The sequence below is a fragment of the Mycolicibacter terrae genome (genome assembly GCF_010727125.1).
GTDB lineage: Bacteria > Actinomycetota > Actinomycetes > Mycobacteriales > Mycobacteriaceae > Mycobacterium > Mycobacterium terrae.
In genome coordinates this window covers 1,252,590-2,168,330 of sequence record NZ_AP022564.1, presented here as the reverse complement: position 1 = coordinate 2,168,330, position 915,741 = coordinate 1,252,590, and the positions used below count along the sequence as shown (strand labels likewise).

Below are 915,741 nucleotides of genomic sequence, written 5' to 3'. Positions count from 1 at the left end.
CGACAGCGGAACCATCAACGGCGGGGCGCTCTATGAGGACTCGGTCCTGTTCGCCTACACGACCGAACTCGCGAAGGTGCAGAGCTGGCTGGCCCGGTAAGGGCCCGATAACCGCGACGCCTCCGGTTCGCAACGGTTGGATAACCCCCCCTCGTGTCACACGGGCAACTTCTTTCACACGGATAGCTTCGGTTTCGACCTTGTTGTTATCGGGATGGGGAAGAAGCCATGTCACGAATTCGAAATTGCCTCACCGTCGCGGCCGGCGCCGCAGCGGGATTGTTCCTGTCGGCACTCGCTTCCAGCGCGACCGCAGGCGCGGACGCGGTGCCGATCAACCCGGGGCTGCCCGGGGTCGTCGAGCAGGTGGTGGCGTCCTCGACCACCATCCCGCAGCAGTTACTGCAGACCACCACATCGGCGCTGAGCGGAACCTCGATGGCACCGGCGGCACCGGCGCAGTCGCCTCTCGCCACTGCCACCTTCAACGTTCCGCCGACCTCGAGCGCCATGACGCCCACCACCCAAGCCACCGGCCTGCCCGGACTGTCCGGCTTTCCGGCCAATCTGACATCGGTGCTGCCGTTCCCGATGCCCAACTTCGGTCCCCCGACACCAGCACCGACCGCGGCGGTCCCCAGTGTGTTCGCGCCGTCGGCTCCGGTGGCTCCGATGGAGGTCATGCTCATTCCCGGCCTGCCCTGACGGTGACTGCGTAACCTCGGACCGGTGAGCGCACGTGCAGGAATCGTGGTCACCGGTACCGAGGTACTCACCGGACGGATCGCCGATCGCAATGGCCCCTGGCTGGCCGACCGGCTCCTCGAACTGGGAGTCGAGTTGGCGCACATCACGATCTGCGGTGATCGGCCGCGCGACATCGAGGCCCAACTGCGGTTCCTGGCCGGCGAGGGTGTCGACCTGATCATCACCAGTGGCGGTCTGGGACCGACAGCTGATGACCTGACGGTCGACACCGTGGCCCGGTTCTGCGGGCGCGATGTGGTGCTCGATACCGCGCTGGAAGAACGGATCGCCGAGATCATCAGGCCGATGATGGCGCGCTTCACCGGACCGGGGGCCCCGGACTTCGCGACGGTCCGGGCGGCCAACCGCAAGCAGGCGATGGTCCCGGCCGGCGCGGCCGTTCTCGATCCGGTGGGCACCGCACCGGGTGTGGTGGTCCCCGGCGCTCCGACGGTGGTGGTGCTGCCCGGTCCGCCACGCGAGTTGCAACCGATGTGGTACAAGGCGATAGCCACCACCGAGGTGCAGCAGGCGATCGCCGGCCGCACCCACTACGAACAGCAGACCGTGCGGATGTTCGGGTTGCCCGAGTCCGGCCTGGCCGACACGCTGCGACACGCGCAGGAGGTCATCCCCGACTTCCTGCGACTGGAGATCACCACCTGTCTGCGCCGCGGCGAGCTCGAGATCGTCACCCGCTACGAACCCGACGCCGCCGCGGCCTACGGCCGACTGCTCGAGTTGCTGCGCGAGCGCCACGCCCGGGCGATCTTCTCCGAAGACGGTTCGCGTATCGACGATCTGGTGGCAAGGCTGCTGGCCGGCCGCCGGATCGCGACCGCGGAATCCTGTACCGCGGGGCTGTTGGCGGGAAGACTTGCCGACCCGCCCGGGGCCTCGGATTACCTCGCCGGCGGGGTGGTGTCCTACTCCAACGACGCGAAGGTGGATCTGCTCGGCGTCGACGGGGCGCTGATCGCCGAGCACGGCGCGGTGTCCGAGCCGGTGGCCGAGGCGATGGCCGCCGGCGCGCTGCTCCGATTTGCGGCCGATACGGCGGTGGCCATCACCGGAATCGCCGGGCCCGGTGGCGGAACGCCGGACAAGCCGGTGGGCACGGTGTGCTTCTGTGTGGCGCTCGGGGACGGCCGGTTACTCACCCGGACCACTCGGCTGCCGGGGGAGCGGGCCGACGTCCGGGAACGGTCGACGACGGTGGCCATGCATCTGCTGCACCGCGCCTTGTCAACCGCCTGATTACGACCGCAACCGGTGGTATGAACATCTCACCGAGGAGTTGCGGGCGTGAACACACAGTGGGCGTGGTCTGGCGAATCCGGTTACTGGCTGGGCCGGTTGGTGCTGGAACGCGGCATCGCCGCCATTTACGTCATCGCCTTCGTCGCCGCCGCTCGGCAGTTCCGTGCACTGATCGGTGAACACGGCATGCTGCCGGTGCCGCGGTATCTGCGTCGACGGCCATTCCGGGTGACCCCCAGCATCTTTCATCTGTACTACTCGGATCGGTTCTTCGCCGGCATCTGCTGGCTGGGTGCGGCGTCGGCGGCCGCGCTGGTGGCGGGCGCCGGCGAACTGGTGCCGCTGTGGGCAATGATGGCGATCTGGCTGCTGCTGTGGGCGATGTATTTGTCGATCGTCAACGTCGGCCAGACGTGGTACTCGTTCGGCTGGGAATCGATCCTGCTGGAGAGCGGGATGCTGGTGGTGTTCCTGGGCAACGACCGCGTCGCGCCGCCGGTGCTGGTGATGTGGCTGGCCCGGTGGTTGCTGTTCCGGATCGAGTTCGGGGCCGGCCTGATCAAGCTGCGCGGCGATTCCTGTTGGCGCGACCTGACCTGCCTGTACTACCACCACGAGACCCAGCCGATGCCGGGACCGCTGAGCTGGTTCTTCCACCACCTGCCCAAACCGCTGCACCGGATCGAAGCCGCCGGCAACCACATCGCCCAGCTTGTGGTGCCGTTCGGGTTGTTCGGGCCGCAGCCGATCGCCGGGGTGGCGGCGGTGATCATCATCGTCACCCAGCTGTGGCTGGTGGCCTCGGGCAACTTCGCCTGGCTGAACTGGGTGACGATCGTGCTGGCCGCCGGCGCGCTCGACCAGTCTTGGTTCACCGGGCTGCTTCCGGGATTGCCAGCCCCGGCGATGCCCGGGCCCCCGGCGTGGTTCACCGCAGTGGTGATCACCTTCGCGGTGTTAGTGGTGGTCCTGAGCTACTGGCCGGTGCGCAATCTGGCATCGCGCAATCAGCGAATGAACGCCTCGTTCAACCCCTTTCATCTGGTCAACACCTACGGGGCGTTCGGAACGGTGGGGCGCTCGCGCCGAGAAGTGGTGATCGAGGGGACCGCCGAAGCCGAGCTCACCGAGCGGACGGTCTGGCGCGAATACGAGTTCAAGGGCAAGCCCGGTGCGCTGGACCGGCTTCCAAGGCAATGGGCGCCGTACCATCTGCGACTGGACTGGTTGATGTGGTTCGCTGCGCTGTCACCGGCCTACGCGCAACCGTGGCGTGATGCACTGTTGCAACGCCTGCTGCGCAATGACCGCGATACGCTGCGGCTATTGCGCCACAACCCTTTTCCCGACGATCCGCCGCAGTTCGTGCGGGCGTTGCTCTACGATTACCGCTTCACCACCGCGGCCGAGCTTCGGCGAGATCGGGCGTGGTGGCATCGCAGCCTGGTGGGTGTCTACTTACCGCCGAGGTCGGCAAGCATCGACTAGCCCGCCCCGATCCAGACCACCGCGATCAGCACCGTCACCGCAACCACCGTCAGCAACACGATGTCCTTCGCCGGAAGCTTCGGCGTTTCGCTGGAATTCAGCCGAAGCTGACGGGCGATCAGAAACAGTGGAAACGTCACACTGATCCCGACGAACAAGCCGCCCACGATGTAGGCCCACACCAGTCGTACGCCATGCTTGCGCGCCTCGGACACCATCAGCACCGCCGCGGCGAGCCCGAACATCAGGATGTCGATCGTGACCGACCGGGATGCCGGGGTCAGCCGAGTCTCGCGCCAGAAGCTGCTGAAGAAGTCCAGAGCGGTGACCTGGTAGGCCAAATTCTGACTCCAGGTGGCCACGAAAGCGACTGCGGCGATCGCGGCGTAGACGCTGCAGCGGATCTTGACGGCTGTGTCCATCCGTCAACGCTAACGGCGTGCCGCGGCGCGCACCGCGGTTTCGGCTCAGAGCTCGAGCAACACGGTCACCGGGCCGTCGTTGACCAGCTCCACCTGCATGTGCGCCCCGAATCGGCCGGTTGCCACCTGCGCGCCCAGCCGCCGCAGCGCCTCGGCGAACTCGGTCACCAGCGGCTGCGCGACCGTCCCCGGTGCGGCGGCGTTCCAGGACGGGCGTCGCCCCTTGGCGGTGTCGGCGTAGAGCGTGAACTGGCTGACCACCAGGATCGGTGCGCCGACATCCGACGCCGATCGTTGGTCGTCGAGAATGCGCAACCGCCAGAGCTTGTCGGCGAGCCGCCGGGCCGTGTTCACGTCATCGTCGTGGGTGACCCCGACCAGCGCCACCAACCCCTGTCCTTCCGGGGTGATTGCGCCGACCGTGTCGCCGTCGACCGAGACCCGGGCCGACGAGACGCGTTGCACCAGAACCCGCATGGGCTCGATGGTAGGTACGCTCGCACGGGGGACTCCGGGAAGGGTGGGTCAGGTGTCGGTGCTGGTTGCGTTCTCGGTCACGCCCCTCGGGGTGGGCGAGGGAGTCGGTGAGATCGTGGCGGAAGCGGTGCGGGTGGTGCGCGAGTCGGGCCTGCCGAATCGCACCGATTCGATGTTCACCGTGATCGAAAGCGACAGCTGGGCCGAGGCGATGGCAGTCGTGCAGCGGGCGGTGGAAGCGGTGGCGGCCCGGTCACCACGAGTAAGCACCGTGATCAAGGCCGACTGGCGCACCGGCGCGGTCGACGCGATGACCACCAAGGTGGAGTCGGTGGAGCGGCACCTGGCGGCGCCACCACCTAATTGACCGGGACGTCGAGGATGGGCCTGCCCACGCCGGCACCCGGTCCGTCGAAGTGCCACCACTCCGCGGAGTAGACGGCGAGGCCACCGGCGCTCATCGCCTCACGCAGGGTGGCGCGTTCGGCCGCGGCCCGTGCGCTGAGCCCGGCTGCGAACGCCGCGGCGCGTGGCGAGAAATCATCGAAGTCGGTGCCCATCTCGACCGGACGCCGCTGCGGATCGGCGGTCGTCACATCGACCGACCGCCCGGTCTCATGGCTGCGGGCCAGCGGACCCGGCCGGGCCACCCAGTTCGGATTCGGCACCACCTCGAACATCCGCACCTGCACGTCGTGCGGCCGGTAGCAGTCCCAGAACACCAGCGTTCGGCCGCGAGCGCGCAGCGCATCGGCTGCCGCCGTCAACCCGGGGGCCAGTGACTCGTGCACCAGACACCGGGCATCAGCCGGATACAGCTGCACGCCGGTGAAGTTGTTCGCCGTGGCATACCGCAGATCGATGATCGCGTCCGGGACCGCGCTACGGACGTCGATGAAACCGGCCTCCCGGGCCGGAGGGGAGACCGGAGGCGGGGCGGCCCACGCCACACCGATCCCACCGGTCAGGGCGACCAACAGCAGCGGCAACACCGCCGACATCCTGATCATGTCGCCGGTACCACGACGGTCAGCCGGTGGCCGTCGCGTTCCACCCGCATCCCGGCCCGGCGCGCGATCATCGCCACGGCCGCGGCGTCGTCGGGCTCGGACCTGGTGGTCGCCAGCGCCCGGGCCAGTCTGCCCTTGTGTGCCTTGTTGAAGTGACTGACGCTCACCCGCCGGCCATCGGTGTGTTCGGCGGCCACATCGACGCGGACAGCGCCGGGGATCTTGGCCAGTGCCGCATATGAGCCGGACCGCAGGTCGACGATCAGTTCGGCGGTGGCGATCTCGGCCAGCACCGGCTCCAGCACCGGCCGCCAGCGTTGGGCCAGGCCGGGCCGGCCGGGCAGCTTCGAGCTCGCCGACAGCCGGTAGGCCGGCACCGGATCCGTGGCCCGCAGCAGCCCGAACAGCGCCGAACCGACCGCCAGGCGCGCCGCGGCCCGGGCCGCCGCCGCGCCGCGCAGCGAGGCGACGTCCAGCGCCTCGTACAGCACGCCGGTATAGCGGTTGATCGCCGGGGCTGTCGGCGCCGCGCGCAACGTCGCATTGCGCTCGATCTCGGCGTCCTGGGTGGCCGAGAGCGCCAGCGCGCGCCGGCTGGCTTGGCGATCGGCGGCCAGGGCGACCAGCTCGTCGACGAGCGCGGCCCGCAGCTCGGTGAGCTGCGGGGACCCCAGTGCCTCGAGGCGCAGCGGCTGCCCGTCGCCGCCGGCCCGCTTGGTCTCTGAGGGCGGTAGCAGCACGATCACAGCGCAGACGTTAATCGAGCCGCTGCGCACACCAGCGCGGTGGCGAGCATCGCGGCGCCGAGGGTGTCGGTGAAAAAGTGATAACCGCAGGCCACCAATCCGAGCATGCCCAGCAGGCTCAGCGCCGTGGCCAGGACCAGCGCCCAGAGCCGGGCCGTCCGGCGACCGCGGGCCACCACGACCATCATGCCCAGCACCGCGACCAGTAGCGCAGTGTGCCCGCTGGGATATTCCAGGTACGGGCCGTTGCGGCGGTCGAAGAGGTGCTTGAGGGCCTGGGCGACCGCGGTGACGGCGAACGGGCAGACCAGCACCGCAGCCGTCAGCGCCCACTGCCGCCTGAGCAGGGTGAGCGTCAGAGAGCCCGCCAGCACGGCGAGCACCAGCCAGCCGCTGGTGAAGGTCAACAGCCACCGTGGCTGTCCGCCGACGACCTCACGGATGCGGTGGCCGAACCAGCTGTCGAGAGTTGTCGAGCCGCGGCCCACCGCCAAACCCAGGGCCAGCGTCGCCAGCAGTCCGACCGGCGGCCACCAGCGCAGCGCCGCAGCGGCGCCCGGGTGCTTCGGGTCTATCGCTAGGCCGACTTCTCGAAGAGCGGCAGCAAGGCCTGACGACGCTGGTCGTTGCCGTCGGCGAGCGCGTGCAGTGCCTGCTCCACCGAGCGCGCCGTCGGGAACATGGCGTCCTCGTCGAAGTCGCCGAGCAGTTCGCTGACCGCCGGGCCCTCGATGAGCGTCCAGTCCACGCCCGCGGCGCGGCAGTCACCGTCGAGGACGCAGAGCAGCCAGATGCCGGCGGCGGCGAACGAGGTGACCCCGCTCAAGTCGAGCAGCAGCGGCTCCTTCGCGAGTACGAAGCGCCGGGCCTGCTCGCTGAGCTGGTCCACGTTGGAGGAATCGATCCGGCCGCGGATCGTGATCACCGTCGCGAGGTGACGGTAGTGCGCCCGGATCTGCGCGCCACCGCACTCGGTGGGGTTGCCCTGCTGACCGATCCGCGCCGTGCCCCGAGTGGTGATCGTGATAGCCATGCCAGCCCCCGCTTCTGCTCGTCTGCTCACTGCCGGCAAGCGGCCGACCGTGACATTTCCCGACGTTAGGCGGTGAAGTTAAGGCACCTTGGGCGGCCGATTAACGCTTTGGTGAGATATCGAACGGTTCCGTCTGCCCGCTGAACGCGGTGATCCGTCCCTCGCGCCCCCGGGCGTCGCCGTGGTAGCGCAGTCGGTAGCGCCCTGCGGGGGCGTTCTCGGGCACCGTCCAGGTCACGGTGATGGTCGACCCACGGCGGCCGGTACGAGCCCAGCGGAACGTCGTCGACCAGTCGCCGTCGTCGGCGACGGTGCTCCATCCTTCGCCGGTTTCGCGCTCAACCCGCAGGTAGGTGCCGCCGCGGCGCAGGTCGTTGTTCGGATAGGCGCCGGCGAACACCGCCGTCACCGTGGCCCCCGGCCGGTAGCGGGGCCGTGGCGGTTGCAGGACGTCCCCGAATCGGTGACCGGCGGCCGGTTCGTCCGGGTGGACCCGGCGGCGTGACCGCCGGCTGCGGGGCGGCTCGGCGGGGGCCCGGCCGGGCGGTGCCGGCCGCTGGTCGCGCATCGCGGTGGCCAACCCGGCCACCACCTGCTGCAGCGCCGCCAGCTCCCAGCGGCCAAACATCGTGCTGCCGCCCTCGTAGCGCTGCTCCTGGTACTCCTCCGGAGTGGTCACATAGTGCAGGTAGCCGTTGCTGTAGCCGGCCACCAGCACATCGCGCAGCTCGGCGCCCACGATCGCGGCCACGGTGCGACGCAGGCGCAGCCCGGCCACGATGGTCACTTCGGCCGGGATGCCGATCAGATACAGCTGGCCTATGCGCAGCAGCTGGAGCGGGCCGCCGTTGGACATCAGGGTCAGGGCCTTGTTCAGCCGGCTGCCCGGCCCCACCGCCCCTTTGGGCGCGTGCGCGTCACGCAGCCGCGGAGCCAGCCGGTAGACGGTGTTGGTGACCAGCGCATCGACGATGCGGTTCCGGCCCTGCCTGACCAGCGGATGAAGTGGGCCGGGACCCTCGTCGGTGCCGGCCAGCGCCGCCGCGCCGGCCAGCGCGGGGCCGGTGCGATGGGCGCGGCCGTCGCCGGTGAATTCGGGCCGGACCTCGAAATTCGACAGGTCGACGTAGGTGGCCAGCGCGTCGAGACCACCGGTGACCTCGGTACCGTGCCCGGTCGTCAGGTCGGTCGCCACGGCCGCCTGCCGGGCCCCGATGATCCGGGTGTTCTCGAACTCGTCTTCGGTGGGTCCGCTGCCGGGGCGGTGGTTGAGGTTGGGCGACATGTCCCCGGCGTTGGTCTGGGCGAAGGCCGCGATGAATTCCGGTGGTTCGGAGGCCAGGTAGTCGACGCCGCGGTCGAGGCGCTCCAACTGGTAGGCGGCGTAGCCCTTGTTGTCGCCACTGATCAAGGTGTTGCGGTTGGTCATGGACGTGCCGTGGGTGGCGAACCAGTTCACCGCGCCGACCAGCCGCCCGCTGCGTTCGATGCGCAGCAGCGTGGTCTGCGGGTCGATGGCGTCGGGGAACTGGGCGCGGTCGGCCGCCGGGTTGCGGGCGAACGCCGACGGTGAGCGATTGCTGCTCGCGTCGTGCAGCCGACCGACGGCCAAGCTCAAGCCGGCGGGCGCGAGATCGGCATGCGCGCGTTCCACCGCCTCGCAGATGCCGTCGACGATCGCGGCGAACGTCTGCGGCCGGAACCCGCCGGTGTTGGAGTTGTAGAGCCAATGATCGGAGTAACCGCCCGGTCCGCAGTGGGTGTGCGTCGCGGTCAGCATCACGTTGTGGAAGCTGTAGAGCTCGCCGTAGGCCGTGGCGAGGCGCCCGAGCACCTCCCGGTGCACGCTTTCCAACAGTAGCGGCAGCTCGCAGACCACCAGCAAAAGCCGTGTGTCGGGGCCGGACGGGCCCGGGTGGACGATCACGAAGGCCCGGGCGCGGAGCCGGTTGTGCAGGCCGGACGTCTGTTGGGACGCCACTCCGTAGCCGAGCATTCCGCACTCCGCCGGCTCGCCGGTGATGTCGGCTATCCCACGACCTACCTGATAGGCGTCTGGCATCGCTTCAGTATTCACAACGGTCGGCAATTACCCTGCAGGCACACCCGGTCGGCAACTTCACCGCGGACGGTCCCGCTGCTAGTCTGCGATGGCTGCCGGCCACCGGTTGCGGCTGCCGATCGCGGGTTTGTCCCGGCGGGTCCGCACCCAAGGCGACCGAGACAGCAGGGCCCACCGGCGAAAGAGTGTTGTGCGCAGCGGAGAGATCAAAGCCCTCACCGGGCTTCGCATCATCGCTGCGGTGTGGGTGGTGCTCTTCCATTTCCGGCCGCTGCTGCGACTGGCGTCGCCGGCATTCAGCGACGCGCTCGCCCCGGTACTCGACCGTGGAGCCCAGGGCGTCGACCTGTTCTTCATCCTCAGTGGATTCGTGCTGACCTGGAACTATCTGGAACGGATGGGGGAGTCGTTCTCGCCGCGGGCCACCCTTCATTTCCTGTGGTTGCGGCTGGCCCGGGTCTGGCCGATCTACCTGGTCACCCTGCACCTGGCGCTGCTGTGGGTGATCTTCACCCTGCACGTCGGCCACGTGCCGACCGAAGACCTCAGCCGGCTGACCGCGACCAGCTATGTGCGCCAGGTCCTGCTGGTGCAGTTGTGGTTCGAGCCGTTCTTCGACGGGTCGAGCTGGGACGGGCCGGCCTGGTCGATCAGCGCCGAATGGCTGGCCTACCTGCTGTTCGGCGGGTTGATCCTGGTGGTGTACCGGATGATGCGTGCGACATCGGCGCGGGGGCTGGCCGTCCTGGCGATCGTCGCATCCCTGCCGCCGCTGCTGTTGTTGCTGGCCACCGGCCAGTTCTACACCCCGTGGAGTTGGTTGCCGCGCATCGTCATGCAGTTCACCGCCGGTGCGCTGGCCTGCGCTTCGGTGCGCAAGCTGCAGGCCGGCGGTTCGGCGAGGCTCGACGGAGGAGAGGCGAAGCTCGGACCGCCGCATGGACTGAGCGAGCGCGGCCGCCGCGCCGCCGGATACTGCTCCGCACTGCTCATCGCCGCGACCGTCGGCATCCTGTACTACTTCGATGCGCATCCGATCTCCGGGCTCTACGACAGTGGCGGACTGGTCGACGTGCTGTTCGTGCCGTTGGTGATGGCCCTGGCGCTGGGAACCGGCAGCCTGCCCGTGCTGTTGTCGACTCGGCTGATGGTTTACGGAGGACAGATCTCGTTCTGCCTGTACATGGTTCACGAGCTGGTCCATACGGCGTGGAACTGGGCGGCAATACAATTCGAGATCGTGTTGGACGAAGGGGCGACCGCGGCCAAGTGGCTGGTGTGCGGACTGTTGGCGGCGGCGACGTTGATGTCGGTGCTGCTATTCCACGGCGTCGAGGAGCCGGGTCGGCGTTGGATGCGCAGGATGGTCGGTGCTCGGGCCGAGACGGCGCGGGTGACGCCCTTGGAGCACCCGTTGGCCGTCGAATCGGTCGATGAGATCCTCGATGAGCGCACCGCGGCGGTTCCGGTCAGTGTGCCCTGAGGCGCCGACAGTAGCGGGGTGCGCGTTGCCGATCGGGGAGGTGGGCTGTGAGCCGGGTGATGACGTTTACGGTCTCGCTGGTGGCGGTCGTCGTCGCCGTCGTGGGGGGAACCGGCTACCTGGCCCGTGACCACGTTTCGGCCCGCCATTACGAGACCGTGCCACTGAGTGCTTCGCCGAACCGAGTCGCGGTGATCGGAGACTCCTACACCGCGGGGTTTGAAGGCACCGGTCGCGGCGCGGCGAACTGGACCGCGCGGGCCTGGCAGGCCCTGGCCGGGCGTGGGATCTACGTCAGCGCCGACGTGGCGGCCGAAGGCGGCGCCGGTTATGCCGTGCGCGGCAACCGCGGCGGACTTTTCGGGGATCTCACCGCCCGAGCCGTGCAGCCCGACGATGCGCTGGTGGTGTTCTTCGGCTCCCGCAACGACCAGGATGTCGAGCCGGGCGAGCTGACCCGGTTGATTGCCGACACCCTGGGCCTGGCCCGGCGGACCACCCCGTCGGCCCGGATGCTGGTGATCGGGCCGCCGTGGCCCACCGCCGACGTGCCCGGCAACGTGTGGCGCATCCGCGACATCCTCAGCGGCGAGGCGCGGGTCGTCGGGGCGGAGTTCGTTGATCCGCTGGCCGAGCGCTGGTTCGTCGGCCGGCCGGAGCTGATCGGTCCCGACGGTGTGCATCCCACCGACGCCGGGCACGCCTACATGGCGGACAAGATCGTGCCGCTGGTCGCCGGTCAGTTGCCCCGGCGGACCTGACCCGCCCCGGGCGGGGCCCGAGCCGTAGCAGAATCGGTGGATGGCTGCGATGCGGGTGCTGATCACCGGAGGAACCGGATTCGTCGGCGGCTGGACCGCGAAGGCGATCAGTGACGCTGGGCACCGGGTGCGCTTCCTGGTGCGCAAGCCCGACGGTTTGCACACCAGCGTCGAACGGCTCGGTGTCGACGTATCGGACCACGTCGTCGGCGACATCACCGACGCCGAGTCGGTGCGGCGCGCGCTGAAGGGCTGCGATGCCGTCGTGCATGCTGCCGCACTGGTCGCCACCGATCCGCGCCAGAACGCGCGGATGATGGCGACCAATTCCGAAGGCGCCCATAACGTGCTCGGCAGTGCGGTCGAACTGGGCCTGGACCCGATCATCCACGTCTCGAGCTTCACCGCGCTGTTCCGGGCCGGCCTGCATACCCTGCGTGCCGACCTACCGGTGGCGGGCGGTTCCGACGGGTACGGCCGGTCCAAGGCTCGCGAGGAGCGCTATGTGCGCGGCCTGCAGGATGCCGGCTCCCCGGTGAGCATCACCTATCCGGGCATGGTGCTCGGTCCGCCGGTCGGCGACCGGTTCGGTGAGGCCGGCGAGGGCGTACGGGCCGCGCTGCGGATGCGGGTGATCCCTGGCCGCAGCGCGGCATGGCTGATCGTCGACGTGCGCGACCTGGCGGCATTGCACGTCGCACTGCTGGAGCCCGGACACGGCCCGCGCCGCTACATGGCCGGTGGCCACCGGGTGCCCGCGCGGCAGCTGGCGAGCCTTTTCGCGACGGTGTCCGGCTCGGCCATGCTTGCCGCGCCGCTGCCCGATGTCGCGTTGCGCTGGGTCGGGCGTCTGATGGATCAGGCCGAACGGGTGCTACCGATCACCACGCCGCTCACCGCGGCGGGCATGCAGTACTACACCCAGATGCCGGTGTCCGATGATTCGCCGGCCGAACGCGACCTCGGCGTGGTGTTCCGCGATCCGCGGGAAACACTGGCCGACACGGTCGCGGCGATTCGGGCTTAGCCGCTTTCACCCGACGGCGTGCGCAGCGCCGGGCCCGGTTGGTCGCCGGGATCCGGTGGTGCGGAATCGGTCTCGGTAAGCCTTCGGTGAGATGCCGAGGTGATTGGCGAAAACCCGCCGCAGCGTCTCGGTGCTGCCGAAGCCGGCCAGGCGCGCCGTGTCTGTGACGCTGTGACCTGCGTCGAGCGCTCCTCGGGCGATGTCGATCCGGATCGTTTCGACGTAGCGGGCCGGGGTGATTCCCAGTTCCGCGTGAAACATTCGAGTGAGCTGACGCGTACTCACCGACGCCTGCGCGGCAAGGGCTTTCACGCTGTGTTCGGCACCGGGATCAGCCGCGATCGAATCGAGAACACCTCGTAGCGCCGACCCCGGTGGGGGATCGCTTTCCACCAGGACCGAGAACTGTGATTGCCCGCCGGCCCGTTTGAGGTACACCACCAGAGTGCGGGCGACTTGACGGGCCAGTTCGGTACCGTGATCCTGCTCGACCAGGGCCAGCGCCAAGTCGATGCCCGACGACACTCCCGCCGAGGTGAAGACGTCGCCGTCACGGACGAAGATCGCATCCGGTTCGACGTCGATGTCGGGGAACGCACGCGCCAGCCGCCCGGTGTGGCGCCAATGGGTGGTCGCACGACGACCGCTGAGCAGCCCGGCCCGGGCCAGGATGAACGCGCCGGTACACACCGACGCCAGTCGTCTGGTGCGGGTGGCGGCCCACTTCAGCGCGTCCACCAGGGCCGGATCGATTGGCCGCCCGACCAATTCGTCACCGCCCGCGACCATAACCGTATCGACGGACGCCAATGCCGAAATCCGGTCGTTGACCGAGAACGGGATCCCGATCGAGGTCCGCACCGCCTGACCGTCCACCGACGCGACTCTCAGTTGGTATTCCGCGCCGAACCTATTGGCTTCGGCGAACACCTCAGCCGGGCCCGCGACATCCAGGAGTTTCACGCCATCGAAGACGACGAGCACCACCGTCCTACTCACCGAAATCCCCTCACACGTGTGGGAAGTGGCGTCCGCCCCAGGTAGGTCTGGAGTCGAGGACATCGGCTTACCTCCACCAGATGAATACCAACTCCACCGGTCGCCCCGGTCATCGCAACAACCAAGCGCATCATCGACCTCCACTCAATGAAGGTCAGTCTGCTGCAACCGCGCTCCGGTCCCGAGGGTCATTTCCGCCGTGCATCCCACAGATAGCGACATGATCCCGGTTTCCGGTGTCATGGTTGTAGGTGTGTGAGCCCAGAACTTGCCTCCGGTAGGTGCTCGGCGTAGTCGCGTGCCGCCGTCGCATCACCGTGGCGAGATGTTGGGAGCTGGCGAATCCGCATCGATGAGCTATCTCGGTGACACTCAGCGACGAGGTCGCAAGCAGTTCACACGCTCGCGCGAAGCGGCGGTTCATCAGCCAGCGGCGGGGTGGCTCGCCGGTCGCGTCTCGAAAGAGTGCGGCAAGGCGTGGCACTGACAGGCACACTGACGCAGCGATCTCGCCGAGGTCAAGGGGGTCGGCGAGGTGCGCCTCGAGGTATTCGATAGTGAGGCGGAGACGCCAATCGGGGTAGCCGGTAATGAGTTTGGCGGCGAGAGTCCTCGAGCCGGAAACGCTCGAATGTCGTCGCAGCAGACCGGCGATCAGTTGCTGGCCCAAGGCAGCCAACATCGTCCGCGAAATCCGGTCGCCACAGCTCATCTCACGCAGAAGCTGCCGGAAGACGAACTCGACGAACGGATCGTGCGAACACATCGGGTCGATGAGGGTTACCGTCCGGCCGACGGCCAGCACGCCGCTGTCCACGGCCAGCTGCTCGACCAGGGCGTGCCGTACATAGACGTGCAGATAGGTGAACGGCTGGTCGGAGACGAACACTCCGCGCGGTTGCTCGCCGGCAACCACCATGTTCAGGTGAAATGGCGGGTGCGAACGGCTCCATTTCAGCCGGCCGTTACCGAAGTAGGTGTGGTGGTGGCGTCCGCTGATCGGCATCGCGATGACGTCGATGTTCCGATCTGCGCTGCGGCACAGTTCATAGGACGGTCTGTTGCAGAACCGCCAGATCGCTGCCGACAGTGACCCGTCCGATGTGGCGAGGCGGCGTTCCGGGGCAAAGCCCAATCGGTGCGCGATCGAGTCAGGAATGGATGTCGGAGGTGCCGTCACCCCAGCAGTGTCCGCTTCGGTGCGGCGCACAAACTGGGTCCGATGCGACATCTTTCCCACAACCGCCGACATCGCGACCCGGCATCGACGGCCGCCGCGACGCCGATGCGCGTCTGGTGTACATGGCGCGCGTCGCAGACACGCCTGGGCATCGCCGCTTTGGTAAGACCACGGGGCGGTCGCGGCGCTCGGTGCCGTGCCGACGTAACCCCGCTCAGCAGAGGAGAAGTCATGCAGTTGTTCTGTCAACCAGGCGCAACCACCGGGGGGCCCGTGGCCCGGATCCGGTTGTGCGTCGCCGCCGGCGCCGCCGCCGCAAGCGCGAGCGTCGTCGTATGCTCTCTACCTGCGAGCGGGATCGAGATAGCCCAGATTCGTCGGGATGTGGCGCTGACCGCCGGCCGGTACGGCGTCGAGGCTGCAGCCTTGGCCGACGTCACCGGCGCGGCGCCGGTTGCTCCCAGCGCAACGGGAGCCGACGCGTTCACGATCGGCGGATTCACCTTCGACCCGGTCAACGGTGACGCGGAGGGTTACGCCCTGATTCACCCGCTCACCAGCGCTCCGCCCCTGTTGTCTCTGGGTGGGGGATTCGCACTCGGCGGGCCCATGGCTGCTCAGGAATTCGAGGTGTTCGACCCAGCCGACGGCACCGCTCTGGGCAGCATCAATACCAGTGTGGTGGTCGCAAACCTGGCCGGTTTCACCAATACCCAGTTCACCGTCACGAGCGCGCCGCCGGCGACCGATGTGTCGCTACCGACGGTGGGATCGGTCTACGACGTGTTCAACCTTGGTGGCGGTTTCGCGAACGTCTACACCGCCATAGTGGGTGCCGACGATGGCCCGGACACGGTCACGGATACCTTCGTGACGCCGTTCGGGAATATCGATCTGACTCCGCTGTTCGGCGGTGTCGACGCTGCCGCGTTGCTGCAGCCCGGCGACGCCTTCGCCGAGCTGGAAGCCGGCGCGTCCGGCGGGGGCGAGGACGCCTTTGCGATCGGCGGGTTCACCTTCGACCCGTTCACCAAAACCGGCGGATCCATAACGGAGGGCTTCGCCCCCGTCGCAGCGCTGACCGGAGCCGCGCCGTTCCTGAACATCGGGGGCGCTTCGATCGGAGATGCCACGAACGGCGGAATCATCTTGGCTCCGCAGAGCTTCGACGTCTACAGCGGTTCCGGTGATGCGGCCACGCAGGTCGGCACCATCGCCACCTCCGAGCACGTGACGAGCCTGTTGGGGCTGACCAACACCCAGTTGGTTGTCACCAGCGCGACCGCGGTCGAGGGCGGCAGCACCGACGTCCTGCCGGCCGCCGGGACGGTGTATGACGCCTTCAATTTCGGTGGCGGCTTCACGAACATCTACACCGCCACCCCGGGAGGCGACGGCGTCGTCACCGACACCCTGATCACACCGTTCGGGAGCATGGACCTCAGCTCACTGTTCGGCGGTATCGATGTGGCGGGCCCGCTGAACCCCGGTGATGCGTTCACCGGATTCGCCGACACGGCCATCGGCAAGGATGCTTTCAGCATCGGCGACACCACCTTCGATCCGTTCACCGGGTCCGGTAACACCGCGACGGAGGGTTTCACCCCGGTATTCCAGACCATCGGTGCGCCGCCGCTGCTCAATATCGGCGGCGGTGTCGCCACCTTCCCCGGCACCTCGATCCTGCTACAGGTGGCACCGCAGAGCTTCCACGTCTACGACGGAACCGGAGCCGATGCCGAACAGCTCGGCAGTGTGCACACCGCAGAGACCGTGACTCAGCTGCTGGGCCTGACCAACACCGCGTTCACCGTCGACGGCGTCACCGCCGCCATCGGTGTGGGCACTGCGGACTTGCCCGCGATCGGCTCGGTGTACGACGTGCTCAACTTCGGCGGTGGTTTCGCCAATGTCTACACCGCAATCCCGGGTCTGGACGGCGCCGAGAGCACCATTACCGACGTCTTGGTGACGCCGTTGGGGAACGTGGACCTGAGTGCACTGTTCGGCGGCTTCGACGCCTCCGCGCTGATGGATCCAGGGGGCGCGTTCCTCGGTCTGGACATCTAGGCAGTCCGGTCCGTCGCCACGGCCCGGGTGGTAGGAACCTACCGCCCGGGCCGTGCGCCTTTTATTTGCAGCCCAGCGTCGCATTCTGTGGGAACCACGGCGCATCTGCCATGGCTGGATCGCCGGCTGGGCGACCAGAATCGGATGGAAGTGTTATGGAGAGGAGACCAGATGCCCGAGAACAGGCCGGACCGACGGGTTTTGATCACCGGCGCTTCCAAGGGAATCGGGCGGGCGGTCGCCGACCGCCTCGCCTCGCGCGGAGTTCAACCGATCGGGATCGCCCGCACCGCACCCGAGAGCTTTCCGGGTCCGTTCCATCCGGTGGACTTGGCCGACCGCGTAGCAACCGCGCACACACTGGATGAGATTCTCGCCGGCGGCACGGTCGACGCGGTGGTCAACAACGTGGGCTTCGCGCACTTCGGCCGACTCGGGTCGATCGACCTCGATCACCTGTTTGAGACCTACGACCTCAACGTGCGCACGGCGGTGCAGGTGGTTCAGGCGGTACTGCCGGGCATGATCGACCGCGGATGGGGCCGCATCGTCAACGTCACAAGCCTGACCACGCTGGGCACCCCGGAGCGGACACCGTACGCGGCGGCGAAGGCGGCGCTGGAAACCTGCACCCGGATCTGGGCGCGGGAACTCGCCGAGACGGGAATCACCGTGAACGCGGTGGCGCCCGGCCCCACGGAGACCGAGATGTACCGGGAGCGCAGCCCGGTCGGCTCGGAGCGGGAAAAGGCATTCCTGCAGAACATTCCGATGCGTCGCGTCGGAAAGCCGGCGGAGATCGCACATGCGATCTGCATCCTGTTGGACGAGGACGCCGGGTACATCACCGGGCAGATCATCCGGGCGGACGGCGGCGGAAGTGTCGCCGGCTAAGCACACGCAGCGAAAACGAAAGGGAGTGGTACCAATGACCAAAGCACTGGAAACCGTTGCAGGAGTGTTGATCCCCGACACCGCGCTGGTGCGGGAGGCCACCGAGTTCATCCGCGACGTCGAGGACGATCTGCTGTATCACCATTCACGCCGGGTGTTCTTCTTCGGCGCGCTACAGGGGCAGCGTCGCGGGCTGGTTCCCGACCTGGAACTGCTCTACGTGGGGGCTATGTTTCACGATCTGGGCCTGACCGAGCCGCGCCGCAGCACCTCGGCCCTGCGTTTCGAGGTCGACGGCGCGAACGCGGCACGGGATTTCCTGCTGGAGCGCGGTGTCGACCAAGCCGATGCCCGCAAGGTGTGGTTGAGCATCGCTTTGCACACCACCCCGGGCGTATCGGAGTTCCTCGACCCGGAGATCGCGCTGGTCACTGCCGGCGTCGAGACCGATGTGCAGGGCATCGGCCGTGACGATCTCCCCGCCGATCAGCTTGCCGCGGTGACCGCCGCGCACCCGCGGCCCGACTTCAAACGCCGTATCCTGCATGCCTTCACCGAAGGCGTCAGGCACCGCCCGGACAGCACATTCGGCACGGTGAACGCCGATGTGCTCGCCCACTACGACCCGTCGTTCGTCCGTGGCGACTTCGTCGAGATGATCCTAGCCAACAGCTGGCCGGAGTAATCCTCAGGCGTCTTTGCTGATCAGCTTGCCCAGCGCCACCCGATCCGGTGCCAGCAGTTCGTCGATGCGCGGCTGGTTCACATCGGCGACGATGATCTCGCCGACCTCCTGGTTCACGCTGCTGAAGATGCCGTGCTCCTTCATCTTCTCGGTCTGGTACAGGTTGTCCTGGGTGGGCGTGACGTAGTGCACTGCGGCAGCTTTGAATCGGTGGATCAGCCACAGGTGGGTCAGATCCATCAGGCGCTTCTGCCGCAGCTTCTCCGAGAAGGTGTTCTGGTCCCGCACGGTCAGGATGCTGCGGCCGTGCCGGTCCTTGATCGGGTCGACGATCACGTTGGCCAGCTTCTCCTCGCCGTCGCCGTAGATCCCGAGTTCGAGCACATCGGAGCCGGGCCGGGTCGGGCGTAGCTGCGCCCGCAGCTTCTCGCCGAGCTGATAGTGCTCACTCCACAACGCCAGCCAGTCCTCCAGCAGCTTCTTGGGCACCTCGGTCTGCACCAGGTGCTGATGCTGGGTGGAGCCGGCGCCCATCGCCTTGGTGGTGGCGGTGCGGCCGGACGACGCGGCCAGCGCCGCATCGCTGCGCGGCCCGCCGACCAGGGTCTGCGGTGTCCGGTAGGGCGACTCGACGAGCCGCATCTTGCGCTGCAGGCGGGCCAGCGCCAGCATGCCGTCCTGCAGCAGGGTTGCCGCGAACTCCTCGGAAGCCACGCCGTCTACCTGGTGTCCGCCGTAGGTGATGAAGTTGAAGACGAAGCCCAGCTTGCCGATCTCGGCGGGGAAGGCCCGCATCTGGTCGTCGGTCATGCCGGTGGTGTCCCAGTTGAACGAGGGGGACAGGTTGTAGGCCAGCATCTGGTCGGGGTACACCGCGTGGATGGCCTCGGCGAACTCCCGGGCCTCGGCCAGGTCGGCGGTCTTGGTCTCCATCCACAGGATGTCGGCGAACGGGGCGGCGGCCAGCGACTTGGCGATCGCATACGGGATGCCGCCGCGCACCTGGAAGTAGCCCTCAGGGGTTTTCGCCCGGTCGCAGTCCCAGCCCGGGTCGGCATTCAACTCCGCGGCCTTGGCCCGCGCGGTGTAAAACGGTGCGGTGGCGGCGAATTCCCGCCACTGCGCAGCGGTCATCTCCTTCGGTTCGCCCTCGCGCTCGGCGAAGTCCAGCATCTCGGCGACGGCATCGCCGAACGTCATCAGCCCGGCATCGTTCTGCCAAGCCTCCACGAACGCCGACTCGATCTCATCGAAGACGGCGTCCACCGATTGCCGTCCGTCACTGCGCCAGCCCTGCGCGGCCTTGGTGATCAGCGCGGTGATGCCCTGGCGTTCCAGCCAGGCGTCGGCCTCGGCGTACTCGCCCTCCGGCAGGGCGTAGAGCAGGTGGCCGTTGATCTCGGTGATGCCCGAGGAGTGGAAACGTCGGGTCATCGCCAGGAAACAGGCTTTATAAGAAGGGATCTTCAGGTTCGTGGTGCCCAGGATGAACGGCTGATCGCGCTCGTCGGAGCGACTCTCGACGAGGTTGGCCGCCTCGGCGTCGGTGCGCGCCACGATGATGCCGGGGACACCCATCATGTCCAACTGGAACCGGGCGGTGTTCAGGCGCTTGATCTGCTCGTCCGAGGGCACCAGCACCTTGCCGCCCTGATGCCCGCACTTTTTGGTGCCGGGGCGCTGGTCTTCGATGTGGTAGCCGGGGACACCGGCTTCCACGAAGCGCCGGATCAGGTTGCGCACGTGCGGATCACCGCCGTGCCCGGTGTCGGCGTCGGCGATGATGAACGGCCGGTAGTCCACGGCCGGGGTTGCGGCACGCTGCTCGTCGGTCATTCGCAAACGCATGTACTGCTGGTTTCGGTCAGCGGTGAGCAGCGCCCGCACCAGCCCGGCTGCCTCGTCGGGCACCTGACTCAGCGGGTAGCTGGCCAGGTCCGGGCCCGGGTCTTCGGAGATGGACCCCTTGGCCGACGTCGCCCAGCCGCCCAGATAGATGCCCTCGATGCCGACCCGCTTCATCACCACCGCCTGGCCCGGCGAGTACGGCCCGAATGTGGTGATGCTCTTCTTTGCGGCGAACAGCTCACGCAGCCGGGCGTAGAAAGCGGTCGCCGCCTCACGGGCCACCGGGTAGTCGGCCGGGATGGTGCCACGCTGCTCGACGACCTGGCGGGCGGTGTAGAGGCGGGTGATGCCTTCGAAACGCGGGCTGTCGAAGTATTGCTGTGTCGCCACGATATCGGCGTCGACATCTGGTTGGACCGGTGCGCTCGCCGCCGTGGTCGTTTCGATGGTCGTCATGGAATTACGCTCCTGTTCGCGCCGGTTCGTGCGGCGGTTCCAGCTTCGGCTCTCCTTCGTCGAGCCTCGCTGGACCGCCGGGTTCGCACGTGTTACTCCCCAGTATTGTGCCGTCGCTGGCTGTGGGATAGCGCAGTTTCGCCATACATCTTCCGTACGCCGCGGACGATGCCCCGGAACTTGCGTGAAGCAGGTGGATTCGCCTGCGTTCGTGGCTATGGTTAACAGTTATGACGGCCCGGTCAGACCGTTGGGACAGCCCCTCGGGTCAGCCGCCGCAGCGCATCGCTTCGGTGGACCGACCGGTCGGCCGCTGGGGGGCCCGACGGATGAGCCGGCGCTTCGCCGGTGTCGGCGTCCAGATCCCGGCCGCCCGCCTGCGTGAGATGGCGGCCGGGATGCCGCTGGCATCGGCGGAGTCGATCGACTACATGTTCGCGCTCGCCGCGACCGCGGTGAAACGCGAGCAGCGGCTGGCCCGGGCCCAGCGCAACCGGCGCCGCCTGGTGCACGCGCTCATCGTGGCCGGGCTGATGCTCGCCGCGTTGAATCTGCTGATCTGCATGGGTTACGTCTTCGTCAGCCTGGCGCTGCACGAATCGTCGATGTGATCTCACTGGTCAGGCCGGTCGGAGCTTCTGTCGCAGGCCATGCCGACAAGTGAGGTAGTCTAACGACCGTCGCGGTGACGGAACTCGGGTTCCGCATGGGTGGGGGAGTTGATCTTCTCGGCTGAGTCGGTCCGTCCCGCGTCCGGGCCAGACGAAAGAGCGGAGGCGCACGCCGGGTGTTTCGAGTGTTGAGGCGGTTCTGGATTCCTCTGCTGCTGGTGGTCGTCGTCGCGCTGGGCGGGTATGCCATTGTCCGCATTCGCGCGACCCTGGGCCACCAAGGCCCGAACTTGGCGGAGGGTTCCGCAATCACCGAGAACTTCAATCCGAAGCACATCACCTACGAGGTCACCGGGACGGGCGGGACCGCGAACCTGAACTACCTTGACGAGAACGGCCAACCCAATCTGATCGAAAACGCCTCACTGCCTTGGTCGTTCACGATCGTGACGACGCTACCGTCGATGTCGGCCAACATCATCGCTCAAGGTGATCGCCATGTCAGTGACCTTCGGTGCCGGGTGACGGTCGACGACAAGGTGCGCGACGACCGGACCAGCACCGACACCGTCAAACCGTTCATCTACTGCCTGGTGAAGTCGGTATGAGCGACCACGGCGCGGCGCCGCATCGCCCGCACCGACCCTTCTTAGGCCGGATGGTTCGGATCTTCTCGGTGCCGATCATCCTGTTCTGGGTGCTCGTCGCGGTCGTGCTGGGCACCGTGGTCCCGTCACTGGGCAAGGTCGCTGCCACCCGGTCGGTCCCGATCAGCCCCACGGGTGCACCGTCGTACGTGGCGATGCTCAACATCGGCAAGGTATTCCAGCAGTACGATTCGGACTCCACGGCGATGGTCGTGCTGGAGTCTGAGGACCATCTCGGCGATGCCGCGCACAAGTTCTACGACGAGATCGTCGCCAAGCTCGAAGCTGACCGCAAGCACGTGCAGAACGTTCAGGACTTCTGGAGCGATCCGCTGACCGCGGCGGGCTCACAGAGTGTGGACGGTAAGTCCGCCTACGTGCAGATCTTCCTCGACGGCTCGCAGGGCACCACCGAAAGCCACGAGTCGGTCGCCGCCGTACGTGACATCGTCGCCTCGGTCGACCCGCCGCCGGGTATCAAGGCCCACGTCGCGGGCAACACCGTCCTCAATGCCGACACCAGCGTCGCCGGGCATCAAAGTATGTCGAGGCTGGAGTTGGTGTCTGTCGCCATCATCATCGTGATGCTGCTGACCATCTACCGCTCGGTGATCACGATGCTGGTGTCGATGTTTGTCATCGGGCTGGGATTGTTTGCCGCGATGGGTGTTACGGCCGCGGCCGGCAACGTGAACATCGTCGGCCTGACCCCGTATGCGGTGAGCATGGTGACGATGTTGTCCATTGCCGCGATAACCGATTACCTGATCTTTCTCCTTGGCCGGTATCACGAGGAGAGAGCGAACGGCCTTGAGCGCGATGACGCGTTCTATGTCGCCTACAGCGGCGTCTCGCACGTCATCCTGGGGTCCGGGCTGACCATTGTCGGCGCCTTGATGTGCCTCGGCATGACGACGTTGCCCTACTTCCAGACCATGGGGCCGCCCTGCGCGATCGCGATTCTGGTGGTCATCGCCGCAGCACTGACGCTGGCGCCGGCGGTGCTCACCGTGGCATCGAGGTTCGGACTGCTCGACCCCAGACAGAATCTCTCGACGCGCAACTGGCGCAAGGTCGGAACCAGCACGGTTCGCTGGCCCATTCCGATCATCCTGCTGACCGGCATGGTCGCCGTCGTAGGTTTCGTCAGCCTGTTGACCTATGTGCCGCAGTACAACGACCAGAAATTCACTCCCGCCGATATGCCCGCCAACCTGGCCATGGCCGTCGCGGACCGGCATTTCTCCCAGGCTCGGATGAACCCCGAACTGTTGATGCTCGAGACCGATCATGACCTGCGTACGCCGTCGGACATGTTGGTGATCGAAAAGGTCGCCAAGCACGTCTTCCGGATGCGGGGCATCGACCGGGTGCAGACCATCACCCGCCCACTGGGCTCACCGATCGAGCACAGCTCCATCCCGTTCCTGCTCGGCGCGCAGAATGCCGGCACGCTGCAGGCCGCGAAGTTCAACAACGACAACGCGGCGCAACTGCTCGAACAGGCCGACGAGATGGCAAAGACCGCCGCCAGCCTGGAACGCATGTACACGATCATGAGGGAGACCAGCGAAACCACCCACAGCATGGCGGGCAAGACGCACGTGATGGCCGATACCACCGCTGAATTGCGGGATAACATCGCCGATTTCGATGATTTCTTCCGGGTGTTTCGCAACTACTTCTACTGGGAGCCGCACTGCTACGACATCCCGATCTGTTGGTCGCTCCGGTCGATCTTCGACACCATGGACGGTATTGACCAACTCGCGGAACAGATCCAGAGTCTCACCATCGACATCGACCGCCTGGACGAGTTGATGCCGCAGATGCTGCCGGTGCTGCGGGAGAACATCGACTCGATGAACAAGATGCACGACATGATGATCGCGACTCACAGCACCATGGCCGGCACTCAGGCCCAACAACAGGAACTGGCCAAGGGCGCCACCGAGATCGGGCTGTACTTCGATCAGGCCAAGAGCGATGACTTCTTCTATCTGCCGCCGGATGTGTTCGACAATCCCGACTTCAAGCGTGGCATCAAGATGTTCATGTCGCCGGATCACAAGTCGGTCCGAATGATCATCACCCACCAGGGCGACCCCGCCTCGGTGGAGGGCATCGCACACGTCCGGGACCTCAAAGATGTCGTCGCGGACGCCCTCAAGGGCACCCCGCTGGCCAGCGCGAAAGTCTCGATCGCCGGTACCGCATCGCTGTACGCCGACATGCAGGACGGTGTCGTGATCGACCTGATGATCGTGCTCATCGCGTCGCTGATCCTGATCTTCGCGATCATGCTGGTCATCACCCGCAGCGTGGTGGCCGCCGTCGTGATCGTCGGCACGGTCGCTGCGTCGCTGGGCATCGCGTGTGGGATATCGGTGTTGCTCTGGCAGGACATCCTGGGCCTGGGCGTGCAGTGGATCGTGATCCCGTTGTCGATGGTGATCCTGCTGGCAGTGGGTTCGGACTACAACCTGCTGCTGGTGTCGCGACTCAGAGAAGAGATACACGCCGGGCTCAACACCGGCATCATCCGAGGCGTGGGGGCCACCGGACGCGTCGTCACCGCAGCCGGCCTGGTGTTCGCTTTCACCATGATGGCGATGATCGTCAGTGACCTGCGCGTGGTCGGTCAGCTCGGTACGACTATCGGTATCGGCCTGATCATCGACACGTTGATGGTGCGGGCGTTCATGACGCCATCGATTGCTGCGGCGTTGGGTCGTTGGTTCTGGTGGCCGCTCAACACCTTTGAGATCGCCAGGCATGGCTCTAGCGGACCCGAACCGAGGCCGGCGGAGCGCGGAGATGACACCGCGCCCATACCGACAACAACTGCGTGAGTATCGCGAACCGATCATGAAAGCTGGTGATGGAGGTGTCGGTCGCCGGGTCGGCCCATAGGTCAGTCACGAGATCGCACCTGCGCCGACGCACCGACGGTCGGCTCGATCGCTCGCGTGACTCGGCGATTCTCGATGCCGCGCTGGCCGCGTTGACGGAGAACGGTTATGGCGGCACGAACATGAACGACGTCGCGACCCGAGCCGGAGTGGGCAAGGCCGCGATATACCGCCGCTGGTCGTCGAAAGCTGCGTTGATCACCGATGCGCTGGTGTACTGGCGGCCCGACCTCATCGACGATGATGCCCCGGATACCGGCAGCCTCGCCGGTGATTTCGACGCGCTGGTCGACCGTGTGGCGCGCAACGACAGTGAGCGGATCCCCAACGATCTGATCCTGCGGGTGGCGATGGAGGCGATGCATGATCGACACCTCACCGCAGCCCTCGACGACTTGATGATCCTCAAGGGCAGGCGCATGGTGACGGCCATCCTGCAACAGGCGGTGGCGCGCGGCGAGCTCGCGCACGATCGGGATTGGTCGCTGATCGCCGACGCCTTGACGGGAATGGGCCTGATGCGGGCCATCAACGGTCAGAGCGTCGACGCGAAGTTCATCCGGAGCGTCATCGACACGCTCATCCTGCCTGCTGTCTGCGCGGCGAACACCCCGCATGGCGGGAGCGCGGAGTAGCGGGTTCGCCGGTGCATCAGCCGATCTGGGCCAACCTGGGTGCCAACTCGTCGCCGAGTCGGCGTACGAAGCCGATCGGGTCGGGGTTGCCCGGGAGCGGTCCGGTGTGGACGAGGTCGAAACCCAAGCCGGCGCAGTAGTCCACGGTCCGCAGATAGTCGTCGAGATCGGTGAACGGGTCGGCGAACAGTCCGACGGTCTTGCGGATCTCAGCCGGGTCGCGGCCGATTTCATCGCAGTGGCGTCGCAGCACATCGATCTTGCGGCTCAGATCGTCGGGCCGCAGCACCGTGCCGTTGCGGTTCCATATGTCGGCATAGCGGGCGGCCAGTCGCAGCGTCTTCTTCTCGCCGCCACCGCCGATCAGAACCGGTGGCTGCGTTGTCGGCCGCGGCTCGCAGATGGTCTCGGCCAGCTGGTAGTGCTTGCCGCGGTACGGTCCGTCGTTCGCACTCCACATCTGCTTGCAGATCTGCAGCGTCTCTTCCACCATCTCGAATCGGTCGCTCAGTGGCGGAAGCGGCACACCGAGACCGGCGTGTTCGCGCTCGTACCAGCCGGTCCCGAGACCGAAGATGAAGCGGCCGCCCGACAAAACATCCAATGTGGCAGCGGTTTTGGCCAGTACGCCGGGGTGGCGATAGGTGACCCCGGTCACCAGCACACCGAGTGGGATGCTGCGGGTCTGACCGGCGACAAAGGCCAGTGCGGTGTAGCACTCCAGAAAGGGATCCTGGGCGCGGCCGAGTTGTTCCATCTGAAAGAAGTGGTCCTGCATGGTGAACATCGCTGCGCCGGCTTCTTCGGCCGCGGCGGCGGCTCCGGCCAGCACCGGTCCGAGCCGGGCCGGGTCACCGGGCTGAAAATCGACGAAATGTATGCCTAACTCCATCGTGGTGGGCGTCCTTTGCGGTCACGGGGAAAAAGCGGGAAGCGACAGGCCGCGTCTGCGCAACCCATCGTTTAGCTGCAACCACGCCGCACCACGGATGCTTCCGGGCCGCGGTTTCGCGGGCACTTAGACTGCGGGTCATGACGGGCCTGGTGCAGATCGAGGAGTGCCTGGACGCCGACGGGGGCATCATCTTGCCGCCGGATGCCACCTTGATCTCGCTGATCGACCGCAACATCGCCAACGTCGGCGACGCGGTGGCCTTCCGCTACCTCGACTACGCCGGTCCATTCGAGGGCCGGGTGGTGGAACTGACCTGGACGCAACTCGGCGACCGATTGCGGGCCATCGGCGCCCGACTGCAAGAGGTCACCGCCCCGGGCCACCGGGTGGCGATCTTGGCACCCCAGGGACTCGACTATGTCGCCGGGTTTTATGCGGCGATCAAGTGCGGCACCATAGCGGTGCCGTTGTTCGCCCCGGAGTTGCCCGGGCATGCCGAGCGGCTCGACACCGCGCTGCGCGATTCCACCCCGGCAGCGGTGCTGACCACGTCCGCTGCGCAGCGCATCGTCGAGGACTTCCTGGCCAGGTTGCCGCAGCGGTTGCAGCCGCAGGTAGTCGTCATCGACGAGGTCCCGGATTCGGTCGGCGCCGCATTCGTGCCCGTCGAGATCGACGTCGACGCCGTGTCGCACCTGCAGTACACCTCGGGCGCCACCCGGCCGCCGATCGGTGTGCAGGTGACCCACCGTTCGGTGGGAACCAACCTGCTGCAGATGATCCTGTCCATCGACATGCTGGACCGAAACACGCACGGGCTCAGTTGGTTACCGCTCTACCACGACATGGGCCTGTCGATGATCGGGTTTCCCGCGGTCTATGGGGGCCATTCGACGTTGATCTCGCCGACCGCGTTCATCCGCCGGCCGCAGCGCTGGATCAACGCCCTGTCCGACGCATCGCGGCGCGGGCGGGTGGTCACCGCCGCACCGAACTTCGCCTACCAACTGACCGCCCAGCGCGGCCTGCCCGCGCCGCGCGCCGACGTCGACCTGTCGAATGTGGTGATGATCATCGGATCCGAGCCGGTGAGCATGCCGGCGATCACGGCGTTCAACGAGGCATTCGCGCCGTACGGGTTGCCGCGCACCGCGATCAAGCCGTCCTACGGGATCGCCGAGGCCACGCTGTTCGTGGCGACGATCGACCCCGACGCCGAGGCGAGTGTGCTGCACCTGGCGCGCGAGCAACTCGGTGCGGGCCGTGCGGTGCCGGTCACCGCCGGCGCCCCTGATGCGGTGGCTCAGGTGTCGTGCGGCCGGGTTGCCCGCAGCCAGTGGGCGGTGATCGTCGACGCCGATGCCGGTCAGGAACTGCCCGACGGTCGTATCGGCGAGATCTGGCTGCATGGTGCCAACGTGACTGCCGGCTATTGGGGCCGGCCCGACGAGACCCGGCGGGTCTTCGGCGCTCTGCTGCAGCGCCGCTTGTCACACGGCAGTCACGCCGACCGTGCGCCGATCGACGGCGCCTGGCTGCGCACCGGCGATCTGGGGTTCTATCTCGACGGCGAGCTGTATGTGACCGGCCGAACCGCGGAGCTGATGACCATCGACGGGCGCAGCCACTACCCGCACGATGTCGAGGCCACGGTGGCGCAGGCCTCGCCGATGGTGCGTGGCGGGTACGCGGTGGCGTTCACCGTCCCGGCAGATCAGGCCGATCGGCTGGTGATCGTCGCCGAACGCGCTACTGGTACCGGCCGGAAGGATCCCGCGCCGGCGGTGGCGTCGATCCGCGCCGAGGTGTCCCGGGTACACGGGTTGACCGCCGCCGACATCCGCTTTGTGCCGGCCGGGGCCATCCCGCGCACCACCAGCGGCAAACTCGGGCGTACGGCATGCCGCGAGCAGTACCTCTCGGGCGCGCTGGATCAGCGCCGGGCATCAGGCGACTCCACCGCGCCCCGCACAGCGGGCGCACAGCCGGGACATGTGGGGCACCAAAAATAGCTAGCTAGCCTTCCTAAATGGATTTCGGAGTCTTGCCGCCGGAGATCAATTCGGCGCGAATGTATGCCGGAGCCGGACCCAGTTCGCTGCTGGCCTCCGCGACGGCCTGGCAGGATCTGGCCGCCGAGCTGAATTCGGCAGCCGCGGCCTACGGTTCGGTGATCGCGGGTCTGACCAGCGGCCCCTGGATCGGAGCGTCGTCGGTGACCATGGCGGCCGCGGCCAGCCCCTACATCACCTGGCTCAGCTCGACCGGGGCGCAGGCGCAGCAGGCGGCCGCTCAGTTGTCCGCGGCGGTCGGAGCCTATGAAACGGCCTTCGCCGCAACGGTCCCGCCCCAGCTCATCGCGGCCAACCGCAGCCTTCAGGCGACCCTGATCGCGACGAACATCCTGGGGCAGAACACCGCGGCGATCGCAGCCACCGAAGCGGCCTACCTTGAGATGTGGGCTCAAGACGCGGCGGCGATGTACGGCTATGCCGGGGCATCGGCGATGGCCACCCGTGTCACGCCGTTCACCTCGCCGCCGCAGACCACCGACCCGTCCGGTCAGGCCAGTCAGGCCTTTTCGGTTGCGCAGTCTGCCGCTGCCACCACGGGCACCAATACCGAGACCCTGATGGCACAAGGGCCGCAGCTGATCTCGACCACCCCGGCGGCGTTACAGAGCCTGGCAGCGCCGGCGACCGAGACATCGTCGGGTGCCTCGACGGCATCGCTGTCCAGTCTCAGTTCACTGACCATGCCGTTGCGCATGGCGATGATGCCGATGAGCATGCTGATGCGAATGCTCATGGGGGGCACCAACGGAACCAAGGGGGCCGCCGCGGCTACCGGGGCGGTCGCACCGATCGCGGCGGTGGGTGCACTGAACTCCGGGCCCGGTGCGGCGACGCTGACCGGCTTCACCGGCGGGCAGGCAGCGACGGCCGGTCTGGGCCGGGCCGCCTCGATCGGTGCGCTGTCGGTTCCGCCGGCCTGGACCGGTATGGGCGCGGCCACCGGCCCGGCTGCTGCGGCACTCCCGGTCACCGGTTCGGCGCCGGCTCCGGCGGCGGGGATGGGACACGCGGCGGCGATGCCGCCGATGGTTCCAATCGGCAATCTGGGCGGGCGCGGCGGCTTCGGTGCCACCGCCACCCAGTACGACTTTCGGCCTAGTGTGATCCCGCGGTCACCGGCAGCGGGGTAGTCAACGCGCCGCGGGGCCGTACTCGTTGCGGCCACCAGAACCACCGGCCGAGTAAAGCCGCGATCGACGGCGTCAGGAACGACCGCACGATCAAGGTGTCGAACAACAGTCCGAGCCCGATCGTGCTGCCCGCCTGGCCGATCGAGTACAGGTCGCTGACCGCCATCGACATCATCGTGAAGGCGAACACCAGACCCGCCGCGGTAACCACCGACCCGGTTCCGCCGATGGAGCGGATGATCCCGGTTCTGATCCCGGCACGGATCTCCTCCTGGAACCGGGAGACCAGCAACAGGTTGTAGTCCGAGCCCACCGCCAGCAGGATGATGACTCCGAAAACCGGCGCGATCCAGTTCAGCGGCAGCCCGAGGATGTGCTGCCACACAAGTACTGACAGCCCGAATGCCGCGCCCAGCGATAGCAACACCGTCCCGACAATCACCGCCGCGGCCACCAGTGCCCGGGTGATCAGCAGCATCACGATGAAGATCAGGGTCACCGCCGCCACACCCACGATCAGGATGTCGTAGGCGGAGCCGGCCTGGATGTCGTTGTACACCGCGGCGGTTCCGGTGAGATAGAACTTCGCGTTGGTCAGCGGCGTGCCCTTGATCGCGTCGTGGGCGGCGGCCAGCATCGGTTCGACGAATGAGATGCCTTTGGGTGTAGCCGGATCCGCGTCGTAGGTGACGATGAACCGTGCCGCCGTCCCATCGGGTGACAGGAACAGCTCCAGGCCCTTCTGGAAGTCGGGATTGTCGAACGCCTCCGGCGGCAGATAGAAGTAGTCATCGGACTTGGAGGCGTCGAACGCCCGGCCCATCTCGCTGGCCGTGTCGGTCATCCGCGCCATCTGATTGACCAGGCCGGCGAAGCTGCTGTGCATGCTGAGCAGGCTCGCGCGCATGGATTCGGCGACCGCGATCATCGGGGTGAATTGCTCGACGACCTGCGGCATCACCGCGTCCATGTCGTGGACGTCATCGAGCAACGGTCGCATCTTCTCACTGAATTCATCCATCCCGTCGTAGGCGTCGAACACCGAGCGCACAGCGTGACAGACCGGGATGTTGAAACAGTGCTGCTCCCAGTAGAAGTAGTTGCGCACCGGACGCGCAACGTCGTCGAAATCGGCGATATGGTCGCGGATCTCATCGACCGTCGACGTGATGTCGACCATGTCGGCGGCCATCCGGCCGGTGGTGCCACTCAGCTGGACCACCAGCTCCCGCAGCCGCGTCATCGACTCGATGGTGGCGCCCAGGTCGTCGCTCATGGCGAGCATGTCGGCGAGCCGATCATTCATGAACTGCAGGTTCTCCTGGATCGGAACGGCCTGCATGCTGATCTGGAACGGAATCGACGTGTGGTCGATCGGACTTCCCAGCGGGCGGGTGATGCTCTGCACCCGCTCCACCCCGCGGGTGCGGAACATGTTCTTGGCGATCCGGTCCAACGTGATCATGTCGGCCGGGTTGCGCAGGTCATGGTCGGCTTCGACCATCAGCACGTCGGGATTCATCCGGGCGGCGGTGAAATGACGTTCTGCGGCGTCGTAACCGATGTTGGCCGGCAGATCCTTCGGGATGTAGTAGCGGTCGTTGTAGCTGATCTTCATCCCCGGCACCGCAAGCATGCCCACCAGGGTGACCAGCAGCGCGGCGACGAACACCGGGCCGGGCCAGCGGACGTTGGCGGTGCCGATCCGGCGCCAGCCGCGGCCCTCGACCCGCTTGGGGTCCAGCAGGCCGAACCCGCTGGCGACCGCGACGATGGCCGGGGCGACCGTCAGCGCACCGGCGATCACCACGAGCAACCCCACCGCCGAGGGGATGCCCAGTGCCTTGAAATAGGAGAGTCGGGCAAAATGCAGGCACAGCGAGGCGCCGGCGATCGTCAAACCGGAACCCAAGATGACGTGCCAGGTGCCGCGGAACATGGAATACCAGGCGGTTTCGCGGTCTTCGCCGGCGTTGCGGGCCTCGTGGTAGCGGCCGATCAAAAAGATCGCGTAGTCGGTGCCGGCCGCGATCGCCAGGGACGACAGCATGGCGACCACGAACGTCGAGAAGCCGAGCAGGCCGGCGTTGCCGAGCAACGCGACCAGCCCACGGGCGGTGCCCATCTCGAAGCCGACCATCACCAGTGCCAGAGCCACGGTGGAGAAGGACCGATAGACCAGCGCCAACATGATGATGATGACCACACCGGTCACGCCCATCATCTTGAGCATGCTGTGGTCGGCCGCCTCGGTCATGTCCGTGGTGAGCGCCGCCTGTCCGGTGACGTAGGCCTTGACCCCGTCCGGGGCGGGCACCGAGGCAACGATCTTGCGGACGGCGTCGATCGACTCGTTGCCCAGGGTGCTGCCCTGGTCACCGGCGGTGTTGATCTGCGCGTACGCGGCACGGCCGTCGCTACTCTGCACGCCGGCGGCAGTGATCGGATCGCCCCACAGGTCGGCGATGTGCTGGATGTGTTCGTGGTCGGCGGAGAGTTTCGCGACCAGCGTGTCGTAATAGCGATGGGCATCGGGACCGAGTTCGGTCTCGCCCTCGAGCACCAGCATGACCATGCTGTCGGAGTCGAACTCCTCGAACTTCGCGCCGATGTGTTTCGCGGCGATCAGTGACGGCGCATCATGTGGCGACATCGTCACGGCGTGTTCGCGCGCAACCGTTTCGATCGGCGGCACCAGCACGTTGAGACCGACGGTCACCAGCAACCAGAAGATGATCAACGGCCAGGAAAGCAGGCGAACCAGGCGCATGTACCCCGGGCGGGGGTTGCCGTGGCCGCTCATGCGGCCTTCACCAGACAGAAGGCCTGGGCGTGGTGCCCGACGGCGACGTGTTCGTCTTTGACGGCGCCGTTGACGGTTATGCGGCAACCGATCTCGTCACTGTCACCTTGTGCCACCAGGTTGCCGATCACGGCAGGATTCGTCGTGGTGATGGTGTAGCTCCACGGCAGTCCGGCGAACGTCGCCTGCACGGGCCGCATCTCCTCGTCGAGGTAGCTGACCCCGCCCGCGGCGCCGTCGGGGCCGAACACCTCGTATACGACCCGCTTTTCGTTGATAGAGGCGATAGGCGCCGAGCCGCTGCCGTCCCAGTGGAAGATCTCGTCGGATCCGAACGCGCCGCGCAGGTTGACTACTGCCACGGCTCCGGCGACCGCGGCCACGGTGACGACCAGCGGCACCCAGGCCCGCTTTGCGATTGTGAACATGCTGGCCATCTCCGCTACCTCCGACTCGATCGACGTTCCCCATAATACCCCCTGGGGTATCAGATTAGTCGAATCGGTGCGCGGCGATATGCGAGCCGTGTTACCGGCTGGGCGAGCTGCGCTGGGCGGCGACCGCTTCGCCCAGCCAGCGCCGCAGGAACCGGCGCAGGTCATCGGCGGAGCGGTCGGGACCGTTGGGTGCCACGACGAACGACAGCATGACCCGCAGGGTGAACTCGACCAGTTCGCGCAGGCTGGCCTCGTCGTATCCGTGTTCGGCCCAGTCGACGTCGAACCGTTCGATCATCCGCATCCCGAACGCCCGGGCCTCCTCGGAGGTCATCTCCCGGCTGTGCGTGGACGAGGACGACAGCACCGCCCCCAGGTGCGGCGAGCGGGCCACCTCATGCAGGGTGTAGAGGGTGCCCTCGGTGAGCGCGTCGGCCGGATCATGAATGCCCTGGACGTGTTCGGTGAGCCGGTCGAGAAAGCCGTCGACCGAGGCGATGGCCACGGCGCGCATCAGGGCATCGGCGGTGGGGAAGTAGCGGTACACGGTCTGCCGGATCACGCCCAGCGAGGCGGCGACATCGGCCAGCGACACCGCCGAGCCCGTCTGGGCGACCAGGTCGACGGCGGCGGCGATGATCCGCCGGCCGGCTTCTTCGTCATTGTGGGGCGGATTGCCGCCCCAGCCGCGTCGGCGTGCCATCAGCGATCCTCTTGACAACCGTCTTGCACCGAACAATCATACGCGAAGACGTTCATTTGTATGTTGATACTCGAGGTGACCATGACCGACCTGATCGTGCGCAAGTTGCGGTTCGCATTCGCTGATCATCCCGTGCCGTTTCTGTGGAACGAGGCCAACCCGGCGTTCTCGTCGATGGCCAACGCAGTCTCGCTGCTGGCGATCGGCTTCGAGAAGATGATCGGCAGCATGATCACCGAGGCCATGCCGCTGATCACCGACCCGGCGGTCGCCGAGGAGGCCGACGCGTTCGTCCGCCAGGAGGGCCAGCACTCGATGGCTCACCGCGGCCACGCCAAGGCGCTGATCAAGGCCTACCCGGCGCTCAAGGAGACGGTCGACGAGTGCAACGCGATGTTCGACACGATGACCGCCGAGAAGTCGTTGGCCTATCGACTGGCCTACACCGCCGACCTCGAAGCGACGTTCACCCCGGTCTTCAAGTTGATGCTCGATCACGACGACACCCTGTTCGCCCCTGGCGATGACCGGGTCGCGTCATTGTTCTTGTGGCACTTCGTCGAAGAGGTCGAGCACCGCAGCTCCGCTCTGATCATCTACGACCATGTCATCGATGATCCCTGGTACCGGATGCGGATGGCGCCGTCGATCTTCAAACACGTGATGAGCGTGATCAAGGTGGCCTGCCTGGGATTCAACAAGCACATCCCACTTGAGGACCGCAAGGTCGACGCGCTGTCCCTGTTCACAACCTACCGAGGCAAGCAGACCTGGCGGCGGCGGATTCCGTTCGGCTGGCCGGCCGATCAGGGGCCGGTGCTCGATGCCTTCAAACATCTGCCCAAGGCGGAGATGCTCACCGCCGTGAACGGTATCGTGCGTAGTCAGCTGCCCAATCACAAACCGGCGCACGAGAAGATCCCTGCTCTGGCCGAGGAGTGGTTCACCCGCTACGACCAGGGCTACGACGTGACCAAGTGGTACACCGCCGAAGAGAAGAGCGCCTGATGTCCGATCTGTGTGCACCGACTTTCGAGCGGTTGGCCGAATCGCTGGGCTTCTCCTGTCCAGAAGCGGGTGGTCTGGTGGAGTTCCGCAATCCGCTGCACCTGGAGAACTGGACGCTGCCGGTCCTGGAGATCACCGTGATCATCGGGGCGGTGCTGGCACTTGTCTACGCGATCAACCGGTTCCGGCGCCACGGGGATGCCACCAACCTGGCGCTGTGGTTCGGCGCGATCGCCTACCTGTTGATCATCGAGCCGCCACTGTACTTCCCGCAGGCGTTCGGGATCGCCGAGCATGTCGACACGATGTTCGCCCACAACGTGTTCAGCGTCGATTTCTTGTGGGGCAGGCTGCCGCTGTACATCATTGCGATCTATCCGATGATGGCGACCGTCGCCTTCGAAATCGTTCGCATCCTGGGGGTCTTCCGCCGTTACGGCGTCGTCGTGGGCGCGATGTGCGTGGGTTTTGTCCACCACGCCTTCTACGAGATCTTCGATCACCTCGGCCCGCAGCTGCGCTGGTGGGAGTGGTCGGTGGACAATCCGCTCAACCAACCGATGTTCGCCTCGGTGCCGCTGGGCAGCGTGGTGGTGTTCGCCGCGCTGTGGCCGGCGTCGCTGGCGTTCTGCGTCCAGCTGCTCGTCGGCCGGCAGGTCGATCAGGGCAGGCGATTCAGTGGGCCGCAGGTGCTCCTGCGAACCATCGCCATCGGCCTTCTGGCATCACTGGGGACCGGCATCCTGCCGCTGCCGGCAACACTTCTCGGTGCCGCCACCAACGGCAGGCTGCTGGGGATCGCTTACGCCGCAGAGCTTCTGGTCATCGTGGTGGTCGCCGTGCCGGTGCTCACCATGCAGTGGCGGCGACTGCGGTTGAACCTGATCGTCGGTGGTCGCCACGACAATCCGCTGATCGTCCGCTATGCGGCGGTCTACATCTCGGTCATGACGGTGCTGTGGCTGACCGCTCTGCCGGCCTACCTCGACGCGGTGGGCGGAGTGACCGCCAACGGGGACCCGGTGGGCAGCCTGTGGTACACGATCGTGTGTTTCGCGGTGGCCTACCTGTGCGTCACGGCGGCGGCCACGGTGCCGCCGGTCCTGCCGGATGCGGCCGAACGGGTAGAGCAGGCTCCCGCCGCGATCTGATTCACCGGCCCTGCCAGCGCGGGGGGCGTTTCTCCGTCCAGGCGCGCAGGCCCTCGGCGACGTCGTCGGTCGCCCCGACCACCTTGCGCATGGTCTCCCCGAATCGGACGGCGTCGATCCAGCTCATGTCGCCGGTGCGCCACGCCACCTCTTTGGTGGCTCGCTGAGCCAGGGGAGCGGCCTTGGTGAGCGTGTGGGCCCAGGACCGGGCGGTCTCCTGCAGGTCGGCCGGCTCGACCACCTTCCACACCAGACCGATCTCCTTGGCCCGTTGGGCGGTCATCGGCTCCCCGGTCAACAGCAGCTCCATGGCATTGGCCCAGCCCACCCGGTGCGGCAGGCGGATGGCGCCGACGATGGTCGGCACCCCGAGGCGTACCTCCGGGAAGCGGAACACCGCCTCGGTGCTGGCGATCACGAAGTCGCAGAACAGCAATCCGGTCAGCCCGTAGCCGACGCATGGGCCGTGCACCGCGGCGATCGTCGGCTTGAAAAGCTCCATACCGGACTCGAAGGAGTTGATGGTGGGCTTCTCCCAGAATGTGCCGGCGAAGGTGCCGACGGCACCGTCGGAATCGGCGAGGTCGGCCCCGGCGCAGAAGACCTCCCCGTTGGCGGTCAGAATCCCCACCCAGGCGTCCTCCTCGGCGCGGAACCGCTCCCAGGCCGCATTGAGGTCCTCGCGCAGCGGTCCGTTGATGGCGTTGCGGGCCTCGGGGCGATTCAGCGTGATGGTGGCGACGTGCTCGTCGCACTCGTAGGTGACCAGGCTCATTGCACCACTCCTCCTCATCGCTGGCGTCCCCCTCGCCGCTTCGCGGCTGGGGGTGCCCCCACTGCATCGTCGTGGCGCGGGCTCATGGCTGCACCGTACCGTCGGAGTCGTGCGATGGATCGTCGACGCGATGAACGTGATCGGTTCTCGCCCGGACGGCTGGTGGAAAGACCGCCACCGGGCGATGGTTCGGTTGACCCGACAACTCGAACGGTGGGCGGCCACCGAAGGCCGCGACGTCACTGTCGTCCTCGAGAAACCGCCGTCCCCGCCGATCGAATCGGAGGTCATCAAGATCGCGGCGGCGCCGCGGGCCGGCACCGACTCCGCCGACGACGAGATCATCCGGATAGTGCACGCCGACCGGTGCCCACACGACGTCACCGTCGTGACCTCGGACATCGCCCTGCTGGAGCGGGTCCGGGACGCCGGCGCGAACACCTACCCCGCCAAGGGATTTCGTGACCTCATCGAGGCGCCTCCGCCGGGTTGAGCGGCGGCCTCAGCCCGGTCGCTGAGCGGCCGCGGCCGCACCGGCGCGGCGGCCGGCGAATACGCAGTCGGCGATCGACAACCCGCTGACGTAGGACCGTGACGCGACGCCGATGGCGGTGCGACCGGCACTGTACAGCCCGGGGATCGGAGTGCTATCGGCGTCGAGCACCGCGCCGGTGTCCTCGTCGACGCGCACCCCGCCCAGGGTCAGCATCGGGGTGGGCAGCAAGACGTTGGGCCGCACCGAGATGTCCAACAAGGTGAACGGGGCCGTGTCGATGCGACGGCGGAATTCGGCCGGTTTGCCGACCGGGTCCGGACCACCGGAGTCGATCGCGTCGTTGTGCGCGGCGACGGTGGCCGCCAGGCCCACCGGGTCGATACCGGCGGCCCGGGCCGCCTCGGCCAAGGTTTTGCCGCGCTTGGCGCCGGTCAGCATCAGTGCGGCGGACTGGGCGCGCTGGAACCACAGCGTCTGGGTGAGCAGCTGGCGCCGGGCCTCCGACATGAGTGCGGCGTCGGCGAGGATCCAGCCCCTGCCACCATGGTTTTTCACCAGGGCCTGGCCGAGTGCCGCGCCGTAGCGGGTCTCGTCGATCACCCTGCAGCCCTTCTCGTCGACGACGATCGAGGAGATGAACGCGCTCGGCGGGGTGATGAAGCGCCACGCCGAAACGTTGTCCATCCGGTCGGTCACCGCGCCGGCGCTCTGCGCCAGTGCGATGCCGCTGCCGTCGTCGCCGCTGGTGCCCAGCGGCAGGCCGCCGTTGAATTCCGGTGCGTAGCGCTTGCGCCACTCGGTATTGGCGATGAAGCCGCCGGCGCAGACGATCACGCCGCGGCGTGCGGTGATCTCGATGGGCCGGGCGTAACGGCGCTCCAACGTCTTCAGGCGGCGATCCATCGCAGCACGAAGCGGCGGGTAGTAGACGCCGGGTTTCGAGGAGATCGCGGCCAGCCGCGCGTAGCGCCGCTGGACGCGCCGCGGCGCCTGACCCATCGTCAGGGCCCGCACACCTATCACCCGGCCCGATGCGTCTCGCAGCAGCTCGGTGACGGTGGTGTGCGGCCGGAAGTCCACCCCGAGCCTGCGCGCCGAATCGGCCAGCGGCGCGTAGATCTTCTTGCCCGAGGTGCCTTTCCCGTAGGCCCGGTGGCCGCGCTGCACCGGCGGAGTGTGCGCGCGAAACGCCCCGGCGTTCTCACTGCCCGAGTGATACAGGTAGTAGCGGTTGTTCGGAAACGACGTCTTGTAGGGGCACAGGCCCGGATTGAACGGCACCCCGTGGTGTTGCAACCAGTCGATCATCTCCGGACTGGTGTCGACGAAGCGCTGCAGTGTGTCCGGGCTGACCGCGTCCCCGACCTCCAGGCGCAAGTAGTCCAGCATCTGCTCGGTGGTGTCCTCGACGCCGGCAGCTTTCTGGACCGAGGTCCCGCCCCCGGCATAGATGATGCCCCCGGAGATCGCGGTAGCGCCACCGCCGTTGGCGCGGTCCACCGCGATGACCTCGGCGCCGTGTTCGCGGGCGGTGATCGCCGCGGAGGTACCGGCCGCGCCGAATCCGACGATGACGACGTCGGTGGTCACGTAGGTGGTGGTCACGCGCTATCCCCTCGATGAATTGAGCTGATCAGCCCACAATCTAACAGCCCGTAGTTGATCCCTGATGATGGTGACCAGCGGATATCAAAATCCCCTCCGGGGGAGGGGAACGTGTTCTAGTCGGTCCGGAACGCTCCGCTCGGCCACCTTGCACGGTTTCGGCCGGCGCAGGGGCCAAGATGATCGTTATGCCCGCTCGGTTACTGCGCGTTGTCGCCGCCCCGCTGTTCGCCCTCGTTTTCACGGTGGCGGCCGCGGCGCCGGTCGGGGCGGCTCCGGGCACCGACCCGGCCGCGTTGGCCGCCGATCTGGTCTCCGCCGATCAGGCGTTGCGTAATCCGTCGGCTCCGGAGCAGGCGCTGGCGGCCGCGGCACGACGCCAGCAGGTCGCCTACCGCACCCTCGGCGCGCACCCCGAGTGGGACGCCATCGCCCGCCCGCAGATCCCGCCGGCACTGCTCGCGGTCTACGACCGCAACATCGACGCCCGCCGCCAGCTCATGGCGCTCACGGACCCGAAAGACACCATGCCGCCGTGGCGAGTGGTCCCCCCGGTACCGGCGAACGAACTGGTGGCCAGCTACCGCGCGGCCGAGGCGGCCACCGGTGTGCCGTGGAACTACCTGGCGGCGATCAACTTCGTCGAGACCGGCTTCGGCCGGATCAATGGAGTCAGCGATGACGCCGCCCAGGGCCCGATGCAGTTCCTGCCCTCGACATTCGCCGCCTACGGCAACGGCGGAGACATCCACTCACCGCACGACAGCATCATGGCGGCTGGCCGGCTGCTGGCCGCCAACGGCTTTGCCACCAACCGCGACCGGGCTATCTGGGGCTACAACCACTCCGACTATTACGTGCGGGCGGTCAACGACTATGCCGCGGTCATCGGAGGCGACCCGGCCGGGTTTGCCGGCTACTACCGCTGGGACACCTACTACCGCACCACCGCCGGTGATCTGCTGCTGCCGGTCGGCTATGCCTCAAGTACCCGCATCCCGGTCAACGAGTACTTGGCCGGACATCCGCAGTAAGGCGGGGCCGGCGGATCAGCGTGTCGCGTTGAGGATCTTGATCGCGAACACCAGTGTGTCGCCGGGCCGGATGCCGGCGGCCGGCTGACCTTCGGGATAGCCGTCGGCGGGGATCATGGCGACCGCCACCGTCGAACCGACCTTCTGGCCGGCAATGGCCTTCTGGAAGCCCGGCACGACCCGGTTGAGTCCGAACTCCACCGGTTCACCGCGTTCGTAGCTGCTGTCGAACACCGACCCGTCACGTCCGTTGACGCCCAGGTAGCAGACCGACACCGTCGCGTCGTCCGCGACCACGCGCCCCTCGCCGGCACGCAACGTGTGCACCTCGGTCTGGGCCACCTTGAACGGCGCCTGCACTGCGACGCGTGGCGCGGCGGTGTCGGTGGAGCCGGTCACCGCGACGCTGCCGCTGGCCCCGGTCAACGACCAGTCGGCCGCGGCGTCGTCGGCCGGCGGTGAGGAAGGACATGCGGTCACCGACTCGGCGGTGGGCGGCATGTACAGATCGGTGACCGAGGACGTCTTCGTCGAGGAGGTGTCGGTGTCGGAGCCGCCACAACCGGCGAGAGTCACCGCCAATGAGGCGGCGGCGAGCCCGACGAAATAGGGCACACGGAAACGATTCACCTTGGTCACGCTACCGGTCCGGCGAAGTGCCGTCGGTCGTCGGCCCGGCCCGGATCTAACCTGCGCCGGGTTTGAGGTAGGTGACCAGGCTGACGTCGAGCATCTCGTCGGCGAAGTAGTGCTGGCAGCCGCGCAGGTACTTCATGTAGCGCTCGTAGACCTCTTCGGATTGGACCGCGATGGCCTCGTCCTTGTGGGCTTCCAGTGCGTCACCCCAGATCCGCAGGGTCTTGATGTAGTGCGGCCGCAAGGAGATGGCTTCGGGGACAACGAAGCCGGCCGTTTCGCCGTGTTGGACCATCATGTCGGTGGTGGGCAGCCGGCCGCCCGGGAAGATCTCGGTGACTATGAATTTGATGAACCGCGCGGTTTCAAAGGTGAGCTTCTTGCCGCGCGCATTCAGATCGTAGGGGTGGTAGCTGACGCTGCTCTGGATCGCCATCCGGCCGTCGTCGGGCAGGATGTCGAAACACCTGGCGAAGAACTCGTTATAGCGCTCATGCCCGAAGTGCTCGAACGCTTCGATCGACACGATACGGTCGACCGGCCTGCTGAATTCCTCCCAGCCGTGCAACAGGATCGAACGGCTGCGATCGGAGTCCACGGAGTCGATCAGTTTCTGGGCGTAGGCGTGCTGGTTCTTCGACAGGGTCAGGCCGATGACGTTGACGTCGTATTTCTCGATGGCGCGTTTCATCGTGGCGCCCCAGCCACAACCGATGTCGAGCAGTGTCATACCCGGCAGCAGGTTGAGTCTGTCGAGGTTCAGGTCGATCTTGGCGATCTGTGCCTCCTGCAGCGACAGTCCCGGCTGTGCGAAGTAGGCGCAGCTGTAGGTGCGGGTCGGGTCTTGGAACAAGCCGAAGAAGGCGTCGGACAAGTCGTAGTGCGCTTGCACGTTTTCGAACTGTGATCGCAGTCGCTCGGTGTCGCCGGGTGCCTCGGTCATGGTGAGCCCCGTTTCTCCAGAGTGAACTGGTTGACGTCGATGTAGCCGTCGCGGAACCCGTCGGCGCAGCCGGTCAGGTACCGCATGTAGCGGTCATAGACCTCTTGGGACTGGATCGCGATCGCCTCCTCACGGTGGGCCTCCAGCGAGCTTGCCCAGCAGCCGAGGGTTCGGACGTAGTGCGGTTGCAGCGATTGCCGCCGCGACAGCGTGAACCCCGCTGCTGCGGAGTGGTCTTGCACCATCTCGATGGTGGGCAACCGCCCGCCCGGGAAGATCTCGGTGACGATGAATTTGATGAACCGCGCCATCGAGAAAGTCAGCGGCAGACCGCGCTCCTGCATCTGCGGAAAGGTCAACCCGGAGATGGTGTGCAGCAACATCACCCCTCCCGGCGGTAAGACGTTGTAGGCCATGGCGAAGAAATCGTCGTAGCGGTCGTGACCGAAGTGCTCGAACGCACCGATGGAGACGATCCGGTCGACGGGTTCGTCAAAGCATTCCCAGCCTTCCAGCAGCACCTGGCGGCTGCGGGAGGTGTCCATCGCGTCGAGGGTCGCCTGGGCATAGACGGCCTGGTTCTTGCTCAGCGTCAGACCGACGACGTTGACGTCGTATTTTTCGACGGCGCGGCGCATGGTGGCGCCCCAGCCGCAGCCGATGTCGAGCAGCCTCATCCCCGGCTGCAATCCGAGCTTGCCCAGTGCCAGATCGATTTTGGCCAGCTGAGCCTGTTCCAGTGTCATGTCGTCGTGTTCGAAGTAGGCGCAGCTGTAGGTCTGGCTCGGATCGAGAAACAGCCGGAAGAATTCGTCGGACAGGTCGTAGTGGGCCTGCACGTCGTCGAAATTGGGTTCGAGATCCTTGGGCATATGTTCCGCCGCTTTCTAATACGCACCGAAGGCCAACGCCACGTTGTGGCCCCCGAAGCCGAACGAGTTGCTGATCGCGTAGCGGTAGTCGCCCGATCGCGGCTGGCCGGCCACTACGTCCAGGTCGATCTCCGCGTCGAGCTGATGAAGGTTCAGGGTGGGCGGGATAACTTGATCGCGGAGCGCCAGAACCGTCAGGATCGCCTCGACCGCGCCGACCGCGCCGACCGAATGACCCAGGGCGGATTTCGGTGCGTACACGGCCGGTCGGTGGCTGCCCATCGCATTGTGGATCGCCTGCGCTTCGGCCAGATCCCCGATGCGGGTGCCCGTGGCGTGCGCGTTGACGTGCCCGATGTCGGCCGGTGTCAGGCCGGCGAGTTCGATCGCCCGCGTGATGGCGTAACCGGCCCGCTCGCCGGACGGGTCGGGCGCCACGATGTGGTAGCCGTCAGAGGTGATCCCTGCGCCCATCAGCCGGGCCAGAATGGAAGCGCCGCGCGCCTTGGCGTGCTGTTCGGTTTCGATGACCATCAGCGCAGCGCCTTCACCGAAGACGAAGCCGTTGCGGTCGCGGTCGAACGGGCGGCACGCACCGGCCGGATCATCGTTGCTGGTGGACAACACGATCCGCATCGCGGCGAAGCCGGCTATCGGTACCGCCTCGATTTTGGTCTCCACCCCGCCGCAGATGGCGATGTCGGCTTCGTCATAGACGATGTCGCGCCACGCCTGGGCGATCGCTTCGGCTCCCGAGGCGCACGCTGAGACCGGGGTCAGCACGCCGGCCTTGGCCCCTCTCTCCAACCCGACGGCGGCGGCCGCCGCGTTGGGCATGTACTTCTGAACTCCCAACGGCGACACGCCTTTCATGCCGTGCTCGACCATGCCCTGATAGCCCCAGACCAGTTCCTCCGGTGAGCCCAAGCCGGTTCCGATGGACACCATCAGACGGCGGGTGTCGACCTCCGGTGACCCGGCGTGGGCCCAGACCCGCCGGCCCAACACGGTGGACATCTTCTGCAGATACGACAGGCGGTGCAGTTCCTTGTGGGTCAGTTCGTGGTCGAACTCTTCGAGCAGGTGACCGCCGATGCGCACCGGCAGGTTGAACTGCTCGACGAAGGGATCGTCGAGACGGCGAATGCCGCTTTGACCGTCTAGCAACCGTTTCCAGGTGTCGTCGACGTCGGTGGCCAGCGCGGTGGTCATCGCGACCCCGGTGACAACCACATCGGGAAATCCGTTGCCCGTCGAGAACCTGGTCATGGCAGTTACCCGGCTTTCTGGTGGGGGATCGCCTGGTGAGGGTGAATTGGCCGATGTTGTAGGTGCCGCGCCAGTAGAGGTTCGCGCAGCCGGTGAGAGAGCGCATGAAGCGCTCGTAGATCCCTTCGGACTGCGGCCACGCGGGCCGACGCCACCCCGCGGGAATGCACCGGCCCTTCCCGCTCAAGTGTTGACCTTCTGAAATGCACCCGCCGTTCCCAACAGAGTCGACTGCCGGGGTGTTTTCCCCGGTGCAGGCCGGCTCAAACGCTGCTTTGCGGGTTTTTCTTCAGCCCAGGACCGATCGCGGTGCAGTGCGGGAAAATCATCCCTGGCCTGTGGTTCAGGCGAGCGGCGGTCACGACGCTGTAGTTCCAGAACCGTCAGACGTGCCCTTCGAACGCGCGAAGCATCTGCGCGGGCGCGGAGGGGCCGGCGAGGGTGACTTCGGTTGATGTACGCCGCAAAGCGAGCCAGCGCACCGGGCTCGCCGAGGTCCCCCCGACGATATGACCTCGATCAAGGTGACCGGTACCGCGTTCACCGCATGCGGTGCGGGCCGAAGCGCCGGCTCTGAGCAACGACTCGGCGAGAGCCGGCCGTTCGGCCTCGATGTCGGCGGCGAGCGTCATGCCCCCAGTCTGAACCCGACTGCGAACGGCAGGGTCGACAGCGCCGCGATACCGCGGCAGGTCAGCTTGTGGCGCTGAGGATCTTGATCGCGAAGACGAGGGTGTCGCCCGGCCGGATCCCGGCGCGGGGCTGACCGTCGGGGTAGCCGTCCGCGGACGTCATCGCAACGGCGACCGTGGAGCCCACGTGCTGTCCCGCGATGGCCTTCTGGAATCCCGGCACGACTCCGTTGAGGGGGAAGTCGACCGGAGCGCCCCGGGTGTAGCTGCTGTCGAACACCGTGCCGTCGCGCCCGTTGACGCCCATGTAGCAGACCGACACCGTAGCCGTCGGGGCAACCACCGGCCCGTCGCCGGCTTGCAACGTGTGCACCTGGGTCTGGGTCACGCTGAACGGCGTGGTGACCTCGACCCGCGGCGCCGCCGACGCCGTCGATCCGGTGACCGCGACGCTGCCGGTGGCGCCGTCCAGCGTCCACTCCGGTGTCCCGCCGGCCGCCGAGGCAGCGGTGGGGCAGGAGTCGGCCGCGGTTGCCGTGCCGGCTCCGGCCAGGGGAACGACGACGGCGGCAACGCACGCGGCGAGCCAAACCAGGGAATGCATCCGAGTGGAATTCACATCCGTCACGCTACAGCCAGGCCTCAGCAGCCGGACGGCATGCGTGCGATAGCCCGGGCGTCTGCAGGGGCGTTGATATCGGACGCGGCCCGGCGTGAAGCCGCTTATCGGCATGATCCACCCCGTAGGATTCGCTCGTGCATGTTGACGTCATGACCATTCCACAGCAGCTGGGGAAGGTCGGCGAGTTTGCCCGCCAGACCCAGGCCGCGGGTTTCTCGGGTCTGTTGCTCACCGAAGCCGGCCGTACCGCGTATCTCAACGCCGCCATCGCATCTCAGGCCGCGCCCGAATTGGAGATTTCGACCGGAGTCGCGGTTGCCTTTCCGCGTAGTCCGTTCGTCACCGCTGCGACGGCGTGGGAACTGCAGGAGGCGACGGCCGGAAAGTTCCGGCTCGGCCTCGGCACGCAGGTCCGCACCCATGTCGTGCGGCGCTACGGTTCGGCGTTCGATCATCCCGGCCCGCGCCTGCGCGACTACGTCCTCGCCGTGAAAGCGTGCTTTTCCGCATTCCGAACCGGGGCCTTGGATCATCACGGGCCGTTCTACGACCTCGACTTCATCACTCCGCAGTGGAGCCCCGGCGTGATCGACGCCCCTGATCCCAAGGTCGACATCGCCGCGGTGAATCCGTGGATGCTGCGCATGGCGGGTCAGGTGGCCGACGGTGTGCACGTCCATCCGCTTGGTGAGCCGGGTTATATAGCGCGGCACGTCGTGCCGAGGGTCGCCGAAGGCGCCCAGGGGGCGGGCCGCTCGGCGGCTGACGTCGCCATCATCGTGCCCGCGATGACGATCGTCGGCGACAGCGACGAGGAGCGCCATAAGGAACGCGAACTGGTGCGCGCCAGCATGAGCTTCTACGGAAGCACCCCCAACTACGCCTTCATCTGGGACGAGGCCGGATTCGAGGGGACGACCGCCCGTATCCGCGAGAAGCAGAAGGCCGGCGACTTCGCGGGCATGGCGGCACAGATCACCGACGAGCACCTGGCGGTCTTTGCGACCGAGTCGACCTGGGATGAGTTGGGGGACAGTCTGTTCGCCAAGTATGGGGGAGTGGCGACTCGGCTGGTCTTGTATAACGCGCTGGGCGACAGCGAGCGTTTCGAACGCTATGGCGAGATCGCGCGAGGTCTTTCGAGCCGGTAGCCCCGGTGTGGTCAGTGGGCCGCCCCTGGATTGCCGGCTCCGGGATCCGGGGCCGCTGTCCGCCAAGGCTGCTCGTTGCGTCGCTGCCGCTGTCGCTCGCGCGCTTGATCCTGGACCCAGAAATCCTCGAAGCGCTCGCCGGGGTGCACGTTCGGCATCCGGTTCATCAAGCTGCTGAGCCAGCGCGGCGGGCGTTCCGGCTCCCATTGGGGAACCACCGTGCTGAGTGCGGCGAGGGTCTTGAGCACGACGAAGACCCCGAACAGCGTGCCGGGAGCGTCGGTGGCGGCGATCCCGGCGAATCCGAGCAGCAACGTCAGATGCACGACCATGACGCGGCCCAGCCCGATATCGGCGGTGCGCTCGACGTCCCGGAAGGACCATCGGCGCAGATCGACCAGATCGAGTAGGAAATTGAGCGTCAGGAACAGCAGTACGCTCAGACATCCCCATCCGGCGCTGCGCCAATCCAGATCAAGGAGCTCAAGCTCAGGCGCACGGTTGTGCGCCAGCAGAGCCAGAATGGCCCCGAGGAAGATCCCGTGGGCGGCGCAGAAGGCCAGGCTGACGAGGGCGAAGCCGGCCAAAAATGATTGTTTGGCCGGGCCGCCGGATTGCGGTGCGCGATAGTGGAAGTGACCATATCTGGGGTTCCAGCGCCGGTGCACGGCGATGCGAGCTATCACGAACAGACACATGGCGATGTTCTCGAACCAGTACACCACCAGGGTCGTCGCGCCGGACCAATGTTGGGTGAACCAGCCCAGGGCCGGGATGGCGATCACTCCGAGGGCAGCGAACAGCTGAAAGCGCGAGATCGCCGTCGCCCGCGAAGAATCGGGCGACGTCATGGTCCGGTCATCGGGGTCCGGCGATCCATTGCATAATCATGGGCTCTGGGAGCTCATTGAAGGGCGAGTTCGCCGACCCGGCGACAACGCTGTCGCCCTTTCCGGTTCACGAACGGCCGGTCCGGGACCGCGCCTCGGTCAACACGGCGTCGATCTCGTCCCAGGTCCGGCGAATGATCTCCGACACCGGGAGAAGTTCGGCAATGCGGGATGACACTTGGCCGGTGTTGGCGACGCTGGCTTCCATATCGCCGTCGAAGTACAGCTCGGTGATTTTTCCCAGCAGTTGCGCGTTCGGGTCGTGCGCAGCGACTCGGGCCGCCAGTCCGGTCCGCAGAACCCGCATGGTCGGATTGCCGGGAATGTCGAGAAGTACTGTGCCGGCGTCGTTTGCCGCCACGATCGCCTCCTTGAAGTTCGTGTGCACCGCGGATTCCTGACTGGCCAGCATCCGGGTGCCCATCTGCACTCCCTCGGCGCCCAACGCCAGTGACGCCGCCGCCGAACGTGCATCGCACATGCCGCCCGCGGCGATGATCGGCAGGTCGACGTTTTCGGCGACCAGGGGCAGCAGCACCATGGTCGAGGCCCCGAGCAATGATTTGAATCCGCCGCCCTCGACGCCCTCGACCACCAGCGCGTCGACACCGGCGTCGGCGGCCTTGTGGGCGCCCTTGAGTGATCCGACGACATGCACCACTGTCATCCCGGCGTCGTGCAGCAGCTTGGTGAACAACGCGGGATCGCCGGCCGAGGTGAAGACGTGGCGTATGCCGGCCTCGGCCAGGATGTCCACGATCGAGGGATCCTTCTTCCATCCCTGGATCATGAGGTTGGCTGCTACCGGCTTGTCGGTGAGTTCGCGCACCCGCCGCAGGTCCGCGCGCCCGTCGGGTGTGAGGGTTTCGATCATGCCGAGCCCGCCGGCCTCGGATACCGCCGCAGCGAGTTCGGCACGCGCGATGTAAGTCATCGGCGCCTGGATGACGGGGTAGGCAACCCCGAGAAGCGACTGGATCCGGTTGGCCACGGCTTATTCAAACACTTCGGGTTCGAGAAGCAGCCGTGGCCATCCGCAGGTGTCAGCGTGTCGCGCCGTGGAGATTCTTGGCTGTCGGCGACGTCGGTACCGCCGACTGATCCGGGTAGGTACCGAGTAGTCGATCCGCGGTTCCGGTGCTGGTGATGGTGAACCAGTAGTGCTCATTCTTGAAGTGGTGCAGTCGGTGATTACGCCAGATCGCCCGGTAAGCACTGTATTTCGGCTTGTAATCGGTGTGGATGAGGTAATGCGTCCACTCGTAGACGAGTCCGAGGGCGGTGATGAAGACCAGGAAGGTCAGCCCGAGACCGAGTCGACTGAAAACCAGCAACGGCACAGCGACCGTGGTCGGGATCAGCCAGAGCAACGTCGGTGACGGTATGAAGATGAGCTCGACCTTGCGCGGGTCACGGTGGTGCTCGCGGTGTTTGCGCGCCAGCAGAGGATCCACGGTGAACCGGCCGGCGGAGCGCGGCCGCCAATGCAGGATGACGATGTGGATGATCCACTCGAAGACGGGGAAAGCGGCGACCATCAGCACCGGCAGCACGAGGTCGCTGAACTGCCAGTCGCCGACGACGATCCGGGCGGCCAGCGCCGCGATGAACGTGAGCGACAGGACCCAGGGGGAGGGGTGCCGCCAGAACTCCCGGCCGGCGTCGACCAGGGTGACCCCACTACGTACCTGTGTTGTCATCGCTGTTCATCCAATCCGGACAGGGCGGACAGCAAGCCGTGGGTGGCCGGCTCGAGCAGTTCGACCGCGGCACTTCTCGCGCCGGCCGGGTCGCCGGCGGCGATCGCCTGCGTCACTCGCTGATACAGCTCGGGGCGGCTCACCTCGGCGGCCATCACGGTGGCGAGGGCTTCAAGGGCCGGCTCGTAGGTGGCACGCAGCGTGTTGAACATCAGCCGGAAGACGATGGAGTCCGCGGCGTCGACGACGTGGTCCCAGAACGTCAGCGCCGCACGCTGACGCTCCACCGGGTCCTCTTCGGCGGCCAACGCGGCCACGGCAGCGTCGAGCACCTCGGCCGCTTGTGCGCCGCTGCGTTCGGCGGCCAGCTCGGCGACCTTGGGCCCGTTGTGCAGCCGGGCCTCCAAGATGCTGCGCACGACCGCCAGGTCGAGCTCGTCACCGCGGAGCAGCAAGCGGGGCAGTAGGTCCAGGCCGGCGTGACGGCGGTAGTCCCGCACGGTGGTGGCGTCCCCGTGGCGGACTTCGATCAGGCCGGCGGCGTTGAGACGTGTGAGTGCTTCGCGAACCGCCGGCCGCGACACGCCCAGCACCTCTGCGAGCCTGCGCTCGTTGGGCAGCATCGCGCCCGGCGCCATTTCACCGCTGAGCACGTCGGACATGATCTGTTCGAAGACGTGGTCGGGTACCGATTGTCGAGTCACCTGTCGCAGAGCCATACGTCCAACATGCCCGAAAAGTGACCAGAGGTCAAGTGGTCAGACCAGTGCGAGTCGCTCGATCGTGCTCAATTCCCGTTCGGGAAACCCCGGCACCAATTTCACGACGGTTGCAGTTGAGCAAAGATCCTGCAGCGTGCCCGCGTCGAGCGGCCCGGCATGGGTGGTGGGGTTCTAATGTTCGTCGCTATGGCCGGACTGGAACGCTACCTGAGGCGCTGGCGATCAGCGCTTCACGTAGCCGTGTCGGCAGTGATGGTTGTCGTCCTCGGGCTCGCCAGCACCGCCACAGCTCATGCGGCTGCGGTCACCGCGACGCTGGCGGTGACGTCGACGTGGCAGACCGGTTTCATCGCCCGCTTCGCCATCACCAACTGGAGCGCGGTGCCGTTGTCCGACTGGACGCTTGAATTCGACTTACCGCCAGGAGAATCCATCTCGCACTCGTGGAACAGCAGCTTTGCACGGTACGGCACGCACTATGTTCTGACTCCGGCGAACTGGAATCGCATCATTGCCCCCGGCGGGTCGGCCACGGGCGGTTTCAGAGGTGTGCTGACCGGGGCGTACTCGCCACCATTGAATTGCATGTTCAACAGGCAGGTGCGCTGCAGCTAGAGGCGGCGCAGGTCAATGCGTGTGGGTGTGGTCGTCCAGCCGGCCCTGTTCGTGCGTATGCGGGTGAGCGTGGACGGTCCCGTCGGCGTGAGCGTGGGTGTGCTCGTGCTCGACAGGACCCTGCTCGTGGGTGTGACCTGGGTTTTCCTGGTCGCAGGTCGGGGTGTGTGACATGGGGTCATCTCCGGGGGTGCGGTTGGCTTACCGGGCCCACCGTACCAGAACATATGAAGAGGTCTTCATATATGCCTAGATGAGTTAGGCTGTCGGCTATGGGCCACGGGGTTGAGGGCCGGACCCGCTCGGCAGGCAAACTCGATGTCGAGTCGGCCACGCAGATAGCAACCACGTTGCAGGCGCTGGCCACCCCGAGTCGGCTACTGATCCTGACTACGCTGCGGCAAAGCCCACTCCCGGTAGCCGAACTGGCGGATGCGGTCGGCATGGAGCACTCGGCGGTCTCGCATCAGTTGCGATTGCTGCGCAACCTCGGCCTGGTCACCGGCGTGCGGAACGGCCGCAGCATCGTCTACAGCCTCTATGACAACCACGTTGCCCAGCTACTCGACGAAGCCATCTACCACACCGAGCACCTGCGCCTCGGCCGGACCGATCGCCCCCGGTCTGCCGGCTGAAATCCTGGGCCGGGTCAGCTTTAAGCGGGCTCGTCCTCGGCGGGGGAGTCGTGGCTTGCGGCCAGGTGGTGCAGGACTCGTTCATTGAGGGTGGCGAGCATGTCGAGCTCGGCGGGGGAAAACAGCTCGATGAAGTTCCGGCGGACGTCCTCGACGTGCCCGGGTGCCGCCTTCTCGATGGCGGCACGGCCCGCCTTGAGCAGGCAGACCATGATGCTGCGTGCGTCGTCGGGATTGGGTTCGCGGCTGATCAGCCCGTCCTTCTGCATACGCCGCAGCTGGTGGGAGAGACGGCTCTTCTCCCAGCTCAGCGCGTTGGACAGGGCGCGGGCGGCCATGCGGCCCCCATCGTGCGCCGAGAGCACCGCGAGGATCTCGTAGTCGGCCCCGGACAGGCCGGATCCCTGTAGACACCGGTTCAGGTGCACGGCGAGCCGATGCGGCGCGTGCAGGAAGGCACGCCAGGCGCGGTCCTCGCGAGGGTTCAGCCAGTTCGGTTCCATCGGCTTCTATGTTACCCCACTTGGTTGACGTATCATCCATTCTCTGCATATGGTTGAGATATCAACAATATTGATCGTCAACCACGACGGGACATGTCATGAACAGCATCAGCATCATCGGCCTGGGGAGCATGGCGAGCGCCTTGGCCCACCGGGCGGTCGCCGGCGGCAACGCGGTCGAGGTCATCGGCCGCGACCAGACCAAAGCCAAGGAGTTGGCCGCCGCGGTCGGCGGCGCCGCCGTCGGGACGCCCGGCATCGCCCCAGTCGGGGAGATCGTCATCCTCGCCGTGCCGTACGCCAGCGCGGCGGTGGTGGTCAGCGAGTACGGAGATGCCCTGCGCGGAAAGGTCATCATCGACATCACCAACCCGATGACCTCCGATTTCACCGGCCTCGTCACCCCCGAGGGCAGTTCCGCCGCGGAGGAGATCGCCAAAGTGGCCCCCGCGGGTACACACGTCGTCAAGGCGTTCAACACCCTGTTCGCCAACGTTCTCGCCGATAGTCCAGCCGATGTGTTCATCGCCGGAGACGACGCGGCGGCAAAGGGGCGGGTGTCGGCGTTCATCGAGAGCCTGGGACTGCGCTCGCTGGACACCGGGCAGCTGCCCATGGCACGGGCTCTGGAGAACGCGGCTCTACTGCAGATGGGCCTTCTTGCCCACTCCGTCAAGCACACCAACTTCTTCCTCGGGGTCAGCTTGCTCAGCTGAGCGCACCCGCACCCCCCGTTCACCTATCCCAGAAGGGCAGTAGCAATGCGCGTTCTCGTTGTCGGCGGGACCGGCCATTCCGGTTCCCACATCATCCCCGAGCTCATCGCCGCCGGGCACGAGGTCACCGGCCTGGCCCGGTCGGACACGGCCGCGGCGGCGTTGTCCGCGCTCGGCGCTACGGTGCGCCGCGGCGACATTCAGGATCTCGACGGGCTCAAAGCGGCGGCGGCGGACTCCGACGGCGTCATCCACGTCGCGCACCGGCAAGACCTGCTTGCCTCCGGAGGGATCGACGCCGTGACCGCCGCAGAACTCCCGGTCATACTCGCGTACGGCGAGGCACTCGCGGGAACCGGAAAGCCACTGGTCGCCGCGGGCAGTATGGCCTCGCCCGGATACTTGGGCCGACCGGTCACCGAGGAAGACCCGGCCCTTCCCAGCGGCGATGAGCACAAAGGCACCCTGCGGTTCCGTAACGCCGTGGAAGACGCCGTCATCGGCCTCGCCGAGCGGGGAGTGCGGGCGTCAATCGTGCGGCTTCCCACCATCGCACACAGCACAACCGATCAAGCCGGCTTCCTCCCGGGGCTCATCGCGCTTGCGAAGGAAAAGGGCTTCGCCGGCTACCCCGGCGACGGCGAAAACCTCTGGGGCGCTGTGCATGTCCGCGATGCAGCCGCCGTGTTCCGCCTGGCGCTGGAGAAGGGGCCGGCCGGCAGATGTTGGCACGCGATCGAGGACGGGGGCATCCGGTTCCGCGAGATCGCCGAGGCCATCGCCATCCGCCTGGGCCTGCCCACCGTGAGCATTCCCGCGGACGTGCTGATGCTGCCGGGACACTTCGGGTTCTACGCGAATCTGGTCGCGTTGTCCCTGCCGGCCTCCAATCTCATCACGCGCCAGACCCTCGACTGGGAACCCGCTCAGCCCGGCCTGCTCGCCGATCTGGACAACGGCAATTACTTCTCCGGCCGGCTGACGGCCTGAGCCCTGACCAGAGAGCCGACCTGCCACAGGGAGTAGCGAGGACCACCTTCGCCCCACGTCGCGACACGGTGGCCCTCACCCGTCTGCTCGACGCGGCTGTGATGCTGTACAGCCCGTTCAGCGATGAGCCGATCAGAGGTCGCGAGGCCGCCTTGCAGGCCATCGAGACCAGCGACGGACTGGCCGACGACGACAGTTAACGGGGGAGCCCTCAGCGGTGGGACCTGCAGCGCCGCGCTTTACCGGCTGCGAATCGGAGACGCCGCAGTCAACGGATTCTTCTATGCCCGGCTCGATGCGGACGGCGAGGTCGGCGAGATGTCCATAATCTGGCGTCCGCTGCCGGCCTGCGTCGGGGGAGTGCCCCGGGGCGCCTGACCCAAGGCGGCCGGGAATGCCGCGCAGCACGGGGTTGTTGTCGCGGTCGTTCACGTTCGTCAACTGCGACGCGAACCCTCCCAAAAGCAAGGAACAACCCGCGGAGAGATCATGACGTCAAAGCAACCATCACATCGCGGAGAGGTACTCGTCATCGGCGCCGGTGAACTCGGCGGCGCCGTTGTCGCCGCGCTGTCCCAACGGGACGACGCACCGGCGGTGACGGTGCTGCTGCGACCGTCGGACACGCCCCGGCATGCCCAGTTGCGCAATGAGATCATGGCCCGCGGTGCCGGAATCGCGGAAGCTGACGTGGCGACGGCGACGGTGGCCGAGCTGGCGACGATGCTGGCGCAGTTCCACACAGTGGTGAGCTGCATCGGATTCGCGGCGGGTTCGGGAACCCAACGCAAGATCACCGAAGCCGCGCTGGCGGCGGGAGTTCCCCGCTACTTGCCGTGGCAGTTCGGCGCGACTACGACGCGATCGGACGCGGCAGTCCCCAAGACCTGTTCGACGAACAACTCGACGTTCGCGACATGCTACGCGCCCAGAGCACCACCGAATGGGTGATCGTGTCCACCGGCATGTTTGTCAGCTTCCTGTTCGAACCCGACTTCGGTGTCGTTGACCTCACCACCAATACCGTTAACGCGCTGGGCAGTTGGGATACCGAAGTCACCGTTACCACTGCGGAGGACATCGGCGTACTGACCGCGGAGATCATCCAGACCCAGCCACCTATCGCCAATCAGGTCGTCTATGTCGCCGGCGACACGATCACCTACCGCGAGCTTGCCGATATCCTCGAGCGGACCAGGGGAGCTCAGGTCATCCGTAATGAATGGACCGTCGCGCACCTACTCGATGAGCTCGAACGAAACCCCGGTGACAGTCTGCGCAAATACCGGGCGGTGTTCGCTCTGGGCAGGGGCGTCGCGTGGCCAAAAGCCGGTACGTTCAATGCCATCCGCGGCATCCCGACTACCACCGCCGAGGAGTGGGCGCGCAAATACCTCAGCGCAACAGAATAGAGCTGGAGGTTCTGCCTCATGGCGCCCCGAACAGGGGGAGAATTGCAGCATGTCGATCACGCTCTGGAGCATCGCTGCCTTGCTCGCCGCCGGGACGGCGGCCAGCGGGCTCTTGCGGATGCGGGCGTGGTTGCGGAAGCCGGTACCGCCTGAGGTGATCGAGGCCGCGCACCGCGACGACGACAAGGACGGTTAGTTGTACTGGTCTTCGTGGTTCACCGTAATACCCCTTTGTCTGAAACCGGTCGCCTGCGGCTGGCTCGCTGCGTCGTCGATGACGGTTGGATGCTGCGACGAGCCGGAGTAGTGACCGGCAGCGACAAAGGGGACTGATATTGATTCACCTGTTGCAACATGCAGTAATCTACCGGTAAAGCCGCATATTCGATTCCGTCGTATTCACCCGGGTTGGCTACCCACGTGGTGGGGCCGGTTGGCAGGATCGACGAGAGAACCCGGTGTCGGGAGCGGCGATCGCGCGACGGTCTAGGGCTTGGGTTCAGCGAGTATCCGCTCCCACTGAGCACGTCCCCTCGGCGTTAGGCCGACGTCGCGGGTGTCTGGCCATTCCTCGATCTCGGTTATTGACTGTTCGCACCATTCGATGAGGTGGCGGTAAAAGTCGCCAATGAACGTGGACTGACGTTCGATGAGGTGAAGCCGGTGCGGGAACGGGCCGCCCGTGTCGAGCAGTTCTTCGATGAGCGTTGTGCCCTTGGTATGCAATTCGCGAGCGTGGCGCGCGGTCGCTTCCAGGGCCGCGCGAAGCTCCTCTTTGGTGGCCTGGTCGCCGAGGAACAGCCTGAGGAACCCCTCGACTTCGAGCAGCGGCGCCGCTGGTTCGCTGCCGAACCACTCCTTAAGCGCCGCGCGGCCTTCCGGTGTGATGGTGTAGCGCGTGGCTTGTTTTCTACGGCCGTCGACAACCTCGGCGGTGGCGTGTCCACGTTCGACTAGGCGCTTGAGCTCCGCGTACAGATGGGCATCCGATCGCGGCCAGAAGAAGTGCATGCCGCGTTTGATCTGCGCCACGATTTCGTAGGCGGTCCACGGCTTGACGCCCAACAGACCCAGGAGCGCGAACGATGTGGTGGTCGGCTGCGAGGTCATCCCTTGACAATACTCCATTATGGAGTAACTTAAGCTCCACACTGGAGTACGGAGGTGCAGATGAACGACACCGGATGTGTGACACTCGTCGACACCACCAGGGACGAACTGCGGGAACGCATCGATGAGGCGCGGCAACGGTTCTATCGGTTGGCTCGCTCCGCGGATCCCCAGGCTCGGCGACGAGGGTTGGATTGGACGGTTCATCAGGTCATCGCCCATGTGCTCTGTGTCGCGCGCCGCTATCAGGCGATCGCCGAGGGGCGGGACTTCCGCCGTGCCCGCTACCCACGCGAGCTCGATCAGATCAACCACGAAGAGATGTTGGCGGCAATGGCGCCAATTCCGCAGTTGCTTGACCAACTCTCGGCGCTCGAACCGGTGATGGACGCGTTCTTTGACGGCCTGCCCGATGACTACGCGGCTGAGTTTCATTGTGGTGCCGTGGTTTCTGGAGTAGTCGTGCAGATCAATTGGCTCTTCGACTTGATCTTGCACGGAGAGGACATTGCGCGATCGGTCGGTGTGCCCTGGGAGATTCGGGAGCGCGACATGTTGCTCCTGCTTCGCGAGGGGCTAGAGGTCGCGCCCGCATACATCAGTGGGACGGTGGACCCCACGACCGACATCTGCGTCGCTCTGCAGATCCCCGACGCTCGACCCTACGTCGTGCATGTCCATGACGGCATCGCGGAATCGCGCCCGCGCCGTCCGGGCGACCGGCCGGACGCTGTTGTAAAGGTGCCGGCGTCAACGATGATCAGGCTGCTAATCCAACGCATCGGACCGTTCACTGCCGCGCTCCAGGGTCTACGCATCGTCGGGGGAGGACGGCCGTGGAAGGCGCTGAAGCTGCAATCTTGCTTCGAGCCTGTTTAGCCGGGTGCATCGTGAGAAAGGACAGATTGATGGCGACGCGCGACGATCACGCCGAATCGGGATCGCGCATAGGCGCGATGACCGATGACCTGTATCAGCTGTATCTACGTGTAATGCGGCACGTCGGCCACTATCACTGGTTCTCCGTGTTGATGAAACACGCTGGTTCACGAGTCGACCGGGCCTTGATCCGTGCGAGCCGTGGCCGACTGTCGCTGGGTGGCCCCCACATGCCAACAATGTTGCTCACGACGCGAGGCAGACGAAGCGGCAAAGAGCGGACCGTTCCACTGTTCTTTGTCCGCGACGGCAAGAATCTCGTCGCTGTGTGCGAGAACTTCGGGCTAGAGGCAGCATCCAGTTGGCCAAGAAACCTGCTCGCCGACCCCAAGGCACGCATCGAGATCAACGGCGCCACTAGAAACTATCTTGCCCGCCCGGCCACAGAGGAAGAGGTCGCGCACAATATGCCAAGGCTCAACCAGACGTGGCCTGCGCACGACACCTACCTTCAGCGAAGCGGTACGCGTCACGTAATTGTCTTTGAGCCGGTCGATGCTGCGACGTGAAAAAAGTTGTGCTGCAAATCGTTACGTGACGTATCGCGACCATGGTTGGGCGGCGAGTTCGGCGTGGCGTTGGGTAACTTGGTAGCTATAGCCGAGCAGTTCAGCCACGAGGGGAGGCCACACCAAATCCGCTGTTCCAAAGCACTTTTCCCTCCCGGCCAGACTGCGCACCGCAGCGGTAAGGCGGAGGAGCGATTGATTCATCTGTTGCAATATGCGGTAGTTTACCCGACATAATGTAGGTTATCGGCATACGGGTGAGCTGGGCCGGCGAAGGTCGTGCGGTTGCATCAAGCGTCGTCGCTTACCGGCGGACCCAGTTGGAAAATTCTGTCATGCCAAAGCATCACCCGTCTGGCAAGCTGGCGCGGCGGCACCGGCACAAGCCGCACTAGCCCTGCGGCGCCTGCTCGGCCACTCGCGGCCGGGTACTCGCCGCCATCGCTGGGCCGCGCGTACCCGTGCTGGATCCCACACCGAAGCACTCTCCTCACTCCCCGTTCCGCCGGGCAATACGTCACAGTGACGTAATGAGGCTGGCCGGCGAGTAAGGCGACTTCGGTTCTGGCGCAGCCGTATTCGCTCCGATGTTGCGCTTCTGAGGCCCCTTGGGCCCGTCGGCTTAGTTTTGCGGGGACGGCGGCGTCACCGGCTGGCAGGCATTGACTCCCGGATTCCACCAGTTGCCCGGACCGCAATTTGGCGGCGCCGTGGGCTGGCAGGCATTGGCTCCCGGATTCCACCAGTTGCCCGGACCGCAATCAGGTGGCTGAGCTGACCCCACACCCGGCGCTACCGCTGTCGAATACACCGCAGGCGCTAACGCCACCGCCACGGCGAATGCTAGGCGAAGAACGAACGTACCCATCGAGACCTCCCTCGAGTGCCAAACCCCCGATCTGGAGGCCGATCTACTAGCACTACCCAACGCCGAGGCGCCGCAATCACGATCCGCGGCAATCCCCCGCGCGATCGCCGTACCCGAGTCCGGCTTTTGTTGGGCCGACCCGTATCCAGTACCGCCACGCGGCCGCCGGGGCACTCTCCCCCTCGGCCCAGGTCAATTCGTCACGGTGACGAATCTATTTGGGGTGCAGCACTATTCGTGACAACGCGCAAATGAGCGGCTCAGCCGCGCTACCGCGATAGGTCACGTGAGGTGATGATTTCACCGGTGTGTCCCAACATAGTTCTGCCTGTGAGTTCGCCCAACCGGTCAGTCGGCGACGGCGTGGACGGTGCGGCAGGCTAGGCTGCTCGGGAGCGGGGGGCGTCCCGAGAGCAGTGGAGAGGGATGCGATGTCGAGGCAGTTGACCGACCTGGAGATACTTGGCGAGCTGGAACCGGTTGCCGCCGCCAATGTGACACGGCACGAAGCGGCGGCCGTCGAGTGGAATCCCCACGACTACGTGCCCTGGGATCACGGCCGCGATTTCGCGCGCACCGGCGGGAGCGACTGGTCACCGGAGCAGTCGAAGCTCAGTGACGTCGCGAAGGCGGCGATGATCACCAACCTGCTCACCGAAGACAACTTGCCCTCATACCACCGTCAGGCGGCTAAGTACTTCTCCGGCGACGGCGCCTGGGCGGCATGGGTGGGCCGATGGACCGCCGAGGAAAACCGGCACGGCATCGTGATCCGCGACTATCTCGTCGTCACCCGCGGGATCGACCCGGTGGCACTGGAGCAGGCGCGGATGCTGCATGTGACCAACGGGTTCACGGCCACTGCCGAGGAGGAGGCACGGCACCGAACCGACTTCCTCCTGTCGGTCGCCTACGTGACGTTCCAAGAGCTCGCCACCCGCGTCAGCCACCGCAACACCGGCAAGGTGTGCAACGACCCGATCGCAGACCGCATGCTGCAACGCGTTGCCGCTGATGAGAATCTGCACATGATCTTCTACCGCAACGTGTGCGGTGCAGCGTTGGATCTCGTACCCGACCAGGCCCTGGAGGCGGTGGCCAACGTCGTAGAGCACTTCCGGATGCCCGGCCAGGGCATGCCGAACTTTCGTCGCAACGGGGTGCTGATGGCCAAGCACGGGATCTACGACCCCCGACAGCATCTCGACGAGGTGGTGAGGCCGGTTCTGCGCAAGTGGCGGATCTTCGAGCGCAATGATTTCACCGCCCAGGGCGAGCAACGCCGGGAACATCTCGCAGCGTATCTGGAAAACCTTGAGCGCCAAGTGATCAGGTTCGAGGAGCAGCGCGACCGTCGTTTCGCCCGCGACGCGCTCAAAGCGGAAGTCGAAGCCGTTTAACCGACGGCATCGATCGCCCGGTATATCCGCCTCTCGCTGACCGGACGCGCAGTGCCGAGCTGCTGAGCCCACAGGCTGACTCGCAGTTCCTCGATCTGCCAACCGATGTCGCGAACATCAGCGGCCGCGCGCCGGGTGGCGGGCAGCGCCACCAACAGCTCGTCGTAGGCCTCCTGCACGGCATGCACCTGGGCCATCCGCTGCCGGTCGGCGGTGATGCCGTGCGGTAGCTGCTCCAGGCGCCGACGGATCGCGGCCAGGTAGCGGGTGATATCGGACAGGCGCGCTCGCCCGGCGGTGGTGACGAAACCGGGCGCCAACAACCGCGCCAGCTGGTCGCGGATGTCGGCGATGGCGTCTTGATGGGCAGCTGGTGGCTGGGCGGGCAACAACAGCTCGACGTCACGGGCAGCGGCGAGCAGCTTCTCCACCCGGGCCACGATGTCCAGCGTCGCGGCCACCAGGTCTTTGCCCGCCGCGGCGCGCAGCGCGGTGAACGCCTCGCGCGTGAACACCGGGCCGCCCGCCAGCACATCCATCGCGGCGTCGGCGCAGTCCTCCAGCAGCGCCGCGAGTGAGCCGTCCGGATTCGCCTTCAGCGTCAACCGGACACGTGTATCCAATTGCCGTTCAACCACTTTGATCGGCGATGCAATACTGCAGCGCAGCAGCCGCCGGGTACCTGCCGCCATAGCTGCGGACTGTTCGGCCGCGGTGGCGAACACGCGTAGGTCGGCGGCGGCGCCGGTGTCGACGAAGGCGGGATGTCCGCGGACCACCCGCCCGCCGACGACATGCTCGACCACACGCGGCACCTCGTCGAGATCCTCGGGCCAGTCACGCAGCCCGGTTCGTTCCAGATCGCCGGCAACCACACCGGCCACCGCATCACGGGCCGATGCGGCGAATCGCTCCTGCAATGCCGGCAGATCGTCGCCGCGGGCCAACTCCGAGCCGTCGGCGGCCTCCACGGTGAACGTCACCCGCAGATGCGCCGGCAGCGTAGCCAGATCGAACGCCTCGACGGGTACCTCGACGCCGGTGCGGCGGCGCAATTCGCATTGCAGCGCCGCCAACAGCGACCCGTCGTCGGGGTTCAGCGCGGGCAGCACCGCGCGGGCGGTGTCCGGGGCGGGCACGAAATTTCGGCGCAGATCCTTGGGCAGTGAGCGGATCAGCGCGGTCACCAACTCCTCGCGCAGCGCCGGCACCTGCCAGCTGAACGCGTCACCGCCGAGGCGGGCCAGCACATCGATCGGCACATGCACGGTGACACCGTCATCGGCGGCGTCGGGCTCGAACCGGTAGGTCAGTGGCAGCGCCGCATCACCGGTCTGCCAAGTGTCGGGCCGTCCGGCGGCGACGACGGCGTCATCGGCGCGCAGCAGATCAGCACGGGTGAAGGTCAACAGATCCGGTGTCTTATGCCGTTGCTTGCGCCACCAGCCGTCGAAATGCCGAGCGGAGACGATATCGGCCGGAATCCGGGCGTCATACCAGGCGTAGAGATCGTCGTCATCGACGATCAGGTCGCGGCGGCGGGCCCGGTCCTGCAACGCCTCGAGTTCGGCCCGCAGCCGCGCATTGTCGGCCAGGAAGCCGTGGCGGCCCTGCCAGTCGCCCTCCACCAGCGCGTGCCGGACGAACATCTCCCGGGCCAGGTCCGGTTCGATCCGGGCGTAGCCGACCCGGCGGCGTGCCACCAGCGGCAGGCCGTACAGCGTCACCCGCTCATAAGCCAGCACCTCGCCGCGCTGGGCGTCCCAGTGCGGTTCGCTGTAGCTGCGCTGCACCAACTCCCCCGCCACCCGCTCGACGACTTCGGGCTGGATACGCGCCGCGGTGCGGCCATACAAGCGGCTGGTCTCGACCAGCTCGGCCACCACCACCCAGCGCGGTGGCTTCTTGGCCAGCACCGATCCGGGCGCCAGTACGAATCGGGAGTTGCGCGCCCCGAGGTAGTCGCGCCCGTCCACGTGGCGCATCCCGATGTGCGAGAGCAAACCGGCCAACAGGGCCGCATGCACGCGATTCCGGCCGGCCGGTTCCCCGACGTCGACCCCGGACTCGCGCAGGCCCAGATCGCGGGCGATGCTACGCAGCTGCCCCACCAGATCCTGCCACTCCCGGATCCGCAGATAGTGCAGAAACTCGTCGCGGCACATGCGTCGGAACGCACTGCCGCTCAACGATTTCCGCTGATCGGAGAGATAGCGCCACAGGTTGAGGTAGGACATGAAGTCCGACTCGTCATCGGCGAAGCGGGCATGCTTGGCCCGGGCGGCCTCCTCACGGTCGGTGGGACGTTCCCGCGGGTCGGGAATCGTCAGCGCCGCCGCCAGCACCAACAGCTCGCGCAGGCAGCCCTCGTCGTCGGCGGCCAGGATCATCCGGCCCAGCCGCGGGTCGACGGGCAACCGGGCCAGCCGGCGACCCAGATCGGTGATCTGCCCCTGGGCGTCGAACGCCCCGAGTTCGATCAGCAGCGCCACCCCGTCGCGCACGCTGCGCGCATCCGGGGGATCCAGGAACGGGAAGTCCGTCACCTCACCAAGCCGCAGCGCCGCCATCTGCAGCAGCACCGCGGCCAGATTGGTGCGCAGCACTTCGGGGTCGGTGTAGGCCGGTCGGGCCTCGAAGTCGGCTTGCGAGTACAACCGGATGCACACACCCGGAGCGGTGCGCCCGCAGCGGCCGGCACGTTGGGCGGCCGACGCCTGCGAGATCGGTTCGATCGGCAGCCGCTGCACCTTCAGTCGCCTGCTGTAGCGCGAGATCCGGGCGTTGCCCGGGTCGATGACATAGCGGATGCCGGGCACGGTCAGCGACGTCTCGGCCACGTTCGTCGCCAGCACCACCCGCCGGGTGAGATTCGATGCGGGGCGCCGCGCGAACACCTTCTGCTGTTCGGCGGTCGGCAGCCGGGCGTACAGCGGCAACACCTCGAGGGAGGTGACGCCCAGGCGCAGCCCGTTGAGGGCCTCAGCGGTATCCCGAATCTCACGCTCACCGGACAGGAACACCAGAACATCGCCCGGCGGCTCGGCCTGCAGCTCACCGATCGCGTCGACGATCGCCTCGATCTCGTCACGCATCTCGGTACGCACGATCTCCCGGTCGGGATCGTCGGGATCATCGGCGGCGCTCGCCGGGACCGCGACTTCCAGTGGGCGGTAACGGATTTCCACCGGATAGGTGCGCCCGGACACCTCGATGATCGGAGCCCCTCCGAAGTGCGCGGCGAAACGCTGCGGCTCGATGGTCGCCGAGGTGACGATCACCTTCAGATCGGGGCGCCGCGGCAGCAGCTCCCGCAGGTAGCCGAGCAGGAAGTCGATGTTGAGGCTGCGTTCGTGGGCCTCGTCGAGAATCAAGGTGTCGTAGCGCAGCAGCCGCCGGTCGCGCTGGATCTCGGCGAGCAGAATGCCGTCGGTCATCAGCTTGACGCACGTGCGGTCGCTGACCCGGTCGGTGAACCGCACGGCATAGCCGACGACGTCGCCGAGTGGAACCGACAACTCGTCGGCGATGCGCGCAGCGACCGTGCGGGCGGCGAGCCGGCGCGGCTGCGTGTGTCCGATGGTGCCGCGGATCCCCCGGCCGAGCTCGAGACAGATCTTGGGCAGCTGAGTCGTCTTGCCCGACCCGGTCGCCCCGGCCACCACCACTACCTGATGTGCCCGGATCGCCTCGGCGATCTCGGCGCGCCGATCGCTGACCGGCAGTTCGGGATAGCTGATCGCCGGCACGGCGGCTCGTCGCGCCGCAACGACCGCTTCTGCGGCGGTGATCCTGTCGGCGAGTTCCCGCAGCTTCTCCGGCTGGGCGCTGCGGAGGTGTTTGAGGCGCCTGCCGAAATGCACGGCGTCGCGGATGGTCAGGCCGTCGAGCCGGCCGCGCAGATCTGCAGCAGAGGGCTCGGGCACTCCGTCGAGGATAGCGGCGGGCCCTGATCAGCTGACCGTGGGCACATCCACCAGACCGGTGAACCCGCTCGGGTCATGGGGGCCGATGACGAGTTGTTCGAGCACCCCGATGCCGGTCCGATCCCCCCACCGGGCGCGCATCACCTGCTGGACGTGAATGTTGTCCAGCGACAGATTGTCGAGCGCCTCGACCGACGCCTGCTCGCCACCGACGACGAGTTCGTCGTGCCAGAGCCCGTGCGACCACTGGGGATGGAAGTAGCCGGCGCCTTTCATCCGAAAGGTCAGTAACGGCTGTAGCTCAATGCTTTCGGTGGCGTCACCGCGCGGGAAGGTCAGGCGCGCGCCCTGCGAGCGGCGCAGGCCCGGCGCCCAATCGATCGTGTGGGTGATGTCGATGTGCTCCACCCGGTCGGGTCGGCCGTAGACCGGATCGCCGGGCCGCAGGATCGGCAGCACGACCCCGCTGTGCGCCCAGGACAGCCCCGCCTGATCCTCGAACGTCAGAAAGTGCACCCCGACATCGTCGAAATTCAAAGGCGCCCACAGAAAGAACAGCTGCCCCGCCGAGGCTTCGGGCGCCGCCGGCGCCGGCAACCCGATCGGGCGCAGGCCCCACGAGCGGTCTTTGGTGCCGTAGACAGTCTGCTCGTCCAGGACGCGGGTCGCGCCATCGACGGTCACCGATCCCGCCCACCGGCCCAGCTGCGAGGCGCGGGTCATGTCGATGATCAACCGCGAGCCCAGATAGCGGGTCTGGCGGGGTTCTTCGTAACCGGCGGTGCGTGCGGTGAACGTGATGTCGGCACTCAACCCGTGCTCGGGTGCGTCGACGACGACGCGGTTGACGCGCAGCGGTTCGACGATCTCGATCCGGATGGGCCCGATCGCGGTCTGGGTGCGATCCAGCGGGGCACGGCCGGAGGCGAACACCGAGCGCTGGGTGCGCTCATGCACCACGCTGAACGCGGCATCGATGACGCCGCGGTTCGGGTAGATCCCCAGGGCCACGGCGAAGTAGAAGTCTTCGGTGTAGCCGTTGAACCAGAACCGGTCGTAGTGATCAGGATGACCGTTGCCGGCGTGCGCCAGCGCCATCGGAGTCTGATGGATGGGGTAATCGTCGAACGGTGTCAACACCACGAGGCCCTACCCGTCGAGTAGCGCTTCGGTGCCCAGATCGCTGATCTGGGCGCACGCCCGGCGAATCATGGTCAGAAACATCTCGTCGCCACGGTCGGTGCGCTCGACCAACATCGCGGCCGGCGGCAGGAAGAACACCGCGTAGGCGGCCTGGCGGCGGTAGTCGGCCCAGCATTGCTCCCAGTCGTAGTCGCAGACCCCGGCGGCGGTGAGTGCGTCGAAGTAGCCGCGAACCAGGTCCTGTTCGTGTGTCCGGCGTAGCTCGGGATCCAACGCGGTGCCCAGCAGAAAGGCGACATCCAGCAATCCGCACCCGCGGTCCACCGTCTGCCAATCGACCACCGCCACCGGCACATCGCCGCCCTTGGCGTCGAAAAGCATGTTGTCGGTTCGGAAGTCACCGTGTACGACAGTGATCGGGCCGCGTGGCCGGGTATCGGGCTCCGCCGCGTGAACGCTGAGCCGGCGCATCAGTGCTACGATCTCGGATCCCAACTCGGCGGCGTATCGCTCGCAGAACTGTTCGATGAGCAGCGGAACGATCTGTGCGAGGACATCGGCGGTGTTGCGGCTGTGGTTGAGCCAGTCGTAGTCGTCGAACTCCGTTTTCTCCCAGAACGGTGCGTGCAACGCCGCCGCCTGAGCCAGCGCGGCGCGGGCGTGCTCGACGGTGAATCCCCGGAGTTGGTCCACCGCGGCTACCGGCGTCATGTTCTCCAACAGCAGCACGAATCGGCCGGTGGCGGTTTCGATATCACTGAACAGGTAGCCCGGCGTCGTCACCGCGGTCCGGCCCCCCAGGTACTGGTAGAAGCGCACCTCGCGTTCGTAGAGCCGCTGCATGACCGCGGCCTGGCGGCTGTTGGGATCCTCGGCCGGCAGTTTCGCCACGACGCTGGCCGGACCACCGGCATCGGCCCGGTCGTAGCTGAGGGTGAACACCAGCGTGTCCGCGACCTGGCCGGTACCGATCGGCGCCGCGGCCACGGCCGTCACCGAACCGTCGGTCAGCACGCCGCAGTGCCGCAGGACTTGGGTGAACCACTGTGCGCTCATCTCGTGGCGGTCGACCAGCGGCGGCGGTATCGCGACGGTGCTCACAGCTAGCACCATAACGACAGCGCCGGCCCAGCGAGTCCGACCGGGGCGGGACACGCTCAGCCGTCAATGACGGCCAGACCGCGGCGCCTGAGATCGGCCACCGAAACGACGTGCCGTCAACTTTACAAAGCAGCACCAAAATGTCACGCTTGCGGCCGGACCTGAGGCCCTGCGCCCTGACTCGGATGGTCCCTGATCACAGCATCGACAACGAGGAGTCGGCGAGTGGCGGGCAGCGAATTCTCCGGCCGCACCATGGTGGTGTCCGGCGGCAGCCGTGGTATCGGATTGGCGATCGGCCTGGGGGCCGCTCGCCTGGGCGCCAATGTGGTGTTGCTGGCCAAAACCGCCGAACCGCATCCCCGATTGCCGGGCACGGTGCACACCGCCGCCGCCGAGATCGAAGCGGCCGGCGGCAAGGCCCTGGCTGTCGTGGGTGACGTGCGCAGCGAAGAAGACGTGCAGCGTGCCGTCGACGCCGCGGTGGAGCGCTTCGGCGGTATCGATGTCTGCGTCAACAACGCCAGCTCCATCGCCACCGAGCCGACCGAGCAGCTGTCGGCCAAGAAGTTCGATCTGATGCAGGACATCAATGTGCGTGGGACGTTCCTGCTGACCCGGGCGTGCCTGCCGCATCTCCGGCGATCCGCTGCAGCCCACGTGCTGACCATCGCTCCCCCGGTCAACATGAACCCCTACTGGCTGGGCATACATCCGTCCTACACGCTGTCCAAGTACGCCATGAGTCTGCTGACGCTGGGTTGGGCCGCGGAATACGCCGACGCCGGAATCGCGTGCAACTGCCTGTGGCCCGAGACCTACATCGCCACCTCGGCAGTGGCCAACTCCCCCGGCGGCGGGCAGTTGCTGGAGAAGGCACGCAGCCCGCAGATCATGGCGGACGCCGCCGTGGAGATTCTGCGACGACCCGCCGCCGAAGCCAGCGGCCGGTGCTATATCGACGCCGACGTGCTGGCCGAGACCGGCGTGACCGACTTCTCTCGCTACGGTGGCGGGCCCGAGCCGCTGATGGATTTCTTCGTCGACCGTCCGCTGGGCGGCGGCGTCACATCCCGGTGAAGGGTCGCCGGACCCCGGTCAGCGCAGGTAGATCTCGCTGCCGCTGGGATATCCGCCGCCGATCGTCGTGACGTGGACGTGGTCGTAGTGGCCATAACCGCCGCGCTGCGCCCCACCATCGGGCGTGTAGTAGACCCCGCGCCAGATGGCGTCCTGCAGGCCGAACCGGCCCGCGTTCTCCATCACGTAGGCCACGATCGAGTCGCCGAGCGCGATGCCGTCGGCGCTGCCGGGGTTGGGGATCATCACATCGAGCGCCAGCCCGTTGGGGTGCCAGCGTAAGGCGTCGGCTCGCACGCCCCCGATCTGGTGGATCTGCGGGAAGGCGTCGCTGATGCTGCGGGCCGCTTGGATCGTCTTGACCTGAAGGCCTCGTTCCGGGGCGACCCCGGCCGGCAGGAAGCGGGACACCACCCGCATCCGAGACGCCGCCGCGACCCCGGCGGGCGTGCCCTGCCGCAGGTAGTCGGCGGGTGCCGCGACCAGCTGCATTCCGCCCGCTGATTCGGCCTCAGCAACCACAGGTGCGGTTTCTTTGGCGACCGTCGGATTGGCGCTGCCGCCCACAGCAAAGAACACTGCCACTGGTGCGATGACTACGGCCATCCATGCCGACGACTTTCGGCGCTGGCTGGCTAACTCGTGTCGGCCCACGAGTAGATAGGATACGAGAAATGTGGCTAATAGTCACAAATTTATAAAGCTCAGGAAACATTTTAGAATCGCGGGGCGAAACAAGTGCGGTCTTCACTGCCGAATAGCCATTGTTCGTGCAGATCAGCGGGCCCTGGGTGGCGCAGCGCACAGCGGCAAAGGTAGAGCACCTAATCAGATGGGTTTAGACTGCACCCCATGAAGTCGACGACCATCGCCGCGGCGGTCATGGGTTTGGCGGTGGCGCTGGCGGCACCCGCGCAGGCCGACCGCGACATTGATTTCGCCAACGAACTGCACACCTACGGCATCTACGGCCCCCGGGACTACAACGCGTGGCTGGGCAAGATCGTCTGCGAGCGTCTGGACAAGGGTGTGGACGGTGACGCCGCCAAGTCGGTGCGCTTCATCACCCCTAACCTGCCGAAGGGCACCAACCAGTCGCAGCCCAACCCGGCCCAGGCCTGGCAGTTCCTCGGCGCCGCGATCAACACCTACTGCCCGGACAAGCGCGGCGTATTCGAGCAGGCAGCAGCCCAGCAGGGCTGATGGACGTCAGCCGGCTCTGGCAGAACAAGCTGTTCGCCCGCACCGTGGGCGCCACCTACGCCCGCGCCATCGAACAACCCGGGGCGGCTCGCGTCTTTGGTCGGCTGCTCTTCGGCACCGACGTCGACCGCATCTACCGGGCCATGGACGTCGTCACCGACGTGCCTGACGGTGCGGCCGTTCTGGATGTGCCCTGCGGTGGCGGGATCACCATCGCCCACCTCAGACCCGGGCAGCGCGTGCGCTACGTGGCGATGGACATCTCGGCGGGCATGCTCGACCATGCCCGCCGGCGCCTGCGCCCCGAGCAGCGCGACACCGGCGGTTCAGCGAGGCTCGACGAAGGAGAGGCGAAGCTGGAACCGCCGCATAGACCCGGCGGTTCAGCGAGGCGAGCATCGAAGCGATCCCGTTCCCCGACGACCATTTCGACCTGTGCGTGTGCTTCAACGGGCTGCACTGTCTGCCCGATCCCGCCGCCGCCATCCGTGAGGTCGCCCGGTGCCTCAAACCAGGCGGCCGGCTCGTCGGCGATTTCGCCACCCGCGGGCAGGTTCGCCGCGCCGACGCCTACATGGCCGTGATGCGAGCCAGCGGCACCTTCGGTCCCGGCGGCACCCTCGACGACGCCCGGCGGTGGTTCACCGAAGCCGGTCTGACCGTCGACGAACTCGAATGTTCCGGTGCGATCACGCATTTCGCCGTCCACAAATAAACGTTCCTGATTCAGCCCTAGCCGCACCGGTTTGGCGGACTATCGTCGTTGGTATCCCGACACGACGGCGAGAGGGTTCCACGATGGCCGAACGCAGCATTCTCGACAGTTTCGGAACCAAAGACCAGCTGGCCGTCGATGACACCAGCTATCAGATCCGGCGGCTCGACCGCATCGACGGCTCGGAGCGCCTGCCCTACAGCCTCAAGGTTCTGCTGGAGGACCTTTTGCGCAACGAGGACGGCCGCCTGGTGACCGACGAGCAGATCAGTGCGATGGCCGCCTGGGATCCTCAAGCCGAGCACGGCCGGGAGATCGCCTACACCCCGGCGCGGGTGCTGATGCAGGACTTCACCGGGGTGCCCTGTGTCGTCGACCTGGTCGCGATGCGCGATGCGATCGCGGATCTGGGTGGCCAGACCACCCGGATCAACCCGCTGTGCCCGACCGAGCTGGTGATCGACCACTCGGTGATCGCCGACGTCTTCGGTCGCACCGACGCCTTCGCCATCAACGCCGAGCTGGAGTTCGAGCGCAACGCCGAGCGCTACCAACTGTTGCGGTGGGGGCAGCAGGCATTCGACGACTTCTCGGTGGTACCGCCCGACACCGGCATCTGTCATCAGGTCAACCTGGAATACCTGGCCCGGGTGGTGTTCACCCGTGACAGTGCGGAGGGCCCGCTGGCTTACCCGGACACCCTGGTCGGCACCGACTCGCACACGCCGATGGTCAACGGCCTCGGGGTGCTGGGCTGGGGCGTGGGCGGGATCGAAGCCGAGGCCGCCATGCTGGGCCAGCCGATGAGCATGCTGATCCCCCAGGTGGTGGGGCTGAAACTCAGCGGTGAATTGCAGCCCGGCACCACCGCCACCGACCTGGTGCTCACCGTTGCCGAGTTGCTGCGACGCACCGGGGTGGTCGGCAAGTTCGTGGAGTTCTTCGGCCCGGGCGTGGCCAACGTGCCGCTGGCGAACCGCGCCACCATCGGCAACATGAGCCCCGAGTACGGAGCCACCTGCGCGATCTTCCCGATCGACCGCGTCACGTGCGACTACCTACGGCTCACCGGCCGCTCCGAGCACCAGATCAAGCTGGTGGAGGCCTACGCCAAAGAGCAGGGCATGTGGCACGACCCCGACCGCGAGCCGGCGTTCTCCCAAATCCTGGAACTGGATCTGGCCAGCGTGGTGCCGTCGATCGCCGGACCGAAACGCCCGCAGGACCGGATCCCGCTGCGGGTGGCCCCGCAGACCGTCTGCGCGCTGCTCGGCGGCGTCGAAACGACCGAACAGGCGCTGTCAGACCTCGATGAGGCCTCCGCGGACTCCTTCCCGGCCAGCGACCCGATCGCCTTCGGCGACACCAGCAGCCCCACGGGCAGGCCTCGCACCCCGCAGAGCGATTGCGCCGCAGACGATTGGCCGTCCGCCAGCGTGGCCGTCGAACTCTCCGACGGCACCCGCACCGACATCAACCAGGGCGACGTGGTGATCGCCGCGATCACCTCCTGCACCAACACCTCCAATCCCTCGGTGATGGTCGGCGCGGCACTGCTGGCCCGCAACGCCGTCGACAAGGGCCTGTCCCGCAAGCCCTGGGTGAAGACCACCCTGGCACCGGGGTCGCGGGTGGTCACCGATTACTACGACCGGGCCGGGCTGACCCCGTATCTGGACAAGCTGGGCTTCAACCTGGTCGGCTACGGCTGCACCACCTGCATCGGCAACTCCGGCCCACTGATCCCGGAGGTGAGCAAGGCCGTCGTCGACAATGACCTGACCGTGTGCTCGGTGCTGTCGGGCAACCGCAACTTCGAGGGCCGCATACACCCCGAAGTGCAAATGAACTTCCTGGCCTCACCACCGCTGGTGGTCGCCTACGCGCTGGCCGGAACGCTGCGGGTCAACCTGCTGACCGACCCGCTCGGCACCGGCAGCGACGGCGAACCGGTGTACCTGCGCGACATCTGGCCGACCACCGAGGAGATCGCCTCCGTCGTGGACGACAACCTGCAGGCCGAGATGTTCACCGCCAGCTACGCCGACGTCTTCACCGGTGACGAACGCTGGCGCGCGCTGAAGGTGCCGGAGGGCGACACCTTCTCCTGGGCGCCCGACTCCACCTACGTGCGCCAGCCGCCCTACTTCGACGGCATGACCCGCGAGCCGGCACCGATCACCGACATCACCGGTGCGCGGGTGCTGGCCAAACTGGGCGACTCGGTCACCACCGACCACATCAGCCCGGCCGGGTCGATCCGATACGACTCACCGGCCGGAAAATACCTGTCCGCACACGGCATTGAGCGCAAGGACTTCAACTCCTACGGTTCCCGCCGCGGCAACCACGAGGTGATGATCCGCGGTACGTTCGCCAACATCCGGCTGCGCAATCAGTTGGCACCGGGAACCGAGGGCGGCTTCACCCGTGACTTCACCCAGCCGGACGCTCCGGTCAGCACGATCTACGACGCGTCGGTCAACTACCTCGACGCCGGCATCCCCTTGGTGATTCTGGCCGGGAAGGAATACGGCTCCGGCTCGTCTCGCGACTGGGCCGCCAAGGGCACCGTGCTGCTGGGGGTGCGGGCGGTGCTCGCGGTGTCCTACGAGCGCATCCACCGCTCCAACCTGATCGGGATGGGAGTACTCCCGCTGCAGTTCCCCGACGGCGCCGATGCCGACTCCCTGGGGCTGACCGGTGAGGAGACCTTCGATATCACCGGCGTGACCGCGCTGGGCGACACCATCCCCGACACCGTGCACGTCAAGGCCGGCTCGGGCAAGGACGCGGTGGAGTTCGACGCCACGGTCCGCATCGACACCCCCGGTGAAGCCGACTACTACCGGCACGGCGGCATCATGCAATACGTGCTGCGGCAGCTGCTCGACTGATCCGAAAACATCGCCGTGCGATCTGCTTCCGGTCTGGTGACCGGCAGCGTAGAGATCGGTGTCGATTGCCCCCAACTGGCCATCGCCGGATGCGGCCCGGTGGTATACCGAGACACGCTTTCGGTGTGCGATGAGAGGGGCGGAAACCGGGTGGGTGCAACGACGACAATGCCGGCGACCGGTACCCGGGAGGCGGTGCGAACCCTCAACCCGGGCTACTTCGCGCTGGTGATGGCCAGCGGGATGGTGTCGATGGCCATGTACCACCAGAACGCCTACCGGGTCTCGGTGTTGCTGCTGTGGGTGACGGCACTGTCCTACCTTGTCCTGGTCGCGGTGTCCGCAGTGCGCGTCATCGCCTTCCCGCACGAATTCCGGGCCGACCTGTCCGACTCCGGCCGCGCGTTCGGGCTGTTCACCTTCGTGTCGGCCACCAACGTGTTGGGGGCCCGCCTCGTCATCGACGGCCATGACGGTATCGCGGTCGGCCTGCTGATGGTCAGCTCGCTGGCCTGGCTGGTGCTCGGCTACCTGATTCCGTGGACCGCCGTGCTGGGCACCTCGGAGCGTCCGGTGGTGCGGCGGGCCAACGGCACCTGGTTCATCTGGGTGGTGGCCAGCCAGTCGGTCGCGGTGCTGGCCGCCGTACTCGAGGTCGACATGGCGGAACCGTGGCGTCAGGGCCTGGCGCTGCTCGCGGTGGTCTCCTGGTCGATCGGGGTGTTCCTCTACGGCGCCGCCGGAATCTTCGTCGCCCTGCGTCTGCTGCTCTACCCGCTGCTGCCCGAGGATCTGATCCCGCAGTACTGGGTGGCGATGGGCGCCACGGCGATCACCGTTCTGGCCGGCGCGCGGATCGTCGAGATGGCCGAGGCGCCGATGGTCACCGCCACCCGTGGTCTGATCGCCGGAACGTCGGTGATGTTCTGGGCGTTCGGCACGTGGCTGATCCCGCCGTTGATCGCCGCCGGGGTGTGGCGCCATGTCGTGCACCACATCTCACTGCGCTATGAGGCCCCGTGGTGGAGTGTGATCTTCCCGCTGGGCATGTACGGGGTGGGCAGCCACTACCTGGGGCAGGCCGACCACCTCCCGATCGTCTACCACATCGGCTCGGTGCAGAGTTGGATAGCGCTGGGCGCGTGGGCTATCACGTTCGTCCTGATGTTGCATCACTTGGCGGTCACGCTGGGTCCCGAGGCGCGCAGATCGCCGCGGTGACTCTCAGCCCAGCCGGGCTCCGTCGGCGGTGAAGAAGTGCAGGTCCGCCACATCGAGGTGCAGCGCCAGCCGGCTCCCCCGCTGAATCTCGGTGCCGCCCGGAACCCGGGCGACCACCGATTGCGGCGCCTGCCGGTCGACGGTCCGGCCGTACAGGTAGGTGTCGGCGCCGAGTTCTTCGACGAACTCCACCTCGACACCGATTCCGCGGTCGGCGATCCGCAGCTGCTCGGGTCGGATACCGACGGTCAACTCGGCTGCGGCGGCAGAGATTTCGGACGGCAGGGGCAGCGCATAACCCCCCAACGTCACCGCACCGTCGACGACCGGCACGGCGAACAGGTTCATCGCCGGCGACCCGATGAACCCGGCGACGAACACGTTGGCCGGATGGCGATAGAGCTCGCGGGGCGGCGCGCACTGCTGCAGCACCCCGTCGCGCAACACCGCCACCCGGTCCCCCATCGTCATGGCCTCCACCTGGTCGTGGGTGACGTAAACGGTGGTGATGCCCAGCCGGCGTTGCAGCTCGGCGATCTGATTGCGGGTCTGCACGCGCAGCATGGCATCCAGATTCGACAGTGGCTCGTCCATCAGGAAGACCTGCGGGCGACGCACGATCGCCCGGCCCATCGCGACCCGCTGGCGTTCACCCCCGGACAGGTCCTTGGGTCTGCGCTGCAGATGCGCCTGTAAACCCAGCAGCTGTGCGGCCTCCAGCACCCTGGTGCGGATCTCGGCCTTCGGGGTCTTGGCGACCCTCAGGGCGAAACCCATGTTCTGCGCGACCGTCATGTGCGGGTACAGCGCATAGTTCTGGAACACCATGGCGATGTCACGAGCACCGGGGTCGGTCTCGGTGACGTCAGTGCTGCCGATGCAGATCCGTCCTGCATCAACGGGTTCCAGGCCGGCCAGCATCCGCAGGGTGGTCGTCTTGCCGCATCCGGACGGCCCGACCAGCACCATGAACTCGCCGTCGTCGACGGACAGGTTCAAGGCGTCGAGCGCGGGGCGGTCGGTACCGGGATAGCGCCGGGTCACGGAGTCGAAAGTCACTGAAGCCACTGCGGTCCCCTGACTACCGTCCACCGAACCCGGTGGCGGCGATGCCGCTGATGAAGGCGCGTTGCGCCACCGCATAGATCACGATCAGCGGCGCCAGCATCAACATGGACGCCGCCATCAGCACCGGCCACTCGGCGACGTACTCCCCCTGCATCCACACCAGCCCGAGGGTAAGGGTGGCAATGCTCTTGCGTTGGATCATCAACAGCGGCCACAGGAAATCGTTCCAGACGTTGATCCAGGTCAGTACCGCCAGCACCATCACCGCCGGTCTGGCGTGCGGCAGCAGGATCCGCCAGTAGACCTGCCACGGCGAGCACCCGTCCAGAATGGCCGCCTCCTCCAAGTCGACCGGCAGTGTCGCAAAGAACTGCCGCATCAGATAGGTGCCGAACGCACTGCCGAACAGCCCGGGGATGATCATCGCCCACATGGTGTCGGTCCACCCGAACACCCGCATCAAGATGAACTGCGGAATCACGGTGACCGTCAACGGCACCATCAGGGTGGCCAGGTACAGCACGAACAGCGTGTCGCGGCCGGTGAACGGCAGCCGGGCGAAGGCGTAGCCGGCCAGGGAGCAGAAGAAGACCTGCCCGGCCGTTACACAGCCGGCGTAGAGAACGGTGTTGAAAAGCATCCGCCAGAACGGCATTCGGGCGAACACGTCCAGGTAGTTCGACCACTGCGGGTGGGCCGGCAACAACATCGGCCGGCTGATCTCGGCCTGGCGTTTCAGCGACCCCGACAACGCCCACAGGATGGGGAACAGTGCGCATGCCGCGACACCGGCCAGGCCCGCGTAGACACCGAGCAGCCCGCCGATACGGTGTCGCACCGGACGTCCGGTGCGCCGGGCGGTCATTGGTCCACCGCATTGCGGCGCGACAGCCTCAGTTGGATGACCGTCAGCACCAGCAGCACGGCGAACATCACCCACGCCAGCGCGGACGCGTAACCGAAGTCCAGGAAGGCGAACGCCTGCTGGAACAACATGATGGCCAACACGTAGGTGCCGGTCTCCGGGCCCCCGCTGCTCCCGGTGAGCACATAAACCAGATCAAATGCCTGAAACGCGTTGATCACCGAGATCACCACCACGAACCACAGCGCGCCGCGGATCATCGGCACCGTGATGGACACGAAGCGCCGGACCTCCCCGGCGCCGTCGATGCGGGCCGCCTCGTGCAGCGAATCCGGCACACCCTGCATCGCCGCCAACAGGATCACCGTCGCAAACGGGACGCTCTTCCACACGCTGACCAGACACAGCGAAGCCATCGCCCAATGCGGCTCGGTCAGCCACGGCACTGGCGAGATGCCGAACCAGCCGAGCATGATGTTGAGCAAGCCGCTGTCGGTGTTGAACACGAACTGCCACACCACCGCGATCACCACCGAGGACACCGCCAGCGGAAGGAACGCGATCGCCCGGAACAGCCCGATGCCCTTGATCCTGCGGTTGAGCAATCCGGCCACCGCCAGACTGATCAACACCGTCGGGACCACGGTGCCGACGGTGAACACCGTCGTGTTGCGCACCGCGATCCCGAACAGCGGATCCTCGGTGAACAGGTCGCGGAAGTTCGCCGCCCCGACGAACGTCGGCGGGCTGAACAGATCCCAGTGCTGGACGCTCATGTAGAGCGAGAACGCGAGCGGGAACGCCATGAACACCGCGACCGCCGCCAGATTCGGGGCGATGAACCATCGTCCCGCTCGTGCGCGCCTGCGTGTCGGGTTCATGCGGGGGCCAATACCTCGTCGATCTGGGGCGACAGGCCGGCCTTCAGGCTCGCCGCGGGCCGCTTCCCGCGCAGCACCGGCCCGATCGCGCGGTCCATCAGGGCGTGCACCTTCTGCCATTCCGGGGAGACCGGCAGGCCCTCGGAGTGGGCCGGGCCGCCGGTGAGCACATCGAGGTTGGCGATACCGGTGTGGGCTGCTCTGAACGCGGGCGCGGCGATCGCGGATCGCAGCACCGGCACGAACAGGCCGGACTCCCCGATCAGCGTCTGCCCCACCGGCCCGGCAGCGAATTTCACGAACTCCCAGGCCTGTCGGCGGTGCCGACTGGCGGCGGCGATGGCCAGGCCGGTGCTGCCGATCGCCGAGCGGGCAGCCATTCCCTTGGCGGCCGCCGCCGGCCCGGTCGGCAGGACGGCCACGTCGAAATCGAGCTCGTCGGCCTGCGCGAAGGTCTGGTAGCGCCAGTGGCCGCCGAGCGCCATCGCCGCCTGGCCCGCGGTGAACAAGCCCATGGTGGAGATCGCCTGGGTGTCCGATGCCGCAGGTGCCACCCGGTGCACGCAAGCCAGATCGGCGTAGAACTGGATGCCGGCGAGGAAGGCGTCATCGTCGAAGTTCAGGTGGGTGGGGTTGAATCGTGGGACGGCCCATGGTGTGCCGTTGTTCATCCCGAACAGCGCCGCGGAGTAGGGCGGCGACCAGGTGTCGACGAACCCCCACTGGGTGACCCGGCCGTCGGCGGACCGGCGGGTCAGTGCGGTTGCCGTGTCGAGGAATTGGTCGAACGTCCAGGGCCGGTCCCAGCGCCCCGGCGGTGGCGGCACCCCGGCCTCGGCGAAGATCCGGGTGTTGTAGAACAAGAACGCCCCCGACCACTGCTCGGGGAAGGCGTACTGGCCGCCGTTGAAGCCGAACGTCTCATACAGCACCGGGATGCTGTCGGCGTGCAGTGCTGCTGCGAACTCCCGGTCAGCGTCCAGCAGCGGGTTCAGATCCGCCAGCACGCCGCGGTCGGCCAGCCCCGCGTAGTTGAACTCCCAGGCCATCAGCACATCCGGGCACCTGCCGCCGGCGCAGAATGTCGATATCTGCTGGGTGGGATCTCCCCCGGCCAGCACGGTGCGCATCCGGATGTCGGGATGTTCGCGCTGGAATGCCGTCACGATGCGCATCCTGGTGTCGGCCTCTTCCGGGTTGGCCGCGAAGAAGAACGTCACCGCGTCGTCGTCGGCGCCGCACGCCGACGGCCACGGCACCGCAGCGGCCATCCCCACTGTCGCGGCGCCGCGCAACACGGTGCGTCGCCGCAACGGGTTTCCGCCCCAAGGCCGCACGCGGGGAACCGTCACACTTCGATCGGCGGGTAGAGGCGTTCGAGGGAGTACTGACGATCTCGGCGTGCGGCCCAACTGCTGGCGGCCAGTGACACGACCAGGATCCCGGCCAGCACCGCCACCGACGTCCACATCCGGGCATCGATACCGCCGACGGTCAACTGACGTAAACCGTTGACCGCGTAGGTCATCGGATCATACGGGTGCAGAATCTGGAACGGTTTCGCCGTGGTCTCCACCGGATACACCCCGCCGGAGGACACCAGCTGGAACATCAGGAATGCCAGGGTGAACACCCGCCCGACCGCGACACCGAGCACCGCGTTGAACGCCTGGATCAGCGCCAGGAACGACGCGGCGATCAAGGCCAGGAACGCGACCGTGCCCGCGGCGTACTTCGCCTGCAACCCGACCCCGAAATGCACCACCGCATACATCAGCACCACCTGGCACAGGCCCAGCAGCAGGGCCGGCCAATAGGAGGCCAGCACGACCCGCAGCGCACCGAGACCGTTGACGATGGCGCGAGTCTGCAACGGGGTCAGCAACATCCACACGATCAGTGAGCCGATGAACAATGCCAGCGGCAGGAAAAACGGCGCGAAGCCGGTGCCGAAGGTGGCGGCGTGATGGGTGAAGTCCATGTCGACACCGACCGGGCTGGCCAGGATCTGCGAAACCTCGACACGCTGCTGGTCGGTGACCGTCGAGGCGCGTTGATCCGCCTCGCCCAACCCCGATGCCAACTGCCCGGCTCCGTCTTTGAGCTGATTGCTGCCGTCGGTCAACCCGACCAAACCCTCGCTGAGCCGGTGTGCGCCCGCGTCGAGGTCGGTGGCGCCGTCACGCAGCGTGACCAGATCGGCTTTGAGTCCGCCGTCGAGGGCGTGGGCGATGAGCGTGCGCAGCCCGCTGCCCGGATCGGCCAGGTCGTTCTCCAGCGTCTGGGCGTTGGTGCGCAGCTGCGCCAGTCCCTGGTCGGTGGCCGGGTCGAGCCCTGTGACCCCGAGGAGCCGCTGGGCGCCGGCAAGGGTGTCACCGAGCCCGCGAACGGCCGGATCGGGGTTGGCGCGCAGCGCATCGACCACCTGGTTGACGATTCCGGCGGCCTGCTGATAGTTGACGTTGAGCGCCGCGATCCGGTCGGACACCGTTTTGATGTTGCCGCTCAACGCGGTGGCGGCGGCACCGGCGGCGTTCGGGTCCAGGCCCATGGCGCCGAGGTCGTCGGTCAGCTTCAGCAGCGGCTCGGTGGCCTGCTGGACGCCCTGGGACAGCCGGCGGCTGCCGTCGGCGAGAGCCGCCGAACCATCGCGTGCTGTCGCGAGGTTGTCCGCCAATGCCTTTGAGCCCTGCCAGAGTTGATCGGCGCCGTCGGCGGCCTTCTTGACCTCGTCGGTCACCTGGGTCAGCGCGGTGCCGATCACCTGCTGGCCGACCTTGGCGCTGACCTCGTTGAGAACCTCGCGGGCGGCGTTCTGACCCATCACCGACGCCAGATAGTTATTGGCGTCGTTGAATCGGAACTGGATCTGCGCCTTCTGCGGATGCGGACCCGCGGGCGACACCACCGCCGCGCTGAAATCAGCCGGCAGGGTGATCGAGAAGTAATAGGTGCCGTCCGAAACCCCTTTGACGGCGTCGCTTTCCGATACCTGGTGCAGATCGAGCTGGCCGGAGTCAACCAACGCGCGGGTGACCTCGTCGCCGGCGTGCAGCTGGTTTCCCGAGACGGTGGCGCCGGTGTCCTCGTTGACCAGGGCGACCGGGATCTTGTCGATGGCGGCGAACGGATTCCAGAACGCCCACAGATACATCGCGCCGTAGAGCAGTGGCAGCACAATGATGGTGATCAGGGCCAGCCGCGGCATGGTGCCGCGCGAGTAGCGTTTGAGGTCGGTGCCCAACGACATTCCGGCGAGCATGGTCTACTCGTCCCCCTTCTCATCTCGACTGTGGGCGCTGTGCGCAAGCCCGGCCGGCCCCAGATGCTCGACGAGGATCTGCGCCGCGACCCCCGAACCCTCGGGCACCTCGTTGGCCGACGCGGTGATCACGGTCTGCTGCTCCCCCAGCGCGACCAGCCGGCGGATCAGGGTCGCCCGGTCACGGTCGCTGGTGACCTGATCGATGGTGCCGATCACCAACAGTGGTGGCCGTGCGGTGTTGGCCAGCGCGATGCGCAACAGCAGCCCGGTCAGTTCGTCGAGCTGCTCGACGAACTCGTGCAGTTGCGGCGGTGGCAGATCACCGAAGACCGGCCGGCAGACGGCATCGCGGTCGGCTTCCCCGGCGCGACGAACCAGTCGATACCAGGGGGCATCCCAGCGGAGCTGCTCGGTGATCAGGTCGCCCACCGTCACCGATTCGAAGATCGCGTCGAGTTGTTCGACCCCGGCCAGCGCGGAGACGCCGAAGATGTCGCGGGCCTTGTGGCGTCCGAACACGCTGACCGTTCCCGTTGACGGCTTCATCCGCCCAGCCAGGCTCATCAGCAGAGCGGTGCGGCCCGATCCGGGCGGGCCGACCAGCACAGTGACCCCGCCGGACTGGATGTCCAGGTCGAGCGGCCCGAAAACCCGTCCCCACGGGCCGGTCATCGAAATGCCGCGCGCTGTCACCGCCATCGGCGTCGGCTCGGGCGCCTTCGCTTCCTCAGGCATGGGATTCCCCTTAACTGCCGAATCGGTTCGCGTGACCCATCAAAGCAGAACCGGGCACTCGTGATCGGCCGTCACGCGCACTCATCACCGGTCGGTTCCCGGCAGCTGCAGCGTCATCAAGCGCAGCCGGTCCGGCTCGCCGGCGATGTCGATGGTGTGAATGCGCCCGTCGTCACCGACACCGATCCTGAGCACGGCCAGTAGTCGGCCCGCCGGTGCGATCGCGATGCCGGGCGCGCCGTCGATCAGCAGCACCGCACCGGTGCGTGCGCGGAAGGTGAAGCGGCGGGTCTCCGTCGCAACATCGGCGGCGCCGCGCATTTCGGTGGGCACACCGGCCGGTACCAGCTCCGGGTCGACCCGGCGCACCACGTCGGGCGCCAGCAGCTCGAGCAGCGCCGGGATGTCGCCGCCGCGGGAGGCCGCCAGGAACGCCGTCACGATCTGCAGGTGCTCAGCACGGCGGCGCGGTTCGGCGGCCGGGCCGGCGTGTAGCCGAGCCCGTGCCCGGCTGGCCAGCTTCTTGGCGGCATCCGGGGACCGGTCGAGCAGGTCACCGATCTGCTCGAAGGGCACGTCGAACAGGTCGTGCAACACAAAGGCCGCCCGCTGTGCCGGCGACAACCGATCCAGCACCACCAGCAGCGCGCGGCTGACCGCCTCGGTGCGCAGCACCTCCTCGTCGGCGGTGGGCGCAACCGAGCCGCGGGCGTCGTCGGGGTCGGCCGTCTCGGGCAGTGGCAGCTCGGCTCGCCGGGCGCGGGTGCGCAACTGATCCACGGCGGTGCGGGCGGTGATGGTGGTGAGCCAGCCCGCCATGTTGTCCACCGCCGCGAAGTCGGCGCCGCTGGCCTTCAGCCAAGCCGACTGCACGGCATCGTCGGCGTCGACGGACGAGCCCAGCAGGTGAAACGCCACCGCATGCAGGTGGCGGCGGTGGGCTTCGAACTGCTCCGCCAAATCGTCCATGGTGCTCATGGGTCACCTTTGCCGTCCGGGAGTCGTCATTTACAGGGATAGACCGGGATAGCCACGCCCGCCGACGAAAGGAAGAGCAACATCATGAGCGTATCGACGTTCTACCTTGCGGTCATCATCGTCACCGCGGTCATCACCATCGCCATCGCCATCGCCGACTTCATTCCGGCGCAGTTCGTCCTGGCCAACTCGGCGCAGGTAGGAGTACCGCGCTCGTGGCTGCCACTGTTGGGCGGGCTGAAGCTGGCCGGGGGCGCCGGCCTGATCATCGGGCTGGCGGGCGTACCGCTGATCGGCGTCGCCGCCGCGGCGGGGCTGGTCGCCTTCTTCATCGGGGCCGTCGTGACCCATCTGCGGGCCGGAGTGGTGTACAACATCGCGTTTCCGGCCGCCTACCTGCTGCTGGCGACGGCGTCACTGGTACTGCTGCTGGCCTGAATTATCCGAATTCGGCCGCCGGGTCGGTGTGGCCGGCCGAGCCGGCCCGACGGGGCAGTTCCAGCACGACGTTGGTGGCTTTGACCGAGGCGACGACCAGGCTGCCCGGCTGAAGCCGCAGTTCGTCGGCGGCCTCCCGGCTGACCAACGACACCAGCCGAAATGGCCCGGCCTGCACGTCGACCTGTGCCATCACCGTGTCCCGCGTGACGTTGGTGACCAGCCCGACCAGTCGGTTGCGGGCGGATTGGCCCACCACCGGGTTGCGCGATACCGGTTCGACGGAGGCGCGCTCCTGGGCGAACGCTGCCAGCTCGGCTCCGTCGACCATCCGGGGCCCGGCCCCCGACGTCGCCGAGAGGCGACCGGAGTCGATCCAGCGCCGGACGGTGTCGTCACTGACCCCGAGCAGTTCGGCGACTTCGGCGATTCGAAAGCTTGGCACGTCGTCGAGCTTATCCTCGCCGGGCCGGCGACTCAGTCTTCTGCGAAGTACCGGATCGTGGTGATCGCCTGGCCGCGCCGGTCCACGTCGGCGAAGAGCACCCCGCGCTGCTGCGCCGAGGTCGTCGAGACCGCGACGGTGCTGCCGGCCGCCAGCAACTTCGTCGAGCGGGCGCCGTCCAGCCTGGTGCCGAGTTCGATGACGTCCACGGCGGTGTCGTCGCCGTAAGTCACTGTGGCATCAGGCGATAGCACCCCACGGGCGGCGGCCGTCTCGCCGGAGGCCATCGCGGTGAGGAAGGTGCGCACCGAATGCCTGCCGCGGTCGGCCGGTCGGCGAAAACCGGCAGCGAATCCGGCGGTGCCGGCGAGGCGTTGGTTGCGCAGCAGCGATCGCGACAGCTGCAGCCCGGCGGGCACCGCCGAAAGGCCGTTGCTGAGGAACTGCCGGATCATCGCCGGCAGCTCCCAGTAGGCGCGTAATCGCCGCAGTTCCCAACGGCCGTCGGCCTCGGTGAGGTCGTAACGCAGGATCGCCGGAATGTGCATGATCACCGACGGCCCCATCGCGACCTCGAGCTGCAGGTCCCGGATGACCGTCGTGCCGTGCACGATGTCCAGGTCGCGATGGAAGGTGATGTCGCGCGGCCCGATGAACGTGTCGTAGAACCGGCCGATCTGCTCGGAACCGACGTGCGGGCGCGATCCCACCGGGTCCTCCACCGCACCGATGGCGCTGAAAAGGCCTACCCAGCCGGCTCGGTCGTGCGCGGCCGCCGCGGCCGGCGACTGCTCGACCGTGGCCAGCAGATCTTGCGCTATCGGGTCGGTCATCAGGCTGCCTCCAGAACAGCGACACCGGCGCTGCGCATCGCCGCCACCGCCGCGGCCGTCGAGTCGGCGGCCACACCCGCGGTCAACTGCGCCAGCACCGTGGTGGAAAACCCCGCGCGGATCGCGTCCTCGGCGGTGTGGCGCACACAGTAGTCGGTGGCGACACCGACCACGTCGACGCTGTCCACGCCGCGTCGGTGCAGCCAGTCGCCCAGGGCGGTGTCGTCGTCGTCGACGCCGTCGAATCCGCTGTATCCGGCGTCGTATTGGCCCTTTTTGAAGACCGCGTCGATCCGCTCGGTGCTCAGTGCCGAAGGAAATTCCGCGCCGGCCGTTCCGGCGCGGCAGTGCGGCGGCCAGGACGTCACGTTGTCCGGGCGCGGTGAGAAATGGTCGCCGGGGTCGATGTGCCAATCCTTGGTCGCCACCACGTGGTCGTAGCGCTCCCGGGCGGCTGCGCTGTCCAGATAGCGGGTGATGTCGTAGGCGACCGTGCCGGCGCCGGTCACCGGCAGCGCGCCCCCGTCACAGAAGTCGTTCTGCACGTCGACGATGATCAGCGCCCGCATGAGCACCACCGTATCGCCGGCGCCGCAGTGCGGCCCGCCTGTAGAGCACCCAGGAGCAGCCGACGGCCGCCAGCACCGCACCCTCGACCGCTGCGACCCACGTGGCGGGATAGAGGACTCCGGTCAGATAGTGGGCGATGAACCCCTCCGGCGGCAGCGAGGCCATCCCGGCGGCGGTGCGGGCACGGCGCTCCAGCCACGTCAGCGGGCAGTCCAGGTGAGCGGTGAGGATCAGGACCGCCCACAACACCGCCGGGACATGTAGCCAGATGGTGCGCCGCCACCGCAGCGCCAGGAAGCCGCCGGCGACGACGTAGCCGACGAACACCAGGTGCAATGCGACGATGAGCACCACCGCGATCTGGTACATGGTCCTACGGGGTCCGCCATTTCGCCGTGCGCAGAATCAGATCAGGCCCTCGACCGCCACGGTACATTGGCGAACACCCGATGATCAGGAGCGGATCTGATGACGACCGGCGATTTCGACCCGAAGGTCCCCGGCTACGGCCCGGGTTACGGCCAGCCCGGCGGCTATCCGCCGCAGCAGGGTTGGGGGCAGCAGCCCGGACGGAATCAGCCGCCGGCGTGGAATCAGAAGCCGGGCGGGCTGGGCAGGCGCTTCTGGGCCCGCTTCATCGACGGTGTGCTGGTCAGCATCGTGGCGTTCGCCCTGTCGCTGTTCGTGTTCGCCGACGACTATCCCTTCCTGGTGACCGGCCTGTTCTCCGGTGTGCTGACCTACGGCTACTTCGTGTTGTTCGAGGTCACTCAGGGGTCCAGCCCGGCCAAGCGACTGCTCGGCCTGGCGGTGCGTGGGCCCGACGGTGTTTCGAAGCCGACGCTTGCGCAGTCGGCGGTCCGTAACTCCTTCACCGTGCTGGCCGTGCTCCCCTATCTTGGCCCGCTGCTGGCGTTCGTGGCCTACGTCGTGATCGCGCTGACGATCAGCGGTAGCCCGACCAAGCAGGGCAAGCACGACCAGCTGGCCGGGGGCACCCGGGTGATCCGGGCCTGAGAGCTGGCTAGCGGGCCAGCGAGAATCCGTCCCAGGCCATCCGGCGCTCCGGTGTCGGGTCGTACTCGACCCGGGTCTCGCGGTCGAACACCATCACCGCGCGGTCGTTCCGGCTGTAGACCGGCCAGTCGTCGCCCGGCGTTCCGTCCGCGCTGAAGGCGCGCCAGCGGCGCTGCACCTTGCCGCTGACCCGCAGCGCCACCCGGCGATCCGCGCCGGCGGTGAGCAGCCGGCCCAATCCGCCGCTGCGGTAGACGTCGAACACGGCCAGCAGTTCGGTGGCGTGCGTGGCGCCCATGCCCGACCAGCGCAGCATCCGCGGCGCGAAGTCGTAGCGGTAGACGTAGGTGGGTGCGTGGGCTCCGTGCGCCTCGGCGATCTGCCAGACGGCAGCGTTGAAGGCGAAGTCGCCGCCGAGCCGGATGCAGGCCGCCCGGTTCGGGTAGTCGGGGTAGGCGGCGATGATCCGATCACGCACTCCCGCATCGGTATTGGCCAGCATCGACTCGACCATCGGCTCGGTCGTCGGCAACATCTTCAAGAACCGGGTGAACAGGCGTCCTTCATCGGCGTTGCTGCCGACGATGAGCGGGACCCGGTGGGCCGACCCCCGCCGCATCGCCTCGACCGGATCCAGCGGCAACAGGTCGTCGCCGGAGACCGGCCCGATCGGGAAAGCGCCCAGCATGTCGCGGGTGCCCTCCCTGAGCAATCGGTCCTGGGCCGCCACCAACTCGGCCGGGGACACCCGCAGCAGCGTGTGCGCGGCGTCGGAGGGGCGCACGCCGAGCAGCGCGGCGAACCGGCGGGCGAACTCCGCCGCCACCTCGGGGCTGCGAACCATTCCCGCGGCGGGGCTTTGGGCGATCGCGCGGGCGAACAGGCCTTCGGCTTGCGGCACGCCCAGCAGAGTGGCGACGATGTGCGCGCCGGCGCTCTCGCCGAAGATCGTGACGTTGTCCGGGTCGCCGCCGAAGGCCGCGATGTTCTCGCGCACCCAGCGCAGGGCCAGCACCAGATCACGTAGGTACAGGTTGCTGTCCACGGTGATCTCGGAGGTCGACAGCGACGACAGGTCCAAGCAGCCGAGCGCGCCGAGCCGGTAGTTGACCGAGACGTACACGCAGCCGCGCCGGGCCAGCGCCGCCCCGTCGTAGATCGGGGTAGCCGAACTGCCCAGAATGTAGCCGCCACCGTGGATGAACACCATGACGGGCAGCGGGCCCGCACCGGCTTCTTCGGGTGCCACCACGTTGAGGGTCAGGCAGTCCTCGCCGGTCGGCTGAAAGCGGCCCGGGCTGAGGATGGTGTACATCCGCTCCTGCGGTGCGCAGTTGGTGAACCCGTGGCAGTGCCGCACCCCCGACCACGGCTCGGCCGGTTGGGGCGCCCGGAATCGCAGCGGGCCGACCGGTGGGCGGGCGTACGGGATAGAGCGCCATCTGCGCACCCCGTCGCGCGCGAAACCCTCCACGACGCCGGTGGCGATACTGGCCTGCACAGGGTGGTTATGCATGAGCCGAACGGTAGCGAACCGCACGGCGGTTAGCGAACCTCGACGAAGGAGAGGTGAGGCTGGACCGCCGCTTGGGCACGGCGGTTAGCGAACCTCGACGAAGGAGAGGTGAGGCTGGACCGCCGGTTAGGCACGGCGGCTAGCCTAACGGCATGCGTCTCACCGGGCTCATCGCTGTGTTGCTGTTGATCGCCGGGTGTTCCCGCGCGACCGTCGGCGAGCCGGAGCCAAGCCCGAGCGGCTCGTCCACCACGGCGACCTCCGCGCCGTCATCGTCGCCGAGCTCGTCCGCGGCCGAGCCGTCGGCACCGTCGGCCCCGCCACCGCCGGGCGCTGCGATCGCCGATGTCATCGCCTGGATCGAGGCCGGCCGGCCCGCCGATGCAGCGGGCTACCACAGCGCGACCCGCGACGGGGTCAGCACGGACCTCATCGACGAAGTCGCCTTCACCGTTCCGGCCGCGCCCCACCGAGCAACCAACTGCATGACCGATTCCGGCTCTGCCGACGGCGCATTGGCCTGCGTGGTCGACCTGGTGAATCCGCCGCCGCAGCCCCAAGAGATCTACGGGCAGTGGAAGGCCGGCTGGATCGACTACGGCGGCAATTCGCTGCGGGTCGGGTCCGTGCACGGCGATCCGGGACGGTTCGTGCACGGCGACGGAGCCGAGTTGCCCGACGGATCGACGCTGTCGTTCGGCGACTACCGCTGTCGCGCGGATCGCGTGGGCCTGTTCTGCGTGAACTACGCCCACCGCTCGGCGGTGCGGTTCAGTCCGGAGGAGATCGGCGTCTTCGGTTGCCTGCACCCGGTGCCGCCGCCCGCTGACGCCGGCAAGCTGTACAGCTGCGCAAGCTGACGCCTCAGCGCCACCGGTCGGCGGATTCGACGGCGTGCAGCAGCGTGTCGCACAGTTGCCGGAGCTCATCGCGTGGAGCGTCCTCGGACAGCGCGGTCGCGATGTCCTCGGCCGCGCAGCGCACCTGATACACCCGGTCCGACAGCGCCGTGGCCTCCTCAGCGGACAGCACCACGGCGTCCGGCGCCAACGCGGCCGTCTTACCGCTGCTGATCAGGGCACGCTGCTCGTAGGCGCGCTGCCGGCAGGATTGCCGGCAATACTGCCGGCGCCGCCCGATACCGGCGTCACCCACGTCACGGCCGCACCATCGACACGGTTGCGGGCGGGGACTGCGTGGCACGTCTTGCCACCTTAGTCCGGTCTTCGCGATGTTCCCGGTATCATGAGAGGTCGCGCCGCATGCGCCGGGAACTGCACAGGGCCCGTTCGCGTTGACAATCGCGAGACATCTTTTCTACTGACAGGCATAAGGAGTGTGGGTCGATGGCTGATCGTGTTCTGCGGGGCAGTCGGCTGGGAGCCGTGAGCTACGAGACCGACCGCAACCATGACCTGGCGCCGCGCCGCATCGCGCGGTACCGCACCGAGAACGGCGAAGAGTTCGAGGTTCCCTTCGCCGACGACGCGGAGATCCCCGGCACCTGGATGTGCCGCAACGGCCTGGAGGGCACTCTCGTCGAGGGCGACCTGCCCGAGCCGAAGAAGGTCAAGCCGCCGCGCACCCACTGGGACATGCTGCTGGAGCGCCGCTCGATCGAAGACCTCGAAGAGCTGCTCAAGGAGCGTCTGGATCTGATCAAGACGAAGCGGCGCGGTTGACCCCGGGCCGCGAGCGCGGCCCTGCAAAACCTGACGAATCGTGCCCGGTCAGCCGCGTGCGCCGCGGAGTCGGTTGATCCGGCCGCCGATTCCCCAGCGCGCGACCTTGACCATCGCTTCGCGAATATTGGAGCCGCTCATCTTCGAGACGCCCAGTTCGCGTTCGGTGAACGTGATCGGCACCTCGGTGATGGTGAAGCCGCTGTTGACGGCGCGCCAGGTGAGGTCGACCTGGAAGCAGTACCCCTTGGAGTCCACCGCGTCCAGCCCGATCTTCTCCAGCACCCCGCGACGGTAGGCGCGGTAGCCGGCGGTGATGTCGTGGATTCCCACCCCGAGCAGCAGCCGCGCATAGGTGTTGGCGGTCTTGGAGAGCACCAGGCGACGCACCGGCCAGTTGCGGACCGCCCCGCCGCCGACGTAACGCGAACCGATCGCCAGATCGGCGCCCGCGTCGATGGCATCCAACAGCCGGTACAGCTGTTCGGGAGCGTGGCTGCCGTCGGCGTCCATCTCGACCACCACCTCGTAAGGGCGGGCCAGTCCCCAGGCGAAACCCGCCAGGTATGCCGCACCCAGCCCGGCCTTGGCGGTCCGGTGCATCACGTGGATGCGTTCGGGGTCGGCGGCCGCCCGCTCGTCGGCCAGCCGCCCGGTGCCGTCGGGGCTGCCGTCGTCGACCACGAGAACGTGCACATCCGGGCGGGCCTGCTGCAGCCGGTCCAGGATGATCGGCAGGTTCTCCAGCTCGTTGTAGGTGGGTATCACCACCAGCGTGTGCAGGCTGGGACGCTCAGTCATCGGCGCCGCTCCTCCCCTTTACCTCGGCGCCGGTGGGACGCCTGTTGAACCAACGCCGCTGTCGACCGCGCAGGAAGTGTCCATTTTGCAGTACGGCTACCAGCAGGCCCGCAACGGCCGCACCGACCAGCAGCCACTGCAGGATCGGCGCCCATCGGGTCGCCGGCGTCAGGGAGGTCTTCAGCCGCACGTGGCCGTCGAGGTAGGCGGCCTCGAAGAAGCCGGTGCGGGCCAGCTCGCGGCCGTCCGGGGCGATCACCGCGCTGATGCCGGTGGTTCCGGCGACGACGACGTAGCGGTTGTGCTCGACGGCGCGAACCTTGGCGAACGCCAGCTGCTGCTCACTCATCGTCGCGTCGAAGGTGGCGTTGTTGGACGGCACGGCCAGCAGCTGGGCGCCGGCCAGCACCGACTGGCGCGGCGCGCGGTCGAAGATCACTTCCCAGCAGGTCGCCACCCCGACCGGGACGCCGGCGACATGCACCACCCCGTCGCCGTGACCCGGTACGAAATATCCCGCGCGGTCGGCGTAACCGGACAGGTGCCGGAAGAACCCGCGCCACGGCAGGTACTCCCCGAACGGCTGGACGATCCGCTTGTCGTGGCTCTCCCCCGGCCCGGTCTGCGGATCCCACACCAGCACCGAATTCATCGCCACCGGGTCCTCGCGGGTCCAGCCCGGCGCCGCCCGCACGGTGCCCACCAGAATCGGGGCGTCGATCGCCTGGGCGGCCAGGGTGATCTGCTGGGCGGCATCGGCGTTCACCGTCGGATCGATGTCCGAGGCGTTCTCCGGCCAGATGACGAACAGCGGCTGGGAGGCCCGGCCGGCCTCGACGTCCTCGGCCAGCCGGAGGGTTTCACGGACGTGATAGTCCAGCACCTCACGGCGCTGGGCGTTGAAGTCCAGCCCGAGGCGCGGCACGTTGCCCTGCACCGCCGCCACGGTGATCGCCGGGTCATCACCGGCTCCTACGCCGGAGCGGCGCACACCGGGCCACACCACGATCGCGGCCAGCAGCACCAGGCAGATGCACAGGCCGGGCAGCAACACCGCAGGCGGGCGGCCGACGTCGCGTGCCGGGTCGCTCGGCGGTTCCTCACGCAGCCACCGCACGATCTCCACCGCCAGCGCGGTGCCGGCGCAGCCGGTCAGCACCACGGCCGTCGAGAGCAGCGGAACCCCGCCGAGGGCAACCAGCGGCAGCAGCGGCCCTGCCGTCTGGCCGTAACCCACGGCGCCCCAGGGGAAACCGCCGAAGGGGAACACCGACTTGGCCCATTCGTGGGCCGCCCACAGCACGGCGAACCAGATCGGCCACCCCGGCAGGCTGCGAGCCACCACGGCGGCAGATCCGAACACGGCGGGAAACAGCGCACACATCAGGGTCAACAGCAGCCAGGGCAGGGCGCCGACCAGACCGCCGACCCAGGGCAGCAGGGGCAGATAGAACGCCAGCCCGCACAGCAGCCCGTAGCCGAACCCGCCGCCGACGGTGGTCTCGCGGTGAATAAGCACCCAGGCCAACAGCGAGAACGCCAGAATCGCCGCCCACCACCAGTTCAGCGGCGGGAAGCCGGCCCGTAGCAACATGCCGGCGACCACCGATGCCGCCAGCTGGGCCCAGCGGTCGGCCGCCGCGATCCCCAGCCGCTCCAACCGGTTCGGCGCTGCGGGACCGTGGGGTGTCTCCGGATCCTCCGTGGGGTCAGCCATAAAGGACCACACCACGGTGCACGGTGCGCCGGCATTTCGGCGTGTCACCGGGTTCCAGCACCGGTAGCGCCGGCACCCGGGAGCGCGGATCGGTCGACCAGCGCTGAACGGTATCGCGAGGCGCCTGCACGGCAAGCCGGGCGACCTCCCAGACCGCGTAGGAGGCGGGGGCTCCGGGCACCAGGGTTCCGCTAATGCCGTCGTTGACGCCGGCGGCTCGCCAGCCGCCGCGGGTGGCCGCGGCGAACGCCGCCCGCATCGACACCGCGCTGCCCGGTGTGCGGTGGTGTGCGGCCGCGCGCACCGCTGCCCACGGATCGAGAGTGGTCACCGGGCTGTCCGAACCGAACGCGAGGGGCACGCCTTGGGATGCTAACAGCGCGAACGGGTTCAGCCCGGCAGCCCGCTGCGCCCCCAGCCGTTGGGCGTACATGCCGTCGTCGCCGCCCCAGAGCGCGTCGAAAACGGGTTGCATGCTGGCGATCACGCCCCAGGACCCCAGCTTGGCGGCCTGCTCGGCGCTGACCATCTCCAGGTGCTCCAGCCGGTGCCCGCAGCGTGCCACCGCGGCGACCCCGAAGTGCTCCACCACCCGTTCCAGCGCCGCGACCACCGAGGACACCGCGGCGTCGCCGATGACGTGGAAACCGGCGGTCACCCCCGCCTCGGTGCAGGCCCACAGATGGGCGCCGACGGTGTCGGGGTCCAGGTGACGAACCCCGGTGCAGTCCGCGGCGTCGGCGTAGGGCTCGTGCAGCCAGGCCGTGTGCGAGCCCAGGGCGCCGTCGACGAACAGGTCGCCGCCGAGACCGCGGGCGCCGGTGTCGGCGAGGAGTTCGCGCGCCCGAGTGGCACTGCTGACCGCCTCACCCCAGTAACCGATGACCTCGACACCGTCACCCTGCTCGCTGAGGGCCCGCAGCTCCCGCCAGTCGTCCAGGCCGCCGATGTCCGGGCCGGCGCACTCGTGCACCGCGACGATCCCGGCCGCGGCCGCGGCGTCGAGCGCGGCGGTGCGGGCGGCCGCCCGCTGGGCGCTGGTGAGCAGGTTGCGGGCCGCGGCACGCACCAGGTGGTGGGCCGCACCGGCCAGCGGCGCCGCGGCGTCGGGTCGTCCCGGGAGTTCCAGCACCCGGGTGCGGAGCCCGCTGGAGGCCAGCGCGGAGTGGACATCGACCCGCGACAGATAGGCAGGCCGGTCCCCCACCACCGCGTCGAGCGCCTCGGTGTCCGGGGCACCACCGTCGGGCCAGCCGGATTCGTCCCAGCCGTGGCCCCAGATCGGCTGGTCGGGATGGGTTGTCGCATAGTCGGCGATCAGCTGCAGACAGTGCCGCTGGGAGGTAGCCGCCCGCAGATCCAGACCGGTGCGGCACAGCCCGGTCTCGGTGACGTGGACGTGGCTGTCCACGAAAGCCGGTGTCACCAAAGCCCCGTCGAGGTCCAGCACGTCGGCTCGCGGGAATTGGTCGCGGCCGACGGCGTCGCTGCCCAGCCAGGCGACCGTCCCGTCGCGGACCGCCATCGCGGTGGCGTCCGGATGAGTCGGGCTGTGGATGCGGCCGCCGAGCAGCAGCAAGGTGGGAGCCCCGGGCACGACTGTCACGCCGTAAAAGTACGGGGTGTCGGTAGCGCCGGGTCAGCCGACCGACAAGGCGGGCGGCTGGACGGGGCGGACGTCGGTGACGTCGACCACTTCGGCGTCGATGTAGTCGTCGGTGCGGCGGCCCGCAGCGCGCCGAGCGGTATACCAGCGTCCGCCGGCCACCGTGGCGGCCGCCAGCGGCGTGTGGCGCCCGATCCCGGCGGTGGCCAGCGCGGCCAGCAGTGGCCGGGCGGCGGTACGGGTCGGGGGTGCCAGCAGCAACAGGCCCGCCAGCGTGGTCAGCGGGCCGGGGACGAGCACCAGCAGGGTGCCCGCCGCGACCAGGCCGCCGTCGGTGAGCACACCGGGCCCGGCTCCCGAACGCAGCCGCCTGACCTGACGTCGGACCTGTCCTGCCGACAGCGCCAGCCCGCCCACGAAGGCGCCCAGCAACAGCAGCGTCGTCCAGCCGAATCCGATCGCCCAGATCAGTGCGGCAACCGCGGCCGACTCGGCCACGGCGTAGATCAGAAACATCCGCAACACAGCGCTCGCCATGCCACCCCAACGTCCGGGCCGCCGAGGAGGTTCCCTCCCGGCGGACCGGGGAATACGTTGAGGCGATGACGACCATCGAAATCGCGACCCCCGACGGGCCCATCGAGGCGTTGCTGGACATCCCGGACGGGCCCGGGCCGTGGCCTGGAGTGGTGGTGATCCACGACGCGATCGGCTACGCCGCGGACATGGAAGCCATCTCCGAGCGGATCGCCGGCGCGGGCTACCTCGCGGTGTCGCCGAACCTGTACTCGCGCGGCGGCCGGGCGCGCTGCATCACCCGGGTGTTCCGCGAGCTGTTGACCCAGCGCGGCCGCGCCCTGGACGACATCCTGGCCGCCCGCGATCATCTGCTGGGCATGCCGGAGTGCTCCGGGAAGGTCGGTATCGCCGGTTTCTGCATGGGCGGGCAGTTCTCATTGATCTTGTCACCCAAGGGCTTCGGGGCCTCCGCCCCGTTCTATGGCACTCCGCTGCCGCGCCACCTCGACGAAACACTCGAGGGCGCCTGCCCGATCGTCGCCAGTTTCGGCGGTCGTGATCCGCTGGGCGCCGGCGCCCCCGACCGGTTACGCCGGGTCGCCGAGCGCAAGAACATCCCGCACGACATCAAGGTCTATCCCGGAGCGGGGCACAGCTTCGCCAACAAGCTGCCCGCCCAGCCGCTGATCCGCATCGCCGGCTTCGGCTACAACGACGCCGCGACCGCCGATGCCTGGGCGCGGGTGTTCGCGTTTTTCGACGAACACCTCCACGCCCTCGGCTGAGCTCAGGTGAGGCTGCCGGCCCCGGCGAGCACCCGCGGGAACAGCACGTTGTTCTCCTTGTGTACGTGCAGGTGGATGTCGCTCTCCAGGTCCGCCAGGCCGGCCAGCATCGCGGTGTAGCTGGCGCAGGCGTCTGCCGGGATGGTGTAGCCGTCGGTGAGTTCCCGCAGTTCGGCGAGCAGGTGGCCGGCGTTGTCGTGCTCCTGCTGGTTCTCGGCCAGTTCGTTGCGCACCTCATCCGACAGCGGGCGGTCGGGCCGGCCGGCATGCAGGCTGATCTCGGGGAACAGCATGGTCTCCTCGGTGCGCAGGTGCGGCTCCATGCCGGCGCGAAGCTGGTGGAAGAGCTCCCGGACGCGTGCCAGCTCGCCGTGGTTGGGGCCGTGCACCCGTGCCACCTTGTCGACCAGCTCCGCCAGCCGGGGGAACTCGTCCCACAGGAACCGGTGGTGGGTGCTGACGATGTGGGCGATCAGCGAGGCGTCGTCGAAGTCGGCCCAGTCGGCGCGCTGAGCGGGCTGGCCGGAGCTGTTGAGTGCCGCGAGCAGCTGATCGGCGTCGACGCCGTCGGCGGCGCACGCATCATTGAGTGTCCGTTGGCCGTGGCAGCAGAAGTCGATCCCGAACTTGCTCAGGATGCGTGTGGTCGACGGGTCGGCGGTCACGATGTCGCCGAGGATCTGGTCGGAGGTGAAGGTGGCCACGAGAGCTCCTAGTTTGTCGGTGGGTCCAACCCAACAATGCTAATTTTAATGACTTAAGTCCACTATATGTGACGGAGTCGTGGCCTCAGCCGGCGGCGGTCAGTGCCAGCCCGACGTTGTTGCGCATGCCGCCCCGCAGCTTGCTGAACAGGTTGAACACCCGCCCGATGATCCCGTACCGCTTGCCGATCGCGGCGTAGACGGCGCCGTTGTGCGCCTTGTCCAATACGGTGGCCACCGCCTCGATCGCCTCGCCCTTGGGTCGGCCCCGCATGTCACAGACCGCCAGGGTGACGCGCGGGGTGTTGCGGATCCGCTTGACCTTCCAGGACGACTCCTGGGTGATCACCAGCAGCCGGTCTCCGTCGGCGGCCGCCCACACCGGAGTGGGCTTGGGGCGGCCGTCCTTGGTGAATGTGGTCAGCAACAGATAGTCGGACTTGGCGATCTCAGCAAACGTCGGGGCCACGGACGTGAATCTACCCGCCCGGAGCGTCGGCGCCGGGATCCCTGATGAAGGGGCGAGCGGGGCCGCTCGGCTACAGCGGCGGCCGGGCCGGGAGCGGGTGCAGGTCGGCCAGCTTGGGCAGCACGGGCTTGGGTTGCGCCGTATCCACGTAGGCGGCCACCGCGTCGGCCGAGATCAGCCCGTAGCGCACCAGCAGATCGACGGCGTTCAAGCCGAAGTGCTTGGCAACCCGCAGCAGATTGTCCGCGGTGATGAGCCGGCCTTCGTGCGCCGCCTTGTAGTACGCCGACTTGCGATAGCCGAAGGCTTCATAGACCTCGGTCGCGGGGAGCGGCCGCCCGATCAGATAGGGCAACACCACCGATGGGTCTTTCTCACGATCGTCCATGGTTTTAGACCATAGTCCTGTTAGGCGGGCTGAGACCAGACCGTCGGACGAATTTCCTCTGTTTTTTCTTACGTCAGTGCCAGTTTCCTGCAACGCTACGACAATCGGATTACGATCCTCTGCCCGGTCAGCGCGGCATTCGGCGCCAGACGGCCTGGGGCACCAGTCGCATCAGGGCGAACATCGGCCGCAGCATCCAGGGCACCGCGACCGTGCGCCGGCCCCGCGCGAGGGCCCGAGCGGTCGCGGCCGCCACCTGGGCTGGGGTGCTGGCAGGCGGAGCCGGCTTCATGCCGGCCGTCATCCGCCCGATGACGAACCCGGGACGCACGATCAGCAACCCCACCCCCGTGCCGTGCAAGGCGTCGGCCAGTCCGTTGGCGAACCCGTCCAGGCCGGCCTTGGCGGAGCCGTAGACGTAGTTGGCACGGCGTACCCGCACCCCCGCGATCGAGGAGAACACCACCATGCGGCCCCGGCCCGCGGCGCGCATCGCCGCGGCCAAATGGGTGAGCAGGCTGACCTGCGCGACATAGTCGGTGTGGACCACGGCCACTGCGTGCGCGGCATCGGCTTCCGCGCGCGCCTGATCGCCCAGGATCCCGAAGGCCAGCACGGCGGTGCCGATCGGGCCGTGCTCGGCGATCAAGGCCGCAACCCGGGGGCCGTGGCCGGCTAGGTCGTCCGCATCGAACTCCATCGTGTGCACCGCCGCGGCACCCGCCTCGCGCACGGCGGTGACCTGGGCGTCGAGTCGGTCGGCGGCCCGGGCGGCGAGCACCACCGTCGCCCCGGGCGCCAGCCGGCACGCCAGTTCCACACCGATCTCGCTGCGCCCGCCGAAAATCACCACCGGCCCGTCAACCGTGTCGTTCACGGCTGCGATTATCGCCTGCGCTAGCGTGAACGGTGATGGCGAACGCGACGACCCGGCTCACCAGTGACGCACTGGCCTTTCTCACCGAACGTCACCTGGCGATGCTGACCACCCTGCGCGCCGACAACTCTCCGCACGTGGTCGCGGTCGGCTTCACCTTCGATCCGAAGACCCATATCGCCCGGGTGATCACCACCGGCGGCTCGCAGAAGGCGGTCAACGCCGAGCGCGCCGGGGTGGCCGTGCTCAGCCAGGTCGACGGCGCGCGCTGGCTCTCACTGGAGGGCAGCGCCAGCGTCAACGACGCGGCCGCAGCCGTGCGCGACGCCGAGTTGCGCTACGCCCAGCGATACCGGACGCCGCGGGTCAACCCGCAGCGCGTGGTGATCGAAGTACAGGTGGAGCGCGTGCTGGGGTCTGCTGATCTGCTCGACCGCGGTAACCGTTAGACGGCCACCACGACCAACTCGTGCGGCCGGTTGTTCAGTGACTCGGCGCCGTCCTCGGTGACGATCACGATGTCTTCAATCCGGGCGCCCCACTCGCCGGGAAAGTAGATGCCCGGCTCGACCGAGAACGCCATTCCGGCGGCCAGTGCCACGTCGTTGCCGGCGACGATGTAGGGCTCCTCATGCACCGACAAGCCGATGCCGTGCCCGGTGCGGTGCACGAAATATTCCGCCAACCCCGCCTCGGCCAGCACATCGCGCGCCGCCGCGTCGACCTGCTGCGCCGATATCCCGGGTCGGATGCTGTCGACCGCCGCGCGCTGCGCCCGCTGTAGCACCGAGTAGCGTTGCGCCACCTGCGCGTCAGGTTCTCCCAGGCTGTAGGTCCGGGTCGAGTCGGAATGGTACCCGGGCTCGACCGGACCCCCGATGTCCACCACGACGATGTCGCCGGGCCGTAACTCGCGATCCGAGCACTCGTGGTGTGGGTCGGCACCGTGCGGCCCGGAACCCACGATGATGAATGCCACCTCCGAATGCCCTTCGGCGACAATCGCTTCGGCGATATCAGCGGCGACGTCGGCCTCGGTGCGGCCGGGCACCAGAAACTCCGGCACCCGGGCATGCACCCGGTCGATCGCCGCGCCGGCCATACGAAGTGCGTCGATCTCGCTGGGGTCCTTGATCATTCGCAGCTCACGCAACACCTCGGTGGCCAGCACCGGAGTTTCCCCGAGCACCTCGACCAGCGGCAGCAGATGCAGCGCCGGCATCGAATCGGCGACCGCCGCGGCCGCCGGCGAGGCCCCGAGCGCCTCACCCACCAGGCGGTAGGGGTCCTGCCCGTCGACCCAGGACTGCACGGCGATACCCAGGTCGGCCACGGCGGATTCGCGCAGCGCCGCCAGCTCCAGCCGCGGCACGACCATGGTGGGCGGGCCGGACACGGGCAGCACCAACGCGGTCAGCCGCTCGAAGGTCTGGGCGCGTGATCCGGTCAGGTAGCGCAGGTCGTAACCCGGGGTGATCACCATCCCGGCCAGGCCGGCGTCGGCGCTGGCGGCGGCCGCGGCGGTCAGGCGATGGGCGTAAACGCTGCTGTCGAACCGGGAAGTCACGTCTGCCAGGCTAACCGGCGGGAAATAGGGTGGGACCCATGACTGCTCCCGTGCTGCTGCTCGACGGTGCCAGTATGTGGTTCCGGTCCTACTTCGGGGTACCGTCCTCGATCACCGCGCCCGACGGCCGGCCGGTGAACGCGGTGCGCGGCTTCTTCGACTCGGTGGCCACCCTGATCACCCGGCAGCGTCCCGACCGGCTGGCCGTCTGTCTGGATCTGGACTGGCGACCACAGTGGCGGGTCGACCTCGTCGCCTCCTACAAGGCCCACCGGGTGGCCGAGGAGGGAATAGCAGGACCGGCAGGACCAGCGGCCCCCGCCGATACCGTCGACATCGAGGAGGTGCCCGACGACCTGAGTCCGCAGGTGGAGATGATCGCCGAGCTGCTCGATGCGTTCGGGATCGCCACCGCCGGAGCACCGGATTTCGAGGCCGACGACGTGCTGGGCACGCTGGCCGCCGCCGAACGCAAGGACCCGGTGATCGTCGTCAGCGGCGACCGCGACCTGCTGCAGGTCGTCGCCGACCGCCCCGTCGCGGTCTCGGTGCTCTACCTGGGACGCGGACTGGCACAGGCGACCCTGTTGGGCCCGGCGGAGGTGGCAGAGCGCTACGGCCTGCCCGCCGAGCGCGCCGGCGCCGCCTACGCCGAGATGGCATTGCTACGCGGTGATCCCTCCGACGGGCTGCCCGGAGTGCCCGGTATCGGCGAGAAGACCGCCGTCGGGCTGCTGGCCCAGTACGGCTCGCTGGCGGCGGTGCTGGCCGCCGCCGCCGATCCGGACTCGCCGATGGCCAAGGGTGTGCGGGCGAAATTGCAGGCGGCGCAGGATTACATCGCCGCCGCCGGACCGGTGGTGCGGGTCGCCACCGATGCCCCGGTCAAGCTGTCGACGCCGTCGGACACCCTGCCACGGGTGGCTGCGGACCCACCGCGCGTCGCCGCACTGGCCGAACGCCTGGGAGTGGGATCCTCGATCGCCCGGCTGCAGCGGGCACTCGACACGCTGCCGGACTGAGCCGGATTAATGTGGCGGTCCCAGCTTCGCGACTACTTGGGCCGACCGACCTCGTAGGTACCGGAGTTGTCCTGGAAGGTGACGGTCACCTGACGTTTGGTGCCGTCGATGCTGACTTCGCAGTTGAACGTGTCACCCTGCTTGACGACCGGACTCTGACCGTTGTTGCACCGCACGTCCTTGACGTTCTTGGCGCCGTAGCCGTTGGTCTGGTCGGCCAGGATCTGCTGTACACCCTGCTGGGCCTTCTCGACGTCGAGCTTGGTCGTCACGAAGAACCCGGGCTTCCAGAACCCGAGCACCAGCACCACCAGCGCGGCGATCCCCAGGCAGGTGGCGAGCACGGTGCCCACCAGCGCGGTCGGGCGCTTGCTCCCGGACCCGGGCTGCCCGTACTGGCCCGGCTGCTGCGGGTACTGACCGTACTGGCCGGGTTGGCCGTACTGGCCCGACTGGCCGTACTGGCCGGGTTGACCGTACTGGCCCGGTTGGCCGTACTGACCCGGCTGACCGTATTGAGCGGGTTGGCCGTACTGGCCGGGCTGGCCGTACTGCGCCGGCTGACCGTACTGCTCGGGCTGCGGATAGCCGGGATACTGCGGTGCCGAGGGGTATGAGGTCTGCTGCGGGTACTGCGACGGCGTGTAGGCCGGTGGCTGCCACTGCTGCTCGGCGCCTGTTGCCGGACCCGCTCCGGTGCCCTCTTCGGGCTGCCCGGGCTGCTGAGGCTGCCACGGCTGCGTCGGGTCGTATCCCTGCGGTCCGCTCATCGTTGTTCCTCGAGTCCTCTCGCGTAGCGGGTGCTGATCACCGCCGGCTCTTCACCGTAGCGCCCGGACCAGCCTACCCGGCGTCAACGGCGACGACGCCGCGCAAAACCGTGTCGATGGCCTGTTTCGCGGTCGACCGCAACTCGGCGCCGGGTGCCGCGTTGCGCAGCTGATCCAGCAGGTCGAGGACCTGCCGGCACCAGCGCACGAAGTCACCCGCCGACAACGGCGAACCGGCCGCGCCGGTGTGGTCGCTGGCATCCAATGCCGAGGCCAGGTCGCCGGTGCGCGCCCAGCGGTACACCGCGGCGACGAAGCCGTCGTCGGGTTCCCGGCTCGCCGTGATGCCGTGCCGGCGCTCATCGGCCCGCAGCGCCGCCGAGAGCTTTCGGGTCTGATGCAGGGCGCGTCGCACCGACTCGGTAGGCGGCTGCAGGGTCGGTGGTCCGCCCGGGCCGTCCGCACCGCGTGACTCGTAGAGCACCGCGGAGACCACCGCGGCCAGCTCGGCCGGGCCGAGGCCGTCCCACGCCCCGGTACGCAGACACTCGGCGACCAAGAGGTCGCTTTCGCTGTAGATCCGAGCCAGCGTCCGGCCGTCGGCGGTCACTTTCGGATCGCCGTCACCGACGGCGATGAAGCCCCGCTCGGCGAGCAGGCCGACGATCCGGTCGAAGGTGCGGGCCAGTGAGTTGGTAGCCGCTTCGACCTTCCGGCGCAGTTGCGCGTTGTCGGCCTCCACGCGCAGGTAACGCTCGGCGGTGCGCACCTTGACCTCACGGTCGGGTTCCGCGTGGGTGGGATGATCGCGCATCCGCTGCCGCAGCGCCGCCAGTTCCGGGTCCACCGGGTCGTCCTGCGGGCCGCCGCCGCGCCGCCCGCGCGGGCCGGGCGCCACCAGCCCGGCCGCTGCGGACCGCAACGCCGAGGCCAGATCGCGGCGAACCCGGGGCTGGCGGTGTTCCACCCGTTTGGGCAGGTTCATGGTGCCGATCGGAGGCACGGCGCCCGAGTAGTCCGCCGAGGAGATCCGGCCCGCCCAGCGGTGTTCGGTGAGCACCAGCGGCCGAGGTTCGTCCGAATCCCGATCGGCTTGCAGCACCACCGCCAGGCCACCGCGGCGGCCGTGGGTGAGGGTGATGATGTCGCCTTTTCGCAACGCCGCCAGCGCGTCACTGGCGGCGCGGCGGCGCTGTAACCGTGAGGCACGCGCCTGGGCGCGTTCACGTTCGGAGATCTGCGCGCGCAGCCGGGCGTAGTCGAGCACCGCCGAGTCACGGCCGCCGAGGTCGGCAGCGATCTCATCGAGGGTCCGTTCGCCGCGTTCGGCGCCGCGCACCAGGCCGACGACCGACCGGTCGGCCTGATACTGGGCGAACGACTGCTCCAACAACCGGTGGGCCTGCTCGGGGCCCATCTGCTGCACCAGGTTGATCGTCATGTTGTAGGACGGCGCGAACGAACTGCGCAACGGGAAGGTACGGGTGGACGCCAGCCCGGCGACCTGTTCGGGATCGGCGGTGCTCTCCCCCGGGTGCCACAACACCACCGCGTGGCCTTCGATGTCGATGCCGCGCCTGCCGGCCCGGCCGGTCAGCTGGGTGTACTCACCCGGGGTCAGGGCGGCATGCTGCTCACCGTTGAACTTGACCAAGCGTTCGAGCACCACCGTGCGGGCGGGCATGTTGATGCCCAGTGCCAGTGTCTCGGTGGCGAACACGGCCTTGACCAGGCCCGCGGTGAACAGCTCCTCGACGGTGTGGCGGAACACCGGCAGCATTCCGGCGTGGTGGGCGGCCAGACCGCGCAGCAGCCCCTCGCGCCATTCGTAATAGCCCAGCACGGCAAGGTCGTCGTCGGCGAGGTCGCCGCAGCGGTGGTCGATCACTTCGGCGATACGGGCCCGCTCCTCTTCGCTGGTCAACCGCAGCGGCGAGCGCAGGCACTGCTTGACCGCGGCGTCGCAGCCTGCCCGGGAGAACACGAAGGTGATCGCCGGCAGCAGGCCGGCCGAGTCCAGAACGGCGATCACGTCGGGGCGCATCGGAGGCCGGTAGCTCGGCCGTGCGGGGCCGCCCCGGCCCGAGTGGCGGCGCGGTGACCAGTCGGTGAGCCGGTCGGCCTCCCGGCGATGGGCGATGTGCCGCAATAGTTGTGGGTCGACGCGCGGCCGGCCCGGGGTGCCCGGTCCGTCGGCGTCGGGCCGCGATTCGAACAGGTCGAACAGCCGTTTGCCGACCAGCATGTGCTGCCACAGCGGCACCGGGCGGTGCTCGTCGACGACGACGGTGGTGTCTCCTCGCACCGTCTGGATCCAGCCGCCGAACTCTTCGGCGTTGCTGACCGTCGCCGACAGGCTGACCAGCCGCACCTCGTCGGCCAGGTGCAGGATGACCTCCTCCCAGACCGCGCCGCGCATCCGATCGGCCAGAAAGTGCACCTCGTCCATCACCACATGCGAAAGACCCTGCAGGGCGGGTGAATTCGCGTACAACATGTTGCGCAACACCTCGGTGGTCATCACCACCACCGGCGCGTTGGCGTTGACCGACTGGTCGCCGGTCAGCAGACCCACCCGGTCCTTGCCGTAGCGAGCGACCAAGTCGGTGTGCTTCTGGTTGCTCAGCGCCTTGATCGGCGTGGTGTAAAAGCACTTTCCGCCGGCGGCCAGGGCCAGGTGCACAGCAAACTCGCCGACCACGGTCTTGCCGGCGCCGGTCGGCGCGCACACCAGCACCCCTCGACCGTCCTGCAGGGCCTCACACGCCCGGCGCTGGAAGTCGTCCAGCCCGAACGGCAGTTGCGCGGTGAACAGGCTCAGTTCGGTCATGCCGGCACGCAGCCGTGGTCGCTGTGGGCCTGTGTGAGCGTGCACAGTTGTACGACAAAACCGGCGTGTCGCGGCGCAAACACGCACGCTCGCCGGTCTGGGGCGCCCACCGGCGGCGGGGTGGGCCTACTCATGCGGGGCGGCGACGGGTGCGGGGGTATCGATGGGCGAGGCTTCATCGTCGCGCAGCTGCGTGGCGGCCTCCCGCCTGGCCTTGCGTCGGTCGTGCAACCGGGCGATCTGGATCGCGAACTCCAGCAGCAGCGTCAGCGCCAGGCCCAGCGCGGTCATCGAGAAGGGATCGGAGCCCGGCGTGGCCACCGCGGCGAAGGCGAACACCGCGAAGATCAGCCCGCGCCGCCACGCTGCCAGCCGGGCGTAGCTGAGCACGCCGACCTGATTGAGCATCACGATCAGCAACGGGAACTCGAAGCTGATTCCGAACACCAGCAGCAGGTTGATCAGGAACCCGAAATAGCGTTCGCCGGACAGCGCAGTCACCTGGACGTCGCTGCCGATGGTCAGCAGAAATCCCAACGCCTTGGCCAGCACCAGATAAGCCAGCACGGCGCCGGTGACGAACAGCACGGCGGCCGAGACCACGAACACCACCGCGAAGCGCCGCTCCTTGCGGTACAGCCCCGGCGTGATGAAAGCCCACAGCTGGTAGAACCAGATCGGGCAGGCCAGCACCACGCCGGCGGCGACAGCGACCTTGAGCCGGAGCATGAACTGATCGAACGGCCCGGTTGCCAGCAATCGGCAGTGTCCATCCGATGCGATCTGCGCCCGCGCGGAGTCGGGCAGCGCGCAATAGGGATGTCGTAGCCACTCGCCGAGGCTTTCCAGCCCCAGAAAGCCGTGCGAGTACCAGGCGAACCCGAAGGCGGTGGTGACGGCGATACCGGCCAGCGACAACAACAGCCGGGTACGCAGTTCGCGGATATGGTCGACGAGCGACATCGTCCCGTCGGGATTGGTGCGGCTGCGCCGTTGGCGTGGGTCAAGCCGCTTGACGAAGCTGGTGGCACGCACCATCACGGGGCGCTCGGGCGCTGGGGAGACGAGAGCCTAGGCCGACCGCGGGTCAGCCGGTGGCTCGACGCGTTCGGACTGTACTGGTGACGGCGTGGCCGATGGTTCTGCCTTGTCGTCGCCCTGCAGTTCGCGGATCTCCGATTTGAAGATTCGCAGTGACTTGCCGAGCGACCGGGCCGCGTCGGGAAGCCGCTTGGCGCCGAACAGCACGACCACTACGAGCAACAGGATTGCCCAGTGCCACGGACTGAGACTGCCCACTTCGGTTACCTCCAGACGTCGCCTCGATGCTACCGCAGGACCGCAGGTCGGCCCGCCTCCGCGCGCCGCCGACCGCTAGCCGGCGCCGGCGTAGGCCGCCAGTGCGGCCGCCGCGGCGTCGCGCACCCGGGCCGCCAGCGACTGGGGCGCCACGACCTGAACCTCATCGCCCATCCCCAGCAGCAGCCGGGTCAACCACTCGTCGGAGGCATAGGTCATCTCCGCCTCCCGCCAGCCGTCGGCCACTTCGCCCACCAGTCGCATCGGGTAGTACTCGAACATCCACGCCGCCGAGGGCGCCACCCGCACCGTCGCGACCGGCATCGACGGGTCGGCGTCGAACAGCGAGGTGTCGGTCTCGGCCTGCCGCGCCGGTTCCGGCGGTGCGGCAGGCTCGTCGAGCACCTCGGCGCCGTCGATGCGGTCGAAGCGGAACAGTCGCACGCCCGCGGATTCTCGGCACCACGCCTCCAGGTAGCTGTGGTTGGCGATCAGCACTACCCGGATCGGGTCGACGATCCGGTGCGACGAGGTGTCTCGCGAGGCGGCGTAGTAGTCGATGGCCAGCGCCCGGTGGCGGTGCACGCCGTCGCGGACGATCCCGGCGACCGGGTCATCCTCGCCCGCAGGTTCGATCGCCCGCTGGGCGGCCTCACCGGCGGCGTTCTCGATCTTGGCGATCGCGCTGCGGGCCGCTCGGGGATCGACGATGCCGGGCATGCCGACCAGTGCCCGCAGTGCCATCAGCACGGCGGTGGCCTCCGGCGAGGTGAGCCGCAACGGCCGATCCACCCCCGCGGACTCGTGGACGTCGAGGCGATCCTCGTAGAACGTCACGTCGATCAGGTCGCCGGGCCCATACCCGGGCAGTCCACACATCACCAGCTGATGCAGATCGGCCTGCAGTTGCGCCAGGGTCACGCCGAGTTCGGCGGCGGCCTGCTTCTTGGTTATCCCGGGGCGGGCCTGCAGATACGGCACCATGTTCAGCAGCCGGACCAGCCGATTCGACAGGTGGCTCACGCCGAGACCTCCTGGGCGCAGGCGGTGAGCCGGGCCACCACGTCGTCGCGCAGCGAGGGCGGGTCCACCACGACGGCGTCGGCCCCGTATCCGGCGATCTCGCGGGCCAGCCGGTCGTGGGTGCCGATGTCGACGCCGATGATGTCGCCGTCGCGGCCGGCCCGCGATTCGCGGCCCAGTACCGTGCCGGCCCGGCGCAAGGCCACGGCCCGATCGTCGGCGACCCAGATGCGGGCCTGCACTCCGCTGGGGGCCTCCCCCACGGCGGCCGCCACGATCCGGCGCAGATCGGCGCCGTCGGGTCGGGCGACCGCGCCCGGCGGCCCGATCGGTGTGACGTCATCGGCGATGCGTGACATCCGGAAGGTGCGGACCGCGTCGCGGTCGCGGTCGTGGCCCACCAGGTACCACCGGCCGGAATGGGTGACCACACCCCACGGCTCCACGGTGCGGGTGGCGTAGGGCGCCACCGGCGACGGGCGGTGGCCGAACTGCACGGCCTGGCGCGCCTGCACGGCATCCATCAGCGCCCCCAGCGCCGGCTCGGCGCGATGGATGCCGGGCAGCGCCGCCGGGGGTGCGACCAGCACGTCGGCGCGATCGGGATCCACTTCGACGCCGGCGGCCTGCAGTTTGCCCACCGCGCCTTGGGCGTTGGCGCGCAGCTCCGGGGACTGCCACAGTTGGACGGCGACGGCGACCGCGGCCGCCTCGTCGGGGGTCAGCTCGATGGCGGGCAGCGCGTAGGCGTCGGGGTTGATGCGGTACCCCTCTACCGTGTCGAGACCCGACACCTTGCCGGTCTCCAAGGGTATGCCCAGGTCACGCAGCTCATTCTTGTCGCGCTCGAACATCCGGGAGAACGCGTCGTCGCTGGGGCTGTCGCCGTAGCCGATCACGGTGGCGCGAATCTTCTCCGCCGTGAGGTAACCGCGGGTGGACAGCAGCGCGATGACAAGATTGAGGAGTCGTTCGACTTTGGCGGTCGCCATGAAAATAGACAATAGGCGCTGCCGGGTGCCGGGTCGGTCGGATGTGGTCAGCCGGCGCGGCTTTGAGGCCTGGACGGCTACATGCTGGCGATCAGCCGCTTGACCCGCTCGTCGACCGAGCGGAACGGATCCTTACACAGCACGGTGCGCTGAGCCTGGTCGTTGAGCTTGAGGTGCACCCAGTCGACGGTGAAGTCGCGCCCGGCTGCCTGTGCGGCACTGATGAATTCACCGCGCAGCTTGGCACGGGTGGTCTGCGGCGGGGTGTCGACCGCCTCGTCGACCTCCTCGTCGGTGGTGACCCGAGCGGCCAGGCCTTTGCGCTGCAGCAGATCGAAGACGCCGCGGCCACGCTTGATGTCGTGGTAGGCCAGATCGAGCTGGGCGATCTTCGGGTCCGACAGCTCCATGTCGTAGCGATCCTGGTAGCGCTGGAACAGTTTCCGTTTGATCACCCAGTCGATCTCGGTGTCCACCTTGGCGAAATCCTGGGTTTCGACCGCGTCGAGCTGGCGGCCCCACAAATCGATGACCTGCTCGAGCTGCGGGTTGCTGGCCGCGCGCGTCCGCACGTACTCCACGGCCCGCCCGTAGTACTCGCGCTGGATGTCCAGGGCGCTGGCCTGACGTCCCCCGGCCAAGCGCACCGGGCGGCGGCCGGTGACGTCGTGGCTGACCTCGCGGATCGCCCGGATGGGATTGTCAAGGGAGAAGTCGCGGAAGGGCACCCCCGCCTCGATCATCTCCAGCACCAGTGCCGCGCTGCCCACCTTGAGCAGTGTCGAGGTCTCGGACATGTTGGAGTCGCCGACGATGACGTGCAGCCGGCGGTACTTCTCGGCGTCGGCGTGCGGTTCGTCGCGGGTGTTGATGATCGGCCGGGAGCGCGTCGTGGCACTCGACACGCCCTCCCAGATGTGCTCGGCGCGCTGCGACAAGCAGAAGGTTGCGGCCTTGGGGGTCTGCAGTATCTTGCCGGCGCCGCAGATCAGCTGACGGGTCACCAGGAACGGCAGCAGCACGTCGGAGATCCGGGAGAACTCCCCGGCCCGCACGATCAGGTAGTTCTCGTGGCAGCCGTAGGAGTTGCCGGCCGAGTCGGTGTTGTTCTTGAACAGGTAGATGTCGCCGCCGATCCCCTCATCGGCCAGCCGCTGCTCGGCATCGATCAGCAGGTCTTCGAGCACCCGTTCGCCGGCCCGGTCGTGCGTGACCAGCTGAGTCAGGTTGTCGCACTCCGCGGTGGCGTACTCGGGATGGCTGCCGACATCGAGGTACAACCGAGCGCCGTTGCGCAGGAACACATTCGAACTACGGCCCCATGACACCACCCGGCGGAACAGGTACCGTGCCACCTCGTCGGGTGACAGTCGCCGGTGGCCGTGGAAGGTGCAGGTGACACCGAACTCGGTCTCGATGCCCATGATTCTGCGCTGCACGTCATCGAGCGTACTGGTTGGGCAACCGCAACGGTGGTCAGGCCGGGGGGTTCGCCGCCGTGTCGAGGGTTTCCAGCACCACCTCGGCCACCTGCCGCATCGTGGTCCGTTTGTCCATCGCCGCCCGCTGAATCCACTTGAACGCTTCCGGCTCGCTCAGACCCTGTTTGGCCTGCAGCAGGCCCTTGGCCCGCTCGATGAGCTTGCGGGTCTCGAGCTGCTCGGACAAGGTGCTGACTTCGCGTTCCAGCGCGGTGATCTCCTCGGCCCGGCTGACCGCCAGCTCGATGGCCGGCACCAGGTCGCTGGCCGTGAAGGGCTTGACCAGATAGGCCATCGCCCCGGCGTCGCGGGCCCGTTCCACCAGGTCGCGCTGGCTGAACGCGGTGAGCATGACGATCGGTGCGATCCGTTTCCCGGCGATCTCCGAGGCCGCGTCGATGCCGTCGCGCCGCGGCATCTTCACATCGAGGATCACCAGGTCCGGGCGCAGCAGCTCGGCCAGCTCCACGGCCTCCTGGCCGTCGCCGGCCTCACCGACCACCTCATAGCCCTCTTCCCGCAGCATTTCGGCCAGGTCGAGGCGGATCAGCGCCTCGTCCTCGGCGATCAGGACCCGGCGGGCAGGACGCGGGGCGCTCTCGGATGACGACGCATTCATCAGCCCATTCTGTCGTGGCTGCCGCCGTCGGCAACCCCGCGGGGGCATCGTCTAAGGTAAAGACCCGCGCGCAAGCGCCTGGGCCCTCGTATCCCAACTGGCAGAGGAAACGGATTCAAAACCCGTACAGTGTGAGTTCGAATCTCACCGAGGGCACCACGATCAGCGCAGGTCAGCGCGGTGCGTACATAATCACGGCGACTCCGGCCAGACAAATCAGCGCACCGAGGACGTCGGCCCGGTCGGGGCGGAATCCGTCGAAGGCCATGCCCCAGGCCAGCGAGCCCGCCACGAAGACTCCGCCGTAGGCGGCCAGGATCCGGCCGAAGTGGGCGTCGGGTTGCCACGTCGCCACGAAGCCGTACAACCCGAGGGCGATCACCCCGGCTCCGGCCCACAGCAGGCCGCGATGCTCGCGCACGCCCTGCCAGACCAGCCAGGCGCCGCCGATCTCCGCGACGGCGGCCAGCACGAACAGCGCAACGAAACGCAACACCATGGTCCCCGACCCTAGCCACCTGGTGAAACCACCAACTGCGCAGCTCACCGGATTAGGCTGTCGATCGTGACCGTCAAACGGTTCCTCGCGGTGCCGGCCGAGGCCCAAACCCCCTACCGGCGCTCGCACTGCATTCCGGCCCGCACGCGGCATTACGCGGCGCGGCTGTCGCAGCGGCTGCGGATCCTCAAGGTGTCTTCCGGGCTGGCCGCGATCATCAGCGCAGGGTTCGGGCTGCTGGAGATCTGGGCGGATCCCACCTACTGGTGGATCGGCGCGCTCAATCTGATCGCCGCGGCCGCCTTTGTGCTGACCCCGCTGCTCTACCACTACGGCGAGCTGATCGCGCCCCTGGCGTTCGTCGGCATCGCCTACCTGACGACGTTCGTGGTCTGTTGGGTGGTCGGGACCGGGTCGGGCATCCAGTTCTACTTCCTGGCTGCGGCGTCGATCAGCGTGCTCATCCTCGGCGTGGACCGGATCAAGTTGGCCGCCGCCGTGGCCGCGGTCGGCGCCGCGCTGACCATCGCCCTGCAATTCCTGGTCCCCCCGGACAACCTGAATCAGCCGGCCTGGCTGCGCAACCTGTCCTTCGTGCTGGTGGTCGTCTCGGCGTGCTTCATGGTGGTCGCCACGATCTGGTTCGCGCTGCGCGAGATCGCCCACGCCGAAGCGGCGATGGAGGCCGAGTACGAGCGTTCCGAAGCGCTGCTGGCCAACATCCTGCCCACCGCTGTCGCCGACCGGCTGAAGAACCCGGCCGTGGACGTGATCGCCGACAGCTATCCGGACGCTTCGGTGCTGTTCGCCGATATCGCCGACTTCACCCGGCGGGCCAGCCAGACCGAGCCGGGCCAGCTGGTCGAATTCCTCAACGAGCTCTACACCGGCCTCGACCGGCTCGTCGACCGGCATGGGCTGGAGAAGATCAAGACCAGCGGTGACTCATACATGGTGGTCAGCGGAGTCCCCAACCCCAGGCCGGATCACCTGCACGCGCTGGCGCGGCTGGCACTCGACATCGCCGACACCATCGCCGAACTGCGTGATCCGCTGGGCCGGCCGGTGTCGCTGCGGATCGGTCTGGCCGCCGGCCCGGTGGTCGCCGGGGTGGTCGGAAACCGCCGGTTCTTCTACGACGTGTGGGGCGACGCGGTGAACCTCGCCTCGCGCATGGAGTCGACCGGCTCCCAGGACCGTATCCAGGTGCCGCAGGACGTCTACGACCGGTTGAGCGGCGACTTCGTGCTCGAAGAGCGCGGCGACATCAAGGTCAAGGGCAAGGGCGTCATGCACACCTGGTTCCTGGTGGGTGAGCGTCCGCCGGCCTCGCACGGTCCGGCGTCCCGGTCGCTGCTGTCGGCCCGCGCGCGCTGAGCGGGCGACCCGACCGGCTTCGGTAGGGTGCCGGATCGGAAGTATTCCCCACCGCAGAGGAGCGCAATGACGAGGCTTCTGGCCGTGCTCGGCTCGCTCGTCGGACTCGCCAGCACCGTCAACGGTTACCGTCCGCTGACCAAGCACGGCTATCCGTCGCTGTATGCGTTCGCGTTCGGTGTGTTCGCCTCGGAGCTTCCGCTGCACCTCATCGCCGGGCAGTCCGCGACGTTGGCAGCGGTGTCGCGATGGTTGCCGCCGCGGGCACGGCGGTTCGGTTGGCTGGTTTCGGCGCTGTCCTGGCTGGGCCTGCTCGGGCTGCACCACGCCGGGCGCACCGCCAACCGCCCGCTGACGGCGGCGCTGGACGCCGAACTCGGTGCGGGACGGCGCACCGACGGCGCTGACCTCTGGAAACGGCCGGGCCCGGACGGCGAGATCGCAAAAGCACCCGGCCTGGTGCGCATGATGCGGGTCTACCGTGACTACGCCACCGACGCCGACATCCCCTACGGCGAATACGGCGGCCGCAACACCCTCGACGTGTGGCGACACCGCGACCTCCCCCGCGACGGCCGCGCGCCGGTGCTGCTGCAGGTCCCCGGGGGCGCCTGGATGGTGGGAAGCAAACGCGGCCAAGCACATCCGCTGATGAGTCATCTGGTGGAGCGGGGCTGGGTGTGTGTGTCGATCAACTACCGGCTCAGCCCGCGTTCCACCTGGCCCGACCACATCATCGACGTCAAGCGTGCCCTGGCCTGGACGAAGGCCCACATCGCCGACTACGGCGGCGACCCGGACTGGATCGCGGTCACCGGCGGCTCGGCCGGCGGTCACCTGTGCGCGCTGACCGCGCTGACCGCAGGCGATCCCCGATTCCAGCCGGGTTTCGCCGACGCCGACACCAGCGTGCGGGCAGCGATTCCCTTCTACGGCATCTACGACTTCACCGGCGACACCGATCTGCACCCGCTGCTGACGCCGGCGCTGAGTGCCTACGTGTTCAAGCAGAGCCGGCGCCGGTTCCCGGACACCTACCGCGCCGCGTCTCCGATGACATACATATCCGCCGACGCCCCACCGTTTTTCGTACTGCACGGCCGCAACGACTCGCTGGTACCGGTCGAGCAGGCCCGTGCCTTCACCGCCCGGTTGCGCGATGTCAGCACCAGCCCCGTGGTCTACGCGGAGTTGCCGGTGGCCCAGCACGCCTTCGACATCTTCGGCTCGCCCCGGGCCGCGCACACGGCGCTGGCCATCGAGCAGTTCCTCGCCGAAATCTACGCCTCGCGGGTCGCCCCGGCCGCCTAGAAGCGGTGGTCGACGCCGAATTCCCGGTTCGCAGGGCGGTATCTGTGCCAAACTTCGGCCATGGAAACAACCCCTTCCGGTCTGCTGCCACACCTGTGGAAGTCGACGCTGGTCTCCGGTGTTCTGGCCCTGGCTCTGGGCGTGCTGATCCTGGCCTGGCCGGGCCGGACCATCCTGGCTGCCGCCGTGTTGTTCGGCATCTACCTGTTGGTCACCGGGGTCGCCCAGCTGATCTTCGCGTTCAGCCTGCCGGTCATCTCCGCGGGCGGGCGGGTGCTGCTGTTCCTCAGCGGTACCGCGGCGGTGATCCTGGCGGTGCTGTGTTTCCGGCATTTCCACTCCGACGAGGAAGCCCTCGCGGTGCTGCTGTTGGCCATCTGGATCGCGGTCGGCTTCATCTTCCGGGGGGTGGCCACCACCGTCGCGGGCATCAGTGACCCGGCGCTGCCGGGCCGCGGCTGGCAGATCTTCATGGGCGTGCTCAGCCTGCTGGCCGGGCTGGTGACGCTGGCGGCGCCGTTCACCTCGCTCTGGATCCTGGCGCTGGTGGTCGGCAGCTGGTTGATCGTCATCGGGGTCGTCGAGGTCGTCACGGCCTTCAAGGTCCGGACCGCGTCCCGCAGGATCGACGCGGCGGTGGCGGGCGGCTAGCCGGCGGCCAACCCCGGGCCCGTCGACGCCAACGCGGGTACCCTGGGTTCCAACCCGTTTGACACCTGTCTGATGCTGTGATGTGGAGTCCGCGCAATGCCCGAGTCCGGGATGCCCTCGCTGTCGCCTGAGTCTCAACCGTCCTGGCCGCCGGCCGGCGGTGGCTACCCTCCGCCCGGCTACCCCTACCCTTACCCGGCGCCCGGTCAATACCCCGGCTACCCGCCGCCCGGCACACGCAGCGCGCCCAGGAACGGTGCCGGCATCGCGGCCCTGGTGGTGGCCATCGCCGGAATCGTGACCGCACTGTCGGTGGTCGGCGGTGTGGTGCTGGGCATCGTCGCGATAGTGCTGGGGTTCGTCGGTCACAGCCGCGCCAAACGCGGTGAGGCCGACAATGGCGGGGTCGCGATCGCCGGCGTCGTGCTCGGTGCGCTGGCGGTGGTCGCCGGAATCGGCTGCATCTTCATCTACGTCGGCATCTGGCGGACGGCGGGCGGCGGCGACTACGTGGACTGCATGACGAAGGCGGGCTCGGACGCTGCCGCGCAGCAACAGTGCACCGACCGCTTCCGGGAGCACTTCGAGAACAAGTTCGGCACCGCCGAGGCACCCTTGGTACAGGAATCGTCGGACTCGGCGCTGATGCCCGCTTAGCGGGGATTGCCGGCGCGGCGAAGCCGGGCGACGCAGGCCCCTGCCATCGGCCTAGCGGTTGGCGCTCGGGAAGTACTTCAGGACGCCCTCCTGGGTGACGGTGGCGAGCAGCTGACCGGATCGGTCGAAGAAGTGCCCGGTGCCCAACCCGCGTGAATCCGCGGCCACCGGTGACGACGTCGAGTACAGCACCCAGTCGTCGAAACGCACCGGCCGGTGAAACCACAGGGTGTGGTTGGCGCTCGCCGCGAAGATCCGGTCGAAGCCCCACGACAGGCCATGGGTGGTGATGATCGAATCCAGCACCGTGGTGTCTGACGAGTACACCATCAGTGCGGTGTGCAGCACCGAGTCCTCGGGCAACACCCCGTCGGCCTTCATCCAGACCCGGTTGTGCGCGAGCCGCTCCCCCTTGTCGCGCATCACCCAGGCGGGATCGTTGTCGTAACGCCATTCGATCGGGTGCGGTGCGTTGACGAAACTGGGCACCACCTCCTCGTAACCCTTGAGCACCTCGCGGACCCTGGGCAGTGTCTCGGGATCGGCGACCGCGGGTGCTTCCACGCCGTGCTCGAGCCCGCGGCCACCCGAGAGGTAGGAGACCATCGCGGTGGCGACCAGGGTGTCACCCTGCAGCGCGTCGACCCGGCGGTTGGCGAACCGGCGTTCATCCCGCAGCCGGTGCACCCGGAATTCGATGTCGCGGGCCGGATCTCCGCCGTTGATGAAGTGGACCGACAGCGCGCCGGGCGGCAGGTGCTCGGCGACGGTGCGGCTCGCGGCGACGAATGACTGCGCCATCAGTTGTCCACCGAAGGTGCGCAACGGAGTCTTGCTGGGGTGCGAACCGACGAACACGTCGTCGTCACTCGCCTTGAGGTCCAGTACGGCCAACAGCTCGTCGAAGTCCGTGTTCGGCTCGGCCGGCACTAGACGTCGTCCTCGCCGATCCGGTGCACGTGGATCAGGTTGGTCGAGCCCACGGTGCCCGGTGGGGCGCCGGCGACGACGATCACCAGATCACCTCGCTGGTAGCGGCCCAGATTCAGCAGTGCCTTGTCGACCTGCCGGATCATCCCGTCGGTCGACTGCATCTGCGGGACGATGAAAGTCTCAGTGCCCCAGGTCATCGCAAGCTGGCTGCGGACCTCGGGCAGCGCGGTGAAGGCCAGCAACGGCAGCGGAGTGTGCAACCGGGCCAGCCGCCGCACGGTGTCACCCGACTGGGTGAAGGCCACCAGTGCCTTGGCGTCGAGCCGTTCGCCGATCTCACGGGCCGCATAGGAGATCACCCCGCGCTTGGTGCGCGGTACATGTGTCAACGGCGGTGCCGCAGTGGAATTCTCCTCCACGGCGCACACGATCCTGCTCATCGTCCGCACCGCCTCCAGAGCGTACTTGCCCACTGCGGTCTCACCGGAGAGCATCACCGCGTCGGCGCCGTCGAGCACCGCGTTGGCCACATCGGACGCCTCGGCACGGGTCGGTCGGAAGTTCTCGATCATCGACTCCAGCATCTGGGTCGCGACGATCACCGGCCGGGCGTTCTCCCGGGCCATCTGGATGGCGCGCTTCTGCACCAACGGCACCTCTTCGAGGGCAAGCTCCACCCCCAGGTCGCCGCGGGCCACCATCACCGCGTCGAACGCCAACACCACGGCCTCGAGGTCGTCGATCGCTTCGGGCTTCTCGAGCTTGGCGATCACCGGGACCCGGCGCCCGACCCGGTCCATCACTTCATGCACCAACTCGACATCCGAAGGCGAGCGCACGAACGACAGCGCCACCATGTCGACGCCGAGGTTCAGCGCGAATTCCAGGTCCTCGATGTCCTTTTCCGACAGCGCGGGCGCCGAGACCTTCATGCCCGGCAGGGACATACCTTTGTGGTTGCTGACCGGGCCGCCCTCGGTGACCGTGCACACCACGTCGTCGCCGTCGATGTGTTCTACGACGAGGCCGACCTTGCCGTCGTCGACCAGAACCCGGTCGCCCGGTGCGGCGTCGGCGGCCAGCTGCTTGTAGGTGGTGGAAACACGGTCATGGTCGCCGGGGCAGTCGGCGACGGTGATGCGCACCGTCTCACCGGTCGCCCAGTAGGTGGGCCCGTCGGCGAAACGCCCCAGCCGGATCTTGGGCCCCTGTAGATCGGCGAGCACACCGACCGCCCGCCCGGTCGCGTCCGAGGCGATGCGCACCCACTCGTAGGAAGCTTGGTGGTCTTCGTGGTCGCCGTGGCTGAAGTTCAGCCGGGCCACATCCATGCCGGCGTCGACCAACGCCCGGACCATCTCCGCGGAGTGGGTCGCCGGTCCGAGAGTACAGACGATCTTGCCGCGTCTATTCACGACGCCAGCATAGTCGGGCCGGCTGAGCCGTCTCCCTCAGGAACGGTTGGCGCCAACGGGTTAACGCGTGCCGTCGCGCAGCGCTCGGCCCTGCTTGTCGTGCACCCGCCCGCTGAAGATGAGGATCGCCTCGATGATCCCCCAGATGATCGGCACGCCGATGCCGATCCCATACGTCGTGACGGTGGCAAGCACACCGATCAACAACTGGAAGATTCCCAGTCCGATCTGGCCCAGGTACATGCGACCGAACCCGAGGAACCCGAACAACCCGAGCAGCTGTAGCAGCGCTGCGGTGACTTTCGACTTGTCCGAGTACGGCTGCCCGGTCACCGGATGGCGGCCGTAGGGCGCCCACATGTCCGGGTAGCCCGGATACGGGGGCGGATAGCCCGGCGGCGGCTGGTAGGGCTGCCAACCGCCCGGTGGCCCGGCCGGCGGCCAGGACGGATCGGTCATGTCTGCGAGCATGCCAGAAATGCCGACACGGGCGGTGGGACCGCTATCAGGCCTGGTCAGCGTCGTCAGCGGGGTCCGCTTCGGTGTCGGTGTCCGCTTCGGTGTCGGTGTCCGACTCGGCTTCGGAGTCCTCGTCCGATTCATCGACTGCGTCGACGACGGGCTCGGCTTCAGCGTCTTCGTCGTCGGCTTCGGGTTCGCTGTCGGCCTCGGCGGTATCGTCCTCGGGCTCACCATCGGGCTCGTCGGCCTCGCCGGTGTCGTGCTCGGGCTCACCATCGGGCTCGTCGGCCTCGCCGGCCTCGTGCTCGGCCTCATCGTCGGTGTCGTCGACCTCGCCGGCCTCGTGCTCGGCCTCATCGTCGGTGTCGTCGACCTCGCCGGCCTCGTCCTCGGCCTCGGTGTCGGACAGCTCGTCGGGCTCCGATGCCGGCTCAGCGTCCTCGTCAGCTTCGACGTCCGCCTCGACTTCGCCGTCTTCGTCGGCTTCGCTGTCCTCGGCGACTTCGGTGTCCGCGGCGACTTCGGTGTCCTCGGTGACTTCGGTGTCCGCGGCGACTTCGGTGTCCTCGCTGTCTTCGGCGACAGCATCGTCGGCTGCGACGTCCGACTCGAGTTCGCCATCGCCCGTAAGCCTTTTCGGTAGTCGGACCACCGACCCGACGCCGTTTGCGGTGCCGAGCGTCACCAACTCCTGCTCATTTGCGGCGTCCGGTTCCGGTTCGGCGGCAACCGCCTCCTGATCCTCGGGCGTCTCCTGCTCCCAGGCGCGGCGGATGACATCGCGATCCTCGCGGCCCTTGGTTGCCAGCAGGATATAAACCACGGCACCGATGAACACAAATGTCGAGGTGAACGAGTTCACCCGGATTCCGGCGATGTGGGTGGCCGCGTCGTCGCGCAGCAGTTCGATCCCGAAGCGCCCGATGCAGTAACCGGCGACGTAGAGCGCGAACAGCCGGCCGTGCCCCATGCGGAATCGCCGGTCGGCGTAGATCAGCACGACGAACACCAAGAGATTCCAGAGCAATTCGTACAGGAACGTCGGTTGGACGATCTTATACAGTTCGCCGGTCGACACCCCGTCGAGCAGGTGCGGATCGCGCACCCCGGCGGCGTCCTCGCGCCAGAAGATCTCCAGCCCCCACGGCAGTGTCGTCTCCCGGCCGTAGAGCTCCTGGTTGAAGTAGTTGCCGATCCGCCCGATCGCCTGCGCCAACACGATGCCGGGCGCGACGGCGTCACCGAAGGCGGGCAGTGGGATCCCGCGACGGCGGCAGCCGATCCACGCGCCGACACCGCCGAGCGCTACCGCGCCCCAGATCCCCAGCCCACCGTCCCAGATGCGGGGCGTCGCCTCCCATCCGACGCCGCCCTCACCGAAGTAGGTCCGCCAGTCCGTCATCAGGTGATACAAGCGCCCACCGATCAACCCGAACGGCACCGCCCACAGCGCGATGTCATAGATGACTCCCGGCTCGCCGCCGCGGGCCCGCCATCGGCGGTCACCGATCAGCAGGGCGATGACGATGCCGATGATGATGCACAGCGCATAAGCCCGAATCGGGACCGGGCCGAGATGCCAGACACCGCGCGCGGGACTGGGAAAGTACGTCAGCCAGTTCAGTGTCATCTCTACGAATCCCTTTGACGCACACCCGCCGCGAGTTCCGCGCTGAGGGAGCGCAACTCGGCCAGACCATCAGCGAGTGCGGTGACCAGTGCTGAACCGACGATCACGCCGTCGGTGTAGGCGCCGATCTCGGCGGCCTGCGCGCCGGACCGCACGCCCAGGCCCACCCCGACCGGAATGTCAGAGACTTCCCGGACCCGGCGTACCAGTTCCGGCGCCGCGTTGGACACCGTGTTGCGGGCACCGGTGACTCCCATCGTCGAGGCGGCGTAGACGAATCCGCTCGAGGCGTGCGCGGTCTCGGCCAGACGCTGCGGCGTCGACGACGGCGCCACCAGAAAGATCCGGTCCAGCGCATGGTGTTGGGATGCCGCCAGCCACTCGTCCGCCTCGTCGACGATCAGGTCGGGGGTGATCAGCCCCAGGCCGCCGGCCGAAGCCAGATCACGGGCGAACGCGTCGACCCCGTAGCGCAGCACCGGATTCCAGTAGGTCATCACCACCGCGCGGCCACCGGCGGCCGTGATCGCCTCTACCGCGGTCAGGGTGTCGCGCACCCGGACGCCGCCCTGCAGCGCCGTCTCGGTGGCCCGGGCGATGGTCGGTCCGTCCATTCCCGGGTCGGAGTAGGGAACACCGACTTCGACGAGATCGCACCCCGATTCGACCAGGGCGGTCATCGCGGCGATGGAGCCCGGCACGTCCGGGTAGCCGGTGGGCAGGTAGCCGATCAGCGCGGCGCGGCCCTCCTCCCGGCACACGGCGAACATCGAGGCCAGCCGGTCGCCGGCGTGACCGCTCACGAAGCGCTCCCCTCGTCGAGCAGGCCGAACCATTTGGCCGCTGTCTCGACGTCCTTGTCGCCGCGCCCGGAGACGTTCACCACGATGACCTTGCCCGGGCCGAGCTCGGCGGCCAGCTTCAGCGCGCCTGCCACCGCGTGGGCGGATTCGATCGCGGGAATGATTCCCTCAGTGCGGCAAAGAATTCCGAATGCCTCCATCGCCTCGGCGTCGGTGATCGGCTGGTATTCGGCTCGCCCGGTCTCGCGCAGCCAGGCGTGTTCGGGGCCGACGCCCGGGTAGTCCAGCCCTGCCGAGATCGAGTGCGACTCGATGGTCTGGCCGTCCTCGTCCTGCAACAGGTAGGAGAACGAGCCCTGGAAGGCCCCGGGCGACCCGCCGGCGAACGTCGCGGCATGCCGGCCGGTGTCCACACCGTCACCGGCGGCCTCGTATCCGATCAGCCGCACCGCCGGGTCGTCGAGGAAGGCGTGGAAGATCCCGATGGCGTTGGACCCGCCCCCCACGCAGGCCACCACCGCGTCGGGCAGCCGGCCCGCCATCTGCTGGATCTGGGTGCGGGTCTCCAGGCCGACGACCCGCTGGAAGTCGCGCACCATGGTCGGGAACGGGTGCGGCCCGGCCGCGGTCCCGAAGCAGTAATAGGTGCGATCGGCGTTGGTCACCCAGTCCCGGAACGCTTCGTTGATGGCGTCCTTCAAGGTCTGCGACCCCGATTCCACCGAGACCACCTCGGCGCCCAGCAGCCGCATCCGGGCCACGTTGAGGGCTTGGCGGCGGGTGTCGACGGCGCCCATGTAGATCACGCAATCCAGCCCCAGCAGGGCGCAGGCCGTGGCCGTGGCCACGCCGTGCTGGCCGGCGCCGGTCTCGGCGATCACCCGGGTCTTGCCCATGCGTCGGGCCAGCAACGCCTGCCCCAGCACGTTGTTGATCTTGTGCGAGCCGGTGTGATTCAGGTCCTCGCGTTTGAGGAAGATGCGTGCTCCGCCGGCGTGGGCGGTGAGTCGCTGCGCCTCGTACAGGGGCGAGGGGCGGCCGGTGTAGTGCGTCTGCAGGTTGTCGAGGGTGTCGAGAAACTCGCGGTCATTACGCACCTTGTCGTAGGCGGCGGTGACCTCCTCGATGACCGCCATCAACGCCTCGGCGACGTAGCGGCCGCCGTAGACGCCGAAGTGCCCGCGGGCGTCCGGGTCGTGCCGGCTCGGTTCGGCCACTCCGGCGCTGGCACGCGGAAGAGGAGGCTGGGCGGTGTCCGACATCTAGCGGGCCGACTTCGGGCAGGACGGATGCTTACCCGCACTGACCAAGTCGGCAACGGCCGCGCGGGGGTCGCCACTGGTGACCAGTCCCTCACCGACCAGGACGGCGTCCGCACCGGCTCCGGCGTAGGCCAGCAGGTCCGCGGTGCCGCGCACTCCGGACTCGGCGATCTTGACCACCTCGGTGGGTAGGCCCGGCGCGATCCGCGCGAAGCAGTCCCGGTCGACCTCCAGCGTGTGCAGGTCGCGGGCGTTGACCCCGATCACCTTCGCGCCGGCGGTCAGGGCCCGGTCGGCCTCTTCCTCGGTGTGCACCTCGACCAGGGCGGTCATGCCGAGGGACTCGGTGCGATCGAGCATCGACACCAGCGCCTGTTGTTCGAGCGCCGCCACGATCAGCAGCAGCATGTCCGCGCCGTGGGCGCGGGCTTCGTGAATCTGGTAAGGCCGCACGATGAAGTCCTTGCGCAGGACCGGTATCGACACCGCGGCGCGCACCGCGTCGAGGTCGGCCAGCGAGCCGTTGAACCGGCGCTGCTCGGTCAGCACACTGATCGCGCGGGCACCGCCCTCGGCGTAGGAACAGGCGAGTTCGGCCGGGTCGGCGATGGCCGCCAGCTGCCCCTTCGACGGGCTGGCGCGCTTGACCTCGGCGATGACTGCGATGCCGGGCTCTCGCAGTGCCGCCATGACGTCCCGCGGCGCGGGCATGGCCTCGGCTGCCGCCTTGACTTGCGCCAGGCTGACGACGGCCTCCCGGGCGGCAACGTCGGCGCAGACTCCCTCGATGATGGAGTCGAGCACGGTTGCCGAACTCATGTCTACCGGTTCCTCTCCCGCTTGCTAGGACCTTCATCGAAGGGTAACCACCGTCACCGCCCCGGATGTCACCGGCCCTCGGGGTCCGCGCCGGGCGGCGGTTCTGTCGGGTCGCAACCCTCGTCGAGCGCGTCCCACATCATTCGTTCCGACATCTCCGGGGCGCCCGCGGAGGCTTGCGGCCCGGCCCCGCTACCGGCGTCGGGGCCGGCGGACGCACCGTCGCGGGCCCGCGCAGCCGCCCGGCGCGCCGCCGGCGTCGCGTACCTGGCGTCGCCGCCGGTGTCGCGCGCGGCCGCGCGCATCAGTAACGCGGCAGCGGCCAGCACGCACAGCGCGGCGAGCAGGCTCAGCACCGCACCGGTGAGACGGCGGTCGGTCCCCAGCAACGAGGTCAGCGGGATCTCGGCGATGTCGAGGGCCCGGAGCGCGATGTCCCGCACCACCCACATGCTGACGGCCAGGTACCCCGCCGCCAGGCTCACCACGGCCATCAGGACGGCCAGCGCCCGCAACGGCCAGCCCCGCACCGCCACCGCGGCGACGGCGGCGGCCAGGCACAGCAGCGCCAGCGGCACCAGCGCCGTCGACCACGACGCGCCGGTGACCGCGACCTGCTTGGGCTGCCCCAGCCCGTCGAACGAGCGGATCAGGACCCACGGCAGCCGGGATGCGCCCCACAGGCCGCCGGCCGCCACCACCAGCAGCAGCTGTGCCACCCGCAGCGCCACGGTGCCGCGGCGGGCCCCCCGAGCCTCAGTCATCGGTCCCGGGTGCCATCAGCGTTTCGGCGGCGGCGATCGCGGCCAGCACCGCGCGGGCCTTGTTCGAGGCCTCGGTGTACTCGTAGGGGCCGTTGGAGTCGGCCACCACCCCGCCGCCGGCCTGCACGTAGGCGGTGCCGCCGGCGAGCAGGGCGGTGCGGATTGCGATCGCGAAGTCGGCGTTGCCGGCGAAATCCAGATAGCCGACGACGCCGCCGTACAGGCCGCGTCGGGTCTTCTCGACCTCTTCGATCAGCTCCATGGCGCGGACCTTGGGCGCCCCGGACAAGGTGCCCGCGGGGAAACACGCGGTGACCGCGTCCAGTGCGGTGCGGTCCTCGGCGAGCAGCCCGGTGACCGTGGAAACCAGGTGCATGACGTGGCTGTAGCGCTCGATGTGGCTGTAGTCGGCCACCCGCACCGTGCCCGGAACACACACCCGGCCCAAGTCGTTGCGGCCGAGGTCGACGAGCATCAGGTGCTCGGCGCGCTCCTTGTCGTCGTTCAACAGGTCCTTTTCCAGCAGCTGGTCTTCCTCCTCGGTCGCGCCGCGCCACCGCGTACCGGCGATCGGGTGGGTGGTCGCGCGGCCGTCCTGGACCGTCACCAACGCCTCGGGGCTGGAACCGACAATCGAAAAGGCCAGTCTCCCAACGTCATCGGGCACCTGCAGCAGATACATGTACGGGCTCGGATTGGACACCCGCAGCATCCGGTAGACATCGATCGGGTCTGCCGGGGTCGTCATCTCGAAACGCTGGGACGGCACCACCTGAAACGCCTCGCCGGCCTCGATCTCGCCGACCAGCCGCTCGACGATCGCCCCGTACTCCTCGGGGGTGCGCTGCTTTCGGTAGATCGGCTCGGGCCGGTCGAAGGTGGCGACGCTGGACTCCAGCGGCTGACTCAGCGCCGCGGTCATCACGTCGAGCCGGGCGATCGCGTCGTCGTAGGCCTCGTCCACGCGCTCGTCGGTGCCGTTCCAGTTGACCGCGTTGGCGATCAAGGTGATGGTGCCCTCGTGGTGATCGACAGCGGCCATGTCGGTGGCCAGCAGCAGCAGCATGTCGGGCAGCGCCAGGTCATCGACGGCCAGCTCGGGCAGGCGCTCCAGCCGGCGCACCATGTCGTAGGCGAAGAACCCCACCAGGCCGCTCGACAGCGGCGGCAGCCCGGGAATGGGAGCCGTTTCCAGCAGTGCCAGGGTCTCGCGCAAGGCCAGCAGCGGATCCCCGCCGGTCGGCGCACCCTGCGGGGCGGTGCCCAACCACACCGCTTCGCCGTCCCGCACCGTCAGCGCCGAGTTGGTCCCGGCGCCGATGAACGACCACCGCGACCAGGACCGTCCGTTCTCGGCCGACTCCAGTAGGAAGGTGCCGGGCCGGTTGGCGGCCAGCTTGCGGTAGGCCGACAGCGGTGTCTCGGCGTCGGCGAGCACCTTGCGGGTCACCGGGACCACGCGGTGCTCGGCGGCCAGGGCACGGAAGTCCGCCCGCGAGGCGGTGCCGGCAGGGGAAGAGCTAGCGGTGTGCACGGTCATAATCTTCCCAGATGTGGCGATCGGGTCAGGAGTAGCCTGGCGGCCATGAAAACTGGCGACAGCGTGGCCGATTTCGAATTGCCCGACCAGACCGGAACACCGCGCAAGCTCAGCGCACTGTTGGCCGACGGGCCGGTGGCGCTGTTCTTCTATCCGGCGGCGATGACACCCGGTTGTACCAAGGAGGCCTGCCATTTCCGTGATCTGGCCGGCGAGTTCGCCGCCGTCGGGGCACAACGGGTCGGAATCAGCGTCGATCCGGTGGCCAAGCAGGCCAAGTTCGCCGACCAGCAGGGCTTCGATTACCCGCTGCTGTCCGACACCGAGGGCACGGTGGCTGCCCAGTTCGGCGTCAAACGTGGCTTACTCGGCAAGTTGATGCCGGTGAAGCGGACCACCTTCGTCATCGACACCGACCGCACCGTGCTCGACGTGATCGCCAGCGAGTTCTCGATGGACACCCACGCCGACAAGGCGCTGCAGGTGCTGCGGGCCCGTTCGTCGGCCTAATTCTCGGCGGCGTCTTCCTCTGCCGCGCTTTCCTGGGCGGGGGCGTCCTCGGCCACCTGGCGGCTCTCGCCGACGGCGGTGTCGATCCAGTTCCGGATCTCGTTGAGGTGGGTGACGATCCCGGCACGCTCCCGCACCAACAGATCGACCTCGGACTGGGTGCGTTCGGTGACCAGCTTGGCCTCGCGTTTGGTGGTGGCGATCAGCGTGGACGCCTCCAGGCGGGCCTCCTTGTCGAGTTTGGCGATGTTGGCCTCGGCCTGCTCCCAGGCCGCCTGCATCTTCTGGTCCAGACGGCGTTGCGCCTCCCGGCGGTTGCGCTCGTCCTCCTCCCAGGCCAGCTTGATCTGCTCATCGAGGGATTCCTGCGCGGCCCGGCGGTTGCGCTCGTCTTCCTCGGCGAGGCGCTGGTAGACCTCGCGGCGGCTGCGCTCGGCGTCCTCGATCTCCTGGGCGATCCGGCTGCGTTCCTCATGGGCGATCCGCAGGATCTCCTCGGCTTCGGCCGTCGCGGTTTCGAGGATCTTCGCCCGGCGTGCATTGGTGGAGGCCTGGAACTCCGCCAGCGCCTCACTGGCGGCGGCCCGGTCCTGACGGGCGGCCTCCAACTGCTCGCGGAGCTCTCCGGTCAGCGATTCGGCGTCCTGGCGGGCCAGTTCCTTGGTCCGCCGCGCTTCTTCGGAGGCGATGCGCATCATCCTGGCGATGCGATCCGACATGCCCTCGACGGAATCGACCGGACCGGTGACCTGCTCGAATTGGGACCGCAGTTCGGCCAGTTCGGCAGTCAGGCGCTGACGCTCGGAATCAGCCTCGGCGGTCATCCGCACAATGTCGTTCTGCAGTCGCGTGACCTCGGCGGTGAGCTGTTCGCGGTCAAATCGCGTCTGGGCTTTGACCGCGTCGAGGGATTTCGCACGCTCCTGCAGAATCTCGACTTCATGATGGAGGCGCGCGATGTAATCGGAAACCTCATTGCGATCGAAACCGCGCATCTGCGTTTCGAATTCCGGAATTTCTAGCGCCACCGATTCACTCCTAGTACCCGACTGGTTCGGTCTCTGGCTCGACAGGCAACCAGCGCTAGACCGAGTTGGCTTGTGCGCGAGGCCAAATGGACCGGCTCACCCAGGTTGCCGTGCGACGCAGCGTACCAGACCTGCCCGGGCGTGTCACCGGATCGCATTCTGGCCCCAGCGGGGTCAGCGTGGACGATTTTCGCGAAACCAGGACTCTTTGGCCGGAGGCAGGGATTCACGTTTCACGTGGGTGGTCGAACGCTGAATCTGGTCGACGATTTTCGCGCGGGCATCCATGAGTTCGGTCAACCGAAGCTGTGCGTCTGCCACGTGTGTGGTGATCGCCTTGTTCATTTCGGTCAATATCTCCGAGGCGTGGTTCTCGGCTTCTTTCATGATCTCCGCGGCACTCATGACGGCCTGTCTACGCAGTTGTGCGGCATGGATTCGCAGCTGCTTGTGCTGAGTCTCCAACTCGGCCCGCAATTGCGCCGCCTCCCGGCGCTGCGCCTCGGCATCGTCGAGAATCGCCGCGGCCTCCTTCTCGGCGGCGCCGCGCAATTCGTCGGCGAAACGCTGTGCCTCGGCGCGGATATCGTCGGCTTCGGCGGTGGCTCCGTTGAGTATTCCGGAAAGCCGGTCACTGAGATCCACGATGTCTCCCGGGATCGACGAGGCCAACTCGTTGAACCGCACCGACGTTGACTCCAGGGTCGCCTGCGACTCGCTCAGTTGCTTGGTGAGCGCGACGATCCGCGACCCGGCGCGCGGCAGGTGCGCCTCGACGTCGCTGACCGTGCCCTGGGCGTAGTGGGCGTCGATCTGCTGGGAAACCCGCTCCAGCTCCAAACCCGAAGTGCTGTGGTCCAACGGGTACGAGTCGTCCGGTTCGTCGGAGTTCACAGTCGGCCAGCATACCGCTCGTGACCCGGCGGGGAATCAATCCGCGGGACCGAGCAGCACCTCGGCGTCGAAGCAGCTGTGGTCCCCGGTGTGGCAGGCTCCGCCGGTCTGGTCGACCTCCAGCAGCACGGTGTCACCGTCGCAATCCAACCGCACCGAGTGCACATACTGGGTGTGCCCGGACGTCGCACCCTTGACCCACTGCTGACCCCGGGACCGCGAGAAATAGGTCGCCTCACGGGTCGCCAGCGTTCGCGCCAGGGCGTCGTCGTCCATCCAGGCGACCATCAGCACGTCGCCGCTGCCCCGCTCCTGCGCGACCGCGGCGATCAAGCCGTCGGCATTGCGTTTGAGTCGGGCCGCGATCGCCGGATCGAGACTCATCGCACTATGACCCCTTCGGCCGCCATCGCCGCTTTGACCTGCCCGATCGTCAGTTCGCGGAAATGAAAGACGCTGGCCGCCAGTACCGCATCGGCTCCCGCACCGACCGCCGGGGCGAAATGTTCTGCCGAGCCCGCTCCCCCGCTGGCGATCACCGGGACGCTCACCGCCGCACGCACCGCGCGCAGCATCGCCAGGTCGAACCCGGCCTTGGTGCCGTCGGCGTCCATCGAGTTCAGCAGGATCTCCCCGACGCCCAGTTCGACACCGCGGACCGCCCACTCCACCGCGTCGATGCCGGTGCCCCGCCGGCCGCCGTGGGTGGTGACCTCCCAACCGGAGGCGGTCGGAGCCGACCCGGCCGGTACCGTGCGGGCGTCGACCGACAGCACGATGCACTGGGAGCCGAACTGGCGGGACAATTCGGCCAGCAGTTCCGGGCGGGCGATCGCGGCGGTGTTCACCGACACCTTGTCGGCACCGGCCCGCAGCAGCACATCCACGTCGGCGACGGTGCGCACCCCGCCGCCGACGGTGAGCGGGATGAAGACCTGATCAGCGGTGCGGGCGACCACCTCCAGCATGGTGGCCCGGCCCGACGACGAGGCCGTGACATCGAGAAAGGTCAGTTCGTCGGCGCCCTCGGCGTCGTAGGCGGCGGCCAGCTCGACCGGATCCCCGGCATCGCGCAGGTTCGCGAAGTTGACCCCCTTGACCACCCGGCCGCCGTCGACGTCCAGGCACGGGATGACCCGTACCGCCACATCGCTTGCTTGGCCCATCAGTAGTCCTCCGGTGCGCCGGCCGTGGTCAGAATCTCGAGGATCTCGCCGTGCACTCCCGGTGCGGCCGCCAGGGCCGAACGCGACTGCCACGTCCACGGCGCGCCGGCCAGGTCGGTGACGATCCCGCCGGCCGCGCGCACCATCGCCACACCGGCGGCGTGGTCCCAGATGTGGTCGCCGAAACTGAGCGCCCCGCCGAGGACACCGTCGGCGACGTAGGCCAGGTCGATTCCGGTAGCGCCGTGCATCCGCGGCCGCGAGGTCACCCGGCTCAGGCCCTGCAGCACCGCGAGCCGATAGCGGCCCGGGAAACGCCCCCGCCACTCGACGTTGAACGTGCCGATGCCGACCAGGGACTCCGACAGCTCCGTCGGATTCAGCGCCGGCTGCGCCACCCCGTTGCGCAGCAGCGGGCCGCCCGACACGGCGGTGTAGCGCTGGTCGGTGAACGGCAGCCAGGTCAGCCCGGCCACCGGCTCACCGTCGCGCAGCAGGCCCAACAGGATCGCTGCCATCGGGGACCCGGCGGCGTAATTGAACGTGCCGTCGATCGGATCCAGCACCCACACCAGCGGCGAGTCGATCGGTGGTCCGCCGAACTCCTCGCCGTGCACGCCGATTCCGGTGGCCGATACCAGGCCGTCGGTGATCTGGCGTTCCAGAGCCAGGTCGACCTCGGTCGCGAAATCGTTGCTGCCCTTGCGAACCGCTGAACCGGCGCGGTGGCCGTCGAGGAAGGGCTGCGCCGCGGCATCCAGGATTTTCGACGCCTCGGCGACCAGAGCGTCCAGGTCCGCGGTGTCCAGCGCCACGTGCGCGCCTAGCCCTGCACCGCGGTCAGCGCCTCGGGCAGGGTGAACCGCCCCGCGTAGAGCGCTTTGCCGACGATCGCGCCCTCGACGCCACGGTCCACCAGCGTGGCGATGGCCCGCAGATCATCGAGGCTGGACACCCCGCCGGAGGCGATCACCGGCGCCTCGGTGCGATCGGCGACCTCGCCGAGCAGCTCGAGGTTGGGCCCGCCCAAGGTGCCATCCTTGGTCACATCGGTGACAACGAAACGGGAACACCCTTCGCGGTCAAGACGTTCCAGCACCGGCCACAGTTCACCGCCGTCGGTCTCCCAGCCTCGTCCCCGCAGTCGATAGGAGCCGGCCGGGCCGCTTGCGTCGAGCTGCACGTCCAGGCCGACCGCGATCCGGTCACCGTGGTCGGCGATCGCCCGGGCACACCACTGCGGGTTCTCCAAAGCCGCGGTGCCCAGGTTCACCCGGGTGCAGCCGGTGGCCAGCGCCGCCGCCAGCGAGTCGTCGTCGCGGATACCGCCGGACAGTTCGACCTTCACGTCAAGGCGGCCAACCACATCGGCGAGCAGTTCGCGGTTCGAGCCGCGGCCGAAGGCGGCATCCAAGTCGACGAGGTGGATCCACTCCGCGCCGTCACGCTGCCAGCCCAGCGCGGCCTCCAGCGCCGAGCCGTACTCGGTCTCGCTGCCGGCCTTGCCCTGCACCAGTCGCACCGCGCGCCCGTCGACCACGTCAACGGCGGGCAGCAAGACCAACGATGTACTCACAGTGCCTCCACCCAGTTGCTCAGTAGTGTCGCCCCGGCATCCCCGCTCTTTTCGGGGTGAAACTGGGTGGCGGCCAACGGCCCGTCCTCGACAGCCGCCAGGAACGGTACCTGATGGGTCGCCCGCGTCACCAAAGCCTCCGGACGGCCCTCCCAGCGCTGCGCGGCGTAGGAGTGCACGAAGTAGAACCTGGTGTCGGCGTCCAACCCGGCGAACAGCGTGCTGCCGGGGGCCGCGTCGACGACGTTCCAGCCCATGTGCGGGATCACCGGGGCGTCGAGCCGGGTGACCGCGCCCGGCCACTGCCCGCAGCCGGCCGTCTCCACTCCGAACTCCACACCGCGGGCGAACAGGATCTGCATCCCGACGCAGACCCCCAGCACCGGGCGCCCGGCCGCCACCCGGTCGGCGATGATCTTCTCCCCCTGCACCTTGCGCAGCCCGGCCATGCAGGCCGCGAACGCCCCGACGCCCGGCACCACCAGGCCATCGGCGGCAGCCGCGGCGGCGGCGTCAGAGGTCACCTCGACTGCGGCACCGGTCCGCTGCAGGGCGCGCTGGGCGGAGCGCAGGTTGCCGGAGCCGTAGTCCAGGATCACCACAGCGGGTTTGGCAGACCTGCTCACAGGGCGCCTTTGGTGGACGGGACGCCGGTCACCCGCGGATCGGGCTCCACCGCCTGGCGCAGTGCACGGGCGACCGCCTTGTACTGGGCCTCGGTGATGTGGTGCGGGTCGCGCCCGTAGAGCACCCGCACGTGCAGCGCGATGCGGGCATTGGATGCCAGCGTCTCGAACACGTGGCGGTTGATGACGGTGTGGTACGGCACCTGCGATCCGGCAATGGTGGTGTGCGCCAAGTGATCCGGCTCGCCGGTGTGCACACAGTACGGCCGCCCGGACACGTCGACGGCGGCGTGCGCCAACGTTTCGTCCATCGGGATGAACGCATCACCGAAGCGGCGGATGCCCTTCTTGTCGCCGAGGGCCCGGTCCAGGGCCTGGCCGAGCACAATCGCGGTGTCCTCCACGGTGTGGTGCGCTTCGATCTCGACGTCGCCTTCGGCGCGCACCATCAGGTCGAAGCTGGCGTGACTGCCCAGCGCGGTCAGCATGTGGTCGTAGAACGGCACCCCGGTGTCGATGTCGACGATCCCGGTGCCGTCCAGGTCGAGTTCGACCGTGATCTGAGATTCGCGGGTGGTGCGTTCCACCCGGGCGCGGCGAGTCATTGTGCTCCTCATGACGGTTGGGCGAGTTCGGTGGCCGCAAGCTGCTTGCTCGCGGCGAGCAGTGCGTCGTTCTCCTCGGGTAATCCGGTGGTGGCGCGCAGATATCCGGCGATGCCCACGTCGCGGATCAGGATGCCGGCATCCAGATAGTGCTGCCAGGTCGCGGGCGCGTCGGCGAATTCACCGAACAGCACGAAGTTGGCGTCGCTCGGGATGACCCGAAACCCCATGCCGGTCAGTGCCGCACACACCCGTTCGCGTTCGGAGATGAGCTGCGCGACGGAACCCAGGGTGTCATCGGCGTGTCGCAGCGCGGCGCGGGCGGCCGCCTGGGTGACCACCGACAGGTGGTAGGGCAACCGCACCAGCAGCATCGCGTCGATCACCGCCGGGGCGGCGATCAGGTATCCGAGCCGGCCGCCGGCGAATGCGAACGCCTTGCTCATCGTGCGGGTGACGATCAGCTTCGCCGGATAGTCGGCGATCAGCCCGATCGCACTGGGCTGCGACGAGAATTCGCCGTAGGCCTCATCCACGATCACGATCCCCGGCGCCGCATCGAGCACGTTGCGCAGATCTTCAAGCGAAACACTCTGCCCGGACGGGTTGTTCGGACTCGCGACGAACACCACATCGGGTTGGCGGTCGGTGATGGCCGCGACCGCTACCGCGACGTCCAGGCCGAAGTCCTCGGCCCGGTTCGCGGCCAGCCATTGGGTCTGGGTGCCGTCGGCGATGATCGGGTGCATCGAATACGACGGGACGAAGCCGACCGCGCTGCGGCCCGGCCCGCCGAACGCCTGCAGCAGTTGCTGAAGAATCTCGTTGGAGCCGTTGGCCGCCCACACGTTCTCAGGCCCCACCGCGACACCGGTCTGGGTGCTCAGGTAGCCGGCCAGGTCGGCGCGCAGCGCCACCGCGTCGCGGTCGGGATAGCGGTGCAGATCGGCTGCGACCGCACGCACCGACCGGGCGACGTCGTCGATCAGCGCCGCACTCGGCGGGTGCGGATTCTCGTTGGTGTTCAACCGCACCGGCACCACCAGCTGCGGTGCGCCGTAGGGCGACTTGCCGCGTAGGTCATCACGCAACGGCAGGTCGGCCAGCGTGATCTCGTCTCCGGGGCGGGTCACTGCTCGAACCTCCGCCGGACCGCTTCGCCGTGCGAGGGCAGATCCTCGGCGCCGGCCAGCGCGATCACATGCCCGCTGACATCCTTGAGCGCGGCCTCGGTGTACTCCACGACGTGGACACCGCGCAGGAAGGTCTGCACCGACAGCCCGCTGGAGTAGCGCGCACTGCCCGCGGTCGGCAGCACGTGATTGGAGCCCGCGCAGTAGTCACCGAGGCTTACCGGCGCATACGGCCCGACGAAAATCGCTCCCGCCGAACGGATCCGGGCTGCCACCTCGGCGGCGTCGGCGGTCTGAATCTCCAAGTGCTCGGCGGCATAGGCATTGACCACGCGGATACCGGCGTCCAGGTCGTCGACCAGCACGATCGCCGACTGGCGCCCGCCCAGTGCCGCCGACACCCGCTGGCGGTGCACCGTGGTCTCCAACTGCACGGTCACCTCCCGGTCGGTGGCGTCGGCCAGCCCGGGGCTGGTGGTCACCAGCACGCTGGCGGCCATCTCGTCGTGTTCGGCCTGGCTGATCAGGTCGGCGGCCACGTGCGCCGGGTTGGCGGTGTGGTCGGCGAGGATGGCGATCTCGGTGGGGCCGGCCTCGGCGTCGATCCCGACCTGCGAACGGCACAGCCGTTTGGCGGCGGTCACGTAGATGTTGCCCGGGCCGGTGATCATGTCGACCGGGGCCAGCTCGGCCTGAGCCGCGTCCCCCAAGTCCACACCGCCGTAGGCCAGCAGCGCCACCGCCTGGGCGCCGCCGACCGCCCAGACCTCGTCGACGCCGAGCAGCCGGGCGGCGGCCAGGATCGTCGGGTGTGGAAGGCCGTCAAAGGCGGCCTGCGGCGGACTGGCGATCACCAGTGAGCCCACCCCGGCGGTCTGGGCCGGGACCACGTTCATCACCACACTGGACGGGTAGACCGCGTTGCCGCCCGGAACGTAGAGGCCGACCCGCTCGACCGGAATCCAGCGTTCGGTGACGGTTGCGCCCGGGGCCAGCGTGGTGGTGGTGTCGGTGCGCCGCTGGTCGGCGTGCACCGCGCGGGCCCGGCTGATCGCCACCTCCAGGGCGGTGCGCACGGCGGGGTCCAGGCCGGCCAGGGCGGCCTGCAGCGCCGCACCGGGCACCCGGACCGCTGCCGGGCGTACCTGGTCGAAGGATTCCCCGAACTCCAGGGCCGCGTCGGCCCCGCGCTCGGCGACCGCCTCGACGATCGGGCGTACCCGCGGCAACACGGCCTCGACGTCGACACCACCGCGCGGCAGGGCGGCGCGCAGTTGAGCCCTGGAAAGGTTCGACTGATCGGTGCCACGCAGGTCGATGCGTGCCAGCAGGGCGGTGTCCACGTCGTCCATTGTCCCAGAGCGGTCCAAGTCAATATTGCCGCGCTCGGCCAGACCCGCCCGATGCGGCATCGCGAGGGGCGGTGCGGGCACGACCGGCTGCGGGTCGCGGGCTCACCGCTAGGGTGGGGGCACAGCTGTGATCTCGCGAACGGAGCCGCCGGCATGCCCACCAAGGACCACCCCAAGAGCGTGCCCGGCGTGCCCTACATCTTCCCGGACTGGCTGGACTACCTGCAGCGCACGATTGAAAGCCCGATAGTCAAACGATTCCACCTCCCCACCTTCGCGGTGATCGACCATCGGGGCCGCAAGTCCGGCACTCGGTACCGCACCGTGGTGCGCGCGTTCCGCAAGGGCCCGCGGCTGGCGGTGATGCTCGGTCACGGCAAGGCCGACTGGGTCAAGAACGTGCTCGCCGCCGGGGAGGCCGACGTGCACCTGTTCCGGCGCGACGTCCACGTCACCAACCCGCGGATCGTGCCGATCGGCGGCGACACCAGCGGCCTGCCGTGGATCGCCCGGGTGGGCTCCAGGTGGGTCGGGATACTGGTCGCGGACATCACCTGAAACACCACGAGAAACGGAGTCGCAATGGCGGTCGACAACGGTGCCGATAACACGTCCCAGCTGCCGGTGGTTTTCCCGCCGTGGCTGGATCGGCTGCAGATCAAGTACATGAACCCGGTGGTCAAGCCGTTTTCCCGGTTCCTTCCGGGCACCTCGGTGATCAAGCATCGGGGCCGCAAGTCCGGAAAGACCTATGAGACGGTGGTGACGACCTACCGCAAGGGCGACGTGCTGGCGATCGCGCTTGGGCACGGCAAGGCCGATTGGGTCAAGAACGTGCTGGCCGCCGGGGAGGCCGACGTGCGACTGTTCCGCCGCGAGGTGCACCTCACCAACCCGCGGATCGTGCCGGCCGGCGCGGCGGACAAAACCCTGCCGTTGGCGGTGCGGCTGCAGAACCGCAGGGTGGCGGTACTGGTCAGCGACATCGCCTGAGCCGCAACAGGCTTGGGTCCTACATGTCCAGGCCGATGTCGAGCACCTGCACCGAATGGGTGAGGGCGCCCACGGCCAGATAGTCGACACCGGTGGCGGCGTAGGCGGCGGCGCTGTCGAGGGTCAGGCCGCCGGAGGACTCCAGCAGCACACCGGGCGCCCGGGAGTCGCGGCGCTGTGCGGCGATCTGGGTCTGCCAGACCTCGAAGTTGTCCAACAGCACCAGTTCGGGCCCCTCGGCCAGTACTTCGTCGAACTGCTCGAGCGAATCGACCTCGACTTCGCAGGGCACGTCGGGAGCGGCCGCACGGACCGCGCGCAACGCCGCGGCCACCGATCCCGCGGCGGCGACGTGGTTGTCCTTGATCAGCGCGGCGTCACCCAGCCCCATCCGGTGATTCACCCCGCCGCCGACCCGCACCGCGTACTTCTGCAGCACCCGTAGTCCCGGCAAGGTTTTTCGGGTGTCACGAATCCGCGTCGGCGTGCCGTCCACCGCATCCACCCAGGCCGCGGTGGCGGTGGCGATCCCGGACAGGTGGCAGACCAGGTTGAGCATGGTGCGCTCGGCGGTCAGCAGGCCGCGGGTATCGGCCCGCAGGCTCAGCACCGGCCTGCCCGCCTCCAGCCGTGTTCCGTCGGCCACCCGGTCCAGCACCCGGTATGCCTCGCGCCCGAGTACCTCGTCGAGCACCAGCAGGGCGATATCGACCCCGGCGATCACGCCGGCCACCCGGGGCACCAGCGCCGCCTCGGTCACCGTATCCGCCGGTACCGTCGCCGCGGTGGTGACATCGGGTCCGTAGCGCAGGTCCTCGTCGAGCGCCCGGGCGATGACCGCGCGCGCCTCGTCGAGTTCGGTCTCCGACAGGGTCATCGAGCTGGTCATGAGGCCACCCCCGCCGGCACCTCCAGCGCCACCGCGCTGTCGCGCAGCCGGACCGTGGTGCTGCGGGCCTGACCGGGGTCGGCGCCGGAGAACTCGGCCCGGTGGTGGCAACCCCGGCTCTCGGTACGTGCCAGCGCCGCCCCGGCGACCACCCGCGCCGCCAGCGTCAACGCGGCATCCTCGGCGCCGGCCCGGTCGCTGATCATGCGCTCCTCGGCACTCGACAACAGCTCGGTCAGCCGCTGCAGCCCGTGCGCGTCGCGGACCACCGAGGCATCGCGCGACATCGCCTGCTGCAGGGTCTGCCGGTCCAGCACGGCGTGCCCGCCCCGCTCGGGGGCGCCGGCCTGCACGCCTCCGGCCGACGCGGCATGCGCGGCCGCCGCCGCTCCGGCCCGGTCGCCCACCACCAAGCCCTCCAGCAGGCTGTTGGAGGCCAGCCGGTTGGCGCCGTGCATGCCGGTGCGGCCCACCTCGCCGGCGGCGAACAGGCCGGGCAGTTCGGTGCGGCCATAGGTGTCGGTGACGACGCCGCCGCAGCTGTAGTGCGCGCCCGGGACCACCGGGATCGGTTGGCGCACCGGGTCGATGCCGGCGGCCCGGCAGGCCGCGGTGACGGTCGGAAACCGGCCCTTGAAGCCGGCGATCCCGCGGGCGTCCAGGTAGACGCAGGCGTCTCCGGTCTCCCGCAGCCTGGCGTCGATCGCGCCGGCCACCACGTCGCGCGGCGCCAGGTCACCCATCGGGTGCACCCCCGCGGTGACCGAGGCGCCCCGGGAGTCGATCAGCATCGCGCCCTCGCCGCGCACCGCCTCGGTGACCAGCGGGCGGCGCCCACCGACGCCTTCGGCGGCGAACAGCATGGTCGGGTGGAACTGGATGAATTCCAGGTCGCTGACCGCCACCCCGGCCCGCAGCGCCAGCGCCACCCCGTCGCCGGTCGCGCCGCCGGGATTGGTGGTCGCCCGGTACAGCTGGCCCAGACCGCCGGTTGCCAGCACCACCGACGGGGCGTGGATCACCCCGATCCCGTCGGCGTTGGCCACCAGCACACCGGTGACCGTGTCGGTGTCACGCAGGATCTGCAGCACCACCTGGCCGCTACGGATGTCCAGGCCGGCCGCGGCGTGATCCAACGCGCGCTGCACCTCGGCTCCGGTGGCGTCCCCGCCGGCATGGATGATGCGGCGCCGCGAGTGCCCGCCCTCGCGGGTGAGCGCCCAAGTCCCATCCGGATCGCGGTCGAATTGTGCACCGGCACCGGCTAATTCGGCGATCGCGCGATAGCCGTCGGCCACGATCGAGGTCACCGCGTCGGCGTCGCACAATCCGCCGCCGGCGGCCAGCGTGTCGGCGACGTGGGTTTCCACCGAGTCGTCGGTGCCCGGCAGCACCACCGCGATCCCGCCCTGGGCGTAATGCGTCGCGGTCGCCCCGTAGCCGGTGTCGGCCTTACTGAGCACCACCACGTCCCGGCCGGCGCGCCGTGCGGCACGGGCCGCGGCCAACCCGCCGACCCCCGTGCCGATGACGACGACGTCGGCCCGCTGCTGCCAGCCGGGACCACCGGTCACTTGCTGACCGGGGCGGAGTGTCCGATCGAGACCATCCGCTGCACACTGCGCGCCGCCAGGCGCGCGGTCTCGGGGTCGACGTGGATCTCGTCGGCGCCTTCGGTCAGGCTGCGCAGCAGGGCCGCCGGAGTGATCATCTTCATGTACTTGCAGGCCGCCTTGGAGTTGACCGCCTCGAAGTCGACCTGCGGCGCCGCCTTCTGCAGCTGGTAGATCATGCCGATCTCGGTGGCCACCAGCACCTTTCGGGCCTGGGTGCGGCGAGCCTCCTCCAGCATCCCCCCGGTGGACAGGATCTTGACCCGCTCCTCGGGGAAATGGCCCTCGCCGACCAGGTACAGCGCCGACGTCGCACACCCGCACTCCGGGTGCACGAACAACTCGGCGTCGGGGTTCGCCCGCGCCTTCTCCTCGAGTTCGTCACCGTTGATCGCCGCGTGCACGTGGCACTCACCCGCCCAGATGTGCATGTTCTTGCGTCCGGTGACCCGCTGGACGTGCTGGCCCAAGAACTGGTCGGGCAGAAACAGCACCTCCCGGTCCGGCTCGATCGCGTTGACCACGTCCACGGCGTTCGATGAGGTGCAGCAGTAGTCGGTGAGCGCCTTGACCGCCGCCGTGGTGTTGACGTAGGACACCACCGCCGCGCCGGGGTGGTCGTCACGCCAGGCCTGCAGGTCCTCGGCGGTGATCGAGTCGGCCAGCGAGCAGCCCGCCCGGGCGTCGGGGATCAACACCGTCTTGTCCGGGGACAGGATCTTGGCGGTCTCGGCCATGAAGTGCACCCCGCAGAACACGATGGTGTCCTCGGGTGCGGTGGCGGCGATGCGGGCCAGACCCAGGGAGTCCCCGACGTGGTCGGCGATGTCCTGGATCGGCGGCAGTTGGTAGTTGTGCGCCAGGATCGTCGCGTTGCGTTCTTTTTTGAGCCGCAGTATTTCGGCCACCCATTCCTCGTCGGGCTCGACACCGCTGTAGCCGGCCGGCGAGTTGACGATGCGGTCGGCCAGGCTGCCCGCCTGCACATCGGTGTCGGTGAGGGTGGTCATGCGCGACTCCTCTCGCGGATTAGGTTTTCGACTTACAATCGAAAACATGGTTCATACTAGCACCGAGCACGAGGTCCTCACCGCGGTCTTCCAGGTTGGCGGCCTCGACCGGCGCCGTCCCCGGCTCAACGTCCTGCTCTGGCAGCGCGCCCGAGAACCCCAGCTCGGACGTTGGTCGCTCCCGGGTGGACTGTTGCGGAACGACGAGGACGTGACAGCCTCGGCGCGCCGCCAGCTCGCCGAGAAGGTGGACCTGCGTGAGATCGCCCACCTTGAGCAACTGGCTGTGTTCTCCGACCCAGGCCGCGTGCCGGGCGTGCGCACCATCGCCTCCACATTTCTGGGCCTGGTGCCCTCACCGGCCGACCCCGAACTCCCGGACGACACCCACTGGCACCCGGTCGACGATCTCCCCCCGATGGCGTTCGACCACGCAACCATGGTGTCGCATGCCCACAGCCGGCTGGTCGCCAAGATGTCTTATACGAACATCGGGTTCGCTTTGGCGCCAACCGAATTCGTGCTCTCAACACTTCGTGACATCTACAGCGTGGTGCTCGGATACCAGGTCGATGCCACCAATCTGCAGCGGGTGCTGGTCCGACGCGGGGTGATCACCCGCACCGGCACCACCGCCCGCTCCGGGCGCAGCGGAGGCCGGCCGGCCGCCCGGTACCGGTTCACCGACGCCGAACTGCGGGTAACCGACGAATTCGCAGCGTTGCGGCCGCCAGGGTGAGTCGGACTGGAATCTTAACGCCCTCTTAAGCGACAATGCCGGGATGGACCTGGACAGCTTGGCCCGCGAAACGTCCGTCGAGTGGATCGGGCAAGCGCCCCACCAGCCGCTGCGATCCGGCGAACGGCCGCTGCAGCCGGCCGAGGACCCGTTCTATGAGCCGCCGGCCGGCTTCCAGCACGCCGTGGCGGGCACCGTGCTGCGCTCCCGCGAGGTTGAGCTGGCCTTTTTGGGGCTGATCCCCCAACAACTGGTCGCCACCCAGCTGTTGTACCGGACCGTCGACCGCAACAACGCCCCGCAGGCGACGGTGACGACGGTGCTGGTTCCCAGCGACCGCGACCGCACCCGCCCCTGTCCGATCGTGTCGTATCAGTGCGCGATCGATGCGGTGGACGGCCGCTGCTTCCCCTCCTACGCGCTGCGCCGCCGGGCCCGGGCGCACGGATCGTTCACCCAGCTCGAGTTCGTGCTGATCGCCGCGATTCTGGCGCAGGGCTGGGCCGTGTCGATCCCCGACCACGAGGGCCGCGACGGGCACTGGGGGGCGCCCTACGAACCGGGCTACTACGTGCTCGACGGAGTACGCGCCGCGCAGGGCTTTGAGGGCCTTCGGCTCTCCCCCGCCGATCCGGTCGGTCTGTGGGGCTACTCCGGCGGTGGCCTGGCCACCGCCTGGGCGGCCGAGGTCAGCAGCGGCTACGCCCCCGAACTCAATCTCGTCGGCGTCGCGGTCGGCTCACCGGTGGGTGATCTCGGCAACACCCTGCAACGGTTGAACGGATCGTTCTGGTCGGGGCTGCCGGCCATCATGATCGCCGCGCTGGCGCGGGTCTATCCCGAACTCGACAAGGTCATCGAGGAGCACGCCACCGTCAGCGGCCGGGCGCTGCTGCACTCGCTGGAGTCGGCGTCCACCGCGGCGGCAGTGCTGCGGCTGCGCCACCGCTCCCTGGACTCCTACATCGACAGGCCACTGGACGAGCTGATCGAGCACCCCGTCGTGCAGCACGTCTTCGACGACACCAGGCTGGGCACCGCGGTGCCGACTCCTCCGGTGCTGATGGTGCAGGCCATCCACGACCAGGTGATCTCCGTCGACGACATCGACACGCTCGCCGAGGTCTACGCGACCGGTGGTGCCCGGCTGACCTATCACCGCGACCTGCTCAGCGAGCACATCCTGCTGCACCCGCTCTCCACACCGATGGTGCTGGACTGGTTGCGTGACCGCTTCGCCAACCGGCCGCTGCCCGACGGCGCGGTGCAGAGCCAGTGGCCGACCCTGTTGAACCCCAAGACATACCTGGGCCTGGCTCGGCTGGGCCTGGTGGCCGCGCGGGTCATCACCGGTGCGGCGGTGCGCCGCCTTCCGCTGTAACGGCCGGCATCGGCGATCGGCTGGCCGGCTCGGGTGGGTAGCCGCCCAGGTCGTCGTGGGTGCTCCAGGTGGCGCAGAGACCGTAGACCAGCGCCGCCGTCGCCGCCGGCAACAGCAAGGTGGCCGCGACCTGCAACGGCGTGTGCCCGAAAAACACCGGCGGCCCCTCGGCGATGTAGTGCACCCGGTGCTCCGGAGTGACCGGCGCGCCGTCCACATCGACGGTGCCGTAGCGGCGAGACACCAGCGCGGCGCCGAGTAGCGCCGCCAGCGTCGCGCCGGCGGTCAGGCCCACCGACAGGCCGGCGACCATGCCCGGGCCCCGATGTGCCCGCCACTGCCAGGCCAGCGTGGCCGACACCACCGCCACCACGCCCAGCATGCCCAGCAGCAGAAACGGTGCGACGAAGAAATGATCGGGTTCATTGCCGAGGTAGGCCTGCACCCGCTCACCGCCGCGGGTCAGCGCCACTACGCCGTGGATCGGCGGGGCGATCCACGCCCACAGCGCACCGATCGGCAGCCCGGCTGCGGCCAGGCCGGCTGCCATGGCCCCGATGGCACCCAACCGCGAGATCCGCGGCGCTCCGACCTCCCGTGCTCGCGCCACTAGGTGGCTGCCAGCTCCGCGGAGTCCACCACCCCGTGCCGGGAACACTTCGCCCACCACCCGTTCGGCCGGACCTGCACCGCCATCTTGCGGCCGCAAGCGGCGCAGAACCGGGGCGGCCGCAACCCCAACTGGGCGATCGTCGGCGGTGCCGGATCGACCGCGTCGCCGATCAGCGTGCCGTTGTGGACGTTGTAGACGCCGGCGCCGAGCAGATCCGGTAGTTCGGTAGCCATCCGCTGTCTGCGCTCTACAGGCTGGCGCTGAGCGCTTTGATCGGCATCTTCAGCTCGTCGAGCATCTCCAGGTCGTCATCGATCGAGCGGCCCAGCGTGGTCAGGTAGTTGCCGACGATCATCGCGTTGGCGCCACCGAGCAGGCTGCGCTTGGCTCCCAGGTCACCCAGGGTGATCTCGCGGCCGCCGGCGAACCGCAGCGTGGTGCGGGGCAGCGCGAGCCGGAACGCGGCGATGACGGAGAGCGCCTCGAACGCCGACACCGGCTCCATGTTCTCGAACGGGGTGCCCGGCTGCGGGTTGAGGAAGTTGATCGGCACGTCGTCGGGGTCCAGCGCGGCGATCTGGCTGGCGAACTCGGCTCGCTGCTCCAGAGTCTCACCCATCCCGATGATCCCGCCGCTGCACAGCTCCATGCCGTTGTCCCGGACCAGCTCCAGGGTCGCCAGCCGCTCGTCCCATTCGTGGGTGGTCACCACACTCGGGAAGTAGGACCGGGCGGTCTCCAGGTTGTGGTTGTACTTGTGGACGCCGATCTCCTTGAGCTTCTTCGCGGTACGCGCGGTCAGCAAGCCCAGCGACGCGGCGATCGGGATGTCCAGGCCCTCCGCCCGGATCGCCTGGATGCCCTCGTCGACCTGCTTGAGCAGCTTGTCGTCGGCGCCGCGCACGGCGGCCACGATGCAGAACTCAGTGGCGCCGGTCGCTGCCGTCGCCTTGGCTGCCTCCACCAGTTCGGTCTTGTCGAGCCAGACGCCACGAACCGGCGAGTCGTCGAACACCGCGGACTGCGAGCAGAAGTTGCAATCCTCGGTGCAGCCACCGGTCTTGAGGCTGATGATGCCCTCGACCTCGACCTCGGGACCGCACCAGCGCATCCGGACCTCGTGCGCCAGTTCGAGCAGATCGTCGAGGCGGTCCTCACCGAGGCGCAGCACCGCGAGCACCTGCTCCTTGTCGAGGCCCTCGCCGCGACCCAGCACCTGTTCGCGGGCCACCGCCAGAATGTCGGCGTTGCCGGTGTCAGTGCTCGTCGTAGCCGCCTGGGTCACCTGATGCTCCCTCAACTCGTGTCCGTGGTCGTCGCTCGATCGGCATGGCGTGCGACAGGTCGCAAGGGCCGCCTAGAACGGTGTTCAGGTTAGGGTAGCGGAGTGCAGCTGCACAAACCTGACGTGGTCGCCGCGGCGGCCACCATCCTGGACGACTACGGCATCGCCGACCTGTCGATGCGCCGTTTGGCGCGCGAGCTCAACGTCAGTCCCAGCGCACTGTACTGGCATTTCGCCAACAAGCAGCAACTGCTCGGGGCCCTCGCCGACCGGGTGTTGGCCCCGGCCTGCGCCGACCCCGGGCCGGGCAGTTGGCGGTGGCGCATCCGCACGGTGTGCGCACGTCTGCGCGACGCGCTGCTGTCGCACACCGACGGCGCCGAGTTGGTGTCGGCCAGCCTGGCCGCCGGCCAATCGCAGGCCGTCGCGGACATCCTGGCGCTGCTGGCAGACGCCGCCACCGCGGCGGGGGTGCACGCGGATCAGGCCGTGCAGGTGGGGCGCACCGTCGTGTACTACGTGCTGGGATTCACCGCCGACGAGCAGTCCCGGCTGCAGTGGGACGCCGCCGGTGCGGCCGAGATCGCACCCGACGCCGACCCGGGCAGCGCCTTCGAGTTCGGGCTGGCATTACTGATCGACGGCCTCGCGGTGCGGGCGGGACTCGCGGTCTAGATCCGATATTCGGTGCGGGCGTTGCCATCCCAGCGTCGTAGCCCGATGAACTCGCCGGTGATATCGGAGCCCGCGGCGATGCGCTGGGCGCGGCCCAGCTGAGCCGGGCCGACCCGGCGCGCCAGCGTCACATGGCCGGTCCACCGGCCGGGCAGCACGTTGGGCATCGGCCCGGGGAGCAGGTGCGGCGCGCACGCCCGGTGTACCCGGGCGTGCAACTCCAGCAATTCGACACTCGGCACCACCAGCCTCGCCAGCACGCCGTGCGAGCGGCCGAAGATCAGCGTCGCGCCCAGGATGCAGCTCATCGGCAGCCGCTCGACGACCGTGGCCAACTCCGCGTCGACCCGGGGATCGATGCGCTGGGCGACCGCGAGGGTGACGTGCGGGCGGCTGGCGGGCGCCTGGCTGGGTATCCCGGCCGCGGCCAGCTCAGCCCAGATCCGCCGGATCGTCGTCTCGGTCTTGACGTCGAAGACCAGCTCGATCGAGTGCACCATCGCTACCCCACCAGGGTGCGCACCCAGTCGGCGTCGAAGGCGGCGCGGCTCATCTCGGCGAACGCCGCGGCGTCCAGCGTGCCGGCGCCGGCCGGCAGTACAGCACGTACCGGCGCCAGCCGGGCCAATGCCGGACGATTGCCGACTGCAGCCGGACCCGGTTGTGCGGGCCAGCTGCCGATCACCAGTCCGGCGCACGATACCCCTTGTCCAGCAAGTGATTCCAGGGTAAGAGCGGTGTGGTTGAGGGTGCCCAGTTCGGCGTCGACCACCACCAGCACCGGGGCGCCGAGATCGACCGCCAGATCGCGCAGGGTGACACCGCCGCCGGCCAGTTCCACCAGCAGCCCGCCGGCGCCCTCGACGAGGGTCAATCGGCCCGGGCGGTCGGCGCGCTGGATCGTCGACAGCAGATCGGCACGGGCCGGCAGCGCCGTCCCGGCCTGTTCGGCGGCCGCGGTCGGGGCCAGCGGCGCCGGGTAACGGGCCGCACCGCACAGCTCGGTCACTCCCGAGAGCCGGCCGACCTCGGCCAGGTCGTCATCCCCGTCGGCGGTGCCGGTCTGTACCGGCTTGCACACCGCCACATCCATACCGGCCCGGCGGGCGCAGCAGGCCAGCGCCGCGGTGGCGACGGTCTTACCGACACCGGTGCCGGTGCCGGTGATGACCAGGACGGTCATCGCGCCGAGGCGCGGTACTCGCGCAACACGTCGGTCAGCACCCGGCCGGCCAACTCGAGGTCGTCGGCGCTCAGCGAGGCGCGCGCGGTCAGCCGCAGGCGCGAGGTCCCGGCCGGCACCGTGGGCGGCCGGAAACAGCCCACCCGCACCCCGGCGTCCAGGCAGGCCGCCGCGGCGGCCACCGCCACCTCGGCGTCGCCCAGGATCACCGAGACCACCGCGGACTCCGGTCGTTCGGGCACACCGCAGACCTGAGCCAGCGCGCGCGAATGGCGCAGGACGTCGGTGGCGCGCGACGGCTCGGCGGCCAGCACCTCCAGTGCGGCCGAGGCCGCCCCGAGGGCCGCCGGAGCCAAACCGGTGTCGAAGATGAAGCTCCGGGCGGTGTCGATGAGGTGGTCGCGCACCGCGGCCGGACCCAGCACCGCCCCGCCCTGGCTGCCCAGCGCCTTGGACAAGGTCGTGGTCAGCACTACGTCGGGGGCTCCGGCCAGCCCGGACTCGTGCACCAGCCCGCGGCCGCCCTCGCCGCGCACCCCGAGCCCGTGCGCCTCGTCGACGATCAACAGCGCGCCGTGGCGGCGGCACACCTGGTGCAGCTCACGCAGCGGGGCCAGCGCTCCGTCGGCGCTGAACACGGATTCGGTGAGGACGACGGCACGCTGCTCGGCACGTCCGGCCAGGGCCGCCGCGACGGCGTCGACGTCACGGTGCGGCGTGATCACCACCCGCGCCCGGGACAGCCGGCAGGCGTCCACCAACGAGGCGTGGGAGTAGGCGTCGGAGACCAGCAGTGCACCCGGCCCGGACAGGCTGACCACCGCGCCCAGGTTGGCGGTGTAGCCCGAGGAGAACACCAAGCCGGCCGGCGCACCGACGAAGTCGGCCAGCTGCTGCTCGAACTGCTGATGCAGCTCGGTGTTACCGGTCACCAATCGGGAACCGCCGGCACCGCCGCCCCAGGTACGCAGTGCCTCGACCCCACCGGCGATGACGGCCGGGTGTGTAGAAAGCCCGAGGTAGTCGTTGGAGGCCAGATCCAGCTCGGTGGCGGCGGCCGGCCGCACCCGCAGTGAGCGCCGCAGCCCGGCCCCCCGGCGCTGCTGTTCCACCTCGGCCAGCCAGGCCAGCGGGGACAGCTCCGTGCGGGTCACCCTGTGCTCCTTCGACGACAGTTGAACACCGTTCAGGTTAAGGCACGGACCACGCCGACCATCGCGGCGCCGATCCGGGTGATCTCCTCGGGGGTACAGACGTAGGGCGGCATCGCGTAGACCAGGTTGCGGAACGGCCGCAGCCACACCCCCTGGGCCAGCGCGACCGGGGTGGCCACCGCCAGGTCCACCGGCTGTTCGCATTCGATGACCCCGATGGCGCCGCACACCCGCACGTCGGCGACCCCGGGCAGGTCACGGGCCGGCTCCAGGGCGGCGGCCAGCCCGGAATGGATCCCGGCGACGCGCGAGCGCCAGTCCTGGCCCACCAGCAGCTCGGTGCTGGCCACCGAGACCGCGCAGGCCAGCGGGTTGGCCATGAAGGTGGGGCCGTGCATCAGGGCGCCGGCCTTTCCGCCGCTGATGGTGTGGGCGATCTCGGTGCCGCACAGGGTGGCGGCCAGGCTGAGGTAGCCGCCGGTGAGCGCCTTGCCGACACACATGATGTCGGGGCTGACGCCGGCATGCTCGGCGGCGAACAACTCACCGGTGCGGCCGAATCCGGTGGCGATCTCGTCGAAGACCAGCAGCACACCGTGGCGGGTGCAGGCCTCGCGCAGATCCGTCAGGTAGCGCGGGTCATGAAAACGCATGCCACCGGCGCCCTGCACGATCGGCTCCACGACTACGGCCGCCAGTTCGTCGCGGTGGCGTTCCAGTTGCGCCTCGAACGCGGTGCTGTAGGCCGGGTCGTAGTCGCGCGGCACCTGCGGGGCGAACACCTGCGCGGCCAGCACCGAATGTTCTCCGGTCCACAGCTCATGCATCCCGCCGTCGGGGTCGCAGATGCTCATCGGCGTAAAGGTGTCGCCGTGGTAGCCGCCGCGCCAGGTCATCAGCCGGTGTTTGCCGGGGCGTCCGCGGGCGCGCCAGTACTGCAGCGCCATCTTCACCGCCACCTCCACCGACACCGACCCGGAGTCGGAGAAGAACACCGTGTCCAGCCCGGGCGGGGTGATGTCCACCAACAGCTGTGCCAGCCGCGCGGCGGGTTCGTGGGTGAGCCCACCGAACATGACGTGGCTCATGGTGGCCAGTTGCGCGGTCACGGCGGCGTCCAGGCTCGGATGACCGTGGCCGTGGATCGCGGTCCACCACGAGCTCATCGCGTCGAGCACGTCGACCGGCACGCCGTCGACGATCAGGGTCAGGTAGGCGCCCCGGGCCGCCACCGCGACCGTCGGGGCGGGCGTCTCGGCGCCGATCGTGCTGTAGGGGTGCCAGAGGTGTGCGGTGTCGATGGCGCTGATCTGCTCGGGACTCAACGCGGACATGACTGACGACAGTAATGCGGGCGGCCACCGGCGTAACCGTTCGGTCACAGGTTGCGGAATTTCTCACCAGCCGCGGCGCAGGAAGCGTAAGCGCCGGTACGCTCTGTGACAGAAGTGGCGAATGATGCTGCTGTGGTAAATGACCCGAGAAGGGGGTATCCGATGAAACGCGTCTGCGCCACCGCGATCGCACTGGCGGCGGCTTTGGCCCCGGCGTTCGGCGCCGCCGGCCCCGCCGGCGCCGACCCGATCTCGCAGTCCGGTCAGAGCCCGCTCGTCGAGCGGGTGCTCGAGCGGGCCCTGTCCCAGCGCGGGGTGCCCTACGTCTACGGCGGCGGTGACATCTCAGGTCCCACCAACAGTGCCCGGGCCAGAGCCGCCACCACCCGCAGCGCCCTGACCGATGTCTCCGGCCGCACCGGCTTCCCGGGCGGGCCCGCCACCGCCGGCAGCACCGCTCCGGGCCTGCCCGGAACGACGCTGCCTGGAACGACGCTGCCGCCCACCGCAGAGATCCCGGACACCACCACCGTCGGATTCGACGCGTCCGGGCTGATCCAGTATGCGTTCGCCGGCGCCGGGATCAAGATGCCGCGCACCTCCGGCGAGCAGTGCAGCGTCGGGCAGAAGGTCCCGCCGGCGCAGGCCCGTCCAGGCGACCTGCTCTGCTACGGGCCGGGCGGAAGCCAGAGTGTGGCGCTGTACCTCGGCAACAATCAGATGATCGAGGGCACCAGCCCCGCGGTCACGGTGTCGCCGGCCCGCACCTCCAACATGGTTCCCTATCTGACCCGGGTGATTCCCTAGACACACCCGGCGGACGTCACAGCGATTGGAATACGGTTTCGACAGGCCGGTTAGGTAGATTATCGGGCGATCATGATTGCCCTGTCCCCGCCGCGACCGGCGGCAACACCTGTTGCGGCACCCGCGCCCGGATCCGTCCCGGCCGCCGGGCCGGCCGCGGCGATGGGAACCCGCAAAGCGGGTTTCTACCGCCACGACCTCGACGGGCTGCGCGGCATCGCGATCGCGTTGGTGGCGGTGTTCCATGTCTGGTTCGGACGGGTGTCCGGCGGGGTCGACGTCTTCCTGGCGCTGTCGGGCTTCTTCTTCGGCGGCAAGCTGCTGCGCGTCGCGCTGAACCCGTCCTCCTCGCTGTCACCGGTGCCGGATCTGATCCGGCTGGTTCGCCGGCTGCTGCCCGCCCTGGTCGTGGTGTTGGCCGCCTGCGCGGTGCTGACCATCTGGATCCAGCCGCAGACCCGTTGGGAGACGTTCGCCGACCAGAGTCTGGCCAGCCTCGGCTACTACCAGAACTGGGAATTGGCCCGCACCGCCTCGGATTACCTGCGCGCCGGTGAGGCGGTCAGCCCACTGCAACACATCTGGTCGATGTCGGTGCAGGGCCAGTTCTACCTCAGCTTCCTGCTGCTGATCTTCGGCTTCGCGTACGCGTTCCGGCGCCTGCTGCGCACCCGCCTGCGCTCGGCCTTCGTGGTGCTGCTCACCGCGCTGACCGTGGCGTCGTTCTGGTATGCGATCGTCGCTCACCAGTCCAACCAGGCCCTGGCCTACTACAACAGCTTCGCCCGCGCCTGGGAACTGCTGCTCGGCGCGCTGGCCGGGGCACTCATCCCCTACATCCGCTGGCCGATGTGGCTGCGGACCGCCGTCGCCACCCTGGCGCTGGCGGCGATCCTGAGCTGTGGCGCCCTGATCGAGGGCGTGCAGGAATTCCCCGGCCCATGGGCGCTGGTGCCGGTCGGCGCCACGGTGGCGCTCATCCTGGCCGGGGCCAACCGGCACGCGCACCCGAGCACCGGCGGGAGACTGCCCTGGCCCAACCGGTGGCTGGCCACCGGCCCGCTGGTGACATTGGGCGCGATGGCCTACTCGCTGTACCTATGGCACTGGCCGCTGCTGATCTTCTGGCTGTCCTACACCGGCCACCGCCACGCCTCGGCGCTCGAGGGCGCCGGCATCCTGCTGCTGTCCGGCGTGCTGGCCTACCTGACCACCCGGCTCGTCGAGGACCCCCTGCGCTACCGGACCCCGGCCGGCGACCGGCCGGCCGCCGTGCCGAACATCCCCTGGCGGAGACCGCCGGCGGGCTGGTGGAAACGGCCGACGCTGGCGTTGGGTTCGACGGTGGTGCTGCTCGGCGTGGCGCTGACCGCGACCTCGTTCACCTGGCGCGAACACGTCACCGTCCAGCGTGCCAGCGGCAAGGAACTGGCCAAGCTCAGCAAAGACGACTACCCGGGCGCCCGCGCGCTGATCAAACATCAGCGGGTGCCCAAGCTGCGGATGCGGCCCACCATCCTCGAGGCCAAGAAGGATCTGCCCAAGTCCACCCGGGACGGGTGCATCAGCACCTTCACCAACCCGGCCCTGATCAACTGCACCTACGGCGACCCGGAGGCCATCCGGACCGTCGCACTGGCCGGCGGGTCGCATGCCGAACACTGGCTGCCCGCGCTGGACATCCTGGGCCAGAAGCACCACTTCAAGGTGGTGACCTACCTCAAGATGGGCTGCCCGTTGTCCACCGAGAAGGTGCCGCTGATCATGGGCAACAACGCGCCCTATCCGCAGTGCTACGAGTGGGTGGGCAAGACGATGGACAAGTTGATCGCCGACCACCCGGACTTCGTGTTCACCACCGCCACCCGGCCGTGGAACATCAAACCCGGCGATGTGATGCCGGGAACCTACATCGGGATCTGGAAAAGGTTGTCCGAGCACAAGATCCCCATCCTCGGGGTGCGTGACACGCCGTGGCTGGTGCGCGACGGGGACCCGTTCCAGCCGGCGGACTGCCTGGCCTCCGGGGGTGACGCGGTGTCCTGTGGCATCAAACGCTCCGAGGTCCTCGTCGATCGCAACCCCACCCTCGATTTCGTCAAGCGGTTCCCGCTGCTCAAGCCGCTGGATCTGTCCGACGCCGTGTGCGACAAAGACATCTGCCGCGCCGTGGAGGGCAATGTGCTGATCTATCACGATTCCCACCACCTGTCGGCCACCTACATGCGCACCATGGCCGGCGAACTCGGCCGGCAGATGGGTCCGGCCACCGGATGGTGGTGAGCCCGGTCCCCGCGGTCTGGCCCGGCCACAGTTACCCCCTCGGCGCCGTCTATGACGGAGCCGGAACCAATTTCGCGGTGTTCTCCGAGGTCGCCGAGCGCGTCGAACTGTGCCTGATCGACGACACCGACAACGCCGAGTCGCGGATCTGTCTCGACGAGGTCGACGGCTATATCTGGCATGCCTATCTACCCGGTATCGGGCCGGGACAGCATTACGGGTTCCGGGTGCACGGGCCGTTCGACCCCGCCGCGGGGCACCGCTGCGACCCCGGCAAGCTGCTGCTGGACCCGTACGGCAAGGCATTCAACGGCGATTTCGATTTCGGTCCGGAGCTGTTCTCCTACGACCTCAACGACCCCGACGGCCCAGACGGCGGGGGGCCTCCCCCGGCGCTCAATTCGTTGGGGCACACCATGACCAGCGTGGTGATCAACCCGTTCTTCGACTGGGCCGCCGACCGCTCACCGCGCACCCCGTACCACGAGACGATCATCTACGAGGCGCACGTCAAGGGCATGACCCGAACCCACCCCGGGATACCGGATGAGCTTCGCGGCACCTACGCCGGGCTGGCGCATCCGGTGATCATCGAGCACCTCAAGTCGCTGAGCGTGACCGCGATCGAACTCATGCCGGTGCACCAGTTCCTGCACGATCATCGGCTGCTGCAACTGGGACTGCGGAACTACTGGGGCTACAACACATTCGGGTTCTTCGCGCCGCACAACTCCTACGCGGCCAGCCGCCAGGCCGGCGGCGCGGTGGCGGAGTTCAAGGCGATGGTGCGCGCCTTCCACCAGGCGGGCATCGAGGTGATCCTCGACGTGGTCTACAACCACACCGCCGAAGGCAACCATCTGGGCCCGACCATCAACTTCCGCGGCATCGACAACGCCGCCTACTACCGGCTCGACGAGGACGATCTACGGCACTACACCGACTACACCGGCACCGGCAACAGCCTCAACGCCCGGCATCCGCACACCCTGCAGTTGATCATGGACTCGTTGCGCTACTGGGTGACCGAGATGCACGTCGACGGATTCCGATTCGACCTCGCCTCGACACTGGCCCGGGAACTGCACGATGTCGACCGGCTGTCCGCGTTCTTCGACCTGGTGCAACAGGATCCGGTGGTCAGCCAGGTCAAGCTGATCGCCGAGCCGTGGGACGTCGGTGAAGGCGGCTATCAGGTGGGCAACTTCCCGGGGCTGTGGACGGAGTGGAACGGCAAGTACCGCGACACCGTGCGCGACTATTGGCGCGGCGAACCGGAGACCTTGGGCGAGTTCGCCTCCCGGCTGACCGGATCCTCGGACTTATACGAGGCCACCGGGCGGCGTCCCAGCGCCAGCATCAACTTCGTCACCTGCCATGACGGTTTCACACTGGCAGATCTGGTGTCCTACAACGACAAACACAACGACGCCAACGGGGAGGACAACCGGGACGGCGAGAGCTACAACCGGTCGTGGAACTGCGGTGTCGAGGGGCCGACCGACGACCCCGCCATCCTGGCGTTGCGCGCGCATCAGATCCGCAACATCATGGCCACCCTGCTGATCAGCCAGGGCACCCCGATGATCGCGCACGGCGACGAGATGGGCCGTACCCAGCGCGGCAACAACAACGTCTACTGCCAGGACTCCGAGCTGTCCTGGATGGACTGGTCGCTGATGGACAAGAACGCCGACCTGCTGACGTTCACCCGCACACTGACCGCTCTGCGGACCGCCCATCCGGTGTTCCGCCGGCGTCGCTTCTTCGAGGGCCGGCCGATCCGCGGCGGCGACGAGGTGCGCGACATCGCCTGGCTGACGCCGGCCGGCCAGGAGATGACCCGACAGGACTGGGACAGCGAATTCGGCAGATGTGTCATGGTCTTCCTCAACGGCGAGGCGTTGCCCGAACCCGATGCCCGCGGCCAGCGCATCATCGACGACTCGTTTCTGCTGTGCTTCAACGCCGGTGAGACACCGGTGGACTTCGTCACCCCCAACACCGAATACGCCCAAGGCTGGCACGCGGTGGTCGACACCGCCGATCCCACCGGCAGCAGCGAACTCGAGGTCGAAGCCGGTCAGGCCGTGACGGTGGCGGCCCGCTCGCTGATCATCCTGTGCAAGAGCCGGTGAGACGCGCAACGCGCGCGGCTTCCGCCACGCCCGAGGTCACGAACCCGATTGAACCGCGCGGCGCCCGAAGTAGCGGATACCGGCCAGCTGCGGAATTCGGTACGGGCTGCGGAGGCGACGCGTCGCGGGCCCGCGACCGCGCAGGTGATAGCGACTGAGTTCCCGCCGCACCGAGGGCGCCAGCAACGGCCCCAGCACCGCGCCGGCGCCGAGCGCCAATGCCAGCCCGGCCGCCATCCCGAGTGAGCTCCCGGCGTCCGGCCGGCCGTTGACCAACTGCACAAATCCGCGGAACAGGGTCAGCCCGGGAACCAGCGGGATGATGCCGGCCATGATGATCACCAGCGGCGTGACGCGCAGCCGGGGTGCCAGCAGCGTGCCGACCAGCCCGGTCGCCGCGGCAGCCGCGAACGAGCTCACGATCGGGTTGGCCTGTACCAGTTGCAGCCCGAAGAACAGCAACGTCGCGGTCGCTCCCGCCAGGCCTGCCGCCAAGGCCGCCTTGAACTGCGCATAGCCGGCAATCGCGGCGGCCGCCGCCCCGATGGCGCCCGCCAGCACATACACCGGCACGCTCAACACCGCGACCGGCATCCCGGGACTCACCCGGACTTCGGCACCGAACACCCCGCCGATCTGCACCGCGATCGAGACACCGACCAGAATGCCGACAGAGGACAGCACGATGTCCATTCCCCGTGAGACGGCCGTGAGCTGGTAGCCGGTGATGGCGTCCTGCACCGAGCCGACGGTGGCCAGCCCCGACAGCAGCACCACGATATTGGCGGCCACCACCGGGGACACCGGGGTGCCGGCGGGCAGCCAGCCGGCGGCGTGCAGACCGATCGCGACCCCGGTGGCCACCGCTGCGGCGACGACCTGCTGGAACAACAGGGGAAGTCGCCAGCCGTTGAGCACCCGGCCGATCCGGTCGATCAGTGCGGTGGTGACCGCCGAGACCAGGGCCACCAGCGGCCCGGCGCCGATCAGCACGGCGAAGCCACCGGCCATGACCGCCCAGCCGGCGGTGGCCACCCATCGGGGATAGGGATGAGCGGCCCGACTCACGATGTCCAACTGCTGTTGCACCCACTCGGGATCGGGTGTCGTGTTCACCACATGCTCGGCGAGGTCGGTGGCCAGCTGCAGCCGGGTGTAGTCCAGTGAGCGCGACTGCACCAGATACATCGCGGTGACCGGGGCGCCCGGCACCCCGCGGGGCACCGACACCCGGATCGAGTTCGCCATGATGTCCACCTGGGTCTGCGGCAACCCGTAGGCGGTGGCCACGGCGAGCACACTCGCGGCGACATCGGCGGTTCCCGCCTGCGAGCCCAGCAGCAGCTGCCCGAATCGCAGGGCGATATCGAGCACCCGCCGGACGCCGGTCTCATCCATGCGTACTGTCTGCGATGACCCCATGACCGTCGGCTACCCGTTCGGCGCCCGGAGGTCACCCCCGGCGGCAGATTCGCCCCGGGCTCAGAGCAGGTAGCGATACGCCGGCGACCCCGGCTCCAGGGGCTCGACGTGGACCTGCGAGGAGCGCATCCGGGCCAACAGCCCGTCCAGATCGGCCGCCGACCCCAGTTGAATCCCGACCAGGGCCTCACCGGTCTCCCGGTTGTTGCGTTTGACGTACTCGAACAGTGTGACGTCGTCGCCGGGGCCGAGCACCTCATCGAGGAACCGCCGCAGCGCACCCGGCTCCTGGGGAAAGTCGACCAGGAAATAGTGCTTGAGGCCCTGGTGCACTAGGGAGCGTTCCAAGATCTCGCCGTAACGCGAGACGTCGTTGTTGCCGCCGGAGATCAGGCACACCACCGTAGAACCCGGGGTGACATCGGCCTCCAACAGACCGGCCACCGAGAGCGCCCCCGCCGGTTCGGCGATGATCCCCTCGTTCTGATAGAGATCGAGCATCGCGGTGCAGACCGCGCCCTCGTCCACGGTGGTGACCGAGACCATGTCGCCGGCGGCGGCCAGCGCGGCATAGGGCAGGGCCCCGGCACGCTTGACGGCGGCGCCGTCGACGAATTGATCGACGTGGTCGAGGGTCACCAATTCTCCGGCCGCCAGCGCGGCCATCATCGCGGCGGCTCCGGCGGGCTCGACGCCCAGCACCGCGCTGTCGGTGGTCCGCTCCGCCAGGTAGGTGGTGATGCCGGCGATGCAGCCGCCGCCGCCGACCGGAACCACCACCAGATCCGGTTGGCCGCCGAGTTGGTCGAGAATCTCGACGGCGATGGTGCCCTGACCGGCCATCGTCCGCAGGTCGTCGTAGGGCGGCACCAGGGTGGCGCCGGTGCGGGCCACGTCGGCCAGCGCCGCCTCGGCAGCCAGGTCATAGGTCGCCCCGCCGACGATCAGCTCGATGAAATCCCCGCCGTGATAGCGGATCCGGTCACGCTTCTGCTTCGGCGTCTTGGCGGGCACGTAGACCCGGCCGCGGATGCCCAGCGAGCGGCAGGCGTAGGCGAACCCCTGCGCATGGTTGCCGGCCGACGAGCACACCACCCCAGCCGCCAGCTCCGCATCGGTCAACTGGACCAGCAGGTTGTAGGCGCCGCGCAGCTTGTAGGACCGCACCGACATCAGGTCCTCGCGCTTGAGGTAGACGTTCGCGCCGGTGATATTCGACAACCGGTCGCTGTACTGCAGCGGGGTGGGTGCGACCACTCCGGCGATTCGCTTGGCCGCCGCGTCGACGTCGGCCGCTTTCAACGGGCCGGAGTTGGGACCATCGCGGTTCTGGCGCAGTTCGGCGGACACCGCAATATGGTGCCACCCAACAGCGGGTTCAGCCCACCGGGGTCAGCACGAACACCGGGATCTCCCGATCGGTCTTCTTCTGGTAGTCGGCGTAGTCGGGGTAGGCAGCCACCGCACGCTCCCACCACTGCGCCTTCTCTTCACCGGACACCTCGCGGGCGTCGTAGTCGCCGGTGACCGTTCCATCCTGCAGTTCGACCCGCGGATTCTTGACGACGTTGTGGTACCAGACCGGGTTCTTGGGCGCGCCGCCGAGTGACGCGACGATCGCGTACTGCCCCTCGTGCTCCACCCGCATCAGCGGGGTCTTGCGCAGCTTGCCGGTCTTGGCGCCGACCGTGGTCAGCAGCACGACCGGCATGCCCTTCATCTCGGTGCCCTCGGTGCCCCCGGACGCCATGTACTTCTCGGCGTTCTCTCGGGACCAATCCCACGGGCTGGGTGCATATTCTCCGCTCAATGGCATGCCGCCAGCCTAGCCGGGCGACCCGACACGACACCGCGACCATGAAGTTTCGGCTGGCCTAACAATTGGTTGTCGCGTACCGTTAACGCCATGACCAGCGCCCAGCGCCCCCGGCAGCACGTGCCGATCGCGGGTGTGCCCTGGCCGGCCTACAAGGTGGTCGCGCTGGCAGCCGGCCTGGTGACCCTGCTGGGCGTCGGAGCCGCCACCGCCAGTGCCGCGGCCGCGGTCCTGAGCGCAGCCGGCATCTGCACCGCGGTGTGGCTCGTACTGGGCCCGCTGCAACCCTCGCGCCGCTGAAGCAGGCCTACCCGGAGTCGGGCGGAGGGCCGTCGTACACCAGAACATCGCCGTCGACCCGGGCTTCGGCGGTCGGCCGGTGTTCTCGCAGCTTCCCGTCGTGCATCAGGTGACGTACCGGCACCTCACGCACCAGCGTGAGGTAGTCCGCGATCAATTTGCGGTGGCAACGCCACCACACCGTCTCCGCGCACATCACCGCGACCTGTTGTTCGGTCGCCTCCGCCAATAGCTCGTCGATGCCGGCACGGAAATCGTCCGAGCGCATGTAGCCCGCATAGGAGCGAAACGAGTCGTTGCGCAGGCCGACATCCGGGCTCTCGCCTTTGACCCGTCGCCAACCACCCAACCGCGGCTCCCACCGGTAGCCGACGCCGGCTTCGGGCAGCCAGTGCTGCATCGCCTCGCGCGCGGTGTCGGGATTGCGGCGGCTGCCCGGCGCGGTGCGCACGTCGACCAGGCGGCCCACCCCGGCGCCGGTCAGCAGGGCCGTGATCCCCGCTGCGTCCGCGGTGCCATGGCCGAAGGTGAAAACCGTTGGCGTCGTGGCACTCTCCTTCTAATGTGCCGGCTGGTGGATGTGCGGCCCGGGCTCGGTCGCGTAGAGCGCCTCGATCTCGTCGGCATACTTCGCCGCGATCGGCCGGCGTTTCAGTTTCATGGTGAGCGTCACCTCGTCGCCGCCGGGCTCCCACAGCGTGGGCAGCACCCGGAAACGCTTGATCTGTTCGACCCGCGAGAGCTTGGCGTTGCCGGCGGTCACCCCGGCGGCGATCTGTTCGATGACGCCCGGGTCGGCTGCCAGCGCTTCCGGTGTCGCCTCGGCCAATCCGCGCGCGGCGGCGTAGGGGCCGACCGAGTCGGCGTCGAACACCATCAAGGCGGTGTTGTAGGGCCGAGCCTCACCGATGGTGACCATGGCGCCGATCATCGGGCAGGACGCCAGGATGGCGTTCTCGATGTTCGCCGGCGACATGTTCTTGCCGGCGGCGTTGATGATCAACTCCTTCTTGCGGTCGACCACCCGCAGATAGCCGTCCGCATCCTGTTGCAGGATGTCGCCGGTGTGCAGCCAGCCGTCGGCATCGACCGCCTCGGCGGTCTTGGCCGGCTCTTTGCGGTAGCCCCGCATCACCAGCGGTCCCCGGACCAGGAACTCGCCGTCGTCGGCGATGCGACTTTCCAAGCCGGGCAACAATTTTCCGACGGTTCCGAGCAGGGCTTCGCTCGGATTTGTGGTCGAGGCGACACAGCTGAGCTCTGACATGCCCCAGACCTCACAGATCGGAATACCGATCCCGGCGAAGAACCCCAGCGTCTCCTTGGGAATCGGCGCCGCTCCCGACACCGCCCACCGCAGTTCGTCCAAGCCCAGCTTGGCCCGCAGTTTCGACAGCACCAGTTCGTCGGCCTGCGCCCACTCGGCCGCCACGTCGTCGGGAACCGGCTCACCGGCCAGCAATGCCGCAGACCGCTTCGCGCCGACCGTCAGCGCCCACTGCAGGGCGGCGCGACGGTTGTCGTCCGATTCGCCGGCGACCGCGAATTCGATTGCGGCCTTGAGTTTCTCCCAGACCCGGGGAACCGCGCCCCAGATCGTCGGCCGCACATCGGGCAGGGCCGCACCGATCTCGCGGGCGTCTGGCACCACCGTGACCTGGACGCCGAAGATCTCGGAGTTGTAGAGCGCCATCGCCCGGTCGGCGATGTGCGCCGAGGGCAGGTAGGAGGTGATCCGGTCGCCGAAGCGCACCCCGAGCACCGCATCGAGTGCGGCGGCCTCGAACAGCAGGTTGGTGTGCGTCATCTCCACCCCCTTGGGCAGCCCGGTGGTTCCGGAGGTATAGATCAGCGTGGCGACGTCGTCGGGTTGCACTGCCCGCCAAGTGGTTTCGAAGTCAAAGTCGTCTTCGCCGGCGGCCAGCAGATCCTCGATCGACAGGGTGCCGTCGGGATGCCCGTCGATGCACACGAGGTGTTCGATGGCAGCGTTACTGGCGCGGATCGTCTCGACGTAGGCCTGCTCGCAGATCACCACCTTGGTGCCGGCGTTGCCGAACAGATAACCGAGTTGTTCGGCGGGCAGCGTGTTGTACACCGAGAACGACGTGGCACCGGCATGTTGAGCCCCGACCTCCAGCGGGTAGAACTCGATCCGGTTGGCCATCATCAGCGATACCGTGTCGCCGCGCCGCACCCCGAGGCCGGCCAGTCCGGCCGCCACCTGCCGCACCTGCGCCGCATACTCGCGCCAGGTCAACGCCCGCCCGCCGCCGACGGTCCGCACCGCCACCGCGTCGGGATCGACGGCGGCCGTGCGCTGAAACGCCTCACACAACGTCGCCACCGGCTGTTCGCCCGCCATCCCGTCCTCCTGCTCCCCACCGCCTCAGCGGCGGCTCACCCGTTCCAGGTACGCCATCGCCGCAGCCTGCGACTCGGAATCGTGCAGGGCCGTCACGAGGGCGTCGGCGTCGTTCCAGCTGCGCACGGTCGCCACCATTCCCTCGGCCACCGCGTTGACCTGACGCTTGGTGCCGCAGAGGGTGAGCGTGGATTTTCCGGCCAGCTGGTCGACCAGCCCATCGACCTCGGTGTCGAGGTCCGCCGCGGGCACCACCCGGTTGAGAAATCCGGCCGCCTTCGCCTCGGCGGCGTCGAACGACCGGCAGGTCATCACCAGCTCCTTGGTGAGCGACGGACCGATCTCACGCACCAGCCGCGGGATACCGCCCCAGGCCAGCGGGATGCCCAAGTCGACTTCGGGAATCGAGAACCGGGTGTCCTGCGCGGCCACCCGCAGGTCGCAGGCCGCGGCCAGCACCACCCCGCCGCCCACACAGTGACCGTGCAGTCGCACCACCGTCACCGCCCGCATGGCCTCGATGGCCTCGGCCATCCGCCGTCCGGCGTCGGCGGCTTCGCGCATCGCTGCCGCGCCGTCGGCGGCTGCCGCGAATGCGGCCAGATCCGCTCCGGCACAGAAGGACCGGCCGCTACCGGCGATGACGACGACCTTCACCGCCGGCCGCGCGTCGAACCAGCGGGCCGCCGACACCAACTCCTCCAGGGTCACGGTGCTCAGCGGGTTGAGCTTGTCGGGCCGGTTCAAGGTGATCGAGCCGCGCGCTCCCTCGGCCACCACCGTGAGGGTGGTCGCCTGCTGCGTTTCCATGGCCACGACGTTAGCGGCGGCGTGGCGGTGTTGGTCCGGTTTGCCCGCACGTGTCGGATCGCGCGTCGTCGCCTACGGTGAAGCCCATGCCGATTGCCGTCACCGAGTTCAGCCCCCTCGAGCAGACAGCGTTTCTCACCGCCTACGCTCGCGCCCTCGACAACCGCTCGCCCACCGCGATCCTCGGCGACGAGTTCTCCGACCGGGTCGTCGGCCAGATCGACTACGACTTCGCCGCGTTCCGGATCCCGGCCAGCGTGGTGCGGCAGACGGCACTGCGCGCCAAGATGCTCGACGAGCGGGTCCGCAGGTACGTCGCCGCCAACCCCGAGGCCGTCGTGGTGGATCTCGGCGCCGGGCTCAACGAGCCGCTGGCGCGGGTGCAGCCGCCGGCGAGCGTCGACTGGTACAGCATCGATCTGCCGCGCGTGGTCGCACTTCGCGACAAGCTGCTGCCGGCTCAGCGAGCAGAGCACGTCATCGCGGCCGATCTGACGTCCGGGGACTGGACGGCCGATATCCCGGTCGGCCGGCCCACCATGGTGATCGCCGACGGCCTGTTCGCCTTTCTGAGCGAACAGCAGGTCATCGAACTTCTGGGTCGCGTCATCGACCACTTCGGTACCGGCGAATTGGCGTTCAACGACTACGGCCGGGTCGGCGCGCTGAGCTCGCTGGCGATGAAGCTCGCGCCGCGGGGCATGTTCAGCGTGCTGCGCCACGTCTGGGCCAACCCCGGTTTCACCGATCCGCACACGCCCGAGCGCTGGGACCCCCGGCTGCGCCTGGTCGAGCAGGCCTGTCTGGCGCACGCCGCCGAAGTCGACTCGTTCCCCCCGGCGGCCCGGCGCATGACCCGGGTTGCCGGCCGCTTCAAGTCACTGGCCGGCAAGGCCCGGGTGCTGCGCTACAAGTTCTGAGGCGCCCGGCTACACACCGTCACAGACTGCGCCGAGGAAGTCGCACGGATCGAAGTCGAGGCTGGCGAACGGGTCCGCCGGGATAAGGTAGTCCGGCACCTCAGGGGTCCACGAATGGAACAGGCTGTTCCAAATCTGTTGTGGGGCTTCCTCGGCGAACTGGATGAGGCCCGCTGACGTGAAGTTGATCGGATCGGTCACCACGGTGTAGCTGGTGTCGCCGAGCGACATGACCCAGTAGTTCAGCTCGTGCGGTCCGACACCGTTGATCGTCAGGTTGGTGAAATCTCCGATGTTGATCTGGTAGATCGAAGACCCTGCCAGGTAAGCGAAATTGCCCAGGTCGCTCATGTTGAAGTCCTCGGGCAGGTCGGGGTTGGCCGTGAAGTCACCGAACTGGTAGGCCGAGGTGGAGAAAAACGAGTTCCAGTAGTCCTCGATCTTGATGGTGTAGCTGCCGACGTCGTCGCCGTTGTACTGGACCGAGTAGGGCTGGTCGCCCTTCCAGTCGGTGATGAACGGGCGGACACCCTCGTACTTCCAGCCGCCGTCCAGCGGGCTGCCCATTACCAGGCAGACCACCCCGTCACAGTTCTCCCAGGTACTCCCGTCGGTGAAGGGGTCCCCGGCGGCGTTCGCCACCGACATAGGCAGCACCAGTGCGGCGAACCCAGCAGCGGCGCCTACCCCCAGGAGGGTAAGAAGACGACGCGTTTTCCACATGACTGCCTCCGTTAAGCTTGTTGCTCTTGCGACCTCTGACGCTCAGGTGACCAAACGTTACGCTTGTGTTACCAAATTCACGCCAGAAGCTGATGGAATTTTATGTTAATGCTGAGTCCCCTACCGCGTTCAGCTTCGCCACCATACGCGGTGCTCCTACAGTCCCGCCAGCGCGCCGTACTCGCTGGGGTCGAAGTCCAACCCGGCCCACGGGTCAGCCGGGATGAGGTACTCGGGTACCGGGACATAACTGGAGTTATCGAGACTATTCCACAGAAAGGTCGGGGCCGCATCTCCGGCGTACTGGATGTAATCCTGCGACGCGCCGTCCATCGTCACCACGGTGTTCACGTAGTACGGCGTGGTGACGATCCAGTAGCTCGCACCGTTGGCCGCGTCGTTGATCGTCAGCTGGTTGACGGCTCCGTACGTGGTGCTGTAGATGGTGGTCCCGGTCAGGTCGTCGAAAGGGCCCGGGTCGGCGGTGTTGCCGGACGGTGTGTAATCGCCGTAGATGTACGTGGAGCTGGACATGAACGTCGACCAGTAGTCCTCCACGTTGATGTCGTAGCTACCCGCGTTGACCGAGGAGCCGTCGGCTCCGGTCACCTCGACGTTGTAAACCTGGTCGCCCTTCCAGTCGGTGAAGTACGGCCGGAAGCCGCTGTAGGTCCAGGTGCCGGGCTCGTAGTCACCCATGACCAGACACGTCGCCCCATCGCAGGTCTCGTAGGGGCCGGGGTCGGCGACGCCGGCGTTCGCGAGCGCCGCCGGCATGACGAACCCCGCGAACAGGGCCGCCGCCGCTCCCCCGAGCAGCGCTAATACGCGGTTTCGCACAGACATCACAGATAATCCCCTTCCCCCTGCACCACACAAGTTGTGTGGGAAGTTTCAGACGTTACACCGGTGATGCTGTGTTGTTATAGGGAACGGATCTAAACGTTATGTTGAGGTTGACCGATTCAGCTCACACCGGAACCGAAATGCGCCGGCGGCGGGTGGATACCGCAGGTACAGGCGTCGATGGACGGACAGGTGCACCGCATGCCCCACTCGATCACCGCCCGGGCGCGCGACAAGGAATCCAGCCGGGCGTCGATCTCGGCGAGCTTGGCCTGCGCCAGCGCCCGGCTCGCCGGACGCCCGGGCACGTCGTCGGCGAACAGCAGACCGATCTCCTCCAGGGCGAATCCGGCCGATTTGCACAGGCCGATGATCTCGAGCCGGGCCAGCACCGCGTCGTCGTAGCGCCGCTGACCACCAACTCGCGCCGGCGGCGTCACAAGGCCGACCTGCTCGTAGTAGCGCAGGGTTGTCGCGGCGACTCCACTGCGGCGGGCCACCTCGCCAATCGTCAATCGGTCGGACAATGATGCTCCCTGGTGCTTGACTTAGAGCCAACTCTAGGTTGTTCACTGGCACCATGCTCGTACAACGACTCGAAGAATTGCACCACGCCCGCTACGCGCTGCTGCGCTCCTTCCGCCGCGACGGCTCGGCCGTGGACACCCCGATCTGGTTCGCACTGGACGGCGACACCGTGGTGTTCCGGACCAAGATCGGCCCGAAGACCCGGCGACTGGCGCTACGCCCCGACGTCGAATTGGTCCCCTGCGACTACCGCGGCCGATGCCGTCCCGACGCCGCGCCGGTGGCCGGGCGCGCCACGATCCTGGGCGGCGACGAGGCCGAGGCCGCCAATCGCACCCTGCACCGGCGTTACGGCTGGCAGTGGAACGTGATTCCGATGATCCCGGTCCCCGGGGTCACCCACGTGCACCGGGAGCTGAGCGTCCGGGAGAAGTTGCGGCGCATCCGAACCCGCACCCTATGGCCGGACAGTGCGATCGTCCGGGTGGAACCACTAACCGCCTGATCGCCTCGCCGCTAACCGCCGAGGCACCCCGGCCCCAGCAGCGCCTTGAGATCGCCCATCAGTGCCGAGGACGGCGTCACCCGCAGCGACGGGTCCAGTTCCAGCACGGTGATCCGCTCCCCGCTGATCAGCCGCAGCTGCACCTGGGCCGTGCCGGGATGGCGGGTCAGCACCTGCTTGAGTGCGGTGACCTTGTCGATGGTGCACTGCCGGGTCGGCAGACTGACCGCCAGCGGCCGGTCCGCGGCATTGCCGGAGAAGTCGGGCACCACCAGCTCGTTGGCGATCAGCGAGATCCGGTCGTCGCGGATGGCGACCTTGGCGTTGACCAGCACGACTGCGTCGTCGACGACCTCGGCGCCGTAGGCGGAATAGGTGTGCGGGAAGAACATCACTTCGATACCTCCGGTGAGGTCCTCCAATTGCGCTGACGCCCAGGGCATTCCATTCTTGTTCACCCGGCGGTTCACCGATGCCAGGATGCCGCCCACCCGCACCTGGGTGTCGTTGGCGATGTCGCCCTCCAGAATCGCCGGAATCTGGGTGTCGACCTGGGTGGCCAGCAGGTGCGCGATGCCGTTGAGCGGATGCCCGGAGACGTAGAGTCCGAGCATCTCCCGCTCCAGGGCGAGTTTGTGCTTGTCCACCCACTCCTCGTCGGGCACCCGGATCCCGAAAACCGCGTCGGCTCCGGCGCTCTCGCCGTCCCCCCCGCCGAACAGATCGAACTGACCCACTGCCTGCGCCTTCTTGGTGCCCAGCACCGAGTCGACGGCGTCGGTATGCACCAGGAACAGGCCCTTGCGGGGATGGCCCAACGAATCGAAGGCGCCGGCCTTGATCAGCGATTCGGTGACCTTCTTGTTGCAGGCGGCGATATCGATCTTGTTGAGGTAGTCGGAGAAATCGGTGAAGCGGCCCTTGTGCGTTCGGGTGGCGATCAGCGACCCGACCACGTTGGCGCCGACGTTGCGCACCGCGCCCAGCCCGTAGCGGATGTCCTTGCCCACCGAGGCGAAGTTCAGTTCGGATTCGTTGACGTCCGGTGGCAGCACCGTGATACCCAGACGGCGGCAGTCCGCCAGATAGATCGCGGCCTTGTCCTTGTCGTCCCCGACCGAAGTCAACAGGCCCGCCATGTATTCGGCCGGGTAGTTGGCCTTCAGGTAGGCGGTCCAGTAGGACACCAGGCCGTAGCCGGCCGCGTGCGACTTGTTGAACGCATACCCCGCGAACGGAAGGATGGTGTCCCACAGCGCCTTCACCGCACGCTCGGAGAACCCGTTGGCCGTCATCCCTTCGTAGAAGCCCTTGTACTCGGCCTCCAGGACCTCAAGTTTCTTCTTGCCCATGGCCTTACGCAGCGCATCGGCCTTGCCCATGGTGTAGGAGGCCACCTTCTGCGCAATGAACATGATCTGCTCTTGGTAGACGATCAGGCCGTGGGTTTCGGACAAGATGTCGCGCAGCGGTTCTTCGAGTTCGGGGTGGATGGGCTTGATCGGCTGGCGGTTGTTCTTCCGGTCGGCGTAGTCGTTGTGGGCGTTCATGCCCATCGGGCCCGGCCGGTACAGCGCCAGCACCGCGACGATGTCGTTGAACTCGGTGGGCTGCATGCGGCGCAACAGGTCACGCATCGGGCCGCCGTCGAGCTGGAACACCCCGAGGGTGTCGCCGCGACCCAGTAGCTCATAGGTCGCCGGATCATCCATCGGCAGGGAATCGAGGTCGAGGTCCACTCCCCGGTTGGCCTTGATGTTCTCCAGGCAGTCACCGATGATCGTCAGGTTGCGCAGGCCCAAAAAGTCCATCTTCAGCAGGCCGAGTTCTTCGCACGACGGGTAGTCCCAGCCGGTGATGATGGCGCCGTCCTGCGGCCGTTTCCATAGCGGGATCGCGTCGATCAGAGGCTCGGAGCTCATGATCACCGCACACGCGTGCACGCCGGCGTTGCGGACCAGGCCTTCCAGGCCGCGCGCGGTCTCGTAGATGGTGCGCACGTCGGGGTCGGTGTCGATCAGGGTGCGGACCTCGGCCGCCTCCTTGTACCGCTCGTGGGCCGGGTCGGTGATGCCCGACAGGGGGATGTCCTTGGCCATGATCGGCGGCGGCAGCGCCTTGGTGATCCGGTCGGCGATCGCATAACCCGGCTGCCCGTAATGCACACGTGCCGAATCCTTCAGCGCCGCTTTGGTTTTAATGGTGCCGAAGGTGATCACCTGGGCGACCCGGTCACTGCCCCATCGCTCGGCGGCATAGCGCACCATCTCACCGCGGCGGCGGTCGTCGAAGTCGATGTCGATGTCGGGGGCCGACGGCCGCTCCGGGTTGAGGAAGCGTTCGAACAGCAGCCCGTGCGGAATCGGGTCGATGTTGGTGATGCCCAGCGCGTAGGCCACCAACGACCCGGCCGCCGAACCCCGTCCCGGACCCACCCGGATGTTGATCGAGCGCGCGTAGCTGATCAGGTCCGCGACGATGAGGAAGTACGACGGGAATCCCTTGCCGCAGATGACATCGATCTCAAAGGCGGCGCGATCGGTGTACTCCTGCGGCACCCCGGCGGGAAAACGCCGCTCCAGCCCGGCCCGCACCTCATGGCGCAGCCAGGACCCCTGGTCGTGGCCGTCGGGAACCGGGAACACCGGCATCCGGTCGCGCGGGGTCCAGATGTCGGCGTAGGACTGCACCCGCTCGGCGATCAGCAGGGTGGAATCGCAGGCTTCGGGGATGGTGTCGTCCCACAACGCCCGCATCTCGGCGGCCGACTTGAGGTAGTAGCCGTCCCCGTCGAACTTGAACCGGGTCGGATCCGACAGCGTCTTGCCGGTCTGGATACACAACAGCGCCTCGTGGTTCTGCGAGGCATCGCGGGTGACGTAATGGCAGTCATTGGTGGCCAGCGCGGGGATGCCGAGCTTGCGGCCGACATCGAGCAACCCGTCGCGTACCCGGCGCTCGATGGACAGGCCGTGATCCATCAGTTCCAGGAAATAGTTCTCGGCGCCGAAGATCTCCCGCCATTTCGCGGCCGACTCCAGCGCCTCGCGATCCTGGCCCAGCCGCAGCCGGGTCTGCACCTCCCCCGACGGGCAACCGGTGGTGGCGATGATCCCCTCGGCGTACTCGGCGATCAGTTCGGCGTCCATCCGCGACCACTTGCCCAGCTGGCCCTCGAAGGAGGCCAGTGAGGACAGCTTGAACAGGTTGCGCAACCCGGTGGCGTTCTCGGCGACCATGGTCAGGTGGGTGTAGGAACCACTGCCGGACACGTCGTCGCTCTTCTGACCGGGATCGCCCCAGTGGACCCGGCGGGTGTCAAAACGCGAACCCGGGGCGATATAGGCCTCCACCCCGATGATCGGCTTGATGCCTGCTTTGGTCGCGGCGTTGTAGAACTCACTGGCGCCGAACATGTTTCCGTGGTCGGTCATCCCGATCGCGGTCATCTCCAGCCGTTGCGCCTCGGCCAGCATGGGGCCGATCTTCGCCGCACCGTCCAGCATCGAGTACTCGGTGTGGTTATGCAGGTGTACGAACGAAGATCCCATAGGACCGCCAGTCTATGGCCGGCCACCGACGGCGCTCGGCGTGTCGGCGGGTGTGTCTCACACGCGGGCGTTTCTCCGGACAGCGGCCGCCGCCGTGCACTACGTTGAGGTGCGCCTGAAGCGGAGGAGACACATACATGAGCGTGTACCGGGTGATCGACATCATCGGGACCAGCCCGTCGTCCTGGGAGAACGCCGCGGCCGAGGCGGTGCACCGGGCCAAACAGACCATCGACGACATCCGCGTCGCCCAGGTCGTCGAGCAGGACCTCACCCTCGACGACAAGGGCGGGATCATCTACCGCACCAAGCTGCGGATCTCCTTCAAGATCCGGCCGCCGAAGTCGGCCAGCGACTCCTAACGGCACCGATGCCGCGAAGCTTCGACGAGCTGGTTGCCGAGGCCACCGCCGCGCCGGTCGACGGCTGGGAGTTCTCCTGGCTGGACGGCCGGGCCAGCGAACAGCGCACGTCCTGGGGCTACCAGCGTCAGCTGGCCCGCCGGCTGTCGGGCGTCTCCGCGGCCGTCGACCTGCACACCGGTGGCGGAGAAGTGCTGGCGGGTATCGAGCAGTTCGGTAGGTTCCCGCCCACCATGGCCGCCACCGAGTCATGGCCCCCGAATGCCGCACGCGCCACCGAGCTGCTTCACCCACGTGGCGTGGTGGTGGTTGCCGTGCCGGACCGGCCGCCGCTGCCGTTCGGTGACGACGCATTCGATCTGGTCAGCAGCCGGCACCCGTTGGCGACGTGGTGGGACGAGATCGCCCGGGTGCTGCGGCCCGGCGGTCACTACTTCGCCCAGCAGATCGGGCCCGCGACGATGCTCGAGTTGACCGAGTTCTTCCTCGGGCCGATGCCGGGCAAAGGCGCCCAGTACGAGCCGGAGGCGGTGCGGGCCGAGGCGACGGCCGCCGGCATGGAGATCGTCGATCTGCGCCTCGAGCGGCTGCGGGCGGAGTTCTTCGACGTGGGCGCGGTCGTCTACTTCCTGCGCAAGGTGATCTGGACCGTGCCGGACTTCGTTGTCGACGATCACCGTGACCGGCTCCGGGAGATGCACGAACTCATCGAGGCGCAAGGCCCGTTCGTCGCACACGCCACCCGGGTACTGGTCGAGGCTCGCAAGCCCTGAGTCAGCGCTGCAGAACGTCCAGGGCGTGCTGCAGATCGGCCGGGTATTCGCTGGTGATCTCGATGCGCCGCCCGTCGCCGGGGTGGGCGAAGGCCAGCGAGCGGGCATGCAACCACTGTCGTTCCAGGCCGAGCTTCTTCGACAGCGTCGGGTCGGCGCCGTAGGTGAGGTCGCCGCAGCAGGGATGGCGCAGGGCGGCGAAGTGCACCCGGATCTGGTGGGTGCGACCGGTTTCCAGGTGAACGTCGAGCAGGCTGGCGGCGACGAACGCCTCCACCGTGTCGTAGTGGGTGATGCTGTGCCGGCCGTCGGCGGTGACCGTGAACTTCCAGTCGCGGCCGTGGTGCCGGCCGATCGGTGCGTCGATGGTGCCGCTGGAGGGATCCGGATGTCCCTGCACCAGCGCGTGGTAACGCTTGTCGACGGTGCGTGCCTTGAAGGCGCGTTTGAGGGCGGTGTAGGCGCGCTCGGAGATCGCCACCACCATCACCCCCGACGTGCCGACATCGAGGCGGTGCACGATGCCTTGGCGTTCGGGCACCCCGGACGTGGTGATGCGGTAGCCGGCCGCGGCCAGCCCGCCCAGCACGGTGGGTCCGGTCCAGCCCACCGACGCGTGGGCGGCCACCCCGGCGGGCTTGTCGACGGCGACGATGTCTTCGTCGGAGTACAGGATCGTCATGCCCTCGACCTCGGCAGGGGTGTTCTCCAGCGGGGCCGGGGCCTCGGGCAGCCGCACCTGCAACCATGCGCCGGCGACCAGCCGGTCGGATTTGCCCGCGGGTGCCCCGTCCAGTTCGACCTCGCCGTTCTCGGCCAGGGTGGCGGCGACGGTCCGGGACAGGCCCAGCAGACGGGCCAGCCCGGCGTCGACGCGCATGCCGGCCAGACCCTCTGGCACCGGCATGGACCGTTCGGTCACGACCCCATCAGGTCTGGTCGCCGGGGCGACGTCGGCCCACGGTGTCGAAGTCGAAGCCGAAAACCGACAGCCCGACCAGCAGGATCGCACCGCCCACCACCGCGGGATCGGCCACGTTGAACACCGGCCACCAACCGATGGAGAGGAAGTCGACGACGTGGCCCTGCAGATGGCCGGGGGCCCGGAAGAACCGGTCCACCAGGTTGCCCAGCGCCCCGCCGAGGATCATGCCCAACCCGACCGCCCACCACGGCGACACCAGGCGGCGCGACATCCAGATGATGCCGAGCACCACCGAGCTGGCGATCAGCGTCAGCACCCAGGTATAGCTGGTGGCCATCGAGAACGCGGCCCCAGAGTTGCGCACCAGGGTCCAGGTGACGGTGTCGCCGATGATCGCCACGGGCTGGCCGGGGGTCAGCATCTTCACCGCGAGCACCTTGGTGACGACGTCGACGATCAGCACAACCGCGGCCACCGACAGCAGCAGGCCCAGCCGCCGCCGCGGCGCCGCCGCCGGCTCCGGCGCCGGATCGGCGGCCTGCTCGGTCGAGTCGGTTGTCTCGTCGGTCACGCCCCCATCATCCCTTAACCCGCGTGCGGCATGATCGCGGCATGGTGTCCAAGCGCCTCACCGTCATCACCACCGGCGGGACCATCTCCTGCAGCACCCAGGGCGACGGGGCGTTGCGGCCGGCCCGCAGCGGTTCGGATCTGCTCGCAGATACCGGCGCCGCCGACGTCACCGTGGTGGACCTGATGGCGCGGGACAGCTCGGAGCTGGGTCCGGCCGACTGGGCTGCGCTCCTCTCCGCGGTCAACGCCGCCGTGGACGGCGGAGCCGACGGGGTGGTCGTCACCCACGGCACCGACACCTGCGAAGAGGGCGCGCTGTGGCTGGAACTCGGTTACTCCCGCGACGCGCCGGTCGTGCTGACCGGCGCCCAGCGCGGCGCGGACGCCGCCGATGCCGACGGGCCCGGCAACCTGCGCGACGCCCTGATCCTGGCCGCGGACCCGGCGGCGCGCGGACTGGGGGTGCTGATGTGCTTCGCCGGCCGGGTGCTGGCACCGCTGGGACTGCAGAAGGCGACCATCACCGGCCTGACCGGCTTCACCGGTTCGCTGCTGGGAACCGTCGCCGACGGCCGGGTCGCTCTGACCGGCGACAAGACCCGGCCCTACCTCGGTGCGCCGGCCACCGTGCCACGGGTCGATGTGGTCGCGCTGTACGCCGGTGCGGACACGGTCGCCCTGGACGCCTGTGCGGCCGCCGGGGCGCGCGGGGTGGTGTTGGCCGGGCTCGGGTCGGGCAATGCCCCGGCGGCGGTGATCGGGAGCGTGCGCCGGCACTGTCGGGCCGGACTCGTCGTCGCGGTGTCCAGCCGGGTTCCGGACGGGCGGGTCGGCGCGGACTACGGCCCCGGCCGGGCCCTGGTGGACGCGGGCGCGGTGATGGTGCCGCGACTGCGGCCGCCACAGGCACGGATCCTGCTGATGGCGGCGCTCGCGGCCGGGCAGCCGGTGTCCGACGTCATCGGCCGGTGGGGCTGATCTGCGACTCGTCCTGGGCTGCCACCGAGCCGGCGTAATCCGGCCAGTCCAGGCTCTCGACCGGGTCGGCGCGGGTGATCTCCGGCTCATCGATCGGAAACGTCCGCACCTGGCCGGGTCCCGAACTGCGCGTCTCGAATCGCACCGTCACCACCCCGTGGCCGGCTCCCTGCACCCAGCCGTGCCCGAGCCCGGGGTGGGTGACGTCGTCGCCGACCCGCCACGGTGCGGTGGCCGGTGGTGCAATGGTCTCTGCTGCAGGTGTTTCGGGGGAATCCGATGCGGCGGGCTCCGGGAAGGCCAGATCCGGGAACAGTGACTCCTGACGGACATCGGTCAACCCGGAATACCCCACCCCGAGCAGCCGGATCGGTCCGACCTCCTGCGGGTCGAGCAGCAGCCGGCCGGCCGCTGACATCAGCGCGGCGGCATCGGTGGTCGCGTAGGGCAGGGTCGCCGAGCGGGTCAGCACACTCATGTCGGCCTTCTTGAGCTTCACCGTCACCGTGCGGGCGCCCCGGCCGTCGCGCAACAGCCGGCGATAGGCGTGTTCCCCGATCGGGCCGACCTCGGCGCGCAGCTGCTCCAGGGTGGTCAGGTCGGTGGCGAAGGTGGATTCGGCACTGATCTGTTTGGCCTCGGCACGCTCGGCGACCGGACGGTCATCGATCCCGCAGGCCAAGCGGTGCAGGGCGGGGCCGATGGTAGCGCCCAGAATGTCGGCGACCTCGGCGTCGGTCAGCGCGGCGAACTGCCCGATGGTGGTGATGCCCAGCCGGTGCAGCTTCTCCTCGGCGACCGGACCGATCCCCCACAGCCGGCGCACCGGCAGGCCGGCGAGCAGCAGCCGTTCCTCGAAGCGGCTGACCACCCGCACGCCGTCGGGTTTCGCCAGATCGGAGGCGATCTTGGCGATCTGCTTGCCCGAACCGGCCCCCACCGAGGCCACCAGACCGGTTTCGTCGCGCACCCGGCGCCGCAACTGCTCACAGAACCGCTGCACGTCCTCGCCGCTCGCCCCGGCCAGCTCGGCCGGTTCGCCGAACGCCTCGTCGAAGGAGAGCTGCTCGACCACCGGGATCACCGCACGCACGGTCTGGAATACCCGGCGGCTGGCCAACCCGTAGACCGCGCCGCGCGGTGGCAGCACCACCGCCGCGGCGCCCACCAGCCGACGCGCCTGGTGCATCGGCATCGCCGAGTGCGCCCCGAAAACCCGCGCCTCGTAGCTGGCGCCGGCCACCACGCCGCGGCCTCCCAGCCCACCGACCAGTACCGGCCGTCCGCGCAGCGTCGGGCGGGTCAGCTGCTCGACGGAGGCGAAGAATGCATCCATGTCCAGGTGCAGGACCCACCGCGCGTCCACAGTGGTCGATCCTATTGCGCTGCGAGTGCGGCGCAGCCGACCGCCGCGGGACTAGCGTGAGTTTGCATGGCGATGAATCTTGTTCACCGGCTGTGTTGTAGTTCGCAGTACTGGGCGCGCAGTGTCGAGCAGAAGCTGCTGCCGTGGGCGCTTGCCGGCGTGGACCTCGGGGACGACACCCTGGAGATCGGCCCGGGCTACGGCGCCAACATGCGCTGCCTGGTGGATATGACGCCGCAGTTGACCGCGGTCGAGATCGACCCGCCGATGACCGAGCGGCTGCAGGAGAAATACGGCGCCCGGGCGCACATCATCAACGGCGACGGCACCGACACCGGTCTGCCCGCCGACAGGTTCAGTTCGGTGGTGTGCTTCACCATGCTGCATCACGTTCCGACACCTGCATTACAGGATCGGCTGTTCGACGAGGCGTTTCGGGTGCTCAAGCCCGGTGGGGTATTCGCCGGCAGTGACGGCGTGCATTCGACGACGTTCCGCCTCCTGCACATTCGCGACACCTACAACCCGGTTTCGCCCGAGTCGCTTCCGGACCGGTTGCAGCACAGCGGGTTCGGCGAAATCGAGGTTTCGACCGCCGGCGGTCGCCAACGCTGGCGAGCCGTCAAGCACTGAGCAGGAGACTATTTGGCCGACTTGGCCGGCGCGAGTTGCTGCGGGCAATAGGTCTTGGCGGCGATCGCCGCGAACTGGGCCGCGCCGTTGATGGTCAGGGCGGGATTGGCCTCACGCAGGTCGGTCAGCAGTTCGAGGCCGGTTTCGCCGTTGGCGGCCAGTCCGCAGACCGCCTGGCCGGCCGCCACGGCCTGCGCCGGGTCATTGAAGGTGATGCCCACCTGGTGCAGCGATGTGATGAAGTCGGTCGGGTCGACGGCATTCGCCTCGACGACGCCGGGGTCGGCATGCGTGGGCACGGCGACAACGATCGCCGCCATCGCGAGCAGCGGGGCGAACAACACTTTCATGCGGTCCTCCTGTGGTGCGGAAAAGCCGACCGGCGGTGTCGGGTCAGCCGAGGGCGGATTGCGGGCCGGCGGGTATCGCCTCGTCCTCCGCGCAGACATGCACGGCATGTATACCCGGCTTCAGTGACAGCTTTGCCACCAGGTCGTCGAGCCCGGCCTCATCGACGTTCCAATGCTGCACCACGTCCGGCGTCTGTTGCAGCTGGGCGATGACCTGATCGAGTTTGACCGGCGCGTCGCGGTTCTTGGCGTTGGCCGCGACGACCCGAACGCCCGGTGTGGCCACCCGGGTGGCGGGACCGCCCAGCGCACCGCCGGTCAAGCTGCCCAGTGCCGCCGGGCTGAGCAGGCCCCCGAGCTGCGCCGCCGGAGCCGCCGCCATCGCGGTGTTCGGCAGGGCGACCGAGGCCAGCTTGATCGCCGGCGCGGCGGTGGCCCAGCTGGGGGGCACCGACAAGGCTCCCACCGTCGAGGCGCTGCCGGCACTGGCCGCGGCGGCGGTGGCCAGACCCCGGACCGGGCCGGCTGCCAGCCCGGAGCTCATCAGGCCGCCGCCCAGCGCGGACTTGGGGATCGCCACCGGGCTCGGGAGTTTGTGGAAGAGCCGGATCTGGGTCATGCCCAGGTTGGTGGTGCCGCCCACCGCGTTGGTCCAGGTGGCCTCCGACCCGACCGAGGACTGGAAGTTCCAGAACGACTCGTACAGCCCCGCCATGTCCGCATCCCCTGCCCCGTCGGCGGATTGCGACGGGCCCGTGGCGATGGCCTGCGCCAGCTTGGCAAGCGTCGACTGCGCGGTGGAGTTCGCCGAAGCCTGCGTCGCCCCGGCGGTGGCGGCGGCCTGGCCGGCCGCACCGTTGTCGGCGGTGGTCCGCGGCGGTGCCGTGAACGCTGTCAGCTCGGTGGCGGCCTGGGAGGCCGTCGCATAGCCGACCATCGCCGCGACGTCTTGCGCCCACATCTGTGCGTACTGGGCTTCGGTGGTGGCGATGGCGGCACTGTTCTGCCCGAGTATGTTGCCGGCCACCAGCGATGCGAGCTGGCTGCGGTTGGCGGCGATCACCGGCGGGGGAACGATACCGGCGAAAGCGGATTCGTAGGCGCTGGCGGCGGCCCTGGCCTGGCCGGCGGTCTCCTCGGCCTGAGCGGCCGTCGTCGACAGCCACGTGACGTACGGGGCGGCGGCTGCCGCCATGGACGCCGCCGCCGGGCCCTGCCACCCACCGCTCAGCCCCGAGAGCACCGCGGCATAGGACGACGCGGCGCCGTGCAGTTCGGTGGCCAGCCCGGACCAGGCCGAGGCCGCGCCCAGCAGGGGCGCAGCACCCGGACCCGAATAGATCAGGCCGGAGATGATCTCCGGCGGCTGTGCCGCGAAGCTCTGAAAAACCATGTGCCGCGACTCCTTCGGCTACTTCTGGATCGGCGGGATGACGATGATGGTGGCGGTGGTGGCGATGTCGGGGCCCGCCGCGACCGCATTGGTGACCTGCGTGACGGCGCCGATGGTGCGGTTGGAGGCAGCACTCACGGCGTGACCGACCGGTGCGCTGAGAGCCCGGCCCGCCAGACTCGACGCCGCCATCTGCCCGAACATGGCGTTCTCGCCGTTCACGGCCATCGCGGGGGCCGCGTCAAGCACCGCCTTCGGCAACACCGACGCGATGGTCTGCACGCTGGGAGCGGCCGCGGGTGCGGCCGAGGCCCAGCTCGTCGGCACCGACAACGACCCGACCATGCCCGCGCGGCCGATCGCCGCCGTCGCCCCCGGCACGCCCGCCGGGTTCAGCGCCGACCCGCCGCTCAGCAGTTCGCTGGCCAGCAGCGGCGACAACGCCCCGGTGATGGGCTTCGGGGTGAAGAACGACCCCAGGCTTTGCGCACCGTTGTTCATGCTCACCAGGCTCGAGCTGACCTGCCACCAGTTCTTGAACAGCCGCAGGATCCCCAGCGGCGAGTAGGGACCGTCGACGACCTTGATGAAGTTGGTGATGGCGTCCATGCCGTTCTGCAGGCCCGATGTCGCCTGGGTGGCCGCTGCGGTCAGCGAGGTCGGGTTCGTGGTCAGAGTCTGCAGGGTGCTCGGCACCTGCGCCATCAGCTGGGACAGCGCCGACTGCACGTTGGAGCTGCCCGCGGACTGCGTGGCGTTGGCCACCGCCGCCATCTGATCGCCCTGCCCGCTGGGGTCGGTGGTCGCCGGTGGCGCGGTGAAGGGGGTCAGCTGGGTGGCGGCCGCCGAGGAGCCGGCGTAGGCGTACATCGCGGCCGCGTCCTGCGCCCACATCTGCGCGTACTGGGCCTCGGTGGCCGCGATCGCCGGAGTGTTCTGCCCCAAGAAATTGGTGGCGACCAGTGACAGCAGCAGGGTCCGGTTGGCCGCGACCACCGGCGGAGGAACGGTGGCGCCGAAGGCCAGCTCGTAGGCGCCCGCCGCCGCTCTGGCCTGAAGCGCCGCCTGCTCCGCCTGCGCCGCCGTGGCCCTCATCCACTGTTCATACGGGGCCGCCGCGGCCGCCATCGCGGCCGAGGACGGCCCGTGCCAGGCCGAACTGGCCAGGTCGGCGACCACCGAGCCGTAACCCGCGGCGGTGGAGTGCAGTTCATTGGCCAGCGCATCCCAGGCCGCCGCAGCGGCAAGCATGGGAGCCGACCCCGGACCAGAATAGATTCTGGCGGAGTTGATTTCCGGCGGCAGTGCCCCGAAATCCATAGCCCTCCTTCGCTCCCGATCTCTGACGCGCCCCCCGAGCCGCGTCACCACTGAGCAACGTCGCCTGCAGCCACCGGCAACCGATCAGCCACGGTCAGCGGCCGATTGCGATCAGGGTGATGTGATCTGAAGGTTAGCCAGCGGCGGGCCTGTCCCCGGGCGGGCCGGACCGGGGTTCGCGACCGCTCGCGCCGCGGTTTCGGCGCGCTCTTTCCGGCCGGCCAAGGCCCGCCCAGCCCGCCCCCTTCAGCACCTTGACCAGCGCGAAGACCATCTTTCGGCCGCCGCCGGTCCGACCGCCGGCCGCAGCGGGCCGCCCGGTGGTGCCGAAAAGAATCTGGCTGCGAGAAACTCGCGTCGCCACCGCCCCGGTGTGCTGATCAGGCCTTGGTGATCGAGACCCGCACACCGTCGCCGATCTCGGCGGCGTCGGCACCCGGGTCGCCGAACTCGAAGCCGGTGGCGAGGATCTCGCCGGCGATCAGATCACGATGGCTCTGCGCCCACCCCAGCCGCCGCTCGGGGACCGACATCACCACGCTGATCCGGTCGGAGACTTCCAGGCCGGTGTTCTTGCGCAGTTCCTGCAGTTCCCGGATGCGGTCCTTGGCCCAGCCCTCGGCTTCGAGTTCCTCGGTCACGGTGCCGTCCAGCACCACCAGTCCGGCCCCGTCGGGCAGCGCCACGGTGAACTCCGGATCGGCAGCCACCAGCTTCGAGGTGTATTCGCCCTCGCGCAGCAGCACCGGGCCGGCACTCAGGGTCCCGTCCGGGTTGACCACGCCCTCCCCGGCCTTGACTGCCTTGATCGCGGCCTGCACGTCTTTGCCCAGCCGCGGGCCGGCCACCTTGGCGTTGACGGCCAGTTCGAAGCGGCCGTAGCGGTCGATATCCTCGGTCAGCTCGACGGCCTTGACGTTGAGCTCGTCGGCGATCAGTGCGGTGAACGGCGCCAGCCGCTGCGGGCCGTCGACGGCTACGGTGAGCCCGGGCAGCGGCAGCCTGACCCGCAGCTGGTGCGATTTGCGCAGCGAGGACGCGGCCGAGCACACCTCGCGGACCTGGTCCATCGCGGCGACCAACTCGGGATCGGCGGGCAGGCTGCCGGACTCGGGCCAGTCGGTCAGGTGCACCGAGCGCTCGCCGGTGACGCCGCGCCAGATCACCTCGGTGGTCAGCGGCAGCAGCGGTGCGGCCAGCCGGCAGGTCACCTCGAGCACGGTGTGCAGGGTGTCGATGGCGTCGGGATCCTCGTCCCAGAACCGCTGCCGGGAGCGCCGGACATACCAGTTGGTCAGCGCCTCGGTGAAGCCCCGCAGCTCCTCACACGCCCCGGAGATGTCGCAGCTGTCCAGCGCAGCGGTCAGATCGTCGCGCAGCGTGGCAAGTTTGGCCAGGATGTAGCGGTCGAGCACGTGCGCCGAATCGGTGCGCCACACCCCGGGTTTCGGCGCGTAGAGCGCCAGGAAGCTGTAGGCGTTGGACAGCGGCAGCATCACCTGTCGCACACCCTCGCGGATACCCGGTTCGGTGACGATCAGGTTGCCGCCCCGCAGGATCGGCGAGGCCATCAGGAACCAGCGCATGGCGTCGGAGCCGTCGCGGTCGAACACCTCGTTCACGTCGGGGTAATTGCGCAGCGACTTGCTCATCTTCTGCCCGTCGGAACCCAACACGATGCCGTGCGCCACACAGGTTTTGAAGGCCGGCCGGTCGAACAGCGCGGTGGCCAGCACATGCATCATGTAGAACCAGCCGCGGGTCTGGCCGATGTACTCGACGATGAAGTCGCCGGGGTAATGGGTTTGAAACCAGTCGGAGTTCTCGAACGGGTAGTGCACCTGCGCGTACGGCATCGACCCGGAGTCGAACCACACGTCGAGCACGTCGGAAATGCGCCGCATCGTCGAACGGCCGGTCGGATCGTCGGGGTTGGGCCGGGTCAACTCATCGATGTAGGGCCGGTGCAGATTGTCCGGGCGCACCCCGAAATCGCGCTCCAGCTCATCGAGGCTGCCGTACACGTCGATCCGCGGGTAAGCCGGGTCGTCGGAGCGCCAGACCGGAATCGGCGTGCCCCAGTACCGGTTTCGCGAGATCGACCAGTCGCGCGCGCCGCGCAGCCAGTTCCCGAAGATGCCGTCCTTGACATGCTCGGGATACCAGGTGATCTGCTCGTTGAGCTCGACCATGCGGTCCCGGAACTCGGTGACGCGGACGAACCACGACGAAACCGCCTTGTAGATCAGCGGGTTACGGCACCGCCAGCAGTGCGGGTACGGGTGCTCGTAGGTCTCGTGACGTAACAGCACCGGGTGATTGACGGCGGCCGGTCCGGTACCGTTCTTCAGGTCGGCGATGATCGCCTTGTTCGCGTCGAAGACGTGCTGCCCGGCATAGTCGCCGACGCTGGAATCGAAGCGCCCCTTGGCATCCACCGGGGTGACCGGGGTGATCCCGGCGGGGTCGGTGGTGTTCTTGTCGTCCTCGCCGTAGGCCGGCGCCAAGTGCACCAGCCCGGTGCCGTCCTCGATCGACACGAAGTCGGCGGCCAACACCCGGAAGGCACCTTCCGAGTCCATGAAGTAGGGGAACGGCGGCAGGTACCGCAGCCCGACCAGCTCCGAGCCGCGATAGCTGCCCAACACCTGTGGCTCTTGGCCGTCTTCGAAGCCGAACTCGCGCGCGTAGGCGCCCAGCCGGGCTTCGGCGAGCAGGAACCGGCGCTCCCCCACCGCGACCTGCACATAGGTGACCTCCGGGTTGACCGCGACGGCCAGGTTGGCGGGCAGCGTCCACGGCGTGGTGGTCCACACCAACAGGTGCGCGCCGGCCAGATCGCCGGCCGGGCCGGCGTCGGTGACCTGGAATCCGACGGTCAGCGCCGGGTCCTGGCGGCTCTGGTAGACGTCGTCGTCCATCCGCAGTTCGTGGTTGGACAGCGGTGTCTCGTCCCGCCAGCAGTACGGCAGCACCCGGTAGCCCTCGTAGGCCAGTCCCTTGTCCCACAACTGCTTGAAGGCCCACAGCACCGATTCCATGAACGGCAGGTCGAGGGTCTTGTAGTCGTTGTCGAAGTCGACCCAGCGGGCCTGTCGCGTGACGTAGGCCTGCCATTCGTCGGTGTAGCGCAGCACCGATTCCCGGCAGGCCTGGTTGAACGCGGCGATACCCATCGCGTCGATCTGCGATTTGTCGGTGATGCCGAGCTGGCGTTCCACCTCGAGTTCGGCGGGAAGGCCGTGGGTGTCCCAGCCGAACCGGCGCTCCACCTTGTAGCCGCGCATGGTGCGGTACCGCGGCACGATGTCCTTGACGTAGCCGGTGAGCAAGTGCCCGTAATGGGGCAGCCCGTTGGCGAACGGCGGGCCGTCGTAGAACACGTACTCTTCGGCGCCGTCGCGACGGGCGATGCTGGCCCGGAAGGTGTCGTCGGCCGCCCAGTACTCAAGGACCTCGGCCTCGGCCGCCGGGAAGTCGGGGGCACCTGCGGCCGGCTTCGGATAGCTGCGTTCGCTCACTTCTGTGTCGTCTCCCACGGCGCACCCGGCTCGGGGACGACGCCGCGCGGGTTGCGCGAGCACCGCGGTACCACCCCGGTTGCCGCGCTGCCGGCGCGACCGCTCAACAAGGCTGTGACGGGCCGACCCGTTCGGTTCTACTGAGGCCCGTCGCGGTGGGGCCGAGGCCTGTTCTTCCGAAGGCTCCCCGGTGATGGCCGGATCATTGCCGATGAGCCGATTGTACGGCGGGCCACCGATTCGCCGGACGCGGGTTCAACCCGCCGGGCAGGCCCGGACATGCCGGCCCGGAAACCCGGCCCTTCCGCCTCGACGTGCTACCCCGGCGCCGTCGGGCTCCTACACTTTTTCTCCGTGGGATTCAGCGCGTCATACGCCCGCGATGTGGTGCTGCCCCTGGCACAGTCGGCCTACACCGTGATGTCTGGTGCTGCGCCGACGCTGCCACCCGGATTCACCCAAACCGCACTGATCCAATCCGATCCCGCCCACCTGTCCGCGCTGCCCGATCAGCACCCGGCGAAGGCGATGGCCAAGAACACCACCATTTTCGGGCTGATGGGGCACGACACCGCGTCCGGTACCGCCTTCGTGTCGTTTCGCGGCAGCGCCGATGTGGCCGACTGGATCGCCGACTTCGACTTCGTGCCGGCGGTCTATGCACCCGTCAGCGGGTTCGGCCAGGTGCACGCCGGGTTCCAGGACGTCTACGCCTGCGTCCGTCAGAGCGTCATCGCCAATCTGCCCGCGGCGGCCGAAGGCTGCGAGACCATCCTGATCACCGGGCACAGCCTCGGCGCAGCGCTGGCGGTTCTGGCCGCACCGGACATCGCCCGCACCGTGCTCGACGGGTCACCGCCGCGCGCCATCGAGCCGCGGGTGACGACATTCGGCGGCCCGCGGACGGGACTGCCCGACTTCGCCGCCGCGTTCAATGCGGCGATCGAATGCTGCTATCGGGTGGTGAATTTCCTCGACATCGTGCCGCTGGTTCCGCCGTCGCCGTATGTGCACGTGGGCGCCGAGATCGCTGTGGACAGCGGCGGAGCCATCGACGTCGGCTGGCGGCACAGCCTGGCCGGCTATCACGCCGGGCTCTCGGCGTTGATGGCGGCGCAGCAATGAGCCGGGCCTCGCGAGCGGTGATCGCCACCGCACTGGTCGCGGTCGGCCCGGCGGCGCCGCCGGCTTCCGCGGCGCCCGCGGTGCGCTTGGCCGGGTTGGGCGGGTTGGGCGAGGGCTCGGCATTGATCATGGGTGGCAGCGGCAATCCGCTGCCGGCGCCCACCTATGTCGAGGCCGCGGACATCCTCTACCTGCAACCGCTCGGGTTCACCGGCACACCGCAAGCCCTGTTCACCCCGGAAGGCTTCTACCCGACGACCGGGGTCAAGAGCCTGCCGGCGTTCGTCTCGGAAACCCAGGGCGCGCAGATACTCAGTGAGACGGTCAGCCGCCTGGTCGGCGGCGGCGGCGTGGACGCGACGAATCCGGTGGTGGTTTTCGGTTATTCGCAAAGCTCCGCCCTGGCCTCGCTGGCAATGAACACCCTCGCCGAACGAGGGGTGCCGGCCGAGGACGTTCACTTCGTACTGGTCGGCGACACCGCCGCCCCCAACGGCGGGCTGCTGGAACGCTTCGATTTCCCGCTCGGGTCGAACCCGTCCATCCCGAGCCTGGGCATCACGTTCGGCCACCCCACCCCGGACCTCTACCCCACCGACGTCTACACCCTGGAATACGACGGTTTCGCCGACTTCCCCCAGTACACTCTCAACCCGTTCGCCCTTCTCAACGCCCTGGCGGGTCTGGTTCTCGAGCACTTCACCTACCTGGGTCTCGAGCCCGACCAGATCGCCGGCGCCATACCCCTGCAGACCGACGCCGACTCGCTGACCCACTACTACATGATTCCGCAGGATCATCTGCCGCTGCTGGATCTGGTGCGCTTCCTGCCGTTCATCGGCAATCCGCTGGCCGATCTGGTGGAACCGGACCTGAAGATCTTGGTGAACCTGGGCTACGGCAGCATCACCGAGGGCTGGAGCCAGGGTCCCGCGGACGTGCCAACGCCGTTCGGGCTCTTCCCCCCGGATGTGGACTGGGCCGAGGTCTTGCACGCATTGGCAAGGGGAATCCCGCAAGGCATCATCGCCGCCGGCATGGACCTGCTCGATCCGAAGAACTACGACGTGTTCGCGACCATCGCCGAGAATCCGGTGACCGGTCCGCTGCTGCGGGCGGCGTATGCCGTCGGTGATCTGACCGTCAACCCGGCCACCTTCCTCGACGACCCGAACGCGGCGAGCTTCACCGAGGTGCTCAACGCCTTGGATCTCGGCGGATCGGACACCGCTTCGGACCCGTTCGCCCAGCTGCTTCCGCTGGCCGACGTGTTCACCGCATTGACCGTCACGCTGCCGGCCTACGACGTGGCGGTGTTCCTCGATCAACTCGAAGCCGGCAACCTCATCGAGGCGATCGGTCTGCCGATTGCGGCCAACATGGCGCTGATCCCGATCGCGATCGGGCTCGGCCTGGGCGTCGGCCTCTAGCGCGCCTCCAGGCACTCCCAGCAGTCGGGCATCAGCCCGGTCTCGATGAAGTCGGTCAGCTCCTCAGCCTGATCCGGATCCAGCCCGGTGTCGGCCGCGCGGTAGATGACCTGCTCCTCTTTGGAGTTGTGCACGGCGAGCTGGTCGAGCAGCAACCGGCAGATCGCTCCCATTCGCTCGGTGTCGCCGCCGGCCACCAGTCCGGCCAACGCGTCCATGGTGCGCCAGATCTCGCCGTGCTCGGTCATCATCACCGCGATCGGCATCGCCATACCCGCGTGCCGGATCGGCGGGAACAGGATCCGTTCCTCGAGGTAGATGTGTCGGCGCAGCCCGTCCAGAGCGGCATTCAGCGCGTCGACGTCCACCCGTCCGCCGATCAGCCCGGACAGAACTCCCTCGAGGCGGGCGTCGAGCTCTTGATGTTCACGTTCCAGCGCCGCCGACGGGGATGTGTCTGGCTTATCCACGGACACAGTCGTTCTCCAATCCCACTCACACCGCGGCTTTCGCGCAGACCCAGCCGTCGGGCATCCGACCGACTTCGATGAACTCGGCCAGTTCGGCGGCCTGCTCCGCCGCCAGGCCGGTGTCGGCGGCCGGGTAGATCACCGGCTCCTCCACCTTGTTGTGGTCGGCCAAAAGTGCCGAAAGCCGTTGGCAGGCTTCCCGTAACGGATCGAGTTCGGCTGGATCGGCCGGCGCGGCGATCAGGTCGTCGAGTGCGTCCATGGTGCGCCAGATCTCGCCGTGACCGCGGACCATCCCGAACACCGACATCATCTGGGCGCCCTTGCTGATCGGCGGGAACAGCAGCTGTTCCTCCAGGTAGATGTGGCGGCGCAGCGCTGCCAGCGTCTCGCGGAGGGCGTCGGCGTCCACACTGCCGGCCTCCAGCTTGTCCACAAAAGCACCGATTCCGGCGTCGATCACCTGGTGCTCGCGTTCCAGTGCGGCCGAGAGCTTTACGGCGGACATGATGTTGGGCACTCCCCTCAGACCAGCGCGGCGTCGAGGCTGATCTCGGCGCCGGCGAACAGCCGCGACACCGGGCAGAGCGCGGCGGCGGCACTGACGACCTGGGCGAAGTCGGCGGCGGCCAGACCCGCCACCTTCGCACGAACGGTCAGCTTGGACGTGGTGATGGTGGGCAGTCCGTCGACCTCGTCCAGGGTGACCGTCGAGGTGACGTCGAGCTGCTGCGGGGGTGTGTTGTTCTCGCCGAGTTTCAGCGACAACGCCATCGCGAAACACGAGGAGTGCGCGGCGGCGGCAAGCTCTTCCGGGCTGGTCTTTCCGCCGGGTTGTTCGGTGCGGGCGGCCCAGGTCACCGGCAGCCCGTCGAGGGCCCCACTGCTGCCGTGACCCAAGGTGCCCGCCCCGGTTGCCAGCGGACCGTCCCAGGTGGTCTGCACGGTCCGATCCGCGATACTCATCTCCGCCTCCTCTACCGCCGCGAGGCCGGCAAAGGCCGAGCCGGCGCCCCACGCCAGTATTTTTTACAATCAGGACTTGTCTAAATGCTAGTCCATCGGGCGGCGTGCTGACCAGAGCCGATCGGCACAAAATCAGCGGTCGGACTCTTCCTCCGGCGGCTGAACGGTGGCCAGCACCTCGGTGGGGTGATCCTCGAGGGTCGTTGCGGGCAGGCCGGACAGTTCGGGGAACGCCGTGGCCACCATGTCCTCGAACATCCGGTCTTGTTCCTCGGCCGGCTCGTCCGCCGCCGAGACGACCTCGTCGGCGGTCTCAGCACTGGCGGCGTCATCATCGGCGTCGTCGTTCTCGGCGCCGTCAACCTCGGCGTTGTCCTCGGCCGCAGCCACCGCTTCGGCCGCGTGCGGCGCGCGCGCCGGATGCTCGCGCACGTTCAGCGGCCACCAGAACCACCGGCCCAGCAGCGCAGCCATGGACGGCATCATGAACGAGCGCACGATCAGGGTGTCAAACAGCAGGCCCAGGCCGATCGTGGTACCGACCTGGCCCACCACCCGCAGATCGCTGACCAGCATGGACGCCATCGTGAAGGCAAACACCAACCCGGCGGCCGTGACGACCTTGCCGGTACCGCCCATGGTCCGGATGATGCCGGTCTTGATCCCCGCTCCGAGCTCCTCCTTGAATCGGGCGACCAACAGCAGGTTGTAGTCACAGCCCACCGCCAGCAGGATGATCACCGACATCACCATCACCAGCCAGTGCAGGTGGATGCCGAAGATGTACTGCCACACCAATACCGACAGCCCGACCGAGGCCCCCAACGAGGCCAGCACCGTCCCGACGATGACCAGCGAGGCGATGAAGCTACGGGTGATCAGCAGCATGATGATGAAAATGATTGCCAGCGAAGTGATCCCGGCGATCAGCAGGTCGTAGTCGGCGATCCCCTGCAGGTCGTTGAAGAGTGCGGCGGTGCCGGCCACGTAGACCTTGGCCGTCGACAGCGGTGTCCCCTTGAGGGATTCGGTGGCCGCCTTCTTGATCATGTTCACCCGCGCCATGCCCTCCGGAGTCGCCGGATAGCCGTCGTGGGTGATGAAGAAGCGCGCCGCGTTGCCGTCCGGTGAGAGGAACAGCTGGATCACGCGTTTGAAGTCCGGGTTGTCGAACGCCTCCCGAGGCAGGTAGAACGAGTCGTCGCTCTTGGCCGCGTCGAAGTCCTGGCCCATCGCGGCCGAATCCCCGCCGACCTCCTCGACCTGCGCGATCATCCCGGACATCGTGCTGTGCAGTGTCAGCATCATGGTCTGCAGGCTGCGCAGCGCCGCGATCTGCGCCGGCATCATCTCCAACAACTGCGGCGTCACCACGTCGACGTTGCTCATCACCGGCGCCAACTCGTTGAGTTTGTCGGTGAGCTGGGTGGCGCCGTCCATCGAGGCGTACGCCGACCGCAGTGACAGGCAGGTTGGGTCCCCGCGGCAGTCGTTCGTGTCGACCGTTTCGCGCAGCAATTTGGAGTTCTGGTTGAAATCGGCCATGTGGCTGCGCATCTGCTGGGCCAGATCCATGGCCTCGTGCGAAACGCCGGTCGCCTCATGGGTATTGGTGCCCAGTTGCTGCATGAGCCCGTACATCCGTTGCAGCGACGCGATGGTGCCCTCGAGATCATCGGCCTGCTTGCGCATGTCGGAGACCCGGTTCTTCATGAAGTCGAGGTTCTGCAGCTGCCCGGCGCTTTGCATGCTGAGCAGGAACGGGATCGAGGTGTGCCCCAGCGGGGTGCCCTCGGGCCGGGTCACGCCTTGCACCAGGGCGACGCCCTCGACGGCGAAGACGCTCTTGGCCACCTTGTTGAGCACCAGGAAGTCCGCCGAGTTGCGCATGTCGTGATCGGATTCGATCAGCAGCACCTCCGGCAGCAGCCGCGATTCCGGGAAGTGGCGCGACGCGGCCGCCCAGCCCAGGTTGGCCGGGGTGTCCTTCGGGATGAACGACGGGTCCTTGTAGCTGACCTGGTAGCCGGGCAGCGCCAGCAGACCGATGAGCGCGATCGAGCTGGCGGCCACGAAGATCGGCCCGGGCCAGCGCACGATCGCCGTACCCACCTTGCGCCAGCCGCGATCGGACATCTTGCGCCGCGGTTCGAGCAGGCCGAAGCGCGTGGCGACGGCCAGCACCGCCGGGACCAGCGTCAGCGCGATCGCCACGGCGACCAGCATGCCCACCGCGCACGGGATACCCATCGTCTGAAAGACCGGCAGCCGGGTGAAGCTCAGGCAGAACGTGGCGCCGGCGATGGTCAGTCCGGATGCCAGCACCACATGGGCGACTCCGCGGTAGGTGGTGAAGTAGGCCGTCTCCGGGTCCTCGCCGGCGTGCCGGGCCTCGTGATACCGGCCGATGAAGAAGATGCCGTAGTCGGTGCCGGCGGCGATCGCCAACGTCACCAGGATGTTGATCGCGAAGGTGGACAGTCCGATCCACCCGTTGTGGCCCAGGAAGGCGACCACGCCGCGGGCCGCCGCCAGCTCGACACCGACGACCGCCAGCAGCAGTGCGACCGTGCTGAACGAGCGGTAAAGCAGCAACAGCATCAGCGAGATCACCGACACGGTGGCCACCAGGATCTTCAGCACCGCGCGGTCACCGCTGGTGTTCATGTCGGTGACCATCGGTGCGGGGCCGGTGACGTAGGCCCGCACGCCCGGCGGTGCGGGTGTGCGGTGCACGATGTCGCGGACCGCCTCGACGGAATCGTTGGCCAGCGCCTCGCCCTGGTTGCCGGCGAGGTTCAGCTGGACCAGCGCCGCCTTGCCGTCGGGGCTCTGGGCCCCGCCCGCGGTGAGCGGATCCCCCCAGAAGTCCTGGATGTGCTGAATGTGCTTGGTGTCCGCGTTGAGCTGAGCGATCAGCTCGTTGTAGTAGTGGTGCGCGGCGTCGCCGAGGGGCTCGTCACCCTCGATGACGATCATCGCCGCGCTGTCGGTGTCCGACTCGGCGAAGTCGTGTCCCAGCCGCGCCATCGCCTGAATGGACGGCGCATCCTTGGCGCTCAATGACACCGGATGTTCCTTGGCGACCTGCTCCAGCGGTGGCACGGCGAGGCTCACCAGAAGCGTGACCGCCACCCAGCCGAGAATGATCGGCAGCGCAAACCTGCGAACCAATCCTGCTGCGGACAGCCGGCTAAGGCTCAAGTGGTGCGTTTTCGTCACTTTCCCAGGCCCCTCACCAGACGATTTCCCCCAAGCGATCACTGTAACCCCAGTTCAGGACCGCGGCAGCCGAAGCTACCCGATTAAGTAGTCCGACAGCGGGAAGTGATCCTGCTCCTTGACCGCGGTGCGTACCGAGGTCGGCCGGAAGAGCGGCGCCTCCCCGGTGTTGTGGTTGAACCAGTAGGAATTCGACGTCGCGCAGTTGCCCAGGTGGAACACCGAGCTGTCCAGCAGGCCCATCATCCGCTCGTAGAACGCGGTGTTGGCCTCTTCGGTGACCTCGAAGGTGCGCGCTTGGCGCCGCTGCAGCTCGCCGAACAACCGGTTCATGTGGCGCATCTGGTACTCCACGGTGTTGAACCAGGACAGACCCACCCAGGCGAACGGGCTGGCCATATTGATGAAGTTCGGGAACTGGGGCGCCGTCATGCCCTGGTAGGCCTGGAAGCAGGTCTCCCTCCACCACTTACCCAGGTTGCGACCGCCACGACCGACCACCTCGATCGCCGGCAGGTTGCCCTCCCAGACGTCGAAGCCCGTCGCCAGCACCAGGGTGTCGATCTCGCGCTTGGTGCCGCCGGCGGACACGATGCCGTCCGGTTCGATCCGCTCGATGCCTGCGGTCTCCAGGTGCACGTGCGGCTTTGTGAACGTCGGGTAGTAGTCATTGGAGATCGACGGGCGTTTGCAGCCGAAGTCGAAATCGGGGCGCATCTTGCGGGCCAGCTCGCGGTCACGCACCGACAGCAGCCGATGCAGGGCTGATTGGCCCGCCATCGCCTTGTTCAGAAACTTGAACCGCCGGTAGCGCCACATGGTCAGGACCATCATGAAGTCCGTGACATTGTCGGTGATCCACCGCACGATGCGCTGGGTGAACGGCACCCGGGCGAACATCCGCTGCACCACCGGCGGGAACACCACGTCGGACTTGGGTGTCACCAGGATCGGGGTGCGCTGGTAGACCGTCAGCTCGGCGACCTCTTTGGCCAGCTCGGGGATGACCTGGATCCCGGTGGAGCCGGTTCCGATGATCGCCGCGCGGCGCCCGGTCAGGGAGTACTCGTGATCCCAGGCCGCGGTGTGGATGACGCGCCCGGCGAACGTCTCGATGCCGGGGATGTCCGGGGTCTTCGGCTGGCACAGGAAGCCGGTGGCCACGATGAGGAACTGCGCGGTCACGGTCTCGCCGCCGGCCAGACCCACCCGCCACACTTTGGCTTCCTCGTCCCACTGGGCGCCGTCGACGCAGGTGTTGAAGCGCATGAAGCGGCGTACGTCGTACTTGTCCGCGACGTGCTCGGCGTAAGCCTGGACCTCATGGCCCGGTGCGAACAGCCGCGACCAGTACGGGTTGGGCTCGAACCAATAGGAATAGGTGGTCGAGGGCTGGTCGACGGACAGTCCCGGATAGTGGTTGACCCGCCACGTTCCGCCGAGGCCGTCCTCGCGGTCGACGATCAGGATGTTCTGGTAGCCCAGCCGATTGAGTTGGATCGCCGCGCCGATTCCACCGAAGCCCGCGCCCACGATGACGGCCTCGTAGTGCTGGTCCTGCTGGGTCCCCATAAGGAGAACACGCTACCGCAACACCGCGACTCGCCGCTGTGCGCGCAGGTCAATCCGGCTGCGGTCGGCGGCGGCCGCAGGTAAAGTAATGAACGCCGCGCGGTCGCGAGATGGTGGCAATCACACCACAACAACGCGACGGGTCTTAGTGTTCTGCCAATTTCGACGGTAAGCTTCGGGCCAGCCGCGGGTTTCTCAGCGCGCAGCGCTACGACGGGAGAGTATCGAAAATGCCGATCTGGATCGACATCTTCGGGCTGGTGGGCAGCCTGTTGATCGCCGGCTTGGTATTCGCCACCGTCGTTCGCGCCATTGCCCGGTACCGCCGCAACATGGATGTCACCGACGATGCCCAGTACACGGCGACGCTGGCAAGTCTGTCGGCGAGCTCGGTACGGCGCCACTTCGATCCGTTCACCGACATTGACTGGGACGCACCCGAATACGCCATTACTGCCGATGACCCGCGCTGGGTGCTCAAGGACGAACAGCTGGGACGCACCGACTGGTATCGCAGCCAACCACTGAACAAGCAGATCGCGATCGGGATGTGGCGACAGGCCAACATCGCCAAGGTCACCCTGCAATTCGAGAGCATGCTGATCCGGGGTCTTGTCCAATACGCGTCCCGGGTGCCCAACGGCTCTCCCGAACACCGCTACTGCATGCACGAGTCCGTCGAGGAGTGCAACCACGTCCTGATGTTCCAGGAGCTGGTGAACCGCATCGGGTTCGACGTTCCGGGGATGCAGTGGTGGATGCGCTGGCTGTCCCCGCTGATGCCGCTGTACGCGGGGCCGTTCCCCAACGTGTTCTTCTTCGGCGTCCTGGCCGGCGAGGTGCCGGTCGACGTGCTGCAGACCAATGCACTGCGCGAGGCCGGCTCCGGGCACCCGGTGGTGGAGAAGGTGATGGCCATCCACATCGCCGAAGAGGCCCGCCACATCTCGTTCGCCGATGCATACCTGCGTAAACGCGTCCCGACGGTGTGGCGGATCAACCGGTGGTGGATGTCGTTGTACGTGCCGTTGGTGATGCGACTGCTGGCCAAGCCGATGGTGGTGCCGCCGCGCAGCTTCTTCCGGCAGTTCGAGGTGCCGCGTTCGGTGCGCAAGCAGTTGCTCTCCGGCTCGCCCGAGGCCCGGCAGGAACTGCAGGACACCTTCGCCGACATCCGGATGCTCTGCGGCGACATCGGCCTGATGACACCCGCCGGACGCCTGATGTGGCGCATCTGCAAGATCGACGGCGCCCCGTCTCGCTACCGTGGCGAACCGCAGCGCGCACAGGTGCCGGTGCAGGTTACCGGGGTCTAAAGCACCTCCTGAGCTGTGCCATACTTTCGGTATGGTGCGTTCCCCATCTCAGACCTTGGAAAAAGTCGGCGCCGATCTGGTCTACCGGATCTCTGCGATGCCGTTGTACAAGAAGGCCTTCAAATACTGGTACCCGTTCATGACCCGGCGGATGGGGCACGACGACGTCGTCTTCCTCAACTGGGGTTACGAGGAGGACCCGCCGCTGGGCCTCAAGCTCGAGGCGGCTGACGAAACCGACCGCTACTCGATCCAGCTCTACCACCAGACCGCCAGCCAGATCGACCTGACGGGCAAGAAGGTGCTGGAGGTCAGCTCCGGCCACGGCGGCGGCGCGTCCTTCATTGCGCGGACCCTCAAGCCGGCCTCCTACACCGGCCTGGACTTCAACCCCGACGGCGTCGCCTTCTGCCAGAAGCGCCACCAGGTGCCGGGGCTGGATTTCGTGCAGGGTGACGCACTGAACCTGCCGTTCCCCGACAATTCCTTCGACGCGGTGGTCAACGTCGAGGCCTCCCACATCTACCCCGACTTCGCGCAGTTCGTTCGTGAGGTGGGACGGGTGCTGCGTCCGGGCGGACATTTTCTGCACACCGATTTCCGCGCCAAAGAGGACATCGAGTCCTGGCAGCAGACGCTGGCCACCCCGCCGCTGCGGCTGGTCAACGAGCGCGACATCAGCCGGGAGGTCGTTCGCGGACTGGCGGCGAACTCGCCGCGCTCCAACGATCTGATCAACGAGCGGATGCCGTTCTTCCTGCGGCGCTTCGCCCGGGAGTTCGCCGTGGTCGAGGGGTCGCTGTTCTACCGCGATCTGGACCGCGGCGAGATCACCTACCGGATCTTCGACCTCGTCAAGGACTAAGCGCACCGAAGCATTCGGATCGCCGGAGCGGGCCGGGACCATGTCCCCCGCTCCGGCGATTCTTTTCTGCGACGGACGGGCCTACAACCGGCAACGGGAACCGGGTTAGGGTGGCGGCGGTGCCCCATCGCGGGCCAATCGCGCTGAAAAACCTGACGATCGTGACGAGGGGCTTGCCAGATGGACCAGAGTGAACTGACGCGTCGGCTTCGTTTTCGCGCCAGCCTGCTCAAGATCGGCATCGACGGATTGGTCGGGGTGGCCCGTGACCGGGCGACCGCCTACCGGTACGCGCTCACCGGCCGCGAGACCGCCCCGCTGACCGACTTCGACCCGTTCGCTCGCGCGACGATGCACGACCCCTATCCGGGATATCGCACGCTGTTGACCGGCCCGAAAGTCTGGTACAGCCGCAAGCGCGGCATCTGGATCATCCCGGGTTACGACGAGGTCCGGCAGGCGTTGCGTGACGACGAGGCGTTGTCCTCGGCGGAGAGCCAGGCCCGCTTCCGGGTCCGCCTGCAGACCATGAACGCCACCGACCCGCCGGTGCACACCCGGCTGCGCCGGTCGGTTTCACGAGCGTTCACGCCGCGTGCGATGAAGTCGTGGGAAATCAACATCAACCGCGCTGCCGACGAACTTGTCGCCGCCATGATCAAACGCGGGCGGGTCGAGATCGTGAACGATCTGGCCAAGCCGCTGCCGAACCGGTTGATCACGATGATGCTGGCGATTCCGCAGGAGGATCGCCACCAGTTCCTGGAGTGGGCCGACACCATCAACGAGGCCGCGTTCGCACCGCTGACCCCGCGTGGAATGGTCCTGAACATGCGCTCGAGCCAGGCGGTGATCGCGATGCACCGCAGTCTCGATCCGATGATCAAAGCGCGCCGCGCCACAACCGGTGACGATCTGATCTCGATGCTCGCGGCGCCCAGCGGTGAGGACACCCTCTCCGATGACGAGGTGTTCTGGACCGCGTCGATGCTGGTCGGCGCCGGTAGCGAGACCACGACGAATCTGATCTCGGGCCTGTTCCTGACACTGGCACAGCGTCCGGACGTCTACACCCGGCTGCGTGAGCACCCCGAGTTGATCCCCGCTGCGATCGAGGAGCAGCTGCGGCTGGTCTCCCCGGTGCAGGGGTTCTACCGCACCGCGACCCGCGACTACCGGGTCGGCGAGCACACCATCCCGGCGCGCGCGCGGGTCTTGGTGCTGTACGCGGCCGCCAACCGCGATCCGCAGCACTACCCGGATCCGGACACCTTCGACCTGGACCGCAACCCCACCGACCACCTCGCGTTCGGTGGCGGCGCGCATTACTGTCTCGGGACCCACCTGACGCGCATCGAGGTGAGCCGGGTACTGACCCAGCTGATCCCCCACGTCAAGGAGATCCGGTTGGACGGCGACCACCGCTATCTGGTGAATGCCACGATGCGCGGCCTCGAGTACCTGCCCGTCGAGCTGGTGCCCGCCTCAGCCGGCGCCGACGGGGCCGCTGCCGACCTGCGGTCCACCGGCAGTCGATGAGCGGCGAGCCGACTGCGCTGGTCACCGGGGCGACGAGCGGGATCGGCGAAGCGACCGCCGACCGGCTGCAGGCCGCCGGCTATCGCGTGTTCGCCGTCGGTCGTAATCCCGAAGCACTGCAACGTCTTTCGTCACGAGGACTGGAAGCACGCGCGCTTGATATCACCGATGAGGCCGCGGTGGAACAGCTGGTCGGCGAGATCTGCGCCGAGCAAGGCAAGGTGGACGTCCTGGTCAACTGCGCCGGCTTTCCGCTGACCTGCCCGCTCGAGCAAGTGGCGCTGACAGATCTACGCCTGCTGTTTGAGACCAATGTCATTGCGGCACTTCATTTATCGCAGGCCGTATTGCCCGCCATGCGGGAGCACAGGTCCGGCATCATCGTCAACATCGGCAGCACCGGGGGGCGCTTCGCCAGCCCGGGGGCCGGCGGGTATCACGTGGTGAAGTACGGCATGGAGGCGTTGTCGCTGTCGCTGCGCGCCGAGGTGGCGCCGTTCGGCGTACGCGTGGTGCTGCTCGACCCGACCGCGGTGCGGACCCCGTTCGTCACCTCGCAGCAGGAGGCGCAGCCCGTCTACGCCCCAGACGACCCCTACGGCAGCTTCAAACGCCGCTACGCCGACAACACCCGGCGGTTGTCGGCGAAGCGCGGCGTGATGATCGAGCCCGACACCGTCGCCCGCGCGGTGCTGCGCGTGGTCCGTGCGAAAAACCCCCGGCCCCGCTACATCGTCGGACGTTCCGGCAAGGCCACCGTGCTCGCCCGGGCCCTGGTCACCGACCGGATGTGGGATCGAATCCTGATGCGCGGGCTGCGCGACTGAGGCGCCGCAACGCCCCCGACCCAGCCTCCGGCACGAAACCCCCTCCGTGACATACTGCCTCGATGGCCACGATGAACCGCCTGATATTCAACCCGGTATCCCACCGCGTCATGACGAACCCGTTCGTCTACCACCTGCTGTTCACCTCGTTCGTGACCAAGCGGTTCGCGACCCAGACCAAGATGCTCAGCGGTGACGACTGGTTGTTCCTCAACTACGGCTACGAAGAGGACCCGCCGATGGCGGTGCCGCTGGATGCCTCGGACGAGGCCAACCGGTTCTTCATCCAGCAGTACCACCGCACCGCCGCCCTGACTGATCTGGCCGGCAAGAAGGTGCTCGAGGTGAGTTGTGGACACGGGGGCGGCGCGTCGTATGTGGCCCGCACCTTCAAGCCCGCCTCCTACACCGGCCTGGACCTCAACGAGACCGCCATCGAGTTCTGCCGGGAGCGCCACCAGCTGCCCGGGATGAACTTCGTTCAGGGCGACGCCGAGGACCTGCCCTTCGAGGACGGCTCGTTCGACGTGGTGTTCCAGGTGGAGGCATCGCATCTCTACCCGCACCCGGCCCGCTTCTTCAACGGCGCGGCCCGGGTGCTGGCTCCGGGCGGGCACTTCCTCTACACCGACTTCCGCCGTCGCAGTGAGCTGGCCCGCTGGGATGCCGAGCTGGCCGACACGGGACTGCGGCTGGTGTCCGAGGAGGACATCAGCATGGACGTGTTGCGCGGCAACGAGAAGAACCTGGCCCGCAAGCAGGACATGATCGCCCACCACGGCGGCCTGGCGCGCTTCGCCAGCGCCGCGACCGACTGGACCTTCAACGGCGCGCTGAAGAACGGCGAATTCGTCTACCGGCTGTACTGCTTCGCCAAGGACTGATCAGACCCGAAGCCGGCGTTAGAGTCCGCGGCTGCCGAGCCAGGAGTGGATGCGGTCGGCCACGGACTCCCAACCCGGCTCCAGCATCATGTTGTGGCCCATACCGGGAAAGAACTCCGCCTCGGTGCCGTAGGCACGCGCCGTCGCCTGGACCTCTTTGCGGGTATGGGCGCCGTCTTCGTCGGCGCCCAGTATCAGCAGCGGTGTGGTGACCCGGTCCGGGCGGGGCAGCTTGAGCATCAGGCAGTCGATGCTGACCCGGGCGCTGTCCTCCTGCAGCCGCGCGGCACACTCCAGCACCTGCTCCTCGGGGGTGTGCTTCGAGAAGAACTTCTCCCGGGCCAGGTCGGGCGTGTTGATGTAGGGCAGTGACCTGCCGGTGATCGCCACCTTGATGGCATGCCACGGGTGGTTCCGCAGCCACCGCAGACTCGACCCGTAGTTGCCGCGCGGGGGAATCGAGGCCATCAGGACCCCGGCCGGCGCATCGCGGGTCTCGAGATACTTCTGTACGATCAGCCCGCCCATCGAGTGGCCGATCACCACCGGTTCCTCGGGCAGCGTGTCAGCGACCGATCTGACGTCCTCGATGTAGTCCTCAACGCTGCAGGTCCGCAGCGGCTTGTCGGTGGAACTGGCGCCGTGCCCACGAAAGCTGACCGCCAGCGCGCGATACCCCTGGTCGGCGAAGTATCCGAGGAAATTCTCGTCCCAGCACCAGGCGCCGTGCCAGGCGCCGTGGACGAACAGTAAAGGATTCGGATGGGCGGCGCTCACACAGCCCTTGTCGATCACCTCAAGCACCACACTGCTCCCCCTGTCCGGCGCACGGCCGCCCCCTGACGCCGACGAAAACCGGGTCTTCCCCCTACCCGCGCTGCGTGTCGACAGTGGAGTGCGCCGCGCCAGCAACGGTAGCAGCGGGCCGTGCGGCAGAAGTCGGTAGGCGAGAACCAGCAACCGGTTCGCCCATCCCGGCGTCACCCGCCCCTTGCCCGAGGCCAGGCCGTCGACCGCCGCCTGAGCCACCGTGTCCACCGACTTCCACATCACCGCGGGCAACACCTGCTTGCGCTCCCCCTCGCGGAATCCGGCGGCGATGTCCAGGCGGGTGTCCACCGGCCCGGGGCACAGCGCGGTGGCGGTGACGCCGGTGCCGCGCAACTCGCTGCGCAGACTCTCGGTGTAGGAGGCGACGAACGCCTTGGCAGCGCCGTAGCTCGCCTGCCCGGGCAGCGGCCCGAACCCGGCGACCGATGACACGTTCAGCACGGCGCCGCGTCCCCGCTGCACCATGCCCGGCAGGAACCTGGTGCACAGGTCGACCACGGCGGCGACGTCCACCTCGACCAGGCCGAGTTGGCGCTCCGGTTCCGCCTCGGCGGCCAGCGCCACCGCCGCCAGGCCGGCGTTGTTGACCAGGACATCGGGGACCAGGCCCAGTTCGGCGATCCGGTCCGGCAAGGCCGCACGTTCGGTGCGCGAGGACAGGTCGGCCGGCAGCACGTGCACCGGCCGGGGGCTCAGCTCGGCGGCCAGTGCGTGCAGCCGATCGGCACTGCGCGCCACCAGGATGAGCTGGTGGCCGCGCCGGGCGAACTCGCGCGCCATCGCCGCACCGATCCCCGACGATGCGCCGGTGATCAGGATCGCGCGGTCGGGACCGGGTGCCGGTAAAGCCACGCGGCCCACTTTATCGCCCGGTGCACGGCCGGCGCTCCGGTGGCAAATATCTGACCCTCGCGCAAATTTCCCTCACCTCGACAGGCGCTGGGGTGAGTTCCTGTGTACGCTGACACGGTCATGTGTCTGAGGTAAATGGGGGATTTGATGACGCATCACAGCTATCGATGGCTGACGGTCGGTTTGTTGGCGGGGGGCTGCGCCGGCCTGATGGGGATGACTTCGGTGCTCAGCGCCGGGTTCGCCCTCGGCGAGGACACCGCGCTCATCATGGGCTCGGCTCTTCAACCCACCCCGAAGGACTCCTACATCGACCAGGTCATGGCCGATTTCCTCAATCCCCAGAACCCGTTTCCCGGTCAGCCGACGTTCCCCGATTACACCCCCGTCGGGGTGACCACCCCGGAAACCGATTACGGGCCGGGTCTGACCCAGGGCGTCGCCGACATCGACAAGGCGATCATGGAGCACCTGGCCAACGGTGACAATGTCACCGTCTGGGGCTACTCGATGAGCGCCGCGGTGGCCACCCAGGAGTTGGTGAACCTGCTGGCGCTGCCGCCCGGCGAGCAGCCGAATCCGGATCAGCTGAGCTTCGTGTTGCTGGAGAACCTCGGCAACCCCAACGGCGGGTTCTTCACCCGCTTTGATTCCGGCATGCCGGTGACGCCTCCGGACGGGATCTACCACACCGACAGCTACACCATCGAGTACAGCGGGGCGACGGACTTTCCGAAGTATCCGCTGAACTTCTTCGCGCTGGCCAACGCGATGGCCGGTTACGTCAACCTGCACCCGGCGCTGCTGCCGGGGTGGCCGACGACCTTCGACCCGAGCTCGGTTGCCGACGCGGTACAGCTGCCGACCTCGGCAGACATCAACACCGACTACTTCCTCATCCCGACCCAGAACCTGCCGCTGCTCGACGGCATCCGCTGGATGCCGTTCTTCGGACCGGCGATGGCCGACCTTATGCAGCCCGCCCTGCGGGTGTTGGTCGACCTCGGCTATGACCGCAGCGATCCCGCCGACGTCGTCACGCCGGTGTCGTGGAGCCTGCCGACGATCGACTGGGACACCGTGTCCCAACAACTTCAGCTCGGCTTCGAGCAGGGCTGGATCGCCGCCCAGGTCGATCTGGGCATGCTGCCGGAGTCCGAGCTGCCGGATCTGTACCCCTACCTGCCGGACCTGTCCGGTTTGATCGGGATCTAAGACACCGCGGCAGTCGTCTGGTCGGCCGGCCCGGCTCGGGTCGGCCGACTAGGCGGCGACGTCGAACAGCGCATCCCAGAGCCCTTGAAGATCGAAGGGCCCGATGATCCCGATGTTGTCGGCGATGTTGTACAGATAGTCGCCCAGGAAGCCGTGGATCTGCTCGACGGTGGGTAGGAAGTCGGTGGTGTCGATCACCGCGTCGGGCGGCAGCGGATTCTTCAGGTCCAGCAGCACGGTGCCCAGCCGCCACAGCCATGCCTCGTAGTCGATGATCTCCGGGGTCGACACATTGGCGGTGCCTTCGTCGTAGTGGGTCAGCCATTGATCGATCACCGGGTTGCCGGGCCACAGATCGCCGACCGCCTTCGCCAACAGGTAGTAGCTGGGCGTGTTCCAGTCGGCGGGGTCGAAGATGTTGCCGCCCGATTCGGGTAGCAGGCACGGCCCGGGGCAGAACGGGCTACCCGGGATGAACGGGTTGAAGGCCACCAGCATCGAGGCGAGCACCGCCTGGGTCACCCTGCCGAACTCCACCAGGTCGGGCAGCTGGAACCTGTCGGGGTCGAACGGTTGCATGAGGCTGTTGAAGAAGTTGATGAACGGCTGGTCGAAGTCCATCTCGTAGGACGATCCGGCCCACGGCATCAGCGGGGTGTTCGGGTCGATGTTCGGGTAGTCCTCGGGGTTCAGGCCCAGCTGCTCGAGGGTGCGACTGCCCTCCCAGTAGAACCCGTCGTGGGCCAGCCCACTGTTGATCATGCCCGGCGAGTTCGGGTCGAAGTAGTAGGAATTGCCGTCCATCATGTCCGAGAACGGAACCTGGAACCAGTTCTCGATCAGCGGGAACTTCTGCAGCCCGGTGAGAATCAGCAGGCTCCAGACGGCCTGGTCGATCCAGGTGAAGCCGGTGATGGGGCTGGTCGGCATGGCCGGCAGGCAGTCCAGGCTCGCACAGCTGGGGTGAACCGGGATCTCGACGTTGGCCAGCATGGACAGTTGCTGGCCCAGGCCGGGGTAGAAGAAGTCCCCCTCATGCCCGGCGCCGGACAGCTCCGGGAACGGCACCAGCAGCTGGATGACCGACTCGAAGTGACCCAGGTCGCCGGGGTCCTCGCCCCAGATGTTGGTCGGGCTGCCGACGAACCACGGGCCGCTGTAGAACAGCGACTTCGACAGGGTGTCCAGCGCGTGGATCTCATTCGCCGGAATGTTGGCCAAGGCCTGGAAGAAATTCAGCGGAACGTTCAGCAACGCCTCGTCGGCGGTGAGCCGCGCGGCCAGGTGCACCGCCGTGGGTTCGGAAACGCGGGGTATTACCGGAGTGACCGCGATGAGGCCCGCTGTGGTGATCGCCAACCCAGCACTGCCGTACGCGCGCAGGGCAGCAACCATCCCGACGATCCTCCGATGCAGTGGGCCGAGGTAGCTCTAAGAGTTCGCAAGTAATCTACCAAAGCACTAAATAAGTGCAACGCGTCGCACCGAAGTCCGCCCGTCCGGAAGCGCACGACAGCCCGGCCGCGAAAATGCGGGCCGGGCTGCCGTGGTGTGCCGATCTAGAAGCTGAACCAGCTCGACATCTCGGTCCACAGATCGGTGAGCCCCAGATAGACGCTGTCGTGCTCGGGGTCCAGGGCGTGCAGGAAGTCGTCCCAGACCAGCAGCGAGTTCTTGCCGCCGTATTCGCCGATCTCCTGCATGTCCAACGGCAGGTCGGGGTTCCAGGTCGGCGGCATGAAGTAGCCGGTCTCCGGGTTGATCGGCCACGGCCCCAGCAGACCCGGATCAGTCAGGATCCCGCCGTTGACGACCAGCGCCGGCAACCAGGGATTGATGGCCGCGAGCGAGTCGATGATCTGGTTGTGGGTGTCCGCGTCGAAGGTGAACATGCCGGTCTGCAGCGCCGAAATACCGGCCAAGATCTGCTCGTCGGTCCCGCCGTTGGCGTGGCCGACTGCGTTGTCGCCCGCTTGCTCGGTCAGATCGATCCACTGCTGGATCTGCGGGTTGGGCGCCCCGATGGCCTGGATCGACTTGACCAGGTCCAGACTGGTCACCCCCCAGGGCGGGGACACCGGCGGCATATTGCACAGTCCCGGACACATCGGGCTGCCGGCGACGTAGGGGTTGAAGTCGACGACCATCCCGGCAATCAGGGCTTTCATGGCCTGGAAGATGTCGTCCGAGCTGGCGAAGTGGAAGCCGGTGAGCGGGTCGTCGCCGTTGACACTCCAGTCGACCGGCTGCATCAGGCTGTCGAACCACTTCTGCATGGGGCCGAACGGGTCCAGCTTGAAGGTCAGGCCCGCCCACGGCATCAGGTTGATCTGGTTGCCGTAATCGTCGAGGACGGGGTCGCCGTTTTCGTCGAGAAGCGGATGCGTGCCCGGGTAGCCGAAGCCGGGCTGAGCCTCACCGGACCATGGACTCCCGCCGTACATGGGCCCGCCCGGCACCGCGCCGCCCTCACCGACACCGGCGTCCGGGTTGGCGATGCCGCCGGACGTCGGGTTGTCGGGGTCGCTGAACGGGCTGTCCGGGAACTTGTAACCGTTCAGCATGTCCTGGATCGGCACCTTCAGCCAGTACTTGAACAGGTCCAGCTGGTTGTCGTCGTTGGGGAAGTTGGTGAACTTCGCGAAGAAGTTCAGCATCGCGTCCAAACCGGTGATCCCGGTGATCGGCTCGACCGGAGACATCGGGTAGCACTGGATCGAGTCACACGACGCGCTGATCGGCAGCAGGGCCGCGGCGAACATCGCGAACTGCTGGCCCCAGCCCGCGGTGCCGTCGGCCAGGGCATCCGGGTCGATCGTGGGGTCGTACAGGCCAGAGAGCTGGGGCGCGAACGGGAACAGGTAGTCCATCACGGCCATGAAGTGGCCCGGGTCGCCCGGGTCCTCTCCCCAGATGTTGGTGGCGCTGGGGGTGAACCAGTTCCCGGTGAAGAAGAACGAGTTGGCCAGCACGTTGGTGGCCGACACCTCGTTGTAGGGGATGTTGACCAGATCCTGGAACAGGTTGAACGGGATGTTCAGGATCGAGGCTTCCGCGGCGAGCTGTATCGCCCGCTCGGCGGCCGTCAGGCCCGGCGCCCACGGTGCGACCGGCGCAACCGGGGCGATCGCGAGGGCACTTGCTGCCGCAACCACCGCACCGGTGGTCGCGAATCGGCGCTGAGGCCCCGCACGATGCGCACCGGCAGCCGCGGCTCGCCGCTGAGCACGGTTTGCGCCAGCGACCGCGTACCGCCGCTTCGGCGCCGCGCGATGTGCACCACCGCGCTGACGCGTCACACCATCTATCACAGTTCCCCCTCTAGTCCCCACGAACCGTGACAGCATAACCGCGTCACGGCTGGGTGTCTAAGCGAGCACGGGATAATTTACACGGGGGTTGCGTTAAGGTCCGCTCAGTCCCTCATAATCGTTGTCATCGGCTGATCTGTGCTGGTCGGTCGAAGCGGGCGCGATCACGGTGTGACCGTGCTCACTTTAGGCGGCATCGCCGGGGCGGTGGTCGTGGGCCGACCTACAGCAGCGCCGCCAGATCCCCCAGACCGACGGCGTCGAGCAGTCCGGCGAAGCCATCCGCGGTCCCCGACCCCGAGCTTGCGATGTCGCCGATATCGGGACCGGCCCCCAGTACCGGGATCAAGTCGTTGAAGTCCACCGGCTGGTAGCCGGCCAGGTTTGCCCAGTCTGCGAAGAATCGCTGTACTCCGGACTCGGCCATGAAGTCGATGAGCTGCTGCATTACCGGTGACGGCGGCACCGCGATCGGGGTGTCGACGTTGGCCGGCGGGTTATCCGGCGCCGCGTTGCCGACATCGAACCACTGCTGTAGCGACTGCGACACCGCGTTGTTGACGTCGACCTGGTGCGGTGTCGGCCCGTTGGCCATGCCGTAGAACGCATTCAGTGGGCTGTCCGCAGTGGCCAGGGCGAGCCAGTGCTCCAGGTAAGGGTTGCCGGGCCAGATCTGGTCGAGTCCGGTCACCAGTGCCAGCGGCGTGGTCGACGGATTCGCCAGGCAGGTGGTCCCGCAGAACGGATCCCCGGGCGACGACGGGTCGAAAGCGATGATCAGGCCCGCGACGAGGGTCTGAAGTGCCCGGCCGAACTCTTCGAACGTGGGGACATGAAACCCGCTCACGTAGGTGTTCAGGTCCACCGGCGCCTGCAGGCTGTTGAAGAAATTCTGGAACGGATACATCAGGTCCAACGTGAACGTCTCGTTGGACCACGGCATCAGGTGCACTGGGAAGCCGTTGCCGTTGACGACCTCATCGGTGCCGGGAACCACGTGGATTCCCTGCGACTGCGTCGCGGCGTCCTGCGGCAGGTTCGCGATGTCGCCCGGGGTCGCCGGATGGGTTCCGGCGAAACCCAGGACCGAATCGCCGGGCACCGAGCCATCGGCGTTTCCCTCAGCGTCGGTGCCGATCCCCATCGAGGGGCTGATCACCGTGGGAAAGGTATAGCCATCCATCAGATCCGACAGCGGCACAGCGAACCAGTTCTGGAACAGCGGGTAGGGCTGCAGGCCGGTCAGGGTGGCGAAGAACCAGGCGTTGTGGTCGAGGAACGAGGAGCCGGTGATCTCGCTCGACGGCAGCAGCGGTGCGCTGTAGTCGGCGTCGCTGGAGGCGCTCGTCGGGAGTTCGGCATCAGCGAGCAGGGTGAGCTGCTGCCCCAGACCCAGGTGGCCGGCCGCCGCCGCGTCCCAGTCGAAACCGGGGGCCCCGGGTTCCGGACTGCCCTGCCCGGAGATCGCCGTGAATGGAAACGCCAGGTCGATCAGGCCCATGAAATGGCCCGGATCACCGGGATCCTCGCCCCAGATATTGGTGGCGCTCGGTGACCACCAGTTACCGCTGTACATCAGCGCGTTGCCCAGGATGGTCAACGCCCCGACCTCGGTGTTGGGAATGTTGACAATAGCCTGGAACAAGTTCAGTGGAAGGTTGAACAGCGAATCGGCGGCACTGGCCAACGTGATCGCCCGCTCGTCGGCGGTGATCCCCGCCGGCGCCGCCACCGGCGTGACCAGCGCGGCAACCACCCCAGCCGCCGCGACAGCGGCAACCTTGTTATTAGATGTGCGCTTCTCCATCTCTGTGACTCCCCGACCAATGTTTCGCACAGGATCGGGTGAATCTACATCAATTGGTATGCACACGACGATAAACGCAGAACTTCGCGCTATCCGATACGGATAGGGAGACTTTTCCGCCTTAAAAATGGACTATTTGATCCGAAAACGGATTATTTTTCCAGCCATGCGCGGTTACCGTAGCTGTCCAGGTGAACCACTTCCCCGACCGGCTTGCGGGTGGTGGGGCCGTAGCGCCCGCGCGGCCAGCCCAGGGGCACGATGCAGCACGGCGTGACCGCGCGCGGTAGGCCCAGGATGCGCCGCGATGCCCGCTGACTCCACAGCGGGAGCGTGATCAGCGAGGCGCCCAACCCCATGGCACGGGCCGCCAGCAGTAGATTCTGAACACTCGGGTAGATCGACCCCCAGTAGGCCGACTCGGCGATGTGCGGCATCCGCACCACCGGCAGCCGCCCCTCCCGGGCGCCCAGGCGTAGGCAGGCCACCACCAGCACCGGAATCTCCGCGAAGTGGTCGATCTGCCACTCCATGGCCCGCGCGATGCCGGCGATCGCCGGGTCGGTCTTGAGCCTGCGCCGCAGGACCACTCCGCGCTGGACCTTCCACGCCTGCCGGTAGCGCTCGGCGAGTTCTTCCTTGACACGGCGGTCCCGGACGACGATGAATTCCCAGTTCTGGCCGTCATTGCCGGTGGGGGCCCGCAGGGCCAGTTCGATGCACTTGAGCACCACGGCGTCGTCGACCGGGTCGGAGTAGACCCGCCGCACCGCGCGCTGGGTCATCATCGCCTCGCCCAGCGGCATGTCGAGCCGAGTCAGCGCCTCGGCCGCGTCGGGCACATGGGTGGGAATGAAGCGCGGGGCGTCCGACCCTGTCATTTTCCGGTCCTGTCGCTCAGCCACTCCGCGGTGAACCGCTGGATCTCTGGGATTCCTTGGGCGAACTCTTTCGCCAGGAAGCTTTCGATGGGTCCGCCCACCAGCGGGATCCGGAATTCGATGGTCCCGGTGAGGTCCATCCGCGAACCACTGCCGGCGGGTTGCAGCACGGCGGTGCCGCCCCCGCCGCCCGGCGCCCCGATCACCGCGACGTCGATGTCGCCGTTGATCCGGCCGTCCCCGGTGGGAGTCCAGACCTCGGTGGTGACGATATTGAGGTCACCGCGGTAGACCTTGGTCAGGATTCCCGGCAGTGCACCGTGACGCAGGTCTTCGGTGACCACGACCCGCACCGTGCCGTCGGCGTCGACGGTGAGCGAGTCCAGGGTCTTCTCGCCGCCGTCGAACTCGGCGTTGCGAGCCAGCCAGTAGTCGCGCGAGCCGAACGCGGAGTGCACCTGCTCGACGCTCGCGGGCGACTCGAACACGATGTCGAAGGAACGGGGCATCGGCGCCTTTCTCTCCCTGCTCTTTGCTATTTGCCGAACAAGCGGCTCGCCAGGTCCGCGGCGAACTTGCGGACCCGGTCCAGCTGCTCGGGCTGGACGTTGGTGGGCGGGAGGCGCAGACCCAGGTAGCGCTTCCGGTAGCGCCCGCTGCCCAGATAGCTGGTCAGCGACAGCATCGAGCGCAACGGGTCGCCGGGGTAGGTGAAGTGGATCTCGTCCTGGTAGCGGCCGCCGCACGCCTCGGCCAGCCGGCAGACCTCGGCATAGTTCTCCTGCCAGTACTCGCGACACACGGTGAACACCGCGAACTGCTTGCCGTCCAACAGTTTTCGCGCTTCATCGGTCTGCAGGAAGGACCGGATCGGCATCGCCGGCGCCTTCCACCAGGTCGGCGAGCCGATGCAGATCAGGTCGTAGTCGCCGTCGCGCACCGCGTCGGGAGTCCGGATCTCGCCGATCTCGCCCCGCTGCTGGGGTTTGAGCACACTGAGCATGTCCGGCCACACCCGCCGCATCGGGAAGCGCGAGAACCGCTGTGCGTAGCGCGGGTCGGTGAACTCGATACCGGCTTTGACCACCTCGCAGCCGCGCTCGGTGAACACCTCACCGGCGGCCTCGAGCACCTTGAGCGCCTGCCCGGTGAAGCTGTAGTACAGCAACAGGATCCGCGGCGCCCGTTCGCCGCCCTTGGTCTCATCCGCCATGTGTGCCTCCTGGTTCATGCGCCGATCCCAGCTTCGGCTCTCCTCCGTCGAGCCTCGCTGAACCGCCGGGTTCATGCGACGGTCCCAGCTTCGGCTCTCCTCCGTCGAGCCTCGTGAACCGCCGGGTTCATGCGCCGATCCCAGCTTCGGCTCTCCTCCGTCTAGCCTCGCTGAACCGCCGGGTTCGACCGTGCGGTGCACCGAGTGCCCGTCCAGGGTATTAGGCTCGCCGACGTGGCAGACAAGATCCCCGTCGACCTGCACGGTGCCGCCGCGACCATGCTGACGACGCTGTACCTCAAGGCACTCGACGCCGATTTCGACTCTCCGGTCTTGGGTGATCGGTACGCCAAAGAGGCGGTCGAGCGCATCGACTTCGACTGGGATGCACTCAAAGCCCCCGGCCGGTGGGCGCCCCTGGTGACGGTGCGCACCGCGCAGTACGACATCTGGGCGCGCCAATTCCTGGCCGCTCACCCCGGGGCCACCGTCATCCACCTGGGCTGCGGCCTGGACGCCCGCGTGTTCCGCATCGATCCGGGCCCCGAGGTGGCCTGGTACGACGTCGACCAGCCGCCGGTGATCGCGTTGCGCGAGCAGATCTATCCCGACCGTCCGGGTTATCACCTGGTGGCGACGTCGGCGACCGACCCGTCCTGGCTGGACGCCATCCCCGCCGATCGCCCGGTGCTGTTGCTGGCCGAGGGCATCAGCATGTACCTGACCGAATCCGACGGCGTGGCGCTGCTGCAGAGCATCGTCGACCGCTTCCCCGCCGGCGAACTGCAGATCGACTTCTACAACTGGTTCGGGATCAAGTCGCAGAAGACCCACCGGCTGCAGCGCCAGTCCGGCGCCACGCTGCACTGGGCGGTCAACGGCCCCGGGGAGATCCTCGACAAGGTCAGCGGTGTCCGGCTGCTGGCCGCCGCCAACCTCTTCGACGCCGAGACCTTCAGCCGGGTGCCGGCCGGATTCCGGCGATCCAGCCGGGTGGCTCGCGCGGTGCCGCCGCTGCGTGGAATGCTGCAGTACCACCGCTACGCTTTCGGCCCGGTCAGCTGACGCCGGCTGCGGCGGCGTGCTGCTCGGCGATACCGCACAGCAGGGAGCGGATCGCCTCCACCGAGCGCTCCGGCTCGGGTCCGTGCGAGTGGTACTCGATGTTGAGCTGGCCGGAGAAGATCTGGGTGAAGTAGATGTCGATGCCGGCGCTCACCGCGAAGTACAGCTCGCCGTGAGTGGTGGTCACCTCCACGCCCGGTGGGGTCCGCACCGGCGGGACCAGGCCGTTGTTGCTCAGCACCACCACGTCCGGCATGCCGGGCGGGTTTCCCACGTACTGCGGGCTGAAGTGCAGCCGGGACTGCTGGATGACGCCCTCGTCGAGGTCCTTCTGGAAGTTCTCGGCGATGTCGCGGGCCATGTCGACCAGATCGGTCTTGGCGTCGATCTCGGCGAGGTAGGTGGCCAGTCCGATCGGGTTGGTGCATCCGGTGGCCGAAACCGGCGGTGACAGAAAGTATCTCAGGTCGACGGTGTAGACGTAGGGCACCGGGATGCTCAGTTTTCCGCGCAACTGCCATTCGGCCATCAGTACGGCCGCCGAGAGCACGGCGTGCAGGCTCAGGTCGTGGGCCCGGCCGAACGCGACCACGTCGTTGGTCTGACTTTCGGTCAGCCGGCAGGAGACCATCGGTACCCGTACCGGCGAGGACGGAGTCTCGTCGGCGACGGCTCGGCGGGTGGGCGGAAGGTCGTAGGCGAACAGGGCCGGCATGAATCGCTCGATCCCGGACCGCTTCTGCTTCTCGATCCCCCGGTCGGCCAGCACCGCTTCGATCGACTGCGGTGCCGGCTCGACATTGATCGCACCGATTCGTCCGGTCGTGACCAGATCCGTGTAAAAGGAGAGCATCTCCTCGATCAGCGCGTACATGTGATGACCGTCGGCGACGGCATGGTGCACATACAGGGTCGGCTGAGCCTGCCCGTCGGTGATGATGACCCGCATCGCCACCAGCGATTCGGTCTGATCGAAGTGCGGCGCGGGAGGCTCGGCGTCGGGGTGAGCGAGTTCGATGACCTCGATGCCGTCGGGCATGAGGTCGTCGGTGACGAACTGATGCCGGCCATCGGGCAGTCGCTCCAGCCGCCCGGTGAGGATCGGGTGCGCCTCCAGCAGCGCCTCGTAGGCCTCCGAGAGCAGGTCGATGTCGACCGGACCGGTGACGTGAGCGGCCAGACCCACGAAATTGTGAGTCTCGGCGAGCATTTCCTCACTGATCGCAAGCTTCCGAATGACCGACGTGGCAAACACTTTCCGGTTCTCCTAACTAGGACAGCTCGACCAGGGTCATTTCGTCTTCGGTGGACTCCAGATCATCCTCGGCGATGGCCTCGCGGACCAGGTCCATCACCGCCGTCGAGAAGCCGTCGGCGAGCGAGCGCACCACGGACTCCTCGATCCGGCGGCTGTCATACCACCAGTCCAGGTGCAGCACTCCGGCGGTGCGGTAGGCCCGCAACTCCAGCGCGTGTCCGAGGCCCGGGAGGGCCTCGCGCACCGGCATCGCGACGTCGGGGTCGAACTGCACCGGGGCGTCGCCGGCCGACGGCAGCTCGGGGATCGCCCCGACGTAGGAGAAGTGGATGTCGGCGGGTGCGACCGACCCGAACAGTCGCGCGGTCGGCGCGTAGAGGTAGCGCAACAGACCGTAGCCGATCCCGTAATGCGGTACCCCGGCCAGCGTTTCGTGGACGTCGTCGAGCAGCTGGCGCGCGCTTGCCTGTCCGTCGGTGGAGCAGCTCAGCGCAACCGGGTAGATCGTGGTGAACCATCCCACGGTGCGCCGCAGGTCGACGTCGGGTTTGAGCACCGAGCGGCCCGCTCCCCCGATGTCGACCGCCACGGTGCCCTCACCGACGGCCGATGCCAGCGCCCGGCTCAACCCGGCCAACAGGATCTCGTTGATCGGCAGCCGCAGCCGGCGCCGGGCGTCGTCGATCTCGCTGGTCTCGGCTGCCGCCAGCGCGGTCGTGAGCTTGGACAGGTCTGCTGCCACCGGAGGTTCGGCGACGTCGGCACCCAGCCGCAGAGTCGCGGCTTTCGTTGCCTGCAACCAGTATTCACGACTCTCCAACACCGCCGGGTGAGTAGCGAGCCCGGCGCTGCGCTGCGACCATTCGGCCCATCCGACGCCGACCGGCGCCAGCTCGATGTCGTTGCCCGCCAGCTTCTGGCCGAACGCGGTGAAGATGTCGGTCAGCAGGATGTCGCGGGACGCCTCGTCGCCGACCGCTGCGTGCAGGCTCAGCGCCAGATAGCACACGTCTCCGGCCGAACCCCGGATGTACAGGGCGGTCAGCGGCGGGCAGGACAGGTCCTGTTCGCCGATGTGTTCGGCCAGCATGGTGCGCACCGCGTCGTGCTCGGCGGTGAGGCCCTCCGGCAGGGAGTGCGTGCTGATCTCACCGAAGTCGCCGGGTTCGGCGAGGTGCTGTTCCCAGGTGCCGGCCCGCTCGGTGATGCGTAGCCGGAGCGCGTCGTGGTGATTGACCACCGCGGTGAGCACCGACCGGACGTCATCGACCGAGACCTCGGGGAGCAGTCGAAGGATCAGCGGGATGCGCCAGCGGCCGTGCTCGCGGACACCGTTCTCCAGGAAGTAGGTGATGTTCGGCGGGACGGGCGGGTGCTCGACGGCGCCGGGCGACTGGCGGGCAAGCCCGCCTGCGGCGTAGCGGGCGGTCAGTGCTTTGGCCAGCGCCGACACCGTCGGGTTGTCGTAGAGGTCCTGCGGGGTCAGGTCCATCCCCTCGTGGGAGGCGGCCATCGCGACGCTGATCGCCACCAGCGAGTCCCCGCCGATGTCGAAGAAGTTGGCATTGCGGTCCACTGAGCCGACCCCCAGGCAGATCGCCCAGATCCGTTGCAGCGTCGCCTCTATCGACTCGCCACCGGCCGCCGGGCCGGTGCCGCCCGCGCCGCTCGCCGCGACGCCGTTGGTCGAGGCGGCGCCCGACACCCAAGTCGCGCCGGCGTTGTGCTCCAGCCAATGCCGTTGACGCTCAAACGGATAACCCGGAACCGTGACGCGCCTGGGCTGGTAGTCACCGCGCAACGGCGACCAGTCCACATCGACGCCGGCGGCCCAGAGCTGGCCCAACGCCAGCAGGAAGGCATCCCGGTCGTCGCGGTTCTGGGCATGGTGGCGCATCAGCCGGACGGTCCGGTGCCCGTCGGCGAACTTCGGGTGGCGGGCCGCCGAAGCGGTCAGCGTGGCCCCGGGTCCGACCTCCACCAGCACGCGGTGCGGCTCGTTCAGCAGCGTGTCGATCTCATCGGCGAAGCGCACCGTCGCCCGCACACTGCGCGCCCAGGTCGCCGGGTTGGTGGCTTCACTGGCCGCCATCTGAGTGCCGGTCAGGTTCGACAGCAGCGGAATCTGCGGCTCCCGCAGTGTCTGGCGGGACAGGAATCCGGTGAACTCCGGAATCATCGACTCCATCAGGCGGGAGTGGAACGCATGCGAGGTACGCACCCGGCGCGCGTTGATGCCGGCCTGCTTGAGGGCCTCGGAGAACTCGCGGATGGCGTCTTCGCTGCCGGCCACCACGCAGCCGTCCGGATCGTTGACCGCGGCGAGGTCGACGTCGCCGGTCAGATACGTGCCGACCGCGTCGGGGCTCAGCGGAACCGCCACCATGACGCCGCGCGGGGCGGCGTGCATCAGCCGGGCCCGCATCGCCACCACTTTGATCGCGGTGTCGAGATCGAAGACGCCGGCGACGGTGGCCGCGGCGTACTCGCCGATGCTGTGACCCACCAGCGCCGCCGGACGCACCCCGTAGCTCTCGATCAGCTTCGCCAGCGCGTATTCCACGGTGAACAGCGCGGGCTGGGTGCGGTCGGTGCGTTCGAGGTCGCGTGAGGTGCCGTCGAAGATCACCGCACGCAGGTCGTAGCCCAGCTCGGCGTCGAATCCGGCGATGCAGCGATCGAAGTACTCGGCGAAGACCGGTTCGGTGTCATAGAGCCCGCGCGCCATCCCGATGTGCTGCGCGCCCTGACCCGGGAACAGGAACACCACCCGGTCGGTGTCGGCTGCATTGGCGGCAAGATCCAATCCCTCGCCGACGAAGACGTTCTCGCTCTCCTCGGCGCCGAGCACGGTGACCGCGTCGGCCCGGTCGGCGACAACCGCGGCAAGCCGGAGGTTCTCCGGCTGCCGGCGCGCCAGCGTGTAAGCCACATCGGTCAGGTTCGCCGCGTCGGTGTCGGCGCCGACAGACAGCTCGGCCGCCAGATCCGACCGCCCCTGTTGCAGCGCCTCGGCGGTGCGCGCCGACAGCAGCAGTACCTGGGGCCCGGGCCGGGGTGCGGGCTGCGTGGACTCCTCGGCCCACTCTTCCAAGATGACGTGCGCGTTGGTGCCGCCGACCCCGAAGGAGCTGACACCGGCGCGGCGGATGCCGTCGGATTCCCAGGGCCCGTACTCGCCGCGAATCCGGAACGGCCCGTCGTCGAGATGAAGTTCCGGGTTCGGGCTGGTGTAGTGCAGCGTGCCGGGAATCGCCCGGTGCTTGAGGCACAGGATGGTCTTGATCAGGCTGGCGATGCCGGCCGCCGACTCCAGGTGCCCGATGTTGGACTTGACCGAGCCGATAAAGCACGGGCCGGTCCGCTCCCCCTCCGAGACCGCGAAAGCCTGTCGCAAGCCCTCGATTTCGATCGGGTCGCCCAGCGGGGTGCCGGTGCCGTGCGATTCGATGTAGCTGATGGTGGAGGCGTCGACCTCGGCGACCGCGTGCGCTTCGGCGATCACGTCGGCCTGCCCGGCGGCGGTGGGCGCGGCGTAGGTCATCTTGGTGGCGCCGTCGTTGTTTAGCGCCGAGCCCCGGATCACCGCGTGGATGCGGTCCCCGTCATCGACCGCGTCGGCCAGCGACTTGAGCACCACCACGCCGACACCGCTGGCGAAGATCGTGCCGTCGGCCCGCACGTCGAACGGCCGGCAGTGCCCCGTCGCCGACACCATCGAACCCGGCTCGTGCCAGTACCCGACGTGGTGCGGGACGCGCAGTGACGAGCCGCCGGCCAGCGCCATGTCGCATTCGCCGTTGAGAATGCTCTGGCAGGCCAGGTGCAGCGCCACCAGCGCCGAGGAGCAGGCCGTCTGCACCGACAGTGCCGGCCCGCGCAGGTTGAGCTGGTGGGCCACCCGGGTGGCCAGGTAGTCCTTGTCGTTCTGCAGCGACAGGTTGACCATGTCGAAGCTGACACCCTGCCCGATGATGAGGTTCGGGTCGTAGTGCGACATCAGGTTGTGCAGCAGGTAGCCGCTGGTGGTGCTGGTGCCGTAGACGCCGACCGAGCCCTCGAGTTTGTCGGGCTGGTAGCCGGCGTCTTCCAAAGCGTGCCAGGCGGTCTGCAGGAACAGCCGGTGCTGCGGGTCCATGGTGCGTGCGGCCAGCGGGGTGAAGCCGAAGAAGCCCGCGTCGAACTCCTCGATGCCGTCCAGCAGCGCGGCTCGTCGCACGTAGTTGTGGTTGGCCAGCGCCTTGTCGCTGACGCCGGCGGCACGCAGCTCGTCTTCGGACAGCGTCACGATGGATTCGGTGCCGCTCCGCAGGTTGTCCCAGAACGCCGTCAGGGTGCGGGCGCCGGGAAACCGCCCGGCCATGCCCACGACCGCGATCGCGTTGGGCGGCAATTCGTTGTCGGTGCTCACGTTCGGTCTCCTACTTTTCGCCGCGACGCCGCCCGTTGCCGCGCCGCGGCACGCTGCTGGGCCCGGCTCCGAACATCGCCGCCATCGTTGGCGCCGTCCGCGCCTTCCGGCGCAGCGAGGCCGAGTTGACGGCTCAAATCGGCTGCCAGGTCGGTCAGTGAGGCGCCCTGCAGCAGCAACGCCACCGGCGGCTCCACCCCGAAGTCGCCGCGGACGGTGTTGCGGATGCGTACGGCCATCAGCGAATCCATGCCCAGCTCGGTCAGTGGGCGTGCGGGGTCTATCGCACTGTCCTTCGGGTAGCCCATGATGGCCATGATCCGGCCGCCCAGCCGGGCGATGACGACCCGGGCCGCCTCGGCGGCATCGAGCTTGCGTAGCCCTTCCGGGCCGGGCCAGTCGTCGTCCTCGCTGTCGAGGTCGAGTTCTTCGGCCAGCGTCGCGAAATACCCGAGTTGCTGCAGTTCCGGGAAGGCCGCGGCCACCCGGTCCAGCCGCAGCCGGGCCACCCCGATCCGGGCGAGGTCGCCGCCGAGGATGGCCTCCAGCGCCTCCATGCCCTCAACCGGGTCGATCGGGTCCAGCGCGCTGAACTTGAGATCCTGGGCGACACCGACGCCGGACCACTGACCCCAGTTGATGGTGATCGCCGGCAGACCGGCGGCTCGCCGCCACGCCACCAGGCCGTCCAGCCAGGCGCTGGCCGCGGCGTAGGACGCCTGGCCGGGCGCCCCGAGCAGCGACGAGGTCGAGGAGAACCCGACCCACCAGTCGAGGTCCTTGCCGGTGGTCGCCACATGCAGGCGCAGCGCGGCGGTCGCCTTGGGCGCCCACACCTTCTCCAGGGTCTCCCGATCGATGCCGACCACGATCTGGTCGTCGATGACCGCGGCTCCGTGGATGACGCCGCGCAGGGCCAGGCCCGTCTCTTCTGCGGAGGCGACCAGGCTCTCGGCGACACCCGGCGCCGCGAGGTCACCGGAGACCACCGCGACCTGGGCGCGCTCGCCGAGCTCGTCTAGCACCGCGCGCTGCGCCTCGGAGGGCTGCGAGCGGCTGTTGAGCACGATCCGGGCGGCGCCGTTGTCGATCAGCCACCGCGCCACCACCAGGCCGATGCCGCCCAGCCCGCCGGTCAGGACGTAGGCGCCGTCGCGTCGCACGCTCGGGGTTCCGGTGGCGGTCAGGGTGGCCCGCTTGAGGCGTTCGGCGTAGCGGTGCTCGCCGCGCCAGGCCACCACGTCATCGGAGCCGGCCAGCCCCAGCTCGGTGATCAGCGCCGCCACCGGGTCGGCGTCGGCGTTGCCGGCGTCCAGGTCGACCACCCCGGTGTGCAGGTCCGGGTGCTCGTAGGCCAGCACCCGCACCAGTCCCTTGAGGGCACAGATGGAGGGATCGCCGTGTTCAAGCGGCTGTCCCAGCTTCGCCTCTCCTCCGTCGAGCCTCGCTGAACCGCCGGGCTCATGCGGCGCTCCCAGCTTCGCCTCTCCTCCGTCGAGCCTCGCTGAACCGCCGGGCTCCCCGTCACCCACGGTCAGACCGTTGCGGCTGGCCAGCCACAACCGCGGCGCGGTGCCGTGCCAGCCGCCGACGATGGTGCGCACCGTCGACACCACCGACCAGGCCAGGTCGCGACCGCGGCCGGGTGCATCCGAGGTTTCCGAGCCGTCGAAGGCCTCCCGTGCGGGCAGGACGACCACCCCGACCGGGGGCCGGTCCGGGTCGTCGGCGGTCCGCGAGAAGGCCTCGCGCACCGCGGGTTCGCTGCGGAGGTCCGCGGTGATCACCCGTCGGCTCTCCGAGGCGAACCGGGCCGCGAAATCGGCTGCGAGCGTTTCGCTTTCGGGTCCGTCGGTCAACACCAGCCAGCTGCCGTCGGTGGTCGCCGAGGGCTGCGCGGACGCGGGAACGTCGATCCATTCGGTGTCGAAGATCTTCTGGGTCAGCGGCAACGGCACGGTGCGGCGCTGCACCCGCTGCAGGTAGATCCCGCCGAGTTCGGCGGTGGTCGTCCCGGTCTCGTCGGTCAGGGTGACCCGTCCCAGGATGCCGCCGTCATCGTGGCTGACCAGCTCCGCGTAGCCGCGGGCCCGCCGGCCCACATCGCCGAACACCCGGATGGTCTCGACCGAGACCGGAAGGTAGGTGGCTTCCTCCGACCCGGCACCCGACCCGCTCAACGATTCATCGGGCAGCGCCGCGGCGAGGCACTGCAACGCCGCATCGAGCATGACCGGGTGAATCCGGTAGCCGCGGTGCGCGGTTGCCTCGTCGGGCAGCACGATCTCGGCCTCCGAGGCGCCACCGGGCTTGCGGACGATCCGGGTCAACGCCGCGAATGCCGGCCCGTGCTGCAGGCCGGTGCGGCGCAACGCCGTGTACAGGTCCGCCGGTGACAGCGTGGTGCCGCCCGCGGACGGTGTCGCCGCCGCGCGCGGCCCCGCGGTGGTGGGCTGCGTCGCCGCGACCCGGGCGACCGCGTGGCGCGACCAGGCACCGCCGGGCGCACGGGAATGGATCTCGACCCGCAGTTCGTCGGAGCCGTCAGCGTCGTGCAGCAGTCTGGTCGTCACCTCGGTCCGGTCGTCGACCCGCAGCATCTGCTCGACCTCGACCCGGTCCACCGCGACCGCCGACGGGGGCAGGTCCAGGGCTTCGCCGGCCGCGGCCATCGCCATCTCGGCGAAGCCGGTGGCCGGCATCACGACCTGGCCGTGCACCTTGTGATGCGCCATCCACCCGACGATGTCGGTGCCCACGTCGGCCTGCCAGACGTGACCGTGACCGGCCGGCAACTCGACGTGGATGCCCAGCAGCGGATGCGCATCGCTCGAGTGGCGGTTCGCGGCGCTCGCGCCCGCCCAGTACCGCACATGCTGCCAAGGGCGCAGCGGCAGGTCGACGCGTCCGATCCCGCCGTCGGGTTGTGGTGCGTCGGCCGACGGCGGCGCGACGGTAGCCAGGCTGGTGTGGAAGCTCAGTGCCTCGGGCTGATCGCGCAGCAGGGTGCCGGTCACCACGCGATCACCGGCGGGCCGCGCCGACTCCAGGTTCCCGTTGATCGCGTGGGACAGCAGCGGGTGCGGGCTGACTTCGATGAAGGTGGCGTGGCCGGCCGCGGCCGCGGTGACGGCTTGGCTGAACCGCACCGGATTGCGCAGGTTGTGCACCCAGTAGTCGGCGTCGAATGCCGGTGTGTCGCTTCCGGTTTGACCGACCGTGCTGATCAGCGGGATCTTCGGGGCCGACGGCGCCACGTCGGCGAGCGCGGTCCGCAGCTCACCCAGGATCGGGTCCACGGTGGGGTGATGCGAGGCCACGTCCACCTCGACGCGCCGGGCCAGCTTGCCCTGGGCGTCGACCACCGCGACCACCGCATCGACCTGGTCCGGCGGGCCGGCGATCACCGTCTGCTGCGGGGCCGCGTACACCGCCACGGTGATATCCGGGTGCGCGGCGATGAGTTTCTCGGTTGCTTCGGCGTCGAGTTCCAGCAGTGCCATCGCGCCCTGGCCGGACAGCCTGGCCATCAGCTTCGAGCGGGTGGCGATCACCTTCAGGCCGTCGGCCGGGCTCAGCGCACCGGCCACCACGGCGGCGGCCACCTCCCCCATCGAATGTCCGATCACCGCGTCCGGCTCGACGCCGTGGGAGCGCCACAGCGCCGTCAGCGCCAGCTGCATGCCCACCAGCACCGGCTGGATGCGGTCGATGCCGACCACCGGCTCAGCCGATTCCAGCACCCCGCGCAGTGAGAACCCGACCTGCGCGACGAAGTCCGGCTCCAGCTCGTCGACGGCGGCGGCGAATGCCGGCTCGTCGGTCAACAGTTGACGGCCCATGCCGGCCCACTGCGATCCCTGACCCGAGTACAGGAACACCGTGCCCTTACCGGCCTGGCCGCTGCGCGCAGTGTGCGTGCCGACCACCCCGGATGCCGGGTAGCCGCCGGCGACTGCCCGCAGTCCGGCCACCGCCTGCTCGGTGTCGCGAGCGCAGACGGTGGCGACCTTGGCGTACCGGCTGCGGTGGTGGTTGAGGGTGCTGGCGATATCGGCCAGTGGCACCTCGGCGCCGGGGCCGGCCATCCAGTCCGCCAGCGTCGCGGCCCAGGCCGCCACCCGCTGCTCGGTCTTCCCCGAGACGACCAGGGTTATCACCGGGTCCGCCGGAGCCGGCGCGGCCACCGGATCCGGTCCCTGCTCGAGCACCACGTGCGCGTTCGTGCCGCCCAGCCCGAACGACGACACCGCGGCGCGGCGCGGGCCCTCGGCGGCCGGCCAGGGCGTCATCTCGGTGGGGACGAACAGCCGGGTCGGGGACGGGTCGATCGCCGGATTCCACTTGGAGAAGTGCAGATTCGGCGGGATCTGCCCCCGCTGGACCGACAGCGCGGCCTTGATGAACCCGGCGATTCCGGCGGCGGCCTCCAAGTGGCCGATGTTGGTCTTGACCGCCCCGAGCGCACAGCGGTCGGCGCCGCGCCCGTAGACCTCGGCGAGTGCCTCGAATTCGATCGGGTCGCCCAAACCCGTTCCGGTGCCGTGGGTTTCGATCAGGTTCACCGAGCCTGCCGCGACATCGGCGCTACGCAGTGCGCGGGTGATCGCGTCACTTTGAGCGATGGTATTCGGCGCGGTGAGCCCGTTGGACCTGCCGTCTTGGTTGACCGCAGAGCCCCGCACCACCGCCACCACCCGGTCGCCGTCGCGGATGGCGTCGGTGAGGCGCTTGAGCACGACGATCCCGGCGCCCTCGCCGCGGACGAACCCGTCCGCCCCGGCGTCGAAGGTGTGACACCGGCCGCGCGGTGAGAGCATCCCCCACTTGGCCATCGCGATCTGGGTTTCCGGCCGCAGGATGAGGCTGACCCCGCCGGCCAGGGCCAGGTCACTCTCGCGCATCCGCAGGCTCTGGCAGGCCAGGTGGATGGTGACCAGCGACGACGAGCACGCCGAGTCCATCGCGATCGCCGGCCCGCGCAGGCCCAGCAGATACGCGATTCGGCCGACGGCGACGGCGTGGGCGTTGCCGGTGGCCGAGTAGCCGTCGATCGCATCCGGGTTGGAGGCTGAAATTCCCTGGTACTCGGTGTAATACACACCCATCATCACCGCGGAGCGGATACCGGAGAGTCGTTCCGGAGACATCCCGGCGTGCTCGAGCGCCTCCCAGGCCACCTCCAGCATCAGCCGTTGCTGCGGGTCCATCGCCTCGGCTTCGCGCGGGGAGATCCCGAAGAAGTCGGCGTCGAAACCGGCGACATCCGAGATGAACCCGCCCCACTTCGACGACATCCGGCCCGGCGCCAGCGGGTCCGGGTCGTAGTACTCGTCGGCATCCCACCGGTCCGGGGGGATCTCGGTGATGGCGTCGCGGCCTCCCGCCAGCAGGTCCCAGTAGGCGTCCGGGCCCGAAGCATCACCGGGGAACCGGCAGCCGATCCCGACGACCGCGATCGGCTCGGCGGCGGCGATCCGCGACGCCTTCTCGAACTGCTCGGTCAGGGCCCCGCGCTTGTCGGGACCCATTGCCGACATCCTGTTGAAGATCGTCGTCATCAAAAACTACCGCTCTCGCTCCCGGTCGATGCCGACTCGACCTGATCGAACAACTCGTCCAGCACACCGCCGGAGGAGTCGAACGTCAGATGACCGTCGTATTGCACTGTGTCGTCCTGCGGGGCGTACCGGGATGCCAGCAATCCCACCAGATGCGTCGCCAAAGCTGAAATGCTGGGGTGATTCCATAGCATCGACGCCGACAAATCCACCCCTACCAGCTGCTGTGTCTCTTTCAGAACCGTCATCGCGATCATCGAATCGAGGCCCATCTCCGGGAACGGCTGGTCCACGTCGACCGCTGCCGCCGATGTCCGGAGCTCGCGGGCAAGGATAGCCTGCAGCCGGACCACCAGCTCGTCGCGCCGCTTGTCGGCGGGGATCTGCGACCAGTCCGGGGCTCCCGCCGCCGACGGGTCCGCGGTGCCGCCGCTTCCCTGCCCACCCGTCTCAGCAGCCCCAGGCACCGCGGCTTCGCCGACCAGGTCCTCGAAGAAGGTCAGGTCTCGGAACTCCGGTGAGGTGGCGACCGCACGGTCGATGCGCAGCCGTCCCACCCCGACCCGGGGCCCCAGCGAGTCGGCACCGAGCACCGCGTCCAGCGCCTCGACGCCTTCGTCGGGGCTGATCGGGTCGAGAACGCTCAATGTCATCGAGCGTCCGAGGCCCACATCGGACCACTGGCCCCAGTTGATGGCGGTGCCGGGCAGCCCGGACGCGCGCCGCCACGCCATCAGGGCGTCCAGCCAGGCGTTGGAGGTGGCATAGCCGAGCTGGCCGGGCAGGCCCAGCAGGGCGGCCATCGAGGAGAACCCCACCCACCAGTCCAGCCGGCGGTCCCCGGTGGCTTCCTGCAGCGCACAGTGCAGCTGCGCCGCGCCGGCGGCCTTGGCCGACCAGACGCTCTCCAGGCTCTCGGGAGTCACGGCGGTCACCAGCCCGTCGCCGAGCACACCGGCGGCGTGTACAACGCCGCGCAGCGGCCGGCCGGTCTCCTCGGCGGCGGCGACCAGACGCTGGGCCACCCCCGGCGAACTGATGTCCCCGGCAACGAAGGCCACCTCGGTCTGTGCGGCCAACTCGTCGAGCACGGCGCGCTGTTGTTCGGAGGGCTCGCTGCGGCCGTTGAGGACGATCCGCCCGGCGCCGCGGGCCGCCAGCCAGCGTGCTACCACGGTGCCCAGCCCGCCGAGGCCGCCGGTAAGCAGATACGAGCCGTCGGGGCGGACGGTGGCCACGGGAGCGGGGGGCGCCCCGCCGGCACCGTCGAGGGTGGCCCGGGTGAGGCGTTCGGTATGGCGCTGCCGCCGGCGATAGGCGACGACGTCGTCGCGGATCGGGGCCCCCAGTTCGGCCAGCATCGTGTCGGCCAGGGTGTCGACGTCATCGTCGGCATCCAGGTCGACCAGGGTGGCGCCCAGGTCGGGTTCGTCGGCGAGCACCCGGGCCAGTTCGCCGGGGAACCGCCAGGTGCGAACCACGCCCTTGAGCGCACCGATGGCGGGGTCGCCCGCCTCATGCGGCGGTCCCAGCTTCACCGCTCCTCCGTCGAGGTTCGCTGAACCGCCGGGTTCGCCACCGGCGACCGCCAGCCCGCCGCGGCTGACCAGCCACAGCCGTGCGCCCTTGGCCCCGGCCCAACCCTCGACCGCTGCCCGGGCCGCCGTCGACGCCGTCCAGACGAGGTCGCGGGCACGGGCCAGCGCCTGCGGGTCGGCCGCGTCGAAGCTCCGCCGGCCGAGGAACACCACGATGCCGGCCGGCGGGTGCGCGGGATCGGCCGCGGCCTGCGCGATCGCGTCGGTCAGCGCCGGTTGGTCGGCGAACGGGCCGGTGACGACCCTGCGGTCGGGGGTGGCCAGCCGTGCGGCGAATGCCGCCGCCAAGCTCTCGGTCCCGCCGTCGGCGGCCGCGTCGGGCTCCGCGAGCAGCAGCCAGCTGCCGGCAGCCGCACCGGTGGATTCCGGCGCCTCGGATTCGATCCACTCGGTGGTGAAAATCTTCTGCTCCAGCGGCACCCGCAGCGAGCGCGGGTCGACCGGACGCAGTTCGATGCCGGTGAGTTCGGCGAGTGTCGCCCCGGCGTCATCGGTGAGCACGACCCGGCCCACAGCCGCCTTGTCATCGCGACCGGTCAGCTCGGTGTGGCATCGCACCTGGCGTCCCACGGGTGCGAACACCTGCACCGCGGCCACCGCCGTCGGCGCATAACCGAGGTCTTCGGAGTCCACGTCGGGCACCGCTGCCGCCAGTTGCCGCAGCGCGGCGTCGAGCAGCACCGGGTGCAGGCGGTATGCGGGATGGGTGGCCCCACCGACGGGGTCGTCGGGCAGCGTGAGCACGCTCTGGCCCGACGGCGCATCGACCGCCTGCTGTAGCGGTGTCGGGGTGATCTCGGCGAGCGCATACCGCGACCAGGCTTCACCGGCGGATCGGGCGTGGATCTCGATCCGGGTCTGGGCATCGCCGCCGCTGAGTTGCGTGGTGACCTGCATCGCGCCGTCAAGCACCAGCGGCTGCTCGATCTCCAGGCCGGTCACCGAGATCGACTCGATGGGCTTGGCGAGCGCTTGGCTGCCCGCGGCCAACGCCATCTCGATCAGGGCCGCCGCCGGCAGCACGGCCTGTCCCTGAACCTGGTGCCCGGCCAGCCCGGGCATCAGTTCGGTGCTCAGGTCGGTCTGCCAGATGTGATCGCGGCCGGTGAGCATCTCGACGTGCGCACCGAGCAGCGGATGGACATCAGGTACCTGGCCGGTCCGTCCCGGACCGGAGATCCAGTGGTGGGCGTGTTGCCAAGGGGTGCTGGGCAATTCGACGAATCCCCCGGCCTTGATGCCGTTGCCGCCCAGGCCCAGTTCGACGAGCTGCAGGTGGAAGCTGAGGGTTTCGTCGTCGCCCCTGCGCAGGGTCGACGCCACCGTCGCAGGTTCGCCCGCGGCGGCCTCCACGGTCTCGATGATCGAGTGCGTCAACAGCGGGTGGGGACTGATCTCGATGAAGGTGCCGTGGTCCTGCGCCGCCGCGGTGATGGCCTGGCTGACCAATGCGGGTTGGCGCACGTTGTCGGCCCAGTAATCGGCGTCCAGCACCGGCGTGGGCCCGGCGGGATCGACCACCGTGGAAAAGAACGGGATCTGCCCGGGCGAGGGAACCAGATCAGCCAACTCCGCCCGCAACTCCGCCAGAATCGGATCCATGAACGCGGTATGAGAAGCCACCTCCATATTGACCCGCCGCGCAAACCGCTCCCGAGCCGACACGGCCGCAATCACCGCATCCACATCAGCCGGCGACCCAGCCACCACCGTCTGCCGCGGCGACAAATACCCCGCCACCGCCACCTGCGGATACTGCGCCAACAACTCCTGCACCGCGCCGGCATCCAACTCCAACAACGCCACCGCACCCTGACCGGCCTGCCGCGACATCAACCGCGACCGCACCGCAATCACCCGCAAACCCTGCTCCGGGGTCAACGCCCCGGCCACCACCGCCGCCGAGACCTCCCCCATCGAATGCCCGACCACCGCATCCGGAACCACCCCATACGAACGCCACAACTCCGCCAACGCCAACTGCAACCCCATGATCACCGGCTGCACCTGCGCATCACCGGAGATCTCGACACCCTGGGCAATCACCTCCCGCAGCGAAAAACCCACCTGCGCGACAAACACCGGCTCCAACTCATCAACCGCCGCAGCAAACACCGGCTCATCAGCCAACAACCGACGACCCATCCCCACCCAATGCGAACCCTGACCGGAGAACACGAACACCGGTCGAGCGCCTGAGGGTCGGATCCGCGGTTCGGCGACACCGGCGGCACTTTCGCCGGCGGCCAGCGCGGTCAGGCCGGCGATGGCGGTGTCACGGTCGCGGGCGCAGACGCCCGCGGTGTATCGGAACCCGCTGCGGTGTTCGCGCAGGGTGTGGGCGATGTCGGCCAGCGGCACCTCGGCGCCGTCACCGGCCATCCACTGCGCCAGCACCCCGGCAGTAGCCGCGATCCGCGCCGGCGACTTACCCGACACCACCAACGTCTGCACCACCGGAACCGCAACAGGCCCGACCGACTCGACCGGCTCACCGACCGGAGCCTGCTCGATCACCACATGGGCATTAGTGCCCGACACCCCGAACGAGGACACCCCCGCCCGACGCGGACGCGACACCGCCGGCCACGCCATCGCCTGCGCCGCAATCTGAAACTTCGACGCCCCCACACCGGCATTGGGCGTCAACTCCGAAAAATTCAAATGCCGCGGAATGAAACCCTGCTGCACCGCCAACACCGTCTTGATGAAACCCGCCACACCAGAAGCAGATTCAAGATGCCCCAAATTCGTCTTCACCGACCCCAGCACCAACGGCGCCGACGAACCCCGCTCCCCGAACACCGCCGACAGCGCATCCAACTCGATCGGATCACCCAACGCCGTACCAGTGCCATGCGCCTCGACATAATCGATATCGCCCGGCTCCAACCGCGCCGCCGCCAACGCCGCCCGCACCACCTTCTGCTGCGCCGGACCCGACGGCACCGTCTGACCACTCGACGGCCCATCCTGATTCACCGCCGAACCCCGCACCACCGCCAAAACCCGATCACCATCACGCTGCGCATCCGAAAGCCGCTTGAGCACCACCACCCCAGCACCCTCGCCGCGCACGTAACCGTCCGCCTCCTTGTCGAAGGTCTTGCACTGGCCATCCGGCGCCAACATTCCCCACCGCGACGTCGCCACACTGTTCTGCGGCGTCAAGATCAGGTTCACCCCGGCCGCCAACGCCTGATCGGACTCCCGACGCCGCAAACTCGCACACGCCAAATGAATCGTCACCAACGACGACGAACACGCCGTATCCAACATCACCGCCGGACCATGCACACCCAAGAAATACGACAACCGACCGGCCGCGAAATTCGGCCCGTTGCCGAACGACAGGTAGGGGTCGACGTCACGTGGGCCGAGCTTCTCGGTTGCCACCAGGGTGTAGTCGTTGGTGGTCATGCCGACGAAAACGCCGGTCTGCGTACCCCGAATCGCCTCCTTGGTGATCCCGGCATGCTCCAACGCCTCCCAGGCCACCTCCATCAACAACCGCTGCTGAGGATCCATCGCATCGGCCTCACGCGGCGAAATACCAAAAAACTCAGCATCAAACTCAGCAGGCTGCCACGACGACAAAAACCCACCCTCACGAGAACAAATCGTCCCCGGCACCGAATGATCCGACGAATAAAACGCATCCGCATCCCAACGATCCGCCGGAACCCGAACAATCCCCGAACCCTCAGCACACAACAACCGCCAAAAACCGGCCGGATCATCCACCCCACCAGGCAACCGACAACCCAAACCCACCACCGCGATCGGCTCAGTATCACCGGCCTCAGCCACCGCCAACCGCGCCGTCAAATCATCAATCTTGCGCAGCGCCTCAGCAACAATCGAGCGACGATCCGACCCCCCGGCCGACTCGGCCCTCCCTGCCGATGCGGAACCTATCTCGCTCAACTCAACCTCTCCGAGAGCTGCGCGAGCAGCTCGTCATCGCTCATGTCGTCATAGGCGTCGGTGCTGTCCTGTTCGGCGGCTTCCACCAGCTCGGGCAGGATCGTGGCCAGGTATCCGGTCAGCGCCTCGATGGTCGGATAGTCGAAGACGACTGCGGCCGGCAGGGTTTCGCCGAGACTGTCTGACAGGGCACGCTGCAGGGTCACGCTCATCAGCGAATCCATGCCGGAAGCGAAGAAACCGGCTGTCGGGTCCAGGGCGTGGCGCGATGCCAGACCCATGGCAGCGGCGACCTGCGTGGTGACGTGCTCGCGCAGCAACTCCAGGCGCTGTTCCGGTTCGGCTTCGGCCAGGGCGCGGCGGAATTCGGTGGTGACCGGCGCCGATCCGTCGGCGGGCTCGGCGACGGCCAGCAGGTCGTCGACGATGTGCAGCGCCGCCCGGGTGCGATAGGCGGTGGCCAGCCGCGGCCAGTCCGCCGCCACCACGGTGTGCCGCGCGGCGCTCTGCGCCCCGATCACCAGCGGCAGCGCTCCGATCGCGACGTCGTCGCTCATCGGCTCCAGGCCGGACTCCACCGTCACCTGACGTTCCACGTCGGACTGGGTGTCGTTCAACGACTTCCACAACCCCCAGTTGATCGCGGTGGCCGGCAGCCCGGCGGCGCGCCGTGCGTAGGCGAAGGCGTCCAGGAAGGTGGTGGTCGCGGTGTAGTGCGCCAGCCAGCGCGACCCGGTGATCCCGGAGATCGATGAGAACAGCACGAAGTGGCGCACCGGGTGCCGCAGCGACAGCTTGTGCAGCACCGCGACCACGTCGAGCTTCGGCCGGAACATGGCGGTGACGTCGGCGTCGGTCATCTCGCGCAGGGTCACCGGGCCGCCGGCGAAGGCGGCCACGTGGATACCGGCCAGTGGCGGCAGGTCGACGCCGAACCGGTCGAACAGTGCGCTCATGGCGGTCTCGTCGGCCGCATCGGCGGCCACCGTCACCAGCGTGACCCCGGCCGGGGACAGCTCGGCTGCCAACTCCTCGAGGCGTGTGCCCGGGCGCCGCGACACGGCGACGATGGTCCTGGCCCCGCTGGCCGCCAGCTGCCGAACCAGCTGCGGTCCGATGTTGCCGGTGGCGCCGATCACCAGATGGCAGCTGTCCGTGTCGAATTCGACCGGCGCGGCGGCCCCGGTGGGACGGCCCTTGCGTAGCCGCGGGACGCGGCGGACACCGGCGCGGTAGACGATCTGATCCTCGGTGTCGGCGGCGCCGGCCTCGGCGCGCAGGTACCCGGCGACCAGCGACGCCGGAACGGACTCGTCGACGTCGACGACCCGGCCCCAGATCTCGGGGTGTTCCAGGGCCAGGGTGCGGCCCAGGCCCCACAGCACGGCATGCGCGGGGTGGGCCCGGTCGCCCTCCCCGACCGGTTGGGCGTTGCGCGTGAGCAGAAATAGCGTCGGCGACTCCGGCCGGTCCAGCAGGCCCGCCGCCAGCCGCCGCCCGGCGTTGAAGGTGTCGTAGGCCGGTGCCGCGGAGAGGTCCGCGGAGACGGCCGGCGCATACAGCACATGGGTGGCCCCGGTCAGTGCCGCCGACAGTGCTGCCGGGTCGGCGTCGGCGGCCAGCGCCGAGGCGTCCAGGGTGGTCACGGCGCCGAGTTCGGCGCCCAGCTCGTCGTCGCCGATCACCAGCCATCTCGGGTCGCCGGCGTTGTCAGCGGCCGCCACGGCGGCTGCCTCCGGCCAGGTCAGTTCGCACCACCAGTCGGTGGGCACCGCACCGGGGCTGCCGGTGGCCCGCTCAGCGCCGGAGGCCACCTGCCCGGCGGCGCTGCGGATGGCGACGGTGTCGATCCAGTAGCGGCTGTGCTGCCACGGCGTGGCCGGCAGCACCGGATGCGGTTCCGGCGGGTGCGGGGTCTGCGGCGGCTGGGCGGTGTGGGTGCGGTTGAGGCTGGTGTGGAAGCTGATCGCGTCGTCGGCGTTGCGCACCAGGGTTCCCACGCTGTGGTGGTGGCCGGCCAGTGCCTCGCAGGTGTCGGCGATCGCGTGGGTCAGGATCGGGTGCGCACTGACCTCGACGAAGGTGGTGTGTTCGGCGGCGGCGGCGGTGACGGCCTGGGTCAGCAGCGCGGGCTGCCGCACGTTGTTCACCCAGTACTCGGCGTCCAGCAGCGGCATGCCACCGGCCGGCATGGCGCTCTCGGTCACGGTGGAGAAGAACGGGATGGTGGCCACCTCGGGCGTCAGGTCCGCCAGCGCCGCCCGCAGGTCGGGCAGGATCGGGTCCATCAGCGCGGTGTGCGAGGCCACTTCCATGTTGACCCGCCGGGCGAACTTGTTCTGGGCGCTGACCGCGGCGATCACCGCGTCGACCGGCGCCACCGGTCCGGCCACCACGGTCTGCTTGGGCGACAGGTAACCCGCCACGCTGACGTCCGGGAAGCCGGCCAACAGCGCGTCGGTGGTCTCGCTGTCCAGGTTCAGCAACGCCACCGCGCCCTGTCCGGCTTGTTGCGACATCAGCCGGGAGCGCGCCGCGATCACCCGGAATCCGGCGGCCGGGCTCAGTGCGCCGGCCACGACCGCCGCGGTCACCTCACCCATGGAGTGACCGATGACGGCGTCGGGGTGCACGCCGTAGGAACGCCACAGCTCGGTCAGGGCCAGCTGCAGTCCCATCAGGACCGGCTGCACCTGCGCGTCGCCACTGATCGGTTCACCGCTGGAGATCACCTGCCACAACGAGAACCCGACGTGTTCGACGAAGACCGGTTCCAGCACTGCCAGTGCCCGGGCGAACGCCGGTTCGTCGGTGAGCAGTTGCCGGCCCATTCCGGCCCAGTGCGAGCCCTGTCCGGAATACACGAACACGGTGCCGGGCCCGCACGGCCCGTCGTGTGGACCGACGACGCCGTCGGCCGAGGTACCGGCGGCCAGTGCCTGCAGGCCGCGTACGGCCTCGCCGCGGTCCCGGGCGCATACGGTGGCGAACTGGGCCTGCCGGGCACGGTGGTGGTTGAGGGTGTGTGCGATGTCGGGCAGGTCCACCTCGGCGCCGGCCCCGTCCAGCCAGGCGGCCAGTTCGCCGGCGGTCGCCGCGATCCGTTCCGGGGTCCGCCCGGAGACCACCAGCGTCGTGACCGCTGGATCTGCCTCGCGCACAGCGATTTTGGCTGGTGGCGCCTGTTCGATCACCACGTGCGCGTTGGTGCCGCCGAAGCCGAACGAGGAGATCCCGGCCCGCCGCGGGTGGTCGGTGGACGGCCAGTCCTGTTGTTCGGCAACGACCTTCAACCGCATCTGGTCGAAGGCGATGTGTGGGTTCGGGGTGTTGAAGTGCAGGTTGCGCGGGATCTGCCCGCGCTGCACGGCCAGCACCGATTTGATGAAGCCGACCATGCCGGCGGCCGCCTCGAGGTGGCCCAGGTTCGACTTGGCGGCACCGAGCAGCAGCGGCGCCTCCGCGGGGCGTCCACGCCCCAGTACGGTGCCCAGCGCCCGGGCCTCGATCGGGTCACCGAGCAGGGTGCCGGTTCCGTGGGTTTCGACGTAGTCGACTTCCTGTGGCGCGATCCCGGCGTCGGCGTAGGCCGAGCGCAGCACCGCCATCTGGGCGGCCGGATTGGGCGCCAGCAGGCCATTGGAGTGCCCGTCCTGGTTGATCGCCGACCCGCGGACCACCGCCAGCACCCGGTCGCCGTCGCGCCGGGCGTCCGACAGGCGCTTGAGCACCACGGCACCGCAGCCCTCGCCACGGACGAATCCGTCGGCCTCGGCGTCGAACGCGTGGCACGCGCCGGTCGCCGACAGCGCGCCGCTCTGGTCGAAACCGCGGAACACCGCCGGGGACATCAGCAGGTTGACCCCGCCGGCGATGGCGGTCTCGCACTCCCCGGTCCGCAGGCTCCGGCACGCCAGGTGCAGCGCGACCAGCGACGACGAGCACGCGGTGTCCACCGTCACCGAGGGGCCCCGCAGGTCCAGGAAGTACGACAGCCGGTTGGCGATGATGCTCAGTGCGCCACCGGCGTTGCTCCAGGCGTCCACACCGTTCAGGTCGGCGGATGCGTGGCAGCCGTACTCGGTGATGCTGGCCCCGACGTACACGCCGGTCTGCGACCGCCGCAAGGAGGTCGCCGGGATTCCGGCGTGCTCCAAGGCTTCCCACGCCACTTCCAGCAGCAGCCGCTGCTGGGGGTCCATCTTGACGGCCTCGCGGCTGGAGATCTCGAAGAACTCCGCGTCGAAGGCGGCGATGTCGCTCAGGAACGAACCCCAACGGGTGGTGCGGGCGATCGCGGTGGTGATCTCGGGCGACCCGTCGTCGAACGGCGCCCAGCGGTCGGCCGGCACCTCGGTGACCGCGTTGCCACCGTCGATCAGGAACTGCCACAGCGCTTCCGGCGAGGTGATGTCGCCGGGGAACCGGCAACCCAGACCGATCACCGCGATGGGCTCGTCGGTGCCGAACCGGCCGGGCTCGGGCGCCGACTCCTCGTCGGCGGAGTCCGGCTCGATGAGGAACTTCGCCAGCTCGGTGACCGACGGGTGCTGCCAGAGTTCAACCGGCGAGACTTTGCGGCCGAGCAGTTCGGACAGCTCACCGCAGAGCACCACGGCGTCGCGGGATCCGACGCCCAGGTCGTTCAGCGACGAGTTGAAGTCGATCTCGTCGGGGCTGCAGCCGATATTGGTGACCAGGTAGTCGGCCAGCCAGTGGCGCAGTGATTCTTCGTCAAATGCTGCGGTCATGCGGGGAACTCAATTCCCACTAGATCCCGTCCCATCCGGCCGGAGCCGATTCCACGCTGTCGAACAGCTCATTCAACACACTGTCGGCCGACTCGGGCAGCTCGCCGTTGGCGGCCGCCGGGTCGTGGCCGGAATCCTCCTGCGGCAGCAGCTTGCCGGTCAGGTGTGCCGCCAGCGCCGCAGTGGTCGGGTGGTTCCACAGCATCGTCGCCGACAGCTCCAGGCCGACCAGTTGTTCGATTTCGCGCCGGACCGCCATCGCCATCACCGAATTGAGGCCGAGCTCGGCGAACGGCCGGTCCAGCTGTAGTTCGGCCTCCGACATGCGAAGCTCGCGGGCCAGAATGCTGCGCAACCCGATTTCCAGCTCGCTGAGTATCTCATCGGCGGGCAGCTGCGCCCAGTCGCGGGTCGGTGCACCGCCGTCGGCAGCGGACTCCCCGGGCTTTCCTTCTCTGGGCAGCGGCACCATGACGGCCTGGGCGACGTCGTAGTGCTCGACGTGGTCCCAGGCGGCGAAGGCTTCGGCCGGGGAGATCGGCCGGGAACCCATCCGCTCCAGCTCGTGCAGCACGACGTGCGCCTCGGCGCCGAAGCCGAGGCCCTTCCAGGCCACCCAGTCCAGGCTGACGCTGTGGCAGCCCCGCTGGTGGCGCGCGCGGGCCAGACCGTCCAGGTAGGCGTTCGCGCTGGCGTAGGCGCCCTGGCCGGGCACCCCGAACACCGCACCCGCCGCGGCGGTCATGAAGAAGAAGTCCACACTTGCCGGCGGGAACAGTTCGTGCAGCACCTGCGCACCGGCGACCTTGGGCCACATGGTGTCGCGGAGCCTGTCCTCGTCGACCTCGGTCAACAGCTGGCCTTCGGTGACGCCGGCGGCGTGGATGATGCCGCGGATCGGCGGTGCTCCCGCCGCGTCACGGCGGGCCAGCAGGTCGATCACGCCGTCTCGGGAACCGATGTCGAGGGCGGCCACGTCGACGGTGACTCCGCGGCGCTCCAGCGCCCGGATGCCGGCGATCTTGTGGCGGACGTCGGCATCGAGGCGGTCGGCGTCCCAGTCGCGCCGGGGCGGCAGAGCGCTGCGCCCGGCCAGCACCAGCCGGCGGGCGCCGCGGTCGGCCAGCCACCCGGCCATCAGCAGGCCGAGTGCACCCATCCCGCCGGTGATCAGGTAGGCGCCGTCGGGTTGGCATACCATCGGCTCGCGTTGGGGCGGACCGGAGACCGGGGTGAACGTCGGCGCCAGGAACTGGCGGTCGCGCAGCACCAGGATGGATTTCGCCGGAGTACGCAGCACCGTCGACAGTGTCGCGATGCAATCGGCGATGCCGGCGGGGTCTTCGGGCAGATCCACCAGGCCACCGCAGAGCTGCGGTTGCTCGGCGCGGATCACCCCGGCCAGACCCCACAGGCAGCTTTGGCGCACCGCGGCGTCGGAGAGGGCCTCGTGGACGCCGTGGGTGATGATCCACAGCGCGGGCGGATGGGCTTCCCGCTCGGCCAGCCGTGCCACCAGGTCGGACACCTCGCCGACCAGCCGCGACGCGCAGTCCAGGTCGGTCTCGCCGGCCCGGGAGTCGGCGACGTAGACGACGGACTGGGCCTCGGTGACGCCGGCCGTGCGGTGACCGGCCCCGGTCAGTCCGCCCCGCAGGGCCTCGGCCGCGGCACCTTCGCCGACCACGGCCAGCGTGCCGGGCAGGTCCGGTGTCTGCGGAGCCGCGTCCCAGGGCTGCCATTCGATCGCGTGCGCGATCGAGCTGGGGTCCTGGGCCTGGGTCGCGGCGTCCAGCGCGGTGTAGCGCAGCCCGCGGATGTCGACGCAGCGCCGGCCGTCGGGGGTGGCCACGACGATGTCGACGACGAGTTCTCCCTCGCCGCCCTGGCGCCGCTGCACGGTGACGCCGGCCCGGCCGTCGGCGGACGGTTCCCCGAAGCGCACGTTGTCGACCGCAGCGGGCACCATCAGCTCCGGATTGGATTCATCGACCAGCCGCGCGACGTGCAGTGCGGCGTCGAGCAGCCCCACCGTCCCCACCGCTGCTTCGATGTCGGCCCGCAACTCCACCGGCGTCGACCGCCCGGAGCTGATCGACCAGTCGAAGGGGCGGCCTTCGCTGCCCCAGGTCAGCCACAGCGACGTTACTGCTTCGTCATCGAATTGCGTTCCGGCGTGGCCGTTTTTGTGCATCACATCGGTGGCGTCCGGGACGGACTCGCCGCGTGGCGCGATGCGCGCGCTGAGGTGTTTTATCCAGCGCCCGTCCCCGTCGTCGGTCGCCGTCTTTGCTGACACCGCCTTCGACAACACGACGACCGAGTCGGCGTCGGCTACGACCTGGATGGTCCGCGGCCGGTCGACGATGATCGGATGCTCGAAGCGGATGTCGCTGACGACCGGTTGCCCGCTCACCTCGGCCGCGGCGTCGGAAAGCGTTTGCAGCAGTACCGATGCCGGCACCAGCTCGACCCCGTTATTGCGGTGATCACCCGGGTAGGGCTTGGCTTCCGGAGCCAGCCGCGCCTGCCACAGGTGGACCGTCGGCGTGCTGCCGATCTTGATGTGCGTGCCCAGCAGTACGCCGGGCCGCGGTGCGGATTCGGCTGCGGTGACGGAGCTTTCGGTCTCCAGCCAGTGGTGGGTGTGCCGCCACGGCGTGGTGGGCAGTAGCGGGTGCGGCTCAGCCGGGTGCGGCAGCTCCCGAGGGCTCACCGGGTGGGCGCTGTTGAGATGCTGATGGAAACCGACGGTGTCGTCGCCGTCGCGCACCAATGTGGCGACACTGCGGTGCGGAACCGTCTCCAGGTTCTCGTCGATGGTGTGGGTCAGGATCGGGTGCGGGCTGACTTCGATGAAGGTGCCGTACTTCTCCCCCGCGGCGACGATCGCCTCGCTGACCCGGGCGGGTTGGCGCACATTGTCGGCCCAGTAATCGGCGTCCAGCACCGGCGTGGGCCCGGCGGGATCGACCACCGTGGAAAAGAACGGGATCTGCCCGGGCGAGGGAACCAGATCAGCCAACTCCGCCCGCAACTCCGCCAGAATCGGATCCATGAACGCGGTATGAGAAGCCACCTCCATATTGACCCGCCGCGCAAACCGCTCCCGAGCCGACACGGCCGCAATCACCGCATCCACATCAGCCGGCGACCCAGCCACCACCGTCTGCCGCGGCGACAAATACCCCGCCACCGCCACCTGCGGATACTGCGCCAACAACTCCTGCACCGCGCCGGCATCCAACTCCAACAACGCCACCGCACCCTGACCGGCCTGCCGCGACATCAACCGCGACCGCACCGCAATCACCCGCAAACCCTGCTCCGGGGTCAACGCCCCGGCCACCACCGCCGCCGAGACCTCCCCCATCGAATGCCCGACCACCGCATCCGGAACCACCCCATACGAACGCCACAACTCCGCCAACGCCAACTGCAACCCCATGATCACCGGCTGCACCTGCGCATCACCGGAGATCTCGACACCCTGGGCAATCACCTCCCGCAGCGAAAAACCCACCTGCGCGACAAACACCGGCTCCAACTCATCAACCGCCGCAGCAAACACCGGCTCATCAGCCAACAACCGACGACCCATCCCCACCCAATGCGAACCCTGACCGGAGAACACGAACACCGTTCCGGGTCCGGGCAGCGTCGTGGCGGGCCCGACCAATCCGGGCGCGGATTCGCCGGCAGCCAAGGCCGCCAGTCCGGTGATGGCCTGTTCCCGGTCCCGGGCGGCCACGGTGGCGAATTTCTGGTGACGGGTGCGGTGATGGTTGAGCGTGTGGGCGATGTCGGCCAGCGGCACCTCGGCGCCGTCACCGGCCATCCACTGCGCCAGCACCCCGGCAGTAGCTGCGATGCGCGCCGGCGACTTACCCGACACCACCAACGTCTGCACCACCGGAACCGCAACAGGCCCGACCGACTCGACCGGCTCACCGACCGGAGCCTGCTCGATCACCACATGGGCATTAGTGCCCGACACCCCGAACGAGGACACCCCCGCCCGACGCGGACGCGACACCGCCGGCCACGCCATCGCCTGCGCCGCAATCTGAAACTTCGACGCCCCCACACCGGCATTGGGCGTCAACTCCGAAAAATTCAAATGCCGCGGAATGAAACCCTGCTGCACCGCCAACACCGTCTTGATGAAACCCGCCACACCAGAAGCAGATTCAAGATGCCCCAAATTCGTCTTCACCGACCCCAGCACCAACGGCGCCGACGAACCCCGCTCCCCGAACACCGCCGACAGCGCATCCAACTCGATCGGATCACCCAACGCCGTACCAGTGCCATGCGCCTCGACATAATCGATATCGCCCGGCTCCAACCGCGCCGCCGCCAACGCCGCCCGCACCACCTTCTGCTGCGCCGGACCCGACGGCACCGTCTGACCACTCGACGGCCCATCCTGATTCACCGCCGAACCCCGCACCACCGCCAAAACCCGATCACCATCACGCTGCGCATCCGAAAGCCGCTTGAGCACCACCACCCCAGCACCCTCGCTGCGCACATACCCATCAGCACCGGCATCAAAGGTCTTGCACTGGCCATCCGGCGCCAACATCCCCCACCGCGACGTCGCCACACTGTTCTGCGGCGTCAACATCAGGTTCACCCCGGCCGCCAACGCCTGATCGGACTCCCGACGCCGCAAACTCGCACACGCCAAATGAATCGTCACCAACGACGACGAACACGCCGTATCCAACATCACCGCCGGACCATGCACACCCAAGAAATACGACAACCGACCGGCCGCGAAATTGGCGGCGTTACCGAACGGGACGTAGGGATCGATTTCTGCGGGACGGATATTGCTGACGATATCGAGGGCGTAGTCGTTGGTGGTCATGCCGACGAAAACGCCGGTCTGCGTACCCCGAATCGCCTCCTTGGTGATCCCGGCATGCTCCAACGCCTCCCAGGCCACCTCCATCAACAACCGCTGCTGAGGATCCATCGCATCGGCCTCACGCGGCGAAATACCAAAAAACTCCGCATCAAACTCAGCAGGCTGCCACGACGACAAAAACCCACCCTCACGAGAACAAATCGTCCCCGGCACAGAATGATCCGACGAATAAAACGCATCCGCATCCCAACGATCCGCCGGAACCCGAACAATCCCCGAACCCTCAGCACACAACAACCGCCAAAAACCGGCCGGATCATCCACCCCACCAGGCAACCGACAACCCAAACCCACCACCGCGATCGGCTCAGCATCACCGGCCTCAGCCACCGCCAACCGCGCCGTCAAATCATCAATCTTGCGCAGCGCCTCAGCAACAATCGCCCGGCGGTCCGGCCCCCCGGCCGGTACACCATTCATCTCGCTCAACTCAACCTCCCCGAAAGCCGCGCGAGCAGCTCGTCATCGCTCACACAGACCGAGCGGAAGCATCCAGTCGGTCGAACCCGTCCCGCTGGTAGATCTCCACGCAACTGGAGCGCCGGATCTTGCCGCTGGTCGTGATCGGGATGGCGCCCTGCGGCACCAGGACCAGATCGCCGATCGCCAGGCCGTGCGCCTTCGACAGCGCGGCCGTGACCTTCCGCCTCACCTCGTTCAGCCTGTCCAGGACCTCCTCTTCCGAGCGCCCCTTGTTCTTGAACTCGGCGATCGTAACAAGCTCCTCCGACCGGCTGTTCGGGACCGACACCGCAGCGACGCGCCCGCCGGTGATCTCCTGGACGGTGGCCTCGATGTCGTCCGGGTAGTGGTTGCGCCCGTCGACGATCAGCAGGTCCTTGATCCGGCCGACGATGTAGAGCTCCCCACCGGAGATCACCCCGAGGTCGCCGGTCTTGAGCCAGGGCCCCTGTGGCGTACCCGGCGACGGTTCGACCAGCTTGCCGGCGAAAGCCGCCTCGGTCGCCTGCTGGTTGTGCCAGTAGCCTCCGGCGATGTTCGGGCCGTACGCCCAGATCTCGCCGACCTTGCCGTCGGGGTTCTCGATCTGGGTGTCGGGGTCCACGACGCGAACCGTGCAGGCGCGCGGTACACCGCAGCTGACCAGCTCGACACCGCCTTCGGCCCCGCTCAGCTCGGCCGAGCCGTCCGCCAGCTTGGCGTAGTCGAACCGCTCGGTCGGCGGCGGGCTGCCCGGGGTGTTCGACGTGAGGTACACGGTGGCCTCGGCCAGGCCGTAGCCGGGGCGCAGCGCGGCGGGCGGCAGGTTGAATTTGGCGAACCGGTCGATGACGCGTCGCAGTGTGGCGGCGTGCACCCGTTCCGCGCCGAACGCGAAGGTGTGGACGTGGCCCAGGTCCAGCCCCTCCATGTCCTCGTCGGAGGTACGCCGGATGGCCAGCTCATAGGCGAAGTTGGGCCCACCGGTGTAGGTGTTGGGGTAACTGGCCACCAGCTGCATCCAGCGGGCCGGCTTGGCCAGGAACGCCATCGGGCTGAAGAGCACCGCCTGGTGGCCGCCCACCAGCGGGAAGATGATGCCGCACATCAGGCCCAGGTCGTGGTAGAAGGGCAGCCACGCCACCAGCGTGGTGTCGGGCGGAACGGTCTTGCCGCGGTCCTCGAAGGTGTCGGCGATCATCTGGCGCATGTTCTCGATCGCGTTGTGGTGCCCGACCATGACGCCGGCGGGAGTCCGGGTCGACCCGGAGGTGTACTGCAAGAACGCCGTCTTGGTGTGCGCCGTGGCGGTGGGTGTCACCACCGGCGCCGAGTCGAGGTCCAGCGCGTCGACCTCGATCACCACCGGCGGTTTGCCGCCGAGGTCGCGAACCGTGCTGGCGATGTCGCCGACCGCCGCCGATGTGGTCAGGATCGCCGCCGGGGAGCAGTCGCGCAGTGCTGCTGACACGCGCTCGTCGTGCGCGCCGAACATCGGCACCGGCAGCGGAACGGCGATCATCCCCGCCTCCAGGGCGCCGTAGAACCCGACGATGTACTCCATGCTCTGCGGGGCCAACAGCGCCACCCGGTCACCCGGGGATGCACAGGCCGCCAGTTCGGCCGCCACCACCTGGGCGCGGTTGCGCAGCTGCGACCAGGTCACGGTCTCGCGGTAGCCGGCCGGGTCGACGTCGAAGTCGATGAAGGTGTACGCAGGCGCATCCGGCTTTTCCCGGGCCCGGTCCGCCAACAGGGTCGGGATGTGCGATTGAGTAACCGGCATAGCGATGTTTTCTCCTTGTGCTGTCAGGTCCGCGGACCTCACCTGCTGAGTGTTTCGTCCCCGTAAGTCAGGCGTGTGGTCCGAACTGACGATTTCGCTGCGCGATGTCCCTGCACAGCGGAGGTATGCAATTGGATTAGCGACATTTGGGATGCTTCCCCCCTGCGAAGTCAGGTCCGTGGGCAACGCTGCCCGACCTGCTCAGCTGAGTACTTCGGCCTTACCCGGGGCCAGTTGCCCGCCATGCCGGTCAAAGGTGGGGGCGGGTACGTCCGGGCGCCGAGATCGCGCGGCCGACACGGCCGGAGCGGGTGATTCGACCATCGACACGGGTACCCCTTCTGAATGTTTGGAACCTACGCAAAAACGCCTTGGACCCCGACATCCCAGGTGTTTCCCTCCCGCGGAGGCTACCACGTAGGCGCTGTTGACAGGGAATTTATGGCTGTCATACAGGGCTGACGCGACAGACCCAGAATGCTAGCGCAGAAATTGTCCCCAGCACCAGGGGTCACACCGGCACCAACAGGTATTTCACAGGGTTACCGTCGTCGGGCCGGTGTCACTGCCGGCAATAGACCGCAAGTTTCTCCTCGATGGCGCCGACGAGTTCCGGCAGGTGTTCGTTGAGGTAGAAGTGGTGGCCGGGCGCGGTGAACGTCCGCACGCTGAACTCCGCGGTGGTGCGCTCGGCCCACGGCGCGACCTTGTCGGTGGTGGCCACGTCATCCTCGTCGCCGTGAAAGGCGAAGATCGGGCAGGACACCCGGGCCTCAGGTGGACAATCGTAATTCGCGATCGCTTTCAGGCCGCGCAGCGTCGGGAGGATCTTGGCCGCGAACTCCTCATTCTCCAGGAACTCCGGATTGACCCCGGTCATCTGGCCGACCGCCTCGAGCAACCCCCGATCGGAATCGCCGATGTTGTCATATCCGGCTCGTCCCGGCGCACCGGCGGCGGACAGGAACAACGCCGCGACCGCCTTTCCGTCGGCCTCGAACCGGCGGGCCACCTCGAAGGCCAGCAACGCGCCCATGCTGTGCCCGAAGAAGGCGGCCGGCCCGTCGGTCGGCGAGGGCAGCTTCTCGCAGACCCGGTCGGCGAGGTCCTCGATGCTGGTGAACGCACCGAGGTCATGGTTGCCGCCCTTCCCCGGATACTGCACACCGATGCGTTTGACATCGGTGGCGAACGCCTTGGAGAACGGAATGTAGTACTGCGGCGCCCCGCCGGCGTGCGGGAAGATGTAGAGCTTCGGCGTACGGTCAGTCACTCGGGACACCCTAACGGGGCCGGCCGGCCCGGCGGGGGACGGCTACCCGGTTGCGGCATCGCGCTCGGGGAACGGCGCCCCGAGCAGCGGGACCGGGGTGAATCCGTGCCGGCGGCCCTGGGCGACGCCCCGGCGGATCAGCGCGGCGGTGCCGACGAAACCTGCGTGGTCGACCGCCAGGAACGGGGTCAGCAGCCGGTTGTGCACGAAGCCGATCGCCAGCCCGGAGGCCGGGTCGGCCCAGCCCATCGAACCACCCAGCCCGACGTGACCGAAGCCCGGCAACACCGATCCGAACGGAACCGCGTGATAGCCCAGGTGGAACGCCAACGGAAACCCGACAGTGCGGTCCAGTTCCAGGCTTCGTCGACCGGTCAGGCCATCGACCAGCCGGCGCGACAACAGCTGGGTACCGTCGATCTGCCCGCCGTGGGCCAGTGCGCCGTAGAGGCGGGCCAGGCCGCGTGCGGTGGCCACCCCGTTGACGGCGGCAGCCTCGGTGTCCAGCAGCGGGGTGTCGCCGCGCAAGGTGCCCATCACACCGGGAAAGTAGATGGCGCCGAAGCCGCCGTACGGCAACATCGCGGCCGTCCTGGTTGCCAGCAGCTCCACGAGCCGGTTGCCGCGGCCGCGCTGGGGCATGATGATCTCCGCGGCGACGGTCGGCGAGTCGACGGGCGGCCGGCCCAGGTGCAGCCCGTCGGTGTCCAGCGGGGCGGCAAGCTCGGCGCGGAACAATTCGCGCATGCCGGTGCCGGTGACGGCCCGGGCCAGCCCCGAGAGCAGCCAGCCGTAGGTCAACGCATGGTAGGCGGGTTTCCCGAACTCACGTCCCGGTGCCGCGGCGGCCATCCGCGCTTCCATCGTCGCGTGGTCCAGTAGGTCTGTCCTGCTGGCGCCGTGTAGGTGCGTCAGCCCCACCCGGTGGCCCAACAGCTGCCGGACGGTGATCGCGGACTTGCCGTTCGCGCCGAAATCCGGCCAGTACTGCGCCACCGGGGCGTCATAGTCGATGAGACCCCGGTCGACCAGCCGATGGATGACCGTCGACGCCGCGCCCTTGGTCGCCGAGAACACCATGGCGCCGGTGTCGGCCGACCACGGCACCCGGCCCGCCCGGTCCGACCATCCGGTCCACACGTCGACGACGGGTTTGCCGTCCAGGTAGACGGCCAGCGCCCCGCCGCCGTAGCGGCGGCCGGGGAACATCGCGCCGAAGGCACGCACGGCCCAGGCGAAGTTCGGGTCCGCCGCGCCGTGCACGTTCGCCGGAAGCGCCGTCTGGCGCGCATCTGGATGCTGCGTCATGGCTGGGAATCTACCTCGTGACCGGCGCACATAAGTCGTGTTACCGCGCGCGGGGCGCAACGCGCTAGCGCCAGATGGCGGCCAGGATTTGCTGGGCGGCCAGTGCGGGGGTCAGTTCACCGTTGAGGACCTGCTGTTCCACCTCGGTACGCACCTCGCGCACCGAGGGATCCGACAGCGTCCGCTCCAGCACCGCGTCCCGCACCAGCTGCCGGGTCCACTCCACCTGCTGCGCGCGCCGCCGGCTGTCGAACTCGCCGGCGTCGATCAGCGTCTGCCGATGCCGCTCGACGGTGTCCCAGAATTCCGCCAGCCCGGTACCGTCGATGGCACTCATCGTCAAAACGGGTGGGCGCCAAAGAGTTTCACGTGGATAGATGAGCCGGATAGCGGCCGACAGCTCCCGTGCTGCCATTCGCGCCTCGGCGAGGTGTTCACCGTCGGCCTTGTTGACCACCACCACGTCGGCCAACTCCAGCACGCCTTTCTTGATGCCCTGCAACTGGTCGCCGGTGCGGGCCAGGGTCAAGAAGACGAAGGTGTCGACCATGTTGGCCACCGTCACCTCGGACTGGCCGACGCCGACGGTCTCGATCAGGATCACGTCGAAGCCGGCGGCCTCCAGCAGCACCACCGTCTCCCGGGTGGCCTTGGCGACCCCGCCCAGGGTTCCCGAGGTCGGCGACGGGCGGATGTAGGCGTCGGGGTGTGCGGCCAGCCGCTGCATGCGCGTCTTGTCGCCCAGGATCGAGCCCCCGGTGCGGGTCGACGACGGGTCGACGGCCAGGACCGCCACCCGGTGGCCGTGCTCGATGAGGTGCATCCCGAGCGCCTCGATGGTGGTCGACTTGCCCACGCCGGGGACGCCGGTGATACCGACCCGCCGTGCCCCGCCGGCGTCGGGCTGCAGCGCCAGCAGCAACTTCTGGGCCTGCTGACGGTGGTCGGCGCGGGTGGACTCCACCAGGGTGATGGCCCGCGGCAGCACGGAGCGGTCCCCGGAGCGCACCGCCGCCGCCAACTCGCTGACGGTGTCGGACACGTTGTCGGCCATCTATTTCTGGTCTGCGGCCGGTTCTACCGGGTCGGCGAGCTCCGGGAGGTCGTAGCCTCGCTGGGACGCCAGCGTGTGCAGCAGATCCACCGCGGCGTCGGCGATCACGGTGCCAGGCGGGAAGATCGCGGTCGCCCCGGCGGCATAGAGCTCATCGAAGTCGCCGGGCGGGATGACTCCCCCGACCACGATCACGATGTCGGGCCGGCCCACCGCGGCCAGTGCGTCGCGCAGCGCCGGCACCAGTGTCAGGTGCCCGGCGGCCAGCGAGGACACCCCGACCACGTGCACGTCGTTGTCGGCGGCCTGTCGGGCGACCTCGTCGGGGGTGGAGAACAGCGCGCCGACGTCGACGTCGAACCCGATGTCGGCGAACGCGGTGGCGATCACCTTCTGGCCGCGGTCGTGGCCGTCCTGGCCCATCTTGGCGACCAGGATGCGGGGCCGGCGGCCGTCGGCCTCGGCGAACTTCTCCACCAGGGCGGTTGCGCTAGCGATGTTGGAGCCCTTCCCGACTTCGTCACGGTAGACGCCAGAGATGGTACGGATCTCGGCCTGATGGCGACCGTAGACCTTCTCCAGCGCGTCGGAGATCTCACCGAGGGTGGCCTTGGCGCGGGCGGCGTCGATGGCCAATGCCAGCAGGTTGTTGCCCAGCCCGTCCTCCCCTGCCGACCCGGTGGTCCCGGCCGCCCGGGTCAGCTCGGCCAGCGCGGCCTGGCAGGACGCCTCGTCGCGCTCGGCGCGCAGCTGCTCAAGCTTGGCCAACTGTTCGGCGCGGACCCGGCTGTTCTCGACCTTGAGGACCTCGATCTCCTGGTCTTCGGCGACCTGGTATTTGTTGACGCCGATCAGCGGCTGACGCCCGGAGTCGATCCGGGCCTGCGTACGGGCGGCGGCCTCCTCGATACGCAGCTTCGGGATGCCGTCGCTGATGGCCTGGGCCATCCCGCCGTGCGCCTCGACCTCCTCGATATGGGCCCGGGCCCGCTGCGCCAACTGATGGGTCAGCCACTCCACGTAGTAGGAGCCGCCCCACGGGTCGATCGGCCGGGTGGTGCCCGACTCCTGCTGCAGCAGCAGCTGGGTGTTGCGGGCGATGCGGGCGGAGAAGTCGGTGGGCAGCGCCAGCGCCTCGTCGAGGGCGTTGGTGTGCAGCGACTGGGTGTGGCCCTGGGTCGCGGCCATCGCCTCGATGCAGGTACGCGCGACGTTGTTGAAGACGTCCTGGGCGGTCAGTGACCACCCCGAGGTCTGCGAATGCGTGCGCAGCGACAGCGATTTATCGTTTTTCGGGTCGAACTTCGCGACCAGCTCGCTCCACAGCAGCCGGCCCGCGCGCAGCTTGGCGACCTCCATGAAGAAGTTCATCCCGATGCCCCAGAAGAACGACAGCCGGGGCGCGAACTTGTCGATGTCCAGGCCGGCGTCCAGCCCGGCCTTGATGTAGTCCACCCCGTCGGCCAGGGTGTAGGCCAGCTCCAGATCCGCTGTGGCACCGGCCTCTTGGATGTGATAGCCCGAGATCGAGATCGAGTTGAACTTGGGCATCTTGGCGCTGGTGTAGCCGAAGATGTCGGAGATGATCCGCATCGACGGCTTCGGCGGATAGATGTAGGTGTTGCGCACCATGAACTCTTTGAGGATGTCGTTCTGGATGGTGCCGGCCAGCTTCTCCGGCGGTACCCCCTGCTCCTCGGCGGCCACCACGTACAGCGCCAGGATCGGCAGCACCGCACCGTTCATGGTCATCGAGACGCTGACCGCGCTCAAGTCGATCCCGTCGAACAGTTGCCGCATATCCAGAATGGAATCGATTGCCACCCCGGCCATTCCGACGTCGCCCTGCACCCGGGGGTGATCCGAGTCGTAGCCCCGGTGGGTAGCCAGGTCGAACGCGACCGACAAGCCCTTCTGCCCGGCCGCGAGGTTGCGCCGATAGAACGCGTTGGAGTCCGCGGCCGTGGAGAACCCGGCGTACTGGCGGATCGTCCACGGCTGGTTGACGTACATCGTCGGGTAGGGCCCGCGCAGATAAGGCGCTTCGCCGGGGAAGCTGTCCAGCGGGTAGCCCTGCGCGGCCGCGGTGGCGCGGTCGGCGGCGGTGTAGACCGGCTTGACCGCGATACCTTCCGGGGTGTGCCACTCGAGTTGCTCGGGCGTGTAGCCGTGTGCGGCCGCGGCGGCCGCGACATGCTCGGCCACAGCGCTGTCGGTGACCGCTTCGGTGCGGCGATCGCTGTGCAGCGCAACGTCGGCGAAGCTACCGATGGTGCCGTGTGAGGTGCTGGTGGTCATGGTTCTCAAGCCCCCAATCGGGTGAGTAAATCCGACAACGCCTGCACCGCATCGATTTTCATGGTCAGGTAGTCGTCTGGCTTCGGATCGGTCTCGGCCGGGCCGCCCCCTAGAGCCGTAGCCGGTCCCGCCAGGTAGACCCGGTCGACTCCGGCGGCGCGAGCCGCCCCGATGACCGCGACTGCTTCGGCGCCGTAGCGGGCGTCGCTGCCACACAACACCGCCGCACCAGGTGATCCGGCCTCCGCGACAGCCGTGGCCACCCGCTCGGCGTCCACCGTGCCGGGGTTGATCACCGCGATACCGCCCGAGGCCAGCAGATTGGCGGCAAAGGTGGTCCGAATGTTGTGTTCGGCCATCGGGCCCAGCGGCAGCAGCAGCACCTGCGGCCGGGCGCCGGTGCGCGCCAAGTACGCGTCGGACCGGTCACGCAACGCCTCGAACTGCGCCGCGTAGCGCCGCACGCCGGCCGGGGCGTTCTGGGTCGCGGACGGCGGCAGCGGCGGTTCGTCCAGGTTCGGATACTCGTTGACCCCGGTGATCGCGCGGCGACGGTGCGCGATGTCGTCGGCGCGGTCGGCGGCGACGCCGGCGATGCGATCGGCGAGGTGATCACGGGCGGCCGCGAATCCGCCGAGCGCTGAATGCTTTTCGAGTTCCTGGAACTGCCGCCACGCCTGCTGTGCCAACTGGTCGGTGAGGTCTTCGACGAACCACGATCCGCCGGCCGGGTCCAGCACCTGGCCCAGGTGCGACTCTTCCAGCAACAACAGCTGGGTGTTCCGCGCGATGCGTCGGGAGAACGTCGCCGAGGTGCCCGGCTGGCCGCCTGCAATCGCGGCGTCGAATGGCCACACCAGCACGGTATCCGCGCCACCCACGCCGGCTCCGAATGCGGCCAGCGTGGTGCGCAGCATGTTCACCCAGGGGTCCCGCTGGGTCATCATCGCCCGGGAGGTCTCGGCGTGGACGATGGCCGCGCCGGCCTCCGGCGCCCCGGCCACCTCGGTCACCCGCGCCCACAACCTGCGCGCCGCCCGGATCTTGGCGATGGTCATGAACTGGTCGTCGTCGGCGGCGAGCCGGAAGCTGATCTGGTGGGCCGCATCGGCGACAGACAGTCCGGCGTCGGTGAGCAGCCGCAGGTAGGCCACGGCCGCGGCCAGTCCACCGGCCAGCTCCTCGGCCGCGCCGGCGCCCAGGTTGTGCAACGCCGGTCCGTTGACCGCGATCGCCCGCACCCCGCGCTGACCGGCGGCGCGCGACGCCGCCGCGATCACCTCCTCGATCGCCGGAGCCGGCAGGCCGGCCAGCGGCGCGGTCAACGGGTCGGCACCCAGATCCACCGACAGGTTGGCGCGATTGTCCGGGTCGAGGCCGTCGACCAGCGTCAGCATCACGTCGACGACGGTGGTGTAGTCGCCGGGCCCCGCTCCGTCGAGGAGCACCGGGACCAGACCCAGGTAGACGTCGTCGAAGACGCGCCCCAGCTCACCGGCCGGCACTCCGCCGTCCCCGACCCGCAGCACCAGCGCGCTGACCCCTTCGGTCAGCGCGCCCAGGACGGCGCCGTTAGTGTCCGAAGCGGTCTGCGAGGACGACACCGGGCCGTTGGCCGGGAAGACCTCGGCGACCTTCCAGCCGCTGTTGACGTCGCGCAGGGCGTCGGCGCCACGCACGTAGGGCCAGCTGCCCGGCAGCGGCGGCTCCGGCAGCGCGTCGAGGGCGGTGTAGAGCGCCCGGATCGCGAACCCGTCCAGCCCCTGCACCGGGGTGTCCAACAGCCGCTCGGGCTCACCGCCGGTCTCTGAGTCGATATCGGCGGGCTCGCGGCGCAGGCTCTTGGCCAGCACCCCGGCCACCGCGGCACGCCAGCGGGCGCGGGCGTCCTCCATGCCGGCGGTTTCGGCGGACACGTCGATTGACACCGGCGGCTCCTGTTGTTACTCATGAGTAGCAGATGTATCGCTACTCGACACGTGTTAACCAGGCTAAATGATGGCGGTCGGTGGGTGCGGCCGAGGTGCGCCGAGCGGAGAAACGCCCGCCGTGCGACGCAAGGCGTTAACCATCGGCCCGTACCCTGAGCCCCGTGAACTCCGCCGACACCGGAATCCCGCAGGCGCTGCGCAGCGCATGGCCGGCGCTGGTGGCCACCGCTCGCCAAGTAGCGGTGTGGCGGTTGGCTTTGACGACGGCGGTGATCGTGGCCCTGGTCGCGGTGGCGCTGCTGGTTCCGGTGCCCACCGCGGTGCAGTTACGCGATTGGGCGCAGACGTTGGGCCCGTGGTTTCCGCTGGCGTTTCTGGCCGCGCACACCGTGGTCACCGTGTTCCCGTTCCCCCGGACCGCGTTCACCCTGGCCGCCGGCCTGTTGTTCGGGCCGTGGCTCGGTGTCGTCCTGGCGGTGGGGGCCAGCGCGCTGAGCGCCGTGATCGTGCTGATCCTGATGCGGCTGTTCGGATGGCAGCTGAGCCGGGTGGTGCGCCATCCGCGGATGCACTCGCTGGACGCCCGGCTGCGTCAGCGCGGGTGGCCGGCGGTGGTGTCGCTGCGGCTGATTCCGGCCATCCCGTTCTCGGTGATCAACTACGCCGCCGGCGCGTCGGCGGTGCGACTGCTGCCCTACACGGTGGCCTCCCTGATCGGGCTGCTGCCGGGCACCGCCGCGGTGGTGGTGCTCGGCGACGCCCTGACCGGCGATGTGAGCCCGCTGCTGTTCGCGGTGTCGGCGTGCACCGCCGCGGTCGGGGTGGCGCTGCTGGTCTACGAGGTGCGCACCCACGGTCGGCGCCCGAGAGCAGGGGACACCGCGGTGACCGCTGAGCCCGCCGAGCCGGCGGTGACCTGCTGAGCATGTCCGTCCTCGCCGAGACCGCCAGTCGTCTGTTGCGCTCGCGGCGGCTGATGCGGGCCCCGATCTGGCTGTATCGAGCACGGCTCGGCGGCCTGCTCGGCGGGCGACTGCTGATGCTCGAACACACCGGGCGCAAGACCGGCGCGCCTCGGCGGGTGGTTCTGGAGGTTATCGACCATCCCCGCACCGACAGCTATATCGTCGCGTCGGGCTTTGGTGAACGCGCCCAATGGTTTCGCAACATCACCGTCGATCCCCGGGTGCGGGTCTACGCCGGCAGCGGGCGCCCCGCATCGGCCACCGCCCGGGTGCTCGACCAGCGCGAGGCGGACCGGGTGCTGGGCGACTACAGCCAGCGCCATCCCCGCACCTGGGAACAGTTCAGCGCGGTGCTCGAACGGACGCTGGGCGAGCCGGTCACCGCGACCAACACCCGGCTGCCGATGGTCGAGCTGCGGCTGGACCGCTAGCCGCCGCTTCGGCTGCCGAGCAGACGTGCCGCCCCCGCGGTCAGCCCGGCCATGATGTCGCCGGCCGAGGCGGCCGCGCGGATCAGCCCGGCGGCTTGGCCGACGGTGACGTTGGCGGTGCGGTAGTCGGCGTCGGCGACGGCCTGCCGGTACTGCGCGCCCACCGGGTCGCCCGCGGCCGCCAGTTCGGCTTCGGCGCCGTGCCACCGGTCGGTGAAAGCGTTGCGCAGCACGCTCATGGTGTGCCCGGCCGGCCACCGGTAGCCGCGGACCACGTCGTACACGCCGGTGCGGCAGGTGCTGTCGCCGGTTGCGGCCGTCACCACTGCGCGCGCTGCCGGGGTGGTCAGTGCTTCGTCCGCGGCGTAGAAGACGCTGCCGCACAGCACCCCGGAAGCGCCGAGCATCAGCGCCGCGGCCAGCCCGCGCCCGTCGGCGATTCCCCCGGCGGCCAGCACCGGAATCGTGGAGTCGCGGGCGGCGAGCAGGTCGGCGATCTCGGGTACCAGCGTCATCGTGGTGCGGCGCCCGCAACCGTGCCCGCCGGCCTCGACGCCCTGTGCCACAAGCACATCGGCGCCGCACGCCACCGCACGGTCGGCCTGGTCGAGGTCTTGAACCTGGCAGATCAGCCGCGCACCGGAGGCCCTGACCGCCGCGGCGAACGGAGCGGGATCGCCGAACGAGAGCATGACCGCCGCCGGCCGGTAGCTCAGCGCCAGGTCCAGCAGGGCCGGTTGCTCGGCCAGCGCCCAGGTGATGAACCCGCAGCCGACCCGGGCGTCGCCGGCCCGGTCGAACTCGCGCCGAAGCCAGTTTTCGTCGCCGTAGCCACCGCCGATCAGGCCCAGGCCGCCCGCCCGGGAGACCGCCGCTGCCAGGCGGCCGCCGGCGACGTCGGCCATCGGCGCGGACACCACCGGGTACTCGATATCCAGTAATTCGGTGAATGCAGTGGAAAGGGCACTGGCAAACAACACGAAGGCCTCCTCAATCCGGCAACAATTCGGTGTAAAACGGTCCCCACATATCGAGGAGAACACCGGTCCCCCGTTAAAGTCTTCCCCAGTGCCATGTGCGGGCACAGCATAATTTCGAAGGGTGCTCGACGGATTGAAGGGACCGAACAATGGCTGATCGGAACGTCGCGGTGCGCAAGTATTTGACAGAAATGATCGGCACATTTGTTTTCATGTTCGCGGTGATCGGCATCGTGTTGTCCGGCACCGAATGTGTGGCCGCGACCGCGCTGGGCATCGGCTCGGTGTTGATGGTCATGGTGTATGCCAGCGGCCACATCTCCGGTGGCCACCTCAACCCGGCGGTTTCGATCGCCGCGTATCTGCGCGGCGCTCTGCCATTGGGTGACCTGGGCCCCTACATCGTCGCTCAACTGGTCGGTGCCCTCGCGGCATTCGGAGTGGGATTCGGGCTGTGGCACGACAAGTACTCGACCGGAACTCTCGATCTGAGCGGCGCCATCTGGCCGGCATTCCTCGCCGAGCTGATATTCACCTTCGCGCTCTGCTACATCGTGCTGCACACCGCAACCAGCAAAGACAGCGCCGGCAACAGCTTCTACGGCCTGGCGATCGGGTTCATCGTGACCGTCGGCGTGGTGGCGGTCGGCGCCATCTCCGGCGCCGCGTTCAACCCGGCCATCACCTTCGGCCTGATGCTGTCGGGCATCTTCGCCTGGAAATTCCTCTGGGTCTACCTGGTCGCCCAGGTGCTCGGCGCGGTCGTGGCCGCCTACGCCTACAAGGCGACCAGCCTCGACGAGCACACCCCCGCCCGTAAGGGTTAGCGACCCGCGTAGGAGTTCAGGGCCCGGGTCCCGCCGCCGGCGGGGTGCGGGCCCTGAACCGTCATCGCCGCGAACACCGCCGCCAGCAGCACCGCCGGAACGGTGCTGGCGACGCGGTTGCGCACCCGCAGGTGAATGCCGAGCGCCCCGGCGAAGTACAGCGTCAACGCCGCGGTGGTGGCCCGGGCGACACCCGGGAAGCGGAACACCGAGGCCAGACCCAGCGCGGTGGCGGCTTTGGCCACCGGGACCGCCCAGCGGACCCGAGGTGGGATCCGCATGGCATCCATGTTCGCCGCGACGTAGGGCAGCGGAATCGCCGATGCCACCGCGTCACCGGCCAAAAACGCCGCCAGCGCCGCGTAGGTCGGCCGCGCGGTCAGTGCGCTCACGCCATGCCGGGGTCGAGCTGCGGCGGAAGTATCCCGCCCTCGACCGGCTTGCGCGCATCGGCCTCGGCCTTGGCGACCGCCTGCGCGATCGCAGGGTCGGTCTGGGTGGTGAACCAGTCGGCGACCTCGTCGCTGTCGTCCTCCGGTTTGGCCGCATTCTCATCGACCGGCGAAGGCTGGTAACGGAAGACACCGTCCTCGCCCGGAGCGCCGAGCAGCTTGGTGAAGCCCTGCAGGGCGGTGCCGAAATCGCTGGGCACCACCCAGACCTTGTTGGCCCCGCCCCGAGCCATTTCCGGCAGCACCTGCAGGTATTGGTAGGCCAGGAGCTCGGGAGTGGGCCGGCCGGCCTTGATCGCCGCGAAGGTCTTCTCGATGGCCTTGGCCTGCCCCTGGGCCTGCAGGTAGGCGGCGGCCCGCTCACCCTGGGCCCGCAGCATCCGGGACTGCCGCTCGCCTTCGGCGGTCAGGATCGCCGCCTGCTTGGCGCCCTCGGCGGTGAGGATCTCGGCCTGCTTCTCCCCCTCGGCCTGTTTGATCGCGGCCTCCCGCTGGCCTTCCGCGGTCAGGATCATCGCCCGCTTCTCCCGATCCGCCTTCATCTGCTTCTCCATCGACGCCTGGATCGACGGCGGCGGATCGATGCTGCGCAGCTCCACCCGGGCCACCCGCAGGCCCCAGCGTCCGGTGGCCTCGTCGAGCACGCCGCGCAGTTGGCTGTTGATCACCTCGCGGGAGGTCAGGGTCTGCTCCAGCGTCATCCCGCCGACCACGTTGCGCAGCGTGGTGGTGGTCAGCTGCTCGACGCCGACGATGTAGTTGCTGATCTCATACACCGCGGCCTTAGGGTTGGTGACCTGGAAGTAGACGACGGTGTCGATGTTCAGCGTCAGGTTGTCCTCGGTGATCACCGGCTGCGGCGGGAACGACACCACCCGCTCACGCAGGTCGATGCGGGCGCGCACCCGGTCGATGAACGGCACCAGCAGGGTCAACTGGCCGCTGACCGTGCGGCTGTAGCGGCCCAGCCGTTCGATCACCGCGGCCTCGGCCTGCGGGATCAGCGCCACCGACTTGGCGACCACGATCGCCGCGAACACCACCAGTACCGCCAACAGGACCAGGCCGGTCGTAGCGCCTTCCATGAGCACTCCCTTTCTCTATAAGACCTTGCCGACCACCGCGGTGGCCCCGTCGATATGCATCACGGTGACCTGTTCGCCCGGTTCGAAGACGTCCCCGTCGGCCAGCGGGCGCGCCGTCCACACCTCACCGTCGAGCTTCACCTGGCCGCCGTGACGCTCGACGCGGTCGAGCACCAGAGCGGTCTTGCCCTGCAGGGCCCGTACCCCGGTCTCACTGCCCGCCCCCGACCACAGCCGCCGCCGCAGGGCGGGGCGCACCAGCACCAGCAGCAGCACCGACACCACCAGGAATACCGCGCCGTCGGTCCAGAGCGGCAAGTCCGTCAGCCAGCTGACCCCGGCCGCCGACAGCGCACCCCCGGACAGCATCAGCAAGAACATGTCGCCGGTGAGCGCCTCGGCACCGGCAAGCCCGAGCGCGAAGACCAACCAGACCAGGGCAGGCGACATGCGGCCAGGATAGCCCGAGAATCGCCGGAATCCGTGCGGACCGGACCCGCAGCGCGGACAACTACACTGCCTTGCATCATGTGGTGCCCGAGTGTCTCCCTGTCGGTGTGGGCCAATGCCTGGCTCGCCGGTCAGGCCGCGCCCGACGACCTGCTGGACGCACTATCGGCCTGGGCGCCAGTGCAATCGGTGGCCGCCTATGACGCGATCAGCATCGGCGAGGCCGGGTGGGCGTGGTCCGGCGGCCAGGACGGGGGCACGGCGTCGTTGCTGCAGGTGGTGCGAGGCGCAGCGGTGCCGGGCGCCGGTTCCTGCATCCAGCCGGTGTTTCCGGTACCGGGCGACGTGCGCGGGCTGCCGGCCGCAACGGTGTTCGCGCGGGAAGCGATCCTGGCCGGTGAGGCGGTGCTCATCGGTGCACCGGATTCGGTGTCCCGGATCGGGCTGGTGCCGGCGTTCAGCGACGACACCGATATCTGTGACGACGACGCTTTCCCCGCCGATACCGACGGTCTGGTGACCGAGCTGTCCTGGACGATGCATGCGCTGCCCGCCACGGTGCCGGTGGAGCATCACGATCTGGGCGAGGCCGAGTACGCGTTGCGCGCGGCGGTCCGAACTGCCGCTGACACCCTGGCCGTCACCGGCTCGCGCTGGGCCGGACAGCTGGGAGACGACCCGCGCCTGCTCGTCGAGCAGTTGGTCGATTCGCAACGGCACCACCGCATCCCAGACCACGCTCCGGTGCGCGCGGTGCGCATCCTGGAGACGGCCGCCCACGTCGACGCCATCATCACGGTCAGTTCCGGTCTCACCGTGGGGGCGCAGTCGTCGGCGGAGGTGCAGCGCGCGACCGACGCGGTGCGGCCGCTGGCGGCGGTGGTGCGTTCCTCGCGCAGCGCCGCGGTGACCGCGATCCTGCACTCGGCTTGGCGGGCCTAGTCGCTCGGCGGCGAACCGGCGGGGGCGACTGCCGCAGCGCAGTGCGATGACCCGCAGGGCGCCCCGTTGACACCGAAGCCACAGCCCAGCCCGGCCGGGCCGGCGACGCGCTCGGGTTCACCGCCCTCGCGCAGTTCGTCGATGAGGCCGCGCGCCAGGCGGGCCAATCGCCGGTCCGCGTTCGGGGTGCTCGCACGGGCGTAGGCGATTCCGGCGGCCTGCGCCTGCGTCCGCACTTCGTGGTCGAGATCGAACAGCACCTCGATGTTGTCACTGAGGAATCCGATCGGGCACACGATCACCGCGGGCACCCCGGCAGCGGCCAAGGTGCCCAGGTGGGCTTCGACGTCGGGCTCCAGCCAGGGCACCTGCGGGGGTCCGGAGCGCGACTGCCACACCTGGTCGTAGTCGGTGTATCCGGCCGCGGCCGCGACCAGGCCGGTGGCGTGGGCGACCTGGCGGCTGTAGAGACGCGGGCCGTAGCGCTCATCGGCGGCGACCGGTATCGAGTGCGCGGTGAACACCAGGCGGGCGGTGTCGCGCAGGCCGGCCGGCAGGGTGTCGGCGGCGGCGGCGATCGCCTCGGCGAACATCTCCACGAACAGTGGATGGTCGAAATAGTGCCGCAGCTTCACCAGTTCGGGGGCCCGCTCTCCGACCGCCCGCCGCGCCCGGGCGATGTCCTGCGCGTACTGCTCGCAGCCGGAATAGCCGCCCCAGGCCGAGGTCGCCAGCACCGCGGCGCGGCGGGCCCCGTCGGCGGCCATCTGCGCGACGACGTCCTCGATGTAGGGCGCCCAGTTGCGGTTTCCGAAATACACCGGCAGCCCGGGCAATTCGGCCCGCAAGACGTCGGCCAGCGCCCGGTTGATCGCGTTGATCGGCGACACCCCGCCGAAGTGCTGGTAATGCTCGGCGACGGCGTCGAGCCGGGCCGGGGGCACGCCGCGCCCCCGGGTGACGTTCTCCAGGAAGGGCCGAACCTGCTCGGGCCCTTCGGGTCCGCCGAACGACAGGAGTAAGACGGCGTCGAGGTCCATCTGGAGTCCGGCCCGACCCCGGCTACAGCAACTGGGTGTGGGCGCCGCCGTCGGCGTAGACGACTGTGCCGGTGGTCGCCGGCAGCCAGTCCGACAGCAGCGCGCAGACGGTCTTGGCCACCGGGGTGGGGTCCTTCATATCCCAGCCGACCGGGGCGCGCTGGTCCCAGCCCTCCTCGAGCAGGCGGATCTGCTCGCCGGCGCCCTCGCCCAGCGCTCCGCCGACGATCGCACTCATCGCCAGGGTCCGGATCGGCCCGGCCGCAACGAGATTCGACCGCACACCCTGCGGGCCGGCCTCACGCGCGACGAAGCGGTTCACCGACTCCAGCGCGCTCTTGGCCACCGTCATCCAGTTGTAGGCCGGCATCGCCCGCGTCGGGTCGAAGTCCATGCCGACGATCGACCCGCCCGGGTTCATGATCGGCAGCGTCGCCTTCGCCAGCGAGGCGTAGGAGTAGGCGGAGATGTGAATGCCCTTGGCGACGTCCTCGTAGGGGGCGTCGAAGAACGGGTTGACGCCCATCCCGGTCTGGGGCATGAATCCGATCGAGTGCACCACACCGTCGAGTTTGTTGCCCTCCCCGATCACCTCGGTGATCCGGTCGGCCAGGGTGTCGAGATGCTCCTGGTTCTGCACGTCGAGCTCCAATAAGGGAGCCGGGCTGGGGAGACGGTCCAAGATGCGCTGGATCAGCCGCAGCCGGTCGAAGCCGGTGCAGATCAGCTGCGCGCCGGCTTCCTGGGCCACCTTGGCGATGTGAAACGCGATGGAGGAGTCGGTGATGATCCCGGTGACCAGGATCCGTTTGCCGTCGAGAATGCCTGCCATGAAAAGTGTCCTCTGCCTTCGTGAGTGAACGAGTCGCTAGTGGCCCATGCCCATGCCGCCGTCGACCGGGATGACCGCACCGGCGATGTAACCGGCGTCCTCGGAGGCCAGGAAACTGACCGCCCCGGCGACCTCCTGCGCCGTGCCGACGCGCTTGGCCGGGATGAACTCCAGTGCGCCGGCCTGGATCCGCTCGTCGAGCGCACGGGTCATCTCGGTGTCGATGTAGCCGGGCGCGACGACGTTCGCGGTGACGCCCGCCTTGGACAGTTCGCGCGAGATCGAGCGGGCCATGCCGATCAGGCCGGCCTTGGCGGCCGCGTAGTTGGCCTGGTTGCCGATGCCCCACATGCCCGAGACCGACCCGATGAAGATGATCCGGCCGAACCGCTTGCGCTGCATACTGCGACTGGCGCGCTGAGCCACCCGGAATGCCCCGGTCAGGTTGGTGTCGATGACCTCGGTGAACCGTTCCTCGGTCATCCGCATCAAAAACGCATCCTTGGAGATACCGGCGTTGGACACCAGCACCTCGACGGGGCCCTGGTGCTCCTCGACCTCCTTGAAGGCCCGGTCGACGGCGTCATTGTCGGTCACGTCGCACACCACCCCGAACAACCCCTCCGGGGCCCCGGAGCCGCGGTGGGTCACCGCCACCTTGTGGCCGTCGGCGGCCAGCCGCTGAGCGATCGCCAACCCGATACCCCGGTTTCCGCCGGTGACCAGGACCGAACGGGACACAAACGGAGGTTTGCCTGCCGGCGTTTCGCTGTCAGTCACCGGCATAACTTATCGGACTAACATGCTGACTCTGCGCTGAGGGCGCGCTCTACTCGCACTTTCGCGCCCTGAGCGCAGTGTCAACGTCGGAACCGATTAGGCCGGCAGCCGCCGGTTCAGCAGCAGCGCCGCCAGCCCGGCCAGCGCCAGGATGAACGCACCGAGCCGCAACCAGCCGGTGGACGCGTCGCCGCGGATCGTCTCGTAGCCGATCTGGTCCTGCAGGGTGGAGTAGACCTCTTTGAGCTGGGCCAGGCTGGATGCGGTGTAGGCAGTGCCGCCGGACAGGTCGGCGATCTTCTTCAGCGAGTCGTCATCGACCGGCACCGGCTGGCGCTGCTCGTTGATCTCGACGTAGCCATACGGCGTGCCGAACGAGATCGTCGAGACCGGCACCCCCTGGTCCTTGGCGGTGCGCGCCGCGGTGAACGCCCCCTTGGGGTTGTCCGGGTTGGACGGGACGGTCTCCTTGCCGTCGGACAGCAACACGATGCGCGCCGGCGGCGGTGTGTCGCCGCCGCCGATCACCGCGCCCACGGTGGCGATCGCCTGCAGCGCGGTGAAGATGCCCTCCCCGGTGGCGGTCCGGTCGGCCAATTGCAGCTTGTCGATCGCCGCCTTGGTGGCCTCGCGATTGGTGGTCGGCGAGGTCAGCACGGTCGCGGTGCCGGCGTAGGCGATCAGACCGAGGTTGATGCCCGCGGTCAGCTCGTCGGCGAACTGCTTACCGGCCTCCTGCGCGGCCACCAGCCGGCTGGGTTCGACGTCGGTGGCCCGCATCGACTGCGACACGTCGATCACCAGCATCACCACCGCGCGGTTGCGCGGGATCCGCACGTCGTGGGTTGGGCCGGCCATCGCGATGGTGAACAGCAGCAGCGAGCTCACCAGCAGGACCGCCGACAGGTGCCGCCACCGGGTCGGCGCCTTGGGCGCCACGCTCTCCAGCAACTCCATGTTGGCGAACCGCAGGATCCGCCGCTGCCGCGCCACCTGCATGAGGATGTACAGCGCGACCAGGCCCAGGACGACGAACAAGAACAGGAAGAACCACGGGTGAGCGAAACCGGACAGCGTCATCGGCCCGAGGAGCGGCAATGTCATAGCAGACCTGTCTTTTGCATGCGGGCCGAAATCACGACATCCCCGCCAGCGCGCCGCGCCGGCGTGACTCGACGAATCGAACGATGTCGGCGATCCAGTCCCGGTCGGTGCGCAGTGACAACAGCGGCGCACCACAGCTGCGCAACGCCTGTGCGACATCGGCGCGGTGGGCCGCCGCGGCCCGGGCGAAATCGTCGCGCAGTTTCGCGTCGATGGTGAACTCGCGGGTGACGCCGGATTCGGTGTCCTGCAGCACCACATCACCGACGTCGGGCAGTTCTACATCACGCGGATCGAGTACTTCGATGCCCAGCACCTCGTGGCGGGCCGCGATCGCACGCAGTGGGCGCATCCAGTTGATCGGGCCGAGGAAGTCACTGATCACGACCGCCATGCCGCGCCGTCGTTCTGGCCGGCGCAGGGCGTCGATGGCCAGCGCCAGGTCGCCCCGCACCCCCGCCGGGGCGCGCGGAACGGTGGCGATGGTGCGCAGCAATGTCTGCTCGTGGTTGCGCCCGGAGCGCGCCGGCACCCGCACAACGCGCTCACCGTTGGCCACCAACGCGCCCAACCGATTGCCGCCGCCGCTGTTGAGGTAGACGATGGCCGCGGCCGCGGCCACCGCCAGGTCACGCTTCTCGCAGGTCGCGGTACCGAAATCCATGCTGGCCGACATGTCGACCACCAGCCAGGTCTCCAACTCCCGATCGGCGATCATCTGGCGGACATGCGGATGGGTGGTGCGTGCCGTGACCGACCAGTCCATCCGGCGCACGTCGTCGCCGGGCTGGTAGAGCCGCGACTCGCCGGGTTCCGAGCCGGGCCCGGGAATCAGTCCGAGGTGATCCCCGTGCAGCACACCGTCGAGCTTGCGTTTGACGGTCAGCTCGAGGGTTCGCAGCGCCGCCGCCAGTTTGGGGTCACGGATCCCCCCGCGCAGCATTGAGGGCGGCGCGGTGCTGGTTCCCGGGTCTGATGAGCCCTGCCCGGTGCCCGGGTCGCTCACCGACCGCTGGCCACTGCCGCAGCGGTCGGGGCACCCGGCGGCGCTGAATGCTGCTGCTGCGGAACGGCATTGACCTGCGGCAGCGGCACTGTCTGCAGCACGCGGTTGATGACGATCTCCGAAGTGATCTCATCGGCGAGCGCGTCGTAGGACAGCACCAGCCGGTGCCGCAACACGTCGGGGATGACCTCGATGACGTCCTGCGGGATCACGTAGTCGCGGCCGCGCACCAGTGCCAGCGCCCGGGATGCGGCGATGATGCCCAGCGAGGCGCGCGGCGACGCCCCGAAGGACAGCCAGCTCTTCACGTCCGGCATACCGAACTGCTCGGGGTGGCGAGTGGCGGTGATGACCCGCACCACGTAGTCGACCAGCGCGTGGTGCACGAAGTTGTTGGCCGCGAGGCCCTGCAACCGCAGCAGGTCGCCGGGGTTGAGGATCTGCTTGGGCTCCGGCGGGGTGACACCCATCCGGTAGATGATCTCGCGCTCCTCCTCCGGGGAGGGGTAGCCGACATTGATCTTGAACAGGAAGCGGTCGCGCTGCGCTTCCGGCAGCGGGTAGACGCCCTCGTGTTCGATCGGGTTCTGGGTGGCCATCACCAGGAACGGGGTGGGCAGCGGGAACCTCTTGCCGCCGATGGACACCTGACGTTCCTGCATGACCTCCAGCAGCGCGGACTGCACCTTGGCCGGCGCACGGTTGATCTCGTCGGCCAGCAGGAAGTTGACCATCACCGGGCCGAGCTCGGTGTCGAACTCCTCGCGGCCCTGCCGGTAGATGCGGGTGCCGATGATGTCGGTCGGGACCAGGTCCGGGGTGAACTGGATGCGCGCGAACGACCCGCCGACCACCTTGGCGAAGGTCTCGACGGCCAGGGTCTTGGCCACCCCGGGCACCCCTTCGAGCAGCACGTGTCCCTTGGCCAGCAGCCCGACCAGGATCCGCTCGACGAGCTGGTCCTGGCCGACGATGACGCGCTTGACCTCGAAGATGGCCCGCTCGAGCGCGTGTACATCAGCGGCCAGGCCTGAGCCGGAGGCCTGCGCGCCCTCCTGGCCGGGAAAACCGCTGGCGCCCGCGGGCGTCCCATCCGATGACGTCATCGAGAAATCCTCCACAAAGGTCGGCAGACACAACTGCTTGCACGGCCCATCGGCCGAGGGGCAGCGTCGTGCCCGCGTTTCACTATTCCAGGGTTCGTAGCATCCGTCGACGTACGGGCCGTCAGTACTCGATGATCCGGGTCAGATACGGCGTCATGCCGGCCGTTCGCACCGGGCTGACGACGACTTTGCCGGCGCTGCCGGAAGCCTCCAGCATCTTGCCGCCGCCGAGGAACATCGCCACGTGCTGCCCGCCGCCGGGGCCGTAGAGGATCAGGTCACCGCGGCGGGCCTGATTCCGCGGTATATGCCGGCCGGCGTTGTACTGGTCGCCGGAGAACCGCGGGATGAGCACCCCGACGCCGGCGAACGCGTACCGCATCAGCCCCGAGCAGTCGAAGCCGACCGTGCCGGCCCCCGAGTCGATCCCCTTGCTCGGGCCGGTGAGCGAGCCGCCGCCCCACGAGTAGGGCACCCCCATCTGCGAGCCGGCGCGGCGGATGACGTACTCGATGGCCTGCTTGCCGTGCACCCGCTGGCCGGGAGACACGTTCCCGGCGGCTTCGTCGCCGACGTTGAAACCCAGCCCGGACAGGAACTTGCGGCCCAGATCCATGGTGGTCTGGGTGGCCTGCGCGGTGGCCTGCAGCGACGCGTTGGCGACCGCCAGCGGATCGCCCGGCGCCCCGGCGCTGATCGTCGCCGGCAGGGTGGGATCCCATCCCGGATCCGCCGCGGCCGGTGTGGCCAGCCCCAGCATCACCGGACCCGCCACCAGCAGCGACGCGATAAGCCGGGATAGACGTAGTGAACTCTGTCGCATTCGCTCCACCGTCAGTACTCGATGTATCGGACTACAAAGGGCGTCATGCCGCTTTTCCGTACCGGCGACACCTTCACCACCTGGCCCACGTCGGGGGCCTCCAGCATCAGGCCGTTGCCGAGGTAGAGCGTCACGTGCTGGCTGCCGCCGGGGCCGTAGAAGATGACGTCGCCGCGCCGGGCCAGTGCGGTCGGGATCTGGCGGCCCATCTTGTACTGCGAACCTGAGTAGTGCGGCAGCTTGATGCCCACCCCGGCGAACGCGTACAGGATCAGCCCGGAGCAGTCGAATCCGACGGTGCCCGAACCCGAACCGATGCCGCGGCCGGGTCCCGCCGCGGTGCCCCCGCCCCAGGAGTACGGCACCCCGCGCTGGGCGAGCGCCCGGCGGATCACATATTCGGAGGCCTGCCGGCCGTACACCCGCGGGATCTTGCCGTTGTTGATGCCGGTGTCATCGGGCTTGGCCAGCCCGATCGACTGCAGGAACTGGCGGCCCAGGTTCGAGGTCACCTGCGCCGAGGTCTGGGAGATCCCGAGCACCTGGTTGATGACGGCGATCGGGTCGCCGGGGATGTTGGCGCTGGGCACCGCGGGCAGGGTCGGATCCCAGGGCCCGTCCCACGTCTCGGCGCGCTTGGCGGGCGCCGGCCCGGCCGGGTTGCCCCACCGGTCCCCTGCCGGTGCGGGCCCCGCTTGGGGCTGCTGCTGGCTGCGGGCGGCGGCGAGCCTGGCCTGTGCCGCGTTGCGCTGGGCGGCCAGCCGGTCGATCTCACCCTGCTGCTCGCCGAACTTGCGCTGGGTATCGGTCAGCGAGGCCACCGCGGCGTCCTGGCTCGACTGCGCGTCAGCGACCGCCTGGTCGGCCTTCTGCTTGGCCAGCCGGGCCGCCGACTCCTTGTTCAGCTGCTCGGTGCGGGCCCGCTTCAGGTTGTCCAGCGCCTGCTGCGAGCTCAGCGCCAGCGTCCGGCCGGCGGCAGCGGCGGCGATCATCTCCGACGGGTCGCTCGCGGTCAGATAGCTGTCGGAGGGCCCGTTGACGTAGGTCGACGCGGCGAAGGTGTTGAACCGCTCCTGGGCGGCCACGATCTTGGCGTCGGCTTCGACGATCGCCGCCCGGCCGGCCTCCACCTCCTGTTGGGCCGAGCCGGCGTCCTCGCGCGCGGTCTGCAGGTCGACCAGAGCCTTGTTGACGCTCTCCTTCTGTTGCTGAATCCGGGCGCCCAGGTCTTGCAGCTGCTGGTTGGCCTCGGCGACATCGGCGATCAGCGCCGCGATGCCGTCGGGATCCGGTGTCGGTTCGGCGGCCGCCAGTCCGGGAGTTCCCAACAGCAGCGCGGTGCTCAGCACCGACGCTGCGGCGGTTCGGGTGCACCTGGCGGCCCGGAGCACAGAGCCGGCAGAGTCGGCAGCGCCACAGCGGGTGCGTCTCATTCGGCTTGGATCTCCTCGGACTCGGGCAGGCGGCGCCGCGCTCTTCGGCCGGTGACGACAGCACAGATAACAGCTGCGACTTTTGAACCATACGTCACATCAGTCACTGGAGAAACGTTCGTAACAAACTACGTCTTTGTAATTAAGCGGGTTGTGACCGACTGGTGACCTAGTTCTTTGCGAAAGCCCGAACAGGGGCGATCATTGATCGCCCGGAATCAGTGTTTCAGTAGCTCAGATGCGTTACTCGACGGCGCCGACGTGTTCCGAGTCGCGTTTGCTGAGCCGTTGCAGAAAACGGGTGCCGACGGCCGCTGCCGCCACCCCGATCAGCAGTGCCACCGTCAGTCCCGTCCACGGCAGATCGGGGGTGTTCAATTCATTGAGAAAATTCTGCGCGGACAGCACCGGGTCGCCGGTTTTGGCGTGATCCTCGGCGGCCTCCAATTTGGCCCGGTGAAACTGTCCGCTGTAGCTGCCGACGTAAGTGGTACTGAGCACCAGCACGGTGGAGTCCGGATAGTCGTAGCCCACCACCGTGGCGACGTCGCGCAGCGCGGTGTCCATCCCCGGGTTACGGGCGACCTCGACGATCTTGAGGTCGATGCCGTCGCGGGCCGCATCGGCCACGACGTTGCGCAACGCCGGTACGTCAGCCGCCGGCGCGCTCACCCCGTCGACGGCCACGGCAACCTTGACCAGCGCCATGCACTCATCGGGCGGGGTTGCCGGGTCGAGTCCGACGGTGAGGCAGAGCTCGCCGGGAATGTAGGCCGGCGGATGCGGGGTGGTCACGAGCGATGACGGTATCAACCCCGCTCAGGTGAGGTGATCCTTACTTTATACAGGACAACCGTACTGTTAGGGTTTATGACGCCCGTCGGCGCGGACCCGTCGATGGAGGAGAACTCGATCTCGGGGAGTTGAAGTGACCAGCAAAGATTCGGTGAATTCGTTCGGAGCCCGTGACACCCTGACGGTGGGTGACGACGAATATCAGATCTACCGCCTCGACGCCGTACCCGGCACCGAGAAACTCCCCTACAGCCTCAAGGTGCTGGCCGAGAATCTGCTGCGCACCGAGGACGGCGCCAACATCACCAAAGACCACATCAACGCGATCGCCAACTGGGATCCGGCCGCCGAGCCCAGCGTCGAGATCCAGTTCACCCCCGCCCGGGTGGTCATGCAGGACTTCACCGGCGTGCCCTGCATCGTCGACCTGGCCACCATGCGCGAAGCCGTCGCCGCCCTGGGCGGTGACCCCGAGAAGGTCAACCCGCTGGCTCCGGCCGAGCTGGTGATCGACCACTCGGTGATCCTGGACGTGTTCGGTCGCGCGGATGCCTTCGAGCGCAATGTGGAACTGGAGTACCAGCGCAATGGCGAGCGCTACCAGTTCCTGCGCTGGGGCCAGGGCGCCTTCGACGACTTCAAGGTCGTCCCCCCGGGCACCGGCATCGTCCACCAGGTCAATATCGAGTACCTGGCCCGCACCGTGATGGTCCGTGAGGGGGTGGCGGGCGGGAAGACCGTCAGTGTGGCCTACCCCGACACCTGCGTGGGCACCGACAGCCACACCACCATGGTCAACGGCCTCGGTGTGCTCGGCTGGGGCGTCGGCGGCATCGAGGCCGAGGCCGCCATGCTGGGCCAGCCGGTGTCGATGCTGATCCCGCGGGTGGTCGGGTTCAAACTGACCGGTGAGATCAAGCCGGGCGTGACCGCCACCGATGTGGTGCTCACCGTCACCGACATGCTGCGCCGCCACGGTGTGGTGGGTAAGTTCGTCGAGTTCTACGGCAAGGGCGTGGCCGAGGTGCCACTGGCCAACCGCGCCACCCTGGGCAACATGAGCCCCGAATTCGGTTCCACCGCAGCGATTTTCCCGATTGATGACGAGACCATCAGCTACCTGCGGCTGACCGGCCGCAGCGAGCAGCAGCTGGCCCTGGTGGAGGCCTACGCCAAGCGCCAGGGCATGTGGCACGACCCCGCCCGGGAGCCGGCGTACTCGGAGTACATCGAGCTGGACCTGAGCACAGTCGTCCCCTCGATCGCCGGCCCGAAGCGCCCGCAGGACCGCATCGAGCTCTCCGACGCGAAGACCGCCTTCCGCAAGGACATTCACAACTACGTGGATGAGGAGGGCAGCGCACCGCACAGTCAGCTCGACGAGGCGGTGGAGGAGTCGTTCCCCGCGTCCGACCCCGCGGTGCTGTCCTTCGCCGACGACGACGCGGCGGTGCCCTCGGCGGCGCAGAACTGCGACGGTCGGCCCAGCAAGCCGGTCAAGGTGTCATCGGCCGAGCGCGGTGAGTTCATTCTCGACCACGGTGCGGTCGTCGTCGCCGGCATCACCTCCTGCACCAACACCTCCAACCCCGAGGTGATGCTGGGTGCTGCCCTGCTGGCCAAAAAAGCCGTCGAGAAGGGCCTGACCTCCAAGCCGTGGGTCAAGACCAACATGGCTCCCGGCTCGCAGGTGGTGACCGACTACTACAACAAGGCCGGTCTGTGGCCTTACCTGGAGAAGCTCGGCTTCTACCTGGGCGGCTACGGCTGCACCACCTGCATCGGCAACACCGGCCCGCTGCCCGAGGAGATCTCGAAGGCCATCAACGACAACGACCTGTCGGTGACGGCGGTGCTGTCGGGCAACCGCAACTTCGAGGGCCGCATCCAGCCGGACGTGAAGATGAACTACCTGGCCTCCCCGCCGTTGGTCATCGCCTACGCCATCGCCGGAACCATGGACTTCGATTTCGCCTCCCAACCGCTCGGCCAGGACCATGACGGCAACGACGTCTTCCTCGCCGACATCTGGCCCACCACGGCCGAGATCCAGGAGACCATCGCCTCCTCGATCGACCGGGACATGTTCGTCAGCTCCTATGCCGATGTGTTCAAGGGCGATGAGCGTTGGCGCTCGCTGCCCACCCCGGAGGGCAACACCTTCGCCTGGGACGAGAAATCGACCTACGTGCGCAAGGCGCCCTACTTCGACGGAATGCCCGCCGAGCCGGCACCGGTCGCCGACATCACCGGCGCCCGAGTGCTTGCGCTGCTGGGCGATTCGGTCACCACCGACCACATCAGCCCGGCCGGTGCGATCAAGAAGGGCACCCCGGCCGCGCAGTACCTGGAGGCCAACGGCGTCTCGCCCCGCGACTACAACTCCCTGGGTTCACGGCGCGGCAACCACGAGGTGATGATCCGCGGCACGTTTGCCAACATCCGGTTGCGCAACCAGCTGCTGGATGACGTCTCGGGTGGCTACACCCGCGACTTCACCCAAGACGGCGGCCCGCAGGAGTTCATCTTCGACGCCGCGCAGAACTATGCGGCGCAGAACATTCCGCTGGTCGTGCTCGGCGGTAAGGAGTACGGCTCGGGTTCGTCACGTGACTGGGCCGCCAAGGGCACCGTGCTGCTGGGGGTGCGGGCGGTGATCACCGAGTCCTTCGAACGCATCCACCGGTCCAACCTGATCGGGATGGGCGTCATCCCGCTGCAGTTCCCCGCCGGGGAGTCCGCGGCGTCGCTGAAGCTGGACGGCACCGAGGTGTTCGACATCACCGGTATCGAGGAGCTCAACAAGGGCAAGACGCCGAAGACGGTGCACGTCAAGGCCACCAAGGCCGACGGTAGTGCCGTGGAGTTCGACGCGGTGGTGCGCATCGACACCCCCGGTGAGGCCGACTACTACCGCAACGGCGGCATCCTGCAGTACGTGCTGCGCAACATGTTGAAGTCGAAGTAGTCCGCGTAGGCGGCGAGCAGCTGATGCCCAGGGTCAGCGAGGATCACCTGGCGGCCCGGCGTCGCCAGATCCTTGACGGCGCGCGGCGGTGCTTCGCCGCCTACGGCTACGACGGGGCCACGGTGCGACGCCTGGAGCAGACCGTCGGGCTGTCGCGGGGCGCGATCTTCCACCACTTCCGCGACAAGGACACCCTGTTCTTCGAGCTCGCCCAAGAGGATGCCGCGCAGATGGCGGAGGTGGCCGCCCGGTCCGGCCTGATCGGCGTGATGCGGGACATGCTGGCCGCGCCGGAGCAGTACGACTGGCTGGCCACCCGGCTGGAGATCGCGCGCAAACTGCGCCACGACCCCGAGTTCAGCCGCGGCTGGGCGGAGCGCTCAGCCGAATTGTCAGCTGCGACAACGGATCGGCTCCATCGGCAGAAGCAGGCCGGCCGACTGCGCGACGACGTTCCGGCCGACGTCCTGCACACTTATCTGGACCTGGTGCTCGACGGCCTGGTGGCGCGGCTGGCCTCGGGCGAGGATCCCCGGCGGCTGTCGGCGGTGCTTGATCTGGTGGAGGATTCGGTGCGGCAGCGCTGATTTCGGCTCCCCCGCCCGGCGCGAACGTGCACACAATGCCACTCACCGCCGCTGTGTCGCGTGCAGACACGCACGCTCGCCGGACGGGGGGCTAGGTGGGCCGGGTGCGGTGATTGGGCCCGCCGCGGCTGCGCATCGCCACACCCGACTCCCGCAGCATGCTGTGCACCGATCCGTACGATCGCCCGGTGGACACCGCCAGGGTGCGGATGCTGGCCCCGCGCTCGTAGGCGTTGCGCAACTCGACGAGCTGTCGATCGCGCAGCTTGTCCGGTTTCGTCATCGCCACGTCCCCTCACCATCCCCTCGCCGTACCAACGGGTTCAGCGTAGGAAGGCGTCGGCGATACCGGGCGGCTTTGGCGGAAAATGCAGGCGTACCGCGACCCTCCGCTATGCCAGCTCGATCAGATCGCGGTAATCGGCCGACCAATGGTCCTCGGTGCCGTCGGGCAGCAGCACCACCCGCTGCGGGTCGAGCGCCTCGGCCGCACCCGGGTCGTGGGTGACCAGCACGACGGCCCCGGTGTAGCTGCGCAACGCGTCGAGTACCTGCTCGCGCGAGGCCGGGTCGAGGTTGTTGGTCGGCTCGTCGAGCAGTAACACGTTCGCGGTCGAGGCCACCAGCCCGGCCAGCGCCAGCCGGGTCTTCTCACCGCCGGACAGTGTCCCGGCCGGTTGATCCAGCTGCGGCCCGGTGAACATGAACGCGCCGAGCAGGCCGCGCAGATCCTGCTCGGAGGTGTCGGGGGCGGCGTGAACGGTGTTCTCCCACACCGTCGCCGCATTGTCGATGGTGTCGTGCTCCTGGGCGAAATAGCCGATCTTGCAGCCGTGCCCGGGCTCGAGCTGCCCGGCATCGGGGATCTCAACCCCGGCCAGCACCCGCAGCAGCGTGGTCTTGCCCGCACCGTTGAGGCCCAGCACGACCACCCGCGAACCCCGGTCGATGGCCAGGTCCACCCCGCTGAACACCTCCAGCGAGCCGTACATCTTGGTCAGGCCGCTGGCCATCAGCGGGGTCTTACCGCACGCGGCCGGAGTCGGAAACTTGATCCTGGCGACCTTGTCGGCGACGCGTTCCTCGTCCAGCGCGGCCAGCATCCGGTCGGCACGACGCAGCATATTCTGCGCTGCAACGGCTTTCGTGGCTTTCGCGCCCAGCTTTGCAGCCTGGGTGCGCAGTGCGGCGACCTTGCGTTCGGCGTTGGCCCGTTCCCGGCGGCGCCGCTGCTCATCGGTGGCCCGGGCGTCGAGGTACTTCTGCCAGCCCATGTTGTAGACGTCGGCCTCACCGCGTACCGCGTCGAGAAACCAGACCCGGTTGACCACGTCGGCCAGCAGATCCACGTCGTGACTGATCAGCACCAGTCCCCCGCTGTGGCTCTTCAGGAAGTCGCGCAGCCAGCCGATCGAATCGGCGTCGAGGTGGTTGGTCGGTTCGTCGAGCAGCAGGGTGGTGCCCGCGCCGGCGCCGCCGGAACCGCCCTCGCCCGCCGCGAACAGGATGCGAGCCAACTCCACCCGGCGGCGCTGGCCGCCCGAGAGGGTGCGCAGCGGCTGAGTCAGCACCCGCTCCGGCAGGCCCAGACTGGTGCAGATCCGGCCCGCTTCGCTCTCGGCGGCATAGCCGCCCAGCGCGGCGAACCGCTCCTCGAGTTGGCCGTAGCGGCGGATGGCGCGGTCCCGCGCGGCGTCGTCGACGACCTCGGCCATCAGCACCTGCTGCTTCTCCAAATCGGCCAGGATCGTGTCGAGGCCGCGTGCCGACAGCACCCGGTCACGCGCCAAGACGTCGAGGTTGCCTTCGCGGGGATCCTGCGGCAAATAGCCGACATCGCCGGTGCGGGTGATGGTGCCCGCGTAGGGCTCGCCCTCACCGGCGAGGATGCGCAGCGTGGTGGTCTTACCGGCGCCGTTGCGGCCGACCAGGCCGATCCGGTCGCCGGGTTGCACCCGCAACACCGATCCGACCGAGTCGAGCAGCGTGCGCGCTCCGGCGCGGACCTCGAGGTCCGTTGCGGTGATCACGGGCGCGCATACTCCTGAGTCGATTACTTGTCGTCGGTGAAGACCGGTGGGCGCTTCTCGGCGCGCGCAGCGACGGCTTCCTCGAAGTTGCTGGTCAACAGGCGCACATAGAGCTGTCCGAGCCCCTCGGCCTGCATGTGCCCCTCCAGACTACCGGCATCGAGTCCGCTCCAAAGAGTCCGCTTGGTCAGTTCGGTACCCGGCCGGGAGAATCCGGCGATCCGCTCGGCCAGGTCATAGCAGGTGTCCAGGAGATCCGCCGACTCGACCACCCGGGAGACCAGACCGATCCGCTCGGCCTCGGCGGCGTCGACGTCGCGTCCGGTGAGCATGATCTCGAACGCCCGCGACGCCCCGATCGCCCGCGGCAGCAGATAACTCAGCCCCAGTTCGCTGGCGGTCAGGCCGTTGTTGATCCCGGCCGCCCGGAAATAAGCGTCCGTCGCGGCGACCCTGATGTCGGCCGCCAGCGCCAGGCACAGGCCGCCGCCGATCGCCGCGCCGTTGACCGCCGCGATCACCGGCTGGTGCAGGCGCCGAAGCGACAGGATGATGTCGTCGAGCAGTTCCATCGATCGCAACCCGAAACTCGGCCGGGTCAGTCCGGCCACGTGCGGCACCGAACCGGCCGACTTGTGGTCGGCGCCCGAGGAGAATCCCCGCCCCGCCCCGGTGAGCACGACCACCCGCACCGAGTTGTCGTAGCTGATCTGCGCCAGGACATCACGCAGCGGCACCATCACGTCGAACGCCATCGAGTTCATCCGCTCCGGGCGGTTCAGCGTGATCAGGGCGACCTGCGGACGCGGGCGTTCGACGAGGACGAATTCGGAGCCGTTGTGCGATGCGGTGGTCACCGCTGCACGCTATCGCGTGCCGCGGATCAGACCTGCTCGGGCTTGTCCTGCGACGCCTGCTGTTGTGCGGCCACCGCTGCGTCGATGTCGAGATCCTTGACCTGCTGGACCAGGTGCTCCAGCGCCGCGGCGGGTAGCGCGCCGGCCTGGTTGAACACCAGCGTGCCCTTCTTGAACGCCATCAGCGTGGGGATGGACCGGATCTGGGCGGCGGCGGCCAGCTGCTGCTCGGCCTCGGTGTCGACCTTGGCGAACACCACGTCGGGGTGGTTCTCCGAGGCGGACTCGAACGTCGGTGCGAAGGATTTACACGGCCCGCACCAGGAGGCCCAGAAATCGACCAGGACAATGTCGTTGTCGGCGATGGTTTCTTCGAACTTCGCCGCGGTGAGGTCTTGAGTTGCCATGATTGCCCCAACGCCCGGACTCCCCGTGGTGTTCCCGGCTGCGACCGGGCAAGGACGGAGTAGCTTACACAGCGGGCTCATAGCGTAGACCTAGCTGTGCGCTAACTCGGCCATTGACGGTGGTAACACGTGTCCGGCGACACACCCGTCGCCGACCTCGACGATCGGAGAACTGCTGATGTCTGCCCTCCCCAGTACCGCTGCACCGGCGCTCTGCACGCTCACCGGTGCCGCAGCGCTGTTCGCTGCGGCCCTGTTCGTCCCGGCATCGGCCCACGCCGAGGGCGACCGGGTGATCGGCCCGGTGTCCTCGGTGACCGGCAGCACTTTCGAGGTGGCCAGGCCCGCCGGCTCCGCCACCGTCGCCTTCAGTGACTCCACCCGCATCGTCGAGCCGGTACCGGCGCAGCTCGGCGAGATCACCGCCGGCACCTGCATCAAGGCCGGCGCCGCCCCGGGCAGCGCCCCGGCAGACAGCGGCGCCATCACCGCGAAGTGGGTGGCGATCAGCACCCCGATCGACGGCAAGTGCCCGCAGCGGCCGGCCGCTGCCGCCGACGCCCCCGCCCCGCCCGCTCCGCATCGCGGGGTCCGCGGGGTCGTCGACTCCGTGGCCGGCGACACCATCACCGTGACCGGCGCGAACGGGCAGACCACCGTGACGGTCAACGACGACACCCACCTGCGCAGGATGGTCACCGTCGGCGCCGGGGTGATCAGTGACGGCAAGTGCGTCGCCGCCCGCGGCGAGAAGGACGGTAACGGCGTGCTGCAGGCGACCAGGATCTCGGTCTGGGCGCCCGACGGCGACGCCTGCCCCGAACCGGCGATGTAAGTCGCTTACCCCAGCACCTTGCCGTAGGTCTGTCGCCCCATCAGATAGGTCGCCTCGACCGCGACGTCGCGAAGGTCGGCCGGCGGGATACGCCGTGGGTTGCGCGAGAGCACCACCAGATCGGCGTACTTGCCGGCTTCCAGGCTGCCGATCTCGGTGTCCAGCCGCAGCTGCCAGGCGGCGTTGATGGTCTGCGCCCGAAGCGCCTCGTCGACGCCGATCCGCTGTTCAGGGGCCAGTACCCGGCCGCTGCCCTTGGCGATGCGGTTCACCGCGGTGGCGATGTTGCCGATCGGGTCGGGCGGGGTGACGGTGCCGTCGTTGTGAAACGAGACGCGCAGCCCCGCATCGAAAGCCGAACGCGCCGACATCCAGTGCGCCCCGTGATCGGAACCGAACAACTTGTCCACCAACACATCTCCCCAGAAATAGATGTGCTCGATGAACAGGCTCGGGGTGACGCCCAGGTGCGCGGCCCGGGCGAACTGATCGGGCCGCATGGCCCCGACGTGTTCAAGCCGTGGCCGCAGCGCCGGGGACACCCGCGCCTGCTCGAAGGCGTCCATGACGACATCGATGGCGGCATCACCGTGCACGTGGCAGGAGACCTGCCAACGCTGATCGATGAAAGCCGTTGCCAGCTGCTGGATCTGTTCGGGGGTGTAGTTCATCCCGCCGCGGTGGTCGCGACCCAGCCCCATCCCCGCGGTGGTCGCGTTGTTCAGGTACGGGAACGTGGTGAAGATGTTGCCCTGCCATGGCGATCCGTCGGCCCAGATCTTCATCCCGATCTTGTCGAACAGCACGTCGGCACCGGCCCGCTTGCCGCGCACGTTGTTCGGGTCGTCGGCCAGCTCAGGGGTGCCGATCTCGTAGGCACGGACCCGCACCGCGCAGTCGGCCTGCTGGGCCAACTTTCCGAAGACCTCGGATTGCGAACGCGCGTCGTAGGAATGCTCGGTTGCGGTCGCGATACCCGCGCGGGCCAGCTGAGCGTAGGCCCAGCGCAGGTTGTCGCCGGCGTTGGCCATGATCGCACCGGAGAACGGCGCGGTCAGCGCCATCAGCGCCGCCGCCTCGCGCACCTCGCCGGTCAGCTGCCCGTCGGGCCCGTGCAGATACTGCGCACCGAGCGGGTTGGGGGTGGTCTTGGTGATCCCGGCCGCGGCGAACGCGGCGGTATTGCCATAGCCGGCGTGGCCGCTGTTGGTGATGATCACCACGGGGTTGTGCGGCGCCAGTCGGTCCAGCTCGGTGCGGGTGAACGACCCCAGCCCGGTCTGCAGCAGCGGGTCCACGCCGTTGAGCAGGATCGGCTGCCCTTTGGGGGTGTCGGCCACGGCCTCGGTCAGCTTCTCGAACACGCCGCTGGCGGTCGAGACCGTGAAGGGACGCACGTCGATGGCCGGCGGGGCCAGGGTGGTGCCCATCTCGAACGGGTGACCATGCGGTTCCACGAACGCCGGCAGCAACGCCCGGCCGCGCAGGTCGACCACGGTGGTCTCCGATCCCCGCAGCCGCAGCACGTCTTCGGCGGTGCCGACCCTGCTGATCCGGGCGCCGGTGACCGCGAGCGCTTCGGCCTCGGGCGCCCCCGGCGCCACCGTGACCACCGGGCCACCGATGAAGATGGTGTCGGCCCCGGGCCCCCGCGACGTACACCCGGCGAGACCGCCGACGGCCGTACCGGCCGCCGCAGCCGCCATCCCGGCCATGAACCGTCGCCTGCTCGTCGTCACCCTGTCCGCTCTTCTCAGTCGCAGTCGACCGCCGCCGGGGGCCTTACGCGGTTCACGCGACGAGTATGTCAGCGACCGCCACGCACCCGGCCACCCGGCCGTTCGGGCCGGATCACGTCAGGTCGTCGTAGTCGCCGCGCACCCAGGCGGCATGGCGGTCGGCGGAGAATCGGACCGCCGCCGCACCGCCGGTGTCGATGGTATTGGCCAACAGCCCGTAGATCCGGTCGAAGCGCAGCCCGGCGAGGGTGTCGGCCATGCGCTGCACCACCGCGGCCGACAACGGAATCCGATTCGGATAGCTGCGCAGGAAGGCCACCGTACGCCGGTCCGGGTTCGGAAAGATGGTGTCGCCGACCAGCAGTACACCGCGCCCGTCGGCGCCGTCCTCCCAGCAGGCCACCGCGCTGCCGGGGAAATGACCCCCGACCTGCACCGCGGTCAGCGTCGGTGTGAGCCTCAAGCGGTCTGACCAGTAGCTGATCACCGGGTCGGGCCGCATCACCCATTGCGCGTCGGCGGCGTTGACATACACCGGCACCCCGCCGAGCCGGCGGCTCCACTGGACCTGGGCGCCGAACATGTGCGGGTGGCTCGCGACGATCCCCACGAGCGGGCCGTGCTCGGTCACCGCGGCCACCGCGGCATCGTCGAGGAAGCCCGAGGGATCCCACAGCACGTTCCCGCCCGCGGTGCACACCAGCTTGCCCAGCTGACCGATGCCCAGCGGCGGAGTGCTGCCGAGGGCGATCAGCCCGGGTTCGAGGACGGCGACCGTGGACCGGACGCCCTCGGCGGCCAACTCCTCCAGCGTCGCCCACTGCTGGCCCTCGGCCGGCACCCACTGCCGCTCGTCGGCGCAGATGGTGCAGACCTCCGGCGTGGCGTCGTGCTCGACGCCGCATGTCCTGCACAGCCAGAACACGCGGCCGGCTCCCTCAGACCGTGAAGCCGACAGCGCGCATCATCTCGCGTCCCTCGTCGGTGATCTTGTCCGGGCCCCAGGCCGGCTCCCAGACCCAGGACAGGTCGAGCTTTTTGACCAGGCCCGCGCCCACCGTCGCGTTCTCGACCTGCTCGGCGATCATGTCCTGCAGCGGGCAGGCCGGCGAGGTGAGCGTCATGGTCACGACGGCGGCGGCACCGTCCTCGTCCTGGCGGATCGCCAAATCGTAGACCAGCCCCAAATCCATGACGTTGATGCCGATCTCGGGGTCGATGACATCATGCATCGACTCCTCGACCTCGGCGAGCAGTTCCTCCGGTCCGGTTTCGCTCATTGCTTCATCTCCTGAGTTGTCGCACTGACGGACGCCAGTGGTTGTTCCGCTGTCTTCGCGAGAGCCTGCGCCAACGCGTCTTTGAACGCCATCCAGCCGAGCAGCGCGCACTTGACCCGCGCCGGATACTTCGACACCCCGGCGAACGCGATCCCGTCGCCGAGCACCTCCTCGTCACCCTCGACGGTCCCCCGCGACGACACCATCTCGTGGAACGCGTCGAAGGTCGTCAAAGCCTGCGTCACCGTCGTTCCGATCACCTGGGTGGCCAGCACCGAGGTCGCCGCCTGGGAGATCGAGCAGCCCTGCCCGTCGTAGGAGACGTCGGCGATCTGCTCACCGTCGCCCGACAGCGCCACCCGCAGGGTCAGCTCATCGCCGCAGGTCGGGTTGACGTGGTGCACCTCGGCTCCGTACGGCTCCCGCAGGCCGCGGTGCTGGGGATGCTTGTAGTGATCGAGGATCACTTCCTGATAGAACTGCTCGAGTCGCACGTCTCACGCCCCGCCGAAGAATTTCACGGCCCGGCGGATCCCCCCCAGCAGCCGCTCGACCTCGTCGTGGGTGTTGTACACCGCAAACGACGCCCGAGCGGTGGCCGCCACATCGAACCTGCGGTGCAACGGCATTGCGCAGTGGTGACCCACCCGCACCGCGACACCGTCGTCGTCGAGCACCTGGCCGACGTCATGGGCGTGCACGCCGTCGATCACGAACGAGACCGGCGACCCGCGGTCGGTCATCGTCGTCGGCCCGACGATGCGCACCCCGTCGATGCCGGCGAGCCCGTCCAGGGCGGCGGCCACCAGTTCGCGTTCGTAGGCTTCCACGACGTCCATCCCGATCGCGTCCAGGTAGCGCGCGGCCGCGGCCAGCCCGACCACCTGCGAGGTCATCGGTGTGCCGGCCTCGAAACGTTGCGGCGGCGGTGCGTAGGTGCTCGTCAACATCGTCACGGTCTCGATCATCGATCCACCGGTGAGGAACGGCGGCAGTGCCGCCAACAGCTCACGACGGCCGTAGAGAACCCCGATTCCGTTGGGGCCCAGCATCTTATGGCCGGAGAACGCGGCGAAGTCGACATCCAGTCCGTGCAGGTCGACCGGCTGGTGCGGCACCGATTGGCAGGCGTCCAGCACCGTGAACGCACCCACCGACCTGGCCCGCGCCACCAGCTCGGCGACCGGCGCCAACGCGCCGGTGACGTTCGAATGATGGCTGAAAGCAACGACTTTGACACGCTCGTCGAGTTTCAGCGAGTCCAGGTCGATCCGCCCGTCGTCGGTCACGCCGTACCAGCGCAGTGTGGCGCCGGTGCGCCGCGCCAGCTCCTGCCACGGAATCAGGTTGGCATGATGCTCCAGCTCGGTGGTGACGATGACGTCGCCCGGACCGACCGCGGCCTCGAACCGATCGTCACCGAGCGCATAGGACACCAGGTTCAGCGATTCGGTGGCGTTCTTGGTGAACACCAGTTCGTCCGGGTCGGCCCCGACGAAGCGCGCGACGGCGCAGCGGCCGTCCTCGTAGGCGTCGGTGGCCTCCTCCATCAGCTGGTGCGCCCCGCGGTGCACCGCGCCGTTGGAGTTCAGCAGAAACTCGCGCTCGGCGTCCAGCACCTGCAGCGGACGTTGCGAGGTGGCGCCGGAATCGAGATAGGCCAGCCGGTTTCCGCCGCGCATGACGCGATTCAGGATCGGGAAGTCCGCCCGAATCGCATCCAGGTCCGGCGCCGCCGGACGGCTGACCGACAGTGTCATGTCAGGCTCCCGCCGAGGCCTGCTCGGTGAAACGCTCGTAGCCGTGTTCCTCGAGCTCGTTGGCGAGTTCCGGACCACCCGACTCGACGATGCGCCCACCGGCGAAGACATGCACGAACTGCGGCTGGATGTAACGCAGGATGCGGGTGTAGTGCGTGATCAGCAGCACGCCGCCGTTCTCGGCCTGCTGGTAACGGTTCACCCCTTCGCTGACCACCCGCAGCGCGTCGACGTCCAGGCCGGAGTCGGTCTCGTCGAGAATCGCGATCTTGGGCTTGAGCAGACTCAGCTGCAGGATCTCGTGGCGCTTCTTCTCCCCGCCGGAGAAGCCTTCGTTGACATTGCGCTCGGCGAAACCGGAATCGATGTCCAGCTCGGTGAACGCCGCGCGCTGCTCCTTGATCCAGGCGCGCAGCTTCGGGGCCTCACCGCGCATCGCGGTCACCGCGGTACGCAGGAAGTTCGACATCGACACCCCGGGCACTTCGACCGGATACTGCATGGCCAGAAAGAGACCGGCGCGGGCTCGTTCGTCCACGGTCATCTCCAGCACGTCCTGGCCGTCGAGGGTGATCGTCCCCGACGTCACGGTGTATTTGGGGTGCCCGGCGATCGCGTACGACAGGGTGGACTTGCCCGACCCGTTCGGCCCCATCAGGGCATGCGTCTCACCGGAGTTCACCGTCAGGTCGACGCCGTGCAGGATCGGGATCGACGCCGTTGCATCGTCGCCGACGCCGCCCGGCGAGACACTCACGTGCAGTCCCTTGATTTCCAGTGTGCTCATTGGTGATCCGTGTCCTTAATGTCTTGGTGGTTACTTGTTCTCGGTGACCGCGAGTTCACGCTCGACGGCTTCGGTGAGGCGCTCCTGCACGAACGACACGGGGATTCTGGAGATGATCTCGCCGAAGAAACCCCGCACGATCAGGCGCCGGGCCTGGTCCTCCGGAATGCCGCGGGCCTGCAGATAGAACAACTGCAGGTCGTCGAAGCGCCCGGTCGCACTGGCATGGCCGGCCTGGATGATCTCGCCGGTCTCGATCTCCAGGTTGGGGATCGAATCCGCCCGGGCGCCGTCGGCCAGCACCAGATTGCGGTTCACCTCGAAGGTGTCGGTGCCGACGCCTTCTGCGCGGATCAGCACGTCGCCGACCCAGACGGTGCGAGCGTCCGGCAGTGCCGACTCGGGGTCGCCCTGCAGCGCACCCTTGTAGAGCACGTTGGAGCGGCAGTTGGGCCGGCTGTGGTCGATCAGTAGCCGCGATTCCAGGTGCTGGCCGTCATCGGCGAAGTACAGGCCGAGCAGCTCGGCGTCACCGCCCGGGCCGTCGAACCGGATCCGGCCGGTCAGCCGTACCAACTCGCCGCCCAGCTGGACGGCGGTGTGGCGCAGCACCGCATCCTTGCCCAGCGCCGCGTGGTGCATGCTGACGTGCACCAGGTCCGCGGCCGCGTCGGCGATCCACACCACGGTCAGCTGCGCGGCGTCACCGACGACGAATTCGACGTTGTCGGCGAAGGTTCCGCTGCCCCTGATATCGATCACGACCGTCGCACGCGACAGTTCCTCGGCGCGTAGCTGCAGATGCCCGTAGGCCGTCGCACCCGCGCCGGGACCGGTGACGGTGATGGTGATCGGCTCCTCGACGCTCGTGTCCTTGGGCACGGTGACCACCGTCGCCTCCTGGAACGCCGAGAAGGCTTGGGCGGCAATACGGTCTGCGGGAACACCCGCCGCACCCAGGCGGTCGTCGCCGCGCGCGACGGTCTCGGTCCGCACCGCCGCGTCCGCCGACACCTCGATCGTCGCCGATGCGTCGGCGACCGCGGAGCCGTCGTGCAGGCCGCGCAGCCGGCGCAGCGGGGTGAACCGCCATGCCTCGTCGCGACCGTGCGGCACCTCGAAGGCGTCCACGTCGAACGAGGTGAACTGGGCGCCCTTGTTGACGCCTTCGGCCGCCTCGGTGAGGTTGGTCGTGGAGGCGGACCTCAGATCGGTCGAAGTCACTAGCCCACCGACCCTTCCATCTGCAGCTGGATCAGCTTGTTGAGTTCCAGCGCGTACTCCATCGGCAGTTCCTTGGCGATCGGCTCGACGAAGCCGCGCACCACCATCGCCATCGCCTCGTCCTCGGTCACGCCGCGGCTCATCAGGTAGAACAGCTGGTTCTCGCTGACCTTGGACACGGTGGCCTCGTGGCCCACGGTGACGTCGTCCTCGCGGATGTCGACGTAGGGGTAGGTGTCACTGCGACTGACGTCGTCGACCAGCAGCGCGTCACACTTCACGCTCGACTTCGCCCCGTGCGCGCCCTTGTGGATCTCCACCAGGCCCCGATAGGAGGATCGGCCGCCGCTGCGCGCCACCGACTTCGACACGATGTTGGACGACGTGTTGGGCGCCAGGTGCAGCATCTTGGCGCCGGTGTCCTGGTGCTGGTCCTCGCCGGCGAACGCCACCGAGAGCACCTCGCCCTTGGCGTGCTCACCGGTCATCCACACCGCCGGGTACTTCATGGTGACCTTCGAGCCGATGTTGCCGTCGACCCATTCCATGGTGGCGCCCTCTTCGGCTCGCGCCCGCTTGGTGACCAGGTTGTAGACGTTGACCGACCAGTTCTGGATGGTGGTGTAGCGGCACCGGCCCCGCGGCTTGACGATGATCTCCACCACCGCCGAGTGCAGCGAGTCGCTCGAGTACACCGGCGCGGTGCAGCCCTCGATGTAGTGCACATAGGCGTCTTCGTCGACGATGATCAGGGTGCGCTCGAACTGGCCCATGTTCTCGGTGTTGATCCGGAAGTAGGCCTGCAGCGGAATGTCCACGTGCACCCCCTTGGGCACGTAGATGAACGATCCGCCACTCCACACGGCGGTGTTGAGCGCGGAGAACTTGTTGTCCCCGGCCGGGATCACGGTGGCAAAGTGCTCCCGGAACAACTCCGGGTGTTCTTTCAACGCGGTGTCGGTGTCGAGGAAGATCACGCCCTGGGCTTCCAGGTCCTCGCGGATCTTGTGATAAACCACCTCGGACTCGTACTGGGCGGCCACCCCGCCGATGTATCGCTGCTTCTCGGCCTCCGGGATGCCCAGCCGGTCGTAGGTGTTACGGATGTCCTCGGGCAGGTCTTCCCAGGTCTGAGCCTGCTTCTCGGTGGACCGGACGAAGTACTTGATGTTGTCGAAGTCGATCCCGGACAGATCCGCGCCCCAGTTGGGCATCGGCTTTTTCAGAAACGTCCGGTACGCGCGCAGCCGGGCCTCAAGCATCCACTCCGGCTCGTTCTTCTTCGCGGAGATGTCGCGCACGACATCCTCGGAGATGCCACGCTGGGCGGCGGCACCGGCGGCGTCGCTGTCCGCCCAACCGTATTCGTAGCTGCCCAGCGACGCGATCGTCTCGTCCTGGGTACTCGGCTCCGCCACTGTTGCGGTGGCCTCCGGCGTGAGTGTCATGGTGACGCTCCTTCAGTGCTCGTGATGGCTTCGGCGCAGGCTGTGCGCCGAAGGTCGATCGGTGCGGCTAGTGCTGTTTTTCGGCGGTACCGGCCCTGCCGGCCTTGGTGGTCGTGCCGGCCCGGCCGGACTTGGCCGTCTTGTTGGTCAGCGGTACATGGGTGGTGCAGACGTAGCCGCCGTCGGCGATGGTCGCCAGCCGCTGCACGTGGGTGCCCAGCACTTCGGCCATGGCCTGCCGCTCTGCCCGGCACAGCTCCGGGAACTCCTTGGCGACGTTGGCCACCGGGCAATGATGCTGCAGAATCTGCACCCCCGGCACACCGCCGTCCACTCGTGCGGTGGAGGCGGCGAAGCCGGCCTCGGTCAGCGCCACGGCGATCCGTTCCGCGGTCGCCTCCAGGTCCTCGTCGGCGTCGGTGTCGTCGCCGGCGGCGACGGCCGCGACCTCGGACAGGATGGTGTCGATGCGCTGACGGGCGAACGCGACCACCGCGTCCTCACCGCCGATCTCGCGCAGCTGGCGCATCGCGGCCACCGCGAGGTCGTCGTAGCGGTGGCCGAGCTTGCCCCGGCCCGCGGCGGTGAGCTGGAACCGCTTGGCCGGCCGCCCGCGGCCCACCTGCTGCCAGGACGCCGGCGCATGCGCCTCTGCGTCACCCATCTCGATCAGGGCGTCGAGGTGGCGCCGCACCCCGGCGGCCGAGAGCCCCAACCGGGCGCCGATCTCGCCGGCGGTGATGGATCCGGATTCCATCAGCAGGCGCACCACCGCGTGGCGGGTGCGGCCCTCGGGTGAGTCATGGCCGCCGATGAGGTCGGCCGCCGGCTGAGACGCAGCCGAAACCGCACCGCCGGGTCGTTGCCCGGCGGATTCGGTGGCGGCGTTCGCCTCAGCATCTATTTTCACAACACCAGTGTGACGCAATTCCGCGGCCGGGTCTAGGCAGGGTTACCTCAGTTCGGCCCGAAACGGCAGTTGCGCTGGTCACAGCGCGCAACCTGCGGGCGGGGCCCGAGGAGTTCGGCAGGGTTTCGTCGGGGGGCCGTTACGCTGCTGGGATGGCAGTCCGCCGGCACTCGCTGAGCACGTCGATCGCGCACCTGCACGGCGACGAGCGCACCGTCGGCGCCCCCCTCAACCACGCCGAACTGGTCGCCCTGCAGCGCACCCGGCTGTTCGGCGCCAGCGGCACCGTGCTGATGGCGATCGGTGCGCTCGGGGCTGGGGCACGACCGGTGATCCAGGACCCCACCTTCGGGGTACGGCTGCTGAACCTGCCGTCCCGTCTTCAGACGGTGGCGCTGACCATGACCACCACCGGGGCGGTGATGATGGCGTTGGCCTGGCTGATGCTGGGCCGCTTCGCGTTGTCGTCGCGCCCGGCGGGCAACCGGCGGATGTCGCGCAGCCAACTCGACCGCACCCTGCTGCTGTGGATGCTGCCGTTGCTGGTCGCCCCGCCGATGTACAGCAAGGACGTCTACTCCTACCTGGCGCAGAGTCAGATCTCCCGGCTGGGCCTGGACCCCTACCGGGTGGGCCCGGCGCCGGCCCTGGGCCTGGACCACGTGTTCACCCTTTCGGTGCCCAGCCTGTGGCGGGAGACCCCGGCTCCCTACGGGCCGCTGTTCCTGTGGATCGGCCGGGGAATCTCGGCGCTGACCGGGGAGAACATCGTCACCGCGGTGTTGTTCCACCGGGTGGTGGTCCTGGTCGGCGTCGGGCTGATCGTGTGGGCCGTGCCGCGTCTGGCGGCGCGCTGCGGGGTGGCCGAGGTCAGCGCGCTGTGGCTGGGAGCGGCCAACCCGCTGCTGTTGATGCACCTGGTCGCCGGTATCCACAACGAGGCACTGATGCTGGGCCTGATGCTGACCGGCACGGAGTTCGCCCTGCGCGGGGTCACCGCGGCCAAACCGCTGCTGCCGGGTCTGCGGCGACCCCCGCGGGACTGGATTCCGCTGGCCGAGTTGTTCGCCGGCGCGGTACTGATCACGATGTCGTCGCAGGTCAAGCTGCCGTCACTGCTGGCACTCGGCTTCGTGGCGATGGCGCTGGGCTGGCGCTGGGGCGGCGACCTGCGGGCATTTCTGCTCGCCGGGGCCGGCAGCAGCGCCCTGGCGGTGGCGGTGATGGCTGTGATCGGTTGGGCCAGTGGGCTGGGCTTCGGCTGGGTCTTCACCCTCGGCACCGCCAACGTGGTCCGCAGCTGGATGTCGCCCCCGACCCTGCTGGCGCTCGGCACCGGCCAGGTGGGAATCCTGCTGGGCCTGGGTGATCACACCACCGCGGTGCTCTCGCTGACGCGTGGCATCGGTGTGCTGATCATCGCGGTGATGGTGTTCTGGCTGCTGCTGGTGGTGTTTCAGGGCCGGCTGCATCCGGTCGGCGGGCTCGGCGTCGCGCTGGGCATCACGGTGTTGCTGTTCCCGGTGGTCCAGCCGTGGTATCTGCTGTGGGCGATCATCCCGCTCGCCGCCTGGGCGACCCGCCCGAGCTTTAGGGTCGCGGTGATCGCGGTGACGCTGGTGGTCGGAATCTTCGGCCCGACCGCCAACGGCGACCGCTTCGCGTTGTTCCAGATCGTGGACGCGACCCTGGCCAGCGCCGTCGTGGTGCTGGCGCTGTTCCTGCTGACCTACCGGCACCTGCCGTGGCGGCAGTTGCCCGCCGAGCCCGGCCGCCCGGGCGGTGAGCCGCCGCCGAACCCCACCCCGCGGCCCGCCGCCGTCGCCGACGCTTACGCTGATTCTCCGTGAACTCAGCTGTCGCCGTGCGGTTGCGCGGGGTGCGCAAACGTTACGGGGCCGGCCCCTCGGCGACCGAAGCGGTCGCCGGCCTTGATCTCGAGGTGCATACCGCCGAGGTATTCGCGCTGCTCGGCCCGAACGGCGCCGGCAAGACGACGACGGTCGAGATGTGCGAGGGCTTCGTACGCCCCGACGCCGGCACCATCGAAGTACTCGGGCTGGACCCGATCGCCGACAACGACCGGCTGCGGGAACGCATCGGCGTCATGCTGCAGGGCGGCGGCGGCTACCCGGCAGCCCGTGCGGGCGAGATGCTCAAGCTGGTGGCGTCGTATTCGGCGAACCCGCTGGACCCGCAGTGGCTGCTCGACACCCTGGGCCTCACCGACGCGGCCCGCACCACCTACCGCAGGCTCTCGGGCGGGCAACAGCAGCGGCTCGCCCTGGCCTGTGCCCTGGTCGGCCGCCCGGAGCTGGTGTTCCTCGACGAGCCCACCGCCGGGATGGACGCTCACGCGCGCCTGCTGGTGTGGGAGCTCATCGACGCGCTGCGCCGCGACGGCGTGACCGTGGTGTTGACCACGCACCACCTGCGGGAGGCCGAGGAACTCGCCGACCGGCTGCTGATCATCGACCACGGGGCGGCGGTTGCCGCCGGTACGCCCGCGGAATTGACCCGTAGCGGCGCCCAGGGGCAGGTGCGGTTCACCGCACCCCCGCGCCTGGATCTGTCGCTGCTGGTCGCCGCGTTGCCGGAGGGCTACCGGGCCAGCGAGGTGCAGCCCGGCGAATACCTCGTCGAAGGACCGGTGGACCCGCAGGTGCTGGCGACCGTGACGGCCTGGTGCGCCCGTCTCGACGTGCTGGCCACCCAGCTGCGGGTGGAGCAGCGCAGCCTGGAGGACGTGTTCTTGGAGCTGACCGGGCGGGAGCTGCGCGCATGACCACCTCGTTTCCGCCCGGCACCTTCACCCCCGATCCACGGCCCAGCAGCGTGCCGGCCATGCTCGCCGCGCAGTACCGGCTGGAACTGACCCTGCTGTTGCGCAACGGCGAGCAGTTGCTGCTGACGATGTTCATCCCGATCACGCTGCTGGTCGGGATGTCGCTGCTGCCGCTGGGCCCCTTCGGCGAGGGCCATGCCCAGCGCGCCACCACCCTGCTGCCGGTGATCATGTCGTTGGCCGTGATCGCCACCGCCTTCACCGGCCAGGCAATTGCGGTGGCCTTCGACCGCCGCTACGGAGCCCTGAAACGACTGGGCGCCACGGCGTTGCCGGTGTGGGGTGTCATCACCGGCAAGTCACTGTCGGTGGCGACGGTGGTGCTGCTGCAGTCGGTGCTGCTCGGATTGATCGGCGTCGCCCTGGGCTGGCGGCCGACCCTGATCGGGCTGGGCCTGGGTGCGGTGGTCATCGGGCTGGGGACGGCGTGCTTCGCGGCGTTGGGGCTGCTGCTCGGTGGCAGCCTGCGGGCCGAGATCGTGCTGGCCGTCGCCAACCTGATGTGGTTCGTGTTCGGCGGATTCTCGGCGCTGACGGTGGAAACCGACCTGGTGCCCGGCGCGGTCCGCTGGCTCGCCCGGCTCACCCCGTCCGGGGCGCTCACCGAGGCGCTGGCGCAAGCTCTGGCGGTGTCGTTCGACTGGTTCGGCATCGCCGTGGTGGCGGTCTGGGGCCTGCTGGCCGGGGTCGGCGCGGTGCGCTGGTTCCGGTTCAGCTGACCTACTACGGGATGTAGTTACCGATCCTCTACGATCCCCACCGTGGGACGATTCCTGATCCGCCTGGTGGATCTGCTGCCGGACCCGAGCCTGCGCACCCAGCGGCTACTGGCCGCCGCGGTCGTCTTCACCCAGGGCTTCATCTCGGTGACCGGGGCGATCGTCCGCGTCACCGCCTCCGGGCTGGGCTGCCCGACCTGGCCGCAGTGCTTCCCGGGCAGTTACGTCCCGGTGGCGGTCTCGGAGGTGCCGCGCATCCATCAGGCCATCGAGTTCGGCAACCGGATGGTGACCTTCGCGGTGGTCATCACCTCGGCGCTGGCGGTGCTCGCGGTGCTCCGGGCGCGGCGGCGCACCGAGGTGCTGGCCTACGCCTGGTTGATGCCGGCCTCCACGGTGCTCCAGGCGGTGATCGGCGGTATCACGGTGCGCACCGGGCTGGCCTGGTGGACGGTGGCCGTGCACCTGCTGGTCTCGATGCTGATGGTCTGGCTGGCGGTGCTGCTGTATGTGAAGGTCGGTGAACCCGACGGCAACGCGGCCGTGGTGCGTCACCGGGTTCCGGCGCCGTTGCGCCGGTTGACCGCGCTGTGCGCCGTCACGCTGGCCACGGTGCTGGTGACCGGCACCCTGGTGACCGGCGCCGGACCGCACGCCGGCGACAAGAGCGCCACCCGCACGGTGGCCCGGCTCAAGGTCGAGGTGGCCACGCTGGCCCACCTGCACGAGTCCCTGCTGATCGCTTTCCTCGGGCTGCTGGCGGGTCTGGCATTCGGGCTGGCTGCGGTGCGGGCGGCGAAACCGGTGACCCGTCGGCTGGTGGTGGTCATCGCCCTGAGCCTCGGGCAGGGACTGATCGGCGTCGTCCAATATTTCACCGGGGTGCCCGCCGTACTGGTCACCCTGCACGTAGCGGGCGCGGTGGTGGTCACCGCCGCGACCGCGGCGCTATGGGCGTCGCTGCGCGAGCGGGCCGAACCCGAGCCGCTCTAACGCCGCGGCGACCTCGAGGGCGAATCGACGCTGCGCCCGGTCACGTTCGCTGGCGTCAATATCAGCCCAACCCAGCTGCGGCGCAACAAGATCCAGGCTGACCAGTCGCGCGCCCGCGGCAGTTTCGGCCACCTCGGCGCGGGCATAGAGCAGCTCCTCGATCCGGATACTCAGGCGCTCCGCGGCCGCGCGCAGGGCGGCGCGGCCGACGTCCCACAGCTCGAAGTCGGGGTCGGTACCGGCCGCGCCGAACGCGTGCGACCGGCCGCCGCCGAAGAACACCAGCGCCGTCTGCCGGTTCGCCCCGCCGGGCGACGTCGGCACGCCGTCACACTGCAAGTCGGCCAGGTAGCGTTGGCCGGAGTTCCACGCCACCACTTCCGGCGGATTCAACAGGTTGCGCACCCGCTTCGTCCACGCCGCGAATTCGGTGCGCCGGTCCGGACCGCCGCCGGACGAACGCAGGATCACCAGGTCCGCCTCGAGGGTCGCCGGGTCGTCCCAGGCCAACCGGTGGGCCTGCAGCCCCCGGTGCCGCAGCGCGGCGATCAGGCCCGCGTCCTCGGCGGCGACCGGACCGTCATCGCCCCCGCGCCGCGGATCGCCCGCCAACACGATGCGCGGGTGGAGGATATCGGGCCGGGCCAGCTTCATGCAGACCTCACATTGGGAGATGATAGTCACCATGTACGCCGTGGAAGTCGCCGCGACCGGCGGCCCGGAGGTGTTGAACCTCGTCGACACAGCGCAGCCCTCCCCCGCCGCCGGCGAGGTGTTGCTGCGGACCGAGGCGGTCGGGGTCAACTACATCGACACCTATTTCCGCTCCGGGACCTACCCGGCCGAATTGCCGTTCGTGCTCGGCAACGAAGCGGCGGGCACCGTGGCCGAGGTCGGCCCGGGGGTGACGACGCTCAGCGTGGGCGATCGCGTGGTGACTGCCGCCGCAACCGGCGCTTACGCGCAATACTGCACGGCGCCGGCAACATTGGTGGCGGCGGTCCCGCCGGGTGTCGACTCCGACGTGGCGGCGGCCGCACTGCTCAAAGGTCTGACAGCGCACTACCTGATCAAGTCGGTGTATCCGGTACAACGCGGCGACACCGTCCTGTTGCACGCCGGCGCGGGCGGAGTGGGGCTGATCCTGACCCAGTGGGCCACCGCACTCGGCGCCCGGGTGATCACCACGGTGTCGAGCGCGGCGAAGGCCGAATTGTCCCGGCGGGCCGGTGCCGTCGAGGTGCTCGACTACCCCGGCTCGGACGACGCGGCCGTATTCGGCGCCCGGATCCGGGAGCTGACCGACGGCGCCGGGGCTGCCGCGGTATACGACGGGGTAGGTGCCACGACGTTCGACGCCAGTCTGGCCAGCCTCGCCGTCCGGGGCACCCTGGCGCTGTTCGGTGCGGCCAGCGGACCGGTGCCGCCGGTGAACCCGCAACGGCTCAATGCTGCGGGGTCGGTGTACCTGACCCGGCCGAACCTGGCTCACTTCACCCGCTCCGAGCAGGAATTCTCCTGGCGCGCAGGAGAGTTGTTCGACGCGATCGCGCACGGCACGATCGAGGTGACGGTGAGCAAGCGTTACCCGCTGGCCGAGGCGGCCGACGCACACCGAGATCTGCAGGCCCGCAAGACCACCGGTTCGATCGTGTTGGTGCCCTAGTCGGTCCTCCAGCCCCCGGGCAGCAGCGGCAGCCGTGGGCTCTCGGCGAATTCCGCCCCGGCCAGCCGGGTAAGCCCGGCCGCGCGGCCCAGGTCGTCGTCGCGCACGGCGCCGGTGTGTCCCAGTTCTCCGGCACCGTGATCCGATGCCGTAGTCGGGCCCCAGTCCGGTTCCACGCCGACGGTGAGCCGCATGGTCGCGTCGTCGTGGCCCGGCCGGGTCTTGCGCCGCCGGCGCCGAGCCGACCGCCGGGCATCCGCGGCAGCCGCCGCCGAGGCGGCCTCCGGGGCGGGCGTCTTCCTTTTGGCGCCCTCGGCGGCGCCGGCCCGCGCGCCCAGCCCCGAACCGAAGTCGATTCCCGGGCCGCCGCCGACCAGGTAGGGAAACGCGAAGGTGGCGGCAGGCGCCGGTGCAGGCGGCGGAGTCGCCGCCGCGGCCGGTGTTGCTGCGGCGGCGGACGCCGGCGGAGGCGCGGGCGGCGGGGGTGGTGCCGCGGCCACGGCCGGGCCGACCACGGCGCTGGTCACCTCGGCGGTGATCGTCGGGGGCAACGGCGCGCCGGTAGCGACCGCCGGCGGCGCCGGCGCGCCCAGCGCGGCCAGACCGGCCAGACCGCCCAGCGAGCCGACAGGTGCCACCACGGCACCCGCGGCGGCCGCCAGCAGCGCCGGGGACTGGCTGATCGTGGTGGCCAACTGGGCGATGTGGGTGGGCCAGTCGAACAGGGCCAGGGCCGCGATGTATTGCAGCGCAGGGATGATCTGGGACGGGTTCTGGGCCACGTTGAGGAAGTCCTCGAACAGTTCCAGGGACCGCGCCAGATACCAGATCGGTTGAGCGGCATTCGAATAGTAGTCGTAGACATGACCGTTGAGGGTTCCGGCGGCGGGGTTCCAGTTGATCCCGAAGTTCTGCAGGAAATGGGAGACGGCGGTGGTCAGGGCGTTGGAGATCATCGGGTCGTGCGCGGTGACGCCGTCCTGGATGCCGAGGCTTTTCAGGATCGGCTCGAGCGCGTCGAGCAGCCCCTGCAGGGGATTCTGCGACGGCGGCGGATCGGACGCCGCAGCAGGCCGTTGGATCTGGGGCGCCACACCGGTGTGCGGGCCGGCGGCCACCGCCGAACCCGCTACCGCCTCATAGGTCGCCATCGTGGTGGCGGCCTGCACCCACATCCGGACGTAGTCGGCTTCGTTGAGCGCGATCGGAATGGTGTTGATGCCGAAGAAATTCGTGGCCACCAGGACGCCGTGGGCGGCGTGGTTGGCGGCCAGCTCCGGCAGTGTCGGCATGGCCGCCAGCGCGGCGCTGTAGGCCGCCGCCGCCGTCTGGCACTGTGCGGCCGCCACCGCAGTGTGCACGCCGGCTTGGTTCAGCCAGGCCAGGTACGGAGTGTGGGCAGCCAGATAGGACTCCGCGCTCGGCCCCTGCCACGCCCCGGTCTGCACCGAGGCCACCACAACGGCCAACTCCTCGGCCACCGCGGTGTACTCGGCGCTCAACGACGACCACGCCCCGGCCGCCGCCAACAGCGGCCCGGCCCCCGGCCCAGCGCTCAACAACGCCGAATGCACCTCCGGCGGCGACGCCATCCACACCACTGGCACGGCGACTGAGTTTAATGCATGGAACTTTGTTTTTCGGCTACCCGAACTTTTGGGAATTGGCGGAGGTGTCGTCTCGTCCCCAGCTGCCCGGCACCATCGGCTCCTGCGGCCCGTCGCCGAACGCCCCCGCCAGCCGGGTCATCCCGGCCGCCGCGAGTTGTTCCTTGGCGACGCTGCCGGCGAAGCCCAGCGGACCGGCGCCGCGGTCAGCGGCCAGAACCTCCTCGTCGTCCGGCAGCTGCCAGTCCGGATCGACCCCCACACCCATCGTCATGAACTGATCGGCGTGGTCGTGCTTGGTGGCACGCCGGCGGCGCCGGGCCTGGGCGCGTTCCCGATTGGCCTCACGCGCGGCCGCCGCCACAGCGGCACTGTCGGGTTCGGGGGCCTTGCGCGCCGCGCGCGCGGCGACACCCATCCCCGAGCCCGACCCGACGCCGGGCCCGCCGATCAGGTAGGGCGGGACGAACGACGCCCCGGCCGGCGCCGGCGGGGCGGCTGATGCCGATGCGGGCCCCGCGGCCGCACTCGCCGGCGCCGGCGGTGCCGGGGCCGACGCGTTGACCGCTCCGGAAACCGCCGGCGCGGGCGGGACGCTGCCCACCGCCGGCAACGCGTGCCCGCCCACCTCGGCCGGCAACGCGGGGACCGGCACCGCCGGCTGCGGTAGTCCCGCCAGCCCCGCCAGCCCGGCCAGGCCGGCGCCGGCCGGGGCCACCGCCGCACCCAGCGCCAGCGCCACCAACTGCGGCGACTGGGCCAGCCAGCTGGCGATCTCGGCGATGTGGGTGGGCCAGTCGAACAGCGCCAACTGGACCAGGTACTGGAAGGCGCCGGCCGGATTAGTGAGCAGCTGATTGCCGAAGTGCTGGAAATCCTGGCTGAATTCCAGCGCCCGCACCACCCAGTACATCAACTGGCTCGGATCGGTGTAGGCGTCGTAGCCCACGCCGTTGACGGTGCCCTCGGTGGGATCCCAGTCCACCTGGCTCCCGGTCAGCGAGCGCAACCACTGCGCGACCTGGTTATCCCAGTCGCTGGCCTCCCCGTGGTCATGGTCGTGGTCGTGCCCGGACGACCCTTCGACGATCTGTGGCGCCGGGGCGGTGTGTGGTGTCGAGGCCACCGCCGAGCCCGCCACCGCCTCATAGGTCGCCATGGTCGTCGCCGCCTGCACCCACATCCGCGCATAGTCGGCCTCGTTGACCGCAATCGGAATCGTGTTGATCCCAAAAAAGTTCGTCGCCACCAACACTCCATGCACGGCGTGGTTGGTCGCCAGCTCCGGCAAGGTCGGCATGGCCACCAGTGCGGCCGTGTAGGCCGCCGCCGCCGTCGCACTCTGGTCTGCCGCCGCCGCGCTGTCTGCTCCGGCCCGGGTCAGCCACGCCAGGTACGGCGCGTGGGCCGCCACATAGGTATCCGCACTCGGGCCCTGCCACGCCCCGGCCTGCACCGCCCCCAGCACGGCCATCAGCTCATCGGCGACCGCCGCGTACTCCACACTCAGCGCCGACCACGCCGCCGCCGACGCCAGCAGCGGACCCGGACCCGGCCCGGCGCTCAACAACGCCGAATGCACCTCCGGCGGCGAGGCCATCCATGCGGGCGCCGGCATCACGGCCGGCCCGCCGAGTTGAACATGATTTTCATTATCGACGATTGAATACCACGGCGGGCGTCCGCGCAAGCTCTGCCCGCCCGTTTTGTCGCTGCGTCGCGCAGCGTGGTGTCGCCGGTTCGGCTGGCACCGTCGCCGACATGCCGACTCCGCAGTCATCGCTGGGCGCGGGCGCGAAACCCGGTTCGCGTGGAAGGCCGGCGACCCGCCGGCCAGCGCGGACTCAGAACAGCGTGGGCAGGCCGATGGCCGAGTCCACCGCAAGCGCGCAGAACACCACCGCGAGGTAGTTGTTCGACTGCAGGAACAGCCGCAGCGGCTTGACCGGCTCACCGCGGCGCACCCCGGCGTAGAGCTGGTGGGCCATGGTCAAGAACCAGACCCCGGCCAGGAAAGCCACCGAGGCGTACAGCCACCCGGCGGCGGGCACCAACGCCAGCGTGGCGGCCACCGTCGCCCAGGTGTAGAGCACGATGCGGTGCGTGACGACGCGCTCACTGGCGACCACCGGCAGCATCGGCACCCCCGCCGCCGCGTAGTCGTCCTTGTAGCGCATGGCCAGTGCCCAGGTGTGCGGTGGCGTCCAGAAGAAGATGACCGCGAACATCACCAGCGCCGGCCAGCCGATGGTGCCGGTCACCGCCGACCAGCCGATCACCACCGGCATGCAGCCGGCCGCGCCACCCCACACCACGTTCTGCGAGGTACGCCGCTTGAGCATCATCGAGTAGACCAGCACGTAAAACGCGATGGTGGCCATGGCCAGTACGCCGGACATCAAGTTGGTGGTGCGCCACAGCCAGAGGAACGAGGCGACGCCGAGCGTCAGGCCGAAGATCAGGGCGTTGCGGGTCGGTACTGCCTCGCGAGCCAGCGGACGGCGCGCAGTGCGCTTCATCACCTTGTCGATATCGGCGTCGACGACGCAGTTCAGGGCGTGAGCGCCCGCGGCGGCCAGCATCCCGCCGATCAGCGTGTTGAAGATCAGCAGCGGATTCACCGTGCCACGATCGGCCAGCAGCATCGCCGGAATGGTCGTCACCAGCAGCAACTCGATGATCCGCGGCTTGGTCAGCGACAGGTACGCCAGCAACGTGGAACGGATTGCGCGTATTCGGCGCGGCGCGGCGCGCTCGCGAATACTCACGTGATGACTCCTCAGATGGCAGCAGCGACGCCAGCGTCTACTACGGACGATGGTAGACCGCGCAGCCTGGTCGGCCGAATCGCAGGGTCGATTGACGGGTAATCCACACCGTGACCGGACCTGCGGCACCGCCCCTGCCCGCACTAGGTTAATGGCGGCACCCCGCGCTGTCCGCGGCTCCGCCGCCCTTGCGAACGCCGCTAGGGTGAGAACCAACCAGGCTTGCCCAGACATATCCCGAAGATGAGGACTTCACGTTCGTGACCACTGCTGCAGAGATCTCCGCCCTTACCCGACCGCACCACCCCGACGACTGGGCCGAGATCGACTCGGTCGCCGTCGACACCGCCCGGGTGCTGGCCGCCGATGCGGTGCAGAAGGTCGGTAACGGCCACCCCGGCACGGCGATGAGCCTGGCTCCGCTGGCATACACGCTGTTCCAGCGGGTGATGCGCCACGATCCCTCCGACACGCACTGGCTGGGCCGCGACCGGTTCGTGCTGTCCTGCGGGCACTCCAGCCTGACCCTCTACATCCAGCTCTACCTGGGCGGTTTCGGTCTGGAGCTCTCCGACATCGAGGCGTTGCGCACCTGGGGATCCAAGACTCCGGGGCACCCGGAGTTCCGCCACACCAAGGGTGTGGAGATCACCACCGGTCCCCTGGGCCAGGGTCTGGCGTCCGCCGTCGGAATGGCGATGGCCGCCCGCTACGAACGCGGACTGTTCGACCCGGACGCCGCCCCCGGCGAGAGCCCGTTCGACCACTACATCTACGTGATCGCCTCCGACGGTGACATCCAGGAAGGCGTCACCAGTGAGGCGTCCTCGCTGGCCGGCGTCCAGCAGCTCGGCAACCTGATCGTGTTCTACGACCACAACAAGATCTCCATCGAGGACGACACCGCGATCGCGCTGTGCGAGGACACCGCCGCCCGCTACCGGGCCTACGGCTGGCACGTCCAGGAGATCGAGGGCGGCGAGAACGTCACCGGCATCGAGGAGGCGATCGCCAAGGCGAAGGCGGTCACCGACCAGCCGTCGTTCATCTCGCTGCGCACGATCATCGGGTACCCGGCCCCCGAGAAGATGAACACCGGCGCCGCCCACGGCGCGGCGCTGGGTGACGACGAGGTGGCCGCCACCAAATCCGCACTCGGGTTCGACCCGGACAAGTCCTTCGACGTCCGCGAGGACGTGATCACCCACACCCGGGGGCTGGTGGCCCGCGGCAAGGAGGCTCACGCCGACTGGCAGGCGCAGTTCGAGGCCTGGGCGGCCCGGGAGCCGGAACGCAAGGCACTGCTGGACCGCCTGATCGCCGGTGAGCTGCCGGAAGGCTGGGACGCCGACCTGCCGTACTGGGAGCCCGGCTCCAAGGCGGTGGCCACCCGCGCCGCATCCGGCAAGGTGCTCTCGGCGGTGGGGCCGAAGCTTCCCGAATTGTGGGGCGGCTCAGCCGATCTGGCCGGCAGCAACAACACCACGATGGACGGCGTCAAGTCGTTCGGCCCGGCGTCGATCTCCACCCAGGACTACACCGCCGACCCCTATGGCCGCACCCTGCACTTCGGGATCCGTGAGCACGCGATGGGCTCGATCCTGTCGGGCATCGTGCTGCACGGCCCGACCCGAGCCTACGGCGGTACCTTCCTGCAGTTCTCCGACTACATGCGGCCCGCGGTGCGACTGGCGGCGCTGATGGACATCGATCCGATCTACGTGTGGACCCACGACTCGATCGGCCTGGGTGAAGACGGCCCCACCCATCAGCCGATCGAGCACCTGGCGGCACTGCGCGCCATCCCCCGGCTGTCGGTGGTGCGCCCGGCCGACGCCAATGAGACCGCCCACGCCTGGCGCATTGTGCTGGCCCGCGGCGCGGACAGCGGTCCGGTCGGGCTGGTTCTGACCCGTCAGGGTGTGCCGATCCTGGAGGGTACCGACCCCGAGGGCGTGGCCCGCGGCGGATACGTCCTCGGCGGTTCCGGCGCCGCGGGCGCAGCACAGCCCGACGTGCTGCTGATCGCCACCGGATCGGAGGTACAACTGGCCGTGGAAGCTCAGAAACTCTTGGCGGACAAGAACATCAATGCCCGCGTGGTGTCGATGCCCTGTCTGGAGTGGTTCGAGTCGCAGCCGGCCGAGTACCGCGACGCGGTGCTGCCGCCCGCGGTGTCGGCGCGGGTCGCGGTCGAAGCCGGTGTCGCGCAGTGCTGGCATAAGCTGGTCGGCGACACCGGGGAAATCGTCTCGATCGAGCACTACGGCGAATCCGCCGACTACAAAACCCTGTTCCGCGAGTTCGGTTTCACCCCGGAGGCCGTCGTCGCCGCCGCCGAACGGACCTTGAACAACTGAGGCCGGCCGACTCGCACATCGATTGAGAAGGAGCGCAACATGACTCAGAACGAAAGGCTTGCCGCTCTGAGCGCCGCCGGCGTATCGGTGTGGCTCGACGATTTGTCCCGGGACCGCCTGACGTCGGGCAACCTGGCCGAGCTCGTCGCCACCCGCAGTGTCGTCGGGGTGACGACCAACCCGACCATCTTCCAGAAAGCACTGGAGAAGGGCCACGCCTACGACAAGCAGCTTTCCGAACTGGCTGCTCGCGGCGCCGACGTGGACGCCGTGATCCGCACGGTCACGACCGACGACGTGCGCAACGGTTGCGACGTGTTGACCAAGGCGTGGGAGGATTCCGACGGCGTCGACGGCCGGGTGTCGATCGAGGTCGACCCCCGTCTGGCCCATGACACCGACAAGACCATCGCCCAGGCCCTCGAGCTGTGGAAGATCGTCGACCGGCCGAACCTGTTCATCAAGATCCCGGCCACCAAGGCCGGGCTGCCGGCCATCACCGCGGCGCTGGCCGAGGGTGTCTCGGTCAACGTCACGCTGATCTTCTCCGTCGAGCGGCACCGCGAGGTGATGGACGCCTACCTGGCCGGCCTGGAAGCGGCCAAGGCCGCCGGGCACGATCTGTCCAAGATCCACTCGGTGGCTTCGTTCTTCGTCTCCCGGGTGGACACCGAGGTGGACGGTCGGTTGGAGAAGATCGGTTCGGCCGACGCCCTGGCGCTGCGCGGAAAGGCCGGCGTGGCCAACGCCCGGTTGGCCTACGCCGCCTACGAGGAGGTCTTCGCCGGCGAACGCTTCGCCGCGCTGGCCGCACACGGCGCCCGGGTGCAACGGCCGCTGTGGGCCTCCACCGGGGTGAAGAACCCGGAGTACCCCGACACCCTCTACGTCACCGAGCTGGTGGCCGCGAATACCGTCAACACCATGCCGGAGCCGACATTGGACGCGGTGGCCGACCACGGCGAGGTCACCGGAGACACCATCGCGGGCACCGAGGCGGCCTCGCAGCAGGTCTTCGACCAGCTCTCGGCCGTGGGCATCGACCTGCCCGATGTGTTCGAGGTGCTGGAGAAAGAAGGCGTAGACAAGTTCGAGGCGTCGTGGGGTGAACTGCTGGACGCCACCGCAGCGCAGCTCGACGCCGCCAAGTGATCTGATGGCGGGCGCGGAGGGAGCACGTAACTCGGCCGCGGGGTGGCGAAACCCCCTGCGGGACAAGCGTGACAAGCGCCTGCCCCGTATCGCGGGCCCGTGCGGCGTGGTGATCTTCGGGGTCACCGGCGACCTTGCGCGGCGCAAGCTGATGCCGGCCATCTACGACCTGGCCAACCGCGGCCTGCTGCCACCGACGTTCGCACTGGTCGGGTTCGCCCGCCGGGATTGGGCCGACGAGGACTTCGCCGACGTGGTCTACCAAGCCGTCAAACAGCACGCCCGAACCCCGTTCCGCCAGGTGGTGTGGGACCGGTTGGCCGCCGGATTCCGTTTCGTGACAGGGTCGTTCGACGATGATGCCGCCTTCGCCCGGCTGGCCGAGACCCTTGAGCAGCTCGACTCCGAGCGCGGCACCGGCGGCAATCACGCCTTCTACCTGTCGATCCCGCCCGCTGCGTTCCCGGTGGTGTGCGAGAAGCTGCACGCCAGCGGGCTGGCCCGGCCGCGGGAGGGCCGGTGGAGCCGAGTGGTGATCGAGAAGCCGTTCGGTCATGACCTGTCGAGCGCGGTCGAGCTCAACAACGTGCTCAACAGCGTCTTCCCGGAGGAGTCGGTGTTTCGCATCGACCACTATCTGGGCAAGGAGACGGTCCAGAACATCCTGGCGCTGCGGTTCGCCAATCAACTGTTCGACCCGATCTGGAATGCGCACTACGTCGACCATGTGCAGATCACCATGGCCGAAGACATCGGGCTGGGCGGGCGGGCCGGCTACTACGACGGCATCGGCGCCGCTCGCGACGTGATCCAGAACCACCTGCTGCAGTTGCTGGCACTGACCGCCATGGAGGAGCCGGTCAGCTTCTCCCCCGCCGAGTTGCAGACCGAGAAGATCAAGGTGCTCTCCGCCACCAGGCTGGCGCAGCCACTGGACGAGACCACCTCCCGCGGCCAGTACGCCGGCGGGTGGCAGGGTGGTGAACGCGTCGTCGGTCTGCTCGAGGAGGACGGGTTCGCCGAGGACTCCCGGACCGAGACCTTTGCGGCCATCACCTTGGAGGTCGACACCCGGCGCTGGGCCGGCGTGCCGTTCTATCTGCGCAGTGGAAAGCGCCTGGGACGGCGGGTCACCGAGATCGCGCTGGTGTTCAAGCGCGCGCCGCACCTGCCCTTCGACGCCACCATGACCGATGAGCTGGGCAAGAACGCCCTGGTGATCCGGGTTCAGCCCGACGAGGGGATCACCCTGCGGTTCGGCTCCAAGGTGCCCGGGCATCTGATGGAGGTCCGCGACGTCAACATGGACTTCTCCTACGGCTCGGCGTTCTCCGAGGATTCACCGGAAGCCTACGAACGTCTGATCCTCGACGTGCTGCTCGGTGAACCGTCGTTGTTCCCGGTCAACGCCGAAGTCGAATTGTCTTGGGAGATCCTCGATCCGGTGCTCGAGAACTGGGCGGAGCACGGCAGACCCGAGCCCTATCAAGCCGGTACCTGGGGGCCGCCGTCGTCGTTCGAGATGCTGACGCGCTCCGGCCGGGAATGGCGGCGGCCGTGATCCGCGCCGCCGACGATGCAGTGCGACCGACAAGCGACACCGAGGAGCGGCGCCGATGATCGTCGAGCTGCCGGACACCTCCACCACCGCGATCAACAAGAAGCTCAACCAGCTGCGTGAGCGGATCGGTGCGGCGACGACCGGCCGGGTCCTGACCCTGATCGTGGCCCTCGAGAACGACGCGCTGCTCGACGAGTCGATCGCCGCGGCCAACATGGCCAGCCAGGAGCATCCCAGCCGGGTCATCGTGGTGATGACCGACGACACCGATGCCCGCGACGCCCGCCTGGACGCCCAGCTGCGGATGTTCGGGGACGCCGGCGCCGGTGAGGTGGTGGTGCTGCGGTTGTCCGGCCCGCTCGCCGGGCACGCCGATGCGGTCGTACTGCCATTCCTGTTGCCCGACATCCCGGTGGTCGCGTGGTGGCCGGAGATCGCGCCGGCGGCACCGGCCGAGGACCCGCTGGGCGCCCTGGCCGTGCGCCGGATCACCGACGCCACCAACAGCCCGGATCCGCTGGCCGCGATCAAGGGCCGGCGGAGCGGCTACACCGCCGGTGACACCGACCTGTCGTGGAGTCGCATCACCTATTGGCGGGCACTGCTGGCCTCCGCAATGGATCAGCCGCCCTACGAGCCGATCCGCTCGGCGCTGGTGTCCGGACTGGCGACCGAACCGGCGCTGGACATCCTGGCCGGCTGGCTGGCCAGCCGGGTGGACGGACCGGTGCGGCGCGCGGTCGGCGAGCTGAAGATCGAGCTGGTGCGCGACAGCGAGACCGTCGTGCTGAGCCGACCCCAGGACGGGGTGATCGCCACCTTGGGCCGCACCGCCAGCCCGGACGCGCTGGTTCCGCTACCGCGTCGGGTGACGGCCGAGTGTCTCGCCGAAGACCTGCGCCGGCTGGACCCCGACGCCATCTACGGCGCGGCGCTGGCCGGCCTCGAAGAAGTGGAGTACCTGTGACCGTTGTGATCTACCCCGACGCCGATGAACTCATCGCCGCCGCCGGTGACCGTCTGGCCGATGCCATCGAGGCGGCCTTGGCCGCGAGGGGCCGGGCGTTGATCGTGCTGACCGGGGGCGGCACCGGGATCGGTCTGCTACGCCGGCTCGGTGAGCACGCATCGCGCATCGACTGGGGACGCGTGCAGGTCTACTTCGGCGACGACCGGTTCGTGCCAGGAGACGACGACGAGCGCAACGAGAAGCAGGCCCGGGCCGCGTTACTCGACCACGTCGCGATTCCGGCCGGCAACATTCATGCGATGGCCGCCAGTGACGGTGCATTCGGCGACGACCTGGATGTTGCCGCGCTGGCCTACGAGCAGGTCTTGGCCGATCACGCCGAACCGGGTGAGCGCACCCCGGACTTCGATGTGCACCTCCTGGGCATGGGTGGGGAGGGTCACGTCAACTCGCTGTTCCCGGACACCCCGGCGGTGGCCGAGACCGCCCGCCTGGTGCTGCCCGTCTACGACTCGCCCAAGCCCCCGCCGCGCCGCATCACCCTGACCCTGCCCGCGGTCCGCCGCTCCCGCCAGGTGTGGCTGGTGGTGTCCGGCGCGGCCAAGGCCGAAGCGGTGGCCGCGGCGATCGGCGGTGCGGACCCGGTGTCGGTTCCGGCGGCCGGGGCGGTCGGGCGCGAAGAGACGGTGTGGCTGCTCGACGCGGCGGCGGCCGCACAACTGCCACCAGAGCAATCTTCCTAGCCCACACCGACCGAACGCGCCACCGCGTCATAATGAGCGCCATGGCAGACAGAAGCTCAGGCAGCGGTCCGGAACGCAAGCGGCTCAAGACACTGGCGCAGGCGGCGCTGAACGCCGACGTGACCGTCGGGCAGCTTGAGGATGTGCTGGGCGGCCTGGGCGCCACCATGAACGAGCTCAACAGCTCGCTGGAGGGCCTCAACGCCACCGTCGAACGCCTCGGCAACGGCCTGGACCACCTGGAGCAGACCATGTCCGGCCTCGACGATCTGGCTCGCCGCCTGGCGGCCCTCATCGAGCCGGTTGAGGCCATCGTCAGCCGGATCGACTACATCGTCGGGGTCGGCGAGACCGCGATGTCGCCGCTGGCCGCGACCGAGAACGTCATGCGCGGCATGTTCAACGCCATGCGCAACCGGGTGGTGCGTTAGCCGGGTCAGGCGTACTTGATGAGCAGGCCCACCGCGATGATCGACACCAGCCAGATGGCGATGACGAAGTAGGTCAGCCGGTCGAGGTTCTTCTCCACCACCGTCGACCCGGACAGGCTGGACTGCACGCCACCGCCGAACAGGGTCGACAGGCCGCCACCCTTGGCGCGGTGCAGCAGCACCAGCAGAATCACCAGCAGGCTGGTGATCACCAAGAGAATCTGCAGCGTCACGATCATGGCCGCTACCCTACCGTTTCCCGCGCCGCGTCACGGGAGCGGGCCGCCGGCGGCCAGCGCCGCCAGGGTGGCGAACTGCTCGCCGTCCAGCGATGCCCCGCCGACCAGACCGCCGTCCACGTCGGGCTGGCCGATCAGTTCGCCGATGTTCTTGGCGTTGACCGAACCGCCGTAGAGCACCCGCACACTCTCGGCGATCTTGGGCGAGGCAAGCTTGCCTAACTCCGCGCGCACCGCCGCGCACACCTCCTGGGCGTCGGCGGCACCGGCGACCCGGCCGGTGCCGATCGCCCACACCGGCTCATAGGCGATGACGCTCGCGCCGATCTGCTCGGCGCTCAACCCGGCCAATGAGCCGCGCAACTGATCCAGGCAATACTCCACGTGTCCGCCGGACTCCCGGATCTCCAGGTGCTCGCCGACGCAGACGATCGGAGCCAGGCCGTGTCTGAGCGCGGCGGCGGCCTTGGCGGCCACCAGCGCGTCATCCTCGCCGTGGTAGCTGCGTCGCTCCGAGTGCCCGACCACGACGTAGCTGCACCCCAGCTTGGCCAGGAAGGCCCCGCTGATCTCACCGGTGTAGGCGCCCGAGTCGTGCTGCGAGAGGTCCTGGGCGCCGAAGGTCAGCCGCAGCTTGTCCCCGTCGACCAGGGTCTGCACGCTGCGCAGGTCGGTGAACGGCGGCAGCACGGTCACATCGACCTTGTCGTAGTACTTGTCCGGCAGCGAGAACGCCACCTTCTGCACCAGCGCGATGGCCTCGAAATGGTTGAGGTTCATCTTCCAGTTGCCGGCGATCAGCGGTTTGCGACTCATTGCGCCCCTTCGGTCTCCAGTGCCTGCAGGCCTGGCAGTGGTTTTCCCTCAAGGTATTCCAGCGACGCCCCGCCGCCGGTGGAGATGTGCGAGAAACCGTCCTCGTTGAGCTCGAGTGCCCGCACCGCCGCGGCGGAGTCCCCCCCGCCGACGACGCTGAACGCGCCCTTGGCCGTGGCCGCCGCGATCGCCTCGGCCACTCCCCTGGTGCCGGCGGCGAACGCCGGGAACTCGAACACACCCATCGGCCCGTTCCAGAAGATGGTCCGGGCGTTCGACAGCAGGGCGGCGAACCGCTCCACCGAGCCGGGACCGATGTCCAGGCCCATCTTGTTCTCTCCGATGGCGTCGGCCGCGACCACCTCGCCGGTGGCGGCGGCGTCGAACTCATCGGCGACCACGATGTCCACCGGCAGTCGCAGCACGTCGGCGTAGTCGTCCAGCAGCTGCCGGCAGGTGTCGACCATGTCGGACTCCAGCAGGGAGGTGCCGACCGGCAGCCCCTGGGCGGCCAGGAAGGTGAAGCACATGCCGCCGCCGATCACGATGGAATCGGCCTTGGTCGCCAGCGACTTGATCACACCCAGCTTGTCGGAGACCTTCGACCCGCCCAGTACCACCGCGTAGGGGCGATCGGTCGACTCGGTCAGCTGCCGCAGCACCTGGATCTCCGCGGCGACCAGCGTCCCGGCATAGGAGGGCAGCAGGGTGGCGACGTCGTAGACCGAGGCCTGCTTGCGGTGCACCACCCCGAACCCGTCGGAGACGAACGCCCCCGGTGAGCCGTCCGGCGCCGCGACCAGCTCGGCCAGCGCCCGGGCCAGGGCCAGGCGCTCACCTTCGTCCTTGCTGGTCTCCCGCGGGTCGAAGCGGATGTTTTCCAGCAGCAGCACGTCGCCGTCGGTGAGGCCCTCGGCGCGGGCCAGCGCATCGGTGCCGACCACATCACCGGCCAGCTGGACGTGCCGGCCCAGCTGTTCGCCGAGCGCGGCCGCGACCGGCGCCAACGACAGCGCCGGGTCCGGTTGTCCCTTGGGCCGGCCCAGATGCGCGGTCACGACCACCTTGGCGCCGGCCTGCGACAGCGCCCGCAGCGTCGGCACCGAGGCGGTGATCCGCCCGGCGTCGGTGATGCGTCCGTCGTCGTCGAGCGGCACGTTCAGATCGGAGCGCACCAGTACGCCCCGACCCGAAATTCCTTGCTCGAGAAGGTCGTCCAGCGTCTTGTGGGCCACGGCGCTTACAGGGACTTGCCGACGAGCGAGACCAGGTCGACCAGCCGGTTGGAGTAGCCCCACTCGTTGTCGTACCAGGAGACCACCTTGGCCTGGTTGTCGATGACCTTGGTCAGTCCGGCGTCATACAGCGAGGAGTGCGGGTCGGTGACGATGTCGCTCGACACGATCGGGGCGTCGTAGTACTTCAGGATGCCCTTCATCGGGCCCTCGGCGGCGGCCTTCATCGCGGCGTTGATGTCGGCGATCGAGGCCGCCTTGCTCAGCTCGGCGGTCAGGTCGGTGACCGAGCCGGTGGGGATCGGCACCCGCAGGGCGTAGCCGTCCAGCTTGCCCTTCAGCTCGGGCAGCACCAGGCCGATCGCCTTGGCGGCGCCGGTGGAGGTCGGCACGATGTTGACCGCAGCGGCCCGGGCGCGACGCAGGTCGCTGTGCGGGCCGTCCTGCAGGTTCTGGTCCTGGGTGTAGGCGTGGATGGTGGTCATCAGGCCCTTGACGATGCCGAACTCGTCGTTGAGCACCTTGGCCAGCGGGCCCAGGCAGTTCGTGGTGCATGAGGCGTTGGAGATGATGTTCTGGCTGCCGTCGTACTTGTCGTCGTTGACGCCCAGCACGATGGTGATGTCCTCATCGGTGGCCGGCGCGGAGATGATGACCTTCTTGGCGCCGGCGTCCAGGTGGCCCTTGGCCTTGGCGGCGTTGGTGAAGATACCGGTGGACTCGACGACCACGTCGACGCCCAGGTCACCCCACGGCAGGGCCGCCGGGCCCTCCTTGACCTCCAGCGCCTTGATCTTGGTGTTGCCGACGACGATGGTGTCGTCGCCCTCGAGGCTGACGTCGTGGGGCAGCCGGCCCAGGATGGAGTCGAATTTCAGCAGGTGCGCCAGGCTGGCGTTATCGGTCAGGTCGTTGACCGCGACGATCTCGATGTCGGTGTTACTGCCCTGGGCTTTCTGGGCGTCCAATGCCCTGAAGAAGTTCCGCCCGATGCGGCCGAAGCCGTTCACGCCTACCCGGACCGTCACTGGTCTCTCCTCGTGTCGCCTAGTTTGCTGGTGTACTGGCCGCCAGCCTAATGCGTGATCGAACCCACAGGTCATCGGGGACGGCCCACGGCCGCCTCGGCCTAATGCGAGGTGATCCGGACCGGGAACTCGTCGCCGGGCTCCGGCCAGGGTTGGCGGCTGAGCATGTCGGCCACGGCTACGTATCCCGCTTCGATCAGGCCGGATTTGGCGTCGACGATCCGATAGGCCTGTTCCCTGCGGTGAATTGGTTGGCCTTCCAGCACGACCACCCGCAGGTCGCCGTCTTCGAAGTGGCAACGCCGCTGCACCGCCGCCAGCAGCTGCTCGTTGTGCAGGTGGCCTTCCCCGAAGTTCCACCCGATCAGCGGACCCGCGATGATCTCGCCGTCTCGGATGCTGTAGTCGGCCACGTCGTCGACCGCCCTGGGCAGCAGTCCATTCAGGGCCCGGCCGTGCAGGTGCATGGCACGGAATGCTCCCGGAACCTTGTCGGCGACGAGGTCGGCGGTCGACTGGTCGTAGAACCTCGCCAACTGGCTGATGACCAGTGGCGAGCTCTTGACGACGTTGGCCTCCACGGTGCCCTCGGTACCGGCACGGAAGCACCAGAAGCTGGCCGCCCAGTTCCCGGCGTAATACCGCATTGCCGGAAGGAACGAAATCTGCTGCGGAAACATGTTGCCGGCGACCGGAATCACGACGAGCCCGGTGAGAAGGATCGCCATCAACAGCGGCGACCGCAGGTCGTAGACGTTGATCTCGGCGTGCTGGCCGAACAGGAAGAACAGCGAGAAGAGAAAGAACACGTTCCATTCCAACGGGACTCCCATCGGGAGGTTGGACAGGATGTTGAGGTGGAAGATCACCATGAACGCGATCAGGGCCCAGCGCCAGGGGTGATCTCCGGCAACGAGCACCAGCAGCGCCGGCACGATGAATTCAGCTGTGGTGCCACCGACGTGGGCCATCAGCTGCGGTATCCGGGTGGGGCGCAGATCGTTGATGTGATCCCGGTACATCAGGTGCTTGACACGGGTGAATATCCGCGAGCGCAACAGGGCGTTGTTGCTCGTCATCACCGCCACCACATAGGGAAAATGGTGGTTGAGTTTGGATGTGGCCGCACCCCACCACAACCCGAGGATGATGAGCTTGAACGCGGCCATCTGGTCGACGTAGGGAAAGAAGAACACCAGCAGCGTCAGCCCGTAGTGCTCGGCGCGGGCGGCCAGAAAGATCGTCTTGTCCCGCAGACCCAGTGCGACCAGCGCGATGATCGTCGGCAACACCAGCACCGGATCGATCAGGCCTATCGCGCCGACGCCGGTGTCGGGGACGCCGGGCGACAGCAATGCCCGGATGCCGGATGCCAGCACGGCCGCATACAGCGCTACATCGATCACGGTGCGGGTGTCGCCGCGGGTGAACGGAACCTTGTCCGGCCACGGCGGCAACCGGATCGTGTTGGGCCGCAACCAGTACAGGACACCGCCGATGGGCGGCCAGAACCGGGCGGTCAGCGGGCCCGATCCGCAGCCCAGGCCCAGGATTTCGAACAGCAGGCTGAAGACGACGAGCTTCTGGTAGACGATCGGCTGCGTCCACCACTCGGCGATGCGGCCCAGCCCGCCCAGGCCCGGCGTCAGTGCGATGACCGCCGCCGCGCCCGCGGCGTAGGCCGCGATCTTGAACAGGTAGATCAGATAGACCCCCGAGGGGGTGCCGAAACCCTGTTCGGCCCAGTGCCTGCTGCAGACCTGGATCCGGGTCGCCCAATCGGTGGCGCGCCACGTTTGGGGGTCGACGTCGGGAACCGACGGTTTGATGAACCCCATGCTGTCCTCACTCCCTGCCGTGTGCCCGTTCTGTTATAGCCGTAAGTCCAGTCGCGGGATGCGGTTTCGGGCGCGCCACGCCGCACCCGGGCGGTCTGACCGTCGGGCGGGCCGCGGTATCGATGGCGTCCAGCGCCGCGGAGATCTGCTCCCGCGCCGCCGAACCGGACGGCACGCGAGAGCCAGGCTGTGGATCAAACCCCAACTGTGGACAACCCGCGCCCCTCAGGCGTCTTCCAGCAGCTCCGGGGTGACCGCGGACTCGGTGTCGGGGATACCGTCCTGCTTGGCCTTGCGGTCGGCCATCGACAGCAGCCGCCGAATGCGCCCCGCCACCGCGTCTTTGGTCATCGGCGGATCGGCCAGCCGGCCCAGCTCCTCCAGCGACGCCTGCCGGTGCTCCACCCGCAGCTTGCCGGCCGAGGCCAGGTGATCCGGAACGGTGTCGCCGAGGATGTCCAATGCGCGTTCCACCCGGGCCGCCGCCGCCACCGCGGCCCGGGCCGAGCGACGCAGGTTGGCGTCGTCGAAGTTGGCCAGCCGGTTGGCGGTCGCGCGTACCTCGCGACGGATCCGGCGCTCCTCCCAGACCAGCCGGGTGTCCTGGGCACCCATTCGGGTCAGCAACGCCCCGATCGCCTCGCCGTCGCGCACCACCACCCGGTCCGCGCCACGCACCTCGCGGGCCTTGGCGCTGACCCCCAAGCGCCGCGCCGCGCCGACCAGCGCCAGGGCGGCCTCCGGGCCCGGGCAGCCCACCTCCAGAGCCGACGAGCGGCCCGGCTCGGTCAGCGAACCGTGCGCCAAAAACGCGCCCCGCCAGGCGGCTTCGGCGTCGGCGACGCTGCCGCCGACGACCTGGGCGGGCAGGCCACGCACCGGCCGGCCACGCAGGTCCAGCAAGCCGGTCTGGCGGGCCAGCGCCTCCCCGTCCTTGGTGACCCGCAGCACGTAGCGGGTGTTCTTGCGCATCCCACTGGCCGTCAGCACATGCACGATCGCGTTGTAGCCGTACAGGTCGAAGATGTCCTTGCGCAGTCTGCGGGCGATGACACCCAGATCCACTTCGGCTTCGACCACGACCCGGCCGGCCACGATGTGCAGCCCACCGGCGAAGCGCAGCAACGCCGCGACCTCGGCGCGGCGCGCAGAGACCGAGCTGACCACGAGACGGCTCAGTTCGTCCTTGACTTCGGCCGTCATCGCCACGACTTGTCACCTCCAGGCCCGAGCGCGCTCGGTCCACTCACGCCGGATTGCCGGCCCCCGCCCTCGGCCGGCGCCGCGACCGGATTCGAGATCGCCGGCGACGGTGCGCCGGCCTTCCGAACCCCGTCCAGCGCTGCCGCCAACTTTCCTGGGTCATGTAAAGGTGTACCAGGTCGTGCCACGTCGACGAACCGAACCTCCGCGGCGAACAAGGTCGCGGCGCGACGCAACTGCTCGCGTTCGCGCTCGCTGGGCACCCGTCCGGCGTCGATGATGATGTGGTCGACGGTGAAACCGGGGGCGTGCTGGGCCAATACGTGCAGGTGCCGCTCCACCGAGAATCCCGCGGTCTCGCCTGGTTCGGCGACCAGGTTGAGCACCAGGGCGCGCCGGGCCGTGGTGGTCTGTAGCGCCGACGCCAGCCCGGGCACCAGCAGGTGCGGGATCACGCTGGTGAACCACGAGCCCGGCCCGAGTACCACCAGGTCCGCGGACATGATGGCGTCGACGGCCTGCCGCGTCGCCGGCGGATTGCCCGGCAGCAACCGCACCCGGCGCACCTTGCCCGGTGTGGTCGCGATGGCCACCTGGCCCCGGATCACCCCGAACAGCCGCGGATCGGCGTCGAGTCCGGACACGTCGGCTTCGATCTGCAGGGCGATCGGACACATCGGCAGCACCCGCCCTTTGACGCCGAGCATCCGGCCGAGCTCGTCGAGTGCGGCCACCGGGTCGGCCAGCACCTCGCTGAGGCCCGCCAGCAACAGGTTGCCGATCGGGTGGCCGGCCAGCGCGCCGGTGCCGCCGAACCGGTGCTGCAGGATGGTCGCCCACAGCCGCCCGGCCGGGCTGTCGGAGGCCAGCGCCGCCAACGCCATCCGCAGGTCCCCCGGCGGCACCACGTCCAGCTCGCTGCGCAACCGGCCCGAGGATCCGCCATCGTCGGCGACGGTGACCACGGCGGTGACGTGCGGCGTCAACCGGCGGGCGGCCGACAGTGTCGCGTACAGGCCGTGCCCGCCGCCGAGTGCCACGATGCTCGGGTCGCCATGGGCGGGTTCCACGCTCATTGGCGCCGCTCCTCCTCATCGCTCCGCAAGCTCCGTCCCCCTCGCCGCTGCGCGGCTGGGGGCGCCCCCACTGCATCGTCGCCGGCGCAGCTCATTCGCGGCCCAGATCCCGGTGCAGCACCCGCACCGACAGCTCGTGCCGGTCGTCCTCGGTGTCCAACAGCCTCGCCAGCGCCTCGGCGATGGCGACACTGCGGTGTTTGCCGCCGGTACACCCGATGGCCACGGTCATGTATCGCTTTCCCTCTCGTCGATAGCCGCCCACCACCAGAGACAGCAGCCGATGGTAGGCCTCGAGGAACTCGTCGGCACCCGCCTGGCTCAGCACGTAGTCGCGCACCGCCGGATGCTGTCCGGTGTGCGGGCGCAGGTCGTCGACCCAGTGCGGGTTGGGCAGGAACCGCACGTCCATCACCATGTCGGCGTCCATCGGCAGGCCGTACTTGAAGCCGAAGGACTCGACGGTGATCGACGTGGGAGCGGTGACGGCGTCCCCGCCGAACATCTCCTCGATGCTCTCCCGCAGCTCGCGCACACTGAGCACCGAGGTGTCGATGACCAGGTCGGCCACCGCGCGGACCGGCGCCAGCATGACCCGCTCGGCGGCGATCCCCTCGGTGAGCGTCTGTTGACCCTGCAACGGATGGCTGCGGCGGTTGTGTTCGTAGCGGCGGATCAGCACGTCGTCGCCGGCCTCCATGAACAGCACCCGCGGGTTGATTCCCCGCGTGGCCAGCTCGTTGCGGACCGAGTCGAGGTCTCCGGTGAAACCGGCCGAGCGCACGTCCATCACCACCGCCAATTGGGTGATCCGCGAGCCCGCGTCCAGCCCCAGGTCCACCATCCGGGTGATCAGGTCCGGCGGCAGGTTGTCGGCGACGTACCAGCCCAGGTCCTCGAGCACCTTGGCGGCGGTGCCGCGGCCCGCGCCGGACAGCCCGGTGACCAACACCACGTCGATGCCGGCGCCGTCGCCGGGGCCGGCGACGTCGCGCTCCCGCACGCCCTTCGGTGCTTCCCTGGTCATCCCGACATCCGTTGCTGTTCAGCGGCGCCCGTCGCGCCGTCGGCCCCCAACGCCTCGAGTACGGCCGCCGCGGTCGCCGCGCCGATTCCCGGGATCGAGGTGAGCTCCTCGACGGTAGCCCTTTTCAACCGCGCCACCGAGCCGAAATGCGAGATCAGCACCTTGCGCCGATGTTCGCCGAGGCCGGGCACCGCGTCCAGCACCGACGCGGTCATCCGCTTGGACCGTTTGCTGCGATGGTAGGTGATGGCGAACCGGTGCGCTTCGTCACGGATCCGCTGCAGCAGATACAGGCCTTCGCTTTGACGCGGCAAGATGATCGGGTCCGGCTCGGAGGGCACCCACACCTCCTCCAGGCGCTTGGCCAGGCCGATGGTCGCGACGTCGGTGATACCGAGCTCGGCGAGCACCGCTGCCGCGGCATTGACCTGCGCAGCCCCACCGTCCACCACATACAGGTTCGGAGGGTAGGCGAATTTACGTGATTTGCCTTCCGGGGCAAGCACTTCCGGGTCCAGGTGACGGCGGAACCGGCGGCGGGTCACCTCGGCGATCGAGGCCACGTCGTCGGAGCGGCCTTCGCCGGCGGCTTCCCGGATGGTGAAGTGCCGATAGTCCGATTTACGCGGCAGTCCGTCCTCGAACACCACCAGGGACCCGACCACGTCGGTACCCTGCACATGGCTGATGTCCACGCATTCGATGCGCAGCGGCGCATCGGCGAGACCCAATGCCTCCTGAATGTTCTGCAGCGCAGCGGATCTGGCGGTGAAATCCCCGGCACGCTTCAACTTGTGTTGCTGCAGTGCGTCTTTGGCGTTTCGCTCCACGGTCTCGGCCAGCGCGCGTTTGTCGCCGCGCAACGGCACCCGCAGTGACACCCGCGAACCCCGCAGGCCCGACAGCCAGCTGACCAACTCGTCGGCGTTGGCCGGCAGACAGGGCACCAGCACCTCGCGGGGCACCGGATTGGTCGGCTCGTCGGCGGAACCCTCCAGTTCGGCCTGATCGCCGTAGAACTGGGTGACGAACTGCTCGACGAGTCGGCCCAGGGAGTTCTCCGAATCACCGGGGTCGCCGGGCTTTTCGACGATCCAGCCGCGCTGGCCCCGCACCCGCCCGCCACGCACGTGGAACACCTGGACCGCCGCCTCCAACTCGTCGTCGGCGAACGCCACCACGTCGGCGTCAGTGCCGTCGCCGAGCACCACGGCCTGCTTCTCCAGGGCCCGTTTCAGCGCCGACACGTCGTCGCGCAACCGCGCCGCCCGCTCGAAGTCGAGCTGATCCGAGGCGGCCAGCATCTCCTGTTCGAGGCTGCGGACCAATCGGTCGGTCTTGCCGGCCAGGAAGTCGCAGAAGTCGTCCACGATCCGCCGGTGCTCCTCGGCACTGACCCGCCCGATACACGGTGCCGCGCACTTGCCGATGTAGCCCAGCAGGCAGGGCCGGCCGATCTGCTGGTGGCGCTTGAACACACCGGCCGAGCAGGTGCGGGCCGGAAACACCCGCAGCAGCAGATCCAGGGTCTCGCGGATCGCCCAGGCGTGCGAGTAGGGCCCGAAGTAGCGCACCCCCTTGCGTCGCGGCCCGCGGTAGACCATCAGCCGCGGATACTCCTCGCTCAAGGTGACCGCCAGCACCGGATAGGTCTTGTCGTCGCGGTAGCGGACGTTGAACCGCGGGTCGAATTCCTTGATCCAGTTGTATTCCAGCTGCAGCGCCTCGACCTCGGTGTTGACCACCGTCCACTCCACGCCTGCCGCGGTGGTCACCATCTGGCGGGTCCGCGGATGCAGGCCGGCGATGTCGGCGAAGTACGACGTCAGCCGCGACCGCAGGCTTTTCGCCTTGCCCACGTAGATGACCCGGCCGTGCGGGTCGACAAACCGGTAGACACCGGGCTCGACGGGAATGGAGCCGGGCGCCGGGCGATAGGTCGCGGGGTCTGGCACGGCTACCAGGCTAGTCGGGCGGTGGGTCAGACGGCCGGTAGCGCGCGACCAGGGCCCGCAACTCGCGCATGGCTTGCACCGCACGCTCCTTGTCGGCGGACTGGATGGCGACCAGCGGAATGTATTCGTCGTCGGGCAGCTCCAGCCGGGCCCAGCGTTTGCCCACCGGGAAGGACACTCCGAGCACGTGCGCCCACGGGATCAGCCGGTCGCCGAGCGCGTTGCGCACCGACACCCCGGACGCGCCCGCCCGCACCCGGGCGCGCGCGAACAGCAGCAGCGAGCCGGCCACGATGATGCCCAGCACCACGACGGCCACCCGGTCATAGGTACGAAAGATCACCCCGCTGGAGCGGATCGTCAGCAGAAAGCTCACCACGACGTGGATCGCGACGATCAGGACCGCGGCGCTCCATAAGCCGATCCGCATCAGCCGCGGACGGACCTGCAGATCCCACTGCGGGGACCCCGACGGGGGCGTCACAGCGCGGCGCGAAGGTCGCGCAGGGTCAGTGCCGTGCTCAGCGCGGCGGCGGCCGCCTGGGCGCCCTTGTCCTCGGCCGAACCGGGCAGCCCGGCGCGATCCAGCGCCTGCTGCTCGTCGTTGACGGTGAGCACCCCATTGGCCACCGGTGTCGCCGCGTCCAGCGACACCCGGGTCAGACCTTGTGTCACCGCGTCACAGACATAGTCGAAATGCGGTGTGCCACCGCGGATCACCACACCCAGCGCGACGACCGCGTCGTGGTTGCGGGCCACCTCCTGGGCCACCACCGGGATCTCGATCGCACCGAGCACCCGCACCACGGTGGGGTCGGCGACGCCGGCGTCGGCGGCCACCTTGCGGGCGCCGGCCAACAGGGCGTCACAGATCCGGGTGTGCCAGGTGCTGGCCACGATCGCCAGGCGCACACCGGAGGCGTCGAGCGCCGGCATGTCCGGCACGCCGGTACCGCTCACAGTGCTCCGCCGAATTCGCCCGGCAGGTGCGCGGACTCGTCGAAGTCCTCCAGCCCGGCCAGTTCGTGGCCCATCCGGTCACGCTTGGTCATCAGGTAGCGGATGTTCTCGGCGTTGGCCCGCACCGGCAGCGGCACCCGCTCGATGATGTGCAGCCCGTAGCCGTCCAGCCCGACCCGCTTGGCCGGGTTGTTGGTGAGCAGGCGCATCGAACGGACCCCGAGGTCCACCAGGATCTGCGCCCCGATGCCGTAGTCGCGCGCGTCGGCCGGCAGCCCCAGCTTGAGGTTGGCGTCGACGGTGTCGTCGCCGGCATCCTGCAGTTGGTAGGCCTGCAACTTGTGCAGCAGCCCGATGCCGCGGCCCTCATGCCCACGCATGTAGAGCACGACGCCGCGGCCCTCGTGGGCCACCATCGCCAGCGCGGCGTCGAGCTGCGGGCCGCAGTCGCAGCGCCGCGAACCGAAGACGTCGCCGGTCAGGCACTCGGAGTGCACCCGGACCAGCACGTCGTCGCCGTCGTTGTGCGGCCCGGCGATCTCCCCGCGGACCAGCGCCACGTGCTCGACGTCCTCGTAGATGCTGGTGTAGCCGACCGCTCGGAACTCACCGTGCCGGGTCGGGATACGGGCTTCGGCGACGCGCTCGATGTGCTTCTCGTGCTTGCGGCGCCACTCGATCATGTCGGCGATGGAGATCAGCGCCAGGCCGTGCTCGTCGGCGAAGATCCGCAGCTCATCGGTCTGGGCCATCGCGCCCTCGTCCTTCTGGCTGACGATCTCGCAGATCGCGCCGGCCGGCTGCAGGCCCGCCATCCGGGCCAGGTCGACCGCTGCCTCGGTATGACCCGGCCGGCGCAGCACGCCGCCGTCCTTGGCACGCAGCGGCACCACGTGACCGGGCCGGGTGAATTCGTCGGCGGCACTGCCCGGATCGGCAAGCAGGCGCATCGTGGTCGCCCGGTCCGAAGCCGAAATCCCGGTCCCCACATTGTTCTTGGCGTCCACCGTGACGGTGTAGGCGGTGCCGTGCTTGTCTTGGTTCACCGCGTACATCGGCAGCAGGCCCAGCCGGTCGCAGATGGCGCCGTCCAACGGCACGCACAGATATCCCGAGGTGTAGCGCACCATGAACGCCACCAGTTCGGGGGTGGCCTTCTCGGCGGCGAAGATCAGGTCGCCTTCGTTCTCCCGGTCCTCGTCGTCGATGACGACGACGGCTTTACCGGCCGCGATGTCGGCAACCGCCCGCTCGACGGTGTCCAACTTCGTCATCTGTGCCACCTTGCGTTTCGCCGTCAGGGGCCGCCCGGTCGGCGCAACCCGCCCATTCAGTATGAACCACCCCGGGAGCACGGATTGCCGCGTGACTCATCAAGCGGGATTTGTCACCAGGCGTTCGACGTATTTGGCGATGACATCCACCTCGAGATTGACCAGCGTACCCACCGGGGCCCGGCCCAGCGTGGTCAGTTCCAGTGTGGTCGGGATCAACGAGACCTCGAAAAAGTGATCCGGATCACACCCCAATGCGGCGACCGTCAGCGAGACGCCGTCGACGGTGATCGAGCCCTTCTCCACCACATAGCGGGCCAACGACGCCGGCAGCGCGACCCGCACCACCTCCCAGTGCTGTGCCGGTGTGCGGGCCACCACCCGCCCGGTTCCGTCGACATGGCCCTGCACGATGTGCCCACCCAGGCGGCTGCCCAGTGCGGCCGCGCGCTCCAGGTTCACCGCTTCCCCGACCTGTAACGATCCCAGGCTGGAGCGGTCCAGCGTCTCGCGCATCACGTCGGCGGAGAACCGGCCGTCGGGCAGCACCTCGACCACGGTCAGGCACACCCCGTTGACGGCGATCGAATCACCGTGTCGGGCGTCGGAGGCCACGGTGGGGCCGTGGATGACCAGTCGCGCAGCGTCGGTCAGCTCGTCGCGGCTGACCAGCTCGCCGAGTTCCTCGACGATTCCGGTGAACATCACCTCAGGCTAGCGGTGATCGCAGGCGGGCCAAAAGGCACCGATGGGGCCTCCCCGGTGGGGTTCGGTTCACCCGAAGGCATTCGATCCACGGCCGGCTTCACCGCGCTGCGCCGAGGTTGATCGGCTCGCCGCGGCGTGGCGCCACCCCAATGCTCTTGGCGGCCAGTGCTGTTGAGCATTGGTCGCAGGCGAGTCGCGCGATGAAGTCGTGCCGGCATCGGAGGCACCGGCCGGTGATCGGCGCGGCGGGGGCCTCGAGTCGGGTTGGGAAGTCGCTGGATCGCCGGTGCCCATGAACGGGGTCCTCGCCACTCGGTGGTGTCCACGCTGCCCTGCCCCCACCCGGCGGCCTCTATACGATGTCCCCCATGCGCAGACTTCTGATTGCACTGGCCACCGCCACCACCGCCGCCGCGCTGTTCGCCGGCTGCTCCAGCAAAGACGCCGGCGGCCCGCTGCCGGACGCGACGCCCCTGGTCAAGGAGTCCGCCTCCACCACCGCCGACCTCAAGAGCGCACACCTGGCGTTGTCGGTGACCGGCCAGATCAAAAACCTGCCGGTCAAAACCCTCGAAGGCGATCTGACCAACGAGCCGACCACCGCGGCCAAGGGCAGCACGACGATCACCATGCTCGGCAGCGACGTCGACGCCAAGTTCATCGTGATCGACGGCGATCTGTACGCGGCGATCACCGGGGACGACTACGACAACTACGGCGCCGCCGAGAAGATCTACGACGTCGCCGCGATCCTGAGCCCGGACAAGGGATTGGCCAACATGCTGGCCAACCTCAACGATCCGAAATCGCAGGGGCGCGACACCATCAACGGCCACAAGACGATCCGGATCACCGGTGAGACGCCCGCCGACGCCGTGAACAAGCTCGCACCGCAGCTCAAGGCCACCGCCCCGACGCCGTGCACGGTCTGGATCTCCGAGGACGATGACCACCAGCTGGTTCAGGCCAAGCTCGACCCCAGCGCGGGTAACTCGATTCAGATGACGCTGTCGAACTGGAACGCCCCGGTCACCGTTGAGAAGCCGGCGGGAGCGTGATGCGGGTCAACCGCCGACTCGCGATCAGCGCAGGCAGCCTCGCCGTCCTGCTCGGTGCCCTCGACACCTATGTCGTGGTCACGATCATGCGCGACATCATGGCGCCGCAGCCTGCCGGTGTCGGGATCCCGATCAACAAGATCCAGCAGCTCACCCCCATCATCACCTGCTACCTGCTCGGCTACATCGCCGCGATGCCGCTGCTGGGCCGGGCCTCCGACCGCTTCGGGCGCAAACTGCTGCTGCAGGTCAGCCTGACCACCTTCGCCGTCGGTTCGGTGGTGACCGCGATGTCGACGGACCTGTCGATGCTGGTGGTGGGCCGCACCATCCAGGGCGTCGCCAGCGGCGCCCTGCTACCGGTGACCCTGGCGCTGGGCGCCGATCTGTGGTCGCGACGCAACCGGGCCGGTGTGCTCGGCGGGATCGGCGCCGCCCAGGAACTGGGCAGCGTGCTCGGTCCGCTGTACGGCATCTTCATCGTCTGGGCGCTGCGCGACTGGCGCGACGTGTTCTGGATCAACGTGCCGCTGACCGCGATCGCGATGCTGATGATCCACTTCAGCCTGCCGTCGCGGGCCGAGTCCGCAGACGACGGGACTCCGCCCGAACGCGTCGACGTGGTCGGCGGGCTGCTGTTGGCACTCGCGCTGGGCCTGGCCGTCGTCGGCCTTTACAACCCCGAGCCCAACGCCAAGCAGGCCCTGCCCGACTGGGGGCTGCCGGTGTTGGGGGCCGCCCTGGTCGCCACGGTGGCGTTCGCCGTCTGGGAGCGGTTCGCCCGCACCAAGCTGATCGACCCGACCGGGGCCCGGTTCGGGCCTTTCCTGGCTGCGTTGGGCGCCTCGGTGTGTGCCGGTGCGGCACTGATGGTGACGCTGGTCGACGTGGAGCTGTTCGGGCAGGGTGTGTTGGGAATGACCCAGAACGAAGCCGCCGGGCTGCTCCTGCGGTTTCTGATCGCGCTGCCGGTGGGCGCCATGGTGGGCGGCTGGATCGCGACCCGGGCCGGGGACCGCGCGGTGACGTTCGCCGGCCTGTTGATCGCGGCCGGCGGTTACTGGCTGATCTCGAAATGGCCGGTCGACCTGCTGGCGTATCGGCACGATTTCTTCGGGCTGTTCTCGCTGCCCGCCCTCGACACCGACCAGATGATGGCCGGCTTCGGGCTGGGCCTGGTGATCGGCCCGCTGACGTCGGCGGTGATGCGGGCCGTGCCGCCCCGCGAGCACGGCATCGCCGCATCCGGTGTGGTGGTGGCCCGGATGACGGGGATGCTGGTCGGGATGGCCGCCCTGTCGGCGTGGGGCCTGTATCGGTTCAACCAGATTCTGGCCGGCATCCCCAAGGTGCCTGGCGGCAGTCTGGCCGAGAAGATGGCCGCGACCGCGCACAACTCCAAGCTGGCGTTCGCCATGATGTACGGCGAGATCTTCGGGATCACCGCGATCGTCTGCGTGGTGGGGGCAGTGCTCGGGCTGTTCATCGGCAGCAACAAGCACTTCGCCGAGGACGCCGAACTCCCCGAGCCGGAGGCCTCCCTCTCCCGGTGAGCCGTGCCCGGCACCCGCGCGGTGCGGTTCTGCGACTGCTCGCGGGTCAAGCCACTAGTGCGGCACCAGGCTGAGCAGCAGATCCGGGCCGATCGGCTCGACGGTGTCGAACCGCCACCGCAGCGCCCGGGCGATGCTGGGCACGCCGACGTCGTCGACGGCGGTGATCGGCCCGCCCAGCAGGATCGGCGCCACATAGGCCAGGATCCGGTCGATCGCGCCGGCCCGCAGGAAGGCTCCCGCCAGCGTCGGCCCACCCTCCAGGAGCACGTCGGTGCGGTCGGACAATGCCCGCAACACCTCGGCCGGATCGTGGGTGCGGATCACCATCGTGCGCGAGTCGTCGTTGAGCACAAGCGCATCCGCGGAGATCTCGCGCTCCCCCACCACCACCCGCAGCGGCTGCCGGTCGGCCAGCGTGCCGTCGGGCAGCCGGGCGGTCAGCGTCGGATCGTCGACGAGCACGGTGCCGGTGCCCACCACGATGGCGTCGGCGGTCGCCCGGCGGCGGTGCAGATCGGCCCGGGCGGCCTCGCTGGTGATCCACTGACTGGATCCGTCGGCGGCCGCGCTGCGGCCGTCGATGCTGGTGGCGTACTTCCAGGTGACGTGCGGTAAGCCGGTGCGCTGCTTGTGCAGCCACTCCCGCAGCGGCCCGGCGATCACCGCGTCGGCCAGCACCCCGGAGCGCACCTGGACCCCGGCGGCGGCCAGTCGCGCCGCCCCGCCCGCGGCCTCGGGGTTGGGGTCGGTGACCGCGTAGACCACCTGCGCCACACCGGCGGCCAGCAGTGCGTCCACACACGGCGGGGTCCGGCCGTGGTGATTGCACGGCTCCAGCGTGACCACCACCGTGCCCCCGGCGGCCAGCTCACCGGCGCGGCGCAGCGCCACCACCTCGGCGTGCGCCTCACCGACCGGCCCTGTTCCTCCGACGCCGACCACCCGGCCGTCCCGGTCCAGGATCACGGCGCCGACCGGTGGGTTGGGGTAGGTGTTGCCCTTGACCCGCTGGCCCTGCTCGATGGCGAGCAGCATCGCGGCGTCGTGGCCGGCGGCGGCTGTTGCTGCCGGGTCGGCGGTCATGCGCGCAGATGCGGCGAGGCGGCGAGGGCTTGGCGGCGCAGCGACTCCACCGCCGCGGCCGGGTCCTCGGCGCTGTAGACGGCCGAGCCGGCGACGAAACAGTCGACGCCGGCCTCGGCGGCCTGTTCGACGGTGTCGGCGTTGATGCCGCCGTCGATCTCCACCAGGATGCTCAACTCCCCGGCATCGACCAGCTTGCGCACCGCGCGTACCTTGCCCAACACCTCGGGGATGAAGGACTGCCCGCCGAATCCCGGTTCCACCGACATCACCAGCAGGGTGTCGAAGTCCCGCAGGATCTCCAGATAGGGCTCCAGCGGGGTGCCCGGTTTGATGCTGAGCCCCGCTTTGGCGCCGGCGGCCCGGATGTCGCGGGCCACTGCGACCGGGCTGTCGGTGGCCTCGGCATGGAACGTGACGTTGTAGGCGCCCGCCTCGGCGTACGGCGGCGCCCAACGGCCCGGGTTCTCGATCATCAGGTGGCAGTCCATCGGGATGTCGGTGGCCGCCAGCAGGCTCTCCACCACCGGCAGGCCCAGCGTCAGGTTGGGCACGAAGTGGGCGTCCATCACATCGACGTGCAGCCAGTCCGCCCCCTTGACGGCGGCGGCCTCGTCGGCGAGCCGGGCGAAGTCCGCCGACAGGATCGACGGGGCGATCATGGGTCGTGACATGGGCTCAGATTACTTGTAGCGCCGCGGCGAACATGGCGTCGGTGCCGTGCCGGTGCGGCCACAGCTGCACGTGCGGGCCGTCTCCGAGCACGCCCAGACCGTCCAGGGGCGCGAACAGCGGCCGGGTGTCCAGCGCGGTCACCGGGTGGCGCCGCAGCGCATCGGCCACCACGCCGACGGTTTCGGCCAGGTGCGGCGAGCACGTCGCGTAGAGCACCACTCCCCCGCGCCGGGTCAGCCCGATCGCCGCCGCCAGCAGTTCACGCTGCAGTTTCGCCAGGACCGGGACATCGGCGGGTTGGCGCCGCCAACGTGCCTCGGGCCGGCGGCGCAGTGCACCCAGGCCGGTGCAGGGCACATCGACCAGCACCCGGTCGAACCCGGGTTCCAGGCCGGACTCTCGGCCGTCGGCGGTCAGCACCTCCACATCCAGGCCGCGGGTGTTCTCCGCGACCAGGGCGGCCCGCTGGGGGGACTGTTCCACCGCGGTCACCCGCGACCCGCTCCCGGCTGCCAGGGCGGCCAGTAGCGCGGTCTTGCCGCCAGGCCCCGCGCAGAGGTCCAGCCACCGCCCGCTGTCACCGTCCACCGGGGCCAGCGCGCACGCACGGGCCACCAGCTGGCTTCCCTCGTCCTGGACCAGGGCCTGGCCGTCGCGCACCGGCTGCAGCCGCCCGGGGTCACCGCCGGGCAGATACACCGCGTACGGCGAATACCGGCCGGGAGTGCCGTCCACGGCGGCGGCCAGTTCGGCGGCGGTCAGTATGCCCGGCCGTGCGGCCAGATGAACCTGGGGACGCTCGTCGTCGGCGGCCAGCACCGCGTCGAGTTCCCCGGCGGCCGACCCCAGGGCGTCGGCGAACGCCTGCGCGATCCAGCGCGGGTGCGCGCGAATGAACGCCGCGTGACCGATCGGGTCGGCGGTCGCGTCCGGCGCGAGCTCCGCGGTCCAGGAGGCTTCATCGCGGGTACTGATGGTGCGGAGCACCCCGTTGACGAATCCTGCTCGCGCCGAATCGAATTCGATGGCGGCCTGCTCGACCGTGGTGGACACCGCGGCGTGCGCGTCGACCCGGGTACGCAGTAGCTGATAGGCGCCCAGGCGAAGCAGGTCCAGCAGCACCGGGTTGATCGCCTCCGGCGAACGCTGCGCCGCCGCTGCGATGATCGCGTCGAGCAGCCCGCGGGCCCGGCAGGTTCCGTAGGTCAGTTCGGTGGCGAAAGCGGCGTCGCGGCCGCTGATCCCGCGTTCGGACAGCAACGCCGGCAGCGCCAGGTTGGCGTAGGCGTCGCGTTGCGAGACCGCCTGCAGCACGTCGAACGCGGCGCGCCGCGCCGGATCCAGCGGTTTACGGCGCGGTTTGCGCGGCCCACCGGCGGGTCGCTGCGGATGACGGGGCGGGCGGGTCATGACGCCCGCACATACGAGTCGAGCCGGGCACCGCGCGCCCAGTCGGCGGCGTTCATGAGTTTCTTTCCGGGCGGCTGGATCTGGCCCAGCCGAACCGGCGCCGATCCGGTGCCGATCCAGACGTCGCGCCGGTCGGCGTGAATGTCCCCGGGCGCCAGGCTTTCCGGACCGTCGGCAGCGATGACCACCGGACCGAGCTTGACGCGCAGGTCACCGATCTGCGTCCAGGCCCCCGGATGCGGGGTGACGGCACGGATGCGGCGTTCGATCACCGCGGCGGGCAGGTCCCAGCGCACCCGCGCATCGTCGACGCTGATCTTCGGGGCGTAGCTGACCCCGTCACGCGACTGCGGCACCGGGGTCAGCGCGCCGTCGGCGATCCCGTCGAGGGTGGCCGTCAGCAGTTCGGCGCCCGAGACCGCCAACCGGCCCAGCAGCTCACCGGCGGTGTCATCGGGCCGGATCGTCTCGGTGACGACGCCGTATACCGGCCCGGAGTCGAGGTCCGGCTCGATCGCGAACGTGGTCGCCCCGGTGACCTCGTCACCGGCGGAGATGGCCGCCTGCACCGGACCGGCACCCCGCCAGGCCGGCAGCAACGAGAAGTGCAGGTTGACCCAGCCCTGCGGCGGCCCTGCGGCGGCACCGCCAACAACCCGTCGCGCAGCAGCGCTCCGTAGGCGACCACCGGGCAGCACTCCGGTGCGAGTCCGGCCAGCTCCGCAACGAACTCGGCGGAGTTCGGCTTGTCCGGGCGAAGCACCGGGATGTCGTGGTCGAGGGCGAGTCGCGCCACCGGAGACGGCTGCGGGTGTCCCCGCCGGCCGGATGCCGCGTCAGGTCGGGTGAGTACCGCGACCACCTCGTGACGGGGTGAGTCGATCAGCCGTTGCAACGACGGCAACGCGGTGTCCGGGGTGCCGGCGAAGACGATGCGCACCGGCACAGTTTAGGGAAGTCGCGGGGCGCCGCGACCGCTACCGCACGCCGTGATCGCGCGGCTGGATCGCGGCGCGCCACAACTCACGGGCTGCCCGCACGCAGTGATCGAGTGGTTGCGAGGTGTCGATGCGATGCGCGGTGTCCCATTCGAAGTCTTCGGCGGTCAGCGCGGCGGCGATCTGCGGTGTCGCATCGGAATTGCCCGGCGCCCTGTTTCTGATTCGGTCGGCGGCGACATCAGCCGGTGCCACACAGAGGATCTCGGCGATCGCCGCGTGTGTGTCGGCGGACAGCCGGTGGGCCTGGGCGCGGAACTTCGCGTCGCGCCAGGTTCCGTCGAGGACGACCGAACGGCCGTCAGCCAGGCACATCCCCGCCCGTTGCTGCATGGCCCGGTAGACCGCCGCGATGTTGTCGGCGGTGTAGAGCCCCGCGCCGAGGGTGCCCGGCTCGCCGCTGAGCTGCCCGGCGCTGCGCAATTCCCGACGCACATCGTCGGTGGACACCACCACCGCACCGACCTGTTCGGCGAGCTTTCTGGCCAGGGTCGACTTTCCGGTTCCGGGACCGCCGCCGACGAGCACCAGCCGAACCGCGCCACTTTCCAAATGGTTCAGGGCGATGGCAAGATGCGCAGCCGCGGCCGCCCCGGCCCGCGGCCTGCCCTGCGTCAGCCGCACGCAGTCCACTTTGGCCCGCACCACCGCACGGTAGGCGATGTAGAAAGCCCGCAGCGACGACGGCGCGCTGTCGCCCGAACGCGCCGCATAGCGGTCCAGGAAGTAGTCGGCCAGGTCCCTGCGCCCGAGAAATTCCAGATCCATTGCCAGGAAGGCGGCGTCATCGATCCGGTCGATGTAGCGCAGTTCGTCGCTGAACTCCAGGCAGTCCAGCAGCACCGGCCGTTCGTCGGCCCAGAAGATGTCGTCGGCGAGCAGGTCGGCATGGCCGTCGACGATGCACCCCTCCTCGACCCGGTGTGAGAACAAACGCGCCCGGCCGGCGACGTATCGGGCGGCGAGGTCCCGCACACGCCGCACGGTCTCGGACGGCACAGCGGTGTCGGCGTGACGGAGCAGCGTGGGGAAATTGTCATCCCACCGCCGCTGGATCGCCTCGGGCTCACCCTGCGCATTGATGCGCCGGTCGCGCTGCGCTCGATCATGGAAATCGGCCAGTAGGTCAGCGATGCCGTCGAGTACATGTTCGACGGGCTCGCCGCGCTTCACCATCGAAGCCAGTCGGTCGTCGTCGTGATAGCGCCGCATCACGATGATCGGTTCGGGAGCCGCACCGGCGGGGTCGCTCAGATGCGCGATCCCGAAATAGCTCTCGGGACAAAGGCGGCTGTTCAGCTCTACTTCACGCGCGCATGCCTGTTCGCGCTGCTCGGCCGTGCGGAAATCGAGGAAGTCGGTCTGCACCGGCTTCTTGGCCTTGTAGGCCCGATCGCCGGCTACAACGACCACGCCGGTGTGCGTTTCGTAGGCCTGGATGTAGGGCGGCACCTCCGGTGCGCTCATGTCGCCGGGTGTCGCGGACTCCATGGCATCCAGTGTTCACCCTCGCGGCCACGTCCCCGAGCGGTCAAGCGACCGCACTTTCTTTGCCGCGGGTCATTTCTCGGACGGCCGTGGGCGCACGACGATCACCGGGACCCCCGCGGCGTGTACCACGGCGGAGCTGACCGACCCCAGCAGTTGACTGGCGAACCCGCCGCGGCCGCGACTGCCGACGACCACCAGCTGAGCGTGCTCGGCCGCTTGGACCAGCCAGCGGGCGGGCTGGTCACAGACCACCCTCCGCTCGACGGACACATCGGGATATTGCTCTTGGTAACCCGCGAGGCGTTCTGCCAGGATCTCCTGTCCCTGGCGTTCGTAGTCGCCGCGGTCCATGTTGAGGATCGGCAGGACGCCGACGTCGCTCCAGGCGTGCAAGGCCACCAGCGGCGCTCCGCGGCGGGAGGCTTCGTCGAACGCCAGTGCCGTCGCCGTCTCCGACGCGGGCGACCCGTCGATTCCCACCACCACGGGCGCATCTTTCGCATAATCCCGGTCGGTGCGGATGACCGCGACCGGGCCGTACCCGTGGTGAATCAGGCTTGTGCTCACCGAGCCCAGCAGCAGCCGGCCGATGGCGCCCAGGCCCGTGGAGCCGACGACCGTCATCCAACTGCCCTTGGTGGCACCGATCAAGGTGGCGACAGCCTGGGAATAGGCCACCTCGCTGTGCACCTGGGGCGGCGCCGCGCCGTCCCGGCTGGCCTCGATCACGTTGCAGGCACGCGCGAGGATCTCCTGCGCAGCGTCGGCCTGCCAGCGAGGCATGCCGTCGACCAACGGCCCGGGCGGCCATCCGGTCTCCAACGGCGTCACCACGTGCAGCAAGGTGATCGGCAAGGTGCGCATGATCGCCTCTTGCGTCGCCCAGGCCACCGCGGCGTCGGATTCAGGCGATCCATCGACACCCACCACGATTCCGGTTGTCGTCCCGATCTGTGACATCGTGCGGCCCTCCAACCAACGCGATCGCCCGGCCGGCCCGCCGGCGGGCTCCTCTTTAGAAGTTACTGCGGGATCGAACTTTCGGCAGGGGTCGTTGGACCTCAACCGGTGAGCCGATGGCCCCGTCACCGCGACACATCTACCCGCGGCGGCCGGAATCCGGGGCAGTACCGACCGGGGAGCGGGCCCAATGGCGCGGCCCGAAGTACCAACGACCCTTCCGCGGACCTCGGAGTCGCGCCATCATGGAGGGCAGGTGGAGATCGGAGGCCGAGATGTCTGCCGCGATGGTGGCGACCGAGACCGTCAAGGACGCGGTACGGGCGGCATGCCGTGCCCCGTCGCTGCACAACATCCAGCCGTGGCGGTGGGTGTTCGACGGCGCTGTGCTGCAGTTGTTCCTCGACTCGAGCCGGGTGCTGCCGACCGACCGGGCCGGGCGTGAGGCGATCATCGGTTGCGGCGCGGCACTGGACCACTTCCGGGTGGCCATGTGCTCGGCAGGCCTGCGCTCCGACGTCGAGCGGTTTCCCAATCCCAACGATCCCGACCACCTCGCGTCGATCCGAGTCGCCCGGATGGCCTACGTCACCGATGGACACCGCCGCAGGGCAGCAGCGATCTGGGAACGCCGCAGCGACCGATTACCACTGCAGTCTCCGGCGGACTGGGAACTGTTCGAACCCGTACTGCGCAACCGCCTCGGCCATCATGACGTGCACCTGGATGTGTTGGGCGAGGACGCCCGGCCGCGCCTGGTGCAGGCATCACAACTCGCGGAGTCGTTACGGCTCTACGATTCCACCTACCACGCCGAATTACGCCGTTGGACAGTGCCGTTCGAGGAATCCGCGGGTATTCCCTACAGCGCCTTGGCGACGGCGAGCGAAGGCGGCCGGATGGATATCGGCCGGAAGTTTCCGGCCGTCCACCATGCCGAACGACGAAATCGGATCCAACAGGATCAGTCGACGATCGTGGTGCTGTCCACCGACAGTGACACCCGCAGAGCCGCATTGACGACCGGCGAAGCGCTCTCGGCGGTCCTGCTGGAATGCACGATGGCCGGTCTGGCGACCTGCCCGCTGACCCACCTCACCGAGGTACAGGTCGCCCGGGAGATCGTCGAGACGCTGGTGGGCGGCGACGCGGTGCCCCAGGTGCTGATCCGGATCGGACACGCTCCCGCGACGGATGAGCCACCACCCCGCACGCCGCGGCGCCCGCTCGACGACGTGCTGGAGCTGCCGGGGGGATGAGGGGCTGTCGTCATGCGTGAGCGGTGCTCCTCATCCCCGCATGTGGTCGTCGGTGTCGACGGGTCACGCGCAGCGGCGCAAGCCGTCATGTGGGCCCTCGACGAGGCCGTCGACCGCGATATTCCGCTGTTGCTGGTGTACGCGCTCGACGACACCGATGACGTCGCGGCCGCCGAGAGCAAGATCCGTGGCGCGATCAGCGCGGTCGAATCGACCGGTAAACCGGCCAGACTGGAGGCCGAGATCGTGCGTCGACCCCCGGCCACCGCACTGTTGGAGGCCTCCCGATCGGCGGCCATGGTGTGCGTCGGCTCCATCGGATTCAAACACGCCAGCCGCGGCCGTATCGGATCCACCGCGGCGGCGTTGGCGGTCTCGGCGCATTGCCCGGTGGCGGTCGTGCCACGACGCGCCCGCCCCGAGCCGGACGGGACCGGGCTGGTGCTCGCTGTCGTGGACGGTTCGTCGGGCAGCGACGCCGTCCTTGAACAAGGCGTCGCCGAAGCGCGGCTGCGTTCGGCGCCGTTGCGCGTGTTCACACTGCAGGACACCCGCCGCGGCGGCCCCGATGACCCCGGCCCGGCGCTGGATCGGCGGGTTGCCGCGGAACTCGAGAACCGGGTGGCCCGCTGGCGGGCAGATCAGCCGGATCTCGACGTCGAATCGGTCCGTGACCACAATGGTCTGCTCAATTACCTGGAGCACCTGCTCCGCGCCGCCACCCCCGTTCAGCTGATCGTCGTCGATCCACAGCGGCCCGGTCCGGCGGATGTGCTGCTGGGACCACCCGGGCGTACCGCCCTGGAAGCCTCCGGCTGCACCCTGATGTTCTGCGATCGAAGGTGCTGGCTGTGATCCGGCCGCCGGTTGTCAGCCGATGTGCAACGGGTCGATCTGCACCCGCACCGGGTGGTGCGAGCCGCGGGCACTGAGCACCCCGACGCCGTGGCGCAGCGCCGCCGCCAGCGACAGACCGTGGTCGCGCCCGACCCGGGCCAGCATCCGGATCACGGGAAGCTCGTCGGGGACGCCAGTCGGGCGGCGCACCCCCGGCGGCAGTGGCACCGGGCCGAGGACGTCGGCTCCCTCGGGCAGCCGCACCTGCTCCAGCAGCGCCGCCACCGAGTCCGGGTCGCCGTCGAGGGCCGCGATGTGCACCGCCGGCGGCAATCCGACGTCGGTGCGGGTGGCCAGCTCGGCCTCGGCGTGCCCGACCGGATCCCACCGGACGAGGGCCTGCACGGTCGGGATCGACGATTCGGCGACCACGGTCACCACCCCGCCGGCGTCGCGGTCGCGTACCAGTGCCGCCGCGGTCATCCAGCGCCGCAAGGTGTCCTCGGCGGCACGCAGGTCCTGGCGGCCCAGCAGCGCCCAGCTGTCCAGCAGCAGCGCCGCCCCGTAGCCCTGCGGCGCGCGCGGCTCGGCGCCGGGCGTGGCGATCACCAGGGCGGGGCCGCCGCCGGTGCGATCGACGATGGTGTCACCGGCTGAGGTGACCACGGCGGTACCCGGGAAGGCGCGGCCGAGTTCTTCGGCGGTGCGCCGGGCGCCGACGACCACCGCCCGCACGGTATCGGAGCCGCAGCGGGCGCACCGCAACGCCGGGTCGACCCGGCCGCACCAGCGACAGACGGCGGCACCGCCGCGTTCCGGCAGTGACAGCGGGCCGGTGCAGTGCCGGCATCGGGCGACCGCACGGCAGCGCCCGCACGCCAGCGAGGGCACATATCCGCGCCGTGGCACCTGGACCAGCACCGGCGCCCCAGCGGCCAGCGCGCTGCGCGCGCTCTGCAGCGCGACCGAGGGCAACCGCGCGGTGCGCGCCGCGGCGTCCCGCTCTTCGGCGTACCCGGTGTCGTCGAGGGCCACCACCCGCGGCGCCGCGGCCCGCAGCACCGTCCGGGGCGCCACCAGATCGTGAGCCCACCCGGCACGTACCAGCGCGTGCGCCTCGGCCGTGCGCGCGTACCCGCCGATCAGCGCTGCGCAGCCCGCCAGGTGCGCCCGCAGCATCGCCACCTCACGGGCGTGCGGGTAGGGCGCCCGCGGTTCGGCAAGGCTGTCATCGCCGTCGTCGAAGACCATGACCAGTCCCAGCTCGGCGAGCGGGGCGAACACCGCACTGCGGGTACCTACCACCAGGCGGGCCCCGCCGCGCAGCACCGACAACCAGCGCCGGTAGCGGGTGGCGGGTCCCAGGCCCGCCGACAGCGCCACCACGGCGGACTCGTCGATCCGGGCCGTCGCGGCGCTGCACAGCGCATCGATGTCGCGCTGGTCGGGCACGATCGCCAGGGCGGTGCGCCCGGCCCGGATGGCGCACACCGCAGCCTCGGCGAACCGGTCGGTCCACGAATCGCCCGGCAGCACCTGCCACACCGCACGCGCGGCCCGGCCCTGCCCGAGCGCCGCCAGGAACGGCTCGCCCGCCTGGTAGCGCTGCCAGCCCGCCGGGTCGACCGGTGCGGGCACCGGGGCCTGCGCCGGGGTCACCGCCTCGCGTTCCACCCGGGCATGCCGCGGCGGTATCGCCAGCCGCAACACGTCGGCCCGGCTGCCGGCATAGCGGGCTGCCACCGCCTCCACCAGCCGGCGGACCTCGGCGGTGAGCACCGGTTCGCTGGAGATCACCCGCTCCAGCCGGCCCAGCTTGCCGGCGTGGTCGGTGTCGGCACGACGTTCCCAGATGAAGGCGTCGACCAGCCGGCCGTGAAAGCGCACCCGCACCCGCGCGCCGGGCTGAGCATCCTCGGACTGCTCCGCGGTGACCAGGTAGTCGAACTCGCGGTCCAGGTGCGGCACCGAGAGCATCGGCAGCACCCGGGCCACGGGTTCAGCGGGATCGCTGGGTTCGCTCTCGACGCTCACCACGCAGGTCTAGCAGACTCTGCCGACCGCGGCAGCCGCTGGATCACAAGCCGGGTGGTCTGTGGATCGGCGACCGCGCCGTCGGCCGCACCGAATTACGTTGCTGCGGTATGCCCGAGGAGTGCGGGGACCATGCGGACGCGGCACGAGCCCGCGAAGACTCCCTGATATCCCGGCGGCGGGTTTCGGCCGACACCGATCAGCTGCTGTCCGCGGCGCTGCGCGAAGCGGTCGAGAGAGCCCGCGACGGCCGCCGGCGCCTCGACGCCATCGGGGCCGAGATCCGCGCTGCGGTGGGCGATCAGGGCACGCTGGCGTTGGACACCCCGGCCGGCGCCCGCCAATTCCAGCGCTTTCTGACCGCCAAGACCCGAGACATCCGCCGGGTGGTCACCGATGCCGTGGCGGACGAGCGGGCCCGTACGGCACTGCTGCGCTCACTGGGTGGCGGTTATGCGGCCCGCAGCGAACCCCCGAGCGCCCCTGGGCATCCGGGGCCGATCACACTGCCCGGCGTCCCGGCCCGGGTCCGCGATCAAGTCAACCGGCAGTTGCTCGCCGAGGACATCGGCCGGGTGGAGAACGCCACCGAGGCGATCAGCGCCGCGGACATGATCCGCTATGACAACGCGCTCCGGGTCCGCGACGGACTGCGGGCCAACGCTCGCGACGACGCAAATCCGGTACTGCTGATCAGCTATGACCCGTCGGCGTTCGGCGGCCGGGGCCGGGCCGCCATCGCGATCGGTGATCCCGATATCGCCGATAACACCGCCGTGCTGGTACCGGGGGCACACAGCAGCGTCCGCGACGGCTACCTGACGCACCGCGATGCGGCGAACCTCTACCGCGAGGTAGCCCGCGCCGACCCTGCCCGGTCCAATTCGGTCATCATCTGGATGGGCTACCGCGCCCCGGACAGCCTGCTCGATCCGTCGGTGGCACAACCGAATTCAGCACGAGCCGGTGGCGTCCTGCTGGCCGCGGACATCGACGCCCTGCGAGCGGCGCACCGCGGCGCATCGCATATCACGGTGATCGGGCATTCCTACGGCTCGACGACGGTGGCCGACGCCGCCGCCGGCTTCGGGATGCGGGCCGACGACGTGGTGCTCGTCGGCTCGCCGGGAACCGACCTGGCGCGCAGCGCCGAGGACTTTCACCTGCCCGCCGGAGGGCACGTCTACGTGGGCGCGACATCCTGGGACCCGGTCACCGGATTCGCCGGGGAACCGCAGCTGCCGGTGCCCGGAACCACGGCCACGGTCGGGCTCGGCCGCGATCCGGCCGACGATGGCTACGGGTCGACCCGGTTCAAAGCCGAGATCCCGGGCCCGCCCTCCCCGACGGCCGGCCACAGCCGCTACTTCACGCCGGGCACCGAGTCGCTGTTCAGCATCGGCGACATCGCCTCCGGGCACGGCGACGCGCTCGCGCACGACCACATGACGGCACCGCACCGCCGCCGGCTGCCGGTGTTCGACCCGGAGCGGTTGCGTCCGGGGACCGGCGGCCACCGGCATTGACCGCCAGTGGGTTCAGGCCGTAGCCGGCTTCTCGGCCGGGTCGGGCCGACCGAAGAAGAAGCCGGCCGTGATGAGCAGTTGCGCCGCTGCGTACGCCCACCAGATCGGCACCGCCAGCAGCTCGTTACCCAAGACGAACCGGCTGGCTCCGATCATGGCGTCCGAGACGGCGAAGAACACCGCGCCCACCGCGGTCCAGCGGGTGGGCAGCTTGGCCAGCAGGGCCGCGCACACCATGGCACCGAGCACCAGGACGTAGACGGTCACCGGGGCGGTCATCCCCTCCCGGGCCAGGCCGGGCCAGAACCACACCAGCAGAGCCAGGCAGCTCGCGCCGACCAGCCCCACCCCGATAAGCCGGCCCCGGGAGACCACCGCCAACGGAAGCAGCGCGCCCAGAAAGCACAAGTGCGCCAGCAGGAATGCCGTCAGCCCGGCGACGAAGGACGGCTCCCACCACGGGATCGCCAGCAACCAGTCGCCGGCGGCCGACAGGGTCAGTGCGGGGATCAGCCAACGCGCCTCGCGCAGGATCGGGTGCGCGGCCGCGGCAACGGCCAGCAGCACCGCCATCGACGCCTTGAAGGCCGGTTGGCCGACCCAGTGGCCGGTCAACGCCTCCCCCGGCGGCGACCGCAACGCCAGCACGGTCAGGAAGATGCCGTAGCCCACACCAGCCCAACCGGCCGCAGCCCAGGCGGTGGGGACCAGGCGCATTGCGTACGGTGTTCTGATGCCGCTCACCGACGATGACTCCGCAATCGACCCCATAGTGCTGAAGGTACTGGACGCCGTCCCGTTCCGACTGACACTTGCTGATGGCGTCGAGGCCGCGCGCCGCGCCATGCGCGACCTGCCGCGCCGGCCGGTCTACCCGGACCTGCCCAGCGAGGACCGCGTCATCGACGGACCCGGCGGGGACCTGCCGGTGCGCATCTACCGGCCGCCGAGTGCAGACAACGGCCCCGCCCCAGTGGTGGTGTTCTTCCACGGCGGCGGTTTCGTCGCCGGCGACCTCGACACCCACGACGGCACCGCCCGCCAGCATGCGGTCGACGCCGACGCGGTGGTGGTGTCGGTGGACTACCGGCTGGCACCCGAGCACCCGTTCCCGGCTGCCGTCGAGGACGCCCTGGCGGCCACCGAGTGGGTGGCGGCACACGCCGGCGAGCTCGGCGTGGACCCGGCCCGGCTGGCGGTGGCCGGCGATTCGGCCGGCGGCAACCTGGCGGCGGTCGTGGCCCAGTTGGCCCGCGACGCGGGCGGGCCGGAGATCGCGTTTCAGCTGCTGTGGTATCCGGCCACCACCTACGACATCACCTTGCCGTCGTTCACCGAGAACGCCCACGCCCCGATCATCGACCGAGACGCGATCGCCGCGTTGACCATGGCCTATGCCGCCGGTCTCGACCTCAGCGAGCCACCACCGACGCTGGCGCCCGCGCGCGCGGCGAGTCTGGCCGGCCTGCCGCCGGCCTACATCGCGGTGGCCGGCCACGACCCGCTGCGCGACGACGGCATCCGCTACGGCGAACTGCTGTCCGCCGCCGGGGTGCCGGTGCAGGTGCACAACGCCAAGACGCTGATCCACGGCTACCTGGGCTATGCCGGGGTGATCCCGGCGGCCACCGAGGCCGCCGACCGCGGGCTGGCGGCTTTGAGAACGGCCCTGAGGCCCGCACATTCCTGACGCGCGCGAGGCCAGGCTGCGTGATCCCGACGGTCACCCGCTGTGCCTGTTTCACGCCGGCCCGGCCCGCCGAAATCCATCGTGGCGGCTCGGCCCGCCGCATTCTCACTAACGCACCACCGCCCCGCTGCGCAGCGCGCTACCGTCGAGCCATATCAGCGACGAGGAGCCAGCGTGACCGAACAACCCGACCACGAGGTCCTGATCGTCGGCGCCGGGTTCTCCGGCATCGGTGCGGCGATCGGCCTGGACCGAGCCGGCATGCCCGACTACCTGATCGTCGAGGCCGGTGACGGTGTCGGCGGGACCTGGCACTGGAACACCTATCCCGGTATCGCAGTGGATATTCCGTCGTTCTCCTATCAGTTCTCGTTCGAGCAGAGCGCCGAATGGTCGCGCACCTACGCGCCCGGCCGGGAGCTGAAGAACTATGCCGAGCATTGCGTCGACAAGTACGGGCTGCGTTCCCGGATCCGGTTCGCCACCGAGGTGCTGTCCGCCGAGTACGACGACGAACACGGCTGGTGGCGGGTGGACACGCAACCCCACGGAGTCGTCACGGCGCGGTTCCTGATCAACGCCAGCGGCGTGCTCACCACACCCAAGCTGCCCGATATCGACGGTGTCGACACGTTCGCCGGCGTGAGCATCCACACCGCACGCTGGGATCACTCGCAAGACCTGACCGGCAAGCGCGTCGCGGTGATCGGCACCGGGGCCTCGGCGGTGCAGGTGATCCCCGAGATCGCGCCGATCGTCTCGCAGCTCACCGTTTTTCAGCGCACCCCGATCTGGTGCTTCCCGAAGTTCGACGTACCGCTGGCGTCGCCGCTGCGCTGGGCGATGAAGCTGCCCGGTGGAAAGGCAGTGCAACGCCTGGCCAGTCAGGCCTTCGTCGAGGCGACGTTCCCGATCGCGGCGCAGTACTTCACAGTGTTCCCGCTGGCCAAGCGAATGGAGTCCGCCGGGCGGGCGTACCTGCGCCGGCAGGTGCACGACCCGGTGGTGCGTGAGCAGCTCACCCCGCACTACGCGGTGGGGTGCAAGCGCCCCGGCTTCCACAACACCTATCTGTCGACCTTCAACCGCGACAACGTACGGCTGGTCGTCGACCCCATCGCCCGGATCACCCCCACCGGCGTCGTCACCGCCGACGGGACGGCCCACGACGTCGATGTCCTCATCCTGGCCACCGGGTTCAAGGTGATGGACAGCGACAACATCCCGACGTTCGCCGTCACCGGTGCCGGCGGCCAGTCGCTGAGCCGGTTCTGGGACGAACACCGCCTGCAGGCCTACGAGGGCGTCAGCATCCCCGGATTCCCCAACCTGTTCAGTGTTTTCGGGCCATACGGCTACGTCGGGTCGTCGTACTTCGCGCTGGTCGAGGCGCAGACCCACCACATCGTCCGCTGCCTGAAACGCGCCCGGCGCCGGGGCGCCACCCGGGTGGAGATCTCCGAGGCGGCCAACGCCCGCTACTTCGACGAGATGATGAGCAAACGGCACCGCCAGGTGTTCTGGCAGGACAGCTGCCAGCTGGCCAACAGCTACTACTTCGACAAGAACGGCGACGTCCCGCTGCGGCCCACCACCACGGTGGAGGCCTACTGGCGCAGCCGGCGCTTCGATCTCGACGACTACCGATTCACGGCCTAGCCGCCGCACACAGCAAAAGCCCCGCATTTCGGCAGGAAATGCGGGGCTTTTGGCGTCCGAAATCAGATGGCGCGCTTGAGGTCGTCGACCTTGTTGAGCTGTTCCCACGGCAGCTCGACGTCGGTGCGACCGAAGTGGCCGTAGGCGGCGGTCGGCGCGTAGATCGGCCGCAGCAGCTCCAGGTCACGCACGATGGCGCCGGGCCGCAGGTCGAACACCTCGCCGATGGCCTTTTCGATCTTGATCGGGTCGACGGCCTCGGTGCCGAACGTCTCGACGAACAGCCCGACCGGGGCCGCCTTGCCGATCGCGTAGGCGACCTGCACCTCGACGCGCTGGGCCAGTCCCGCGGCGACGATGTTCTTGGCCACCCAGCGCATCGCGTAGGCCGCCGAGCGGTCCACCTTGGACGGGTCCTTGCCGGAGAACGCGCCGCCGCCGTGCCGCGCCCAGCCGCCGTAGGTGTCGACGATGATCTTGCGGCCGGTCAGGCCGGCGTCACCCATCGGGCCACCGACGACGAAATTGCCGGTCGGGTTGACCAGCAGCCGCACGTCGGAGGTGTCCATGGTCTCGTGGCCGAGCTCGTCCAGCACGGTCTTGATCACGTGGTCCCGGATGTCGACGGCCAGCGTCTTGTCCAAATCGATGCCCTCGGCGTGCTGGGTCGAGAGCACGACCGTGTCCAGCCGCACCGGCACGTTGTCCTCATACTGCACGGTGACCTGCGTCTTGCCGTCCGGGCGCAGGTAGGGCAGCGTCCCGTTCTTGCGCACCTCGGTGAGCCGGCGGGCCAGCCGGTGCGCCAGGGCGATCGGCAGCGGCATCAGCTCCGGGGTGTCGGCGATCGCATAACCGAACATCAGGCCCTGGTCGCCGGCGCCCTGGGAGTCCAGCGGGTCGGCGGCACCCTCGACACGGGCCTCGTGGGCGGTGTCGACGCCCTGGGCGATGTCGGGCGACTGCGCGCCGATGCCGATGTTGACCCCGCAGGTTTCGCCGTCGAAGCCCTTGTCCGACGAGTCGTAGCCGATCTCGAGGATGCGCCGGCGGACGGTGTTGGTGATGTCGGCGAACGCCTCGCGGGCGCTGGTCGTCACCTCCCCGACCACGTGCACCTGACCGGTGGTGACCAGGGTCTCCACCGCGACCCGTGAGCGCGGGTCATCGGCCAGCAGTGCGTCGAGCACCGAGTCGCTGATCGCGTCACAGATCTTGTCGGGGTGTCCCTCGGTCACCGACTCACTGGTGAACAGCCGACCCTTTTCGCTCACTATGTCATCCTCCGGGTAATCGAGCCAAAGTTAGCTCGGGCAAATATAGCCATGTGCTCCCGGGGACGGCCTGGCAGTCCGATGCCCTCCCCCCGGGCCGCCGGACCGGGTAACGCCTGCGTTCTCCCGCGAGCGGGAGATGGTCGACAATATGCCCACATCAAGACACCTGAACGACTCGGCCCTGCGGGTGCCCACCTTACCGTCAGGATCACGAGCGTGGACAATCCGGGTTTCGTCCACAGGTCCTGTCAGCGCACGAGCGCGGTTCAGGGCGCCGCCGGCGCCGCCGTCTCAACCCGGACGGCCCAGCCGACCAGCGACCGCAGATAGCGCAGCAGCAACTCGTCGGGGTGGGCGCGCGGGTCGGTGAGGTGCAGCAGGGCCAGTTGTTCCACGGCGGACAGCAACAGCCGGACCGTCGCGCCGTCGGCGTCGACCGGGCGATTGGCAAGCACCGAGACCCGGCTCGCGGCGACACCCCGGGCATAGCGACGTCCCAACTCGGTGCGAGCCTGCAATTGCGGCGGGGCCCCAGCGGGCGGGCTCAGGATGATGCGCCAACTTGTCGGCGCCGCGTGCAGGTAGGCCAGGATGGCGCGACCGATCGCATCCGGGTCGTCGGCCAGCGGGCGTTCCAGGCTCGCCATCCCGGCGAAGGCGACCTCTGACTCGCGGTCGAGCAGCGCCGACATCAGGCCGGTCAGATCGTCGAAGTTCTGGTACACCACCGTCCGGGTGACCTGCGCGGCGCGGGCCACCCGTTCGATCGTCACCGCCGCGAAACCCTCGGCGGCGACGATGTCGCGGGCGTGGTCGAGCAGCTGAGTCCGACGGGCCTGCGCCGACATCCGCCGTTTCGGCTCGGGCTGCGCGCTCATCTCGAATCCGGCAGCTCGAGCAGCAACTCCACGGCGCGGGCCGCGCTCTGTGCGGCGCTCTCCATCGTCGCCGACCAGTCGGCGCGGGTCCAGTCCCCGGCGAGCACCAGGCTCGGAACCGAGGTGCGTTGATCCGGGCGCAGCCCGTCGGTGCCCACGACCTGCGAGAAGGTGGCCTTGGGCATCTTGACCACCTGCGCGGCGACCACTTTCGCCTCGGCGGCGGCCGGATAGTAGCGACGCAGCAGGTCCATCTGCTCGGCCACGATCTGCTCGTTGGTCCGGTGGATCTGCTCGTAGGCGCCGCTGGTGGTCAGGCAGTACAGCCAGGCGCCGTCTGGTTCGCGGCCATGCATCCGCTGGCGGTCGAACACCTCGTCGATGACGCCGGTACCGCCGATCACTGACTCCATCGCCGCCTCGGTACCCAGCGGTCGGTCCAGGTAGAGGTTGGTGCTCACGATCGGCGTGTAATGCAATTTCTCTGCCGCGGCGTAGATTTCGGCATGTTCCGACAGATCGTCGAGCAGCCCGGCGATATTCGAGTTCGGCACCGCACACACCACCGCGTCCGCGGGCACCTCGGTGCCATCTGCTAACTGCACGGCGCGCACAGCGTTGTCCTGCACCACGATTCGCCGGGCCACCGCCCGGTAGCGCACGTCGACGCCGAACCGGTCGAAAACGTCGAGCGCGCCCGCGATGTAGAGCGTGTCGAGATCGGTGGTGGGGTAACCGATCGTCACCGCCCTGCGGTGGCGCAGTCCGAGCCGGATGCCGGTGGCCATGACATCGGCGAACACCTTGGCCGAACCGCGGTCCACCGGTTCGGCGGCGATCCCGAGGGCGAGCCAGTCCCACACCGCCTCCCGGGCCCGGGCGGGCATGCCGACGCGTCGCAGCCACTGGTCGGTGCTCAGATCGGGCAGGTCGGATGGTTGAAACAACGCTTGGCCGGCCAGGCGCACGGTCGCCACCGCCGTTCGCAGCCGGTCGAGCAGGTTCGCCTCGGGGTGCGGACCGAATAGCGTGCGCACCGCGCCCAGCCCACGGGTCGCCAGGGTGGTGGCCGCCCCGCCGGGCCAGCGCAGCGTCCCGCCGGTCGGAAACTCCACCATCGACCGGGTGCCGACGCTGGTCAGATACCGGAACAGGTGCTCGTAGCCGCTGGCGATGACGTGCTGGCCGTTGTCCGGGAGATCGGCGATCCCTTCGACCTTCATCGCGTGGGTGCGCCCGCCGAGCCGTCCGCGCCGCTCCAGCAGGGTCACCTTCTTGCCCGCCTCGGCCAACCAGACCGCCGAGGCCAGCCCTGCCAGGCCGCCTCCGATCACCACGTACCGTCGATCGTCCACGCCCGGCTCCTCCCGAATAACTTACGAGCTGTAAGTTACTCGGCGGGGCGTCCCGCGGTCAACGCGCGCGGCGGCCTAGCCGCCGGCCAGGAACGCCACGACGGCGTCCACGATGCGGCTCGCCATCAGGGTCTTGGAGCCGGGCTCCAACGCGGACTCGGTTCCGTCGGCGGCCAGCAGCCACCCGTCGTTGTGGTCCACCTCGAACGCCCTGCCGTCCCCCACCGCGTTGACCACCAGCAGATCGCAGCCCTTGCGCTGGAGTTTCGCCCGGGCGTGGAACAGCACGTCGCCGTTCTCATCCCCGGTCTCGGCGGCGAAGCCGACGATGGCGCGCATGTGGGGCAGCTGGCCGTCGGCACGTGCCCGGACCGCACCGGCGAGCACATCGTCGTTGCGAACCAGGTCGATGGTGGGCGGCCGGTCGTCTTCCCCCGGGCCTTTCTTGATCTTCGCCTGCGCCATCCGGGCCGGGCGGAAGTCGGCGACGGCGGCGGCCATCACCAGCACCTGCGCCTCGGGGGCGTGCTTGGTGACCGCGTCGTGCAGCTGCTGCGCCGAGCTGACGTGGACCACCTCGACTCCGGCCGGCTCGATCAGCCCGGCGGTATGCGCGGCGATCAGCGTGACCTCGGCGCCGCGCTGGGCGGCCACCCGCGCCACCGCGTAGCCCTGCTTGCCCGAGCTGCGATTGCCGATGAACCGGACCGGGTCGATGGGCTCACGGGTACCGCCGGCGGTCACCAGCACCTTGCACCCCGCCAGATCATGGGGCAGCGCGTCGGGCCGCTCCAGCAGCAGCGACGCGAAGGTATTGATCTCCTCGGCCTCGGGCAGCCGGCCGGGTCCGGTGTCGGTGCCGGTCAGCCGGCCCGACGCGGGTTCGAGAACCACCGCGCCGCGCGCTCGCAACGTTGCCACATTCTCTCTGGTGGCCGGATGCTGCCACATCTCGGTGTGCATCGCCGGCGCGAACAGCACCGGGCACCGGGCGGTCAGCAAAGTGGCGGTCAGCAGGTCGTCGGCACGGCCGGCGACCGCGCGGGCCAGCAGATCGGCGGTGGCCGGCGCCACCACCACCAGGTCGGCCTGCTGGCCGATGGCGACGTGGGGAACCTGCGGAACGTCGTCGAACACGCCGGTGTGCACCGGCTGGCCCGAGAGCGCCTCGAAGGTGGCCGCCCCGACGAACCGCAGAGCGGATTCAGTCGGCAGTACCTGCACCGAATGGCCGGCTTCGGCCAGCTGCCGGACGACCGTGCACGCCTTGTATGCGGCGATACCGCCGGAGACGCCGACGACGATCCGTTTGCGCTCCACCGGTGCCGACCCGCCCCTCCCCGACCCTCAGCTACTCGCCTTCGGTGTATTCGAGCAGGTCACCGTGGATTTCGCGCAGCGCGATCGACAGTGGCTTCTCCTGCAGGCCGGGCTCCACCAGTGGCCCGACGTACTCGAGGATGCCCTCGCCGAGCTGGTTGTAGTAGTCGTTGATCTGACGCGCCCGCTTGGCCGCGTAGATCACCAGCGCGTACTTGCTCGACGCGCGCTGCAGCAGCTCATCGATGGGCGGGTTGGTGATGCCGAGCGGTGTGTCGTAACCGCCGATCAACGCCGGGTCGAACTCGTCGGCGTCGCCTGCCGGCGTTTTGGTGGCCGAGGCGGCCTGCGAGGTACTCACTAAGAAATTCTCCTGGCTATTGATGGCTGGGTACGCCTGCGGCGGTCGTCCGGGTCGATCAGACTGCGTCCGGTGCGGATTCCACCAGCAAGGATACCAATTCTGAGCAGGCGGTTTCCAATCGAGCGTTGACCACGACCTCGTCGAAGTCTCCCTGGGCCGCCAGCTCGGTGCGCGCGGTGGTCAGTCGGCGCTGCATGACGTCCGCGGATTCGGTACCGCGTCCGACCAGTCTGGCCTGCAGGCTTTCCCAGTCCGGCGGGGCCACGAACACCGTGACGGCCTCCGGCAGCGCCTTCTTGATGGCCCGGGCACCGGCCAGGTCGACCTCGATCAGGACAGGCCGACCGGCCTTGGTCGCCTCGGCAACCGGGGCGGCCGGAGTGCCGGATCGCTGCAGGCCGCCATGGATCTCGGCCCACTCCAGCAGCGCGCCGGCCTCGATCAGCCGGTCGAACTCCTCCGGCGTCACGAAGCGGTAGTCGACGCCGTCCACCTCTCCGGGGCGCGGCGCCCGGGTGGTGGCGGACACGCTGAAATACAGGTCCGGCACCCGATCGCGCAGGCAACGGACCAGGCTCGACTTTCCGACCGCGGATGGACCGGACAGCACCACCACACGCCCCGCGTGTCGGCTGTCCGGTCCTCCACCGGCATTCACCGACAGGTCAGGAGAAGTCGAACTTCTCCAGCAGCGCCTTGCGCTGCCGGTCGCCCAGGCCGCGCAGCCGGCGGGTGGGGGCGATCTCGAGCTCGGTCATGATCTCCTGCGCCTTGACCTTGCCGACCTTCGGCAACGCCTCCAGCAGCGCAGAGACCTTCATCTTGCCCAGGACCTCGTTGGTCTCGGCGTCCTTGAGCACCTGCTTGAGGTTGGTGCCGCCACGCTTGAGCCGGTCCTTGAGCTCCGCTCGGGCCCGACGTGCGGCCGCCGCCTTCTCCAACGCGGCGGCGCGCTGCTCGTCGGTCAACTGGGGAAGGGCCACGATTCCTCCGTATCGTCATCATCGACAACGTCGATGTTTTCCTTGTCTCGGCCGGGTACTCCCGCCAGAGACGACGACCGTACCCACGCCGTCTGACGAAATCTAACCCCACCCCCGGTTTCCGGCTACAAATGCCCAGCGTGCGGCGGCTGCGCACGGCAGTCCGACCGGGGCCGAGCGGGGTGGTGCGATCAGCGCGCCGCTACCGCACCCACCCCGGGAAGGACCTAAAAAACCCCGTTCTAGCTGGGCTTTTGCTTGGACGGAACGGACAGGCCGATCGATTCGGCGTGGTCCTTCCGGCGTGCTGCAGGCCGGTGGGAGCCCGACAGCATTGAATTCGCACCTCACGGCGTGTCGGGCGTGTCGGCCGGCCCCAACTACGCGGCGTAGTAGTCAGGCGCGCTCTTCGGGGGGCGAAACCGCACGCATCAGCCACCGGTGGGGAGAACCCGGCAGAACCGCGGCCGCCCGGTGCCGGAGGCCGGATTCAGCACCTGAGGGCGCTACGCCCTTGGATGCGGATCGGTTCCGGTCGCGTCCGCCCACCCGATCGTCACCCGGCCGAAGGCCCCGGCAGCGCCCGCGCTTCGAATCCGTTGTGGGATTGCGTATCTCCCTCTGCCCCTGGGTATTTCACAGCGCTCCCGGCCTACGCCAGGGTTGCGCCGACGAGATCGAGGCGGTGAGAGCTCAACGGAGATGATGTGATGAACGTCCGGCGTCCGGCGTGGCGAACGCTGCGACCGGCATCGCCACCACCAAGGAGACCCCGACTCCGCAGCCGATTCCGGGCGGGACAGTCAACCACCACGACCAGAAGAAGTTCGCGACGTGGGCGCGCACCGGTACCTGATGCGCAGCGACTCTCGCCTACCCGGCCAGATAGGCCACCGCGTCGCGTAGACGCTCGGCCGCCTCACGCAGCCCCGCGACGCCGGGACCGGCCCGCAGCACTTCGCGGGAGACCGCCGGCAGCAGCGTGCCCGAGGCGGCGCCACCCAGCCCGGCCAGCCCCTCCGGGCGCCCGCCCTGCGTCCCGATGCCCGGTAGCAGCACCGGGCCGCCCAGGGCGCTCAAATCGGGCACCTCGCGCAGCGTGGCACCGACCACCACCCCGATGGACCCGGGTCCCGGTCCCGCCCGGTTCGCCTCGGCGGCCGCGTCGACGATCGACTGCGCCACGGTGCGCCCGCCGGCCGCCTGGGCGCGCTGCACGCCGGCCCCCTCCGGGTTGGAGGTGGCAGCCAGCACGAATACCCCGCGCCGGTGCGCGGCGGCGGTGTCCAGCAGCGGCTGCAGCGAGCCGAAGCCCAGGTAGGGCGAGGCGGTCACCGCGTCGGCGGCCAGCGGCGACTCGCCGGCCCAGGCCGCCGCGTAGGCGGCCATCGTCGAGCCGATGTCACCGCGCTTGGCGTCGGCCAGCACCAGTACGCCGGCCTCGCGCAGCGCCGCGATGGTGCGCTCCAACACCGCGTAGCCGGCCGAGCCGTACGACTCGAAGAACGCCACCTGCGGCTTGACGACGGCGAACCCGGCGAACGCCGCGACGCAGGTCTCGCTGAATGCCGCCAGCCCGTCCGGTGTCGAGGGCAGGCCCCAGGCGCTCAGCAGTTCGGGATGCGGGTCGATGCCCAGGCACAGCGGCCCGCGGGCCGCCGTCGCCTCGGCCAGCCGGGTCCCGAACTCCCCGAGCCCGGTAACCACTAGTGCCCGCCGAGTGTGCTGTGCAGCTCCTGCAGGGACCGCACTCCGATGTCGCCCCGGATCCCGGCCTCGATACCCTGCACCGCGGCGGCGGCGCCCTGGACGGTGGTCACACACGGGATGTTCACGCTCACAGCGGCCGAGCGGATCTCGTAGCCGTCCACCCGCGGACCGGAGTTGCCGTATGGGGTGTTGATCACCAGGTCGACCTCACCGGCCCGGATCAGATCCACCGCCGACGGCAACGGGTCGGTCCCGTCGGGTTCCTCGAAAAGCTTGCGGACCACCTCGCAGGGAATACCGTTGCGGCGTAGCATTTCTGCGGTCCCCTCGGTCGCCAGGACCCGGAACCCCAAGTCCGCCAGCCGTTTGACCGGGAACACCAGCGAACGCTTGTCGTGGTTGGCGACGGAGACGAAAACCGTGCCGTCTGCGGGCAGCGATCCGTAGGCAGCGGTCTGGCTCTTGGCGAACGCGGTGCCGAAGTCGCGGTCGATGCCCATCACCTCCCCGGTGGATTTCATCTCGGGCCCGAGCAGCGAGTCGATGCCGGACCCGTCCGAACGGCGGAAGCGGTGGAACGGCAGCACCGCCTCCTTGACCGCGATCGGGGCGTGCGGGCCGACGGTGGCGCCGTCGCCGGAGGCGGCCAGCAGGCCCTCGCCCCGCAGCCCGGCGATGGTGGCGCCCAGCATGATCCGTGCGCAGGCCTTGGCCAGCGGAACTGCGGTGGCCTTGGACACGAACGGGACCGTCCGGCTGGCGCGCGGATTGGCCTCCAGCACGTAGAGCACGTCGTCTTTGAGGGCGAACTGCACGTTGAGCAGCCCCACCACCCCGACGCCGTGGGCGATGGCCTCGGTGGCCCCACGCACCTTCTCGATGTCGCTGCGGCCCAGGGTCACCGGCGGCAGGGCACACGCCGAGTCCCCGGAGTGGATGCCGGCCTCCTCGATGTGCTCCATGATCCCGCCGATGTAGACCTCGGTGCCGTCGCACAGGGCGTCGACGTCGATCTCGATGGCGTCTTCCAGGAACCGGTCGACCAGCACCGGATGCTCCGGCGACAGCAGCGCAGCCCGGGTGATGTAGCCGCGCAACGTCTCCTCGTCGTAGACGATCTCCATGCCGCGCCCACCCAGCACGTACGACGGCCGGACCAGGACCGGGTAGCCGATGTCGGAGGCGATCCGCCGAGCCTGCTCGAAGGTGGTCGCGGTACCGTACCGCGGCGCCGGCAGCCCGGCGCTGGTGAGCACGTCGCCGAACGCGCCGCGGTCCTCGGCCAGGTCGATGGCCTCCGGAGTGGTTCCGACGATGGGCACCCCGGCGTCGGCCAGCCGCTGGGCCAGCCGCAACGGGGTCTGCCCGCCCAGTTGCACGATGACGCCGGCCACGCCCGGCCCGCCCGCCCCGGACTGCTGTTCGGCGTAGTACACCTCGAGCACGTCCTCGAACGTCAGCGGTTCGAAGTAGAGCCGGTCGGCTGTGTCGTAGTCGGTGGACACCGTCTCGGGGTTACAGTTGACCATCACCGTCTCGAACCCGGCCTGACTCAAGGTGATCGCCGCGTGCACACAGCTGTAGTCGAACTCGATGCCCTGGCCGATCCGGTTCGGCCCGGAACCGAGGATGAGCACCTTGGGTTTCGCGTCCTGGGGGGCCACCTCGGTCTCTGCGGCCGGGTCGAGCTCGAAAGTGCTGTAGTGGTACGGCGTTGTGGATTCGAACTCCGCCGCGCAGGTATCGACGGTCTTGAAGACCGGATGGATCCCCAACCGGGTCCGCAGCAGCCGCACGCCGTCCTCGCCGGCCAGTTCCGGCCGCAGTGCGGCGATCTGATGATCCGACAGGCCGCTGAATTTGCAGCGCCGCAGCAGATCCGCGTCAAGCACCGGGGTGTCGACGACCTCCGCGCGCAGCGCCACCAGGCCGTTGATCTGCTCGACGAACCACGGGTCCACCCCGGACGCCTCGGCGACCTGCTCGACACTCGCGCCCAGGCGCAGCGCCAGTTCGATGTCGTAGAGCCGACCCTCGGTGGGGACCCGCAACCGGGCCAACGCGTCCTCAGCGGTGCCGTCCGGGTCGGGTTGGGTCCAGAACCCGGCACGATCGGTCTCCAACGAGCGCATCACCTTGCCGAGGGATTCGATGAAGTTGCGGCCCAACGACATCGCTTCGCCCACCGATTTCATCGTGGTGGTCAGCCGCGGGTCGGCGCCGGGGAACTTCTCGAACGCGAAGCGCGGCGCCTTGACCACGACGTAGTCCAGCGCCGGCTCGAAACAGGCCGGCGTCTGTTTGGTGATGTCGTTGAGGATCTCGTCGAGGGTGTAGCCGATGGCGAGCTTGGCGGCGATCTTGGCGATCGGGAAGCCGGTGGCCTTCGACGCCAGCGCGGAAGACCGTGACACCCGCGGGTTCATCTCGATCACGATGAGCCGGCCGTCTTTCGGGTTGACCGCGAACTGGATGTTGCACCCGCCGGTGTCCACCCCGACCTCGCGCAGGATCGCGATGCCCAGATCGCGCATCCGCTGGTACTCCCGGTCGGTCAGCGTCATCGCCGGGGCGACCGTCACCGAGTCGCCGGTGTGCACGCCCATCGGGTCGACATTCTCGATCGAGCAGACCACCACGACGTTGTCATTGCCGTCGCGCATCAGCTCGAGCTCGAATTCCTTCCAGCCGTAGATGGATTCCTCGATCAGCACGTTGGCCGTCGGTGAGGCGGCCAGCCCGTCACCGGCCATCCGGGCCACCTCGTCGAGGCTGGCCGCCAGCCCGGAACCCAGACCGCCCATGGTGAAAGAGGGGCGAACGACGACCGGCAGCCCGAGCTCGGCGACGGTCTCTTCGACCTCGGCCATGGTGTAGCAGACCCGGGAACGTGCCGATTCGCCGCCGACCTTGGCGACGATGTCCTTGAACTGCTGGCGGTCTTCGCCGCGCTGGATCGCCTCGAAGTCGGCGCCGATCAGCTCAACCCCGTAGCGTTCCAGCACGCCGTGCTCGTGCAGCGCGACGGCGGTGTTCAGCGCGGTCTGCCCGCCCAGGGTGGCCAGCAGTGCGTCGACCTTGTTGCCGCGCTCGGCCTGCTGGGCGAGCACCTTTTCGACGAATTCCCAGGTGATGGGCTCGACGTAGGTGTTGTCGGCGTACTCCGGGTCGGTCATGATGGTGGCCGGATTGGAGTTGACCAGGCTCACCTGCAGGCCTTCGGCTTTGAGCACCCGGCACGCCTGGGTCCCGGAGTAGTCGAACTCGCAGGCCTGGCCGATCACGATCGGCCCGGAGCCGATCACCAGGACGTGGCGCAGGTCGGTACGGCGCGGCATTACCGGCTGCCTTTCTTGCCGCGAGCGTGCGTGTTAGTACTCCGACACGCCGGGTACGGCGTACAACTGCGCACGCTCGCCGGAGTTGGGTTCACTACTTCTCCCCTGCCATCAGGTCGACGAACTGGTCGAAAAGGTATTCCGCGTCATGCGGCCCGGCCGCGGCTTCGGGGTGGTACTGCACCGAGAACGCCCGGCCGTCAGCGAGCTTGACCCCCTCGACAACCCCGTCGTTGGCGCAGGTGTGAGAGACCACGGCCCGACCGAAGTCGGTGTCGAAGACGTCCCCCGCTTCTCCCTCCAAAGCGAATCCGTGGTTCTGCGCGGTCACCGCCACCTTGCCGGTGGCGTGGTCGATCACCGGGATGTTGATGCCCCGGTGGCCGAACACCATCTTGTAGGTGTTCAAGCCCAGCGCCCGGCCCAGAATCTGGTTGCCGAAACATATTCCGAACAGCGGGATCCCGGCACCCAACACCTCGCGCGTCACCGCGACGATGTGGTCTGCGGTGGCCGGGTCACCGGGCCCGTTGGACAGGAACACCCCGTCGGGCTTCAGCTCGGCGATCGAGGCGAAGTCCACCGACGACGGCAATACATGGCTGCGGATTCCGCGCCGGGCGAAGTTGCGCGGCGTGTTGGTCTTAATGCCCAGATCCAGCGCGACAACAGTGAACCGGTGTGCCACATCGGGTTCCACCACATACCCGGCGTCGGTGCTGACCTGCCCGGCGAGGTCAGCGCCGAGCATCGACGGCTGCTCACGGACCCGGTTCACCAACTCCTCGGGCGCTGTCAGCGCCTCACCGGAGAACACCCCGGCTTTCATCGAGCCGTGGTTGCGCAGGTGGCGCACCACGGTGCGGGTGTCGACACCGGCCACCCCGACGACGCCCTGACGCACCAGTTCGTCCTCCAGGGTGCTGCTGGCGCGCCAGTTCGAGGCCCGCGGCGACGGGTCGCGCACCACATAGCCGGCTACCCAGATCTTGTCGTCTCGACTCTCCCCGTCCTCGCGGTTCCACCCGGTGTTGCCGATCTGCGGCGCGGTGGCCACCACGATCTGCCGGTGGTAGCTGGGGTCGGTCAACGTCTCCTGGTATCCGGACATGCCGGTGGAGAACACCGCCTCGCCCAGGCTCTGCCCCACGGCTCCGAACGGCCTTCCGGTGAAGATCCGGCCGTCCTCGAGGACCAGGGCCGCCGCCCCTGGGTTGCTCATTGGTCATCCTCCAACTCGGGCCGCTCGTTCGCTTCACTTGGCGCCGCATCCTCGCCGCCGACCAGCCAGCGGGAGTGCTCGGCACGGTCGTCGGCGCGGAAGCCGGTGTCCATCTCGGTGCCAGACGGCAGCGCCCAGCGAATCGCCAGCACTCCGTCGTGAGGCCGACCGGGCAACGGCGGGATGGTCCGGCCCGCGATTCCACGTTCGGTGCGCACCGCGACGACCGAGTCCTGCGGAATCCAGATCGGCCGGGCGCCGCTGCGCTGCACCATGATTCCCTCCGGGTAACGGGTCAGCACCGCCTTGGTGCGATAGCCGAGGTCGCCCACCACCACCCGGTCGTTCCACTTCGGCGCCAGTGTGCAGCCCAGATACAGGCCGCGGGTGGGGGCGACGGTGGGCGGGCCCACCGTGTCGGGCACCGACGGCAGCGTGCCGATCAGCGCTTCCTGCAACTGACCGCGGTGCCGCCAGCCGCGCATCATCAACCGGATCACCAACCCGATCAGCACCACCAGCACGACGGCGAAGATCAGCGAAGCGATCATCGTGGGCGTGTTCATGCCGGACTCTTTCCGTCACGTGCGGTCAGCCGGCCGCGCAGCAGCGTCGCGGTGACGGTGGCAGGAAGGGTCATCGCCTCATACGGAGTGTTGGCCGACCGGCTGGCCAGCTGCTCACCGGTCACCACCCAACGCGCCTGCGGGTCCACCACCGTCAGATTGGCCGGTTCGCCCACCTCCAGCGGCCGGCCCTGATCGGGCAGACCGACGATCTCCGCGGGCCGCTCGCTCATCACCCGGGCCACGTCACGCCAGGTCAGCAGACCGGGCTCGACCATGGTGGCCACCACCACCGACAGAGCGGTCTGCAGCCCGAGCATCCCGGGCCGGGCGGCAGCGAACTCGCAGGTCTTCTCGTGCTCGGCGTGCGGGGCGTGGTCGGTGGCCACACAGTCGATGACGCCGTCGGCCAGTGCCCGGCGCAGCGCGGCCGCGTCGGCGGCCTCGCGCAGCGGCGGGTTGACCCGGTTGCGCCCGTTGTAGTCGGCCAGCCGGCCGTCATCGAGCATCAGATGATGCGGTGTGACTTCGGCGGTCACCGAGATCCCCTGTGCCTTAGCCCATTTGAGGATCTCCACCGTCCCTGCGGTAGACGCGTGGCAGATGTGCAGGCGGGCGCCGGCGTCGCGGGCCAGCAGCGCGTCACGGGCCACGATCGACTCCTCGGCGACGCGCGGCCAGCCCGACAGTCCCAGCCGGGCGGCGTTGGGCCCCTCATGGGCGACCGAGCCCACGGTCAATCGGGGCTCCTCCGCATGCTGGGCGATCAACACCCCCAGGCCGGTGGCGTATTCCAGCGCGCGCCGCATCACCAGTGGATCGGCCACGCACACACCGTCGTCGGAGAACATCCGGACACCCGCGGTGCCGGCGGCCATCATGCCCATCTCGGTCAGCTGTGTTCCATCGAGTCCGACGGTGACGGCGCCGACCGGGTGCACATCGACCAGGCCGACCTGCTGCCCGCGCGCCCAGACGTGGTCGGTGACCACCGGAGAGTCGGCGACCGGCGTGGTGTTGGCCATCGCGAACACCGCGGTGTACCCACCGAGAGCCGCTGCCGCCGACCCGGTTTCGATGTCCTCGGCGTACTCGCGACCCGGTTCGCGCAGATGGGTGTGCAGGTCCACGAAGCCGGGCAGCAGCACCTGGCCGGGCGCATCCACTAGGGCATCTGCGGCGCGCACGCCCAGGTCGGCACCGATCTCGGCGATCTGGCCGTCTTCGACCAGCACATCGACGCGATCACCCTCGCCGTAGCACCGCACCCCGCGGATCAGCACGCTCATGGCAGATCCTCCCCAGCCGACCCGGCGGACTCGTCGCCCACCAACAGATGGAACAGCACCGCCATCCGCACGTGCACGCCGTTGGAAACCTGTTGCAGCACCGCGGATTGTGATGAGTCCGCTACCGAGGAGGCGATCTCCATGCCGCGCAGCATCGGACCGGGGTGCAGCACCACCGCCTCATCGGCCAGCATCGCCCGGCGCTTCTCCGAGAGCCCGTAACGCACCGAGTACTCCCGCGCCGACGGGAAGAAACCCCCGGTCATCCGCTCGGCCTGCACCCGCAGCATCAGCACCGCGTCGGCAGTGGGCAGCTCGGCGTCGAAGTCGTAGCTCACCGTCACCGGCCAGTCGGCCACCCCGACCGGCAACAGGGTCGGCGGGGCCACCAGCACCACCTCGGCACCCAGCGTGGCCAGCAGCCGCACGTTGGAGCGGGCCACCCTGCTGTGCACGATGTCACCGACGATCACCACCCGCCGGCCCTCGATTCCCCCGAGCCGCTGGCGCAGGGTCAGCGCATCCAGCAGGGCCTGGGTCGGGTGTTCGTGGGTACCGTCGCCGGCGTTGATCACCGCCGGGCCTTTCTCACCGGCGCCCGGGGCGCCCGCGGTCCACTCGGCGAGCAGGTGGGCCGCACCCGAAGACGGGTGCCGGATGATCAGCGCGTCGGCGCCGGCGGCGCGCAAGGTGAACGCGGTGTCGCGCAGCGACTCCCCCTTGTTCACCGAGGATCCCGACGCGGACACGTTGATCACGTCGGCGCTCATCCACTTGCCGGCCACCTCGAACGAGACCCTGGTGCGGGTGGAGTTCTCGTAGAACATGGTGATCACGGTGCGCCCGCGCAGAGTGGGCAGCTTCTTGACCTCGCGCCCGACCAGGGCCTGGGCGAACCGGTCGGCGTCATCGAGGATCGCGGTGGCCTCGTCGCGGCTCAGGTCGCCGGCGGCCAGCAGGTGCCTGGGGGTCATCGGGTGATCACCACCTGATCGCGGCCGTCGTGTTCGGCCAGCAGCACATGCACGCTCTCGCCGCGTGCGGTCGGCACGTTCTTGCCGACGTAGTCGGCGCGCACCGGCAGTTCGCGGTGGCCGCGGTCGACCAGCACCGCCAGCTGCACGATCCGGGGCCGGCCCACATCGCGCAGCGCATCGAGGGCGGCCCGCACCGACCGGCCCGCGTAGAGCACGTCGTCGACCAGGATCACCAGCGCATCGTCGATGCCGCCGGTCGGGATGGAGGTGGATTCCAGCGGCCGCGGCGGCTGGCGCATCAGGTCATCGCGGTACAAGGTGATGTCCAGGGCGCCGTGGCCGATTTCGACCCCGCAGAATTCCCTGATCTTGGCGGCCAGGCGAGCGGCCAGGGTGACCCCGCGGGTCGGGATGCCCAACAGAACCACCCGGGGCGCGTCGGAGCCGTCGAGAGCGGTCTTCTCGATGATCTGGTGCGCGATACGCGAGATCGTGCGACCCACGTCCGCCGAGGACATCAACTCTCGGTCGGTGCTGGAATTACCGGCAGCGCCCATGGGAAACCGCTGGACCTCCTTCTCCGCCTCGCGGGACGGATCGTTAAAGGATGTCGAACTGTCGCCTAGCCTAACATCCGCCCACCGTCGACCGTCGGCGGGAACTGCGCCGCTAACCTGACCGGGTGAATCTCGACCCGAATCAGGCTCCGCTGCGCGAAGCCTGCGACACCGGCCTGCTCTCCGGCGTGGTGACGCTCGTCTGGCAGCGCGGCTCGGTGCTGCAGGTCAACGAAATCGGCCATCGCGATGTCGGCGCCGGCCTGCCGATGACCCGCGACACGGTGTTCCGGATCGCCTCCATGACCAAACCGGTGACGATCGCCGCCGCGATGACCCTGGTCGACGAAGGACGGCTGCGGCTGGCCGACCCAATCGCACACTGGTTGCCGGAGTTCGCCGCACCGCGGGTGCTGGTCGACCCGGCTGGTTCGCTGGAATCCACCACCGCGGCACGGCGCGCAATCACCGTCGACGATCTGATGACGCACCGCTGCGGCATCGGCTATGGGTTTTCCGTACCCGGTCCGATCGCGCGGGAGTACCAGCGGCTGCCCTTCGGGCGGGGACCCGAAGCCTGGCTGACGGCAGTGGCGGCGCTGCCCTTGGTGGATCAGCCCGGTGAGCGAGTCACCTACGGCCACGGCACTGACGTGTTGGGCGTGCTGCTGTCACGGATCGAGGGCAAACCACTGCCGCAGGTGATCGAGGAACGAATCCTGGGCCCGCTGGGGATGACCGACACTGGTTTCTGCGTCACACCGCAGGCACGCCGGCGCAGCGCCACCATGTACCGCGTCGACGGAGACACCCTGCGCGACGACGCGATGGGGCCGGTCCCGATCGCGATGCCGGCGTTTCCCAACGCCGGAGGCGGCCTGATGTCGACCGCCGACGACTACCTGGCCTTCACCCGCATGTTGTTGGCCGACGGCATGTTCGACGGCACCCGGGTGCTCTCGGCCCAATCGGCGCGGGCGATGCGTACCGATCAGCTCACCGACGACCAGAAGCGGCACACGTTCCTGGGAGCCCCGTTTTGGGTGGGCCGCGGCTTCGGGCTCAATCTGTCGGTGGTGACAGACCCGGCGAAGTCCCAGCCGCTGTTCGGGCCGGGCGGTGCGGGTGCGTTCGGCTGGCCGGGCGCCTACGGCACCTGGTGGCAGGCCGATCCGGCCGCGGACCTGATCCTGATCTATCTGGTCCAGAACTCTCCGACGCTGTCCACCGACATGGCCGTCGCGGTCGCCGGCAACACCTCGATAGCCAAACTGCGAGTGGCGCAGCCGAAGTTTGTCCGGCGGACCTACGCCGCTTTGGGTTTGTGAGCCCGGCCCGCCGCCTAATCGACCACGGCCAGTAGCGATGCCGCAGCTTCGGCAAGTTCACGATCGCCGTGCAGCTTGGCGCGCCGGCGTCCTTCTTCGACGGTGATCCCGCGGCTGGCCAGCCGCCACAGCGTGTCCTGATCCAGGCGCACCGACGCGGCGGGGTCTTCGGCGAGCTCCCCAGTCAGGTCCCACCCGGTGCCATCGGAAACCACCGACCAGCGACCGCCGGCCGGACCGGTGATCTCGAACCGGATCGCGGTGCCATGCGGACGCTTGTGATCCTGCAGCGCGACCGGCACAGCGTGCAAGAACGCGACGAGTACCGCGTGCTGCAACTCCACCTCGTCCGCGCCGGGACGCGACACCGCGTCGCGGATCTGCTGTTGATGCACCCAATACTCGGTGAACTCCCGAGCGATATCGAGCCAGGCCGGACTGGTGCCGCGGCCCGCCCACGAAACATTCAAAGCTGCGACGCCCGCCAGATCGACGCTCGCCCAAACAGCATCCAATTGGGGGCCCAGATGAGCCAACAGGTCGATCATGGCCGCGGGGCTGCACTGCCGCATCGCCCGGACAAACTCGCCGTTGACTCGGGCTAGGTAGCTCGGCAGCGATTCGTCCTCGGCGAACACCGCGCCGCGATGCCCGTCGCGACTACCGGAAAGGCGCCGCAGGTAATCGTTGAGGATGTGCGCGGTGAGGTCGCGAACATCCCAGCCCGGGCAGATGGTCGGCCTGTCCCAGTCCGCGGGGTCCAGCGACCTCAGGAGGTCGAGCAGCGCTTGGCGTTCCGCCGCGAACAGCGGTCTGGTGTCGAGGGGGATCATCGAATTGAGTAAACCGCCTCTGCGGTTGCCCGCGCGAACTTATTTCTCGTTCTAAAGGCTTGCCCCCGCGCGGCGGGCCTTCTCCAGCGCCGCTTCACGCAGCTGTGCCCGTTCCTCGGCGGTCCACCGCGTCGTCGGCTCGAACACCAGGGTCTCGACCCGGTAGCCCAGCATGGTGAACACGTATTCCAAGTAGGGCCGCTGGAAGTCCTGCAGGTCGTAACGGCTGCCGTCGTAGGCGCTGGAGCGGGTCAAGATGAGCTGCACCGGTCTGCCGTCGCCCAATGTGCCCACGTGTTCACCGCGCTCGTTGACCGTGAAGCTGGCCATCGGCTGCACGATGACATCGATCCACGCCTTCAACGCGTGCGGCACATGCCAATTCCACATCGGCGACGACACCACCAGCCGGTCGAACGACCGCACCCGTTCGATCTCGGCCAGCACTTTCGACCAGAGCTGCTTCTGCTCCGGCGTACGTCGTTCGCCGTAGAGCGGGGCGAACTTGGCCAACGCGGCGTCCCGCCCGAAGACGACCATCTCGTCGGTCCACACCGAGAACCGTTCGACCTCGCCGACCGCGGCGGCGGGCGCGGCGTCCAGAAACGACCTGGCCAGCGCCGAGGACAACGAAAGTTCTTCCTTGGGGCTCGCCTCCACCCACAGGGTCGTCATGGCATCCCTCAGATCATCGAGATCGGCGAGATCTTCACACCGGCCTCCAGTGCGCCGGCCAGTTCGCGCGCCACGTCGTAGTCGAACACCACGTGCCCGCAGATGACGTCGACATCACGTTTGATCCGTTGCAGCGGGTTATCCACGAAATGCACGCTGGCGCCGGAGGCTTCGAGCAGATCGGCGATCACAGCGCGGGATTCGTGCACGATGTGGGCGGCGGCGGCGCGCGCTTCGGCCCGAACCGCTCGGCCGATCCGCTCTCCACTTACGACGGCGTCCTGAAGCCGGCCCACCGTGTCGTCGCGGAGCCCGCGCAGCGCGCGCAACCGCACCCGCGCGTCGCCGAGGCGGATCTGCGCCGCCGGCTGGTTCCTCTGCGCCGCACCGGAATAGGCCAGCACCCGATTGCTCAGTCGCTCCGCGAACAGGTCTGCGACCCGCTCGGCCGACCCGAGGGCCGGCATCGCTGCCACCAGTGCCAGCGCCGGGACCATCGGCCACCGGTAGGCCGAGGCGTTATGCAGCTCGGCGCCCGGCGCGGTCCCTGAGTAGATGTCGACGACTTTGACCAGTCGGTGCTGGGGCACCCAGACGTCCTCGATCACGACGTCGTTGGAACCGGTGGCCCGCATTCCCGCGGTGTGCCACACGTCCTCGACGCGGATATCGGATGCCGGCAGCAGGACCAGCGCCGGGTACGCAGCGCTGTCGGGTCCGCAGATCGCCCCGACCAGGATCCAGTCGGCGTCGGCCACCCCGGTGGCCCAAGACCATCGCCCGGACAGCCGGATCCCGTCGCCGTCGGGCACGCCCCGGCCGGTCGGCGCCAACGGCGCGGGGCACAACACCGGCCCGGATGCGAACACTTCGTCCTGCACCTGCTCGCCGAAGAGCGCGAGCATCCAGTTGTGCAGGGTGTAGAAGCCCAACGTCCAGGCACTCGATGCGCAGCCGTGGGCCATGCGCCGGATCGGGTCGAGGATCTCGGGAAACTCCGCCTGCCGGCCGCCGTAGCGTGCCGGCAGCAGCAGACCGGCCAGACCCGAGCGCCGGTAGTCGTCGACGGTTGCTGCCGGCAACCGGCGCAATTCCTCGGCTTCTGCGGCGCGCTCGGCCAAGCGATCGATGAATTCCCCGGTCAGCGTCGCCGACACCGTCGTCATGCCCGGACCGTACCATACCTTTTGGTATGTAGGTCAGTGCCGCAGCATCACGTCCAGGAACTGTTCGCGGCGGCCGACCGCGCGCGGGCTGGGCCGCGAACCGGACAGGTGCAGAAAGCCGATGCCCGCGGCGAACGTGGCGTTGGCGCGCATATCGGCCTCATCGGGGTCGAAGCCGTCATCGAGAAAGACCTGGCGGACGGCCTTGAGCACCCGCCGATCCGACGTGCGCACCGCTTCGGCGGCGTTCTCCTCCGAGCGCGCCCATTCGCGCATCGCGCGTTCCAGCATCCAGTGCCGCGGCCCGACCAGCGAGGTCATCATTCGCGAGAGCCGTTCGCGCGGCGGCAACTCCGACAGGTCGTCGAAGTCGTCGCGGTCCTCGTCGCGGACGGCCGCCCAGGTGTCGACCAGGGCCTGCCGGTAGGTCTTCATGTCGGCGAAGTGCCAGTAGAAGCTCCCCTTGGTGACCCGCAAGCGTCGGCAGAGCCGGTCGATGGTCAGGGCCTTGAGCCCGTCCTCGGCCAGGATGCGGAATCCGGCCTGCACCCAGTCCTGCACCGACAGTCGGGGACTCGTGGAGGCTGCGGCCATGCCGAGTCAGGATACTGACCCGGGAGCGCGCTGCATAGGCGTTCCCGGGCTTGTCGGCCACCTAGGCGCGGGTTTCCGTTTCCTGCAGCGCCCGCCGCGCGTAGGCGCGTACGTCGGCGTCGCTGTCCTTCACCGCGATACTCAACGCATCCCGCGCGGCGACGTCCGACCCGGCCCAGCGTGTCAGCCCCAGCACCGCGGCTTTGCGAACGTCGAGGTGCGGATCGTCGAGCGCGAGGGACAGACGGGGCACCGCCATCTCCGCGTGCGAGCCGCCCAGCGCTCGTGCCGCGCCGACCCGCACCTGCCACGCCGACTCGCCCAGCGCCGGTTCGACGACAGCGACATCGTCATCGCCGCAGCCGATTTCGCCGATCGCGGCCAGTGCCGCGGCACGCACCAGCGGATCGGGGTCGCCGATCAGCTGCCGAACGGTCTCGGCTCCTGAACGCAACGTCGCGCACGCATTGGCAACCGCGATACGCACCTCGCGGTTGGCGTCATCGGCGGCGGTGGTCACCGCCGACGCGTCGTCGACCGAGACCAGCGCGCGCACCGCCTCGATGCGCACCCGATGGTCGGGATCGGCCAGCGCAGCGCGATATCGCGCCGGGTCGCCGACGCGCCGGCTGGACAGCAGATAGACCACGCAGGCGCGCACCACCGGGTCTGAGGAGTCCAGCCGGGCACCGGCTGTCGCGGGGTCGGCCACCACCTCGACCAGCTCACGCACACCGTCGGCGGCGGTCCTGCGCACCGCGGCGTCATCGTCGGCGAGCGCGGCGAACAATACCGATTCGTATCCGCTCGGGACGTGTTCGCTCAAGGCGGCGACCGCGGTGCGCCGCACTGCGGGGTCGGGATCGCCGAGGAAATCGGCGAGTTCGGCCAGCGTCGGCTCCTCCAGGGCGACGACGGTCGCGATCCGCGGCGACGGCGGGTGCGAGGCGACCTGCTGGGTGAGTCGCGACCGTGCGTTCGCCGGCGCCTGGCCGTGCATCAGCGGCGGTTGCGACACCGGGCGCACCGACTGGTCGGCCGGCGGCAGCCCGTCGAACTCGGGCACCGCGACGAAATACGGTGCAACTGGGCGTTTGAGGAACTCCATCGTTCCGTCGGGGCATTTCCGCACGTTGAGGTGATACCCCCACTGCCTATCGTCGCGGCCGGGCAGGTCGGCGCGCTCGTGGTAGAGACCCCAGCGCGATTCCGTACGGGTCAGTGACGTCCGGGCCGCCAGTTCGGCGCAGTCCCGGATGAACGACACCTCGGCCACCCGCATCAACTCATGCGGGGTGCGCGCGCCCATCTCGGCGATCTCGCCGCGCATCCGCTCGAATGTCTGCACTGCCAGCGACAGTTTGACCGCGGTCTTCGGCGGGGCCACGTAGTCGTTGACGAACCGGCGCAGCTTGTATTCCACCTGCGGTTGCGGCGGCCCGTCGGGGTGGCGCAGCGGACGGTAGATCAACTCATGAGCGTCGGCGAGCTGATCGGCCGGAAGGTCCTGCGGGGCCGCGGTATCAGCCAGGGTGGACGCCGCGTGCGCGCCGGCCAGATCGCCGAAGACGAAGGCGCCGATCATGTAGTTGTGCGGTACACAGGCCAGATCGCCCGCCGCGTACAGGCCGGGGACGGTGGTGCGGGCATGTTCGTCGACCCACACACCCGAGGCGGAATGCCCAGAGCACAGCCCGATCTCGGAGATGTGCATCTCCACGTCGTGGGTGCGGTAGTCGTGGCCCCGGTTGGCGTGAAAGGTCCCGCGGGTGGGCCGCTCGGTGGTGTGCAGGATGTTCTCCAGCGCCGAAAGGGTCTCGTCGGGCAGGTGCGAGACCTTGAGGTAGATCGGGCCCCGCGCGGAATCGATCTCCGATTTGACTTCGGCCATCATTTGGCCGGACCAGTAGTCGGAGTCGACGAACCGCTCCCCCAGCGCATTGACCTGGTAACCGCCGAACGGGTTGGCCACATAGGCGCAGGCCGGCCCGTTGTAGTCCTTGATCAACGGGTTGACCTGGAAACATTCGATGCCCGACAGCTCGGCGCCGGCGTGGTAGGCCATCGAGTAGCCGTCGCCGGCATTGGTCGGGTTCTCGTAGGTGCCGTACAGGTACCCGGAGGCGGGCAGTCCGAGACGCCCGCACGGCCCGGTGGCCAGCACCACCGCCTTGGCGCCCACCGCGACGAATTCGCCGGTGCGGGTGTGGAATGCGGCCGCCCCGACCGCACGGCCGGCGTGGGTGAGCACCCGTACCGGCATCAACCGGTTCTCGATGCGGATCTTCTCGCGCATGGCCCGCTGCCGCAGCACCCGGTAGAGCGCCTTCTTGACGTCCTTGCCCTCGGGCATCGGCAGCACGTAGGACCCGGAGCGGTGCACCCGGCGGACCGCGTACTCGCCATGCTCATCCTTTTCGAATTTCACGCCGTAGCGTTCCAAGCGTTGCACCATGGCGAAGCCGCGGGTGGCGGTCTGGTACACCGTGCGCTGGTTGACGATTCCGTCGTTGGCGCGGGTGATCTCGGCGACGTAATCCTCGGGCTCGGCCTTGCCGGGGATGACGGCGTTGTTGACGCCGTCCATGCCCATCGCCAGCGCACCGGAGTGCCGCACGTGGGCCTTCTCCAGCAACAGTACCTGCGCGCCGTGCTCAGCGGCGGTGAGTGCGGCCATCGTGCCGGCGGTGCCGCCGCCGATCACCAGCACGTCGCAGTCCAGCCGCAACGGTTGCGCCGCATCAGGTATCGCGATCATGAATAGTCCAATGCGGCGAGGAGTTCGGTGCGCAGCTCGGGTTCAGCTCGACCGCTGCGCGGTGCGGGCACGTCGACCAGGGCCCGCAGCGGTTGGCCGGCGCGGCCCAGCACCGCCACCCGGTCGCCCAGCGCCAGCGCCTCGTCGACGTCGTGGGTGACGAACACGATCGTGGTCGGATGCGTTTGCCAGGTGTCGATCAGCAGCGCCTGCATGGCGGCGCGGGTAGCACTGTCCAGCGCACCAAACGGCTCGTCCATCATCACTGCGCGTGGCGCCCCGGCCAGGCCGCGGGCCAACTGCACACGTTGGCGCATCCCGCCCGAGAGGCTTTTGGGCAGATAGCCACCGAACCCGTCCAGACCCAACTCGGCGATCCAGCGCTCAGCCTGAACCCGGCGCCCGTGGCGCGGCACCCCGCGCAGCCGCAACGCCAGCTCGATGTTGGAGCGCACCGAACGCCACGGCAGTAACGCGTTGTCCTGAAACACCACCCCCCGATCACCGGAGGTGGTGGTCACCAGGGCCTCGTCGGCCAGGACCCTGCCGCGCTCGGGCGCCAGCAGGCCCGCCAGCGCGCGCAGCACCGTCGACTTGCCGCACCCGGAAGGTCCGGTCAATACCAGGATCTCGCCGGGGCGCACCGCCAGACTCAGCTCGTCGATGACCGGGGCATCGGTGTAGGACAACCGGACCCGTTCCAGGGTCAGGCTCATGCCCGCGGTCATCGTGCGTCCTCGTCGCTGCGGGGCAGCCACCGGGTCAGCCGGCGCCCGGCCAGCTCCACCGCCGCCGACGTCGCGAATCCGAGCACACCGATGGTGATGATGCCGACGAACACATCCGGATAGGCCAGCACCGTGTAGGCCTGCCAGGTGCGGTAGCCGATGCCCAGCCGGCCGGAGATCATCTCCGCGGAGATCACGCAGATCCACGACACCCCCATCCCGACCGACAACCCGCCGAACAGCCCGGGCAGGATTCCGGGAAAAACGACCTGGCTCAACACCTCCCACCGTCCGCCGCCCAGGGTGCGGACCGAGTCCTCCCACAGTGTCGGCAGTGCGCGCACCGCGTGCCGGGTGCTGACCAGGATCGGGAAGTAGGCCGCCAGGAAGGTGATGAAAACGATGCCCTGTTCACCGGCCGGGAACAGCAGGATCGCCACCGGGACGACGGCGATCGCCGGGATGGGACGGACCAGTTCGGTGAGCGGGCCCACCACGTCGGCCGCCACGCGGGATCGGCCCAGCAAGATGCCGGTGGCGACCCCGGCCGCCGCGGCCAGCCCGAATCCGGTGAGGATGCGGATCAGCGACTGCGCCAGGTCCAGCCAGTATTGGTCGGTGCCCAGCCGGCGCACCAGGGTCGTGAAGACCTCGTCGACGGTGGGCAGGGTGTCGAAGCGTAGCCACCACCGCACGTCGGCGGCGGTCAACAACTGCCACAGCCCGATTGCTGCGGCCACCGACGTCAGCCGCAGCAGCCAGGCCCGCCGTGCCGGCCGCGGCCGGCGCGGCGCCGCGTCGACGGGGACCGACGTGGCCGGGGCACCGGCGATGACCGCGGTCACGCCGCACCCGCCAGGGCCTGCTGGTAGTCCAGTGCAACGGCGCCGGTATGCGCGGCGAGGTAGCGTTGCGCACCCGCGGTGGTGTCGAACGGCAGGTAACGCGCACCATCGCGGACCCACGCGGATTTGTCGGCGTACCAGCGGGTGCCCAGTTCGGCGTCGTGGACATAAGCCGCCCGGACGTCATCGCCGCGGGCGTTTGCGGCCCGCACGGCTTGCAGCAGCGCCGTCGGATCACCGACCGTCACCGTGGTGTCCGCACCGTCCAGCCACAGTTCGCCACCGGTCGTCGCGGGTTTGTCGATGCCGGCGGCTGCCTTGGCGTAGTCGAGTTTTCGCTCGGCGAACGCCGCGCGCAGCGGCCCGTCGACGACGAAGTCATCGACGTCGAGGTCGTCGAAGTCGCCGATCGACTTCAGGTAGGGCACATCGTTCTTCAACGCCTCGATCAGCGCCGGCTTGAGGGTTGGGTCGAACGATGTTCCGCCCGGACCGTTGTAGAGATAGACGACCTCGTGCGGCAGCCCGCTGTCGGCGGCGACGATCCGGGCCGCCTCCAACGGTTTGCGTTTCAGGAAGTCGGTGGCGTCGAGCTGAGCCTGCAGGAACGCGTCGAGCACCTCCGGGTGGAGCTGCGCGTAGGCGCGACGCACCACCACACCGTGCAGGGTCGGGTAGTTGAGCTCGGCTCCATCGTAGAGAAGCTTCGCGCGGCCCTGATAGACCAGCAATCCGGGCCAGGCCACGAATTGCGATAGGCCTTGGACCTGACCGGATTCCAGCGACGAGGCGCCGACCTGTGGTTGCTGGTTGAGCACCTCGACTTGTGCGCCGGTGCCGGCCAGTGCACGCAGCAGAGTACCGTGACCGGCCGAGCCCACGCTGGCCGAGACCTTGGCCCCAGCAAGGTCGCTCAGCTTGGCGGTCCGCGAATCCGGCGCCACCACAACCATGTTCAGCGCGCCGGCCGGGTGATAGCCGGTCACCGAGACCAGCTGAGTGCGGGCCTGCGCATTGGCCTGCGTCCTGACCCCGTTGACCAGCATCGGGTAGTCGCCCATCGAGCCGATGTCGATCTTCTCGGCGAGCATCTGCGCGGTGATCGGCGCTCCGGTGTCGTAGTCCTGCCAGTCGACCCGGTATCTGGTGCCGGTGCGGGCCGTGATGTCGGCGAGCCGGCGCTCCAGGTAGCCGCGGGCACGCAGCAGGGTGCCGGCGGTCGCGGTGTTGATGGTCTTGGACTGGTAGCCGATCACCACCTCGACGGAATCACCCGACGGCGCAGAGTCGAATGAACAGCCCGCTGCGATGACGGTGGCGCAGGCCAGCATGATCACGGATTTCTTCATGAAACACCTTGGTGGTCAATGCGTTCAGCGGATGAGGTAGGGCATGTTGACGGTGACCGCGCCGGTCGGGCACCGGGCGGCGCACGGACCGCAGTACCAGCACTCGTCGACGTGCATGAACGCCTTGCCGTTGTCCGGGTTGATCGCCAGGGAGTCCAGCGGGCAGATGTCGACGCACAGGGTGCAGCCCTCGATGCACAGCGATTCGTCGATCGTCACCGGGACGTCCGAGCGGCTGTTGACCAGCGTCATGGGATGCTCCTTGTCAGTTTGCCGCGCATGGTGACCCGGTCACCACGCATCCGGATGTATTCGAGATCGACGGGCTTACCGTCGGCGAGACTGGTGAGGCGTTCCAGCATCAGCAGCGCCGCGCCGCCGAGAATCTGCAGGATCGCCGCCGAGTGCGGGTCGGCCGGAATCGCCTCCAGCGCCAGGCTGGCGGCACCCAGCCGCTGCCCGCTGATCCGCTCGAGCAGCGGGAAGACATCATCAGCCTCCAGCGGATGGGCCAGTACGGCGGCGCCGATGTCGGGAGCCAGATAGGTCTGATCCAGGCTCAGCGGCACGTCGCCGAGGTAACGCAGCCGTTCGATGAACACCACCTGCGAACCGGCATCGAGCAACAACCGCCGGGCCACCGATGGCGGCGCGGAAACCGTGGTCGCCACCCGCACTTCGTTGCGCACCTGCCCGTGACCGTTGAAGGTCTCCTGCAGGCCGAGCAGAGCGTCCAGGTCATGGTCGTATTTGTGCTGCGCCACATGGGTACCGATTCGGGGCCCCCGGTGGATCAGCCCTTCGGCCTTCAGCGCTGCCAGCGCCTCACGGATGATGTTGCGGGAGACGGTGAATTCGGCGGCCAACTCCGGTTCGCCGGGCAGTCCGTCGGCGTAGGCGCCGCAATGGATCTGGTGACGTAGCACATCGGCGACCTGCCGCGCCCGGTCCGCGCGGCGGATCGGTGGTGCTGCGACGTGGGCTTCGGCCATGCAGACACGCTAAAGGCGCAGGGACCGGCAACGACAGCACAGCGAATTCTGCTGATCAACGGGCCAATTCATTGCGCCACCCCGGCGGGCGCGGCTGCCAGCGGAAATCTGTCGCCCCGCGGGTATTGCGCCGCAGCGGCACCGGCGGCCCGGTTAACAATCGCGGTGAGGCAAATCGCTGCCGCGGGCGTGCGCGAAACGGGCCAACGCCTCCGGGGTGAACACCGCCAGCCCCAGCTCGGGGTTGTAGCCGTGGATCTCCTTGACGTCGAGTTCGGCGAGGAAGTACAGGATGTCCTTGGAGATCACCTGTCCGGGGACCAGCACCGGGAAACCGGGCGGGTAGGGCACGACGAAGGTGGTCGACACCAGGGTCTTGCCGTCGGCGACACGGCGGCCTGCATCCCCGAGCAGCACATGTTCGCGGTCGGACTCCTCGTAGCCGCCGTAGAACGCCGATCGCATATCCCCGAATGAGCTTGCGCCATTTGGCCGAAACGCATGATCGAACTCACTGAAGTCGGGCAGCGGCGGCAGATCCTCGGTGATCTCCACGACGCGGCGCTGCTGCAGGGCGCGATCGTCGGTGCTGGCCGCGTTCCAGCTCCGGTCGAATTCGGTGGCAACCCGTCGCAGCGCGTCGAGCAGGTAGTGCACGCTGGACCAGGTCACACCGATCGTGAAGATCAGCAGCACCGAGTTGATCGACGTCTTGTTGATCTGAATCCCGAACCGCTGCATGAGGATCTTCTCGCGAAAGTCATAGCCGTTCATTCCGGTCTTGCCGACGAACAGGGTGACCCGGGTCGGATCGAGCACGAACTCGTCGGAACGCCAGGCCTCGTTCCACTCCTCCAGCGCGCCCTGCCGGACCTGCCGATAGGAGCTGACCGTCGACGACCGGAACCGGTCGGGCACCAGGTCATCCTCGTCGAGGATGCGGAACCACTTGCTGATCAGCCGGTCCTTGCGGACCCGGTGGCGAAACACCAGCGCCATGTCGTAGACCCGGCGGACCATCTGAAAGCCTTCGATGTCGACCTGCCGGCGGGCCAGGTCCAGCGACGCCAGCAGCTGCTGATTCGGCGAGGTGGAGGTGTGGGTCAGAAACGCCTCGGTGAACGTTTCGCGGGCCAGCGCGTTGAAGTCCTGATCCCGGATGTGGATCATCGACGCCTGGCGCAGCGCCGACAGCGACTTGTGGGTGGAGTGGGTGGCATAGACCCGCACCCGCGCCGAGGGGTCGGGCAGTAGCCGGTGCTCGCTCCACTGGTCTCGATCGATACCCGCCATGGTGGACCGCCAAGCCGCGTACTCCCCGGCGTAGCGGGCCGAGGACAGCATGGTCTCGAGCCGTTCGGCCGCAACCATCGCGGTTCGCTGCCGGGCCCACGGCACCGCGGTCGCGAACGCGTACCACGCCTCGTCCCACAAGAAGCAGATGTCCGGCTTGATCGCCAGGATCTCCTCCATCACCCGCTGCGGGTTGTAGACGACGCCGTCGAACGTGCAGTTGGTCAGCAACAACATCCGGACCCGGTGCAACTGCCCGGCGGCCTCCAGGTCGAGCAGGGCGCGTTTGATGGTGCGCAACGACACCGCGCCGTAGACCGCGAACGGCGCCAGCGGATAGGCGTCCAGGTACATCGGATACGCCCCGGCCAGCACCAGACCGTAGTGGTGCGACTTGTGACAGTTCCGGTCGATCAGCACGATGTCACCGGGCCGGGTCAATGCCTGCACGACGATCTTGTTGGCCGTCGAGGTCCCGTTGGTGACGAAGTAGGTGCGGTCGGAGTTCCAGGTCAGCGCGGCCTTGTTCATCGCGACTCGGATGGTGCCGTGCGGGTCCAGCAGCGAGTCCAGCCCGCCGGATGTCGACGAGGTCTCGGCCATGAAGATGTTGCGGCCGTAGAACTCCCCCATATCCTGCAGGGAGCGCGAGTTGAAGATGCTCGCGCCACGCGCCACCGGAAGCGCATGAAACTGGCCGACCGGCTCGTTGGCGTAGGCCCGCAGCGCGTCGAAGAACGGTGTGGCATAACGCTTGCGGATGCCGGCGAGCACGGTGCTGTTCAGGTCGGTGACGTCATTGAGCCGGTAGAAGGTGCGGTCGTAGACGTCGGGCTCGTCCTCGGTATCGGCGGCGATCGACTCGTCGGTGAGCAGGTAGAGGTCGATGTGGGGTCGCAGCAGGCGCATCCACTCGCCGCATTCGATGGCATCGCGGCCGCAGTCGATGATCCCGGCGTCGTCGTTGGCGCCGAGCAGCGTGTTCATCAGCGGCACCCGGTCGCGCGACCGCAGCGGCAGATCGTGCCGAACGATCGCCGCCTGGATCTCACCATTGAGGGCGACGGCGGTGACGGCGTCTTCGACGCTGGAGACCACGAGCAACTCGATCTGCACCTCGTCGTCGGGCCTGCGCAGCGCGCGCAGGCTTTCCGCGAGGCTCTCGGGGACGTCCTGCGGCGAGTCGTCGGCCAGCAGCACGGTGTAGAACTGCTGCTGGCGGGCCTGGGCCACCAGCTCCTGATCGGACAGCGGCGAGCCGAGGTCGAACAGCGCCGCCCGGTCCCCGTAGTCCGACAGCAGCCGTACCACCAGCGACACCTGATCGCGAAGCGAAACGGTCGCCATCGTCTCGAGGTGGCCGCGGAAGGCGGCCAGGTTCGCGGCGCCGGGGAACAGCCAGTACCGCTCATAGGCGCCGAGCCGGTCCAGCAGGCGTTTCACCCGGGCGGCGTGGTGGGTGGTGTCCAGGCCGGTCCGATTAGCCTCGGCCAGTTGCCGGCAGGCGTCGTCCAGCAGATTCCAGGTGTCGACGCGGGAGTACGACGGGTTCGCCACCGCCGCCAGCGCCGAGACCCGCAACCGCCGGCGCTGCCCGTCGCTGTCCGGGCTCATAGAGCCAGTCTGGCCTGAGTCTGTTCGGGACGGGGCGCTTTCGCCCGACGCCCGGCTAGGGGCTTTGGCCCCACGATCGAGAAACCGAAGACCATGTCGCTGCGACACGGCCGTGGGTAGCCTCGGTCACGTGGGTGATATCGCCGAGATCGACGCCTATACCTCCGCGCTGGCCGGAGCACAGACGGCCGAGGAGGCGTGCGACCGCCTGAGCGCCGCCGGATGCGCGGCCGCGGTGCAGGACGAATCGGTGGTCATCGGCGACGGCGAGGCGACGGCCACCCCCTTCGAGGGCGTCAATCAGATCGGCGACGCCTTTTACCTGTGGCGCCTGCTCGACCGGGACGGCGAACTCGTGCGGTGCGTCCCGCGCGGGCCGAACGGCAGCTGCCCGCCCCGGCACTGACGCCGGCTACTTTTCGACGTCGAGGCGGGTGATTCGACGGTACCCGCCGCCCCGGCCCGACCTCGGGCCTGCGCCGGCCACCATTCGATTCGTCTCAGAGTGAGACGCAGAAGCGCCGAATCCACGGATTAGATCTGTTGTGCATTAACCCATCCGGCACTACGCCGGTACGCACGCAGGAGGCGCGATTTGAACAGGTAAAGCCCAACGACGGCTATTGCCGGGCGCTGTTCGCGCCCATCGCAATGGCGACCTCATGGACCGCCATGGCGAAGGGCCCAGCCGGCGCACTCACGACCCCGCCAAACCTCCTGATTGCCGGGTTATCTCTTCCCACCTCCACCAAAGGAATTCGACAAATGGCTGCACGCCCGCCCCTGCCCTTTGATTTTTTGCCCGAGGTACCGACGTTCACGGTTACGAGCACCGAGATCACCGACGGCCGGCCGATGCCCATGCCCCAGGCATCCGGGAAGTTCGGCGCCGGCGGCGAAGACTGCTCCCCGCACCTCTCCTGGTCGGGATTCCCGGAGGAGACCAAGAGTTTCGCCGTCACCTGCTACGATCCGGACGCTCCCACACAAAGTGGATTCTGGCACTGGGCCCTCGCGGATATCCCCGCTGATGTGACCGAACTGCCCAGTGGCATTGGTCTTTTAGGAAAGCGCGACTTCACCAACGGCGCGATCTCCCTGGCAAACGATGCCGGCCTTCCCGGGTATCTGGGAGCTGCTCCCCCAGCCGGCCACGGCCCGCACCGCTACATCTTCACCGTGCACGCCGTCGACGTCGCGAGCCTGGGACTTCCCGCCGAAGCGACGCCCGCCTTTCTCGGCTTCAACCTGTTCAGCCACACCCTCGCGCGCGCGACGATCGTCCCCACGTTCGAGCAGTAGCGGCCCACGACGAAATAAAGGCAATAACGATGACCAACCAGAAATTGACGGATCAAAGGGAGTTGTTGTTCCAGGCGCTGGTCCCGACTGAAGCGGCGAACCTCGTGGCTTTGATGGAGAACATCGTCCCCCATAAGGATCCTGAACTCCGCGATATCGTCTTCTACACCGCCCTCTGCTTCGACGCCGGCTTGGCAACCGCCACCGCGTTGCGGACAGAGGTACGGGCTCTGCTGAAAGAACTCGACCAGCAGGCCGTGAAGAATGGGGCAGCCTCCTTCGCCGCGGCAACTGCAGAAATCCAGAAGTCATTACTCACCGCAATAGAGGGTCGCCCGATCTTCCAACAGCTCGTCTACGCGACGGTAAGCGATTTTTACAATCGCCACATCGTCTGGCAGGCCATCGGTTATCCGGGATTAGCCCAGCGGGACGGCCAGGGCTACATAAACCAGGGATTTGATGTTCTCGATTGGGCCGAGGCCACGGTCTGATCGCGAAAAGCGCGAACGCATTGCTTGGATATCGAAAGAAGGTGCCACATGGCTAGAACTCCACTCAAAGTACCCCTGGACGAGGCGGTTGAAGTTGTCGTAATCGGGACCGGAGCCGGGGGCGGCAACGTCATCCGTGAACTCTGCCTCGCAGGCGTACGGGTAGTCGCCCTGGAGGCCGGTCCGCGGTTGGACGCCGACAACGACTTCGAAGAAGACGAAGTCGGGATGTACCACAAACTGAGTTGGCTCGATCCGGTAGGCGTCACCGGACCCGATATCAGCGGAAGCGCAGCCTGGATCTGTAAAACAGTCGGCGGTAGCACAACTCACTGGGCGGGTGCCGCGCTTCGTTGGCAACCTCATGAGTTCAAGGCCAAGACCACCTACGGCGACGTGGAAGGCGCCGACCTCGTCGACTGGCCGATCGACTACGAAACCCTGGCCCCTTATTACGACAAGGCCGAAAAACTTCTCGGCGTGGCGGGCGCTGTCACCCGACTGCCCAAGGGGAACACGAATTTCCTCGCCCTCAAGCGCGGAGCCGACGCCCTGGGAATCGACGCCCATGCCGGAAATATCGCGATCACCACCGAGGACTATCTGGGTCGCGGTATCTGTACGCAACGCGGCTATTGCTTCCAAGGTTGCCGCAATCAGGCCAAGTGGAGCAGCCTGTTCGAAGCGATTCCGACCGCCGAAGACACCGGTTGGCTCGATCTGCGACCGAATTGCCAGGCCCTCACCATCACGACCGATGACGATGGGCGCGCAAGCGGCGTGGTGTATGCCGATCCGACCGGGCGAATCGTCGAACAGAAGGCCCAGTATGTCGTTGTCGCGGGGAACAGCATCCAGACACCTCGACTGCTGCTCAACTCGGCGACCCCACGCTTTCCAGACGGCCTGGCGAACGGTAGCGGCGCGGTCGGCCGCTACTACATGCGGCACTTGACCGCCTCCAGCTTCGCCAAGTTCCAGCAGCCGGTACACGCCTACAAGGGCATCACCATGATGGGGATGGTCGACGAATGGCACGACAACCGGCCCGGCGAGCGCGGGTTCGTCGGCGGATTCCATCTGGAAACGATCTTCCTCGGCCCCGCGTTCACCGCCGTGTTCGTGGCTCCGGGGCCGCTGACATCGACCAGCGGCAGTCGCGCTCTGTGGGGTGAGCAGCTGGCCGACATGATGGAGTCCTACACCCACCTCGCCGGCCTGTGGATCGTCGGAGAAGACATGCCGCAAGCCGACAACCGAGTCACCGTCGACCCGGACCGCAAGGACCAGTTCGGTATGCCGATTCCGGTGGTCAACTACGCCGATCACCCCAACGACTCGGCTATGCGTGAATTCGCCTGGGGTAGGTCTCGCGACCTCTACACCGCCGGCGGCGCGACCACCGTTTGGGACACACCGCCCTACCCGGCCACCCACAATATGGGCACCTGCCGGATGGGTACGGACCCAAGCAGCTCGGTGGTCAACGAGTTCGGGCAGGCCCACGAGGTGCCGAACCTGTTCATCGCCGACGGCAGCGTGTTTCCCACGAGTGGGTCGGAGAATCCGACTCTGACGATCAGTGCTCTGGCGATCCGACAGGCGGAATACATCACGTCGGTGATGGCCGAGGAAATGTCTGGGTAGCCATGGCGTGTGCAGATGGGTGCGGGAGATCAACAACGCGGACTGAGCTTCAGGTCAGGGTGTTTCACAATTTCAATGAGTCACCCATTCCGTTCCATGCCGACGACCAGCTCCGTCAGGTGGCGCAGTTCGGTATCAGCATGGATGCGGAGGCGACACCGGACACGGTCCAGACATTATTGTCCATCGTGGCCGATCAACTCAATCGTGATGCGCCGAAGGCACTTTGGGGAAAGGACCACAGATTCAGGCGCGATCACACCTTGTCCGTCGGAGACGTGGTGACCATCGGTGACCAGGCTTGGGCCCATGAGCGGACAGGCTGGCGGCGAGTGACGCTGCTGAACGACCAGATCTGGGTGGAGATTGGGCGCACCAGAGGCGGCGATCCGCTGCTGTCTCGTGTGTGAGAACTACGCCCGATGCCTCAACGAACTCCGGTGACCGACGCGGTGGCCGAAGATGCGGGCGATCGAGCCCCCGATGTACTCGCACGGTCCGTTGATCCGCTCGCCGACGTGGAGCGCAGGGTGCTCTGGCTCTCGACAGCGATGATCCACCACGCCAACGTGGTTCGCCCGAACCCGTCGCGGATCAAAGTCGGCGGACACCAGGCGTCGTGCGCATCGCTGGTGACGATCATGACCTCGCTCTGGTTCGACCAGCTGCGTCCAGAGGATCGGGTTTCGGTCAAACCGCATGCGGCACCGGTGCTCCACGCGATCAACTACCTGCTGGGAAATCTCGACCGGAAATACCTGACGACGCTGCGAGAATTCGGCGGCCTGCAGTCCTATCCGAGCAGGGACAAGGATCCCGACCCCGTCGACTATTCCACGGGTTCGGTGGGCATCGGTGCCACCGCACCGATTTGGGGCGCGGTCGCCCGGCGCTATGTCAACACGGTCGCCGGTCAGACCGGCTCCGGCCGGCAGTATTCCCTGGTCGGAGATGCTGAGTTGGACGAGGGCGCGGTGTGGGAGGCGATCATGGATCCCTCGACCGCCGAACTCGGCGAAGTCGTGTGGATCATCGATCTGAATCGACAGTCGCTGGACCGCGTCGTCCCCAGTATCGCCGCGGGGCGGCTGGAGGCGATGTTCGCCGCCGCAGGCTGGCAGGTCATCGTCGTGACGTTCGGCAGTCTGCTGCGAAGGCTGTTCGCGCAACCCGGCGGCTCGGCCCTGCGCACCCGGCTACTGGAAATGCCCAATCCCGAATACCAACGGCTGCTGCGCTGCAACCCGGAGACATTGCGCACCCGGCTGCCGGGCGACGGGGCCGACGCCGACGCGATCTCAGGACTGATCGCCGATCTCGACGACGCCACCCTCACCGACGCGATCAGCAACCTCGGTGGCCACGACCTGGAGGCGCTCCGCGCCGCCTACGCGCAGATCGACGACGCGCGGCCGACGGTGATCATCGCCTACACCGTCAAGGGCTACGGGCTGCCCTCGCAGGGCCATCCGCAGAACCATTCCTCGCTGCTGACGGTTGAACAGTTCCGCCGGCTGGCTGCCGATCTGGGCGCAAACCCGGAGAAGCCCTGGGACCGTTTTGAACCGGACTCCCCCGCGGGACTCTTATGCGCCATGGCCGCGGCACGGTTGCACCGCCGCGAGCCTGATCACGTCGCGCCACCGCTGGTGCCCACCGATATCGGCCGAACGCCGAAGGGCGTCTCGACGACACAAGCCGCGCTGGGACGAGCGCTTCTCGACCTGACCAGGGAGGCGCCACAGGTGGCCCGGCGCGTCGTCACAGTCAGCCCGGACGTCAGTTCCTCTACCAACCTGGCCGGGTGGCTGAACAAGGTCGGCGTGTGGTCGCCGACTGAACGACCGGACTGGTTCGCCGACGACCCCGAAACGATCATGCACTGGCGTGAGAAGCCGACGGGCCAACACATCGAGCTCGGTATCGCCGAGGTCAACCTGGTGGGGCTGATGAGCGAGCTCGGCGCCACCTGGAGCCGGTGGGGTCACGCCCTGTTTCCGATCGGTGTGCTCTACGACCCGTTCGTCGAACGAGCGCTCGAGCCATGGTCATTCGGCATCTACGCCGGCGGACAATCCATCCTGGTGGGCACGCCCTCCGGCGTCAGCCTGGCCCCGGAGGGCGGTGCGCATCAATCGATCAAGACACCGTCGATCGGAATAGAGCAGCCCGGTTGCGTCAGCTACGAACCGGCGTTCGCCATCGAGGTGGAATGGTCCCTGTTAGAGGCTATTTCACGCTTGGGGCATCCCGGCGGCAGCTCCTCGTATCTTCGGCTGTCCACCCGACCGGTCGACCAGACCCTGGCGGCGGTGCCGTCAGATCCGGCCGCCCGGGAACGGCGCCGCCGCCAGGTGCTGGCCGGCGCCTACACGCTGCGCCCCGTCAATCGCCCGCAGGTGCAACTGGTCGGCATGGGGGCCATGATCACCGAAACACTCGAGGCCGCGGACCGGCTGGCCGAGTCGGGAATCCGCGCCGAGGTGGTCTGCGTAACGAGCCCGAGCCGGTTGTTCGACGCGATCCAGGCGCGCCGTGGTTTGTGCGACGCACCGACCTGGGTCCTCGAACAGGTCTTCCCCGCCGCGCGGTCGGCGCCGATGGTGGTGGTGCTCGACGGCCACCCCCACACCCTGGCCTTCCTGAGCGCCGTCAACCAGGTACCCATCGTGGCCTTGGGAGCCACCAGGTTCGGCCAATCCGGCGACCTCGACGAGGTCTACCGGTACCAGGGCATAGACACCGATTCCATCGTTCGCGCCGCACTCGACGTCATCGCGTGATGCGTGAGGCCCCGAGCTGTCAAGCCGGCGCCGACGGGTCGGGGAGAAACTGGTCGCGCAGGGCGGCCAGCTCCTCATCGCGACGCCGCGTACTGCGGGCGTCGGGAATGGGCGACGAGACGATGCCCAGCGCGCCCAGCAACTCACCCGCGGGTATCGAGGGATCCTGCTGACCGATCACAGGACCCAGCCCCTGTTCCGCCAAGTGCTTGAACACCAGGTTGACGATCGTCCAGGGGTTATACGCGACTGGCACTGAATCCGCTGACAATTTCACGGCCGGACCTCCGTTGATTCCTTCACGGCAACGACTTGACGGTAGGCGGCCCCACATAGTGTGCGATGTCTCAATTTAAGACGCTCGAGCAGTAGGCCCTACTGCACTCTGATCCCGGTAGACGCGAGCGGACCGCACGCTCAGGCGACTACAGCCCAATCGATAAAAGGAGAGGCGATGACACGTCAAAGCGTGGCGAGGGCCCACCAGAAAATACAAGAACTGTCCTGGGACCCCCTGTATCACGAGCCGGTGGCGCAGTACGGGACCGATTACAAGTTCCACAAGGCGAACAAGAAAGACCCGCTGAAGCAGGTGCTCCGGTCCTACTTCCCGATGCAGGAGGAGAAGGACCACCGGGTCTACGGAGCCGCCGACGGTGCTATCCGGGGCAACATGTTCCGGCAGGTGCAGGAGCGCTGGATGGAGTGGCAGAAACTCTTCTTGTCGATCATCCCGCTGCCGGAGATCTCGGCCGCCCGGGCCATGCCGCTACTGGTGGACACGGTTCCGAACCCCGAACTGCACAACACCCTGGCGATTCAGATGATCGACGAGGTGCGGCACTCGACGATTCAACAGAATCTCAAGCGCATCTACATGAACAACTACATCGACCCGGCCGGCTTCAACTCGAGCCTCCGGTGCTTCCAGAACAACTACGCGGGCACCATCGGGCGCCAATTCGCGGAGGGGTTCATCACGGGTGATGCGATCACGGCGGCCAACATCTATCTGCAACTCGTCGCCGAAACGGCATTCACCAACGTCTTGTTCGTCGCAATGCCCGGCGAGGCGGCGGCGAACGGAGACTACCTGCTTCCCACGGTGTTCCACTCCGTGCAGTCCGACGAATCACGCCACATCAGCAACGGCTACGCAACCCTGCTCATGGCGCTGTCCGACGAGGACAATCGTGAACTGCTCGAGCGCGACCTGCGTTACGCATGGTGGAACAACCACTGCGTCGTCGACGCGGCGATCGGCACCTTCATCGAGTACGGCACCAAGGACCGGCGCAAGGACCGCGAAAGCTACGCCGAGATGTGGCGCCGGTGGATCTACGACGACTACTACCGTAGCTACCTCGTTCCTCTCGAAAAGTACGGACTGAAGATTCCGCACGATGTGGTCGAAGAGTCCTGGAACCGTATCTGGAACAAGGGCTACATCCACGAGACCGCCCAGTTCTTCGCCACCGGCTGGATGTGGAACTACTGGCGAATCGACCCGATGACCGACAAGGACTTCGAGTGGTTCGAGTACAAGTACCCGGGCTGGTACGACAAGTACGGCGCCTGGTGGGAGAACTATGCGCGGCTGTCGAAGCCGCGTGGGAATCTGCCCATCGCCTACGAAGACGTCAACTACTACTACCCGCACCGTTGCTGGACATGCATGGTTCCCTGCATGATCCGCGAAGACATGGTCTGCGAGAAGGTCGACGACCAGTGGCGGACGTACTGCTCGGAGAACTGCTACTGGACCGACGCGGTTGCCTTCCGGGAGACCTACAACGGACGTCCGACGCCCAACATGGGCAAGCTGACCGGCGCTCGGGAATGGGAGACGCTCTACCACGGCTGGAACAACGCCGATCTCATGGCGGATGGCGGGTACGTGCGCGCCGACGGCAAGACGTGTACCGCACAGCCTCACCTGAGTCTGGACCCGAAGGACATGTGGACGCTTGACGACATCCGGAAGGCTCCGCCGGCCCAGAGTCCCAATGTCCTGATCAACGAAATGACCGATTCCGAGCGTGATCTGTGGGCTAAGGATTACCGACTCGGCGGCCCCGGTGGGCGTTACGCAGACCCGGCGGCGGTCCCGGGCGCGAAGCGCACCGCGTAGCGGTTCCATGACGGGGAGGGATGTTTCGGCCACAGCGCGCCCCGAACATCCCTCCCCCTTGGGCCAGTAAGGAATTGAAGGAGAAGACGATGGCAGAAGAGCACCTCGTGCGCTTCGAACCGGTGGACCTCGAGATCAAGGTGCCCGAAAGTAAGACGATCCTGCAAGCCGCATTCGACCAGGGCATCATGCTGATGCACGGCTGCAAGGAGGGACAGTGCGCCGCGTGTAAGTCGTTCCTCCTGGAGGGTGACCCGGACGATGTCGAGCACGACAAGTATTCGACATTCGCCCTGCCCGACTTCGAACGCGACGAAGGACACGTCCTACTCTGCCGTGCGCACGCGTACGGCGACCTGACGATCGAGCTGCTCAATTACGACGAGGAGGTCATCAAGTCGGGGATACCGATCCAGGACGCGACGGTCGAGGTGGTGTCGAAAGAGAAGGTCACCCGCGATCTCTGCAATCTTGTTCTGCGACTGGTCGATCCGCCGGCGATGAAGTTCTTCCCAGGGCAGTATGTCGACTTCAAGATACCCGCCACCGACACGTTTCGGTCGTTCTCGATGGCCAATACCTGCAACGGCGAGAGCGACCTGCTCGAGTTCGTCATCAAGATCTACCCGGACGGCTTCTTCTCGCAGATCCTCGAGAATCAGATCGAGGTGGGTGACCGCCTCGAGATCAACGGCCCCTACGGCATGTTCACCCTGCGTGACAATCCCGGCGCCGATCTGCTGTTTCTCGGTGGAGGCGCCGGCATGGCGCCGATCCTCTCCCTGCTCCGCTCGATGGCCGAACGCGGCATCGACCGGCCGGCGCGCTTCTACTACGGCGCCCGCACGGAGAGCGATCTGTGCTTCGAAGACGAACTGCACGGCTTCGAATCGACGTTTTCCGATTTCCGTTACATCCCCGCGCTCTCCGATGCGGAAGGCGACAGCGACTGGGACGGAGCGACCGGCTTCATCACCGATGTCGTCCGCCGCGATGAGACGAACCTCGACGGCACCGACGTCTACATCTGCGGTCCTCCGCCCATGGTGGAGGCGGCTCTCGAGATTCTGCCCTCGCTCGGAGCCAACGAGAAACGCATCTTCTTTGACAAGTTCACCACCACCGGTGAACCCGAAAACTCCTAACACTCACCATCAACCAAGGAGAAATTGATGACCGTCACGTCCGAACGCAGCGTGCCTCGACTCGAATTCACCGACGCCGAGGCCGGCGCGAAGGAGTTCCCCGACTCCGATTCGCGGAGGTACAACTACTTCGAACCCAGTAAACGCAAGCAGTCGCATTACGAAGACGTGACCGTCGACGTACAGCCCGACCCTCGCCGCTGGCTGGCTCAAGGCTGGCTGTACTCGTTCGCGGACGGCAAGGGCGGATATCCACTCGACTGGACGGCGCTCAAGGCCTGGGGCTCCGACCGCAGCGAACCGGTACGCAGCCCGGGATCGGGCGGGCAGGGCCACGGCTGGCCGGCGCACGGCTGGCATGAGTTCCGGGACCCGAACGAGGGCTGGGAGCTCACGATGTACCGCTACAACGCGAGCGTGGTGCGGCAGCTGACCCAGAACATCGACGCCGCCCGCCAGACCAAGGCATTCGAGCAGTGGCGCACCAACTGGATCGACTTCGTCGCTCGCCACGTAGGCGCGTGGATGCACGTGAACCACGGACTGGGCATGCATGTCTTTGTCCAGAACAACCGGCGTGGCCCGACGAACATGCACAACACCGCATTCGCCATCAACGGCATGCACCGGCTGCGCATGGCGCAAGAGCTGGCGTTGTACAACATGACCCTCACCGACGAGCTCGACGGCTTCGACGGGACGGCGCACCTGTCCGCGTGGAACACCGACAGCGCCTGGCAGGGCGTGCGGGAGACCACCGAGATGCTGACCGCCACCAATGACTGGGCCGAGGCGATCTTTGCGACCAACATCGTTTTCGAGCCGCTGATCGGCGAGCTGTTCCGGAGCCATTTGGTGCAGCAGGCCGCACCGGGCAACGGCGACTTCATCACCCCGACCCTCATGGGCGCCGAGGAATACGACTTCGCCGAGCGTGACTTGCAGTACACGACTCACCTGTTCCAGCTGCTCGTCGATGACAAGGAATTCGCAGCCCACAACAAGGACACCATGCAATCCTGGCTGGCCGCCTGGGTCCCCCGCTGCATCACGGCGGCACGCACCCTGCAACCGCTGTGGTCCCAACCGGATGTGAAGCCGACACGGTTCGAGGAGTGCCTGGATCGCGTCAAGAACCGGTTCAGCGAACTCGTTGCCGGCCTTGGCCTCGACCTTCCCAAAGAACTCGCACAGTGAACACCGGCCATCCGGTCCAACACCCCGCCTAACCCCCTGAGGAGCCTCCTGTTATGAGCACGACGACGTCACCCGAGAACCCATTGAAAAAGAAGGTGCCCACTTCGTACAAGGTCGACAGCACGCCGTCGAACATGTGCGGATTCACGCTGATGAACAACCAGGTCGGCGAGGTCATGGCGGATGTCATGCGTGGCAAGGACAACGTCAGTGTCACCTCTCCGCTTCCCTCGTTGATCCGTGTCGACGGCACGAACCGGATCGAGATTCTCTACGCGGAGATGGACGAGGCAGCTGGTGAGGAAGCCGGCTGGTTCGACCAGGCGGAGTTCGAGGCCAACATGTCGACCCACTACGGCCGGATGGTCTTCCTGGACGACCGCGCGATCGTATTCGCCAACCCCGAGGATGCAGCCGAGTACCTCGATTTCGACCTGGTCGTCCGCGACTAGGACGTCGTGGGTGGGCCGGTCGGCCCCGCCGGCCCACCCACAACCGGCCCGAGCACCAGCCAACTGAAAGAGCATCCGCCCCGCCAACACCCTAGGAGTCATCATGGCCAAGGAATTACGCTTCGGCCCCACTGCACGTGCATTGCTGCAATCCGGCGTAGACCAGCTGGCCGATGCGGTCAAGACGACTCTTGGACCCAAGGGGCGCAACGTCATTCTGGAGAAGATCACCGGCTCACCGGTGGTCACCAACGATGGTGTCACGATCGCGCGCGAGATCCATCTGAAGGACCAGTTCGAGAACATGGGCGCCCAGCTGGTCAAGGAAGCGGCGATCAAGACCAACGATGTCGTCGGTGACGGCACGACGACCGCCACCGTCATCGCCCAGGGAATCGTGCGCGAAGGCATGACGGCGATCGCCCAGGGAGGCAACCCGGTTCTGGTCAAACGCGGCATCGACATGGCCGTGGGCCGTCTGGTCGAGTACCTGAAATCGGTGGCCCAGCCGGTGCGCACCGAACACGACCTGGCTCGGATCGCCGCAATCTCCGCCAACGACGACGATGTCGTCGGCTCCGTCATCGCCAAGGCATTGCACACCGTCGGAGAGTTGGGTGTGGTGACGGTCGAGGAAGCCGGCGAACCCGGAATGAGTGCGAGCTTCGTCGAGGGGTTCCAGTTCGACAACGGCTATCTGTCGCCCTACATGGTCACCAACCCGGCCGGTATGGAGGCCGTCGTCGACGACCCCTACATCCTGCTGTGCAGCGAGAAGATCTCCAAGGTCCAGGAGATCATGCCCCTGCTGGACAAGATCATGCGCGTACCCCGGCCACTGGTGATCCTGGCCGAAAGCCTGGAGGGTTCGGCGCTGAGCATGCTGGTGCAGAACCATGTCAACGGCCTGTTCCAATGTGTTGCGGTGCGTTCCCCGGGTTTCGGCGATCGTCGCCTGGAGAAGCTCGAAGACATCGCCGCCCTCACCGGGGGCGCGGTGCTGAGCCGGCACGCGGGTTTCTCGCTGGAATCGATGACCGTCGAGCAGCTCGGCCGTGCCAAGCAAGTACGGGTCACCGCGGACAACACCACCATCATCGGGGGGGCGTCTGCCGACCAGGTCGATTTCCGGCTCACCCAGCTGCGCGCCGAGCGCGAGCGGGCCACCTATTTCCGTGACAGTGACGTGTTGACCGAACGTATCGCCGCGCTGTCCGGCAAGGTGGCGATGATCACCGTCGGCGCCCCCACTCCGGCCGAGCTCAAAGAGTTGCAGCATCGCGTCGAGGACGCGCTGTCGGCCACCCGGGCGGCGATGGCCGAGGGCATCGTCGCCGGCGGTGGTGCCACCCTGCTGCACGCGGCGCCCGTCTTGGACGAACTCGACGTCAAAAATGATTACGCCACCGGCGTCGACATCGTGCGCCGTACCCTGACCGCACCGGCGTATCTGATAGCGGCCAATGCCGGTTACGATCCCGACGAGGTGGTGGCCCGCACTCTCGAACTCGGCGCCGACGAGGGCTTCGACGCGCTCGACGGCCGCTTCGGGAACATGATCGAATTCGGCATCATCGACCCGTTGCGGGTGGTCCGCTCGGCGCTCCAGAACGGCGCGTCGGTGGCCGGGCTCCTGCTCACAACCAACACCCTGGTTGCCGAGGAGCAGACCTCGTGGGGTGGCAGCGCAGCACTGATGACCGAATTCGGGCCCCTCGACGAGGGTTTGCGCCAGCCCTCCCCCGATGCCAGCACCCCGCAGTCCCTGGGCCTCGGCCCCTCGACCAGTTGATCGGTTCAGGGACTTTCACATAGCGTCCCGGTCCGGTAGGTGCCCCAGGCATCACCGGGCCGGGACGTTCTCCTTGATATCGCCTGCGCCCCGCGCGGAGGTGCGCGCCATCATCGGGCGCACACGAGGCGGGCGGTCGCACGCCGGAGACGGCACGCATTTCCGGTCTTGCTGTCGAGATGAGTGTCGAATAACGAATGGAGTTGGGCAATCTCACAGTGAGACGCCCCGGCTATCTCCCCCCGGCTAGTGTCGTAGTGACTGGTAAGGCGGTATATGACACTCCGTTAGGAGTCGTCACACGGACCCACCCACCTTCCGGGTGGAGGCGAGACCTTACCCGTCCAGGAGCACACCTCCGGATATTTGATGGACAGCCCGTTTGAGCCGGGCGTGTGCGCGATACCCGCGACGTCAACAAACTCTGTTGTACACATCGCTTGTCCTGCCGCACCGGCTTCCCCAGCAGGACAACAGATCCGGGGTGGTCCGAGGGGTGGCGCGGCCTCCTCGGACCACCCCAGCCAGCTCAACGTCGCGTGACCGTCACGAGAGAACGGGATGGAAGTGGATGATATGAGCGAACCCACAATGCCACTGGAGGCGCAGATCATGGCGGTGCTGTCGACCGTCACTAACCCTGAATCGGAACAGACCATCACCGAGCTGGGTTACGTACGAACGGTGACCATCGACGACGACGGCGTCACGATCAATCTCAAGGTGCCCCCGGTAGCGAGCTCTGAAAACCACGCGTACCTACTTGCATTCGAGATCCAGAACGCACTTCAGCGGGCCGATCGGATCGGCGCCATAGAGGTGCTCTTGGACGATCACGCCGACAGCGACACGATCAACGCCGGCCGCGGGTTCCTGCGCAAGGCGCACCGGGCGGCGCTGGAAAGGTGTGTGTCGGCGCTCGTGGAGCGGGATTCCCTTGCTCCCTCCGCAGTTCAGCGTCTCATCCTCCGCGATCTGCCCGATGGCCGCGACAAGACCAGGCTCCTGCACTGCCGTTATGCCCTCGGACTGAGCATGTGCCTGAACAGCAAGGCCTTCGTCGATGCCGATGGCCGGCCATTGCCGGTGGACGAGCTACCGATGCACGCGTGAGCGTGCACTGAATAACCGATCACACCGATTCAAACATCTTCGACGTGTCTACAGATTCTTCGCGCGCCGGCCCGGCGGGACAGTCATCCCACCGGGCCGGTAACGGCGAGGAGGGCGATCACGGGATGAGGATCGCCCTGCCCCGCACCAGCCCGGCGTCGAGATCGTCTAGCGCGCGCTGGAATTCATCGAGCGGGTACTCGGTCGTGTGCAGCACCACTTTGCGCTGGGCTGCCAACACCATCAGCTCCTGCAGATCGTTGTACGACCCGACAAGGTTTCCGATGAAGTTGATCTCCTTGGAGATGACGTCGATGGTGGGAACATCGATATTCTCGCCGTATCCGACCACGAAGTAGTTGCCGGCCCGGCGCAGCATGGCGATGCCCTCTGCGGTCGCGCCACCCTCGCCGACGAAGTCGAGCACGGCCTCCGCTCCATGCCCGGCCGTCAGATCGAGCACGCGCTGCACATGACTGCCGTCCGCCACGATCCCCTCATCCGCGCCGACCGACACAGCCAGTTGCACCGCCGACGGATTGCGGTCCACCACGACGACGGAGACACCTGAAATCGCCTTCAGCACTTGGATTCCGATGTGTCCCAGGCCACCGGCACCGATAACGACGCAGACGTCTCCCGGGCGGGTCAGCCGTGCCACCTTGGCGGCGGCGTGGTAGGCGGTCAGGCCGGCATCCGCGAGCGCGGCCACGTCGGCGGGCTCGAGGCTGTCATCGAGCTTCACCACGCTGCGAGCGCTGGTGCGGAGGAATTCGGCATAACCGCCGTGGGTGTCGACGCCGGGGAACTGACTGCCCTCACAGTGCACATCGTCGCCGAATCGGCACGCACGGCATAGCCCGCAGGTCACCAGTGGGTGCAAAATCACCTTGTCCCCCACCGTGACATTGGTGACCGCGTCACCGACGGCATGGACCCATCCGGCGTTCTCGTGGCCGATCGTATACGGGAGACCCACACCGGTGATCTCTGCCCACTGGCCCTCCAGGATATGCAGGTCTGTGCGGCACACTCCGGCGGCACCGATGCGGACGATGACGTCCAGCGGTCCTTCGATCGTAGGATCCGGTACCTCGACAAGCTGAGGCTTGGTGTGATAGCCGACGACCTGGACTGCCTTCATTGCGAACTCCTCGAATGGTTCTCGTGAATTGTCGTGCCCGGCGGACACCGTCACCGCCGTGCGGCACCCTCATCGCAATTGAACGGCCGCGGGGCGTGCAGATGCGTCTCAGTCTGAGACCCGCCCGCGGGTCGCTGAGTTCCCCGGCGAATTAGCTCGCTGCGCGGCCGGCTCGGCTCACGTGATACCGAACTGGTTGATCTTGCGGTAGATCGTGGCGCGCGACATTCCCAGCGCCTGGGCGGCGGCCGCCTTGTCGCCACCGTTTTCGAGCAGGCTACGTACGATCGCGTCCCGCTCCAGCGCCTCCAGGGCGGTGAGCCGGTGCCGAGCCAGCGAGCGGCATTCGGCGGGAAGCTTGTCCACCCCGATGACGCCGGAACGTTGGACGGCGACCGTTTCGGCCAGCACCCTGCGCAATTGAGCCACGTTGCCCGGCCAGGCCAGCTTCGCCAGCTGCCGCATCGCCTCCGGGGCCAGCCGTACGTCGGCCCCGCGGGTGAGCTCGCGCAGCAGCATCGGCACCAATTCCTCGATGTCGTCGATACGGTGCCGCAGCGGCGGAACGACAGCGGTGTGGGTGAAGTGCGGCACGACGAGCATGTCCACCAGTGTCGAGCGCACCTCGACGTCGGTCGTCACCGCGATCCAGCCGTGCCCGGCACGCGCCTGCAGAATGGCCGCCAGGTGCTCGACGGCCTCCTCAGGGAGATCGTCGATGTTGGCGAGTACCAGTGAGAAATCATCGTCCGCGGTGTGAGCTTCGACTTCAGTGATGAAATCATCTGCACTACTGAACTTTTCCACCCGCAGAAGTCGAACGGACCGTTGTGGCGCCACGAACTGGGCCACCGCCTGCCCGAGCTTGGCGCGCCCTGATCCGCGTTCTCCTTCGATGACCACCCAATTTCGGTCCCGGCAACACTGTTCCACCAGTTGTCCGCAGCGCCGCCACGAACTGCTGCGACCGGCCAGCCCGGGTATGTGACGGGACTGCCGGGCCGGGGCCACGCTGCGCTCAGCGGTCGGCTGGATCTGTACTTGAAATACGGCACTGCCGGTCGAAATTCGCTCCACAGCGGAGATCCGCGCCACGTTCCCGCTCGGCAGCACGGCCAAGCCGGTTGCGGCGTCGGGAGCCTGGATCATCTCGGTCGCGTTGCTCAGTAGCGCGATCTGATCGGCCGGCTCCAGAGCTTGTCGCAGATATTGATTCATCAACACGATGTCGCCGCCGACGGCCAGTACGTGGCCGGGATGTTTGCGGGACTGCTGACGGTAAGCCGACAGCAGTGCAACCTCACTCTCGGTTTTCAGGGTGTTGAGGCGGCCTTCGATTTGATTGCCGACATTCTTGGCCAAGGTGAACTGCATGGGATCGGATTCACCGACCCAACACGTGAGGTTGACGACACCGAGCACCCGGCCGGTAATGGGGTCACGGATCGGTGAACCGGCACAGGCCAGGCCGGTCAGTGCACCGACATAGTGTTCGCTGCCCCTGATGAACGTCGGCCTGCCGCATTCCAGACTGGTGCCGATGCCGTTGGTCCCGGTGAACTCCTCGGCGTAGGAGTAGCCGCGGGCCAGCTGAACCTCGTCGAGCGTCTTCATAATGGCCAGGTCCGTGACCTTGCGGTCCAACACCAGCCCCTCCGCCGACGTCAGGACGATGCCGACCGCATGAAGCGCCATATCATCGGCGAGCCGATGGAGCACGGGAAACGCGGCGCGCACGAGTGGGGTTTCAGCGTTGACATCACGCTGACGTTGCTCATTGATGCGATCGGGCCCGACTCGCCGCTGCTTGGCCCGCCGCCACGAATTCATCACGTAGGGCTCGATCAGCCCCGCCTCGATGATGCCAGTGGACAAAAACTGGTCCCTGGCGTGCTCCTTCGCCGACCGCTCCTCGGCTACTGCTACTGCCGCCTCGAACATTGACCGTAACCCCTGCCGTCACCTCAGGCCCCTACATCGCGCAGGTGTACACAGAATCTATTTCGTGGCACCGCGAGAAGTGACGGTTATCTCAGATTGAGACACCTCTGCTCTGGATCACAGCGTTGCATCTAGCTGCACGTTGGTCTGGCTGGTTCAGACCCGAGTAGATAGGTGGTGACAGTGGATTTCGGGATGTTGCCTCCGGAAGTGAACTCCGGGCGGATGTATGTGGGGCCGGGATCGTCCCCGATGATGGCGGCCGCAACAGCCTGGGACGGGCTGGCCACCGAACTGAGTTCGGCGGCCGCCCACTACCAGGACGTGATCTCAGAACTGACCGGCCAAGCCTGGCAGGGACCGACCGCGACCTCGATGGCCGCCGCAGCAGCCCCCTATGTGCAATGGATGGCCACCACCGCCACCCAAGCCGAACAAGCCGCCTCCCAGGCCAGAGCAGCCGCAGCCGCCTACGAAGCCGCATTCGCCGCCACCGTCCCCCCACCGGTCATCGCCACCAACCGCACCACCCTGGCCACCCTCGTGGCGACCAACCTCCTGGGCCAAAACACACCGGCGATCGCCGCCAACCAAGCCGAATACGGCGCAATGTGGGCACAAGACACCGCCGCGATGTACAGCTACGCAGCCGGCTCCGCAGCCGCCACCACCCTCACACCCTTCAGCCCACCCCCCAAAAACACCAACCCCACCGGCGAAGCCAACCAAACAGCCGCCGTCGCCAACGCCGGAACCACGACCGGCTCCACGGCCGCCTCCGCGCTGGCCACCCTGGCTGCACCGGCGGCAGCACAAGGCGTGGTTCCTGCCCCCATCCAGGCGCTGATCGACAGCTGGCTCAGCTTCACCGGCACACCGCTGATCAGTTCCCTGAACCAATTGGTAGGAAGCGGTGGTTTGACCAGCACCCTGCTCGCGGCCCCGATCTGGGACAGCTCTGCGATGCAATTCCTGCAGTTCATCGGGATGCTCAACGCCGCCGGCGTGAACGGAGGCGCGTGGGGCGAGGCGGCTGCCGCCGCAGCGTTGCCGGCCGCCGCCTTGTCATCCGAGGTCTCCGGCGCCGGCCTGGGGGCAACCCTGGCGGGATCCTCCGGGCCGGTCTCGGCCAGCCTGGGACAAGCCGCGTCGCTTCGAGGGCTTTCGGTGCCACCATCCTGGGTCGCCGCCCCGGCGGCGTCGGGAACGGCATCCCCGGCGATCCGACTTGCCTCAGCCACGGCACTGCCCGCCGCCGGCGGCGTGCCCGGTGCGATGGGTGCTCCGATGATGGGCGGTATCCCCGCGGTCGCGGGTGCGGTCAACGCGCCGCAGAACGGCGAGACCCGCTCCCGCTTCCTGCCCCGGATGAAGGTGCTGCCGACGACCGGCGAGAAGGCCGATGGCCGCCGCGGCGACACCGACCAATGGGTCTCGGCGGACGAGTTCGCCGGCGCCGCGAACAAGCTCACCGACGAAGAACGCATGGAACGCGATGAGCTGCGCCAGGAGATCGCCGAGTTGGCGTTGGAACGCGACGCGGTGGCCTTCCTGCTCCGGGAGGTCAGCCGATCGTGATCGGAATCGACTACGCGATGTTGCCGCCGGAGGTGAATTCCGGGCGGATGTACGCCGGACCCGGTTCGGGGTCGCTGATGGCGGCGGCGACCGCCTGGAGCGGGTTGGCCGCGGAGTTGAGTACGGCGTCCGCCAACTACCAGGAGGTGATCTCAGAACTGGCCGGCGAAGTCTGGCAAGGCCCGGCCGCGACCTCGATGGCTTCCGCGGCCGCCCCGTTCGTGCATTGGATGGCAACCACCGCTGCCCAGGCCGAGCGGGCCGCCACCCAGGTCCGTGCGGCGGCGGCCGCCTACGAGGCGGCGTTCGCCGCCACCGTGCCACCACCGCTGATCACAGCAAACCGGACACGGCTGGCCGCCTTGATGACCACCAATACGCTCGGGCAGAACACGGCGGCGATCGCAGCCACACAGGCCGAATACGGCGAGATGTGGGCCCAGGACGCGGCGGCGATGTACAGCTACGCGAGCGCCTCGGCGGCGGCGGCCACGTTGACACCGTTTCGCCCGCCGCCGCAGAACAGCAACCCGGCCGGCGAAGCCAACCAGGCGGCCGCAGTCCACCAAGCCGGTACCGCCGCAGGATCCTCAGCCGCGTCTGCGCTGCAGAACCTGACCGGGCCGGCGGCAGCGCAGGGCGCGGCCCCCGGACCCATCCAGTCGCTGATCGACAGCTGGCTGGGATTCACCGGTACCCCGCTGATCAGCTCCGCCAACCAGCTCGCGGGGAGCTTCGGCCTGTCGATGGTCAACTTCGGCGCCATCCCGTTCAACAGCTCCGCCTTCCAGATGCTCACACTGTCCGGGATGCTCGGCGCCGGTGGCGTCAACGGCACCGCATGGGGTGAGGCGGCCGCCGCAGCAGCAATGCCGGCGGCCGCGTTGACCTCCGAGGTATCCGGAGTGGGAACCACACTGGCCGCATCCTCCAGTCCGGTTTCGGCCGGCCTGGGTCAGGCCTCGTCGATTCGCGGACTTTCGGTGCCGCAGTCCTGGGTCGCCGCTCCCACCGCGTTGGCGACGAATTCCCCCGCGGCGCTGTACTCGGCTGCGGCCCTGCCCAGCGCGGAGGCCGGCGGCCTTCCGGCGACGACCGCGATGCGGGCCGGTGAATCGTCGGGCGGCCGGCCATTGATAGCCGGCATGGTGAATACGCCGAAGAAGGGCGGTTCCAGGTCCCGGACTCGGGCACGCGTCGCGGCCCCATCGGCAGGAAGGTCCGGTGCGTACCAGGGGACCACCGACCGGTGGGCGCAACCGATTTCGCGTACCGCAGCTGTCACCAGCTCACTGAGCAACCATGAACGCCGCGAACTGGAGGGGCTGCGCAGCGCAGTCGGCGAATTGACCAAGGAGCGCGATGCGGCAGCACGCCTGATCAGAAAGGAATTTAGGGCATGAGCCTGATGGATTTCGGGATGTTGCCTCCGGAAGTGAACTCCGGGCGGATGTATGTGGGGCCGGGATCGTCCCCGATGATGGCGGCCGCAACAGCCTGGGACGGGCTGGCCACCGAACTGAGTTCGGCGGCCGCCCACTACCAGGACGTGATCTCAGAACTGACCGGCCAAGCCTGGCAGGGACCGACCGCGACCTCGATGGCCGCCGCAGCAGCCCCCTATGTGCAATGGATGGCCACCACCGCCACCCAAGCCGAACAAGCCGCCTCCCAGGCCAGAGCAGCCGCAGCCGCCTACGAAGCCGCATTCGCCGCCACCGTCCCCCCACCGGTCATCGCCACCAACCGCACCACCCTGGCCACCCTCGTGGCGACCAACCTCCTGGGCCAAAACACACCGGCGATCGCCGCCAACCAAGCCGAATACGGCGCAATGTGGGCACAAGACACCGCCGCGATGTACAGCTACGCAGCCGGCTCCGCAGCCGCCACCACCCTCACACCCTTCAGCCCACCCCCCAAAAACACCAACCCCACCGGCGAAGCCAACCAAACAGCCGCCGTCAGCCAGGGCGCGGGCTCGGCGGCCGGCGGTTCGGCCCAGAGCATCATCGACCAGATCTTGAACTTCAACCTGGCGGATACGCAGCTCGGCAAGGACTTCCTGGCGTTGAACGGGTCGTTTTCCGGATTACAAGCGGTCATCGGCGGGCTGGGTTATACCGCATCGGGTTCCATGTTCACCATCGTTCCCGGCGTGAACGCGGCCATCACAGCATCTTCGGCGATGACGTCGGCGATGTCGGCGGCCGCGGCAGTCCCGGTGAGCGCGGTGACCACCCTTCCCGAAATGGGCGCGGTGGGGGCGAGCCTGGTGGGATCGTCGGGTTCTGCGTTGGGGGGATTGGGCCGAGCGGGTTCCGTCGGCGGGCTCTCCGTGCCTCCGTCGTGGGGCGCAGCGGCTTCGCCGATGGCCACGGCGTCGGCGAATGTGCGGCTTGCTTCGGCGGCTGCACCCATTGCCGGTCTTGGTGGCATGACCGGCGCCCCAGGCGGATTCATGGGCGGCGGGATGCCCATGCTCGCCGGTGCGGTGAACGCCCCGCGCAGTGGCGAGTCCGGCTCGCGGTTCGGCCCCCGGCTCAAGGTGCTCCCAGAACTGGGTGGCCAGTCCGCGGAGGAACCGTCGACCCGATGGGCGCCGCCTCAACACGCCGCGAGCACCGCAGGCAAATTCACCGAACGCGATGAGCTCAAAGAGCTTCGCAAGGTGGCCGCCGACCTGGTCAAGGAACGCGACATACTGCATCGCTCCGCGGTCGCGCTACTCAAAGACGTCTCGAATTAGCGAGGTCGTGATGGCAACCCGAAACGTGAAGAGACAGCGGTGAATCAGATGCTGCCGGCGGGTGGCCCGGCCCGGCCACCTCCTAGCCCGCCAGCCACCCAGATGCCACGTAAGCAGCCCGATGAACCAATCAAGAGAGGGGAAACCGCATGTCATTCGTGACGACACAACCCGAGGATCTGAACTTCGCCGCCAGCCGCCTGATGAGCATCGGCACCTCGGTCAACGCCGAAAACGCCGGCGCCGCCGGTCCTACCACCGGGGTGATACCCGCAGCAGGCGACCAGGTTTCGGCGCTGACTGCCGCGCAGTTCGCCGCTCACGCGAAGGTCTACCAGGCCGTCAGCACGCAGGCCAAGGCGATACACGACCAGTTCGTGCACATGCTGGCGACCAGTGCCGGCTCCTATGAACTCACCGAGGCGGCCAACGCGGCCTCAGCTGGTTAAGGGGGCGCCATTCGGACCAAATTCTCGTCCAGTCGAACCCTGGTGCGTGAGCCTGCGACGGCCGGCGCACCGACTCGGATTTCACCATTCATCAATGAAGAGGAGAGATTTTCATGGCAACACGTTTTATGACCGATCCGGACGCGATGCGTGCGATGGCGGGGCGTTTTGATGTGCACGCCCAGACGGTGGAGGATGAGGCCCGGCGGATGTGGGCGTCCTCGACGAACATCTCGGGTGCGGGCTGGGGTGGTTTGGCCGAGCGCACTTCGATGGACACCATGGGTCAGATGCAGACGGCGTTTCGCAACATTGTGACCATGCTGCACGGGGTGCGTGATGGTTTGATTCGCGACGCCAACCATTACGAGCAGCAGGAAGCTGCTTCGCAGCAGATCCTGTCGAGCTAGAAGGGTTAGAGGAGAGCAGCTATGAGCATCAATTACCAGTTCGGTGATGTCGACGCCCACGGTGCGTTGATTCGGGCCCAGGCGGCGTCGTTGGAGGCTGAGCATCAGGCGATCGTGCATGATGTGTTGGCTGCCGGGGACTTCTGGGGTGGCGCGGGTTCGGTGGCGTGCCAGGAGTTCGTGGCGCAGTTGGGCCGCAACTTCGCGGTGATCTATGAGCAGGCCAACAGCCACGGTCAGAAGGTGCAGTCGGCGGGCAACAACATGGCCAACACCGACGCGTCCGTCGGCTCCAGCTGGGCCTGACCAAAGCCAGAACACAAGCAAGAACCGGCGCAGCCAACAGGCTGCGCCGGTTCTTTCGTCATGGCCGCCGGTGCTGCGACGGGGCTATTCGGTGTCGTCTCCGTCGTCCTCGGCGGGCGCTACGGGCCGTGCCGCCTCGCGGACCGCCTGCGATGCCGCGCGCAGCTGGGGCGTCACCAGCATCACTTGGCCCAGCACGCCGTTGACGAAGCCCGGCGAATCATCGGTGGACAGCTCCTTGGCCAACTTCACCGCCTCGTCGACGGCGACCGGCTCGGGTACGTCCTCGGCGTGCAGCAGCTCCCAGATCGCCACCCGAAGGATCGCCCGGTCGACGGCCGGCAGCCGCTCAAGCTTCCAGCCCTGCAGGTGCGAGGTGATCAGATCGTCGATATGGGCGCCGTGGGCGGCCACCCCCTGGGCCACCGTGACCGTATACGGGTGCAGCGGCGCCACGTCGGGCTGCTGGCTGGCCAGTTCCGCCCGCATCGCCGCGCCCTCGGCCGGGGTCAGTCCCCGGGCCTCGGATTCGAACAACAGGTCCACTGCGCGTTTGCGGGCCAGGTGACGGCCCCGCACCGCTCGCGCGGGCCGCGCGGATTCGACGTCCCCACCGGCGGGCATGGTCAGGAGTTGACCCGTCCCAGATAGCTGCCGTCGCGGGTGTCGACCTTCAGCTTGTCTCCGGTGTTGATGAACAGCGGCACGTTGATCTGCGCGCCGGTCTCCATGGTGGCCGGCTTGGTCCCGGCACTGGAGCGGTCACCCTGCAGGCCCGGCTCGGTGTGGCTGACCTCCAGTTCGACGCTGACCGGCAGCTCCAGGTACAGCGGGACCCCGTTGTGGAAGGCGATCTGCACCGGCATGCTCTCCAGCAGGTAGTTCGCCGACTCGCCGACCATCGCCTCGGGCAGCGGGTGCTGCTCGTAGTCGGCACTGTCCATGAACACGAAATCGTTCCCGTCGCGGTACAGGAAGGTGGCGTCACGGCGGTCGACGGTGGCGGTCTCCACCTTCACGCCGGCGTTGTAGGTCTTGTCGACAACCTTGCCCGACACCACGTTCTTGAGCTTGGTGCGCACGAAGGCCGGTCCCTTGCCCGGCTTGACGTGCTGGAACTCGACGATCTGCCAGAGCTGGCCGTCGATCACCAGCACCAGTCCGTTCTTGAAGTCAGCAGTTGAAGCCACGTTTTCTACGTCTCCTAGACAATGGTCAGTTCCTTGGGGAACCGAGTCAGCAATTCCGGGTGTGTCCCCGCGGATGCGGGTGCGGCACCGCCGACCACGAGCGTGTCCTCGATCCGGACGCCGCCACGATCGGCCAGATAGACGCCGGGCTCCACGGTCACCACAGCACCGGCAAGCAGTGTACCGTCGGCCGCCGCGTTGATTCCCGGCGCTTCATGGATCCGCAGACCCACCCCGTGGCCGAGGCCGTGGCCGAAGGTCTCGGCGTAGCCGGCGTCGGCGATCACCTGGCGCGCGGCGGCATCGACGTCGCGCAGCCTGGCGCCCGGCACCAGTGCCTCCCGGCCGGCCCGCTGGGCAGTCGCCACCACCTGGTAGATCTCACGCTGCCAGTCCGCCGGAGGGCCCAGCACGAAGGTACGGGTCATATCGGAGTGGTAGCCGGCCACCAGAGCACCGAAGTCGATCTTGACGAAGTCGCCGGCGGCCAGCACGGCGTCGGTCGGCCGGTGATGCGGAACCGCCGAGTTGGGGCCCGCGGCCACGATGGTCTCGAACGAGGCGGCGTCGGCGCCATGGTCGAGCATCCGGGCTTCCAGTTCCCGGCCGACCTCCCGTTCGGTGCGGCCCGGGCGCAGCCCGCCGCGCTCCACCACATCGCTCAATGCCGCGTCGGCGGCCTCGCAGGCCAGCCGCAACAGAGCGACCTCACCGGCGTCCTTGACCTCCCGCAGCGCCTCCACCATGCCCGAGGCGCGAACCAGTTCGGTATTCGCACCGGCGCTGTGGGCTGCGGCCAGCACCGCCGACAGGGTGTCGAACCCGTCCACGGTGACCACATGTCCCTCGAACCCCAGCCGGCGCACCCCGGCCGCCGCCGCCTGCGCGACCAGGTGGCTCGCTCCGGCGCGCTCGATCGCCGTCTGCAGGTCGGGGGCCTGCCGGGCGGCCTGGGTGCGGTATCGGCCGTCGGTCGCCAGCAGCGGGGGCCGGTCGTCGGCCCATCGGTCGGCGTAGACCAGCAAGGCACCGGCCGACCCGGTGAATCCCGACAGGTACCGCACATTGACCAAGTCTGTGACCAGCATCGCGTCCAATCCGGCCGCACTGATCGCGGCGCCCAGACGCAGCCGACGGGAGGAATGTGTCACGCGGTGTGACGGTACTCGCTACGCTGTGGCCCCATGAGCAAGTGGTTTCTTCGCGGATTGGTCTTCGCAGCGCTGATGGTCGTCATCCGCCTGATCCAGGGGGTGTTGATCAACGCCTTCGAAGCACAGGCCGGCCTGATCAGCCTGATCCTGGTGATCTTGTTCGCGATCGCCGTGATGGTGTGGGGCCACTCGGACGGCCGCGCCGACGCCAGAGCCAACCCCGACCCGGACCGGCGCGCGGACCTCGCCATGACCTGGCTGGGTGCCGGACTGGTCGCCGGTCTGATCAGCGGAGTGGTGACGTGGATCATCGCCCTGGTCGACAAGGCGCTCTACGTCAGCAGTTTGTTCAACGAGCTGACAAGTTTCGCCGCCTTCACCGCGTTGCTGGTGTTCGTGCCGGCAGTGGCTGCGGTCACGCTGGGACGCCGTCGCGTCGACAAGGACTACGAGAAGGCCCCGCAACGCCACCACGGCCTGGCCGCCCACGAGGGCGCACCCGCCACCGATGTGTTCGCCACCGTGGGCGCCGCTCCGGTGGCTTCCGAGGAGGCCTCCGAGATCGGGGCCGCCCAGACCGACGCCGCCGCCACGCAACCCGATGCGGGCGCGACGCTGGCCGGTCCCTCCGGGGGCTTCACCACCGAGGAGTTCCCGGCCGACACCGAGACGACCTCCGAGATCCCCGCGATCCCGGAGGACGGTGGGGAGACTCAGCCGGGCAACTCGGCCAGGTAGCGCAGCGCCAGCAGGTAGCCCCGCACCCCCAGGCCGACGATCACCCCGCTGGCGATCGGGCTCAGGTAGGAATGCCGCCGAAAGTCTTCGCGAGCATGCACATTGGAGATGTGCAGTTCGATCAACGGTGCGCTCAGCTCGGCGCAGGCGTCGCGCAGTGCCACCGAGGTGTGGGTCAGTCCACCGGCGTTGAGAATCACCGGTTCGGCGGCGTCGGCGGCCTGATGAACCCACTCCAGCAGTTCGGCTTCGCTGTCGCTCTGCCGCACCACGACGTCGACGTCCAGCACCGTCGCCTCCCGCTCGATAAGCGCCTGTAGGTCCGCATAGGTGGTGTCGCCGTAGACATCCGGTTCGCGCAGACCCAGCCGCCCCAGGTTCGGGCCGTTGATGACGTTGATCCGGTTCACCGTCGCTCCAATCGGAAGCGCCGGCCCACCTCGTCATAGGCGGCGGCCAGCAGCATCGGGTCAGGACCTTCGAGCCGGCCCGGCTTGGCCAAGCCGTCGAGCACCACGAATCGCAGCACCCCGGCCCGGTTCTTCTTGTCCCCCATCATGTATTCCAGCAGCGCCGGCAGGGCGCTCTCGTAGTAGCTGACCGGCAGGCCCAGCGACAGCAGGATCGAACGGTGCCGGTCGGCGGTCTCGTCGTCGAGTCGTCCGGTGACGCGGGCCAGTTCGGCGGCGAAGACCAGCCCGACCGACACCGCGTCTCCGTGCCGCCATTGGTAGTGCTCCAGCGCCTCGATCGCATGCGCGAGAGTGTGGCCGTAGTTCAGGATTTCGCGCAGACCCGACTCGCGCTCGTCGGCGGCGACGACTTCGGCCTTGACGGTGATGGAGCGCCGGATCAGCTCGCCCAGCACCTCGCCGCTCGGGTCCATCGCAGCTTGGGGATCGGCTTCGATCAGGTCCAGGATCACCGGATCGGCGATGAAGCCGGCCTTGACGATCTCGGGCATGCCGGCGACGATCTCGCGCTGCGGCAGGGTCTCCAGGGTGGCCAGGTCGACGACGACGGCCGTCGGCTGATGGAACGCGCCGACGAGGTTCTTGCCGGCTTCGGTATTGATACCGGTCTTGCCGCCGATCGCGGCGTCGACCATCGCCAGCAGGGTGGTCGGCACATGCACGATCGAGATGCCGCGCAGCCAGGTGGCCGCCGCGAAGCCTGCCACGTCGGTGGCGGCGCCCCCGCCGAGACTGACCAGGGCGTCACGCCGATCGAGGCCGATGCGGCCCAGCACATCCCAGATGAAGCCCAGCACCTGCAACGACTTGCCGTCCTCGGCATCCGGGATCTCGACGCGGTGTGCCTCGATCCCCTTGTCGGACAGATAGGTTCGGATGCCCTCCGCGGTCTGCTCCAACGTGGGCTGATGCAGGATCGCCACCTTGTTGCGGCCGGCGAGCAGGCCGGCGAGATCACCGAGCAGGCCTTTGCCGATCACCACCGGGTACGGCGGGTCGGTTGCCACCGTCACGGTGATCGGCTCGGGAATCTCGGTCACGTGCGTCCTCCGGTCTGTCGTGCGGCAAGCGTGGCGGGAGTGGGCGGTGAGCCGGGCGGCGGCGGTTGTGCCCGGCCGGATGCGTCCGCCGTGCGGTCCGGCGCGCCGGCCTCCAACCGGGACACGATATAGCGCACCACCGCTCCCGGGTTTCGCCGGTTGGTGTTGACCCGGATCGTCGCCAGGCGCCGGTAGAGCGGCACCCGCGCGGCCATCAACTCACGGAACTTCTCGGCTCGGCCCGGCCCGGCCAGCAGCGGGCGTACGGTGCTGCCGCCGGTGCGCCGTACCCCTTCGGCGGCGCTGATCTCCAGGAACACCACGGTGTGCCCGGCCAGGGCGTCTCGGACCCCGGGGCTGGTGACTGCTCCCCCGCCCAAGGACAACACGCCGTCGTGATCAGCCAGCGCCGCGCGCACCACTTCCTCCTCGATGCGGCGGAACTCCTGCTCGCCGTCGGTCGCGAAAATGTCGGCGATGCTCCGGCCGGTGCGGGCCTCGATGGCGGCGTCGGTGTCGAGCATCTCGACGCCGAGCGCCTTGGCCAGGCGCCGGCCGATAGTGGACTTGCCCGCTCCGGGCAACCCCACCAGAACCGCTCTGGGCGCCACGGTCTACCCCGATGCCCGCGCCTGGTCGCCCACCGGCCCGCGCTCGGCCACCGAACGCCGATATGCCTCGATGTTGCGTCGGGTTTCGGTCAGCGAGTCCCCACCGAACTTGTCCAGCGCCGCACGGGCCAGCACCAACGCCACCATGGCTTCGGCCACCACCCCCGCGGCCGGGACGGCGCACACATCGGAGCGCTGGTGGATCGCGACCGCCTCATCGCCGGTGGCCATGTCCACGGTGGCCAATGCCCGCGGGACGGTGGAGATCGGCTTCATCGCCGCGCGCACCCGCAGTGGCTGGCCGTTGGTCATTCCGCCTTCAAGCCCGCCGGCCCGGTTGGTGGAACGCACCACACCGTCGGGCCCGGGGTACATCTCGTCGTGGGCCGCGCTGCCGCGCCGGCGGGCGGTGGTGAAACCGTCGCCGATCTCGACCCCCTTGATCGCCTGGATGCCCATCACCGCGGCCGCCAGTTGACCGTCCAGCCGGTCGTCGCCGCTGATGAAGGACCCCAGCCCGATCGGCAGGCCCGAGACGACCACTTCCACCACCCCGCCCAGGGTGTCGCCGTCGGCCTTGGCCGCCTCGATCTCGGCGATCATCGACTGCTGCGCCTTCTCGTCATAGGCACGGACCGGGCTGGCGTCGATCGCGGCCAGGTCCTCGGGTGCGGGCACCGGGCCGTCGTAGGGGTCGGAGGCGCCGATCGAGATGACGTGGGAGATCACCTGCACGCCGAGGGCCTGATCCAGAAACGCCCGGGCAATGGTGCCCGCGGTGACCCGTGCGGCCGTCTCACGCGCGCTGGCCCGCTCCAACACCGGGCGGGCGTCGTCGAAGCCGTACTTGAGCATGCCGGCGTAGTCGGCGTGGCCGGGCCGTGGTCGGGTCAACGGTGCGTTGCGGGCCCCGCCTTCGGCGTCGAGCACGTCCGGATCCACCGGATCGGTGGACATCACCGTCTCCCACTTGGGCCATTCAGTATTGCCGATCTCGACCGCGATCGGGCCGCCCAGCGTGACCCCGTGGCGCACCCCGGACAAGACGGTGACCGCGTCGGCCTCGAACTTCATCCGGGCACCGCGGCCGTAGCCCAGGCGACGGCGGGCCAGTTGGGCCGCGATATCAGCCGAGGTGACGCCCACTCCGGCGACCATGCCCTCGACCACTGCGACCAGCGCGCGACCGTGTGATTCCCCGGCGGTTATCCAACGCAACACGTGTCCCATCTTCCCATGCCGGTCTGGGGAGCTCGGGCTTGGAGGACTTTACGGTTCAGCACACCGAAGGCTCAGTACAGCGCGAAACCCCGGAATTATCCGGTTCACCACCCGCTGGGGGCTCAGGAACCGTTCTTGAGGATCAGATAGGTGACCGCGTCGGGCCCGTTGCTGGGCGAAGTCACCGCATTGAGCTGGCTGCCCACATTGCCCACGACGCCATCGAGAATCCGATCGAAGTCCTCGGCGGAGGTCTGCGGGTCGATCAGCACCAGCGGGGATTCGCCGGGCGCAACCGCCGTGCTCGGGTCCAGCAGGTAGCCGCCGAACGACTCGGCATTACCGGCCGAGGTCTGCGCGAACAGGTCCAGCCACTGCACGGTGGCGTCGGTTCCCTCGGCGTTGGACAGCGTCACCGCAGGAACCTGCACGTCAGGCAGGGACGGCGATGCCATATTGGTGGCCACCACAGCGCCACCCACGACGACCGCAGCAGCGACTACGCCCCCGACTACAGCTCGCTTCACGGTCACCCCCTCGGTCATAACAGATCAGTGCTATACCCCGTCAGCACAGTTAATACTGGAATATTACCTAATAGCGGGCTGAGTGGCAAACGATTCCTGTCAAGGCTAACCACGGCGTTAATTTGAGTTCGCTGATCTCGACGTCGCCGGTGACCTCCACAATTGGGCTGACCCGACGTCCTCAGAACATTCCCAGACCCGCCGCCACCGCGCTGGCCAGGCACATCGATGGCCCGTGCGGAACCGTTGGACCCCGGTGCGCCAGCGCGGCGAGCAGCCCCCAGACCCCGGTCAGCAGCGGCGCGCACAGTGCCGCCAGCAACCACACATCGGCGCCGAAGGAGCCGGTCAATGCGCCGAGCCCGGCGGCGAGTTTGACGTCGCCCGCGCCCAACCCGGCGGGTACGACGAGGTGCACGGCCAGATAGACCGCGGTCAGCGCCGCCGCCCCGGCCAGCGCCGCGGTCCCCCGCCCGGACCCGGCCGCGACTGCCGGCACCACCACCGCCGCGGGCAGCGTCAGCCAGTTCGGCAGCCGGCGCTGCCGGATGTCATAGCCGCTCAGCAGTATCAGCCACGCCGCCACCAGAGCCGCCACCATGGCGCCATGCTCAGGCCGGGTCGCCGATCTCGCAAGTCATCGCCGCACGGGGTGCGGGCCGGCCCGTGAAAAGCTCAACCTGGGTGAACGCCTGGTGCAGTAGCATCTGCAGGCCGCTGATCACCGTTCCGCCCGCCGCCGCGACCGCCGCCGCCAGCGGCGTCGGCCACGGGTCATAGATCGCGTCCAACAGCATCGGCACCCGGGCCAGCACCGGGCCGTAGCGGGCCGCGACGTCGGCCGGAAGGGTGCTGACCACCACCGATGCGGATGCGGCCGCCTCACCCAACGCGACCTCATCGAGTGCGCAAAAGCGGGCCGGCACACCGGCTTCGGTCGCCAGAGCCACCACCCGGGCGGCGTTGTCGGGATTGCGCGCGCCGATCGTGATGCGGCTGACCCCGAGTTCGGTCAACGCCACCACCGCCGCCGGCGCGGTGCCGCCCGACCCCAGCACGATCGCCTCCCCGCCCGCAACGGGACCGACCGACCCCAGCGCCCCGGTCACGCCGTCGACGTCGGTGTTGTCGGCCAACCAGCCGGTCTCCGTGCGCACCAGGGTGTTGGCCGAGCCGATCCGCTCGGCGCGCGTTGTGCGCTCGTCGGCGAAGGCCAGCGCCGCGAACTTGCCCGGCATGGTGACCGACAGGCCGACCCATTCCGGCCCCAATCCGGCTACCAGCGCCGGCAGCTGCTCGGCGTCGCACTCGATGCGGTCATAGGTCCATCCGCGCAGACCCAGGGCCCGGTAAGCCGCCAGGTGCAGCTGCGGTGACCGCGAGTGCGCGATCGGCGACCCGAGAACCGCCGCCTTGCGGGGCCCCGGCTCAGCGGGAGCTGTCGAGGACACCGTTGCCCAGGGCCATCTCGATGTTGTTCAGGTGCTGTTGATAGCTGTGGGTGAACAAGGTGGTGCCGTCCTTGTCGATCGTCACGAAGTACAGCCAGTCGCCCGGCTCGGGATGCTCGGCGGCGCGCAGAGCCTCCGTTCCCGGCGAGCAGATCGGGGTGGCCGGCAACCCGTCGGAGGCGTAGGTGTTCCACGGCGTCACCTTGGCCCGGTCGGCGTCGGTCGTGGCCACCTCCTGGCGATCCAGCGGATAGTTGACCGTCGAGTCGAACTCCAGGCGCTGAGGTTCGTTGAGCCGGTTGTCGATGACCCGGGCCACCTTGGTGAAGTCGTGCGGCAGGGCTTCGCGCTGCACCAGCGACGCCACTATCAACAGTTCGTAGGGCGTCATGCCCAGTTGCTCGGCGGTGGCCGGCAGATTGGACTTCGCCAATTCCGCGGCGCTCTGGCCGATCACCTTCGACACGACGGCCGGCGCCGCGGCGGTCGGGTCGACGTTCCAGGTGCCCGCCGTGATCAGACCCTCGATGCGGCGGTGGTCGCCTCCCAGCTTGGCGACCGGGCCGAGGGCCCAGTCCGGCACCGACAGCGCCTGCGGGGTCTCCGTCGCCGCGGCGCGTCGCAGGTCCTGCGCCTTGAGGCAGTGGCGATCGCCGTTGAGATCCAGGCAGCTGGCCTCGGCCATCAGCGTGAACACTCCCGGAGTCACGACGTTGGTCTTCATGTCAGTGGTGTCGTCGAGTTGGCGGCCCTCCGGGATCACCAGTTTGCCCACCCGGCTCTGTGGGTCGCTGAGCTGCTGCACCGCGGTGGCGGCCGGGATCTCGGTGCGCAGTCGGTAGAAGCCCGGCTGGATCATCGCGATGGCGGCGTTACCCTGCGCGATGTCGAGGAAAGTTTTGACATTGGCGATCACGCCGGCGCCCCGCATGGTTTCGGCGATCGCGGTGGTGAAATCACCCTCACGCACCTCGATCAGCACCTGCTGGCCGCCCTCACCGGTGTAGTCGAGGACGGGGCCCCGAGAGTGCCACAGCTTAGAGCCGAAGAACACCACGGCGATCACGGTCACCGTGACCAGCACGACGCCCAGCCCGCCGACCACGCTCCGGTGCCGGTTACGCCGGCGTTGCTGCCGGGCGCGCTCGGTCCGGCTCATCCGGCGGCCCGGCGGCCCGACCGCCACGGGTTTGGCCTTCGTGGCAGGTTGGTCCTCAGACATCGTTGTCCCCCGTCGGCGCCGCTGAGCCCGAGACCCGGCGCTGGTCGAGCCAGCTCTGCAAGATGGTCACCGCTGCAGCCTGATCGATCACTGAGCGCTGCCGTTTGGAACGCACCCCGGCCGCCTGCAGAGCCCGTGCCGCGCTGACGGTGCTCAGGCGCTCGTCGGCCAGCCGCACCGGGGCCGGGCGATCACGCTTAGTTAGCACCCGGGCCAGGTCATCGGCCACCGCGATGGCGTCCTCGGCGGCCGCCCCCGTCCGGTCGGCCAGGGTCCGAGGCAGCCCGACCACCACTTCGACCACGTCGAACTCGTCGACCAGCTCGGCCAGCCGGCGCAGGTGCGACCCCGAGGCGTGCCGGCGGACCGTCTCCACCGGGGTCGCCAGCAGGCCGTCAGGGTCGCTGCAGGACACCCCGATCCGCACACTGCCCACATCCACCCCGAGCCGTCGTCCGCGGCCGGGATCGTCCGGCCCGCCGGGCCGGTCCGGGGTGCGATGGTGGGGTGAGGTCACGCCGGCGCGCTCCGGGCGACCGCCGAACGGACCGCCGCCAGGGCGGCATCGATGCCGGCCGGGTCCTTGCCGGAGCCCTGCGCCAGGTCTGCCTTGCCGCCGCCGCGGCCGGCCACCGCCGCCGCCAGGTCTTTGACCAGATCGTCGGCACGCAGCCCGAGTTCCTGTGCGGCGCTATTGGTGGCGACCACGTAGGGCACGCTGCCTTCGCCTTCGGCGATCAGCGCCACCACCGCCGGACCCTCGCCGAGTTTGCCGCGGATATCCCCGACCAGCGAGCGCAGGTCCCCACCGCCGATACCACCGGACATCCGCTGCGCCACCAAGCGCACGTTACCGACTTGTTCGGCGCCGGTGGCCGCATTGGACGCGGCGGCGCGTGCGCCGGCTAACCGCGCACGGTCGAGTTCCTTTTCCGCCGCCCGCAGCCGCTCCACCAGGTTTGCCACCCGGGCGGGCACCTCCTCCGAGGGCACCTTCAGCGAGGCCGCCAGGCCGGCCATCAGCGCTCGCTCCTTGGCCAGGTGGCGGAACGAGTCCAGCCCGACGTAGGCCTCGACGCGGCGCACCCCGGAGCCGACCGACGACTCGCCCAGGAGGGTGACCGGACCGATCTGCGCCGAGTTGTGCACGTGGGTGCCGCCGCACAGTTCCAGCGAGAACGGCCCGCCGATCTCGACGACGCGTACTTTTTCGGGGTACTTCTCGCCGAACATCGCCATGGCGCCCATGGCCTTGGCCTTCTCGAGTTCTTCGGTGAAGGTGTGCACCTCGAAGTCGGCCTGCACCGCCTCGTTGGTGACCTCCTCGACTTGGCGGCGCTGCTCGTCGCTCAGCGGTCCCTGCCAGTTGAAGTCGAACCGCAGATAGCCGGGCCGGTTCAGCGAGCCGGCCTGAACCGCGTTGGGCCCCAACACCTGCCGCAGAGCGGCGTGCACCATGTGGGTGCCGGAGTGACCCTGGGTGGCGCCCTTGCGCCAGCCCGGGTCCACCGCGGCGGTGACCGTGTCGCCCTCGACGAATTCGCCGGACTCGACGTTGACCCGGTGCACGAACAGTGTCTGAGCGATCTTCTGCACGTCGGTGACCGCGGCTTGGGCGGTACCGGCGCTGATCGTGCCGGCGTCGGCGATCTGCCCGCCGGCCTCGGCGTACAGCGGGGTGCGGTCCAGCACCAGCTCAACGCGATCTGCGGCGACGTCTTCATGCGACACCACCGGCACGCGCTTGCCGTCGACGAAGATGCCCAGGATGCGGCCTTCGGTGGTGAGCTCGTCGAACCCGGTGAACTCGGTGGGTCCGGCGTCGATCAGCTCCCGGTAGGCGCTCAGGTCGGCGTGGGCATGCTTGCGCGCGGCGGCGTCGGCTTTGGCGCGCTGTCGCTGCTCGGCCATCAGCGTGCGGAACCCGGCCTCGTCGACCTGCAGTCCGGCCTCCGAGGCCATCTCCAGCGTGAGCTCGATCGGGAAACCGTAGGTGTCGTGCAACGCGAAGGCGTCCTTGCCGGAGAGCACGGTGGCGCCGGCAGACCGGGTGGCTGCCGCCGCGTCCTCAAACAGCTTCGAGCCCGATGTCAGGGTGCGGTTGAACGCGGTCTCCTCGGCGACCGCGATCCGGTTGATCCGGTCGAAGTCGGTGACCAATTCCGGATACGACGGTCCCATCGCGTCGCGCACGGTTGCCATCAGGTCGCCGACGATCGGGCCCTCGATACCCAGCAGCTTGGCCGAGCGGATCACCCGGCGCAGCAGCCGGCGCAGCACATAGCCGCGGCCGTCGTTGCCGGGGCTCACGCCATCGCCGATCAGGATGGCCGCGGTGCGGGAGTGGTCGGCGATGATCCGGTACCGCACGTCGTCGGCGTGGTTGCCGGAGTCATAGCCACGTGGCGCGCGAGTGGCGACCAGATCGATGACCGGGCGAACGAGGTCGGTCTCATAGACGTTGTGCACGCCCTGGAGCAGAAACGCCACCCGCTCGATGCCCATCCCGGTGTCGATGTTCTTGCGCGGCAACGGCCCCAGGATCTCGAAGTCCTCCTTGGAGGTTCCTTCACCGCGCTCGTTCTGCATGAACACGAGGTTCCAGATCTCGATGTAGCGGTCCTCGTTGGCGATCGGGCCGCCGCCGACACCGAATTCGGGGCCGCGGTCGTAGTAGATCTCCGATGACGGCCCGCAGGGCCCGGGGATGCCCATCGACCAGTAGTTGTCGGCCATCCCCCGGCGCTGGATCCGCTCTGCCGGCAACCCGGCGATCTCTTGCCACAGCGCTATCGCCTCGTCGTCGTCGAGGTAGACCGTGGCCCAGATCCGCTCCGGGTCCAGCCCGTAGCCACCCTGCTCGACGCTGTTGGTCAACAGCGTCCAGGCCAGTTCGATCGCGCCCCGCTTGAAGTAGTCGCCGAACGAGAAGTTGCCGGCCATCTGGAAGAAGGTGTTGTGCCGGGTGGTGATGCCCACCTCGTCGATGTCCGGGGTGCGGATGCACTTCTGGATGCTGGTGGCGGTGGCATAGGGCGGGGTGCGCTGACCCAGGAAGAACGGCACGAACTGCACCATTCCGGCGTTGATGAACAACAGATTCGGGTCGTCGAGGATCACCGAAGCACTGGGCACCTCGGTGTGGCCCGCCTTCACGAAGTGATCGAGGAAGCGTTTCCTGATCTCGTGTGTCTGCACTCTAAAGTCGCTTTCCCGCCGTTGTCGCACCTATAGACGGCCCTACAGTACCGGTCTGCCGATCGCCTTCTTGACGCCAAGAGGCTGCCGCCCGGGTCAGGCGCTGTCGACGAAACTCAACCGCACCGACCGCCGCGGGTTGTCCCGGTTGAGGTCGACCAGCACCACGGACTGCCAGGTGCCGAGCAGCGGCTCACCGTCGGCCACCGGCACCGTGATCGACGGCGCCACGATCGCCGGCAGGACGTGATCGGCGCCGTGTCCCGGTGACCCGTGCGCGTGCCGGTAGCGGTCGTCGCGCGGCAGCAGCCGCTCCAGGGTGTCGACCAGGTCGGCATCCGAGCCGGCGCCGGTCTCGATGATCGCCACCCCGGCCGTCGCATGGGGCACGAAAACGTTGCACAATCCGTCCCCGCGCGCGGCACAGAACGCCCGTACCTGCGCCGTGAGGTCGACGGTACGACGCCGCGCGGTGTCGACGTCGAGCACTTCGGAGTCCATGACCCCAGCCTACGGGCGCCCGCCCACGCCGCGGGTCGGTCAGCACCGTTGATCGGGGCGACCCGGGCGCGCTGGGCGGGTACTGGCGACTAGCGGCGGCGGATGATGGCCCGCAGCTTCTGCAGGCGTCCGGCGATCTCGCGTTCATTGCCGCGGGCGGTGGGCTGATAGTAGTCGACACCGACCAGATCATCGGGCGGATATTGTTGTGGCACAACACCGTCCGGATGGTCGTGGGCGTACCGGTAGCCGACCGCGTTGCCCAGCGCCTGCGCCCCCGCGTAGTGGCCGTCGCGCAGGTGCGCCGGGACCGCCCCGGCCTTGCCGGCCTTGATGTCGGCCATCGCCGCGCCCAGCGCAGTGGTCACGGCGTTGGACTTCGGTGCGGTCGCCAGGTGTACGCACGCGTGCGCCAGGGTCAGCTGCGCCTCGGGCATACCGATCAGCGCGACGGTCTGCGCGGCGGCGACCGCGGTCTGCAGCGCGCTCGGATCGGCCATCCCGATGTCCTCGCTGGCAAGGATCATCAGCCGGCGGGCGATGAACCGCGGGTCCTCCCCCGCGACCAGCATCCGGGCCAGGTAGTGCAGCGCGGCATCGACATCAGAGCCCCGTACCGACTTGATGAACGCGCTGGTCACGTCGTAGTGCTGGTCGCCGTCCCGGTCGTAGCGCACCGCGGCCTGGTCCAGGGATGCCTCCACGGTCTGGACGGTCACCTGGTCGCCCGCCGCCACCCCTTCAGAGGCCACTTCCAGTGCGGTCAACGCACGGCGGGCGTCGCCGGCGGCCAACCGGACCAGCAGCTCCACCGCATCGGGCGCCACCTCGACGCGGCCACCCAGGCCGCGCTCGTCGTCGATGGCGCGGTGCACCACGGTGGCGATGTCCTCGGGGCCCAGCGGCCGCAGCTGCAGGATCAGCGACCGGCTCAGCAACGGGGCGACCACCGAGAACGACGGGTTCTCCGTGGTGGCGGCCACCAGCAGCACTACGCGGTTCTCCACCGCGGCCAGCAACGCGTCCTGCTGGGTTTTGGAGAATCGGTGCACCTCGTCGATGAACAACACGGTCTGCTCGCCGTAGGCGGCCGCCCGGCGCGCGGTGTCGATCACCGCGCGCACCTCCTTGACCCCCGCACTCAACGCCGAGAGCGCCTCGAATCGTCGTCCGGTCGCGCCGGAGATCAGCGAGGCCAGCGTGGTCTTTCCGGTCCCGGGCGGGCCGTAGAGGATGACCGAGGCCGCCCCGGAGCCGTCCACCAACCGGCGCAGCGGGGAGCCCGGGCCGAGCAGGTGATCCTGGCCGACCACCTCGTCGAGGGACGCCGGGCGCATCCGCACCGCCAACGGCGTGGAGGCGGCGGCACCGGGCCCATTCGGTTCGGGCGCCGGCGCACCGGTGAGGTCGAACAGTCCGTCGGACACGCCTTCAGGCATACCACGCACGCCTGACCCCGGTGGCGTCAGCGGTGCACGATCACCCCGCGGATGTTCTTGCCGTCGCGCAGATCTTCATACCCCTCGTTGACCTGCTCGAGGGTGTACCGCCGCGTGACCAGCTCGTCGAGCTGGAGCTGGCCGGCGTCGTAGAGTCGCAGCAGTCGCACGATGTCGTACTGCGGATTGGCGCCGCCGAACAAGGTGCCCTTGATGGTCTTGCCGAACAGGGCCAGCTGCGAACCCGACACGTGTACGTCGAGGCTTTCCAGCTTCGCCAGTGCGGCGATCACGACGGTGCCGCCCTTGCCGATGGTGTTGAACGCCGCGGTGGTGACGGCCTCGTCCAGGTCACCGACGGTGATCAGCGCCTGATCGGCCATTTGCCCCCACGTGAGTTCGGCGATCTTGGCCATCGCCTCCTCGGCGGTGGCGAACGCGTGGGTGGCGCCGAGCTTGAGCGCGGTCTCGCGCTTGAACTCCACCGGGTCGACCGCCACCACGTACTTGGCACCGGCGTGCGCGGCGCCCTGTACGGCGTTGATGCCGACACCGCCGATGCCGTAGACCACCACGGTGTCCCCGGCGCGCACCCCGCCGTCATAGTTGGCCGTGGCCCAGCCGGTGGGCACCCCGCAACCGACCAGTACCGCGGTCTCCAGCGGCAGCCAGTCGTCGACCTTGACCACCGAATGCTGCGAGACGGTCGCGCGCTCGGCGAAGGTGCCCAGCATGCAGAACCCGCCGTAATCGGTGCCGCCAGAATGAAACCGGAAGGTGCCGTCGGGCATGCAGCCCTCCAGGATGGTGGCGCCCATGTCGCACAGGTTCTGCCGTCCGGTCGAGCAATACCGGCAGCTGCCGCAGCTGGGGATGAAGCAGCACACCACGTGATCGCCGGGGGCCACCTTGGTGACCCCGGGGCCGACGTCCTCGATGATCCCGGAGCCCTCGTGCCCGCCGACGATCGGGAACCGGTTCGGCCAGTCGCCGTCGGCCACGTGCAGATCCGAATGGCACAACCCGGCGGCGGTGAACTTGATCAGCACCTCGCCCGGGCCGGGCCCGTCCAGGTCCAACTCCATGATCTCGAAGGGCTGGTTGGGCGCATGCGCCACGGCGGCAATTGTTTTCATGCCTGCTATCCAACCGGCTCGGGTGGCCGGCGTGGCCCGATTCAGCCGGATTGATACGCCGGCCCAGCTTCGCCTCTCCTCCGTCGAGGCTCGCTAACCGCCGGATTGCCGCGCCGGTCCAGCTTCGCCTCTCCTCCGTCGAGGCTCGCTAACCGCCGGATTACCGCGCCGGTCCAGCTTCGCCTCTCCTCCGTCGAGGCTCGCTAACCGCCGGATTGACACGCCGGTCCAGCTTCGCCTCTCCTCCGTCGAGGCTCGCTAACCGCCGGATTGCGTCACGAAGTCGATCAACTCCTCGACCCGGCCGATCAGCTCCGGCTCCAGGTCGGTCCAGTCCCGCACCCGGCCGCGGATGCGCTGCCAGGCCGCGGCGATATCTGCCTGGCCGGTGTGCGGCCAGCCCAGCGCGGCGCAGATGCCGTGTTTCCATTCCACAGTGCGGGGGACCGTGGGCCACGCCCGCAATCCGAGCCGACCCGGCTTGACCGCCTGCCAGATGTCGACGTAGGGGTGGCCGACGATCAGGGTGTGCGCTCCGCCGGGCCCGCGGCGCACCGCCTCGGCGATGCGGGTCTCCTTGGAGCCCGCGACCAGGTGGTCGACCAGTACTCCGAGCCGGCGGCCCGGGCCGGGCCGGAATTCGGTCACGATGCCGGCCAGGTCGTCGATGCCCCCCAGGTACTCGACGACCACGCCCTCGATGCGCAGGTCATCGCCCCACACCTGTTCGACGAGCTCGGCGTCGTGGCGGCCCTCGACGTAGATCCGGCTGGCCAGCGCGACCTGGGCGCGCGCGCCGGGCACCGCCACCGAGCCCGACGCGGTGCGACCGGGTGTGGTGGACGGCGCCGGCCGCGGCTCGGTCAGGATCACCGGCCTGCCGTCGATCAGGTAGCCCGGACCGACCGGGAACCCACGGGTGCGGCCGTGTCGGTCTTCGAGATCCATCCGGCCGTAGGCCACCCGGACCACGGCGCCGACATATCCGCTTTCGGCGTCTTCGACCACCATGCCGCGTTCCACCGGTACTTCGACGGAGCGGACCTTGCGGGCGGCGTGCGGATTGTCGGCGAGGATGTCGGATCCATAGCGGTCGGCCACCCGAGGCAGCCTAGGGCGCTTCGGCGGTGACGGCGGGGAAGCGAGCGCGCGCGTCGCGCTGCCGGGACCATATTCACTCCAGCAACATGCGCCACTCTAATAACGCAGATCGTGAAAAATGTTCTTATTTTCTAAGAGATTTCTCGCAACATACGTAACAATTACAACTTGGTCAACTTTAGTCACTCTATTACTAAGTTACCCCAACTAATAACAACAAACTCATTTGCCTCGTCAGGCAGGAAAATGTGCAATTTCATCAATTATCGCGTTATGCTCGTAAACCTCACTGATAGACAACTATCACGGAGGTTGTGATATGCACCGGAACGCGGCACGGCGTGTCGTGCAGTTCGGGAGTCGGCCCCTCGTATGGGCCGCATCCGGGCTGGTCACCGGGGGGATCGCGGGAACGTTGCTGGCGTCGGCAAGCGTCGCGCACGCGGACGCCAACATGATGGGCTGGGACGCGGTCGCACAATGCGAGTCCGGCGGTAACTGGGCCGCGGATACCGGCAACGGCTTCTACGGCGGGTTGCAGTTCAAGCCGTCGACCTGGCGCGCCTTCGGCGGTGTCGGGTTGCCGTCGAAGGCGTCGCGGGAGGAACAGATCGCCGTCGCCAATCGGGTGCTGGACGAACAGGGTCCCTACGCCTGGCCCAAATGCGGGCCGGGACGCGTATTCCCGTCGTCGGTGAAGGGCTGGGTGCCGCCGGCGATGCGCAGCCTGCTCAAACCGTTCTGGTGAGGCCGGCTACTTCTTCGGCGCCAGAACCGCCTGGGTCTGGGTGACTCGCGCGACCAGCTTGTCGTCGTCGTCGGTCAGGTCGGTCTGCACGACGATCGTGGTCCGCCCCACGTGCAGCGGAAGGCTGGTCGCGGTGACGGTGCCCGCGCGCACCGCCCGGAAGAAATTGGTTTTCGATTCGATCGTCGACGTGCTGGCGCCCTGAGGCAGGTTGGCCACCGCGCACACCGCCCCGGCGGTGTCGGCGAACGCCATCAGCGCTCCCCCGTGCAGCATGCCGCCGGTGGTGCAGCGCTCGGGCGCCCAGGCCATCGTGGCGATCACCTGGTGGGGTTTCAGTTCCCCGACTTCGATCTGCAGGGTCGTCGCGAAGGGCATGCTGGCGACCACCAGTCGGGCGAACTCGGTCGAATCCATGGCCGCCAACCTTACCGACCGCGGCGCGGGTGTCTACCGGCTCGACGTCACCGCCGCTGCGGCGCCGCGTCGATCCCGGCCTCCTTGCGCTGGGCGGCGGTGATGGGCGCCGGGGCGTCGGTCAACGGGTCGATGCCGCCGCCGGACTTCGGGAACGCGATGACCTCGCGGATCGAGTCCACCCCGGCCAGCAGCGCCACCACCCGGTCCCAGCCGAACGCCAGCCCACCGTGCGGGGGCGCGCCGAAACTGAAGGCGTCCAACAGAAACCCGAATTTTTCGGTCGCCTCGGCTTCGGCCAGCCCCATTACCTTGAAGACCTGCTGCTGAACCTCGCGGCGGTGGATACGGATTGAGCCGCCGCCGATCTCGTTGCCGTTGCAGACCACGTCGTAGGCATCGGCGAGCACCGCGCCGGGGTCGGACTCCACGCTGCCGGCGTATTCGGGCTTCGGGGAGGTGAAGGCGTGGTGTACCGCCGTCCAGGCGCCGGAGCCGACGGCGACGTCACCGGCCGCGGTGGCGTCGTCGGCGGGCTCGAACAACGGCGGATCGACCACCCAGGTGAACGCCCAGGCGTCGGGATCGATCAGGTCCAGGCGCCGGGCGATCTCGCCGCGTGCCGCCCCCAACAACGCCCGCGATCCCTTGACCGGCCCGGCCGCAAAGAAGATGCAGTCCCCCGGCCCCGCGCCGACGTGCTCGGCCAGCCCGGCGCGTTCGGCGTCGGTGAGGTTCTTGGCCACCGGGCCCGAGAGCTCCCCGTCCTCGCCGACCAGCACATAGGCCAGGCCCTTGGCTCCGCGCTGCTTGGCCCAGTCCTGCCAGCCGTCCAGCGTGCGCCGCGGCTGCGAGGCCCCACCCGGCATGACGACCGCACCCACGTAGGGAGCCTGGAAGACCCGGAAGGTGGTGTCTTTGAAGAACTCAGCGCACTCGACCAGTTCCAGGCCGAACCGCAGGTCCGGCTTGTCCGAGCCGAACCGGCGCATCGCGTCGGCGTAGGTCATCCGGGGCAGTGGGGTGGGTAGGTCATAGCCGATCAGTGCCCACAGCGCCTTGAGCACCTGTTCGGCGATGCCGATCACGTCCTCGGCGTCGACGAAACTCATCTCCAGGTCCAGCTGGGTGAACTCCGGCTGGCGGTCGGCGCGGAAATCCTCGTCGCGGTAGCAGCGGGCGATCTGGTAGTAGCGCTCCATGCCGGCCACCATGAGCAGCTGCTTGAACAGCTGCGGGCTCTGCGGCAGCGCGTAGAACGAGCCCGGCTGCAGCCGAGCCGGCACCAGGAAGTCGCGGGCGCCCTCCGGGGTGGACCGGGTCAGTGTGGGGGTTTCGACCTCGATGAAGGCGTGCTCGGCGAGCACCGCGCGAGCGGCGGCGTTGACCTTGGACCGTAGCCGCAGCGCCGCCCCGGGACCGTCTTCCCGGCGCAGGTCGAGGTAGCGGTGCTTCAGCCGCGCCTCTTCGCCGGCCGATTCATCGAGTTGGAACGGCAACGGCGCGGCCTCGTTGAGGACGGTCAACGCCGTCACGTTGACCTCGATGGCTCCGGTCGGCAGGTCGGGGTTCTCATTGCCGGCCGGGCGCACCTCGACGACGCCGGTGATCGCGACACAGAACTCGGCGCGCAGGCGGTGGGCCTGCTCCAGCGTCTCAGCATCACTGGCGTCACGAAACACCACCTGCGCCACCCCCGAGGCGTCGCGCAGGTCGATGAAGATGACGCCGCCGTGGTCGCGGCGGCGCGCCACCCAGCCGGCCAGCGTGACGCTCAGCCCGGCGTCGGTGGCCCGCAATGAGCCGGCGTCGTGGCTGCGCAGCACTAATACCCCCTGATTTGGAGACGGTCTAGGTAACGGTTCGACGGTCGCCAAGTCTAGAGGCATCACGCTGCCCTGCCCCGTGGCGGTCGGTGCTTTAAGCTGGCTCACTGTGACCAACGGCACCGATGACGTCGACTTCGACTACGACTACGAGGACGACGACGAGGAGGAGGTCGCCGCACCAAAGCAGACCAACAGCCTCAAGTGGGGGCTGGCCGCCGTGGTCGTGCTGGCTGTGGTCGCCCTCGTGCTGGTCGGGGTGGTGCTGCTGGGTGGTGACCCCGGCAAGGGTTCGTCGGCCGACGGCGCGGGCTCCAGCCGCAACGCGGCGGCCTCGGGCATCGCCAGCGCCGACGACACCGGGCCGGTGTCCATCATCATGGCCGACCCCAGTTGCATCGCGTGGGGGTCGATCAGCGGCAACCTGTCCAACACGCTGTCACTGCTGGGACACGGCAAATGGAATGAGCGTGATCAGTCGATCCCGGCCTCGGCGTGGAACGACGAACAGAAGAAGGAATACCTGGCCGCCGGACAGGTGGTGCGTAACGCCGCCGCCCAGACCGTCGGGTTGGTGAAGCTCACCCCGCACCGGGTGATGCGTGAGCTCTACGAACAGTTCATCGCCTACGCCCGCGCCTTCGTCGAGCACATTCCCACCTACACCGAACGCGACGCTGCCCTGGCCGGTACCGCGCACAGCGCCGCATCGGCACTGGCCGCGATCTGCGCGGCCAGCAACAACGGATCAGCGGCGACCCGCGCGCCGCTGGTGGAGCCGCAGTCCGCGCCCACCAAGACCGCCTCGCCGGGCAATCCCACCAACCCGCAGCGCTACCTGACCGGACCCAATCCGGTGTGCGCCGACTGGAAGGCCGCGCTGGACAAGTTCGGCGCCGACACCGCCGAGTGGCAGGAAATCGACCCGAGCATTCCGGCGACCTACTGGAACCCCCAGCAGAAGGCGATCAACCTGGCGGTGGGCCCGATGATGATCAGCTTGGCCAACAAGATGCAGCAACTGGGTCGCCGCAGTAACAACCCCATCCTGCAGGACTTCGCCGAGCTCTCCGCGCAATACCGGCGGGCGTTCGTGCTGGCGCTGCCGACCTACGACCCATCGGACAACTATCTGGCCAACGCCGCGACGTTCCTGTCCACCACGGTGCTGGGCGGGTGCGCGTCGGTACAGACGGCCGGCGGGTAAGCGACCTCGGCTTCACACACAAGAACCGGCGCAGCCTGTTGGCTGCGCCGGTTCTTGCTTGTGTTCTGGCTTTGGTCAGGCCCAGCTGGAGCCGACGGAAGCGTCGGTGTTGGCCATGTTGTTGCCCGCCGACTGCACCTTCTGACCGTGGCTGTTGGCCTGCTCATAGATCACCGCGAAGTTGCGGCCCAACTGCGCCACGAACTCCTGGCACGCCACCGAACCCGCGCCACCCCAGAAGTCCCCGGCAGCCAACACATCATGCACGATCGCCTGATGCTCAGCCTCCAACGACGCCGCCTGGGCCCGAATCAACGCACCGTGGGCGTCGACGTCACCGAACTGGTAATTGATGCTCATAGCTGCTCTCCTCTAACCCTTCTAGCTCGACAGGATCTGCTGCGAAGCAGCTTCCTGCTGCTCGTAATGGTTGGCGTCGCGAATCAAACCATCACGCACCCCGTGCAGCATGGTCACAATGTTGCGAAACGCCGTCTGCATCTGACCCATGGTGTCCATCGAGGTCCGCTCGGCCAAACCACCCCAGCCCGCACCCGAGATGTTCGTCGAGGACGCCCACATCCGCCGGGCCTCATCCTCCACCGTCTGGGCGTGCACATCAAAACGCCCCGCCATCGCACGCATCGCGTCCGGATCAGTCATAAAACGTGTTGCCATGAAAATCTCTCCTTCTTGCTCGGAATTCGTTGTGGTGCCGGGCGGCCGCCCAGCGGACACGTATGTTCAGGCCCCTTCCGTCACCCGCCGGCCGGCGAACGGGGCATAACTTTGGGGGCCTTGGCCGCGACCGCGCCGAGTCCGCGTCCGGCCATCGCGCCCATCAGGGCGTTGCCGAACGGGCCACCGGGCATCCCCGAGGATCCCGACATGGTCTGAATGGGGGCGCTGACCGTGGTGGACGGCAGCACCGGGGCCGCACGAACCATACCGTCGGCGGCCATCGACCAGGCCTGCGGCACCTTCAGCGCGCCCATCGAGGCGGCCTGGCCGAGCTTGGCGGAGATGGCGTTGGTCGCCGAGCTGAAGTGCCCGGCCAGCACGCCGACCGCGCCCTGCAGCTTGTCGTTGACGAAGTCGCCGATCTGGGTCATCAGGGTGCCGGTACCGGTCGCGCCGGCGGACTGTCCGGCCAGGGCGCCCATCGAACCGCCCATCGCTCCCATTCGGGCGAGCTGCGGCAGCATCATCAGCATCCGCATCGCCATCATGCCGAAGGAGGTGCCCATCGTCAGTGGCGACGTCAGCGAGTTGATCGGGGTGGCGAGCAGGGTCGGGTCGGTAATACCGAGCATGCTCGGATCGCTGATACCGAGCGTTTCCAAGATCCCGCCGATTGTCGAGAGGTTGTAGCCCGGGTTCACGGTGCCCCCGCCGGTCGGGTCACCTGGCACCGGACCACCCTCGGCCGAGCCCGGCTGGGTCGCCAGGGCGCTGTTGGGTGGGGACTGCTGCGCCATCAGCGAGTTGGTGGTGGCCTGGGCCGACCCGGAATAAGAGTCCATCGCTGCGCCGTCGGTCGCCCACATCACCTCGTACTGGTGCTCGGTGGCCTGGATCAGCGGGGTGTTCTGCCCGAAGAAGTTGGTTGAGATCAACGCCAGCAGCATCGCCCGGTTCGCCGCGATCACCGCCGGCGGAACCGACGCGGACCGGGCCGTCTCGAACAGCGCGGCGGCCTGGGCGGCCAATGCCGCGTTCTGGGTGGCGTTGGCGGATGCCTGCTCCAGCCAGGCCACATAGGGCGTGACCGCCGACGTTGCCGCCGCGGACCCTAACCCACCCCAGGTCGAGCTGAGGTTGGTGATCACCGAGTGCGTCGCCGTCGCTGACGTCGAGAGTTCGGCAGCCAGGTTCGTCCAGGCCGTCGCCGCCTCGAGCAGGGGCGCCGACCCCGGCCCGGTATATATCAAGCCGGAGTTGATCTCCGGCGGGAACACACTGAAGCTCATTGAGACGCCCTGGTTCAGCCGGCCGCAGCGGCGTTGGCAGCCTCGGTGAGGGCGTAGGCGTTCGAGTTCCCGCTCAGAGTGGCCACGATCTGCTGGTGAACCGCCGCGGCCTGGGCGCTGACCTGCTGGAACAGCTGCGCGTGGGTGGAGAATTGGGCAGCGGTTATCGCCGAGACCATGTCGGCGGCCGGGGGCACCACACCGGTGGTGGGCGCGGCCGCGGCAGCCATGCCCGCCGTCATGGAGTCACCAATTCCCGACAGGCTGCCCGCAGCCGCCGTCAAAACCTCCGGCTGGGCGGTTACGAATGCCATCTTTCCTCCTGGACCTGAAGCGATTAGTGTTACTCGATCGAAGTCTGTGTCATTAGTTGACGCACGTCACTCTAGCCGAGCACGTGTAATAACGGTCTGATAAAGGTTTGCCTGGCGATGCGACCGACGGCTCGGACCGGCGCGCCGCATCGGGACGCAACGGAATGAGCTGACGTGTTCACCGAGCAGACAACCCTTCAGATAGCTGTGGCGGCCGTTGCGGGTGTGGTTCCCACTGCAGCCGGAAGCCAGAACGTAGCACCGGTATCTGCACCTCGTACAGCACCGAGACAAACATTCAGTAAAGGTTTGGGAACTGGTCAGACAACGTTGCCTTCACTTAGCCAAGTGCTTGGATTCGTCATGGTCAAGCACCCGAAACCCCCCGCAACCGGACCAGTTGGCCGGTTCGATTGTGCGAAGCTAATGCGAGGCAGCCGGCCACCAGTGAACCTACGGAATCCCGACGGAGCGCGCGATGACCTTCAACGAAGGTATGCAGATCGATACCAGCACCACCTCGTCCGGCGGGGCCGGTCGTGGGATGGCCATCGGCGGTGGTGTCGCCGGGCTGGTGATCCTGGTGGTGGCGCTGCTGCTGGGGGCCGATCCCGGCGACGTGCTCAGCCAGCAGCCGGTGGATCGCGGACAGTACGCGGCGCCGGGTTTCGACCTCAACAAGTGCCGCACGGGTGATGACGCCAACAAATACGTGCAGTGCCGGGTGGTGGCCACCGCCAACTCGGTCGACGCCGTGTGGTCGGAGCTGATGCCCGGCTACAGCCGCCCGCAGGTGCAGCTGTTCAGCGGGCAGACCAGCACCGGATGCGGGGTCGCCAGCAGCGCCGTCGGGCCGTTCTACTGCCCGGTCGACCAGACCGCCTACTTCGACACCGACTTCTTCCAGGTGCTCGTCGACCAGTTCGGCTCCAGCAGCGGACCGCTGGCACAGGAGTATGTGGTGGCCCACGAGTTCGGCCACCATGTGCAGAACCTGCGCGGTGTGCTCGGCCGGGCTCAGCACGGCGCACAGGGCGCGACCGGCGCGGGCGTGCGCACCGAACTGCAGGCCGACTGCTATGCCGGGGTGTGGGCGCACTACGCATCGGTGACCAAGCAGCAGGGCACCGGAGTGCCGTTCCTCAAACCGTTGACCGACGACGACATCCGCGACGCGCTGTCCGCGGCGGCGTCGGTGGGCGACGACCGCATCCAGCAGGCCGCCACCGGTCACGTCAACCCGGAGTCCTGGACCCACGGCGCGTCGGCGCAGCGTCAGCACTGGTTCACCGTCGGCTACCAGACCGGCGATCCCAACCAGTGCGACACCTTCGCCGCGGCCGACCTGGGTTAAGCGGGGGCCGCCGCCCCCGGGTCAGGCCAACAGCCTGCGCAGTTCGGCGCGACCCGCCTCGTCGAGCGGCAGCAGGGGGCGCCGCGGCGCTCCGGCCGGCACACCGAGCAACTCCAGGCCGGCTTTGACCGTGGTCGGCAGCCCGCCCGCCACGATGAACTCCAGCAGTGGCTTCAGGTCGTCGTAGAGCGCCTGTGCGGTATGGAGTTCGCCCGCACTGACCGCGCTGTAGAGGTCCAGGCACGGCTGAGCACGCAGGTTGGGCGCGGCGGTGCACCAGCCGGCCGCCCCGGCGCGTAGCGCGTCGAGCACCAGCGGGTTACTGCCGTTGAAGAACGGGAGGCGTCCGTCGGACAGCTTGGCGATCCGCAGCATCCGGGTCAGGTCCCCGGTGGACTCCTTGACCATGGTGACGTGCTCGATGCTCTCGAACATGCCCACCAACAGCTCGGGGCTCATGTCCACCCCGGAGGTGGCCGGGTTGTTGTAGGCGACGATGTCGATGTCGACGGCGTCGGACACGGCCGCGTAGTGGGCGGTGATCTCCCGCTCGGAGAGCTTCCAGTACGACACCGGCGCGACCATCACCGCGTCGGCCCCGGCCTGCGCGGCGTACCGGGCGCGGCGCACCGTCGTCGCGGTCGTCAGGTCCGATACCCCGACCAGCACCGGCAGCCGTCCGGCGACCGCCGCGACCGAAGCGTCGACGACGGTGTCGAACTCGTTTTCGCTGAGGTAGGCGAGTTCACCGGTGCTGCCCAACGGGGCGATGGCGTGCACTCCCGCTTCCACCAGGCGCTCGATGACGGTGGTCAAGCCCGCGACGTCGATGCCGGAACCGGCCCCCTCCCCAAAAGGTGTTACCGGATAGCCGATGATGCCGCGCAATTGTGCTGCCACGAAATGCTCCTCTTTTATCGGGTGATCGCGTCGGGGTGGCCGGCCAGCGCCCGGCGGGCGTAGTAGGCGAAATTGGCAGCGCTGCGGTTCGGCAGCGAGGTCCAGTCGTGGGCTTCGCGGGCCAGCTGCTCGGGGAGTTCCTTGATGGTCCCGGCAGCCATCGCGGCCAGTTGCAGCGCGGCGGCACGTTCGATCAGCACCGCCAGGGAGCACGCCTCCTCCACACTGGCGCCGGCCACGATCTGACCGTGGTGCGCCAACAGGATCGCCTTCTTGTCACCGATGGCTTGCGAGATGATCTCGCCCTCCTCGTTGCCGACCGGCACCCCAGGCCAGCTCGGCAGGAACGCACAGTCGTCGTAGAGCGGAGTGGTGTCCATGTGCGAGATGACCAGCGGGGTCTCCAGCATCGACAATGCGGCCACGTGGAACGGATGGGTGTGCACGATGCACTGCACGTCGGGGCGCGCGCGGTAGATCCAGCTGTGGAAGCGGTTGGCGGGGTTGGCCATTCCCTCGCCTTCGAGGACGTTGAGATCCTCGTCGACGATCAGCAGATTGCCTTCGGTGATCTCGTCGAATCCCAGGCCCAGCCGCTGGGTGTAGTAGGTACCGGGCGCCTCGGCGCGCGCGGTGATCTGCCCGGCCAGCCCCGAGTCGTGGCCGCGGTCGGACAGCGCCCGGCAGGTCAACGCCAGTTTCTGCCGGATGGACCAGTCGTCTTGCCCGAAGTTCTCGGCGAACCGGCGCTCGGCGCGCTGCATCAGATCGGGTTTGGAATCGTCGAAAGTGGTAGCCATGAGGGCTCCTCGGTGGGGGAAGTTGATGACACCAGCTTATACGATAGGACACCTTGTGTCATAGATTTATGTCATCATCGTTTCATGACGGCACTGTTGCGCACCGTCCGCAAACAGCGGGGGCTCACCCTCGATGACCTCGCCGAGCGGACCGGATTGACCAAGAGCTACCTTTCCAAGATCGAACGCAGCCGCAGCACACCATCGATCGCGACGGCCATCAAGGTGGCCCGGGCCTTGGATGTCGATGTGGCGCAACTGTTCTCCGAACGCGGCGACGAGGACAAGATCGCGGTCGACCGCGCCGTCGACCGCAGCGCGGACCGGCAGCGCTACCGGGCGGTGGCGTCGAACATTTTGGGAAAGTCGATGTCGCCGTTCGTGTTACGGCCCACCGGGCGCACCGCGCGCGACGCTCATCCGCTGCACAGCGGCCAGGAGTTCGTGTTCGTCCACTCCGGGACCGTCGAGTTGGAGTACGGGGACCGGACCTGGACCTTGGCGGCCGGCGACAGCGCGTATTTCGACGCTTCGATCAGTCACCGCATCCGCGCGATCGGCAGCGAGCCCGCCGAGGTCATCGTCGTGGCCACCGATGAAGCGGGCACCGCGCGGTGAACACCCAACTGCTGTTCTCCTACGGCACGCTGCGGCTACCGGAGGTGCAGCGCAGCACCTTTGGGCGCGAACTGGACGGTCGGCCCGACGCGATCATCGGCTACGACCTGGACTACGTGACGATCACCGACCCCGAGGTGGTGGCGCTCAGCGGCAGCGACCGCCACCCGATCCTGCGCCCCTCGGCGGCACCCGACGCATTCGTCAGCGGCACGGTGTTCGCCATCAGCACAGCCGAGCTGGCGGCCGCCGATGACTACGAAGTCGACGCCTACCGGCGGATTTCGGTGCCACTGCGCTCCGGCGCGCGGGCCTGGGTGTACGTCTTCGCCGGCTGAGCTACCAGGCTCGGGTCGAGCAGGTCACGCCGCTGCCGCCTTGCTGGGACACCACCACTTCGCCGTCGACGGCGATCTCGCAGTGAAACTCGGGGTTGATCCGCAGGCCGCCGCTGGCGGTGACCAGCGCCCACTGGTTCGGGTCGGCCAGCGTGGCGGTGTAGACCAGCGGCTGTCCCCCGCCGATCGGCACGCGGACGGTCTCGAGGTATTCCGAGGAGTTGGCGTTGTAGGCCGACATACTCGGCGGGTCGGTCTTGATGTAGGAGATGTTGCCGGTCAGGTCGCTGGTGGCGGTGATCGTGTAGGTGACCTCGTGACCGCCGGTCGTGCTCTTCTTCGGGGCGGGGGCGTCGGCCGAAGGCTCCGTCGCGTTCTCGGTCGGGGCCGTTTCCGGGGACTCGGCCGGGGACGCCGCCGGGGCTTCGGCCGGGGTCGGTGTCGGCGTCTCCCCCGGGTCCGCGAGTGCCGTCGCATGGCCGGTCACCCCTGCGGCGGCGGCCATCAGCAACACCGTGCCGAACCTGACTGTCACGTTTCGCATGGTCGTCATACCGCGCAACGCTACCGGAGGCCTCGCGGCCGCAGGCCCGACTGCTGACGGTGCGATGTCCGCGAAATTGCACTCATGCAGGGGATTCGCCGAATTTTGCGGCATGGTTTCAATCTCGCGGTAGCCGGCCCAACACCTGGGCCACCACATCGTCGATCGGCACCTCGACCTGCTCCCCGGTGGACAGGTTCTTGACGCCGACGGTGCCGGCCTCCAGGTCGCGGTCACCGGCGACCAGCGCGACCACGGCCCCGGAGCGGTCGGCGGCGCGCATCGCGCCCTTGAGGCCGCGATCCCCGTAGGCCAGGTCGACCCGCACCCCGGCGGCCCGCAATTGCCCGGCCAAGACCGCCAATCGCAGCTTGGCCGCCTCGGAAAGCCCCACCCCGAAGACGTCGCATCGCGCGGTCTCCCCCACCGCCTTGCCCTCGGCGGCCAGCGCCAGCAGGGTGCGGTCCACCCCGAGCCCGAAACCGATCCCGGACAGGTCCTGCCCGCCCAGCTGGCGCATCAGCCCGTCGTAACGGCCGCCGCCGCCGATCCCGGACTGCGCGCCCAACCCGTCGTGCACGAACTCGAAGGTGGTCTTGGTGTAGTAGTCCAGGCCGCGCACCATGCGCGGGTTGATCACATAGGGCACGCCCAGCGCGTCCAGGTGCGCCAGCACGGTGTCGAAATGCGCCTTGGCGCCATCCGAGAGGTGATCGAGCATCAGCGGCGCGCCGGCGGTCATCTCCCGCACCTGCGGGCGCTTGTCGTCGAGCACCCGCAGCGGGTTGATCTCCGCGCGCCGACGGGTCTCGTCGTCGAGGTCAAGTCCAAAGAGGAACTGCTGCAACAACTCTCGATACGCCGGCCGGCAACTGTCGTCGCCCAGGGAGGTGATCTCCAGCCGGAACCCGTCGAGGCCCAGCGAGCGAAACCCCGCATCGGCGACCGCGATCACCTCGGCGTCCAGCGCCGGATCGTCGACGCCGATCGCCTCCACCCCGACCTGCTGCAGCTGCCGGTACCGGCCGGCCTGCGGGCGCTCGTAGCGGAAGAACGGCCCCGAGTAACAGAGCTTGACCGGCAGCTGCCCGCGGTCCAGCCCGTGCTCGATCACCGCGCGCACCACCCCGGCGGTGCCCTCGGGGCGCAGCGTCACCGACCGGTCCCCGCGGTCGGCGAAGGTGTACATCTCCTTGGACACCACGTCGGTGGACTCCCCCACCCCGCGCGCGAACAGCGCGGTGTCCTCGAAGATCGGCAGCTCGATGTCGCCGTAGCCGGCGCGGCGGGCGGCTTCCAGCAGCTGCGAGCGCACCGTCACGAACGCCGCCGAGGCCGGCGGCACGTAGTCGGGCACCCCCTTGGGCGCGGCAAAGGTGCTCACGCGCTCAGCCCTTGAAGAAACGGGTTGAACCGGCGCTCGGCGCCGATGGTGGTCTTGGGGCCATGGCCGGGCAGCACCACGGTGTCGTCGTCGAGGCAGAGCAGCTTGTCGACGATCGAGTTCATCAGATCGCGTCCGCTGCCACCGGGCAGGTCGGTGCGACCGACCGAGTTCTGAAACAGGGTGTCCCCGCTGAAGACCACCTCGGCTTCGACGCCTGCGACCCGGAAGATGACGGAACCGCGGGTGTGCCCGGGGGTGTGGTCGACGGCGACGGTGGTGTCGCCCAGGCCGATCTTGTCCCCGTCGCGGTCCAGCTCGACCAGCTGTTTGGGCTCGGAGAACATCACCCTGCTCAGTACGCCGAAGAGCGCCTGGCCCGGCAGCGTGCCGAGAGACCGTAGTGGTTCGGTGAGCATGAATCGGTCCTCGGGGTGGATGTAGGTGGGGCAGCCGTAGGTGTCGGAGACCTTCTGTGCCGACCAGATGTGGTCGATGTGGCCATGGGTGAGCAGCACCGCAGCCGGCGTCAGCCGGTTCTCGTCGAGGATGTGGCGCAGCCGGGTCATCGCGCGCTGCCCGGGGTCGACGACGATCGCGTCGGCGCCTTGCCGCGGCGCCACGACGTAGCAGTTGCACGCCAGCATTCCGGCGGGGAATCCGGTGACCAACACGTCGACCAGTTTCCCATTGCGCGCCGTTGCGGCGGGGACGTGGTCGGTGCTGGCAGACTTTGACAAACTGTAGAGCCGACTCATCCGCGAGCCAGGGAGGTAATCCGGCGGTGTCCACGAACGAAGAACGGCGCGCCCAGGCCAAGCGCAAGCTGGAACAACAGGTGCAGCAACGCGCCGAGGCGGCCCGCAAACAGCGCCGGATCCTGATGGTCGCCGGCGCGGTGGTGGCCGTGCTGCTGGCGGCCGGGGTGGTGTTCGTGGTGCTGCGCGGCGACGGCGATTCGGGCAGCGTCAGCGCCTCCTCGACGTCGGAGACCTCGGACGCTGCCGACTCTGTCGCCGCATCGCCGGGCGAGCCCGGGCAGTTGCCCAAGTTCACCGCGTCGCCCACCCTTGGGGCCGACTGCCAGTACCCCAAGGCGCGCCCGGCCAGCAAGCCGGTCGATCCGCCCCGGACCGGCAAGGTTCCGACCGAGCCGGCCGAGGTCAGCGTGTCGATGATGACCGACCAGGGACCCATCGGGTTGATGCTCAACAATGCCCAGTCACCCTGCACGGTCAACAGTTTCATCAGTCTGGGGGCCAAGGACTTCTTCGCCGGCACCCAGTGCCACCGGTTGACCACGGCTCCGATGCTCAGCGTGCTGCAGTGCGGTGATCCGGCCGGTGACGGCACCGGCGGCCCGGGATATGAGTTCGCCAACGAATACCCCACCGACCAGTACGCGCCGGGCGACCCCGCGGCCCAGCAGCCGGTGACCTACCCGCGCGGCACCCTGGCGATGGCCAACGCCGGCCCCGGCACCAACGGCAGCCAGTTCTTCCTGGTGTACCAGGATTCGATGCTGCCGCCGCAGTACACGGTGTTCGGCACGATTCAGCAGGACGGGCTGGCCACCCTGGACAAGATCGCCGAGGCCGGTGTCGCGACGGGCGGCCGCAGCCCCGATGACGGCCCGCCCGCCACCAAGGTGACCATCAAGTCCGTCCGCGCCGACTAATCGGTTCCCCTGCTCGTCCGCGAGCGTGCGTAGACGTATGCCCGCCCGCGGCGTGTCGTGGACAGACACGCACCCTCGCGCCAATTGGGGCTGCCAAGTGGGGCTGCCAAGTGGGGCTGCCAAGTGGGGGCTGCCACGTGGGGCTCGGGCCGCCTCAGGCCGCGGAAGTCACCCGGTAGACGTCGTAGACACCCTCGACGTTGCGGACCACGTTGAGCAGGTGCCCGAGATGCTTCGGGTCGCCCATCTCGAAGGTGAACCGGCTGATCGCCACCCGATCGCGCGACGTGGTGACCGACGCCGACAAGATGTTGACTTTCTCGTCGGCGAGCACCTTGGTCACATCCGACAGCAGCCGGTGCCGGTCCAGCGCCTCGACCTGAATGGCCACCAGGAACACCGACGACGGCGACGGCGCCCATTTGACCTCGATGATCCGCTCGGCCTGCTGGCGCAGCGCGTCGGCGTTGGTGCAGTCGGTGCGGTGCACCGACACGCCGCCGCCGCGGGTGACGAAGCCCATGATCTCGTCGCCGGGCACCGGGGTGCAGCACTTGGCCAGCTTGGTCAGCACGCCGGGCGCGCCGGGCACCGCGACGCCGACGTCGTCGGTGTGGCGTTCTCTGCGCGAGATGGTCAGCGGGGTGGACCGCTCGGCCAGGTCCTCTTCGGCCTGGTCCACCCCACCGAGCTGGGCCACCAGCCGCTGCACCACGTGGTGCGCCGAGATGTGGTTCTCACCGACCGCGGTGTAGAGCGCCGACACATCGCTGTAGTGCAGTTCGCGGGCGACCGCGGCCATCGACTCGCCGTTGACCAACCGCTGCAGCGGCAGGCCGACCCGGCGCACCTCGCGGGCGATCCCGTCCTTGCCGGATTCCAGCGCCTCCTCGCGGCGCTCCTTGGCGAACCACTGCCGGATCTTGGCCTTGGCCCGGGGTGACACCACGAACTGCTGCCAGTCCCGGGACGGCCCGGCGTTCTGGGCCTTGGAGGTGAAAACCTCTACCACTTCGCCGTTTTCGAGCTTACGTTCCAGTGCCACCAGGCGGCCGTTGACGCGGGCGCCGATGCAGCGGTGGCCGACTTCGGTGTGCACGGCGTAGGCGAAGTCGACGGGGGTCGAACCGTTGGGCAGGGTGATGACATCGCCCTTGGGGGTGAAGACGAAGATCTCCTTGACGGCCAGGTCATAGCGCAGCGACTCGAGGAACTCGCCGGGGTCGGCGGCCTCTCGCTGCCAGTCCAGCAGCTGACGCATCCAGGCCATGTCGTCGATCTCGGTGGCGGCGTTGGGGTGCGGAACCCCGTTGCGGCCCTTGGCTTCTTTGTAGCGCCAATGCGCGGCGATGCCGTATTCGGCGGTGCGGTGCATCTCGCGGGTGCGGATCTGGATCTCCAGCGGCTTGCCCTCCGGGCCGATCACCGTGGTGTGCAGGGACTGGTAGACCCCGTAGCGCGGCTGGGCGATGTAGTCCTTGAAGCGGCCGGCCATCGGCTGCCACAGCGAGTGCACCACGCCGACCGCGGCGTAACAGTCCCGGATCTCGTCACACAGGATCCGCAGCCCCACCAGGTCGTAGATGTCGTCGAAGTCGCGGCCCCGCACGATCATCTTCTGATAGATCGACCAGTAGTGCTTCGGCCGTCCCTCGACAGTCGCGCCGATCTTGGACTTCGCCAGCGTGTTGACGATCTCGGTGCGCACCTTGGCCAGGTAGGTGTCCCGCGACGGCGCCCGGTCGGCCACCAGTCGCACGATCTCCTCGTATTTCTTCGGGTGCAGGATCGCGAACGACAGGTCCTCGAGTTCCCATTTGACAGTGGCCATACCCAGCCGGTGAGCCAGTGGCGCAATGACTTCCAGCGTCTCGCGGGCTTTGCGGGCCTGCTTCTCCGGCGGCAGGAAGCGAATGGTGCGCATATTGTGCAGCCGGTCGGCGACCTTGATCACCAGCACTCGTGGGTCACGCGCCATCGCGATGACCATCTTGCGAATCGTCTCGGCTTCGGCCGCGGTGCCCAACACCACCTTGTCCAGCTTGGTCACCCCGTCGACCAGGTGGGCGACCTCGTCGCCGAACTCGCCGCCTAGCGCCTCGAGGGTGTAGCCGGTGTCCTCGACGGTGTCGTGCAACACCGCGGCCACCAGCGTGGTGGTGTCCATGCCCAGCTCCGCCAGGATGGTGGCGACCGCCAGCGGATGCGTGATGTAGGGGTCGCCGGAGTGGCGCAACTGGGTGGCGTGCCGACCTTCGGCGACCTCGTAGGCGCGTTGCAGCAACGCCAGGTTCGCCTTCGGGTAGAACTGCCGGTGCACCGCGACCAGCGGCTCCAGCACCGGGCTCAGCGCGCCGCGTTGGGCGGTGATCCGGCGGGCGATCCGGGCGCGCACCCGCCGGGAGGCGCTGGTCGGCACCTTGAGCAGGTCGGTGCGCTCGGTGGGCGAGTCCTGGGCAGGAGGCTGGAAGACCGCCACCGGCTGACCACCCTCGGCGTCGCGCCGGTCCCGCTCGGAGCTCTCTTCTGAGCCCTGATCAAAGCCCACGTCGCTCACCTCCGACCTCGAGAATATCGGCTAAACGAGGCGCAGGCTCATGAGCCGCAACGGTGCCACCGCGGCGCGTCCGCCCATATCGGCCAACTCCAACACCACCGCGGCCGCGACGACCTCGGCTCCGGCGCGCTGCAACAACCGGTGCGTGGCAGCCAACGTCCCGCCGGTGGCGAGAACATCGTCGAGGATCACCACCCGGCGGCCGGCCAAATCGATTCCGTCGGCCGGGATCTCCAGCACCGCCTGGCCGTATTCGAGCTGATAGGACTCCGACAGCACCGGCGGCGGCAATTTGCCGCCTTTGCGGACCGCCAATGCACCCACCCCGAGCCGGGCGGCGACCGCGCCGGCCAGCAGAAATCCGCGCGCGTCGATGCCGGCCACCACCTCGGCTCCGGCAGCGAACCGGGCCAGCGCGTCGGTGACCGCGGCCAGCCCCGCGGCGTCGGCGAACACCGGGGTCAGATCTTTGAACGCGATTCCCGGGACCGGGAAGTCGGCCACTTCGCGGGTCAGCGCCGCGATCACCTCGTCGGCGGCATCGTCGGACCGTCCGGCTGGTCTCACTGTTGCAGCGCCCAGCGGTCCATGTTCCAGCCGGCCCCCCACCGGGTGGGGTTGGCGGCCACCCCGTACGTCTTCTTCGACGACAGCAGGGTGCGTTGCTGACGGTACAGCGGCAGGGTCGGCATATCGGCCCACAGCACCGGGCCGCTCTCGGTCAGCAACCGGACCATCTCGGCGGGGTCGGCGGTGACGGCCAACGCGGAGATGATGCCGTCGATCTGGTCGTTGTGGTAGCCGGACAGGTTGTTGCCGTTACCACTGAACAGCTCGTAGGCGTCCATCGCCGACGACCCCGTCGAGCCGCTACCGGTGGACCCGCCGGTGCTCGCCAGCAGCACGTCGATCTGCCCATCCCGCAGCGCCTCCGGCCCGATGCCGTCGGACGCCACCTCGGTGACGGTGATCCCCGACGGCGCGCACGATCCGCTGATCGCCCCGACCACCGCGGCCAGCCGGGTGTTGGGTCCGCGGTAACCGATCCGCACCGTCAAAGGTTTGCCGCCCAGCGTGTCGCGGGCCGCGTCGGGATCGGCGTGCGCGAACTGCTCGGCCTCGGGCACGTTCTCGGCCTGGTCGAACGCATCGTCGATGGCGGTGTTCAGGCGCGAATTGACCATCGGCACGCCGGCGTCCCGGGCGATCACGTCACGTGGGGTGCACAGCGCCACCGCCCGCCGCGCCGGGATCTCCGACAGCGGCCCGGACGGGGCGAAGATCAGCTGCTCGATACCGCCCGACGGGGTGTCGCTGCTCTGGTAGTCGTCGGGGGTGATCAGCGATCCGGCGGACCCGGTCGCCACGTCGACGACCTCCACGACGCGCTTGTTGACCCGATCGGCGATGTCGGAGCCCTGTGGCCACACCGTGATCCGCTTGGTGACAGGCTTGGCGCCCCACCAGAGATCGTTGGCGACCAGCACCACAGCGCCCCCCTCGAGCACCGAGTCGATCTTGTAGGGTCCCGACGACGGGAAGTTTCGCAAGTCGGCGTTGTGATCGAGCCGCCAGGTGGTGTTCCAGGCCGCGGCGACTTTGGGCATGATCTCCTCGACCGGTCCCAATCTGCCCAGCACCGCCTCGGTGACGTTCAGGCCGAGCTTGTCGCTGAGGATGTGCGACGGCATCATCGAGGTCGCGGTGAACAGCTCCTCGTGGTCGACGATGTTGCGGTCGGGGAAGAACGACACCCGGGCCTTCTTGGTTCCCGGCTCGCAGTCGATGTGCTCGATGTCGAGGTAGCCGGCTCGGCTGGCGGCGTCGAAGCCGCCGAACCGCCCGGATTGAGCAGCCCAGGCCAGCACCAGGTCGTCGCAGGTGATGGGGTGGGCGTCGGAATAGACCGCCGCCTCGGCGATCTGGTAGTCCAGCACCAGCGGCGCGCGGCCGACTACCGAGATGCTGCCGAAGTCGTGGTCGGTGACGATCTGGCCGTCCGGCCCGTGATAGCCGAAACCGGTCAAGGTGCGCGAGAACGCCTGGGGCGCCGCCGAGGCGGCGCCGGCCACCGAGGTGGTGTTGTAGGTCATCAGACCGCCGTCGACGGCGTAGTCGATCTGATCGACGGTGGCGCTGGTGCACGCCGAGACCGACCACGCACTCACCGCTGTGGCGACCGCCACCAGCAGGGCCGCCGCGGGCCGACAGCGGGCCGCCACGGCGTTACCGTCCGGCGTCCGGCTTGCCGGTCGGACGCTGGGTACGCCGGCTGGTGGGCCGCGCCGGCTTGGCGCCCGGCGCGGGGCCGGCCGGAGAGGACACGGGGGTACCCGCGTCCACGGTCGCCTCGTCCTCGTCCTCGACGGTGTCGGTGTCCTCGGCGGTGTCGTCTGAGCCGACCGATGTGGACTTGGCACCGGTGGCGGCGCTGCGTCGCCGCATCACCCGGCGCGTGTGGTTCTGCACCAGCTCGGTGCGTTCCCGAAGGCTGACCAGCAGCGGAGTGGCCAGGTAGATCGACGAATAGGTGCCGACGATGACCCCGACCAGCTGCACCAGCGCGAGGTCCTGAAGCGTTCCCACGCCCAGCAGCCACACCGCGACCACCATCAGTGAGATGATCGGCAGCGCCGAGATCAGGCTGGTGTTGATCGACCGCATGAAGGTCTGGTTGACCGCCAGGTTGGCCTCTTCGGCATAGGTGCGCCGGGTCTTGTGCTCGAAACCGTGGGTGTTCTCCTCCACCTTGTCGAACACGATGACGGTGTCATAGATGGAGAACCCGAGGATGGTCAGCAACCCGATCACGGTGGCCGGGGTCACCTCGAAGCCGACCAGTGAATACACCCCGGCGGTGACCAGGACGTCGAAGACCATCGAGATCATCGCCGCCAGCGTCATGTACCACTCGTAACGCACGGTGATGTAGAGCGACGCCAGCAGCAGGAACACCACCAGCGCGATCACCGCCTTCTGGGTGATCTGCCCGCCCCAGGTCTCCGACACCGCCGAGTCGCTGATCGCCTGCCTGCTGGGCTGCCCGTCGGGACCGGCGGGCTGGAACGCCTCGAACAAGGCGTCGCGCAGCTTTTCGGTCTGGTCGTTGGTGAGCGTCTCGGCGCGGATCTGCACGGTCGCGCTACTGCCGTTGCCGACCACCACCACCGACTCGGGGCTGTTGCCGACACTGTTGCGGAAGACCTCTTCGACCTGGGTGACCGAGGTGTCCCCACGCGGGAACGAGACCTTGGTCCCGCCGGCGAAGTCGATACCGAAGGTGAAGCCCCGGATAAGGATGCTCAGGAGGGCGATCGCGACCATCGCGCCGCTGATCGCGTACCACATCCGCCGTTTGCCGATGACCTCGAACGCACCGGTGCCGGTGTAGAGCCGCGACAAGAAGCTGTGCTTCGGCGGCCGCGGAGTGCCGGTGGTTTTGCGGGCCGTCTCCTCGACGGCGGTGCGGCTCTCGCTGAGTTCGATCGCGGCAGCATCGGTTGTCGCGGACTTCGTCGCGCGCTTCGTGCCGCCCTTGGTGCTCGGTTTGGCCATCTGGCTATCCCTGTCCCGTCGACTGGGCGGTCACCCGCGCGCCCGTTTTGGCTCCGGGTCTGCCTCCCGGTCTGGCGCCCGCCCTTGCTACCGCTCGCCGCTCGCGTGCGACCTGCTGAACCGCGCCGAGGCCGTTGTAGCTCGGCTTGGCCAGCGTCGGTGACTTGGACGCCAGGTACACCAGCGGCCAGGTCACCAGGTACACCACCACCAGGTCGAGGATTGTGGTCAGCCCCAGCGTGAACGCGAAGCCCTTCACCTGGCCGACCGCCAGGAAGTACAGCACCGCCGCGGCCAGGAAGGTCACCGCGTTGCCGGACACGATCGTCTTGCGGGCCCGCGTCCACCCGCGTGGGACCGCGGAGCGGAATGAGCGGCCTTCTCGGATCTCGTCCTTGATGCGTTCGAAGAACACCACGAACGAGTCGGCGGTGGTGCCGATACCGATGATCAGACCGGCGATGCCGGCCAGGTCGAGTGTGTAGTTGATGTATCGGCCCAACAACACCAGGATCGCGTAGACCATGGCACCGGCGAGCACCAGCGACAACGCGGTCAGCACCCCGAGCACCCGGTAGTAGAGCAGCGAGTAGATCAGCACCAGCGCGAGGCCGATCGCACCGGCGATCAGGCCCGCCTGCAGCGAGGTCATTCCCAGCGTGGCCGAAACGGTTTCGGCTTCCGACGCCTCAAATGACAGCGGTAGCGACCCGTACTTCAGTACGTTGGCCAACTGACGCGCGGCGTCCTGGGTGAATCCCGGTGAGCCGCCGGTGATCTGGGTGCGTCCGCCGGGGATCGCCTCTTGGATCTGCGGTGCGCTGACCACCTGCGAGTCCAGCGTGAACGCGGTCTGGGTGCCGATGTGGGCCGCGGTGTAGTCGGCCCAGATGTCGGCCGCGGCGCTCTTGAACTGCACCTGGACGATGTTGGCGCCGCTGCGCTGGTCCATGCCCGAACTGGCGTCGGCGATCTGGTCGCCGCTGATGATCGACGGCGCCAGCAGATATGCAGTCTGATGGTCCTCCGAACAGGTCACCAGCGGAAGGTCCGGGTCGTCGTTGCCGGCCAGAATGTCTTCCTTGTCGCACCGGCTGGCCTGGATCTGCAGGGCCAGGGCCTGCACCACCTTGTTGTCGCTCTGCCGCAACCTCTTCTCTGCGGCGATGCGGGCCGCCAGGCCCTGCGGCTGGCCCGGCTGGCCAGGCTGGCCGGGAAGGGGCGGCATGCCCGGCAGTTGCGCTCCGGGGCCCGGCGCCTGACCCGGCAGGGGGGCGACCGGGGACTCCGGGCCGCCCGGAGCCTCGGTGCTGTTCTCCGGACCGGGGCTGTCCGTGGTGGTGCCCGGCGACGGGGTCGGCTCCTTCGGGTAGGGCCGTGGTTGCGCGGGCGGCGTCAGCGGCTGCTGCGGAAGCGACTCACCGTTCCCGCCGAACGGACTGTTGCCGCCGAACGGGCTGTTGCCGCCGAACGTGCCCTCGCCGCCGCTGCCGCCCCCACCGGGCAGGCTCTGCTCGCCGGAACCGGACTGGCCGCCGGTGGCCGGAGAACCGGGCATTCCGGGGATTCCACCCGGGACACCGGGGACTCCGCCGGGCATTCCGGGGATTCCGCCCGGGACACCGGGGACTCCACCCGGGATGCCGGGCACTCCACCCGGTGCACCGGGGACTCCACCCGGGACACCGGGAAGCCCCGGCGGCAGGCCGGGTCGGCCGGGTCCGCCGGGAAGTCCGGGCATCTGGCCGCCGCCGGCCTGCTTGGCCTCTTCCACCGACACCCCGCTGATCACCGGCCGGATGTAGAGCCGGGCCGTCTGCCCGAGAGTGCGCGCTTCGTTGCCGTCGCTGCCCGGCACCGTGATGACCAGGTTGTTGCCGTCGATGATGACCTCGGACCCGGACACCCCCAGACCGTTGACCCGCGCACTGATGATCTGTTGCGCCTGGTTGAGCGCGTCGCGGGTCGGGGCGGAGCCGTCCGGTGTGCGGGCGGTGAGCGTCACGCGGGTGCCGCCCTGAAGGTCGATGCCGAGCTTGGGTTCGGCCAGCTTGTTTCCGGTCAGGAACACCAGCAGGAAGACGCCGATGAGCATTGCCAGGAACACCGCCAGGTTGCGGGCAGGGTGCACCGGCGCCGAAGGCGATGCCACGTTGTTGAGTCTCCTTCGCTCATTGCACGATGCGCTCTCGCGATCGTCGGGGCTGGTCCGCGCGGGGTCGGCTCGCGACGATCAGTTCGACTGCACCCGCAAAGGGTACGTGCCCGGCTGGCTGGCTCGGTCGTTGGGCGGGTGTTCCGCGCGTCGGAGGCTAGGCGTCTTCGGTGGCCTGCTCAACCGCGGCTTCGGCGGCGAACTCCTCCGGCTCGATCTTGTCCCGGATCGCCAGTTTCATCCAGGTGGTCACCACGCCGGGCGCGATCTCCAGATCGACGGTGTCGTCGGTGATGCCGGTGATCGAGGCCTGCAGTCCGGAGGTGGTGTGAACACGGTCACCCACCTGCAGCGACTCGTGCAGGTCGATGGTGGCTTGCATCGCGCGCTTCTGCCGTCGCGAGGCGAAGAACATGAACGCGCCCATGACGACGAGCAGTGGCAGGAAGGCAACCATGTTGTTCATGACGACGACCGATCTTTCGATTTGTTCTTATTAGTCTTCGGCACCGGGCCAGGTGTGTGACGGGCCGCTGTGATGACAACAGTGTGCCACTGTGTGGCGCGACTCCGAGTCGGTACCGCTGTTCGCCGCTTAGGCTGTGGGGAAATCGGGGGCCAGGATTCTGATGGGAAGGTAGGCCGATGAGGAACTTTGCGTGTGGTCTGGCTACCGCTGTCGCATTGGCGGCGGCTCCCCTGGCGGTCGGGGCGATCGCGGCGCCGGCCGTCGGTTGGGCCGCGCCACTGGACTGCCCCGGCGGCCAGTACTGGGAGCCGAGCACCAACACCTGCATGCCCCTGGGCCAGGGCCCCACCCCGCTGGACTGCCCGGGCGGCCAGTACTGGGAGCCGAGCACCAACACCTGCATGCCCCTGGGCCAGGGCCCGACCCCGCTGGACTGTCCGCCCGGCGAATGGTGGAACCCCTTCGGCAACGCCTGCCGGCCGCTCGGCCAGGTCTGAACCACGGCAAGGATCCCTGAGGACCGCTAAGGAGACCGCCCGATGTCTGTGCCGCCGCTGCCGCAGAGCCGTCACCTGGCCACCGAGATCCCCGGCCCCGGCTCGGTGCGGCTGGCGGGGCGCCGCGCGGCGGCCGTGGCGCGCGGGGTGGCCAGCACGTTGCCGGTCTACGCGGCGCGCGCCGCCGGGGGCATCGTGGAGGACGTCGACGGCAACCGGCTGATCGATCTGGGCTCGGGCATCGCGGTGACGACCGTCGGCAATGCCGCGCCGCGCGTGGTTGCCGGGGTGCGTGAACAGGTCGGCGAGTTCACCCACACCTGCTTCATGGTGGCGCCCTACGAGGGGTATGTGGCCGTCGCCGAGGCACTGAACCGGCTCACCCCGGGCAAATTCGAGAAGCGCTCGGTGCTGCTCAACTCCGGCGCCGAAGCCCTGGAGAATGCCGTCAAGATCGCCCGGTCCTACACCCGTAAATCCGCGGTGGTCGCGTTCGACCACGGCTATCACGGCCGTACCAACCTGACGTTGGCACTGACGGCCAAGTCGATGCCCTACAAGAGCGGGTTCGGGCCGTTCGCGCCCGACGTCTATCGCGCGCCGGCGTCCTACCCCTACCGGGACGGGCTGGTCGACAAGGAGTTGGGCAGCGACGGCGAACGGGCCGCCGAACGCACCATCGGTGTGCTGGAGAACCAGATCGGCGCCAACAACCTGGCCGCGCTGGTCATCGAACCGATCCAGGGCGAGGGCGGGTTCATCGTTCCGGCGCCGGGTTTTCTGCCCGCACTGCTGGCGTGGTGCCGCGACAACGATGTGGTGTTCATCGCCGATGAGGTCCAGACCGGCTTCGCGCGCACCGGCGCGATGTTCGCCTGCGAGCACGAACCCATCGCGCCGGATCTGATCTGCACCGCCAAGGGCATCGGCGGGGGGCTACCGCTGTCGGCGGTGACCGGTCGGGCCGAGATCATGGACGCACCCCAGGTCAGCGGCCTGGGTGGGACGTTCGGCGGCAACCCGGTGGCATGCGCGGCCGCGCTGGGGGCGCTGGCCACCGTCGAAGCCGACGATCTGATCGGCCGGGCCCAGCAGATCGAGCGGGTGGTGTTCGAGCGGCTGGGTCGCCTGCAGGCCGACGACGACCGCATCGGCGACGTCCGTGGCCGCGGCGCCATGATCGCCGTCGAGCTGGTGCGGCCCGACAGCGCCGATCCGGACCCGGCGCTCACCAAAGCGCTGGCCACGGCGTGCCATCAGGCCGGTGTCATCGTGTTGACCTGCGGCACGTTCGGCAATGTGCTGCGGCTGCTGCCGCCGTTGACCATCAGCGACGAATTGCTCGCCGACGGCTTGGACGTGCTGGCCGGCGAACTGGCGAAGCTCTAACGATCACTCGAACAGCCCGGGTTGCCCCAGTCCCCCCGCCCCGGCCGGCGGCACCAGGCCCAGGTGCGTCCAGGCCGCCGGGGTCGCGACCCGGCCCCGCGGGGTACGGGCGATCATCCCGGCGCGCACCAGAAACGGCTCGCAGACCTCCTCCACGGTGGCCGCTTCCTCCCCCACCGCCACCGCCAGGGTGGACACCCCGACCGGGCCGCCGCCGAAACTTCGGGTCAACGCCGACAGCACCGCCCGGTCGAGGCGGTCCAGGCCCAACTCGTCGACGTCGTAAACGGCCAGTGCGGCCTTGGCCACGTCGCGGGTGATCACCCCGTCGGCGCGCACCTCCGCGTAGTCCCGCACCCGGCGCAGCAGCCGGTTGGCGATCCGCGGGGTGCCACGGGATCGGCGTGCGACCTCGACCGCGGCCTCGGCTCCCAGTTCGATCCCGAGGATCGTCGCCGAGCGCGCCAGCACCAGCTGCAGCTCGGCCGGCTCATAGAAATCCATGTGTGCGGTGAACCCGAACCGGTCCCGCAGCGGACCGGTCAGCGCTCCGGAGCGGGTGGTGGCGCCGACCAGGGTGAACGGTGCCACTTCCAACGGAATCGAGGTTGCCCCGGGGCCCTTCCCGACGACGACGTCGACCCGGAAGTCCTCCATCGCCAGATACAGCATCTCCTCGGCCGGCCGGGCGATGCGGTGGATCTCGTCGATGAACAACACATCGTGCTCGACCAAGTTCGACAGCATCGCCGCCAGATCCCCGGCCCGTTCCAGCGCGGGTCCCGACGTCACCCGCAGGGAGCTGCCCAATTCGCTGGCGATGATCATCGCCAGCGACGTCTTGCCCAGGCCGGGCGGGCCGGAGAGCAGGATGTGATCCGGTGTGCCGCCACGGTTCTTGGCGCCCTCGATCACCAGCTGCAGCTGCTCCCGTACCCGGGGCTGGCCGATGAACTCCGCCAGGCTGCGCGGACGCAGGCCGGCGTCGACATCGCCTTCGCCGATCGTCAACGCCGCAGACACCTCGCGGGCATCAGGTTCGTCGGTCTCGCTCACTTGGTCTTCCCCAGCCGGCTCAGCGCGGTGCGCAGGGCGTCAGAGGTGCTGGCCTCGGGATCCGCGGCGAGTACCTTGTCGGTGGCCTCCTCGGCCTGCTTGGCGGCGAAGCCAAGCCCCACAAGGGCTTCGACGACCGGTGCGCGCACCGCGTGACCGTTGAAGACCACGCCATCGGACGCGGCGACCGGCCCGATCTTGTCGCGCAGTTCCAGCACCAAGCGCTCGGCGCCGCGCTTACCGATCCCGGGCACCCGGGTCAGCGCGGTGACGTCGCCGTCGGCCAGCACCCGGCGCAGCGCGGTCGCGTCGTAGACCGCCAGCGCGGCCAGCGCGATCTTGGGCCCGATCCCCGACACCCCGATCAAGGTCAGAAACAGATCACGCGCTTCGGCGTCGGGAAAGCCGTACAGCGTCATCGAATCCTCACGCACAATCATCGCGGTGATCAACCGGGTCTCGCTGCCGCGGCGCAACATCGACAGCGTCGCGGGGGTGGCCATCACCTTGTGGCCGATCCCGGCCGCCTCGACCACCACATGATCGAGTGCGATGTCGATGACCTCTCCGCGCACCGAGGCGATCATGCCCGCGCCGCCTTGAGTTTGGCGGTGTAGCGGCGGCGCTGTTCGGCGGCCAGCGCCTCGGCGGCCGCCATCCGCGCGATCATCGGGGCGCGCCAGCAGTGGCAGATCGCCAGCGCGAGAGCGTCCGCCGCGTCAGCGGGCGTGGGCTTCTGCTGCAACCCGAGGATTCTGGTGACCATCGCCGTCACCTGCGCCTTGTCGGCGGACCCGTTGCCCGTCACCGCGGCCTTGACCTCGCTGGGGGTGTGGAAATGCACGTCGATGCCGCGCCGGGCGGCCTGCAGCGCGATCACGCCGCCGGCCTGGGCGGTGCCCATCACCGTGGAGACGTTCTGCTGGGAGAACACCCGCTCGACGGCGAGGACATCCGGCCGGTGGGTGTCCAGCCAGTGCTCGGCGGTGTCACTGATCGTCAGCAACCGCTGCGGCAGGGGCTGATCGGCGGGGGTGCGCACCACGTCGACGTCCAACGCCGTGACCTGGCGCCCCCGACCGCCCTCGACCACCGACAGCCCGCAGCGGGTCAGCCCGGGGTCGACACCCATCACCCGCACCACACGCTCCCTACCCGTAGTGAACACCTGTTCGAACAGTAGCGGTTGGCGCCGACACTCCCGGGTAGGACACGCGGAGCGCCGGCGGATCGCCCCGCCTCATCCCTGCCCGACACCGCGTTGAGGCACCCGTGCCCGGGCACCATGCCCCCGCCGGTGTGGCCGAAACATCCGCCGCGGTGATGGCAGGCCACCTCCGGCCTATTGCCCAGACCGCCCCGGCCGACCGTCGCCAACAGCCGACGAGAGCGGCATGATCTGGCGTCCCAGGCGGATCCGACCGTTCGACAATTGTCCGATATAGCCTCTGCTGCAATGGAATACAGAAATCATCTAACGGCACCCCGAAGACACCCCGAACGTCGTGGTGATCGTGCCGGCTTCGCCCAGTTCGGCCAACCAGAGCTGCTGGGTACGGCTCTGCAGGCCGATTGACACCCGCGACCCCGGCCGATCCGGTCTGGGCGGCGAACTACCGGGTACTCAGTCCTCGGCCAGTTCGGCCAGCACCTCGTCGGACAGATCGACGTTGGTCCACACGTTCTGTACATCGTCGCTGTCCTCGAGCGCCTCAACCAGCTTGAAGACCTTGCGGGCGCCCTCGACGTCCACCGCGACACTGACCGACGGCTGAAAGCTGGCCTCGGCCGACTCGTAGTCGATGCCGGCGTCGACGAGCGCCGTGCGCACCGCCACCAGATCGCCCGGCTCGGAGATCACCTCGAAGCTCTCACCGAGGTCGTTGACGTCCTCGGCGCCGGCATCGAGCACCGCCACCAGCACGTCATCCTCGGTCAGCCCGTTCTTCTCCAGGGTCACCGTCCCCTTGCGGCTGAACAGGTAGGCGACCGATCCCGGGTCGGCCATGGTGCCGCCGTTGCGGGTCATCGCGACCCGCACCTCACTGGCAGCACGGTTGCGGTTATCGGTCAGACACTCGATCAGCACCGCGACACCGTTGGGCCCGTACCCCTCATAGGTGATGGTCTGATAGTCCGCCCCGCCGGCTTCCTCACCCGCGCCACGCTTGCGGGCCCGCTCGATGTTGTCATTGGGCACCGAGTTCTTCTTCGCCTTCTGGATGGCGTCGTACAACGTCGGATTACCCGACGGATCACCACCACCGACTCGTGCCGCAACCTCGATGTTCTTGATCAACCGAGCGAAGTTCTTGCCGCGGCGAGCGTCGATAACGGCCTTCTTGTGCTTGGTGGTGGCCCACTTGGAATGGCCGCTCATCAGTTGCCTACCTCACTGTCGCATCAAAAACTTTGCGCGACGAGTCTACGTGTCAGTCCTGCTCGCGCGCCGGGGGCTGGTCGGGCGGGAAGAACCCGGGCACCCATCGCTCGATCAGCGCGGCGTAGTCGACGTGCGCGTCCAGCTGCACCGCGACCCCCAGCAGGCCGCCCAGCGTGCGCAGCAACATGACGTAACCCGCCGGAAGGGTCATCTGACGCGCCATCTTGAATCGGTCGGCGAAGCCTTCGGCCATCGGATCTGTGGTGACCAGGGCCGATTTCTGGAACCACTTGCGGGTGAAATGGAACTCCCCCGAGCGCAGTGGGTCGATGTAGGGCCACAGCGGTTGGATGTACTCCACCAGTTGCTCAGCACTCAGCTCATAGTCGGCCGGCATGAAACCGAGCTGCTTGAGCAGCCGGATCACCTCGTCCCACTGCTCGTCACGCGCCCAGCACAGCAGTTCGGCGAACTCCGGGGGGATGCCGCCGGGATGCTCGGCCACCGCGCCGAAGTCGATGACGCCCAGGCGCCCGTCGGCCAGCAGCATGAAGTTGCCGGGGTGCGGGTCGGCGTGTACCAGGCCCACCCGCGCCGGTGAGCTGAAGGTGAATTCCAGCAGCAGCGCGCACGCGGAGTCCCGCTCCTGTTTGGTGCCGCTGCTGATGATCGCCGACAGACGCCGGCCTTCGATCCACTCCGAGACGATGACCTTCGGCGCGCTGGCGATCACCGCCGGCACAGCGAACTTCGGGTCCCCGGCGAAGGCCTTGGCGAAGGCCCGCTGATTATCGGCCTCCTGCCGGTACTCGAGTTCGGCTTCCAAGGTGTCATTGATCTCCGAGACCACTCGGTCCACGTCCGCGCCCGGCACGACTTGCTTGGCGACCCAGTTGAACCGCTGAATCAGTTTGAGGTCGGCGCGCAGCGCCTCGTCGGCGCCGGGGTATTGGATTTTCACGGCGACTGCGCGCCCGTCCTTCCAGACCGCCCGGTGCACCTGCCCGATGCTTGCCGACGCGGCCGGGGTGTCGTCGAAGGACGTGAAACGCTCCCGCCATTTGGTGCCGAGCTGGGCGTCGAGCACCCGATGCACCTTGGCGGCCGGCAGCGGTGGGGCCTCGCTTTGGAGCTTGACCAACGCCTCGCGGAATGGTTCGGCGAACTGCGGCGGAATCGCGGCCTCCATCACCGACAGCGCCTGGCCGACTTTCATCGCGCCGCCCTTGAGCTCGCCGAGCACCTTGAACATCTCGTCGGCGGCCTTCTCCAGGAGCTCGGCGTTGACCTCGTCCCTGGACTTGCCGGTCATCCGCTTGCCCACACCCAGCGCTGCGCGTCCCGCGACCCCGGCCGGCAGGCTCGCCAGTTTCACCGCGCGGCGAAATCCGCCCCGCGCAAGATCTGCCATGCGCACATCATGCCTGGTCGGTGCCGGCGACGGTATTCGTGTCAGCCGATGGGTGCCCGGCAGGGGCCGTGCCGGTCAGGCCTTACGGGTGACGATGTCGACGAACAGCCGGTGAATCCGGCGGTCGCCGGTCACCTCCGGGTGAAACGAGGTGGCCAGCACCGCGCCCTGCCGCACCGCCACGGGGTGTCCGGCGGCCTTCGCCAGCACCTGGACACCGGGCCCGACCCGCTCCACCCAGGGCGCCCGGATGAATACCGCATGCACCGGATCGTCCAAACCGGTGAACTGCACGTCGCCTTCGAAGGAATCGACCTGCCGGCCGAAAGCGTTGCGCCGCACGGTCATGTCGATCCCCGACAACGGTATGGCAGCGCGCCCGTCGGCGCCTGCGTCGACGATCTCGCCGGCCAGCAGAATCATTCCCGCACAGGATCCGTACGCCGGCATCCCGTCGGCCAGCCGGGCCCGCAGCGGGTCGATCAGCTCCAGCTCGCGCAGCAGATGACTCATCGTGGTCGACTCGCCACCGGGGAGCAGCAGGGCGTCGACGGCGTCGAGTTCCGCCCGGCGGCGCACCGGCACCGGGTCGGCGCCGACGGCGATCAGTGCAGCAAGGTGTTCGCGGACGTCGCCCTGCAGGGCGAGTACTCCGATGCGCGGGCCGCTCACCGGTCGGCCGACTGGTACCCGGCCGGGTAGCGGGTCAACCCCTCCTGCATGACGGCGGCCACCATGTCTCCGGATCGGTTGTAGATCTTGCCCTGGGTGAGCGCGCGACCGGCGTTCGCCGACGGCGACGACTGGTCATAGAGCAGCCACTCGTCGGCCCGGAAGGGACGCATGAACCACATCGCATGGTCCAGCGACGCCACCTGCAGGAGATCGCGCTCGGCCGGGTGGATCGACCAAGAGGCGCCGAGCAGGGTCAGGTCGCTCATGTAGGCCAGCGCACAGATGTGCAGCACCGGATCGTCGGGCAACCGGTCCCGGTGGCGGAACCAGACCTGCTGCTCGGCGACCTTGCCCGGGATGTGCGGCAACAGTTCGTTGGGCACCCGGCGCAGATCCCACTCGGCGAACGCCTTGAAACCCTCGTCGTCAAAGGCTTTCATGGCGGCGATGTCGGGCAGGTCTTTCGGGTCGGGCGCTTCGGGCATCACATCTTGGTGGCCGATACCGCGCTGCTCACACTGAAACGACGCCGACATGTTGAAGATCGTCTCGCCGTGCTGCACCGCGTTGACCCGCCGGGTGCAGAACGAACCACCGTCGCGCACTCGCTCGACCAGAAACACCGTGGGCGCCCTGGCATCTCCGGGCCGCAGGAAGTAGCCGTGCAGCGAATGCACTCCGAATCCCGGTTCCACGGTGCGTACCGCCGACACCAGCGCCTGACCGGCGACGTGCCCGCCGAAGGTGCGTTGATGATTGGCGGACAGCGGACTGAACACGCTGCCGCGATAGATGTTGACCTCGAGCTGCTCGAGATCGAGGATCTCTTCGATCGACACAGAGAATGTCTACCAGCCGCGTTCGGCAAGCCGGTGCGGTTGCGCGATGTCCTCCACGTTGATGCCGACCATCGCCTCGCCCAGCCCGCGCGACACCCGGGCCAACACGTCGGGGTCGTCATGGAAGGTGGTGGCTTTGACGATGGCCGCCGCGCGCGCCGCCGGATCACCGGACTTGAAGATGCCGGAGCCCACGAAAACGCCCTCGGCGCCGAGCTGCATCATCATCGCCGCATCGGCGGGCGTGGCGATGCCCCCGGCGGTGAACAGCGTCACCGGCAGCTTGCCGGCCTTGGCGACTTCGGCGACCAATTCGTAGGGCGCCTGCAATTCCTTTGCCGCGACGAACAATTCGTCTGGCGCCAGCGACGTCAGCCGGCGGATCTCGCCGCCGATGGCACGCATGTGGGTGGTGGCATTGGAGACGTCCCCGGTTCCGGCCTCACCTTTGGAGCGGATCATGGCCGCCCCCTCGGTGATCCGGCGCAGCGCCTCGCCCAGGTTGGTCGCCCCGCACACGAACGGGACGGTGAACTGCCACTTGTCGATGTGGTGGCTGTAATCGGCCGGGGTGAGCACCTCCGACTCGTCGATGTAGTCCACCCCGAGGCTCTGCAGGATCTGCGCTTCGACGAAGTGGCCGATACGCACCTTGGCCATCACCGGGATGGTCACCGCCGCGATGATGCTCTCGATCATGTCCGGGTCGCTCATCCGCGACACCCCGCCCTGAGCGCGGATGTCGGCGGGCACCCGCTCCAGCGCCATCACCGCGACGGCTCCGGCGCCCTCGGCGATGCGGGCCTGCTCGGGGGTGACGACGTCCATGATGACACCGCCCTTGAGCATCTCGGCCATGCCGCGCTTGACCCGCGCTGTGCCCGTTTGTCCGTCGGGTGCCGAACCGTTCTGCCCCGCGCTGTTCACTGAATGCTTCTCCTCGCTCGTGATACTCGCCCAGTGTAGTGGGCGACCGCCAGCTGTTTTTCGGCCTCGCTGCCGCGGACCTTTCTTCGCGGCGCGAAGAGGGGTCCGGCCGGCGGCGGGTCGGCCATCAAACGCCAGCACCACGAACACCTGCACATAACGGCGGACCCAGCCGGCATCGTCGGCACCGGGAATGAGTCCGAGCAGCAGACCCGGGGCGACCGACAATACGAAGCGGGCGGCGTCGCCGGGGCGAAGCCCGGCCCGCAATTGCTCGCCGGCCTGCTCGAATTCAATCTCATAGAGGCCCGCCAGTACTTACTGAAGGTCACCGACCGGGCGATCAGCGCGGCGACGTTGCCCTCGTCGGTGTGTTCGGAGATCACCCGCAACAAGGGGTCGTGGGCGACCTCGGTGGCCACGATGACCAGCGACTCCGTCACCAGGGCGCCCGGGTTGGTCGCCGCCTCCAGCCGGGTGGTGATCTCGGCGATCTTGCGTGCGGCGACGCGCTCCATTAAGGCGTCGAGCAGCCCGTCCCTGCTGGCGAAGTGCCGAGTGCCGATAGATCACCGCCCGGGTGTAACCGGCTTCGCGGGCGATGACCTGCATGGTCGAAGCCCGGTAGCCGCGCCGGGCGAACGATCGCTCGGCGGCGTCGAGGAGCAACTCCCGCGCGTGCTCGGGCGGATTGCCTCCACCGGGCGGCCGGCCCCGGCGGCCGGCCGTCATTCCCAGCTTCTCCGATATATATGGGCATCCCTACTCATATGTCATTTATTGTGCACGGTGCGTTCTGTGCGTATCCGAGCCGCGGGTTGCGCTACTCGAAGGTCCGAGAACTGCTGGGCGTGGAGCCGACGTCACGCGGGCACCTGTTCGTCGGCTGGGTGCCCCCAGGGATGAAACCGTCGGCCCGCTGGGACTACGACGCGAATGTCGCGTAGGCACAAGTTAATTCACATCGTCAGGACCATGCGGTAGCGGGCCCGGCCCTCCTCCATGGCGGCGTACGCCTCGGCCGCCTGAGCCAGCGGCCGTTCTTCAATGCGGGCCCGAACTCCCGACAGCACCGCGAAGGCCATGGTCTCCTCGATATCGCGGGCAGTGCCCGAAGGGTGTCCGGTCACGCTGAGCCCCGGGGTGATCAGTTGCACGGGGGCGATCGCTAACGGCTCGGCGGTGACCCCGATAGTGATGAGTTCCCCGCGCGGCGCCAGCCCGCCGACGGTGTCGGCCATCGCTCGCGAGTTGGCCGCGGTGGCCAGCACTACCGCCACACCCCCGAGCGCCGCCATCGCCTGTGCGACGTCCCCGGCGGTGGAGTCGATGTAGTGGTGGGCGCCGAGCGCGCGGGCGTCGGCTTCCTTGGCGGCTCCGCGGGCGATCGAGATCGTCTCGAAACCCATGGCGGCGGCGAATTGCACGCCCAGATGCCCCAAACCGCCCAGGCCCAGCACCGCGACCCGGTCCCCCGCCCGCGCCCTGGTCGACCGCAACGCGTGGTAGGTGGTGACCCCGGCACAGCCCATCGGTGCGGCTTCGACCAGGGACAACTCATCGGGGATTCGGGCCAGGGCGTTGGCCGGCACCGTCACCGATTCGGCGTAGCCGCCCGGGTAGTGCCAGCTGGGCACCTGCGCATTGGCGCAGTGGATGAAATCGCCTTTGCGGCAAGGAATGCAATGGTTGCAGTTCCCGCCGAACCAGCCGACCGCAACCCGTTCACCGACCTGCCAGTCCGTCACACCGGCACCCAGTTCGGCGATCGTGCCGGCGATCTCGTGCCCGAGGGTCACCGGCCACGTCATCCCCGGGAAGCCCGCGTTGACGAAGGCCTGGTCGGTACCGCAGACACCGCAGGCGGCGACGGCGATCCGGACCTCGCCGGGCCCCGGTGCGGGGGTGTCGACGTCGACCAGGGTCATCGATTCACCGACGGACGGCACCTGGACCGCTCGGTGGGATGGCTTGGGGTTCACCCGTTCAGGCTAAGCGGATGCCGCCCGGCGCCGCGGGGTTTTTCCCGCTCCCGGCGTACCACGGTCAGGTGATCCGGCGAACGTCCGCAGTGGTTCGGGCGGCGTCGGCCAGCCGGCCCGCCTCGGCGAGCCGCTCGCCCAGTTGCAGCGGATAGACCTTCTCGCCCGCGGCGGCCAACTCGGCGATCGCCGCGGCGTCACACCAGCGGTGGCCTTGCAGGTAGCGCTGCTCCAGCCCGGTCCGAGCTGCAGCGGACGGCTCGAATCGGCCGGTGCGGTGGACGAAGAAGAACTCCTGGCTGTCGAGCCGTTCGCCGTTGAACTCGAAGACCGCGTCGCGGCGCCAGATCGGTCCGACCAGCTCGCCGGGGCCGACCTTCAGACCGGTCTCCTCGGCCAGTTCGCGCGCCGCCGCCTCGGCCAGCGGCTCATCGGGTAACACCTGCCCCCCGATGGTGAACCACCAGCGCGGTGCCGGGTTTGCGGCGTCGTCCGGCAGGGCCGGGTCGCGGCCGCGCAGCAGCAGCACCGAGCCCGCCTCGTCGAGCAGCACCACCCGCGCCGAGACGCGTGGATCCAGCACGCCGTGATCGCCGTGAGCGATCATTCCTGCCCGTTCGACGATCTCGAAATAGGTTGGCATCGGCGCGGTTCCACCCAGATGCAGCGCCCGAACCAGCGGGCGGTCGCGCAGCGCCACCGTGTCACGGACCGCGTCGTTGTGGAATCGGCGGGCCAGCAGCACCCGGGCTTCGGCGTCGGCCAGCTCGGCGACCATCGCCGGTGGTAACGACGCGGCGTCGACCATCGCCAGTTCGGCCGACAGCGCGTTCTCGGCCGTCTCACGCGCGTCACGTGACGCCCGCTCGGCGACATCGGCCAGAGCGGCCAGCCGCCGCCCGGCCACTTCGTCGCCGTAGGCCTCGATCGCGACGGCCCGGGCCACCACGGCACGGCGCGCCAGCGATCCGTCCAGTGCCTGCCAGGACAGATCGCAGCGCACGTGCAGCCGGTTGAGCCGGTTGGCGGTCTGGAAGGCCCAGCCCACCGTGACGGCCAGCACCGCCACGGCAACCAGGACCAATACGATCCCCAGGACCGTCGGAGCCATCAGTCGCCCACCGAGACCTTACGGCCGACACCGGCGACCGTCTCGTAGACCCGGATGATCTGGTCGGCCACCACCGACCAGTCGTAGCGGCGTACCGCCTCGCGGCCCGCCGCCACATAGGACGCCCGCAACTCGTCGTCGCCGAGCACCTCGATCAGGGCGGCGGCCAAGCCCGCGGGGTCATCGACCGGCACCAGCCGGCCGGCCTTCCCGTCGCGCAGCACCCGGCGGAACGCGTCCAGGTCACTGGCGACCACCGCGGCACCGGCGGCCATCGCCTCGGCCAGCACGATGCCGAAGCTCTCACCGCCGGTGTTCGGCGCACAGTACACGTCGGCGCTGCGCAGCGCCGACGCTTTCTCGGCGTCGTCGACTTGCCCCAGGAATCGCAGGTGATGTGCCAACGCGCCTGCATCGCTGCGCAATTCGTCCTCATCCCCGCGGCCGACGATCAGCACCTGAAGGTCGGCGAACTTCTCGACCAACGCCGGCAGCGCACCGAGCAGCACCGCCATGCCCTTGCGGGGTTCGTCGTAGCGGCCCAGAAACAACACCGTGCGGCCGGGGCGCGGGTAGCCGGGCAACGGCTCAGCCGTGGCGAACGCGGCCACCTCGACCCCGTTGGGGATCTCCACCGCGTCGGATCCCAGCGCCTCCATCTGCCAGCGCCGGGCCAGATCCGACACCGCGATACGGCCGATGATCTTTTCGTGCATCGGCCGCAGCAAGGCCTGGGCCACGCTCAGCGTCAGCGATTTGGTCGTCGAGGTGTGAAAGGTGGCCACGATCGGGCCCTCGGCCACGTTCAGGGCCAGCATCGACAGGCTGGGGGCGTTCGGCTCGTGCAGATGCAGCACGTCGAAGTCACCGCTCATGAGCCACTTCTTGACCTTGCGATGCGCGGCCGGGCTGAACTGCAGCCGAGCCACCGACCCGTTGTAGGGGATCGCGACGGCCTTGCCGGCGGAGACGACGTAGTCGGGCAACTCCACGTGCGGCGAGGCCGGCGCCAACACACTGACCTCATGCCCACGGGCACGCAGCACCTCGGCCAGTTGCAGCACATGAGCCTGCACCCCGCCCGGCACGTCGAACGAGTAGGGGCAGACCATGCCAATCCGCATCAGCTCTCCCCCAGCCGCGCCCGTCGAGACTCGGGAAGGTCGGCGACCCATTGCGGCTGCATCATGTGCCAATCTTCCGGATAGGCGGCGATGCCCTCGGTGAACGTGTCGGCCAGCGCCTGGGTGATCACCTCGACATCAGCGCCTGCGCAGTCCAGCGGCGGATGAATCCGGACACCCCACCCGGCGCCGTCGAACCAGCAGTGCGCCGGCAGCAGTGCCGCACCGGTTTCGATCGCGAGTCTGGCCGGGCCGGCCGGCATCCGGGTGGATTCGCCGAAGAAGTCGACCGCGACCCCGCTTCGGGTCAGGTCGCGGTCGGCCATCAGGCAGACCAGCCCGTTGGCCCTCAGTCGCTCGGCCAGTACATCCGACGGGGGGCGTTCGCCGCCGGACAGCGGCAGCACTTCGAAGCCCAGGCTCTCCCGGAATTCGACGAAGCGCCGGTACAGCGATTCGGGTTTGAGCCGCTCGGCGACGGTGGTGAACCCGCCGTGGGTCTGCGCCAGCCAGACCCCGGCCATGTCCCAGTTGCCGCTGTGCGGCAACGCCAGCACCGCGCCGCGCCCGGCCTGCAGGGCGACCTCGATGTTCTCCTTGCCCCGCACCCCATCGTGCAGCCGGCCGGCCAATTCGGCGTGGTCCATGGTGGGCAGCCGGAACGCCTCGCGCCAGTACCGGGCGTACGACGCCAGCGAGGCCCGCATCAGCGCCGACGGCACCTCGGCGGGCGCCACCCCCAGCACCCGGGCCAGGTTCTTGCGCAGCTGCTCGGGGCCCCCGCCGCGGGCCGCGACCAGCGCACCGGCATCGAAGGCGTTGCGGGCGACGAATTCCGGCAGCGCACGCACCATCATCCAGCCTGCGGCGAACCCGGCGTCGGTGGCCCAGGCGTCCAGCTGACTGAGCCCGGGAACTCGCAGACCGCTCGGGAGGAATGTCACGATCCGGGCGTTCCCTCGCCGTCGGCGTCCGACATCGGCTCCACCGCACCCGGCGAGATGCGCACGGTGTGCAGGCGCTGGGCGCAGGTGATCAGGCTGGCCACCGCAAGCAGCCACATCGCCACGTGCAGCGCCCACGGCAGCGGATAGACCGGCAGATCGGACAATCCGGCGCCCACCAGCACGATGATCAGCCGTTCCGGACGTTCGATGTAACCGCCGTCGCCCCGCAGGCCGCTGGCTTCGGCGCGTGCCTTGATGTAGGAGATCACCTGCGAAGTCACCAAGCAGATCATTGTCGCAACCACCAGCGGGGGGCTGTCCATGCCGAACGCCGCCCACCATGCCAGCCCGCAGAACACCGCTCCGTCACTGATCCGGTCGCAGGTCGCGTCCAGTACCGCGCCGAACGCACTACCACCGCCGCTCAGGCGGGCCATCGCCCCGTCGAGCATGTCGAAGTGCACGAAGAACCAGACCACCAGCGTGCCGGCGAACAACTGACCGGTCGGGAACAGTGTCAGCGCCGCCAGCACCGCGCCGGCGGTGCCCAGGATCGTGACGATGTCGGCGGTGAACCCGGCCCGCAGGAAGGCCCGCGCCACCGGTGTGGTGATACCGGCGAAGGTCGCCCGGGACAGGAAAGGCAGCCTGCTCATTGCTGTTTCGCCCACTCCTCGGCGAGCAGCCGGCGCGTGTCGCGCAGCAACTGTGGGATCACCTTGGAGCCGCCGACGATCGTGATGAAGTTCGCGTCGCCGCCCCAGCGCGGCACGACATGCACATGCAGATGCTCGGCCAGCGACCCGCCGGCCGACTCGCCCAGGTTCAGGCCGACATTGAACCCGTGTGGCCGCGATACCGCCTTGATCACCCGGATGGCCTTCTGGATGAACGTCATCAGCTCGGCGCCCTCGGGTTCGGTGAGGTCCTCGAACTCCGAGAACCGCCGGTAGGGAACCACCATCAGGTGGCCCGGGTTGTACGGGTAGAGGTTGAGCACCGCATAGACGTACTCACCGCGGGCCACCACCAACCCGTCCTCATCGGACAGGGTGGGGATGTCGGTGAACGGCTGGCGGGACCCCGCCGACCCCGCCTGGTCGCGCTGGAGGGGCGCCTCGGCCAGATAAGTCATGCGGTAGGGCGTCCACAGCCGCTCGAGCCGGTCGGGCTCACCGACACCGGTGTCGACGATCCGCTGTTCGCCGCCCCCATCGCCGGTCACTTGACTTCGCCCACCTTCAAGCCGACCTTGAGCGTCTCCGCGGTCGGCGCGGTGTTGTCGCGTGCGGCGATCCAGCCGGCGATCGCAGCGACCGCCTCGTCGCGCGGCACACCGTTGATCTGGGTGCGGTCGGCGAACCGGAAGCTGACCGCGCCCGCCTCGACGTCGCGGTCGCCGGCCAGCAGCATGAACGGCACGTGCGCGTTGGTGTGGTTGACGATCTTCTTGGGCATCCGGTCGTCACTGGCGTCCACCTCGACCCGCACCCCGTGGCTGCGCAGTTGTGCGGCAACCTCTTCCAGGTAATCCACGTGCTGGTCGGCGACCGGGATGCCGGCCACCTGCACCGGCGCCAGCCAGGCCGGGAACGCCCCGGCGTAATGCTCGGTCAGCACCCCGAAGAAGCGCTCGATCGAGCCGAACAAGGCCCGGTGGATCAGCACCGGGCGCTGCCGAGTGCCATCGGCCGCGGTGTACTCCAGCTCGAACCGGTCGGGCATGTTGAAGTCGAGCTGAATGGTCGACATCTGCCAGCTGCGGCCCAGAGCGTCCTTGACCTGCACCGAGATCTTCGGCCCGTAGAACGCCGCACCGCCCGGGTCGGGCACCAGGGTCAGCCCGGATGCCTCGGCGACCTCGCGCAGCGTCTCGGTGGCCTCTTCCCACACCTCGTCGGAGCCGACGTACTTCTCCGGGTCCTTGGTGGACAGCTCCAGGTAGTAGTCGTCCAGGCCGTAGTCGGCGAGCAGGTCGAGCACGAAGCGCAGCAGCGAGGTCAGTTCGTCGCGCATGGATTCCCGCGCGCAGTAGATGTGCGCATCGTCCTGGGTCATGCCGCGAACCCGCGTCAGACCGTGCACCACCCCGGAGCGTTCATAGCGGTACACACTGCCGAACTCGAAGAGCCGCAACGGAAGTTCCCGGTAGGAACGTCCACGCGACCGGTAGATCAGGTGGTGCATCGGACAGTTCATCGGCTTGAGGTAGTAGTCCTGGCCGGGCTTGCGCAGCGTGCCGTCCTCGGCGAACTCCGCGTCGATTTGCATCGGCGGGTACATCCCCTCCGAGTACCACTGCAGGTGGCCGGAGGTTTCGTACAGCGCCGCCTTGGTGATGTGCGGGGTGTTGACGAACTGGTAGCCCGCCTCGATGTGCTTGCGCCGCGAGTAGTCCTCCAGCTCCCGGCGGATGATTCCGCCCTTGGGGTGGAAAACCGGTAGGCCCGAACCGATCTCGTCGGGGAAGCTGAACAAGTCCAGTTCCACACCGAGCCTGCGGTGGTCGCGACGCAGAGCTTCCTCGATCAGCTCGAGGTGACGGTCCAATGCCTCCTGGGACTCCCACGCGGTGCCGTAGACACGTTGCAGGCTGGCGTTGTTCTGGTCGCCGCGCCAGTAGGCCGCCGAGGAGCGGGTGAGTTTGAACGCCGGGATGAACCGGGTGGTCGGGATGTGCGGGCCGCGACACAGGTCGCCCCAGACCCGTTCGCGGGTACGGGGATTGAGGTTGTCGTAGGCGGTGAGCTCATCACCGCCGACCTCCATGATCTCGCTGTCACCGGACTTGTCGTCGACGAGTTCCAGTTTGTAGGGCTCACCGGCCAGCTCGGCGCGGGCAGCCTCCTTGGACTCATAGACCCGCCGGGAGAACACCTGGCCGTCTTTGATGATGACCCGCATCCGCTTTTCCAACGCGGCCAGATCCTCCGGGGTGAAGGCCTCGGGTACGTCGAAGTCGTAGTAGAAGCCGTCGGTGATCGGCGGACCGATACCGAGCTTGGCGGCCGGGAACAAGTCCTGTACCGCCTGGGCCAGCACGTGCGCGCACGAGTGCCGGATGACGCTGCGGCCATCCTCGGTGTCGGCCGGTACCGGGGTCGCTTCGGTGTCGGTGTCGGGAATCCAGCTCAGGTCGCGCAGCTTGCCCTGTGCGTCGCGCACCACCACGATCGCATCCGGCGCCCCGCGGCTGGGCAGGCCCGCCGCGCGCACCGCGTCGGCGGCGGTGGTGCCGGCAGGAACCCGGATCGGGGCGGGCTGTGCGGGCGCGCTCATGGCGTGGTCTCCAGGGGGATGCGTGGTGGTCGAAACGTCCGCGACCATGCTATCGGGGCTGTCGTGGCCGACCCGCGGGAGTACACCGGCTCACGGCTGGCCGGGTTTGAGCACCACGAACAACGCCTCGCCGTCGGCCAGCAGCGTATCGCCGTCGCGCAGTGTGGTCTCGACGAAGATCTTTCGGCCCTCGGTCCGGCTGATCCACGTCTCGAGCTGTAACTCCCGCTCGATCGGGACAATGCTGCGGTAGTTGACGTGCAGATAGGCGGTGCGCTGGTAGGGGCCGCCGGTCAGCAACCACGACGCGGTGCCCAGCACCGAGTCGAACAGCAGCCCGATGGCGCCGCCGTGCGCGGCACCGTTGCGCCCCAGGTGGAAGCGCCGAAACCGGGCCCAGCCGCGGAGCCGTCCGTCGTCGCTCCTCTTGAGCTTCATCGGCACCGGAAGCAGGTTGCCGCGCATGGGCAGATCCAACCGGCGGCCCGACGGCGACGACCATTCGTCGCTGTCGAAGGGCGCCAACAAATCGCAGACTTCCCGCAGCGCGTCGGCGGCCCGGCTGATCACCTCGTCGGGGGCGTCGACGGCGCGGGCGTGGTCCTGCAGGGCACGCATGGTCTCCAGGAAGCGGCCGTAGTCCGGCCCGCCCTTCTGGGTCGGCTCGGGCGGGTTGAAACCGCCGCCGGCATGTGGGGCTGTCACCCGTCTATTTAACGTTCAGCCGATTACCGGGCGGACGCCGCGGCCACGATGGCAGGGTTGGCCCGGTGGACTTGAACAAGCTGCGGGACCTACCGCTGACCTACGCCGAGGTGGGCGCCACCGCCGGAGCGCTGCCCGATGGATATCAGCACCTGGAGCGCGTCGCCCCGATCGGCCACGGCCGGCAGCGGTTCGAGGAGGCGGGTGAGGCCGTGCTGCACTGGGGAATGCAGCGCGGAGCCGGTCTGGGTGTGCGGGCGGACAGCGACGTTGCCGAGGTGGGCGCGACCGTGATGGTGCGAATAGGGTTCCTGACCGCGCCGTGCCGGGTGGTCTACGTCCTCCGGGAGGACAACCGGCGCGGCTTCGCCTACGGCACGCTGCCGGGGCACCCCGAGCGCGGCGAGGAGTTGTTCTCGGTGCGCTACGACCCGGCCGATGGCACGGTCTACGCGCAGGTGCGGGCGTTCTCGCGGCCCGTGAAATGGTGGATCAGGGCGGGCGCGCCGGTGGCTGCGCTGGCGCAGCGCGTCATCGCCCGACGCTATCTGCGCGCGGTGTGACGCCCGGAGGAGGCGCGACCGCGCCACGACCGGATCGGGTTGTCGTGGCGCGGCCGCGGGTCGGCGGGACCTGTCAGGTCACCTGGCGGGTGTGCACGGCCTGGGCCAGCCGGGCCAGCACGACCGCGGAGACCAGCAGGCCGAAGTCGCGCAACGCGACGTCGTAGTAGCCGGACAGGGTGAGCAGGTCGACGATGATGCCGCCGAGCCAGGCCGCTACCACCCAGGCCCCGATCCGCGGCGCCACCGCGACCAGGACACCGGCCACGATCTCGATGACGCCGATCAGGTACATCGCCTGGTCGCCGTTGCCCGGCAGGATGTCATTGATCCAGCCGGCAAGATACTTGTCCCAGTGGCTCGGCCCCGCGCCGCCGGGCACCTGGGGCAGCAGGTTGAAGAATTTGTCCAGACCGAACAGGATCGGAGCGACCGTGAACAGGGTCCGCAGTAGGAAAAACGCCTCGAACAACGGATCCTTCAACCGTTGCGAAACGGCAGGTGAACCCGCATGACCGGTGGTACCCATGACATCCTCCTCAGTTCTAACGATCAACACTTTGTACGTTAGAACGGGTAGAATCTAACGTCAAGAGTTTTATCCGATAGAAATTCACCGACCATGCCCAACCGCGAGCGCGATGTGACCCGGATCGGCGCACTCACCGATCCGGTCCGACGTGAGCTGTATCGATTCGTCGCCGCCCAGCCCGCCCCGGTCAGCCGTGACGAGGCTGCCGCCGCGACCGGGATCGCCCGCCACCAGGCCAAATTCCATCTTGACCGGCTGGAGGCCGACGGCCTGCTGCAGAGCGACTATGCCCGGCTGACCGGCCGCTCCGGCCCCGGCGCGGGCCGCCCGTCAAAGCGTTACCGACGCTCCCCCGACCAGATCGCCGTCAGCCTGCCGCCGCGGGAGTATGAGCTGGCGGGCCGGCTGATGGCCGCTGCGATCGCCGAATCCGCCCGTACCGGCACACCGGCGATCGAGGTGCTGCGCGCCCTGGCCCGCGACTACGGCCGCGAACTCGGCAGCACGGCGACCGAGGGCCGGGAGCCGACAGATGCGGAGGCCGCACTCGAGTTGGCCGTCGGTGTGCTCGGCGAACACGGCTATGAACCACGCGACGGCCCCGCCGCTTCTGGCGAGGTCTTCTTGGCCAATTGCCCGTTCCACGCGTTGGCCCAGGCTCAGACGGAGCTGGCCTGCACCATGAACCTCGCACTGATCAGCGGCGTCAGCGATGCCCTGACACCGCACGGCCCCCAGGCTCGGCTCTGCCCGGACCCATCCCGGTGCTGCGTCGTGCTCCGTGCCGCAGCGGGCCCGGGCTAGGCCCAGCGCGCCAGCAACTGTTGCGCCCCGGTGCACAGCTCGCCGATCACCACCGCCGCCGGACGGCTGCCGCTGAGCAACCCCACGCCCTGGCCGGCGTCGACCGGGGCGACGCGCTGATCGTCGGCGGCGACCCCGGCAGCCAGTTCCGCGGCGGCATGCGCATCGCCCGCCAGCGTGCCCTCGCGGCCCGCCCAGCGGTCCGCGAAGTCGTTGCGCAACACCCGCGACGGGAACCGCGCCGGCCACTCCAGTCGCTGGCCGACATCGAACACCCGGGTCGTGAGAGTGTCGGTACCGTCCGCCGCGATCAGAGCACGCCGGGCGCCCTCACTGGTCAACGCCTCGGGACAGGCCGACAGGCAGGTGCCCAGCCAGGCGCCGGCAGCGCCGGCCGCCAGCACCGCGGCCAGGCTGCGCGGGGAGGCGATCCCACCGGCGGCCAGCACCGGGACCGTCACGGCGTCCAGGACGGCATCGAGCAGCGGCAGGGTGGCCAGCCGGATCTCCCCGTGACCGCCGCCCTCGGCGCCGCGGGCCACCAGCACGTCCAGCCCGGCGTCCTGCGCACGACGGGCGGTCTCGACGTCATAGACCTGGGTGGCGGCCCGGATCCCGGCCGCGTGGGCGCGCTCGACCCAGGACAGGTCGTCGCCGAAGCTCACCGAGAGCAGCACCGGGCGGGCGGCCAAGGCCGTGTCGAGTAGGTCCGGCTGATCGCGGATCACCCAGTCCACCAAGCCGATTCCGAACCGGGCCGGCCCGAGCAGGGCCAGCTCGGCGGCCAGTGACGCCGCCGTGGCGGTGCTGCCCATCCCGATCATGCCCAGCCCGCCCGCCGCGGTGACGGCGGCTGCCAGCCGCCCACCGGCCACCCCGCCCATCGGGGCGTTGAGGACGGGCACCCGCAGCCCGGCCCGTAGCGACCAGGCCGTGCAGAGCGGTGCCGCGGGCACGCTCAGTGGGAGGCGCTCTTGGCGACCGTCAGCAGCACCACCGAATCCTCCAGCGACTCCAGCGCGTGGCGGCTGCGCGGCAGGGTGACGAGCTCCCCGGCCGAGCCCTCCCAGGCGTCATCACCGGCGGTCAGCCGCACCCGGCCGCGTAGCACCTGCAGTGTCGACTCCCCCGGACTGTCGTGTTCGGCCAGCGCCTGACCGGCCCGCAGCGCGACCAGCGTCTGACGCAGGTGGTGTACGGAGCCACCGTAGATGGTGTGGGCCGAGCGCCCGCTGTGGTGTTGCCTGGCCTCGGCCAACTGCTCGTCGGCCAACGTGGTCAGGGAGGTCGATTCCATCGGTAGTCCTTCGGCTCGCGGGTGGGTATTCGGGGCGGACAGCTCAGCGAGACAGCAACAGGATGCCCAGTGGCACCAGTGCGGCGACCTTGATCAGCTCCAAGCCGACGTAGGCGTAGTGCGCGCGGGAGCGGGGCGCATCCAGCCCGGACAGCACCTGGTCGGCGCGCCGGCTCAGGCGGGGCCGCACCGCCAGCATCTGGGTGAACAACATCGCCACGGCGACCGCGAACGCCACGGCGGTGGCGGCGCTCGGGCGCTCGGTCGCAAATGTCACCGCGATGGCCGCGGCCAGCACGAACTCGGCGGCGTTGAGGGCCCGGAACACCAGTCGCCCGATGCCGAGGCAGACCGGAATCGTCGCGTTGGGCGCGCGGAACTTCAGCGGCGCTTCCATAAACGAGATCGCGACCACCATGCCCAGCCAGAGAAACGTCGCGGCGATCGCGATGCCGGCGGCAATGCTCACCCGGTGGGCCCTTCCACTCGCACCGGACCCGGGGGCGTCTGATCGATCCGGGCCCCGTTCGGGGCCGGCCTGGACTCGTCGACCTTCATCGACTTCAGGTGCGCCACACACAGATCGGGCTTGGCGAACGAGTCGAGGCGGTCGACGGTCACCGGTGCGTCCCAGGCTTCCAGCGCACCCTGCATCAGGCCCAGGTGGATCGGGCAGACCACCTCGGTCGAGGTCTCGGCGAGTTCGAGGAACGGGCAGTGGCGCAGACCGAGCTGCTGCTCGCCGGCGTCGTCGGGTTCGAGGTGTTCGGGCTGAAATCCCAACTCGTCGAGCATATCGACGAGGTGGTCGGTCGACTCCTCGGCGTCGGCGGGCTCGGCCGGGCGGTTCTGCGGCCGCATTCGCTGCCCCCACGCCCGACCGGCCGCCAGCGCCTTGCCGCTGGGGTCGGAGTCGGCGGCCAAGCCGATGGTGAGGATCTCCGCGAGCAGCCGGAACCGACGTGTGCCGCCGCGGTCCATCTGCCGGATCGCCCGGAACATCAGCGCCGGACGGCCCCGGCCCTTGTGGTCGGGTTCGGTGTGTTCGACACGCCCTTCGTCCACCAGGGTGTCCAGATGGAAGCGCACCGTGTTGGGGTGCACCCCCAATTCGTCGGCGATCTGCGCGATGCTCAGCGGCTCGTCCGCGGCCTGCACCAGCCGAAGCACGTCAAGACGACGTCCTCCAGGCGGCCCAGGCGGCTTAACGATGTCGCTCACTCCCCCTGGGGAGGAAAGCTGGCCACAAGCGGGGTGTCGATGCCGAGCGGGCCGATCTTGGCGGCCCCGCCGGGCGAGCCGAGTGCCTCGTCACGCCCGGGCAGCGGTTCGGTGAAGAACTCCGCGTTGTCAGCCTGATGGGGTTGCAACTCGTCTGGAAGGTCATCTTCGTAGTAGATGGCCTCGACCGGGCATACCGGCTCGCAGGCACCGCAGTCCACACATTCATCCGGATGGATGTAGAGGGCTCGCCCGCCTTCGTAGATGCAGTCGACGGGGCACTCCTCCACGCAGGCCCTGTCCATCACGTCAACGCACGGCTTCCCGATCACATATGCCATGGGCGTAGAGTTTACACAAGGGATTTTGTAGAAACTAGAAAGGCAGGCCTAAATGTCGGAGGTCGAACTAGACGCCCGGGTGCTACCCAAACCGGAGAAGCACAAGACGATCTTCGCGACCTTCGCCAAGCTGGCGGCCGGCGAATCATTTGTGCTGCTCAACGACCACGAACCGGAGCCCCTGCGCCTTGAGTTCGAACGCGAACACCCGGGCAGCTACGGGTGGGAGTACCTGGAGAAGGGCCGCGAACGCGGTGCGCTGTGGCGGACCAGAATCTCCCGGTTGTCCTCGACCGCCGTGCCGTGGATCTTGACCGACACCGCGACCACCGGGGAGGGCGTGGAAGCCGACCCGGCCGGGGTGGTCTGGAAGCTGGACGTGCAGAGCCGCGAGATCGACGCCGACGTCACCAGCCTGTCGGCCGGCCAGGACACCGGCATGCACGTCGGCCCGGAGATCGACGCCCTGATCCATGTGCTGTCCGGCAGCGGTCGGCTCACCACCGAGTTGGGCACGATCGAACTGGCGGCCGGCGCGCTGCTGTGGATGCCCAAACGGTCCCGACGCCAGTTCGTAGCCGGATCCGATGGCTTGCGTTACTTGACGATTCACCAGAAGCGTCAGTTCTTGAACCTGATGGCGACCGGCTGATCGAACCGCATCCGGTGAACCGGGGTCTGGCTGGCGATTTGTCACGGAAACTCTTGCGCATCAGTCATATTCACGTATCAGTCCGGACAGTTTCATACAGCACAAGGTTTTTCGAGAACGCCAGCCACCCGACGCCGCGCTCGTGACCGGCAGGCCCGGCGGCGGCGCCGGATCCGGCGGTATCCAACGGCAAGGGTGTTGCTAGACCCCGTCGGTGACGGTCGGGTAGAAACAACTGATGCCTGACAGATACAGCGACTTCCCCACCCTTCGACTCGAAACCGGCGACAACGGTGTGCTGCAGATGGTGCTGGACGCGCCCGGGCTCAATTCGGTGGGCCCGCAGATGCACCGCGACCTCGCCGACGTGTGGCCGGCGATCGAACGCGACGACGCGGTGCGCGCGGTGCTGGTCCGCGGTGAGGGCAAAGCCTTCTCCGCCGGAGGCAGTTTCGAGCTGATCGAGAAGACCATCGGGGACTACCCCGGGCGGATGCAGGTCCTGCGGGAGGCCCGCGACCTGGTGCTGAACATGGTCAACTTCTCCAAACCGGTGATCTCGGCGATCAACGGCCCGGCCGTCGGCGCCGGTCTGGTGGTGGCACTGCTGTCGGACGTCTCGGTGGCCGGGCGCACCGCCCGGCTCATCGACGGCCACACCAAGCTGGGCGTGGCCGCCGGAGACCACGCGGCGATCTGCTGGCCGCTGCTGGTGGGCATGGCCAAGGCCAAGTACTACCTGCTGACCTGCGAGACGCTGCACGGCGAGGAGGCCGAGCGGATCGGGCTGGTCTCCAAGTGCGTCGACGACGAGGAGGTGCTGGCGACCGCGACGCGCATCGCCGACGACCTGGCGCACGGCGCCCAGGACGCGATCCGCTTCACCAAGCACAGCCTCAACTACTGGTACCGGCAGTTCGCACCGGCCTTCGAGACCGCGCTGGGGCTGGAGTTCCTCGGCTTCTCCGGCCCGGATGTGCACGAGGGCCTGGCCGCCGTCCGGGAGAAGCGCAAGCCGCGGTTCGGCTAGGCGCTGACCGCGGCTGCCTGCGCCTTGGCCCAGCGGTAGTCGGCCTTGCCCGACGGCGAGCGCTGCACCCGCTGGCAGAACACCACGTCCTTGGGCAGCTTGTAGCGCGCGATGTAGCGGGCGGCCGCGGTGATGATGTCGCCGGCGTCGGCCTCTGCGCCCTCGGCCAGCTGCACCACCGCCACGACCTCGTGGCCCCACCGTTGGCTGGGCCGGCCCACCACGACGACGTCGTAGACGGCCGGATGCCGGGCGACCGCGGCTTCGACCTCCTCGGCGAAGATCTTCTCGCCGCCGGAGTTGATCGTCACCGAGTCGCGGCCGAGCAACTCGATGCCGCCGTCGCCATCCCAGCGGGCCCGATCACCGGGGACCGAATGCCGGATGCCTTCGATGTCGGGGAAGGTGCGCGCGGTCTTGTCCGGGTCGCCCAGATAGCCCAGCGGCACGTGACCCTGTTGGGCCAGCCAGCCGATCTCGTCGTCGCCGGGTCGCAGGATGCGGGTCATGTCCTCGCTGACCACGACGGCGCCCGGGTTCGGGGTGAACCGGCCGGTCCAGGCCTGGCCCCGGCTGGTGGTCTGGCCCATCTGGGCGCCGGTCTCCGAGGAGCCGCCGGCGTCGAGGATCGACAGGTGCGGCAGCAGATCCAAGATCCGCTGCTTGAGCGGAACGGTCAACGGCGCCCCGCCGCTGGCCAGCACGGCAAGGCCCGACAGGTGTTCGGCCAGCTCGGGGCCGCCGGCTTCCAGCGCGTCGGCCAGTGGCCGGGCGAAGGCGTCGCCGACGATCGACAGCGAAATGACGCGCTCGCGGCCGGCCAACTGCCAGGTCGCGACCGGGTCGAACCGGTCGGTGATCGCCGACATCACGAACGATCGCCCGCCGAGCAGCGTGATGAACGCGGCCCACTGGGCGGCGCCGTGCATCAGCGGGGCCACCGTCATCGAGCCCGCCCCCGCGGCCCGACTGCGGTCGGCGATCTCCTCCAGGCTGGTGGGAACGGCGCCGGTGCCCAACTCCCGGCCGCCCATCGCGTTGATGAAGATGTCGTGCTGGCGCCACAGCACACCCTTGGGCATGCCGGTGGTGCCGCCGGTGTAGAGCACATACAGGTCGTCTGGCGACAGCGGCAGGTCCAGTGCGTTGCCAGCGGTGGTGGCCAGCAGGTGCTCGTAGCGCAGTGCACCGGGCAGCGGTTCGTTGCCGGAGTCGTCGTCGACGTGGATCAACAGCATCGCCGGCAGCCGGTCGCCGGCCCGGTGCAGTGCCTCGGCCAGCGTGGGGGCGAACCGCGCGTGGTACATGACCGCCTCGGCCGAGGCGTCGGCCAACAGGTAGACCAGTTCGTCGGCCACATAGCGGTAGTTGACGTTGAACGGGGCGACGCGGGCGTGGTAGGCCCCCAGCATCCCTTCCAGGTATTCATTTCCATTGGCCAGATACAGCGCGAGATGGCTCTGCCCGGATTCATGAGCGGCCAGCTGCGCACGCTCCCGGCGCGCGCCCAGGCCGCGCTCGTGCAGTGCCCGCGCCAGTCGGCGCGAGCGGTCCTCGACCTGGGCGAAGGACAATCGACGGTCGCCGAATACGACGCAATCCCGGTCCGGGATTGTCGCCGCCACCGTCGAGAACACCTGGGCGAGGTTGAATTCCACTGCCGCTCCTCGATTCGACCGCCGGAATGCGCGCCCGGTAACGCTACAAGGTGACCATATTCGCCCGACGATGATCTGCGCGGGCGCACCGGGCCGGCGTCAGGCATGCTTGGCCGCATGTCGGTGGATGTCTTGTTGCAGTCGATCCCGCCCGTTTTGGTCTATCTGCTCGTCGGCGGAGTGATCGGGATCGAGAGCCTGGGCGTCCCGTTGCCCGGCGAAGTCATGTTGGTCGGAGCCGCGTTGCTGTCGTCGCGCCACGACCTGGCGGTCGACCCGGCCGGGGTCGCGGCGGCGGCGATCATCGGCGCGGTGATCGGCGACTCGATCGGATATTCGATCGGGCGGCGCTTCGGCATGCCGCTCTTCGACCGCCTGGGCCGGCGGTTCCCCCGGCACTTCGGCCCCGGCCACGTCGCGTACGCGGAACGCCTGTTCGGGCGCTGGGGTACGAGCGCGGTGTTCTTCGGCCGGTTCGTCGCGTTGCTGCGCATCCTGGCCGGGCCGCTGGCCGGGGCGTTGAAGATGCGCTACCCGCAGTTCCTCGTGGCCAATGTGACCGGTGCGATCTGCTGGGCCGGCGGCACCACCGCCCTGGTCTACTACGCCGGGATGGCCGCCGAACAATGGCTGTCCCGGTTCTCCTGGGTCGCGTTGCTGGTCGCGGTGCTCGGTGGTGTCATCGGCACCATCGCGCTGCGGGGACGCATCGGTGCGCACATCGCCGAGTTGGAAGCCCAGCATCGCCACGAGTCCGACGCCGTGGAAGAAAGCGCCGGATAGGGTTGCCCCCGCAGCGTCGCCGGAGCATGGTGGAAGGGAGACCGGCGGCGCCGCCGGGGCGTCGCCCCGATCACTCGGAGGCCGATATGTTCGCGCGCGCAACCACCATTCACGCCCATCCGTCTTTCCTCGATGAGGGGATCACCCACGTCCGCGGCGTGGTGATGCCGACCCTGGCCGACATGGAGGGCTGCGCGGGGATGTCCATGCTGGTCGACCGCGACGCCGGCCGGTGCATCGTGACGTCGTCCTGGCTGGACGAGGACACCCTGCGCGCCAGCGAGGCCGGTGCCCAGCAGCTGTGCGACCGCGCCACCGAGATCTTCCATGCCACCGCCGAGATCACCCGCTGGGAGATCTCCGCCGTACGCCGCGATCACCGGTCCCGACGCCACGCCGGCGTGCGGGTCACCTGGCTGCGGACCGACCCGGCGGGTCTGGAGCGGATGATCGACACCTTCAAGCTGGCGCTGATACCCGAGATGGCCGACCTGGACGGCTTCTGCAGCACCACTCTGCTGGTGGACCGGCCCTCGGGGCGCGCGGTCTCCTCGATCAGCTTCGACGACCGCGCGGCAATGGTGGCCAGCCGCGGCGGTGAGCAGGCGATCTGGGCCAGGGCTGTCAACGACGCCGGCGCCGAGGTGCTCGAGGTCGCCGAGTTCGACCTGGCGATCGCACATTTGAACGCGCCCGAGATGGTCTAGCAGTAGCAGACGACGGCGGGGAACTTCGGCACGGCGAAAGCCTGCGACGGTGCGCGCGTAGCGCACGTGGTGGTCCCGGCTGGGATCGAACCAGCGACCTTCCGCGTGTGAGGCGGACGCTCTCCCCCTGAGCTACGAGACCGGATGAACGAGGTCGAAGACTAGCACGCCCGGGCCCCGGCGCCTCAACGCGCAGGCCGATTTTCAGCCGACGCGCCGATCTGACAGGGCAAGTTGTGTTGCCTCACATCAGTGGACTAATGTTCTGCTTCGCGACGGGCGACGATCTCGCCCGTGGCACGCGGATGTAGCGCAGTTGGTAGCGCATCACCTTGCCAAGGTGAGGGTCGCGGGTTCGAATCCCGTCATCCGCTCGAGGGTGTCAAGTGGCATCAACCCTTGCGGTGGAGTGGCCGAGTGGTGAGGCAACGGCCTGCAAAGCCGTGCACACGGGTTCGATTCCCGTCTCCACCTCCGTTCCTTGGCTCTAAGCGCGGTTAGCTCAGCGGGAGAGCGCTTCCCTGACACGGAAGAGGTCGCTGGTTCAATCCCAGTACCGCGCACCATGTCCTCGCAGGTAAGGACACCCAAACGGGCCACGGCCCCGGGCGGGCATCACCTATGCGCCACATCGGTCGCGTAATCCGCCGCAATTTCCAGGGCACTGTGATGGCCGTGGATGTCGGTAAGCAATGACATGGTGGCGCTATGCCCCGCCCCATCACACCAGGCCGACACCGGCGCCGCGGCACTGCCGCGACGATCTGGGCCGGCGTCATCGCTTGCATGGTCGGCTCCTGCGGCACCGCCGGCGCTGATCCCGGCCCAACACCTCCACCGCCGCCCGGGCCGGGCGGATTCGGGTCTGGTTGGGCGAAGTGCGGCGACCAGTTGGTGCCAGCCGACTCGCGGGTCGACATGCGCAACCCATTGGGCGGATTGATCTATCGGGAATTGCTGCGGCACATGTGCCAGCCCGCACAACCGGACGCTGCCCTGCCGCCGCACCCCGGACGCCCACCGGCTATCGCATGACCCGCTGACGGTCATCGATCACGCCGCGCCGGACGCGGCCGGCCCCGGCACCGAACAATCCGCCCCGGTCGAATCGTGGGCCAGTTCTCCCCGAGGAGCAGCCAGGCAGCACAATCGGTAGCAACGCACGCGTCGCCGGAAAGGTACTCAAGGATGACCCCCATGAATCGACCCGTCACCGCCCTGTCTGCCGCGGCACTGTTGTCTACCGCCGTGCTGGCGGCCTGCTCCGGTCCCACCGACTCGGCGAGCGGGACGACATCGTCCAGTGCGGCGGAATCCCGCACGGCCGCAACAAAATCCGGGCACACCGGCGACACCCTGACCCTGACCAGGGCCGACGGCAGCACGATCGAGGTCACCCTCGAACGCATCATCAGCCCCGCTACCGTCACGCCCGACAAGGCTGATCCCGCCGTCAGCTACCTGGCGACCCAACTCAAGATCGCCGACCCGGGATCGGCGGCCATCGACGGCGACGTCAACATCAACACCACCGTGTTCGGTTCCGACGGCCGCAGCTACGCACCGGATCTGAACAACGTCAGCGAGTGCACCAACTTCGATTCGGGCATCTTCGAGCTCGACCCCGGCGAGTCGGCGACCGGCTGCGTGGTCTTCGCCCTGCCCCGCGGCATCAGCCCGACGAAGGTCAGATACGCGCCGTCGTCGGGGTTCGCCGATGACTTCGGCGAATGGCTACTGTCCTGACCCACCGCCGCACATCGTCAATCAACGGTTGACGATTTTCTATCGTCAACCTACAGTTGACGCCATGGCCGATCCGACTCCCCTGACCCCGCCCGTGCGTCTGGACGACCTCATCAACGCCATCACCGATGTGCACGACAATCCCCTGGAGCAGTTGACCGACGCCGTGCTGGCCGCCGAGCACCTCGGCGAGGTCGCCGACCACCTGATCGGGCACTTCGTCGACCAGGCCCGCCGGTCCGGCGCGTCGTGGACGGAGATCGGCAAGCGCATGGGAGTCACCAAGCAGGCCGCGCAGAAGCGGTTCGTCCCGCGCCCGGAGGCCGCCGCGCTCGACGCCGAGCAGGGCTTCGCCCGTTTCACGCCGCGGGCCCGCAGCGCGGTGGTGGCGGCCCAGAACGCCGCCCACCGGGCGCGCAACGCCGAGATCACCCCCGGCCACCTGGTGCTGGGCCTGCTGCACGATCCCGACGCGCTGGCCACCGCCTTGATCACGGCACAGCACATCGAACCGGGCGCCGTCGCGGCCGCCGTCACACTTCCGCCCGGCGAGGGTGAACCACCCGCGTTGATTCCGTTCAGCGGGCCGGCCCGCAAGGCGCTGGAGCTGACGTTCCGCACCGCACTTCGGCTCGGGCACAACTACATCGGCACCGAACACCTGCTGCTGGCATTGCTTGAATCCGAAGACGACGCCGGACCGCTACATCGCGCCGGAGTGGACCGGGACAGGGCCGAAGCCGACCTCGCCAGAGCCCTGGAATCGATCACCACGCACCCGGCCGCCGGCGAGACTGACCCCGCGAACTGACCGACACCCTGAAACACTTCGCAATCCCCCTGGCCAAGGCCGGTGCGCCCAAAACCTCGATGTGCCATCATGCCCACAAACAAACCGAAGAAGGACACGATGCATCGCTGGACTCTGGCCCTCGTCACTTCCATAGCCACCGTGTTGGCCTTGACGGCGCCGGCCGCCGGATACGCCACGCCCACCACCACACCGGAGGCGCCGATCGGCCGGCTCGGCGACACGCTGCGTATCCAGTACCAGGACGAGGCCTTCGGCAAGATCATCGCCGATGTGACGGTGCACGACGTGCTGCCCAGCGAGATCCCGCCGGGCTGGGGCCAGAACGGCACGCCACGCTGGCGCGCCCAGGGCGGTCCCTGGCGGGCGAACGTGACCATCCACCCGATCTCGGTGCCCAACCCCTACATCATGGCCGCCTCAGTCACGTTCGACGGTGTCACCCCCGGCGGCGACGCCTATGTGTCCAAGCACACCGATGACCCGACCACCCTGGACGCGGTGCTGACCAACGCACCGCAGGGCTCGACCGTCACCGGCGGCGTCTACTGGGATGTCTACCGCGGCCTGGTCACCCACGTGGTGATGCTCTCGCGCAACACCGGCCTGCGCCTGGCGCAGTGGAATCTGTGAGCTAACCGCCGGGTGTGAAGCGGCGGCCCAGCTTCGGCTCTCCTCCGTCGAACCTCGCTAACCGCCGGGTGTGAAGCGGCGGCCCAGTTTCGGCTCTCCTCCGTCGAACCTCGCTAACCGCCGGGTGTGAAGCGGCGGCCCAGCTTCGGCTCTCCTCCGTCGAGCCTCGCTAACCGCCGGGTGTGAAGCGGCGGCCCAGCTTCGGCTCTCCTGCGTCGAACCTCGCTAACCGCCGCTGCTCAGCGCCAGCAACCGGGATGTGGCCCGCAGGTATTTCTTGCGGTACCCGCCGGCCAGCATCTCGGCACTGAAGATGTCGTCCAGCTTCGCCCCGGAGGCCACCACCGGGGTGCCCGCGTCGTAAAGCCGGTCGGTCAGCGCCACCAGGCGCAGCGCCACGTTCTGATCTTCGATGGGATGCGCACCGGTGAGAAACACCGTGGTGACGCCTTCGATCAGCGTCAAGTACCGCGACGGGTGCATGGTGGCCAGGTGCGCGCACAGCGCGTCAAAGTCGTCCAGGGTGGAGCCGGGCTGCGCCGCGGCGCGCTGCATGACCTGCTGCGCAGACGGCGGCTCGGGAGCAGGCGGCAGGTCCCGATGCCGATAGTCCGGACCGTCGACCCGCACCGGAGTGAAAATGCTTGCCAGAGCATGGATTTCCCGTAGAAAATCCTGCACGGCGAAGCGTCCCTCGCCGAGCTGCTCGGGCAGGGTGTTCGACGTGGCAGCAACAGAGACCCCGCGCGCCACCAGCTCCGACAGCAGCCGTGACACCAGGGTGGTGTTGCCCGGGTCGTCGAGTTCGAACTCGTCGATGCACACCACCGTGTAGCCGCCGAGCAACTCGATGCACTCGGTGAAACCGAACACGCCGGCCAGCTGGGTCAGTTCCATGAATGTCGCGAACGCGGTCCGATGCGGCTGCGCTGCATCGGTGGTCTCGGTGATGTCGCGGTAGACCGACGCCAGCAGGTGGGTTTTGCCCACGCCGAACCCGCCGTCGAGGTAGAGCCCGACACCCGGCAGCACTTCGCGCTTGCCGAACAGTCTTCGCCGCCCGGCCCGCCGCGCCAGCGCCTGCGCACAGAACGCGGTGCAGGCCGCCACGGCCGCCGCCTGGGTGGGCTCGGCGGGGTCGGGCCGGTAGCTGGCGAAGCTGGCGCCAGAGAACGTCGGAGGCGGCTTGAGCTGCGCGATCAACCGCTCCGGTGAGACCGCCGGATGCCGGTCCACCAGGTGAGGGATCGACTCGACGGCGGAGTTAGGCACGCAGGAACTGTAGCCACATGGTGCAATCGTGGCCATGTCCGACCTCAGCGCAGACCCGGGTTTCACCCGGTTGGACGCGGCTCAGCCCGTCGATGATGCCGAACTGGCCCGGCTGTACGCCTACCCCGAACGGGACAACCCGCGCATCTGGCTGCGGGCCAATTTCATCGGCAGCATCGACGGCGGCGCAACGCTGGAGGGCAAGACCGGCGAGCTGGCGAGCACGGGCGACCGGACCCTGTTCATGCTGCTGCGGGCACTGGCCGACATCGTGGTGGTCGGCGCCGGCACGGTCCGGGTCGAGAACTACGGCGGCGCCAGGCTCAACGTCACCGAGCGCCTGCGTCGCCGCGACCGCGGCCAGTCCGAGGTGCCCCGGCTGGCGATCGTCAGCCGCTCCGGGCAACTCGACCGGGGCATGCGGGTCTTCACCGACACCGAGTTGGCGCCGTTGGTGTTGACCAGCGCTGCGGCGGCCGGCGACACCCGGCGGCGGCTGGCCGGGCACGCAGAGGTCCTGGACTGCTCGGCCGGCGACCCGGACCGGGTCGATGAGGCGGCGATCCTGTCCACGTTGGCCGCACGCGGGCAGTATCGGGTGCTCACCGAGGGCGGGCCGACCCTGCTGGGCTCGTTCATCGAACGCGATCTGCTCGACGAGCTGTGCCTGACCGTCGCGCCTTTCCTCGTCGGGGGGTTGGCCCGGCGCATCGCCACCGGCCCCGGCGAGGTGGCGACCCGGATGCACTGCGCGCATCTGCTGACCGACGAATCCGGCTACCTCTACGGCCGCTACGTCAAAAGCGCCCGCCTATAAGGTGACAGGCATGACCCGCCACGCCAGGTTTGCCAGGATCGCGCTCGCGGTCGCCCTGCCGGTGGCCACCGTGCTGGCCGGCTGTGCGCCCGGGCTGGCCGCGAACCCGCGCTTCGCCACCGACTCCGGCGCCGGCCCGCAGGGGCAACCCGAATCCACCCCCGACAGCGCCGGCCCGCCGCCGGTCGAGGTACCCAAGAACGACCTGCCCTGGCATGACTGCACGGCGCGGGTGTTCAATGACGCCGCGGTGCCCGCGACCCCCGGGGTGCGGTTGGACTGTGCCAGTTATGACGCCGACGTCGACCCGCTCGGGGGCGGCTCCACGGCGATCAGCATCGGTGTGGTGCGGGCCAGGTCGGTGCAGACCCCCGCCGACGCCGGGCCCGTGGTGTTCACCACCGGCTGGGACCTGCCGTCCTCGCTGCAGCTGCCGACCTGGCTGGCGCGCGGCGGTGCCGATGTGCTCGCCGGCCACCCTGTCGTGGCCGTGGACCGGCGCGGCACCGGCATGTCGAGCCCGGTGGACTGCCGCGACCGCGGTGATCGCGAGGAGATGTGGAACCTGGCGCAGTTCGCCGCCGGCGACGACCCGGTGGCCAACCTGGGCACCGTCGCGATGGACGCCACCACCGACTGCACCGACGCCATCTCGCCCGGGGAGTCCTCCTACGACAACACCCACGCCGCCACCGACCTCGAACGGCTGCGCAGCATCTGGGACGTTCCGGCGCTGGCCCTGATCGGAATCGGCAATGGTGCCCAGGTCGCCCTGGCCTACGCCGGATCCCATCCCGGCAAGGTGGCCCGGTTGGCGCTGGACTCCCCCATCCCGCTTGGCGTGGCCGCCGAGGCCGCCGCCGAGCAGCGGATCAAGGGCCAGGAGGCGGCCTTCGAGGCGTTCGCCGCCCAGTGCGTCGCGGTGAACTGCGCCCTGGCGCCCGACCCCAAGGGTGTCGTGGACGCGGTGCTGGACTCCGCCCGTACCGGGAACGGTCCGGGCGGCGCCTCGGTGGCCGCGGTGACCCATGCCATCGTCAGCACCCTGGGCTATCCCATCGGTGACCGTGTCAGCAGCACCAACGAATTGGCCAGGGCGCTGGCCGGCGCGCATGCCGGTGACGCCAACCTGCTGAACAACCTCATCAACCGGGCCCAGGGCACCGTCGGCAGCGACGGCCACTTCATCAATTCGTGCGCCGACGCGCTCAACCGGCCCACCCCCGACCGGGTCCGGGAGCTGCTGGTCGCCTGGGGCAAGGAGTACCCGCAGTTCGGCGCCGTCGGCGCCCTCGATATGGCGCAGTGCCTGAGCTGGCCCAGCAGCGCCACCCCGGAGGCGGCGAAGGAGCTCAAGATCGACGTGCTGCTGTTCGGGGTGCAAAACGACCCGATCGTCGGCGAGGAGGGTGTGGCGGCCACCGCCGCGGCCGTCATCAACGCCGGCGCGGCCAGCAAGCGGGTGATGTGGCAGGGCATCGGTCACGGGGCCACCGTGTACTCGTCGTGCACGCTGCCCCCGCTGATCGGCTATCTCGACAGCGGCAAGCTGCCCGACACCGACGTCTACTGCCCGGCCTGAGCTGAGGCGGGCGCACCCGTTCGGTGTACGGTGCGCTGGTGACGGCAGTTAACTCACTTCGCAGCAGTCTGCTGACCGCCTTCCGCCCACCGACCAGCGCGCCGAGCGCCGCGACCGTGCTGCGTTCGGTGCTGTGGCCGGTGGCCATCATGTCGTTGATTCACCGCGCGGTGATCCTGCCGCTCAACGGCAACATCACCGACGACTTCAAGCCGGTCTACCGCGCGGTGCTCAACTTCCGGCACGGCCTGGACATCTACAACGAGCACTTCGACTACGTCGACCCGCACTACCTCTACTCCCCCGGCGGCACCTTGCTGATGTCGCCGTTCGGGTATCTGCCCGAGACCCTATCGCGCTACACGTTCATCGCCACCAACACGATCGCGATCCTGCTCGCCGCCTACCTGCTGCTGCGGATGTTCGGTTTCGGGCTGACCTCGGTGGCGGCGCCGGCCCTGCTGGCGGCGATGTTTCTCACCGAGAGCGTGTCCAGCACGCTGGTATTCACCAACATCAACGGTGTGGTCCTGCTGGCCGAGGTGCTGTTCTTGCGCTGGGTGCTCGACGGCCGCGAGGGCCGCCAATGGTGGGCCGGTGTCGCGATAGGACTGACCCTGGTGGTCAAACCGGTGCTGGCGCCGCTGTTGCTGCTACCGGTGCTCAACCGGCAGTGGCGGCCGCTGATCGGCGCGGTCGCGGCACCGGTGCTGTTCAACCTGGTCGCGTTTCCGCTGGCCAGCGATCCGACCAGCTATTTCGCCCACACTGTTCCCTACATCATGGGCACCCGGGACTACTTCAACTCCTCGATCCTGGGCAACGGCGTGTTCTTCGGCCTGCCTCCCGCGCTGATCCTGTTCCTGCGGGTGTTGTTCACCGCGATCGCGGCGCTCAGCCTGTGGCTGCTGTACCGCTACTACCGCACCCGCGACCCTCGGTTCTGGCTGCTGACCTCCTCGGGCGTGCTGTTGACCACGTCGTTCCTGGTGCTGTCACTGGGCCAGGGCTACTACTCGATCGTGCTGTTCCCCTTCCTGATGACGGTGGTGCTGCCGAACTCGGTGCTGCGCAACTGGCCGGCGTGGCTGGGCGTCTACGGCTTCATGACGCTGGACAAGTGGCTGATCTTCCGGTGGATGAACGTCGGGCGGCCGCTGGATTACCTCAAGATCACCTACGGCTGGTCGCTGCTGCTGATCGTGGTGTGCGCGGTGCTGTGTTACCGCTACCTCGATGCGCGGGAGGCCGACCGCCTCGACCACGGGATCGATCCGGCGTGGCTGGCGGATGAGACGGACAGGGTTAACGTGGAGGCATGACCTCTCCGAAAGTGGCACTCACCGACGACGAGTGGCGCCGCAAACTCACCGCTGAGGAGTTCGCCGTGCTGCGTCGCGGCGGCACCGAGCCCCCGAACACCGGCGAATACACCGACACCACCACCGAAGGTGTCTACGAGTGCCGGGCGTGCGGTGCCGAATTGTTCCGCAGCACAGAGAAATTCCCGTCGCACTGCGGTTGGCCGTCGTTCTTCGACCCGGCGGACTCCGATGCGGTGATCTTGCGCCCGGACGACTCGCTGGGGATGCGCCGCACCGAGGTGTTGTGCGCGGCCTGCCACAGCCACCTGGGCCATGTGTTCACCGGCGAGGGCTACCCCACCCCGACCGATCAGCGGTACTGCATCAACTCGATCTGCCTGCGGCTGGTGCCGCCGTCCTGAGCCGATCGGGCGAATTCAGTCGATGCGAGCGGCGTGGACTTCCCAGAACGGGGCGTGCGCCAGCTGCCCGTCCATCAGCGGCTCGATGACCGCCAGCCGTTGCGCGATCGCCCGGATCCGCGGCGGCGCGTCCGGATTCCGCTCGACCTGCGCGGCGAACCCCGCCGCACTGACATTAACCAGGTAGCTGGTCGGCCCCAGGTAGTCGATCCGCCAGCCACCGGCCGGCAGCCCGGATCGCAGCTCGTCGATCGACATCGCCGGGGGCATGAAGAACCCGTTGATGTTGTAGTCGGCGGCTTCGACCATGTAGAGCCGGGCACCCGGCCTGGTAGCCCGGTGTAGCGCCCGCAGGTAATCGTGCTGGGAATCACCGCCGAACGTGTTGTAGAAGGCGGTGTCGACGACGGTGTCGAAACAAGCGGAGAAACCATCGAGAGCCTTGGCGTCGCCGACCCGAAAATCAACGGTCACCCCCGCCGCCTGCGCGTTGGCACGAGCACGCTCGATGGCCGTCTCGGACACGTCGATGCCGGTCGCGTCGAAGCCGTGCCGGGCGAAGTGGATCGCGTGGTGGCCCGGTCCGGTCCCCGGGTCGAGCACCGCCCCCCGGATCGCACCCAGCGCCACCAGACGCCGCACCACCGGCTGCGGTCCGCCGATGTCCCACGGGGTGGAGGCCGGCAATCCCCGGGCGGTCTGATCGGCGCGGTAGATCTCCTCGAACCGTTCGGCGTCGCCGGCAACCGACGAGCTCACGGCAGGGTGGCCACCAACTGCTCGACCTCGATGCGCGGACCGGTGAAGAACGGGGTCTCCTCCCGAGCGTGCAGGCGCGCCTCGGTGTTTCGCAGGTCGCGCATCAGATCGACGATGAGGTCGAGTTCGGGCGCCTCGAACGCCAGGATCCACTCGTAGTCACCGAGCGCGAACGCCGGCACGGTGTTGGCGCGGACGTCCTTGTACGGTCGGGCGGCCATCCCGTGTTCGGCCAGCATCCGGCGGCGGTCCTCCTCGGGCAGCACGTACCACTCGTGAGAGCGCACGAACGGGTACACGCAGATGTAGGCACCGGCCGGCTCACCGGCGATGAACGCCGGGACATGACTCTTGTTGAATTCGGCGGGGCGGTGCAGTGCCACGTTGCTCCACACCGGGGTGCAGGCCCGGCCCAGTGCGGTGCGGCGGAAACCGGCGTAGGCGGCTTGCAGGTCCTCGATGCGCTCGGCGTGGCTCCAGATCATGAAGTCGGCGTCGGCGCGCAGGCCGGCGACATCGTAGATACCGCGGATCACCACGCCGCGTTCTTCCTGCTGTTTCAAGAAGGTGGCGGCCTGATCGGCGATCTCGTCACGGGTGGCGGGACCTTCGTCGAGCACCCCCGGACGAACCGAGAACACCGAGAACATCACGTAGCGGATAGTGGAATTCAGCTTGTCGTAATCGAGGTGCGCCATGGTCCATATGCTGCCACGATGCGCCCCGAACCGCTCTAGGGTGCCGGGGTGGCGCTGGTCACGGCCGCCACCGCCCGATCGGCCGCCGCGACGCAGGCCGGCACCCCGATGCCGTCGAGGTAGTTGCCCGCGGCGGCCACCGTTGCCGGCAGTCCGGCGCGAAGCCTGGCGACCAGGGCGGCGTGGCCGGACCGGTATTGCGGCATCGCCGCAGGCCAGCGCTGCACCCGGACATCCAGCGGATCGACCACGGCACCGAAGACGGTCTCCAGGTCGGCCACCGCCCAACCCACCAGCTCGGCGTCGGAGGCCCGGGTGCGGGAGTCGCCGAACCGGCCGAACGACAACCGCAGCAGCTCCACCTTGCCGCCGTACCCCCAGTGGTCCCACTTGCGTGAGGTCAAGGTGATCGCCTTGGCGTGCAGCCGCTCCCCGGTCGCGACCAGCACTCCGGAGTTGGCCGGGAACGGCGCACCGGCCAGCACCGCCATCGCCACCACCACCGACGATGCGCTGGTGATCTGGCTGGCGGCCGCCGCGGCGCGCGGGGCGAACCCGGTGGCCAGCCGGGCCAGCACATTGGCGGGCACGGCCATCACCACCCGGTCGGCGCGGTAGTAGCCCCCGGCGGAGTCGCGCAACAGCCAACCGTCTCCGGTCGGGTCGATCTGCGTCACCGCAGCCTGTACCCAGCGCAGCCTGCTTCGGCGTACCAGTGCGTCGATCAGCACCTGGTAGCCGCCGGCGATCGCACCGAACACCGGTTCACCGGTTTTCGGCGGCAGCGCCCGGCGCACCGCCTCGGTGAGGCTGGGTGCGCCGTCGTCCAGCGCGGCGGCCAGGGCCGGCACCGCCGAGCGCAGACCGACCGTCGCCGCCGAACCGGCGTACACCCCGCCGATCAGCGGATCCACCGAGCAGGCGACCACCTGCTCGCCGAACCGGTCTGCCACCAGCGCCCCCAGCGCCGGGTCGCTACCGGGTTGGAACGTCAGCGGCCGGGTGGGTTCGGCGGCGATGCGGGCGATGGTCTCCTCATCGACCAGGCCGGCCATCGACCCCGGCGAGGACGGGATACCGCTCAGCGTGTCCGGCGGCAGCGGATGCAGTGTCCGGTGGCGGTACAGCAGCGGCCGCACCCCGGTGGTGGTGCGTTCCCGATCGGCCAGGCCCAGCTCGGCCAGCAGGGCCGGCAGTTCCGGCCGACGCGCGACGAACGCCTCCGCGCCCACGTCGACTCCGATACCGCCCAGGGTCTCGGTGCGCAGCACGCCGCCGAGCCGGTCGGCCGGATCGAAGAGGGTGATGTCGACGGCGTCACCGAGCGTCGCGCGCAGTCGGTAGGCGGCGGCCAGACCGGAGATACCGCCTCCGACAACGCAATACGACAACGTCACAGTGAATGGACCAACGACACCAGATCGGTGAGCACCCCGGGGTCTGATTCCGGCAGTACGCCGTGCCCGAGGTTGAACACATGCCCGGAAGCCCCAGCGGCCACCGCGGCGCGACCGTCCTCCACGACGGCGCGGGCCGCGCGTTCCACTACCGGCCAGCCCGCCAACACCACCGCGGGATCCAGGTTGCCCTGCAGGGCGATGCCCGCGCCGACCCGGTCGGCGGCATCGGTCAGGCGGGTCCGCCAGTCCACGCCCACCACGGTGGCGCCGGCTTCGGCCATGGCGCCCAGCAGCTCGGCGGTCTGCACCCCGAAATGCGTCATCGGCACGCCGGCGTCGGCCAGCGTGGCGAACACCCGGGCACTGTGCGGCAGCACGAAGTTGCGGTAGTCGGTCAGGCTCAGGGTGCCGGCCCAGGAGTCGAACAGCTGGATCGCGTCCACACCGTGGTCGAGCTGCACGGTCAGAAACGCGATGGTCAGATCGGTGAGCCGGGTCATCAGGTGATGCCAGCTGTCGGGGTCGGCCAGCATCATCGCCTTGGTGTGCGCGTGGTTCCGGCTGGGCCCGCCCTCGACCAGGTAGGACGCCAGGGTGAACGGCGCGCCGGCGAAGCCGATCAGCGGTACCTCGCCGAGCGCGCCCACCAGCAGCGACACCGCCTCGGCAACGGCCGTCACCCGCTGCGGGTCCAGCGGGGCCAGGGCGGCGACATCGGCCGCGCTGCGCACCGGATCGGCGATCACCGGGCCGACGTCGGGCACGATGTCCAAGTCCACCCCGGCGCCGCGTAGCGGCACCACGATGTCGGAGAACAGGATCGCCGCGTCCACGTCGTGACGGCGCACCGGCTGCAGGGTGATCTCGCAGACCAACTCCGGGTCGAAGCAGGCGGCCAGCATGCTGTGCTGGGCGCGCAGGGCTCGGTATTCCGGCAGCGACCGGCCGGCCTGCCGCATGAACCAGACCGGCACCCGGGCGGGTTGCCGGCCGGCAGCGGCGGCCAGGAAGGGGGAATCGGGCAGCTCACGACGGGCACTCATCGAGGTCAATGCTGCCATGGCCGGGTTGCGCGGGCGAACCGTCGGTGATTCAGGCGGCGGTCCCAGCTTCGGCTCTCCTCCGTCGAGCCTCGCTGAACCACCCCGATTCGGCGCGCCTGTCTGCGCCGATCGCCACCGGGGGTTAGCGTGAGATCCGGCGACCCGCGTCGCGGCGGTGCGCAGTAACACCCGGGGGCCGGCCGCTGGCGACGCGGCGCACAGCGATGAGTTAAGGAGCGGCACCCGTGACATCAGCCGAGCCTGCCCCCTTCCGGGAAGCGGTGGCGACGATGCACGCCGCGACGGTGCGGCCGGAGATCGAGTTGGGCCCGATCCGGCCGCCGCAGCGTCTGGCGCCCTACAGCTATGCGCTGGGCGCCGAGGTCAAGCATGCCGAGACCGACTTCGTCCCGGAGGACTCCGACGGCGACGCGTTCGGCCGGCTGATCCTGCTGTACGACCCGGACGGCACCGACGCCTGGGACGGCACCATGCGATTGGTGGCGTTCATCCAGGCCGACCTGGACCCGCAGGAGGCGATCGACCCGCTCCTGCCCGAGGTCGCGTGGAGCTGGCTGGTCGAGGCGCTGGGGTCGCGAACCGAGCACGTCACCGCGCTGGGCGGGACCGTCACCGCGACCACCTCGGTGCGCTACGGCGACATCTCCGGGCCGCCCCGCGGACACCAATTGGAGCTGCGGGCGTCCTGGACCGCGACCACGCCCGAACTGGGCGGGCACGTCCAGGCGTTCTGCGAGGTTCTCGAACACGCTGCGGGCCTGCCGCCGGTCGGGATCACCGACCTGAGCTCCCGAACCCGCGTCTGAGATGTCCGAGCAGACCACAGAACCGGCCCTCGAAGAGCCCGAGCCGACCCCCCTGCCCCATCCCGCCGACGGGGTACCGGAGGTGTCGGTCACCGCGAGGCAGATCGGGGCCGCCGCCGATCTGTTGGCCGTCGGCCACGGCCCGTTCGCGGTGGATGCCGAACGGGCGTCGGGCTTCCGGTACTCCAACCGGGCCTATCTCATCCAGATCCGGCGCGCCGGTTCGGGCACGGTGCTCATCGACCCGGTCGGCGCCGGCGAGGACCCGGCGGCCCTGCTGCGTCCGGTCGCCGAGGTGCTCGACGACGACGAGTGGATCCTGCACGCCGCCGACCAGGATCTGGCCTGCCTGGCCGAGGTCGGCATGTGGCCGAAGGCGCTCTATGACACCGAGCTGGCCGGGCGGCTGGCCGGTTTCGAGCGGGTCAACCTGGCCGCGATGGTGCAGCGACTGCTGGGGCTGGGGCTGGCCAAGGGGCACGGCGCCGCCGACTGGTCCAAGCGCCCGCTTCCCGCCGAGTGGCTCAACTATGCGGCGCTGGACGTCGAGGTGCTGATCGAACTGCGCGGGGCCATCGCCGAGGTGCTGGCCGGACAGGGTAAATCCGACTGGGCGGCCCAGGAATTCAACCATCTGCGCAGTACCGACTTCACCACGTCGACCCGCCGGGACCGCTGGCGGCGCACGTCGGGCATCCACAAGGTGCGCGACCGGCGTGGGCTGGCCGCCGTCCGCGAACTCTGGACGGTGCGCGATCGGATCGCGGCGCGCCGCGACATCGCCCCCGGGCGGATCCTGCCCGATTCGGCGATCGTCGCCGCGGCCATCGCCAACCCCACCACCATCGACGAACTGCTCGTCCTGCCGGTGTTCGGCGGGCCCAAGCAGCGCCGCAGCGCGGCGACCTGGCTGGCCGCGCTGGACGCCGCCCGCGAGAACCCGGAGCCGCCGGATTCCGTCGAGCCCCACAACGGCCCACCGCCGCCGTCGCGCTGGTCACGGCGCAAGCCCGAGGCGGCCGCCCGGCTGGAGGCGGCCCGCGCCGCGCTGAGCCGGGTGTCCGAACAGGTGACGGTGCCGCCCGAGAACCTGCTCTCCCCCGACCTGCTGCGCCGGCTGTGCTGGGACTGGAATCCCGCGACACCAGAACCCGCGGCGGTGATCGAAGAATTTCTCAGTGCCGGCGGCGCCCGACCCTGGCAACTTCAGCTCACGGTGCCGTTGCTGGCTCAGGCCCTCGGCAAGACCGCCGACGCCTAATCCGGCCGTTCGCCGGGGAACGTTCACCCCCGGCCGCTGACCGGGGTGTTGCTAGACTGCGGACACAGCAGCCGTATTCAGCGTTAGGCCAGCGCTTCTCACGTTACGGCCACCATGGACGCGAACCTTCAAGGACTTCCCATGGCCGATTCGCCTTGGAGGACCTCGTGGCACCAGTTGTTCGCCGGATCATCTACGTCATCAGCTACGAACTGATCGCCATTGTGCTGACCACCCTCGGCCTCGTGGTGCTGGGGTTCGGTGGCGCCAGTTCGGGTGTCATGGCGGTGACGGCATCGACGATCGCGATGGTGTGGAACTACATCTGGAACACCGTGTTCGAGCTGTGGGAGCAGCGGCAGGACTCCCCGGCCCGCACCCTGCGCCGCCGGGTAGCACACGCGATCGGCTTCGAAGGCGGGCTGGTGGTGGTGTTGTTGCCGATCATGGCCTGGATCCTGCGGGTGTCACTGCGGCAGGCGTTCGCTCTCGAGGTGGGCCTGCTGGCGTTCTTCCTGGTCTACACGTTCGCGTTCACCTGGTTGTTCGACAAGGTGTTGCCGCCGCGAACTAATCCAGATGCTCGCTGACCTCTTCGACACAGTTGCAGCTGCCCATCGCCGCCACCCAACCGGTGATCTGGCGGGCGACGTCCTGGGCGGTCAGGCCGACCTCGGCGAGCAACTCACCGCGGGAGGCGTGGTCGTAGAAGCGTTGCGGCAGACCGACGTCACGGCAGGGCACGTCGATCTCGGCGCGCCGCAGCGCCGCGGACACCGCCGAGCCGACACCGCCGGCAACGCCGTTGTCTTCGCAGGTCACCACCAGCTTGTGGGTGACCGCCAGCTCGGCGATCACCCCGGGCACCGGCAGCACCCAGCGTGGATCGATCACGGTTACACCGATGCCCTGGTTGTGCAGCCGGTCGGCCACCGCCAGTGCCATCGGCGCGAACGCACCGATGGCGACCAGCAGGACGTCCGGGGTAAGCCCGTCCGCCGGTACGGCGAGCATGTCCACCCCGGAGCGCCGCTCGATCGCGGGGATGTCTTCGCCCACGTCGCCTTTCGGGAATCGCAGCGCCGTGGGCCCGTCATGGACGTCGAGCGCCTCCCCGAGTTCCTCGCGAAGCCGGATGCCATCGCGCGGCGCGGCGACCCGCATACCCGGCACGATGCCCAGGATGGACAGATCCCACATGCCGTTGTGGCTGGCGCCGTCCGGGCCGGTGATGCCGGATCGGTCCAGCACCAGGGTGACCGGCAGCTTGTGCAGTGCCACGTCCATCAGCATCTGGTCGAACGCGCGGTTGAGGAATGTTGAATAGACCGCCACCACCGGGTGCAGGCCGCCCATTGCCAGCCCGGCCGCCGAGGTGAGCGCATGCTGTTCGGCGATCCCGACGTCGAACATCCGGTCGGCGAAACGCTGCCCGAACGGGGTCAGCCCGGTAGGGCCGGGCATCGCCGCGGTGATCGCGACGACATCGCGTCGTTTGGTGCCGTACTCGATGAGCGCATCGGAGAAGGCCGCCGTCCAGCCGCGGCCGGCGGTTTCGGTCGCGTACCCGGTGAGCGGGTCGATCACGCCGCAGGCATGCATCTGCTCGGCCTCGTCGTTCTCGGCCGGACCGTAGCCTTTGCCCTTGCGGGTGACCACATGCACGATCACCGGCCCGCCGAAGCCCCGCGCACGGCGCAGCGCCGACTCCACGGCGGCCTCGTCGTGGCCGTCGATCGGGCCGAGGTATTTCAGCCCCAGGTCGGTGAAGAGCGCCTGCGGCGCCAATGCGTCCTTGAGCCCGGCCTTGAAGCTGTGGATCACCTGGTAGCCGATCTCGCCGACTACCGGCACGCCGCGCACCGCGGCGCGGCCGCGCTCCAGCAGCCGCTCGTAGACGGGCTGTAGTCGCAGTGCGGCCAGGTGATCCGCGAAGCCGCCGATGGTCGGCGCGTAGCTGCGGCCGTTGTCGTTGACGACGATCACCACCGGCCGGTTGCCGGCGGCGATGTTGTTCAACGCCTCCCAACACATGCCGCCGGTCAGCGCGCCGTCGCCAACGACGGCCACCACGTGTCGGTTGCGGTGCCCGGTCAGCTCGAAGGCTTTGGCCAGCCCGTCGGCATACGACAGCGCCGAGCTGGCATGGCTGGACTCCACCCAGTCGTGCTCACTCTCGGCACGCGACGGGTAACCCGAGAGCCCGCCCTTCTTGCGCAGGGTGCCGAAGTCGGGGCCGCGCCCGGTCAACATCTTGTGCACGTAGGCCTGATGCCCGGTGTCGAAGATGATCGGGTCGTGCGGGGAGTCGAACACCCGGTGCAGCGCCAGTGTCAGCTCCACCACGCCCAGGTTGGGACCCAGGTGCCCCCCGGTCGCGGCGACCTTGTGGATCAAAAACTCCCGGATCTCGGCCGCCAGGTCGGTCAACTGCGCCTGCGTGAGGTACTGCAGATCGGCGGGGCCGCGGATCCCTTCAAGCATTCGGCCAGTCTACGCACCGCGACGGGTGGCCACCGTATGGTCGTCCTATGCGCGCCGAGGAGATAGCTGAAGAATTTCCGGTGGTGGCCATCGACTCCAGCGCCCTGGATGCGGCCAGATTGCTGGCCGAACACCGCTTACCCGGCATCGTGGTCATCGACCCGACCGGCAAGCCGCGCGCTGTGCTGCCGGCCTCCCAGGTGGTGCGGTTCATCGTGCCCGGCTACATCCAGGACGACCCGTCCCTGGCGGGTGTGCTCAACGAGACCATGGCCGACCAGGCCGCCGCAAAGCTGGGCGCCAAGGTGGTGCGCGACATGCTGCCCGAACACCTACCCGAAATGCCGATCGCCGGCGCCGCCGAGACCGTGATCGAAGTCGCCTCCACCATGGCCCGGCTGCGCAGCCCGCTTGTCGCGGTGGTCAAGGACGGTAAACTGCTCGGCGTGATCACCGCGTCGCGTTTGCTGGCCATGGCGCTGAAGGCCTGATCCCCCCGGATGGCCTATTTCGCGGTAGCGGTCTTTGTGATCGCCTACGCATTCATCGCCGCTGACCGCGTCAACAAAACCCTGGTGGCATTGGCCGGAGCGGCGGCCGTCGTCGTCCTCCCGGTGATCAGCTCCGATGACATCTTCTACTCGCACACGACCGGGATCGACTGGGACGTCATCTTCCTACTCCTGGGAATGATGATCATCGTCAGCGTGCTGCGCCAGACCGGGGTGTTCGAGTACATCGCGATCTGGGCCGCCAAACGCGCCAACGGGTCCCCGCTGCGGATCATGATCCTGCTGGTGCTGGTGACGGCGGTGGCCTCGGCGCTGCTGGACAACGTCACCACGGTGTTGTTGATCGCCCCGGTCACCCTGCTGGTCTGCGACCGGCTCGAGATCAATGCCGCGCCGTTTTTGATGGCCGAAGTGTTCGCCTCCAACATCGGCGGTGCGGCCACCCTGGTGGGCGATCCGCCGAACATCATCATCGCCAGCCGAGCCGGGTTGACGTTCAACGCGTTTCTGATCCACCTGACGCCGATCGTTCTCGTCGTGATGGTGGTGTTCGTCATCATGCTGCGGTGGCTGTTCCCCGGATCGTTCACCGTCGAAGCCGACCGGGTCGCCGACGTGATGGCCCTGGAGGAACGCGAGGCGATCCGTGACCGCGGCCTGCTGACCAAGTGCGGAATGGTGCTGACCGCGGTGTTCACCGGGTTCTTGGGGCATGGGGCCCTGCACCTGGAGCCGTCGGTGGTGGCGTTGTTGGGAGCCGGGGTGCTGATCGTGATCTCCAGGCTGGAGCGCTCGGACTACCTGTCGGGAGTCGAATGGGAGACCCTGCTGTTCTTCGCGGGCCTGTTCGTGATGGTCGGCGCCCTGGTGGACACCGGCGCGATCGGTACATTGGCCAAGGCCGCCACCGAGCTCACCGGCGGCAACGCGCTGCTGACCACGATGGGAATCCTCGGGGTCTCCGCTCCGGTGTCGGGGATCATCGACAACATCCCCTACGTGGCGACCATGACGCCGATCGTCGCCGAGCTGAGCGCCACGCTGCCGAACGACCTGCATCCCGACGCATTGTGGTGGGCGTTGGCCCTCGGCGCCGACTTCGGCGGCAACCTGACCGCGGTCGGGGCCAGCGCCAATGTGGTGATGCTCGGAATCGCCCGCCGCGCCGGCAATCCCATCTCGTTCTGGGAGTTCACCCGCAAGGGCATCGTGGTGACCGCGGTGTCGGTGGCGCTGTCGGCGATCTATCTGTGGTTGCGCTACTTCGTGTTCGGCTGATTCGGCTCCAGTCCTCGACGCAGCCAGCAGCTGATCGTTCACCGACTACGAGAACCCGGTGCACCTTCGGCCGCTGGCGACTATGCGCTGCGATGTCACGAAGTTCTGCTATGCGTCGTAGTCGACGGAAACGGTTGGGCTGCTCGGGTGTGACTGGCAGGTCAGCACGTAGCCGGCGTCCAATTCAGCCCGTCCGAGAGCGAAGTTCTGGTCCATCTCGACGGTCCCGGTCAGCAACTTGGCGCGGCAGGTACCGCAGGCGCCGCCCATGCAGGCATAGGGCGTATCGCCGCGGACCTGCAGCACTGCCTCCAGGACCGACTCACCCGCTGCCAGATCGACGGTCTGCTCTCGGCCCGACAGCCGAAACGTCAACGTTGCCGGGGCGTAATCATGTGCTGCGGACTTGGTTTTGGCATAGCCGGTGAACAACTCCAAGTGAATCCGTTCCGCGTCCACGCCGTGCCGGAGCAACGTGTCATGAACAGTCGTCGACATGCCCGCCGGTCCGCACACGAACCATTCATCGACGGTATTGGGCCGTAGCGAGGTGGTCAGCCAGCGGTCGAGCTTTGTTGCGTCGATCCGCCCCCTCAGCTCGGGAGTATGCAGTGGCTCCGACGACATCACGTGCCGGATCTCCAGACGGTCCGCGTAGCGGGATTCGAGGCGGTACAGGTCGCGGCGGAACATGGTCGACTCTTTGGTGCGGTTGCCGTAGATCAGCGTGAAGCGGCTTTCGGTTTCGATTTCCAGAACTGTCTCCAGGATCGACAGGACTGGCGTGATGCCGCTGCCGGCTGCTAAACCCACGTAGTGCTTTTGCGCCAGTGGGTTCAACCGGGTGCCGAACCGGCCGGTAGGGGTCATCAGTTCGAGTACGTCTCCTGCCTTCAACTGGTTGGCCACGAAGGCTGAAAACGCCCCGCCGGGAATGTGTTTGACTGCGATCCGCAGTTGTGCCCTAGTGGCCGGCGCGCAGATCGAGTAAACACGCCGCACGCCTTGGCCGCCGAGGTTCGTGCATACCGTGACGTGCTGACCCGGTTCGAATCGGAATTCGTCCTGGAGCGCCTCCGGTACCGCGAACGTCACCATTGTGCTGTCATCGGTGATGGGATCGACCGATGCCACCGGAACGCGGTGCCGCACTGCGTGAGTCGCACTCGACCTGGCCGGCATACGCACCGGCACCAGGCGCCCGAGCCTGCTATTGAGCTGCTTCCATTCTCGAAATTCCTCCGAATTCAGTTGCTGGCCGAAGACAGTGGATATCGCGGCGTCGCGCTCCAGGTAGGCTTCCTCGTTACGCCGCCAGGTCTTGACGTAGCGGTAGAACGGCACGGACGGGTGCAGGTGATGCACCAGATGGTAGTTCTGCGACAGCATCAGCGGAGTGAACAGCCACTCCATCCCGACGCGCGTGCGGGTGGCCTGGTATCGGTCGCTGCGCTGCGTGGCTTCCAGTCCGTGATGTGGCATCCAGTCGAACCACCATGCCAAGAAGAACATTCCGATGCGCTGCGGGATGAGGAACACGACGGAGAGGGTCCAAAGGTAGCCGGTGACAATCGCCACGAGCAGTCCGACGACGCTCAGTGCTAACACGAAGACGGTCTCGGCGACCTCGGCCTTCGGCCGGTTGGGAATCGTGCGGATGAGGAACTTGCCATAGAACAGCTCGGCCAACGCCCAGCGTGCCGGCGCTTGCCAGGTCGGGGCATGGGAGGCCCAGGCGTCGGGATCATTGTCGTCGTCGTTCGCATACCGATGGTGCTCGATGTGGATGAACGCATAAGAAGGGAACGACAGAATCGGCACGATCAACAGCATGGCCAATCGACCGAACAGTCCGTTCACCCATCTCACGGTGCTGATCGCGTAGTGGATGGCGTCGTGCAGCACGGTGAACATCGTGAAGGTGACCGTCGCGTTGACCGGAATGGTCACCCAGGCTGGCAGCCAGCCCTGGACGTAGCCGAGCGTGGAAATGACGAATGCGACGAGTGAACCGGTGAATAAGCTAACCGTCGGCCATGCCAGCGTCGGGACTGGCGCACCGGGGTCCGGAAGGGCATGGCTTCCGGCGGACTCCTGCTCGGTGCTGTCGATGGAATTGATGATCGACATGGGGCTCCATTTCCGGTCGAGGTGCTGACGGCTGGGTGTACGGCCTGCGAAGTGCGTAGACGAGCGCCGAGCAATGATTTATGACCGAGCTGACACTGTTTGCTGGCGCCTAAACGAAAGTACGGCGATCTCCGCTCCGCGACGACGTAGTGATCTGACCAACTCGCGGAGTGTTTTTATGCGCTGCATACAAACCCGTGCCCGATGTGCCGGACGTGCTACTAGGGTTCCTGGTCATGACGGCACAAAACCGTGAATACACCGAGCGCGTGGCCGAGTCCGCAGCCGGCATTATCGCTCGACTTGGAGACCAGCTGGATGCGGTCACTCAGGCCACCCAGGAGGTTCTCCTGCGCGACGTTTCGGAGTTGCGTGGCGACACGCAGTTGCTACAGCTGTTGCGCGACAACACCGCGGCCAACATCGATACGTTCTTCACCGCACTTCGCAACAACATTCCCCTGGAGAGTCTCGAGCCGCCGACCGCGGCCATGGAATACGCGCGCAGGTTGGCTCAGCGGGAAGTGGCGTCCACGGCACTGATCCGGGCTTATCGCCTTGGGCATCAGACGGTCCTGGGCATCATGCTGGACGCTGTCCGCGCGTCTGGACTGGAAATCAAACTTCAGCTGGATACGTTCGAGCTCATAACCGAGCTGTCCTTCGGATACATCGACTGGGTGACGCAACAGTCGATCGCCGCGTATCAACAAGAGCACGATCGTTGGCAGGACAAGCGAAGCAGCTTGCGCGCCTTACGTGTCCGCGAGCTTCTCGAAGGTGGCGACGTCGACACCGATCTCATGATCGCCTCGATCGGATACCCACTGAGACGAACGCACCTGGCATTGGTGTTGTCGACAGCTGAATCCGGCAACAACGACGAGCTGGCCAGTCTGGAGCGGTTCGTGCACCGTATTGCGGAATTGCTTGGGGTACAGGAGAAGCCGTTGTTCATCTCCGCGGATCGATTGACCGGCTGGGCCTGGATTCCGCTGGCCACGTGCGACGGCACGTCGGCATTGGAGCGTGTCGGTGAATTCGTCCGTAGCGAACCCGGTGCACCCTATCTTGCTGCCGGCATACCCCAGCCCGGGCTGGCCGGGTTCCGTCGCTCTCACGAACAGGCCGCCGACGCCTTTGCAGTCGCGGTCGCGTCGGATGCACGGAGCAAGCGGTTCACCCCGGCAGATGAGCCGGGAATTCTGCTCGCGGCGATCCTCAAAGAGAAGCAAGACTCCGTGCACAAGTGGATCGGAGAGGTGCTCGGCCCACTTGCGGAAGACACTGACAGCGATAAACGGCTTCGCGAGACTCTGAGCGTGTTTCTGCGCACCGGATCGAGCTTCACCGCCGCAGCTGCGGAATTGCACCTGCACTTCAACTCGGTCCGGTACCGAATCGGCCGGGCCGAGCTACGCCGCGGCCGACCCATCGGCAGCGACCGCCTCGACGTCGAGGTGGCGCTGCTGTTACGACAGCTGTTCGGGCACCGGTGAACAGGTCAAGCACCGCAACCCAGGAGATCTATTTCAGAACAAACCCGTCTCGCCGGTCTCAGGCCAACCACTCGGACATACCCGGTGCTCCTCAGCGCACTGTCCGTCGCCGCGCCGACGCCAACTCGCTACCGGCACTTCAATGCCCACCAGATCCCGAATAGATCCTCCACATTGTGCATGTCGCAGCCGCTCAGTTCCTCGAATCGCGCCAATCGGTACCGGACGGTGTTCTGGTGGACATACAGCTGCTTCGCGGTCCGTTCTACGTTCATTCCGCATGCGAGGTACGCATCAATAGTCGTGAGCAACTCTTGAGCGGACCCACTGTCCCGCAGCGGGCCGACATAACGCGTCCGCATCGCCTTCCCGACCTCGGGGTCAGCCACCGTGGCGGCACGCAGCCCGACCGACGAGATGTCTTGCACCCCCCGCATACCGAACTTCTGAGCCGTGATCAGCGCCCGCGTCGCCAGTCGATACGACGCCGCCATCTCATCGAGCGGCACCGCCGGCCCGGCACCGGCGACGACGTCCAGTTCCCCGCTTGGTCGTTCACTCAAGAAGCCGGCCACACAGCCGTCGACTACCGCGCACAGGCCCGACGTTCGCTGGCTCGCGCCATGGAATCCCAGCGCCCACTCCAACTTTCGCCTCGACATGCCCGGCATCAGCAAGGCACGAATCGCAACGTAGCTGCCGGCCGGGTCTAGGCCATGAGCATCGGCTTGAATCGCTAGCTCGGCGCCGGAAATGGTTCCGAGTAATACATCGCGCACAAAGCTCGCACGCTTCTCCTCAGCGAATCGGCACGCGACCTCGGTCCGCCGGTAGGCATCACTGGCGGCCACCATAGCGAGGTCGGACCAAGTGAGAGCAGCCTGGACGAACGCCAGAACCGCAGCGTCCGCGATACCGAGGTTCCGACTCAACAGCTGGGCATGACTGATCACCATCCCGACCGCGATGCGCCACTCTCGCAGCATCTCATCCACTGAGATACCTTGCCGCACTCGTGTTGCGCCGATTACAGCCGGCTCGTCGCACTTGACGTCATCGATCATCGCGCACCCACCGTTGCCCGAGCGCAGGCAGCATTCGATCGAACGGGCGAGGTCACGTTCCAGGACCGTCGGTTCCAACACCGCATACACCGGAAGCTCGCCCACGATCGCCTCGCGGGTCATTGCGGCGACATCCGGAACACGGCGCAGCAGTGCATCGATCAGCGGTGCCGGGGAATCCTGGGACAGTGTCAGCGGGCTGCAGTCCGAACCGCCGACCGCCCCACTCAGGGCCGCCACATCGACGACAAGATGGCCCGTCACGCGGACGGATTCGTGATCGGTGCGCTTCGGTATGCACCCCCTCCGGAGGCGAGAGCCACCGAGAGCCTACTGACCGGAAACATGTCCACCGATTTCCCCCATCGCTTCACACCCTGATCCGGGTCTAAAGCCTACGTCGCCCGACGCCTCGTCATAGGTGTCCGGCGACCAAAGGTGGGACGGATCTTCGTCTCCACGACACAAGTCGAGCCCGGCTCGGTCTACCTGATCGTCGCTGCGAGATCACCCGACATGGCCCCCAGCTGCGGACCCCAAGTCGACCAATCATGTTCCCCCTGCAGCGGGATGTCAAAGTGGCCGTTGGCCCCACCGACCGTGCGGTAATGCTGGTAAAAGGCGCGGTTGCTGCCCTGGGCCACGTCACAGAAACCGATCATCGCGGCCGGGTCGCTGCAGGTCGGCGTCGACGGGCTGTATACCCATAGCCGGGTGTTGTTCGCCGACAGCGCTGCCACATGCACGTCCGGATCGTGCCATTTCCAGCGGCCGAACTGGGCGGGACCCCACATATGCTGGGTGTCGACGCCACCATACTGAGCCATTCCCGCGGTGATGGCTCCGTTGACGTCGGATCTCGACGGTGTCAGGAAACCCGACAGCGACCCCGCGTACCGGTAGCGCTCCGGGTGCGACCCGGCCAGTGCCAACGCGGCGGTTCCCCCCTGCGCGGCACCGACGATTCCGTGCCCGCCGGGCGCCAACCCCCGGTTGGCCGCCAGCCAGTCCGGCAATTCCTGCACGAGGAACGTCTCCCACTGGCGACCGCCGTCTTGCTCCCAGTTGGTGTACATACTCCACGCACCGCCGGCGGGAGCGACCACCGAAATGCCCTTCCCAGCCAGCCGGTTCATCGCCCCACCGGCCGTCACCCAGTTGCTCACCTCGGGAGCCGCATTGAATGCGTCCAGCAGAACCACCGCGTGCGGTCCGCCCGGCATGAAAGTCACCGGGATGTCGCGGCCCATCGCCGCCGACGGCACCATCAGCGCCTCGATGCCCGCGCCCCACGCCGGTGTGAAACCGGCCGACCACAGCCCGGCGAGCAAGACCAGGACGGCCAGCACAGCGGAGTACCCCCGGCAGCCGCCTGTCTGCTCACCGTCGGTCGTCTGCCCCGCTGCCCCGTCACTCTGAGCTGAACTACCCATGCGACATCCCCTTTCCACCCTTTCCAGACCCGCCGCAACCCAGCAATCCGATCTGCGCCTCAGCGCGGCTCCTGCCCCGGCGGTGGGTACACACCGCGCAGAATCCACGCCCACCACCTGTTGCCGAACTCGACCTCATCGCTCATGTCGTAGTCAGGGGAGGGATCGAGCGGCACATTCTGACCGGTGGTGTCCATCGGGTCCGCCGGCTGCCCGTACACCGCGACGACAACCGTCCGGTCTATTCGGTTCTCCGTCCATACGCCCATCTGACTGTTGGCGCAGTCGGCCATGATGGCTAATGCCGCCGGATCGTTGTACCAGCGGTTGATCAGTTCGACGCCGCTGATCGCGAGTGCCGGATGCACGGCGACCGTTTCGCTCACCCGGCCCCGGTAGCCTGCCGCCTCGCCGCGCTCCTGCGGATTCGAGCCATCGGACCCGATGTCGGAGTCCAGGCCCCGATTGTCGATCAGATCCCTGGCGTGCCGTTGGGCGGCCAGTATCAGCCGGCCATCGGGCCGCACGTCATTTCGGCAACCGGATCTGTTGTGCTGGATCGTGAACACGTTCGCTATGACGCTGTCGTTCATCCGCTTGTTATTGGCAATGAGAATGTTGACGTCGTTGTCCGCCGCTGCGACTCCAGTGCCGCCGAGTGCCGCAGCGACCCCGAGCAGCGCAAGCGCCGGCCGTAACTTCAGCTGGTGACCCATCCAACCCATCTCCTTGATCACGGCCCGGCAGGTGCCGGCCGATAGTGTGCGGCCGACCGTCGAAGCTGCCAAATCTGTTCGGGGCACAATTCGTTCGCCGCGCGATCGATGAGATAGGACGCCTGATAATCATCGGTGGTGTTGAAGTCGTTCTGGACTTCGCCGATCATCACCGGATAGGGCCGTCCGGACGCTATTTTCTCGCATAACGCCTCCCCGTAGGCCAACGCCGCCTCGGAGTTCGGAAAGTTGTAGCCGGGCCGGGCCGTGACTTGAATGAGAAATGCCATTTTCTTGTCCCATTCGACGTCGGCGACACCGACGGGGGCCCAGATGCCCGCGAGACACAGGCCTGCGGCGACCAGCCCGAGAAGCCACCCCGCCCTCGAATACGGGCCGCATTGCCCGCGCGCACCTGGATCGCTCACCGTCAGCCCTCGATTCATCAGATCGGTTCGAATGCCGAGATCAGCCAGTGCCCGTCGATCTTCTCGAGCGTGACCCTGACGATGGACGCCGTGTCGGTCGGGGCCTCCGTGTCAACGACCGCAACCTGATTCACGAACACCAGGACAACGGCGTGCTTGGGAGTCGCCGAGACCGAAGCTGCGGCCGGGACGGTCGCGATCGTCGAGATGTGCTTCTTCTCCGAACCCGGGATGACGACGTCGTGGACGAGTTCTCGAAACGAGTCCCGGAACGAACCCGTCAGTCGCTCCTCGGCCGCCTTGAGTTGTTCCGCGACGGTTGACGCCTGATAGGACAGCATCGCCTCCGTCGATTCCGTCGCGGCCCGAACCGATTCCGCGCGTGCGGCGTCGACCGCGCGCGCCTGAGCGTCGAGCCACGCCATGACCGCCGCCGCGATCGCCAGCAGCAGCAGGATTCCCGGGAGGGTCCACCGAAAGGCAACGCCCCGCCAGGACCGCGGCCGGCGCCCGGCACCCGGGGCCGTCTCGGGATCTGCGGTCCCCGTCGACTCCTCGGATGACATTTCCTCTTGGGGTGCGCCGTCCGCCGAAGTCACGTCGCCCGCGGCGGTCTCCGCGGTCGCGTCACCGGACGCGTCCTCCTGGTCCGCATCGAACACGACGTCGTCCACTAATTGCGTTGCATCTGTCATCGAATTCACCCTCATGACTCACCTGATCCGGTGCCGGCTGCCGATCGACTATGGGACGAAGGCGACATCGGACACCTTGACCTCTCCCCCGACCCGACTCACCGAGACGCGCATCCGCCATGCCCGCGGTGTCTTCTCTTTCGATCCCAGGTTCGTCGTCTCGACGTTCACCCCGACAAGCACAGCCGCTCCGTCGGCATCGATGGATTCGATACCCGCTTCGGTCACGGTTCCCACCGACTTCGCCTGCGCTTTCTGGACTACCTCGAGGAAGGCATTGGATCGGCTTTTGAAATCGTCGTAGAACCCGGCCGTCGATGAGTCGAGGACACGTTGGATATCCGCCTCGGCGTGCTCGTAGTCGATCGTGGTCAGATTCAAGGCACCTTGCCGTCCCACCCGGAGATACTCCGCGCGTTGGGCATCGTCTCGGTGGTAACCGTGGAGTCGGATTCCCAGCCAACCGGCCAGGCCCCCCAGCGCCACCGTTGCGATCAGACCGACTACCACCGCTTTCTTGGGTCGCCGGTGATTCCGGGCGACCGTCTCGTCAGCGGCCGTTTCCTTCGACGCCACCGCCGTCTCGTCACCCGCGGTCATTGCAGACCTGCCTGCGGTACCAGCATGGATTCCAGCGACTGCCCCTGCTGTGCCCCCTTGGCGAGGTTCGACTGCCGGCGCATCACCCCATCGGGTCCCACGTAGGTGCCAGTGGCTGGGTTGTATTCGGCCACGCCTACCACCCCCGGGGGAAATTGGGGGATGTCCTGCCCGGTGATCGTCGCATTGGGATCTCCCTTCCAGTTGAATCCATCGTTGAGCGGGACGTACTCCTCGTCGCTCTCGCACATCGCAGCCGTCGGCGCACGCTTTCCCGGACGTGTCTCGCACGGGAGATTGCGCGCGCCGCGGACATTAAACATCGCGTCCTGCGGTATGCGGCAATACAATTCGCCTTCCGGCCGGTCCGGATAATCCTCGTGCGCGCTCACCCGTGCTTGCTGCGCCGGGAGGTAACCGGTCATACACGGCGGCGGGAGATTCACGTTGAGGTTGAAGCTGAGATAGGCCCCGCGCATCCCCTGCTTGGTGTTGTGCGCGGCAGTCCCTGCGGCCTGCAGGACCTCGACGAGGGACGGCAGCAGCACCACCAGCTGCTCGAGCCCCGCGGCGTAGGTGACTCCCACATCAGCCACGCTCACCAGGTTCATCAGGATGATCGGCAGGGTGGGCTGCAGTCGTTCGAACAGCGCCCGTGCCTGCGCTGACGAACCCGGCCCGTTCTTGACCAGTGACACGAGGTCGGGATCACGTGACTTCAACTGCTCCGAGACACTGGCGATACTCGCTGCCCAACGCTGGATTTCGTCCGACGTGTCGACCTGCGACCTCATCAGGGGTCCCGAGTTGTCGATCAGGTTGGTGATCGAATCCAGGTTGGTGCGGGCGTCTATCGCCAACTTGGTGGAGCCCTTGACCAGTCTGGCGAGCTCCGGTCCGAGACCTCCGAATGCGGCGTAGGACTCATCCACGACCGTCCGGAGATTGTCCCGCGGAATCGCCATCAGGCCCTTGTCGGTGGCGTCGAGCAGTTTGCCGATATCCGGTGGTATCGAGGTGCGATCCGCTGCGATGACGTCCCCGTTCCGCAGCGCGGGGCCATCGCCGCTGCGCGGCACCAACTCGACGTACTGCTCGCCGATCGCGCTCTCGCTGTGGACGTGGGCATCCAGGTCTTTGGGGATCGGCACAGCGGAATCCAGTGCCAGGACCGCCGCAACACCCCGCGGCGTCAGCGTGACGTCCTTGATGCGACCGACCTCGACACCGCGGTACGTCACGTTTCCGGTCGGGTACAGGCCGGCAGCGTTCGTCAACTCGACGGTCACCCGGTAATGCCCAACCCCGAACAGCAGCTCCGGCAACCGCATGTAACCGAAGCCCATTATCGAACCGCCGATCACACTGATCACCGCGAACACGGCCAGCTGCACTCGGATCCTCTTGGAAATCAAGTCAGGCTCCCTGATCGGTGCGGTATGGGACGGTGAGCGGGTTGCCCTGATTGAAATAGCCGCCGTTGAGGCAGGGGCTGGGGAACTGGCCTATGGTGCGGCCCCACTGCAATTCCAGCTCCGTCAGGTCGCACTCCCACTTCGTCCCGGTGAAGAACGACGCGTCCAGGCGACTCAGGGTCAAGTCGATGATCGCCGTCAGATTCGCTGCGTCGCCCCGAAAGAAGTTCGGGACCGTATCCAGGAAGAACGGATAGCTCGGGAACAGATGCAGGGCACGCAGCAGCGCCGGCCCGGCGTTCGCCAGCGACTCGGCGACCGGGGCGAGGTCGTTGAGTTCCGCGACCAGGGTCTCCCGCGTCCGACCGATCGAGTTCGACCAGGACTCACCGAACTTGCTCAGCTGATCGGCCAGCTCGGTCAGTTTCTCCCGCTCATCCTTGAGCACGGTCAGCGCGTCGGGAATCGTTCGCAACGCCGTGTCGACGACGTCTTTCTGGGTGGCGAACTTATCCACCAGGTTGTTCAAATTGTCTGTGGCACCGATGATGTCGTCGGTCTGCCGGTTCGTATCGCCCATGAACGTGTCCAGTCGCGCGATGAGGCTACGGAGATCCTGCTCCCTACCATTGACCGCGGTGGCGAACGCCTTGGTGATCTCCTCTACGTGCCGGATACCGCCGCCGTTGAGAAATGTGGAGACCACGGCGAGCGTCTGGTCGGTCGTCGGATAGCTGGCCGCCGACGCCAGTGAGATGAGTCCGCCGTCACGGAGCCTGCCTTGCGGGGCCTCGTCTTTGGGCGGTGCGAGTTCGATGTGCAGCGATCCCAGAAGGCTCGTCTGGCCCAGGCCCGCGGTCGCATTGGCCGGCAGCTGGACGTCGCCGTTGAGGCGGATCGTCAGCAGCGCATGCCAATCCTGCCGTTCGATGCGGGTGACCGTCCCGACCGTCACATCGCCGACCCGGACCCGCGAGTTGGGTTGCAGATTGTTGACGTCGGGCAGCTGTGCGTAGACGGTGTAGGAGCCCGGGCCGCGCCCCTCGGTGCCCGGCATCGGGAGCGTGTTGAGGCCGCGCCACCCACAACCCGAAAGCGTCGCCATCAGTAGCGTCGCGATCACGATCGCCAACCTGCCGCGGCTTGCCGGTCTCATTGCGCACCGCCGGGAAGCAGCAGCCCGGTCAGGCCTGATTCCGGATTCGGCGGGGCCGCATCGACCTGGCCGGGCAGCGCCGCCCAGAAATCGGGGGCCGGCGGACCGAACTGCGCGGGCGGAGCGGGTTGCGGCGCCGGCGCGTCCGGTACGTGATCGGGGCGCAGCCAGTCCTCGCTGTAGGTGATCTCGTTCGGCCGGGCGCTGGCGCCGACGAACAGGTTCTCGCCGAGCGGTAGCCAGTTGTACTGACGATTCTTGACGATCGGCGCGAGGTACTGAACACACAGTTTCGCTGCCTGCTCGGAATTGCGGCGCGAGGCCGCCTGGACTGAACCGCAGACGAACGAAATCGGGTCGCTCAGGTTGTTCGGCGATAGCGCGCCCGTCAAGGTCCCCTGGGCCGGCTGGTAGATGTTGAGGAAGTTCTGCGCCGTGTTGGGAGCGACATGCAGGAACTGCTTCACGTCACCGATGCTCTGGCCCAGCGCTTCGGTAATCGAGGCGGTCCTATCCGCCACCGCGCCCAACGGCTCCCGGTTCTTCGCCACGAACGCGCCCGCCTTCTCCGCCAAGACATTGAGATCCGCGACGGCATTCGCGATCCCCTGCGGGTCGGCGGCCAAGGCGGAGCTGGCTGTCGCGAGGTTTCGATTCAGGTGCCGCAACACGTCGTCGCTGTCCCGCAGCGCCGTCGTCAGAATCGACAGGTTCTTGACGGTGCTGAATACGTCGTCACTGTGATCCCCCAACGCGGATATCGCAGTTGACAACTCGACGATCGTCTCGTGGATCTCGGGGCCTCTGCCCCGCAGATTGTCCGCCGCGGTGTCGACGAATTCACCGAGTGTGCTGACACCGCCTGGCTTGACCGGCTGCAGCGTCTTCGTCAGCCGCTGCAGTTGTTCGCGGAACTGGTCCCATTCCACCGGAACCACGGTGCGCTCCCGGGGTATCACCGAGTTATCGGCCAGCACGGGACCCCCGGAATAGGCGGGGGTGAGTTGGATCGCCCGCGCGCTGACCAGTGACGGCGACAAGATGACGGCGTTGGCCTCGGCCGGGACGCGATACTTGTTGTCGAACCAGAAATCGATCTTCACACGTTCGGGTTCCGGGGTGATCTTGGTGATCTCCCCGACGCGCACCCCCAGAATCCGTATCTCGTCGCCGGAGTAGATCCCGTTGGCGCTGTCGAAATAGGCCGACGCATGGGTTCGGCCGATCCCATTGTCAGATCCGAACAGCAGCACCGCACCGCCGATCCCGAGGACGGCGAGCACACCGGCCGCGACCCGCCTGGCGGTCCGTCGCGTGACGCTCACCGCGCACCTCCTTGCACTACCTCACCGGGGGCGGTCTGGAAAATCGGCTTCTGCGGCTGGACCGGCGCGGACTGCTGGTCCTGGGGCGCCGGCGCGGGCGGACCGGGCGGCGCACCTCCGGGCGGCGGGGCGGGCGGCTCTTCACGAAGCGGATAGCAGCCGGTGCCCCAGTTGAGCGGACACGGTTGGTCGTCGGCGTTACCGGTGATCGCGTCGGGCAGGTACACCCGTGGTGGTCCGCCCTGGCCGGTCCTCGGGTACGGCACCGGTAGCGGCGGCGTACCGGGTTGACCGACCTGCGGGTCAGTGCGGTCCGACGGCAGCAGGACGTTGGGGTCCAGCCCCAGGTCGGAGAACGCCGACTCGATGTAGGGCTGAATGAACTGTCCCGGCACGACGTTTGCCACATAGGCCTTGAAGAACGGGCCTGCCGAGACCGCCTCACCGAGCCCGAGGGCGTGCCAGTTGAATCTCTTCAGCCATTCCTGCAGCTTCTCTTTGCGCTGCTCGACGATCGTCAGAACACCGTTCAGTTTGTCCAGCAGCGGAGTCAGCGACTCCTGGTTGTCATCGATGAATCCGCTGATCTCCCGGCTGAACAATGAGATGTTGGCCGACAGCTGGCCCAGCGCGACGCTCTCGGCGTTGATCTGACTGAGCAGAGCATCCGTCTCGGCGACCAGCCGAACGATCTGGTCACTGCGCTGCGCCAGCACGTTCGTCGATTTCCGGGCGTTGGCCAGCAAAGTGCGCAGCTGGTTGTCGCGCCTGCTGATGGTCTTCGCGAAGCGTGACACGCCCTGGACCGCGACCCGCAGGTCCGGTGGCGTGTCCTGAAAGGTCTCCGCCAGCGTGTGCAGCGAGTCCGCCAACCGATCGGTGTCGATCCCGCTGATCGCCGCGCTCAAGTCACCCAGCGCATCGGGAAGCTGATAGGCGGGCGTGGTCCGTTCGATTGGGATCGGGCCCTTCTGCCAGCCGTCGCCCCGCGGCGTCACCCCCAGCATCTTGGTACCGAGGAGGCTCTTGGTCTTGACGGCCGCCTCGGTGCGATCCCCGAGGCGCACTTTCCCAGAGACCCGGAAGGTGACCCGGACCTGCCGCCCGTCGAGCTCGACGTCGCTGACCTTGCCGACCGTGATACCGGCGACTTGTACCTCCGCGTGCGGAGTCAGGCCCCCGGCCTCCGCGAAATAGGCGGAATAGCGCTTCGTGGCCGAGATCAGCGGAATCGAATCGTAGTACCACGTACCCAGTACGAGCGCCACGAGCGTCGCAATGCCGACGATGCCGATCGTCAGATGATTGCGTTCCTGAAACGACGTCACTTTGGGGTGCACCTTCCCGACGGCTGGCCTGCCACCTTCACGTACATCGGTTGGCCGCCCTTGCCATTGAGCTTGAGCACCAGTTCGCAGAAGTAGAACGAGAAATAGTCTCCGTTCAGCGCCTGCCGGTTGAGCACCTTGACTGATTCCGGCATCTGCTCGAGCACATACTCGAGGTCCTCTTTCTGCGCAAGCAGGTTGTTCGACACCTGATCGGTCGCATTGAGGATCCGCTGCACTGGTGCGCGCCCCTGTTGAAACAGCCTGCCGATAGACGCCGTCGCCGCATTCGCGTACCGAATACCGCGGCCGATGTCCTCCTTGCGCTCGGCCAGTCCGTGTACGAGTTCGGAAAGCGAGTCGATGGCCTGCCCGAACTGCTGACTGTTGTCACCGAGAGACCCCAGGACCGTGTTGAGGTTGGTGATCACCTCACCGATGAGCATGTCGCGGTCGGCCAGGGTGTCGGTCAGCATCGCCGTCTGGTCGAGTAGCGAACCGACCGTGATCCCTTGACCTTGAAAGGCACCGACGAGCTGACTGGTGAGAATGTTGACCTGCTCGGGGTCCAACGCCCGGAATAGCGGCCTGAAGCCCTGGATCAGCGCATCCAGATCGAGCGCGGGCACCGTTTGCGAGAGCGGGATGGCACTGCCGTGGGCGAGCAGCTTCGTGCCCCCGGCGCCTTCCTCAAGCGCGAGGTACCTGCCGCCGATGACGTTGTCCCAGCGGATTACGGCCCGGGTGCCTTCAGTCAGTGCCACCGAGTGGTCGGCGGTGAAGTCAACCTTCACCGTCCCGTTGTCGTTGAGGGACAGCCGCTGGACCTGGCCGACCTCCACACCTGCGATGCGCACGAAATCCCGTCGGGACAGCCCGGTCACATCAGTGAACTCGGCCGAGTACGAACTCGCCCCTCCGAATCGGAACTGCCCGAAGATCGTGATCAATGCGAACATCGCGAGAGACATGACGAGCACGAACACCCCGACTCGCACAGCAGTGGCCGACAGCGTCTGCTTCACAGCGATTGTGTCCCTTCCCCTGGCTGTTTCATCTGGCTCATCACGGTGACGGTGGCGGTGCAGGCGCCGGTTCGACCGGTGGCGCGGGTTCCGGCGCCGGCGGTACGTGCGGGAAGAGCGGAACCCCGCCGGGCCCGTACATCGGAGCACCGTAGGGCGGCGTCTCGGGCCCGTACGTCGGTTGCGGGCCGACGGCCGGTCCGGGCAGACACTGCCTGACTGCCGGCGGCAACGGCACCGCGCGCGTGACACGGAACCAGTCCGCGTAGCAGAACTGGCCGATTCCGGGGTTCGGCCGCAGATCGAGGCCCGTTCCCCAGCCGGTGTTGGTCACCAGGTGGCGCACTGGAAAGTTGTTCTTGACGTCCGGCAGCGAGCCGCAGCCCGGCTTTCCGCCGGGCCCGCCCTTGGCCGCGATGATCGGGAGATTGTCCGGGAAGCGGTAGATCTCGTCACCGAGCAGCAGCGCGACATCCACGATCAGGGTCGCTCCGTCGCGCCCCCCCATGTAACCGGGCAGGTCATAGTCATCGATCAGAACCTGCGAACCGACGAGTGTGCACGTCAGGGACGGGTTGTATTTGTGCAGCAGGTTTGTGGTCGACTGAAGCGCTTCAATGCTGTGGGCCAGGTTCTGCTGGTTCGGCCCGAGCAGGTTGTCGCCGGCCCGCGCGAAACCCGACAGTTCCAGCAGCAGTGCATCGACGTCCTTGGCGTGCGTGGTCAGCGTCGTACTCGTCGTGGCGAGCGCGTCGAGCGTGCTGACAATATCCGGAGCCGCCGATGCGTAGGTCCCGCTGAGATTTCGGAACGTTCGCCAGTCGCCGGCGATCGTGTCGGTGCGGGCGTTGACCGCCTCGAGGACCTGGTCGGTCGCGGTGATCGCCCGACCCATGTTCTCGCCCTGACCTCGCACTCCCTCGGCGAGGGCGGACAGCACCGCGTCGAGCTTCGCCGAATCGATCTGGCGGACCACACCCACCAGGTTCTCGAAAACGGTGTTGACCTCGGTCGACACATTCTGTGATCGCAGTGTGGCACCCGCTACGACGCTCTTGGGGCTGGGATCAGCCGGATAGATCAAGTCCACGTATTTGGCGCCGAAAATAGTGGTCGCCGCGATTCTGGCTTCCACATTGGCCGGTATGTTCTTCAGCTGAGCCGGTTCGATATCCAGTTTCATCCGCACCGAATCACCGACGCTGGTGATGTCGCCGACGCGCCCGACCTGTACGCCGCTGAGTTTGACCTTGGCGCCGGTCTCCATGACCAGGCCGGAACGATCCGAGGTCAGCGTCACCGACGTGTAGCGGTGGAACGATCCGGTGAACAGGTTCGCGACCACCCACGTGGTCAACGCCATCACGACAAGGAAGATCAGCGGCCACCATCGTGGGGAGATGCGGGACTCGTCCGGTGCGATATCCAAGATGTCAACCTGCCAAGTGAAAGTTGCCGGTCGCCCCGTAGACGGCCAAGGTGATCGCGACGGTCACCACGACCGACGCGAGCAGCGATGCGCGGGTTGCGCGCCCCACCGCTTCGCCCACCCCAGACGGCCCGCCGCTGGCGGTGAACCCGTAATAGGTGTGAATGAGCATGATGACGACACCGGCAGCGGCTACCTGTGCAAACGACCACAACAAGTCGGTCGGGTCCAGGAATGTGCGGAAGTAATGGTCGTAGACGCCCGCGGATTGCCCGTAGACGTAGATCGTTCCGGCCCGGGCGGCGAAGAACGCCATCACCACCGCCACGCAATAGAACGGCACGACTACCACCAGTCCGCCGATGACACGGGCCGAGGCCAGGTACGCGATCGATCGAACCCCGATAACCTCCAGTGCGTCGATCTCCTCATTGATCCGCATGGCGCCGAGTTGGGCGGTCGCACCGGCACCGATAGTCGCGGCCAGCGCGAACTCCGCCGTCAGCGGGGCGATGATCCGGACGTTGAAGTACGCCGACGCAAATCCCGTCAACGCCTCGACACCGACTTGGGAGAACTGGTTATAACCCTGGGCTGCAACGATTGCGCCCGTCGTGAGCGTCAAGAAGGCGACAATCGCGATCGTCCCGCCGATCAGCGCAAGTGCACCGGAGCCCAGGCTCATCTGCGCGATGACCCGCAGGAACTCGACGCGGTAATGCACGAAGACGTCCCGGATGGCCGACAGTGTCTTGACATGAAACTGGATCTGCGCGCCGAGCCGGTCCCACTGGTCGGTGAAATCGTCGAATCGCCGGGTCAGTCGCGAAGAGATGCCGTTGACTGGTTGGCTCATAGCCCGACCCGGAATCCCAGTGCGGTGACAACGATGTTGATCACGAACAGCGCCATGAAGGAGAACACCACGGTTTCGTTGACAGCCCGGCCCACACCGGCCGGACCGCCGGTGACCGAGATGCCCATATAGCACGCGATCAGGCCGGCAGTCATGCCGAACAGCGTCGCCTTGATGAAGGCGATGATGACATCAGAGATTCCGGTCAACAGCGTCAGGCCTGCCACGAAAGCCCCGGGGGTGACGTGCTGGGTGAACACCGAGAAGATGAACCCGCCGAACAGGCCAACCAGAATGACCAAGGGCGACAACAGGAATGCGACCAGGGTTGCCGCCAGCACCCGGGGAATGACCAACGCCTGGATCGGGTCGATACCCATGACCCGCAGTGCGTCGAGCTCTTCCCGGATGGTGCGCGCCCCGAGGTCCGCGCAGATCGCAGTCGCTCCGGCGCCTGAGACCACCAGCACCGTCAGGATCGGGCCGATCTGCAGGACAGTGCTGAGCGCCGCACCCGTGCCGGAGAAGTCGGCGGCCCCGAATTCGTTCAACAGGATGTTGAACAGGAACACGGCCAGGACCGTGAACGGGATCGACATGACCAACGTCGGAGCAAGCGACACCCGCGCGACGAACCAGGTCTGGGTCAGGAATTCACGCCAGGCGAACGGTGCGCGGACCAGCTGGACGAACGTGTCCAGAGACATCGCGAAAAACCCGCCGAGTACTCGTACGGGTTTGGCGGCGACGTCACGGATCTCCCTCACGCGGTGGTGCCGCTCTCACGGTATTCGGGGCCCGCCCCGGCCGGCTCGACCATGCCGCCATCAGCGCATCGCGCACTGATCAGCCGGGGAGATGATTCCCGCTCCACCGAGCGCCAAGACCCCGATCCGAGCACTACTCGCCCCCCGACTGTCGTTTCCCATTGATGTCGTCACAATGTCCCGAAGTGTGACTGTTCGAGGCCGAGCCTAGGTGAGTGACCTGCGTCAACGACAGCCAAAACAACACGTTCAGCCAAACCTCCAAAGCGTCACATGTTTTTTGTGGGGCGCTATGAACCGCCCTCGGGCGGCAGGCCGGAGTTCACCCTCCGACACCGGCACCGAGCAACGTCTCAGCGTCCGAAGCGCGGGGAGGAGCTGCACTCGCGGATGCGCCTTGATCGCAGTTCGCCGCGCCACGCAACGCGTTCCGCGCTGCTTCGACGCGCTCACGCGCCTGTGCAAGACGTTCCTCCGCTTCCCGATGCGCAGCTTCGGCCGCCCCTCGTGCCTTCGCGGCGATCGGGCCGGCTTCTGCCGCACGCCTGACGACTTCCATCAGAGCCTGGGCTTCGGCAGCACACGCGGCGGCGTCCGTCTCCGCCTCCTGTACTTCGCATCCGGCGACATCGATCTGCTGGGCCGATCGCGCACTCGCCGCCGGCCCGGCGTCCCCACCCGATTCGGGCTCGTCCCCGCCGCCGTCCGCGATACGGGCCGCGTCGAGTTCCACGAGGGCGCGGCGCACGCTCTTCACTTGCGCGGTGCGGGCGGCCAGATCCGCGGCGGCCTGTTTGACTGCGAGCTTGGCATTCTCGACCGCAGCCTTGGCGTCGTCGGCCCGCTTCGTTGCAGCCGCGATGATCTCCGCGGCATCTGCCGCCACCTCGACAGCTGCCGCCTGCGCTTCAACCAACGATCGCCGGGCAGCGTCGGTAGCCGCGGCACACGCTGCGGCCGCGGCCTCGGCTTCTTCTACCGCACGCCGAGCGGTCTCGAGTTCAGCAGCTGCGACAGCCTTGTCAGCCTCGGCCGCGGCATCGCGTGCCGCCCGTTTCGCCGCTTCCACCCGGGCCGCCGCCTCGGGAATCGTCGCCTCGGCGTCACGGTACGACCGCTCCGCCGCCTCGACTTCAGCGGCGGCCTCGGCGATCGCCGCTTCGGCGTCACGCAGTTTCTGCTTGGCCGCCTCGACTCCGGTCTCGGCATCGGCGACCGCCGCATCCGCTGTCTCCAGTGCGGTTATGTTGGCCGCCAGGGATTCTCGTGCCGTCGCCACACGCTCGAGGGCGTCCGAGTGCGCGCTTTCGGCCGCGAACCGCGCCGCTTCTGCGACGGCTCCGGCCGCTGCCGCATACGTGACCACGTCCGCGAGTAGCGCGGCCTCACTGTCGCACGTGGCGAGACGGGCTTCGGCGTCGTCGCGGGCACGAACAGCCGCCTGCATTGCTTCCAGCCGACCGGTGAGTTCGGTCTCCGCGTGTGCCAAGGCATCTCGTGCGCCTTCGCGCGCATGCACGAGGGCGGCCGCACTCGTTGTGATGGCCGCTGTTGTCTCGGCCAGGATCTGTTTTGCCTTCGCGGCACGTGCCATTCGGGCGGCGAGTTCCGACTCCGCGTCCCGCGCCACCTGCTGCGCACTCTTGGCATGCGCCACAGCCGCGGCAACGCGCTGTTCGGCGGTCTCCTCGACGGCGGCCGCAGCCACGGCTTCGACCGGCCGGACGGTATGTGCTGCGGTGCTTCGCGTCCCGCGCCCGACGGCCTCCGGCGATCTCAGGATCCTGAGGGTGCCCCGGTTGATGACGAGGTAAGTCGTCGCCACCAGGAAGATGAACAGTGAGACAACGGTGTCCATCCCGATCGCGCCCTCGGCGACGCCATCTCCACGCAGCAACAGTACGCAGAACCGGCCGAACGCATAGGAAGCCACATAGCACACGAACAGTACGCCCGGCGCCAATCGAACCCGGCGATCGAGTTTGATCAGGAAAACGAAGACTATTACGTCCCAAAGTAATTCGTAGAGGAATATCGGATGCACCACCAGCGCCACCTCGCCGGTCGAGACCCCGTTGACCGCATGTACGTCGACGAACCCGGCGGAATCCTCTCGGGAAAAGATCGCCAGTCCCCATGGCAGGTCGGTTGCACGACCGAAGAATTCCTGATTGAAGTAGTTGCCGATCCGCCCGATCGCCTGTGCGAGTGCGATGCCCGGGGCCACGGCATCGGCAACGCCGGCCGTCGATACGCCACGACGCCGGCACGCGATCCACGCCCCGACCCCGCCCATCGCGATCACGCCCCAGATCCCCAGTCCGCCGGCCCACACCCGCAGCGTCGCACCGAAACCCGCACCCCCGGTGCCGAAATATGTCCGCCAATCCGTCGCGACGTGGTAGAGACGACCTCCGATCAGGCCGAACGGAATCGCCCATAGTGCGACGTCGTAGACGGCTCCGGGTGCACCACCCCGGTCCGCCCATCGCCGCTCACCGATCCTGGCCGCTACCACGATTCCGGCAATCACCAACAGCGTGTAGGCACGGATCGGCAGCGGCCCCAGGTGCCAGACACCCTGCGAGGGGCTGGGAAGGTATGCCAGAACGGTCTGAGTCATGGATCTCCGCTTCCTACCGCATGGTCACATCGTGATTCGTTCGCCGTGACCGGACCGCGTCACAATCCCTGCCGGTTGAACTCCGTGAGACGGGATTCGCCACAGACTGTGCCGTCGATGCACGGCGCGTAGCACCCTTCGCCTACTCCGAGTCCTTCGGTGGAGCCGCCGGGTTCTCGTTCTGCCGATCTGACACGTTCACGTCCGGTTGAGGATCCGACGGTGCTACCTGTTCTTCGGCAGGTGAATCGGCCACGATCTTCTCACCGCCATCCGGCACGTACACCTCCGCCGGCTCGGCAACGGATTCCGGTTCGGCCGCCAGTTGCCGGACCGGGACACTCTCGGGCGCCGCGTACGGCTGAATGGATGACGCCTCCGCAGCGGTAATCTGCTGCGGACTGATTTTACGCTGCCGGTCTAGTTCGACCGCCGCATATTCGGAATAGAATTCGCTCAGCTCAGAGATGACACCCGACCCGCCAGGCGCTTCTGCCGTGGTGTTCCGATACGGCAGATGTTGTGCCGGGTGCCGGTCGGGACCACCAGCGGGCTCGGCCGCCACGGTGGCGTGCCCCTGCCCCTCGGGACCGGCGTCGGCGGGCTCGGCCGCCACGGTGGCGCGCCCCTGCCCGCCAGCACCCGACTGAGCCGTCGTGGTCACATCACCTGCCACCGAAAGCGGTCCGTCAGGACCGAACCCGGGCCCGCCGGCAACAACGAACACCACGGTTACGCAGGCGTTTACGGCGATTGCGACCCGCCTGGCGCGGATGGTGTCAACCGACTGCCGGGCAGCCATCCGACCCGTCGCCAAGACACCTCGAAGCAACCCGTCGGTCCGCATCGACTCGATCCCCGCGACCGCTACACCCGAAACGACCTGAACCACGTCCGTACCCCCCCGGGCCTTCGATGCATGGCGAGCCCTCGGTGCGGGCGGCATGACGTGCAACCCATGGCGCCCGCGCTGTTGCTTGGCGATCATATTTCCGGTCAAGGCGCCGCGCATTCGCATAGTCTGAACCAGCCCCGTGTTGACGTCAAGAAAGAGATGCAGGTAACTACCTCCATACAACACATGGAGGGCATTCCAACCTGCGATTTATCCTGTTTTGGAGAGATTTACAAATTCGATCATTAATCGTATAAAATTCTCCAAATGAGAATCGCATTGCCATTCATAATGGCGCGCGACTCACGGTGGACGCAAGCCCGAACCAGGGCGCGTCGTACCCGCCCGCCGGACGCACGATCTCCCGCTGACGAACTCCATGTGCGCGGCGCTACGTACGCCCCCGTGGTGCAGGGCCGGCACCCGGTCAGCGGATTAGCAGCGCGACGCACTCCACGTGGTGGGTGAGCGGGAATGCGTCGAACACCCGGATCTGCTCCACGGCATACCCCTGCCCGCGGTACAGGCCGATGTCGCGGGCGAAAGATGCTGCCTCACAACCGATGTGCACAAGCCGAGGCACCCCTGCTGCCGCCAGCGCCTCGATCACCTCACGTCCGGCGCCGGCGCGCGGCGGGTCCAGCACCGCGACATCCGCGCCGGCCTGCTCAGCCCCGAGGGCCCGGCGCACCGAGTCGGTGCGCACCGACACCTGCGGCAGGTCGGCCAGGGCGGCCCGGGCCGCGCCGGTGGCGGCCCGGGAGGTGTCGACGCTGATCACCCGGCCGGACTCCCCCACCGCCTCGGCCAGTGCCGCGGCGAAGATCCCGGCCCCGCCGTAGAGATCCCAGGCGGTCATGCCCGCTTCCGGCGCCGCCCAGTCGGCGATCAGGGCGCTGTAGAGCGCGGCCGCCTGCCGGTGCGCCTGCCAGAACGCGGTCACCGGGATCTGCCAGCGCCGCCGGCCGACCCACTGCGTGGAGTGATAGTCGCCCTCGTGCACCTGCGGGCGGTGATCACGACCGGTGCTCACCACGTGCCGGACGCCGTCGTCGTCGGCCACCACATGGACGTGGTCGCCGGGCCGCCAGGTCTGCTCGGCCAATCCCTTGATCATCCCGGCGGGCAACTGCCCGCACCGCAGGTCAGTGACCAGCTCATCGCTGTGGTACCGGTGGAATCCGGCCCGCCCGTCGGCGCCGACCTCCAGCCGCACCCGGCTGCGCCAGCCGGTCGGGCCGCCCTCGCCCAGCGCTTCGGCCTCGCCCTGCCAGTCCTGGCCGCCGAGCCGGGCCAGCTGGTTGGACACCACCTCACCCTTGAGCGCCCGTGCCACGGCCGGGTCGGCGAACGCCAGATCACAGCAGCCGGCACCGCCGACGCCGGCGATCGGGCACAGCGAGGCGACCCGGCCCTCCGCCGGTTCGAGCACCTCCACGCATTCGGCGTGCCAATACGAGCCGCGCTCGGCGGTGATCCGGGCCCGCACCCGCTCGCCGGGCAGCGCGTAGCGCACGAAGACCACCCGGCCGTCGTGGCGCGCAACACAACTGCCCCCGTTCGCCGGTGACCCCGTCACCAGTGTCAACTCCTGGTCGATCACTCCATGAAGCCTCTCCGGGTGTCACCGGGGGCGTGGTGCGGCGCCAGCACCTTGCGCCGTTCCGAGGAGTTGAGCTGCCAGGGCACCGAGGTCACCATCACCTGCGGCATGAACAGCAGCCGGGTCTTGAGCCGCAACGCACTCTGGTTGTGCAGCACCTGTTCCCACCAGTGGCCCACCACATATTCGGGGATGTAGACGGTCACCACGGTGCGCGGCGACTCCTTGCTGATGCGTCGGACGTACTCCAGCACCGGCCGGGTGACCTCACGGTAGGGCGAGGCGATCACCTTGAGCGGCACGGTGATCTCACTGTCCTCCCACTCGCGGACCAGGGCGCGGGTCTCGGTGTCATCGACGTTGACGGTGATCGCCTCCAGGGTGTCCGGGCGGGTCGCGCGCGCATAGGCCAGCGCGCGGCGGGTGGGCAGGTGCAGCTTGGAAACCAATACCAGGGCGTGGTTGCGGCTGGGTAGCACCGCCTGATCGTCGAGGGCGGCGGACTGTTCAGCCAGCTCCTGGGCAACGGTGTCGTAGTGCCGGCGGATCATCTTCATCATGGCGAACAGCACCGACATCACCACGATCGCGATCCAGGCGCCGGCCGCGAACTTGGTGGCGATCACCACGATCAACACCGTCCCGGTGGCCACGAACCCGATGGTGTTGACCACCCGGGAGCGCATCATCTTGACTCGGGCCGCGCGGTCGGTTTCGGTGCGCAGCAATCGGTTCCAGTGCCGGACCATGCCGATCTGGCTCAACGTGAACGAGACGAACACCCCGACGATGTAGAGCTGGATCAGTGCGGTGACCTCGGCGCCGAAAGCCACGATGAAAGCGATGGCCACCACCGCCAGGAAAACGATCCCGTTGGAGAACGCCAGCCGGTCGCCGCGGGTGTGCAGCTGACGCGGCAGATACCGGTCCTGCGCCAGTATCGACCCCAGCACCGGGAAGCCGTTGAACGCGGTGTTGGCGGCCAGTGCCAGGATCAGCGCGGTCACGCCGGCGATGATCCACAGGCCCGGCGGAAAGCCGCGGAACACCGTCTCGGCCAGCTGAGCCAGCAGGGTCTTCTGGTCGTAGTCCGCCGGTGCCCCGATCAGCTGTTCGTGCGGGCGCGCGGCGATCTTCACCCCGGTCTGGCGGGCCAGCACGATGATGCCCATCATCATGGTCACCGCGATGACGCCCAGCATCAACAGCGTGGTGGCCGCATTGCGCGACTTGGGTTTACGGAACGCCGGAACGCCGTTGCTGATCGCCTCCACCCCGGTCAGCGCCGCACACCCCGACGAGAACGATTTCGCCACCAGGAACACCAGGGCCACGCCGACCACTTCGCCGTGCGCCGAATGGATCTTGAACGCGGCCGACTCGGCCTGAAGCGGATGGTCCAGCACGAAGATCTGGAACAGCCCCCAGCCCAGCATCGCGAAGACTCCGATCATGAACGCATACGTCGGGACGGCGAACGCGGTACCGGATTCGCGGATGCCGCGCAGATTGGCCGCGGCCACCACGACGACGGTCCCCACCGCGAACGCGACCTTGTGATCGGCGATGAACGGAATTGCCGAACCGATGTTGGCGACACCCGCTGAGATCGAGACGGCAACGGTCAGAACGTAATCCACCATCAGTGCACTGGCCACCGTCAGTCCCGCCTGGGCGCCCAGGTTGGTGGTGACCACCTCGTAGTCCCCGCCACCCGAGGGGTAGGCGTGCACGTTCTGGCGATAAGAGGCCACCACCGTGATGAATACGAACGCCACCGCCAGGCCGACCCACGGCGTCATCCGGTAGGCCGCGATACCCGCCACCGACAACACCAGGAAGACCTCTTCGGGGCCGTAGGCCACCGAGGACAGCGCGTCGGAGGCGAACACCGGCAGCGCGACGCGCTTGGGCAGCAGCGTCTGGCTGAGCCGGTCGCTGCGAAACGGCCGACCCAGAAGCAGCCGGCGAGCAGCGGTGGAAATCTTCGACACGAGAGCCAAGGGTAAGCCAGGCCGGCGCTGGCGGTAGCGTTCAACGAATACGGGCACTACTGCGGGCGACAGCCAGCCGAAACCAGCCGAAAGGACCGTGCACGTGCGGGTAGTTGTGATGGGATGCGGCCGGGTGGGGGCCTCGGTGGCAGACGGGCTGTCCCGGATCGGCCACGAGGTCGCCATCATCGACCGTGACGCCGCCGCGTTCAACCGGCTCAGCCCGGAGTTCAGCGGCGAACGGGTGCTGGGCATGGGTTTCGACCGCGACGTGCTGCTGCGCGCCGGGATCGAGGAGGCCGGGGCCTTCGCCGCGGTGTCCTCGGGTGACAACTCCAACATCATCGCCGCGCGGCTGGCCCGCGAGACGTTCGGCGTGGCGCGCGTGGTGGCCCGTATCTATGACGCCAAGCGGGCCGCGGTTTACGAACGCCTCGGGATTCCCACCATCGCCACCGTGCCCTGGACCACCGACCGGCTGCTCGACGCCCTGACCCGCGAGAGCGAGACCACCAAGTGGCGTGACCCGACCGGCACCGTCGCCGTTGCCGAGGTCGTGCTGCACGAGGACTGGATCGGTCGCCCCGTCACCGACCTGGAGGCCGCCGTCAACGCCCGCGTGGCGTTCCTGATCCGCTTCGGCACCGGCATCCTGCCCGAGCCCAAGACCGTCATTCAGGCCAGTGACCAGGTCTACATCGTCGCGGTGTCCGGCCGCGTCGCCGAGGCGATCGCGATCGCCGCGCTGCCGCCCAGCGAGGACCTGGACAAATGAAGCACGCCGTCGACGAAGACGCTGGCGGAGCCTGCGGAGCGAGCGCTGAGGAGCGGCGCACATGAAGGTCGCGGTGGCCGGGGCCGGTGCCGTCGGCCGGTCGATCGCCCGGGAACTGCTCGACAGCGACCACCAGGTGACGCTGCTCGAGCGCAACCCCGACCACATCGACGTCGAGGACATCCCCGACGCGCAATGGCATCTGGGCGACGCCTGCGAGCTGAGCCTGCTGGAGTCGGTGCACCTGGAGGATTTCGACGTCGTCATCGCCGCCACCGGCGACGACAAGGTCAACGTGGTGTTGTCGCTGCTGGCCAAGACCGAGTTCGCCGTGCCCCGGGTGGTGGCCCGGGTGAACGACCCCCGCAACGAATGGCTGTTCACCGACGCCTGGGGGGTGGACGTGGCGGTGTCCACGCCGCGCATGTTGGCCTCGCTGGTCGAGGAGGCGGTCGCGGTCGGGGATCTGGTGCGGCTCATGGAGTTCCGCAAGGGCCAGGCCAACCTGCTGGAGATCACCCTGCCCGACGACACCCCGTGGGGCGGCAAGCCGGTGCGCAAGCTGTCACTGCCCCGCGACGCCGCGCTGGTGGCGATCCTGCGCGGGACGCGGGTGATCGTGCCCCAGGACGACGAGCCTCTTGAGGGCGGCGACGAACTGCTGTTCGTCGCGTCCACCGGGGTCGAGACCGAACTACGCGAGCTGTTGCTACCGGCCCACTGACCGCGGTTCGCAGTCCTCTGCCGGCTCCGAGCCGGGCTGCGCGTCCTGGGCATCCAGGGCCCGCTGCACGTATTTGACCGCCAGGTAGGTCACCAGCGCCGCCAGCGCGGTCAGCGGCCAGCCCATGGCGATGCGCGCCACCCCCAGCCAGCCGGTCTGGTCGGCGTTGTAGAGCAGCCGCTGCACCACGAAGCGGGAGCCGAACACCAGCACCCAGGTCAGCGTCGCGAGGTCGTAGGCGTAGATCGCCGCCCGCAGCTCGCGCCAGGCCGGGCCCTGCCCGCTGGCCCAGCTCCAGATGTAGCCGACCGCCGGCCGGCGGATCAGGATGGAGCCGGCGAATACCACCGCCCACCCCAGCGACGTCCAGATCCCGAGCAGGAAATATCCCTTGGAGTCGCCCATCAGATAGGCGATCAGGGCGCAGACGGCCACCCCGAAGAATCCGGAGACCGCCGGCTGAGTGGATTCCCGGCGGACCATTCGCCACACCAGCACCGCCGCCGCCACGCCCAACGCCGCCACCACGGCGACCCGCAGCCCGAAGACGCTGGAGGCCGGCACGAACACCACGATCGGCAGCGACGAGTAGATGAGCCCGGCGAGCCCGCCGATCTGGGCCAGCAGCCGCTGCGGGCCCTGCGGTCCGAAGTCGTCAGTCATCACTGCTCCGGCCGGATGTTCTCCGGCGGTCACTGCTGAATTTCGTAGTGGGGGTTGTAGATGGCTTTGGAGCCGCTTTCGAGTTTTCCGAGCCGGCCGTGCACCCGCAGGGTGCGGCCCGAGTCGATTCCGGGAATGCGGCGCTGGCCCAACCACACCAGCGTCACCGTGTCCGTCCCGTCGAAGAGCTCGGCGCGGACCCCGCCCACGCACCCCTTGGCGTTGGCTTCCACGCTGCGCAGCACTCCGACCATCGTGACCTCTTGACCGCGTTCGCAGTCGATGGCCCGCTGGGCGCCGGTGTTGAGCGCCTCGTCGGACAACTCCTCGACATCGCGCAACTCAGGATCTTCGGTCAATCGCCGAGTCAGCCGGCGCAGGTACTCCTTCGGAGCAGCCATGCTTTCTCCCTCAACTGTGTGCGCCCGCTACGGTAGACCTCTTGATTACCTAATGCCACACCGGCCGTCGGGGTGTCGGGCTGCACCCGGCACGATCAAGGGGTGGCATTGAATCTGCACGGGGTGACGGCTGTTCTGCTCCCGGGAACCGGATCCGACGACGACTACATCCGCCGGGCGTTCGCTGCCCCATTGCAGCAGGTAGGCGTCGAATTGGTCGCGCACCGCCCGCAACCCGAACAGCTCGTCGCGGGCTATCTTGCGGCCCTGGACGCCGCCGCCCGCTCCGGCCCGATCATCGTCGGCGGCGTGTCGATCGGCGCGGCGGTGGGCGCCGCGTGGGCGCTGCAACACCCCGGTCAGGTGGTCGCGGTGCTGGCCGCACTGCCCGCCTGGACGGGCGCACCCGATGCCGCTCCGGCCGCCCAAGCCGCCCGCTACAGCGCCGCGCAGCTGCGCCGCGAGGGCCTGCCGGCGGTGGTGGCCCAGATGCGCGCCACGAGCCCGGCCTGGCTCGCCGACGAGCTGACCCGCTCGTGGACCGCCCAGTGGCCGCAGCTGCCCGACGCCCTGGAGCAGGCTGCGGCCTACGTCGCACCGTCCCGCGCCGAATTGGCCGCCCTGGCGGCGCCGATGGCAGTGACCGCGGCCGTCGACGACCCGGTGCACCCGTTGCAGACGGCCTCCGAATGGGTGGCCGCCGCCCCGCGGGCGGCGCTGTGCACGGTGACCCTGGAACAGATCGGCGCCGACCCGGCCGCGTTGGGCGCCGCCTGTTTGACGGCGCTGGACGGCCTGATCTAGCGGCGGCCCTGCAGGCGGCTTCGCCTCTCCTTCGTCGAGCCTCGCTAACCGCCGGTGATGGTGCGCAACTGCTGCATCGCGGATCCCTCCACGCTGCGGCGAGCGGTCGGCGCGGGTGGCGGCACATCGCCGCCGGCGTCCGGCGTGGCTCCCCCGGCCGGCTGCTGGCCGGCGGGCGCGGCGCCCCGGGCGGCCTGGGCAGCCGCGGCGGCCCGCAACTGCTCGGCCATCGGCTCGGGCAGTCGCACCGGCAACGGGGTGCGCACCGGCAGCGGGGTGTCGCCACGACGGACCACCGTGTCCGCCAGGGCCTCCCGCGCCTGCGCGGTGAGCGCCTCCATCGACTCGTGGGGGCCGTTGACCACGCAGCGCACCATCCAGCGGTAGCCGTCGACTCCGATGAACCGGACTGCGCCGGTAGCCGATCCGGCCACCTCGCGGCCCCACGGGCCGTCGACGACGCTGACGCTCGCCGAGTCGCGCCGCAGTGCGTCGGCCAGCTCGGCGGCCACCTCGCGCCACAGCCCCGCTGACTTGGGCGCGGCGTAGGCGGCGATGTTGAACCGGCCGTTCGACGTCACCAGCCACACCGCGCTGGGCACGCCTGCCTCGCTCAGTTCGACCTGGACCTGGGCACCCGCGGGCATCGGCACCAGCACCGAACCCAGGTCCAGACGCGCCGTCGTCGCCGCCTCGGGGTCGTCGAAATCCTCGATGTCGAACGGGCCCTCAAGGTCCTCACCCGACTCCACGTCGAGTTCCTCCAGGTCCTCGGGTTGCGGCTCGGCGCGCGTCGGCTCGTCGTCCGCCTTGCGCTTGCCCCTACCGAATGCCATCACAGCCGCCCATCTTCGTCACTCTGCCGTCACGAGCTGTCACAAACTCGCATGTCCGCCCGACGAGCCGTGCCCGTCACCGCCACGGCTGGTTCCGGCCAGTCCGGCCTCGTCGAACGAGCTCACCTCGACCAGTTCCGGTAGCTCGACCCGCTGCACCACCAGCTGGGCGATCCGGTCCCCTCGATGGATGTCGATCGGCGTCGCCGGGTCCAGGTTGATCAATGCCACCTTAACCTCACCGCGATAGCCCGCGTCGATCGTTCCGGGGCTGTTGACGATCGAAAGCCCCACCCGTGCAGCCAAACCCGAACGGGGGTGCACCAAGCCGACCATGCCCAACGGAATCGCGACCGCGATACCGGTGGGTACCAGGGCACGCTGGCCCGGGCCCAGCTCGACATCGACCGCGCTGTAGAGGTCGACGCCGGCGTCGCCGGCGTGGGCGCGGCTGGGCAGCGGCAGATCTGGATCAAGGCGGACGACCGCGAGACTGGGCGACACGAGGCGCAAGACTACCCTTAGCCCGATGTCTGGATCGCGCCTCAACCACCGGGCACCGCAAACCGTGCGGTACCGCGAGCAGCTGTGGGTGCCGTGGTGGTGGTGGCCGCTGGGGTTCCTGGGCAACGGGCTGATGGCATACGAGGTCCGGTTGGGCCTGCGCAGCCTGCCGGGCTGGCTGCCTTTCGCCGTGTTCTTCGCGATCACCGTGGCGGCCCTGCTGTGGCTGGGCCGCATCCAGGTGCGGGTCACCGAAACCGCCGGCGAGGCCGAGCTGTGGGTCGGTGAGGCACACCTACCCGCGAGCGTGATCGCCCGGGCCGCCGAGGTTCCGCAGTCAGCCAAATCGGCGGCGCTGGGCCGCCAACTCGATCCGGCGGCGTATGTCGTTCATCGCGGCTGGGTGGGGCCGATGGTGCTGGTCGTACTCGATGATCCCGATGACCCGACACCGTACTGGCTGATCAGCTGCCGTCATCCGCAGCGGGTGTTGACGGCCTTGCAGGGTTGAGGGACGGTCCGGGTCAGGCCGCGCAGTCGGTGCAGATCATCACGCCGTTCTTCTCGCTGGCCAAGCGGCTGCGGTGCTGAACCAGAAAACAGCTCGAACAGGTGAATTCGTCGGCCTGCTTGGGGATGACGCGCACCGACAGCTCTTCGCCGGACAGGTCCGCGCCGGGCAGCTCGAAGGACTCGGCTGATTCGGATTCGTCGACGTCGACCACGGCGGACTGCGCTTCGTTCCGCCGGGCCTTGAGTTCCTCAAGCGAATCCTCGGAAACGTCGTCAGTCTCGGTGCGCCGCGGGGCGTCGTAGTCGGTAGCCATCGTCTTCTCCCCTCAGTCCCCTCGTAACCCTGCGCGAGCTTTGTACCAGCGTCGAACGCATCCACCAAATGATTCGTGCCCGGATCCCGCTCAGATCAACTGTGATTTGCGTCACATTATCTTCCTGACCACGGTGATCGCTCGCTCGCGCGCCCTCTAGAGTGCGTACGTGGTCGCGCAAATCACTTCCGGCACCGAGTTCGACAAGCATGGTCTGCCGTTCCGGCGGCGTAACTATAGACCCGCCGCCTACGCCCTGGCCGCGCTGGCACTGCTGACCGCTGTGGCGTGGGGGGTGGCACTGACCCGACCGGCCGACGTCCACGAAGTCGCGGTGTGCAACGCCCCGCCTTCGCCCACCGAGCCCGACCAGCCGCGGCTCGGCACCCAGGTGCCGCGCGCCGCGATGGTCGCCACCATCCCGGCCAAACTGGCCGACATCAAGGCCCGCGTCCTCAACGCCAGCGGCCGGGCCGGGCAGGCCGCCGACGTCGCCGACGCCCTTCGCGACGACGGGTTCGCCCAGCCGACCGCCGCCAACGACCCGGTCTATGCCAACGGCCGGCTGGACTGCCAGGGCCAGATCCGCTTCGGTGAGGCGGGACGGGCCGCCGCGGCCGCCCTCTGGCTGGTCGCCCCGTGCACCGAGCTGTTCCGCGACGACCGCCCGGACGACTCCGTCGACCTGGCGGTCGGAAGCGACTTCGTCAGCCTGGCCCACAGCGACGACATCGAAGCGGCTCTGGCCGGGCTCCGTCCGGACGCCACCGGACTGCCCGACCCGGCGCTGCTGACCAAGATCCATTCCGGCACCTGCTGACCACCGACCCGGAAGGGAAGATGCATGACCGGCACTGAGCCGACCGATTCGACCGGGGCGTCCACTCGTGGGGCCGGCGACACCAGGGCGCCGCGGCGGGGGTTCGGCGTCGACGTCGGCGGCAGCGGCATCAAGGGCGGTGTGGTGGATCTCGACACCGGCGCGCTGATCGGCGAGCGGTTCAAGCTGCCCACGCCGAGCCCTGCGACACCGGCTGCGGTCGCCGAGACCGTCGCCGCGGTGGTCCGGCACTTCGGCTGGACCGGCCCGCTGGGAGTCACCTATCCCGGCGTGGTGATCGACGGCGTCGTGCGGACCGCCGCCAACGTCGACAAGTCCTGGATCGGGGTGAACGCCCGGTCGGCGATCGCGGCCGCACTCGACGGCCAGCCCGTCGTCATCCTCAACGACGCCGACGCCGCCGGACTGGCCGAGGAGCGCTTCGGAGCCGGCAAGGACAACACCGGCGTCGTCGTGTTGCTCACATTCGGCACCGGGATCGGCTCGGCGGTGATCCACAACGGAAAGCTGCTGCCCAACACCGAGCTCGGACATATCGACGTCGGCGGCAAGGAAGCCGAGCACCGGGCCGCCGCGTCGGTCAAGGAGCGCAAGAACTGGAGCATGAAGAAATGGTCCAAGCAGGTGACCAAGGTGCTGGTGGCCATCGAAAACGCACTCTGTCCGGACCTGATCATCGTCGGCGGCGGCATCAGTCGCAAAGCCGACGAATGGGTGCCGCTGCTGGGCAACCGGACTCCGGTCGTCGCCGCCACCCTGCAGAACACCGCGGGAATCGTCGGGGCCGCGATGGCCTCGGCCACCGACGTCACCCGCTGAATCCGCCCGCTCGGCGATTGCTGCCGCCGACTGTCGTTACAATGGTCCGCGGCGGCCGCCTAACCCATAGCGGCGACTATCCCAGTTGATCACCAACTGATATAGAGCCACATTCGACATAACCCGACACTTTCGGTTGCGCACGGCCCTGCGACCGAAAGTCAGTCCGACCGAAGGGGTGGACGTGGCAGCGAGCAAGGCAAAGCCGGCGACTGAGGAGCCGAAGAAGCGGAGTGCCACCAAGGCGCCCGCCAAGGCGCCCGCCAAGTCGGCTGCCAAGGCCGCCACCAAGAGCCCGGCCAAACGCGCCGTCACCAAGGCCGCCCCGGCCAAGAAGGCCGCCAAGACGACGGCCCGCCCGGCGGCCAAGAGCGCCGCCGCCAAGAGCACCGACGACGGCGCCACCAAACCCAAGACCCGGTCGACCCGCGGCCCGGCCAAGAAGGCCGCCGCCACCAAAGGCGCCAAGAACGCCGACCTCGATCTTGCCGCCGAGGATCTGGACACCGATGCCGAGCTGGACGGTGAGCCCGGTGAGGACGACATCGACGACGCCGACCTGAGCCTGGACGACCTGGGGGCCGACGCGGTGGTGGATGCCGACGGCGAGGCCCCGGCCACCGCCGCGGCGGCCACCGAGGGGGCCGCCGAGGATGAGGACGAGATCACCGAGCCCTCCGAGAAGGACAAGGCCTCAGGCGATTTCGTCTGGGACGAGGAGGAGTCCGAAGCGCTGCGCCAGGCCCGCAAGGACGCCGAGCTCACCGCTTCGGCCGACTCGGTGCGCGCCTACCTCAAGCAGATCGGCAAGGTGGCGCTGCTCAACGCCGAAGAGGAAGTCGAGCTGGCCAAGCGGATCGAGGCCGGCCTGTTCGCCACCCAGAAGATGGCCGAGCACACCGAGAAGGGCGAGAAGCTGGCCGTCGCCTACCGGCGCGACATGGCGTGGATCTGCCGGGACGGCGACCGGGCCAAGAACCACCTGCTGGAGGCCAACCTGCGGCTGGTGGTCTCGCTGGCCAAGCGTTACACCGGCCGCGGGATGGCGTTTCTGGACCTGATCCAGGAAGGCAACCTCGGTCTGATCCGCGCCGTGGAGAAGTTCGACTACACCAAGGGCTACAAGTTCTCCACGTACGCCACCTGGTGGATCCGCCAGGCCATCACCCGCGCCATGGCCGACCAAGCACGCACCATCCGCATCCCGGTGCACATGGTCGAGGTGATCAACAAGCTCGGCCGCATCCAGCGCGAGCTGCTGCAGGACCTGGGCCGCGAACCCACCCCCGAGGAACTCGCCCGGGAGATGGACATCACCCCGGAGAAGGTGCTGGAGATCCAGCAGTACGCCCGGGAGCCGATCTCGCTGGACCAGACCATCGGCGACGAGGGCGACTCCCAGCTCGGCGACTTCATCGAGGACTCCGAGGCGGTAGTAGCCGTGGACGCCGTCTCGTTCACCCTGTTGCAGGATCAGCTGCAGTCGGTGCTCGAGACGCTCTCGGAGCGTGAAGCCGGTGTGGTGCGACTGCGGTTCGGGCTCACCGACGGCCAGCCCCGCACACTTGACGAGATCGGCCAGGTCTACGGCGTCACCCGCGAGCGCATCCGTCAGATCGAGTCGAAGACGATGTCGAAGTTGCGTCACCCCAGTCGCTCTCAGGTCCTGCGCGACTACCTCGACTAGCGCGCACCGATATGGCCAAAACTCCCCCGGCCGCAGTTCTCAGTGCCGTCAACGCGTTTCGTGGTGGCCTGCAGCGGCTGCGCCAGGCCACCGTCCCCGCCCCCGTGGCCATCCTCGAGCTGGGCTTCGGCGGATGGCTGACCCAGGCGCTCGCTGCCGCGGTGCGACTCGGCATCGCCGATGCGCTCAGTGACGGCCCGCAGACCGCCGAGGAGATCGCCCATCGAGTGGGCACCGACCCTCGCGCCACGTACCGGCTGATGCGAGCACTCGCCAGCCACTCGGTGCTGAAACTGCGCCGCGATGGCCGCTTCGCCTTGACCCGCACCGGGCGCGCTCTGGTCTCAGACAATCCCAACAGTGTTGCCCCGATGCTCGCCTTCGTCGGCCACCCGGCGCACCGGGAACACTGGTCGAACCTGGAGCACTCCGTACGGACGGGCGAGACCGCCGTCAGCAAGGTTCGCGGAATGTCCTTCTTCGACTACACCGACACCGACCCTGAACTGGCGCAGGTCTTCAACGACGCCATGACGGGAGCTTCCGCCGTCTCTATCGAAAGTGCCGTTCCCGCATACGATTTCAGCAACAGCAAGCTGATCGTGGATGTGGGTGGCGGACATGGCGCACTGCTGGCCGCGGTGCTGCGTAAGGCGCCGGACGCTCGGGGCGTGCTGTTCGACCTGCCGCAGGTGGTCGCCGGCGCCGGCGCGACGCTGGCGGACGTGGCGTCGCGCTGCGATCTGACGGGTGGGTCGTTCTTCGACTCTGTCCCCACCGGCGGCGACACCTATCTGCTCAAGACCGTCATCCACGATTGGGACGACGAACAGTCCTTGACGATTCTGCGCAATGTCCGGGCCGCCATCGCTCCCGGCGGCAAGGTGCTGCTGTTCGAGATGGTGCTGCCCGAGGGCGCGCCCGCCCACCTGGGGCTGGTGCTCGACCTGGAGATGCTGGTTGCCGCCGGCGGACAGGAACGCACCCAACGCGAATACGCCGAGCTGCTGTCCCGGGCGGGATTCCGGCTGCAGCGCGTGGTGCCCACCACGAGCCCGATCGCGATCATCGAGGCCCGGCCGGTCTAGACCGCCGGCCGGGTGCGCCGCCGCGTAGGATCGCCGACCATGCCCCCCGATGCCGCGTCGTCGCAGACTTTCACCGCGCTGCTCAAGCGCGCGGTGTCCCACGGTCACCCGGCGCCGGCCGATGCCGGCCTGGATCCCGCGGTGCTCGACGCCGTCAACGCCGTCGCCGCCGCGTGGCCGCGAGTGCCGGCCGTGCTGATCAACAAGGCTCAAACCGTGTTCGCCCGTAGCGAACTCACCCGGGTGTCAGCGGCCAAACCCACCACCCCGATCGACCTCAATCGGCCACGGCGAACCCGCCGTCCGGGCCCGGCCGATACGGCGTGACACCGATTACCGCGCTGACGGGCAACGGCCCGTACAGGTGCGGGAAAAGCATCGACTCCGGATCGCCGGGCACGCCCGGCTCCCAACGCACCGGCGCACCCACCTTGGCCGGGTCCACCTGCAGCAACACCAGATCTGTGCGGCCCCGGTAGAGCCGATTGGCGGGCAGATGGACCTGCTGCGGCGTCGACAGATGCACGAAGCCCACCCTGTTCAACGACTCCGGACGCAGCGCACCCGACGCCTGCGCACTCGCCCATTCCCGATCGCTGCAGAGGTGAACGAACCCATCGGCGTGCTTCACGCCTTCGATCCTGCCTCAGCGCGCGAGGGTGAGACACGACACAGCCGAAGCCGGGAACAACGCCGAACGCCCGAGCGTCTGACACACTTGACAGACCCGCGAGAACGGAGGAGCCCATGAACGCGACTCTGACCAGTCCCGAACTGACTCGGGCTGATCGATGCGACCGGTGCGGTGCCGCCGCCCGCGTACGAGCCACGCTGCCCTCCGGAGCCGAGCTGCTCTTCTGCCAGCACCACGCCAACGAGCACGAAGCCAAGCTGATCGAGCTGGCCGCCGTGCTACAGGTCAGCGCTGCGGACGAGGCGTAACCAGAACCCGCGCGCAACACGCCGCAACAGCGGGAATTGTGCAGTAGCACCACGCGTCAGGAATGCTGGGCTGGTCATGACTGACCAGATCCCCCGAGCCTCCCGACATCACCTGCTGCGCATCGCCCGCCGGACCTTGGCCAAGAGCTGGGACGATTCGATCTTCGCCGAGTCGGCACAGGCCGGGTTCTGGTCGGTGCTGTCACTGCCACCGCTGCTGCTCGGGATGCTGGGCAGCCTGTCTTACGTGGCACCGCTGTTCGGCCCGGACACGCTGGCGACCATCCAGAACCGGCTGATCAGTATGGCGAGCAGCTTCTTCTCGAAGAACGTCGTGGTCGAGATCATCGAACCCACCGTGCGAGACATCATCTCCAATGCGCGCGGCGAGGTGGTCTCACTGGGTTTCGTGATTTCGCTGTGGGCCGGCTCCTCGGCGATCTCGGCGTTCGTCGACTCGGTGGTCGAGGCGCACGATCAGACCCCGCTGCGCCACCCCGTGCGCCAACGGTTCTTCGCGCTGGGGCTGTATGTGGCGATGCTGGTGATCGCCGTCGCCGCGGCACCGTTCGCCGCGCTGGGCCCGCACGCCGTGGCCGAACACCTTCCCGACCGGTGGACGGACCTGCTGCGGTTCGGTTATTACCCGATGTTGGTGTTGGGGCTGCTGCTGGCCGTGACGGTGCTCTACCGGGTGTCGCTGCCCAAGCCCCTGCCCTCACACCGGCTGGTGATCGGTGCGGTGCTGGCCACCACCGTGTTCGTCGTGGCCACGCTGGGCCTGCGGGTCTACCTGCGCTACATCACCAGCACCGGCTATACCTACGGTGCGCTGGCGACCCCGATCGCCTTCCTGCTGTTCGCGTTTCTGCTCGGCTTCGCCATCATGCTGGGCGCCGAGCTCAACGCCGCCGTTCAGGAGGAGTGGCCGGCACAGCCCACCCACCTACGCCAGCTGCGCAACTGGGTGGTGTCCCGGACGGGACGAGCCGGCCCCGACGGACCTTCTTGAGCGACCCGGTCAGCTCTTCTTGAGGGTCGCGTAGATCCGCTTGCAGTCCGGGCAGACCGGCGAGCCCGGCTTCGCCGACTTGGTCACCGGGAACACCTCACCGCACAGGGCCACGACGTGAGTGCCCATGACCGCGCTCTCGGCGATCTTGTCCTTCTTGACGTAGTGGAAGAACTTCGGGGTGTCGTCGCCGGTCCCGTCATCGACGCGTTCCTCGGCATCGGTGCGCTCGAGGGTGTCGGTCTGTATGGCCATCTGTCCATTGTGCCCAGAACTCGACGGATCTTAAAACCCCTTCTGCCGCGACACCGTTGCGTGTGGGACAGTGGAGTGATGAAGCACGGCCCCGAGCTGGGTTTCGACGACGATGGTCGGCCGGTGCTCATCACCGCCGCCGCCCCGTCCTTTGAACAGCAGCACCGCGAACGGGTACGCAAGTACCTGACGCTGATGGCGTTCCGGGTGCCGGCACTGGTCCTGGCCGCGATCGCCTACGGAATCTGGCACAACGGCCTGATCTCCCTGCTGATCCTGGTCGGCTCGATACCACTGCCCTGGATGGCGGTGCTGATCGCCAATGACCGGCCGCCGCGCAGCGCCGATGAGCCGCGCCGCTACGACGGCGCACCGACCCACACGCCGCTGTTCCCCACCGCCCCGCGCCGTTCGCTGGACCATCCGCGGCCTGCGGACCCCGAACCCGGAGCGGCTACCTGTGATCCGGGCTCCGAGCAGGGCCGGTCGGGCGGCGACGCCACCGGCGAACCGCCGAACGGTATCGGTTCTTAGCACATTCTCAAAGTCATCGGCGTATTCCCGCACGTCAAGTGGTGTGGAAAACCGATCGGACGGGAACTCTGCACCCGTGTCGAACGTTGACACCTGTGATAGCTGAAGCCGATCAACGGGAGGCCGTAATGGCAAAGGCAGATGCCACCATCAGTCGGATCGATCGCGATCTGGACGCGCAGAGTCCAGCCGCAGATCTGGTGCGCGTGTACCTCAACGGTATCGGCAAGACCGCACTACTCAACGCCGCCGACGAGGTGGAGCTCGCCAAACGCATCGAGGCCGGCCTTTACGCGAAGCACCTGCTCGAGACCCGCAAGCGTTTCGGCGAGAAGCGCAAGCGGGAGCTGGCCGCGGTGGTCCGCGACGGCGAAGCCGCCCGCCGGCATCTGCTGGAAGCCAACCTGCGCCTGGTGGTCTCACTGGCCAAGCGCTACACCGGCCGCGGTATGCCGTTGCTGGACTTGATCCAGGAAGGCAACCTAGGACTGATCCGCGCCATGGAGAAATTCGACTACGCAAAGGGATTCAAGTTCTCCACCTACGCGACCTGGTGGATTCGGCAGGCCATCACCCGCGGAATGGCCGATCAGAGCCGCACCATCCGGCTGCCGGTGCACTTGGTCGAACAGGTCAACAAGCTGGCACGGATCAAGCGTGAGATGCACCAGCAGCTCGGCCGCGAGGCCACCGATGAGGAGCTCGCCGCCGAATCCGGTATCCCGGCGGAGAAGATCAACGACCTGCTGGAGCACAGTCGCGACCCGGTCAGCCTGGACATGCCGGTCGGCTCCGATGAGGAGGCTCCGCTCGGCGACTTCATCGAGGACTCCGAGGCGATGTCGGCGGAGAACGCGGTGATCTCCGAGCTGTTGCACACCGACATCCGCAGCGTCCTGGCAACCCTGGACGAACGGGAGCACCAGGTCATCCGGCTGCGGTTCGGCCTCGACGACGGGCAGCCACGCACGCTGGACCAGATCGGCAAGCTGTTCGGCCTGTCCCGCGAGCGGGTTCGCCAGATCGAGCGCGAGGTGATGGCCAAGCTGCGGCACGGCGAGCGCGCCGACCGGCTGCGCTCCTACGCCAGCTGACCCGGCTCCGCCGGGCTGCCGCTCCGATGCGGTGGCCCGGCGGACTCATCTGTCGCCTGGGTCGACTCGGCGTCGCTCACTAACCGCGCACCGGCCTGCCAAGTAGACTCAGCTGCGACGGAAGGTGCCGAATGAATGAGTTGGTTGATACCACCGAGATGTACCTCAGGACGATCTACGACCTTGAGGAAGAGGGTGTCACCCCCCTGCGTGCCCGGATAGCCGAGCGGCTGGAACAAAGCGGGCCGACCGTCAGCCAGACGGTGTCCCGGATGGAGCGCGACGGCCTGCTGCGGGTGGCCGGTGACCGTCACCTCGAACTCACCGAGAAGGGTCGCTCACTGGCCGTCTCGGTGATGCGCAAGCACCGGCTCGCCGAGCGGCTGCTCGTCGACATCATCGGGCTTCCCCTCGAAGACGTGCACGCCGAGGCCTGCCGGTGGGAGCACGTGATGAGCGAGGACGTCGAGCGCCGCCTGGTCCAGGTGCTCGACAACCCCACCACCTCACCGTTCGGCAACCCGATCCCCGGTCTGCTGGATCTCGGCTTCGGCACGGACTCCGGATCCTGGGACGCCGACCTGGTGCGGCTGACCGAACTGCCGGCCGGCTCACCGGTGGCCGTGGTGGTGCGCCAGCTCACCGAACACGTGCAAGGCGACATCGACCTGATCAGCCGGCTGAAGGAGGCCGGGGTGGTGCCGAACGCGCGGGTGACGGTCGAGGCCGACGCCGACGACGGCGTGACCATCGTGATGCCCGGCCACACCGACGTCAGCCTGCCCTACGAGATGGCACACGCCGTCAAGGTTCAGAAGGTCTGACCGGTTCAGCCGGCCCGCTGACCGAAACCCTGCCGTTGCGGCAACTGCACGCCGAGCTGGGACGCCAGCCGAAATCCGGTGTCGGCCAGCCCGCGGATCCGGTCCGGCCGCAAACCCGACTGCAGCGCCGTGTCGAGCAGGCCCGCCATCCGGTGCCCCGGCACACAACGCAACGCGGCCTCCAACGACACCCCGGCCAGCGGCCCGTCCCCGCGCGCGTAGGCGCTGAACGCCAGCAGGACCAGCGCGTCGGCCCGCCACGGCGCGGGCAGGGCACGGGCCATAACCGCCCACAACATCTCCGCATCGCCGGCGTGTTCGCCGATTGCCAACGCGCACAGGGTGTCCCGGACCAGTACGTCGGTCAGCGAGCACCCCAGCCGTGCCAGCTCCGCATCGGCCGGCCGCTGTCCGGCGGCCAGCGCGACCACGGCCTCCAACACCGCTTCGACGTCGCGGCGGGCCCTCGCCGTGCCCTCGGTATCCACGGCGGCCGCCCGATCTGCCGCATAGTCACCGATCACGGCCGCCACCGCGGCGGTGCGCTCCGCGTCACCGGGGGCGATCACCGCCTGCAGGTCCGCGCGGCGAGGGTAGAGTCGCCTGCCCTCCAGCACCGCGGCAGCGGCCAGCGGAGACGCCTCCGGGTCCTCGACCGGCCCACCCGCGCCGCACCCGTCGACGCAGTGCCACCGGCCCCCGAGCGCCACCCGGTCCACCAGGTGCGTGCCGAGCAGGACGATGTCGTTACGCGACAACTCCGCGGCCAGGGTGTCGACCAGCCGGCGATGCTGATCGTTGCAGACCGGACAGCACGCCCCGTCGGCGTCGACGATCACCGCGATCGCCGCCGCCGGAGCGGCGGCGGCGGCGACGTCGGCGAGATGGCCGACGGTGCCGGCGAGCTCTTCGGAGAGGTCGACCCGCAGCACCGATCCCAGCTCGCCGCCGTCGACCGAGACCAGGATCAAGGATTTCTCCGGCACGAAGCCGAGGATGGCCGGCAGCGCCGCAATCAGCGCTCCGGGGCGATTCAGGGTGAATTCCGGTTGCTTCGTCGTCATGGCAGCAACGTTGACGATGCCCACCGTCATCGGGGCGCGCCGGCGCCGGGTACCCGGCCGCTTTGTGGATGAATCGGCAACTGTGAGCCGACTGCCCGGACGTGCCGGATAACATGCGAGCTCCACGAGGCGTTTTGCGCAGCACGTATCGCCACACCGGGGATTTCATCGCTGAGCGAACGGGAACTCCACGGGGGAATGCCGCCGTCGCACCTGCGCGTTCTCGCACATATGCGCGCATCGTTTTTCCGGTGCGGCCCAACGTGGTGGAAACTAGGCAGTGCAGTGCGATGTGCACAAGGAGGAGGCGAGGCAATGGCCGACCACCCGGACACCGGTCCCGACCGGAACCGGCACTACCAGGCCGAACAGAGCGGCATGTACGAGCTGGAGGTCCCGGCGCCGCAGCTGACGTCGTCGGACGGCGCGGGCCCGGTGCTGATTCACGCGCTGGAGGGTTTCTCCGACGCCGGCCATGCGATCCGACTGGCCGCCGGCCACCTCAAGACCACCCTCGACAGTGAGCTGGTGGCGTCGTTCGCCATCGACGACCTGCTCGACTACCGGTCCCGCCGGCCGGTGATGACGTTCAAGACCGACCACTTCACCCACTACGCCGAGCCAGAGCTCAGCCTCTACGCGCTGCGCGACACCGCCGGGACGCCGTTCCTGTTGTTGGCGGGTATGGAGCCGGATCTCAAGTGGGAGCGGTTCATCACCGCGGTTCGACTGTTGGCCGAGCGGCTCGGGGTCCGGCGGACCATCGGGTTGGGCACGATCCCGATGGCGGTCCCGCACACCCGGCCGGTGACGCTGACCGCGCACTCCAACAACCGCGAGTTGATCACCGATTTCACGCCGTGGATCGCCGAGGTCCAGGTTCCCGGCAGCGCCTCCAATCTGTTGGAGTACCGGATGGCGCAGCACGGCCACGAGGTGGTCGGGTTCACCGCGCATGTGCCGCACTACGTGTCACAGACCGACTATCCGGAGGCTGCCGAGGCGCTGCTGCGGCAGGCGGCCCAGAGCGGCTCCCTACAGTTGCCGCTGGCCGAACTCGGTCAGGCCGCGGCCGACATCCGGGCCAAGATCGACGAACAGGTCGAGGCGAGCGCCGAGGTGGCCCAGGTGGTGGCGGCGCTGGAACGCCAGTACGACGCCTTCGTCGCCGCCCAGGAGAACCGCTCGTTGCTGGCGCGCGACGAGGATCTGCCCAGCGCCGACGAACTCGGTGCTGAGTTCGAACGGTTCCTGGCCCAGGAGGCGAAGAAGGACCGGGACGACGACGGCACGGTGTGACGGGCGGGACTACCCCGCTCGCCGCAGCGCGGCGGTGAGATGGTTCTGCGCCGCCTGCCCGACCGCACCCATGTCCAGCGTGTAGGACAACTCGTCGCCGTCGAGGCGGTAGTGGCGGCGCAGTGCTGTCACCTTTTTGGCCGTAGGTGCCAGGCCGATCGTCGGCGCGGACATCTCGAGTTCGATACCGCCGGCGGTCACCTGGTAGCTGCCCACCTCGATCTCGGTGATACCGCTCGGATGGGCCAGCACCCACTCGATCCGGCCGAGTTGCGGCACCCGCAGGTACCCGGACTCGGCGTGCAGCGGCAGCCCGTCGGCGGCCGACTTGGTCTTCTGGCCGTACACCAGAAACGGTTTGCCGACGTGGGAGAACACCACCTCTTCGAGGTATTCGAACGACGCGATCGTGGGATACACCCCGGAGCCCCGGCCGGACCAGGTGCCCAACAGCGGTGCCAGCTCCACAAGATTCGGATGCAGGTCGGGTGCCATGGGGCCAGCGTAGTGCGCAGCACGGCGCCGCGACCCTCAACCGGTGCTGGGCACCTCGCGGTGCTCGCGCAGCGCCTCGATCTCCCGCTCGAAGTCGGCCGCCGACGAGAATGAGCGATACACCGAGGCGAATCGCAGGTAGGCCACTTCGTCGAGTTCGCGCAGCGGCCCGAGAATCGCCAAACCCACCTCGTGGCTGGGGATCTCCGGTGAGCCCGCCGCCCGCACCGCGTCTTCCACCTGCTGGGCCAGCAGGTTGAGCGCATCATCGTCGACATCGCGGCCCTGACAGGCCCGGCGCACCCCGCTGATAACCTTCTCCCGGCTGAACGGCTCGGTGACGCCGCTGCGTTTCACCACAGCCAGCACCGCGGTCTCCACGGTGGAGAAGCGGCGGCCGCATTCCGGGCAGGAGCGACGGCGCCGAATGGCCTGTCCTTCATCGGTTTCGCGGGAGTCCACCACCCGGGAGTCTGGATGGCGACAAAACGGGCAATGCATGGCCGCTCCTTCGCCGTGCGGCGAGCCGGACACCTGCAATCGCCGAGGCAACCCGGACCGCTGGGACAACTGAGAGCGTACCTGCGCCGGAGCCGGGCGGCGCGCCGTAGTAGTCGCAGGCCGCGGCCGACCGGACATCGACGGTCAGCCGATCGGCGCGATCAGCGGCTGACCGGCGTCCAGGGCCACCGATTCCAGGCTGTTGAGTTCGCGGATCCGGTCGACGACCTGGGCGGTCGGGGCGTCGGGCGCGACCCGGGCCGCCAGGTGCTGCAGGTTCTCGCCGCTCTGCACCCGCACCACGCCGAGCTGCTCGGGCACCGCGGGGGCGCCGCCGCCGGCCCTCGCCGCACCGAACTGGGCGACCAGACCGAGCCAGACCGTGATCCCCGCGGCGATCAGCGCCAGCACGACCGTGGTCGCCGGAGTGATGGGCTTGACGGGCTGCGGCCGGTGCGCGGTGCGCGACATCAGCACTGCGCTGCCCCGATGCCGAAGCGGCGCGCCGCCCGGACGGGTCCGCACCAGCCGCGCCGGGCGGGTGTGCACCGCGCACGCGCGCCCCGACGTACCGGGACCGCGACGTGTCCGGGAGCGGTCGGCCCCGGCCTGGTCGAACGTCGGCGCGATCGTGTCGATGAGCATCATGTGCGGTTCTCCCTCACTCGGCGTCGGCGACCCTGTTCGCTCGACTGTTCGAATACTAATCGATTGTATGTTCGATGTCCGAACATGTGATCGATTCGTTGTCGAAAACATTAGCGACCCCCACCGACAAGGCGGTGACACTTCGAACGCCCGCGCGACACACCTCGAACACATGTTTGATTAATGGCAGGATTGGGGCTACATTCGCCTCTATGAGCGACAGCAGCAAGACCGCCCCGGCACCGGCATCGGATTCCCCGCTGACCGCACGGCAGCGCACCATCCTGGACGTCATCCGCGCCTCGGTGAACGAGCGCGGGTATCCGCCGAGCATCCGGGAGATCGGCGACGCCGTGGGGCTGACCTCGACTTCCTCGGTCGCCCACCAGTTGCGCACACTGGAGCGCAAGGGCTATCTGCGTCGTGACCCCAACCGGCCCCGCGCCGTCGACGTCCGCGGCCCGGAGGATGCGACCGTGGCCTCGCACGCGGCCCCGCGGACCGAGTTCGCCGGATCCGATGCGCTGCCCGAACCCACCTTCGTCCCGGTGCTGGGTCGGATTGCGGCCGGTGGGCCGATCCTGGCCGAGGAAGCGGTCGAGGATATCTTCCCGCTCCCCCGCGAACTGGTGGGCGAAGGCGAGCTGTTCCTGCTCAAGGTCGTAGGTGAGTCGATGGTCGACGCCGCGATCTGCGATGGCGACTGGGTGGTGGTGCGCCAGCAGAACGTCGCCGACAACGGCGACATCGTCGCCGCGATGATCGATGGTGAGGCCACCGTCAAGACCTTCAAACGGGCCGGGGGCCAGGTCTGGCTGATGCCGCACAACCCCGTTTTCGACCCCATTCCCGGTAACGACGCGGTCGTGCTGGGCAAGGTCGTGACCGTCATCCGCAAGATCTGACGGACGGCTCGGGCGCTACCCGGTGCCGCCGATACCGATGAGGGAGAAGAACTCCTGCCGCGAGCGCGCATCGGTTCGCAGCGTGCCCAGCAGGGTCGAGGTCACGGTGGTCGACCCGGTGGCGTGAACACCGCGCAATGTCATGCAGGTGTGCTCGGCGCGGATCACCACCCCGACGGCACGCGGCTGCAGGTGATCGGTGAGCCAATCCGCCACCTGCTTGGTGAGGCGTTCCTGCACCTGCGGCCGGCTGGCGAAGTAGTCGACGACCCGGGCCAGCTTCGACAGGCCCAGGATGCGATCGCCGGGCAGGTAACCGACACAGGCGGTTCCGGTGAACGGCAACAGATGGTGCTCGCAGACCGTCCGGAGCGGGATGTCGCGGACCAGCACCAGCTCATCGTAGCCCTCGTCGTTGGGAAAAGTGGTGGCCTCGAACGGCTTCGGGGTGAACATCTCTGCATAGGCGCGCGCCACCCGGCGCGGCGTGTTCTGAAGTCCCTCGTCGGCGGTGGAGATGCCCAGCGCATGCAGAAATGCCGCGGCGGCCTGCTCGGCGGCGTCCAGGTTCGGGACCGGCCGATCGACCACCCGCAGGTCCGCGTAGGCGGCTACCGACATCTCAATCTCCCCCATCGACTTCTCGGTGTTGCGTTCAGATTGGCGGCATCCGGCCCTATTTGTCAATATGTTTTGGTGTTACATTGAGGCGATGAGCACCCCGCCGCGCGACGGCCGGAATCCGTTGACCGGGTTGAGCTCTTTGGACGATCCGGTACGGCAACGGCTCTACCAGTACATCGCCTCGTGCGACGATCCGGTGGCCCGCGAGGACGCCGCGAGCGCCGCGGGCATCAGCCGTACCCTGGCGGCCTACCACCTCGACAAACTGGCCGAGGCAGGGATCTTGTCGGTGAGTTACGCCCGGCCCGCCGGGCGCTCTGGGCCCGGCGCCGGGCGCCCCGCCAAACGGTACGCGCGCACCCGGGACGAACTTTCGGTGAGCGTGCCACCACGCAACTATCGTCTGCTGGCCGACCTGCTGGTCAGCGCCATGGTCGCCGATGACGCCGGCACCGTGCGCTCGGCGATCTCGGCGGCAGCCCGCCGGGCCGGCCGGGAGATCCCGGTCCGGCACGGCCTCGTGAGCACGCTCGAGGAATTCGGCTACGAGCCGGCGGTCAACGCGGCCGGGGACATCGAGCTGCGCAACTGCCCGTTTGAGCGGCTGGCCCGCCAATACACCGAGGCGGTGTGCGGGCTCAACCTGAACCTGATCCAGGGCATGTTGGAGGGCACCGGCGAATCCCCGCAACGGGCCGCCCTGACCCCGTGCGAGCGGCGCTGCTGCGTCACCGTTCGGGCACGTCGACACGGAGGGCGGCATCGATGAGTCTGCTGGAATCGCTTGGACTGAGCACGCCGGTCATTCAAGCCGGGATGGGCGGCGGCGTGGCCGGGGCCGAATTGGCCGGTGCGGTCTCGGCGGCCGGCGGGCTGGGCACCGTCGGGCTGAGCGATCCACAGCGCTTCGCCGCGGACCTGCGTCGCGCCGTGACGCTGGCCGGCGGCCGGCCGGTAGCCGCCAATCTGCTGGTGCCGTTCGTCCGCCGCGCCCACATCGACGCCTGCATCGCGGCCGGTGCCGCCCTGGTGGTCTTCCATGACGGCGCTCCCACACGCTGGATCGGGGCGCTGCGGGCCGCGCGAATCCCGGTGCTGTGCACCGCCGGTGACGCCGAGCAGACCCGCCGGGCGCTGGCTGCCGGCGCCGACGGACTGGTGGCGCAGGGCGTCGAGGCCGGCGGCCACCTGGTGGCCGACCGGCCGCTGAAGGTGACGCTGCCGGAGGTGCTCGAGGCCGCGGGCGGAGCACCGGTGCTGGCCGCCGGCGGGGTCGCCGCCGCCCACGACGTCCGGGCACTGCTGGCCGCGGGAGCCGAGGGGGCGGTTGCCGGGACCCGCTTTCTGCTCACCGAGGAGTCGGGCGCGCACCCCGCCTACAAGCGCAAGGTGCTGGAGGCGCAGCGGACCGTCCGCACCATGTTGTTCGGGATGGGCTGGCCGCTGGCACACCGGGTGATCCCGAACGCACTCACCGAACGCTGGTGTGCCCGTAACGAACTCGGTCCGCCGCCGGTGCGCGCACTGAACCGGATCACGGCGCCGCTGGGTCGGCTGCTGCCGGTGGGCGCCCAGGGCACGCTACTGGCCATGCAGCGGCCCGCGATACCCCTCTACACCCCGGCGCTGCCCCTGGCCGGAATGGATCCGGCCACCGTGGAGCGGGCCGCGCTCTACGCCGGCGAGACCATCCACCGCATCAACGACATCGTCCCGGCCGCCGAGGCCCTGGCGCGGTTGGCTCCGTGACGAGGGAGGTCAGAATGTCCGAATTTCCACCATGCCCGCCCTTCGATGAAGACTCCGCACGACGCAAGGTTCAAGCCGCCGAGGACGCCTGGAACACCCGGGATCCCGATCGGGTGGCACTGGCCTACACCGACGACTCGGTCTGGCGTAACCGCGATGAGTACATCACCGGGCGCACCGAGATCGTGGAGTTCCTGCGACGCAAATGGGCACGTGAACGCGACTACGCACTGCGCAAGGAGCTGTGGTGCTATCAGGGCAATCGGATCGCGGTGCGCTACCAGTACGAAAGCCGCGACGCCGAAGGCCAGTGGTGGCGCAGCTACGGCAACGAGCTGTGGGAGTACGCCGACGACGGCCGGATGAGCCGGCGCGAGTCCAGCATCGACGACGTCGCCATCACCGAAGATCAGCGACGGATCTTCGGGCCGCGCCCGGACAGCGAACGAAACACGCTGCCGCTGTGGTGATCAGCCGGCCTTGGTGAATCCGTTGAGCCGGGCCGCATCCTCGGTGGCGAACCAGATCTCGGCGAGCGTGTCGTCGTAGAGGGCGTTCTGCGGCGTGTAGTACAGCCCTGAGCCGATGTTCGCCTTGATCGGGTAGCCGTCCGGCTGCTGGTAGGGGTCGTCCAGCGGCAGGTGCATCACCGGGTGGATCGACTCCTCGGCGCCGAAGCCGCGCTGGCCGGCGCCGACCGTGCGCGACTGCGTCCCGGCACCGAAAGCGCGTGATTCCGCGCCGGAAGCCCCGTGGCCCACCGCGTGTCGACCGGTACCCAGATCCTCCTCGGTCACCACCCGGGTCGGCGCGGTGTCCGCGTCGTCCTCGTCGTCGGGTTCGGGTTCGTCCTGCAGGCGGTCGTCGGGCTCGCCGTAGTGCAGCCAGGGCGCGTCCGGAAGCGACTGGCCCGGCGACTCCGCCTCGGGCCCCGCGCCGAACGCCGAGCCGCCGTAACGACTCGGCAGTCGGACCGTGCCCTCATGGTCGAGCTGGTCGTGGTGGGCCCACTGCTCGTCATCGTCGTCGTAGTCGTCACCAACCGTGTCGGGCATGGGGACCGGCGCGTGCCCGGCCACCGGGGCCGGCCGGCGCCGCTGCCACCACATCGCCGCGCCCGCCAGCGCTCCCAGCACCGCGAGCACCGCGACCGGGATGAGCACCCACAACCAGTTCCAGTGCGTCTCCTTCTCGACTCCGGTCGAGGTGACCGAGCTGCCGTTCGGCAGATTCATCCCAGGAATCTGTAGGCCCGACAACGCCTGCGCCAGATTCGCCGGTTCGGTGCTGAAGGTGTTGGTGGCCTGGTTCCAGGAGACCGTTCCGCCGGTGAACTTCTGCGAGACCACGTCCCCGTCGACAGTCTGGTCACCCACCGGGGCGCCCAACTCTCCGGACGCGCCGTCGAGCTTGTCCCAGGCGGCCTTCATCGCGCTGCGCACCACGAAGGTGCCATTGTCCGGGCTGGAGAAGATCACCGGGTCGTCATCGGCGGCAAAGGAATTGAACTTGCTCCCGGCAATGGAACCATCGGCCGTACTGGTGATCGGGAAACCCAGATCGCTGCCGGCCGGACCGCCGAGCGACTCGTACTTGGCCAGCACGTCGCCTTCGATCGCATTGGCGCCGGTGGCCGGCGAGAAGTAGACCTTGCCGCCGGCGAAATCCTGGCCCACCCCGTCGCTGCCGACCACGTACTCGTCGCCCTGTTTGGCCCCGAGGGAACCCGAGGGGCCACCGGCCCCGCGCCAGGCCTGGTCGATGGCCGCCGTCGGGTCGAGCTGGACCTGCAGATCGGCCAGCTGGGCCGCCAGCTCCGGCGGCACCGTGGTGAACGTCCTGGTCGCACCGTCGAAGGACAAGGCGCCGGCGCTGAACTTCTGGGTCACCACCGCGCCGTCGTAGTTCTCGTCCTCGACCGGCACCCCGAGCGGGCCGGTGGAGCTGCCCAATCTGTCCCAGCCGGCGTTGATCGGGCCGCGCACCACGTGGGCGCCGTGCTCAGGTGTCCAGAAGATCACCGGGTTGTCGGGGCCGGAGAAGATCGCGACCCGGCTACCCGGGACCAGCCCCGGCACCTCGTCGATGTTGGGGAATCCGAGGTCGCTGGTCGCCGGCCCGCCCATCGACTCGTACTTGTCGAGGATGGCGCCGAAGAGCGCCCTGGCGCCGGTTTCCGGGGTGAAATACATCGTCCCACCGGTGAAGTCCTGGGCGAAACCGGGGCCGGCCGGATGCACGTCGCCCTTGGGTGGGCCCAGCGGTGAACCATCGCCACCGGCTGCCTGCCATGCCGCGGTGATGGCGTCATGGGCGTCGCTGTCCGGCGTCGCCGCCGCGGTCTGTACCGACAAAAGCACGGTGACCGTCGCCGCGAGGCAGAGCGCCATGCGCACCGCCGTCTTGCCGAACCAATCTTTCCGACTAGCCACCAGCCCTCCCAGGCACCGCTATCGACGCAAATGATTCCGGCATAAACTTTCCCGCAATCGACCCGTAATGCGAAGCGAAGTCATCGAAATTGCGGAAACAGATACCCAGCCGATGCCGAATCGATGCCCAACCCAGGAGCCGTCACCGCGCGCCGGATGTCGCTGAATGCGCAGCTCAGCACTCCGATGTCGAGGATCAAACGCCCAGACCGCGTCCGATGATCTCCTTCATGATCTCGGTGGTGCCGCCGTAGATCGTCTGCACCCGGGCATCCAGGTAGGCCCGGGCGATGGGGTATTCGCGCATGTAGCCGTAGCCGCCGTGCAGCTGCAGGCAGCGGTCGATCAGGTGGACCTGCTTCTCGGTGCTGTACCACTTGGCCATCGCGGCCTGCTCCGCCGTCAGCTGCTTGTCCAGGTGCAGCCGGATGAACTCGTCGACCATCATCCGCACCACGGTGGCCTCGGTGGCCAGCTCGGCAAGCAGGAACCGGCTGTTCTGGAAGCTGCCGATCGGCTTACCGAACGCCTTGCGCTCCTTGGTGTAGGTGAGCGTCTGCTCGAGCGTGGATTCCATCGCCGCGGCGGCCATGATCGCGATCGAGATCCGTTCCTGCGGCAGGTTCTGCATGAGGTAGATGAAGCCCATACCCTCCTGGCCGAGCAGGTTCTCCACCGGTACGTGCACGTCGGTGAAGGACAGCTCGGCGGTGTCCTGGGCGTCCAGCCCGACCTTGTCCAGGTGGCGTCCGCGTTCGAAGCCCTCCATGCCGCGTTCCACCACCAGCAGGCTGAACCCCTGCGCGCCCTTCTCGGGGTCGGTCTGGGCGACCACGATCACCAGGTCGGAGTGGATGCCGTTGGTGATGAACGTCTTGGACCCGTTCAGGACGTAGTGGTCGCCCTGTTTGACCGCCCGCGTCTTGATGCCCTGCAGGTCGCTGCCTGTTCCGGGCTCGGTCATCGCGATCGCGGTGATCAGTTCCCCGGTGCAGAACTTGGGCAGCCAGCGCTGCTTCTGCTCCTCGTTGCACAGTTCCAGCAGGTAGGGCGCGCAGACGTCGTTGTGCAGGCTGAAGCCGATGCCGCTGTAGCGGCCGGCCGTGGTCTCCTCGGTGAGGATCGTGTTGTAACGGAAGTCCGGGTTGCCGCCGCCGCCGTACTCCTCGGGCACAGCCATGCCCAAAAAGCCCTGCTTACCGGCTTCGAGCCAGACGCCACGATCGACAATCTTGGCCTTCTCCCACTCCTCGTGGTGCGGCGCGACGTGGCGCTCCAGAAACGCCCGGTAGGACTCCCGGAACAACTCGTGCTCAGGCTCGAACAGGGTTCGCTGGTATTTGATTGCGGCGCTCATCGCCTGACCTCCGGATCGACGGAATCTTTCCGACGACAATAGACCAACCGGATGGTTGGGAGGTTCGGCGGTCCGGCTTGTCCCGCCTGAGACGATGCGAACTACCGCGCGTCCGCCCCGGTACGGCGTGGTCCGCCCCGCCGCGCCGGACGCTGGGACGCTCCCGGCGCCGCACCACGACGCCGCCGGCCGCCGCCGCTGCGCGGTCCCCTGCCCTGCGCATTCGGCGACGCGGGGCGCGCCGGTGGGTCCGCCTTGGGGGCCGGCATCTGCAACGGTGCGATGTCACCGACCAAGGCCTGCACCGGCACGGAGTCGACGCTGACCTGCTGGGGGGCGACGGTGATCCCGGCCCGGCGCAGCAAGACCTGGGTGTCCTTGCGCTGTTCGGGCAACACGACGGTGACCACGTCGCCGGCGCTGCCGGCGCGCGCCGTACGGCCCGAGCGGTGCAGGTAGGCCTTGTGTTCGGCCGGCGGGTCGACGTGGACCACCAGCTGCACCTCGTCGACGTGCACGCCGCGCGCAGCGATGTCGGTGGCCACCAGCACCCGAGCCGCTCCGGCGCTGAACGCGGCCAGGTTACGGTCACGCGCGGGCTGAGACAGGTTGCCGTGCAGGTCGACCGAGGGGATCCCGGCTTCGGTCAGTTGTTTGGCGAGCTTGCGGGCCTGATGTTTGGTGCGCATGAACAGAATTCGGCGGCCGGTGCCGGACGCCAACCGGTGCACCAGATCCTTCTTGTCCTGCGCCCCCGCGACATGGAACACGTGATGGGTCATGGCCGGCGGAGGCGCGGCGACGTCGTCGACCGAATGGGCCACCGGGTCGTGCAGGAAGCGCCGCACCAGCTTGTCCACCCCGTTGTCCAGGGTCGCCGAGAACAGCAGCCGCTGGCCGGTGGCGGGCGTGGCGGCCAGAATCCTTGTGACGCCCGGCAGGAAGCCGAGGTCGGCCATGTGGTCGGCTTCGTCGAGCACGGTGATCTGCACCGCGTCCAGGCTGATCAGGCGCTGCTTCATCAGGTCTTCAAGGCGCCCGGGGCAGGCCACCACGATATCGGCGCCGCCGCGCAGTGCGGTCTCCTGCCGAGACTGCGCCACCCCACCGAAGATGGTGGTGACCTTCAAGCCGTAGGCCGCCGCAAGCGGTTTCAGCGTCTCGGTGATCTGGGTGGCCAGCTCACGGGTGGGTGCGAGCACCAGCCCCGACGGCCTGTTCGGGCGTCGCGTGGTGTCGGCGAGCCTGGCCACCAAGGGAATTGAGAACGCCAGAGTCTTGCCGCTGCCCGTCTTTCCGCGGCCCAGCACATCACGGCCGGCCAGGGTGTCGGGCAGGGTATGGATCTGAATCGGAAACGGCGTGGTGATGTGGTTGTCGGCCAGCGCCGCCACCACAGGGGTGGGCACGCCGAGGGAGCTAAAGGATACAAACGATTTGGTCATGAGTGCGGTGCCTTTCAGGCATCGGTTGCGCAACCGGCTGTGACGTCGGGGTCGAGCGGTTGGGCGCAAAGTGGCGAGATTGCCGGTGGGCAAAATCGATCGCCGCGAGAAGAGCTTGTGCTGGATCGCACCGTTCACGCCGGATGGCGGGTGAGTAAGCGTTCCACGACGTACTGGCGTCACTTCTTTCACACCAGCGTTGGTTGAGAGCCTAGCCTACCGGTGCACGCAGCCCGAAACTCATGTGATCGATCACACGCCCAACGGACTAGGCGGGGCCGAACTCGCGGAGGCTGGCCGCCAATGCCGCCGGGACCCGCGCGCGGATCCGGGTGCCGCCCTCGCCGTGCTCAGTCTGCTGCACTCTGCCTTGTTCATGCACGCGGGCCACCAAATCGCCACGGCCGTAAGGGATGACCACATCCACCGCGGTGTCCACCGGCGCCACCAGCTGCCCCATCCGGTGGCGCAGCGCATCGATCCCGTCGCCGGTGCGCGCCGAGACGAACACCGCCTCGGGCAGCGCACGGCGCAGCTGGGCCAACGCGAGATCTCCAGCGGCGTCGATCTTGTTGACCACCAGAAGTTCCGGTGCGGGTTTGCCGTCCTGCTCGGCGATCACCTCGGAGACCACCTGGCGGACCGCGCTGATCTGGGCCAGTGGTGTGGGGTCGGAGCCGTCGACCACATGCACCAGCAGATCGGCGTCGGCGACCTCCTCCAGCGTGGAACGGAACGCCTCCACCAACTGGGTGGGCAGATGCCGGACGAATCCGACGGTATCGGTCAGCACGAAGGCCCGAGCCATTTTTGTTCCGGGGTCGAACTCCCCACGGCGCGTAGTGGGTTCCAGCGTGGCGAACAGGGCGTCTTGAACCAGCACACCGGCGCCGGTCAGCGCATTGAGCAGACTGGACTTGCCGGCGTTGGTGTAGCCGACGATCGCCACCGAAGGGACATCGCTGTGCAACCGGCGGCTGCGCTGGGTGTCGCGCACCTGCTTCATCGCCTTGATCTCGCGGCGCAGCTTGGCCATTCGCTCCCGGATCCGACGCCGGTCGGTTTCGATCTTGGTCTCACCGGGGCCGCGCAACCCCACCCCGCCGCCGCTGCCACCGGCCCGGCCACCGGCCTGCCGCGACATCGACTCGCCCCAGCCGCGCAACCGCGGCAGCATGTACTGCATCTGCGCCAGCGCCACCTGCGCCTTGCCCTCCGCGCTGGTGGCGTGCTGGGCGAAGATGTCCAGGATCAGCGCGGTGCGGTCGATCACCTTGACCTTGACCGCCTTTTCCAGCGCGGTGAGCTGCGCCGGGGACAGCTCGCCGTCGCAGATGACGGTGTCGGCGCCGGTGGCCAGCACCACCTCGCGCAATTCGACGGCTTTCCCCGAGCCGATGTAGGTCGACGGGTCGGGCCGATCACGACGCTGGATCAGCCCTTCGAGCACCTCGGAACCGGCGGTTTCGGCCAGCGCCGCCAGCTCCACCATGCTGGCGTCGGCCTCGGCGGCGCTGCCCTCGGTCCACACGCCGACCAACACCACCCGCTCCAGGCGCAGTTGGCGGTACTCGACCTCGGAGATGTCGGCCAGTTCGGTGGACAGCCCCGCGACCCGGCGCAGCGCCGAGCGGTCGTCGAGGGCGAGCTCACCGGTGCTCGGTGGTGGTGGCCCGGACTCGGGAAAGCTCACTGCGCCGCCCACCAGCCCGGAGCGATGTCGCCGCGCGCCACCAGTTCCGACGGGCCGCGCAGGTAGCTGGTGGCCTCGGTGACGGTGACGCTGACCTGCCCGCCCGGGATGTCCACGCGCAGCGTGCCGGCCGACACGCCGGCGTGGGCCAACGCGGCCACCGCGGCGGCCACTGTGCCGGTGCCGCAGGACCGGGTCTCCCCCACCCCGCGCTCATGCACCCGCATCGCCACGGCGCCGTCGTGCGGCGCGGTCAGGATCTCCACGTTCACCCCGTCGGGAAATTGCGTCCGGTCGAAGAAGACCGGTGCGGCCACGTCCAGGGCGGCCAGCTCTGCGGCCGAGAGTCCCGGATCCACGCACGCCAGGTGCGGGTTGCCGACATCGACACCGAGCCCGGCGAATCGACGGCCACCGACAATCGCTTCGAAGGCCGGCCCTCCGCTTCCGAGCGGGTTCGGTTTGCCCATGTCGACGGTGACCTCGGCCCGCACGTCGTCGGCGTGGTGCACGGTCACCGGGCGCGGCCCGGCCAGTGAGCCGACGACGAACTCGGGACGCGATTCCAGACCGGCGGCCCGCAGGTAGTGGGCGAACACCCGGACCCCGTTGCCGCACATCTCGGCCACCGACCCATCGGCGTTGCGGTAATCCATGAACCAGTCATCGGCGGCCACCCCCTCGGGCAGGTGGTCGAGCACTCCGGCGCCCGCCGCGGCGCCGGCGGTGGTCACCCGCAACAGCCCGTCGGCGCCCAGGCCGCGGCGCCGGTCGCACAGGGCGGCCACCGCGGCAGGCGTCAGGTCCAGTTCCACGCCCAGGTCCGGCAATACGACGAAGTCGTTCTGGGTGCCGTGGCCCTTGGCGAAAAGCATGTGCTCAGGATACGTGGCGCCAGGCGGCCAGCGCCGCGTCGAGCAGACCGTCGGCGGCACCGTCCAACCAAGTGATGCGGTGGTCGCGGCGAAACCACGATCGCTGCCGGCGCACGTAGCGGCGGGTGCCGATGAAGGTCTGCTCGCGCGCCGCCGCCAGATCGTCGTCGCCACCGCCGGCGTCGAGCGCCGCGATCACCTGGGCGTAGCCCAGCGCCCGGGCGGCGGTGACCCCGTCGCGCAGCCCGGCCGCCAGCAGCGCCTGGACCTCGGACACCAGCCCGCGGTCGAACATCGTCCCGGTTCGAGCGGCCAGCCGTTCGTCGAGCAGGGCGGTGTCGCAGTCCAGGCCGATGATCACGGTGCCCCAGCGGGGTTCGCCGATGGTGGGCGCCGACGCGGCGAACGGCAGGCCGGTCAGCTCCACCACCTCCAGCGCCCGCACGATCCGCCTGCCGTCGGTGGGCAGGATCGCCGCCGCCGCGGCCGGGTCGGCGACGGCGAGCTGGGCGTGCAACGCCGCCACCCCGACATCGGTCAGCCGCCGCTCGTAGCGGGCCCGCACCGCCGGGTCCGTGGCCGGAAACGACCAGTCGTCGAGCAGTGCCTGCAGGTACAGCATCGACCCGCCGACGATGATCGGTACCGCGCCGCGGTCGGCGATCGCCTCCACGTCGGCGGCCGCGGCCTGCTGGTAACGGGCGACGGTCGCGGTCTCGGTGACGTCGAGGACGTCGAGTTGATGGTGCGGGATGCCGCATCGCTCCTGCGGCGAGAGCTTGGCGGTGCCGATGTCCATGCCGCGGTAGAGCTGCATCGCGTCGGCATTGACGATCTCGGCCGATTTCCCCGATCTCCGCACGGCTTCGGCCAGGCTCAGCGCGAGCTGCGACTTGCCGGTTCCGGTGGGCCCGACGACCGCGATCGGCCTCACGGCTCCCAGACCCCGACGAAATAGCCGACACCGTAGGGGGCGTCGCAGTAGAGCTGGGTGGCGGCATGCGGCGGGGTCGCGGCCAGCCCGGCCAGGGCCGCGAATGCTGCTCTCCCGACGACCTGCGGCGGCAGTTCGGCCAGTGCGGCGACGTCACCGGCGGCCAATGCGTCGTCCAGGGCGCGCTGGACGCCGACGTCGGCCGGGATATGCCCGCCCGGTGCGGCCGCGGTCAACGTGTTGGCGCCGTCGGCCAGCACCAGCACCCCGATCGGCTCGCGCGACCGCTCGATCTCGGCGCGCAGTCGCCGCCCGGCGGCCAGCGCGGCGGCGGGCTCGGTGTGGGCGTGCACCACCACCGAGGCGTCCGGCCGGAGCCGTCCGCGCACCCACCCGGCGACCAGTGCGCACAGCGGCAGATCGGCCGGCCGGTCGGCGTGCGGTGACAGGCGCACCGCCACGTCGGCACCGAATCCCGCGAAACTGCCGGCACTGTCTGGCCCGTAGGTGCCGTCGCCTCCGGCGCCCAACGCCACCCAGCGCGGCGGCAGGGATCCGGCGGCGGCCAGCGCCGCGGCCCGCAGCTCGGCCGCCTCGGGGGCGGTACCGGCCAGTTCGGGCACCAGCACCGGCGCCGACGGCATGATCGCTATCGGGCCCAGCACGGCACCAAAGTTAGCTGCTCGTCGGCGAGGCCACCGGCTCGGCCAGGTCGGAGCCCCCGGCGTCGGCGACGATGGTGGCGGCCTCACCGCGGGCCAGCGCCGCCGTCGCGATGACGATCAGCACCACCCCGATGATCACCGCGACATCCTCGACCCCGCCGGCCTGAATGTGCTCGTTGAGCAGCAGCACCCCCAGGGCACTGGCCACCAGCGGTTTGGCCACGATCATCGTCGGCATCGACGCCGTCAGGGCCCCGGCCCGGAACGCCGACTGCTGGAAGATCATCCCGGCCAGGGTCGCGGCCAGCCACGGCACCACCACGGGCGACTCCAGCGCTTCTTCCAGACCCTCGGCCTTGATCAGCTCCACGAGCACTTTCGTCAGCAACGCGAACACCGCCAGCGAGGTACCGGCCACCACGGCCAGCAGCACCGCGGCGGCGGGCCGGCCCCGGAGCCTGCGGGCAGCCACCGCGCAGGCCAGCAACAACGTGACCACCACCACCGACACCGCGATCCAGGTAGCCGCCGGGGCGTGCTGTTTGCCCTCGGTCGGGTCGCCGACGACCACCACCACGGCCAACGCGGCGGCCAGCACGATCGCCCACATCCATTCCCAGTTCGTCACCCTGCGGTGGGTCAACCAGGCATACATCGGCAGCGCGAACAACAGCGCGGTCACCTGCAGCCCGGTCACCAGGATCACCGAACCCACGGCCAATGCCGCCGCCTGCAGCGCGTAGTTGGCCACCGCCGCGCCCCCGCCACCCCACCAGCGCGGATCGCGCAGCGACAACCAGAACAGCTGCAGGTGGCCGACCTGCTGGTCGGTAATCTCCTGCGCAGATCGCTGACGAATAACATCGCCGATCGCGGACGCCAGCGCGGCGCACAGTGCCAGCAGCGCCGCGATGACATTCCCTGTCGACATGACCCTCCCTCAACCGGCGCAAGAATACAGGCCGGAGCCGAATCAGCCCCGCTGCTGCCGAGTTGGCCGCGCAGCACGGCGGGTAACTGCTTGAATACGCTTGAATGCTTCTAGGCAGATCGAAGGCGCCGCGGTGCGCGGCAGATACGCGGGTCTACCGCGAAGAGTTAGGTGACGACAGCGATGACCATCGACAGCGGTTCGTCCGCCCCCTCGCCCCGCCCGGGTCCGCGCCCGGGACCCCGACCCGGCCCGAAGCCGGGCGTTCGGCCCGGCCCGGTGATCGCCGGCCCTCCGGCCAGCGATCCGCACCGCTTCGGTCGGGTCGACGACGACGGCACGGTCTGGCTGGTCACCTCGGACGGTGAGCGGCAGGTCGGCTCCTGGCAGGCCGGCGACCCCGAGGCCGCGTTCGCACACTTCGGCCGCCGATTCGACGATCTGAGCACCGAAATCACCCTGCTCGAGGAGCGGCTGGCCTCCGGAAGCGGCGACGCACGCAAGATCAAGGCTTCCGCGGCGGCGTTGGCCGAGTCGTTGCCGACGGCAAGTGTCCTCGGTGACGTCGATGCGCTGGCGGCGCGCATCGCCGCGGTCAGCGAGCGTGCCGCGGCCGTCGCCGCCGCCAACCGGGCGCAGCGCGACGAGCAGCGGGCCGCGGCGACCGCCCGCAAGGAGGCGCTGGCCGCCGAGGCCGAGGAGCTGGCCGCGAACTCGACGCAGTGGAAAGCTGCCGGTGACCGGTTGCGAACCATCCTCGAGGAGTGGCGCACGATCACCGGCTTGGACCGCAAGACCGACGACGCCCTGTGGAAGCGTTACGCGGCGGCCCGGGACGCCTTCAACCGGCGGCGCGGGTCGCACTTCGCCGACCTCGACCGCGGACGGGCCGGGGCGCGCGAGGAGAAGGAACGATTGTGCAAGCGCGCCGAGGAGCTGGCCGGCTCGACCGACTGGGCGGCCACCAGTGCCGCGTTCCGGGAGCTGCTCAACACCTGGAAGGCGGCCGGGCGGGCGAGCAAAGATGTCGACGAGGCGCTGTGGCAGCGGTTCAAAGGCGCCCAGGACACGTTCTTCAGCGCACGCAACGCCGCTAACGCCGAACGCGACGCCGAGCTGGTGGCCAATGCCACGGCGAAGGAGGCGCTGCTGGCCGAGGCGGAGCGGATCGACCCGGCCAACCAGAATGCCGCTCGCACCGCGCTGCGGTCGATCGTCACCAAGTGGGACGCGATCGGCAAGGTCCCCCGGGAGCGCTCCACCGAGCTGGAGCGGCGGTTGCGGGCGGTGGAGAAGAAGGTGCGGGACGCCGCCGCAGCAGCCGACGCATCCGGGGTGGACCCGGAGGCCGAGGCGCGCGCCGCCCAGTTCCGTACTCGCGCTGAGCAATTCGAGCGTCAGGCGCTCAAGGCGCAGGCCGCCGGCCGGGAGAAGGAGGCCGCGGAGGCCAGCGCCAGCGCCGAGCAGTGGCGGCAATGGGCCCAGGCCGCCGAACAGGCGCTCAACCGGCGCTGACCCGGGTGAGGTTTGGCGATCGGGTGCGCCGGGTTAACCCCTCGGTGACCGGACACCATCTCATTCGGGGGTAGGCATGACCAGCAACATCACCGCAGCACTCGACATCCGGCGGCCGATCCGCACGGTCCGCAACCAGCCCGCGGAGACCGGCGGGTGGCGCGGCGACGTGCCGCGAAGCTGATGGACCCGGCCGCACAGCTGTTCCGCTGGGGGGCGGCGGCGCTGCATCGCCGGTTCTTCCATCCCGCCGGTGTGCTGGCATCCGGCTTTCTGGAGCGGGTCGCACCAGCCGACGAGGGCCTGCCGGTGGGGTCGGCGGAGGTGGTCGCCCGAATCTCCAAGGGCGCGGGCACTCCGGGGGCGCTGCCCGACGCGATCGGACTGGCCCTGCGGGTGCCGGCACCGCGCCACGAGGACGGCTCCTGGGACATTTTGCTGGTCTCGGCGGGTTCCGGGGCGCTGGGCCGAGCGGTGGGACTGCGGCCCGTCGCGTCGTGGGCCGGGCTGACAATGACCACGCTCATGCCGCTGGACTATCAGGGAGGCCTGTGGTGGTTGCGGGCGCGGCTGACCACGCCCATCCCCGGCTACGGATTGACGCTGGGCAGCATCCGCAACCGGATCGACCGGGACGAGGTCTGCTTCGAGCTCGACCAGGCCCACGGCACGGCGGGATTTCGTCCGCTGGCCCACCTGGTGCTCACGGGCCTCGACCACGGCCTTGACGTGGCGTTCGACCCGGTGGTGAACACGCCACCGGGTGTCCAGCTGCGTCCCCGGTGGCTCGCGGGGCTGCGGGCCCGGGCCTACCGGGGCAGCCGCGACGGCTGGGGCGCGCCGGCGGCTACTCGCCCGGAGGCGGGTCCTCGGGAGGCTTGAGCTCGTCCAGCAGGCCCAGCACCTGACGCTGCGCGGTGTTGCGGCGGCGCTGCTCCTCGGCGGCCAGCTGCACCGCCGTGCGCGACCACACCAGCCGGGCCCAGTGAAACGTCAGCACGATCAGGGTGATCCAGGCCAGGATCAGGCCGAACCCGGGCCCCGGATGGCCGGCCGCGACGGTCTGGCGCGACCACACGGCCAGCAGCCCGGCCACACTGCCCACCGCCGAACCGGCCAGGGCCACCCAGGCCACCGCCCAGCGCCGGAGCAGCAGGGCCAGCATCGAGAACCCGACACCGAACAGCAGCGCCAGCCACATGAACAGTCGCGACGGCAGGCTCACCAGGGCTTCGTCGGCTCCGTTGGCGGCGAACAGCACATCCCAGCCCCGCACCGCTCCGGTGTGCGGCGCCAGGAACGACGCCAGCAGCACGAACACGCAGATCGCGACGACCAAACCCCTGCCTCCGGGGTCGATTTCGCTGGCCACGCGGCGCTCCGCGGCTTCGATATCAGCCCGGTAGGCCTCGAAGTCGCCGTGCTGCCCGGCGTCGTCGGGCCGGCCGCTCACCGCGCGGCCCCCGGCATCTTCGGCATGCCCAGCCCGACACCGGGTGGGGGGCCGGCCGCGATGTCGCCGGCCCTGGTGCGGCGGTGGCTGTGTAGCGGCCCGTCGGCCAGCAGGTGGTGCGGCGCCGCGCCGGTCACCGTCGTGGTCACCACGTCGCCGGGACGTACCTGCGCCTCCCCCGGGGCGAAGTGCACCAACCGGCCGTCGCGAGCGCGGCCGCTCATCCGCGCCGTCTGTGCGTCCTTGCGCCCCTCCCCGACCGCGACGAGCAACTCGACGGTGCGGCCGATCTGCGCCCGGTTCTCCTGCAGGGAGATCTCCTCCTGAAGTTCCACCAAACGGTCGTAACGTTGCTGGACAACCTCTTTGGGCAGCTGGTCGGGCAACTCGGCGGCCGGCGTGCCGGGACGCTTGGAGTATTGAAAGGTGAACGCGGCCGAGAATCGCGCGGACCGCACCACCTCGAGGGTATCGGCGAAATCGCGTTCGGTCTCGCCGGGAAACCCGACGATCAGGTCGGTGGTGATCGCCGCGTCCGGGATGGCCGTCCGGACCCGGTCGAGGATGCCCAGGTAGCGCTCGGCCCGATAGGAGCGGCGCATCGCCCGCAGGACGGTGTCCGAGCCGGACTGCAGCGGCATGTGCAGCGTGGGACACACGTTCGGGGTCTGGGCCATCGCGTCGATGACGTCGTCGGTGAACTCGGCCGGGTGCGGGGAGGTGAATCGGACCCGCTCCAACCCCTTGATGTCCCCACAGGCCCGCAGCAGCGACGCGAATGCGCCGCGGTCGCGCGGAAGTGCCGGGTCGGCGAAGGAGACACCGTAGGCGTTGACGTTCTGCCCCAGCAGCGTCACCTCGAGAACACCCTGATCGGCCAGCGCGGCGACTTCGGCGAGGATGTCCCCGGGACTGCGGTCCACCTCGCGGCCCCGCAGCGACGGCACGATGCAGAAGGTGCAGCTGTTGTTGCAGCCGACCGAGATGGAAACCCAGGCCGCATAAGCCGATTCCCGTGCGGCCGGCAGCGACGAGGGGAACTCCCGCAGCGACTCGACGATCTCGACCTGGGCTTGCCGGTTGTGCCGGGCCCGTTCCAGCAGCACCGGCAGCGAGCCCAGGTTGTGTGTGCCGAACACGACATCCACCCACGGCGCCCGGTTCAGCACGCCGTCCTTGTCCTTCTGGGCAAGGCAGCCCCCGACGGCGATCTGCATATCGGGGTTGCTGCGCTTGTGCGGCGCCAGGTGGCTCAGGTTGCCGTACAGCTTGTTGTCGGCGTTCTCGCGCACCGCGCAGGTGTTGAACACCACCAGGTCGGGGTCGGCGCCCGCGGCGGCGCGGCGGTAGCCGGCCTGTTCCAACATGCCGGCGATGCGTTCGGAGTCGTGAACATTCATCTGACAGCCGTAGGTACGCACCTCGTAGGTGCGCACCTGTTCGGAAATCGCCGGCGAACTCACCGGGCCTATGCTACGGCGGCCGGCGACACCCGAATCGATCGGATTGACCAAGACCGGATATGGCGGCGGCCACCTCATCGGTAGGGTCGGATGCCATGACCAGCGGCGGGTCGGATCCCGTGCCGATGATCGCCATCCGGGACGTCAACAAGCACTTCGGCGGCCTGCATGTGCTCAAAGACATCAATCTCGACGTCGCCCGAGGCGAGGTGGTGGCGATCCTCGGCCCATCCGGCTCGGGCAAGTCGACCCTGTGCCGCACCATCAACCGACTCGAAACCGTCGACTCGGGCACCATCACCGTCGACGGCCGGCCGCTGCCGGCCGAGGGCGCGCCGCTGGCCCGGTTGCGGGCGCAGGTCGGGATGGTGTTCCAGGCGTTCAACCTGTTTCCGCACAAGACCATCCTCGACAACGTCACACTGGCTCCGATGAAGGTGCACAAGACCCCGCGGGCCGAGGCCCAGCGGCGGGCGATGGCACTGCTGGAACGGGTCGGGGTCGCCGATCAGGCCGGCAAACACCCCGCACAGTTGTCCGGCGGGCAGCAGCAGCGGGTGGCGATCGCCCGCGCGCTGGCGATGGACCCCAAGGTGATGCTGTTCGACGAGCCGACCAGTGCGCTGGACCCGGAGATGATCAGCGAGGTGCTGGCGGTGATGAGCTCGCTGGCCGACGACGGGATGACCATGGTGGTGGTGACCCACGAGATGGGTTTCGCCCGTCGCGCCGCCGATCGGGTGGTGTTCATGGCCGACGGCGCCGTTGTCGAGGCCGCCCCGCCGGCGGAGTTCTTCGGCGACCCGAAGTCCGCCCGGGCCAAAGATTTTCTCGCCCGGATCCTCGACCACTGATGCTGTTCTCGCGGCGGTCGCGCGTGCTGACCCGGCTCTGCGCCGTGTTGGCGGTGGGGTCCGCCCTGACCGCGCTCTCCGCGGCGTGCACCGCCCACGACACGGGCAAGATCACCGTCGGAGTGAAGTTCGATCAGCCCGGGTTGAGCGTGAAAAGACCCGACGGCACGCTCGGCGGCTTCGACGTCGACGTGGCGCGTTATGTCGCCGGACGGTTGGGTTACCCGCCCGAGCGCATCGCCTGGACCGAAGCTCCGTCGGGCCAACGCGAGATGCTGCTGCGCAACGGGCAGGTCGACTACGTGGTCGCCACCTATTCGATCACCGACTCCCGGCGGCAGAAGGTCGGCTTCGCCGGCCCCTATCTGCTGGCCGGACAGTCGCTGCTGGTGCGCGCCGACAACACCGACATCACCGGCACGGCGTCGCTGCAACGTCACAAGAAGCTGTGTTCGGTGTCGGGATCCACTCCCGCCCAACGGATCAAAGACCGTTATCCGGGCGTTCAGCTGCAGCGCTACGACACCTACTCGGCGTGCGTGGAGGCCTTGCGTAACAACGCGATCGACGCGGTGACCACCGACGACGTGATCCTGGCCGGGTATGCCGCCCAGAGTCCCGGGGCGTTCAAGCTGGTCGGCGAACGCTTCTCGGAAGAGAAGTACGGGATCGGGGTGCAGAAGGGCAACGAGGGGCTGCGGCGGCGGATCAACGACGCCCTCGAGCAGATGGAACGCGACGGATCGTGGCGGGCGGCGTTCATCGACAACTTCGGCGCCGCCGGGTTCGCGGTGCCCGACCCACCGCCGATCGAGCGATGATGTTCGCCGAGTATCGAGGCCAGATCCTGCAGGCGTTCACCGTCACGGTCGAGTTGGCGGTGCTGTCCGGGATCGGCGCACTGATCCTGGGCACCGGCCTGGCCGCGATGCGACTGGCTCCGGTTCCGGCGCTGCGGTGGCTCGGCGCCGGCTACGTGCACCTGGTGCGCAATACCCCGCTGACCCTGCTGTTGCTGTTGTGCTCGTTCGGCCTGGCCCAGACGCTGGGGGTGACACTGACCGACCCGCATTCGCCGACGTCGATCGACGACAGCAACTTCCGGCTCGCGGTGCTCGGATTGAGCGTGTACACGGCGTCGTTCGTGTGCGAGGCGCTGCGGTCCGGCGTCAACACGGTCGGCATCGGCCAAGCCGAGGCTGCGCGGTCACTCGGGCTGGGCTTCGGCCAGAACCTGCGGATCATATTGCTGCCCCAGGCTTTTCGTGCAGTGATCATCCCGCTGGGCTCGGTGCTGATCGCGTTGACGAAGAACACCACGCTGGCGTCGGCGATCGGGGTCGCCGAAGCGGCGTTGTTGATGAAGTCGATGATCGAGAACACCGCGGCGCTGGTAGCGGTGGGTGCCGTCTTCGCGGCCGGTTTCGTCGTGCTCACCCTGCCGCTGGGCCTGCTGTTCGGCTACCTGGGCAGGCGCTGGACGGTGCACAGATGAGGCCTACGGCCCGCGCGACGGTGCTGTTCGACGCACCCGGGCCGCGAGCCCGCGCCCGCCACCGCGCCATGTCGGTGGCGACGGTGCTGGCCGCGGCGGCGCTGGGCTGGGTGGTGCTTTCGCGGCTGTCCGCCAAGGGCCAGTTGGCCGCCGAGAAGTGGACGCCCTTTCTCACCGCCGACCTGTGGCGGACCTATGTGCTGCCCGGCGTGGCCGGCACGCTGACCGCGGCGGCCTGGTCGATCGGGCTGGCGCTGGTCCTGGGTGTCGGGCTGGGTGTCGGGCGCTTGTCGGGGCTCAGGGCGATCCGCTGGAGCTGCGCGGTGGTGGTGGAGTTGTTCCGGGCGATCCCGGTGCTGATCATGATGATCTTCGCCTACTTCGTCTACGGCGCCCTCGACGCGTTCCCGCCGCAGCAGACCGCCCTGGCCGGGGTGGTCACCGGCCTGACGCTCTACAACGGCGCCGTCATCGCCGAGATCGTGCGGGCCGGAGTCCACGCCCTGCCCGCAGGGCAGTCCCAGGCGGCCGCCGCACTGGGGTTGAGCTGGGGCCGCTCGATGCAGCTGGTGTTGTTGCCCCAGGCCGTCACCACCATGCTTCCGGTTCTGGTGTCGCAACTGGTGGTGGCGCTCAAGGACACCGCGATCGGCTATCAGATCACGTTCGTGGAAATGGTGCGCCAGGGCACGGTGGCCGGCTCGCAGTACAGCAATTACCTGCCCGCGCTGCTGGTGATCGCGGCGCTGATGATCACCGGAAACCTGGGGCTCTCCGCCGGCGCCATCGGCCTGGAGCGCCGGCTGCGCCGTACGCGGCACAACCCGTTGGAGGCAGCCACGATCGAGCCGGAGGGCACCCCGGGAGCCGAGGTGATTTAGGCACTGCGGGGCGGTGATCCGGCGTCTAAAGTCGGACTCAACAGCCAACGACAGGAGACTCTGATGGCTATCACTCCCAGGGACGCGTTCAACGCCGCCCGCGACATCGCCACGCACGCCGTCGAGAAGGCGTCCGACATCGTCGAGGACGCCGGCGACATCATCCGCGGAGACGTCTCCGGCGGCGTGAGCGCGATCGTCCAGGATTCGGTGGAGATCGCCACCCACGCCGTCGAGCGGACCAAGGAGGTCTTCACCGGCAAAGACGAGGTCGACGAGATCGGCGAGGCCTGAGCCTCACACCCGTCGGCGCTCCCGTTCGGCGGCCAGCTCGTCACGCACCACGTCGTAGGCCATCGACGGGCTGTAGCCCCGCCGCGCCAGCATCGCCACCAGCCGGCGGGTGACCCGCAAGTCGTCGTCGCCGAGGGTTTCGCGTCGCAGTCTGCCCTGCACCAGCTGTTCGGCCCGGTCCCGCTCGGCGCCGGCATCGATACCGGCCAGCACCCCGGCGATCACGTCCTCGGCGACGCCCTTGGTGCGCAGTTCGGCGGCCAGCACCTTGCGGCCCTTGCCCGCGTGTTCGCGCCGAGACCGCACCCACTGCTCGGCGAAGTCAGCGTCGTCGATCAGGCCGGCGGTGGCCAGCCGGTCGAGCACCCGTGTGCTGACGTCCTCGGGGTAGCCCCGTTCGGCCAGCTTCACGGCGAGTTCGGCGCGGGTACGGGCCCGCGCGGTGAGCAGGCGAAGGCACAGTGACTTCGCCTGCTCCTCGCGCTTGGGTTCAGCAGGCTCAGACGGCTCAGAAGTCGACGGGAGCGGGCAGGACGTCATCAGCCAAACCATCGGTCAGCACGGCGCCGATGCCGAGCTTCTCTTTGATCTTCTTCTCGATCTCGTTGGCCACGTCGACGTTCTCCAGCAGGTAGTTACGGGCGTTCTCCTTGCCCTGCCCGAGCTGCTCACCGTCGTAGGTGAACCAGGAGCCGGACTTGCGGATGAAGCCCTGATCCACGCCCATGTCGATCAGTGAGCCTTCGCGGCTGATGCCCCGCCCGTAGAGGATGTCGAACTCGGCCTGTTTGAACGGCGGGCTGACCTTGTTCTTGACCACCTTGACCCGGGTGCGGTTGCCGACCGCGTCGGTGCCGTCCTTGAGCGTCTCGATCCGCCGTACGTCCAGGCGCACCGAGGAGTAGAACTTCAAAGCCTTTCCGCCCGTGGTTGTTTCAGGACTGCCGAACATCACCCCGATCTTCTCCCGCAGCTGGTTGATGAAGATCGCGGTGGTTCCCGAATTGTTCAGCGCGCCGGTCATCTTCCGCAGCGCCTGGCTCATCAGCCGGGCCTGCAGGCCGACGTGACTGTCCCCCATCTCGCCCTCGATCTCGGCGCGCGGCACCAGCGCGGCCACCGAGTCGATGACCAGAATGTCCAGCGCACCGGAGCGGATCAGGGTGTCGGCGATCTCCAGCGCCTGCTCACCGGTGTCGGGCTGGGACACCAGCAGCGAATCGGTGTCCACGCCGAGCCTCTTGGCGTACTCCGGGTCCAGCGCGTGCTCGGCGTCGATGAACGCCGCGATACCGCCGGCGGCCTGGGCGTTGGCCACCGCGTGCAGCGCCACGGTGGTCTTACCGGAGGACTCCGGACCGTAGATCTCGACGACCCGGCCCCGGGGCAGGCCGCCGATACCCAGCGCCACGTCCAGGGCGATCGACCCGGTCGGGATGACCGAGATCGGCTGACGCACCTCGTCCCCGAGGCGCATCACCGAGCCTTTGCCGAAATTCTTGTCGATCTGGGCCATCGCCAGTTCGAGTGCCTTCTCGCGATCGGGGGCTTGCGCCATGATGCCTCTCCTGTGGTTCGGTGTTCGGTTGACCGGTTCTCGGTCGGTTGGCCGTGACGCTAACGACAGGGTCCGACAACCCGGCGAACTCTCTCCACAGTAGGCGAACGGATGTTCGAATCAAATACGACACGCGGCGTGTCGGCGTGTCGGACTTTCGGCGGACCCTCGACGGGTCTAAGCCACTTGCATGACGTGTGCCGACGCCCCGATGGCGGTGTCCTCGTCGCCCATCATGGTGCGCATGAACTCCTCCTGCTCGCGGCGCCCGCGCCGGGCCGCGCGGTCCAGCCCGCCGGGCAGCAGCAGCGCCGCGGCGCTACGGACGAGGTTCACCGGCATCCGCACCAGCGGATACCACGGCAGCACTAAGGCCGGCAGGCCCAGCTTGCGCATCGTGCGCGGCCCCAGAAAGCTGCCGGTCACCGACAGGTGCGCCGACCGTGCGATCCGACGCCGCACACCGGCCATGGCACCGAAGTACCACTCCAGCGGGTCGTCGGCCATCGGGACCGCCAGCTGCTTGGTCGACTCGTCGGGCTCGGAGAGCGCACCCAGGGTCTGGTAGAGGATGCGGACGCCGTCGCGGAAGCTGCCCGGCAGCCAGTCGTCGCGAACGCCCATCAGCCAGCCGACGTAGCGGGTCAGGTGCGCGATGTCCTCGAGTTCGCCCGGCGCCAGCACGATGCCCAGCCCCAGCCCGGCGGCCGGCGGCGCGATCAGTGCCCCCACCAGGGTGGCGGCCATGTCGGTCTGGTTGACCGGCAGGCCCCATTCGTCGCTGCGCCAGTCCGGCAGGGCGGCCACGTGCCGGCGCACGTACTCGTGGATCAGCCGGACCCGGATGGTGGCCTGATAGCCGACGCCGAGCGGTTCGAGTCCCCCCGCACCGGTGACGTCCATCGCCCACTGCAGCGTCTCGGCGAACCGCTTGTTCGAGCCCTTCTCCAGCACACCGGTGCGCAGCAGGGTCTTGTTGAACGAGGAGAACTGGTAGCCGCCCAGGAAGGACACGTCACGGGCGATGTAGGTGCCGTCGGCACCGCCGCGGCGCAGCGCCCGCTGGCCCTGGCGGACCCGGTCCATGTCGACCCAGTCCGGGATCGGCTCGAATTCGCCGAAGAACTCGCGCAGCGGTTCGGGGGCATCGGGCACCGAAGCCAGCCCGTGGGCGAGAATCCGGTCGAAGATCGGCCGCGTCTCCTTGGACCCGGTCTCCGACATCCACTCGACCAACCGCTGCATCGGCTCGTCGCCGGCGGTCAGGTCCGCACCGATCTGACGCCACCGCTGCGGTGTGGGCTTTCCGATCCCCAACGCCGCGGCCAGTATCCGAATGCTGGCCGGAATCGCGCCGGGCGTGTCCGGATGGCGGGTCGGGATGGCCACTACCGGCGAGTTCATCAGATTAGCCCCCAAGCGCAACTTTGGATAACACCTGTGTTCCAAACATAGGCCGCAGGTAGGGTGATGTCAATGAAACGCCCGGGAGTTGTGCGCGACTACGGCGGCATCAGCGCGGTCGACCGCCGTGCCGAACGCCGGGGCAAACTCCTGGCCGCCGGCCGCCGGATCTGGGGTGAATCCGGAATCGGCGAAGTCACCGTCCGCGGTGTCTGTGCCGCCGCGGGGCTGATCCCCCGCTACTTCTACGAGCAATTCCCCAACCGGGATGCGCTGCTGTTCGCGGTCTCCGACGACGTCCGCGACCAACTGCTCGAAGCGATGGTCACCGCCGGCGTCGGTGATCCCGGCACGCTCTCGGACAAACTGCGGTCGGCGCTGACGGCCTTCCTCGACCTCATTGCCGCCGACCCCTACATCCACCGCATCGCCACCAGCGACCTGTCCGCCGTACCCGGACTCAACGAGCACCGCGCACGCATCCTCGACCTCATCACCGACTCGGTCGTCGAGCACGCTCCCGGCGTCCTCGACAGCGAGGTTCCGCCGCCCGCGGAGTTACGCCGCGGCGCCCTGTTCATCGTCGGCGGCGTCAATCAGATCATCGAGGCCTGGCTGGCCAACCCCGTCGAATCCACCACCGAATTGGCCGCGCTCTGCTCGGATCTGGCCGTCGCCCTGGTCCGCAGCATCACGAGCCCGCAGGATCACTCTCACCACTGATCGCGCGGCACGTCGAAGTCCGCGCACAGCGCCCACCACACATCGCGGGGCTCAACCCCGTCCTCGATCGCCTGAGCGGCGGTCCGTCCGCCCACCGCGCCCAGCACGTGGTCGGTCAGCACCGTGGCGCCGTAAGCCGCACCGAAGCGCAGCGCGACCCGCTCGTGGAATTCGGTCCGGCGCACGCGTTCCAACCTACTCAGCGCAGGAAAGGGCCTCGTGGCACGCCCGTACCGGGTCGGCCACGTCGGCGGCGCCCTCGGCGGCCCGTCGTGCGGCGTCACGGAAGCTCGGTGACGCCAGCACGGCGCGCACCTCCTCGACCAGCGCCGCCGGAGTCAGCGGCCGGATCAGCCGTCCGCTGCCCTGGCGCACAACGCGGTTGGCAATCTCCCACTGGTCGCCCCCGCCGGGCACCACCACCAGCGGCAGTCCGGCCAGCAGGGATTTGGCCACCATCCCGTGCCCGCCGCCGCAGACGACCAGATCGGCGCGGGACAGCAGTTCGTCCTGGCGGCCCAGCCCGGCGACGGCCCATGGCGGCAGGGTCAACTCGGGGCCGTTAAGCCGCGAGACTGCGACCCGGGCGCCTTCGGGCAGCCCTTCGCCGGGCACCAGGTGCTCCAACACCAGCTCGGCCAACCCGGCGGCCCCGGTCGTCGCGGTGGACGGCGCCACCACCACCAGCGGGCCGGAACCCGGTGGCACAGCGAGCAGCTCTTCGGTCGGCTCGAAGTGCAGCGGCCCGACGACGACGGCCTCGGCGGGCCAGTCGGGCCGGGGCACCTCGAGGGCGGGCAACGTGGCGATCAGGCGCCGCAGTGGCCCGGGATCGCGGTCCGGCAGACCGATGCCCGCCCGGGCCTCGGCGCGCTGTCGCAGACCGGATCGCACCGACCGTGCGGTCAGCGACCGCATCATCGTGTCCCGCAACCGCCCCCTCACCCCGCGGCCCGGCGCCAGCCCGCTGCCGATCGGCGGCAGTCCCTTGGAGGGCAGGTACAGCGGATGCGGGCTGAGTTCGACCCAGGGGATCCCGAGCAGTTCGGCGGCCATTCCCCCGCAGGCGGTGATCACGTCGGAGACCACCAGGTCCGGCGCCAGCACTCGCAGCTGCTCGCGGTTCTGTTGCGCCATGCGGGCCGCCCGATGATGAAGCTTGGCCCCGTCATCGGCGTCGTCATCGGCGGCGGTGGCGTCGAGTCCGAGCAGCTCCGCGGCGTCCACCCCGGCGGCGCGTGCGGTGTCGAGCCACCGCACCCCGGTCAGCAGCGTCGGCGCGTCCCCGGCCGCGAGAAAACGCCGGCACAGCGCGATCGCCGGGAATGCGTGGCCGGGGTCGGGCCCGGCGACTACCACGATGCGCATCGGCCTACCGTGCCACAGACTCGCAGGCCTAGGCTGGGAGGCATGACCGAACCGAGTGTCCAGCAGATCGAGGCGGCCGCCAACATCCGTACGGTGGAGACGTTCCTCGACGCCCTCGCCGACGATGATCACGACGCGGCGGCCACGGTCCTCGCCGAGGACGTGGTGTATCAGAACGTCGGGTTGCCGACCATCTACGGCCGCAGCGCCACTATCGGGTTGTTCCGCCGGATGGCCGGCCGGGCGGCCTTCGATGTGAAAATCCACCGCATCGCCGCCGACGGCGCGGCGGTGCTCACCGAGCGCACTGACGCGCTGACCCTGGGCCCGCTGCGGCTGCAGTTCTGGGTGTGCGGGGTGTTCGAGGTACACAATGGGCGTATCACGTTGTGGCGCGACTACTTTGACTTCCTCGACATGTTCAAGGCGACGTTGCGGGCGATCGCAGCGACCGTCTTCCCCGCGCTACGCCCGACGATGTAGGCCGTGTTGAACACCCGAGTGAACAGGCCCCGGCGGCCTAACGCGACCCAATACCTCCGGTATTGCTACGGACGGCCCCTACCTCCCGAGCTCCTGGACTGGGTCCGCAACGACCTGGCCGGGCCGGGTGCCACCGTTCGAATGATCATGCGCGCCGTCGTGCCGACGACGCTGATCCTGATCCCGTTCTGGCTGTTGCCAACTGACTTCCTGACGCATATGAGCATGACGTTTCCGATCTGGTTCATGGCGATCCTGTTCTCGCATGCGCTCAACAAGGTATGGCGCAAGCACATGCTGCGGATGCACGGCCTCGACCCGGAACTCGCCGACGCGCGCAAGCGCGAGCGCGATGCCCACATTCACCGGGCTTACGTCGAACGCTACGGCCCGCGACCCGAATTCGGGGATCAGCGAACCGACGACATCTAGATCCGGGGCAGCTCGGCGAGTTCGTCGAACGCCTGCGCCCAGCCGAGCATGCGGTCGGTCGCGCTGGTCAGCTCCTCGCGGTAACGCTGTTGGGACATCGGCGAATTCATCGGATCGCCGGAAGGCGTCGATGACCCGTCGTTCGCTGATGCCACCAGTTGCGCTGCGGCGGTGACCATTTCGTTGTACTGGCGAACTCCGGCACTCAACTGAGCGGTGAATGCGTTGATCGTCGGCACCAGGTACTCCCGTGACTGGGCGCTGTGTTGCACTGCGCGCTCCATCGACACCACCTGGGCAGCGGTGGCCGCCATCGTCGACGCGGCCCCGTTGACGGCGGCGGTCAGTTCGGTGATCTCACCGGCCGGCAGCAGCCGGCCACGCTCCAATACGCCCAGCAGCGACACCATGCCGCGCTCGGAGGCGCCCAGCGCGTACATCGCCGGTCGCGCCGCCGAACCGGGCGGCGGCAGGCGGCGGGCGGTCACGGCCCGCACCGCCGGCAGTGGAACCGAACGCAGCCACCGATACCGCAGCAACAGCAGCGTTGCCGGGGCGGCCGCACCGGCGGCGATCAGCCCGGTGATCAACAACACCCACACCGGTGTGGCCCACGACGCCAGTAGGGCCGTCACCAGCATCCAGAACCCGCACGCGGCACCGAAGAACAGCCCCAGGCGCAGCGCCCAGCGGCGCTTGCGCAGCAATCTGGCCCGCGGATCGGAGATCGCACCGAGCCTGTCGGCGAGGAAGTCGGCGGCCTCGCTGGCACGGTCGACGGCGCGCTGAAGCAGTGCGCCCCGGCGGCGATCTCTGAGGCCCCCGGCTCTCACGGCCATCTACTACCGGTCCAGCGGATTCTCGGGCGAAGGATTGGCACCGGACTGCGGAGCCGCCGGGGTGGGCTGGCTCGGCGCCACAGCGGTGCCGCCGGCGGGCAGTGCCTCACCGCGCATCGACGCGCGGATCTGCTCCAGCCGGGAGTGGCCGGCCATCTGCACACCGGCCTGTTCCACCTCGAGCATCCGGCCCTGCACCGAGCCCTGCGCCAACTCGGCGGCGCCGACCGCGTTGGCGTAGCGCCGTTCGATCTTGTCGCGGACCTCATCGAGGCTGGGGGTGGTTCCGGGCGCGGCGATCTCGCTCATCGACCGCAGCGACGCGCTCACCTGCTCCTGCATCTTCGCCTGTTCGAGCTGGCTGAGCAGCTTGGTGCGCTCGGCGATCTTCTGCTGCAGCACCATCGCGTTCTGCTCGACGGCCTTCTTGGCCTGCATCGCCGCCGACAGCGCCTGGTCGTGCAGGGCCTTGAGGTCTTCGACGCTCTGTTCGGCGGTGACCAGCTGAGCCGCGAACGCCTCGGCGGCGTTGGTGTATTCGGTGGCCTTGGCGGTGTCCCCCGACGCGGTGGCCTGGTCGGCCAGCGTCAGCGCCTGGCGTACGTTGACCTGAAGCTTCTCGATATCGGCCAACTGGCGGTTCAGCCGCATCTCCAGCTGTCGCTGGTTGCCGATCACCTGCGCGGCCTGCTGGGTGAGTGCCTGGTGCTGGCGCTGCGCCTCTTCGATCGCCTGCTGGATCTGCACCTTCGGATCGGCGTGCTCGTCGATCTTGGCGTTGAACAGCGCCATCACGTACTTCCACGCCTTGACGAACGGGTTGGCCATCAGTCAGCTCCGTCTGGTTGTTCGGATGTTGTCGTCCGCCCCCTACCGCTGATCAATTTATCGGGTCAGCGGTCATCGGGAGGGGGTTCAGGCTGGCTTCGGGGCGATCACGCCGAAGCCATCGCCCGGATCGGCGGGATGACGACCTTGGTGCCGGCGTCGATGCGGGTGACCCCGATGTTGCGCTCGGCCCGCTCGGCCCGCGCCAACCGATTGCCGGCATCGAAGAGCACCGCCGACAACGGGATCCGCAGCGCCGCGCAGATCGCGTTGAGCAACTCGCTGGACGCTTCCTTGCGGCCGCGCTCGACCTCCGAGAGGTAACCCAGGCTGACCCGCGCCGAATCGGACACCTCACGCAGCGTGCGACCCTGCGCCGTACGGGCCTGACGCAACACCTCGCCGACCGATTCCCGCAGCAATGTCGTCATCGTGCACTCCTTAGATCGGTTCAACCTGGAAAACAGCCAGTCACCAAGGTCAACGCCCGCGACGCCCGTCCGGGTTCCCGAACCGCCGGGTTCATGCGGCGGCCCCAGCTTCGCCTCTCCTCCGTCGAGCCTCGCTGAACCGCCGGGTTCATGCGGCGGCCCCAGCTTCGCCTCTCCTCCGTCGAGCCTCGCTGAACCGCCGGTCAGCTCCGGTCGGGCCCTCGAAGGTCGGCGACCGCCGACATCACGTAGTCCACGCCGGTGACCACCGTCAGCACCACGGCGGCGGCCATCACCACCCAGGCCGTCACCAGCCAGGGGCCGGTCAGGGGCAGGACGAGCAGCCCGATACCGACCGCTTGGACCAGCGTCTTGAGCTTTCCGCCGCGACTGGCCGGGATCACCCCGCGGTGCAGGACCGCGAACCGCAGCACGGTGATCCCGATCTCTCGGGCCAACACCAGCACCGTCACCCACCACCACAGGTCGCCGAGCATCGACAGGCCGATCAACGCCGCCCCGATCAGCGCCTTGTCGGCAATCGGGTCGGCCAGGGTGCCGAATTCGGTCACCATCCCGTAGTTGCGGGCAAGCGCACCGTCGAGCCGGTCGGTGATGATGGCCACCGTGAAGATGACGAACGCGGCGATGCGGGTCTTAGCGTCATGGCCGTCTTCGGCGAACAGCGCCAGCAGAAAGACCGGGACCAACAGCAGTCGCATGACGGTCAGCGCGTTGGCCGGATTGATCACGGGGACGCGCGTCACCGCCGGACCGGTTTGAGGTTGCCCCGACACGGCAGACAGAATATCGGTTACCCAGCCAGAAGTGAGAAACCGATACTGTGCAGCTGTGCATTCTGAGGCTGATCCACCGGCCCAGCGGCCCCTGATCCGGCGCGCTCGGACCTCCGACGTCCCCGCGATCAAGCAGCTGGTCGACATCTACTCCGGGAAAATCCTGCTGGAGAAGAACCTGGTGACGCTGTATGAGGCGGTCCAGGAGTTCTGGGTGGCCGAGGATTCCGAACAACAGGTGGTGGGCTGCGGCGCCCTGCACGTGCTGTGGTCGGACCTCGGTGAGGTGCGCACCATCGCCGTGGATCCGGCACTGACGGGCCGCGGTATCGGGCGCGCCCTCGTCGAACGCCTTTTGCAGGTCGCCCGCGAACTGCAGCTGCAGCGGCTGTTCGTACTGACCTTCGAGACCGCGTTCTTCGCCCGGCACGGCTTCACCGAGATCGACGGGACCCCGGTCACCGCAGAGGTATTCGCGGAGATGCAACGCTCCTACGACGTCGGGGTGGCCGAATTCCTCGACCTGAGCTACGTCAAGCCCAACACCCTGGGCAACACCCGGATGCTGTTGATCCTTTAATCCACGGCCAGACCGGCGGCCCGGCGAGTCGAGCCGATCAGGAAGCTGAACTGCCCGTCGGATTCCATCCGGCCCTCCCGGACGACGGCGAGGTCCGCTATCCCCTGTTTGCGAGCCTGCTCGCGGACCTGCGCCTCGGTGATCATCTCCTTGCGCATATTTCCGTGCAGGAGCTCGCCGTCGTGAATCACCAGCAACGGCCCCGGCCGCAGGACCCGGGCCACTCCGGGCCAGCGGTGTCCCATCCAGTTCAGCAGGTATGACCAGCCGATGATCACCCCGACCAGCAGGATCCCGTCGCTGATCGACCGGTAACCGCCCGCCATCCCGTTCTGCGCCGCGTCGGCGATCAACACCACGACGATCAGATCGGTGATGCCGTTGGTGCCCGCCTCACGTTTCAACACCACCCGCAGCAACGCGTAAATCGCTATGTAGATAACGGTTCCGCGGACAAAGATCTCCGATGGAGGTGTGTCGAAAGCGAAAAGTCGTGCCCAGTCCACGTGGCGAGATTACGCCCCCGCCGGTTGCGGAAAAACGCCGGTGTCTGGTCCGTGTCCGGTCCGTGTCCGGGGCGTGTCTGTGCATCCCCGGCGCCGCGAACCGGGGACTTCCGGCCCTGCCGCCGGCGACGCACACCGGAGATAGTGGTACTGACAGTTGCAGATAACTGGAGGTAGCCGTGACCGAGCACCTGACCCCCCTGGACACCAGCCTGCTGCACGTGGAGGACACCGACCGGCACACGCACCTGGGCATCGGCGCCCTGGCGGTGCTGGACGGTCCGATCCCCGACCACCGAGCCCTGATGTCGGTGCTGGGCGAGCGGATCGCTGCTTGCCCGCGGTTCGCCCAGCGCCTGCGGCGCCGGGTTTTCGACCTCGGGGCCGCCGAGTGGGTGCACGACGATGACTTCCGGCTGGACCGCCATGTCTGCCGCGTCGCGGTACCGGGTCCCGGCACCGACGCCGAGTTGTTCGCCGTGGTCGCTGAGGTGATGTCCTGGCCCCTGCACCGGGACCGGCCGCTGTGGGAGATCTGGGTGGTCGACGGCCTGGCCGATGGCCGCTGGGCGCTGCTGGTCAAGGTGCACCCGTGCATCGCCGACGCGGTCGCCACCGTCCACATCCTGGCCGGACTGTCCGACGAGGGCGTAGCGCACCCCACCAGGCGCGACAGTGCGGCCTGTCCCGAAAGTTCCCGGCAGCGCACCCGGTGGAACGGCGCGCTGCGGGTCGCGACCACGGTCGCCGTCGACGCGATGATCGGGGCGATAAAGGCCGACCAGACGTTGCGGGGCGCGGCGAGATTCGCGACGGGCCTGCTGCGGCCGGTCACCCCGCTCAACGGTCCGTTGACCAGCCGGCGGCGCTACACCGCGGCGCGGGTCGGCGCCGCCGAGGTCGAGCAGATCTGCCGGGCATTCGACGTGACCGTCGACGACGTCGCACTGGCGGCGGTCACCGAGAGCTACCGCAACATCCTGCTCCGCCGCGGCGAGTGGCCACAGGCCGATTCGCTGCGGACCCTGGTGCCGATCCGGCAGGCGATGCTGCTGCCGCGACTGCCGGTCGATGAGGACGACCCGGTGGTCCGGTTACGGCTCGTTCACGCCCGGCTGGCCCAGGCCACCGTCGTCGCCGAGCGCCGCGACGCGTGGATGGCGGTGGCCCGCGCGATCCCGGCCCCGGTCACCGCGTGGACCACCAACCTGCTGTCGCGGCTGCCGCAACGCAGCGTGGTGGCGTTGGCGGCCAATGTCGCCGGCCCGGACCGGCCGCTGCAGATCATGGGACGCCAGGTGTCCGCGGTGCTTCCCATCCCGCCGATCGCTCTGCGATTGCGCACCGGCGCGGCGATCCTGCGCTACGGCGACAGCCTGTTCTTCGGCGTCCTTGCCGACTACGACGCCGTCGCGGACGCCGAGGAGCTGGCGCACGGCATCGAGGCCGCCGTCCACCGCCTGTTGGTCCGCAGCAGGCGGCCCTGGCGCCGGGGGCCGGTCCGGGATCGGCACGGATTGTCGCTGGTGGTCAACGTCTAATCGTCGGCGTCCTCAACGTCATCCGGCTCGCCGCCACCGCGGATGGCCATCAGGGTGGCGGCCAGCTCATCGGGCTTGACCAGCACCTGGCGGGCCTTGGACCCCTCGGACGGGCCGACGATGCTGCGGGTCTCCATCAGGTCCATCAGCCGGCCCGCCTTGGCGAAGCCGACCCGCAGCTTGCGCTGCAGCATCGAGGTCGAGCCGAACTGGCTGGACACCACCAGCTCGACAGCCTGCAGGAAGACCTCCATGTCGTCACCGATGTCGGGATCGACGTCGGTGCGTTCGCCGCTCGGCTTGGCCGCGGTGACGCCCTCGGTGTATTCGGGCTCGGCCTGCTCCTTGGCCGCGGTGACGACGGCGTGGATCTCCTCGTCGGAGATGAACGCGCCCTGCAGCCGGATCGGCTTGTTGGCGCCCATCGGCAGGAACAGGCCGTCGCCCATACCGATCAGCTTCTCGGCGCCCGCCTGGTCGAGGATCACCCGCGAGTCGGTCAGCGACGAGGTGGCGAATGCCAGCCGGGACGGCACATTGGTCTTGATCAGGCCGGTGACGACGTCCACCGACGGGCGCTGCGTGGCCAGGACCAGGTGGATGCCGGCGGCCCGGGCCTTCTGGGTGATCCGCACGATCGCGTCCTCGACATCGCGCGGCGCGGTCATCATCAGGTCGGCGAGCTCGTCGACGATCGCGACGATGTAGGGGTAGGGCCGGTACACCCGCTCGCTGCCCAGCGGCGTGGTGATGGCGCCGGATCGCACCTTCTCGTTGAAGTCGTCGATGTGGCGCACCCGGGACGCCTGCATGTCCTGGTAGCGCTGCTCCATCTCCTCGACCAGCCAGGCCAGCGCGGCGGCGGCTTTCTTGGGCGCGGTGATGATCGGGGTGATCAGGTGCGGAATGCCCTCGTACGGCGTCAGTTCCACCATCTTCGGGTCGATCAGGATCATCCTGACCTCCTCCGGCGTGGCGCGGGCCAGCAGTGACACCAGCATCGAGTTGACGAAGCTGGACTTGCCCGAGCCGGTGGAGCCGGCCACCAGCAGGTGCGGCATCTTGGCCAAGTTGGCGCTGATGAAGTCGCCTTCGATGTCCTTGCCCAGCCCGATCACCAGCGGATGGTGATCACGGCGGGTGGACGGCGCGGTCAGCACGTCGGCCAGCCGCACCAGCTCGCGATCGGTGTTGGGCACCTCGATGCCCACGGCGGACTTGCCCGGGATCGGCGCCAGCATCCGCACGCTTTCGGTGGCCACCGCGTAGGCGATGTTGCGCTGCAACGCGGTGATCTTCTCGACCTTGACCCCGGGGCCCAGTTCCACCTCGTAGCGGGTGACGGTGGGCCCCCTGGTGCAGCCGGTGACCGCGGCGTCGACCTTGAACTGCTCGAGCACCGACGTGATCGCATCGGCCATCGCCTCGTTGGCGGCGGTGCGCTTCTTCGGTGGATCGCCGGCCAGCAGCAGGGTCAGCGGCGGCAGCGTGTAGGGACCCTCCACCACCCGGTCCAGTACCACGGTGGTGTCTGTGGGCTTGGCCGCCTTGGGTTGCTTGCGACGGGCGGGCTTGGCCGGGGGCGGTGCCGCGGTGGGGGCCTCGTCGACCGGATAGTTGTCCAGCGGGGTGCGCGACTGCCAGTCGGGGATGTCCTCGGCGACGGCGTCGCGCTCATCGTCATAGCCGACGTCATCACCGTCGTCGTAGCCGTCACCATAGCCGTCGTCGTCGTAGTAGTAGTCGTCCTCGTAGCCGCGCGCGGTGAACAGATCACGCAGCGCCTCGGGCGCTTCGCGCAGCGTGATCCCGGTCAGCAGCAGCACTCCGAACAGCACGCCGATGCACAACAGCGGCGCGGCGATCCACGCCGTCAGCCCGTCGGCGAGCGGCCCACCGATCGCGAACCCGACGAAGCCGGCGCCGTGCAGGCGGCCATCCGGGGTCTGCGGCGAGCCGGCCCACAGATGCCACAGGCCCAGGATCGGCAGCGCGACCATCGCCGATCCCAGGATCAGCCGGGGCCGATTCTCCGGGTCGGGTTCGGTGCGCATCAGCAGGACGGCGCCGACGCCGGCGAGCACCGGAAGCAGGACCACCGCCGCGCCGATCACGGTGCGCAGGCCGGTGTCGATCCATGCCCCGACCGGCCGCGCGGCGTCCAGCCAGCAACTTGCGGCGGTGACGACCGCCAGGCCCAACAGGGCCAGCGCGATGCCGTCCCGGCGATGGCCCGGGTCGATGTCGTGGGCGCGGCCGACGGACCGTGCGGTGCCGCCGGCGGCCTTGGCGACCATCAGCCAGCCCGCCCTGGCGGCCCGTCCGCAGGCCAGCCCGGCCCCGGCCAGCCCCGAGCGTTGCCGGCGCGGTGCCGGTTTGCGCCGGGCCGCCGTGCCACGGGACGGCCGTGAATTTGCCCGCGAACCAGCCTTTGACCTGCTAGTTCGCGTTCCCGATCGAGTCCCGGTCCCACTAGCCGTCTTACTAGCCATAGCCGCAAGCCTAACCGCAATACCCTCATTCGCACCATCTGCCACACTGGTCACGGCTGGGGCCGTGCGTGGTCACCCGCGTGGCACCGATCACAATGCGTCTGCGTACGGTGGCAGAGCCGAACCACAGCCTTCCGAACCTGCCCGAGGAGACCTTCATGCCGGTAATCGTCGTCGCCGCCTTCCCCGTCAAGCCCGAGTCGGTGGACATCGCCCGGGAGATCTGCACCAAAGCGGTCGGTCAGGTGCACGAGGAGCCGGGCTGCCAGCTGTACTCGGTGCACGAAGCCGACGGCTCGTTCGTGTTCATCGAACAGTGGGCCGACGCCGACGCGCTACAGGCACACTCGACGGCTCCGGCGGTCGCCGAGCTGGTCGGGAACCTCAAAGAGCACCTGGCCGGGGCACCGGACGTCAAGATGCTGCAGCCGCTTCCGGCCGGCGACCCCGCCAAGGGCCAGCTGCGGGCCGATTGATGGGGTCGCTGGACGGCAAAGTCGCCTTCATCACCGGCGCCGCGCGCGGCCAGGGCCGGGCCCACGCCGTGCGACTGGCCGGCGAGGGCGCCGACATCATCGCGGTCGACCTGTGCGACCAGATCGCCAGCGTGCCCTATCCGATGGCCACACCGGACGATCTGGCCGCCACGGTCAAGCTGGTCGAGGACACCGGTGCGCGCATTGTTGCCGCCACCGCCGATGTCCGCGACCAGCCGGCGCTCACGGCGGCGCTGCAGGCCGGGATCGATGCCCTCGGCCGGCTGGACATCGTGGTGGCCAACGCCGGTATCGCCCCGATGGCGGCCGCCGACGGCTGGGGCGATGTCATCGACGTCAACCTCACCGGCGTCTACCACACCATTGAGGCCGCGATCCCGGCGCTTACCGCACACGGCGACGGCGGGTCGATCGTGTTGATCAGCTCGGCCGCCGGCCTGGCCGGCATCGGCAGCCACGACGCCGGGGCCATCGGGTACACCGCCGCCAAGCACGGGCTGGTCGGATTGATGCGGGTGTACGCCAACTTGCTGGCACCACAGAGCATTCGGGTCAACTCGGTGCACCCGGCCGGTGTCGACACGCCGATGATCAACAACGACTACACCCGGGGCTGGCTGGCCGAGCTCACGGCCCGGACCGGAGCGCCGCCGGACATGGGCAATGCGCTGCCAGTGCAGGTGCTGCAATCGGAGGACATCGCCAATGCGGTGGCCTGGCTGGTGTCTGAGGCGGCCCGCTACATCACCGGCGTCGCGCTGCCCGTCGACGCCGGGTTCGTCAACAAGCGCTGAGCCGCTGTCGGATCAGATCTCGATAACGGTCGGCACGATCATCGGCTGCCGTCGGTAGACCTCGCCGACCCACTTGCCCACCGTGCGGCGCACCGCCTGGGCGATCCGGGTCGGATCGGTAACCCGCTCGGCGGCAAGCGATTCCAGCTCCGCTTCGACCTTGCGGGCCGCCGATTCCAGCGCCTTGGGGTCTTCGGAGAAGCCCCGCGAATGCAGATGTGGCGGCGCGACGGCCTTGCCGGTCCCGCGGCGCACCACCACGGTTATCGCGACGAATCCGCTGGACAGGATCAGCCGCTCCCCCAGCGTCGCGTCGCCGACGTCGCCGTCCACCAGTCCGTCGACGTACATTTTGCCGACCGGGACCGCCCCGGCGATACTCGCCTTACCGGCGACCAGGTCGACGCTGACGCCGTTCTCGGCCAACAGAATCGACTCCTCCGGCACCCCGGTGCGCGTGGCCAGCGCGGCGTTGGCGCGCAGCATCCGCCAAGTCCCGTGCACCGGCATCACGTTGCGGGGCCGTATCCCGTTGTAGAGGAACAGCAACTCCCCGGCGTAGGCGTGCCCGGAGACGTGGACCCGCGCCGCGGCGTTGGTCACCACCCGGGCACCGATCTTGGCCAGCGCATCCATCACGCCGTAGACCGCCTCTTCATTGCCCGGGATCAGCGACGACGACAGCACCACCAGATCGCCGGCGGTCAGCGTGATGGAGCGGTGCTCGCCCCGCGACATCCGCGACAGCGCCGACAGCGGCTCGCCCTGGGTTCCGGTGGTGACCAGCACCACCTTCTCCGGCGGCATCATCTCGGCGGCGCCGATGTCGACCAGATCGGAGTCGGCGACCCGTAGCAAGCCCAGATCCTTGGCGATGCCCATGTTGCGGACCATCGATCGGCCGACGAACGACACCCGGCGGCCCAGCGCGACCGCGGCATCGACGATCTGCTGCACCCGGTCCACATTCGAGGCGAAGCATGCCACGATCACCCGGCCCTCGGCGCCGCGGATCAGCCGGTGCAGGGTGGGGCCGACCTCGCTCTCGCTGGGCCCCACGCCGGGTATCTCGGCGTTGGTCGAGTCGCACAGGAACAGGTCCACGCCCTTGTCGCCCAGGCGCGACATGCCGGGCAGGTCGGTGGGGCGCCCGTCGGGCGGCAGCTGGTCGAGTTTGATGTCGCCGGTGTGCAGCACGGTGCCGGCACCGGTGTGCACCGCGATCGCCAGCGCATCCGGGATGGAGTGGTTGACCGCGAAGTATTCGCATTCGAACACCCCGTGGGTGCTGCGCTGGCCTTCGGCGACCTGGACGAACACCGGCTTGATGCGGTGTTCTCGGCACTTGGCGGCGACCAGCGCGCAGGTGAACCGCGATCCGACCACCGGGATGTCGGCCCGCAGTTTGAGCAGGAACGGGATGGCGCCGATGTGGTCCTCGTGGGCATGGGTCAGCACCAGTGCTTCGACGTCGTCGAGCCGGTCGACGATGTGCCGGATGTCGGGCAGGATCAGGTCGACGCCGGGCTCGTCGTGTCCCGGGAACAGCACGCCGCAGTCGATGATCAGCAACCGGCCGAGATGCTCGAAAACGGTCATGTTGCGGCCGATCTCGCTGATGCCGCCTAGCGCGGTGACACGCAGTCCGCCGGCAGTCAGCGGGCCGGGCGGTTTGAGGTCCTCATTCACTCGCACCTCACCCGAGGACCGACGCGGTGCGCATGTCGAGGGCCAGTTCGTCGATCTCGGCCGCGGTCGCCGGCACCATCGGCAGGCGGGGGTCGCCGGCGTCGAAGCCCTGCAGCCGCAGACCCGCCTTGACGAAGGTCACCCCGCCGGTGCGGGCCATCGCGTTGGACAGCGGCGCGATCGCGACGTTGATCTTGCGGGCGGTCTCGACGTCGCCGGCGGCGTAGGCGGCCAGCATGTCGCGCAGCTGACCGGCCACGAAGTGCGAGATCACGCTGACGAACCCGGTGGCGCCCATCGCCAGCCACGGCAGGTTCAGGGCATCGTCACCGGAGTAGTAGGCCAGCCCGGTCTCGGCCATGATCTGCGCCGCGGCGTGCAGGTCGCCCTTGGCGTCCTTGATCGCCACGATGTTCGGGTGCTCCGCCAGTTCGAAGATGGTGTCCGGGGCGATCGGCACCACCGAGCGCGCCGGGATGTCATAGAGCATCACCGGCAGCGGGCTGGCGTCGGCGACGGCGGTGAAGTGCGCCAGCAGCCCGGACTGCGACGGACGCGAGTAGTACGGCGTCACCACCAGCAGGCCGTGCGCGCCGACCCCGGCGCAGGCCTCGGCGAGCCGGACGCTGTGCTCCGTGTCGTTGCTGCCGGCGCCGGCGATGATGCGGGCGCGGTCGCCGACCGCCTCGACCACGGCGCGCAGCAGGGTGAGCTTCTCGTAATCCGCGGTGGTCGGCGACTCGCCGGTGGTCCCGGAAAGCACCAGGCCATCGCAGCCGGCGTCGACGAGGCGGTTCGCCAGGCGCACGGCTACGTCGGTGTCCACCGAGCCGTCCGCACTGAACGGGGTCACCATCGCGGTCAGCACGGTGCCCAACTGCGCCTTGGCATCGAATCCGCTGCTGCTCACGGCCCCAAGATTACCTGGCGCCGTAAAGTTGCTCAGACCTCGGTGGCGAGCGGACTGGTGGCGACTTCGGTGCCGTCGGTCAAGGTGCTGATCTGGAAGTCCCCGAATGCCGCCGGGGCCACGCCGGTGAGCTGTCGCAAGCACTCAACGGCCAACCGGCGAATCTCGACGTCGGCGTGCTCGCTGGCGCGCATCGCGATGAAGTGCCGCCACGCCCGATAGTTGCCGGTCACCACGATGCGGGTCTCGGTGGCGTTGGGCAGCACCGCGCGGGCGGCTTGGCGGGCCTGTTTGCGCCGCAGCACAGCGCTGGGCTGATCAGCCAATTTGGCTTCCAACCGGGCCAGCAGCTCGGCGTAGGCGGCGCGGCTGGCGTCGGCGGCCTCGGACAGTATCTGCTGTAACTCCGGGTCGTCCTCCATGCCGGGGGGCACCACGATCCGCGAATCGGGTTCGGGCACGTAGCGCTGCGACAGCTGGGAGAACGAGAAATGCCGGTGCCGGATCAGCTCGTGAGTGGCCGACCGTGAGACCCCGGTGATGTAAAAGCTCACGACGGCGTGCTCGAGCACCGAGAAGTGCCCGACATCGATGATGTGCTGCAGGTAGGCGGCGTTGGTGGCGGTTCGCGGGTTGGGCTTGGACCAACTCTGGTAACAGGCGCGCCCGGCGAACTCGACCAGTGCCGGCCCGCCGTCCGCGTCGGTGCTCCAGGACACGTCCGGCGGCGGGATGAACTCGGTCTTGGCAATCAGTTGCACGCGCAGCGGCGCCGTCTCGGCCACGGCACTCACCTTAAGGCGTGCCGGTCCGGCGTCAGCCGTTCGGCACTTTCGCGGCGATTTGCCGCGCGATCAGGGCCGCGGAGTCCTTCGGGTCGGCACTGCAGGTGTTGACGTCGACGACGACGTTGTTGGCCACGGCCAGCGCCCGCCCACAGGCCTGCCACGCCGAGTCACCGGCGTTCTGCTGGATCGCGACGGTGCTCAGCAGGCCTTCGGCGGTCGAGATCCTTCCGGCGGTCCACTCCGAGCCGCTCTGGGTGTGGGTGTACTCGTGACATTGCGGCCACTGCTTGGCGGAGGCCTGCAGAAATGCCTCGGCCTGCTTGGCGGTCGGGAACAGCACCACGGCTTGATCGACATAGTGGGCGTTGTCATCGCCGTCGCTGACAGCCTGCTCGCGCACCGCGCGGTAGCCGCTGGACGCATACACCTGTTCCTGCGCGACTCCGTCGACGGCCAGGCATTCCCGGGGCTCCATCGTGGTGCTGTCATCGGGCAGCACATCGTGGGGAGCGTTCGCCCTCATATCGGTCACCCCCATGATCGGGTTGATCTCGTCGGGGGTGAGCAGAAGCGCCCGCAGACCGTCTTCGGCGACCGGCACGATGGTGGCGGTCGTGGTGCTCGGCGGCGGCGCGCCGGCGCTGGGCTTTGCCGTCCCCCCACCGTTGCCGCAACCGGCGACCGCGATGCAGCCGACAACGACGAAACCCCACGAAACCGAACCCCGCACGCGATCACATCCCGTGTTTCCGACCAGGCCTGTCGATCTGCACGCCAGCCTAGGGCGTCACCGATCAGTTATCGCCAGGGTAACCAAAACCGGGGAGTTGCGCCGGAAACGCCACGTGCTGTCCCAACACCATTGGGGCCGAACCCTTTTGGCATCGGGGGCGAGTTGTACGACGACGCTCGAAGTTTACGGCGTAAGCGAGGGGGGTATCCCGGCGTATCGGCGGCCATCCCGGCCGCCTGCTGGGCGGATCGACCCGCACGCCGTGCGGCGTCTGTCCGGATTTGACCGATCAAGAGAGGCACACCAGATGAGTGACAAGGACAGCGGGCCCGAAGCCGGCATCAAGGGCGTCGTCGAAGACGTCAAGGGCAAGGCCAAGGAGGCCGTCGGCACCGTGACCGGCGACGACTCGCTCAAGCGCGAAGGCCAAGCGCAGCAGGACAAGGCCGAGGCCCAGCGCGAGGTTGCGGCCAAGGAGGCCGAGGCCGAAAAGGCCCGCGCCAAGGCCGCCGCGGATGAGGCCCGCGAGCGTGCCGAGCAGTAATCCCACCGGCGATGCGGTGCCGGCGGGTTTCGACCCGCCGGTACCGCGCCGGAGTCATCGGAAGCCACCGGAACTCAAGGGGGCCCTGTGTTGATGCGCAGAATTGCCCGTCCGCTGCTCGCGGCGGCATTTGTCGGTCAGGGTGTGGAGGCGTTGCGCCGGCCGCAGGAAGCCGGCCAGACCGCCCGTCCGGCCTTCGACGGGCTCAAACAGCTACCGGATGAGATTTCGGCGAAGGTGCCGTCCGACGTCGAAACGTTCGCCAGAGCCAACGCGCTGGTCCAGATCGGCGGTGGCCTCTTGCTGGCCAGCGGCAGGCTGCCGCGGGTCGCCGCTGCGGTGCTGGCGGGCACGGTCATTCCGGGCAGCGCGGGCCGCCACATGTTCTGGACGGAGCCCGACGCCCAGCGCAGGGCAGAACAGCGCCAGGCGTTGCTGACCGACGTCAGCCTGATCGGCGGGTTGATGATCGCGGCCTTCGACACCGAAGGGAAGCCCTCGCTGGGCTGGCGGGCTCGCCGCGCCGCCCGGCACGCCTACCGGCGCGCAGCCACGGCCTTGCCCACCACCTCCGGTGATGCGGTGCTCGAGACGGTCGGCGACAAGGTGAGCACGGGCCTGCAGGCCGGCGCCGAACACGGCCGCGAACTCGCCGAGATGGTGAGTGAGAAGGCCGGCCCGTTACTCGAGGCAGCGACCGGGCGGGGAGCCCAGCTCGCCGAGGTCGCCGCCGACCGCGGAACCGAACTGGCACACGCGGCCCGGGAAGGCGCCGCCACGCTCGCCGAGAGCGCCCGCCGGCGCCTGCACCGATGAGCCGGCCTCGATCGCCGGTATCGGCCGGTGGTTCACCGCCTTAGCCGGGTTCGGCGCAGCTGCCCCGCCAGGTCCCCGCGCTCCCCCACGCTCACCCGGCTCAGTCCCAGCCAGGAGGCCATCGACTCCAGCTCGGCGAGCAGCGCGGTCGCCACATGTTCGGGTGGCCGGCCGTCTTCGGCGAACGCCCCGACGACGTGCAAGGCGTCGCGGGTTCGGTCGGCTTTGAGGTCCACCCGGCCGACCAGCTCCCCGTCCAGCAGAAACGGCCACACGTAGTAGCCGTGCCGGCGTTGCGCGGCAGGGGTATAGATCTCGAGCCGGTAGTGAAAGTCGAACAGCCGCTGCGCCCGGGGGCGGAAGAAGATCAGTGGGTCGAACGGGCACAGCAGCGCGGTACCCCGATCGGTCCGCGGAACCGCCTGCCCGGCACGCAGGTAGGCCGGCGCGTCCCATCCGGTCACCGCGACCGGCTGGAGTTCGCCGGCGGCGACCAGCTTCGCGATCGCCGGTCTGGCCTGGCGAGACGACAGCCGGAAGTAGTCGCGCAGGTCGGCCTCGGTGCCCACCCCCAGCGCTCCGGCGGCCCGCAGCACCAGTTCCTGCACCGCCTCGGCGTCGTCGAGCTCGGCGGCCAGCACCGGCGCCGGCAGCACGTTCTCCACCAGGTCATAGTGCCGGGCGAACCCGACCCGGGTGGCGGTGGTCAGCACCCCGGCGGCGAACAGTGCCTCGGCCACCCACTTGGTGTCGCTGCGGTTCCACCATGTTCCCTTACCGCGCTTGGGCCGGGCCGCCAGATGCGCCTCGATCTGCCCGGCGGTTGCCGGCCCGAGTTCGGCGACGGCGCCGACGATGTCGTCAGCCAGTCGCGGGTTGGGCGGCACATTGCCCCACCGACCGTGGGTGTACTGCCGCATCCGCCAGCGCATCAGCGGCCAGTCGTCGACCGCCATCAGGGCTGCCTCGTGCGCCCAGTATTCGACCAGCAGCCGCGGCGAGCGGGCACTGTGACTCCACGCGGCGCGATCCAGCACGGTGCGGTCATAAGGCCCCAACCGGCTGAACACCGGGGCGTAATGGGCGCGCACCGCCACCGACACCGAGTCCAGTTGCAGCACCTGGATGCGGGATATCAGTCGCTTCAGGTGCGTCCGCGTCACCGGGGAGCTGGGCTTGGGCGCCGCGAATCCCTGTGCGGCAACGGCGATACGGCGTGCCTGCACCGAGGTCAGCGTTACCATCAGCGACGGTAGCTGTGGAACCGGTACCGCAGGCCGCCCTCGCTGGTCAGCCAGGGCCCGGTGGTGCCCTGCCAGGACTCGTCGAGCACCGGCGCGACGGCGTCCGCGTCTTGGCGGGGCAGGTCGATCTCGACCTCGGTCACCTCACATCGGGTGGCCAGCGGCAGCGCCAGTGCGTAGATCTGCGCGCCGCCGATCACCCAGGTCTCGGCATCGGTCAGCGCCGCCTCCAACGTCGGTACCACTTCGGCGCCGTCGGCGCTGTAGTCCGGGCGGCGGGTCACCACCACATTGGTGCGTCCCGGCAGTGGCCGCACGGCGGCTGGCAGTGATTCCCAGGTGAGCCGGCCCATCACCACCCGATGCCCCAGGGTGAGCTCCTTGAAGCGCGCCTGGTCTTCCGGCAGCCGCCACGGGATGCCGCCGGCCCGCCCGATGACTCCCGACACCGACTGCGCCCAGATCAACGCGGGCGAGCTCATACCGCCACGGGCGCCTTGATCGCCGGATGCGGGTCATAGTCGACGATCCCGATGTCGTCGAAAGTGTAGTCGAAGATCGAATCCCGTTGCGCCAAGACCAGTTTCGGGTAGGGACGGGGCTCGCGGGACAGCTGCTGGCGCACCTGCTCGACGTGGTTGTCGTAGATGTGGCAATCCCCACCGGTCCAGACCAACTCCCCGACGTCCAGCCCGGCCTGCGCGGCCATCATGTGGGTGAGCAGCGCATAGCTGGCGATGTTGAACGGCACCCCGAGGAACAGGTCCGCGCTGCGCTGATACAGCTGACACGACAGCCGCCCGTCGGCGACGTAGAACTGGAACAGGGCGTGGCACGGTGCCAGTGCCATCTTGTCCAGTTCGCCGACGTTCCACGCCGAGACGATGATGCGGCGCGACGCCGGGTCGGTGCGCAGCAACTCCACCGCGCGCGCGATCTGGTCGATGTGCTCCCCGGTCGGGGTCGGCCAGGAACGCCACTGCACTCCGTACACCGGCCCGAGATCACCGGTCGCCGAAGCCCATTCGTCCCAGATGGTGACGCCGTGTTCCTGCAACCAGCCGATGTTGGAGTCGCCGCGCAGAAACCACAACAGCTCGTAGACCACCGAGCGGACGTGCACCTTCTTGGTGGTGATCAGCGGGAAGCCGGCGGACAGGTCGTAGCGCAGCTGGTGGCCGAACAGGCTGCGGGTGCCGGTGCCGGTCCGGTCGGCCTTCGGGGTTCCACGCTCGAGCACCAGGGCCAGCAGGTCCTCATACGGAGTGGCGATCGGCACGCCGCCCAGCCTAGCGGCCGATCCGCGGAGTACAACGGTAGCCATGCCGACCATCACCGACACCATCACCACCGCCGACGGCGACTGCCCCATCACCCTGCACACCCCCGAAGGGGCGGGCCCCTGGCCGGGCGTCGTCATGTACGTCGACGCCGGGGGTGTCCGCGACACCTTTCGCGACATGGCCGCCACGCTGGCCGACTACGGCTACGCGGTGCTGTTGCCCGACGTCTACTACCGGCACCCGGGCTGGGCGCCGTTCGACATGGCGACGGTATTCAGCGACGCCAAGGAGCGCGGGCGACTGTTCTCCATGATCGGCAAGGTGACCCCGGCGATGATGAGCAGTGACGCCGGGGCGTTCTTCGACTACCTGGCCGGCCGCCCGGAGGTCAGCGGGGACCGGTTCGGGGTCTGCGGTTACTGCATGGGCGGGCGCACGTCGGTGGTGGTCGCCGGAGCGCACGGCGACCGGGTGGCGGCCGCGGCCTCGTTTCACGGGGGAGGCCTGGTCACCGACGCGCCCGACAGCCCGCACCTGCGCGCAGCGCAGATCCGCGCCGCCGTGTATGTGGCCGGCGCCAAGGACGACGCCTCGTTCACTGCCGCGCAGGCCCAAACCCTCGACGAGGCGCTGACCGCGGCCGGCGTCGAGCACACCGTCGAAATCTACCCGGCCGGACACGGGTTCGCCGTCCCCGACAACGCGCCCTATGACGCCGACGCCGCGGCCCGGCACTGGGCGGCGATGCGGGAGTTGTTCGGCGGCGCGCTGGCCGGGTAGCCAACCCCAAATTATTGCCCTATAGGCAATTTTGCCCACTAGGCAGTTTTTCTGTACGGTGGCGACATGACCGGTTTGCGAGAGCGCAAGAAGGCCGATACCCGCCGCGCGCTGTCGGACGCTGCCCTGCGACTGACCTTTGAACGCGGCCTCGACGACGTCACCCGAGAAGACATCGCCAACCTCGCGGGGGTGTCGCTGCGAACCTTCAGCAACTACTTCTCCAGCAAGTACGAGGCGTTGGCATACCGGCAGACCGAACGCCTGCGCCGCAGTGTCGCCCTGCTGCGTGAGCGTCCCGCCGGCGAGTCGCTGTGGACGTCGATCGCCGAGGCGATACTCGGGCCCATCGAAGACGACTTCGCCGCATCGGACCGTCCGCCGACCCGCGCTGAACTCACCGAGGTTCGGAAAGCGCTGAGCAACAGCGACATCCGCAACGCCGTTCCCCGCTCCTTGTTCGACGAGTACGTCTCGGCTATCGCCGAACGCACCGGCACCGATCCACGACGCGACACCTATCCACGGCTGACGGCAGCCGTCATCCATGCGGTTGTCGAAGCCACCATGGACACCTACGCCGCCCTTGATCCACCCGCCGCCTACCCGGGCCTGCTCCGCGCGGCCTTCGCCGACGTCGCGGCCGGGCTGCCGGCGCCCACCGGCCGAAAGGCATGAGCATGGCGGCGGCAACCGACTATCCCGTCGTCATCGCGGGCGCAGGACCCAACGGGCTGATGCTGGCGTGCGAGCTGGCACTGGCCGGAATCCAGCCCGTCGTGCTCGACGGGCTACCCGGCCCCAGCTCCGAGCCGAAGGCCAATGGTCTTGTCGGGCAGGTGGTTCGGATGCTCGACTTGCGCGGACTGTACAACCGGTTCAGCGGTGACGACCAGCCGCCGCACCCCGTGCCCGCGTGGATGTTCTCCGGGATGACGCTGGACTTGTCGCTGAGTTTCACCGGCGCACGGGCCAATCCTATGTACGCGATGCCGGTGCCCCAACCGCGGCTGGTGCGGCTGCTGCTGGATCGGGCCGATGAACTCGGCGTGCAGGTGCGTTGGGGACACGAACTCACCGGGCTCTACGCCCGCGACGATGCCGTGACGGCGACGGTCAGCTCCCCCGACGGCGACTACGCCCTGGCGACCGACTATCTGGTGGGCGCCGACGGGGGCCGCAGCGTGGTGCGCAAGAAGGTGGGAATCGACTTCCCGGGCACCACGGCGCAGACCGTCTCCCGGCTGGCGCACGTGCAGATTCCGGAGAGCCTGCGTTCCACCGACCGCAGCCTGCAGATACCGGGATTCGGACGGATCTCGCATGGTCACAACAGGTTCGACCGCGGATTGGTGATATTCGCCGAACTCGAGCCCGAGCGGGCGCTGTTGGGCACACTGGAATTCGGCCGCTCGACCGAAGACGGCCCGATGACGATCGCCGAGCTACGACAGAGCCTGCAGCGCATTCTCGGCGCCGACATCGCGTTCGACGAACCTTCGGGACCGGGTCCCCATGCGCTCCGTCGGATCGAAGGCCAGAACAGCCGACAGGCCGAACGCTACCGCGCCGGACGGGTATTGCTGCTGGGCGACGCGGCGCACGTGCACAGCGCAATGGGTGGGCCGGGACTGAATCTGGGGTTGCAGGACACCGCCAACCTGGGCTGGAAGCTGGCCGCCGAGATCAATGGCTGGGCGCCCGATGGGCTGCTGGACAGCTATGAGACCGAGCGGATGCCGCTGGGACAGCGGGTGATGATGCACTCGATGGCCCAGACCGCACTGGTGTCGCCCGGCCCTCACGTCGCCGCGCTACGAGACCTTTTCGGTGAGCTGATCGCCATCCCGCAGGTGTCGGCGCACATCGCCGAACTGCTCGCCGGCACCGATGTCCGCTACGACGTCGGCGACAACCACCGGTTGTCCGGGTGGCATGTCCCGGATCTCACATTCGACGACGGTCGCCGGGTCGCCCAACTTCTACACAGTGGACGCGCCGTGCTGCTCGACCTGGCCGACGGCACCGCGGCATCCGCCGCACGCCCGTGGGCCGATCGAGTCGACGCCGTCACCGCTGCGGCACCGGAGCCACCGGCTGCAGCCATGCTGATCCGACCCGACGGCTACATCACTTGGGCAACAGATGATTTCGATGCCCGGCAGCAGCCAGTACTGGAGGCCGCGCTGACGAGATGGTTCGGCGCGCCGGGTAGCTGATCCCGATCAACCGGGGTGCAAGGCGTCACCGACATGGTCGGCGACCCCGACGCCGTCCAGCGCGGTGTCGCGGGTTTCGCGCATCACCAACAGCGCGACGAAGGAGCACGCGGCCGCAGCCGACAGATAGACCCCGACCCAGCGCACGCCGTGTTCGGTGGCCAGCCAGGTGGCGATGAACGGTGCCACCGCCGCGCCCAGAATGCTCGCCGCGTTGTAGGAGACGCCGGAGCCGGTATAGCGGACGTTGGTCGGGAACAACTCGGGCAGGACCGCACTCATCGGGCCGAACGCCAAGCCCATCAACGTCATCCCGATGATCAGGAAGGCCAGTGTCGCGCCTGAGGATCGGTTCGGGCCCAGGAAGACGCCGAAGGTGGTTCCGTACACCATGATTCCGGCGGTGAACACCAGCAGCACCGGGCGCCGGCCGAATCGGTCGGCCAGCGCTCCCGACATCGGCAGCACGACCACGAAGAACATCACCGCGATCAGTTGCAGTCCCAGGAAGTCGGCGTAGCTGTATCCCAGCCCGGTGCCCTCGGGCGGGCGCTTAGCGGTGCCGTAGCTCAACGTCCAGGTGGTCACGGTGTAGAACAGCGTGTACGTCGCCACCATCACCAGCGTGCCGATGATCAGCTGACGCCAGCTGCCCCGGATCACTTGGGCGATCGGCGCGTTGACGCGCTGCCCGCTCTCGATCGCCTGCGCGAAGACCGGCGTCTCGGTGAGCCGTAACCGGACATAAAGTCCGACGGCCACCATCGCGGCGCTGAGCAGGAACGGGATCCGCCAGCCCCAGGTGAGAAACGCCCCGTACCCGTCCGGACCGGCGGTAGCCGGATCCAGCCTTCGGAGCAGGATCAGGAAGATCGCGGTGGCGAGCAGGAATCCCAACGGCGCACCCAGCTGCGGCCAGATTCCCGCCGAGGCCCGCCTCCCCGGTTTGGCGGTCTCGGTGGCCAGCAGCGCCGCACCGCTCCATTCGCCGCCGAGTGCCAGACCCTGGCTGAACCGCAGGACAGCCAGTAATACCGGCGCGACCAGGCCGATCTGGTGGTACGTGGGCAGCGCACCGATCAGGAACGTCGCGATGCCCATCACCAGCAACGAGGCCACCAGCGTGGTCTTGCGGCCCAGCCGATCGCCGAAGTGGCCGAACAGGATCGACCCCACGGGCCGGGCCACGAACGCCAGGCCGAACGTCGCCAACGACGCCAGCAGTGCGGCATTTGCGTTTCCCGGCGGGAAGAACAGGTGCGGGAAGACGGTGACCGCCGCGGCGGCATAGACGTAGAAGTCGTAGAACTCGATGGTGGTGCCGATCATCGACGCCACCGCTATTCTGCGGCGCGGAACCCCGTCGACGAGGTCGGGCTCTGGGGTGCGGGTCACCAGCTCCTCTCAGATACCCGCGTCCTCGGCGACCTCGCGGGCCTTCTGCACGAGCGCGTCGATCCAGGCGGTGATGGGCGTTCCCGCGGCGGCCTTGTTCGCCGGGTTCTCCATCACCCGCCGAACGATCCCCTCGGCGATGATCGCGAGCTTCCACAGCCCCAGCGCGTGCCAGAATTCGAGCGTCGCCGCATCACGTCCGGTCTGCTCCAGGTACACCCGGGCCAGCTCGGACCGGTCGGGAAAGCCGTCCAGCGTGCTGATGACGAACTCCCCGGCGATGTCCTCCTCGCCGGGCCGCGGCCAGTACCCCAGCAGGCTGCCCATGTCGGCCAGCGGGTCGCCGAGGGTGGACAGCTCCCAGTCCAGCACGCTGATCACTTCCCCGTTCTCCGGTGAGGTGATCACGTTGCGCAGGTGAAAGTCGCCGTGCACCAGGGTGAGTTCCTGCTGCGGCGGCGCCGCGGCGACGAGGCGCCGGGTCAGGTCATCGAGTGCGGGTAGCTCCCGCATCTTGGATTTCTCCCATTGACCGGCCCAGCGTTTGAGCTGGCGCTCGGCATACGGCTTGTGGCTGGCCAGATCGTCGAGGCCGACGGCTTTGATGTCGACGGCGTGGATCTTGGCCAGTGTCTTGGGCATTGACAGCCCGATCTGCCGGCGCCGCTCCCGAGACAGCGATTCGGCCACCGACATCCGGTCGGCCACCACCCCGGCGACGTACTCCATCAACAGCAGCGGCGTGCCGTCTGGATCGCGGGTCAGCCCGTACACCCGCGGCGTGGGCACGTCGGTGTCCTCCAGGGCGGCAAGAATCCGTGCCTCTCGGGCTACGTCATGGGCCGAGGCCAGCAGCTTGCCCAGCGGCGGCCGGCGCAGCACCCAGCGGTGATCGGCCGCGTCGGAAACCAGGTAGGTCAGGTTCGACTGCCCGATCCCGATCCGCTCAAATCTCAGCGGGCGGGTGACGGGGATACCCAGCTGCGCAATCCAGCGCGCCACCATCGGCGGATCGACGCCGACAACGTCAGCCACCGAAGCCCGCCCGGTACCCGCTTGCGTCGCCGAGGATTTGACCGCCGTCGATCACCAGGGTCTGCCCGGTGATCCAGCTCGCGGCATCCGACACCAGGAACGCGACCGCGCCGGCCACGTCGACCGGCTCGCCGATCCGGCCCAGCGGTGTCGTCGTCGACAGGGCCTGCTCGTGTTCCTTCCAGAGCACCTCGGCCATCTTGGTGCGCACCACACCCGGGCAGATGGCGTTGACCCGGATACCGGGCGAAAGTTCCAGCGCCAGTTGCTTGGTCACGTGGATCAGCGCGGCCTTGGTGGCGTTGTACATGCCCATCAGCGGCCCGAAACTCATCCCGCCGATCGAAGCGGTGTTGATCACGACGCCGCCGTGCTCGCCCATCCAACCCTTCACCGCGCACGACGTCCACAGCAGCGGACCCCACAGGTTGATGTCGAAGATCTTGGCGAACCGGGCGTGGTCCTGGTCGATCAGGGGGCCGAACGCGGGATTGGTGCCAGCGTTGTTGACCAGGATGTCGACACTGCCGAACCGCTCCAGGGTGAGATCGATGCACCGCTGCGCGGCATCGTCTTCGGCGACGTGCGCTGCCACACCGAGCACGTTACCGTCGACCTGGGCCGCGGCGGCGTCGGCACTCTCCTGATTCCGTGAGGTGAGAACCACGTTGGCCCCAGCCTGGGCCAGGCGCTGGCCGGTCGCCAACCCGATGCCCCGGGATCCGCCGGTGATGATCGCGGTGCGCCCCTTCAGATCCTGTGTCGTCATCGTGCACCCTCGGAGTATTTGGCCAGTTCCTGGCGGGCGATGGCGCGCTTGTGCACCTCGTCGGGACCGTCGGCGAGTCGCAGGGTGCGCAGGTGCGCCCAGAAGCCCGCCAGCGGGAAGTCATCGGTGACGCCACCGGCGCCGTGCACCTGTATGGCCCGGTCGACGATCTTCAGCGCGATGTTGGGTGCGGCGACCTTGATCGCCGCGATCTCGACCTGCGCCGCCTTGTTGCCGACGGTGTCCATCAGGTATGCGGTCTTGAGGGTGAGCAGGCGGATCATCTCGATGTCTATGCGCGCCTCGGCGATCCAGTCGCGGATGTTGGCGTTGTCGGAGACCGGCTTGCCGAACGTGACCCGGGACTGTGCGCGCGTGCACAGCAACTCCAGTGCCCGCTCCGCCATGCCGATGGCCCGCATGCAGTGGTGGATGCGGCCCGGCCCGAGCCGGGCCTGGGCGATCGCGAACCCCTCGCCTTCACCCTTGAGCACGTCTTTGGCCGGCACCCGAACGTCTTTGAAGTCGATCTCGGCGTGGCCCTCGCGGTCCTGGTAGCCGAAGACCGGCAGCCCACGCACGATGGTGACACCCGGGGCGTCGATCGGAACCACCATCATCGACTGCTGGCGATACGTCGCAGTGTTCGGGTCGGTCTTTCCCATCACGATCATGACCTTGCAGTTTTGATGCAAAGCGTTGGACGCGAACCACTTACGTCCGTTGAGGAGGTAGTCCCCGGTCGCCTCGTCTTTGTCCATCGACAGCTGCACGTTGGTGGCGTCCGAGCTGGCCACCTGCGGTTCGGTCATCACGAACGCCGAACGGATGGTGCCCTCCAGCAGCGGCTTGAGGTACTTCTCCTTGTGTTCGTCACTGCCGAAGAGCGTGAACACCTCCATGTTGCCGGTGTCGGGAGCGCTACAGTTGCAGGCTTCCGGCGCCAGATGCGGACTGCGGCCCATGATCTCGGCCAGCGGCGCGTATTCCAGGTTGGTCAGGCCCGGCCCCCATTCGGCGTGCGGATGGAACAGGTTCCACAAGCCGCGCTCGCGCGCCTGCGCCTTGAGCTCCTCCAGGATCGGCGGCTGAAAATGCGGATCGCCGGATTCGGCCATCTGCGTCTCGTAGACCGACTCGGCCGGATAGACGCAACTGTCCATGAACTCCAGCAGATCGGACTGATACTTCGCGGCGCGTTCAGAGATATCGAAAAGGGACATGCAGGCTCCTCACCTAGGACACTTACGCATTGAGCAGGCCACGCTGATAGCGCCGCATTCCGCGCAGCCAGCGGTCGTAATCGGTTCCCTTGAACCGGTACATCTCCAGCACCGCCGGATGCGGCAGGATCAGGAAGCGTTCGTCGTCGATGGCCGCCAGCACCTCCTCGGCGACGGCGGCCGGTTCGAGCACCTCGCCAGCCGCGGTGACCGCCCGGGTGGCGAGATCACCCAGCGGGTCGCCAGACTGCTCACCGGCGTAGAGCAGCTTGGTGTTGACTCCCATCGGGCACAGGCAGCTGACCCGCACTCCCTGGTCGCCGTAGGTGATGTTGAGCCATTCGGCGAACCCGACGGCGGCGTGCTTGGTGACCGCGTAGGCGGCCCCGCCCAGTTGGGTGAGCAGGCCGGCCGCCGAGGCGGTGGACACGAAGTACCCCTCACCGCGCTGCACCCAGCCGGGAACCAACAGCTGTGCGGCACGGATGTGGGCCCGCAGATTGATGTCGATGGCCTGGTCCCAGTCGGCCTCGCCGGCGTCCAGGCCGGGTGCGCCGGTGATTCCGGCGTTGGCGAAGTACATGTCGACCGGGCCGTACCGGCGCTCGGCCGTTGCGATCAGTCCCTGGATCACTTCGGTGTCGGCGACATCGCCGCCGCACCCGACCGCCGCGTCCGGCCGGTCGGCGTTGATCGTGTCGGCCACCGCGGTCGCGGCGTCGGCATCGAGGTCGGCCACCACCACGCGTGCCCCGGCCTTGGCGAGCGCCGCCGCCACGGCGCCGCCGATCCCGCCTCCGCCACCGGTGACGATGGCGACCCGTTCCGCAACCTTCATGGGCAGTCCTTGCTCTTGGAGTTCGCAGCGTCAGTGACCTTAATTGAATCCGGCCTCACGTTCAATTGCTGTTCGCGTGGAACTGCAGGGCGTTCGCCCATAACCGGGTGACGGTGGTGACCAACGCCTCGAAGTCGACGCCGGCGCTGCCGGTGGCCTCCTCGAGCACGAAGATGTTGTACGCCAGCCGGCTGACCATCCCCGACAGCGCCCGCGACGCCAGCAGCGGATCGACGTCGGCGGCGGCGATCCCGCGCTCCTGCAGGTCGGCGATTCCGGCGGCGTTGCGCTGGATGAACGCATCAGCGCGCTGCGACCGGAAGGCGCGGAACTTCGGATCGATCTGCGCCACCTGCTCGAGCAGCCCCATCAACCTTGCATTGCGCCGATACGCTTCCAGGTAGGCACGATTGCTCGCCTCGAGCACCGCGTACGGATCGGCGGCTCGGCTCACCCGGCCCATCCCCGGATGCATCATGTCCTGCTGCGCCTGCTCGAGGACGGCGGCGAAGATCTCTTCCTTGTTCGCGAAATAGGTGTAAAACGACCCGGTGGCGCAACCGGCCGCCTTGGTGATGTCGGTCAGTTTGGCGTCGAGATAACCGTCCCGCTCGAACACCTTGCGGGCCGCCGCCACCAGCGCGGCCCGGGTCCGCGCCCCGCGCACCGTCGCCGGCAACTGGCGGGCCGGGGCGACCGGCACGGCATCCATCCCGGCATTCTAACTGAATCCGACGTCAAGTTCGTCCAGTGTCCCCGCCCCGTCGGCCAGTTCCTCCAGCATGGTTCCGGCCTCGTGTTCGGGCAGTGATTCCACCGCGCGCAGCCGGCGTTCGATAGCCCGGGTACGGACGCCGGCGGTATCGATGGTGTTGCGGGCGGTGTCGAGCTGCTTGCGGGTCTTCTCCAATACGGCCGCGAACTTTCCGAACTCGGTCTTGACGGCGCCGAGCACCTGCCACACCTCGCTGCTGCGCTGCTCGATCGCCAGCGTGCGAAAGCCCATCCGCAGGCTGTTGAGCAGGGCGGCCAACGTCGTGGGACCAGCCAGGGTGACCTGGAATTTAGCCTGGATCTGCTCGAACAGGCCCGGCTGGCGCAGCACCTCGGCGTAGAGGCTCTCGGTGGCCAGGAACAGGATCGCGAAGTCCGTGGTGTGCGGCGGCGCGAGGTACTTGTCACAGATGTCTCCGGCCTCGGCTTCGATCCGCCGGACCAATGCCTGCCGCGCGGCCGCCTCCCCCACCGCGTCGGCGTTCTCCTGCGCATCGAGCAGCCGCTCGAAGTCCTCGCGGGGGAACTTGGCGTCGACGGGCAACAGCACCTCACCGGCACCGGTTGCACCGGGTAGTCGGATCGCGAACTCCACTCGCGCAGTCGATCCCGGCACGGTGCTGACGTTGGTGGCGTACTGCTCCGGGGTCAGCGTCTCGGCCAGCAGGGCGGCCAGTTGCGCCTCGCCGAAGATGCCGCGGGTCTTGACGTTGGTCAGAACCCGCTTCAAGTCGCCCACCCCGGTGGCCAGCGTCTGCATCTCGCCGAGGCCCCGCTGCACGGCCTCCAGACGTTCGGAGATCTGGCTGAACGATTGGGCCAGCCGGGTTTCCAGCGTCGCCTGCAGCTTCTCGTCCACCGTCGCGCGCATTCTCTCCAACTGCGCGGTGTTCTCGGCCTGCAGGCTCCCCAGCTGCCGATCCAGCGTGGCGCCGAGTTTCTCCAGCGTGCCCTGCTGGGCCGAACCGAACCGGTGCAGCGTGGTCTGCCAGTGGTGGAAAGCCTGGGCGAGTTCGGCCCGCCCGGCATGCTGCTCTTCGCGCAGCGTTCGCTCTACGCGTTCACTGTCGCCGCGCAGTGCGGCGAGCTGCTCCGGTGAGAGCGCCCCACCACCCGGGCGCAGCAGCGCTACCACCTGGAGGATGACCGCCAGCAACGCAAGCGACGTGAGGAGGATCAACAGCGCCGTGTCCATAGCCGCAAGGTAGCGCGGGGCACCGACATCTAACCGTCGGACAGGCTCGCGATCCATGTTCGGGACTGTGCCGGGTCGATCACATCGTCGAGTTCGAAAGTGGTCGCGGCGCTCAGGGCGCGCCCACGCCGGTAGGCCGCCTCCACCAGCTGATCGAAGAGCTGTTGACGCTGATCGGGATCGGCGGCATCGGCAAGTTCCTTGCGGAACCCGAGCCGCACCGCCCCTTCCAAGCCCATCCCGCCGATCTCGCCGGTCGGCCAGGCGACGGTGAACTGCGGGGCGTGAAACGAACCGCCCGCCATCGCCATCGCCCCCAGCCCGTAACCTTTGCGCAGCACGATCATTCCCATCGGCACCGTCAGCCGGGCGCCGGCGATGAACATCCGGCTGAACCGGCGCACGGTGGCCTCCCGTTCGGCATCCGGACCCACCATGAATCCCGGTGTGTCGCACAGCGTCACCACCGGCATCCGGAACGACTCACAGAGCGTGAAGAAGTCGGCGGTCTTGTCGGCCGCCTCCGCGTCGATGGCGCCACCGAGGTGGTGACTGTTGTTGGCCAGCAACCCGTGGGCGACCCCGTGCACGCGCACCAGGGCGGTCACTATCCCGACTCCGTAATCGGGTCGCAGTTCCAGCACCGAATCGACGTCGGCGATCACATCGATCGCTCGGCGTACGTCATAGGCCCGCAATCGGTTCTGCGGCACCACATGCCGGGCCAGCCGCGGATCGGGTTCGGTCCAGTCGGTCACCGCACCGCCGAAGTAGGACAGGTAGCGCTGGGCCAGCGCCACCGCTTCGGCCTCATCGCGTGCCGCCAGCGCGACCACCCCGTTGCGACGCTGCACCTCGATCGGCCCGATCTCCTCGGGCCGATAGACGCCCAGCCCGCCACCTTCGATCATGGCCGGCCCGCCCATCCCGATGTTGGCGTCCGGAGTCGCCACGATCACGTCGCACACCCCGGCCAACGCCGCGTTGCCGGCGAAACAGCGGCCGGACACGATCGCCACCAGCGGCACCTGGCCGTTCAAGGCGGCCAGCGAACGAAACGTCATGAGATCCAGCCCGGCCATGCCCGCGACATCGGTGTCACCGGGCCGGCCGCCGCCCCCTTCGGCGAACAGCACCACCGGAAGACCGCGGCGGGCGGCCACCTCGAAGAGCCGGTCGGTCTTGGCGTGGTTGCGCATTCCCTGGGTGCCCGCCAGCACGGTGTAGTCGTAGGAGGCCACCGCCACCTGCGTCGCACCGATGGTCGCCAGCCCTGCGACCAGGCCGTCAGCCGGCGTGTTGATGATCAGGTCCTGCTCTGAGCGCCGGCTGCGCTGCGCCGCCACCGCCAGCGCCCCGTATTCGACGAAACTGCCGGGGTCGACCAGATCGGCGATGTTCTCCCGGGCGGTGCGCCGGCCCTGCCGATGCCGTTTGGCGACGACCTCGGGGCGGCCGTCGTCGCGGGCGAGCCGGTGCCGGTCGACGACCTCGTCGAGGTCGGTGCGCGGGGAATCCGGCTCCGGGCCGGCGTCGGGCCCGGCGCTGCTCCCGTCCCCGGCGGGGACGAACACCAGCACCGGATCTCCGGCGCCGAGGACCTGCCCCGGGTCGACCAGGGTGCGTACCACGGCGCCGGGAGCAGCGAGCACATGCTGCATCTTCATCGCCTCGAGCACGACATCGGGCGACACCTCGGCCACGGTGCCGGCCATCGGCGCGTACAACACCTGTTCGCCCGGGCCGAGATCTGTTGTGAGGGTGCGATGTTCGTCGCGGGTCGGCGCCGACGCCGCGACCAGGGTGGGCAGTCGGCGGTCCAGCCATCCGGTCGTCACGACGCCGGCGCCCATCCCCTCGTCACACAGCACTGCGTCCAGCAACCCGACATTGGTGCCGACGCCGGTAATAGCCAACTCTGCCACGGCAGTTCGTGCCTTGCGCAGCGCGGCGAGGAACGAGGTGCCGTGCACATGGACGATCACCTTGGCCAGCAGTGAGTCGTAGCGGGGGCCGATGGTCAGGCCCGGTCGCGCGTAGGTGTCGACGCGGATCCCCGGTCCGCTCGGTGGGGTGAACACCGACACGGTGCCGACGCAGGGTTGCACCGTACCGTCGGCGGCCACCGTCTCGGCGTTGACTCGGCATTCGATGGCTATCCCGTGCGTGTCTGCAACCTGCCCGGTCACGCGGCCTTCGGCGGCGATGACCCCGGCCGGCAGATCCAGGTCGCCCAGTGCGGCGCCGTCGGCGATCCGCAGCTGCACGGCCACCAGGTCCAGCCCTGTCACCATCTCGGTGACGGGGTGTTCCACCTGAAGGCGCGGGTTGACCTCGAGGAAGACGAAATCGTCTTCGGTGACAAGGAATTCCACGGTCGCCAGGCCCCGGTACCCGAACTTGGCGCATAGGCGGGCGGCAGCCCGGTGCAGCTCGGTACGCAATTCTGGGGAGACCCCGGGGGCGGGTGCGACCTCGATCAGCTTCTGATAGCGGCGCTGGATGCTGCAGTCGCGATCGCCGACCGCCAGCGCCTGCACGCCGTCGGCGACGATCTGCACCTCGATGTGGCGTGCGTCCTCGATGAGTTCCTCGGCGAACACCGCCGCGGTGCCGAACCCGAGTCGGGCCTCACCCGCGCACCACCGGTAGGCGTCGTCGAGCCGGTCGGCGGAGCGGACCACGCGTATTCCCCGGCCTCCGCCCCCGGCCAGCGCTTTGACCATGATTCCGCCGGGGTGGGCGCGCAAGAAGTCATGGATCTGTTGCACTCCGGCGGCCCCGTCGGTGGCGGCCGGAACCGGCAGCCCGGCGCTGATCGCTGCGCCGCGGGCCGCGGACTTGTCGCCGAACAGATCGAGAAGTTCAGGGTCCGGCCCGACGAAGGTGCGCCCCGCCGCTGCGACCGCTCGAGCGAATGCCGCATTCTCCGAGAGGAATCCGTAGCCGGGGTGGATCTGCTCAGCATCGGACTTCTTGGCGGCGGCCAGGACGGCGGCCTGATCCAGGTAGGCCGACGGACCTGCGCCGGGCAGGCCGATGGCGTCGTCGGCAGCGTGCACATGCGGGCTGTCCGCGTCGTCCTCGGCATAGACGGCAACCGTGCGATAACCCAATTCGGTTGCGGTACGCAGTATTCGCAGCGCTATCTCACCGCGGTTGGCGATCAGCACCGTCGTCGGCACAGCGTCGGCAAGCATCACCGCAGCGGGTCGCCCCACTGCACCTGCTGGCGCAGCTGCCCCTTGAGCAGTTTGCCGCTGGCGGTGCGCGGCAGCTCCTCAGCGACCACGGTGATGTACTGCGGCACCTTGAAGTCCGCCAGCTCACCGCGGCAGTGCTCGAGCACCGCGGCCACGTTGATGTCTTCTCCGAGCAGTACGGCGCCGACCTTCTCGCCCATCACGTCGTCGGGCACCGCCAGCACGCAGGCGTCGGCGACCCCGGGCGCCGACAGCAGCGCCGCCTCCACCTCGACGCTGGAGACGTTCTCGCCCCCGCGGATGATGATGTCCTTGAGCCGGTCGATGATGTGCACCCGCCCGGCGTCGTCGACGCGGACGACATCCCCGGTGTGCAACCACCCGTCGATGATGGTGGCGGCGGTGGCTTCAGGCCGATTCCAGTACCCGCCCATCACATTCGCACCGCGCACCACCAGTTCGCCGGTGGTCGGATCGTCCCCGAGCGGCGCTATGCCGATGTCTCCCGACGGAATCACGTACCCGACCGAGTCGGCGTGGGCCACCGCGTCGGAGTCCGGCAGCACCGTCATCAGCGAGGCCGTCTCGGTCATGCCGTATCCGTTGAAGACCGTCGCCGGGTCGAACGCCTCGCGCAGCGAGCGCACCAGGGCCGGCGCGGTCGGGGCGCCGCCGTAGCCGACCCAGCGCACCCCGCTCACGTCGACGCCCGCGAAGTCGGGGTGCCGCAGCAGTAGCGCGTAGACCGCGGGAACGGTGACAAGCGAGGAGATTCGTTGCGCCGGAATCGTGGTGAGCAACTCGGGAAGGCTCAGCGCCGGCATGATCACCGCCGCGCCCCCGGTGTAGGCGGCGGCCAGCAGCTGCGAATTGCAGCCGGTCACGTGGAACAGCGGGACCGAGATCAAGGTGCGCAGCTCCTCGCCCAGCTGCCGGGACTGCCCCAAGACGCGCACCATGTTCTCGGCGTTGGTCAAGAACGCCTCGTGGGTGGTGGGCACTCCTTTGGGACGCCCGGTGGTGCCGGAGGTGTAGAACAGCGCCGCGGTGTCGCTCTGTTCGAGCCCGTCCACCACGTACGGTCGGTCGTCGGGCAGTGCGGTTCCGGGCGCCAGGTCCACCCGCACCCCGGCGTCGGTGAGCACGAAGTCGATCTCCGGTGCGGCCGAACGGGTGTTGACGGCCACCGGTATGCCACCGGCCATCAGGGCCCCCCAGAACGACAGCACCCAGTTCAGCCCGGCCGGATAGCGCACCGCCACCCGGTCACCGCGCTCCAGCCCGCCGGAGCGCAGGCCGCCGGCCACCCGCGCCGCCCGCTGCCAGAGCTGCCGGTAGGTCAGCGTGCCGGCGCCCAGCTCCACCACGGCCTCACTGTCCGGACGGCGCTCGGCCTGTTCGGCCAGCAGCTCGAGCAGGGTGCCCGGCAGCCCTTCGTAGTGCGGGATACCGTTGTGGTCGCGGACCACCCCGGTCGCCGGAAAAGGGTTGTGCTGCCGTGGAATCTCAACGATGGTCGTCATGACCCGCCCTTCCGGCCGTGCGCCAGGCTCCGCAGCGTTCCGCGCACCGCATAGACCGCGGTGGTGACGCATGCGACGACCAGCACGATGAACATGGGCAACCAATTGCCGCGCTCGTGGTTGATGTGCCACCAGACATAGGTGAACAGCACCGAACAGAAGAACAGCACCACGTCGCGCCAATTGCCCTGGTAGGACATCGCCGCGGCGCGCAACGCCCGGCTCCGGTCGGACGCGGCGATCAAGTCGTCGATCCGCTCGTCGATGGTGCGTTGCAGCTCGGCCCGCCGCTTCGTCTGTTCGGTCGGGACTCGATCGAGCAGGTCGAGATCCTGTTTGATCAGGCCGCGCAGATCCGGGCCCTTGAGCTGCCCGGCTGCCGCGGTCAGCAGGGCGCCACCGAAGATCGGTGCCGCGCCCAGCGCCATGCTCAGCAGAGTGGGCATCGTCGTGCGGTTCCTTTCGCGCTGCCTTCCCGCGTCACCCTACGACGTCTAGCCGAGTTGCACGGTGCCGTCGGGCCCGATTCGCCAGCCGGGGTTGTGGGCGATTTCCCAGATCAGTCCGTTGGGGTCTCGGACATGGGCGTGGAACACCCCTCCGAACCGGCCCGACTGCGGCTCCTTGAGGACACTGCCGCCCGCGCCGGCCATGGCCTCGGCCAGAGCGATCACCTCATCCGGGCTCTCGACGTTGTGCGCCAGGGTGACCCCGGAGACCCGGGAATGGTCGCCGGGCAGTGCCAGATCTTCGTTGAACTTGTCCGCGTCGAAGAAACCCAGCAGCTGCCCCGGCGCCGTCTGGTAGAAGATGATCTCCCCCTCGACGGCCAGCAGCGGGCTCCAGCCCAGTGCACCGTAGAAACGGCGGGTGGCGCCCAGATCGGTTGCGGCGACCGTGACGAAGTGCAGCTGCTGGTCCATGCCGCCCAGACTAGGACGGCCGAGCGACACCCAGCGGGCACCTTTGTACGTAGCGATCGAGCCATCTCCACGACCTTCCAGCCGTGGCCGCAGTTATCCACAACGCGCGGCCCTGCAAAAAGTTTGAGTCGGCCTGTTGCCTCACGTCAAGATGCGCGCGTAGGGGTATTCGTTGCCTCACGTAATCGTGCGCGCTTGTTGATCGGAGGTTCGGCGGCCCCGGCCTTGGTCGTGGCCAGGGCGAACAGTCGCGCAGTGAGTGCTTGGGCCTGGCGCTGGGTGGCTGCCGGGTTGATCAGCGAGTAAGCGCGGGTCAACGCGACGATGCGCTCGACGGTGATGTCCGGGTGATCGATCACGCGGTGAAACGGAGTGGCAGCTTTGTCATGCTTCTTGGAAACCTTGGCCCCTTTTCGGACCTTGGAGACCAGTTTTTGCTGCGGGTAAAAGAAGTTCGTCAGCTTCGATTGCAGTCGCCAGATCTCGTTGAGCAACAACAGTCCCGAGGCGGTGTCGTAGCGGTAATAGCCCACCAGCATCCGCACCACCGACCAGTTCTTCTGCTCGACGTGACAGCCATCATTTTTGTTGCCCGGCCGCGACCGGGTGAAGGTGATCTTGCGGTTGGAGCACCACCAGAACAGGTCGTCATTGATGAATTCAGATCCGTTATCACTGTCCACGCCCAGAATCGGAAACGGCATCGCCTGCGCGATGTCATCCAGGGCTGCCTTGACACATTTCCCGGACCGCTCAGCCACCGAGCGGTTCTCCGTCCACCCGGTAGCGACGTCGGTGACCGTCAACGTCGAGATATGGCCCCCGCCCCGGATGCCGCCGTCATGCCAGACCGTGTCGATCTCGACGAATCCCGGTCGCGCGTCATCCCACTGGGCCCAGGTGCGCACCGGGATCTGGCTTTTGAGCAGCGATCCAGGCTTGGTACCCACCCGCCCACGCGGCCGTAGTTTCGCGCGCTCCCCAGCCAAGCGACGATCGATGGTGGCCGCCGACATCGACACCAGCAGCTCGGCGGTGCCCTCGTCGATCGTGAGCTCTCGAAAATGACGCAGAACACCGACCAGCTCACCGAGCATCGGCGCCAACCGCTTCCCGGCCGGCATGCCCAGTACCGTCCAGCACACCACCAGCGCCGCGATGACATCGTCGCCGTACTTCACCGGCCGCTGACTACGTGGGGTGACGATCTTGGGCTGTAGCGCCGATTTCAGCGCTTTACGCGCATGGTTGCGATGCCACCCGGTGTTAGCGCACAACTCGTCCAGAATCCGGCTCTTCTCACCCTTGCTCGCCAGGATGTAGCGGACTGCGGTCGTCTCCGTTACTGCTCTGCGCTCGGCCAACGTCAACCCCATCACTTGGGCCTACGCGCGCATTCTCAATGAGGCAACGAATCACCCATACGCGCGCATTTCTGATGAGTCAACGCGGTCAGGAGAAACGTGTACTATCGAACATATGTTCGATAGTAGGTTGCCGGGGCCGGAGTCGTTGGCTGATGCCGAGGACAATGCCCTGGTGGCGGCCATCTCGGGGTGGTCCCGGGTGGAGGCCGCGGCGTCGGCGCGCCGGTTGGCGGCGATCGGCGAGTTGGTCGCGCGGCGTACCCGCGGGGCCGATGCGGTGAACCGGTCGCGCTGGTCATGCGATTACTGGGATGCCGCAGCCGCCGAGGTCGCCGCGGCCGAGCAGATCAGCCAGGGTATGGCGTCATCGCAGATGTATCTGGCCTCTGCGCTGCGTGAGCGGCTGCCGAAGGTTGCCGCGCTGTTTTTCGACGGGGCGATCAACACCCGGCTGGTCGCCACGATCGTCTGGCGCACCACGCTGATCACCAACCCCTACCTGCTGCACGCCGTGGACACCGACCTCGCCGAGATCGCCACCGCTCTTGGACCGCTCTCGGCGGCTAAGATCGCCGCGGCCATCGACGCCCTGATCGACCGGTACGACCCCGACGCCGTCCGGCGCCAGGAGCGCGATGCCCGGGGCCGCGAGGTCGTCGTCGACACCCGCAACAGCGAAAACGGCACCACCGCCCTGTGGGGCCGGCTGTTGGCCACCGATGCCACCGCCCTCGACCGGCGCCTCACCCAGTTGGCCCACACCGTCTGCGATGACGATCCCCGCACCCTGGCTCAACGCCGCGCCGATGCCCTCGGCGCCCTGGCCGCCGGAGCTGACACCCTCGCCTGCGCCTGCGCCACCACCGACTGCCCGGCCAGCGGCGCCACCGACGCCCGGGCGGCCAACACCACGGTCTACATCCTCGCCGAGCAGGCCGCGCTGGACACTCCGGCCGACCCGGGATTCGGCAACGGCGAGCAACCGCCGATCGCCCCGGCCCCCAAACGCCAAGCACGCCCAGGCCTCTCCGGGCACATCATCGGCGGCGGCACCGTACCCGCGCCCCTGCTGGCCCAGCTCGTCAACAGCGGCGCCACCGTCACACCGCTGGCACACCCGGCCGATCTGCCGGCCCAACCGCACTACCGGCCCTCAACGGCGTTGGCCGCCTTCGTCCGGGCCCGTGACCTCACCTGTCGATTCCCCGGCTGCGACCGGCCCGCCACCTATTGCGACATCGACCACGCCATCGCTTATCCGTTCGGGCCCACCCACCCGGCCAACCTGCGCTGCCTATGCCGAAAACACCACCTGCTCAAGACATTCTGGACCGGCCCCGGCGGCTGGCACGATACCCAACACCCCGACGGCACCGTGGAATGGACCAGCCCCACCGGCCACACCCACACCACCCGACCGGGCAGCACACTGCTCTTCCCCACCCTGTGCATGCCAACCGGCACACCACCGGCAACCACCCCACCAGCCCCACCATCGGCGGGCCGCAGCCTCATGATGCCCACCCGCACGCGCACCCGAATCCAAAACCGCGCCCACCGCATCAACTCCGAACGCGCTCTCAACAAAGCCCCACCCTGATGGGCCGGCGGGCAGCTAACTCTTGAAGGGCAGGATCTTGTTGAGCTGATCGAGTTGCTTGCGCAGGTCGTGGATCAGCGCGGTGCCCCTGGCGGTCTGCGCCACCGCATAAAGACCGTCCTGGTGCTGCGCCAGTTCCGCGATGTCCTCGTAGGCGGCGCGCACGGATTCCAGGGTGCGCGCAAGCAGGTCCGTGGTGGACACAGTGTCGTTTGCTCGGGTCACGGCATTGGAGCCTATCGCCTCGCGCCGGTAAGAGGGTAGGAACCGCGGAGTGCACACCTGGCAAACACCTGCGACTGCGGCATAGTCTCTCGACAACGTGACGGGCAGGAAGGAGACGGCGTGAAGCGCTACCTCAGCGGGGGCCTGGCCACCACACTGGGCGCCGCCGGGCTGATGGCCGGGTGGCTGGTCGCCTCGGCGCCGGCGGCCCAGGCCGGTTGTCAGGACAACCCCCTGTTGTTCTTCTCCACCGCCCAGAAATGCGACGGCCCACTTCAGCCCGACGGTAGCTGGCAGCGCTGCGTGATCTACTACTACGAACCGCCGAAATCACCGCCGTCGCAGCAGGACTGTCACCAGATGGGCCCGGTGGGCCGGCAATATCCGGTGCACTCGTTCTACCAGCCCGAGACCCACATCGACCCGTAGCGGCGCTCAGCCCATCAACTGAGCGGCCACCGTCGCACCAAGCTCGCAGCACGCGTCTCGCCCACCACGTCATGAGGCATGCAGCTGCCACGTGAACGGGTTTCAACGCATCCGAGACCGGGTTACCTGTTGGCAAGTCGGTCTGGGCCCGCCACGTCCAAGCGCGGTCCGCACCGCCGGCCGGAGGGAGGGAGGAGTATGGCCGAACGAGGTGCCGAACCCCCGGTCCCACGCGGTCGTCGGTTGTTCCTGCGAGCGGTGCGGCATCTGTTCAGTCCGTTGCGTCCCGACGATTACCTCGAGATGGTCAACCCGCTGTGGACGACCAAAGAGCTACGCGGAAAGGTCGAGCGCATCGAGCCGCAGGGCTCGGAAGCGGCCAGCATACTGATTCGACCGGGATACGAGTGGCAGGGCCACAAACCGGGCCAGTACGTGCGGCTCGGCCTGGTCATCGACGGCCGCTACCACTGGCGCGCGTACTCGCTGACTTCGGATCCGCAGCCGGAGGATGGGCTGATCAGCGTCACGCCAAAAAAGGTGGACGGCGGCGTGGTGTCGCGGTACCTGGTGCAAAAGATTCAGCCCGGAGAGGTCGTACGGCTCGGCGAAATCGAGGGTGTCTTCACCCTGCCGGAGCCGCTGCCCGCCAAGATGCTGTTCATCAGCGCCGGCAGCGGCATTACGCCGATCATCAGCATGCTGCGCAGTCTTGATCACCGCGGTGAGCTGGGCGACGTGGTGGTGTCTCATTCCGCCCGCACCCGCGAACAGGTCATGTTCCTGTCGGCACTCGAAGACCTCGACCGCCGCCACGAACACATGCGGCTGGATCTGCGGCTCACCGCCGAACGTGGGCGACTGTCCCCGCGCGACTTGGACGAGTTGTGTCCGGACTGGCGCGAACGCGAGACGTTCTGTTCGGGTCCGAGCGAACTGCTTGACGCGATGATCGCGCACTGGAAGGACCACGGCGACCCGGATCGGCTGCACTACGAGCGGTTCCAGCCGAAGATCGGCGGCGGAGCCGGCGAAGGCACTGGCGGTGAGATCACCTTCCTCGACAGTGACACGACTGTGGAAAGCGACGGTGGCACACCCATCTTGGAAGCCGGCGAGCAGGCGGGCCTGAACCTTGCCTACGGCTGTCGAATCGGGATCTGCCACACCTGTGTCGGGACGTTGAAGTCTGGGAAGCTACGGGACCTGCGCTCCGGGGATGTCATCGAGCCGATCGGGCAGGACGTGAGGATCTGTATTCACGCGGCTGAAGGCAACGTGGAACTCGAGTTGTGATTGTGAAGGAGTCATCGTGACCACTGCCGCCGAAAGCCCGCTTGCTCGTCTGAGCGAGCGGGAACTGGAAAAACTTGCCAAAGAATTCGACGCGATTCACGACGAGGTGTTCGCCGAGCTCGGCGATCGCGACCGCCACTACATCAAAACGGTGATTTCGGTGCAGCGGCAGATCGTCGTGGTGGGACGGGTGCTGCTGCTGGCGTCGCGATCACGAACTGCGTGGGTTCTCGGCACGGCCTGCCTGGGAATGGCCAAGATCCTGGAAAACATGGAACTCGGCCACAATATTCTTCATGGCCAATGGGATTGGATGAATGATCCCGATATCCATTCGTCCGTCTGGGACTGGGACACCGCCTCGACAGCGCAATCGTGGAAGCACTCGCACAACTACATTCACCACACCTACACCAACATCCGCGGTAAGGACCGCGACCTCGGTTACGAGATCATGCGGATCGACCCCAATCAGCCCTGGCATCCGGTCTGGCTCGCGCAACCACTGTTCAACTTCTTGCTGACGCTTTTGTTCGAATGGGGCGTGGCCGTTCACGACATCGACTTCCGCGCCGCTCAGCGCGGTGAGAAGCCGTGGTCGGAAGTGCGCCGAGAGTTCAAGGGAATCCTCGGTAAGGCGCGCGCGCAAATCGTCAAGGACTACCTCGGCTGGCCGGCGATCAGCGCCGGCGCGTTTGCGCTGGCCCAGGTCGCCTCGGGTGGCCGGATCGAGCAGCCGGCGAAGTCGCGCCTCGGCCGTCGGCTTCGCGAAATCTCCGGCGATGGCCGGACGGGCGCCGCGGCGGACCTGCTCGACCGGTTCTTACCCGGTGTCGAAAGCACCTTCCTGCGTACCCTGGCGGCCGACGCGCTGGCCAATCTCATCCGTAACGTGTGGGCACACGCCATCATCTTCTGCGGGCACTTCCCAGATCAGACTTACACCTTCAGTGAAGAAGAAGTGGAGAACGAAACCCGCGGCGGGTGGTATGTCCGCCAGTTGATCGGCGCGGCCAACATCGACGGCAGTCCGCTGTTCCACGTCATCAGCGGCAATCTGGGTTACCAGGTCGAACACCATCTGTACCCGGATATGCCCAGTAGCCGGTACTCCGAGATCGCCCCCAAGATCAAGGACATCTGCGAGCGCTATGCGTTGCCCTATAACTCCGGGCGGTTCTCCAAGCAGTGGCTTATGGTGCACCGCAGTATCTTCCGGTTGGCGTTCCCCGGCGGCAAGCCCCGGCCCAAGCCCGGGCCGTACCACAGCCCCGACCGGCGCACCGGGCCTGACGGTCCCGGCGAAGCAAGTCGGTTCCGTGATCGCCTCCCCGCCGAACACCCGGACGCCGGGCCGGAACACGAGTCGGGGGGCGTCGAGGTGCAACTGCCGCCGCGTGGCAACGACTAGGCGGGCACCCGAACCCATTCATGCGGGGGACGCGCCGCAGCAACGGCCTCCAGCGGTCCGCTCACTCCGACCCCATCAGTTGCGCCGCTACCGTCGCGCCGAGGTTCCAGCACGCCTCGATGTCGGCCTTCGTGGGCTTGCCCATCACCACGACGGTCTCCGCCGCCTTCACCCAGCCGAGTCCGGCCGTGATGCCGTCGATGGCACGCTCGGCTCCTTCGGTGCCCTCGTTACCGTGGATGTAGACGCCGAACGGTCGGCCGCGGGTGGAGTCAAGCAGCTGGTAGTAGCTCTGGTCGAAGGCGTGTTTGAGAGCGCCCGAGAGGTATCCGAGGTTCGCCGGGGTACCCAAGAGATAGCCGTCGACCTCCAGCATCTCGACCGCCGAGACGGTCAGCGCTGGTCGGCGTACGAGCGTCACGCCCTCGATCTCGGGGTCCGTTGCCCCGGCCACCACCGCTTCGAACATGGCCTGGCAGTGCGGCGACGGTGTGTGGTGAACGATCAGCAGTGTCTTGCTCATCGGCCCTCCTGCAGCCGGACCGCGGTCTTCATCGCCTCGCGCGCCCGACGGCGATCCCCGGCGAACTCATAGGCGCGGGCCAGCCGGTACCAGCGCCGCCAGTTGTCCGGATCGGCGTCGAGTTCCTCGCGCACCGCGTGGAACAGGGCATCAGCGGCGTCGCGTTCGATACGCCCGGACGGCCGTCGCGGCAACGCGCCGGCGTCGAGTTCCATCCCGTCGGCGGCGATCAATCGGGACAGCCGCTGGTGGGCGAAGCCGTCGCGCAGGGTTGCGATCATCGCCCACAGCCCGATGAACGGCATAACCAGCAGTGCCAGCCCCATCCCGATCGCCGGGATCGAGCCGGAGGTGATGAGCAGCACCGCGACCCGGCCCAAGAACACCAGGTACATCAGCAGCGCCAGGCACATGAACGCGATGAGTGCCTTCATCCGGGCGGTCGCCGACACTTTGACCATGCCTACTGCAGGTCGAGGAGGGGCTCGATGCCGACCGTCAGCCCGGGGAATTCGGCGACGCGACGCACCGCCAGCAGCACCCCCGGCACGAACGACGTCCGGTCGATGCTGTCGTGGCGGATGGTGAGCGTCTCGCCCATGGTGCCGAACAGCACCTCCTGGTGGGCGACCAGCCCGGACAGCCGTACCGAGTGCACCGGGACACCGTCCACGTCCGCACCACGCGCTCCCGGCAGGCCGGTGCTGGTGGCATCGGGGTTGGGCGCCAGACCTTTTCGGGCTTCGGCGATCAGCGCGGCGGTGCGGGTCGCGGTGCCCGACGGCGCATCGGCCTTCTGCGGGTGGTGCAGCTCGATGACCTCCACCGATTCGAAGAACCTGGCGGCCTGGACGGCGAAGTGCATCGACAGCACCGCACCGATGGCGAAGTTCGGTGCGATCAGCACTGACGCACCGGGTTTGGCCTCCAGCCAGGAGCGAACCTGTTCGAGCCGTTCCCGGGTGAATCCCGTGGTGCCGACCACCGCGTGAATTCCGTTGTCGATCAGGAACTTCAGATTATCCATCACCACGTCGGGATGGGTGAAGTCGATCACGGCCTCGGTGGCGCCGTCGGTCAACAGGCTCAGCTCGTCACCGGCGTCGACCTCGGCGGACAGGGTCAGATCGTCAGCGGCGCGCACCGCCTCAACCATGGTGGCGCCGACTTTGCCCTTGGCCCCCAGTACTGCTACCCGCATGGCTGCCACCCTACTGGCAGTCTGCCTCAGGACACCTCCCGGCGGTCCTCACCGGGCCGGTCGGCATCGCTCAGGCGTTCGGCCACGAAGCGGCAGATCTGATCGAATGCCGCCCGGCTGTCCGGCAGGAACGGGAACAACGCCGGGAATGCGTGCAGTTCCCGCGCCCACAGCTCGAGGCGGGTGGACCGGCCCAGTTGCTGCAAGGCGGCGTGCAGCCGCTCGGCGTCGCACCGCAGGATCTCCGACTCGGCCGCGATCAGCAGGGCCGGTGGCATCATCTCCAACCTGCCGTTGATCGGGGACAGTTCGTGACGCAGCCGCGCCGACGGGCAGACCAGGTCGACGATGTCGGGCAGCACCGCCGGGATGCCAAACGCGTCGGCGCGCATGTTCGAGTGGGTGCTACGGGCGACGCCGTCCAACTCGAGCAGCGCCGAGATCCCGATGACCCCGGCCGGGGCGGGCAGACCGCGCTCCTGGCTGGTCAGCGCGGTCGCGAACGCCAGGAACCCTCCGGCGGAGTCGCCGGCCAGCACCGTCTTGGCCGGGTCGGCGCCAAGACCGAGCAGCCACCGGTAGGCGCCGATGCAGTCGTCCACCGACCCGTCCACCGTCACCTGCGGGTACTGCCGGTAATCGACGTGTACGACCGGCAGCCGGGTGCGTCGGGCGAGCTTGGCCACCACATGAAGATGGGTGTCCAGACCTCCGGTGATAAAGCCGCCACCGTGGAGATACAGGATGACGCCGTCGACGAACGCCTCACCGGGCGGCCGGCCCCGATCAGCCGCCCGGACCACTTCGACCGGGACGCCGGCGCCCTGGGCACGGGTAAAGCCCACACCGAAGAACGGCCGGACCCGTTGCAGCTTGGCGACGGTGTTGACCCGGCGGCCCATCGTGGTCATCCGGCCGGCGACCGTGCCATTGCCGGCGTGCAGCACCAGACGCCGCACCAGGCGCGGGGTGAGGGCGTCGGCGAGCGCGTAGATCAACTTGGCGGGCAGGCTTGCCGGATGAATGGGAGCGGCTCCGAGCATCCGGGCAGTCTATGGGCCGGCCGATAGCGGAGGCCGCGATTTGCCGAAATCGCCTGGAAGTTAACGTGAATTCGCTCAGGCGTCGATGACGATCCGGCCGCCGTTGGCCCGCGAGACGCAGACCAGCATCTCGTCGTCTGATTCCGAGGTGCGCCCGCGCCGGTCGACATCACCGGAGACGACTTTGACCTTGCAGGTGCCGCAGAACCCCTGCCGACAAGAACAGGCGGTGGTCGGGTCGGCGTCGAGCATCACATCCAGCGCCGAACGGTCCGCGGGAATCAGCAGCAGGCGCCGCGAGCGGGCCAGCTCGAGTTCGAAGGGCACGCCGTCGACCACCGGCGGCGGGCTGAACCGCTCGTAGTGCAGCGGCGCATCGGCGTGTGCGTCGCGACTGGCGCGCACCGCTTCGAGCATCGCGGTCGGACCGCACACATAGACCGCGGTCTGCGGGCCGGCGCCGGCCAGCAGTTCGTCGGTGCCGGCGAACCGCCCGTGTTCGTCGTCGGCCCATACCGTGACCCGTTCGGGGTCGACCGCCAGCACCTCGTCGAGCAGTGGCATGTCAGTCCGGCTGCGGCCGGCATATATTGCGCGCCAGTCGATTCTGCGTTGAGCGGCCTCGCGCAGCATTGGCAGCATCGGGGTCACCCCGATCCCGCCGATGACGAACAACACGTCGTTCTCGTCGGTGCCGAGATAGAACGCGTTGCGCGGGCCCTCGAAAACCAGGGTGTCGCCCACCGCGTAGGACTCGTGCATCTCCACCGACCCGCCGCCACCGTCGTCGAGACGCCGCACCGCGATGCGGTAGTCGGTGCGCCTTCCGGGCGCCCCGCACAGTGAGTACTGCCGGCGGCGGCCGGACGGCAGCTGCACGTCGATGTGACCACCCGGCGACCAGGACGGCAGCAGCCCGCCGTTCGGTTCTACGATCGTCAACGCCACAACGTCCGGGGTCAGCATCTCCCGCTTGGTGACAACCGCCGCGATGGTCCGCGAGACGGGCACCACCCGCGACGGCCGCCACCTCGACAGCCCGGAGAACGCACTGAAGACCGTGATCGCCGCCCAGAGCAGGTTGAAGAACCGGTCATGCTTGCGCCGGCCGTAGAGGTCCGCGGGCCGGGAGCGCCAGATCTCTTGCGGCATCTCAGCTTTGCCGGATGTCGGGGACGTCGCGGCCAGAGGCATCTGCGCTGCCGGCCACATTCTGATCAACCCATTCGCCGGTGAGCCGGGCGATCATCTCGGGCCGATCGGTCACCACCCAATGTCCACCGTCGATGTCGAGCACCCGATGGCGCGGCGGGATCGCGCCGGTGAACCGCTGCAGGGCGGGGCTGACGAACAGGTCCAGGCGCGGTGCGAGCACCTGCACGGCGACGTCGGTGGAGGGCAGCGGCACGGAGGGCTTCATCAGCGGTCGCGGCATGTTCGCGCGGTAGAGGTTGAGTCCGTTGACGTAGTCGTTCTCCGCCCGGTGGGTGGCCCGCCGTGGACGGCCGGAGCGGCCGATTCGCTCCAGGGTGTCGATGAGTCTGCCGCCGAATCCGGACCGGAAGAGCGCCTCAGGCACCCGCGGCGTCAGAAACAGCCAGATGTAGGAGGACTCCAGTATCTGTCGGGCCACGTCGAGGAACCCCCGCAGGTTGCGCGGTGACCGCAGGAACTTGCCGGCGTAGTCCAGATGCGGACCCGAAATCGAGGTGTAGGAAGTGATTTTGGGCCCCAGGACGGGGTCGGTCACCGCCGCCCAGCCCTGGATCGAACCCCAGTCATGGCCCAGCAGATGGACGTTGTCGACCCCGAGGTGCTCGATGACCGCGCCGATGTCGGCGATCAGCTGGGGCAGCCGATACCCGGATCGGTCCGCCGGCGACGAGGACGCACCCGCGCCCCGCACGTCATAGGCGACGACGTTGTATCGGCCCGGGTAGCTCGCGACGAGCTCGTGAGCCACCGGATCCCACACGTGGTGGTTGTCCGGGTAGCCGTGGATGGCCAGGATCGTCGGTCGCTGCGGATCCAGGTCGGTGTAGGCATGCACGGCCAGGCTCACGCCGTCTGTTGACGTGACTGTGGTCGAGCTGTTCATTCGGCTGCACTCCTCGTGTTCGGCCGGATAACGGTCAGTGCGTGGCGCGGGCGGCGGGCGACACCGCCAGGTAGTTGACCGCCCGCTCCACCCCGCCGAGTTGGGCCGGATGAAAGCCCGGCCGGTAGTAGGAGGCGATGGCGGGCAGGAATTCGAACGGCGCGGGAACCAGCCCGCGGCGCGCCACCGTGAACCAGTCCCGCCAGCGCGGCTTGGTTCCGGCCGGCAATTGCGGGTCCACCTTGTACATGAACCGCAGCCCGCGGACCCACAGCAACAGCATCAGCGGCGTGACGGCCAGTTGGGTGCGGACCTGCCGGAAATACCCGACCCGCAGGTGCTTCATCACGTCGAAGGCGACGGCTTTGTGCTCGACCTCTTCGGCGCCGTGCCAGCGCAGCATGTCCAGCATCGCCGGATGGGTTCCGGCCGCATCCAGCGCCGGGCTGTCGAGGATCCACTCCCCCAGGATCGCCGTGTAGTGCTCGACGGCGGCGACCAGCGCCACCCGTTCGAGCAGCCAGCGCTGCTGGCGGCGCTTGCTCCAGTGCGGCCGGTCGCCGAGCAGCTTTTCGAACAGCCACTTGATCTGGCCGGTGAAAGGCGACATGTCGATGCCGCGCGCGGCCAGGTGGTCGACGACGCCGGCGTGCGCCTGGGAGTGGGTGGCCTCCTGTCCGATGAAACCCTGGACGTCGAGGCGCAGCTGGTCGTCCTTGATCAACGGCAGCACCTGCTTGAACAGCTCGACGAAGAACTCCTCGCCGGCGGGCAGCAGCAGGTGCAGCACGTTGCAGAAATGGGTCGCGAAGGGCTCCCCGGGTACGTAGTGCACCGGCAGGTCCGACCAGTCGAAGTCGACGTCCCGGGCCTGCAGGACGATGCGCTCGTGATCCAGCGAGCCGTCGTGCGGGCCCGCGGCAGTGTCATCAACCGAAAGCATGGCAACTCCTTCGCCGAGGTTTACAAAACCATAGTCGATGTCATGACTGTCGACAATATCTCCATAGATGTCTACGTCGGTTGCGGGTGCTCGGCGCGCTGCTTGAGTCGATCAAGGGTGAGCCGAATGTGCGCGGCGTTGGCGGTAGCCCGGTCCTTGATGCCGGTGACGTGACCGGTGATGCCACGCAGCCAGCGCGGCCGGCGATCCCAGGTGCTCTCGGTGACCTGGCAACCGGCGTCGGTCGGCGTGATCTGGTAGGCCCAGTGGGCCACCGGGATGATCGCCGAGCGGACATCGAACGCGAAGGTCCGGCCCGGTTCTGCGGCGACGACGGTGCAGGTCGTCGTCCACGTCTTGGGGCCGTTGCGGTTCTCGCCGGAGAACACCGCGCCGGGACGGGCCGCATCGCCTTTTCGCCACCGCATCGCGACGGTCTCCTCGGCGCACTCCCCGAGCGCCGACAAGTCGGTGATCAGCGCGTAGACCCTCTCGGGGCTGGCTCCGATGTGCACGGTGCCGGTGGCCGTGGGCTTCGTCGACGCAGCAGCGTTGCTCATTGGCCGATCATAGCGGTACCGCTGGTACCGGTCAGCCTGCCAAGGCGGCGAGGATGTCGGCGGCCGGGGCCGACCGCACGGTCCGGTAGGCGGTCCCGGCCCACAGGCTGGTCCCGTGCGGGTCGTCGATCGCCACCGCCGCCGCCCGGATGGGTGTGGTCATGTGGTTGATCTCGGGGTATCCCACCGGCGCCACGTTGTCGAAGGTCCGGGTGAAGTCGTTCTCCAGTCCGCGCGCGTAGCGGCCGGAGAACGCACACGTCACCGCTGTGTTGATGAATTCCGGGTTGGTCAGCGCCGCCCGGTGCGTCGGGTTGGTCCCCGCCTCGTCGGACAGCAGCAGCGCGGTTCCGACCTGGGCGGCCACCGCACCCCGCCCCAGCACCCCGGCCACATCGGCCGCGGTGCCCAGGCCGCCTGCCGCCACCAGCGGGACGTCACCGTGGGCATGGCCGATCTGGGCCAGCAGGTCCTCGAGAGATTCGGTGCCCGGCCGCACGTCGGGCGCGAACGTGCCGCGATGCCCGCCGGCGCCGGGGCCCTGCACCACCAGGGCATCGGCGCCGTGCGCCACCGCGATGCCGGCTTCGTAGGCCGAGGTCACGGTGACCAGGGTCAGGATGCGCAGCGCGCGCAGTTTCGCCAGGTCCTCCGGCGCCGGCGTCCCGAACGCGAACGACACCACGGTGGGCCGCAGGTCGGCGATCACGGTCAGCTTCTCCGGCCAGCAGTCGTCGTCACCCAAGCGGGGCCGGCCCAGTTCGACGCCGTAATGGTCGGCCAGTGGTTCCAGCAGATCGGCGTACTCGTCGAGCAGCACCATATCGGCAACGCTGGGTTGCGGCACAAACAGATTGGCCCCGATCGGACCGGCGGTGGCGCTGCGCGCGGCAGTGATGTCGTCGGCCAGCTGCTGCGGCGTACGGTAACCGCCGGCGACGAATCCGAGTCCCCCCGCCTGCGACACCGCGGCCGCCAGCGCCGGCGTACTGGGACCGCCGGCCATCGGCGCACCCACCAGCGGGACCGTGAGTTCGGAGAAGCTGAAAGCCATTTCCCTAGCCTGCCATTAACCAGCCAGCGCCCGCAGTCTCCGGGGCAGTGATCCTTTCGACCGGTAGGGACCGAGCACCGCCAGGCCATAGGGCCGGCGCAACAGCCGGTGCGCCACCGCGTTGACCTCCTCGACGGTGACCGCGGACAGCTCCCGCAGCGTGCGCGATATCGGGCGGTGCCGTCCGTAGTTCAGTTCGGTACGGCCCAGCCTGTTCATCCGCGAACCCGAATCCTCCAGGCCCAGAAGCAATCCGCCGCGCAGTGACCCCTTGGCGATCCGGCACTCCTGGGCGGTGATGCCGTCGCGCGCAACCGAGTCGAGCACCTCGGCAGTCACCGCCGCCACCTCGGCGAACCGCTCCGGCTGGCAGGCGGTATAGACAGACAGCGCACCCGCGTCGGCGAAGGTGTCCACCGACGAGTAGATCGAGTACGCCAGCCCGCGGGACTCCCGAACCTGTTGGAACAGCCGGGAACTCAACCCGCCGCCGAGGGCGGTGTTCAGCACCGCCAACGCCTGACGGTGCTGCCAGTACCGCCCCGGGGCACGCACCCCCAGCGACATGTGGGTCTGGTCGGCGTCACGGTTGACCACCGTCAGCCCTGGCGAGCCCGGAACCCGGGCGGCACCACGCCGCGGCGCGGCGGGCCGCTGACCACGAACCAGCCTGTGCCCGAAATGTTCTCTGACCAGCGCCACCACGGTGTCGTGATCGACATTGCCGGCCACCGCCACCACCATGCGCTCCGGGGTGTAGCGACGCTGGTGAAACGAGCGCAGCTGTGCGCGGGTCATCGCCGACACCGATTCGACGTTGCCGATCACCGGCCGCCCGATCGGATGGTCGCCGAACAGGGTGGACAAGAACACATCGCCCAGCGCGTCCTCGGGATCGTCGTCGCGCATCGCGAGTTCCTCCAGGACCACGTCGCGCTCGAGGTCCACATCCTCGGCCGCGCAGGACCCGTTGAGCACCACGTCGCTCACCAGGGCCACCGCCAGCTCGAGATCGGTGTCGAGCACATGGGCGTAATAGCAGGTCTGCTCCTTGCCGGTGAAGGCGTTGAGCTCACCCCCGACGGCGTCCATCGCCTGGGCGATGCCGGCCGCCGTGCGGGTCGGGGTGGCCTTGAACAGCAGGTGCTCCAAAAAGTGCGCCGCCCCGGCTACCGTGGCGCCCTCGTCGCGCGACCCGACACCGACCCAGACGCCGACCGACGCCGAACGGACCGCCGGGAGGTACTCGGTGACCACCCGCAGCCCGCCCGCCAGGGTGGTGCGACGCAGTGTGGCGCGCGCGGTGTCAGCTCTCGACGGCCGCGGCATCGGCAGGCTCAGCGGACCCCGCTGCCGGGGCCGAGGCCGCCGCATCTGCCGCGTCCTCCACGGGCACCAGCGAGATCTTGCCGCGGTTGTCGATATCGGCGATCTCCACCCGCAGCTTGTCGCCGACCTTGACGACGTCCTCGACCTTGGCGACCCGCTTGCCCTTGCCGAGCTTGGAGATGTGCACCAGCCCGTCGCGGCCCGGCAGCAGCGAGATGAACGCGCCGAAGTCGGTGGTCTTGACCACGGTGCCCAGGAAGCGCTCGCCGATCTTCGGCAACTGCGGGTTGGCGATCGCGTTGATCTTGTCGATCGCGGCCTGCGCCGACGGCCCGTCGGTGGCGCCGACGAACACGGTGCCGTCGTCCTCGATGGAGATCTGGGCGCCGGTCTCCTCGGTGATCGAGTTGATCATCTTGCCCTTGGGCCCGATCACCTCGCCGATCTTGTCCACCGGCACCTTGATGGTGGTGACCCGCGGCGCGTACGGGCTCATCTCGTCGGGGGCGTCGATGGCCTCGGCCATCACCTCCAGGATGGTCAGACGCGCGTCCTTGGCCTGTGACAGTGCGCCCGCGAGCACCTGCGACGGAATGCCGTCGAGCTTGGTGTCCAGCTGCAGGGCGGTGACGAAGTCCTTGGTGCCGGCGACCTTGAAGTCCATGTCGCCGAACGCGTCCTCGGCGCCCAGGATGTCGGTGAGTGCGACGAAACGACGCTCGGTCTTACCGTCGATCTCGACATCGTCGGAGACCAGACCCATCGCGATGCCGGCGACCGGAGCCTTCAGCGGCACCCCGGCGTTGAGCAGTGCCAGCGTGGAGGCGCAGACCGAGCCCATCGAGGTGGACCCGTTGGAGCTCAGCGCTTCCGACACCTGCCGGATGGCGTAGGGGAACTCCTCGATGCTGGGCAGCACCGGAACCAGGGCCCGCTCGGCCAGCGCGCCGTGGCCGATCTCGCGGCGCTTGGGCGAACCGACCCGTCCGGTCTCACCGGTGGAGTACGGCGGGAAGTTGTAGTGGTGCATGTAGCGCTTGGACTTCTCCGGCCCCAGTGAGTCGATCTGCTGCGCCATCTTCACCATGTCCAGCGTGGTCACACCCATGATCTGGGTCTCGCCGCGCTCGAACAGTGCGCTGCCGTGCGCCCGGGGCACCACCGCGACCTCGGCGGAGAGCGCCCGGATGTCGGTGATGCCACGGCCGTCGATGCGGAAGTGGTCGGTCAGGATGCGCTGGCGCACCAGCTTTTTGGTGAGGCTGCGGTAGGCCGCGCTGATCTCCTTCTCGCGGCCTTCGTAGGTCTCGGCAAGCCGCTGGACGACCTCGGCCTTGATCTCCTCGGTGCGTTCGTCGCGCTCGGCCTTACCGGCGATGGTCAGCGCCTTGGCCAGCTCGTCGGTGGCGATGGAGGCCACCGCGTAGTAGACGTCCTCGCCGTAGGCCGGGAACAGCGGGTACTCGGCGGTCGGGCGGGCAGCGGCGTCGGCCAGCTCCTGCTGGGCCTTGCACAGGGCCGCGATGAACGGCTTGGCGGCCTCCAGACCTTCGGCGACCACCGTCTCGGTCGGCGCCTGCGCACCGCTCTCGATGAGCTCGATGACGTGCGGGGTGGCCTCGGCCTCGACCATCATGATCGCGACGTCCGTGCCCCCGTCGGCGGCGTCTACCGCACGCCCGGCCAGCACCATGTCGAACACCGCGCGCTCGAGCTGCTCGACGGTGGGGAATGCCACCCAGGTGCCGTCGATCAGCGCCACCCGCGCCGCGCCGACCGGGCCGGAGAACGGCAGGCCGGCCAGCTGCGTGGAGGCCGACGCGGCGTTGATCGCCACCACGTCGTAGAGGTCCTTGGGGTCCAGGCTCAGCACGGTCACCACGACCTGGATCTCGTTGCGCAGACCGTCGACGAACGACGGGCGCAGCGGGCGGTCGGTGAGCCGGCAGGTCAAGATCGCGTCGGTGGACGGCCGGCCCTCGCGGCGGAAGAACGAGCCCGGGATGCGCCCGGCGGCATACATCCGCTCCTCGACGTCGACGGTGAGCGGGAAGAAGTCGAAGTGCTCCTTGGGAGCCTTGCTGGCGGTGGTCGCCGACAGCAGCATGGTCTCGTCATCGAGGTAGGCGACGACACTGCCCGCCGCCTGCTGGGCCAGCCGGCCGGTCTCGAAGCGGATGGTGCGGGTGCCGAAGCTCCCGTTGTCAATGGTGGCGGTGGACTCGAAAACGCCTTCATCAATTTCAATTGCAGACATGGACGCCCTTGCGGCCTTCCTGGTTCGTTCAGCTGTTTTGCACGCCGGACGAGGACCAGCGAAGAACCTGGATGCGGCTACGGTCGTCGATCGAAGCGGCCGGATCTTGGAACTCTCAGACCCGGCTGCCACTACCGAAGACCGCCCGACTCAGGTCTGGCCGGTCGCGGGAATGTTTCCCATCGTGACGTGCCGGAGTGACGCGCGCGGACTGCGTGGGCCACACCGATGTCCGGGCGAGGCCCGGAACGGTCTCACTCTACACGGCGGCGGTTATCGCCGACCGAATGTCAGCGACGCAGACCCAGGCGCTCGATGAGCGAGCGGTAACGCGCCACATCGACCTGGGCGAGGTACTTGAGCAGACGACGACGCCGGCCGACCAGCAGCAGCAGGCCGCGGCGGGAGTGGTGGTCGTGCTTGTGGATCTTGAGGTGCTCGGTGAGATCGACGATCCGCTTGGTGAGCAGTGCGACCTGCGCCTCCGGCGAGCCGGTGTCGGTCTCGTGCAGACCGTAGCTGCCCAGGATCTCTTTTTTCTGCTCGGCGGTCAGCGCCACGAAAACATCTCCATCAAGGTAGTCCCGCGAATGTGATAGTGGCGGCCACCGCGGACTGCAGCGCGCCGAGCAGGGAGTCTAGCAGCGCCGGGACGTCCGAACCCAATCCAGGCCCGGCCGGGCGGCCGGTCAGTCCCCGGCGAGCAGACCGCGGGTCTTCTCCACGTCGGTGTTCATCACCGCCACCAGGTCCGCCACCGAGTCGAACTTCTCCTGGCCCCGGATCCGGCTGACGAAGTCGACGGCGACCCGCTGGCCGTACAGGTCGGCGGTTTGATCGAGTACGAACGCCTCGACGGTGCGGGCCCGCCCGGAGAAGGTCGGGTTGGTGCCGACCGAGACCGCCGCCCGGCAGCGCTGACCGGCGATGACGGTGCCGGGGACCGGGCCGTGTCCCAGCACGGTGAACCACGCGGCGTACACCCCGTCGGCCGGAATGGCCGCGTACGCCGACGGCGCCACGTTGGCGGTCGGGAAGCCCAGGTCCCGCCCGCGGCCGTCGCCGCGCACCACCAGTCCCTCGACCCGGTGCGGCCGCCCCAGCGCTTCGGCGGCCGCGACCACGTCGCCGGCGTCCACGCAGGACCGGATGTAGGTCGAGGAGAACGTGACCGACTGGGCCGGGTCCGAGTCGGCGTGCTCCGCCACCAGCGACACCGACCGCACCGAGAAACCGAACTGCTCACCGGCGCGGCGCAACGTCTCGACGTTGCCCGCAGCCTTGCGGCCGAAGGTGAAGTTCTCCCCCACCACCACTTCCACCACGTGCAGATGCTCGACCAGAAGTTCGTGGATGTAGCGGTCCGGGGTGAGCTTCATGAAGTCGGGGGTGAACGGGATCACCAGGAACACGTCGACCCCGGCCTCTTCGACGAGCTCGGCCCGGCGCGCCAACGTGGTGAGCTGAGCCGGATGGGAGCCGGGGTAGACCACCTCCATCGGGTGCGGGTCGAAGGTCATCAGCACCGTCGGCACACCGCGGGCCTTACCGGCCTTCACCGCATGTGCGATCAGTTCGGCATGGCCGCGGTGCACACCGTCGAAGACGCCGATGGTGAGCACGCACCGACCCCAGTCTGTGGGGATCTCGTCCTGCCCCCGCCACCGCTGCACAACCGCAAGCCTAAACTGTGGTGTTGTGAGCCCTTGGGAGCAGTCGGATGGGCTGACTAGCGTCGCCCAGGACTATCTGAAGGTCATCTGGACCGCGCAGGAATGGTCGCCCGACAAGGTCAGCACCAAGATGCTGGCGGAGAAGATCGGTGTGTCGGCCAGCACCGCGTCGGAGTCGATCCGCAAACTCGCCGAAGCCGGCCTGGTGGACCACGAGAAGTACGGCGCGGTGACGCTCACCGAGGAGGGCCGCCGCGCTGCGCTGGGCATGGTGCGCCGGCACCGGTTGATCGAGACCTTTCTGGTGCGCGAGCTGGGCTACAGCTGGGACGAGGTGCACGACGAGGCCGAGGTGCTCGAGCACGCGGTCTCCGACGCGCTGGTGGCCCGCATCGACGCCAAACTGGGATTCCCGCAGCGCGACCCGCACGGCGACCCGATTCCGGCCGCCGACGGGCAGGTGCCCACGCCTCCGGCGCGCCAGTTGTGGGAGTGTGCCGACGGCGACTCCGGGACGGTGGCCAGGATCTCCGACAGTGACCCGGAGATGCTGCGCTACTTCGACGGAGTCGGTATCAGCCTCGATGCCCGGGTCCAGGTGCTGACCCGCCGCGAGTTCGCCGGGATCATCTCGGTGGCCCTGGAGTCACCCGGGGCGCCCGGTGGCGCGAAGTCCACCATTGACCTGGGTAGCCCCGCCGCCCAGGCGATCTGGGTGGTCTGACGGCGATTTCCCCGGCGGACTAAAGCGTTGCCGGCCGGATGACGACCACCGAACTGGTCCGCGGCCCGGAATCCTCCAGCAGTGCGATCACCCGCCCGTCGCCGGCGGTGGCCGCGTAGACACCGTCGATGCCGGCGGGCACCAGCGGCCGGCCGTGGCTGGCGTCGAGCGCCTCATCAGCGGTCAGGTCGCGACGCGGAAAGCTCTGCAGGCAGGCCTCATCGATGCTGTAGCTCAGCCGCGGGGCCTCGTGTAGCTCCTCGAGGGTGCGGGCCTGATCCAGGCTGAAGCTTCCGGCCCGGGTGCGCCGCAGGGCGGCCAAGTGCCCGCCCACCCCCAACTCGCCGCCGAGATCGCGGGCCAGCGCCCGGATGTAGGTGCCCGCCGAGCAGTCCACCTCGACGTCCAGATCGACGAACTGGCCGTCCCGGCGCACCGCGAGCAGCTCGAAGCGGTCGATGCGCACCGGCCGGGCGGGCAGTTCGACGGGGCGGCCTTCGCGGGCCAGCTGGTAGGACCGCTTGCCGGCGACTTTGATGGCACTGACCGTCGAGGGCACCTGCAAGATATCGCCGCGCAGACCGGCGATAGCGTCGACGATCTGCGAATCGGTGACGTGCTCGGCTGAAACCGTCTGCAGCACTTCGCCCTCGGCGTCCTCGGTAGAAGTGGTCTGACCCAGTCGGATGGTGGCTGCATAGGACTTCACCGACGTGGTGAGCAGACCCAGAATCTTGGTGGCCCGTTCGATGCCGACCACCAGCACCCCGGTGGCCATCGGATCCAGGGTGCCGGCATGGCCGACCTTGCGGGTGCCGAAGAATCGGCGGCACCGCGAAACCACGTCGTGGCTGGTGATTCCGGCCGGCTTGTCGACGATCACCAGGCCCGGCTGGACGTTCACAGCACGATCGCGGTCAGCACCAGCCCGCCGGTGACCGACCACCGCCCGCGCAGCTCGGTCAGCGGCGGACCGGACAGCGCCGCGGGGTCGATGAGGATGCGAGAGACGAAGCCGCCGTCGGAATCGAAGGTGATGTGGGCGTCCTCGAAGCCCAGCCACCGCTGGGTCAGCGGAAACCATGCTTTGTAGGTGGCTTCCTTGGCGCAGAACAGGATCCGGTCCCAGTGCAGCTCGTTCGGCAGGGCGGCCAACTCGGCGCGTTCGACGGGCAGGCTGACCGCGTCGAGCACGCCGTCGGGTAGCACGTCGTGCGGTTCGGCGTCGATGCCCACCGACCGCACATCGGCTTCGCGGCCCACCACCGCGCCGCGAAAACCCGCGCAGTGCGTCAGACTGCCGACGATGCCGGTCGGCCAGCACGGTTCACCCTTCTCCCCTTTGAGGATCGGCACCGGCGGCTGACCGAGTTCCTCGAGGGCCAACCGGGCGCAGTAGCGCACCGTGACGAATTCGTTGCGGCGCTTGGCCACCGAACGCGCCACCAGCGGCTCCTCCTCGGGCAGCGGGGCCAGTCCGGGCGGATCGTCGTAGCGTTCGGCCGAGGCCAACGACTGAGCCGGAGCCAGCACCGTGTCCAGCAGTTTGCTCATCGGGACTGCCGTTGCCGCAGCCGTTCGGCGAATTTTGCACTGGCCGCGCGCATCTCGTCGGTGATGGTGAAGTGGCCGCCGAACTCGTTGAGGTAACCGGGCGGGTATTGCGGGTCGGGCAGCACCTGGCGCAGCCACCGATGGGGCCTGCGGCGCTGCCACTCCCGCGGGTAGCCCACCGAGACCTCTTCGAAGCGCACCCCGTCGTAGTAGGTGGTGCGCGGGATGTGCAGGTGACCGTAGACCGAGCACGTCGCGTTGTAGCGGGTGTGCCAGTCGGCGGTTTCGGTGGTGCCGCACCACAGCGAGAACTCCGGGTAGAACAGCGCGTCGCACGGCTGACGCACCATCGGGAAATGGTTGACCTGCACGGTCGGGATCATCCAGTCCAGTTCTTCGAGGCGCTTGCGGGTGACGGCGACCCGGTCACGGCACCACGCATCCCGGGTGCCGTACGGCTCGGGAGACAGCAGGAACTCGTCGGTGGCCACCACATTGCTCTCCCGCGCGATGGCCAGGCCTTCGGCCTTGGTGGCCGCGCCGGCGGGCAGGAACGTGTAGTCATACAGCAGGAACATCGGCGCGATGGTGGCCGGGCCGCCCTCCTCGGTCCAGACCGGGAACGGATGCTCGGGGGTGATGACGCCCATCTGGTCGCACATGTCGACCAGATAGTCGTAGCGCGAGCGCCCGAAGATCTGCATCGGGTCCTTGGTGGTGGTCCACAGCTCGTGGTTTCCGGGCACCCAGATCACCTTGGCGAACCGTTTCCGCAGCAGGTCCAGCGACCAACGGATCTCGTCGGTGCGTTCGGCGACGTCACCGGCGACGATCAGCCAATCGTCACCGGTCGCCGGATGCAGCGACTCGGTGACCGGCTTGTTGCCCATGTGGCCGGTGTGCAGATCGGAGATCGCCCACAGGGTCGGGCCGTGCGAGGCCGTCGGCTCGTGGATGGTCACGATCCTCAAGACTAGCGGCGCTCCCCGGCGCGGCTGCGGCGGGCGAATTAGAACGTGTTCTCGCTTTTGCGCCAGTGGTCGGCGCCCCAACTTGTACACTCCCGGGGAAAGTCTGGGCGGAAGCGAGGAGTGGGATGCTCACCAAACTGCGTCTGGCCACGGCGTTCAGCGCGCTGGCGATGGCCGTCGTCATGGTCTGGCAGCAGTCGCCGCCCAGCAGCAGCTCTGCCGCCACCGGGGCGAACGGGGTGCAGTTGCGCTCCACCGCCGCCCCGCTGGCACCGCCGCCGACCTCCAGCAAGCCGGTCAACCTGACCAACCCCCGCCCGTTCGACGCCTGCGAGGACATCCCGTTTGACGTCATCGCGCAGCTCGGCCTGGCCTTCACCCCGCCCAAGCCGGTGGAGGGCGTGCGCTGCGAATTCGACGCCGGCAACTACCAGATGGCCGTCGAAACGTTCGTGTGGCGCAGCTACGACGAGACCATCCCCGCCGACGCGATCGAGATGGACATCAACGGGCACCGGGCGGCGCAGTACTGGGTGATGAAGCCCACCGAGTGGAACAACCGGTGGTGGTTCTCCTGCATGGTGGCGTTCAAGACCAGCTACGGGCTGATCCAGCAGTCGCTGTACTACTCACCGGTGTACTCCAGCCCGGACGTGGACTGCCCCACCGAGAACCTGATGCGCGCCCACCAACTGGCGCCTCACTACAAATACTGATCAGGAGTGAAAACCACTCCACGCCTCGCCGATGTCGCCCTGAACCGGGCGCTGCGACGACTGCCCCCGCCCACCACCGGCTACACCGTGCACCGGGAACGCATCCCGATGCGCGACGGGCTCACCCTGCTGGCCGACCACTATGAGCCGACCGGTGACATCGGCGGCACGCTGCTGGTGCGCTGCCCGTACGGCCGGGGCTTCCCGTTCTCGCTGGTGTTCGCCCGGATGTACGCCGCCCGCGGCTACCGGGTGATTCTGCAGAGTGTCCGCGGCACCTTCGGATCGGGCGGCGTGTTCGAGCCGATGGTCAACGAGGCCGCCGACGGCGCCGACACCGTGGCGTGGCTGCGCACCAGGGACTGGTTCACCGGCTCCTTCGGCACCATCGGGATCTCCTATCTCGGATTCACCCAGTGGGCGTTGCTGGCCGATCCGCCACCGGAACTGGCCGCAGCCGTCATCACCGTGGGGCCGCACGATCTGTACCGGTCCACCTGGGGCGCCGGGGCGTTCGCCCTCAACGACTTTCTGGGCTGGAGCCACTTGATGGCACATCAGGAGGCCCGCCCCCGGATCCGGGCCGGCATCCACCAGCTGACCGCCCAACGCAGGGTGAAGCGCGCCGCGGCGGGACTGCCGTTGGGTGCGGCCGGCCGCAAGCTGCTGGGCGCCGGCTCACCCTGGTACGAGTCGTGGGTCGAACACCCCGAGGCCGACGACCCGTTCTGGGATTCGCTGCGCCACCCCGAAGCACTGGAACGCTCCCAGGTGCCGGTGCTGCTGCTCGGCGGATGGCAAGACCTGTTCCTGGATCAGACCCTGGCCCAGTATCGGGCGTTGCGCGACCGGGGCGTCGACGTGGCGATGACCATCGGGCCGTGGACCCACAACCAGATGCTGACCAGCGGCCTGGGCCGGGTCACCGCCGAGTCGTTGCAGTGGCTGGACACCCATCTGCGGGGCTCGGGCAGCCCGACGCGTCCGAGCCGGGTTCGGATCTTCGTCGCCGGTCGGGGCTGGCAGGACCGGCCGGATTGGGAACCGGCCGAAGCCGCGCACGCGTGCTATCTGCAGCCCGGCGGCACGCTGGCGGCGATCCCGCCCGACGCGGCGGCCCCGCCGGCCACCTTCCGGTTCGACCCCGCCGATCCTCCCCCCACGATCGGGGGGCGACTGCTGTCACCGGCCGCCGGGTATCGCGATGACAGTCGCCTGCAGCGTCGGGCCGACATGCTCAGTTTCACCGGCGAGGCGTTGGCCGAGGATCTGGATGTGTGCGGTGTCCCGGTGCTGGAGCTGGACCACAGCTCGGACATCCCCCACGCCGACCTGTTCGTCCGCGTCAGCGAGGTCGATGCCCGCGGCCGCTCGGTCAACGTCACCGACGGCTACCGGCGGCTGCGGCAACACACCGGACCGGTGCGCATCGAGTTGGACGCCATCGCACGCCGTTTCCCCGCGGGGTGCCGGATCCGCGTGCTGATCGGAGGCGGCAACCACCCCCGCTACGCGACGAATCCGGGTACCGGCGAGGCGCCGATCAGCGCAACCCGGGTGAAACCGGCGGTGCACACTGTCCGGTTCGGCCGATCACGGTTGCTGCTGCCCGCGGACCGCGGTGACGGCCTTGACCAGTAGGTCCGACATCAGCCGCTGCGGATCCAACTGAGCGTCGGCGCTGCCCATCACGACGATCGATGTCCGGTCGTCGAGTGCCGCTGTGTAGAGGTAGTCGGGATCCTCCTGGGGATCCTCGACGGACAGCTTGACCCCGGTGGTGGTGGCGCCGGCGATGGCGGGTGCCGGTATACGCTCCACGGTCCCGGTCGCCTCCGGCGAACCGGACAGCGATATCCGGTCGCAGCCTGCCGGATCATCCCCAGCCGCAATCGGATTCGGTGACCGCAGGGCTACAACATACATGTTTCCCTGGTCGCCCTGCCCGATCACACCGGCGGCTTCGGTGCCGGCCTTCGGATCGACGTAGGGCGGGATGACCACCGACCGGCACTGCGGCGGATCGACCTGGGCGTCGGTGAACGCGGCGACCGCAGACCCGGCGATGTCCTGCTCTCCCAGCGTTTTCGCCGGGTGTGCCTGCGCGGTGAAGCCCGCCGGGAAGTCGTCCTTGATGGCGTCGACCCGCGAGATGTCGTACGGTGCCGGGCTGGGCTCAGCGGCGGGCGGCTGCGACACAACCGGCCCCGCCGGAGCCATCTCGGTACTGGTACCGCACCCGGCGAGCGTTCCCCCGACACCGAGTGCGGCCAATAGCACCAGCCCGCGGCGGGCGGCAGTTCGCCGCCCGCCATCAGGTTTCGGTGTGACCGCCATCGCGGTCACCACCACCACCACCAGTGGTGCCAGAAGTGGTGATGATGGTGCCACCAGTGATGCCGCCCCCACCACTGCGGCATCGGCCCGGATTGCCAGCCTGCGGGTAGCACGGTGGGACCCGCGGATTGCGGCTGACCGACGAGCACAGGCGGGGCGTCGGCGACCTGGACCGTGGCCGGCGGGGATGCCGGGAATCCCTCCGGGGCGGCCTGCGCCGGCCCCGCAGCACCCGACAACAGCGCACCGGCAAACACGCCGGCTCCGATCGCCCCGGCCGCCGCGCGTCGGCACGAATTCCGTGAAATCATCATGATTTCCTCCCTCGTCAAGATTCCCGAATTCTCTTGATATTGTGCAGAATAGCACCAGAGACGAGGCTCAACAATGGTTTCGCCGACATTTTTCTGCTCGCAGTCCATTCTTTCCGCCGACCATTGCGACGATCGCGGATTCCGCTGTTATTGCAGGTGACATGCTATCTACTGATCTACTGATCCACTGATTCACGTAGGTCCGTATTTAATGGAATCATGATCGAACTAGCCCGTCTCATATTTTATTAACCTTGCACCGATAATGGTTCGTATAATTGGGGCCGTCCTCATCTGCGATCCCGCGCGCATGCGAGCACGCGATCGTCAAGCAGCGCATTCGTGGTGGTCGGTCCGGCCACATTGACGAGGCAATCCGATCCGGCGTCGTGGCCTAAGGCGACGGTTGACGGACTACTCTGGCGTGTGCGCCAGAGGTTCCACCGCTACCGAAGGTCCACACGATGAGCACTGCCAGCGATCCCGTCGACGACCGCCGTCTCCGCATCCCGGGCACCGGCTGGGCACCGGCGGGTGAGACGGGGATGAAGCCGACGGAACCGATCCCGCTGCGTCAAACCCGAACCCGCCGCACCGTCGATCTGTCGCCGGCCCAACACCGCGGGCTGGATATGTGGCAGCGTGAGGCCGCCGACCGGGTGGGATGCGCCCGGATCACCGGGCAGGAGGTGATGACGGCGCTGATCGACCAGCTGCTGTCCGACCCGGACCTCTCGGCACAGATCATTCGGACCCTGCGATCCCGGCGGTAACACCGCCGCGACCGCCGGGTTCGCATTCGCCGTGAGCCCCGGCGACCCTCACTCGGCCTGGATTGCCGCGCAGTTGGAGTTGGTCGGCAGACCGTTGAAGCGATCGCTGACCCACGCCATGCTCCGCTCACCATCGACGAACTGCGGCAGCAGGATGTTGATGTCCATCTTGTTCAGGAACGGAGGCTGTTCGTTGGTCCACAGTTCGACGTCAGCGCCCAACCTGCACCAGTCGCGCGCGGTGTCACGAGCCGACGTGTAGGGCGCCAACGGGTCCCAACGGTTGTGCGAGATATACACCGGTCCTTTGGGTTTGATGTTCCCGACCCGCTGCGAGGCGAAAATCGTCTTGAGCGGCGCATGGCAGCTGACCGCTGTCCGGCCACCCAACCACGGACAGATCTGACCCGCCTTGTCAGGCGACGGTGTCGCGGACCCGGACGGTCACCGCCTCGAGCTGTTCGGTGGTGAACACCGGGGCACCCAGCTCCGGATCGGCGATCGGCAGCCGCACCCAACTGCTGCAGCCGGCATAGTCGGGGCTGCGCGCCAACCGCACCGGTGCGGCCAGCGGAAACACCTGGACCACCAGCGCCGTCAGCCGGTGTTTGGGCCGGAAATCCAGCCGGTCGGCACGAACCGATTCAGGCGTCCAGATGTGCAGGTCCGCGAGGTCATCCAGCGCCTCGGGCCGCCCCACGGGCAGCGCCGCAACGACTTTCGCCGCGGCCCGCACCAGCAGCTTGTCGGCGGTGGAATCGGCGGCCGCTGCCGCGAGCAGGTCACGGTGTTCGGGGCGGACCCGTTCGGCATGGCTGTGCGCCACCGTTGGGAACAACAGGAACTCCTCGGCGGTGACGTCGAAGCGCTTCTCGTGAATGCCGCCCTTGCGCAGCAGGATTCGCTGCCTGCCGGAAAGCAGGGCCGAGACGACGGCGCTCCACTCCTTCAACGCCATACCGCGCATTCCCTTCAGGGTAGTCGGGGTTACCGTGAACCGGTGAGCGACGACATTTTGCTGGTCCAGACCGAGGACCGTATCCGTACCCTGACCCTCAACCGTCCCCAGGCACGCAATGCGCTGTCCCGCGCGTTGCGTGATGCCATCTTCGGCGCGCTGGCCGACGCCGACGCAGACGCCGATGTGGACGTGATGATCCTCACCGGCGCCGATCCGGTGTTCTGCGCCGGTTTGGATCTCAAGGAGTTCGGCGATGCGACTGCGCTGCCCGACATCTCACCGCAGTGGCCGGCGCTGACCAAGCCGGTGATCGGTGCGATCAACGGCGCGGCGGTGACCGGCGGGCTGGAGTTGGCGCTGTACTGCGACATCCTGATCGCCTCGGACCAGGCCCGCTTCGCCGACACCCACGCCCGGGTCGGACTGATGCCCAGCTGGGGGCTGAGCGTGCGGCTGCCCCAACGCGTCGGGGTGGGCTTGGCCCGCCGGATGAGTTTGACCGGGGACTACCTGTCGGCCGCCGATGCGCTGCGAGCAGGTCTGGTCACCGAGATGGTGCCGCACACCGAGCTGGCGGCCGCGGCGCGCGCTGTGGCTGCGTCGATCGTCGGCAACAACCAGGCCGCGGTACGGGCGCTGCTGGGCTCCTATCACCGCATCGACGAGTCGCAGACCGCCACCGGGTTGTGGATGGAGGCGATGGCGGCCAAGCAGTGGATGAGCCGGGTGAGCAGCGCGGACGTCGCCGCCAACCGGGCGGCCGTGCTGGAACGCGGGCGCGCCCAGGTGCAGTGACAAGAACACGGCCCGGGCGGTTCTGGTGCACCGCCCGGGCCGTGTCTGCTGCCTGAATCTTTAGATGTCGAGCCCCAGGAACGCGTCGCCCGGGTCCATCAGGGCCGAGGCGTCGAATCCACCGAACAACGAGCTCAGGTCGAAGTCGCCGAACGGGGTCACGAAGGTGTCGGTGACAGTGCTGTCGGCACCGTCCAGACCCGGAATGGCCGAGTAGACGTTGGCGAAGCCACCACCGAGGTTCAGCACGCTGTACACCGAACCGAGCTCCGGCAGGTCCGCGGCGTCACCATCGCCGGGCGTGACACCGTCGATGACGAACTCCGTGGTGGTCAGGCCCAACAGCTGGGTGACGGTCTCCTGGGCGTGAGCGGTGCCCAGCAGGTCGGTCCCGTCATAGATGTTGAAATCCTGCGACGTGATCGGGAGCGGGAAGAACGTACCGCCCAGATCGAGGCCCGGCGTGCCGCCGCCGATGTTGAGCAGTGGCAGCGCGCCGACCGTCTGGAAGACCGGCGCGAAACCCGGGGTGGTGTCGGCCCCGGATCCGGTGAACGGGTCGAAGGTGGTGTCGCCGATGGTGAAGGCGTCCTCACCCACGGCGCTGTCACTCAGGGCGCCGAACGCCGCTCCCGGGTCCAGCGAGATCCCGCCGCCCATGCCACTGAACAGTGAGCTCAGGTCCATGCTTCCGAACGGCGTCACGAAGGTGTCGGTGATGGTGCCGTCCTCACCCGGGGTAGCGACGTAGACGTTGGCGAAACCGCCGCCGAAGTTGAACGCGTCGTAGATCGTTCCCGCTGCCGGAAGGCCGTCGCCGGTGTCCGAGCCGTCGGTGACGACGAGCTGGGTGTTGGTCATGCCCAACAGGTTGGTGACATCCACCGCGGTGTTGATGGTGCCGATCTGCGTGGCGTCGTCGCCGGTACCGCTGTAGACGTCGAAGTCCTGTGAGGCAAGACCGCTTCCCTGTTGGCTGGGGTCACCCAGCGATGCGCCGCCGATGGCCAGGAAGGGCCCTGCGCCACCGAGTGCGGCGATCGGGGTGAACCCCTCCTGTGCCGAGTCACCGGTTCCGGTGAAGGGGTCCAGGGTGAGACCGCCGATGGCGAAGGCGTCCTCGCCGCCACCGGACGCCCCGGCCTGCAGCGCCGCGAACGCGTCGCCGGGCTGCAGCGGGTCTGCCGCGTTGATACCGGCGAACATCGAACTCAGGTCCGTGCTGCCCCAGGGCGTCACGAACGTGTCGGTGACGGTTCCGTCCTCGCCCGGGGTGGCGACGTAGATGTTCGCGAAGCCACCACCCAAGTTGAACACGTCGTAGACCGAGCCCGCGACGGGCAGATCCGCCGCCGATCCGCCGTCTGCCGCCGTGGCGGCGGTGACGGTGAACTCGGTGTTGGTGAAGCCGGCCAGGTTCGTCACGACCACGCTGGAGTCGATGCTGCCCAGGCTGGTGCCATCGGTCCCGAAGACGTCGAAACTCTGCGGAGCGGTGGGCAGCAGGCCCCCCGGGCTACCGCCGCCCAGGGTCAGCAGCGGCGCCGACCCGGTGAGCGGGTGAACAAGGGAGAAGCCCTCAGCCGCCGAGGAGCCGCTTCCGGTGAACGGGTCGAACGTGAAGCCGCCGATCGTGAAGGCGTCGGCTCCGGTGGCGCTGGGGGCCACAGCGTCGTCGGGACCGGCGACCGCCACAGCCGCCTGCAGAAACGCGGCAGTCAGCAGCCCCCCACCAGCGGTCAGACCAGCGGCTATCAAGCGATAATGCATCATTCCTGTCATTCCTCCCAATTGCTTTCACGACGGTCGGTGACTTACACCCCTGCAGACAGTCGATGTGCCACCGGTAACAACCCGACGAATGCTACCCGCGAGTAACCTAAATGTATAGATAGGCCATGCAGGTTTTTTTCATATTTTTGGCGAACGCAGCGTTACCGTAATGCGACGGCGGGGACGCGTCGCCGATCCCGACCGGGAGCCGCCCCCGGCGCGCTATCCCGGCGTACCCGGACGGACCCTTCGCGCCGCCGCCGCGGCGATCCGCGTGGATGTTCTCGGCCCGGCGGCGCTCGCTGCGCTTCTGCTGAACCGACGGCCTGATCGGCACGGCCTACGTGGTGGCTCGGGGCGGAATCGGGGGCCCGGTTCAGCGGATCGCCCGGATGACCCGGCAGGGATTGCCCACTGCGACAACGCCTGCCGGGATGTCCCGGGTCACCACACTGCCGGCGCCCACGACCGTGTCGGCACCGATCGACACCCCGGGGCAGACGATGACCCCGGCCGCCAGCCAGACGTTGTCGCTGATGGTGATCGGCGCCGCCGACTCCCAGCCGTCGCGCCGGGCGTCGATGTCGCGGACCGGATGTCGCGCCGTCAACAGTTGAGCGCGGGGGCCGATCGACACATGGTCACCGATGGAGATGGGTGCGCAATCGAGCATGATCGCGTCATAGTTGATGAAGCAGTGGGCGCCGATGCTGATGTATTTGCCGTAGTCACAACAGAATCGGGACATGATCACCGAATTCTCTCCAAAGGCCCCGAGCAGTTCGCCCAAGAGGTTTCGGCGGCGGGCGTCGTCATCGGGGTGGGTGCCGTTGAAAGCAGCCACCAAGCGCTGACACGCCTGCCGGTCGGCGACCAGGTCGGGATCGTCGGTGCGATACAGCGCCCCGCGGAGCATCCGATCCCGTTGCGCGCTCATATCAGCCGATCCTACGGGCGGCCGGCCTGCACCCACCGCCCGGAAAGCGTCCGCCACCCGACGAACACCAATCGCAGCACGATGAAAGTGGTCAGTCCCGACCAGATCCCGGCCAAACCCCAATCGAGCATCAGCGACAGCCAGGTCAGCGGCAGGAAGCCGGCCAGCGCGCTGATCACGGTGGCGGTACGCATGAATGCGGCGTCGCCGGCTCCCAGCAGGACTCCGTCGAGGGCGAAAACGATTCCGGCAACAGGTAATTGGGCGACAAGGAACCACCACGGTACCCCGATCGCCGCCAGCACCGCCGGGTCACCGGTGAACAGTGCCGGTAGCACCACCGACCCGGCGGCGAGCAACGCGGCCAGCACCGCGGCCGCGACCGCCGAGAACACCGTCACCCTACCGGCCACGGCCTTGGCGTGGCCGGCGTCGCCGGCGCCCAGGGCCGCTCCGACCAGGGCCTGCGCGGCGATGGCCAGCGAATCGAGCACCAGCGCCAGGAAGGTCCACAGCTGCAGCACGATCTGGTGGGCACCCAGCGCCGCGGCCCCGAATCGCGCCGCGACCGCGGCCGCCGAGACGAAGCAGGCCTGAAAGGCCAGGGAGCGCACGATCAGGTCGCGTCCCATCACCAGTTGGGCCCGCAGCACCGCCCCGTCGAGGCGCAGCGGGACCCGCTCGCAGTGCAGTGCCCGCAGGAACAGCAGCGCGGCGAGCCACTGGCCGGCGCAGTTGGCCACCGCGGAGCCGGCCAGGCCCCAGCGCGGCATGCCCAGCGCTCCGAACACCAGCAGCGGGCATAGCAGCGCCGAAAGCGCGAAGCCGACAACGACATAGCGTGGAGGCCGTACGGTGTCCTGCACTCCGCGCAGCCATCCGTTGCCGGCCAGTGACACCAGGATCGCCGGAGCTCCGAAGATCGCGATCCGCAGCCAGGGCAGTGCCGCCTGCGCGATGTCGTCACGGCCCGCGACCGCCGACACCAGCGGCGCCGCCGCGGCCTGCACCACGATGACGATCAGCGCACCCAGGCCCAGCGCCAGCCAGGTCGCCTGCACCCCCTCGGCGACGGCGGCGGTGCGGTCGCCGGCACCGAAGTGGCGCGCCGAGCGCGCCGTCGTCCCGTAGGACAGGAAGGTGGCCTGCGAGCCGACCAGCCCCAGGACCAGCCCGCCGATTGCCAGGCCGGCCAGACCCAGCGCCCCGAGCCGGCCCACGACCGCGGTGTCGAACAGCAGATACAGCGGTTCCGCGGCCAGCACCACGAGGGCCGGCAGCGCCAGCGCCGCGATCTGGCGTCCGCCGGCGGCGCTGCTGTCGCTCATCGCGGCTCCCCCGCGAGCGTGCGCCGAATGCCAGAGTTTCGCGGCGTGTCGTGCGCAAACACGCACGCCCGCGCATGGGAGGAGGTGGGGCGCATCAGGCCAGCGCGGCGACCAGGGCGGCGACCACGTCGTCCGCTCCGCCGGTGACCGTGTAGCCGGCCGCCAGCCGGTGCCCCCCACCGCCGAAAGACAGCGCCACCGCGCTCAGGTCCACCGCCGACTTGGCCCGCATCGAGACCGCCCAGCGGCCCTGTTCGACCTCCTTGAACACCGCCGCCACCTCGGCCTGCTCGGTGGTGCGCACGATATCGACGATGCTCTCCACCTCTTCGGGCCGCGCGGCGGTCCACTCGGCGTGATCGACCACGGCATAGACCAGCCCGCGCCCCTGCACCGCGTCGGGCAGCAGCTGCGCTTGGGACAACACCCGCGACAGCATCGTCAGCCAGGCGAACGGATGGGTGTCCATCACGGTGCGGGCGACCGCCGCGTTGTCCACTCCGACACCGACCAGCCGCGCCGCCAGCCGGTAGGCCCGGACACTGGCCCACCGGAACGAGCCGGTATCGGCGGCCAGCCCGGCATACAGGCAGTGCGCCACGTCCGCGTCGATCGATTCGCCCCACGCGTCGATCAGCTCGGCCACCAACATCGTCGTCGAATCCGCGGTCGGGTCAACGAAATTCGCCGTACCGAACAATTGATTAGACGCATGGTGATCGATCACCAGCAGCTCGGAACCGGCCTCCGCCAGCTCCTGCAGCGCCCCGAGCCGATCAGCGCTCGAGGCGTCGACCGTCACCACCAGATCGACGTCGGGGTTAACGGTCTCGGGGCTGACCAGCAACTCGCCGCCCGGCAACGACCGCAGTGATTGCGGCAGCTCGGAAGGACAGGCCGGGCGGGCGAAGCTGACCTGGACCGACTTGCCACACCGCCGAAGAACCATCGCCAGCGCCAGTCCGGCGCCGATGGTGTCGGCGTCGGGATGCACATGGCAGATCACCGCCAACGTATCTGCGCCCGCCAGCAGCTCCACGGCTCCGGCGGCGTCGACGCGCCGGCCCGTAGGCGCCGGATCAGTCGCCCGATCGCTCACCGTCACCGCTGTCTTCGGCACCCGGCTGTCCCGGGGCCTCCCGGTACGGGTTGGGATCCCCGACCGGCTGCTTGCCCTCCCGGATCCGGGCCAGGTCGGCGTCGGCCGCCTGCGCGGCCGCCAGCAGTTCCGCCATCCGGTGGGCGGTGTCGGGGACCGTGTCCCGGACGAACGTCAGGGTCGGGGTGAACCGCACCCCGGTGCCGGCGCCGACCTTGGAGCGCAGCACCCCCTTGGCCCCCTCCAAGGCGGCGGCGGCACCGCCATAGTCGGGGTCCTCGTCCAGGGAGCGGCCCAGCACCGTGTAGTACAGGGTCGCGTCGTGCAGGTCAGCGGTCACCTTGGCGTCGGTGATCGTCACCCCGGCCAGCCGCGGATCTTTGATCTCGTACTCGATCGTCGAGGCGACGATCGTCGAGATCCGCTTGGCCAGTCGGCGCGCCCGGGCCGGGTCAGCCATGACGACCGCGCCTGCCCGTGTGGGTTGTCTTCTTCGCTTCGCTCATCAGGCGCGTGCTTTTTCCACCAGCTCGTAGGTCTCGATGACGTCGCCTTCCTTGATGTCGCTGTAGGTCAGCGTCAGACCACATTCGTAGCCGTCGCGGACCTCGGTGACGTCGTCCTTCTCCCGGCGCAGCGAGGAGACCGTGACGTTCTCGGCGACCACCACGGAATCGCGCAGCAGCCGCGCCTTGGCGTTGCGGCGCATGACGCCGGAGGTGACCAGGCAGCCCGCGATGTTGCCGACCTTCGAGGACCGGAACAGCGCACGGATCTCGGCCCGGCCCAGCTCCTTTTCCTCGTAGATGGGCTTGAGCATGCCCTTGAGCGCCTTCTCGATCTCGTCGATGGCCTGGTAGATCACCGAGTAGTAGCGGATCTCCACCCCGTCGCGGTTGGCCAGCTCGGTGGCCTTGCCCTCGGCGCGCACGTTGAAGCCGATGATGATCGCATCCGACGCCGACGCCAGGTTGACGTTGGTCTCGGTGATGCCACCGACTCCGCGGTCGATCACCCGCAGCGCAACCTCGTCGTCGACCTGGATTCCCATCAGGGCCTCTTCCAGCGCCTCGACGGTACCGGCGTTGTCGCCCTTGAGAATCAGGTTCAGCTGGCTGGTTTCCTTCAGCGCCGAGTCCAGGTCCTCCAGCGAGATCCGCTTTCGCGACCGCGCCGCCAGGGCGTTGCGCTTGCGCGCGTTGCGCCGGTCGGCGATCTGGCGGGCGATCCGGTCCTCGTCGACCACCAGCAGGTTGTCGCCGGCGCCGGGCACCGAGGTGAAGCCGACGACCTGGACGGGCCGCGACGGCAGCGCCTCTTCGACATCGTCGCCGTGCTCGTCGACCATGCGCCGCACCCGCCCGTAGGCGTCGCCGGCGACGATCGAGTCGCCGACCCGCAGCGTGCCGCGCTGGATCAGCACGGTGGCCACCGGGCCGCGGCCGCGGTCGAGGTGCGCCTCGATCGCCACACCCTGGGCCTCCATGTCGGGGTTCGCCCGCAGGTCCAGGGCGGCGTCGGCGGTCAGCAGCACCGCCTCCTCCAGGGCGGCGATGTTGGTGCCCTGCTTGGCCGAGATGTCGACGAACATGGTGTCGCCACCGAATTCCTCTGGCACCAAGCCGTATTCGGTGAGCTGGCCGCGGATCTTCTGCGGATCAGCGCCTTCCTTGTCGATCTTGTTGACCGCCACCACGATCGGCACGTCGGCGGCCTGAGCGTGGTTGATCGCCTCCACCGTCTGCGGCATGACGCCGTCGTCGGCGGCGACCACCAGGATCGCGATGTCGGTGGCCTTGGCGCCGCGGGCACGCATGGCGGTGAACGCCTCGTGACCGGGGGTGTCGATGAAGGTGATCAGCCGCTCGGAGCCGTCGAAGTCGACGCCCACCTGGTAGGCGCCGATGTGCTGGGTGATGCCGCCGGCCTCGCCCTCGCGCACGTTGGCCTTGCGGATGGTGTCCAGCAGGCGGGTCTTGCCGTGGTCGACGTGGCCCATCACGGTCACGACCGGCGGGCGGCTCTGCAGATCCTCTTCGCCGCCTTCATCCTCGCCGTAGGTCAGGTCGAACGACTCCAGCAGCTCACGGTCCTCGTCCTCGGGTGAGACGACCTGCACGACGAAGTTCATCTCGCTGCCGAGCAGCTCCAGCGTCTCGTCGCCGACCGACTGCGTGGCGGTGACCATCTCACCGAGGTTGAACAGCGCCTGCACCAGCGCGGCCGGGTTGGCGTCGATCTTCTCGGCGAAGTCGGACAGCGATGCGCCACGGGCCAACCGGATGGTCTCGCCGTTGCCGTGCGGCAACCGCACGCCACCGACCACCGGCGCCTGCATGTTTTCGTATTCGGCGCGTTTCGCCCGCTTCGACTTGCGGCCCCGCTTGGGTGCGCCGCCCGGACGGCCGAACGCGCCGGCCGCGCCACCGCGCTGGCCGGGACGGCCGCCGCCGCCGGGGCGACCCCGAAAACCTCCGGCGCCGGCGCCCGCAGGGGCGCCTCCGCCGCCGGGACCGCCGGGACCGCCGCCACCGCGGTAGTTACCGCCGGGGCCGCCGGGACGCCCGGCGGGAGCGCCGGGACGGCCGCCGCCGCCGGGGCGGGGCGGGCCTCCGGGCCGCGCCGGGCGGCCCGGAGCGCCGAAGTTGCTGGTGCGTCCGGGCATGTTGCCGGGTGTCGCGCCCCCACCGGGACGCGGCATGCCGGGCCGGGGTGCTCCCGGCCGCGGTGCCTGCGGGTGCGGACGCGGGATGGCGCGCTCGACCGGCTGCGCCGATGAGAACGGGTTGTTGCCGACGCGCGGTGTCCGGGCGCCGGGCTTGGGACCCGGTGCTGCGGGCCGGGGGCCGGGAGCTGCCGGCGGGGGGCCGGGTTGTGCCGGGGCGGGTGGCGGCGCCGCGGGAGCGGGCGCCTCGGCGGCGGGCGCGACCGGAGCCGAAGGCTGGGCCGCAGGGGCCTCGGCCGTGACGGCCGGGCCGTCAGCGGCTGCGGCCGGCGCAGTCTTCGGCGGGGCCGGGACGGCCGATTTGGCGGGCGCCGCCGGCGCGGGTTCTTTGCTCTTGGCTGCGGGTTTGCCGCCGCCGAACGACTCGCGCAGCCGCCGTGCGACGGGGGCTTCCACGGTCGAGGACGCCGACTTGACGAATTCGCCCTGCTCGCTCAGACGGGCGAGGACTTCCTTGCTGGTGACACCGAGTTCCTTGGCCAACTCGTGTACGCGGGCCTTTGCCACTACTTCTCCTGTCTATGAGGCGACAGCGGTAGTGGGCCGCGCCTCGGGTTTAGCTATGACGCATGGTCATCGGGACTTCACGGTGTGCTCATGTTCTTCGCTACCTGTTCTGTTAGCCGAGGCGGTGAGCCGATCTGGTGATCGAAGTACTCCTCCACCCCGGATACATCCGGGGAACCGCTGATCCGCAGCGCGCGCGCGAACGCTCGTCGCCCGATCGCCGCTTGCAGGCACTGCGGCGCGGGATGCAGCCACGCACCCCGTCCTGGCTGGTTGCCCGCCGTGTCAACGGTGACGGCCTCGTTGCCATCCCCTGACACAGCGACCACCCGAAGCAATTCGACGGCCAACTCGCGTTTCCGGCAGCCGACACACGTGCGCACCGGTCCCTGCGGGGAGCGGTGCGTCCGCGAGCCGATCGTCGGAGTCTCGCGCTGGATCACGGCTCAGTCTACCCACACTCCGACGGTGGTCCGAACACACTCAGCACAGGCAGTCGCACCTCAGAACAGGGTGCCGATATCCAGCAACTGGCCCAGATCCGCTAGCCAGCCGGTGTCGGCGCCGTCCGATCCCAACGAACCGGTCAGGTCTGATGTATCCCCGGTGGCCTGCGCCACGGTGGCTGCCGCCGTCGAAGTCTGATCATCAGGGAAGGTGTCGAAAAGCGGAAAGGTGTAGTTGAAGAACGTCACGTAATCGGACATTCCCTCCGGATTCTGGATGTAATGATTCCCGTAGATCGTGAAATAGCTCAAGATCCCTACGAGGGTCTGCAATGTGAAGTTGTCGTCCACTGCTCCGGTCCACGCCGAGGCTGCACCGGTGCCATCGGTGATCTCGTCGCGCACGTCGCTGGCGAACAAGAAGGGAATGCCTCCGGTCACGCTGGTGTGCGTATCGCCGAACGTCCCGACGATGTTGCCGCTGTCGTCGGCGACGTTGTAAGGCCAGGTGGATTGGTGGTAGGTGAAGTAAGGGGCGAGGTCGGTGTAGTCGGTGACGTCGGTGGGCGGCCCCGGCGGAGACACAGCGCCGGGTGGGAGCGTCTCAGCGGCCGCGAGGCCGGCGGATAACGCAGCACCCAGACAGGCGCCGATGGCAAGCACAAATCGACGACAATTCATCGCAAAGACCCCCCGTACGATTCACACTCAGGTATGAGCGCGGTTCAACGCTACGCCCTGCACACGGAATTATCACGGGTAATTCACAGAAGTTGACGCGCGCGACAAATAAGAACGCTTATCCGGGAACGTGATCGGGTTCGCTGTCCGAGTGGGTCGGCGCGTCGCTGCGGATGTCGATGCGCCAACCGGTGAGCCGGGCCGCCAGCCGGGCGTTCTGGCCCTCCTTGCCGATGGCCAGTGACAGCTGGAAGTCCGGAACCACCACCCGGGCGGCACGCGTCGCCTGATCGATCACCGTCACCGACATCACCTTGGCCGGCGATAAGGCGTTGCCGACGAAACGCGCCGGGTCCTCGTCGTAATCGATGATGTCGATCTTCTCGCCGGCCAGCTCGCTCATCACGTTGCGCACCCGCTGGCCCATCGGGCCGATGCAGGCGCCCTTGGCGTTGAGCCCGGGAACCTGCGAGGCCACCGCGATCTTGGACCGGTGACCGGCTTCGCGGGCCACCGCGACGATCTCCACCGACCCGTCGGCGATCTCGGGCACCTCCAGCGCGAACAGTTTGCGCACCAGGTTCGGGTGGGTGCGGGACAACTCGATACGCGGTTCGCGCAGCCCCCTGGTCACCCCGATCACATAGCAGCGCAGCCGGTCGCCGTGCTCGTATCCTTCGCCGGGCGCCTGTTCAGCGGGCCGGATCACGCCGTCGAAGCCTTTGGCTTCGGTGCCCAGCCGCACCACCACCACGCCGCGGGCGTTCTCCCGGGCGTCGCGCTGGACGACGCCGGCGACGATGTCGCCTTCCCGCGCCGAGAACTCGCCGTAGGCCTTCTCGTTCTCGGCGTCGCGCAGCCGCTGCAGGATCACCTGGCGGGCGGTGGTCGCCGCGATACGGCCGAAGCCTTCGGGGGTGTCGTCGTATTCGCTGATGACGTTGCCGTCGGCGTCGGTCTCGCGGGCCAGCACCCGCACCATGCCGGTCTTGCGGTCGACCTCGATCACCGCGTCGGCCTGGTGCCCTTCGGTGTGCCGGTAGGCGGTGAGCAACGCCGATTTGATCGTGTCCACCACCACGTCGACCGAGATGCCCTTGTCAGCCTCGATCGCGTGCAGCGCGGCCATATCGATGTTCATCCGCCCGCCTCCGTTCCCGCATCCCTGGGCCCACGGCCCGTCAACTCCAACTCACGTTCGCTCGGCGGTGCGAACTCGACCTGCACGACCGCCTTGGCGATCTCGCTCAGCGGCAGCCGGCGACGGTTCCAGTCCCGCCCGGCGCGCACCACCAGCGTCACGACGTCGTCCTCGACGACACCCAGCCGTCCGGTCACGGTGGTCGTGTCGGACAAGGTCACCTCAACCTTGCGGCCGTGGGCGCGCCGAAAATGGGTGGGGGTGGTCAACGGCCGCTGCACCCCGGGGGAACTGACCTCCAGCACGTATTGGCCGTCGTAGTCCAGGCCGTCGAGCAGATCCGACGCCGAGCGCGCCAACGACGCGGCGGTGTCGAGGTCCAGCGGGGTGTCGCCGTCGGCGACCACCGTGATCTTCGGCAGCGGCGCATGCTCGTCGACGACGACGTCTTCGATCTCATATCCGGCACGCGTGAACTCAGCGTCGAGCAGCTCGATCACCTGTGTCTGCGAAGGTAGCCCGGTGGCCACGGCGAGCTCCTCATCTTGAGTTGTCCGGACGAACGCGTTCCCACGCGCGCCAGGCGCGCCGGGAACCAGCCACCAACGATACGCCGTGGCGTGCACGGTCACAGCAAACCGGGAAAAGCGCTGCCGCCGAACAGTCGCCCCGCGACCGGCCACGTCGCGTCTGGCCGGCGACGTCGGGGTGGCAGGATGTCTGAGGTGTCCGGCCCCCTGACCGCCATCGACCGGCGGCGCGTGCTGACCGGCGCCGGGATGCTCGCCCTGATCGCCCTGGCGGCACCGGCGTGCGGCTCATCCCCCGCGCCACCGGCCGTCGACGACCTGGAAGCACAACGACAGCTGGCGCACCGCGACAGCGAACTGGCCGCCGCGGCCGGCGCCGCACTGACCGGGCCGGATACGCAGGCGCTGGCCGCGGCACTGGACCGGGTGTCGCTGGAACGGGCCGAACACGCCCGCGCGCTGGCCACCGAGATCGCCCGGGCCGCCCCAAAGCCCGCACCGGAGCTCGCCGGAACCACCACCTCGGCCGGCGCGCCGGATGGGCCCGCGCCCACGGTTTCCCAGGTGGTCAACGCCTTGCGGGCCGCGGCCGACAGCGCCGGGAAGCTGGCCATCGCCTCCTCGGGCTACCGGGCCGGGCTGCTGGCCTCGATCGCCGCGGCCTGCACGGCCTCCTATGCGGTCGCATTGGTGACGCAGTCATGACCTCGGTCGAACCCAGCGCGCTCAGCGGTCCCGACGCCGCCCTGTGCGATGCCCTGGCCACCGAATACGGGGTGGTCTATGGCTACGGGATGGTGTCGGCGTACTCCTTGCCGGAGTTCAACGACCTGGTGGTTCCCACCATCCGCCAGCACCGCGAGCGCCGGGACCGGACCATCGCGATCCTCGCCGCCCGCTCGGTTCCGATACCGCCCGCCGCCGCCGGATATCAGCTGCCCATGCCGCTGACCACCTCCGACGACGCACTGCGGCTGGCGGTCCGGATGGAAAACGACACCGCGACAGCCTGGCGCGCCGTCGTCGAACAGGCCCGCGAGCCCTCGGACCGGGAATTCGCGGCGACCGCACTGGGCCAGAGCGCGGTGCTGGCCGCGCACTGGAACCAAGCACTGGGCAACTGGCCGATCACCCGGGCGTTCCCGGGCGGCGGCGACTGAGCGAGCCCCAGCCGGACCAAGCGAAAGGAGCGGGCCGATGTCGGTGTCGAAACCAGGTGCCCGGCTGATGGCGGCCGCGGCCGCGGCCGCAACGCTGCTGGGCCCCGCCGCCGGACCAGCCGGCGCGTGGCCGATCCCCTACACCGCCGAGGACACCCGGTACCTCGATGCGGCCCGCGGCAACTTTCCCGGTGACGACGACCAGCTGCTGCTGGCCGGCAAACAGGCCTGCCGTCTGCTCTACTCCGGCCGACCTTCGAGCGCGGTGATCGACCAGGTGGCCGGGCAATACGGCGCCAGCCCCGAGCAGGCCGCCACCATGGTGCGCGCGGCGCGCAGCACCATGTGCACCCAGGCGCCCGGTTAGGCGTCGCGGACCGCGGCGAGGATCTGCCCGGCCAGTTCGGCGCCGATCGCCAGTTCGCGGGTCTGCCCGGAGAAGCGGTCCCGCAGTTCGACGATCCCGTCGGCCCAGCCGCGTCCCAGCACGACGATCCATGGCACGCCGAGCAGTTCGGCGTCCTTGAACTTCACCCCCGGTGAGGCCTGCCGGTCGTCCAACAGCACCTCCATCCCGAGCCGGTCGAGGTCGGCGGCCAGTTCCGTGGCACCGGCGCGGGCGGCATCGTCCTTGTTGGCAATCACCAGGTGCACATCGAACGGGGCGACCTGCGCCGGCCAGCGCAGACCCAGCTCGTCGTGCTGCTGTTCGGCGATGACGGCGACCAGCCGCGACACCCCCACACCGTAGGAGCCCATGGTGAGCCGCACCGGACGGCCGTCCTCACCCAGGACGTCGGCGCTGAACGCATCGGTGTATTTGCGGCCGAGCTGGAAGATGTGCGCGATCTCGATGCCGCGTGCGCTGACCAGTGCGCCCGCCCCGTCCGGGGACGGGTCACCGTCGCGGACCTCGGCTGCCTCGATGGTGCCGTCGGGAGTGAAATCGCGTCCGGCCACCAGCCCAACGACGTGTTTGCCGGGTTGGTCGGCACCGGTGATCCAACTGGTGCCGTCCACCACGCGGGGGTCGACCAGGTAGCGGACTTCGTTGTCCTGCAGTGCTTTCGGGCCGATGTAGCCCTTGACCAGGAACGGGTGCTTGGCGAAATCGTCGTCGGACAGGAATGCGTACTCGGCGGGCTCCAGCGCCGCGCCCAGCCGTTTCTCGTCGACCTCCCGGTCCCCGGGCAGCCCGATACCCAACAAGTGCCAGTCTCCCCCAGGCAAACGCACCTTGAGCATGACGTTCTTGAGGGTGTCGGCGGCGGTGACGGTGCGGCCCAGGGCTGCACCGTTGGCCCAGTCCACCAGGGTGGTGATGGTCGGGGTGTCGCCGGTGTCGTAGATCTGTGCCTCCGGCAGGCCCTCGATCGGCCGCGCCGGCGGGCGGGCGGTGGTCACCGCCTCGACGTTGGCGGCGTAGCCGGATTGCGGGCAGCGCACGAAGGTGTCCTCACCGACCTCGCTTTCGGCCAGGAACTCCTCGGAGGCCGACCCGCCCATCGCGCCGGACACGGCGGAAACGATCACATAGCGCACTCCCAGCCGGTCGAAGATCCGTTGGTAGGCCTCGCGGTGCGCGTTGTAGGCGACGGCCAGCCCGGCGTCGTCGACGTCGAAGGAGTAGGAGTCCTTCATCACGAATTCACGGCCGCGCAGGATGCCGGCCCGCGGCCGCGCCTCGTCGCGGTACTTGGTCTGGATCTGGTAGAGCAGCACCGGGAAATCCTTGTAGGAGCCGTACTCCCCCTTGACCGTCAGGGTGAACAGCTCCTCGTGGGTGGGCCCCAGTAGGTAGTCGTTGCGACGGCGGTCCTGCAGCCGGAACATGGTGTCGCCGTACTCGGTCCAGCGATTGGTGGCCTCATACGGGGCGCGCGGCAACAGTGCGGGCAACAGGATCTCCTGGCCGCCGATGGCGCTCATCTCCTCGCGCACCACCCGTTCGATGTTGCGCAACACCCGCAGACCCAGCGGCAGCCAGCTGTACAGTCCGGGCGCGATCGGCCGGATGTAGCCTGCCCGGATCAGCAGCTTGTGGCTGGGCACTTCGGCATCGGCGGGGTCGTCGCGCAACGTGCGCAGGAACAGCTGGGACATCCGGGTGATCACAGCGGGAGAGCTTATCTTCAGCCGCGAGCAGCCGCGGACTCGCACTCGTGGAGCCCGGTGCTACAACTCCCCGGCCTCGACGGCCTCCAGGGTGTGCTGGGCGCGGGCGATCTGGGCGGCGGAGAACCGGATGAACAGCGCGGCCAAACCCACCAGCACCGCAATCGCGGCCACCCACAGCAGCGAATAGGTATAGCCGTGCCCGAGCGCGTCCAGTTGCGACGGTGTCATGTTCTTGACCGGCCCGGTGGTGCCGCCCAGATACAGCGTCCGGGAGGTCTGCACGGCCTGGATGATCACCAACACCACCGGTCCGCCCAGGTTGTACACCATCAACGTGATCGCCGAGACCGGCCCGATCTCACGCGGGCCGACATCTGCCAGTGCGCACAGGGGCAGCACCACCGAGATCACTCCGATGCCGAAACCGCCCACGATGAACAGCATCACCAGGTCGGGAAGATACGGCACGTCGCGGTCCAGGGTGGACCCGAACAGCATGGCGGCCCACACCAGACTGCCGGCGCCGATGATCAACCAGCGCGGCGCGACCAGCGCGGACACCCAGGTGGTCAGCACGTTGCCCGCACCCATCGCCAGCGCGAACGGAATGAAGCAGACCCCGGCGCGCAACGCCGAGTAGCCCAGCACGTCCTGCACCAGCAGACCGATCATCACGCTGACGGTGAGCATCACCCCACCGGCCATGAAGTACGCCACGAAAGTGGCGACCCGGCTGGGGTTGTCGAACGCCGCCTGCGGCACCAGCGGGTTGGCCGCGCCGCGCTCGACGAGCAGAAACGCCAGCAGGAACACCGTCGCGGCCACCCCTGCGCCGATCACCCACGGGCTGGTCCAGCCGTACGGCGGGCCCTGGGTGAACACCAGGACCGCCGCGGTGCAACCGGCGGTGGCCAGCAGCGCCCCGGGCAGGTCGAGTCGGAGGCGTTCGGTGTGGGTTTCCGTCAGCCGGGTCACCGCGATCGCGATGATGACGACGCCGATCGGGATGTTGATCAAAAACGCCAGCCGCCAGGAGATGACGGTCAGCGCACCGCCGAGCACCAGGCCCAGCACCGAGCCCATGCCCTGCATGGCCGCCGACACCGCTATCGCCCGGTTACGGGCTTGGCCGACGGCGTAGGTGGTGGCGATCAGCGCCAGCCCGGTCGGTGCGGCCACCGCCGCCCCGGTGCCCTGCACGGCGCGGGCCACGATCAGGGTCGCCGAGTCGGTGGCCACCCCGCACACCAGCGAGGCGATGGTGAACACCCCGACGCCGGAGATGAATGCCCGTTTCCGGCCGATGGCATCTCCGACCCGGCCGCCCAGTAGCAGCAGGCCGCCGAAGGTCAGTACGTATGCGGTGATGACCCAGCTCTTGGCGACATCGGATAGGTCCAGGTCGGCCTGCATCCGCGGCAGGGCCACCACGACGATCGTGCCGTCCAACGTCGACATCAGCTGCATGCCGGTGATCGCCACGATGGCGACACCGAGCACGCTGGAGGACAACGGGCGACCGGCCGATGGGGACCCACCCGGCGCGGCCATAAGACGCCAGCTTAACGACGGGGCGACCCCTCAGCGCGGCGTCCGGCGAAGTTACAGATTGCCCGCGCCGAAGGCGTCCTGGGCCTCCTGGGCGTGCGCGACCTGCTTGGCGGTGTATCCGATCAGCAGCGAGATCGCGCCGACCAGCACCGCGACCGCGGCCACCCACAGCAGCCCGTAGGTGTAGCCGGCGTCCAGCGCGGCGATCTGGGTGGCGTCCATCGTTTTGACCGGCATATTGGTGCCACCGAGGTACAGCGTGCGCGAGGTGATGACGGCCTGGATGACGGCCAGTACGATCGGGCCACCGAGGTTCTGCAGCATGAGTGCGATCGCCGACGTCGGGCCGATCTGGTCGAAACCGACACCGGCGATCGCCGACAGGGTCAACGGCACCACGATCACGCCCATCCCCAGCCCGCCGAGCACGATGAGCGTCACGAAGTTCGGGAAGTACGGGAGATCCCGGTCGACGGTCGAGCCGTAGACCATCGCGGCCAGCACCACGACCCCGCCGGCGATCACCAGCACCCGGGGCGGGAACCGGCGCACCAGCTGGGAGGAGACGCCCAGTCCGACGCCGAGCCCGATCACGAACGGAATGAAGCCCACCCCGGCGCGCAATGCCGAATAGCCCATCAGATCCTGCACGTAGAGGCCGATGGTCACGGTCACGGTGAAGAGCACCCCGCCCGCCAGGAAGATGGCCGCGAAGGTGGCGAGCCGGTTACGGTCGCGGAACAGGCTGAACGGCACCACCGGGTTCTCGGCGGTGCGCTCCACCAGGGCGAACGCCAGCAGTGCCAAGACCGCGACCACGCCCGAGCCGATGGTGATCACCGAGATCCAGCCCTTCTCCGGGCCGATCGTGAACGCGAACACCGCGGCGGTGCAGCCCAGGGTCGCCAGCAATGCTCCGGCGGCGTCCAGCTTCATCCGCTCCCGGTGCGTCTCGGTCAGTGCGGTGCGGGCCAGGTAGATCATCAGCAGGCCGATCGGCACATTGATGCCGAACGCCAGCCGCCACGACAGCTCGGTCAGTGCGCCGCCGGCCACCAGGCCCATCACCGAACCAACGGCGGTCATCGCCCCGAACACCGCGGTGGCCGCGTTACGGGCCGGCCCCTTGGGGAAGGTGGTGGCGATCAACGCCAGCGCGGTCGGTGAGGCGATGGCCGAACCGACGCCCTGCAGCAGCCGCGCGATCACCAAGGTGGGGGCGTCCCAGGCCGCCGCACACAGCACGGAGGCGATGGTGAACAGCGCGACCCCACTGATGAAGGTGCGCTTACGGCCGATGGTGTCGCCGAGCCGACCGCCGAGCAGCATCAAGCCGCCGAAGGTCAGCACGTAGGCGCTGATCACCCAGCCGCGGCCGGCGTCGGACAGGCCCAAATCGTTTTGGATCTTAGGAAGCGCGACGATTGCCACGGTGCTGTCCATCGTGGCCAGCAGTTGCATGCCACCGATGGCGATCACGGCATAGATGAAGCGGCGAGACGGCAGCCACGACGATACATACTTGCTGGTCCGGCTCACGATGTCAGATCCCGGACGCCCCGGAGATGCCGCCCCGGCGGTATCGGTCGGCCACTGCGTGGTCGCCCGTCCTGCATCATCAAGAGCAGTCATAACCGGCTACCCTACAGTAATATTAAGAGCTGTTTAAACCCCGAAGCCCGCGACCGCACCGATAACGACGATCGCAGGAGGTCGGATGCCCTCGGCGCGGATCTTCTCGGGCGCGTCGGCCAGCGTCGCTCGTAGCGTGTGCTGGGCGGGCGTGGTGCCGTGTTGAACCACCAGCACCGGCGTATCGGCTGGTCGGCCGCCCTTTTGCAGCACGGCGCTGAATTGTTCGATGCGTTCGATGGCCATCAGCAGCACGATGGTTCCGCGCATCGCGGCCAGCGCATCCCAATTGACTAACGATTCGGGGTCATCCGGGGCGACATGCCCGCTGACCACCACGAATTCGTGGTTCACGGCGCGGTGGGTGACCGGCACCCCGGCCTGGGCCGGCACCGCTATGGCACTCGTCACACCAGGCACAACTGTCACCGGGATCCCGGCCTCGGCGCAGGCCAGCACCTCTTCGTATCCGCGGGCGAACACGAACGGGTCGCCGCCCTTGAGTCGCACCACGAACTTGCCGGCGGTGGCGCGTTCGATCATCAGTGCGTTGATGGCGTCCTGGGCCATCGCCCGCCCGTAGGGGATCTTGGCGGCGTCGATGACCTCGACGTGCGGCGGCAGTTCGGCGAGCAGTTCCGCCGGTGCGAGCCGGTCGGCCACCACGACGTCGGCGTGCGAGAGCATGCGGCGGCCGCGCACGGTGATCAATTCCGGATCGCCGGGCCCGCCGCCGACCAGCGCCACGCCGCCGTGCACCACATCGGAGGTCACCTCTGCTTCCACGGTGATCGTGCCGTCCTGCAACGCTTCCCGGATCGCCGACCGGATCGCTGCCGACCGGCTGTGCTCACCGCCGGCCAGGACTCCTACCGACAGGCCGGCGTAGCCGAAGGTGGCGGGGGTGACCGCGGATCCCTCAACGGCGAGGTCGGCGCGCACGCAGAAGATCTGGCGTCGGTCGGCCTCGGCGACCACGGCGGCGTTCGTGTCCGGGTCATCGGTGGCCGCGATCGCATACCAGGCGTCGGCCAGGTCGCCGTCGCGATAGGCGCGCGAGACCAGCGTGATGCCGGGCTTGCGCTCCCCCAGCGCCTCGACCGACGGGGTCGCGCTGGGAGCGATCACCGTCACCTGAGCGCCGCTGTCCACCAGCAGCGGCAGCCGCCGCTGTGCGACACTGCCCGCGCCCACCACGACAACCTTGCGGCCGGCCAGCCGCAGCCCGGCCAGGTATGGGTTCTCGGTCACCCGGTCACTCTAGAGCGGGTCACCGGCTGCCGGGTGCAGCTGCAGCTGTCGGGTCCCCCACTCCCACACCTGCTCGAACAGGGCGGGCTCGTCGGAGAGCCGGGTACCCAGCGACGGCACCATCTCCTCGAGTCTGGGCAGCCAGCCGGCGAACCGGCCGGCGAAGCAGCGCGCCAGCACCTCGAGCATGGCCGGCACCGCGGTCGACGCACCCGGGGAGGCGCCGAGCAGCCCAGCGATGCTGCCGTCGGCGGAGCTGACGATCGTGGTGTCGAACTCCAGTCGCCCACCCCGGATCGGCTGCACCCGCTGACCGGCCCGTATCGGCGACCAATCCCGGTCGAGCGCATCGGGGGCGAATTCCCGCAGCGCGTCGATGCGCGCGGAGTGGGTCTGGCGCAGTTGGCCGATCAGGAAACCGACCAGTGCCCGCTCACGGATCCCGGCGCCCAGCAGCGAGGTCGCGTTGTCGAAGCGGATCGACCGCGGCAGATCCGTGGCTCGGCCGTGCTTGAGGAATTTCGGCGACCAGCCCGCGAACGGCCCGAACAGCAGCCACGACGCACCGTTGACCACCCTGGTGTCCAGGTGCGGCGCGGTCGTCGACGGCGCGCCGGGGGCTGGGGCGCCGTACACCTTGGCGCGGTGGGCGCCGGTGATACCGGGGCTCCCGCAGCGCAGGAACCGGCCGCCGATGGGGAATCCACCGAGGCCTCGAACTTCGGCGACGCCGGCCTTGCGCAGCAGTCCCAGCGTGGCTCCTCCGGCTCCGACGAAGACGAATTTGGCGTTGAGCCTTCGGCTTTCGCCGGTGCGGCGGTCGCCCAGCCCCAGCGTCCAGCTGCCGTCGGACTCCCGGCCGATGCTGCGCAGCTCGTGGCCGAACAGCACCGCCGTGCCGTGGCGCACTCCGTAACCGATCAGCTGCTTGGCCAGCGCCCCGAAGTCGACGTCGGTGCCGTGAGGCGCCCAGTCAAGCGCCAGCGGGACATCCGCGTCTCGACCGGCCGCCATCAACGGCAGGCGCGTGGCGAACTCGTCGAAGTCGGTGATGAACTCGGCTCCGGCGAACAGTGGGTTGGGGGCCAGGGCACGATGGCGGCGACGCAGGTAGTCGACGCCGTCGGCGCCGCGCACGAAGCTGACGTGCGGGATGGGCTGCACGAAGTCGGGGGGCTGCTCCAGCATGCCGTTCTGCACCGCGTAGGCCCAGAACTGGCGGGTCACCTGGAACTGCTCGTTGACGCGCACTGCCTTGGCGATCTCGATCGAGCCGTCGGGCAGCTGCGGCGTGTAGAACAGTTCGCACAGGCCGGCGTGGCCGGTGCCGGCGTTGTTCCACGGGTCGCTGCTTTCGGCAGCGGCGGCGTCCAATCGCTCGACGACGGTGATCGAGGTGTCCGGCTCCAGCCGGCGCAGTATCGCCCCCAGGGTGGCACTCATGATGCCCGCGCCGATCAGTGCGACGTCGGTCGTGGCGGGGGCGGGCACAGGTCTCAGGCTAATCCCGAGCACGCCTTAAGCTGACCGGGACGACGGTCTGCGCGGCGGATGGGAAACACCTGTGGAAAGCTACGATCTGGCGATCATCGGAACCGGTTCGGGCAACAGCATTCTCGACGAGCGGTACGCCGACAAGCGGGTGGCGATCTGCGAGCAGGGCACCTTCGGCGGCACCTGCCTCAACGTGGGGTGCATCCCGACGAAGATGTTCGTCTACGCCGCCGAGGTGGCGCAGACGGTGACCGAGGCGGCCCGCTACGGCGTCGATGCCCGCATCGAGCGGGTTCGCTGGGCCGACATCGTCTCACGGGTCTTCGGCCGCATCGACCCGATCGCCGCCGGCGGCGAGGAGTATCGGCGCAGCCTGCCCGGCATTGACGTGTACGCCGAGCACACCGGGTTCGGGCCGACCGGTTCGGACGGCAAGTACGTGTTGCGCACCACTGCCGGAGAGGAGTTCACCGCCACGAAGGTGGTGATCGCTGCCGGAGCGCGGACGTGGATTCCGCCGGTGATCGCCGAGAGCGGTGTGCACTACTACACCAGTGACGACGTGATGCGCATCCCCGAGCTGCCCGAGCACCTGGTGATCGTCGGCGGCGGGTTCGTGGCCGCAGAGTTCGCCCACGTGTTCTCCGCACTGGGTGTCCGGGTCACCGTGGTGATCCGGAGCCAGACCATGATGCGGCACTGCGACGAGACCGTGGCTCAGCGCTACACCGAATTGGCGGCGCGCAAATGGGATCTGCGGGCGCGGCGCGAAGTGACCGGTGCCCGAAATGTCGGCTCGGGTGTCGAGTTGCAGCTCGACGACGGGTCGCTGGTGCGTGCCGATGCGCTGCTGGTCGCCACCGGCCGGGTACCCAACGGCGATCGGCTCGATGCCGAACAGGCCGGGGTTGACGTCGTCAACGGCCGGGTGGTGGTCGACAAGTACCAACGGACCAGTGCGCCCGGCGTTTTCGCGCTCGGTGATGTCTCCTCGCCCTACGAGCTCAAGCACGTCGCCAATCACGAAGCCCGGGTGGTGCAGCACAATCTGTTGTGCGACTGGGATGACACCGCATCGATGCGGGCCACCGATCACCGCTACGTCCCGTTCGCGGTGTTCACCGATCCGCAGATCGCCGCAGTCGGATTGAGCGAAACGCAGGCTGTTGCACAGGGTTTCGATATATCGGTGAAGGTCCAGGATTACGGCGACGTTGCCTACGGCTGGGCCATGGAAGACACCACCGGGTTCGTGAAGCTGATCGCCGAACGCGGCAGTGGCCGGCTGCTGGGAGCGCACATCATGGGTCACCAAGCGTCCTCGATCATCCAGCCGCTGATCCAGGCGATGAGCTTCGGGTTGACCGCACCAGAGATGGCACGTGGCCAGTACTGGATCCACCCGGCGCTGCCGGAGGTGGTGGAGAACGCGCTGCTGGGCCTGAAGTGAGGCCGGGGCGCGGAAAGGAGACCGATGAAGTCCACCCTGCTATCGCGGCAAGACCTGGATTTCCTGTTGTTCGACTGGCTGCGCATCGATGAGCTGACCCGACGGGCTCGGTTCGCCGAGCACTCCCGTGAGACGTTCGCCGACACATTGGACCTGTGCGAGCAGCTGGCGACCCGATATTTCGCCCCGCACAACAAGAAGAGCGACTCCCACGAGCCCACCTTCGACGGGGTGACGGTCACCGTCATTCCGGAGGTCAAGGAGGCGCTGGCCGCCTGTGCCGACGCCGAGTTGATCGGCATGGCGATGGACTACGCCGTAGGCGGGGCGCAACTGCCGGCGACGGTGGCTCAGGCCGGCTTCGCCTGGCTGATGGCCGCCAACGTCAGCACCGCCGGTTACCCAATGCTGACGATGGCGAACGCTAACCTGCTCGCCAAATTCGGCAGCCCCGAGCAGATCGACGCCTTCGTCAAACCGATGATCGCCGGCCGCTTCACCGGGACGATGTGCCTGTCGGAGACGCAGGCCGGATCGTCGCTGGCCGACATCACTACCCGCGCCGAACCCCGCGCCGACGGGACGTTCCGGTTGTTCGGATCGAAGATGTGGATCTCCGGCGGCGACCATGAGCTGACCGAGAACATCGTCCATCTGGTGCTGGCCAAGATCCCCGGCGGCCCGAACGGCACCAAGGGCATCTCGCTGTTCATCGTGCCGAAGTATCTGGTTGATTCCGACGGCGCTGCCGGTGAACGCAATGACGTCGTGCTGGCCGGGCTCAACCACAAGATGGGCTACCGCGGCATCACCAACACCGTGCTCAACTTCGGGGAGGGTGGCCACCGGCCCGGCGGCGAGCCGGGCGCGATCGGCTATCTGATCGGTGAGGAGCACCGTGGGCTGAGCTACATGTTCCACATGATGAACGAGGCCCGGCTCGGGGTGGGGATCGGCGCGATCGCGCTGGGCTACACCGGCTACCTGAAGTCGCTGGACTACGCTCGCAGTCGCCCCCAGGGCCGACCGGTTTCGGCGAAAGACCCGACGACGCCGCAGGTTCCGATCATCGAGCACGCGGACGTCAAGCGGATGCTGCTGGCGCAGAAGTCCTACGTCGAGGGGGCCCTCGCCTTGGCGCTGTACTGCGCGCGGCTCGTCGACATCGCGCACACCGCAGAATCCGGCGAGGAAGCCGACCACGCCACGGCGCTGCTGGACATTCTCACCCCGATCGCCAAGAGCTGGCCGTCGCAGTGGTGCCTGGCCGCCAACGACCTCGCGATCCAGGTGCACGGCGGCTACGGCTACACCCGCGAGTACGACGTCGAACAGCATTACCGGGACAACCGGCTCAATCCGATCCACGAGGGCACCCATGGCATCCAGAGCCTGGATCTGTTGGGACGCAAGGTGGTGCAGCGCAACGGAGCGAGTCTGGCCGCCGTGCACCGGGCGATGACGGACAGCATCACGGGCGCGCGCCGGGCCGGCGGCGAAACGGCCGATGTCGCAGCGCAACTCGAGGTGGTGGTCCAGCGCCTGGTCGCGGTCACGGCGGGCATGTTCGCCGCCGGTGACATCGATGCCGCGTTGGCCAACAGCGCTGTTTACCTGGAGGCTTTCGGTCACGTGGTGATCGCCTGGATGTGGCTGGAACAACTCTCGGCCGTCGCCGGGCGCACCGGGGACTTCTACGACGGCAAGCGCCAGGCCGCCCGGTACTTCTTCCGCTACGAACTGCCCAAAACCGGCCCGCAACTGGACCTGCTGGAAAGCCTGGATCGCACCACCCTGGAGATGCAGCCCGACTGGTTCTGACGCCCCTGTATTCACTTGTGTCACTGTGGTTTTGCTTGTGGATGGATTCGGATTCTTGTCGGGGTGCGCCGCTATCATTAGCACATGTGTTCGAACAATCGGGACGAGATCGTCGACGTCTTGTGATGTCTCGGGACATCGGTGACAGTTCTGTATCAGGACATCGGTGACGGTTGGTGTGTCAGGACATCGGTGACGTTTCATCGGTCTTGACGGGGGCCTCGGGATCTTCCGTTGCCGACGTATCGGACTCCCGGTGCGGGTCGGGTGTGCTCGATGAGGACTTCGCCGTCGAGGTCAGTCACGGTGATCGTGTCGCCAGCGATGAGGATCAACACCTGTTCGAATCCGCGCCGGCCGTCGACTTGGTAGCGGACTCCGGCAACGGTGAATGCGCCACCGCTGGTCAGGGTCGTGACGTAAGTGCCGGCGGGCAGGTCTTGTGGTGGTGGCTGCGGCTGGAAGCGCTTGGATGCAGCGCGGACGAACAAGGGCGGGTCGGTCTTGGGGTGAGGGGCCTGGGCTTTCGGGGTGGCCTCCCATGCGGTGCGCGGTGTGACGCGGCCAGGCAGCCCTTGATGAGGACGTTCGTTGTTGTAGATGTCGTCGAAGGCGTCGATCTGGGCCTGCAGCTCAGCCAGCGTGCTCGCCAGCGGTTGTTTGTCCAGGTAGCGGAACAAGGTCTGATGGAAGCGTTCATTTTTGCCCTGGGTGGTCGGCTTGTATGGCTTGCCGGTGATCGCCTCCACGCCCAGTCGGGAGAGGTGTTTGACGAGCCGGCCCTGGTATCCACGCCGCGCCGGGTTCAGCGCAATCCCATTGTCCGACAACAGGCGTTGGGGAACACCGTGGGCGGCAACGGCCTTGTTAAAGACCGCGATCGCTGCCTCGGAGGTCTCACCCCAGGCGGCGTGGGAGGCGACCGCGTAGCGGAGTGGTCATCGATGAGTTGGAAGATCACACATTGACGCCCACGGGTGAGCACGTACCCGGTGGCGTCGAGTTGCCAGCACGCATTCGGCGCCGGATAGACGAACCGCCGCCAGGCCGAGCGGGGCTTTTTCCTCGGCTCAGCTTTGGACACGCCGGCCTGGCGGAAGATCCGGGCCAGCGAGGCGACCGAGGGCACCGATTCGAGCCCGATGGCGTGCATCTTGTCGAAAACGCTGATCGGCCCGTGGTCCAAGCCGCACGACTCCAGCGCAGCGCGAACGCCCAAGGCTTGCTGCTTGGTCTCGTCGCTGAGTTGGGTCGGACTGTTCCTCGGGCGTCGACTGCGCGGCTCCAGGGCCGCGGTCGCGCCGTCGGTGCGGGTCCTGGCCCGGATCGCATAGAACGTCTTGCGGGAGATCTGATGCTCGACACAGAACGTCGTCACCGCTCCACGTGGCGCGTCATCAGGCCACTGCACGATCGCGAGACGGACACGAGGATCAACGGGTTCATTAACGGCAGCCACCGCTCAAACAAGCCAGAAGTGTCACCACCAAACACCCCGATCGTGTCACCGATGTCCTGATACAGAACTGTCACCGATGTCTTGAGGGATGACAGATCGTCGACGTCTTCGACGCGCTGACCGCCGGGCTGGACCGAGCGCTGGAACTGGACTTCGAGGTGTTGACACCGCGGGAGTGCGTGGCGTTGTTGCGGCGTTGCGAGGTGCTGCGGCGCCGGCTGCCCGCCCTGGAGCACCCCATGGTCAACCGGTTGGCCGCGGCCGATCCCGACGAGCTGGGCGGCAAGGCACGCTGGGTGCTCGCCGACGAACTGCATCTGACTCGCGGGGAGGCTGGGCGGCGCATCACCGAAGCCGCCGAACTCGGGCCGCGACGCACCCTGACCGGCCAACCCCTGGACCCGGTGCACCCGGTGGTGGCCACCGCCCAACGGAACGGGGAAATCGGGGCCGCGCATATCGCGGTGATCCGCTCGTTTTTCACCTACCTGCCCGACGACATCGACACCACCACCCTGGCGCGTGCCGAAGCAGAACTGACCGAGCTGGCCGCCGGCTACCGGCCCGACCAACTGGCCACCCTGGCCCACCGCATGGCCGATCACCTACACCCCGACGGCAACTACACCGACGAGGAACGCGCCAAACGCCGCAGCCTGGTGTTGGGTCCCCAAGACCGCGACGGCATGAGCCCGATCAGCGGCTACCTCGACCCGCACGCGCGCGCCACCCTCGATGCCGTGCTGGCCCGCTGGGCCGCCCCGGGCATGTGCAACCCCGACGACCCCACCCCCTGCGTAGCCGCCACGCCGACCCAGGCCCAGATCGACGCCGATGCCCGCAGCGCACCACAACGCAACCACGACGCCCTGACCGCCATGGCACGTGCCCTGCTCTCCTCCGGAGACCTCGGCCAACACCACGGGCTACCGGCCACCATCATCGTCTCGACCACCCTGACCGAGCTAGAAGCCGGTACCGGTAAAGCCCACACCGGCGGCGGCACGTGGCTGCCGATACGCGACGTCATCGCGATGGCCTCCCACGCTCATCACTACCTACGCATCTATGACGGCGCCACAGAACTCGCGTTGTTCCACACCAAACGCCTGGCCTCACCCGGGCAGCGCATCGTGCTGTATGCCAAAGAACGGGGTTGTAGCCACCCGGGCTGCCCCATCGGCGGCTACTACTGCGAAGTCCACCACGACACCGACTACGCCAAAACCGGGCGCACCGACATCCACGGGCTGAGCCTGCGCTGCGGCCCCCACCACCAACTCATCACCTCACACGGCTGGAAAACCCGCAAAACCCACAACGGCACCACCGAAACCCTGCCCCCACCCCACCTCGACCACGGTCAACCCCGCACCAACCACTACCACCACCCCGAAAAACTCTTGCAGGACAAGGATTCCGGAGACGACGACGGCGACGGGCCGTAGCCGGCCCTAACCGAATACCTACAGCGGCGTCACGTACGCGGAGCTGATCCCGCCGTCCACCAGGAACGTCGAGCCGGTGATGAACGAGGCGTCGTCGCTGGCCAGGAACGCGACCGCGGCCGCGATCTCCTCCGGTTCGGCGAACCGGCCCAGCGGCACGTGCACCAGCCGGCGCGCCGCGCGCTCCGGGTCGGCGGCGAACAGCTCTTGCAGCAGTGGGGTGTTGACCGGCCCGGGGCACAGCGCGTTGACCCGGATCCCCTGCCGGGCGTACTGCACCCCGAGCTCCCGCGACATGGCCAGCACGCCGCCCTTGGAGGCGGTGTAGGAGATCTGCGATGTCGCCGACCCCATCACCGCCACGAACGACGCGGTGTTGATGATCGAGCCGCGCCCGGCCGGCGTCATGTGCCGCAGTGCCGCCCGGCAACACAGGTACACCGATTTCAGGTTGACATCCTGAACCCGTTGCCAGGCCGGCAACTCGGTGTTCTCGATCAGGTCGTCGTCGGGAGGTGAGATGCCGGCGTTGTTGAAGGCGATGTCGACCGCCCCGAACGTCGCTGCGGCGGTGTCGAACAGCGCGTCGACCTGCTCCTGGTCGGAGACGTCGACCGGCACGAACAGACCGTCCAACTCGTCGGCCACCGCGGCACCGGCAGACTGGTCGAGGTCTCCGACCACGACGCGGGCGCCCTCGGAGCGCATCCGCCGGGCGGCCGCCAGTCCGATGCCGCCGCCGGCTCCGGTCACCACGGCAACCCGCCCGGCCAGGCGCTGGGTCAGATCGGTCACTCCATCTCCTTCACTGCGATGAATACGTTCTTGGTGTCGGTGAAGGCCAGCGGGGCATCCGGCCCCAACTCGCGGCCCAGACCGGATTGTTTGAAGCCCCCGAACGGGGTGTTGAAGCGCACCGAGGAATGCGAATTCACCGACAGATTCCCGGCTTCCACCGCCCGCGACACCCGAAGCGCCCTCGACAGGTCATCGGTCCAGATCGAACCCGACAGCCCGTAGACCGTGTCATTGGCCAGCGCCACGGCGTCGGCTTCATCCTCGAACGGCAACACCGTCACCACCGGGCCGAAGATCTCCTCGGTGACGCAGCGGTCGGTGACCGCCGGGGTCAACACTGTCGGCGGGAACCAGAATCCGGGGCCCTCCGGTGCCCGGCCGCGGAAGGCGACCGGCGCGTCATCGGGCACGTACGAGGCCACCTTGTCCCAGTGTGGCTGCGACACCAGCGGGCCCATCTCGGTGTCGCGAGAGGCCGGGTCACCTACCACGACACCGGACACCGCGGGCTCGAGCAACTCCATAAACCGGTCGTAGACGCTGCGCTGCACCAGAATCCGGCTGCGGGCGCAGCAGTCCTGCCCGGCATTGTCGAACACGCCGTAGGGCGCCGTCGCCGCCGCACGCTCCAGATCACAGTCGTCAAACACGATGTTGGCGCTCTTGCCCCCGAGCTCCAGCGTGACCCGCTTGACGCCGGCCGCCGCGGCGGTCAGCACCCGGGTGCCCGTGACGGTGGAACCGGTGAACACAATCTTGGCCACCTCCGGATGGGTGACCATCCGCTCCCCCACCACCGCACCAGGGCCGGGCAGCACCTGCAGAAGGCCTGGCTCCAAACCTGATTCGACGGCCAACTCGCCCAGCCGGATGGTGGTCAGCGGCGTCCACTCGGCGGGCTTGATCAACACCGCGTTCCCGGCGGCCAGCGCCGGCGCGAAGCCCCACGCGGCGATCGGCATCGGGAAGTTCCACGGGGTGATGATCCCGACGACGCCGAGCGGCTCGTGGAAGGTCACATCCAGCCCGCCGGCCACCGGTATCTGTTGACCCGCCAGACGTTCCGGGCTGGCCGCGTAGAACTGCAGCACGTCGCGGACATGCCCGGCCTCCCATTCGGCGGCCGACACCGGATGTCCAGAGTTGGTCACCTCCAGCGCGGCCAGTTCGTCGACGTGGGCGTCGACGACCGCGGCGAACGCCCGCAGCGCCGCCGCTCGCTCGGCCGGCGCCAACCGCGCCCATCGCTTCTGCGCTGCCTGCGCCCGGCCTACCGCGTCGTCGACGGCGGCGGCATCGACATGTTCGACGGCGGCGAACACCGCCCCGGTGGCCGGGTTGACCAGCTCGTGGGTCATCGGCCCGCCCGCGCCGCCGCATAGTTCTGCGCCGCGTCCACGATCGCGGTGAACAAGCGCAGGTCGTCCAACGAGGCCTCCGGATGCCACTGGACCGCGACCACGAAATCCTCCCCGGGAAGCTCGATCGCCTCGATGACACCGTCGTCATCGAGGGCGCTGACCACCAGCTTGTCACCCAGCTCGGCGATCGCCTGGTGGTGGTAGCACTGCACCTGGCAGGTCTCGCCGACCAGCTCGGCCAGCCGGGTACCGGCAATGGTGCGCACCGGCATCGGGGTGTATACGCCGTTGCCGGCCCGGTGACCGGCGTTGCCGAGCACGTCGGGCAGGTGCTGGTGCAGCGTCCCGCCGAGCGCGACATTGAGCACCTGGGCGCCGCGGCAGATGCCCAGCACCGGCAACTTGCGCCGCAGCGCCTCGGCCAGCAGTGCGGACTCCCAGGCGTCCCGCGTCGGGTCCGGCCGATCGGTCTCGGTGTGCGCGGCCTGGCCGTAGCCGGAGGGGTCGAGGTCTCTGCCGCCGGTGATCACCAGACCGGAAACGCCGTCGAGCACGCGCGCGGCGATCTCGCCGGTCACCGGCTGCGGCGGCAGCAGCACCGCGATCCCGCCGGCGGCGGTGACGCCCTCGAGGTAGTCGGCGGGCAGCAGCCCCGCGCGCACATCCCAGACCCCGAACCGCGCCCGGTCGAGGTAGGTGGTCAGGCCGACCACCGGACGGCTCGCTGAACCGGCGGGTTCAGAACCGTTCAAAGCCCCGAACCCTTTCCCAGTCGGTCACCGCGGTGTTGAACGCGTCGCACTCCACCCGCGCGCCGTGCAGGTAATGCGCGACGACATCGTCGCCGAAAGCCTTGCGCGCCACCGCAGACTCGGCGAAAGCCTCGGCCGCCTCGGCAAGCGTGGACGGGAGGTGCGGCAACCCGGTGCGGTAGGCGTCACCGTCGACCGGGTCAGGCAATTCGAGATCGTTGTCGATACCGTGCAGGCCGGCCGCGATCAGGGCCGCCACCGCCAGGTAGGGGTTGACGTCGCCGCCGGGCACCCGGCACTCCACCCGCAGCGAGTCGCCGCGGCCGAGGACCCGCAGAGCGCAGGTGCGATTGTCCAGGCCCCAGCCGATCACCGTGGGAGCGAAACTGCCGCCGACGAATCGCTTGTAGGAGTTGATGTTCGGCGCGTAGCACAGCGTCAGCTCTGACAAGGTGGCCAATACGCCGGCCAGGAAACTGCGGAACAACTCCGACATGCCGTGCGGTGCGGCCGGATCGGCGAACACCGCGGCGCCTTCGCTGCTGCGCAGCGACAGGTGCACATGGCAGCTGTTGCCTTCGCGTTCGTCGAACTTCGCCATGAACGTCAGGCTCTTGCCGTGTTGGTCGGCGATCTCCTTGGCGCCGCTCTTGTAGACGCTGTGGTTGTCACAGGCGACCAGCGCCTCCTCATAGCGGAAGGTGATCTCCTGTTGACCGGTGTGGCACTCCCCCTTGACGCCCTCGCAGCGCATTCCCGCGCCGGCCATCCCCAAGCGAATGTCGCGCAGCAGCGGTTCCAGCCGGGTACCGGCGACCAGCCCGTAGTCGGCGTTGTAGTCCGTGCCGGGCGTCAGGCCGCGGTAACCGCCGGCCCACGCCTGCCGATAGCTGTCGTCGAAGACCAGGAACTCCAGTTCTGTTGCGGCGTAAGCGACCAGCCCGCGCTCAGCCAGCCGCGCGACCTGAGCGGCCAGGATCTGGCGAGGCGCCACCACCACCGGGTCACCGCCCGGCCAGTAGGCGTCGGCCAGCACGTGGGCGGTGCCGGGCAACCACGGGATGCGCCGCAGCGTGGCGAAGTCGGGTTTGAGCACCAGGTCGCCATAGCCGGTACCCCAGTCGGCGATGGGATAGCCCGGAACGGTATTCATCTCGACGTCGACCGCCAGCAGGTAGCTACAGCACTCCACGCCGTGGCCGGCGACCTCGTCGAGGAAATGCTGCGCCGCGACCCGCTTACCGACCAGCCGGCCCTGCATGTCGGTGAGCGCCACGACCACGGTGTCGATCTCGCCGCACCCGACCAGTTGTTGGAGTTCGACCTGGGACAGCATCGCGGGCCGGGTCATTGCGCTCCTTCACCGACGACGGTCCCCCCGACATTGAGTGCTGTCAGGCTACCCGCCCGCCGTCAGCCGATCGGCTCCAGCCGACTGAATTGCTGCGACCGGTAGCAGTCGGCACACGTCGATCGACGGATCTTTCCGCTGGTGGTGATCGGAAGCGAGCCGGGGGCGACAAACACCAGATCGGCCACCCGTACCCCGTGGGATCGCGAAACCGCGGCTGCCACATCGCGTTTCAGATCCGCCAGGCGCTGCGTTTCCTCCTCTGGAGTGCCGCGGCTCTTGAGCTCGGCGATGACGGCCAGCTGCTCGCGGCCCTCCCCGGTGACCGGTATGGCAGCGACGCGGCCCCCGGTGAGCTCCTGCACCGTCGCCTCGATGTCGTCGGGGTAGTGGTTTCGGCCGTCGACGATCAACATGTCCTTGATGCGGCCGACGACCAGCAGCTCGCCTTCGTGAATGACGCCCAGGTCGCCGGTGCGCAACCACGGCTGCGCCGGCGTGCCCGGGGATGGATTTTCGATCCGCCCGCCGAAGGTGCGTTCGGTCGCCTCCGGGTTGTGCCAGTAGCCGCTGGAGACATTTCCGCCGTGCAGCCAGATCTCTCCGACCTGGCCGGGCAGGTTCTCGGTGCGCGTCTCGGGGTCGACGATGCGCATCGTGCAGGCGCGCGGTGGGCCGATGCTGACCAGCTCGGCGCCGGCCGGGCCGGCCTCTGCGACACCGGCTACCAGCTTCTCGTAGTCGAGCCGGAAGGTCACCGGGCGCTTGGCGCGAGGCGCCGACCCGGCGTAGACCATCGCTTCGGCCAGCCCGTACGACGGCGCGAGCGCGTTGGGGGGCAGATTGGAGCGGGCGAACCGCTCGTTGAAGCGGCGGATCGTCGCGGCATGGATGCGTTCGCTGCCGCTGAGGATGGTGTGCACGCCGCCCAGGTCGAGCCCGGCCATGTCCTCGTCGGTGGTCCGGCGCGCGGCGAGTTCGAACGCGAAGTTCGGCCCGGCGGTGAACGAGCAGGGGTTGATGGCCAGCTGCTGAATCCAGCGCGCCGGCTTCTGCAGGAAGGCGATCGGGCTCATGAGCACAGTGCGGCAGCCCATCAAGACCGCACCCATGATGCCGAGCAGCAGGCCCATGTCATGGTAGAACGGCAGCCAGGACACCAGCGTGGTGTCGGGCGGGGGTGCTCCCCCGTCGTCGATGAAATAGTCCGCCATCACCTGCTCGATGTTGGCGAAGATGTTCCGGTGCGAGACCACGACGCCCCGCGGCGAGCCGGTGGAGCCGGAGGTGTACTGCAGCAGCGCGGTCTTGGTGGTGAGCGCCCCGGCGCCGCTCCATCCGGTGGGCGAGTCGAGGTCGAGCAGGTCCATCTCGATGACCGCCGGCGAACCGCCTCCGATCGCGCCGACGCAGTTCTGGATATCCCCGACCACCGCTGACGTGGTGAGCACCGCGGCCGGTGCGCAATCCTTGAGCGCCCCGGTGACCCGCTCGTCGTGGCTGCCGAACGCCGGCACCGGCAACGGCACCGCGATGCAGCCGGCTTCCATCACCCCGAAGAACCCGACGACGTACTCCAGGCCCTGCGGCGCCAGCAGCGCGACCCGGTCGCCCGGCGAGGCGACCGCGGCCACCTCGACGGCGATAGCCTCGGTGCGCTGCAGCAGCTGCGACCAGGTCAGAGTCTCGGAGTACCCGGCCTGGTCGACCTCGTAATCGATAAAGGTGAACGCCGTTCGGTCCGGCCATTGCTCAGCGCGTTCACGCAGCAGTGCCGGTATCGACTGTCCCCACGACCTCACTTGAACCCCCAAAGATGCTTATTCGATTTTTTTGAAGCCCGAGCCCCCGATGATGCCCGGCTATGCCGAAAATACTCTCTTGGCCGACCCTTACCAGGTACTGGCCCGCAATACGATCTCCATCGCAAGTTGCGCAGTGAACTCGTGGGCGCTGCGGCGCCCCGGAAGCATCACCAGACGGTGTTCGCCGTAGACGAACCGCTGGCTGGCGTTGGCCACTGAGGCCGAGGCTCGGGAGCTGACCAGAACGGTCGTGTTGATCTCCACCGGTGGGCAGCGCTCGTCGCGGATCGCCCCGCCCAGATCGGGGGCTCGCGGATGTCCCCGATCGAGCACCACCAGGCCGGTGAACCGGTCCGGGCGCGTCGCCGCCAACTCCCAGGCGTTGTCACCGCCGGTCCGATCTCCCACCAGCACGCCGCACTGGACTCCCAGCGAATCCAGTATTCCGACCACGGACTTGGGTGTCAGCCGCGCGTCGGCGCCGATCACGATGGTGCGCAACGACGCGGTGTGCAGCCGCTGACAGACCGCGTCATAGGCGGTGAGCGGGTGCTGCGCGGCTGCGAGCACGACGACGACGGGCCCGTTATGCGGGCCGGCGATATCGACCGGGATCGGGAACCCGTCGATGGTCATCATCGTGCCAGGCATCTCCGCCACGCTACAGCCAGCGGGGCCGCATGGGGCGGTTTTCACAGGCCCTCAGCAGCTCAACAGCCAGCAGCGCTGAATCACACCAGTGTGAGGATCTCGGCGCCGTCGTCGGTGACCACCAGGGTGTGCTCGAACTGAGCGGTCCACTGCCCGTCGCTGGTGACCACCGTCCAGTCGTCGTCCCAGATCTCGTAATCCAGGCCTCCGAGGTTGATCATCGGCTCGATGGTGAACGTCATCCCCGGCTCAATGACGGTGTCGACCTCGGGCTGGTCGTAGTGCAGGACCACCAGCCCGTTGTGGAACGTCGTGCCGATGCCGTGTCCGGTGAAGTCACGGACCACGTTGTAGCCGAATCGGTTCGCATACGCCTCGATGACCCGGCCGATCACCGAGAGCGCACGGCCCGGCTTGACCGCCTTGATGGCACGCATCGTCGCCTCCCGGGTGCGCTCGACGAGCAGGCGGTGCTCCTCGGAAACGTCTCCGGCCAGAAACGTGCCGTTGGTGTCGCCGTGGACACCGTCGATGTAGGCGGTGACATCGATGTTGACGATGTCACCGTCGGCGATCACGGTCGAGTCGGGGATACCGTGGCAGATGACCTCGTTGAGCGACGTGCAACACGACTTGGGGAAGCCCTTGTAGCCCAACGTCGAAGGATAGGCGCCGTGGTCGACCATGTAGTCGTGGGCGATGCGGTCGAGGGCGTCGGTGGTCACCCCGGGTGCCACGGCCTTGCCCGCTTCGGCCAGGGCGCCCGCCGCGATCCGGCCCGCGACCCGCATCTTCTCGATCACCTCGGGGGTCTGCACCCAGGGCTCACTGCCCTCGGCGGCGGTGGACCGGCCGACGTATTCCGGGCGCGGGATCGAGCGGGGCACCGGCAGCGTCGGGGACACCACACCGGGGGAAAGCGGGGCACGAACGGGCATCACGCCAGCTTAACGGCCCCCGCTAAAAGGACGGGCTCGGAGTAAATTCGCGTCATGGCCCCCGACAGCGTCGACGCGCAGTTCGCCGCGGAGTTCGCCGAACGGTTCGCCGATACGTGGCGCACTCCGGACCTGGCCAAACACGAAGCACTGTGGAGCGAGGACATCGAGCTGGTCCAGCCGCTGATGGGCACCCTGCGCGGAAAGCAGGCCTGCCTGTCGGCGTTCCAGCGGCTATTCGCCCTGGTCCCCGACCTGCACGCCGACGTTCACCATGTCGGGCACGGCGCCGACCGGGTGTTCATCGAATTCACCTTGAGTGGAACCTACGGCGGCAAACCGATCGCCTGGGACGCGGTCGACCGGTTCACCTTCGCCGATGGCCTGATCGCGCAGCGGGTCTCCTATTTCGATGCCACCCCGCTGGCCCTCAAGCTGCTCGGGCGCCCCCGCGGGTGGGACCGGCTGCTGCGGGCGGGGACGGCGCTGTTCGGGCGCTAGCGGCGCATCCGGTGCCGGCTGAGCCAGGTCCTCCGCGGGCCCCTGATGCCGACCGACCCGCACACCACGCGTCCGGCCAGCACCACATGCGGTGTGCCTTCGGCGGGAGCGTCCCTGCGGTGGTCTTTGGCGCTGCCGCAATAGACTTCGACGTCGTCGATCGAGGCGCTCGCGCCGTCGGGCAACCTGATGTCGACGGAGCCGAATCGCATATCGAGTTCGATGACGACCACCGGCCCCGCGAAGCGAGCCTTGGTGAGGTCGAGGTCGACCGACCCCAGGCGGCGCACCAACGCCAGCCGGGTCGGCACGATCCATTCGCCATGCCGCTTGAGCGAGCCGGCCCAGCCGCGCAGTTCGACCCGGTCGGCCGCCGAGGTGACGATGGCACGCGGGCCGGGCAGGTCACCGATCAGCGTGTCGAGTTCCGAGCGCATCCGGGCCTGCGAGACCTGCGCCGCCCGCTCCTCGAATTCGCCGATGTCGATCAATCCGAGGGAGACGGCATTGTGCAGGCGGCGCAGCGTCCCGTTACGGTCCGCATCCGAGATGCGCAGCACCGCGGCCACGTCGTCATCAATGCCCGTCATGGCATCTCAACTTACCGCTGCCGGCAAACCCGTGCGTCAGAGCAGGAAGTTGTCCGGAAGCGAGTCGAACATCACCTTGGTCATCCGGACCGCGTACTGCGAGCTGCCACCGCCGACGATGAGCGCGGCGAACGCCATGTCGCCCCGGTAGCCGGCGAACCAGGAATGCGATCCGCCGGTGAACTCGGCCTCACCGGTCTTGCCGAACACCGGCCCGCAGCCGGCGATGTCGCGCGCCGTGCCGTCGGTGACCACCAGGCGCATCATCTGGCGCAGACCGTCGAGCATCTCCTGGCTCACCGGGGGGACCTTCGGTCCGTTGACCGCGGTGGGCCGGCCTTCGATCAAGCGGGGTACCGGGGTCTTGCCCGCGGCCACCGTCGCCGCAGCCAGGGCGACGCCGAACGGGCTGGCCAGCACCTTGCCCTGGCCGAATCCGTCCTCAGTGCGTTCGGCCAGATCCACCGTCGGCGGCACCGAACCGGTCACGGTGGTGATGCCGTCCACCAGGTAGTCCACCCCGATCCCGTAGCGGCTGGCCGCCTGCGACAGCGCCCGCGGGGGCATCCGGCTGGCCAGCTCGGCGAACGTGGTGTTGCACGAGTTGGCGAAGGCGCGCGACATCGACACCAGGCCGAGATCGAACCCGCCGTAGTTGGGAATGGTTCGCTGGCCGATGTCGAGTTCACCGGGACAGCCCACCACCGAATTCGGTGAGGCCATGTCCCGTTCGATGGCCGCGCCGGCGGTGACCATCTTGAACGTCGAACCGGGGGGATACAGGCCGGTGGTCGCGACCAGCCCGTCGACATCGGCGGCGGCGTTCTGCGCGACCGCGAGCAGCTCGCCGGTCGACGGCTTGATCACCACCATCATCGCCTTGTCACCGCGGGTGTTGACCGCGTTCTGGGCGGCGCGCTGCACCGACCGGTCCAGGCTGATCGTCAACGACGGCGCCGGTGACGGGTCCACCTCGTGCAGCACCGCGACGTCGACACCGTTCTGGTTGACGCTGACCACGCGCCAGCCCGCCTCGCCCTCCAGTTGAGCGAAGACGGCTTTCTTGACCTCGCCGACGAGCACCGGCGCGAAGCGGTCGTCGGTGGGCAGCAGATCGGCTCGCGGGGTGACAACCACCCCTGGAAGGTGGGCGATGGCGGCTCCGATGCGGTCGTGATCGCTCTTGCGAAGCGTGATCAGATCCAGGGGCGTGACCGAGGAGCTGGCCCGTTCGGCGAGCCACTGCGGGTCGCCCAGGGTGTCGTCGAACGGTCGCAGCGCCTCGACCACCGCGCGCGCGGTGTGCATCAGGTTCTGCCCGGCCCGGCCGGCGTCCAGTTCGTAGTGGTAGACGTAGCCGGGGACCAGCACATCGGTACCGCCGGCCTCATTGACCGAGGCACGCCGTGGCGGGTCGGCCCGCAGCGCGAAGGTCTGGTGCTCCCCCAGCCGGGGGTGCAGGCCGGTGGCCGTCCAGCGGACCGCCCAGTGGCCCTCGTTGCGCACCATCTTGAGCTGGCCGTCGTAGGACCAGGTCCGGTTCTTCGGCAGTTGCCAGGTGTAGCGGTAAGACACGCTGCCGGTGTCGTCGTTATAGCGCGCGCCCAGCACCTGCGCGTCGAGGTGTTCGGCCTGTAGTCCGGCCCAGGCGGCGTTGAGCGCGCTGCGCGCGGTGGACGGGTCGTCGCTGAGTTCGGCGGCGGTCGCGGTGTCGCCGGTGGCCAGTGCGGCGAAGAAGCGTTCGGCGGTGGGGGCCGGCCCGTCGGGGCGGGGGGTGCAGGCCGCCAAAGCGCACACGATCAACAGCACGGCTGATACGGATGTTGTTTTTGTTGCCATTGATGCTGATGTTACGAAATGGACACGGGCTACGCGCGGAGGCGCACCGAGACTGTAGTTACCGTGCTCCCTACTCGAACTTTTCCGCGCCAACAGCAGTCTCGGCGCGAACGCGAGTAGAGCTCAGTCCAGCAGCACGGTCGCGAAGGTGCCGGCCTGGGTGAAGCCCACCCGTTCGTAGGCCGCCCGGGCCACCGCATTGAAATCGTTGACGTAAAGGCTCGCGATGCGCCCGGTGCCGACGATCACCGCGGCCAGCATCGCGGTGCCACTGGAGCCCAGCCCGTGACCCCGTCGTTCCGGATGCACCCAGACGCCCTGGATCTGCCCCACCGTCGGCGACTGCGAACCCACCTCCGCCTTGAACACCACCTCGCCACGTTCGAAGCGCGCCCAGGCCCGGCCCGCCGCGATCAGGTTGGCCACCCGCCGGCGGTAGGCACGGCCACCGTCGCCGTTCCGCGGATCCACCCCGACCTCGCCGATGAACATATCGACGGCCGCCACCAGATAGGCATCGAGCTCGTCCGGGCGCACCTGACGCACCTCCGGATCGATCGGGCAAGCGGGCATGTTGTACAGCGCCATCAACGGCTGGCTCTCGCGTACGTCGCGGGCGGGACCCCAGACATCGGCCAGGCGCTGCCACATCGGCAGCACGTATTGGGCCCGGCCAACCAGCGACGAACAGCGGCGGATCGCGCTCACCGCCTTGTCGGCGAAAGCGGTCAGGTCAGCAGGCGCCCCGCGCAGCGGGATCACATTCGCCCCGGCGTAGCACAGAGATTCGTCCACACCGCCGCGCGTCCACAGCTCACCGCCGATCGAGCGGGGATCGACACCGTGCTCGGCGACCCGCGCGGCCACCATGCAGGAGCCGACCGGATCCGCGTCGAGCACTCGCCAGACCGCAGCGGCATCGCGCACGACGGACACGCGTCGCTGATCGAGACGAAAATCCGGCGGAGCCGACATGGTGACTCTTTCTTGCGAACTCAACCGCCCCGCGCGGTCAGCGGATCGGCTGCGTTCAGCTTACGGCGACGGTGGGCGCACCGCCGGGAGATGCCTCGCCCATCTCGGCCGCGAGTCGCAGCGCCTCCTCGATCAGGGTCTCGACGATCTGCGCCTCGGGAACGGTCTTGATCACCTGACCCTTGACGAAGATCTGGCCCTTGCCGTTGCCGGACGCCACGCCCAGATCCGCCTCGCGGGCCTCACCGGGTCCGTTGACCACGCACCCCATCACCGCGACCCGCAGCGGGATGTCGAGCCCCTCCAGCCCGGCGGTGACTTCGTTGGCCAGCTTGTAGACGTCGACCTGCGCCCGCCCGCACGACGGACACGAGACGATCTCCAGGCCCCGCGGCCGCAGGTTGAGCGACTCCAGGATCTGGTTGCCGACCTTGACCTCTTCCACCGGCGGCGCCGACAGTGACACCCGGATGGTGTCGCCGATGCCGCGCGACAGCAACGCACCGAACGCCACGGCGGACTTGATGGTGCCCTGGAACTCCGGGCCGGCCTCGGTGACGCCCAGGTGCAGCGGGTAATCACACCGCTCTGCCAGTTGCTCGTAGGCGGCCACCATCACGACCGGGTCGTTGTGCTTGACGCTGATCTTGATGTCGCCGAAGCCGTGTTCCTCGAACAGCGACGCCTCCCACAGCGCCGACTCCACCAGGGCCTCCGGGGTGGCTTTGCCGTACTTGGCCAGGAAACGCCGGTCCAGCGAGCCGGCGTTGACGCCGATCCGGATCGGCACGCCGGCGGCGCCGGCCGCCTTGGCGACGTCGGCGACCCGGCCGTCGAACTCTTTGATGTTGCCCGGGTTCACCCGCACCGCGGCACATCCGGCATCGATCGCGGCGAAGATGTACTTCGGCTGGAAGTGGATGTCGGCGATCACCGGCAGCTTGCTCTTCTTGGCGATGGTCGACAGCGCGTCGGCGTCTTCCTGGCGTGGACAGGCCACCCGCACGATGTCGCAACCCGCCGTGGTCAGCGCGGCGATCTGTTGCAGCGTCGCGTCGATGTCGTGGGTCTTGGTGGTGCACATCGACTGCACCGATATCGGATGGTCGCTGCCGACCCCGACACCGCCGACCATCAGCTGGCGTGTCTTGCGACGCGGCGCCAAGGTGGGCGCCGGTACCGCCGGCATACCTAGGCCGACGCTCATGAGGGCTCTCCTGTCAAAACAGCCTGATCGGATTGACCAAGTCGGCGGTCACGGTGAGCAGCATGTAGCCGACCACCACGACCAAGACTACGTAGGTGGCCGGCATCAGCTTGAGATAGTTCACCGGCGCGGCAGCGACCTTGCCGCGGGCCGACCGGATGATGTTACGGAGTTTTTCATAGACCGCGATCGCGATATGGCCACCGTCGAACGGCAGCAGCGGCACCAGGTTGAGCACGCCCAGGATGAAGTTCAGCTGCGCCAGGAAGAACCAGAACGCCACCCATAGCCCGTGGTCGACGGTGTCACCGCCGATGATGGAGGCTCCGACCACGCTGATCGGGGTTTCCGGGTCGCGCGGGCCGTTCGGGTGGCCGATGGCGTGCATCAACGCGCCGACCTTCGACGGGATGTTGGCCAGCGACTTGCCCAGCAGCACCGACAGGTCACCGCTGAAGGTGAACGTGGCCGGGACGGCCGTGGCCAGGTTGTACTGGGTGGGCCCGAACTGGGCGGCCCCGACCCCGATGGCGCCGACGGTGCTGGGGACGGAGGCGCTGTCGCGATCCTCGGCGATCCAGCGCTGGGTGGGGGTCACGTCGACGTACTTGGTCAGCTCAGCGCCGTCGCGTTCGACGACGATCGGCGTCACGCCGTGCTGCTTGCGTACGGCGGTGGCCATCTCCTCGAAGGTCGACACGGGCGTATCGCCGACTTTGACCACTACGTCGCCGGACTGGATGCCCGCCAGCGCCGCCGGACCGGGACCAGAGCAGTCGCCCAGTTCACCCTTGACGACTTCCGGTGCCACGCAAGCTGTTTCGCCGATCACCGCGGTGGTCGGCGCGTTCAGGTTCGGCAGGCCCCAGATCACCGCGATGGTGTAGACCAGCACCAGACCGATGATGAAGTTCATGCCGGGCCCGGCGAATAGCACCGCTACCCGTTTCCAGGTCTTCTGCTTGTACATGGCGCGGTCGACCTCGTCGGGAGCCAGCTCCTCCACCGCGGTCATGCCGGCGATGTCGCAGAAGCCACCGGCCGGGATCGCCTTGAGGCCGTATTCGGTCTCGCCGCGCCGGGTCGACCACAAGGTGGTGCCGAAGCCGACGAAGTAACGCCGGACCTTCATGCCGGTGGCCCGCGCCACCCACATGTGGCCGCATTCGTGTAGCGCCACGGACACCAGGATGGCCAGCGCAAACAGTGCGATGCCGACCGCGAACATCATCGGGTGCTTCCGACCTTTCTCATAGCCACCGCCTCGACGGCACGGGCCGCCCGCTCCCGGGCCCAGCGCTGCGCATCGAGTACCTCGTCCACGGTAGCGGGTTGTGCGGCCCATTGGTCTGCGGCGTTCAGCACATCGGCGATGGTGCCGACGATCGCGGGAAACCCGATCCGGCCGCTGAGGAACGCCTCGGCGGCCTCTTCGTTGGCGGCGTTGTAGACCGCGGTCATGCACCCGCCGGTCTCACCGGCGCTCCGGGCCAGGTCCACCGCCGGGAACACCTGGTTGTCCAGCGGCTCGAACTCCCAGGTCGAGGGGCTGGTGAAGTCGCAGGCCGCGGCCGCGCCGGGCACCCGGGCGGGCCAGCCCAGGGCCAGCGCGATCGGCAGGCGCATGTCCGGCGGGCTGGCCTGGGCGACCGTCGAGCCGTCGGTGAAGGTGACCATCGAGTGCACGATCGACTGCGGGTGGACAACAACGTCGATGCGTTGGTAGGGCACGCCGAACAGCAGGTGGGTCTCGATGAGCTCGAGCCCCTTGTTCACCAGCGACGCCGAGTTCAGCGTGTTCATCGGGCCCATCGACCAGGTCGGGTGCGCGCCGGCCTGTTCGGGGGTGACGTGCTCGAGGTCGGCGGCCGACCAGCCCCGGAACGGCCCGCCGGAGGCGGTCAACACCAGCTTGGCGACCTCGTCGGGCGTGCCGCCTCGTAGGCACTGCGCCAGAGCGGAGTGCTCGGAGTCCACCGGCACGATCTGGCCCGGTGCGGCGGCCTGCAACACCAGCGGCCCGCCGGCGATCAGCGATTCCTTGTTGGCCAGCGCCAGCCTGGCCCCGGTCGCCAGCGCGGCCAGGGTGGGACGCAGTCCCAGGGCGCCGACCAGGGCATTGAGCACCACGTCGGCTTCGGTGTCGTCAACCAGCCGAGTGACGGCGTCGGGTCCGCGGTAGGGAGCGTCGAGCGCCTCGCCGACCTGCGCGTCGGCGACGGCGACGTTGGTGACCCCGGTCTCGGCGCGCTGGGCGGCCAGCAGTTCCGGGTTGCCGCCGCCGGCGGCCAGCCCGACCACCTCGAAGCGATCAGGGTTGGCGGCGATGACCTGCAGCGCCTGGGTGCCGATCGAGCCGGTCGAGCCCAGCAACAGAACTTTGATCCGGCCGGTCTTCACCCACCTATTGTGCGCCCACGTAGTCGCCGAAGCTCCACAGGTTGCCCTCCGGGTCGCGGACGACGAACTCGCGGGCCCCGTAGTCGGTGCCGGCCAACGGTCGCACGACATCGGCGTTGCGGCTCACGATCCGCTCGTAGAGACCGTCGGGGTCGCTCGTGACGACATAGCCCCCGGCCGTGCCCGGTTCACGGCACCAGTCGTTACCAGGCCGGTAGCTGCCCACCATGATGCCGCCACAGCCCTGGGGCCAGCGCAGTTCGGCGTGTTTGACGGTGCTGTGCTCGACCCCGTGGCGGGCCGTGACGACGAAGCCGAAGGTGTCGACGTAGTAGTCGATGAGTGCGGACGCGTCATGCGCCTGCAGGGTCAACCAAACGGTCGGATTCGAAGGTGTCATGGCACCACTCTGACCGCGTGGGGTGGCCGCCGTCTTGAATGTTTTGGAACTCCTCGGCCAGCCAGACTCCCGGCGGCACACCGGCGAACCGGACGAACTCGCGGGTCAGATGTGCCTGGTCGGCGTAGCCGGCGTCACCGGCGATACCGGCCAGGTCGACGCGCCGGTGGCCACGCGCTGCATCAGCCATCCGGGCGCCGGCGTATTCGAAGCGCATCAGCATCGCCACGGTCTTCGGGGTGCGGCCCACCTCGCGGCGGAACAATGTGGTCAGATGCCGCTGGCTCAGGCCGACCTGCCGGGCGACAGCGGCGACCGGCGCGCGTCCCCGGCTGCGCTCCAGAAGATGCCAGGCATAGGCCACCTCGGGTCGCACGCCGGTGTGGCGCCGGCGGTGGCCCGCGGCGAGATAGTCGACTATCAGGGAGAACGCTTCCGGCCAGTGCCGGGTGTCGGCGACCCGCTCATGCAGCCGCGCCGAATCGCGGCCGAGCAACGGCACCGCGTCGAAGTCGGTGACGCTGAGCTCGGCGGCCGGCACGCCCAACACCGCCCGCGAGGCCAGCGGATGCAGGGCCACTTGCACACCGGCTTGGCCGCGACGCTGGCGCACGTGACTGACCTGCACATGCAGACCGCCGAGGATCACCGGATTCGGCCGGGCCGCCGGCAGTGCTTCGGCGGTGTCGGCGGCTTCCACGCCCTCGTCGAGGCTGACGATGAAGGTCAAGGTCGACGACGGCAGGCCCCGGTGCACGGTGTCGGGGACCTCCAGTGCGCGGTAGCCGACCATCGACGTCACCCCCGGCGCTGTGTGCGGCGGGGCCACGGCGAAATCCCAGCTCCGCGGTGCTGCGACGGCATCCGATGCCATGGCGCCCACGGTAGTGCCGCAACCCGGCCCTTGACGGCCCATTGCACCCCGTGCAGAATCCTACACACTGTAGGAAATCTGAGAGGCGGACGAATTGAGCACCCTGCGCGAATTGCTGTCCCTGCCCGATGCCGAGCCCGCCGAGGACTACGGGTTCTTCGGCCCGGACTCGGTGACCTGGAAGGTGTGGAGCTACCCGACCTCGCTGTCGATCGGCTTCCAGCGCGCGGTGGTCATCGAGGAACTCGACCCCGGGCTGGTCGCCTCCGTCGATGCCACCCAGGCGATCTACGACCGGCCGCGGACCCGTTACGACCGCACCCTGCGCTACTTCGCGATGGTGGCGTTCGGGGAAAGCCGCACCACCGCCGAGGCCGCCGACATGTTGGTGCGGATCCACTCCAAGGCCATCGGCGTCGACCCGGTCACCGGTGCGAACTACGACGCCAACGACCCCGCCGCCCAGATGTGGATCCACCTCACGGCCTGGCACTCGATCCTCTACGCCTACGAGAAGTACGGGCCCGGTCGGCTGTCGGCCGACGAGGAATCGGCCTACTGGGCCGACTGCGCCAAGGCGGCCGAGTTGCAGACCCTCGACCCGGCCGACGTGCCGCGCACCCGGGAGGGCATCCGCGAGTACTTCGAGCAGATGCGTCCGCAGTTGGTCAACTCCGACATCGCCCGGCGTGCGATGGCCCATCTGCTGCACGCCGAGGTCATCCTGCCGCCATCGCTGCCGCGGGTGCTGTGGCCCGCCACGCTTCTCGTCACGGCGTTCCTGCGCCGGGGCACCCTGGCGACCATGCCGCGCTGGATGCGCAAGCTGGGCGGTGTGGGAACCTCCCGCGTGCTCGACGCGCTGATCGTGCCGCCGCTGGGTGCCGCGTTCACCCTGCTGAGCCTGAGCCCGCGCGTGCAGTTGATGCTGCTGCGGCTGATCTCACCGATGACCCTGCCGATCGGCACCCGGGTGCTGCGTTCGATCCCGCCGGTCAACCCGGTCACCACGACCCCGCGCGAGGCCCAGCAGCGCTTCGGCTACGCCGCGCCCGCGCAGGCCCATCTCGAATTCCGGGCGAAGCAGGCGAACCGGGTCTTCGGCGAAGGCCGGGCCCCCAGCGACGAGCCGCTCACCGAATCCCAGCCGATCCTGGGCAGCATCCGGTGAGGCTGGACGGATTGCAGCAGCTGTTGGAGCGCCGGCTGAGCATCCGCCAGCTGCTCTATCTGGCCGCCGTGGGTTCGGTGCTGCTCGGCGCCTACCTGGTGATCGGATTGTTCTGGGCCGGTAGTCATTACCACCATCTGGCCGAGGTCCGCGGCGCCGACAAGGTGTTCTCGGTTCTCGGCGAGATCGTCGCCTGGCCGGTGCTGATCGTCGCCGACATCCAACTACGCTGATCCGGTGCCGGAACCAGCCCCCACCCGGTCCCGCGCGGAGCATCTCGGTCCCGAACGACGTCGCCCGCAGGTGCTCGACGCGGCCCTGCAGATCGCCGCCGAGCACGGCATCGCCGGGGTGACCATGGCGGCCATCGCCGAGCGGATCGGGGTCACCCGGCCGGTGGTGTACGCCTGTTACGACGGCCGGGGCGAGGTGCTCGCCGCGCTGCTCGACCGGGAGACCGAGCTGATGCTCACCGGTCTGCTCGCCGCGTTGCCGCCGCAACAGGCCAGCAGTGTCGAGGACCGCTTCGTCGCGGGATTCTGCGCGTTCCTGTCCACCGTGCGCGAGCGTCCGGCGTCGTGGCGGATCATCTTCACCGCCGACCAGGATCCGGTGCTGGCCGCCGCCGTCGTCTCGGGCCGGGCCCGCCTCACCGAGCGGGTCGCCACCGTGATGCGCCCGCTGCTGCAGCAGCGGGCCCAGCCCGACCGCACGCTGGCGGCGCTCACCGAAGTGTTTCTGGCCATCTGCGAAGCCGCCGCCCGCATGTTGCTCGACGCCGAACAGCAGTGGACCCCCGAAGACTTGGCCGAGATCGTCGGCCGAGCCGCCTACCGGACATTCGAGATCGGCTAGCACGGGTCGCCGTCACGGTGCGGCGGTATGCCAGAATGTTGCGCAGTCGCTCAGGTGAACAACAGAGGAGTCGAAGTGGCCGGTACCGAACTGGAGCGCCATGGTGTTGACACCGCCGACGTGCCGTCCGCGGCCTGGGGCTGGAGCGCGATCAACTACCGCACCTGGCACATCGTCGGCCTCGGCATCGTCGGATTCCTGCTGCTGATGCTGCGCGGCAACCACATCGGCCACGTCGAGGACTACTTCGTGCTCGGGTTCGCCGCGCTGACGCTGTTCGTCGTGCTGCGCGACATCATCGGCCGCAAGCGCGGCTGGCTGCGCTAGAAGACCCCGAACGCCCGGCGCTGTCCCGGCGTGAGTGCGATCTCGCGGGGCGCTCAGTCGCTGTCCGCCGCCAATTGACCGCAGGCGGCCGCGATCTCGCGGCCGCGGGTGTCGCGCACGGTGCACTCCACGCCCTGGGCCCGCACGCGCCGGACGAACTCCCGTTCCACCGGTTTGGGGCTGGCGTCCCAGTCGCTGCCCGGCGTCGGATTGAGCGGAATCAGGTTGACGTGCACCAATTGCCCCAGCGCCTTGTGCAGCTTGCGGCCCAGCAGCTCGGCCCGCCAGGGCTGGTCGTTGACGTCGCGGATCAATGCGTATTCCACCGACACCCGCCGGCCGGTCACATCGGCGTAGTAGCGGGCGGCATCGAGCGCCTCGGCTACCTTCCAGCGGTTGTTGACCGGGACCAGGGTGTCCCGCAGCTCGTCATCGGGGGTGTGCAGCGACAGCGCCAGTGTCACCCCCAGCCCCTCGTCGGCGAGCTTGCGGATCGCCGGGGCCAGCCCGACCGTCGACACCGTCACCGATCGCGCCGAGATGCCGAACCCATTGGGGGGCGGTTCGATGATCCGGCGGACGGCGGCCACCACCCGGGCATAGTTGGCCAGCGGCTCCCCCATACCCATGAACACGATGTTGGACAGCCGGTCCCCGGCGGGTCGAGCGCCGCCGCGGTGTCGCAACGCCACCGCGGCGGCCCGCACCTGCTCGAGGATCTCGGCGGTGGACAGGTTGCGGGTGAGCCCGGCCTGGCCGGTCGCGCAGAACGGGCAGGCCATTCCGCAGCCGGCCTGCGAGGAGATGCACACCGTGTTGCGGCGCGGGTAGCGCATCAGCACCGACTCGAATTTGGTGTGATCGCCGGCCCGCCACAGCGTCTTGCGGGTCTCGCCGGCGTCGCATTCGATCTCGCTCACCGCGGTCAACAGGGTGGGGAACAGCGCGTCGGCCACCGTGGAGCGCACCGCGGCCGGCAGGTCGGTCATCTGCTGCGGGTCGGCGATCAGCCTGCCGTAGTACTGGTGGGCGAGCTGGTTGGCACGGAACGCCGGCAGACCCAGTTCGGCGACGGCGGCGGTACGGCCGGCCGAATCAAGGTCGGCCAGATGCCGCGGCGGCAGTGCCCGCCGCGGTGCGGTGAACACCAGTTGTTGCGTCATGATCCGTTCCAGTATGCCTGCGCCTCACGGCAGAACGGTCAGCACGATCCAGGTCACCACGGCCGACGGCAGCAGCGCGTCGAGCCGGTCCATGATCCCACCGTGGCCGGGCAGCAGTCGGCCCATGTCCTTGATGCCCAGATCGCGTTTGACCTGGGATTCGATGAGGTCGCCGAAGACTCCGGTGATCACCAACAGCAGGCCCAGCGGCAGCCCTACCCACCATGGCCGGCCGAGGAACACCGTCACAGCGAACACCGCCGCGGCAACACCGAGCACCATTGACCCGGCGAAACCCTCCCAGGACTTCTTCGGGCTGATCGCCGGCGCCATCGGGTGCTTTCCGAACAGCACACCGACGCCGTACCCGCCGATGTCGGAGAAGACCACCGGGAACAGTAGGCACAGCACCCGGCCCGGACCGTCGTCGCGGAAGACCAACAGCGCCGCGAAGCTCATGCACAGCGGCACCCAGACCGCGATCAACACCGTGGCCGACATGTCGCGCAGGTAGTTGACCGGGGTGTGCTGCAGCCCCTGGTCGACCAGCCGCCACATCATGGCGATCACCACGGTGGCACCGAACGCGCCCAGCACTCCCCTGGCCCCGAACGGCAGCGATAGCCACAGCATCGCCTGGCCGCCGAGGGCGAGCGGGATGAACGGCACGTCGTAACCGATTTCACGCAGTCGCCGGGTGATCTCATGGGTGGCGAGCGGGGTGGCCACCGCCAGAATCAGTACCCAGAAGCGCGGGGCGAACAGCAGGGTCCCGACGAGCATGCCGCTCAGCAGGGCGCCGACGATGATCGCCGCGGGCAGGTTGCGCCCGGCTCGTGACCGCTTGGGCGGCGAGGCGTCGATGCCGGCGCCAGTCTCTTGGTCTGCCACGGGTTTTGACTGCTGGCGGCCGCTAGACCTCCAACAACTCGCCTTCTTTGTGCTTGACCAGTTCGTCGATCTGGCTCACGTACTGCTGGGTGGAGCGGTCCAGCTCCTTCTCCGCCCGGCCGACCTCGTCCTCACCGGCGTCGCCGTCCTTGCGGATGCGGTGCAGCTCCTCCATCGCCTTGCGCCGGATGTTGCGCACCGCGACCTTGGCGTCCTCGCCCTTGGCCTTGGCCTGCTTGACCAGTTCCTTGCGCCGCTCCTCGGTGAGCTGCGGCACCGCCACCCGGATCAGCGACCCGTCGTTGCTGGGGTTCAGCCCCAGGTCCGAATTACGGATCGCGGTCTCGATGGCGCCGAGCTGGGAGGCTTCGTAGGGCTTGATGACCACCAGCCGTGCCTCGGGCACGTTGATGCTGCACAGCTGGGTGATCGGGGTGGGCGACCCGTAGTAGTCGATGACGATTCGGGAGAACATGCCCGGGTTGGCCCGGCCGGTACGAATGGTCGTCAGGTCGTCGCGAGCCACCGCCACGGCCTTCTCCATTTTCTCTTCGGCATCGAAGAGAGCCTCGTCAATCATCTGTGCCGTTCCTCTCCCCCGCAAGCGGGTGGTACCCCACCGAACTCTCAGGTGGTGACCAGCGTTCCGATCTTCTCACCCGCGACCGCCCGCGCGATATTTCCATCAGTCAGCAGGTTGAACACCAGGATCGGCATGCCATTGTCCATGCAGAGGCTGAACGCGGTGGCGTCGGCCACCCGCAGTCCGCGGTCGATGACTTCGCGGTGAGTGATCGCGGTCAGCAGTTCGGCATCAGGGTTCACCCGCGGATCCTCGGTGAACACCCCGTCGACGGCCTTGGCCATCAGCACCACCTCGGCGCCGATCTCCAGCGCTCGCTGGGCGGCGGTGGTGTCGGTGGAGAAGTACGGCAAACCCATACCGGCGCCGAAGATGACCACCCGGCCCTTCTCCAGATGCCGCTGGGCGCGCAGCGGAATGTAGGGTTCGGCGACCTGGCCCATGGTGATCGCGGTCTGGACCCGGGTGTCGATGCCTTCTTTTTCCAGAAAGTCCTGCAGTGCCAGGCTGTTCATCACGGTGCCGAGCATGCCCATGTAGTCCGAGCGCATCCGCTCCATGCCGCGCTGCTGCAGCTGCGCGCCGCGGAAGAAGTTGCCGCCGCCGATGACGACCGCGACCTGCACGCCGTCGCGGACCACTTCGGCGATCTGGCGGGCAACCTGGGCGACGACGTCGGGGTCGAGCCCGACCTGTCCGCCGCCGAACATCTCTCCACCGAGTTTGAGCAGCACCCGGGAGTAGTGGGGGCGGCCGGTCGGTGAGACGCGGTCGGTACTCGTCGGCTCCGTCATCAGGCTCCTCGGGGCTGCGCGCATGACAGCGCCATCGCGGAAATCGTTCGCGACGGCACCTGTCATCCTGCCCTACCGGACCGGTCAAACAGTGCCCGGGGTGGCGACGCGGACCGCGGAACAACGCAATAGATGAAGATATTTTCAATTGATCACTTTGCTGCTATGGTCGGGACCGTGCCGAACTCGCTACACCAGGTGAAGGCCGAATTCTTCAAGACGCTGGGGCACCCCGCCCGGATCCGAGTACTGGAGTTGCTCGCCGAGGGAGATCGCACCGTCGGGGAGTTGCTGCCCGAGATCGGGTTGGAGGCATCCAACCTGTCCCAGCAGCTCGGCGTGCTTCGGCGAGCGGGAGTCGTGATGGCGACCAAGGAGGGCAACACGGTGGTGTACTCGATCGCCTCACCGTTCATCGGCGAACTGCTCGCGGTGTCGCGCAAGGCGCTGACCGGACTGCTCAGCGATCAGGTCGCGATCCTCGACGATCTGCGAGCCGGCCAATGAGTTGGCTCACCAGGATCCTCGCGCTCGGCCGCATCACCGAGCCGGCGGGCGCCCGCCCGCCGGAGGCCGCCGACCCGCCCAGCGGACTGGCCGGCTCGGTACAGGTCCGCCATGTCGACGCGGGATCGTGCAACGGCTGCGAGATCGAGATCGCCGGGGCCTTCGGTCCGGTCTATGACGCCGAACGATTCGGCGCCCGGCTCGTCGCGTCCCCCCGGCACGCCGATGCACTGCTGGTCACCGGTGTGGTCACCCGCAACATGGCCGAACCGCTGCGCAACACCGTCGAGGCCACGCCCCGGCCGCGGCGGGTCATCGCCTGCGGTGACTGTGCGCTGAACCGGGGAGTGTTCGCGCAGGCGTACGGAACGGTGGGCGCCGTCGGCGAGGTCGTGCCGGTGGACGTCGAGATCCCCGGCTGCCCGCCCACTCCCGACCAGATCGTCGCTGCGCTACGGTCGGTGACCGGCAGGTGATCGACTCTCAGCCGCAAATGTTGCGCCGCAACGCCTTCGGGCCGTTGCTCAGCGGTGCGGCGACCGTCGGAATCGGCGTCGCCGGAGTCGGTGTCGGAGTGACCGGCGTGTTCGGCGCCCTTCCCGCGATCCGGATCGGCTGGCTGCTTCCGCTGTTGGGCGTGCAGCTGCGGGTGGAACCGATCGGCGGCTTCTTCATGGTGCTGACCGGCTCGGTGGCGGTGGCCGCCGGCCTGTACTGGATCGGCTACGCCCGCCACGAGGGATTCGGCGCCGTCCCGCTGACGGCACTGCCGGTGTTCGTCGTCACGCTGCTGGCCGTCCCGGCAGCGGGGTCGGTGACCACCTTCCTGTTCGCCTGGGAACTGATGGCGCTGACGTCACTGGTGTTGGTGCTCACCGACCAGCAGCGCGACGAAGTGCGCTCGGCCGCACTGATTTACGCGGTGATGACACAGCTGGGTTTCGTGTCACTGTTGCTGGGGATGGTGCTGCTCGCGTCGGCCGCCGGCGACGACTTCGCCGGGATCGGCGCGGTGCCCGACGGGGTGCGCAACACGGTCTTCGTGTTGACGCTGATCGGTTTCGGCTCCAAGGCCGGTCTGCTGCCGTTGCACGCCTGGCTGCCGCGGGCACATCCCGAGGCGCCGAGCCCGGTCTCGGCGCTGCTCAGTGCCGCCATGGTCAATCTCGGCGTCTACGGCATCATCCGCATCGACCTGCAGCTGTTGGGGCCCGGTCCGCGCTGGTGGGCCTTGGCGCTGCTGATCACCGGCGGCGCATCGGCGATCTACGGGGTGTTGCAGGCGTCGGTGGCCACCGATCTCAAACGGCTGCTTGCGTATTCGACAACCGAGAATATCGGTCTGATAACCCTCGCGCTGGGCGCCGCGACCTTGTTGGCCGGCGCCGGATCGCACTCGGCAGCGGCGGTGGCGCTCACCGCCGCGCTGTTGCACCTGATCGCCCACAGCGCGTTCAAGAGCCTCGGGTTCTTCGCCGCCGGATCGGTGCTCGCCGCGACCGGTCTGCGTGACCTGGATCGGCTCGGCGGCCTGGCCCGCCGGATGCCGGTCACCACGGCGCTGTTCGGGGTGGCCGCGCTGGGCGCCGCCGGGTTGCCGTTGGGGGCGGCTTTCGCCAGCGAGTGGCTGTTGATCCAGTCCCTGATGCACGCCCGGTCCGGCGACGACGTCACCCTCGCGCTGGTGGCACCGCTGGCGGTGGCGGCGGTGGCGCTGACCGCCGGGTTGGGGGTGGCCGCCATGGTCAAGGCGTTCGGGATCGGTTTCCTGGCCCGCCCGCGCACCGATGCCGCGGCCGCGGCGCGGGAATCCCCCGACACGATGATCGCCGCGATGGCGCTGCCCGCGGCCGCCTGCGTGGTGCTGGCCGTCGCCCCCGGCGCGGTGGGCCCGATGCTGAACCGGGTGCTCGACACCCTGATGGTCGACGACGCCCCGGCGCTCGGGGTGTTCCTGCGCATGCCGGGCCTGCACGGTTCGATGGCCCCGGGTCTGCTGGCCGCCGTGTTGGCCGCCGCCGTGCTGCTGGTGCTGATCGGCTCCCGGTGGCGCTCGCGGTTGCGTCCCAGCCCGGCCACCGTGCCGCTGTGGGCCTGCGGCGCCGAGGATCTGACCCCGCGCATGCAGTACACCGCGACGTCGTTCGCCCAACCACTGCAGCAGGTCTTCGACGACGTGCTGCGCTTCGACACCGACGTCGAGGTGAGCGGCCAGGCACCGTCCACCTATCTGGTCGACCGGATCGCCTACCGGGCACGGGTCGCCGACGTCATCGAGGACCGCTGGTATGCCCCGGTACTGCAGGCCGTCGCCGCAGCCGCGCGGCTGGTCCGGCGCGCCCACACCGGCAGCGTGCACCTGTACCTGGCCTATGGCGCAATCGGCGTGCTGATCGCCTTGCTGGTGGCGCGATGAACGCGATGGCTTACCTGGCGGGTTTCATCCAGGTCACCGGTGTTGTCGCCGGCGCCCCACTGGTCGTCGGCCTGATGCGCCAGGTCCGGGCGCGGGCCGAGGGCCGCGTCGGCGCCGGCATCTGGCAGCCGTGGCGCGACGTGCGCAAGCTGCTCGGCAAGCAGGTGCTCAATCCGCGCGGCACCACCTGGGTGTTCGCTGCGGCGCCGGTCGCACTGGCCGCCACCACGCTGGTCATCGTCGCTACCGCACCGCTGGTGGCGACGGGCTCACCGCTGGACCCGGTCGCCGACCTGATCACCGTGGTGGGGCTGCTGTTTCTGGGCACCGTGGCGCTCACGCTGGCCGGGATCGACACCGCGACGGCGTTCGGTGGGATGGGCGCCAGCCGGGAGATGACCATCGCGGCTCTGGTGGAACCGACCATCCTGCTGGCGGTGTACGCGTTGTCGATCCCGGCGGGGTCGGCCAATCTTGGCGCCATCGTCGGCAACACCATCGAGCACCCCGGCCAGGTGGTCTCGTTGGCCAGCGCGCTGGCGTTCGTCGCGCTGGTCATCGTCATCGTCGCCGAGACCGGCCGGCTGCCGGTGGACAACCCCTCGACCCATCTGGAGCTGACGATGGTGCACGAGGCGATGGTGCTCGAATACGCCGGTCCCAAGCTGGCCCTGGTCGAATGGGCCGGTGGTATGCGGCTGACGGTGCTGCTGGCGCTGCTGGCGAACCTGTTCTTTCCGTGGGGCATCGCCGGGGCCGATCCGAGCCTGACCGCGGTGGCGGTGGGCGCCGGTGCGATCGCGATCAAGGTGGCCCTGCTGGCGACGGCGCTGGCCTGCATCGAGGTGTTCATCGCCAAACTGCGACTGTTCCGGGTGCCCGAATTGCTGGCCGGGTCCTTCTTGTTGGCGCTGCTGGCGGTAACGGCGGCGAACTTCTTGAGCGGGACGGGCGGATGAACTACGACAACATGATGGACCTGGCAGCCGGCGGGGTGCTGCTGGCCGCGGTGCTGGCCGTCTGGCGGCGCGACCTGTCCGCGATCGTGCGGGGGCCGCTCGTCGTCCAGGGCGCCGCGCTGGCCGCCATCCCGGTGATTCGCGGTGTGCACGACCATGACCGGGCCCTGATCGCGGTGGGGATCGGCGTGTTGGCCGTCCGCGCGATCGCGCTGCCCTGGCTGTTGGCCCGCGCGCTCGGCGCCGAACGGCAGGAACGCCGCGAGGCCACTCCCCTGGTCAGCACCGCGGCATCACTGCTGGTGGTGACCGCCCTGGTGGTCGTGTCGTTCACGATCGCCCAGCCCGTGGTCGACCTGCAGCGCAGCACCGCGACCAACGCCGCCCCGGCCGCCATCGCCACCGTGCTGATCGCCCTGTTCATGATGGCGACCCGCCGCCACGCCATCTCGCAGGCGGTCGGACTGCTGATGCTCGACAACGGGATCGCCGCCACCGCCTTCCTGCTGACCGCCGGTGTCCCGCTGATCGTCGAACTCGGGGCGTCGCTGGATGTGCTGTTCGTGTTGATCGTGCTCGGCGTGCTGACCGGGCAACTGCGCAAGGCCTTCGGCGGAGTGGATCTGGACCTGTTGCGGGAGCTGCGCGACTGATGACACCGCTGATGCTGCTTCCCCTACTGGCACCCGTTGTGGCGTCAGTGTTCACCGTCCTGGCCGGCTGGCGCCGGCTCAGCGCTGTGGTGACGCTGGTCTCGGCGCTGACCATCCTCGGGTGCGGTGTCGCCCTGGGGTTCCAGGTCGGCGACCGGGCACATCTGGCACTGAACGGCCTGCTGCGTGCCGACGCGCTGTCGGTGACCATGCTGATCGTGATCGGTGTGGTCGGCAGCCTGGCCACCTGGGCGAGCATCGGCTACGTCGACGCCGAGTTGGCCCGCGGGGTGACCGATCGGCGGGGTGCCCGGCTTTATGGCATTCTCACTCCCGCGTTTCTCGCGGCGATGGCTCTTGCGGTGTCGGCCAACAACATCGGCGTGGTGTGGGTCGCCGTCGAGGCCACCACGGTGGTCACCGCATTTCTGGTCGGGCACCACCGCAGCCGTGCCGCGCTGGAGGCCACCTGGAAGTACGTCATGGTCTGTTCGGTGGGCATCACCATCGCCTTTTTGGGCACCGTCCTGCTGCACTTCGCCGCTCGCCACGCCGGAGCCGGCAGCGAGGACGCGCTGCACCTCGACGTCCTGGCAGCCCATGCCGCCGGACTCGACCCGGCGGTCACCCGGTTGGCCGGTGCGCTGTTGCTGATCGGTTACGGCGCGAAGATGGGGCTGGCACCGTTTCACACCTGGCTGGCCGATGCGCACAGTCAGGCACCCGCTCCCGTTTCGGCGCTGATGAGCGGCGTGTTGCTGTCGGTCGCCTTCTCGGTGCTGATCCGGCTCAAGCCGATCATCGACACCGCGGTGGGCCCCGGTTTCCTGCGGGCCGCGCTGCTGGTCACCGGGCTGGCGACGTTGCTCATCGCCGCGCTGCAGCTGACCGTAACCGCCGATCTCAAACGGATGCTGGCCTATTCGTCGATGGAGACGATGGGGCTGATCGCGGTCGCCGCAGCAGCCGGCACCGCGCCGGCGATCGCTGCGCTGCTGCTGCATGTGCTGGCGCACGGGGTCGGCAAGACCGTGCTGTTTTTGGCCGGCGGTGAGTTGCAGGCCGCCCATGGCACCACGACGATCAGCGAGATCACCGCGGTGTTCGGCAGGTCGCGGCTGGTCGGTGGGGCGTTCGCGGTAGGGATGTTGGTGCTGCTCGGTTTGCCCCCGTTCGCGATGTTCGCCAGTGAGCTGGCGATTGCGATGTCGCTGGCCGACGCGCGGCTGGCGTGGGCCCTGGGGCTGGCGCTGGTGGCGCTGATGGTGGCGTTCGCCGCGCTGATGGCGAACTCCGGCCGCATGCTGCTGGGCGTGGCGAGCGCCGACGGCCCGAAGATCCGGGCGCCGGGAACGGTCGCGGCCGCGCTGGTGGCAGGGGTCCTGATCTCCGTCGCCCTGGGAGTCACCGCTGGTCCGCTGACAGGCCTGTTCGCCACCGCCGCAACCCAATTGGGGGCGCTGTGACGGCTCCGATCTCAGGCGCTCATCGGGTCACCGACACCGAGCTGGCCGACGCGGCCGCGGGGTTGCTGGCCGACGGCTTCCGGCTCGCCCTGGTGGCCGCCCACGATGACGGCGAGGACTTGCGGGTGGTGTATCTGTTCCTCGCGGGACGCCCGGACCGTCGCACCGAGCTGACCCTGACCGTTCCGGCGCAGCAGCCATCGGTACCCTCGCTGGCCCAGATGTCGTTTCAGGCCGGCCGCTTCGAGCGGGAGATGCTGGATCTCTACGGGATCACCCCGGTCGGCCATCCGCAGCCACGCCGCCTGGTGCGGCACGCGCACTGGCCGGAGGATTGGCACCCGATGCGCAACGACGCCGGGCCGCCGCCGGACTTCGTTGCGGCGGGCGGCTTTCCGTTCCTCAACGTGGAGGGGGCCGGTGTCTATGAGATCCCGGTCGGCCCGGTGCATGCCGGCCTGATCGAGCCGGGCCACTTCCGCTTCTCGGTGGTCGGCGAATCGGTGCTGCGACTCAAGGCCAGGTTGTGGTTTGTGCACCGCGGAATCGAGCGGCTGTTCGCCGGCCGGGCCGCCGGCGACGCCGTCGAGCTCGCCGAGCGAATCAGCGGTGACACGTCCGCCGGACACGCGCTGGCACACAGTCTGGCCGTCGAAGACGCCCTCGGTGTCCAACTGCCCGATGCGGCGCACCGATTGCGCGCCCTGCTCGTAGAACTCGAGCGGCTCTACAACCACGTGGCCGACCTGGGCGCATTGGCCAACGACGTCAGCTTCGGCCTGGCCAACGCACACGCCCAACGGGCACGCGAGCAACTGCTGCGGATCAATGCGGAAGTAACCGGGGATCGGCTGCTGCGCAAGGCGATCCGGCCAGGAGGGGTGGTGCTGCAGGAACTCCCCGATCCCGACCGGCTGCAGGCGCTGGCCGACGACGTCGCTGAGATCGCCGAGCTGACGCTGGGCAACTCGGTGATCTACGACCGATTCGCCGGCACCTCGGTGTTACACCGACACGACGCGGAGGCGCTTGGGACGCTGGGCTATGTGGCCCGGGCCAGCGGGCTCGTCACCGATGCCCGCCTCGACCATCCGACCACCGACCTGCCGGTGACCGAGGTGACGGCGACAACCGGCGACGTGCTCGCCCGCTACACCGTCCGCCGCGATGAATTCGCCGCCTCGGTAGCACTGTGCCGCAACCTGATCGACGGCCACCGCGGACCGCTCGATATCCGGGCGAAGATTCCCGAGGCGGCCGGGTCGGGGGTCGGCATCGTCGAAGGCTGGCGCGGCACCATTGTGCACCGTGTGGAAGTCGGCGCCGACGGAGCCATCACCCGCGCCAAGATCGTCGACCCGTCCTGGTTCAACTGGCCCGCCCTGCCGGTTTCGATGACCGACACCATCGTCCCGGACTTCCCGTTGACCAATAAGAGCTTCAACCTGTCCTACGCGGGAAACGATTTATAAAGGCCCGCAACGGGTGCACCGTATGTCAACATGTTTGATATGGACGACGTGGACAGTGCTCCGCTGGGCTATCTGCTCTACCGGGTGAGCTCGGCGTTACGCCCGCAGGTGTCGGCGGTGCTCGGACCGTTGGGGCTGACCCTTCCCGAATTCGTCTGCATGCGGGTGATTTCGCTTCGTCCGGGGATGTCCAGCGCCGAACTGGCCCGCCACACCAGCGTCACGCCGCAGGCGATGAACACCGTGCTGCACCGGCTGCAGAACCGGGGCGCGGTGAGCCGGCCGCAATCGGTGCCGTCCGGGCGGGCCCTGCCGGCGACGTTGACCGACGCCGGCCGCGACCTGTTGAAAGAGGCGGAGGACGCGGTGCGGGTCGCCGACGCCCGGGTTCTGGCGGCCCTGAGCCCGGCCGAGCAGCACCAGTTCAGACAGATGCTGGAGCGGATCGGCGCCGAGTGAGGCTAGGTTGATGGCGGCGACCCGCTTCGCCCGGCTTCGCCGCGCTCGCGATCGCCGCTAGCCGCGGCCGGTGATCCTGGGCCAGGGCTTCGCGGCCTCGAGTTCGTAAGCCAACTCCAGCAGCCGGGCCTCCTGGCCCAGGTGCGCGCTGAACATCATTCCCACCGGCAGCCCGGCCGCCGATTCGGCCAGCGGCAGCGAGATCGCCGGGTCCCCGGTGGCGTTCTGCAGCGGGGTGTAGGCCACCCAGTCCATCAACCGGTCGATGATCTGCTGGTAGTCGGCGGTGGGGTCCAGGTGGCCGACCTTCGGCGTCTCGTGGGCCAGCGTCGGGGTGAGCGCTATGTCGTAGTTGCGGAACATCCGCGCGGTGTGCCGGCGCACGGTCGCCAACCGGGTGATCGCGAGCGGGAGCCGGTACAGGTGCCGGGTGGCATGGCGATCCAGCCCCAGCGTCAGGTTGTCCAGCCGGCTGCGGTCGAAGCTGGGCCCGAACATCCGCCGCCCGCCCCGTACCAGCACGGTCGCCAAAAACGCCCAGTAGAGCAGGAAGTCGTCGGCGAAGTGCTCCGGCACGGGCGGGCGGTCGATGTAGTCGACGTGATGGCCGAGTTCCTCGAGCAGCGCGGCGGTCTTCAGGGTCAGCTCGCGCATCTCCGCAGACGGCTCGCGCTGGATCGATTGGGTGATCACCGCGATCCGCAACCGCTGACTGCCCGGTGCCCGGACGTCACCGATCGGGGGCAGCTTGGGGTTGCGCCGGATCCGCTCCGCTTCGGCGTAGAAGGCGGCGGTGTCACGCACCGAGCGGGTGACCACCCCGTTGTAGACGATGCGCACCGGCATGGCGCGCATGTCGGAGTCCAGCGGCAGCCGGCCCCGCGACGGTTTGAGGCCGACCAGACCGTTGCAGGCCGCCGGGATACGGATCGAGCCGCCGCCGTCGTTCGCGTGCGCGATCGGCACCACCCCGGCCGCGACGAACGCCGCCGACCCCGATGACGACGCCGCCGCGGTGTAGTCGGTGTTCCACGGGTTGCGCACGGCGCCCAGTCGCGGGTGCTCGGCAGCCGCGCTGAACCCGAACTCGCTGAGCTGGGTCTTGCCCAGCGTGATCAGGCCGGTGCCCAGGTACAACCGGGCGAAATCGCCGTCGGCGGCTGCGTCGTGCGGTTGCCACGCGTCGGTGCCCTGCATGGTCGGCATCCCGGCGACATCGACGTTGTCCTTGACATACGTCGGGACGCCCGCGAAGTAGCCCCTGGTACCGCGCTGCGCCGACGCCGTTCGGCGGGCGCGGTCGAACGCCTGGTAGGCCAGTCCGTTCAGCTGCGGGTTGACCGCTTCGGTGCGTGCAATCGCGGCTTCGACGAGCTCGGCGGGCGACACGTCGCCTGATCGGAGTCGTTCAACCAGGCCGACCGCGTCGGAGTCGCCGAGCGCGTCGTCGCCGAAGGCGTGGACATGTTGCATGTCCTGACGCTAGCAAGGGCGCCGGCGGGCCGACCCCACCGGCGTAGGCGCCTAGGCCTGGCCGACCTCGAACCGCGCGAAGCGGGTCACGGTCACGCCCGCTTCGTCGAGCAGCGCCTTCACCGTCTTCTTCGAGTCCGACACCGCCGCCTGGTCCAGCAGCACGGTGTCCTTGAAGAAACCGTTGACGCGGCCCTCGACGATCTTGGGCAGGGCAGCCTCGGGCTTGCCCTCCTCCTTGGCCGTCTCCTCGGCGATGCGGCGCTCGTTGGCCACCACGTCGGCGGGGACGTCGTCCCGGGTCAGGTAGCGGGCCTTGAGCGCGGCGATCTGCAGCGCGACCGCGTGGGCGGCCTCGGTGCTGTCGCCGGAGTACTCGACCAGCACACCGACCGCCGGCGGGAGGTCCGATGCCCGCTTGTGCAGGTAGGTCTCCACGGTGCCGCCGAAGTAGGCGACACGGCGCAACTCGAGCTTCTCGCCGATCTTGGCCGACAGGGCCTCGATGGCCTCGGCGACCGTCCGGTCCCCCGCCTGGGCGGCTTTGAGCGTCTCGACATCGTCGGTCTTGGCGGCCGCGGCGGCGGTGACCACCTCCTCGGCGAGCGCCTGGAACTCGGCGTTCTTGGCGACGAAGTCCGTCTCGGAGTTCAGCTCGATCAGTGCGCCGTCCTTGGCGGCAACCAGGCCTTCGGCGGTGGCGCGCTCGGCGCGCTTGCCGACGTCCTTGGCGCCCTTGATTCGCAGCAATTCGACGGACTTGTCGAAATCGCCGTCACTGTCGGCCAGCGCGTTCTTGCAGTCCATCATGCCTGCGCCGGTGAGCTCCCGAAGCCGCTTGACGTCGGCAGCGGTGTAGTTCGCCACTGTTGTGTGCCTTTCCTACGATGCGTCGGTGGTGGTGTCGGTGCCGGCGGCGGGCTCAGGTGCCGAGGCGGTGGCGGTCGTGGTTGCCGAGGCCAGCAGCTCCTGCTCCCATTCGGCCAGCGGCTCGGCCGCTGCGGGGTCGGCTTTGCCCTCGCCGTTGCCCTGACCGGCCCGCGCCTGCAGGCCCTCGGCCACCGCGGAGGCGATCACCTTGGTCAGCAGGGCCGCCGAGCGGATCGCGTCGTCATTGCCCGGGATCGGGTAGTCGACCAGGTCCGGGTCGCAGTTGGTGTCCAGGATCGCGATCACCGGGATGCCCAACTTGCGGGCCTCGCCGACGGCGATGTGCTCCTTGTTGGTGTCGACGACCCAGACGGCCGACGGCACTTTGGCCATGTCCCGGATCCCGCCGAGGCTGCGCTCCAGCTTGTTCTTCTCCCGGGTCAGACCCAGGATCTCCTTCTTGGTGCGCCCCTCGAAGCCGCCGGTCTGCTCCATGGCCTCGAGCTCCTTGAGCCGCTGCAGCCGCTTGTGCACGGTGGAGAAGTTGGTCAGCATGCCGCCCAGCCAGCGCTGGTTGACATAGGGCATCCCGACCCGGGTGGCCTCGGCCGCGACCGATTCCTGCGCCTGCTTCTTGGTGCCGACGAACAGCACGGTGCCGCCGTGCGCGACGGTCTCCTTGACGAATTCGTACGCCTTGTCGATGAACGTCAGCGTCTGCTGCAGGTCGATGATGTAGATGCCGTTGCGGTCGGTGAAGATGAACCGCTTCATCTTGGGGTTCCAGCGACGGGTCTGATGCCCGAAGTGGGTGCCGCTGTCGAGCAGCTGTTTCATGGTTACAACAGCCATGAGTACAGGGTTCCTTTGTGTCGGTTGTCGCCCGGCGACGGGTGAGGCCGGGCCCTGGTGCCTGCTGAGATGCCGGACCCCTGTCGGGGACCGCCGGCATCCGGTTGTGCTGCAGACACGCGAAGTCAGTCCACTAAGCCGCGAAGCAGCGGACCGCGCATGTGAGTTTACACGCCGCGAACAGGTGCTTTGTCCACAGCGGTGACTGGCCGATCACCGGGCCGCCGGGGTGAACTGTTCGGATGCGGCGGACGGCGTTGTTGCTGGTCGTGAGCCTGCTGCTGGCCACGCCGGCCCGCAGCGACTCGGTGCGGCTGGACTGGCCGCTACGGCCGCGGCCGGTGGTGGTCCGGGCGTTCGACGCGCCGCGACCGGATTGGCAGCGCGGGCACCGCGGGGTGGATCTCGCCGGTGCCGCGGGCCAGCCGGTCTATGCCGCCGGTAGCGCGACCGTGGTGTTCGCCGGGCTCTCCGGTGGAGTGCCGGTGGTGTCGCTGGCCCACCCCGGCGGGCTGCGCACCAGCTATCAGCCGGTCTCGTCGTCGGTGCGGCCCGGCCGGCCGGTGACGGCGACGACGGTGATCGGGGTGCTGAACCCCGGACATCCGGGCTGCGGCGGCGCCGCCTGTCTGCACTGGGGCGCGATGTGGGGCCCGGCTTCGCACGCCGATTACGTCGACCCGCTGGGGTTGTTGGCCTCGACGCCGATCCGGCTCAAGCCGAGCGGCTAGGCCCGGGGGTGGGCCCGCTCATGCACGGCCCGAAGCCGGGCGACCGTGACGTGCGTGTAGAGCTGGGTGGTGGCCAGGCTGGAGTGGCCGAGCAGTTCCTGCACGATGCGCAGGTCCGCACCGCCCTCCAACAGATGGGTGGCCGCGGTGTGGCGCAACCCGTGCGGCCCCATATCGGGGGCACCACCGACCGCGGCGACGGTCTGGTGCACGACGGTACGGGCCTGCCGCGGGTCCAGGCGCCCGCCGCGCGCGCCGAGCAGCAGGGCGGGGCCGGACTCCGCAGTCGCCAACGGGGGGCGCCCGCGGGCCAGCCAGGCCTGCAGCGCCTCGGCGGCCGGCTCGCCGAATGGCACCGTCCGCTGCTTGTTGCCCTTGCCGAGCACCCGCAGCAGCCGACGCGATGGGTCGACGTCGTCGACGTCCAGTCCGCACAACTCGCTGACCCGCACGGCGGTGGCATAGAGCAGCTCGGCGATCAGCCGATCTCGCAATGCGAGCGGATCATTTTGCTGCGCACCAGATTTCGCTGCGGTCATCGCGGCGTGCGCCTGGTCGGTACGCAGTACCGCAGGCAGGGTCCTTCGGGCCTTGGGCAGCGCAAGACGCACCCCGGGATCTGAGGCCAGCAGGCCGCGCCGCGCCGCCCAGGCGGTGAAGGTCTTGACCGTCGACGTGCGCCGCGCCAGCGTGCTGCGGGCCGCGCCGGCGCCGGCCTGCTCGGCAAGCCAGCTGCGCAGCAGCGGCAGGCTCAGACCGTCGATACCGCTGTGCCCGCGTTCGGCGAGGAACACGAACAGCGAGCGCAGGTCGCCGAGATAGGCACGCCGGGTGTGTTCGGAACGTCCCCGCTCCAAGGCCAGATGCTCGTCGAACTCCTCGAGAATCGCGTCCACCAGCTCACGGTGGCAGAAGCCGTTCAAGCGTTCAGGTGACGCGCCGCAGCGTGTCCGGGGTGAGATCAACCCGTGACGGATAGCCGTCGACCGCCATGATCAGGTCGGCTTCGGCCAGCAGGGAGCGCAGCACGTGCACGATCCCGGCGGTCCCACCCAGCGCCAGCCCGTAGGCGTACGGCCGGCCGATTCCCACCGCGGTCGCGCCCAATGCGAGGGCCTTGATGATGTCGGCTCCGGTGCGGATGCCCGAATCGAACAGCACCGGCAGCCCGTCGGCGGCCGCCACGATGTCCGGCAGGAAGTCCAGCGCCGGCAGCCCACCGTTGGCCTGGCGCCCGCCGTGCGTGGAGCAGTAGATGCCGTCCACGCCGCCGTCTTTGGCGCGCCGGGCGTCGTCGGGGTGGCAGATCCCCTTGACGATCAGCGGCAGATCGGTCAACGACCGCAGCCACGGCAGGTCGTCCCAGGTCAGCGGGTTGCCGAAGGTTTGCACCCAGGACAGCACGGCGGCCTGCGGATTCTCCTCGGGTGGTTGGGCCAGCCCCGCGCGGAACACCGGGTCGGAAAAGTAGTTGGCCAGGCAGTGCCCGCGCAATTGAGGGAAGTTCGACATCGCCAGGTCGCGGGGCCGCCAGCCCGGAACCCAGGTGTCCAGGGTCACGACGATGGCCTGGTATCCGGCCGCCTCGGCGCGGCGCACCAGGCTGGCGGCCAACTCCCGGTCCTTGGGCGTATACAGCTGGAAAATCCCTGGGGTGTCGCCGAATTCGGCGGCGACATCCTCCAGCGGATCGGCGGTCAGGGTGGACACCATCATCGGAACGCCGGTGGCCGCCGCGGCCCGGGCGCTGGCCAGGTCGCCGTGGCCGTCCTGGGCGCAGATACCGATGACACCGATCGGCGCCATGAAGATCGGGGAGGGCAGACGCAACCCGAACATCTCGATGGACATGTCGCGCTCGACGGCGCCGACGAACATCCGTGGAATGAGCCCCCACCGGTCGAACGCCGTGACGTTGGCCCGCTGGGTGCGCTCGTCGCCGGCGCCTCCGGCCACATACGACCACACCGACGGGGAAAGCGCGGCAGCGGCTTTGGCCTCCAACTCGGTGTAGGTCATCGGCAGCCCGGGCACCACCCCGGCCAGGCCCTGCAGGTAGATCTCGAACTGGTAATCCCCGAACGCCATGCCGCTAGCCTGCCGCAGCTTCGGCGGCGGCGAGCTCTTTCTTCCATTGCCGGAACGTCTCTTCGGTGCGACCGCGACGCCAGTAACCGGAGATCGACGCCCATTTGGCGTCCACCCCGCGCTCCTTGCGGATATAAGGCCGCAGATTGTGCATGACGGCCTGCGCTTCGCCGTGGATGAACACCTGAACCTGGCCGGGCAGCCACAGGGTGGTGGTGACCGCCTCGATGAGCGGGGCGTTGTCACCGGCCCGGTCCTGCCCCACCAGATCGGCACGCCCGCCGCGGTGCAGCCAGTTCAGCTGTACCCCCTGCGGCGCGGTCAGCTCTATCTCGTCTTCCGGGCCGGCGACCTCGATGAACGCCTTGCCCACCGCGTCGGCCGGCAGTGCCTCCAAGGCGGCCGCGATCGCCGGCAGCGCGCTCTCGTCACCGGCCAGCAGATGCCAGTCGGCGGCGGGGTCGGGAGCGTAGGCGCCGTTGGGGCCCATCAGATAGACCGGCTGACCGGGCTGGGCGCCGGTGGCCCACGGACCGACGACACCGTGGTCGCCGTGCACCGCGACGTCGATGGCGATCTCACGGGCGACCGGATCGGCGCGCCGCACCGTCAGGGTGCGGATCACCGGACGGTCCTCCTCGGGCAGCTCGTCGAAGCTGTCCAGCGTCAACGGTTGCGGTAACGCCGCCACCGCGGGGCCGTCGCAGCGCACGAAGACGACTTTGACGTAGGAGTCGGTGAATTCGCGCGGGCGGAAGGTGTCGTATCCGGTACCACCCAGCACCACCCGCACCATATGGTCCGAGAGTTTCTCGGTGCGGACCACTGCGAAGGTGTGAACCGGTCTTCCTGCCACGTTGCCTCCCCATCTTGGCTGACCCCGCCGACTATACGAGCTACCGGTTGCTCCGGACTATCGCCCAGCTGCCGTCGCGGCGCTCGACCAAGCCCGCCACCTCCAGCATCGCCAGCGGCCCGAACACCTGTGCCGGGGCCAGCCCGGACGCGACCGCGACCTGATCGACGGTCGCCACGCCGCGGCCCGGCAGGGCCTCGTAGACCTGGCGTTCGGCGGGGCCGAGCCCGTCCAGCGGGGTCACCGGCCGTGGCGGATCGGCCGCCAGCTCCCCGATCCGTCCGGCCAACTCGATCACCTCGTCGGCCCGGGTGACCAGTTCGGCGCCCCCGCGCAGCAACACGTGGCAGCCGGCCGACGCCGCACTCGTCACCGGCCCGGGAACCGCGGCCACCGGCCGGCCCAGCGCCCGCGCCCACGCGGCGGTGTTGGCCGCGCCGCTGCGCAGTCCGGCCTCCACCACGACCGTCGCGCCGGCCAGCGCCGCCACCAGCCGGTTGCGGGTCAGAAACCGGTGCCGGACCGGGCGGACCCCGGGCGGATATTCGGTGACCAGCAGCCCGTGCCCGCCGATACGGTGCAGCAGAGCGGAATGTCCTGCGGGATAACATATGTCGATTCCCCCGGCCAGTACCGCCACCGTTGTGCCGTCCGCGGCGAGTGCGGCTCGGTGCGCTGCACCGTCGATTCCGTAGGCGCCGCCGGATACCACCGCCACGTCGCGTTCCACCAGCCCGGCGGCCAGGTCGGCGGCCACCAGCTCGCCGTAGGCGGTCGCGGCCCGGGTCCCGACGATGGCGCTGGCGCGTTCGGCGGCCTCATCGAGGGCCACCGGCCCCATCGCCCACAGCACCAGCGGTGCGCGGCAGTCCGGCTTCTTGGCGGCCGCCGCACCGCCGAACGACGCGAACGCCAGCATCGGCCATTCCCCGTCGTCGGGAGTGACCAGTCGGCCACCGCGGCGGGCCAGCAGCTCCAGGTCGTCGCCGGCACAGTCGATCTCCCGTCTGGCCTCGGTGTACCTGGCCAGCTCCGGTTCGACGGCGCCGCACCGAATCCGCTCCGCCGCCTCGACCGGGCCGGCCCGCGCGACCAGTGCGGCCAGATCCGGGCGCGGCGGTTCGGCCACCCGGGACAAGTACGCCCAGGCCGACAGCGTGGTGCGGTCGGCGCTCATCGGGCCACCCCCGGCTGACGGAAGCTCAGCGCCGCAGCGACTTCGTCCAGACCGGGTGAGCTCCGGCCCGCCAGGTCGCTCAGCGTCCAGGCCACCCGCAGAGTGCGGTTGGCGCCGCGGATCGACAGCAGGCCACGGTCCAGCGCGGTGCGCAGCGGGGCCATCGCGGCGACGCCGAGACGGAACTTGCGGCGCAGCAACGCTCCACTGACCTCGGCGTTGGTGTGAAAGCCATGTGGTTCCCAGCGTTTCGCCGCCGCGGCGCGGGCGTCCGCCACCCGGGCCCGCACCACGGCGGTCGACTCCCCGTCGGTGGCGGAGAACGCGCCGGCCCGCACCGGATGCATTTCCACCCGCAGATCCACCCGGTCCAGCAGCGGCCCCGACAGCCGGCCCAGGTAACGCCGCTTCTCCATCGGCTTGCAGGTGCAGTCCCGCGGGTCGGCCGGTGCGCACGGGCAGGGGTTGGCCGCCATGACCAGCTGGAACCGGGCCGGGTAGCAGGCGACCCCGTCGCGCCGGGCCAGCCGGATCTCGCCGTCCTCCAACGGTGTTCGCAACGCCTCCAAGGCGCTGACGCGGATCTCGGCGCACTCGTCGAGGAACAGCACCCCGCGGTGCGCGCGGCTCACCGCTCCGGGCCGCGCCATGCCGGAGCCGCCACCGACCAGCGCCGCGACGCTGGAGCTGTGGTGCGGTGCGATGAACGGCGGACGGGTGATCAACGGTGCGCTGCCGGACAGCAGCCCGGCGACCGAGTGAATCGCGGTGACCTCCAGCGACTCACTTTCGGTCAGCGGTGGTAGCAGCCCCGGAAGACGTTGCGCCAGCATGGTTTTGCCGACACCCGGCGGGCCGGTCAGCATCAGGTGGTGTGACCCGGCAGCGGCCACCTCGACAGCGAACCGGGCTTGGGCCTGACCGACCACCTCGGCCAGGTCCTCGGCCGGTTCCACGGTCGGCGGCACCGTGATGATCCGCTCCTGCAGCCGGGCTGAGCCCTCCAGCCAGTCGTACAGCTGACTCAGCGTCGCCACCCCGTAGACATCGATGCCCTCCACCAGGCTGGCTTCGGCGAGGTTGTCCACCGGTATCACCGCCCGCGCCCAGCCGTCGTTCTTGGCGGCCAACACCGCTGGCAACACCCCGTGCACCGGCCGTACCCGCCCGTCCAGCGCCAACTCGCCGAGCAGCACCGACTTCTCCAGCCGCGACCAAGGCGTGTCGCGATCCGCCGAGAGCACGGCCGCGGCGAGGGCGATGTCGTAGACCGACCCCATCTTCGGCAGCGTCGCCGGGGACAGCGCCAAGGTCAGCCGGGCCTGCGGCCACCGCTGCGCACTGTTGGTGATCGCGGCCCGCACCCGATCCCGCGATTCCTGTAATGCGGCGTCGGCCAGGCCGACCAGATGCACCCCCGGCAGTCCCGAGGCGATGTCGGCCTCGATCTCCACGATCAGACCATCCAGGCCACGCATGGCGACCGAGTAGGCCCGCCCCAAAGACATCAGCCCACCCCCTGCAGGTGGGTTATCTCCGGAGTGCGGCACCGCCGGATCCGCACCCCGATCACGTCCACGCGGATTTCATCCCAGTGGGTTTGCCGGCCGGCGAGCCACACTCCGGCCAGCCTGCGCAGCCGGCGCACCTTCTCCGGCGGCACCGCGTACGCCAGCCCGCCGAACCCGTCACCGGTGCGTGTTTTCACCTCGACGAACACCACGGCACGCGCGGCCGGATCGGCGGCTATCACGTCCAGTTCGCCGTACCGGCAGCGCCAGTTGCGGGCCAGGATCGTCCACCCCTGCCCGATCAGGTGGTCGGCGGCCAGCTGTTCGCCCAGCGCCCCCAGCTCGGCGCGCGTCATGGTTGTCATGCCGGTCAGGTTCGGTCATCGCACCGACGGCGTTGAACCGCGCCGCACCGAAAACCGCTGCAGCACGGTGAGTTGTCCACAGCGGCGACTTCATCCACAGCCGCCGGGGAACCGACGATCAGCCGGCGTGTGCGCCCGGAGCCCGAACCACCAGCGGCACACCGGGGAAGTACGCCGCCATCTCGGTACGCGCCCGGCGCAGCGCGGCGGTGCCGTAGCCCTTCTTGCGATGCTCGGGATGGATCCAGATCCGCACGTTGACCTCGCCGTGGTTCAGGTCGCCGAAGACCATGCCGACCTTGTGCGCACCGTCGATGGCGACAAACCATGCAGCATCTTCGTCGTCGACTCGCGACAGACCGGAATGGATCTCGTCGTCGAGGCCGCCCGCCGGCCCGCCGGACCCGTCGCCGCTGGCCCCGACGTCGGAGGTGCGCAGCGCGAAGATATCGCGATCCGGGTCACCGGCGAACGGGCGCAGCAACAACGTCTCGCCGGAGCTTGCCGGGCGATCACCGAGGGTGAACGTCAGCTCGTTGTTCAGGTCTTCGAGCTCCGCGGCGATCCTGCTCCGGGAGTCCTTGGTCAGCTGATCCAGCGACATCCCGATCACCGCTTCGCAGCCGGCCGGCGAGGTGCCCAGCAGGTTCGCGATCGCGTGCACGGCAGACCCGCGGTCGTCGGATTCCACGATCACGTCGAGCACCTCGTGACGACGTTCCATGGCTTTGAGCAGGGCATCGGTGATCTCCCGACGGGACACGGCACGGTCGACAGCGGTCATGCCTGCCAGCCTAGACCGGCACCGGCGGTTCAGCGAGGCTCGACGAAGGAGAGCCGAAGCTGGGACCGGCGCATCAACCAAGCGGTTCAGCGAGGCTCGACGAACCAGAGGCGAAGCTGGGACCGGCGCATGAGCTCGACGGCGACGCCGGGGTGCTATTCGGGCAGCCGCAGCTCGGGCTTTTCGACCTCTTCGATGTTGACGTCTTTGAACGTGACCACCCGTACCTGCTTGACGAACCGCGCCGGCCGGTACATGTCCCACACCCACGCGTCGGCGAGCCGCAGCTCGAAATACACCTCGCCGTCGGCGTTGCGCGGCACCATCTCCACGCTGTTGGCCAGGTAGAACCGCCGCTCGGTTTCCACGACGTAACTGAACTGCCCCACGATGTCCTTGTATTCGCGGTACAGCGAGAGTTCCATCTCGGTTTCGTACTTCTCGAGATCTTCGGCACTCATCTGCTCAGTTGTCCTTCTGCTCGGTTCGTCGTCCCCATTGTCCCCGTAACCGGGGCGGCCGCCGCGGCCGGCACCGCCACGCTGCGCACGTTGATGAACGAGTAGCGGTGCTGGCCGCAGGGCCCCAGCGCGGCCAGCGCCGCGGTGTGCGCGGCGGTGGAGTAGCCCTTGTGCTCGGCGAAGCCGTAGCCGGGGTCATCCAGCGCGACCATGTAGCGGTCCCGGGTGACCTTGGCCAGCACGCTCGCCGCGGCGATGCAGGCCGCCGCGCCGTCGCCGCCGACCACCGGGAGCGACGGCATCGGCAGCCCCGGCACCCGGAATCCGTCGCAGAGCACGTAGCCGGGCCGCAGCGCCAGCCCGGCCACCGCGCGCCGCATGCCTTCGATGTTGGCGGCGTGCACCCCGCGCACGTCGACGTCGGCCGGCGAGATGAACACCACGTGATAGGCCAGCGCATGCCGGCGGATCACCGGAAACAGCTGTTCGCGGGCGTTGGCGGTGAGCTTCTTGGAGTCGTCGAGCGCCGCCAGCGCGGCGGGACGGCCCGGGCCGAGCACACAGGCGGCCACCACCAGCGGTCCGGCGCAGGCGCCGCGCCCCACCTCGTCGACCCCGGCCACCGGGCCCAGCCCACTGCGGTAGAGCGCCGACTCCAGGGTGCGCAGGCCCGGTGAGCGGCGGATCACCGGTCGCGGCGGCCAGGCCCTGGCCATCGCCTACGGCCCCTGCTGCGGGTTGATCGCTCTCACCGGCCCCCACCGCGACGGCGGCCATGCGATGAACCGGGTCTTTCCGATCACATTGCTCACCGGCACCGTGCCGGCGTCGACGTTCTCGCCGGTGCACAGGGTCCGGCGCTGCAGATCGGGTTGGATGGCCACGGTGTCGCAGTGTGCGCGGGAGTCCGACGAGTGGGTTCGGTTGTCGCCCATCACCCACAGCCGGCCGTCCGGTACGGTCACCGGACCGAACTCGGGGCCCAGGCAGGGGTAGACCATCGGGTCGACCATCAGGGTGGCCGGATTCAGGTAGGGCTCGTCGAGTGTCTTGCCGTCGACGGTCAGGCCGGTGTCGTTGCGGCACTGCACGGTCTGACCGCCGACCGCGATCACCCGCTTGACGAGATCGTTCTCGTCGGGCGGCACGAATCCGATGAAGGACAGGGCGTTCTGCACCCAGCGCACCGCGGTGGTGTCGGACCGGATTGACTTGTAACCCACGTTCCACGACGGCGGTCCACGGAAGACGACGACGTCTCCGGGACGCGGGGAGGTGAACCGGTAGGTGACCTTGTCGACCATGATCCGGTCGCCGACGCAGCCGTGGCAGCCGTGCAGCGTCGGCTCCATCGATTCCGACGGAATGAGATACGGGCGCGCCACAAACGTCAACACCAGGTAGTACAGCACCAGCGCGATCGCCACCAGCACCACCGACTCACGCAGCGTGCTGTGCTTGCGGTCCTCGGGGGCGGGCGTCTCCGAGGCGGCGGCCTCGGGCTGATCGGCCTCGGGCTGGTCGGCCTCGGCAGAGTTCTCGGGTGACGAGCCCGCGGTTTCGGTCACGAGATCAGGGTAGTGACCGCGCCAGCGGCGCCGTAGACCGACCGGAGCAAATCCGGTGCGGACGCGCGCGTCAGCGCTTCTCCTTGATCTTGGCCTTCTTGCCGCGCAGTTCGCGCAGGTAGTACAGCTTGGCCCGGCGGACGTCACCGCGGACCACGACGTCGATGTGGTCGACGTTGGGCGAGTGCACCGGGAAGGTGCGCTCCACGCCGACGCCGTAGCTCTCCTTGCGGACGGTGAACGTCTCGCGGACGCCGCCACCCTGCCGGCGGATGACCACGCCCTTGAACACCTGGATGCGCTCCTTGGTGCCCTCGATCACCTTCACGTGCACGTTGACGGTGTCGCCGGGGGCGAAGGCCGGGATGTCGTCGCGCAGCGACGCCTTGTCGACGATGTCCAGCGTGTTCATTGCGGAAACACTTCCTCGCGGGTCGCGGCTGCCGACCGGGCCGCACGCCGGTGCGTGCAGACGGTAACCGAGCCGATGGGTTCGGGCATATTGTCGCATCGTGCGGTGCCCGAGACGCCCGGGCCCCCGCTGCAGAATCAACTGCCGGGCGACAACTGCTCAATTGTGCCAGATGCGGCGCTACCAGTGAAATCGTGCAAATCGCCGCTGGTCGTTACCGCCGGAACGGCCTTCACCGTGATAAGTCTGAATGGAGAGGCGAACTGCGCGATCCGGGTGTGCACGCGGTAATCTATCCGACGGGCCGATGGCAGCAAGTGTGGCGAGCCCGTAGACGTCGGTTACGCGACTGATACCTGTTGAGGAGGCCTACCAGCCGTGCGGCCATCGATGCTCCTGCTGACCATCGTCATGGTGATCTCGACGGTGGTGTTCGGCTGCGATGAGAAGGTCTATGGCGCCGCCGCCACGCGACCCCCGCAGTACCGGGCGCCCGAGGTGGCACCGGTAGCCACCGCGATCGAAGCACCCCGAGCACCCGCCATTCCGCCGGTCGCCGTGGTCGACGGACTGGCCGCACGCATGCAGGACGCCACCGAGGAAGCGGCCAAGGCCGGCGCCACCATCTCGGTGGCCGTGCTGGACCGCATCTCACACCAGCTGGTCACCAACGGCAACACCCGGTCCATCGCCACCGCCTCGGTGGCAAAGCTGTTCATCGCCGACGACCTGCTGGCCCACCAGCCCGAGGCCGCATTGTCGGCCGACGACCAGGCCGCTCTGGATGTCATGCTGCGTTCCTCGGACGACGGGGCCGCCGAGACGTTCTGGAGCCTGTACGGCGGCAACGCGATCATCACCCGGGTGGCGAGCCGCTACGGTCTGGCAGGCACCTCACCGCCTTCCAATGGCGCCTGGTGGAACACCATCAGCACCGCACCGGACCTGGCGCGCTACTACGACATGCTGCTCAACGGTTCCGGCGGCCTGCCGGCGGACCGGGTCAACATGATCGTCAACGACCTGTCGCAGTCGACCCCGACCGGCATCGACGGCTACCCGCAGCGGTTCGGGATTCCGGAGGGCTTGTACAACGAGCCGGTGGCCGTCAAGCAGGGCTGGATGTGCTGCATCGGCAACAACTGGATGCACCTGTCGACCGGCGTGGTCGGCGCTGACCGTCGCTACGTGGTGGTGATCGAGTCGCTGCAGCCCAGCGACGACGCCACCGCGCGTGCCACGATCACCCAAGCCGTCAAGACGATCTTCCCCGGCGGCCGGATCTAGTCAGGCCCGTCGCCGGCCAACAGGTCCGGTCGCCGTTCCCTGGTGCGTTGCAGCGCTGCCTGGTGTCGCCAGGTGTCGATCCGCGCGTGGTCGCCGGAGAGCAGCACCTCCGGGACGTCCAGTCCACGCCAACTCGGCGGTCGGGTGTAGCTCGGCCCCTCCAGCAGTCCGTCGCGGTCAGGGGAATGCGAATCATCCTGGCGTGACACCGGATTGCCCAGCACCCCGGGCATCAGCCGAAGCACCGCCTCGAGCATCACCAGCACCGCGGACTCGCCGCCGGCCAGCACGTAGTCGCCGATCGAGACCTCTTCGACCCGCATCCGCCGGGCGGCGTCGTCGGCCACCCGTTGATCGATGCCTTCATAGCGGCCGCAGGCGAACACCAGGTGCCGTTCCTGACTCCAGCGCTGGGCGGTGGCCTGGTCGAACAGTGCACCCGCCGGCGTAGGTATGACCAGAACTGTTTGTTCCGAACAGATCTCGTCGAGTGCTTCGCCCCATACCGGCGCCCTCATCACCATCCCCGGACCACCGCCGTACGGGGTGTCGTCGACCGAACGGTGAACATCGTGTGTCCAGCGCCGCAGATCGTGAACGCCCAACTCGACCAGCCCGGACTCGATCGCCTTGCCCGGCAACGACTGCCGGATCGGGTCCAGGTAGCTGGGAAAGATCGTCACGACATCGATTCTCATGCCGCCGCTCACCCTTCCAGGTCAAGCAGACCATCGGGGGGATCGATCTCGACGACCTGGTCGGCCAGTGACACCGACGGAACGAACGCGGCGACGAACGGCACCAACAGCTCCCGGCCATCAGTCCGCTTGATCGCGAGCAACTCGCCGGCGGCGGTGTGCAGCACCTCGGTGACGGCGCCGATCTGCTCCCCCGCTTTGGTGCGAACGGTCAGGCCTTCCAGCTGGTGGTCGTAGTAGGTGTCCGCCTCGGTGATCGGCGGCAGGTCGGCGGAGTCGACGACGAAGACGGTGCCGCGCAACGCGTCGGCGCCGTCACGGTCAACGACCCCGGCCAGTCGCACCAGCAGGCGCGCGCCGTGCGGGCGCGCCGCTTCGACGACGTAGTCGCCCAGCGACTGACCCCTCTTCCGAGCGTGCAGGGACGCGCCCGGCGCGAACCGGAGTTCGGGGTCGTCGGTGCGGATGTCGACGACAAGCTCGCCGGTGATGCCGTGAGCTTTGACCACCCGCCCGACCGTAAGCTCCATGAGCCCGTCGGCTACCGGTCGGTGTCGACCACGTCCACGCGGATGCCGCGTCCACCGATACCGGCAACGAGGGTGCGCAACGCAGTGGCGGTGCGACCGCCGCGGCCGATCACCTTGCCCAGATCGTCGGGGTGGACGTGTACCTCGACGGTGCGCCCGCGCCGGTTGGTCACCATGTCGACCCGGACGTCATCCGGGTTGTCGACGATGCCGCGCACCAGATGCTCGACGGCATCTGCCACCACTGCACTCACGGCCGCGCTCAGCTCTCGGCGGCCGGCTCGGCGGCCTCGGCAGCAAGGGTCTCGGCCGGGGCGTCGTCCGCGGGGGCCTCGGCCTTGGCCTCGTCCTTCGCCTCTTCCTTGGCCTCGTCCTTGGCCTTCTTGGCCGGCGCCTTCTTCTTCTTGGCCGTGGTGGCCTCGGTGGTCGGGCCGCCCTCGGCCTCGGCCAGCGCGGCGTTGAACAGCTCCAGCTTGCTCGGCTTGGCCGGCTTGACCTTCAGCTTGCCCTCGGCGCCGGGCAGGCCCTTGAACTTCTGCCAATCACCGGTGATCTTCAGCAGTTTGAGCACCGGCTCGGTCGGCTGGGCCCCGACCGACAGCCAGTACTGGGCGCGCTCCGAGTCGATCTCGATCAGGCTGGGCTCTTCCTTGGGGTGGTAGCGCCCGATGACCTCGATGGAACGACCGTCGCGGCGGGTGCGCGCGTCGGCGACCGCGATGCGGTACTGCGGGTTGCGGATCTTGCCGAGCCGGGTGAGCTTGATCTTGACAGCCATGAATCACTCCTGAATAGCACGCTGCAATTCAGCGATACGGGCGGAGTTGCCCGCATCCGGTTTTGCCTCGCGTGTTGCGCCGCGTGACCGCACGCCCTCGAAGGGCACGGTCGCACGGTGGACAGCCGCCCATTGTGCCAGAACCGGCCCGCTCAGCAGAAATCGCGTCAGGGCAGCTTCTGGAAGCACTTGGTCTCGACGCGGCGGTTCATCCGCCAGCCCTCGGCGGTCCGGACGAACTCGTCGTCGTACCACAGGCCCAACAGCATGGTGGCGGGCTTCGCGGGGTCTTCGGTCCCGAACAGCATCGGGTTGAAGCAGAAGGTGCGCGCGGTCGCGGTGTCCCCTTCCACCCGGATCGACGGCAGGCCCAGCATGTGGGCGTAGCCGGCGAAGTTCGGCAGCACCTCCGCCAGCCACGCCTTCACCTGTGGATAGTCCCCGTCGATACCGCCCATCGCGCGATAGTCGATGTAGGCGTCGTCGGTGAAGACGGCGTCGAGGTCGTCGAAGTTGCGGGTGTCGATGGCGGTGGAGTAATCGACCAGCAGCTGCTGGATCTGCCACCGATCCGACATTTCGGCCTGGCTCAGCATTCCTCGATTGAACACTGCCGCGGTGGCGGGCGGTAAGGTAACCGGCCATGCGGAAACTTCTGGCCGCAATCGCGGCTGCGCTGACCGTACTTGCCACTACCGCGGTGACCGCTTCCGCCGATGTCGCCCAACCCCTGGGCTCAGCACCGGTACCGGCCGGCCCCGCCCCGAACTGGCTGATCGCCGACCTGGACTCCGGGCAGGTGCTCGCCGAGCAGAACGGGTACGCCGCCACCCCGCCGGCCAGCACGATCAAGGTGCTGCTCGCCCTGGTCGCGCTCGATGAGCTGAACCTCGACGACACCGTGGTCGCCAATCCGGCCGACACCGCGGTCGAATGCAATTGCGTCGGGATCAAGCCCGGCCACAGCTACACCGCGCGTCAGCTGCTCGAAGGCCTACTGCTGGTGTCGGGCAATGACGCCGCCAACGCGCTCGCGGACATGCTCGGCGGGCCGGAGGCGGCCGTGGCGAAGATGAACGCCAAGGCCGCCGCGGTCGGCGCGACCGACACGCACGCCAGCACACCGTCCGGACTGGACGGCCCGGGCGGCCCGGGTGCGACCACCCCGCACGACCTGGCGGCGATCTTCCGGGCGGCGATGGCCGACCCGGTGTTCGCGCAGATCACCGCGCAGCCGTCGGCGATGTTTCCCACCGAGTCCGGCGAGCACCCGATCGTCAACATGAACGAGCTGCTGGCCCGCTACCCGGGCGCGATTGGCGGCAAGACCGGCTTCACCGACGCCGCCCGCAAGACTTACGTCGGAGCGGCGGCCCGCGACGGCCGGCGACTGGTGGTCGCGATGATGTACGGGCTGATCCACGAAGGCGGCCCGACCTACTGGGATCAGGCCGCCGCGCTGCTGGACTGGGGCTTTGCGCAGGGGCCGACGTCCGGCGTCGGCAGCCTGTAGCTCCCGGCCTTCGGCCGCAGCGAGCAGACGCAGAATCGCGCCAACCTCTGGCTGACAGTGCGACTCTGCGTCTGCTGGGCGGAAAGGCGCTAGTACACCCGCCCGCGCAGCATCACCAGATCGGGGCAGCGCAGCACGTCCGGCCCGGTACGCGGATCCTCGGCGAAGCACAGCAGGTCGGCCGGGGCGCCGTGCTCCAGCCCGGGCGCGCCCAACCAGCGCCGGGCATCCCAGCAGGCCGCACCGAGCGCGTCGGTGGCGCTGAGCCCGACACCGGTCAGCGCGTGCACCTCGTCGGCAATCCGGCCGTGGGCGATCATGCCGCCGGCGTCGGTGCCGGCGTAGATCGGCACGCCGGCCTCCCGGACGGCGCCGATCCGCGACCGGCAGGTGGCGTGCAACGCGCGCATGTGCGCGGCGTAGGTCGGGTACTTGGCCGCCGAATCGGCGATCCCGGGAAAGTTCTCGATGTTGATCAGCGTCGGCACCAGCGCGGTGCCGTTGGCCAGCATCAGCGTGATGATGTCGTCGGTGATGCCGGTGCCGTGCTCGATGCAGTCGATGCCGGCGTTGATCAAGCCGGGCAGCGCGTCCTCGCCGAAGACGTGCGCGGTGACCCGAGCGCCGTTGGCGTGCGCGGCGTCGATGGCCGCGGCGAGCACCTCGTCGGACCACAGCGGCGCCAGGTCTCCGATCCCCCGGTCGATCCAGTCCCCGACCAGCTTGACCCAACCGTCTCCTCGACGAGCTTGGGCTGCAACAGTTTCCGGTAACCGACTCTCATCGTCGACGTCGAGTCCCAGCCCGGGGATGTAGCGCTTGGTGCGGGCCAGGTGCTGTCCGGCGCGGATGATGCGTGGCAGGTCGTCACGGTCGTCGAAGTCCCGGGTGTCGATCGGTGAGCCGGCGTCGCGGATCAGCAGCACCCCGGCGCGACGCTCGGTTTCGGCCTGGCGCAGCGCTTCGGCGGCGTCGACCGGGCCGCCGGGCCCGATCCCGACATGGCAGTGCGCATCGACCAGGCCGGGGATGATCCAGCCGTCGGCGAACACGGTCTGCGCACCGTCGAGCGGCTCGAGACTGATCCGGCCATCGACGATCCAGTACTCCACCGGAGTCTCATCGGGCAGCCCGCGGCCGCAGACGTGAAGCGCCAAGCTACTTCTGTCCCGGAAAGTTCAGCTTGGACAGGTCGAAATCGGCCAGCCCGGGGGGCAGCTCGTTGAGGCCCTCGGGCATCTGCGACAGGTCCGGGAAACCGGCCGGCATGGCACCGAACGGGCTGCGCACCTTCGGCGGGGTCGGGCCCCGCTTCTTGCCGCCCTTCTTGCCCTTGCTCTTCGCCGCTTTGCGGGTGGCGCTCTTGCGGCCCATGCCGGGCAGGCCCATGCCACCCATCATCGACGACATCATCTTGCGGGCCTCGAAGAACCGGTCGACGAGTTGGTTGACCTCCGACACGGCAACCCCGGAACCGTTGGCGATGCGCAGCCGACGCGAGGCGTTGATGATCTTCGGATCGGCCCGCTCGGCCGGGGTCATGCCGCGGATGATGGCCTGCAGCCGGTCCAGTTGACTGTCGTCGACGGCGGCCAGGGCGTCCTTCATCTGGCCGGCGCCGGGCAGCATGCCCAGCAGGTTGCCGATCGGTCCCATCTTGCGGATCGCCAGCATCTGCTCAAGGAAATCTTCGAGGGTGAGTTCGCCGGTGCCGATCTTGGCGGCCGCCTCCTCGGCCTTCTGCGCGTCGAAGACTTGCTCGGCCTGCTCGATCAGGCTCAGCACGTCGCCCATGCCCAGGATGCGACTGGCCATCCGGTCGGGATGGAAGACGTCGAAGTCCTCCAGCTTCTCGCCGGTGGAGGCGAACAGGATCGGGGCGCCGGTGACTTCACGTACCGAGAGCGCCGCACCTCCGCGGGCGTCGCCGTCGAGTTTGGTCAGCACCACACCGGTGAAGCCGACGCCCTCACGGAAGGCGTCGGCGGTGGTGACCGCGTCCTGGCCGATCATCGCGTCCAGCACGAACAGCACCTCGTCGGGCTGGACGGCGTCGCGGATGGCGGCGGCCTGGGCCATCATCTCTTCGTCGATGCCGAGCCGGCCGGCGGTGTCGACGACGACGACGTCGAAGTGTTTTGCGCGGGCCTCGGCCAGGCCCGCGGCGGCGACGGCGACCGGGTCACCGACGCTGATCTGGGCCTCGTGCGCCTGCGCGGATGTGCCCGGGTGCGGCGCGAACACGGCGACCCCGGCCCGTTCGCCGACGACCTGCAACTGGTTGACCGCGCCCGGGCGCTGCAGGTCGCAGGCCACCAGCAGCGGAGTGTGACCCTGACCGCGCAACCAGGTGGCCAGCTTGCCGGCCAGCGTGGTCTTACCCGCGCCCTGCAGACCGGCCAGCATGATGACCGTCGGCGGCGTCTTGGCGAACGCGAGGGTCCGGGTCTGTCCGCCGAGGATGCCGACGAGTTCCTCGTTGACGATCTTGACGACCTGCTGGGCCGGGTTGAGCGCACCGGAGACCTCGGCGCCCTTGGCGCGGTCCTTGATCCGGCCGATGAACTCCCGGACCACCGGCAGCGACACGTCGGCTTCCAGCAGTGCCAGCCGGATCTCCCGGGCGGTGGCGTCGATGTCGGCGTCGGTGAGCCGGCCCTTGCTGCGCAGCCCCTGCAGGGCCGAGGTCAACCGGTCGGAGAGCGATTCAAACACGCAGCCAGCCTATAGGTCGGGCCACTGTCGGGCAGTTGAAGGCGACCCCGGCCAGACCGCGCCCGGCCGCGGAGGCCACCGCCGCGGTATCGGCGGCGTCCGAATTGTGACCGCGGGGTTAGATAAATTGCACAGTTAATGCAGAGATTCCGGCCCGTTAAACAACGGTTTCAGACCTTTCACCGCCCGTCGTTTCTCGTTAAAGATTCGCACCCAGCCGCTAACTAACTGTTACCGAACGCTTTGGTCATTCCAATTCTGCAATGCTTCACGACATCGACAGCCAAGCCCATCGGATCACTGAATTTCTGGTTCGATTTCCCTCCGAGGAGGACACATGTCATTTGTGAAAACGCTCCCCGAAGCAATGACCTCGGCCGCGGGCCAGCTCGCGGGTATCGGCGAAGCGCTGGCCACCGAGAGCGGCGCGGCGCTGGCCCCGACCACCATGATCGCCCCGGCCGGCACCGACCCGGTATCCCAACTGCAGGCGGCCCTGTTCGCGACCTACGGCAACCTCTACCAGTCGATCAGCGACCAGGCGGCCGCCATTCACCAGCAACTTGTGCAAGTGCTCGGGCAGAACGCCGTCTCCTACTCCACCGCCGAGCAGACCAACCAGGCCACGGCGGCGCTCGACGCGGCGTTCCAGGGGTTCTTGACCGACATCCTCGGTGTGCCGACCGATGGTAGTTCTTCGCTGCTGTCCGGCAACGCCGCCAACATCGGCAACATCGGGATGGGTAACTGGGTCTCCGCCGGCTCGGCGCTGCTCGGCCTGGCCGGTGGCGGTCTTCTGGACTTTCCCGAGGAAGCCGCCGAGCTCGGCGGCCTGGCATCCGCCGAGACCGGCGCCGGCCTCGGCGGTGGAACGGTGCTGGCAGGGGCGGCGGGCGGGGCGCCGGTGGCGGGCGCTATGGCCCAGGCGTCGTCTGTCGGCAAGTTGTCGGTGCCGCCCAGTTGGGCCGGCGCGGGCCTGGCGGCCGACACCGCCCCCACCCGGCTGGTCGGCGCGGGCTGGAGCCCGGCGCACGCCGCCCCGGCCGCAGCCTTCGTGCCCGCCGGGATGCCGGCGATGGCCGCGGCCGCGCGCGGTGCCACCGGATTCGGCGCGCCGCGCTACGGCGCCAAACCGACCGTGATGCCCAAGCCGGCGGTCGTTTAGCGGCCGTCGCCCGGCAGGTTGTCACAAACCGGAATGTGAAACATCGGCTCAGAGGAAGGCGGGTTAGCGAAATGGCGTTCGATTTCGGAGCATTGCCCCCGGAGATCATCTCCGCGTGGATGTACAGCGGAGCCGGTTCCGGGCCGCTGATCTCGGCCGCGTCGGCCTGGAGCAGCCTGGCCATGGAGTTGGAAGCCGCGGAAGCCTCCGCTCAAGCGGTGGTCTCCGAGCTGTGCGGCGAACAGTGGACCGGGCCGGGGTCGGCGGCGATGGCCACCGCCGTAGCGCCGTATCTGGCCTGGCTGCACAGCACCTCGGCCGCCGCACAACAAGCCGGCTCGCAGGCGATGGCCTCGGCGGCCGCATTCGAGTCCGCTCGCGCGGGTACGGTGCCGCCGCCGGTGATCGCTGCCAACCGGGCCCAGTTGGCGGCACTCGTGGCCACGAATTTCCTGGGGCAGAACACCCCGGCAATCCTGGCCACCGAAGCCCACTACATGGCGATGTGGGTGCAGGACGCCCTGGCCATGTTCGGCTACAGCGGCTCGTCGGCAAGCGCGGCGGTGTTGTCCCCGATGACCCCGGCACCGCAGACCACCAACCCGGTCGGGTCGGCGGTCGCCAGCGCCGGTTCCGCCGACGGGCTCCAGCAGGGGCTGACCCAGACGCTGACCACCCTGCAGGGGGCGCTGCAATCGCTCACCTCACCGCTGACGGCGTCATCGTCGTCGGCAACGACGCTCATCGACGCGGTCGACCTCTTTCTCGGCACCCCATTGTTCGCGAATGCCATCAATGGCGGCGTGAACACTTCGGCGTGGTTTGTCTGTACCGCGATCCCGACCGCGCTGTCGCTGGGTCACACCCTGGCCCTGGCCGGCCCGGCCACCCTGGCATCGGACGTCGTCGGCGCCGAGGGTATCGCGGGCGGGTTCGCCCCGGCGGTACTGGCCGGAGCGGCGCAGCCGGCCGGTGCGGTGCCTTTCCGGGCTGCGCCGGTGCTGGGGGGACTGGGCCAGGCATCCATGATCGGCGGGTTGTCGGTGCCGGCCACCTGGTCGACGACCGGCGCCGCGGCGAGCACCGGGGCACTTACCGGCTCGGGCTGGACCGCGGCGGCCGAAGAGGGCGCGTCGATGCACGCGGTGCCGGCCGGGATGGGATCGATGGCCTCGTCCGGGCGGACCACCGGGTTGCCGCGCTACGGCGTCAAGCCGACGGTGATGCCCAAGCAGGTGTTCGTGTGAGAGCTGCCGGGGCGACCCCGTGCTCGCTGGTCACCACGGGCACCTCGCCGCCCAACTGGGGCTCAGGTGCGCGTACCGGCGGCCGCCGGCGATCCCCCGGACAGGTGCGGTAGCGGATACAGCCACAGTTGAGCCCGATGATGCAGGCCTGGGAGCCGACAGGAGCCGCGCTCGGCGGCGCCACGACGCTAGCTGGGGTGATCGACCCGGTGATGCCGACCGGCAAAGCCCCGACGCCGCTGACTCCGACCGCCACGGCGATACCGGCTCCGCCGAACAGTGCGGGCAATATCCTGGCGCAGCGTCTCATCACAATCCTGGCGTTTCGTCCGTGTTTCGCTCTGCGCACAGGTTACCCGCCTTGCCCCTGGCTTGCTGATCTCCCGCAGCTCGTCGGGCCTGGTAGGGCGGTAGATCGGCATGCTGCCGACTCGGCGCGACGTCGTCGTATCGCCGGATATACGCGGTGTGACCAGGGCACATGCCACGTGTGCCCGACTTCCGGGTCGCGCGTCGCGACGGCCTACACCGGCAGGCCGACGGGACGCCCGGTGCGGGCAAGTTGACTACCGTTCCGGAAACCACAGTCTTCTGTGCGCTGACCACCCGGCACTTTCCAGCCGTGCCGGACGCCGATTCAAGCGGCGCGTTATAAAACCACCGGCGGCAATACGACCTGCTCGTCTAAACGGCCGGATAAAGAATTGCGCCGTCACCCCCATGACGCTCGCGCTATTTACCGCTGCGACGATCAACCACGCGACAAAAAGCACATCCAGTTGCGCGGAATCGGCCGGCCACAATTCGAGACGCGACGCATCCGCGCCGGCAATCATAAAATGGCCGATTGGCTTCCTGGCCGACGCCACTGCGGCTGGGAAAATGTCTTCGCCCCCGTAATCACACCCCCGCCGCCTCGAATACGGCGTCCACGCGGCAGCTGACCGTGTCCGCTGCTGCCGACAGCCTGCGCACCAGGTCACCGCTGTCGCCGAAACGCAGGGCGACACTGATGGCGTCGGCATCCCGGGCCGTCAGCAGGTCATCGCCGCGGCCCGAGCTGCGATGGATCTCCGTTCGGACGTCCAGCAGCGTCCGGTGGGCACCACTGAGCGCGTCCCTCTGGTCGCCCGGTCCGCCGGCGGTGACGCCATCGGTGAGATGGCCGAGGGACAACGCGGCGAGCAGTTGAACATCTCTCAGGCCGCCACGCCCGCTTTTCACGTCGGGCTCGACAGCATGCACGATTTCACCGCAACGCTGCCATCGCGACTGTGCCGTCTCGACGAGTTCGTCGTAGCGGGAATGGATTCCATACCGCCACTCTCGCCGCACTCCGTCGCGGAGCTGAACAGACAACCGCTCGTCCCCGACGATGTGGCGTGCGTCGAGCAGCCCGAGGTCGGCGAGAATGTTCGCAGCGGCGACCTCCAGAGCCTCGGCCACGGTCCGCACGCTGTGGTCGAGACGAACGTTGGCATCCCACAGCGGGTACCACAACAGTTCGGCGACCCGCTCCACAGTCTCGACCGGCATGTCGTCGTGCAGCAGCAACAGATCCAAGTCGGAGCAGGGCAATAACTCGTCCCGGCCCAGCGAACCGGTCGCGACGATCGCAAACCCACTCGCGGCGGCCACGCCGATCTCCGCGGCCTTGGCCGTCAGCCAGGTTTCGTGCAGCCGCCGCCACGCTTCACGCAGGGCCGCCGAATCCAGCTGGTCGGGTGTACACGAGCGAAGCTCTGTCCGAGCTCGCGCCAAATTGATTGCCGTGCAGTCAGTTCGGTATGTCTGCGCAACCGGATCCGTGCTGTAGGACATGATCGAAGCCCACTGTGGATCAGCTCGTCCGGGATCTCATATGGCATCGGGCCCGCGTTCACCGGTGCGCACCCGCATCACCGTCTCCACCGGGCTGACCCATACTTTGCCGTCGCCGATCTTGCCCGTTCGGGCCGCTCGCGCAATGATGTCCACGATCTTGTCCGCCGCGAAGTCGTCGACGAGAACCTCGATCCGCACCTTGGACACGAAATCGACCGAGTACTCCGACCCGCGATAGACCTCGGTATGCCCTTTCTGGCGCCCGTAACCCTGGACCTCACTGACCGTCATCCCCAGCACTCCAGCCTGCTCCAATCCGGTCTTGACGGACTCCAATGTGAACGGTTTCACGATCGCTGTAATCAGCTTCATGCCTTCCCCTCCTCTCATCGGCGAAGTGCGCGGGTACCGGGCTGCCCGCGACCGCGAAGTCGTAGCCGCCTTCGGCGTGCTGGGCTTCATCGATGCCGGCGGCTTCGTCCTCGGCGGCCAGCCGCAGCCCGACGGTGTACTTGAGCGCCAAGGCGATCACAGCCGTTCCGATGGCCGAATAGGCCGCGACGCTCACCGCACCGACCGTCTGACACCACAGCTGATGCCCACCGCCGCCGTAGAACAGACCCGGGGACACCCCGGATACTCCGGCGATGGCCGCGGTCTCCGGCGCTGCCAAGAATCCCACCGACAAGGTGCCGACGAGTCCTCCGATCAGGTGCACCCCGACGACGTCAAGTGAATCATCAAAGCCCAAGCGGTATTTCAAGCCGACTGCCAGTGCACAGGCGATACCGGCAAGGGCGCCGACGGCCAGCGCGCCGACGACGTTGACCGCCGCGCAAGCCGGTGTGATCGCCACCAGTCCGGCCACGATTCCCGACGCCGCACCCAGTGAGGTGGCGTGTCCGTCCCGGACCCGCTCGGCGAACAGCCAGCCGAGCATCCCGGCGGCGGCCGCGATCGTGGTGGTGATGAAGGTCGAGCCGGCGAGACCGTTGGCGCTGACCGCCGATCCGGCGTTGAAGCCGTACCAGCCGAACCAGAGCAGGGCGGCACCGAGCATCACCAACGGAAGGTTGTGCGGGCGCATCGCCCCGGGCCAGCCGTGGCGTCTGCCCAGGATGACCGCCAACACCAGGGCCGCGGTGCCCGCGTTGATGTGCACCGCGGTTCCGCCCGCGAAGTCGATGGCATGGAGTTTGTTGGCGATCCAGCCGCCGTGTGCCGCGGTCGTCTCGTCGAATGCGAAGACCCAGTGGGCAACTGGGAAATACACGACACTCACCCACAGTGCGGCGAACAACAGCCAGCTGCCGAACCTCAGCCGGTCAGCCACCGCTCCCGAGATCAACGCGACCGTGATGATGGCGAACATCAGCTGAAACGCCACGAAGACGATGAGCGGCACCGAGCCGACCATGGGAATCTCGACGGCCGGCGCACCGCTGCCCGGATCGGCGGCTACCGCGTTGACCCCGATCAGGCCCTTCAGCCCCCAATAGTCGGTCGGGTTACCCGCCAGGTTGCCGACGTCATCGCCGAAAGCCAGCGAAAAGCCGTAGAGCGCCCACAGTACCGTCACCACACCCATGGCGCTGACGCTCATCATGATCATGTTCAGCACGCTTTTCGCGCGCACCATGCCGCCGTAAAAGAACGCCAGACCGGGTGTCATCAGCAGCACCAGTGCGGCACAGATCAGCATCCAGGCGGTATCGCCGGTGTCCGGCACCCCCATAATCGGAAAACGGTCCAAGTCCCGACCTCCTCGCCGACGATGCTCACCGAAGTAATTGACCAAGCTGTACATACAATGCGCAGTGGATGTTTCGGCGCCAACGCCGTGCCGTTGCGTACATGTCACAACCTGCTCACACTGCAGCGCGGCGATGCAGACGGCAGTGCCGGCCGCCTGCGGCCGGAGTCATCGCTACAAGTGCCGCAGCGCCAGACGCGCGGCGTTGGCCCCGCACATGCCATGCGCTCCCGGCCCTGGCGGGGTGGCCGCCGAGCAGATGTAGGTGCCGGGAATTCCCGTGCTGTACGGCGAGAGCGTGATGCGTGGCCCAAAAGTCAACTGACGGAAGTCTTTTGCACCGGTCATAATGTCGCCACCCACGAAATTTGGGTTGTAGACAGACATCTCGCTGGTGCTGCGCACTCGGTGGCCGACGATGCGGTCGCGGAAACCCGGTGCGAACCGCTCGATCTGGGCGATGATCGCCGCGGTGGCGTCACCTGTGTAGCCGTTGGGCACATGAGCGTAGGTCCACACCGGGTGCACATCGCCGACGGACCGTTGCGGGTCGGCCAGATACTGCTGACCCACCAGGACGAACGGCCGCTCGGGCATCCGTCCGGCGTGGACGTCGCGTTCGGTGGCGGCCAGCTCATGGTGCGTGCCGGCCACATGCACGGTGCCGGCGAGCCTGGAATCGGCGTTGGTCCACGGCACACCGCCCTCGACGGCGAAGTCGACTTTGAACGCACCCGGGCCCCGCCGGAACCGGTGGTAGGCCCGGGCCACCCGGCGCGGCAACCGGTCGCCGAGGATCCGTGCGACGGCGTCCGGGGCCAGGTCGAACAGCGTCACGTCGGCGGGAGGCAGCTGGGATTCGGACCCCACCCGCACTCCGGTTTCGATGGTGCCACCCAGTTCTGTCAGGGCGGCGACCATCGCCCCGGCGATCGCCTGTGATCCCCCCGCGGCGACCGCCCAGCCGTGCCGGTGCCCCGCGGTGAGGATGCCCAACCCGATCGCCGAGGTCATCGGATAGTGCAGCGGCCGAAACGCGTGCGCGGCAACACCGATGAACAGTGCGCGCGCCTGGGGGGTGCTGAACCAGCGGGCCAGTGCCGAGGCGGGCAGTGCCGTGGGGGCGCCGAACCGGGCCAGGGTCACCGGATGGTGCGGCACCCGCAGCAACGGGCCCATGATGTCGGTGTTGAGCGCATCGAACCGGGCGACCGGACGGTCGAACAGTCGTCGCCAGCGGCCGCCGTCGCGACCCAGGCCGGCCGCGGTCCGCTCGACCGACTGATACAGCACTCCGGCGCTGCCGTCGTCGAGGGGATGCGCACAGTCGACCTGCGGCCAGCGCCACTGCAACCCGTAGCGGTCCGGATCGAGCCCGGACAGGAACGGGGAGCCCACCGCCATCGGGTGAATAGCCGAGCAGTCATCGTGCAGCAGACCCGGCAGGATCGCCTCGCTGCTGCGGGTGCCGCCACCGACTTCATCGGCGGCCTCGAGCACAGTGACGTCGACCCCGTGCTGGGCAAGGGTCACGGCGGCGGCCAGCCCATTGGGCCCACCGCCGACCACGATCGCTGTGCTCACGCCGACACCTCCTCGCCGGCCGGCATCATACGGCGGCGCTAGGCAGGATCGCCCGGTGCGCCGCCGGCACCGCCGGCGCCGCCCGTCCCGCCGTCATTGGGTTCACCGGGCTGGCCCGCGCCACCGGGTGCGCCGTCGGTGGCTCCGCCGTTGCCGCCGTGCCCGCCGTCGCCGCCGGGACCGATGATGCCGTTGCCACCGTCCCCGCCGGCAGCACCGGCTCCACCGATGCTGCCCACCAGGTTGGTCGCCGAGCCGCCGTTGCCGCCGCGGCCGCCGTTGGCGCCGGTCAGGCCGTTGCCCCCGTCACCGCCGACGCCTCCGGCACCGCCGTGGCCACCGGTGGTGCCGTGGCCCGCTGCCCCGCCCGAACCGCCGTCGCCACCGCGGCCCCCGATGCCGAGCGGGTTGTTCAGGCCCGCACCGCCCGCGCCACCGGCGCCGCCGTCGCCGTCCCCGCCGGCCTGACCGGACCCGCCGACCCAGGCGATGTTGGCGCCGGCCGCTCCGCCCCGACCACCGTCGCCGCCGTTGCCGCCGTTGCCGCCCATGGGCTGGGAAGCCGTGCCCGCGGCGCCGGCCGCTCCGCCTCCCCCGACACCGCCGTCGCCGCCGTCACCGCTGATGCCCAGGAACCATCCGGCCTTACCACCGACCCCGCCGTCGCCGGCGTCACCGCCGTTGAGAGCAGTCACCTCCGAACCGTTGGTGCCGGCCCAGCCGGAACCGCCACGGCCGCCGGCTCCGCCGAAGCCCCAACCGGCCAGGGCGTCGCCGCCGGAACCACCCTCGCCACCGTCGTGCGCCACCAGCTTCGAGCCTTCCAGGGTGTCGTAGAAGCCGGTACCGCCCTGGCCGCCGATCCCGCCGTCGCCGAACCACAGGCCACCCGAGCCGCCCTGGCCGCCGGCGCCGGCCTCGACCACCGTGCCGTCAGCCCCCAGGTAGGCCGCGGCCCCCTGACCGCCGGCACCACCGTTACCGAACAGGCCCGCATCGCCGCCGGCGCCTCCCATGCCGCCGTCGACCCCGGCCACGCCGGCCGCACCGGTGCCACCGTCGCCGAACAGGAACCCGCCGTCACCGAGGTCTCCCAGACCCAGCCAGCCGAAGAGCGAGTTGTTGGTTCCGTTGAAGCCATCGATACCGTCGCCGATCAGATCCCGGCCGAACATCAGCACCCACGGCGTGTTGATCAAGTCGATCACCAGCTGATTACCCGCGTTGTGCAGGTAGCTCTCCAGCGCGTCATGGATCGGGAGGTAGAAGCCGTCCTGGTAGAGCTGCGCCCAGTCGGCCGGATCGAACGCATTGAAGTCGACCGGGCCGATATCGGTCGGATCGAAACTGGCCACGCCGATGTCGGCCGAATCCACGCCGACCGGACTGATGTCCGACAGGTCGAACCAGCTTCCGATGTCGAAGAAGTCGAAATCCGCCTGGGCCGACGGCGCGCTCGCCAAGGGCGTCAGCGCGAGCGCCAACGCCGCTGCCGCACCGGCCACGGCCCGACACAACCGGCCGGTCGCGGTATGACCACGCTGCCCGGTATTGCGACGCTGGCGACGATTCATTTCGAGGGACCTTTCTGCGACTGTTCTGTGCCGACTGGCCGAAGCCGGGTTAGTCGGGGGCGATCGTGTCCAGGCCGAGCAGGTCGGCTATCCAGGAAAAGTCGGGATTGCCGTCCACCGGGGACCCGAGGGAGTTCAGGAAGTCCGAACTGTCCGCAGGGTCGGTGGCCATGGCCGAACCGCCGAACCACGAACCGGTGTCCTGGATGTCGAAGATGACGCGCTGCGCTGCGGTCAAGATCGTCGAGAACAGCTCGTCCCCAAGGAATCCCCCGGGGAGATAGGTGTTCAGATTCTGCAGTTCCTTGAACGCGTCCTGGATCCCTTGCGTCCAGGCGTTGGCCAGGGCTGAGGTAATGTCGGCCAAGCTGATGTTGCTCGGCAACAGGTCCCAGCTGATGGTGGTGGGCACGTTGGCCGGGCCCTGGTTCCAGCCTTCGGTGAGGCTGCCGTATCCCAGGTTCACCAGGATGCGCATGCTCGGTTCCAGCAGGGCGGCCAGGGGGGCGCCCCACACCGGGTTGAGCCGCAACAACTCGAGCAGCGGCAGGTGCTCGCTGGGAATCATGTAGTAGTTGGTGAGGCTGTCGGGGTCGGTGGTGTCCAACTGGATTGCGTTGGCGATGTCGTCGTGGCTCAAACCCAAATATGCGATGTGCTGGCTGAACATGCCGACTACGGCGTTGAGAGTCGACAGCAGGTTCAGCGGATACCGGGGAAAGTCGGCGTACCCGTCATACTCCAGGGTGTAGACGTCGGTGGTGAAGTGATCCGGAGTCGGGTGACCGAGCATCAATCCGTTCCAGAAAGTGACGTCGCCATCCCAGAGGTTGAGCATTTCCACGATGCCACCATTGGGGTTGGCGGCGTTGCCGACCAGCACGAAGTGGACGTCCTCGGCCGGCACGCCCTGGTGGTAGAGCTGCTCCATCGTCATCGACGACATCGCCGCACTCTGGGAGTAACCGAACACGTACACCGGGTTGTCGGCGTTCACCTGCCCGGTGGCGATCTCCTTGTTGATCGCCTCGGCCAGGATCTGGGCGCCTTGAACTTCCGAGACGTTTCCCGGGAAGTACAACTGGGGCGTGAACAGTGATTGCGCCGTGCCGGTGAAGCCGTGCGGCTGCAAATAGAACAGGTCGGCGGCGTTAACATATCCGTCCGACGGCAAGGGAATACCGCTGCCGCCCATAACGAATGCGGTACCTCCGCCGGTCAACTGCACCGCCGGCGGGGACGCGGCGGACGCCCGTCCGGTCGGCGGCGACATGCCGACCATGCCGGCAAAGACCGCGAAAACGCTTACGGCAGCGACGACTACGCGTCTACGGCGAGGCGCGCGCGTCCCTCCCGCGCCCGACATCGCGACCAGTTCTGCCATGAAATCTCCCAACCACTGACCCTGCGGTCGAATCGTTACCTGATCGAAATTAGACCACCCGCAACAGTTTTAGTCAGTCGTTCCGCCGAACGCCAGCCAGCCTGACATAACCTTAGTTATTGGGACATTGTGATAATGCCGGCTATTTCCCACGTCCGAAACCGGGCCGGAAAGGCGTCCGCGTAAAGTGTCTGCCGTGGATATAAATGGAGCAAGCGCGATCGTAACCGGTGGCGCATCAGGAATCGGTGCGGCAACTGCCCGCCAATTGGCCGACAAGGGCGCCCGGGTCGTCGTGGCCGACCTGCAGGCGGACAAGGGTGAGGCGCTGGCCCACGAGATCGGCGGGGTGTTCGTGCCCGTCGACGTGACCAGCACCGAGCAGATCATCGACGCCGTCAACACCGCGGCGGACCTCGGCCCGCTGCGCGCGCTGGTGAACTCGGCCGGCATCGGCTGGGCGCAGCGCACCATTGGCAAGGACGGCGAATTCGACTCGGCGCACAGCCTGGATGCCTACCGGAAGGTGCTGGCGATCAACCTGGTCGGCACCTTCGACTGCATTCGGATCGCGGCCACCGCGATGAGCCGCAATGAGCTCACCGACACCGGCGAGCGGGGCGCGATCGTCAACATGACCAGCGTCGCGGCCTTCGACGGCCAGATCGGCCAGGCCGCCTACTCGTCGTCCAAGGGCGGCGTCGTGGGCCTGACCCTGCCGGTGGCCCGCGACCTGTCCGCGGTTGGTGTCCGGGTGAACACCGTCGCGCCAGGCCTGATCGACACCCCGATCTACGGCGAAGGCGAGGCCTCGGAGGCGTTCAAGGCCAAACTCGGTGAGTCCGTGCTGTTCCCGCACCGGCTCGGCAAGCCCGAGGAGCTCGCGTCAATGGTGGTCGAGCTGCTCACCAACTCCTACATGAACGCCGAGGTCGTCCGGGTGGACGGTGGCATCCGGATGCCCCCGAAGTAATTCGCACCTCGCGATGTTGAGATTGCGTCCAGGGCGGCAGACGCCGCCAAATGTACAGCCCTGGGCGCAATCTCAGTACTGAGGCGGATGCACCGACGCCCACGGGTGCGCGGCTTCCAGTTGAGCGGCCACCTGGATCAGGACATCCTCCCGGCCGTAGTCGGCGACGAGCTGGACGCCGATCGGCAGACCCTCGGCACTGCGGTGCAGCGGAAGGCTGATCGCCGGCTGTCCGCTCATGTTGAACGGCGGCGTGAACACGGCGAACCGCCCGGCCCGGCGCATCGGCGCCGTCGGGTCCGCCGGGTCGTTCTCGAACTCACTGAGGGCAAGCGGCGGCTCGGCCAGCGTGGGCGTGAGCAGGAGATCCCAACCGTCGGCCCACCATTGCTGCAGTGCGCGCCGGAAGGCCCAGCCCGCCGCCTGGGCTGCGGCGTAGTCGACGGCGGTCAGCCGCCGCGCCTGCTCGACCAGCGCCCAGTTCACCGGCTCCATGTCGTCCGCCGTCACCTGGCGGCGCAGTGCCGCGCCGATCTGGCGGGCAGCCATCCCCATCTGCGTCGCCCACAGTGCCATGAATTTCTCGGTCAGCGTGGTGTCGGCCAGGCAAGCCGGCCACGCCTGTTCGACGGTGTGGCCGAGCCCTTCCAACAGCGATGCCGTCGCGCGCACCGCCGTTCGGCAGTCTTCGTGCAAAAACTCGCCGCGCGGGTGCTCGTCGAGCAACCCGACCCGCAACCTCCCGGGGTCGGCAAAGACCTCCTCGATGTACGGGCGCCGCGGGGCCGGCGCGATCACGGTGTCGCCGACACCGGGGCCGCGCACCGCATCGAGTAGCCCCGCGGTGTCACGCACTGTACGGCTGACGCCCAGTTCGACACCCAACCCCACCTCGGCGCGGTCCGGACCGACGGTGATCCTGCCCTGGCTGGGCTTGAGTCCCACCAGCCCGCAGCACGACGCCGGGATACGGATGCTGCCCCCACCGTCGGAGGCGTTGGCGAACGGCACCATCCCGGCGGCCACGGCGGCACCCGCACCGCCACTGGACCCGCCCGGTGTCCGTTCCAGCGCCCATGGGTTGCGGGTCGCCCCCCAGGCCAGCGGCTGCGTGGTCGGCAGGCTGCCGAACTCCGGACTGTTGGTGCGCCCCGCGACGACCAACCCGGCCGCTTTGAATCGAGCGACCAGCGTCGAGTCCGAGACGTCCCGCAGGGCGGCGTTCTTCAGCGCCACGTTGCCGTTGGACAGGGTTTGGCCGGCGAAACTGGTGTAGAGATCCTTGAGCAGGAACGGGACGCCCCGAAACGGGCCGGCGGGCAGCCCCCGACCGGCGGCCACCGATCGAGCATGGTCGAACCACTCGATGACCACGGCGTTCAGGGCCGGATTCGACTGTTCGATCCGCTCGATCGCCGCTTCCAGCAGCTCGCTCGGGCTGACCTCACCCTTGGCGACCAGCTCCGCCTGCGCGGTGGCATCCAGCCACCTGGTCTGCTGGGCGAGGTCACTCATGGCTTCCGGTTCTACCACCACCGGAGCTCAGCCGCCTCAGTTGTCGATCGCCGGCCAGCACGAGCGCGGTCACCCGGCCGGTGATCCGGTACGGGACGCCGTACATCTTCATGTTTGTCGAAACTTCGATCCGACAGTGACTTCCGCTAGCTGCTGGTGACGGCGCGGATCGGCGGCGATCGCGACGAGCGGCGCGGCTACTTCGACCGGCCGGCTGATCCGCCCGGGTCCCGCATCGACAACATCCACGGTCATGATCTCTGCGTCCGGTGCCGCCGATCCGCAGCGCGCCCACGCGTGGCACCCCAGAGCCCGACGCCGATGCCGAGGATCGCTCCACCGAGGCCGATGATCTGCTGGCCGCGCTTGAGGTCGGCGTGCACGCTCATCCCGCCCAGCAGGTCGGCCGCGTCAGCACCACCTGAGGCCAGAAACCAGCCGCGGGTATCTCGGCCGCGCACGCCTGCGTACAGCAGCAGGCCCCCGATCAGGGCGTCGCGGTAGCCCATCGACCGAAGCAGCAGCCGGGCGGACGGGCCCGGATCGTCTGGCTCACCCCATAATCGGTTCGCCCGCAGGGGATCGACCAGGAACGACACTCCCGAGGCCAGCCGGATGCCGCCGGCGACAAGCGCGGCGCGGTCCTTCACCATGAGCCGCAGCCTAAGGCGCGGCGGCTGTGCCCGGAGTTATTTCCAGGCGAACACCGGCTGCTCCAGCTCATCGACCGGGTCTCCTCGACCCTCCAGGCACAACCACCGCAATTGCAGCAGCACCGCGCCCGTCGGCGCGTGGATGAGGTCATTTCCCAACGGGATCTGCACGACCGGACGCGGGCTCTCCGGGATGGAGATGAATCGCGGGGAATCGTCGCGTTGCAATTGGTGCAGCCCCACCCGGTAGGCCGCAACCACCTCGTCGGGCGCGGGCCGCGGGTCGAGCCGCCCACCGCCCCAGATCACCACCGGGCTGATGACGTATCCCGAGCGTGTCGGGTAGTCGTCGAGGAGACCCAACACGGCTGATGCGGGCAGCCTGATGCCGACCTCCTCGTCCAACTCCCGCAGCGCAGCGTCGACCGCGGTTTCGCCGGGATCCAGGCGGCCACCCGGCAGCGCCCACTGCGCGGCGTGCGAAGTGAGACGAGACGCTCTACGGCACAGCAGGAAGGCAGCGCCTCCGGACACGTCGACCATGCGGCCGTCGAGTCCCGCCTGCGGCATGGGCCGCCCGCCGATCCAGTCGTCCACCGGCGCGGGGTCCACCCGGTCTTCACCGGCCTCGGAGTCCACGATCACCACCGCGACCGCCGCGTGCCGCTTCGACGGATCGGTCACCGCGCGCCGGTTGTGCGCGTCCAGGCGAGCCCGGATCCGGTCCCGCAGCGCCTCGTCATAGCTGATCGTCATCGCTTGACCATAGGCAGCGCCGCGGCGGGCCGCCGTCGACCCCCACCGGAAGCGTCCGGCGTTACCGGGCGTTTCGCTTCAGCGGGTCAACCCGCGTTGCGCGCCAAGTTGATCGCGTACTCGCTGACGAAGTGTCCCGCGGCGGGTTCGCCGGAACCGCAACTGCCGTCGGACTCCCCTACCCGCTTGACCCACAGGTAGGCATCGGCATGCGCGCCCGCGGTGTCGGCGGTCGGCGCCACACCCAGAGCCCGCCCACTGGGGTTGCACCAGCCGAAGGGATCGCCCTCGGCCGGGCCGGCGCCGTTACGGGACGTGTCGATCACGTAGTGCTTACCGCCGGTCATCCCCGAAATCTCTTCGCCGTAGCCGATCTGCTCTTCGGTGGTGAAGTAGTTGGTGGAGTTCAGCGCGAAGCCCCGCGCACGCGCCACCCCGGCCTGGTTCAGCCGGTTGGCCATTTCGCCGGCATTGACCCAACGCGAATGCCCGGCGTCGACATACACCGCTGTGGCCGGGTTGCGGCCCAGCGTGTCGACGGCGTAGCTGATCAGATCGAAGCGCTCCTGACGCTGGTCGGCGGAGAGGCAGTCGGCCATCGCGAGCGCGTCGGGCTCGAGGACGATCGCGGCCGGGTTGCCGCCGATGCCGTCGGCGACGCCGTCGATCCAGGCGCGGTAAGAGGCGCCGGAGGAGAAACCGCCCGCGGCGTAGCTGCCGCAGTCGCGGTGCGGGATCGCGTAGAGCACCAGCACCGGCATGGCGCCGGCGCCCGCGGCGGCACCGGTATGGCGGGCCACCGTGGCGCCGACCGAACCGGGCGAGAAGGCCTGGTCGAGCCAGTACGCCTGCGGCGTGTTCGCGACCCTGACCAGCTCGGCACTCTCGGGCTGGGAGTTCGCGGCGCGCATGGCGGCCGATACCGGATCGACGTAGAAGGGCATGCCGGCCAGCGGGTTGTCCCCGTCGGCGAGGGCCGGAGCTGCGCCGACGAGGGCCGCAACAGTCAGAAGAGGAGCGAGACGGCGCGCGAGGGCACCAAAGGCTGAGGGGAGCACAGGGAAAAATTACCGTAAGGGCCGAGCCGGGGTAACAGGACGGTCACGGTCGGCGCCGGGCCGTCAGCCGAGCAGGGCGTCGACGAAGGCGGCGGGCTCGAACGGGGCCAGGTCGTCGGGTCCCTCGCCGAGGCCCACCAGCTTGACCGGCACCCCCAGCTCCTGCTGCACCCGGAACACGATGCCACCCTTGGCGGTGCCGTCCAGTTTGGTCAACACCACCCCGGTGATGTCGACGACCTCGGCGAACACCCTGGCCTGGGCTAGGCCGTTCTGCCCGATCGTGGCGTCCAGCACCAGCAGCACCTCGTCGACCGCCGCGCGGCGGGTCACCACGCGCTTGACCTTGCCGAGTTCGTCCATCAAGCCGGTCTTGGTGTGCAGCCGGCCGGCGGTGTCGATGACCACCACGTCGGCGCCGGCCGCGACGCCCTTGTCGACGGCGTCGAACGCGACCGACGCCGGGTCGGCGCCCTCGGGGCCGCGCACCACCTCGGCGCCCACCCGCGCCGCCCAGATCTGCAGCTGGTCGGCCGCTGCGGCCCGGAACGTGTCGGCTGCGCCCAGCACCACCCGGCGGCCGTCGGCCACCAGCACCCGGGCCAGTTTGCCGACGGTGGTGGTCTTACCGGTGCCATTGACCCCGACCACCAGCAGCACCGACGGGTGCTCGTCGTGCGGCAGCGCCCGGATGGCCCGGTCCAGGCCGGGCTGCAGCTCGCCGATGAGCACCTCGCGCAGCACCGCGCGGGCTTCGGCTTCGGTGCGCACCTGCCCGCCGGCCAGCCGTTCGCGCAGCTGCGCGACCACCGATTCGGTGACGGTGGGGCCCAGGTCGGACACCAGCAGGGTGTCCTCGACGTCCTGCCAGGAGTCCTCGTCCAGGTCTCCGCCGCCGAGCAGTCCGAGCATGCTGCGCCCCAACGCGTTCTGCGACTTGGCCAATCGCCCGCGTAAGCGCTGCATCCGGCCTTCTACCGGCTCGATATCCGCTTCGAGGTCGGGCTCGATGACTTCGACGGCTTCGGCGGCGGCCGGCGCGAGCTGCGGTTCGGGCGGGGCTTCGAGGGCCGCCTCGGGCAGTTCGACGTCGGTGATGGTGCGCCGCGGGGCGTCGCGGGGCACGGTCGCGTCGTCTCCGATGACGGGGGCCGGCGGCTCCGATCGGCTGAAGGTGATGCCCGAGGATGCGGCGTAGCCCCCCGAACGGTCCAGGGTCTCACGCTGCGGCGCGGACAGGCTGATGCGCCGACGACGATGACGCACCAGGCCCAGGATCACGGCGGTGATGACGACTAGGGCGGCGACGACGCCGACGATGATCCACAGACTTTGAGACGACACGCCCGCCATTGTGGCAGCAGGCGTCCCGGCAGGGCTCAACGCCGGGCGGATGCGGTTCAGGCCTGGCTGGAGACCAGCTCTTCGCCGCGGATCCGCTGGGAGATCACCGCGGTGATCCCGTCGCCCTGCATGGTCACCCCGTACAGCGCGTCGGCGACCTCCATCGTCGGCTTCTGGTGGGTGATGACGATCAGCTGCGAGCGAGCGCGCAGCATCTCGAACAGCGCCAGCAGGCGGCGCAGATTGGTGTCGTCGAGCGCGGCCTCGACCTCGTCCATGATGTAGAACGGCGACGGGCGGGCCCGGAAGATCGCGACCAGCATGGCGATCGCGGTCAGTGATTTCTCGCCGCCGGACAGCAGTGACAGCCGCTTGACCTTCTTGCCGGGCGGACGGGCCTCCACGTCGACGCCGGTGGTCAGCATGTCGGTGGGGTCGGTCAGCAGCAGCCGGCCCTCCCCGCCGGGGAACAGCGCTGCGAACACCTCACGGAATTCGCGCTCGACGTCGACGTAGGCCTCGGTGAACACCTGCAGGATGCGTGCGTCGACGTCCGACACCACGTCGAGCAGATCTTTGCGGGCCGCTTTGACGTCCTCGAGCTGGGTGGACAGGAAGTTGTAGCGCTCCTCGAGCGCGGCGAACTCCTCCAGCGCCAACGGATTGACCCGGCCCAGTTCGGCCAGTTCACGTTCGGCGCGTTTGGCACGGCGCTCCTGGGTCGGCCGGTCGAAGGGCATGGGGGCGGGCGCGGTCACCTGCTCGCCGCGTTCCCGGGCCTGCTCGAACTCGGCGAGCTCCAGCTCGCTCGGCGGCAACGGAACATCGGGCCCGTATTCGGCGATCAGGTCCGCCGAGCTCATCCCGAATTGTTCGAGCACCGTCTGCTCGAGTTGCTCGATACGTAGCGCGGCCTGGGCTTTGGCGACTTCGTCGCGGTGCAGCGATTCGGTGAGCGCGGTGATGCGCGTACTCAGCGAGTTCACCTCGTCGCGGACCGCGGCCATCGCGGCGGCCCGCTGCTGGCGTTCGGCGGACAGCCCGTCGCGGATCCGCGCCGCCGCAGTCACCACCAGCTGCAGGCGCCGGGCCAGCGCCGTCCCGGCGTCGGCCACCGCGGCCGCAGTGGTCGCGGCGAGCGCACGGGCAGCGCGGGCCTGCTCGGCCCGCACCCGCGCCTCGCGTTCGGCGGCGGCGGCCCGGCGAAGCGAATCCGCCTTGCCGCGAACGGCATTGGCACGCTCCTCGGCCGTGCGAACCGCAAGCCGTGCCTCCACCTCGACGCTGCGTGCCGCCTCGGCGGCGGCCGCGATTTGTTCTCGGCCGACCGGTGGCACGGCGGAGGTCGGCTGGTCCTGCTCGGCGTTGCGCAGCCGGGCCTCCAGTTCGCCGAGGTCGGCGACGGCCTGCGTCCGGCCGGCCTCCAACTCTTCGCGTTCACGCAGCCGACGGCGCCACTCGGTCTCGGCGGCGCGGGCCTCCTGCCCGAGACGGCCCAACTGCTCGTGGGTCGCGGCGATGGCGGCATCGGATTCGTTGAGCGCGGCCAGCGCCTGCTCGGTGGCGTTCTGGCGGGCGGCCTGCTCGGCCAACGCGCCCGACAGGGCCGCACTGAGCTGGCCGACCTGCTTTTCGGCGCCGGCCAGTTCGGCGCGCGCCTTGTCGATCTCGCTGTTGATCTCCAGGGTGGACGGTTTGCGGTCCGAACCGCCGCTGACCCACCCCGCACCGACCAGGTCACCGTCCACCGTCACCGCACGCAATCCGGGGCGGGCGGCCACCACGTCCAGCGCCGCGGCCAGATCGGTCACCACCACCACCGAGGACAGCATGGCCGTCATCGCGCCGCGCAGCCGGTCGGGGGCATCGATCAGGTCGAGCGCCCACTGCGCTCCGGCGGGCAGGGTGGGCTGCTCCGCGGGCGGCTGCAGCGGCCAGTCCCCCAGCACGATCGCGGCCCGCCCGCCGTCGCCGCTCTTCAGCGCGTCCAGTGCCGCGCGAGCCGCACCGGCGTTCTCCGCGGCCAGCGCGTCGGCGGCCGACCCGAGCACCGCGGCCAGCGCCGCCTCGTAGCCGGAGCGCACCTTGACCAGCGTGGCAATCGACCCGAAAAGTCCGGAGCCACTGTGGTTCTGGGCTAGCCAAGCGGCGCCGTCGCGCCGCTCCAGCCCCATCGACAAGGCGTCGATGCGGGCGCGCAGGGAGGCGACCTGCCGCTCGGCGCCGCGCTCGGCGGCCTGCAGTTCGGCGACCCGCTCGTCGGCCAGCCGCAGGGCGGCCACCGTCCGCTCGTGTTGCTCATCGAGGCCGACCTCGCCCTGATCGAGCTCGCCGACCCGGCCCTGCACCGTTTCGAACTCCGCCTGCGCGGCCTGCGCGCGCGCAGCGGCCTCCTCGATGCGGGCCGACAGCTGCGCCACGTGGGTGTCGATCGACTCCACCCGCGCCCGAATCGTGTCCACCTGACCGGTCAGCCGGGCCAGGCCCTCGCGGCGGTCGGCTTCGGCACGCACCGCCGCCACGTGCGCCTTCTCCGCCTCGGCGCTGCGACGTTCGCGTTCGGCCAACTCTGCGCGGGCGGCCTCGAGCCGGCTGCCGGCCTCAGCCAGTTCGGCCAGCAGTTGCTGCTCGGCGGCGGCCACCTGCTCGGCCTCGGCATCCAGCGCGTCCGGGTCGACGCCGCCGGTGGTGATCGGCTGCTCGTCGAGATGCTGGGCGCGTTCACTGGCAATACGCACGGTGGCGCTGACCCGCTCGGCCAGTGCCGACAACGAGAACCAGGTCTGCTGGGCGGCCTCGGCGCGCTGAGTCAAGCTGGCGACGGCGGACTCGTGGGCGGTCAGCTCGTCGGCGGCCAGCGTCAGGCGCTCGGTGATCTGGTCGTGTTCGCGGCGCAGTGTCGCTTCGGCGTCGGTGGTTCCGGCGAACTCGGTCTGCCGGGTGACCAGGTCGTCGGCCGTCAGCCGCAGCCGGGCGTCGCGCAGGTCGGCCTGAATGGTGGCGGCGCGGCGCGCTACCTCGGCCTGACGGCCCAGCGGCTTGAGCTGGCGGCGCAGTTCGGTGGTCAGGTCGGTCAGCCGGGCCAGGTTGGCCGACATCGCGTCGAGTTTGCGGACCGCCTTTTCCTTGCGTTTGCGGTGCTTGAGCACCCCGGCGGCCTCTTCGATGAACGCCCGACGGTCTTCGGGCCGGGACTCCAGGATCTGCGACAGCCGGCCCTGGCCGACGATGACGTGCATCTCGCGGCCGATACCGGAGTCGCTCAGCAGCTCCTGAACGTCCATCAGCCGGCAGCTGGCGCCGTTGATCTCATACTCGCTGGCGCCGTCGCGGAACATCCGCCGCGTGATCGACACCTCGGCGTACTCGATCGGCAGGGCGTTGTCGGAGTTGTCGATGGTGACCGTGACCTCGGCACGACCCAGCGGGGCACGCGAGGAGGTACCGGCGAAGATGACGTCTTCCATCTTGCCGCCGCGCAGCGTCTTGGCGCCCTGCTCGCCCATCACCCAGGCCAGCGCGTCGACCACGTTCGATTTTCCGGACCCGTTGGGCCCGACCACCGCGGTGATTCCTGGCTCGAAACGCAGAGTCGTCGGCGAGGCGAAGGACTTGAAGCCCTTCAACGTCAGACTCTTGAGGTGCACGGGGTGTGAGACTACCGGTCTAGCGTTCGCTGAAACCGTCGATCGGCTCCCCGGCGTCCGCCCAGTCGGCGATCACCGTGTCCACCCGCCCCGGTGTGGACCCGCCCTGCAGCAGGTCCAGCAGGCGCTGACAGTGCTCGCGGGAACCCTGGGCGACGACTTGCACCCGCCCATCGGGACGGTTGGCGGCGTAACCGGTCAGCCCCAGCTCCAGCGCCCGCGACCGGGTCCACCACCGAAAACCCACCCCCTGGACGCGGCCGCGCACCCACGCGGTGAGCCGTACGTCAGGGTCGGCCACGGTCGGCGATCTCGAAGCGCACGTCGGTGCCGGCCTGCAGCGTGCGGCCCACCGTGCACACCTGCTCGACGGCGCGCTGCACGACGGTCAGCAGTCGCTGCCTCTCGGCTTCATCCAGATCCGACAGGTCCAGCTCGAGGGTCTCCTCCAGCAGCGGATAGCGTTCCTGTTCGCGATCGGCCGCACCGCTGACCTGGATCGTGGCCGGGTAGTCGTCGCCGAGGCGGCGGGCCAGCGGGGCGTCGCTGGACATGCCGCTGCACGCCGCCAAGGCGATCTTCAGCAGCTCGCCGGGGGTGAAAACGCCGTCGACGTCTTCGCTGCCGACCAGCACCTGCGCGCCCCGGGAGCTGCGGCCGGTGTAACGCCGGGTTCCGGTTCGTTCCACCCACAATTTCGTCATGGGACATTTTTACCGCCAACCCGGCGCCTGGCTACGCCGGCGGCCGATCAGACTGCCGTGACGTTCTTTCTGCCGTACTGGCGTTCCATCATGGCGGTGTCCCCGTACACCTGGACCCGCAGCGTCTTGCCGTTGCGGATGGTGTAAACCTCGGCGCTGTGGCCCCGTTCGCCGCCGACGGATGCCTCGCTGAGCACTACGACGGTGTCGCCGTCAGCCAGGAAACGGTGCGGAGCGATCATCGGCGCCTTCGCGGACAAACCCGCCAGGAATTCGCCGAGTTCCGCTTTGCCTCGGTAGGTTCCGCTGACCGCGCTGTCACCCGGCTGCACCCATTCGATGTCATCGTCGAAGAGCGCCATCAGGGCTTCGGTGTCGCCGCTGGCGAAGGCCTGATAACCCCTGCGGACCAGTTCGATGTTCTGCTCAGACATCCTTCGATTCCTTCCGTGGGTAATTGTGTTGTACCCGGCCGTTTTTCATCGTCATAGCCGGTACATCTCGCGTGACATCCGCGACCGTTCGAGGTAGGCCGGGTCGGGTCGCGGGAACAGGTCTCCGGGTCTGGTGGTGATGCCCCCGACTGCGGCGATCCACGCAGCGGCGACCTCGTGGCCCCGCTGTTGCACGTGCTGCGCAGCGGCGCCGAACGGCGTCGCGATCCCCGGTTTGATCACCAATTGCGACATGACCGTCGCCTCCTCGGGTCAGCGGTGAACCCCTATCGGAAAATCACCCGCGAACACATGTCCCAGGCAAACACCGCGACCGCGAAATCGCCTCATCCCAACGGATGAGATCCGAGACATTTCTCCGGCGGGAAGACAGCAGCGGTCTTCCTTGCGCCTCGCCGGCAGACGACACCGAGACGTGGGATGTCCAGGCCGGTCGGGGTTGACGGGGTCGGAAATTTCACGTCACCGGTCTATTGTCGGAGTCTGTCGCAACACCATTCGCTGGACAGCGGAGAGGACACCCGGTGCAGGTCGCGATTCCGCTGTTCCCCCGTTTCACCGCGCTGGATGCGGTCGGGCCGTACGAGGTGCTGCAGCGGATTCCGGAGCTGGACGTGGTCTTCGTCGGGCACCGGCGCGGTGAGGTGCGCAGTGACAACGGGATGCTCGGGTTGCTCTGTGACGCACGGCTCGACGAGGTGACCCGCCCCGACGTCGTCGTCGTCCCCGGCGGTATCGGGACGCGGACGCTGCTCGACGACGCGGAGCTGCTCGACTGGTTACGCAGCGTCCACGACCACACCAGATTCACCACCTCGGTATGCACCGGTTCATTGCTGCTGGCCGCCGCCGGGCTGTTGGACGGGCTGACGGCCACCACGCACTGGGGGGCGGTCGAGCTGCTGGAGCACCTGGGCGCCCGCTATGTCGAGCAGCGGGTCGTCGAGCACCTGCCGCGTCGGATCGTCACCTCCGCGGGGGTCTCCAGCGGCATCGACATGGCGCTGCGCCTCGTCGAGCTGCTGGTGGACACCGAAACCGCCCAGGCGGCACAGTTGCTGATCGAGTACGACCCGCAGCCGCCGTTCGACAGCGGGTCGTTGGCCAAGGCCGGCGAGGCCGTCCGCGACCGCGCCGCTGCGCTGCGGCGTTGACGGCATACCGACCTTTCGTGGCCACCGTCGTCGCGTTTCATGCCCATCCGGACGACGAGGTGGTGCTGACCGGCGGAACCCTGGCCCGCGCGGCCGCCGACGGGCACCGCGTGGTGGTGGTGACCGCGACCGACGGACGCGTGCACAACAACGACATCGACCGGCTCGGCGAATTACGCGACAGCGCAAGGATTCTCGGCGCGCACCGGGTGGAATGCCTCGGCTACGCCGACAGTGGATTCGGGCCGGAGTTCTATCCCGACCCGCCGGGCCGGGTCAGGTTCGCCCGCGCCGACACCGAGGAGGCGGCGCGGCGACTGGCTGCCATCCTGCGCGAGGAAGACGCGGATCTGCTGTTGAGCTATCAGGCCAACGGCGGCTACGGCCATCGTGACCACGTGCAGGTGCATTGCGTCGGCAAACGGGCCGCCGAACTCGCGGCGACACCGCGCGTACTGGAGGCCACCATGCCCCGGGAGGTGCTTTCCCGGATCGGCACCGCCGCTCGGCTGCTGCGGCTGCCGGCGCCCTACGGCCGCGATGTGGTCCGCACCGCATATGCGCCGGGATCGTCGATCACCCACCGGATCAACGTCTTTCGGTATGCCCGGCAGAAGCGTGACGCCATCGCCGCGCACCGTTCGCAGATCGGCACCACCGGCGCGGCGGCACGGTTGTTAGCGGTGTTGATGCGGACTCCCCCGCAGGTGGCCGGGCTGATCTTCGGCCGGGAGTGGTTCGTCGACCCGACTCTGCCGCCCGGGCGGGTGTACCGCGACATCTTCGAGTGAACCCGGCACTACGCCCCCGCGAGCGTGCGCAGATTGTCACGATCTGCGGCGTGTCGGTGCGCAAACACGCACGCTCGCGGTCAGCGCTGGCACTTCGGGCAGTAGTACGACGAGCGGTTCATGAACTTGGCCCGGCGGATCGCGGTGCCGCAGCGCCGGCACGGCTGGTCTTCGCGGCCGTAGGCGTCCAGCGACCGGCTGAAGTAGCCGGACTCGCCGTTGACGTTGACGTAGAGCGAATCGAAGGAGGTGCCCCCGGCGGCCAGCGCGTCACCCATCACCGCCGCGGCCGCCGCCAGCAGAGCCCGCAGTCGCGGGCGGGACAGCGTGTCGGCCATCCGGGTGCCGCGAATGCCGGCCCGCCACAGCGCCTCGTCGGCGTAGATGTTGCCGATTCCGGACACCACGGTCTGGTCGAGGAGTTGACGTTTGATCTCGGAATGCTTGCGCCGCAGCACATTCACCACCGATTCGATGTCGAAGCGCGGGTCCAGCGGATCGCGAGCCAGGTGCGCCACCGGCAGCGGGACCACGCTGCCGTCCACGTCGATCAGGTCGGTGAGCTGCCAGCCACCGAACGTGCGCTGGTCGACGAAGCCGACCTTCGTGCCGTCGTCGAGCACCGCGGCGATCCGCAGGTGTTTGGTGTCGGGCAACTCACCCAGCAGCATCTGGCCGCTCATGCCCAGGTGCACCACCAGCGCCTCGTCTGTGCTCAACAGCAGCCACAGATACTTGCCCCGGCGGTCGGTGCCAGTGATCCGGGCACCGAGCAGCCGGCCGGTCAGATCGGCGGGCCCGGCCTCGTGCCGGCGCACCGCCCGCGGATGATGAACCCGGACTCCGGTGATGGCGCGGCCCACCAGGTGGGCGTCCAGGCCGCGGCGCACCACCTCGACCTCGGGAAGCTCCGGCATCTACCCGGGTGAGCCGGCGTCGAGCGCGTCCAGCGCCGTCCAGGCCGCCGCCGCCGCCTTCTGCTCGGCTTCCTTCTTCGACCGGCCCACACCGGATCCGTATTCGGTGTCCGCCACGATGACGACGGCGGTGAACTCCCGATCGTGGTCCGGTCCCGTGGAGCTGACCTGGTAGCTCGGCACGCCGAGCCCGCGGGCCGCGGTCAGCTCCTGCAGGCTGGTCTTCCAGTCCAGGCCCGCCCCCAGGCTGGCCGCGGTGTCCAGCAGCGGTCCGAACAGCCGCAGGATCACCTCGCGCGCGGTATCGATACCGTGCTGCAGGTACACCGCGCCCAGCAGTGACTCCATGCCGTCGGCCAGGATGCTGGACTTGTCGGCCCCGCCGGTGTTGACCTCACCGCGGCCGAGCAGCAGGTGGGCACCCAGGCCGTCCTCGGTCAGCCCGCGCGCCACCTCGGCCAGGGCGGCCGTGTTGACCACACTGGAGCGGAGTTTGGCCAGGTCGCCCTCGGGGCGATCCGGGTGCCGGTGGAACAGTTCGTCGGTGATGGTCAGGCCGAGCACGGCGTCGCCGAGGAACTCCAGGCGCTCATTGGTGGGCAGGCCGCCGTTCTCGTAGGCGTAGCTGCGATGGGTGACCGCCAGCGTGAGCAGGTCGTCGGAGAGATCCACTCCGAGCGCATCCAGCACCGCCTGCCGGGGACGGCTCACCGGTCACCGTCGTCGGTCGACTCAGCCCCCGCGGGACCCAGTTTCCCGGCGAGTTTGGCCCAGCGCGGATCGATCTTGTCGTGGTGGTGGCCCGGTTGCGCGGCGGCCAATGCGACCCCGCAGTCCGGGCACAGCCCCGGGCAGTCGGGATCACACAGCGGGGACAACGGCAGCGCCAGCCCGACCGCATCGACGATCGCCTGTTCGAGGTCCACGGCGTCGTCGACGACCCGGCCGATCTCATCGTCGTCGGTGGTGGCGTCGGTGGCGCTGTCCGGGTAGGCGAACAGCTCAGTCAGCTCGACCTCGATATCGCCGGTCAGCGGCTGCAGGCAGCGGGCGCATTCGCCTGCGGTCGGCGCCGAGACGGCGCCGGTCACCAGCACGCCCTCGGAGACCGATTCCACCCGCAGATCCAGCTCGACCGCGGTGTCCGGGGGAATCGCCATCAGGTCCAGCCCGATACGGGCCGGGCTGGAGCGCTGCTCGTGCAGCGCGATCATCGCGCCGGGACGCCGGCCCAGCCGGGCGACGTTCACCACGAACGGCGAAGCCAGCTGTCGCTGCCGTCCCTTCACGCCTGCATCCGGGTGCCTCGCCATGCCGCGATTCTACGCAGCGGGCGTTGCGGCACTCGCGGGTCAGCGGGTCGCGTAGTCGTGGGTGCCTGCGGCGGTCCGCAGTTGGTGGCGACCGCGGTTGATCGAGCGCAGGGTGCCGTTGAGGAAGTCCTCGAACTCGGCCAGCTTGGCGTCGACATAGATGTCGCATTCGCCGCGCATCCGGTCGGCCTCGGCGTGCGCAGAGTCGATCAGCCGGGTGGCCTCGGCCCGCGCCGATGTCACCACCTCGTTCTGCGAAACCAGCCGCTGCTGCTCCTTGATGCCCTCCTGAACGGCCTTCTCGTAGGCGGCGTTGCCGTTCTCGACCAGCCGGTCGCATTCGGCCTGGGCACGGCTGGTTGCGGTCTCGAACTCGCGCTTGGCGGTCGCGGTCAGGCGGGATGCTTCCTCGCGGGCTTCGCCGACCATGCGCTCGCTGTGTCCGCGCGCCTCGGCCACCATCCGGTCGGCCTGGCCCTTGGCGTCGGCCAGCAGCCGGTCGGCCTCGGCCCGGGCGTGGCTGACCAGCGAGTCGGCCTCGGCGGTGGCAGAGCTGACCATCGAGTCCGCGTGTTCCTTGGCCTCGTTGAGCACCGAGTCGCGGGCATCGAGCACATCCTGGGCGTCGTCGAGTTCGCCGGGAATCGCGTCCCGAATGTCGTCGATCAGTTCCAGGACGTCGCCGCGGGGCACCACGCAGCCGGCCGTCATCGGCACGCCACGGGCTTCTTCGACAATTGAGCCCAGTTCATCAAGGGCTTCGAACACTCGGTACACGGCAGCACCCTCCAGGCATAGTTGTTGTTACTAGTGTGCCCTCTGTTACGCATGTGACTGTGTTAGCCGCCCGGTGTGTCGGATTTTGGTCCACTTCACCGGTAGCCTGACCCGTTGGTATCCGGATCGGCGAAGGGCGGCCATGACGAACGGTTCCGGGCAGGCACGGGGTTCGGCGGGGTCCGCGACGCCGGGCCAGGCCGTGCAGGGCCATCCGCAACGGTCCGGCGCACAGCCGGCGTCCGACATCGGCCGGTTGCTGCTGCGTTGCCCCGACAGTCACGGCATCATCGCCTCGGTCAGCGCCTTCCTGGCCGACGCCGGCGCCAACATCATCTCGCTGGACCAGCACTCGACCGCCCCCGAGGACGGGACGTTCGTGCAGCGCGCGATCTTTCACCTGCCCGGGCTGCCCGCGGCCATCGACGAACTCCAACAGCGGTTCGGCGCCACGGTGGCGGAGCGGTTCGCGATGGACTACCGGTTCGCCGAGGCCGCCAAACCCAAGCGGGTGGCGATCATGGCGTCCAAGGCCGATCACTGCCTGCTGGATCTGCTGTGGCGCAATCGGCGCGGCGAGCTGGAGATGACGGTGGCGATGGTGATCTCCAATCACCCGGATCTGGCCGAACAGGTGCGTCCGTTCGGGGTGCCGTTCTTCCACATTCCCGCCACCCGTGAGATCCGCGCCGAAGCCGAACAGCGTCAGCTGCAACTGCTGTGCGGCAATGTCGACCTGGTGGTGCTGGCGCGCTATATGCAGATCATCTCCGGTGAGTTCATCGATGCGCTGGCCTGCCCGTTGATCAATATCCATCACTCCTTCCTGCCGGCGTTCATCGGCGCGGCTCCCTATCAACGGGCGCGGGAACGCGGGGTGAAGCTGATCGGCGCCACCGCGCATTACGTCACCGAGGTCCTCGACGAGGGGCCGATCATCGAGCAGGACGTGGTACGCGTCGACCACACCCACAGTGTGAACGATCTGGTGCGGCTGGGAGCCGACGTGGAACGGGCGGTGCTGTCGCGGGCGGTGCAGTGGCACTGCCAGGACCGGGTGATCCGGGTGGACAACCAAACCGTGGTGCTCTGAGGGCTCGTCCCGTGGGCGGCGGTCACGTACGGTGATCCGCATGCTCGTGCAGGACTTGTTTTCGGCCGTCCCGACCACCACCGCCGAGGCCCTTGACATCTTCGATGCCGCCGACGCGGTCGACCCCGACTTCATGCTCGGCACCTGGCATGGCGCCGAGCTGCCCACCGGCCACCCCCTCGACGGGCTGTTGGCCGCCACCGGCTGGTGGGGCAAGCAGTTCGTCGATGCCGAGACCGTGCATCCGCTGCTGTTCCCCAACCGAGACGGGACCGCGCTCTGGGCGTTCAACCCGGCGCTGGCGTTCAGTGTCCTCGGACTCGCGACGAAGCTGCCGGCACTGAAGAAGCGCTCATTCGCCGGGCCGATCAACACGTTGCAGCCGCTGCTGCGGACCCGTTCGGCCAGGGCGCGGTTGCGCACCACGCGGTACCGCGGGATCGATAGCGCGACAATGGTCTACGACCAGGCCCCGGTCAACGACGTCTTCCGCCGACTCTCCGATGAAGCGGTGATCGGCGCGATGGACCTGCGCGGTTCGCCGCGGCCGTACTTCTTCGTGCTGTGTCGCGACGATTCACTGAAACTGGCCTAACGGCGGGCGATTTCGCCGGCCCGGTGCCACGCGTCGCGCTCTGCGGCGAACGCGGCCAGCTGTTGCCCGCGGAATCCGGCGATGCCGTCGGCGTTCTCGCCGAGGAATCGGCGGTAGTCGGCCAGTGAGAACTCACCGTCGGTGATGTCTATGCGGCCGCGACCGGCCGCGGTGTCGGCACGCAGCTCCAGTAGCTCCTCGGCGGATACCGGATAGAAGCTGATGCGGTCGAAGTAGCGGAGCAGCCACGGAGTCTCGGGATCGAACAGTCCGGCGGTGGCGTGCCGGTGGTTCCACACCTGGGTGGTGCGCCCGACCAACTGGTAGCCGCCGGGTCCCTCGATGCCGTAGATGCACAGGTAGGCCCCGCCGATCCCGACGGCGTTCTCCGGGGTCCAGGTGCGGGCCGGGTTGTATTTGGTGGTCACCAGCCGGTGGCGCGGATCGATCGGGGTGGCCACCGGGGCGCCCAGGTAGATGTCGCCCAGTCCCAGCACCAGGTACTGCGCGTCGAACACGATGTCATAGACCTGCGAGATGTCGTCGAGTCCGTTGATGCGCCTGATGAATTCGATATTCGACGGGCACCATGGCGCGTCGGGCCGTACGCCGTAGGAGTACCGGCGGATGGCCTCGTGGGTTGCAGGGTCGTCCCAGCTCAACGGCAGGCGCACCGAGCGACTCGGCACGGTGAGCTCATCACACGGCGGCAGCGCGTCGTCGAGGGCGGCCAGCGCCTGGATCACCTCGGCGCCCGAGCACTGCTCGGTGTCGAACTGGATCTGCAGGGATCGCACGCCGGGCGTCAGTTCCAGCAGTCCGGGCAGTCCACGCCGGCAGAGTTGGTCGTAGAGCACCTGGACCCGCGCCCGCAACGCCAGATCCAGTGTCATCGGGCCGTATTCGAGCAGAATCCCTCCGTCACCGGCGCGTCGCAGGGTGACGGCCGTCCCGTCGTCCCCGGTGTAGCGCTGTAACACCCCGTCGTCGCCGTCGCCGGAGCTCGAAATCACGACCGGCAGCGCCGCGCGCCGCCGCACCCCCAGCGCTGCCGGCGGCGGAGCATGATCGGCACGTACCGGCACCAGTCGCACGGTGTCGCCGGGCGACAGCTGGCCGAGCTTCCACCGGTCGCCGCGCACCACCGTCACCGGGCAGACGAACCCGCCGAGGCTTGGCCCGTCGGGCCCCAGCAGGATCGGGGTGTCGCCGGTGAAATCCAGTGCGCCGACGCTGTAAGCGGTGTCGTGGATGTTGGACGGGTGCAGGCCGGCGTCCCCCCCGTCGGGACGGGCCCAGCGCGGCTTCGGCCCGACCAGCCGCACTCCGGTGCGGTCAGAGTTGAAGTGCACGGTGTAGTCCGTGCGCATCAGGGTGGCCATGTCCAGGTGGGTCAGAAACTCCGGTGCGGCGTGCGGCCCTTCGGTCACGGCCAATTCCCAGCGCCGGCCGATGCTGGGCTGACTTTCACTGGGTGCGCGGATCAGTGGCGGTGCGGCACCGCCACGGCCGGCCGCGTTGAGCCGATCTCCCGGGAGCAGGGCCCGGCCGTAGTGGCCGCCGAACACGCCCTGGGTGAAAGTGGCTGCACTGCCCAGGAATTCCGGCGTGACGATGCCTCCCTCGACCAGCAGGTAGCAACGCATGCCGGGACCGGGAATGGTGCCGATATCAAGCAGGCTTCCGGCGGGTATCCGCACCGACTGCCATTGCCGAACCCGGGCACCGTCCAGGTCGACCGGTACCGCCGCACCTGTGACGCACACCCAGGCCGGGCTGGAAAAGCGCAGGGCCGGGCCGGCTTTGGTGCATTCCAGGCCGGCCGCCCCTTCGGCGTTGCCGAGCACCTGATTGCCGACCCGAAACGACAGGTCGTCCATCGGCCCGGACGGCGGCACGCCGACATGCCAGTACCCGACCCGACCGGGCCAGTCCTGCACGGTGGTGAACGTCCCCTGCCGCACCACCTCGATGCCGATCATCTTCGGCTGATCACCATCCGGACCGGGGTGGGGTCGAAGCCGTTGCACGGGTTGTTGATCTGCGGGCAGTTCGACACCAGCACCAGGGTGTCGATCTCGGCCTGCAGGGTCAGGCTCTTTCCCGGCCCCGATCTGCCGTCGACGATGCCCAGCGTGCCGTCGGCTTCTACCGGGACGTTCATGAACCAGTTGATGTTCGACACGATGTCCCGCTTGCCCAGGCCCCACCGGGCGCCTTCGGCGAGGAAGTTCTCCACGCAGGCGTGCTGGTGGGCGGTGTGGTGCCCGTAGCGCAGCGTGTTGGATTCCTGGGAACAGGCGCCGGCGATGGTGTCGTGGTTGCCCACCTCGTCGGCCACGACGGTCATCAGGGCGGTGCCGTCGGCGCTGCGCAGCACCGAGCCGGTGCTGACGAAGATGTTGCGCTGGGCGGCCACGGTGGCCTGGGCGCTGTAGCGCCGGGTGGGGTCCCCGGCGTCATAGAGCAGGCAGTCCACCGCCTGGTTGCCGTGCAGGTCGATGATCTGCAGTCGATCGCCGGCGCGCACCACCGCGGACCACGGCGCGCGGGCCGGTACCACCTCGTCGGAGAGGATCACCATGCCGCCACCACCGCTTCGGTGTTCTGCACCGCGCGCAGGTATTCCGGGTCCCCGTTGATCGGGTGGGTCAACTGTTCGCCGGCCCTCCAAGCCAGCACGTCCAGTGCCGCCGACGGCGGGTCGGGATCCAGCGGGTGCGCGGCATTGGCGACCACCAGCACCACCGGAAGATGAATCAACAGGTCGAGTGCCGCGCCGGGCCCCGCCGACCCGGTGAATTCCAGTGTCCCGCTGGCGGGATCGACCCGAACGCCCCGGAACAACGCCGCCGACGGCGCCACATCCCGGGCGTCCATCCCGTGTTTGATCACGCCCAACAGCAGCAACTGCCGGCCGGTGGCGCCGGGCCCGCACAGCATGTCGTGGTGGCCCGAGGAGTCGGCGACGACGGTGGCCAGCACCCGGCCCTGGTCGGACAGCAGCGGATGCCCGGTGCCCAGATACGCCTGCCACGGCACCTTCATCGTGTCGGCGACGTTGAGCCGCTCCCATGGCGCCTCGGCGCGGAAGAGCAGCAGATGCGCGCAAGCGCCGCCGTCGACGTCGATCAGGCGGACCCGGCTGCCGCGGGCCAGCACCTTGGTGGCGTAGCCGTTCGGCGGGATGGACTCCGCCCAGATCAGCGTCGCCGGGTCGACGTCGTCGGGGGTCGCGGGTATCCGCATGTCGGCCTGCTGCGCCTGGGCTCGGGCGTGTGACCGGGCCCCGCCGGTCGAGGCGGTATTCATCGGTGTGTCTCCTCTCGACAACCGGCACCCTAACATGATTACCTATCAGTCGATAGAAATGCGGGGACGGAGGACCATGCATACCGATCGACGTGGACGTCCCAGGCTGGTGGCTTCTCGCCGCCCGGGCCACAGCGCGCGCGACGAGATCCTCGATGCGGCAGCGGAGTTGTTCACCACCGTCGGCTATGCCGCCACCTCCACCCGGCGCATCGCCGAGAGCGTCGGCATCCAGCAGGCCTCGCTGTATCACCACTTCGCCGCAAAGGACGACATCCTCGACGCGCTGCTGGCCGGCACCGTAGACGCGTCACTGCAGCTGGCCGCCGAGCTGCTGACCGAAGGCGGCCCCGCGGCGCCCCGGCTGCACACGCTCGTCGTCGCCGACACCACCCAACTGTGCGGCGGCCGCTGGAATCTGGGCACCCTGTATCTGCTTCCGGAGCTTCGCGTCGAGCGCTTCGCCGCGTTCCGGCGGCGCCGGGGTGAGCTACGAGATCACTACCGGGAGCTGTCCCGAGCGGTGATCGCCGAGCACGACGGGGCCCCTGCCGCCGAGGATCTGCCGTTCCGGTTGGTGGAGTCGGTCATCAACCGCCGCTCCGATGACGGCGCCTGCCCGCCGGACTGTCCGTGGACCACGGCCGAGGCTGCGCTACGGGTGTTGGGATGTCGCGGTGGCTTCGCGCGGATGCGGAAGGTGACCGCGGAGCGTCTGGCGTTGCCGCCGGGGTAATCACACGTGTTGCCTCGTGGGCCGGACTTGTCGTACCCCGCTGCGATGATGAGGGCATGTCCTCGATCGCATCGGCTGACACCACGACGTTGGGCCCGTGCCAGCGTCTTGATGTGCTCTTCGATGAGTTGGCGGAGTTGACCGGGCAGCGCAACGCCATCGATGGGCGCATCGTGGAGATCGTCGCCGAGATCGACCGTGACCGACTGTGGGGAGCCACCGGCGTCCGCTCGATCCCCGCCCTGGTGGCCTGGAAGACCGGGGTTTCACCGGGCAACGCCGGCACGATCGCGGCCGTGGCACACCGGCTCGAGGAGTTTCCCCGCTGCGCCCAAAGCATGCGGGAAGGCCGCGTCTCGCTGGACCAGATCGGGGTGATCGCGCAACGAGCCGGCGCGGGATCCGATGAACACTATGCACAGCTGGTCAGCGTTGCCACGGTCACCCAACTACGCACTGCGGTCAAGCTGGAGCCGCGTTCTGATCCCGGTCCGCGGCCCCAACCGCAGCCGTCGATCACCAAGATCACCGATGACGAGTTCGACTTCTGGCGCATCACCCTGCCGCATGCCGACTCGGCGAAGTTCGAGGCGGCGCTGCAGTCGCACCATGATGCGCTGATCAGCGAGTGGAAACGCGACCGCGACAGCAGCGGCGTAGAGCCGGATCGCCATCCCCCGCTGCCGACCAATACCGATGCGTTCCTGCGGCTGGTAGAGACCGGCTGGGACACCGAGGTGCACCATCGTCCCCACGGGCAGCGCACCACCGTGGTGGTGCACTTGGATGTCGAGCAGCAGCTCGGCGCCCCGCATCTGGGCCCATTGCTTCCCGAGGCCGAGCGTCAGTTCCTGACGTGCGACGCCACCTGTGAAGTCTGGTTCGAACGCGACGGCCAGGTGATCGGCTGTGGTCGAGCAACCCGCACTGTCAACCGGCGGCTACGCCGCGCGCTCGAGCACCGCCACCCTACGTGCGCCGTTCCCGGTTGCGGAGCCACCCGCGGGTTGCACGCGCATCACATCGTGCACTGGGAAGACGGCGGCGCAACAGAGCTGAGCAACCTGGTGCTGGTCTGCCCCTATCACCACCGTCTGCATCACCGAGGCGCCATCACCATCACCGGACCAGCCGGCGACCTCGTCGTCACCGACCACACCGGCCGACCCCTGAGCTCGGCATCACTAGCCCGACCACCCACAAAACCCCCACCCACCGTCAAACCCTGCCCCGGACCCACCGGCGAACGCGCCCAATGGTGGTGGTACCAACCCTTCCAACCCCAACCACCACCGAACGCCAACTGAGTTCGTCGCTGAGGCGTCGCGCCGGAGTCGAAAGACTAGTGCCGCAGCTTCGCGGCCAGCCGCCGGTTCACCGGCTCCGGCAGCAGATCGGAGACGTCCCCGCCCATCGAGGCGACCTCCTTGGCCAGCGACGACGACACGAACGAATACCGCGGCGTGGTGGCCACGAAGAAGGTGTCCACCCCGGCGATGTGCTTGTTCATCTGGGCCATCTGCAGCTCGTACTCGAAGTCGGTGCCGGTGCGCAGGCCCTTGACTATCGCGGTCAGTCCCCGCTCCCGGACGAAATCGACCACCAGGCCCCGGCCGGACTCGGCCCGGACATTGGGCAGGTGCGCCGTGGCCTCGGTGATCATCTCGAGGCGCTCCTCCAGGCTGAACATGCCCTGCTTGGCCGGGTTGATCAGTACGGCGGCCACCACCTCGTCGAACTGGGCGGCCGCGCGTTCCAGGATGTCGACGTGCCCCAGTGTCACCGGGTCGAACGAACCTGGACACAGCGCACCGCTCATGGCTCATGACGCTAGCAGCCTCGTCACACCCGCTCGGCCAGCTCCAGCCGGGTGTCGCCGTAGCGGCGCGTGGGCCACGCCTCCCAGCCTTCCGGCCACCGCAGTGCCGGGCCGGATGCCGCTCTCTCGATCGCCACGACGGTGCCCGGCCCGGCCCAGCCGCCGGCGTCCAGCAGCATCGGCAGCGCGTCGGTGTCGGCGGCGGAGTTCTCGTAGGGCGGATCGGCCAGCACCAGATCCACCGGCCGGTCAGTTCCAGCGGTCAGCACCGCGGCCACCGAGCCCCGCCGCAGCGTCGCCCCGGACAGCCCCAGCGCGGCGATGTTGCCGGCCAGCACCTCGGCGGCGCGGCGATCCGATTCGACGAACAGCGCCGACGCGGCGCCGCGGGACAACGCCTCCAATCCCAGTGCCCCCGACCCCGCATACAGGTCCAGCACCGTCATTCCGGTCAGCTCCAGCCGAGCATCGAGCACGTTGAACAGCGCCTCACGGACCCGGTCGGTGGTCGGCCGGGTTCCGCGCGGCGGCACGGCGATACGCCGCCCCCCCGCGGCGCCGCCGACGATGCGGGTCAGCTCAGCACCACCAGCAGGTCCCCGCCTTCGACCTGTGCGGTCTCGGCGACCGCCACCCGGGCCACCGTTCCATCGGCCGGTGCGGTGATTGCGGCCTCCATCTTCATCGCCTCGATGGTGGCGACGGTCTGTCCCGCGGTGACCTGATCACCCTCGGACACCCCGATGGTCACGACGCCGGCGAACGGTGCGGCGATGTGGCCGGGCTTGGTGCGATCGGCTTTTTCGGCCACCGGCGCCTCGCTGGCCACACTGCGGTCACGCACCTCGACCGGCCGGAGCTGGCCGTTGATGATGCACATCACGGTGCGCATGCCGCGCTCATCCGGTTCGGAGATGGCCTCCAGCCCGATCAGCAGTTCCACGCCGCGTTCCAGGCGGACCCGGTGCTCCTCCCCCTGCCGCAGTCCGTAGAAGAACTGGTTGGCCGACAGCTCCGAGGTATCGCCGTAGAGATCGCGGTGCGCCTCGAATTCCTTGGTGGGGCCGGGGAACAGCAGCCGGTTCAGCGTGGCCTGGCGCGCCGGGCCGGGCAACGCCAGCGCGGCGTCGTCGTCGGCGGAGAGTTGCTGCTCCTCGCGCGCCGGCTCCCGGCCGGCCAGCGCCTTGGTGCGCAACGGTTCCGGCCATCCGCCCGCCGGCTCCCCCAGCTCACCGCGCAGGAACCCGATCACCGAGTCGGGGATGTCCACCCGGGCCGGGTCGGCCGCGAACTCCTCGGCGGTGACGCCGGCGCCGACCAGGGCCAGCGCCAGGTCCCCGACCACCTTCGAGCTGGGGGTGACTTTGATCAGCCGGCCCAGCACCGCATCGGCTCCAGCGTAATTGGCTTCGATGTCCTCGAACCGGTCGGCCAGACCCAGCGCCTTGGCCTGTTGGTGCAGATTCGACAGCTGCCCGCCGGGAATCTCGTGCCGGTAGACCCGCCCGGTCGGCCCGGCCAGCCCGGATTCGAAGGGCGAGTAGACTTTTCGCACGCCTTCCCAGTACGGCTCCAGATCACACACCGCTGACAGAGATAGACCGGTGTCGAAGTCGGTGTGCGCGGCGGCAGCCACGATCGAGCTCAACGCGGGCTGGCTGGTGGTGCCGGCCAGCGGCGCGGACGCCCCGTCGACGGCGTCGGCGCCGGCGTGCCAGGCCGCCTCGTAGCTGGCCAGTTGGCCGCCCGGGGTGTCGTGGGTGTGGACGTGGATCGGCAGGTCGAAGCGGCTGCGCAGCGCACCGACCAGTGTGGTCGCCGCGGTGGGCCGCAGCAGCCCGGCCATGTCCTTGATCGCCAGCACGTGCGCGCCCGCCTCGACGATCTGCTCGGCCAGCTTCAGGTAGTAGTCCAGGGTGTAGAGGTTCTCGGCCGGATTGGTGAGGTCGCCGGTGTAGCACATGGCGACTTCGGCGACCGCGGAGCCGGTTTCGCGTACCGCGTCGATCGCCGGGCGCATCGAGTCGACGTTGTTCAGCGCGTCGAAGATCCGGAAGATATCAATACCGCTGCCGGTGGCCTCCTCCACGAACGCCGAGCACACCGATTCCGGATAGGGCGTGTAACCCACCGTGTTGCGACCGCGCAACAGCATCTGCAGGCAGATGTTGGGCAGTGCCTCGCGCAGTGCGGCCAGCCGCTCCCACGGGTCCTCCTTCAAGAACCGCAGCGCCACATCGTAAGTCGCCCCGCCCCAACACTCCACCGACAACAGCTGCGGGGTGGTGCGAGCGATGTAGGGCGCCACATTGAGCAGGCCTTTGGTGCGCAGCCGGGTGGCCAGCAGCGACTGGTGGGCGTCGCGGAACGTGGTGTCGGTGACCCCGACCGCCGGCGATTCCCGCAGCCAGCGGGCGAAGCCATCCGGCCCGAGTTTCATCAGCCGCTGTTTGGAGCCCGGCGGCGGCGCACTGGCCAGGTCGATCTTCGGCAGCTTGTCGCGCGGGTACACCGGCGAGGGCCGCGACCCGTGCGGCTTGTTGACGGTCACATCGGCCAGGTAGGTCAGGATCTTGGTGCCGCGGTCGGCCGACGCGTGCGAGGTCAGCAGTTGTGGGCGTTCGTCGATGAAAGACGTCGTCACATTCCCGGCGCGGAAGTCGGGGTCGTCGAGCACCGCTTGCAGGAACGGGATGTTCGTCGACACCCCCCGGATACGGAACTCGGCGATGGCCCGGCGGGCCCGGTTCACCGCGGTGGGAAAATCCCTGCCCCGACAGGTCAGCTTGACCAGCATCGAGTCGAAGTGCGGGCTGACCTCCGCGCCCAGGTTGGTGCCGCCGTCCAGCCGGATTCCGGCGCCCCCGGGGCTGCGGTACGCGGTGATGCGGCCGGTGTCGGGCCGGAAGCCGTTCGCCGGGTCCTCGGTGGTGATCCGGCACTGCAACGCCGCGCCGTGACCGACGATGTCGTCCTGCCGCAGACCCAGATCGTCGAGCGATTCCCCGGCGGCGACCCGCAGCTGGGACGAGACCAGGTCGACGTCGGTGATCTCCTCGGTAACGGTGTGCTCCACCTGGATTCGCGGGTTCATCTCGATGAAGACGTAGCGTCCGGCCTCGTCGAGCAGGAACTCCACCGTGCCCGCACAGCTGTAGCCGATGTGCCGCGCGAACGCGACGGCGTCGCCGCAGATCTTCTCCCGCAGCACCGGATCCAGGTTCGGCGCCGGCGCCAGCTCCACGACCTTCTGATGCCGGCGTTGCACGCTGCAGTCCCGCTCGTAGAGGTGCACGACGTTGCCGTGGGTGTCGGCCAGGATCTGAACTTCGATGTGGCGCGGGTTGATCACCGCCTGCTCGAGATACACCGTCGGGTCGCCGAAAGCGGATTCGGCTTCCCGGCTGGCGGCTTCGACTGCCTCAGCCAGCCCACCGATGTCGGCGACCCGGCGCATCCCGCGGCCACCCCCGCCCGCGACCGCCTTAACGAACAACGGGAACGCCATATCAGCTGCGGCCGAAACCAATTCGTCGACCGATTGCGACGGCGCCGATGCCGCCAGCACCGGCAGCCCGGCCTCCCGCGCGGCGGCCACCGCACGGGCCTTGTTGCCGGCCAGCGCCAGTACGGCCGCGCCGGGGCCGACGAACGTGATGCCCTCGTCGGCACAGGCCTGCGCCAGCCGCGGGTTCTCCGAGAGGAAGCCGTACCCGGGGTAGACCGCATCGGCGCCGCAGCGCTTGGCGGTGGCGACGATGCCTTCCACCGACAGATAACCGCGTACCGGGTGCCCCGGTTCGCCGATCTGGTAGGACTCGTCGGCCTTGAGCCGGTGCACCGAATTGCGGTCCTCGTAGGCGTAGACCGCGACGGTCTGGATGCCGAGTTCGTAGGCGGCGCGAAACGCGCGGATCGCGATCTCTCCGCGGTTGGCGACCAGCACTTTGGAGATCACAGGCACCCCTCTAGATCAGCGTCAGCCAGTAGTCCTGAAATCTGAGGAATATCAACAGGAATACCGCGATAAACCATAACGCAGTGAGCGTCCATCGCCACCGGTGCAAATGGTGCAAAATATTGCGTTGACGATGCGGCAAGAATGCGAAGGTTGCGAACACCACCAGCAGGGCCACCGTGACCGCCCAGACCACCATGCAATACGGGCACAGTGCACCGATCCGGTACAGACTCTGGAAGATCAGCCAGTGCACGAATCCGGCTCCGACCAGCGTCCCGAGCGTCAAACCGATCCAATACCACCGCGGCAGAGGCGTTTTCGTGACCGCCAGCACACCTGTGACCACCACCACAGTGAACGCCACGATCCCCATCAACGGGTTGGGGAAACCCAGCACCGACGCCTGCGGAGTGGCCATCACCGGCCCGCAGGACAGCACCGGGTTGAGATTGCACGACGGCACGTACGCCGAATCGGTCAGCAGCCGGATCTTCTCCACCGTCAGCGTGACCGAGGCCGCCAGGCCGATGAGGCCGGCGATCAGCACCGCCCAGGCCGCCGGCGCCGCCACCGTCACCCCCGGCGCCGGCGGGGGTGACGACTCGACCGCCGACGCCGCGATGGTCACGATTCCGTGGCCGGCACGTCCATACCGGGCAGGTCACCGACGATCTCCCGGATCTTCGAGACCAGGGCCTGTGGGGTCGACGGGCGGTAGTCCTCGCCGTTGATACGCAGCGTGGGGGTGGCGTGGATGCCGGCCGCGGCGGCCATGCCGCTCACCATCTTCAGGTATTTGCCGCTGTTGATGCACCCCGGAACGCTGCCGGCGGCACCGGCTTGGCGGGCCAGCTCGATCAGGCGCTTGTTGTCGGGGAAATCGGTCCCGATCTCCGACGGCTGCAGTTCCTCGGTGTACAGCGCGGTGTGGAACCGGCGGAAAGCGTCGATGCTCTCGTCGGCGACGCAGTAGGCCGCAGCACCGGCCCGCGAGGAGTAATTGTCGTTCTGCGAGCGGTCCAGGATCGCGACCATGTGGTAGTCGGCCGCGATCGCCCCGCTGTCGATCAGCCGGGACACCGTCGGACCGAGCGCCCGCTCCAGGTTGCCGCAGGCCGGGCAGAGGAAGTCCTCGTAGAACGACAACACGGCCTTGGGCTCGTCGGTGTCGTCGCGGGTGACCAGCTTGGTCGATGTCACCCGGATCGCCTCACCCGCGCCGGCGCCCTTCTTGTGGCTGTTGGACACCACGATGTAGCCGATGAGCCCCACCGCGAAGATCACCACGATCGCGACGAGCCCGATCTGCATGGCGAGGTTGCGTTTGTGATCGGCGGCCCTCAAGCCGGAGGCGGCGGGGCGTTTGGGTTTGCTGGCCACAGTCGGTCGGTCCTCGTGTTCGGTGGTCGGTTTGCGGTTCAGCGTACCGGCGTGATCCGGCGGCCTCAGCCGCGGCTGAGGTGGGCCCGCAGCGCCGAGATCAACGCGGTGGTCGCGGTGGCGCTGCCCCCGCCGAGCCCGAACAGGTTGATGAAACCGTGCGTCAGCGACCGCATCCGCCGCAGGTCGACGACGACCCCGGCCTCGCGCAGGGCTGTGGCGAACTGTTCGCCTTCATCGTGCAGCGGATCGAATCCGGCGACCGCGATGAGGGCGGGCGGTAACCCGGACAGCTCCGGGGCCAGCAACGGCGATACCCGCGGGTCGGCCGGATCCAGCTGTGAGCGGCCCACGTACTGGTCGGTGAACCAGTCCATGTCGTGCTTGGTGAGCAGGTAGCCGTCGGCGTAGAGCGTGCGCGAGCGGGTCTGGGCCGTCGCGTCGGTGACCGGGTAGAGCAGCCATTGCAGGATCGGCGCCGGTCCGCCGTCGTCGCGGGCCCGCAGCGTCACCCCGGCGGCCAGGTTGCCACCGGCGCTGTCCCCGCCGACGGCCACACACCCGGGAGTCCCGCCCAGCTCCGCCGCGTGGTCATGGGCCCACCGGAACGCGGCGTACGCGTCGTCGAGTGCGGCCGGTGCCGGATGCTCGGGGGCCAGCCGGTAGTCGACGGACAGCACCACGACCTGGGCGTCCCGGCAGGTCAGCCGGCATATCGCGTCGTGGGTGTCCAAGTCCCCTACCACGAATCCGCCGCCGTGATAGAAGACCAGCACCGGGTGGGCCCCGCCCTCGGGGCCGCCGACCGGCCGGTAGTGCCGGGCGGCCATGTCGCCGGCCGGACCCGGCAGTGAGATGTCGTGTACCTCGCAGCCGTTGATATCGGTGCCGCCGAGCCCGGCGGTCAGCTCGAGCAACTGGGCTCGGGAGGCGACCGCGTCGTCGGCGACCACCAAGCCATTGATGCCCAGCGCTCGTTGCCCGGCCAACGCCAACCGCAACGTGGGGTCCAGGGTGTTGCCGTCGATGGTCATCGACCGTCCGCCGGTCAACAGCCGCTGCACCCCGATCGGCAGCTTCGGCGTCACCTTCATCCCAACGCTGAAAACGGTGCTCTGCAGCTGATCGGCCCACCGCGCTGCCGACCCGGAGCCGGGTCTGCCTGGCAGACTTCGGGTCATGAGTGTTCGAAGTAACTTGCGCTTGGTCACGCTCAACGACGGTAATTCCATCCCCTCCCTCGGTTTCGGGGTTTACAAGATTTCGCCCGCCGATACCGAGCAGGCGGTCACCACGGCACTTGCAGCGGGATACCGCCATATCGACACCGCGGCGTTGTACGGCAACGAGCGCGAGGTCGGCCGCGCGGTGGCGGCGTCCGGGCTGGCGCGCGACGACGTGTATGTCGTCACCAAACTGTGGAACGCCGACCAGGGCTACGATTCGGCGCTGGCCGCGTTCGACAAGAGCATGGACCGACTCGGTCTCGAGGTCCTGGACCTATACCTGATCCATTGGCCGCTTCCGGCGCGCGGCAAATTCGTCGACACCTTTCGCGCGCTGGCACACCTGCGCGATCAGGGCCGGATCCGCTCGATCGGGGTGAGCAACTTCGCGCCCGAGCACCTCGAGATGCTCATCGACGGGACCGGCATCGTGCCCGTGGTCAACCAGGTCGAGTTGCACCCCCGGTACAGCCAGGCCGAACTGCGTGAGGTGCACTCCCGCCTGGGCATCGCCACCGAGGCGTGGGCACCGCTGGGGCGGGGTTCGCTGCTGGCGCACCCGACGGTCACCGAGGTCGCGCAGCATTGCGGCAAGACACCGGCGCAGGTGCTGATTCGGTGGCACATTCAGCTCGGTAATATCGTGATTCCGAAATCGGTCAACCCAGAACGCATCGTCAGCAACTTCGAAGTCTTCGACTTCGAACTCGGCACGGCCGAGATGGCCGCGATATCCTCGCTCGACGACGGCGCCCGACTGGGACCCGATCCACGCACATTCGACGACACAGGTAGGTGAGATGACGCCGGGCACTGCGATCCCCTCCGTCGCGCTCAACGACGGCCACACCATGCCGACTCTGGGCATCGGGGTGGCCGAGCTATCGGACGCCGAGACCGAGCGGGCGGTCTCGGCCGCACTCGAGCTGGGCTGCCGGTTGATCGACACCGCCAAGGTCTACGGCAACGAAGCCGCGGTGGGCCGGGCGATCGCCGCGTCAGGCGTTCCGCGCGACGAGCTGTTCGTCACCACCAAGCTGGCCAATGCCGACCAGGGCCTGACCGCGGCCATCCAGGCCTGCCACGCCAGTGTGGAGCGACTCGGATTGGACTATGTGGACCTGTACCTGATCCACTGGCCGGCACCGCCGCTGGGCATGTACGTCGACAGTTTCGGGGGGCTGATCCAGGCGCGCGAGCAGGGGCTGACTCGGTCGATCGGGGTGTGCAACTTCACCGCGGAGCACCTCGATGATGCGATCGACCTGGCTTTCGAGACGCCGGCGGTCAACCAGATCGAGCTGCACCCCCTGCTCAACCAGGCCGAGCTGCGGGCGTTCCACGCCGAGCGGGGCATCGTCACGCAGGCCTACAGCCCGCTGGCGGTGGGCCGGTTGCTCGACCACCCGGCGGTGACGGCGATCGCCGGCGAATACGGCAAGACGCCGGCTCAGGTGCTGATCCGGTGGAGCCTGCAGCTGGGCAACGTGGTCATTCCGCGGTCGGCCAACCCCGAGCGCATCGCGGCCAACCTCGATGTCTTCGGCTTCGAGCTGGCCGCCGAGCACATGGACAGCCTCAACGGGCTCAACGACGGCACCCGGGTGCGCGAGGACCCGCTGACCTACACCGGCCTCTGATCAGCCGGCCCGGCGGTTGATCCGCTCCACCAGCCGGGCCCGCAGCGGCGGCCACTCCTCGCCGATCACCGAATAGACCATCGTGGTGCGCCACGACCCGTCGCTGCGGCGGGCGTGCCGACGCAGCGCACCCTCCTCGGTCGCCCCGATGCCCAGCACCGCGCGCCTGGAGCGCTCGTTGAGGTCGTCGACGTTGAACTGCACCCGCCCCGCGCCCAGGGTGCCGAAACAATGGTCCAGCAACAGCAGTTTGGACTCGGAATTGATCGCCGAGCCGCGGACCCGCGCCGTCAGCCAGGTGTAGCCGACTGTCACCCGGCGGTGCGGCTCGCTCATGTCATAGATCGACGTCGTCCCGACGATGTCGCCGGTGGCGACCTCGACCTGGGTCAGTACCTGGCGTTGCGACGCCAGCGCTTCGGCCACGGACCGCTCGGTGGGCGGGCCGGATTGGCTGCCGTAGAGGAAATATCGGGTGGACTCGACGTCGTGGGCCCGCGCCAGCCCGGTGACGTCGGCGAGTTCGGTCGGCCGCAACAAGACGTGGTCGCCGCCCAGCGTGGGCGCGCCGGCCCAGTAATCGGTCGTCATGCTTCCCCCGTTTGGTCGGGCACCTATCCGGCCGGGCACGTCGCCGCGGCCCGGCGCAGCACGTCGGCCGACGGCTGGTCGAGTCGCAGCGCATAGCCCCGCAGGACGGCAATGTAGGCGACGGCGTACTGGCAGGCGAAGGATTTGTTCGGCGGCATCCATTGCCCAGGCCCGGCATCGCCCTTGTCCTGGTTGGGCTGCCCGGCGACCGCCAGCAGGTTTGCCGGGTCGTTGGCGAAGCGCAGCCGCTGGCGGTACGGCCACCCGGAGGCGCCCATGTCCCAGGCGTAGGCCAGCGGGACGATGTGGTCGATCTGCACGGCCTCGCCGATCTTGGCGCCGCGGGTGAAGGCGACGGTGGCGTTGGTGTACGGGTCGTGCAGGGTGCCGGTGGCCACCGCCTGCGCGCAGCGTTTCGTCGACACGTGCGTGATGTCAACCAGGTCGCGGTTGAGAACGTCGTTGCGGGTGTCGCAGCCGTTGTGGCCGCCGGGCGCGTCGTTGTCGTCGTCCCAGGCCTCGCCGAACACCGAGCGGCGGTAGTCGTGACGGTGGGTGCGCGCCGGGATCACCGTGATCCCGGCCAGCACGTCGGTGCCGGGCTGCACCGTGGGCATGCCGGACCGCGCGGCGAAGGCCCGGCTGCGATGGCCGGCCGCCGACACGGTCTGAAAGGCGACGACGACGGCCAGCAGCGCCACCACGGCCAGCCACAGCAACGTTTTGCGGTTGGTCATGATTTGTCCAGGTATTCGATGTCGGTGAACGGCTCGGCGAGCACCGCCAGTCCGGGATCGGACGGGTCGGTGTCCCACGCCGCGGCACAGAACTCCCGGGCGGCTTCGATCACCTCGCCGTGATCGGCCAGTGACAGCAGCTTCAAGCCACCTCGCCAACCGGACTGATTGCGGCCCAACACATCTCCCTCACCGCGCTCGCGCAGGTCCAGGTCGGCCAGCGCGAACCCGTCCAGCGTGCCGGCCACCGCCTCCAGGCGCTTTCCGGCCTTGGATCCCGGGGCCGCGCCGGTCACCAGCAGGCACAGGCTGGCGTGCTCGCCGCGGCCGATCCGGCCGCGCAGCTGGTGCAGCTGGCTGATGCCGAACCAGTCGGCGTCGGCGATCAGCATGACCGTGGCGTTGGGCACGTCGACACCGACCTCGATCACGGTGGTGCACACCAGCACATCCACTGCGCCGCCGCGAAACGCCGCCATCACCGCGTCCTTCTCATCCGCGGCGAGCCGCCCGTGCATCAATCCCAGCCGCAACCCCGATAGTGGCCCGGCCCGCAGCCGATCGAACAGTCCCACCGCGGTGGCCGAGGTCCGGCCGCCCTCGTCGGTCCCGCCGGGCTTGCCGTCTTCGTCGGACTCGTCGATGCGGGGTGCCACCACGTAAGCCTGCCGGCCGGCCGCGACCTCTTCGCGGATGCGCTGCCAGGCCCGGTCCAGCCAGGCCGGTTTGTCCTTCTCGAAGATCACCGAAGACCGGATGGGCTGGCGCCCGCGGGGCAGCTCACGCAACGTCGAGGTCTCCAGATCGCCGTAGACGGTGAGCGCCACCGTGCGCGGGATCGGGGTCGCGGTCATCACCAGCAGGTGCGGGGTGATGCCGTCGGGGGCCTTGGCGCGCAACTGATCCCGCTGCTCGACACCGAACCGGTGCTGTTCGTCGACGACCACCATGCCCAGCTGGTGAAACTCCACAGCATCCTGCAGCAGGGCGTGGGTGCCGACCACGATCCCGGCGGCGCCACTGTGGATCTCGGCTCGGACCTGCTTCTTGACGGCCGCCGACATCGAGCCGGTCAGCAGCGCTACCGCGGTGGCGTTGTCGGCGCCACCGAGCTGACCGCCCATCGCCAGCTGGCCCAACATGTCCCGAATCGACCGCACATGTTGGGCGGCAAGCACTTCCGTCGGGGCAAGCAACGCGCACTGATAGCCCGCGTCGACCATCTGCAGCATCGCCAGCAGCGCCACGATGGTCTTGCCGGAGCCGACCTCACCCTGCAGCAGTCGGTTCATCGGGCGCGACGCACCGAGCTCGGCCGCCAATACGTCCAGCACGTCACGCTGCCCGGCCGTCAGCTCGAACGGCAAGCGGACCAACAGCTCCGCGGCCAACCCGTCGATTCGTGGCGCGGCCGGCGGGCCGGATTGGGACAGTTCGCTGTTGCGGCGCATCGCCAGCGCCCACTGCAAGCCAAAGGCTTCATCGACGGCCAGCCGGTCGCGGGCGCGGTCCCGTTCGGCGGCGTTCTCCGACAGATGGATTGCCCGCAGCGCCTCGTCTTCGCCAAGCAGGCCGCGTTCGGTGCGCACCACCGCCGGCAGCGGGTCGGGGACCGGATCAAGCACCGCGAGAACCTGACGGACACAGGCGAAGATGTCCCAGCTCTGCAGTTTCGCGGTGGCTGGATAGATCGGGTAGCAGCCGCGCTCGAAGTCCGACTGGTTGACCTGCCCACTGACCTTTTGCGATGCGTCGGCGATGTTGCGCAGTGAGCTGCTGCCGAAGTGGCTGTTCTGCTCTGCACCGTCGGCTTCCTTGAGTACCAGAAAGTCCGGGTGAGTGAGCTGGATCGCCCCCCGGTAGAGCTTGACCTCACCGGACAGCATCACCCGGGTCCCCGGGGTCAGCCGCCAGCGCAGGCCCTTGGGGTTGAAGAACGTGGCGCTGACCCGGTTGCGGCCACTGCCGACGGTGACGACCAGGAATTTGCCTTTGCGGCGCTGCATGTCCTTGAGCACTGCGGAGCCGATGATGTCGACGACGGTGATGTGGTCGCCTTCGACGGGGCGGCTATCGGCTGCCCCCCGCACCCCGGCGCCTTCAACGTAGCTGCGGGGGTAGTGCCGCAACAGCTCGCCGACGGTGCGGATGCCGAACGCATCGTCGAGCTTCTCCGCGGCGTCGGAGCCGACGATGAAATCCAGCCGGTCGCGCAGCGTGGCCATCGCTACTCGACCCCGATCAGCAGGGCGTCGCCCCGGTGCCCGGTGAGGTAGGTCGCCAGGTCGATGCCCGGATGCTGATCGTGGACATGTCTGGCCAGCGCGTCGACGACCTTGCCGTCGAAGCCGGCCCCGACCAGCACCGTGACCAGTTCACCGCCGGCCGCCAGCAACAGGTCGATCAGGCCGATCGCAGCCGCGCCGACGTCGCCGGCCACGATCAGCACCTCGTCACCGGCGATGCCCAGCCCGTCACCGGGCCGGCAGGTGCCCGCCCAGGTCAGTGCCTGCTCGGTGGCGACCCGCACCGAGCCGTGCCGGGTCGTGCCCGCCGCCCGCGCCATGGTGTAGCCGTCGTCGACCACCGGCCGGCCCGGATCATGTACCGCCAGCGCAGTCAGTCCCTGCACCATCGACCCGGTCGGAACCGGCACCACGTCGATGCCCCAGCCGATGGCCGCCGTGCATCCGGCCACCAGCTCCTCGGCGGCGACGTAGCCGTTGGGCAGCAGCATCACCTGGGCCGCGCCGGTGTCCACCACCGCGCGCAGCAGCTGCTGGGCGGTGACCATCGTGGCCGGGTCGGCGCTGTGCGGGTCCGGCCGCAGCACGCAGGCGCCTTCCCCGGCGAACAACTCCTGCGCACCCTCACCGTCGACCACGGCCAGCACCGCGCGCTCCCGGGACCAGCTGCCCGGCGGCAGGCCGGTCACCCCGGCCAGCGCTGAGATCTGGATACGCCGTGGCCGGCCGAACGCCAGGCCCGCCTCGACGGCGGCACCGGCGTCGTCGGTGTGCACGTGTACCGAATAGCCGCCGACCACCCCCGACGTCGCTATCGCCACCGAATCGCCGAGTTGGGTCAGCCGTTCGCGCAACGCGTCGGTGTCTTCGGGGGCACACTCGCCGAGCAGGTACATCACCTCGAATTGCGGCGCGGGCTGGTCGGTGACCGCTTCGGGCGGGCGTGGCCGCGGCGACGGCTGATAAACCGGCCGGACGGGCGCCTGCCCGGTAATCGTCGACTGCAGCGCGTCGAGCAGCACCAGCAGGCCGCGGCCGCCGGCGTCGACCACGCCGGCGGCCGCGAGCACGTCGAGCTGCTCGGTGGTCTTCTCCAGTGCCTCGGCCGCGGCTTCCGTGGCGGCAGTGATCGCCGCGCCCAGCCCAGCGCCCCGGGCCGCGCACTGCTCGACTGCCGCCGCCGCGGCCTGCAGCACCGACACGATGGTGCCCGGCACCTCGCGGCCGCCCATCGAGGTGATCACCAGCTCGACCCCGTGCCGCAGGCCGGCGCCCAACAGCGCAGCGTCGACCACTCCGGTGCTGTCGGCGGCGGTCACGTCCGCCAGGCCGCGCAGGATCTGCGACAGGATCACCCCGGAGTTGCCGCGGGCCCCGTGCAGGGCTCCGGACGACAAGGCGGCCGCGACCCGGGCGACCTCACCGGAAGCGGCCTCGGTATTAGCCTCGGCCAGGGCCGAGCGCATGGTGAACAGCATGTTTGTGCCGGTGTCGGAATCGGCGACCGGGAAGACGTTGAGCTGGTTGATCTCGTCGGTGTGGGTGATCAGATCGCCGACAGCGGTGTGCGCCCAGTCCCGCAAGGTGGCCGCATCCAGCCGACGATCGGGGTTGCCCACCTGCACGCACCTTCCTGCCGCCACCTCCGGTGGCTGCAAGCCTAATCACTGCGGGCGACACCACAGGTCACGCCGCGTCGCGAGCCGAAACGGGGCGTTTTGGTGGTTGCCCGGCCCGGCGGGTATCCTGATCAGGTTGTCGGGCCACCCGCTGAGGTTGTTGGCCCTCAAGCAGACGTTTTGAGGAGTGTCACATATGGCTGCCGTGTGCGATATCTGCGGAAAGGGCCCCGGCTTCGGCAAGTCGGTGTCGCACTCGCACCGTCGGACCAGCCGTCGGTGGGACCCGAACATCCAGACCGTGCACGCTGCCCGTCCCGGCGGCAACAAGCAGCGCCTCAACGCCTGCACCTCGTGCATCAAGGCCGGCAAGGTCGCCCGCGGCTAGAGGCCTGCCCCCGGGGTCTACGGCGCCGGGTGAGCGCACCACGTGGGCTCAGCTCGGATCTCACCGCGAGATTGAAGCCATGCAGGTGATTGCGCGCATTTCCCGGCATGACTGCAATCTCGCGGAAATATCGGGTGCTCAGCGCAGTCAGGCGCCCGCCCGCGTCAGTCCAGCCGCCAGTCGAGCGGCTCGGCGCCCAGTTTCTCCAGCTGTTCGTTGGCGCGGCTGAACGGCCGTGACCCGAAGAACCCCCGCGACGCCGACAGCGGCGACGGGTGCGGGGACTCGATGGCGACGCAGTTCTCCGACAGCATCGGTTTCAGCGTCCCCGCGTCGCGTCCCCACAGGATCGCCACCATGGGTTGTCTGCGCGCCACCAGGGCGCGGATCGCGCACTCGGTGACCATTTCCCAGCCCTTGCCGCGGTGCGACGCCGGGTTGCCCGGACGTACCGTGAGCACCCTGTTGAGCAGCAGCACACCACGCTGCGCCCACGCCGACAGATCACCGTTGGCCGGCCGGGGATAGCCGAGGTCGGCGGTGTACTCGGTGAAGATGTTCTCCAGGCTGCGCGGCAGCGGCCGCACCTGCGGCGCGACCGAGAAGCTGAGGCCCACCGCGTGTCCCGGGGTCGGGTAGGGATCCTGCCCGACGATCAGCACCCGCACGGCGTCGAAGGGAAACGTGAAGGCGCGCAAGACGTTCTGCCCGTCGGGCAGGTAGCCATGCCCGGACGAGAGCTCCTCGCGCAGGAACTTCCCCATCAAGGCGACCTGCTCGGTCACCGGTTCCAGGGCGGTGGCCCAACCGCTCTCGACGAGTTCAGGAAGTGGACGCGCACTCATGGTGTCTCAAGGTAACGGGGACTCGGAGCCGTACGACTGCCAGCCCGCGTCCCCCTCCCATGGCGCCCCGTCGACCAGCACCCGGGCCGGCCCGTCGGCGACCCGGCCGATCACCCGCCAGCCGGCCGGAATCGCGCCGGGGAAGGCGGCGACCAGTGCGTGGTCCTCTCCCCCGGCCAGCACCCAAGACCACGCATCGGCGCCGACCGCGGCTGCGGCCGGCGCCAGCGCCTGATGGTCGGCGGCCAGCGCGGCGGTGGACACTTCGATCGTGACCTGCGACGCGGTTGCCAGGTGCCCCAGGTCGGCGAGCAGGCCGTCGGAGACGTCGGTCATGGCCTGCGCACCGGCGTCGGCGGCCGCCACGCCCTGCCCGTAGGGAGGCTCCGGGACGAGGTGGCGGCGCCGCAAGCCCTCGAAACCACCCTGGCCGTCGTTCCACAGCCGAAAGCCCGCCGCCGATCGGCCCGGCTCGCCGGCCACCGCCAGAAGCGCCCCGGGCCGCGCCCCCGACCGCAGCACCGGTGCCCGGCCGGCCAGATCGCCGAGGGCCGTCACCGAAACCACCCACGAATCGGCCTCGACCAGGTCACCGCCGACCACGCCGGCACCGAATCGTCCGGCTTCGGCCCACATGCCGTCGGCCAAGGCGGCGGCATCGGCAGCCGCGGTACTCGATGGGGCGCCGAAGGCGACGACGAACGCGGTCGGGCGGGCGCCCATCGCCTCGATGTCGGCGGCGTTCTGCGCTATCGCCTTGCGTCCGACGTCATGCGCAGTTGACCAGTCCAGCCGGAAATGTCGGCCTTCCACCAGCATGTCGGTGGAGACCACGGTCCGGCCGTCGGGGCTACGCACCACCGCCGCGTCGTCGCCGGGACCCAATTCCGTCGCACTGGGCTGGCGGCGACCGGCCACCAGCCGGTCGATCATGGGAAACTCTCCAAGCTGACCCAGCGTGGGCTCAGTACCGCGCACAGCCACCGAGTGTAAGTGCGATCGAAAGGGAGCACGGGGTGTGATCAATCCGGGAACCGACGCCGACGGGCCGCCACGGCTGGCGCTGATCGCCGCGCTGGTGGTCGCCGTCGTGGCGGTGGGCGCTGCGCTGGCGTTCGCCGCAGCGCGCCAGCCCGGTGCGCCGTCGACCGAGCCGCTCCGCCTGGCCACCGTGCCGGCTCCGCACGCCGGCGACGCGCCCTGCCGTGCCGTGCTCGACGCCCTGCCGCAGCAGCTGGGCGACTACCGGCGGGCCGAGATCGCCGAGCCGGCACCCGACGGCGTGGCAGCGTGGACGGCCGGCGCCGACGAGACGGTGGTGCTGCGCTGCGGGCTGGATCGACCCGCCGACTTCGTGGTGGGCTCGCCCATCCAGGTGGTCGATCAGGTGCAGTGGTTCCAGGTCCGAGAAGGCGAACGCGCCACCTGGTATGCGGTCGACCGGAAGGTCTATCTGGCGCTGACGCTGCCTCAAGGTTCGGGGCCCACCCCGATCCAGGAGCTGTCGGATCTGATCGCCGCCTCCGTCGCCGCGGTGCCGATCAATCCGGGCCCGCCGCACTGACCGGTCGCGTCAGCGCAGGCCGACGCCGCGGGCCAGTGCGGTGTCGACCATGGTCGCCAGCAGCGTCGGATAGTCCACACCGCTGGCCGCCCACATCCGCGGGTACATCGAGATCGTGGTGAATCCAGGCATCGTGTTGATCTCGTTGATCACCGGACCGCGGTCGGTGTGGAAGAAGTCAACCCGGGCCAGGCCCTGGCAGGCCAGTGCGGCGAACGCGCGAATTGCTAACTGCCGCACCGTATCCGCGACGTCGTCGTCGATCTTGGCGGGCACGTCGAGCTCGGCGGCGTCATCGAGGTACTTGGTGGCGAAGTCGTAGAAGGAGTCGTCGCGGTCCCGCACGCCGGCCACCCGGATCTCCCCCACCGTGCTGGCGGCCACCGTGCCGTCGGGGAATTCGAGCACTCCGCACTCGAGCTCGCGGCCGACGATGGCGGCCTCGACGATGACCTTCGGGTCATGCCGGCGCGCCTCGGCGATGGCGGCGGGAAGCTCGTCGTACGACGTCACCCGGCTGACCCCGATCGACGACCCACCGCGCGCTGGTTTGACGAACACCGGCAGCCCCAACCGCTCCCGATCCTCGACCGACAGCGTCGCATGAGCTCCCCGCAAGACCGCGTACGGCCCGATCGGCAGGCCCTCGGCCGCCAGCAGCTTCTTGGTGAACTCCTTGTCCATCCCGGCGGCACTGGCCAGCACCCCGGCACCGACGTAGGGCACGCCGGCCAACTCGAGGAGCCCCTGCACGGTGCCGTCCTCGCCGTAGGGACCGTGCAGCACCGGGAACACCACGTCGACCGACTGCAGCAGCTCCCCGGCACCCACCGCCAGCAACTGGCCGGCCCGCTGCGGATCGGCGGGCAGCGTCAGTTCGGCACCGTCAGCCGTGCTCACCGCGGGCAGCCGACGGTCACTGATCACGAGCGCATCCGGGTCACCGTCGGTGAGCACCCACGAGCCCTCCGGAGTGATCCCCACAGCAACCACCTCGAAACGCTGCGGATCGAGATTGCGCAGGATGCTTCCCGCCGACACGCAGGAGATCGCGTGCTCGCTACTGCGGCCGCCGAACACGACGGCCACCCGGGTGCGCTGGTGGGAATTCACACGCCAGAGGGTACGGCAACCCGGTCTCACTCCGGTTTGGTGCGACGTCCCAGCAGCAGCGCCACCGCCTCATTGACCGACAAGCCGGTGTGGCAGACCCGGTGCACGGCATCGGTCAGCGGCATCTCCACGTCATAGCTCGAGGCCAGCGCCAGCACCGACTGGCACGACGTCACGCCTTCGACGACGTGACCGTCGGTGGTGCTCAGCAGCCCCTTCGACCCCGGTACCGGCGGCATCTCCTCGCCCCGGCCGAGCCGCTCGCCGAATGATCGGTTGCGTGATTGCGGCGAGGTGCAGGTGGCCACCAGATCGCCCACCCCGGCCAGGCCGGCCAGCGTGGCGCCCTTGGCGCCGAGCGCGACGCCCAGGCGGATGATCTCGGCCAGGCCCCGGGTGATGATCGCCGCCGCGGTGTTCTCGCCCAGGCCCACCCCGGCGGCCATCCCGCAGGCCAGGGCGATGACGTTCTTGCAGGCGCCGCCGATCTCGGTGCCGATCACGTCGGCGTTGGTATACGGGCGGAAGTAGCCGGTGTTGAGCATCCGCTGCAGCGCCACCGCGCGGCCGGAGTCGGTACAGGCGACCACGGTAGCGGCGGGCTGTTCGGCGGCGATCTCGGCCGCCAGGTTCGGGCCGGACACCACGGCGACCTGCCCGGGGTCGACCCCGGTCACCGCGGCGACCACCTGGCTCATCCGCATCAGGGTGCCCAGTTCGATGCCCTTGGCGACGCTGACCAGCGTGGCGCCCTCGGTCAGGTGCGGCGTCCACGCCTCCAGGTTGGCCCGCATGGTCTGCGCCGGCACCGCCAGCACCACCGTGGTCAGGCCGTCCAGCGCCGCTGCCGCGTCGGTGGTGGCCCGCACGCCGTCGGGCACCGTGGAGCCCGGCAAATAGCCGGGGTTGCGGCGGGTCTCGTTGATCTCGGCGGCGACCTCGGATCGGCGCGACCACAGCCTGACCTCGCTGCCGGCGTCGGCGAGAACCTTGGCCAGGGCCGTGCCCCACGCTCCCGCACCCATCACCGCGACAGTGCCCTCGGTCCCGACCACGTCACATCACCTCCCTTAAGCGGATCACCCTAGCGGCGACCGCCTGCGCAGCGGAGCCGGGCGCAGCGGGTCGCGGCCAGCGACCCGCCCATCAACTTACGTTTGGACGATGCGGCGGTCGCCGAACCCGTCGCTGGCAGGATGTCGGTTGTGAACTCCGCACAGGCTGAGGCCTCCGGTTTCGGCCTGATCATCGCCGTCAAGCGGCTCAGCGTGGCCAAGACCAGGCTGGCGCCGGCTTTTCCTGCGCCGTTGCGGGAGGCCGTGGTGCTGGCCATGCTGGTCGACACCATCGCCGCGGCGTCGGCCGCCCGGGGGCTGGAGCACATCACCGTGGTCACCCCCGACGAGGCCGCCGCGGCGGCCGCGGCCGACCTGGGCGCCGAGGTGCTGGAGGATCCGACCCCGGCCGGGCACAGTGACCCACTGAACAACGCCCTCGCCGCCGCCGAACGCGCGGCGGCCGAATCGGTCCCGAATATCGTTGCGCTGCAAGGTGATCTACCGGCTTTGCAGTCCTACGAACTCGACGAGGCAATCGCGGCCGCCCGCGGCCACCCACGCAGCTTCGTGGCCGACCGGCACGGAATGGGCACCGCGGCCCTGTTCGCGTTCGGCGGCCCGCTGGACCCGCGTTTCGGCCGGGATTCGTCGATGCGCCATCGGCAGTCCGGCGCGTTGGAGCTGACCGGAGCCTGGCCGGGCCTGCGCTGCGACATCGACACGCCCGAGGATCTGGCGGTGGCGCGGCGGCTGGGGGTCGGCCCGGCGACCACGCGTGCGCTCGCGCAATCCAAGACCGGTGGCAGCACCACCCGTTGATGAGTAATGATTTCGGAGTGGATGAAATCGAGGTCGGCCAACTGACCGAGGCGCGCGGCGACGAGACCGACTGGCGCCCGAATGACGCCACCCCGACCGCCCCACCGGCCGCCACCGCGGCCACGCCGGCTGAGGACGGCGATGAACTGCCCGCGGACCGCTACCTGAACCGGGAGCTGAGCTGGCTGGACTTCAACGCGCGGGTGCTGGCCCTGGCGGCCGACACCTCACTGCCGTTGTTGGAGCGGGCCAAATTCCTGGCGATCTTCGCCTCCAATCTCGACGAGTTCTACATGGTCCGGGTCGCCGGGCTCAAACGCCGCGACGAGATGGGCCTGTCGGTGCGCTCGGCCGATGGCCTCACGCCGCGCGAGCAACTGCGCCGGATCGGTGAGCAGACCCAGCGGATCGCCACCCGCCACGCGCGAGTGTTTCTCGAATCGGTGCGGCCGGCGCTCGCCGACGAAGGCATCCACATCGTCACGTGGGCCGACCTGCAACCGGGCGAACGCGAGCAGTTGTCGGCCTACTTCCACGAGCAGGTGTTCCCGGTCCTGACGCCGTTGGCGGTCGACCCGGCGCACCCCTTCCCCTTCGTCAGCGGGCTCAGCCTGAACCTGGCGGTGACCGTCAAGCGCCCCGAGGACGGCGGAAATCACTTCGCGCGGGTGAAGGTTCCCGACAACGTCGACCGTTTCGTCGAACTCGATGCCGGCGCCGGCGGCGGTGGCGGTGGCGGTGAGGGGCACGGTGAGATCCGTTTCCTGCCGATGGAGGAATTGATCGCGGCGTTCCTGCCGGTGCTGTTCCCCGGCATGGAGATCGTGGAGCATCACGCTTTCCGCATCACCCGCAACGCCGATTTCGAGGTCGAGGAGGACCGCGACGAGGACCTGCTGCAGGCCTTGGAGCGGGAATTGGCGCGACGCCGGTTCGGGTCGCCGGTGCGCCTCGAGGTCGCCGACGACATGACCGAGAGCATGCTGGAGTTGCTGCTACGGGAGCTCGACGTGCATCCCGGCGACGTCATCGAGGTGCCCGGACTGCTGGACCTGTCGTCGTTGTGGCAGGTCTACCGCCAGCACCGTCCGGACCTCAAGGACCGCACCTTCGTCCCGGCCACCCACCCGGCGTTCGCCGAACGGGAAACCCCCAAAAGCATTTTCGCCACCCTGCGCGAAGGGGACGTGCTGGTGCACCACCCCTACGACTCGTTCGCCACCAGCGTTCAGCGGTTCGTCGAACAGGCCGCCGCCGACCCGGGAGTGCTGGCGATCAAGCACACGCTGTACCGCACCTCGGGCGACTCGCCGATCGTCACCGCGCTGATCGACGCCGCCGAGGCCGGAAAGCAGGTGGTGGCTCTGGTGGAGATCAAGGCCCGGTTCGATGAGCAGGCCAACATCAAATGGGCCCGCAAGTTGGAACAGGCCGGTGTGCACGTGGTGTACGGCCTGATCGGGCTAAAGACACACTGCAAGGTCGCTTTGGTGGTGCGTCGTGAGGGCTCGGCGATCCGGCGGTATTGCCATATCGGCACGGGCAATTACAACACCAAGACCGCGCGACTCTACGAGGACGTCGGGCTGCTGACCGCCGACCCGGACATCGGCGCCGACCTCACCGACCTGTTCAACTCCCTGACCGGCTATTCGCGGAAGATGGAGTACCGCAATCTCCTGGTGGCCCCGTACGGCGTGCGGGCCGGGATCATCGAACGCATCGAACGCGAGATCGCCGCGCACCGCGGCGGCGGCGGAGGCCGGATCCGGCTGAAACTCAACTCCCTGGTCGACGAGCAGGTGATAGACGCCCTCTACGGCGCCTCGCGGGCCGGGGTGCAGGTCGAGTTGGTGGTGCGCGGGATCTGTGCGCTGCGGCCGGGGGTCGAGGGCTTCTCCGAGAACATCGTCGTCCGGTCGATTCTCGGACGTTTCCTAGAGCACTCCCGCATCATCGAATGCCGCGCCATCGACGAATTCTGGATCGGCAGCGCCGACATGATGCACCGCAACCTGGACCGCCGGGTCGAGGTGATGGTCCAGGTGAAGGACCCGCGCCTCTGCGCTCAACTGGGCGAGGTGTTCGACTCCGCGATGGACCCGGCCACCCGCTGCTGGGAACTCGGGTCGGACGGCCAGTGGACCGCGGCGCCGCACGACGGCGCGTCGGTGCGTGACCACCAGGTGTCGTTGATGGAACGACACCGCAATCCCTGAGACACCGGCCGACGGCCGGCAACTGTCATCGAAGAGGCCCGAATTGACCTGCAGGAGTGAAGGTGCCCACAAAGACCTCGTCGAATGGCTCCGTGCCGGCGGACAGAATCATCTACGCCGCCGGTGCGGTGCTGTGGCGGCCGCGGCGCAAGACCGTCGAGGTGGCGCTCATCCACCGCCCCCGCTATGACGATTGGTCACTGCCCAAAGGCAAAGTAGATCCCGGGGAGACGGAACCGGTGGCGGCGGTACGGGAGATCCTCGAGGAGACCGGCCAGCACGCCCACCTGGGTCGCCGGCTGGGCTCGGTCAGTTATCCGGTCGCCCAGGGTGTCAAGAAGGTGCGCTACTGGAACGCGCGGGCGCTGGGCGGTGACTTCGTGCCCAACCACGAGGTCGATGATCTGGTCTGGCTGCCGGTCGGCGCCGCGATGAAGGAACTGCACTACCCCTACGACCGGAAGATATTGCGGCGGTTCACCAAGGCCCCCGCCGACACCCGGACGGTGTTGGTCGTGCGGCACGGCACCGCCGGGCGCCGGTCCCGGTTCTCCGGCGATGACACCCTGCGGCCGTTGGACAAGACGGGCCGTGCCCAGGCCGAGGCGCTCATCGGTCAGCTGATGGCCTTCGGCGCCACCGACGTGTACGCGGCCGATCGGGTGCGCTGTCACCAGACCGTCGAACCGCTGGCCGCCGAACTCGGCGTGCCCGTGCACAACGAGCCGACGCTGACCGAGGAGGCGTACGCCCGCTCGCCGAAGAAGGCCCGCCGCCGGGTGCTGGAGATCGCCCGGTCAGGCGGCGCACCGGTCATCTGCACGCAGGGCAAGGTGATTCCCGACCTGATCTCCTGGTGGTGTGCCCGCGACGGCGTCACCCCGGACAAGTCCCGCAACCGCAAGGGCAGTACCTGGGTGCTGTCACTGTCGGGCGGCCGGTTGATCGCGGCAGACCACCTCGGCAGTCCGCTGGCTACGCACGCCCTGGTGTGAACGACCGGGCGCCGCGGGGGTTCCCCGCGGCGCCCGGCTATTCGTGGTTACTTACGGCCTTTTCGTGCGGTGGCCTTGGTGGCCTTCTTGGCCGGAGCCTTCTTGGCCGCCGTCTTCTTGGCGGTGGCCTTCTTGGCCGGAGCCTTGGTTGCGGCCTTGCGGACCGGAGCCTTCTTGGCCGCCGTCTTCTTGGCGGTCACCTTCTTGGCCGGAGCCTTCTTGGCGGCCGTCTTCTTGGCGGTGACCTTCTTCGCCGGCGCCTTCTTGACTGCGGCCTTGGTGGCCTTGGTCGCCTTGGTCGCCTTGGTGGCCTTCTTCGGCGCGGCCTTGGCGGCCTTGCGCGCCGGAGCCTTGGCCGCAGTCTTCTTAGCGGCGGCCTTGGTGGCCTTCTTGGCCGGCGACTTCTTCGCCGCCTTCTTCGCCGCAGTGGTACCGGCACCGGCACCACGCTTGACGGCGAGCCCCTCGGACGGGACGCGCTGCGCGCCAGAAACAATCGCCTTGAACTGTGCGCCCGGACGGAATGCGGGGACAGATGTCGGCTTCACCTTGACCGTCTCACCGGTGCGGGGATTGCGGGCCACGCGCGCGGCGCGACGACGGCGCTCGAACACGCCGAACCCGGTGATGGTGACGCTCTCACCCTTGTGGACGGCGCGCACAATGGCATTGACGAAGTGCTCCACGGCTTCTGTCGCCGACCGACGGTCGGTGTCCAATTCCTTTGTGAGCACCTCGATGAGCTCTGCTTTGTTCATCCAATCCCTCCGAAACCAGTGGCCCTACTTGAGCCGACTAGAGCACACGGTAAACCCTGATAGCACTGATATCCAAGAGCCACGCGCAATTTCAGATGAGATTATCGGGCAATTTCGCAATCCGGTTACCGCCCTTGGGCGCTGACGAGACTGTTCAATCGGCCAGAATCAGGCCCCGCCGCGGGCCGTCAGGGGGTCGGAACCGTCCGCGGTTTCCAGCTTGGGCGGGTCGCCTCAAAGGAATCGATTTCATCGAGTTTCCGCAGCGTAAGGCCTATATCGTCGAGCCCCTCAGACAATCGCCAGGCGGTGTAGTCGTCAATAGTGAACGCCACCACCGCCGTTCCGGCCGTGATATTCCGATCTTGAAGATTGACAGTGATTTCCAGTCCCGGGCTCTGTTCGATGAGTTTCCAGAGCAGTTCCACGTCGTCCTGGGCGACCTGAGCCGCCAGCAACCCCGCCTTGCCGGCATTGCCGCGGAAGATGTCGGCGAAGCGAGAGGAGATCACCACCCGGAAGCCGTAGTCGAGCAGTGCCCACACCGCATGCTCCCGCGATGAGCCGGTACCGAAGTCCGGCCCGGCGACCAGCACCGAACCTTGGTCGAACGGCTTGAGATTCAGGATGAACGACGGGTCGGATCGCCAGGTGGCGAACAGGCCGTCCTCGAATCCCGTCCGGGTGATGCGCTTCAAATAGACCGCGGGAATGATCTGGTCGGTGTCGACATTGGACCGCCGAAGCGGGACTCCGATTCCGGTGTGGGTGCGAAAAGCTTCCATGACTAAACTCCTTTAAATACCGTGGCGGTCAGTTCAAGTCGGCGGGGGCGGACAGCGTCCCGCGGACCGCGGTGGCGGCGGCCACGACCGGAGAGACCAGGTGGGTGCGCCCGCCCTTACCCTGCCGGCCCTCGAAATTACGGTTGGAGGTCGAGGCGCATCGTTGGCCCGGGGCGAGCTGATCCGGGTTCATTCCCAGACACATCGAGCAGCCGGGCTGACGCCATTCGGCGCCCGCAGCGGTGAAAACCTCGGCGAGGCCCTCGGCTTCGGCCTGGTTGCGCACCCGCATCGATCCCGGCACGACGAGCATCCGCACGCCCTCGGAGACCCGACGCCCACGCAGCACGTCGGCCACCGCGCGCAGATCCTCGATGCGACCGTTGGTGCACGACCCGACGAACACCGTGTCGACCGCGATGTCACGCATCGGCGTCCCCGGGCGAAGGTCCATGTAGGCCAACGCCTTCTCGGCGGCCCGCCGCTCGCCCTCGTCGGCGATCGTCTCCGGATCGGGAACTGCCGCACCCAACGGCACTCCCTGGCCGGGGTTGGTGCCCCAGGTGACGAACGGGGTCAGTGCGGACGCGTCCAAGTAGACCTCGGCGTCGAATACCGCACCCGGGTCGGTGCGCAAGCTGTCCCAGTAGGCCACGGCGGCATCCCAGTCCGCACCTTGTGGAGCATGCGGGCGGCCCCGCAGATACTCGTAGGTGGTCGCATCGGGAGCAACCATCCCGGCCCGGGCACCCGCCTCAATGCTCATGTTGCAGATCGTCATCCGGGCCTCCATCGACAGCGCCTCGATGGCGCTGCCGCGGTACTCGATGACGTAGCCCTGCCCGCCGCCGGTTCCGATCTGGGCGATCACCGCCAGAATGATGTCTTTGGCCGTGACCCCGGGCGCCAGCCCGCGCCCGGCATCCCCCTCTATCCCTTCTATGGTGACCGCCATCGTCTTGAACGGCCGCAGTGGCAACGTCTGGGTGGCCAGCACATGTTCGACCTCCGAGGTCCCGATCCCCATCGCCAGCGCACCGAAAGCGCCGTGGGTGGAGGTGTGACTGTCGCCGCAGACCACGGTGGTGCCCGGCTGGGTGAGGCCCAGTTGCGGCCCGATGATGTGCACGATGCCCTGGTCGATGTCGCCCATCGGGTGCAACCGGATGCCGAACTCGGCGCAGTTGTGCCGCAGCGTCTCGACCTGGGTGCGCGACACCGGGTCGGCGATCGGCTTGTCGATGTCGACCGTCGGAACGTTGTGGTCCTCGGTGGCGATGGTCAGATCCGGACGCCGCACCTCACGGCCGGCCAAGCGCAGGCCCTCGAACGCCTGTGGACTGGTGACCTCATGCACGAGGTGCAGATCGATATAGATCAGGTCGGGTTCGGTTCCGCCGCCGGAGACCACGACGTGGTCGGCCCAGATTTTTTCGGCCAGCGTGCGAGGCTGCTGCGTCATCACCATTCTCACATTCTGAGACGTTAGTATCTTTATATGGGACAGCATAGCGGCATCGGCGTTCTGGACAAAGCCCTGGTGGTGCTGCACACGGTCGCCGAATCGCCGTGTGGGCTCGCCGAACTGTGCGATCGCACCGGCCTGCCTCGCGCCACGGCGCACCGCCTGGCCGCCGGACTCGAGACGCACCGCCTGCTCGCGCGCGACGATGACGGCCGCTGGCAGATCGGTCCCGCGGTCACCGAACTGGCGGCCCGCGCCGACGATCCGCTGCGCGCAGCCGGCGCGGCGGTGCTGCCGCGCCTGCGGGAGATCACCGGTGAAAGCGCGCAGCTGTACCGCCGCGAGGGCTCCGTGCGGGTCTGCGTGGCAGCGCTGGAACCCCCTGCGGGGCTGCGGGACACGGTTCCGGTCGGCACCCGGCTGCCGATGACGGCCGGGTCTGGAGCCAAGGTCCTACTGGCCTACGCCGACCCGGCATTACAGCAGGAAGTGCTGACGGAGGCCAAGTTCACCAGCCGCACCCTGGCCGACGTGCGCCGGCGCGGCTGGGCGCAGAGCGTCGCCGAGCGCGAACCGGGTGTGGCCAGCATCTCAGCACCGGTGCGCGACCAGCGCGGCACGGTGGTGGCGGCCATCTCGGTGTCGGGCCCGATCGACCGGATGGGACGACGCCCCGGGGCGCGCTGGGCGGCTGCTCTCCTCGCCGCCGCCGACGCGCTCACCGCCCGGCTGTAACCCGGCGCGAGCAGCCACAGAATCGCATGCCGCCGGCCGGTTCAATGCGATTCCGCGTCTGCTCACCGGGGGATCCGGTGCGCCTGCCAGACTGCTGGAATGGGAACCAAGCAGCGCGCACAGATTGTCATGACGGACACCGAGGTGGCCGATTTCGTCACCACCCACCGCACCGGAACACTGGCCACCATCGGACCCGACGGCCAGCCGCACCTGACCGCGATGTGGTACGCGGTGGTCGACGGCGAAATCTGGCTCGAGACGAAGGCCAAATCGCAGAAGGCGGTCAACCTGCGCCGCGATCCCCGGGTGAGCTTTCTATTGGAGGCCGGCCAGACCTACGACACCTTGCGCGGGGTGTCTTTCGAGGGCGTCGCGGAGATCGTCGACGACCCGGACACCCTGTTCCGGGTGGGGGTCAGCGTCTGGGAGCGCTACACCGGCCCCTACACCGACGAGATGAAGCCGGGCGTCGACGCGATGATGAACAACAGGGTGGCTGTGCGCATCGTCACACGGCGCACCCGATCCTGGGACCACCGCAAGCTGGGGCTGCCGGCGATGCCGCTGGCCGGTTCCACCGCGCCGACGAGCGCCTGAGCGAGCCGCAAAACCCGCCCCGAAGACCGACAAGGGCCCGCACCTTCGCCGAGGTGCGGGCCTTGTGACACGGTGCTGTGATTTGTACCCCCGATGGGATTCGAACCCACGCTACCGCCGTGAGAGGGCGGCGTCCTAGGCCGCTAGACGACGGGGGCCAGAACATTCCGGGTTGTCAGCATAGCCCAACCCAAACTGGCCCGCCTAATCGCTTGCGGCGGACCGGCTTTGCTGGGGTACCAGGACTCGAACCTAGAATGGCTGAACCAGAATCAGCTGTGTTGCCAATTACACCATACCCCAAAGACCAGCAACGGCCTCGCCATCACCGCTGGTCAGAGTGCCGGTGAGGCACTGCGGGCCAGCCGCTGTGGGCCGACGTGCAGACTACCAAACTTCTACCGCGAAGTACTCATCGCGCTCACCCCACGCCGTTCCGGGCGGCCCGCAACCGCGCCAGGCTGCGCTGTGAACCCAGCAGCTCCAGTGACTCGAACAACGGCGGGCTGACCAGCCCGCCGGTGACGGCGACCCGGACCGGGCCGAACGCCTTACGCGGTTTGAGCTCCAGGCCGTCCAGCAGGGCGGTCTTCAGCGCGGCCTCGACGGTCTCGGTGGTCCAGTCCCCCACGCCCGCCAGCGCGTCGATGGCCGCATCCAGGACCGGGGCGGCGTCGGGCCCCAACTCCTTGGCCACGGCGCGCGGGTCCAGCGCGAACTCGTCGTCGTTGAAGAACTTCAGCAGTCCCCAGGCGTCGCCGAGCACCACGATGCGGGTCTGCACCAGTGCCGCGGCCGTCGCGAACGCGGAGTCGTCGAGCCCGGTGTCGTGGCCGTGGGTGTCGAGGTAGGCACGCAGTCGCGCGGTGAAATCCTCGGGGTCCAGCATCCTGATGTGCTCGGCGTTGAGCGCATCGGCCTTCTTCTGGTCGAATCGCGCCGGGTTGGAATTGACGTCGGACACATCGAAAGCGGTGACCATCTCGTCGAGACTGAACACGTCGCGGTCATCGGCGATGGACCAGCCCAGCAGCGCCAGGTAGTTCAGCAGCCCCTCCGGGATGAAACCGCGGTCGCGGTGCGCGAACAGATTCGACTGCGGGTCGCGCTTGGACAGCTTCTTGGTTCCCTCGCCCAAAACCGTTGGCAGATGTGCAAATTCCGGAATACGGTCAGCCACTCCGATGCGTATCAATGCCTGATACAGCGCGATCTGACGGGGGGTGGACGGCAACAGGTCCTCACCGCGCAGCACATGGGTGATCTTCATCATCGCGTCGTCGACCGGGTTGACCAACGTGTAGAGCGGATCCCCGTTGGCGCGGGTCAGCGCGAAGTCGGGAACGGTGCCTGCCGGGAAGGTCGTCGGCCCTCGCACCAGGTCGTCCCACCCCAGCTCGACATCGGGCATCCGCAGTCGCACGACGGGCTTACGGCCCTCGGCGAGGTAGCCGGCCCGCTGGTCGTCGGTCAGGTCGCGGTCGAAGTTGTCGTAGCCCAGCTTGGGATTGCGGCCGGCGGCGAGGTGGCGGGCCTCGACCTCCTGCGGTGTCGAGAAGGCCTCGTAGGCCTCTCCGGCCGCCAGCAGCTGCGCCACCACATCCCGGTGGATGTCGGCACGTTCCGACTGCCGGTACGGGCCGTAGGGGCCACCCACTTCTGGCCCTTCGTCCCAGTCCAGGTGCAGCCAGCGCAGGGCGTCGAGCAGCGCGCGGTAACTCTCCTCGCTGTCACGTTCGGCGTCGGTGTCCTCCACCCGGAACACCAGGGTGCCGCCGGTGTGTCGGGCGTAGGCCCAGTTGAATAGCGCGGTTCGGATCAGGCCGACGTGGGGCGTGCCGGTCGGAGAAGGGCAGAACCGGACGCGAACAGCAGGTGTGGTCACGACTTTCCTTTGCGGATAACCGGATTGGTGAGGGTGCCGATGCCCTCGACGGAGATGGACACGGTGTCGCCGTGTTCGATGGGGCCGACGCCGTCGGGGGTGCCGGTGAGGATGAGATCGCCGGGCAGCAGGGTCATCACCGCCGAGATCCACTCCACGATGGCGCCGATGTCGTGGATCATCAGCGACGTTCGGCTGTCCTGCTTGATCGACCCGTTGACCTCGGTGCGGATCGCCAGGTCGGCCGGGTCGAGGTCGGTGACGATCCACGGCCCGATCGGGCAGAAAGTGTCGTGCCCCTTGGCCCGGGTCCACTGCCCGTCGGCTGCCTGCTGGTCGCGCGCCGACACATCGTTGCCGATGGTGTAGCCCAGGATGTTGTCCTTGGCCCGGGCAGCCGGGACGTCCTTGCAGGGACGCGAGATGACCACGGCCAGCTCGCCTTCGTAGTGGACCGGAGACGCCTCGGCGGGCAGCTGAATAGGTACGTTGGGCCCGACGATCGCGGTGTTGGGCTTGAGGAACATCGTCGGGTTGGCCGGTGGGGCACCACCCATTTCGGCGATGTGCGCGGCGTAATTCTTCCCGATGCAGACCACCTTGCTGGCCAGGATCGGGGCCAGCAGGCGCACGTCGGCCAATGGCCAGGACCGGCCGGTGAACTCCGGTGTGCCGAACGGGTGCTCGGCGATCTCGCGGGCTGTCATCTCGTGGGGCCGGTCCGGGTCGCCTTCCAGGCTGACGAAGGCGACGCCGTCCGGGCTGGCAATTCGGCCTAGGCGCATTCTCGCAAGCCTAGTGTTCGGGTCGAGCAGACACCGAGTCGCGCTTGCCTCGGCCGAATCGGGCGCTTCCGGGGGGTGCGACCCCCGCCTTCAGGGGCTTTTCGCGGTGTGCACCGACACCCCGGCGGGGCCGGTATGTGGAACCATGACCAGGTGTCCACGGAGTCGATCAGCAGCGCTGCACGCTGGTCCGTGATCATCGTGGCGCTGGCGGCGACGCTGTGCTCGTTTGTGTTCATCAACGGCATCGCCTTCGTCATCCCGATGCTGGAGACCAAGCGCGACACCAACCTGGCGGCGGCGGGTCTGCTGGCGTCGATGCCCAGCTTCGGCATGGTGATCACCCTGTTCGCGTGGGGCGCTCTGCTGGACCGCGTCGGCGAGCGAATCGTGTTGTCCGTCGGATCCGCACTGACCGCCCTGGCCACTTTCGGGGCCGCTTCCATGCATTCCCTGGTCGGCGTGGGCAGCTTTCTGTTCCTGGGCGGCATGGCGGCCGCCAGCGCCAACAACGCCAGTGGCCGGCTGGTGACCGGCTGGTTCCCGCCGCACCAGCGCGGGCTGGTGATGGGGATCCGCCAGACCGCGCAGCCGTTGGGAATCGCGTTGGGAGCCGAGGTGATTCCGGAGCTGGCCGAGCACGGCTTGGCGCGCGCCCTGATGTTCCCCGCGACGCTGTGCGCGGTGGCGGCGGTGGCGTGTGCCATCGGGGTGGCCGATCCGCCCCGCAGACCGCGGTCGGCGGCAACCGGCACGGAGTTGTCCAACCCCTACAGCGGCTCGAAGGTGCTGTGGCGCATCCATTTGTCCTCGGCACTGCTGATGGTTCCGCAGTGTGTGCTGTCCACCTTCATGCTGGTGTGGCTCATCGTCGACACCGACTGGTCGATCGCCGCCGCCGGCGGTCTGGTGACGGTGTCGCAGTTGCTCGGCGCGGCCGGGCGGGTGCTGGCCGGCCGATGGTCCGACCGCGTGCGATCGCGGCTACGACCGATCCGCAGCTTCGCCGCCGCCGGTGCGGTGGCGATGGTGGTGCTCGGGGTGACCGATCATCTGCATTCCCACCTGGCCGAGGCCGCGATGGTCGTTGCGGCCGTGATCAGCGTGCTGGACAACGGGTTGTCGTCGACCGCGGTCGCCGAGATCGCCGGGCCGTACTGGAGCGGGCGCGCACTGGGCACCCAGAACACCACCCAGCGGCTCACCGCCGGAATCGCTCCCCCGGTGTTCGGTGCGCTGATCGGCGCCGTCGGCTACCCACTGGCATTTGCGCTGTGCGGATTGTTCCCGCTGGCCGCGTGGCGGTTGGTGCCGGTCAGCGCCGAGCCCGAGGGCCGCTCGGTGCTCGAGGCGCTGCGAACCCTGCGGTACCCGCCCGAGGCGCCGCCCGACCCGTCCGCCAAACCGTGAGCCTGGCCAACGTACCGTCGATGGGATGACCGATCCGGCTGACATCCACTTGCGCGCGCCGACCGTGGCCGACGGACCGGCCCTGTGGCAGATGGCCGTCGACAGCGCCACACTCGACGTCAACGCGCCCTACGCCTATCTGTTGTGGTGCCGCGACTTCGCCACCAGCTCGGTGATCGCCGAGGTCGGCGGGGAACCGGCCGGCTTCGTCACCGGCTACCGCCGCCCGCAGCAACCGGGAACGTTGATGGTCTGGCAGGTCGCGGTCAACGACGCCCACCGCGGTCGGGGCCTGGCCGGCCGGATGCTCGATCACCTGGCCGCCGCGCTGGTGGCCGACGGCGGCACGCATCTTGAGACGTCGATCACACCGGACAACGAACCCAGTCGCCGGCTCTTCGGCGCCTTCGCCCGCCGTTGGGACGCCGCCCTGGAGTGCTCGGAGTTGTTCGCAGCCGGTCTGTTTCCCGGGTCCCATCTGGCCGAAGAGCTGTTTCGGATCGGACCGCTCCGGGTAGTCCCTGCCCGTTGAAGCCAGCACCGCACGCTTGAGATCACAAAACGGTCTCGGTAAGGTCACGACCGCGCAAACGTGAGCCCCGGCAGACCTAGCCGGGGGCATCCGAGCGGGGTGGTGGGTCGAGCCGAGATCACCCGCGGCACGAGTTTGAAGTCGACCTGTCGTTCCGTTCCGTTGTATGTGACCGACGGACGGAGGAAAACCATGAGCATTTTTGAAACCCTTGAATCCGAGGTTCGGAGTTATTGCCGGTCGTGGCCGGTGACGTTCGACCGGGCCAAGGGATCCCGGATGTGGGACGTCGACGGCAATGAATACGTGGACTTCTTCGCCGGCGCCGGCGCGCTGAACTACGGGCACAATCACCCGGACCTGCGGGGCCCACTGCTGGAGTACCTGAACTCGGACCGGGTGGTGCACAGCCTGGACATGAACACCGCGGCCAAAGCCGACTTCCTGGAGCGGTTCAACGAGGTGATCCTCAAGCCACGCGGGCTGGACTACAAGGTGCAGTTCCCCGGCCCGACCGGAACCAACGCGGTGGAGTCGGCGCTGAAACTGGCCCGCAAGGTCACCGGCAAGGAAAGCATCATCAGCTTCACCAACGCTTTCCACGGCATGACGCTGGGCGCGTTGAGCGTCACCGGCAACTCGATGAAGCGTGGCGGCGCCGGTATCCCGCTGGTGCACGCCACCCCGATGCCCTACGACAACTACCTCGACGGCGTCACCCCGGACTTCATCTGGTTCGAGCGACTGTTGCAGGACAGCGGTAGCGGCCTCAACGAACCGGCCGCGGTGATCGTCGAGACGGTGCAGGGCGAGGGCGGCATCAACGTCGCCCGGCTGGAGTGGCTGCACGGGCTTGCCGAACTCTGCAAACGTCACGAGCTGCTGCTGATCGTCGACGACGTCCAGATGGGCTGCGGGCGCACCGGACCGTTCTTCAGCTTCGAGGCGGCCGACATCGTGCCCGACATCGTCTGCATGTCCAAGTCGATCAGCGGCTACGGACTGCCGATGGCACTGACCCTGTTCAAGCCCGAACTCGACGTGTGGGAGCCCGGTGAGCACAACGGCACCTTCCGCGGCCAGAACCCGTCGTTCGTCACCGCCACCGCGGCCCTGAACTTCTGGACCGACAACCTGTTGGAGAAGCAGGTGATCCGCAAGGGCGAGCAGATCGATCATGCGCTGCGCGAGGTGATCGAGCCCTTCGACGGGATCGAGACCCGTGGCCGCGGGCTGATCCGGGGTGTGGCGTTCGATCAACCCGAGTTGGCCGGCGCCGTGCAGAAGGAGGCGTTCGATCGCGGGCTGCTGTTGGAGACCTCGGGACCCGACGGCGAGGTGGTAAAACTGATGCCCTCGTTGGTTATCGACGATGATGATCTTGCCGAAGGCCTGACGATAGCGGCCCAGTCCATCGAGGCCGTCGCCACCCGGGAACTCGCCGGTACTACCTCAGGAGTCAATCGATGATCGTGCGTACCCTTTCCGAGATCAAGGGCACCGACCGCGACGTGCAGGCCAAGACCTGGAACAGCCAGCGGCTATTGCTGGCCCGGGACGGGCAGCGGTTCTCGCTGCACGAGACCATCCTCTACGCCGGTACCGAGACCTCGATGTGGTACGCCAACCACGTCGAGGCGGTGTACTGCGTCGGCGGCGAAGGCGAGCTGACCAACGAGGAGACCGGTGAGGTGCACCCGCTTCGCGACGGCACCCTCTACCTGCTCGACGGGCACGAGCACCACCGGGTTTCGGCCCACACCGACCTGCGCATGGTGTGCGTGTTCGACCCGCCGGTCACCGGTCAGGAGGTGCACGACGAGACCGGCGCCTACCCCCTGCTCACCGAGGAGACCCAGGAGACTGCGTCGTGACCACGGCTGTCACCGACAACTACCCCACCCGCAACAACGTGGCGATCGGCATCGAGCCGCGACGTGACCCGGTGGTGTGGGCGACGGATGCCGGCAGCGGGCCCCTGGCACCCGCCAGCGTCGAGGCGTTCGACGCCGACGGATTCCTGTCCATCGAGACCTTGGTGGACGCCGACGTCGTCGCCGATCTGCGCAACGAGCTGGACCGGCTGCGCGCCGACCCGGCGCTGGCGGCCGACGAGCGCTCGATCTGCGAGCGGGACAGCGGCCAGATCCGGTCGATCTTCGAGGTGCACAGGATCAGCCCGGCGTTCGCCGCGCTGGTCGCCGATCCGCGCCTGGTCGGCCCGGTCCGCCAATTACTCGGCTCGGCGGTGTACGTGCACCAGAGCCGGGTCAATTTCAAGCCGGGCTTCAACGGCCGAGAGTTCTACTGGCACTCCGACTTCGAGACCTGGCACGCCGAGGACGGCATGCCCGCACCGCGCGCCATCAGCGTCTCGGTGGCGCTCACCGAGAACCTGGACAGCAACGGTTCGCTGATGATCATGCCGGGCTCGCATCGCTGGTTCGTGTCGTGCCCGGACGAGACCCCACCGGATCACTACCGCTCCTCACTGAAACAGCAGGAGGTCGGCACGCCCGACGACGACAGCCTGACCTGGATGGCCGATCAGCACGGCATCCGTCAGATCACCGGCCCGGCCGGGTCGGCGGTGTTCTTCGACAGCAACTGCATGCACGGGTCGAGCAGCAACATCACGCCCTATCCCCGCTCGAACGTCTTCATCGTCTACAACAGCGTGGAGAACACCCTGGTGGAGCCGTTCGGCGCCGCAACGCCGCGACCGTCCTTCATCGCGAGCCGCACCTTCGACCCGGTGTAGAACGACGGGTCGCCGGGAAAGGGTTGAGGTGGCACGCTTTCTGTCCATCACGCTGACCAGCCGTGGTGTGTCATGCCGAGCGCGACTGCTCGACGAGCAGGCTCCCAGGACCTGCGCGGTGGTCTGGGACGCGTTGCCGGTCGCCGGCCAGGCCTACCACGGCAAGTACGCCCGCAACGAGGTCTACACGCTGCTGCCGCCGATGGGCACGCCGGGGCGGGAGAACACCACGGTGACGCCGATCCCGGGCGACGTCTGCTTCTTCAGCTTCGACGCCGGCGACATCGGTAATCCCGCCTACGGTTATGAAGAAGGCGGACAAGGGAATTCGCCGCTCGGCGCGACCGACCTGGCGATCTTCTACGGCCGCAACAACCTGCTGCTCAACGGCGACGTCGGTTGGGTGCCGGGCAATGTGTTCGCGACGATCGAAGAGGGTCTGGCCGAGATGGCGGCCGCGTGCAACGACCTGTGGATGGCCGGCGCGATCGGCGAACAGTTGGCCTTCGCGCGGGCTTGAGCCGCCTTCCCGCGAGAGTGCGTGTCTGTACAGCGACACGCCGTCGGCGCCGGCATTCTGTGCACGCTCGCGCGTGGAACGACGCCGGTCAGGCCAGCACCCGCTCGGCGAACAGGCCGGCCGCCAGCACCAGATCGTCACTGTGCCGCGGACCGATGATCTGCATGCCGATCGGCAGGCCTTCGGAGGTGGTACCGACCGGGATGCTCAGCGCCGGTTGCTGAGTCATGTTGAACGGATAGGTGAACGGCGTCCACTGGGCCCACCAGCGCAGGCCTGAATCGACCGGCACGTCGTGTCCGGCGGTGAAGGCCGGGATCGGAGTGGTCGGCGTGATCAGCAAATTGTGGCGCTCATGGAAGCGCCCCATGACCAGTCCCAGGTCGACGCTGACCTGGCGGGCGGCCAGATAGTCGACCGCCGACACCCCCAGGCCCCGTTCCCACATGTCGGCGAGGCCGGGATCGACCAGCCCGCGGTCCTTCTCGTGGCCGCGCAGGCTGCCCGCCGCCCCGGTCGCCCACAGCACCTCGAACGCATCGATCGGATCGGAGAAACCCGGGTCGGCCACCAGAACGTTCAGTCCGGCGTCGGCCAGTGCCTGCACCGCCGCGGCGACCGCTGCCTCGACCTGCGGGTCGACCTCGACATAGCCCAGAGACGGCGAGTAGGCGACACCCAGACCGACGACCTCGCGCCGGACTTGGCCGCGGTAGGTGGTCAACGTCGGCGGCAACGACGTCGGGTCGCGATGATCAGGCAAGGCGATGATGTCCATCAGCAGCGCGGCGTCCTCGACAGTGCGGGTGATCGGCCCGCCGTGTGCCAGCGGCCCGAACGGGCTGATCGGATACATCGGGATCCGGCCGTGAGTGGGCTTGAAGCCGACCACGCCGCAGAAACTCGCCGGGATGCGGACGCTGCCCCCGCCGTCCGTGCCGATCGCCAGCGGCGCCATCCCGGCGGCTACCGCCGCGGCGCTGCCGCCCGACGACCCGCCCGCGGTGCGGCTGGTGTCAACCGGGTTGCAGGTGACACCGGTGCGCGGGCTGTCGGTGACGCCCTTCCAGGCGAGTTCCGGGGTGGTGGTCTTACCCAGCAGCACCATGCCGTCGTCCCGCATCTTGCCGACCGCGGGACTGTCGTCGGGCCACGGCCCGGCGGCGTCGGCAAGCAACGATCCCCGCAAGGTCGGCCAACCGGCGGTGCGGAACACGTCTTTGACTGCGACCGGCACGCCGTCGAGCAGACCCTTGGTGTAGTTGCCGCTCCAGCGGGCTTCGGACTTGCGGGCCGCGGACAACGCGGCCTCCTCGTCGACCAGGCAAAAGGCGTTGACCTCGCCGTCGCGTTCGGCGATCGCCGAGATCGCGGCCGCGGTCGCCTCGACCGGCGAAAGCTCGCCGGAGGTGTACGCGGCGACCAGTTGTAGCGCCGTCAGTTCGGTGGGATGAGTCATGTGCGCGCCTCCTCAACCGGTTCCGCTCGGCTCGGCCGTCGACGGTGCGTATCCGCGGCGCTTGTCGATGACGTTCTGCAGCGGCCGGCCGGACAGATATCGCCGGAAATTCGCAACGAACTGCTCCTGCAAGGCGATTCGCCAACCCGTGATGTCGCCACTGTTGTGCGGGGTCAGTCGCACACCCGGAACGTTCCACAGTGGGTGGGTCGCCGGCAGCGGCTCGGGATCGACGACATCGAGCGCGGCGCCGGCGATGGCGCCGGCCCGCAGGGCCGCCACGAGTGCGTCGGTGTCCACCAGCTCCCCACGACCGACGTTGATCAGCCGCGCGGTCGGGCGCATCGCATCCAGCACGCCGCCGTCGACCACGCCGCGGGTCTGCGGCGTCAGTGGTGCGGCCAGCACCACATAGTCGGCGCCGGCGACCGCGGCGCGCACGTCGGTGCCGATGACTCCGAAGTCGGGATCGGCGCGGGGTGAGCGCCCGACGCCGCGCACCGACATTCCGACCGCACGCAGCAACCGTGCGATGGCCCGCCCGACGGGCCCGGGGCCGACGATGGTGACCGACGCACCGGCGATCGGCTCGGTGTCGAAGTGTTGCCACCGCCCTGCCCGCTGGGCGTCCCAGGATCGCCGGAAGTCTTTGGCGAAGGCCAGGATCTGACCCAACACGTATTCGGCGATGGGCTCTTCGAAGATTCCGCGGGAATTGGTGACCACGACGTCGCTGTCGATCAGATCGTCGAACAGCACCGCGTCCACCCCGATGGCGGCAACCTGGACCCAGCGTAGTGCGTCGGCGGCCGGCCACACCGATTCCAGTGCGGGAGAGGAGAAGTCGTATAAGAAGAGGACATCGGTACCGGCGATCGCTTCGGCCAGCCGCGACGACGAGACCATGCGCAGTTCGGCGTCTGCGCTGATCGAATCGAGTCGGTCGGGAACCGACTCACCGTGCTGGACGGTCACCACCGGCCGCGCGTCCACATTGACACCGTAAAAACAGATCGTATGATTGTCAACAATCCAGGGCTGGCCTGGGGGTGGAACGTCAGTATGGGGAAACCCATGGATCTGTCCCTGTTTCCGGATGTGCCGGACTTCGACGGGCCGGTCGATCAGCGCGATGTCGGCATCATCGCGCCCTTCGATCTGGCGATCGAGCGTGAGCTGTGGCGCTGGATCCCCGCCGAGGTGGCGCTGCACCTGGCGCGCACCCATTACGAGCCGGTCCCGGTGAGCCGGGCGATGGCCGAACTGGTCTCCGACACCAACCACCTGCAGGCCGCCACCCGCGACGTACTGCACGTCGAGCCGGAGGTGGTGGCCTACCTGTGTGCGTCGGGCAGCTTCATCCACGGCGTCGACTACGAGAAGACCCTGGTCGCGGCGATCGAAGCGGCGGGCGCCAAGGCCGCGGTCACCACCTCGGGGGCGCTGGCCGAGGCGATCATCGCACTGGAGATCTCCCGGGTGTGCGTGCTGACGCCCTACGATCAGGAACTCACCGATCTGCTGCGGGTGTTCTTGAACCAGCTCGGGGTGGCCGTGCTGCACTCGGATCATCTGGGCCTGGGCGGCGGCATCTGGAAGGTCAACTACCGGACCGTGGCCGAACGGATCCTTGCCGCGGACCGCCCCGACGCCGAGGCGATCTTCGTCAGCTGCACCAACTTACGTACCTACGACATCATCGCGCCGCTGGAGGAGATGCTCGGCAAGCCGATCCTGACCGCGAATCAACTGACGATGTGGGCGTGCCTGGGCCGGATGAACCTACCGATGATGGGCCCCGGACGGTGGCTCCGCGACGTCTTCACCGGGACCCCGCAATGAGCGCCGCCGGGGGTTGCGTCGGCTTCATCTACCCTGACCACGCGGCCGAATCCGACTACCCACAGGCCGCCCGGCAGCTGGGGGTGGACCTGCCCGTCGTGCACGTCTACGGCACCGACCTGCACGCCGTACCCGAGCTGATGGATCTCGGCAGCCCGGCCAAGCTCGCCCACGGCATGGCGCTGCTGGCGCCGCAGCGGCCGGCCGCCGTGGTCTGGGCCTGCACGTCGGGCAGCTTCGTGTTCGGACCCCAGGGCGCCGCCCGACAGGTCGACCTGCTGGCCGCCGAAGCCGGTGTGCCCGCGTCGAGCACGTCGTTCGCCTTCGTGCACGCCTTGGCCGCACTGGGCTGCCGCAGCGTCGCGATCGCCGCCAGCTACCCACACGACATCGCCGAATTGTTCGCGGATTTCCTTGCCGCCCACGGCATCGACGTAACGGCGATGGGAGATGCCGGCATCCCCACCGCCGCGGAGGTCGGCCGCCTCACCCGGGCTCAGGTCCGGGACCTCGCGCTGCGCAACGACACGCCCCGGGCCGACGCGCTGTTGATCCCTGACACCGCCATGCACACCATCACCCAGGTCGACGAGCTCGAGCGGCTGCTCGGCAAGCCGGTGCTGACCGCCAACGCGGTGACGGTGTGGGAGGGTTTGCGTATCGCCGGGATAGCCCGGCGGACAACGGGGCTCGGGGCATTGTTCGAGGACAGGCGATGACACTTTCGCGAGACGCCGGGTTCGAGCCGTTGAGCCGACCCTCCACGCCGGAGCTGATCGCCGAGCGGCTTCGGGAGGCGATCACCCGCGGCCGGCTGGCGCCGGGGCAGCAGCTCGGCGAGGCGAGCCTGGCCACCCAGTTCGAGGTGTCCCGCGGCCCGCTGCGCGAAGCCATGCAGCGTCTGGTCGCCGAGGGACTGCTGCGCAGCGAACGCAACCGGGGGATCTTCGTCGTCGAACTGACCGACGACGACGTGCGCGATGTCTATCAGGCACGCAAAACCATTGAACGGGCGGCCGTGACCGAAGTGCTGCGCGGTGATCCCGGCGCTGCCGCCGCCCGGCTGCGCCCGCCGGTGGAGGCCATGCGCGTGGCGGCCTCCCGCCGCGACGGGGCCGCGGCGGCCGACGCCGACCAGGAGTTCCACGAGGTGCTCGTCGACTGTGCGGGCAGCCCGAGGTTGGATCGGGCGATGCGCACCCTGCTGTCGGAGACCCGGATCCTGCTCGGCGAACTCGAAGAGGCCTACCCCGACCTGCGCGAGCAGGTCACCGAACATGTGTTGCTGCGTAAGGCGATCGGCGCCGGCGACGAGGCCGTGGCAATCCGGCTGATCGAGGAGCACATGGACGATGCGGTCCGCCGCCTGCTGGCACTTCGTGCGCGGCCGGGATCGACCGGGGACGTGGTGCCGGACTCCCCCGGTGACCCCTGACGCAATCGAACCGCCGGTGGGCCGGCAGCAGATCGATCACCGCTAGCCGATCTGGTCGCCGATCTCTTTGGCGGCCTCGACCAGCAGGGCTGCCGCGGCTTGGTACTGCGAACTGCTCAACCGGTGAACCGGTGCGGCGGCGTTGAGCGCCAGAAGCACCCCGGGTGCGCGCGTGGGAATGGGAACCGCGACCGAGGCGACACCTTCCTCGCTGCCCTCCCGGTTCACCGCGTATCCCTGTTGTCGTATACGACTGAGCTCGAGATGCAGCTCGGTCCTGGTACCGACCGAATGTTCCGTAACGCGCGCGAGCTCCTCGTCCGGGTAGAGACGGGCGACGTCAGCATCGGACAGCCGTGCCAGCAGTGCCTTGCCGGTCGAGGTGCAATGCGCGGGCAGCGTCCGCCCGAGCCGTGATGCGACCCGAACGGCAGTCGGGCCCTCGGCGGCGGCGATGAAGCGAACGTTGGCGCCCTCGAGCATTCCGATGTGAACCGACTCCTTGAGGCGGTCGCTGAGGCGGAGCAGGACCGGCTTCGCCGCCCCCTCGATGTCGATGCGGCTGAGCACCGAAAACGCCACGCTCATCAGCGCGGGTCCGGGGTGATACGCCTTGGACACCGGATCCTGACGCACGAAACCCCGGTATTGCAGCATCGCCAACAGCCGATGGGCCGTCGACGAGGCGACATCGAGGTGCTGCGCGGCTTCGGTCAGACGGATCTGCGGCTGCTCTCCGAGCAGCAGGATGAGCTTCAGCGCCCGATCCACCGATCCGATCGGATACTGCGGTACCGCCCCGACCGGGGCCGGGGCGCCCGCAGCGCCACCCGCCACCCGGCGAGACGCGTCACTCTGCATACCAGAGAGCCTACCGGGCCAGTCGCCCAACTACGCAGGTGAAGCGGCCCGAACACCGCCCTGATCGGGGAATCGAGGGCAAGCCACTCTGGACAGCAGAATTCCACTCGGCCCGTCCCGGCTGTTTCACCTGATTACGGCGGGCAGGATCGCCCCGGCACCGACCATACGTTGACGGTCGACCGGCCATCCTGGCAGAGTCTTCTCTACTGTCCAGATGTTTTCTCTGCAATACAGATATTGCGGTCTCTGGAGACTGGAGTCGCATCGATGAGTGATCACCGGCAAGTCCTCGACGAGGTCCGGCGCGGAATGATCCCGGCGCACATCTACAACGACGCCGAAGTCTTCGAGCTCGAAAAGGGGCGGCTCTTCCGCCGCGCCTGGATGTTCGTCGCGCACGAGTCGGAGATCCCCCAAGACGGCGACTACGTGGTGCGGCGCCTGCTCAACGACTCCTTCATCATCGCGCGCGACTCGAAGGGCGACGTGCGGGCCATGTTCAACATGTGCCTGCACCGTGGCATGCAGGTGTGCCGCGCCGAGATGGGCAACGCCTCCAACTTCCGGTGCCCCTACCACGGCTGGTCATATCGCAACGACGGGCGCCTCACCGGCCTGCCCTTCCACCAGGAGGCCTACGGCGGCGAGGCGGGTTTCCAGAGGCGCGGCCAGACGCTGTTGCCGGCACCGAACCTCGCCAGCTACAACGGGATGATCTTCATCAGCCTCGACCCCCAAGCGCCCCCACTCGAGGAGTTCCTCGGCGATTTCAGGTTCTACCTCGACTTCTACACCAAGCAGAGCCGAAGCGGCCTGGAGGTGCGCGGCCCGCAACGGTGGCGTATCAAGGCCAACTGGAAGATCGGCGTGGAGAACTTCGCCGGCGACATGTACCACACACCGCATACTCATGCCTCGGTCGTCGATATCGGGTTGTTTCGGGAACCGAAGGCGCAGAAGCGCAAAGACGGCGCGACGTACTGGGCGACGTGCGGAGGAGGCACGACATACAAGTTGCCGCCGGGCACCTTCGAGGAACGGATGCGCTATGTCGGCTACCCCGACGAGATGATCGACCGGATCAGAAATGTGTGGTCACCCGAGCACCTGCGCGTGGTCGGTGACGACGGCTTCATGATCTCGGCGGCCTCCTGTTTCCCGAACATGAGCCTGGTGCACAACTGGCCGAAGATCCAAGACAGCGATGATGTGTTGCCGTTCATATCGATTCGCACCTGGCAACCGATCAGCGAGAACGAAACCGAGGTGTACTCCTGGTTCGCGGTCGACGCGGCGGCTCCCGAGCAGTTCAAGAAGGACTCCTACAAGGCCTACCTGATGTGCTTCGGCTCCACGGGCATGTTCGAGCAGGATGACGTGGAGAACTGGGTGTCGCTGACCAACACGGCTGCCGGATCCATGGCCCGTCAGCTCCTGCTCAACAGCCGGATGGGCCTGCTCGCCGACGACACTCCGGTGGTCAATGCGTTGCCACCGGAGCAATTCCATGGACCGGGAACCGCTCAGGTCGGCTATAACGAGAACAATCAGCGCGCCATACTTCGGATGTGGGCCGATCACCTGCAGATGCCTCCGGTGGCGGCGGCCGCGGCCGCGATGGGTACGCAACTCAACGGAATCACCCCCCTTGTGCAGACCAACGGCACTTCTGAATGCGAGGCGGCCTTCAAGGAGGCGCAGGCATGACGTCCGCCGAGAAGAGCACGCGTGCAGGTTTTCCACGGCCCAAAGGTGCCGGCGGCCCCTGGGAGCTGGCGGTACTGGGTGGGCATGCGCCCCAGCAGGTCCGCACCGGTAATCCCCTGCCGTTCAACGACACCCGGCATCTGCAGGCACATCAGTTCTTGGTCGATGAGGCCTATCTGCTCGACGCGCAGCGATACGCGGAATGGCTCGACACTCTCACCGAGGACATCCACTACTTCATGCCCGTCCGGGTGACCACCGCCTCAGGTGCTGGGTACGACACCTCTCCCGGTATGGCCCACTTCGACGAGAACAAGTACTCCCTGAACCGCCGCGTCGCGCGCTTTCAAACCGAACACGCGTGGACCGAAGACCCCCCGTCGCGGCTGCGCCATCACATCACCAATGTCCGCACCTTCGCCTGCGACGACGACGCGCACCTTATCGTCGAGTCGGCGGAGTTGCTCTTCCGCAGCCGCGGCGACGTGAACGAGGCCGCCCTGGTCTCCTGCGGCCGGGAGGATCTGCTACGCCTGACCGACCAGGGATGGAAGCTGGCGCGCCGCACGATCCATCTCGACGAGTCGGTTCTCCGGATGCAGAACCTGGCGGTTTTCCTGTGAGCGAACTCGACGACCTCATCGCCCGCTCGGTGGGCGAAACCATCACGATTGCCAACGAATTCACCGAGGTGACCGTGCGCCGGGTCGACACCCGCAACGGTTCGCGGCTGCTCGTCACATCACCGAAGTCGGGACAGTGGATCAGTCTCGACGCCCTGGAGATCGAAGCCTTGACGTGGCAGAACGCCTATACGCTGGCAGCGATGGTCGGCAACATGCATCAACCACTCCTGTCCGACGACAGCGAACTGCCATGACGCGATGGCTCGACGGCAAACGGGCGCTGGTCGTCGGCGCCGGCTCGGGCATCGGCCGGGCGGTCGTCGACGCATACCTCGAAGAGGGCGCGCAGGTCGCGGTATTGGAACACGATCGTGCGAAATGCGCACTGCTAAAGAGTCAATTACCGGGGGTTCCGGTGAGCCAGGGAGACGCCACGACGGCCGACGCGAACGAGCGCGCCGTCGCAGCCGCCGTAGCGGCTTTCGGCGGCCTGGACACATTGGTCAACTGCGTCGGGATCTTCGATTTCTACAAGGGCATCACGGACATCTCCACCGATGAGCTGGGGCCGGCCTTCGACGAGATGTTCAAGACAAACGTGTTGAGCCATCTCCAGTCGGTGAAAGCCGCTGTGCCGGCCCTACGAGCCCAAAAGGGCTCCTCCATCGTCCTCACCGAGTCCGCGTCCTCGTTCTATCCGGGCCGAGGCGGCGTGCTCTACGTCGCGTCGAAGTTCGCGGTTCGCGGTCTGGTCAGCACTCTCGCCTATGAACTCGCCCCGCACATCCGGGTCAATGGCGTCGCGCCGGGCGGAACCCTGAACACCGACCTGCGCGGCCTGCACAACCTGTCGCTCGGCGATGTGCGCCTGGACGACGCCCCCGACCGTGCTCGCGATCTTGCAGCACGCACCCCACTGAATGTCGCGCTCACGCCACCGGACCACGCGTGGAGCTACGTCTTCTTGGCCTCAGACCGGTCCCGCGGGATCACCGCCACCAGTACCCATCCCGACGGCGGATCGGTAATGGGGGCGGCAAGCCCCTCCCCGCAGTCGAGGGGTTGAGACGTGAACCGAGACGAGTTGGCGACATTGCGGGCCGAGGTCGCCCAGGCGTGCCGAGTCGCCGCGGCCCGTAACCTGGTTGACGGAATGCTCGGCCACATCAGTGCCCGGATCGACGAAGAACACCTACTGATCAGGTGTCGCAGCGACTCTGACAACGGGGTGGCATTCACTCGTCCCGATGACATCCGGCTCATCCGCTTCGACGGAACACCGGGCATCGAGGGCGAATTAGACGGATACCGGGTCCCCAACGAGTTGCCGATTCACGTCGAGACGCTGCTGGCACATCCCGAGTACCGGGCGGTGGCACACCTGCATCCGCCGGCCGTCGTGTCGGCCGACCTCGCCGGTATCGCGATCGAACCCCTCTACGGCGCCTTCGACATTCCCGGCGCATGGCTGGCGCGTCGTGGTGTCCCGGTGTACGAGAGGGCGGTGCTGATCCGCACCGCTGAGCTCGGAAAAGAGATGGTCGCCGCCATGGCGGGCAGGCCGGTGGTGATCTGTCGCGGCCATGGGATCACCAGTGCCGCTGCCACGGTTGCCCAGGCCGTCCTGCAGGCGATAAGCCTCGACCGATTGGCTTCGATGTCACTGCGGGTCCGCTCCGCGGGCGGCACCTGCAAGCCGATCGGCGAGTCGGATTGGACGGATCTGCCCGACCTCGGGCCCTCCTTCACCGAAGCTGCCGCCTGGCGCCATGAACTGGCCCGCCTGGAGCACCGATGACCGGCCAGGCGGAGATCAGCGCCGAGATCGCGGCGATCCAGTCCGAGTGCCGGCGGGCGGGCAGTGCCGAAAGCCAGCCGAAACTGGACTTTCCGCCGTACCGCAGCAGCGTGCTTCGCCATCCCAAAAGTGCACTGCACCTGGCAGACCCAGAGGCGGTCGAACTACGGGCACCCTGTTTCGGTGAGTACGACGTCGCTCCCCTCGACGCAGACCTGACGGTTCAGCACGCCGGCCCGCCGATCGGCGAACGCACCGTGGTGACCGGACGGATCCTCGACGGTGACGGCCGGCCGGTACGCCGGCAGCTCGTCGAGATCTGGCAGGCCAACGCCAGCGGGCGCTACGTCCACCAGGGGGATCAGCATCCCGCACCGCTGGACCCCAATTTCACCGGTGCGGGGCGGTGCCTCACCGACGACGACGGGTTCTACCGGTTCACGACGATCAAACCCGGCCCGTACCCCTGGCGCAACCACCACAACGCCTGGCGTCCCGCGCACATCCATTTTTCGTTGTTCGGAAGTGATTTCACGCAACGACTGATCACTCAGATGTACTTCCCGGGCGACCCGTTGTTGGCGTTGGACCCGATCTATCAGTCGATTACGGACCAGAAGGCCCGCGACCGGCTCATCGCGGTCTACGACCACGCCATCACCAGTCACGAATGGGCCACCGGCTACCGCTGGGACGTGGTGCTCACCGGCCCGGCCGCAACGCCCGTCGAGGAACCATGATGACCGAGCTGACGGCCACCCCGGGGCAGACCATCGGTCCGTTCTTCGGCTATGCCCTGCCGTTCGACCGCGGCGACGAACTCGTGCCCCCTGGCTCACCGGGTGCCGTCCAGCTGCACGGCACCGTCACCGACGGGGCCGCGGCGCCCGTTCCCGATGCGCTGCTGGAGATCTGGCAGGCCGATGCGGACGGGGCCGTGCCGACGTCCAGTTCCCTTCGCCGTGACGGCGATACCTTCCCCGGCTGGGGACGCGCCGCGACCGATGCCGCCGGCCATTACAGTTTCACCACGGTGAGACCTGGAGCGGCCCGCCAGTCGGCACCGTTCATCGCCGTCACCGTGTTCGCGCGCGGCCTGCTGAACCGGCTGTTCACCCGCGCCTATCTACCGTGCGATCAGCTCGACGCGGACCGACTGTTGGTTTCCGTGCCTGCTGACCGCCGCCATACGCTGATCGCGGTGCCCGACGAGCACGGCCTCCGCTTCGACATCAGGCTGCAGGGCACCCACGAGACGGTATTCCTGCGCTACCGGGGGCAACCATGACCGACCTGTTGTGGCCCGGCGACCACCGGGCGGGGCAGATCTTCAGCGACGCGGCGTATCTGGCCGCCATGGTTCGGGTCGAAACCGCTTGGCTCAGTGTGCTCGTCGACGCCGGCATCGCACCCGCTTCGGCGCGGGCCGACCTGACTGCGGCGCTCTCGGAAGCTGACGTGGAAGCGGTGGCCGTAGCGGCAGAGGCGACCGGCAACCCGGTACCCGGCATGCTGGAATTGCTGCGTGAGCGCACCGGCGGAGAACCTGCGCGCTGGCTGCACCGCGGACTGACCAGCCAGGACGTCGTCGACACCGCACTGCTGCTCTGCCTGCGCGAGGCGCTGGACCGAATCCGCAGCGAACTGGGCACCCAGGTCCATACCTTGGCCACGCTGGCCGAAACCCATCGTGACGACCCCATGCTTGCTCGCACCCTGACCCAGCCCGCGTTGCCCACAACGGTCGGCATGAAGATTGCACACTGGCTCACCGGGATTCTGGACGGAGCCGACTGCGTCGCCGCACTGCCAGAACCTCCGGTGCAGGCCGGCGGCGCCGCGGGAACGATGGCCGCTGCCACCGAGTTGTCCGGCTCGCCCGCCGGCGCGATCACCCTGTCCGGACGGCTGGCCGCGGTGCTCGGTCTCGCCGACAGCCCGCCGTGGCACACCACCCGGTCGGTCATAACCCGCACCGGCGACGCGTTGGTGACATGCTGCGATGCCTGGGCCCACATCGCCAATGACGTCGCGGCCAGCAGCAGGCCCGAGATCGGCGAACTGGCCGAGGGCCGCGGCGGTGGTTCATCGACGATGCCGCACAAGAACAATCCGGTGTTATCCATCCTGATCCGCCGTACCGCATCGGTAGCGCCGTCGCTGGCTGCCATTTTGCACGCCGCATCGGCTGCCGGTATCGACGAGCGCTCCGACGGCGGGTGGCACGCCGAATGGGCCGCCCTGCGGACCCTGGCCCGTCGGGCCCTGGCGGCCGCAGCGCAGACAACCGAACTGCTCACCGGACTGGTCATCGACACCGAACGCGCCGCGGCGAACCTGGCCGCCGCCGGTGACCTGATCGCAGAGCAGCGCACGATGGCTGAGTTGACCGGGGGTACGCCGCGGAGTGACTACACCGGTGCCGCAGCCGATCTCATCGATGCCGCGCTGCAACGCGCGCGCCACACCATGGAGGCGACATGAGCGTGCCGCGGTTGGTCGGCACCGACTTCGGCGGCCCGCCCGGCGCGGACCTGCTCGTGCTCGGGCCGTCGCTCGGTACCTCAGCCACCGCCCTGTGGGGCGGCGCCGCCGAGCGGCTCGCCGGACATCTGCGCGTCGTCGGATGGGACCTTCCCGGCCACGGCCGCGGTCCGGCGGCCCCGTTCCGGATACCGGATTTGGCGGCCGGCGTGCTGGCCCTGGTCGATGACATCGCGCCACGGGCCGCGTTCCACTACGCCGGTGACTCCATCGGAGGTGCGGTCGGTTTGCAGTTGCTGCTCGACGCCCCCGACCGAGTGTCGAGCGCCACGCTGCTGTGCACCGGCGCCACCATCGGTCGTGCCGAGGACTGGGCCACCCGTGCCACCACCGTGCGGACATCCGGCACCGGCGCGATCATCGAGCTGTCCCGACAGCGCTGGTTCGCCCCCGCTTTCGCCGACCGCCAGCCCGAGCTCATCGCCGCACTCTCAGATGCGCTGCGCCGCACCGACAACGAATCGTACGCCCAGGCATGCGAGGCACTGGCCGATTTCGACGTCACCGCGCGGCTCGCTGAGATCACCGCTCCGGTGCTGGCCATCGCCGGCTCCGAGGATGTCGCCACTCCGCCGGAATCGCTGAGGCGTATCGCTTCCGGTGTCGAACACGGCCGCCTTGTGATACTCGACGGCGTCGGCCACCTCGCGCCACTCGAGGCGCCCAACGCGACCGCCGGCCTGATTCTCGACCATCTGGCGGTGGGTGATCCGGTCTACACCGCGGGCATGTCGGTGCGCCGAGAAGTCCTCGGCGACGCACATGTCGACCGTGCGATCGCCCACACCACCGAGTTCACCGCCGACTTCCAGGACCTGATCACGCGCTACGCGTGGGGCAGCGTCTGGACCCGAGACGGCCTCGACCGACGCAGCCGCTCGATCATCACGCTGACCGCCCTCGTGGCCCGCGGCCACCATGACGAGTTGGCACTGCATCTGCGTGCAGCGCGCCGAAACGGCCTGAGCAACGACGAGATCAAAGAGGTGCTGTTGCAGACCGCGGTCTATTGCGGTGTGCCCGACGCCAATACCGCGTTCCGTATCGCCGCGCAGGTGCTCGCCGACCACGACGGCCCGGAGAGCGTTGGGTGAGCCGCACGGTAATCTGCGACTCCGCCGCCGACGCGCTGTCCGACGTGACCGACGGCGCCACGATTTTGGTGGGCGGATTCGGCATGGCCGGGATGCCCACCGTGCTGATCGACGCACTGATCGCCCGGGGAGCAGGCGATCTGACCATCGTCAGCAACAATGCGGGCAACGCCGATACCGGTCTGGCGGCGTTGCTGGCCGCCGGCCTAGTCCGCAAGGTGATCTGTTCGTTTCCCCGACAACCCGATTCCTATGTGTTCGACGGCCTGTATCGCGCCGGCCAGGTCGCCCTGGAACTGGTGCCGCAGGGCAACCTGGCCGAACGCATACGCGCCGCCGGTGCGGGCATCGGGGCGTTCTACTGCCCCACCGGCGTCGGCACGCTGCTCACCGAGGGCAAGGAGATCCGGACCATCGACGGCAGCGATTACGCGCTGGAGTACCCGATCCACGGGGATGTCGCGCTGATCCGGGCCCATGTCGCAGATCGCGCGGGAAACCTGGTGTATCGCAAGACCGCACGCAACTTCGGTCCGGTGATGGCGACCGCTGCCACCCTGACGGTCGCTGAGGTGTCCCGGGTCGTCGACACCGGCCAGCTGGATGCCGAAGCGATTGTCACGCCGGGAATCTACGTCGACCGGATCCTGGAGACGAGCACGTGAGACCAACCCCTGCCGGTCCGATCGAGCACCTCGACCGCGGTCCGCTGACCCGCGACGAACTCGCCGCCGTCATCGCCCGGGACATCCCCGCGGGCTCGTACGTCAATCTCGGCATCGGACAGCCCACACTGGTGGCCGACCACCTGTCGCCCGAGGACGCAGTGGTACTGCACACCGAGAACGGCATGCTCGGGATGGGACCCGCAGCACGTGGCGAGGACATCGATCCCGATCTCACCAATGCCGGCAAGATTCCGGTCACCGAGCTGCCCGGGGCCTGCTACTTCCATCACGCCGACTCCTTCGCAATGATGCGGGGCGGCCACCTCGATGTGTGCGTGCTCGGAGCACTGCAGGTCAGTCAGCACGGTGACCTGGCCAACTGGCACACCGGGGAACCGGACGCGATTCCCGCCGTCGGAGGAGCGATGGACTTGGCGATCGGAGCCAAGAACGTGTTCGTGATGATGGACCTCTTCACCAAGGACGGCGCCGCCAAACTGGTTCCCTCGTGCACCTATCCGCTGACCGCTCTGCGCTGCGTCAGCAGGGTCTATACCGAATACGCAGTCATCGGCATCGACACCGCCGCGGGAACGACCCGGGCACGAGAAACCTTCGGCACCACGGTCGCTGACCTCGCGGCCCGATTGCCCGTCAGGTTCAGCTAGCGGCTACCGCTTCAGAGCAGGCCCAGAATCCGATCGCCGGTGGCGGCGGTGGACAGCTTCTGGCCTCCCCGGGTCGCCAGGTGCCGCTCGACGGCCGCGTCCACCCGGGCGGCGGCGTCGTGCTCACCGATGTGGCCCAGCAGCATCGCCACCGACATCACCGCCGCGGTCGGGTCGGCGATGCCCTGCCCGGCGATGTCCGGGGCGCTGCCGTGCACCGGTTCGAACATCGACGGGTTGGTGCCGGTGGCGTCGATGTTGCCGCTGGCCGCCAACCCGATCCCACCGCACACCGCGCCGGCCAGGTCGGTGATGATGTCACCGAACAGGTTGTCGCTGACGATCACGTCGAAGCGGCCGGGGTCGTTGACCAAATAAATGGTGGCGGCGTCGACGTGGGTGTAGGCCGTCTCGACGTCCGGGTACTCCGCACCGATCTCGGCCACCGTACGTGTCCACAGCGACCCGGCGTAGGTCAGCACGTTGTTCTTGTGCACCAGGGTCAGATGCTTGCGGCGCTGCCGGGCCTTCTCGAAGGCGAAGCGCACCACCCGGGCCACGCCGTAGGCGGTGTTGACGCTGACCTCGGTGGCGACCTCGTGGGCGGTGCCGACCCGAAGCGCCCCGCCGTTGCCGGTGTAGGGCCCCTCGGTGCCTTCGCGCACCACCACGAAGTCGATCTCCGGCGGATCGGCCAGCGGGCTGGCGACCCCCGGGTAGAGCCGGCTGGGCCGCAGGTTGACGTGGTGGTCCAGCGCGAACCGGGCGTGCAGCAGCAGGCCGCGCTCGAGCACACCGGACGGCACCGACGGGTCGCCGATGGCGCCGAGCAGGATCACGTCGTGGCCGCGGATCTCGTCGAGCACCGAGTCCGGCAGGACCTCACCGGTGGCGTGATAACGCTTGGCGCCCAGGTCGTAGGTGGTCTTCTCGGTGCCGGGCAGCACTGCGTCGAGCACCTTGACGGCTTCGGTGATGACCTCAGGACCGATGCCGTCGCCGGGGATGACCGCGAGTTTGACGCTCATACCAGGTCGACCTCCTCGATCTTGTTGGCGCCGACGGCTGCGCTGATCGCCGATTGCACATCGGCGGGCACCTGGCGGTCCACCCGCAGCAGGATCGTCGCCGCGGGGCCCTCGGCGTCCTCGGAGAGTTGTGCGGCATGGATGTTGATGCCGGCGGAACCCAGCAGGGTGCCGATCTTGCCCAGTGCCCCGGGCTGGTCGGTGTAGTTGATGATCAGGTTGACGCCCTCGGCCCGCAGGTCGAAGTGCCGGCCGTTGATCTGGACGATCTTCTCCACCAGATGCGGGCCGGACAGGGTCCCGGCCACCGTGACGACCGCCCCGTCGGCGGCCACCGCCCTGAGCTCGACGACGCTGCGGTGATTGGGACTTTCGCTGGCGGTGCCGATTTCGGCGTCCACCCCTCGTTCGGCGGCCAGCGCCGGCGCGTTGACAAACGTCACCGGATCCTCGATGACAGCCGAGAAAAGGCCGCGCAGGGCCGAAAGCCGCAGCACCTCAACGTCTTCGGAGGCCAACTCGCCGCGTACCTGAACCGACAGCGACACCGGCAGGCCGTCGGAGAGTGCACCGGCGAGCAGCCCGAGTTTGCGCACCAGGTCCAGCCAGGGCGCGACTTCCTCACTGACCGCGCCACCGCCGACGTTGACCGCGTCCGGCACGAATTCCCCGGCCAGCGCCAGCTTGACGCTCTTGGCGACGTCGGTGCCGGCCCGGTCCTGGGCCTCGGCGGTGGAGGCGCCCAGGTGCGGGGTCACCACCACCTGCGGCAGGCCGAACAGTGGGGAGTCGGTGCACGGCTCGGTGGCGAACACGTCCAGGCCGGCGGCGCGCACGTGGCCGCTGGTGATCGCCTCGGCCAGCGCGGCCTCGTCGATCAGCCCGCCGCGGGCGGCGTTGACGATGATCACGCCCGGCTTGGTCTTGGCCAGCGCCTCCTTGCCGATCAGGCCCGCGGTCTCCGGGGTCTTCGGCAGGTGCACCGAAATGAAGTCGGCGCGGGCCAGCAGCTCGTCGAGGGGCAGCAGCTCGATGCCCAGCTGCGCGGCAAGCGCGGCCGAGACGTAGGGGTCGTAGGCGATGATGTGGGCACCGAACGCGGCCAGACGCTGAGCGACCAGCTGGCCGATCCGGCCCAGCCCGACCACGCCGACGGTGTGGTCGAAGATCTCGGTGCCGGAGAACGACGAGCGCTTCCACTCCCGGGCGTGCAGGGAGGCGTCGGCCGCCGGGATCTGCCGGGCGGCGGCCAGCATCAGCGCGATCGCGTGCTCGGCGGCGCTGTGAATGTTCGAGGTCGGGGCGTTGACCACCAGCACCCCGCGCGCGGTGGCGGCATCGACGTCGACGTTGTCCAGACCGACCCCGGCGCGGGCCACGATCTTGAGCTTGGTGCCGGCCGCGAGGACTTCGGCATCGACGGTGGTGGCCGAGCGCACCAGCAGCGCGTCCGCGTCCGGTACCGCGGCCAGCAGCTTGTCTCGGTCCGGGCCGTCGACCCAGCGAACCTCGACCTGGTCACCGAGGGCGGCGACGGTGGATTGGGCGAGTTTGTCAGCGATCAAAACCACGGGCAGAGTCACCCGGACAGCCTAACGATCGCCGTCTGGGTGTTTGAGCCGGGCGCAACCCTTTCAGATCGGTGCTCGGGTGAACCCTGTCGATACGCGCCTAACGACGACGTCCATGCGGTTGCGCCGCCGGGCGACGAACACCCGCAGCTGCTGCCGAACAGGGTGAACCCGCGGGCCGATGAATCAGCCCGACCGCCGCGAGATTGAAGCCACGCAGGCCTTCGCTTGGATCTTGCCTGCGTGGCTTCAATCTCGGCGCACGAGCACGGCCGCCAACGCCGTGGCGCCGACGACGGGACGTGACTAGGCCGTCTCGGTGATGGGCCGGTCCACCCAGCTCATCAAGTCGCGCAGCTTCTTGCCGGTGACCTCGATCGGGTGCTCGGCGTTGGCTTTGCGCAGCCCCTCGAGTTCCTTGTTGCCGCCCTCGACGTTGGCCACCAGACGCTTGACGAAGGTGCCGTCCTGGATGTCGGAGAGGATGTCGCGCATCCGCTGCTTGGTGTCGGCGTCGATCACCCGCGGACCGGACAGGTAGCCGCCGAACTCCGCGGTGTCGGAAACCGAGTAGTTCATCCGGGCGATACCGCCCTCATACATCAGATCGACGATCAGCTTGAGTTCGTGCAGCACCTCGAAGTAGGCCATCTCCGGGGCGTAGCCGGCCTCGACCATCACCTCGAAGCCGGCCTTGACCAGTTCCTCGGTGCCGCCGCACAGCACGGCCTGCTCACCGAACAGGTCGGTCTCGGTCTCCTCCTTGAAGGTGGTCTTGATGACCCCGGCCCGGGTGCCGCCGATGCCCTTGGCGTACGACAGCGCCAGCGCCTCCCCCTCACCGCGCGGGTCCTGGGCGACCGCGATCAGCGCGGGCACACCCTTGCCGTCGACGAACTGCCGGCGCACCAGGTGCCCGGGCCCCTTGGGCGCGACCATCCCGATGGTGATGTCGGCGGCCGGCTTGATCAGACCGAAGTGGATGTTGAGGCCGTGGCCGAAGAACAGCGCGTTGCCGGCCTGCAGGTTGGGCTCGATGTCGCCGGTGAAGATCTCGGCCTGGGCGGTGTCGGGCGCGAGCAGCATGATCACGTCGGCCCACTTGGCGACCTCGGCGGGGGTGTCGACCTCCAGGCCCTGCTCGGTGACCTTGGCCCGCGACTTGGAGCCTTCCTTGAGGCCGACCTTCACCTGGACGCCGGAGTCGCGCAGGCTCAGCGAGTGCGCGTGACCCTGGCTGCCGTAGCCGATCACCCCGACCTTGCGGCCCTGGATGATCGACAGGTCGGCGTCGTCGTCGTAGAACATCTCAACTGCCACTTTGTGTCACTTCTTTCTGTTCGTTCTTCGATGAAGTATGTGCGTAGGAGTTATTTGGCCGTACCGATGCCGCGCGGACCGCGTGACAACGATACGAGACCCGATTGGACGATCTCACGGATGCCATAAGGCTCCAGCACCCGCAACAACGCCTCGAACTTGGCCGGGGTGCCGGTGGCCTCGATGATCAGCGACTCCGGGGAAACGTCGATCACCCTGGCGCGGAACAGGTTCACCGCCTCGACGATCTGGCCGCGGGTACCGGCGTCGGCGCGGACCTTGATCAGCGCGATCTCACGGGAGACCGAGTTGTCGTCCTCCTGCTCGACGATCTTGATGACGTTGATCAGCTTGTTGAGCTGCTTGGTGATCTGTTCCAGTGGAATGTCCTCCACCGAGACCACGATCGTCATCCGCGACATGTTCTTGGTCTCGGTGGCACCGACGGCAAGCGACTCGATGTTGAAGCCGCGCCGGGAGAACAATGCCGCCACCCGGGCCAGCACGCCGGGTTTGTCCTCGACCAGCACCGACAACGTATGGGTCTTCCAACTGGCGGTCATCAGGCGTGCCCCTCGTTGTTGTCGTCGTCGAACAGCGGCCGGATACCGCGGGCGGCCTGGATCTCGTCGTTGCTGGTACCGGCGGCCACCATCGGCCACACCTGCGCGTCCGCGCCGACGATGAAGTCGATCACCACCGGGCGATCGGTGATCGCCCGCGCCTGATTGATGACGTCTTCGACGTCTTCTTCACGCTCGCAACGCAATCCGACGCAACCGAGCGCCTCAGCCAGCATGACGAAGTCGGGAATGCGGTGCGAGTGGGTGGCCAGGTCGGTCTGTGAATAGCGCTCCCCGTAGAACAGGGTCTGCCACTGGCGCACCATGCCCAGGTTGCCGTTGTTGATCAGCGCGACCTTGATCGGCATGCCCTCGATGGCGCAGGTGGCCAGTTCCTGGTTGGTCATCTGAAAACAGCCGTCACCGTCGATCGCCCACACCTCGGCGTCCGGGCGGCCCATCTTGGCCCCCATCGCCGCCGGGATCGCGAAGCCCATGGTGCCCAGGCCACCCGAATTCAGCCAGGTGCGCGGCTTTTCGTAGTGGACGAACTGCGCGGCCCACATCTGGTGCTGGCCCACGCCGGCGACATAGACGGCGTCCGGCCCCGCGATGCGGCCCAGGGTCTCGATCACGTATTCCGGGGACAGGCTGCCGTCGCTTTGCGGGCCGTAGCTCAGCGGGTAGGTGGCGCGCACGTCGTCGAGGTAGGCCCACCAATCCGTGAGATCGCTTCCGAGGTCCGTCTTCTCGTGGCGCAGTGCGCCGATCAGCTCGGTGATGACGGCCTTGACGTCGCCGACAATCGGCACGTCGGCGTGCCGGTTCTTGCCGATCTCGGCCGGGTCGATATCGGCGTGGATGACCTTGGCGTCCGGGGCGAACGAGTCCAGCTGACCGGTGACCCGGTCGTCGAAGCGGGCGCCCAGGGTGATCAGCAGATCGGAGCGCTGCAGGCCGGCGACCGCCGCGACGGTGCCGTGCATGCCGGGCATACCCAGGTGCTGGCGGTGGCTGTCCGGGAAGGCGCCGCGGGCCATCAACGTGGTGACCACCGGGATGCCGGTCAACTCGGCCAGCTCGGCCAGCTGTTCGCATGCCTCGCCGCGGATCACGCCGCCGCCGGCATACAGCACCGGCCGGCGCGCCGCGGCGATCAGCTTGGCGGCCTCGCGGATCTGCCGACTGTGCGGTTTGGTGGTGGGCTTGTAGCCGGGCAGGTCCAGCTTCGGCGGCCAGGCGAAGGTGCACTGACCCTGCAAAATGTCCTTGGGGATGTCGACGAGAACTGCTCCGGGCCGTCCGCTTGCCGCGATGTGGAACGCCTCGGCGATCACCCGGGGAATGTCGTCGCCGTTGCGAACCAGAAAGTTGTGCTTGGTGATCGGCATGGTGATGCCGGAGATGTCGGCCTCCTGGAAGGCGTCGGTGCCGATCAGTGCGCGGCCGACCTGCCCGGTGATGGCCACCACCGGGATGGAGTCCATCTGCGCGTCGGCCAGCGGGGTGACCAGGTTGGTGGCACCCGGACCCGAGGTGGCCATGCACACCCCCACCCGCCCGGTGGCGTGCGCGTAGCCGCTGGCGGCGTGCCCGGCACCCTGCTCGTGGCGGACCAGCACGTGGCGCAGCTTCTTGGAGTCGAACAGCGGGTCATAGACCGGCAGCACGGCTCCACCGGGGATGCCGAAGATGACGTCGACGTCGAGTTCCTCCAGCGACCGGATCACCGACTGGGCACCGGTCATCTGCTCGGGTGCGACGCGTCTGGCGGCTGCTTTGGCTTTGTCGGCGGAGGGGGTCCCGTTGGCCGGCTGCGGCCCGTCGGTTGCGGCCGACCGCTGCGGCGGTCGCGTGGTGGGTGCGCTCACGGTTTCCTCTTCAATTTCTCTGGTGATCTGGACTGGTGGCAACAAAAAACCCCCGCCAGCTCAGCTGCTGCACGAGGGTTGCGCGTTGGTGGTTGGAAGCTCAGGCAACAACCAACGCGCAGGGGGCTACTACGAGCATGCCGTTGTCCATAGCCGAAGACGGTAGTCCCTGGACCGACCGGGCGTCAAATAAGCGGTGGGCGTTCTCAGTGCAGGTGGTCGACGAGCGACCCATGTTCGCCGAACAAGGCCGCCGTCCAGTGCTCCAGCAGCGCGGTGTTGTCATGGTCGTCGGGGTGGAAGCCGTACCTGTTGTAGTCGCCGAGCCGGCTGAAAACGGCCCGGGTCAGAAACGGCGAATGCCGCAGTGCGGCAAAGCTGCGAACGAGCCGCACCGGGTTATACGCGGCCCGGTCGGTGAACATCGAGAGGATCGAGTTCACCGTGACGGCGATGGGAAAGCTGAACCGGATGACCCGCATGGTCCGGATGCGCCGGATCTCGTCACCGCCGACCGCACGGTAGACGTCGAACGCCACCGAGCGGTGCTCGGATTCCTCGATGGCGTGCCACAGCAGCATCGAGCGCACTTCCGTCGTGCCCAGCAGGGCCTGGGCTCGTTCGTCACTGAGCAGGGTCTCGGCGAAAACCGCGGTGAAGTGCTCGAGCGCGGCGGTGATGGCCAGGCAGGTCAGCGGCGAGAACCGCCGCTCGGCCGCCTTGAGGCGCCGGTGCACAAGCCGGTCGATCCGGCGGGTGGGGTAGCTCATCTGCTGCAGACGCTCATTGAGGGCACGGTGTTCGCGGCCGTGCGATACCTCTTGTCCGACAAATCCTTTGACGCGTTCCTTCAATTCCGGATCGGTGATCTGGTCGGCGTAGTGGCGCACCGAACGCACGAAGAAGTCCTCGCCCTCGGGAAACACCGCCGAAAGGTGCGCAATGAGATGGCTCATCACCAGGTCGCCGGCGACGAAGTGGCGGTCCAGCGCCGCGACCGGGTAATTGAACCGAATGCGACGTGGATGGACCGCGGGCTGCGCGAGGTGGCGGTCGTTCGGTGCGTTCTCGCTGGCAGTCATTGCGTCCCCTCTGAGTGTTGGTCTGCTGGGTCGGTCACCAGCGGTCTGGCCAGTGTCTTGAAGGTTTCGAGGATGTCTTTGACGGCCAGCGGCTCGTAGCCGTCGATCAGCCGTGCCATCGCCAGGCCATTCATCAGCGCGAACGCCATCTGCAGTCCGATGCGCGACTGCGGCGTGACGGCCCCGCCGGGACCGGCGGGGGCCAGCAGTTGGGTGTACACCCGCTCGCACGCTTCGGCGAACTGCCGATCGGTTTCGACGACTGCCGGCGCCAGGTCCGGGTCGGTGCGAGCCGCCACCCACAGTTCGTGCGTCGCGGTGAAGGTCTGGCCGGAAAACATCGACCACAGCAGGTCGAAGGCCTCGTCCAGCTTGTCGGCGGAGGGATCCAGCCCCGCCATCAAGACCTCGAACTCCTCGATGCGGCGGTTCAGCGCGAATTCGATGGCCGCGGTCAGCAGCCCGATCTTCGTCGGGAAATGACCTTGCAGCGCGCCCACCGACACCCCGGCGCGACGGGCCACCTCGGTGGTCGTGGTGCCCTTGAAACCGACCTCGACCAGTGCGTCCAGCGTCGCATCCAGTAGCGCGCGGCGCGTCTCCGCGGTCCGCTCCGCCTGGGTCCGGCGAGGCCTGGTCGACGTCATGCGCCCATGATGCGTTACTTAAAATAAGTAGTCAATATTTTTTGTGCCGGGGCGTTCGACCGCCGCCGACCCGCGCCACCGGTACCGGCGGTGACATCATGCCAGGGTGGCCTCCCGCTCCCCCGATCCCGCACCGCTGGTGATCCGAATCTCGCCGATGGCCCACTTCGCCGTCGGCTTCCTGGCCCTGGGTCTACTGATTCCGGTGCTGACCTGGCCACTCACCGCGCCGCTGCTGGTGCTGCCGGTGCTGCTCTCCGCGCTGATCGCCCGGTGGCGAACCGTCGCCGACGCGCAGCAGGTCACGGTGCGGACCCTGCTCGGCAGCCGCTCGGTGGACTGGGACGCCATCGCGGGCCTGGGGTTCAGCCGCGGATCCTGGGCGCGGGCGCACCTGCACGACGGTGAGCAACTACGCCTGCCTGCGGTCAGCTTCGCCACCCTGCCGCTGCTCACCGAGGCCAGCGGCGGGCGGGTGCCCAACCCGTATCGCTGATCAGCGCCCCGCCGGCCTCCTCAGCCGAGCGGGTTGGCTCCGTTGAGGAACACCCACATCGCCACGCCGCCGGCGATCCCGAGCAGCAATGCCACGATCGACCCGATGAAGGGTCGCCGGGCCCAGCCTCGGTCGCCGTCGAGCCCATACCGTCCGGGGCCGACCAGCACGATCGCCACCGCCACCACGATGAGCATCAGGTGGTATTCGTGGCCGTCCGGGAGGAAGAAGTCGAAGCGCCCCTGGCTCTGCGACGAGACGCCGGCGAGCACACCGTTGATCAGGTACGCCAGAGCGCCGGCAGCGGCCAGCGGCGTGAACAGTCCGAGCACCAGCAGCAGGCCGGCGGCGATCTGCCCGCCGCCGGCGGCGTAGGTCAGGATGTCGGCGTGCTGGTAGCCGGCCTCGGAGATCGAGCTCTTGAATCCGGTCAGGCCTTGGCCTCCCCACCAGCCGAACAGCTGGCGAAGCCCGTGGGCCACCAATACCACTCCCAGGCCCAGCCGCAGGACCAGCAGGCCCAGGTCCTGGGTTCCCCGCCGGTCCACCACCCGGAACGGGTCGTCGGCGTCAGCGCCGACGGGACCGCCGACGCGCCCGGCGGCGGCCTGTGGTTCGGCATACGGCAGCGGGTTGTAGTCACCGCCGAGGGGGCGGGCACCGGTCGGGTCATAGGGCGGGATAGCAGCAGTCTCGAAATCACCGGTATAGGTCGGCGATGGCATGTCGTCCTCCGGATCTACCAGACGTGCCGACTTGGGACGTCCTTTGTCTGCGTCGGCAGCTCCACCCGGCCGACGCCAGTGTGAGCCCTCACCTTGACTCTTCACCCTGCAAGGGTAAGGGCAACCCCGGCGGGATTGGGGATTTGAACGCCTTCGTTAGCGAATCGATTCCGGCCCGGTGCAGGCCCGACGACGCCGCTGCGGCGGGCATCGTGGCGGAACCGGACCCGGTGTCCGTAACCTGACGGGCATGCGGATGCGCGGGGCGATTCACCGGGTGCCTGTCGTGCTGTGCGCGGCCTTACTGGTTCTGACGGGTTGCGCCCACTTCAACGACGCTCAGTCCCAGCCCTTCACCACCGTGCCCCGGCGCGGGCTGGCGCCCACCACGACGCCTCCGCCGCCCCCGCCGCTGCCGGCCAACCCGTTCCCCAAACAATGTCCGGCCCCCGGGGTGATGCAGGGCTGCCTGGAGAGCACCAGCGGGCTGATCATGCACGCCGACAGCAAATCGGCGCTGGTCGCCGAACGCACCACCGGCGCGGTCAAGGAGGTCTCGCTGACCGCCGAGCCCAAGGTGAAGACCGTCATCGGCGTCGACCCGGCCGGTGACGGCGGGCTGATGGACATCGTGTTGTCGCCGACTTACTCCCAGGACCGGCTGATGTACGCCTACATCAGCACCCCCACCGACAACCGGGTGATCCGGGTCGCCGACGGCGATGTGCCCAAGGACATCCTGACCGGGATCCCCAAGGGGGCGACCGGAAACACCGGCGCGCTGATCTTCACCAGCCCCACCACCCTGGTGGTGTTGACCGGTGACGCAGGGAACCCGGCCGCGGCCGCCGACCCCGGGTCCACGGCGGGCAAGGTACTGCGCATCGAACAACCGACGACGATCGGTCAGGCCGCCCCGACCACCGCGCTGAGCGGGCTGGGCGCGGGCGGGGGGTTGTGCATCGATCACGTCGACGGCTCGCTCTACGTCACCGATCGGAGTCCGAGCGGAGACCGCCTGCAGCGCATCACCAAGGACTCCCACGTTTCCACCGTGTGGACCTGGCCGGACAAGCCCGGAGTGGCCGGCTGCGCCGCGATGGACGGAATCGTGCTGGTCAATCTGATCAACACCAAACAGACCGTCGCGGTGCGACTGGCCTCCGGCACCGGTGCGGTCACCAGTGAACCCGAGGTCATGCGCCAGGACACCCACGGCCACGTCTGGGCCGTCAAGATGTCGCCGGACGGCAACGTCTGGGGCGCGACGGTGAACAAGACCGCCGGTGACGCGGAGAAGCTCGACGACGTCGTATTCCCGCTGTTCCCCTCCGGCGGCGGGTTCCCGCGCGCCAACGACGACAAGGACTGAGCCGGTCGGGCCTTGATCTGTGCACGGATTAAGTTAATTTAGGCGAACCTTCGTTATAGAGGGCGTACGACGGCGGGCTTCCACCCGAGTTCCGCGAAAGTACCCTCGCCCATACACCCCCGGACGTCGCCGACTCGTATACTAAATACCATTATCACCTGGTGTTTTCCGAATTCAAGTCCGTTATCGTGGACCGTGGTACCGCATTTTCTTTACGGTCGCGTCAAATAACATCACTCGTGTTGTCTCCTAACCTACTTTCAAGTAATCTTTCGCCGACTGTGCGACCCGTCACAGCAATTGTAATGAGGAGCCCCATGCACAACGTTGTTCGCTCACCGTGGATCGTCGCCGGTGCGGCGCTAGTCGGCGCCGGCGCCATCGCCGCCACCCCGGTCACCATGCCGCTGCCGAGCCTGCCGGCCGGGCACTCGCCCGTGGTCGCGCTGACCGCCGACTTCGACCCGTTCGGCGCCTGGCAGGACGTGTTCGATACCGCCAAGACCAACGCCACCACGCTGTGGGATGCCATGTCTGCGGCCCCGATGGTTGCCGGACAGCAGCTGATCGCGGACCTGATCAACGGCACATCGATCGACCCGCAGGCGGTCATTGACGCGATCGTGCAGCCCAGCATGCAGACCGACCTGCCCATGTCACCGCTGCTGTTGAGCAACGACGCGCTGCAGGCACTGATCACCCTGGTGATGCCGCAATACATGCCCGACGACTTCCCCCTCAGCACCGATGAGCTCACGCCGGTTCTCTCTTTCCTGGCGTCACCGATCAGCGGGGTGCTGATCGGCGCGCTCGCCCCGAGCATCAGCCCGCTGGTCGCGCTCTACAACGGCGTTACCGAGATCAGCACCGCGTTGTCCGGTGACAACCCGGATTGGACGGCGGCGCTGCAGGACATGGCCAACCTCCCGGCCAACATGGTCGGCGGGCTTCTCAACGGGGCCACCCTCAACCTGGACGCGCTGCTGCCGAGCCTGATCGAGGGCGGCCTGCTGCCCGCGGACCTGGACGTCACCGCGCTCAGCTACACCTTCGGTGGCCTGCTGTCGCCCGGCCTCACCGGCACCGACGTCGAGGGCTTCGTCAACTTGATCAGCGACGGCAGCTCCCCCGGCATCGGCGGCTCGATCATCAACGGACTGGGCCTGACCACCGGCCTCATGGGCTTCCCGCTGGTGGTTGAAGGCCAAGGCGTCGGACTGCTGGGCGCGTGGCAAAGCCTGCAGGAGATCATTGCCAACGCTCTTGGCTGGGACGGCGTGGGCAACCCGCTCGACGACGTGGCCGCCGGTGGCAGCGCGGTCGGCACCGACCTGCTCGCCGACCTGGCGAGTTCGATCGGCCTGTAGGCCCTTTCTCCGGCCCACGAGTGGCCCCCTCCGATCGCGGAGGGGGCCACTTTCGTCGTCGGTAGCGCACGATCGGTTCTCACAGAAGCTTTACCGACTGCGCCCCTGCGGCCTTAAATATCGGCTTTACCTTGGAGCTCGGGTCAAGGTCACCGTCACGGCACGCCGAGACCGTCTAGCGAAAAGGATGACGACACGATGTTGATCGACGTTCGGTGGCTGCAGTTCATCTTCGAGCACCGGAGCAACCAGCAAGTCCGTCGCCTGCCGCAGATCCCCGCCGCCGCCGCCGGCTGAGGCGGCCGGACTACCCGCAGGCTTCCAGCACCAGTTCTCGCACCCGGGCGGCGTCGGCCTGGCCCTTGGTGGCTTTCATCACCGCGCCCACGATGGCGCCGGCGGCCTGCACTTTGCCGCCCCGGATCTTCTCGGCCACATCGGGATTGGCGGCCAACGCATCGTCGATCGCGGCTTGGATCACCGAGTCGTCGCGCACCACGACCAGGCCGCGGTCGGTCATCACCTGGGTCGGCTCCCCCTCCCCGGCGAGCACTCCTTCGACCACCTGGCGGGCCAGCTTGTTGGACAGCTCACCCGACTCCACCAGCGACACCACCTCGGCGACCTGCGCCGGCGTGATCGCCAGGGCGTCGAGTTCGACGCCGGCTTCGTTGGCCTTTTGCACCAGGAAGTTTCCCCACCAGGCTCGGGCGGCCTCGCTGGAGGCCCCGGCTGCCACGGTCGCCGCCACCAACTCGACCGCGCCCGCATTGACCAGATCGCGCATCACCTCATCGGAGACGCCCCACTCGTCTTGAATCTTCTTGCGGGCCAGCCACGGCAGCTCGCCGATGGTGCCGCGCAGCTCCTGAACCAGCTCCGCGCTCGGTGCCACCGGCTCCAGGTCCGGCTCGGGAAAGTAGCGGTAGTCCTCAGCGGTTTCCTTTGCCCGCCCCGGGCTGGTGTAACCGGCCTCGTGAAAATGCCGGGTCTCCTGGGTGACAGTGCCACCGCCGGTCAGCACCGCGGCCTGGCGACGCATCTCGTAGCTGACCGCCACCTCGACACTCTTGAGTGAGTTGACGTTCTTGGTCTCGGTGCGGGTACCGAATTCCGTTGCGCCGGTGAGCATCAGCGATACGTTGGCGTCACAGCGCATAGACCCCTGATCCATGCGCACATCGGAGACGTCCAGGGAGCGCAGCAGGTCCCGCAGCGCGGTCACATATGCCCGGGCGATCTGCGGGGCACGCTCGCCGGTCCCGGTGATCGGCTTGGTGACGATCTCGATCAGGGGTACGCCGGCCCGGTTGTAGTCCACCAGGGATTCGCTGGCGCCCTCGATGCGGCCGGTGTCGCTGCCCACGTGGGTGAGCTTGCCGGTGTCCTCCTCCATGTGGGCGCGTTCGATGTCCACCCGCCAGACCGACCCGTCGTCGAGCGGCACGTCCAGGTGACCGTTGAACGCGATCGGCTCGTCGTACTGGGAGATCTGGTAGTTCTTCGGCTGGTCGGGATAGAAGTAGTTCTTGCGGGCGAACCGGCACCAGGAGGCGATCTCGCAGTTCAGCGCCAGCCCGATCCGGATCGCCGATTCGACCGCGGCGGCGTTGAGCACCGGCAGCGAACCGGGCAGCCCCAGGCAGACCGGGCACACCTGGGTGTTGGGTTCGGCGCCGAACGCGGTCGAGCACCCGCAGAACATCTTGGTGGCCGTGGACAGCTCGACGTGCACCTCCAAGCCCAGTACCGGGTCGAAGCGGGCGACGACGTCGTCGTAGTCGAGCAGTTCGGCGACAGCAGCGGTCATGGTCGAAAGTCTAGGTGACCCGATCACACCGGCCAGTCCTCCATCCGGTAGGCGGCGTCGAAGAACATCCACTCATAGCGTGCGGTGGTGTGGAAATGCCGGCGCATCAGTTCCCGCTCGGTAGGCGACGCGTCCGCACCGACCCGGTCGGTGACCGCGAGCACCGCATCGACCACCGCCTGGAACTCCTGGCCAGCATAGGTGTCGATCCAGCGTTGGAACAGCGGCTCGGGCGAGCCGTGACGCTGCAGGTGTTCGCCGACCCTGGCGTAGATCCAGTAACAGGGCAGCACCGCCGCGACGGCCTCGGCGTAGGAACCGGAACCGGTGATGGCCAGCAGGTAGCTGGCGTAAGCCTGGGTGGCCGGGCCGACCGGAACCGCCGCGGCGGCGCCGGCGTCGAGCCCCAGATCGGTGAGCAGCCCGGCGTGCAGCTCGTTCTCGGCGGCGATCGCCACCCCGGCGTGCTCGGCGAACATCGTCAGCTCCCCCTCGAGCGGCGCCTTGGCCGCACAGCCCGCCAGCGCCCGCGCATAGGCCCGCAGGTAGTGGGCGTCCTGGACGATGTAGTAGCGGAATCGGTCGTGGTCCAGGGTCCCGTCGGTGAGTCCGGTGATGAACGGGTGAGCGCAGATTCGCGCATAGATCTCGGCGGCCTGGCCCCAGAGTGCGTCACGTGTGCGATTGGCCATGACCCACCGTAGCCCGCCCACTAAACTGGCTGAATGTCCGAGCGCAACGTATTGGGCGATCCGCTACAACCGTGCGGCAGTGACCCGATTACCGGTTTCTACCGGGACGGCTGCTGTTCGTCGGGCCCGGAAGACATTGGACTGCATACCATTTGCGCGGTGGTCACCGCCGAGTTCCTCGAGCACCAGCGCTCGATCGGCAATGATCTGTCCACGCCTATGCCCGCCTATCGGTTTCCGGGCCTGGCGCCCGGTGACCGCTGGTGTGTCACCGCGGTGAATTGGCTTCGGGCGCACCGTGATGGTCGTGCCGCTCCGGTGGTGCTCGCCGCCACCCATGAACGCACCCTCGACGTGGTTCCGCTGGATGTCTTGCGCGGGTATGCCGTTGACGTGCCGCCGAGCGGCGCGTCGCCGCGCCGCACGCCGAACCGGCGTATACCGCACCCGGTTGTGGCTGTCGGGCGTACCGCCCCGCTGCACATGCCCCAGCACCGTGGTCCGCACGTCCTTCTTGACGCGCCTCTCGATCTCGACCGCCAGCTGGGCCGCGACCCCGGTGAATCGCTCGTGGCCGAACTCGTCGATGCCGCCGGACCGCAGCTCCATCGACCCCTCGGCCGGCTTGGCTCCCTCGGCGACCACGCAGATGAAGTGCGACGAGCCGTGCTGGAAGCGCTGTTTGACCAGCCGGCACACCTCTTCGACGTCGAACGGCTGCTCGGGGATCAGCGTCATGTGCGCACCGCTGGCCAGGCCCGCATTCAGTGCGATCCACCCGGCGTGGCGGCCCATCACCTCGACCAGCATGACCCGCTGGTGGGATTCGGCGGTGGAATGCAATCGGTCGATCGCCTCGGTGGCGACCTGCAGTGCGGTGTCGTGGCCGAAAGTGACGTCGGTGCAGTCGATGTCGTTGTCGATGGTCTTCGGGACCCCGACCACCGGGACGTTCTCCTGCGACAGCCAGTGCGCCGCGGTCAGGGTGCCCTCCCCGCCGATCGGGATGAGCACGTCGATGCCGTTGTCGTCGAGGGTCGCCTTGACCTGGTCCAGGCCGGCACGCAGTTTGTCGGGGTTCACCCGGGCGGTGCCGAGCATGGTGCCGCCCTTGGCCAGCAGCCGGTCGTTACGGTCGTCGTTGGCCAGCTGGACCCGCCGGTTCTCCAGCAGGCCCCGCCAGCCGTCCTGAAACCCCACCACCGTCGAGCCGTAGCGCGAATCGCAGGTGCGCACCACCGCCCTGATCACCGCATTCAGCCCGGGACAGTCACCGCCACCGGTGAGGACTCCGATCCGCATGAGACCCATCTTGCCGGGTCGCTCACCTCGAGGCTGTAGTTAGCGTGAGCTCTACTTGAACTTTCTCGCGCTAACACCAGGCTCGACGGATCAGATTGCGGTCGGCAGCGCCCCGCGGGCGGCCTCGTAGGCGGCCCCCACCCGGTAGAGCCGGTCATCGGCCAGGGCGGGCGCCATGATCTGCAGGCCCACCGGCAGCCCGTCGTCGCCGGAGAGCCCCGAGGGCACCGACATGCCGCAGTGCCCGGCCAGGTTCAGCGGCAGCGTGCACAGGTCGAACAGGTACATCGCCAGCGGGTCGTCGACCTTCTCCCCCAGCCGGAACGCCGTGGTGGGCGTGGTCGGCGAGACCAGCACGTCGACGGACTTGTAGGCCTCGTCGAGGTCGCGGGCGATCAGGGTGCGCACCTTCTGCGCCTGGTTGTAGTAGGCGTCGTAGTAGCCCGCCGACAGCGCATAGGTGCCGAGCATGATGCGGCGCTTGACCTCCGGACCGAAGCCGGCCGCGCGGGTCAGCGCCATCACCTCCTCGGCGCTGTGGGTGCCATCATCGCCGATCCGCAACCCGAAGCGCATCGCGTCGAAGCGGGCCAGGTTGGACGACACCTCTGACGGCAGGATCAGGTAGTAGGCGCTCAGCGAGTAGTCGATGTGCGGGCAGTCCACCTCGGAGATCTGCGCGCCCAGCGTTTTCAGCTGTTCGACGGCCGCGTTGAACGACGCCAGCACGCCCGGCTGGTAGCCCTCCCCGCTGTGCAGCTGGCGCACCACCCCGATCCGCACCCCGGACAGATCACCGGCGGCCCCGGCGCGCGCGGCGCCGACGACGTCGGGCACCGCTACATCCAACGAAGTGGAATCGCGCGGGTCATACCCGGCGATCACCGAGTGCAGCAGCGCGGTGTCGGCGACGGTGCGCGCGCACGGCCCGCCCTGGTCCAGTGAGGACGCGCATGCCACCAGCCCGTAGCGGCTCACGGTGCCGTAGGTGGGTTTGACGCCGACGGTGGCGGTCAGCGCGGCCGGCTGGCGGATCGAGCCGCCGGTGTCGGTACCGATGGCCAGTGGCGCCTGGAACGCCGCCAGCGCCGCGGCACTGCCGCCCCCGGAGCCGCCCGGCACCCGCTCGACATCCCACGGGTTGCGGGTCGGGCCGTATGCGGAGTTCTCCGTCGACGAGCCCATCGCGAACTCGTCCATGTTGGTCTTGCCCAGGATCGGGATCCCGGCCGCCCGAAGCCGGGCGGTGACGGTCGCGTCGTAGGGGGGCCGCCAGCCCTCCAGGATCTTCGATCCGCAGGTAGTGGGCGCGTCGACGCTGGTGAACACGTCTTTGAGCGCCAGGGGCACCCCGGCCAGCGCCGACGGCGCCTCGCCGGCGGCGATGGCCTTGTCGGCAGCCTCCGCCGCGGTCAGCGCCTCATCGGCGCCGACGTGCAGAAACGCCCCGTACCGGTCGTCGGTGGCGGCGATCTGGTCGAGGTGGGCGCGGGTGACTTCGACCGAGGACACCTCGCGGGCGGCGATCTTGGCCGCCAGGGTGGCCGCGTCGGACCGGATCAGCTCGCTCACTGACCCTCCCCCAGGATCTGCGGGACCGCGAAGCGGCCGTCTTCGGCACGGGGGGCGGCCGCGAGCGCCTGCTGCTGCGTCAGGCACGGCACGATCTCGTCGGGGCGAGTGACGTTGACGGCCTTGAGCGGGTTGTCGGTCGCCTCGACGCCGGTGACGTCGACGGCCGCAATCGTGCTGACATGGGCCAGGATCGCATCGAGCTGGCCGGCGAAGCCGTCCAACTCAGCGTCGGTCAGCGCCAGTCGGGCCAGTCGGGCCAGGTGGGCTACCTCGTCACGGGAGATCTGGGGCACGGCCGCCAAGCCTAGTCGGGCTGTGAAACAGTGTTCGCCGTGCCTTCCTATCTGCTGCGCGTCGAACTCGCCGACCGCCCGGGCAGCCTCGGCTCGCTGGCGGTCGCGTTGGGCTCGGTGGGTGCCGACATCCTGTCGCTGGACGTCGTCGAGCGCGCCAACGGCTCGGCGATCGACGACCTGGTGGTCGAGCTGCCGCGCGGATCGATGCCCGACGTGCTGATCACCGCCGCCGAGCGGCTCACCGGGATACGGGTGCACAGTGTGCGCCCGCACACCGGGCTGTTGGAGGCGCACCGCGAACTCGAGCTCATCGACCGCGTCGCGGCGGCGGGGAATCGCCAGGCCAAGCTTCAGAAACTGGTCGACGACGCTCCCCGGGTCCTGCGGGTCAGCTGGTGCGTGGTGCTGTACGGCGAGGGATCTGCCGGGCAGTTCCGCCGGCTGGCCGGCAGCCCGGGCACTCCCGAGACCCAAGTCGACGCGGTGCCGTGGCTGCCGCTGGAACGCGCCACCGCACTGGACAACACCGCCGACTGGGTGCCCGCGGTGTGGCGGGAGATGGACACTGCGCTGCTGGCCGCCCCACTGGGTGACCCGGGCACCGTCGTCGTGTTGGGACGCACCGGCGGTCCGGCGTTCCTGCCGGCCGAAGTGGCGCGGCTGGGCTATCTCGCCGGGATCGTCGCGACCCTGTTGCGCTAATCCGTTGTGTCGTCCGCCGGGCCCTCGGCCAGCAGCCTGACGAAACCGTCCTCGTCGAGGACCGGGACCCCGAGTTCGACGGCCTTGTCGTACTTCGACCCCGGCGCGTCACCGGCGACGACATAGGCCGTCTTCTTCGACACCGACCCGGCGGCGCGGCCTCCACGCGCGATGATCGCCTCCTTGGCCTCATCGCGGGAGAAGCCGGTCAGCGAACCCGTCACGACGATGCTCAGGCCCTCCAGCGTGCGTTCGATGCTCTCGTCGCGTTCGTCGGCCATCCGCACCCCGGCCGCCCGCCACTTGTCGACGATCGCGCGGTGCCAGTCGACGTCGAACCATTCGGTGACCGCGGCGGCAATGGTGGGCCCGACGCCCTCGACCGCCGCGAGCTGCTCGGTAGACGCCGCGGTGATCGCCTCCAGGCTGCCGAATTCGGTTGCCAGCGCCCGGGCGGCGGTCGGGCCGACATGGCGGATCGACAATGCCACCAACACCCGCCACAGCGGTTGGGACTTGGCCTTGTCGAGGTTGGTCAGCAATTGCCGGCCGTTCTTGGACAGCGCGCCGCCCTTGGTGGTGAACAACTCGGTGCGCAGCAGGTCGTCTTCGGTGAGGGTGAACAGATCGCCCTCGTCGGAGATGACGCCGGCGCTCAACAGCGCGGTCGCCGCTTCGTAGCCCAGGGCCTCGATGTCGAAGGCACCGCGGCCGGCAACGTGGAACACCCGCTCGCGCAGCTGGGCCGGGCAGGACCGCGAATTGGGACAGCGGATGTCGACGTCGGCTTCCTTGGCCCGCGCCAGCAGGGTTCCGCATTCCGGGCAGTGGGTCGGCATGACGAACTCGCGTTCGGTGCCGTCACGCAGGTCGACCACGGGTCCGAGCACCTCGGGGATCACGTCACCGGCCTTGCGGATCACCACGGTGTCACCGATCAGCACGCCCTTGCGCTTGACCTCCGAGGCATTGTGCAAGGTGGCCAGGCTCACCGTGGAGCCGGCCACCTTGACCGGGGTCATGTAGGCGAACGGGGTGACCCGGCCGGTGCGCCCGACACTGACCCGGATGTCGACCAGCGTGGTCTGCGCCTCCTCCGGCGGGTATTTGTAGGCCACCGCCCAGCGGGGCACCCGCGAGGTGGCGCCGAGCCGGCGCTGCAGTGCCCGGTCGTCGACTTTGACGACCACACCGTCGATTTCGTGTTCGACATCGTGGCGGTGCTCGCCCCAGTAGGTGATGCGTTCGGCCACCGCGGCCATACCGTCGACCCGGGCGGTGTGCGATGAGACCGGCAGTCCCCAGGCCTTCATCGCGGTGTAGGCCTCGTGCAGGGTCGCGGGGTTGAATCCCTCGGTGTAGCCGAGGCCGTGGCAGACCATCCGCAGTTTGCGCCGGGCGGTGATGGCCGGGTTCTTCTGTCGCAGTGATCCGGCCGCGCTGTTACGGGGGTTGGCGAACGGCGCCTTGCCCTCGGCGACCAGCCCGGCGTTGAGGGTTTCGAAGTCCTCCAGCCGGAAGTACACCTCGCCGCGTACCTCCAGCACCGCCGGAATCGGGAATTCGCTGTCGGCGGTGAGGAATTCGGGGACGTCGGCGATAGTCCGCGCGTTCAGCGTCACATCCTCGCCGACCCGGCCGTCACCGCGGGTGGCGCCGCTGATCAACCGGCCGTCGCGATACACCAGTCCGAGCGCCACCCCGTCGACCTTGAGCTCGCACAGGTAGGTGGTGTCGCCGCCGATCTCACCGGCGACCCGGCCCGCCCAGGCGGTCAGCTCATCGGGTGAGAACACGTCTTCCAGCGACAGCATCCGTTCCAGGTGCTCTGCCGGTGCGAAGTCGGTGGTGAAGCCGGCCCCGCCCACCAGCTGGGTCGGCGAGTCGGCGGCCCGCAGTTCCGGGTAGGCGTCCTCCAGTGCGAGCAGTGCGTTGAACAGCTCGTCGAATTCGCCGTCGGTGATGATCGGCGCGTCTTTGACGTAGTAGCGGAACTGGTGTTCGCGCACCTCTTCGGCCAGGTCGTGCCACTGCCGCCGGAGATCCGGGGTCACGCTGTCGGCCTCTGGACTCACCCCCGCAGGTTAGCCGCTGACTACCCTGGCGGCATGCCGCACCCGATCATGTACCGCGACGACGACCCTGGACTGGCGGAGTTGCGGCGCATCGCGCTGGGCCTTCCCGAGGCGTTCGAGAAGATCTCTCACGGCCGTCCGGTGTTCTGCACCCCCAAGATGTTCGCGGTCTACGGCGGCAGCAGCAAGACCACCGGCGCGATGGTGCGCTACCCCCATGCGCTGCTGGTCAAGGTCGAGGAGTCCGAGCGACGGGCGCTGGAACAGGATCCGCGGTTCTTCTATCCGATGTACCTGGGGCCCTCCGGCTGGCTAGGGCTGGATTTCGGTGCGGCCGCAGTGGATTGGGATGAAGTCGGCGAACTGGTCGACGCGTCGTTTCGGCTGACCGCGCCGCAGCGGTTGATCCGGCGTCTGGACGGGTCCTGACGCTCGGCATCCTTGAGCCGGGCCTGCAGCCGCCCGATCGCCGTTATATCGCCTCGGGGTCGCCGGCCAGCGCCTCACCGACCCTGCGCACCAGCCCTGCCGCGGTGCGCGCCCAGCCGGCAGTGGCACCGGCCATCCCGCAGACCGGGCTGATCCCGACCTGCTCGACCAGCACCGAGCGCGCGAACCCGATCCGGTCGGTGATGGCGGCCGCAGCAGCCGCGAGTTCCTCCATCGACGAGCTCCGCGCCGGCGCAACCGCCGGCACCAGCCCCATCACCACGGTGCGGCCGGATTCGATGAATGCACCGATCTGGTCGTAGTCGCCCGAGTCCAACGCGGTGCAGTCCAGCGCCAGCGCCGTGATAGCGCTGCGTTGCAACACGTTCCACGGAAGGTCCGATGCACAACTGTGCACCAGAACCTCTCCTTCGATCGTTTCGACGCAGCCGTCGAACAGCGCAGTGGCCACCGCTTCGTCGACGGCGGGCACCGGGCTCAACGCTGTGACCCCGGCCAGCCGGCCGGCGACCGCGGCGGCCAGGGACGGCTCGTCGAGCTGCACGATCACCGGGGTGTCGAGCCGCCGCGACAGGTCGGCCCGATGCGTCTTCAGTCCCTCGGCCAGCGACGCGGCCAGATCCCGCACCGCACCGGGGTCGGCGATGGCGCGGTGGCCGTTGGCCAGCTCCAACTCGGCGGCCAGGGTCAGTGGCCCCGGTGCCTGCACCTTGACCGGCCGTCCACTCCCCCGCAGGCCGGCGATCTCCCAGGCCTCTTCGAGGGCGTCGGTGTCCTCGGCGAACAAGCTCACCGCGCGCCGGCTCACCGCGCCCGGGCGGGCCGCCAGCCGGTACCCGCGCGGGGCGGTGTCGATGGCGATGTCGACCAGCAGCGCACCGGCACGACCGATCATGTCCGCGCCCACTCCGCGGCCCGGCAGCTCGACCAGATGGGCCAGGCTGCCGCCCAGCTCACCGACCACCACCTCGGCCGCCGCCCGCGCGGAGGTACCCGGCCACGACCCCAGTCCGGTCCCGGTGGCGAAAGCAGTCACCGGGCAACCGTATTGAAGTGACATGGCCCCGGCCACGGCGGGCTAGCCTTCGATGGGTGAAGACGTCGCGGCTGGTACCGCTCTGGGCGGTGGCGGCCGCGGTGGTGGGCTGCACCCGGCTGGTCGGCGGGACGGCGCTGCCGCCGCTGGCGCCGCCGGCGCCCGACGACGCCGTCGACCTCGGCCGGATCATGCTCGACACACCCCGGATGCGGGCCGTCGTCGGCGCCGACGATCAGCTGACGATCATCCCCACCATGGATTCCAGCGCGCCGGCGGACATCGACGAGCTCGCCGCGACCATCCCGCCACCGTGCCGGTTCATCTTCGCCGAGACCGCAGTGTTCGGGGGCGGGCCGACACGTTTCCACAAGACCACCTACCAGTACCCGCCCAAGGCCGCGATGGTCTCCGAGGGCGCCGCCGTCTACCCCGACGGCGAATCCGCGCGGTATGCCCTCGACGCGCTGCAGGCCACGGTCGCCGAGTGCGCCGACAGCTCCGCCGGCCCGGGATTGGTCGGCGAGTGGGCTGCCGACGAGCAGTCCCTGCACACCCGTGCCGGCGCTTGCGGGCGCTCCTACCGGCTCAAGTCGGTGGTCCTGCTGGAGGTCACCCACTGCGGCTTCTCGGAGTCGATCGCCGACCTGGTGTTGGTCAACATGGCGGCCGGGATTCCCGGCTAGGGATCGGTCAGGCCGCTACGTCTCAGTCGTCGCGCCTGACCCAATGCGAACCGGAGACGCCACCGACCTCGGGCTCGTTGACTCCGAACACGAAGGGCGCGAAAACAACCTCGCGGCCGTCCGGGTCGCGATACGTTTCGGCCCCGGTCGCCGCCCAATATGGGTGGGACTCGACCGGCACGACACCTGCGGCCCGAAGACGCCTCGTCGCCGCGCCCCGTGCTGTCTCGTCGGGGAAATAGAGGCACAGCTGTTCATGTGTGTCCACCGCGACGCCGTGCGCGGCTTCGACGATTTCAAGGGTGAGTGCGGCCCCCGGCAAGCCGAATATCGCACCGTTGCTGCCGTAGCTTCCGGTGAACGTCGAATACAGCGGTAGTCCGACCAAGTCGCGGTAAAACGCAACCGCCGCAGTGAAGTTGGATGACCTTCGAGCAAATCGGAGCGCGCCGATCGAGCTCAACTCTTCGGGCCAGTCCGCCATGCTCACTTCCCCCGCGTGCTGGGTTACGGCCGAGCCGAGGTGTCCGAGATCGTCGCGCTGGCGATCACTTCGTCGCCGTCGGGATCCGGGCGGTAGCAGGCCAGGGTCTGGCCGCGGGCCACACCGCGCAGCGGCTCACGCAGCCGCACGTGCAGCTCCTCGCCGATGAGTTCGGCCACCGCGCCGACCGTCTCGCCGTGGGCGCGCACCTGCACCTCGCACTCGACGGGACCGCTCCAGGCGCTTCCCGAGGTGAACACCGGCGCGCGCCCGGTCAGCGCCAGCACGTTCAGGTCCCCGGCCGCGCCGACGGTGACGGTGCCCGTGGTGGCATCGATGCCGGTCACATACCGCGGTTGCCCGTCCGGGCCGGGTCCGGCGATGCCCAGGCCCTTGCGCTGGCCGATGGTGAAGCCATGCACCCCGTCGTGTTCGGCCAGCACCGTCCCGCCGCCGTCGACGACGGCACCGGGCCGCACCCCGATGTGGCTGCCCAGGAAGGTGCGGGTGTCACCGGTCGGGATGAAGCAGATGTCGTGACTGTCGGGCTTGCTCGCCACCGCCAGGCCGCGTTCGGCGGCTTCGGCACGGATCTGTGACTTGGGGGTGTCGCCGACCGGGAACGCCGCGTGGCTCAGTTGTTCGGCGGTCAGCACCGCCAGCACGTAGGACTGGTCTTTGTCCGCGTCCACCGCGCGGCGCAGCCGACCGTCCTGGAGCCGGGCGTAGTGGCCGGTGGCCACCATGTCGAAGCCGAGCGCCAGGGCGCGGGCGGCCACCGCGGAGAACTTGATCTTCTCGTTGCACCGCACGCACGGGTTCGGGGTCTCACCGCGGGCATAGGACTCGACGAAGTCGTCGATCACCTCTGCTTGAAACTGCTCGGAGAAGTCCCACACATAGAACGGGATGCCCAGCACGTCGGCGACCCGGCGGGCGTCGTCGGAGTCCTCCCGCGAGCAGCACCCCCGCGAGCCGGTGCGCAGCGTGCCCGGGTTGCGGGACAGCGCCAGGTGCACACCGACCACGTCGTGCCCGGCATCGACCATGCGGGCGGCCGCCACCGAGGAGTCCACCCCGCCGCTCATCGCGGCGACGACCTTCATCGCAACACCCCGGCTGCGGCCAGCATCGCGTGGCGGGCCCGCTCCACAGCTCCGGGCAGCACCGCCAGAACCGCATCCACGTCGTCGTCGACGCTGGTGTGTCCCAACGACAGGCGCAACGAACCCCGTGCGGCCACCGGGTCGGCGCCCATCGCGGTCAAAACGTGCGACGGCCGCGCCACGCCGGCGGTGCAGGCCGAACCGGTCGAGCATTCGATACCGTTGGCGTCCAACAACATCAGCAGTGAGTCACCCTCGCAGCCGGCGAAGGTGAAGTGCGCGTTGCCCGGCAGCCGGTCGGTGCGCGACCCGTTGACGCAGGCGTCGTCGATCGCCGCGAGCACACCGTCGATCAGCCGGTCACGCATGCCCGCCACCCGGTCGGCGGTGACCTCGCACGACCCAACCGCGATCTGCAGGGCGGTCGCCATCCCGACCGCACCGGCGACATCCGGTGTGCCCGAACGTATGTCACGCTCCTGGCCGCCGCCATGCAGGAGCGGAACACAGGTCACATCGCGGCGTACCAGCAGCGCACCGACACCGCATGGCCCACCGAACTTGTGGGCGGTCAGGCTCAGCGCAGACAGCCCGCTCGCCGCGAAGTCGACCGGTAACTGCCCGACCGCCTGCACCGCGTCGGAATGCATGGGCACCCCGAATTCAGCTGCGAGTGCGGCTAGTTCGGCGATCGGCAGCACGGTGCCGACCTCGTTGTTGGCCCACATCACCGATATCAGCGCGACATCGTCAGCACGGCCGGCATCCAATTCCTCGCGCAGCGCGGCCGCCGACACCGAACCGTCGGCATCGGTGGGCAGCCAGGTGATCTCGGCGTCCTCGTGGTCGGCGAGCCAGCCGACCGCGTCCAGCACGGCATGGTGTTCGATCTCGGTGGTGATGATCCGCCGCCGGCGCGGCTCGGCGTCGCGACGGGCCCAGTAGATGCCCTTGATCGCCAGGTTGTCGCCGTCGGTGCCGCCGGCGGTGAACACCACCTCGGACGGGCGTGCGCCCAGCTGTGCGGCGATGGACTCCCGGGACTCCTCCATCCGGCGGCGTGCGCTGCGGCCGGCGGTGTGCAGCGACGAGGCATTGCCGACGGTGCCCATCACGGCCGTCATCGCCTCGATGGCCTCGGGGTACATCGGGGTGGTGGCTGCGTGATCCAGATAGACCATGACCCGCCCAGAATACCGGGCACGTGGAGTCGGCCCGGCGCGGCGGCAGGCATCCGGGGTAGTCAACAGAAGATGCAGGCCCGGCTGCTCGGCCGGGCCCGGCATCCCACCGCCGCCTGGCAGCGGGCGGCCAGTTCCCGCCGATCTGCCCCCGGCAGCTGCAGGGACGCGACGTGCACCCGTGCCACGGTGGACCTTGCGGTGATCAAGCGCCGCATCGAGGCCACCAGGGTGTCATCGCCGACGAAGGCCGGCAGGGTCGAGCGCGATCCGTCCTCATGGTGGTAAGTGATCTGCAGCGGCTGCACCGGCCGCGCCGCGTCCACAGCCGCCTGGAACATCGCCGGATAGAACCGGCCGTGGGCGCGCCCACACCAGGTGGTGCCTTCTGGAAACACCACCACGGTGCGGCCTTCGCCCAGCCTGGCCGCCACTGCCTCGACCACCGCCGGCAGCCCGCGCAGGCTGTCGCGGTCGATCGGGATGATCCGCATGAGGCGGGCCAGCGCTCCGATGCCGGGCCAGCGGATCAGGTCGGCACGCGCCACGAACGTCCCCGGGGACACCGCACCGACGACGAACACGTCCAGCCAGGACGTGTGCGCGCCGACCACCAGCATGCCCCGCAGGTTGCGTACCGGCCCGCCCGTCGTGCTCACTCGCACGCCGAAGCACCGCAACACCACTCGGCAGCAGCCGCGCTGGAACCGGAGCCGGCCCGGTAGCGGCACCGCCAGCAACGGCAACACCGGCATCAACAGCACCACCAGGGCCAGCCGCAGCGCCACCATCGCCGGGGACACCCGCTCGGCGCCGCCGTGCACGCATGCCGGCGTGCAGAATGCCCGGGGCGCCCAGGCATGGGCGACGGCCCCGGTCACGCTTCGACGGAACGGTCTGCGGCCGACACCGCCGACACCGAACGCAGGCGGTGCAGGTAGCGCGCATCGGCGTCGCTTCGGCACAGCAGTGCCGGGAAGTCGCCCACCCCGAAGGCGGGATCGTGGGCCGGTTCGCCGCAGATCCGCGCGCCCAGGCGCAGGTAGCCGCGCAGCAGCGGCGGCAACACCGGGCGGGCCGGCGGCGCGATCTCCTCGAGGCTCTTACCGTCGAGCACCACCGGCCGATACGGCATCACCCGGTGCGGTGAGGCGTGCCGGCGCCGCACGAAGTCTCGTACGCCGCGGATCTGACTGCCGGGGGCACCCTGGCCGCGCACCGGCACCGACACACAGCCGGTGATGTAGTCGTACCGGTAGCGGTCCAGGTAGGCCAGGATTCCGGCCCACATCAGTAGCACGACGGCACCGTTGCGGTGTCCCGGGCGTACCACCGCCCGGCCCATCTCGACCAGCGACGGCCGCAGCGGATCCAGTTCGGTGATGTCGAATTCGCTTGCGCTGTAAAGACCTCCGGCGGCGATGGCCCCGGTGGGAGGAAGCATCCGGTAGCAGCCGACCAGCGCTCCGGAGGTGTCGTCGCGCACCAGTAGGTGGTCGCAGTATTCGTCGAATCGGTCGGCGTCTCGTCCGTCGGCACTGTGCGTCAGGGTGAATCCCGGCTCGGTGCTGAACACCTCGTAGCGCAGCCGCTGAGCGGCTTCGATGAGGGCGGGGTCGGTGGATACCAGTAGCGAGTAGCGCGGGGTGTCGTTGCCAGGGGCGGGGGTGGTGGGGTCGGGGGCGATGAGGACAGAACCAGTGCTCACACTCAAGCACGGTCGCGCAATCACGCGACGACAAGGCAATCACCGCATGACATGTGGGTGCACGCTCGGTGACGAATTGTGCGCACCACCCGTATGACGGCTCAGGTGTCGAGAAACACCACGTTCTCACCGACGGGGTTGCGTGGGATATGCAGGCTGTTGGCCGGAAAGGCGGGGTCGGCGTATCCGATACAAACCCCGCACAGGATCCGGAATTCGTCGGGGATCTCGAGCTGTTCGCGCACGATGTCGGGATACATGGCCGTGGAGACCTGCACGCAGCTGTCCACGCCTCGTTCGGTCAGGGCCAACAGCAGGGTCTGCAGAAACCCTCCGACACCGACCGCGTCGGCGAATCCCAAATCCCGGTGCATACACCCGATCCCGGCCACCGGCGCACGGAAGAACTCCCAGTTGCGGAGCTGGGCGTTCCATCGGCCGTCGCGGTCGTCGCGAGCGATGCCCATCGCCCCGTACACCAGTGCGCCAAGCTGCTGGCGTAACCGGTTGTGCGACTCGGGAAGTCCCCCGATCACTTTGGGCCGATTGGCGCGCGCCTCGGCAGACAGCGCCGCGACCAGGCTCTCTCGGCGTGCGCCGGTCGCCAGAAACAGGCGCCAGGGCTGGATATTGGAATTCGACGGTGCCCGCATCGCCAGTGCGAGCGCCTCGTTCAGCAGTTCAACCGGGACGGGCTTGTCGGGCAGGAACATTCGCGATGAATGCCGCTGGTTGACCACGTCGTCGAACGCGGACATCGTCCTTCCGATCTGCTCAGGCCGCTGCTCCGCCGCCGTCGGCGTGCAGGGTCGATCCGGTGATGAAGCTGGACCGCGGCGAGGCGAGGAACAGCACGGCTTCGGCGATCTCGGTGGCCTGTGCGGTGCGCCCGAGCGGAAGGGCCCGGCCCAGCTCGTCGTTGACGTCCCCCCATTCGGCGACCACTCCCTCGGTGGCGGTCGGCCCCGGCGCAACGCTGTTGACCCGGACGCCGCGCGGGCCGAACTCGGCGGCCCAGGTACGCGTCAGCGACTCCAATGCGGCTTTGGAGGCGCTGTAGCTCGACGCACCGGCAACGCCCTTGAAGGCGACCATGCTGGTGACGTTGACGATGCTGCCGCGACCACGACGCATCATCCCCGGCGCCAAGGCTGCGACCAGGAAATAGGCGCCGCGCACGTTGGTGTCGAACGTCGACTCGAACGACGCCACGTCCTGCTCCACGGTCAGCGCGCCGGGGAAACTGGCGGCGTTGTTGACCACGATGTCGACGCCGCCGTCGCCGCATTGCCGCACCAACGATCTCACCGAATCGAGGTCGGCAAGATCGGCGGCCACGAATCGCACCCCGGCACCGAGTTCGGCGACCGCGGCGGCGCCACGCTGCGTCGAGCGGCCGGTGATGATCACCTGGGCGCCGTGTCGCGCCAGCAGCCGCGCGGACTCGAGCCCGATGCCCGCGGTCCCGCCGGTCACCAACGCGGTCTGGCCGGTCAGCTCGTTCACTGGTTCGCCAGCCAATCGGCCAGGCGGGTGGACGTCAGCGTCGCGTCGTCGCCGGTGACCAGGCCGGTGTCGCCGACCTTGGTGCCGAAGTAGACCGCCGCCGGGTCGACGACGATCGGGAGGTTCTCCCCGCGGTGGGCCAACGCCAGGCCCGCCATGTCGGCGAAGGTCATCTTCTCCGGACCGCCGACGTTGACGATCCCGTCGACCGGGGCTGCCTGGGCGGCGCGGGCCACCTCGGCGGCCACGTCGGCGCCGGCGATCGGCTGGATCAGACCTTCGGGCACCCGGACTTCGCCGTTGACGGTCAGCGACGCGGTGATGGCGTCGGCGAACTCGTGAAACTGGGTGGCGCGGACGATCGTGTAAGGCAGTCCGGACTCGGCGATGATGCGTTCTTGCGCGACCTTGGCGCGCATATAGCCGCTGTCGGGCAGGCCGTCGCAGTTGACGATGGACAGCGCGACGTAGTTGCCGACGTCGGCGGCCTTGGCCGCGGCCACCAGGTTGGTGGCGGACTTGGTGAAGAACTCCAGCACCGGGCCGTCGGCGAAGTCCGGCGAGTTGACCACGTCGACCAGCACGTCGGCACCCGACAGCGCTTCGGCCAGGCCATTGCCGGTAAGCACATCGACACCCGAGTTGCGGGCGGCCGCCACCGTCTCGTGGCCGGCAGCGCGCAGCAGCTCGACGACCTTGGTGCCGATCTGCCCGCTGGCACCTATCACAGTGATCTTCATCCTCGACACATCCTCTCGGTAAACACAGTTTCGATACCTCGACACTGGCACCGCACCGCCCGTGGGGAAACCCCGGAAAATCCGTAGTCTGAGCGCGCGACCCCGGGGTCGGGACCCGGCTCAGCGGCCGACGGCGGTGTCGCGCAGCTCCCGGCGCGAGCGGATGCCCAGCTTGGCGAAGACCTTGCGCAGGTGCCATTCGACGGTGTGGGCGCTGATGAACAGCTGCGCCCCGATCTCGACATTGGTCAAGCCGGCACCGGCCAACTCGGCGATCTGCTGCTCCTGCGGTGTCATCACGTCACCGCCGGCCACGGCCCGGCCGCTGACCTTCTCCCCGAGCGCCTGCAGTTCGCGGCGGGTGCGCTGCGCGAACGCCTGCGCCCCGAATCCGGTGAACATCTCATGCGCCGTGCGCAGCTGCGTGCGGGCATCGCCGCGCCGCTTCTCCCGACGAAGCCATTCCCCGTACACCAGGTGCGCGCGCGCCAACTCCACGGCGATCCGGGTTCGACCCAGCCGCTCAACGGCCTCGACGTAGTGGTCCTCGACGATCGACCCCTTGCCCAGCAGCGCCCGCGACCGGGCCAGCACGCCGAGGCCCCAGTCCGTTCCGCTCACCGTGGTTCGTTCCTCGAGCTGCGTCAGCGCGTGCGCGGCCAGCGATGGCTCGCCGGCACGAACGCCGGACTCCACCAGTTCGACCAGGTTCCATCCGTAGATGCCGAGATCTTCATAACCGCCCGTTCGGCGCAGCGCCTCAACCGCCGACTGGTAACGGCCCAGCCCGTTGTACAACACCGCGGCGGCGTAGCCGATCAGGGCGATGATCCGGCCCTCCCCGCGGGCGGCTCCGCTGCGTTCGGCGGTGTCGATCAGCACGCGCGCCTCGGCTTCATCGCCCGTCCACGCGGCCAGCGCCAACGCGTGGTAGCGCACCGGCGTCTGACCGGCCGCTGCGGTCAACGCGTCGGCATCGGCGATCAGCGCCCGTGCCGCGCTGAATTCACCCGCCTGCACGTGAACGCCGGCCCGGGTTGCCAACGCGGTGGGCAGCATGCCCAGCGCACCGCTGTCGGTCGCAACCCGCACCGCGTCGTTCGCGATCCGATACCAGGACTCGTCATCCCACAGGTCGTGCACGGCGGCCTCGTATCCGGCCGGAAACGCTTGCCAAGACCAGGTGTCCGGGGTGAGCGCGGTGATCGCCGCACGCAGCGGCGCCACACCGGCCCGCGGGCCCGCGCTGATTCGGGTGGTCAGCGCCCGCAACAACAGATCAGCCGGACGTCCCGAGTCCCCCGGCGAGCCGGCCGCCAGTACCGCCGCGGTGTGGTTGCGTACGTGTTCCCCGAACGCCCGGCCAGCGTACATCGCGGCGCTGACCGCCTCCAACAACGTCTCCTGCGCCATTACCGGATCAAGCGATTCCAAATGGCTTGCCGCACTGAAGAACTGGTGGACCGAATCGAGAATGGCGCGGGCGTGCCCGCTGCCCCTCCCCTGGGTGAAACCCAATTGCGCCCGCATCCGGGCCAGCCGGGCGCGCTGCAGCTCGTCCAACGGCGCCAGCTCGGCGATGGCCAGCAGCTCACCGGCGGCATCGATTTCGCCCACGGCGCGCTTGGCCTCGGCGGCATTGAGCGCGCGGGACCCTCGCCGCGTCGCATCGGGGGTGAGTTCGGTGGCGCGAGCCAAAAACGCTGCCGCGGCAGCGGTCCCGCCACGCAGCGCCGCCCGGTCGGCGGAGCGTTCCAGCTCCGCGGCGACCGATTCGTCGGCGGCCGCCGCGGCGTGAGCACGATGCCAGGCGCGCCGGTCGGGGTCGTGCGCCGGGTCGGTGGCCTGCGCCAAGGCGCGGTGCGCCTCCCGGCGGTCCTCGAGGTTCGCAGCGCGGTAGATGGCCGAGCGCACCAGCGGATGGCGGAACCGGACCCGTGCACCGACTTCGATCAGGCCCGCCTCCTCGGCCGGGGCCATCGCCGCGGCAGGCAGGCCCAGCTCCCGGGCCGCCCCCAACAGCAGCGTCACATCACCCACCGGCTCCGCGGCGGCCACCAGCATGAGCCGTTGGGTCTCGTCGGGCAGCACGCCGATCCTGCCCAGGTAGTGGCGTTCGATCTGACCCGCCACCGGCACCACGTCCGGCCGGTAGTAGCCGCCGGCCAGCTCGGACGCGGACAGCCCCCGCGGCAGCTCGAGCAGTGCCAGCGGGTTGCCATGGGTCTCGGCGACGATCCGGTCGGCGACCTGGGGATCGATCCGGCCCGGCAACGCCGATTCCAGCAGGGCACGTGCCTCGGTGTCGGGCAGGCCGCGCAGCATGAGTTTCGGCAGCCCGGTCAGGCCGTCGACGGGGTGGCGCAGCGCGCACACCAGCGCGATGGGTTCGGCCAGCAGCCGACGCGCCACGAACCCCAAGGTCTGAGCCGAGACCCGGTCCAACCACTGGGCATCGTCGATGAGGCAGAGGACCGGTTGCCGGCCGGCCTTCGCGGCCAGCAGCCCGAGCACCGCCAGTCCGACCAGAAACCGGTCGGGGGTGGATCCGGTGCTCACACCGAAGGCGATGTCCAACGCGGTGCGCTGCGGGTCGGGCAGCTGGTCCAGGCTCTCGGCCAGCGGCGCGCACAGCTGTTGCAGCCCGGCGAACGCGAGTTCCATATCGGATTCCACGCCTGCCGCCCGGACCACGTGGAAACCCCGAGCGGATTCGACCAGGTAGTCCAGCAGCGCCGTCTTGCCGATCCCGGCCTCGCCGCGCAGGACCAGCACCTGACTGTGGCCGGTTCGGGCCGCGGCAAGCAGTTCCCGCAGGTGGCCGCATTCGACGTCCCGACCACGCAGGCCGGCCGGCTCGCGGGCAGACGCGAAAGCCCCCGGCACGTCAGTCGTGCGGGGGCTTTTGCGTCTGCTCACGCAGAAGAAATTAACCCTTGCGGGCCTTGACCGCCTCGGTCAGCTGCGGGGCGACCTTGAACAGGTCCCCGACGATGCCGTAATCGGCGATCTCGAAGATCGGCGCTTCCTCGTCCTTGTTGACCACCACGATGGTCTTGGACGTCTGCATGCCGGCCCGGTGCTGGATCGCGCCGGAGATGCCCAACGCGATGTAGAGCTGCGGCGAGACCGTCTTGCCGGTCTGGCCGATCTGGAACTGGCCCGGGTAGTAACCCGAGTCCACCGCGGCACGCGAGGCGCCCACGGCCGCACCGAGCGAGTCGGCCAGCTCCTCGACCACCGAGAAGCTCTCCGCGCTGCCGACACCGCGACCGCCGGCCACCACGATGGGGGCCTCGGTGAGTTCCGGACGGTCACCGGCCACCGCGGGCTCACGCGAGGTGATCTTGGTGGCGGAGTCTGCGGCTGCGGGCACCTCCACGGTGACCTGCTCGCCCGCACCGGCGCTCGGGGCCGGCTCCACAGCGCCCGCCCGCACGGTGATCACCGGAGTCTCCCCGGTGGGCTCGGCGTCGACGGTATAGGCACCGCCGAAGATGGAGTGCACCACCTTGGCGCCCTCCTTGACCTCCACCACGTCGACCAGCAGACCGGATCCGATCCGGGCCGCCAGCCGGCCGGCGACCTCTTTGCCGTCGGCGTTGGCGGCGATCAGCACCGCGGCCGGGGTCGCCGATTCGGTGAGCGCGGCAAGGACGTCGACGGTCGGGGTGACCAGGTAGTTCTCCACCACGTCGGACTCGGCGACGTAGATCTTCGCGGCGCCGGCCTCCTTCAGCCCGTCGACCAGCGGGGCGGCGGTGCCCGGGGCACCGACGACGACCGCGGACGGTTCGCCGAGCACTCGCGCGGCGGTGATCAGTTCGGAGCTGACCTTCTTCAGGGCTCCTTCGGCGTGCTCGACGAGCACCAGTACTTCAGCCATATTTGTCTTCGTCTTTCTCTAAGTCCGGGGATCGCCTAGATGATCTTCTGGGCAACCAGGTACTCGGCGATCTTGGTGCCGCCGTCGCCCTCGTCGGTCACCTTCTCGCCGGCCGTCTTCGGCGGCTTCGGTGTCGAAGCAGTCACCTTGGACCCGGCGTTGGCGACACCGACCTCGTCACCCTCGACCCCGATCTCCGCCAGGGTGAGCACGGTGACTTCCTTCTTCTTGGCGGCCATGATGCCCTTGAAGGACGGGAAACGCGGCTCGTTGATCTTCTCGTTGACGCTCACCACCGCCGGCAGCGACGCCTCCAGGGTGAACACGCCGTCGTCCGTCTCGCGTTCGCCGGTGACCTTGCCGCCCTCGACGGTCAGCTTGCGCAGGTGGGTCAGCTGCGGCAAGCCCAGGTACTCGGCGATGATCGCCGGAACCGCGCCGCCGACACCGTCGGTGGACTCGTTGCCGGCGATGACCAGCTCGGTGCCCTCGATGGCGCCCAGTGCCCGGGCCAGCGCCCAGCCGGTCTGCACGACGTCGGAACCCTTCATGCCGTCGTCGAGGAGGTGAACGGCCTTGTCGGCTCCCATCGACAGCGCCTTGCGGATCGCCTCGGTGGCCCGCTCGGGACCGGCGGTCAGCACGGTGACCGTGCCCTCCGCGCCTTCCTTCTCCCGAATCAGCAGCGCCTCTTCGACGGCCCGCTCGTTGATCTCGTCGAGCACCGCGTCGGCGGCGTCACGGTCCAGCGTGAAGTCATCGTCGCTGAGCTTGCGCTCCGACCAGGTGTCTGGGACCTGTTTGATCAGGACCACGATGTTCGTCATGAGTGTGGTTAGTCCTCCTCGAAGGGGTCCTGCGACGGCCGGCCGCAGGACTGGGTCACGATTCACGCAGCCGCACGGCAATGTTACTGATGGGTAACTTAGTGCGGTTCGCGTGTACAGAGTAGCGGGTCGTGATAGAGCCACTGCGGGGTAGCCGGTTCGTGTAACGCACGGTTCGGGTTAGCCTGCCTAGGCAATGAAATCCACTGAGGGTCCCGACTCCCCCGCCGACACCACCCTGGTGCTGACCGGCGAGCGGACCATTCCCGGGCTCGACGTCGAGAACTACTGGTTCCGCCGCCACGAGGTCGTCTATGAACAGCTGGCGCCGCGCTGTGCCGGCCTCGACGTGCTGGAGGCCGGCTGCGGCGAGGGTTACGGCGCCGATCTGATCGCCCGCGCGGCCCGCCGGGTGATCGGCTTGGACTACGACGACGCCGCGGTGGCGCATGTGCGCGCCCGCTATCCGCGGGTGGAGGCCATCCAGGGCAATCTCGCCGCGCTGCCGCTGCCCGACGCCGCGGTGGACGTCGTCGTCAATTTTCAGGTCATCGAGCACCTGTGGGACCAGGCGCAGTTCATCGCCGAGTGCGCCCGCGTGTTGCGTCCCGGCGGACTGCTGATGATCTCCACCCCCAACCGGATCACCTTCTCCCCCGGCCGCGACACCCCGATCAACCCGTTCCACACCCGCGAGCTCAACGCCGCCGAGCTGACGGCGCTGCTCGTCGACGGCGGATTCGAAATGGACGGGGTTTACGGCGTCTTTCACGGGCCGGCACTGCGGGAGATGGACGCCCGGCACGGCGGCTCGATCATCGACGCCCAGATCGAACGCGCGCTGGCCGACGCGCCGTGGCCAGACGAACTGACCCGCGACGTCGCCGCGGTGCGCACCGCGGACTTCGAGATCGTCGAGGACGGCCGGGCGCACGACAGCCCGGATATCGATGACAGTCTGGATCTGGTCGCGATCGCGGTGCGGCCGTGACCCAGAAGCCCAGCAGCGATGCGGTGCCGGGCCAGTTCACCCTGGTGCTGCACACCCACCTACCCTGGCTGGCCCACCACGGCCGTTGGCCCGTCGGTGAGGAGTGGCTCTACCAGTCCTGGTCGGCGGCGTACCTGCCGCTGATGCGGGTGCTGCGGACATTGGCCGCCGAGGGCCGGCGCAACCTGCTCACCCTCGGGGTGACGCCGGTGGTCGCCGCCCAACTCGACGATCCCTACTGCCTCGACGGCATGCACCACTGGCTGGCGAACTGGCAGCTGCGCGCCACCCAGGCCACCACGCTGGCGGACCTGCGCGACTTCGGCCGGCACGAATGCGCCGCGGCCGAGCAGGCCCTCCAGGAGTTCTCGCTGCTGTGGCGACACGGTGCCAGCCCACTGCTGCGCGAACTGGCTCAGGCCGGCACCGTCGAACTGCTCGGCGGCCCGCTGGCCCACCCGTTCCAGCCCCTGCTGGCGCCGCGACTGCGGGAGTTCGCGCTGCGCGAGGGGCTGGCCGACGCCCAGGCGCGACTGGCCCACACCCCCGCGGGGATCTGGGCGCCGGAATGTGCGTACGCGCCCGGCCTCGAGCACGGCTACGCCGCGGCCGGGGTGTCGCACTTCATGGTCGACGGGCCGTCGCTGCACGGCGACACCGCGCTGGGCCGTCCGGTCGGCGAGACCGACGTGATCGCGTTCGGCCGCGACCTGCAGGTCAGCTATCGGGTGTGGTCGCCGAAGTCCGGATACCCGGGACACGGCGCCTACCGGGACTTTCACACCTACGACCATCGCACCGGTCTCAAACCGTCCCGAGTCACCGGCCGCAACGTCGACCCCGACCACAAGGCGCCCTACGACCCGCAGCGCGCCGAGGCGGCAGTCGACGCCCACGTCGCCGATTTCGTCGAGGTGGTCCGCAACCGGCTCCGGCGCGAATCCGAACGCATCGGCCGCCCCGCCCACGTGGTCGCCGCGTTCGACACCGAACTGTTCGGCCACTGGTGGTACGAGGGACCGCTGTGGCTGGCCCGGGTGCTGCGGGCGCTGCCGGAGGCCGGGGTTCGTGTCGGCACCCTGTCCGACGCGATCAACGCCGGGTTCGTCGGCGATGCGGTCGAACTACCCCCCGGCTCGTGGGGGTCGGGCAAGGATTGGCAGGTGTGGTCCGGCGAGAAGGTCGCCGACCTGGTGCAGTTGAACACCGAGGTGGTCGACACCGCGCTGGGCGCCGTCGACAAGGCCGTGGCGCAGACGGCGCCGTCGGGCCCCGCTCCCCGCGACCGGGTCGCCGATCAGATCCTGCGGGAGGCATTGCTGACGGTGTCCAGTGACTGGCCGTTCATGGTGAGCAAGGACTCCGCCGCCGACTACGCCCGCTACCGGGCGCAGCTGCACGCCCACGCCACCCGGGAGATCGCCGAGGCACTGGCGTCGGGGCATCGCGACGCGGCCGAACGGCTCGCCGAGGGATGGAATCGGGCGGACGGTCTGTTCGGCGCGCTGGATGCCCGTAGGCTGCCACGGTGACCCCCCTCCCGCGCGACCGTGCGTGTCACGGGCGCGACACGCCGCGATACGAGCGTCTCTGCGCACGCTCGCGCCGACCGCGCCGACCGCGCCGACAAGGAACAGCCGCGTGAAGATCCTGATGGTGTCGTGGGAATACCCACCGGTGGTGATCGGCGGGTTGGGCCGGCACGTCCACCACCTGTCGACCGCGCTGGCCGCCGCCGGGCACGACGTCGTCGTGCTGGCCCGACGGCCTTCGGGTACCGACCCGAGCACCCACCCCCTGTCGGACGAGATCAGCGAGGGCGTGCGGGTCGTCGCCGCGGCTCAGGATCCGCACGAGTTCTCCTTCGGCGACGACATGATGGCCTGGACCCTGGCGATGGGTCACTCGATGGTGCGCGCCGGACTGTCCTTGAAGACCGACGGCGGCCAGACGTCCTGGCGCCCCGACCTGGTGCACGCCCACGACTGGCTGGTCGCACACCCGGCGATCGCGCTGGCCGAATTCTACGATGTGCCTTTGGTTTCCACGATCCATGCCACTGAGGCCGGTCGACACTCCGGCTGGGTGTCAGGCCGGCTGAGCCGGCAGGTGCACGCGGTGGAATCGTGGCTGGTGCGCGAGTCAGACTCCTTGATCACGTGTTCGGCCTCCATGCGCGACGAGATCGCCGACCTGTTCGGCCCCGGGCTGGCCGAAACCACCGTGATCCCCAACGGAATCGACGCCGCACGTTGGCCGTTCGCACGCCGCCGGCCCCGCACCGGCCCGCCGGAACTGCTGTTCGTCGGGCGGCTCGAGTACGAGAAGGGCGTACACGACGCCATCGCGGCACTGCCGCGGATCCGGCGGGTACACCCGGGCACGACGCTGACTGTCGCCGGCGACGGCACCCAACAGGACTGGCTGATCGAGTGCGCCCGAAAACACCGGGTGCTCAAAGCAACCCGCTTCGTGGGGCGGCTGGACCATGACGAGCTACTGGCACAGCTTCATTCCGCAGACGCCGCCGTGCTGCCCAGTCATTACGAGCCGTTCGGGCTGGCCGCACTGGAGGCCGCCGCCGCCGGTACCCCGCTGGTGGCATCGAACGTCGGCGGCCTTGGTGAGGCGGTGATCGACGGTGACACCGGTATGTCGTGCCCGCCGCGCGACGTGCCTGCGCTGGCCTCGGCGGTGTGCGCGGTGCTCGACGACCCGGCCGCGGCGCAGCACCGCGCCGTGGCCGCCCGGGACCGGCTCAGCGCGGACTTCGACTGGCACACCGTCGCCGACGGGACCGCACAGGTGTACCTGGCCGCCAAACGCCGCGAACGCGAACCACAACCGCGCCGGCCGATCATCGAACACGCGCTGCCGGACCGGTAGCCACTCGCGTGTGGGACCGTTTCGCCGCCGTAGTCACGCACCGTCGTTCGTGGCTGGTGGCACTTGCGGTCCTCGCCGCCTCTGCCGCGCTGATGGCGTTGGGCGGTGCCACCACCGACGCCACCTCATCGCCCACCCTGCTGCCCGGGGCCTCGGAGTCCGCCGAAGCCGACGCGGCGCAGCGCGAGTTCCCCGGTGGTGACCAGGCGACGGCGATCCTGGTCGTCACCCGCCGAGACGGCTCGGCTTTGACGCAGGCCGACCTGGCGGCGGTCGCGCAGGCACACGAGCGGATGCAGAAGGTTCCGCAGGCACTACCCGGTGCGACAGCTCCGGTAGCGGTCTCCGCCGACGCCAAAGCGGCGATCGCCACCGCGCAGTTGAGCACTGCGCTCTCCGGATTCGCGCTCCGCGACGCGGTGCAGGCGCTGCGGTCGGCGGTGACCGGCGGGTTGCCCGGCCAGCTCGCCGGCCACGTCACCGGCGGTCCCGCGTTCGGCGCCGACATCGCCGACGCCTTCTCCGGCGCCAACGTCACCTTGCTGGCGGTGACCGCGCTGGTGGTGGCCCTGCTGTTGATCGTCACCTACCGCTCACCGGTGCTGTGGCTGCTGCCGCTGTTGAGCGTCGCGTTCGCCGACCGGGTCGCCACCGTGGTGGGCGGCCTGATCGCCGGCGCGACCGGGGTCACCTTCGACGGCTCGACGTCCGGGATCACCAGCGTGCTGGTGTTCGGCGCCGGCACGAACTACGCCCTGCTGCTGATCTCCCGCTACCGCGAGGAGTTGCGCCGATGCGCCGACCACCGCGGCGCACTGCGTGCCGCCGTCCGCGCCGCCGGCGCGGCCATTCTGGCCAGCAACGCCACCGTCGTGCTGGCCCTGCTGACCCTGATCGCCGCGAGCATTCCGAGCACCCGCAGCCTGGGGATCTGCGCGGCCTGCGGACTAATCGTGGCGGCGGTGTTCGTGCTGTTCGTTCTCCCCCCGCTGCTGGCGTTGTGCGGACGAAACATCTTCTGGCCGTTCATTCCCCGTGTCGGTGAGAATGCGACGGACACCGGCTGGCGCCGGGTGGCCGATATGGTGGGCCGTCGGCCGGTCCCGGTCTGCGGGATCGCGGTGGTGCTGCTGGCGCTGCTGACGACCGGGCTGCTGGGCACTCGGATCGGCCTTTCCCAAACCGATCAGTTCCGGGTCCGAGCCGACTCGGTGACCGGCTTCCAGACGCTGGCCGAACACTTCCCGGGCGGCGCGTCCGACCCGACGGTCGTCATCGGTGCCACCGCCCGCACGGCGCAACTGCGCGAGGCCATCACGGGTGTCCCCGGGGTGACGTCGGCGGTCCCCACCGGCCTGTCGCCGGCCGGCTCGACTCGGTGGTCGGTCGTGATCGACGCCGCACCGTCGACCGACAGGGCATTCGACACCGTCACGGCACTGCGGGAGTCGGTCCGGGCCGTGGACCCCGGTGCGCTGGTCGGCGGCGCCGACGCCCAGGCGCTCGACATCCGCAACGCCGCAGACCGCGACCGCCGGGTGTTGATCCCGGCGATCCTGGTGGTCGTCCTGGTGGTGCTCTACGCGCTGCTGCGCGCCGCGCTGGCGCCACCGGTGCTGGTCGCCGCGACCGTGCTCAGCGCGCTGGCCGCACTCGGTCTGGGCGGCTGGGCCAGCATCCACCTGTTCGGCTTCCCCGCACTGGACAACAGCACACCGCTGTTCGCGTTCCTGTTCCTGGTCGCGCTCGGCGTCGACTACACCATCTTCCTGGTGACTCGTGGCCGCGAGGAGAGCGCCGGGCACGGGACCCGTGACGGCATGGTGGCCGCGGTCGCCGCCACCGGCGGCGTGATCACCAGCGCCGGAATCGTTCTGGCGGCGGTGTTCTGCGTGCTCGGTGTGCTGCCGCTGATCGTGCTGACCCAGTTGGGCATCATCGTCGGGATCGGGATCCTGTTGGACACATTCGTGGTGCGCACCCTGGTCATCCCGGCGTTGTTCACCCTGATCGGCGACCGGATCTGGTGGCCGTCAAGGCCCTCGGGCGGCCGCGAATGAGGAGCCGCGCCGCCATCCTGCGGCGCTATGGCGCCCCCTGGTCGATCGAGGAGTTCGAGCTCGATCCGCCACGTGCCGGCGAGGTCCTGGTCCAGCTGGCGGCGGCGGGGCTGTGTCATTCCGACGAACACATCCGCCAAGGGCACCTGGCCGGCCCGTCGCAGCAGTCGCCGACGGCCCCGACGATCGGGGGCCACGAAGGCTCGGGAGTGGTCGTCGAGGTCGGGGACGGGGTCACCGGCCTCTCCCCCGGCGATCACGTGGTGACGTCGTTCGTCGCGGTGTGCGGACGGTGCCGTTGGTGCGCTTCGGGAATGGAGTACATCTGTGACGCCGGCGCGGGAACGATGTTGCCGGGCATGCCCACCGACGGGACCTTCCGACACCACGACCGCGACGGGCGGGATCTGGCGCACGTGTCGAAGATCGGTGCGTTCGCCGAGCACACCGTCGTCTCGGCGGCGTCGCTGGTCAAGATAGAACCGCAGCTGCCGCTGCTGCCCGCCGCCCTGCTGGCCTGCGCGGCGCCCACCGGATACGGATCGGCGGCCTATCGCGCCCGGGTGCGCGGCGGAGACACGGTCGTGGTCATCGGGGCGGGCGGCATCGGCATGGCCGCCGTGCAGGGGGCCCGTATCAGTGGGGCCGTCCGGATCGTCGCGGTGGACCCCGTTGCGCTCAAACGGGAGTCGGCACAGACGTTCGGCGCCACCCACACCGCGGCCACCGCAGCCGAGGCCTTCGAGTTGGTCGCCGAGTTGACCCGCGGTGTGATGGCCGACGCCGTGGTGGTGTCCCCGTCGATGATCGCCGACTCCGATGTCGAAGACGCGCTGCGGCTGACCCGCAAAGCGGGGAGGTGTGTGCTGACCGGAATGTCGGTGCAGGGCACCCGAACGGGTCTGGACCCGCAGGATCTGGTGCTGATGAACAAGAGCTTGTGCGGCACGGTCTTCGGGTCGTGCAACCCGCGGACCGACATCCCGCTGCTGGCCACGTTGTATGAGGCGGGACGACTGCAGCTCGACGAGATGATCACCAAGCGTTACCGTCTCGACGAGATCAACGACGCCTACGCCGATCTGACCGCCGGCACCTTGGTCAGGGGCGTCATCGACTTCGGCCTCGATTCGGCGACCACTATCGGGTGATCTCGAGCCCGTCGAGTGCCCCGGCGTCTCGCCAGGAACCCAGGATGTCGGCGTATTCGGTTGGGCTGCCGAAGAAGAAGCTGTCCTGACGCAGCCGGGCGTTCGCGTGACCCTCACGGTTGTAGTAGCCGGGGGTACACGCCTCGCGGCGGCCGGCGATGAACTCGGAGCGCTGCACCACGGTCTCGACCCAGCTCTGCTCGGCGGCCGCGGTGGCTTCCAGCGCGGTGATCCCCTGCTGCAGCGCCCGAGCGATCACCCAGGCCACGTGGCGCGACTGGGTGTCGATCAGATAGGGGAAGTTCACCGTGAACCCCGATTGGGCGATGCTCTCGATGAAGCAGTTCGGGAACCCATGGGTGTGCAGGCCGTGGAAGGTGCGCACCCCGTGGGCCCACTTGTCGGTCAGTGTCACACCGTTGCGGCCGATGACCTCGAATCCGGTGCGCCGGGAATAGTCGGTACCCACCTCGAAACCGGTCGCGAAAACCAGGCAGTCGAGCCGGTATTCGGTGCCGTCGACCACCGCACCGGCCCGGGTGATCCGCTCGACGCCGCGGCCGCGGGTATCGACCAGGGTGACGTTGGCACGGTTGAAGGCCTGCAGGTACTCGTCGTGGAAGCAGGGCCGTTTGCAGAAGTAGCCGTACCACGGCTTGAGGGCTTCGGCGGTGGCCGGATCGGTCACCAACTCCTCGACCCGGCCGCGGATCTCCTCCATCTTCACGAAGTCGGCCAGCTCGGCGCGGGCGGATTGGTCGACTGCTCCGCTGTCACCGGTGACGATCGGCAGCTTCTTGGTGAGGCTGGTCCAGGCGTCATCGACCAGGTCCTCGTCGGCGTCGCCGCCGGCGGTGAGGATCTGAAAGTTCTCCATGCGCCGCTGCTGCCAGCCGGGCTGCAGTTCCGCTGCCCACATCGGGTCGGTCGGCCGGTTACCCCGCACGTCCACCGTGGAGGGCGTGCGCTGGAAGACATCGAGATGCCCCGCCGCCTCGGCCAGCCGTGGCACGCACTGGATCGCGGTGGCACCGGTTCCGATGATTCCGACCCGCTTGTCGCCCAGGCGCTCCAAGGCGGTGCCGGTGTAGTCGTAATCCCAGCGGCTGGTGTGAAACGCCCGGCCGGCGAATTCGTCGAGCCCCGGGATGCCCGGCAGCTTCGGTTTCTGCAGGTATCCGTTGGCCATCGACACGAATCGGGCCCTGATCGCATCCCCGCGGTTGGTGGCTATGACCCAGCGCGATGTCGCGGGTTCCCAACGGATTTCAAGGACCTCGGTCTGCAGGCAGGCGTCGCGGTACAGGTCGTAATGGCCGGCGATGCGCCGGCAGTGCTCGAAGATCTCCGGCCCTTTGGCGTATTTCTCGCTGGGGACGTAGCCGAGCTCTTCCAGCAGCGGCATGTAGACGTAGGACTCCACGTCACAGGCGATGCCGGGATACCGATTCCAATACCAGGTGCCGCCCACGTCGGCCGCCTTGTCGATCAGCCGGATGCTGTGCACGCCGAGCTCGCGCAGCCGGGCGCCGGTCAGCAGTCCACCGAAGCCGGCGCCGACGATGGCGACGTCGACCTCGTCAAACAGCGGTTCCCGAGTGAAACCCGGATCGGCCCACGGATCGTCGGCGAACCTCGCGAAGCGACCCGCCACCTCGACGTACTGCTCGATGCCGTCGGTACGCAGCCGACGCTGACGCTCCCGGGAATACTTGTCGCGCAAAGCATCCGGGTCGAAGGCCACGTCCTGGCCATCCTGGCGGTCCGCCACGATCGAGGCACCTCCGGATCACAACCGGCCCAGCAATCCGCTCAGCATATAATCAATCAGTTGATCACATCAATGGGTGTCGAACAGGGTTCCCCGGATCAACCGCTTCGCGGCGGCCAGCGCCGCGTGATACGCCTCCGGCGAGCCGGTCGCGGCCAGCTCGGTCAGGCCGAAGACCAGCGCATAGGTGACCTCACCCGCGGCTTTCCGAACCGATCCGTGCTGACCGCCGGCATCGTCGACGATGCCGGTGATGATGTCGCGCAACGCCTCGAGTCCCACGTAGCCGGCCTCCCCCGGGTACACCCTGACCGCGCTCTGGGCCCGGATCGCCCACTCGAACGTGGCGAGGTCGGGATGCTCGCGCATCAGGTGACCGGACTCGTCGAGCACCGCCTCGATACGGTCGACCGCTGATCCCGGACGCTGGGCGGCCCGCCGCAACCGTGGCAGCGCGATTTCGGCGCGCGTGGCGATCGCCGCCGCCACCAATTCGGCCTTGTTGGGAAAATAGTTGTAGATGTTGGCGCTGGTGACCCCGGCCGTGCGGGCGATCTGGCGGATCGTCGTGCGCGAGTAGCCCAATTCGGCCACGCAGCGCATGGTGGCCGCGATGATCCGCTGCCGGGTCTGTTCGCCGACTGCGCCGACCGGGCGACCCAGTTGCGGTGTCGTCATGTGCGTATCCTCCCAGCGGCCCACCGGGGTCGCCGGCAACCGGCGCGGTGTTTGACCGGCCAGATCGCCGACGGCCATACTCCAGTGATCATGCCCCTCCCGCCCTCGTCACGGGGTCGGCCGGCCGGGACCACCGCCGACCAGACCCAACAGCGGATCATCGCCGCGGCGATCCGGTGTGTGGCCGAGGTCGGGTGTTCGGGCGCGACGATCCGCCAGATCGCGACCGCCGCGGAGATGACCAGCGGCAGCCTGTACCACCATTTTCCGAATAAGGCCGACCTGCTTGCCGAAGCCGTGGCCACCGCCCGCGGGATCGCACTGCCCCGGCTGCACGCCGCCGCGCGGCGCAGCGGCAACGTGGTGGATCGGCTTGTCGCAGTGCTCGACGAAGCCGACCGATTGGTGCGCGACCACCCCCACCTGGCCGCGTTCGATCGCGCGACCGGTGAGGTACCACCGTTGCGCGACGTCATCGGCGAGATCCTCACCGAAGCCAAGCACGGCGGGGCGCTGGCCTCCGGGGTCGGAGCCGAGGCTGCCGCGGACGCGGTGTACGCACTGACGCGCGGATTGACCGAGCAGAAAGCGCAGCTTTCCCCGGCCGCCTACCGCGCCACCCTGCGCTGCGCCGCAGATCTCCTGCGCGGCACATTGTTCTAAGCGTTTGCCGCGGCCGCGATTCCGATATCGATCCATTCGGCGAGCTGACGCCGGGAGCTCAGGTGCCCGGCATCGACATGGACCCAGCCGTGCATGGTCCGCCCTCCCATCTCCATGGGCTGCGCGGCGGTGGTCCGCAAGATCTCGCCGGCGCGGGCGGCACCGACCCGCACCAGCAGCCCGCCGTCGGCACTGGCGGCGACCGCGATCTTCCCGGCGACCAGGAACGCCAGTCCGCCGAACATCGCCTTTTCCAGCACCGGTGGGCCATCGGCGAACAGCTCCCGCACCCGGGAGGCCAGCTGGGCGTCGTAGGCCACTATGACCCCGAAGGGGCGTGCCGGTCGCGGATCGACGCTGCGGATTGCTCGGGGGTGTCGAAGGCAACGAAGTGGCCGGCACTCGACGACGGCGCCGCACCGGCCGAGATCGGCGGTGACGAGTCGGCCCTACACACGTTCTTCGATGCGACTACAGCGATGCCAGACACCTTACTCGGTGCGCGATAACCCGTTGCGACACATCGGCACCGGGCGCCAACAGATCGAACGCATGCGGGCAGCCGGGGTACACGTGCAACTCGACGGGGACCTCCGCGGCGATCAGCCGGTGAGCAAAGGCGACGTCCTCCTCGGCGAAGATGTCCAGCCCGCCGACATCGAGGTAGGCCGGCGGCAGGCCGGCCAGGTCGTCGGCGCGGGCCGGAGCGGCGTAGCCGTCGGCGACGCCGTCGCCGAGCAGAGCCCCCCAGCCGGTGGCGTTGTCGTCGTAGCTCCAGGTGAGCAGCGTGGCCGGCTCCGTCGCCGCACGGGTCCGGTCGTCGAGCATCGGGTAGATCAACAATTGAGCTTTGATCGCCGGCCCGCCGCGGTCCCGGGCCAGCAGGCACACCCCGGCCGCCAGGCCGCCGCCGGCACTGTCGCCCATCACCGCCAGCCGGGACGCGTCGACGCCCAGCTCGCCGGCGTGGTCGGCAAGCCAGCGCAGCGCGGCGTAGCAGTCCTCCAGCGGAGTCGGATGCGGGAACTCCGGGGCGACCCGATAGTCGACGACCAGCATCGGCACCCCGGAGGCGGCGACGTAGCCGCGCACGGCCGCGTCGTAGAGCGCGCCGAGGCGTTCGAGGTCCAGGATCATCCCGCCACCGTGCAGATACAGCGCGGCGCTGCCGGGCTGATCGATTCCGGCCCGCCGGTACCAGCGCAACCGCAGGGTGGCGCCGGCACGGTCGAACGAGAACTCCTGGGTCTGTACGCCGGTGACCGGCGGCCGCGACGCCAGCGCCCGGCGGAACGTGTGACCCGCGTTGCTGCGGCGGGTGGCGACATCGCCGACCGCGGGCGGCGGCGTGTCCTCGGCGCCGTCGCGCAGCGCCAGCAGCGCGGCCAACACCTGGGCGTCGGGCAGTCCGGCCATCAGAGGCCCCGGATCGCGGTCGCGACCACCTTGGTCTCCAGATACTCCTCGAATCCGGCCAGCCCCATCTCCCGGCCTATGCCGGACTGCTTGTAGCCGCCGAACGGCACGTCGGCGGAGTACCACATGCCACCGTTGACGTTGACGGTCCCGGCACGCAATCCGGAGGCCATCCGGGCGGCGCGGTCGTCGGACCCGAAGACGGTGGCCGACAGCCCATACGGCGAGTCATTGGCGATCCGCAGCGCGTCGGCGTCACCGTCGTGAGTCAACACCACCAACACCGGGCCGAAGATCTCCTCGCGGGCCACCCGGGCGGTGTTGGTCAGCCCGCCGATCACCGTCGGCTCGATGAAGAAGCCCCGGTCCAGGCCGGCCGGTCGGCCGCCTCCGCAGGCAAACGTTCCGCCCTCGGCTATCGCCAGGTCCAGGTAGGACTGCACCCGGTCTCTTTGCCGCGCCGAGATCAGCGGCCCGCACAGGGTTTTCGGGTCACTGGGGTCGCCCACCGGGATCCGCGACATGGCGACGGCCACCGCATCGAGTGCCTCGCCGTAGCGCTCGCGTGGCACCAGCAGCCGGGTGGTCAGCGCGCAGCCCTGCCCGGCGTGCATCGCCACCGTCGATGCCGCGACCGTGCACGCGGCGGCCAGGTCGGCGTCATCGAGGACCACGAACGCCGACTTGCCGCCGAGCTCCAAGAAGACCTTCTTGACGGTCTGGGCCGCAGCGGTCATCACCGAGCGGCCAGTCGCCGTCGAGCCGGTGAAGGAGACCACGTCGACCCGTGGGTCCGCGGCGAGCCGGGCGCCGATGCGGTGATCGGATGCGGTGACGATGTTGACCACGCCGGGCGGAAAGTCGGTCTTCTCGGCGATGATCCGGCCGACTTCGGCGGCGCACCAGGGGGTGTCGGGCGCCGGCTTGAGGACGACGGTGTTACCCGCCGCCAGTGCCGGCCCGAGTTTGGCGAAGGCGACCTGATGCGGGAAGTTCCACGGCGTGATCGCACCGACCACGCCGAACGGTTCCCGCACCACGGTGCGCGCGGTGGTGATACCCAGCGGGGCAGCCACGCCCAGGTCCACCTGCCAGGGATAATTCTCCGCGGTGGCGGCGGGGAAACCCAGGTCGTCCACCGGAGTCTGCAGCTGGCCGCGGTAGGTCAGCGAACGCGGTGCGCCGACCTCTGCGATGGTGATTTCACGCAGTGTCTCGATCTCGTCGTTGAGCACGTCGCGTAGCTGGCGCAGGCAGTGCACCCGTAGCGCCGTGTCACGGCACCAGTCCGAGGAGTCGAACGCGGTGCGGGCGGCGGCGATGGCGCGGTCGAGATCGGCGGCGTCGGCATCGGCAGCCTGTCCGAGAGGTTCTTCGGTGGCCGGGTTGACGGTGCGAAATGTGCCCGCGCCACCGCCAGCCAGCGCGCCGTCGATCAGCAGTTGGGTCGACGGTTCGGTCACCGTCCTAGGCTAACGGCGAGCCCGCTGGCTAATCAATCGATTGATCATTTCGTACGCTACGGTGACGCCCAGGAGGTGACCGGTCAGCCCCATGCCACTACTGAGCGCCCTGCGCCTGAACATGACCAACGTCCCCGGCGCCGAGCATGCCGAGCGGTACCGGGTGGCGCTGCAGATGGCCTCCTACGCCGACGCCAACGGGGTGACCGCGATCGGTTGCGAAGAACATCATCTCGCGGCCACCGGCTGGTTGCCCGCCCCGCTGTTGTTGGCCGCCGCCGTCGCGGGATGCACCAGCACGATCCGGATCAGCGTCAACGCGCTGCTGGTGCCGCTCTACGATCCGGTACGACTCGCCGAGGACATCGCGGTGCTCGATCACCTGTCCGCCGGAAGGGTCAGTTACGTGGCCGGAATCGGTTACCGCCCAGAGGAATACCACGCTGTCGGCAAGGACTTCCGGCGGCGGGGCCGCTTGATGGACGACTGCCTCGACGTGCTGCTCAGATCCTGGGGAGACGAGCCATTCGAGTACCACGGCCGGTCGGTCCAGGTCACCCCCAAGCCGTACACCAAGCCGCATCCGGTGTTGTTCATCGGCGGGATGAGCGCTGCGGCCGCCCGTCGGGCCGCCCGGTTCGGGTTGCCCTTCTCCCCGCCGATGCCGATGCCCGAGATCGAAGCGGTGTATCGGGCTGAATTGGAACGCAACGGCAGACAGGGTTTCGTGTTCAGCCCCGAGAACGGCAACACCGTGACGCATCTGAGCACCGACCCGGAGGCGGCGTGGGCCCGGTGCGGTGACTATTTCTTATGCGAGGCAGTCGAATACAGTTCATGGTCGGTTCCCGGTGTGCCCCGCCCCAACGAGAGCCCGGCCGCCACAATCGACGAGCTGCGCGCGTCGGCAACGGTGGAGGTGCTCACCCCCGACGAACTGGTCGCGCAGTGCCGCGCCGGCCGCACCGGGGTGACCCTGCATCCGTTGATCGGCGGGCTGCCGCTCGACGAGGGTTGGCAGAGCCTGCGACTGCTGGTCGACAAGGTGCTGCCCGCGCTGAAACCCTAGATGGACACCGAGCCCGCCCAACGATTTCTCCGTTACCATGGGCGTGATGGACCGTCCCTCCGAATCCAAAGTCGACGCCCGTGCGCTGAACGGAGTTTCGGAGACCGCCCTGATGACGCTCAACGGACGGGCATATCAGGCGGCGCAGTCCGACGCCGTCATCGACGACCCGGAGGCTATTCGGCTCGTCGAGTCCATCTCGTTCGACTTCGAGAAGTTCGGGCGTCGTGGCCAGGAGATGGCTTTGCGGTCGCTGGCCGTTGATCGGTGTGCGATGGCGTATCTCGGTGAGCACCCTGACGCGACGGTCGTCGCGCTTGCCGAAGGCTTCCAAACCAGCTTCTGGCGCTTGAACAGTGCAATCCCGGATCCGCGATTCCGTTGGGTGTCAGTAGATTTGGAGCCTGTCATGCGGCTTCGAGAACAGTTGCTGCCGGCCTCGTCGCGCATCACCAATCTCGCGCAGTCGGCGTTGGACCTCAGTTGGATGGCGCGGGTCGACACCAGGGCCGGCGTCTTCATCACCGCCGAAGGCCTGCTGATGTATCTGCAGCCGAGCCAGGCGATGGACCTCATCGCCGCATGCGCGGCCCGATTCCCCGGCGGTCAGATGTTCTTCGACGTCCCGCCTACCGTGGTCAAGAAGCTGGCTCCGCGCGGGATGCGTTCCTCCAGGCACTATCGCGTGCCGCCGATGCCGTTCAGCCTCTCGGCGCGGCAACTCGCCCAGCTGCCGCAGACGGTGCCCGGTATCACCGCGGTGCACGACGTGCCGATGCCGCAAGGCCGCGGGTTCTTCTTCAGAACAGTGTTTCCAGCCTTCTGGCAGTGGCGGCCCACGAAGAACTTCCGCGGCGCCTACACGCTGCTCGAGTTCGGCTGAGAATCACTCGCGGGTGCGGCGGTGATCTCCAGGCCGATGTGCACCTTGTCGATGCCACCGCGCACGATCGAGTGCGGAACGAACCACCAGGCATGCCACCAGTACCGCTTGACGACGGCGTCGTAGACCCGCCGGGTCTGCGATTTGGGCAGCACCCGGGCCAGCGCCTCGACGGGATCTCCTTTCGGTTTGCCCAGGACTCCGCATTTCTGGATGGTGACCCGCGGAGTGTTGTTGATCCGCTTGGTTTTCCACGATCCGTCGTCGGTGATGACCAGTAGCCGGTCCCCTACCGGCGCCCCCCACACCGGGGTCGGCTTGGGTTTGCCGTCCTTGGTGAACGTCGTCAGCAGCAGGTACTTCTCCCGGTACACATCGGAGAATGCCGGTGTCGTCATGACCCGATTCTCGCAGCTTTCAGCGGATCGTTGGGGCGCACGCCGCGATAGATGCCGCGCCGGACGATCCACGGGAACAGCACCCGCTCGACCGACCAGGCCGGGAACCGGAACGCGTGTCCGGACGGCGCGAACACCTCCAGGCCCTCGGGCTGCATACCCAGCACCGAACCCCAGCGCCGTCCGGGTGGCCGGTAGTTGCGTAGCGCTCCGCCGGTGAAGGCGGCGCGCACATTGTGGGCCAGTAGACCGTCCGCCCGGTTGCGGGCCGAGCTGCGCAACGGGTCGGTCGCCGCGACGTCGCCGATGGCGAACACGCCCGGATGTCCGGGCACCCGCAGGTCGGGCAGCACCCGAACGAAGCCGTCGTCGTCGAGCAGCTCGGCGGGCAACCAGTCGGTATTGGGCCGTACCCTTCCGATCGCCCACAGCACGGCATCGGCCGATACCGGGTCCTGCCCGGTGCTCCACCGAACCGGGTCATCGGTGATGTGGTCACACCCGAACCCGTCGGGCACCAGTGCCCGGTGTTCGGCGTGGAGCACCACGCCGGCGGCGGTCAGCCTGCGCTGGACGGTGTTCCAGACCCGAGGATGGTGCTCGCGCAGGGGGCGTGGCCCCGGGAAATACAGGTCGACCCGTTTGCCCGGCCAGGTGCGGGCGATGTGGGCGGCGCTGCTGACAGCCGCGGCGCCGCCGCCCACGACGAGAACCGATTGCGCGCTCGCCAGCCGGCTGTGCGCGGCGGTCAGCTCCGCGGCGACGTCGCCGGCCGATTGTGTCGTGGGCCGGCGCCAGAAGCCGTTGCTGACCCCGGTCGCGATGATCAGGGCGTCATAGGGCTCGGTGCGGGCCGCACCGTCGGCACCCGCGACGGTCACCGCTCGGGCGTCGAGGTCGACACCGGACACCGCGCCGTGCACGGTGCGCACCGTGTCCAGGCGGGGCAGCCGGTCGAACGGCAGCCAGTAGTCTCGCGCCCAGTCCCGGGGGCGAGATAGCCGCAGACCGAGCTCCTGGCCGCTCACCAGGGCGGGTTTCACCGAGATGCCGGCGACGTCGGCGTGCTTGGCCAGCCGGATCGCGGTGAGCACGCCGCTGTCGCCCAGCCCCGCGATGACGACCCGCGGTCGGGTCACCGGCACGACCCTAGCCCCGGGCCGCCTTCTTACGTTCGATGTCGGCCAACGCGGCGGCCAGCTCGGCGCGCTCGGCGGCCGAGGTCTCCCAGGCCAGCTTGCGGTTCTTGACCACCTTGGCCGGCGCGCCCACCGCGATCGAGTAATCCGGGATGACGCCCTTGACCACCGCGTGGGCGCCCAGCACGCAGCCGCGGCCGATGCTGGTCTCGCGCAGAATGGTGACCTTGGCCGCGATCCAGGTGTCCGGCCCGATCCGCACCGGGCTCTTGACAATGCCCTGGTCCTTGATGGGCATGTTGATGTCGTCCATCTTGTGGTCGAAGTCGCAGACATAGCACCAGTCCGCCATCAGCACCGAGTCACCCAGCTCGATGTCGAGATAGGTGTTGATGACGTTGTCACGACCCAGCACCACTTTGTCGCCGAAGCGCAGTGAGCCCTCGTGCGCCCGGATGGTGTTCTTGTCGCCGATGTGCACCCAGCGGCCGATCTCGAGCTCGGAGAGCTCCGGGGTGGCCTGAATCTCGACGCCTTTGCCCAGGAACACCATGCCGCGGGTGATGATGTGCGGGTTGGCCAGCTTGAACTTCAGCAGCCGCCAATACCGCACCAGATACCACGGGGTATAGGCCTTATTGGCCAGCACCCAGCGCAGTGAGGCCAGCGTGAGGAACTTGGCCTGGCGCGGGTCGCGCAGGCGCGAGCCACGCCAGCGCTTGTGGATTGGAGCACCCCACATGGTCGTCATGGCCGGAAAGCCTACGCGAGCGGATTCGGCCCACGCGCTACCCTCACCTGGACTCGTTCACTGGCCTGCCGATGATTGGGGATTGCCACTGTGTTGCGGCGACGTGGTGTCCTGGCAGTCATCGCGGCGACGGCGGTTGCCGTGGCGATGGGCGGCTGCGCCAACACCGATTCGTGGGTGGACGCCGCCCCCGCACCGGGCTGGCCCGCCCAGTACGCCGACGCCGCCAACAGCAGCAACACCGCCACCGCCGGGGCCACCGACCTGCAATTGGATTGGACCCGCTCGGTCAAGGGCGAGCTGGGAGCCGGACCGGCGCTGGGCGTGCACGGCTGGCTGGTGCTCAACGGGCAGACCGAGGCCGGTTGTTCGCTGATGCAGTGGGAGAACGCCGACCACGGCCGGCAGCGCTGGTGCACCCGGTTGCATCAGGGCGGCGGGTTCTTCGGCCCGCTCATCGACGGCTTCGACAACGTCTATGTCGGCCAACCGGGTGCGATGCTGTCGTTTCCGCCCACGCAGTGGATCCGCTGGCGCGCACCGGTGATCGGAATGCCGTCGACGCCGCGGATCCTCGGCGACGGGCTGCTGCTGGTGGTGACCCACCTGGGTCAGACGCTGGTCTTCGACGCGCACCGCGGCACCGTCGTCGGCACCCCGCTGGACCTGGTGGACGGTGTCGACCCGACCGACTTCCGCCGCGGATTGGCCGACTGCGCCGCCGCCCGGCCGGACTGCCCGGTCGCCGCCGCCCCCGCCTTCTCACCGGCGAGCAACACCGTGGTGGTGAGCCTGTGGCAGCCGGGTGCCAAGGAGTCCGGACTCGTCGGGATCAAGTACCACCCGGGCGGCACTCCGCTGCTCACCCAGGAGTGGACCAGCGACGCGGTCGCCGGCGGGGTGCTGGCCAGCCCGGTACTGTCCGCCGACGGCTCCACCGTCTACGTCAACGGACGCGACCAGCGGCTGTGGGCGATCAACGCGGCCGACGGGAAGGAGAAATGGTCGGTACCGCTGAAGTTCCTGGCCCAGACACCACCGGCGGTGACCCCCGGCGGGCTGATCGTCTCCGGCGGCGGGCCGGAGACCGAACTGGTCGCGTTCGCCGACCGCGGTGAGTACGCCGAGCAGGTGTGGCGCCGCGACGACACCATTCCGCTGTCGTCGTCGAGTCTGGCCGGAAAAGTCGGCTACACCGTGGTCGCCGGCACCAGTGTCGGCCCGGCCGGTTCGTCGCTGCTGGTGTTCGACCCGAACGACGGTCATACCGTCAACAGCTATCCGCTGCCCGAATCGCGCGGGTTTCCGCTCGGGGTGTCGGTCGGCCTCGACCGGCGGGTGGTGGTCGCCACCAGCGCCGGGCAGGTCTTCAGCTTCGCCCCCGTCTAGCGGTGGTGTCGCCCGCGCTCGCGCTCGCCTCAGACGGCCAGCGGCGGAAGCGCGGTGCGCGGGAGCTTCACCGAGGTGGCACCGGCGCTCATCGGCAGCAGTTCGCCGGGCGCGAAGTAGAAGATCACGTCCTCGTTGGTGATGGCGAAGTTCTGGTAATGCGACGGGTCCATCCCCGAACCGGGCGAAATCAGGATCGCCGGCACACCGGTTTGGCGCTCGAGGTCGCGCTGCACCACCGGAAAGATCGCTTCCAGCGGCTTGCTGTTGGGCGCGAACAGGGTCTCGAAGGTGATCGGCTTGCGGGCCGCCAGATCGTAGTTGAAGGACTGATACCAAGTGGAGGGCTGCGGGCCGCCGAGATCCTGGAAGATCTTGAGCACGACGCTCTGAGTTCCCTTGGGCGGCTGGCCCGAGCGGTGCTGCTCGGAGGTGGCGTCCATTTCATAGGGCATGTCGCGCGACCCGGGCGACTTGGCTACGGTCAGGAACCCGTCGCGGTTCTGCACGAGGTAGTCGGTCAGCGTCTGCTGGTCGGGGTAGTCGACCGGGAACTTCATGTCCAGGGTGTAGCTGGCATTCGAGGAGTGGACGTGACACAGCCCCCCGGACTCGATGGTTCCACCCAGTTCGGCACACGGCGAGGCCGCGATCGCCGAGGGCAGACCCGGTATGCCCAGCCACCCGCTTACCGCCCCGCCCGCCAACAGGGCGGCCACCATGATGCGCATCGTCGGTTCGTCTCGCTTTGTCTCGACTTGCCGCAGCAAGCAGGAATGGCCCCGAAGCGCATAGCCTACCGGGCTGCTCAGCGGGATGGACGGCAGACGAACGCAATCGGCCGAGCCGCTGCCCCCGTCCCGATGCGGGTGATGACCACCGACAGCGCCCGCTGCCCACGCAGGCGCAGCCGCCGGCGCAGGCCATCGGGGTCGGCCTGTACCTCACGCACACCGCGAACCAGGATCTCCAAGGCGCCGCAGTCCAGCGCCGCCAGCGCCTGACGCAACCGCTTCTCGCTGTAGGCCAGCTCCTCGAGCACCTCGAATCCGCGCACCCCGTCCGGCAGTTCATCACCGGACAGGTAGGCGATGTCGGGATCGAGCTGCCAGAGCCCGTGCCGGGCGCCGTACTGGCGGACCAGCCCGGCCCGCACCACCGCGCCGTCCGGATCGACGATCCACCGCCCCACCGGACGCACGTCGCAGTCGTCGGGTTCGGCGTCGGTGACCTGCTCGTCACGATCCAGGATCACCGCGCGGCGGCGCACGCCCGGCCCGGACAGGCCGGGCGACCACAGGCAGGCCTCGCGCACCGAAGCCTGCCACGAGGTGACTTCGATCTCGCCCTGAAAACCGAGCATCCCAACCTTCTCGAAATCGATTCCAGGAGCGGTCTTTACCACGATGTCGCGCCCTGCGTAGACATCCAGCAGCCGGTCCAGGGCGGGCTCGTAACCGGCCGGGTCGAAGCGGCGCCGTCCACCACCGCGGCGACCCGGATCGGCCAGCACCACCGTGTCGCGGCTGACCGGGGTCAACGCGTCGGCTTGAGCAAGACAGAGCAGGGCCGCCCCGCCCAGGTTGTGGCGAGCCATCGCCAGCCGTACCGGGTCCAGGTCGCTGCCCAGCACCCGATCGGTCACCTCCGACAGCGCAGCCAATTCGGTACCGACCGAGCAGGTCACGTCGTGCACGACGGCATGCGGCGCGGCCGCTGTGATGCGCTGCGCCCGGTGACGTGCCACCGGCGCGGCGCTGGCCTGCTGCAGCGCCTCGTCGGTGAACAGCCACTGCGATGTGCCCGGCAGTTCGGCCAGCTTGGCCGAGGCCCGTCGGCGCAGCAGGGTGGTCTCGGCCAGTGCCGGTGTCCGGTCCCCGAAGCGACCCCGCATGGCGGCGATGTCGGCAACGCGGGTGGTGTCACTCAGGGCGAAGCCGGCGACCTCGGCCAGGGCGGCTGCGCCGGCCGCCGACCTCAGGTAGCCGACGTCGGCCAGAGAGAAGCGGTACCCGCTGGTCAGGAGGGCTTGACCCCGGTGACCATCAGGTTGTAGAACCAGCCCTTCGGCACCACCCGGCGCAATACGTTGGAGTCCACCCAGCTCAGGGCCGTCCAGCTGCTAAAGGCAAACCGCGCCCAGCCCCATCCGAGCTTGCCCGGCGGCACCGTCGATTCGAAGGTCCGTACCGGCCAGCCCAGCATGGCGGCGGTGAACTCCTCGCTGGCGGTGAGCACGTCGACCGCCCCGGCGTTGGCCGCCATCCGCTCCAGATCGGCGGGCTCGAAGGTGTGCAGGTCCACGATCCATTCGAGCGCAGCGGCACGGGAGTTCTCGTCGAGCTCTTCCTGCGGCCGGCGCCAGCTGCCCATCCCGGGCAGCTTCATCGCGGCGACCGTCGTCTTCCAGGTCAGGTCGGCCAGCCGGCGGGCGTAGAAGTTGCCGACCGTGGTGGGCTCGCCGGCGAAGATGAACCGGCCGCCGGGCTTGAGCACCCGGACCACCTCGCGCAGCGACAATTCGACGTCGGGGATGTGGTGCAGCACGGCGTGACCGACCACCAGGTCGAAGGTGTTGTCCTCGTACGGGATTCCCTCGGCGTCCGCGACCCGCCCGTCGACATCCAGGCCGAGGGCCTGACCGTTGCGGGTGGCGACTTTGACCATGCCCGGGGACAGGTCGGTGACCGAGCCGCGCCGAGCCACCCCGGACTGCATCAAATTGAGCAGGAAGAACCCGGTGCCGCAACCCAGCTCCAGAGCGCGCTCATAAGGCAAGCGGTCCCGATCCGCGGCGGGCACGATCGCATCGAAGCGGCCCCGGGCGTAGTCGATACAGCGCTCGTCGTAGGAGATCGACCACTTCTCGTCGTACTGCTCGGCCTCCCAGTCGTGATAGAGCACCTGAGCGAGTTTGCTGTCGTGCCGTGCGGCCTCGACCTGTTCAGCGGTCGCGTGCGGGTTCGGCGTCGGGTCCGTACTCGTCATAGCGAGTCAGCCTAACGGCTGGGCCGACCTCGGTTTAGATCGCTCCCAGCAAGCCGTCGGCCAGTGAGTCGGCGGCACCACCGGCGTCGCTCCCGAACGCGCCGGTGATGGTGTCGATCACCGCCTGGGGGAACGCTTCGAACGCGGCGACGACCTGGTTGAAGCCGGTCTGCAGCGCGGCGGTGATGTCGGCCTGGTCGCCGCCCTGGATCGCCTCCCAGATGTGCCACAGCGCGATCTGCGGCGCCGTGATCAGGTCGCGGTAGTCGACGAACAATCCGGTGAACAGGTCCGGGGTCGGGTTCACGGGTATGCCGTCCCAGCTGACCAGCGTCCAGCCGTCGGTGGGGTTGCCTTCGAGTATGGCCTGGCCCGCGTTGGGGGGCGGACCGCCGTTTTCGAGCACCGTCTGCAGAATCGGCCAGATGTCGGGGTTCTTGACGTTCATCAGAATCCAGATGGCGATGTCGCCGCCGCTGGAAGAGGCCACAGCGGTCGTCGGGCCGTCACCGGCGATGGTGTTGTCGTACATCGTCTGCATGGCGCCGTTGACTTGGTCCTCGAAGACCACCCCGTTGTAGTTGGTGCCGGGCTCCGAGACGAAGAGGTTGCCGAGGATCCACATGGCCATCGGGAAGAAGAAGGAGGCTTCGCTGATCAGGCTGCGTGGCTGTTCTTCGAAGATGCCGGCGGGGATCTCGTTGAGATCCGACAGCACCTGCACATCCAATCCCAGGGCCGCGGCCAGCGGGGCCATGGTTTCTTGGGTCCGGACCAGCTCCGAGGCGTAGATGCCGGCGATACCGTCCGGGTACTCCTGCTGGATGGCGGCGGCGACGTCCTGCGCCTGCTGCTCGCCCAGTTCCGTCAGATGAGCACCGGGTGGCAATGTGCCGAGAATATTGTTGAGGTCGTCGGTCGATTGGCCGTGCCGCACCCAATCCAGCGTGATGTCCTCGGCGGTGAGCTGGATGTCGAAGGCTAGCGCGCCGGCGGGTGGTGGCGCCGTCACCGGCGTGCCGGCGACAAGTCCGGCGCCGACCAGCGCGATCCCGGTGGTGGCCCACGGACTGGCGGTGAGTCTCTTCATGTCCATTCCTCCCCTGGCGGACATATTGTGACTGAATTCACACTACATACGCGTGGCCGAGCTGGGCAATACCAATTCTTCAGCGAATCTCTGGTCGGTATTCAGGCGCCGGCGCGGGTGCAAACGTAGCAGCCGGGCGCGCCGGCTTCACCCGCCGCGCCCGGCCGGCCACCAGTCGCCGGTCAGCCCGCCAGAGCCGCCACCACGTCACCGGCCGCGTCGCCCACACCGCCGCCGGCGGCGTCGCCCATCGCCCCGGTGATGGTGTCGATCACCGCCTGCGGGAATGCGGCGAACGCGGTGAGCACGTCGTTGAAGCCGGTCTGCAGCGCGGCGGTGATGTCGGCGGGGTCGCCGCCACCGATCGCCTCCCAGATGTGCCAGCCGGCCATCTGCGGCGCGACCATCAGGTCGCGGAAGTCGACGAACAGCCCGGTGAGCAGGCCCGGGTTCTCCGCCACCTCTGTTCCGTTCCAGCTGACCAGGGTCCAGCCGTCGGTCGGGTTGCCCTCGACCACGACCTGGCCGGTGTTGGGCAACAACCCCTGCAGCAACGACGTGAAGTAGATCTCGAAGTCGGGGTTCTTGACGTTCATCATCACCCAGGTGGAGATCGCCGCCGCGTGCGAGAACGCCACGCTGTTGAGGTTTCCGTCGGCGTCGACCGTGCCGCCATTGGCATAGATCTGCTCGACGGCGTCGGAGAACCGGTCCTGGAACGCCATGCCGTTGGGGTCGAGGGTCGATCCCAGCTGCGGCACCCAGTACTGGCCGAACATCCACGCCAGCGGCCCGACCAGATACAACAGGGCGGTCGCCTGGCTGGACTGCGAGGTTCCCTCCAGGAAGCCGGCATTGAGTTCGTTGAGTCCGGACAGCACCGTCGGCGACGTGTCGGTCGCGCCCGCGGCCGCCAGCCAGTCCGCCGCGGTCTGCTGGGTCCGGAGGAACTCCGACGCGTAGACGCCGTCGTAGAAGCTCGGGTCGGCGAGGTGCTGCGAGTTGGTCGGGTCGGCGAGGTAGGCCGCCTGGGTGGCGCCCTCATCGGTGAGCGGCGCGCCGGGCGGCAGGGTTCCGATGACGCCCTCGACGTTGTCCACCGACTGACCGTGCCGCACCAGGTCGAGCACCATGTCGGTGGCGGTCAGCTGGATGGCGGGCGCGGCGACCACCGCGGGCAGCGGGCCGCTCATCGGTGTCACCGGGGCGACGGCGACGACGCCGGCACCGACGAGGGCCACTCCGGCGGTGATCCACGGGCGGGTGTGGTTCATGACCTTCTCCTTCAGCGAGCTCATATTCCAATACGCTACGCCGCGTAGCGCAAATGATTCGCTGAGGTTAATCTGATGTTTTCCCCATTGTCAATGGGTTCCCGTCCATTCGGCGGGCGTCCGTCCCTAGCCGCTCAGCGCGCCGGCGAGGGTGTCGATCACCGCCTGCGGGAAGGCGGTGACAGCCGCTACGACCTGGTCGAAGCCGGTCTGCAACGCGGCGGTGATGTCGGCCTGGTCGCCGCCCTGGAATGCCTCCAGGATGTGCCACGCAGCGATCTGTGGGGCCGTGGCCAGATCCCGCCAGTCGACGAACAGTCCGGTGAGCAGGTCTGGGGTCGCCGACACCTCATGCCCGTCCCAGCTGACCAGCGTCCAGCCGTCGGTCGGATTGCCGTCGATGACCACCTGAGCGGTGTTGTCCAACGGGCTGAGGGTCTTGAGCGCTTCGTTGAGGACCAGTCCGAAGTCGGGGTTCTTGACGTTCATCAGCGTCCAGACCGCGATCGTCCCGGCGTGCGCGAACGCCACGCCCGTCGTCGGGTTGTCCGGGTCGGCCACGGTGTTGCCGTAGATGGCCTCGATCGCCTCACCGACGCGCTCGTTGAACACCACCCCGTTGGGGTCGATCGAAGAGCCCAGCTGGGGCACCCAGTACTGCCCCATGATCCACATGAGGGGGGCGAAGATATAGCCGACCTCGGTGAGGATGTTCAGCGGCTGGCCTTCCAGCCAGCCCGCGTCGAGTTCGTTGAGTCCGGCCAGAATGGTGACGTCCGCGCTCAGCAGATCGGCCAGCGGCTGCGCGGTGTCCTGGGCGCGGATCATCTCCGAGGCGTAGAGCCCGGCGATGCCGTCCGGGAACGCGTCGTGGATCGCCGGGGCGACGTCTGCCGCCTGCTGCTGCCCCAGCTCGGTGAGCTCAGCGCCCGGTGGCATGGTGCCCAGGATGCCTTCGGCGTTGTCCACCGACTCGCCGTGGCGCACCAGGTCGAGGGTGATGTCCTGGGCGGCGAGCAGGATGTCGACCGCGATGGCCTCGGGCAGCGGCCCGGCAACCGGCGTGGCCGCGACAGCTCCCGCCGCGACGAGCGCGATGGTTGCGGTGATCCACGGACGGGTGGCAAGTCGTTGCATCTGGTGTCTCCCTACAAGCCGGCACAGGTGCGGCCACGGCCGCGTGACTGAACGTTAGCTGATAGGAGGTTGATAATGCGCGATTATTGACGGTTCTCGCCGTGTCCCGCGGCGAACACCTGCGCATACCGGCGCCGGTCGGCTGCGGCCCGCTCGGCGGGAGGCAGCGTGGCGACGGTATCGATCGAGGCTTTGGCCGCGGCCAGCGCCTGCCGCGGGGCGTCGACGAAGCGCCGAGCCCAGCTCAGGGCCGCCTCGTAGACCCCGTCGGGAGCCACCATGTCGTCGATCAGGCCCAGCGCGAGCGCTTCCTCGGCGTCGAAGAACCGCCCGCTGTAGGCCAACTCCTTGGCGCGGCTCGCGCCGATGGTGCGGGTCAGCCGGGCCAGCCCCGCACCATCGGGAACCAGGCCGGCCAGAATCTCGGTGGCGCCGAATTTGACGTTGTCACCACTGATCCGCCAGTCCGCCGCCAACGCCAGCGCCAGGCCGCTGCCCAGCGCGTAACCGGTGACCGCGGCCACCGTCGGCTTTCCGATGGCCGCCACCGCCTCCACGGCGTCATGGCGGATGCCGGCGAACCTTTCGGCCTCGGCGGATATCAGGGTGCGAAGTTCGGGAACGTCGTCACCTGCGCAGAAGATCTCGTGGCCGCCGTACAACACCACCGCGGCGACGTCGTCTCGCGCCGACACCTCCTCCGCCGCCTCGGTGATCTCCCGGTAGACCTGGCGGGTCAAGGCGTTGCTCGGCAGACGCGACAGCGCCAGGGTGGCCACCCCGGCCGATGACGAGTGCACACTGACGAATTCGCTCATCCGGGCCACCGCGTGCCGCGCGCCTCGTTGTAGCGCGTCGAGTCGAAGAATTCGATCTCCCAGTTGTCGCCGTGCCGAGCCATCGTCGGTTGCGTCACCACGATCTGGCGTTCCAGCGCCAACACGTCCTGCACGCTGCGGCCGACCAGCGAATCCAGCTGGGTCCAGGTCGGCGGCAGCAGAAAGCTGCGCCCGGTCGCGAAGTCCTCGATCGCGGCTTCGGGAGTCACCCAGCCGGCGTGGTCGGACTCGGTGTTGTCACCGTCGGCGCGCTGACCGAGCGGGAGTCCCGCGACGAAGAAGTAGGTGTCGTAACGGCGGGTGCGCTCGGCCTCGGGCGTCACCCAGTTCGCCCACGGCCGCAACAGTTCGGCGTGCAACACCAGGTTCTCGGTGCGCAGAAAGTCGGCGAACGACAGTTCGCCGACCGCCAGTGCGCGGCGGGCGTCCGCATACACCGACGCATCGGCGACGACGCGCTGCGAGTCGTCGGCGGGGCCGGCGAACAACACGCCGGACTCCTCGAAGGTCTCCCGCACCGCCGCGCACACCAGCGCCGCCGCCAGGTCGATCTCGACGCCGAAGCGCTGGGCCCACCAGGACGGTTCCGGCCCGAACCAGGCGACCTCGGCGCTGCGGTCGCGGTCGTCGACCCCGCCGCCGGGAAACACCATCACCCCGGCGGCGAACTCCATGGCGGCGTGACGGCGCATCAGGAACACATCCAGCGGGCCGTTCCCGCTGTCCCCGTCGCGCACCAACATCACCGTCGCGGCGGGCCGGGTCGGCAGCGGCGGCGGCTGGGCGGCGCTCATGCGCGCCTCCGATGGGCTGCGCGGCCGCGGGTCCGGCGCGCGAAGTACCGCCCGTCGATGACGTCCAATGAGATCGACTGCCCGAATGCGGCGGACAGGTTCTCGGCGGTCAGCACGTCGCCGAGCAGGCCTGCGGCGACGGGGCGGCCCTCGGCCAGCAGCAGGCAGTGACTGAATCCGAGCGGAATCTCCTCGACGTGATGGGTGACCAGCACCGTCGCCGGTGCGTCCGGGTCGGCGGCCAGATCGGCCAGCCGGGCCACCAATTCCTCACGGCCACCCAGGTCGAGGCCGGCCGCCGGCTCGTCGAGCAACAGCAACTCGGGATCGGTCATCAGCGCACGGGCGATCAGCACCCGCTTGCGCTCCCCCTCGGACAGCGTCCCGTAGGTGCGGTCGGCCAGGTGTTCGGCGCCCAGGCTTTCCAGCAGGTCCACCGCCCGGTCGTGGTCGACGGCGTCATAGCGTTCCCGCCACCGTCCCAGCACCGCATAACCGGCCGAGATGACCAGGTCGAGGACGGTCTCGTTGCCCGGAATCCGCTGCGCCAGTGCCGAGGAGCTCAATCCGACTCGGGCACGCAGTTCGGTGGTGTCGACCCGGCCCAGCTGCTCGCCGAGCACAAAGGCCGCGCCCGAAGACGGATGTTCGGTGGCGGCGGCGATCCGCAGCAGCGACGTCTTGCCGGCGCCGTTGGGCCCGATGATGACCCAGCGTTCGTCGAGTTCGACCGACCAGTCCAGCGGGCCCACCAGGGAGCGCCCGTCACGGCACAGCGAAACGCCCTCGAAGTGGATCAGCAGATCTTGGTCGGCCGCTGCGAGGGGGCCGGGGCGTCCGGTGTCGGGCACGGCCCTATGGTGCCGTACCCCGACCTCGTAGCAACCGACCGGGTGCCGCTAGCCGACTAGTCCGATGGAATCTCGACCCGGCGCAGCACCCCGTCGTGCGCGTCGGCGGCCTCGATCTCGGCGCGGGTGACGCCCAGCAGGAACAGCACGGTGTCCAGGTAGGGGTAGCTCAACGATGCGTCGGCGACCTCGCGCAACGCCGGCTTGGCGTTGAACGCCACGCCCAACCCGGCCGCGGCCAGCATGTCGATGTCGTTGGCGCCGTCGCCGACCGCAACGGTCTGTTCCAGCGGCACACCGGCCCGGTCGGCGAACTCTCGCAGTGCATCGGCCTTGCCGGCCCGGTCCACCACCGGCCCGATCACCCGGCCGGTGAGTTTGCCGTCGACGATCTCCAATTCGTTGGCCGCGACGAAGTCCAGCTTCAGATCGTCGGCCAGCGGTGCGATCACCTGCCGGAACCCACCGGAGACCACCCCGCACTTGAAACCCAGCCGGCGCAGCGTGCGCAATGTGGTGCGCGCCCCCGGGGTGAGCTCGATCTGCCCGGCCACTTCGTCGATGACACCGGCGGACAGGCCGGCGAGGGTGGCCACCCGGTGATGCAGCGACTCGGCGAAGTCCAGTTCGCCGCGCATGGCGGCCTCGGTGATCGCCGCGACGGCGTCCCCGGCACCCGCGCGGGCGGCCAGCATCTCGATGACCTCGCCCTGGATCAGTGTGGAGTCGACGTCGAAGACGATCAGGCGCTTGGTCCGGCGGGACAGGCTGGCATCCTGGAATGCCACGTCGACCCGCTGCTGCGCGGCGACCTGGCTCAGCGCGAACTGCAACCGGCCCGCCGCGCCGGCCGGCACCGATACCCGCAGTTCCAACCCGGTCACCGGGTAGTCCGAGACGCCCCGGATCATGTCGATGTTGGCGTCGATCTCCGCGATCTCAGTGGCCAGCGCGCCGAGAGCGGCGGCCGTCACCGGCCGTCCCAGCACCACGATCCGATGTGTGGACGGCACGGCGATGATCGGAGCGTCGTCGCTGCGCTCGATCGTGACTTCCAGGCCGACGCCGTGGATGGCCGCGGTGACCTCGGCGGCCAACGCCGTTCCGTCGGCAACCTCCGATACCGCCGACACCAGCACGCCCAGGGTCAGCCGGCCGCGGACCACGACCTGTTCGACGTTGAGCAGTTCGACCTGATACCGCGACAGCACCTCGAAGAGCGCCGACGTGACGCCCGGCTGATCGACGCCGGTGACAGTGATCAGCACCGGCACCTTGGCCATGCTCACCCGCGGCGGCCGCCCGACCGGGTCCGGCGCCGCCTCACCCCCAGTGGGCTCATCAGACCGGTTCGGGCTCGTACAGCTCGTCGCCGGGATGACGGCCGACGTGCGCCTCGGCACGCAGCCGATCGATCATGTGCGGGTAGTGCAGCTCGAAAGCCGGCCGCTCCGAACGGATCCGGGGCAGCTCGGTGAAGTTGTGCCGCGGCGGCGGGCAGCTGGTCGCCCACTCCAGCGAGTTGCCGTAGCCCCAGGGGTCATCCACGGTGACGACCTCGCCGTAGCGCCAGCTCTTGAACACGTTCCAGGTGAAGGCCAGCATCGAGGCGCCCAGGATGAACGCCCCGACGGTGGAGACGATGTTGAACGGCTGGAAGCCGTCGGTGGGCAGGTAGTCGGCGTAGCGGCGCGGCATGCCCATGTTGCCCAGCCAGTGCTGGATCAAGAACGTGGTGTGGAACCCGATGAATGTCAGCCAGAAGTGCAGCTTGCCCAACCGCTCGTCGAGCAGCCGGCCGGTCATCTTCGGGAACCAGAAATAGATTCCGGCGAAGGTGGCGAACACGATGGTGCCGAACAGCACGTAGTGGAAGTGCGCGATCAGGAAGTAGCTGTCACTGACGTGGAAGTCGATCGGCGGGCTGGCCAGCATCACGCCGGTCAGGCCGCCGGCCAGGAAGGTGACGATGAAGCCGAGCGAGAACAGCATCGGCGTCTCGAACGTCATCTGTCCCCGCCACATGGTGCCGATCCAGTTGAAGAACTTCAGTCCGGTCGGGATGGCGATCATCAGGGTCAGCAGCGAGAAGAACGGCAGCAGGACGGCACCGGTGGCGTACATGTGGTGCGCCCACACCGCCGTCGACAGGCCGGCGATGCTCATCGTCGCGTAGACCAGGGTGACGTAACCGAAGATCGGCTTGCGGGCGAACACCGGGATCACTTCACTGACGATGCCGAAGAACGGTAGCGCGATGATGTACACCTCGGGATGGCCGAAGAACCAGAACAGGTGTTGCCATAGCAGCTCGCCACCGTTGGCGGAGTCGTAGATATGCCCGCCCAGGTGCCGGTCGACGGCCAGGCCCAGCAGGGCCGCGGTCAGCAGCGGGAAGACGATCAGCACCATGATCGAGGTGACCAGGATGTTCCAGGTGAAGATCGGCATCCGGAACATCGTCATCCCGGGGGCGCGCATGCACGCCACGGTGGTGATCATGTTGACCCCGCCCAGGATGGTGCCCAGACCAGCGACAGCCAGGCCCATGATCCACAGGTCGGCGCCGGCGCCCGGTGAGTGCACCGCGTTGCTCAGCGGGGTGTAGCCGGTCCAGCCGAAGTCGGCCGCACCGCCGGGGGTGATAAAACCGGCCAGTGCGATGGTCGCGCCGAACACGAAGAGCCAGAACGAGAACGCGTTGAGCCGCGGGAACGCCACGTCCGGGGCGCCGATCTGCAGCGGCAGCACCAGGTTGGCGAAACCGAAGACGATCGGGGTGGCATAGAACAGCAGCATGACGGTGCCGTGCATGGTGAACAGCTGGTTGAACTGCTCGTTGGACAGGAACTGCAGGCCCGGCGCGGCAAGCTCGGTGCGCATCAGCAGCGCCAGCAGGCCACCGATGAAGAAGAACACCATGCAGGCGACGCAGTACATGATGCCGATCAGCTTGTGATCGGTGGTGGTGATCATCTTGTAGAGCAGGCCGCCCTTGGGGCCCATCAACGGCGGGAATGGCCGACTGGGCTCGAGTTCTGCGCGCGGGGGTGCTTCGGCGGTCAACATTCCTCCAAACATGGGCATCCCGGGACTTGGGTCGAATCCTAACCCCGGCCATCGCCCCGCCGGTATAGCCCTCCTACAAACTGTCGTATTCGTCTCCTCGTGGGGCTGGCTGCGCGCGGGTGTTAACGTCACCGCGTGACCAGGGCGAACCGGCGGGCGGTGTCGGCGGTAGCACTGACCGTGATGCTGATCACGGCCTCGGGTTGCTCGGGTCAGGACCCGGAAACGGCGCCGACGTCCACCACCACGACCATGGTCGCCGGGGCGGGTGTGCTCGGCAACGACCGCCGCCCCGACGAGTCCTGCGCTCCCGAGCCGGCCCGTGCCGACCCGGGGCCACCGATGCGATCGGTGCACAACGCGGACGGGGTGGAGCCACCGAGTACCGAGGTGCCCGAGGAAGCGGAGCGCATCGTGGTGCTCTCCGGTGATCAGCTCGATGCGCTGTGCGCCCTGGGCCTGCAGTCCCGCATCGTCGGGGCCGCGCTACCGGACGGCTCGGAGAGCCAGCCCTCGTACCTGGGCGCCGTGGTGCACGGCCTGCCGGCCGTGGGCACCCGCAGCAATCCCGACACCGGTGCCATCGCCGCATTGCGCCCGGATCTCATCCTGGGGGCACAGGGCCTGACGCCGGGATATGCCGAGCTGGCCTCGATCGCCCCCACCGTGTTCACCGGGGCGCCGGGCGCAGCATGGGAGGACAACCTGCGCGGGGTCGGCGCCGCGACCGCGCGCAGCGGCGCCGCCGACGAGGTGCTCGGCAGCTTCAGTGAGAAGGCCGATGCCACCGGCGAGACCGGCGACGCCACCCACTTCCAGGCCTCGGTGGTGCAGCTCACCGACAACGGCGTGCGGGTGTACGGGGCGGCCAACTTTGCTGCCAGTGTGCTCAAGGCGGTCGGGGTGGACCGGCCGCCGGCGCAGCGGTTCACCGACCAGCCCTACCTCGAGATCGCCGCGGGCGACGGCGATCTGGGCGGCCGCGCGGACTTCTCGGCGGCCGACGGTGACATCGTCTACGTGTCGTTCGCCTCGCCGGCGGCCAAGGCGCGAGCGGCCACGGTGTTCGACAGCGTCTCCTGGCGCCGGCTGGGGGCCAACCGCGACAGCCGGGTGTTCGTGGTGAACAACGAGGTGTGGCAGACCGGGCAGGGACCGATCGCGGCCCGCGGAGTGGTCGACGACCTGCGCTGGGTGAACGCGCCGATCAACTGAGCGGCCGCTGCGCGATCCGCTGCCGCAGTTCGGCTGAGAGCACCCGCAGCTGTTCGGCGATGCGGCTCTGCGCGGCATAGACCTCGTCGCGCTGTTTCTCGGCCCGTTGCGCATCGAAAATTGCATCACCGTCGACATTGCAGCGAACTCTCAGCCTTATCGCTCAACTTCACAGCAATGCGTTACGCATTCGCTGACGAGCACCTCTTTCCTGGTGCAAGTAGCGGAAACCTACTGCATCGCAAGGCTTTCCTTCCGCTGACGCGTCCCGTCAGGGCCGGCGACCCTCGGGGTGATCTGTGTAGTGTCTGGCCGCTCCGTTTTCGGCGACGGCAAACCCGGGCCGCAGTACGCTCATTCCGTGCCGGAAACGTCATACGCCAAGTGTGGCGATCTCAGCCTGGCCTATCAGCTGTTCGGCGATGGGCCGATCGAGCTGGTCATCGTCGGGCCGTTCGTGACCCACGTCGAGCTGGCCTGGACCCTCCCCCAATTCAAAGCGTTCGTTGACCAGCTCGGAACCTTCTGTCGCGTTGCCTGGTTCGACAAGGCCGGGGTCGGGCTGTCGGACCCGGTACCGAAAGTTCGTACGCTGGAGGAGCGCGCGGCCGAGATCGAGGCGGTCATGGACACGGTCGGCTTCGGACAGGCCGTCATGTGCGGACTGAGCGACGGTGGACCGGTAGCCATCATGTTCGCGGCAACCTGGCCGACGCGAACCAGGGCGCTAATCCTGTCCGGCACGGTTCCCTATTGGGGCTTCGAGGACTGGGACGACTTGGACCGAGACCCGGCCGAGCTGCGGGCGCGCTTCCTCGCCGAGCTGGGCGAGGACTACACGCCCTCGATCGCTCAGCTCGCCCGCTTCCAGCAAGCCGGCCGCACGGTGCGCTCCGGGTGGGGAAACGGCGAGACAGCCAGCATCAGTTCGCCATCGGTCCGGTCGCTACGCCAGCTCGCGATGTGCGAGCGCATGTGTGCGAGCCCGGGAATGGCGCGGGCCTCCTTTGAAGCGGCGTTTCTGATCGACGTGCGGCCGATCCTGCCGACGCTCACCGCGCCGACCCTGGTCATCCATGCCCGCGAGGACAACGCGGTGCCGGTTCAGGGCGGCCGGTATCTCGCCGCACATATCCCCGGAGCGCGATACCTGGAGGTTGAGGGCGTGGACCACGCCCCCTTTCTGACCGAGCCGGACAAGATCCTGGCGGAGGTCGAAGAGTTTCTCACCGGTGGCCATGCGGCGCCGGCACAGTCACATCGCGCATTGCGCACCGTTTTGTTCACCGACATCGTCGCTTCGACGCAACACGCCGCGGCGACCGGCGACGAGCGGTGGCGAGCGGTGCTGCAGCGCTTTGGTGAAATCACCGCCGAACTCACGGAGCGATTTAGCGGCGCGGTGGTGAAGAGCACCGGCGACGGTCACCTCGCCACGTTCGACGGCCCGACGCAGGCGATCCGCTGCGCCGAGGCGTTGCAGACCGACGCCGACGCACTAGGCATCGAGATCCGGGTCGGTATCCACACCGGTGAATGCGAACTGATCGACAACGACATCGCCGGGATGGCCGTGCACATCGCGGCGCGGATCGTCGGCCAGGCCGGCGCGGGCGAGATTCTGGTGTCGCGCACCGTGCGCGATCTCGTCGTCGGCTCGGGCACGGGCTTCGAGGACCGCGGTAGCGTGGAGCTTCGCGGCGTTCCCGGCACCTGGCAACTCCTTGCCATCGATCGCAACGGCCCGGCAGCCGGATCAGCCGAGGCCGAACTGGCCTCGACGCCGACCCCCGGCCCGCAGGCCTCGATGCGCCGCTCGGACCGGGCCGTAGCCGTGATGGCACGGCAGACACCATGGATCCTGCGTGGGGCAGCCCGTATCGCTCTGATCACCAGCCGCAGATCGAACCCCCGGCACGTCGAACCGCAGCGGGATGTGTCAAAGATTACGTAACAGTCCCGGAACCCCCCACACCCTGGGCAAACAGGCGTCGCCATTGCGCCTGGACGAGGAACGGACGACCACTGCACAAATTACTTCGCTAGGCTATATAAGAACGCCTAGTTTGTAAAGAGAGATATCACCGATGAGCACCGTTTCCGCTTATGCCGCCACGTCGCCGACCGACCCCCTGACCAAGACCACCATCACCCGCCGGGACCCGGGTCCGCACGACGTCGCTTTCGATATCGCTTTCGCCGGTATCTGCCACTCCGACATCCACACCGTCAAGGCCGAGTGGGGCCGCCCGCAATACCCAGTCGTGCCCGGACATGAGATCGCCGGCGTGGTGACCGCGGTCGGCGCGGATGTCACCAAGTTCAAGATCGGCGACCGCGTCGGCGTCGGCTGCTTCGTCGACTCGTGCCGCGAGTGCCCCAGCTGCCAAGCCGGCCTCGAGCAGTACTGCACCGGCGGCGGCATGGTCGGCACCTACGCCGGCGTCGGCCGTGACGGCCAGCCCACCCAGGGTGGCTACAGCGGCGCGATCGTCGTCGACGAGAACTATGTGCTGAGCATCCCGGATGAGATTCCGCTCGATGCCGCCGCGCCGCTGCTGTGCGCCGGCGTCACCACCTACTCGCCGCTGCGCCACTGGAATGTCGGTCCCGGCAAGCGAATTGCCGTCGTCGGTCTGGGCGGTCTGGGCCACATGGCCGTCAAGCTCGCAACCGCGATGGGTGCCGAGGTCACCGTGCTGTCCCAGTCGCTGAAGAAGATGGAGGACGGGCTGCGGTTGGGCGCCGAGCATTACTACGCCACCAGCGACCCCGCGACGTTCAAGAAGTTGCGCGGCACCTTCGACGTCGTCCTGAACACCGTCTCGGCGAGCCTGGACCTGGGTGCGTACCTGGGGCTGCTCACCCTGGACGGCAGCCTGGTCGAGCTGGGCATGCCGGAGAAAGCCCTGGCGGTACCGCCGGGCCCCCTGGTCAGGATGCGACGCAGCGTGTCGGGGTCGTTGATCGGCGGGATCGCCGAGACGCAGGAGATGCTGAACTTCTGCGCCGAGCACGGCGTGCGCCCCGAGATCGAGGTGATCGAACCGGATTACATCAACACCGCCTACGAGCGGGTGCTCGCCTCAGACGTGCGCTACCGGTTCGTCATCGACACCGCGTCGTTGCGGCAGCCCTGAGCCGGCGCTAGACGTAACGGTTGCGCCCGGCCAGTGCGCCCGCCGACGTCTGCACCAGATAGACGGCGAGCATCATCAGCCACGGCACGGTCCATCCACCGCTGGCGTGGTGCAACAGACCGAACATGAACGGGCCGACGCCGGCGAGCAGGTAGCCGAAACCCTGCGCCATCCCCGACAGGCTCACGGTGTCCTGCGTATCGCGGGCACGTAGCGCAATCACGGTGAGCGCCAACGAGAAAACGCTCATCCCCAGCCCCACCAGTACGCTCCACAACAGCGGTGCGGCCGCGGGCGCGATCAGCAGACCGACCATGCCGGTCATGCCGAGCGTTCCCAGTCCGACGATCCATCCGCTTTGGCTGTCGCGGCGGGCGGCCAGCGGCGAGACGATCAGGCTGATCGGCACGGCGATCAGCGAGATCAGGCCGAGCAGCAGGCCCGCGCGCGTTTCGCTTGTGCCGTTGTCGATCAGCACCTCGGGTAGCCAGCCCAGCACCACGTAGGCGAGGAACGACTGGGTGCCGAAGAACAAGGTGACGGTCCAGGCCAGCTTGCTGCGCAACAGCGATCGGCCTTTCGTCGCGGCCGCGGGTGCGGTGGTGCCGGGCCGATCGAATCCGCGGGCCCCCACCACCCATGCCGCCAGCGCCAGCAGCGCCAGCGCACTCCACGCGCCCAGCGCCGATCGCCAGCCTCCCAGCGCGTCGTCCAGCATCGGGGTGACCGCGGAGCCCAGTGCTCCTCCCCCTTGTAGCGCCGCGGTGTAGATCCCGGTCATCAGCCCGACCTGCGCCGGGAAGGATCCGCGGATGATCACCGGGATCAGCACGTTGATCAACGCGATTCCGGCGGTCGCGATCAGTGTTCCGCCGAGCACGACCAAGGCGCCATCGCAGACCCGGATCAGCAGTCCGGCAACAAGTGTGAGCAGCGCTGCCGAAACGGTACGGGCCAATCCGATCCGTCGGGACAACCACGGCGCGGCGAGGCCGGCTGCCGCGAAGCACAGACCGGGCAGGGTGGTCAGGACACCGGCCCAGGTGTCCGAGGCGCCCAAGGCTCCCCGCATCTCCGGGAGCAGCGGGCCCACGCTGGTGATGGCAGGGCGGAGGTTCAGCGCGGTCAACACCACCGCGACGGTCAGCAGGGCGCCGCCGGCTGCCATCGTCGCAGGCCGGAACTCGGCGGCGCCCTCGAGCTCCAGTTCGAGGTCACGCTCGTACTGGCCGAGTCTTTCGGTGCGGGCTGCGCGGGTCACCTAAAGTAGGATGACATACATCCGATGATTGGATGACGGGAGGATGCTGTGCCGTTAATCACCACCCGCCGCACGTGCCTGGTCGATCAGGTGATTGACCAGCTCCGGGCCTCGGTGACCGGCGGGGAATGGCCAGTCGATTCTCGAATCCCCCCCGAACCGGAACTCGCCGAGGCGCTCGGGGTCGGCCGCAACACCGTGCGTGAGGCGGTCCGGGCGCTGGCCCACGCCGGCATTCTGGAGGTCCGTCAGGGCGACGGGACCTACGTGCGGGCCACCAGCGAGGTGTCCGGCGCCGTGCGTCGGTTGTGCGGCTCTGAGCTGCGCGACGTGTTGCAGGTGCGGCGTTGCCTGGAGGTCGAGGGGGCACGGCTGGCCGCCGTCGCCCGCACCGACGAAGACCTGGCCGAGTTGCGCGCACTGCTGGAGCGCCGCGACGGTCACCAGCAACAGGGTCGAGATGAGGACTTCGCCCGGGCGGACACCGATTTCCACCGCGCCGTGGTCCGCTCCTCGCACAACCCGGTGTTGGCCGAGCTGTACTGCGGGCTCACCGAAGTGGTCATCGCCAGCGTGGCCACGACGAGCGGAAAACCGGTGCAGGCGGACCAGATCCGGCACCGGGGCTTGCTGGAGGCGATCGTCGCGGGCGACGTCGAGGCGGCCGGGCGCGAGGCGGGTGGATTCCTCGACGAACTGTTAGACCAGTTGCCGGCCCGCTGAGCTCCTCACTCGCGTCGAAGCCCCAGCACCCGCAGCAACTCCGGCCGCCGCAGGATGAGCCCGATCCACAGCAGCACGCCGACATACACCCCGGACAACACGAAACCGGCCAACGGCTTGTCGGTAAGCAGGTTGACCGTCACCGCCCCGCCCAGATACGCGGTCAGGCCCAATGCACCCAGCACCGCGGTGCGGGGGATCAGGAAGACGATCAGGCACACCAGCAGCACCCAGCCGATGACCGCGGTCTTATCCGGGGAGAAGCCGAGCGCTTCGGTGCCTTCGCGGGCGAATTTCATGCCGGCGATCTTCGGGATGGCGTCGAAGGCGAAGAACAGCCCGAGCAGGACGGTGATCACGGCGCCGATGATCCAGGTCCGGGAACGCTTGGTGTGGTCGGTGTGAGTCGTCATCGGTGGCCTTCCTTAATTCGAATAGTGATCGCCTGGCGCAACACTAAGCCGGTAGCGCGTTTACCGGTTCGCGGGCGCGCAGGAACACCGCGGTGTAGATGAACAGGATCACCGCCGTGGCGACCAGCATCAACAATCCCACCGCGTAGCTGTTGTGCACCGGGTCGTAGGTCGCCCCCATCACCAGCGGCGGGAAATAGCCGCCCAAGCCGCCGAAGGCCGCGACGATCCCGGTGACCGAACCGACCGAGCCGGCCGGCGCGCGACGCGCCACCCAGGCGAACACCCCGCCGGTGCCGATACCGAGCGCCACCGCCAGCGGCAGGAACGTCAGGCCAGACCAGATGTCGGCCGGCGGCTTGAACACCGAGACCAGGGTCTGCACTGCGATACCGGCCAGCGAGGCCAACACCACGTACTTGGGCGCGATGTGGTCGGCCAGCGATCCCCCGAGCAGCCGGGCCAGCACCGCCGCCAGCGCGAACGCCGCAGTGCGCTCCCCCGCTCCGACCTGCGAGAACTCATAGATCGTCTTGATGTAGATCGGCAGGTAGCTGCTGAACGCCACGAATCCGCCGAACACCAGGGCATACAGCAGCGACATCTCCCAGGTGACCCGGAGTCTCGCAGCGGCCCGCAGCTTGGGCACCACCGGAGCGACGTTCGGCTCGAAGTATGGCCCGTTGCGCATCACCAGGACGCACAGCAGCGCGGTCGCCGCCAAGGTGACTGCGACGATGAGGTGGGTGGTGAACAGGCCGACCCATGTCACCAACCGCGGGGTGAAGAAGGCCGACACCGCGGTGCCGGCCATGCCCATCCCGAACACCCCGGTGGCGAAGCCGCGCCGAGTCGGGGCAAACCAGTTGTTGGCGAACGGAATTCCGATCGCGAACACGGTGCCGGCCACCCCGAGGAAGAACGCGGCCACCACCATAAGCAGATACGAGCCGATCGTGGCGGCGATACCCACCGCCAGCACCGGTGCGATCGAGGCGAGCGACACCGCGATGAACATGGTGCGCCCACCCAGCCGGTCGGTCATCGGCCCGGTGACGATCCGTCCCAGCGCGCCGACCAGGATCGGGGTCGCCACCATCAGCGACTGGGTCAGGGTGGTCAGGTTCATCTGCGCGGCGTACTGCGTCGACAGCGGGCCGATCAGATTCCACGCCCAGAAACAGATCACCGAGACCCAGGTGGCCAGGGCCAGTTGCACGCCCGGGCCGAAGCCACGACGGTCCGCACACATCACCGGATCATGCAAACACCGCCAGGCAGGGTCGGTTCGTCATTCGCGCAAAATGCCGGCGCGGCCATGACCGGGTTCAGCTGTGCAGGGCCGTGCGGAATCGGTCCCGGTAGGCCTTCGGTGAGACGCCGAGATGTTCGACGAACGCCCGCCGGAGGGTCTCGGTGCTGCCGAAACCCGCCAGGCGTGCGGTGTCGGTGACGCTGTGGCCGGCGTCCAGCGCGGCACGGGCGGCATCGATTCGGACCATTTCGACGTAGCCGGCCGGAGTCATCCCCAGTTCGGATCGAAACAGCCGGGTCAGCTGACGCGTACTCAGACAGGCCCGGGTGGCAAGGGTGCTCACCCGGTGGTCCGCGCCGGGATCGGCGGCGATCGCGTCGGTGACCACCCGCAGTGCGGACTGCGGCGCCGGATGGGCCTCGACCAGAGTTGAGAACTGTGATTGGCCGCCCGCGCGTTTGAGATAGACCACCAGCCACCGGGCCACCGCGCGGACGAGGTCTGCGCCATGGTCCATCTCCACAAGAGCCAGCGCCAGGTCGATCCCCGACGAAATCCCCGCCGAGGTGAACACATCGCCGTCGCGGACGAAGATGGCATCCGGCTCGACGGTGATCTCGGGGAAGGCGCGCGAAAACAACCCGACGTCGTGCCAGTGGGTGGTGGCACGGCGGCCGTCGAGCAGACCGGCCTGCGCCAGGACGAACGACCCGGTGCAGATGGAAGCCAGCCGTCGGGTGCGGCCGGAGAGAGATCTGACCGCCTCCACGAGTTCTGGGTCGATCGCGCGGCGGGGCAGGGTGTCGGCCCCGGCGACCATGACGGTATCGGCGGACTCGATCGACGCGAGGGACCCGGTAACACCCAATCGCGTCCCGATCGAGGTGGTGACATCGCCCCCGTCGACCGAGGCGAACTTGAGCCGGTAGTTCGCCCCGAAGCGGTTGGCCTCGGCGAAGACCTCACCGGCCCCCGCGACGTCCAACATCGTCACCTCGTCGAAGACGACGATCACCACGACCCGTGATGGTGCGCTGGCTTCGGCCACGGATTCATTGTGTCGCAATCTGAGGTCTTGACGGCTCAATCGACACCTGTGAACCAGGCAGATCGGCCGCAATCTGGATACTGATCGACCCACCGAGGAGACCGCTCATGACCACTCAGCCGATCGAGACCATCGCCGACGTCGTCGTACCCGACACCCGGCTCGCCCGAGAGGCAACCGATCTCGTTCGCAGCGCCGAGGACGACGTGCTCTTCCATCACTCGCGCCGGGTGTACTTGTTCGGAGCGCTCCACGGTCGCCTGTCGGGGCTACAACCCGATCTGGAACTGCTCTACGTCGCAGCGATGTTCCACGACTTCGGCCTCACCACGCGCTACCGAAGTTCAACTCAGCGCTTCGAGATTGACGGCGCCGACGCCGCACGGCAGTTCCTGTTGGAGCGCGACGTCGACCCGTCCGACGCCGATAGGGTGTGGCTTGGCATTGCGCTGCACACCACGCCGGAGGTCCCCGCACGCCTCGACACCGAAACCGCTTTGCTCGCCGCGGGTGTCAAAACGGATGTGGTCGGCGTCGGCCGGGCGGACCTCGCCGTGGACGATGTCGCCGCGGTGATCACCGCCCATCCGCGCCCGGACTTCAAGAACCGCATTCTGGTGGCCTTCAACGACGGCATGAAGCATCGTCCGGAGACCACCTTCGGGACGATGAACGATGACGTGCTGGCCCACTTCGATCCCGCCTTCGAGCGCGGCAACTTGGTCGAGGCCATTCTCAACAGCCCATGGCCCGAGTAACGGAGAGGAGCAGGCACATGGAGATCCACGAAGCGCTGTACACCACCAGGATGATGCGGCGGTTGCGGCCCGATCCGATTCCGCTGGACACCCAGGCCCGCATCCTCGATGCCGCCGTGCGCGCCCCCAACGGCGGCAACACCCAACGCTGGCATTTTCTCGCCGTCGATGATCCCGAACTCAGACGCGAGCTGGCCCAGCTGTTCCGGCAGGCCCGCGCCGTCGAGTACGAGAAGTTCGCGAGCGGGACGGGACCGATGGTTGCACCGGCGCCCGACGCGGACCCGACCCGACATGCCGAGACCATGCGCCGAATCAAGAGCTCGGGTGATTATCTGGCCGACCACTTCGAAGACGTTCCGCTGTTGCTGTTCGTCTTCGCCATCGACGACCTCGGCGGGGCCAACATCTACCCGGCGATCTGGAGCGCGTTGCTGGCCGCCCGCGCCGAGGGCGTCGGCGGCGTCATGACGATGGTGCTCCGCAACGTCGAGGACCGTATCAGTGAGCTGCTGGGTGTGCCGGTTGCCCAGGGCTGGAAGATGTCGGCCATGTTGGCACTGGGCTACCCCCGGGGGAATTGGGGTGTCGCGACCAATCGGCGTCCCGTGCAAGAGGTTTCATCCAGAAACCGCTGGGGAACACCGTTTGGGGTCGAGGTCCCGCAGCCACTGTGGCCGCACGACTACTTGGCTCCCGACCTGGCCACGGTAGTTTGAGGACTCGTGCAGGCGATTGTTGCAACTGACCGCGCCGCAGGTGTCGGTGGGCTTTCGCTGGCCGATGTCCCCTACCCGATTGCCGCGGAGAACGACGTCATCGTCGAAGTCCACGCCGCCGGTTTCACGCCCGGTGAACTCGACTGGCCGGCAACCTGGACGGACCGCGCAGGCCGTGATCGAACGCCCAGCATCCCCGGGCATGAGGTCTCGGGCGTCGTCGTCGAGCTGGGCTACGGCACCACGGGGCTCTCGATGGGCCAGCGCGTCTTTGGAATCACCGATTGGGCCCGCAACGGTTCGCTGGCCGAATACGTCGCCGTGGAGGCCCGCAACCTCGCACCGTTACCGGCCGACATCGACCACGTGGTGGCCGCGGCCTCGGCGATATCCGGGCTGACCGCCTGGCAGGGGCTGTTCGATCATGCCCGTCTTGTCGCCGGTCAGACCATACTGGTTCACGGCGCCGCCGGCGCGGTCGGTTCCATCGCGCTACAACTGGCCCGTGAGGCCGGCGCGCGGCTGATCGGTAGCGGCCGAACCGAACACCGCGACACGGTGCTGGGCCTGGGCGCCGATGGATTCCTGGATCTGCAACAGGATCGGCTGGAAGATGTCGGCCAGGTCGACGTGGTGTTCGACGTCATCGGCGGTGAACTGCTCGATCGTTCAGCGCCCTTGGTACGTTCCGGTGGCGCACTTGTTTCCATCGCCGAACCACCACGCGTTCAACCCGAGCACGCACGCGCCATCTTCTTCGTCGTCGAGCCGGACCGATCGGGTCTCAGTGCCATCGAGCGCCGACTTCGCGACGGCCGGTTGCGCCCGCTGCTCGGGGCGACGTGTTCGCTGGCCCAAGTTCCCACGGCATTCGACCCGGCCAGGCGCGGCCACGGCAAGACCGTCGTCGCAGTCATCGGCGCCGACTAGGCGCCCCGGCGCCGGCGCGCTCTCGCTCCCGGCCGACATTTCGGAGGTTCCCATTGAAATTGGGTCTACGGCTACCGCAGAGGTTGGGAGTAGACCTCCGACACGACGTGGTCGAAGCCGCCCGCACTGCCGAAGTTGCTGGCTACTCCAGCTTGTGGACCTACGAACGGCTGCTCTTCCCGGACTCGCCCACCGACCCCTACAGTCCGACGACTGCGGAATGGCCGGAGTCTTCGCGGCAGGCCGCCGACCCCCTGGCGATACTCACCGCAGCGGCGGTGGTGACCGAGCATGTGCGTCTGGGCACTGCCGTTCTGATCGCCGCTCTGCACACACCGGTCCAATTGGCGAAGCAGTTGGCGACCGTCGACCAGATCAGCGGCGGGCGCGTGGTCGCCGGTCTGGGCTCGGGCTGGTCCAGTGACGAGCTGCGGGCCACCGGTGCGACACGAGCAGATCGCGGTCGATTTCTCGACGAGACGCTGAACGTCTTCGACGCGGTGTGGGGATCCGACCCGGTGACGGTGCGGGGACCGCGGGTCGTGATCGACCATGCCTCGGTCCTGCCCAAGCCCGTGTCGAGAATCCCTGTACTGCTGGGCGGCGGAGGTAGCAACCTGGGTCGTCACACCAGCTCCAAGGCCCTGCAGCGCATTGCAGAGCACGCAGACGGTTGGCTGCCGGTACTGACCACTCCCGGGCCGGCCGGCGCCACCGAACTGCGCGGAACCTGGGAACGTATTCGCGAAATGGCTTCTGCGGCAGGCCGAGACCCAGGCCGCATGGAGATGATCGTGGTCGGCAATGTCACCTTCACAGACCGTCCGGCCGGTTCGGGGCGATCGGCGTTCGCCGGCACCCTCGATCAGATCATGGATGACATCACCACGGCCGCCGCGGCCGGCGCGGACGAACTCATCGTGGACCTCAATCTGCAGGACTGGTTCACCAGCACCCAGCAGATGCTTGAGACCGCCGTCGAGATCCGCGAACGAGCCGTGGTCTGGTAGACCGACGTCCTTCGGTGTCCGGGCCTGCCGACCCCACCTCTCGGGGCTTTTAGAAGTCCCAGTCGTCGTCTTCGGTGATGACGGCCTTGCCGATCACGTAGCTCGACCCCGAGCCGGAGAAGAAGTCGTGGTTCTCGTCGCCGTTGGGACTCAGCGCAGACAGGATCGCCGGGTTGACGTCGGTCTCGTCCCGCGGGAACAGCGCCTCGTAGCCCAGGTTCATCAGCGCCTTGTTGGCGTTGTAGCGCAAGAACTTCTTGACGTCCTCGGTCAGCCCGACCCCGTCGTAGAGGTCTTGGGTGTACTCGACCTCGTTGTCGTAGAGCTCGAAGAGCAGCTCGTAGGTGTAGTCCTTGAGTTCCTGGCGCTTGGCCTCGTCGACGGCGGCCAGCCCCCGCTGGTACTTGTAGCCGATGTAGTAGCCGTGCACGGCTTCGTCACGGATGATCAACCGGATCACGTCGGCGGTGTTGGTCAGCTTGCCCCGGCTCGACCAGTACATCGGCAGGTAGAAGCCGGAGTAGAACAGGAAGCTCTCCAGCAGGGTGGAGGCCACCTTGCGCTTGAGCGGCTCGTCACCGCGGTAGTACTGCATGACGATGCCGGCCTTGCGCTGCAGGTTGACGTTCTCTTCCGACCAGCGGAACGCCTCGTCGATCTCGGCGGTCGAGCACAGCGTGGAGAAGATCTGGCTGTAGCTCTTGGCGTGCACCGACTCCATGAACGCGATGTTGGTGTAGACCGCTTCTTCGTGCGGGGTCAGCGCGTCGGGAATCAGGCTGACCGCGCCGACCGTGCCCTGGATGGTGTCCAGCAGCGTCAGGCCGGTGAAGACCCGCATGGTCAGCTGCTTCTCGTCGTCGGTCAGGGTTCCCCAGGAGGGGATGTCGTTGGAGACCGGAACCTTCTCCGGCAGCCAGAAGTTGCCGGTCAACCGGTCCCAGACCTCGAGATCCTTGTCGTCTTGAACCCGGTTCCAGTTGATCGCCGAGACCCGATCGATCAGCTTCATTTTTTCGCTCACCGACAACCCCATTTCACCCACCGGAAGCTAGGCCTTCGACACTACCCCTGGGGGCCGACAACCCGTGTCAACACCAGAAGTTGTGTCTGCGTGTCGTGTCAGCCCACCCCGGAAAATCGGTACTCACCCGCCCGCAACGAGCGGGTGGACTGCCAGTACTGCCAGGTCATGCCGCTCCACAGGGTCCGGTTGACCCCGTGCTCGTCCAGATACCAGCTGTTGCAGCCGCCGGTGATCCACACTGAACCGGCGAGCTTGTCCTGCAACTCGGCGTTGTAGCGGTCCTGGGCAGCACGGCTGGGCGCCAACGCCTGCGCACCGACCTTGTCGGCCGCGGCGATCGCCTTGGCGACGTAGCGGATCTGCGACTCGATCATGAACACCACCGAGGTGTGGCCGAGCGCGGTGTTGGGGCCGAGCAGGAAGAACAGGTTGGGCATGTCGGCCACGGCGATGCCGCGGTGCGCCTGGACCCCTTCGCGGTTCCAGCGCCCCACGAGGTCCTCGCCGTTCGGACCGGTGATGCCGACATAGGTGTAGGAGTCGGTGACATGGAATCCGGTGGCGTAGATGATGACGTCGACGGCGCGTTCCACATTGTCGGCGGTGACGATGCCGTCCCGGGTGATGCGAGTGATCCGCTCGGTCACCAGCGTCGTCTTCGGATCGGCTACCGCACGGTAGTAGTTGTTGCCGGAGTACAGGATTCGTTTGCAGCCGGCCCGGTACTGCGGCGTCAGTTTGCGGCGCAGCTCCTTGTCACGGACCTGTCGACGGATGTTGAGCTTGCCGACCGCCTCGATCAGGCGCAATAGGCCGGGGCGCTTGGTCATGGCGAATCCGACACCTTCCAGCGCCCAGTAGATGGCGGCCCGCACCGCGTAGCGCAGTCCTGGCACCACCACGAACGCTTGTCGCACCGCATCCGGCAGCTGATGATGCGGCACCGGCACCACCCACGCAGGGGTGCGCTGAAAGAGCTGCAGCTCAGCGACCCGGTCGACGATCGCGGGCACGATCTGGATCGCGCTGGCGCCGGTTCCGATCACCGCGACCCGCTTTCCGGTCAGGTCCACACTGTGGTCCCACTGCGCGGAATGGAATGCCGTGCCTGCGAATTCATCGATTCCCTCGATATCGGGCAGGCGTGGGATGTGCAGGCCGCCGACTCCGGAGACCACGAACTGGGCCACATATTCCTGGCCGTCGTCGGTGAACACATGCCAGCGGAACTCGTCGTCGTCCCACGCCGCACGGGTCACCTTGGAACCGAACCGGATATGGCGACGCAGACCGTACTTGTCGGTGACGTCCTTGAGGTAGTCCAGGATCTCCGGCTGCGGCGAGAACAGTCGGCTCCAGGTGGCCTTCGGCTCGAACGAGAATGAGTAGAGGTGCGACGGCACGTCGCAGGCGCAACCCGGGTAGGTGTTGTCCCGCCATGTCCCGCCGATCTCGTCCGCCTTCTCCAGGATGAGGAATTCCACACCCTGCTTCTGCAGCGCAATGCCCATGCCCAGGCCGGAAAACCCGGTCCCGATGATGAGCGCCCGGGTGTGTACCGGCGCCCGGTGGCCGGTGTCTTCGGCGGTGTGATCGGTCAGCGTCATCGCGCATCCCTCCCGTTCAGGTATCGATGTTCAGTGTCTTTGCCGGACTGACGTCCGTCAACGCCATGCCGCCTTCTCGCAGGAGCCCCTGCGAGAAGGCGGCACGGCGACTGCCAGGATCAGCTCGTCAGCACGGCTATCACCTGGTGGTTCAGGTCGGTCAGCGAATCCATCAGCGGCGAGTACGGACTCAGGTCGAAGCTGTTGCCGGCGTGCAGGATTCCGGTCGCCATGTCATCACGGGCGTTCAGCATTCCCGCGATCAAGCTGGTGGTCGGGTCGGTGAACGCGTCGCCGAAGAGCGTCCCCATGCCCTGCATGCCACCGGTCAGATCCGTCCAGACGTGCGCCAAGTCGCCGGTGCTGAAGTCGCCCTGCACGGCCTGAGCGGTCTGGTCCATGACGGCCTTCATGCTCAGCATGCTCAACATCATCGGCAACTCGATGTCCTTGAACGCCAACGGCATGTTGCCGATGACCGCCGCCATGGCACCGGCCGGGTTGGTCAAGAACTCCGACGCAACGGCGTTCAGGTCCGGCATCAAGGCGGAATCCGTCATCCGGTCAAGGACTGTCGGCACGCCATCCTGGCCACCAAAGATCTGGTTGAACGCGTCGTGGCCGATGGCCGCCTCGACCTGGTTCTGCAACAGGTTCGCGCCCAGCCAGTTGATGTTGTGGTCCTGGTCCTGGGTGTAATTCCAGTTGAACAGGCGGTCGTGCAGCAGCGCCGCCTGCTCCTCGGGGGTGACCACCGGGGTGTCCGCCGGGAGATGGCTCTTGACGTCTGCCATGTTGACGACCTCGGCATGGACGGCGTTGCTCGTCGGAGCGGTCGCCACGTCCTGCCAGCGCACTCCGAGCATTCCGTTGGCCAACCCGCCGTCGTTGATCCAGTTGGCGACGCCGGGGTCCTTGCTACTGATGACGTAGTAGATGTAGCCGTCGGAGGATTCGAAGGTGTCGGTGTTGTTCAGACTGCCCTGTGCAGTCACGATCGGAACATTCTGGCCCCACGCGTTGGCGAGCTCCAGGCCGTAGTAGCCGGCGTCAATTTCGGGCACCTTGATGATCAGCGCCTGATCCGGCTCCAACTGGAAGTGGCCGAAGGTGCTCAGCTGGCCGGGCATGAGGCCGTTGATCGAGGAGGTGGATGAGGCGATGGGCGTCATCCAGTTGGGCGGCAACGAATCGGGAATCGCCGTCTGGTCGTAGTAGACGCCGTCGGCGTTGATCGTTGGAATGTCCTTGGCGACGATGCTCAGCAACTCCGACAGCTGACTGTCCGAGAGGAACGTCAGCGGATTCTGCACCACGCCGTCCTGCTGCAGAGAGAAGGAATCGTGCGGTAATCCCCCGTTACCGATGGTGTCGCGGATGAGGACGTTATCCGCGCCGGTCGTGTTGATCCAGTTCCCGTCGTGCGGTGTGGAACTGAAGATGATCGTGTAGCTGCCATCGGCATTGGGTGTTGCATCCGATAGGCCGAGGACGTGCCCGGTCGGCTCGAATCCTTGAACGGAGCCGATCGTTCCGGACAGCGACGTGAACGTGACGTCGATGCTGCCGGGAGCGGGATGGACCGTCATCGTGTAGGTGCCGTCCTCGTTGACCGGGATGACGCCGTACTGATTGTCGGGGTTCACCAGGATGTAGAAGGCCGAAGGGTCCGCGGAGTTGGCATCCCATGGCTGCCCGAGCATCCAGGGAACGCCGCCACTGGGGTTATACATCTGGCTGTACTCCAAAGCGAGCGAGGTGGAGGCGACGCTCTGGACGTACTGCTGTAGCGACGAAAGATCCGACGGGACGATGAACGGGTAGTTGCTGTTGGTCTCGGTGACCTGATGCTGGGCGTCGAGCAGTTGGTCGATGATCGACTGGGCGGCTGCCGTCGGCGCCACCTCGGCGATCGCATGCGGGGTCGCCAGGGTCATCGCCAACGCCCCGGCCACCGCCCCCGGTGCGGTTGCGGCGACGACGCGCAGCCGCTGCCGCACCCGACGCCGCTGAACGGCCTTGAGGTTGGCGTATTCGACGGCTGCGCGTTGAGTGGATCCGATGCGCGACATGTGGTCCTCCGGTGTGTGGTCAAGATGCGCTGTGACGGCTGTCACCTGATAGCGACCTGATTGTTCGGCGAACGGAGGCGGACACGAAAGAGCATTTGCCACCCAATCGGCACACCAGCCGGTGCATAATGCACCACCGACATATGCTGTGGCCATGGATTGGACACGGCCATCCGAGCCGGTATGCGAGCTGATCCGGCACGGCGCCCAGCTGATGCTCAGCGCTCCGCCAGAGTCACTCGACGAACTCCACGAGGCCACCTTGTCGGCGGTATACACGCAGGCCATAGCCTCTGATCCGGTCCTCGCCGAAGGCATCCGCCGCAGCAACCGCGCCAACCTGCTGCACTGGGCGGCCGCCAATGTCAGCCACCCCGCCGAACCGGTACCGGCCAATCTCGCGACGGAGTCACTGCTCATCGTCCGCGACGGATTCCGCCGGGGCCTCGATGAATCGGCCGTCCTCGACGCCTACCGAGTGGGCACCAACGTCGCGTGGCGGTCGTGGATGCAGACCGCATTCACCCTCACCAACGACCCCGACGAATTGCGCGAACTACTCGACGTGACGGCCCGGTCGTTGACCTCGTTCATCGATGCCACCATCGCCGGAATCGGCGAGCAGATGCAGCGGGAACGAGAAGCCCTCACCCGGGGCACCCACGCCGAGCGTCGGGAGACCGTCGCACTGATCCTCGACGGGGCGGCGATCACCACACAGCGCGCCGAAAGCCGGCTCGGCTATCGCCTCGATCAAAGCCACACCGCCGCGGTGATCTGGAGCGAGGACTCCACCACCAACTTGACCGATCTCGACGCGGCGGCTGAAGCGCTGACCCGCGTCGAAAGCGGCCAGCGCGCGTTATCGGTGCTGGCGAGCGCGGCCACCCGCTGGGTGTGGGTTCCCGGACCCGCCGGGCCGGACCTGGCGGGTGTTGCCGCCGTGCTGGACACCCTGCCGGGAGTCCAAATTGCGCTGGGCACGACAGCGGCGGGCATCGAGGGATTCCGGCGCAGTCACCTTGACGCCGTCGCAACTCAACGCGTGATGGTGCGGCTGGGCTCCACCCAGCGCGTCGCCCGGTTCACCGATATCGAACTGGTGGCGCTGATCAGCACCGAACCCGAACAGGCAGACCGGTTCATCACCCATACCCTCGGAGACTTCGCGTCGGCCGACGCCGAACTACGGCAGACCGTCCTCACATTCATCCACCAGCAGTGCAACGCCTCACGAGCAGCCGAGCACATGTTCCTACACCGAAATACGTTGTTACGCAGGATTGCTCGCGCGAACGAACTATTGCCGACGCCGGTGGCCGACAACGGCGTGCACGTGGCGGTGGCATTGGAGGCACTGCGCTGGCGCGGCGCCTAGCTTCCAGCCGAGCCGCCTCGCGGATCGCCGGGGTCAGGCGACCGGTTGACGCCGGACGGCCTCGTGGATCGGCCGATCCGCATCCATGGTGGCGCCGAGATTCTCGGCGGTGCCGCTGACGACACCCATCATGATCGTGGTCAGGTACGCCACGAACGTGTCACGGGCCATCCGCCGCGGGCTGTCCGGCTCGGGGCCCAGCCACCAGTCGGTGGCCGAGGTTGCGGTACCGAAGGCCGCGAACGCCGCCAGGTCGATCCCCTGCCGGTCGAGTTCGACGTCACGCAGTTCGTTATTGAACATCTCCGCCATCGCCAGGGTGATCTCGCGTCCCTCGTTGAGGGTGCGCATCGTCGACTCGGACCGCTCCGGGAACCGTCCCTGAATGAAGAACCGCAAGACGTTGGGATGGGCGTCGACCAGGGCCACATACTCCTCGACGCTGCGCCGGATGATGACCCGCAGCGGGTCCGTGGCGAAATCGATCGAGGCGATGATCGCCTCCCACAGATCGTCGCGCAGCCGCTGCCCGATGGCCTGGAAAAGGTCGGACTTGTCGGCGAAATGCCGGTAGATCTTGGGCTTGGCGGTACCGGCCTCCTCGGCGATCTCGCGCACGCTCAGGTCGGGTCCGAGCCGGTCTATGGCCCGGAAGGCGGCCTGGACGATCTCACCGCGGACCTTCTTGCGGTGTTCGCGCCAGCGCTCACTGCGTGCGTCGACTTTCTTCCCGCCATTGTCGGCCGGATTGACTCTGCTCGTTCCGCGCACGTCAAGCACCTTACCGCGTTGCCGCAGCTCACCTGGGGAGACCGCGCGGCGATCTGGTCCGTTAGCATCGATGGACAGTTCCGGGTGCTGCGGCGGCCCCCAGACCCAGCAACGCGCATATTGAGACGAGATGTAGTGACGCAACGATTCGACCTGGCCATTGTCGGCGGAGGCCCCGCAGGGTCGGCGGCCGCCTGGCAGGCGCGCCAGGCCGGCGCGAGCGTCGTCGTACTGGACAAGGCCGACTTCCCGCGCGACAAGCCCTGCGGTGACGGCCTGACCGCTCGCGCGGTCAGCTACCTGCAGAAGATGGGCCTGTCCGAACAGGTCGACAAGTTTCACCGGGTCAATCGGGTGAAGGTGTTCAGCCCGAGCCCCTGGCAGCTGTCGTTTCCGCGTCGGCCGGGGATGCCCGATCACGGGTACGTGGCGCGGCGGCCCGAGTTGGACACCCTGCTGCTCAAGCACGCCGAATCGGCCGGGGCGCAGGTTCGCCAGTCCGCCGAGGCCGCCGGGCCGATTCTCGACGACACCGGCCGAGTGGTCGGGGTGCTGCTCAAGAGCGGCGAGAAGGTGCTGGCCGACGCGGTGATCGCCGCCGACGGCGCCTATTCGCCCATCAAGCGGGCCCTGAAACTGGACTCGGACTACAACGGCTACTCCGCGATCGCCATCCGCGCCGAGATGCCGGCCGTGCGGCCCGACGTCGATTCGCTCGACATCTATATGAAGCTGGTGTTCCAGGGCGACCAGCTGCCCGGTTACGGCTGGGTCTTCCCGCTGGGCGGCGGCCGGGTCAACATCGGCTTGGGCTACGTCAACAGCTACAAGAACTGGCACGCGATCAACGCCACGGACTTTCTCGGCGAGTTCCTGGAGACGCTGCCGCGGGACTGGGAGCTGCCATCGATCGCCGAGCTGAAGAAGTCCAAGACGGTGCGGGCCTGGCGCCTGCCGATGGGCTTCACCGCATGGCCGCCGTGGCGACCCGGAGTGTTGTTCACCGGGGACTCGCTGGGCGCGGGCCGGCCGACCTCCGGCGCCGGTATCTCCAAGGCGCTGGAGTCGGGCTTGGCCGCCGGTGAGTGCGCGGTCGCGGCGTTGACCAACAGCGGACCCGACGACTTCACCAACTACGCCCAGCGAATGCAAGCCGCCTGGGGCCGGGAGTACAAGCGCGGCCGGTTCTTTCACAAACTCGCCGGCATGCCGACGCTGGCCAACGCAGGCGTCAAACTGCTCGACAACGCGCGCTTCCGCGACGTCATGCTGTCCCGGCTCTACAAGGGCCAGCAAGGGCCATCCCACACCTACTGAGTTGGGCGGGGGGCTCCCCACGCGCCGTCATCGCAGGTCGTCCGTCCGCTGTGTGACGCGCGCGTAGATCGGCGCCGCGGCGACCGTCGTGAACGGCACCGCCATCGGAAATTCCGTGCTCAACGAGCTGATCGCACAGTGCCGCACGCAGGTGGCCAACGCCAGGGTGGCTTCCAACATCGCGAAGTGATCACCGACGCACTTGCGTGGTCCGCCACCGAATGGCAGATACTGCCAGCGGTTACGGCCAGCGGAGTTCTCCGGGCTGAACCGGTCCGGATCGAACTCCAGTGGGCGCTCCCACAGCGTCGGATCGCGGTGCATCGCATAAATGCCGACCCCGACCATGGAGCCGGCCTGAACCCGATAGCCGTCCACCGCGATATCGCGCACCGCGGTTCGGCCGTTGAGTGCGCCGGGCGGGCACAACCGCAGTGCTTCATTCAAGACCTGGACGGTGTACGGCAACCTGGGCACATCGTCAGGGCTGGGCTCCGCACCGAGCTCGGCGACCTCTGCGGCGACCCTGCGCTGGATGTCGGGGTGATTTCCCAACGCCCACAACGCGTAAGCCAACGTCGTGGCGGTGGTGTCATGACCGGCCAGCATGAACACGAGCAGCTCGTCGCAGATCTCACGATCGGTCAATCCGCGGCCCGTGTCGGGGTCGGTGGCAGCAATCAGTCCACGGACCAGCGGTGCGTCCCGCTCGGGGTCGGCACGACAGGCCTGCAGGATGTCGTCGGCGACTCGATGCAAGGTGACGCTGGCGGCGCGGGCGCGCTGTCGCGCCGGGGTCGGTAACCAGCGGGGCGCGCGTACCGGAGCCAACACCCGATCCGTCACGTACTCCTGTGCGATGCGCATGGGCGCACCCAGTGCCGCGGCGTGCTCGTCAAGGTCGACGCCGAGCACCGAACGGCCCAGGGCCCGCAGCGTCAATTGACGGCACTCGGCGTCCAAATCGACCGTTGACCCATCAGCCCAGCCGCTGGCGATCATCTCGGCAGCCTGTGCCATATGCCCGGCGAACTCGCGGACGTGGTGCTTGGTGAACAGTGGCTGCAACGTGCGTCGCCGCGGTAACCAGGCGTCATTGCGCAGGTCGAACAGGTTCGGCCCCATCAGATGGCGCAACTCGTCGTGGGCTGGGGCGCGATCGACACCGCCGCTGCTGAACACGTCATGCGCACCCTGCGGCGAGGTCACCACCACCACCGGGGGAGCTAGCCAGTGCGGCGCCAGCTCCACCCTGGTTACCGGTCCGCCGGCGTCACGCAATACCTCGATTCCGGTATGCAGTTGCCGGACCTCGCGCAGTTGCCGCCGGTACGGCAACGGGTTCTTGGGCGCCAGTGGCAGCGCACGAACATCGACCCCGACATCGTCCACGGTCATAGCGGTCAGCAAACCAGGCCCGGCTCGCGCCTCGCCTCATCCGAACGGTTGAGATTTTCCCAGGAAAATTCAGAGCAACCGGGCGTCCCGCGGGAGCAGAATGTCCGATAAACGGGCGGTATGTCCGCTGAGTGAAAGACCTGGGTGCAGCGATGGCGACCCTGGACGACTTCTCCCGAATAGTCGCGACCGTATACAGCTCGGTGATGGCACCCGAGAACTGGACCGTGGCACTGGGCGAGCTTCGGCACACCCTCGATGTACACAGCTGCGCGCTGATACGAGCCGACGGAAACGGCCGGTCGGTCCAAGCCGCGCACCTGGCCCCGCAAGTGCGCCTCGACTACGAGCAGTACTACCACCGGATCGATTACGTGCTCGAGGCCGTCGAACAAAGCCCGGTCGGTGTCCTGCGCAGCGGGCGGTCGCTGGTGGACTTGCAGAGGGATTCGGAGTTCAACGTCGACTGGCTGAGCCCGCTGGAGATGACGGACGGCCTGTTCGTACGGCTCACCGACGGACCCGCCCCGCTGATGTTCCTCGCCGCTGGGCCACGGCCGCCGACGCCGTTCGTCCCGTTGGTCAACGCCCTGGTGCCGCATCTGCAGCAGGCCCTGCGCAGCCAAGCGCACCTGGAACGCCTGCGTCGCTGTGCCGACGACCTCAGTGCGCTCAGCGAGGCGCTGGGCCACGCCGTCATCGTCGTCACCACCGACTCCCAGATCGTCTACACCAACTCCGCCGCTGAGCAGCTGTTGCGATCGGCCGACGGACTTCTGGTCCGCGCCGGGCGACTCGAAGCGGCAGCCGCCAAAGCCGACGCAGCGCTGCGGTGCAGCATTCGTGCCGCGGTGACGCCCGGGGACAACCACCCGGCGGGAAATTCCCTGCTGTGTGCTCGCGCCTCGGGTCATCGGCCCTATGTCATCGAGGTTCTGCCCTCCGGTCCGCCCGGCGCTACCGGTTCCGCCCGGCACGCCATCGTCGTCGTCGCCGATCCAGAGCACGAATCCGATACCGCGCCGGCTCTACTGCGCCGCCACTACGGCCTCACCCCCGGTGAAACCGAGATCGCCGTCATGGTGCTGAACGGCGGCGGAGTCAAAGACATCGCCGAACGGATGTCGCTGTCGCAGGCCACCGTCAAGACACACCTGCAGCACGTTTTCGACAAGACCGGAACGCATCGCCAAGCCGACCTCATCCGGCTGCTGCTCGGCCTACGCTCGCCCTGCCGCTGAGCTCAGCGCCGACCGCGCGCGGCGCGGCCCGGCTTGCGGGCGACCTTGCCCGCGGCGACGCGGGCGGCCTGCTTGGCGAGGGTCTTCTCCCGCGCCGTGCGTTTCGGAACCGGTTGCGCCTGCCCCCGCGATGATCCGGGTTTGCGGCCGCGCACGATGCCGACGAACTCTTCGACCAGTGCCGGCTGCGGCCCGTCCGGGAAGGCCAGCGCCACTCCGCTGGTGGGGGCATCGGTGATCGGCCGGTAGGTGAGGTCCTTGCGGTGATACAGCCGCGCCAGTGACTGCGGAACGATGAGCGCGCCGAGGCCGGCAGCGACGAGTTCTATTGCGTCCTTGGTGGTTTCGGGCCGGTGGTCGACCGGTGTGCCGGGGGCGTTCGCCCAGGCGAGGACGTCGTCGAGTGGGAGCAGAACCGGCTCGCCGTCGAGGTCGGCGGTGGCGATCTCCTCGACGGCACCGAAAAGGTGATCGGTGGGCACCACGGCCACCGTCGTCTCCTGGTAAAGCGGGATGATGGCCAGCCCGGAGGTATCGGCCGGCAGCCGGAGCAGCGCCACATCGACGGTGCCGGCCCGCACTGCGGCGGCGGCCTCTGCGGCGGCGACGGAGCGCAACTGCAGCGGGACCTCCGGGTGACGCTCCGCCCAGATCCGGGCCCACTTCGCGGGCGTCCCGCCGGGGACGTACCCGAGGGTCAGAGAGAGTAGCGCCACCGCATCAGGCTACCGATAGGCTGCTCGCATGAGCAGGCCCAACGCGCAGTCCATGAAACCCGCCACGGCGGCGAAGAAGCTGGATGTGTACCTGCCCGCGACACCGGCGGAGTTCCAGGAGAACCCGATCACCCGCAGCGAACTCGCCGCCCTGCAGGCGGACCCGCCACAGTGGCTCAAGGATCTCCGCAAGAACGGGCCGCACCCGAAGAACCTGGTGGCGGCCAGGCTGGGCATCTCGATCTCCGGTCTCGCGCGAGGCGGCGTCGAGAATGCGCTGACCACCGAGCAAATCGAGCAGCTGCTCGAGGAGAAGCCGGAGTGGCTGGTCGCCGAACGCGAGAGTTACCAGCTGGTGTTGCGCGAGCAGCGACGCATCAAGGCGCTGCACGCCGAACAGGCGCGCACGAGCTGATTCTGATCATCAGACGGAATCAGGACTTACGGGCGGTCAGCAGCAGATACTCCCAACCCATCGACCCGCTTAGCAGCGCGCGATCGGCCAATGCCGCGATGTCGGCGTCGAGTGCAGCCACGCGATCCGGGTCGTCGGCGATCCCCTGATAGGCCGCGATGGTGGGCCCGTAGTTCGCCTTGAAATAGTCGCGAAACGCGATGCCGTCGGCAAAGGCGGAGACTGTCAGTTCGCGGCGTTGCGTCACCACATCGGTGACCTGCTCCCCGAGCAGGGCGCGCACATGGGGCTCACTGCCCCACAGCGGCGGCGCAGCGGCCCCCGCCGGGGGTGCAGGCACGTACGGCTTCATGGTGGCGAACATTTGGCCGATGAAACCCTCTGGCGTCCAACTGATCACACCGATACGGCCGCCGGGGCGGCAGACGCGGATCAGCTCCTCGGCGGCCGATTGATGGTGTGGCGCGAACATCACGCCGATACAGGACATCACCACGTCGAACTCATCGTCGTCGAACGGCAGCGCCTCGGCGTTGGCCTCGCGCCAGTCCAGCACGACACCGCGTTCTGCGGCCTTCTCACGCCCGCGTTGCACCAATTGCGGGCAGAGATCGCTGGCCACGACCTGGGCCCCGGTGGCCGCGGCGGGGATCGCCGCATTCCCGGTTCCCGCGGCCACGTCGAGCACGCGGTGCCGCGGCCCGATCCCGCAGGCTGCCACCAGTTCCGGCCCCAACGGCGCCACCACATCAGCGGCTATCGCCGCGTAGTCGCCTAACGCCCACAGCGCACGGTGCTTGGCCTCAATGTCGTTCACCACAGCGTTCATCGGTTCCCCTTCCTCTCGCACCCGGTGAACTCATCGTCGGTCCGGCCGGCGCAGGCATCCAGTTCTAGATCTGTACCGACCGTGCTACAGAACCTGTACTGGGCAGGCCGGCTGCGAGACCATAGATTCGGGCGATCCACGAAAGGTACGCAGATGCCGGGATACAACCAGTTCTGCCCCATGGCCAAGGCCATGGAGCTGCTCGACGAACGCTGGACATTGCTGGTGGTGCGGGAGCTACTGCTCGGCAGCACTCACTTCAACGATCTGCGCCGTGGCGTACCCAAGATGTCACCGGCGCTGCTCTCCAATCGGCTCAAGTCGCTTGTCCGCGCCGGCGTGGTCGAGCGCACCGAAATCGACGGCCGTGCAACGTATTCGCTCACGGCTTGCGGACAGGATCTGGCCGGTGCGGTAGAGGCGCTCACCTCGTGGGGGGTGCGTTGGATCAGCGACCTCGGCGACGCCGACCTCGACCCCCACCTATTGTTCTGGGATATCCGCCGCACCATCCCGATCGGTGCCTGGCCGCGGTCACGCACCACGCTCGAATTCATTCTCGGCGGAGTGGCGGCCAAGGCGTCACGGTGGTGGCTGGTGGTCGCCAACGGCGAAGCCGAGGTGTGCGACTTCGACCCAGGTTACGAGGTGACCGGCACTGTCGATACCAGCCTGCGGATCCTGACCCGGATCTGGCGTGGCGACCTCGGTTGGTCACATGCCATGCACGACGGCAGTGTCGCACTGTCGGGACCCACCGAGGTGCGCCGAGCCATCCCCACCTGGATCGGGCAGGGCAGAGCTGCCTCGGTTCCCCGGCCGGCCTGAATATCGCTCAGGGCAGGTTGAGCTGCCAGGACACCCCGAATCGGTCGTTGACCCAGGCGAAGGCGGTGGAGAAGCCGTAGTCGCCGAGCGGCATCAGCGTGGCGCCGCCCTCCCCCAACTCTGCCACCAGCCGTTCCAGCTCCGCGCGGTCGGCGACGTCGACGAACAGCGAGCTCGACGGGGTGAAGTCGAAGCTGTGCTTGACCGCGCTGTCGCTGACCAGCACACGCAGCCCGGCCAGGTCGAGCTCGGCCAGCATGATGCCGGTAACCGGGTCGGGGTGCGGCGTCGAGGACACCACCGAGGCGCCCGGGAACGCAGCCAGGTACATCTCGATCGCGGCGGCGGCGGTGCCGCCCTGGAACATGAGGAACGGTCTGATCCGGGTCACGCCGCCCACCCTAACCACGCCGGTACGGGTGAGCGTTGCGACGGTCTGCCCGTCATTCAGACCGCCTCCACACAAAGAAGCAGGCCAGGGAATGTTGTCCCTGGCCTGCTACTGGGCTCGAACTGCCCTACAGCATGCAGGACACGCAGCCCTCGACCTCGGTGCCCTCCAGCGCCATCTGGCGCAGCCGGATGTAGTACAGCGTCTTGATTCCCTTGCGCCAGGCGTAGATCTGCGCCTTGTTCACGTCGCGGGTGCTGGCGGTGTCCTTGAAGAACAGCGTCAGGCTCAACCCCTGGTCCACATGCTGGGTGGCCGCGGCGTAGGTGTCGATGACCTTCTCATAGCCGATCTCGTAGGCGTCCTGGTAGTACTCCAGGTTGTCGTTGGTCATGTACGGCGCCGGGTAGTAGACCCGGCCGATCTTGCCTTCCTTGCGGATCTCGATCCTCGACACGATCGGGTGGATCGAACTCGTCGAGTGGTTGATGTAGGAGATCGACCCGGTCGGCGGAACGGCCTGCAGGTTCTGGTTGTAGATGCCGTGTGCCTGAACAGATTCCTTCAGTCGTTGCCAATCGCTTTGGTCTGGGATCCGGATACCGGCGTCGGCGAAGAGCTGGCGCACCTTGACCGTCTTGGGTTCCCACACCTCGTTGAGGTACTTGTCGAAGAACTCCCCGGATGCGTACTTGGATTTGTCGAATCCCGCGAACGCCTGACCGCGTTCCAGCGCAAGACGATTCGACGCACGCAGCGCGTGATAGAGCACGGTGTAGAAGTAGATGTTGGTGAAGTCGATGCCCTCTTCGGAGCCGTAGTGGATGCACTCCCGGGCCAGGTAACCGTGCAGGTTCATCTGGCCCAGCCCGATGGCGTGCGACTCGTTGTTGCCCTGTTCGATCGACGGCACCGACCAGATGTGAGTCTGATCGCTCACCGCGGTGAGCGCCCGGATGGCGACCTCGATGGTCTGGGCGAAGTCGGGCGAGTCCATCGCCTTGGCGATGTTGAGCGAGCCCAGGTTGCAGGAGATGTCCTTGCCCACCTTGGCGTAGGTCAGGTCCTCGTTGAACACCGACGGCGTAGAGACCTGCAGGATCTCCGAGCACAGGTTCGAGTGGGTGATCTTGCCTTCGATGGGATTGGCCCGGTTGACGGTGTCTTCGAACATGACGTAGGGATAGCCGGACTCGAACTGCAGCTCGGCCAGGGTCTGGAAGAACTCGCGCGCCTTGATCTTGGTCTTGCGGATCGCCGAGTTGTCAACCATCTCGTAGTACTTCTCGCTGACCGAGATGTCGGCGAACGGCACCCCGTAGAACCGCTCGACGTCATAGGGCGAGAACAGGTACATGTCCTCGTTCTTCTTGGCCAGCTCGAAGGTGATGTCGGGGATCACCACGCCCAGGCTCAGCGTCTTGATCCGGATCTTCTCGTCGGCGTTCTCCCGTTTGGTGTCCAGGAACCGGTAGATGTCCGGGTGGTGGGCGTGCAGGTACACCGCACCGGCGCCCTGGCGGGCACCGAGCTGGTTGGCGTAGGAGAACGAGTCCTCCAGCAACTTCATGATCGGGATGACCCCGGAGGACTGATTCTCGATGTTCTTGATCGGGGCGCCATGCTCGCGAATGTTGCTCAGCAGCAACGCCACTCCCCCGCCCCGCTTGGACAGCTGCAGCGCGGAGTTGATCGAGCGGCCGATCGACTCCATGTTGTCCTCGATGCGCAAAAGGAAGCAGCTGACCGCCTCGCCGCGCTGCTTCTTGCCGGAGTTCAAAAACGTCGGGGTGGCCGGCTGGAACCGGCCGTCGATGATCTCGTCGACCAGTTGCTCCGCCAGCTTGGTGTCACCGGCGGCCAGGGTCAGCGCCACCATGCACACCCGGTCCTCGAACCGTTCCAGATAGCGCTTTCCGTCGAAGGTTTTCAGCGTGTAGGAGGTGTAGTACTTGAACGCGCCCAGGAATGTCGGAAACCGGAACTTCTTGGCGTAGGCCCGATCCAGCAGCGACTTGACGAAGTTGCGCGAGTACTGGTCGAGCACCTCGCGCTCGTAGTAGTCCTTCTGGACCAGGTAGTCCAGCTTCTCGTCCTGGTTGTGGAAGAACACCGTGTTCTGGTTGACGTGCTCCAGGAAGTACTGACGGGCGGCCAGCACATCCTTGTCGAACTGGATCTTGCCGTCACTGTCATACAGGTTGAGCATCGCGTTGAGCGCGTGGAAATCCAGCTCGCCCACCGGAACACCGCGGTTGGTTTCGGCTACCTGCTCTGCAGTTGCAACGGTAGGTGGCATGCCTCGTCCTTCCAGAAATCAGCTAAGCCCGCGCGGACGGCTTGCACGTCCTCGTCGGTTCCCATCAATTCGAATCGGTACAGGTACGGCACCCCGCACTTGCGGGCGATGACGTCGCCGGCATAGCAGAATTCCGCACCGAAGTTGGTGTTGCCCGCGGCGATCACGCCGCGCAGCAGACCCCGGTTGTGTTCGTTGTTCAAAAAGGCGATGACCTGCTTGGGCACGTACCCGCCCGCTGCGTCATCGGCGATGTTCGGTGTCCCACGGCCACCGCCGTAGGTCGGCAGCACCAGCACGTAGGGATGGTCCACCTCGATGCGCCCATGCAGCGGAATCCGGATGGCCGGCAGTTGCAGTTTCTGCACGAAGCGGTGGGTGTTCTCCGACACCGAGGAGAAATACACCAGGCTGCATTCACAATCCGCAGACACGGCGACCCCCTTCAGTTCTCAGTCAGACTCCACCGGTACCCCACCGGGCGGCCGATTACGCGCTGATAGCGGTCCGCGCCAACGCCTTGATGCGGTCCGGCCGAAAACCCGACCAGTGCTCGTCGCCGGCGACGACGACCGGTGCCTGCAGGTAACCCAGCGCCATCACGTAGTCCCGCGCCTCGGAGTCGAGCGTGATGTCGACGGTCTCGTAGGCGATGCCCTGGTTGTCCAGCGCCTTGTAGGTGGCGTTGCACTGCACGCACGCGGGCTTGGTGTAAACGGTGATGCTCATGGGCGGCAGACTCCTCAGCGAATCGTCGGCAACGAACAGATGACGGATCAGGTACTACTTTCAACGGACCGCCAAGGCCTTGGATTTCCCGCTTCCACCGCAGCTCCGGGCACCGAATCGATGCTGTTCGCCGCAGTCCGGTCAGCCGGGCGATCCGGGGTCTGTCGGTACGTGAAACACTACACCTAGTGGGTGTCCTTGAGAAGTCATACAAGATGTTCCGAACAACATTCTTGAAATTCGCTGGTTGTAAGCCCGCGGCGGTGCCCGCCCCGGCGTGTCGCACGTCACAAAATTCATGCCGAGTGCTCATAGCGACAGGTCTACCACCGGACACCGACAACGACTCCCCGGCGCCGGGCCTGCGACCGCTTCCCAGCAAAGCCTCGGCCGGGGCGGTTCAGCCCACCTCGGCGGCCAATTTCGCGATCACGTCGCCCACGTCGGAGACCAGCTGTGCGTGCTCGCGGGGATGTTTGCCGCCCAGCGTGCCGATGGGCACCGACAACTTGATCTCCTCGACCACCCGCGGCCCGGCGATACCGAAGGACTTGCGGGTCTCGTCGTGCGCCCACACCCCGCCGTAGCGGCCCAGCGCCGCCCCGATCACCACCAACGGCTTGCCCTTCAGTGCACCGTCGCCGAACGGCCGCGACAGCCAGTCGATGGCGTTCTTGAGCACCGCCGGGATGGTGCCGTTGTACTCCGGGGTGATGACCAGGGCCGCGTCGGCGTCCGCCGCCGCCGCCCGCAGGGCCGTCACCGCCGCGGGTAGCACCGCGGGATCGTCCAGGTCCTCGTTGTAGAACGGCAACTCACCCAGGCCGTCACAGACCGTCACCGTGACGCCGTCCGGAGCGTTCTCGGCCGCCAACTGCGCGATCTGGCGGTTGACCGATGCCGCGCGCAGGCTTCCCACCAACGCCAACACCGTGAGTTTCCGATTCACCGTCATGCCTGAGCCGAACCGGAGCCGGCCCGGATTCATTCCCGACGGGGCTAACGGGGCAGCGGCTTCTTCGATGGGAGCAGCGCGCGGCTGAACACCTTGTTGGCCTGCCGCATCGCCACGCTGTAGGGCAGCCAGGCCAGCCGTTTGAACGCGTAGAGCGCCCGGATGTCCCCGGAGGTGTAGACCAGGTAACGGTTGCGGGCCACCCCGGCGAGGATCTTCTCCGCCGCCTTCTCCGGCGTCACCGCGTGGCCGGCGAACCGCCCCACCCAGCGTTGCACCTGCGGATCGTCACGGTCGACCCCGGCGATCTCCACGGTGTTGACCAGTGGGGTCTTCACCGCGCCGGGGACCACCACCGACACCCCGATGCGGTGTCGCGCCAGGTCGAAGCGCAGCACCTCCGACACCCCGCGCAGCCCGTACTTGCTGGCGCTGTAGGCGGCATGCCACGGCAGCGCGACCAGTCCGGCGGCCGAGGACACGTTGACCAGGTGTCCGCCCCGGCCGGCGGTGACCATCGGCGGCAGGAACGTCTCGATGACGTGGATCGGGCCCATCAGGTTGATCGAGACCATCTTGCTCCACTGCTCGTGGGTCAACCGGTCGACGGTCCCCCACGCCGACACCCCCGCGATGTTCATCACGATGTCCATCGCGTCATGCCGCTCGTGGATTTCGGCGCCGAATGCGGCGACCTCGTCGTAATCGGCGATATCGACGACCCGGTGCGCGGGCACCAGCGCCCCCAGGGCACGCGCGTCGGCGACGGTCTCGGCGAGTCCTTCGGCGTTGCGGTCGGTCAGATAAAGCTCGGCGCCCAGCTCGGCCAGCCGTAGCGCCGTGGCCCTACCGATCCCGCTCGCCGCCCCGGTGATGAAGCACCGCTTGCCCCGGTAGTACTGCGCTACGCGTGTCATGGGTGCTGACGATACCGGCGGTACCGGCCCCGGACGGTTCAGTCCCGCGCCTCGTCCGTGCTACCGCTCCACAGCGCGGTGCGCCACAGCGCCTCGAGCACTCGCACACCACGTTGCACGTCGCCGTCGGCGCCCAGGAAGGCGCTGTCGCCGGAGAGCATAAAGCCGGTGGTGGCCGCCAACGTCCGGACCAGTGCGGGGATGTCGTCGCTGATCGGGTTCGCGGTGCCGGCGACCATCTCGTCGTTGACCACGCCGACGATCTGGTTGATCACCGCGTCGATCTGGGCGTCGAGCAGTTCGCGGATCTCGGCGTCGCTGTTGCGCGCCAAGTTGCACGCCGACATCACCGGGTCGTTGTGGGCATAAACCGCCGCCGCGCTGCCCACCATGCGCTGCGCGAAGGCCGCCGGGGATTCGTCGTCGCCACGCGGGGCGAAGAAGTGGGTGAGCTCTTCGAGCTCATGGGTCGCCTCGGCGAGGATGTGGGCGAGTACGGCGTATTTGGAATCGAAGTAGAAATAGAAACCCGACCGCGCCACCCCGGCCCGGTCGCTGATGGTGCTGACCGACAGCTCCGCGAACGGCTTTTCCTCCAGCAGTTCCCGCACCGCCTGCACAATCGCCTGGCGCTGTTTGTCGCCTCGACGCTGGGGCGCATCGTCGGTAGCCGGGCCGCCCGCGTCGCGCTGGGTACTCATCCTTTGCACCTTGCACCACGCCGCGCCGGATTCAAACTTGACACGCGTCAATTTTAACCTGAGGATGTGGTTGCGTGACGGTTGCCACAGTCGCGCCTCGAGCCGATGAACGAGAGGTAGTCAGCCGATGACGACCATGACCACCCCGCAGTATCTCCTCGATCAGGCCCGGCGCCGGTTCACCCCGACGCTCAACACCATCCCCGGCATGGGCGCCATCGAGAAGCGGCTGTTGAACGTGGACTGGAAGCAGAAGACGCTGGCCGACCCGCCTCCTGGCAGCGAGCTCAAGCCCATCATGGGTGATTCCGGGCTGCCGCTGCTCGGCCACATCATCGAGATGTTCCGCCAGGGGCCGGACTTCCCGCTGCACATCTACAACAAGTACGGGCCGGTGTACTTCGCCGAGTCGCCGATCCTGCCGTCGATCGTCGCGCTGGGACCCGACGCGACCCAGGCCATCTTCACCAACAAGCAGAAGGACTATTCGACCACCGGCTGGATCCCGGTCATCGGGCCGTTCTTCGACCGCGGCCTGATGCTGCTGGACTTCGACGAGCACCTGCATCACAAGCGGATCATGCAAGGGGCGTTCACCCGTCCGCGGCTGGCCAGCTACGTCGAGGACATGGACCGGGTGATCACCCGGATCGTGGCCGACTGGCCGACCGACGACGCGCGGTTCCTGTTTCACCCCGCGGCCAAGGAACTCACGCTCGACGTGGCGGCGGTGGTTTTCATGGGCCACGAACCCGGCGAGGACCACGAGCTGGTGACCAAGGTCAACCACGCCTTCGAGCAGACCACCCGCGCCGGCGGAGCGATCATCCGCACCGCGGTGCCGCCGTTCAAATGGTGGCAGGGCCTGCAGGGCCGCAAGGTGCTCGAAGCCTACTTCGCCGAGCGGGTCACCGAACGCCGGCGCGTCGAGGGCGCCGACATGCTGTCGGTGCTGTGCCACACCGCCGATGACGACGGCAACACGTTCAGCGACCAAGACATCGTCAACCACATGATCTTCCTGATGATGGCCGCGCATGACACCACCACGTCGACCGTGACGACCATGGCCTACCACCTGGCCGCGCACCCGGAGTGGCAGGAGCGGGCCCGCGATGAGTCGGAGCGGCTCGGCGACGGACCGCTGGACATCGAGTCGCTGGAGAAGCTGGAGACCCTCGACCTGGTGATGGACGAGTCGCTGCGGTTGGTCACCCCGCTGCCGTTCAACATGCGCCAGGCCGTGCGCGACACCGAGCTGCTCGGACACTATGTTCCGGCCGGCACCAACGTCGTCACCTGGCCGGGCATGAACCACTGGCTGCCCGAGCTCTACACCAACCCGCGCCAGTTCGACCCGGAGCGGTTCCTGGAACCACGCGCCGAGCACAAGAAGCACCGCTACGCCTGGGCGCCGTTCGGCGGCGGCGCGCACAAGTGCATCGGGATGAACTACGGGCGCCTCGAGGTCAAGACCATCCTCCACCGGATGCTGCGCCGCTACCGGTTGGACGTGGCCCGGCCCGGTTACCAGCCGCGCTGGGACTACGGCGGTATGCCGATCCCGATGGACGGTATGCCGATCGTGTTGCGCCGGCTCTAGATCCCGCGTCTCATCGGGCCGTCAGCAACCGGTTGGCACAGGTGATGACCGCGTCCAGCGCGGAGCACCCGGCATCGGGCGCAACGCCGACGGCCCACGCCGCACCGCGCCCGTTCGAGCCGTGGATGAACGTGGCCGTCTCGGTCCCGCACCGAAGCTGGTGGAAACCCAAGATTTCCAGTGTGATCCCGCGGTCATGCAGCATCGTGGTGAGCGCGGCCAGCGGTCCGGGCGCCGCGGCCGTGCAGGTGCCGTTCACGCCGCGGACGGCGATATTCGCCTGGTAGGTGCGGCCCTGCGGCCCCAGTCGGGCGGCGGGGCGCTCAGCGTCCAGGCAGCGCCATCGGCTCAGCGTCAGCGGCCCGGCGGCGCGGCCATAGGTGGAGACGAAGCCGTCCCACGACAGCCGCGCGGCCTGCTCGCGCAGGTCACGTGGGAGCGGAACCCGGAATTGGTCGGCGAACGATGCTGTGGTCATATCTCGGTCTTTTCTGCTCGAGGAGAGTGACCGACGGGTAATAGCCTCCGACCCACAGCGGGGGGTCGGTCTGAATCAGACCCCGCTGCGGGTTCCGGCTACTACGAGCAGATGACGCATGATCCGGCCAGGTTAGTCGTGCTCCGGTAGGCGTGCAACCCGATTATTCGGCTCAATTCAGAATGCGCCGGGCGACATTGGTGGTCACCAGATCGAGCAGCTCCTCGCCGCGGCCGGCGAGGATGGTTCTGATCGCATACAACGAGAATCCCTTGGCCTGCTCGGCGGTGATCGCCGGCGGAATCGACAGTTCCTGTCGGGCCGTGACCACGTCGACCACTGCTGGTCCGTCATAACCGAACGCGTCGGCGAGGGCGGCTTCCAGGTCGCCGGGCTGCTCCACCCGGCGCCCGAACATGCCCAGCGCGCTCGCGACGGCGCCGAAGTCCGGATTGTGCAGGCCGGTGCCGAAGTTGACGATACCGGCGGCCTTCATCTCCAGCTCGACGAAGTTCAGCGACGAGTTGTTGAACACGATCACCTTGACCGGCAACCGATTCTGCGCCAACGTCAGCAGCTCCCCGAACAGCATCGCCAGCCCGCCGTCGCCGGCCAAGGCGACGACCTGCCGTTCGCGGTCGACCGTCTGCGCGCCGATCGCGTGCGGCAACGCACACGCCATGGTGCCGTGGTTGAACGACCCGATCAGTCTTCGGCGTCCGTTCATGGTCACGTAGCGTGCCGCCCACACCACCGGGGATCCGACGTCGACGGTGAACACAGCGTTGTCAGCCGCCAGCCGATTCGCCACCGCGGCAACGTATTCGGGACGAATCGGGGTACGGTCGCGATCATTGGACGCCAGCGCGTCCAACCGCTTGCGGGTCTTGCGGTAGTGCCCCAGCGACCGGTCCAGATGGGTGCGGTCGTCCTTGTTCACCAACAACGGGCGCAGCGCGGCGACGGCGTCGGCCACCGTACCCAGCAGTCCGAGATCGATCGGGGTGCGTCGTCCCAGGTTTCGGCCACGGATGTCTACCTGGATGATCTTCGCGCGCTCGGGATAGAACTGCTGGTAGGGAAAATCGGTGCCGAGCATCAGCAGCACATCGGCTTCCCTGATCGCCTTGTAACCGGAGGCGAATCCGAGCAGCCCGGTCATGCCGACGTCGTGGGGGTTGTCGTACTCGATGTACTCCTTGCCGCGCAACGCGTGCACTATCGGCGCCGCCAGCGTGCGCGCCAGGTCGATGACCTGGTCATGGGCGCCGGCCACCCCGGCACCGGCCAGGATCGTGACGTTGTCCGCGGCGTTGAGCATGACCGCCGCGGCACTCAGGCTGCGCTCGTCGGGACGGCATACCGACCCGGAGGGCAGCACCGGACGTGATCCCCAGGCGGTGTCGTCGACCCGGCTGGAGAGGATCTCGCCGGGCACGACCACCACCGCGACCCCGTTCTCCTCGACCGCGGCGCGCATCGCCAGTTCCAGGATGCGCGGCGCCTGCTCGGGGGTGCTGACCAGTTCGCAGTAGACACTGCACTCGCGGAACAGGTTCTGCGGGTGGGTTTCCTGGAAGTAGTCCGAACCGATCTCGGCAAGCGGGATGTGGGCGGCAATCGCCAGCACCGGCACCCGGCTGCGCTGGGCGTCGAACAGACCGTTGATCAGGTGCAGGTTGCCGGGGCCGCAGCTGCCGGCGCACACCGCCAGCCCACCGGTCAGCGCGGCGTCGGCGGCGGCGGCGAACGCCGCGGTCTCCTCGTGGCGTACCAGCTCCCAGCTGAAGTCGCCGGCCCGCCGGATCGCATCGGTGAAGCCGTTGAGGCTGTCCCCCGGGATCCCGTAGACGCGATGCACCCCGCTGCGTTCGAGGGTGGCGATGACATGGTCGGCGACGGTTGCCATTTCACGTCCTCCTCACCGGGAGCGAGCGTGCGCAGAATGCCACCGCAGACGGCGTGTCGCCGCGCAAACACGCACGCTCGCCCGTAACGCGTCGCGCGTAGGAGACGCTACTTGATCAGCGGATCGCGAGGCATCCCCAGAATCCGCTCGGCGATCTGGTTACGCGTCACCTCCGAAGTACCGCCGGCGATCGCGATACCGCGCGCCCCCATCACCATCCGGCCGGCCAGCGCACCCGGCCCGTCGTCCAGGGCGACGTCGGGACCCAGCAGCGCCGCCCCGATCGCCGCGCCGTCGCCCATGTGCTCGGCGAGCCTGAGTTTGGTGACGTTACCCTCCGGCCCTGGGCCGGCGCCGGCGATGCTGCGTGCCACCCGGCGCAGGTTCAGCAGCCGCAATGCGTGCTCGTCGGCGACGAACCGGCCGATCCGCACCGCAGCATCGGCCACCGACTGCCTGCCCCGCTGGGCCAGCGCGATCAGCTGCTGGTCGATCCCGGCGGTGAAGGAGCCGCCCCCACCGATGCTGACCCGCTCATTGCCCAGGGTGGCCCGGGCCACCTTCCAGCCTTCGTTGACCTCGCCGACGACGTCCTCGTCGGGCACGAATACATCGTTGAAGAAGACCTCGTTGAACTCCGAACCACCGGTGATCTGACGCAACGGTCGCACCTGCACCCCGGGCGCCTTCATGTCGATGATCACCATGGTGATGCCGGCGTGCTTGGGCACCTCGAAATCGGTACGCACGGTAGCCAGGCCGCGCCGGCACAGATGCGCACCGGAGGTCCACACCTTCTGGCCGTTGATCTTCCAGCCGCCCTCGACCCGGGTCGCCTTGGTCTTGACCGCGGCGGCATCCGAGCCCGCGTCGGGCTCGGAGAACAGCTGGCACCAGATCTCCTCCTGACGCAGTGCCTTCTCCACGAACCTCTCGATCTGCCAGTCGGTGCCCTGCTGGATCAGCGTCAGGATCACCCAGCCGGTGATCGAGTAATCGGGCCGCTGGACACCGGCGGCACTGAACTCCTGCTCGATCACCAACTGCTCGACCGCGTCGGCGGCCCGGCCCCACGGCTTGGGCCAGTGCGGCATCACGTAGCCGGTCGCGATCAGCCGGTCCAGCTGGTCGTCGCCACCCAGCGCGGCGATCTCCGCGGCGTCGGCGCGGATCTGCGTACGCAGTTCCTCGGCCTCGGGCGGCAGGTCCAGGCTGTTGGCCCGGGTGATGCCGGCCGCAGCGCTCTCGAAGACGGCCTGGGCCGGTGCGTCGCCGCCGAACAGCGCCTGCACCGTCAGGGCGCGGCGCAGCTGCAGGTGGGCGTCGTGTTCCCAGGTGTAGCCGATACCGCCGTGCACCTGGATGTTGAGCTCGGCGTTGCGCACGTAGGCGGGGAACGCCAGCGTGGCGGCCACCGCGGCGGCCAACCGGAAGGCGAACTCGTCTTCCCCGTCGGCGCGCGCGGCATCCCACACCGCGGCGGTGGCCGACTCGGCGCCGACCAGCATGTTGGCGCAATGGTGCTTGATGGCCTGGAAGGTGGCGATGGTCCGGCCGAACTGCTCGCGCACCTTGGCGTACTCGACGGCAGCATCGGTGCAGTCGGCCGCGCCGCCCACCGCCTCGGCGGCCAACAGCACCCGGGCGCGCGCCAGCGCCGACTCGCGGGCGCCGACCAGGATGTCGTCGGCGCTCACCCCGACACCGGTCAGCGTCACCCGACCGGACCGGCGGGTCGGGTCGAGGTTGCCCGGCACATCGACGCTGACCCCGGCCCGGTCCCGCTCGAGCACCAGCACATCTTCGCCGGCTGCCACCAGCAGCACATCGGCCAGGCCCGCGCCCAGCACCACCCCGGCGTCCCCGGAGGCCACGCCACCGTCCAAGACGACATCACCGGCCAGACCCACGCCGGCGGTGACGGAACCGTCGATCAGTCCGGGAAGCAGGCGGGCCTGCTGGTCGCCGGCGCCGGCGGCGGCGATCACCGCCGAGGCGATGACGGTCGGAACGAACGGCCCCGGCGCCACCGCCCGGCCCAGCTCCTCGATCACCACCACCAGCTCGGGCAGCCCGAAACCCGAGCCGCCGTACTCCTCGCCGACATGCAGGCCCAGCCAGCCCAGTGCGGCCAGTTCGTCCCAGAACGGTGGCCTGCCTTCATCTGCGGCGTCCAGCAGCGCACGCGCCGCCGCGCGGGCCTTCTGGGCGGTCAGGAACCCGCGGGCCACCTCGGCCAGTTCGCGATGGTCGTCGGTTACTGCGATGCCCATTGAGGCCTCCTGGATTGTATTTACTTGGGTGCGAACCGCTGCCCGGCGTCGAGCCGCAGGCACTGCCCGTTGAGCATCGGGTTGTCGACGATGGCGGCAACCAGCTTGGCATACTCCTCCGGGCGCCCGAGCCGCTTGGGGAACGCCGCATCCTTGGTCAGGGCGCTGGCGAACTCGTCTGGGATGCCCTTGGTCAGCCCGGTGGCGAACAGGCTGGGGGCGATCGCCAGCACCCGGACGCCCACCGATCCGAGGTCCCGGGCCATGGTCAGGCACATGCCGGCGATGCCCGCCTTGGCGGCGGTGTAGGCGACCTGGCCGATCTGCCCCTCGAACGCCGCGATCGACGCGGTGTTGATGATGACGCCGCGCTCCTCGTCTTCGGGCTCGTTGACGCTCATGTGCGCCGCGGCGAGCCGACTGATGTTGAACGTGCCGACGAGGTTGAGGTCGACGACGGACTGGAACGATTCTAGGTCGTGCGGCCCGGACTTGGACAGCGTGCGCTTGGCGATCCCGCCGCCGGCGGTGGTCACGATGACGTGCAGGCCACCCAGGGCCTCAACCGCGTTCTTGAGCACCTCCTCGGTGCCGGCGAAGTCGGTGACGTCAACCGGGTAGAACTCCCCGCCGAACCCGGCCGCCACCTCTTTGCCCTCCGAACCCTCCCGGTCCAGCACCGCCACGCTGGCGCCGCGCGACGCCAACAGCTCCGCGGTAGCCCGGCCCATCCCCGAGGCGCCACCGACGACGACGACCTTCTTGCCACTGATCTCCATGCGAACTCCTTTAGCAAGTACTTGACTATCACCGAACAAGTTATCGTTCCGCTCGGAACCCACCACCACTCGGGCACCGGCAGGCCTCAAGGAGGTAACAGTGGCCGCACCGACCGCGCCGGAGGTGATCGAGCGACGAGACGGCCCGGTGACCTACCTCCAGACCGACCCCGGCCTGCCGCCGGTAGCCGTGGTCGACCACTCCCCCGTCTCGGCCCGGCACAAACTGGTGTTCGGCGCGCTCGCGCTCGTCGGCGCGGTGGCCTGGGCACTGATCGCCTTCGCCCGCGGCGAGTCGGTGAACGCGGTGTGGTTCGTGGTGGCTGCGCTGTGCACGTATATCATCGGATTCCGCTGCTATGCAAGGCTTATCGAGCGCAAGATCGTACAGCCACGCGACGAGCATGCGACTCCCGCGGAGATCTTCGAGGACGGCACCGACTACCTGCCGACCGACCGGCGGGTGTTGTTCGGCCACCATTTCGCCGCGATCGCCGGCGCCGGCCCGCTGGTGGGCCCGGTGCTGGCCACGCAGATGGGCTACCTGCCGGGCACGATCTGGATCGTGATCGGCGCGGTGGTGGCCGGCTGCGTGCAGGACTACCTGGTGCTGTGGTGCTCTACCCGGCGCCGTGGCCGATCGCTGGGGCAGATGGCCCGCGAGGAACTCGGCGCCGTCGGCGGTGCCGCCGCGATCATCGGGGTGCTGGTGATCATGGTGATCCTGATCGCGGTGCTGGCACTGATCGTGGTGCGGGCGCTGGCGGTCAGCCCGTGGGGGGTGTTCTCCATCGCGATGACGATCCCGATCGCGCTGTTCATGGGGATCTATCTGCGCTACCTGCGGCCCGGCCGGGTTTCAGAAGTGTCCCTGATCGGCATCATCGCATTGCTGGGCGCCGTCGCATCCGGCCGGTGGGTTGCCGAAACATCTTGGGGGGTCGCGTGGTTCACCTTGTCTCCGGTGACGCTGTCGTGGTGCATCATCGGCTACGGCTTCGCCGCCTCGGTGCTGCCGGTGTGGTTGCTGCTGGCGCCGCGCGACTATCTGTCGACGTTCATGAAGGTCGGCACCATCGTGCTGCTGGCCGTCGGGATCCTGATCGCCCAGCCGGTGATGGCCGCTCCCGCTGTCTCGGCGTTCGCCCACACCGGCGACGGGCCGGTGTTCGCCGGCTCGCTGTTCCCGTTTCTGTTCATCACGATCGCATGCGGGGCGCTGTCGGGATTCCATTCGTTGATCGCCTCGGGCACCACGCCCAAGCTGCTGGAAAAAGAGAGCCAGATGCGGCTGATCGGCTACGGCGGCATGCTCACCGAGTCCTTCGTGGCGGTGATGGCCTTGATCACCGCGTCGATTCTGGACCAGCACCTGTTTTTCACCCTCAATGCTCCGGTCGCCTCGACCGGCGGCACCGCCTCAAGCGCCGCCGACTATGTCAACGGGCTCGGCCTCGGCGGCCCGCCGGTGACCGGCGATCAGATCAGCGAGGCCGCCGCCGCCGTCGGCGAGCAGTCGATCGTGTCACGCACCGGCGGGGCGCCGACCCTGGCGCTGGGAATGGCCGACGTGCTGGGAAGGGTTTTCGGCGGGCCGGGCCTCAAAGCGTTCTGGTATCACTTCGCGATCATGTTCGAGGCGCTGTTCATCCTCACCACCGTCGATGCAGGCACCCGGGTGGCCCGCTTCATGTTGTCTGATGCGCTGAGCAACCTTGGCGGACCGCTGCGCAGGCTGGCCAACCCGGGATGGCGTCTCGGAGCCTGGGCGTGCAGCGTGGCGGTGGTGGCCGGATGGGGTTCGATCCTGTTGATGGGGGTGACCGATCCGCTCGGCGGTATCAACACCCTCTACCCGCTGTTCGGTATCGCGAACCAGTTGCTGGCCGCGATCGCGCTGACCGTGGTGACGGTGATCGTGATCAAACGGGGCCGGCGCACCTCGGGCCTCAAGTGGGCACTGGTCCCGGGCATTCCGCTGTTGTGGGATCTCGCGGTCACCATGACGGCGTCGTGGCAGAAGATCTTCTCCGGCGATCCGCGGGTGGGCTACTGGACGCAGCACTTCGCCTACCGGGCCGCCGAGCGGTCCGGAAAGACCTCATTCGGGTCGGCGGCCGACGCGCAGCAATTACACGACGTCGTCCGCAACACCTTCATCCAGGGCAGCCTGTCGATCGTGTTCGCCAGCCTGGTCGCGGTGGTGTTCGTAACCGGACTCGTGGTCTCGCTCAAGGCGATTCGCGGGTCAGCGCCGACCACCGAAGCGGTGCCGGTATTGTCGCGGCGTTTCGCACCCGCCGGGCTGGTCGCGTCGGCGGTCGAGCGAGAGGTTCAGGCGCAGTGGGACGCCCGGCAGCCGGGCTAGTCCGGGCGGCCCGCCATTTCGGCTGGTACTGGGCTACTTTGCTGGGCGACAACCACTATCGCCGTTACCTGGAATACCGCCGGCGGGCTCATCCCGGCGAACCAGTGCTCTCCGAGCGGGACTACTGGCGGCGGCGTTATGACGCCGACCCCGGCGCGCGTTGCTGCTGAAACGACGTATTCGACGGGATCGACTGGGTGCCAAGCGGGTTCCACTTCATGTGAGCACTGCCGGCCGCACATGCGCCAGCCACAGCTCTGGCGCCGCGCCGGTGCGCCCACATCTCGATGATCACGATCGCCGATGGTTCCATCACCGATCGTTCGGCGAGGCCGGGCATTGACTTCGACCGAGATTTATATATGGTTAGCCTAACCTTATTTGATCATCCATTCCGCAAGTCTGTTTACCGAAGGAGACTGTATGAAAACTGTAGCCCCCGTGTGGATCAGCATCACCACGGCCCTAACCGGGGCCGGTATCGCGGCCGTAGCGCCCGCGGCTGTTGCCGCGCCCGACGTCGCGTCCCGGGCGGTGCAGCTGATGGCTGATTTCGATCCCTTCGGCCCGTTTGCCGACGCCTTCAACGCCGCATCCGCGAACGCCACCGCGGTCGCTCAGTTCTTCCTCGACGCCCCAGCGGCGACGTTGCAACAGATCATCGTCAACCAGCTGGGCGAGCTCGGCGCAGATCCACAGACGTACCTGCAAGATGTCGGGGTCAACTTCTTGTTCGCGGTGCTCGCGGGCACCTTCATCGACCCAGACCAGGATGAAGATGACCTGGACTTCATCAATATGCTGTCAGCGCAGACCCTCGATGCGGCGCACCATGATCTGCAATTGGGACTGGTCGGCGCAGAGCCGTCTGATTTTCCGGCCCCGGACGAGCCGATGCCGGCACTCATCGACCTGTTGTCTTCACCGGCCAGTGGACTCCTCATCGGCGAGCTGGGCCCGCTGATCAGCCCAATAGTGGCGTTGGCCAACAGCGTTCAGGCAGCGGTGGACGATTTCGGCACCGACCCCACCACCGCCTTCCAAGACCTGATCAATATTCCGGCCAAGGTCGTCGATGCCTACTTGAACGGCACCACCGTCGATCTCACCGCATTGCTGCCGGCGATAGAACAAGCCAACATCCTGCCGTTGCCGGATGGCGCCAGCATCGACTCGCTGACCCTGGCCTTGGGCGGACTCTTCAGTCCGGGCACGACGGGTGCTCTCGACGACGGCGTCGGCGGCTCGATCTTCAACGCCATCGGTCTCGACATCAGTAACGTGCCGGGCCTCGGCGAGCTCGACATCGCCGGCGTCGGAGTGGGACCCCTTGCCGCCATGGCTGAGCTGTCCCAGATAATCGCCCAGTCGATCGGCTGGGACGGTTCGGGTAACCCGCTCGATGAGCTGGGCTCCCTGATGTTTTGACGTGGGTGACGTGGGTGAGGCCGTGGTGCGCCCGTGACCAAACCTTGATGAAGCCTTGACCGAATTCTGGGCATGTGCGCGGAGGTTGGCGGCCCGAATCTCCCTACCATCAACGGCATAACCCAAGTTGCTTGTTCGGGAAGGTGAGCCGAAGATGTGGACATCGGTGCGCTCTGCAATTGTCGTTGTCGGGGTCGCCGTCACCACCGTGGTGGCCCCGCCGGTCACCAGTTCGGCGGCCGCCAGCCAACCACCCGGCGGCGGTGTCGCATCGATCCAGCCGGCGTCGGGCGCCCTCGTCGGCGTAGCGCACCCGGTGGTGGTGACGTTTGCCGCGCCGGTGCTCGACCGCCGCGCCGCCGAGCGCACCATCGCGGTGCGGTCGACCCCGGCCATGACCGGAACCTTCGAGTGGGTCGACGACACCGAGGTGCACTGGGTTCCCGACCACTACTGGCCGGCCCACAGCACCGTGGCGCTGTCGGTGGGCAAGCTCTCCGCCGACTTCGCCACGGGAGCAAAGGTGGTGGGTGTGGCCAGCATCTCCTCACACACCTTCACCGTAACCGTCGACGACGAGGAGGCCGGCCCCCTGCCGGCACCGCACCACCGCCCGCACTGGGGCGAGGACGGCGTCATGCCCGCCACCATGGGCAAGTCTGACTTCCCCACGCCGACAGGCAACTACACCGTGCTGGCCAAGGAGCGGAAGGTCCTGATGGACTCCAGTAGCGTCGGCATCCCGATCGACGACCCCGAGGGCTACCGCTTCGATGTCGAGCAGGCTGTGCGCATCTCTCGGCGCGGGCTCTACGTCCACGCCGCGCCCTGGGCGCTGCACTCACTGGGTCTGGAGAACGTCAGCCACGGCTGCGTCGGCCTGAGCCCCACCGACGCGGAATGGTATTTCGACCGGGTCAACATCGGCGACCCGGTGATCATCAAGGAATAGCGCGCCGCGCTCGCGGACGACCCCTAAGACGTCGGCGCGGCGCCGAATTCCACCGGCATCGCGTCGATCCCGTTGATCCAGGGCAGCACGGATCGCGATGGCCGGTCTAGCTGGTGAATGTCGGGCATGATGTCCGCCAACGCGCCGAAGATCAGGTTGATCTGCATGCGGGCGAGATTCGCGCCGATGCAGTAGTGCGCACCCGGAGCCCCGAAGCCCAAGTGCGGGTTGGGGCTTCGCAGGATGTCGAACGTGAACGGGTCGTCGAAAACCTCTTCGTCGTAGTTGGCCGAGCCGTAGAACATCCCGACCCGCTGCCCGCTGGTGATCTGCACCCCACCGAGTTCGATATCGCGCAGCGCCGTGCGCTGGAAGGAGATCACCGGCGTCGCCCAGCGGACCACCTCGTCGACCGTGGTCGGTGGGCGTTCTGCCACGAACAGCCGCCATTGGTCGGGATGGTCGAAAAACGCCAGCATCCCCTGCGAGGTGGCGTTACGGGTGGTCTCATTGCCGGCCACCATCAGCATCATCACGTAGTAGCCGAACTCCAGCGCGTTCAGCGCTTCTCCGTCGATTTCCGCGGTGACCAGCGCCGTCGCGATGTCCTCCCGCGGCCGACTCTTCCGGTCTTCGGCCAGCTGGTAGGCGTAGCCCAGAAGTTCGGCGGAGGCCTGCATCCCATCGGCTGCGGCGTCCGGGTCGCCGTTGCCGCCGCCGACCAGCCGGTTACTCCAGTCGAAGACCTGCTGGCGCTCATCTGCGGGCACACCGATCAGTTCACAGATGGTCGCCAATGGCAGCTGGGAGGCGACTTCGGTGACGAAGTCGCCGGTGTTGTGCTCGGCGGCGGCGGCAACGATCTCGCGGGCCTGGCGGTCGAGTGAATCCCGCATACCGCCGACGACGCGAGGGGTGAATCCGCGGGAGACGATCCGGCGCAGCTTGGCGTGCTTGGGTCCGTCGAGGAACAGCATGATGTTGTCGCGGCTGGCGTCGTGAAGGTCTTGGTTGCTGGTGGTGTTCGTCCGGATCAGCGAGGTGTTCTCGTGCGAGGAGAAGACCTCGTCGTTCAAAGACACCGCGCGCACATCAGCGTGTTTGGTGACAACCCAATAGCCCTCGTCGGGGTAGCCGGAGATGCCGAACGGCTGGTCGTTCCACCAGATGGGTTCGGTTTTGCGCAGAAGTGCGAACTCCTCGTGCGGGATCCGCTCGGCGATGAGGGCGGGGTCGGTGAAATCGAAGCCCTCAGGCAGCAGGCGCTGTGTCTCGGTCATCGTGCTCCCTCTCGCTCTACCAGCGGTTGCCAGGCCATACCTTGATCGACGTTGTGGACGTAGCCGGCCGACGGGGCGGCGAAATGCGACCCGAGCAGCAGCGCCCGCTCGTCCGCGACCCGGCGCAACAGCCGCAGCCGGCTTGCCCGGGCCGCGCTCGCGTCCGCGTCGGGCAGCGCGGCGGTCTCGGGGTGGGAGATCTGGATCGGATGGTGCACGACGTCGCCGCTGATGTAGGCGACCGCGCCGGCGGATTCGATGCGTACCGAGACGTGGCCCGGGGTGTGGCCGGCGGTCGGCACCAGCCGGACGCCGTCGGTCACGCGGTGATCCGGGTCGATCAGCCGCAGCTTGCCGAGGTGTTGCAACGGCGCGACGCATTCCGGCGCCACCCGGTCCTCACCGGTGAAATCGCACCAGTGTTCGTGCTCGGCCGCGGTCACCAGATAGTCAGCGTTGGAAAACGTCGGCACCCACTGCCCGGCCCGCTCGACCGTATTGCGACCCGCGTGGTCACGGTGCAGATGGGTGCACACCACCGCGGTGATGTCGTCGGGGCGAAATCCCGTGGCGGCCAATGACTCCTCGAAGCAATCCGGTATCTGCCTGATCCGCAGGAAGCTCTCGCCGAAGCAGGTGTCGACAAGTACGCGTGCCGCCGCGGACTCGATCAGGTAGGACTGGATCGCCATCAGGATGTTGCCCGACGCGTCGAGGTAGTCCGGCCCCAGATTCGCCGGAAATCTGTTGGGTGCGTTGGCGAACAGCCGCGAGGGCGGAATCGGGATGACCGCCTGCAGCACCGCGTGGATCCGAACTTCGCCGACAGTCCAGTGCTGCACGCCCGTGGTCCCCTCTCGCACGGCGATCGTATGACACAAATCATTTGGATTCAATGCTCCATCGGGGGACGTGAACTGCGGTTGATCTGGCACACTCGACCCGTGGCAGGACCCCCCGTCCGATTCCGGCGGCTCGCCGAACAGGTCGCCGACGAACTCCGCCGACGTATTCTGGCCGGCCAGCTCACCGATGATGAGGTGCTGCCCAAAGAGGACGAACTGCTCGTCGAGTTCGCCATCAGCAAGCCGTCGCTGCGCGAAGCCATGCGGATCCTGGAAGCCGAGGGGCTGTTGACCGTGCGACGCGGCAAACATGGCGGCGCTGTCATACATCGCCCCAGCCCAGCAAATGTCGCCTACACGATGGGACTGGTGTTGGGCTCCCAACAGGTGAGCCTCGCCGATGTCGGCACCGCGCTGCTTCAGGTGGAGCCGGCGTGCGCGGCGCTGTGCGCGGGGCGCCCGGACCGCAAAAGCACGGTGGTGCCGATTCTGCGGCGACTGCACGAGGAATCGATAGCATCCGTCGACGACCTCCCCCAAGCGACCTCAGCCAGCCGGCGCTACCACGAGGCCCTCGTCACCCACTGCGGCAACGCCACCATGCTCGTCATGGCCGGTGCACTCGAAACCCTGTGGTCGGCTCACGAGCAAAGTTGGTCCGCGCAGGTCACCGACCACTCCACGGTGCCGGTGTCCGAACGCCGCGCCGTTTTGGAAGATCACCGCCAGGTGATCGACGCGATCGACGTCGGCGACGCCCAGCGGGCGCGAGACCTGGCGGCGGCACACCTGGTGCACGCCCAGCGCTACCCCGGATGGTCGGGAGTGGTCGATCCCGCGATGATCCGGCCGGGTGGCGCCCGCGGGTCGCGCAACGGAGATGACCGAGCCGCCCGCGACCGGCATTGACGTTCCACCTTATTTTCATATGATTTGGTCATGACCGGGCCGGAGACGGGTGAGGCATGAGCACGCATGAATCGGTGCGTGCCGGCGGGGCGGCGGTCTGGTCGCCCTCGGTGGTTCCGCCGATCGGAGTCGAGCTGAGCGACTCCCAGGCGCTTGCCGTGGCGTTTCGTCACCTCGCCGACATCGGCTTCGCCGAGAACATGGCGGGGCACATCACCTGGCAGCCCGACGGCCGGGCGGAGATGCTGGTCAATCCGTGGGGATTGTGGTGGGCCGAACTCACCGCCTCCGACATCTGCACCGTCGATGAGGACGCCCGCGTCACCCGGGGCCGCTGGGATGTCACCCCGGCCATTCATATCCATACCGAGTTGCATCGGGCCCGCTCCGACGCCCGGGTGGTCATCCACAATCACCCCTACTACGTCAGCCTGCTGGCGTCCCTGCAGACGCTGCCCGAGCTGGTCCACCAGACCGGCTCGTTGTTCCTCGACGACCTGTGCTTCGTCGACAGTTACGACGGCGAGATCGACAGCGCCACCCGCGCTCGAGACCTGGCCCAGCGCATCGGCGATGCGAACCTGGCCATCCTGGCGTCGCACGGGGTGATCGCCACCGGACGCACGCTGGCCGAGGCGGTCTATCGGTCGGCGACCATCGAACGGGTCTGCAAGCTGGCCTACCACGTCATGCTGACCGGCCGGACCCCCGCGCCGATGAAGCGCTCCGACATGGCCGGCATGCAGGCGTCGTTGATCGAGCGCGCCGCCGACGTGTACTGGGCCGGCGCCGCGCGGATGACCATCAAGGCCGACCCCCACGTGCTGGACTGAGCAGAATCGAGGCCCCGGGTGAAATCGATCGATGAACTCAGCTCCGACCCGAACTTCACCACCGCCAAAGTCGGCGCCGAGCGCACCGTGACCTTCCTGCCCGAACCACCACGCGCACAGCGTCGCTACACGGTGATCTCGGTCGACGATCACATCGTCGAACCCCCCGACACCTTCGCGGGCCGCGTCCCGCGCAAACTCGCCGACCGGGCGCCCAAGGTGGTAGAGACCGAAAACGGCGGCCAGACCTGGATCTACGACGGCCAGTCGCTGCCGAACGTCGGGTTCAACGCCGTCGTCGGCCGGCCGGTGGCGGAGTACGGTTTCGAACCCGCCCGGTTCGACGAGATGCGGCGCGGCGCCTGGGACATCCACGAACGCGTCAAAGACATGGACCTCAACGGCGTCTACGCCTCACTGAACTTCCCGTCGTTCCTCCCGGGCTTCGCCGGGCAGCGGCTTGCACTGACCACCAAGGACCGCGACCTCGCGCTGGCATCGGTGCGGGCCTGGAACGACTGGCACCACGAAGTGTGGGCCGGCTCCTACCCCGACCGCATCATCGGTTGTCAGCTGCCGTGGCTGCTGGACCCGAAACTGGCCGCGACGATGATCTACCAGAACGCCGAAAGAGGTTTTCACGCTGTCACTTTCAGTGAGAATCCGGCCATGCTGGGCTTGCCGACCATTCACTCCGGCCATTGGGATCCGTTCATCGCCGCGTGCGCCGAGACCGGCACTGTGGTCAACCTACACATCGGATCGTCCGGTTCGGCGCCGTCCACCACCGACGACGCACCGCCCGACGTGGCGGGCGTGCTGTTCTTCGCCTACGCCATCTCGGCCGCGGTGGACTGGCTGTACTCCGGGCTTCCCAGCCGGTTCCCCGAGCTGAAAATCTGCCTGTCCGAGGGCGGGATCGGCTGGGTCGCAGGGTTGTTGGACCGCCTTGACCACATGCTGAGCTATCACGAGATGTACGGGACGTGGAAAGCGCTCGGCGAGACCCTCTCGCCGGCCGAAGTGCTTCAGCGCAACTTCTGGTTCTGCGCCGTCGAAGACCAGTCGTCGTTCTGCCAGCATGAGCGCATCGGCACCGACCACATCATGCTCGAGGCCGACTACCCGCACTGCGACTCGACCTGGCCGCACACTCAGCGCGTCATCCACGAGCAGATCGGCGATCTTCCCCCGGAGGTGGTCCGGAAGTTCACCTGGGAGAACGCCGCTCGGCTGTATCAGCATCCGGTACCCGAGGCGGTCCAACGCGATCCGGACGCGTTCTGAGGTGGACACGTCCGCGCCGCTGCGTATCGCGGTACTCGACGACTACCAGGGCATCGCCGAAACCGTGGACTGGTCGGCCATCCCGCGACCAGTCGACCTGCGGGCGCTGCGCGAGCACATCGCACCCGCCGACGACCTCGTCGCCCGGCTGGCCGATCGCGAGGTCGTGGTGGCGATGCGGGAGCGCACCCCGATCGACGCCGATCTGCTGGGCCGATTGCCATCGCTGAAACTGCTGGTCACCACCGGACCGTTCAACGCCGCCATCGACATAGCGGCCGCCCACCGGCTCGGCATCACGGTATGTGGCACCGGCGGCATCATCACCCCGACCGTCGAACTCACCTGGGCGCTGATCCACGCCCTGCAGCGCCACCTGATCGTCGAGGACGCGGCGCTGCGGGCCGGGCGCTGGCAACTGACCGTCGGCGCCGATCTGGCCGGGGCGACGCTGGGACTGGTCGGGCTGGGCCGGATCGGCCGGCGGGTCGCCGCGGTGGGCCACGCCTTCGGCATGCGGGTGACCGCATGGAGCCCGAACCTGACCGCGGAGCGCGCCGCCGAAGCGCAGGCGGAGCTGCTGGACCGGCGCAGCCTGTTCGAGACCGCCGATGTCGTGTCAGTTCACCTGGTGCTCTCCGAGACGACCCGAGGCGTCGTCGGCCGCGACGAACTCGCCGCGATGAAACCCGGCGCGATCCTGATCAACACCTCGCGCGGCGGCCTGATCGACGAGCCGGCGTTGATCGAGGCACTGCGGGCGAACCGGATCAGAGGTGCGGGGCTGGACGTCTACGGCGAGGAGCCGCTGCCGGCGGGACACCCCTTGACGACGCTGCCCAATACGGTGCTGACACCGCACCTGGGCTATGTCACCGAGAAATGTATGGACCGGTTCTACCGGGATATCGTTGATGATATTGCGGGGTATTGCGCGGGCACACCGCGACGACTGGTGGATATTTGAGCGAGGCGGTTTATTCCACTTTGGTTACCATAGTTCTGCAACAAAGAAGTCGCATCGGAATAACAGTTCAACAAAAGTATTGCACCGGTCGGTGACCGAAATTCTACGCATGGAAAAAGGCCCACGACCAGATGGTCGCGGGCCCTTTACCGAGAGGCTTATTTGGTACCGCCGGCCAAGCCGATGGGGGCACCGATAGCGTCTGCGGCCATTCCCACGATAGGGCTCGCCGCGGCGGCTCCGGCCGGCCCCGGCGCCACCAACGGCACCGGTGGAGGCATTCCGGGTACCACCGGAATCGGGGCGATCGGAATCGGTGGCACCGGCCCGGGAAGCCCCATCGGCACCACCGGAGCAGCGAGAGTAGTCAGGTCTGCGGCGGCCGGCCCACAAGGAGCCCCCGCCAGCACTGCGGTCGTGTCGACCAGCGTCGCATCAGCCGGCGCCGCGGCGCCCGCCGGTCCCACGAACGCGGTGAGGCCGCCGTTGCACACCGGCCCACCCACCGGCAGCGGCGCCATCGATGGCGCGGCTGCCGCATTGGCACTGAAAATCAGTGCACTTACACACAAGCCAATACCGGCGAATATCGCGATACCGGGTCTCCCGAGGCTCTTCAACGCAAACTCCGATTGTTAGTATCCAGCCCCCCGGACACGCAGTTTTCGACTGCGATTGAACCGTATCACAGCGGTGTAAGTAACTCGGAGCGCAAATTGATTCGTTACCGCACTGATGCGGATCAGCGACGTTGAATCGGCGCTCACCAGGCGGTCTACTCGCATTTTTGCCTGGTCAACGCAGAATGAAGGAGTACTCAACGAAATTGAGTGGAGCTAAGGGGACTCGAACCCCTGACCCCCACACTGCCAGTGTGGTGCGCTACCAGCTGCGCCATAGCCCCGCGGTGTCGTGCTCATCGAAGCTACACCACCGCCATACCCAGGCTCAAAACACCTGGTCACTCCGCGACCCGCTCAGGCCGGATGCTGGGTCTGGTGTAGCCCGTAGGGCACCGCGTCGAGCAGGGTGACCGTCACGCTGGCACCGCTGGGGACCTGGTAACTGCGCTGCTCGCCGGGGCGCGCCCCGGTGATGGCCTTGCCCAGCGGCGACTGCGGCGAATAGACCTCCAGCCCGCTCTGGTCGTCGTCGCGCACCCCCAGCAGGAAGGTCTCGGTGTCCCCGTCGTCGTAGCGGACCGTGAGCACCATGCCGGGTTCGGCCACACCGTCATCCGGCGGGTCCTCACCGACGACCGCGACCGCCAGCAGGTCATGGATCTGGTGGATCCGGGCCTGGCGCGCCTGCTGCTCGGTGATGTCGCCGCTGCTCGAACCGATGTGCGGCTCGGACAGTTCGGCCAGCTCGGCCAGCAACCGGTCCTTGGTCTGCTGTGTCATCCAGACACCTTGCGAATCAGCCATCGACGATCTCCTTTACAAACTTCAACAGGATTGAGTATCAACCAGGTTCAGCGGAGCGGGTCGAGTTCGCGCAACACCGAGGACTGCTTGCCGGTGGTGATCTGCTCGGCCAGCAGCCGACCCGTCACGGGGCCGTGCGTCAGGCCCCACATTCCGTGCCCGCCGGCGACGTACACGGTGCGCGGACACACCTCCCCCACCAGGGGGCGCCCATCCGGGCTGACCGGGCGCGGGCCCACCCACACGTCGCTGCGCTCATCCCAGCGCACGCCGTCGAGCAGCGGCCGGGTCGCGGCGATGATGGCCTCGACACGGGCGGGAACGATCGGGGCGTTCGGATCGCCGAACTCCATGGTGCCGGCGACCCGCAGTTTGGCGTTCAGCGGCGTGCAGGCCACCCGGGCGTCGGGCAGGTAGATCGGGCCGGTGACCGGTCCGTCGACCGGAACCGTGAAAGAGTAGCCGCGCCCGGCCCGCACCGGCACCCGAACCCAGCGGGCCGTCAGCTGCGACAGCCAGGCGCCGCTGGCGATCACCGCCGCGGACGCCGTCAACGTCGTACCGTCACGGCCCGTCACCACCACACCGTCGTCGGCCGGCGCCACGTCGGCGACGTCCAGGGTGTGCAGTGCGGCGCCACGCTCGACCACCGCGCGTCCCAGCGCGGTCACGAACCGTCCGGGATCGAGGAACCGCTGGCCGGCGATCTGCACCGCGGCCGCGACCGCCGACGACGCCAACGGCACCCGCTCCCGCAGCGCCGCACCGGTCAGTTCAGTGCAGAACACCGGCCGGCCGGCCTCGGAGAACCGCCGCAGCTCGTCGAGCAGACGTTCGGCATCGGCCGAGGTGCGGAAAATCGCGGTGATCGGCGCATCGGTCACCGGAGCGTCCACCCCGTTGGCCACCAGCACGTCGTAGACCTCGATGCATTCGGCGCTCAGGGGCGCGTTGGCCCGCACCGCTCGGCGCCACGCCGACGGGCGACTGTTCGCGGCGAAGCGCGCCAAAAAACTCCACAGCGCCGGGCCCGCGTTGAGCGGGATCTGCAGCGGCGCCGCGCGGCTCAGCAGGGACCGCAGCCCGAAGCGCAGATTGGCCGGCTCATTGAGTGGAATGGCCAGTGCCGGGGAGATCCAGCCGGCGTTGCCCCACGAAGAACCGGCCGCGACACCCACGCGATCGACGACGGTGACCTCGACCCCGCGTTCTTGCAGGAACCAGGCGGTCGACAATCCGACGATGCCGGCGCCCACCACGATCACCGATCGTGGCGCGCCGTCGATCCGATTGTCCGCACCCATTACTCCATGATGCGGTGATCACCGGAAATCGGGTTTGACCGAATCACACAACGACAACGTCAGAGTTTGTCGAAAACCGACATGTCACCTGCCGCCAGCTCGATCATCGCCGCGAACCGGGTGCGCGCATCGTCGAGGCCCAGCGGCGTAACCTCCGCCATCTTGCGCAACCGGTAACGCATCGTGTTCTTGTGCACGCCCAGCCGCTCCGCCGCCCGCGCCAGATCGCCCCGGGCGTCCAGCCATGCACGCAGCGTGGCCACGTACGGGGTCCCATGTGCCGCGTCGTGGCGGCGCAGCTCGGCGACCGGCCCACGCACCGGTACCCGGCCGGCGCGGGCCGCGGTGTAGAGCCGTCGCAGCACGATCTCGTCCCAGGCCTCGTCGTAGGCGGGCGGCGCAGTGTCGGGCGGCGCGGCTTGGTGCAGCTCCAGGCACTCCTCGGCCTCCCGGCGCGCCGCCGCCAGCTCGACCACGTCGGCGACCGCACTGATTCCGGCGAGCACAGTGGCCTCCTGCGGCAGCGCGCAGCGCAGCCCGCTGACCCATTGCCGGGCCTGCGACGTGTCTTGAGCGGGCAGCACCGTGTAGACCGTGTTGGCGGCCAGTGCGCTGCGGCCGGGACGCGACCAGCCGAATCCGGTGGTGACGGCCTCGAACGCCAGCAACAGCCCGGCGTGCGGTTGGGTCGCGATCCGGGTGTGCACGACGATCACCCGCAGCGGCGCCCGCGGCAGACCCAACCGGGCGACCAGGGCCGCGGCGTCGGCCGGGTCGGTGCGGCCGTCCAGCAGCCGGGTCACCCACTCGGATTCGACCTGACGTTCCAGATCCGCACTGGCCCGCGATCGCAGTACGTGCAAGGCCACCGTGCGGGCGCCGTCGGCCAGTGCCGTCAGCCGTTGCCCTTTCAGCGGGGCCGGGCAGGCCACCCACACCGCTCCCAGCAGCTCGCGGCCGGCGCGTACCGCCACCACCATCCGGCCGGTCAGGCCGTGCTCGGGGTCGGCGGCGACGAACAGTGGTTCGTCGTGGTGTTCCAGATGCTCGAACACGCCGCGCTTTTCGAACAACCGCCACAGCGACTCGTCCTCCTGGCGGTTCAGGATCGTCGCCGAGCGCGCGGGATCGGCGTGCCGCTGGCCGCGCGAGTAGGCCAGCACCCGGCCGAGTTGGTCCTCGACGGTGACCGCCCCACCGACGGCATCTGCCAGGCTGTCGGCGACCGCGAACAGATCCGTTGGGCCGCGGCCCGATTCGGTCTCCCGGCCTTCGAGCACCAGCCCGTAGACCACAGCGGCCAGCTCGCTCCAGGACACCGCCGGCTCCACCACCAGCACCGCCAGCGACTCGCCCTCGCCGGCGAAGGCGCTCTTGTCCTCGCCGTCGCGCACCAGTACGACGACGGCCTTGGCGGCCACCGCCCAGCGCACCGCCTCTTTTACCGAGCGGGCGCCGACGGCCAGCAGGACGTCGCCGATGACGGAGCGCTCACCGTTCACCTCGTGCATCACGACGCTGCTCAGCTGCGTCGTCCGCGGGACGGAACAGAACCGCAGGTGAACCCCGTAGCTGCCCACCACGTTGACCAGCCGGTCCAGCGTCACCATCAACAGAGCCTAGCCAGGTCGCGCTTGTGATCCCGCCGATCGGGCTGCGTGCCCGGGTCTCCGGTGCCAGCACCCAGGCGACGGCCGCCACCAGCAGCACAGCGCCGCTGATCATGAACCCCCACTCGAACGACAGCCGTTGGGCGATCTGCCCGACCACCAGCGATCCGACGATCGACCCGAGGTCGGCCATCATCTGATAGGTCGCCACCGCAGTACCGGCCCGGGCCTGGTTGCCGACCAGGTCGGCGATGACGGCCTGCTGCGGCGCCCCGTACATGCCCGAGGCCAGCCCGGCCAGATACGCCGCGACCAGGAACATCGCCAGCGACGAGCTGGCACCGAGCAGGACCGTCGCGACCGCGGACATCGCGAGCCCGGCGATGAGCGGGCCCCGGCGGCCGATCCGGTCGGACATGTGGCCGCTGGGCAACACCGCGCACACGTTGCCGATCCCGATCGTGGCCAGCGCCAGACCCGCGACGGCCGGTCCGCGATCCAAGACTTCGGTGACGAACAGCGGCACCAACGCCACCCGCAGGCCGAACACCGACCAGCCGGTTGCGAAGTTCGACAACAGCGCCGACCGGTAGGCGCGATGGCCCAGCGCTGCGCGCACCGACACCGTCGGCCCGGTCGAGTCAGCCGGTTCGGCCAGATGCGAGTTGCGCAGGCTGACGAACACGCCGGTGGCCGCCACCAGCAGCACCGAACCGTAGAACAGGAACGGCGCGCTGAGACCGAAACCGGCGGTCAGGCTGCCCAGTACCGGACCACCGACGGTGCCCAGCAGGAACGCGGTGGCGAACATCCCGGCCACCCGCCCGCGGGCATCCGCCGGGCTGATCCGGATCATCAGGCCCACCGCGGCGATGAAGAACATCGTCGACCCGACGCCACCGAGCGCGCGGAACACGAGCAGCTGCCAGTAGGTCTGGACGAACGCACATGCGGTGGTCGACACCGACACGATCAACAGGCCGGTCACATAGACCCGGCGTTCCCCCAGCCGCTGAACCATCAGACCGCTCACCGGCGCGAAGCACAGGCGCATCAGCGCAAACGCAGTGATGAGGAAGGTGGTCGCGGAGATACTCACTCCGAAATGGCGGGCATAGACCGGCAATACCGGCGACACCACCCCGTAGCCGAGTGCAATCAAGAAATTTGCACCGAGCAACACGAAGACCTCCCGCGGCAACCGCATGCGGGCGGCCGGGGAATCAGAAGTCACCTGCCGATTTTAGGCAACGGGCGCTGTCGCCTCCGCCCGGACCTGCGCCGACCGGGCAGCGCAGCGCTGCACGCGACGCGGATCGCGGTGCGGCGGGTCGATGCCATGCCCCGGTAATCTCAAGCCCCGGAGGCTTGATCATGATGAATTGTCCAGGCGGCGACGAGGTCCGGCGATGAGCGACGTCGCCGCCCGGGTGGCCGGTCCGAACGAGCCGCCGCAGCGGCCGGTGGTGCTGGTGCTATGGGATCAGCGGGCCGCGTTCAAACCGTTTGTGGTGGCCGGCGCCACCGCGATCGTGACCGGCGGTGCGCTGGCGGCGGCCATCGCCGCGCCGTCACCGACCCGCCACGGTGTGTGGGCGGTCGCCTACCTGGTGCTGGTGCTCGGTGTCGGCCAGTTGGTGCTGGGTGCGGGTCAAGCATTGCTGGCGGCCGAGCCACTGACACCGGGCGCGGCGGCGCTCAACTCAGCGGCGTTCAACGTCTCCGGTGCGGCGATCGTGCTCGGCGTCGTCACCGACCGCATCGTGATGTTCGACGTCGGTGCCGCGGTGTTGTTGGTGGTGTTGGCGTGGTTGCTCTATGTCGTGCGGCGCACTGCACGACGCGGCTGGGCGCTGATCGCCTACCGGCTGTTCATCGCGGCGCTGATCGTGAGCATCCCGATCGGCATGCTGATCACCACCGCGGGCCGCGGCTAGATTTGCGGGCTCGACCCGGCTTCAGTGCCGGCCGAGCAGCCTGGCCAGCACGGCCGCCTGACTGCCGTCCAGATCCCGGGTCGCGGTCACCAGGGTGACGGTCTTCTTGCCCCGAGTCAGCTCACGCAGGCCGTCGAACGCGGCAGCGCCCTGCGGGGTACGCAGTTCGTCTTCGTAGCGGGTGACGAACTCGTCGAAGCGCTCCGGCCGGTGGTCGTACCAACCGCGGAGTTCCCGGGAAGGCGCCGCGTCCTTGAACCAGTGGCCCACCCGCGGATCGTCCTTGCGGAACCCTCGCGGCCATACCCGGTCGACGAGTATCCGATCCCCGTCCTCGGGACGCGGCTCGTCGTAAACGCGGGCCACCCGGATGTCGGCTTTCGCAGTCATACCCCAGGTTATCGCCGGCAATAGGGACCCGGCCACGGCCAAGGTGACCTGCGACGAAACCGGTCCGGGCGGGCTGAATGGGCTCGGTCACCCCGCCCGGTGACGCCTTCAAACTTAGCTTAGGCAATGCTATCTTTGCGTCATGTGCCAGTCCCGTTTCGCGGACTTCCGTGTCGTGATACGGACAGTGCACGAGATCTGCGGGCCGCGTCGGCCGCGTTCCTCGCCGGCGCCGATGACCGGGGGCTGTAGACGCTGATGGCTGCGATCTGGATCGCATCCCCACCCGAGGTGCATTCCGCCCTGCTGAGCAACGGACCCGGCCCGGCCGCGTTGCTCAGCGCCGCGGGAGCCTGGTCGGCGCTGAGTGCCGAATACTCCACGGTCGCCGCCGAACTTGTCACCGTGCTCGGCGCCACCCGGTCGACGGCGTGGAACGGCCCTAGCGCAGACCGCTATGACACAGCGCATGCGCCGTACCTGCAGTGGCTGACCCGGGCCAGTGCCGACAGTGCGCGTACCGCCGCGCAACACGAAATCGCGGCGGCCGCCTACAGCACCGCCATGGCGGCCATGCCCACCCTGGCGGAGTTGGCGCTGAACCACACTGTCCACGGGGTACTGACCGCCACCAATTTCTTCGGCATCAACACCATCCCGATCGCGCTCAACGAGGCCGACTACGCCCGCATGTGGGTTCAGGCCGCCACCGTGATGACGACCTATGAGGCGGTGTCCGGTGCGGCACTGGCGTCGCTGCCCGGAATCGAACCGGCCCCGCCGATAGTCGCCGCCGACACCAGCCCCGGCGGCGAAGACCCGACGGATCCGCTTGACGAGGCGAACTTCTGGTTCTGGTTCTGGTTCTGGAACATCGTCTTCTGGTTGAATGTCCTGCACCTCGTGACGATTGCGGTGCGCATCCCAATCTTCCTGCCGCTGTTCATCTCCGCCATCAACGACTTCATCGCCTCGATGCAGCCGCAGTCCGAGCCGGCGCTCGAGGCGCACGAGCCGCAGCCCACGCCCGGCGCAGTAGCGCACCGCGCGCCGGTATCCGCCGACCGGCCCGCCCTGACGGGCTACGGCCTCGCCAGCCCCATCGCGGGAGCCGCGGGGGCAGGGGCACCCGCGAGCCCGGCCACTCCGGCGACCACCGGGCCGGCACTGCCCGTGGGCGGCGCCGAGATATCGGGCTATCTGGTCTCCGGGGGCTATGCCGAAGACAGCGGGCCGACCCTGATCGACCGGGACCAGTCCACCGCACCGGCCGCCGGCATCGCGGCCGCCACCGCGGCCAAGACACCATCGGCCCGGGCGCCGGCGCGGATACGGCGGCGCCGGCGTGTGGCCATGGCGGAATACGCCGACGCCACCATGGCCCTGGACGCCGAGGCGACGGAGCCCCCCGTCGATCCGGGGTTGACCACCTCGGAGACCGGCGCCGGGCCACTGGGGTTCACCGGAGCAGCGCGCCGAGCCGAGGTGCGCTCGACGGGGCTGGTCCGGTTGCGCGACGACGCGTTCGGGGCCGGCCCGGTGATGCCGTTGCTGCCCGAGACCTGACCGTCCGGAAACGACGGTCCCCGACTGATACCGCCGCCGGATGCCATGACGCCGCAATGAGCGCGAATCCGACCGGGCGGCCAATAAGGAAAGCCGGCCAGAGCGGGTGGCTCTGGCCGGCGACCTTCTGTTGTGGAGCTGCCGGGAATCGAACCCGGGTCCTACGGCATTCCCTCAAGGCTTCTCCGTGCGCAGTTCGCTATGCCTCTACTCGGATCTCCCGGTCACGCGAACGAGCCGAGATGACGATCCCAGTCGCTGTTGGTGTCCCGATAAATCCCGCGACCGGACGTATCGGTGGATCCCTCTAGTCGATGCCAGGGTCCGGGCCGAGGGAGGTCCCGGTCTGACAGGCCCGCTATCGCTTAAGCAGCGAGAGCGAAGTCGCTCTGAAGAGCGACCTTAGCCGGAGTAAGTGCAACCTTGGCGCTTACTTGGTTACAGCGACGCTTAACGGTGGTCTCCTGCCTGCACCGGCACGCTTCCCTTGATTCGACACACGCAGTCGAAACCTTTCAGCCCCCTGTCCTTGTTCTCTCTACGCCCGCCGATTCGGCGAGACAACCCATGGTACCGGTCTGCAACGACAGGATGCGGCATCTTTATTTCCGGGGTCACGCCGGTCAGCCGCCTCAGATAACGAAGTTCAGGTGCTCGACGATGCGGGCGGCAACCTCCCGGTCCCCGTCGAGGTCGACCGCCCTGGGAGCCGCGCGCCCGCCGGCGGCCCGGGTGAACGCCACCCCGTCCATCCGGATCACCGCCGTAGGCGCCTGACCGCCGAAGTCGTCGACAACCTGGGCGCGGCCCTCGACCGCCACCCGGATGGTCCGCGCCAGTGGCCCGGTCAGCTCGAGGGCCACCCGGGAGCCCTGCGGCGCCCCGCCGAGCTTGCCCACCACCCGTCCCATCGCGGCGGCCATCTCATCGAGGGCATGCCGGGCCGCCGGTCCGGCCAGCTCCGCCCCGGAGGCGGGCAGTCCCAGCCCGTCACGGATGTCGAGCTCATGCATCCAGCAGTCGAAGACCCGCACCCTCATGAACCGGCCATAGCTGTCCGGCCCTACCGGTGTCACCGTCGGCGCGTTCCAGTCCTCGTCGGACAGCCCTGCCAGCACCGCGCGCCGCCGGTCGGTCACCGACCGGAACCGCGCCAGCAGATCCGTCCCGGATTCATCGCGCAGGTGACGCACCCAGCACTCGTTGTTCGCGCCGACGCCGTTGCGCACGTGCTCGAGCGCCGACACCTCGAGATCACTTTGCGGAGTGGGCATTCCGAGCAGCATCGATTCGGTCCCGACGATGTGCGCGACGACGTCATGCACCGACCAGCCCGGCAGCGGAACCGGCTGGGACCACTGCTGGTCGGTCAAACCGCCCAGCAACTTGTCGAGGCCATCCCAGCAGGCGAACAGGCCTGCCAGCACATCGGACTTGTCGAGCCGGGTCGGGGCGGGGCCGGTCATGGGATCCGATGCTAAACCCGCCGCTACCCCGCGGTGATCATCGCCACCGAAACGACTGCCGCAAGCATGCCGACCACCTGCCCCGGGTGCACCCGCTCGCGTAACACCACGATCGCCAACACCACTGTCACCGCCGGGAACAGCGAGATCAGGACACTGGCCAGCGAGAGTTGCGATCCCCGCAGGGCCAGCAGCATCGCGACGTTGGCACCCGTATCGGCCAGGCCGGCCAGCACCGCCAGCCTCAGCGTCCCGCCGGTGGGCGCCCGCAGATCCCCGGCGCCGGTCGCCGCGATGATCACCAGCACCGCAGCGGCCACCCGCGCGAACGCCAGCGGCCACAGCCCGGCGTCGGCCGGCGCCTCGTGGAGGAAGACGAAGTCGAATCCGAACGCCACACCGGCACCGACCGTCAGCCACGCCACCTTGCGGGTGAACCGGTGCGGCCGGATGTCCTCGTCGGTGACCTGCCGGCTCACCAGGGCGACGGCCACCAGCGCCAGCACGATCCCGGCCGCGGCCACCCGTCCCGGTCGCTCTCCCTGAAGCACCCCGACCACCACCGGTACCCCCGCCGCCAGCACCGCCGACACCGGGGACACCACCGAAATCGGACCGGAACCCAGGGCGGCGTAGAACCACCATCCGCCCAGGCCCAGCGCCACCCCCGACGCCAGACCCCAGCCGATCGCTCCCGGCGGGATCGGCCCGCCGACCCAGATCGCCAGCGCGCCCAGCAACACCAGTGCCACCGGGTAGGACACCAGCACCACCCGCAGCGCCGGTACCCGGCGGGCGGCGAGGCCACCGGCGAAGTCGCTGAACCCGAAGCAGGCTGCTGACAGCAGTGCCAGCGCTGCGCCGATCACATGCCCTTGGCTCGCCGTCCCAGCGCGCGGGTGACCTCGCGCTGAGCGTCGCGGCGGGCGAGATCCTGCCGCTTGTCGTGGGCCTGCTTGCCGCGGGCGAGCGCCAGTTCTACCTTCACCTTGCCTTCGGCGAAGTACACCGACAGCGGAACCAGGGTGAGGTTGCCGTCGCGGATCTTTCCGATCAGCATGTCGATCTGGCGTCGGTGCAACAGCAGCTTGCGGGCGCGTCGCGGATCGTGGTTGGTCCAGCTGCCGTGCTTGTACTCGGGGATGTGCATGTTTCGCAGCCACACCTCGCCGTCGTCGACGGTGGCGAACGCATCGACCAGCGAGGCTTGGCCGGCCCGCAGGCTCTTCACCTCGGTGCCCAGCAGCGCCACCCCGGCTTCGTACACATCCAGGACCGAATAGTTGTGCCGTGCCTTACGGTTCGACGCAACGATCTGCTTATCGGTGCGCTTGGCCGCCGCCTTCTTGGCCACCCCTACCGCCGGACGTACAGACGAAGCGTCACGTACGCCGTCGCCCCGGCCATCGCTGCACCCAGCAACAGCAGGATCGGTGAGATGTAGAGGATGTCGGCATAGTCGATACGCGCGATCAGCCGTGCTTGATAGAACTGGCTGAGCGCGTTGTCGAGGAACAGCGCCCGCACCACGATCAACCCAATGATCGCGATGATCACGCCCGCGGTCGCGGCCAGCACCGCTTCCACCAGAAACGGCAACTGGGTGTACCAGCGGCTCGCGCCCACCAGGCGCATGATCGACACCTCGGTGCGCCGGGTGTAGGCGGCGACCTGAACCATGTTGGCGATCAACAACACCGCCCCGACCGCCTGCACCAGGGCGACGGCGAACGCGGCACTGCTCAACCCGTCGAGAACGGCGAACAGCCGGTCGATCAGCTTCTTCTGGTTGAGCACGCTGAGCACACCCGGCTGGTCGGCCATCGCGGCGTCGAAATCCTTGCTCTGCTCCGGGTTTTCCAATTTCACGATGAACGACGCCGGGAAGGTGTCCTTGCTCGCCACGTCCTTGAACTCCGGGAACTTGCGAATGGCGTCAGCGTAGGCGTCGTCGGAGTTGAGATAGCGCACCGACTTCACGTCATCGCGTGCCTCGATCCGCTCGCGCAGCGCCTTGCAGGCCTGTGCTTCGCAGTTCGGGTCGTCGGCAGCCACCTCGGTGTTCAAGAACACCTGCGATTCGACCCGGTCCAGGTAGATGTTCCGGGACTGGTCGGCCAAGCGCACCACCAGCAGGCCGCCGCCGAACAGACCGATCGAGATCGCCGTGGTCAGGATCATCGCCACCGTCATGGTGACGTTGCGGCGCAACCCGGTCAGGACTTCATTGAAAAGGAACCCGAAGCGCACGTCAGCGATCCATCCCGTAGACACCGCGCTGTTCGTCGCGCACCAACCGCCCCAGCGACAGCTCCACGACCCGTTGGCGCATCGAGTCGACGATGTGGTGGTCGTGGGTCGCCATCAGCACCGTGGTTCCGGTGCGGTTGATCCGCTCCAGCAGGTCCATGATGTCCTCGCTGGTATCGGGATCGAGGTTGCCCGTGGGCTCGTCGGCCAGGAGCACCAGCGGCCGGTTGACGAAGGCCCGCGCGATCGCCACCCGCTGCTGCTCACCGCCGGACAGCTCGCCGGGCAGCCGGTTGGCTTTTCCGGACAAACCGACCATCTCCAGCACCTCCGGGACGACCCGGTTGATCATCTCCGGTTTCTTGCCGATGACCTCCAGTGCGAATGCGACGTTCTCGAACACCGTCTTCTGCTGCAGCAGCCGGAAGTCCTGGAACACGCATCCGAGCACCTGCCGCAGGCTGGGGATGTGGCGGCCGGGCAGCTTGTTGACGTGGAACTTCGACACCTGGATGTCGCCCTTGGTCGGTGTCTCCTCGGCCAGCAGCAGTCGCATGAACGTCGACTTGCCCGAACCGGACGGTCCGATCAGAAACACGAACTCGCCCTTGTCGATTTTGACGTTGATGTTGTCCAGCGCCGGACGGGCCGACGATTTGTACTGCTTGGTGACATGGTCGAGCGTGATCATCACGGCACGCAGTTTAGCCGTGCGACACACCGTGGCCGGTCAGGCCACGTCTACGGTGCCGCCGGATGCGCGGTCGTCGGCCCGGCTGGTACCGGGGCGGGCAGGCCGGGGGGCCGCGAAACTCCGGGCGCCGCCGGGGGTGGCGGCGCTCCCGGCGAAGCCGGTGGGACCGGCTCGACCGGAGCCACGGCGGGCGGCGGGCACAACGGTGGGCAGAACGGAAACGCGGGCTCCGGCGACGGTGTCGGCGCCTCGGGCGTCGGCGGCGGCTCGGCCGTGGTCGGGGTGGGGGTCACCGTCTCGGTGACGGTCACCGGTGGCTGCTGCAACCTGGTGCGCGGCACCCAGGTGTAGGCGGGGTCGGGGATGAACCCGGGCGGCACCACCTGCGGGGCGGCCGGCGGCGCCGGCTCGGTCCGGTAGGTGTCGTAGACCCACCACACCGCGACGAACGCGACGATCAACACCACGGTCGAGGTGCGCATCCGGCCATTGAACAGATGCACCGGCCAACGCCGCCTCGACCCCTCGCGGGCGACCTCGGGCTTTTTCGGGCTGATCTTCACGGCGTCTCCACCGGGTTGATCTCGCCGGCGGCGACAACGCCGGCCGACGCCAGGGCCCGCACCACCTGAATGCGCAGCCGGCGTCCGACCTCGAACTGCTTGCCGGGCAGGGTGCGGGCAACCATCCGCAAATTGACGACGCCGAGTTCGATGCTCTCCACCCCCATGATCGACGGCTGATCCAACAGCAGATCCCGCAGCGGGGCGTCGGCCTCGCGCGCGTTCTCACACACCTGATGCAGCACCTCGTTGACCCGGTTCAAGTCGGCGCTGGTGGGTACCGGGATGTCGACGACGGCGCGCGCCCAGTCCTTGGACAGGTTCAGTGAGCGGACGATGTTGCCGTTGGGGACGGTGAACACCTCGCCGTCGGCGGTGCGCAGTTTGGTCACCCGCAGCGTCACGTCCTCCACGGTGCCCAGTGCCTCCACCGACGCCCCGATCATGCTCAGCTGCACCAGATCGCCGAAGCCATACTGCTTTTCGGTGATGATGAAGAATCCGCTGAGCAGGTCCTGCACCAGCTTCTGCGCGCCGAACCCCAGCGCACCACCGATCACCGCGGCCGGTCCCACCAATGATCCGACCGGAACGTCGAGGATTCCGGTGATCTCGACGGCGACCACCACGGCGAGCATGGCCACCGACACCCAGGAAATCACCGAGGCGACGGCCTGCCGATGCTTGGAGGCCTCCGAACGCACCAGCGCATCACTGGCCTGAAAGCCGAGCTCCAGCCGGCGAGTGACGCGGCGTGCGGCCCAGGTGATGAACCGCGATGCCAACACCGCCCCGATCACCAGCAGGACGATCCGCAGTCCTTTGGTGATGACCCACTCGCCGAGCTCACCGCGCCACACGTCATGCCAGCGCTGTCCTGGCGAGAAGGCCGATAGCATCCCGTCAGTCGCCTTCCGGCCTGTTGCGCCACCGGATTCCGGCTTCCAGGAATCCGTCGATATCGCCGTCGAGCACCGCGGCAGGGTTGCCGACCTCGTACTCGGTGCGCAGGTCCTTGACCATCTGGTAGGGGTGCAGCACATAGGAGCGCATCTGGTTGCCCCAGGAGCTGCCGCCGTCGCCCTTCAGCGCGTCGAGCTCGGCGCGTTCCTCGGAACGCTTGCGTTCCAACAATTTTGCCTGCAGCACCCGCATCGCCGACACCTTGTTCTGCAGCTGAGATTTCTCGTTCTGGCAGGTTACGACGATCCCGGTCGGGATGTGGGTGAGGCGCACCGCCGAGTCGGTGGTGTTCACCGACTGTCCGCCCGGCCCGCTGGAGCGGTAGACGTCGACCCGGATGTCACCTTCGGGGATGTCGATGTGGTCGGTGGTCTCCACCACCGGCAGCACCTCGACCTCGGCGAACGACGTCTGCCGGCGGCTTTGGTTGTCGAACGGGCTGATCCGCACCAGCCGGTGGGTGCCCTGCTCCACCGAGAGCGTGCCGTAGGCGAACGGGGCGTGCACCGCGAACGTCGCGCTCTTGATCCCGGCCTCCTCGGCGTAGGAGGTGTCGAACACCTCGACGCCGTAGTTGTGCTGCTCGGCCCAGCGGATGTACATCCGCATCAGCATCTCCGCCCAGTCCGCGGCGTCCACGCCGCCGGCTCCGGAGCGGATCGTGACCAGCGCCTCGCGTTCGTCGTACTCGCCGGAGAGCAGCGTGCGGACTTCCATCGCCTCGATGTCGGCCCGCAATGACGCCAGCTCGGCGTCGGCTTCGACCACCGCGTCGGCGGCGTCCTGTCCCTCCTCCTCGGCCGCCAGCTCGTAGAGCACCGGCAGGTCATCCAGGCGACGGCGCAAGTCCTCCACCCGGCGCAGCTCGCCCTGGGCGTGCGACAACTCGCTGGTCACTCGCTGGGCGCGGGCCTGGTCGTCCCACAGGTTCGGATCGGACGCCTCGTGTTCGAGCTTGTCGATGCGGCTGCGCAGGCCGTCGACGTCTAGCACCCGCTCCACCGTGGTCAGGGTGGTGTCGAGGGCGGCGATGTCGGGCTGGCGGTCGGGTTCCACGTTTACCGAGGTTACCGGCGGCCATCGTGGGTCGACCTCTAGCATCGGGGATAGCCGGTGCAGGCACGACTTCCCCACAGGAAAGAAGGTTCGAGGATGCGGCCCTACCATGTCGCGATCGTCGGCTCCGGTCCGTCCGGGTACTTTGCCGCGGCTTCCCTGCTCAAGCTGGCCGCGGGCGACGAGGTCGACGTGCGCGTCGACATGCTGGAGATGCTGCCCACGCCATGGGGTCTGGTGCGCTCCGGCGTGGCGCCCGATCACCCCAAGATCAAGTCGATCAGCGCACAGTTCGAGAAGACCGCCGCCGATCTCCGATTCCGGTTCTTCGGCAACATCGCCGTCGGCGAACACGTCCAGCCCGCCGAACTCGCCGAACGCTACGACGCGGTGGTCTACGCCGTGGGCGCCCAGTCCGACCGGCACCTGGGCATCCCGGGCGAAGACCTGCCCGGCAGCCTCGCGGCCGTCGACTTCGTCGGCTGGTACAACTGCCACCCGCACTACACCGAGATGACCCCGGACCTGACCGGTAAGCGCGCGGTGGTGATCGGCAACGGCAACGTGGCCCTGGACGTGGCCCGCATCCTGGTCAGCGACCCCGAAGAACTGCGCAGCACCGACATCGCCGACCACGCGCTGGAACTGCTCGACCAGCGCGGTATTGAAGAGGTGGTGATCATCGGCCGGCGCGGGCTTCTGCAGGCCACCTTCACCAGCCCGGAACTACGGGAACTGGGCGAGATGAAAAGCCTCGAGGGCGTCGACGTGGTGATCACGCCCGAGGAGTTGGCCGGAATCACCGAGGCCGACGTCGAAGCCGCCGGCAAACACGCCAGGGCGAACTTCAAGGTGCTCAGCGGTTACGTCGGCCGCGAACAGCATCCGGGCAACCGCCGGATCGTGTTCCGGTTCCGCACCTCCCCGATCGAGATTCGCGGCGAGGGCCGGGTCCAGGAGATTGTGCTGGGCCGCAATGAGCTGGTCACCGACGAAGACGGCAGGGTCAGCGCCCGCGACACCGGGGAGCGCGAGGTTCTGCCGGTGGATCTGGTGGTGCGGGCGGTCGGCTACCGCGGGGTGCCGACGCCGGGTCTGCCGTTCGACGAGCGCAGCTGCACCATTCCGCACACCGACGGCCGTATCGAGGGCACCCGCAATCAGTACGTGGTCGGGTGGATCAAGCGCGGGCCCTCCGGGGTGATCGGTTCCAACAAGAGCGACTCGCAGGCCACCGTCGACAGGCTCGCCGCCGACCTGGCCACCCGGGCAGCAGCAGCCGAGCTGCCCGATGTCGACGCCGACCATGACGTACAGCTGCTCAAGTGGCTGCTGTCCCGCCAGCCCGAGCTGGTGACCAGCGAGCACTGGCAGCTGATCGACGCCCATGAGCGCTCAACCGGGGAGCCGCACGGCCGGCCCCGCATCAAGCTGGTCAGCGTCGCCGAGATGCTTCGGGTCGGGCGCGGCTGAATGAGGCGGCGCCGGCCGATTCACTCCCCTGTCGACGGCGGGGGCGCCAGATTCCAGTTGTCGGGATTGCGCGGCGAGTACACCACCGGCAGCAGGTCACCGATGCTGGGCCAGTTGGCCACGTCGACCGCCAGCCGCTGATAGACCTCGTGTTCCTCCACGCCCGGTCCGTGCAGTACGCCGGTGATCGTGACGTACTGCGCACCGTCGGCGTCGGGACGCGGGCTGACCCCGGTGATCAGCAGGGTGCCCGCCTGCGCTGCGCCGCCCGGCCCCGGCCGGAAGAACCGCGGCGCCAGGAACACCGCCAGAATCGCCACCAGCAACAGCAGCGCCCACATCTCCCACATCAGGCCATGGTAGGACTGCAGCCATGGCGCAGATCAACGACAATCTCGACTCCGAACTCCGCGAGGACCTGAGCCTGGCGTTGGCCCTGGCCGACCGGGCGGACTCGATCACCCTGGCCCGGTTCGGCGCACTGGACCTGCGGGTGGACACCAAGCCAGACCTCACCCCGGTCACCGACGCCGACCAGGCGGTCGAGACCGCGCTGCGCGAGATGCTGGCCGCCGACCGGGCCGCCGATGAGATCCTCGGCGAGGAGTTCGGCGGCACAACGTCTTTCAGCGGTCGTCAGTGGATCATCGATCCGATCGACGGCACCAAGAACTTTGTGCGCGGAGTTCCCGTCTGGGCCACCCTGATCGCGCTGCTCGTCGACGGCGTGCCGCGGATCGGCGTCATCAGCGCTCCGGCGCTGAGCCGGCGGTGGTGGGCCGCAGAAGGCCAGGGCGCGTTCGGGACTTTCGGTGACGGCCCGGCGCGACGACTGTCGGTGTCCGCGGTGGGCGACCTGGACTCGGCCAGCCTGTCGTTCGCCGGCCTGACGACGTGGGCGCTGCGCGGCCTGCGCGAGCAGTTCCTCGACCTGACCGAGGCGGTATGGCGGGTGCGTTCCTACGGTGACTTCTGGGCGTACTGCCTGCTGGCCGAGGGAGCGGTCGACGTGGTCATCGAACCGGCGGTGTCGGTGTGGGATCTGGCCGCCCTCGACGTGTTGGTACGCGAGGCGGGCGGAACGTTCACCGATCTGAGCGGCACCCCGGGCCCGCACGGCAACAGCGCCGTGGCCGCCAATGCGCTGTTACACCCGCCGGCATTGAGCCGCCTGACCGCGGGTTAAGGGCGCCGCGGCGGGGCCGTTGCCGACTTCGTCACACCTTACTACCGAGTCACCTTACTTCGGAGTAAGGTGGTCTCATCGATACTTTTCCTTTTCAGTGAGGCTCTGACATGACTGACACCGCATCCGCTGCCCGCGGCGCCAAGGACAAGCGGTCCGGCCGCTCGAGTGCCATCGGCCTGGAGAAGCCCAAGCGCTCCCCGATCGCGACCGCCCTGGCGCTGGTCACCCCCCTGGTCAGCCGGGAGTTCCTGGACCGGCACAACCTGCGCAACCCGCTGAACCGGACCCTGAACTACGGGGTGAAGACGGTCTTCTCGGTGGCCGGGGCGACCGGCCGCGAGTTCAAGCGGGTCCAGACCTTGGGCAAGGCACCCACCCGGCTGAAGGCGAGCGGCAAAGACTACTTCGACCTGACCCCCGACGACGACCAGCAGATGATCGTCGAGACGGTCCAGGAGTTCGCCGCGGAGATTCTGCGCCCGGCCGCCCACGACGCCGATGAGGCCGCTGATTACCCGCACGAATTGATCGGCAAGGCCGCCGAGCTGGGGATCACCGCGATCAACATCCCCGAGGACTTCGACGGGATCGCCGCACACCGTTCCGCGATCACCAATGTGCTGGTCGCCGAGGCGCTGGCCTACGGCGACATGGGCCTGGCGCTGCCGATCCTGGCGCCGGGCGGGGTGGCCGCCGCGTTGACCCACTGGGGCAGCGCCGACCAACAGGCCACCTACCTGCCGGAGTTCGCCGGTGAGAACGTCCCTCAGGCGTGCGTGGCCATCGCCGAGCCGCAGCCGCTGTTCGACCCCACCAACCTGAAGACCACTGCGGTGCGCACCCCCAGCGGCTACCGGCTGGACGGCGTCAAGTCCCTGGTGCCGGCGGCGGCGAACGCGGAACTGTTCATCGTGGCCGCCCAACTCAACGGCAAGCCGGCGCTGTTCATCGTGGAGTCCTCGGCCCAGGGCCTGACCGTCAAGGCCGACCCCAGCATGGGTATCCGCGCCGCGGCGCTGGGCCAGATCGAGCTGAACAAGGTGTCGGTGCCGCTGACCGCCCGCCTCGGCGAGGACGCTGCGGCCGATTCCGACTATTCCGAGGCGATCGCGTTGTCGCGCCTGGGCTGGGCCGGGCTGGCCGTCGGCACCAGCCACGCAGTGCTCGACTACGTGATGCCCTACATCAAGGAGCGCCACGCGTTCGGCGAGCCGATCGCCAACCGGCAGTCGGTAGCATTCATGTGCGCCAACATCGCCATCGAGCTCGACGGCCTGCGGCTGATGGCCTGGCGCGGGGCGGCTCGTGCCGAGCAGGGCCTGCCGTTCGTCCGCGAGGCCGCGCTGGCCAAGCGGATCGCCACCGACAAGGGCATGCAGATCGGGCTGGACGGCGTGCAACTGCTCGGTGGTCACGGCTATGTCAAGGAGCACCCGGTCGAACGCTGGTACCGCGACCTGCGGGCCATCGGCGTCGCCGAGGGCGTCCTGGTCATCTGAATTAGTCATTTCCTCCGATAACGAGCTGAAAGACCTGTCATGGCAATCAATCTGGAACTCCCCAAGAAGCTGCAGAACGTCATCGAGATGACGCACGCCGGCGCCGCGGAGATGCTGCGCCCGATCTCGCGCAAGTACGACCAGCGCGAGCACGCCTACCCGGTGGAACTCGACACGCTGGAGACCCTGTTCGAGGGGGTGTCGAAGGCCGGCGGCAACGCGCTGGCAGGAGCCGAGGCGTTCCGCGAGTCCGAGGGCAAAGAGGGCAACCGCAACGGCGCCAACATGGCCGCGCTGTTGCAGGTTCTCGAAATGAGCTGGGGCGACGTCGCTTTGATGCTGTCGGTGCCCTACCAGGGGCTGGGCAACGCGGCGATCTCGGGCGTGGCCACCGACGAGCAGCTCGAGCGGCTCGGCAAGGTGTGGGCGGCGATGGCGATCACCGAGCCGAGCTTCGGTTCCGACTCGGCCGCGGTGAGCACGACGGCCACCCTGGACGGCGACGAGTACGTGATCAACGGCGAGAAGATCTTCGTCACCGCGGGATCGCGGGCCACCCACATCGTGGTGTGGGCGACGCTGGACAAGTCGCTGGGGCGCGCGGCGATCAAGTCGTTCATCGTGCCGCGCGAGCACCCCGGCGTCATCGTCGAACGCCTCGAGCACAAGCTCGGCATCAAGGCCTCCGACACCGCGGTGATCCGGTTCGACAACGCCCGCATCCCCAAGGACAACCTGCTGGGCAGCCCGGAGATCAACACCGAGAAGAGCTTCTCCGGAGTCATGGAGACCTTCGACAACACCCGGCCGATCGTCGCGGCGATGGCCATCGGGGTGGCCCGGGCGGCCCTGGAGGAGCTGCGCAAGATCCTCACCGACGCCGGCGTGGAGATCTCCTACGACAAGCCGGCCCACGCCCAGAGCGCCCCGGCCGCCGAGTTCCTCCGGATGGAGGCCGACTGGGAATCGGCGTACCTGCTGACGCTGCGCTCGGCGTGGCAGGCCGACAACAACATCCCCAACTCCAAAGAGGCCTCGATGGGCAAGGCCAAGGCCGGCCGGATGGCCACCGATGTCACCCTCAAGACCGTCGAGCTGGCCGGCACCACCGGTTACTCGGAGCAGACACTGCTGGAGAAGTGGGGCCGCGACTCGAAGATCCTCGACATCTTCGAAGGCACCCAGCAGATTCAGCAGCTGGTGGTGGCCCGCCGGCTGCTGGGCCTGTCGTCCTCCGAGCTCAAGTAGCCCCCGCGAGCAGACAGAGAATCGCACCCGCGGATGCCGCGTGGTGCGATTCTCTGTCTGCTCGCGCCCCGGACGCACCCCTTGCCTCGGGCCGGAACAAAAAGTAATGTTGCTTTTACTTTCTGGACGACTATCCGGGGGCCACCGATGGAATCCTTCGTTCACCTGCGCAAAGGCACCACTCCCCAGCGTCTGCACGCCGATCTTGACGGCCTGAAAGACGACGAGCTGGGCCGCGGCGGATTCACCGGCCGCACCGCCAACTTGTATCGGCGCCACGACCCGACCGCCTACCGCGCCGAGGGCCCCCTACGGCCCGTCGACGTCCTGGCCACGCAGCTTCAACCCGCCGACGCCACCGACCCCGCCGGGCACCCGCTGCGACTGTTCGACAACGAGGACTGCTGCATCTCGTTGTCCCGGCGTTCGGCGGAGATGCCGTTTCACGTCCGATACGTCGACGGCGACCTGCTGTGCTTCGTCCACACCGGTTCCGGGCGGCTGGAAACCGAGTTCGGTCCGCTGGACTACCGGCAAGGCGACTGGGTGTATCTGCCCAAGGCGACCACCTGGCGTCAGTTGCCCGCCGCCGAGACGACTCTGCTGCTGATCCAGGCCACCGACGAATTCCGGGTCCCGCCGCCGGGCCCGCTGGGCCGGCACTTCCCGTTCGACCCGTCGCAGGCGGTGATCCCCGACCCGGCTCCCATCGACGACGACGGACGCGACAGCTACGAAGTCCGGTTGATCCATGCGGGCGGGCCGACAACGCTTCACTACCAACACAATCCGATCGACGTCGAGGGCTGGCGCGGCGACAATTTCGCGTTCACCTTCAACATCGCCGACTACAACGTCGTCACCTCCGATTCGGTGCACCTGCCCCCGACGGTGCACCTGTTCATGCAGGCCACCGGCGTGTACGTGATGAACTTCCTGCCCAAACCCGCCGAAGGAGTGCCGGGCACCGAGCGCACCCCCTGGTATCACCGCAATGTCGACTACGACGAGATCGCGTTCTTCCACGGCGGGTCGCTCTACGGGATTCCGATGCCGCCAGGCCTGATCAGCCATGCGCCGCAAGGCGTGCACCACGGCGCCCCGGAGAAGGCCCGCGAACGCGCCAGACGCAAGTTCGACGACTACCAGCGCGTCGACTGGCAGGTCGTCGCCATCGACACCCGCCGCCGGCTGACCCCGTCACCGGAAGTTCTCGCCAACGACCTAGGACAGCACGCATGACCGTCAAGCACGACTACGAACGTATCCCCTATCTGATTGCCTACCAGAACAATTCCGGTGTCCGTGACGTCTACGGCGGGGTCGCCGAGCTGGTGGTGCTGGAGAGTTACCTGCTGCGGCCCAAGGACGCACCGAGCGATACCGTCCTGGTGTTCATGCACCCGATCGGCGGCGGGGCCTACCTGCCGATGGTCAACGCGCTGGCCCGCGCCGGCCACCACGTCATCTACTGCAACAGCCGCTTCCGCGGCACCGACTCCGCACTGCTGATGGAGAAGGTGGTCGAAGACCTCGGCGAATGCCTCAAGGACGCCAAGAACCGGCTCGGCTATTCGAAGGTGGTGCTGGCCGGCTGGAGCGGCGGCGGCTCGCTGTCGCTGTTCTACCAGCAGCAGGCGCAGCATCCGACGGTGACGGCGAGCCCGTCCGGCGACGGGCCCGACCTGACCACACTGGGGCTGATCCCCGCCGACGGCGTCATGCTGCTGGCCGCGCACATCAGCCGGCACGGCACCATGACCGAATGGCTGGACGCCTCGATCGTCGACGAATCCGACCCCACCAAGCGGGACCCGGAGCTGGATCTGTACAACCCGGACAACCCCAACCAGCCGCCTTACACTCAAGAGTTCCTGGACCGCTACCGGCAGGCGCAGATCGACCGGAACCGCCGGATCACCGCCTGGGTCAAGGCGAAGCTGGCCGAACTCAAGGCCGCCGGGCGCTCCGAAGACGAATTCGCCTTCGTCGTGCACGGCACCATGGCCGACCCGCGCTGGCTGGACCCGACGGTGGACCCCAACGACCGCACCCCCGGCAGCTGCTATCTGGGCGATCCGCAGGTAGTGAACATGAGCCCGGTCGGCCTCGCACGGTTCTGCACGCTGCGCAGCTGGCTGTCGCAGTGGAGCTACGACGATGCGAACGGCGATGGGGTGGACTGCGGCAACGACCTCGCGGTTCCCGCCCTGGTGATCGGCAACATGGCCGACGACGCCTGCACCCCCAGCCATACCCGCCGGCTCTTCGAGGCGATCGGGCACCCGGACAAGGAGATGCACGAAATCCCCGGCGCCAACCACTATTACGCCGGCCCGGATCAGCGCGGTGCGCTGCGCCAGGCGGTGGACATCGTCACCGATTGGCTGGGCCGGCATGACTTCGTAGGCTCGTCGGTATGACTCCAACTCCCGCTGGTGCGCTGGATGGCATCTGTGTCATCGAGCTCGGCACGCTGATCTCCGGTCCCTTCGCCGGGCGACTGCTCGGCGACATGGGCGCCGAGGTGATCAAGGTCGAGCTGCCGGGCCGACCCGATCCGCTGCGCACCTGGGGCCAGGCCGAACAGAACGGGCACCACTTCTTCTGGACCGTGCATGCCCGCAACAAGAAGGCGGTCACCCTGGACCTGCGCACCGACCGCGGGCGGGAGCTCTTCCTGGAGCTGATCGAGAACGCCGACATCGTCGTGGAGAATTTCCGCCCCGGCACGCTGGAACGCTGGGGCCTGGGATTCGATCGACTGCGCCAACGCAACAACGGCATCATCCTGGTCCGGGTCTCCGGTTACGGACAGACCGGGCCCGACGCCCACAAGGCCGGGTACGCCTCGGTCGCCGAGGCGGCCAGCGGGCTGCGACACATGAACGGCTTCCCCGGTGGGCCACCACCACGGCTGGCGCTCTCCCTGGGCGACAGCCTGGCCGGAATGTTCGCCGCGCAGGGTGCGCTGGCCGCGCTGTACCGGCGCACCGTCACCGGCCAGGGCCAGGTGGTCGACGTCGCGCTGACCGAATCCTGCTTGGCCATCCAGGAATCCACGATTCCGGACTACGACGTCGGTGGCGTGGTACGCGGGCCGTCCGGAACCCGCCTGGACGGCATTGCGCCGTCGAACATCTACCAGGCGTGCGACGGCAGCTGGGTGGTGATCGCCGCCAACCAGGACAGTGTGTTCGCAAGGCTGTGTCAGGCGATGGGCTCGCCGGGGCTGGCGACCGACCCGCGGTTCGCCGACCACGTGGCGCGCGGCCGCAACCAGGACGAGCTGGACGCGATCATCGGCGCATGGGCCGCGCAGCGTAAGCCCGACGACATCATCACGACGCTGAGCGATGCCGGAGTGATCTCCGGTCCGATCAACACGGTCGCCGAAGTGGTCAACGATCCGCAGCTGCAGGCCCGCGGAATGCTCATCGAGCACTGGGACGAGGGCGCCGAACGCACGGTGTTGGGCCCCGGGATCATCCCGGTGCTCTCGGACTCCCCGGGCCGAATCCGCAACGCCGGGCCGGCGCGGCCCGGGCAACACAATGACGAGGTCTACGCCGGACTGCTCGGCAAGACCGAAGCAGAACTGGACGACCTCCGCGACGAGGGGGTGCTGTGATTCCCAGTCAGGTCTCGATCCGCGAGGTGGCGTTGCGCGACGGGCTGCAGATCGAACAGCCGATCCCGTTGCGCGCCAAACTCGAACTGCTGGACGCGATCGCCGCGACCGGGGTACGCGAGGTCGAGGTGACCTCGTTCGTCTCCCCCACCAAGGTCCCCGCGCTGGCCGATGCCGCCGAACTCGCCGCCGAGCTGTGGCGCTATCCGGGCCTGGAGTTCTCCGCGCTGGTCGCCAGCCCGGGTGGCGCCGCCCGGGCGGTGGCCGCGGGCCTGACCTCGATCGAGTACGTGGTGTGCGCCACCGATTCGTTCAGCTCGGCCAACGTCGGGCGGCCGACGGCGGAGGCAGTTGCCGCGATCCCCGATGTCGCCGGCATCGCGCATGACACCGGCGGGTCCATCGAGGTCATCATCGCCGCCGCGTGGGACTGCCCGTTCGACGGGCCGACAGCTCCCGAGCGCGTCACCGAGATCGCCGAATCAGCTAGTGCGTTCGGCGTGGACCGGCTGACGATCGCCGACACCATCGGCACCACCACTCCCCGGCGCGTCACCGATCTGATCGCGGCCGTGCGCCCGATCATCGGTGACATGCCACTGGGGGCGCACTTCCACAACACCCGCGGCGCCGGGCTGGCCTGCGCCTATACCGCGGTCAGCTGCGGCGTGACGCGCCTGGACGCCTCCGCCGGCGGCTTGGGGGGTTGCCCGTTCGCTCCCGGCGCCACCGGCAACATCGCCACCGAGGATCTCGTCTACCTGCTGGGCGACTGCGGCATCGACACCGGCATCGACCTGCAGGCCGCCATCGCCGCGGCCGGTGTGGCCAGTTCGGTCGTCGGCCACGCGTTGCCCAGCGCGCTGTTGGCCGCCGGTGACCGGAAGCGAGACTGAACGCCACGATGTCTAGCCAGCGTGAGCTCAGCTCGAAAGGCCGCCAAACACGCCAGGCGATCGAGCAGGCGGCTCGGAAACTGTTCGCAGAACGCGGTTTTCACGGCACCACGCTGGCCGACATCACCTCCGCGGCCGGCAAGTCCCCGGCGGTGCTGTACCGGTATTTCCACGACAAAGAAGATCTGCTCGCCGCGCTGGCGGAGTCGTTTCTGTCCGAGGTGGTCGAGCCCTCCGGGCTGAGAATGCGGCTGCCGGACTCCGCGCACGACATCGAGTTCTTCACCTCGGTGGTCAGCGCCTACTGGAGCATGTTCAAGCAGAACATCGGCGTCATGATCGCCGTTGCTCAACTCGCGGCCACCGAGCAACGGTTCGCCGCGCTGCAGAACGAGTTCCGCCGGTTCGGCATGGAGATCGTGGCCGCCTCGGTTCGGCGCGCCCAGCAGCAGGGCCACGGCCTCGACCTCGACCCCGACCACATCGCGGCGGCGATCGCGCTGCTGTTCGAGAACTTCACCGTCGTCTTCGTCGGCCCGTCCGGACCGGGCTGGCGAATCAGCGACAGCGACGCCATCGCTACGCTGTCGACCATCTGGAGGAAGACCCTGTACGGCTGCTGACCACCGACAAAGGACATGCCATGGACTTCACACTGCCCGAACACCTTCCTGCGCTGCTGGCCGAGATGGACGATTTCATCGAGCGCGAGATCGCCCCGCTGCAGGCCGACAACATGCAGTACTTCGATCACCGCCGGGAGTTCGCCCGCACCGACGTGGAGAACGGCGGTATCCCGAACCGGGACTGGGAGGAGTTGCTCGCCGAGATGCGCCGCCGGGCCGACGCCGCCGGCTGGTTGCGTTACGGGCTGCCGTCCTCGGTGGGCGGCCGCGACGGAACCAACCTCGACATGGCGGTGATCCGGGAGCATCTGGCGCACAAGGGACTCGGGCTGCACAACGACCTGCAGGACGAGTCGTCGATCGTCGGGAACTTCCCACAGGTGATCATGATGGAGCGGTTCGGCACCGACGACCAGCGCCGGGAGTGGTCGCAGGCCCTCATCACCGGCGAGCGGTCGATGGCCTTCGGACTGACCGAACCGGCCCACGGCTCGGATGCGACCTGGATGGAGACCCGCGCCGAGCGCGTCACCTCGGGAGGAGATGCCGGCTGGGTGATCAACGGCGCCAAGCGGTTCAACACCGGCGTGCATCGAGCCACCCACGACCTGGTCTTCGCGCGCACCTCCGGTGACGCGGGCTCGGCGCGCGGCATCACCGCGTTCCTGGTGCCCACCGACACACCGGGTTTCAGCGTGCCGTTCTACTGGTGGACGTTCAACATGCCCACCGACCACGGCGAGGTCGAGCTCACCGACGTCCGGGTACCCGACGCCGCCGTACTCGGCGAGGTGGATCGTGGCCTGGAGGTGGCCCAGACCTTCCTGCACGAGAACCGGATCCGCCAGGCGGCCTCCAGCCTGGGCGCCGCCCAGTACTGCATCGACCGGGCCGCCGAGTACGCCACGCAACGGGTGGTCTTCGGCAAGCCGCTGTCGGTCAACCAGGCCGTGCAGTGGCCGTTAGCCGAGCTGGCCACCGAGGCCCAGATGGTGCGGCTGCTGGTGTACTACGCGGCCTGGCATCTGGACCGTGACCACCACTTGGAGGTCTCCGACAAGGTGTCGATGGCCAACTATCGGGCCAACCGGCTGGTCTGCGACGCCGCCGACCGGGCCATCCAGACCTTCGGCGGGATCGGTTACACCCGCCACGAGCCGTTCGAGCACATCTACCGGCATCACCGCCGCTACCGGATCACCGAGGGCGCCGAGGAGATCCAGATCCGCCGGGTCGCGCAGCGGCTGTTCGGATTCGACCGGCGGCGATGACCGCCGATCAACTCGCCGACCGGCTCTCCCGGGTGCTGGCGCCGGCGTTGGGTCCGGTGGCCGTCGAGGGCCTGCGCGCCCTGACCGGCGGCGCCAGCAGGACCACCTGGGCATTCGACGCCGTCTCGGGTGCCGGGGAAGCCTGCGACCGGCGGGCGTTGATCCTGCGCACCGGGCCACCCGATGAGATCCACGCCAGCATGGAGCTCGAAGCACACGCGCAGCGCGCCGCTCGGGAGGCCGGCGCCCCGGTACCGACCGTTTTGATCGCCGACAATTCTGCTGCAGCACTGGGTAATCCGTTTTTGATCTGCGATGCGATAGCCGGCGAGACGGTGGTTCGGCGCATCGAGCGTCAGCTCGACGACACCGGACGCGAAACGCTGCTGCACCACTGCGCGCGGGCGCTGGCCGCGATCCACCGCGCCGACCCGGCGGGCATCGCCCTGACCGCCGAAGACCAGCTCACCGCCTGCCGCAACCAGCTCGATGCGATGCACGACACCACGGCCCCCTTCGAGTGGGCGTTTCGGTGGTTGGACGCCCACCGCCCGCCGACAGCGCAGCCGCAGCTGGTGCACGGCGACTTCCGGATGGGCAACCTGATCGTCGACGGCGCCGAGCTGGCGGCCGTGCTGGACTGGGAGCTGGTGCATCTCGGCGACGGCTGTGAGGACCTGGCCTGGTTCTGTCTTCGGGCCTGGCGGTTCGGGGCGCCGGCCGAGCGCGGCGCCGGCGGGCTGGGCGCAATCGAGGCGTTCCTGACCGCCTACGAGCAGGCCGCCGGCACGGCGGTCGACCGCCGGAGGTTCGACTGGTGGCTGCTGCTGGGCACGCTGCGGTGGGGAATCATCTGCCGCTACCAGGCCGAGCGGCACCTGAGCGGGCAGACCCGCTCGGTGGAGCTGGCGACCATCGGCCGGCGGGTCTCCGAAACCGAGTGGGACCTGCTGCAACTGCTCGCCGGCACGCTCGGCGATGACGCGCCAAGCGCAGCGACGGGCGAAGGAGTCGCGCCATCGGTGCCGCTCGTGACCGGCCGGCGCCCGACCGCCGCCGAGCTCGTCGCCGCGGCCGCCGAGTTCCTCGACACCGAGGTTCGGGCCGCCACCGACGGCCAGGTCAATTTCCACGCCCGGGTGGCCGCCAACGCGCTGCGCATCGTCGAACGGGAGTTATCCGACGCCTCGGGCGGCACCGCGAACCAGGCGCTGGCCGGGCTGGGTTTCGCCGACGAGGCCGCGTTGGCCGCCGCCATCCGGGCCGGTGATTTCGACGACCGGCCCGACGCGCTCACCGCCTGCCTGTACACGCTGGTGCGGCACCGGCTGGCGGTGGACCACCCCGGTTACGACCGCTGACGTTAGAGTCACTGCGCGACAGTCACTTCGACGGTCGTCGGCCAAACCCGCTCTATCGGTGCCATGCGGGCAGTAGCATCTGCACCGTGTCTGACTCCACGTCTTCCGCATCGTCCCTCCAGGAGCTGCGGATCCTGGTCTACAGTGACGACGCCGCGACCCGGGCTCGGGTCATGACCGCATTGGGCAAGCACCTGCACCCGGACCTGCCGGACCTGAGTTATGTCGAGGTCGCGACGGAACCGGTGGTGATCCGGCAGATGGATGCCGGGGGAATCGACCTCGCCATCCTGGACGGGGAGGCCACCCCGGCCGGCGGGATGGGCATCTGCAAACAGCTCAAGGACGAGATCGCGCCCTGCCCGCCGATCGTCGTTCTGACCGGCCGCGCCGACGACGTCTGGCTGGCGAAATGGTCGCACGCCGATGCCGCGCTGGCCCACCCGGTGGACCCCATGGCGCTGAGTCGCGCGGTACTGGGTCTGCTTCGCACTCCGACACCGAGCTAGGGCGGCGGGGTTAGGGCGACCTCAGAAGCGAATTACGCTGTGGCCGTTGACCGCTGCAGTAGGTGACTCCCGTCACAGTTGTCGGCAATTTCGGATTCTTCGCGACCACCCGGTTGCCGCACGTTAGGCTGTGCGTGAACTCACATCGACGCCCGGAAGGGAACTACGTCACCGCGTATGAACCTGTATATGCCGATCTTGGGGCTCGCCGCGCTCGCCGCCGGTTTCGCCGTATTCTCCGTGGTCATAGCGTCGCTGGTCGGCCCCTCGCGCTATAACCGGTCGAAGCTGGAAGCCTACGAGTGCGGGATCGAACCCACCGACCAGCCGGTCAGCGGGCCCCACGCCCCGCCCGGTCAGCGTTTCCCGGTGAAGTACTACCTGACCGCGATGTTGTTCATCGTCTTCGACATCGAGATCGTTTTTCTCTACCCCTGGGCGGTCGCCTTCGACGGGCTCGGGGTCTTCGCCCTCATCGAAATGGTGCTGTTCGCCGCCGTCGTCTTCGTCGCGTACGCCTATGTCTGGCGACGCGGCGGACTGAATTGGGATTGATCCGGAGTAGGCGGGGCTTAACACATGGGATTAGAAGAACAGCTGCCGAGCGGCCTCCTGCTGTCCACCGTGGAGGACCTGGCCGGCTATTTCCGCAAAGGCTCGCTGTGGCCCGCGACCTTCGGCCTGGCCTGTTGCGCGATCGAGATGATGTCGACGATGGCCCCCGACTACGACCTGTCCCGTTTCGGCATGGAGGTGTTCCGGGCCTCGCCGCGGCAGGCCGACCTGATGATCGTGGCCGGCCGGGTGAGCCAGAAGATGGCGCCGGTGCTGCGGCAGATCTACGACCAGATGGTGGAGCCCAAGTGGGTGCTGGCGATGGGGGTGTGCGCGTCGTCGGGCGGGATGTTCAACAACTACGCCATCGTGCAGGGGGTGGACCATGTTGTCCCGGTCGATATCTATCTGCCCGGTTGTCCGCCCCGGCCGGAGATGCTGATGTACGCAATCCTCAAGTTGCACGAGAAGATTCGCGATATGCCGTTGGGCGCCAACCGGGAGCAGGTGATCGCCGCGACCGAGGAGGCGGCCCTGTCCGCCCCGTCCACCTGGCAGATGAGGGGGTTGCTGCGGTGAGCCAGGGCACTGTCGACGATGACGGCCGGGACGACACCGGGGACGTGGTCAAGGTCCGCCGCGGCCTGTTCGGCGCAGCGGGCCCCGGCGACACCTCCGGGTACGGGCGGTTGGTGGCCGAGGCCGCGTTGCCCGGCGAAACCCCGCGGCCCTACGGCGGATACTTCGATGATCTCGTGGACACCCTCGCCGCGGCGTTGCAGCGCGAGGGCGTCGAATTCGCCGACGCCATAGAGAAAGTGGTGGTGTACCGCGGCGAGCTGACCCTGTATGTCCATCGCGCGCAGCTTCCGGTGGTCGCCCAGCTGCTGCGCGACGAACCGGCCCTGCGCTTCGAGCTGAGCCTGGGGGTCTCCGGCGTGCACTACCCCGCCGACACCGACCGTGAACTGCACGCGGTCTACCCGCTGCGGTCGATCACCCACAGCCGCCGGGTGCGGCTGGAAGTCGCTGCCCCGGACGCGGATCCGCACATTCCTTCGCTGTACGGGGTCTATCCCACCACCGACTGGCACGAACGGGAGACCTACGACTTCTTCGGGATCGTCTTCGACGGCCATCCCTCACTGACCCGGATCGAGATGCCCGACGACTGGCACGGCCACCCCCAGCGCAAGGACTACCCGTTGGGCGGTATCCCGGTCGAGTACAAGGGCGCGCAGATTCCGCCGCCGGACCAGCGGAGGGCCTACAAGTAATGAGCACCGAGACGCCCCGGACCGTGCTGAACGTCGGCGGGCAGGAATGGGACCAGGTGATCGAAGCGGCCAAGGCCGCCGACCCGGGTGAACGCATCGTCGTCAACATGGGGCCCCAGCACCCGTCGACGCACGGCGTGCTGCGGCTGATCCTCGAACTCGACGGCGAGACGGTGACCGAAGCCCGTTGCGGCATCGGCTATCTGCACACCGGCATCGAGAAGAACCTGGAAAGCCGCTACTGGACCCAGGGCGTCACGTTCGTGACCCGAATGGACTACCTGGCGCCGTTCTTCAACGAAGTCGCCTACTGCCTCGGCGTGGAGAAGCTGCTCGGCGTCACCGACGAGATCCCGGAGCGCGTCAACGTGATCCGGGTGCTGATGATGGAACTGAACCGGATCTCCTCGCACCTGGTGGCGCTGGCAACCGGTGGCATGGAACTCGGCGCGTTGTCGGTGATGCTGTTCGGCTTCCGCGAACGCGAGCTGGTGCTCGACATCTTCGAGGCGATCACCGGTCTGCGGATGAACCATCAGTACATCCGGCCCGGCGGGGTGTCGGTGGACCTGCCCGACGAGGTGATCCCCCAGATTCGCGACTTTCTCGAACTGATGCCCAAGCGGCTCAAGGACATCGAGGATCTGCTCACCGAGAACTACATCTGGAAGGCCCGCACCAAGGGTGTGGGTTACCTGGACCTGACCGGATGCATGGCGCTGGGCATCACCGGGCCCATATTGCGGTCCACCGGCCTGCCCTATGACGTCCGTCGTGAAGAACCCTATTGCGGCTACCAGGACTACGAATTCGATGTGATCACCGATGACGGCTGTGATGCCTACGGCCGCTATCTGATCCGCATCGCGGAGATCAAGGAGTCACTGAAAATCGTCGAGCAATGTCTAGAGAAATTGGCCAAGTTGCACGGCGATCCGGTCATGATCGAAGACCGCAAGATCGCCTGGCCGGGTGACCTGACGGTCGGGCCGGACGGGCAGGGCAACTCCAAGGAGCACATCGGCTGGATCATGGGCCACTCGATGGAGGGGCTGATCCATCACTTCAAGCGGGTCACCGAGGATCTGTGGGTGCCGCCCGGGCAGGTATTCGTCTCGGTCGAGTCGCCCCGCGGCGAGCTCGGCGTGCACATGGTCAGCGACGGCGGCACCCGCCCCTACCGGGTGCACTACCGGGATCCATCGTTCACCAACCTGCAGGCCGTCGCCGCCATGAGCGAGGGCGGCCTGATCGCGGACGTGATCGCCGCGGTCGCCAGCATCGACCCCGTGATGGGCGGGGTGGACCGGTGAGCCAGACGAACGGTCAGACCAACAAGACGGGCCGGGGCCGGCTGATGCCGGCCACCGGCGGCACCGACGGCAAGCGGGTCTTCCTGCAACTGGGCCGGCCGCCGGAGGAGCCCAACCAGTTCAACCACCCCGATGCGCCGCGCGCCTACTCCGACGAGGTACGGGCCGGGCTGGAGGCCGACGCCAAGGAGATCATCGCCCGCTACCCGCAGCCGCGTTCGGCGATCCTGCCGCTGCTGCATCTGGTGCAGGCGCAGGACTCCTACATCACCCCCGCCGGTCTGGCGTTCGTCTCCGAAGTGCTCGGCATGACCCTCGCCGACGTCGCCGGGGTCGCGTCGTTCTACTCGATGTACCGGCGTGACCCGACGGGCAAGTACTTGGTCGGCGTCTGCACCAACACGCTGTGCGCGGTGATGGGCGGCGACGCCATCTACGACGACCTCAAGCAGCACCTGGGTGTGGAGAACGACCAGACCACCGCGGACGGTGCGGTCACCCTGCAGCACATCGAATGCAACGCGGCATGCGACTACGCGCCGGTGGTGATGGTCAACTGGGAGTTCTTCGACAACCAGACCCCCGAATCGGCGCGCGACCTCGTCGACAGACTGCGCGACGGCCAGCAGGTGCGGCCCACCCGGGGAATGCCGCTGTGCAGCTTCTCCGAGACCGAGCGGGTTCTCGCCGGTTTCCCCGACGAGCGCTCCGACGACGGCCAGGGCGGTGCCGGCGCGGCGACGCTGGCGGGCCTGCAGATCGCCCGTGAACACGGGATGACCGCCCCGGAGCCGAGCACTGACGGGGGCGGGAAATGACGGTTCCGGGGGGCACACCGCTGACGCCGGTGCTCAGCAGCTACTGGGATGATCCCGAGTCGTGGACGCTTGCGACCTACCGCCGCCATGACGGCTACGTGGGCATGCGCAAAGCGCTGGCGATGACGCCCGACGAGGTCATCGAACTGGTCAAGGACTCCGGGCTGCGCGGGCGGGGCGGCGCCGGGTTCTCCACCGGGACCAAGTGGTCGTTCGTCCCGCAAGGCGATCAAGGCGCCGCAGCGAAGCCTCATTACCTGCTGGTCAACGCCGATGAGTCCGAACCCGGCACCTGTAAGGACATTCCGCTGCTGCTGGCGACGCCGCACGTGCTGATCGAGGGCATGATCGTCTGCTGCTACGCGATCCGGGCCCACCAGGCCTTCATCTACGTGCGCGGCGAGGTGCTGCCGGTGGTGCGCCGGTTGCAGGCCGCGGTCGCCGAGGCCTACGCGGCCGGGTTGCTGGGCACCGACATCGACGGCAGCGGCTTCGACCTGGACATCACCGTGCACGCCGGTGCGGGTGCGTATATCTGCGGCGAGGAGACGGCGCTGATCGATTCGCTGGAGGGCTACCGGGGCCAGCCGCGGCTGCGGCCGCCGTTCCCAGCGGTGGCCGGGCTGTACGCCTCGCCCACCGTGGTCAACAACGTCGAATCCATCGCCTCGGTGCCATCGATCCTGCGCAACGGGGCGGAGTGGTTCCGATCGATGGGTACCGAGAAGTCCCGTGGCTTCACCTTGTATTCGCTGTCCGGGCATGTGAACCGGCCGGGCCAGTACGAGGCCCCGCTGGGCATCACGCTGCGTGAACTGCTCGGTTACGCCGGCGGGATACGCGACGGGCACCGGCTGAAGTTCTGGACACCGGGCGGATCGTCGACCCCGCTGCTGACCGAAGAACACCTCGATATCCCGCTGGACTACGAGGGTATGGCCTCGGCGGGATCGATGCTGGGCACCAAGGCATTACAGATCTTCGACGAGACCACGTGCGTGGTGCGTGCGGCCCGGCGCTGGTCGGAGTTCTACAAGCATGAGTCCTGCGGGAAGTGCACGCCGTGCCGCGAGGGCACCTACTGGCTGGTCCCGATCTATGAACGACTGGAGACCGGTCGCGGCACCCCCGAAGACCTCGACACATTGCTCGACATCGCCGACGTCCTGTTCGGGAAATCGTTCTGCGCCTTGGGCGACGGTGCCGCGATGCCGGTGAAGTCGTCGATCGAGTACTTCCGTGACGAATACATCGCCCATCTTGACGGGGGCTGCCCGTTCGACCCGAAAGCGAGCATGTTCGTGGCAGGCGGATCAGCAGGCGGTGTGGCGTGACTCAAACTTCTCAGCCGGATGGCCAGGAGTCGGTGACGTTCACCATCGACGACCAACAGATCACGGTTCCCAAGGGCACCTTGATCATTCGGGCCGCCGAGCAGCTGGGCATCGAGATCCCGCGGTTCTGCGACCACCCGCTGCTGGACCCGGTCGCCTGGTGCCGACAGTGCATGGTCGAGGTGGAGGGGCAGCGCAAGCCGCAGCCGTCCTGCGCGGTCGCCGCCGCCGACGGCATGGTGGTGCGCACCCAGCACACCTCCGCCGAAGCCGACCGGGCCCAGCACCTGGTGATGGAACTGCTGCTGATCAACCACCCGCTGGACTGCCCGACCTGCGACAAGGGCGGTGAATGCCCGCTGCAAAACCAGGCAATGACCCACGGCCGCACCGAGACCCGCTTCGAAGAGACCAAGCGGACCTACCCCAAGCCGATCAACATCTCCTCGCAGGTACTGCTGGACCGGGACCGCTGCATCCTGTGTGCGCGCTGCACCCGGTTCTCCGACGAGATCGCCGGGGACAAGTTCATCGAGATGATGGATCGCGGCGCCCTGCAACAGGTCGGCATCTACACCGAGACGCCGTTCGACTCCTACTTCTCCGGCAACACCGTGCAGATCTGCCCGGTCGGGGCGCTCACCGGCGCGTCCTACCGATTCCGGGCCCGCCCGTTCGACCTGGTGTCCACGCCCAGCGTCTGCGAGCACTGCGCGGCCGGCTGCGCGCAGCGCACCGACCACCGCCGCGGCAAGGTGATGCGCCGGATGGCCGGCGAAGACGGGCAGGTCAACGAAGAGTGGAACTGCGACAAGGGGCGCTGGGCGTTCACCTACGCCACCCAGCCCGACCGGATCAGCACTCCGCTGGTGCGTGACGACGGTGGAAACCTGGTCCCCACGTCGTGGCCGCACGCACTGGCGGTCGCGGCGCGCGGCCTCGCCGCGGCCCGCGGACGCACCGGCGTGCTGGTCGGCGGTCGGGTGACCGCCGAAGACGCCTACGGCTACGCCAAGTTCACCCGGGTGGTGCTGCGCGGCGACGACATCGACTTCCGGGCTCGCACCCAGTCCGCCGAGGAAGCCGCGTTCCTGGCCGCGCGGGTGGCCGGGCGCGGCGTGTCAGGGGATTTCGGGGTCACCTACGCCGACCTGGAAGCCGCCCCGGCGGTGCTACTGGCCGGCTTCGAGCCCGAGGAGGAATCGCCGATCATCTTCCTGCGGCTGCGCAAAGCGGCCCGCAAGAAGGGCACCAAGGTGTTCAGCGTCGCGCCGTTCGCCGACCGTGCGCTGACCAAGATGTTCGGCACCCTGGTGCCGACCGTTCCCGGTGGCGAGGCGGCGGCGCTGGATGGTATCCACGAGGGCTCCGGTCACGCCGAGCTCACCGAGCTGCTGCGCCGGCCGGGCGCGGTGGTGCTGATCGGTGAGCGGTTGGCGGGCTCACCGGGCGCGCTGTCGGCGGCGGTCCGGCTGGCCGAGGCGACCGGCGCGCGGCTGGCCTGGGTGCCGCGTCGCGCCGGGGAGCGCGGCGCACTGGATTCCGGCGCCTTGGCGGGCCTGCTGCCCGGCGGGCGTCCGCTGGGCGACGCGTCCGCGCGCGCCGAGGTCGCACAGGCGTGGGGCCTCGACGGCCCCGACGAGCTGCCGGCGCAGGCCGGACGGGACACCGACGCCATCCTGGCGGCCGCCGCCGACGGGACGTTGGGCGCGCTGCTGGTCGGCGGGGTCGAACCGGCCGACCTGGCCGACCCGGCTGCAGCGCTGACCGCCCTGGACGAGGTCGGATTCCTGGTCAGCTTCGAGTTGCGGCACAGCGAGGTCACCGAACGCGCCGACGTGGTGCTGCCGGTCGCCGCGGCGGTCGAGAAGTCCGGCACCTATCTCAACTGGGAGGGCCGGCCCCGCCGGTTCGGTGTCGCGCTCGGTGAGCGCGGCACCCTGTCGGATCTGCGGGTGCTCGACGCGCTCGCCGAAGAGATGGACGTCGCGTTGGGGCTTTCGTCGGTGGAGGCCGCGCGCGAGGAGCTGGCCCGGCTGGGCGCCTGGGACGGCGAGCGGGTGGCCGCCCCCGATGTGGCGCCGGGCCGTCCGGGGCAGCCGGACTCCGGCGAGGCCGTACTGGCGGGCTGGCGCATGCTGCTGGACAACGGCCTGATGCAGGCCGGTGAGCCGAACCTGGCCGGCACCGCCCGCAAACCGGTGGCGCGGCTGTCGGCGGCGACCGCCGCCGAGATCGGTGCCGCGCCGGGCGATCCGGTCACGGTCAGCACCGAGCGCGGAGATATCACGCTGCCACTGGTCATCACCGAGATGCCGGACCGGGTGGTGTGGCTACCGATGAATTCTTCTGACTCAGCGGTGCACCGGAACCTCGGCGTCGGCCCGGGTGCGGTGGTACGGATTGGACGCAGACCATGAGCGATCCCTGGTGGCTGATACTGGCCAAGGTGCTGGGCATCTTCGTATTCCTGGTGTTGACGGTGTTGTTCGCGATCGTCATCGAACGAAAGGTGCTGGGCCGCATGCAGATGCGACCCGGGCCCAACCGGGTCGGGCCGAAGGGCTGGCTGCAGAGTCTGGCCGACGGCGTCAAACTGGCCCTCAAGGAGGACATCACCCCCGTCGGCGTCGACCGGGCGATCTACGTGATGGCACCGGTCATCTCGACGGTGCCGGCGATCACCGCGTTCGCGGTGATGCCGCTCGGGCCGGAAGTCAGCATCTTCGGCCACCGCACCGCGTTGCAGCTCGCCGACCTGCCGATCGCGGTGCTGTTCGTCCTGGCGATGTCGTCGATCGGCGTCTACGGGATCATCCTGGCCGGCTGGTCGTCCGGGTCGGCCTACCCGCTGCTGGGCGGCATCCGCTCCACCGCCCAGGTGATCTCCTACGAGGTCGCGATGGGACTGTCCTTCGCCTCGGTGTTCCTCTACGCCGGGACGATGTCCACCTCGGGCATCGTGGCCGCCCAGGACCGGGTGTGGTTCACCTTCCTGCTGCTGCCGTCGTTCATGGTCTATCTGACCGCGATGGTCGGTGAGACCAACCGGGCCCCGTTCGACTTGCCCGAAGCCGAAGGCGAACTCGTCGGCGGCTTCCACACCGAGTACTCGTCATTGAAGTTCGCGCTGTTCTTCCTCGCCGAATACATCAACATCACCACGGTTTCGGCGTTGGCCGTGACATTGTTCTTCGGCGGTTGGCATGCGCCGTTCCCGATCAACATGTGGGCCGGCGCCAACCAGGGGTGGTGGCCGCTGTTGTGGTTCACCGCCAAGGTGTGGGGTTTCATCTTCATCTACATCTGGCTGCGTGCCACCCTGCCCCGGCTGCGTTATGACCAGTTCATGGCACTGGGCTGGAAGATCCTGATCCCTTTGGCGCTGGCCTGGGTGCTGGTCGCGGCGGTGATGCGCAGTCTGCGCAACGACGGCTACCAGCACTGGCAGGTCGTGCTGATAGCCCTCAGCACGCTCACCACGCTGGTGGTGCTGGCGGCGTTGCATCGCCGCTTCAGCGCGGTGAACACCCGGCGCGCCGCACCCGCGCCACCGCCCGTCGTCGCATCGCAAGGTTCATTCCCGACACCACCGCTGCCGCAGGGCGATTCACCGCGGGTCAAGGAGGATGTCAATGGCTAAGCTCAGAGACGCTCTGGCCGGGTTCGGCGTCACCTGGAAGACGATGTTCAAACGGCCGATCAACGACGGCTACCCCGAGCGGAAGAAGCCGACGGCGCCGCGCTACCACGGCCGCCATCAGCTCAACCGGCACCCGGACGGGCTGGAGAAGTGCATCGGCTGCGAACTGTGCGCGTGGGCCTGTCCCGCCGACGCCATCTATGTCGAGGCCGCCGACAACACCGACGAGGAACGCTTCTCCCCCGGCGAACGCTACGGCCGCGTCTACCAGATCAACTACCTGCGCTGTATCGGCTGCGGCCTCTGCATCGAGGCCTGCCCCACCCGCGCCCTGACCATGACCAACGACTACGAGATGGCCGCCGACAACCGCGCCGATCTGATCTTGGAACGCCACCAGCTGCTGGCACCGCTGGAGCCCGGCATGACCGAACCGCCGCACCCGATGCCGCCCGGCGCCACCGACAAGGACTACTACCTGGGCAGGGTCAGCCCCGACGGGCTCGATGAGAACCCCGACCTGTTCGTCATGCTGGATCGCAAGAAACAGGGTAAGGCCTGATGGACACCGTTCTGCTCGCCGCCGACATCGTCGTCCGCACCTCCACCGGGGAGGCGGTGACGTTCTGGGTTCTGGGCGCGTGCGCACTGGTCGGTGCGGTCGGGGTCGTCACCGCCGCCAAGGCCGTGTATTCGGCACTGTTCCTGGCGATGACGATGCTCGTTCTGGCGGTGTTCTATTTCGTCCAGGACGCGATGTTCCTCGGGGTGGTGCAGATCGTCGTCTACACCGGCGCGGTGATGATGCTGTTCCTCTTCGTGATGATGCTGATCGGGGTCGACTCCGCCGAGTCACTGGTGGAGACCCTGCGCGGCCAGCGAGTCGCTTCGACGCTCGCCGGCATCGGCTTCGGGATACTGCTGATCGCGGGGATCGGCGGCGCCACCGTGCACCTGCACCGGGTCGGCACTCCGGCCACGGCAACCGGCGGCGCGGCCGAGTTGGGCCAGAGCAACGTCGAGGGCCTGGCGGCCCTGATCTTCACCCGCTACCTCTGGGCCTTCGAGCTCACCAGTGCATTGCTGATCACCGCGGTGGTCGCCGCCATGGTGCTGACACATCGGGAACGACTGCGGCCGCGGATGACGCAGCGGGAGCTGTCCATCCGGCGCTTCCAGGCCGGCCACCGCGCGACGCCGCTGCCGACGCCGGGTGTCTATGCCCGGCACAACGCCGTCGACATCGCCGCCCGGCTGCCCGACGGGTCCTACTCGGAGCTGTCGGTGTCGGACACGTTGCAGCACCGCTGGGTCGGCGCCACCGGCAACGCGGCGCACGCGGCCGCGAACGGGGAGGAGTCAGACCAGTGAATCCGGAGAACTACCTGTACCTGTCGGCGATGCTGTTCACCCTGGGCGCCACCGGAGTGATGTTGCGGCGTAACGCCTTGGTGATGTTCATGTGCGTCGAGCTGATGCTCAACGCCGCCAATCTGGCCTTCGTCACCTTCGCCCGGCTGCACACCCAGCTCGACGGCCAGATGGTGGCGTTCTTCACGATGGTCGTCGCCGCCTGCGAGGTGGTGATCGGCCTGGCCATCATCATGACGATCTTCCGGGCCCGGCGATCCGTCTCGGTCGACGACGCGAACCTACTGCGCGGCTAGGAGTTGGGGAGCTCTATGACGAATCTGAGCCAGCTGAGCTGGCTGCTGGTGGCCCTGCCGGCGGCCGGCGCGCTGATCCTGTTGCTCGGCGGGCGGCGGACCGACCGGTGGGGGCACCTGCTGGGCTGCGCCACCGTGCTCGCCTCGTTCGGGATCGGACTGGCGCTGCTGGCCGAGATGCTGGGCAGGCCGGGCGAGGACCGGGCGATGCACACTCACCTGTTCAGCTGGGTGCCGGTCGGCGCCCTGCACGTCGACTTCGGGGTGCTCATCGACCCGCTGTCGATCTGCTTCGTGCTGCTGATCAGTGGCGTGGGCGCGTTGATCCACATCTACTCGATCGGTTATATGGCCACCGACCCCGATCGCCGACGTTTCTTCGCCTACCTCAACCTGTTCGTCGCGGCGATGCTGCTGCTGGTCGTCGCCGACAACTACCTGGCCCTCTACGTGGGTTGGGAAGGTGTCGGCCTGGCGTCGTACCTGCTGATCGGGTTCTGGTACGCCCGACCGGTGGCGGCGGCTGCCGGCAAGAAGGCCTTCGTGTCCAACCGGGTCGGCGACATCGGGCTGTCACTGGCCATGTTCGCCATGTTCGCCGGCTTCGGCACGCTGTCCTTCGACGGCTTGTTCAGTGCGGTCGGCGAAGCCGGACCCAGTGGGCTCACCACCGCGATCGGCCTACTGCTGCTGCTGGGGGCGTGCGCCAAGTCCGCCCAGGTGCCGCTGCAGGCCTGGTTGTTCGACGCGATGGAGGGCCCCACCCCGGTGTCGGCGTTGATCCACGCCGCCACCATGGTGACCGCCGGGGTGTACCTGATCGTGCGCTCCGGCCCGGTGTATGACCTGTCGGCCGACGCGCGACTGGCGGTCGTGGTGGTCGGTGCGGTCACGCTGCTCTTCGGTGCGATCATCGGCTGCGCCAAGGACGACATCAAGCGGGCGCTGGCCGCCTCCACCGTCAGCCAGATCGGCTACATGGTGCTGGCCGCCGGGCTCGGCCCGGCGGGCTACGCCGTCGCGATCCTGCACCTGCTCACCCACGGCTTCTTCAAGGCCGGACTGTTCCTGGGCTCCGGTTCGGTGATGCACGGCATGAACGACGAGCAGGACATGCGCCGCTACGGTGCGCTGCGCGCCTTCATGCCGGTGACGTTCGTGACGTTCGGGCTGTGTTACCTGGCGATCATCGGGGTGCCGCCGTTCGCCGGGTACTGGTCCAAGGACGCCATCATCGAAGCCGCGCTGGCCACCGGCGGAACGCGAGGCTGGATCCTGGGCGCGGTCACCATCCTCGGCGCGGGGATCACCGCCTTCTACATGACCCGGGTGATGCTGATGACGTTCGCCGGCGAGCGCCGCTGGGCCGCCGACGAGAGCGAGGTCAGCGCCGAGCGGGCACTGCAGCATCCGCACGAGTCCCCGCGGGTGATGACCTGGCCGATGATCGTGCTGGCGGTCGGTGCGGTGATCTCCGGGGCCGCGCTGACCATCGGCGGGCGGCTGGAGCACTGGCTCGAACCGGTGGTGACCCCGGTGGCCCTGGAGCATTCAGGGGGCCATGCGACGGCACATGCCATCCCGGCCTGGCTCACCGGCGCCGTCACGCTGGGCATCGTCCTGCTCGGCGTTGCACTCGCCTACCGCATGTACGGCCGCAGACCGATACCGGTCATCGCACCTACCGACGTGTCGCCCCTGACGGTGGCGGCCCGCGAGTATCTCTACGGCGATGCCTTCAACGAGGAGGTGTTCATGCGTCCGGGTAACCGACTGGCGCAAGCCCTGGTCGACGTCGATGACCGGGCGGTGGACGGTTCGGTCAACGCCGGGGCCGGGCTGGTCGCGGTCGCATCGATCCTGGTGCGGCGCCTGCAGACCGGCTTCGTGCGCTCCTATGCGCTGACCATGCTGGCCGGCACGGTGCTGGTCGTCGCGGTAGTCCTGGCGGTGCAACTGTGAACACGAACCTGCCCTGGCTGAGCCTGCTGTGGCTGGCGCCGCTGGTCGGCGCCGGCCTGGTGATCATGCTCCCGGCCGGGGCCGCGCGGCTGGCGAAGTGGACCGGCCTGCTGGTGAGCCTGGCGACGCTGGCGGTGGCGATCGTGGTCACCGCCGGTTTCGACACGACACCTGTCGCCGCCCCCTACCAGTTCGTCGAATCCCATTCCTGGATACCGGCGTTCGGGGCGAGCTACACGCTCGGCGTGGACGGTATCGCGGTGGTGCTGGCATTGCTGACCGCCGGGCTGGTGCCGCTGCTGATGTTGGCCGGCTGGAACGACGGCGGTGCGCGAAGCCGCGGTCCGCACGCCTTCGCCGCGCTGACCCTGACCGTCGAGGCGATGGTGCTGATCTCGCTGGTCTCGCTGGATGTGCTGCTGTTCTACGTGTTCTTCGAGGCGATGCTGATCCCGATGTACTTCATGATCGGCGGCTTCGGCAACGGCGCCAAGCGTTCCCAAGCGGCGCTGAAGTTCCTGCTGTACAACCTGTTCGGCGGCCTGATCATGCTGGCCGCGGTGATCGGGGTGTATGTGGTGAGCGCCCGGGAGGGCGCTGAGAGCTCCTCGGGCGGCACCTTCGACTTCCGCGAACTGGTGTCGCTGTTCTCCTCGGCCACCACCACGGTCGATCCGGGCGTACTCAAGCTGCTGTTCGCCGGTTTCATGTTCGCGTTCGCGGTCAAGGCTCCGCTGTGGCCACTGCACCGCTGGTTGCCCGACGCCGCCGTGGAATCCACCCCCGCCACCGCGGTGCTGATGATGGCCGTCATGGACAAGGTGGGAACCTTCGGCATGCTGCGCTACTGCCTGCAGCTGTTCCCGGACGCCTCAACGTATTTCCGCCCGGCGATCATCGTGCTGGCGGTGATCGGGGTGGTCTACGGCGCGATGGTGGCGATCGGCCAGCGCGACATGATGCGGCTGATCGCCTACACGTCGATCTCGCACTTCGGTTTCATCATCCTGGGGATCTTCGTGATGACCAGCCAGGGCCAGAGCGGTTCGACGCTGTACATGCTCAACCACGGGCTGTCCACCGCGGCGCTGTTCCTGATCGCCGGTTTCCTGATCTCCCGGCGCGGCGGCACCCGCTCGATCGCCGACTACGGCGGCGTGCAGAAGGTGGCGCCGGTCATGGCCGGCACCTTCATGGTCGCGGCGATGGCCACCCTGTCACTGCCCGGGCTCGCACCGTTCATCAGCGAATTCCTGGTATTGGTGGGCACTTTCAACCGGTACTGGCTGGCAGCGACGGTCGGCTCGACCGCACTGGTGCTGTCGTCGATCTACATGCTGTGGCTCTACCAGCGGGTGATGACCGGCCCGGTCACCGCGGGCAACGAACGCATCCGCGATCTGGTTCCGCGCGAGCTCGTCGTCGTCGCACCGTTGATCGCGCTGCTGCTGTTCTTGGGCTTCTACCCGAAACCGGTGCTGGACATCATCAATCCGGGCGTCGAGCACACCTTGACCACCATCGGTCAAACCGACCCGGCACCGCTGACCGCTGAGGGGGCGCACTGACCATGTCGGGCATGCCAACACCCCACGTCGAATACGACCTACTGCTGCCGCTGCTGATCGTCTTCGGCACCGCGGTCACCGGCGTGCTCTTCGAGGCGTTCGTCGCACGGCGGGCGCGCTACCTGATGCAGGTCCTGCTGGCCATCGGCGGGCTGGCCGCCGCGTTCGCCGCCGTCGTCGCGGTGGGCCGCGACCTGCCGGCCGCCGGGCACCTCGCGGTGCTCGGCGCAGTGGCGGTCGACCGGCCGGTGCTGGTGCTGCAGGGCACTGTGCTGCTGGTCGGGATCATGGCCGTCGTCTTCATCGCCGAACGCAACGTCGGCGCCACCGAGGGCCCGGGGGCAGCGAGCGCGCCGACGGGGTCCGCGGTGTCCGTCGGCGCCGGCGGGCGCGCGGGCCTGGATTCGTTCACCCCGCAGGCATCCGCGGTCCCGGGCAGCGTCACCGAACTCGACGCCGCCCGCAGCGGGGTGACCCAGACCGAGGTGTTCCCGCTGACCGTGCTGGCGATCGGCGGCATGATGGTGTTCCCTGCCGCCAATGACCTGGTCACCATGTTCGTGGCGCTGGAAGTGCTCTCCCTGCCGCTGTATCTGCTGTGCGGGCTGGCCCGCTATCGCCGCCTGCTGTCTCAGGAAGCGGCGCTGAAATACTTTCTGCTGGGCGCGTTCTCCTCAGCGCTGTTCCTGTTCGGGGCGGCCCTGATCTATGGCGCGACGGCCACGCTGGCACTGCCGGACATCGGCGAGCAGCTGTTCACCCACAGCGGCGACCCCCTGGCGCTGATCGGCGCGGGGCTGCTGCTGGTGGGGCTGTTCTTCAAGGTGGGCGCCGTACCGTTCCACTCCTGGGTTCCCGACGTCTACGTCGGCGCACCGACCCCGATCACCGGTTTCATGGCGGCCGCCACCAAGGTCGCCGCATTCGGGGCGATGCTGCGGATCATCTACGTCGCGCTGCCGGCGCTGGAAGCACAGTGGCGCCCGCTGCTGTGGCTGATCTCGGTGCTGACCATGGTGGCCGCCACCATCGCCGCGATCACCCAGACCGACATCAAGCGAATGCTGGCCTACTCCTCGGTCGCCCATGTGGGCTTCGTGCTGACCGGCGTACTGGCCGCGAACCCAGCGGGCGTCTCCTCGACGCTGTTCTACCTGGTCGCCTACAGCTTCTCCACCGTGGGCGCGTTCGCGGTGGTGAACCTGATCCGTGGCCCGGGCGGCGAGGAAGAGCTCGACATGGCCCGGTGGGCCGGTCTGGGGCAGCGCTATCCCGTTGTGGGCCTGCTGTTTTCGATGTTCCTGCTGGCGTTCGCGGGCATCCCGCTGACCAGCGGCTTCGTCGCCAAGTTCGCCGTGTTCAAGGCCGCCGCCGAGGGCGGCGCCGTCCCGCTGGTGGTGATCGGCGTGATCACCAGCGGCGTCGCCGCCTACTTCTACGTCCGGGTGATCGTGCTGATGTTCTTCACCGACTCCCCCGACGACGCGCCGCGCCTGGTGCTACCCAGCGTGTGGAGCAAGGCGGCGATCGCGCTATGTGCCGCGGTCACCATCGCGCTGGGGGTGTTCCCACAGCCGCTGCTGGATCTGGTGGATGCCGCAACGCAATTTGCCCGGTAGACGCCGGGCGCCGGTCATCATGGACTGATGGACGACGAATCATTCGAACGCCTGGCCGCCAGGCTGGGCTACACCATGTTCGTGGTGACGACCGCGGCCGACGGCAACGCCTCGGGCTGCCTGGTCGGCTTCGCCACCCAGACCAGCCTGGAGCCGCAGAGGTTTCTGGTCGGGATATCCAAGCGCAATCACACCTTCGGGGTGGCAGCCCGGTCGCAGCACCTGGCCGTCCATGTGCTGGCGCGCCGCAGCCTCGGGCTCGCCCGGCTGTTCGGCGGCCAGACCGGCGACGACACCGACAAATTCCAGCACTGCTCCTGGCACACCGGGCCGGCCGGTATGCCGATCCTCGACGACGCTCCGGCGTGGTTCGTCGGCAAGACGCTGAACCGTATCGAGCTCGGCGACCACCTGGGCTACCTGTTGGAACCCATCGCCGGGCATGCGTCTCGACCGGTCGAGAAGCTGCTGGCGTTCTCCGACGTCGGCGACATCGAGCCCGGCCACGGCGCCTGACGCGGCGCTCAGCTCGGTCGGCGCACCGGCAGGCCGGCGGCCTGGTAGATCGCGTCGATGACCGCCATGTTCTCGATCGCGTCCTTCGGCGTGGTCCGTACCGGTGCGCCGCGCAGCACGGCGTCGGCGAACGCGTCGAGTTGGTAGGCGTAGGAGGCGCGGTGGCTGAAGCGCTCGACGCGCTTGCCCCGCTGCGAGTGAACCCGGAGCCGGTGCAGGTACTGGGGCATCAGCGGGTTGAGCGCCCGCAGTTCCCCACGATCGCCGACCACCCGGGCACTGACCTGCAGCAGGTTCGACGACCACAACGAGCAGCGGATCGACCCGGTGTGTCCGGCCGGGAACCGCAGCTGCGCGGTCATGGCCCGGTCGATGACCGGATCACGCAGTTTCGCCTGCGCGGCAATGACTTCCGGCGTCTCCCCGCCGAACGTGCGGGCCATGTGCACCGCATAGCAGCCGGCGTCCATCAACGCGCCGCCGGCCAGCGAGAAGTCGTAGCGGATATCGGAGAACCGGGGTAACGGGAAGCTCAGGGCGGTGTCCACCCGGCGCAGCGTGCCCAGCTCCCCCGAGGCGATGATCTCCTCGATACGCAATGTCATCGGGTGATACCGGTAGTGGAAGGCCTCCATCACCACCCGGTCGGTGTCTGCGGCCACCTCGGCGATCTCGCGGGCTTCATCGGCGTTGGCGGTGAACGGCTTTTCGCAGAGCACGTGCTTGCCGGCGGCCAGCGCTGCGCGCGTCCAACGTCCGTGCAGGTTGTTGGGCAGCGGGTTGTACACGGCATCGATGTCCGGGTCGGCGATCAGCTCGTCGTAGCCGTCGTGCACCCGGCCGATGCCGTGCTTGGCGGCGAACGCACGGGCGCGGCGGCCGTCGCGTGCCGCCACCGCGCTGACCACCACCTCGGGGTTTTCGGCGGCGGGTTTGAGCAGCGACACCGGGGTGATCCGCGCCGCACCGAGCACACCGATGCGCAGTCCGGGGCTGGAATGGGTCATCGGTCCGTGGTCCTTTCCAGGATGAAGCCGGCCACCCGCCGACCCGACAGCTCCGCGCAGGTCATGTCGATCACCGCGCGCGCCTGCTCGCGCACCGGCGTCGCCGGATCGAGCACCGACAGGTAGACCTCGTGCGCGGCCAGCGATTCCACCGCGGTGTCGAGGTAGCCGTCGACGGTCTCGACGTGGGTGGGCGCCGGCCCGTTCTGGAACAGCCGGCGCGGCGGATTCTCCATCGCGTCCCAGGCGTCGGTGACCGCGGCGGCGAACTCGATGTGGTCGCGCTGGTTGGGCGCGTCCGGCCCGAACTGCGCGCCACCGTAGATCGCCACCACCACGTCGGGACGGACCTCGGCGATCACCGCGGCGATCTTGTCCCGCAACGCCGGCGTGTTACGGATGTTGCTGTCCGGGAAGTCCCAGAAGTCGACCCCATCGACCGGGTGGACACCCACGATGGCCGCCGCCCGCCGTTGCTCGCCCTCGCGCAGTGGCCCGGCCTGCTGCGGGGCCATTCCCTCGATGCCCGCCTCGCCGCGACAGGCCAGGGCGTAGCGGACGGTCTTGCCCGCGGCGGTCCACTTGGCCACCGCGGCCGCCATCCCATACTCCGGGTCGTCGGGGTGCGGCACCAGCACCAGCAGCGACGACCAGTCGGCCGGAAAGGGCTGCGGCTCGGTCGGTGTGGTCATCGCGCTACGCCATCACGCCGTGGGCGATGATATCGGCCGTCCGCTGCGCCCAGTCACCGCCGAGGTCGTCGTCGGGGCGCAGCATCATGCCCAGCAGCGTGGCGCCGCCGATCAATTCGACCAGCCGGCCGGGATCCACGTCACGCGCGTCACCGCGGCTCACCGAATCGGCCACCCAGTGGCGCATCACCCCGAACAGGCCCTCGAATCGTTCGAGGATGCGGGCGGTCAGCTCGGCATTGCCGGCCATGTCGGCGATCAGGCCGGGCAGGGCGGCGCGCACCACCGGGCTGGTGAACGCATCGCGCGCGCCGGCCACCATCGCCCGCAGGTCGCCGGCCACATCGCCCGGGGGCGCGGTCACCGCGCTCGGCGGCACCGCGAACGCGGCCTCGTGCACCAGTTCGGCCTTGCTGGGCCACCGGCGGTACAGCGCGGTCTTGGTGGTGCCGGCCCGCTCCGCGACGGCCGCCAGGCTCAGATTCGAATATCCGACCTCGACAACCAGTTCCGCGGCGGCCTTCAATATGGCAGCGTCGATACGGGGATCACGGGGCCGCCCGGCACCGGGTCCCTTGTCAACCGGTGAAGGTTCTGCTTTCATAACGCTACCTGTCGTATCGTAATTAGTGTGACGGAGGATGCAACCGTGGTCGACCAACCGACTGTGGAAAGGGATGTCGGCCGGATCCAGCGTTCCAGCCGCGATGTCACCACCCTGCCCACGGTAATGTCTCGCTGGCTTTCGACGCAGTTGCCCGGCGGGGCCACGCCGGAGATCACCGTGGAAAGCGGCGTCGACACCAACGGCATGTCGTCGGAGACGATCATGCTCACCGGCCGTTGGCTCGCCGACGGCGACCCGGTCGAGCAGCGTTGGGTGATGCGGGTGGCGCCGGCGGACGAAGACGTCCCGGTATTCCCGTCCTACCGGTTGGACCATCAGTTCGAGGTGATGCGGCGGGTCGGTGAGCTCACCGACGTCCCGGTGCCGAAGGTCCGCTGGATCGAACCCACCGGCGAGGTCCTGGGCAGGCCGTTCTTCCTGATGGACCGCATCGACGGCCAGGTTCCGCCCGACGTCATGCCCTACACCTTCGGCAGCAACTGGTTCGCCGACGCCGCCGCCGAACAGCAGCGGACCCTGCAGGACACCACCGTCGAGGTACTGGCCAAGCTGCACGCGATCCCGAACGCGGCAACGACGTTCGACTTCCTCGACGAGGGCCGCAGCGGCGAATCCGCACTGCAACGGCACTTCGCCCATATCCGCGACTGGTATGAGTTCGCGGTGCCCGACATCGGTCGCTCACCGCTGCTGGACCGCACCATCGCCTGGCTGGAGGCGAACTGGCCGCCCGACGCGGCCGCCGGCGAGACGGTGTTGTGCTGGGGCGACTCGCGGGTGGGCAATGTGCTCTACCGCGACTTCCGCCCGGTCGCGGTGCTGGATTGGGAGATGGTGGCGCTGGGACCGCGCGAACTGGACGTGTCGTGGGTGATCTTCGCGCACCTGGTGTTCGAGGAACTCGCCGGGCTGGCCGGATTGCCCGGGCTGCCACAGGTGCTGCGCGAGGACGACGTCCGGGCCACCTACCAGGCGCTCACCGGTGTCGAACTCGGAGACCTGCACTGGTTCTACGCCTACGCGGGCCTGATGTGGGCGATCGTGTTCATGCGCACCGGGGCTCGGCGGGTGCACTTCGGGGAGATGGAGAAACCGGACGACCCCGAGTCTCTCTTCTACCATGCAGGATTGCTGAAAAAGCTGATCGGAGAACAGAACTGATGTTGGGACCACTCGACGAGTACCCGGTTCACCAACTGCCGCAACCGATCGCCTGGCCGGGCTCCTCGGACCGTAACTTCTACGACCGTTGCTACCTGAATGCCCATGACCGCACCGGCGACATCTTCTTGATCACCGGTTGCGGCTACTACCCCAATCTCGGCGTGAAAGACGCCTTCGTGCTGGTGCGCCGCGGTGACACCCAGACCGCGGTGCATCTTTCGGACGCCATCGACTCCGACCGGCTCAACCAGCACGTCGGGAACTACCGCATCGAGGTCACCGACCCGCTGCGCTCCCTGCGACTGATCTTGGAGGAGACCGCGGGCATCGCGGTCGACCTGCGCTGGCAGGGCCTGTTCGACGTGGTGCAGGAACAGCGGCACATCCTGCGCTCCGGCAACCGGGTCACCCTGGACGCGCAGCGCTTCGCCCAACTCGGCTCGTGGAGCGGTCAGATCGTCATCGACGGCGAGGAGATCCCCGTCGACCCCTCGGTCTGGATCGGATCGCGTGACCGGTCCTGGGGTATCCGCCCGGTCGGCGAACGTGAGCCGGCGGGCCGGCCTGCCGACCCGCCGTTCGACGGTATGTGGTGGCTGTATGTACCGATGGCGTTCGACGACTTCGGGGTGGTGCTGATCATCCAGGAGGAGCCCGACGGGTTCCGCTCACTCAACGACTGCACCCGGATCTGGCACGACGGCCGCGTCGAGCAGCTGGGCTGGCCGCGGGTCTCCACCCGTTACCGCTCCGGCACCCGCATCGCCACCGGTGCCACCATCGAAGCGACCCGGCCGGACGGCACCCCGGTGGTCTTGGAGGTGGAATCCAAACTGCCGGTGCCGATTCACGTCGGCGGCGGGTACGGCGGCGACACCGACTGGCTGCACGGTCAGTGGAAGGGCGAGAAATTCACCGAGCGGCTGACCTACGACATGACCGATCCGGGCGTCCTCGCGCGCACCAGCTTCGGGATGATCGACCACGTGGGGCGTGCGGTGTGCCGCGACGGCGACGCCGCCCCGGTGGAGGGCTGGGGGCTCTACGAGCACGGTGTGCTGGGCCGGCACACCCCGACGGGATTCCCCGACTGGGTCACCATGGCTCCCTGACCGGGCCGCCTTTTTCAGCGCAGTTCGCTGACGATCTCGCCGATCAGCGCCGGGGCGATGGGCGCCGCCTGGTAGATGCAGACGGTGTCGGAGATTCCGTCGACCCGATCACGGATGTGGGCGGCCACCTGCGCCGGAGTGCCGCACGCGGCGATGGTGTGCAACACCTCATCGTCGATCCGCGCGCCCATCTCCGGCCAGCGGCCCTGTTTGGACAACGCGTTGAGTTCGGGCTGCAGGTCCTGCCAGCCGTGTTCGGCCAGCACCGGCGCATACGCCGGGGTCGACGCGTAGAAGCCCAGTAGCATCCGGGTGGCGGCTTCGGCGGCCTCCCGCTCGGCATCGGTGGCGCCGGTGGCCACGATGACCTCGGGCACCACGGCGAACTCCGCTGCGTGCCGGCCGGCCCGTTGCAGCCCGGTGCGCACCGCGGCCATCGTGCGCTGGTGCAGAAACCGCTTGGTGGAGAACGGCATCACCAGCAGTCCGTCCGCGTGCTCGGCGGCCGCCCGGGTCAGCCGGGGTCCCAATGCGCCGAGGTAGATCGGCGGAGCGCCGTGTGGGTTCGGTCCGGGACTGAACGTCGGGGTCATCAGCGTGTGCCGGTAGTAGTCGCCGCGAAAGTCCAGCCGCCCACCGGTGTCCCAGGATTCGAAGATCGCCCGTAGCGCCGCGATCAGTTCGACCATCCGGTCCACCGGGTGGTCGAAGGCGGCGCCGAACCGCTTCTCGACCTGGGCGCGCACCTGGGTGCCCAAACCCAGGACGAACCGCCCACCGCTGAGCAGCTGATGGTCGTTGGCCTGGTGGGCCAGATGGATCGGGTTGCGCGGAAACGCGATCGCGACGTTGGTCATCAGATCCAGTCCGCCCACACCGGCCGCCACGGTCAACGGCGCAAACACGTCGTGGGGGCCCTCGAAGGTGAACACCCCGTGCACTCCGGCGTCGCGCAGTTCACGGGCCTGATCGGCGACCCCGATCAGTCCGCTCAGCGCGGTGAGGACTTTCAACAACGCTACGAGATGATTCCGCGATCGGCCGCCAGGCCGTCAACGGATCCGGTGGCCAGCCCCACGAGGTCGCGCAGCTCGCGGTTCACCGCATCGGGGTGCTCGAGGATCGAGCAGTGTCCCCCGCTCATTTCGACGAACCGGACCAGATTCGGTGCGGTCGCGGCGATCCGGTGCGATGCGACGATCGGCAGCAGCCGGTCGCGGGTGCTGCCGATGACCAGGGTCGGGACCGTCAGACCCTCCAGGCTGATGTGCGAAGGGCCGAGGGAATCGACGAGCACCCGCACCCAATGGCCGCGACTGGCCGGCGGGGTCTTGGCGAAAAGGTCGCAGATCACCTGTGCGACAGAGGCTTCGGCTTCGCCGCCGACCGCAAGCATGTGCACGAACTGCCGCACGGCCAGGTTCGCCGGCCCGATGATCGGGACGTTGCCGAACGTCAGCAGCACGCGCCGCGCCGTCTGCACCCGCACCTGCTGCAGCGGCGGCGGAACCCGGAACAAGTCGACGTGCGCAAGCAGGTCACCGGTGGTGGTGTTGATCAGCGCGACCGCGTCGGCACGCTGCGCGACCCGGTGCCGGTACCGATCCGACCAGGCGCTGATGGCGATGCCACCCATCGAGTGCCCGGCGATCACGGCGCGCTCCCCCGGCTCCAGGGTGGCTTCGAGCACCGAGTCGAGATCGGAGGCCAGGTGGGTCAGGCTGTAACCGCCGCGCTTGGGCACCTCGCTGCGCCCGTGGCCACGGTGGTCGTAGGCGATCACCCGGTAGTCCCGGGTCAGGTCGGCGATCTGATGGCGCCAGACCCGGATCGCGCAGGTGATGCCGTGCGCCAGCACGATCGGGTAACCGTCGGGTGGCCCGAAGACCTCGGCGTGCAGTCGGGTTCCGTCGGCTGCCCGGACCGCCACGGTTCGGCCGGACGGCAACGCCGCCGGGATCTTGCCGGCATGGACCTGCCGACGGGACCTGGGAGAACTCATGGCCACCTCATAGAAGATGCGGCCACACTGCCGCACCGAAAGTGTACCGCCCCGGTGGTCTAGGTTTTCGGTAGGCCACTGCTCTCCAGCTGACGAAGGGGGCGCCCATGCGCGCAGTACAGATATCCCAGCTCGACGGACCGGCAGCCGCCCGGCTGGTCGACCTCGACGAACCGGCGGGCTACGACGATGCCGTCGTCATCGACGTTCACGCCGCGGGGGTGGCCTTCCCCGACGTGCTGCAGTCCCGCGGGCTCTACCAACACAAACCCGACCTGCCGTTCATACCGGGCGGGGAGGCCGCCGGCGTGGTGCGCAGCGCCCCGCCCGGCGCTCATGTCCGCGCCGGTGACCGGGTGGCGGCACTGACCATGCTCAACGGCGCGATGGCGCAGGTGATCGCGCTGCCCGCCGCTCAGGTGTTCAAGCTGCCGGACACGGTCTCTTTCGAAGC

At 68.4% G+C, this 915,741-nt stretch carries 875 protein-coding genes, 8 tRNA genes, 1 other RNA gene and 13 pseudogenes (2 of these 897 running past the window's edge); 331 read left to right on the top strand and 566 right to left on the bottom strand.

The annotated features are described in order from the left end of the window. From G6N23_RS10500 to G6N23_RS10485, 4 genes are all read left to right on the top strand, one after another. Positions 1-100, top strand: the 3' portion of a protein-coding gene (locus tag G6N23_RS10500) for a hypothetical protein (RefSeq protein WP_085259402.1). Its footprint begins 146 nt before the window's first position; 100 of the gene's 246 nt are visible here — the last part of the coding sequence; its start codon lies beyond the left edge, outside the window; its stop codon occupies positions 98-100. 128 nt (positions 101-228) lie between these two features. Further along, the gene (locus G6N23_RS10495; RefSeq protein WP_085259401.1) at positions 229-705 is read left to right on the top strand and encodes a hypothetical protein; all 477 of its coding nucleotides are present in this window, start codon (positions 229-231) and stop codon (positions 703-705) included. Positions 706-729: 24 nt separating this feature from the next. Continuing rightward, complete coding sequence (locus tag G6N23_RS10490; protein ID WP_085259400.1) at positions 730-2,004, top strand: competence/damage-inducible protein A; 1,275 nt, start codon at positions 730-732, stop codon at positions 2,002-2,004. A gap of 48 nt (positions 2,005-2,052) precedes the next feature. Then, complete coding sequence (locus G6N23_RS10485) at positions 2,053-3,495, top strand: lipase maturation factor family protein (RefSeq protein ID WP_085259399.1); 1,443 nt, start codon at positions 2,053-2,055, stop codon at positions 3,493-3,495. Here G6N23_RS10485 and G6N23_RS10480 read toward each other — a convergent pair. Next, entirely contained in the window at positions 3,492-3,917 is a 426-nt protein-coding gene (locus G6N23_RS10480) for a DUF2834 domain-containing protein (RefSeq protein WP_085259398.1), read from the bottom strand. The two genes, G6N23_RS10485 and G6N23_RS10480, sit on opposite strands and share 4 nt — an antisense overlap. Before the next feature lie 45 nt (positions 3,918-3,962). Continuing rightward, positions 3,963-4,394: a D-aminoacyl-tRNA deacylase gene (gene dtd, locus G6N23_RS10475; RefSeq protein ID WP_085259397.1), complete on the bottom strand. Its 432-nt coding sequence runs from the start codon at positions 4,392-4,394 to the stop codon at positions 3,963-3,965. Positions 4,395-4,446: 52 nt separating this feature from the next. On the opposite strand from dtd, the gene G6N23_RS10470 reads away from it, so the two are divergent. After that, entirely contained in the window at positions 4,447-4,761 is a 315-nt protein-coding gene (locus tag G6N23_RS10470; RefSeq protein WP_085259494.1) for an MTH1187 family thiamine-binding protein, read from the top strand. On the opposite strand, the gene G6N23_RS10465 is transcribed toward G6N23_RS10470, so the two are convergent. The 5 genes from G6N23_RS10465 to G6N23_RS10445 form a co-directional block, all read right to left on the bottom strand. Next, a complete protein-coding gene (locus G6N23_RS10465; protein ID WP_085259493.1) occupies positions 4,754-5,395 on the bottom strand; it encodes a M15 family metallopeptidase in 642 nt (213 codons plus the stop codon). The genes G6N23_RS10470 and G6N23_RS10465 overlap by 8 nt on opposite strands. Before the next feature lie 5 nt (positions 5,396-5,400). After that, positions 5,401-6,150 carry a peroxide stress protein YaaA gene (yaaA, locus tag G6N23_RS10460; RefSeq protein ID WP_085259396.1) on the bottom strand — a complete coding sequence of 250 codons (750 nt, stop codon included), beginning with the start codon at positions 6,148-6,150 and terminating at the stop codon, positions 5,401-5,403. After that, positions 6,147-6,638, bottom strand: a complete 492-nt coding sequence (locus tag G6N23_RS10455) for a phosphatase PAP2 family protein (RefSeq protein ID WP_085259395.1) — start codon at positions 6,636-6,638, stop codon at positions 6,147-6,149. The genes yaaA and G6N23_RS10455 overlap by 4 nt, the downstream gene beginning before the upstream one ends. A gap of 89 nt (positions 6,639-6,727) precedes the next feature. Next, positions 6,728-7,183, bottom strand: a complete 456-nt coding sequence (locus G6N23_RS10450) for an STAS domain-containing protein (protein ID WP_085259394.1) — start codon at positions 7,181-7,183, stop codon at positions 6,728-6,730. A 100-nt stretch (positions 7,184-7,283) separates the two neighbouring features. After that, positions 7,284-9,245 carry a neutral/alkaline ceramidase gene (locus G6N23_RS10445; RefSeq protein WP_085259393.1) on the bottom strand — a complete coding sequence of 654 codons (1,962 nt, stop codon included), beginning with the start codon at positions 9,243-9,245 and terminating at the stop codon, positions 7,284-7,286. A 190-nt stretch (positions 9,246-9,435) separates the two neighbouring features. Between G6N23_RS10445 and G6N23_RS10440 the strand changes: the two genes are divergently transcribed. From G6N23_RS10440 to G6N23_RS10430, 3 genes are read left to right on the top strand one after another with little or no spacing between them, the layout of a single operon-like run. Continuing rightward, entirely contained in the window at positions 9,436-10,728 is a 1,293-nt protein-coding gene (locus G6N23_RS10440; protein WP_085259392.1) for an acyltransferase family protein, read from the top strand. 47 nt (positions 10,729-10,775) lie between these two features. Further along, positions 10,776-11,489, top strand: coding sequence for an Rv0518 family GDSL lipase (locus G6N23_RS10435; protein ID WP_085259391.1), 714 nt, complete (start codon positions 10,776-10,778; stop codon positions 11,487-11,489). A gap of 49 nt (positions 11,490-11,538) precedes the next feature. After that, positions 11,539-12,516: an NAD-dependent epimerase/dehydratase family protein gene (locus tag G6N23_RS10430; protein ID WP_085259492.1), complete on the top strand. Its 978-nt coding sequence runs from the start codon at positions 11,539-11,541 to the stop codon at positions 12,514-12,516. Between the two features lie 6 nt (positions 12,517-12,522). Here G6N23_RS10430 and G6N23_RS10425 read toward each other — a convergent pair whose 3' ends face one another. Further along, positions 12,523-13,515: a GlxA family transcriptional regulator gene (locus G6N23_RS10425; protein WP_085259390.1), complete on the bottom strand. Its 993-nt coding sequence runs from the start codon at positions 13,513-13,515 to the stop codon at positions 12,523-12,525. A 154-nt stretch (positions 13,516-13,669) separates the two neighbouring features. Then, the gene (locus G6N23_RS10420; RefSeq protein WP_235687142.1) at positions 13,670-14,767 is read right to left on the bottom strand and encodes an AraC family transcriptional regulator; all 1,098 of its coding nucleotides are present in this window, start codon (positions 14,765-14,767) and stop codon (positions 13,670-13,672) included. Positions 14,768-15,079: 312 nt separating this feature from the next. Here G6N23_RS10420 and G6N23_RS10415 point away from each other — a divergent pair, with 312 nt between their 5' ends. From G6N23_RS10415 to G6N23_RS10405, 3 genes are all read left to right on the top strand, one after another. Continuing rightward, a complete protein-coding gene (locus G6N23_RS10415; RefSeq protein ID WP_085259389.1) occupies positions 15,080-16,765 on the top strand; it encodes a hypothetical protein in 1,686 nt (561 codons plus the stop codon). 171 nt (positions 16,766-16,936) lie between these two features. After that, complete coding sequence (locus tag G6N23_RS10410) at positions 16,937-17,659, top strand: SDR family oxidoreductase (RefSeq protein ID WP_085259388.1); 723 nt, start codon at positions 16,937-16,939, stop codon at positions 17,657-17,659. Between the two features lie 46 nt (positions 17,660-17,705). Beyond that, entirely contained in the window at positions 17,706-18,344 is a 639-nt protein-coding gene (locus tag G6N23_RS10405) for an HD domain-containing protein (RefSeq protein WP_173675069.1), read from the top strand. A 3-nt stretch (positions 18,345-18,347) separates the two neighbouring features. On the opposite strand, the gene aceA is transcribed toward G6N23_RS10405, so the two are convergent. Further along, the gene (gene aceA / locus G6N23_RS10400) at positions 18,348-20,648 is read right to left on the bottom strand and encodes an isocitrate lyase ICL2 (protein ID WP_085259386.1); all 2,301 of its coding nucleotides are present in this window, start codon (positions 20,646-20,648) and stop codon (positions 18,348-18,350) included. 230 nt (positions 20,649-20,878) lie between these two features. Between aceA and G6N23_RS10395 the strand changes: the two genes are divergently transcribed. The 4 genes from G6N23_RS10395 (at position 20,879) to G6N23_RS10380 (ending at position 25,453) form a co-directional block, all read left to right on the top strand. Then, a complete protein-coding gene (locus tag G6N23_RS10395; RefSeq protein ID WP_234808480.1) occupies positions 20,879-21,259 on the top strand; it encodes a hypothetical protein in 381 nt (126 codons plus the stop codon). A gap of 185 nt (positions 21,260-21,444) precedes the next feature. Then, complete coding sequence (locus G6N23_RS10390; protein WP_370491481.1) at positions 21,445-21,867, top strand: MmpS family transport accessory protein; 423 nt, start codon at positions 21,445-21,447, stop codon at positions 21,865-21,867. After that, on the top strand, positions 21,864-24,758 hold the full coding sequence (locus tag G6N23_RS10385; protein WP_085259383.1) for an MMPL/RND family transporter: 2,895 nt from the start codon (positions 21,864-21,866) through the stop codon (positions 24,756-24,758). The genes G6N23_RS10390 and G6N23_RS10385 overlap by 4 nt, the downstream gene beginning before the upstream one ends. A gap of 29 nt (positions 24,759-24,787) precedes the next feature. After that, complete coding sequence (locus tag G6N23_RS10380) at positions 24,788-25,453, top strand: TetR/AcrR family transcriptional regulator (protein WP_085259382.1); 666 nt, start codon at positions 24,788-24,790, stop codon at positions 25,451-25,453. A 16-nt stretch (positions 25,454-25,469) separates the two neighbouring features. Here the strand turns inward: G6N23_RS10380 and G6N23_RS10375 are convergent, their stop codons facing one another. Further along, positions 25,470-26,345 carry an LLM class F420-dependent oxidoreductase gene (locus tag G6N23_RS10375; RefSeq protein WP_085259381.1) on the bottom strand — a complete coding sequence of 292 codons (876 nt, stop codon included), beginning with the start codon at positions 26,343-26,345 and terminating at the stop codon, positions 25,470-25,472. A gap of 140 nt (positions 26,346-26,485) precedes the next feature. Here G6N23_RS10375 and G6N23_RS10370 point away from each other — a divergent pair. Together G6N23_RS10370 and G6N23_RS10365 are read left to right on the top strand one after the other, a co-directional pair. Further along, positions 26,486-28,288 (top strand): annotated as a pseudogene (locus G6N23_RS10370) (fatty acyl-AMP ligase); the annotation flags it as partial. 89 nt (positions 28,289-28,377) lie between these two features. Beyond that, positions 28,378-29,553 carry a PPE family protein gene (locus tag G6N23_RS10365; RefSeq protein ID WP_085259379.1) on the top strand — a complete coding sequence of 392 codons (1,176 nt, stop codon included), beginning with the start codon at positions 28,378-28,380 and terminating at the stop codon, positions 29,551-29,553. Here G6N23_RS10365 and G6N23_RS10360 read toward each other — a convergent pair. The 3 genes from G6N23_RS10360 to G6N23_RS10350 form a co-directional block, all read right to left on the bottom strand. Beyond that, complete coding sequence (locus G6N23_RS10360; RefSeq protein ID WP_085259378.1) at positions 29,519-32,356, bottom strand: MMPL/RND family transporter; 2,838 nt, start codon at positions 32,354-32,356, stop codon at positions 29,519-29,521. The two genes, G6N23_RS10365 and G6N23_RS10360, sit on opposite strands and share 35 nt — an antisense overlap. Then, positions 32,353-32,784 (bottom strand): MmpS family transport accessory protein, encoded by a 432-nt coding sequence (locus tag G6N23_RS10355; protein ID WP_085259490.1) that lies wholly within the window; start codon positions 32,782-32,784, stop codon positions 32,353-32,355. The genes G6N23_RS10360 and G6N23_RS10355 overlap by 4 nt, the downstream gene beginning before the upstream one ends. Positions 32,785-32,884: 100 nt before the next feature. Then, on the bottom strand, positions 32,885-33,496 hold the full coding sequence (locus tag G6N23_RS10350; RefSeq protein ID WP_085259377.1) for a TetR/AcrR family transcriptional regulator: 612 nt from the start codon (positions 33,494-33,496) through the stop codon (positions 32,885-32,887). Between the two features lie 81 nt (positions 33,497-33,577). Between G6N23_RS10350 and G6N23_RS10345 the strand changes: the two genes are divergently transcribed. Both G6N23_RS10345 and G6N23_RS10340 read left to right on the top strand, forming a co-directional pair. Further along, a complete protein-coding gene (locus G6N23_RS10345; protein WP_085259489.1) occupies positions 33,578-34,504 on the top strand; it encodes a metal-dependent hydrolase in 927 nt (308 codons plus the stop codon). Then, positions 34,504-35,655, top strand: coding sequence for a hypothetical protein (locus G6N23_RS10340; RefSeq protein ID WP_085259376.1), 1,152 nt, complete (start codon positions 34,504-34,506; stop codon positions 35,653-35,655). Before G6N23_RS10345 ends, G6N23_RS10340 begins: the two co-directional genes overlap by 1 nt. Position 35,656: 1 nt before the next feature. Here the strand turns inward: G6N23_RS10340 and G6N23_RS10335 are convergent, their stop codons facing one another. Then, positions 35,657-36,430, bottom strand: coding sequence for an enoyl-CoA hydratase/isomerase family protein (locus G6N23_RS10335; RefSeq protein WP_085259375.1), 774 nt, complete (start codon positions 36,428-36,430; stop codon positions 35,657-35,659). 109 nt (positions 36,431-36,539) lie between these two features. On the opposite strand from G6N23_RS10335, the gene G6N23_RS10330 reads away from it, so the two are divergent. Further along, positions 36,540-36,923, top strand: coding sequence for an NYN domain-containing protein (locus G6N23_RS10330; RefSeq protein WP_179961155.1), 384 nt, complete (start codon positions 36,540-36,542; stop codon positions 36,921-36,923). A 9-nt stretch (positions 36,924-36,932) separates the two neighbouring features. On the opposite strand, the gene G6N23_RS10325 is transcribed toward G6N23_RS10330, so the two are convergent. Further along, entirely contained in the window at positions 36,933-38,531 is a 1,599-nt protein-coding gene (locus tag G6N23_RS10325) for an FAD-binding protein (RefSeq protein ID WP_085259374.1), read from the bottom strand. A gap of 188 nt (positions 38,532-38,719) precedes the next feature. On the opposite strand from G6N23_RS10325, the gene G6N23_RS10320 reads away from it, so the two are divergent. After that, positions 38,720-39,565 carry a lytic transglycosylase domain-containing protein gene (locus G6N23_RS10320; protein ID WP_085259373.1) on the top strand — a complete coding sequence of 282 codons (846 nt, stop codon included), beginning with the start codon at positions 38,720-38,722 and terminating at the stop codon, positions 39,563-39,565. 15 nt (positions 39,566-39,580) lie between these two features. Here the strand turns inward: G6N23_RS10320 and G6N23_RS10315 are convergent, their stop codons facing one another. The 6 genes from G6N23_RS10315 to G6N23_RS10290 form a co-directional block, all read right to left on the bottom strand. Next, positions 39,581-40,195 carry an FKBP-type peptidyl-prolyl cis-trans isomerase gene (locus G6N23_RS10315; RefSeq protein ID WP_234808479.1) on the bottom strand — a complete coding sequence of 205 codons (615 nt, stop codon included), beginning with the start codon at positions 40,193-40,195 and terminating at the stop codon, positions 39,581-39,583. A 55-nt stretch (positions 40,196-40,250) separates the two neighbouring features. After that, a complete protein-coding gene (locus G6N23_RS10310; RefSeq protein WP_085259372.1) occupies positions 40,251-41,144 on the bottom strand; it encodes a cyclopropane mycolic acid synthase family methyltransferase in 894 nt (297 codons plus the stop codon). Then, on the bottom strand, positions 41,141-42,016 hold the full coding sequence (locus G6N23_RS10305; protein ID WP_085259371.1) for a cyclopropane mycolic acid synthase family methyltransferase: 876 nt from the start codon (positions 42,014-42,016) through the stop codon (positions 41,141-41,143). Before G6N23_RS10305 ends, G6N23_RS10310 begins: the two co-directional genes overlap by 4 nt. Positions 42,017-42,031: 15 nt before the next feature. Then, entirely contained in the window at positions 42,032-43,285 is a 1,254-nt protein-coding gene (kasB, locus tag G6N23_RS10300) for a 3-oxoacyl-ACP synthase KasB (RefSeq protein WP_085259370.1), read from the bottom strand. A gap of 383 nt (positions 43,286-43,668) precedes the next feature. Then, on the bottom strand, positions 43,669-43,917 hold the full coding sequence (locus tag G6N23_RS10295) for a hypothetical protein (RefSeq protein ID WP_133055446.1): 249 nt from the start codon (positions 43,915-43,917) through the stop codon (positions 43,669-43,671). A gap of 61 nt (positions 43,918-43,978) precedes the next feature. Beyond that, on the bottom strand, positions 43,979-44,521 hold the full coding sequence (locus tag G6N23_RS10290) for an FKBP-type peptidyl-prolyl cis-trans isomerase (protein WP_234808488.1): 543 nt from the start codon (positions 44,519-44,521) through the stop codon (positions 43,979-43,981). 152 nt (positions 44,522-44,673) lie between these two features. Between G6N23_RS10290 and G6N23_RS10285 the strand changes: the two genes are divergently transcribed. Further along, the gene (locus tag G6N23_RS10285) at positions 44,674-45,690 is read left to right on the top strand and encodes a TIGR03617 family F420-dependent LLM class oxidoreductase (protein WP_085259367.1); all 1,017 of its coding nucleotides are present in this window, start codon (positions 44,674-44,676) and stop codon (positions 45,688-45,690) included. 11 nt (positions 45,691-45,701) lie between these two features. Here the strand turns inward: G6N23_RS10285 and G6N23_RS10280 are convergent, their stop codons facing one another. From G6N23_RS10280 to G6N23_RS10265, 4 genes are all read right to left on the bottom strand, one after another. Then, complete coding sequence (locus G6N23_RS10280) at positions 45,702-46,541, bottom strand: DUF6498-containing protein (RefSeq protein ID WP_085259366.1); 840 nt, start codon at positions 46,539-46,541, stop codon at positions 45,702-45,704. Between the two features lie 106 nt (positions 46,542-46,647). Beyond that, on the bottom strand, positions 46,648-47,571 hold the full coding sequence (locus G6N23_RS10275; protein WP_085259365.1) for an NAD(P)H-dependent flavin oxidoreductase: 924 nt from the start codon (positions 47,569-47,571) through the stop codon (positions 46,648-46,650). Positions 47,572-47,623: 52 nt separating this feature from the next. Further along, complete coding sequence (locus G6N23_RS10270) at positions 47,624-48,280, bottom strand: sterol desaturase family protein (RefSeq protein ID WP_085259364.1); 657 nt, start codon at positions 48,278-48,280, stop codon at positions 47,624-47,626. Further along, complete coding sequence (locus tag G6N23_RS10265; RefSeq protein WP_085259363.1) at positions 48,277-48,999, bottom strand: FadR/GntR family transcriptional regulator; 723 nt, start codon at positions 48,997-48,999, stop codon at positions 48,277-48,279. Before G6N23_RS10265 ends, G6N23_RS10270 begins: the two co-directional genes overlap by 4 nt. A 189-nt stretch (positions 49,000-49,188) precedes the next feature. On the opposite strand from G6N23_RS10265, the gene G6N23_RS10260 reads away from it, so the two are divergent. Continuing rightward, complete coding sequence (locus tag G6N23_RS10260) at positions 49,189-49,617, top strand: cellulose-binding domain-containing protein (protein ID WP_085259362.1); 429 nt, start codon at positions 49,189-49,191, stop codon at positions 49,615-49,617. 272 nt (positions 49,618-49,889) lie between these two features. Next, positions 49,890-50,252 (top strand): ArsR/SmtB family transcription factor, encoded by a 363-nt coding sequence (locus G6N23_RS10255; protein ID WP_085259361.1) that lies wholly within the window; start codon positions 49,890-49,892, stop codon positions 50,250-50,252. 20 nt (positions 50,253-50,272) lie between these two features. Here G6N23_RS10255 and G6N23_RS10250 read toward each other — a convergent pair whose 3' ends face one another. Continuing rightward, positions 50,273-50,755, bottom strand: a complete 483-nt coding sequence (locus G6N23_RS10250) for a MarR family winged helix-turn-helix transcriptional regulator (RefSeq protein WP_085259360.1) — start codon at positions 50,753-50,755, stop codon at positions 50,273-50,275. Between the two features lie 98 nt (positions 50,756-50,853). On the opposite strand from G6N23_RS10250, the gene G6N23_RS10245 reads away from it, so the two are divergent. The 5 genes and pseudogenes from G6N23_RS10245 (at position 50,854) to G6N23_RS21440 (ending at position 54,069) form a co-directional block, all read left to right on the top strand. Further along, positions 50,854-51,471 carry an NADPH-dependent F420 reductase gene (locus tag G6N23_RS10245; protein ID WP_085259359.1) on the top strand — a complete coding sequence of 206 codons (618 nt, stop codon included), beginning with the start codon at positions 50,854-50,856 and terminating at the stop codon, positions 51,469-51,471. Positions 51,472-51,516: 45 nt separating this feature from the next. Next, the gene (locus G6N23_RS10240) at positions 51,517-52,461 is read left to right on the top strand and encodes an SDR family oxidoreductase (protein ID WP_085259358.1); all 945 of its coding nucleotides are present in this window, start codon (positions 51,517-51,519) and stop codon (positions 52,459-52,461) included. A 68-nt stretch (positions 52,462-52,529) separates the two neighbouring features. Continuing rightward, positions 52,530-52,661 (top strand): hypothetical protein, encoded by a 132-nt coding sequence (locus tag G6N23_RS22385; protein WP_264069064.1) that lies wholly within the window; start codon positions 52,530-52,532, stop codon positions 52,659-52,661. 289 nt (positions 52,662-52,950) lie between these two features. Then, a pseudogene (locus tag G6N23_RS10235) lies at positions 52,951-53,873 on the top strand (aromatic alcohol reductase). A 49-nt stretch (positions 53,874-53,922) separates the two neighbouring features. Next, on the top strand, positions 53,923-54,069 hold the full coding sequence (locus G6N23_RS21440; protein ID WP_095173870.1) for a hypothetical protein: 147 nt from the start codon (positions 53,923-53,925) through the stop codon (positions 54,067-54,069). A 290-nt stretch (positions 54,070-54,359) separates the two neighbouring features. On the opposite strand, the gene G6N23_RS10230 is transcribed toward G6N23_RS21440, so the two are convergent. Continuing rightward, positions 54,360-54,983: a PadR family transcriptional regulator gene (locus G6N23_RS10230; RefSeq protein ID WP_085259486.1), complete on the bottom strand. Its 624-nt coding sequence runs from the start codon at positions 54,981-54,983 to the stop codon at positions 54,360-54,362. Between the two features lie 60 nt (positions 54,984-55,043). Between G6N23_RS10230 and G6N23_RS10225 the strand changes: the two genes are divergently transcribed. The 3 genes from G6N23_RS10225 (at position 55,044) to G6N23_RS10215 (ending at position 58,699) form a co-directional block, all read left to right on the top strand. Continuing rightward, complete coding sequence (locus G6N23_RS10225; RefSeq protein ID WP_085259485.1) at positions 55,044-55,862, top strand: maleylpyruvate isomerase N-terminal domain-containing protein; 819 nt, start codon at positions 55,044-55,046, stop codon at positions 55,860-55,862. A 29-nt stretch (positions 55,863-55,891) separates the two neighbouring features. Then, complete coding sequence (locus tag G6N23_RS10220) at positions 55,892-56,431, top strand: nitroreductase/quinone reductase family protein (protein WP_173675019.1); 540 nt, start codon at positions 55,892-55,894, stop codon at positions 56,429-56,431. 1,299 nt (positions 56,432-57,730) lie between these two features. After that, complete coding sequence (locus G6N23_RS10215) at positions 57,731-58,699, top strand: acyl-ACP desaturase (RefSeq protein WP_085259355.1); 969 nt, start codon at positions 57,731-57,733, stop codon at positions 58,697-58,699. Here the strand turns inward: G6N23_RS10215 and hrpA are convergent. Genes hrpA through G6N23_RS10200 form a run of 3 tightly spaced genes read right to left on the bottom strand, consistent with a single transcriptional unit; the run spans position 58,696 to position 64,869 of the window. After that, on the bottom strand, positions 58,696-62,625 hold the full coding sequence (gene hrpA, locus G6N23_RS10210; RefSeq protein WP_085259354.1) for an ATP-dependent RNA helicase HrpA: 3,930 nt from the start codon (positions 62,623-62,625) through the stop codon (positions 58,696-58,698). The genes G6N23_RS10215 and hrpA overlap by 4 nt on opposite strands. A 27-nt stretch (positions 62,626-62,652) precedes the next feature. After that, a complete protein-coding gene (locus G6N23_RS10205; RefSeq protein ID WP_235687141.1) occupies positions 62,653-63,768 on the bottom strand; it encodes an Rv3169 family protein in 1,116 nt (371 codons plus the stop codon). Positions 63,769-63,774: 6 nt separating this feature from the next. Further along, positions 63,775-64,869, bottom strand: a complete 1,095-nt coding sequence (locus tag G6N23_RS10200) for an aminoglycoside phosphotransferase family protein (RefSeq protein ID WP_157997533.1) — start codon at positions 64,867-64,869, stop codon at positions 63,775-63,777. 255 nt (positions 64,870-65,124) lie between these two features. On the opposite strand from G6N23_RS10200, the gene G6N23_RS10195 reads away from it, so the two are divergent. Beyond that, a complete protein-coding gene (locus tag G6N23_RS10195; RefSeq protein WP_234808487.1) occupies positions 65,125-65,949 on the top strand; it encodes an SDR family oxidoreductase in 825 nt (274 codons plus the stop codon). Between the two features lie 18 nt (positions 65,950-65,967). Here G6N23_RS10195 and G6N23_RS10190 read toward each other — a convergent pair whose 3' ends face one another. After that, positions 65,968-66,603, bottom strand: coding sequence for a VldE C-terminal domain-containing protein (locus G6N23_RS10190; RefSeq protein ID WP_085259351.1), 636 nt, complete (start codon positions 66,601-66,603; stop codon positions 65,968-65,970). A 198-nt stretch (positions 66,604-66,801) separates the two neighbouring features. Between G6N23_RS10190 and G6N23_RS10185 the strand changes: the two genes are divergently transcribed. The 5 genes and pseudogenes from G6N23_RS10185 (at position 66,802) to G6N23_RS10170 (ending at position 71,985) form a co-directional block, all read left to right on the top strand. Further along, positions 66,802-67,152, top strand: coding sequence for a DUF732 domain-containing protein (locus G6N23_RS10185; protein ID WP_085259350.1), 351 nt, complete (start codon positions 66,802-66,804; stop codon positions 67,150-67,152). Beyond that, positions 67,152-67,400, top strand: a pseudogene (locus G6N23_RS22580) (class I SAM-dependent methyltransferase); the annotation flags it as partial. The gene G6N23_RS10185 and the pseudogene G6N23_RS22580, both read left to right, overlap by 1 nt. A 191-nt stretch (positions 67,401-67,591) precedes the next feature. Then, positions 67,592-67,867: a class I SAM-dependent methyltransferase gene (locus G6N23_RS22375; protein ID WP_264069054.1), complete on the top strand. Its 276-nt coding sequence runs from the start codon at positions 67,592-67,594 to the stop codon at positions 67,865-67,867. Positions 67,868-67,950: 83 nt separating this feature from the next. Further along, entirely contained in the window at positions 67,951-70,764 is a 2,814-nt protein-coding gene (gene acnA / locus G6N23_RS10175; protein ID WP_085259349.1) for an aconitate hydratase, read from the top strand. 168 nt (positions 70,765-70,932) lie between these two features. Beyond that, positions 70,933-71,985 (top strand): tellurite resistance/C4-dicarboxylate transporter family protein, encoded by a 1,053-nt coding sequence (locus G6N23_RS10170; RefSeq protein WP_085259348.1) that lies wholly within the window; start codon positions 70,933-70,935, stop codon positions 71,983-71,985. A gap of 3 nt (positions 71,986-71,988) precedes the next feature. Here the strand turns inward: G6N23_RS10170 and G6N23_RS10165 are convergent, their stop codons facing one another. The 7 genes from G6N23_RS10165 to G6N23_RS10135 form a co-directional block, all read right to left on the bottom strand. Continuing rightward, the gene (locus tag G6N23_RS10165) at positions 71,989-73,053 is read right to left on the bottom strand and encodes an ABC transporter ATP-binding protein (protein WP_085259347.1); all 1,065 of its coding nucleotides are present in this window, start codon (positions 73,051-73,053) and stop codon (positions 71,989-71,991) included. A gap of 13 nt (positions 73,054-73,066) precedes the next feature. After that, complete coding sequence (locus G6N23_RS10160; protein WP_085259346.1) at positions 73,067-73,918, bottom strand: carbohydrate ABC transporter permease; 852 nt, start codon at positions 73,916-73,918, stop codon at positions 73,067-73,069. Then, a complete protein-coding gene (locus tag G6N23_RS10155; RefSeq protein ID WP_085259345.1) occupies positions 73,915-74,799 on the bottom strand; it encodes a carbohydrate ABC transporter permease in 885 nt (294 codons plus the stop codon). Before G6N23_RS10155 ends, G6N23_RS10160 begins: the two co-directional genes overlap by 4 nt. Beyond that, on the bottom strand, positions 74,796-76,070 hold the full coding sequence (locus G6N23_RS10150; RefSeq protein ID WP_085259344.1) for an ABC transporter substrate-binding protein: 1,275 nt from the start codon (positions 76,068-76,070) through the stop codon (positions 74,796-74,798). The genes G6N23_RS10155 and G6N23_RS10150 overlap by 4 nt, the downstream gene beginning before the upstream one ends. A 77-nt stretch (positions 76,071-76,147) precedes the next feature. Next, complete coding sequence (locus G6N23_RS10145; RefSeq protein ID WP_085259343.1) at positions 76,148-78,061, bottom strand: YhgE/Pip family protein; 1,914 nt, start codon at positions 78,059-78,061, stop codon at positions 76,148-76,150. A gap of 3 nt (positions 78,062-78,064) precedes the next feature. Then, entirely contained in the window at positions 78,065-78,799 is a 735-nt protein-coding gene (locus tag G6N23_RS10140) for an ATP-binding cassette domain-containing protein (protein ID WP_085259342.1), read from the bottom strand. Positions 78,800-78,883: 84 nt separating this feature from the next. Continuing rightward, positions 78,884-79,777 (bottom strand): sigma-70 family RNA polymerase sigma factor, encoded by an 894-nt coding sequence (locus tag G6N23_RS10135; RefSeq protein WP_085259341.1) that lies wholly within the window; start codon positions 79,775-79,777, stop codon positions 78,884-78,886. A gap of 84 nt (positions 79,778-79,861) precedes the next feature. Here G6N23_RS10135 and G6N23_RS10130 point away from each other — a divergent pair, with 84 nt between their 5' ends. Continuing rightward, on the top strand, positions 79,862-80,215 hold the full coding sequence (locus G6N23_RS10130) for a DoxX family protein (RefSeq protein WP_085259340.1): 354 nt from the start codon (positions 79,862-79,864) through the stop codon (positions 80,213-80,215). Between the two features lies 1 nt (position 80,216). Here G6N23_RS10130 and G6N23_RS10125 read toward each other — a convergent pair whose 3' ends face one another. The 4 genes from G6N23_RS10125 to G6N23_RS10110 are packed head-to-tail and all read right to left on the bottom strand — an operon-like array spanning position 80,217 to position 82,432. Further along, a complete protein-coding gene (locus G6N23_RS10125; protein ID WP_085259339.1) occupies positions 80,217-80,660 on the bottom strand; it encodes a TOBE domain-containing protein in 444 nt (147 codons plus the stop codon). Positions 80,661-80,692: 32 nt separating this feature from the next. Further along, a complete protein-coding gene (locus G6N23_RS10120; protein WP_085259338.1) occupies positions 80,693-81,493 on the bottom strand; it encodes a ketosteroid isomerase family protein in 801 nt (266 codons plus the stop codon). Continuing rightward, on the bottom strand, positions 81,493-82,062 hold the full coding sequence (locus tag G6N23_RS10115; protein WP_085259337.1) for an isochorismatase family protein: 570 nt from the start codon (positions 82,060-82,062) through the stop codon (positions 81,493-81,495). Before G6N23_RS10115 ends, G6N23_RS10120 begins: the two co-directional genes overlap by 1 nt. After that, positions 82,019-82,432 carry a DUF2784 domain-containing protein gene (locus tag G6N23_RS10110; RefSeq protein WP_085259482.1) on the bottom strand — a complete coding sequence of 138 codons (414 nt, stop codon included), beginning with the start codon at positions 82,430-82,432 and terminating at the stop codon, positions 82,019-82,021. Before G6N23_RS10110 ends, G6N23_RS10115 begins: the two co-directional genes overlap by 44 nt. Before the next feature lie 99 nt (positions 82,433-82,531). Between G6N23_RS10110 and G6N23_RS10105 the strand changes: the two genes are divergently transcribed. Continuing rightward, positions 82,532-83,080 (top strand): RDD family protein, encoded by a 549-nt coding sequence (locus tag G6N23_RS10105; RefSeq protein WP_085259336.1) that lies wholly within the window; start codon positions 82,532-82,534, stop codon positions 83,078-83,080. Between the two features lie 7 nt (positions 83,081-83,087). Here G6N23_RS10105 and G6N23_RS10100 read toward each other — a convergent pair whose 3' ends face one another. Continuing rightward, a complete protein-coding gene (locus G6N23_RS10100; RefSeq protein ID WP_085259335.1) occupies positions 83,088-84,596 on the bottom strand; it encodes a carboxylesterase/lipase family protein in 1,509 nt (502 codons plus the stop codon). Positions 84,597-84,748: 152 nt separating this feature from the next. Here G6N23_RS10100 and G6N23_RS10095 point away from each other — a divergent pair, with 152 nt between their 5' ends. Next, complete coding sequence (locus G6N23_RS10095; protein WP_085259334.1) at positions 84,749-85,456, top strand: hypothetical protein; 708 nt, start codon at positions 84,749-84,751, stop codon at positions 85,454-85,456. A gap of 4 nt (positions 85,457-85,460) precedes the next feature. Here G6N23_RS10095 and G6N23_RS10090 read toward each other — a convergent pair whose 3' ends face one another. Then, positions 85,461-85,799 (bottom strand): hypothetical protein, encoded by a 339-nt coding sequence (locus tag G6N23_RS10090; protein ID WP_052312169.1) that lies wholly within the window; start codon positions 85,797-85,799, stop codon positions 85,461-85,463. Positions 85,800-85,942: 143 nt separating this feature from the next. Here G6N23_RS10090 and G6N23_RS10085 point away from each other — a divergent pair, with 143 nt between their 5' ends. Beyond that, entirely contained in the window at positions 85,943-86,278 is a 336-nt protein-coding gene (locus G6N23_RS10085) for an RNA polymerase-binding protein RbpA (RefSeq protein WP_085259333.1), read from the top strand. Positions 86,279-86,326: 48 nt separating this feature from the next. Here G6N23_RS10085 and G6N23_RS10080 read toward each other — a convergent pair whose 3' ends face one another. The 4 genes from G6N23_RS10080 to G6N23_RS10065 all read right to left on the bottom strand — a co-directional run bounded on the left by G6N23_RS10080 (position 86,327) and on the right by G6N23_RS10065 (position 90,939). Beyond that, a complete protein-coding gene (locus G6N23_RS10080; protein ID WP_085259332.1) occupies positions 86,327-87,079 on the bottom strand; it encodes a polyprenol monophosphomannose synthase in 753 nt (250 codons plus the stop codon). Beyond that, complete coding sequence (lnt, locus tag G6N23_RS10075) at positions 87,072-88,796, bottom strand: apolipoprotein N-acyltransferase (protein ID WP_085259331.1); 1,725 nt, start codon at positions 88,794-88,796, stop codon at positions 87,072-87,074. Before lnt ends, G6N23_RS10080 begins: the two co-directional genes overlap by 8 nt. Next, on the bottom strand, positions 88,789-90,321 hold the full coding sequence (locus tag G6N23_RS10070) for an amidohydrolase (protein WP_085259481.1): 1,533 nt from the start codon (positions 90,319-90,321) through the stop codon (positions 88,789-88,791). The genes lnt and G6N23_RS10070 overlap by 8 nt, the downstream gene beginning before the upstream one ends. A 114-nt stretch (positions 90,322-90,435) precedes the next feature. Then, on the bottom strand, positions 90,436-90,939 hold the full coding sequence (locus tag G6N23_RS10065) for an FxsA family protein (RefSeq protein ID WP_085259330.1): 504 nt from the start codon (positions 90,937-90,939) through the stop codon (positions 90,436-90,438). Positions 90,940-91,004: 65 nt separating this feature from the next. Here G6N23_RS10065 and G6N23_RS10060 point away from each other — a divergent pair, with 65 nt between their 5' ends. After that, the gene (locus G6N23_RS10060; protein ID WP_085259329.1) at positions 91,005-91,706 is read left to right on the top strand and encodes a dienelactone hydrolase family protein; all 702 of its coding nucleotides are present in this window, start codon (positions 91,005-91,007) and stop codon (positions 91,704-91,706) included. Positions 91,707-91,708: 2 nt separating this feature from the next. Here the strand turns inward: G6N23_RS10060 and ric are convergent, their stop codons facing one another. The 4 genes from ric to G6N23_RS10040 all read right to left on the bottom strand — a co-directional run bounded on the left by ric (position 91,709) and on the right by G6N23_RS10040 (position 94,144). Beyond that, on the bottom strand, positions 91,709-92,410 hold the full coding sequence (ric, locus tag G6N23_RS10055; RefSeq protein ID WP_085259328.1) for an iron-sulfur cluster repair di-iron protein: 702 nt from the start codon (positions 92,408-92,410) through the stop codon (positions 91,709-91,711). Positions 92,411-92,495: 85 nt separating this feature from the next. Further along, positions 92,496-92,879, bottom strand: coding sequence for a PPOX class F420-dependent oxidoreductase (locus G6N23_RS10050; RefSeq protein ID WP_085259327.1), 384 nt, complete (start codon positions 92,877-92,879; stop codon positions 92,496-92,498). 70 nt (positions 92,880-92,949) lie between these two features. Further along, positions 92,950-93,267: a hypothetical protein gene (locus G6N23_RS10045; RefSeq protein WP_085259326.1), complete on the bottom strand. Its 318-nt coding sequence runs from the start codon at positions 93,265-93,267 to the stop codon at positions 92,950-92,952. A gap of 127 nt (positions 93,268-93,394) precedes the next feature. Continuing rightward, positions 93,395-94,144, bottom strand: coding sequence for an SDR family NAD(P)-dependent oxidoreductase (locus G6N23_RS10040; protein WP_085259325.1), 750 nt, complete (start codon positions 94,142-94,144; stop codon positions 93,395-93,397). 35 nt (positions 94,145-94,179) lie between these two features. Here G6N23_RS10040 and G6N23_RS10035 point away from each other — a divergent pair, with 35 nt between their 5' ends. Then, positions 94,180-94,593, top strand: a complete 414-nt coding sequence (locus G6N23_RS10035; RefSeq protein ID WP_085259324.1) for a F420-dependent biliverdin reductase — start codon at positions 94,180-94,182, stop codon at positions 94,591-94,593. Here the strand turns inward: G6N23_RS10035 and G6N23_RS10030 are convergent. Beyond that, a complete protein-coding gene (locus G6N23_RS10030) occupies positions 94,590-95,711 on the bottom strand; it encodes a M24 family metallopeptidase (RefSeq protein ID WP_085259323.1) in 1,122 nt (373 codons plus the stop codon). The genes G6N23_RS10035 and G6N23_RS10030 overlap by 4 nt on opposite strands. 38 nt (positions 95,712-95,749) lie before the next feature. Here G6N23_RS10030 and G6N23_RS10025 point away from each other — a divergent pair, with 38 nt between their 5' ends. Continuing rightward, positions 95,750-96,733, top strand: coding sequence for a 5'-3' exonuclease (locus tag G6N23_RS10025; RefSeq protein WP_085259322.1), 984 nt, complete (start codon positions 95,750-95,752; stop codon positions 96,731-96,733). A 32-nt stretch (positions 96,734-96,765) separates the two neighbouring features. On the opposite strand, the gene G6N23_RS10020 is transcribed toward G6N23_RS10025, so the two are convergent. The 8 genes from G6N23_RS10020 to G6N23_RS09985 all read right to left on the bottom strand — a co-directional run bounded on the left by G6N23_RS10020 (position 96,766) and on the right by G6N23_RS09985 (position 105,747). Beyond that, the gene (locus tag G6N23_RS10020; RefSeq protein WP_085259321.1) at positions 96,766-97,503 is read right to left on the bottom strand and encodes a DUF4333 domain-containing protein; all 738 of its coding nucleotides are present in this window, start codon (positions 97,501-97,503) and stop codon (positions 96,766-96,768) included. 73 nt (positions 97,504-97,576) lie between these two features. After that, complete coding sequence (locus tag G6N23_RS10015) at positions 97,577-100,333, bottom strand: DEAD/DEAH box helicase (RefSeq protein WP_085259320.1); 2,757 nt, start codon at positions 100,331-100,333, stop codon at positions 97,577-97,579. Positions 100,334-100,459: 126 nt separating this feature from the next. Further along, entirely contained in the window at positions 100,460-101,371 is a 912-nt protein-coding gene (gene tatC, locus G6N23_RS10010) for a twin-arginine translocase subunit TatC (RefSeq protein ID WP_085259480.1), read from the bottom strand. A gap of 33 nt (positions 101,372-101,404) precedes the next feature. After that, positions 101,405-101,632 carry a Sec-independent protein translocase subunit TatA gene (gene tatA, locus G6N23_RS10005; RefSeq protein ID WP_085259319.1) on the bottom strand — a complete coding sequence of 76 codons (228 nt, stop codon included), beginning with the start codon at positions 101,630-101,632 and terminating at the stop codon, positions 101,405-101,407. 75 nt (positions 101,633-101,707) lie between these two features. Next, on the bottom strand, positions 101,708-102,655 hold the full coding sequence (locus G6N23_RS10000; RefSeq protein WP_085259318.1) for a helix-turn-helix transcriptional regulator: 948 nt from the start codon (positions 102,653-102,655) through the stop codon (positions 101,708-101,710). Next, a complete protein-coding gene (locus tag G6N23_RS09995) occupies positions 102,652-103,647 on the bottom strand; it encodes a helix-turn-helix transcriptional regulator (protein WP_085259317.1) in 996 nt (331 codons plus the stop codon). The genes G6N23_RS10000 and G6N23_RS09995 overlap by 4 nt, the downstream gene beginning before the upstream one ends. A 77-nt stretch (positions 103,648-103,724) precedes the next feature. Then, on the bottom strand, positions 103,725-105,086 hold the full coding sequence (pafA, locus tag G6N23_RS09990; RefSeq protein WP_095173875.1) for a Pup--protein ligase: 1,362 nt from the start codon (positions 105,084-105,086) through the stop codon (positions 103,725-103,727). A gap of 37 nt (positions 105,087-105,123) precedes the next feature. Beyond that, on the bottom strand, positions 105,124-105,747 hold the full coding sequence (locus G6N23_RS09985; RefSeq protein WP_085259315.1) for a two-component system response regulator PdtaR: 624 nt from the start codon (positions 105,745-105,747) through the stop codon (positions 105,124-105,126). An 82-nt stretch (positions 105,748-105,829) separates the two neighbouring features. Between G6N23_RS09985 and G6N23_RS09980 the strand changes: the two genes are divergently transcribed. Continuing rightward, positions 105,830-105,906, top strand: a tRNA-Leu gene (locus G6N23_RS09980). A 13-nt stretch (positions 105,907-105,919) separates the two neighbouring features. Here G6N23_RS09980 and G6N23_RS09975 read toward each other — a convergent pair. Next, a complete protein-coding gene (locus G6N23_RS09975) occupies positions 105,920-106,246 on the bottom strand; it encodes a YnfA family protein (RefSeq protein ID WP_085259314.1) in 327 nt (108 codons plus the stop codon). A 66-nt stretch (positions 106,247-106,312) separates the two neighbouring features. Here G6N23_RS09975 and G6N23_RS09970 point away from each other — a divergent pair, with 66 nt between their 5' ends. From G6N23_RS09970 to G6N23_RS09955, 4 genes are all read left to right on the top strand, one after another. Further along, on the top strand, positions 106,313-107,623 hold the full coding sequence (locus tag G6N23_RS09970) for an adenylate/guanylate cyclase domain-containing protein (protein ID WP_173675020.1): 1,311 nt from the start codon (positions 106,313-106,315) through the stop codon (positions 107,621-107,623). A gap of 66 nt (positions 107,624-107,689) precedes the next feature. Continuing rightward, complete coding sequence (locus G6N23_RS09965) at positions 107,690-108,934, top strand: alpha/beta hydrolase (protein WP_085259313.1); 1,245 nt, start codon at positions 107,690-107,692, stop codon at positions 108,932-108,934. A 42-nt stretch (positions 108,935-108,976) separates the two neighbouring features. Next, a complete protein-coding gene (locus tag G6N23_RS09960) occupies positions 108,977-109,585 on the top strand; it encodes an HdeD family acid-resistance protein (protein WP_085259312.1) in 609 nt (202 codons plus the stop codon). Positions 109,586-109,681: 96 nt separating this feature from the next. Continuing rightward, complete coding sequence (locus G6N23_RS09955; protein WP_085259311.1) at positions 109,682-110,242, top strand: DUF4190 domain-containing protein; 561 nt, start codon at positions 109,682-109,684, stop codon at positions 110,240-110,242. 51 nt (positions 110,243-110,293) lie between these two features. Here the strand turns inward: G6N23_RS09955 and G6N23_RS09950 are convergent, their stop codons facing one another. The 9 genes from G6N23_RS09950 to G6N23_RS09910 form a co-directional block, all read right to left on the bottom strand. After that, a complete protein-coding gene (locus G6N23_RS09950) occupies positions 110,294-111,172 on the bottom strand; it encodes an acyl-CoA thioesterase II (RefSeq protein WP_085259310.1) in 879 nt (292 codons plus the stop codon). Next, a complete protein-coding gene (gene pyk / locus G6N23_RS09945) occupies positions 111,172-112,590 on the bottom strand; it encodes a pyruvate kinase (protein WP_085259309.1) in 1,419 nt (472 codons plus the stop codon). Before pyk ends, G6N23_RS09950 begins: the two co-directional genes overlap by 1 nt. A gap of 60 nt (positions 112,591-112,650) precedes the next feature. Continuing rightward, positions 112,651-113,061, bottom strand: a complete 411-nt coding sequence (locus tag G6N23_RS09940) for an NINE protein (protein ID WP_085259308.1) — start codon at positions 113,059-113,061, stop codon at positions 112,651-112,653. Between the two features lie 34 nt (positions 113,062-113,095). Beyond that, positions 113,096-114,682 carry a prolipoprotein diacylglyceryl transferase gene (gene lgt / locus G6N23_RS09935; protein ID WP_085259307.1) on the bottom strand — a complete coding sequence of 529 codons (1,587 nt, stop codon included), beginning with the start codon at positions 114,680-114,682 and terminating at the stop codon, positions 113,096-113,098. A 2-nt stretch (positions 114,683-114,684) separates the two neighbouring features. Beyond that, on the bottom strand, positions 114,685-115,452 hold the full coding sequence (gene trpA, locus G6N23_RS09930; protein WP_220096658.1) for a tryptophan synthase subunit alpha: 768 nt from the start codon (positions 115,450-115,452) through the stop codon (positions 114,685-114,687). Between the two features lie 29 nt (positions 115,453-115,481). After that, entirely contained in the window at positions 115,482-116,747 is a 1,266-nt protein-coding gene (trpB, locus tag G6N23_RS09925) for a tryptophan synthase subunit beta (RefSeq protein WP_085259305.1), read from the bottom strand. Then, positions 116,748-117,566: an indole-3-glycerol phosphate synthase TrpC gene (gene trpC / locus G6N23_RS09920; RefSeq protein ID WP_085259304.1), complete on the bottom strand. Its 819-nt coding sequence runs from the start codon at positions 117,564-117,566 to the stop codon at positions 116,748-116,750. A gap of 68 nt (positions 117,567-117,634) precedes the next feature. Further along, positions 117,635-118,330, bottom strand: coding sequence for a TIGR02234 family membrane protein (locus G6N23_RS09915; RefSeq protein ID WP_085259303.1), 696 nt, complete (start codon positions 118,328-118,330; stop codon positions 117,635-117,637). Further along, complete coding sequence (locus G6N23_RS09910; RefSeq protein ID WP_085259302.1) at positions 118,323-119,870, bottom strand: anthranilate synthase component I; 1,548 nt, start codon at positions 119,868-119,870, stop codon at positions 118,323-118,325. The genes G6N23_RS09915 and G6N23_RS09910 overlap by 8 nt, the downstream gene beginning before the upstream one ends. 45 nt (positions 119,871-119,915) lie before the next feature. On the opposite strand from G6N23_RS09910, the gene G6N23_RS09905 reads away from it, so the two are divergent. After that, entirely contained in the window at positions 119,916-120,380 is a 465-nt protein-coding gene (locus G6N23_RS09905) for a peroxiredoxin (RefSeq protein WP_085259301.1), read from the top strand. On the opposite strand, the gene G6N23_RS09900 is transcribed toward G6N23_RS09905, so the two are convergent. Continuing rightward, positions 120,377-121,099 (bottom strand): hypothetical protein, encoded by a 723-nt coding sequence (locus G6N23_RS09900; protein ID WP_234808478.1) that lies wholly within the window; start codon positions 121,097-121,099, stop codon positions 120,377-120,379. The two genes, G6N23_RS09905 and G6N23_RS09900, sit on opposite strands and share 4 nt — an antisense overlap. Positions 121,100-121,138: 39 nt before the next feature. On the opposite strand from G6N23_RS09900, the gene G6N23_RS21930 reads away from it, so the two are divergent. Next, positions 121,139-121,402 (top strand): hypothetical protein, encoded by a 264-nt coding sequence (locus G6N23_RS21930; RefSeq protein ID WP_234808477.1) that lies wholly within the window; start codon positions 121,139-121,141, stop codon positions 121,400-121,402. A 180-nt stretch (positions 121,403-121,582) separates the two neighbouring features. On the opposite strand, the gene G6N23_RS09895 is transcribed toward G6N23_RS21930, so the two are convergent. From G6N23_RS09895 to hisD, 9 genes are read right to left on the bottom strand one after another with little or no spacing between them, the layout of a single operon-like run. Next, a complete protein-coding gene (locus tag G6N23_RS09895; protein WP_085259299.1) occupies positions 121,583-122,302 on the bottom strand; it encodes a M protein in 720 nt (239 codons plus the stop codon). Positions 122,303-122,338: 36 nt separating this feature from the next. Next, positions 122,339-122,686: a phosphoribosyl-AMP cyclohydrolase gene (gene hisI, locus G6N23_RS09890; RefSeq protein ID WP_085259298.1), complete on the bottom strand. Its 348-nt coding sequence runs from the start codon at positions 122,684-122,686 to the stop codon at positions 122,339-122,341. Beyond that, the gene (gene hisF / locus G6N23_RS09885; RefSeq protein ID WP_085259297.1) at positions 122,683-123,468 is read right to left on the bottom strand and encodes an imidazole glycerol phosphate synthase subunit HisF; all 786 of its coding nucleotides are present in this window, start codon (positions 123,466-123,468) and stop codon (positions 122,683-122,685) included. Before hisF ends, hisI begins: the two co-directional genes overlap by 4 nt. Beyond that, positions 123,468-124,283, bottom strand: a complete 816-nt coding sequence (locus G6N23_RS09880) for an inositol monophosphatase family protein (RefSeq protein ID WP_085259296.1) — start codon at positions 124,281-124,283, stop codon at positions 123,468-123,470. Before G6N23_RS09880 ends, hisF begins: the two co-directional genes overlap by 1 nt. An 8-nt stretch (positions 124,284-124,291) precedes the next feature. Beyond that, positions 124,292-125,044, bottom strand: a complete 753-nt coding sequence (gene priA, locus G6N23_RS09875) for a bifunctional 1-(5-phosphoribosyl)-5-((5-phosphoribosylamino)methylideneamino)imidazole-4-carboxamide isomerase/phosphoribosylanthranilate isomerase PriA (protein WP_173675021.1) — start codon at positions 125,042-125,044, stop codon at positions 124,292-124,294. Beyond that, complete coding sequence (gene hisH / locus G6N23_RS09870) at positions 125,041-125,670, bottom strand: imidazole glycerol phosphate synthase subunit HisH (protein WP_173675022.1); 630 nt, start codon at positions 125,668-125,670, stop codon at positions 125,041-125,043. Before hisH ends, priA begins: the two co-directional genes overlap by 4 nt. After that, positions 125,667-126,287: an imidazoleglycerol-phosphate dehydratase HisB gene (gene hisB / locus G6N23_RS09865; RefSeq protein WP_085259294.1), complete on the bottom strand. Its 621-nt coding sequence runs from the start codon at positions 126,285-126,287 to the stop codon at positions 125,667-125,669. Before hisB ends, hisH begins: the two co-directional genes overlap by 4 nt. Then, positions 126,284-127,408 (bottom strand): histidinol-phosphate transaminase, encoded by a 1,125-nt coding sequence (locus tag G6N23_RS09860; protein WP_085259293.1) that lies wholly within the window; start codon positions 127,406-127,408, stop codon positions 126,284-126,286. Before G6N23_RS09860 ends, hisB begins: the two co-directional genes overlap by 4 nt. Beyond that, positions 127,405-128,760, bottom strand: coding sequence for a histidinol dehydrogenase (hisD, locus tag G6N23_RS09855; protein WP_085259292.1), 1,356 nt, complete (start codon positions 128,758-128,760; stop codon positions 127,405-127,407). Before hisD ends, G6N23_RS09860 begins: the two co-directional genes overlap by 4 nt. Before the next feature lie 153 nt (positions 128,761-128,913). On the opposite strand from hisD, the gene G6N23_RS09850 reads away from it, so the two are divergent. Both G6N23_RS09850 and G6N23_RS09845 read left to right on the top strand, forming a co-directional pair. Next, the gene (locus G6N23_RS09850) at positions 128,914-129,318 is read left to right on the top strand and encodes a nitroreductase family deazaflavin-dependent oxidoreductase (RefSeq protein WP_085259291.1); all 405 of its coding nucleotides are present in this window, start codon (positions 128,914-128,916) and stop codon (positions 129,316-129,318) included. Between the two features lie 24 nt (positions 129,319-129,342). After that, entirely contained in the window at positions 129,343-129,753 is a 411-nt protein-coding gene (locus tag G6N23_RS09845) for a nitroreductase family deazaflavin-dependent oxidoreductase (RefSeq protein WP_085259290.1), read from the top strand. Between the two features lie 19 nt (positions 129,754-129,772). Here the strand turns inward: G6N23_RS09845 and nadC are convergent, their stop codons facing one another. Genes nadC through nadA form a run of 3 tightly spaced genes read right to left on the bottom strand, consistent with a single transcriptional unit; the run spans position 129,773 to position 133,265 of the window. Beyond that, positions 129,773-130,630, bottom strand: a complete 858-nt coding sequence (nadC, locus tag G6N23_RS09840; protein ID WP_372508908.1) for a carboxylating nicotinate-nucleotide diphosphorylase — start codon at positions 130,628-130,630, stop codon at positions 129,773-129,775. Positions 130,631-130,638: 8 nt separating this feature from the next. After that, positions 130,639-132,216, bottom strand: coding sequence for an L-aspartate oxidase (locus G6N23_RS09835; RefSeq protein ID WP_085259288.1), 1,578 nt, complete (start codon positions 132,214-132,216; stop codon positions 130,639-130,641). Then, on the bottom strand, positions 132,213-133,265 hold the full coding sequence (gene nadA / locus G6N23_RS09830; protein WP_085259287.1) for a quinolinate synthase NadA: 1,053 nt from the start codon (positions 133,263-133,265) through the stop codon (positions 132,213-132,215). Before nadA ends, G6N23_RS09835 begins: the two co-directional genes overlap by 4 nt. A gap of 46 nt (positions 133,266-133,311) precedes the next feature. On the opposite strand from nadA, the gene G6N23_RS09825 reads away from it, so the two are divergent. Together G6N23_RS09825 and G6N23_RS09820 are read left to right on the top strand one after the other, a co-directional pair. Continuing rightward, positions 133,312-134,004, top strand: a complete 693-nt coding sequence (locus G6N23_RS09825; protein WP_085259286.1) for an NUDIX hydrolase — start codon at positions 133,312-133,314, stop codon at positions 134,002-134,004. A gap of 43 nt (positions 134,005-134,047) precedes the next feature. Then, positions 134,048-135,385, top strand: a complete 1,338-nt coding sequence (locus G6N23_RS09820) for a lipase family protein (RefSeq protein WP_085259285.1) — start codon at positions 134,048-134,050, stop codon at positions 135,383-135,385. Here G6N23_RS09820 and G6N23_RS09815 read toward each other — a convergent pair. Genes G6N23_RS09815 through bioB form a run of 3 tightly spaced genes read right to left on the bottom strand, consistent with a single transcriptional unit; the run spans position 135,351 to position 137,283 of the window. Next, positions 135,351-135,935 carry a DUF2567 domain-containing protein gene (locus G6N23_RS09815; protein WP_085259477.1) on the bottom strand — a complete coding sequence of 195 codons (585 nt, stop codon included), beginning with the start codon at positions 135,933-135,935 and terminating at the stop codon, positions 135,351-135,353. The two genes, G6N23_RS09820 and G6N23_RS09815, sit on opposite strands and share 35 nt — an antisense overlap. A 59-nt stretch (positions 135,936-135,994) precedes the next feature. Next, complete coding sequence (gene bsaP / locus G6N23_RS09810) at positions 135,995-136,231, bottom strand: biotin synthase auxiliary protein BsaP (protein ID WP_085259284.1); 237 nt, start codon at positions 136,229-136,231, stop codon at positions 135,995-135,997. A 14-nt stretch (positions 136,232-136,245) separates the two neighbouring features. Further along, the gene (gene bioB / locus G6N23_RS09805) at positions 136,246-137,283 is read right to left on the bottom strand and encodes a biotin synthase BioB (protein WP_085259283.1); all 1,038 of its coding nucleotides are present in this window, start codon (positions 137,281-137,283) and stop codon (positions 136,246-136,248) included. 102 nt (positions 137,284-137,385) lie between these two features. Between bioB and G6N23_RS09800 the strand changes: the two genes are divergently transcribed. Beyond that, positions 137,386-137,958 carry a TetR/AcrR family transcriptional regulator C-terminal domain-containing protein gene (locus G6N23_RS09800; RefSeq protein WP_085259282.1) on the top strand — a complete coding sequence of 191 codons (573 nt, stop codon included), beginning with the start codon at positions 137,386-137,388 and terminating at the stop codon, positions 137,956-137,958. Here the strand turns inward: G6N23_RS09800 and G6N23_RS09795 are convergent. Genes G6N23_RS09795 through G6N23_RS09780 form a run of 4 tightly spaced genes read right to left on the bottom strand, consistent with a single transcriptional unit; the run spans position 137,955 to position 141,629 of the window. Next, positions 137,955-138,458 carry a 2'-5' RNA ligase family protein gene (locus G6N23_RS09795; protein WP_085259281.1) on the bottom strand — a complete coding sequence of 168 codons (504 nt, stop codon included), beginning with the start codon at positions 138,456-138,458 and terminating at the stop codon, positions 137,955-137,957. The two genes, G6N23_RS09800 and G6N23_RS09795, sit on opposite strands and share 4 nt — an antisense overlap. A gap of 2 nt (positions 138,459-138,460) precedes the next feature. Next, positions 138,461-139,141: a dethiobiotin synthase gene (gene bioD, locus G6N23_RS09790; RefSeq protein ID WP_085259280.1), complete on the bottom strand. Its 681-nt coding sequence runs from the start codon at positions 139,139-139,141 to the stop codon at positions 138,461-138,463. After that, positions 139,138-140,295, bottom strand: coding sequence for an 8-amino-7-oxononanoate synthase (locus G6N23_RS09785; protein WP_095173883.1), 1,158 nt, complete (start codon positions 140,293-140,295; stop codon positions 139,138-139,140). Before G6N23_RS09785 ends, bioD begins: the two co-directional genes overlap by 4 nt. Positions 140,296-140,327: 32 nt before the next feature. Continuing rightward, complete coding sequence (locus G6N23_RS09780; RefSeq protein WP_095173884.1) at positions 140,328-141,629, bottom strand: adenosylmethionine--8-amino-7-oxononanoate transaminase; 1,302 nt, start codon at positions 141,627-141,629, stop codon at positions 140,328-140,330. A 162-nt stretch (positions 141,630-141,791) separates the two neighbouring features. Here G6N23_RS09780 and ripD point away from each other — a divergent pair, with 162 nt between their 5' ends. The 3 genes from ripD to glgX all read left to right on the top strand — a co-directional run bounded on the left by ripD (position 141,792) and on the right by glgX (position 146,857). Next, positions 141,792-142,436: an NlpC/P60 family peptidoglycan-binding protein RipD gene (gene ripD, locus G6N23_RS09775; RefSeq protein ID WP_085259278.1), complete on the top strand. Its 645-nt coding sequence runs from the start codon at positions 141,792-141,794 to the stop codon at positions 142,434-142,436. Between the two features lie 72 nt (positions 142,437-142,508). Further along, positions 142,509-144,719 (top strand): acetyltransferase SucT, encoded by a 2,211-nt coding sequence (locus G6N23_RS09770; protein ID WP_372508907.1) that lies wholly within the window; start codon positions 142,509-142,511, stop codon positions 144,717-144,719. Next, the gene (glgX, locus tag G6N23_RS09765) at positions 144,710-146,857 is read left to right on the top strand and encodes a glycogen debranching protein GlgX (protein WP_085259276.1); all 2,148 of its coding nucleotides are present in this window, start codon (positions 144,710-144,712) and stop codon (positions 146,855-146,857) included. The genes G6N23_RS09770 and glgX overlap by 10 nt, the downstream gene beginning before the upstream one ends. 36 nt (positions 146,858-146,893) lie before the next feature. On the opposite strand, the gene G6N23_RS09760 is transcribed toward glgX, so the two are convergent. From G6N23_RS09760 to G6N23_RS09750, 3 genes are all read right to left on the bottom strand, one after another. Next, a complete protein-coding gene (locus G6N23_RS09760) occupies positions 146,894-148,255 on the bottom strand; it encodes a threonine/serine exporter family protein (protein WP_085259275.1) in 1,362 nt (453 codons plus the stop codon). 84 nt (positions 148,256-148,339) lie between these two features. Then, the gene (ilvA, locus tag G6N23_RS09755; protein WP_085259274.1) at positions 148,340-149,629 is read right to left on the bottom strand and encodes a threonine ammonia-lyase IlvA; all 1,290 of its coding nucleotides are present in this window, start codon (positions 149,627-149,629) and stop codon (positions 148,340-148,342) included. Between the two features lie 28 nt (positions 149,630-149,657). Beyond that, a complete protein-coding gene (locus G6N23_RS09750; RefSeq protein ID WP_085259273.1) occupies positions 149,658-150,095 on the bottom strand; it encodes a nitroreductase family deazaflavin-dependent oxidoreductase in 438 nt (145 codons plus the stop codon). Positions 150,096-150,185: 90 nt separating this feature from the next. Between G6N23_RS09750 and G6N23_RS09745 the strand changes: the two genes are divergently transcribed. Next, positions 150,186-150,395, top strand: coding sequence for a hypothetical protein (locus G6N23_RS09745; RefSeq protein WP_085259272.1), 210 nt, complete (start codon positions 150,186-150,188; stop codon positions 150,393-150,395). A 7-nt stretch (positions 150,396-150,402) separates the two neighbouring features. Here the strand turns inward: G6N23_RS09745 and G6N23_RS09740 are convergent, their stop codons facing one another. From G6N23_RS09740 to G6N23_RS09730, 3 genes are all read right to left on the bottom strand, one after another. Beyond that, positions 150,403-150,864, bottom strand: a complete 462-nt coding sequence (locus G6N23_RS09740; RefSeq protein WP_234808476.1) for a DUF488 domain-containing protein — start codon at positions 150,862-150,864, stop codon at positions 150,403-150,405. Positions 150,865-150,954: 90 nt separating this feature from the next. Next, positions 150,955-152,760, bottom strand: coding sequence for a fatty acid--CoA ligase FadD11 (gene fadD11, locus G6N23_RS09735; protein WP_085259270.1), 1,806 nt, complete (start codon positions 152,758-152,760; stop codon positions 150,955-150,957). Between the two features lie 24 nt (positions 152,761-152,784). Next, positions 152,785-153,570 carry an enoyl-CoA hydratase/isomerase family protein gene (locus G6N23_RS09730; protein ID WP_085259269.1) on the bottom strand — a complete coding sequence of 262 codons (786 nt, stop codon included), beginning with the start codon at positions 153,568-153,570 and terminating at the stop codon, positions 152,785-152,787. Between the two features lie 86 nt (positions 153,571-153,656). Between G6N23_RS09730 and G6N23_RS09725 the strand changes: the two genes are divergently transcribed. Continuing rightward, positions 153,657-154,490, top strand: a complete 834-nt coding sequence (locus G6N23_RS09725) for a class I SAM-dependent methyltransferase (RefSeq protein ID WP_085259268.1) — start codon at positions 153,657-153,659, stop codon at positions 154,488-154,490. Between the two features lie 9 nt (positions 154,491-154,499). Here the strand turns inward: G6N23_RS09725 and G6N23_RS09720 are convergent, their stop codons facing one another. From G6N23_RS09720 to G6N23_RS09710, 3 genes are all read right to left on the bottom strand, one after another. Next, on the bottom strand, positions 154,500-155,138 hold the full coding sequence (locus G6N23_RS09720; protein WP_085259267.1) for a hypothetical protein: 639 nt from the start codon (positions 155,136-155,138) through the stop codon (positions 154,500-154,502). Positions 155,139-155,369: 231 nt separating this feature from the next. Then, the gene (locus G6N23_RS09715; protein WP_133055445.1) at positions 155,370-156,062 is read right to left on the bottom strand and encodes a hypothetical protein; all 693 of its coding nucleotides are present in this window, start codon (positions 156,060-156,062) and stop codon (positions 155,370-155,372) included. 116 nt (positions 156,063-156,178) lie between these two features. Further along, the gene (locus G6N23_RS09710) at positions 156,179-156,586 is read right to left on the bottom strand and encodes a helix-turn-helix domain-containing protein (RefSeq protein ID WP_085259265.1); all 408 of its coding nucleotides are present in this window, start codon (positions 156,584-156,586) and stop codon (positions 156,179-156,181) included. Between the two features lie 53 nt (positions 156,587-156,639). Between G6N23_RS09710 and G6N23_RS09705 the strand changes: the two genes are divergently transcribed. After that, positions 156,640-157,092: a PPOX class F420-dependent oxidoreductase gene (locus tag G6N23_RS09705; protein WP_085259264.1), complete on the top strand. Its 453-nt coding sequence runs from the start codon at positions 156,640-156,642 to the stop codon at positions 157,090-157,092. Between the two features lie 11 nt (positions 157,093-157,103). Here the strand turns inward: G6N23_RS09705 and dnaE are convergent, their stop codons facing one another. Then, positions 157,104-160,643 carry a DNA polymerase III subunit alpha gene (gene dnaE / locus G6N23_RS09700; RefSeq protein ID WP_085259263.1) on the bottom strand — a complete coding sequence of 1,180 codons (3,540 nt, stop codon included), beginning with the start codon at positions 160,641-160,643 and terminating at the stop codon, positions 157,104-157,106. A gap of 137 nt (positions 160,644-160,780) precedes the next feature. On the opposite strand from dnaE, the gene G6N23_RS09695 reads away from it, so the two are divergent. Next, entirely contained in the window at positions 160,781-161,005 is a 225-nt protein-coding gene (locus G6N23_RS09695; protein ID WP_085259262.1) for a dodecin family protein, read from the top strand. 8 nt (positions 161,006-161,013) lie between these two features. Then, positions 161,014-161,778 carry a methyltransferase domain-containing protein gene (locus tag G6N23_RS09690; RefSeq protein ID WP_085259261.1) on the top strand — a complete coding sequence of 255 codons (765 nt, stop codon included), beginning with the start codon at positions 161,014-161,016 and terminating at the stop codon, positions 161,776-161,778. A gap of 1 nt (position 161,779) precedes the next feature. Here the strand turns inward: G6N23_RS09690 and G6N23_RS09685 are convergent, their stop codons facing one another. Together G6N23_RS09685 and lspA are read right to left on the bottom strand one after the other, a co-directional pair. Then, positions 161,780-162,700, bottom strand: a complete 921-nt coding sequence (locus tag G6N23_RS09685; RefSeq protein ID WP_085259260.1) for an RluA family pseudouridine synthase — start codon at positions 162,698-162,700, stop codon at positions 161,780-161,782. A gap of 7 nt (positions 162,701-162,707) precedes the next feature. After that, complete coding sequence (gene lspA, locus G6N23_RS09680; protein WP_085259259.1) at positions 162,708-163,274, bottom strand: signal peptidase II; 567 nt, start codon at positions 163,272-163,274, stop codon at positions 162,708-162,710. 41 nt (positions 163,275-163,315) lie between these two features. On the opposite strand from lspA, the gene G6N23_RS09675 reads away from it, so the two are divergent. Further along, positions 163,316-164,254, top strand: a complete 939-nt coding sequence (locus G6N23_RS09675; RefSeq protein WP_095174190.1) for an asparaginase — start codon at positions 163,316-163,318, stop codon at positions 164,252-164,254. On the opposite strand, the gene G6N23_RS09670 is transcribed toward G6N23_RS09675, so the two are convergent. After that, positions 164,235-165,620, bottom strand: a complete 1,386-nt coding sequence (locus G6N23_RS09670) for a DNA polymerase IV (RefSeq protein WP_085259257.1) — start codon at positions 165,618-165,620, stop codon at positions 164,235-164,237. The genes G6N23_RS09675 and G6N23_RS09670 overlap by 20 nt on opposite strands. A gap of 66 nt (positions 165,621-165,686) precedes the next feature. Here G6N23_RS09670 and G6N23_RS09665 point away from each other — a divergent pair, with 66 nt between their 5' ends. After that, positions 165,687-166,253: a class I SAM-dependent methyltransferase gene (locus G6N23_RS09665; RefSeq protein WP_085259256.1), complete on the top strand. Its 567-nt coding sequence runs from the start codon at positions 165,687-165,689 to the stop codon at positions 166,251-166,253. Positions 166,254-166,261: 8 nt separating this feature from the next. On the opposite strand, the gene G6N23_RS09660 is transcribed toward G6N23_RS09665, so the two are convergent. The 4 genes from G6N23_RS09660 to ileS all read right to left on the bottom strand — a co-directional run bounded on the left by G6N23_RS09660 (position 166,262) and on the right by ileS (position 172,837). Next, on the bottom strand, positions 166,262-166,603 hold the full coding sequence (locus G6N23_RS09660; protein ID WP_085259255.1) for a DUF732 domain-containing protein: 342 nt from the start codon (positions 166,601-166,603) through the stop codon (positions 166,262-166,264). Positions 166,604-166,646: 43 nt separating this feature from the next. After that, on the bottom strand, positions 166,647-167,996 hold the full coding sequence (locus G6N23_RS09655; RefSeq protein WP_085259254.1) for a PPE family protein: 1,350 nt from the start codon (positions 167,994-167,996) through the stop codon (positions 166,647-166,649). A gap of 18 nt (positions 167,997-168,014) precedes the next feature. Further along, positions 168,015-169,316: a PPE family protein gene (locus G6N23_RS09650; protein ID WP_085259253.1), complete on the bottom strand. Its 1,302-nt coding sequence runs from the start codon at positions 169,314-169,316 to the stop codon at positions 168,015-168,017. 380 nt (positions 169,317-169,696) lie between these two features. Further along, complete coding sequence (gene ileS, locus G6N23_RS09645; protein ID WP_085259475.1) at positions 169,697-172,837, bottom strand: isoleucine--tRNA ligase; 3,141 nt, start codon at positions 172,835-172,837, stop codon at positions 169,697-169,699. A 354-nt stretch (positions 172,838-173,191) separates the two neighbouring features. Here ileS and G6N23_RS09640 point away from each other — a divergent pair, with 354 nt between their 5' ends. Together G6N23_RS09640 and G6N23_RS09635 are read left to right on the top strand one after the other, a co-directional pair. Next, complete coding sequence (locus G6N23_RS09640) at positions 173,192-173,962, top strand: lipase family protein (protein ID WP_085259252.1); 771 nt, start codon at positions 173,192-173,194, stop codon at positions 173,960-173,962. Then, positions 173,959-175,392 carry a PE-PPE domain-containing protein gene (locus G6N23_RS09635; RefSeq protein ID WP_085259251.1) on the top strand — a complete coding sequence of 478 codons (1,434 nt, stop codon included), beginning with the start codon at positions 173,959-173,961 and terminating at the stop codon, positions 175,390-175,392. The genes G6N23_RS09640 and G6N23_RS09635 overlap by 4 nt, the downstream gene beginning before the upstream one ends. On the opposite strand, the gene G6N23_RS09630 is transcribed toward G6N23_RS09635, so the two are convergent. The 5 genes from G6N23_RS09630 to G6N23_RS09610 form a co-directional block, all read right to left on the bottom strand. Further along, positions 175,389-175,862, bottom strand: coding sequence for a hemerythrin domain-containing protein (locus G6N23_RS09630; protein WP_085259474.1), 474 nt, complete (start codon positions 175,860-175,862; stop codon positions 175,389-175,391). The genes G6N23_RS09635 and G6N23_RS09630 overlap by 4 nt on opposite strands. A gap of 25 nt (positions 175,863-175,887) precedes the next feature. Further along, the gene (locus G6N23_RS09625; RefSeq protein ID WP_085259473.1) at positions 175,888-176,370 is read right to left on the bottom strand and encodes a hemerythrin domain-containing protein; all 483 of its coding nucleotides are present in this window, start codon (positions 176,368-176,370) and stop codon (positions 175,888-175,890) included. Between the two features lie 17 nt (positions 176,371-176,387). Further along, complete coding sequence (locus G6N23_RS09620; RefSeq protein ID WP_085259250.1) at positions 176,388-176,828, bottom strand: OsmC family peroxiredoxin; 441 nt, start codon at positions 176,826-176,828, stop codon at positions 176,388-176,390. Positions 176,829-176,960: 132 nt separating this feature from the next. Then, complete coding sequence (locus G6N23_RS09615; RefSeq protein ID WP_207567953.1) at positions 176,961-180,050, bottom strand: MMPL/RND family transporter; 3,090 nt, start codon at positions 180,048-180,050, stop codon at positions 176,961-176,963. A 75-nt stretch (positions 180,051-180,125) separates the two neighbouring features. Continuing rightward, a complete protein-coding gene (locus G6N23_RS09610) occupies positions 180,126-181,622 on the bottom strand; it encodes a flavin-containing monooxygenase (RefSeq protein ID WP_085259248.1) in 1,497 nt (498 codons plus the stop codon). 332 nt (positions 181,623-181,954) lie between these two features. On the opposite strand from G6N23_RS09610, the gene G6N23_RS09605 reads away from it, so the two are divergent. The 5 genes from G6N23_RS09605 to G6N23_RS09585 all read left to right on the top strand — a co-directional run bounded on the left by G6N23_RS09605 (position 181,955) and on the right by G6N23_RS09585 (position 187,053). Beyond that, positions 181,955-182,938 carry an AurF N-oxygenase family protein gene (locus tag G6N23_RS09605; protein WP_234808486.1) on the top strand — a complete coding sequence of 328 codons (984 nt, stop codon included), beginning with the start codon at positions 181,955-181,957 and terminating at the stop codon, positions 182,936-182,938. A 97-nt stretch (positions 182,939-183,035) separates the two neighbouring features. Beyond that, positions 183,036-183,803 (top strand): phthiotriol/phenolphthiotriol dimycocerosates methyltransferase, encoded by a 768-nt coding sequence (locus tag G6N23_RS09600; protein WP_170310055.1) that lies wholly within the window; start codon positions 183,036-183,038, stop codon positions 183,801-183,803. A 180-nt stretch (positions 183,804-183,983) separates the two neighbouring features. Next, on the top strand, positions 183,984-185,342 hold the full coding sequence (locus G6N23_RS09595; RefSeq protein WP_085259245.1) for a cytochrome P450: 1,359 nt from the start codon (positions 183,984-183,986) through the stop codon (positions 185,340-185,342). Then, positions 185,339-186,169 (top strand): SDR family NAD(P)-dependent oxidoreductase, encoded by an 831-nt coding sequence (locus G6N23_RS09590; protein ID WP_085259244.1) that lies wholly within the window; start codon positions 185,339-185,341, stop codon positions 186,167-186,169. Before G6N23_RS09595 ends, G6N23_RS09590 begins: the two co-directional genes overlap by 4 nt. 62 nt (positions 186,170-186,231) lie before the next feature. Further along, complete coding sequence (locus G6N23_RS09585; protein ID WP_234808475.1) at positions 186,232-187,053, top strand: phthiotriol/phenolphthiotriol dimycocerosates methyltransferase; 822 nt, start codon at positions 186,232-186,234, stop codon at positions 187,051-187,053. Positions 187,054-187,071: 18 nt separating this feature from the next. Here G6N23_RS09585 and G6N23_RS09580 read toward each other — a convergent pair. Together G6N23_RS09580 and G6N23_RS09575 are read right to left on the bottom strand one after the other, a co-directional pair. Next, positions 187,072-187,752: pseudogene (locus tag G6N23_RS09580) on the bottom strand (alpha/beta hydrolase); the annotation flags it as partial. A 180-nt stretch (positions 187,753-187,932) separates the two neighbouring features. Further along, a pseudogene (locus G6N23_RS09575) lies at positions 187,933-188,736 on the bottom strand (SDR family NAD(P)-dependent oxidoreductase); the annotation flags it as partial. Positions 188,737-188,883: 147 nt separating this feature from the next. Between G6N23_RS09575 and G6N23_RS09570 the strand changes: the two are divergent. Then, on the top strand, positions 188,884-189,951 hold the full coding sequence (locus G6N23_RS09570) for a PE-PPE domain-containing protein (RefSeq protein ID WP_234808474.1): 1,068 nt from the start codon (positions 188,884-188,886) through the stop codon (positions 189,949-189,951). 48 nt (positions 189,952-189,999) lie between these two features. On the opposite strand, the gene G6N23_RS09565 is transcribed toward G6N23_RS09570, so the two are convergent. From G6N23_RS09565 to G6N23_RS09540, 6 genes are all read right to left on the bottom strand, one after another. Continuing rightward, positions 190,000-191,346 carry a hypothetical protein gene (locus tag G6N23_RS09565; protein WP_085259243.1) on the bottom strand — a complete coding sequence of 449 codons (1,347 nt, stop codon included), beginning with the start codon at positions 191,344-191,346 and terminating at the stop codon, positions 190,000-190,002. Positions 191,347-191,510: 164 nt separating this feature from the next. Next, positions 191,511-193,106, bottom strand: coding sequence for a hypothetical protein (locus G6N23_RS09560; RefSeq protein ID WP_085259242.1), 1,596 nt, complete (start codon positions 193,104-193,106; stop codon positions 191,511-191,513). Positions 193,107-193,485: 379 nt separating this feature from the next. Then, positions 193,486-195,069 (bottom strand): hypothetical protein, encoded by a 1,584-nt coding sequence (locus G6N23_RS09555; protein WP_133055444.1) that lies wholly within the window; start codon positions 195,067-195,069, stop codon positions 193,486-193,488. 152 nt (positions 195,070-195,221) lie between these two features. Continuing rightward, complete coding sequence (locus G6N23_RS09550) at positions 195,222-195,950, bottom strand: nitroreductase family protein (RefSeq protein WP_085259240.1); 729 nt, start codon at positions 195,948-195,950, stop codon at positions 195,222-195,224. Further along, positions 195,947-196,459 carry a DUF2505 domain-containing protein gene (locus G6N23_RS09545; protein ID WP_085259239.1) on the bottom strand — a complete coding sequence of 171 codons (513 nt, stop codon included), beginning with the start codon at positions 196,457-196,459 and terminating at the stop codon, positions 195,947-195,949. Before G6N23_RS09545 ends, G6N23_RS09550 begins: the two co-directional genes overlap by 4 nt. 26 nt (positions 196,460-196,485) lie before the next feature. Next, positions 196,486-197,181, bottom strand: coding sequence for a flavodoxin family protein (locus G6N23_RS09540; RefSeq protein WP_085259238.1), 696 nt, complete (start codon positions 197,179-197,181; stop codon positions 196,486-196,488). Positions 197,182-197,397: 216 nt separating this feature from the next. On the opposite strand from G6N23_RS09540, the gene G6N23_RS09535 reads away from it, so the two are divergent. Then, on the top strand, positions 197,398-198,228 hold the full coding sequence (locus G6N23_RS09535; RefSeq protein ID WP_085259237.1) for a class I SAM-dependent methyltransferase: 831 nt from the start codon (positions 197,398-197,400) through the stop codon (positions 198,226-198,228). On the opposite strand, the gene G6N23_RS09530 is transcribed toward G6N23_RS09535, so the two are convergent. From G6N23_RS09530 to mutA, 12 genes are all read right to left on the bottom strand, one after another. Next, positions 198,221-199,483: a phthiocerol/phthiodiolone dimycocerosyl transferase family protein gene (locus tag G6N23_RS09530; RefSeq protein WP_085259236.1), complete on the bottom strand. Its 1,263-nt coding sequence runs from the start codon at positions 199,481-199,483 to the stop codon at positions 198,221-198,223. The two genes, G6N23_RS09535 and G6N23_RS09530, sit on opposite strands and share 8 nt — an antisense overlap. Positions 199,484-199,499: 16 nt before the next feature. Next, the gene (locus tag G6N23_RS09525; RefSeq protein ID WP_234808485.1) at positions 199,500-203,849 is read right to left on the bottom strand and encodes a type I polyketide synthase; all 4,350 of its coding nucleotides are present in this window, start codon (positions 203,847-203,849) and stop codon (positions 199,500-199,502) included. Between the two features lie 44 nt (positions 203,850-203,893). Beyond that, positions 203,894-209,458 (bottom strand): type I polyketide synthase, encoded by a 5,565-nt coding sequence (locus G6N23_RS09515; protein WP_085259234.1) that lies wholly within the window; start codon positions 209,456-209,458, stop codon positions 203,894-203,896. Next, on the bottom strand, positions 209,458-214,884 hold the full coding sequence (locus G6N23_RS09510) for a type I polyketide synthase (RefSeq protein ID WP_407938366.1): 5,427 nt from the start codon (positions 214,882-214,884) through the stop codon (positions 209,458-209,460). Before G6N23_RS09510 ends, G6N23_RS09515 begins: the two co-directional genes overlap by 1 nt. A gap of 95 nt (positions 214,885-214,979) precedes the next feature. Then, positions 214,980-219,734: a type I polyketide synthase gene (locus tag G6N23_RS09505; protein WP_163769696.1), complete on the bottom strand. Its 4,755-nt coding sequence runs from the start codon at positions 219,732-219,734 to the stop codon at positions 214,980-214,982. Between the two features lie 19 nt (positions 219,735-219,753). Beyond that, positions 219,754-225,090: a type I polyketide synthase gene (locus G6N23_RS09500; protein ID WP_095173888.1), complete on the bottom strand. Its 5,337-nt coding sequence runs from the start codon at positions 225,088-225,090 to the stop codon at positions 219,754-219,756. Positions 225,091-225,139: 49 nt separating this feature from the next. Then, the gene (locus G6N23_RS09495; RefSeq protein WP_085259505.1) at positions 225,140-226,897 is read right to left on the bottom strand and encodes an AMP-binding protein; all 1,758 of its coding nucleotides are present in this window, start codon (positions 226,895-226,897) and stop codon (positions 225,140-225,142) included. A gap of 562 nt (positions 226,898-227,459) precedes the next feature. After that, a complete protein-coding gene (locus G6N23_RS09490) occupies positions 227,460-228,170 on the bottom strand; it encodes a thioesterase II family protein (protein ID WP_085259506.1) in 711 nt (236 codons plus the stop codon). A gap of 42 nt (positions 228,171-228,212) precedes the next feature. Continuing rightward, positions 228,213-229,478 carry an esterase/beta-lactamase LipL gene (lipL, locus tag G6N23_RS09485; protein ID WP_085259507.1) on the bottom strand — a complete coding sequence of 422 codons (1,266 nt, stop codon included), beginning with the start codon at positions 229,476-229,478 and terminating at the stop codon, positions 228,213-228,215. Between the two features lie 64 nt (positions 229,479-229,542). Continuing rightward, complete coding sequence (gene meaB / locus G6N23_RS09480) at positions 229,543-230,532, bottom strand: methylmalonyl Co-A mutase-associated GTPase MeaB (RefSeq protein ID WP_085259508.1); 990 nt, start codon at positions 230,530-230,532, stop codon at positions 229,543-229,545. Next, positions 230,533-232,830: a methylmalonyl-CoA mutase gene (gene scpA, locus G6N23_RS09475; RefSeq protein ID WP_085259509.1), complete on the bottom strand. Its 2,298-nt coding sequence runs from the start codon at positions 232,828-232,830 to the stop codon at positions 230,533-230,535. It lies immediately after the preceding gene. Positions 232,831-232,835: 5 nt separating this feature from the next. After that, on the bottom strand, positions 232,836-234,758 hold the full coding sequence (gene mutA / locus G6N23_RS09470; RefSeq protein WP_085259510.1) for a methylmalonyl-CoA mutase small subunit: 1,923 nt from the start codon (positions 234,756-234,758) through the stop codon (positions 232,836-232,838). Between the two features lie 164 nt (positions 234,759-234,922). Here mutA and G6N23_RS09465 point away from each other — a divergent pair, with 164 nt between their 5' ends. Continuing rightward, on the top strand, positions 234,923-235,684 hold the full coding sequence (locus G6N23_RS09465) for a TVP38/TMEM64 family protein (protein ID WP_085259511.1): 762 nt from the start codon (positions 234,923-234,925) through the stop codon (positions 235,682-235,684). A gap of 2 nt (positions 235,685-235,686) precedes the next feature. Further along, positions 235,687-236,157, top strand: a complete 471-nt coding sequence (locus G6N23_RS09460; RefSeq protein WP_085259512.1) for a nitroreductase family deazaflavin-dependent oxidoreductase — start codon at positions 235,687-235,689, stop codon at positions 236,155-236,157. Here the strand turns inward: G6N23_RS09460 and G6N23_RS09455 are convergent. After that, on the bottom strand, positions 236,154-237,062 hold the full coding sequence (locus G6N23_RS09455) for an NAD(P)H-dependent flavin oxidoreductase (RefSeq protein WP_234808494.1): 909 nt from the start codon (positions 237,060-237,062) through the stop codon (positions 236,154-236,156). The two genes, G6N23_RS09460 and G6N23_RS09455, sit on opposite strands and share 4 nt — an antisense overlap. 266 nt (positions 237,063-237,328) lie before the next feature. On the opposite strand from G6N23_RS09455, the gene G6N23_RS09450 reads away from it, so the two are divergent. Continuing rightward, on the top strand, positions 237,329-237,964 hold the full coding sequence (locus G6N23_RS09450; protein ID WP_234808492.1) for an MIP/aquaporin family protein: 636 nt from the start codon (positions 237,329-237,331) through the stop codon (positions 237,962-237,964). On the opposite strand, the gene G6N23_RS09445 is transcribed toward G6N23_RS09450, so the two are convergent. Genes G6N23_RS09445 through G6N23_RS09435 form a run of 3 tightly spaced genes read right to left on the bottom strand, consistent with a single transcriptional unit; the run spans position 237,961 to position 239,951 of the window. Beyond that, positions 237,961-238,356, bottom strand: coding sequence for a DoxX family protein (locus tag G6N23_RS09445; RefSeq protein ID WP_085259514.1), 396 nt, complete (start codon positions 238,354-238,356; stop codon positions 237,961-237,963). The genes G6N23_RS09450 and G6N23_RS09445 overlap by 4 nt on opposite strands. After that, positions 238,353-239,501, bottom strand: a complete 1,149-nt coding sequence (locus tag G6N23_RS09440; RefSeq protein WP_085259515.1) for an SPFH domain-containing protein — start codon at positions 239,499-239,501, stop codon at positions 238,353-238,355. The genes G6N23_RS09445 and G6N23_RS09440 overlap by 4 nt, the downstream gene beginning before the upstream one ends. Positions 239,502-239,516: 15 nt before the next feature. Beyond that, positions 239,517-239,951: an NfeD family protein gene (locus tag G6N23_RS09435; protein WP_085259516.1), complete on the bottom strand. Its 435-nt coding sequence runs from the start codon at positions 239,949-239,951 to the stop codon at positions 239,517-239,519. 78 nt (positions 239,952-240,029) lie between these two features. On the opposite strand from G6N23_RS09435, the gene G6N23_RS09430 reads away from it, so the two are divergent. Next, positions 240,030-240,893, top strand: coding sequence for an Rv1486c family protein (locus G6N23_RS09430; protein WP_085259517.1), 864 nt, complete (start codon positions 240,030-240,032; stop codon positions 240,891-240,893). Here G6N23_RS09430 and G6N23_RS09425 read toward each other — a convergent pair. The 9 genes from G6N23_RS09425 to G6N23_RS09385 form a co-directional block, all read right to left on the bottom strand. Further along, on the bottom strand, positions 240,890-241,933 hold the full coding sequence (locus G6N23_RS09425; protein WP_085259518.1) for a ferrochelatase: 1,044 nt from the start codon (positions 241,931-241,933) through the stop codon (positions 240,890-240,892). The two genes, G6N23_RS09430 and G6N23_RS09425, sit on opposite strands and share 4 nt — an antisense overlap. 22 nt (positions 241,934-241,955) lie before the next feature. After that, a complete protein-coding gene (gene inhA, locus G6N23_RS09420; protein WP_085259519.1) occupies positions 241,956-242,765 on the bottom strand; it encodes an NADH-dependent enoyl-ACP reductase InhA in 810 nt (269 codons plus the stop codon). A gap of 36 nt (positions 242,766-242,801) precedes the next feature. Further along, complete coding sequence (gene fabG1, locus G6N23_RS09415; protein ID WP_085259520.1) at positions 242,802-243,551, bottom strand: 3-oxoacyl-ACP reductase FabG1; 750 nt, start codon at positions 243,549-243,551, stop codon at positions 242,802-242,804. A gap of 90 nt (positions 243,552-243,641) precedes the next feature. Further along, on the bottom strand, positions 243,642-244,649 hold the full coding sequence (locus tag G6N23_RS09410) for a VWA domain-containing protein (RefSeq protein ID WP_085259521.1): 1,008 nt from the start codon (positions 244,647-244,649) through the stop codon (positions 243,642-243,644). Positions 244,650-244,680: 31 nt separating this feature from the next. Continuing rightward, positions 244,681-245,592, bottom strand: coding sequence for a DUF58 domain-containing protein (locus G6N23_RS09405; RefSeq protein WP_085259522.1), 912 nt, complete (start codon positions 245,590-245,592; stop codon positions 244,681-244,683). 59 nt (positions 245,593-245,651) lie between these two features. Further along, positions 245,652-246,761 carry a chaperone MoxR1 gene (moxR1, locus tag G6N23_RS09400; protein WP_085259615.1) on the bottom strand — a complete coding sequence of 370 codons (1,110 nt, stop codon included), beginning with the start codon at positions 246,759-246,761 and terminating at the stop codon, positions 245,652-245,654. A gap of 121 nt (positions 246,762-246,882) precedes the next feature. Beyond that, positions 246,883-247,584 (bottom strand): NlpC/P60 family peptidoglycan endopeptidase RipB, encoded by a 702-nt coding sequence (gene ripB / locus G6N23_RS09395; RefSeq protein ID WP_085259523.1) that lies wholly within the window; start codon positions 247,582-247,584, stop codon positions 246,883-246,885. Between the two features lie 11 nt (positions 247,585-247,595). After that, positions 247,596-249,017 (bottom strand): NlpC/P60 family peptidoglycan endopeptidase RipA, encoded by a 1,422-nt coding sequence (gene ripA / locus G6N23_RS09390; RefSeq protein ID WP_085259524.1) that lies wholly within the window; start codon positions 249,015-249,017, stop codon positions 247,596-247,598. A gap of 243 nt (positions 249,018-249,260) precedes the next feature. Next, positions 249,261-249,812 (bottom strand): Rv1476 family membrane protein, encoded by a 552-nt coding sequence (locus G6N23_RS09385; protein ID WP_173675023.1) that lies wholly within the window; start codon positions 249,810-249,812, stop codon positions 249,261-249,263. 151 nt (positions 249,813-249,963) lie between these two features. On the opposite strand from G6N23_RS09385, the gene acnA (G6N23_RS09380) reads away from it, so the two are divergent. Both acnA (G6N23_RS09380) and G6N23_RS09375 read left to right on the top strand, forming a co-directional pair. Then, complete coding sequence (gene acnA / locus G6N23_RS09380) at positions 249,964-252,780, top strand: aconitate hydratase AcnA (protein WP_085259617.1); 2,817 nt, start codon at positions 249,964-249,966, stop codon at positions 252,778-252,780. Positions 252,781-252,803: 23 nt separating this feature from the next. Then, positions 252,804-253,367: a TetR/AcrR family transcriptional regulator gene (locus G6N23_RS09375; RefSeq protein ID WP_085259525.1), complete on the top strand. Its 564-nt coding sequence runs from the start codon at positions 252,804-252,806 to the stop codon at positions 253,365-253,367. Positions 253,368-253,458: 91 nt separating this feature from the next. Here G6N23_RS09375 and G6N23_RS09370 read toward each other — a convergent pair whose 3' ends face one another. The 4 genes from G6N23_RS09370 to trxA form a co-directional block, all read right to left on the bottom strand. Then, entirely contained in the window at positions 253,459-253,650 is a 192-nt protein-coding gene (locus G6N23_RS09370) for a helix-turn-helix domain-containing protein (RefSeq protein WP_173675024.1), read from the bottom strand. 109 nt (positions 253,651-253,759) lie between these two features. Next, positions 253,760-255,397: an ABC-F family ATP-binding cassette domain-containing protein gene (locus G6N23_RS09365; RefSeq protein WP_085259527.1), complete on the bottom strand. Its 1,638-nt coding sequence runs from the start codon at positions 255,395-255,397 to the stop codon at positions 253,760-253,762. Positions 255,398-255,420: 23 nt separating this feature from the next. Further along, positions 255,421-256,254, bottom strand: coding sequence for an enoyl-CoA hydratase (locus tag G6N23_RS09360; RefSeq protein WP_085259528.1), 834 nt, complete (start codon positions 256,252-256,254; stop codon positions 255,421-255,423). Positions 256,255-256,280: 26 nt separating this feature from the next. Continuing rightward, entirely contained in the window at positions 256,281-256,661 is a 381-nt protein-coding gene (trxA, locus tag G6N23_RS09355; protein ID WP_085259529.1) for a thioredoxin, read from the bottom strand. A gap of 178 nt (positions 256,662-256,839) precedes the next feature. Here trxA and G6N23_RS09350 point away from each other — a divergent pair, with 178 nt between their 5' ends. Continuing rightward, positions 256,840-257,496 (top strand): DUF5666 domain-containing protein, encoded by a 657-nt coding sequence (locus G6N23_RS09350; protein ID WP_220096654.1) that lies wholly within the window; start codon positions 256,840-256,842, stop codon positions 257,494-257,496. 5 nt (positions 257,497-257,501) lie between these two features. Here the strand turns inward: G6N23_RS09350 and G6N23_RS09345 are convergent, their stop codons facing one another. The 9 genes from G6N23_RS09345 to G6N23_RS09305 form a co-directional block, all read right to left on the bottom strand. Then, complete coding sequence (locus tag G6N23_RS09345; RefSeq protein WP_165758665.1) at positions 257,502-259,235, bottom strand: amidohydrolase; 1,734 nt, start codon at positions 259,233-259,235, stop codon at positions 257,502-257,504. Positions 259,236-259,347: 112 nt separating this feature from the next. After that, complete coding sequence (locus G6N23_RS09340) at positions 259,348-260,160, bottom strand: MBL fold metallo-hydrolase (RefSeq protein ID WP_085259532.1); 813 nt, start codon at positions 260,158-260,160, stop codon at positions 259,348-259,350. 13 nt (positions 260,161-260,173) lie between these two features. Further along, positions 260,174-260,515 (bottom strand): metal-sulfur cluster assembly factor, encoded by a 342-nt coding sequence (locus G6N23_RS09335; protein WP_085259533.1) that lies wholly within the window; start codon positions 260,513-260,515, stop codon positions 260,174-260,176. Continuing rightward, positions 260,512-261,009, bottom strand: coding sequence for a Fe-S cluster assembly sulfur transfer protein SufU (gene sufU, locus G6N23_RS09330; protein WP_085259534.1), 498 nt, complete (start codon positions 261,007-261,009; stop codon positions 260,512-260,514). Before sufU ends, G6N23_RS09335 begins: the two co-directional genes overlap by 4 nt. Before the next feature lie 3 nt (positions 261,010-261,012). Beyond that, on the bottom strand, positions 261,013-262,275 hold the full coding sequence (locus tag G6N23_RS09325; RefSeq protein ID WP_085259535.1) for a cysteine desulfurase: 1,263 nt from the start codon (positions 262,273-262,275) through the stop codon (positions 261,013-261,015). Position 262,276: 1 nt separating this feature from the next. Next, a complete protein-coding gene (sufC, locus tag G6N23_RS09320; RefSeq protein ID WP_085259536.1) occupies positions 262,277-263,062 on the bottom strand; it encodes a Fe-S cluster assembly ATPase SufC in 786 nt (261 codons plus the stop codon). A gap of 30 nt (positions 263,063-263,092) precedes the next feature. Next, on the bottom strand, positions 263,093-264,286 hold the full coding sequence (sufD, locus tag G6N23_RS09315; RefSeq protein ID WP_085259537.1) for a Fe-S cluster assembly protein SufD: 1,194 nt from the start codon (positions 264,284-264,286) through the stop codon (positions 263,093-263,095). Next, positions 264,286-265,734 carry a Fe-S cluster assembly protein SufB gene (sufB, locus tag G6N23_RS09310; RefSeq protein ID WP_085259538.1) on the bottom strand — a complete coding sequence of 483 codons (1,449 nt, stop codon included), beginning with the start codon at positions 265,732-265,734 and terminating at the stop codon, positions 264,286-264,288. The genes sufD and sufB overlap by 1 nt, the downstream gene beginning before the upstream one ends. 67 nt (positions 265,735-265,801) lie before the next feature. Continuing rightward, positions 265,802-266,491 (bottom strand): helix-turn-helix transcriptional regulator, encoded by a 690-nt coding sequence (locus tag G6N23_RS09305; RefSeq protein ID WP_234808496.1) that lies wholly within the window; start codon positions 266,489-266,491, stop codon positions 265,802-265,804. Positions 266,492-266,796: 305 nt separating this feature from the next. Here G6N23_RS09305 and mptB point away from each other — a divergent pair, with 305 nt between their 5' ends. From mptB to G6N23_RS09285, 4 genes are read left to right on the top strand one after another with little or no spacing between them, the layout of a single operon-like run. After that, the gene (gene mptB, locus G6N23_RS09300; RefSeq protein ID WP_085259539.1) at positions 266,797-268,494 is read left to right on the top strand and encodes a polyprenol phosphomannose-dependent alpha 1,6 mannosyltransferase MptB; all 1,698 of its coding nucleotides are present in this window, start codon (positions 266,797-266,799) and stop codon (positions 268,492-268,494) included. Beyond that, positions 268,491-269,429 (top strand): ABC transporter ATP-binding protein, encoded by a 939-nt coding sequence (locus tag G6N23_RS09295; RefSeq protein ID WP_095173893.1) that lies wholly within the window; start codon positions 268,491-268,493, stop codon positions 269,427-269,429. The genes mptB and G6N23_RS09295 overlap by 4 nt, the downstream gene beginning before the upstream one ends. Next, entirely contained in the window at positions 269,426-270,208 is a 783-nt protein-coding gene (locus G6N23_RS09290) for an ABC transporter permease (protein WP_085259540.1), read from the top strand. The genes G6N23_RS09295 and G6N23_RS09290 overlap by 4 nt, the downstream gene beginning before the upstream one ends. Before the next feature lie 42 nt (positions 270,209-270,250). After that, on the top strand, positions 270,251-271,201 hold the full coding sequence (locus tag G6N23_RS09285) for a COX15/CtaA family protein (protein ID WP_085259541.1): 951 nt from the start codon (positions 270,251-270,253) through the stop codon (positions 271,199-271,201). Here G6N23_RS09285 and G6N23_RS09280 read toward each other — a convergent pair. Then, entirely contained in the window at positions 271,157-271,855 is a 699-nt protein-coding gene (locus tag G6N23_RS09280; protein WP_085259542.1) for a DcsG N-terminal domain-containing protein, read from the bottom strand. The genes G6N23_RS09285 and G6N23_RS09280 overlap by 45 nt on opposite strands. Positions 271,856-271,886: 31 nt before the next feature. Here G6N23_RS09280 and G6N23_RS09275 point away from each other — a divergent pair, with 31 nt between their 5' ends. Further along, positions 271,887-272,867 (top strand): quinone oxidoreductase family protein, encoded by a 981-nt coding sequence (locus tag G6N23_RS09275; protein WP_085259620.1) that lies wholly within the window; start codon positions 271,887-271,889, stop codon positions 272,865-272,867. Here the strand turns inward: G6N23_RS09275 and G6N23_RS09270 are convergent. The 3 genes from G6N23_RS09270 to G6N23_RS09260 all read right to left on the bottom strand — a co-directional run bounded on the left by G6N23_RS09270 (position 272,864) and on the right by G6N23_RS09260 (position 277,242). Continuing rightward, positions 272,864-274,459 (bottom strand): PPE family protein, encoded by a 1,596-nt coding sequence (locus G6N23_RS09270; protein ID WP_085259543.1) that lies wholly within the window; start codon positions 274,457-274,459, stop codon positions 272,864-272,866. The genes G6N23_RS09275 and G6N23_RS09270 overlap by 4 nt on opposite strands. Positions 274,460-274,511: 52 nt before the next feature. Next, entirely contained in the window at positions 274,512-276,092 is a 1,581-nt protein-coding gene (locus tag G6N23_RS09265) for a PPE family protein (protein ID WP_085259621.1), read from the bottom strand. 226 nt (positions 276,093-276,318) lie between these two features. After that, positions 276,319-277,242, bottom strand: a complete 924-nt coding sequence (locus G6N23_RS09260) for a heme o synthase (RefSeq protein WP_085259544.1) — start codon at positions 277,240-277,242, stop codon at positions 276,319-276,321. Between the two features lie 260 nt (positions 277,243-277,502). Here G6N23_RS09260 and tkt point away from each other — a divergent pair, with 260 nt between their 5' ends. The 6 genes from tkt to G6N23_RS09230 are packed head-to-tail and all read left to right on the top strand — an operon-like array spanning position 277,503 to position 284,459. Next, positions 277,503-279,602 carry a transketolase gene (gene tkt, locus G6N23_RS09255; RefSeq protein WP_085259545.1) on the top strand — a complete coding sequence of 700 codons (2,100 nt, stop codon included), beginning with the start codon at positions 277,503-277,505 and terminating at the stop codon, positions 279,600-279,602. Positions 279,603-279,641: 39 nt separating this feature from the next. Further along, on the top strand, positions 279,642-280,754 hold the full coding sequence (tal, locus tag G6N23_RS09250; protein ID WP_085259546.1) for a transaldolase: 1,113 nt from the start codon (positions 279,642-279,644) through the stop codon (positions 280,752-280,754). Between the two features lie 4 nt (positions 280,755-280,758). Continuing rightward, on the top strand, positions 280,759-282,315 hold the full coding sequence (zwf, locus tag G6N23_RS09245) for a glucose-6-phosphate dehydrogenase (protein ID WP_085259547.1): 1,557 nt from the start codon (positions 280,759-280,761) through the stop codon (positions 282,313-282,315). A 55-nt stretch (positions 282,316-282,370) separates the two neighbouring features. Next, entirely contained in the window at positions 282,371-283,282 is a 912-nt protein-coding gene (opcA, locus tag G6N23_RS09240; RefSeq protein WP_085259548.1) for a glucose-6-phosphate dehydrogenase assembly protein OpcA, read from the top strand. Beyond that, entirely contained in the window at positions 283,279-284,028 is a 750-nt protein-coding gene (gene pgl / locus G6N23_RS09235) for a 6-phosphogluconolactonase (protein WP_085259549.1), read from the top strand. The genes opcA and pgl overlap by 4 nt, the downstream gene beginning before the upstream one ends. Before the next feature lie 32 nt (positions 284,029-284,060). Beyond that, positions 284,061-284,459: an ATPase gene (locus G6N23_RS09230; RefSeq protein WP_085259550.1), complete on the top strand. Its 399-nt coding sequence runs from the start codon at positions 284,061-284,063 to the stop codon at positions 284,457-284,459. A gap of 5 nt (positions 284,460-284,464) precedes the next feature. On the opposite strand, the gene secG is transcribed toward G6N23_RS09230, so the two are convergent. From secG to G6N23_RS09165, 13 genes are all read right to left on the bottom strand, one after another. After that, entirely contained in the window at positions 284,465-284,698 is a 234-nt protein-coding gene (gene secG, locus G6N23_RS09225) for a preprotein translocase subunit SecG (protein ID WP_085259551.1), read from the bottom strand. 30 nt (positions 284,699-284,728) lie between these two features. After that, positions 284,729-285,514: a triose-phosphate isomerase gene (gene tpiA / locus G6N23_RS09220; protein ID WP_085259552.1), complete on the bottom strand. Its 786-nt coding sequence runs from the start codon at positions 285,512-285,514 to the stop codon at positions 284,729-284,731. Next, the gene (locus G6N23_RS09215; protein ID WP_085259553.1) at positions 285,511-286,749 is read right to left on the bottom strand and encodes a phosphoglycerate kinase; all 1,239 of its coding nucleotides are present in this window, start codon (positions 286,747-286,749) and stop codon (positions 285,511-285,513) included. Before G6N23_RS09215 ends, tpiA begins: the two co-directional genes overlap by 4 nt. Before the next feature lie 5 nt (positions 286,750-286,754). Beyond that, entirely contained in the window at positions 286,755-287,777 is a 1,023-nt protein-coding gene (gene gap / locus G6N23_RS09210) for a type I glyceraldehyde-3-phosphate dehydrogenase (protein ID WP_085259554.1), read from the bottom strand. Positions 287,778-287,878: 101 nt separating this feature from the next. Next, the gene (locus G6N23_RS09205; protein WP_085259555.1) at positions 287,879-289,615 is read right to left on the bottom strand and encodes a DUF3556 domain-containing protein; all 1,737 of its coding nucleotides are present in this window, start codon (positions 289,613-289,615) and stop codon (positions 287,879-287,881) included. Positions 289,616-289,840: 225 nt separating this feature from the next. Continuing rightward, positions 289,841-290,818 (bottom strand): DNA-binding protein WhiA, encoded by a 978-nt coding sequence (gene whiA / locus G6N23_RS09200; RefSeq protein WP_085259622.1) that lies wholly within the window; start codon positions 290,816-290,818, stop codon positions 289,841-289,843. Beyond that, on the bottom strand, positions 290,815-291,894 hold the full coding sequence (locus tag G6N23_RS09195; RefSeq protein ID WP_085259556.1) for a YvcK family protein: 1,080 nt from the start codon (positions 291,892-291,894) through the stop codon (positions 290,815-290,817). Before G6N23_RS09195 ends, whiA begins: the two co-directional genes overlap by 4 nt. Positions 291,895-291,985: 91 nt before the next feature. Next, complete coding sequence (gene rapZ / locus G6N23_RS09190; protein WP_085259557.1) at positions 291,986-292,921, bottom strand: RNase adapter RapZ; 936 nt, start codon at positions 292,919-292,921, stop codon at positions 291,986-291,988. After that, positions 292,918-294,876, bottom strand: coding sequence for an excinuclease ABC subunit UvrC (gene uvrC, locus G6N23_RS09185; protein ID WP_085259558.1), 1,959 nt, complete (start codon positions 294,874-294,876; stop codon positions 292,918-292,920). The genes rapZ and uvrC overlap by 4 nt, the downstream gene beginning before the upstream one ends. 10 nt (positions 294,877-294,886) lie before the next feature. Further along, positions 294,887-295,360, bottom strand: a complete 474-nt coding sequence (locus tag G6N23_RS09180; RefSeq protein WP_085259559.1) for a PH domain-containing protein — start codon at positions 295,358-295,360, stop codon at positions 294,887-294,889. Beyond that, a complete protein-coding gene (gene ribH / locus G6N23_RS09175; RefSeq protein ID WP_085259623.1) occupies positions 295,357-295,812 on the bottom strand; it encodes a 6,7-dimethyl-8-ribityllumazine synthase in 456 nt (151 codons plus the stop codon). The genes G6N23_RS09180 and ribH overlap by 4 nt, the downstream gene beginning before the upstream one ends. Positions 295,813-295,832: 20 nt before the next feature. Beyond that, on the bottom strand, positions 295,833-297,110 hold the full coding sequence (locus G6N23_RS09170; RefSeq protein ID WP_085259624.1) for a bifunctional 3,4-dihydroxy-2-butanone-4-phosphate synthase/GTP cyclohydrolase II: 1,278 nt from the start codon (positions 297,108-297,110) through the stop codon (positions 295,833-295,835). 99 nt (positions 297,111-297,209) lie between these two features. Beyond that, positions 297,210-297,815: a riboflavin synthase gene (locus G6N23_RS09165; RefSeq protein WP_085259560.1), complete on the bottom strand. Its 606-nt coding sequence runs from the start codon at positions 297,813-297,815 to the stop codon at positions 297,210-297,212. A gap of 362 nt (positions 297,816-298,177) precedes the next feature. Here G6N23_RS09165 and G6N23_RS09160 point away from each other — a divergent pair, with 362 nt between their 5' ends. Beyond that, positions 298,178-298,876, top strand: coding sequence for an LppX_LprAFG lipoprotein (locus G6N23_RS09160; RefSeq protein WP_085259561.1), 699 nt, complete (start codon positions 298,178-298,180; stop codon positions 298,874-298,876). Beyond that, on the top strand, positions 298,876-300,429 hold the full coding sequence (locus G6N23_RS09155; RefSeq protein WP_085259562.1) for an MFS transporter: 1,554 nt from the start codon (positions 298,876-298,878) through the stop codon (positions 300,427-300,429). The genes G6N23_RS09160 and G6N23_RS09155 overlap by 1 nt, the downstream gene beginning before the upstream one ends. A 54-nt stretch (positions 300,430-300,483) precedes the next feature. Here the strand turns inward: G6N23_RS09155 and ribD are convergent, their stop codons facing one another. The 6 genes and pseudogenes from ribD to G6N23_RS09125 form a co-directional block, all read right to left on the bottom strand. Next, entirely contained in the window at positions 300,484-301,515 is a 1,032-nt protein-coding gene (gene ribD / locus G6N23_RS09150; protein WP_085259563.1) for a bifunctional diaminohydroxyphosphoribosylaminopyrimidine deaminase/5-amino-6-(5-phosphoribosylamino)uracil reductase RibD, read from the bottom strand. Next, positions 301,512-302,189, bottom strand: a complete 678-nt coding sequence (rpe, locus tag G6N23_RS09145) for a ribulose-phosphate 3-epimerase (protein WP_173675025.1) — start codon at positions 302,187-302,189, stop codon at positions 301,512-301,514. The genes ribD and rpe overlap by 4 nt, the downstream gene beginning before the upstream one ends. Before the next feature lie 4 nt (positions 302,190-302,193). After that, a complete protein-coding gene (locus G6N23_RS09140) occupies positions 302,194-303,600 on the bottom strand; it encodes an RsmB/NOP family class I SAM-dependent RNA methyltransferase (protein WP_085259565.1) in 1,407 nt (468 codons plus the stop codon). Next, positions 303,597-304,540: pseudogene (fmt, locus tag G6N23_RS09135) on the bottom strand (methionyl-tRNA formyltransferase). The gene G6N23_RS09140 and the pseudogene fmt overlap by 4 nt, the downstream one beginning before the upstream one ends. A gap of 37 nt (positions 304,541-304,577) precedes the next feature. Then, positions 304,578-306,089, bottom strand: coding sequence for a bifunctional aminoglycoside phosphotransferase/ATP-binding protein (locus tag G6N23_RS09130; RefSeq protein WP_085259566.1), 1,512 nt, complete (start codon positions 306,087-306,089; stop codon positions 304,578-304,580). Between the two features lie 69 nt (positions 306,090-306,158). Then, positions 306,159-307,049 carry a universal stress protein gene (locus tag G6N23_RS09125; protein WP_085259567.1) on the bottom strand — a complete coding sequence of 297 codons (891 nt, stop codon included), beginning with the start codon at positions 307,047-307,049 and terminating at the stop codon, positions 306,159-306,161. A 275-nt stretch (positions 307,050-307,324) separates the two neighbouring features. Between G6N23_RS09125 and G6N23_RS09120 the strand changes: the two genes are divergently transcribed. Together G6N23_RS09120 and G6N23_RS09115 are read left to right on the top strand one after the other, a co-directional pair. Beyond that, positions 307,325-308,308, top strand: coding sequence for an Acg family FMN-binding oxidoreductase (locus tag G6N23_RS09120; protein WP_085259568.1), 984 nt, complete (start codon positions 307,325-307,327; stop codon positions 308,306-308,308). A 12-nt stretch (positions 308,309-308,320) separates the two neighbouring features. Then, entirely contained in the window at positions 308,321-309,163 is an 843-nt protein-coding gene (locus G6N23_RS09115; RefSeq protein WP_085259569.1) for a universal stress protein, read from the top strand. Between the two features lie 15 nt (positions 309,164-309,178). On the opposite strand, the gene G6N23_RS09110 is transcribed toward G6N23_RS09115, so the two are convergent. Beyond that, positions 309,179-311,122, bottom strand: a complete 1,944-nt coding sequence (locus G6N23_RS09110) for a primosomal protein N' (RefSeq protein ID WP_085259626.1) — start codon at positions 311,120-311,122, stop codon at positions 309,179-309,181. A 167-nt stretch (positions 311,123-311,289) separates the two neighbouring features. Between G6N23_RS09110 and G6N23_RS09105 the strand changes: the two genes are divergently transcribed. Beyond that, positions 311,290-312,705 (top strand): DUF4226 domain-containing protein, encoded by a 1,416-nt coding sequence (locus G6N23_RS09105; RefSeq protein ID WP_085259570.1) that lies wholly within the window; start codon positions 311,290-311,292, stop codon positions 312,703-312,705. Positions 312,706-312,717: 12 nt separating this feature from the next. Here the strand turns inward: G6N23_RS09105 and G6N23_RS09100 are convergent, their stop codons facing one another. Beyond that, positions 312,718-313,440, bottom strand: coding sequence for a lysoplasmalogenase (locus G6N23_RS09100; protein WP_179961159.1), 723 nt, complete (start codon positions 313,438-313,440; stop codon positions 312,718-312,720). On the opposite strand from G6N23_RS09100, the gene G6N23_RS09095 reads away from it, so the two are divergent. Next, entirely contained in the window at positions 313,439-314,395 is a 957-nt protein-coding gene (locus G6N23_RS09095; protein ID WP_085259627.1) for an alpha/beta hydrolase, read from the top strand. The two genes, G6N23_RS09100 and G6N23_RS09095, sit on opposite strands and share 2 nt — an antisense overlap. Positions 314,396-314,569: 174 nt before the next feature. Next, complete coding sequence (locus tag G6N23_RS09090) at positions 314,570-316,054, top strand: flavin-containing monooxygenase (protein ID WP_085259571.1); 1,485 nt, start codon at positions 314,570-314,572, stop codon at positions 316,052-316,054. A 62-nt stretch (positions 316,055-316,116) separates the two neighbouring features. Here G6N23_RS09090 and metK read toward each other — a convergent pair whose 3' ends face one another. From metK to mihF, 7 genes are all read right to left on the bottom strand, one after another. Beyond that, complete coding sequence (metK, locus tag G6N23_RS09085) at positions 316,117-317,328, bottom strand: methionine adenosyltransferase (protein ID WP_085259572.1); 1,212 nt, start codon at positions 317,326-317,328, stop codon at positions 316,117-316,119. Between the two features lie 269 nt (positions 317,329-317,597). Next, complete coding sequence (locus tag G6N23_RS09080) at positions 317,598-318,209, bottom strand: TetR/AcrR family transcriptional regulator (RefSeq protein WP_085259573.1); 612 nt, start codon at positions 318,207-318,209, stop codon at positions 317,598-317,600. Continuing rightward, entirely contained in the window at positions 318,206-319,564 is a 1,359-nt protein-coding gene (hpnE, locus tag G6N23_RS09075) for a hydroxysqualene dehydroxylase HpnE (RefSeq protein ID WP_085259574.1), read from the bottom strand. Before hpnE ends, G6N23_RS09080 begins: the two co-directional genes overlap by 4 nt. A 75-nt stretch (positions 319,565-319,639) precedes the next feature. Further along, positions 319,640-320,884, bottom strand: coding sequence for a bifunctional phosphopantothenoylcysteine decarboxylase/phosphopantothenate--cysteine ligase CoaBC (gene coaBC / locus G6N23_RS09070; RefSeq protein WP_085259575.1), 1,245 nt, complete (start codon positions 320,882-320,884; stop codon positions 319,640-319,642). 31 nt (positions 320,885-320,915) lie between these two features. Beyond that, positions 320,916-321,245 carry a DNA-directed RNA polymerase subunit omega gene (gene rpoZ / locus G6N23_RS09065; protein ID WP_085259576.1) on the bottom strand — a complete coding sequence of 110 codons (330 nt, stop codon included), beginning with the start codon at positions 321,243-321,245 and terminating at the stop codon, positions 320,916-320,918. 58 nt (positions 321,246-321,303) lie between these two features. After that, on the bottom strand, positions 321,304-321,906 hold the full coding sequence (gene gmk / locus G6N23_RS09060) for a guanylate kinase (RefSeq protein WP_085259577.1): 603 nt from the start codon (positions 321,904-321,906) through the stop codon (positions 321,304-321,306). A gap of 7 nt (positions 321,907-321,913) precedes the next feature. Beyond that, complete coding sequence (mihF, locus tag G6N23_RS09055) at positions 321,914-322,231, bottom strand: integration host factor, actinobacterial type (protein WP_067333923.1); 318 nt, start codon at positions 322,229-322,231, stop codon at positions 321,914-321,916. Between the two features lie 730 nt (positions 322,232-322,961). Between mihF and G6N23_RS22370 the strand changes: the two genes are divergently transcribed. Then, on the top strand, positions 322,962-323,087 hold the full coding sequence (locus G6N23_RS22370; protein ID WP_264069177.1) for a hypothetical protein: 126 nt from the start codon (positions 322,962-322,964) through the stop codon (positions 323,085-323,087). Positions 323,088-323,104: 17 nt separating this feature from the next. Here the strand turns inward: G6N23_RS22370 and pyrF are convergent, their stop codons facing one another. From pyrF to pyrR, 7 genes are all read right to left on the bottom strand, one after another. After that, on the bottom strand, positions 323,105-323,938 hold the full coding sequence (gene pyrF / locus G6N23_RS09050; RefSeq protein ID WP_085259578.1) for an orotidine-5'-phosphate decarboxylase: 834 nt from the start codon (positions 323,936-323,938) through the stop codon (positions 323,105-323,107). Continuing rightward, entirely contained in the window at positions 323,938-327,279 is a 3,342-nt protein-coding gene (carB, locus tag G6N23_RS09045) for a carbamoyl-phosphate synthase large subunit (protein WP_095173899.1), read from the bottom strand. The genes pyrF and carB overlap by 1 nt, the downstream gene beginning before the upstream one ends. Before the next feature lie 94 nt (positions 327,280-327,373). Then, the gene (carA, locus tag G6N23_RS09040; protein ID WP_085259580.1) at positions 327,374-328,501 is read right to left on the bottom strand and encodes a glutamine-hydrolyzing carbamoyl-phosphate synthase small subunit; all 1,128 of its coding nucleotides are present in this window, start codon (positions 328,499-328,501) and stop codon (positions 327,374-327,376) included. Then, entirely contained in the window at positions 328,498-329,067 is a 570-nt protein-coding gene (locus tag G6N23_RS09035) for a PH-like domain-containing protein (RefSeq protein ID WP_085259581.1), read from the bottom strand. Before G6N23_RS09035 ends, carA begins: the two co-directional genes overlap by 4 nt. After that, the gene (locus G6N23_RS09030) at positions 329,064-330,356 is read right to left on the bottom strand and encodes a dihydroorotase (protein ID WP_085259582.1); all 1,293 of its coding nucleotides are present in this window, start codon (positions 330,354-330,356) and stop codon (positions 329,064-329,066) included. The genes G6N23_RS09035 and G6N23_RS09030 overlap by 4 nt, the downstream gene beginning before the upstream one ends. Next, positions 330,353-331,330: an aspartate carbamoyltransferase catalytic subunit gene (locus G6N23_RS09025; protein WP_085259583.1), complete on the bottom strand. Its 978-nt coding sequence runs from the start codon at positions 331,328-331,330 to the stop codon at positions 330,353-330,355. The genes G6N23_RS09030 and G6N23_RS09025 overlap by 4 nt, the downstream gene beginning before the upstream one ends. Continuing rightward, positions 331,327-331,890, bottom strand: a complete 564-nt coding sequence (pyrR, locus tag G6N23_RS09020) for a bifunctional pyr operon transcriptional regulator/uracil phosphoribosyltransferase PyrR (protein ID WP_085259584.1) — start codon at positions 331,888-331,890, stop codon at positions 331,327-331,329. The genes G6N23_RS09025 and pyrR overlap by 4 nt, the downstream gene beginning before the upstream one ends. A gap of 125 nt (positions 331,891-332,015) precedes the next feature. On the opposite strand from pyrR, the gene G6N23_RS09015 reads away from it, so the two are divergent. Next, positions 332,016-333,218, top strand: coding sequence for a serine hydrolase domain-containing protein (locus G6N23_RS09015; protein ID WP_085259585.1), 1,203 nt, complete (start codon positions 332,016-332,018; stop codon positions 333,216-333,218). Between the two features lie 14 nt (positions 333,219-333,232). Here the strand turns inward: G6N23_RS09015 and G6N23_RS09010 are convergent, their stop codons facing one another. From G6N23_RS09010 to G6N23_RS08960, 11 genes are all read right to left on the bottom strand, one after another. After that, on the bottom strand, positions 333,233-334,051 hold the full coding sequence (locus tag G6N23_RS09010; protein ID WP_085259586.1) for a maleylpyruvate isomerase N-terminal domain-containing protein: 819 nt from the start codon (positions 334,049-334,051) through the stop codon (positions 333,233-333,235). A 51-nt stretch (positions 334,052-334,102) separates the two neighbouring features. Then, positions 334,103-334,726, bottom strand: a complete 624-nt coding sequence (locus tag G6N23_RS09005; RefSeq protein WP_085259587.1) for an FMN-dependent NADH-azoreductase — start codon at positions 334,724-334,726, stop codon at positions 334,103-334,105. Between the two features lie 8 nt (positions 334,727-334,734). Then, the gene (locus G6N23_RS09000; protein ID WP_085259588.1) at positions 334,735-335,892 is read right to left on the bottom strand and encodes an acyl-CoA dehydrogenase family protein; all 1,158 of its coding nucleotides are present in this window, start codon (positions 335,890-335,892) and stop codon (positions 334,735-334,737) included. A 33-nt stretch (positions 335,893-335,925) separates the two neighbouring features. Then, complete coding sequence (locus G6N23_RS08995; RefSeq protein ID WP_085259589.1) at positions 335,926-336,486, bottom strand: TetR/AcrR family transcriptional regulator; 561 nt, start codon at positions 336,484-336,486, stop codon at positions 335,926-335,928. A 61-nt stretch (positions 336,487-336,547) separates the two neighbouring features. Further along, positions 336,548-339,244 (bottom strand): fumarate reductase/succinate dehydrogenase flavoprotein subunit, encoded by a 2,697-nt coding sequence (locus G6N23_RS08990; protein WP_085259590.1) that lies wholly within the window; start codon positions 339,242-339,244, stop codon positions 336,548-336,550. Continuing rightward, positions 339,241-339,972, bottom strand: a complete 732-nt coding sequence (locus tag G6N23_RS08985; protein ID WP_085259591.1) for an ABC transporter ATP-binding protein — start codon at positions 339,970-339,972, stop codon at positions 339,241-339,243. Before G6N23_RS08985 ends, G6N23_RS08990 begins: the two co-directional genes overlap by 4 nt. Then, positions 339,969-340,817 carry an ABC transporter permease gene (locus G6N23_RS08980; RefSeq protein WP_085259592.1) on the bottom strand — a complete coding sequence of 283 codons (849 nt, stop codon included), beginning with the start codon at positions 340,815-340,817 and terminating at the stop codon, positions 339,969-339,971. The genes G6N23_RS08985 and G6N23_RS08980 overlap by 4 nt, the downstream gene beginning before the upstream one ends. Continuing rightward, positions 340,814-342,166, bottom strand: coding sequence for an ABC transporter substrate-binding protein (locus G6N23_RS08975; RefSeq protein ID WP_085259593.1), 1,353 nt, complete (start codon positions 342,164-342,166; stop codon positions 340,814-340,816). Before G6N23_RS08975 ends, G6N23_RS08980 begins: the two co-directional genes overlap by 4 nt. Positions 342,167-342,190: 24 nt before the next feature. Beyond that, positions 342,191-342,418, bottom strand: a complete 228-nt coding sequence (locus G6N23_RS08970; RefSeq protein ID WP_085259594.1) for a 4Fe-4S dicluster domain-containing protein — start codon at positions 342,416-342,418, stop codon at positions 342,191-342,193. Next, positions 342,415-343,158: a GntR family transcriptional regulator gene (locus G6N23_RS08965; protein WP_085259595.1), complete on the bottom strand. Its 744-nt coding sequence runs from the start codon at positions 343,156-343,158 to the stop codon at positions 342,415-342,417. Before G6N23_RS08965 ends, G6N23_RS08970 begins: the two co-directional genes overlap by 4 nt. A gap of 153 nt (positions 343,159-343,311) precedes the next feature. Beyond that, on the bottom strand, positions 343,312-346,065 hold the full coding sequence (locus tag G6N23_RS08960; protein WP_085259596.1) for an aminotransferase class I/II-fold pyridoxal phosphate-dependent enzyme: 2,754 nt from the start codon (positions 346,063-346,065) through the stop codon (positions 343,312-343,314). A gap of 130 nt (positions 346,066-346,195) precedes the next feature. On the opposite strand from G6N23_RS08960, the gene G6N23_RS08955 reads away from it, so the two are divergent. From G6N23_RS08955 to G6N23_RS08930, 6 genes are all read left to right on the top strand, one after another. Continuing rightward, complete coding sequence (locus G6N23_RS08955) at positions 346,196-346,471, top strand: hypothetical protein (protein ID WP_085259597.1); 276 nt, start codon at positions 346,196-346,198, stop codon at positions 346,469-346,471. A gap of 359 nt (positions 346,472-346,830) precedes the next feature. Continuing rightward, complete coding sequence (locus G6N23_RS08950; protein WP_085259598.1) at positions 346,831-347,367, top strand: YbhB/YbcL family Raf kinase inhibitor-like protein; 537 nt, start codon at positions 346,831-346,833, stop codon at positions 347,365-347,367. Between the two features lie 29 nt (positions 347,368-347,396). After that, entirely contained in the window at positions 347,397-347,861 is a 465-nt protein-coding gene (locus G6N23_RS08945) for a gluconate 2-dehydrogenase subunit 3 family protein (RefSeq protein ID WP_085259599.1), read from the top strand. Between the two features lie 48 nt (positions 347,862-347,909). Then, positions 347,910-349,508, top strand: coding sequence for a GMC family oxidoreductase (locus G6N23_RS08940; RefSeq protein ID WP_085259600.1), 1,599 nt, complete (start codon positions 347,910-347,912; stop codon positions 349,506-349,508). 59 nt (positions 349,509-349,567) lie between these two features. Next, the gene (locus tag G6N23_RS08935; RefSeq protein ID WP_085259601.1) at positions 349,568-349,918 is read left to right on the top strand and encodes a hypothetical protein; all 351 of its coding nucleotides are present in this window, start codon (positions 349,568-349,570) and stop codon (positions 349,916-349,918) included. A 141-nt stretch (positions 349,919-350,059) separates the two neighbouring features. After that, entirely contained in the window at positions 350,060-352,291 is a 2,232-nt protein-coding gene (locus G6N23_RS08930; RefSeq protein ID WP_234808497.1) for a thiamine pyrophosphate-binding protein, read from the top strand. Between the two features lie 19 nt (positions 352,292-352,310). On the opposite strand, the gene G6N23_RS08925 is transcribed toward G6N23_RS08930, so the two are convergent. Further along, entirely contained in the window at positions 352,311-352,547 is a 237-nt protein-coding gene (locus G6N23_RS08925) for a hypothetical protein (protein WP_095173901.1), read from the bottom strand. A 198-nt stretch (positions 352,548-352,745) separates the two neighbouring features. Between G6N23_RS08925 and G6N23_RS08920 the strand changes: the two genes are divergently transcribed. The 6 genes from G6N23_RS08920 (at position 352,746) to G6N23_RS08895 (ending at position 360,121) form a co-directional block, all read left to right on the top strand. Beyond that, positions 352,746-354,422, top strand: a complete 1,677-nt coding sequence (locus G6N23_RS08920; RefSeq protein WP_095173903.1) for a ferritin family protein — start codon at positions 352,746-352,748, stop codon at positions 354,420-354,422. An 89-nt stretch (positions 354,423-354,511) separates the two neighbouring features. Further along, positions 354,512-355,567 (top strand): NADH:ubiquinone reductase (Na(+)-transporting) subunit F, encoded by a 1,056-nt coding sequence (locus G6N23_RS08915; RefSeq protein WP_085259604.1) that lies wholly within the window; start codon positions 354,512-354,514, stop codon positions 355,565-355,567. Between the two features lie 27 nt (positions 355,568-355,594). Then, on the top strand, positions 355,595-356,764 hold the full coding sequence (locus tag G6N23_RS08910; RefSeq protein ID WP_085259605.1) for a ferritin family protein: 1,170 nt from the start codon (positions 355,595-355,597) through the stop codon (positions 356,762-356,764). A gap of 134 nt (positions 356,765-356,898) precedes the next feature. Further along, entirely contained in the window at positions 356,899-357,216 is a 318-nt protein-coding gene (gene mimD / locus G6N23_RS08905) for a propane 2-monooxygenase effector subunit MimD (protein WP_197701547.1), read from the top strand. A 103-nt stretch (positions 357,217-357,319) separates the two neighbouring features. Continuing rightward, the gene (groL, locus tag G6N23_RS08900) at positions 357,320-359,008 is read left to right on the top strand and encodes a chaperonin GroEL (RefSeq protein WP_085259607.1); all 1,689 of its coding nucleotides are present in this window, start codon (positions 357,320-357,322) and stop codon (positions 359,006-359,008) included. Positions 359,009-359,584: 576 nt separating this feature from the next. Beyond that, complete coding sequence (locus G6N23_RS08895; RefSeq protein WP_157997535.1) at positions 359,585-360,121, top strand: iron-sulfur cluster assembly protein; 537 nt, start codon at positions 359,585-359,587, stop codon at positions 360,119-360,121. Positions 360,122-360,239: 118 nt separating this feature from the next. Here the strand turns inward: G6N23_RS08895 and G6N23_RS08890 are convergent, their stop codons facing one another. Then, a complete protein-coding gene (locus G6N23_RS08890) occupies positions 360,240-361,265 on the bottom strand; it encodes an NAD(P)-dependent alcohol dehydrogenase (RefSeq protein ID WP_085259630.1) in 1,026 nt (341 codons plus the stop codon). Positions 361,266-361,442: 177 nt separating this feature from the next. Further along, positions 361,443-362,960, bottom strand: coding sequence for a sigma-54-dependent Fis family transcriptional regulator (locus tag G6N23_RS08885; RefSeq protein WP_275991222.1), 1,518 nt, complete (start codon positions 362,958-362,960; stop codon positions 361,443-361,445). On the opposite strand from G6N23_RS08885, the gene G6N23_RS22575 reads away from it, so the two are divergent. The 7 genes from G6N23_RS22575 to G6N23_RS08855 all read left to right on the top strand — a co-directional run bounded on the left by G6N23_RS22575 (position 362,949) and on the right by G6N23_RS08855 (position 368,698). Beyond that, positions 362,949-363,209 carry a hypothetical protein gene (locus tag G6N23_RS22575; protein WP_275991223.1) on the top strand — a complete coding sequence of 87 codons (261 nt, stop codon included), beginning with the start codon at positions 362,949-362,951 and terminating at the stop codon, positions 363,207-363,209. The genes G6N23_RS08885 and G6N23_RS22575 overlap by 12 nt on opposite strands. Positions 363,210-363,389: 180 nt before the next feature. Beyond that, complete coding sequence (locus G6N23_RS22570; RefSeq protein WP_085259631.1) at positions 363,390-364,784, top strand: PPE family protein; 1,395 nt, start codon at positions 363,390-363,392, stop codon at positions 364,782-364,784. Next, positions 364,781-366,187, top strand: coding sequence for a PPE family protein (locus G6N23_RS08875; protein WP_085259610.1), 1,407 nt, complete (start codon positions 364,781-364,783; stop codon positions 366,185-366,187). Before G6N23_RS22570 ends, G6N23_RS08875 begins: the two co-directional genes overlap by 4 nt. Positions 366,188-366,192: 5 nt before the next feature. Beyond that, on the top strand, positions 366,193-367,533 hold the full coding sequence (locus G6N23_RS08870; RefSeq protein WP_095174194.1) for a PPE family protein: 1,341 nt from the start codon (positions 366,193-366,195) through the stop codon (positions 367,531-367,533). 149 nt (positions 367,534-367,682) lie between these two features. Continuing rightward, on the top strand, positions 367,683-367,982 hold the full coding sequence (locus G6N23_RS08865; protein ID WP_085259612.1) for a PE family protein: 300 nt from the start codon (positions 367,683-367,685) through the stop codon (positions 367,980-367,982). 113 nt (positions 367,983-368,095) lie between these two features. Beyond that, a complete protein-coding gene (locus G6N23_RS08860) occupies positions 368,096-368,392 on the top strand; it encodes a WXG100 family type VII secretion target (RefSeq protein ID WP_083081615.1) in 297 nt (98 codons plus the stop codon). Positions 368,393-368,413: 21 nt separating this feature from the next. Further along, the gene (locus tag G6N23_RS08855; RefSeq protein ID WP_047317298.1) at positions 368,414-368,698 is read left to right on the top strand and encodes a WXG100 family type VII secretion target; all 285 of its coding nucleotides are present in this window, start codon (positions 368,414-368,416) and stop codon (positions 368,696-368,698) included. Positions 368,699-368,782: 84 nt separating this feature from the next. Here the strand turns inward: G6N23_RS08855 and nusB are convergent, their stop codons facing one another. From nusB to G6N23_RS08840, 3 genes are read right to left on the bottom strand one after another with little or no spacing between them, the layout of a single operon-like run. Further along, positions 368,783-369,322 (bottom strand): transcription antitermination factor NusB, encoded by a 540-nt coding sequence (gene nusB, locus G6N23_RS08850; RefSeq protein WP_085261288.1) that lies wholly within the window; start codon positions 369,320-369,322, stop codon positions 368,783-368,785. A 2-nt stretch (positions 369,323-369,324) separates the two neighbouring features. Further along, positions 369,325-369,888, bottom strand: a complete 564-nt coding sequence (gene efp / locus G6N23_RS08845; RefSeq protein ID WP_085261287.1) for an elongation factor P — start codon at positions 369,886-369,888, stop codon at positions 369,325-369,327. A gap of 14 nt (positions 369,889-369,902) precedes the next feature. Continuing rightward, the gene (locus G6N23_RS08840; protein ID WP_085261286.1) at positions 369,903-371,039 is read right to left on the bottom strand and encodes an aminopeptidase P family protein; all 1,137 of its coding nucleotides are present in this window, start codon (positions 371,037-371,039) and stop codon (positions 369,903-369,905) included. Between the two features lie 33 nt (positions 371,040-371,072). Here G6N23_RS08840 and G6N23_RS21530 point away from each other — a divergent pair, with 33 nt between their 5' ends. Further along, positions 371,073-371,780: a B-4DMT family transporter gene (locus G6N23_RS21530; RefSeq protein ID WP_085261285.1), complete on the top strand. Its 708-nt coding sequence runs from the start codon at positions 371,073-371,075 to the stop codon at positions 371,778-371,780. Here the strand turns inward: G6N23_RS21530 and aroQ are convergent. The 14 genes from aroQ to G6N23_RS08765 form a co-directional block, all read right to left on the bottom strand. Then, positions 371,756-372,190, bottom strand: a complete 435-nt coding sequence (gene aroQ / locus G6N23_RS08830; protein ID WP_085261284.1) for a type II 3-dehydroquinate dehydratase — start codon at positions 372,188-372,190, stop codon at positions 371,756-371,758. The genes G6N23_RS21530 and aroQ overlap by 25 nt on opposite strands. Next, a complete protein-coding gene (aroB, locus tag G6N23_RS08825; protein WP_085261290.1) occupies positions 372,187-373,284 on the bottom strand; it encodes a 3-dehydroquinate synthase in 1,098 nt (365 codons plus the stop codon). The genes aroQ and aroB overlap by 4 nt, the downstream gene beginning before the upstream one ends. A gap of 5 nt (positions 373,285-373,289) precedes the next feature. Beyond that, complete coding sequence (locus tag G6N23_RS08820; RefSeq protein ID WP_085261283.1) at positions 373,290-373,904, bottom strand: shikimate kinase; 615 nt, start codon at positions 373,902-373,904, stop codon at positions 373,290-373,292. Between the two features lie 3 nt (positions 373,905-373,907). Then, positions 373,908-375,134: a chorismate synthase gene (gene aroC, locus G6N23_RS08815; RefSeq protein WP_173675026.1), complete on the bottom strand. Its 1,227-nt coding sequence runs from the start codon at positions 375,132-375,134 to the stop codon at positions 373,908-373,910. Between the two features lie 113 nt (positions 375,135-375,247). Beyond that, positions 375,248-375,652: a hypothetical protein gene (locus G6N23_RS08810; protein WP_234808636.1), complete on the bottom strand. Its 405-nt coding sequence runs from the start codon at positions 375,650-375,652 to the stop codon at positions 375,248-375,250. Positions 375,653-375,833: 181 nt separating this feature from the next. Next, positions 375,834-376,253, bottom strand: coding sequence for a prepilin peptidase (locus tag G6N23_RS08805; protein WP_085261280.1), 420 nt, complete (start codon positions 376,251-376,253; stop codon positions 375,834-375,836). Between the two features lie 10 nt (positions 376,254-376,263). After that, a complete protein-coding gene (locus G6N23_RS08800) occupies positions 376,264-377,103 on the bottom strand; it encodes a shikimate dehydrogenase (RefSeq protein ID WP_085261279.1) in 840 nt (279 codons plus the stop codon). Beyond that, positions 377,081-378,325, bottom strand: a complete 1,245-nt coding sequence (locus G6N23_RS08795; protein WP_085261278.1) for an endolytic transglycosylase MltG — start codon at positions 378,323-378,325, stop codon at positions 377,081-377,083. Before G6N23_RS08795 ends, G6N23_RS08800 begins: the two co-directional genes overlap by 23 nt. Beyond that, the gene (ruvX, locus tag G6N23_RS08790) at positions 378,318-378,842 is read right to left on the bottom strand and encodes a Holliday junction resolvase RuvX (protein WP_085261277.1); all 525 of its coding nucleotides are present in this window, start codon (positions 378,840-378,842) and stop codon (positions 378,318-378,320) included. Before ruvX ends, G6N23_RS08795 begins: the two co-directional genes overlap by 8 nt. Then, positions 378,839-381,523, bottom strand: a complete 2,685-nt coding sequence (gene alaS / locus G6N23_RS08785) for an alanine--tRNA ligase (protein WP_085261276.1) — start codon at positions 381,521-381,523, stop codon at positions 378,839-378,841. The genes ruvX and alaS overlap by 4 nt, the downstream gene beginning before the upstream one ends. Before the next feature lie 96 nt (positions 381,524-381,619). Continuing rightward, on the bottom strand, positions 381,620-382,024 hold the full coding sequence (locus G6N23_RS08780) for a secondary thiamine-phosphate synthase enzyme YjbQ (protein ID WP_085261275.1): 405 nt from the start codon (positions 382,022-382,024) through the stop codon (positions 381,620-381,622). Between the two features lie 89 nt (positions 382,025-382,113). Then, complete coding sequence (locus G6N23_RS08775) at positions 382,114-383,463, bottom strand: replication-associated recombination protein A (protein WP_095173905.1); 1,350 nt, start codon at positions 383,461-383,463, stop codon at positions 382,114-382,116. Between the two features lie 26 nt (positions 383,464-383,489). Then, complete coding sequence (locus tag G6N23_RS08770) at positions 383,490-384,599, bottom strand: NDMA-dependent alcohol dehydrogenase (RefSeq protein WP_085261274.1); 1,110 nt, start codon at positions 384,597-384,599, stop codon at positions 383,490-383,492. A gap of 258 nt (positions 384,600-384,857) precedes the next feature. Beyond that, a complete protein-coding gene (locus G6N23_RS08765) occupies positions 384,858-385,700 on the bottom strand; it encodes a DUF3097 domain-containing protein (RefSeq protein ID WP_085261273.1) in 843 nt (280 codons plus the stop codon). A 319-nt stretch (positions 385,701-386,019) separates the two neighbouring features. Here G6N23_RS08765 and G6N23_RS08760 point away from each other — a divergent pair, with 319 nt between their 5' ends. Next, a complete protein-coding gene (locus G6N23_RS08760) occupies positions 386,020-386,448 on the top strand; it encodes a transglycosylase family protein (RefSeq protein WP_085261272.1) in 429 nt (142 codons plus the stop codon). 6 nt (positions 386,449-386,454) lie between these two features. On the opposite strand, the gene G6N23_RS08755 is transcribed toward G6N23_RS08760, so the two are convergent. Beyond that, positions 386,455-386,865, bottom strand: coding sequence for a PaaI family thioesterase (locus tag G6N23_RS08755; RefSeq protein ID WP_085261271.1), 411 nt, complete (start codon positions 386,863-386,865; stop codon positions 386,455-386,457). A gap of 47 nt (positions 386,866-386,912) precedes the next feature. Next, positions 386,913-388,754: an aspartate--tRNA ligase gene (aspS, locus tag G6N23_RS08750; protein WP_095174195.1), complete on the bottom strand. Its 1,842-nt coding sequence runs from the start codon at positions 388,752-388,754 to the stop codon at positions 386,913-386,915. A 46-nt stretch (positions 388,755-388,800) separates the two neighbouring features. On the opposite strand from aspS, the gene G6N23_RS08745 reads away from it, so the two are divergent. After that, positions 388,801-389,898 carry an ESX-1 system-associated protein gene (locus tag G6N23_RS08745; RefSeq protein ID WP_085261269.1) on the top strand — a complete coding sequence of 366 codons (1,098 nt, stop codon included), beginning with the start codon at positions 388,801-388,803 and terminating at the stop codon, positions 389,896-389,898. Between the two features lie 75 nt (positions 389,899-389,973). Here the strand turns inward: G6N23_RS08745 and G6N23_RS08740 are convergent, their stop codons facing one another. From G6N23_RS08740 to G6N23_RS08725, 4 genes are all read right to left on the bottom strand, one after another. Next, a complete protein-coding gene (locus tag G6N23_RS08740) occupies positions 389,974-390,258 on the bottom strand; it encodes a WXG100 family type VII secretion target (protein ID WP_047317298.1) in 285 nt (94 codons plus the stop codon). Positions 390,259-390,279: 21 nt separating this feature from the next. After that, positions 390,280-390,576: a WXG100 family type VII secretion target gene (locus tag G6N23_RS08735; protein ID WP_083081615.1), complete on the bottom strand. Its 297-nt coding sequence runs from the start codon at positions 390,574-390,576 to the stop codon at positions 390,280-390,282. Between the two features lie 80 nt (positions 390,577-390,656). Then, positions 390,657-391,868 (bottom strand): PPE family protein, encoded by a 1,212-nt coding sequence (locus G6N23_RS08730; RefSeq protein WP_085260554.1) that lies wholly within the window; start codon positions 391,866-391,868, stop codon positions 390,657-390,659. 14 nt (positions 391,869-391,882) lie between these two features. Then, complete coding sequence (locus tag G6N23_RS08725) at positions 391,883-392,182, bottom strand: PE family protein (protein WP_085260553.1); 300 nt, start codon at positions 392,180-392,182, stop codon at positions 391,883-391,885. A 478-nt stretch (positions 392,183-392,660) separates the two neighbouring features. Here G6N23_RS08725 and ypfJ point away from each other — a divergent pair, with 478 nt between their 5' ends. Beyond that, positions 392,661-393,536 carry a KPN_02809 family neutral zinc metallopeptidase gene (gene ypfJ, locus G6N23_RS08720; RefSeq protein WP_085260552.1) on the top strand — a complete coding sequence of 292 codons (876 nt, stop codon included), beginning with the start codon at positions 392,661-392,663 and terminating at the stop codon, positions 393,534-393,536. 21 nt (positions 393,537-393,557) lie between these two features. Here ypfJ and G6N23_RS08715 read toward each other — a convergent pair whose 3' ends face one another. Both G6N23_RS08715 and G6N23_RS08710 read right to left on the bottom strand, forming a co-directional pair. After that, complete coding sequence (locus G6N23_RS08715; protein WP_085260551.1) at positions 393,558-394,436, bottom strand: dihydrodipicolinate synthase family protein; 879 nt, start codon at positions 394,434-394,436, stop codon at positions 393,558-393,560. A gap of 14 nt (positions 394,437-394,450) precedes the next feature. After that, positions 394,451-395,236 (bottom strand): aldolase, encoded by a 786-nt coding sequence (locus tag G6N23_RS08710; RefSeq protein ID WP_085260550.1) that lies wholly within the window; start codon positions 395,234-395,236, stop codon positions 394,451-394,453. Positions 395,237-395,320: 84 nt separating this feature from the next. Between G6N23_RS08710 and G6N23_RS08705 the strand changes: the two genes are divergently transcribed. Continuing rightward, positions 395,321-395,854 carry a type II toxin-antitoxin system RelB family anti-toxin gene (locus G6N23_RS08705; RefSeq protein ID WP_085260549.1) on the top strand — a complete coding sequence of 178 codons (534 nt, stop codon included), beginning with the start codon at positions 395,321-395,323 and terminating at the stop codon, positions 395,852-395,854. Then, positions 395,851-396,192, top strand: a complete 342-nt coding sequence (locus G6N23_RS08700; protein ID WP_085260548.1) for a gamma-glutamylcyclotransferase family protein — start codon at positions 395,851-395,853, stop codon at positions 396,190-396,192. The genes G6N23_RS08705 and G6N23_RS08700 overlap by 4 nt, the downstream gene beginning before the upstream one ends. Before the next feature lies 1 nt (position 396,193). Here G6N23_RS08700 and G6N23_RS08695 read toward each other — a convergent pair whose 3' ends face one another. The 3 genes from G6N23_RS08695 to G6N23_RS08685 form a co-directional block, all read right to left on the bottom strand. Continuing rightward, the gene (locus tag G6N23_RS08695) at positions 396,194-396,727 is read right to left on the bottom strand and encodes an Rv2576c family protein (protein ID WP_308214930.1); all 534 of its coding nucleotides are present in this window, start codon (positions 396,725-396,727) and stop codon (positions 396,194-396,196) included. A gap of 127 nt (positions 396,728-396,854) precedes the next feature. Continuing rightward, positions 396,855-398,120 carry a histidine--tRNA ligase gene (hisS, locus tag G6N23_RS08690; RefSeq protein ID WP_085260546.1) on the bottom strand — a complete coding sequence of 422 codons (1,266 nt, stop codon included), beginning with the start codon at positions 398,118-398,120 and terminating at the stop codon, positions 396,855-396,857. Then, positions 398,117-398,794 (bottom strand): MBL fold metallo-hydrolase, encoded by a 678-nt coding sequence (locus G6N23_RS08685; RefSeq protein WP_085260578.1) that lies wholly within the window; start codon positions 398,792-398,794, stop codon positions 398,117-398,119. The genes hisS and G6N23_RS08685 overlap by 4 nt, the downstream gene beginning before the upstream one ends. 110 nt (positions 398,795-398,904) lie before the next feature. Here G6N23_RS08685 and G6N23_RS08680 point away from each other — a divergent pair, with 110 nt between their 5' ends. Continuing rightward, positions 398,905-399,798, top strand: a complete 894-nt coding sequence (locus G6N23_RS08680; protein WP_085260545.1) for a peptidylprolyl isomerase — start codon at positions 398,905-398,907, stop codon at positions 399,796-399,798. Between the two features lie 154 nt (positions 399,799-399,952). Here the strand turns inward: G6N23_RS08680 and G6N23_RS08675 are convergent, their stop codons facing one another. From G6N23_RS08675 to yajC, 6 genes are all read right to left on the bottom strand, one after another. Then, positions 399,953-402,277 (bottom strand): RelA/SpoT family protein, encoded by a 2,325-nt coding sequence (locus tag G6N23_RS08675; protein WP_085260577.1) that lies wholly within the window; start codon positions 402,275-402,277, stop codon positions 399,953-399,955. A gap of 99 nt (positions 402,278-402,376) precedes the next feature. After that, complete coding sequence (locus G6N23_RS08670) at positions 402,377-402,922, bottom strand: adenine phosphoribosyltransferase (RefSeq protein ID WP_085260544.1); 546 nt, start codon at positions 402,920-402,922, stop codon at positions 402,377-402,379. Continuing rightward, positions 402,919-404,577 carry an ABC transporter substrate-binding protein gene (locus G6N23_RS08665; RefSeq protein WP_085260543.1) on the bottom strand — a complete coding sequence of 553 codons (1,659 nt, stop codon included), beginning with the start codon at positions 404,575-404,577 and terminating at the stop codon, positions 402,919-402,921. Before G6N23_RS08665 ends, G6N23_RS08670 begins: the two co-directional genes overlap by 4 nt. A gap of 4 nt (positions 404,578-404,581) precedes the next feature. Then, positions 404,582-405,910, bottom strand: a complete 1,329-nt coding sequence (secF, locus tag G6N23_RS08660; protein WP_085260542.1) for a protein translocase subunit SecF — start codon at positions 405,908-405,910, stop codon at positions 404,582-404,584. A gap of 4 nt (positions 405,911-405,914) precedes the next feature. After that, complete coding sequence (secD, locus tag G6N23_RS08655) at positions 405,915-408,062, bottom strand: protein translocase subunit SecD (protein ID WP_165758689.1); 2,148 nt, start codon at positions 408,060-408,062, stop codon at positions 405,915-405,917. A 160-nt stretch (positions 408,063-408,222) separates the two neighbouring features. Then, complete coding sequence (gene yajC / locus G6N23_RS08650; RefSeq protein WP_085260541.1) at positions 408,223-408,531, bottom strand: preprotein translocase subunit YajC; 309 nt, start codon at positions 408,529-408,531, stop codon at positions 408,223-408,225. A gap of 179 nt (positions 408,532-408,710) precedes the next feature. Here yajC and G6N23_RS08645 point away from each other — a divergent pair, with 179 nt between their 5' ends. Then, complete coding sequence (locus G6N23_RS08645; protein ID WP_085260540.1) at positions 408,711-409,031, top strand: hypothetical protein; 321 nt, start codon at positions 408,711-408,713, stop codon at positions 409,029-409,031. A gap of 48 nt (positions 409,032-409,079) precedes the next feature. Continuing rightward, positions 409,080-410,420, top strand: coding sequence for a 4-aminobutyrate--2-oxoglutarate transaminase (gene gabT, locus G6N23_RS08640; RefSeq protein ID WP_095174196.1), 1,341 nt, complete (start codon positions 409,080-409,082; stop codon positions 410,418-410,420). 3 nt (positions 410,421-410,423) lie between these two features. On the opposite strand, the gene ruvB is transcribed toward gabT, so the two are convergent. The 10 genes and pseudogenes from ruvB to G6N23_RS21910 form a co-directional block, all read right to left on the bottom strand. After that, positions 410,424-411,476, bottom strand: coding sequence for a Holliday junction branch migration DNA helicase RuvB (ruvB, locus tag G6N23_RS08635; protein ID WP_085260538.1), 1,053 nt, complete (start codon positions 411,474-411,476; stop codon positions 410,424-410,426). After that, the gene (gene ruvA, locus G6N23_RS08630; RefSeq protein WP_085260537.1) at positions 411,473-412,063 is read right to left on the bottom strand and encodes a Holliday junction branch migration protein RuvA; all 591 of its coding nucleotides are present in this window, start codon (positions 412,061-412,063) and stop codon (positions 411,473-411,475) included. Before ruvA ends, ruvB begins: the two co-directional genes overlap by 4 nt. Next, positions 412,060-412,617, bottom strand: coding sequence for a crossover junction endodeoxyribonuclease RuvC (ruvC, locus tag G6N23_RS08625; RefSeq protein ID WP_085260575.1), 558 nt, complete (start codon positions 412,615-412,617; stop codon positions 412,060-412,062). The genes ruvA and ruvC overlap by 4 nt, the downstream gene beginning before the upstream one ends. A gap of 483 nt (positions 412,618-413,100) precedes the next feature. Further along, positions 413,101-413,856 carry a YebC/PmpR family DNA-binding transcriptional regulator gene (locus G6N23_RS08620; RefSeq protein ID WP_085260536.1) on the bottom strand — a complete coding sequence of 252 codons (756 nt, stop codon included), beginning with the start codon at positions 413,854-413,856 and terminating at the stop codon, positions 413,101-413,103. Positions 413,857-413,908: 52 nt separating this feature from the next. Continuing rightward, a complete protein-coding gene (locus G6N23_RS08615) occupies positions 413,909-415,270 on the bottom strand; it encodes an ABC1 kinase family protein (protein WP_085260535.1) in 1,362 nt (453 codons plus the stop codon). Positions 415,271-415,345: 75 nt separating this feature from the next. Then, positions 415,346-415,942 (bottom strand): pyridoxal 5'-phosphate synthase glutaminase subunit PdxT, encoded by a 597-nt coding sequence (gene pdxT, locus G6N23_RS08610; protein ID WP_085260534.1) that lies wholly within the window; start codon positions 415,940-415,942, stop codon positions 415,346-415,348. Further along, positions 415,939-416,784, bottom strand: a complete 846-nt coding sequence (tesB, locus tag G6N23_RS08605) for an acyl-CoA thioesterase II (protein ID WP_085260533.1) — start codon at positions 416,782-416,784, stop codon at positions 415,939-415,941. The genes pdxT and tesB overlap by 4 nt, the downstream gene beginning before the upstream one ends. Positions 416,785-416,793: 9 nt before the next feature. After that, on the bottom strand, positions 416,794-417,711 hold the full coding sequence (pdxS, locus tag G6N23_RS08600; protein WP_095173908.1) for a pyridoxal 5'-phosphate synthase lyase subunit PdxS: 918 nt from the start codon (positions 417,709-417,711) through the stop codon (positions 416,794-416,796). Continuing rightward, on the bottom strand, positions 417,708-418,229 hold the full coding sequence (locus G6N23_RS08595; protein WP_234808585.1) for a TetR/AcrR family transcriptional regulator: 522 nt from the start codon (positions 418,227-418,229) through the stop codon (positions 417,708-417,710). The genes pdxS and G6N23_RS08595 overlap by 4 nt, the downstream gene beginning before the upstream one ends. A gap of 91 nt (positions 418,230-418,320) precedes the next feature. Then, positions 418,321-418,443: pseudogene (locus G6N23_RS21910) on the bottom strand (TetR/AcrR family transcriptional regulator); the annotation flags it as partial. A gap of 38 nt (positions 418,444-418,481) precedes the next feature. On the opposite strand from G6N23_RS21910, the gene G6N23_RS08590 reads away from it, so the two are divergent. Then, the gene (locus G6N23_RS08590; RefSeq protein WP_157997536.1) at positions 418,482-418,658 is read left to right on the top strand and encodes a hypothetical protein; all 177 of its coding nucleotides are present in this window, start codon (positions 418,482-418,484) and stop codon (positions 418,656-418,658) included. Positions 418,659-418,670: 12 nt separating this feature from the next. On the opposite strand, the gene G6N23_RS08585 is transcribed toward G6N23_RS08590, so the two are convergent. The 8 genes from G6N23_RS08585 to G6N23_RS08550 form a co-directional block, all read right to left on the bottom strand. After that, positions 418,671-419,639: an alcohol dehydrogenase catalytic domain-containing protein gene (locus G6N23_RS08585; protein ID WP_085260574.1), complete on the bottom strand. Its 969-nt coding sequence runs from the start codon at positions 419,637-419,639 to the stop codon at positions 418,671-418,673. 118 nt (positions 419,640-419,757) lie between these two features. Next, complete coding sequence (locus G6N23_RS08580) at positions 419,758-420,804, bottom strand: NUDIX hydrolase (RefSeq protein WP_085260531.1); 1,047 nt, start codon at positions 420,802-420,804, stop codon at positions 419,758-419,760. Continuing rightward, positions 420,804-421,928 carry a glycosyltransferase family 4 protein gene (locus tag G6N23_RS08575; protein WP_085260530.1) on the bottom strand — a complete coding sequence of 375 codons (1,125 nt, stop codon included), beginning with the start codon at positions 421,926-421,928 and terminating at the stop codon, positions 420,804-420,806. Before G6N23_RS08575 ends, G6N23_RS08580 begins: the two co-directional genes overlap by 1 nt. Next, the gene (locus G6N23_RS08570; protein WP_234808582.1) at positions 421,928-422,851 is read right to left on the bottom strand and encodes a phosphatidylinositol mannoside acyltransferase; all 924 of its coding nucleotides are present in this window, start codon (positions 422,849-422,851) and stop codon (positions 421,928-421,930) included. Before G6N23_RS08570 ends, G6N23_RS08575 begins: the two co-directional genes overlap by 1 nt. Before the next feature lie 17 nt (positions 422,852-422,868). Continuing rightward, complete coding sequence (pgsA, locus tag G6N23_RS08565; RefSeq protein ID WP_085260528.1) at positions 422,869-423,531, bottom strand: phosphatidylinositol phosphate synthase; 663 nt, start codon at positions 423,529-423,531, stop codon at positions 422,869-422,871. Continuing rightward, the gene (locus G6N23_RS08560; protein WP_085260527.1) at positions 423,528-424,100 is read right to left on the bottom strand and encodes an ATP adenylyltransferase; all 573 of its coding nucleotides are present in this window, start codon (positions 424,098-424,100) and stop codon (positions 423,528-423,530) included. The genes pgsA (G6N23_RS08565) and G6N23_RS08560 overlap by 4 nt, the downstream gene beginning before the upstream one ends. Further along, a complete protein-coding gene (gene thrS, locus G6N23_RS08555) occupies positions 424,097-426,154 on the bottom strand; it encodes a threonine--tRNA ligase (RefSeq protein WP_085260526.1) in 2,058 nt (685 codons plus the stop codon). Before thrS ends, G6N23_RS08560 begins: the two co-directional genes overlap by 4 nt. Positions 426,155-426,244: 90 nt before the next feature. After that, positions 426,245-426,859 (bottom strand): PaaI family thioesterase, encoded by a 615-nt coding sequence (locus tag G6N23_RS08550; RefSeq protein WP_085260525.1) that lies wholly within the window; start codon positions 426,857-426,859, stop codon positions 426,245-426,247. 65 nt (positions 426,860-426,924) lie between these two features. On the opposite strand from G6N23_RS08550, the gene G6N23_RS08545 reads away from it, so the two are divergent. Then, positions 426,925-427,422, top strand: coding sequence for a DUF1990 domain-containing protein (locus G6N23_RS08545; RefSeq protein ID WP_085260524.1), 498 nt, complete (start codon positions 426,925-426,927; stop codon positions 427,420-427,422). 73 nt (positions 427,423-427,495) lie between these two features. Here G6N23_RS08545 and G6N23_RS08540 read toward each other — a convergent pair whose 3' ends face one another. Continuing rightward, the gene (locus tag G6N23_RS08540; protein WP_085260523.1) at positions 427,496-427,951 is read right to left on the bottom strand and encodes a DoxX family membrane protein; all 456 of its coding nucleotides are present in this window, start codon (positions 427,949-427,951) and stop codon (positions 427,496-427,498) included. Between the two features lie 93 nt (positions 427,952-428,044). On the opposite strand from G6N23_RS08540, the gene G6N23_RS08535 reads away from it, so the two are divergent. Further along, complete coding sequence (locus tag G6N23_RS08535; RefSeq protein ID WP_085260522.1) at positions 428,045-428,758, top strand: helix-turn-helix transcriptional regulator; 714 nt, start codon at positions 428,045-428,047, stop codon at positions 428,756-428,758. On the opposite strand, the gene G6N23_RS08530 is transcribed toward G6N23_RS08535, so the two are convergent. From G6N23_RS08530 to fdxA, 5 genes are all read right to left on the bottom strand, one after another. Beyond that, positions 428,755-429,642 carry an NAD(P)H-dependent flavin oxidoreductase gene (locus G6N23_RS08530; protein ID WP_085260573.1) on the bottom strand — a complete coding sequence of 296 codons (888 nt, stop codon included), beginning with the start codon at positions 429,640-429,642 and terminating at the stop codon, positions 428,755-428,757. The two genes, G6N23_RS08535 and G6N23_RS08530, sit on opposite strands and share 4 nt — an antisense overlap. Positions 429,643-429,716: 74 nt before the next feature. Then, complete coding sequence (locus G6N23_RS08525; RefSeq protein ID WP_085260521.1) at positions 429,717-430,055, bottom strand: cupin domain-containing protein; 339 nt, start codon at positions 430,053-430,055, stop codon at positions 429,717-429,719. Positions 430,056-430,098: 43 nt separating this feature from the next. Next, complete coding sequence (locus G6N23_RS08520; RefSeq protein WP_095173910.1) at positions 430,099-430,524, bottom strand: hypothetical protein; 426 nt, start codon at positions 430,522-430,524, stop codon at positions 430,099-430,101. Continuing rightward, positions 430,521-431,276: a helix-turn-helix transcriptional regulator gene (locus tag G6N23_RS08515; RefSeq protein WP_085260520.1), complete on the bottom strand. Its 756-nt coding sequence runs from the start codon at positions 431,274-431,276 to the stop codon at positions 430,521-430,523. Before G6N23_RS08515 ends, G6N23_RS08520 begins: the two co-directional genes overlap by 4 nt. Then, positions 431,273-431,617 carry a ferredoxin gene (gene fdxA, locus G6N23_RS08510; RefSeq protein WP_085260519.1) on the bottom strand — a complete coding sequence of 115 codons (345 nt, stop codon included), beginning with the start codon at positions 431,615-431,617 and terminating at the stop codon, positions 431,273-431,275. The genes G6N23_RS08515 and fdxA overlap by 4 nt, the downstream gene beginning before the upstream one ends. A gap of 52 nt (positions 431,618-431,669) precedes the next feature. On the opposite strand from fdxA, the gene G6N23_RS08505 reads away from it, so the two are divergent. Then, positions 431,670-432,269 (top strand): DUF2249 domain-containing protein, encoded by a 600-nt coding sequence (locus G6N23_RS08505; protein WP_085260518.1) that lies wholly within the window; start codon positions 431,670-431,672, stop codon positions 432,267-432,269. Between the two features lie 238 nt (positions 432,270-432,507). Then, entirely contained in the window at positions 432,508-433,299 is a 792-nt protein-coding gene (locus G6N23_RS08500) for an enoyl-CoA hydratase/isomerase family protein (RefSeq protein ID WP_085260517.1), read from the top strand. Here the strand turns inward: G6N23_RS08500 and G6N23_RS08495 are convergent. Next, positions 433,296-434,957, bottom strand: coding sequence for an acyl-CoA synthetase (locus G6N23_RS08495; RefSeq protein WP_085260516.1), 1,662 nt, complete (start codon positions 434,955-434,957; stop codon positions 433,296-433,298). The two genes, G6N23_RS08500 and G6N23_RS08495, sit on opposite strands and share 4 nt — an antisense overlap. Positions 434,958-435,074: 117 nt before the next feature. On the opposite strand from G6N23_RS08495, the gene G6N23_RS08490 reads away from it, so the two are divergent. Both G6N23_RS08490 and G6N23_RS08485 read left to right on the top strand, forming a co-directional pair. Beyond that, positions 435,075-435,740 (top strand): DedA family protein, encoded by a 666-nt coding sequence (locus G6N23_RS08490; protein WP_085260515.1) that lies wholly within the window; start codon positions 435,075-435,077, stop codon positions 435,738-435,740. 86 nt (positions 435,741-435,826) lie between these two features. Beyond that, complete coding sequence (locus G6N23_RS08485) at positions 435,827-436,447, top strand: antibiotic biosynthesis monooxygenase (protein ID WP_085260514.1); 621 nt, start codon at positions 435,827-435,829, stop codon at positions 436,445-436,447. Positions 436,448-436,514: 67 nt separating this feature from the next. On the opposite strand, the gene G6N23_RS08480 is transcribed toward G6N23_RS08485, so the two are convergent. Continuing rightward, a tRNA-Val gene (locus G6N23_RS08480) sits at positions 436,515-436,589 on the bottom strand. Between the two features lie 159 nt (positions 436,590-436,748). Between G6N23_RS08480 and G6N23_RS08475 the strand changes: the two genes are divergently transcribed. The 6 genes from G6N23_RS08475 to G6N23_RS08450 all read left to right on the top strand — a co-directional run bounded on the left by G6N23_RS08475 (position 436,749) and on the right by G6N23_RS08450 (position 439,637). Beyond that, positions 436,749-436,821, top strand: a tRNA-Gly gene (locus G6N23_RS08475). A 29-nt stretch (positions 436,822-436,850) separates the two neighbouring features. Then, positions 436,851-436,921, top strand: a tRNA-Cys gene (locus tag G6N23_RS08470). 17 nt (positions 436,922-436,938) lie between these two features. Then, positions 436,939-437,013: transfer RNA gene (locus G6N23_RS08465), tRNA-Val, on the top strand. Positions 437,014-437,644: 631 nt separating this feature from the next. Continuing rightward, positions 437,645-438,193: a DUF4352 domain-containing protein gene (locus G6N23_RS08460; RefSeq protein WP_234808575.1), complete on the top strand. Its 549-nt coding sequence runs from the start codon at positions 437,645-437,647 to the stop codon at positions 438,191-438,193. 64 nt (positions 438,194-438,257) lie between these two features. Beyond that, complete coding sequence (locus tag G6N23_RS08455) at positions 438,258-439,004, top strand: Clp protease N-terminal domain-containing protein (RefSeq protein WP_085260512.1); 747 nt, start codon at positions 438,258-438,260, stop codon at positions 439,002-439,004. Between the two features lie 99 nt (positions 439,005-439,103). After that, positions 439,104-439,637: a hypothetical protein gene (locus G6N23_RS08450; protein ID WP_085260511.1), complete on the top strand. Its 534-nt coding sequence runs from the start codon at positions 439,104-439,106 to the stop codon at positions 439,635-439,637. A gap of 225 nt (positions 439,638-439,862) precedes the next feature. On the opposite strand, the gene zapE is transcribed toward G6N23_RS08450, so the two are convergent. Beyond that, positions 439,863-440,945 (bottom strand): cell division protein ZapE, encoded by a 1,083-nt coding sequence (zapE, locus tag G6N23_RS08445; RefSeq protein WP_085260510.1) that lies wholly within the window; start codon positions 440,943-440,945, stop codon positions 439,863-439,865. On the opposite strand from zapE, the gene G6N23_RS08440 reads away from it, so the two are divergent. From G6N23_RS08440 to msrB, 4 genes are read left to right on the top strand one after another with little or no spacing between them, the layout of a single operon-like run. Further along, entirely contained in the window at positions 440,944-441,726 is a 783-nt protein-coding gene (locus G6N23_RS08440; protein ID WP_085260509.1) for a pyrimidine reductase family protein, read from the top strand. The genes zapE and G6N23_RS08440 overlap by 2 nt on opposite strands. 10 nt (positions 441,727-441,736) lie before the next feature. Continuing rightward, a complete protein-coding gene (locus tag G6N23_RS08435; RefSeq protein WP_085260508.1) occupies positions 441,737-443,308 on the top strand; it encodes an alpha/beta hydrolase in 1,572 nt (523 codons plus the stop codon). 23 nt (positions 443,309-443,331) lie between these two features. Continuing rightward, positions 443,332-444,630: an arabinofuranan 3-O-arabinosyltransferase gene (gene aftC / locus G6N23_RS08430; RefSeq protein WP_085260507.1), complete on the top strand. Its 1,299-nt coding sequence runs from the start codon at positions 443,332-443,334 to the stop codon at positions 444,628-444,630. Further along, positions 444,627-445,034, top strand: a complete 408-nt coding sequence (gene msrB / locus G6N23_RS08425; RefSeq protein WP_085260506.1) for a peptide-methionine (R)-S-oxide reductase MsrB — start codon at positions 444,627-444,629, stop codon at positions 445,032-445,034. Before aftC ends, msrB begins: the two co-directional genes overlap by 4 nt. Positions 445,035-445,049: 15 nt before the next feature. Here the strand turns inward: msrB and G6N23_RS08420 are convergent, their stop codons facing one another. From G6N23_RS08420 to hemE, 4 genes are read right to left on the bottom strand one after another with little or no spacing between them, the layout of a single operon-like run. After that, positions 445,050-445,793: a class I SAM-dependent methyltransferase gene (locus G6N23_RS08420; protein ID WP_095173911.1), complete on the bottom strand. Its 744-nt coding sequence runs from the start codon at positions 445,791-445,793 to the stop codon at positions 445,050-445,052. Next, a complete protein-coding gene (gene hemQ / locus G6N23_RS08415; RefSeq protein ID WP_085260505.1) occupies positions 445,790-446,491 on the bottom strand; it encodes a hydrogen peroxide-dependent heme synthase in 702 nt (233 codons plus the stop codon). Before hemQ ends, G6N23_RS08420 begins: the two co-directional genes overlap by 4 nt. A gap of 35 nt (positions 446,492-446,526) precedes the next feature. Continuing rightward, positions 446,527-447,888 (bottom strand): protoporphyrinogen oxidase, encoded by a 1,362-nt coding sequence (locus G6N23_RS08410; protein WP_085260504.1) that lies wholly within the window; start codon positions 447,886-447,888, stop codon positions 446,527-446,529. Beyond that, positions 447,885-448,934: a uroporphyrinogen decarboxylase gene (gene hemE, locus G6N23_RS08405; RefSeq protein WP_085260570.1), complete on the bottom strand. Its 1,050-nt coding sequence runs from the start codon at positions 448,932-448,934 to the stop codon at positions 447,885-447,887. Before hemE ends, G6N23_RS08410 begins: the two co-directional genes overlap by 4 nt. Positions 448,935-449,224: 290 nt before the next feature. Here hemE and G6N23_RS08400 point away from each other — a divergent pair, with 290 nt between their 5' ends. The 3 genes from G6N23_RS08400 (at position 449,225) to G6N23_RS08390 (ending at position 451,612) form a co-directional block, all read left to right on the top strand. Further along, entirely contained in the window at positions 449,225-449,761 is a 537-nt protein-coding gene (locus G6N23_RS08400) for a DUF3000 domain-containing protein (protein WP_234808581.1), read from the top strand. 1 nt (position 449,762) lies between these two features. Beyond that, positions 449,763-451,022, top strand: coding sequence for an HRDC domain-containing protein (locus G6N23_RS08395; protein WP_085260502.1), 1,260 nt, complete (start codon positions 449,763-449,765; stop codon positions 451,020-451,022). Positions 451,023-451,189: 167 nt separating this feature from the next. Beyond that, positions 451,190-451,612, top strand: a complete 423-nt coding sequence (locus G6N23_RS08390; protein ID WP_085260501.1) for a PACE efflux transporter — start codon at positions 451,190-451,192, stop codon at positions 451,610-451,612. On the opposite strand, the gene dxs is transcribed toward G6N23_RS08390, so the two are convergent. After that, positions 451,593-453,506: a 1-deoxy-D-xylulose-5-phosphate synthase gene (gene dxs, locus G6N23_RS08385; RefSeq protein ID WP_085260500.1), complete on the bottom strand. Its 1,914-nt coding sequence runs from the start codon at positions 453,504-453,506 to the stop codon at positions 451,593-451,595. The genes G6N23_RS08390 and dxs overlap by 20 nt on opposite strands. Before the next feature lie 47 nt (positions 453,507-453,553). Here dxs and G6N23_RS08380 point away from each other — a divergent pair, with 47 nt between their 5' ends. Continuing rightward, the gene (locus G6N23_RS08380; protein WP_085260499.1) at positions 453,554-453,997 is read left to right on the top strand and encodes a CBS domain-containing protein; all 444 of its coding nucleotides are present in this window, start codon (positions 453,554-453,556) and stop codon (positions 453,995-453,997) included. Between the two features lie 9 nt (positions 453,998-454,006). Then, positions 454,007-455,296: an ArsB/NhaD family transporter gene (locus tag G6N23_RS08375; protein WP_085260498.1), complete on the top strand. Its 1,290-nt coding sequence runs from the start codon at positions 454,007-454,009 to the stop codon at positions 455,294-455,296. Between the two features lie 108 nt (positions 455,297-455,404). On the opposite strand, the gene G6N23_RS08370 is transcribed toward G6N23_RS08375, so the two are convergent. Continuing rightward, a complete protein-coding gene (locus G6N23_RS08370; protein ID WP_085260497.1) occupies positions 455,405-457,426 on the bottom strand; it encodes a fatty acid desaturase in 2,022 nt (673 codons plus the stop codon). Between the two features lie 236 nt (positions 457,427-457,662). On the opposite strand from G6N23_RS08370, the gene G6N23_RS08365 reads away from it, so the two are divergent. Then, positions 457,663-458,925, top strand: coding sequence for a PucR family transcriptional regulator (locus G6N23_RS08365; RefSeq protein WP_085260496.1), 1,263 nt, complete (start codon positions 457,663-457,665; stop codon positions 458,923-458,925). Between the two features lie 128 nt (positions 458,926-459,053). Here the strand turns inward: G6N23_RS08365 and G6N23_RS21905 are convergent, their stop codons facing one another. The 18 genes from G6N23_RS21905 to G6N23_RS08275 form a co-directional block, all read right to left on the bottom strand. Then, positions 459,054-460,112, bottom strand: a complete 1,059-nt coding sequence (locus tag G6N23_RS21905) for a PucR family transcriptional regulator (RefSeq protein ID WP_234808574.1) — start codon at positions 460,110-460,112, stop codon at positions 459,054-459,056. A 362-nt stretch (positions 460,113-460,474) separates the two neighbouring features. Beyond that, complete coding sequence (locus tag G6N23_RS08355; RefSeq protein WP_264069929.1) at positions 460,475-461,422, bottom strand: alpha/beta hydrolase-fold protein; 948 nt, start codon at positions 461,420-461,422, stop codon at positions 460,475-460,477. Between the two features lie 59 nt (positions 461,423-461,481). Next, a complete protein-coding gene (locus G6N23_RS08350; RefSeq protein ID WP_234808580.1) occupies positions 461,482-462,015 on the bottom strand; it encodes a CAP domain-containing protein in 534 nt (177 codons plus the stop codon). 140 nt (positions 462,016-462,155) lie between these two features. After that, positions 462,156-462,566: a DUF732 domain-containing protein gene (locus tag G6N23_RS21630; RefSeq protein ID WP_372508920.1), complete on the bottom strand. Its 411-nt coding sequence runs from the start codon at positions 462,564-462,566 to the stop codon at positions 462,156-462,158. Positions 462,567-462,583: 17 nt separating this feature from the next. After that, positions 462,584-463,261: a hypothetical protein gene (locus G6N23_RS08340; RefSeq protein WP_234808573.1), complete on the bottom strand. Its 678-nt coding sequence runs from the start codon at positions 463,259-463,261 to the stop codon at positions 462,584-462,586. A 48-nt stretch (positions 463,262-463,309) separates the two neighbouring features. Continuing rightward, on the bottom strand, positions 463,310-463,861 hold the full coding sequence (locus G6N23_RS08335; RefSeq protein WP_085260492.1) for an Rv1363c family protein: 552 nt from the start codon (positions 463,859-463,861) through the stop codon (positions 463,310-463,312). After that, positions 463,858-465,276, bottom strand: coding sequence for an MCE family protein (locus G6N23_RS08330; protein ID WP_234808572.1), 1,419 nt, complete (start codon positions 465,274-465,276; stop codon positions 463,858-463,860). The genes G6N23_RS08335 and G6N23_RS08330 overlap by 4 nt, the downstream gene beginning before the upstream one ends. 1 nt (position 465,277) lies before the next feature. Next, positions 465,278-466,432, bottom strand: a complete 1,155-nt coding sequence (locus G6N23_RS08325) for a virulence factor Mce family protein (RefSeq protein ID WP_085260490.1) — start codon at positions 466,430-466,432, stop codon at positions 465,278-465,280. Continuing rightward, positions 466,429-467,757 carry an MCE family protein gene (locus tag G6N23_RS08320; protein WP_085260489.1) on the bottom strand — a complete coding sequence of 443 codons (1,329 nt, stop codon included), beginning with the start codon at positions 467,755-467,757 and terminating at the stop codon, positions 466,429-466,431. Before G6N23_RS08320 ends, G6N23_RS08325 begins: the two co-directional genes overlap by 4 nt. Further along, positions 467,754-469,085, bottom strand: coding sequence for an MCE family protein (locus G6N23_RS08315; protein ID WP_234808571.1), 1,332 nt, complete (start codon positions 469,083-469,085; stop codon positions 467,754-467,756). Before G6N23_RS08315 ends, G6N23_RS08320 begins: the two co-directional genes overlap by 4 nt. Next, positions 469,082-470,110 (bottom strand): MCE family protein, encoded by a 1,029-nt coding sequence (locus G6N23_RS08310; RefSeq protein WP_085260487.1) that lies wholly within the window; start codon positions 470,108-470,110, stop codon positions 469,082-469,084. Before G6N23_RS08310 ends, G6N23_RS08315 begins: the two co-directional genes overlap by 4 nt. Positions 470,111-470,150: 40 nt before the next feature. Continuing rightward, positions 470,151-471,539, bottom strand: coding sequence for an MCE family protein (locus G6N23_RS08305; RefSeq protein ID WP_308214931.1), 1,389 nt, complete (start codon positions 471,537-471,539; stop codon positions 470,151-470,153). A gap of 4 nt (positions 471,540-471,543) precedes the next feature. Further along, positions 471,544-472,395 (bottom strand): ABC transporter permease, encoded by an 852-nt coding sequence (locus G6N23_RS08300; RefSeq protein ID WP_085260485.1) that lies wholly within the window; start codon positions 472,393-472,395, stop codon positions 471,544-471,546. Next, a complete protein-coding gene (locus G6N23_RS08295; protein ID WP_085260484.1) occupies positions 472,392-473,102 on the bottom strand; it encodes an MlaE family ABC transporter permease in 711 nt (236 codons plus the stop codon). Before G6N23_RS08295 ends, G6N23_RS08300 begins: the two co-directional genes overlap by 4 nt. A 382-nt stretch (positions 473,103-473,484) precedes the next feature. After that, positions 473,485-475,785 carry a prolipoprotein diacylglyceryl transferase family protein gene (locus G6N23_RS08290; protein ID WP_085260483.1) on the bottom strand — a complete coding sequence of 767 codons (2,301 nt, stop codon included), beginning with the start codon at positions 475,783-475,785 and terminating at the stop codon, positions 473,485-473,487. Between the two features lie 142 nt (positions 475,786-475,927). Then, positions 475,928-476,677: a prolipoprotein diacylglyceryl transferase gene (locus tag G6N23_RS08285; RefSeq protein WP_085260482.1), complete on the bottom strand. Its 750-nt coding sequence runs from the start codon at positions 476,675-476,677 to the stop codon at positions 475,928-475,930. Positions 476,678-477,107: 430 nt separating this feature from the next. Beyond that, entirely contained in the window at positions 477,108-478,283 is a 1,176-nt protein-coding gene (locus G6N23_RS08280; protein WP_085260481.1) for a class I SAM-dependent RNA methyltransferase, read from the bottom strand. Next, positions 478,280-480,277 (bottom strand): APC family permease, encoded by a 1,998-nt coding sequence (locus G6N23_RS08275; RefSeq protein ID WP_085260480.1) that lies wholly within the window; start codon positions 480,275-480,277, stop codon positions 478,280-478,282. Before G6N23_RS08275 ends, G6N23_RS08280 begins: the two co-directional genes overlap by 4 nt. Positions 480,278-480,380: 103 nt before the next feature. On the opposite strand from G6N23_RS08275, the gene G6N23_RS08270 reads away from it, so the two are divergent. Both G6N23_RS08270 and G6N23_RS08265 read left to right on the top strand, forming a co-directional pair. Continuing rightward, positions 480,381-481,052 (top strand): potassium channel family protein, encoded by a 672-nt coding sequence (locus G6N23_RS08270; protein WP_085260567.1) that lies wholly within the window; start codon positions 480,381-480,383, stop codon positions 481,050-481,052. Between the two features lie 61 nt (positions 481,053-481,113). Next, a complete protein-coding gene (locus tag G6N23_RS08265) occupies positions 481,114-481,776 on the top strand; it encodes a potassium channel family protein (protein WP_085260479.1) in 663 nt (220 codons plus the stop codon). Here the strand turns inward: G6N23_RS08265 and G6N23_RS08260 are convergent. Continuing rightward, positions 481,762-482,439 carry a DUF3159 domain-containing protein gene (locus G6N23_RS08260; RefSeq protein ID WP_085260566.1) on the bottom strand — a complete coding sequence of 226 codons (678 nt, stop codon included), beginning with the start codon at positions 482,437-482,439 and terminating at the stop codon, positions 481,762-481,764. The genes G6N23_RS08265 and G6N23_RS08260 overlap by 15 nt on opposite strands. 29 nt (positions 482,440-482,468) lie before the next feature. Then, on the bottom strand, positions 482,469-482,840 hold the full coding sequence (locus tag G6N23_RS08255; protein WP_085260478.1) for an OB-fold nucleic acid binding domain-containing protein: 372 nt from the start codon (positions 482,838-482,840) through the stop codon (positions 482,469-482,471). A 102-nt stretch (positions 482,841-482,942) separates the two neighbouring features. On the opposite strand from G6N23_RS08255, the gene G6N23_RS08250 reads away from it, so the two are divergent. Next, positions 482,943-483,644 carry an alpha/beta hydrolase family protein gene (locus tag G6N23_RS08250; protein WP_085260565.1) on the top strand — a complete coding sequence of 234 codons (702 nt, stop codon included), beginning with the start codon at positions 482,943-482,945 and terminating at the stop codon, positions 483,642-483,644. Positions 483,645-483,688: 44 nt separating this feature from the next. Here G6N23_RS08250 and G6N23_RS08245 read toward each other — a convergent pair whose 3' ends face one another. Together G6N23_RS08245 and dut are read right to left on the bottom strand one after the other, a co-directional pair. Beyond that, positions 483,689-484,480 (bottom strand): DUF3710 domain-containing protein, encoded by a 792-nt coding sequence (locus tag G6N23_RS08245; RefSeq protein WP_085260477.1) that lies wholly within the window; start codon positions 484,478-484,480, stop codon positions 483,689-483,691. Positions 484,481-484,519: 39 nt separating this feature from the next. Next, on the bottom strand, positions 484,520-484,984 hold the full coding sequence (gene dut, locus G6N23_RS08240) for a dUTP diphosphatase (protein WP_085260476.1): 465 nt from the start codon (positions 484,982-484,984) through the stop codon (positions 484,520-484,522). Positions 484,985-485,009: 25 nt separating this feature from the next. Between dut and G6N23_RS08235 the strand changes: the two genes are divergently transcribed. Continuing rightward, positions 485,010-485,495, top strand: a complete 486-nt coding sequence (locus G6N23_RS08235) for a DUF3093 domain-containing protein (protein ID WP_085260475.1) — start codon at positions 485,010-485,012, stop codon at positions 485,493-485,495. A 13-nt stretch (positions 485,496-485,508) separates the two neighbouring features. Here G6N23_RS08235 and G6N23_RS08230 read toward each other — a convergent pair whose 3' ends face one another. Continuing rightward, positions 485,509-485,811 (bottom strand): DUF4193 domain-containing protein, encoded by a 303-nt coding sequence (locus G6N23_RS08230; protein ID WP_019738982.1) that lies wholly within the window; start codon positions 485,809-485,811, stop codon positions 485,509-485,511. Positions 485,812-485,980: 169 nt separating this feature from the next. Between G6N23_RS08230 and cei the strand changes: the two genes are divergently transcribed. From cei to G6N23_RS08205, 5 genes are all read left to right on the top strand, one after another. Further along, positions 485,981-486,631: an envelope integrity protein Cei gene (gene cei, locus G6N23_RS08225; protein ID WP_085260474.1), complete on the top strand. Its 651-nt coding sequence runs from the start codon at positions 485,981-485,983 to the stop codon at positions 486,629-486,631. 24 nt (positions 486,632-486,655) lie between these two features. Then, positions 486,656-487,471: a polyphosphate--glucose phosphotransferase gene (ppgK, locus tag G6N23_RS08220; RefSeq protein ID WP_085260473.1), complete on the top strand. Its 816-nt coding sequence runs from the start codon at positions 486,656-486,658 to the stop codon at positions 487,469-487,471. Between the two features lie 148 nt (positions 487,472-487,619). Then, positions 487,620-489,158, top strand: a complete 1,539-nt coding sequence (locus G6N23_RS08215; protein ID WP_275991659.1) for an RNA polymerase sigma factor — start codon at positions 487,620-487,622, stop codon at positions 489,156-489,158. 11 nt (positions 489,159-489,169) lie between these two features. Continuing rightward, a complete protein-coding gene (locus tag G6N23_RS08210) occupies positions 489,170-490,246 on the top strand; it encodes a methyltransferase (protein ID WP_085260471.1) in 1,077 nt (358 codons plus the stop codon). Between the two features lie 39 nt (positions 490,247-490,285). After that, positions 490,286-490,573 (top strand): hypothetical protein, encoded by a 288-nt coding sequence (locus G6N23_RS08205; RefSeq protein ID WP_085260470.1) that lies wholly within the window; start codon positions 490,286-490,288, stop codon positions 490,571-490,573. On the opposite strand, the gene G6N23_RS08200 is transcribed toward G6N23_RS08205, so the two are convergent. Next, positions 490,524-490,877 (bottom strand): DUF952 domain-containing protein, encoded by a 354-nt coding sequence (locus tag G6N23_RS08200; protein WP_085260469.1) that lies wholly within the window; start codon positions 490,875-490,877, stop codon positions 490,524-490,526. The genes G6N23_RS08205 and G6N23_RS08200 overlap by 50 nt on opposite strands. 116 nt (positions 490,878-490,993) lie before the next feature. On the opposite strand from G6N23_RS08200, the gene G6N23_RS08195 reads away from it, so the two are divergent. Both G6N23_RS08195 and G6N23_RS08190 read left to right on the top strand, forming a co-directional pair. Further along, positions 490,994-491,188 (top strand): DUF7455 domain-containing protein, encoded by a 195-nt coding sequence (locus G6N23_RS08195; protein WP_085260468.1) that lies wholly within the window; start codon positions 490,994-490,996, stop codon positions 491,186-491,188. A 76-nt stretch (positions 491,189-491,264) separates the two neighbouring features. Further along, the gene (locus G6N23_RS08190; RefSeq protein WP_085260467.1) at positions 491,265-492,200 is read left to right on the top strand and encodes a YihY/virulence factor BrkB family protein; all 936 of its coding nucleotides are present in this window, start codon (positions 491,265-491,267) and stop codon (positions 492,198-492,200) included. Between the two features lie 9 nt (positions 492,201-492,209). Here G6N23_RS08190 and G6N23_RS08185 read toward each other — a convergent pair whose 3' ends face one another. Beyond that, positions 492,210-492,449 (bottom strand): DUF3039 domain-containing protein, encoded by a 240-nt coding sequence (locus tag G6N23_RS08185; RefSeq protein WP_085260564.1) that lies wholly within the window; start codon positions 492,447-492,449, stop codon positions 492,210-492,212. Positions 492,450-492,515: 66 nt separating this feature from the next. On the opposite strand from G6N23_RS08185, the gene G6N23_RS08180 reads away from it, so the two are divergent. The 3 genes from G6N23_RS08180 to G6N23_RS08170 all read left to right on the top strand — a co-directional run bounded on the left by G6N23_RS08180 (position 492,516) and on the right by G6N23_RS08170 (position 494,907). Next, the gene (locus tag G6N23_RS08180; RefSeq protein ID WP_095173915.1) at positions 492,516-492,989 is read left to right on the top strand and encodes a DUF3099 domain-containing protein; all 474 of its coding nucleotides are present in this window, start codon (positions 492,516-492,518) and stop codon (positions 492,987-492,989) included. A 128-nt stretch (positions 492,990-493,117) separates the two neighbouring features. Beyond that, entirely contained in the window at positions 493,118-494,083 is a 966-nt protein-coding gene (locus G6N23_RS08175) for a sigma-70 family RNA polymerase sigma factor (RefSeq protein ID WP_085260465.1), read from the top strand. Between the two features lie 131 nt (positions 494,084-494,214). Then, the gene (locus G6N23_RS08170) at positions 494,215-494,907 is read left to right on the top strand and encodes an iron-dependent transcriptional repressor DtxR (RefSeq protein WP_085260464.1); all 693 of its coding nucleotides are present in this window, start codon (positions 494,215-494,217) and stop codon (positions 494,905-494,907) included. Positions 494,908-494,912: 5 nt separating this feature from the next. Here the strand turns inward: G6N23_RS08170 and G6N23_RS08165 are convergent, their stop codons facing one another. After that, on the bottom strand, positions 494,913-495,971 hold the full coding sequence (locus G6N23_RS08165; protein ID WP_085260463.1) for a DUF4192 domain-containing protein: 1,059 nt from the start codon (positions 495,969-495,971) through the stop codon (positions 494,913-494,915). A gap of 315 nt (positions 495,972-496,286) precedes the next feature. On the opposite strand from G6N23_RS08165, the gene G6N23_RS08160 reads away from it, so the two are divergent. Further along, positions 496,287-497,270 (top strand): proteasome assembly chaperone family protein, encoded by a 984-nt coding sequence (locus G6N23_RS08160; RefSeq protein ID WP_085260462.1) that lies wholly within the window; start codon positions 496,287-496,289, stop codon positions 497,268-497,270. 9 nt (positions 497,271-497,279) lie between these two features. On the opposite strand, the gene G6N23_RS08155 is transcribed toward G6N23_RS08160, so the two are convergent. From G6N23_RS08155 to G6N23_RS08145, 3 genes are all read right to left on the bottom strand, one after another. Further along, the gene (locus tag G6N23_RS08155; RefSeq protein WP_085260461.1) at positions 497,280-497,765 is read right to left on the bottom strand and encodes a peroxynitrite isomerase; all 486 of its coding nucleotides are present in this window, start codon (positions 497,763-497,765) and stop codon (positions 497,280-497,282) included. A gap of 36 nt (positions 497,766-497,801) precedes the next feature. Then, positions 497,802-498,266, bottom strand: coding sequence for a transcriptional regulator NrdR (gene nrdR / locus G6N23_RS08150; protein ID WP_085260563.1), 465 nt, complete (start codon positions 498,264-498,266; stop codon positions 497,802-497,804). A 144-nt stretch (positions 498,267-498,410) separates the two neighbouring features. Continuing rightward, entirely contained in the window at positions 498,411-498,914 is a 504-nt protein-coding gene (locus G6N23_RS08145; RefSeq protein ID WP_085260460.1) for a LysM peptidoglycan-binding domain-containing protein, read from the bottom strand. Between the two features lie 212 nt (positions 498,915-499,126). Here G6N23_RS08145 and lexA point away from each other — a divergent pair, with 212 nt between their 5' ends. Beyond that, positions 499,127-499,819, top strand: coding sequence for a transcriptional repressor LexA (gene lexA, locus G6N23_RS08140; RefSeq protein ID WP_085260459.1), 693 nt, complete (start codon positions 499,127-499,129; stop codon positions 499,817-499,819). 15 nt (positions 499,820-499,834) lie between these two features. Here the strand turns inward: lexA and folE are convergent, their stop codons facing one another. Next, positions 499,835-500,440: a GTP cyclohydrolase I FolE gene (folE, locus tag G6N23_RS08135; protein WP_085260458.1), complete on the bottom strand. Its 606-nt coding sequence runs from the start codon at positions 500,438-500,440 to the stop codon at positions 499,835-499,837. A 91-nt stretch (positions 500,441-500,531) separates the two neighbouring features. Between folE and G6N23_RS08130 the strand changes: the two genes are divergently transcribed. The 3 genes from G6N23_RS08130 to G6N23_RS08120 are packed head-to-tail and all read left to right on the top strand — an operon-like array spanning position 500,532 to position 502,662. Beyond that, positions 500,532-501,212 (top strand): helix-turn-helix transcriptional regulator, encoded by a 681-nt coding sequence (locus G6N23_RS08130; RefSeq protein ID WP_085260457.1) that lies wholly within the window; start codon positions 500,532-500,534, stop codon positions 501,210-501,212. Then, positions 501,209-502,192, top strand: a complete 984-nt coding sequence (locus G6N23_RS08125) for an NAD(P)H-dependent flavin oxidoreductase (RefSeq protein ID WP_085260456.1) — start codon at positions 501,209-501,211, stop codon at positions 502,190-502,192. Before G6N23_RS08130 ends, G6N23_RS08125 begins: the two co-directional genes overlap by 4 nt. Positions 502,193-502,206: 14 nt before the next feature. After that, the gene (locus G6N23_RS08120; RefSeq protein ID WP_085260455.1) at positions 502,207-502,662 is read left to right on the top strand and encodes a nuclear transport factor 2 family protein; all 456 of its coding nucleotides are present in this window, start codon (positions 502,207-502,209) and stop codon (positions 502,660-502,662) included. On the opposite strand, the gene G6N23_RS08115 is transcribed toward G6N23_RS08120, so the two are convergent. The 8 genes from G6N23_RS08115 to G6N23_RS08080 form a co-directional block, all read right to left on the bottom strand. Continuing rightward, positions 502,663-504,582 (bottom strand): LGFP repeat-containing protein, encoded by a 1,920-nt coding sequence (locus G6N23_RS08115; protein WP_085260454.1) that lies wholly within the window; start codon positions 504,580-504,582, stop codon positions 502,663-502,665. Positions 504,583-504,820: 238 nt separating this feature from the next. After that, positions 504,821-505,981: an acyl-CoA dehydrogenase family protein gene (locus G6N23_RS08110; RefSeq protein ID WP_085260453.1), complete on the bottom strand. Its 1,161-nt coding sequence runs from the start codon at positions 505,979-505,981 to the stop codon at positions 504,821-504,823. 101 nt (positions 505,982-506,082) lie between these two features. After that, positions 506,083-507,426 carry a DEAD/DEAH box helicase gene (locus tag G6N23_RS08105; protein ID WP_085260452.1) on the bottom strand — a complete coding sequence of 448 codons (1,344 nt, stop codon included), beginning with the start codon at positions 507,424-507,426 and terminating at the stop codon, positions 506,083-506,085. 268 nt (positions 507,427-507,694) lie between these two features. Beyond that, the gene (gene hflX, locus G6N23_RS08100; protein ID WP_085260562.1) at positions 507,695-509,119 is read right to left on the bottom strand and encodes a GTPase HflX; all 1,425 of its coding nucleotides are present in this window, start codon (positions 509,117-509,119) and stop codon (positions 507,695-507,697) included. Continuing rightward, on the bottom strand, positions 509,116-509,994 hold the full coding sequence (gene dapF, locus G6N23_RS08095) for a diaminopimelate epimerase (protein ID WP_085260451.1): 879 nt from the start codon (positions 509,992-509,994) through the stop codon (positions 509,116-509,118). Before dapF ends, hflX begins: the two co-directional genes overlap by 4 nt. Before the next feature lie 4 nt (positions 509,995-509,998). Then, the gene (gene miaA, locus G6N23_RS08090) at positions 509,999-510,928 is read right to left on the bottom strand and encodes a tRNA (adenosine(37)-N6)-dimethylallyltransferase MiaA (RefSeq protein WP_085260450.1); all 930 of its coding nucleotides are present in this window, start codon (positions 510,926-510,928) and stop codon (positions 509,999-510,001) included. Further along, a complete protein-coding gene (locus G6N23_RS08085) occupies positions 510,925-511,593 on the bottom strand; it encodes a class III extradiol ring-cleavage dioxygenase family protein (RefSeq protein WP_085260449.1) in 669 nt (222 codons plus the stop codon). The genes miaA and G6N23_RS08085 overlap by 4 nt, the downstream gene beginning before the upstream one ends. A gap of 10 nt (positions 511,594-511,603) precedes the next feature. Further along, positions 511,604-512,524, bottom strand: a complete 921-nt coding sequence (locus tag G6N23_RS08080) for a DMT family transporter (RefSeq protein WP_085260448.1) — start codon at positions 512,522-512,524, stop codon at positions 511,604-511,606. 183 nt (positions 512,525-512,707) lie between these two features. Here G6N23_RS08080 and G6N23_RS08075 point away from each other — a divergent pair, with 183 nt between their 5' ends. Then, positions 512,708-514,039, top strand: coding sequence for a DUF349 domain-containing protein (locus G6N23_RS08075; RefSeq protein ID WP_085260447.1), 1,332 nt, complete (start codon positions 512,708-512,710; stop codon positions 514,037-514,039). A 183-nt stretch (positions 514,040-514,222) separates the two neighbouring features. Further along, positions 514,223-514,921, top strand: a complete 699-nt coding sequence (locus tag G6N23_RS08070) for a phosphodiesterase (protein WP_085260446.1) — start codon at positions 514,223-514,225, stop codon at positions 514,919-514,921. Here the strand turns inward: G6N23_RS08070 and G6N23_RS08065 are convergent. Both G6N23_RS08065 and miaB read right to left on the bottom strand, forming a co-directional pair. Then, positions 514,887-515,492, bottom strand: coding sequence for an Rv2732c family membrane protein (locus tag G6N23_RS08065; protein ID WP_085260445.1), 606 nt, complete (start codon positions 515,490-515,492; stop codon positions 514,887-514,889). The two genes, G6N23_RS08070 and G6N23_RS08065, sit on opposite strands and share 35 nt — an antisense overlap. After that, on the bottom strand, positions 515,489-516,892 hold the full coding sequence (gene miaB / locus G6N23_RS08060) for a tRNA (N6-isopentenyl adenosine(37)-C2)-methylthiotransferase MiaB (RefSeq protein WP_234808577.1): 1,404 nt from the start codon (positions 516,890-516,892) through the stop codon (positions 515,489-515,491). The genes G6N23_RS08065 and miaB overlap by 4 nt, the downstream gene beginning before the upstream one ends. Positions 516,893-517,050: 158 nt before the next feature. Between miaB and G6N23_RS08055 the strand changes: the two genes are divergently transcribed. From G6N23_RS08055 to G6N23_RS08035, 5 genes are all read left to right on the top strand, one after another. Further along, entirely contained in the window at positions 517,051-517,809 is a 759-nt protein-coding gene (locus tag G6N23_RS08055; protein ID WP_085260561.1) for an amino acid ABC transporter ATP-binding protein, read from the top strand. After that, entirely contained in the window at positions 517,809-518,630 is an 822-nt protein-coding gene (locus G6N23_RS08050) for a glutamate ABC transporter substrate-binding protein (protein ID WP_085260443.1), read from the top strand. The genes G6N23_RS08055 and G6N23_RS08050 overlap by 1 nt, the downstream gene beginning before the upstream one ends. Continuing rightward, entirely contained in the window at positions 518,627-519,304 is a 678-nt protein-coding gene (locus G6N23_RS08045) for an amino acid ABC transporter permease (RefSeq protein ID WP_085260442.1), read from the top strand. Before G6N23_RS08050 ends, G6N23_RS08045 begins: the two co-directional genes overlap by 4 nt. Further along, entirely contained in the window at positions 519,301-520,185 is an 885-nt protein-coding gene (locus G6N23_RS08040) for an amino acid ABC transporter permease (RefSeq protein WP_085260441.1), read from the top strand. Before G6N23_RS08045 ends, G6N23_RS08040 begins: the two co-directional genes overlap by 4 nt. 63 nt (positions 520,186-520,248) lie before the next feature. Beyond that, entirely contained in the window at positions 520,249-520,479 is a 231-nt protein-coding gene (locus G6N23_RS08035) for an Rv1893 family protein (RefSeq protein WP_085260440.1), read from the top strand. A 3-nt stretch (positions 520,480-520,482) separates the two neighbouring features. Here G6N23_RS08035 and recX read toward each other — a convergent pair whose 3' ends face one another. From recX to G6N23_RS08020, 3 genes are all read right to left on the bottom strand, one after another. Continuing rightward, positions 520,483-521,022 (bottom strand): recombination regulator RecX, encoded by a 540-nt coding sequence (gene recX, locus G6N23_RS08030; protein WP_095174202.1) that lies wholly within the window; start codon positions 521,020-521,022, stop codon positions 520,483-520,485. Next, the gene (recA, locus tag G6N23_RS08025; protein WP_173675075.1) at positions 520,988-522,040 is read right to left on the bottom strand and encodes a recombinase RecA; all 1,053 of its coding nucleotides are present in this window, start codon (positions 522,038-522,040) and stop codon (positions 520,988-520,990) included. Before recA ends, recX begins: the two co-directional genes overlap by 35 nt. A gap of 174 nt (positions 522,041-522,214) precedes the next feature. Continuing rightward, entirely contained in the window at positions 522,215-523,441 is a 1,227-nt protein-coding gene (locus G6N23_RS08020; protein ID WP_085260437.1) for an oxygenase MpaB family protein, read from the bottom strand. Positions 523,442-523,513: 72 nt separating this feature from the next. Here G6N23_RS08020 and G6N23_RS08015 point away from each other — a divergent pair, with 72 nt between their 5' ends. After that, positions 523,514-524,164: a TetR/AcrR family transcriptional regulator gene (locus tag G6N23_RS08015; protein ID WP_085260436.1), complete on the top strand. Its 651-nt coding sequence runs from the start codon at positions 523,514-523,516 to the stop codon at positions 524,162-524,164. Here the strand turns inward: G6N23_RS08015 and G6N23_RS08010 are convergent. Next, positions 524,155-524,349 carry a DUF3046 domain-containing protein gene (locus G6N23_RS08010; protein WP_085260435.1) on the bottom strand — a complete coding sequence of 65 codons (195 nt, stop codon included), beginning with the start codon at positions 524,347-524,349 and terminating at the stop codon, positions 524,155-524,157. The genes G6N23_RS08015 and G6N23_RS08010 overlap by 10 nt on opposite strands. 10 nt (positions 524,350-524,359) lie before the next feature. After that, entirely contained in the window at positions 524,360-525,532 is a 1,173-nt protein-coding gene (locus tag G6N23_RS08005; RefSeq protein WP_085260434.1) for a glycosyltransferase, read from the bottom strand. 42 nt (positions 525,533-525,574) lie between these two features. Between G6N23_RS08005 and G6N23_RS08000 the strand changes: the two genes are divergently transcribed. Both G6N23_RS08000 and G6N23_RS07995 read left to right on the top strand, forming a co-directional pair. Beyond that, positions 525,575-526,015, top strand: a complete 441-nt coding sequence (locus G6N23_RS08000; RefSeq protein ID WP_085260433.1) for a limonene-1,2-epoxide hydrolase family protein — start codon at positions 525,575-525,577, stop codon at positions 526,013-526,015. A 6-nt stretch (positions 526,016-526,021) separates the two neighbouring features. Continuing rightward, a complete protein-coding gene (locus G6N23_RS07995) occupies positions 526,022-526,447 on the top strand; it encodes a DUF5313 domain-containing protein (protein ID WP_275991663.1) in 426 nt (141 codons plus the stop codon). Here G6N23_RS07995 and pspM read toward each other — a convergent pair. The 4 genes from pspM to pgsA (G6N23_RS07975) all read right to left on the bottom strand — a co-directional run bounded on the left by pspM (position 526,444) and on the right by pgsA (G6N23_RS07975) (position 529,342). Further along, on the bottom strand, positions 526,444-527,286 hold the full coding sequence (gene pspM, locus G6N23_RS07990) for a phage shock envelope stress response protein PspM (RefSeq protein ID WP_085260432.1): 843 nt from the start codon (positions 527,284-527,286) through the stop codon (positions 526,444-526,446). The genes G6N23_RS07995 and pspM overlap by 4 nt on opposite strands. 3 nt (positions 527,287-527,289) lie before the next feature. Continuing rightward, positions 527,290-528,114: a phage shock protein PspA gene (gene pspA / locus G6N23_RS07985; protein ID WP_085260431.1), complete on the bottom strand. Its 825-nt coding sequence runs from the start codon at positions 528,112-528,114 to the stop codon at positions 527,290-527,292. Positions 528,115-528,221: 107 nt separating this feature from the next. Then, positions 528,222-528,545, bottom strand: coding sequence for a transcriptional regulator ClgR (gene clgR, locus G6N23_RS07980; protein WP_085260430.1), 324 nt, complete (start codon positions 528,543-528,545; stop codon positions 528,222-528,224). 203 nt (positions 528,546-528,748) lie between these two features. Next, the gene (gene pgsA / locus G6N23_RS07975; RefSeq protein WP_085260428.1) at positions 528,749-529,342 is read right to left on the bottom strand and encodes a CDP-diacylglycerol--glycerol-3-phosphate 3-phosphatidyltransferase; all 594 of its coding nucleotides are present in this window, start codon (positions 529,340-529,342) and stop codon (positions 528,749-528,751) included. 55 nt (positions 529,343-529,397) lie between these two features. On the opposite strand from pgsA (G6N23_RS07975), the gene G6N23_RS07970 reads away from it, so the two are divergent. Further along, a complete protein-coding gene (locus G6N23_RS07970; RefSeq protein ID WP_085260427.1) occupies positions 529,398-529,922 on the top strand; it encodes an amino-acid N-acetyltransferase in 525 nt (174 codons plus the stop codon). Here the strand turns inward: G6N23_RS07970 and G6N23_RS07965 are convergent. After that, a complete protein-coding gene (locus G6N23_RS07965; protein ID WP_085260426.1) occupies positions 529,919-530,428 on the bottom strand; it encodes a DUF421 domain-containing protein in 510 nt (169 codons plus the stop codon). The two genes, G6N23_RS07970 and G6N23_RS07965, sit on opposite strands and share 4 nt — an antisense overlap. Positions 530,429-530,607: 179 nt before the next feature. Between G6N23_RS07965 and G6N23_RS07960 the strand changes: the two genes are divergently transcribed. Next, positions 530,608-531,969, top strand: coding sequence for a wax ester/triacylglycerol synthase family O-acyltransferase (locus tag G6N23_RS07960; protein WP_085260425.1), 1,362 nt, complete (start codon positions 530,608-530,610; stop codon positions 531,967-531,969). Here the strand turns inward: G6N23_RS07960 and G6N23_RS07955 are convergent. Beyond that, a complete protein-coding gene (locus G6N23_RS07955; RefSeq protein ID WP_173675028.1) occupies positions 531,966-534,461 on the bottom strand; it encodes an FtsK/SpoIIIE family DNA translocase in 2,496 nt (831 codons plus the stop codon). The genes G6N23_RS07960 and G6N23_RS07955 overlap by 4 nt on opposite strands. Positions 534,462-534,619: 158 nt before the next feature. Between G6N23_RS07955 and G6N23_RS07950 the strand changes: the two genes are divergently transcribed. Continuing rightward, entirely contained in the window at positions 534,620-534,937 is a 318-nt protein-coding gene (locus G6N23_RS07950) for a putative quinol monooxygenase (protein ID WP_085260559.1), read from the top strand. Beyond that, positions 534,937-535,752: a mycofactocin-coupled SDR family oxidoreductase gene (locus G6N23_RS07945; RefSeq protein WP_085260423.1), complete on the top strand. Its 816-nt coding sequence runs from the start codon at positions 534,937-534,939 to the stop codon at positions 535,750-535,752. The genes G6N23_RS07950 and G6N23_RS07945 overlap by 1 nt, the downstream gene beginning before the upstream one ends. A gap of 12 nt (positions 535,753-535,764) precedes the next feature. Here the strand turns inward: G6N23_RS07945 and G6N23_RS07940 are convergent, their stop codons facing one another. From G6N23_RS07940 to G6N23_RS07925, 4 genes are read right to left on the bottom strand one after another with little or no spacing between them, the layout of a single operon-like run. Beyond that, a complete protein-coding gene (locus tag G6N23_RS07940; protein WP_085260422.1) occupies positions 535,765-537,441 on the bottom strand; it encodes a ribonuclease J in 1,677 nt (558 codons plus the stop codon). Positions 537,442-537,448: 7 nt separating this feature from the next. After that, positions 537,449-538,351, bottom strand: a complete 903-nt coding sequence (dapA, locus tag G6N23_RS07935; RefSeq protein ID WP_085260421.1) for a 4-hydroxy-tetrahydrodipicolinate synthase — start codon at positions 538,349-538,351, stop codon at positions 537,449-537,451. Positions 538,352-538,383: 32 nt separating this feature from the next. Beyond that, the gene (gene thyX / locus G6N23_RS07930) at positions 538,384-539,136 is read right to left on the bottom strand and encodes an FAD-dependent thymidylate synthase (RefSeq protein ID WP_085260420.1); all 753 of its coding nucleotides are present in this window, start codon (positions 539,134-539,136) and stop codon (positions 538,384-538,386) included. A 31-nt stretch (positions 539,137-539,167) separates the two neighbouring features. After that, the gene (locus tag G6N23_RS07925; RefSeq protein ID WP_085260419.1) at positions 539,168-539,869 is read right to left on the bottom strand and encodes a sensor domain-containing protein; all 702 of its coding nucleotides are present in this window, start codon (positions 539,867-539,869) and stop codon (positions 539,168-539,170) included. 310 nt (positions 539,870-540,179) lie between these two features. Here G6N23_RS07925 and mbp1 point away from each other — a divergent pair, with 310 nt between their 5' ends. After that, the gene (gene mbp1 / locus G6N23_RS07920; RefSeq protein WP_085260418.1) at positions 540,180-540,416 is read left to right on the top strand and encodes a microaggregate-binding protein 1; all 237 of its coding nucleotides are present in this window, start codon (positions 540,180-540,182) and stop codon (positions 540,414-540,416) included. Between the two features lie 93 nt (positions 540,417-540,509). Continuing rightward, positions 540,510-541,232 (top strand): DoxX family protein, encoded by a 723-nt coding sequence (locus G6N23_RS07915; RefSeq protein ID WP_085260417.1) that lies wholly within the window; start codon positions 540,510-540,512, stop codon positions 541,230-541,232. 32 nt (positions 541,233-541,264) lie between these two features. Here G6N23_RS07915 and G6N23_RS07910 read toward each other — a convergent pair whose 3' ends face one another. The 3 genes from G6N23_RS07910 to G6N23_RS07900 are packed head-to-tail and all read right to left on the bottom strand — an operon-like array spanning position 541,265 to position 543,755. Continuing rightward, positions 541,265-542,476 carry a winged helix-turn-helix domain-containing protein gene (locus tag G6N23_RS07910; protein ID WP_085260416.1) on the bottom strand — a complete coding sequence of 404 codons (1,212 nt, stop codon included), beginning with the start codon at positions 542,474-542,476 and terminating at the stop codon, positions 541,265-541,267. Continuing rightward, a complete protein-coding gene (locus G6N23_RS07905) occupies positions 542,476-542,958 on the bottom strand; it encodes a dihydrofolate reductase (protein WP_085260415.1) in 483 nt (160 codons plus the stop codon). The genes G6N23_RS07910 and G6N23_RS07905 overlap by 1 nt, the downstream gene beginning before the upstream one ends. Further along, complete coding sequence (locus G6N23_RS07900; protein ID WP_085260414.1) at positions 542,955-543,755, bottom strand: thymidylate synthase; 801 nt, start codon at positions 543,753-543,755, stop codon at positions 542,955-542,957. Before G6N23_RS07900 ends, G6N23_RS07905 begins: the two co-directional genes overlap by 4 nt. 43 nt (positions 543,756-543,798) lie before the next feature. Here G6N23_RS07900 and G6N23_RS07895 point away from each other — a divergent pair, with 43 nt between their 5' ends. From G6N23_RS07895 to G6N23_RS07885, 3 genes are all read left to right on the top strand, one after another. Continuing rightward, positions 543,799-544,539: a dienelactone hydrolase family protein gene (locus G6N23_RS07895; protein WP_085260413.1), complete on the top strand. Its 741-nt coding sequence runs from the start codon at positions 543,799-543,801 to the stop codon at positions 544,537-544,539. Between the two features lie 66 nt (positions 544,540-544,605). Continuing rightward, on the top strand, positions 544,606-545,217 hold the full coding sequence (locus tag G6N23_RS07890) for a TetR/AcrR family transcriptional regulator (protein WP_085260412.1): 612 nt from the start codon (positions 544,606-544,608) through the stop codon (positions 545,215-545,217). A 2-nt stretch (positions 545,218-545,219) separates the two neighbouring features. After that, complete coding sequence (locus tag G6N23_RS07885) at positions 545,220-546,758, top strand: FAD-dependent monooxygenase (protein ID WP_085260411.1); 1,539 nt, start codon at positions 545,220-545,222, stop codon at positions 546,756-546,758. 6 nt (positions 546,759-546,764) lie between these two features. Here G6N23_RS07885 and G6N23_RS07880 read toward each other — a convergent pair whose 3' ends face one another. The 12 genes from G6N23_RS07880 to G6N23_RS07825 form a co-directional block, all read right to left on the bottom strand. Then, positions 546,765-548,087 carry an MFS transporter gene (locus tag G6N23_RS07880; protein WP_085260557.1) on the bottom strand — a complete coding sequence of 441 codons (1,323 nt, stop codon included), beginning with the start codon at positions 548,085-548,087 and terminating at the stop codon, positions 546,765-546,767. A 75-nt stretch (positions 548,088-548,162) separates the two neighbouring features. Further along, on the bottom strand, positions 548,163-549,158 hold the full coding sequence (locus G6N23_RS07875) for a phosphotransferase family protein (protein WP_085260558.1): 996 nt from the start codon (positions 549,156-549,158) through the stop codon (positions 548,163-548,165). A 22-nt stretch (positions 549,159-549,180) separates the two neighbouring features. Continuing rightward, positions 549,181-549,957, bottom strand: coding sequence for an SDR family oxidoreductase (locus G6N23_RS07870; RefSeq protein ID WP_085260410.1), 777 nt, complete (start codon positions 549,955-549,957; stop codon positions 549,181-549,183). Further along, complete coding sequence (locus tag G6N23_RS07865; protein WP_085260409.1) at positions 549,954-551,180, bottom strand: acyl-CoA dehydrogenase family protein; 1,227 nt, start codon at positions 551,178-551,180, stop codon at positions 549,954-549,956. Before G6N23_RS07865 ends, G6N23_RS07870 begins: the two co-directional genes overlap by 4 nt. Positions 551,181-551,202: 22 nt before the next feature. Beyond that, a complete protein-coding gene (locus tag G6N23_RS07860; RefSeq protein WP_085260408.1) occupies positions 551,203-552,018 on the bottom strand; it encodes an SDR family oxidoreductase in 816 nt (271 codons plus the stop codon). A 61-nt stretch (positions 552,019-552,079) separates the two neighbouring features. After that, on the bottom strand, positions 552,080-552,730 hold the full coding sequence (locus G6N23_RS07855; protein WP_085260407.1) for a TetR/AcrR family transcriptional regulator: 651 nt from the start codon (positions 552,728-552,730) through the stop codon (positions 552,080-552,082). A 9-nt stretch (positions 552,731-552,739) separates the two neighbouring features. Next, a complete protein-coding gene (locus tag G6N23_RS07850; protein ID WP_085260406.1) occupies positions 552,740-553,987 on the bottom strand; it encodes a DNA recombination protein RmuC in 1,248 nt (415 codons plus the stop codon). 29 nt (positions 553,988-554,016) lie between these two features. Beyond that, complete coding sequence (locus G6N23_RS07845) at positions 554,017-557,172, bottom strand: acetyl-CoA carboxylase family protein (RefSeq protein WP_095174204.1); 3,156 nt, start codon at positions 557,170-557,172, stop codon at positions 554,017-554,019. A 14-nt stretch (positions 557,173-557,186) separates the two neighbouring features. Next, positions 557,187-558,713 carry a class I adenylate-forming enzyme family protein gene (locus G6N23_RS07840; RefSeq protein ID WP_173675029.1) on the bottom strand — a complete coding sequence of 509 codons (1,527 nt, stop codon included), beginning with the start codon at positions 558,711-558,713 and terminating at the stop codon, positions 557,187-557,189. Beyond that, entirely contained in the window at positions 558,710-559,159 is a 450-nt protein-coding gene (locus G6N23_RS07835; protein WP_083081851.1) for a hypothetical protein, read from the bottom strand. The genes G6N23_RS07840 and G6N23_RS07835 overlap by 4 nt, the downstream gene beginning before the upstream one ends. Before the next feature lie 48 nt (positions 559,160-559,207). Continuing rightward, positions 559,208-559,636, bottom strand: coding sequence for a VOC family protein (locus G6N23_RS07830; RefSeq protein WP_085260405.1), 429 nt, complete (start codon positions 559,634-559,636; stop codon positions 559,208-559,210). Positions 559,637-559,782: 146 nt separating this feature from the next. Beyond that, a complete protein-coding gene (locus G6N23_RS07825) occupies positions 559,783-561,012 on the bottom strand; it encodes an integrase catalytic domain-containing protein (RefSeq protein WP_095173920.1) in 1,230 nt (409 codons plus the stop codon). 103 nt (positions 561,013-561,115) lie between these two features. Here G6N23_RS07825 and G6N23_RS07820 point away from each other — a divergent pair, with 103 nt between their 5' ends. Then, entirely contained in the window at positions 561,116-562,603 is a 1,488-nt protein-coding gene (locus G6N23_RS07820; RefSeq protein WP_095173921.1) for an HNH endonuclease signature motif containing protein, read from the top strand. A gap of 15 nt (positions 562,604-562,618) precedes the next feature. Here the strand turns inward: G6N23_RS07820 and G6N23_RS07815 are convergent, their stop codons facing one another. Then, positions 562,619-562,807, bottom strand: coding sequence for a hypothetical protein (locus G6N23_RS07815; RefSeq protein ID WP_085261041.1), 189 nt, complete (start codon positions 562,805-562,807; stop codon positions 562,619-562,621). A gap of 141 nt (positions 562,808-562,948) precedes the next feature. On the opposite strand from G6N23_RS07815, the gene G6N23_RS07810 reads away from it, so the two are divergent. From G6N23_RS07810 to G6N23_RS07800, 3 genes are all read left to right on the top strand, one after another. After that, positions 562,949-563,257 carry a CDGP domain-containing protein gene (locus tag G6N23_RS07810; RefSeq protein ID WP_085261040.1) on the top strand — a complete coding sequence of 103 codons (309 nt, stop codon included), beginning with the start codon at positions 562,949-562,951 and terminating at the stop codon, positions 563,255-563,257. Positions 563,258-563,455: 198 nt separating this feature from the next. Then, complete coding sequence (locus G6N23_RS07805; RefSeq protein WP_085261039.1) at positions 563,456-564,553, top strand: ferredoxin reductase; 1,098 nt, start codon at positions 563,456-563,458, stop codon at positions 564,551-564,553. 16 nt (positions 564,554-564,569) lie between these two features. Then, positions 564,570-565,964, top strand: a complete 1,395-nt coding sequence (locus G6N23_RS07800) for a fatty acid desaturase family protein (RefSeq protein ID WP_085261038.1) — start codon at positions 564,570-564,572, stop codon at positions 565,962-565,964. A 61-nt stretch (positions 565,965-566,025) separates the two neighbouring features. On the opposite strand, the gene G6N23_RS07795 is transcribed toward G6N23_RS07800, so the two are convergent. The 13 genes from G6N23_RS07795 to G6N23_RS07735 form a co-directional block, all read right to left on the bottom strand. After that, positions 566,026-566,487 (bottom strand): flavodoxin family protein, encoded by a 462-nt coding sequence (locus tag G6N23_RS07795; RefSeq protein WP_085261037.1) that lies wholly within the window; start codon positions 566,485-566,487, stop codon positions 566,026-566,028. Further along, entirely contained in the window at positions 566,484-566,948 is a 465-nt protein-coding gene (locus G6N23_RS07790; RefSeq protein WP_275991525.1) for a tetratricopeptide repeat protein, read from the bottom strand. Before G6N23_RS07790 ends, G6N23_RS07795 begins: the two co-directional genes overlap by 4 nt. A 2-nt stretch (positions 566,949-566,950) precedes the next feature. After that, positions 566,951-567,688: a 4-hydroxy-tetrahydrodipicolinate reductase gene (gene dapB / locus G6N23_RS07785; RefSeq protein WP_085261036.1), complete on the bottom strand. Its 738-nt coding sequence runs from the start codon at positions 567,686-567,688 to the stop codon at positions 566,951-566,953. Between the two features lie 26 nt (positions 567,689-567,714). Continuing rightward, positions 567,715-568,731: an alpha/beta hydrolase gene (locus G6N23_RS07780; protein WP_085261035.1), complete on the bottom strand. Its 1,017-nt coding sequence runs from the start codon at positions 568,729-568,731 to the stop codon at positions 567,715-567,717. A gap of 75 nt (positions 568,732-568,806) precedes the next feature. After that, complete coding sequence (locus G6N23_RS07775) at positions 568,807-569,883, bottom strand: PDR/VanB family oxidoreductase (protein ID WP_085261034.1); 1,077 nt, start codon at positions 569,881-569,883, stop codon at positions 568,807-568,809. Position 569,884: 1 nt separating this feature from the next. Then, a complete protein-coding gene (locus tag G6N23_RS07770) occupies positions 569,885-570,829 on the bottom strand; it encodes an alpha/beta fold hydrolase (protein WP_085261033.1) in 945 nt (314 codons plus the stop codon). A gap of 34 nt (positions 570,830-570,863) precedes the next feature. After that, the gene (locus G6N23_RS07765; protein WP_085261032.1) at positions 570,864-571,772 is read right to left on the bottom strand and encodes a metal-dependent hydrolase; all 909 of its coding nucleotides are present in this window, start codon (positions 571,770-571,772) and stop codon (positions 570,864-570,866) included. A 71-nt stretch (positions 571,773-571,843) separates the two neighbouring features. Beyond that, a complete protein-coding gene (locus tag G6N23_RS07760; protein ID WP_085261031.1) occupies positions 571,844-572,332 on the bottom strand; it encodes an SRPBCC family protein in 489 nt (162 codons plus the stop codon). A 31-nt stretch (positions 572,333-572,363) separates the two neighbouring features. Beyond that, on the bottom strand, positions 572,364-573,386 hold the full coding sequence (locus G6N23_RS07755) for a nitronate monooxygenase (protein ID WP_085261030.1): 1,023 nt from the start codon (positions 573,384-573,386) through the stop codon (positions 572,364-572,366). Between the two features lie 15 nt (positions 573,387-573,401). After that, entirely contained in the window at positions 573,402-574,715 is a 1,314-nt protein-coding gene (locus G6N23_RS07750; protein ID WP_085261043.1) for a M16 family metallopeptidase, read from the bottom strand. Further along, positions 574,693-576,972: a polyribonucleotide nucleotidyltransferase gene (locus tag G6N23_RS07745; protein WP_085261029.1), complete on the bottom strand. Its 2,280-nt coding sequence runs from the start codon at positions 576,970-576,972 to the stop codon at positions 574,693-574,695. Before G6N23_RS07745 ends, G6N23_RS07750 begins: the two co-directional genes overlap by 23 nt. 290 nt (positions 576,973-577,262) lie before the next feature. Beyond that, positions 577,263-577,532, bottom strand: a complete 270-nt coding sequence (gene rpsO, locus G6N23_RS07740; protein WP_085261028.1) for a 30S ribosomal protein S15 — start codon at positions 577,530-577,532, stop codon at positions 577,263-577,265. A gap of 129 nt (positions 577,533-577,661) precedes the next feature. Next, positions 577,662-578,645: a bifunctional riboflavin kinase/FAD synthetase gene (locus G6N23_RS07735; RefSeq protein WP_085261027.1), complete on the bottom strand. Its 984-nt coding sequence runs from the start codon at positions 578,643-578,645 to the stop codon at positions 577,662-577,664. 25 nt (positions 578,646-578,670) lie between these two features. Between G6N23_RS07735 and mntR the strand changes: the two genes are divergently transcribed. Continuing rightward, positions 578,671-579,369 carry a manganese-binding transcriptional regulator MntR gene (gene mntR, locus G6N23_RS07730; RefSeq protein ID WP_085261026.1) on the top strand — a complete coding sequence of 233 codons (699 nt, stop codon included), beginning with the start codon at positions 578,671-578,673 and terminating at the stop codon, positions 579,367-579,369. A 19-nt stretch (positions 579,370-579,388) separates the two neighbouring features. Here the strand turns inward: mntR and truB are convergent, their stop codons facing one another. From truB to G6N23_RS07715, 3 genes are read right to left on the bottom strand one after another with little or no spacing between them, the layout of a single operon-like run. Next, on the bottom strand, positions 579,389-580,273 hold the full coding sequence (gene truB / locus G6N23_RS07725) for a tRNA pseudouridine(55) synthase TruB (protein WP_085261025.1): 885 nt from the start codon (positions 580,271-580,273) through the stop codon (positions 579,389-579,391). Continuing rightward, complete coding sequence (gene pptT / locus G6N23_RS07720; protein ID WP_085261024.1) at positions 580,270-580,923, bottom strand: 4'-phosphopantetheinyl transferase PptT; 654 nt, start codon at positions 580,921-580,923, stop codon at positions 580,270-580,272. The genes truB and pptT overlap by 4 nt, the downstream gene beginning before the upstream one ends. Continuing rightward, positions 580,920-581,813 (bottom strand): ACP phosphodiesterase PptH, encoded by an 894-nt coding sequence (locus G6N23_RS07715; RefSeq protein ID WP_234808617.1) that lies wholly within the window; start codon positions 581,811-581,813, stop codon positions 580,920-580,922. Before G6N23_RS07715 ends, pptT begins: the two co-directional genes overlap by 4 nt. A gap of 206 nt (positions 581,814-582,019) precedes the next feature. On the opposite strand from G6N23_RS07715, the gene G6N23_RS07710 reads away from it, so the two are divergent. Together G6N23_RS07710 and G6N23_RS07705 are read left to right on the top strand one after the other, a co-directional pair. Beyond that, complete coding sequence (locus tag G6N23_RS07710; protein ID WP_085261022.1) at positions 582,020-582,610, top strand: DUF3558 domain-containing protein; 591 nt, start codon at positions 582,020-582,022, stop codon at positions 582,608-582,610. A gap of 6 nt (positions 582,611-582,616) precedes the next feature. Beyond that, on the top strand, positions 582,617-584,251 hold the full coding sequence (locus G6N23_RS07705; RefSeq protein ID WP_085261021.1) for a CocE/NonD family hydrolase: 1,635 nt from the start codon (positions 582,617-582,619) through the stop codon (positions 584,249-584,251). Here the strand turns inward: G6N23_RS07705 and G6N23_RS07700 are convergent. After that, entirely contained in the window at positions 584,204-585,001 is a 798-nt protein-coding gene (locus tag G6N23_RS07700; protein WP_234808614.1) for a DUF5642 family protein, read from the bottom strand. The genes G6N23_RS07705 and G6N23_RS07700 overlap by 48 nt on opposite strands. Next, positions 584,953-585,261, bottom strand: a complete 309-nt coding sequence (locus tag G6N23_RS07695) for a hypothetical protein (RefSeq protein ID WP_133055476.1) — start codon at positions 585,259-585,261, stop codon at positions 584,953-584,955. Before G6N23_RS07695 ends, G6N23_RS07700 begins: the two co-directional genes overlap by 49 nt. A gap of 464 nt (positions 585,262-585,725) precedes the next feature. On the opposite strand from G6N23_RS07695, the gene G6N23_RS07690 reads away from it, so the two are divergent. Then, a complete protein-coding gene (locus G6N23_RS07690) occupies positions 585,726-586,034 on the top strand; it encodes a hypothetical protein (RefSeq protein ID WP_085261019.1) in 309 nt (102 codons plus the stop codon). A gap of 48 nt (positions 586,035-586,082) precedes the next feature. Here the strand turns inward: G6N23_RS07690 and G6N23_RS07685 are convergent. Together G6N23_RS07685 and G6N23_RS07680 are read right to left on the bottom strand one after the other, a co-directional pair. Continuing rightward, positions 586,083-586,391, bottom strand: a pseudogene (locus G6N23_RS07685) (lipase family protein); the annotation flags it as partial. A 58-nt stretch (positions 586,392-586,449) separates the two neighbouring features. Further along, positions 586,450-587,001, bottom strand: a complete 552-nt coding sequence (locus G6N23_RS07680; protein ID WP_085261018.1) for a DUF1802 family protein — start codon at positions 586,999-587,001, stop codon at positions 586,450-586,452. A gap of 33 nt (positions 587,002-587,034) precedes the next feature. On the opposite strand from G6N23_RS07680, the gene G6N23_RS07675 reads away from it, so the two are divergent. Continuing rightward, positions 587,035-587,790, top strand: a complete 756-nt coding sequence (locus G6N23_RS07675) for an enoyl-CoA hydratase (protein ID WP_085261017.1) — start codon at positions 587,035-587,037, stop codon at positions 587,788-587,790. Between the two features lie 60 nt (positions 587,791-587,850). On the opposite strand, the gene G6N23_RS07670 is transcribed toward G6N23_RS07675, so the two are convergent. The 10 genes from G6N23_RS07670 to rimP all read right to left on the bottom strand — a co-directional run bounded on the left by G6N23_RS07670 (position 587,851) and on the right by rimP (position 598,957). Continuing rightward, positions 587,851-589,548, bottom strand: coding sequence for a hypothetical protein (locus G6N23_RS07670; protein WP_133055475.1), 1,698 nt, complete (start codon positions 589,546-589,548; stop codon positions 587,851-587,853). Positions 589,549-589,939: 391 nt separating this feature from the next. Then, positions 589,940-590,500, bottom strand: coding sequence for a sugar O-acetyltransferase (locus tag G6N23_RS07665; protein WP_085261015.1), 561 nt, complete (start codon positions 590,498-590,500; stop codon positions 589,940-589,942). Between the two features lie 11 nt (positions 590,501-590,511). Then, entirely contained in the window at positions 590,512-591,828 is a 1,317-nt protein-coding gene (locus G6N23_RS07660) for an MATE family efflux transporter (protein WP_085261014.1), read from the bottom strand. A 94-nt stretch (positions 591,829-591,922) separates the two neighbouring features. Further along, positions 591,923-592,933 carry a DHH family phosphoesterase gene (locus tag G6N23_RS07655; RefSeq protein WP_085261013.1) on the bottom strand — a complete coding sequence of 337 codons (1,011 nt, stop codon included), beginning with the start codon at positions 592,931-592,933 and terminating at the stop codon, positions 591,923-591,925. Beyond that, positions 592,908-593,387, bottom strand: coding sequence for a 30S ribosome-binding factor RbfA (rbfA, locus tag G6N23_RS07650; RefSeq protein WP_085261012.1), 480 nt, complete (start codon positions 593,385-593,387; stop codon positions 592,908-592,910). Before rbfA ends, G6N23_RS07655 begins: the two co-directional genes overlap by 26 nt. Before the next feature lie 45 nt (positions 593,388-593,432). Then, entirely contained in the window at positions 593,433-596,159 is a 2,727-nt protein-coding gene (gene infB / locus G6N23_RS07645; RefSeq protein WP_085261011.1) for a translation initiation factor IF-2, read from the bottom strand. A gap of 77 nt (positions 596,160-596,236) precedes the next feature. Continuing rightward, complete coding sequence (locus tag G6N23_RS07640) at positions 596,237-596,602, bottom strand: YlxR family protein (RefSeq protein ID WP_085261010.1); 366 nt, start codon at positions 596,600-596,602, stop codon at positions 596,237-596,239. Between the two features lie 60 nt (positions 596,603-596,662). Further along, positions 596,663-597,268, bottom strand: a complete 606-nt coding sequence (locus G6N23_RS07635) for a hypothetical protein (protein WP_133055474.1) — start codon at positions 597,266-597,268, stop codon at positions 596,663-596,665. Positions 597,269-597,404: 136 nt separating this feature from the next. Then, the gene (gene nusA, locus G6N23_RS07630; RefSeq protein ID WP_085261008.1) at positions 597,405-598,427 is read right to left on the bottom strand and encodes a transcription termination factor NusA; all 1,023 of its coding nucleotides are present in this window, start codon (positions 598,425-598,427) and stop codon (positions 597,405-597,407) included. Then, a complete protein-coding gene (rimP, locus tag G6N23_RS07625) occupies positions 598,424-598,957 on the bottom strand; it encodes a ribosome maturation factor RimP (RefSeq protein ID WP_085261007.1) in 534 nt (177 codons plus the stop codon). The genes nusA and rimP overlap by 4 nt, the downstream gene beginning before the upstream one ends. Before the next feature lie 186 nt (positions 598,958-599,143). Here rimP and G6N23_RS07620 point away from each other — a divergent pair, with 186 nt between their 5' ends. From G6N23_RS07620 to G6N23_RS07610, 3 genes are read left to right on the top strand one after another with little or no spacing between them, the layout of a single operon-like run. Next, on the top strand, positions 599,144-599,662 hold the full coding sequence (locus G6N23_RS07620; protein WP_085261006.1) for a hypothetical protein: 519 nt from the start codon (positions 599,144-599,146) through the stop codon (positions 599,660-599,662). Beyond that, positions 599,659-600,117 (top strand): ferritin-like domain-containing protein, encoded by a 459-nt coding sequence (locus G6N23_RS07615; protein ID WP_085261005.1) that lies wholly within the window; start codon positions 599,659-599,661, stop codon positions 600,115-600,117. Before G6N23_RS07620 ends, G6N23_RS07615 begins: the two co-directional genes overlap by 4 nt. A 37-nt stretch (positions 600,118-600,154) precedes the next feature. Continuing rightward, on the top strand, positions 600,155-600,484 hold the full coding sequence (locus tag G6N23_RS07610; protein WP_165758698.1) for a DUF732 domain-containing protein: 330 nt from the start codon (positions 600,155-600,157) through the stop codon (positions 600,482-600,484). Here G6N23_RS07610 and G6N23_RS07605 read toward each other — a convergent pair. From G6N23_RS07605 to mqo, 5 genes are read right to left on the bottom strand one after another with little or no spacing between them, the layout of a single operon-like run. Then, entirely contained in the window at positions 600,481-602,232 is a 1,752-nt protein-coding gene (locus G6N23_RS07605) for a proline--tRNA ligase (RefSeq protein ID WP_085261004.1), read from the bottom strand. The genes G6N23_RS07610 and G6N23_RS07605 overlap by 4 nt on opposite strands. 60 nt (positions 602,233-602,292) lie before the next feature. Then, positions 602,293-603,786, bottom strand: a complete 1,494-nt coding sequence (locus G6N23_RS07600) for an MFS transporter (RefSeq protein ID WP_085261003.1) — start codon at positions 603,784-603,786, stop codon at positions 602,293-602,295. Positions 603,787-603,837: 51 nt separating this feature from the next. After that, positions 603,838-605,418, bottom strand: a complete 1,581-nt coding sequence (locus G6N23_RS07595; RefSeq protein ID WP_085261002.1) for an MFS transporter — start codon at positions 605,416-605,418, stop codon at positions 603,838-603,840. Positions 605,419-605,451: 33 nt separating this feature from the next. Further along, the gene (cobA, locus tag G6N23_RS07590; RefSeq protein ID WP_085261001.1) at positions 605,452-606,669 is read right to left on the bottom strand and encodes a uroporphyrinogen-III C-methyltransferase; all 1,218 of its coding nucleotides are present in this window, start codon (positions 606,667-606,669) and stop codon (positions 605,452-605,454) included. Positions 606,670-606,678: 9 nt separating this feature from the next. Then, on the bottom strand, positions 606,679-608,112 hold the full coding sequence (mqo, locus tag G6N23_RS07585; protein ID WP_234808615.1) for a malate dehydrogenase (quinone): 1,434 nt from the start codon (positions 608,110-608,112) through the stop codon (positions 606,679-606,681). 121 nt (positions 608,113-608,233) lie between these two features. On the opposite strand from mqo, the gene mtr reads away from it, so the two are divergent. Both mtr and G6N23_RS07575 read left to right on the top strand, forming a co-directional pair. After that, a complete protein-coding gene (gene mtr, locus G6N23_RS07580) occupies positions 608,234-609,613 on the top strand; it encodes a mycothione reductase (RefSeq protein WP_085260999.1) in 1,380 nt (459 codons plus the stop codon). Between the two features lie 24 nt (positions 609,614-609,637). Next, on the top strand, positions 609,638-611,434 hold the full coding sequence (locus tag G6N23_RS07575; protein WP_085260998.1) for an acyl-CoA dehydrogenase: 1,797 nt from the start codon (positions 609,638-609,640) through the stop codon (positions 611,432-611,434). 200 nt (positions 611,435-611,634) lie between these two features. On the opposite strand, the pseudogene G6N23_RS07570 reads toward G6N23_RS07575, so the two are convergent. Next, positions 611,635-612,893: pseudogene (locus G6N23_RS07570) on the bottom strand (integrase core domain-containing protein). Positions 612,894-612,988: 95 nt separating this feature from the next. On the opposite strand from G6N23_RS07570, the gene G6N23_RS07565 reads away from it, so the two are divergent. Beyond that, positions 612,989-614,341 (top strand): HNH endonuclease signature motif containing protein, encoded by a 1,353-nt coding sequence (locus tag G6N23_RS07565; protein WP_085262242.1) that lies wholly within the window; start codon positions 612,989-612,991, stop codon positions 614,339-614,341. Between the two features lie 18 nt (positions 614,342-614,359). On the opposite strand, the gene G6N23_RS07560 is transcribed toward G6N23_RS07565, so the two are convergent. The 7 genes from G6N23_RS07560 to map form a co-directional block, all read right to left on the bottom strand. Continuing rightward, on the bottom strand, positions 614,360-615,136 hold the full coding sequence (locus G6N23_RS07560; protein WP_085262241.1) for a 3-oxoacyl-ACP reductase: 777 nt from the start codon (positions 615,134-615,136) through the stop codon (positions 614,360-614,362). Then, positions 615,133-616,497 carry an aldehyde dehydrogenase family protein gene (locus tag G6N23_RS07555; RefSeq protein ID WP_085262240.1) on the bottom strand — a complete coding sequence of 455 codons (1,365 nt, stop codon included), beginning with the start codon at positions 616,495-616,497 and terminating at the stop codon, positions 615,133-615,135. Before G6N23_RS07555 ends, G6N23_RS07560 begins: the two co-directional genes overlap by 4 nt. Further along, positions 616,494-617,252: a gamma-glutamyl-gamma-aminobutyrate hydrolase family protein gene (locus tag G6N23_RS07550; RefSeq protein ID WP_165758724.1), complete on the bottom strand. Its 759-nt coding sequence runs from the start codon at positions 617,250-617,252 to the stop codon at positions 616,494-616,496. The genes G6N23_RS07555 and G6N23_RS07550 overlap by 4 nt, the downstream gene beginning before the upstream one ends. Beyond that, a complete protein-coding gene (locus G6N23_RS07545; protein ID WP_085262238.1) occupies positions 617,239-618,603 on the bottom strand; it encodes a glutamine synthetase family protein in 1,365 nt (454 codons plus the stop codon). Before G6N23_RS07545 ends, G6N23_RS07550 begins: the two co-directional genes overlap by 14 nt. A 62-nt stretch (positions 618,604-618,665) precedes the next feature. After that, on the bottom strand, positions 618,666-620,405 hold the full coding sequence (locus tag G6N23_RS07540; RefSeq protein WP_085262237.1) for an AMP-binding protein: 1,740 nt from the start codon (positions 620,403-620,405) through the stop codon (positions 618,666-618,668). Between the two features lie 90 nt (positions 620,406-620,495). Further along, positions 620,496-621,059: an alpha/beta fold hydrolase gene (locus G6N23_RS07535; protein WP_165758723.1), complete on the bottom strand. Its 564-nt coding sequence runs from the start codon at positions 621,057-621,059 to the stop codon at positions 620,496-620,498. Between the two features lie 80 nt (positions 621,060-621,139). After that, entirely contained in the window at positions 621,140-621,997 is an 858-nt protein-coding gene (map, locus tag G6N23_RS07530) for a type I methionyl aminopeptidase (protein WP_085262236.1), read from the bottom strand. Between the two features lie 54 nt (positions 621,998-622,051). Here map and G6N23_RS07525 point away from each other — a divergent pair, with 54 nt between their 5' ends. Then, positions 622,052-622,498, top strand: a complete 447-nt coding sequence (locus G6N23_RS07525; RefSeq protein ID WP_085262235.1) for a nuclear transport factor 2 family protein — start codon at positions 622,052-622,054, stop codon at positions 622,496-622,498. Here the strand turns inward: G6N23_RS07525 and G6N23_RS07520 are convergent. The 8 genes from G6N23_RS07520 to G6N23_RS07485 all read right to left on the bottom strand — a co-directional run bounded on the left by G6N23_RS07520 (position 622,495) and on the right by G6N23_RS07485 (position 630,702). Further along, positions 622,495-623,088 carry a DUF1707 SHOCT-like domain-containing protein gene (locus G6N23_RS07520; RefSeq protein WP_085262234.1) on the bottom strand — a complete coding sequence of 198 codons (594 nt, stop codon included), beginning with the start codon at positions 623,086-623,088 and terminating at the stop codon, positions 622,495-622,497. The two genes, G6N23_RS07525 and G6N23_RS07520, sit on opposite strands and share 4 nt — an antisense overlap. A 36-nt stretch (positions 623,089-623,124) precedes the next feature. Beyond that, a complete protein-coding gene (locus tag G6N23_RS07515) occupies positions 623,125-624,927 on the bottom strand; it encodes a penicillin-binding transpeptidase domain-containing protein (RefSeq protein WP_085262233.1) in 1,803 nt (600 codons plus the stop codon). 123 nt (positions 624,928-625,050) lie between these two features. Beyond that, entirely contained in the window at positions 625,051-625,902 is an 852-nt protein-coding gene (locus tag G6N23_RS07510) for a GNAT family N-acetyltransferase (protein WP_085262232.1), read from the bottom strand. Between the two features lie 55 nt (positions 625,903-625,957). Beyond that, positions 625,958-627,109 carry a flavodoxin-dependent (E)-4-hydroxy-3-methylbut-2-enyl-diphosphate synthase gene (gene ispG, locus G6N23_RS07505; RefSeq protein WP_085262231.1) on the bottom strand — a complete coding sequence of 384 codons (1,152 nt, stop codon included), beginning with the start codon at positions 627,107-627,109 and terminating at the stop codon, positions 625,958-625,960. A gap of 13 nt (positions 627,110-627,122) precedes the next feature. After that, positions 627,123-628,340, bottom strand: coding sequence for a M50 family metallopeptidase (locus G6N23_RS07500; RefSeq protein ID WP_085262230.1), 1,218 nt, complete (start codon positions 628,338-628,340; stop codon positions 627,123-627,125). Beyond that, a complete protein-coding gene (gene dxr / locus G6N23_RS07495) occupies positions 628,337-629,509 on the bottom strand; it encodes a 1-deoxy-D-xylulose-5-phosphate reductoisomerase (protein ID WP_085262229.1) in 1,173 nt (390 codons plus the stop codon). The genes G6N23_RS07500 and dxr overlap by 4 nt, the downstream gene beginning before the upstream one ends. A 4-nt stretch (positions 629,510-629,513) precedes the next feature. Further along, a complete protein-coding gene (locus tag G6N23_RS07490) occupies positions 629,514-629,909 on the bottom strand; it encodes a VOC family protein (protein WP_085262228.1) in 396 nt (131 codons plus the stop codon). After that, complete coding sequence (locus G6N23_RS07485; protein WP_085262282.1) at positions 629,863-630,702, bottom strand: helix-turn-helix domain-containing protein; 840 nt, start codon at positions 630,700-630,702, stop codon at positions 629,863-629,865. Before G6N23_RS07485 ends, G6N23_RS07490 begins: the two co-directional genes overlap by 47 nt. A gap of 175 nt (positions 630,703-630,877) precedes the next feature. Between G6N23_RS07485 and G6N23_RS07480 the strand changes: the two genes are divergently transcribed. The 4 genes from G6N23_RS07480 (at position 630,878) to G6N23_RS07465 (ending at position 633,136) form a co-directional block, all read left to right on the top strand. Next, complete coding sequence (locus G6N23_RS07480) at positions 630,878-631,954, top strand: oxygenase MpaB family protein (RefSeq protein WP_085262227.1); 1,077 nt, start codon at positions 630,878-630,880, stop codon at positions 631,952-631,954. Next, positions 631,951-632,187 carry a hypothetical protein gene (locus tag G6N23_RS07475; RefSeq protein ID WP_234808693.1) on the top strand — a complete coding sequence of 79 codons (237 nt, stop codon included), beginning with the start codon at positions 631,951-631,953 and terminating at the stop codon, positions 632,185-632,187. Before G6N23_RS07480 ends, G6N23_RS07475 begins: the two co-directional genes overlap by 4 nt. Positions 632,188-632,191: 4 nt before the next feature. After that, positions 632,192-632,809 carry a TetR/AcrR family transcriptional regulator gene (locus tag G6N23_RS07470; RefSeq protein ID WP_165758722.1) on the top strand — a complete coding sequence of 206 codons (618 nt, stop codon included), beginning with the start codon at positions 632,192-632,194 and terminating at the stop codon, positions 632,807-632,809. Positions 632,810-632,884: 75 nt separating this feature from the next. Then, positions 632,885-633,136, top strand: a complete 252-nt coding sequence (locus tag G6N23_RS07465; RefSeq protein ID WP_085262225.1) for a DUF2631 domain-containing protein — start codon at positions 632,885-632,887, stop codon at positions 633,134-633,136. A gap of 53 nt (positions 633,137-633,189) precedes the next feature. On the opposite strand, the gene rlmN is transcribed toward G6N23_RS07465, so the two are convergent. The 4 genes from rlmN to pyrH are packed head-to-tail and all read right to left on the bottom strand — an operon-like array spanning position 633,190 to position 636,591. Further along, a complete protein-coding gene (gene rlmN / locus G6N23_RS07460; RefSeq protein WP_085262224.1) occupies positions 633,190-634,299 on the bottom strand; it encodes a dual-specificity RNA methyltransferase RlmN in 1,110 nt (369 codons plus the stop codon). 24 nt (positions 634,300-634,323) lie between these two features. Beyond that, positions 634,324-635,190, bottom strand: a complete 867-nt coding sequence (locus G6N23_RS07455) for a phosphatidate cytidylyltransferase (RefSeq protein WP_085262223.1) — start codon at positions 635,188-635,190, stop codon at positions 634,324-634,326. Positions 635,191-635,212: 22 nt separating this feature from the next. Next, positions 635,213-635,770: a ribosome recycling factor gene (gene frr / locus G6N23_RS07450; RefSeq protein WP_085262222.1), complete on the bottom strand. Its 558-nt coding sequence runs from the start codon at positions 635,768-635,770 to the stop codon at positions 635,213-635,215. A gap of 47 nt (positions 635,771-635,817) precedes the next feature. Beyond that, positions 635,818-636,591, bottom strand: coding sequence for a UMP kinase (gene pyrH, locus G6N23_RS07445; RefSeq protein ID WP_372509069.1), 774 nt, complete (start codon positions 636,589-636,591; stop codon positions 635,818-635,820). A 153-nt stretch (positions 636,592-636,744) separates the two neighbouring features. On the opposite strand from pyrH, the gene G6N23_RS07440 reads away from it, so the two are divergent. Genes G6N23_RS07440 through G6N23_RS07405 form a run of 8 tightly spaced genes read left to right on the top strand, consistent with a single transcriptional unit; the run spans position 636,745 to position 644,499 of the window. Further along, entirely contained in the window at positions 636,745-637,074 is a 330-nt protein-coding gene (locus G6N23_RS07440) for an ArsR/SmtB family transcription factor (RefSeq protein WP_095174210.1), read from the top strand. After that, a complete protein-coding gene (locus G6N23_RS07435; protein ID WP_085262219.1) occupies positions 637,071-637,550 on the top strand; it encodes an NADH-quinone oxidoreductase subunit B family protein in 480 nt (159 codons plus the stop codon). Before G6N23_RS07440 ends, G6N23_RS07435 begins: the two co-directional genes overlap by 4 nt. Positions 637,551-637,567: 17 nt before the next feature. Further along, positions 637,568-639,490: a proton-conducting transporter transmembrane domain-containing protein gene (locus G6N23_RS07430; protein WP_085262218.1), complete on the top strand. Its 1,923-nt coding sequence runs from the start codon at positions 637,568-637,570 to the stop codon at positions 639,488-639,490. A 5-nt stretch (positions 639,491-639,495) separates the two neighbouring features. Next, on the top strand, positions 639,496-640,449 hold the full coding sequence (locus G6N23_RS07425; RefSeq protein ID WP_095174212.1) for a respiratory chain complex I subunit 1 family protein: 954 nt from the start codon (positions 639,496-639,498) through the stop codon (positions 640,447-640,449). Next, the gene (locus G6N23_RS07420; RefSeq protein WP_085262216.1) at positions 640,446-641,102 is read left to right on the top strand and encodes a hypothetical protein; all 657 of its coding nucleotides are present in this window, start codon (positions 640,446-640,448) and stop codon (positions 641,100-641,102) included. Before G6N23_RS07425 ends, G6N23_RS07420 begins: the two co-directional genes overlap by 4 nt. Next, positions 641,102-642,568, top strand: a complete 1,467-nt coding sequence (locus G6N23_RS07415; protein ID WP_085262215.1) for a proton-conducting transporter transmembrane domain-containing protein — start codon at positions 641,102-641,104, stop codon at positions 642,566-642,568. The genes G6N23_RS07420 and G6N23_RS07415 overlap by 1 nt, the downstream gene beginning before the upstream one ends. 8 nt (positions 642,569-642,576) lie before the next feature. Continuing rightward, complete coding sequence (locus G6N23_RS07410) at positions 642,577-644,040, top strand: hydrogenase large subunit (RefSeq protein ID WP_372509071.1); 1,464 nt, start codon at positions 642,577-642,579, stop codon at positions 644,038-644,040. A gap of 39 nt (positions 644,041-644,079) precedes the next feature. Then, the gene (locus G6N23_RS07405) at positions 644,080-644,499 is read left to right on the top strand and encodes a MarR family winged helix-turn-helix transcriptional regulator (protein WP_085262213.1); all 420 of its coding nucleotides are present in this window, start codon (positions 644,080-644,082) and stop codon (positions 644,497-644,499) included. A 57-nt stretch (positions 644,500-644,556) separates the two neighbouring features. Here G6N23_RS07405 and G6N23_RS07400 read toward each other — a convergent pair whose 3' ends face one another. The 3 genes from G6N23_RS07400 to rpsB are packed head-to-tail and all read right to left on the bottom strand — an operon-like array spanning position 644,557 to position 647,694. Continuing rightward, a complete protein-coding gene (locus G6N23_RS07400; RefSeq protein ID WP_085262212.1) occupies positions 644,557-645,972 on the bottom strand; it encodes an amidase in 1,416 nt (471 codons plus the stop codon). 51 nt (positions 645,973-646,023) lie between these two features. Next, positions 646,024-646,839 carry a translation elongation factor Ts gene (gene tsf / locus G6N23_RS07395; protein WP_085262211.1) on the bottom strand — a complete coding sequence of 272 codons (816 nt, stop codon included), beginning with the start codon at positions 646,837-646,839 and terminating at the stop codon, positions 646,024-646,026. Positions 646,840-646,854: 15 nt separating this feature from the next. Continuing rightward, positions 646,855-647,694: a 30S ribosomal protein S2 gene (gene rpsB, locus G6N23_RS07390; protein WP_085262210.1), complete on the bottom strand. Its 840-nt coding sequence runs from the start codon at positions 647,692-647,694 to the stop codon at positions 646,855-646,857. A 263-nt stretch (positions 647,695-647,957) separates the two neighbouring features. Here rpsB and G6N23_RS07385 point away from each other — a divergent pair. Continuing rightward, a pseudogene (locus G6N23_RS07385) lies at positions 647,958-648,416 on the top strand (M23 family metallopeptidase); the annotation flags it as partial. 5 nt (positions 648,417-648,421) lie between these two features. Here G6N23_RS07385 and G6N23_RS07380 read toward each other — a convergent pair. From G6N23_RS07380 to rplS, 11 genes are all read right to left on the bottom strand, one after another. Then, the gene (locus G6N23_RS07380) at positions 648,422-649,321 is read right to left on the bottom strand and encodes a tyrosine recombinase XerC (RefSeq protein ID WP_085262280.1); all 900 of its coding nucleotides are present in this window, start codon (positions 649,319-649,321) and stop codon (positions 648,422-648,424) included. 31 nt (positions 649,322-649,352) lie between these two features. Then, positions 649,353-650,513 (bottom strand): alpha-hydroxy-acid oxidizing protein, encoded by a 1,161-nt coding sequence (locus tag G6N23_RS07375; RefSeq protein WP_085262208.1) that lies wholly within the window; start codon positions 650,511-650,513, stop codon positions 649,353-649,355. A gap of 4 nt (positions 650,514-650,517) precedes the next feature. After that, positions 650,518-651,369, bottom strand: a complete 852-nt coding sequence (locus tag G6N23_RS07370; RefSeq protein ID WP_085262207.1) for a siderophore-interacting protein — start codon at positions 651,367-651,369, stop codon at positions 650,518-650,520. Positions 651,370-651,409: 40 nt separating this feature from the next. Continuing rightward, positions 651,410-652,546, bottom strand: a complete 1,137-nt coding sequence (gene dprA / locus G6N23_RS07365; protein ID WP_085262206.1) for a DNA-processing protein DprA — start codon at positions 652,544-652,546, stop codon at positions 651,410-651,412. Next, complete coding sequence (locus G6N23_RS07360) at positions 652,543-654,054, bottom strand: YifB family Mg chelatase-like AAA ATPase (protein ID WP_085262205.1); 1,512 nt, start codon at positions 654,052-654,054, stop codon at positions 652,543-652,545. The genes dprA and G6N23_RS07360 overlap by 4 nt, the downstream gene beginning before the upstream one ends. After that, positions 654,054-654,422, bottom strand: coding sequence for a YraN family protein (locus tag G6N23_RS07355; RefSeq protein WP_085262204.1), 369 nt, complete (start codon positions 654,420-654,422; stop codon positions 654,054-654,056). Before G6N23_RS07355 ends, G6N23_RS07360 begins: the two co-directional genes overlap by 1 nt. A gap of 118 nt (positions 654,423-654,540) precedes the next feature. After that, entirely contained in the window at positions 654,541-655,206 is a 666-nt protein-coding gene (locus G6N23_RS07350) for a GNAT family N-acetyltransferase (RefSeq protein WP_085262203.1), read from the bottom strand. Positions 655,207-655,361: 155 nt separating this feature from the next. Then, the gene (locus G6N23_RS07345) at positions 655,362-655,667 is read right to left on the bottom strand and encodes a DUF2469 domain-containing protein (RefSeq protein WP_012393608.1); all 306 of its coding nucleotides are present in this window, start codon (positions 655,665-655,667) and stop codon (positions 655,362-655,364) included. Then, entirely contained in the window at positions 655,664-656,383 is a 720-nt protein-coding gene (locus tag G6N23_RS07340; RefSeq protein WP_085262202.1) for a ribonuclease HII, read from the bottom strand. Before G6N23_RS07340 ends, G6N23_RS07345 begins: the two co-directional genes overlap by 4 nt. A 3-nt stretch (positions 656,384-656,386) precedes the next feature. After that, positions 656,387-657,235 (bottom strand): signal peptidase I, encoded by an 849-nt coding sequence (lepB, locus tag G6N23_RS07335; protein ID WP_085262201.1) that lies wholly within the window; start codon positions 657,233-657,235, stop codon positions 656,387-656,389. A 70-nt stretch (positions 657,236-657,305) separates the two neighbouring features. Continuing rightward, positions 657,306-657,647: a 50S ribosomal protein L19 gene (gene rplS, locus G6N23_RS07330; protein WP_019736221.1), complete on the bottom strand. Its 342-nt coding sequence runs from the start codon at positions 657,645-657,647 to the stop codon at positions 657,306-657,308. 390 nt (positions 657,648-658,037) lie between these two features. Here rplS and G6N23_RS07325 point away from each other — a divergent pair, with 390 nt between their 5' ends. Beyond that, on the top strand, positions 658,038-658,934 hold the full coding sequence (locus G6N23_RS07325) for a serine hydrolase (RefSeq protein ID WP_085262279.1): 897 nt from the start codon (positions 658,038-658,040) through the stop codon (positions 658,932-658,934). Here G6N23_RS07325 and trmD read toward each other — a convergent pair. From trmD to G6N23_RS07300, 5 genes are all read right to left on the bottom strand, one after another. After that, positions 658,931-659,632 (bottom strand): tRNA (guanosine(37)-N1)-methyltransferase TrmD, encoded by a 702-nt coding sequence (gene trmD / locus G6N23_RS07320; RefSeq protein ID WP_085262278.1) that lies wholly within the window; start codon positions 659,630-659,632, stop codon positions 658,931-658,933. The two genes, G6N23_RS07325 and trmD, sit on opposite strands and share 4 nt — an antisense overlap. A gap of 8 nt (positions 659,633-659,640) precedes the next feature. Further along, positions 659,641-660,162, bottom strand: coding sequence for a ribosome maturation factor RimM (gene rimM, locus G6N23_RS07315; RefSeq protein ID WP_085262200.1), 522 nt, complete (start codon positions 660,160-660,162; stop codon positions 659,641-659,643). Positions 660,163-660,173: 11 nt separating this feature from the next. Continuing rightward, positions 660,174-660,416: an RNA-binding protein gene (locus G6N23_RS07310; RefSeq protein WP_019736217.1), complete on the bottom strand. Its 243-nt coding sequence runs from the start codon at positions 660,414-660,416 to the stop codon at positions 660,174-660,176. A gap of 8 nt (positions 660,417-660,424) precedes the next feature. After that, positions 660,425-660,940, bottom strand: coding sequence for a 30S ribosomal protein S16 (gene rpsP, locus G6N23_RS07305; RefSeq protein ID WP_085262199.1), 516 nt, complete (start codon positions 660,938-660,940; stop codon positions 660,425-660,427). A gap of 167 nt (positions 660,941-661,107) precedes the next feature. Continuing rightward, positions 661,108-661,536 carry a nuclear transport factor 2 family protein gene (locus G6N23_RS07300; protein WP_085262198.1) on the bottom strand — a complete coding sequence of 143 codons (429 nt, stop codon included), beginning with the start codon at positions 661,534-661,536 and terminating at the stop codon, positions 661,108-661,110. A gap of 47 nt (positions 661,537-661,583) precedes the next feature. On the opposite strand from G6N23_RS07300, the gene G6N23_RS07295 reads away from it, so the two are divergent. After that, positions 661,584-662,453, top strand: coding sequence for a D-alanyl-D-alanine carboxypeptidase family protein (locus tag G6N23_RS07295; RefSeq protein ID WP_085262197.1), 870 nt, complete (start codon positions 661,584-661,586; stop codon positions 662,451-662,453). An 89-nt stretch (positions 662,454-662,542) separates the two neighbouring features. On the opposite strand, the gene G6N23_RS07290 is transcribed toward G6N23_RS07295, so the two are convergent. Both G6N23_RS07290 and ffh read right to left on the bottom strand, forming a co-directional pair. Then, entirely contained in the window at positions 662,543-663,610 is a 1,068-nt protein-coding gene (locus tag G6N23_RS07290; RefSeq protein WP_085262196.1) for an amidohydrolase family protein, read from the bottom strand. A gap of 1 nt (position 663,611) precedes the next feature. Next, the gene (gene ffh / locus G6N23_RS07285) at positions 663,612-665,168 is read right to left on the bottom strand and encodes a signal recognition particle protein (RefSeq protein ID WP_085262195.1); all 1,557 of its coding nucleotides are present in this window, start codon (positions 665,166-665,168) and stop codon (positions 663,612-663,614) included. Positions 665,169-665,505: 337 nt separating this feature from the next. On the opposite strand from ffh, the gene G6N23_RS07280 reads away from it, so the two are divergent. After that, on the top strand, positions 665,506-666,333 hold the full coding sequence (locus G6N23_RS07280) for a PPE family protein, SVP subgroup (RefSeq protein WP_085262194.1): 828 nt from the start codon (positions 665,506-665,508) through the stop codon (positions 666,331-666,333). A 71-nt stretch (positions 666,334-666,404) separates the two neighbouring features. Continuing rightward, entirely contained in the window at positions 666,405-667,580 is a 1,176-nt protein-coding gene (locus tag G6N23_RS07275) for a PPE family protein (protein WP_085262193.1), read from the top strand. Positions 667,581-668,480: 900 nt separating this feature from the next. On the opposite strand, the gene G6N23_RS07270 is transcribed toward G6N23_RS07275, so the two are convergent. The 6 genes from G6N23_RS07270 to G6N23_RS07245 form a co-directional block, all read right to left on the bottom strand. Beyond that, a complete protein-coding gene (locus tag G6N23_RS07270) occupies positions 668,481-669,401 on the bottom strand; it encodes a [protein-PII] uridylyltransferase family protein (RefSeq protein ID WP_085262192.1) in 921 nt (306 codons plus the stop codon). Positions 669,402-669,437: 36 nt separating this feature from the next. Then, the gene (locus G6N23_RS07265) at positions 669,438-669,776 is read right to left on the bottom strand and encodes a P-II family nitrogen regulator (RefSeq protein WP_085262191.1); all 339 of its coding nucleotides are present in this window, start codon (positions 669,774-669,776) and stop codon (positions 669,438-669,440) included. Continuing rightward, a complete protein-coding gene (locus G6N23_RS07260; protein ID WP_179961154.1) occupies positions 669,682-671,157 on the bottom strand; it encodes an ammonium transporter in 1,476 nt (491 codons plus the stop codon). Before G6N23_RS07260 ends, G6N23_RS07265 begins: the two co-directional genes overlap by 95 nt. A 174-nt stretch (positions 671,158-671,331) precedes the next feature. Next, positions 671,332-672,741 carry a phytoene desaturase family protein gene (locus G6N23_RS07255; protein ID WP_085262189.1) on the bottom strand — a complete coding sequence of 470 codons (1,410 nt, stop codon included), beginning with the start codon at positions 672,739-672,741 and terminating at the stop codon, positions 671,332-671,334. A gap of 38 nt (positions 672,742-672,779) precedes the next feature. Then, on the bottom strand, positions 672,780-674,315 hold the full coding sequence (locus G6N23_RS22365) for a hypothetical protein (RefSeq protein ID WP_133055500.1): 1,536 nt from the start codon (positions 674,313-674,315) through the stop codon (positions 672,780-672,782). Between the two features lie 49 nt (positions 674,316-674,364). Further along, positions 674,365-675,588 carry a PE-PPE domain-containing protein gene (locus G6N23_RS07245; RefSeq protein ID WP_234808692.1) on the bottom strand — a complete coding sequence of 408 codons (1,224 nt, stop codon included), beginning with the start codon at positions 675,586-675,588 and terminating at the stop codon, positions 674,365-674,367. Between the two features lie 307 nt (positions 675,589-675,895). On the opposite strand from G6N23_RS07245, the gene G6N23_RS07240 reads away from it, so the two are divergent. Then, entirely contained in the window at positions 675,896-676,672 is a 777-nt protein-coding gene (locus tag G6N23_RS07240) for an SDR family NAD(P)-dependent oxidoreductase (protein WP_085262187.1), read from the top strand. A gap of 72 nt (positions 676,673-676,744) precedes the next feature. On the opposite strand, the gene G6N23_RS07235 is transcribed toward G6N23_RS07240, so the two are convergent. From G6N23_RS07235 to G6N23_RS07185, 11 genes and pseudogenes are all read right to left on the bottom strand, one after another. Further along, positions 676,745-678,187: an amidase gene (locus tag G6N23_RS07235; protein ID WP_085262186.1), complete on the bottom strand. Its 1,443-nt coding sequence runs from the start codon at positions 678,185-678,187 to the stop codon at positions 676,745-676,747. Between the two features lie 61 nt (positions 678,188-678,248). Then, positions 678,249-678,442: pseudogene (locus tag G6N23_RS07230) on the bottom strand (dimethyladenosine transferase); the annotation flags it as partial. Continuing rightward, positions 678,439-678,840: a DUF4267 domain-containing protein gene (locus tag G6N23_RS07225; protein WP_085262185.1), complete on the bottom strand. Its 402-nt coding sequence runs from the start codon at positions 678,838-678,840 to the stop codon at positions 678,439-678,441. The pseudogene G6N23_RS07230 and the gene G6N23_RS07225, both read right to left, overlap by 4 nt. 36 nt (positions 678,841-678,876) lie before the next feature. Next, entirely contained in the window at positions 678,877-679,596 is a 720-nt protein-coding gene (locus G6N23_RS07220) for an NUDIX hydrolase (RefSeq protein ID WP_085262184.1), read from the bottom strand. An 86-nt stretch (positions 679,597-679,682) separates the two neighbouring features. Continuing rightward, positions 679,683-680,654: a glycoside hydrolase family 6 protein gene (locus G6N23_RS07215; RefSeq protein WP_085262183.1), complete on the bottom strand. Its 972-nt coding sequence runs from the start codon at positions 680,652-680,654 to the stop codon at positions 679,683-679,685. Between the two features lie 63 nt (positions 680,655-680,717). Continuing rightward, complete coding sequence (gene ftsY, locus G6N23_RS07210) at positions 680,718-681,998, bottom strand: signal recognition particle-docking protein FtsY (protein WP_234808691.1); 1,281 nt, start codon at positions 681,996-681,998, stop codon at positions 680,718-680,720. Positions 681,999-682,054: 56 nt separating this feature from the next. Further along, entirely contained in the window at positions 682,055-685,645 is a 3,591-nt protein-coding gene (gene smc / locus G6N23_RS07205) for a chromosome segregation protein SMC (RefSeq protein ID WP_085262181.1), read from the bottom strand. A 19-nt stretch (positions 685,646-685,664) separates the two neighbouring features. Next, complete coding sequence (locus G6N23_RS07200) at positions 685,665-685,946, bottom strand: acylphosphatase (protein WP_085262180.1); 282 nt, start codon at positions 685,944-685,946, stop codon at positions 685,665-685,667. Beyond that, positions 685,933-686,349 carry an OsmC family protein gene (locus tag G6N23_RS07195; protein ID WP_085262179.1) on the bottom strand — a complete coding sequence of 139 codons (417 nt, stop codon included), beginning with the start codon at positions 686,347-686,349 and terminating at the stop codon, positions 685,933-685,935. Before G6N23_RS07195 ends, G6N23_RS07200 begins: the two co-directional genes overlap by 14 nt. 47 nt (positions 686,350-686,396) lie before the next feature. After that, positions 686,397-686,783 (bottom strand): nuclear transport factor 2 family protein, encoded by a 387-nt coding sequence (locus G6N23_RS07190; protein WP_085262178.1) that lies wholly within the window; start codon positions 686,781-686,783, stop codon positions 686,397-686,399. A gap of 51 nt (positions 686,784-686,834) precedes the next feature. Further along, complete coding sequence (locus G6N23_RS07185) at positions 686,835-687,038, bottom strand: hypothetical protein (protein WP_085262177.1); 204 nt, start codon at positions 687,036-687,038, stop codon at positions 686,835-686,837. Positions 687,039-687,328: 290 nt separating this feature from the next. Between G6N23_RS07185 and G6N23_RS07180 the strand changes: the two genes are divergently transcribed. Both G6N23_RS07180 and G6N23_RS07175 read left to right on the top strand, forming a co-directional pair. After that, on the top strand, positions 687,329-687,958 hold the full coding sequence (locus G6N23_RS07180; protein ID WP_085262176.1) for a DJ-1/PfpI family protein: 630 nt from the start codon (positions 687,329-687,331) through the stop codon (positions 687,956-687,958). A 17-nt stretch (positions 687,959-687,975) separates the two neighbouring features. Then, the gene (locus G6N23_RS07175; protein WP_085262175.1) at positions 687,976-688,749 is read left to right on the top strand and encodes a PIG-L deacetylase family protein; all 774 of its coding nucleotides are present in this window, start codon (positions 687,976-687,978) and stop codon (positions 688,747-688,749) included. 80 nt (positions 688,750-688,829) lie between these two features. On the opposite strand, the gene mutM is transcribed toward G6N23_RS07175, so the two are convergent. Genes mutM through sepIVA form a run of 4 tightly spaced genes read right to left on the bottom strand, consistent with a single transcriptional unit; the run spans position 688,830 to position 691,756 of the window. Beyond that, a complete protein-coding gene (gene mutM / locus G6N23_RS07170; RefSeq protein WP_085262174.1) occupies positions 688,830-689,666 on the bottom strand; it encodes a bifunctional DNA-formamidopyrimidine glycosylase/DNA-(apurinic or apyrimidinic site) lyase in 837 nt (278 codons plus the stop codon). Then, complete coding sequence (gene rnc, locus G6N23_RS07165; RefSeq protein ID WP_085262173.1) at positions 689,667-690,377, bottom strand: ribonuclease III; 711 nt, start codon at positions 690,375-690,377, stop codon at positions 689,667-689,669. Further along, a complete protein-coding gene (locus G6N23_RS07160; RefSeq protein WP_085262172.1) occupies positions 690,374-690,979 on the bottom strand; it encodes a YceD family protein in 606 nt (201 codons plus the stop codon). Before G6N23_RS07160 ends, rnc begins: the two co-directional genes overlap by 4 nt. Positions 690,980-691,018: 39 nt before the next feature. After that, positions 691,019-691,756, bottom strand: a complete 738-nt coding sequence (gene sepIVA / locus G6N23_RS07155; RefSeq protein WP_085262171.1) for a cell division protein SepIVA — start codon at positions 691,754-691,756, stop codon at positions 691,019-691,021. Between the two features lie 142 nt (positions 691,757-691,898). On the opposite strand from sepIVA, the gene purU reads away from it, so the two are divergent. Beyond that, positions 691,899-692,849, top strand: a complete 951-nt coding sequence (purU, locus tag G6N23_RS07150; protein WP_234808690.1) for a formyltetrahydrofolate deformylase — start codon at positions 691,899-691,901, stop codon at positions 692,847-692,849. Positions 692,850-692,889: 40 nt separating this feature from the next. Next, entirely contained in the window at positions 692,890-693,444 is a 555-nt protein-coding gene (locus G6N23_RS07145) for a DUF4334 domain-containing protein (RefSeq protein WP_085262276.1), read from the top strand. On the opposite strand, the gene G6N23_RS07140 is transcribed toward G6N23_RS07145, so the two are convergent. The 3 genes from G6N23_RS07140 to G6N23_RS07130 are packed head-to-tail and all read right to left on the bottom strand — an operon-like array spanning position 693,441 to position 696,756. Continuing rightward, on the bottom strand, positions 693,441-695,426 hold the full coding sequence (locus G6N23_RS07140; protein ID WP_085262170.1) for a 5-oxoprolinase/urea amidolyase family protein: 1,986 nt from the start codon (positions 695,424-695,426) through the stop codon (positions 693,441-693,443). The two genes, G6N23_RS07145 and G6N23_RS07140, sit on opposite strands and share 4 nt — an antisense overlap. Further along, entirely contained in the window at positions 695,423-696,028 is a 606-nt protein-coding gene (locus tag G6N23_RS07135; RefSeq protein ID WP_085262169.1) for an urea amidolyase associated protein UAAP2, read from the bottom strand. Before G6N23_RS07135 ends, G6N23_RS07140 begins: the two co-directional genes overlap by 4 nt. Then, positions 696,022-696,756: a DUF1989 domain-containing protein gene (locus tag G6N23_RS07130; RefSeq protein WP_085262168.1), complete on the bottom strand. Its 735-nt coding sequence runs from the start codon at positions 696,754-696,756 to the stop codon at positions 696,022-696,024. The genes G6N23_RS07135 and G6N23_RS07130 overlap by 7 nt, the downstream gene beginning before the upstream one ends. Positions 696,757-696,832: 76 nt before the next feature. Between G6N23_RS07130 and G6N23_RS07125 the strand changes: the two genes are divergently transcribed. Both G6N23_RS07125 and G6N23_RS07120 read left to right on the top strand, forming a co-directional pair. Then, entirely contained in the window at positions 696,833-697,492 is a 660-nt protein-coding gene (locus G6N23_RS07125) for a TetR/AcrR family transcriptional regulator (RefSeq protein ID WP_085262167.1), read from the top strand. Positions 697,493-697,548: 56 nt separating this feature from the next. After that, complete coding sequence (locus G6N23_RS07120; RefSeq protein WP_085262166.1) at positions 697,549-698,799, top strand: HNH endonuclease signature motif containing protein; 1,251 nt, start codon at positions 697,549-697,551, stop codon at positions 698,797-698,799. A 35-nt stretch (positions 698,800-698,834) separates the two neighbouring features. Here G6N23_RS07120 and coaD read toward each other — a convergent pair whose 3' ends face one another. The 6 genes from coaD to G6N23_RS07090 all read right to left on the bottom strand — a co-directional run bounded on the left by coaD (position 698,835) and on the right by G6N23_RS07090 (position 705,833). Next, positions 698,835-699,311 carry a pantetheine-phosphate adenylyltransferase gene (coaD, locus tag G6N23_RS07115; protein WP_085262165.1) on the bottom strand — a complete coding sequence of 159 codons (477 nt, stop codon included), beginning with the start codon at positions 699,309-699,311 and terminating at the stop codon, positions 698,835-698,837. Between the two features lie 23 nt (positions 699,312-699,334). Continuing rightward, positions 699,335-699,889: a 16S rRNA (guanine(966)-N(2))-methyltransferase RsmD gene (gene rsmD, locus G6N23_RS07110; protein WP_085262164.1), complete on the bottom strand. Its 555-nt coding sequence runs from the start codon at positions 699,887-699,889 to the stop codon at positions 699,335-699,337. Further along, positions 699,886-703,269, bottom strand: coding sequence for a pyruvate carboxylase (locus G6N23_RS07105; protein WP_085262163.1), 3,384 nt, complete (start codon positions 703,267-703,269; stop codon positions 699,886-699,888). The genes rsmD and G6N23_RS07105 overlap by 4 nt, the downstream gene beginning before the upstream one ends. 10 nt (positions 703,270-703,279) lie before the next feature. After that, entirely contained in the window at positions 703,280-703,894 is a 615-nt protein-coding gene (locus tag G6N23_RS07100; protein ID WP_085262275.1) for a vitamin K epoxide reductase family protein, read from the bottom strand. 2 nt (positions 703,895-703,896) lie between these two features. After that, complete coding sequence (locus tag G6N23_RS07095; RefSeq protein ID WP_085262162.1) at positions 703,897-704,652, bottom strand: DsbA family protein; 756 nt, start codon at positions 704,650-704,652, stop codon at positions 703,897-703,899. Positions 704,653-704,717: 65 nt separating this feature from the next. Next, the gene (locus G6N23_RS07090) at positions 704,718-705,833 is read right to left on the bottom strand and encodes an alpha/beta hydrolase (protein WP_085262161.1); all 1,116 of its coding nucleotides are present in this window, start codon (positions 705,831-705,833) and stop codon (positions 704,718-704,720) included. Between G6N23_RS07090 and G6N23_RS07085 the strand changes: the two genes are divergently transcribed. Beyond that, positions 705,832-706,677 (top strand): aldo/keto reductase, encoded by an 846-nt coding sequence (locus tag G6N23_RS07085; RefSeq protein ID WP_173675031.1) that lies wholly within the window; start codon positions 705,832-705,834, stop codon positions 706,675-706,677. The two genes, G6N23_RS07090 and G6N23_RS07085, sit on opposite strands and share 2 nt — an antisense overlap. Position 706,678: 1 nt before the next feature. Next, complete coding sequence (locus G6N23_RS07080; protein ID WP_085262159.1) at positions 706,679-707,518, top strand: aldo/keto reductase; 840 nt, start codon at positions 706,679-706,681, stop codon at positions 707,516-707,518. Here G6N23_RS07080 and G6N23_RS07075 read toward each other — a convergent pair whose 3' ends face one another. Genes G6N23_RS07075 through G6N23_RS07060 form a run of 4 tightly spaced genes read right to left on the bottom strand, consistent with a single transcriptional unit; the run spans position 707,519 to position 712,711 of the window. Beyond that, positions 707,519-708,109 (bottom strand): GNAT family N-acetyltransferase, encoded by a 591-nt coding sequence (locus tag G6N23_RS07075; RefSeq protein ID WP_085262158.1) that lies wholly within the window; start codon positions 708,107-708,109, stop codon positions 707,519-707,521. Between the two features lie 23 nt (positions 708,110-708,132). Beyond that, positions 708,133-708,846 (bottom strand): HNH endonuclease family protein, encoded by a 714-nt coding sequence (locus tag G6N23_RS07070; RefSeq protein WP_085262157.1) that lies wholly within the window; start codon positions 708,844-708,846, stop codon positions 708,133-708,135. Next, a complete protein-coding gene (gene recG, locus G6N23_RS07065) occupies positions 708,843-711,071 on the bottom strand; it encodes an ATP-dependent DNA helicase RecG (protein ID WP_085262156.1) in 2,229 nt (742 codons plus the stop codon). Before recG ends, G6N23_RS07070 begins: the two co-directional genes overlap by 4 nt. Before the next feature lie 2 nt (positions 711,072-711,073). Next, positions 711,074-712,711 carry a fatty acid kinase ATP-binding subunit FakA gene (locus tag G6N23_RS07060; RefSeq protein WP_162291753.1) on the bottom strand — a complete coding sequence of 546 codons (1,638 nt, stop codon included), beginning with the start codon at positions 712,709-712,711 and terminating at the stop codon, positions 711,074-711,076. Positions 712,712-712,907: 196 nt separating this feature from the next. Between G6N23_RS07060 and rpmB the strand changes: the two genes are divergently transcribed. Continuing rightward, complete coding sequence (rpmB, locus tag G6N23_RS07055) at positions 712,908-713,099, top strand: 50S ribosomal protein L28 (RefSeq protein WP_019735921.1); 192 nt, start codon at positions 712,908-712,910, stop codon at positions 713,097-713,099. A 164-nt stretch (positions 713,100-713,263) separates the two neighbouring features. On the opposite strand, the gene G6N23_RS07050 is transcribed toward rpmB, so the two are convergent. Together G6N23_RS07050 and G6N23_RS07045 are read right to left on the bottom strand one after the other, a co-directional pair. After that, positions 713,264-713,944 (bottom strand): uracil-DNA glycosylase, encoded by a 681-nt coding sequence (locus G6N23_RS07050; RefSeq protein ID WP_085262154.1) that lies wholly within the window; start codon positions 713,942-713,944, stop codon positions 713,264-713,266. A 6-nt stretch (positions 713,945-713,950) separates the two neighbouring features. Continuing rightward, a complete protein-coding gene (locus G6N23_RS07045; protein WP_085262153.1) occupies positions 713,951-714,877 on the bottom strand; it encodes a thiamine-phosphate kinase in 927 nt (308 codons plus the stop codon). A gap of 85 nt (positions 714,878-714,962) precedes the next feature. Between G6N23_RS07045 and G6N23_RS07040 the strand changes: the two genes are divergently transcribed. After that, a complete protein-coding gene (locus G6N23_RS07040) occupies positions 714,963-715,508 on the top strand; it encodes a DUF3515 domain-containing protein (protein ID WP_085262152.1) in 546 nt (181 codons plus the stop codon). A gap of 9 nt (positions 715,509-715,517) precedes the next feature. On the opposite strand, the gene G6N23_RS07035 is transcribed toward G6N23_RS07040, so the two are convergent. Beyond that, the gene (locus G6N23_RS07035; RefSeq protein WP_085262151.1) at positions 715,518-716,621 is read right to left on the bottom strand and encodes a D-alanine--D-alanine ligase family protein; all 1,104 of its coding nucleotides are present in this window, start codon (positions 716,619-716,621) and stop codon (positions 715,518-715,520) included. Positions 716,622-716,647: 26 nt separating this feature from the next. Continuing rightward, positions 716,648-717,646, bottom strand: a complete 999-nt coding sequence (locus tag G6N23_RS07030; protein WP_085262274.1) for an NAD(P)H-dependent glycerol-3-phosphate dehydrogenase — start codon at positions 717,644-717,646, stop codon at positions 716,648-716,650. A gap of 171 nt (positions 717,647-717,817) precedes the next feature. Between G6N23_RS07030 and cofC the strand changes: the two genes are divergently transcribed. The 3 genes from cofC (at position 717,818) to mutT1 (ending at position 721,712) form a co-directional block, all read left to right on the top strand. Beyond that, complete coding sequence (cofC, locus tag G6N23_RS07025; protein ID WP_085262150.1) at positions 717,818-718,498, top strand: 2-phospho-L-lactate guanylyltransferase; 681 nt, start codon at positions 717,818-717,820, stop codon at positions 718,496-718,498. Beyond that, entirely contained in the window at positions 718,495-720,717 is a 2,223-nt protein-coding gene (locus tag G6N23_RS07020; RefSeq protein WP_095173939.1) for an RNA degradosome polyphosphate kinase, read from the top strand. The genes cofC and G6N23_RS07020 overlap by 4 nt, the downstream gene beginning before the upstream one ends. 62 nt (positions 720,718-720,779) lie before the next feature. Next, positions 720,780-721,712, top strand: a complete 933-nt coding sequence (gene mutT1 / locus G6N23_RS07015; RefSeq protein WP_085262273.1) for an 8-oxo-(d)GTP phosphatase MutT1 — start codon at positions 720,780-720,782, stop codon at positions 721,710-721,712. A 47-nt stretch (positions 721,713-721,759) separates the two neighbouring features. Here the strand turns inward: mutT1 and G6N23_RS07010 are convergent, their stop codons facing one another. The 3 genes from G6N23_RS07010 to leuC form a co-directional block, all read right to left on the bottom strand. Continuing rightward, entirely contained in the window at positions 721,760-722,470 is a 711-nt protein-coding gene (locus tag G6N23_RS07010; RefSeq protein ID WP_085262148.1) for an HU family DNA-binding protein, read from the bottom strand. Positions 722,471-722,658: 188 nt separating this feature from the next. Beyond that, entirely contained in the window at positions 722,659-723,255 is a 597-nt protein-coding gene (gene leuD / locus G6N23_RS07005; protein ID WP_085262147.1) for a 3-isopropylmalate dehydratase small subunit, read from the bottom strand. A 28-nt stretch (positions 723,256-723,283) separates the two neighbouring features. Then, positions 723,284-724,723: a 3-isopropylmalate dehydratase large subunit gene (leuC, locus tag G6N23_RS07000; RefSeq protein WP_085262146.1), complete on the bottom strand. Its 1,440-nt coding sequence runs from the start codon at positions 724,721-724,723 to the stop codon at positions 723,284-723,286. Between the two features lie 30 nt (positions 724,724-724,753). Here leuC and G6N23_RS06995 point away from each other — a divergent pair, with 30 nt between their 5' ends. Beyond that, on the top strand, positions 724,754-725,455 hold the full coding sequence (locus G6N23_RS06995; RefSeq protein ID WP_085262145.1) for an IclR family transcriptional regulator: 702 nt from the start codon (positions 724,754-724,756) through the stop codon (positions 725,453-725,455). A 99-nt stretch (positions 725,456-725,554) separates the two neighbouring features. Beyond that, on the top strand, positions 725,555-726,055 hold the full coding sequence (locus G6N23_RS06990) for a pyridoxamine 5'-phosphate oxidase family protein (RefSeq protein ID WP_085262144.1): 501 nt from the start codon (positions 725,555-725,557) through the stop codon (positions 726,053-726,055). 85 nt (positions 726,056-726,140) lie between these two features. Here G6N23_RS06990 and G6N23_RS06985 read toward each other — a convergent pair. The 4 genes from G6N23_RS06985 to G6N23_RS06970 form a co-directional block, all read right to left on the bottom strand. Beyond that, positions 726,141-726,213 (bottom strand) — tRNA-Glu (locus G6N23_RS06985). A 73-nt stretch (positions 726,214-726,286) separates the two neighbouring features. Next, a tRNA-Gln gene (locus G6N23_RS06980) sits at positions 726,287-726,358 on the bottom strand. 118 nt (positions 726,359-726,476) lie between these two features. Continuing rightward, the gene (gene gltX, locus G6N23_RS06975; protein ID WP_085262143.1) at positions 726,477-727,940 is read right to left on the bottom strand and encodes a glutamate--tRNA ligase; all 1,464 of its coding nucleotides are present in this window, start codon (positions 727,938-727,940) and stop codon (positions 726,477-726,479) included. Then, positions 727,937-728,725 (bottom strand): fumarylacetoacetate hydrolase family protein, encoded by a 789-nt coding sequence (locus G6N23_RS06970; protein ID WP_085262142.1) that lies wholly within the window; start codon positions 728,723-728,725, stop codon positions 727,937-727,939. The genes gltX and G6N23_RS06970 overlap by 4 nt, the downstream gene beginning before the upstream one ends. Positions 728,726-728,878: 153 nt before the next feature. Between G6N23_RS06970 and G6N23_RS06965 the strand changes: the two genes are divergently transcribed. The 6 genes from G6N23_RS06965 (at position 728,879) to G6N23_RS06940 (ending at position 733,948) form a co-directional block, all read left to right on the top strand. Further along, positions 728,879-730,135 carry an MFS transporter gene (locus tag G6N23_RS06965; RefSeq protein ID WP_109560209.1) on the top strand — a complete coding sequence of 419 codons (1,257 nt, stop codon included), beginning with the start codon at positions 728,879-728,881 and terminating at the stop codon, positions 730,133-730,135. Positions 730,136-730,160: 25 nt separating this feature from the next. Continuing rightward, on the top strand, positions 730,161-730,667 hold the full coding sequence (gene ectA / locus G6N23_RS06960) for a diaminobutyrate acetyltransferase (RefSeq protein ID WP_085262140.1): 507 nt from the start codon (positions 730,161-730,163) through the stop codon (positions 730,665-730,667). Between the two features lie 192 nt (positions 730,668-730,859). Next, positions 730,860-732,137 carry a diaminobutyrate--2-oxoglutarate transaminase gene (gene ectB, locus G6N23_RS06955; RefSeq protein ID WP_085262139.1) on the top strand — a complete coding sequence of 426 codons (1,278 nt, stop codon included), beginning with the start codon at positions 730,860-730,862 and terminating at the stop codon, positions 732,135-732,137. Further along, positions 732,134-732,541 (top strand): ectoine synthase, encoded by a 408-nt coding sequence (locus G6N23_RS06950; protein ID WP_085262138.1) that lies wholly within the window; start codon positions 732,134-732,136, stop codon positions 732,539-732,541. Before ectB ends, G6N23_RS06950 begins: the two co-directional genes overlap by 4 nt. Beyond that, complete coding sequence (gene thpD / locus G6N23_RS06945) at positions 732,538-733,428, top strand: ectoine hydroxylase (RefSeq protein WP_085262137.1); 891 nt, start codon at positions 732,538-732,540, stop codon at positions 733,426-733,428. The genes G6N23_RS06950 and thpD overlap by 4 nt, the downstream gene beginning before the upstream one ends. A 28-nt stretch (positions 733,429-733,456) precedes the next feature. Continuing rightward, positions 733,457-733,948 (top strand): DUF3830 family protein, encoded by a 492-nt coding sequence (locus G6N23_RS06940; protein WP_085262136.1) that lies wholly within the window; start codon positions 733,457-733,459, stop codon positions 733,946-733,948. 88 nt (positions 733,949-734,036) lie between these two features. Here the strand turns inward: G6N23_RS06940 and G6N23_RS06935 are convergent, their stop codons facing one another. Further along, complete coding sequence (locus tag G6N23_RS06935) at positions 734,037-735,407, bottom strand: amidase (protein WP_085262135.1); 1,371 nt, start codon at positions 735,405-735,407, stop codon at positions 734,037-734,039. A 12-nt stretch (positions 735,408-735,419) separates the two neighbouring features. After that, the gene (locus G6N23_RS06930) at positions 735,420-736,400 is read right to left on the bottom strand and encodes a D-2-hydroxyacid dehydrogenase (RefSeq protein WP_085262134.1); all 981 of its coding nucleotides are present in this window, start codon (positions 736,398-736,400) and stop codon (positions 735,420-735,422) included. An 81-nt stretch (positions 736,401-736,481) separates the two neighbouring features. On the opposite strand from G6N23_RS06930, the gene G6N23_RS06925 reads away from it, so the two are divergent. Genes G6N23_RS06925 through G6N23_RS06915 form a run of 3 tightly spaced genes read left to right on the top strand, consistent with a single transcriptional unit; the run spans position 736,482 to position 738,684 of the window. Next, a complete protein-coding gene (locus tag G6N23_RS06925) occupies positions 736,482-737,249 on the top strand; it encodes a maleate cis-trans isomerase family protein (RefSeq protein ID WP_085262133.1) in 768 nt (255 codons plus the stop codon). Then, positions 737,246-737,968: a maleate cis-trans isomerase family protein gene (locus G6N23_RS06920; RefSeq protein ID WP_085262132.1), complete on the top strand. Its 723-nt coding sequence runs from the start codon at positions 737,246-737,248 to the stop codon at positions 737,966-737,968. The genes G6N23_RS06925 and G6N23_RS06920 overlap by 4 nt, the downstream gene beginning before the upstream one ends. Next, positions 737,965-738,684, top strand: a complete 720-nt coding sequence (locus G6N23_RS06915) for a GntR family transcriptional regulator (RefSeq protein ID WP_085262131.1) — start codon at positions 737,965-737,967, stop codon at positions 738,682-738,684. The genes G6N23_RS06920 and G6N23_RS06915 overlap by 4 nt, the downstream gene beginning before the upstream one ends. A 42-nt stretch (positions 738,685-738,726) precedes the next feature. Here the strand turns inward: G6N23_RS06915 and G6N23_RS06910 are convergent, their stop codons facing one another. After that, positions 738,727-739,545 carry an IclR family transcriptional regulator gene (locus tag G6N23_RS06910; RefSeq protein ID WP_085262130.1) on the bottom strand — a complete coding sequence of 273 codons (819 nt, stop codon included), beginning with the start codon at positions 739,543-739,545 and terminating at the stop codon, positions 738,727-738,729. Between the two features lie 270 nt (positions 739,546-739,815). On the opposite strand from G6N23_RS06910, the gene G6N23_RS06905 reads away from it, so the two are divergent. The 11 genes from G6N23_RS06905 to G6N23_RS06855 all read left to right on the top strand — a co-directional run bounded on the left by G6N23_RS06905 (position 739,816) and on the right by G6N23_RS06855 (position 748,653). After that, positions 739,816-741,255 (top strand): Rieske 2Fe-2S domain-containing protein, encoded by a 1,440-nt coding sequence (locus G6N23_RS06905; protein WP_085262129.1) that lies wholly within the window; start codon positions 739,816-739,818, stop codon positions 741,253-741,255. Further along, entirely contained in the window at positions 741,252-741,878 is a 627-nt protein-coding gene (locus tag G6N23_RS06900; protein ID WP_234808688.1) for a 3-phenylpropionate/cinnamic acid dioxygenase subunit beta, read from the top strand. The genes G6N23_RS06905 and G6N23_RS06900 overlap by 4 nt, the downstream gene beginning before the upstream one ends. Then, positions 741,875-742,135: a dihydrodiol dehydrogenase gene (locus tag G6N23_RS06895; protein ID WP_085262128.1), complete on the top strand. Its 261-nt coding sequence runs from the start codon at positions 741,875-741,877 to the stop codon at positions 742,133-742,135. Before G6N23_RS06900 ends, G6N23_RS06895 begins: the two co-directional genes overlap by 4 nt. Then, positions 742,132-742,947: a 3-(cis-5,6-dihydroxycyclohexa-1,3-dien-1-yl)propanoate dehydrogenase gene (hcaB, locus tag G6N23_RS06890; RefSeq protein WP_085262127.1), complete on the top strand. Its 816-nt coding sequence runs from the start codon at positions 742,132-742,134 to the stop codon at positions 742,945-742,947. The genes G6N23_RS06895 and hcaB overlap by 4 nt, the downstream gene beginning before the upstream one ends. 87 nt (positions 742,948-743,034) lie before the next feature. Next, positions 743,035-743,679, top strand: a complete 645-nt coding sequence (locus tag G6N23_RS06885) for a 3,4-dihydroxyphthalate decarboxylase (protein ID WP_234808696.1) — start codon at positions 743,035-743,037, stop codon at positions 743,677-743,679. Further along, on the top strand, positions 743,676-744,419 hold the full coding sequence (gene pcaH / locus G6N23_RS06880; RefSeq protein WP_085262125.1) for a protocatechuate 3,4-dioxygenase subunit beta: 744 nt from the start codon (positions 743,676-743,678) through the stop codon (positions 744,417-744,419). Before G6N23_RS06885 ends, pcaH begins: the two co-directional genes overlap by 4 nt. Beyond that, positions 744,416-744,967: a protocatechuate 3,4-dioxygenase subunit alpha gene (pcaG, locus tag G6N23_RS06875; RefSeq protein ID WP_085262124.1), complete on the top strand. Its 552-nt coding sequence runs from the start codon at positions 744,416-744,418 to the stop codon at positions 744,965-744,967. The genes pcaH and pcaG overlap by 4 nt, the downstream gene beginning before the upstream one ends. Beyond that, entirely contained in the window at positions 744,964-746,163 is a 1,200-nt protein-coding gene (gene pcaB / locus G6N23_RS06870; RefSeq protein WP_085262123.1) for a 3-carboxy-cis,cis-muconate cycloisomerase, read from the top strand. Before pcaG ends, pcaB begins: the two co-directional genes overlap by 4 nt. Then, positions 746,160-747,317, top strand: a complete 1,158-nt coding sequence (gene pcaDC / locus G6N23_RS06865; RefSeq protein ID WP_085262122.1) for a bifunctional 3-oxoadipate enol-lactonase/4-carboxymuconolactone decarboxylase PcaDC — start codon at positions 746,160-746,162, stop codon at positions 747,315-747,317. The genes pcaB and pcaDC overlap by 4 nt, the downstream gene beginning before the upstream one ends. Then, positions 747,314-747,982 (top strand): 3-oxoacid CoA-transferase subunit A, encoded by a 669-nt coding sequence (locus G6N23_RS06860; protein ID WP_085262121.1) that lies wholly within the window; start codon positions 747,314-747,316, stop codon positions 747,980-747,982. Before pcaDC ends, G6N23_RS06860 begins: the two co-directional genes overlap by 4 nt. After that, complete coding sequence (locus tag G6N23_RS06855) at positions 747,979-748,653, top strand: 3-oxoacid CoA-transferase subunit B (protein WP_085262120.1); 675 nt, start codon at positions 747,979-747,981, stop codon at positions 748,651-748,653. The genes G6N23_RS06860 and G6N23_RS06855 overlap by 4 nt, the downstream gene beginning before the upstream one ends. 11 nt (positions 748,654-748,664) lie before the next feature. Here G6N23_RS06855 and G6N23_RS06850 read toward each other — a convergent pair whose 3' ends face one another. The 7 genes from G6N23_RS06850 to G6N23_RS06820 form a co-directional block, all read right to left on the bottom strand. Then, positions 748,665-749,681 (bottom strand): 3-isopropylmalate dehydrogenase, encoded by a 1,017-nt coding sequence (locus G6N23_RS06850; protein ID WP_085262119.1) that lies wholly within the window; start codon positions 749,679-749,681, stop codon positions 748,665-748,667. Next, on the bottom strand, positions 749,678-751,264 hold the full coding sequence (gene serA, locus G6N23_RS06845; protein ID WP_085262118.1) for a phosphoglycerate dehydrogenase: 1,587 nt from the start codon (positions 751,262-751,264) through the stop codon (positions 749,678-749,680). Before serA ends, G6N23_RS06850 begins: the two co-directional genes overlap by 4 nt. Positions 751,265-751,558: 294 nt before the next feature. Then, positions 751,559-752,560, bottom strand: coding sequence for a ketol-acid reductoisomerase (gene ilvC / locus G6N23_RS06840; protein ID WP_173675076.1), 1,002 nt, complete (start codon positions 752,558-752,560; stop codon positions 751,559-751,561). 62 nt (positions 752,561-752,622) lie between these two features. Next, positions 752,623-753,135, bottom strand: coding sequence for an acetolactate synthase small subunit (gene ilvN / locus G6N23_RS06835; protein ID WP_085262116.1), 513 nt, complete (start codon positions 753,133-753,135; stop codon positions 752,623-752,625). Next, a complete protein-coding gene (locus tag G6N23_RS06830) occupies positions 753,135-755,006 on the bottom strand; it encodes an acetolactate synthase large subunit (protein WP_085262115.1) in 1,872 nt (623 codons plus the stop codon). The genes ilvN and G6N23_RS06830 overlap by 1 nt, the downstream gene beginning before the upstream one ends. 206 nt (positions 755,007-755,212) lie before the next feature. After that, complete coding sequence (locus tag G6N23_RS06825) at positions 755,213-756,088, bottom strand: metal-dependent hydrolase (protein WP_085262114.1); 876 nt, start codon at positions 756,086-756,088, stop codon at positions 755,213-755,215. Further along, positions 756,085-756,735, bottom strand: coding sequence for a TetR/AcrR family transcriptional regulator (locus G6N23_RS06820; RefSeq protein ID WP_085262113.1), 651 nt, complete (start codon positions 756,733-756,735; stop codon positions 756,085-756,087). The genes G6N23_RS06825 and G6N23_RS06820 overlap by 4 nt, the downstream gene beginning before the upstream one ends. Before the next feature lie 157 nt (positions 756,736-756,892). Between G6N23_RS06820 and G6N23_RS06815 the strand changes: the two genes are divergently transcribed. Then, positions 756,893-757,231, top strand: coding sequence for a PH domain-containing protein (locus G6N23_RS06815; protein ID WP_085262271.1), 339 nt, complete (start codon positions 756,893-756,895; stop codon positions 757,229-757,231). Positions 757,232-757,251: 20 nt separating this feature from the next. Here the strand turns inward: G6N23_RS06815 and G6N23_RS06810 are convergent, their stop codons facing one another. Beyond that, a complete protein-coding gene (locus G6N23_RS06810; RefSeq protein ID WP_085262112.1) occupies positions 757,252-758,061 on the bottom strand; it encodes a DoxX family membrane protein in 810 nt (269 codons plus the stop codon). Positions 758,062-758,206: 145 nt separating this feature from the next. On the opposite strand from G6N23_RS06810, the gene G6N23_RS06805 reads away from it, so the two are divergent. After that, positions 758,207-759,328: a PQQ-dependent sugar dehydrogenase gene (locus tag G6N23_RS06805; RefSeq protein ID WP_085262111.1), complete on the top strand. Its 1,122-nt coding sequence runs from the start codon at positions 758,207-758,209 to the stop codon at positions 759,326-759,328. Between the two features lie 317 nt (positions 759,329-759,645). Then, positions 759,646-760,695 (top strand): outer membrane porin GjpA, encoded by a 1,050-nt coding sequence (gene gjpA / locus G6N23_RS06800; RefSeq protein WP_085262110.1) that lies wholly within the window; start codon positions 759,646-759,648, stop codon positions 760,693-760,695. A gap of 307 nt (positions 760,696-761,002) precedes the next feature. Here the strand turns inward: gjpA (G6N23_RS06800) and gatB are convergent, their stop codons facing one another. Together gatB and tenA are read right to left on the bottom strand one after the other, a co-directional pair. Continuing rightward, entirely contained in the window at positions 761,003-762,505 is a 1,503-nt protein-coding gene (gatB, locus tag G6N23_RS06795) for an Asp-tRNA(Asn)/Glu-tRNA(Gln) amidotransferase subunit GatB (protein WP_085262109.1), read from the bottom strand. Between the two features lie 23 nt (positions 762,506-762,528). Further along, the gene (gene tenA / locus G6N23_RS06790) at positions 762,529-763,197 is read right to left on the bottom strand and encodes a thiaminase II (RefSeq protein WP_085262270.1); all 669 of its coding nucleotides are present in this window, start codon (positions 763,195-763,197) and stop codon (positions 762,529-762,531) included. Between the two features lie 33 nt (positions 763,198-763,230). Here tenA and G6N23_RS06785 point away from each other — a divergent pair. Beyond that, positions 763,231-763,596 (top strand): annotated as a pseudogene (locus G6N23_RS06785) (DUF2237 family protein); the annotation flags it as partial. Here G6N23_RS06785 and G6N23_RS06780 read toward each other — a convergent pair. The 3 genes and pseudogenes from G6N23_RS06780 to gatC form a co-directional block, all read right to left on the bottom strand. Beyond that, a pseudogene (locus G6N23_RS06780) lies at positions 763,593-764,499 on the bottom strand (ATP-dependent 6-phosphofructokinase); the annotation flags it as partial. The pseudogenes G6N23_RS06785 and G6N23_RS06780 sit on opposite strands and share 4 nt — an antisense overlap. A 90-nt stretch (positions 764,500-764,589) precedes the next feature. Then, a complete protein-coding gene (gatA, locus tag G6N23_RS06775) occupies positions 764,590-766,071 on the bottom strand; it encodes an Asp-tRNA(Asn)/Glu-tRNA(Gln) amidotransferase subunit GatA (protein WP_085262105.1) in 1,482 nt (493 codons plus the stop codon). Continuing rightward, on the bottom strand, positions 766,068-766,367 hold the full coding sequence (gatC, locus tag G6N23_RS06770) for an Asp-tRNA(Asn)/Glu-tRNA(Gln) amidotransferase subunit GatC (protein WP_085262269.1): 300 nt from the start codon (positions 766,365-766,367) through the stop codon (positions 766,068-766,070). The genes gatA and gatC overlap by 4 nt, the downstream gene beginning before the upstream one ends. A gap of 39 nt (positions 766,368-766,406) precedes the next feature. Between gatC and G6N23_RS06765 the strand changes: the two genes are divergently transcribed. Continuing rightward, on the top strand, positions 766,407-767,072 hold the full coding sequence (locus tag G6N23_RS06765) for an ACT domain-containing protein (protein WP_095174217.1): 666 nt from the start codon (positions 766,407-766,409) through the stop codon (positions 767,070-767,072). On the opposite strand, the gene ligA is transcribed toward G6N23_RS06765, so the two are convergent. Beyond that, entirely contained in the window at positions 767,069-769,147 is a 2,079-nt protein-coding gene (gene ligA, locus G6N23_RS06760) for an NAD-dependent DNA ligase LigA (protein WP_085262103.1), read from the bottom strand. The two genes, G6N23_RS06765 and ligA, sit on opposite strands and share 4 nt — an antisense overlap. 33 nt (positions 769,148-769,180) lie before the next feature. Between ligA and G6N23_RS06755 the strand changes: the two genes are divergently transcribed. After that, positions 769,181-769,576 (top strand): MmcQ/YjbR family DNA-binding protein, encoded by a 396-nt coding sequence (locus G6N23_RS06755; RefSeq protein WP_085262102.1) that lies wholly within the window; start codon positions 769,181-769,183, stop codon positions 769,574-769,576. A 43-nt stretch (positions 769,577-769,619) separates the two neighbouring features. Here G6N23_RS06755 and G6N23_RS06750 read toward each other — a convergent pair whose 3' ends face one another. Beyond that, entirely contained in the window at positions 769,620-770,633 is a 1,014-nt protein-coding gene (locus G6N23_RS06750; protein ID WP_095174219.1) for a methionine synthase, read from the bottom strand. Positions 770,634-770,689: 56 nt separating this feature from the next. On the opposite strand from G6N23_RS06750, the gene G6N23_RS06745 reads away from it, so the two are divergent. Further along, a complete protein-coding gene (locus G6N23_RS06745) occupies positions 770,690-771,319 on the top strand; it encodes a sensor domain-containing protein (RefSeq protein WP_085262100.1) in 630 nt (209 codons plus the stop codon). Between the two features lie 22 nt (positions 771,320-771,341). Here G6N23_RS06745 and G6N23_RS06740 read toward each other — a convergent pair whose 3' ends face one another. The 11 genes from G6N23_RS06740 to G6N23_RS06690 all read right to left on the bottom strand — a co-directional run bounded on the left by G6N23_RS06740 (position 771,342) and on the right by G6N23_RS06690 (position 782,757). Further along, positions 771,342-771,803 (bottom strand): VOC family protein, encoded by a 462-nt coding sequence (locus tag G6N23_RS06740; RefSeq protein WP_085262099.1) that lies wholly within the window; start codon positions 771,801-771,803, stop codon positions 771,342-771,344. 23 nt (positions 771,804-771,826) lie between these two features. Beyond that, entirely contained in the window at positions 771,827-772,909 is a 1,083-nt protein-coding gene (gene mnmA, locus G6N23_RS06735; protein ID WP_085262098.1) for a tRNA 2-thiouridine(34) synthase MnmA, read from the bottom strand. Further along, a complete protein-coding gene (locus tag G6N23_RS06730) occupies positions 772,906-774,090 on the bottom strand; it encodes a cysteine desulfurase family protein (RefSeq protein ID WP_085262097.1) in 1,185 nt (394 codons plus the stop codon). The genes mnmA and G6N23_RS06730 overlap by 4 nt, the downstream gene beginning before the upstream one ends. 62 nt (positions 774,091-774,152) lie before the next feature. Next, entirely contained in the window at positions 774,153-774,971 is an 819-nt protein-coding gene (locus tag G6N23_RS06725) for a lysophospholipid acyltransferase family protein (RefSeq protein WP_085262096.1), read from the bottom strand. Further along, on the bottom strand, positions 774,968-775,798 hold the full coding sequence (locus G6N23_RS06720; RefSeq protein WP_095173943.1) for a GNAT family N-acetyltransferase: 831 nt from the start codon (positions 775,796-775,798) through the stop codon (positions 774,968-774,970). The genes G6N23_RS06725 and G6N23_RS06720 overlap by 4 nt, the downstream gene beginning before the upstream one ends. 101 nt (positions 775,799-775,899) lie before the next feature. After that, positions 775,900-776,556, bottom strand: a complete 657-nt coding sequence (locus G6N23_RS06715) for a nitroreductase (protein ID WP_085262094.1) — start codon at positions 776,554-776,556, stop codon at positions 775,900-775,902. A 16-nt stretch (positions 776,557-776,572) separates the two neighbouring features. Beyond that, the gene (locus G6N23_RS06710; protein WP_085262093.1) at positions 776,573-777,304 is read right to left on the bottom strand and encodes an SDR family NAD(P)-dependent oxidoreductase; all 732 of its coding nucleotides are present in this window, start codon (positions 777,302-777,304) and stop codon (positions 776,573-776,575) included. Next, positions 777,301-778,044: an SDR family oxidoreductase gene (locus G6N23_RS06705; protein WP_085262092.1), complete on the bottom strand. Its 744-nt coding sequence runs from the start codon at positions 778,042-778,044 to the stop codon at positions 777,301-777,303. Before G6N23_RS06705 ends, G6N23_RS06710 begins: the two co-directional genes overlap by 4 nt. A 120-nt stretch (positions 778,045-778,164) precedes the next feature. After that, entirely contained in the window at positions 778,165-780,963 is a 2,799-nt protein-coding gene (locus tag G6N23_RS06700) for an AAA family ATPase (protein ID WP_407938364.1), read from the bottom strand. Positions 780,964-780,973: 10 nt separating this feature from the next. Continuing rightward, the gene (locus tag G6N23_RS06695; RefSeq protein WP_085262091.1) at positions 780,974-781,930 is read right to left on the bottom strand and encodes an electron transfer flavoprotein subunit alpha/FixB family protein; all 957 of its coding nucleotides are present in this window, start codon (positions 781,928-781,930) and stop codon (positions 780,974-780,976) included. A gap of 35 nt (positions 781,931-781,965) precedes the next feature. Further along, positions 781,966-782,757 (bottom strand): electron transfer flavoprotein subunit beta/FixA family protein, encoded by a 792-nt coding sequence (locus tag G6N23_RS06690; protein ID WP_085262090.1) that lies wholly within the window; start codon positions 782,755-782,757, stop codon positions 781,966-781,968. 196 nt (positions 782,758-782,953) lie between these two features. On the opposite strand from G6N23_RS06690, the gene G6N23_RS06685 reads away from it, so the two are divergent. The 5 genes from G6N23_RS06685 (at position 782,954) to G6N23_RS06665 (ending at position 789,845) form a co-directional block, all read left to right on the top strand. Then, the gene (locus G6N23_RS06685) at positions 782,954-783,748 is read left to right on the top strand and encodes a class I SAM-dependent methyltransferase (RefSeq protein ID WP_085262089.1); all 795 of its coding nucleotides are present in this window, start codon (positions 782,954-782,956) and stop codon (positions 783,746-783,748) included. Next, positions 783,745-785,280, top strand: a complete 1,536-nt coding sequence (locus G6N23_RS06680; protein WP_085262088.1) for a 1,4-alpha-glucan branching protein domain-containing protein — start codon at positions 783,745-783,747, stop codon at positions 785,278-785,280. Before G6N23_RS06685 ends, G6N23_RS06680 begins: the two co-directional genes overlap by 4 nt. A 109-nt stretch (positions 785,281-785,389) precedes the next feature. Then, the gene (locus G6N23_RS06675; protein ID WP_085262087.1) at positions 785,390-786,634 is read left to right on the top strand and encodes a glycosyltransferase family 4 protein; all 1,245 of its coding nucleotides are present in this window, start codon (positions 785,390-785,392) and stop codon (positions 786,632-786,634) included. A gap of 8 nt (positions 786,635-786,642) precedes the next feature. After that, on the top strand, positions 786,643-788,694 hold the full coding sequence (locus G6N23_RS06670; protein ID WP_085262086.1) for an MMPL family transporter: 2,052 nt from the start codon (positions 786,643-786,645) through the stop codon (positions 788,692-788,694). Next, a complete protein-coding gene (locus tag G6N23_RS06665; protein ID WP_085262267.1) occupies positions 788,691-789,845 on the top strand; it encodes an NDMA-dependent alcohol dehydrogenase in 1,155 nt (384 codons plus the stop codon). The genes G6N23_RS06670 and G6N23_RS06665 overlap by 4 nt, the downstream gene beginning before the upstream one ends. Here the strand turns inward: G6N23_RS06665 and G6N23_RS06660 are convergent. Then, the gene (locus G6N23_RS06660; RefSeq protein ID WP_085262085.1) at positions 789,835-791,616 is read right to left on the bottom strand and encodes a flavin-containing monooxygenase; all 1,782 of its coding nucleotides are present in this window, start codon (positions 791,614-791,616) and stop codon (positions 789,835-789,837) included. The two genes, G6N23_RS06665 and G6N23_RS06660, sit on opposite strands and share 11 nt — an antisense overlap. Before the next feature lie 69 nt (positions 791,617-791,685). After that, entirely contained in the window at positions 791,686-792,294 is a 609-nt protein-coding gene (locus tag G6N23_RS06655; RefSeq protein WP_085262266.1) for a TetR/AcrR family transcriptional regulator, read from the bottom strand. A gap of 90 nt (positions 792,295-792,384) precedes the next feature. Here G6N23_RS06655 and G6N23_RS06650 point away from each other — a divergent pair, with 90 nt between their 5' ends. Continuing rightward, positions 792,385-792,957 carry a TetR/AcrR family transcriptional regulator gene (locus G6N23_RS06650; protein WP_085262265.1) on the top strand — a complete coding sequence of 191 codons (573 nt, stop codon included), beginning with the start codon at positions 792,385-792,387 and terminating at the stop codon, positions 792,955-792,957. Here G6N23_RS06650 and G6N23_RS06645 read toward each other — a convergent pair. The 3 genes from G6N23_RS06645 to G6N23_RS06635 form a co-directional block, all read right to left on the bottom strand. Continuing rightward, the gene (locus G6N23_RS06645) at positions 792,954-793,277 is read right to left on the bottom strand and encodes a TfoX/Sxy family protein (protein ID WP_085262084.1); all 324 of its coding nucleotides are present in this window, start codon (positions 793,275-793,277) and stop codon (positions 792,954-792,956) included. The two genes, G6N23_RS06650 and G6N23_RS06645, sit on opposite strands and share 4 nt — an antisense overlap. Before the next feature lie 151 nt (positions 793,278-793,428). Beyond that, complete coding sequence (locus G6N23_RS06640) at positions 793,429-794,373, bottom strand: alpha/beta hydrolase (RefSeq protein ID WP_085262083.1); 945 nt, start codon at positions 794,371-794,373, stop codon at positions 793,429-793,431. Then, complete coding sequence (locus G6N23_RS06635) at positions 794,373-795,836, bottom strand: aldehyde dehydrogenase (RefSeq protein ID WP_085262082.1); 1,464 nt, start codon at positions 795,834-795,836, stop codon at positions 794,373-794,375. The genes G6N23_RS06640 and G6N23_RS06635 overlap by 1 nt, the downstream gene beginning before the upstream one ends. A gap of 91 nt (positions 795,837-795,927) precedes the next feature. Here G6N23_RS06635 and G6N23_RS06630 point away from each other — a divergent pair, with 91 nt between their 5' ends. Further along, entirely contained in the window at positions 795,928-796,905 is a 978-nt protein-coding gene (locus tag G6N23_RS06630; RefSeq protein WP_085262081.1) for an LLM class flavin-dependent oxidoreductase, read from the top strand. Positions 796,906-796,942: 37 nt separating this feature from the next. Next, entirely contained in the window at positions 796,943-797,788 is an 846-nt protein-coding gene (locus G6N23_RS06625; protein WP_085262080.1) for a class I SAM-dependent methyltransferase, read from the top strand. Here G6N23_RS06625 and G6N23_RS06620 read toward each other — a convergent pair. Genes G6N23_RS06620 through G6N23_RS06610 form a run of 3 tightly spaced genes read right to left on the bottom strand, consistent with a single transcriptional unit; the run spans position 797,764 to position 800,076 of the window. Continuing rightward, on the bottom strand, positions 797,764-798,186 hold the full coding sequence (locus tag G6N23_RS06620; protein WP_085262079.1) for a PPOX class F420-dependent oxidoreductase: 423 nt from the start codon (positions 798,184-798,186) through the stop codon (positions 797,764-797,766). The genes G6N23_RS06625 and G6N23_RS06620 overlap by 25 nt on opposite strands. Continuing rightward, entirely contained in the window at positions 798,183-799,325 is a 1,143-nt protein-coding gene (locus tag G6N23_RS06615) for an FAD-dependent oxidoreductase (RefSeq protein WP_085262264.1), read from the bottom strand. Before G6N23_RS06615 ends, G6N23_RS06620 begins: the two co-directional genes overlap by 4 nt. A 10-nt stretch (positions 799,326-799,335) precedes the next feature. Next, a complete protein-coding gene (locus tag G6N23_RS06610) occupies positions 799,336-800,076 on the bottom strand; it encodes an acyltransferase (protein WP_085262078.1) in 741 nt (246 codons plus the stop codon). 147 nt (positions 800,077-800,223) lie between these two features. Here G6N23_RS06610 and G6N23_RS06605 point away from each other — a divergent pair, with 147 nt between their 5' ends. Next, a complete protein-coding gene (locus G6N23_RS06605; RefSeq protein WP_095174221.1) occupies positions 800,224-801,465 on the top strand; it encodes an outer membrane protein assembly factor BamB in 1,242 nt (413 codons plus the stop codon). Between the two features lie 29 nt (positions 801,466-801,494). On the opposite strand, the gene G6N23_RS06600 is transcribed toward G6N23_RS06605, so the two are convergent. The 11 genes from G6N23_RS06600 to ctaD all read right to left on the bottom strand — a co-directional run bounded on the left by G6N23_RS06600 (position 801,495) and on the right by ctaD (position 813,504). Then, positions 801,495-802,196, bottom strand: a complete 702-nt coding sequence (locus G6N23_RS06600) for an esterase (RefSeq protein ID WP_085262076.1) — start codon at positions 802,194-802,196, stop codon at positions 801,495-801,497. Positions 802,197-802,273: 77 nt separating this feature from the next. Continuing rightward, the gene (locus tag G6N23_RS06595; protein WP_085262075.1) at positions 802,274-803,527 is read right to left on the bottom strand and encodes a THUMP-like domain-containing protein; all 1,254 of its coding nucleotides are present in this window, start codon (positions 803,525-803,527) and stop codon (positions 802,274-802,276) included. After that, positions 803,485-804,453: a class I SAM-dependent methyltransferase gene (locus G6N23_RS06590; protein WP_085262074.1), complete on the bottom strand. Its 969-nt coding sequence runs from the start codon at positions 804,451-804,453 to the stop codon at positions 803,485-803,487. Before G6N23_RS06590 ends, G6N23_RS06595 begins: the two co-directional genes overlap by 43 nt. 34 nt (positions 804,454-804,487) lie before the next feature. Then, entirely contained in the window at positions 804,488-805,543 is a 1,056-nt protein-coding gene (locus G6N23_RS06585; protein ID WP_095174223.1) for a histidine phosphatase family protein, read from the bottom strand. A 182-nt stretch (positions 805,544-805,725) separates the two neighbouring features. Further along, positions 805,726-806,841, bottom strand: coding sequence for a histidine phosphatase family protein (locus G6N23_RS06580; protein WP_234808686.1), 1,116 nt, complete (start codon positions 806,839-806,841; stop codon positions 805,726-805,728). A 102-nt stretch (positions 806,842-806,943) separates the two neighbouring features. Then, positions 806,944-807,954 (bottom strand): histidine phosphatase family protein, encoded by a 1,011-nt coding sequence (locus G6N23_RS06575; protein ID WP_085262072.1) that lies wholly within the window; start codon positions 807,952-807,954, stop codon positions 806,944-806,946. An 83-nt stretch (positions 807,955-808,037) separates the two neighbouring features. Then, positions 808,038-808,772, bottom strand: coding sequence for an enoyl-CoA hydratase (locus tag G6N23_RS06570; RefSeq protein WP_085262262.1), 735 nt, complete (start codon positions 808,770-808,772; stop codon positions 808,038-808,040). Then, entirely contained in the window at positions 808,769-809,587 is an 819-nt protein-coding gene (locus G6N23_RS06565; RefSeq protein WP_085262071.1) for an NUDIX hydrolase, read from the bottom strand. Before G6N23_RS06565 ends, G6N23_RS06570 begins: the two co-directional genes overlap by 4 nt. Next, the gene (locus tag G6N23_RS06560; RefSeq protein ID WP_085262070.1) at positions 809,584-810,438 is read right to left on the bottom strand and encodes an ABC transporter ATP-binding protein; all 855 of its coding nucleotides are present in this window, start codon (positions 810,436-810,438) and stop codon (positions 809,584-809,586) included. Before G6N23_RS06560 ends, G6N23_RS06565 begins: the two co-directional genes overlap by 4 nt. A gap of 56 nt (positions 810,439-810,494) precedes the next feature. After that, positions 810,495-811,721 carry a phosphoserine phosphatase SerB gene (gene serB, locus G6N23_RS06555; RefSeq protein ID WP_095173944.1) on the bottom strand — a complete coding sequence of 409 codons (1,227 nt, stop codon included), beginning with the start codon at positions 811,719-811,721 and terminating at the stop codon, positions 810,495-810,497. Positions 811,722-811,779: 58 nt separating this feature from the next. Continuing rightward, positions 811,780-813,504, bottom strand: a complete 1,725-nt coding sequence (gene ctaD, locus G6N23_RS06550) for an aa3-type cytochrome oxidase subunit I (protein ID WP_085262261.1) — start codon at positions 813,502-813,504, stop codon at positions 811,780-811,782. A gap of 186 nt (positions 813,505-813,690) precedes the next feature. Between ctaD and G6N23_RS06545 the strand changes: the two genes are divergently transcribed. From G6N23_RS06545 to G6N23_RS06535, 3 genes are all read left to right on the top strand, one after another. Further along, positions 813,691-814,722: an iron-siderophore ABC transporter substrate-binding protein gene (locus tag G6N23_RS06545; RefSeq protein ID WP_085262260.1), complete on the top strand. Its 1,032-nt coding sequence runs from the start codon at positions 813,691-813,693 to the stop codon at positions 814,720-814,722. A gap of 361 nt (positions 814,723-815,083) precedes the next feature. Then, complete coding sequence (locus G6N23_RS06540; protein ID WP_085262068.1) at positions 815,084-816,676, top strand: adenylate/guanylate cyclase domain-containing protein; 1,593 nt, start codon at positions 815,084-815,086, stop codon at positions 816,674-816,676. Between the two features lie 133 nt (positions 816,677-816,809). Next, positions 816,810-817,862 carry an NAD(P)-dependent alcohol dehydrogenase gene (locus tag G6N23_RS06535; protein WP_085262067.1) on the top strand — a complete coding sequence of 351 codons (1,053 nt, stop codon included), beginning with the start codon at positions 816,810-816,812 and terminating at the stop codon, positions 817,860-817,862. A 7-nt stretch (positions 817,863-817,869) separates the two neighbouring features. Here G6N23_RS06535 and G6N23_RS06530 read toward each other — a convergent pair whose 3' ends face one another. Continuing rightward, positions 817,870-819,030: a CynX/NimT family MFS transporter gene (locus tag G6N23_RS06530; protein ID WP_085262259.1), complete on the bottom strand. Its 1,161-nt coding sequence runs from the start codon at positions 819,028-819,030 to the stop codon at positions 817,870-817,872. 141 nt (positions 819,031-819,171) lie between these two features. On the opposite strand from G6N23_RS06530, the gene G6N23_RS06525 reads away from it, so the two are divergent. Beyond that, the gene (locus G6N23_RS06525; protein ID WP_085262066.1) at positions 819,172-819,846 is read left to right on the top strand and encodes a FadR/GntR family transcriptional regulator; all 675 of its coding nucleotides are present in this window, start codon (positions 819,172-819,174) and stop codon (positions 819,844-819,846) included. Positions 819,847-819,851: 5 nt separating this feature from the next. Here the strand turns inward: G6N23_RS06525 and G6N23_RS06520 are convergent, their stop codons facing one another. From G6N23_RS06520 to G6N23_RS06510, 3 genes are all read right to left on the bottom strand, one after another. Beyond that, entirely contained in the window at positions 819,852-820,259 is a 408-nt protein-coding gene (locus tag G6N23_RS06520) for a DoxX family protein (RefSeq protein ID WP_085262065.1), read from the bottom strand. A gap of 43 nt (positions 820,260-820,302) precedes the next feature. Then, the gene (locus tag G6N23_RS06515) at positions 820,303-821,511 is read right to left on the bottom strand and encodes an MFS transporter (RefSeq protein ID WP_085262064.1); all 1,209 of its coding nucleotides are present in this window, start codon (positions 821,509-821,511) and stop codon (positions 820,303-820,305) included. A 76-nt stretch (positions 821,512-821,587) separates the two neighbouring features. Next, on the bottom strand, positions 821,588-822,502 hold the full coding sequence (locus G6N23_RS06510) for a GlxA family transcriptional regulator (protein WP_234808695.1): 915 nt from the start codon (positions 822,500-822,502) through the stop codon (positions 821,588-821,590). Positions 822,503-822,669: 167 nt separating this feature from the next. On the opposite strand from G6N23_RS06510, the gene G6N23_RS06505 reads away from it, so the two are divergent. The 4 genes from G6N23_RS06505 (at position 822,670) to G6N23_RS06490 (ending at position 825,979) form a co-directional block, all read left to right on the top strand. Continuing rightward, positions 822,670-823,320: an HD domain-containing protein gene (locus G6N23_RS06505; RefSeq protein WP_085262062.1), complete on the top strand. Its 651-nt coding sequence runs from the start codon at positions 822,670-822,672 to the stop codon at positions 823,318-823,320. Positions 823,321-823,337: 17 nt separating this feature from the next. Further along, positions 823,338-824,039 (top strand): nitroreductase family protein, encoded by a 702-nt coding sequence (locus G6N23_RS06500; RefSeq protein WP_085262061.1) that lies wholly within the window; start codon positions 823,338-823,340, stop codon positions 824,037-824,039. A 6-nt stretch (positions 824,040-824,045) separates the two neighbouring features. Then, positions 824,046-824,969: an NADP-dependent oxidoreductase gene (locus tag G6N23_RS06495; RefSeq protein ID WP_085262060.1), complete on the top strand. Its 924-nt coding sequence runs from the start codon at positions 824,046-824,048 to the stop codon at positions 824,967-824,969. A gap of 152 nt (positions 824,970-825,121) precedes the next feature. Then, entirely contained in the window at positions 825,122-825,979 is an 858-nt protein-coding gene (locus tag G6N23_RS06490) for a TIGR03619 family F420-dependent LLM class oxidoreductase (RefSeq protein WP_235687140.1), read from the top strand. Between the two features lie 49 nt (positions 825,980-826,028). Here G6N23_RS06490 and nrdF read toward each other — a convergent pair whose 3' ends face one another. The 3 genes from nrdF to G6N23_RS06475 form a co-directional block, all read right to left on the bottom strand. Continuing rightward, positions 826,029-826,991, bottom strand: coding sequence for a class 1b ribonucleoside-diphosphate reductase subunit beta (gene nrdF / locus G6N23_RS06485; RefSeq protein ID WP_085262258.1), 963 nt, complete (start codon positions 826,989-826,991; stop codon positions 826,029-826,031). 110 nt (positions 826,992-827,101) lie between these two features. Next, positions 827,102-828,613: a flavin-containing monooxygenase gene (locus tag G6N23_RS06480; RefSeq protein ID WP_085262058.1), complete on the bottom strand. Its 1,512-nt coding sequence runs from the start codon at positions 828,611-828,613 to the stop codon at positions 827,102-827,104. A gap of 119 nt (positions 828,614-828,732) precedes the next feature. Further along, positions 828,733-830,685, bottom strand: a complete 1,953-nt coding sequence (locus tag G6N23_RS06475) for a hypothetical protein (protein ID WP_085262057.1) — start codon at positions 830,683-830,685, stop codon at positions 828,733-828,735. Between the two features lie 154 nt (positions 830,686-830,839). Here G6N23_RS06475 and G6N23_RS06470 point away from each other — a divergent pair, with 154 nt between their 5' ends. After that, on the top strand, positions 830,840-832,063 hold the full coding sequence (locus G6N23_RS06470) for a PucR family transcriptional regulator (protein WP_085262056.1): 1,224 nt from the start codon (positions 830,840-830,842) through the stop codon (positions 832,061-832,063). A 33-nt stretch (positions 832,064-832,096) separates the two neighbouring features. On the opposite strand, the gene G6N23_RS06465 is transcribed toward G6N23_RS06470, so the two are convergent. Continuing rightward, complete coding sequence (locus tag G6N23_RS06465) at positions 832,097-832,834, bottom strand: TetR/AcrR family transcriptional regulator (protein WP_085262055.1); 738 nt, start codon at positions 832,832-832,834, stop codon at positions 832,097-832,099. Positions 832,835-832,969: 135 nt separating this feature from the next. On the opposite strand from G6N23_RS06465, the gene G6N23_RS06460 reads away from it, so the two are divergent. Then, a complete protein-coding gene (locus tag G6N23_RS06460) occupies positions 832,970-834,151 on the top strand; it encodes an NAD(P)/FAD-dependent oxidoreductase (RefSeq protein WP_085262054.1) in 1,182 nt (393 codons plus the stop codon). A gap of 27 nt (positions 834,152-834,178) precedes the next feature. Here G6N23_RS06460 and G6N23_RS06455 read toward each other — a convergent pair whose 3' ends face one another. Further along, entirely contained in the window at positions 834,179-835,549 is a 1,371-nt protein-coding gene (locus G6N23_RS06455; protein ID WP_085262053.1) for a cytochrome P450, read from the bottom strand. A gap of 152 nt (positions 835,550-835,701) precedes the next feature. Here G6N23_RS06455 and G6N23_RS06450 point away from each other — a divergent pair, with 152 nt between their 5' ends. Further along, positions 835,702-836,790 carry a helix-turn-helix transcriptional regulator gene (locus G6N23_RS06450; protein ID WP_133055499.1) on the top strand — a complete coding sequence of 363 codons (1,089 nt, stop codon included), beginning with the start codon at positions 835,702-835,704 and terminating at the stop codon, positions 836,788-836,790. A 2-nt stretch (positions 836,791-836,792) separates the two neighbouring features. On the opposite strand, the gene G6N23_RS06445 is transcribed toward G6N23_RS06450, so the two are convergent. Continuing rightward, a complete protein-coding gene (locus G6N23_RS06445; RefSeq protein WP_085262051.1) occupies positions 836,793-837,506 on the bottom strand; it encodes a LysR family substrate-binding domain-containing protein in 714 nt (237 codons plus the stop codon). Positions 837,507-837,534: 28 nt separating this feature from the next. Between G6N23_RS06445 and G6N23_RS06440 the strand changes: the two genes are divergently transcribed. Beyond that, positions 837,535-837,921 (top strand): DUF5997 family protein, encoded by a 387-nt coding sequence (locus G6N23_RS06440; protein ID WP_085262050.1) that lies wholly within the window; start codon positions 837,535-837,537, stop codon positions 837,919-837,921. Between the two features lie 19 nt (positions 837,922-837,940). Here the strand turns inward: G6N23_RS06440 and G6N23_RS06435 are convergent, their stop codons facing one another. Next, complete coding sequence (locus tag G6N23_RS06435) at positions 837,941-838,750, bottom strand: class I SAM-dependent methyltransferase (protein ID WP_085262049.1); 810 nt, start codon at positions 838,748-838,750, stop codon at positions 837,941-837,943. Positions 838,751-838,903: 153 nt separating this feature from the next. On the opposite strand from G6N23_RS06435, the gene G6N23_RS06430 reads away from it, so the two are divergent. Then, entirely contained in the window at positions 838,904-839,578 is a 675-nt protein-coding gene (locus tag G6N23_RS06430) for a winged helix-turn-helix transcriptional regulator (protein ID WP_085262048.1), read from the top strand. A 7-nt stretch (positions 839,579-839,585) separates the two neighbouring features. Here G6N23_RS06430 and G6N23_RS06425 read toward each other — a convergent pair whose 3' ends face one another. The 7 genes from G6N23_RS06425 to G6N23_RS06395 form a co-directional block, all read right to left on the bottom strand. Beyond that, positions 839,586-839,969 (bottom strand): VOC family protein, encoded by a 384-nt coding sequence (locus G6N23_RS06425; RefSeq protein ID WP_085262257.1) that lies wholly within the window; start codon positions 839,967-839,969, stop codon positions 839,586-839,588. Between the two features lie 127 nt (positions 839,970-840,096). Next, entirely contained in the window at positions 840,097-842,268 is a 2,172-nt protein-coding gene (gene nrdE, locus G6N23_RS06420; protein ID WP_085262047.1) for a class 1b ribonucleoside-diphosphate reductase subunit alpha, read from the bottom strand. Further along, positions 842,235-842,702, bottom strand: coding sequence for a class Ib ribonucleoside-diphosphate reductase assembly flavoprotein NrdI (nrdI, locus tag G6N23_RS06415; protein WP_085262046.1), 468 nt, complete (start codon positions 842,700-842,702; stop codon positions 842,235-842,237). The genes nrdE and nrdI overlap by 34 nt, the downstream gene beginning before the upstream one ends. A 55-nt stretch (positions 842,703-842,757) precedes the next feature. Next, complete coding sequence (locus G6N23_RS06410; RefSeq protein WP_085262045.1) at positions 842,758-842,997, bottom strand: redoxin NrdH; 240 nt, start codon at positions 842,995-842,997, stop codon at positions 842,758-842,760. Between the two features lie 400 nt (positions 842,998-843,397). Further along, the gene (locus tag G6N23_RS06405; protein ID WP_085262256.1) at positions 843,398-843,952 is read right to left on the bottom strand and encodes an NAD(P)H-dependent oxidoreductase; all 555 of its coding nucleotides are present in this window, start codon (positions 843,950-843,952) and stop codon (positions 843,398-843,400) included. Positions 843,953-843,996: 44 nt separating this feature from the next. After that, positions 843,997-844,869 carry an SDR family oxidoreductase gene (locus G6N23_RS06400; protein WP_085262044.1) on the bottom strand — a complete coding sequence of 291 codons (873 nt, stop codon included), beginning with the start codon at positions 844,867-844,869 and terminating at the stop codon, positions 843,997-843,999. Positions 844,870-844,907: 38 nt separating this feature from the next. Further along, entirely contained in the window at positions 844,908-845,570 is a 663-nt protein-coding gene (locus G6N23_RS06395; RefSeq protein ID WP_085262043.1) for a TetR/AcrR family transcriptional regulator, read from the bottom strand. A gap of 127 nt (positions 845,571-845,697) precedes the next feature. On the opposite strand from G6N23_RS06395, the gene G6N23_RS06390 reads away from it, so the two are divergent. Then, positions 845,698-847,173, top strand: coding sequence for a cytochrome P450 (locus tag G6N23_RS06390; RefSeq protein ID WP_085262042.1), 1,476 nt, complete (start codon positions 845,698-845,700; stop codon positions 847,171-847,173). Between the two features lie 10 nt (positions 847,174-847,183). On the opposite strand, the gene G6N23_RS06385 is transcribed toward G6N23_RS06390, so the two are convergent. From G6N23_RS06385 to G6N23_RS06370, 4 genes are all read right to left on the bottom strand, one after another. After that, positions 847,184-847,651: a 2-isopropylmalate synthase gene (locus tag G6N23_RS06385; protein ID WP_085262041.1), complete on the bottom strand. Its 468-nt coding sequence runs from the start codon at positions 847,649-847,651 to the stop codon at positions 847,184-847,186. 172 nt (positions 847,652-847,823) lie between these two features. Then, entirely contained in the window at positions 847,824-849,560 is a 1,737-nt protein-coding gene (gene poxB, locus G6N23_RS06380) for a ubiquinone-dependent pyruvate dehydrogenase (RefSeq protein ID WP_085262040.1), read from the bottom strand. 107 nt (positions 849,561-849,667) lie between these two features. After that, positions 849,668-851,833 carry an acyl-CoA dehydrogenase family protein gene (locus G6N23_RS06375; protein ID WP_085262039.1) on the bottom strand — a complete coding sequence of 722 codons (2,166 nt, stop codon included), beginning with the start codon at positions 851,831-851,833 and terminating at the stop codon, positions 849,668-849,670. A 20-nt stretch (positions 851,834-851,853) separates the two neighbouring features. Next, positions 851,854-852,612 (bottom strand): SDR family NAD(P)-dependent oxidoreductase, encoded by a 759-nt coding sequence (locus tag G6N23_RS06370; protein WP_019736650.1) that lies wholly within the window; start codon positions 852,610-852,612, stop codon positions 851,854-851,856. 100 nt (positions 852,613-852,712) lie between these two features. On the opposite strand from G6N23_RS06370, the gene G6N23_RS06365 reads away from it, so the two are divergent. From G6N23_RS06365 to G6N23_RS06350, 4 genes are all read left to right on the top strand, one after another. Continuing rightward, positions 852,713-854,980 carry a carbon starvation CstA family protein gene (locus G6N23_RS06365; protein WP_085262038.1) on the top strand — a complete coding sequence of 756 codons (2,268 nt, stop codon included), beginning with the start codon at positions 852,713-852,715 and terminating at the stop codon, positions 854,978-854,980. Continuing rightward, the gene (locus G6N23_RS06360; RefSeq protein ID WP_085262037.1) at positions 854,956-855,150 is read left to right on the top strand and encodes a YbdD/YjiX family protein; all 195 of its coding nucleotides are present in this window, start codon (positions 854,956-854,958) and stop codon (positions 855,148-855,150) included. The genes G6N23_RS06365 and G6N23_RS06360 overlap by 25 nt, the downstream gene beginning before the upstream one ends. Positions 855,151-855,421: 271 nt before the next feature. Continuing rightward, on the top strand, positions 855,422-856,408 hold the full coding sequence (gene gjpA / locus G6N23_RS06355) for an outer membrane porin GjpA (protein ID WP_085262036.1): 987 nt from the start codon (positions 855,422-855,424) through the stop codon (positions 856,406-856,408). Positions 856,409-856,562: 154 nt separating this feature from the next. After that, positions 856,563-857,360 (top strand): L,D-transpeptidase, encoded by a 798-nt coding sequence (locus tag G6N23_RS06350; protein WP_085262035.1) that lies wholly within the window; start codon positions 856,563-856,565, stop codon positions 857,358-857,360. Positions 857,361-857,383: 23 nt separating this feature from the next. On the opposite strand, the gene G6N23_RS06345 is transcribed toward G6N23_RS06350, so the two are convergent. Then, entirely contained in the window at positions 857,384-858,640 is a 1,257-nt protein-coding gene (locus G6N23_RS06345) for a cytochrome P450 (protein ID WP_085262034.1), read from the bottom strand. Next, positions 858,637-859,482, bottom strand: a complete 846-nt coding sequence (locus tag G6N23_RS06340) for an MBL fold metallo-hydrolase (protein ID WP_085262033.1) — start codon at positions 859,480-859,482, stop codon at positions 858,637-858,639. Before G6N23_RS06340 ends, G6N23_RS06345 begins: the two co-directional genes overlap by 4 nt. Positions 859,483-859,584: 102 nt before the next feature. Here G6N23_RS06340 and G6N23_RS06335 point away from each other — a divergent pair, with 102 nt between their 5' ends. Genes G6N23_RS06335 through G6N23_RS06320 form a run of 4 tightly spaced genes read left to right on the top strand, consistent with a single transcriptional unit; the run spans position 859,585 to position 863,481 of the window. After that, entirely contained in the window at positions 859,585-860,394 is an 810-nt protein-coding gene (locus G6N23_RS06335; RefSeq protein WP_085262032.1) for a FadR/GntR family transcriptional regulator, read from the top strand. A 56-nt stretch (positions 860,395-860,450) separates the two neighbouring features. Further along, positions 860,451-861,227, top strand: a complete 777-nt coding sequence (locus G6N23_RS06330) for a class II aldolase/adducin family protein (RefSeq protein ID WP_085262031.1) — start codon at positions 860,451-860,453, stop codon at positions 861,225-861,227. A gap of 18 nt (positions 861,228-861,245) precedes the next feature. Continuing rightward, a complete protein-coding gene (locus G6N23_RS06325) occupies positions 861,246-862,514 on the top strand; it encodes an amidohydrolase family protein (RefSeq protein WP_085262030.1) in 1,269 nt (422 codons plus the stop codon). A 1-nt stretch (position 862,515) separates the two neighbouring features. Continuing rightward, complete coding sequence (locus G6N23_RS06320) at positions 862,516-863,481, top strand: D-2-hydroxyacid dehydrogenase family protein (protein WP_173675033.1); 966 nt, start codon at positions 862,516-862,518, stop codon at positions 863,479-863,481. A 158-nt stretch (positions 863,482-863,639) separates the two neighbouring features. On the opposite strand, the gene G6N23_RS06315 is transcribed toward G6N23_RS06320, so the two are convergent. The 6 genes from G6N23_RS06315 to G6N23_RS06290 all read right to left on the bottom strand — a co-directional run bounded on the left by G6N23_RS06315 (position 863,640) and on the right by G6N23_RS06290 (position 869,029). After that, on the bottom strand, positions 863,640-864,002 hold the full coding sequence (locus G6N23_RS06315) for a hypothetical protein (RefSeq protein ID WP_085262029.1): 363 nt from the start codon (positions 864,000-864,002) through the stop codon (positions 863,640-863,642). A gap of 310 nt (positions 864,003-864,312) precedes the next feature. Next, positions 864,313-864,385 (bottom strand) — tRNA-Ala (locus G6N23_RS06310). A 73-nt stretch (positions 864,386-864,458) separates the two neighbouring features. After that, entirely contained in the window at positions 864,459-864,908 is a 450-nt protein-coding gene (locus G6N23_RS06305; protein WP_085262028.1) for a GreA/GreB family elongation factor, read from the bottom strand. Between the two features lie 47 nt (positions 864,909-864,955). After that, complete coding sequence (locus G6N23_RS06300; RefSeq protein WP_085262027.1) at positions 864,956-866,212, bottom strand: NAD(P)/FAD-dependent oxidoreductase; 1,257 nt, start codon at positions 866,210-866,212, stop codon at positions 864,956-864,958. A 59-nt stretch (positions 866,213-866,271) separates the two neighbouring features. Continuing rightward, complete coding sequence (locus G6N23_RS06295) at positions 866,272-867,822, bottom strand: PucR family transcriptional regulator (RefSeq protein ID WP_085262026.1); 1,551 nt, start codon at positions 867,820-867,822, stop codon at positions 866,272-866,274. Then, positions 867,704-869,029: an MFS transporter gene (locus G6N23_RS06290; RefSeq protein ID WP_109560207.1), complete on the bottom strand. Its 1,326-nt coding sequence runs from the start codon at positions 869,027-869,029 to the stop codon at positions 867,704-867,706. The genes G6N23_RS06295 and G6N23_RS06290 overlap by 119 nt, the downstream gene beginning before the upstream one ends. Positions 869,030-869,231: 202 nt before the next feature. Here G6N23_RS06290 and G6N23_RS06285 point away from each other — a divergent pair, with 202 nt between their 5' ends. Continuing rightward, positions 869,232-869,759, top strand: coding sequence for a hypothetical protein (locus G6N23_RS06285; protein WP_085262025.1), 528 nt, complete (start codon positions 869,232-869,234; stop codon positions 869,757-869,759). A gap of 21 nt (positions 869,760-869,780) precedes the next feature. On the opposite strand, the gene G6N23_RS06280 is transcribed toward G6N23_RS06285, so the two are convergent. Continuing rightward, positions 869,781-870,149 carry a DUF488 domain-containing protein gene (locus G6N23_RS06280; RefSeq protein WP_085262024.1) on the bottom strand — a complete coding sequence of 123 codons (369 nt, stop codon included), beginning with the start codon at positions 870,147-870,149 and terminating at the stop codon, positions 869,781-869,783. 255 nt (positions 870,150-870,404) lie between these two features. On the opposite strand from G6N23_RS06280, the gene G6N23_RS06275 reads away from it, so the two are divergent. Continuing rightward, positions 870,405-871,715 carry a PPE family protein gene (locus G6N23_RS06275; RefSeq protein ID WP_407938365.1) on the top strand — a complete coding sequence of 437 codons (1,311 nt, stop codon included), beginning with the start codon at positions 870,405-870,407 and terminating at the stop codon, positions 871,713-871,715. Between the two features lie 130 nt (positions 871,716-871,845). Here the strand turns inward: G6N23_RS06275 and ssrA are convergent. The 9 genes from ssrA to prfB form a co-directional block, all read right to left on the bottom strand. Then, positions 871,846-872,238: a transfer-messenger RNA gene (gene ssrA / locus G6N23_RS06270) on the bottom strand. 109 nt (positions 872,239-872,347) lie between these two features. Beyond that, positions 872,348-873,181, bottom strand: coding sequence for a maleylpyruvate isomerase family mycothiol-dependent enzyme (locus tag G6N23_RS06265; RefSeq protein WP_085262023.1), 834 nt, complete (start codon positions 873,179-873,181; stop codon positions 872,348-872,350). Between the two features lie 23 nt (positions 873,182-873,204). Further along, the gene (locus tag G6N23_RS06260; RefSeq protein WP_085262022.1) at positions 873,205-874,050 is read right to left on the bottom strand and encodes an EamA family transporter; all 846 of its coding nucleotides are present in this window, start codon (positions 874,048-874,050) and stop codon (positions 873,205-873,207) included. Next, entirely contained in the window at positions 874,047-874,535 is a 489-nt protein-coding gene (gene smpB / locus G6N23_RS06255) for an SsrA-binding protein SmpB (protein ID WP_085262021.1), read from the bottom strand. The genes G6N23_RS06260 and smpB overlap by 4 nt, the downstream gene beginning before the upstream one ends. Positions 874,536-874,537: 2 nt before the next feature. Next, positions 874,538-875,431, bottom strand: a complete 894-nt coding sequence (gene ftsX, locus G6N23_RS06250; protein ID WP_085262020.1) for a permease-like cell division protein FtsX — start codon at positions 875,429-875,431, stop codon at positions 874,538-874,540. 1 nt (position 875,432) lies between these two features. Further along, positions 875,433-876,122: a cell division ATP-binding protein FtsE gene (gene ftsE, locus G6N23_RS06245; protein WP_029249406.1), complete on the bottom strand. Its 690-nt coding sequence runs from the start codon at positions 876,120-876,122 to the stop codon at positions 875,433-875,435. 50 nt (positions 876,123-876,172) lie between these two features. Continuing rightward, positions 876,173-876,688 carry an Rv3103c family proline-rich protein gene (locus G6N23_RS06240; protein ID WP_085262019.1) on the bottom strand — a complete coding sequence of 172 codons (516 nt, stop codon included), beginning with the start codon at positions 876,686-876,688 and terminating at the stop codon, positions 876,173-876,175. Beyond that, positions 876,685-877,587 (bottom strand): mechanosensitive ion channel family protein, encoded by a 903-nt coding sequence (locus tag G6N23_RS06235; RefSeq protein WP_085262018.1) that lies wholly within the window; start codon positions 877,585-877,587, stop codon positions 876,685-876,687. Before G6N23_RS06235 ends, G6N23_RS06240 begins: the two co-directional genes overlap by 4 nt. Positions 877,588-877,591: 4 nt before the next feature. Further along, on the bottom strand, positions 877,592-878,707 hold the full coding sequence (gene prfB / locus G6N23_RS06230; protein WP_085262017.1) for a peptide chain release factor 2: 1,116 nt from the start codon (positions 878,705-878,707) through the stop codon (positions 877,592-877,594). Between the two features lie 96 nt (positions 878,708-878,803). On the opposite strand from prfB, the gene G6N23_RS06225 reads away from it, so the two are divergent. Beyond that, positions 878,804-880,180: an FAD-dependent oxidoreductase gene (locus G6N23_RS06225; RefSeq protein WP_085262016.1), complete on the top strand. Its 1,377-nt coding sequence runs from the start codon at positions 878,804-878,806 to the stop codon at positions 880,178-880,180. 20 nt (positions 880,181-880,200) lie between these two features. On the opposite strand, the gene G6N23_RS06220 is transcribed toward G6N23_RS06225, so the two are convergent. Next, positions 880,201-880,530, bottom strand: a complete 330-nt coding sequence (locus G6N23_RS06220) for a hypothetical protein (RefSeq protein ID WP_085262015.1) — start codon at positions 880,528-880,530, stop codon at positions 880,201-880,203. Positions 880,531-880,553: 23 nt separating this feature from the next. On the opposite strand from G6N23_RS06220, the gene hisN reads away from it, so the two are divergent. From hisN to G6N23_RS06090, 26 genes are all read left to right on the top strand, one after another. Beyond that, on the top strand, positions 880,554-881,366 hold the full coding sequence (gene hisN / locus G6N23_RS06215; RefSeq protein WP_085262014.1) for a histidinol-phosphatase: 813 nt from the start codon (positions 880,554-880,556) through the stop codon (positions 881,364-881,366). Positions 881,367-881,476: 110 nt separating this feature from the next. Beyond that, positions 881,477-882,868 carry an acyl-CoA dehydrogenase family protein gene (locus G6N23_RS06210; RefSeq protein ID WP_085262013.1) on the top strand — a complete coding sequence of 464 codons (1,392 nt, stop codon included), beginning with the start codon at positions 881,477-881,479 and terminating at the stop codon, positions 882,866-882,868. A 39-nt stretch (positions 882,869-882,907) separates the two neighbouring features. After that, complete coding sequence (locus G6N23_RS06205) at positions 882,908-884,116, top strand: acyl-CoA dehydrogenase family protein (protein WP_085262012.1); 1,209 nt, start codon at positions 882,908-882,910, stop codon at positions 884,114-884,116. A 147-nt stretch (positions 884,117-884,263) separates the two neighbouring features. Continuing rightward, on the top strand, positions 884,264-885,358 hold the full coding sequence (locus tag G6N23_RS06200; protein WP_085262011.1) for a homogentisate 1,2-dioxygenase: 1,095 nt from the start codon (positions 884,264-884,266) through the stop codon (positions 885,356-885,358). Continuing rightward, the gene (locus G6N23_RS06195; protein WP_085262010.1) at positions 885,355-886,539 is read left to right on the top strand and encodes an alpha/beta hydrolase family protein; all 1,185 of its coding nucleotides are present in this window, start codon (positions 885,355-885,357) and stop codon (positions 886,537-886,539) included. Before G6N23_RS06200 ends, G6N23_RS06195 begins: the two co-directional genes overlap by 4 nt. Next, positions 886,536-887,747, top strand: a complete 1,212-nt coding sequence (locus G6N23_RS06190) for a CaiB/BaiF CoA transferase family protein (RefSeq protein WP_085262009.1) — start codon at positions 886,536-886,538, stop codon at positions 887,745-887,747. The genes G6N23_RS06195 and G6N23_RS06190 overlap by 4 nt, the downstream gene beginning before the upstream one ends. Further along, a complete protein-coding gene (locus G6N23_RS06185) occupies positions 887,744-888,643 on the top strand; it encodes a hydroxymethylglutaryl-CoA lyase (protein ID WP_085262008.1) in 900 nt (299 codons plus the stop codon). Before G6N23_RS06190 ends, G6N23_RS06185 begins: the two co-directional genes overlap by 4 nt. Before the next feature lie 8 nt (positions 888,644-888,651). Continuing rightward, positions 888,652-889,266: a TetR/AcrR family transcriptional regulator gene (locus G6N23_RS06180; protein ID WP_085262007.1), complete on the top strand. Its 615-nt coding sequence runs from the start codon at positions 888,652-888,654 to the stop codon at positions 889,264-889,266. Between the two features lie 20 nt (positions 889,267-889,286). Beyond that, on the top strand, positions 889,287-890,540 hold the full coding sequence (locus tag G6N23_RS06175; protein ID WP_085262006.1) for an acyl-CoA dehydrogenase family protein: 1,254 nt from the start codon (positions 889,287-889,289) through the stop codon (positions 890,538-890,540). Continuing rightward, positions 890,537-891,901, top strand: a complete 1,365-nt coding sequence (locus tag G6N23_RS06170) for a phosphotransferase family protein (protein ID WP_085262005.1) — start codon at positions 890,537-890,539, stop codon at positions 891,899-891,901. Before G6N23_RS06175 ends, G6N23_RS06170 begins: the two co-directional genes overlap by 4 nt. 125 nt (positions 891,902-892,026) lie before the next feature. Then, a complete protein-coding gene (locus G6N23_RS06165; RefSeq protein WP_095174225.1) occupies positions 892,027-892,410 on the top strand; it encodes an Rv3143 family two-component system response regulator in 384 nt (127 codons plus the stop codon). 177 nt (positions 892,411-892,587) lie between these two features. Beyond that, the gene (locus G6N23_RS06160; protein ID WP_085262003.1) at positions 892,588-892,965 is read left to right on the top strand and encodes an NADH-quinone oxidoreductase subunit A; all 378 of its coding nucleotides are present in this window, start codon (positions 892,588-892,590) and stop codon (positions 892,963-892,965) included. Positions 892,966-892,989: 24 nt separating this feature from the next. Continuing rightward, positions 892,990-893,544 (top strand): NuoB/complex I 20 kDa subunit family protein, encoded by a 555-nt coding sequence (locus tag G6N23_RS06155; RefSeq protein WP_019739088.1) that lies wholly within the window; start codon positions 892,990-892,992, stop codon positions 893,542-893,544. Continuing rightward, positions 893,541-894,242 (top strand): NADH-quinone oxidoreductase subunit C, encoded by a 702-nt coding sequence (locus G6N23_RS06150; RefSeq protein WP_085262002.1) that lies wholly within the window; start codon positions 893,541-893,543, stop codon positions 894,240-894,242. Before G6N23_RS06155 ends, G6N23_RS06150 begins: the two co-directional genes overlap by 4 nt. After that, positions 894,242-895,555: an NADH dehydrogenase (quinone) subunit D gene (gene nuoD / locus G6N23_RS06145; RefSeq protein WP_085262001.1), complete on the top strand. Its 1,314-nt coding sequence runs from the start codon at positions 894,242-894,244 to the stop codon at positions 895,553-895,555. Before G6N23_RS06150 ends, nuoD begins: the two co-directional genes overlap by 1 nt. 44 nt (positions 895,556-895,599) lie before the next feature. Continuing rightward, positions 895,600-896,373, top strand: a complete 774-nt coding sequence (nuoE, locus tag G6N23_RS06140) for an NADH-quinone oxidoreductase subunit NuoE (RefSeq protein WP_085262254.1) — start codon at positions 895,600-895,602, stop codon at positions 896,371-896,373. Next, the gene (gene nuoF, locus G6N23_RS06135; protein WP_085262000.1) at positions 896,370-897,707 is read left to right on the top strand and encodes an NADH-quinone oxidoreductase subunit NuoF; all 1,338 of its coding nucleotides are present in this window, start codon (positions 896,370-896,372) and stop codon (positions 897,705-897,707) included. Before nuoE ends, nuoF begins: the two co-directional genes overlap by 4 nt. Then, positions 897,704-900,127, top strand: coding sequence for an NADH-quinone oxidoreductase subunit G (locus G6N23_RS06130; protein ID WP_085261999.1), 2,424 nt, complete (start codon positions 897,704-897,706; stop codon positions 900,125-900,127). Before nuoF ends, G6N23_RS06130 begins: the two co-directional genes overlap by 4 nt. After that, a complete protein-coding gene (gene nuoH / locus G6N23_RS06125; protein ID WP_085261998.1) occupies positions 900,124-901,350 on the top strand; it encodes an NADH-quinone oxidoreductase subunit NuoH in 1,227 nt (408 codons plus the stop codon). Before G6N23_RS06130 ends, nuoH begins: the two co-directional genes overlap by 4 nt. Next, a complete protein-coding gene (gene nuoI / locus G6N23_RS06120) occupies positions 901,343-901,912 on the top strand; it encodes an NADH-quinone oxidoreductase subunit NuoI (RefSeq protein ID WP_085261997.1) in 570 nt (189 codons plus the stop codon). Before nuoH ends, nuoI begins: the two co-directional genes overlap by 8 nt. Beyond that, complete coding sequence (locus tag G6N23_RS06115) at positions 901,912-902,721, top strand: NADH-quinone oxidoreductase subunit J (RefSeq protein ID WP_085261996.1); 810 nt, start codon at positions 901,912-901,914, stop codon at positions 902,719-902,721. Before nuoI ends, G6N23_RS06115 begins: the two co-directional genes overlap by 1 nt. Continuing rightward, the gene (gene nuoK, locus G6N23_RS06110; protein ID WP_019738313.1) at positions 902,718-903,017 is read left to right on the top strand and encodes an NADH-quinone oxidoreductase subunit NuoK; all 300 of its coding nucleotides are present in this window, start codon (positions 902,718-902,720) and stop codon (positions 903,015-903,017) included. The genes G6N23_RS06115 and nuoK overlap by 4 nt, the downstream gene beginning before the upstream one ends. A 15-nt stretch (positions 903,018-903,032) precedes the next feature. Further along, a complete protein-coding gene (nuoL, locus tag G6N23_RS06105) occupies positions 903,033-904,979 on the top strand; it encodes an NADH-quinone oxidoreductase subunit L (protein WP_085261995.1) in 1,947 nt (648 codons plus the stop codon). After that, positions 904,976-906,547 carry an NADH-quinone oxidoreductase subunit M gene (locus G6N23_RS06100; protein WP_085261994.1) on the top strand — a complete coding sequence of 524 codons (1,572 nt, stop codon included), beginning with the start codon at positions 904,976-904,978 and terminating at the stop codon, positions 906,545-906,547. Before nuoL ends, G6N23_RS06100 begins: the two co-directional genes overlap by 4 nt. Positions 906,548-906,549: 2 nt before the next feature. Continuing rightward, positions 906,550-908,166, top strand: coding sequence for an NADH-quinone oxidoreductase subunit NuoN (gene nuoN / locus G6N23_RS06095; protein WP_085261993.1), 1,617 nt, complete (start codon positions 906,550-906,552; stop codon positions 908,164-908,166). 27 nt (positions 908,167-908,193) lie between these two features. After that, positions 908,194-908,682: a flavin reductase family protein gene (locus G6N23_RS06090; protein WP_085261992.1), complete on the top strand. Its 489-nt coding sequence runs from the start codon at positions 908,194-908,196 to the stop codon at positions 908,680-908,682. A gap of 8 nt (positions 908,683-908,690) precedes the next feature. Here the strand turns inward: G6N23_RS06090 and G6N23_RS06085 are convergent, their stop codons facing one another. Genes G6N23_RS06085 through G6N23_RS06075 form a run of 3 tightly spaced genes read right to left on the bottom strand, consistent with a single transcriptional unit; the run spans position 908,691 to position 910,985 of the window. Then, positions 908,691-909,689: a Gfo/Idh/MocA family protein gene (locus G6N23_RS06085; RefSeq protein WP_085261991.1), complete on the bottom strand. Its 999-nt coding sequence runs from the start codon at positions 909,687-909,689 to the stop codon at positions 908,691-908,693. Next, positions 909,686-910,381: a PIG-L deacetylase family protein gene (locus tag G6N23_RS06080; RefSeq protein WP_085261990.1), complete on the bottom strand. Its 696-nt coding sequence runs from the start codon at positions 910,379-910,381 to the stop codon at positions 909,686-909,688. Before G6N23_RS06080 ends, G6N23_RS06085 begins: the two co-directional genes overlap by 4 nt. A gap of 4 nt (positions 910,382-910,385) precedes the next feature. After that, positions 910,386-910,985: a TetR/AcrR family transcriptional regulator gene (locus G6N23_RS06075; protein WP_085261989.1), complete on the bottom strand. Its 600-nt coding sequence runs from the start codon at positions 910,983-910,985 to the stop codon at positions 910,386-910,388. Positions 910,986-911,048: 63 nt separating this feature from the next. Between G6N23_RS06075 and G6N23_RS06070 the strand changes: the two genes are divergently transcribed. Together G6N23_RS06070 and G6N23_RS06065 are read left to right on the top strand one after the other, a co-directional pair. Then, the gene (locus G6N23_RS06070) at positions 911,049-912,170 is read left to right on the top strand and encodes a phosphotransferase family protein (protein ID WP_372508886.1); all 1,122 of its coding nucleotides are present in this window, start codon (positions 911,049-911,051) and stop codon (positions 912,168-912,170) included. Beyond that, positions 912,170-913,285, top strand: coding sequence for an Rv3169 family protein (locus tag G6N23_RS06065; protein WP_085261987.1), 1,116 nt, complete (start codon positions 912,170-912,172; stop codon positions 913,283-913,285). The genes G6N23_RS06070 and G6N23_RS06065 overlap by 1 nt, the downstream gene beginning before the upstream one ends. Positions 913,286-913,299: 14 nt before the next feature. On the opposite strand, the gene G6N23_RS06060 is transcribed toward G6N23_RS06065, so the two are convergent. Both G6N23_RS06060 and G6N23_RS06055 read right to left on the bottom strand, forming a co-directional pair. Continuing rightward, positions 913,300-914,298 carry a TIGR03617 family F420-dependent LLM class oxidoreductase gene (locus G6N23_RS06060; protein ID WP_085262253.1) on the bottom strand — a complete coding sequence of 333 codons (999 nt, stop codon included), beginning with the start codon at positions 914,296-914,298 and terminating at the stop codon, positions 913,300-913,302. Between the two features lie 5 nt (positions 914,299-914,303). Next, entirely contained in the window at positions 914,304-915,287 is a 984-nt protein-coding gene (locus tag G6N23_RS06055) for an alpha/beta fold hydrolase (protein ID WP_234808683.1), read from the bottom strand. A 107-nt stretch (positions 915,288-915,394) separates the two neighbouring features. Between G6N23_RS06055 and G6N23_RS06050 the strand changes: the two genes are divergently transcribed. Beyond that, positions 915,395-915,741, top strand: partial view of an NADPH:quinone oxidoreductase family protein gene (locus G6N23_RS06050; RefSeq protein ID WP_085261986.1) — the 5' portion only. It continues 631 nt past the right edge of the window; the window shows 347 of its 978 coding nt (coding positions 1-347); it begins with the start codon at positions 915,395-915,397; its stop codon lies off the right edge, out of view.

Coding starts and splice junctions, on each gene's coding strand:
- G6N23_RS10495 (WP_085259401.1), top strand. CDS start 229: ATGTCACGAATTCGAAATTGCCTCACCGTCGCGGCCGGCGCCGCAGCG.
- G6N23_RS10480 (WP_085259398.1), bottom strand. CDS start 3,917: ATGGACACAGCCGTCAAGATCCGCTGCAGCGTCTACGCCGCGATCGCC.
- dtd (WP_085259397.1), bottom strand. CDS start 4,394: ATGCGGGTTCTGGTGCAACGCGTCTCGTCGGCCCGGGTCTCGGTCGAC.
- G6N23_RS10465 (WP_085259493.1), bottom strand. CDS start 5,395: ATGTCGGCGGTGTTGCCGCTGCTGTTGGTCGCCCTGACCGGTGGGATC.
- G6N23_RS10450 (WP_085259394.1), bottom strand. CDS start 7,183: ATGGCTATCACGATCACCACTCGGGGCACGGCGCGGATCGGTCAGCAG.
- G6N23_RS10445 (WP_085259393.1), bottom strand. CDS start 9,245: ATGCCAGACGCCTATCAGGTAGGTCGTGGGATAGCCGACATCACCGGC.
- G6N23_RS10430 (WP_085259492.1), top strand. CDS start 11,539: ATGCGGGTGCTGATCACCGGAGGAACCGGATTCGTCGGCGGCTGGACC.
- G6N23_RS10420 (WP_235687142.1), bottom strand. CDS start 14,767: ATGTCGGCGGTTGTGGGAAAGATGTCGCATCGGACCCAGTTTGTGCGC.
- G6N23_RS10410 (WP_085259388.1), top strand. CDS start 16,937: ATGCCCGAGAACAGGCCGGACCGACGGGTTTTGATCACCGGCGCTTCC.
- aceA (WP_085259386.1), bottom strand. CDS start 20,648: ATGACGACCATCGAAACGACCACGGCGGCGAGCGCACCGGTCCAACCA.
- G6N23_RS10395 (WP_234808480.1), top strand. CDS start 20,879: ATGACGGCCCGGTCAGACCGTTGGGACAGCCCCTCGGGTCAGCCGCCG.
- G6N23_RS10385 (WP_085259383.1), top strand. CDS start 21,864: ATGAGCGACCACGGCGCGGCGCCGCATCGCCCGCACCGACCCTTCTTA.
- G6N23_RS10380 (WP_085259382.1), top strand. CDS start 24,788: ATGGAGGTGTCGGTCGCCGGGTCGGCCCATAGGTCAGTCACGAGATCG.
- G6N23_RS10375 (WP_085259381.1), bottom strand. CDS start 26,345: ATGGAGTTAGGCATACATTTCGTCGATTTTCAGCCCGGTGACCCGGCC.
- G6N23_RS10365 (WP_085259379.1), top strand. CDS start 28,378: ATGGATTTCGGAGTCTTGCCGCCGGAGATCAATTCGGCGCGAATGTAT.
- G6N23_RS10360 (WP_085259378.1), bottom strand. CDS start 32,356: ATGAGCGGCCACGGCAACCCCCGCCCGGGGTACATGCGCCTGGTTCGC.
- G6N23_RS10355 (WP_085259490.1), bottom strand. CDS start 32,784: ATGTTCACAATCGCAAAGCGGGCCTGGGTGCCGCTGGTCGTCACCGTG.
- G6N23_RS10350 (WP_085259377.1), bottom strand. CDS start 33,496: ATGGCACGCCGACGCGGCTGGGGCGGCAATCCGCCCCACAATGACGAA.
- G6N23_RS10345 (WP_085259489.1), top strand. CDS start 33,578: ATGACCGACCTGATCGTGCGCAAGTTGCGGTTCGCATTCGCTGATCAT.
- G6N23_RS10340 (WP_085259376.1), top strand. CDS start 34,504: ATGTCCGATCTGTGTGCACCGACTTTCGAGCGGTTGGCCGAATCGCTG.
- G6N23_RS10335 (WP_085259375.1), bottom strand. CDS start 36,430: ATGAGCCTGGTCACCTACGAGTGCGACGAGCACGTCGCCACCATCACG.
- G6N23_RS10320 (WP_085259373.1), top strand. CDS start 38,720: ATGCCCGCTCGGTTACTGCGCGTTGTCGCCGCCCCGCTGTTCGCCCTC.
- G6N23_RS10310 (WP_085259372.1), bottom strand. CDS start 41,144: ATGACCGAGGCACCCGGCGACACCGAGCGACTGCGATCACAGTTCGAA.
- G6N23_RS10305 (WP_085259371.1), bottom strand. CDS start 42,016: ATGCCCAAGGATCTCGAACCCAATTTCGACGACGTGCAGGCCCACTAC.
- kasB (WP_085259370.1), bottom strand. CDS start 43,285: ATGACCAGGTTCTCGACGGGCAACGGATTTCCCGATGTGGTTGTCACC.
- G6N23_RS10295 (WP_133055446.1), bottom strand. CDS start 43,917: ATGACGCTCGCCGCCGACATCGAGGCCGAACGGCCGGCTCTCGCCGAG.
- G6N23_RS10290 (WP_234808488.1), bottom strand. CDS start 44,521: ATGCATTCCCTGGTTTGGCTCGCCGCGTGCGTTGCCGCCGTCGTCGTT.
- G6N23_RS10280 (WP_085259366.1), bottom strand. CDS start 46,541: ATGACGTCGCCCGATTCTTCGCGGGCGACGGCGATCTCGCGCTTTCAG.
- G6N23_RS10270 (WP_085259364.1), bottom strand. CDS start 48,280: ATGACAACACAGGTACGTAGTGGGGTCACCCTGGTCGACGCCGGCCGG.
- G6N23_RS10265 (WP_085259363.1), bottom strand. CDS start 48,999: ATGGCTCTGCGACAGGTGACTCGACAATCGGTACCCGACCACGTCTTC.
- G6N23_RS10260 (WP_085259362.1), top strand. CDS start 49,189: ATGGCCGGACTGGAACGCTACCTGAGGCGCTGGCGATCAGCGCTTCAC.
- G6N23_RS10255 (WP_085259361.1), top strand. CDS start 49,890: ATGGGCCACGGGGTTGAGGGCCGGACCCGCTCGGCAGGCAAACTCGAT.
- G6N23_RS10250 (WP_085259360.1), bottom strand. CDS start 50,755: ATGGAACCGAACTGGCTGAACCCTCGCGAGGACCGCGCCTGGCGTGCC.
- G6N23_RS10245 (WP_085259359.1), top strand. CDS start 50,854: ATGAACAGCATCAGCATCATCGGCCTGGGGAGCATGGCGAGCGCCTTG.
- G6N23_RS10240 (WP_085259358.1), top strand. CDS start 51,517: ATGCGCGTTCTCGTTGTCGGCGGGACCGGCCATTCCGGTTCCCACATC.
- G6N23_RS21440 (WP_095173870.1), top strand. CDS start 53,923: ATGTCGATCACGCTCTGGAGCATCGCTGCCTTGCTCGCCGCCGGGACG.
- G6N23_RS10230 (WP_085259486.1), bottom strand. CDS start 54,983: ATGACCTCGCAGCCGACCACCACATCGTTCGCGCTCCTGGGTCTGTTG.
- G6N23_RS10225 (WP_085259485.1), top strand. CDS start 55,044: ATGAACGACACCGGATGTGTGACACTCGTCGACACCACCAGGGACGAA.
- G6N23_RS10220 (WP_173675019.1), top strand. CDS start 55,892: ATGGCGACGCGCGACGATCACGCCGAATCGGGATCGCGCATAGGCGCG.
- G6N23_RS10215 (WP_085259355.1), top strand. CDS start 57,731: ATGTCGAGGCAGTTGACCGACCTGGAGATACTTGGCGAGCTGGAACCG.
- G6N23_RS10195 (WP_234808487.1), top strand. CDS start 65,125: ATGGTGGTGTCCGGCGGCAGCCGTGGTATCGGATTGGCGATCGGCCTG.
- G6N23_RS10185 (WP_085259350.1), top strand. CDS start 66,802: ATGAAGTCGACGACCATCGCCGCGGCGGTCATGGGTTTGGCGGTGGCG.
- acnA (WP_085259349.1), top strand. CDS start 67,951: ATGGCCGAACGCAGCATTCTCGACAGTTTCGGAACCAAAGACCAGCTG.
- G6N23_RS10170 (WP_085259348.1), top strand. CDS start 70,933: ATGCCGGCGACCGGTACCCGGGAGGCGGTGCGAACCCTCAACCCGGGC.
- G6N23_RS10160 (WP_085259346.1), bottom strand. CDS start 73,918: ATGACCGCCCGGCGCACCGGACGTCCGGTGCGACACCGTATCGGCGGG.
- G6N23_RS10155 (WP_085259345.1), bottom strand. CDS start 74,799: ATGAACCCGACACGCAGGCGCGCACGAGCGGGACGATGGTTCATCGCC.
- G6N23_RS10150 (WP_085259344.1), bottom strand. CDS start 76,070: ATGGCCGCTGCGGTGCCGTGGCCGTCGGCGTGCGGCGCCGACGACGAC.
- G6N23_RS10145 (WP_085259343.1), bottom strand. CDS start 78,061: ATGCTCGCCGGAATGTCGTTGGGCACCGACCTCAAACGCTACTCGCGC.
- G6N23_RS10140 (WP_085259342.1), bottom strand. CDS start 78,799: ATGCCTGAGGAAGCGAAGGCGCCCGAGCCGACGCCGATGGCGGTGACA.
- G6N23_RS10135 (WP_085259341.1), bottom strand. CDS start 79,777: ATGAGCACCATGGACGATTTGGCGGAGCAGTTCGAAGCCCACCGCCGC.
- G6N23_RS10130 (WP_085259340.1), top strand. CDS start 79,862: ATGAGCGTATCGACGTTCTACCTTGCGGTCATCATCGTCACCGCGGTC.
- G6N23_RS10120 (WP_085259338.1), bottom strand. CDS start 81,493: ATGACCGACCCGATAGCGCAAGATCTGCTGGCCACGGTCGAGCAGTCG.
- G6N23_RS10115 (WP_085259337.1), bottom strand. CDS start 82,062: ATGCGGGCGCTGATCATCGTCGACGTGCAGAACGACTTCTGTGACGGG.
- G6N23_RS10110 (WP_085259482.1), bottom strand. CDS start 82,432: ATGTACCAGATCGCGGTGGTGCTCATCGTCGCATTGCACCTGGTGTTC.
- G6N23_RS10105 (WP_085259336.1), top strand. CDS start 82,532: ATGACGACCGGCGATTTCGACCCGAAGGTCCCCGGCTACGGCCCGGGT.
- G6N23_RS10100 (WP_085259335.1), bottom strand. CDS start 84,596: ATGCATAACCACCCTGTGCAGGCCAGTATCGCCACCGGCGTCGTGGAG.
- G6N23_RS10095 (WP_085259334.1), top strand. CDS start 84,749: ATGCGTCTCACCGGGCTCATCGCTGTGTTGCTGTTGATCGCCGGGTGT.
- G6N23_RS10085 (WP_085259333.1), top strand. CDS start 85,943: ATGGCTGATCGTGTTCTGCGGGGCAGTCGGCTGGGAGCCGTGAGCTAC.
- G6N23_RS10080 (WP_085259332.1), bottom strand. CDS start 87,079: ATGACTGAGCGTCCCAGCCTGCACACGCTGGTGGTGATACCCACCTAC.
- lnt (WP_085259331.1), bottom strand. CDS start 88,796: ATGGCTGACCCCACGGAGGATCCGGAGACACCCCACGGTCCCGCAGCG.
- G6N23_RS10070 (WP_085259481.1), bottom strand. CDS start 90,321: ATGGCGGTCCGCGACGGGACGGTCGCCTGGCTGGGCAGCGACGCCGTC.
- G6N23_RS10065 (WP_085259330.1), bottom strand. CDS start 90,939: ATGGCGAGCGCTGTGTTGCGGATGTTTCTGATCTACGCCGTGGCCGAG.
- G6N23_RS10060 (WP_085259329.1), top strand. CDS start 91,005: ATGACGACCATCGAAATCGCGACCCCCGACGGGCCCATCGAGGCGTTG.
- G6N23_RS10045 (WP_085259326.1), bottom strand. CDS start 93,267: ATGGACGATCGTGAGAAAGACCCATCGGTGGTGTTGCCCTATCTGATC.
- G6N23_RS10035 (WP_085259324.1), top strand. CDS start 94,180: ATGGCGAACGCGACGACCCGGCTCACCAGTGACGCACTGGCCTTTCTC.
- G6N23_RS10025 (WP_085259322.1), top strand. CDS start 95,750: ATGACTGCTCCCGTGCTGCTGCTCGACGGTGCCAGTATGTGGTTCCGG.
- G6N23_RS10020 (WP_085259321.1), bottom strand. CDS start 97,503: ATGAGCGGACCGCAGGGATACGACCCGACGCAGCCGTGGCAGCCTCAG.
- G6N23_RS10015 (WP_085259320.1), bottom strand. CDS start 100,333: ATGACCGAACTGAGCCTGTTCACCGCGCAACTGCCGTTCGGGCTGGAC.
- tatC (WP_085259480.1), bottom strand. CDS start 101,371: ATGGTGCGTGCCACCAGCTTCGTCAAGCGGCTTGACCCACGCCAACGG.
- G6N23_RS09995 (WP_085259317.1), bottom strand. CDS start 103,647: ATGGCGACCGCCAAAGTCGAACGACTCCTCAATCTTGTCATCGCGCTG.
- G6N23_RS09985 (WP_085259315.1), bottom strand. CDS start 105,747: ATGAATGCGTCGTCATCCGAGAGCGCCCCGCGTCCTGCCCGCCGGGTC.
- G6N23_RS09975 (WP_085259314.1), bottom strand. CDS start 106,246: ATGGTGTTGCGTTTCGTTGCGCTGTTCGTGCTGGCCGCCGTCGCGGAG.
- G6N23_RS09965 (WP_085259313.1), top strand. CDS start 107,690: ATGACGAGGCTTCTGGCCGTGCTCGGCTCGCTCGTCGGACTCGCCAGC.
- G6N23_RS09955 (WP_085259311.1), top strand. CDS start 109,682: ATGCCCGAGTCCGGGATGCCCTCGCTGTCGCCTGAGTCTCAACCGTCC.
- G6N23_RS09940 (WP_085259308.1), bottom strand. CDS start 113,061: ATGCTCGCAGACATGACCGATCCGTCCTGGCCGCCGGCCGGGCCACCG.
- lgt (WP_085259307.1), bottom strand. CDS start 114,682: ATGACACTGAACTGGCTGACGTACTTTCCCAGTCCCGCGCGCGGTGTC.
- trpA (WP_220096658.1), bottom strand. CDS start 115,452: ATGTTCGCCGTGTGCCGGGAGGAGGGCCGCGCCGCGCTGATCGGCTAC.
- trpB (WP_085259305.1), bottom strand. CDS start 116,747: ATGTCGGACACCGCCCAGCCTCCTCTTCCGCGTGCCAGCGCCGGAGTG.
- trpC (WP_085259304.1), bottom strand. CDS start 117,566: ATGAGTTCGGCAACCGTGCTCGACTCCATCATCGAGGGAGTCTGCGCC.
- G6N23_RS09915 (WP_085259303.1), bottom strand. CDS start 118,330: ATGACTGAGGCTCGGGGGGCCCGCCGCGGCACCGTGGCGCTGCGGGTG.
- G6N23_RS09910 (WP_085259302.1), bottom strand. CDS start 119,870: ATGACCGTGCACACCGCTAGCTCTTCCCCTGCCGGCACCGCCTCGCGG.
- G6N23_RS09905 (WP_085259301.1), top strand. CDS start 119,916: ATGAAAACTGGCGACAGCGTGGCCGATTTCGAATTGCCCGACCAGACC.
- G6N23_RS09900 (WP_234808478.1), bottom strand. CDS start 121,099: ATGTCGGATCGCATCGCCAGGATGATGCGCATCGCCTCCGAAGAAGCG.
- hisI (WP_085259298.1), bottom strand. CDS start 122,686: ATGAGTCTCGATCCGGCGATCGCGGCCCGACTCAAACGCAATGCCGAC.
- hisF (WP_085259297.1), bottom strand. CDS start 123,468: ATGGGCCAAGCAAGCGATGTGGCGGTACGGGTCATCCCGTGCCTGGAC.
- hisB (WP_085259294.1), bottom strand. CDS start 126,287: ATGAGGAGCACAATGACTCGCCGCGCCCGGGTGGAACGCACCACCCGC.
- hisD (WP_085259292.1), bottom strand. CDS start 128,760: ATGGACGACGTGGACACCGCCCTGCTGGCACGCATCGACCTGCGTGGC.
- G6N23_RS09850 (WP_085259291.1), top strand. CDS start 128,914: ATGCCCACCAAGGACCACCCCAAGAGCGTGCCCGGCGTGCCCTACATC.
- G6N23_RS09845 (WP_085259290.1), top strand. CDS start 129,343: ATGGCGGTCGACAACGGTGCCGATAACACGTCCCAGCTGCCGGTGGTT.
- nadC (WP_372508908.1), bottom strand. CDS start 130,630: ATGACCCTGTCGGAGACCGAACTCGACGAGGCGCGCGCGGTCATCGCC.
- nadA (WP_085259287.1), bottom strand. CDS start 133,265: ATGACCACCCTCACCGACACCGATGTGCAGGCGGGCAGCCTGGCCGAC.
- G6N23_RS09825 (WP_085259286.1), top strand. CDS start 133,312: ATGGTTCATACTAGCACCGAGCACGAGGTCCTCACCGCGGTCTTCCAG.
- G6N23_RS09820 (WP_085259285.1), top strand. CDS start 134,048: ATGGACCTGGACAGCTTGGCCCGCGAAACGTCCGTCGAGTGGATCGGG.
- G6N23_RS09815 (WP_085259477.1), bottom strand. CDS start 135,935: ATGGCAGCCGGCCTGGCCGCAGCCGGGCTGCCGATCGGTGCGCTGTGG.
- bsaP (WP_085259284.1), bottom strand. CDS start 136,231: ATGGCTACCGAACTACCGGATCTGCTCGGCGCCGGCGTCTACAACGTC.
- G6N23_RS09795 (WP_085259281.1), bottom strand. CDS start 138,458: ATGGTGCACTCGATCGAGCTGGTCTTCGACGTCAAGACCGAGACGACG.
- bioD (WP_085259280.1), bottom strand. CDS start 139,141: ATGACCGTCCTGGTCATCACCGGCACCGGCACCGGTGTCGGTAAGACC.
- G6N23_RS09780 (WP_095173884.1), bottom strand. CDS start 141,629: ATGTCCGCGTTGAGTCCCGAGCAGATCAGCGCCATCGACACCGCACAC.
- ripD (WP_085259278.1), top strand. CDS start 141,792: ATGAAACGCGTCTGCGCCACCGCGATCGCACTGGCGGCGGCTTTGGCC.
- G6N23_RS09770 (WP_372508907.1), top strand. CDS start 142,509: ATGATTGCCCTGTCCCCGCCGCGACCGGCGGCAACACCTGTTGCGGCA.
- glgX (WP_085259276.1), top strand. CDS start 144,710: ATGGTGGTGAGCCCGGTCCCCGCGGTCTGGCCCGGCCACAGTTACCCC.
- G6N23_RS09760 (WP_085259275.1), bottom strand. CDS start 148,255: ATGGATGAGACCGGCGTCCGGCGGGTGCTCGATATCGCCCTGCGATTC.
- G6N23_RS09750 (WP_085259273.1), bottom strand. CDS start 150,095: ATGCCATTGAGCGGAGAATATGCACCCAGCCCGTGGGATTGGTCCCGA.
- G6N23_RS09745 (WP_085259272.1), top strand. CDS start 150,186: ATGACCAGCGCCCAGCGCCCCCGGCAGCACGTGCCGATCGCGGGTGTG.
- fadD11 (WP_085259270.1), bottom strand. CDS start 152,760: ATGGCGGGCGAACAGCCGGTGGCGACGTTGTGTGAGGCGTTTCAGCGC.
- G6N23_RS09730 (WP_085259269.1), bottom strand. CDS start 153,570: ATGGAAACGCAGCAGGCGACCACCCTCACGGTGGTGGCCGAGGGAGCG.
- G6N23_RS09725 (WP_085259268.1), top strand. CDS start 153,657: ATGCCGATTGCCGTCACCGAGTTCAGCCCCCTCGAGCAGACAGCGTTT.
- G6N23_RS09720 (WP_085259267.1), bottom strand. CDS start 155,138: ATGTCGGTGGCGAACGCCGCCGGGGACCCCTTCACCGACGGGAGTACC.
- G6N23_RS09705 (WP_085259264.1), top strand. CDS start 156,640: ATGCTCGTACAACGACTCGAAGAATTGCACCACGCCCGCTACGCGCTG.
- dnaE (WP_085259263.1), bottom strand. CDS start 160,643: ATGGGATCTTCGTTCGTACACCTGCATAACCACACCGAGTACTCGATG.
- G6N23_RS09695 (WP_085259262.1), top strand. CDS start 160,781: ATGAGCGTGTACCGGGTGATCGACATCATCGGGACCAGCCCGTCGTCC.
- G6N23_RS09690 (WP_085259261.1), top strand. CDS start 161,014: ATGCCGCGAAGCTTCGACGAGCTGGTTGCCGAGGCCACCGCCGCGCCG.
- G6N23_RS09675 (WP_095174190.1), top strand. CDS start 163,316: ATGGTGTCCAAGCGCCTCACCGTCATCACCACCGGCGGGACCATCTCC.
- G6N23_RS09665 (WP_085259256.1), top strand. CDS start 165,687: ATGGCGATGAATCTTGTTCACCGGCTGTGTTGTAGTTCGCAGTACTGG.
- G6N23_RS09660 (WP_085259255.1), bottom strand. CDS start 166,603: ATGAAAGTGTTGTTCGCCCCGCTGCTCGCGATGGCGGCGATCGTTGTC.
- G6N23_RS09655 (WP_085259254.1), bottom strand. CDS start 167,996: ATGGTTTTTCAGAGCTTCGCGGCACAGCCGCCGGAGATCATCTCCGGC.
- G6N23_RS09650 (WP_085259253.1), bottom strand. CDS start 169,316: ATGGATTTCGGGGCACTGCCGCCGGAAATCAACTCCGCCAGAATCTAT.
- G6N23_RS09635 (WP_085259251.1), top strand. CDS start 173,959: ATGAGCCGGGCCTCGCGAGCGGTGATCGCCACCGCACTGGTCGCGGTC.
- G6N23_RS09625 (WP_085259473.1), bottom strand. CDS start 176,370: ATGTCCGCCGTAAAGCTCTCGGCCGCACTGGAACGCGAGCACCAGGTG.
- G6N23_RS09620 (WP_085259250.1), bottom strand. CDS start 176,828: ATGAGTATCGCGGATCGGACCGTGCAGACCACCTGGGACGGTCCGCTG.
- G6N23_RS09610 (WP_085259248.1), bottom strand. CDS start 181,622: ATGGGGACCCAGCAGGACCAGCACTACGAGGCCGTCATCGTGGGCGCG.
- G6N23_RS09605 (WP_234808486.1), top strand. CDS start 181,955: ATGGATGTCACCGACGATGCCCAGTACACGGCGACGCTGGCAAGTCTG.
- G6N23_RS09600 (WP_170310055.1), top strand. CDS start 183,036: ATGCCGTTGTACAAGAAGGCCTTCAAATACTGGTACCCGTTCATGACC.
- G6N23_RS09595 (WP_085259245.1), top strand. CDS start 183,984: ATGGACCAGAGTGAACTGACGCGTCGGCTTCGTTTTCGCGCCAGCCTG.
- G6N23_RS09590 (WP_085259244.1), top strand. CDS start 185,339: ATGAGCGGCGAGCCGACTGCGCTGGTCACCGGGGCGACGAGCGGGATC.
- G6N23_RS09585 (WP_234808475.1), top strand. CDS start 186,232: ATGGCCACGATGAACCGCCTGATATTCAACCCGGTATCCCACCGCGTC.
- G6N23_RS09570 (WP_234808474.1), top strand. CDS start 188,884: ATGACGCATCACAGCTATCGATGGCTGACGGTCGGTTTGTTGGCGGGG.
- G6N23_RS09565 (WP_085259243.1), bottom strand. CDS start 191,346: ATGGTTGCTGCCCTGCGCGCGTACGGCAGTGCTGGGTTGGCGATCACC.
- G6N23_RS09555 (WP_133055444.1), bottom strand. CDS start 195,069: ATGGAGAAGCGCACATCTAATAACAAGGTTGCCGCTGTCGCGGCGGCT.
- G6N23_RS09550 (WP_085259240.1), bottom strand. CDS start 195,950: ATGACAGGGTCGGACGCCCCGCGCTTCATTCCCACCCATGTGCCCGAC.
- G6N23_RS09545 (WP_085259239.1), bottom strand. CDS start 196,459: ATGCCCCGTTCCTTCGACATCGTGTTCGAGTCGCCCGCGAGCGTCGAG.
- G6N23_RS09540 (WP_085259238.1), bottom strand. CDS start 197,181: ATGAACCAGGAGGCACACATGGCGGATGAGACCAAGGGCGGCGAACGG.
- G6N23_RS09525 (WP_234808485.1), bottom strand. CDS start 203,849: ATGGCCGGGCGGTTTCCCGGCGCCCGCACCCTGACGGCGTTCTGGGAC.
- G6N23_RS09515 (WP_085259234.1), bottom strand. CDS start 209,458: ATGACGACGATCTTCAACAGGATGTCGGCAATGGGTCCCGACAAGCGC.
- G6N23_RS09505 (WP_163769696.1), bottom strand. CDS start 219,734: ATGACCGCAGCATTTGACGAAGAATCACTGCGCCACTGGCTGGCCGAC.
- G6N23_RS09500 (WP_095173888.1), bottom strand. CDS start 225,090: ATGAATGGTGTACCGGCCGGGGGGCCGGACCGCCGGGCGATTGTTGCT.
- G6N23_RS09495 (WP_085259505.1), bottom strand. CDS start 226,897: ATGCCGGTTACTCAATCGCACATCCCGACCCTGTTGGCGGACCGGGCC.
- lipL (WP_085259507.1), bottom strand. CDS start 229,478: ATGACGCAGCATCCAGATGCGCGCCAGACGGCGCTTCCGGCGAACGTG.
- meaB (WP_085259508.1), bottom strand. CDS start 230,532: ATGGCCGACAACGTGTCCGACACCGTCAGCGAGTTGGCGGCGGCGGTG.
- scpA (WP_085259509.1), bottom strand. CDS start 232,830: ATGACCACCAGCACCTCACACGGCACCATCGGTAGCTTCGCCGACGTT.
- G6N23_RS09460 (WP_085259512.1), top strand. CDS start 235,687: ATGTCCGTCCTCGCCGAGACCGCCAGTCGTCTGTTGCGCTCGCGGCGG.
- G6N23_RS09455 (WP_234808494.1), bottom strand. CDS start 237,062: ATGGCCGACGTCGCCGGCGGCCGCCTGGCAGCGGCGGTCTCCCGGGCG.
- G6N23_RS09450 (WP_234808492.1), top strand. CDS start 237,329: ATGATCGGCACATTTGTTTTCATGTTCGCGGTGATCGGCATCGTGTTG.
- G6N23_RS09440 (WP_085259515.1), bottom strand. CDS start 239,501: ATGGAAGGCGCTACGACCGGCCTGGTCCTGTTGGCGGTACTGGTGGTG.
- G6N23_RS09435 (WP_085259516.1), bottom strand. CDS start 239,951: ATGTCGCCTGCCCTGGTCTGGTTGGTCTTCGCGCTCGGGCTTGCCGGT.
- G6N23_RS09430 (WP_085259517.1), top strand. CDS start 240,030: ATGTGGTGCCCGAGTGTCTCCCTGTCGGTGTGGGCCAATGCCTGGCTC.
- G6N23_RS09425 (WP_085259518.1), bottom strand. CDS start 241,933: ATGGACCTCGACGCCGTCTTACTCCTGTCGTTCGGCGGACCCGAAGGG.
- inhA (WP_085259519.1), bottom strand. CDS start 242,765: ATGGCAGGCATTCTCGACGGCAAACGGATCCTGGTCACCGGGATCATC.
- fabG1 (WP_085259520.1), bottom strand. CDS start 243,551: ATGCCGGTGACTGACAGCGAAACGCCGGCAGGCAAACCTCCGTTTGTG.
- G6N23_RS09410 (WP_085259521.1), bottom strand. CDS start 244,649: ATGACATTGCCGCTCCTCGGGCCGATGACGCTGTCCGGTTTCGCTCAC.
- G6N23_RS09405 (WP_085259522.1), bottom strand. CDS start 245,592: ATGCTGCGCGGGGGGATCCGTGACCCCAAACTGGCGGCGGCGCTGCGA.
- moxR1 (WP_085259615.1), bottom strand. CDS start 246,761: ATGACGTCATCGGATGGGACGCCCGCGGGCGCCAGCGGTTTTCCCGGC.
- ripB (WP_085259523.1), bottom strand. CDS start 247,584: ATGCGACAGAGTTCACTACGTCTATCCCGGCTTATCGCGTCGCTGCTG.
- ripA (WP_085259524.1), bottom strand. CDS start 249,017: ATGAGACGCACCCGCTGTGGCGCTGCCGACTCTGCCGGCTCTGTGCTC.
- G6N23_RS09375 (WP_085259525.1), top strand. CDS start 252,804: ATGCCCAGGGTCAGCGAGGATCACCTGGCGGCCCGGCGTCGCCAGATC.
- G6N23_RS09370 (WP_173675024.1), bottom strand. CDS start 253,650: ATGACGAAACCGGACAAGCTGCGCGATCGACAGCTCGTCGAGTTGCGC.
- trxA (WP_085259529.1), bottom strand. CDS start 256,661: ATGGCAACTCAAGACCTCACCGCGGCGAAGTTCGAAGAAACCATCGCC.
- G6N23_RS09350 (WP_220096654.1), top strand. CDS start 256,840: ATGTCTGCCCTCCCCAGTACCGCTGCACCGGCGCTCTGCACGCTCACC.
- G6N23_RS09335 (WP_085259533.1), bottom strand. CDS start 260,515: ATGAGCGAAACCGGACCGGAGGAACTGCTCGCCGAGGTCGAGGAGTCG.
- G6N23_RS09325 (WP_085259535.1), bottom strand. CDS start 262,275: ATGACACTGTCGGTCAGCCGTCCGGCGGCGCCGGACCTGGATGCGATT.
- sufC (WP_085259536.1), bottom strand. CDS start 263,062: ATGAGCACACTGGAAATCAAGGGACTGCACGTGAGTGTCTCGCCGGGC.
- sufB (WP_085259538.1), bottom strand. CDS start 265,734: ATGACACTCACGCCGGAGGCCACCGCAACAGTGGCGGAGCCGAGTACC.
- G6N23_RS09305 (WP_234808496.1), bottom strand. CDS start 266,491: ATGGAATCCGGATCCATCACCGCCGGCGAGATCGGCGCCCGGTTGGGG.
- mptB (WP_085259539.1), top strand. CDS start 266,797: ATGGCAGTCCGCCGGCACTCGCTGAGCACGTCGATCGCGCACCTGCAC.
- G6N23_RS09290 (WP_085259540.1), top strand. CDS start 269,426: ATGACCACCTCGTTTCCGCCCGGCACCTTCACCCCCGATCCACGGCCC.
- G6N23_RS09280 (WP_085259542.1), bottom strand. CDS start 271,855: ATGAAGCTGGCCCGGCCCGATATCCTCCACCCGCGCATCGTGTTGGCG.
- G6N23_RS09275 (WP_085259620.1), top strand. CDS start 271,887: ATGTACGCCGTGGAAGTCGCCGCGACCGGCGGCCCGGAGGTGTTGAAC.
- G6N23_RS09270 (WP_085259543.1), bottom strand. CDS start 274,459: ATGGCGTCGCCGCCGGAGGTGCATTCGGCGTTGTTGAGCGCTGGGCCG.
- G6N23_RS09265 (WP_085259621.1), bottom strand. CDS start 276,092: ATGCCGGCGCCCGCATGGATGGCCTCGCCGCCGGAGGTGCATTCGGCG.
- tal (WP_085259546.1), top strand. CDS start 279,642: ATGACTCAGAACGAAAGGCTTGCCGCTCTGAGCGCCGCCGGCGTATCG.
- zwf (WP_085259547.1), top strand. CDS start 280,759: ATGGCGGGCGCGGAGGGAGCACGTAACTCGGCCGCGGGGTGGCGAAAC.
- opcA (WP_085259548.1), top strand. CDS start 282,371: ATGATCGTCGAGCTGCCGGACACCTCCACCACCGCGATCAACAAGAAG.
- G6N23_RS09230 (WP_085259550.1), top strand. CDS start 284,061: ATGAGCGCCATGGCAGACAGAAGCTCAGGCAGCGGTCCGGAACGCAAG.
- secG (WP_085259551.1), bottom strand. CDS start 284,698: ATGATCGTGACGCTGCAGATTCTCTTGGTGATCACCAGCCTGCTGGTG.
- tpiA (WP_085259552.1), bottom strand. CDS start 285,514: ATGAGTCGCAAACCGCTGATCGCCGGCAACTGGAAGATGAACCTCAAC.
- G6N23_RS09205 (WP_085259555.1), bottom strand. CDS start 289,615: ATGGGGTTCATCAAACCGTCGGTTCCCGACGTCGACCCCCAAACGTGG.
- whiA (WP_085259622.1), bottom strand. CDS start 290,818: ATGACGGCCGAAGTCAAGGACGAACTGAGCCGTCTCGTGGTCAGCTCG.
- G6N23_RS09195 (WP_085259556.1), bottom strand. CDS start 291,894: ATGAGCGTGGAACCCGCCCATGGCGACCCGAGCATCGTGGCACTCGGC.
- rapZ (WP_085259557.1), bottom strand. CDS start 292,921: ATGACCAGGGAAGCACCGAAGGGCGTGCGGGAGCGCGACGTCGCCGGC.
- ribH (WP_085259623.1), bottom strand. CDS start 295,812: ATGCCGGCGCTCGACGCCTCCGGTGTGCGCCTGGCGATCGTGGCCAGC.
- G6N23_RS09170 (WP_085259624.1), bottom strand. CDS start 297,110: ATGACGAAGTTGGACACCGTCGAGCGGGCGGTTGCCGACATCGCGGCC.
- G6N23_RS09165 (WP_085259560.1), bottom strand. CDS start 297,815: ATGTTCACCGGAATCGTCGAGGAACTCGGCGAGCTGGTCAGCCGCGAC.
- G6N23_RS09160 (WP_085259561.1), top strand. CDS start 298,178: ATGTCCCCCATGCGCAGACTTCTGATTGCACTGGCCACCGCCACCACC.
- G6N23_RS09155 (WP_085259562.1), top strand. CDS start 298,876: ATGCGGGTCAACCGCCGACTCGCGATCAGCGCAGGCAGCCTCGCCGTC.
- ribD (WP_085259563.1), bottom strand. CDS start 301,515: ATGACCGCCGACCCGGCAGCAACAGCCGCCGCCGGCCACGACGCCGCG.
- rpe (WP_173675025.1), bottom strand. CDS start 302,189: ATGTCACGACCCATGATCGCCCCGTCGATCCTGTCGGCGGACTTCGCC.
- G6N23_RS09140 (WP_085259565.1), bottom strand. CDS start 303,600: ATGACCCGCCCGCCCCGTCATCCGCAGCGACCCGCCGGTGGGCCGCGC.
- G6N23_RS09130 (WP_085259566.1), bottom strand. CDS start 306,089: ATGGAGTCCGCGACACCCGGCGACATGAGCGCACCGGAGGTGCCGCCC.
- G6N23_RS09125 (WP_085259567.1), bottom strand. CDS start 307,049: ATGTCACAGATCGGGACGACAACCGGAATCGTGGTGGGTGTCGATGGA.
- G6N23_RS09120 (WP_085259568.1), top strand. CDS start 307,325: ATGTCTGCCGCGATGGTGGCGACCGAGACCGTCAAGGACGCGGTACGG.
- G6N23_RS09115 (WP_085259569.1), top strand. CDS start 308,321: ATGCGTGAGCGGTGCTCCTCATCCCCGCATGTGGTCGTCGGTGTCGAC.
- G6N23_RS09110 (WP_085259626.1), bottom strand. CDS start 311,122: ATGCTCTCGGTGCCGCACCTGGACCGCGAGTTCGACTACCTGGTCACC.
- G6N23_RS09105 (WP_085259570.1), top strand. CDS start 311,290: ATGCCCGAGGAGTGCGGGGACCATGCGGACGCGGCACGAGCCCGCGAA.
- G6N23_RS09095 (WP_085259627.1), top strand. CDS start 313,439: ATGCCGCTCACCGACGATGACTCCGCAATCGACCCCATAGTGCTGAAG.
- G6N23_RS09080 (WP_085259573.1), bottom strand. CDS start 318,209: ATGAGCGCGCAGCCCGAGCCGAAACGGCGGATGTCGGCGCAGGCCCGT.
- carB (WP_095173899.1), bottom strand. CDS start 327,279: ATGCCGCGCCGTACCGACCTGCGCCACGTCCTGGTGATCGGCTCCGGG.
- carA (WP_085259580.1), bottom strand. CDS start 328,501: ATGAGCAACCCAGGGGCGGCGGCCCTGGTCCTCGAGGACGGCCGGATC.
- G6N23_RS09035 (WP_085259581.1), bottom strand. CDS start 329,067: ATGAACACGCCCACGATGATCGCTTCGCTGATCTTCGCCGTCGTGCTG.
- G6N23_RS09030 (WP_085259582.1), bottom strand. CDS start 330,356: ATGAGCGTGCTGATCCGCGGGGTGCGGTGCTACGGCGAGGGTGATCGC.
- G6N23_RS09025 (WP_085259583.1), bottom strand. CDS start 331,330: ATGACCCCCAGGCACCTGCTGGCCGCCGGCGACCTGAGCCGCGACGAG.
- pyrR (WP_085259584.1), bottom strand. CDS start 331,890: ATGGGCGCTGCCGGTAATTCCAGCACCGACCGAGAGTTGATGTCCTCG.
- G6N23_RS09010 (WP_085259586.1), bottom strand. CDS start 334,051: ATGATCCCCCTCGACACCAGACCGCTGTTCGCGGCGGAACGCCAAGCG.
- G6N23_RS09005 (WP_085259587.1), bottom strand. CDS start 334,726: ATGACGACCCTGTGGGTGGAGGCGAGCCCCAAGGAAGAACTTTCGTTG.
- G6N23_RS09000 (WP_085259588.1), bottom strand. CDS start 335,892: ATGACGACGGTGTCGGCGACGCTGACCGGGGAATTCATCGATCGCTTG.
- G6N23_RS08995 (WP_085259589.1), bottom strand. CDS start 336,486: ATGGCCGCAGCCTCCACGAGTCCCCGACTGTCGGTGCAGGACTGGGTG.
- G6N23_RS08990 (WP_085259590.1), bottom strand. CDS start 339,244: ATGATCGCGATACCTGATGCGGCGCAACCGTTGCGGCTGGACTGCGAC.
- G6N23_RS08985 (WP_085259591.1), bottom strand. CDS start 339,972: ATGACCGCGGGCATGAGCCTGACCCTGGAACGGGTCCGGTTGTCCTAC.
- G6N23_RS08975 (WP_085259593.1), bottom strand. CDS start 342,166: ATGAAGAAATCCGTGATCATGCTGGCCTGCGCCACCGTCATCGCAGCG.
- G6N23_RS08970 (WP_085259594.1), bottom strand. CDS start 342,418: ATGACGCTGGTCAACAGCCGCTCGGACGTCCCGGTGACGATCGACGAA.
- G6N23_RS08965 (WP_085259595.1), bottom strand. CDS start 343,158: ATGGCCGAAGCCCACGTCGCAGCACCACCGATCCGCCGCGCGGACCGG.
- G6N23_RS08960 (WP_085259596.1), bottom strand. CDS start 346,065: ATGAGCCCGGACAGCGACGGGCAGCGCCGGCGGTTGCGGGTCTCGGCG.
- G6N23_RS08950 (WP_085259598.1), top strand. CDS start 346,831: ATGGCTGCACGCCCGCCCCTGCCCTTTGATTTTTTGCCCGAGGTACCG.
- G6N23_RS08945 (WP_085259599.1), top strand. CDS start 347,397: ATGACCAACCAGAAATTGACGGATCAAAGGGAGTTGTTGTTCCAGGCG.
- G6N23_RS08940 (WP_085259600.1), top strand. CDS start 347,910: ATGGCTAGAACTCCACTCAAAGTACCCCTGGACGAGGCGGTTGAAGTT.
- G6N23_RS08930 (WP_234808497.1), top strand. CDS start 350,060: ATGATCCACCACGCCAACGTGGTTCGCCCGAACCCGTCGCGGATCAAA.
- G6N23_RS08920 (WP_095173903.1), top strand. CDS start 352,746: ATGACACGTCAAAGCGTGGCGAGGGCCCACCAGAAAATACAAGAACTG.
- G6N23_RS08915 (WP_085259604.1), top strand. CDS start 354,512: ATGGCAGAAGAGCACCTCGTGCGCTTCGAACCGGTGGACCTCGAGATC.
- G6N23_RS08910 (WP_085259605.1), top strand. CDS start 355,595: ATGACCGTCACGTCCGAACGCAGCGTGCCTCGACTCGAATTCACCGAC.
- mimD (WP_197701547.1), top strand. CDS start 356,899: ATGTGCGGATTCACGCTGATGAACAACCAGGTCGGCGAGGTCATGGCG.
- groL (WP_085259607.1), top strand. CDS start 357,320: ATGGCCAAGGAATTACGCTTCGGCCCCACTGCACGTGCATTGCTGCAA.
- G6N23_RS08895 (WP_157997535.1), top strand. CDS start 359,585: ATGAGCGAACCCACAATGCCACTGGAGGCGCAGATCATGGCGGTGCTG.
- G6N23_RS08890 (WP_085259630.1), bottom strand. CDS start 361,265: ATGAAGGCAGTCCAGGTCGTCGGCTATCACACCAAGCCTCAGCTTGTC.
- G6N23_RS22575 (WP_275991223.1), top strand. CDS start 362,949: ATGAAGCGCCATATCATCGGCGAGCCGATGGAGCACGGGAAACGCGGC.
- G6N23_RS08885 (WP_275991222.1), bottom strand. CDS start 362,960: ATGGCGCTTCATGCGGTCGGCATCGTCCTGACGTCGGCGGAGGGGCTG.
- G6N23_RS08870 (WP_095174194.1), top strand. CDS start 366,193: ATGGATTTCGGGATGTTGCCTCCGGAAGTGAACTCCGGGCGGATGTAT.
- G6N23_RS08865 (WP_085259612.1), top strand. CDS start 367,683: ATGTCATTCGTGACGACACAACCCGAGGATCTGAACTTCGCCGCCAGC.
- G6N23_RS08860 (WP_083081615.1), top strand. CDS start 368,096: ATGGCAACACGTTTTATGACCGATCCGGACGCGATGCGTGCGATGGCG.
- G6N23_RS08855 (WP_047317298.1), top strand. CDS start 368,414: ATGAGCATCAATTACCAGTTCGGTGATGTCGACGCCCACGGTGCGTTG.
- nusB (WP_085261288.1), bottom strand. CDS start 369,322: ATGCCCGCCGGTGGGGACGTCGAATCCGCGCGGCCCGCGCGAGCGGTG.
- G6N23_RS21530 (WP_085261285.1), top strand. CDS start 371,073: ATGAGCAAGTGGTTTCTTCGCGGATTGGTCTTCGCAGCGCTGATGGTC.
- aroC (WP_173675026.1), bottom strand. CDS start 375,134: ATGGGACACGTGTTGCGTTGGATAACCGCCGGGGAATCACACGGTCGC.
- G6N23_RS08805 (WP_085261280.1), bottom strand. CDS start 376,253: ATGGTGGCGGCTCTGGTGGCGGCGTGGCTGATACTGCTGAGCGGCTAT.
- G6N23_RS08795 (WP_085261278.1), bottom strand. CDS start 378,325: ATGTCTGAGGACCAACCTGCCACGAAGGCCAAACCCGTGGCGGTCGGG.
- G6N23_RS08780 (WP_085261275.1), bottom strand. CDS start 382,024: ATGGACTCCGAAGTGCTCGACGTCGACACCGCGCGGCGTCGTACCGTC.
- G6N23_RS08775 (WP_095173905.1), bottom strand. CDS start 383,463: ATGCCTGAAGGCGTGTCCGACGGACTGTTCGACCTCACCGGTGCGCCG.
- G6N23_RS08770 (WP_085261274.1), bottom strand. CDS start 384,599: ATGAAAACAATTGCCGCCGTGGCGCATGCGCCCAACCAGCCCTTCGAG.
- G6N23_RS08760 (WP_085261272.1), top strand. CDS start 386,020: ATGCACCGGAACGCGGCACGGCGTGTCGTGCAGTTCGGGAGTCGGCCC.
- G6N23_RS08755 (WP_085261271.1), bottom strand. CDS start 386,865: ATGGATTCGACCGAGTTCGCCCGACTGGTGGTCGCCAGCATGCCCTTC.
- aspS (WP_095174195.1), bottom strand. CDS start 388,754: ATGCCTCTAGACTTGGCGACCGTCGAACCGTTACCTAGACCGTCTCCA.
- G6N23_RS08740 (WP_047317298.1), bottom strand. CDS start 390,258: ATGAGCATCAATTACCAGTTCGGTGACGTCGACGCCCACGGTGCGTTG.
- G6N23_RS08735 (WP_083081615.1), bottom strand. CDS start 390,576: ATGGCAACACGTTTTATGACTGATCCGGACGCGATGCGTGCGATGGCG.
- G6N23_RS08730 (WP_085260554.1), bottom strand. CDS start 391,868: ATGAGCTTCAGTGTGTTCCCGCCGGAGATCAACTCCGGCTTGATATAT.
- G6N23_RS08725 (WP_085260553.1), bottom strand. CDS start 392,182: ATGGCATTCGTAACCGCCCAGCCGGAGGTTTTGACGGCGGCTGCGGGC.
- ypfJ (WP_085260552.1), top strand. CDS start 392,661: ATGACCTTCAACGAAGGTATGCAGATCGATACCAGCACCACCTCGTCC.
- G6N23_RS08710 (WP_085260550.1), bottom strand. CDS start 395,236: ATGGCTACCACTTTCGACGATTCCAAACCCGATCTGATGCAGCGCGCC.
- G6N23_RS08705 (WP_085260549.1), top strand. CDS start 395,321: ATGACGGCACTGTTGCGCACCGTCCGCAAACAGCGGGGGCTCACCCTC.
- secF (WP_085260542.1), bottom strand. CDS start 405,910: ATGGCCAAACCGAGCACCAAGGGCGGCACGAAGCGCGCGACGAAGTCC.
- yajC (WP_085260541.1), bottom strand. CDS start 408,531: ATGAACAACATGGTTGCCTTCCTGCCACTGCTCGTCGTCATGGGCGCG.
- G6N23_RS08645 (WP_085260540.1), top strand. CDS start 408,711: ATGAGGAACTTTGCGTGTGGTCTGGCTACCGCTGTCGCATTGGCGGCG.
- ruvA (WP_085260537.1), bottom strand. CDS start 412,063: ATGATCGCCTCGGTGCGCGGAGAGGTCATCGACATCGCACTCGATCAT.
- G6N23_RS08620 (WP_085260536.1), bottom strand. CDS start 413,856: ATGAGCGGCCATTCCAAGTGGGCCACCACCAAGCACAAGAAGGCCGTT.
- G6N23_RS08615 (WP_085260535.1), bottom strand. CDS start 415,270: ATGGCAGATCTTGCGCGGGGCGGATTTCGCCGCGCGGTGAAACTGGCG.
- G6N23_RS08595 (WP_234808585.1), bottom strand. CDS start 418,229: ATGGAGCGCGTCGCCGCACGCAAGATCGCCGAGATCACCACCCGGCTG.
- G6N23_RS08590 (WP_157997536.1), top strand. CDS start 418,482: ATGTCATTTATTGTGCACGGTGCGTTCTGTGCGTATCCGAGCCGCGGG.
- G6N23_RS08585 (WP_085260574.1), bottom strand. CDS start 419,639: ATGACCCTGGTCGACGTCGACACCCCCGCACCGGGGCCCGGCGAGGTC.
- G6N23_RS08580 (WP_085260531.1), bottom strand. CDS start 420,804: ATGGCTCCGACGGTCCTGGGGATCGTATTGGTCCTGGTTGCCGTGGCG.
- G6N23_RS08575 (WP_085260530.1), bottom strand. CDS start 421,928: ATGCGGATTGGCATGGTCTGCCCCTACTCGTTCGACGTGCCGGGCGGG.
- pgsA (WP_085260528.1), bottom strand. CDS start 423,531: ATGAGCAGGCTGCCTTTCCTGTCCCGGGCGACCTTCGCCGGTATCACC.
- thrS (WP_085260526.1), bottom strand. CDS start 426,154: ATGAGCGCGCCCGCACAGCCCGCCCCGATCCGGGTTCCTGCCGGCACC.
- G6N23_RS08540 (WP_085260523.1), bottom strand. CDS start 427,951: ATGGGTACCACCGGTCATGCGGGTTCACCTGCCGTTTCGCAACGGTTG.
- G6N23_RS08535 (WP_085260522.1), top strand. CDS start 428,045: ATGCCCAACCGCGAGCGCGATGTGACCCGGATCGGCGCACTCACCGAT.
- G6N23_RS08530 (WP_085260573.1), bottom strand. CDS start 429,642: ATGGGCGGGGTGGCCGGTGGGCGGCTGGCAGCCGCCGTCACCGCGGCG.
- G6N23_RS08525 (WP_085260521.1), bottom strand. CDS start 430,055: ATGGAATCGACCTCCCTGACCACGTTGGCCGACGAGCAGTTGGCCGAG.
- fdxA (WP_085260519.1), bottom strand. CDS start 431,617: ATGGCATATGTGATCGGGAAGCCGTGCGTTGACGTGATGGACAGGGCC.
- G6N23_RS08505 (WP_085260518.1), top strand. CDS start 431,670: ATGTCGGAGGTCGAACTAGACGCCCGGGTGCTACCCAAACCGGAGAAG.
- G6N23_RS08500 (WP_085260517.1), top strand. CDS start 432,508: ATGCCTGACAGATACAGCGACTTCCCCACCCTTCGACTCGAAACCGGC.
- G6N23_RS08490 (WP_085260515.1), top strand. CDS start 435,075: ATGTCGGTGGATGTCTTGTTGCAGTCGATCCCGCCCGTTTTGGTCTAT.
- G6N23_RS08485 (WP_085260514.1), top strand. CDS start 435,827: ATGTTCGCGCGCGCAACCACCATTCACGCCCATCCGTCTTTCCTCGAT.
- G6N23_RS08460 (WP_234808575.1), top strand. CDS start 437,645: ATGAATCGACCCGTCACCGCCCTGTCTGCCGCGGCACTGTTGTCTACC.
- G6N23_RS08455 (WP_085260512.1), top strand. CDS start 438,258: ATGGCCGATCCGACTCCCCTGACCCCGCCCGTGCGTCTGGACGACCTC.
- G6N23_RS08450 (WP_085260511.1), top strand. CDS start 439,104: ATGCATCGCTGGACTCTGGCCCTCGTCACTTCCATAGCCACCGTGTTG.
- G6N23_RS08440 (WP_085260509.1), top strand. CDS start 440,944: ATGTCCGACCTCAGCGCAGACCCGGGTTTCACCCGGTTGGACGCGGCT.
- zapE (WP_085260510.1), bottom strand. CDS start 440,945: ATGGCCACGATTGCACCATGTGGCTACAGTTCCTGCGTGCCTAACTCC.
- G6N23_RS08435 (WP_085260508.1), top strand. CDS start 441,737: ATGACCCGCCACGCCAGGTTTGCCAGGATCGCGCTCGCGGTCGCCCTG.
- msrB (WP_085260506.1), top strand. CDS start 444,627: ATGACCTCTCCGAAAGTGGCACTCACCGACGACGAGTGGCGCCGCAAA.
- hemQ (WP_085260505.1), bottom strand. CDS start 446,491: ATGGCGCACCTCGATTACGACAAGCTGAATTCCACTATCCGCTACGTG.
- hemE (WP_085260570.1), bottom strand. CDS start 448,934: ATGAGTGCCCGTCGTGAGCTGCCCGATTCCCCCTTCCTGGCCGCCGCT.
- G6N23_RS08400 (WP_234808581.1), top strand. CDS start 449,225: ATGCACGCCGCGACGGTGCGGCCGGAGATCGAGTTGGGCCCGATCCGG.
- G6N23_RS08395 (WP_085260502.1), top strand. CDS start 449,763: ATGTCCGAGCAGACCACAGAACCGGCCCTCGAAGAGCCCGAGCCGACC.
- dxs (WP_085260500.1), bottom strand. CDS start 453,506: ATGCTTGAAGGGATCCGCGGCCCCGCCGATCTGCAGTACCTCACGCAG.
- G6N23_RS08380 (WP_085260499.1), top strand. CDS start 453,554: ATGCGCGCCGAGGAGATAGCTGAAGAATTTCCGGTGGTGGCCATCGAC.
- G6N23_RS08375 (WP_085260498.1), top strand. CDS start 454,007: ATGGCCTATTTCGCGGTAGCGGTCTTTGTGATCGCCTACGCATTCATC.
- G6N23_RS08370 (WP_085260497.1), bottom strand. CDS start 457,426: ATGTCGATCATCAATTCCATCGACAGCACCGAGCAGGAGTCCGCCGGA.
- G6N23_RS08365 (WP_085260496.1), top strand. CDS start 457,663: ATGACGGCACAAAACCGTGAATACACCGAGCGCGTGGCCGAGTCCGCA.
- G6N23_RS21905 (WP_234808574.1), bottom strand. CDS start 460,112: ATGACCCGCGAGGCGATCGTGGGCGAGCTTCCGGTGTATGCGGTGTTG.
- G6N23_RS08355 (WP_264069929.1), bottom strand. CDS start 461,422: ATGGGTAGTTCAGCTCAGAGTGACGGGGCAGCGGGGCAGACGACCGAC.
- G6N23_RS08350 (WP_234808580.1), bottom strand. CDS start 462,015: ATGAACGACAGCGTCATAGCGAACGTGTTCACGATCCAGCACAACAGA.
- G6N23_RS08340 (WP_234808573.1), bottom strand. CDS start 463,261: ATGACAGATGCAACGCAATTAGTGGACGACGTCGTGTTCGATGCGGAC.
- G6N23_RS08335 (WP_085260492.1), bottom strand. CDS start 463,861: ATGACCGCGGGTGACGAGACGGCGGTGGCGTCGAAGGAAACGGCCGCT.
- G6N23_RS08325 (WP_085260490.1), bottom strand. CDS start 466,432: ATGAGACCGGCAAGCCGCGGCAGGTTGGCGATCGTGATCGCGACGCTA.
- G6N23_RS08300 (WP_085260485.1), bottom strand. CDS start 472,395: ATGAGCCAACCAGTCAACGGCATCTCTTCGCGACTGACCCGGCGATTC.
- G6N23_RS08295 (WP_085260484.1), bottom strand. CDS start 473,102: ATGTCTCTGGACACGTTCGTCCAGCTGGTCCGCGCACCGTTCGCCTGG.
- G6N23_RS08290 (WP_085260483.1), bottom strand. CDS start 475,785: ATGACTCAGACCGTTCTGGCATACCTTCCCAGCCCCTCGCAGGGTGTC.
- G6N23_RS08265 (WP_085260479.1), top strand. CDS start 481,114: ATGAAGGTCGCGGTGGCCGGGGCCGGTGCCGTCGGCCGGTCGATCGCC.
- G6N23_RS08260 (WP_085260566.1), bottom strand. CDS start 482,439: ATGACTGACGACTTCGGACCGCAGGGCCCGCAGCGGCTGCTGGCCCAG.
- G6N23_RS08255 (WP_085260478.1), bottom strand. CDS start 482,840: ATGGCTGCTCCGAAGGAGTACCTGCGCCGGCTGACTCGGCGATTGACC.
- G6N23_RS08245 (WP_085260477.1), bottom strand. CDS start 484,480: ATGGCATTCGGTAGGGGCAAGCGCAAGGCGGACGACGAGCCGACGCGC.
- G6N23_RS08235 (WP_085260475.1), top strand. CDS start 485,010: ATGTCTGGATCGCGCCTCAACCACCGGGCACCGCAAACCGTGCGGTAC.
- G6N23_RS08230 (WP_019738982.1), bottom strand. CDS start 485,811: ATGGCTACCGACTACGACGCCCCGCGGCGCACCGAGACTGACGACGTT.
- ppgK (WP_085260473.1), top strand. CDS start 486,656: ATGACCGGCACTGAGCCGACCGATTCGACCGGGGCGTCCACTCGTGGG.
- G6N23_RS08210 (WP_085260471.1), top strand. CDS start 489,170: ATGGCCAAAACTCCCCCGGCCGCAGTTCTCAGTGCCGTCAACGCGTTT.
- G6N23_RS08205 (WP_085260470.1), top strand. CDS start 490,286: ATGCCCCCCGATGCCGCGTCGTCGCAGACTTTCACCGCGCTGCTCAAG.
- G6N23_RS08195 (WP_085260468.1), top strand. CDS start 490,994: ATGAACGCGACTCTGACCAGTCCCGAACTGACTCGGGCTGATCGATGC.
- G6N23_RS08190 (WP_085260467.1), top strand. CDS start 491,265: ATGACTGACCAGATCCCCCGAGCCTCCCGACATCACCTGCTGCGCATC.
- G6N23_RS08175 (WP_085260465.1), top strand. CDS start 493,118: ATGGCAAAGGCAGATGCCACCATCAGTCGGATCGATCGCGATCTGGAC.
- G6N23_RS08170 (WP_085260464.1), top strand. CDS start 494,215: ATGAATGAGTTGGTTGATACCACCGAGATGTACCTCAGGACGATCTAC.
- G6N23_RS08165 (WP_085260463.1), bottom strand. CDS start 495,971: ATGACGACGAAGCAACCGGAATTCACCCTGAATCGCCCCGGAGCGCTG.
- G6N23_RS08160 (WP_085260462.1), top strand. CDS start 496,287: ATGGCCGACCACCCGGACACCGGTCCCGACCGGAACCGGCACTACCAG.
- G6N23_RS08155 (WP_085260461.1), bottom strand. CDS start 497,765: ATGGCACCCGACCTGCATCCGAATCTTGTGGAGCTGGCACCGCTGTTG.
- nrdR (WP_085260563.1), bottom strand. CDS start 498,266: ATGCATTGCCCGTTTTGTCGCCATCCAGACTCCCGGGTGGTGGACTCC.
- G6N23_RS08145 (WP_085260460.1), bottom strand. CDS start 498,914: ATGATGCTCATCGACACGATCGCGCCGACGTTCGACCAGGCCGGGGCC.
- lexA (WP_085260459.1), top strand. CDS start 499,127: ATGAGCGACAGCAGCAAGACCGCCCCGGCACCGGCATCGGATTCCCCG.
- folE (WP_085260458.1), bottom strand. CDS start 500,440: ATGTCGGTAGCCGCCTACGCGGACCTGCGGGTGGTCGATCGGCCGGTC.
- G6N23_RS08130 (WP_085260457.1), top strand. CDS start 500,532: ATGAGCACCCCGCCGCGCGACGGCCGGAATCCGTTGACCGGGTTGAGC.
- G6N23_RS08125 (WP_085260456.1), top strand. CDS start 501,209: ATGAGTCTGCTGGAATCGCTTGGACTGAGCACGCCGGTCATTCAAGCC.
- G6N23_RS08120 (WP_085260455.1), top strand. CDS start 502,207: ATGTCCGAATTTCCACCATGCCCGCCCTTCGATGAAGACTCCGCACGA.
- G6N23_RS08115 (WP_085260454.1), bottom strand. CDS start 504,582: ATGGCGCTCTGCCTCGCGGCGACGGTCACCGTGCTTTTGTCGGTACAG.
- G6N23_RS08110 (WP_085260453.1), bottom strand. CDS start 505,981: ATGAGCGCCGCAATCAAATACCAGCGAACCCTGTTCGAGCCTGAGCAC.
- G6N23_RS08105 (WP_085260452.1), bottom strand. CDS start 507,426: ATGACCAAATCGTTTGTATCCTTTAGCTCCCTCGGCGTGCCCACCCCT.
- dapF (WP_085260451.1), bottom strand. CDS start 509,994: ATGCTTTTCGCCAAGGGCCACGGCACCCAGAACGACTTCGTCGTATTG.
- G6N23_RS08080 (WP_085260448.1), bottom strand. CDS start 512,524: ATGTCGACAGGGAATGTCATCGCGGCGCTGCTGGCACTGTGCGCCGCG.
- G6N23_RS08075 (WP_085260447.1), top strand. CDS start 512,708: ATGACCATCGACAGCGGTTCGTCCGCCCCCTCGCCCCGCCCGGGTCCG.
- G6N23_RS08070 (WP_085260446.1), top strand. CDS start 514,223: ATGGACCCGGCCGCACAGCTGTTCCGCTGGGGGGCGGCGGCGCTGCAT.
- miaB (WP_234808577.1), bottom strand. CDS start 516,892: ATGAATGTTCACGACTCCGAACGCATCGCCGGCATGTTGGAACAGGCC.
- G6N23_RS08055 (WP_085260561.1), top strand. CDS start 517,051: ATGACCAGCGGCGGGTCGGATCCCGTGCCGATGATCGCCATCCGGGAC.
- G6N23_RS08050 (WP_085260443.1), top strand. CDS start 517,809: ATGCTGTTCTCGCGGCGGTCGCGCGTGCTGACCCGGCTCTGCGCCGTG.
- G6N23_RS08045 (WP_085260442.1), top strand. CDS start 518,627: ATGATGTTCGCCGAGTATCGAGGCCAGATCCTGCAGGCGTTCACCGTC.
- G6N23_RS08040 (WP_085260441.1), top strand. CDS start 519,301: ATGAGGCCTACGGCCCGCGCGACGGTGCTGTTCGACGCACCCGGGCCG.
- G6N23_RS08035 (WP_085260440.1), top strand. CDS start 520,249: ATGGCTATCACTCCCAGGGACGCGTTCAACGCCGCCCGCGACATCGCC.
- G6N23_RS08020 (WP_085260437.1), bottom strand. CDS start 523,441: ATGAACTCGCCGGTAGTGGCCATCCCGACCCGCCATCCGGACACGCCC.
- G6N23_RS08015 (WP_085260436.1), top strand. CDS start 523,514: ATGAAACGCCCGGGAGTTGTGCGCGACTACGGCGGCATCAGCGCGGTC.
- G6N23_RS08005 (WP_085260434.1), bottom strand. CDS start 525,532: ATGCGCATCGTGGTAGTCGCCGGGCCCGACCCCGGCCACGCATTCCCG.
- G6N23_RS08000 (WP_085260433.1), top strand. CDS start 525,575: ATGACCGAACCGAGTGTCCAGCAGATCGAGGCGGCCGCCAACATCCGT.
- pspM (WP_085260432.1), bottom strand. CDS start 527,286: ATGGCCGTGAGAGCCGGGGGCCTCAGAGATCGCCGCCGGGGCGCACTG.
- pspA (WP_085260431.1), bottom strand. CDS start 528,114: ATGGCCAACCCGTTCGTCAAGGCGTGGAAGTACGTGATGGCGCTGTTC.
- clgR (WP_085260430.1), bottom strand. CDS start 528,545: ATGACGACATTGCTGCGGGAATCGGTCGGCGAGGTGTTGCGTCAGGCC.
- G6N23_RS07955 (WP_173675028.1), bottom strand. CDS start 534,461: ATGGCTAGTAAGACGGCTAGTGGGACCGGGACTCGATCGGGAACGCGA.
- G6N23_RS07950 (WP_085260559.1), top strand. CDS start 534,620: ATGCCGGTAATCGTCGTCGCCGCCTTCCCCGTCAAGCCCGAGTCGGTG.
- G6N23_RS07945 (WP_085260423.1), top strand. CDS start 534,937: ATGGGGTCGCTGGACGGCAAAGTCGCCTTCATCACCGGCGCCGCGCGC.
- mbp1 (WP_085260418.1), top strand. CDS start 540,180: ATGAGTGACAAGGACAGCGGGCCCGAAGCCGGCATCAAGGGCGTCGTC.
- G6N23_RS07915 (WP_085260417.1), top strand. CDS start 540,510: ATGCGCAGAATTGCCCGTCCGCTGCTCGCGGCGGCATTTGTCGGTCAG.
- G6N23_RS07910 (WP_085260416.1), bottom strand. CDS start 542,476: ATGGTAACGCTGACCTCGGTGCAGGCACGCCGTATCGCCGTTGCCGCA.
- G6N23_RS07905 (WP_085260415.1), bottom strand. CDS start 542,958: ATGAGCTCGCCCGCGTTGATCTGGGCGCAGTCGGTGTCGGGAGTCATC.
- G6N23_RS07895 (WP_085260413.1), top strand. CDS start 543,799: ATGCCGACCATCACCGACACCATCACCACCGCCGACGGCGACTGCCCC.
- G6N23_RS07890 (WP_085260412.1), top strand. CDS start 544,606: ATGACCGGTTTGCGAGAGCGCAAGAAGGCCGATACCCGCCGCGCGCTG.
- G6N23_RS07885 (WP_085260411.1), top strand. CDS start 545,220: ATGGCGGCGGCAACCGACTATCCCGTCGTCATCGCGGGCGCAGGACCC.
- G6N23_RS07880 (WP_085260557.1), bottom strand. CDS start 548,087: ATGATCGGCACCACCATCGAGTTCTACGACTTCTACGTCTATGCCGCC.
- G6N23_RS07875 (WP_085260558.1), bottom strand. CDS start 549,158: ATGGTGGCGCGCTGGATTGCGCAGCTGGGTATCCCCGTCACCCGCCCG.
- G6N23_RS07870 (WP_085260410.1), bottom strand. CDS start 549,957: ATGACGACACAGGATCTGAAGGGGCGCACCGCGATCATCACCGGCGGA.
- G6N23_RS07865 (WP_085260409.1), bottom strand. CDS start 551,180: ATGTCCCTTTTCGATATCTCTGAACGCGCCGCGAAGTATCAGTCCGAT.
- G6N23_RS07860 (WP_085260408.1), bottom strand. CDS start 552,018: ATGAAGGTTGCGGAACGGGTCGCCATCGTCACCGGTGGCGGAGGCGGG.
- G6N23_RS07855 (WP_085260407.1), bottom strand. CDS start 552,730: ATGGATGCCGTGCCGGTCGCCCCGGCCCGCCAGTTGCCGGCGACGGTG.
- G6N23_RS07850 (WP_085260406.1), bottom strand. CDS start 553,987: ATGGACACGGCGCTGTTGATCCTCCTCACGTCGCTTGCGTTGCTGGCG.
- G6N23_RS07840 (WP_173675029.1), bottom strand. CDS start 558,713: ATGACGACCATCGTTGAGATTCCACGGCAGCACAACCCTTTTCCGGCG.
- G6N23_RS07835 (WP_083081851.1), bottom strand. CDS start 559,159: ATGCCCACTCTGCTGAGCATGGCGCTGGGCGCGGCACCGATCTTCGGT.
- G6N23_RS07830 (WP_085260405.1), bottom strand. CDS start 559,636: ATGGACCAGCAGCTGCACTTCGTCACGGTCGCCGCAACCGATCTGGGC.
- G6N23_RS07825 (WP_095173920.1), bottom strand. CDS start 561,012: ATGGGGTTGACGTTGGCCGAGCGCAGAGCAGTAACGGAGACGACCGCA.
- G6N23_RS07820 (WP_095173921.1), top strand. CDS start 561,116: ATGTTCGATAGTAGGTTGCCGGGGCCGGAGTCGTTGGCTGATGCCGAG.
- G6N23_RS07805 (WP_085261039.1), top strand. CDS start 563,456: ATGGCCGAACGAGGTGCCGAACCCCCGGTCCCACGCGGTCGTCGGTTG.
- G6N23_RS07795 (WP_085261037.1), bottom strand. CDS start 566,487: ATGAGCAAGACACTGCTGATCGTTCACCACACACCGTCGCCGCACTGC.
- G6N23_RS07790 (WP_275991525.1), bottom strand. CDS start 566,948: ATGGTCAAAGTGTCGGCGACCGCCCGGATGAAGGCACTCATCGCGTTC.
- dapB (WP_085261036.1), bottom strand. CDS start 567,688: ATGCGGGTAGCAGTACTGGGGGCCAAGGGCAAAGTCGGCGCCACCATG.
- G6N23_RS07780 (WP_085261035.1), bottom strand. CDS start 568,731: ATGCTCGGAGCCGCTCCCATTCATCCGGCAAGCCTGCCCGCCAAGTTG.
- G6N23_RS07775 (WP_085261034.1), bottom strand. CDS start 569,883: ATGCCGCAAGAGATCTGGCGCTCCCGGCCCGCGGACCTCTACGGCCGG.
- G6N23_RS07770 (WP_085261033.1), bottom strand. CDS start 570,829: ATGAACAGCTCGACCACAGTCACGTCAACAGACGGCGTGAGCCTGGCC.
- G6N23_RS07765 (WP_085261032.1), bottom strand. CDS start 571,772: ATGCTTTCGGTTGATGACACTGCCGCGGGCCCGCACGACGGCTCGCTG.
- G6N23_RS07760 (WP_085261031.1), bottom strand. CDS start 572,332: ATGAGCAACGCTGCTGCGTCGACGAAGCCCACGGCCACCGGCACCGTG.
- G6N23_RS07755 (WP_085261030.1), bottom strand. CDS start 573,386: ATGGCTTTCAGCTTCTCCGAACTCACGGTCCCGCTGGTGGGTGCGCCG.
- G6N23_RS07750 (WP_085261043.1), bottom strand. CDS start 574,715: ATGCCGCGGCCGTCGAGAGCTGACACCGCGCGCGCCACACTGCGTCGC.
- G6N23_RS07745 (WP_085261029.1), bottom strand. CDS start 576,972: ATGTCTGCAATTGAAATTGATGAAGGCGTTTTCGAGTCCACCGCCACC.
- pptT (WP_085261024.1), bottom strand. CDS start 580,923: ATGAGCAAACTGCTGGACACGGTGCTGGCTCCGGCTCAGTCGTTGGCC.
- G6N23_RS07715 (WP_234808617.1), bottom strand. CDS start 581,813: ATGGGCAACAAGCCGGTCACCGAGTCGCTGCATCCGGCGACCGGTGAC.
- G6N23_RS07710 (WP_085261022.1), top strand. CDS start 582,020: ATGCTCACCAAACTGCGTCTGGCCACGGCGTTCAGCGCGCTGGCGATG.
- G6N23_RS07695 (WP_133055476.1), bottom strand. CDS start 585,261: ATGATGATTTCACGGAATTCGTGCCGACGCGCGGCGGCCGGGGCGATC.
- G6N23_RS07690 (WP_085261019.1), top strand. CDS start 585,726: ATGAGCACTGCCAGCGATCCCGTCGACGACCGCCGTCTCCGCATCCCG.
- G6N23_RS07680 (WP_085261018.1), bottom strand. CDS start 587,001: ATGCGCGGTATGGCGTTGAAGGAGTGGAGCGCCGTCGTCTCGGCCCTG.
- G6N23_RS07665 (WP_085261015.1), bottom strand. CDS start 590,500: ATGAGCGCGCAACGGGATCGGATGCTCCGCGGGGCGCTGTATCGCACC.
- G6N23_RS07660 (WP_085261014.1), bottom strand. CDS start 591,828: ATGAGCGACAGCAGCGCCGCCGGCGGACGCCAGATCGCGGCGCTGGCG.
- rbfA (WP_085261012.1), bottom strand. CDS start 593,387: ATGGCTGACCCGGCCCGGGCGCGCCGACTGGCCAAGCGGATCTCGACG.
- nusA (WP_085261008.1), bottom strand. CDS start 598,427: ATGAACATCGATATGGCCGCGCTGCACGCGATCGAGGCTGACAAGGGC.
- G6N23_RS07620 (WP_085261006.1), top strand. CDS start 599,144: ATGTCTGAGGTGTCCGGCCCCCTGACCGCCATCGACCGGCGGCGCGTG.
- G6N23_RS07615 (WP_085261005.1), top strand. CDS start 599,659: ATGACCTCGGTCGAACCCAGCGCGCTCAGCGGTCCCGACGCCGCCCTG.
- G6N23_RS07610 (WP_165758698.1), top strand. CDS start 600,155: ATGTCGGTGTCGAAACCAGGTGCCCGGCTGATGGCGGCCGCGGCCGCG.
- G6N23_RS07600 (WP_085261003.1), bottom strand. CDS start 603,786: ATGGCCGCGCCGGGTGGGTCCCCATCGGCCGGTCGCCCGTTGTCCTCC.
- G6N23_RS07595 (WP_085261002.1), bottom strand. CDS start 605,418: ATGACTGCTCTTGATGATGCAGGACGGGCGACCACGCAGTGGCCGACC.
- mqo (WP_234808615.1), bottom strand. CDS start 608,112: ATGAGTGCCACCCTGGGGGCGATACTGCGCCGGCTGGAGCCGGACACC.
- G6N23_RS07575 (WP_085260998.1), top strand. CDS start 609,638: ATGAAGTCCACCCTGCTATCGCGGCAAGACCTGGATTTCCTGTTGTTC.
- G6N23_RS07555 (WP_085262240.1), bottom strand. CDS start 616,497: ATGACCCACGAGCTGGTCAACCCGGCCACCGGGGCGGTGTTCGCCGCC.
- G6N23_RS07545 (WP_085262238.1), bottom strand. CDS start 618,603: ATGACCCGGCCCGCGATGCTGTCCCAGGTCGAACTCCAACAACTGGTC.
- G6N23_RS07535 (WP_165758723.1), bottom strand. CDS start 621,059: ATGCCTGGCACGATGATGACCATCGACGGGTTCCCGATCCCGGTCGAT.
- map (WP_085262236.1), bottom strand. CDS start 621,997: ATGCCCGTTCGTGCCCCGCTTTCCCCCGGTGTGGTGTCCCCGACGCTG.
- G6N23_RS07525 (WP_085262235.1), top strand. CDS start 622,052: ATGGCCCCCGACAGCGTCGACGCGCAGTTCGCCGCGGAGTTCGCCGAA.
- G6N23_RS07520 (WP_085262234.1), bottom strand. CDS start 623,088: ATGACGGGCATTGATGACGACGTGGCCGCGGTGCTGCGCATCTCGGAT.
- G6N23_RS07515 (WP_085262233.1), bottom strand. CDS start 624,927: ATGGCAACAAAAACAACATCCGTATCAGCCGTGCTGTTGATCGTGTGC.
- G6N23_RS07510 (WP_085262232.1), bottom strand. CDS start 625,902: ATGTCGGCTCCGCCGGATTTTCGTCTCGATCAGCGACGCGTGTCCGTC.
- ispG (WP_085262231.1), bottom strand. CDS start 627,109: ATGAGCGTCGGCCTAGGTATGCCGGCGGTACCGGCGCCCACCTTGGCG.
- G6N23_RS07500 (WP_085262230.1), bottom strand. CDS start 628,340: ATGATGTTCGCGGTCGGCATCGCACTGTTTGCGCTGGCCATCCTGGTG.
- G6N23_RS07490 (WP_085262228.1), bottom strand. CDS start 629,909: ATGACACCTTCGAATCCGACCGTTTGGTTGACCCTGCAGGCGCATGAC.
- G6N23_RS07485 (WP_085262282.1), bottom strand. CDS start 630,702: ATGGTCGGCTACCGCGCACTGGAGGTCCCCGACACCGTGCACCGGGGC.
- rlmN (WP_085262224.1), bottom strand. CDS start 634,299: ATGACGCAACAACTGGTGTTCACCGCACCGCGGCGGGCACTGCCGCCG.
- frr (WP_085262222.1), bottom strand. CDS start 635,770: ATGATTGACGAGGCTCTCTTCGATGCCGAAGAGAAAATGGAGAAGGCC.
- pyrH (WP_372509069.1), bottom strand. CDS start 636,591: ATGCGCGCAGCCCCGAGGAGCCTGATGACGGAGCCGACGAGTACCGAC.
- G6N23_RS07435 (WP_085262219.1), top strand. CDS start 637,071: ATGAGTTGGCTCACCAGGATCCTCGCGCTCGGCCGCATCACCGAGCCG.
- G6N23_RS07430 (WP_085262218.1), top strand. CDS start 637,568: ATGTTGCGCCGCAACGCCTTCGGGCCGTTGCTCAGCGGTGCGGCGACC.
- G6N23_RS07425 (WP_095174212.1), top strand. CDS start 639,496: ATGGCTTACCTGGCGGGTTTCATCCAGGTCACCGGTGTTGTCGCCGGC.
- G6N23_RS07420 (WP_085262216.1), top strand. CDS start 640,446: ATGAACTACGACAACATGATGGACCTGGCAGCCGGCGGGGTGCTGCTG.
- G6N23_RS07415 (WP_085262215.1), top strand. CDS start 641,102: ATGACACCGCTGATGCTGCTTCCCCTACTGGCACCCGTTGTGGCGTCA.
- G6N23_RS07405 (WP_085262213.1), top strand. CDS start 644,080: ATGGACGACGTGGACAGTGCTCCGCTGGGCTATCTGCTCTACCGGGTG.
- G6N23_RS07400 (WP_085262212.1), bottom strand. CDS start 645,972: ATGCAACATGTCCACGCCTTCGGCGACGACGCGCTCGGCGACTCCGAC.
- rpsB (WP_085262210.1), bottom strand. CDS start 647,694: ATGGCTGTTGTAACCATGAAACAGCTGCTCGACAGCGGCACCCACTTC.
- G6N23_RS07375 (WP_085262208.1), bottom strand. CDS start 650,513: ATGGCGTTCGGGGATTACCAGTTCGAGATCTACCTGCAGGGCCTGGCC.
- dprA (WP_085262206.1), bottom strand. CDS start 652,546: ATGAGCGCCGACCGCACCACGCTGTCGGCCTGGGCGTACTTGTCCCGG.
- G6N23_RS07360 (WP_085262205.1), bottom strand. CDS start 654,054: ATGTCTTTGGGGCGGGCCTACTCGGTCGCCATGCGTGGCCTGGATGGT.
- G6N23_RS07355 (WP_085262204.1), bottom strand. CDS start 654,422: ATGACAACCATGACGCGCGCCGAGCTGGGGGCGCTGGGCGAACAGCTG.
- G6N23_RS07350 (WP_085262203.1), bottom strand. CDS start 655,206: ATGACCGCTGTCGACCGTGCCGTGTCCCGTCGGGAGATCACCGATGCC.
- G6N23_RS07345 (WP_012393608.1), bottom strand. CDS start 655,667: ATGAGTGCCGAAGATCTCGAGAAGTACGAAACCGAGATGGAACTCTCG.
- G6N23_RS07340 (WP_085262202.1), bottom strand. CDS start 656,383: ATGGCCAGGGCCTGGCCGCCGCGACCGGTGATCCGCCGCTCACCGGGC.
- rplS (WP_019736221.1), bottom strand. CDS start 657,647: ATGAACACGCTGGACATCGTCGACAAGGCGTCGCTGCGCGACGACATC.
- G6N23_RS07325 (WP_085262279.1), top strand. CDS start 658,038: ATGCTCCTGCTGACCATCGTCATGGTGATCTCGACGGTGGTGTTCGGC.
- trmD (WP_085262278.1), bottom strand. CDS start 659,632: ATGAGAATCGATGTCGTGACGATCTTTCCCAGCTACCTGGACCCGATC.
- rimM (WP_085262200.1), bottom strand. CDS start 660,162: ATGGAGCTTACGGTCGGGCGGGTGGTCAAAGCTCACGGCATCACCGGC.
- rpsP (WP_085262199.1), bottom strand. CDS start 660,940: ATGGCTGTCAAGATCAAGCTCACCCGGCTCGGCAAGATCCGCAACCCG.
- G6N23_RS07300 (WP_085262198.1), bottom strand. CDS start 661,536: ATGCTGAGCCAGGCCGAAATGTCGGATCGGTGGCAGATCCAGCAGCTG.
- G6N23_RS07295 (WP_085262197.1), top strand. CDS start 661,584: ATGCGGAAACTTCTGGCCGCAATCGCGGCTGCGCTGACCGTACTTGCC.
- G6N23_RS07280 (WP_085262194.1), top strand. CDS start 665,506: ATGTCATTTGTGAAAACGCTCCCCGAAGCAATGACCTCGGCCGCGGGC.
- G6N23_RS07275 (WP_085262193.1), top strand. CDS start 666,405: ATGGCGTTCGATTTCGGAGCATTGCCCCCGGAGATCATCTCCGCGTGG.
- G6N23_RS07270 (WP_085262192.1), bottom strand. CDS start 669,401: ATGTCCTACAGCACGGATCCGGTTGCGCAGACATACCGAACTGACTGC.
- G6N23_RS07265 (WP_085262191.1), bottom strand. CDS start 669,776: ATGAAGCTGATTACAGCGATCGTGAAACCGTTCACATTGGAGTCCGTC.
- G6N23_RS22365 (WP_133055500.1), bottom strand. CDS start 674,315: ATGAATCGTCGCCAGCGTCGCAATACCGGGCAGCGTGGTCATACCGCG.
- G6N23_RS07245 (WP_234808692.1), bottom strand. CDS start 675,588: ATGTCGCCGCCGACCGGACGGGCGTCCGCCGCGTCCCCGCCGGCGGTG.
- G6N23_RS07235 (WP_085262186.1), bottom strand. CDS start 678,187: ATGAGTGACCTCGCCCAGCAGACCAGGTGGCTGGATGCCACCGCGCAG.
- G6N23_RS07225 (WP_085262185.1), bottom strand. CDS start 678,840: ATGGTGAAGGACCGCGCCGCGCTTGTCGCCGGCGGCATCCGGCTGGCC.
- G6N23_RS07220 (WP_085262184.1), bottom strand. CDS start 679,596: ATGACGATCAGCTATGACGAGGCGCTGCGGGACCGGATCCGGGCTCGC.
- G6N23_RS07195 (WP_085262179.1), bottom strand. CDS start 686,349: ATGACGAAATTGTGGGTGGAACGAACCGGAACCCGGCGTTACACCGGC.
- G6N23_RS07190 (WP_085262178.1), bottom strand. CDS start 686,783: ATGTCTGAGCAGAACATCGAACTGGTCCGCAGGGGTTATCAGGCCTTC.
- G6N23_RS07185 (WP_085262177.1), bottom strand. CDS start 687,038: ATGTCGCAATTGGTGATCAAACCGGGGATCGCGACGCCGTTCGGCGCC.
- mutM (WP_085262174.1), bottom strand. CDS start 689,666: ATGCCGGAGCTTCCCGAGGTCGAGGTGGTGCGCCGCGGCCTGGACGCC.
- G6N23_RS07160 (WP_085262172.1), bottom strand. CDS start 690,979: ATGGCGAGGCACCCGGATGCAGGCGTGAAGGGACGGCAGCGACAGCTG.
- purU (WP_234808690.1), top strand. CDS start 691,899: ATGACGAACGGTTCCGGGCAGGCACGGGGTTCGGCGGGGTCCGCGACG.
- G6N23_RS07145 (WP_085262276.1), top strand. CDS start 692,890: ATGCTCGTGCAGGACTTGTTTTCGGCCGTCCCGACCACCACCGCCGAG.
- G6N23_RS07140 (WP_085262170.1), bottom strand. CDS start 695,426: ATGATCGGCATCGAGGTGGTGCGGCAGGGGACGTTCACCACCGTGCAG.
- G6N23_RS07135 (WP_085262169.1), bottom strand. CDS start 696,028: ATGGTGATCCTCTCCGACGAGGTGGTACCGGCCCGCGCGCCGTGGTCC.
- G6N23_RS07130 (WP_085262168.1), bottom strand. CDS start 696,756: ATGAATACCGCCTCGACCGGCGGGGCCCGGTCACACGCCCGAGCCCAG.
- G6N23_RS07125 (WP_085262167.1), top strand. CDS start 696,833: ATGCATACCGATCGACGTGGACGTCCCAGGCTGGTGGCTTCTCGCCGC.
- G6N23_RS07120 (WP_085262166.1), top strand. CDS start 697,549: ATGTCCTCGATCGCATCGGCTGACACCACGACGTTGGGCCCGTGCCAG.
- coaD (WP_085262165.1), bottom strand. CDS start 699,311: ATGAGCGGTGCGCTGTGTCCAGGTTCGTTCGACCCGGTGACACTGGGG.
- G6N23_RS07085 (WP_173675031.1), top strand. CDS start 705,832: ATGAGTGTTCGAAGTAACTTGCGCTTGGTCACGCTCAACGACGGTAAT.
- G6N23_RS07090 (WP_085262161.1), bottom strand. CDS start 705,833: ATGACCCGAAGTCTGCCAGGCAGACCCGGCTCCGGGTCGGCAGCGCGG.
- G6N23_RS07080 (WP_085262159.1), top strand. CDS start 706,679: ATGACGCCGGGCACTGCGATCCCCTCCGTCGCGCTCAACGACGGCCAC.
- G6N23_RS07075 (WP_085262158.1), bottom strand. CDS start 708,109: ATGACGACCGATTACTGGGCCGGCGCGCCCACGCTGGGCGGCGACCAC.
- G6N23_RS07070 (WP_085262157.1), bottom strand. CDS start 708,846: ATGACCAACCGCAAAACGTTGCTGTGGCTGGCCGTGGTGGCGCTGCTG.
- recG (WP_085262156.1), bottom strand. CDS start 711,071: ATGGCCACGCTGCGCGACCGGCTGGATTTCATCGTCGGCTCCGACGCC.
- rpmB (WP_019735921.1), top strand. CDS start 712,908: ATGGCTGCCGTGTGCGATATCTGCGGAAAGGGCCCCGGCTTCGGCAAG.
- G6N23_RS07050 (WP_085262154.1), bottom strand. CDS start 713,944: ATGAGTGCGCGTCCACTTCCTGAACTCGTCGAGAGCGGTTGGGCCACC.
- G6N23_RS07045 (WP_085262153.1), bottom strand. CDS start 714,877: ATGATCGACCGGCTGGTGGCCGGTCGCCGCCAGCCCAGTGCGACGGAA.
- G6N23_RS07030 (WP_085262274.1), bottom strand. CDS start 717,646: ATGGGTGCGGGAGCGTGGGGCACGGCCCTGGCCAAGGTTCTCGCCGAC.
- cofC (WP_085262150.1), top strand. CDS start 717,818: ATGTCGGTTGTGAACTCCGCACAGGCTGAGGCCTCCGGTTTCGGCCTG.
- G6N23_RS07010 (WP_085262148.1), bottom strand. CDS start 722,470: ATGAACAAAGCAGAGCTCATCGAGGTGCTCACAAAGGAATTGGACACC.
- leuD (WP_085262147.1), bottom strand. CDS start 723,255: ATGGAAGCTTTTCGCACCCACACCGGAATCGGAGTCCCGCTTCGGCGG.
- leuC (WP_085262146.1), bottom strand. CDS start 724,723: ATGGTGATGACGCAGCAGCCTCGCACGCTGGCCGAAAAAATCTGGGCC.
- G6N23_RS06995 (WP_085262145.1), top strand. CDS start 724,754: ATGGGACAGCATAGCGGCATCGGCGTTCTGGACAAAGCCCTGGTGGTG.
- G6N23_RS06990 (WP_085262144.1), top strand. CDS start 725,555: ATGGGAACCAAGCAGCGCGCACAGATTGTCATGACGGACACCGAGGTG.
- G6N23_RS06970 (WP_085262142.1), bottom strand. CDS start 728,725: ATGCGCCTAGGCCGAATTGCCAGCCCGGACGGCGTCGCCTTCGTCAGC.
- ectA (WP_085262140.1), top strand. CDS start 730,161: ATGACCGATCCGGCTGACATCCACTTGCGCGCGCCGACCGTGGCCGAC.
- ectB (WP_085262139.1), top strand. CDS start 730,860: ATGAGCATTTTTGAAACCCTTGAATCCGAGGTTCGGAGTTATTGCCGG.
- G6N23_RS06950 (WP_085262138.1), top strand. CDS start 732,134: ATGATCGTGCGTACCCTTTCCGAGATCAAGGGCACCGACCGCGACGTG.
- G6N23_RS06935 (WP_085262135.1), bottom strand. CDS start 735,407: ATGACTCATCCCACCGAACTGACGGCGCTACAACTGGTCGCCGCGTAC.
- G6N23_RS06925 (WP_085262133.1), top strand. CDS start 736,482: ATGGATCTGTCCCTGTTTCCGGATGTGCCGGACTTCGACGGGCCGGTC.
- G6N23_RS06920 (WP_085262132.1), top strand. CDS start 737,246: ATGAGCGCCGCCGGGGGTTGCGTCGGCTTCATCTACCCTGACCACGCG.
- G6N23_RS06915 (WP_085262131.1), top strand. CDS start 737,965: ATGACACTTTCGCGAGACGCCGGGTTCGAGCCGTTGAGCCGACCCTCC.
- G6N23_RS06910 (WP_085262130.1), bottom strand. CDS start 739,545: ATGCAGAGTGACGCGTCTCGCCGGGTGGCGGGTGGCGCTGCGGGCGCC.
- G6N23_RS06905 (WP_085262129.1), top strand. CDS start 739,816: ATGAGTGATCACCGGCAAGTCCTCGACGAGGTCCGGCGCGGAATGATC.
- G6N23_RS06900 (WP_234808688.1), top strand. CDS start 741,252: ATGACGTCCGCCGAGAAGAGCACGCGTGCAGGTTTTCCACGGCCCAAA.
- hcaB (WP_085262127.1), top strand. CDS start 742,132: ATGACGCGATGGCTCGACGGCAAACGGGCGCTGGTCGTCGGCGCCGGC.
- G6N23_RS06885 (WP_234808696.1), top strand. CDS start 743,035: ATGCTCGGCCACATCAGTGCCCGGATCGACGAAGAACACCTACTGATC.
- pcaH (WP_085262125.1), top strand. CDS start 743,676: ATGACCGGCCAGGCGGAGATCAGCGCCGAGATCGCGGCGATCCAGTCC.
- pcaG (WP_085262124.1), top strand. CDS start 744,416: ATGATGACCGAGCTGACGGCCACCCCGGGGCAGACCATCGGTCCGTTC.
- pcaB (WP_085262123.1), top strand. CDS start 744,964: ATGACCGACCTGTTGTGGCCCGGCGACCACCGGGCGGGGCAGATCTTC.
- pcaDC (WP_085262122.1), top strand. CDS start 746,160: ATGAGCGTGCCGCGGTTGGTCGGCACCGACTTCGGCGGCCCGCCCGGC.
- G6N23_RS06850 (WP_085262119.1), bottom strand. CDS start 749,681: ATGAGCGTCAAACTCGCGGTCATCCCCGGCGACGGCATCGGTCCTGAG.
- ilvC (WP_173675076.1), bottom strand. CDS start 752,560: ATGTTCTACGACGACGACGCCGACCTGTCGATCATCCAGGGCCGCAAG.
- ilvN (WP_085262116.1), bottom strand. CDS start 753,135: ATGACCGCCAGTTGGAAGACCCATACGTTGTCGGTGCTGGTCGAGGAC.
- G6N23_RS06825 (WP_085262114.1), bottom strand. CDS start 756,088: ATGACTGCCAGCGAGAACGCACCGAACGACCGCCACCTCGCGCAGCCC.
- G6N23_RS06820 (WP_085262113.1), bottom strand. CDS start 756,735: ATGACGTCGACCAGGCCTCGCCGGACCCAGGCGGAGCGGACCGCGGAG.
- G6N23_RS06815 (WP_085262271.1), top strand. CDS start 756,893: ATGGCCCACTTCGCCGTCGGCTTCCTGGCCCTGGGTCTACTGATTCCG.
- G6N23_RS06805 (WP_085262111.1), top strand. CDS start 758,207: ATGCGGATGCGCGGGGCGATTCACCGGGTGCCTGTCGTGCTGTGCGCG.
- gjpA (WP_085262110.1), top strand. CDS start 759,646: ATGCACAACGTTGTTCGCTCACCGTGGATCGTCGCCGGTGCGGCGCTA.
- gatB (WP_085262109.1), bottom strand. CDS start 762,505: ATGACCGCTGCTGTCGCCGAACTGCTCGACTACGACGACGTCGTCGCC.
- tenA (WP_085262270.1), bottom strand. CDS start 763,197: ATGGCCAATCGCACACGTGACGCACTCTGGGGCCAGGCCGCCGAGATC.
- G6N23_RS06755 (WP_085262102.1), top strand. CDS start 769,181: ATGCCGCACCCGATCATGTACCGCGACGACGACCCTGGACTGGCGGAG.
- G6N23_RS06740 (WP_085262099.1), bottom strand. CDS start 771,803: ATGGCGGACTGGCCCGAAGAGTTGAGCTCGATCGGCGCGCTCCGATTT.
- mnmA (WP_085262098.1), bottom strand. CDS start 772,909: ATGAAGGTCGTCGCCGCGATGAGCGGCGGGGTGGACTCCTCGGTGGCG.
- G6N23_RS06730 (WP_085262097.1), bottom strand. CDS start 774,090: ATGGTCTATCTGGATCACGCAGCCACCACCCCGATGTACCCCGAGGCC.
- G6N23_RS06715 (WP_085262094.1), bottom strand. CDS start 776,556: ATGTCCGCGTTCGACGACGTGGTCAACCAGCGGCATTCATCGCGAATG.
- G6N23_RS06705 (WP_085262092.1), bottom strand. CDS start 778,044: ATGAAGATCACTGTGATAGGTGCCAGCGGGCAGATCGGCACCAAGGTC.
- G6N23_RS06695 (WP_085262091.1), bottom strand. CDS start 781,930: ATGGCTGAAGTACTGGTGCTCGTCGAGCACGCCGAAGGAGCCCTGAAG.
- G6N23_RS06690 (WP_085262090.1), bottom strand. CDS start 782,757: ATGACGAACATCGTGGTCCTGATCAAACAGGTCCCAGACACCTGGTCG.
- G6N23_RS06685 (WP_085262089.1), top strand. CDS start 782,954: ATGAAATCCACTGAGGGTCCCGACTCCCCCGCCGACACCACCCTGGTG.
- G6N23_RS06665 (WP_085262267.1), top strand. CDS start 788,691: ATGAGGAGCCGCGCCGCCATCCTGCGGCGCTATGGCGCCCCCTGGTCG.
- G6N23_RS06655 (WP_085262266.1), bottom strand. CDS start 792,294: ATGACGACACCGCAACTGGGTCGCCCGGTCGGCGCAGTCGGCGAACAG.
- G6N23_RS06650 (WP_085262265.1), top strand. CDS start 792,385: ATGCCCCTCCCGCCCTCGTCACGGGGTCGGCCGGCCGGGACCACCGCC.
- G6N23_RS06640 (WP_085262083.1), bottom strand. CDS start 794,373: ATGGCCGGACTGCCCGACGCCCAGGTGTTGGCCGCGCTGCTGGCGCTG.
- G6N23_RS06630 (WP_085262081.1), top strand. CDS start 795,928: ATGCCACTACTGAGCGCCCTGCGCCTGAACATGACCAACGTCCCCGGC.
- G6N23_RS06625 (WP_085262080.1), top strand. CDS start 796,943: ATGGGCGTGATGGACCGTCCCTCCGAATCCAAAGTCGACGCCCGTGCG.
- G6N23_RS06620 (WP_085262079.1), bottom strand. CDS start 798,186: ATGACGACACCGGCATTCTCCGATGTGTACCGGGAGAAGTACCTGCTG.
- G6N23_RS06610 (WP_085262078.1), bottom strand. CDS start 800,076: ATGACGACCATGTGGGGTGCTCCAATCCACAAGCGCTGGCGTGGCTCG.
- G6N23_RS06605 (WP_095174221.1), top strand. CDS start 800,224: ATGGGCGGCTGCGCCAACACCGATTCGTGGGTGGACGCCGCCCCCGCA.
- G6N23_RS06600 (WP_085262076.1), bottom strand. CDS start 802,196: ATGCGCATCATGGTGGCCGCCCTGTTGGCGGGCGGGGCGGTAAGCGGG.
- G6N23_RS06590 (WP_085262074.1), bottom strand. CDS start 804,453: ATGACGAGTACGGACCCGACGCCGAACCCGCACGCGACCGCTGAACAG.
- G6N23_RS06585 (WP_095174223.1), bottom strand. CDS start 805,543: ATGAAGAGACTCACCGCCAGTCCGTGGGCCACCACCGGGATCGCGCTG.
- G6N23_RS06580 (WP_234808686.1), bottom strand. CDS start 806,841: ATGAGCTCGCTGAAGGAGAAGGTCATGAACCACACCCGCCCGTGGATC.
- G6N23_RS06575 (WP_085262072.1), bottom strand. CDS start 807,954: ATGCAACGACTTGCCACCCGTCCGTGGATCACCGCAACCATCGCGCTC.
- G6N23_RS06570 (WP_085262262.1), bottom strand. CDS start 808,772: ATGAGCGAATTCGTCAGTGTGCACTCGTCATCGGCCGGGGTGGCCACC.
- G6N23_RS06565 (WP_085262071.1), bottom strand. CDS start 809,587: ATGAGCGCCGCCCAGCCGCCGCCGCTGCCGACCCGGCCCGCCGCGACG.
- serB (WP_095173944.1), bottom strand. CDS start 811,721: ATGGCCAAGGTGCCGGTGCTGATCACTGTCACCGGCGTCGATCAGCCG.
- G6N23_RS06545 (WP_085262260.1), top strand. CDS start 813,691: ATGCTGATCACGGCCTCGGGTTGCTCGGGTCAGGACCCGGAAACGGCG.
- G6N23_RS06535 (WP_085262067.1), top strand. CDS start 816,810: ATGAGCACCGTTTCCGCTTATGCCGCCACGTCGCCGACCGACCCCCTG.
- G6N23_RS06530 (WP_085262259.1), bottom strand. CDS start 819,030: ATGGCAGCCGGCGGCGCCCTGCTGACCGTCGCGGTGGTGTTGACCGCG.
- G6N23_RS06520 (WP_085262065.1), bottom strand. CDS start 820,259: ATGACGACTCACACCGACCACACCAAGCGTTCCCGGACCTGGATCATC.
- G6N23_RS06515 (WP_085262064.1), bottom strand. CDS start 821,511: ATGTGTGCGGACCGTCGTGGCTTCGGCCCGGGCGTGCAACTGGCCCTG.
- G6N23_RS06510 (WP_234808695.1), bottom strand. CDS start 822,502: ATGTTGGACGTCGCGGGGGCCGGTGAGGTCTTCGCCGAGGCCAACCGC.
- G6N23_RS06505 (WP_085262062.1), top strand. CDS start 822,670: ATGACCACTCAGCCGATCGAGACCATCGCCGACGTCGTCGTACCCGAC.
- G6N23_RS06500 (WP_085262061.1), top strand. CDS start 823,338: ATGGAGATCCACGAAGCGCTGTACACCACCAGGATGATGCGGCGGTTG.
- nrdF (WP_085262258.1), bottom strand. CDS start 826,991: ATGAAGCTGATCGATCGGGTCTCGGCGATCAACTGGAACCGGGTTCAA.
- G6N23_RS06480 (WP_085262058.1), bottom strand. CDS start 828,613: ATGACGCTGACCGATCACACCGCCGAAGACACCGGCCACCGGGCGCCG.
- G6N23_RS06475 (WP_085262057.1), bottom strand. CDS start 830,685: ATGTCGCGCATCGGATCCACTCAACGCGCAGCCGTCGAATACGCCAAC.
- G6N23_RS06470 (WP_085262056.1), top strand. CDS start 830,840: ATGGATTGGACACGGCCATCCGAGCCGGTATGCGAGCTGATCCGGCAC.
- G6N23_RS06455 (WP_085262053.1), bottom strand. CDS start 835,549: ATGACCGTGGACGATGTCGGGGTCGATGTTCGTGCGCTGCCACTGGCG.
- G6N23_RS06450 (WP_133055499.1), top strand. CDS start 835,702: ATGGCGACCCTGGACGACTTCTCCCGAATAGTCGCGACCGTATACAGC.
- G6N23_RS06440 (WP_085262050.1), top strand. CDS start 837,535: ATGAGCAGGCCCAACGCGCAGTCCATGAAACCCGCCACGGCGGCGAAG.
- G6N23_RS06435 (WP_085262049.1), bottom strand. CDS start 838,750: ATGAACGCTGTGGTGAACGACATTGAGGCCAAGCACCGTGCGCTGTGG.
- G6N23_RS06430 (WP_085262048.1), top strand. CDS start 838,904: ATGCCGGGATACAACCAGTTCTGCCCCATGGCCAAGGCCATGGAGCTG.
- nrdE (WP_085262047.1), bottom strand. CDS start 842,268: ATGCCACCTACCGTTGCAACTGCAGAGCAGGTAGCCGAAACCAACCGC.
- G6N23_RS06410 (WP_085262045.1), bottom strand. CDS start 842,997: ATGAGCATCACCGTTTACACCAAGCCCGCGTGCGTGCAGTGCAACGCC.
- G6N23_RS06405 (WP_085262256.1), bottom strand. CDS start 843,952: ATGACGGTGAATCGGAAACTCACGGTGTTGGCGTTGGTGGGAAGCCTG.
- G6N23_RS06400 (WP_085262044.1), bottom strand. CDS start 844,869: ATGACACGCGTAGCGCAGTACTACCGGGGCAAGCGGTGCTTCATCACC.
- G6N23_RS06395 (WP_085262043.1), bottom strand. CDS start 845,570: ATGAGTACCCAGCGCGACGCGGGCGGCCCGGCTACCGACGATGCGCCC.
- G6N23_RS06390 (WP_085262042.1), top strand. CDS start 845,698: ATGACGACCATGACCACCCCGCAGTATCTCCTCGATCAGGCCCGGCGC.
- G6N23_RS06385 (WP_085262041.1), bottom strand. CDS start 847,651: ATGACCACAGCATCGTTCGCCGACCAATTCCGGGTTCCGCTCCCACGT.
- poxB (WP_085262040.1), bottom strand. CDS start 849,560: ATGGCAACCGTCGCCGACCATGTCATCGCCACCCTCGAACGCAGCGGG.
- G6N23_RS06375 (WP_085262039.1), bottom strand. CDS start 851,833: ATGGGCATCGCAGTAACCGACGACCATCGCGAACTGGCCGAGGTGGCC.
- G6N23_RS06370 (WP_019736650.1), bottom strand. CDS start 852,612: ATGGAGATCAGTGGCAAGAAGGTCGTCGTCGTCGGTGGCGCCTCGGGG.
- G6N23_RS06350 (WP_085262035.1), top strand. CDS start 856,563: ATGTGGACATCGGTGCGCTCTGCAATTGTCGTTGTCGGGGTCGCCGTC.
- G6N23_RS06345 (WP_085262034.1), bottom strand. CDS start 858,640: ATGACCGAGACACAGCGCCTGCTGCCTGAGGGCTTCGATTTCACCGAC.
- G6N23_RS06330 (WP_085262031.1), top strand. CDS start 860,451: ATGAGCACGCATGAATCGGTGCGTGCCGGCGGGGCGGCGGTCTGGTCG.
- G6N23_RS06315 (WP_085262029.1), bottom strand. CDS start 864,002: ATGGCGCCGCTGCCGGTGGGTGGGCCGGTGTGCAACGGCGGCCTCACC.
- G6N23_RS06305 (WP_085262028.1), bottom strand. CDS start 864,908: ATGGCTGATTCGCAAGGTGTCTGGATGACACAGCAGACCAAGGACCGG.
- G6N23_RS06300 (WP_085262027.1), bottom strand. CDS start 866,212: ATGGGTGCGGACAATCGGATCGACGGCGCGCCACGATCGGTGATCGTG.
- G6N23_RS06295 (WP_085262026.1), bottom strand. CDS start 867,822: ATGGTGACGCTGGACCGGCTGGTCAACGTGGTGGGCAGCTACGGGGTT.
- G6N23_RS06290 (WP_109560207.1), bottom strand. CDS start 869,029: ATGCGGTTGCCGCGGGAGGTCTTCGTGTTGCTCGGTGCAAATTTCTTG.
- G6N23_RS06285 (WP_085262025.1), top strand. CDS start 869,232: ATGAGCGACGTCGCCGCCCGGGTGGCCGGTCCGAACGAGCCGCCGCAG.
- G6N23_RS06280 (WP_085262024.1), bottom strand. CDS start 870,149: ATGACTGCGAAAGCCGACATCCGGGTGGCCCGCGTTTACGACGAGCCG.
- G6N23_RS06265 (WP_085262023.1), bottom strand. CDS start 873,181: ATGACCGGCCCCGCCCCGACCCGGCTCGACAAGTCCGATGTGCTGGCA.
- ftsE (WP_029249406.1), bottom strand. CDS start 876,122: ATGATCACGCTCGACCATGTCACCAAGCAGTACAAATCGTCGGCCCGT.
- G6N23_RS06235 (WP_085262018.1), bottom strand. CDS start 877,587: ATGCTATCGGCCTTCTCGCCAGGACAGCGCTGGCATGACGTGTGGCGC.
- G6N23_RS06225 (WP_085262016.1), top strand. CDS start 878,804: ATGCGGCCCTACCATGTCGCGATCGTCGGCTCCGGTCCGTCCGGGTAC.
- G6N23_RS06220 (WP_085262015.1), bottom strand. CDS start 880,530: ATGTGGGAGATGTGGGCGCTGCTGTTGCTGGTGGCGATTCTGGCGGTG.
- hisN (WP_085262014.1), top strand. CDS start 880,554: ATGGCGCAGATCAACGACAATCTCGACTCCGAACTCCGCGAGGACCTG.
- G6N23_RS06210 (WP_085262013.1), top strand. CDS start 881,477: ATGACTGACACCGCATCCGCTGCCCGCGGCGCCAAGGACAAGCGGTCC.
- G6N23_RS06205 (WP_085262012.1), top strand. CDS start 882,908: ATGGCAATCAATCTGGAACTCCCCAAGAAGCTGCAGAACGTCATCGAG.
- G6N23_RS06200 (WP_085262011.1), top strand. CDS start 884,264: ATGGAATCCTTCGTTCACCTGCGCAAAGGCACCACTCCCCAGCGTCTG.
- G6N23_RS06195 (WP_085262010.1), top strand. CDS start 885,355: ATGACCGTCAAGCACGACTACGAACGTATCCCCTATCTGATTGCCTAC.
- G6N23_RS06190 (WP_085262009.1), top strand. CDS start 886,536: ATGACTCCAACTCCCGCTGGTGCGCTGGATGGCATCTGTGTCATCGAG.
- G6N23_RS06180 (WP_085262007.1), top strand. CDS start 888,652: ATGTCTAGCCAGCGTGAGCTCAGCTCGAAAGGCCGCCAAACACGCCAG.
- G6N23_RS06175 (WP_085262006.1), top strand. CDS start 889,287: ATGGACTTCACACTGCCCGAACACCTTCCTGCGCTGCTGGCCGAGATG.
- G6N23_RS06170 (WP_085262005.1), top strand. CDS start 890,537: ATGACCGCCGATCAACTCGCCGACCGGCTCTCCCGGGTGCTGGCGCCG.
- G6N23_RS06160 (WP_085262003.1), top strand. CDS start 892,588: ATGAACCTGTATATGCCGATCTTGGGGCTCGCCGCGCTCGCCGCCGGT.
- G6N23_RS06155 (WP_019739088.1), top strand. CDS start 892,990: ATGGGATTAGAAGAACAGCTGCCGAGCGGCCTCCTGCTGTCCACCGTG.
- nuoD (WP_085262001.1), top strand. CDS start 894,242: ATGAGCACCGAGACGCCCCGGACCGTGCTGAACGTCGGCGGGCAGGAA.
- nuoE (WP_085262254.1), top strand. CDS start 895,600: ATGCCGGCCACCGGCGGCACCGACGGCAAGCGGGTCTTCCTGCAACTG.
- nuoF (WP_085262000.1), top strand. CDS start 896,370: ATGACGGTTCCGGGGGGCACACCGCTGACGCCGGTGCTCAGCAGCTAC.
- nuoH (WP_085261998.1), top strand. CDS start 900,124: ATGAGCGATCCCTGGTGGCTGATACTGGCCAAGGTGCTGGGCATCTTC.
- nuoI (WP_085261997.1), top strand. CDS start 901,343: ATGGCTAAGCTCAGAGACGCTCTGGCCGGGTTCGGCGTCACCTGGAAG.
- G6N23_RS06115 (WP_085261996.1), top strand. CDS start 901,912: ATGGACACCGTTCTGCTCGCCGCCGACATCGTCGTCCGCACCTCCACC.
- nuoL (WP_085261995.1), top strand. CDS start 903,033: ATGACGAATCTGAGCCAGCTGAGCTGGCTGCTGGTGGCCCTGCCGGCG.
- nuoN (WP_085261993.1), top strand. CDS start 906,550: ATGTCGGGCATGCCAACACCCCACGTCGAATACGACCTACTGCTGCCG.
- G6N23_RS06090 (WP_085261992.1), top strand. CDS start 908,194: ATGGACGACGAATCATTCGAACGCCTGGCCGCCAGGCTGGGCTACACC.
- G6N23_RS06085 (WP_085261991.1), bottom strand. CDS start 909,689: ATGACCCATTCCAGCCCCGGACTGCGCATCGGTGTGCTCGGTGCGGCG.
- G6N23_RS06080 (WP_085261990.1), bottom strand. CDS start 910,381: ATGACCACACCGACCGAGCCGCAGCCCTTTCCGGCCGACTGGTCGTCG.
- G6N23_RS06075 (WP_085261989.1), bottom strand. CDS start 910,985: ATGAAAGCAGAACCTTCACCGGTTGACAAGGGACCCGGTGCCGGGCGG.
- G6N23_RS06065 (WP_085261987.1), top strand. CDS start 912,170: ATGTTGGGACCACTCGACGAGTACCCGGTTCACCAACTGCCGCAACCG.
- G6N23_RS06055 (WP_234808683.1), bottom strand. CDS start 915,287: ATGAGTTCTCCCAGGTCCCGTCGGCAGGTCCATGCCGGCAAGATCCCG.